Here is a 914,461-nt window from a genome sequence, read left to right on the forward strand (position 1 = left end):
ATAGATGTCGATCGACATCAAAAGCCTTGACTTTTTAGATGACAATCGTCATCGTAATGCTCACCTCCGGTACTCACCCCCTCCAGAAAGGCTCAGGCCATGAGTGACACGCATGTGACCGCACCGACTCAGTACATCGAGGTCGACGGCGACCGATTCGCCTACCGACGCTGGGGCAAGCCCTCCGGCGTCCCGATCTTCCTGGTCCAGCACTTCCGCGGAGGGATGGACCACTGGGACCCCCTGCTCACCGACGGCCTGGCCGAAGGCCGCGAGGTCATCCTGTTCAACGGGCGCGGCATCGCCTCGTCATCCGGCAAGCCGCGTAACCGGTTCGAGGACATGGCCGACGACATCGCCGCGGTCATCCGGGCGCTGGGGCTGGAGCAGGTCGATCTGCTCGGCTTCTCGATCGGCGGTTTCCAGGTACAGGAGGTCACGCTGCGCCACCCTCAGCTGGTGCGCAAGCTCCTCCTGCTCGGCACCGGCCTCCGAGGCGGGGACCCGACGAGTGACCCCCAGGTGCCTGACCACGCGCTGAATCCGGTCCACGTCCTGGAGAACTTCCTCTTCCTGTTCTTCGGCCGCTCGGAAGCCGCGATCGAAGCCGGCCGGGCCTTCTGGGAGCGGCGTCACCAGCGGGCCGACCAGGACACGCTGAGCTCGCCCGCGGTCGCACAGGCGCAGGTCGAAGCGGTGATGGCCTATGCGGAACCGCTGCCGGGCGAGAATCCCTATGCGTTCCTGAATGCGATCACCCAGCCGACGCTGGTCCTCAACGGCGAGAACGACGTGATGATCGCCTCGATCAACTCCTGGCACCTCGCCCAGAACATCCCCAACGCTCAGCTGCTGATCTACCCCGATGCCGGGCATGGAGCGCAGTTCCAGTACCCCGAGCGGTTCCTGAAGCACGCCATTCAGTTCCTCGACGAGTAACACCTGCGGGGCTTCGGCGTAGTCGCTGACGCCTGGTCGGTGATGATCGGCCAGCTCATCGGAACCCCCCAAGGCCTCGTTGCCGGCGCGGCCCCCGGTGACTGCGGTCAGCGCAAGGTGGTGGGGGCCAGTCGAGTAATTGCATTACGATCATAATCCAATAATGGAGGAGGTCCACCATGACCACAAACCAGCCAGTAGCACTCGTGACCGGAGCATCGTCAGGCATCGGCAAGGCGGCCGCGCTCGCGCTCGTCGACGCGGGATTCGAGGTCGTCGGAACGAGCCGCCGAGCCTCCGGGGACGCCCGTCGCGACGGCGTGACGTTCCTCGACCTCGACGTGGCCAGCGACACCTCGGTCGTCGGCGCGGTCGACCGCGTGATCGAAAAGTTCGGGCGGATCGACGTTCTGGTCAACAACGCCGGCATCGGCTCCGCCGGTGCCGGCGAGGAACGCTCCCTCGCCCAGGACCAGCGGCTGTTCGACATCAACGTCTTCGGCCTGATCCGCATGACCAAGGCCGTCCTGCCGCACATGCGCGCCCAGGGCCGCGGCCGGATCATCAACATCTCGTCCGTCCTCGGGTTCGTCCCCGCGCCGTACATGGCCGCCTACGCCGCGTCCAAGCACGCGGTCGAGGGCTACTCCGAGTCCGTGGACCACGAGGTCCGCCAGCACGGCGTCCGCGTACTGCTCGTCGAGCCCGCCCAGACCAGGACCGCGTTCGAGGCCAACTCCCCGAAGCCCGCCACGCCTCTGCCGGTCTACGAGCAGCAGCGGCAGGTCTTCGAGCGCGTGATGGGCGCGGCGATGAAGGACGGCGACGATCCCGCCACCGTCGCCAGGGCGATCGTCGCCGCGGCGACCGACCCGAAGCCGAAGCTGCGCTACCCCGCCGGGCCGACCGCCGGCCGCGTCAGCACCCTGCGCCGCCTCGTCCCCTCCCGCGCCTTCGACCGGCAGATCCGCAAGCTCAACCAGCTGCCCGCCTGACCGACACCCCCATCCCCCGACGCCACAACCTGCACCAGGAGCCTTCCGTGGACCTGTCCACCAGCACTGCCCTCGTCACCGGAGCCAACCGGGGCCTCGGCCGCGCCCTCGCCACCGAACTGCTCGACCGCGGCGCCACCGTCTACGCCGCAGCCCGCAACCCCGACCAGGTCGACCTGCCCGGCGCCAAGCCGATCGCGCTCGACATCACCGACCCCGCCTCCGTCGCCGCCGCGGTCCAGGCCACCGGCGACGTCACCGTCCTGATCAACAACGCCGGCGTCTCCACCGGCGCCAACCTGCTCGCAAGCGACCAGGACGCCATCCGCCTGGAGATGGACACCCACTACTTCGGCACGCTCTCGGTGGTCCGCGGCTTCGCCCCCCAGATCGCGGCCAACGGCGGCGGCGCGATCCTGAACATCCTCTCCGTCCTGTCCTGGCTCAGCTTCCCGCAGGCCGGCGCATACAGCGCCGCCAAGGCCGCGCAGTGGTCGTTGACCAACGCCCTGCGCGTGGAACTCGCCCAGCAGGGCATCCGGGTGGCCGGACTGCATGTCGGCTTCATGGACACCGACATGACCCGGGGGATCACCGAGCCCAAGTCCGACCCGGGCGACATCGCCCGGATCGCGGTCGACGGCATCGCCGCCGACGCCCACGAGATCGTCGCGGACGACCTCAGCCGCCAGGTGCAGTCCGGGCTGGCCGGAGGCGTCGCAGCCCTCTACCCGCAGCTGGCCGGGACCGCCCACTAGGCAGCACTCAACATCGTGACCCCGTGTCAGAGGGCGGTACGCAAAGATTTGCCCGATTTCTCTCTGCCGCGGGATTGACGTGCAGGGCTGGGTAGTTAGCGGGCCAGAAGGCTGTCGCAGCCAGGGCTCTGCGGCATACTGCGGTCATGAGTGAGGAATCGGCACGGCTGGCGCGAGCCCTCGTCGAGTTCCGTGAAGCCGAAGGTATCTCGGAGCGCGAGCTCGCACGACGCACCTGGCTGAGTCACGCCACCATCAGGACCTTCGAACGCGACCGTGGGGACCTGCCCACTCCGACCGTTGCCCGCAGGTTCGAGGAAGTCCTCGGCTGGGCTCCGGGGAGCATCAGTGCCACGCCGTCCGAGGCGACGGGCCTTGAGTCATCGGCCGATTCGAGATCGGACTTCGAGTAGGCGCGCTGGTCAGGGCTGCTTGCCGGACGGCTATGGTCGCGGCAGGGCGAACAGGCCCGGTTCGGTCTCGGCCAGGATGTTGCGCCCGGTCAGGCGCTTGAGCTTCAAACGGACGTTGTTGATGTTGTTCGGAGCGGGCTCCAGGTCCATCGCCTCACACACGCCCCGTGCCCGCAGCGGACCGCCTGCCTGGGCGAACACCGCCATGATTTCCTGGTAGGCCGCCCCGTCCGGCAGCTCCGGGGCGGACGCCGACGGCGCGGGCGGGGCCGGGTCGGGCAGCTCCAGCAGCGTCTTGCGGGTGATCCGCACTTCCTCGGCGGCCCGGCCGAGCTCGTCCAGCACGGCGGTGAGCCGCGTGATCTGCTCACGGGTCTCTTCGGCCTGCGCGGCGATCTCCCGCTCGCGTTCCTCCAGACGTACCAGCACCGCCCCCAGGGTCAGCTCCCCGCTGGTCACGCGCCGCGCCATGACGTCGCGCCGCCGGTCAGCCGACGGGCCATCACGTCGCTTATCGCCCAGTAGACTCGGGACTCGGCCGAGGCGGGGCGGTGCTCGTAATCGCGTACCAGCCGCCGGTGCAGCATCAAGATCCCGTTCGTCTGCTCCACCCGCCAGCGGATCGGCTGCGGGACGAACCCAGTCTCGGCTGGGTTGCGCTCGACGACTTCGACGTCGATGCCCACCTGCTGACCGTGATCCACGACGGTCTTCTTGAACCCCTGGTCCACCAGAGCCTTCGTCACGGTGCCGCCACTGCCTGCTGCAACCTTGTCGAGCAGTGCGGTGCCGAAAGCGTTGTCGTGGACGGAGGCGGCCAGCACGACCACGGCGATCACCAGGCCAAGCACGTCCACGGCGAGTCCCCGCTTGCGGCCGGGCACCTTCTTCGCCGCATCGCGTCCCGTCGTCTCGGCCGGCACCCCGGCCGCCGCGTGCAGGCTCTGGGTGTCGAGCACCACCAGGCTGGGGTCGGCTAATCGGCCCCTCTTCTCGCGGACCTGCCAGCGCAGCAGGTCGTGAATGACCTGGTCGGTGCCGTCATTGCGCCACGTGTAGAAGTAGTACTTCACCGCGCCGGCGGGTGGCAGGTCGTGCGGGAGGTAGTCCCACTGGCAGCCGGTCCGGGACTGGTAGAGCAGGGCGTTGACGATCTCCCGCATCTCGTAGCGGCCCTCGTGGCCGCTGACCGAGGGATGCTGGACCTTCCACGAGGTGATCACCGGCTCGATCAGCGCCCAGCGTTCGTCGGATAAGTCGCTCTTGTAGGGCTTGCGGTCACTCACGCAGTCACCTCAGCACGGCGACAGCCCCGCGACCTGCCGGAGGGCGGCAAGGCCACACGTTCAGGCGACGACAGAACGGATTTAATCTCTCATTCCGCCCTCTGAAGTAATACATTTAACTGGAATATTCACTCACTCATAAGGCGGTCTCGTGTGAGTTGACCGCTTGAAGCACTCACCGGCGAGCCGCCGCATGCAAGGGCGAAGGCCGGGGCCCCCGGCCCCGGCCTTCGCTCACTACGCCCGAAGAGGATCACTCCTCGCCGAACCAGGCAGGCTCAACTGCGCGCTGCCGACTCCTGCTCTTCGGGCATCTCCTTGTACGCGAGGTGACCGACCGCGGAATGGGCCCTGCTCAAGTTGCCGTGCAGGTCGCCCGCGAGGTCCCTCGCCCTGCCGGACGCCTCGGTGAAGCGCTCGACCACCTCGTCGAACGGCTCGCCCCGGTAGTCATACATCAGGCGCCCCCTGTCGTGGAGGCCCTGGACGGAGGTTCCGACAAGGTCGAGGGCGGTCCTCATCTCCCCGGCTGTACGGGTGAGGTAGCTGTAGATGCGGTACGCCTCCCCCGGGTACTCCACCCCGCGGTCCTGAAGGGCGGCGACGAGTGTCGGCGACCAAGAATTTCCCCACGAACCGAGGTTTCGTGTCGGCGTAATTCCCCACCCCTGCGGTCACGAGTCCCCATGGGGATGGTGACCGTGGCCGGTGCGGACTCCGCTCGACATTGCATGTTTCTCGCCGTTTTGGGCGGTTTGAGAAGTAGTTAGCCATTCCTTGCGAATCGGTCTGGTTCCCCATGGGCATGCCGGTGCCCGAGTCGAGGGTCCTGACCATCTCGGATCCGCAGGCGTCCCTCGATCTGCGAGCCGAGAGGTCGACGGACGCACCGGATGGCAAGGAGAACATTCACCGTGGTCGACATCGTCGAGATCTACGTCCACTGGTACGCGGGCCGGTCAAAGAGCCAGGTGGCCACTTCGCTGGGGGTGGACCGCAAGACGATCAGGAAGTACCTGGCGCCGGCGGAGGCGGCCGGGATGGCCCCGGGCGGGCCGCCCATGAGTGAGGCGGACTGGTCCAAGCTGATCAAGAGCTGGTTCCCGGAGCTGGCCAGCCGGCGGCTGAACCAGCTGACCTGGCCGGAGATCGAGGAGCACCGTGACTACATCAAGCAGCTGCTGGAGACCACCACGGTCACCACGATCCATCAACGCCTGCGTGACGAACAGAAGCTGAAGGCGTCGCTCACGTCGTTTCGGCGGTGGGTGCACGCGAACCTGCCGGACGAGGCGGCGCGATCGAAGGTCACGGTGCTGCGGGACGACGTCGAGCCGGGCTCGGAGGCCCAGATCGACTACGGCTTCCTGGGGCAGTGGATCAACCCGAGGACCGGCAAGCGGCACCGGATCTGGGCGTTCGTGATGGTACTGCCCTGCTCGCGGCACATGTTCGTGCGTCCCGTGACGCACATGGACCAGCATGCGTGGACCCTGGCCCACGTGGACGCGTTCCGGTTCTTCGGTGGTGTCCCGCGCCGTCTGGTGCCGGACAACCTGAAGACCGGGGTGGACAAACCGGATCTCTACGACCCGCAGATCAACAGGTCGTATGCCGAACTCGCCGCCCACTACGGGACGTTGGTGGATCCTGCCAGGGCCTCGCACCCGAAGGACAAGCCCAGGGTGGAGCGGCCTATGCCCTATGTCCGGGACTCGTTCTGGAGCGGGCGCCAGTTCACCTCCCTCGACCACATGCAGGCCGAGGCCCTCATCTGGGCGAGGGAGACCGCGGGCCGCCGGCACTGTCGGCCGCTTCAGGGGGCGGCTCCGCTGGCGGTGTTCGAGGCGGTGGAGGCCGAAGCCCTCCTCCCGCTGCCGCAGACGCCGTTCGTGCTGGCGAAGTGGTCGAGCGCGACGGTCGGCCCGGACATCCACATCAAGGTCGGCCGCACCCTCTACTCGGTGCCATGGAAGCTGATCGGCCGCAAGGTCGATGTCCGCTCCACCGCCACCATGGTCCAGGTCTTCCACGAGGGCGAGCTGGTCAAGACCCACGCGGCCCTTGAGCAGGGCAAACGCACCGACAGAGGCGACTACCCGCCGGAGAAGATCGCCTTCCAGATGAAGACGCCGATCTGGTGCCGCAGCCAGGCGTCCGAGGTCGGTGACGCCTGTCGGGAGGTGATCGACCAGTTGCTGGAGGTCAACGCGCTCTACCGGCTCCGCGCCGCCCAAGGGGTGCTCGGCCTGCGGAAGAAGTACGGTGACCGGCGCCTGGAGGCCGCCTGCGCGAAGGCCGTCTCAGTCGGCGACCCGTCCTACCGCACGATCAAGGGCATCCTGGTCGCCGGCACCGAGAGCGAGGCCGAACCGGAGACCGGCGACGCCGGAGCGGCGGCTTTCCTGCACGGGCCCGAGGGCCTGTTCGCCGCCGCCATCCCCATGCAGACGCCGGGCGAGCGTCGCGATGACCAGGAGCACGGCGACGCTCTGGGGGCCGCACGATGAGCGTGATGGACACCGCCCTGCGCGAGTCACTCAAAACTCTGCGGCTGTCGGGGATGCTGGAGACTCTCGACGCCCGCCTCGCCCAGGCCCATGGCGGCGAGCTCGGCCACCTCGACTTTCTCCAGGTCCTCTGCCAGGACGAGATCGCCCGCCGTGAGGCCGTCGCCTTCGAACGCCGCCTGCGCAAAGCGAAGTTCGAGCAGCAGGCCACCTTGGAGGGCTTCGACTTCAATGCCTCTCCGAAGCTGCCTGCGGCCCAGATCCGTGACCTGGCCGCCCTGCGCTGGCTCCACGCGGGCGAGTCCGTAATTCTGTTCGGGCCGGTCGGGGTCGGAAAGACACACGTCGCCCAGGCGCTGGGGCACCTCGCCATCCGCCAGGGCGCCAACGTCCGCTTCTCCAAGACCAGCCGGATCCTGGCCGAGCTCGCCGGTGGCCACGCGGACCGCACCTGGGACCGGCGCATGCGGGAGATCGTCCGCCCCGACGTGCTCATCCTGGACGACTTCGCCATGCGCCAGCTGACCGCTCCCCAGGCCGACGACCTCTACGAACTCGTCTCCGAGCGGCAGGGCCGGTCCGTGATCATCACCAGCAACCGGGCTCCCAGTGACTGGTATCCGCTCTTCCCCAACCCCGTCGTCGCCGAGTCCCTCCTCGACCGGCTCATCAACGCCAGTCACCAGGTCATCATGAACGGCCCCAGCTACCGGCCCAACAAGCGACCCAAGAGCCCGACCGACAAGCCGCCGACCACCTAGCGTCCGGGCCGGTCCACGTTCCACTCCCGCGGCAGTTCCTCGTCGCAGAAGACGCAGACGAAGTCCTCCTCGCGCACGACGTTGAGCTGTTGGCAGGAGGGGCAGCGCCGGAACACCACCTCGTGCGTGAAGCCGGACGGACGAACGATCCCGGCCTGGTCCAGGGCCTCGGCGACGGCCGCCCACGAGCTGACGTCCGGGCAGTAGCCGGTCGACTGATTGCTGACCTCGTCGACCGCCCACCGCCCGGACTCCTCGCGGAAGCTGATCTCGCCGGCGCCCAGGACCGCTTCCCCAGCAGCACACACCACGTGCTCACTGCGACGCGGCGCGAGCCGCAGGACCCCAGCATGATCCACGACGAAGGTGAAGGGCTCGGCCAACTCCTCCACCGTCCGAGCCGAGACCCACTCGTCGAAGTCCGCTGGCGAACCCGTGCTCCGGCCCTCGCCGCCCGGTCGGACGAGACTCCTCAACTCGGCCGGTCCGACATAGCGATAGCTCCACCGCTGCATGCTCACGCTTGCCCTCAGCAGGTGAGCTGGTCGCGCCGCACCGTGAACTCGTCCCGCCCATCCCTGGCCGCGACACCATGCGGCGTGGTGGAGACCGTGACGCGCTCGCCATCCTCCTGGAGCCAGGCTGATCCGACGATCACGCAGGCGACACCGACCTCCAGTGGATAGGCCGAATCGGGACCCAGCACGCCGTCGGCGTCAAAGATCGGAGCCTTGTCGACCAGCGACCACTGATGCCCTTCCGCGTCCGTGAATCGGACCTCCACCACGCCCGGGAACGGCTCGTCGTCCACCCACCGGACCGCTTCCGCGCGCAGCTCCACCACAAGCCTCCCCCTCGATCAAGGCCACACCCAGATGCCAGTGTCGGGCTCAACCTGCCGACACCGGACAGCCTCTAACAACCTAGCCCCACACAAAGGCCAGGACCTGGGGAATTACGTGACCGTCGCCCCGGGGAATTACGCCGTCGTCCACAACGAGTTCGACGAGAGAGCGGGCCGCGCTCTCCGCGAGCTGCGCAAGGTTCTCGGTGCTCTCGCTCATGTGGTCCGGTTCTCCTTGCAGGGTCTGGTAGGTCACAGACGGGCGACGAAGTGACTGAGGGCGTGTACGGCCCGCATGCAGTGCACCGCATGGCAAACAGCACGGCGAGGGAGCGCTGCATCGGCTCGGCGACCGGCAGGGTCGCGAAATCGTACGCCCTTACCCGGCCGTGGCGGTCGGCATGCCGTACGACGAGCCCGCCCGGATCCAGGGGTTCGGGGCGGCGTTGCGGGCCCACGCTCCGACGAAGCAGATGCCGCACACGCCAGTGACTGAGCACGCCACGAATCGGCTATCGGAGCGGTCCCCTCTCGTCGACGAACACGGTGGGCGCAGACAGGAACACATCGGCGCTCACCGGGCCGTAGGCGACGTTGAACGTGTCCAGCCAGTACGACCAGCCCCGTATCCCTGCCGCGCTACTGAAACGGTAGTTGAGCTGCCAGCGGAGCCACTGTCCCGGTTCGAGGCGCACGGCCGAAGGCCGTCGTGGTCGAGGTGGTATGGCATACAGCGGCTGCACGCGGGGAAGGACACGCAACCGGCCTTCGGCTTCGCGAAGCTGCACGTCGACCTTCTGCAGGTCTTCCATGGCTTCCTGAGGATCGAAGCCGTCCCGCTCGTCCATGCGAACCACGTGCGCGACCGAGGGCAGCGCAGACGGAACAGAGAAGCCAGCCGGGGCCGCGTTCCTGCGGGCGGCGGCCTCGCCTCCCCGGGACTGCTTCGTCCAGGAGGTCCGTATCCACTGGACGGTCACTTCCACGGCTCTGCCCTCGCGTCACCTCGTCGAAGAGCTCACCCTATGTCTCCGCAGCTTCATCCCCGCAGCACCAACGATCCGGACGACACACCCGAAGGAAGATCAACTTGAACTGTCCACATAAAGAGCGTTCCCGTTTTCGCCCTGGCGCACCTTCTGAGCTTCGACCTGATGCCCAGATCAGGAACTGGAAGGGCCTGACCTTCTACCGCCCGTCCAAGCAGAGCGAGTACGTCCACATCGACTCCCTGTTCGGGGAGGCGGGCAAGAACGTCATCGACTGGGATCTGATCGAGTCCCAGTTCCGGCACATGATGCAGATCGCTGTCTCCGTGCGCGAGGGCGCCATCTCCTCCTCGACGCTGCTCAAGCGGCTGCGCTCCGGGTCGCACAAGAACTCCACCTACACCGCGTTCCGCGAGGTCGGCCGCGTGATCCGCACGGTGCAGCCTGCTGCGCTACCTCTCGGACGCGTCGCTTCGCCGACGGGTGACCGCGGCGACGAACAAGGTCGAGTCGTTCAACCGGTTCTCCCAGTGGGTCGGCTTCGGCAACCAGGGCGTCCTCGCCGACAACGACCCCATCGAGCAGGAGAAGGCGATGAAGTTCAACGCCCTGCTCACGAACGCGGTGATCTTCCACAACGCCCTGGACATCGCGGAGATCGTCCACCAGCTGCTTGAGGAGGGCTGGGAGATCGACCCGGAGGACCTGGCCCGCATCTCGTCGTACCTGATCGAGCGCATCAAACGGTTCGGCGAGTGCTCCACCCACGAACTCGGCATCCAGCCCGAGGCGTACGACCCGAAACTCGACGTCGACTTCACCCAGCTCCGCGACCAGGACCTGCGCGCCGAGGGCTTCGGGACCGCGGCCTGACCGGGCGAGGCCAGGTGGCAGTGCGGTCAGGCCGAGTCTCCGGACACGTGCCGGTCGTTGAGCAGCTCATGGGACGGGACAAGGCGAACAAGCAGCGCAGGCCGAGGATCTGGGCCCGGTGTCGGAGAACATGTCGAGGCGGTGCTTGGGGTGATGGTGGCCCTGACGGGCCCGTCCACGGTTACGGCGGCCGCGGCGCGAGCGGATGGCGAAGGGCCCCGAGGCGCTCGCCGACTACGTACGGACCGGCTCACAGTGGCAGGTCACGGTGATGGGCCGCTACGGCACGAACCGCGGTCAGCGGACCGTATTCATCGCAAGGTGAGCGGGGTCTCGGATGCGACGCGGTTCAGCTTCTCCGGGTTGCGGACGTAGTACAGGCCGGTGATGCGGGCGTCCTCGACGCGGGCCGCCATAACGCCGTCGATCTCGCCGTCCAGGCGGAAGACGAGTCCTGGGCTGCCGTTGACCACGGCCGGACCAACGGTGATCGTGGCATCGGTCTTGCCGAGGCCGCCGGCCAAGAAGCGGACCACCTTCTCGGCGCCGATGATGGGCCGCAGCGCGGCCTGCTTGATGCCGCCGCCGTCGCTGACGACGACGACCTCGGGCGCGAGCACGTTGAGCAGCCCCTGCAGGTCCCTGGTTTCCAGCGCCCGCTGGAACGACTCCAGAGCCGCCCGGGTCTCGCTCACGGAGACCACCGAGCGGGGCCGACGGGCGTCGATGTGCCGGCGTGCGCGGTGCGCGATCTGGCGGACGGCCGCGGGGCTCTTGCCGACGGCGGCCGCGATCTCGTCGTAGTCGACGTCGAAGACCTCGCGCAGCACGAAGACGGCGCGCTCGGTCGGCGACAGTGTCTCCAAGACGAGCATGAGCGCCATTGACACGCTCTCGGCGAGCTCGACGTTCTCGGCTACGTCCGGCGCGGTGAGCAGCGGCTCGGGCAGCCAGGGGCCGACGTACGCCTCCCTGCGGCGCTTCATGGTGCGTAGCCGGTTGAGCGCCTGCCGGGTCGTGATCCGCACGAGGTACGCCCGCTGGTCGCTCACCTGTCCCAGGTCGACCTTGACCCATCGCATCCAGGTCTCCTGGAGGACGTCTTCGGCGTCGGCCGCCGATCCGAGCATCTCGTAGGCGACGGTGAACAGCAGGTTGCGGTGGGCGACGAACGTCTCGGTCGCCGCGTTGGTGGCGTGGTCGCTCATATCTCGATCTCTCTCCTTCGCGGCGGTCCCTGGTTTCCGACGACGGTCGATTGTGCATCCCCGTTCATCGGTATCTCTTCGACCCGACCCACCTGTTCGGTGCGATCGGGTGCGGGGCGCCGTCCGGTGCACGGCTGCCACCTGCCGAGCCCTACCGGGCGGCACACACGTCAGCCGGTGAAAGGCTCAAGGACGAAGCGACCCCACGCGATAAAGGCTGCGAGCACGAGATAGACCGAGTTCAGCATCACGAGCTTGTACTGACCGAGGCGGCCGTGAGTGATCATCGCACCGACCCACCGTCGCCGGAGTCCTGGGTCCATCTCCCGCCCTCGTGCGCGGCGAGGTTCTCCTTGGGTATGAACGCCTTGCTGATCCCGCCGCCCAGGGCGACCGCGGCCAGCAGTCCGGTAGCTAGCAGTCCGGTAGCTATCCACAGAGCGAGGTTCACGGGGTCTTTTCCTTGCCTTGTGCCGGTGACTGCGGTGTCGACCCGGCCGATCGTCAATGATTGGCCGATGTTGGTTCAGTGGTGGACAGCTGCCTCAGCGCGCTTGGCTCGCAGCAGCTGCCGGCGCTTGTCGTCCTTGAACCCCCAGGTGAACGAGCCGGGCTTGCGTGCCTCGTCCACCAGTTCCTTGACGACGCCCGTGCAAGCGCGCTCCTTGATCCCTGCGGCAAGGCGGCCGCCGATGTAGTACCTGTTCGCGGTGTCGTCCTTGGAGGCGATCTGTACGGTGGCGGCGCGACGACCCAGGGCGATGCACTGGCCGAAGAAACCCACGTTGATGGCCTTGGGCTGCGCACCCGTGATCCGGGCCAGCACCGTGTCGGCAGCGTGCGCTCCCAGCGGACGAGCGGTCTGGCAGCTCATTCGCAGCGGCATGTCCGACGGTGCCGCCGAATCCCCGGCCGCCACGATGCGCTCGTCGTCCACGCTCGTCAACGTCTCGTCGGTGAGCAGGCGGCCCAGGGTGTCGGTGCTCAGCCCGCTGCGCGTGGCCAGGTCCGGCACGGCGAACCCGGCGGTCCAGATGGTCACCGTGCTCGGCAGCGCTCGGCCGTCACCGAGTTGCACGGTATCGCGGGTCACCGCCGTCACCTTCGCGTCGGGACCTTCGAGTACGGTCACCCCGAGCTTGGACAGGCGCTTGGCAACCGAGCGCCGAACCTGCGGATGCAGATACGGGCCGAGCACCCCGCCGCACACCAGAGTCACCCGGCGGCCCTGCTCCGCCAGCTCGGCAGCGGTCTCGATACCGGTCGAACCAGCTCCCACAACCGTCACCGAGGCCGTCGCGGGCGCGCCGTCGACCACCGTCCGCAGCCGCTGCGCCTCCTCCAGGGTGGCGATCGGGTAGGCGAACTCGGCCGCCCCGGGGACGCGCGGGTCGGCGCTGCCACTGCCCACCGCGTAGATCAGATAGTCGTAGCCGACCGTGCCGCCGCTCGCCAACGCCATGCTGCGCCCGGCCGCGTCGATCCGTGCCACGGTGTCGACCACCAGCCGGACGCGCTCGCCCAGGACCTTCCGGTAGTCGACGACCGCCGCGTGGGATCCGCCCACCACCTGGTGCAGGCGAACCCTTTCGACAAAGGTCGAACGCGGGTTGATCAGCGTCACTGTCACGTCGTTGCGCTGCGTCAGACGATTGGCCGCCAAGACGCCCGCGTATCCGCCGCCGATCACGACCACATCGGTGTTCCCAGTCACGGTGTCTCCTTCGTTTCAAGGGGTTCGGGCACCAGACACCGCACGGCCGCGCACTGTGACAGCATGTGAGGTAGATCACTCCGCGGGGGCTCGGTGCGTCGGAGTCCCTCGTTCGGAGCTGATGCTCCGGGAATGCGCGGCGCCCGGGGCGAAAAACCCCCAGGGGGCTGCACCAGCACTTCCGCGCCTCACCATCGCCGGCGTCTCCGGCGGACAGGCCGCCCTTGGATCGGGCATTGAAGATCCACCATCTTGAAGTTGCTGATCACGGGGCTGGTGTGAGTTGTGTGTCGGGTACTCGTGCTGGTCGCGCCCTGCTCGTCCTGACCAGCATCGAGATCGCGCGCTGACAGACGATCTTGACGCCGGACAACCGCCCGCGACCCCGACCACCGCATGGCGGCTACCTCATCGACCCTGGCTATCCCGCGGGCGGGACGTCGTACGTCATCACCCGCGGTACCCCGATCCGGCAACTACCCGCCTGAATCTGAGACCCGGTGTCGGCAAACGATCGAATGACGACAGGCGTGCGGGTGTCAGGGGTGTTGCAAAGTCCGGTGATCTTGTAGTTGCCCTGGTCAGGCGATGCCCAGGAGCGTGCGAGGCGCTCTCCTGCCGCGGCCCAGGGTGACCGGTCCCGGGGGCTCACCGTTACGCCGTCACGGGTCACGCGGTCAAGGCATCGGTGACCGCTGTTATCCCCTGGGGTGCCAACTGTTCCAGGAGACCGGTGATCCCGTACCAGCCGCCGAGCGCGGCGAGTCGTGCGGCGAGCCTGCGGGCGTCGGACGGCGCGGCCAGCCCGGCGACGACGAACAGCGCGCGGTCCCGTGTCTCGCGGAAGGCGATCGTGTCGGCGAGCGCCTCGGCCCGCTCCGTCTCCCCGCGCCGGGCCAACTCCTCGACCACGGGGACCAGTGCGTGCCCCCGCGCCCAGAGGTCGGGGATCGCCCGGGTGAGCGCCTGGGCTCGGTCCGTCTCCCCGCGCCGGGCCAACTCCTCGACCACGGCGATCAGTGCTCTGGCTCGTGCCCGTCGGTCAGTGATCGCGTGGGCGAGCGTCTCGGCCCGGCCCGTGTCCCCGCCGCGGGCCAGCTCCCCGACGATCTCCGCCTGCCAACCCGCACGGCGGTGGGGGGCGTTCATCGCGTCGGCGAAGGCCATGGCCCACTCGACGTGACCGTGCCGGGCCAGCATCAGCGCCGCCGCCGTCCCCAGGTCGTCGGCGTGCCAGGAGGTGGGGCTGCAGGCGTCGAGCAGTGTCTGCGTCCGCTCCGCCAGCGCGAGGACCACGTCCGCTTCGGCGGTCTCGGCAGCTGCCTCCAGTACGTCGACCATGACTGCGGGGTAGAGGGGCGATGTGCCCGGACGGCGCAGGAGGGCGTCGAGCCGGTCCAGGTCGCCGCGGCCGACCTCGGGGACCAGGATCGCCGTCAGCGGCCGCGGCTCGGCCCGGTCGTGCCCCCCACCGCCGGGTCCGTGGAACCGGGCGAGGTCCTCCAGACGGTCGACGAGGTCACCGGCCCGGACGTGGTCGCCGGCCGCGGTGGCCACGTCGAGAAGGAGGGTGAGCACCCGTGAGGACGCACTGCCCACGGCGCGGTCGGCGAAGTCGAGCGCGCCGCGGAAGTCCCCGGTGTCCGCCAGTGCTTTCGCCAGGAGGGCCCAGGTGATGCCCCAGTTGTGCGGATAGCGGACCCGCTCCGCCAGCGCGAGGGCCCGGGCGAGTCCACCGGCCCTGGCCCACGCCGGCACCAGCGCGACCAGGGCACGATCGTGGCAGTCCCTCACACGGATCGAGTCGACCAGCGCCTGGGCCCCGAGCAGGTCTCCCGCGCCGGCCGCCTCCTCCACCAGCGCCAGCAGCGCTTCGCCCTGCTTGGGCTCGTCGCTGATCGTGAACGCCAGCTCGGCCGCACGCGCGAGGTGACCGGTCCGGGCGAGTGCCCTCAGATGCCACAACGGAACGGGCTCGCGGGCACCATCCGCGTCCCGTGACGCCAGCAACCGGAACAGGGTCACCAAACACGGTGCGAATCCGCCCGGGAGGACGCCCTTTCCGGCATCACCCTCCCGAGCGAGGCCGTAGCGCCGCTCACGCCACCTCTCCATGAACAGCTCATAGCCCCACTCGGCCATGCCCTTCTGCGTACTCACGTCGCCCCCCGGTCGCGTCCTGCCGCTGTCCCGTAGCGTAGGGCCTCCTGCGCGCCCCCGGGCCGGGGAACATGGCGGTGGAGGCATCCACCTCCGCGGTGGGGCGTGCCACGTTGGTTGCGGAACCCCCACGCGTTCCCCATCGTCTTTCCAGGGAAGGGCGGGACCCGGCACGACGGGGCGGGCCGTGGAGGCGGGGAGGGGCACGTGAGCGAACACGAGGCGGCGCTGGCGGTGGGAGCCGCCGGCGGCCTGGGCCGTTACCGGAACTTCGCGGTCCCGGGGTCCACGGTCGGCGACGGGTTCCTCATGACGATGGGCCTGTTCTTCCTCGGGCTCTGCAGCTTTGAGCTGCTCCTCGGTGCCCCGCTCTGGCCCGACGGGGTACTCATCACCGGTGGGCTGTTCATGGGATTGGGCATGGCCGGCCTCGCCTTCTGGCCCCGCTTCGAGCGACGCCGAGGAGGCCGCCTGGAGCGCCTCTACTGCTTCGAAGACGGCCTCGTGATCGGCAGTGGCCACACCATGCGCCCCATCCGCTGGTCGGACGTCACCATCACCAGCGAGGGCTGGGAGTCGGGGAGCGGCGAGTACCGCTATTCGGGAACGAGGCGCACCCTCACCACATCCGACGGCACCGTGGTCGCCCGGTTCACCGGTAAGGAACCCGAGCGGGTCGGCGGCTACCAGGTGATGCTCCTCCACCAGGCCGCCACCGAACGTGAAGCCGTCCACCCCTCGCCGGGCCCGACGCCGAGTGACGCCCGACCCACCGAAGCCTGACCGAGCGGTCACGGACCGACCGCGGAGCCGATCGCTCGGATGCATCCCGGCTCTCGCCAATTGTCAACCGAGCGGCATTTCAAAGTCCGGTGATCACGTGAGTCCGTAGGTCGCGGCGGTCCAAGGGGGGCGGGCCAGGCCGTCACAAACGCAACGAAGCTCCGGTTGAACGGGGTGACCTTCCCAAGTCGCCGCGTACCGCCGGAGCTTCGATGTGTCGTCAGTCTGCCACCGTCTGTCTGGTCAAGTCGCCCACCCTGGAGGGCATGGCGGGGTTGTCGCTGGTCGAGCGGTTGCGGCTGCTGCCGGATCCGCGTCGGCGCCGAGGAGTGCGTCACCCGTTCGTGGCGGTGCTGCTGGTTGCCGCCTCGGCAGTGGTCGCCGGAGCACGCTCATATACGGCCATCGGCCAGTGGTCCGCGAACGCGCCGCAGCATGCCCTGGCCCGCCTGGGTGCCCGGGTCGCGGGGGCGTTGAGCGTACGCGTCGCGCCGAGTGCCGCCACGATTCGGCGGGTTGTCGGCCTGGTGTGCCCCGGTGGTCTGGCCGATCTGACCGGCGCTGCCCCTGCCGGCTCGGACTCGGTGGCGATCGACGGCAAGACCGCCCGCGGCTCCCGACGCGGCCAGACGCCCGCGGCCCACCTGCTGGCCGCGATGACCGGCGACGGCCGGACCGTGACCCAACTGCGGGTGCCCGACAAGACCAATGAGATCACCTGCTTCGCCGCGCTACTGGCGCCCTTCGACCTGACGGGGGTCACGGTCACGGCCGATGCCCTGCACACCCAGCGCGCCCACGCGTGCTTCCTGGTGGAGGAGCAGAAGGCGCACTACCTGCTGGTGGTCAAGGCCAACCAGCCCGAGCTGCACCGCCAGCTGCGATCGCTGCCGTGGAAGGACGTCACCGCCCGCCGCTACGACCGCGAGATCGGCCACGGCCGCCGGGAAACCCGGGCGACCAGAGCCCTCACCGTGACCGACCTCGGCCTGGACTTCCCGCACGCCGCCCAGGCCGTGCGCATCCTGCGTTACCGCACGAACCTCACGACCGGTGTCATCAGCCGCCAGACCGTCTACGCGATCACGGACCTGACCTCGCATCAGGCCTCGCCCCGGCGCCTGGGCCAACTCGCCAGGTCGCAGTGGACCATCGAGAACCGGCTGCACTTCGTCCGCGACACCACCTTCGCCGAGGACGCCTCGAAGATCCGCACCGGCCATGGACCCGAGAACATGGCGACCTTGCGCAACCTGGCGATCAACACCCTCCGCGCCGCTGGACACCGCAACATCGCCGCTGGCATCCGGCACGTCTCCTACGAGCCGTTCACCCGCCCGCTCGCCCTCCTGGGCATCGCCTGACCAGCGCAACTACAAGATCACCGGACTTTGCAACACCCCTGGTGCGGGTGTCCAATGAACCCGGATATTCCGGGGCTTCTTGACGGCGCGGATCCAATCAGATCCGTTGGTGATTGATGACAGGGTTTGACGACAGATAGGGTCCGTTCCACCGCGCGGAAGGGGTCCGATGGCGAACCTGGTCTCCAAGCGGGTGTCGACCGACCAGCAGTCGACCGACCGTCAGAATCTCGTCCTCGCCGAGGCCGGGATCGAGGACCCGGTCGTCTTCGAGGAGGACGCCGGCCCCTCCACCCGCTGGAGCGCCCGAAGTTCGGCGAGCTGCTCATCTATGCGCGGCCGGGCGACACCGTGCACATCTCCGAGATGTTCCGCCTCGTGCACGGCACCGGCCACATCCTCGACGTGCTCGACGTCCTCCACCGCGACCGCCTCGCCCTGCGCATCCACGACGGCGCGTTCTCCGCGATGGACCTCACCGCCCGCCACCCGCGCACCGGCGAACTGCTGTCCACCGTTAAGTTCATGGTCCAGACCCTCGCCGCCGCCGGCGAACTCCAGCGCGAGCTGACCTACGACGGACTGCGCGCTGCCGAAGCCAAGGGCAACAAGGGCAGACGCCGCCCGGCCGTCACGGCAGCGGAGGCCGCCGCCGTGCGCGGCGGGTACCTGGGCGGCCAGTCCATCGCCGGTCTGGCCCGCGACCACCACGTCAGTCGCGGCGCCATCCGTACAGCCGTCGCCGACCTCATGCCTGAGCACACCCACGGTCGCCAGGACACCCCAGCGCCGGAAAAAACGCGGTCACCCTCGATATGCCGGGCAAGGTCGCCGACTTCTTCCGCCCGACTGAACTGGACGACGTTGAGCGCGCCGCGCTCGACGACGGCGTGACCGTACGACGCGGTCAGGGCTACACCTTGCGCATCACCACCGTGCCTACGGTCCACCGCCAACTCCTCAACCGCTGCCAGCCCCTTGACGGCACCGCGGCGGTCCCGGCCCAGCGCAAGGCCCGCCGCGAGTACGAGAACCGCGTCAGCACCCTCACCCCGAGCGGACCATGATTACTCCAGCAGTACTTCGTGGCTTGGCCTGGGGAAACGTGAAGCGGTGGGAGTGTAGCGGGCAGAGGGCTGTCACGGGCGGTTTCTGCCCGCCCGTGACTCGAAGGAGTGTCCCCGACGGCGATAGTGGCAGTGGCGGGCAACGGCCTGGCGTCGTCGGCGCCAGCGCGACCAGTTCAACGCGTGGGTGTGGGCACGAGGGTGTCGGGGCGCGCAAGCTGCCAGGAGTCGCCGCACTTCCGCCACGGTGAGCTCGATGACCTCAGCCTCCTCACCAGCGCAGCCCCCTTTTCGCTCTCCTGCGCGGTCATCGCCGCGAGGAAGGCGTGGGCGAGCATCGCGAGGGTGATGTGGCGGTACCAGCCGACATAGCGGCGCACCTCGTACTGGTCCAGGCCGCACTCGTTCTTCGCCGCCTGGAAGCACTCCTCGATCGCCCACCGGAACCCGGCCACCCGCACGAGCACGTCCACGCCGACATCCAGCGGCGCATAGCCGAGGTAATAGGAGATCTCGTCCGACCGGTTCACGCTGCGCCGTGCCAGCGCCCACCGTCGACGGATCAGCGCGCCGTCCTGGTGGTCGTACTCGGCCACCGGCCGCAACTGGACGGCCGCCCAGTCGTACTCGCGCTGCCCCTTCGCGCCCGCGCCGCAGGAACGGCGTTCCCATGCCTGGCCCGGTGGGCCATCGAGGAGTGCTTCCAGGCAGCGAAGAACGAGTGCGGCCTGGATCAGTACGAAGTCCGTCGCTATGTCGGCTGGTACCGCCACATCACGCTGGCCATGCTCGCGCACGCCTTCCTGGCGGCGATGGCAGCCCAGGCCCTCGAAAAGGGGGCCGCAGAAACGGTTCGAGCGGACTCGTTCCCCTCACCGTGGCAGAAGTCCGACGGCTCCTGGACCTTGCCCATCCCCCCTCGGCCCGGCACCGGTCACCCGCGCAGCGGCTGTACTGGTCCCGCTGGCGCCGATGCCACCAGGCCGTCGCCCGCCGCTGCCACTACCAGCGCCGGCGCCTCGATCGAGTGAGTCACGAACCACCACCAACCTGATCCAGCGTCAGCGAACTAGCCTCGCTTTCACGAAGCAGGCTGTCCGAGGGCTGATCAGAAAACGGAAAGCGCTCTTGACCTGCAACGATGGGACTTACTGAGGGTGCTCTCGGCTGCGAGGAAAAGAGCACTTTCCAGGTGACAGAGCCTACCGGGTTGTACCCGCGCGTCCGTGTCCAGGGAGACGGCCGCCAGATGGCCTCGCAGGCCGGTTCGGTCCTGCTATGGAGTCGGCGGACCGTCGAGAAGAATCGCGGCTGGAGGCGGTGGTGCCTGCTCAGCCGTCGGTTTGTTCGCCGACGAGGAATCCTTCGGCCCAGTGGGTTTGACCCACGGTGTACTCGTGCACGTGGAAGCCGTTGGGATGGTCCCTGAATCCGGGTAGGGTGCGCGCCTGCTCGATGCGTTGTTCCGCCCGTTGCTGGCTTGAGTACAGGCCGAGGAACGTGAAGCTGTCCTCGCTGTCGTCCCAGAAGAGCGGTTCGCCGTCTTCCATGAAGTCGACGGTGGTGGGAGCACCCGGCTCGTCCGCGAAGTGATGCCTGTGCACCAGGAGGTAGAGCGTCCGGTTCATGAGTCTCGCCTAAGCCCTTCGGGGTACACCGTGACGAACCCCTCGTTCCACAAATCCTCGTCCACCGTCACGGGTGCGATCTCGAAACAATCAGGTTCGTCCCGGAACCCTGGAAGCTTCCTGGAGATCTCCCGCTGCCTCTCCGCGACTGCCTGGTCCGGGTAGATGCCGATGATCCTCCACTCCTCCTCGTCCAGGTGGATGGTGCCGTCCGCATCGAGATGGATGACCCGTTCGTCCTGCTCCACCGCGAGATGGCGCGCGTGCCACAGCACGTAGAGATCGCCGTCAGGTTCGTGTTCGTCTGTCATCGCGGGAATTCTCCCTTGCTGGTGTGACGCTCGGGGCGGCAGAGTTCGCGCCCCATATTGTGTCCGGTGGGTGATCAGAAACGCGAAGAGTGCCCCTGACCTGCAACGATGGGACTTGTCTAAGGGCTGTCCCGTAACTGCCTTGTCGTCACTGGATGGCGACGAGTAGGTCCCGGATGTACCAGTCGAACCGTGTGCCGTCCTTGCTGTACGTCTGCTTGCCGGGGGTGAACCCTGCCCGCTGCGCGACTGAGGCAGATGCAGGATTCCCCGGCTCCACCTGGATCACTGCCGCCTCCCCGCCCTCGCTCGCCGCATACTGGCACGCCAAGAGCACCGCGCGGGTAGCCAGGCCACGCCCCCTCCAGGAGGGATAGAGGCCATACGCGACATTCACCTGACCGGGAGCCAAACCCTCTCCTGCGAACCGCAAGTCGACCGTCCCTGCGAGTGCCTCGTCGGCTCCTACCCGGATGCCGAAAGCGCGGAGTGGCCCACCGGATTCCCACTGTTCCCGACAGTGCCGGATGTACGCTTCAACGCCCTCACGCGTGCCGGGACCGCCGTTGAGCCAGCGAACGAGCAACTCATCCTCCCCCCTGAGATGCGGCTCCGCATCGTCCAGGCGCAACGGGGACAGAGTGATGATCCCGTCGGACAGCCTCACTTCATTCATCCGGCGATTCTTGACGCCAGAACCGTGTCGCACCATCGGATTCCGCAGGCCCTCACGCGGAGCTACCCGCCACAAGGGATGATCTTGGTGTGGCTGGTGTGATCACGGCGTCGGAGCCGTCCTGGATAGCCCCGTTCACCGGGCTGAGCCCGCGCTGCTTCAGCAAGCCGGTGACCGCACTGCGACGGGAGGGGGCGGATCCGGTCCGCAAGGGCCGGCCATGGGGCCTTGTCCTGGAGGACCGGGTACTGCTGGTCGCCGCGTACTGGCGAACGAACCTGACACTGCGCCAGCTGGCCCCGCTCTTCGGCATCTCGAAGTCGGCTGCCGACCGCATCATCAACGACCTCGGCCCGCGCCTGGCCCTCCAGCCCCGCAAGCGGTTCCGCAAGGACACTGTCCTGATCGTGGACGGCACCCTGGTGCCCACCCGCGACCACAACGTCGCCGAACAGTCGAAGAACTACCGCTACTCCACCAACCACCAGGTCGTCATCGACGCCGACACCCGACTCGTCGTCGCGGTCGGCCGGCCTCTGCCGGGAAACCGCAACGACTGCAAGGCATGGGAACTGTCCGGAGCCAAGGCGGCCGTCGGACGGACCACGGTGATCGCCGACGGCGGCTACCGGGGCACCGGGCTGATCATCCCGCACCGCCGCCAACGCGGCCAGGCCGAGCTGCCCGCTTGGAAAGAGGAACACAACACCTCCCACCGCAAAGTCCGCGCACGCGTCGAGCACGCCTTCGCCCGCATGAAGAGCTGCAAGATCCTCCGCGACTGCCGCCTGAAAGGCGACGGCGTCCACCACGCCATGCTCGGCATCGCCCGCCTCCACAACCTCACCCTCGCCGGGTAACGGAGAGACGAGCTGGTCATCGAGCACGCCATAGATCATTTACGGGACAGCCCTTAGTAGAGGACACTAACTGACCTCTACTTCCGCCATGGTGGTGCAAGAGCCGTTCGGGAGGCATCGCTCCTGGTCACGGCGGCCGCCGCATTGTCCTGACGGCGGGCGGCGCATTCGTCACTTGAGGCAGGGAGCAGGTCATGTCCGTCACGACCGCCACGCATCTGAGTTTTCGGGGCGCCGCACGCGAGGTGCTGGACTTCTACCGGTCGGTCTTCGGCGGTCGCATGGTCGTGGTCGCTCACCAGGATGCGGGCGCGGTGCAGAACGGGAACGAGGTGGACTGGGTGATGTGGGGCGAGGGCCGGCGGCAACGGTTTCCATGTGATGGTCTACGACGTTCCCTCGCAGTTGCCCTTCGGTCAGGGCGAGGACTCGTTCTTTGTCTCGGTGCGCGGTGAGGGCGCCGAGGGGATCAGCGCCCTGTGGGGCAGGCTCGCCGACGGCTCGGCCGTCGTGTGTCCGATTGAGCCCGCGCCGTGGGCGCGCCGTTGTGCGGGATGCTCAGTGACCGCTTCGGCGTCACCTGGGTCCTGGACGTCACCGCCCCGTACAACGGCTGAGTTTGCTTCTCGCGATCCGTGAATGAGGCCTTGGCCCGAAGTCCCAGAAGGCCGGCGTCGATCGTCACCGAGAAGTGGCGTCGTCATCGGTAGTTCGTAGCCCAGTGCAGCGCTTGGGGCGGCCCTGTTCGGGGCCGAATTCACCCTTGCTCCCCGGGAAGGCAAATCCAGTGGTATTACCCCGAGCTGAATCCGACACGCGAAGCGTACGGCCTGTCATGGCCCGGACATGTATCGCGGTGGTCGTCGCAGGCCTGCTGGCCACAGGCTGCTCCGCAGGTCTCACCGGCAGCGCGTCGGACGGGGCCGCGACCTTGCCGGCCATCGCGGCCGCGTCGGCGGCGCCCGTCACTGGCTACGACGGACTGATAGGGCTGCCGTTGTCCGCCTATGGCACCTCCGAGCAGGACGACGTCCTGCTGTTCCAGACGAACGAGGCGCTGGTTGCCCACTGCATGAAGAGCCGGGGATACGCAGGCTATGCAGATAAGAAGAAGCCCCAGAGAGCCCCGAAGACGCAAGCGGAAAAAGAAGCGATCCGCCCGGCCGGCGCGTGGGGCTACATCGGCGGTGGCACCGCGAAGCGCGTCGGTTTCCACGTCGCGATTGCTCCTCCGGTCTCCAAAGGCCCGACCGGCCGGGAACTGAAGGACTACAACGTTTGCTGGGACAAGGCGGACAAGCAGGTGCCGCCTCTCGCCGGCAGCCAGGGCTGGAAGCTCACCCAGGACCTGTTCGGCCAGTCGTTCCAGCAGGCGGCTGCGGACAGCCGGGTCGGCGCCGCGCGGGAACGCTGGTCGTCCTGCATGAGCGATGCGGGGCACCCGGCCGGCGATCCCGAGAAGCTGGCCAACGGCTTCCTGAAGGCCAAGAAGGCGACTGCGAAGGAGATCGCCGCGGCCACCGCCGACGAGTCCTGCACACGGTCATCGAACCTGGCCGGCGTCTACTTCGCGGTCCTCACCGGATACCAGCGGCAGCTCATATCCGCCAACACCGAAGTCCTGACCGGCTACAAGAAACAGGTCCAGGCACAGGTCGACCGGGCAGCACACCTCCTGAACTCGTCCGACACGGCCTGAACCACACTCTCACCCCTCGACCCCGGACGGCACGTTGTCATACCGCGCTGCCATCCGGTCCTCCAGCACGACAAGAAACACGAGAAAAGGAGAACGTGCATGAATCCGCGAGCCAAAAAGGTGGTGCTGTCCGCGCTGACAGCCGTCGCGGCGGCGGCCTCACTCACCGTCGCCACCACGCCGCAGGCGTCCGCAATCAATCAAGTCCCCTGCAACCGGCCCGATTTCCTCCAGGTGCAGGGCCATTCCGACCCGGTACCCGTCAACTCTAGCTGGCTAAATTGTTACGCCAACGCCGGAGAAGCGAAGATTGACCCGAACACGGGGCTTCGTGACTGGGTTGACATAATCGCCACCGGCAACAACCTGGTCCAGTGGCACGGTGACGGAAGGTGGCAGCCCGATGCCCCGATCGCCAAGTGGGTCACCTTCACCTGGCCGAACAACCCCGGTGGGGTCCGCATAGACAAGATCAGGATCCTCTGAACAGCCGCGCCGGCGGGGGATGGCGGTCCTGCCCGATCGCCGTCCTCGATGCGCAGGGCCACTCGCCAAGGCCCCCGAGGATCTGTTGACCGCAGTGCCGCTGGCGTGTGAGCGAGCGGATTCGGAGCCTTCGGCGGTGGCCAACAGCAGCTGGCCAAATCGTCGCCCCGAGCGTGCTCCGTACTCGGCGAAGCGCTCGTCATCACTGCCGACTTGTTCGGCGACGAGCCGCACTACGACGGTCAGGGCCGCTGTGGGGTCTCGGTCAGGAATACGCCGAGCATCCGCACCATGCCCTACTGCGCTGCCCGCCCCGGCACCCCTCAACTCCGGACGGCACTGCGTCAGGCCGCACCACCGTCCGGCCCCCCAGCACGACAAGAAGAGGAGAATTCCCATGAATCAAAAAGCCAAACGAGTGGTCCTGTCCGCGCTGACAGCTGTCATGGCGGCGGGCTCACTCACCGTCGCCACCACGACGCAGGCATCCGCGATCAATCTGGTCTCCTGCAACAGCACCGATTTCCTCATAGTAGGAGGGCACGACAGCATCGGCGACAAGCAGTGGAATTGGAGGAATTGTTACGCCAACGCCGGAGAAGCGAATATCGACGGGCTGGGGAGTCACTGGGTGGATTACATCAGCACCGGCAACAACCGGGTCCAGTGGCACGGTGACGGAAAGTGGCAGCCCGATGCCCCGATCAACAAGTGGACCTACTTCGTCTGGGACAACCACCCCGGCGGGGTCCGCATCGACAAGATCAAGATTCACTGAGCGTTTTCAACCTGGCCACCGATCGGGTGACGGCTGTGTTCGCAGGAACTGGGCGCTACCGCAGGTCGGAAGACGATCAACTCTAGAGGGACGTTCGCCCTGTGGAGTGAGCGCTGAAAAGGCTCTGAACCACCGGTGATATCGAGGGACGGCGGTCCTACCCGATCGCCGTCCCCGACTCTGACTAGTCGGGCCTGGTGGCCGCCGTCGCTCGACACCGGGTGAACACACCACAGCCGGACGTGGGCGAGCCCGATGCCTACCGGCGGGCTGCCGCCCTGCTTGAGCAGCTGGTCCGCCCGGATAGGAGGGCCCGGCCTGTGCCGGCCCGCACGAGCAATGCTCAAGACTTGTGGATCAGCCTCGGGTTGGCGCGTGAAGGGCGTACCTTCCCGAATGATCCTGTGATGGTCATCGAGTAGGCCGACGTTGGCGCGTCGGTCGGGAAGGCACGCCCGTGCTCACGGTAGTCAACGAAGACGGAACGACACCACACGGCTCCCTGATCGACGAGATCGTCCGGGAGGGCGCACGGCGGATGCTGGCCGCCGCGCTGGAAGCCGAAGTCAACACCTACATAGCCGAGTTGGCTGATCAGCGGGACGCGTCCGGGCGGCGTCTGGTGGTGCGCAACGGCTTCCACCAGCCGCGGAAGGTCACGACCGCGGCCGGGGCGATCGAGGTGAAGGCCCCGCGGGTCAATGACAAGCGCGTCGACGAGGCCACCGGGGAGCGCAAGCGGTTCTCCTCGGCGATCCTGCCGCCCTGGGCCCGCAAGTCCCCGAAGATCAGCGAGGTGCTCCCTCTGCTCTATCTGCACGGCCTGTCGTCGGGTGACTTCGTGCCCGCGCTGGAGCAGTTCCTCGGCTCCTCCGCCGGCCTCTCGCCCGCCACGGTCACCCGGCTGACCGGGCAGTGGCAGGCCGATCACACGGCATTCGGCGAGCGTGACCTGTCGGCGACGGACTACGTGTACGTGTGGGCCGACGGCATCCACCTGCGGATCCGCCTGGCCGAGGCGAAGTCCTGCGTGCTGGTCGTCATGGGGGTGCGCGCGGACGGCACGAAGGAGCTGATCGCGATGGCCGACGGCTACCGCGAGTCCGCCGAGTCCTGGGCCGACCTGCTGCGTGACTGCGCACGGCGCGGGATGCGCGCTCCGGTCCTCGCGGTCGGCGACGGAGCACTGGGCTTTTGGAAGGCCCTGGCAGAGGTGTTTCCCGAGGCCCGCCATCAGCGGTGCTGGGTTCATAAAACGGCCAATGTGCTCAACGCGATCCCGACGTCGGCCCAGCCCAGCGCGCGAAAGGCGCTGCAGGACATCTACAACGCCGAGGACCGCGACCATGCGGTGAAAGCCGTCGCCGCATTCGAGAAGACCTACGGCGCGAAGTGGCCCAAGGCCGTCAAGAAGATCACCGACGACGTTGACGAGCTGCTGGCGTTCTACGACTTCCCGGCCGAGCACTGGGTTCACCTGCGCACCACGAATCCGATCGAATCGACCTTCGCGACAGTGCGGCTGAGGACCAAGGTCACCAAGGGCGCCGGCAGCGCGGCCGCCGCACTTGCCATGGTCTTCAAGCTCGTCGAATCCGCCCAGGCGCGCTGGCGAGCGGTCAACGCGCCCCACCTCGTGGCACTCGTCCGTGCCGGAGCCCGCTTCGAACGCGGCCTCCTGGCCGAGCGGCCGAAGGCGGCGGCGTGATGAACCAAAGACGCCGACCGGGGCGATCTTGGCCGCGAAGCAACCGCGGCTACGCTCTACTCAAAGTGGACATCGTCGAGGACGACGCCTGGTCGTCCCAGCCAGAAGCCGCCCGCAGCCTGGGCATCACGCTCATCCGCGTCGGGATGCTCATCGCCAACCGCCGTCTGATACCGGCAGAGAACCCGGCTGGTCAGGCTGGAGTCACAACTGCCAGCGTCCAAGCCGAGGAAATCTGGCGAGCGAACGCGACAAAGCGAGCGAAGCTCGCCCGTCTCCTGAAGGACACGATCAACTGGTTCTGATCACTGATCCACAAGTCTTGACGATAGCTCGTGCCGCACAGGCCAGGCCCTCCTATGTCTGCGGAAGAGGGTGTGTCCAGCGCCAGTGGCCCTGTCTCGCATCCGGTGGTGACGGAGAGTTGTCAGGGTCGTTGACCTTCATGTGATAGGTGTCAACGAGCTTGTGCAGACGGTGTTTTCGGGTCTGTCCCCACTGGTCATGGAGGATGTGGCCGACGAGGGTGAGCGGATCGTGGTGCGGGCCCGGACGCCGCTGGACACCGCGGTCTGCCCGGTGTGCGGGGCCTCGTCGGGACGGGTGCACGGCTATCACTGGCGGACGGTGGCCGACGTTCCGGTCGACGGGCAACGGGTGGTGGTCCATGTGCGGGTGCGGCGTCTGGTGTGCCCCACGCGAGGCTGCCGCCACACCTTCCGCGAACAGGTGCCCGGGGTGCTGGAGCGATACCAGCGACGCACGGCCCGTCTGACCAGGCAAGTCAAGGCCGTGGTCAAAGAGTTAGCGGGCCGGGCGGGATCACGTCTGCTGGCGATACTCGCGGTGGGCCTGTCCCGTCACACAGCCCTGCGCACCCTGCTGCGCATCCCATTGCCCACCGGGCGAACGCCCCGCGTGATCGGCGTCGACGACTTTGCTCTGCGTCGGCGGCACCGCTATGCCACCGTGGTGATCGACGCCGAGACCCATGAGCGGATCGACGTGCTGCCCGACCGCACCGCCGACACGCTGGAAGCCTGGCTGCGCGATCATCCGGGCGTCGAGGTCGTGTGCCGCGACGGCTCATCGACCTACGCCGAGGCCATCCGCCGCGCCCTGCCCGACGCGGTCCAGATCACGGACAGGTGGCACCTGTGGCACAACCTGTGCGAAGCCGCCCTGAGCGAGGTGAAGGCACACAGTGCCTGCTGGGCCACCGTACTGGACGCGCCCCTGTACGACGGACCACGCGCACAGACCACCCTCGAACGTTGGCATCAGGTTCATGGCCTGCTCGAGAAGGGCGTGGGCCTGCTCGAGTGCGCCCGCCGCCTGCAACTGGCCCTGAACACCGTCAAACGCTACGCCCGAGCCGACCGGCCCGAGCGGATGCTGCGCGTCCCCAAATACCGTGCCAGCCTCGTCGATCCCTACCGCGAGCACCGCGCAAACGCCGGGTTGAGGACCCTGGCGTCCCGGTGCAGCACCTCTTCGAAGAGATCAAGGCCCTCGGCTTCACCGGCTGCCTGAACCTCCTGCACAAGTACATCAACCAGGGCCGCGCGGACGCCGACCGCAGCCACATCTCCCCACGCCGGCTCGCCCGGATGCTCCTCACCAGGCCCGACAACCTCAAGCCCGAACATCACGGCCTTCTGGCACGGCTCACCGCCGCCTGCCCCGAGATGACCCAACTCGCCGCCGGCATCAGAGGCTTCGCCGAACTCCTGACGCCTTGCGAGGGAAATGCCGACGGGCTCTCGCGCTGGATCGTCCAAGTCCGCGCAACCGATCTGCCCCATCTGCACTCTTTCACTCGGGGCCTGGAGCGGGACCGCGACGCCGTGATCGCCGCGCTCACACTTCCGTACAGCAACGGCCCTACCGAGGGCGTCAACACCAAGACCAAACGGATCGCGCGCCAGATGCACGGACGAGCAGGCTTCACCCTGCTTCGCCACCGCATCCTTCTTGGATAGCGGCACGCTCCGTCACCACCGAATGTGAGACAGGGCCGCTCGTTTGACAGACCCGGCGGGAGGCTGTCGCGTTGGAGTGGAGGCGTCGCCATTGGCGGGGCGTGACGCCGTAGCTCTGGTGGAAGCGGCGGGAGAAGTAGGCGGGGTTGGTGAATCCCCAGGACCGGGCGATGGCTTCGATGGTGCGGTGGGCGTGTTCGGGTGTGGTCAGGTCGCGGCGGGTGCCTTCCAGGCGTCGGCGAATGATCCATTTCTCCAGGCTGAGGCCCCCCTGCTCACACAGCCGGTAGAGGGTTCGTACGGAGATGTTGTGGGCGGCGGCGATGCTGCGGGGGGTGAGCCTCGGGTCGGTCAGATGGGCGCGGATGTAGGCGATGACACGGATGAGGAGGGTGTCTTCGGCGACCGACCGCCGGGTGCGTTCGTCGGCGGCCACCGAGACGATGAGGGCGCGGGTGAGTTCCAGGGTGGCCGAGCCGAGCGCCTCGGCGCCGGCATCGGCGCTGAGCTGGTCGGCGCGGCGGTGCAGGCTTCGTATGTGATGCAGCAGCAACGGCGCGATAGGGCTTTGCTCCAGGAGCGGTATCGCGGTCCGGACCAGGTGTTCGGGCAGGCCGAGACGTTCGGTGTCCACCATGAATGCCACCGACACTCCGGTCCCGGACCACCCGTACTCGTAGCCGGCGGTCTTGTGTGCCAGGGCCAGGGCGTCGGGCCCCACGTGCTGCTGATGGCCGTTCCAGGTGAAGGCGCCCATCCCCTGACTCTGGGTGATGATCGAGACGGTGTTCCTCGAGTCGAACCGGGCGTGCCGCGGGGTGCGCCAGATGCGCATGCCCGTGCCGTGCGTGGCGAACAGGGTCAGCGGGCCGAAGTTCCAGACCTCCAGTCTCTTCCGGATGCCGGCCTCGGGATGTTCCTGCTCGATCCCGCAACTGCCGCTCTCTCCGACCGCCACGGCGTGATACGTCTCGGCCCGGTCGGCGGCAGGCAGGTCCTCCGTGTCCAAAACAAGCACGTTCCCCCCAGGGCGGCAGCAGCGGGCCATCCGCTGCCGTACTGTCCTCTGAATTCTTCAACACCGGGGCCAGCTTGGGCAGTTGGGTTCACGAACTCGCCGGCAGCCTCCTGCGCATGGGCCTGCACCACGCGTCACAGCAGTCACCGGGTCGGATGGTGACTTGGCACCCAGGGAGCAGTTCTCGGCGCGCACGGTAAAGAACCTCGCCCCCGGCACTGACACGATCCGGTCACCTGAGCCGGGCTTTGAAACCGACACTGGCCCTCAATCACAGGTGCCATTGGCATATGGAGCGGGGCAGTGATCGACGTCCGCAGATCTCGCCTTCGAATACCGCAGATCCTCCTGGATCGACTCGAAGCCCCGCACGCCTCGTCCTGGCTCCACGGGCATTCCAAACCGCTGCCAAAACGCCGCTCCCCCCTGACCCGCGACGGCATCTCGCCCACGGCGACATCGAGAAAGGCTGCGCAAACGGACATGGTTCCCACGTCAGAAAGAGTCAAATCATGAGTGCACAAACGCTGTTCAAACCCCTACGCCGTTCCCTGACCATTCTGCTGGTCCTGCTGGCCGCAATAAGCGGACTCCTTCAGCCCTGCGCCAAGCCGGCCAGCGCCGACACCGGTGGTCGGCAAGTGGGCTGGACCTGGATGCAGATCGACAGCCACGGCAATGCAGATCTGGCTCGCGCCTACGAGGCCCTGATCATCAGCATCCGCAACGCCGCCGGCCATGAGCTTAATGACGGCGTCTACGTCACCCAGAACGAGCGCCAATCACTCATCTCCGTGCTCCTCTACTACGGCGACACCTGGCTGCGACTGTGGATCGAACCCCAGAACCTCTACCTCAGGGGCTTCACCAACATCCACGGCACGTTCGTTGCCAGCGACCTCCCCGAATACAATCTGAATGAGCACCTCAGGACGTATGGGACCCATCTCAGCAACGACGAGAACACCGGGTTCGAATACAACGCGAATCAGGGTTTCTCACTGCCCTTCGACAGCACCTACGGCAGTATCAATCGCGCCGCCGGTCGCGACAGGGCCAGTGTGCCCATCTCTGCCGAGTCGATGTGGAACTACTTCCACCAGCTCGCCTACGTCCAGGAACCGTGGAGGGACGGCCACCGGCAAGCGACGGCACTGTCCTACCTGTTCTTCACCCAATTCATCAGCGAGGCCGTCCGCTTCGATGACGTCTTCTGGTACATGCGCGCCGCCATGGGCACCAGCGGCTGGTGGCGACAAGGCATGAGCGCCAACCAGATCACCTTAGAGAACAACTGGGGAAGAATATCCGAATGGGCCCGGGATAGTCTCAACTCACCGACCACCCCGGTGCCGCTCATCATCACCGGCCTGGCCACCCTGTACCACTGGCGCGACGTGATACCGGTACTGAACGTTGCGAAACACCGGTAAATCCCGGACCGGGACAGCAATAGGGGCCTGGTCGGCCTCATGAGCCGCCCAGGCGCCGCCCGTCATCCCCACCGACGCGTGGCAGGTGGGCCTGCGCACTTGAAAAGGGGCGCAGGCCCCCGTTGGCTGTGACGTTGTTTTCAGCGGCCCCGGCATGTTGGCTTCGAGCGGCCCAGTTGATGGGTCACGCTGGTGCATTGAGGGGTGGTGACGGGGCGAAGTGGCCCCACCTCGGCTCTTGCGGTGAGACGGTTCCCGTGGTCTCCGGCAGGGGCGGTGCTAAGGAAGGTGGGCTTCCCATGCCCGGAGCCACTGACCGGTCCGTTGCCGCTGAGCACGAAGGTCGCCAGCGCCGAGACCGCTGTGCCAGGGGGCGGAGAGCCCACGCCCGCCGATTCTCCCCGCCAGTTCGCCGGCCTTCTGGCCGACTTCGATCTGATGTGCCGAGATGCCGACGCACTGACTGGTCCACACGTGGCGAGGCCCCAACAGAGAGGTCAATGGTCACGTTCAAACAGTGGCCACAAGCGCATCGGCGCCGGGTACTACCTCCAGCCTCAGGGCACCGTCGCGGCGAAGCCCTATCTGGTCTTGCGGCACGCCCTGGAGCGCGCCTCGCGGGTCGCGGTCGCGCGGTTCGCGTGGCACGGCCGTGAGCGGCTTGGTCTGCTACGGGTACGGGGAGATGCGATCGCTCTGCACGGTCTGCTGTAGCCGGACGAAATTCGTGACCCCGCCGCCGTGGTCCCGCCGCCGGTCCAGCTGGACGAAGACGAAATCGACGAAGCCGTGGCGCTGATCGAGGCCATGACGCGCGACGACCTCACCGGCCCGGAGTTCGCCGACCACTATACCGAGGCCCTACACACGGTGATCGAGGCCAAGCAGGAAGACCGCCAGCCGCCGGAAGTCCCGGCGCCGGCATCCCGGCCGGGGCAGCTGGTGGACCTGATGGCCGCGCTGCAGGAGTCCGTCAGCAAGGCCCGGGCGGCGCGCGGCGAGACGGAGGGGTCCGAGGCGCTGGCGAAGCCCGCGAAGAAGGCGCCCTCCCCGAGGGCTTCCTCGAGGACCGCCGGGCGCGCGGGTGGTCGGCGCGGTACGCCGACACGCTGACCTGCCGAGTAATTCTCAAAACTTGTGGGTGAGTCCTTGATCACTGGGCCATGCCGTCTGTCGGCGTTGATGTCAGCTGGTGATGTCAACCATGTCCCGGAGGCTGACCCGGCGGCATCGCGGGTCTCCGGCCGCTATCAGCCGGGACCGCCGTCGGCGGCCGCCTGCAGCGCCTCGGAGGTTGCCGAGTCCACCGGGAGGAACGCCTCCAGTTTCAGCTCAGTGAGGGTCACGTCAATCGCGGTGGCGAACGTCGTCACGGTCGTCACCAGGTGCAGCTCACCGCGCGACGTCTCCAGGTGGAGCGGGACCGCGAAGCCGAGAGCACCGGCGGACTGCTCCAACTCGGGGACATATTGTGAGAGTTCGGCACGCAGTGCTTCCTGGTGGTCCAGGCGCGCCAGGATGTGACGCGCCCATTCGGCGAGGTTACGGATGCGGGGTGCCATTCCGTCGGGATGAAGGGCGAGGCGGTACACGTTCGTCCCCGGGCCGACCAGTTCGGGGGCCGCACCCTCGGTGATCAGGTCGAGTGCCTTATTGGCGGCGATCAGATCACCGTTCCGGTCCACGACGAGCGCGGGATAAGGAAGGTGCCCATGAAGGATGTGGTCCATAGCCGCACGTACAGGGGCCAGGACTGGATCGTCGAGGGCGTTCTCCGGATAGACGGGCGCATATCCGGCGGCCAGCAGCAGCTCATTACGCTCCCGCAACGGCAGTTCCAACGACTCGGCCAGGCGTACGACCAAGTTCCGGCCGGGGGCGGACCTGCCGGACTCGATGAAACTGAGATGCCGCTGGGTGGTACCGGCCCGCAGCGCCAGGTCGAGCTGGCTGAGACGGCAGCGGGTACGGCGTTCACGGAGCGCGGTCGGGAAGTCCACAGCCCTGTTGTAACGGCTGGGGCGGAGGTCCGGCCATTCCCTGGAGGGAATTGTGGGCACCATCGCCGGCCGGGAGCCTCTGGGGCATGGACATCGGCGTACTCCTCCCGACCGGAAAAGCCCAGTGGGGCGCGGACGACGACCCCCGGGACCTGATCGCCTTCGGCATCCGGGCCGAACGGTCGGGCTTCTCTTCGCTCTTCGTCAACGACTCCCTGATCAGCCCGCGTATCGAGGCGCTCACGATGCTGGCCGCGCTCGCCCCCGCGACCGAGCGCGTGACGCTGGGGACCGGTGCGCTGCTGGCATTCCTACGCCGCCCGATCCAGGTCGCGCAGTCGCTGGCGTCGATCGACCTGCTGTCCGGCGGCCGACTCACTGTGGCGGTCGGCGCCGGTTTCCCCGGACGTTTCGGACGGCCCTTCTACACGCTGTCCGAGGTGCCGTGGGAGCGCCGCTTCGCCCGGCTTGACGAGACCGTCGCGCTCTGGCGCGGCCTGTGGACCGGCGCCACCTCCTTCCACGGCGAGATCCTCCAGTTCGACGACATCCCGCCCGCGACCCTGCCCTTCCGCACAGGCGGCCCGCCGATCTGGCTCGGCGGAGCATCCCCGGCCGCGCTGACCCGCACCGGCCGGCTGTACGACGGCTGGCTCCCCTACCCGCCCGACCCGGCCGACTACGAGTCCGGTCTGCTGGACGTACGGAAGGCGGCGGCCGAGGCTGGGCGCCCGGCCGACGACCTCACCCCTGCCCTGTTCGTGTCCGTACGGGTCGACGACGGCGTCGAGAACGGCCGCCGGGCGCTCGACGACTACGCACGGGCCGCCTACGGCATGCCGCTGGAGGAACTGGAGAAGATCCAGGCAGTCGTCACCGGCTCCGCCGAGCAGGTTCTCGACGGCCTCGGCCGGTACGTCGCCGCTGGCGCGCGCCATCTCGTCATCCGCCTCGCCGCGCTCGACCTCCGCTCACAGCACGACCAACTCGAGCGCACCGCCGCCCTGATCCCCGATCTCCAGGCATCGGCGGTTCACGCCTCGTCATCGGCACGCGCGGTCACTCCGGACGCGGGAGACTCAGGCACGGAGGGCTCTGACGCTGCAGACACGGTTCCTTCGGATCGGCCGTGAGTGGTCCCGCCGTCTGATTCCGCGGTACTCCGGTCAGCGTTTCGAAGCACAGGCGGAGCAGCCGTGTGTCCTGGCGTCTCCCAGCGCCCACAGCACGATCAGGGACGCCTGCGGCCGGAAGGTGAAGTCGAGGGCGAGCAGCGGAGTCTGCTTGCGGGCCTCGATCTCCTCGATCGGCTGCCCGAGCACAGTGGCCAGCCGTGCCGTGGCCGGGTCGGCACCGTCGTCCAGGAGGTCACGCTCGATGCGGTCGGCGTCTGGGTGCCGGAGCATCCCGAACAGCAGCTCCATCTGCCGCTCGGACACCTCCGCGCCCTCAGTCAGCCCGAGCGCAGCCAGGCCGCGCCCCAACCACCTCCCGGGCGGGAGGCCGGCCATCTCCGAGCGTCCTTCAACGACTGGCCGACCGGACGGCGGCCGTCTCCGAACGCGACTCCGCGCACGTAGTACCGCCACGCGTTACGCCTCTGAACCTTCGCGACACTGAGCATCCCCACAGAGGACACCCACTCTGACGCGTAAATACCTACCGGCGTGGGCAAAACCGCAGGTAGCTGACCAGCTGACCTCCGCCTCCTGCGCTGCCACCCCGCAACGCGGTGTTGATCAAGGGCTATGGGGCCTTCAGCGTGCCCATTTACCCCTCCCACGGCGGCCGGCGAAGCCGCCCTGGATCGCTGACCTGCGAAAAATCGTGATCCCGTGGGGCGGGACAGTCCACCGGAACTTCACTGCCGATCCCGTACGGCGGGCGCCGGCGGCGACACCGGGCCCGTCAGGCGGGCACCCTCGCCGCCCGATCGAGGCCATGTAAATGCTGCGCAACGGCCGAGCTCATTCGACGACTGGGCGTCTGTGGCGGGGGCAAACCACGGGGCGCGACGGGGCGCCGCCCCGTGGTGGAATGCGACCGCCAGGGGTCGGTCCGAGGGGTAGCGACCATGCCTTGCGGACGGTGTCGATCAGGGGTCGGGCGCTGTAGGGCGATATGCCGAGTTCCTGACGTGCGTCGGCCAGTCGTTCAGGGTCGCCGTCCGGGCCGTGCTCAGCTGCCAGTTGTGTGCGGCGCTCAAGTCCTTCGGTGCTGAAGATGTCGAGCAGGGTGAGCGAGAAGTAGGCGTACGTGGAGGCCTCGTCGATGAGCTGGCGTGCGTCACTGCTGAGGTCCGGATCGGCTGGCACATGCGGTGGGTCGCCGGCGTCCACGGGGCGTGGTCGGGGGCCTTCGGTGTAGAAAGCGAACTGATCCAGGGTTCGCAGCATGTCGGCTTCTACGCACGGGCAGGGGTCGCGCAGATAGCCGCAGAGGGTTCGGAAGGAAGCGAGGACGCTGTTGGTGTCGTGGGTCCACTGCTGTTTGCTCAGCAGGGTCCTGAAGCCAGCGAATGTTTCCGCGAGTTCTTCCAGGATGAGGTGGCGGGAGATGTAAGTGACCTCGTAAGACTGTGTCTTGTCCTGTATCTCGCGGAGCTGCAGGCCGTAGCGGAGCAGGTCGCGCAGGATGCCGCCCGACAAGGCATGGGCGAGCATGACGTGCGGGTCTTTCAGCCTCTGGGAGCGCTTGGCGAGGATGGCGCGTGATTCTTTGAGGGTGCTGGGCTGAACGTGGACGATGTCGTCCAGGGAGCTGTCGGTGACGTCCCGGTGTGGCAGGCCCCGGCGGACAAAGGCGGCCCCTACGTCTTCGGCCACCGAGATCAGGTAGTGGACCAAGGGAACACCAAGGATCGCCTTGATCTCTCGGAGGAACGCCAGGGCTTCGGTATCCGCACCAAGGCGGTCCACTTCGTCGATGGCGATCAAGACGGTCTTGCCCTCTCCGACCTTCTCAGCGGCGATGCACTTGAGCAGTTCGCGGAACTCTTCCACCAGTTCCGGGTAGTTCGGGGGGACTGTGGAGACGGACGTGGTGTGGTTGGTGCCCAGGCTCAGGATCTGGGAAGCACCGCCGGTGGTCAGGCCGTGGGTGGCCTGCTGGACCGTCTGGAGGCGGTAGAGGTGGTCGCGGCACCGGGTGACCAGTTCGGGTTCTTCCGTCTGCGGGTGCCAGTCTCCCGCCTTCGACACCAGGACTCCGGCGATGATGCCCGCGAGCCGCAGCGGGTTCTCGGGGTCCGCCAGGAGGTTGTGCGCCTGCGGGTTGTCGATGAGATACCACAGCAGGTACGTCCCTGCAGCGGCCGCCAAGGGGCGGAAGATCTTCTCCAGGGAGACGTGCCACCTCCCGAGGGGGAACTCGACACCGGAATCGCGAGCCAGGCGCAAGAGCCACCACACGACCATCAACGCCCCGGTGTAGGCAACGGTCTGGTACAGGGCCTCGGGCTGGGTGCGGTGGAGGTGTCGGACCTGCTGGCGGATCTGTTCGTCCAGGAGCACTGTGGCAGCGGATGCCCAGGCTAGGAGCAGCCCGATACGCCTGATGCCACGCATCCACAGCCGTCCCAGCATGCGCGGCAGCCAGGCAGCATGCCGCGCCTGCCACCAGGCGATCCCGCCGAAGGTGATGGTCACGCTCGCGACGACTGCGTGGCCCTGCCAGATGGCCATCACGTCGTCGCGGATCGCATCGGTGTGCGTGCGCACGAAGTCGGAGACGGACGTGGCGTACTGCTCATACAAGGAGCGGACCGAGGCAGACAGGCCCAGCACCAGCAGGACGGCGGCGGGCACCGCGAAGGAACTCCACCGTCCCAGCCGCTTGGCCTGGAACCTCACACGCCGCAACAGCCTGCGCACGGGCGACAACCGCGCGAACTCAGGCGGGTCATAACCCTGGTCGCGCATGTACTTCTCGCACAGCTGCACCGACAGCAACAGCAGGAAGTCGTGCGGGGTATAGGTGGCCGGCGCCTGGACGATCACACCGAAGCCGGCCTTCTTGACGCACTGCTCCAGCAGCGTCGTCTTGCCCGCACCCCGCGGACCGCAGACCGCGATGGTGCCGTCCTCGAGATGCGTGAGCTTGCGCTCCAGTTGCCGACGGGCCCCGTTCTCAACGACGTAGCCCGGTGCTCGCGGCGCGCGCAGGCCCCACTCGTAGTCATCCGGGATGAAGAGGGAGTCGGGGTCGTCACCCAGCATGTGGCGGACCAGATCGGCAACCACCGGGCCGGTGCCTCGTTCCTGCAGGTCTTCACCCCAGCGGGCGGCGCACACCCCTACCTCGAAGCGCTGTACCAGCCAGGCAACACCCAGCCCTGCGGTAACCAGGCACTGTCTTACGTTGAACCACGCCGTCGAGCCGCGCCAGAACAGCGTGAACATCACGGCTGCAGCTGCCAGAACCGCTATAAGCAGGGCGAGCAGTCCGCCGAAGATGAGCACCGCCAGGGCCCCGAGCGCGATCAGGGAACAGACCACCCGCCAGTTCCACTGCGTCTCGCGCGCTGCCCTCTCATGCTTGTCCCGGGCCTCGTCCAGTTTCTCGACCGCTTCGTCAAAGGGGAGAGACGGGCAGCGGATGGTGGCGTAGCGGTGGTACGTGACCGTCCTCATCCGCTCCAGAACAGCGTCCCGGGTCACGCCTTCCCGTTTGTCGAGCAGCCGCTCCGTCTCGGGATCGTCAAGCGCGGCCAGCACGCACCGAAGGTAGATGTCGTCCTTGTCACCCCCGCTCAGGAAGTCGAGCGCCCTCGCCCCCCATAACTCCACCCAGGCCTGTAACCGCAGCATCCACCCACCCTTCCCCCGAGTGCAGAACCTGCGGATGTTAACCCCCGAGGCCAGCGCGGCGGAGAGCGTTCTCCCGAAGGTGGCGCAGTTTGTGCGCACTGAGCGAAGGGGGGTGCTTACGTCGTAAGCACCCCCTTTCGGTTCTGGGTGTTGGCTTCGATCACTTCTTGCGACAGCGTTTGTTGACGAGTTCTGACGTCGTCGCCCGGCCGAGGACTCTGCGGTTCGTCACGAGTTTTGAAGGCAGCTGCCCGATGTAGCGGAGTCGTGTCGGCGGCTCGCAACAGGGCTGCCACAAGGTTTCAAGATCGCTTGACCTAGCCCCAGAGGGAAGGGCGACAGTGTCTCCGTAGATCACATGAGCGAGCGATGTGCGCTCGCCAGCCGGGCAGGACGAAGAGGGGGAGTTCGAGTGACGGCCGTCATTCTCGATATCGGTGGCGTGTTGGAGATCACGCCGGAAACGGGGTGGGTGCAGCGGTGGGAAGAGCGGCTGGAGCTGCCGCTCGGCACTGTGCATGAGCGGATGCGCGACGTGTGGCAAGCCGGGAGCGTCGGGAGTATCAGTGAACGAGAGGTCCACGAGCAGGTGGCAGCACGCTTGGGGCTCGACGCGCTCCAGGTTGAAGCCTTCATGGCTGGTCTCTGGGCGGAGTACTTGGGAACGCCTAACGAGGAGCTCATCGCTTATGTGCGTGGGCTGCGAGGAAGCTGCAGCCTGGGCATTCTGAGCAACAGCTTCGTCGGCGCCCGGGAGCGGGAGACGGCGTTGTATCACTTCGACGAACTGGTCGAGCAAATCGTGTACTCGCACGAGATCGGCGTCGAGAAGCCGGACCCGCGTGCCTTCGAGGCCGTATGCGCCAGCCTGGAGGTGCGGCCGGAGAGCTGTCTGTTCATCGACGATTTCGCAGTCAATGTTGAGGCTGCTCAGGCAGCGGGCATGCAGGCGCATCTGTTCGAGGACAACGCACGGACGATTACGCGCATCGCAGCCCATCTGGACGCTGGTCCCCGGGTTGTAGGGCCTGTCCTGCTCGGATGATGTCGGCCTGGCCGGCCTTCAGCGGTTGCCGGCCAGGCGGTGCAACGGACCCGTGGCAGTTCCAAGCCACGTGCGTTGACACGTTCGTCGCCTCTTGGCGGGCCCGCGGGTTCAGCCCGGTGACCATCGACAACGACATCGGCCTGCTGGAGCGGACCCTCGCGGCCCTGGGCCGACCTGTGTGAGAGGTGACACCGGAGGACATCGACCGTGTGGTCGGCGACCTCGCGGTGAAGGGCCGGGCGACCTCGACCCGGCGCGAGTACGTGCAGATCTTCAAGGGGTTCCACCGGTTCCTGCAGGCCCGCAAGGCGGCCGAGATCGAGGCCGCGTTCGGCGTCCGGCTGGTCTGCCCGGTCGTCGAGTTCAACGCCTCCCGGCATGTCGGCGACGACTCCCCGACCCTCGTGCCGCCGCCGACACCGGAGCGGGTGGCGGAGTTCTTCGACTTCATGAAGCAGCGGATCGCCACCGCCAGGAAGTACGGGCCCGCCGCCCGGGACTATGCGCTGTTCCGGACGCTGTATCACGCCGGGCTCCGCTCGGAGGAGGCATCACTGCTGGAAAAGCCGGACGTGCACTTCACCCGCGGGCCGTTCGGCAAGCTCCACGTCCGCTTCGGCAAAGGGGCTCACACCTCCAGGCCGCGACCGCGCTGGGTGCCCATGCTCGACGGCCTGGACCTGGTGCTGCGATGGTTCCTGGACGACGTGCGGCCCAAGTTCCCCGACTCGCCAGTGCTGTTCGCCGACGAGTCCGGCGGCAGCCTGCATCGCGGGACCATCCGCAACCGGCTCCGCTATCTCATGGAGCTCGAAGGACGCCCGACCACGGAGCGGTTGGCCCGCCCGGCCGGGCTGACCTTCCCCCAGCTCGTCCGCTCGGGCGAGCTGACGCCCAGCCAGACCCGCGCGGGACTGGCCTGCCTGCGCGACATCATCGCCGAACGGGGCTGGCCGCCCCTGATCTGGACGAAGAAGGACGGCTACCGGTTCTGCACCGACACCGCCGAACTCCAGGCATACGAACTCTCGATCGTGAGGGAGAAGCTCACCGAGATCCGCCGGTTCATCACCGCCGTCGTCGGCCCGCACGCCGCTCTCCAGCCGAAAGGACGGTGGATCAAACACCTCAACACCCAGCTCGGCTCGGTCGAGTCCACGCTCGACATCATCGCCGAGTACATCAACACCTGACCGGGTTGGGGGACGGCGCGGCCGTCCCCCAACCCCCGCCCCAGGAAGGGAGGTTGAGTTTGTCTCGGCACCGCTGCTACCCCTCCGACACCTATGACGACGAATGGGCCCTCATCGAGCCCCTCCTCCCGCCGCCGGCCTGCGAGTCCCCCAAGGGGGGACGCCCCGAGAAGCACCCGCGCCGCGAGGTCGTCGACGCGATCCGCTACGTCGTGGACACCAGATGCAAGTGGAGGGCCCTGCCCAGGGACTTCCCGCCCTGGCGGACCTGCTACAACTTCATGGCCTGCTGGGCGGCGGCCGGCGTCGTCGGACAGATCCGCGACCAGCTGCGCAAACGCATCCGCCGCGAGATGGGCCGGGCCCCCGGCGCGGTCGCCACCGTCATCGACTCCCAGTCCGTCAAGGCCGCGGAGACCGTCGGCAAGGACAGCCGGGGCTACGACGGAGCGAAGAAAATCAACGGGCGCAAGCGGCACCTGGTCGTCGACACCAAGGGCCTGCCGCTGTTCGTCATGGTCACCCCGGCCGACACGACCGACCGCGACGCGGCAAAGGAAGTCCTGTTCAGGCTGCGGCTCATGCACCCCGAGCACCATCGTCTGGGCGGACTCCGGCTATGCCGGACAGCTCGTGACCTGGGCGAAGAAGCACCTGAACCTGACGCTCAAGACCATCAGCCGTCCCAAGGACGCCACCGGATTCGTCATCCTGCCCCGCCCCTGGGTCGTCGAGAGATCGCTCGCCTGGATCATGCACGCCCGCCGTCACGCCCGGGACTACGAGCGCCTCATCCAGCACTCGGAATCTCTGATCACCTGGGCCGCGATCACACTGCATGCTCGATCCCGAATCCGCGATGGCTCTCTATCCCGCAGGGCTGGATGCCCCGACGCGATTGCGGATTCTCGCCGACGGTTACGGGCTATCCCGGCAGGACCGCGCTGAACTGCCCGACGTCATCGAACAGGCCACCGCGTCCTGCCGGGCCTTCGTCGCCGACCGCGTGGCCGGCGGGGAGCCCGTCTACACCCAAGCTCTGGCCGAGCGCGGTGGCTGGCAACGCTGGGACCGCATGCAGGAATGGCTGGCGACGCACCACCTGAGGTTCACGACAGTGCTGCTGGACTGACGGACAGAGGTTAAAAGACAAGCTAACGCTTGATCCCCACACCACGATGCGGGACACGACCCAAGGAGGTCATGGCCGGTACACGCGCTGGGATGGAAGGGTGTTAACAGCCAACGCCTGTATGCGGTGGGACAGCGGCTGTCATCATCGAACCATGGCAGACGATGAGCCGCCCTCCACCGAACAACCTCGCGCCGAGGCCGGCGAACTGGTCCTGTTCGTCACGGCCGGGGACGTCCGGCCGAATGTGTTGGGTGCCGTGGTATTCCTCGCACTCGTCGTCGGCGACGGGTGGACCAGCGCTCTGCTGCTATGCCATCACACCGGGGCGGTGCTGCACGCAGGTGTGGCCGCAGCGGTCGTGATCGGTCTGCCGGCACTGTGGCTCGGTAACCGGCACATCGCGCGGATCGGGAGCTGGTTGCGCTGGCGTAAGCGTCCGCTTCCGGCGATGCGCCTGACCGCATCCGGCCTGGACTACAGCCCCGCGTACACCGGCGACTTCCCGCTGCACGTCGATTGGTGGCCGATGTTGGAGAGCCGGTACCGGCGAGGTCCCGACAACACCGGTTTCTTCTGGTGCCTTTACTCTCCGATCATTAACGGCATCGATCCCCTTCCGCCCTTTGTCGCTCGCGAGTGGCCGCTCGAAGCGCATCGGGTCAAGGCCGAACTTCGCGACCTGATCCGTACAGCGGACATGGACAAGCACTCGCCGGAGCAGATGGCCGCCGCCCTCCATCTGATCTACTACGGCACGCCGATCGCCCTCAACCCGTACTCCGTGTCAGGGGCGCCGATCTCGGCCATTGACACGTACCTGCGCGAGCGCACCGACGGCCGGTGCACGCTCCAGCCGCCCGACAAGCGGATACCGCCGACCACACGGTTCCGCACCTTCATCTTCTGAGCGCTGACGATCGTCACCGCAAACGGCGTGGTCAACGGCGCCTGAGCCCGCAGCAGGAGGCTGAGAACAAGGTGCACCGCAAAGCCCGTGCTCGGGTTGAGCATGCTCTGTCCCGACTGAAGAACTGGAAGATCCTGCGGGACTGCAGGCTCAAGGGTGATGGCGTCCATCAGACCATGCTCGGCATCGCCCGCCTTCACAACCTCGCCCTCACTGGATAACTCACGCCGCATGGTTGGCGCTGGCCCCTCACTCGGAGAGCCACCGGAATGCCCGAGCGGTGGGCCAAGGGTGAGTCAGGGCCGGATGTGTTTCAACGTGAACTCGGGCAGGGCATACGGGCCGGCTTGCGGAGCTTCGGGATCGGCAGGGAAATCAGCGTCGGTGATGTGCGGCGCATGTGTTTCGGCGTTGTCGATGGGCGTGTAGGCCAGTTCGGATTCCGCGGGGAGTTCCCAGAAGCGGCGGGTGTTGGCAGAGACGGCGTACACGGTGGCAAAGCGCGTGGAGAGCGGGGCGGTAAGCGCGGCGCGGCAGAAGCCGACGGCATCGCGCGGGCTGAGCCAGGTCGCCAGGTGGCGCGGCTCGGTAGGCGTCTCCTCGAAGCTGCCGATACGCAGGCAGATCACGGAAACGTCGAACTTGTCCGCATACAGCTGCCCCAGGGCCTCGATAGCTGCCTTGCTCACCCCGTACAGGCCGTCGGGGCGCACCGGCTCCTGTGGGCCGGTGCGATGGGCCGTGGGATAGAAACCGGTCACGCGGTTGCTGCTGGCCAGCACGACCCGTGGAATCGCCGCGCGGCGGGCGGCTTCCAGGACATGGTGGGTACCCAGCACGTTGGTGTCGAGGAGATGCTCAAGCGGTGCCTCGTCCGGCAGGCCGCCCAGGTGGAGCACGGTGTCCGCACCCGCGAGCGCAGCCTCGACGGCGGCCGCGTCCCGAAGGTCGACGGTGTGGACCACCTCGTTCGCGGCCTCGACCTGGAGGGGAACGCGGTCGAGCAAGACCAGGCGGCTGACCTCGCTGCGCAACGCCCGGCGCACGACCGAGCCGATGTTTCCTGCTGCCCCGGTGACGACGACTGTTCCCAGCCCCACTGCACGCCTCCCCTGTTCGACCTCAACAACGCCCTGATCCGGGCAGGCGGCAATCCTCTCATCGCCGGTCATGACAACCAGCGGGTGGGGAGCCAACATGAGCAGGTCTGCATACGCGGTGAGCAGGAGGTGGGGACTTGCAACGAGCCCCCATCACCATACGGGACAGCCTTTAGCCTCGCGCTTTCGTGGAGCAGGCTGTCCGATGGGCGATCGGCCGGCGGAAGTGCCTCAGGTCGGTGAGAATGAGGAGCGCTGAGATCGCTGTTCCCGCCCCGCCAAAAGCGCGTTCCAGGTGAAGCCGTGTATCGGCCCTCTTCGCGGGGGCGCGTCGAGGGAGTCGGTCGCGGCGCGGGGTGCAGACACCGATCCGTACCGATTCCGGCGGCGGCACCCATGACTTCGTCACCTGGCTGGCTGGCTGGCTGGCTGGCTGGCTGGCTGGCTGGCTGGCTGGCTGCTGATCGTGCGCACCGGGCGAACGTCCGTACTCCGGCGGGCAGTTGCGCTTGAACCGGCGTCGACACCGGCGTCGACGCCGACGGCATGCGGCTCTCACCACGTTCGCCGCCAACACCGCCCACACCCCGATCGCGGTCATGGAACCGCGTCACCGTCAGCGGGCCCGCGCCTGCCCGAGGACCGCATCCGCGCCTCCGCCGGCACGGCGTGGACCCCCTGCGCCGCAGGCCTTCATCCCGTTTCCCTCCGTAGTGCAGAAAGAAAGAAACCCATGCCTGTCAACACTTCAGAAGTCTCGCCCGCTCCGTCACTTTTCTCGCCCGTCTCTCTCGGGAAGATCGAGCTCGCCAACCGCATCGTCATGGCACCGATGACCCGGGTCCGGTCCGGTTCCGCCGGCATCCCCGGGGACCTGATGGTCGAGTACTACCGGCAGCGGGCGAGCGTCGGGCTGATCATCGCCGAGGGCACCTACCCCGACCACGCGTCGCAGGGGTATGTCGGTGAGCCGGGCATCGCCACCGACGAGCAGGCGGCCGGCTGGCAGCGGGTGTTCGAGGCGGTGCACGCCGAGGGCGGCCGCATCGTCCTGCAGATCATGCACGCCGGCCGCCAAACCCACCCCGACGTCAACGGCGGCCGCCGCATCCTCGCCCCCAGCGCGATCGCCCGCAGCGGCGAGACGTTCACCGAGAAGGGCGAGCAGCCCTACCCCGTACCGGAAGCGATGACCACCGCAGAGATCCGTGCAGCCCTTAAGGACTTCGTCACCGCGGCCCGCCGGGCCATCGAGGCGGGAGCGGACGGCGTGGAAATCCACGGCGCCAACGGCTACCTGCTCCACCAGTTCCTCTCCCCGGCGGCCAACCAGCGCACCGATGAATACGGCGGCTCGCCGCACAACCGCGCCCGCTTCGTCGTCGAGGTCGTCACGGCCATCGCCCAGGCCGTCGGTGCCGAGCGGGTCGGGCTGCGGATCTCACCGGAGGTCGACTTCGGGGACGTCTTCGAGACCGACCGGGACGACGTCCTGGCCACCTACGGCACCCTGCTCGACCAACTGCGCCCGCTGGGCCTGGCCTACCTCTCCGTACTGCACGCCGAGCCGGGCGGCGACCTGGTACAGGAGCTGCGACGGCGCTTCGACGGCAAGCTGATCGTCAACAACGGCCCCCTCGGCGGGGGGCAGACCACCCGCGAGCAGGCGCTCCAGCAGATCGAGGCCGGCCACGCCGACGCCGTGGCCGTGGGCCGGGCCCTCATCGCCAACCCCGACCTGGTCGAGCGCTGGCAGGGCGGGCACCCGGAGAACGAGCCGCGGCCGGAACTGTTCTACGGGCCGGGCGCCGAGGGCTACACCGACTACCCGTTCCTCGAAGCGGCTTGAGGCCCCAGGGTCACGCCTGTCCATGCGGCAGCCCCACTCCCCCATGGACAGGCGCCCGGCCGGCGACACCGTGCCCGCCCCATTGAGCCCGCGGTCACACCGGCGATCACCGGCTCGAGGACCGTCGGGTCCGTCAGGGCGTTGACGGTCCGCAGGTTCCTGGTCAGCAGCCTGCGTTCGGTGACCTCGTCGAGCACATCGCTCTCGTGCGTGGCCACCGCGGCGGCCTTCGGCCACAGCTGACGCGAATGACAGTTTTCCGGCGTCGGCCGATTGCCAGGTCCGCCTTCCGTAAGGGAGTCCTTCGCCGATATCCGTCCCCGCTGTACACCGGCGCCCATATCGTCCAGCCCGAACGCTGGGAACGGGGGTGACGAAAGGGGCTGTCGGTGGGGCGGGATCTGGGTCTGGACGGGGTGGTGGACTACTTCACCCTGTCCGGCGACGAGGCGGGCTGGCTACGGAACAAAAGCAGCGCCACCAGGCTCGCCGTCCAGCTGAGATTTCGAGGCGGCGACCTCGGAGGCGGTTCACGAGTTGGATGGCACCTGATTCACCGCTCGTTAAGGGCTCCCCAACCGACGCCACCACTGGTCAAGGGCCCTTCACGCCGGAGGGCCCTGAGCCATGCCCGCAGTGGACAACGGACAGAACGAAACCCCATTCATAACTTCGGTTATGCGCTGTTGAGCTGTCCACGGGCTGTCGTCCAGCGCTGCCGATCTCGAGAGGGCGGGTGCACTTCACTCCGCGACTCGCCATGGCCGGTGACATCGGCGCCGCCGACAGGAGATCCATCCTCGTCGTGCCGCCACAGTTGTTTCAGGAGGAACGACTTGGCGTGGGCGGAGGGCACGGGACGGTGTTCGGTCTTGCAGAATCTGGACGGATGCCGGTGACACCCGGTCCCACCGGTCCGGGGCAAGTAGGGGCCGATCACTGGGTGGCGGGCCGTCATGGCGGGTCACCAACTTGGTCATCTCGGTGAGGACGTCGGCGGGGAGACCGTTGCCCTGGTGGACGTACAACGCGGCAGGTCAGGACGGCGCGCCGACCGCCGCGCTGTCGCGCAGGAAGCCCGCGAAGGCCTGGGCGGCAGGGGTGAGGACGTGGTCGCTCATGCGGACGAGGAGGATGCGGCGCACCGGGGCAGGGGGCTGCAGCGGCAGGACGCTGACGCCGCCTCGGATACCTTCCAGGGCGAGGGTGGGGGCGAGGGCGACGCCGATGCCTGCGGCGACCATGGCCTGGGCCTCCTGGTAGTCGTGGGCCTCGTAGGCGATCTGCGGCTCGAACCCGGCTGTGTGGCAGCTGCGGGCGAGAGCCTCGGCCACCGGGTGGTTGTCGGCACGGGTGATCCAGGAGTCGTTCGCGAAGTCGGCGAGGGTAGCCAAGGGCTGGCCGGCGAGCGGATGGTCGTTGCTGACGAGGAGCGCCGGGGGGTCGTCGGCGAGTGAGGTGACCACGATGTCTTCGCGATCGATTCGGTTCCAGTCGTAGTCCCACATCAAGGACATCTCGACCTCCCGGTTCTCCAGCATCGCCCACAGGCCCGCGATACGGGCACTGCGGACCGTCAGCCGTACGTCGGGGTGCGCTTCCCGGAAGGCGATCACGGCCCGCGGGAGAAGGGAGGCGCCGACAGTGGGGAAGGTGCCGACCCGGAGGTTGCCCGCACGCAGTCCCGCGAAGTCGGCGAGCTCATTCTTCGCAGCCGTCAGCTCGCGCTCGATCCGCTCCCCGCGCTCGGCCAGTGCGCGTCCCGCGTCGGTGAGCGTGACGCCCCGCGCATGCCGCTCCAGCAGGGGCTGCCCGGCCTCCGCCTCCAGGCGGCTGACCTGCTGGGACACCGCTGACGGAGTGTAGTTGAGGGCCCGTGCGGTCGCGGTGACCGAGCCCCGGCGGGCGACTTCGGTGAAGAGCAGGATGCGCCGGACGTCGAGCACCGCACCACCTCCAGCGTTAATTCCAACTTAATACCCCTGCAGATTTCCGAGATTGTACTTCACGCTCTCCGCGCCCACTGTGGATCGCATCCCCACGGAAGTGCCGCCGGGGTTTCCACGAGGAGTCTGTTGTGTTGCGTCTGCAGGGCGAGATGATCCGCGGAGGAACCAGCAAGTGCTGGATCTTCGACCACCACGACGTGGTGGCGACCGGCGTGAACGCCGACGCTCTGCTGCTCGCCGCCTACAACGCCGCCGACCCCCGCCAGATCGACGGCGTCGGCGGTGCCTCCTCCACCACTTCCAAGGCCGCGATAGTCCAGGCCTCGACGGAGCCGGACGTCGACGTCGAGTACGCCTTCGCGCAGGTCGGCATCGGTGACGAGCGCGTGGAATGGACCAGCAACTGCGGCAACTGCGCGACTGCCGTCGCCCTGTACGCCGTCCACAACGGCCTGGTGCCGATCACGTCGGACTCCACCACGGTGCGGATGCTCAATGTCAACACCCGGGCCCGCCTCACCGGCACCATCCCCACCCCCGGACGGACGGCCCCAGAGGAGGGTACGGCCGCGGTGCCCGGTACCGCCGCGCTCGGTGTGCCGGTCCTGCTCGGCTTCGAGGACCCGGCGGGTTCGACCACGGGGCGCGCCCTGCCGACCGGCCGCGCCGTGGACACCCTGACCGGGCCCGCCGGCCGGGTCGAGGCGTCCCTGGTCGACGCCGGCGCCCCGGCCGCGCTGTTCGAGGCCAAGGCCTTCAGCCTCCAGGGCACCGAGTCTCTGGCCGAGTTCGCCGCGGCGTTGCCGGCGCTCACCGTGCTGCGCCGGCAGGCCGCCCTTGCCATGGGCCTGGCCAAGGAGCACGATCCCGTCAGCCACGCCGTGCCGAAGGTCGGCGTCGTCGCCCGCCCCGCCGCCTACCACACCACCGACGGCACCCCGGTCGGAGAGGACGAGCACGACCTGGCCGTCCGCATGGTTTCCATGCACGCACCCCACCCGGCGATCGGTCTCACCTCGGCCGTCGCGCTGGCCACCGCAGCCGCTACCCCCGGCACCCTCGCTCACCGCGTCGCCCGGCAGACCGCCGACGGGACGCTGCGCCTGGGCACCCCGGCCGGTGTCATCACCGCCCAATCCGTCCCCGCGGCGCACGGCGCGTCCCCCACGGTGCTGCTGCACCGCGCCGCCCGCCGCATCGCCCGAGCCGAACTCCTCGTTCCCGTCCTGGAAGGACGCCTCGCATGAGCCGCAACGACGCCGCCCCGGGCACCGTCACCGCCCCACCCGGCCGCATTCGCCGACTGCTGTCTCTGCTGTACGTCCAGTGCCTGATCGGTGTCCTTGCCGGGGCAGCGGTCGGCTGGCTGTGGCCCTCGTTCGGAGCCGACCTGAAGCCCCTGGGCGACGGCTTCATCGCGCTCGTACGCATGATGATCGCCCCGGTCATCTTCTGTACCGTCGTCCACGGCATCGCCTCCATGGGCAACGCGCGCGCCGTCGGACGGGTCAGTCTCAAGGCGCTGATCTACTTCGAGGTACTGACCACCGTCGCCATGGTGATCGGCCTGGTCGTCGTCAACCTCGTCAAGCCCGGCAGCGGACTGCACGTCGATCCGTCCACCCTTTCCACCAAGGGCCTGCCGCCGGCGGCGACTCAGAGCCACGAGAGCGTCTCCGCGTTCGTCCTCTCCAACATTCCGGACACCCTGCCCGGCGCGCTGACCGGCCACGAGATCCTGCCGGTGCTTCTGGTCTCGGTCCTGTTCGGCTTCGGCCTGAACGCCGCCGGCGAGGCCGGGACGGGGATCACACAGGGCATTGAGAAGCTGTCCAAGGTCCTGTTCACGCTCATCCGCTGGATCATGCGGCTGGCCCCGATCGGCGCCTTCGGCTCCATGGCCTTCACCATCGGCAACTACGGTCTCGACACCCTGCGTCACCTCTTCCTGCTAGTCGGCTCCTTCTGGCTCACCGCCCTGTTCTTCGTCGTGGTCGTCCTCGGGACGGTCATGCGCATCAACGGCCTGCGTCTGCTCCCCTTCCTCCGGTACATCAAGGAGGAGCTGCTGATCGTCCTGGGCACCTCGTCCAGCGAGCCGGTGCTGCCGCGCATGATGGCCAAACTGCAGCATGCCGGCGCCTCCAAGCCGGTCGTGGGCATCACACTGCCCGCTGGATACTCCTTCAACCTCGACGGCACCGCGATCTACCTGACCATGGGCTCGGTCTTCCTCGCCCAGGCCCTCGGCATCGACCTCAGCCTCACCCAGCAGTTGTCGATGCTCGCCGTCATGCTGCTCACCTCCAAGGGCGCCGCGGGCGTCACCGGCTCCGGTTTCATCGCCCTGGCCGCCACGCTCAGCGCCGTTCCGCACGTACCCGTCGCCGCCCTGGCCCTCATCTTCGGTATCGACCGCTTCATGTCCGAGGCCCGGGCTCTGACCAGCGTCGTGGGCAACGGCGTCGCCACCCTGGCGGTGGCCAAGTGGGAGGGGCAACTCGACACGGCCCGTGCCAACGCCGTCCTGCGTGGCGAGATCCCGTACACCTCCGCTCCCGAGACCGACCGCGCCCATGAGTCGCAGGGTGGGCCAAAGCAGCAGGTCAGCCCCGTACCCGACGCGAAGCTCACCGAAGCGGCCGAGCTGAAGTCAGCGGCCGGACCGGACCGTGACCCCGTGCCCACCGCTGGCTAACGCTCACCCACACCCACACCCACACCCACACCCACAGCCGGTCCGGGGCCCGTACTCCGGACCGGCCCCTGCTTGCGATCAGGGGCCTCTCACTCGTGGCAGCACCCTGCAACGTCATCACAGCGGCCGCTCTCGCAGATTCCCGACGCAGTACCAACGGCGCCTGCCCGGCCGCGGAGTCCGCAGCCGATCCTGCTGCGGTGTCGACGCCCGCTGTGCGCCCACCGAGACTTCAGTCGACGCTGCTGGGCGCCGCTGCCAGAGCTGATGCCATCTAACTGCAACGGTGCTTGTCGTGACTGCTGGCCAGTTCGTTCGTTGGTGTGGGTATGGGTGGGGACCTTGCTGATGTCAGGCTGTGGGCCGGTGAACTTGACGCTCTGCATGAGCGGTTCTTGCACAGGTTCAACCGGGAGGTGCCGCGTCAGTCGGCGCTTGCTTACATGCGGGGTCTGATTGCGCCGCTGCAGCGTAAGAACGGATGGACGCTGGCGGAGGAAGCCGGGCATGCGGGCCCCGATCGCATCCACCGGTTGCTGAACCGGATCGAGGGGACGCCGACGAAGTTCTGAACGACGTGCGCGACTACGTCGTCGAACACCTTAGGTGGGCGAGGGAGAACGTCCGGCGCGACTCCTCCAGCGCCGCCGCCCACTCCTGCTCGAAGGCCGGCACCCAGTTGTCACCAAGATCGGTACTGGTCAGCAACTTTGAGGGAGCGAAGCACCGTAGTTGTCACCGACTCAGCAAGCTTCTTGTCACCGAGGGCCCGCGCAGCAGAGTTGGTCTCACCGGACTCTGCCGTCCTCCAAGCGGCTCACCAGCAAGGACTCCCTCTGTCCCGTCGTGGGTAGTGGCAGGTAGCGACTCGTTGACCTGCATGAATGCCAGGCGGCCGGAGACTGCCGATGGCTGACGTTCTCAAACAGCCTGGCTTTCGCCTCACTCGCGCTCACCGTGGAGACAGAGATGACCGGCGAGCGTCAGCGTCGGGACGACATTTGTACAAGACTGACAGCTGGCAGCGCAGGCATCGTCCCGTACATGGAACATGACGATGTCACGCGCTTGCACGGGATGCATGTGGTCCACTACGGCCCGTGGCAGGCACCGCCGCTGGTGCTCATCCACGGATCGGGATCCTCGGGCGGCTCCTGGAGCCCGGTGGTGCCGGCGCTCGCCGACCAGTATCACGTCATCCGGGTGGACCTCCCAGGTCACGGCCGGTCCTCGCCCGCGCCGTCGTACGACGTGCCTGAGCAGGCAGGCCGCTTGGCCGCGGTGCTCGACGCACTCGGCCTTCGTCCGGCCACCGTGGTCGGGCACTCCAGCGGTGGATACATCGCCACCGCGCTTACTGAACAGCGCCCTGACCTGGTCGGTTCGCTGGCACTGATCAGCAGCGGCCCGAGTCCCGGCGCGCTCCTTGCGCAGCCCGTCTTCCTTCGGGTGCTGATTGCCCCGCCGCTGGGCCCGCTCCTGTGGCCGATCCGTTCGGACGCGATGCTCCGCAGGGGGGTGACCGCCGTGTGCAACCGCCCGGTGGACGTCCCGGACGACCTGGTCGCCGAGGTCCGGGGCATCGGCTATCGCACGTTCAGGAGGGTGTTGCGCCGAAACGCCGCGTATATCGCCGAGCGGAGCATGCCCGAGCGCCTGACCGCCTTCGACGTCCCGGTCCTGGTCATCTTCGGCAATGCCGACCGCCGCTGGGACCCGTCTTCGGCACACCTCTACGACACGGTGCCAAATGCGCGCGTCGAGTGGCTGCCCGACGTCGGACACTTCCCCATGCTGGAAGCGCCGGAGACGACAAGCGAGTTGCTGCTGGCCTTCGCGGCGGCAGGCCGCTGACACCGATCGCTACCCTGGTGCTGTGCGGGCCACAGAGTTACCACTTGACCGGACATCGGTGCAGATCGCACTCCCGCGGCAGTCAGAGCGACTGCCCGGGATCAGCATGGCCGGGTTCAGCCATCGCGTCCCGGCGCCAGTGGACATCACCATGGTCGCGCACCCATCAGTCACCCTGTTCGTGGACCTGAGCGAAGACGGCCTCGTCTACAACGCCCACGGCCGACGCGAACACGGCAGCGTGGTCGTAGGCCTCATCCCGGGCGACTTCCGGATCAGCAGTCGGACGGCCGAGGCAGGCCAGTGCCTCCAGATTCGGCTGTCGCCGGTCGCGGCGGCCGCAGTACTCAGCGCGTCGACCGAGGTCGTCGGGACCGTGGCCTTGCTGGAAGATCTCTGGGGCCGCGACGCCAGGCAAACCGAGGACAGGCTGCGCGCCGCCACATCATGGGACGAACGGTTCACGATCGCGGCGGATGTCCTTGGCCGACGGCTGGACACCCGCCCGCCGCTCGATCGGGAGATCGCTGCCGCCTGGCGGCGGATGCTCAACAGCCGGGGACAGGTGCGGGTCGACAACCTGGCGAACGAGGTGGGCTGGAGCCGTAAGCGCCTGTGGTCCCGCTTCCGGTCCCAGATCGGCCTCACTCCCAAGCGCGCCGCCCAGCTGGTGCGCTTCGACCACGCCGCCCACCTTCTCGCAGCGGGTAACGCCACCGCTCGGGTGGCGGCCGCAAGCGGCTACGTCGACCAGTCGCACCTCCACCGCGAGGTCAAGGCGTTTACCGGGGTGACGCCCGCCGCCGTAGCCGCTGCGCCGTGGCTCGCGATGGACGACGTCGCGTGGCCGACTTCGTTCGCCGGCCTATCGCCGTCGCTGTCTGCGTTACGTCAGGTCCCGGCGAGGTGAGCACAGGCTCCACGAACGGAGCAGGCGGCGGCCCTCAGCACGTGCCCGAATGAGTCGGACAGCACGAATGAGAACAGGTGGGAAGCCGACAGATCCCATGCGACAGGGCGCTCTCATCCGCTCGGCGTGTTGTGCGAGTGCCGGTCGTGGTGACGACAAGCCTACCTTTGTGACAACTACCGTGCTTCGGCACAGTAATTGATGCTCGCCATTCTCGTTTCTGGCCTTTCAACAATCGACGTCGATGCAGTCGATATCCGTGAATTCGACTTCCAGGCAATCGGCACGATGGCCGTTGTCCTTGAGGCAGACCTCCTGGAGGCCTTCGGCGATCACCTCGTTCGGTGACTCGGTGCTACGGCCCTGCTGGGCGTCGAACAGCCGCTTGGCGTAGGAGGCCGGCAGACGGGCGGTGAGGCGGCGGAAGCGGCCGTCGTCGGTGGTGCCGCCGGGAGCGTCGTAGCCGAACCGCGCCCGGGTCTCCACGGTGATCCCGCCCGTGGCGGCGGCCCGCTTCTGCCGCTGGGTCCGCACCCGCGGCTGCCAGCGGGCGCGGACCGCGGCGTCGATCCGGCCGGCGATCGCCCTCGGGGGGTGCTTGCCCCCACCCTTGCGGTAGCGCTCCACGGACCGCTGGCTGATGCCGAGCCCCGCCGCGACGGCCTTGGTCGTCTTCAGCTGCCTGACCAGGAAGTTGACGCGCCCCTGGAGGGGCATGGGCGGCTCGCGGGTGAACATCTCCCAGCTGGCGCGCTCAACGGCCTCGCCGATCAGCGCGTCGCCGCGGTCCGCGTTCGTGGGACGGATCCGTCGCGCCATGTCAATTCCCTAGGTCAGGTCGGTCGTCACGGCCTGCTCCCCGTCGTCCAGGACGGCGTCGCCGCCCTTGATGCGGCGGGCCGGATTGAGGCCCTGCTCCATCAGGCCGGCCGCCCACAGCATCGACTGGACGCCCTCCAGCTCCGCCAGGCCCGGGGTGGCCCGAGACGGAAGGCGCCGGGGACGGGCCTGCCGGACTCCGCGTAGGGCAGGAAGTCCAGCGGGCTCGGGCTGGCAGCGGGGTAGACGACGCAGTCGGAGAGCACGGCCAGCGGGTACAGGCCCGTCATCTTGGCCACGTTGAGCACCTTGCGGTGCATGTTGACCCGGGCCTTGGAGATGACGGCGGTACGGATGTCGGGGCGCCAGGCCGGGCGCTGCATGGCCGGCCACGGGTCGCCGCCCTTGTAGCCCTTGCCCTGCGGGTTCTCGAACAACTTCCCGATGCCGCCCTTGACCGTGGCCTTGATCACGGACAGCACCGCGGCCACCGCCGGGTCGACCTCCTTGTGCCGCTCCATCGCCGCCAGGAACTCCGCATCCGTGAGGCCCTTGGTGACACCGAGGTCGGCGAGAGTGTCGACGTACGCGGACTTGAGGCGGTCGTGCCACGGAACCAGGTACGCGCCGGTCTCGCGGCACAGGTACGCCTCGATCGGCGCCGCGTTACAGCCGAGCCCCTGGGCGTAGGCGACGGTGTGCGTCTGGTACGAGGCCGGGCCCGCCGGGCACTCGCCGGCCTGCGTGAACGGCGAGGGCAGGCGCGGGTCCAGCTCCACATGGCTCAGGCCGACCAGCCAGGAGCCCGGGATCTTCGGGTTGAACTTCGGCGCGTGGAAACGGTCCGGGGCGCCGAGGCCGACGACCTCGCCACCGGCGACGTGCCCGAGAACATCACCGTCGCCCCGGACAATTCACTGACCGTCTCGATGGTGGGCACGCCCGCAGGCGAACGGCCGGCGCTGGTGCGGATCGCGCCGTCCGGGTACCGCACGGTGCTGGTCACCGGGCAGAAGGGCGACGGGATAACCGGCAACACTCGCGGCCACGACGGCACCGTCTACTACAACGTGTGATCCTCCGACGCCGTTGGCCGGCTTGATGGTGAGGTTCACGCCCAGCGCCTTGTTGACGGCCTGGTAGAACGAGTTGTTGGGATGGTCCCCCAGAGCGGGGTGACGGCGGTGTAGCTGCCGCCCTTGCCCGGGGTGCCGGACACCGTCGAGATCTGCTTGGCCGGGTAGGTGAGGAAGCCCGGGTCGGTGAACGCGCCTGCCACGCCCTGCACCGAGGGGATGTCGGGCTTGACAGCCTGTCCCTGCACGTAGTTTCGGCAGCGCGGCCCTCAGGCCGCTCTTCGAGTTGGTCCCGCCCTTGATGCGGGAGGAGCCGCCGCCGCAGGCGGACAGTAGGGGTGACAGGGCAGCACCCCCGGCGACGGCGACTGCGCCGTTCACGAAGGCTCTGCCGTTCATTGCGATGCTCATGGTGGGCGGCCCTTCGCCGGTGACGATCCGCATCGAGCGACGTGCTGGTGTGCGGCGGTGTGGAGGGGACGGTGCGAACGGCACCGTCGACATCCAGGCAACCGGCAGGTTGTCGTCGCGTCCCTGCGGAGCGTCGAAGCGCTTGAATGTTGCCGAGAGGTTAAGAGTGGCTTCACGCAAGACGCAAGAGGTGCCGCGGAAAATCCAACTCGCCACATGAACAGGATTTTCTTGGAAACTTTCTCTTGACAGTCCTTTGGGTGCATGCCAGCGTCGAAGCGCGTCAACACGCCATCCTCACCACCGCTTTCGGACCACGGAGCCGGCCATCTGGCCCTTCCGTCCTGGGCGTTCCACCCTGCCTCACACACCTGCAAGGGACTTCCACCTGTGAGCACTGATGCCGTCACGCTGCCCTTCCGCGATCCGGGGCTCCCACTCGCCGAGCGCGTCGAGGACCTGCTCTCCCGGCTGACCCTCGAGGAGCGGATCGCGATGCTGCACCAGTACTCGCCCGCGATCCCGCGTCTCGGGGTCGCCGAGTTCCGCACCGGCACCGAGACCCTGCACGGCGTGTCCTGGCTGGGCGAGGCCACCACCTTCCCGCAGGCCGTGGGCCTGGGCGCGACCTGGGACGAGAACCTGGTCCGGGAGGTGGCGGCGGCGATCTCCGTCGAGCAGCGGGCGTTCCACCACCACCGGCCGCCCGTCAGCGGCACCGGCCGCAACAGCCTGCAGGGCTGGGCGCCGGTGGTGAACCTGCTGCGCGACCCGCGCTGGGGCCGCAACGAGGAGGGCTACTCCGAGGACCCGCTGCTGTCCGCCCGGCTGGGGACGGCGTTCTGCCGGGGCATGACCGGCGACCACCCGACGTACCTGCGCACGGCCCCGGTGCTCAAGCACTTCCTCGCCTACAACAACGAGGACGACCGCTGCACCACCTCCTCGGCGATTCGGCCCCGGGTGCTGCACGAGTACGACCTGGCCGCCTTCCGCCCGGCCATCGCCACCGGCGCGGCGACCGGCGTCATGGCCGCCTACAACCTCGTCAACGGCCGCCCCTGCCACGTCAGCCCCCTGCTCGAGCAGGAGCTGCGCCGCTGGGCCGAGCCCACCGGCCACGAGCTGTTCGTCGTCAGCGACGCCGAAGCCCCTTCCAACCTGGTCGACCCGGAGCACGACTTCGACGACCATGCCGCCTCCCACGCCGCCGCACTCAAGGCCGGCATCGACTCCTTCACCGACCACGGCGAGGACAGCCCCGTCACCATCGGCCGGATCACCGCCGCCCTCGAGCGCGGCCTGGTGACCCAGGACGACATCGACCGGGCGGTGCGCCGCCAGCTGTCGATCCGCTTCCGCCTCGGCGAGTTCGACCCCGGCCTCGACCCCTACGCCGGGATCGGCTGGGACGTCGTCAACTCCCCCGCCCACCAGGCCCTGGCGCTGCGCGCCGCCACCGAACAGGTGGTACTGCTCAAGAACACCGGGCTACTGCCGCTGGCCCCGGAGCGGCGGATCGCGGTGGTCGGGCCGCTGGCCTGCACCCTGTTCGAGGACTGGTACAGCGGCACCCACCCCTACCGTGTCACCGTCTCCGACGGCCTCGGCGTCGAAGGGGTGGAGGGCGTGGACCGGATCGTGCTGCGCACCACCGACGGGCAAGCGGTCACCGCCGTGGGCGAGGACGGACTGCTGGTGCTCGGCCAGGCCCAGGACACGGACGCCGCCGCCCAGTTCGACCTGTTCGACTGGGACCTGGGCGTGCTCACCCTGCGCTCCGCCGCCACCGGCCGGTACGCCTCCCTGCGCGACGCCGACCAGCGCGTCGCCGCCAACCGCGACCAGCCCGGCGACTGGTTCGTCCACGAGACCTTCCACCTCGAACCCGCCACCGACGGCACCGAGGTGCTGCGCAACCAGTTCACCGGCCACTACGCCCAGGCCGACCCCGCCACCGGCGAGCTGACCATGACCGCCGACACCCCCGAGCAGGCCCTGCGGTTCACCCGCACCACCGTCCGCGACGGCATCATCTCAGCCGTCGCCGCGGCCCAAGCCTCGGACGTGACCATCGTCGTGCTCGGCAACGACCCTCACATCAACGGCCGCGAGACCCAGGACCGCGCCGGGCTGCGGCTTCCCCCGCAGCAGGACCGGCTGCTGCGCGAAATCGCCGCCGTCCGACCCGACACCGTTCTCGTCGTCATGTCCAGCTACCCCTACGCGGTGAACTGGGCCGACCAGCACCTGCCCGCCATCGTCTGGACCTCCCACGCCGGCCAGGAGACCGGCCGCGCCCTCGCCGCCGTCCTGCGCGGCGACACCGACGCCACCGGCCGCCTCCCCCAGACCTGGTACCGCAGCGACGACGAACTCCCCGCCCCCCTCGACTACGACATCATCAAGGCCGGCTGGACCTACCTGTACCACCAGACCGCACCCCTCTACCCCTTCGGCCACGGCCTGTCCTACACCACCTTCGACTACGGCGAACCCCAGCTCGGCCAAACCGAGTTGGCCGCGGACGGGGAGGTCACCGCCACCCTCACCGTGACCAACACCGGCACCCGCCCCGGCACCGAAACGGTCCAGCTCTACACCCGCCACCTCGACGCCCGCTACCACGCGCCCCAGCTCCGCCTGGCCGCCTACCGCAAAGTCCGCCTCGCGGCAGGCGAGACCACCGAGCTCGAGTTCACCCTGCCCGCCACCGGCGCCCTCGCCCACTGGGACGTGGCCACCAGCGCCTTCACTGTCCACCCCGGCCGCTACGAACTGATCACCGCCCGCTCGGCAAGCCAGCCGGTCCGCAGTGCCACCCTCACCGTCACCGGCCCCGCACCGGAGCCTCGCCGCGTCCTCGAAGTCCCGCTCCATGCAGCCGACTTCGACGACTACGAGAACATCACCCTCGTCGACGCCACCCCCACCCACGGCGACGCCGTCACCCCCACCGCCGAGCACGGCGAACTCCTCTTCTGCGATGTCGACCTCACCGGCGCCGGCTCCGTCGCCCTCCAGGTCTCCCGCACCGCCCCCGGCACCGCCCGGCTCCAACTCTGGACCGGCGACCGCCTGCTGACCACCGTCACGGTCCCCTCCACCGGCGACCGCCACACCTGGACCACCGTCCTCGCCGACCTCACCGGACACCAACCCACCGGTGTCCACGACCTCCGCGTCATCCTCACCGGCGAACAACGCCTCACCACCCTCACCTTCACCCCCTGAGAGCCAACGGCGGCCGTACCTCTGTGAGGGGAGGCACAGCCGTCGCCCCCAACGCTCCCCTTCCGTTTACCTGCCGAGGACCTGCCCCATGCCGACGCCCCAGCCGTCCACCGTCGCGACGAACCCGGTGATCCCGGGCTTCCATCCGGACCCGAGCATCTGCCGGGTCGGCGAGGACTACTACCTCGCCTGCTCCAGCTTCGAGTACTTCCCCGGCGTGCCGATCTTCCACAGCCGCGACCTGGTGAACTGGACGCAGATCGGTAACGTCCTCGACCGGCCGAGCCAGCTGCGGCTGCCCGTGGAGACGTCCTCGTCCGGAGGCATCTACGCACCGACCCTGCGCCATCACGACGGGCGCTTCTGGCTCATGGTCACCAACGTCTCCGGCGGCGGGAACCTGGTGGTCACCGCCACCGATCCGGCCGGCCCCTGGTCCGAGCCCGTTCACGCGCCCGGCGTGCCCGGCATCGACCCCGACCTGGCCTGGGACGAGGAGGGCAACTGCTGGTGCACCGTCGCGGGCGTCGCGCAGGTGCCGTTCAACCCCCACACCGGCGAGACCCTGGGCGAGCCGTACCGCGTGTGGTCCGGCACGCCCGGCGCCGCCGCGCCCGAGGCGCCGCACCTGTACCGGATCGGCGAGTACTGGTACCTGATGATCGCCGAGGGCGGCACAGAGCGCGGCCACGCCGTCTCCATCGCCCGTGGCCCCTCTCCCCGCGGGCCCTTCGAGCCGTGCCCCGCGAATCCGATCCTGACCCACCGCAGCACGACCAGGCCCGTGCAGAACACCGGGCACGCCGACCTGGTCCAGGCGCCGGACGGGAGTTGGTGGATGGTGCTGCTGGGCGTCAGGCCTCAGGGCGGCACCCCGGGCTGGCACGTGCTGGGACGTGAGACCTTCCTTGCGCCGGTCACCTGGGAGGACGGCTGGCCCGTGGTCGGCGAGGTCGGCCTCGAACTCGCGGAACTCCCCTGGCAGGTGTCGCCGCCTCAGCCGCTGCCCGAGCGGGACGACTTCGATGCCGCCGAGCTCCGGCCCTGCTGGATCTCGCTGCGGGACCGCCCGGCGGAACTGGTCGGCACCAAGGAGCGCGACGGCTGGCTGACCCTGCGCGCCCGCGGCAGCTCCCTCGACGAGCCGGACGTCGTCTTCGTCGGCCGCCGCCAGCAGCACCTCGCCTTCGAGGCGCGCACGCTGATCGACCCCGGTACGGGCACCGGCGGCCTGGCCGTGCGGCTGGACGAGCGCCACCACTACGCGATCGAGGCCGACGCCGACGGGTGGGTCCGGGTGATCGCCCGGATCGGCACGGTCCGGTCCGTCGTCGCCGAACGCGCGCTCCCCGCAGGCCCGTTGGTCCTGTCCGTGCGTACCGGCCCGGCCCCCGAGCCGCACGACGCGCGCAGGGGCCCGGACTCGCTCGTCTTCGCGGTCGGAACGGCGGACGGCACGACGAGGGACCTGACGGCCGTGGACGGCCGCTACCTGTCGACCGAGGTCGCCGGCGGCTTCACCGGCCGCGTGATCGGCCTGTACGCCACCGCGGGCACGGTCTGCTTCGACTGGTTCGACTACGAGCCTCTCCCGCTCCCCTGAGTACGCGTCAGGGGCCTCCTCGCCCCATCACCCATTTCATCCGAAGGGACGAACCGTGAACGACGCACAGCAGAAGGGCACACCGCGCGCCGCCAGCCCACACAACCGCCGCCTGCACCGGACGGCCGGGCTCCTGGCGGCCGTGGTCACCGCCGGCAGCCTCACCTGCGGCACCGCCGTCGCCTCACCGGCCGGCCAGACGCCGGCAGCAGCGGACCGCACCCCCCGTAGCGCGATGGCCGCCGTGGCCCAGATGCAGCCCAGCTGGAACCTCGGCAACACCTTCGACGCGTTCCCCGACGAGACCTCGTGGGGCAACCCGCTCACCACCAAGGCCACGTTCGACGGTCTCCGCGCCCAGGGCTTCCGCAGCGTCCGGATTCCCGTCACCTGGTTCCCCCACCAGTCCGACACCGCCCCGTACACCATCGACCCCGTGTGGATGAAGCGGGTCAAGCAGGTGTTCGACTGGGCGTTGGAGGACGGCCTCTACGTCGAGATCAACGTCCACCACGACTCGTGGAAGTGGATCGCCAACATGTCCACCGACCACGACAACGTGATGGCGCGGTTCAAGTCGACCTGGCAGCAGATCGCCACCGCCTTCAAGGACGAGCCGCGCAAGCTGCTCATGGAGAGCATCAACGAGCCGCAGTTCTCCAACGCGACCGACGCCCAGAAGACCCAGTACCTGCGGGAACTCAACACCTCTTTCCACGACGTCGTGCGCAACTCCGGTGGCGGGAACAAGGACCGTCTGCTCGTCCTGCCCTCGGAGGAGACCAACTCCGCCCAGCACTGGCTCGACGACCTGTCCACGACGATGAGCTCGCTGCACGACCCCAACCTGGTCGCCACCGTGCACTACTACAGCTGGTACCCGTTCAGCGTGAACATCGCCAACGGGACCACCTACGACACAACGGCCCAGAAGGACCTGACCGACGGCTTCGCCCGGGTGCACGACACCTTCGTGGCCAAGGGCATCCCCGTCTACCTCGGCGAGTACGGCCTGCTCACCTCGCCGTACTCCGGCGTGGTCGAACGCGGCGAGATGCTGAAGTACTTCGAGCACGTCAACTACGAGGCGCGCATCAACGGCATGACCTCCGCCGTCTGGGACGCCGCCAACGACTTCCTGAACCGCTCCACCATGCAGTGGCAGGTCCCCGAGATGAAGGCCCTGATCCAGCGCTCCTGGCGGACCCGCTCGGGCACCGCCTCCACCGACAACATCTTCCTGCCGAAGTCCGGTCCCATCGCGGCGCAGACCATCACGCTCAACCGCAACGGCCTCTCGTTCACCGGCCTCTGGCAGGGCGACCGCCCGCTGATCCCGTCCGTCGACTACACCCTCAACGGCGACCGGCTGACCCTGACCGCCGACGCCCTCACCCGGCTCGCCGGCGACCGTGCTGCCGGCGTCAACGCCACCCTCGAGGTCCGGTACTCCGACGGCGTCCCGTGGAAACTCTTCGTGCGCTCGTACGACAAGCCGGTGATGACCGACGCCACCGGAACCGAGGACGGACTCACCATACCCACCCGGTTCAACGGTGACCTGATGGCAAACGTCGAGTCCACCTACGCCGACGGCACCGCCGCCGGCCCGGCTTCCTGGACCACCTTCCAGTCGTTCGACAACTACCGCCCCGACTACGGCAACAACACCACCACCGTCAAGGCCGACTTCCTCAAGACGGTCAAGGAGGGCGCCCCGGTGACGCTCACCTTCCACTTCTGGAGCGGCGCCACCGTCACCTACCACGTCACCCGTTCCGGCTCGACCGTGACCGGCACCGCCTCCTGAGCCAGGACCAGCCGGCACCGCGAACCGCTGCGGTGCGGAGCCTCCTCCCCGGACCTCCGCACCGGAGCACCCATGTCAACCCCCGTGCGACCGGCCGGTGTTCGGCTGGCCGCACCGCCCCGGCCGGAGGACCGCCGTGACCACCCTTCCGCCCCGCGTGCTGTTCGGGGCCGCCTGCTACCCCGAGTACCACCGGATGGACCGCATCGAAGCCGACCTCGACCTGATGGCCGAGGCCGGCTTCACGGTGGTCCGCGTCGGCGAGTCGGTCTGGTCCACCTGGGAGCCGGAGAACGGCCGCTTCGACCTGGAGTGGCTGCAGCCGGTCCTCGACTCCGCCCACGCCCGCGGCATCGCGGTGGTGCTGGGCACCCCGACCTATGCCGTCCCCCCGTGGCTGGCCCGGCTCCACCCGGAGATCGCCGCGGAGGACGCCATCGGCCGCCGTGCCCCGTGGGGCGCCCGCCAGGAGATGGACATCACCCACCCCGCCTTCCGCTTCCACGCGGAGCGCGTGGTCCGCCGCATCCTCGCCCGCCACGCCGGCCACCCGACCGTGATCGGCTTCCAGGTCGACAACGAACCCGGCTGCCGGCTGCCGCACAACCACGGCGTGTTCCAGCGCTTCGTCGACGACCTGCGGGCCCGCTACGGGAACGTGGAGACGCTCAACCGGGAGTGGGCCTGGTCTACTGGTCGCACCGGCTGACCACCTGGGCCGACCTGTGGACCCCGGAGGGCAACGCGCAGCCGCAGTACGACGTGGCCTGGCGCGCCTTCCAGGCCCGGCAGACCACCGAGTTCATCACCTGGCAGGCCGGCCTGGTCCGGGAGTACGCCCGGTCCGACCAGTTCGTCACCACTTGTCTGCACTACCACCATCCCGCCCTGGACGACGACCGGCTGGCAGACCGTCTGGACATCGCGGCGGCCAACCCGTACTACGAGATGCAGGACGCGCTGGCACTGCCCGCCGATCCGGACCGGCCGCCGCACGCGTGGCTGGCCGGAGGCGTATGGGGGCTGTTCCAGGAGGCGGACCGGGCCTGGTCCTCACGCCAGGAGCCCTTCCTCGTCACGGAGACCAACGCGCAGGCGGTGGGCGGCACCTTCGACAACCGTCCCGCCTACGACGGACAGTGGCGGCAGGCGGCCTGGGCGCTGGTCGCCCGTGGGGCGCGCATGGTCGAGTACTGGCACTGGCACACCCTGCACTTCGGCGCCGAGACCTACTGGGGCGGGGTTGCGCACCCCGGACAGGACTTGAGCCGCTACCGTCTGGTGCTCGCCCCCGCGCTGTTCCTGCTCACCGACGCGGCCGCCGCCAATCTGCGCCGCTACGTCGAGCACGGCGGCACCCTGCTCGTCCAGTACGCGAGCGGCTGCGCCGACGAACGTCTGCACGCCCGTCTCGGCGGCTATCCCGCGCAGCCGTTCCGCGAGGCGCTGGGCGTCCGGGTCGAGGAACACCGGCCGCTGCGCCGGGGCGAGCGCATCGTGCTGTCCGACGGGACCGAGGCGGGCTCCTGGTCCGAGAGCCTGCGCACCGACGGCGCCGAGGCCCTCGCCCGCTACACCCACGTCATGCTGACGGACCGTCCGGCGCTGACCCACCACCGGTTCGGCTCCGGGCAGGGCTGGTACCTGTCCACCCGGCTCGTCGACGCGCCGTACGCCGCCAGGGTCCGGCGGCTGGCCGCGGAAGCCGCCCTGGGACCGGGGGCGCCCGGCCTGCCACAGCACGTGGAAGCGGTGACCCGCCGGGCCGGCGACGGACGCGCCCGGCAGTTCCTGCTCAACCACCGGCGCGACGCGGTGCCGCTGCCCGACCCCGGCCACGACCTGCTGACCGGCACCGGAGTCAGCGAACTGCCGCCCGGCGGCTGCGCCGTACTCCGAAGGTTCTGAACTCCCCTGCCTCCCTTGACCGTTCCTCCGGAAAGGAATCCCAGTGACCGAGGAATCCCCCACCATCCGCTGGGGCCACGACGCCCTCCACCTGGAGATCGGCACCGACCCGGACGGCCCCCCACGGCTGCGCCGGTTCGGCGTCCCCGGGCAACTGCCCGCGGAACCGCCCGCGGCGGCGCCCCTGCCTCTCGTCGAAGCCACCACCACCAACCACGGCCACCACTGGTCCGGACACCGGGTGATCGACACCGTCATCGGCGCCGACCTGCGCTACCGCGGGCACACCGCAGCCCGGGACGGCGCCTGGCACCGGCTGACCGTCCAGCTCCATGACCCGGCCGGCGGACTGGCCGCGGAGGTGGTCCTCAGCTCCCCCGACGGCGTCCCGGCGCTGCGCAGCCAGGTTGTGATCCGCAACGAGAGCACCCGGAGCCTCCGCCTGGAGTCCGTCACCTCCCTCGTGCTGGGCGGCCTCACCGCGGATGCGGACCTCGAGGCGGCCGATCTGCTGTGGGCGGAGAACGACTGGCTCGCCGAGTACCGCTGGCAGCGCCGGCCGATGCGGCTCAGCTCACCGGTCCTCAGCGGCCGCGTCCACTACCGGTACGGCAAGGGCGGCTTCGCCGTCGCCGGGCAGGGCACGTGGTCCAGCTGCGACCGGCTGCCGATGGGCGGGCTGACCGACCGCCGGACCGGCCGGACGTGGGTGTGGCAGATCGAGCACAACGGCGGGGGCTGGCACTGGGAGTGCGGCGAGCACGACGACTCCGCATACTTGGCCCTGTCCGGACCGAGTGCCGGACGGCACGGTTGGTCCCGGCTGCTGGAGCCCGGCGCCTCGTTCGAGACCGTCCCGGTCGCGATCGCCTTCGGCGTCGAAGGACCCGACGAGGCCTTCGCCGCGCTCACCCGGTACCGGCGCGCCGTCCGCCGACCGCACCCCGACCACCGGCGCCTGCCCGTCATCTTCAACGACTACATGAACTGCCTGATGGGCGACCCGACCACGGCCAAACTGCTCCCCCACATCGACGCGGCCGCCGCGGCGGGTGCCGAGTACTTCGTCATCGACGCCGGCTGGTACGACGACGACGAGGGCAACTGGTGGACCAGCGTCGGCGCCTGGGAGCCCTCGTCCTCCCGCTTCCCCGGGGAGCGCGGCATCCACGAGGTGCTGGACCGCATCCGGCAGCTCGGGATGGTCCCCGGCCTCTGGCTCGAACCCGAAGTCGTCGGCGTGACCAGCCCGTTGGCCCACTCGCTGCCGGCGGAGGCGTTCTTCCGCCGCAACGGCGTCCGGGTCGTCGAGACCGGCCGGTACCACCTGGACCTGCGCCACCCGGCCGCACGCGACCACCTCGACCGAGTGGTGGACCGCCTGGTCGGCGAACTCGGCGTCGGCTACCTCAAGTTGGACCACAACATCGACCCCGGGCCGGGCACCAGCGGGAACCCGGGCGAGGCTGCCGCCGACGGCCTGCTCGGCCACAACCGCGCCCACCTGGACTGGCTGGACGGCGTCCTGGACCGCCACCCCGACCTGGTCCTGGAGAACTGCGCCTCCGGCGGCATGCGCACCGACTACGCGCTGCTGTCCCGGCTCCAGCTCCAGTCCACCAGCGACCAGCAGAACCTCGCGCTCTACGCACCGATCGCGGCCTCCGCGCCCACCGCGGTCACCCCCGAACAGGGCGCCGTCTGGGCCTACCCGCAGCCGGAGGACACCCTCGACGAGGTCGCCTTCACCATGGCCAACGCCCTCCTCGGGCGGATCCACCTCTCCGGGCGGCTCCCGGAACTGTCGCCCGCCGCACAGGACTTGGTCGCCGAGGCGGTGGCCGCGCACAAGGCCCTGCGCGCCGACCTGGCCACCGCACTGCCCACCTGGCCGCTCGGACTCCCTGCCTGGGACGACCCCTGGATCGCCCTCGCCCTGCACACCCCGGCCACCACCTACCTCACTGTCTGGCGCCGCCCGGGCGGGAAGGACACCACCGTGCTCCCGCTGCCACAGTTCCGTGACGCCGCCGTACGCGCGGAGGTGCTGTACCCCTCCACCAGTCAGGCACGCTCCCACTGGAACCAGGAGAGCGCCGCCCTGAAGCTGACCCTCCCCGCCGCGCCGTCCGCCGTCGTGCTCCGGCTCGTCCCGGAAACCGGCGGGCAGGGGGCCGCGACCGGCGACGCCGACCGGGTGAAGCCTGAGGGGCTCCGCCCCGGGCCCGGGATGCCAGAATGACCCCAGCATGCCTGCTCGCGCGTCGCAGCCGTCCCTCCCGTACCAGGAGGCGGGCCCCGGGTGGAGCCATGGTCGAGGAAGGGGAGAACGTGACGGTCAACGGATCGGGCGAGCCGACGGCGGACGAGCAGAGCTCTCCTGACGACAAGCCGGGTTCCGTCACCATCGCCTACATCGCGGAATCCGCCGGCGTCTCGATCCCCACCGTCTCCAAGGTGCTCAACGGTCGCTCGGGAGTCTCCGACCAGACCCGGGCCCGCGTCGAAGAACTGATCAACCATTACGGCTACCGGAAGTCGGCGGCCAACCGCGCCAACGTGGTGGAGCTGGTCTTCCGGGAGCTGGAGAGCCTGTGGGCGGTGGAGATCATCCGCGGCGTGGAGCGGGTGGCGCGCAGGAACCGCGTCGGCGTCATGGTCTCCGAGCTCGCGCTCCACGACAGCCAGCCCATATCCATCGACGACACTGTCAGGCGCCGTCCCAGCTGCGTGCTGTCCGTGTCCCAGCTCTCGCAGAAGGAACGCGAGCAACTGGAGGCGAAGGGCATCCCGTTCGTCGTCATCCACCCGATCAACGACCTGCCGGACGACGTGCCCTTCGTCGGCGCCACCAACTTCCGCGGCGGCCACACCGCCGTCCGGCACCTGCTCGGCCTGGGACACCGGCGCATCGCCATGTTGAGCGGCCCGGACCACCCGTACTTCCTGGCCCGCAAGGCGGGATACCTCGCCGCACTGGCCGAGGCCGGCGTCCCCGCCGAGCCCGACCTGCTGGTGCAGACCCGGCCCACCCGCGAGGAGGGGCACGCCGCCGCCCGCGACCTGCTGTCCCGCGACGACCGGCCCACCGCCGTGTTCACCGCGAACGACTTCCAGGCCGTGGGCGTCTACCAGGCCGCCCGCGAGCTGGGCCTGTCCATCCCGGCGGACCTGAGCGTCGTCGGCTTCGACGACCTGCCCATCGCGGCCTGGGTGGAACCGCCGCTGACGACCGTGCATCAGCCGCTGACCGAAATGGCCGTGGCCGCGACCGAGTTGGCTCTCGCGCTCGGCCGCGGCGAGGAGGTGGGCCAGGTCGGCCTCGAGATCGCCACCACTCTCACGGTCCGGGCCAGCACCGCCCCGCCGAAGGCTCGCCCGGCGCGGGCAGCCCGCAAGGAGCCCACGTAGCACGGGGGAACCGCTGTTCACGGTGCGCCGCCGAGCAGTGCCGCCGACTGCGGCGGCAGTCGCTCAGGACGCCGGCGGGGCGGTGCTGTCCCGGACCACCAGTGACGTGGCGATGTCGAGCCTGGTCTGCGGCATGTCCTCGCCACTGCCGAGAGCGAGGGCGAGTTCCGCGGCCGCCCTGGCCATGGCCGTCAGCGGCTGGCGCACGGTCGTCAACGGCGGGTCCATCCACGCCGCGACGGGAAGGTCGTCGAAACTCGCCACACTCAGGTCCCGGGGGATCGACAGGCCGAGTTCCCGGGCGGCCTGATAGAGCCCGATGGCCTGCATGTCGCTGGCGGTGAACACGGCGGTGGGCCGGTCCGGACGGGACAGCAGCTCACGTGCCGCCGCGTATCCGTGCTCACGGGTCAGCTCGGTGCGAAGGAACAGATCCGGCTCCCGCCCGAGGCCCGCCTCTTGAAGCGCGGAGGTGTACCCGGCCACCCGGGCGACGCAGAACGAGTGGTCGGGCCCGCTGATCATGCCGATGCGCCGATGTCCCAGGTCTGCCAGATGCCCGACCGCGGCCCGTGCCCCCTTCCATTGCGTCGCGCTCACGAACGGCACGTCCTCGGCAAGCTCCTCGGCCGGGTCGAACACGACGAAGGGGATTCCCTGGGCCCGCAGTCGCTCCCGCTGGCCCTCCCGCAGGAACGTGATCGACAGCACATCCTGCCCGCGCTGCCCCCCGCTGCCATCGAGGTACACCGCGGTCGCCCGGTCGAAACCGAGCTCCGAGAACACCACCCCCACGCGGTTCTCCCTGGCGACGCGTTCCACACCGCGGAGGATCTCCGCCCCCCACATGTGCACCAGCTCCGGGAACAGGATCTCCACGATGTCGCCCTGGTCACCCCCAGCCGAAGGCTCGCGGTGAGCGTGCTTTGTGATCAGCTCCCCGAACCGTCTCCGGCTGCGGTCCCAGGTCCGGGGACCGTCCTCGAGCACCGAAAGCGCGAGCACCGGCACGCCGTCCATGGGCTCGGGTATGTAGGCGATGGTCGGCCACGGCGGATCCACGAGGCGCGAGCGCTCGTGACCGACCGGGGTACCTGCGGATGGAGTATCAGTCACAGCAGCAATTCCTGTTCACCGTGGCCTGGCCGCACCTGTCCAGCCAGGAAGCCTGTGCAGGAGCACTGGGACACAGGCTATTCACCAAGTCCCCCGTGCAACAGCTCCCCAGCCAAAGCGCTCCGCCCGGACACAGGGGGCGGGCTCGGCTCTGCCCCGGCGGTTCCGCGGGCGGGGGGACGAAAGTCGTCGTTCCCCCGCCGTCAGGCGCGGTCAATCCCGCTGGAGGGGCGTCAGGACGAACCTCCGAAGCGAGCGGCCCGGAGTTCCAGACAGTGGTGCGGCAGGACGCCGGAGCCGGGTCGGTCAGCGGGCCGTACCAGCTTGTGGCGTTGTGGATATGCGGGTACCGGTAGTGGTCCCCGCCCGAGGTGGGCTGGTCGCTCCAGGCGTTTGCGACGGCCCCGGTGAGTGGCTTGATGAGGTCGGTCCAGGTCTGGGCGTCCTTCGACCCCTGCACGACGCCCGATCGTTACGGCGTGGAGAACAGGCCGGGCCCCGGAGGCGTGGGGCCGTCGGCGCGGACGCCGTTGGTGACCCGTAGGAACTCCAGCTTTTCAGCGTCGGTGGAACCCGCGGCCACCGTGTAGACGACGAGTCGGATGTCGCAGCCTGGAACGGTGAGCACGTCGCAGTCGCAGATCACCTCACCCACCTGGGGGTGTACCACGGTCTTGCGGGCCGAGACGTGCGGGCCGGCTGTGCCCTCGTCCCACAGGTGGGCGAACTCCGCGCTGGTGGACCGCAGTTCCTCGACGAGGTCGGTCAGGCCGCGGTCGCGGGAGTAGTCGATGAGAGCTGTGCGCAAGTCTGCGACGAGGGCAAGTTTCAGGGCATCGTCGTCCTGGAGCACGGGCCAGGACGCGAGCCGGCTGGGCCCTGTGGCGAAGACCGCCCGTGCCAGGTTGCGCTCGTCGTGTGTCCGCGCACTGGGATCGCCCATCAGGACCGACCATGCGGGGGTCCAGGAATGCAAGGTCCAGTCGGCACTGAACACGCCCACAGGGAACTCCCCGAGGCGGGCCAGCATCCGTTGGACCCCGGCCGGAACATGCGTGGAGATCGTCCCCTCCTGGGGAGGCAGGAGGCCGGCCAGCCGGTAGGCGTGATCGCGCTCCATGGGCTGCAGTTGCAGTGCCCTGGTCAGGCTCGCGACGACCTGTGCTGAAGGGCTTTTGGCGCGGCCCTGTTCCAGGCGGACCACGTAGTCGACCGACAGCCCGGCGAGTTCTGCCAGTTCCTCGCGGCGCAACCCCACCGCACGTCGTCCGGGCCGTGAGGTCAGTCCGGCGTCGGCGGGAGAAAGGCGGTCGCGCCAGCGGTGCAGTGCCGTGCCCAGGGTCTCGTCCACTCGGCCATTGTGTCCGCCGGGCCGTCGCCGTGCCTGGTACTGGCTGTCCTACCGTCGCGGAGAGCACTGGCTGGCCTCTCGCCACGGGCCGAGAGTGGACGCATGACGACCACATTCATCACAGGAGCCAACAAGTCCCTCGGGTACGAGACCGCCCGCCGCTTGATCGAGGCCGGCCACACCGTCCTCATCGGAGCTCGTGATCCGGAGCGCGGCCAGGCGGCCGCCGACGCACTCGGGGCCCGTTTCGTCCAGATCGACGTGACCGACGACGCATCGGCGGCCGCTGCCGCCGCCGATATCGAGGCTCGCGAGGGCGGCATCGACGTCCTGATCAACAACGCAGGTATTTTCGGGACGCACAACCCCACCGACCAGATCACAGCCGCTGATGCCAGCGAGGTGTTCGAAGTCAATGTCGTGGGAATCGTCCGGGTCACGCACGCGTTCCTGCCGCTGCTGCGCAAGTCCGCGCACCCGGTCATCGTCAATGTGTCGAGCGGCATGGGGTCGTTCGCGGCCACCCACGACGCCGAGCGCGTCGAGTCGAGGAACCTCGCGCCGCTCTACACGGCGTCGAAGGCCGCGGTGACCATGCTGACCACGCAGTACGCGAAGTCCTGGCCGGATGTGAAAGTGAACGCGGCCGACCCGGGCTACACAGCGACCGACTTCAACGGGCACAGCGGCCCGCAGACCGTGACCGAGGGCACCGACGCGATCGTCGAACTCGCCACCATCGGGCCGCACGGGCCGACCGGAACCTTCCGCGACCGTCACGGTGAGATGGCCTGGTGATCCACCCTCGAATTCGGGGCGTGCCCGGCACGGACGAAGGCCCCAGAGTGGCGAACTCATGCCGAGGTCCTTCACGCGGCCGGAGTGACGGCACTCCTGCACCGTTACCCCCGGCGGCACGGTGACGGTAGCCGCCACCTTCGCAGACGCGTACGGCCCACTGACGCTGACGGAGCTGCGGGTGGCCGGCGGCGTACTCGACGTCGCTATCACGGCCCTTGGGGAGTAGCGGAACGGGAATCAGCGGTAGTCGTTGACGTGGTACGGCGTCATCGAGCTGGCTCCGTCGTCGCCGTGCGCGGGCCGGGGAGTTCACCGGCCTGGAGGGCAGCGAAGTCGGCGTGCGCGGCTTCGACGGCTTCGGGGTACGCTTCGCGCTTGGCGTGCTCGGCGAGTGCCCGGTAGATGCTGGCGACGGACGGGTTCTGTCCCTTGCGCTTGCCAGTGGGGATGATCAGGTTGGGCTGGATCTGCTCGACGGACTCCCCGTTCGCTCTCCGGCGCAGCACGGTGTGCAGCATGTCGTCGGTGATGACCGGCGGCCGGCCGCCGTGCTTGCCTTTGCGGGCGGCGGTGTCGAGGCCCTCCAGGGTGGACTCTCGGATGTTCTCGCGCTCGGTCTCCGCCATCGCGGCGAAGAACGCGAACAGCAGTTTGCCGGGCCCGGTGGGGTCGTAGATGCCGGGCAGCGGCCCGGCGAGCATCTCCAGGACCAGGCCATGTGCGGTGAGGTGGTCGGCTAGCGCGGTGAGTTCGGCGGCGTCGCGGCCGAGCCGCTTCATCTCGTACACCGTCAGGATCACGCGGCAGTGCGGGGCGTGCGCCTTGATCTCCCGCGCCGTCCGGAGCACCTGTTCGAACTGCGGGCGCACCCGCACGCGGGTGCTGATCTTCTCGCTGAAGATCTTCTCTCGGGGGATGCCGTGCGCGGTGAGCGCGTCGAACTGGGAGTCGAGTTCCTGGCTCAGGTGCGAGCAACGGGCGTAGCCGAGGCGGATATCGACGCCTGGGGCGTCTGGGACGGCCGGAGCCGGCGGCGGGGTGCCGGGTCGCCACGGTTGCCCCGGCCCGCGGTCGGCCGGGGTCTGCACCCGCAGCAGCTTCGCGAGCCGGGGCACCTTCGTGAACCGGCCGGTGTGGTACGCGCCGGCGACCGCGCCGCTACGTGAGCGGCAGGGTGAGCCGGGCTGAACATCACAGCGGGGGCAGGGGTGGCGCTCGATGTCGTCCGGGTCGCTTGGCGAGGGGCCCTGAGTGTCCGTCACAGCCTCGCATCCTCGCACAACACAAGTCTCAGAAGGGGGTCCGACCCGCTTTTGAGTGAGAACGGGTTCTGAGAACTGATCGGAGATCAACAGGGTTCCGGCGGCACGTTTTCGATCTTGCTCCGGGAAAGGGTCGTTTGCGAGAGGCCCCGCTGATCAAGGACTCGCCCGATCCTCGATCATTCTTCGGCGGTCAACCCTTGCGGCGGGCCGGAGGCCAGGACGCTGGTGACGAAGTTCGCCAACTGTGACCGCATCCTTTCCCGCGGAATGCGCTCTTCTCCGGCCAGGTGCTCAACGAGGTCGGCTCGTGTGGCGGCGAGCAGGGCGTGGGCGGTGAAGTCGCTGCCGGTCAGGCCGGGGACCTGCTCCAGTACGGCTCGGAGCAGGCTGTGCCACCGCTCGTAGTGCTCCGCCCGGTACGGGCTGCTGCTCCCGCCTTCCTCCAGGGCCAGCGCGAGGCGCCGGTTGTCGAGTTTGAAGCACAGGACGGCATCGAGCAGGGCGGGTACGCGATCCCGCGGTGGGGTCGCGGGCCCCAGGGGCGGTGGGCCGACCTCGACGGCCTGCCTGATCGGTTCCAGCCGTGCCTCGTACAGTGCGCGGAGCAGCCCGGCGCGATCGCCGAAGGCCCGGAAGAGCGTGCCCTTGCCAACGCCGGCCGCCGCAGCGATGTCGGCCATGGTGACGTCCTCGGGACTTTCGCAGCGGACGAAAAGGGCGTCAGCGGCCGCGAGCACGGCCTCCCGATTACGGGCGGCGTCCTTGCGGGGCCTGCGCTCTGGCATGCCGCACCTCCATTTGCAAAGCGGACTCGTGGTCCGTATCGTCAAATCGGACCCAGGGTCCGGATTCTATGACTTGGAGGATACCCATGTCCGCACCAACCTCCCCGGCGGATCTGTACCGCCACAGCCTGCGACTGCTGCTCGACAAGGACATTCCCGCGTGGGTCGCCCTGTGGGCCGAGGACGGCCTCATGGAGTTCCCCTTCGCCCCCGACGGCTGGCCCCAGCGCCTGGAGGGCAGGGAGGCCGTCGCCGCTTATATGCGCCACTACCCCGACCACATAGAACTGCACGACTTCCCCGACCTGCGGATCCACCAGACCACCGATCCACAGACCATCGTGGTCGAGATGCGCGGCGTCGGTCGCTTGATGGAAAGCGACGCCCCCTTCGACATGACCTACATCGCCGTCGTGACCGTACAAGAGGGGCATATCACCTCCTACCGGGACTACTGGAACCCCCTCGCCGTCCAGGAATCCGGCACCGACTTCACCGGGAGCAGCCGATGACCACCACCGGCACCACACTGGTCATCGGCGCCACCGGCACCACCGGAAGCCGCACCGCCGCACAGCTGACGGCCGCGGGTCACCGCGTCAAAGCCGCCAGCCGCCCGGCCACCCCGGTCGCCGGCGCCGAGCCGGTCCCCTTCGACTGGTACGACCCCGCCACTCACGCTGCCGCCCTCGACGGAGTCGACCGCGTCTACCTCATACCGCCCCTGGGCGACTCCGACCCCGCGGCGATCATGCTGCCGTTCCTCCATCAGGCCCGCACCGCCGGCGTGCACCGCGCGGTGCTGCTGAGCTCCTCGGCCATCCCCGAGGGCGGTCCGGCGGTGGGAACGGTGCACCAGGCCCTGCCCGATCTGTTCGAACAGTGGGCGGTACTGCGGCCCTCGTGGTTCATGCAGAACTTCACCGGCACGCACGCGCACGCTCGCAGCATCCGCGACGAGGGCATCATCTGGACCGCCACCGAAAGCGGCCGGGTCGGCTTCGTCGACGCCGAGGACATCGCGGCCGTCGCCGTCTGCGCTCTGACCGACGAGCAAGCCCCCAACACCGATCTCCTCCTCACCGGACCCGAGGCACTCTGCTACGACGACATCGCCGCGATCATCACCGAGGTCACCGGTCGGCCCGTGGTCCACCGCCGTCTGTCCTACGAGCAGATGCGCGATCGCCTCACGACGCAGGTGCCGGTGGAGTTCGCCGCACTACTGGCCGGCATGGACCGTGCCATCGCCGAAGGCACGGAGGACCGCATCACCGACACCGTCCAGCGCCTCACCGGTCGGCCCTCGCGCACCTTCCGAGCGCTCCTTGAGAGGGAGATGCGATGCAGCAGCTGATGTTCCAGGACGACCAGCAGTTGTGGGTTCGAGACCCTGCGTAATCTCGGCCTGGCCGTCTACGGAGGCTCGGACGTCGGTGAAGTCGTCGCAGCCGTCCCAGGTCACCTCCGGCGACTACGACGGCTGGCACGACGCCTGGCTGTCCACCGCCCAGCGTCTGGAGGCCGAAGCTCGCGCAAGCCACCCCGTCAGCGCGCGGGACGGGCGGGTCGTCAACGACCTCCGGCTGTACGGCGACGGACCTGACGCCGCCTCGACGCTCCAGGCCGAACAGGCCACGACCGTACGAGGAGTGGAGCGCGGCACGGCGGCCACCGGGGTTCTCGGCTCAGGCGACCGGCCGGCCTTCCGCAAGGCGAACATCCGCGGCAATCACCTCACCGCCCGCCTCGACTCCGCCTGCCCGCGGGGCACCCGGAGTTGCTCGCTCCAGCTGCGCCTGGACGCGCCGGACGGTCCGCTGGCCGCCGTGGTTCCCGTCGCGGCCGACGGTGGCTGGCAGGAGCAGTCCGTGACCCTGAAGCGCGAGATCACCGGAACGCACGACCTCTACCTCGTGGCGAAGGGCGCGGCCCGGGTCGCCGCGCTCGACTGGCTGACGATCAGGCCCTGACACGGGACGGGCCGGGCGGCGGGATTCCCCTCCCGTCGCCCGGCCCGTCGCGTCCCCGCCGCGCTGCGATGTCAGCCCGCGATGGAGTCCAGTTGTTCCGCAGCCGGACGCAGCGCCCACAGATCGCCGCCCGGTGGCTCCTGAAGCGAGGGCACCGCCCGCCGGGCCCGCCGGTCGCCCGCGTCGGCGGCCGCGTGCACCACGTCGGTGGCCGCGTACCGGTAGAACTCGAGCTCCGGATGCGGCCAGGCGGCGGCTCCGGTCGCGGCGGGTAGCAGGTAGTCCACCGCTTTGAACAGGCTCTGCCCCTCAGGGCCCTGGTACGTCCACAGGTTCACACCGACGTGCCGGCCGATGGCCGCGAGCCGGGTGTACGCGACCAGGTCGAAGGTCGAGTAGTGCCAACTGCGGGTCCGGGACAGCTCCTGGGGCTGGCTGCCGTCCGCGGCGATCTGCGGGGCGATGCGTGCACTCTGCGCGTTCAGGACGGTGCGCCGGGCCAGGTTCGTGTCGCCCGTCGCGTAGGCGAGGGCGGCGACCTGCATGTCGTAGAAGGTGCCGTGGTTGTTCTTCGCGGCCCCCTCCTGCTTGCCGAAGTTGCTGTCCTTGAGCCAGTCGAGGAAGGAGGTGTTCCACCGCGCCATGCCGGCACGGTCGGTCCTGGTCCAGCCGGCGGCGCCGGTGTCCAGGATGGCCAGCGCGTCGAGGACGCTGGTGTACGACTGTGAGAAGTCGATGATGCCGATGGCCCGGCCGTCGTATGTGCAGGGGATGAACTGCGCGTGGTTCAGGTTCGGGTTCATCTTCGTGGCCGGATCGAGGAACCAGGTGCGCAGGATCTGCCCGGCCTTGACGGCGTACCGCTTCTCGCCGGTGTAGTACCAGGCCAGGGACAGGTCGTATGCGGAGTCGAAGACCTTCTCGACGTCCTGGCGATCGGTTCCGGTGTCGACCTCGGGGTTGCGCTCCCCGTCGCGCTGCACATACGGGCAGCCCCACGGGTTGTCGGAGGTCGGTGGCGTAGAGGGCCACCAGTACGGGGCCTGACTGAGATAGTCGTGGGTGTCACCCCCGGGTGCCGGCTTGGGCTTGTCGACGACCGTCCAGGGGCCCTGGTTCAGCCACCTGTCGGCACGAGCCGTCAACGCCCGTGCGGATCGCCGCAGTTGTGGGTCGCCGTGGTCCAGACGGATCTTGGTCTGCTGCAGGCGGGTGCCGTCGAGGACGGCGGTGTGCGGGGCTTTGGGCGCCGGGTGCTCGGCCCTCGCCGTCGCCGCGGGTACGGCGCCGGCGGTGAACGCGGCCAGGGCCGCGAGGAGGACACCCAGGCGGGAGCGAGCGCTCATGGTCAACTCCGATCACGTAGGTGAGTGCAGGAATTGGCGTGGCGCGGCCTACAGCCTGCGCTGGGCCTCGTAGAGGTTCTGCGGACGCACCGCGCCGGGGCTGCCGTACAGCTCCAGTCGCGTGTGCAGGTCGCCCGTGAAGTCGGGGACGTCGATCTGGTCGAACTCCGTGACCTCGTTGACGCCGACGGTGGCGGAGTACGGTGCCAGGGCGTCGATCTTCATCAGGCCCGCCCGGCCGTTCGTGACGCGGATGTTCCAGTGCGCGAAGCGGGCGCCGAACAGGGGCCCCGCGCTCCCGTCACCACCGTGACGGCCGTTGTTGTTCACGGTGATGTCGGTGCGGACGTTGGCGAAGGGCATACCGCGGTGGCTGTCGAAGGTACCCATCCGCATGTCACCGCGCGACCACACGTTGTACGAGGACAGTCCCTCGACGTTGATGCCGTGCAGTTGGGTGTTGGACTGCGCGGGGCTGGTGCGCTCCTCGATGGTGAAGTCCTCGATGAGGTTGTCGTGCGACCCTTCGCGGCAGAAGTAGGGATGGTGGGAGCCGCGACCCGCGACCCGGGTCCGGCGCAGGGTGCAGGCGGAGGCGGCCACCAGGCCGAAGCCGTTGTCGACATGACGGACCGTCACGTCATCCACCCAGCAGTCGTAGGCGCACTGCAGGGTGACGCCGTTGTACCCCTTGTCGAGAAGGTGCTGCTGCTGGGGTGTCTCCACGGCCTCCAGGGTCAGGCCCCCGACGCCCGAGCCCGTCAGCTCCGGTACGTGGGTGGTGAGCTGAGGGTTCCATTCCGGCCGTACGTCCAGCGGGAGGGGACGTTCGAGCGTGACCCTCCTGCCGTGGACACCGGCGATGCGCACCGGCCACTCGTAGGGGACGTACGAGGTCAGCTTCGTCTTGTCGTCCCAGGAGTACGCCTCGGGGCCGGGCCCTCCGCCCGCCATGTGCTCCAGCAGGGTGTGGCCGGGGTCGTCGGCGAGCCGCAGGAGGACGAGGGCGCCGGGACGCAGCCCGGCGGGGCTCGTGACCGTCATGGTCCAGGAGCCCTGCCGGGCGGGGGCGACACCGGTGAGCGGCCGCCACTCGTCGCGCCGGTTGCCCGTCCATCCCTCGAACGGCCACGCCTTGGCTCGGATCGCCTCGGTGAGGGAGTTCCAACGGGCCTCGGGTGCGAGCCAGATGAGGCCACCCGCCCAGGACCAGGACGACTTGTCACCGCCGTAGCGGGAGCCGTAGACGCCGATCAGTTCGGTGAGGTTGCGCGTGGCGTACAGCCTGGTGCGGCCGCTTCCGGCGCCGCGCAGGACGACGTTCGAGTGGCCGACCCGTATGACATCGTCGATGCGGAAGGTGCCGGGCGGGATGGAGACCGTGCCGCCACCGGCCCGGCCGGCAGCGGCGATGGCACGGTTGATCGCAGGGGCGGAGTCGGTGGTGCCGCCGGGCTTGGCCCCGAAGGCGCGTACGTCGAACAGGCGGGGGTGGCGTGCGAAGCGCACCTGTCCGCCGCGGTAGCCGGCCCGGCCGACGTAGGGGATCTGCGGGTGGGCGTAGGGGGTGCGCGTGAACTCGCGCCATGAATGCGGGACTTGCCCGTGCGTGCCGGACGCGGCGGCAGCGGTTGTGCCACCCGTCGCGGCGTAGGCCGCAACGACCGCGGCGCTGCCCAGCAGGCCTCGTCTCGTGATGCCGGTGTATCCGTCTCGGCCCTCGCTGCCAGGTAATTCGCTCATGTCCGCTCGCTCCTCCACAGTTATTCATGTAGATGAACAACGTTCATAGCTATGTCGGTCGCGAGCATGCCATGCCTTTCCTGGGGCGGGAAAGAGACGTGCAGGGCAAAGCTCGAATCGGGGCGTCCGCCAGGGGTTTGCGCATCCGATAGCTGACGGGTCGTTAACAACCCTGGTTCAAGTCCTTGACTCCTCCGATGTATTGAGGTTGCCTGCGTTCTCGCTCGACGCGGTCGGGACTTCGACGCCGCGTGCCCCCTGACGCACCCGGCCGGACCCGGTCGGCGCTTCGACGACTCCGGGTCCGGACGACGGCCGACACGATCGGCCACCACCACCCACGCACCGGAAAGGACACCCGATGCACAGGAGATCCGTCCTACGGTCCGGGGCCGGCCTGCTGGCCGGCGGCGCCGCACTCGCCCTGCCGAAGGTCCCGCTCGCCACCGCGGCGCCGGCCGCCGACCCGACCGACGGCTGGACGAAGACCTCGTTCACGTACAGCTGGCACAAACCCTGGAACCTCGACCTCAGTGACCGGCACAGCTACAGCGACGGCGTGCACCGCATGTGGGTGTACGACACCGACGAGCCGCTCGAGGAGGACAGCTCGACCGACCCGCGTACCGAGATGCGCTGGAAGGTCGACTACAAGACGGGCAACCGCATGTGGGACGCCGACGTCTACCTCCCGTCCGGCACCGACGCCGCCTCCTTCGTCCAGATCCTGCGAGGCGTCCACCCGTCCGGCACCCCCGCCACCGACATCATGCTCAACGTCTACGACACGGGCGGCGGCACCGTGCGGCGCTACGACGGCACCGTGCTCCGGACGAACGCGTACGACAAGTGGTTCAACGTGAAGATCGCCCATCAGGCGAGCACCGGGACCGGGACCATCAAGGTCTACTTCGACGACTCCCTCGTTCTCACGGTCGACGACCGGGGCCCCGCCACCCGGTACTTCAAGAACGGCGTGTACAACCACGGTTCCGGCCGCGCCGAGGCCCGCTTCCGCAACATCCGCTACTGGACGAGGTGACCCGACGTGCGCAGACGACAGGCTCTCGCCATGCTCGGCGGCACCGTCCTGGCAGGCACGGTCGGTGCGACCGGCGCGGTCGGGCAGGCGTACGCCGCCGACGAGGTGTACTTCCAGAACCGCGGCAGCGTGGAGGGGTGGGACTACGCCTACACACAGAAGGACGGCGTGATCGCCACCGTGGACTCCCCGGTGTACAAGGGCGCCCATTGTCTGGAGGCGACCCAGACGTACATCGGCGAGATGGGCGGCTACCACTCGGAGGTCATCCAGCGCGGCGCGCAGAGCGTCGGCGAGGACAAGTACTACGGCCAGGCCATCCGCCTCGCCCCCGACTGGGAGTTCCATGACCAGAACGTCACCTTCCAGCAGTGGTCGCCGGAGGCCCCGGAGGGCCCCTGGCTCCTGATGTTCGTCATCGGCGACGAGATCCGTTTCGGCGGCTCCGGCGGCATCAAGGGCACCGTCGGCTCCATCACGGCCCTGCCCGGTACGTGGCTGCGCGTCGTCACCCGCCTGAAGCTGGCCGGAAACTCCGCGGGCGCCTTCGAGGTCTGGCTCAACGGCAGGAAGACCGTCAGCATGACCGGCATCACGGTCCTGCCGTCGACCTCGCGCACCATCCGCTGGTCGAACGGCATCTACTGCACCGCGTGGCGGGACGGCACGCCCAGCGGCCCCGACGTACTGACGATCCACCATGACAACCACCGGATCGCCTCGTCGTACTCTCTCGCCGAACCGGCCAACTGGTCCTGACGGCCGCTGCCCCCGGCAACGTGCACGTTGCCGGGGAGTTCGACGCGGGCGCCGGCTCAGTCCGGCAGGCCCCACGGCTTCGCGTCGCCGACGGCCGGCACGTCACGCGGAGCCAGGTCCGGGTGGGTGCCGCGTGGGAGAACGACGGCGGTGTCGTTCCGGCCGAGCTGGATCCGGACGCGGCCGGCCCCTGTCTCCCGGTAGCTCAGCCGCCGCCCGCGTTCGTCCCGCACGTCGATGGCGCCGTCGATGCCGTGCTGCAACTGGAGCGGGGCGCCCGCCTCGCTGTGGACGCGCACCCATCGGGTCCGGCCGCCCGACCGGTCCGCGTCGACGAGGAACGCACCCTGGGCGCGCAGACCTTGGACCGACAGGTCGGGCCAGCGCCGTGACACGGAGGGGAAGACCCGTACGACGTCGCCGTGGCTCTGCACCGCCATGTCGAGGACCGACTGGGCCGCCGTCAGCGGGCTCTCGACGGCGAGGTTCCCGCCCTCGACGTACATGGTGTTGACGGTCATCCACGCGTTCTTGATGAGGTTGCCGTCGGTGAAGAAGGTCAGGTGGTCGAGCGCGTCCTCAGGGCGCCCCATCAGGGAGGCCATCGAGGACGCGGCGGCGTAGCTGTAACCGGCCCACAGGCTGCGGTCCTTGACCCAGTGGTCGAAGGTCGTCCGTATGGTGTCCCGGTCGGCGGGCCGGTCCCAGCTCAGTTCGTGCAGCGGGAAGAGCCAGAGCATGTGCGAGAAGTGCCGGTGGGACTCGGTGAGCGGCTTGCCGGCCCCGATGTTGACGCCGGTCGCGTCACGTGGGTAGTCCACCAGGCGCTGGAGGATCTCGCGCCAGCGTCCGGCGCGTGGATGGTCCGTACGCAGCAGGCGCAGGCAGTCGAGGAGGGTCGCGCAGCCCCAGCGGATCAGGGACAGGTCGTACGTGCAGTCGGTGGCGTCCGCCCACTCGGGCGAGCGGGTGAGCGGCAGATGCAGTTTTCCGTCTCCGCCCTCGTACAGGAAGTGGTCGTAGAAGTTCACCGCCTTGACGAGGATCGGGTAGAGGACGTCACGCACGATCGACAGGTCCATGGTGTGGCGATAGCTGAGCCAGACGTTGTGCATGGCCCAGATGAGATTGCCGCTGTTGTCGGTCTTGGTGGAGGTGCCGGGGACGCCGACGGTCTTGGCGCCGGGGCGCAGCATCCAGTCCGAGGGGTGGGCCAGGGCGTAGGTGGCGCCGTCCTGGAACTCCGGCGGGACGGACAGCGGCAGGTACTTCTCGAAGTTCTTGAAGGTGGAGGTGACGGAGTCGAGTTCGGGATGATCGGACCCCTGGATCAGCCAGGTGGCGATCTGCACGTTGAGGTTCCACCACACGGCGCTCCAGCTGCCCCCGGTCTCCGGGTACCACGGCCCCCACTCGGACATCGAGGGCCCGCCGGCCCGGGTTGCGCAGGCGGCCTTGTAGAGCTGGATCCAGTAGAAGTCCTGGATGCGTTTGTCCGGTACCGACAACAGGCTGCGTCGGTAGAAGCGATGCCACCAGGCGCGGTGGTCGCGCACCAGGTCGTCCGGTTCCGTGGACAGCGTGCGGGCCACTTCGGCGACGGCCAGCCTCGTCGTGCGCGACAGGTCGTCGGGGTAGCGGTAGACGATGTGCGCGGCCAGCAACCTGCCGCTGCCGACGCGCCGTTCACGCCAGGCGGTGGTCCATCCGCCGCCCGCGATCAGCGGCTGCTCGACGTAGTGGGTGGCGCCGGCGGATCCGGTCCGGGGGTCGGGGTTGCCCGTGTAGTCGGCGGGCTTGTCCTTTTCACGTGGCGAAATGGCGGACAACCAGGTGAACGACCAGGCCGCGGCTTCCTCACCGGCACCGGTCCGGGTAGAGATCAACAGCGCGGTACGGGCGTTGTGCACCAGCATCGAGAAGCGGACGCTGCCCCGGGTGGTGGTGACGACACCGCGCAGCTCGGCGTCCCAGATGTCCAGGGTCCAGTCGATGCCGGTCACCTCGCCGGCGAGGGTGAGGTCGAAATGCCCTATGGGTAACCGGGAGAACCCGTACGGAGCCCGCCACTGAGGTCGCTGGTCCTGTACCTGGCTGTGGCTGACCATGACTTTCTCGGAGTTGGCCGTCGCGCCTCGGTACACCTGCACCCCGAGCAGACCGTTGCCGAGGAAGGGGCCGTCCTTCCAGTCGCCGGGCATCCGCCGCCACCGCAAGGCCGCAGCCCTGGCCATCCGTTCGTACAGGTCCGTCGCCCCTCCGGACGACGGGGACGCCGCCCAGGCGGTGCCGGACCCGATCGACCAACCCCCCGCGGCGACCGCGGCTGCCGTGCCGATCACACCTCTTCGAGAGATCCCGTTCCCTGACATCGCGGTCACGTAGGTGCCTCCCATTTCTGGTTGTGAACCTCCAGGGCATAGTGCAGGCCCCTTGAGGGAGAGGGGAAGACCTCCGATGTATCGGAAATCAGGAAGAGAGCGTCGATCGCGACCCTGAAGGACCTCGCATCGGCTCGATGACGTTCTTCCGTGAGTGTCCGTAGAGCACCGAGGTGAGTGCGTCCGCGAGTTCCTGTCGCTCGGTCGGCTTGTGCACTTTGGTACACCGCAGGTCACAGGGGTGCCGGGGCGTTCCAATGGATCACTTGGCCGTTGGGACAGGCATGGCGTCGACCAGCGAGCAGTCCTCGTCTCGGCCGCGGCCGGCATCGCCCCAACCGTCGGCGGCGTCATCACTGCCGTCCGCGACGCAGATGCTCTCCGTACCGACATTGCCCAGGCCGGGCGTCTGGAGTGCCAGGGCGCCGCGGGCGGGGACGTGGACGCGGTGCCGGGGCGGTGCCGTCGGCGGGAAGGGGCGGGGATGCACCGGGCCCGGATCGCGGGCAGTGAACAGGTCGAGGCCGGTCAGGTCGGGCCGCCGCAGGAGTTCAACGGCGAGTTGATCTGCTGGAAGTGCCCGGTGCCGGTCACGGCCGTGGGAAGCCACATGCGGGCCGGGGTGCTTCAGCCGGCCCTGTTCCGGCCCGCCGCCCGGCACACCCACGAGGATGACTGCCCGCCCAACCCTGTCTCGTTCACCTACCGGATTGCCCGCGGCGCGTGCGGCCTGGCCGACGTCGACGCCGAGGGCGTCCTGCGGCTGAACCTGCCCGCCGACTTCGCCCGCGTCCCGCCCGTCCCGCCCAGCGGGGGCCCGCTTTCCGGACCCAGTGGACCAGGCCCGGGTTCACATGGTCCGGCCGTTGCTGCCTGCGGATGTGAGCGACCTGTCCTTCACACAGTCTCGGACGCTGTCATGCGTGTTCCAGAGTCCGGGTGCTGGCATCGCAGCCGGTGTCCGCCGCGGCGGGCGGGACCCGGCGGCGCGCGGCCGGAAGCCGGACCGCTCGGCAGATCAGGGGCCAGGCTCCCTGCGGGGCGAAGCGCACGATCACGATGAGCAGGATGCCTTCGATGACCATGGACAGTGTCTGCTGGTCCTGAAGGGACCGGGTCAGCCCGTAGTAGACGACGCCCACGCCGACGACGGGTCCGAGCACTGTGCCCGCGCCGCCGACCACGGACATGAGGACCGCGTTCAGGCTCCAGTTGACGCTGGCCACGCCGTCCGGGGAGATGACGACGAACTGGAAGGCGATGACCGCTCCGGCCAGGCCCGTGAGCGCGCTGGTGGGCACGAGGGCGGCGAGCCGGTGCCGGTAGACGGACACGCCCAGTCCCGCTGCGGCCGGCTCGTTGTCCCTGACTGCGGCGAGCCGTAGGCCGAAGGCGCTGTGCCGGACGTAGAGGGTGAGCGCCATGGACAGGGCGGCGACGACGACCGCGATCTGGTAGAGGTTGCCGCCGCTGGGGATTCTCTCCGTGGGGAGGGTGAGGCCGCTGGCGCCGCCGGCCCAGTTCCAGTTGCTGAGCAGAGCCTGGATGGCGATGGAGATGGCCAGGGTGCCCACGGCGAAGTAGTCGCCGCGCAGGCGCAGCAGCGGTACGGCGAGCAGGAGGGCGAGCAGGGCCGCGCCGACGCCCGCGCCGAGGAAGGCCACCGGCCAGGGCAGGCCCGTGTGGACCAGGATGAGGGCGGTGGTGTAGCCGCCGGTCGCCATGAACGCGGCGGCGCCGAGGGAGATCTGGCCGCTGAAGCCGGCGAGCACGTTCCAGGCCTGGGCGATCGTCAGATACGTCAGCAGGGTGACGCTCAGGTCCAGCTGCCCGAGGTCGAGCACGGGGGCGAGCGCGAAGGCGACGACCGTGCACAGGGCGAGGGTGGCCGCGGGCCACAGGCCCGCCGGTTTCCCTCGGGGTATCGACCGGGTTGTCATCCGGTGGCCGCCTTTCGGAACAGGCCCTGGGGGCGTACGGCGAGGACGAGGAAGAAGGCGAGGTAGACGACGACGTCGCGCATGCCGCCGCCGAACAGTTGGACGCTGACCGACTGCAGGACGCCGAGGGCCACACCGGCGAGGAAGACGCCGCCGACGCTGCCGATACCGGCCAGTGCCATCACGGCCATGCCGGTCAGCAGCAACGGCATCCCGCTGGTGGGCGTGAAACTCTGGGCGACGCCGGTCAGGACTCCGCCGGCCGCGGCGAGGGCCGCGGCGCCGGCGAAGGTCATGGCGTACACCGTCGGCACGTTGATGCCGAGCACGGCGGCCGTGGCCGGGTCCGCCGAGGCGGCTCGGACCGCGCTTCCGGCGCGCGTGCGGGTCAGGACCAGGTGGGTGGCGGCGCACAGGAGGGTGGTGAGCGCGAAGGCGATCAGATAGATCGTCTGGATCCGTACGCCGAGGATCGAGATGCCTGAGTCGGCGTAGGGGGCGGACAGGCTCTTGGGGTGGGTGCCGAACACGCCCTGAAAGAGTGCCTGGGCGAGCAGGGACAGCCCGAAGGTGCCCACCAGCGGTGCGGTACTGCTCCCCTTGAGGAGCGGTGTGAGCAGGTACCGCTGGAGCGGATAGGCGATCAGGGCGACGCCCGCCATGGCGAGCGGCAGGGCCAGCAGTGGGTCCCAGCCGGCTCTCACCACCAGCAGGGAGGCCAGGTAGGCGCCGCCGATGACGAGTTCGCCGTGGGCCAGGTTCATCAGGCCGAGGACGCCGAAGACCAGGGAGATGCCCAGTCCGATCAGGGCGTACAGGCCGCCGGCGAGGATACCGGCGGCCAGGACGTCGAGGCTCACGATGTGCTCCGTTCGCTCACGCTCGCAGGGGGTCGTCTCGAGCTCATGCCGGGCCTCAGTTGAGCCCGGACAGCGGGGTGAGCGGCTTCGCGCCCTTGGCCGGCCAGACCTGCTCGATGACGCCGTTGTTCCACTGTCCGATGAAGGTCGGCGTCGCGCTCTTGTTGTCCACGAACTTCACCGGGCCCTGTGCGGAGACGGTGATGCTCTTGGCCAGCGCCTTGTTGACGGCCTCGCGGTCGGTGCTGCCGGCGGACTTGATGGCGTCGAGGAGGATGGTCGCCTCGTGCATCCCGAGGGCGACCGAGCCGAGGTCGGTGAGGTTGGTGTACTTCTTGCCGTACTTGCTGACGATGAGGTCGGTGTCCGGAAGCCCGGCAGTCTTGGACCAGTTCAGCTGGACGAGGGTGCCGTTGCCGAGAGAGCCGAGGGAGCCCCAGCCGGGCGTCTGGGCGCAGTTCAGACCGATGGCGACCTTGGGCTTGTAAGCGAGCGCCTTCATCTGCTTCCACATGGCGAAGCAGTCCTGCGGGGCCATGGAGGCGATCAGCACCTGCGAGTTGGAGGACTTTCCGGCCTTGATGACGTCGGAGAAGTCCGTGGTGCCGGTGGGCACGGCCTTGGTGGCGGAGATGGTGAAGCCGGCCTTCTCGCCGGCCGCTCCCCACATCTTGCCGGCGGAGATGCCCTGGCCGTCGTTGCTGGTGACGAGCAGCGTCTTCTTGTTGGTCTTCGCTCCGGCGGCGACGGAGTAGAAGCCCTCGGCCCCGTCGGCAAGTGACTGGAAGGAGTCCCAGGTGTAGCCCTTGCCCTTGGGCAGCAGTTCGATGGGCAGGGCGCCCATCACCAGCGGCACCTTCAGCGCGTCGGCCTGGCCCTGCATGTCGATGTTCTGCTGACAGCACGACCCCAGCAGACCCACGGCCTTGTCGCTGAGCACCAGGGAACGGACCTGCTGGACCATGGTGTTGGTGTCGCTGCGGTTGTCGAGCACCTTCAGCTCGACCTTCCGCTTCTTCCCGCCCACTTCGAGGCCGCCCTTGGCGTTCACCTGCTGCACCGCCAGGAGGTAGCCGTCGCGGATCTGCTTGTTCACGAAGGCGCCGGACAGCTGGATGCTGGTACCGATGACGATGGGGCCGTCATCGCTGGAACCACCGCTGCTCGTCGAGGCGTTGCCCGCGCAGCCCGCCGTGAGAGCGAGGACCGCGGTGGTGCTGAGTGCGAGGGTGCGCCGGGAGGCGGTTCTGATCACGAGGGGTCTCCTTCGGAGGCACTGAGCGAAGTGGGAGTGGGCGAAGAGGAGGGACGGGACGGAGAAGCGGCGCCCGTGGCGTTGTCGTCGTCGGTGCCGAAGTAGGCGGCGTCGAGGGCCTCGTCACTGAGCAGGCCGGCCGGGTCACCGCTGTAGGAGATGCGGCCGCGGGAGAGCACGACGGCGTGGTCGGTGATGCCCAGCGCCCGTTTGACGTTCTGTTCGACCAGCACGATCGCGACGCCCTGGGAGTTGATCTCGGCCAGTGCCCCGTACAGGGCGTCGATGGCCACGGGCGCGAGGCCGAGCGAGATCTCGTCGCAGATCAGCACCTTGGGGTCGGCCATCAGGGCGCGTCCCACGGCCAGCATCTGCTGCTGGCCTCCGGACATGGTCCCGGCCTGCTGTGTGGCCCGCTCGGCCAGCACCGGGAAGATCTCATGGACCCGCTCCATACGGGCCCGCACCTCGTCATTGCCCAGCGCGAGCGGAGCACCGAGCTTCAGGTTCTCGGCGACCGTGAGGGCGGTGAAGATGCGGCGGCCTTCCTGGCAGTAGGCGATCCCCAGGCGCGCCCGTTCGTGGGTGGGCATGCCGGTGATGTCCTTGCCGAAGGCGTGCACGGATCCCGACCTCGCCGCGACGGCGCCCATGACCGTGGCACACAGCGTCGACTTGCCGGCCCCGTTGGCACCCAGCACCGTCACGATCCGCCCCGCCTCGACGCGCATCGAGAAGTCCCGCAGAGCGACCATGTCGCCGTAACCCGCACTCACCGACTCCAGCGCCAGTACGGCACCGGTGTCCGAGGCTGTTGCCGGTGTGCGGGCGGGCGGCGCCTGGGATTTGTCGCCGTCGCCGAGGTAGACGGCCCGTACGTCCTGGTTGGCGGCGATCTCGGCCGGTGTTCCCTCGGCCAGGGGCCGGCCCCAGTTGAGCACCAGGACACGGTCGACGAGTTCCCGTACCACCCGCTCGATGTGCTCGACCAATAGCACGGTGATGCCCCGGTCTCGGACCTGGCGGATCAGGTCGATCGCCTCGTCCAGCTCGCGGCCGACGAGCCCGGCCGCGACCTCGTCGAACATGAGTACCCGGGGACGGGTGGCGAGGGCCCGCGCCACCTCCAGCCGCTTCAGGTCCAGGACGCGCAGGGAGTCGGCCGGGCGGGACGCCTTGGTGTCCAACCCGCACTGAGCGAGGATTTCGTCGATCTCACCCGGGTGCAGGTGGGGTCGGCCCGCCATGGCTCCGATGCGTACGTTCTCCCGGACGGTGAGGCCGTGGAAGGGCCGCGGGACCTGATGGGCCAGCGCGACACCACTGCGGGCGATGCGGTGCGCCGGCATCCGGTCCAGCCGCTGCTCCCCAAGCCAGATCTCTCCCTCGGTCGGGCGGTGCACGCCGGCAATCAGCTTGAGCAGTGTGCTCTTGCCCGCGCCGTTGGGGCCGATGACGGCGATGGCCTCCCCGGCCGCCACCGAGAGGTCGACGCCGTCGAGAGCCGTGACACCGCCGAATCGCTTGGCGAGTCCTCTTACCTGAAGAGGGGCTCCGGGCGAGGTGCCCGGCAGGGTTGCGGCCGAGGTTGCGGTACGAGGTTCGGCCCCTGGCGGGGGCGACGCACCAGCATCGCCGCCCCTCAGGTGGGGGGTCGTCTCAGCATCCAGTTTCTTCACGCCCTGACTCCTCACCGCCGCGCCGGGGATGCCCCTGATGTCACGCGGCGAGTGGCTGACCGTAACTTCCGCGAAGCGTACGGTCCCTCATGTCGAAACGCTAGTCCTAATTCATGGGACATTCAGAAAGATCTTGGATGCCGTGCACCGCCGGCCGGGCGGGTGGCCGCGCCACCGGGCGCCGGCAGTGACATCAGCGCGGCAGGGGCCGTCAACTGGCCGCCGGGGGCGGCGGGTTGCCCTCGTCGCCCCGCGATCGCGGCCGCCGCGGGTGCTCGAACTCCAGGATCGGCGAGGCGGCGGCCCGCCCGCTCCCCCTCGACATGACTACCCTGCAGGTCACACGCGCCGACCGCCTCGGGCGTCACCCCCGACGCCCTCGCCCGCAGTCCTGGGCCTCCCGCACGCACTTCGCCGTCGGCCCCATGGTCCACACGGCTACGCCTCCGCCATCACGACACAGAAGGCCGCCTCGCTGTCTTACCCGTGAGCGCGACACCGCGACCTTGGAATCACCCGATCAAAGGGGAGCTGCAGCGCGACACGCGAGCCGTTGTCCCTCCATACCGGGAAGGAGAGTCCGGGTTATCAGGAGTCTGGTCCGGGCTATCAGGATGCGATTCCCGGGGGCACCCGTCCGCAGGGGCAGGCGTGAAACGCCTTGCCAACCCAGCACACCAGGCCAGGGGGCGCGCGTCAGCCCTCCTGGTCGCGTAGGACCTTCATGCCGGTGGCCACCTGTTCGAGTTGCTGGGCTCCCAGCGGCTCGAGGACGTAACGCCGGAGGCTGTCGAGGTGCACCTGGAGCGCACGGTCGAGGACACGCGCGCCCTGCGGCGTGAGCCCGGCCAGGGTGACGCGGCGATCAGTGGGACTCGGCCGCCGCTCGATCAGGCCGCCCGCGACCAGCCGATCGGTCATCTTGGTGAACCCGCCACTGGAGAACGCGACCTCCTTGGCGAGGTAGGTGAGCGGGAGTTCGCGGCCGGGTGTCCGTGAGAGCCGCAGCAGGATTTCGAACCACGGCCCGGGCAGATCCGCGACTCCGCGCAGATCCGCGTCGATGCGGCCATGGGCGTGACTGAAGCCCTCCAGAATGAGCCCCCACCAGGTCACCAGTGTCTCGTCGTCGACGGACGCATTCCGTCCACGCCCAGCCCGGGGCCGACCTGACGTGCTCATACCGCACTCCCTCCTTCACTGCGGTGCACCTGCCATGCCGGTGGCGCCGCCCGCCGCACCTTACCTCGCCCGACAGAGTCTTGCGAGCAAGATGTTTATGCATATACCTTGCTGGCAAGATACTTTCGGGAAAGAGGAACTTGTGAGACCACTTACAAGGGCGCTGGCCGGCGCCCTCGCGCTCTCCGCCGTTCTGTTCGTCGGCGAACCGGCCGTAGCGGCATCCCGGACCGCCGTAACGGCATCCCAGGTCGACGCCTCGCATCTCGCCAGAAGCAAGGCGCTGGTCGCGGATTTCACGCAGCGGCTGTACAACCGGCATGACCTGTCGGCCATCGACACCCGCCTCAGCGCGGACTTCGTCCAGCACGATCCCCGCATCGCCGACGGGCAGGCAGGACTGCGCGACTACCTGACCGCGCAGAACGCGGCCCACCCCGACTCATATGTCTCGGTCAAGCGCGTCATCGCGGAGGGCGACCTCGTCGCCGTCCACAGCAACCTGGTCCTCGACCCGGGCACCAGGGGCTACTCCGTCCTCGACCTGTACCGCCTGTCCGGCGGCAAGATCGTCGAACACTGGGACACCACCCAGGAAGTGCCGGCGACCACGGTCAGCGGCAACGACATGTTCTCGACGCTCAGCTCCCCGCAGGTGAGCAGACCGGCCCCGTGCGCGCCCACCACGTCCAACAAGCAGCTCGTCACGGACATGTACAGGCAAGTGTTCGTGGACAAGGACGTCACCGGGTTCGACCGCTACATCGTCGACCCCTATTACCAGCACAACCCCGGCTTCGCCAACGGCATCCAGGCGGCCAAGGACGGGATCGCCGGGATGTTCGGGGCGTTCCCCGACTTCCACTCCGACATCTACCGGGTCATCGCCGAAGGCGACCTGGTCGTGATCCAGTCCCACGGCACGTTCACGCCGGACATGGCCTCCGGTGTCTTCGACATCTACCGGGTGCAGAACGGCAAGGTCGTGGAGCACTGGGACATCGTCCAGAACGTGCCCGCCACCTCCGCCAACGGCAACGGCATGTTCTGACCCGAAGCACGGGAGCTGGGGCGCTGCCGTTCGGCAGCGCCCCAGCTCTCACTCAAGTCCCCCCTCGAACAGCCCCATCCTGGCGTGATCCAGGGCCCGTGTGCCGCACGCCGGTCCGGAAAGATGAATCCCGATGAAGCTCCCCCGCGCATCGCTTGTCTCCGTCCCGCTGGCTCTCGCCCTGGCCGCGGGCACGAGCGCTTCCTTCGCCGACTCCGGCGGCACACCGAAGCCGGCTGCCTGGGCCGCTCAGGACGCTTCCGCGGGCGGCGTCGAGACCGATGCCGTGCTCCCCAGCGTCGCGGTCAGACCTGGTGAGCCGACTACGGCGACAACACCGTCTTCGGCCGGTTCGTCGTGGAGCTCACCTTCACCTCCGCGACCCGGATGACCTTCCACGTCATCGAGGGTCGATCATGGGGTCGACAGACACTGTCGACTACACCGCCACTCGGATCCGCCCCGGCTTCCACCGGTCCGCGACCCGGCGCGCAACCCTGTACGCGCGTCCCGCGGTCTCAGAGGGATGCCTTGTACATGTCGGTGAAGGTCGCGTCGAGGCCCGGGCTCGCTTCGATGAGCTCGGTCATGCCGGGAAGGACATCGCGGGTGTCGAAATAGGCGACCCGGGAGTCGGATCCGACGGACGCGCTGAACACGGTTTCATATCCCTTCCGGTGCATCGCCTCCACCGTTTCGTCGAAAGCAGTCGTGGCGTAGCCGAAGTGGTGGAAGCCGTACCCCTGCTGGGTGATCACGTCGCGATGCACCGACGGCAGTTCGTCCGCGGGCTGGATGAGTTCGTACTGCATGTGCCCGCCGAAACCGAGCGCCACGTGCGCGCGTGCCTGGGAGGGTTCGCCCCGGTAGCGGGGATTCTCGCCGGCGAAGTCACGTAGGACCGTCCACGGACCGACCCGGAAGCTCTCGCGGAATCGAGCCATCGCCCCGTCGAGATCCTCGACGACGAACGCCATCTGGATGAGGCCGTCGGTGGGCTGGCCGAAGTCGAACAACATGGCAAATCCCTCACAATCATCGAACAGTTAGGGCCGCTGCCACGGTTGGTGTGCCATCAGGTGCATACCAACCGTTCAGAGCCGCCACCGCCCGCGCGTCGCACGATTTCCCGTGCCGTTGACGATGGCGGCCGCACGTTCTCACCCAGGAGAGTGCAGTCAGAACGGGCTGCCGCCCATGATCACCCGTTCCTCCGGCGGGATCGGGTCGAGACTGACGTGGACCTCGATGCAGGACGGCCGTCCGCTCCGGAGAGCCTTGGCGAGGGCCGGCGCGAGCTCGTCGAGAGTGCGGACCTGGTAGCCGTCCGCACCGAGCGCGATCGCGGCGGCGGCGTAAGAACCGTTCTCCAGCCGGTTGTTGACCACCCGGTCCTTGCCGTGCACGATCTCCTGCGCATGCAAAGTGGCGCCCCAGGCCCGGTTGTTGAGCACGACGACGATCGCTCCGAGCCCGGCGCGCACCATCGAGTCGAACTCGCCGAGGCTGTAGCCGACGGACCCGTCACCGGTCACGAGAACGACGTTCGTGCCGGGTTCGACCGCTGCCTGCGCTCCCAGCGCGACCCCCACGCCGACTCCCATGGAGCCGAGATAGCCGTGGCAGAGGAACGCGGACACCCGCGCCTCGGAGATCGTTTCCGACAGCCAGAGGTAGGTGAGTGCGCCATCGGCGACGACCACCGACGACTCGGGCACCGCTTCCGCGATGGCGCGTACGGCGTCGTACGGGTGGACGCGCTCGTCGTGGACGACCTGAGCGGCCACGGCTTCGCGACGCCGCTGCAGGTGCGCCCGCAAGATGTTCCGCCAGCCCGCCAGATCCGGACCGGTCGCCTGCCTGGTCGCGAGCCCCCGGTTGAGGTCCTGGAACACCGGCAGCGGGTCGGCGGCGACCGACAGCTCGACGGGTTGCAGGTGGCCCAGCTCGGCGCCGGAGGGATCGATCTGCACCACACGCGCGTCACGCGGGATCAGCGCGCCCGAGCCGTGCGCGGTCGTGAGACCGAACCGGAGACCCGCCATGATCACCAAGTCGGGTTCTTCTCCGGGCGGTAGGCCGTGCAGCGATTGCAACAGACCGAAGTTCATGGGGCTGCGCGAGATCGCGCCGAGGCCCTCGTAGTCCGACATCAGGGGCACGCCGAGTCGCTCGGCCAAAGCGCGAAGCTCGCCGTCGGCGCCGGATCTCGGCACCTCGGACCCCGCGACGATCACCGGCCGCCGGGCCTGAGACAGCAGCCCGAGGATCCGGTCCGCCCCGGCCTGGGAGAGCCCCGGCCCGAAGTCGGCGCCGTGCAGGAGTTCCGTCGCCAGGTCGGGCATCTCGTCGAGCTGCTCGGTCAGCACGTCCCAGGGGATGTCCACCAGCACGGGCCCGCGCGGCGCGGACAGCGCGGTGCGGATCGCGCGGGCCAGGATGCGGGGAATCAGCGAGGCGCGCGTCACCCGATGCGCCCACTTGGTGACGGGTGTGGCGATCGCGACCTGGTCCAGCCCTGCCTGCAGGGTGTTGGTCTGGTCGTCGGCGAGCGGCCCGGACGCGGCGAGGTAGAGCACGGGAGTGCGGTCGAGGTGGGCGTTGGCCATCGATGTCACGGCGTTGGTGAACCCGCCGCCGGCGGTGAGCAACGCGACCCCGAGAGCGTTGCGCACGCGTGCGTAGCCTTCCGCCGCGTGGCCCGCGTTCATCTCGTGCCGCGTGTCCACGATGGGCAGCTGATGATCGAGTGCGGCCTGGTACACCGAGTCGATGTGCGCGCCGTTGATGCCGAACATCCGGTCGACACCGGCCTGCTGGAGGAGACGGACGACGAGGTCGCCGCCGGACACACGGGTCATGGAATGCTGCTTCCTTTCCGGACGCGGACGTCAGACGCAGGTTTCGCCGCCGTCGACGGCCAGGACATGACCGGTGACGAAACTCGCCCGTGGGGAAGCGAGCCAGTACGCGGCTTCGGCGACCTCCCGCGGCCCCGCCACGCGGCCGAGCGGGGTCCCGGCCGCCGCGGCGGCGGGGTCGAGGTTCTCGTGTTCCTCCAAGTGCCGCAGCATTCCGGTGCGGGTCAGGCCCGGGGCTATCGCGTTGATACGGATCCCGTGCCGGCCGTGCTCGGCGGCCGCGGACTTGGTCAGCCCGACGACGCCGTGCTTGAACGCGGAGTACGCGGCCCCGCCCCCGGGGTTGCCCACCAGGCCGGCGACCGATGACGTGTTCACGATCGCGCCGCGTCCCTGCGGCACCATGACGGCGAGTTCGTGTTTCATGCACAGCCACACGCCACGCAGGTTCACCGACTCCGACAGCTCCCAGCTGTCGCTGCTGAGCTGTTCGATCGGGCCCACAGGGGGCGCGATTCCCGCGTTGTTGAACGCGGCGTCCAGAGTGCCGTAGGTGTCGATCGCCGTGGCGACCATGTTCTCGACGTCCTTTTCGACCGAGACGTCCACCTGAACGAAGGTCGCCTTGCCACCCGCCGCGGTGATGGTGGAGACGGTCTCGGCGGCGGACTCGGAGCGGTCCGCCGCGACCACGGCCGCGCCGCGCTCGGCGAACAGTTCCGCCGCCGCCCGCCCGATTCCCGAACCGGCGCCGGTCACGAGCACGACCGATCCCTTCATGTCGTGTGCCGTCACCGTCGGGCCCCCTTCGCGGTCAGGATCTCGTCGTAGATCGGGTTGGCCAGGACCGTCCGCTCCACCGCGGCTCGGCGCGGGTCCCCCTGGTCGGTGGGTACCGACGCGAGGATCGCGTCGAACCGCCGGGCGAGCAGTTCCCGATGCTCGGCATGCGTCAGCACGTAGAGCCTTTCCTCTTGAATCGCTTGCAGGACCCGCTCGCCGACTTCCCGCGGCTGGATCGCCGCCTCATGCAGATCGGCCTCCGCGGTGGCGGACGGCGCGTGCGTCCGTGGCTCGCCAGGGGGCGGCGGTCCCTTGTGGATGTTGGTTCGGACGATGCCCGGCGTCAGGACTGACACGTTCACCGGGGTGCCCCTCAGTTCGGCTGCCAGCGCCTCCATCAGCCCCACCACACCGAACTTCGCGGCCACGTAGAGCGCTCCCGGTGTGCCCAGCAGACCGCCGATCGACGCGGTCGAGACGATGTGCCCCGGACGGCCGGAGGCCAGCATGCGCGGCAGGAAGGTCCGGATGCCGTTGAAGACGCCCGTGAGGTTGATGTCGAGCACCCAGTCCCACTGTTCGAAGGTCGCCTCGGCCAACGGCGCGAGGAATCCGACGCCCGCGTTGTTGACCAGCACGTCCACGCCGCCGTAGTCGGCGTCGAGACGGTCGGCGACGGCCGCGAACGCCTCCCGGTCCCGTACGTCGAGCTGAATGGACTCGGCCTCGGCCTTGCCGATGCTCGCGAGTTCGCGTTGCGCGCTCGCGAGTGTCTCTGCGACGACTCCGCAGATCACCACGTTCATTCCGGCCTGGCACAGGACCTGCGCCACGCCGAAACCGATGCCGCTGTCCCCGCCGGTGATGAAGGCGGTCTTGCCCGCCAAATCTCGCATGGTGGGTGTTTCCTTTCCCCGCGGCAGGCCGCGGGTGTCTTCGATCTCACGCTGCGACGGCCCGGGACGGTCAGTCGTTGCTGCGGTGAGCGTCGATGGCTCGGTCCAGCGTGGCGTGGTCGGCCCAGCTGCCGTGGAAGCCGAACGGCACCCGGCTGGGGAGCTTGACCCGGGCCAGCGGGGTGCGGCGCAGGTCAGCGGCGTCGTGGATGAGCAGTTCGGTGAGGTTGGTGGTGCGGTTCCACCACAGCGAGAGCAGGTAGCCGTCGTCCTCGGCGCTCGCGTTCTCGCGGGCCACAAAGACCGGTTCGCCGGGGCTGGTCAGGCCCTCCGGACCTTCGACGACGGTGGTGTGGTCGAGGAGGTAGTCGTGGCGGGCCAGTCCGTCGGACATGATGTCGTCGGCCAGGCCGCGGGTGGTGACGAAGTAGCCGTAGCGGTTCGGGCGGCCCGTGTACGCATCGTTGATCTTCGGGAACTCGCCGAAGATGCCGCTGATCATCTCCTCCGTGGCCCGGCCGGTCGCCAGGTCGACGCGCCAGCGGTAGGGCTGGGCCGGGGGGAACCACTCGTGGGAGGTCACCGGCGTGCCGATGCGGTCGATCGGGGTCCCGAGCCGGCTGATGCGGTGCCCGTCGATGACCAGTTGGCCGTCCTGCTCGTAGGCGTTGAAGAAGTGGGTGTTGGCCCAGTGGCCGCCGAGCTCGTGCCAGGTGACCTCATGGGTGTGACGGTTCATCAGGACGATCTGCACACCGTGCTCGAGGGACTTCTCGTCCCAGACCACGCCGGGCCTGCTCTGTGCCACCAGGTCCAGGCGGAACTGGGCGGGTGTGACGAAGAAGATGGCGTAGGTGTCGCTGACGGCGAAGTCGTGCATGAGGACCGGCACGCCGATGTCGAAGGAGTGCGAGTCGATGATCTCGGCCGTCTTGACGTCGGCGCGGTACCAGGTGATGGTCGATCCGACGGCGGCGAAGAACAGCATGTCGCCGCTGTCCGGGTCGGTCTTGTAGTGGCCGGTGCACAGGACGTCGATGCCGCCGTGGAAGTCGTACGTGCCCAGCGTGCGCAGCGTCTCGGGGTCCAGCGCGTGCGGCAGCCCGCCCTCGAAGTAGACGATCAGGTGGTCGTCGAAGACACCGGCGTTGATGTTGGCCACGTTCTTGGCGCGCGGGGCGCCCTCGGGCAGCCGGCCCGGGGTGCCGCCGTTGACGAAGCCACTGTAGATCGCCTCCCCCGCCTCCACCTCGACCTTCATCGAGTCGGTCTCCACCCAGCGGGTGCGGTAGGCGGCCCGGCCCTCGCGCAGGTAGATGCCGCACACCATGCCGTCGCCCTCCCACCAGTGGTAGCGGTCGGTGTTGCGCGGCTCGAAGCGGGGGTTGGAGGAGACGCGGAACAGAGCGCCCGCGAGGTCGGACGGTATCTCGCCGTCCACCTGAAGGTCGTACGCCTCGCTCTCCTCCGTCCACGGGGCGAAGGGGCCGTTGAGGAACTTGTTGTCCGTGGACCAGCCGGCTTCCGCGTGCGAGGGGGCGGCGGCCTGTCCGCTCTGGCGGGGGGCGACGGTCATGAGGGTCGGGGGAACGGGAGTCGGGGGCATGGAGATCTCCGTGTGGTTCTGTGGGGCGGGCGGTCAGAAGGGGTAGTGCGGGAGCTCGCCCCGGACGGTGACCCACTGCTGTTCGGTGAAGGCCTCGAGGTTGGCGGCCGCGCCGCCGTGCCGGGACCCGGTGCCGGAGTCGCCGACCCCGCCGAAGGGGATGAGCGCCTCGTCGTTGACGGTCTGGTCGTTGATGTGGACGAGCCCGCTGGGCACGCGCTCTGCGAGGGCGAGGCCCTTCATGACGTCGCGGGTGAGGATGCCCAGGGACAGTCCGTATTCGGTGTCGGCGGCCAGGCGGGCCGCCTCGTCGAGGTCCTGGAAGGGGACGACGGGCGCCACGGGGCCGAAGATCTCCTGGGCGTAGGCGGGCGCGGTCAGCGGTACGTCGGTCAGCACGGTCGGCCGGTAGAACAGGTCCTCGTAGGTGCCGCCCGCGGCCAGCCGGGCACCGGCCTCGACGGTCTCGGTGACGATGCGGTGGATTTTGTCGCGCTGTCCGGCGTCGATGATCGGGCCGAGAGCGACGTGTTCGGTGGTCGGGTCGCCGACCGGGAGCGCGTCGGCGTGCTGGGCGAGCAGGGCCGTGTACTCGTCGGCGACCGAGGCGTGGACGAGGTGGCGGCTGCTGGCCATGCAGATCTGGCCGGCGTGCACGAAGGAGCCCCAGGCGCCCACCGAGGCGGCCTTGTCCAGGTCGACGTCGTCCATGATGACGAGCGCCGAGTTACCGCCGAGCTCCAGGTGGGCTCGCTTGAAGTGCTGGGCGGCGGCGATGCCGATGGCACGGCCGGCCCGGGTGGAGCCGGTGAACGCGATGACGGGGATCTGCGGGTGTTCGACGACGGCGGCTCCGACGTCCGCGCCGCCGGGCAGGACGTGCAGCAGACCGGGCGGCAGGCCGGCCTCCTCGAAGACGCGGGCAAAGACGATCCCGCCGCTGACAGCGGTACGCGGATCCGGCTTGAGGACGACGGCGTTGCCAAGGGCGAGTGCCGGGGCGACCGCCCGCATGGCCAGGATGACTGGCACGTTGAACGGGGCGATCACCCCGACGACCCCCACCGGCACTCGCCGGGCGAACGACAGCCGCTGCTGCCCGGAACGCAGCAGCTCACCGTAGGGCGCCCCGGCGAGCGCGGCGGCCTCGTGGCACTCCTCCGCGCCGCCGCTGGAGACCTGCAGCGCGGCGAACGGCCGGATCGCGCCGGACTCCCGCATCAACCAGGTCTCGATCTCCTGCTGGTGCTCCTCGAAGAGTCGCGCGGCGCGGCGCAGCACGGCGGCGCGGTCGGAGTACGGCCGGGCGGCCCATTCGCGCTGGGCCCGCACCGCCTGCTCAACCGCCCTGCCCACGTCGGCCGGGGCGGCGGAGCCGACGCGGCCCAGGGGCTTGCCGGTGGCGGGCTCGACAGCGTCGTACGTCTCGCCGGAGCCGCTGATCCACTCGCCCAGGCCGGAGAAGATGCGGCCTTCCCAGGTGCTGCTGTCCAGAAATGTCATGGTGTCCCGTTCCACTTGGTGCGCGTGTCGCGAAGGTTATGTGTCGTGTCTCGAAGATGGTGAGGTGGGGCGATTTCCGACCTCGGTTCCGGTTTCATCCCGCAGGCCACCCTGCGAAGGTCCTGTCCCTGCCGTCGTCCGTGTCGCTGTCCGGCCAGGATCGCTCCAGGCCGAGCACGGCATCGGCCGCCAGCGCGCCCGGACCGGCGGCGGAGAGCAGCAGACAGATCGCGAGGAAGAGAAAGTCGACCTCGGCTCCGCCCACGCCATTCGGGCCGAGGACGCCGGTGTGCCAGACGTTCAGCTTGATCCAGAACCCGGTAATCACCATCTCTGTGCACAGCAGGACGGCGACGGCCCGGGTCAGCAGCCCGGCGATCAGGAGAGCGCCGGCGGCGATCTCGAACGCGGGGACGAGTCCGCTCAGCAGGCCGGGCACGGGCAGCCCGAGAGGCTTGAGGACGCCGTTCTCCCAACCGTTGATGGTCACACCGAACTTGTAGAGCCCGTGCAGGATGAACAGCCAGCCGGTCACGGCTCGCAGAATCAGGAGCGCGGCACTGTGCAGCCCGGCCGTCCGGGACGTCGTGCTGCGGTACAAGCGGAACACGGGGCTCTCCTTCGGGGGTGGGCATGGGAGTCGATGGACGGCCGCCGGACATGCCGCAGCCCGGGCCTTCAATGCTTGGCTTCGCAGCGCCTCGGCCTTCGAGATGGCGCAGTCCATGACCTCTTGCAGCGCGGAGGCGCGCCCTCCGCGCTGGCTGGTGCGGCTCGTCCGGCATCCGAACAGGTCATGGGGTTTGCCTCCAGCAGTGGCTTGAGCGGTCCCAGCAGGCTCCCCAAAGCGATATATGCGTCCCGCATATCCGGACTCCAATAGCGTGATACAGGACGCTGCACCGGAAGGGTGCACGACGTCAAGGGGTGGGAAGTTGCGATTCTCCTCGGTTGACGGTGCCCCACGCATCGATCTAGTGTCCCATAAAACGAAACGCGCGTCCCGCAAAAGGAGACATGTAATGGCGATCACCGGGTTGGGTCACACCGGCTTCTGGGTCGACGACCTGGAGAAGATGCGCGACTTCTACGAGCGGGTGCTGGGGCTGACCGTCACGGACGAGGACGAGGAGAAGGGCATCGTGTTCTTCTCCGCACGGCCGACGGAAGAGCACCACGAGTTCGTTCTGCAGCGGGGCCGCACCGCCCCTGCCGGCGCCAAGCTCACCCACCAGGTGTCGTGGCGCGTGGACTCGCTGGAGTCGATCATCGACTTCCATCACCGGTTCCGCGCCGAGGGCATCGAGGTCCAGCAGGAGGTGACGCACGGGAACGCGATCGGGATCTACTTCTTCGACCCCGAGGGCAACCGCAACGAGGTCTACCTGCGCATCGAGCGTGACGTGCGCCAGCCGTTCCGCAAGACCCTCAACCTCGACCTGCCTCCGCAGGAGATCTTCGCCGAGGTCGAGCGGCTGCTGGCCGAGGGCGGCCCGGCCTACCAGCCGGTGCAGTAGCCCTCACGACCGCAGAAGGAACGACCGAAGCAACGGCGGAAGGCCCCTCATGACAGAACCCTCGGTACGGCAGCCCGCCGTGCTGGTCGTCGGCGCCGGCCCGACCGGCCTGGCAGCCGCCCATCTGCTGGGCTCCCGCGGCGTACCGGTGCTGCTGGTGGAACGCAACGCCACCACGAGCAACGACGCCAAGGCGATCAGCCTCGACGACGAGTCGCTGCGCACCCTGCAATCGGCCGACGGCCTCGACGAGGCGGTCTACCCGATCCTCGTACCGGGCACCGGAACCAGGTACTTCGGCGTCGGCGGGCGGCCGCTCGTCCACGCTCGCGGCACCGGCGACCAGCGCTTCGGACATCCGTTCAAGAACCCCTTCGCCCAGCCCGACCTGGAACGCGTGCTGCGTGAGCAGTTGCGTCGCCTCCCCAGCGTGGACGTCCGCTTCGGCACCCGGCTGACAGGCCTCGTCACCCAGCACCCCGACCACGTGGGCGTGTCGCTGCGCACGGGCGGGGAGGACGGGCCGGTCGAGGAGCTGGACGTCTCCTACGTCCTCGGCTGCGACGGCGGCCGCAGCACCGTACGCGACCTGCTGTCCATCCCCATGCAGGGGCGCAGCTTCCCCGACGAGGTGTGGCTGGTGGTCGACACCCTTCACGACACGCACGACCAGCGCTTCGGCATGCACCACGGCGCCCCCGACCGGCCCGTCGTCATCGTCCCGGGCCGGGGCGGCCGTTGCCGCTACGAGTTCCGCCTGAAGCCCGGCGAGTGCGAGGCGGGGTCCCCTCCCGCGTTCACTCTGGTGCGCCAACTCCTCCAGCCCTACCGTGAGATAACGCCCGAGCAGGTGGAGCGCGCGGTCGCCTACAGCTTCCACGCGCTGCTCGCCGAGCGGCTGCGGGACGGGCGCTGCTTCCTGCTCGGCGACGCCGCGCACATGATGCCGCCGTTCGCCGGACAGGGCCTCAACTCCGGTGTCCGGGACGCGGCCAACCTCTGCTGGAAGATCGACGAGGTCCTGGCAGGCCGGGCCGGTGACGCGCTGCTCGACACGTACGACACCGAGCGGCGCCCGCACGCCCGCGCGGTGATCGACCTGTCCGTACGGCTCGGCCGGATCGTCATGACCACCAGCCGCCCGCGCGCCCTACTGCGCGATGCGCTGGTGCGCGCGGCCATGCTCACCCCGCCGGGCCGCCGCTACCTCACCGAGATGCGCTACCGCCCCGACACCCGCGTGACGTCGGGAGCCGTCGTCCGCGGGGACGGCCCAGGCCGTGAACTCGTCGGCACGATGCTGCCGCAGCCACGGGTGCTGCACGGAGCGCACCATCGCCTCACACGGCTCGACGACCTTCTCGGACCGGGCTGGAGCCTGCTCGGCATCGACGTGACCGACACCGACTGGACAGCCGTCGCGCGAACCGGCCTCCCGGACGCCACCCCTGTGGACGTCTCCCTGGACGACCGCGCACCGCGCGAGCGCGCCGGCCGGGTGGGGATCGCCGACGCCGACGGCCGGCTCGACGCCCTCTTCACCGGGCTGACCGGATCCTTCGTACTGGTACGGCCCGACCGTCTGGTCGCCGCCGTCTTCCGGCCCGCCCAAGCCGCGCACGTCGGCGCGGAGCTGCGGCGCTTCGCCGCCCGCCCCCTCACGGCCACCGTCTCGCCGCAGGCAGCCACCGCCGCCACCGATCCCCAAGTCCAGCACGACTCCCCAGGAGTACACCGATGAAGCTCAGCACCGTGCGCGTGGCCGATGACCGGACCGCCGCCGCCCGGCAGGAAGGCGACGAGCTCGTCCTGCTGCCCTTCTCCGACGTCGGCGCACTGCTCGCCGCCGGCGACGACTGGCCCGAGCGGGCGGCCGCCGCCGACGGCGAGCGCCTGCCCTTGGCCGAGGCTTCCCTCACCCCGCTCATCCCCCACCCCAACAAGATCATCTGCCTCGGCCTCAACTACGCCACCCACATCAAGGAGATGGGCCGGCCCACCCCCGCCCACCCCACCCTGTTCGCCAAGTACGACGGCTCCCTGGTCGGCGCCCACGACGACATCCACATGCCGCCGGTCAGCGACGACCTCGACTGGGAAGCCGAGCTGGCGGTCGTCATCGGACGCAGCGGCCGCCACGTACCGCGCGAGACGGCCCTGGAGCACGTTGCCGGCTACACGGTCGCCAACGACGTCACCGTCCGCGACTGGCAGCACCGCACCCGCGAGTTCCTCTCAGGCAAGACCTTCGAGGCCACCACGCCCGTCGGCCCCGCGCTCGTCACCCCCGACGAACTCCCGCCCGGCGCCTGCGGGTTGACCATCTCCTGCAGCGTCGACGGCCACACCATGCAGAAGTCCAACACCGCCGACCTGCTCTTTGACGTCGCCGACACCATCGCCTACATCAGCACCATCATCACGCTGCTGCCCGGCGACCTGATCCTCACCGGCACCCCGGGAGGCGTGGGCGCCGGCCGTGACCCCAAGGTGTTCCTGCGCCCCGGACAGGAACTCGTCACCACCGTCGAGGGCATCGGAGAACTGCGCAACACCGTCGTCAAGGACCAGCTGTAGACCGGGTAAGCGGGCAGCCGGGCGCGGCCCCCACCGGTCCGCGCCCACCCGCTAGAGTGTCTCGCATGTCAGGAAACACGTCCCCCAGCTACCGCGACCGCAATTCCACCGCTGACCGGGCGCTGGACATCCTGACCATGTTCGACGACGTCCACCTCGTCGTCTCCGGCACCGCCGTGGCGGAGCGGCTGGGCGTGGCACGCTCCACCGCCTACCGCTACCTGCAGAGCCTGGTCGCTGGACGCTTCCTCGAAGAAGCCCCCGGCGGCGGCTTCCGGCTCGGCCTGCGGGTGCTGGAGATCGCCCGGCTGGCCCGCCGCAGCTACGGCCTCTCCGAAGTCGCCTTGCCGGCGATGGAGGCGCTCGTCGAGGAGACGCACGAGACCGTCCTGCTCACCCGCCGCACCGGCGACCTGGTGGTCTGCGTGGACCGCGCGGAGAGCACCCGCGCGGTCCGTATCTCCTACGAGCGCGGCAGCGCCCTGCCCATCAACGCCGGCGCCTCCGCCCTCGTCCTGCTCGCCTGGAGCCCGGACGACGAGGTCCGCCGTCTGCTGGAGGTCGCCGAACTGCGCCGGTTCACCGCTGCCACACTGACCGACGTCGACGCCCTGATGGAACGCATCGGCCGCATCCGCCGCCTCGGCTACTCCATCACCCGCGGTGAACTCGACCCCGACGTGGTGGGCATCGCAGCGCCCATCCGGGACGAGAACAAGCAGGTGGTCGCGGCGGTGAGCGTGGCCGCCCTCGCCTCCCGGGTCTACCCGGAGGCCGAGGCGGAGATCGCCCAGAAGGTCCTCGCCACCGCGCACGAGATCAGCGACCGGATGGCCGTAGTCGCGGGCTGACCCGCCCCGGCGACCTGGGACGCCCGCTGCCGCACGGTCGCATCACCGGCGTCCTCGCATCAGCCGTACCCGGCACTGAACCGCTGCGCCGACGCCGGGCCATCGCGGCTCGGGGCCGTGTCCGGCGGATCATGCTGATCACGTGGCTCCTGGATCTTTGTTCTGCTCGTGGGGCAGGGCGATCTGACGACTGGCACCGCACCTGCCGAAGTACGGTCACCGGGGCGGGCGTTGGGGCGACCACCGCATGGTGTTCAACGGGATGCCTGGACTGCGGCCGGCTTCGCGGAGCGATCCACGGTGAGAAGCGATGTTTCGGCCCAGATGACCTTGCCCTCGCGGGTGTGCCGGGTGCCCCAATGATCCGCGATCTGGGCGACCAGGAGCAGTCCGCGACCGCCCTCGTCGAAAACACGGGCCCGGCGTAGGTGCGGAGCTGTGCTACTGGAGTCGGAGACCTCGACTATGAGAGTGGACTCGAGGATCAGTCGCAGTCGAATGGGCGACCGTCCGTACCGGATCGCGTTCGTCACCAGCTCGCTGACGATGAGCTCGGTTGCGAACGCCATCTCGACCAGACCCCAGGAGGTCAGTTGGCCGACTGCGCACGCACGGGCCTGGGCGACCATCTCCGGATCGGAGGGGAGGTCCAGCGTGAGGACATGGTCGGCGTCAAGCACCCGGGTGCGGGCGACCAGAAGTGCCACGTCGTCGGGTGACCGGACGGGCCTGAGCGCCGACAGCAGCTGGTCACAGGTGTCCTCCAGCTCCGTTGAGGCCTCTTCGAGAACGTGACGCAGCAGGTCCAAGCCGGTGTCGACGTCACGAGTGCGGCTTTCGATGAGCCCATCCGTGTACAGAGCGAGCACGCTGCCTTCTGGGAGTGGGAATTGACTCATCTCGAAGGGGAGACCGCCCAGTCCCAGTGGCGGACCGACCCGCAGCTCCGGGAAGTGCGCCCGACGGGGTACCGCGAGATCGTCGGACACCCCCGCCGGAGTGACCACCGCGGGTACAAGGTGCCCGGCACTGGCCATGGAGCACACACGGGACACGGGGTCGTACACCGCATAGAGGCATGTGGCGCTGGTCTCGTCAGCGCCCTGTTCCTCCTGTTTCTGCAGGCGGATGACGACGTCGTCGAGATGCGTGAGCAATTCGTCCGGCATCAGATCGATGTCCGCAAGCGTACGAACGGCCGTACGCAGTCGGCCCATGGTGGCTGAGGCACGCAGACCACGGCCGACCACGTCCCCGACGACCAGGGCGACCCGGCCTCCGGACAGGGGAATGACGTCGTACCAGTCGCCGCCCACCTCAGCCCGGGCCTCAGAAGGGAGGTAGCGGACCGCGGTCTCGACAGCCGGGTGCTGGGGCACATGCCGTGGCAGCAGGCTGTGCTGGAGAGTCAGTGCGGTCGAACGCTCGTGGGCGAACTGGCGTGCATTGTCGATGTAGACCGCAGCTCGGGATGTGATCTCCTGAGCGAGGAGCAGATCGTCATCATCGAAGGGCGCGTGTGTCTGATGGCGAACGAATTGTGCCAGCCCCAGCGGACTGCCATGGGCCCATAGCGGCGCCAGGAGGATCGAGCCAATGGTTGAAGTACTCGTGTCGTTGCTGTCGGCAAAGGTTCTCGCAGCCCATTCCGGCAGATCGGAGGAGGTCATGGCGTAACGCACGGGCCGGCCCTGCGCCATCGCGCGCGCCGGCTCCGATCCATCAGGCAATCGATAGGACATCCCCACGGCAGGCGGGTCCGGCTTCCCTCCGTACGCGGACTTCCGGGCAACTCGATGCAGCACAAACGCTTCGGGCTCGGGGTGGGCATGGATCTGTTCCTGCAGCGCGGAGCCGAGCAGGTCGACAGTGACCAGGTCGGCAAGCTGGTCGACGCCCACTTCTGCCAGTTCGCGAGCCGTTCGGACGGCATCGAGAGTGCCCCCTATCCGTCTGCTCGCCTCATTGATCACGAGCAGACGCCGCTGAAGTCGGCGATCGCGCGCTTCCTGGTACACCGCGACGACCTGTTCCGATGCACGGTCCACGTAGTCGAACGTCAGCTGGATCAACTCAGCGGCCGCCGCGGTTCGCAGTTCCGCGTCCCGGGTGAGACGGGCCACCTCTTCCAGGGCCGTCTGGAGAGCACCGGCATGGGCGACCCGATAGGTGCGCAGAAGCTCGCTGATCGGAATCCCGCGCTCGGCGACACGTCTGGCGAACTCGACGGCGGTCGGCGGCACGGTCGCGTCCGCGACACCGCGACCACTCTCCAGAACGTCCAACATCAGAGCGATGTGCTCGTGCACCTCCAGCGCCGCCAGTGCGGCCAAATCGTCGTGCTCCCAGACGGTCGGGGTGTGGGTGCGCTTGCTCTCGACCAGTGGGGCTGCCATCTGATCAGCCCGTTGCCGGAGTCCCCGAGCAAGACCACAAAGGAAGGCATCGACGTCCATCTCCATACCCTAAATATATGGCAGAATTTTATGTTATTTCTGATTTGCTACCATTTCAGATATTGGGAAGTGGCGGTCGCTCGTCGTACATCGATTCGTTGTGCGATGCCGGATCTCATGAGGCCGGGGCCAGGCGCGGAGGTCGGTTGTCATGGAGGTTCCCCGCCGTCGTACGGACACGGTGCCGGCCAGACTTCGGGGCTCGCCATGGGGAGTTCGTCCCGTCGGGGCGGTCAGTAGTAGATGGGACCGAGCTCACCACCGCTGGCGATGATCGGGTCGCCGTTGAGCGCGACGCTGCGCGGGCTGGCCAGAAACGCGATCACTGCGGCGACCTCGCCCGGCGCGACGATCCGGCCGATCGAGATCGCCGCGCTGAACTGGCGTTCGACCTCCTCCACAGTCAGCCCGCGGGACTCGGCGTTGGCCGCCAACGCCTTGGCCATGGTGTCGCTGCTGGTGGGGCCGGGGTGTACGACGGTGACGTTCACGCCACGTGGGCCCAGTTCGTCGGCGAGGTTCTTGGTCAGCGCGGCAACGGCGACATTGCGGATCGAGCCGGTTACCGAGCCAGTGCGCCGCGCGGCAGCGCCGCCGACGTTGATGATCCGGCCCCAGCCGCGCTCGACCATGCCGGGCGCGAACGCCCTCGCACAGCGCAGATAGCCCCGCACCTTGACGTTGATCTCCGCTTCCAACGCCGACTCCGCGATCACGCCGGGGTTGGTCATGGCCGCGTTGTTGACCAGGATGTCGACGCCGCCCAACTGCTCAATGGCGGCCGCAGCCATGGTCGCCACCGAGACGTCGTCACCGGTGTCCGCGCCGATCCCGATCACACGCGCCCCGGTGTCGGCGGCGAGCGCAGCGGCCTGCTCGGCCGCCGCCTGCGCATTGCGGCCGACAAGTGCGACATCGGCACCTTCCTGGGCGAGAGCCCGGCCCACTGCCAGGCCAATGCCCCGGCTGCCACCGGTGACCACCGCGCGTTTGTCCTTCAGCTCCAGATCCATGGCATTCTCTCCTCATTTTGATCACCTCTCATGCGAGGCGGTGGCGACAACCGGGTTCGCCGCGGGCGGCCCGGACGGTTTCCTGAGCACGCCTCAGTAGATGAGATCGGTACTGTCCTGTTGGCAGTGTGGGGAGTGGCACAGCGCCTGTAGCACCATGTCCCCATATCGGCGCCAGACCGCAGGGTCACGTTCTCCGAATCGCACCAGCTGCACTTCGGTGGCGCGACGGATCGGGGCGACTCGTGGTCGACCGCGGTGTGATCTCTTAGCGTCACGCCGGCAGGAGCACGGGCTTGACGGTGGTTCCCGCGATCGCGTCGGATTCCGCCTGATTGATGTCGTCCAGGGAGTAGGTACGGACGAGCTTCTCGAACGGGAAGAGTCCGCGCTCCCAGAAGCGGAGCAGTCTCGGCAGGAAGAGCTGGGGGACGGAGTTGCCCTCCAGGGAGAAGGTGAGGGTGCGCCCTGCCAGCATCGCGGGCGGGACGGAGACCTCCTTGCTGCCGACACCGACCAGCACGGCCTTGCCTGGCCGGGCCAGGCATGCCACGGCCGTGCGCATCACACCGGGGACGCCCGTGGTGTCGAGGGTGAAGTCGACGCCCGGACCACCGTTGACGATCCGCGCGAGTACGTCGTCGGTGTCGCCCAGGACCGTGCGTGTCGCACCGAGTTCAAGGGCGAGGTCGAGACGGCCGGGGACGAGGTCGACGACCACGATGTCGGCCGCACCGGCGATCTTGGCCGCCATGACGGCGGCGAGGCCGACCGCGCCCGCACCGAAGACGGCGATCGACTGGCCGGTGCTCGGCGCCATCTCGTTGAGTACCGCGCCCGCCCCCGTCTGGAGCCCGCAGCCCAAAGGCCCCAGCAGTTCGAGCGGGAGTTCGCGGTCCACGACGACGGCGTTGCGCTCGGTGGCCACGGCGTGCCCGGCGAACGAGGACTGGCCGAACCACCGCACCGCGAGCGGGGCACCGTCCCGGTCCGTCGCTCCGTGGGTGCCGTCGGTGCGCCGGCCCGTCATGTTGCGCTGCGAGAACTCGGTGCAGTAGGCGGGTGCCCCGCGCAGGCACGTCGCGCACCAGCCGCAGGAGTCGAAGCTGAGCAGGACATGGTCGCCGACCTGAATTCTGGTCACCGCGGATCCGACCTGCTCGACCACCCCGGACCCTTCGTGCCCGAGCACGACGGGTCCGAGCCGGGCCGCGACACCGGGGTCACGGGGCATCATGTCGGTGTGGCACAGGCCGACACCGGCGATGCGTACCAGGATCTCGTCCGGGCGCAGCGGGCCCAGCTCGACGTCCTCGACGGCGAACGCGCGGTCGTGTCCGCGCAGTACCGCCGCGCGGGTAGCCGTCATCGGGTGCTCACCGACTTGGCCCGCACCAGTTCCACGGCCTCGTACCAGCTGCCGCGGGCGGCGATCAGCCGCCGCAACTTCATGATCAGTCGGGGTTCGTCGAGGGTGGCGGCCCCGATCACTCGGTCGCCGGTGCGATAGAGCGCGGTGAACCGGTCGTCGTCCGGCAGGCTGTCGACGAACTTGACGCTCTCGGCGGTCGCGGTGCCGACGAACTGGATGCGCCGGCCGTACCAGTCACTCCAGAAGTACGGGACCGTCTCGTACCCCTGCGCCTTCTCGGGGAAGAGTGCGTTCAGGGCTGCACGCGCCCCCTGGTCGGCTGCGTTCGTCCAGTTCTCCAGGCGCATGGTGGTGTCCATGAGCGCATTCGGCCAGTGCACGAGGTCGCCGGCGGCGTACACGTGCTCGTTGGACGTGCGCAGTTTGGCATCGCACACCAGGCCGCCGTCGACGGGGTGGAGTTCCAGCCCGGAATCGCGGAGCCAGCCGGTGGCCGGTGCGGCGCCGACGCCGACGCCGAGCAGATCGGTTTCGAGGGTCTCGCCGGTACTCAGAGTGACGGCGGTGATGTGCCCGTCACCGACGATCTTCTCCAGCGCCGTGCCGCGCAGCAGTCGTACTCCGTTACGCCCATGGAGGCCGGAGACCGCGGCACCGACGGTTTCGCCGAGGGCGCGGACCAGCGGAGTGGCGGCCGCCTCCACGATCGTCACCCGGGCGCCGAGTGTGCGCGCCGAGGAGGCGACCTCCGAGCCGATGAAGCCCGCGCCGACGATGACCACGTTCTTCGCGTCCCGCAGCGCGTGGCGCAGCGCGGCCGCCTCCGAGAGCGTGCGCAGGGTGTGCACGCCGGTGAGCGGGGGTGTCTCGGCCAGGGGGCGGGCGTCCGCGCCCGTCGCGACGATCAGCTTGTCGTAGGCGAGGGGCGCGCCGCCGACGGTGACGGTCCGGGAGGCGAGGTCGACACCGGTGGCTTCCGCTCCGAGGCGCAGTTCCACGTCGAGTCCGGCGAGTTCCGCCTCGTCGATGTAGAAGGTCGGCTCGGCGTCCTGCTCGGTGAGGAACGACTTCGACAGGGGAGGGCGGTCGTAGGGCAGCTGATGTTCCCGTCCGACCAGTACGATCCGGCCGCGGAAGCCGCCTCGCCGCGCGGCCTGGACGGCTCGCAGTCCCGCGAGGCAGCCACCGATCACCACGAGACCGGCACCAGTGGTCGACGTCATGGCCATCAGTCCTCGACGATCGAGAGGGCGAGCGCGGGACAGGCGCGCACGGCGTCCTCGACTTCCGCCCGCTGTGGGTCGTCGATGTGCTCGCGCAGGAGGACGAGACCGCCGTCGTCGCCCACCTCGAAATAGTCGGGTGCGACCGACTCGCAGATGCCGATGCCGGTGCAGCGGCCACGGTCCACCTTGATCTTCATGTCATGTGTCCTTACTGAACTGAATTGCCGGTGATGAATTGCTAGTTGGGGATGACGACGGGCAGGTGGCGGATGCCGTGGATGAATTCGCTCTGGAGCATTTCCGGCTCGCCCACCCGCATGTCGGCGAGTTTGGTGAGGATGTTGGAGAAGAGGGCGCGCAACTGCGCCTTCGCGATGCCGTTGCCGAGGCAGAAGTGGACGCCTCCGCCGCCGAAGCCGTAGTGCGGGACGGGCGTCCGCCTCAGGTCGAAGCGGTGCGGCTCGTCGAACACCTCCTCGTCGCGGTTGGCCGAGGCGTAGAAGACGACGACCTTGTCGCCGGCGAGGATCTCTTGGCCGCCGAGTTCCAGGTCCTGGGTCGCGGTGCGGGCGAACTCGACGACCGGTGAGGCGTGGCGGATGAACTCCTCGATGGAGGCGGCGATACGGCCGTCGAAGTCCTCCGTCAGCCAGGCCTTCTGGTCCGGGTGCTGCCACAGCTGGACGACACTGTGCGAGGTGGTCTGCTTGGTGGTGTCGTTTCCGGCCACGCTGAGCAGCAGCATGGCCGACTGGATGTCGTCGTCCGAGAGCGGCTTGCCGTCGAACTCGGCCTGTGCGAGCGCCGTCGCGATGTCGTCCGTGGGGTGGGTACGGCGGTGCCGGACGAGGTCGACCCCGATCTCGCGCAGCACTCGTATCTGCTGCATCGCGAACTGGGTGCGGTCCGTGCCGCCGTTGATCTCCGGGTCGTCGGCCCCGACGAAGCGGTCGCCGGCCTCGGCGAACGTCTCGACCAGCTCCTCGGGGACACCGACGAGGTCGGCCACTGTCATCATCGGCAGCTTCGCCGAGACCTCGGTGACGAAGTCGATCTCGCCGGCCCCCATGACGCGGTCGACGATCCGCGCGGCGCGCTGTTCGATCAGCCCGCGCAGCCGGTTCACGGCCTTGGGGGTGAACCCTGCGCTCATGATGCGGCGGTAGCGCGTGTGCTCCGGGGGGTCCATGGTGAGGAAGGTCGGCGACGGCACGAGCGAGGGGTCCGTCGGCCGGAACAGGACCGAGCGGCCGTGCTTCTTCGAGTCGGAGCTGAACAATTCGTGGTTGCGGCTCACGAAGGCGACGTCCTCGGCACGTACCACGGCCCAGAAACCCGGCTCCCCGTGCACCTCGGGCGGAAGCTCGGGGGTCTGAAGCGGAGGATGCCAGCTCACCGGTGCGTTCTTCCGCAGCCAGCCGAACGTCTCTTCCCGCTCGACGAAGGACCGCGACCAGAATTCGACGCTCGATATGTCCTTGTCCGTAGTGAACGGGCGTGGGTGTGTGGGTACCGGCATGGTAAGTGCCTCTCGCTGTGCATTTTCCTCGATGGCAGTCACGAAGGTAACGCGCCGGGATGGATTGGTAAACCCCTGTAAACCAATAATTTCGTGCGAGGGTGTATGGAACAATGACGGCCTGGTGGAGCGGACGAAGAGGGGCCACGCGTGACGAAGAAATCGACCGGCGAGTCGGCTGAGCAGGCCGTCGGCCCACGGGGCGGTTCCCGTCGCACGCCCAATCGAAAGGGCGAAGGCGGACGCCTGCGGGGCGACCTGCTCGACGCCGCTGCTCGGGTGCTGGCCGAGAAGGGGCCCTCGGGAGTGACACTGCGGTCGGTGGCCAGAGAGGCCAATGTGACCGCACCCGCGCTCTACCTCCACTTCGAGGACAGAGGCGATCTGATGTGGCACCTCCTGCTCAGGGCGTGGGGCGAGCTCGCGAAGGTGATGGATCAGGCCGACCGAAAGGCAGCCGGCGAGGGGCCGTTCGCGCAGCTGGAGGCACAGCTCGCCGCCTATGTCGAATACGCGACCAGGAACCCGACCAACTACGAGTTGCTGTTCTCGGCCTCTCCCGACCACGCCCGTGTGGCACAGGAGGACTACGCCACACCCTGGCCGGTCTACGACACCCTGGAGCGGGCCGTCGCACGGTGCCGTGAGGCAGGCTTCGTCATGCCTCTGGGGCAAGACGACGTCGATCCGACGACCGTACTGCTGTTCGTCATCGCTCACGGCCGGGTCGCCCTGGGCCATGCGACGAAACGGCCTGCCTTCCAGGGGAAGGACGACGCTCAGGCGTTCGTCGCCGCTTCGTTGCGCGCGCTCGTCAGGCCGCCCGCGTCTTCCTGACCGGAGCGCCCCACCTGCATGCATGATCCCTTTCAGGGGGATCACCCGCGCGGTCGCTCTCGTCACCTCCGGTTCAGGCGATGCCGTAGATGCTCTTGAGCTGCTGGTAGGCGGCCAGACCCTCGGGGCCGAGTTCGCGGCCGAGGCCGCTGTCCTTGACGCCGCCGAAGGGTGCGCCGAGGTCCAGCGCGTATCCGTTGACGCCGACGCTTCCTGTATGGACCCGGCGGGCGACAGCGAGGGCGCGCTCAATGTCGGTGCCCCAGACGGTGCCGCCGAGGCCGTAATCGGAGTCGTTGGCGATACGGACGGCGTCGTCGACATCGTGGTACGGCAGCACGCACAGGACCGGTCCGAAGATCTCCTCGCGGGCCGGGGTGAAGTCGTTGTCCACGTCCGCGAAGATCGTCGGCTCCACGAACCAGCCGCGGTCGAGGCCCTGCGGCCTACCGCCGCCGGTGGTGATCCGCCCGCCTTCCGCGCGGCCCTTGGCGATGTAGCCCTCGACGCGCTCGCGCTGCCGTCGCGAGACGAGCGGGCCGACGCGCGTCCCCTCGTCGAGCGGGTCGCCGATGCTGAGGGAGCCGAAGTAGTCGGTGAGCAGGTCGACCACCTCGCCGTAGCGGCTGCGCGGGGCGAGGACGCGGGTGCCGATCAGACAGGTCTGCCCGTTGTTGTTCAAGGTCGCGCGGAAGAACGCGTCGAGGTTGGGCTCCAGATCCGCGTCGTCGAGGACGATCGCGGCGGACTTGCCCCCCAGCTCCAGCGTGACCGGACGCAGCAGCCTGCCGCACTGCTCGGCGATTGCCCGGCCGGTGGCCGTGGAACCGGTGAAGGCGACCTTGTCCACGCCGGGATGACCGACGAGGTAGCCGGAAGCCTCACGGTCGGCGGGCACGACGTTCACCACGCCGGGTGGAAGGCCGGCCTCCCTGACGGCCTCGGCCAGCAGGAAGGCGTCGAGGGCGGTCTCCGGCGCGGGCTTGAGGACGACCGTGCAGCCTGCCGCGAGGACCGGCCCCAGCTTGAACATGGTCAGGGTCTGCGGGAAGTTCCACGGCACGATCGCGGCGACCACCCCGACCGGGGCACGGCGTACGACGGTGGTGCCGTTGCCGGCCACCGCCGGGCGGGACTCCTCGACGCCGGTCTGCCGGGCAAGGGCGGCGTAGTACCGCAGTACGGCGGCGCCGATCACGGCCTCCGAGCGGCGGCTGGTCACGATGGGCATGCCGTTCTCACGGCTGACGAGCTGCGCGAACTGCTCGCCGCGCTTGCCGAGCATGTCGGCGAGCCGTTCCATCGCCTCGGCCCGGCGGTCCGGCTCCCATGTCGCCCACCCGGTCGGGTCGTCGAAGGCGCTGCGGGCAGCGGCGACGGCAGCGTCGACATCGGCCGACACCGCCTCCGGTACCCGTCCGATGGGCTCTTCGGTGGTCGCCGAGGCGACGGTGATCGTCGCGGCCGACGACGGTGCGATCCAGTCGCCGCCGATGAACAGAGAGCCGTATATGTGTTCCATTGTTTGCATGCTCCTTCGGAAGTGCAGGTCCGGTCGGCGGACGTAGAACTTGCCGTCGGCACGGACCGTGATGTCGCTGAGGCGGACTGCAGGGGTGCGGACGATGTCGATGGCGACGAGCACAGGGGCGATGTGCTACTCGCCGAGTTCGGCCAACTGGAGGGTCGCGTCGCGGAACGGGGGCTGCTGCGCCTGCTGCAGGGGCTTGAGTCCGGCCGCCGACTGGAGCGTGCAGGAGGCGGCCGCCTCATGCGTCGACCACCCTGCCCGCTCCCGCACCGCGAGATCGTTTGCACGCTCGGCGAGCCCGCTGGGGTCGGCCGACTTGTCGAAACCCGGATCAGCGATGATGGTGAGGAAGACCCCGCTGTGGGTCACGACGTCCTCAACCCGCCGGCCCGGCTTGGGACATGAGAAGCCCGGCCTTTCAAGGGAAATTAAAGGGTGCGGGTCAGGGGATACGGGCGACGGACTACGCCGCCGTCCTGTTCGGTGCGTCGGGGAGCAGCCCCGCCTTTGCCTGGCGCTGCAGTTCACGGGCCGACTCGATCAGCTTCACCGCGTCGGGGCCCCACATCAGCCGCAGCATGTGGCGTTCCGTCTGCGGCTGCTGGGCCAGCCAGATCAGCGGCAGCATGGTCTTGGTCGATGCGACGGCCATGGCGTTCTTGACCGGTCCCATGCCCATGTTGCGCCGGGTCCTGCCCGAGACGGCACCCAGGATCGCGTACCGGAACAGCTTCTGACTCAGCAGCAACTGGGCCCGGATGCGCAGCTGGGAGACGTGGAAGTTCTTCTTGATCGAGTCGTGTTGGATCTTGTGGAAGCTCTGTCCGGTCGCGGGGATGACGTCCATGGTCCGGCTGGGCTTGAACATGTCGTCGTACTTCTCGTAGAGCGCCTTCAGCTCGGCCATGGTCGTGGGGATCTCTCCCTCGGGCGAGTCGAAGAGGCGGCAGTACACGGCCACCTCGGCGATGTACTGGTCGCGCTGCTCGGGGGTGAGGCGGTGCGGGGCCTTGCCGTCGCGGAAGGCGAGGTTCTCGTAGACCCACAGCATGGTGTGCATCTCGGTGAGCGCCGCCCACATGGCCTCGCGCGGGCCGTTGGCCTGGTAGCCGCCGAGCTCGGGATGGGCGATGTCGATGAGGTCACCGGCCACCTTGGCGTGGATGTTGTGCAGGTGCTGGGCAACGCGGCGGGCGGTGGGGGTGTCACCGAGCCACATGGGGGCGTGGATCCCGGAGTTCCGCTGCTGCCGGTCGAAGCGGTCGAAGATGGTGAGTTCGCCCTTGCGGGCCTTGCGCGAGATCGGGTCCCAGTCGCGCACGCCCGCCAGGATCGGCTTGTACGTCAGCTGGAGCACGAACTGCGCGGGGCTCTGGAAGAAGACCGTGGCCGGGTGCAGCAGCACGTCCCACGCTATGCTGCCCGGCCCGAACACGCCGTAGTCCGGCGTCCCGTCCTCCTTGAGGGAGCCGCCCGCGGGGGTCGGCTCGCCGAACCGGCGCCACCGTGACTCGGTGCCGAGCATGCGCTCTTTGGTGACGACCGGGTCGACCCGGCCGGCAGTCTTCGGGCTCTTGTCTGTGGCAGCCATACCGAACTCCTTTGTTCACCGATGGGCGAGGAAGGCGCTGGACCGGGCGGCCGTCGTCTCCGGCGCAACGCTCCCGAGGGGCCCGCCGAGTCGGGCCGTATGAGACCGAGGCGACTCCCTCAAAGACGCTTGCTAAGCGTTCAGCAATGATTTGGAAGATAGTAAGCTCGGCACATGCCGTCAACCCCGCTGAACTCCGAAACCGCAGCTCCCGCCCCGCCGCGCACCAAGCAGGAGCGGCGCGACCAGGCGGAACGAGCGCTCCTGGACGCCGCGAGTCGGCTCGTCGCGCGCAGGGGTGTTGATCAGACCTCGGTGGCGGATGTCGGCGCGGAGGCCGGATACAGCCGAGGGCTGGTCAACCACCACTTCGGATCCAAGGTGGTGCTGCTGCAACGCGTGGCGCGAGAGAGTCAGCGGGGGATTGTCGAGATCATCGACGGCCTCACCGGGGATCCGCTGGAGTTGCTGGTCGGGCTGGTCCGCTCCTACCTCACCTGGGTCGCCCGGGAGCCAGAGGCCGCCCGTGCCTTCTTCGCGCTATGGGGTGCGTCCCTGCCCGAGGAATCGGTCGTGCGGGAGGTGTTCGTGGAGTTCGACCGCGGCATCCGGGCCAAGGTCGAGACGTACGTGCGCTCCGGTCAGGAGGACGGGACGGTCAGGACGGACGTCGACCCGGCCGGCGTGGCGGCCGCGATCACCGGGATGCTGCGCGGCACCGCGGCCCAACTGCTGGTGGCACCCGAGGCGTTCGCCCTGGAGGCCGCGTCCACCACATGTGAGCAGTTCGTCCGCCGCATGCTGGCCGCGCACGGCGAAGCCCGCCGCTGAACGTAAACGGGCCGTCACGCGCAGCACAGGACCGGTGAGACAGGCCGCTGCCGGTGTGGAGAACGAGACTGTCGGTCCGCAGCGCAGTCCGACTCGACATCAAGCCACACCTGATGCCCCGAGCACTCCTGTCGATCAGGACGGCCGCGAAGAACGGGCCACTCCAGCTCAACGCCCTCGAGCTGCTGATCGGGCACCTCCTGTCGGCCCCGGTCCACCGCTCACACGCGGCTGCACCGCACTCCGCACGCACCGCACTACGGGGAGCACCGCCAACGAGGGGCACCTCGCCCGCCATGTGGACCTCGTGATGTAGGCCGGGCTGGTGGAGAGGGGAGAGTCGATGACGCTGCTCACCTGGTGGCGTTGCACCCTGCCCTCCTCGAGGGCGGTTCAGGTGGCGGCGCTGGAACGGAGCCTCGGCAGCAAGGTCGTGGCGCGCAGCACCCGCGGGGTCACGCCGACCGAGGCCGGACGGATCATGGTCGAGGCCGCCGAGTCGGTCAACGCGGGGCTGGAGCACGCCAGACGGCAGGTCGAGCGGCTCGACACGGGCCGGACGAAGCTCACCGTCGCCACATTCACCAGCGGTGGCCGGCTGCTGCTGCCCGCTGCCTCCGCCCGGCCGACCGCCGCGCACCCGGACACCGAGCTCCATGTCGTGGAGGCCGAGCCGGAGGGCAGCCTGCCGCTGGTCGGCAGAATGTCGTGGACCTGGCGCTCGCCTACCACTTCCACGGCCCGCTGCCAGGTCGGACGGGCGCGAGTTCCGGCGTGAGGTGGACGGCCCCGTTGTCTGTCGTCCTGCCCGAAGGCCACCGACTGGCCGACCGCGACCGGATGGGAATCGCCGAATTACTGGCTGTCCAACCTGCCAGCCGACACCCCGATCGCTGACCTGGTCCGTCTGGCCAAGGTTCGCTGGCGCATCGAGCACAACTACCGCGAACTCAAACACGGCCTGGGGCACTTCGAGGGCCGGTCCTGGCCTGGCTGGCACCACCACGTCACCCTCGTGACCGCCGCCCACGCTTTCCTCACCGAACTACGCCTGGCCCCAAGGCGCCCGAACCGGTCTCACTCTCTACCAAGTCCTCGACGCACTACAGGACGTCCTGAGGTATTGGACCGGCACCTGCACCACCTGCCATCAGCCCCTGCCCAGCCGGACACACAGCACATCAAGATCGAGACAGACCTAACGGAGTCCTGTGAAAAGTTAGGCTGAATTCGCTGATGTCTCACATCAATGAGAGCGATGCGGGGGTCGCCGTGAAGTTGTCGAACCTGGATCTGAACCTCCTCGTGTCGCTCGACGTGTTGCTGGAGGAGCGTTCGGTGACGCGCGCCGCCGCTCGCCTCGGCTTGTCCCAGCCCGCCCTCTCGGGCGCGCTCGCCCGGTTGCGGCGGCACTTCGACGATCCGCTGCTCGTCCGGTCAGGCAATACGTCCGAGTTGAGCCCACTCGCCCAGGCCCTGCGGCTCCGCACGGCTCACGCACTGAAGGAGGTCGAGCGCGTGTTCGCCAGTGAGGCCGTGTTCGATCCGGCGACATCCACGCGGACCTTCACCCTGCACGCCTCGGACTACGCCATGGCCGTGCTCGGTCCGCGGGTCGCACAGGTGCTCGAGGACCGGGCTCCCGGTGTCATGCTGCGGTTCGAGAATCACCCGAACACCGTGACGGACAGCCCGACCGACTGGCTCCGCGGGATGGACGGCATGATCGTTCCACGCGGATACGTGTTCGACCTGCCGTCGAGCGACTTGTTCACCGACGAATGGGTGTGCGTGGTCGATCAGGACAACGACGCCGTCGGTGCTGCCCTGACCATGACGGACGTCACCGAGCTGCCCTGGGTACTCACCCACCACGGACCGACCCGCTTCCTCTCCGCCGTGCGGCAACTGGAGCAACTGGGAATCGAGCCCAGGGTCCAGGCGGTCGTCGAGAGCTTCCTCGCCCTGCCGTTCTACATCGTCGGGACCCGTCGACTCGGACTCATTCAGCGTCACCTGGCCGACATACTGGCTGCCCGTCACCGACTCCGGGTGCTCGCATGTCCCTGGGACGTGGTGCCGGTGGTGCAGGCGCTCTGGTGGCATCCGCTGCAAACTCGCGAGCCGGGGCACGCGTGGCTGCGCTCGGTCCTCACCGACACGAGCCGGCACCTCGACCGGCGGACGTGACGTTCCCGCCCGCCGCAGTGATCCCCGCGCGACATTCGTCTGCCTTATACAGGGCATCAGTCTTTTCAGCTTCCCTGATGTGGTCGGCCGGGCAGACAGTAGTGGCGTCACAGTAAACGGAAGGACCGCTCATGGTTGCTCCTCTTGCTCTCGCCACGGTCGTAGACGCTCACGTGGAACGTCCCGCGCTGGTCGTCGATCTCCACTGGGGTCCCGACCGGCGGGACCTCTCCTGTCCCGGGCCGACCGTGCACACGCCACGGCAGGACTCCCCGATCGTGGAGCAGCCGTGAACACCCCGCAGACGCCCGCCCCGGGCAGGGACCTCGCGATCGACGTGCACGCCCACTGCTTCATCGCTGAGGTTGAGGCGCTGGTCGCCGACGAGCCGGGACTCGCCGAACTCCACGCGCTCGAGGCACGGCGCCACGGCGCGGAATCGATGACAGTTTCGGGGCAGATGGTCCGGGCGGCCATGCCCGCGCTGACGACTGTGGAGCGGCGCCTGTCCGACATGGACGCGGCGGGCGTGGACGTGCAGGTCGTCTCGCCGTCCCCGTCGCACTACCACTACTGGGCGCACCCCGATCTTGCGACCGAGGTGTGCCGAGCGGCGAACCGCGGTGTGGCGGCCGTCGTCGCCCAGGCTCCCGACCGGCTGGCGGGGTTCGGACTGGTCCCACTGCAGCATCCCGATCTGTGCGTCGCCGCTCTCGACGACGCTCTCGGTCTCGGTCTCAAGGGCGTCGAGATCTCCTCGTTCGCCCCCGGCGTCGAGCTGTCGGACGCACGGCTCGACCCGTTCTGGGCGCGGGCCGCCGAGACCGCCGCTGTGGTGTTCCTGCACCCTCTCGGCTGTTCGCTCGACGAGCGACTCGACCGGTTCTACCTGGCCAACACGGTCGGACAACCGGTCGAGAACGCCGTCGCCCTCTCGCACCTGATCTTCGCGGGGGTCCTGGACCGGCACCCGAACCTGCGGGTGATCGCCGCGCACGGCGGCGGCTACCTGCCCACCTACCTCGGCCGCTCCGACCACGCCTGGCAGGTGCGCAGCGACGCCCAGCAGTGCGCCGAAGCACCCTCGGCGTACCTGCGCCGGATCTGGTTCGACTCGCTCGTCTACAGCCCGCAGGCGCTGCGCGCACTGGTCGCCGCCGTCGGCGCCGACCGGGTCGTGCTCGGCTCCGACCATCCGTTCGACATGGGCGTGCCCGATCCGCTTGCCCGCCTCGACGCCGCCGGACTGGACCCGGCCGACCGCGCCGCGATCGCCGGCGGCACCGCGCAGAAGCTGGGGCTGGTCCCCGGGTGTTCGAAGGATGAGCAGATGGGCAGGTCGGTTCCCGGCGGTTCCACCTCTGCTCTCTCCGGCAGGCGTTCATGACCAAGACCAGCCAGGCGCGCCGTACCGGATACCCCTACGCCAAGGTGCCCGCGCTCACCGCGATCTTCTGGGTCGCCAAGTTGCTCACGACCGGTCTGGGGGAGTCGGCCTCGGATTTCATGTTTCTGGGCGGACACTGGATCACGCTGATCGTCACCGCTCTCGCGGTCGTCGGGGCTTTCGTGTGGCAATTCCGGACGTCCTGGTACCAGGCGGTCCCGTATTGGACCGCGGTCCTGGGCGTCGCTGTCTTCGGCACGGCCGAAGCCGATATTGTGACCTACATCGTCGGCGTGCCCCTGCCGCTGGTGACCGCCGGCTACGCCGCTGCCACCGCTGCTGTACTCGCACTCTGGTACCGGTCAGAAGGGACGCTCTCGGTTCACAGCATCACCACGCGGCGCTGCGAGACCTTCTACTGGCTGACCGTCATGTGCAGCTTCGCCCTGGGCACCGCGGCGGGTGACCTGACAGCCAGCACCCTGGGACTCGGCTTTGTGGGCTCGATGGCGTTGTTCGGCGTCGCCATCGTGGTTCCGTGGATCCTCCACCGCCGCGGAACCCTCCATTCGGTCACGGCTTTCTGGGCGGCATACGTCCTCACCCGGCCGCTGGGCGCCTCGGTGGCCGACTGGCTCCTCAAGCCCGTCCACGCCGACGGTGAAGGGGGCGGTGGGATCGGCCTCGGGTCAGGCGCGGTCACCTTCGGAGGGCTCCTACTGTTCATGCTCCTGGTCGCCTATCTCGCGATCAAGCGCCCTGACGTGCAGGATCCGATCGAGAGTATCGACGCCCAGCGCGTGGCCTCTCCCGCCGAGACGCCGAACGCCTGACCAGGGAAAGTGCGGGACCGGCCGACGCCGCCGCTCGTGGTCATGGCACCCATTGCCGACGTGATCCGGGCGTCGCCGGCCAGGAGCCTGCGGGACGCCGACCGCGTCGCGCGCCGCGGCGGCCGCATGCGCCCTCGCCGTCTCCGAAGTGAGAGACGCTCACTGAGCGCACGGCTCGGGGTCTTTCGCGACCGCGCCCCTGCTCTCACCGACGCTCCGGGGGATCGATGGAGTCAGCGGGAGGCCGGAGCCCTGCCGACTCCGGGGACGTCTGCCTACGGTAGCCGCCAGGTGAAGTAGTCCGTCGAAGCGCAGCACGGCGTCCTCGTTGACCGCCTCGGAGCGGCTGTCGGTGCGCAGCAGGATGGCGCGGGCACCGGGCGCAGCGGGACCTGCTGACGCTTGCCCTGGCGGGCACGACGGGAGTTGGAGAACTTCTCGTACTCGCGCAGGGCATGGCGCAGAACCGCACAGTCGCTGGTCAAGCATGGTCTTGCGGAGCCGTCGGTGGACGGGAACACACCAACAAGCCCCCCTCCCAGCGTCATCAGGAGTAGGAGCAGGTCACCGGAGAGCGAGCGTCGCCGGTCCACCGCGCACAGCGGGCGAAGGCGCTCGCGAACCCGGGCACCGTGCATCGCCCCATTGGCGTTCTTCACGAAGGGCAGGAACGCAACGACAACGGCTTCGTCGTCTTCCCGTCAGGCGGAGCCGTTCGTCCCCTGGTCTACTGCGATCGCGGTAGAGACAAGTGTCTGCGAACGCCCAACGACGAGAGGCCGCAGCGATGCGAACGTGAGAGCGGGCCGGGATCGTCGGCCCGCTCACGTGGCGTATCCCTGGAAAGGCTCGTCGATGTCCCCTCTCGCCCGCTGGTGCCACCGGCACCGGCTCGCCGTCGTCCTGGTCTGGGTGGGCCTGTTGATCGGTCTGGGGGCCGGGGTCGGTGCGGTCGGCAGCGCCTTCGGCAACAGCCCGACCTCTCAGAACACCGACTCGGCGAAGGCCACGGCCCTGTTGCGGCACGCCTCGAACAGCGCGGCGGGCAAGAGCGGCCGGGTCGTCTGGCAGCTGAAGGACGGCAAGGTCACCGAGCCCGCGGCCGAGCGGGCGATGACCGGCGCGCTGGGACGCATCGCCCACGCGCCGGGTGTCGCTTCCGTGACCAGCCCCTACGCGCCGAGCGGCAAGGCGCAGGTCAGCAAGGACGGGAAGACGGCCTACGCCACGGTCGCATTCGACCTTGACGTGGCCGACGCCCAGATCGACCACGTCAAGGAACTCGCGACCGCCCCGGAGACGAAGAGCCTGCACATCGCGTTGAACGGGCAGGCGTTCACGGTCAACCCCGCCCCGAACGCGGTCGCCGACGCCATGGGCATCGTGCTCGCCTTCGTCGTGCTGCTGTTCGTCTTCCGCGCGGTGTGGGTGGCGGTGCTGCCCATCCTCACGGCGATCGTCGGCGTCGGCACCTCTGCAGTCGCTGTGATCCTGCTCAGCCACGTCATCACGCTGTCCGACACCACCCTGACCCTCGGCTCGCTGATCGGTCTCGGTGTGGGCATCGACTACGCCCTGTTCATCGTCAACCGGCACCGCGCCAACCTGAAGGCGGGCATGGATACGACCGAGTCGGTCGCCAAGGCCCTCAACACCTCAGGCCGGGCGGTGGTGTTCGCCGGGCTGACCGTCGTCGTCGCGCTGCTCGGCATGCTCACCCTGAACGTCGGCATCATCAACGGAATGGCCATCGGCGCGGCCGTCACCGTCGTCCTGACCGTGCTGGCCGCCATCACCCTGCTGCCGGCGCTGCTCGGCATGATCGGACCCCGGGTCCTCAGCCGCCGCGAGCGCAGCGCCCCCGTCGGCGGCACGAGCGGGACCGGTCTGTGGGGCCGGTGGGCCACACGGGTCCAGACCCACCCCAAGGCCCTCGGTGCCATCGTGCTCGCCGTGCTGGCGGCGCTCGCGCTCCCGACCCTGTCGCTGCGTCTGGGCGCGGCCGACGACGGCAACCTGCCCACGACGTCGACGAACCGCCAGGCGTACGACATGATCGCGGACGGTTTCGGGCCCGGCTTCAACGGCCCGCTCGTCCTCGCCGTCCAGGCCCCCACCGTCGCCGACAAGGCGGCCGAGGCGAAGCTGGTCACCGCCCTTCAGCAGGTCGACGGGATCGCCAGTGCCGGCGCCGCTCCGATGAAGGAAGGGCAGACGGTCGGCGTGATCTCCGTCGTGCCGACGACCTCCCCGCAGGCGGCGGCCACCTCCGACCTGATCGGCCACCTGCGTGACGACGTGATCCCGTCGACAGAGCGGGGCACGTCGATGAAGGTCTACGTGGGTGGTCTCACCGCGAGCAACGACGACTTCGCGTCGGTGCTGCTGGGCAAGCTGCCGGTGTTCGTGCTGGTGATCGCCGCGCTCGGGTTCCTGCTGCTGACCGTCGCCTTCCGCAGCCTGCTCATCCCTGCCGTGGGCGCCGTCCTCAACATCCTCAGCATCGGGGTGGCCTTCGGCGCGATCGTCGTCGTCTTCCAGTACGGCTACGGCGCCTCGCTCCTCGGACTCGGCGCCGCCGGACCGATCGAGTCGTTCGTACCGATCCTGGTCGTCGGCATCATGTTCGGCCTGTCCATGGACTACCAGGTCTTCCTGGTCAGCCGGATGCGCGAGGAGTGGGCCCACACCGGCGGCAACCACCGGGCCGTGCGGGTCGGACAGGCCGAGACCGGCAAGGTGATCGTCGTCGCCGCCACCATCATGTTCTGCGTCTTCGGCTCCTTCGTGTTCGGCGGCATGCGGGTGATCTCCGAGTTCGGCGTGAGCCTGGCCGTGGCCGTCGCCGTGGACGCGCTGCTGATCCGGATGATTTTCGTCCCGGCACTCATGCACCTGTGCGGACGGGCGAACTGGTGGCTGCCGCGTCGGCTGGACAAGGCACTGCCGCGGGTGTCCGTGGAGGGACCGTCGGACGAACCGGAGCGGCAGCCGCACCCGGTGCGGGAGCCGCAGCCCGTCGGACCGGCCGACTGAGACCGCCGTACTCGCGGGTCGGCGACAGGCTGGGGTGACCCGCCCGTCGTCGGCCCGCGCTTCGTACATTGAGGAAATGCAGGTGACAGTAATGAGGCGGTGGCTGGCACACCATGCCCGGATCAGGGACGCGCTGCCCTCGGTGGCGGTGGTCCTCGTCGCCGTGGCCGCCTCGGCCGCGGGAACGTCCGGCTGGCACACTCCCCGGGCAACGTGGGTGGCGTGGACGGCACTGTCCTGCGTCCCCCTGGTGTTCCGGAGCCGCTGGCCGCTGCCCGTCGTCGTACTCACCCTGGCGGTCGATCTGACCGGCATGGCCCTGGCCCCGGACCACGCCTTCACTCCGGCGGCGAGCCTCGTCGCCCTGTACACACTCGCCACCCGCAACGACCGACGCACCGCCTGGATCACCGGCGTCACCGCCTCCATCGCGATCATGGGAGCCTACGACGCCACCCATCAGGGGCCGCTCCTGGTGGGTACGAGTCTGCTGCGCTTCGACTTCGCCATCGCGGCGACCGCCCTGGGCGACGCCGTCCGCAGCCGCCGCCGGCACCTCGCACAGGTCGAAGCGCGCGCGGAAAGCGCCGAGCGCACCAGGGAGGAGGAGGCCCGGCGCCGCGTCACCGAGGAACGCGTGCGCATCGCCCGCGAACTCCACGATGTCGTCGCCCACCACATCACCCTGGTCAACGCCCAGGCAGGCGTGGCCCATCACCTCATGCGCACCGACCCGGACCGGGCTTACGAGGCGCTGGCCCACATCAAGGACAACAGTCGGGCCGCCCTCGACGAACTGCGGGCCACCGTCGGCCTGCTGCGCCAGTCCGACGACGCACCCGGCTCCCGGGCCCCCATTCCCCGCCTGGCCGACCTCGACGCCCTGGTCAGCGGTGTCCGCAGCGGGGGTCTGTGCGTGTCGCTGTCACGCACGGGTGTCCCCAGGCCGCTGGCACCCTCCACCGAACTGACGGCCTACCGCATCATCCAGGAAGCCCTCACCAACACCCACAAACACGCCCGCGCGGCACACGCCGAGGTGGCCCTGGAGTACGGTGTCACGGCCCTGCGCGTCACCATCACGGACGACGGTCCGCCGCACGCGCCCAAGAGGCTCGGCACCGGTCACGGCCTGATCGGCATGCGCGAACGCGCCGCCGCCGTCGGCGGCACCGTCACCACCGGACCACGGCCCGAGGGCGGCTTCCGGGTCGTCGCCGAACTGCCCCTCTCCCTCACCCCTGCGCCCGCGTGACCGGCCTAAAGAACTCAAGGAAACACCGCCCATGACGATTCGCGTCCTGCTCGCCGACGACCAGGCCCTCCTGCGCGGCACCTTCCGGCTGCTCATCGACGCGCAACCCGACATGGAGGTCGTCGCGGAGGCGTCCAACGGCCACGAAGCCGTACAACTGGCCCGTTCCGAGCGGGCCGACATCGTGGTGATGGACATCCGCATGCCCGAGGTCGACGGCATCGAGGCCACCCGGCTCATCGGGCAGAACGAGGACCTGGCGGGCGTGAAAGTGCTCGTCCTCACCACCTTCGAGGTCGACGAGTTCGTCGTCGAAGCACTCCGGGCAGGTGCCAGCGGCTTCCTCGGCAAAGGCATCGAACCCGCCCAACTACTCGACGCCATCCGGCTGGTCGCGGCGGACGAGGCACTGCTCTCCCCCGTCGCGACGAAGAAACTGATCGCCCGGTTCCTCACCCAGCCGTCCCCCGGCTCGCTCGCCGACCCCCACCGCCTGGCCACCCTCACACCGCGGGAGCGCGAGGTGATGACCCTCATCGCCACGGGCCTGTCCAACGGCGAGATCGCCGAACGCCTCTTCGTCACCCCCGTCACCGTCAAGACGCACGCCAACCGCGCCATGGCCAAACTCGGCGCCCGCGACCGCGCCCAACTCGTCGTCATTGCCTATGAAAGCGGCCTGGTCCGCGCCGGAGAGACCCAACCCTGAACCGGGTTCGATGCCCGGCGCCCGCTCTGCGGGGCGTCGGTGACGCCTTCGACGGCGTCCTGGACCGGGTCCTCGTTCTCGATGTCGACCGATGCCGACGTCGGCATCGGTCGACATACGGCACGATTTCTGTCAACGGACGGGGGTGGATCTGATTCCGGACGCGGGAAGGCCGCTCGCCGCATCCGGAACCGGGGATGGGGCGGTCAGCGCAACGCCGCGTGGCCGGTGAGGGCCTGACCGACGACCAGGGGTGCATCTCGCTAACTGAGCTGGAGCGCGTCCAGGACCGCCCGCCACTCAGCGAAGGCACATACCTGACAGCCATCAAGACGGCGTCCGCCAGAGGGTAGCGCCGCGTTGAACCGGTCCCCCTTGGCCGACCAGACTCCTCAACTACCTCGCATCCCCCTACAGCGGCCCCGCCCGAACCGTCCTGCCGCCGCAGATCGTGGAGAGCATTGAGACGGCATCGGCAGCCTAACGACCTCGTGCACGGTTGGCCGTGGCACGTCGAGGTGTGCGGCGTTGTCGGTGTTCACCCTTGAAGGCCGTGGTCGAGGGTGGCGGTCTGCTGGTGGGAGAGCAGTGCGGCGATGGCTTGGACGATGTCACTCATGTGCTGGCGGCGGCCAAGGTGCTGGGCGAGAGCCCGCCAGTTCTTGAGGTGTGCGATGCCGTGCTCGACCCGGATGCGTCGTGAGGAGTGTGCCTTGCGTTGCTGCTCGTGCCTTTCCTCGTACCAGGCTGGAGCGTTCTTCTTGAACTTGCGATGTGGTGGTGTCAGCACGCGTCCGCCGGTCTGCGCGCCCATGCCCTGATAGCCGGCGTCCGCGAGGATCTCGAGGAACGGGCCGTCGGCCAGGAGCTGGGCCAGTCCCAGCTGCCGGGCCTGGGTGATGTCGGCGCAACTGCCGCGCCGGACCGGGCTGCAGAACAGTACGCGCCCCTCGGCGTCCGTGAGGATCATGGACTTCACGGCGTTCTGTTTGGTCTTACCGGAGACGAATGTGTCCCGGTCCTTTCGGCCTGCGGCCGGGCGACGCACGCGGACCTCCGTGCCGTCGATGATGCCGGTCCCGCCGGCGCCCAGGTACTCGATGAGCTCGGCGAGAGTGCGCAGCCGGATGCCCCGGGCGACGGTGCAGCCCCGTTGCGCCAGCAGGGGCCGCACCTCGCCGATGGCACGGGTGATGGTGGAGCGGTCCACACCGAACCAGCAGGCCAGCACGTCGTGCGTGGTGCCGTGGCGCAGACTCACCAGCGTGGCCAACAGCCGATCGATGAAGACGAACTTGTGCTTCGCCCCGGCTCCCACCGCCCGCTGCCGTGGCCGAGCGCTAAGCCGAGCCTGATGCAGCTCGTGCCACAACGGCCCTACCTCAGCGACGAGTTCAGCGATCACCGTCGGCGACAACCCGGTGATCCGGTACTCCGCCACGATCAACTCACGCGCCCCAGCCCCCACCATGCCCCGTTCAACGAGCTACCTGAACGCTGAGCCACGGCCAACCGTGCACGAGGTCGTTAGCCGCTGAAGAAGGTGCACTCAGTGGCCAAGATCGTGAGACGAACTACCGGTGGCCATTACTGAGACACGTCTGATCAGCGGAGGTAGGCGATCGAACACTATTGGCGGCTCACCGGCGGTGAGCAGGGCGGCCAGTGGCTCGTAGAGGATGCGCCTCACGGCATGCTGGAGAGTGGTGCGTGGCGGTCATCGCGGCGGCACAGGCGACGGACGGCGGCTGGACCTGGGCCCAGACCGCCGCACTGATCGTCCCCTGCATCGCCCTCTTCGGCGCCTACCTCACGTACATCCTCAACCAGTGGGCCGTACGCAGGGAACGCCGTGCCAAGACCTTCGCCGAAGCCCTGACGGCGGTCGAGGAGTACCTGGAGATGCCGTACCGCATACGGCGACGCCCCAAAGCCTCCTCCACCGTACGCCAACAGCTCACCGCCGAAGTCAGCGAACTACTGGCCCAGATGGCCTTCCATCAGGCGTGGCTCCAGATCGAGGCTTCGGCGGTTGCGGGCCCCTATGCGACGCTCGTGGCCACGGCCCGAGCGGAGGCCGGCGCACAGATGAGCCTCGCCCGGGACCAGCCGCCGATCACCACCGACAGCGGCATGAACCTCGGGGTGCCGTATCCGCGGGACCGGTCAAACGCCGCACGAGCCATCTGCATCGAGGTGATGCGCCGTCACCTCGGAGAACGATCGTGATCTTGGTGTCAACTATCCCTCTTTTGTGCCAACTAAAAATCCTCGTCACACAGCTTGTCCAGGACCACCGCGTTCAGATGGTCGGTGTCGCGAAACAGCCACATGCAGTCCTCGAGGATTACCAGACCCTCGGTGACCAGCTCGTCGAGCTTCGGCAGGAATGCCCGCACCCGCTCCTCGGTGTCCACGATGACGATCGCCACCGGCAGGTCCTCGCTCAGCGACAACCGCCGCAAAGCGTGGATCAGCGAGGGGGCGCCGAAGCCCTCCACGCCGCGGAACACCGACGCGCCGGCCTTGGCCGGCCTTGTGCGCCCGGTGCACGATCTCGCCATACAGCGGCTTGTGATGCCAGACGTCGTTCTCACCGATGAAGATCGTTACTCGCAGGGCAGTGCCCGTCAGCCTTGCCACTGCTGCCTCCACGCCACCAGGCGGCGCGTCCCCGTCGCCGCAATCCATACCGCCGCCAACGCCGCGCACATGGTCGCGGCGAGATATGCGAGCCCGGTCCGGGGATGGCCGCCGTTCACGAGCTTCTCGATGTCGACGGCGTACGTCGAGAACGTCGTGAACCCGCCCAGCACCCCGGTCCCGAAGAACGGCCGCACCAGCCGGTGCGCCGCCCACACGTCGCTGATCAGCACCATGAACACGCCGATCACCGCACAGCCGACCAGCGACGCCCCGTAGCGGGCCGACGCCCCGACCGCACCGCCGACAACGAGCGGCGTGGCCTGCTGGAGGAACCCGACCGTAGTCCGGGTGTCACCGTCTGTACGGGGGTGAGGCGGTGACCGCGCTGCGGGTGATCAAGGCCGCCCAGCGCCTGGGCTTCACGCTGGAGGAGGTCGCCGAGTTGCCGGAAACGGGCCGCCACCGCCACGGCCGCCCGGTCGCGGGCCTTCAGCAGCGCGCGACCGCGAAGCTCGCCGAGGTCGACGCAAAGATCGCAGACCTGACCACCATCCGCACCGCCCTGGTCGCCGCCGTCGAGGCGGGCTGCGACGACCTGACCGTGTGCACGTCCAGCGCCTGCTGCCCCATCCCCTTCACCGACCTCGCCGAGGAGAACCGCCATGCCGGACCCTGCTGCTGACTCCTGCCCTGGGCGCGCCCCGAAGGCGCTCGGGAGCCTGGCTGCGCTGGCCTGCGTGGCTTTCTGCGCGCTGCCGGTCCTGATCACGCCGGGTGTCGTCGGGGACGGAGCCGGGGCGGTGGTGGGCTGGCTGCCCGCCCTCGCCGTCGTCCTGGCCGTGCTCGCCGCCGGCACCTGGTGGCTTGGCCAGCGCCGCGGCCCCTGCTCCTGCTCCTGCTCCTGCTCCTGCTCCTGCTCCTGCGCGCCGAAGGCCGCAGCTGAGGGTGGGTGCGACTGCCAGACGTCCAAGGACCCGCCGAAGATCACCGGCACGGCCGGTCGGTAGGGTCAGCCGATATGACCGTCGCTCGTTCCGTTGCCCTGTTCGTTGTCGCCGCCCTCTTCGAGATCGGCGGGGCATGGCTGGTGTGGCAGGGCATTCGCGAGCACAAAGGCTGGATCTGGATCGGTGCCGGAGTGATCGCCCTCGGGCTCTATGGTGTCGTCGCGACCTTCCAGAGCGACGACAACTTCGGGCGGATCCTCGCCGCGTACGGCGGCATCTTCGTCGCCGGGTCGATCGCCTGGGGCATGGTCGCCGACGGCTACCGGCCCGACCGCTACGACGTCATCGGCGCCCTGGTCTGCCTCGCCGGCATGGCCGTGATCATGTACGCGCCCCGCAGCCACTGAAGAAGCGCCGGGGCAGTTCAGTCCACCGACCAGTTGTGAGAGGAACACTCTCGCCGAATCGGGTTGGTTGCAGATCCAGGGGCTGCTCGGGACGGCACCGTTGGCGTGCCCTTGCCGAGGCCCGCGAGGCAGGCTTCGTCCCCTGGAAGCCGGCCACGATGCGCCAGTACCTCGTCCGTTCACAGCGTCGCGGAATCCCACTGCCCAGGAGCACCTGGGACAGACAATCGTTCGTCCGGACCGGTCCCCTGGGGTCGAGGCGGCCGATACCGTGGGAGCAGACGCCAGTTCTGCCCTCTGGAGCCCTCGATGAGCGAACAACCGGCCACCGCCGACCACACCCGGCAGCAGCTGGAGCCCGCGGCCGCCGACGCGGTACGCGCGTACGCGGCCCAGACCCGCGAGAGGGCCGACCAATTCGCCGCCGCCCTGGAGGACGTCGCGGCCAACGGGCTGCCCTCGGTGGAGGACTGCACGCCGTGGGAGGAGCTGCGCGAGGCCCACCTCGCCCGGCTCGCCGCACAGCGCCCGGCCGTCGCCTGATGGCCCCGCAGCATGGCCCTCGCCGCGCCCGGATCGCCTTCTCCGACTCCGCCGCCAAGCAGCTGGAGAACATCACCACCGAGGCGGAGATCCACGCCCTGGACCGCGCCCTGGTCGTCCTCTCCGTCGACCCTGATGTCGGCGAGCCGATCCCCGGCGACACCGCCAACCCCCAGCTGCGCCAGTACACCGACGACGTCGAGCAGGTGCGCGTCCTGTACTTCGTCACCGCGCTGCGCACCGTCGTGGTCGTCGCCTACATCGAGGTCTAGCCCGTCCAGACCGACGCGGCGCACCGGCCTTGCGCCCATCACCGCGCCGCCGTCCGGACGCGAGTCCACAGAGCCGGCTCCCCCTGCAACACCCGGGGGCAATAATGGACTGACCGGGGCATATCCGGACCTCTTTTTCCGTGCTCGTGGCGCTGCGGCAGTGGGGCGACGCCTGGGTCGCCGACGGGCAGGGGCCCCCGGTCGTCGCACGCCACAAAGGATGCGGCGCCGAGGTGCATGCCGTGCTTCGTTGCGCCGACGGGCACGACGTGCACTTCGAGGACTCATTCGTCGACGCCGGCCCGGGCCTCGTCCGCATCGACCCTGACAGTCCCGGACCCCGACGGCGGCCGACGGGGCCCGGCGGGGCTCCCTGGGAGGCGGCAGGTCAGTCAGGTCCGGGGGTGCGCCGAGGGGACCAGCAAGCCAGTTGACTCCTACCATCGGCCTACGACCACCCTGACCTGCCGTCAACCCACACCATCGCCGGATTCAACGAACTACCGGTACTTGTTTCGTGGGTCGTTCAAGGTAGAGACGGGTGCGAGTATCACGGTGGATCCGTGTCACCACGATGCGGTGACACCCGCTCAAGGGGAAGAGGCACGCTGCCCTTGCTGCCGGTATTGCGATGGCGCGCATCCAACGTGCTTACGGAACACGCGGGCGAAGTGCTCCGGGTTAGCGAAACCGCAGCGCCTACCGACTTGAGATACTGGGTCATTGTCTACTGCGAGCAGATAGCAGGCAGCTTCGATGCGCAACTCGGTGAGGTATTGCAGAGGTGTCTTTCCGGTGGCTGCGGAAAAACGACGCAGGAAGTGGTACCGACTGAGTCCTGCTTCCTTGGCAAGCTGATCAAGCGTGATGCTCGAGGAGAAATTCGCGCTCATGAATGTGGTCACCGTTTGTAGCTGTTCCGGGCTGAGACCTCCGGTGCGCGGTGAGGCGTCGCGGCGTGGATGGAGTAGATATTCAGCCAGGTAGTGGGCTGCACTCTGGGCATAGCGCTCTCCTGCACCTGTCTTTCGGGCGTGAAGTAGGGCTTGCGCCATGGATGCGACATGTGGATCGAAGGTGCGCAGTGTCTGTAATTCCGAAACATCACGGACAGGAGCGGCGGTGTGCGTTTCCAGTGCCCGCTGAAGGACCTCTACGGAAAGCTGGATATAAACGACTTCGAATGGGAGACGTCTGGGCGGTGTCCTGCTGACCCGGATCAGGTTGTTGGGTGCGACCCGGCAGACCTCTCCAGGCCCGAGCGTGGTACGTAGCCAACCGTTATTCTCTCGACCTTCAATTTGACACACACCTCGTATTGGCGTGACGATGCCGAACCACTGATCCGGCAATTGGTACGTCCAGGTGCCGCTGTCGTGTCCAGCGGCTCGCTCTTCCACAACGAGTTTCCGACTGGATTGATCTCGCAACGTAATGATCACGTAGTTTTCCCTTGCGTGGGGTCGGGGAAACGAGGAGTGACAGGAGCCAGGTCCGTCAGCCTCAGGGCTGCAAAAGAAGGGGGCCACTGACCGGACCGAATCGGACTGGCCGCTGCAAAGACGGATCGAAAATCCACCTGGCCACGGACCGGAACGGTCTACCTCTGTCGCTGGGCATCTCTGGCGCCAACTGCACGACAGCCTCGGGTTGAAGCCGCTCGTGCGCGGGATGCCACCGGTCCGCTCACGTCGCGGCCCGCGCCGATGGCTCCGCAAGCGAGGCATCCGCCACCGCACCGCCCGCAAAGGCATCGAGTCCTTGCGGCTGGACCGCCACCGTCGGGTCGTTGAGTGGACCGTGTCCTGGCTCGCCGGGCTGCCGACGGCTGCAGCGCCGCTACGAGCGCAAGGCCGAGCACTTTCTGGCCTTCGTCGGCATCGCCGCAGCCCTCATCAGCTACCGCCGTCTCACCAAATGAAACGACGTCTTACTCCCTTGATTCTTGGCTCCACAAGTCGGGCTGCCAGCCCGCGGCGATGGAATCGTGCCTTATGCACCGATGCGTCACGCGTTCAATCGCATCTCGTTTGTCCATGTTCATGGGTGTTTCCTAAGCGTTCCCTCAGGTCCGAGCTCGAGCCAGCATGCGCCGTCGAATGCCAAGGCTGCTGCGGGTAACCATGCTGGCAGGAGTGATCAACTGTTCAGGCTGTCTCGGTCGTTCAGCGGCTAAGTACAGGGAAACTGATCGCGAACCGTCGTGTCCGCTGCCCAGCTTCGTCGGACGGCTGCGGGGGTGGGCGGCCGGGTGGCTCGCGGGTCAAGGGCCTGGTTATGTCAGCGGGAGTCGAGGGTGCCCGTGAGGACGGCGGTGACGAGTTCGGTGCGGGAGCGCTTTCCGGTGCGGGCAAGCAGCCGGGACAGGCGTCCGACGACCGCGTCCTCGTTCAGTCGCAGGATGGTGGCGATCTGGCGGGTGGTGAGCTGTTCGGCGAGCAGGGTGGCGAGCAGGTGGTCGTTCTCGGCAGTGGCCTGCTTGCGGCCGGGGATGGTGAGTCCGGCCTCGCGCAGCAAGGTCCTGGTGTGGAAGCGCCACAGGGCGGCACCGGTCATGCCGAACAGTTCGTATGCCTCGTACAGGGGCTTGCCCGGGGCCGCACCCCCGTCGGCGGCTTCCAGGAGGGTGGTCGCCGTCTCGAAGGGCAGGCCGCGGGAGCGGGCCAGGTTCACCGCCTCGCGCAGGTGGTCGCCGGCGGTGTCGGGGGCCTCCTGGCGCAGGACCCGGGCCGAGGCCAGCAGGTACCTGAGCTGTGCCCGTCCGCTGCCCGTGCGGGAGGCGACCTGCCCCAGGCTTTCCAGGCAGGTCGCCGCCTCGGCGGTGCGTCCGGCCTCGACTGTCACCTCGGCCAGCAGGGCCCACAGCTCCTCTGTGCCGTAGATCTGGTCGTGCTCCCGTGCAGCGGCGAGCCCGCGGCGCAGTGTTTTCTCGGCTGCGTCCATGTCGCCGAGGGCCATGAGCACTTCTGCTTCTGATGCGTTCAGGGCGCACTGCGGCGGACTCGTGCCGGGGCCGCGCATTTCCTCGACGATCTGCAGGGCGCTGGTGACGCGGCCCCGGGCGAGGAGGATGGCCGCGGTCCGCGCGGGCATCAGAGAGTTGTCCGACACCGGGGTGGACTGGATCTCGCTGTTGGCCAGCAGTCGGCGGGCTGACTCCAATGCCTGATCCCACCGGCCCGTTAGGTGGTCGAAGAGGAACTGGCCGAGCGGGGGCAGCATTTCTACGGTCAGGCCGGCGGTCTCCAGGAGGTTGTTGGCTGCGTTGAGGTCGTAGCTGGTGAGCAGGTCGTCGAACGTGCCGCTCGCCAGCGAGTACACCTTGCCGGGGGGCAGCTCGGGGGCGCCGTGCATGGCCAGTTCGCGCCGGTAGAGTTCTGGTCGGCCCATGGCCAGGTCGGCCAGGGCCCTGGCCAGGGCGGGCGCCGCACGTGCGCGTGGGCTGGTGGTCCACACGGTTTCGGTCTGCTGGAGCAGATTGGCTGCCTCCTTCCATCGTGAGAGGTGACACAGGGCCAGGGACTGGCCGCTCACCTTGGCGAGGGCGGGCACTGGCAGTCCGTCCCACCAGTGAGCGGTGGCGAGCCTGGACATCGTGGTCCAGTCACGTTGGTTGGCCGTGACCGCCACGACCAGGTAGGCGGCCTCCTGCAGGTCGAGGTCGCTCAGCGCAGGTCCCGGGTTACGCAGCAGCGATTCCCCGGCGGCCCGTCCCGTGGCGTAGTCGCAGGCCAGGTAGGCGGTCGTCCCGTACTGCTGGAGGACGAGATCGCGAGCGTCGGCGTGCTCGGTCAGGTCACTGGCGGCCCGGAGCCACCGCAGGGCCCGCCCGTCATCGTTGCCGGGCCTCATCCGCCGTGCGGCAGCCGTCAGTTCGGCCACCGCACGCTCCCGGTCGACCAGGCTGCCCGCGTCCGCGACCCGGTCTGCCTGGTAGGCCGCCGCGTCCTTCTCGTCGAGAAGACCCGGCGCCGGGGGGATCATATGTCCGGGGTGTTCCGAGTCCGCGCCCTTCCAGAGGACTCCGACCGCCGTGGCGGACAACCGACTGCGGTCCACCGGGCTCAGCCGCTCCCGAAGGGTGTGCGCTGTCAGTGGAAGACGGAAGGTCCACCCGCGCACCGTGGTTGCGTCCGGTCCGGGCTGTTCCTCGATGATGTCCGCCTCGATCAGGTGGCGGACAACGTCGTAGGTAGCGTCGGCGGACAGGCCGGCCCATGCCGCTGTCAGCGGAAGGGCCGGCCGGCCAAGCGGCCACAGGATGCTCAGCGCCGCGGCCACTGCACGACACGGCTCGCCCAGCGCGTCCACTGCTGTGACGAACCGGTCGTCGTCGGGCAGCACCGGTACCGACGTCCTCGCGCCAAGGAAGGCGTGGCCGTCGGCGACCCGGATCCCGTCCTGGCGAGTCCAGCCTGCGAGCAGGGCGTCGACTGCTCCCGGGATGCCATGGGTCAACTCGCCTACCTGCCGGGCGAGGAAGGCGTCGGGCTTTGCCCGCAACCACCGCGCGACCAGCGCGGTGACGTCATCCGGTCCCAGGGAGGACAGCTCCACCGTGCGGGCCCCCTCGATATCGGACAGCCGCTCCAGGAGCCCGGCCGGACCGTCGCAGCCTGGTGCCCGGGCCTCCCCGGCCTTCCGTCCATGGCGTGAGGTGCCCAAGCCGACGGCATCCGGCGTGCCCTCTCTCATACGGACTGGGCCCGATGCGACGTGCCGCACTCCGGACACCACCAGCCGGACACCGGGCGCGAACCGCGAGAAGTCGATCCGGCACAGCACGGCCAGGGAGTCGGGATCGGCATGCTGAACGTCGTCGACCAGGATGGTGAGCGGCGTGGCCTGGGTGAGGGAAGCGCGAAGCAATGCGTGCATCGTTGTGGAGTCACGCTGGTCGACGGCGGCCAGCGCTCGAGCAACCAACTTTCCGGCCGGCCGCTGCCGTGGCGGGGCGGATCGGTGCTCTTCGAGTGCAATGACCAGCCGCAGCGCCAGTAGCAGAGGCCGTTCACCGTCGCCTCGGACACTGTCCACCACGTGCAGGGCAGTTCCCTGTGTGCGCAGTCGCTCGCCGACCGCGTTCAGGAACGCACTGCGGCCCACGCCGCGTTCGCCGCGCACGAGCACCAGGCGGGGGCCGTCAGGGTCGCTCAGGAGGTCGTGGACCTGTTCCAACTCGCGCTCGCGGCCAAGCAGACCGTCGTTGGTGCGGTCCAGGCGCGCGGCCGTACCCCAGCGGATCAGTTCGTCGGTGTCCGACCACGCAGCCACTGTGCCGTACATCCCTTTTTCAAAATTATGCCCCGCGGGTGGTGAACACGGCCGTCAACAGCTGTGCGCCCGCGCCCAGGCCTTCCTCTGTGCGCTGACATTATGAGCGCCCCCGCCACGCCGTGAACCGCCCGGGCCTCTGCACAGCAACTCCCGGTGCCAGCAGGAACCGTTCGTCTCCGGCCGGGTAAAGGGAACGTAAAATGGCCGTATGGCATCTCTCCTCGAGAGTGAGGAGAACGAGTGAGGTGGCACCATGCGGCAACAACGCGGAGCGGTCATCGGCAGAGACGGCGCAGTCCGCGAGATAGTGGAGGCCCTGCGCGCCACGGGTGAAGCGGCCCGTGTGCTGCTGGTCACTGCAGAGGCCGGGATGGGCAAAACCGCTGTACTGGAGCATGCGCGGCGTGTGGCAGCCCAGGACGGCGCTGCGGTGATGAGGCTCGGCTGGGAAGACGAACACGCCGAGGACACGGCCGACGCGATCGTCCTGGACGCAGGCTGCGGCCTGATCGTCGAGGACCCCGACGGCTGCCTGCCACCCCTCGCCACAGCCGGTCGCGCACAGGTGCGCGGCGCCGCGCGGCAGGGTGAGTTGAGCAGGCTGTCCGCCTTCTCCGCCGCACTGCTGGAGGCATCCCGCCAAACCCCGTTCGCGCTGGTCGCCGACGGCGTCGAGCGGATGCCACAGCGCAGTGCCAGCGCTTTGGCGCTGCTCCTGCGGATCTTCCGCCCGCGCGGCATACCCGTGGTGATGGCCGGCCGGCCGTGGCCCACGACGGACCCCGGCCGCGCCGGGCTGACGGCCGCGGCCGACCAGATGCTCGAACTGCCCACACTGCAGCCTGCCGACGTCGCCACGCTCGTCGACGTCCACGTCACCCGGCGGTTCGGTCGTCCGGCCGAACCGGCGCTGGCGGAGGCAGTGTCGCGGGCGCTGGGCGCGCTGGCGGGCAACCCCCGCGCCGTGCTCTCAGTGCTCGACGCACTGGACGAGCAGGACCTGGTGGAACTCGACGGCCTGTTGTGCCTCACGCTCCCCGAAAAGCGGCTGCGCCTGAGCGCCGGGACGGCCGAGCTGCTCCGGTCCGCCTTGCCCGATACGCCCGCGGACCACAGGGCACTCGAGGCGGCGATCGTCACCGCCCGTGTGCTGGACCACGCCGAAGTGCACATCGACGATGCGTTCAGGATGACGCCGTCGGCCGGCGACCGAGCCCTTGAACACGCACTGAACCGCCTGATCACGGACAGGATCCTGACCGCGGACCCGCAGGGCCGCCTGTCATTCGCCGTCCCGGCGCTCGCGGCGGCCTTACGGACCCTGCCCATCCAGCGCGACGTGCAGGGCAACTCTGCCCGGTACGTCGCACAGTTGACGGACAGGCTCGGTCCGGAAGCCACCGGCCGTGGCTACCCGAGGCTGGCCGATCGCGTCGCAGCCTCCGGCCCGCGCCTGGACGACACCCTCGCGGTACCGCTGCTGCTGGCCGCGGCCCGCGAGGAGACCAGGACCAACTGGCCCCGATCGGCCCGCGCCTACGCAGCCGCGCTGCACCGGCTCACGCCACAGGACCGTCACACCGCTGATGTGCTTCACGAGGCGAGCAGCCTCAGCCTGCGGCACGGCGACCACGAAGGGCTCCTGAAGCTCGGCCAGCCTCTGCTCGCCCTCCTCGACCGACCGCACACCGAACACACCGAGGGCGTCGAGAAACCGGCCGGCCTGTCGAGCATTGCCGCCGCATGGGTGTGGGCAGCCCTTCACGAACACCGAGCCGCTCGCGCCGATAGCATCCATCTTCGCTTAGGCAAGGTCGCCGGCCGGTTTCCCGCCGCGGCCGGGCTTGCGGCACTGGGCGGCCTCTACGGCATCGGCCCGCTGACGGTTCGGCCGACGGAGGACTCACGCCACATGCTGGACACCTCCGGTCCCGGACACCGGCGCATGCCGCTGCCCCAGCCCACCGAACTCCGCCTGATGACCGCCGCGGTCGGCAGCCACACCGAACTGAGCCGCGCGCGGCAGCACATGCCCCCCGACGCCGTCGACGACCACACCCTGGACCAGCTGCGCAGCGCGGCCGCATACGCAGACCTGGCCGGCGCTCTCGCGGCAGTCCTCGGCGACCGGTATGTCGCGGCACCCGAGGGCATCGCCGTCCAGTACCGGGGCATGGTGCGCGACTACCTGTCAGGGGATTGGGACGCCGCTCTGGCGGCCGCCCGCCGCATCGAGGTGCGTAGCCGCACCCACGCGGCGGCAGGCACCCCGCACCTCCCACGGGCGCTGGCCGCGGAGATCCACTGCGCGCGCGGGGACGTCGCACGCGCCACAACGTGGCTCGACCTGGTCCCCGACACCCTCACTCATCCCCTGGTCGCCCGGGCGCGGCTGGCGGTCCGGTACTGGTCGGGCCGACGAGAGGAGGCGCTGGAGGAAGCCTGGCACGACGCTCGGCAGGCACGAAAGAACGGCCAGCTCGCCGGTGTCGAGCGGCTGCTGCTGCGCATCCTGTCGCTCGCCGCCCACTCGGATCAGCCGCACACGGTCCAACAGGCCCTGGAGGAAGTGGAAACCCTGCACGAGGAGGCAGCCACCCCCATGACCCACGAGGCCCTCCTTCTCGCACGCGGCATCGCGAACCACGACGCGGACAGCGCGCTGACCGCCCACCGGTTGATCAAGCTCCGAGGCGACATACACCTGAGCGTCATCTGCTGCCTGTGCCTGACACGTGTCGCCGACGACCCCCGGCGCTGGCTGACCGAGGCCGTAGGCAACGCTCACACCCTCGGCCTGGGAGGCCGCTTCCGCACCGCAGTCACCCGTGTCGCGCGGCAGCGCAACATCCCCGTACCGAGACTCCGCCAAGGCCACCAGAAGCTGACCGAACTCGACATCAGGCTGGTGCGCATGGTCGCTGACGGCGCGAGCAACCGGCAGATCGCCGCAGAACTCGCCTGCAGTCCCAAAACGGTGGAACAGCGCCTGACACGACTGTTCCAGCGCACAGGCTCCCGCTCCCGGAGGGAACTCACCGCCGCCTGGCTCAACGGAAGCCTCACCCAGACCACCTCCGCCCCCTCCAGCCTGGACGACCACTGACCCTGTGAACACCAACCCATGTTCCCGAGCCGATCCCCACTGCCTTGTTCGGGAGCACAGCGACCCGCGCGTGCGCCGATGGCGCAGTCAGCCGACTGGTTGGTCGGCCCCCGCCGCCACGATCAGTCGGGCGGCGTTGGTGACTGAGGAGTCCATGAAGAACTCGGCAATCGGGACTTGCACCGTGAACACACTCTTGAGGCGGGAAACGAGCCGCAGCGCGGCCAGGGAGTGGAAACCCAGCGCAAAGATGTCCGTCCGAAGGTCGATCGTCGGTACTTTGAGTACCTCACAGTAGACCTCCGCGACCTTGACTTCGAGCTCGCTGCCCTGCGCTTCCTCGGGGACGACACGTTCGCGGCTCTGCAGCAGCGCGAGCAAGGCTGCTTGGTCAACCTTGCCATGCGAGGTGAGCGGGAACCGTTCAACTACTGAGATGTGAGCCGGAACCAGGTGTGGGGGAAGCTGGGTACGAACGTACGCCGCGACAGTTGCCTCGTCGGCGTACGGACCGATCAGGAACGCGATCAGCTCAAGCTCGGCCGCTGGATCAGCCTCGGTGCGCCGAGGCACGACCACGCTGCGCACCACGTCCGGATGGCCGTCGAGTACCGATTCGATCTCGGCGAGCTCGACCCGATGGCCGCGCAGTTTGAGCTGACGGTCCACGCGGCCGAGAAATTCGAGGTCACCTTCGGTAGTCCATCGGCCTTGGTCGCCGGTGCGATACATACGTGTGCCCGGCTCGGCCGCGAAGGGGTCCGCCAAGAAGCGCTCGGCGGTCTGCTCGGGCCGGTTGAGCAAGCCGTCGGAGACGCCGGGGCCGGCCAGGTAGATCTCCCCTGCCACGCCGCGTCCAACCGGTGCGAGCAAAGCGTCGAGCACGTAGACGGAGGCGTGCGGCATTGGTCGTCCGATCGGCAGCGCCTCGCGGTCGAAGTCAGCACCGGGCTGATAGGTCGTGCTGGTCACCGCCGTTTCGGTGAGCCCATAGACATTGGTGAGCGGAATCCCGAAGTCCAACCAGCGCTGGTAGACCTCGATCGGCGCGCGTTCGCCGCCGACCAGCACTCGCCGCATGGTTTGCGGAATGGGGACAACAGCCGGGTCGATCAGGCGCACTACTTCGATCCAGTAGGCGGTGGGGAGCTCACATATAGTGATCTCGCGCTCTCCGAGGAGGTGCAGCAGTTCCGCCGGGCCGGTCCGGCCGAGCACGCCATCGAAAAAGACGACGCAGCCACCGGCCAGCCAGGTGGGGAAGAACTCCTCGACATGTACGTCGAAGGTCATCGCGGCGAGCTGCAGCATCCTGTCTTCCGGGCCCAGATCGAACGTGTCCACCGCGGCACGGGTGAACGCAGTCAGGTTGACATGGGTGACGAGGGTGCCCTTGGGCACACCCGTCGAGCCGGAGGTGAACGGGACATACGCGACCTGACGGCCTGTCACAGCGATGCCCTTGAGATCTTCACCGCTCTGGGCCTCGATCGAGGAAGCAACCGCCGGATCGTCGAGGGCGAGCACATGGTGGGCCCCGGCAAAGTCCGCGGCAAAGTCCACGACCGTGAGCACCAAGCGGGGCGCAGTCTCGGCGAGGACATGGGCCTTGCGGCTGCCGGGCGCGTCCGGAGCCACAGGGACGTAGGCTCCGCCCGCCTTCAGTACGGCGAGCACGGCGGACGGCCAGGAGGAGCCATGGGGCAAGGCGAGCGCCACCGGCTCCCCCGCGCGAAGACCTAGCTGACGCAGATGCCGCGCGAGCCGGTTGGCCTGGCTGTTGAGCTGTGCGTAACTGACTGGCGTACCGTCTTCACGCTCGATCGCCGGCGCATCTGGGCTCTGTCGGACCCGTCGCTCGAACAGCGCGTGCAGGGTGGCCAGCTCGTCCCCCGGCACGGGCCGACCAGTGAGCTCCCGATCGGGCTCGGCGTCGGTCGACGTGCGAAGCGCTCCCAGCGGGAACTCGGGGTGGGACGCGGCCTCGCCGAGCAGCACCAGGTAGCTCTCGGCCATTGCCTCGATGGTGCCCGCGTCGAACAGCTCACTGTCGTATTCGAACTGAAGGCTCAGCTCCCCCAGAGCGTCCACAGCGCTGAGACTGAGACGGAACCGGGACCCGCCGTTGGACACCTCGTAGAGCTCCGTCACCGCGCAGCCCGGCAGCGTGGCCTCGAACTCCGTGGACTGCTCGAAGGAGAACACCGCCTGGAAGAGCGGGGCCTCACGCGAAGTGCGTTTGGAGTCGACCCGTTTGACAAGCTCGGTGAATGGCGCGTCTTGTGAGGAGAGCGCGTCGAAGGTACTCAGCTGGAGTTCGCGGACCAGGGAGGCGAAGGACACGTTCGCGTCCAGCCGCAGTCGCAACGGCATTGTGTTGGCGAACAGCCCGATGAGCGACTGGTACTCGAGCCGGGTCCGGCCGGCCAGAGGCGTTCCGATCAGCAGGTCGTCCTGACGGGTGTAGCGGGCCAGCAGCACGCCCCACACACCGCCGAGCATCGCGAAGGGCGTGACCCCGAGCCGCTTGGCGCAGGCGTAGGTATCGGCCCGAAGCTGCTCTGGTACCACTGTCGTGAACTCATCCCCCCGGTATTCCCGGGAGGCTCCTGAACGGTGATCGACCGGCAGTGCAAGGATCGTCGTCGCACCCGCCAATTCCCGAGCCCACGCGTCGAGCACGTCGCCGTACCCGCCGTCCTCGGTGATGCGCCGCTGTTCGGCGGCGAAGTCGCGGTACTGCATGGTGAGGTCAGGCAGATCGGGCTCACCGCCCGTGTGCCATGCGGTGTAGAGCGCGACGAACTCGGTCCAGAACAGACGCAGCGACCAACCGTCCGCAACGATGTGGTGCATGTTGAGGAAGAACGCGTAGGCGTCATCCTCAAGACGTAGCGCAGCAGCCCGCAGAAGCGGGCCGTGCACAAGGTCGAAGGGCTCGCAAGCGGCGGTCTCGACGAACCCACGCCACTCGTCGGGCCGGGAGCGAAAGTCGAACACAGGCAGCGCGAAGGGCTGCGGCGGATCTGTGATCAGGTACAGTTCACCGTTTTCCTCGCCCACCCGGGAGCGCAGCACCTCATGCCGACGCACGATCTCGGTCACGCAGCGCGCGGCGAGCTCCGTGTCCAACGTGCCACGCAGACGGATCACCATAGGTATTCCGTAAACGCTGCGGCCCGGGGCGAGTTGTTCAGCAATCCAGATCTGCTCCTGCAGGAGGGAGATCCTCTCGATCTGTCGGTTGCCCATGGGTGCTCCGGTCGGGTGCGTGGCCTTCGGAGTAGTGGTTGACTCGGTCATCATGACCCGCTCTTCCTGACAGTCGGCTAGTAACCGAGTTCCCGGTCGACCAGGCCGATCGGCTCAAGGCCGTTCGCCAGTCGACGAATGTTGCGCCGGACCAGGTCGACGAAGGGTCCGAGTGCGTGATCCAGATCGCCCGCGCAGTGCGCGGTGATCACACAGGTGGGAAGGGACCACAGCGGGTGCTCCGGAGGAAGCGGCTCGGGGTCGGTGACGTCCAGGCCGGCGCCGGCAATCCACCCGGAGGTCAGCGCACGAACGAGGTCGTCTGTGATGACAAGCCCGCCGCGCGCCACGTTCACCAGGCACGCGTCCCGACGCATGGATCTGAGTCTGGCTGCGTCGATCAGCCCGGCCGTGTCCGCGGTCAGCGGCGCCGCGAGGAAGACCACACGGGCCTCGGGCAGCCATTCGTCGAGGCGATCGGGCGTGGCGACCTCGGCGCCCGCCATCGGGGCGCCGCTGCGGCACACCACCTTGGGGCGGACCCTGAACGGGCGCAGCAGTGCGAGCAGTGCCCGGGCAACCGCGCCGCCGCCCACCACAAGGACCTCGGCGTTCGTCAGCCCGATGGCGGGGCGCGGCAGCCACGCGCCGGCCCTCACGGAGGCAGTGCCCTGTCGCAGCACGGTCAGCGCGAGCATGAGGGCGTGTTCAGCTACCAGCTCGGACTGGACGCCCACGGCCCGGCTCCAGCGGATCCGCTGATCCATGAGCGGCAGGTAGCTTTCGACGCCGGTGCTCGCCAGCTGAACCCAGCGCACCGACGGCGCGCACTCCAGTGCGGCTGCCAGCGCCGAGGGCCGCTCGCCGGTCCAGATCAAGCCCTGAGCCCGGGCCAGCGGAGCCAGTCGAACGCCTGAGTCATGCAGCGCTGTCATGAGATCGGCGGGCGCCGGCTCCGGAAGCACTGCCAGTGGTAGGTCGGGAAGCATGGTCACCAGCCACTGCCCGGCTTACCCGCCGCCGCGACGTCTGCCGTCGCGTCGGCCAGCGCTGCCACTCCGCGTACCGAATACGCGGCGAAGACCTCGCGGACACCGAGGCTTATGCCGAAGTGTTTGCGGATCCAGCTGATCAGCCGCAACATGAACAGCGAATCCCCTCCCAGGTCAAGCAGGTTGTCGAGCACACCGATCTCGTCGAGTCCCAGGAGCTCCGCCGCGGCGGCGCCGATGCGCCGCTCGATTTCACCTGCCGGCGGCACGAACTCGGTGGGCAAGTCGGGCCGACGCTTCGGTGGCTGCGGAAGCATCGCGTGGTCGATTTTCCGATGCATCGTCAGCGGAAATTCGTCCAGCCGGATCAGCGCTGAAGGGATCAGATGGGCCGGCAGTTCGTCGGCGAGGAAGGCACGCAGCTCACCGCTGCTCACCGTGTCCCGGTCAGCAGTCACGTAGCCGATCAGACACTGCTCACCCGACGCGTCTCGACCAGTGGTGACCAGGGCTTGGCGCACCGCCGGGTGCCGGTCGAGCGCAGCCTCGATCTCGCCTGGTTCGACGCGATAACCACGCACCTTGACTTGCTGGTCGCTGCGTCCAAGGAATTGCAGCCGACCGTCGGGAAGACGGCGTACCCGATCGCCGGTGCGGTACAACCTGGCCCCCGGAATCCCCGAGTAGCGGTCGGCGACGAACCTCTCCGCGGTGACGTCGGGTCTGCCCAGGTAACCGCGTGCCAGCGAGTCACCACCAATGAGCAGCTCGCCCTCGGCATCCGCGGGAACGAGTTCGAGCCGCTCGTCGACGACGAACATTCGGGTTCCGGCGATGGCATCGCCGATGGACAACACCCCGTCCTTGGGTGCTTGTCCGGGCGGCACGCTCCAGTATGCCGCGGTCGCAGTGGTCTCGGTCGGCCCGTAGACGTGCACCAGCGGAAGGCGGAAGCGGTTCCACTGCTGGACGGCTTCGGGCATGGCGCGGTCTCCTCCCATGACGATCAGCCGCAGCGACGGGGGCAGTGCCCCGCCGGTGTCCACGAGGTGGCGAACCAGCAGGTGCCAGTGCGCGGTCTGCATCTCCAGCAGCGTGACGTCGTGCGCGGTGAGGAAGTCGAGCAGGGTCTCCACCGGGGAGAGCGCAACCCGATCGGTCGGGAACACGCTTGTCCCGCCCTGCACGAGTGGGGGGAACAGCTCCTCGAGTGAGGCGGAGAATGCGGCGGCGGCCAGCATCAGGTAGCGATCACCCGGCCCCATGCCGAACTCGGCACTCGCGGCGGCTGCGAGATTCGCCAGGCCGAGATGGGTGATCATGACGCCTTTGGGCGCTCCGGTGGAACCTGAGGTGTAGATGACGCAGGCCAGATCGTCCGGCGCGGCTACGGGGGCGCCCGGACGGGGAGGCAAGCGCCCCCGGTCCGGCGCAAGCGTCGTGACGGGCAAGCTGGTTGGACTCCCCTGCGCTCCGTCTACAATGAGAATCTTGATACCGGAGTCCGCCGCGAGGAAACTCTTGCGCTGGTCGGGGTAGTCCGGGTCGATAGGCACGTAAGCCGCTCTCGCACGCAGCACGCCGAGAATCGCGACAAGCAGGTCAGCGGAGTGACGCATCATCACGCCGACGCGATCGCCCGGAAGCACTCCCGCCTCCGCCAGGCGCGCCGCCATGTGCTCGGCTTCGGCGGCGAGTTCGGCGTAGGTCAGCGCCCGCTGTGAATCCTCGGTGGCGCAAGCGTGCGGCGTCACCCTTGAGTGCTGCTCAAGCAGGTGCGGGATGAGCTTCGGCGCGTCGTTACGCGCTGATTGAACGTCGGCGTTCACGCAGCAGACTCCTCAGGGGTGGGCGACATCGACGTCAAGGGGCCTGCGGCGGCGTCAACCTGCTCTGCCATCAGCTTCACAATGGGTGTGACGCCACTGCCCGGCAGCACCGGGGCGCCGAGGGCTGCGAACCCGGTCTCAAGCGCGGCCAGCGCGGTAACCAGGTCGAGCGGGTCGGCGTGGCCGCAGTGGCCGATCCGCACCACTTGGTCGGCCAGTTCCCCGTTGCCGGTAGCCAGCTGGACGCCTGTGTGCTCGACTACCGCATCGACGAGAAGTTGCGCCCCTACTCCGGGCGGTGTGAACGCGGCCGTTACGATGCCGTTGCGCGCCACTTCTGGGGTCAGCAGCCGGAGTCCGAGGCCGCGCAGGCCCGCTCTGGCCATCCGGCCGAGCTCCGAATGCCGCCGGTGGCGCCGCTCCATGCCTTCAGCGAGTACCTGTTCGAGCGCCGCAGACAACTGGAGCAGCACGCCGACCGCCGGCGTCCAGGGGGTACGCGGGATGGAGTGGTTCAGGCTGTCACGCGTGATCGTCCAGTCGAAGTAGTACCGCAGATGCCTGGCCTTGGCGTGCCGGCGCCAGGCGCGCTCACTGACCGAGACGAAAGAGACCCCTGGCGGCGCCATCAGCGCCTTCTGACTCCCGCCGACCACGACGTCCAACCCCCACGCGTCGGCCTGCATTTCGCAGCCGCCGACCCCGGAGGCCGAGTCCACTATCGTCAGCACACTGCGGGTTGCGCGCCCGAAGGCCTCAAGGTCGGTGACGACGCCTGTGGAGGTCTCGCAGTGTACGACGATCGCCGCGACGATTTGCGAGTCGGCCGCCAGGCAGGCTTCGACAACTGCAGGGTCCGGCTCGCAACCCCACGCGACGTTGAGCACGACGGTCTCCAGGCCATAAGCGCGGCATAGCCCCACCCAGCGCCTTCCGAAGGCACCGTTGTCCACCACGAGCACCTTTTCCCCCGGGCTGAAGAGGTTCTGCACCGCGCTCTCGAACGCACCGGTGGTGCTTGACGAGAAGATCAGCACGTCCCCCGCGGTACCCAGCACATGCCTGAGCCCGTCGATGATTCGTGTGAATGTGCGCGCGAAGTCCACGGTGCGCTCGTCGACCATGGGATGCGTCGCCGCCGCGATGACCGCGGGCGGCAGCGGGGTCGGACCGGGTATAGCCAATCTGTCCTTGTAAATCATCTTCCTGATTCCTTAGTGCCGCGGTGGTCCGGCTTCGTCAAAGGCTCGTCTGCAGTCGAGTACCGCTCAGCTGACCGGCGCCCCACTGCCGCCATCTGGCACGTGCGGTTCGATGGCGCACCCGCGCAGCCCGGCATCGTCCGGCTCGTTGTGCACCTGTAGCTCTGGTTGCTCAACCCTGGTCACGGCAAGGGCGAACAGTGCCGTGCCCACCACCGCGACCACAGCACAGCCCACCAGCACCGGGCGTAGGCCGAACAGGATGCCCAGTGGGCCGGCTACGGCGAAGCCGACCGGCTGGGCGATCTCCGAGGCCACCAAATCGAAGGCGGCCACCCGGCCGAGTACCGCCCTCGGTACGGCGCGCTGCATGAGGGTCTGGAAGAACACTCCTTGCAGGCCGATCGCGCAGCCGGAGAGCAGTGCGGCACCCGCCACCACCACCGTCGGCACGCCAGAGCCGAGGGCCAACGTTTCGAAGACGATCAGCGGTGGCAGCCACGCCATGAAGACCACCGGTCGCTTCGGCTTGATCCGCCCGGCGGTGAACTGCGCGCAGACCACGCCGATGGTCATGCAGGTGCCGATGACACCCCAAGCTGCGGCACCGCCCAGATAGGTGTCGGCCACCAACGGGCCGAGGACCGCGAGGGGAGCCAGCAGGACCAGCGAGAACAACGTCCACTGCAAGGTGAGCAGCCACAGCCAGGGGCGCATTCGAAACTCCCGCCAGCCTTCCCCCAGCTGCGCGAGCGTCCCGCCTTCGCGCTCCGGCTCGGCTTCGCCCCCAGCGGGGATCTTGGCGAATATGAGACAAAGAGTGATGAACAACATCAGCACGCTCTCCACCAGGAAAGCGGCTCCCGAACCGTACGCCGCCACGACCACTCCTGCCGCCGCAGGGGCCGCCGTAAAAGCCAGCGAGGAAAAAGTGCCGATCAACGCATTGGCCTCGTCCAGGTCATCTTTCGCAACGACGTCCGGCATGATCGCCGCGCTGGCCGGACCGAATAGCGCGTCAGCGCCGCCGTATACGACTGCCAGAGCGAAGAACCAGCCGAGGGTCGCAGTATGCGTGAGCAGTCCTATCGACAAGGTCGCCGCCGCGACCAGGCGTACGATCGACGAAGCGATGAGCAACGCGGCACGCGGAAAGCGGTCCGCCGCGACGCCGGCAAACAGCGACAAGACGAGCGAAACCGCCGCCTGAACTCCGAGGACAAGGCCGAGGTCACTCGCAGAACCAGTGGTGTGGAGGACACCGAAGCTCTCCGCAACTGGCAGGAAGCCGTTGGCCATGCCGGAGCCCAGCCGGGCGGCCAATAAGCAGGCGAAGTGTCGGTCGGTCAGCAGCCTTCTGCGTTTGCCTCGGCGTCCTCGTTCGCCGGAGACCACTACATCGCTCATTGCGCCTCTTTCCGCGCGTGCTGGTTTCAGGTCCCGGCACGAGGGCTAGGTGATGGTTCCTTTGGGTCCGGTCGGCCGGCGGTGCCACACCGAGGGGCCCTCAAGAGGTTGTCGCCTCGACCAGGGACCTGGGCCGCATGTCCGTCCAGTTCCGTTTCACGTACTCCAGGCAGTCCTCTCGCCCAGCTTCGCCGTGTACTACGGTCCAGCCCTTGGGCACAGTGATGGCGGCGGGCCACAACGAGTGTTGTCCCTCAGCATTGACCAGCACCAGGTACACGCCGTCCTGGTCCTCGAATGGATTCGCCACTGCTTTCACTCCCCTAGGTAAGTTGTCATCATTCGTCAGCGGCCGCTCAACTCGATATGCGTGCCGAATTCACGGGCAATAAGAAACGTGTGTACCCCGCCATTGGTATCTTCCGGGGCGGGCTGTACGATCAGCGCCTCGCGCCGCAAACGGCTCGGGCTGGTTCGCCGCGACCACCGGAACCTGCGTGTGGTCATAGGACTCGATCGAACATCAGCGCTTGATGCACTCCCCCAGCACGTCGACTGTGCTGATCGGCGCATCCGGGTCCGCGGCAAGAGCGGCCAGCATCCGCCGGTAACCGTCCGCCACGCGCTGTGCGGACTCCCGTTCGAACAGGTCGAGCCGGTACTCCAGGAACGCATCCATCCCAGCCGGCTCCTTGTACGGGCCGAAGTTCTCCCGCAGGCTCAAGGCCAAGTCGAACATGGAGCTGCCGCCGTCGATGTCCAATGGCACGTCGGTCAATCCGTCGAACTTGAGCCCGGCGTCGGCGTTGTTCTCCAGGGTGAACATGACCTGGAAAAGCGGGTGACGGGTCCGCGAGCGGGCAGGATTGAGTGCCCTGACCAGGCGATCGAAGGGAATGTCCTGGTTGTCGTAGGCATCAAGGGCGACGGTCTGGACCCGCTTGACCAGGTCTCGCAGACTCGGGTCGCCGGACACTTCAACGCGGAATACCAGCATATTGACGAAGTACCCGACGAGTTCGGTCAGCGCATCATCCATGCGGCCAGCCACGGGCGAGCCGATCGGAATGTCGGTGCCCGCACCGAGCTTGCTCAGCAGCGCCGCAAACCCGGCCTGCAATACCATGAACATGGTCGCATTTTCGGTGCGGGCGACCTCGGCCAGTGCTGTATGGAGATCGACGTCGAGGGTGAACTCGATCGCGCCCCCGGCGAAGTCGGACATCGGTCGGCGCGGGTGATCCACCGGCAACCGCAGTTCCTCGGGCATGCCGTCGAGCACCGAACGCCAGTGCTTGAGCTGTCTCGACGCCAGGCTGTCCGGGTCCTCCTCGCGGCCCAGCAACCGCCTCTGCCAGACTGCGTAGTCGGCGTACTGGACAGGCAGCGGCGGCATATTCGGCTCGGCACCACGGCGCCGCGCCGCGTAGGCCCGGGCGAGGTCTCGGGTGAGCGGCCCCAACGACCAACCATCGCTGACGATGTGGTGCATCGATATAAGCAACACGTGCTCCTGCGGCCCCAGCGCGAACAGCCATGCCCGAAGGGGCAGGTCGCGCACAAGGTCGAACGGGCGTTCCGAGGCCTCGTGCATCGCCTGATGCAGCTCTTCCTCGGCAAGCTCCTTGTACTCCAGTCTCACTGCGCATTCTGAGATATCCAGGACAACCTGGTGCGGCACGCCTTCACCGTCCCGGATTACCGTGCGAAGCGATTCATGTCGCTGCACGACGTCTCGCAATGCCTCCTCCAGGGCTGTGCTGTCCAGCTGCCCCGTCAGCCGCGAAGCGAGCTGCATGGTGTATATCGAGCTGCCCGGATTCATCTGATGGATGAACCACAGTCCGAGCTGCCCAAACGACAGAGGGATCATGACTGGTCCCACATAATGTTGGCGGTACGGGAGGATCGGATGTGGCTGATGGCGCTTTGCCGTTGATGGCCCAGGAGGAAGGATCGCCCAGTCCTCCGAAACGCTCCGCGTTCACCCGCTGAAGAGTCGACGTGCTGCGCGCGATGCCGCCCGACAAGAGGCTGATCACCCCGGTCCGATCGGTCACACAATCGGATTGACACCATCATTAAGATCCTTACTGCTCTGTGCGGGCCCATCCGACCGCGCGGAAGTCATCCGGCGCCCGCCGTGGGTCAGCGGACCGTCGGGAGGAGTGCCGGCCGGGTGATGACGGCGATCTGACCAGAGTCGATCTGCGCCGCGAGCAACGCCGCGGTAGGCGCCTGGAACAGGGTCTTGATACCGATCTCTACACCCATGGCACTCCGGATCCGGCTCAGCAGACGCACCGCGTGCAGCGACTGGCCGCCGAGTTCGAAGAAGCTCTCGTCCACGCCGACCGCAGCGAGGTCCAGCACTTCGCCGATCAGCTGGCACAGTTGCTGCTCGCGCGCGGTGCCCGGGCTGCGATCGGTGACAGATGTACGACCATCCGGAGCAGGCAGGTTACGGCGGTCCACCTTGCCGTTCGTGGTCAACGGCAGGTTCTGCAAGCGCACCACGGCAGACGGGAGCATGTAACCGGGCAACTGTGACGCGGCGTGGGCGAGGATCTCCTCGTTGGGCGCCTGGGCCACTACGTAGGCGACGACTTGCCGCAGCCCCGGCCTGTCTTCGCGCACCACGACGGCGGTCTGTTCCACACCTGGGTGCGCTGCGATCACGTTCTCGATCTCGCCGAGCTCGATCCGGAAGCCGTTCAGCTTGACCTGGTCGTCCCGGCGCCCGACGAACTCAAGATTCCCGTCCTCACGCCAGCGGGCCCGATCTCCGGTGCGATACATCCGCCCCCCGTCCGGACCGAAGGGACAGGCAACGAAGCTGGCCGCAGTGAGGCCGGGTCGGTTGAGATATCCGCGGGCCAGCCCAGCGCCGGCAAGGTACAGCTCGCCCGCCACGCCCACCGGCAGCGGCCGCAGGGCCTCGTCCAGGACGAAGATCTGGGTGCCGGCGATCGGCAGGCCGATGGGTGGCGGTTCGTTCCCCGTCAGCGGGCCGGTCAGCGTTGCGCACACCGTGGCCTCGGTGGGCCCGTAAGCGTTGAACATACGGCAACGCCCGGACCAGCGTGCGGCGAGGTCGGCGGTCAGGCTTTCCCCGGCAACCACGATGGTCAGGTCCACGGGCAGGTCCCCGTCGGGGGAAAGCGAGGCGAGTACCGAGGGCGGCAGGGTTACGTGCGTGACAGTCTCTCGGACAAGCAGTGCTTCGAACGAACCTCCGACGAAGTCGTGAAGTTCCGGGACAAACACCGCCGTAGCGCCGCTGAGCAGGGCCATACAGAGCTCCGAGACAGAGGCGTCGAAGCTTGGACTGGCGAATTGCAGGACCCTGCTGTCGGACCGTACGCCGAATGCCTCGATCTGCGCGCCGGAGAGCCCAGCGAGGCCCTCGTGCGTGACTGTCACGCCCTTCGGTGTTCCGGTCGAACCGGAGGTGTAAATGACGTATGCCGGGTGCGCGAGGGTGAGTGGGTGCGACCGCTGTGCGTCGGAGACGTTCGATGCGTCCGCGTCCGCGTCACGCCCGGTCTGCTGTTCGTCGAGGACCAGGATCGGCATCGTCCAGGGCTGGGCCGTGGCGCCGGCGGCATCGGTCAGCAGCAGGGCGGGACGCGCGTCGCCGACGATGTACTCGATTCGCCCGGTCGGATAGGCCGGGTCGAGCGGTAGGAACGCGGCACCCGCCTTGCTGATCGCGAGGATGGCCAGGACGAGGAGCGGGCCGCTGGGCAACGCAACCCCCACCAGCTTCTCGGGTCCCAGGCCGCGGGCAATCAGAGCTCTGGCAAGCCGGTTGGCCCGCTCGTTGAGTTGTCGGTAGCTCCACCGCAATTCGCCGCAGGAGACCGCGCATGCGTCGGGGCGCCGCGCGACTTGGGCCTCGAAGAGCGAGGGGAGGACGACGGGATCGTAGGATGCGCCGTCTCCGCTCTGCTGCATTACCAGCAGAGCGTGCTCCTCCTCTGAGGCCAGTGGAATCTCCCACAGCGGTCGGTTCGGCGAGCGGACCGCGTTGTCGAGGAAAGTGGTGTAGTGCGATGCGATGCGGCGGATCGTCTCCGGCGCGAACAGGTCGGTCGCGTACTCGATTTCCGCTTCGAGTCGGCCGTCCCGCTCAGTGACCTCGATACTCAGGTCAAGTTTGGCGGCGGTGCGCGGCGGCGGTGCGGCGCCCTCGATCGTCAGTCCCGCGCCGTGTATGGACTCCTCAAGTGCCTCGTCGTAGACGAACGCCGTCTGGAACAGCTGATTGCGGCTCGGGTCGCGTGGCGGATCAAGTCGCTCGATGACCTTCTCGATCGGCGCTTCCTGATAGGCGAGACCCTCGACGGAAGCCCGGCGTGTCTGGTTGACCAGGTCGTGGAAGGTCTGATCTCGCTCTGGGCGTACCCGGAGGGCCACGACATTGACGAACATGCCGATCATTTCCTCGGTGCCCGGCTCGGTCCGACCGGCCATGGGGGTGCCCACCAGCAGGTCCTCTTGGCCTGCGTAGCGGCCGAGAACGGCAGCCCAGCCAGCGAGCATGACCACGTAGGGGGTGACGCTCCAGCGGCGGGCCGCCGCCGTGAGTTCGACGCGCAGCGAAGCCGGCAATGTGAAGAAGTGGCTGGCGCCATGGAAGCTCATGCGTGGCGGACGCTGGTAATCGGTGGGCAGTTCAAGTGCGAAGGACGCGTCCCTGAGCTGGGTGCACCAGTGCTCGACCTGGCTGTCCAACAGACCCTCGTCGAGCGAGCGACGTTGCGCGACGGCGTACTGCCCGTAGCCGAAAGGCAGCGCGGGGAGCTCGGGTGTGCGGCCCTCGGCCCCCGCGGCAAGAAGTTCGGCAAGCTCCTGGACCAACACGCCGGCCGAGACTCCGTCGAAGATCAGGTGATGTACGTCCACCAGCAGGCGGTGATCAGCGGGACCAAGGCGGTACAAGCCGAACCGCACGAGCGGCCCATGCAAGAGGTCGAACGGAGCCGCCGTCGCGGCGCTCACCCGCTCGGTCATCTCCTGCTCCGAGGCCACATCCTGTGGATCGAGTCTTATGGGGCGTGCGGGGACGACGACGACCCGGGGGGAGCCAGACGCGTTGGACACGACAGAGTGCAGCACCTCGTGTCGTTCAACGATATGGGTCAGAGCCACCTCAAGCAGCCCGAGGTCCAGCTCGCCGCGCAGGGCGAACACAACCGGGGTCCCGTAGTGCGAGCCCGCATCGGCGAGCTGCTCGGAGACCCAGATCCGCTCCTGTGCCAGGGAAAGGGGGAAACCCCTGTCAACGCGGCGGTCCTGGCTGTCTTTCGGTTGCATCGCAGAGTCTTGGGTAGTCGACACTGACGTCTCCCCGTCCTTTCCGGGTAGGGTCCGTCCGGCCGCGAGGGCCGAGGCGCTGTGGGTCGTCAATAGATCACTCGCGCGTCGTGGCTGATTCTGCGATCGCGCGACTTCCGCAAGTCGCGCACCACGTTCAGCCTCTTGAGCCAGCGGTCCGTGCCGTCGAAGCGGGCAGTGAATGGCACCCTGCCGTGCACGATCTTGTAGTTGTCCAGGAAGAGCAGTTCACCTGGTTCAAGCACGTAATCTCGTATGTTGCGATCGACCTCCGCGACGACAGCCTTCATTGCGCGGGCGCTGTCCGGGACGGCGTATGCGTCCTCCATGAAGAATGGATCGATGCGTAGATAGGGTGCTTCGCGGTCGCCGAAGAGGATGGCGACTCGGTCGGGCTCGCTGTCCTTGGCCATGATCCATTCATAGCTGCGCGAGAGCAGCTCGCGTTCGCGCGTCGACATCTCCCGGTTGTCTTCGTCGTGGTGCGGCAGATGCGAGCGGTCGGGCTTGATCGGGTACCGCTCCTGACTGAGCAGGTCCCTGATCTCATCAGTGAGCTCGAGGTCGTCGACCGAGGCGAATGTCGTTGCCACCCGGTCGTGGTTGCGCAGACAGGCCAGGCCGAGGTAGTCGGCCCGCAGCGGGTGGAAGGCCTCCTCGGTGTGCCAGGTCAGCAGTTCTTCGCTGCCCGAGCCAAGCTGCTCATTTTCGTGACCCTTGATCGGAAAGATGTCGTGCATGATCCGGCCGTCCTGCTGTGTCGCCCAGCCGATGGCGTCGCCCAGCAGGGATGCGCAGAGCATGAAGTACACCTCCGCGGGGAGCGTGGACGCCCGGCCAACGTGGGTACGCCAGTGCTCGGGAGTGGGCCCGATAGCAACGTCGTCAATCCGGAAGCCGCGGATGGACAGCGCGCCACCGGAAGCCTCCAGGCGGAACGCGCTCAACTCAGCCCGCAGCCGCTGCGGCAGCTCGTGTGCGTACACCGCGCACTGCCTGACGAACTCCGGGTCACTGATCGAGTGGAACTTCGCCGTGAGCGAAGTGAGTACTTCGTTGACTGTCTTTAACTCAATGTCCGAGAGTTCAATGCTCTGCATGTTCGTCAGGGTTCCTTTCCGCCTCACGATTTGAGACTCGCGGCGATCTCAGCGCCCAAAATGTCCAGGCCTTTGCTTAGTTGGCTGCGATCGCCGCCGAAACCGAGCCGGACGCGGCCAGGGTGGTCGAATGCCCGGCCGGGGACGAGCAGTATGTTGCTGGTCTCTCCCAGCCGACGGCAAAGCTCGGTCGTGTCCCGCCACGGGCGCAGTTGCGGGAACGCTGTCACTCCGCCGAGGGGCAGCGGGAGGTCTACATGATCCTCGTGCTGCGCGGCCCAGTCGGCCAACAGGCCTCGGTTGGCCTTGGCGTTCTTCAGCCTGGGAGCGATGAAGGCGTCTGCACGCTGTACGACGCGCAGCGCAATGAACTCGACCAGCGGAGAGAGGCTGAGGGTGATGCGGTCGCGTAGGTTGGTCATCGCCCGCAGCATCTCCGGGTCCGCCATGCACCACCCGAAACGCATGCCGGGTAGACCAAAAGCTTTTGAGAAGGTTCCGATCGACACAGTGCGCGGATAGGTCAGTCCGGGGTCCGGCAGCGGTGCATCGTCGTAGACCAGGTCCGTGAAAGCGCCGTCCCACAGGAGATAGGCGCCAACATTGTCAGCAATCTCAAGCAGGCGACGGAAACCAGCAAGGTCGAGTGTCGCGCCGGTCGGGTTGTGCGGAAAGTTGACCACAATAACCTTTGTGCGCGCAGTGACGAGCCTCGCAAGTTCCTCCACGTCAGGCCGAAATTTGTCCTCCGCGCGCAGCCGCCAGCGCAGAACTTCGCACCCCATGGACTCTGCTACGGATACGTGCGAGTGGTAGGCCGGGTGCAGAGCGACGACTTGGTCACCTGGCTCAAGGAGGGTCTGGAGCGCGACGTAAATAGCCTCGCTGCCGCCGTGCGTAAGCATCACCCTGCGCGCGTCACCGTCCCCCCAGCGCGAGGCGATGGCCTCGCGCAGGTCGTCCCGACCCAGGCACGGACTGTCCCGGAAAACGATCTCGTCCAAATCACCAGGCTCGATGCCGGTGAGTTGACGCACCTGTCCGAGCGAGTAGTCAAGAACCCCACTCGACCCTATGTCTATCGCAGCGTCATGATAGTGGTCGCGCATCCAGTCTTCGAGCAATGCCCCATCAAAATTCATCGTTCTCCAGAACCTTATCCTCGCGACCTGATAACAACCAAGGCTCGCGGGGATGTCTGACTCTCGCGTGCTCAATCAGTTCGACAGAGATGCTGAACTCGCGTTTCTGGTCCAATGACTGTCGATTCCTCAAACTCCCAGATCGAGGGTGTGAGGTCTTCTGTGGAGCAATGTATGTCCTCTCCGATATGGGTAGTTGACAGATATTGCCCGCTGTGGGATCTGCATTGCTGCCCATGCGTCGATGAGTCGGGTGCCAGGTCAGGGCGGTTCGAGTGTGAGGCATGTTCCGGCGCGGCACCCCTCGACGATGTCGGGCCAGTACTGGTTCGGTTTCGGCTTGCTCATCACCGCAGGGCTGTTGCAAAACCTGACGGTCTTGGACCGTTGCCGGCCAGGCCAGGCCGAGGAGTTCCAGCGGGCGGTGGAAGGGCTGGTAGGACATCTCGCGGAGCTCGGCAGCGATATTCGGGTGGCCTGCCGCTCGTAGCTGGTTGATCGCGAAGCTGCGGAGGGTGGCCATGTTGTCGGGGCCGTGGCCGGTGCGGATCTTGGAGGCATCCTCGGTGAGCGTGGCGTCGCGGACGGAGTGCAGCCGGTTCTCGATCACCCCCTGTGAGCGGGCCAGTTGCCCGAGCCGCTGGGAAGATGCTTGGCGGGCGGTGAGGTCGGTGAGTGAGGTCTTTCAGGGCGGCCACCGATCGAGGTGACAGACGCTGTGGCCACAACGCACAAGGCTCCCGTGCCGTTGAGGTAGATGTTCGAAGTCTCAACTCATCGGCGCAGGAGCCTCGTTGGTTCCTCATCCTGCCTCTCGACCTGCCTCATGCGCTCATCGAGTGGGGGACGATGCTCATCGTCACCCGTGAAGGTGAGCGCGGCTGCAAACTCCCGCCGCACCAACGTGCCCTGGTCGCTCTGGTGTACCTGCGCGAACACGAGCCCCTCGCGCAGATCGCCGCCGGTTTCGGCATCTCGGCCGGCACCGCGCACGCCTACACCACCGCGGTCATCAATCTCCTGGCCGACCGTGCCTGCATCGGTGCCGGCGCGTGGGTGACGACACCGGCCAGACGGCCTGCCGACGGCGAGCTGTCGCTCACCCAACGGACCGTCAACCAGGCGCTATCGAGGGCGCGGACCCCGGTTGAGGGCGGCGTTGCCTGCCTGAAGTGCTGGCGGATCTTCCGACGGGCTCGGTTCAGCCCGAATCGAATGACGTCAATCGCAGCAGCGGTACTCGCTCTGGAGCGGCAACGCTGAAAGACCTCAGTCGAGGAGAGCAGGGTGGCTCGCCACCACCGTCTCGAAGCGGTCGTCGTTCCAGTTGGAAAGCCGCTGTGTGCAGCAACGGTGCCCGGCCGAAGTCGAACGGGCGGTGCGCCAGTTGCTGCACGGCGTCCTCAAGTACGCGTCTCCGGGTATCGGCGTCCGCGATCATGCGAACGTCGACGATGCCGGGCTCGCACACCGCCTCACGGTGGAACACCTGCTTAGGGGACAGCCCGGCCGACAACTCGAACGAACTGCGCAACACCGGATGCGCGGCAAGAACGACGGGAGAGCGCGGGGAGACGATTCTCTCTTCTCAGAGGCAGCCCGCAGGTCAACCGTCCGACGGCGTTACGGGTCGGCCCGCCGTCGCCCAGCTCACAACTCCGCACCAACGCGAGCTGCTGCTCCGTCAGCGGTAATGCGCCGACATCATGCCCCAAGGAACTCCCCTTCGGCCGAGGCGAATGCCCCATTCAGGCGATTGCCTCAAAAGTGATCGGAAGGGATGCAAGGAAGCGGAAGTTGATGCTTTCGAGCCACTCAGGCTGCGCCGCCTCGCACTTCCAGTTGGTGGTCCGACGCAGCAGCGCCCGCAGTGCGACATCGATCTCGGTGAGAGCTAGTGAGGCGCCCAGGCAGTAGTGGATGCCGTGCCCGAACGACAGGTGATCAGCGGCCGCTCGGGAGACATCCAATGTGTCCGGGTCGGTGTAGCGGCGGGGGTCACGATTCCCTGAACCAAGAACCAGGGTCACCGACTCGCCAGCTCGGATCAGGTGCTCACCGAGGTCGATGTCGGCGAGCGCCTTCCGAGTGGTGAACTGGACCGAACTGTCGTATCTCATCAGTTCGTGCGTGGCGGGTGTAATCAGCTCAGGATCTCTGCGCAGCCGCTGAGTTTGCTCGTCGTTGTTCAACAGGGCGAGGACCGCGTTCCCGATCATATGTGTGGTAGTCGCCTGACCCGCGTCGATGAGCAGCAGGAAGTTGGCGAAGACTTCGTCCTCGGTGTAGTCGGCTGCCCGGAGTTGGGGACTGATCATCCGGCTGAAGAAGTCGTCGGCCGTGCTGTTTCGACGAGCGGTTGCAGTGCGGTCGAAGGACTCCCTCAGTGCCTGTATCCGTGCGTTCTGGGAGTCGGACTGGGTAAAGAACTCATGCAACAGCCCCTGCCAGCTCTCCAGGAGGTGGGCGGCATCGTCGGATACGCCTGCCAGTTTCGCGATCACGCCACGGCTGAGCGGTTCCGAGAAGTCGTGAATGATGTCCATGCGCCCGCTCGGCAAGACCTTGTCGAGTAGCTCGTCGGCCAACTCCTGGACATGAAAGCGTAGTTCCCGGACGAGGCGGGGAGAAAGGCTCGGCCTGATCAGTCGGCGTAGCCGGGTGTGATGCGGCGGATCATTGAACAGCATCATGTCTGACAGCGTGCGAGCCAGCAGTGCAACATCGCCACGGGCCTGTTCGGGCAAGCTCTCATAGAAATCCGATATTCTGGCTGCTGAAAGACTCCCGTCCTTCGAGATATCGATGATTTCCGGATGGCCGAACACCGCCCAGGTCTGCATCCATTCATCCCACTGCACCGGTGATTTTGTACGTGACTCGGCATAGAATGAGTATGGCTCCGCCGCATGTTCGGGATCGAGCAGGTGAGATAGATTCGTCGTTTCGGGAGTGCGCATGGAGGATCCTCCAGTCCACCGCATCGAAGAAGTCGAAACTCGAGGCTTCGGGGGATAGATCGACAGGAGTCGGCCTTCATTGTTGACTCCGCGTCGAATATTGCTGTAACGGAATCCCCAGTATCGGCCTGGACACCGGTTGAGCCAGGGGCCGACTGGCCACCCGCCATAGCCTGGCCCGCCCGGAAAGCGAAGGCAGCATGCTACTGGCGCCGTGGTCAATTGGTACGGTCAGCTCCGTTCCGCCCAGGGTTTCAGGATGGAAGAGTCGGATGAAGTCGCGGGCGATCGTCGTCCGTACGTCTTCACCAGCGCTGAGTCGTACTTCGACTGCACGCTCACTCGAACAAAGCCGGGTGACCAGGGATGCAAGTTCCGGGTGGGGATCGGGGTACCGCAGACACGGTTATCGTCGTCAGGTATCTACGCAAACTCAGCGGCCGCATATCCGTCCATATCTTCGCGATATGGTTGAGACAGTATTGCTTCTCCCCCGAGACCCCGATTCTGTTCCAGCCCGCCGGAACGGCTTGATCAAGCGGCCCGATATTTTTGGCCTTCTTGCTCGTGCACCGGATCCTCCCTTTACGGCCCGCCGAATCATGAATAGTCTACGGGAGTTAAGCACTGCGCCCGTGATGGAATATCGAGCAGGCTAGCGATGTCCGCGAGCTGGCGTCAAGTGTCGCCAGCAAAGCACGGTTGACAGTTATTGCGCTCTTCTGGACGCATATTGCGCGCCGCCTCGCCGGCCCTTCTTTCGGCATTGACGCTGGGGTGAACGGATGCCAGAGTGAATCCTCTCCGGTCTGAGCGGAGTTAAGTGACCGTCCGATGAGCGTGTACTGCTCATGTTCGCCCGCCACGCCTGTCCGTAGGAATGCAGTCTGATTTCGGGAGTTGATACCGGTAGTACCTGATCCGTTGGCAACGCTAGCCGGGTTGTGGGCTGAACTGCTTGGACACACCGATCTCCGTGACGACTCCGACTTCTTCTAGTTGGGGGGGAGATTCACTGCTGATCACATTCCTTACCCGCCAGCTCGACCAGCGTCTCGGCGTTCGGGTCCCCGCCTGGGCGATGTTGGCACGCCATGAAGCGAGCAGCGTCAGCCGAGAACCAGTGTGGGAATCCTGATGACCTTGCCAGAACAGAACTTTGTGAGGTGTCAAAGCAGCATGCCACGGTCACACGGAAACGAATCCGCCAGGCTGACAGGCCGCCAGACAGCCCGGCACTGCCCAACCGGTCTACCCGGTCTGATCAGGGATGTTTCAGGTCGGACCCCGAACCGCACGGCCGCTCGCTGCGGTTCGGACAGCCTCAGCTACCGGCAGTTGGAAGTGTGGTCCGACGCTGTCGCGCGCACCCTGCGCGACTGCGCACCGAAGGGCCTGCCGGTGGTGGTCGCAGTGCCCCGCAGCACTGCCCTTCTCGCCGCCCTCCTGGGTGTCCTCAAGGCAGGACTGCCGTATCTTCCGGTCGACCCCGACGACCCGCCCGCTCGGCTGGCCGGCGTCCTGGAGACCGCGGGCAGCCGCGTAGCGCTGGTCAACGCCCGGACTCTGCCGGTCCTGGCCGGGCAGGGACTGCGCCCCGTCGAGGTCGAGGCCCTGCGCGGCGCGCCGGACGCCCCCGATGTCGAGCTGGACCCGCTGCCCGACGTACCCGCCGAGCAGCCCGCGTACGTGATGTTCACCTCCGGCTCCACCGGCACGCCCAAGGGCGTCGTCCTGCCCAGCATGGCCCTGTGCAACCGACTGCTGTGGATGCGCGACGCCTACGACGTGGTGCCCGAGGACAGGATCCTGCAGAAGACCCCCGTCACCTTCGACGTCTCCGGCTGGGAGCTGTGGCTTCCTCTGATCACCGGCGCGACGTGCGTGTTCCTCCCTCCGGAGGAGCATCGGGATCCCGCCCTGGTGGCCTGTGCCATCCAGGAGCACGGGATCACGTTGTGCCACTTCATCCCGTCAATGCTCCGTGAGTTCCTGCGTCGGCCCGAGGCCGGACGCTGCGGTTCGCTGCGGCACGTCTTCTGCAGCGGCGAGGCCCTTCCCGTCGCCGTGGCGCGCGGCTTCGCCGCGCTGTTGCCGGCCCGGCTGCATAACCTCTACGGCCCCACCGAGGCCGCCATCGAGGTCACCCACTGGACCTGCCCGGAGCGGGCCGAGGACATCGACCGGATCCTGATCGGACAGCCTATCGACAACTGCGTCCTCGGCGTCTTCGACCCGGACGGCCGTCCCGTCCCCGACGGAGACGAGGGTGAGCTGTACATCGGCGGCATGCCCCTGGCGCTCGGCTACCTCAATCGCCAGGACCTGACCGACCGGGCCTTCGTCCCCGCCGACGCCGACGCGTCCGTGCGCACGTGGTACCGCACCGGCGATCGCGTGCGCCTGCTGGACGCGGGCCTGGAGTATCTGGGCCGCGTCGACGACCAGGTGAAGATCCGCGGCCAGCGCATCGAACCGCAGGAGGTCGAGCACCACCTGGCCAGCCACCCCGAGGTCGCCGCCGGGGTCGTGGTCGCGGCCCGGGTCGGCGAGGACAGGGAGTTGGTGGCCTGGATCCAGCCCGCCGAAGGGAGCGCCCAGGCCCTGACCCATGGTGGGGCGGTCCGACGACTGCGCGAGCACCTGGCGGACCTGGTCCCGCCGGGATATGTGCCGACCCACTTCCTGGCTGCGACGGAACTGCCCCTCACCAGCAGCGGCAAGCAGGACCGCAAACTGCTGCAGCAACGCGCCGAGCAGCGGTTGAACGCCCACCGGCCGGCACCGCGGGCCGGTGAGGCGGGCGAGGCACAGGCGCAGGACGTCCTGGGCGAGATCTGGTGCGAGGCACTTCCTCATGCAGAAACCTATCCGGACTCCCAGACAGAGGAGATAGCCGCCGCCCCGACGGACGACACGACTGGACGGGTGTCCGCCGCGTGGGCCGAGGTACTGAAGCGGGAAAACGTTCCGATCGAGGCGAATTTCTTCGATCTGGGCGGCCACTCGTTCAAGCTCTTTGAGCTTCAGAACGCCCTTGAGCGACATACGGGAGTTCGGCTCTCGGTTGTTGATCTGTTCTCGCACACCACGGTGGCGGCGCAGGCAACGCTGATCCGTGACGGCGTGCCCTCAGACGATGGTTCGGCTGTGGTCGGGCGAGCGGCACCGGCCAGGCGCGCTCGCGCGCTGCGAGCACGGCGCCAGCGGTCCCGGGATTGAAGCCCAGGCCGTACGCTATCCGGGACGCGCTGAGCGGATCGATGAGCCCTCACCAACCGATCTGCATCATCTTGCCTTCGAGATCGCCGACGCCTTCGATCCGTCGGATGAGCGTCCCATCGCATTATTCGGGCACAGTGTGGGCGCCTTGGTAGCCCTGGAGACTGCCCGAGTCCTCCAGGCGCGCGGCACCCGTGTGGCGCATCTATTGGCTTCGGGCACCCGCAACGCAGCCAGCTACCCACCGCCCGCCGAGGCCGAGAACGACGCCGACGACCTGTTAATGGACACCCTGGTCGGGTTGGGAGGCACAGCCCCGGAGTTGGCCGCCGACCCGACTTTCAGAGATCTGGTTCTTCCCTACGTCCGCAGCGATGCCCTGATGCTGGACACCTATGACTTCAGCATGGAGCCGCAGTTGCACTGCCCCGTTTCCACAATCGTCGGCGACGAAGACCAGCATGCGGACCGCCGACCCTGGCACGAGCTAACCGCGGGGGTGTTCTTCGAGCACCTGGTGAGGGGAGGTCATTTTCTACTTTCATTCAGAACCTCCTTACGCTCTGATCAGGAAATCCCTCAACGTCAAGATAACCAGCCGGAAGGACTCGTCTCATGCAGGCCAATAGGGATGTAACCCTGACACGGGAAAATCCGTAGTGGGGTACGTGGCGAGGGAGCCGGGGGCTGATGTGACGCAGGAAGGCGTTCGATCGGCGATTTCTGATTCCGTGCCCGCGCACTTGATACCGTCGGCAATCGTTGTCCTCGACCGCATGCCCATGACGACGAATGGGAAGGTGGACGAAACCGCGCTGCCCGATCCCCCCTCCTCGCGCCCCGAGCTGAGCCAGTCGTACACCGCCCCGGGCAGCGCGGCCGAGCGGCGCGTGGCCCGGGTGTGGCAGCAGGTGCTGACCCTGGACCAGGTCGGCGTCCACGACAACTTCTTCGACTTGGGCGGCAATTCGATACGGCTGCCGGCCGTCCTCGCGGCGCTTCAGAAACACCCGGAGTACCAGGACCTCATCACCCTGACCGACCTGTTCCGGCACCCGACGGCGGCCGCCCCGGCTGCCCATCTCGACCAGACGGCCGAGCAGGAGGCGGCCCGGCGCGGCAGCGACCGCCGGGCCGCCCTGCACAAGCTCCGTTCCAGGAAAGGCACGACGCGATGACGACCGACGAAGCCGCACAGCACGACCTTGACCAAGCGGTGGCCGTCGTGGGGATGAGCGGACGCTTCCCCGGCGCCCCCGACCTCGACGCCTACTGGGCCAACCTGCGCGACGGCGTCTGCTCGCTGTCCACGTTCACCGAGAAGGAACTGCTCGCCGACGGGGCGGACCCGGCCGAGCTGCGCAATCCCGCGTTCGTCCCGGCGCAGGGGCATCTCGCTGACGCGGACCGCTTCGAGGCCGAGATCTTCGGCTTCAACCGCACCGAGGCGGCCGCCCTGGACCCGCAGCACCGGGTGCTCCTGGAGACCGCCTGGTCGGCGCTGGAGGACGCCGGGTACGCCCCGCTGAACGCACCGTCCCGCACCGGCGTCTACATGGGCGGCAGCTCGACGGAGCACGCGCTGGCCGCCGAGACGGACCCGGCGCTCGCCGCGTCGATCGGCGCGCTCCAGGTGCGTCTCCTCACCGACCGCGAGTTCCTGGCGCCCTGGATCTCCTACCGGCTGGGCCTGGACGGGCCGAGCATGATGGTCCAGACGGCCTGCTCGTCCTCGCTGACGGCGGTCCACGTTGCCGTCCAGGCCCTGCTGCTCGGCGAGTGCGACACCGCGCTCGCGGGCGGCGTCGCCATCGGCGCCCCGCGCAAGGAGGGCTACGTCTACTACCAGGGCGGGACCTCCTCCCCCGACGGCCGCTGCCGCCCCTTCGACGAGAAGGCGGCCGGCACAGTGCCGGGCAGCGGGGTGGGCGTGCTGGTGCTGCGGCGGCTGGAGGACGCGCTCGCCGACGGCGATCCGGTGCGCGCGGTGATCCGGGGCGCGGCCGTCACCAACGACGGGGCCGGCAAGGTCGGCTTCACCGCTCCGGGCGTGGACCAGCAGACGGCCGCGATCACCGAGGCGTGGACGGCGGCGGGGCTGGAGCCGTCGGCGGCGCAGTACCTGGAGGCGCACGGGACCGGGACCGAGCTGGGTGACCGGATCGAACTGGCGGCGGCGAGCGCGGCGTTCACCGCCCGAGCCGGCCTCGACGGCGGCGTCGGCATCGCGCTCGGTTCGGTGAAGTCGAACATCGGGCACGCCGACGCGGCGGCCGGTGTGGCGGCGCTGATCAAGACGGTCCTGATGCTGGAGCACGCCACCCTGGCCCCGACGGTGAACGTCACGAGCCCGATGGCCGCCCTGCGGGACTCGCCGCTGCGGCTGGTGACCGAGACCCGTCACTGGCCGCGCAGGCCGGACCTGCCCCGGCTGGCCGGCGTGACGTCGGTCGGCATGGGCGGCACGAACGTGCACGTGGTGGTGCAGGAGGCACCGGCACGCGAGCCGCGCGCGAAGGCCGACGCCCGCCCGACGGTTTTGCCGCTGTCGGCCCGCACCGAGCATCAACTCGCTCTCGTGGCGTCGCGGTTGGCGGCACGTCTGCGCGAGGCCGACGCCCCCGCCCTCGCCGATGTCGCACACACCTTGCGCACCGGCCGGGTCGGGATGCCCGTGCGTGCCTACGTGGTCGCCGCCGGCGTGCAGGAGGCGTCGGACAAGCTCATGGCACTGGCCGAGGGCCACCCGGATCCGGGGCGGGACCCGTCGGGGGAGGCGTGGCTGCGCGGCGAGGAGGTGACCTGGCCGGCGCTCGACGGCGAGGTGCGCCGGGTACGGCTCCCGTCGTACCCGTTCGCGGGCGAGAGCTACGGGGCCCTGACACTGCGCGGCCGGGCCGCTCAGGCGCCGGCCGAGAGTGCGGCACCCGCACCGGGGAGCGAACTGGAGGCCGGGGTCGCCGAGTTGGTGATGGAGGCGCTGGATCTCGACGGGTCCGCCGGTCTGGAGAAGACGTACCTCGAGGCGGGCGGCGACTCGCTGACGTCCGTGCATCTGGCCGGACGGCTCCGCGACGAGCTGGACATCGACGTACCGATCCACCTGTTCCTGGAACCGGTCACGCTCAAAGAGATGACGATCCGCATCGTGGAGATCAAGGAAGGCGGCGAGGGCGTCGGGCGCCCTGCTCGCCGAGTTGCGGCCGTGCGGCGGCCCACCTTCGCCTCGGTGCACGGCGAGGGCGTGACCGAGGTCCACGCGAAGGACCTCACCCTCGACAAGTTCCTCGATGCACACCTCCTCGCCGACGCCCCCGCGCTGCCCCGCGCCGAGAGGGAGCCGCGCACCGTGCTGCTGACCGGCGCGAGCGGCTACCTCGGCCGCTTCCTCGCCCTGGAATGGCTGCGCACCCTGGCGCCGGCCGACGGCCGGCTGATCGCCCTGGTGCGCGGCGAGGACGCCGCCGCGGCCCGGCAGCGGCTGGACGCGGCCTTCGACAGCGGCGACCCGGAGCTGGTGCGGACGTACGAGGAACTGGCCGCGGTCCATCTCGAGGTCGTGGCGGGTGACATGGCGGAACCGCGGCTCGGCCTGGACGAGGCGGCCTGGGACCGGCTGGCCGACGAGGTCGACCTGATCGTCCACGCCGGTGCGCTGGTGAACCACATCCTGCCGTACCCGCACCTCTTCGAGGCCAACGTCGTCGGCACCGCGGAACTCGTCCGGCTGGCCCTCACCCGCCGGACGAAGCCGATCACCTACATCTCCAGCGTCGCGGTCGCCGACTCCCGCCGGCCGGCCCTCGACGAGGACACCGACGTCCGCGTCGCCATACCGGCCCTGAACGTCGACGGTGGCTACGCCGGCGGGTACGCGACCAGTAAATGGGCCGGCGAAGTGCTGCTGCGGGAGGCGCACGACCTGTGCGGACTGCCGGTCACGACCTTCCGGTCCAGCATGATCCTCGCGCACGGCCGGTACGGCGGACAGCTCAACGTCTCCGACGTGTTCAGCCGCCTCCTGTTCAGCGTGCTCGCCACCGGGGTCGCGCCGCGCAGCTTCTACCCTGCGGACGGCGAACGCGCCCACTACGACGGCCTGCCGGTCGACTTCACCGCCGCCGCCGTGGTGGCGCTGGGGGGCCGCGGCACCTCTGAAGCCCCGTCCGGATACCGGACGTTCAGCCTCGTGAACCCCCACGACGACGGCGTCTCCCTCGACGCCATCGTCGACTGGCTCGCCCAGGACGGCCACGCCATCGAGCGGGTGGACGACTACGCCGAGTGGTACCTGCGGTTCGAGGCGGCGATGCGCGCCCTGCCCGAGACACAGTGGCAGTACACGGCGCTGCCTATCCTGCACGGCTTCAAGGAGCCCGAGGACCCGGTACCCGGATCCGTCATCCCCTCCGACCGGTTCCGCGCCGCCATCCGGGGCGGCGCGATCGCCGGGCACGGGGACATCCCGAGCCTCACGCGCGACCTCGTCGCCAAGTACGCCCGGGACCTGAAGAACCTGATGACAGCGGGGCGTCTCATGGACGGCGGCCACGTCAACCACTGACGTGCCGCCCGGGACGCGGAGCCGGGATCATCCCCCGTCCCCGGCTCCGCGTCCCGCAGTACAGCCCCCGGGACGGCCGGAAGGGCTTGGTACCACACCGAAACTTCGGTGGGCCCATGGTCGACGGTTCGATGTTCAGGCAGGGCCAGAGAGACTGGGGGCAGCCGAGCGGCGCGCCAGGAGCGTGCGATCCGTACGCGTGAGGCCATCCTGGAATCCATGGCGCGCCTGTTCATCGAGGTCGGGTACGAAGCCGCCACCATCGACGCACTCGTCGAACGGACCGGGCTGACCCGAGGCGCCCTGTACTTCCGCTTCCCGACCAAGGAAGCGATGGCGCGCGGCGTGCTCGACCAGGCCCCGCGAGGGGCTCGTTCCGCAGACGCACAAGGTCCAGGAATGGGTCGATCTCGGGCTCCTGCTCCCACACCGGATGCCCCAGGAACCGATGCTGCGTGCGGCCGTCCAGCTGTCCGTCCACCCCAAGGCACGCAGACAGCAGACCCGCGCGTGAAGGATGTCGGCGAGATCCGGACAGCGCACCTCTTCGACATGGTCGTCGACTTGAACCCCCGGCTGCCCATCGGCAGCGGCCCGTTCGGTCGGCGTGTCCTCTTCGGCGCCGCAGGCGGCACGTTCCACGGCCCCAGGCTGCACGGCGACGTCCTCCTCGGCGGGGGCGACTGGGCGCTGTTCGACCCCGACGGGGCGATGACCCTACCCTCACGTGCTCCGGTATCGGCGGGCCATCGAGACATACGCCCAAGACCTCAACGACACCGTCTGAGTCAGAGGTCGTTTTATCCCAGTGTTTTGTCCCGGAATTCACTGTTTTATCTGCGGTGTCGGGTCGCGCCAGGAGATGGTGGTCTCGCCGGTGAGGCGGCGGGCCATGAGGTCGGTCATAGCGATGTTGATCACAGCTTCGGAGCGGGTAGGCAGAGCCTCGTAGTCGCGGGCCAGTCGGCGGTGCAGCATGAGCCAGCCATAGGTCCGTTCGACCGCCCACCGCTTCGGGATCGGAGCGAAACCCCTGGTGCCGGGCTTGCGGGCGGTGATTTCCATGTCGATGCCGAGGGTGGCGGCATGCTCGACGAGGTGCTGACGGTAGCCGCCGTCGACCCACACCTTGCGGATACCAGGATGGTCAGCGGCGACCTGGTCCAACAACCGGGCACCGGCGGCGGAGTCCTGCACACTTGCCGCGGTGACCAGCACGGCGATCAGGAGTCCAAGGGTGTCGGTGACGATGTTCCGCTTCCGTCCGACGATCTTCTTCCCGGCGTCGATGCCCTGGCCGGCGGCGGGGACACTGGTGGAGGTCTTGACGCTCTGGGCGTCGATCACGCAGGCCGACGGCTCGGCATCCCGTCCTTCCTTCTCTCGCAGGAGCCGGCGGAGCAAGCCGTTGAGCTGGGCGAACACGCCCTCGTCCGCCCACTTGGCGAAGTAGCCGTAGACCGTGTTCCAGTGCGGGAAGTCGTGCGGGAGGTAGCGCCACTGAACGCCGGTCCGGTCCACGTACAAGATCGCGTCCATGATGTCGCGCAGATCGTGCTCGGGCGGTCGGCCGAAGTCCAGTGCCCTGCCGCGCCGCTCGAACCGCCACGCCGCCAGCACCGGCTCGATCAACTCCCAGCGGGCATCAGACAGATCACTCGGATAAGGACGTCGCGTCGGCATGCTTCCGGCGTACCGCAGCAGACCGAGTGCGCCCAGGCGCACAGCGATGAAAACGGAGGCACGCGGTCTCGAAGGCCGGCATCCTGGGATGAGACAGGCACAAGTCACTTTCCACCCCACCTGTCACCCCACCTGACCAGCAAGAATCGACCCGCATCTCCAGCAGCACGAGCACCACAACCCGGCGGCCTCAAAATCGCAGGAAACGCGGGCAGTCCAGGTGAAAACGACCTCTCAGTGCGTGTTTCTAAGCCCCGGTTCGGGACTGCCGCGGGTGGCTGCAGGCCATCGCGAAGCGACGCTCGAAGAGCGCCCTTGACCGGCCGTGGAGCGGGTCCGGTGCCGTCAGCCCAGGCCCGGCGGTGTCCAGTCGGCATGCCGCAAGGTGGTGCGGACCATCGCGCGGGAGGGGGCCAGCCGGAGAGTGGTGTTGCGCACGGCGACGGCCAGGGGGTGCGTCAGTTGTTGGCCCATCCGGCCGGCCTGGCGGGCGGCGCGTGCGACGGACTGGCTGCGCGGGCGACGCTCGGTGTCGTAACGGGCCAGCGCCGATTCGACGGTGGGCTCGGCGACGAGTGCGGCGGCCAGCACGGCTGCGTCCTCCAGTGCCTGGCAGGCGCCCTGGCCCAGGTTCGGGGTCATGGCGTGGGCCGCGTCACCGAGCAGCACGATCCGGCCTGCGGTGAAGGCGGGCAAGGGCGTCACCAGTTCGTGGATGTCGTGGTGCAGGACGGCGTCGGACCGGGTCGCGCCCAGCAGCTCGGGGATCGGATCATGCCATTCGCTGAAGCGGCGGCGCATTGTTTCAAGGGCGTCCGCATGCCGCACCCCGGGCGGCGAGTTGAGCACCGCGTGCCACTCGGCCCGGCCGTCGGCGAACGCGATGTGGCCGAACTCGGCGCCCTTTCCCCAGGTCAGCTCGAAGTCGGTGTCCAACTCGACCGGGCGCTCGGTGATGGCGCGCAACACGGTCGACCCGCTGTAGGCCGGGCCGGGGTGCTGAGGGAACAACTGTGCCCGCAGCCGGCTGCCCACTCCGTCGGCGGCCACGACCAGATCCGCCTCCAGGACGGCGTCCCCGAGCGGTATCCGCACCCGACTCGGGTCGGAGCGGTCGACGGACGTCACCTCGGCCCCGACCAACAGGCACTCGGACGGCAGCGCCGCGCGCAGCAGGTGGTGCAGCACAGCCCGGGAGATACCGACGATCGGCGTGCCCAGCTCGCGCTCAAGAGCGGCCCCGTCCATCCGGGCCAGCCAGCCGCCGCCGGGGACACGGGTGCCTCCGGTGTACTGCGGCCGCGCAGCCGCGCGCACCGCCTCGCCGACGCCGAGGACGTCCAGGGCACGGATGCCGTTGGCGTGCAGGGAGATGCCCGCACCCACGTCAGCGAGGACGGGGGCGCGTTCGGCAACCTTCACCTCCCAGCCGATCAGGCGCAGCCCGATCGCGGCGGCCAGCCCGCCGATGCCTCCGCCCACCACCACCGCACTGCCACCCATACCGGTCCTCCCTCGTCCGCCCTGCCGCTCTCCTTCTACAGGTGTAGAAGGAGAGTACCCCGCTCCTCTACAGGTGTAGAAAAGGGGGATGCCCACAGATCGACGTACCGTCCTCGCCGATGCGGCCATCGGCGTACTCGCCGAGGCCGGAATCCGGGGCCTGACCCACCGCGCGGTGGACCGGGCAGCAAACCTGCCACCCGGCACCACCTCCGCCTACTACCGCACCCGCCAGGCACTGCTCACCGCACTGGTCCGGCGTCTAGTCGCCCTTGACCAGGCAGAACTCCAGGCGATCGGGGAACAGGCGCCGGTGCCGCGCAGTGTCGAGGATCTGGTGGCCGGAATCGCCGCCTTCATCGAGCAACGGCTCACCGGGGAGGGGCGACGACGCTCCCTCGCGCGCTACGCGTGCGCCATCGAGAGTGTGCACCACCCCGAACTGCAGGAGATCCTCATGCCGCGCCAGAACGCAGCACGACAAGCCGCACGCGACTTCCTGGCCGCGCACGGCGTCGTAGACGCCGAGGACCGCACTGTCACGCTGCTGACCTGTGTGGACGGATTGGTATTCGACCGCCTGGTGGGGGGCGGAACCGTGTCGGACCAGGAGATCCGCGGGCTGGTGGCGGCAGCGCTCCGATAGCCCGCACCTGCCGGCACCGAGCGGGCCCGAACGACCAGATGCTCCCGGGGGCCCGCTGGCGGAAAAGGAAAGCCCAGTAGGACATCCTCACCCGGGCATCACGGCGGATCGCCGCGTACAGATCGAGCAGACCGTGAACCGCTGGTTCGCCACGGAACGTGACCGTCTCAGGATGGGACTCGCCAACTAACGCTCAACAAACCCGCCAACAGGGAATCAACGAAGCGCTCCCACCTCGAGCTTCGGGAGCCCAGCCTCGCCATCTATCGATCAATGTCACAGGTTGGCGGCGAAGCTCAGCGGGTCTTGGGTGGAGAGCCACGTCCAGAGCAAGGGGGCCGGCCATGGAACTGCTCAGGTTTTCCGACCGACTGCCGCAGTGTTCACGCTGCCGGGGCGACCTCATCACACCACCGTGCGCCGCTGGCGCGACGAGCTGATATCCCTGCTCGCCGCCCGCGCGCCGCCGACCGGCCCGACGGCATGTGGGCCGTCTCGAAGCTCGTCACAGACGACACCAGCGTGCTGCCTCGCCACCTCGTCGAACAACGCGTCCTCGATGACATCGCGGTCTGCAGGCTCACAAAAGCTGGCACCGCCCACGTCAGCGGCTTCGCCGCGTTGTACGCCTCTCTCTACCCAGTACCTCGCCGACCGGTGAGGCCGACCCGCGTCACAGGACGTAAAACGCCCATCCAAGTCGGCTTCACCCTGCCCGCTCGGAGCGAGCGGCTGGTCATCCCCCAGCCGGCACTCGAAGAACTGCAACCATCATCGACGAAGCCGAACATCGTGGAACTGGGGCCCCGGCTTGTCCTCACCATCTGACAGAACTCCCTGACCGTCGGCCCGGCGTCGCCTGACACAGACGCCTTGCTGCCCAAGCAGACCAACTCCCCCGACGACCTCCTCGCTCCGCAGGACCGCCGCTAAGCGCCTGAACTACCCGGCGCGGCCACGTCGGCCGAAGATACCGCCGCCCCCCCGGTCGGCGGCTGGTCCGCCTGCTCCTGGACGGCTTCGGCGGCGCGCTGCGGTGGTTGCTGCAGAGGCGGCACTCGCCGCCGGGCGTCAGGCCGGCTTCCGGATGCCCCCTGCCGTGCGTGACGAATTCCGCTCCGGCTTCGACAAGGCGTTCACCAACCACCAGGCCAAAGCGGAGTTCGCCCACCTGATGATCCTGGGGATGATCGCCGACGATGTGCCGGCCAGCCTGCAGCAGCTCCTGGACGACGCGATCGCGTCCGCCCGCCAGACCAACGACGTGAAGTTCCGCGGCCTCTACGTCGACTGGACCGGTACCGGCGTCCTGCCAGCACCGTCGTCGGCGAGCTCTCGGCTTGCCCGCCTTCGGCCACCGACAACGAAATGGCCCGCGGACACCATCGGCGGCCCATCACGAAAGATCGAGGTTAGCGTCGGCGCTCGCCCGGTCCTCTGTTCTGGTCCCTGACGCCCTGTCGAACCCGATGGCCCCAGGCGAGTAGAGCCGAGGCGTCGTCGGTCCATTCGGGCGTGCCGGTGACCTCGCCGTGCGGCTGCAGCCGTTCGATCAGCGCGTACCAGGCCTCGACCTGCGCGGTATCCTCCGGACCCATGGGACGGAACCCCCACCATGTCGGCTGGTAGGCGGCTAGGTGGCCCTGGACGCTCGGTGACGGGGAGAGGCCCGGATCGGTGTTGATCCGGCGCTCGGACAGGGTCTTCAGCACCCCCTGCTCGATCATCTGCCGGTGGCTGATGATCTCCCTGCCCGCTGGGTAGAATCGCCAGCCCGGACCCGTGCTCTCGAAGGCCGTGAGTTCGGGCGCCAGTTCGTCCAGCCGCTGCCAGGTTGCCTCGTTCCAGGGCCCCATCCCCACCGTGGAGCCGAGCACATGGCGCATCCGCTGTGCGCAGGCCTCGTTGACCGTCTGCGCCAGTGCCACCCAGGAGGCCTTCTGCTCACCGCGTCGGATGAGCACCGGGACCCAGATGTGGTCCCGGCCGGCCGACGTCAGTCGGAAGTGGTGTGTATCTTCGCCGTCGTGGTTGTTGAAGCCTGCGGACAGTATTTCGGGTAGTGGGATGCGCACGGTGCGCCATAGCCCCGGGGGTCTGAACCGCCGGCTGATGGTGACCGTCACCCCGTCGAACACCACCCGGGCCCAGAGCGTCCCGGCCTTCAACGGTCGCGGGCCCGGCTCCTGACGAGTCACCTTCGCCGAGGTCTTCTCCTGGGCCAACGTCTCCTCCTGAGGGCGAGAGGCTCTCCTGGATCACCCGGAGCGCGTATTCATCGGGTTACCCCACAACAGCTCCGGTCATCCGGGCCAGGGCTCGGCCTGGTCTCGACCCCGCGAGCGCGGCATCCGAGCGGTGATCCCGGTCCCGGAGGACCAGCGAGGGGAGGCAGGCCGCCGGCCTTCGACCGCGAGACCTGCAAGCAGCGCAACACCGTCGAGCGATGCATCAACCGCCTCAAGCAATGGCGAGGCATCGCCACCCGCTACGAGAAGACCGCGACCATCTACCTGGCCGGACTCCACATCGCAGGCATCTTCCTCTGGTCCGCCCGCTGATCCAAACGAAACCGCCTAGTACACCGACATCGCGCACTTCATAGCGGGCCTGCCGCTACCCGCCGACCACACCGCTCCGCAATGGCTCGACGGCGAACCGGCTACCCGCGAACGCTGGCGCACCCTGGCCACCACCCGCCGCCACATCGGCATCTCGCAGTGACGATCCGGGTGCCCCTGACCAGGCTCAGAACGTATTCGGATGAACTGGCCGACCGCTGGGGCTACAGTCCCCGGCCATGACCCCGTTCACGGTGAACGATGTGACCGCGGCCCGTGCTCGCACCGTCGCAGATGATCTGATCGCGGCAGGCGACACCGTGATCGCGGACGGCCTGAGAGCCCCTGCCGACTAGGACACTGCATCTCTGCTGGTAGGCACTCAAGTGCCCCGTGGGTAAAGGGACTCTGATTCCACGAGGATCTGCGGCTTGCGGTCGGCGACGTAGCGGCGGACTAGCTGGTAGGAGACCTCGGCGCCGTGCTCTTCGACCAGGCGGTGGAAGATCCGGGTGACCGTGTGCCGCTGCTTGCGCGGCGCGTCCAGGTCCGCCCACAGGATTCCGTCGACCACTGCCTTGCATGGGCCCAGCGCAGTCGCTCGCGGCGGGAGCTTCTTCCTCGGCTCCGGCCAGACCGAGTCCACAGCTTGCTGATGGTCCGCCACGACACGTTGTGCTTGCGCGAGATCTCCCGCATCGTCATGCCGTCCCGGTGGTCGCGCCGGATCGCGGCCAGCCGCGTCCATCCGGTCGGCGCCGCTCAGCCCTGTGCCGTCCAGGGCCGAGACGGCACGCTCCAGCCAGGACAGTTCCGCGGGTCCCATGATCCGCGGCCCGACGGTGGCGTCCAACGCCCAGGGGTGCTGGCGGAAGACGTGAATCAGCTCGCGGGCTCATTCCTCCAACTGCTCACGCCAGTCACTGTGCCGTGCCCTCACCTGCGGATACGGGCCGATCGCGGTGAGGGCGGTGCCGGCCAGTGGGCCACGCCGCAACAGCGACCAGCCGCCCTCAACGGGGTATCGATCCCGACTCGATGCGCGCCGGAGGGGGATGCCGTCTCGGGTGACGGCATCAGGGCGCGCGGAAACTTGCTGAGAAGGACAGCCAGGGCAGGCATGGCCTGGACTCTGGCATCAGCGTGAGCCGCTTCGCCGCAGGACCTGGTCGACGCCGACCGCGACGACGACGAGGGTTCCGGTCGCGACATCTTGGTAGAGACTGTCGATGCCCGCCTGAGTGAGACCGGAGCGGAGCACGTTGACGATGAGGGCCCCGATGAGCGTGCCGATGATGCTGCCCCGGCCGCCGAACAAGCTGATGCCGCCGAGCACGACGGCTGTGATGCTCTCCAGGTTGGCTGTCTGGTAGGCGTTGGGGTCGGCGTTGGCGATCCGGCCGAGGGCCTGCCAGGCGGCGATGCCGTAGAGGAATCCGGCGGTGACGTAGACCGAGAGGACTGTGCTCCACACCTTGATGCCGATCAGGCGGGCGGACTCGGGTGCGTCGCCGACGGCGTAGACGTGCCGGCCCCAGGCGGTGTTGGCAAGTACGTACCAAAATAACCCGTAGAGGCCCACGAGCAGGAATGTCCCCCAGGTGAGGCGCATCGCTCCGAGCTGGATGCCGTACCCCCAGAACAGGAGCAGATCGGAGGTCACCTGATAGCTACGCGAATCGGAGTAGAGGCTGCTCACCGCGAAAATGACGGTCAGGGCACCCAGGGTCACGATGAAGGGGGGCAAGCCCAGCCGGGCGACGAGCAGGCCGTTCACCAGTCCCAGGAACGTCGCCACGGCCAAGCCGAGAAGCAGGGCCACCCCGGGGTTGCCACCTTCGAAGGCAAGTTTGGCCATGACGATCGTGCCGAGGACCGCGATGGCGCCGTTCGAGAGGTCGATGCCGGCGGTGAGGATGATCAGGGACTGGCCCAGTGCCAGAGTGCCGATCACGATGGACTGCTGGAGCACCAGCGAGAGGTTCTGCGACGTCAGGAACGTATCCGTGGTGATCCAGAAGACCACCACGGCAATGAACAGAGCAGTGAGAGGGCCGATGGCCGGCGTGCGCAGGGCGTACCGGAGTCTCTCCCGGAGCCGGGCGTGCCGTTCACTGCCGACGGCGTGGCCGGTGACAGATGTTCTCATCGGTCAGCCTGATCCCCTTCGCCCGCTCGGCGTCGGTACGTCATCCCCAGCAATGCTTCAGTCCCCAGTCCGTATCCTGAGACGCCAGTCCGTCCACCGGCTTGTCGGTGATGAGTACGGTGCCCGTGTCCGAGAGTCCGTGCGGCTTCTTCCCGTTCTTGGCGTACTCGACGACCGAGTCGACGCCTCGCGTGGCCATCCTGACCGGGAACTGCATGACCGTGGCCGCGTACTTGCCGGACCGGACGTCGCGGACGCCGTCGCACCCACCGTCGATGGAGCCGATGGTCACCTTCTGGGTGAGGCCGCGAGCCGCCATGGCCGCGGAGGCGCCGCCTGCCACCGGCTCGTTGATCGTGTAGACCGTGTTGATGTCGCTCGTGCGCTCCAGAAGGTTCTCCGTCGCAGCCTGTGCCGGATTGCGTTCTCCATTGGTGTTCGCCTGTCCGAGAATCGCCGGGGAGTCGTTCGTGATGCCGAAGCCCTGGAGGAACCCCTCGTGACGCTGCTTGCTGACGGTGGAGTCGTCCGTGCCGTCGAGCATGATCACCTTGGGTGGTCGGCCAGCGAGAGCGGCCCTGAGGTAGGCACCCTGGAGGCGTCCCGCCTTGACGTTGTCCGTCGCGTAGGTGGCGTCGGTCGCGCTCGGCGGCTCGGTGGTGGAGTCCAGCGCGATCACCGCAATGCCCTGTCGGCGGGCCTCCGCGATGGTGCTCAGGAGCCCCGTGCCGTTCGATGGGGTAATGAGGATGCCCTTCACACCACTGGACATGAGACTTTCCATCGCGGCGACCTGGCCCTCGTTGTCCCCGTCGAACCGGCCGGCCAGGGCGATGAGCCTGGCGTCGTTCTTCGTCGCCGCCGCCGCCGCGGCCTCGCGCAGAGTCACGAAGTACGGATTGGTCTCGGTCTTGGTCACGAGGCCGATCTTGACCTTCCCCGACCCCGTGCCACCGCCGTCACTATGCCCCTCGCCGCATCCGGCGGCCCCGAGCAGAAGGCCACCCGCCGTGAGGAGCGCCGCTCCCCGTCGGCAACGCCACTGACGTGCGCGCTCGCGGCTCGAAGGGTCGCGTGTCATGGTCCGCCCTCCTCTGGCCGGCCCAACGCCCCACGATCGCCACTTCTGCCTCATATGTCGAGACTATTCCGAAAGATAACGTAAGCGAGCTTTGACCTACCGTTACCACAGGGCGGATTTCCGCCGAGAGCTTGCACGCACGGAGGAGGCGAGGTGCGCGTGACCGGTTCGCCGCTGCTCGCACTGCGTGGCATCTCCAAGCGGTTCGGTGCCGTGCAGGCCCTGAAGGACGTCGAGCTGGAAGTCCACCCGGGCGAGGTCGTTGCCCTTCTGGGGGACAACGGCGCTGGCAAGTCCACCCTCGTCAGGGTCATCGCGGGCGTCGCACCGGCCGATACCGGCGTCATCGAGTGGGAGGGCCGGCCGGTGCAGATCAGGACCCCTCAGGTCGCCCAACACCTCGGTATCGCGACCGTGTATCAGAACCTGGCGCTGTGCGACGGCCTCGATGTGACCGAGAACCTTTTTCTCGGCCGGGAGCGGAGAAGCCCCGGTGCCCTGGGCCGCCTCTTCCGGCACATGGACAAGAACAGCATGCGCGTAGAGGCACGTCGGCAGCTGGACGCACTGGGCATTCGCGTCCCCGACATGCGCACCCCCGTCGCCACGCTGTCGGCAGGCCAGCGGCAGACGGTCGCGATCTCTCGGGCGCTCCTGGGCAAACCGAAGGCCGTCCTACTCGACGAGCCCACCGCGGCACTCGGCAAACAGCAGGCAGGCCATGTCCTCGACCTGGTCGACAAGCTCCGCGAACAGGGGATCGGGGTGATCCTCATCAGTCACAACTTGGGAGACGTCAAGGCCGTCGCGGACCGGGCCGCGGTACTGCGGCTCGGCTACAACAACGGTTTCTTCGATGTACCGACCACATCTCAGGACCGGATCATCTCCTCCATCACAGGGATCTCGAGCAGCCCTTGACGCACGCAGGACCCGCAACCCCACGCGGGACCGGAAAGTGCCGGCGGTGCGCGCGGTGGTTCGCCAGGCCGTCCGCGACGTCCGTACCGTCCCGTCTACGCCGCCGGCGGATCCCGCGGGCGGCGCTGCGCCGCGTCGTCGACGGTCTCGCCGCCAGCGCGCACGGGATCAACGAGTTGATGCTCGAAGTCGCGCCGGCCTACCTCTGCGATACCGAGGCCGGTTCCCTCGAGCCTGCGACCCGTGCACCCGGATGGAGGCGCACCATGTGCTCCGCATCCACGTCGGTGCCTGTCTCCGCTGCTCACGGCGGTCACACGTCTACCGGGCGTGGTGGCGATGGAGGAGGCGATCCGCTCGATGCGGGGGATGACGACCTTGATGCGGCCGATCCCCTGCTCAGCGCTTTCACGATCGAAGACGCGCCCGCACTCCAAGCCCTGACGTGAGCCACCCCGCGGACAACCAGGTGCGCGCCTTCGACGCAGCGACACCAACAGCACCAGCACGCCCCACTCGACCTCCTCCAATACAGGCAGTAACGACCCGACAGCGCTCTAGCAATATCCCAAATCAACGCCTTGGCCGAACCGGTGATCCGATCGCAAGCGTTCGCGGGCGCCGTGGCGGCGTCGGAGGCGAAGGCCTGGACCTCTTCGCCTCTCCCTACAGACGCGCCGGCCAGCTCTGCCCGGTCGCCCCCACCCGCTGCCTCGAATGCCGCAACGCGTTCGTGCTGCCCTCGAACCTCCCCCATCTGGCCAACCCGGACCTGCCGGCCCGCCTCCAGGCGAACGCCCCGCTGAACGCGGCCGACCCGGCCACCTTCTACGGCGGCGACCACACCGGATACACCGACTACCGCACCCTCGACGCGGCACAGAAGTGACATGGCACCGGCGCGCGACCCGTCGCGCGCCGGTAGAGGCGCCACCTGAGGGTGAAGGGACAGGGTAAGTCGATCAAAGTGGTTGGGGTAGGAGTGCCGGGCCGGTCTCGCAGAGGTGTGCATCTCCTGGTGAGTGGCGTGGTCTGCCGGCCCGCGACGAGTAGGCTGATCGTTCATCATCGGACGGGGGAGGCCGGCGTGGACTATGGCGACAAGCTCTTCTGGCTCTCGGTTGTGATTCAACGCAAGTACGCGCAGATCTGCGCCGAGTTCGACCTGACCCCCTCGCAGGCCACGCTGCTCTGCGCAGTCAGGAACGAGCCGCGGCAGATGGCTGACCTCGCCGCGTCGTTGGGTATGACCAAGAACGCATTGAGCCAGCTGGTCGATCGCACCGCGCGGCGCGAGTTGGTCGGCCGGGCAGGCTCGGCGCAGGATCGACGGGTCGTCATGCTCAGAGCGACGCCCACGGGGAAGGTGCTCGGCGAGGCCGTTTACGCCGCGGTCGCCAAGCGCCTGCCCGAGATCGCGAGGAACCTCGACGCCGACGACCAGCGCGACTTCGAGCGCGTGGCCACCGCCATCGTGGACACCTCGGACCTCTCTTCGCCCACCTCGAACCAACCCATCACACCGTGAGGTCCCGCTACACCCGCACCTTGACGTAGTTCATGCCATGAACTAGTTTCGTTCATGGCGTGAACTAGTGAAGGGTGGCAGCGATGAGCACACAGACGACCGGCACGATCGCAGTCTTCGGCGCGACGGGGCAACAGGGCGGGGCGGTGGTCGACGCGCTGCTGGACCACAAGGCGCGGGTGCGGGCTTTAGTCCGCAACCCGCAGTCCGACCGGGCTCAGGCGCTGGCCGCCCGCGGCGTCGAGCTGGCGGCCATCCGGACCGACGACCCGGCGTCGCCGGCCGCCGCGCTGACGGCGGTCGAGGGGTTCTACTTCATGACCCCGGAGGCGAACAGCCTCGAAGAGGTCGAGGCGGAGATCCGCATCGGTACCGCGCTCGTCGACGCGGCGGTCGAGGCGGGCGTCCCGCACGTCGTGTTCAACTCGGTCATCGGAGCGGACCGGGAGTCGGGTGTGCCGCACCACGACTCCAAGCACTGGATCGAGGAGCACCTGAGGAAGTCCGGCCTGCGGGCCTCGATGGTTCGCGCGACCGCCTTCATGGAGAACTTCGCGAGCGTGATGGCACCGAGCCTGGAGCACGGAGAGATCGTGCTGAGGCTGCCGCTGCCGGAGGACGCCGCCCTGAAGATGATCTCGGTCAGGGACATCGGCCGGGTCGCCGCCGCGCTCCTGCTCGACACCGCGAAGGCGCCCGCCGGAGCCGTCGAGCTCGTCGGCGACGAGCTGACAGGCCCCCAGATCGCCGCGGCGTTCGGCGCGCACGCCGGACTCCCGGCACGGTACGAGGCCCTGCCGTTGAGCGTGCTTCCCAACGACCTCGACAAGGCGATGTTCCGCCAGTTCGCGAAAGCGGCGGAATACCCTTCGGACCTCGCGGTGGTGCGCTCGATCGAGCCGGCCACCCTGGACCTGGTCGAGTGGATCCGATCCACCGGCTGGACCGCGCCCACAAACATGGCTGGTTCCTGAGCCTCCGGCCGCGATGAACGCCCCGCGATCGTGCCCACGGTCTCGGCGCTCTGGGCACGGCAACGCATCCACCAACAGTTGAAGTAGTCACGAAGCTCCCGGGACGTGCCCGAGGCCGACACCGGCACACTGGTTGTCGAGAGGCCGCCGGTCGACGGCGAGGTAAAGATCCACGTCCAGGAGGCCCCGGGCCGCCAACCAAAAGACCTCACCGACTAAGCCCGCGAGGCCGCCGCGCCGGCGTCTGGACCCGTATAGCGGATGGCCGGAACAGGCTTGACCGTGCCGGCCATCCGCAACGGTGCTCGGCGCGTCTCTGACCGCCGCTGAGGCCTTGTTTCCGTCTGACCAGAGGCGGATCAACTTCATTGACATATGGTCAGCTACCTCATGTCTCACCGAATCTGATCCACCGCAGTTCAGCGCCGCTCAGCATGGATCAGATTCGGTGAGAAGCTGTTGATGCCCCTATGGATGTCAACTTGCGGTTCCGTTGGGTGTCAGCGGCCAGTTCGGAATCCCCACGTACGGCCAGTTGTGATGTCACTCTTGGTTACGGCCCGGGCTCGACGTCTGACCCGACCGGTCACATGCGGATGGACGTGACCGGTTGTCGGGCCACGTCAGTGCCAGGAACGGGCGATCAACTGTCCGCGGAGTAGGCGTCGGCAAGGGCCTCGCCGAAGAGTCGTCCGGCGAGTTCCAGGCAGCGCATCCGGGCAGGAGAGAAGTCGTAGGGCATCTTGGTGATCGCTGCGGCGGCACTCATCTCTCTGCCCTCCTCCCCTTTCAGGTCGGCGTCGTAGATCTCAAAGATCTTCTCCTCGGCCGCGTCGAGACCAACTGCCTCGATGGCCTGATTCAGGGCCATTTGGTGAGCGCATCGCTGTACGGCGAGCTCTTCGACGCGCGGGTCGTCGGGTTCGACGCCCTCGTCGAGGGCGGCCTCGGCCGCCTCAAGACGGTCCTCCTCGGCCCGCAGCTCGGGGTGGGTGGCCAGCACGATGAACGTGCCGGCCTGGATGGCGGCGCCCAGCGGCCCGAAGATCCGTTCTGTGACTAGCAGGGCGTCCAGATCGGAGGGGCGCAACGCGCCCGGGGGCAGGTGGCTGAGCCGGTCCGTGACCAGTTCGGAGAGCAGCCCCAGCGGGCTGCCCACCGCCTGCAGGCGCTGGACAGCCGCGCGCCGACGTTTGATGGCGGCCTCCTGCGCCGCCAAGGTGTCCTCCAGCCTGCTCAGGACCGACTCGATATCCGAGGCTTGGTCCAGGGCTTCGTCTCCAGCTTCGTCCCGGGCTTCGCCGAAGGCGGCCCGCATGTCGTCCAGACTGATACCGGCATCAGCCATCTTGCGGATCCACAGCAGGCGGGTCATGTCGTCATAGCCGTAGCGGCGGCGGCCGTCCCCGCCGCGCTCGGGCTCCGGCAGCAGACCGATCTCGTGGTAGTGGCGGATGGCGCGTGGGGTGATCCCGGCGAACGCAGCGGCATCACCGATCTTGACCTGCCGGGGAGGCGTGAGGGAGGGGTACATCGCAGACAGAGCCTTTCGTGCTGTGGTGCCCCGACCCCACCACATGCCGCTACGGCATGTGCAACAACCCCATCCAGGTATCACCGGAGCCAGGCCCTACTAGTCGCGTACGGCGTCCGAGATCGGCTTGGCGCCGACGTGCGCGGTGAGGCCGCCGTCCACGGGGATCTCGGCTCCGGTGATGAAGGACGACTCGTCGGAGAGGAGGTAGGTGACGAGCGGGGTGATGTCGTCGACGGTTCCGGTGCGGCCCAGGGGTGTCCCGGCGAGGTTGGCCTCGCGGAAAGCGGGGGCGGCGGAGGCGGTCATGTCGGTCTCGATGAAGCCGGGGTGGATGGTGTTCACGCGGATGCCGCGCGGTCCCAGTTCCATGGCGGCGGTGGCCGACAGGCCGCGCAGTGCCCACTTGCTGGCGGTGTAGGCGACCGGGTAGTGGGCGGTCAGGGCCGCCGAGGAGCCGACGTTCACGATCGACGCTCCGGGGCGCATCAGCCGTGCAAGGTGCTGGATGCCGAGGAGCGGCCCGGTGACGTTCACAGCGTGGACCCGGGCCATGTCCTCGGGGCGTACGGCGTCGAGGCGGGCACGCCAGGTGATGCCTGCATTGTTGACCAGGCCGTGTACCTGTCCGTACGACTCCTCCAGTTCGGCGGCGAGTTCGGCCCAGTCCTTCTCGCTGGTGACGTCGAGCCGGCGACAGCCAGGTGCCTCGGTCACGTCGGTGGCGATGACCCGGGCGCCCTCACGGGTCAGTGCCTCGGCCTCGGCGGCGCCCTGGCCGCGGGCGGCGCCGGTGATCACGACGACCTTGCCGAGAAGCCGCTTGGGGTGGAGGTCGGTCACGGCCGCTCCCGGGAGCGGCGCCGGCCGGTCGGCAGCGGGATCGGGGCGGCTCCGGCGATGACCGTGTTGGACACGCTGCCGATGCCTTCGACGGTGAGGGTGACCGTGTCGCCGGGCTTCAGCGGGGGCGGGTCCTGTCTGCCGCGTACGCCCCACAGCTCCGCGAGGCAGCCGCCGTTGCCGCAGGTGCCGGAGCCGAGGACGTCGCCGGGACGGACGAGGGTCCCACGCGAGGCGTAGGCGACCATCTCCTCGAAGGTCCAGCTCATGTTGGAGAGAAGGTCCGTGCCGACGGTCTCGCCGTTGACCGAGGCGGTGAGCGCGAGGCGCAGGAAGCCGTCCTCGTCGCGGTACTTCTCCAGTTCGTCGGCGGTGACCAGGTACGGGCCCAGCGTGGTGGCGGTGTCCTTGCCCTTGCACGGGCCGAGGCCCACCTTCATCTCGGCGGACTGCAGGTCGCGTGCCGACCAGTCGTTGAAGACCGTGTAGCCGATGATGTGGTCGCGGGCCTGCTCGGGGGTGAGGTCGCGGCCCTCCTTGCCGATCACGGCGGCCACTTCGAGTTCGAAGTCGAGCACGGTCGAGCCGGGCGGCATGGGGATGTCGTCATGCGGGCCGTACACCGCGTAGGGGTTGGTGAAGTAGAAGGTCGGGGCCGCGTACCACTGCTCCGGTACGCCTGCGGTGCCGTCCACGGAGCGCCGTACGCCCTCGACATGCTCCTCGAAGGTGACGAAGTCCCGCACGGTGGGCGGCTGGAGCGGGGGCAGCAGCCGTACCTCGGAGACATGGGGGCCGGCCGGGATGTCCAGCGTGGCGGAGCCCGCCTCCAGTAGCTCCGGCAGGCCGCCGCCCTGAGCCAGCAGGCCGGTCAGGGAGCCGACACCGGGGCGAGGGTAGAGCGTGCCGTCCTCTTCGACGACGGCCACGTGGCGTCGGTCTCGGTACTCGTACGCGGCGAAGCGCATGGCGGTTTCCTGTCGGCTGTCGGCTGTCGGCGTGCGGATGGGCGCGAAGGCCGGGGGCGCGGCGTGGGAGTCAGGGCGGTGACAGGGCCACCGCGCCCCCGGGGACTGAGGGCTTCGCCGGTCAGACCGGCGGTGCGACGAACACGCCGCGGTCGACGTCGTTGAAGGACTCCTTGGTGACCAGTTCGTTCATGGGGTTGGCGGTGCCCCACTGGTCGGTGACCTCGGGCTTGGAGAAGTCGTAGACGTGCGGGTGCCAGGTGTCCTCGTCCAACAGCTCCAACTCCGTCGTGTACTCGACGGTGTTGCCGTGCGGGTCGAGGAAGTAGGTGAAGGTGTTGTCACCCGCCATGTGCCGGCCCGGCCCCCAGATCTTCTTGAAGCCGGCGCGCATCACGCGCCCGGAGCCGCGCATGTACTCGTCGATGCCTCGCATCTCGAAGGAGATGTGGTGCAGCGAGGTGTGCGGTCCCTTCGCGATGGCCATGGAGTGGTGCTGGTTGCTGATCCGCATGAAGTGCATGACGTCGCCGATGTGCGGATGGCCGAGCGTGTCGGACAGCCGGAAGCCCAGGTGCTCCTCATACCACGCCCTGGTCTTGTCCAGGTCCGGGGAGTTCAGCACGACGTGCGACAGCTTGACCGGGATCGACTCCTTCTCCTCGATCCTGCGGTGCTGCCGTACCTCGACATCGGCGGAGACCTCGATGGTGCGGCCGTCGACGTCGAAGAAGCGGAAACCGTAACCGCCGCCGGGCGTCTCCACCTTGCCCGGTTGCGAAATCAACTGCACTCCGCCCGCGAGGAGTTGCTCGGCGAGCGTGTCCACGTCGGCGGCGCTCGCCGCGCCGTAGGAGACCAGGTCCAGGCGTTTCTCCTCAGCCTTGCGCAGCCGGACGGCATACTGCTCCGGGGAACCCTCGGCGGCCAGGAAGGAGATGCCGGAATCCTCGGCAACCCGGGTCAGCCCCCACACACCGGAGTAGAAGTCGAGCTGCTTGTCGTAGTCGGGCACAGCGAGGTCGACATGCCGCAGATGAGTGAGCAGACGGTTGGACATGTGGGATGCCCTCCTCAGGAGAGGTTGAGAAGCGCGGCGGCGTTTCCGCCGCGGATGGCGTGGAAGTCGGGGTCGGGCAGCCGGGCGGCGCGCAGGGCGGTGACGGGGTCGGCGGTGCCCATGTCGAAGGCGTAGTCGGAACCGAGCAGGACGCGATCGGCACCCGCGGCCCGGACGAGTTCCCGCAGGACATGCGGGTCGTGCACGAGGGAGTCGAAGTACAGGCGCTTGAGGTAGCTGCTGGGCGGGTGGGCGCAGCCGGCGCCCGCATCCGACCGCGCGGACCAGGCGTGGTCGGAGCGGCCGATGTGGGTGGGCAGGTAGCCGCCGCCGTGGGCGGCGATCAGCTTCAGCCCCGGGTGGCGGTCCAGTACGCCGGAGAAGATCAGGTGCGACAGCGCGACCGCGTTCTCCACCGGCTGGCCGACGACGTTGGACAGGTACCAGCGATCCAGGCGCTCGTCGAGCGTGCAGCCGAAGGGGTGCAGGAAGAGGACGGCGCCCGTCTCCTCCGCGCGGGACCACAAGGGTGCGTACGCGGCGTCCGAGAGCTCGCGGCCAGGGGCGTGGCTGGAGATTTCGACGCCCAACAGGCCCTGCTCCAGGGCGTGTTCGAGGGCGCGTACGGCCTGCTCGGGGTGTTGCAGGGGGACGAGGCCGAGTCCGTGCAGCCGTCCGGGAGCCTGGGCGCAGTGGGCGGCCGTCGCCTCGTTGGCGTGCCGGAAGACCTTCTCGGCCGTCTCCTCGTCCGCCCAGTAGTGGTAGTGCGAGGGGGACGGGCTGACCAGCTGTACGTCCACACCCTGGGCGTCCATCGCGGCCAGCCGTGCGGTGACGTCGATCATCCTTGGGGCGCACTCGCGGACCATGGGGCCGCTGACGGCGAGGGCCGCGGGTCCGTTGCGGCGGGCGTCGAGGGCCCGGGCCTCGGCCAGTCCCGGCAGGTCCGCCACCAGGGCGTCGACCTCGGGCAGCAGGACGTGCGCGTGCACGTCCACGGTGGGCACTGTCACGGCAGTTCCTTGAGGAAGTTCATCGTGCGTCCGATCAGCCCGGGGATGTCGGCGTCACGCACACCGTCCAGCTGCCACCGGCCGATCTGCATGGACGCCTCGACGACGGTCCGCACCCGGGGAATGCGGCGCTCGTAGTAGCTCTGGAGCAGCTCGCTGTCCCAGGCCTGTCCGCTGGTGAGCAGTTCGGCGAGCACCAGGGCGTCCTCCAGGGACATGGCCGCGCCCTGGGCCATGGTGGGCGGGCAGCAGTGGGCGGCGTCGCCGATCAGCACGACCCGGCCGCGGTGCCAGGAGCCCTCCACCAGTAGCCGGTCGAACCAGGTGTAGTTGACCTTCGTCGGGTCGGTGATGTGCTTGGTGATCTCCGGCCAGGCTCCGCCATAGGCCTGCGCCAGTCGGCGCATCTCGTCGGCGTAGGCAGCCGGGTCGATGGAGGCACGCTCGCGGCATCCCTCGACGACGAAGGCGTAGATGGTGTGCTCGCTGGTGGGGGTGTAGCCGGCGATGTAGGCCGGACCGCCATAGGCGAGGTCGCTGCGCTCCACGCCCTCGGGGCGCGGCGCGGCGATGCGCCAGATGGCCATGCCCGTCGGCTCGGCTCGCTCGGTGATGCCGATCGCGGAGCGAGTGGCGGAGTTGAGGCCGTCGGCGCCGATCACCAGGTCGTAGCGGCTCTCCGTGCCGTCGCTGAAGCGCGCCGAGACACCGTCGGCGTCCTGCTCCAGGGACTCGGCGGTGGTACCCAGCCGGACCGTGGCGCCGGAGGCGCGGACCGCGTCGATGAGGATCCGCTGGAGTTGCGGGCGCTGCATGCCGACGGTGGCGGGCAGGTCGTCACCCCCGGTCTTGATGTCCTCGGCGATGTGCAGCACCGTGCCGTCGGGGGTGGTGATGCCCAGCGTGCCGAAGGGGAAGCCGGAGGTGCTCACCCGCTCCCAGACACCCAGTTCGCGCAGCACGCGCAGGGCGTTGCCCTGGAGGGTGATGCCGGAGCCGGTGGTCGCGTTCCAGTCGGGCTTGGCCTCGATGAGGTCGACGGTGATACCGGCGCGGCGCAGCAGAATGGTCACGGCGTTGCCGGAGGCGCCACCGCCGATGACGAGGACTCTGCGAGTGGGGCTGTCTGCCATGTCGGGATCCTCCCGAGGTTGGGCCGCGCGGCTTCGGGCGGCGGGGTGCGGCTCGCCCGCCGCGAGGGCGGGCCAGGTGCTCTGGTGAATCACCCTCGGCGGGTGGAGCGGATGGGGGCCGAATGCGCCGCTGCTGTCCGGGGAGGACGCATCCGGCCCGGTTCTGCGGGCTATTTGACGGCGACGGGGTTGACGGGAGAACCGACGGCGCCGGTGATGGGCAGGGGCGCGGCGGTGAGCCAGAACTCGTACACGCCGTCGTCCGCGCAGTCGGCGGCGAGGGCGTCGAGGTCCCACATCTCGCCGATCAGCAGGCCCATGTTCGGGATGACGACCTGGTGCAGGGGCTGGAAGGCGTGGTCGAACTCGTTGGGACGGACCTCGAAGCCCCAGGTGTCCGTGGCGATCGCGGCGATGTCGGTACCGTGCAGCCAGCCGGCCGTGGCGAACGACAGCCCCGGCGCCGGGCCGCCCGCGTAGTCGCCCCAGCCCTCGCGACGCACGCGGGCCAGCTGCCCGGTCCGTACCAGGACGATGTCCCCGCGGCCCACGCTCACGCCGTGCGCCTCGGCGGTCGCGGTCAGATGCTCCTCGGTGATCGCGAACGCGTCCGGCAGCTCGCCGTCCGCGCCGATCACTTGGCCCACGTCCAGCAGCACCCCGCGCCCGGCGACGTACGGCGCCATGTGCTCGATGCCGGTGACGAGGTCGCCGTCGGAGGTGACCACCTTCTCCGCCGGCCGCCCGTTCCACGCCTTGCCGTGATCGAAGATATGCCCGAGCCCGTCCCACTGGGTCGAGCACTGCAACGGCATCGCGATCACGTCGTCGGCACCGCCTATGCCGTGCGGGAAGCCCTGGTTGCCGAGGGCCGCGTCGGTGCCGGTGTCGAGCATCGTGTGCACGGGGTTGGTTCGCCGCCGCCAGCCCTTCTGCGGGCCGTTCATGTCGAAGGACTGTGACAGCGAGAAACTGATTCCCCGGCGCACGAGCGCAGCGCCTTCGCGCCGCTTGGCCTCGTCGAGGAAGTTGAGCGTGCCGAGCACATCGTCCTCACCCCACCGGCCCCAGTTGGAGTACTTCTTGGCGGCCTCGGCGATTGCGCCCTCGGGATCCGTACGGTCGATCATGTCGCTGCCTCCTCGGCGACACAGCGGGTGCGCTGGACGCCCAGCCCCGTGATCGAGCCCTCCATGACGTCGCCGTCGCGCAGCAGCCGCCTCCAGTGGATCCCGTTGCCGGCCGGGGAGCCCGTGAGCACCAGATCCCCCGGCAGCAGCCGGGCGGTCTGCGAGATGTACGACACCAGGCGGGCGATGCCGAAGAGCATGTCCTTGGTCGACTCGTCCTGCATGGTCTCGTCGTTGAGCTTCAGGGTGACCCGAAGATCACCCGGGTCCGCTATCGATCCGGCGGGGACGATCCAGGGGCCGAGCGGCGTGAAGCCGGGCGCGTTCTTGCTGCGCAGCCAGTCGGTGCCGATGGCCTTCATGTCCCGACGGAAGACGGTGGCCCGGTCGGTGAGATCGTTGGCGATCGTGTACCCGGCGACGTACTCCAGCGCCTCCTCGACGGAAACCCGGTAGGCGGGCTTGGCCACGACGGCTGCCAACTCCAGCTCCCAATCGGGCTGTTCGGCCCAGACGGGCAGGACGACATCGTCGTACGGGCCGGTGATCGCGCTCGGCAGGCCGATGAACACGTAGGGCAGATCCTCCGCGGCCCGCCGGTCCATGACCGCGGCGATCTCCTCTCGCGCTTCCTCGACCGTGCGCGGGTCGTCCGGGGAGCGGTGGGCGACCTCCAGGTCGATGACGTGCTGTCGGTAGTTGGCGCCGGACTGGAAGATCTGTCGGGGCTCCACCGGGGCATGCACCCTCAGGCTGTCGAGCGACTGCCACTCCAGGGCGTCTTCGCCCGCGAGGGTGTGCAGAACGGGAAGCGTCTCCTCCCACCGTTCCAGCACGGAACGCATATCGGCAGGCTCCCAGGCCAGGGCCTGGCTCAGGTCCAGCACCCGGTCCCGGACCACGAGGCTGGGAAACCGTCTTCCGTCAGACGCGGAGAGCGTGCCGAGCGCGAACAGGCCGACGGGTTGCGCGAGCGTTGCCATGAGATTTCCTCCCGCTGAGTTGCGGTCTACTCTGACCTGGATCCTCAGATCGCGGAAATGAATCCTGTGGATGATGCATATCCACGCCATGAATATCTCTCTCTTGTCCAGGTGGTGCCCGGTGAACCTGTCCCGTCTCGACCTCAACCTGGTCGTCGCCCTCCGCGCACTTCTGGAGGAGCGCAACGTCACCCGGGCCGGCGAGCGCATCGGACTCAGCCAGCCCGCGATGAGCGCGGCGCTGTCCCGGCTGCGCCGCCATTTCGACGACGAACTGCTCGCCAGGACCGGCAACTCCTATGAACTGACGCCTCTCGGCACCGCCCTGCGCGACCGCAGCGCCACCGCCTGCGACCTGCTGGAGCGGGTCTTCACCAGCCAGGCCGACTTCGACCCGACGGCCGAGACCCGCGAGTTCACCCTGCTCGCATCGGACTACGGCGCGGCCGTGTTCGGGGCCGCCCTGGCCCGCGCCCTGCACCGCGAGGCACCCGGGATCCGGCTCACCTTCCAGCACCCGGCGCCCTCCGTCGTGGAGAACACCGCGACCGTGCTGAGCACCGTCGACGGACTGCTGATGCCGCACGGCGTCATCGACGGTCTGCCCGCGGTCGACCTCTTCAGCGACCGCTGGCTGTGCCTGGTCGCCGACGACCACCCCGAGGTCCGCGGCGAGCTCACCCTCGACCATCTGGCCCGGCTTCCCTGGGCCGTATACCAACGCCCCTACGACGCCCCGGCCGCCCGCCAGCTCAGCATGATCGGCATCAGCCCCCGGGTGGAGGTGTCCGTGCAGACCTTCCAGCTGCTGCCCCACATGATCGAGGGCACCCACCGGATCGCGATGATCCAGGAACGCCTCGCCCGCACAGCAGTCCGCGCCGCCGCGGTACGCGTCCTGCCCTGCCCGTTCGAGGCCGTACCGGTGCAGGAGGCGATGTGGTGGCACCCCGTGCACACCCAAGACGCTGCCCACATCTGGCTGCGGCAGAAGGCGGCGGAGGTGGGGGCGACGTTGACGGCCAACGGCGACGTCCTCGAGGGGCGCGGGGAGGCGTCGCATGCGGCACCGCCGCGCTGACACGGCTGGCCACGGTGTGCCGCAACCTCGCTGCGGCACACCGTGGCAGTCCCGATGGAGCGTACGTCCGTCAGGCCGTCTGCTCCGGCAACGGACGGGGGTCTACGGCATCGACACGGCGGCGGCCCGCGAACAGCCCCGCCGCAAGGAGGGCGGCGGCCAGCCCCAGCACGGCCACCGCACCGGCCAGACTTCCGACCGCGGACTCCACGGCCAGCAGGATGAGCGGGCAGACGAACTCACCGCCGAAGAAGGCCGCCATGAACAGCCCCGTGCCCCGGCCGCGGTCCTCGAACGCCAGACGGGACATGGCGCTGGTAAGGAGGGCGGGCAACAGCATGCCCGTGCCCACGCAGTTGATCACGGCCCCGACAACCAGCAGCGGGGCGTTGCCCGCCAGGAACATCACCCCGAAGCCGGCCGCGCAGAGCGCCAGGACGGCGGGCAGCATCGGGTCCGGGGAGCGCTTCAGCCGGGTGAACGTGACGGCTCCGCCCACGGTGGCGGCGCTCGAGACCGCGGTGGCCAGGCCGATCACCCCGGAGTTCTTCACCCCGAGATCGTCGAGCAGGTACGACATCTCCACCGGGACGGTGTAGAACACCATCGCCCCGAAGAAGGTGAGGGCACAGATGCCCCGCAACTGCCGCCACGGGAAGGCGCGGTGGGCTTCCGCCTCGGCCGGGAGCTCGTCCACGGTCGCGCGGGCCGCCGGTGTTGGCAGAGCGGTCGCCATCAACGGGGCGAGCACCAGGCTCACGGCGTACACCCAGAAGGGCACCCGCCAGCCCGCCGACCCGGCGGCCCCACCGATCACGAAGAAGACCGTGGCCGACGCGGAAGCGCACATGGTCTGCAGGGCGAGGTACTTCACCCGCCGCGGGCCGCTGTAGTAGTCGCCGATCAGCGTGGTGCAGCACGTCATGATCGCGGCCTCGGCGACGCCGACCAGGGCACGGCTGGCGATGATGGCGCCCAGGGAGTCCAGGTAGAGCGGGGCCGTTCCGAACACGGCGTACAGGAGAGTCGCCACGATCAGCAGGCGCTTGCGCCCCAGCCGGTCGACGATCACCCCGGCGAAGGGGGCCAGCAGCGCCAGCGCCAGCGCCGGGACGGTCAGCGCGAGGGGAACCAGCGCCTTGGCCCCCGGGGTGGACTCGAAGTGGTCCTGCATCTTCGGCAGCACCGGGGCGATCAGCACCGCCCCGAGGATCGGCAGGCAACTGCCCGCCATCAGCAGGGTCACGCGCAGCAGATGGGCCGGGCCGGAGACAGCGGCGGCAGGCGACGCGACATCGTCGACCGCGGTCGCGGACGGCGGGACGGAACCAGGCATGGCGACTCCAGGGGACGGCGTACGGACGCGGACATGCCTTAGGGGCGCTGACGGCGCACGGCATGTTGGGAGTGGCCGCACGTCGGCCACTGGTCCGGACAGCGGCCTACGAGTACGTGCGGGTCGGGACGACTATGGGCCCCCTGCGGCCCCGCTGCCATCCCCCGAACGATCCGAATCTCGTATCCGGATCATCCACACCGTGGATGACCGTGGTGACAGCACTGTTCAAGGCATGTGCAGACAACCGTGTCCCGGGAAGCGTCAGGGGACAGGTCCCGCGGGGTTCTTGGCCATGCGGCGGACGACCGTCCAGCCGATGGCTCAGAGGACGACGCCGACCACGCTCAGCGGCACGTAGGCCCGTGGGGTCAGCGGGGCGAAGTCGTGCGACGCGCCAGCCGCACGGGCGAGCAGGGCGACAATCGCGTTCCCCGAACAAGCGGTGACAGCTGCGGCAAGCAGGCCTCCGACCGCGGTCAGGAAGCCGGATCGCTGGGCGGGCGGCGCGGACGAGGTGGCAGTGGAGCCGGAACCGGGCCCCCCGAGGAAATGCATGCCTGGATCAACTTCATGGACTGCTCGACCCTGCTGGGCGACCACCTCGTCCAGCAGCTGCGCCGCGACGCGGGCATGGCACACGCGGAGTACGGCCTCCTGGCCCGTCTGTCCGCGGCACCCGACCGCGCCCTGGGCATGTCCAGCCGACATCACCGCGGCGATCACCGCATCCCTCAAATGGGCCGCGGCGTTCGCGCCGGTGTCAAGACAGCGGTGGCACGACGCGTCATGCGGTTCGGCAGAGCACCGCGGTCAGTGCCTGCCGCAGCAGATCGGTCGCCTCAGTGAGGTCGGTGGCGCCGCCCGGTGTGCGCCAGGCGACGTATCCGTCCGGGCGGACCAGCAGCGCGCCCTCCTCGTCGATCTCCGCGCGGCGGCTCCACTCGCCGTACGCGTCGTGGGCGTCGCGGTCGATGACGACACCGCGCAGGTCCAGGCCGAGTTCCCGGGCCAGAATGTCGGCCGCGTCGGCCCAGGATGTTCCGGCGAGGCCAGTGACGACCGAGAAGCTGCCTCTGGCGACCAGGTCGAGCGTCGAGATGCGCCCTCCCTTGTCGTCGACGAGCCAGGCGTGCGGCAGCTTCGCGCCGGGGCGGGAGGTGGGGCGGCCGAAGAGTTCTCCGTCGCTGGAGATCGCCTCGATTGTGCCGTCAGGGATGACAGCGGCTGACGCGTAGCGCTGGTTGTGCTCGACGCCGTGGGCGTTGAACTCGTAGTGTTTCAGCTCGATCGCCTCGCGGATGGCCCGCCGCTTCTTCGCCCCCTCTGCGTCCGGCTGCCGCGCCGCGTGCAGGGCCTTGGTGATGCCCTCCTCGTCGCCGCCGACGACGCCGAGCGCATCGAACAGGGGCAGGAACTGGTCCCGGGAGAGGTTCGCGCGCTCGACGATCTGCTGCGCGACCGGGGCTCGTTCGTCGGAGTAGGTGTCCAGCAGTTCGGGCCCGGCGTGGCCCTTGAGGACGGCTGCCAGCTTCCACGCCAGGTTGTAGGAGTCCTGGACGGAGGTGTTGGAGCCGAGGCCGTTGGACGGCGGGTGCCGGTGGACGGCGTCCCCGGCGCAGAAGACGCGGTCGGCGTGCAGCCGGGTGGCGTAGGCGTGGTTGACCGTCCACAGTGAGGCGCTGTCGATCTGCACGTCGAGTTCGTCGTCGCCGACGAGGTCGCGGACGATCGCTGCCGCCGCCTCGTCGTCGACGGTGGGCGGGGGGTTGTCGATGTCGTAGCCCCAGACGATGAGCCATTCGTTCCACGGCCGGACCATGCGCAGCAGGCCCATGCCGATCCCGCCGACGTCGGCGCCCGGGCGCATGATCCAGTACAGGACGCTGGGCCGGTGTTCGACGTAGTGCGTGAGGTCGGCCCTGAAGACGATGTTCATGCTGCCGGCCTTGCCCATCTGCCCTTCCAGCGGCAGACCGAGCTTGTCAGCGACGATGCTGCGACCGCCGTCGGCGCCGATCATGTAACGGGCACGAACGGTGTGTTCGGCGCCGCTGGGCCGGTCGCGTAGGCGTGCGGTCACTCCGTCCGCGTCCTGTTCGAAGTCGATCAGTTCGGTGTTCAGCCGGACCACGGCGCCCCGCTTGGCGGCGTTGGACAGGAGGATGGGCTCCAGGTAGGTCTGCGGGAGGTCGATCATGCCGCAGGGGCTCTGGGAGGCGTACTCGGTCAGGCTCTCGTCGCCGGTGCCCCAGGTGCGGATGCGGCCGATCTCCTCGCCCAGGAGGGAGGTGGCGAAGACGGTGTCGCCCATCAGGCGGCTCGGTGTGCCCTTCTCCAGGGCCTCCTGCTCGATCCCGAGGTCGCGGAAGACCTCCATCGCACGCTGGTTGGTGATGTGGGCGCGCGGCGTGTCGGCGAGCCATCCGTATTTGGTGACCAGGTGGGTGCGCACACCGTAGGTCGCCAGCAGCAAGGCCGCGGTGCCGCCGGCGGGTCCACTGCCGATCACCAGGACGTCGGTGTCGTACTTCTCAGGCGTGCTCATGCTGTCTGTCTCCGGGAAGCTGTGTGAAACACGTCAGGGATTGCGTGCTGTGCGGCGCCCGAGGCGTGCTCAGTCGCCGAGGCGCGCGATGCGGAAGGTGAACTCGAGCAGGCGCCACTCGCCGTCGAGGAGCCGGCCGTCGGGCGTCGGACCGGTGCGCGGGAGGAAGTCAGTGATCAGGTCGTCCTTGACGCCGAAGACCGCGTCCCGCTGCCGGGGACTCCGTCGAGGTAGGCCCCGCCACGCACGAACAGCTGGGTGATCAGCGGCTGGTGGCCGGGGGCGTCGATGAGGAAGTGCACGTGCGGGGCGCGGTAGGGATGGCGGCCCACGGCGGAGAGCATCCTGCCGACCGGTCCGTCGTCCGGGATCGGGTACTCCGAGGGGAGGATCGACCAGAACGTGAACCGCCCGGCGGCATCCGTGGTGAACCGGGCGCGCAGCACCGGCCCGTCGAGGTCCGGAAGTTGGACGTCGTAGAAGCCGTCCTCGTTGGACTGCCACACGTCCACCACGGCGCCGGCGACCGGCTCCCCTTCCTGGTCGGTCACCTTGATGTCCGCCCGCATCGGCGTGCCCGTGAGCCCTTCAGCGATGTCGCTGCCGTGTTCGCCGGCGGGCGGCCCGGCCACGTAGAAGGGGCCGAGGATCGCGGAGGAAGTGGTGTCCGGGTTACGGGAGTTGGCGAGGGCGTCGACGACGCTGGACACGCCGAGGGTGTCGGAGAGCAGGATGAACTCCTGCCGGGTATCGGTGGTGATGTGGCCGGCCTCGGTGAGGAAGTCGATGGCCCGCTGCCACTCCTGCGGGGTGAGGTCGTTGCGGATCGTGTAGGCGTGCAGGGTGCGGGCGAGATCGGTGAGCAGCTGCTTCAGGCGCGGGTTCGCGCAGCCGTCGAAGCTGGCCACGACCTCGTCGGTCAGCGGGCGCAGGTCGGGAACCGTGCCATGGGGACGTCCGCCCTGCCACGCGTTCCTCAGCAGGTGCGCGATGCCGTCGCGGGTCAGCTCGCGCGGGTTCGCATACGGCTGTGCGGTGGCCAGTTCCGCCGCGCGGTCCAGGTCCGCCGCCGCCATGCCGAGACCCCGCAGCGACGTCGGGCCGCCGGCCCGGTGGATCAGGTCGAAGACGCCGGTGGGGGCGTCGGGCACGCCCAAGGCGCGCGCGATGCGGTCCATCGCCTCGGGTGCGGCGGGCGCGTTGTAAGCCATGGCGTGCGGAAGGACCACGGTGTGGGTCTCGGCGTGCGGGAGACCGAAGGTGCCGCCCAGCGTGTGGCAGAGCTTGTGGTGCAGTCCCATGCCGACGGCACCGAGGCAGGTGCCCGCCAGCCACGCCGCCTGGAGCAGTTCCGCCCGCGCCTGGAGGTCGGACGGGTCGTCGTGAAGGGCGGGGAGGGCACGGGCGATGGCGGCGACCGCCTCCAAGGCCATGGCGTCGGTGACCGGGGTGGCGTCCGGTGAGTAGAGGGCTTCCACGGCGTGGGCCAGTGCGTTGACGCCGCTGGTCACCGACATCGGGACCGGTAGCCCGAGGGTGAGCTCGACGTCGTACACGACCGTTTCCGGCAGGATCGCGGGCGAGGACCGGGTGACCTTGCGGCCGTCCGCCGTCTCGCCGAGCACGGGTGTGGCCTCGGATCCGGCGTAGGTGGTCGGCACGATGACCTGGGACAGATCCGTGCGGACCGCCAACGCCTTCGCGAGACCGGTCGTCGAACCGCCGCCGATCGCCACCAGGCAGTCCACGTCCCGGTCGCGCAGCAGGGCCAGCGCCCGCTCGGTCACCTCGACAGGCGTGTGCATGGCCGCGCCGTCGAACTCGGCCACCGCCAGGTCGCCCAGGGCTTCGCGGAGCCGTTCGGTGTCCTTGCGCAGGGCCGGTGACCCGTCGGAGAGGAGCAGTACCCGGGTCCCGCCGAGACGCTCTGCCTCATCACGGACCTGCAAAAGCGTGCCCGCGCCGAAGACCACCCGGCTCGGGCCGGTGGTGTGCACAAAACTCCTCATGAAGCTGCTCTCCGTGCTGCGGGGTCAGGGGGTCTCCCGCAGTATTCGAGCCCGTGCGCCGGCCGTTCCTGCATAATCTCCGCATCGCCTTGCACAAAAACGGCGTCGGCCGCGGCTCGGTCCGTGCTTGCCCGACTGTGCCGGAGGGCAGCAGGACTGCGCCCCGAAGGAGGGCCTCATGAGCGAGATGGGCCTCAGTGACACCCACGGCATCCTGACGCGGCCCGGGGTGCGTCCCGTCCGCACGAGCATGGGACTCGGCTGGGAGCGGTTGTATCTGTCGACGCAACGGGAACTGCCGTATCGGGACGCATTTCAGGGAGCCGAAAGCCACCTGGTGATCCTTCATCTGGACGGCCCCGTCACGGTTCGCAGGGGACGCCGGGGGCTGACGGCCACACGACAGGTGCCGCCCGGTGGTCTGTTCCTGCATCCGGCCGACACGGAGCTGGACGTGGAACTCGGCGGCCATCTGAACACGGTGCACGTCTACCTGTCGGACGCGGCTCTCCAAGCGACGGCTGAGACGGCGGGGGACGGCCGGCCGGTGCGGCTCAAGGAGGAGTTCGGCACGACGGATCCGCTGCTGGAGCAGCTCGTTCTGGCGCTCGACGGTGTCGTACGGCGCTGGGAACCCAGCGGGAGCACCTATGCGGATCAGCTCGCGCTCATGACCGCGGCCCAGTTGGCCCGCCGCCACAGCGTGCGGCACCTCGTCACCGAGCCGACGCAGAGGCGAGTGGGCCTGAGCGACCGGCAGTTCACGGCCGTTCGGGAACTCATGGACGCCCGGCTCTCCGAGCCGCTGTCGCTGGAGGACCTCGCCTCGGCCGTGGGGCTCGGTGTCAGCCAGTTCGCCCGGCGTTTCACGGCTCGCACGGGGTGCCCTCCGCACCGGTACCTCGTGCGGCTGCGCGTGGAGCGGGCCGCCCGCCTCCTGCGTGCCGGATCCATGCCCATCGCCCAGGTGGCGGCCGCCTGCGGCTTCTCCCACCAGGAACACCTGACCCGAGTGATCCGCTCCCACCTCGGCACGACGCCGGCCGCACTGCGCCGCGAGGGCTGACACCTGCCGGCGAGCCGCGGGCTATAGTTCCCCGGCACCGGCCGAAGGGAGCGACGATGGTCGCCCGCCTGGCCGGGTTTCTTCCCGGGGACATGAGCGAGGAACAAGCGGCGGTCTGCCGGTCGATCTCCGGAGGCCCACGCGCCGCGGGTCCCCAGGTCTTCGCCCTCACCGACAGCGAAGGACGGCTTCGGGGGCCGTTCAACGCGATGCTCCTCAGTCCTCCGGTCGGAGCCGCGCTGCAGGCCGTGGGTGCGGCGGTGCGCTCACCAGTCCTCGCTCAGCGACCGCGTCCGTGAAATGGCCTTGCTCCTCGTCGCCGCGCACTGGGGCAGCGCGTTCTGGATCGAACTCGGCCTGGCTGCTGAAGACCCGTTCCGCCATGTCGCAGGCCCTGGCCGAGGGCGACCGTGGCCAGCAGGTCGGTGAACCGCTGACCGGCCACACCGGCTGGGTGTGGGTGCTGGCGACGGGGGTGATGGATGGCTGTCCGGTCGCCGTCACAGGGGGCAACAATGGGACGGGGCGGGTGTAGGACCTGGCCACCTGCTGGCAGAGCGGACCGGAATTAGCGTTTTGTGAAACGGTGCACGCAGTGGCTCTCGCTTCGGATGGCCGCCTCCGGCGTGTCCACCCGTTGGAAGTCCCAGCCCACCGCTCGGCAAGCCGCCGCCGTCACGGCGAGCTTCGTCGCGCCATCCGGCTCGATCCGCTCGTCCGGACGCACGTTCACCACCAGGCCTTCTACGGTCGAAGTGGCTCGTCTTCAGTGCGGTCGCAACCTCAGCCCTCGCTGGACGATGGCGTGACGGGACAGGTGGCATTGGTGCTGGGCAGTTCGCCGTCGATCAGGTAGCCGTTGACGGTGTCGTCGATGCACTGGTTCTGCGGGGCGAAGAGTCCTGCGTACACGGTGTGGCGGAAGGCGCCGCGCAGGGCGACCAGGCGGGAGCCGGTGTGCCACCTGCTGGCCCGAATAGACGGCCGCCGGGTCGCCGGCAGCACCCACCATCAGGACCGGGACCTGGTTGTGGACCTTCGTGGCAGGTTCTGCGGGTGCGGTCGGCCAGAACGAACAGGGGGTGATGTTGCGGGTCAGCGGTCCGAACAGCGGCTCATCGGAGCGGTGGGCCTGGATGTCCCGGTAAGGCCCGAGCGCTCACCGAGCGTTACGAGGAGAAGACCGCTGTGGCGGATCTCAGTTTCACCGTCCGGCCCGGCCTCGTCACCGGATTCCTCGGGCCGAACGGCGTCGGCAAGTCCACCACGATGTGGATGATCCTGGGCCTGGACGTTCCCACTTCCGGTGCTGTGGGCCAAGGCCGCCGCGTACGCGACGGTGATCTGGGGCCTGATGACCGCCGCGTCCCTGACCGCCTGCCTGCTCAGCCAAGCGATCCTGTCCTCCAGGGGCGTGCAGAGCACCACCATGAGTGCCCCGGGGTCACCCGCGTGGTCCTGGGCACCGCCCTGTACCTGACAGTTCTCGCGGTACTGAGCGTGGGGATCGGCACGCTGCTGCGCAATACGGCGGCCAGCCTCTCCACGGTCCTCGGTCTGGTGCTGGTCCTGGCGATTCTCACGCAGACACTTCCTTCCGCAACGGCGGACAAGGTCTTCCCCCACCTGCCGAGCAACGCCGGGCGGGCGCTCACCCTCCTCCAGAAGGACTCGGCTATGTTGGCGCCCTGGACCGGGTTCACCGTCTTCTGTCTCTATGCGGTCATGGTCCTCACCGGGGCCGTGGTGGCACTGAAACGACGGGACGTGTAGTGAGAAAGGGGTGGCTTCGTGAGGTACGCCACCTTCACTATCGCGCGGTCAGCACGGCCGGTGTATGTACTGCTGCGGGGGCGGGCCCAGATACCGCCCGTCGCATTCGATGCGTTGCTGACAGCCTTGCTCTTCGTCGCGAGCGTCAGCCCCTGGCCGGAGCTTCAGCCCCCGGGGCTGCTGGTCCTTCAGGTGGCCCTGCTGTTGCCCTTGGTGTGGCGGGGCCGTGCACCTCTCGTGGTGTTCGGCGCGGTGGCCACCGCTGCCTCCGCCCAGTGGCTCATCGGCGTCCAGCCTCTGCCCGCCGACGTGGCTCTGCTGGTCGCCCTGTACACGGTGGCCAAGCGCTTCCCCTAGCCTCACACGCTCCTGGCCGGAGCCGTCCTGGAAGGCGGCATCCTGGTGGCCTCCATTCGGTGGGGACCAGAGGGCCGCTTCCTCGTCCCCGTCCGAGGATCGAGCGGTACGCCTGGAGCGTGAACGCGACCAGCAAGCCCAGCTCGCCGTGGCCGAAGAGCGGGCCCGTATCGCCCGCGAGATGCACGACATCGGGGTGGTGTGCTTGCCGTCCTCCGTGCCGTGAAGCTGACCGTACCTGCGGTGACGACCCTTATGGGCCGTCAGCGGTCGATCGGGAGAATGCCGTCCAGGCCGCTCTCGGAGAGGATCTGTTGGACCGTGTCGTCGAGGGTGCCGGCCGCGTCGATGATGGTCTCCAGGCCGTTGGGGAGCAGGTCCCTCTCTCGGTACCAGTCGCGTAGGTGGCCCTCGTTGACGTGGGCAAGGTACTCGGCATCTGGTTTCGTCGCGTGCCGCAGCACCGTCTCCTCGAAGGGCACGTGGAGGTAGTAGCACCGTGTGAGGCCCTGGTGGGCGCGTACCAGGGCCTGGAGCATCGTGCCGTAGCGGTCGGCGTAGAGGATGCCTTCGACGACAACGTGGTAGCCGTTGTCCAGGGCGTAGCGGGCGGTGAGGTCGATCAGGCCGATGTTCGCGCCGCCGGGCCGGTCGCGTTCGCGCAGCACGATCCTGCGCAGGTTGTCCTGGGCGACGATCGCGAGGTTGCGGCCGAACTTCTCGCGCAGACCGGCCGCGACGGACGACTTCCCCGAGGCGCTGTTGCCCCGGATCACGATGAGGCGCGTGTCCTCCGTTCCCACCGTGCCCGGCACGCCCTCCGTCACGCGTCGTCGCCCTTGATGCTCAGTTGCACCCGGTTCTCGTGGAAGTGGTCCCAGTTCATGACCAGGCGGAAGCGCTGGTGCACCTCCAGGCGTTCCGCGTCGGCCGGCTCCTGGCCACGCTGCACCTGGGCGTCCCCGGACTGCACGAGCTCCGCGAGGGCGATGCGGACATCATCGGCATCCTGGCTGGTGGCGGCCGCCAGTCGGTCCAGGGAAGTGAGGATCTCCTGCGGTTCGCCCAGATCGTCGACCAAGTGGTTGATGAGCCCGTCGACGAGTGGGCCGGTGCGCAATGTCCAGCGGATCCGGTCGAGCCGCTTGGCGAGGTCGGCGTCCAGGGGCAGCAGGTCACCAGGCAACGGCAGCGCTGCGGGCATCGACCACCGGGTGCCGTCCGGTGTCTCCTCGCGGCGCGCCAGGCCCCACGTCAGGTAGAGCTCGGACAGGTCCCGCACGGTCCTGGGCACCGGGTAGCCGGCGGCCGTGAGCATGGCGCCGAACGTCTCCCAGCGATGTGCCTCGTTCGCTTCATGCCCCTCCGGCGCCTCCTCGTAGTCCCCTTCCTCGTCGGGCCACGAGAACGTGAGCGCGCCGTCGAGATCGCCGCCGATCATGTCCCAGTGGCCTTCGAAGAGCTCCTGCAGGAGTTCGTCCAGGGAGCCCGTGAAGTCAGGCTGACTCGCGGTCCCGATCAGCATCGTCAGCGGGAAGCCCTGGCGGGGCAAGACGTGTTCCCAGCCCGAAGCCCACCAGTCGTTGTGCATCGCCAGGTCCCGGCGCGGTCCGGGCACCGACGGGTTCTCAGTCATCCGCAGCTCTTCCTCGAAAAACGGTCAACCGCTCGCAGCGTACCCGCGCAGGACACCAAGGCGTGCTGCCCTCCACGACCTGCAGCCCGCTGTCCGATGGATCCAGGAGGCGTCGGACGATCAGGGTCGGCGGGCGCAGCCAAGTCCCGTGCTCTTCCCGGTCCCGACCCCTTTCGGGGCGGCGAACCGCGACCCAGTGCACCGGGTTCTCGGCGTAGATCTCGATACAGCCGGCATCGGACGCTGCGGTCGGCATCCCGATGAAATCGGCGGCGGAGATCGCCTCAAGCTGCCACTTGACCTCGAGCAGGTCGATGCTGCGCCGACCCTGCACTGGCATCCCTGCGCTGAGGCCGCCGTCTTCACGGCGCGCCATCAGTGGGCTGAGGTCGCTCAACTTCATGCCGCCAGGTGTACCGCAGGTTCCCGGCAGGGTTCCCTGCTCCGGTTCAACCGGTGCTGAGAGACGTGAGGTTGAGTGGGGGTCGTCGGACGGATCGGCACTCCGGTGCGATGCCGTGGGCCCGAGCAGGGGCGTAACTCGATCGGGTGATGCCCGTTGAGCACGCTGCGGAGTATGGGGCGGCGCTGCGGGGGTTCAGGGCCCAGTGGCCCCCTCCGCCAGATCCTTGATCGCGTTGAGTCGGTGTTCCCACTGGGTGGCGAGGGTGTCCATCCACCGTGTCGTCCGCCTCAGTGGTTGCAGGTCGGCTTCGTAGCGGACCTCGCGTCCGGTCCGGTGGGCGTGTACCAGCCCGGCGCGGTCGAGGACTGCCAGGTGTTTGGCCACCGCCTGGCGGGTGATGGGGAGGCTTGCCGCCAGGGATGTCGAGGTCGCGCCGCCTTCGCGGGCAAGGACGGCCAGGACCTCTCGGCGGATCGGGTCGGCCAGGGCCACCAGGACGTCATCGGGGGTCTGTTCGCCCTCGGCGGCGCGGGTCATGGTCTGGTCTGTGCGCAGTCCGCGCGCAGTCGGTCGAGCTTGCCGGGCCAGTTCTGGCTGTTGGCGCGATGCCGGTCGGTGGCCTCGTCGGCGGGCAGTCCGAGGTGCGCGAAACCGCTCTCGACCATGGTGAGTCGGGTGCCTCCCGTGGAGTCGTCTTCGGTCAGGGTGAACTCGACCAGAGTGGCGTTCGAGTCGTCCGGTTCCTCGCCTGCGGCGCCTTGAGACCACCGCCAGGACAGGACGCGCGGCGGGTCGACTGTCTGAATACGGGCGGGAATGACGCCGTGGATGCCGTGGTCGAAGACCAGGAGGCCGCCGGGCCGCAAGTCGATCTTGGCCGGCTCTCCATTGCCGAACCAGCGGCCGAGGAAAGCGGGCTCGCTCAGTACGGACCAGACCCGTTCCCTGGAGGCATTGATCAAGATGGCACGTTCGATCGTGTTGGGGGTCACTGCAACCTCATCTCATCCGGATGCGCTACCCAAAGGTTGCACATCCGAAAGCCCATGCGCAACCGATCGGTTGCGCATGGGTGAGTGGCCGCTTGGGTCTCGCCAGGCTTCAGGCGCCCGCTGCTCATTCCGTCGGCGCTCTTGAGGCGCGTACCGCTTCTACCGCGCCCACGCGGCGGCCTTCGCACGCGGGGCTGTTGGAGCACGACTTGGGCATGTGGCCGCGCTGGTGTCGGCAGACACCGTGTCCCACGGAGGTCGCGTCGCTTCACACGCGGCCGAAGCCCTTCGCATGTCGCGTGTCTGGCAGCCGCGGAGGTTCAGTCAGAGATCGTCCGGCGGGGACAGGAGTCGGCCCTGCTGGGAGAGTCTTCGCCATTGGCTGGGGGTGGTGCCGTAGGTCTGGCGGAAGCGGCGGGAGAAGAAGGCGGGGTTGGTGAAGCCCCAACTGCGGGCGATGGTGTCGATCGTGCGGTGCGAGTATCTGGGGGCTGCGAGGTCGGCACGGGCGCCCTCGAGCCGGCGGCGGATGATCCACTTTTCGAGACTGACTCCGCCGTCGTCGCACAACCGGTACAGCGTCCGCACGGAGATGTTGTGCACCCAGGCAATCCGCTGGGGGGTGAGGTCGGGTTCCCTCAGATGGGCGCGGGTGTAGGCCAGGACCCGGGTGAGGAGGGTTTCCCTTGCGACTGCCCGGCGGGTGGGGTCGTCGCCGGCGACCGACACCACCCAGGCTCGGACGAGTTCCACGGTGGCGGAGGCGAGGGCATCGGCTTCGGGGCCCATGTTGACCTGGTCGGCGATGCGGTGCACGCCGAGAACGTGGTTGATCAGCAGCCGTCCGATGGGGCTGTGCTCGAGCGTCGGGATGGAGGTGCGGATCGTCTCTTCGGGCAGGCTGAGGCGTTCGGTGTCGAACATCAGGGCCAGCGTGCTGCCGAGGCCGGACCACCAGTACTCGTATCCGGCAGGCATGTGGTGCATGGTCGCGCTGTTCGGGCCGATGCGCTGCCGGTGGTCGGCCCAGGTGAAACCGCCGGCTCCCTGGCGGTGAATATTGATCGCGACGGTGTCCATCGCATCGCGCCGCGCCTGCCGGAGCGAGCGGGAGATGCGCATCCCTGTGCCCTGGGTGTGGAAGAGCGTCAGCGGGCCGAGGTGCCAGAGTTCGAGTCGTTTCCAGACCGCGTCCTCGGTCTCCTCCTCCTGGACAGAGGAGACGCCGCCCTCACCGGCGGCCACCGCCTCGAAGGCCGCGATCCGGTCACCGACTCGAAGATCGTTTGTGTCGAGGACGAGCACGACGCCTCCTATTCCGGGCAGCGCCAGGTCGCCGCCCAGGCGCGAGTGTCCGCCGTGTGAAGCTTTCCGGGCAAAGGCGCATGCATGCAACACGGGCATGCATACACGTCTCCTGTGGCTCGCGATGCCGCAGGTGCGTGGGGCGCCCGCAGCCGGCGGCCGTGGCACACAGGTGACAGGCTCTGGCAGGCAGGGTAAAGCCGACTGCTGGTGCCCGTGCCACGCTCCCGCACAAGTCCTTCACAACTACGGGGTGCGGCAGGCAGGACGGGTTTGTGCGGCGCCCCGGCTACCGGTTGGGAGAAGCCCATGCCCTTCGTCACCGCATCCGACGACGCCCAGATCTACTACAAGGACTGGGGAACGGGCCGCCCCGTCGTCCTCAGCCACGGCTGGCCGCTGAACTCCGACAGCTGGGAGGCCCAGCAGCTGTTCCTGGCCACCCATGGCTACCGCGTCATCGCCCACGACCGGCGCGGCCACGGGCGCTCCGCCCAGACGTGGAACGGCAACGAGATGAACACCTACGCCGACGACCTGGCCACGCTCATCGACACCCTGGACCTGCGGGACGCCACCCTGGTCGGTTTCTCCACCGGCGGCGGCGAGGTCGCCCGCTACGTCGGCCGCCACGGCACCGCCCGGCTCGCCCAGGTCGTGCTCGTCTCCGCGGTCCCGCCGTTCATGCTCAGGACCGACGACAACCCCGGCGGCGTCCCGATCGAGACCTTCGACGCGATCCGGGCCGGATCGCTCGCCGACCGATCGCAGCTCTACCACGACCTGGCCGACGGGCCGTTCTTCGGCAACAACCGGCCCGGTGCCGACGTCTCCCAGGGCATCCGAGAGGCGTTCTGGCGCCAGAGCCTGCAAGCCGGGCACCGGGGCGCCTACGAGTGCATCGCGGCCTTCTCCGCGACCGACTTCCGCACCGACCTGGACGCCATCGACGTGCCCACGCTGGTCATCCACGGCGACGACGACCAGGTCGTGCCCTTCGAGGTCGGGGGCAAGGCGTCGGCCGCCCGCGTCAAGAACGCGACGCTGAAGGTCTACCCGGGCGCCCCGCACGGCATCACCGACACCCACAAGGAGCAGCTCAGCGCCGACCTGCTGGAGTTCCTCAATTCCTGACGGAGTATCGCCCGCGTCCCCGGCCGCCCTCCGGGGATGCCCGAGCACAGGAGCCAACACATGATCTTCAGCGATCAGCGGCCTCGCCGCCGTACCGTCAGCGCGTGCCTGCTCGCCGCCGCCCTCGTGGCCGGCGTGGGCGGCGCGGTTGCCCCCGTGTCCGCCACCACGGCGCACACGAGCGGCCCCAAGCCGACCGTCGTCCTCGTCCACGGCGTATTCGCCGACGCCTCCGGCTGGTACCAGACCATCGCCGCGCTAGAGAAGGCCGGCTATCCGGTCATCGCTCCGGCCAACCCGCTGCGCGACCTGGGCGGCGACTCGGCCTACGTTTCCAGCATCCTCGACAGCATCGACGGCCCGGTCATCCTGGTCGGCCACTCCTACGGCGGCGAGGTCATCACCAACGCCGCCCGTGGCCACGCCAACGTCAAGGCCCTCGTCTACGTCGCCGCGTTCGCCCCCGACCTGGGCGAGAGCGCGCTGCAACTGGCCGGCAGGTTCCCCGGCAGCAAGCTGCGGGAAGCTCTGATCACCCGCGACTACCCGCTGCCGGACGGCAGCACCGGCAAGGACGGTTACGTCGACCCGGCGAAGTTCCGCGAGGTGTTCGCCGCCGACCTGCCGTCCTCTCAGACCCGGCTGATGGCGGCCGCGCAACGTCCCGGCAGCGTGGGCGGGTTGGCCGGCCCCAGCGGTGCACCGGCATGGAAGGACCTGCCGTCCTGGTACGTCATCCCCACCGCAGACAACGTCATCCCGGCCGCCGTGCAGCGCTTCATGGCCCAGCGCGCCCACAGCCGCACCGTCGAGGTCAAGGGCGCGTCCCACGTCGTGATGATGTCCCGCCCCGAGATCGTGGTCCGCCAGATCCAGGCTGCCCACCAGGCCACTCGCTGAGGAGCACACCGATGCAACCCGACACCATCGTTCTCGTCCACGGCTTCTGGGTGACACCACGCGCCTGGGAAGGCTGGATCGCCCACTACCAGGACAAGGGCTTCAGGGTCATCGCCCCGCCCTACCCTGGCTTCGAGGTGGAGGTCGAGGCCCTCAACGCCGACCCGACCCCGATCGAGACCGTGACCGTCCCCGCCATCATCTCCAGCCTGGAGAAGGTCATCACCGAGTTGGACCGACCGCCCGTCATCATGGGGCACTCCGCCGGCGGCGCGTTCACCCAGATCCTCCTCGACCACGGCTTCGGCGCTGCCGGAGTGGCGATCAACTCCGCGCCCACCGAAGGCGTGGCCGTCGTACCGCTGTCCCAGGTCCGCTCGACCTTCCCGGTGCTGAAGAAGCCGGCCAACCGCCACCGCGCGGTCGGCTTCGACTACGACCACTGGCACTACGCCTTCACCAACACCTTCCCCGAGGACCAGGCCCACGCCGCCTACGAGCGCTACCACATCCCTGCCCCCGGCAGCATCGTCTGGGGCAGTGCCCTGGCCAACATCCATCCCGGCCACACCGACACCTACGTCGACTACCACAACACGGGCCGGGCGCCGCTGCTGTTCTGTTCGGGTGAGAACGACCACCTCATGCCGCCCAAGGTGCAGCGGTCCAACGCCAAGCACTACACGGCCGAGGGCACCATCACCGAGGTCACGGTGTTCCCCGGCCGCTCCCATCTGATGCCCGCCCAGGACGGCTGGGAAGAGGTCGCCGACTACGCCCTGGACTGGGCCCTCGCTCACGCCTGACCGCACCCGCCGCACGCACCGCGCCCGAGAGGGCGCCCTCCGGCCGGGCCCGGGAAGGGAGCCTCCACATGAGCAACCTGCGTATCACCCACATCGGCGGTCCGACCACCCTCATCGAGACGGGCGGCTGGCGGCTGTTGACCGATCCCACCTTCGACCCGCCCGGACAGCGCTACAGCTTCGGCTGGGGCACTGCCTCCCACAAGTCCGCCGGCCCCGCCCTCGCCACCCCCGACCTGCCGCCGATCGACGCCGTCCTGCTCAGCCATGACCAGCACGGCGACAACCTCGACCGCACCGGACGCGACGTCCTGCGCACCGCCCAGACCGTCCTGACCACCCCGGCCGGCGCCCGCCGCCTCGGCCGGGGGGCTCACGGCCTCGCCCCGTGGACCGTGACCCGCCTGCACTCCCCGGGCCGCCCCACCATCACCGTCACCGCCACCCCAGCCCGCCACGGCCCACCCCTGTCCCGGCCCCTGACCGGACAGGTCACTGGCTTCGCCCTCACCTGGGAAGGCCAGCAGCACGGCGCCCTGTGGATCTCCGGGGACACCGTCCTGTACGGCGGCGTGCGGGAGGTGGCCCAGCGTCTGAACGTGGGCACCGCGCTGCTGCATGTCGGCGGTGTGCGCTTCCCGATCACCGGACCGGTCCGCTACACCATGACCGCCGCCCAGGCCGTGCACCTGTGCCGCCTGATGCGACCCCGTACCGCCATCCCCGTCCACTACGAGGGCTGGCACCACTTGCACGAAGGCCGCGACGCCATCGAGCACGAACTCGCCCGTGCGCCCGCCGACATCCGCGACCGCTTCCGCTGGCTTCCCATCGGAGCCGCCAGGGACATCAGTGCCTGATCCGTGGCGTGCCACAACTCCCGTGCCACCCTCACGCAAGGTCACGCCCACGTGGCCTTCTTCCCGGCCCTCACGAACCGGCTCCAGCAGCAGCGACCGGGGGCCACTCCCCCGGCCCAGCAACGTCGCCAGGTGCGGGGCGCCACCCCAAGGAGTACAGCCGTGACCACGACATCCTCCGACGCGTGCCTTCCACCCGCCGGCGCCGTACATGCCCCCAACCAAGTGATCGAGACCCGCGGCCGCCGCCTCGCCTACAGGTCGATCGGACACGGTCGCCCGCTGGTCCTGTGCACCCGTTTCCGTGGGAACCTCGACACCTGGGACCCGGCCTTCCTGGACACGCTGGCCGAACAGGGTTTCCGCGTCATTACCTTCGACTACAGCGGTCTGGGCCTGTCCACCGGCACTCCCTCGTACAACCCAGCCTCCCTGGCCCGGGACGCAGGTGACCTCATCGAAGCCCTCGGCCTGGACCGAATCGTCCTCGCCGGCTGGTCCATCGGCGGCATCGCCGCGCAAGTCGCCCTCACCCAGTACCCCCAGCTCATCAGTCACCTGGTCCTCATCGGCACAAGGCCGCCCGGCCCCTTGATCAAGCAGGCCGAAAAGCTCTTCTATGACATCTCCCGCAAGCCGGAGAACGACCTCGTCGACGAGGGCGTGCTGTTCTTCGAACCAGCTTCCAAGCAAAGCCTCCAGGCCGCGCGGACCTCGCACGACCGCATCGCCGCACGCACAACCGAGACCAGCGTGCCGGTGCCCTGGCGCTGGGCCAGCGAACAGATCGCCGACAGACCCCGCTCCCGGATATTCTCCGCCGACCCGGTTCTGGACCTACTCAAGACGACCTCCATACCCGTCCTGCACATCGGGGGCGATCACGACATCTGCTTCCCGGTCGAAAACTGGTACGCGCTCAGTCAGCAACTTCCCACGCTCCAGTTGCTCACCTATCCGCGTGCGGGGCACGGCCCGCAACACCAACATCCACAAGCCTCGGCCCACCACATCGCCACCTTCGTCGCTTCCACCAGCGAGTAGAGCCCAGCTGCTGGACCACGACCGTGCTTGGGCGGCCAGCCGTTGACGCCGTGCATCCTCGGTGGCTTCGGCAGAGGCACCACGCGGTCCGAACAGACACGACCGACCAGCTCGACCGGAAGGTCACGCCCCCGGCAGCCAACGGACAACGGGTGCAAGGCCGGTCATCGACGGCCTGTCTTCGCGTGCGCTGTCCGAGATCATCCGTCTCGAGCACACCCGCAACTATCTGCAACCTGAGCCCGCCCAGCAGACCGAAGCTCCCCTGCCTCCTTGCCGTCCACGCAATGGTCGAGGATGGACTCATGGCAGGGGACGAGAGCGAGATTGCTCTGAGTAAGCAAGACCTTCGTGAGATCACCGCGTTCGCTGCGGCGTGCGCCGAAGTGGTGCTCGCGGTATTCGAGGCCGATCAGCCTGACGACTCGCGGCCTCGAGACGCCATCGGTGCCGCGTGGGAGTTCGCTCGAGGTGGTGAGCGTGGGAAGTATCTGCGCGACACAGCGTGGCAGGCCCTCAAGGCAGCTAAAAGTGCGGACACTGCGGCTGCGCGTGAGGCAGCTCGGGCAGCGATGTCTGCGGCAGGCGCCGCCTACTTGCATCCGCTGGCCAAGGCCACCCAGGTTAAGCACATTCTCGGAGCCGGCGCTCACGCGGCCAGAGCAGCCGAACTAGTTGCTGGCCACAGTCCGGACGTGGGTGCCGAACACGTTGAGCGAGCGGTGCATCGTGCAACACCGGTCGTCGTGGAGGTGCTCAAACGCTTCCCAGCGGCACCAGATGGCGGTGGACGGGTTGGTGAACTGATTCGCATGCTAGACGCTGACATTCGTTCACTCACCCTCCCCAAATGACTTTCAGCGCCCAGACGCCGCGGCCCGTTGACCATGAGACTCAGCTCTCATTCAGACACCGTCCGAGGTTGATGGCGGCCCAGGTGATCAGTGAACCTCTTTCATCCTTGGGCTGTCGGGTGAACCAGGCTGGTCAGGGGTGGTGACGTCGCGAAGCCCCGCGTCGTCGGTGTGGGAGACGGTCGACGTCCTCGCCGCCTGGGCACCCAGACTGCGCGAGGCCCTGACCGGCCGCGGCGAGAACGACTTCGTGATCCTGGACGGCACCCTGATCCCCACCGACCGGGTCGCGGCGGACGAGCCGTACGACTCCCAAAAGCACAACAAGCACGGCATGAACATGCAGGCCGTCGCCGCTCCCGACGGCACACCCCTGTGGTTTCGCGGGCCCTGCCCGGACACACTGCCATACGCGGCAGATCCTCGTCCTGGCCGACCACGCCCACCAGGGCGCCGGCGCCACCGTCCGCACCCCGAATTACCACCACCATGAACTGCCGGAGCACTACCAGCAGTACAACACCGACTACGCGCTCCTGGCGAACTCCTTCACTGAGAACCACCAGTGGCAGAGCCTTTTCAACCACACCCGATACCCCTGGATGGGTGAACCATACGAAGGGCTCACCACCTCCCGCAGAACAAGGTAGGAGCCATTTCCCAACCTGGCTGCACTGCGGTCCAGTTGGTGTGGGGCGGCGTTGAGGAAGAAGTGAAGCTCCTGGTACCCGGGGCGTGAAAGTCGCGGGAACGGACAGCCTGCACTGGCCCGCCTTCGCGGTGCCATTCGCGCCCCGGTCGGTGGTAGTCGCCGATCCGCTCCTTCTTTTTCGCGTCCAGGGAGATCGTCCACTCCACCGTGCCTTCGGATATGCCCATACCACTTCAACGAGCCCAGCCTACGAAGGCCACCACTTGTTTCTCTGCGACTCCCTGCGCCGGTGGGTTGAGAATTCGAACACCTCCCCCAACGGCACGGGTGCCTTGTGTGTTGTGGCCACGGCTCCTGTCACCCGATCGGTGGCCATACTGAAACACCTCGTTGGTCCTGTCCGAGGGAGGGTCATCGACGACACCGAGGCCTTCAACGACAACCTGCAAGAATTCAAGAGCTTCTGTAACTAACATCACGTTCACGGAGTCCGTGGCGGACAGACGCTCTTTCCATGACTTCGCCGAGAACGAGGAGTCGGGGATAGGCGATCACCCACAGTTGCTCATCCAGAGTCCAGGAAGTATCCGAAAGCGGTTGCGGAAGGAGTTTCCAAGATGGCGCAAGCAGGTGCTGCCAGGTTTGCCTCGGTTTGGTTTCAGGAGGGCGGGCCGGCGGTGGAGGCGCGGCACAATCTGACCTCGGATCAGCATCAACAGACAGTCAACGATCTATTCGGCAGAGGATTCCGACCCCTCTGGGTCAGTGGCTACGGCAACGAGCCCCGCTTCGCCTCCATCTGGGTACAACAGGACGGGCCCGCAGTGGAAGCCCGCCACAACCTGACCTCGGATCAGCATCAACAGACAGTCAACGATCTATTCGGCAGAGGATTCCGACCCATCTGCGTCAGTGGCTACGGCAACGAGCCCCGCTTCGCCTCCATCTGGGTACAACAGGACGGGCCCGCAGTGGAAGCCCGCCACAACCTGACCTCGGATCAGCATCAACAGACAGTCAACGATCTATTCGGCAGAGGATTCCGACCCATCTGCGTCAGTGGCTACGGCAACGAGCCCCGCTTCGCCTCCATCTGGGTACAACAGGACGGGCCCGCAGTGGAAGCCCGCCACAACCTGACCTCGGATCAGCATCAACAGACAGTCAACGATCTATTCGGCAGAGGATTCCGACCCATCTGCGTCAGTGGCTACGGCAACGAGCCCCGCTTCGCCTCCATCTGGGTACAACAGGACGGGCCCGCAGTGGAAGCCCGCCACAACCTGACCTCGGATCAGCATCAACAGACAGTCAACGATCTATTCGGCAGAGGATTCCGACCCATCTGCGTCAGCGGCTACTGATTCCCACCGGCGGTCGGAACGCCAAACCGAACTGCATTCCTTCTCCGAGCGTGGTGTACGCATGGCTGAGGTGGACGTGGTGCTTCTACTCGCCGTTCGTCAGCCAGGTATCCGACCGTTCCCCTCGGGGAACTGCTCCATGAGGACAACTGCGGAGGCGAACGCGGCACAGGCCTGTGCGGGAGGCTGGCCGCGGCCTTCGGGGCGCCGTAGTTGGGGTCAAAGGCCGAGCCATGGGATGTGAGCTGCAGAAGGCCGAGCAGCTCATGGCTCAGTTCCCGGAGTGGTGACTACATGATGTGTCCTGTATCGGGGTCCACCTGCGAGAGGAACTCCCGAATGGCGTCCTCAAGATGTGTCCTGCTGGACTGCGCCGGTGGGTGAGTGCTGAACCCGAACCCATATTGCGGGTCGGGTCCGGTCAGCCAGGTGAGGTCGTAGGAGCCCGGCTTGCCGTCCGGCTGGCGGATCTCGAACGCCTCGCCGTCGACCGTAATCCGCCACGGCTCGTTCGCCGGCATCATGTCCTGCTTTCCTCAACCCCGGATATGCGAGCGCACATGACCTGAACTGCACAGGTGCCACGATCACATGCGCGTGGATCACACTACGGTGAAGTCGGCCGCCTTCGTGTCCAGCGTCGTGTCGCCGTCTTTGTCGGTGGCCAGGACGGCGACGTGCCACAGACCGCGCGGAGACGCCTCGGCATCGGCGGGCGTGACGCGGACGTTGTAGGTGCACCGCACGGTGTCCCCACCGGCCGGCTTACACACCGCCGCCTCCGCAGCCGCCATTTCCTTGACGGTCAGCCCCTTCTTCGCGAACGACGACTTCGCCGGCCAGGCCAGGACCTTCACGTTCTTCACACCGGCGGACGCCGTGACATCAGTGGTGAAGGCCAACGAACCACCCCGATCACCTTCGGGGGCAGCGTAACGGGCCGTGCTGTGCGCCAGCACCGGAGGCTGGCCCCCGGCGTAGGCCAGAGCGAAGGCCCCGGCACCGCCCAGGACGACAACACCGGCGGTCACGGACAGAACGATACGACGCGACATGAGAAATTCCCCCAACAGGATCAGCTGCATCAGACCGGCGCTCTTTGCTGCGCCGCTGCACCAATCCTGGCGGCGCAACAAGCACCAGGTATGAGCGCGCATACTCAACTCCGGCCTGAGTAGGGCCAGTCCGGCAGCCAAGACGAAGGCGAGAGGCTGGCAACTGCCGTCGACCGGGACTGGGCATGCAGGGCTGAGCGAGACAAACGGTCACCTGGCCAGTGAGGCCTTTCAGTGTGGTCATTGATCGGGTGACGACGTCGCGCCGCCTCGGAAAAATCACCGACCGTCCTCAGTCGTCAACACTGCGCAGCCTGCAACAAGCACCACTGGTCACCCTCGGTGGCCCGTCATCCAGGGCTGACCCGATCGGACGACGCCGCGGACACGCGTTCCCGATAGATCGACTGTTTCGATTTGGTCATACTCTGAGCCAACTGCGATCACATTCCGGACGTACCTTGAACGGCCACGACCTCGCACCATGCGACGTCTTCGGCAACCCGCCCCGGGAGCAGCCCGTTGCAGGCGCGCGGCACAGCGGCGAAGAAGAGAGCACACGTGACGCGCAGATTACGTGTCCGCACTACCCGCGGTACCCGATCCCCCGGGATACCCGGACGTCTCACGGCAGGCGCGACGGTCGCCGCCATCGCCATGTTGGCCGCGACGTTTCCGGTCGGCACTGCGAATGCCGGGAGCGGACAGGAGCAGCAGGACCAGCGGCGGACGAAGCGGATCAACGACGAGGCCCAGCCGGGTGCGGCTCCGGTCGATCTCACTCCCGCCGAGCGCCCCGCCCTGCTGAAGGCCGCCGACGGCAGGAGCTCCGCCACCGCGGGCGCCCTGAAGCTGGGGGCCAAGGAGAAGTTGGTGCCGAGGGATGTCACCAAGGATGCCGACGGCACCGTGCACACCCGTTACGAGCGCACGTTCGCCGGTCTCCCCGTCCTCGGCGGGGATCTCGTGGTCCACACGCGCGGCGAGAGCCGGACCGTGAGCAGGGCCACCGGCGCCCGGATCTCCGTACCCACCACCGAGCCCATCGTCGCCACGGCGACGGCGAAGAAGACCGCGCTGAACGCCGCGAAGGCGTCCCGAAACACGTTCTTGGCGAGCACGAAGTCGGCAAGGTCAAGGGTCGGGCCGTTCGCTTCGCCGTCCGCCACATCCGCAATCGCCTGGTCCAAGTGGTCGTACCAGTCGGCCACGCACCGACGGATGAGCACGACCCGCTCCACGACGGTCGTGCGCCTCTCGTCATCTTGGGCCGCCCGAACCGACCTTGCCAGTATGGCCGTGTGCAACGAAGTTGAACCGCGGCGAACCGAATCCGCATGACGCCCCGGCGCACTGGGCTGTCGGCTGCGGTGCACCGACTGGTAGTCGTCCGCGCTTTCCATGTCCGCACTGATGTAGATCCGCACTGTGTAGTCCCCTCGAGCTTGATCGCTTGGGCAACGCTTGCCGCACTCCCCTGGTTCATTCACCAGCTCGTGCCCCTCTGATTCCGGCCTGCACGGGGACGGCCGCTTCGGGGCCTGACCTGCACCAATGTGCAACTCAGTTGTCATGCGAGGCAGAAGGGCGGGGCCGGGCAGGTGGGTTGATCAGTCAGCGAGGTCTTGATCACTACCGAGCCTGCTGATTAGCTGGCCGGCATGTCTGATCTCGGATCCGTCGCCTGGCCACCTCCCCCGATCAGGACCGAGAGGCTCGTGCTCCGTGAGTCCGAGGCCCGGGACCGTGCGGCGTTCATCGAGCTGCTCGCCTCGCCGGAGGTGCACACCTACCTCGGCGGTCCCCGGCCGCGTGACGCGCTTGAGCGCGAGACGCCTGAGGTGCCCGAGCGGTGGCCCGGGAGTTTCGTCGTTGATCTCGACGGGTCGATGATCGGCCAGATCCTGCTCAGGAGAGCAACCGGGCACCGTCGCCCGGCTGCCGTGGGGAAGGCCGATCTCGGATACATGTTCCTGCCGCGGACATGGGGATTCGGGTACGCTGCCGAGGCGTGCGCAGTGGCACTCGGCTGGCTCGCTGACGCGCTTCCCGGCGAGCCGGTGGTGCTCACCACCCAGACCGCCAACGTCCGCTCGATGCGCCTCGCGGCGAAACTGGGGTTCACCGAAGTGGAGCGGTTCGAGGCATGGGGCGCCGAGCAGTGGCTCGGCACGTGGTCCCCGGTCACGCTGTCCGACTGAGCTCGTGCTCGGCGGTGTGCATGATGATCAAGATGTGGGGCGAGGGGATCTTTCTGATGAGCGGTGGTCGGTGCTGGAGTCGTTGCTGCCTGCGGTGGGCACAAGTCGCAGGTGGCCTAGCTGTCGGCGGCTGATAGACGGTGTGCGTTGGCGGGTTCGGACCGGAGTTCCGTGGCGGGACCTGCCGTTCGAGTACGGACCGTGGCAGACGGTGTATGGACTGTTCCGGAGATGGCAGCGTCGGGGTGTCTGGACCCGACTGCTGACGTTGTTGCAAGCGAGAGCTGATGCGGCCGGGCTGATCTTCTGGGAGGCCAATGTCGACTCCACCATCTGCCGGGCACACCAGCATGCTGCCGGTGCCCGCCGACGCAGTGCTGTGCCGGAGGAACCGCCAGGCGGAGTCAGCGCCGAACCTGAAGACCGTGGACTGGGCAGGTCGCGAGGCGGGTTCACCACGAAGATTCATCTCGCGTGTGAGCAGGGACAGAAGCCGTTGTCGCTGCTGATCATCGCCGCGCAGCGCGGCGACAGTCCGCAGTTCGAGCCGGTCCTGAACGCGATCGGGGTACCCCGGCCTGGAGCCGGTCGGCCGAGAAGCCGCCCGCTGCGGGTGCGAGGCGATAAGGCGTACTCTTCACGCGCGAATCGCGCCTACCTGCGCAGACGTGGCATCAGGTGCACGATTCCTGAGCCGGCCGATCAGGTCCGCGACCGCAGGCGCCGCGGACGTGGCGATGGCCGTCCGCCCTTCTCCGACCAGGATGACTACAAGGCCCGGCACGCGGTCGAATGCGGGATCAGCCGTCTCAAGCAGCACCGGGCCGTGGCGACCCGGTTGGACAAACTTGCCGTTCGGTTCGAGGCGACGGTTCAGGTCGCGGCGATTGGGCCTGGACCACTTCGAAGGCCGGTCCTGGCCCGGCTGGCACCACCACGTCACCCTCGTGACCGCCGCCCACGCCTTCCTCACCAACAGCGACTGGCCCCAAAAGTGCCAGGACCGGTCTCACCCTCTACCAAGTCCTCGACACCCTCCAGAACACCCTGAGGTGCTGGACCGGCGGCGGTCATCGCCGCCCCGCTCAGGCTCGGGGCCGCTTGCTGTGGATTCGCAAGATGGCCGACGCCGGGATCGAGCCGGGCAGCTACCCCGTCGACATCGCCCACCGCAAAGGATCCGGACTCACCGCCCGGCAGACGCATTCGACCATCACGGTGGCGGGGTCCGGCTCGTACCGCGCCCGGGCATCCGGATCGTCCGCGAGGAACACCACCACGGTGGCGGCGGCCGGCGCCTCCGCCGTCGTACTGGCACTCGCGGGATTCGCCGTCGCCAGGCGCCGGCGCAGCAGGACACAGCCGTAGCCCGGCCACGGCCGTGACTGTCGGACGGAAGGTCAAGGAGTTGCAGACCGTGGATCGCACAACGGGCCGGGGGTTGCGATGTCGCAAAGGTGGAGCGGGTCTTCGCGGATGTGGCGGCCAAGTGCGCGCCTGCCGACGGGCCGGGGACCGTCGGCGGTGTCCCTGTGAGAAGGAAGCGAGCACGGCCTGCCTGCGATTCCGCAAGGCTGCCGTGCTCGCTTCGTGTAGGCGCTCAGAGAGGCCGGTTGCTCGTCAGCTCCAGGGAGAGGCGGTGAGCCAGCTGGTGTCCTGGGCCCATGACGTCGTGGAGTCCCAGGTGTTGGTGCCGCCGTTGCTGGCTATGTAGGCCGTGAAGTTGTAGTGGCGGATGTACTTCGTCGGGAAGTTGAACGACTGGAACGACTTGCCGACCCCGCTGTTGCCGGTGGTGGGGCAGAAGGTGGCGTCCTGCGCGAACGAACTAGCCCCGTTGTCGATGTTCAGATAGAGCTGGTAGTTGAAGTGGCGCAGGAACTGGCCGGGCTTGTTGGCGGACTCGAAGGACAGGCAGGAGCTGTTGGCGAGGCCGTTGCGGACGATCCAGGTGGCGTCGGCCTTGTCGGTGGCCGGGCTGGCGGAGTTGATGCTGGAGATGACGACCTTGGTGTCGGCGTCGTTGTGGCGCAGGTAGTGCGAGGTGCAGCAGGGGGCGGTGGTGGCCTGCAGGGAGATCCGGGAGCCGGGGGTCAGTGAACCGGTGCTGGTCGAGCCGCTGTTGTAGCCGGCCGCGGTGATGTTGGCCTGTACGGCGTTCTCGGTGGCGTCGGAGGGATAGCCCGAGGTCATGACGCCTTCGTAGAAGGTGCCTTGGCCGGTGTTGCTGTTGTCACCGCCGATGCCGAGGATGATCGCGCCCTGCTTCTTCATCGGGTTGTAGCCGGTGTCGTTGGGGCGTACGCCGTTGTAGAAGGTGGACAGGCCGCCCGACTGGGCGTCGCCGCCGCGGATGGCCCACTGGTTGGGGCCGCCCTTGAGCATGGCGGTCAGGAACCGGTTGTTGATGCTGGGGTCGCCCGCGTTGAATCCACGGTTCACGCCGGAGAACAGGCCGTTCTCCAGGTCGGCCATGACCCAGGGGCCGTTGCCGCTGCCCCAGCCCCAGCCCTTGCTGTTGCCGAAGTAGAGGGCCTCCATGGTGCCGTTGCCGTCGTCGTTGCCGGTCGTCTCGGCGTTGCCGTAGTCGAAGCAGCAGCCGCCGTTGAAGTGCGTGCCGTCGAAGATCGCGTACATGCCCTCCGGCTGGTCGCCGGTGGCGATGCCGTTGGTGTTGTTGTTGCGGTAGCCGGTGCCGGGGGCCACGTAGACGCCGTACGCCTTGTGACCGCCGACGGTGACCGGCGCCTCGAAGGCGTTGGCCAGGTTGTCGTTCCCGCCCGCCGCCGGCCCGGGCCAGTGGCCCCTGAGCGCCTGGGTGAGGTTGTTGCCCTTGGGGGACTGGTCGTAGATGACGGTGATGACGCAGCTGGTGTTCGCGCAGAAGGAGTCCTGCGCGGCGGCGTCGGCGTATCCGCCGGCGCTCAGCAGGCCGATGTCCTTGGTCGAGTTGTCGGAGGCACGCTTGACCTGGTACAGCGGGCCGTTGTACGCCCCGTACAGGGCGCGGGTGGTGCTGTGCGCGGCGACGCAGGGGGTGTTGCCCGCGGCGTAGATGTCGCACGGCCCCTGGGTGGCGGCCTGCGAGGTGGTGGCCGTGGCGGTGAGCAGACCGGCGGCGAGCGCGGCGGTGGCACCGGCCGCGAGCAGCGCGCGTCTGACGCCGCGTATCCACGGTGGCTTGATCATGAAGAGCTCCTTCAGAGGGTGTGGTGTGATGCGTCGACGCACCCTCGGTGTCCGGTGGTGCGGACGGCGCGGGTTGCCTCGACGCTGCCGGGCCCGGTGCCGGAGTCGGCTCTCTTCGGCACCGGGCCTGGTGCTGGTTGCTCGTCGGCTCCAGGGGAGGCGGCGAGTCGGTCGGTGTCCTGGGCCCACGACGTCGGGTGGTCCCAGGCGCATGTCCGGCAGCGGATCTGCCCGTGCGCGGACATCAGCTGGGCTTCGCAGACCCGGGCGCCGCCGGTGTACTCCGGGAAGTGCTGCCGCTCGCCCCCCCCTGGCGGACCAGGGCCGGCAGCAGTCGCATCCCGGTGTCGTCAGCGCGTCCCACATCCCTGTCGACGTGGGGTCAGCTCGTCACACGGAAGGTGGCGTCGCCGCGTCCCGTCGCCGTGGTGATCGGGTCGAGGCGCAGCTCGTAGGCGTAGTGGCGGATGTAGCGGTCTGGGTAGTTGTACGACTGGAACGACGACCAGCCGGCGTCGGCGAGGCCGGCGACCTTGCGGAAGGTGGCGTCCGCGGCGAACTGGGTGGTGCCGTCGTTGTGGGCGAGCTGGAAGTCGAAGTTGAAGTGGCGCAGGAAGTAGCCGGGGTGGTTCACCGACTCGAAGGAGACGGTGCCGGTGCCCGCCAGGCCGGGGCGCAGCCGGAACTGGGCGTCCTCGGCGGGGCTCACGTTGGGATCGATGCGCACGTCGAAGTTGGTCTGGCGCACGTACCGGTCCTGGAAGTTGTACGACTGGAGCCGCTGGGCGGGGGTGTTGGGCCAGCGGGCGAGGACGCGGCTCTCCTCGGCGGCGGTCAGGTTCATGATCCAGCCGTGGCGCTTCTTCGTGCCGCCCATGTTGTAGCTTCCCGAAGCCTGCCTCTGGTAGGAGGCGGGATTGGACGGGTCGGTCGTCAGGACCGGCATGTAGCCGCCGCCGGAGGCGTACTGGTCGAGGTAGAGGGCCCACTTGTTGGTGCCGTTGAACTTCATCCACATCGGGCCCTCGACCATCGACCCGGTCAGGCCGATGCCGGAGAGGTCGCCGAGCCGGGTCCAGGTTCCGAGGATGGAGTTGCTGCCCTCGAGGGTGATCTGGCCGTCACCGGAGGCCCGCACGTAGCGGTAGTTGCCCACTCCGGCCGGCGTCTCGATGATCTGGGTGTCGATGATCTCCTGCGTGCCGGGTCGCTCGATGTAGGTCTGCGGGGTGGTGATGGTGCGGAAGTCGCTGGTGTGGGCGTAGTAGATGCGGTGCTTCGTCTTGCCGTCGAGGGGCACGTTGGTCGCCCAGTACAGGACGTAGTCGTTGGTCTCGCGGTCGAAGATCGCCTCGGGCGCCCAGGCGTTGCGTCCGTCGGGGATGGCGCCGGCGACGTTGAGCAGCCACGGCTGCGACCAGGTGACCAGGTCCGTCGACTCCCACACCACCAGGTTGCGGCTGCCGTTGTTGATGGCGGCGTTCCAGTCCTGCCCGCAACCGATGCACAGGTCGGTCGCGATGATCCAGTACTTGCTGCCGTCGAGGGATCTCACGAATGCGGGGTCGCGCACCCCCTTCGTGCCGACCGTGGAGCGCAGGACCATCCCGCTGCCGTTGAGGTCGTTCCAGTGCAGGCCGTCCGTGCTGTGCGAGAGGTACATCTGCTGGTTGGTCGCCCCCTCACCGGTGAAGTGCACCATCAGGTAACCGGGATCGGCTGCGTCGGCCCGTTGGGGTGTGGTCAGGGCCTGGCCGGCGAAGAGGAGGCATGCGGCGAGCAATATCACCGTCAGCCGGGCGCGGAGCGCGGACATGTGGATCTCCTGTCTTCGTGCAGGTGCCACCGTCGGGAGAGGGGAAGAGCGGGGTGGCGGGGGAGCTCGTCTCGGTGGGGGGTGGGACAGGACGGTTACCGCACGATCCGGAAGGGGGGCGGATCCGGGCAACGGTGTGTCTCCCGGGGTGCGGTGCGTATCGCCGTGGTGATGGCGGCCCCGGGCACGGGAGCCGGTGTGTCTGTGGTGTGACGGCGTTTTCGGCGCCCACGAAGTGCTTCATTCGTGCGCGGCTTCGGCCTCCTTTCTCAGAGGGCTCCTGTTCTCAGAGGGCTCCTGTTGTCTGTGGTCCGGCAGGGCGGTGGCGGCCTTCGGAATGCTGCGATATCAGCGGCAGTGACCGAGTTGCCGACCCAGTCAATCGAGAGCCGACCGGCCGTGTAGTGCGACATATCGAACAACGTTCGTAGAATCGGGCAGACATTAAGTGGGGGAATCGGCATGCGTCAATACATCCGACAACCCATGGACCTTTCGCGGCGGGCGTCGACCAACTCGCCGGATGCTTCTTTGACCAAAGCGTTGACGGGGGCGAGCGCAGGACTTATGTTCTGGCCGAATTCACGAACGGCGTTCGAAATACCGGAAGTTGAGTGGACGGTTTCTCTGCGCCGCCCGCACCAGAGGGAGTACTCCGTGAGGCCTGCGCTCACCCGTCGATCGGTCCTCGGCTTGATCGCCGGCTCGGCCGCCGCCACCGTCACCGGTGTCTCGGCCGGCACCGCCCACGCCGCCGTGCCCACGTCCCCCGGTGTGACGTACACGAACACCATCGCCGAGCAGCGGGCCGACCCGCACATCTACCGGCACGCCGACGGCTTCTACTACTTCACCGCCACGGTTCCGGCGTACGACCGGATCGTGCTGCGCCGTGCCACCACGATCCAGGGGCTGTCCTCGGCCGCCGAGACGACGATCTGGACCAAGCACGCCGGCGGTGCGATGGGCGCACACATCTGGGCCCCGGAGATCCACTTCATCGACGGCAAGTGGTACATCTACTTCGCCGCCGGTGATGCCAACGACATCTGGCACATCCGGCCCTACGTCCTGCAATGCACCGCCGCGAACCCGATCACGGGGAGCTGGACGGAGAAGGGGCGCATCGCGCTGCCGCTCGACACCTTCTCCCTGGATGCGACGACCTTCGCCGTGAACGGCACCCGCTACCTCGCCTGGGCCCAGAACGACCCGGCCGTCGGCCCCGGCACCAACATCTACCTGGCGCAGATGTCCAGCCCCTGGACCATCACCGGCACACCGGTCATGATCAGCAGGCCGACCGCCGCGTGGGAGACCGCCGGAGGCGAGACGGTCAACGAGGGCCCGGCCGTGATCCAGCGGGGCGGCAAGGTCTTCCTGACCTTCTCGGCCAGTGCCACCGACGCCAACTACTGCATGGGCATGCTGACCGCGTCCGCCTCGGCCGACCTGCTGAGCGCCTCGTCGTGGGCCAAGAGCGCCGGCCCGGTCTTCGCCAGCAACGCCGCCACCAGCCAGTACGGCCCCGGGCACAACCAGTTCACGGTCTCCGAGGACGGCACGTCGGACATCCTCGTCTACCACGACCGCGGCTACAAGGACATCACCGGTTCCCCGCTCAACGACCCCAACCGCCGCACCCGCGTCCAGAAGATCTACTGGAAGGCCGACGGCACGCCCGACTTCGGCATCCCGGTCGCCGACGGTCTCACCCCGATCCGGCTCTCCTCCTACAACTTCCCCGACCGGTTCGTCCGGCACTGGGACTACCGCGCCAAGATCGAGGCGAACGTCTCACCGCTGGCCGACTCGCAGTTCCGGGTCGTCACCGGTCTGGCCGGCACGGGCACCGTCTCCCTGGAGTCGGCCAACTTCCCCGGCTACTTCCTGCGCCACAAGAACTACGAGGTGTGGGTGGAGAAGAACGACGGGACGGCACAGTTCGCGTCCGACGCCTCCTTCACCGCCCGGGCCGGCCTCGCAGACTCCGCCGCCGTCTCGTACGAGGCGTACAACCTCCCGGGCCGCTACATCCGCCACTACGACTACCTGCTGTACGTCCAGACCCTCAGCACGACGACCGACCGGGCCGACGCCACCTTCTACACCCAGTGAGCCACAGCGGCGACCGTTACCTCTCGGGAAGCTCCGGCGGACCCCGTCGGCGAGTCTCCCGGGAGGACGGACGCCGCATCAACGGGGAGTGGCCTCTCGCGCGGCCAGAAGGTCCGCGAGGGTGCCCGCGCCATCAGCGTCCACGCGCCGATAGCACTGCCACACAGCCGACCGCGTTCACGTCAAACCCCACTACTCCTACGGCATCCGCCAGACCGTGGACGTCGACGCCGTCTGGATCCCCGGTCACACCTCGTTCCACGGCTACGAACGCTGCATCCAGGGCAAGGGCCACACGGCCGGATTCGCCAACGAGTTCGGCAATCACTCCGGCCGTCAGGCCCGTGATCCGCCGGTTGCTGATGATCACTGCACGCGGCGCGTTCCCCACCACCCGACCATGATCAACCATCAAGGCCTCGACGTCTCACCGCCAACCGTGCACCAGCTCGTAAGGGAGTGTCCGCGTCGTTGCGATCGACTGCTGCGCGGATCTGATTGAGCCACTCTGCGCCCAGCCGCCGCCCGTTGGGGAGTTGGTCGCCTCGCTCCCAGCGCCACGTTGTGATCATCGCCAGCACGAGGATCCGGCACTCGCGCAGCAAGTCCTGGTCGATACCTGGATAGTGCTCGCCGACTTCTTCGGGCGCATGGGCGAGGTCGAATTCGACGGGCCCACGGCAACACGTCTCAAGATCTATGAACAGCAGCCCGTTCTTCGTGGTGAGTACGTTGCCCGGGTGCGGTTCGCCGTGCAGCAGCTGCTCGGCGCCGCCCCCGCGCTCGCCGATCGCTGCTCTCAGGCTTCGTAGCGTGTCGGCGAGCAGTTCCCGGTCCGCGTCGGCGAGCGCCGGAGTGCGGTCGCGGTTCGCCACGAGTTGTTGGGCCTGCTCGACTCGATCCGTGAAGTGCGGCGTCGGGACATCGAGCTCGCGCATGCCGGCATGCAGCCGCTCGAGGGCATTGGCGTAGTCGCCTGGCGAGACCTCTCGAGGTGTCACCGGTTCGTAGTAGGTCCATAGCGTGACCACGAAGCCGTCACGCTCATAGACGCGTGGCTCCACTCGAGACTCGAGAGCGGCCACAGGACACCCGGATGCGGCGAGCTGCTGAGCAAGCTCGACTTCGAACTGTGCGACCTGATGCGCCACAGGTGCCACCCGGGCCAGGACGTCACAAGGCAGCAGACGCAGAGTGAGCTTGTTCGAGTCATGAAGAACGATCGCGTCGTCGGTTGTCAGGCCAAGGGAGGAGGCGATCCACATGACCGCGGCCACCGCACGCGAGACCTCTGACGCCTGCATCGTCGCGTGGCCCCTCTCCCCCTATGGGCGCTGCCATGACTCCAAGTGATGCAGCCTGCGCACCATACCAAGTCGTCGATGGAGCGTAGCGGTGGCCCGACGGGCAGGGCACGTGGCGTAATTGTCGACACTTGTGGATCGGGCCGTAGGAATTGAGTTGCCGTGCCCGCATGGCAGGGGCGCCCAGGCGACGCTCAGTCACCGCCTTGGTGATGTGCCACTGCGAGTCGGTCGACTCCGGCCTGCTCGACACCACGCTTGAGAGCTTCGACCGCCACTTCGCGGTCAATGCGCGTGCCACCTGGCTGCTGATCCGCGAGTACGGCCGTCGCTTCCAGGGGACTGCGGGAACCGGACGCGTCATCAGCCTCACCAGTTACCACACCGTCGGCAACCTGCCCTACGGGGCGAGCAAGGGTGCACTCGACCGCATCACCCTGGCAGCCGCCCACGAACTCTCCCACCTCGGGATCACCGCCAACGTGATCAACCCGGGACCGGTGGACACGGGTTGGATGTCCGACGACATCCGGGAGCACGTACTGCGTCAGACGCCGCTGGGGCGTCTGGGCAGCCCGCAGGACACCGCTCAACTCGTGGAGTTCCTGTGCTCACCGCAGGGCCAGTGGATCAACGGGCAGCTGCTGAAGAGCAACGGCGGTTTCGTCGGCTGATCGGCCGACTCGACTACGTTTCAAAAGGCGCCCGCGCTCGCGCAGTACGCGCAGGGCTCCCTGGCTCCGCCGCGGTTGTCGGCGTCGACGCACGTTTCCGACGCGCGGATTGTCGTCCGGCTCCTCGCTCGCAATACAGGTCCACGAAGAGCCCGTTCTGCGGCTCGGTGACCATGCCGGCGACGGCGTTGTTGCGGCGGGCGACCAGGCTTCGGGCGAATTGCTCGGGTACGTAGCCGAGTTCGGTTACCGCCTGTCGGATGCGTTCGACGACCGCGGCCCGCACTCTGGGCCCGCCATCGATCACTTCCGGCTACAGCGGTGCCGATTCAGAGCTGGGGGCTTTTCAGGCTCCGTGGGGTGAGTTCGAAAGGCCGGTCCATGGCCGGGTGCGGAGGATCTCCTCCTCAGGCCGCCGCTGCCGCCCGCGACCACGACGCCGGCCGCGTCGTCGACGACGACGTAGCCCTCCAGCCCGTCCGCCCAGGCGCCTCGGGCTGCGTCGCGCCCGTGCCGAAGTGAAGCTTCTTGACTCCGCTCGCCGGATCACCGGACCGCTCAGGAGAAGTCCGCGGCGGTGATGCCGTCGGGGTGTCCAGGCGGCCACTCCACCAACTCGATGCGGTAGCCATCCGGGTCGGTGAGCCATGACGTCTTCGGGCCGCGAGGGCCGCCGGGGTACTCGACAGGTCCCGGGGCCAGGCCGGCGTCGGTCAGCCGCTTCAGGGTGGCGGTCAAGGTGTCCACCTGGATCGCGAGGTGGTCGAAACCGGTGCCCACGTCGACGCGTCCGCCGACGGGGCGGTGGACCAGTTCGAGCGAGGCCGCCGGTTCGCCGGGGAACTTGAGGATCACGAGGTGGCCCGCGTCGCCGCCCTGGACCCTGCCCAGCTCGACGTAGCCCAGGGCGGTGTAGAAACCGAGAGAGCGGTCCAGGTCGGTGACGCGGTAGGAGACGAAGAGTGTCTTCACGCGGCCTCCCCGGGTCGACGCACCCGGTAGCGCAGGTGCGTGACGTCTCGATCGTCGAGCCGACGGACGAGGTCGAGTTCGATGTGATCAGTGCCCAGGTGGTCGAACAGTCGTCGGCCGTCCCCGAGGAGGACCTGCACCAGGTGGATCTCCATCTCGTCGATGTGCCCGGCTCGCAGGAGCGCTTGGGCCGCGCCCGCCCCATGGACCATGACCGGCCGGTCCCCGGCGGCCGCGCGGGCCTGACGGGCGCAGTCCTCGACGTCGGTGACGAATCGCGCGTGGCCGGGTGGCACGTCCCCGTCATCCACGTGGTGGGTGAGGACGAAGATCGGCACACCGTCGTGATGGTCGCCCTGCCAACGCCCGGCGAGTTCGAAGGTCCGACGGCCGGAGATTACCGCGCCGGTCGCCAGCGCCTCGCGATAGACCTGTCCGCTGGGACCGTCGGACTCCCGGTCGTCGAGCCAGTTGAAAAGACGTCCACCGGCGCGTCCGAGCTCCTGGCCCGGTCGATCGTCCGGACCGGCGACGTAGCCGTCGAGCGACATCGACATGTACAGCCGAATCGGATTGCGCATTCTGGCCTCCCTCTCTCCTCCATGGCATGGGGATGCTCTGCTTCTCGCCCCTTCGGGAGGGCGGGAGCGTCAATGCGGAAGACTCCAGGCAGCAGGCAAACTCATCGCCCTGGCGAGGCGTGGATCCAGAGCAGTCGATCAGCTGCGGTAGGAGGCCGGGCTGACTCGACGAGCTTGAAGACCACGGCAAGCGCGGCGGTCGCACTGCACGAAATCACCCGACGACGGGCCGTGCCGGGCGAGCAGCGGAAGCAGCTCGCTGATCTTCGGAGACTTGCGACACGAGGGCGGCAGTATCGCTGAGGTGCACCACTTGCGTTCCCCGGTCGCCTCGTCCACGCGCTTGGCGTTGACAGGTCACCACCGCCGCCGGGATCGTCAAGGCGAAGGCCCCGCGTGACCCGGCCGCAGCGGGTCCGCGCCGACAAGGCGTATTCCTCTCGCGCCGTCCGCGTCCACCTGCGGCGGCGCCGGGTCGCCTGCACCATTCCTGCTGACCATGCCGGTCACCGGCGCAGGCGCGGCAGTCGTGGCGGCCGGCCGGCCGCCTTCTACCCGATCGACTACCGCGACCGGCATCGCCTACTGGTCGCGTTTGGGCCAGATCAGGCCCTGGTCGGTCCAGATGACACCCCTGTTGCGGCAGAGGCAGAAGGGGTGGCCGATGGGGTCGGTGTAGACGCGGAAACCGTAGCCGTCGGGGTCGATGCAGTCCCGCTGCAGGGTCGCGCCGAGGGCCAGGACGCGGCGCTGTTCGGCCTCGATGTCGTCGACTTCGAAGTCGAGATGGAACTGCTTGGGGTGCTCGCTGTCGGGCCACTGCGGGGCGTGGTAGTCCTCCACCTGGATGAAGGCCAGTTCGATCTCGCCGAACCGGATACCGGCCCAGTTCTCGTCACTGCCCTCCTTGACCGGGAGCCCCACCACCTCGGAGTAGAAGGCTGCCAGCTTCATGGTGTCCGGGCAATCGATGATGAAGTCGGTTAGTCGTAGCATCCCGCGATCTTGCCACAAGAACAAACGAGCCGGATCAGTCCGCCGGGCCGTTCCCCGCCCCTGCGGCGGGGTGCTGATCGGGCGGCCGTGGGCGGTAGCGCGTTCGCGCAGGTGTGGCCGGTGGCCTCCCAGCCGTGCCCGGCCAGCCCACCGGGTCGTCGGGCATCTCCGAGACCCACAGGGACGCCGCCGATCCCGGTACGGCGTCCGCGCCGAAGCGCTCGATTTCACCGTGCCCTGCGGCGGCCAGCGCGCCCGGCCGGTCCTCACGCAGATCCACCGCGACGATGATCCGCTCGCAGCGTGCGACGGCCCGCTCCCGGCGCAGCACTAAAGCCTTGAAGTCCAGTGGCGCGGCGGTGTCCTCCTCGAACAGCCGGGCAATCTCCCGCCCGGTCTCCGGCGCCTGAAGGCCGACTACGCCCGCAGGTACGTCGCCCGCGCCGGGACCGTTCGCTGTCGCCCGCTGATCGTCCGTGAGATCTCCCGGCCCCATGAAATGTGATCATTTCAGTATTCCAGCCATAGATCGTTATGCGTCTTGGCCTTGGGGTTGTCTGCCACTGGCGGAAACTCAGGTGGCCTCAGCGCACGCCCTGGATAGAGTCGGGCAATGCCCGAGCTGAAGCCGCTGCATGCCGGCCACGCCCCGGCGGTCCTGGCCTTCGAGCTGGCGAACCGCGCCTACTTCACTGCCTCGATCTCCGACCGCGGCGACGGCTTCTTCGACCAGTTCACCGACCGGTACAACGCCTCGCTGGCCGAGCAGGAAGCCGGCATCTGCGCCTTCTACGTACTCGTCGCCGAGGACGGCTCGGTGCTCGGCAGGTTCAACCTGTACGACCTGGAGGACGGCACTGCCAGACTCGGCTACCGGGTCGCGGAGCGGGTCGCCGGCCGCGGTGTGGCGACCGCGGCCGTCCGGGAGCTGTGCCGGGTGGCGACAGCGACGCACGGCCTGCGCACACTGCGGGCGGCCACCTCCCACGACAACGCCGCGTCCCAGAGAGTCTTGGCCAAGACCGGCTTCGTCCCGACGGGCCCTGCCACCCCGGCCGATCTCGGCGGCAAGCCAGGCACCTGGTACCGGTGCGACCTCAAGCCATAGACCTCGACCTTGCTCGTGGGTGGGCTGCGGAAAGGCTGCGGAAAGTCTGCGGCCATCGCCGATCACCGCCGTGCGAAGACCAACGATCTTGCGCTGGCCGCGGGTCCCACCCACCGACAACCTCACCAGGCGCACAACAGGGGGCGTTGGCCGGCAGGCGCGCGGCAGCCTGGCCAACGAAGGTGTATTTCGCGTCTTTCTCGCCGGCGAAGGTAACCAGCAGTGCGGTTTCGCCCTCTTTATGGGTGACCGACCTACGGGGGAAACGATGAATTGGTCCAGAGCCGTGGCCGTCTCGGCGGCCGGTCTCATGCTGTGCGGGTGCGCCACTGCGGCGAGCACGGCCGGAGCGGCACCGAGCACGGGCGCCTCCGCGCACAAGATCGCATCCACCGCCGCCAACAGTTCCAGGGCCCCGAGCAGGAAGCCCGATCTGATCCTCAACGGCCAGACCGATGCCCGCCCCGGGCAACTGGTCCACATGATGCTCTACGGCGTCAGCCATGCGCAGGGCGGCGACGCGGTGACCGCCCAGTCGCCCGCGTTGAGCGGGCCGGTACGCCTGCGATGGGAGGGCGACCACTACTGGGCCGTGGCGACCCTCAAGATGACGGACAAGCCCGGCTGGTATCCGCTGATGGTCGCTGTCCATGGTCACACCGTGGCCCACGACAGGATCCAGGTCGTACGATCCCAGCGGCCCTCCTTCACCCTGTCGGCATCGCAGGACGTGACCCGGCCGGGGGAGCCGGTGTGGATGGGATTCGACGACCTGTACCCCGGTGAGCGGGGCACCGACTTCACCGTGCGATCCGCGGCCCTGCCCCGGCCCGTGCGTCTCGTCCACGACCCGGATATGGACTTCTACAACCCGCGGGCCTTCTCGGCGCGGCCGGAGCTCAAGCCCGTCCTGGCGGACGGCACGTACACCTTCGAGCTGTACGGCCCGCACGGCCGCCGCATCGCCGAGAAGCGCCTGAAGGTCCGCGCGTCCCGGCCCGGCGACCGCGACTACCTGGGCAAGGCGTACGGCCCTGAGTTCTACGACCCGAGCCAGGGCTATTCGGGCGACACGCACAAGTTCCGGGTCGGCGCCGGGCGTCAGGTCGCGGTCATGTGGCACGACGAGTGCCCGGACCCGGGCGAGGAGACGCGGCTGACCGCCACCTCCCCGGCGTTCACCGGGACGGTCCACCTCCGCCACGACGACAGCAAGGGCGCCGACGGCGACGACCCGCGCTTCTTCGGCACGGCGACCGTCCGCTCCGATATCAAGCCCGGCCGCTACCCCGTGACGATCGTCGCCCATCACGGCCGGGTGAAGAAGACGGAGTACGTGACGGTGGTGGCGCGGTAGGCCTCCCAGCCACAGAACACCAGGCGCTCTCCGTCCCGTCGAGGTGAGAGGAAGTCAGTAGAGGGCTGGCGCTCGTGGTGCGCGCGGCGCCACCACCAGTTACGATCCGTCCTGTGGCCGTCGGCCTCTTCCCCACGTATGCCTTTCGACGGCGGGCGGTCCAGCGGCCGGTTCTTCCAACTGAGTTGGGAAGTCCGCCACGCGCTGGTGGCCCTCGCCGAACGCCCGCCGGTGGCAAGCCTCACATGTGGGGATACTTTCCGTCGGGCCCGCTGAGGCCGGTTTGCCGCAGTGGTCACTGAGGTGGGGCGCTCTGGCGGTGGCGCCGCGCGGCAACGGAATCGATCGTCGGCTGCACCCCGCTGCAACCGCTCGCCCCCTGTGGTCGTCTTGTGCGCTGACTGTGTACGAAACGGGCATGTGGGGGACGTTGTGACGCGGAACGTGACGAAGGCCGGTCTCATCGCGGCGGCCATGGTGACGCTGCTGGGGGCCTCGGCCTGCGGCGGGGAAGCCGGCGCGGCGGCCGGGAAGAGCGGCGGAACTCTCGCCGCACAGGGGAAGGGGGAGTCCGTGGGGCCCTCCGCAGACATGGCCTCGTCCGGCTCAGCGCCGACAACTCCCGGCGCCGTGGGGAAGTTGTCCGGGATTGCCCCGGCCGCGGCGTCGCCCATCACCCGGCACGTGCCGTGGAACCTGGACATTCTGGATCAGCGGTCGCGGCCGCTGAACGGGAAGTTCACCACCACCGCCACGGGCAAGGGCGTGCACGTCTATGTGATCGACACCGGGATGGACATCTCCCACAAGGAGTTCGGCGGACGCGCCCACCTCGGCGCGGACTTCGTGGGCCCCAAGGACTCCGGTGACTGCTTCAACGAGGAGGGGACCGGCCACGGTACGTTCGTCGCGGGCATCATCGGCGGGGCGAAGTACGGGGTGGCGCCCAAGGCGGAGCTCGTACGGGTGCAGGGCATCGTGTGCGAGAGCGAGGGCGGGGGCTCCCCGGCGGCGGCCGAGGCGGCCCTGGTGAAGTCGGTCAACTGGGTCACCGCGCACGCTCAGAAGCCTGCGGTGGTGAACATGTCGCTCAACCTCGACCACCGGTCGGCGGCCCTGGAGTCCGCCGTGAAGAAGATGGTCGACGCGGGGATCCCGACGGTGGTGTCGGCCGGCAACTTCCATGACGACGCCTGCAAGCACTCCCCCGCCGGCGTCCCGGGCACGATCGTCGTGGCGGCCTCCACCGCCAACGACCGCGCGTGGAGCGACGGGGGCTCCTACGGATCGGGTTACGGACGGTGCGTGGACCTGTACGCCCCCGGCCAGAAGGTGACCGCCGCCCTCGCCGGCGGTGGCACGGTCACGCAGAACGACGGGGCCACGTCCTGGGCCGCACCGCATGCGACCGGCGTGATCGCGCTGTACCTGTCGGCACACCCCCACGCCACCGCCAACGAGGTCCACGTCTGGCTCGACCACACGGCCACCCGCGGAGTCGTACACGATGTCCGCCCCGACACCCCCAACCGGCTGCTGAACACCGGCGGCCTCTGACCTGCCCCTGTCGCCCCGGTCGCACGGTCACCCAAACGCCCCGTCCCACTGAAACCCGGTGGGGCTGCTCGTACACGTGGGCACCGAAGATCGACCGGAAGTGTCCGAGGGGCGGCCGCTGCGAGGTCAGGACCGCAGGCCAGGAACCGAATTGACCGGCTCTCAGAACTTTTTGCCAATGTCATAAAGACCTGGTGTGTGTTTTCGGCTCTCTCGCTGTGTACGTTCTGTGCCCGGGGGAGCGAACATCACCGCCGCACGTCTGCCGCCGACCGTCCTGACCGTTGTCCGGCCGCGGACTGCCGCAGGCACGGGTGGTCGCAGATCTCGTATCTGCCCTGTCCGGCGTGCGAAGGAGTTGTTCCGTGGTGACGTCATCGGCCCGCGGAGCGGCGCCGCTTCCCGTGGCACGTCTGTCGCCGACGACCCCGACCCGGCGCACGCCCGGCGCCCCAGGGGCTGCGCGCGGCCGACCCACCGAACTGATTCCGACGCCTTCTCCTGATCCTGGAGGCCGTGTGGCCCGCCGTACCCCCGCCCGTCTCGTCGTGGCCGCGCTCGCGGTCCTCGCCGTGACCTCCGGTCCCTTCCCGATCGCCGCCCCGGCGGCCGCGGACGGGAGCACCGGCGCCCCTCCCCCGGCGGAGAAGGTCTTCCAGTCGGACCGCTACGTCCCACGCCGGGACCTCATCCACTCCGCCGGCCCGAGCGGTTATCTGCATGCCCAGGAGGGCCGTTCCGGCTTGCTGTGGACGTCGTACGGCACCGGTACGACGACCGAGCTGGGTGCCCTCTCGCAGTCCGCGATCCCCGGCAACCTCGGATCGTCCTCCGACGTCGTGACCGAGGTCGTCTCGCGTACCGGGAAGGTCGTCCTCAGGGACATGGCCGCCGGCACCACCACGGACGTCGCGATCACCCATGGCACGTACTGGGCCACCTACGGCACCCATGTGCTGACCCAGGCGCGGGACGCCGACGGAAACCGTGTGCTGTGGCTGTACGGCGCCGGCGCACCGGCCGACGGCACCCTCGTCGACGGCTGGCCGACCGGCCTCACCGCCAACTTCTCCGTCCTGGGCGGCGACAGCGACACGGCCGTCCTCAGCTACATACTCGGCAGCACGCGTCACCTGGCGCTGGTCGACCTGACCGGGGCGAAGGTCACCGCCGACGTGACGGTGGCCGCCGCGCCGACCACGGTCGCCCTGAGCGCCGACCGGCTGGTCTGGTACGCGTACGGCGCCACGGCGCACGTCCTGGACCGGGCCGACCTGTCCGCCCCCGAGACCACGGTCGCGCTGCCCGGCAAAGAGGGCACTCCCCAGCTGGGCGTCGCCGGCCGCTGGCTGGTGGTGGCCCGTTCCGTGCCGTCGCAGCCCGGCAACCTCGTCGACAAGTCCGGCGAGCCGCTGAGCGCCGTCCCCCTCGCGGGCGGCGACCCGGTCACCCTCCTCCGGCACGCGGGCACCTCGCTCACGCCGACCCCGGACGGCGGCCTGCTGGCCGTGGGCGGCGCGGACTCCGGCCACTGGGCGGTGCGCAAGGTCACCGACACGGGCGTGGACACGCCGACCCTGACGGAGGTGACCGCCGTCCCGCCGGTCGCCGCGAGGATCGACCACCTCTCCCTGCAGAACGGCACCCTGGCCACCGACGAGGCCGACAGCAGCTTCCTGAACGCCTACTACACCCGCCCGGTCTCCGCCGACGGCACACCGGGCGCGCCGGTCTTTCGGACCTCGAAGCACCAGCAGGCCGGCCCCTACGCCACCGGTGACGGCCGCGCGGTGGAATTCGTCGCCGACGCCAACCCCTACGTCGGTTCGTCCGTGGCCTCCATCGACCGCTCCGACACGGCGGGCGCCTTCTACCTTCCCTCGGCCTCCGGCAGCGTCCTGGACATCACCGGTCGCTACGCGGTCGTCAACGGCTCCTCCCCCGCCCGGCAGTACGTGGGCGACCTCGGCGTCTACACCGACCTTCGGCCCATCGTCACGCGTTCCGTCACGGCCGCCTCGGTGTGGGGAACCGAGCTGTGGACACCGGGCGCCACCGCCGGCACGGTCACCGCCAAGGACCTCAAGACCGGCAAGGCGACCGCCACCGTGAGCACCGGCGCCCCCTGCGTCCCCCAGGAGCTCCAGGTCGTGGGCCGCTGGATCTACTGGTCGTGCGGCCCCGGGGCCGCGGCCGGAGTCTGGGACCGTACGGCGAAGAAGAACATCCCCATGCCGTCCGGTGAGGCGCTGCTCGGCGACGGCTACCTCGTGCGCCACGACACCTCGGCCGGGGTGCTCCTGCTCACCGCCTTCGCCGACGGCACGGCCGTCACCCGCAAGATCGGCGACCTCGCGGCGGGCGACTCCAGCCTGCGCGGGGTGGCCTGGACGGTGGACAAGTTCGGCGGGCCCGTGGCTTACGTCGACGCCTCCCGCCGCGTCCACCTGGTGCCCAGCGGGGCCGCCACCCAGCCGCTCGGCGTCATCGAGTCCGACGCGACCGACAACGCCGCCGAGAGCAGTGCGGCCACCGCCCCGTGGTGGCAGTGGCGCGGGCTGCTCTCCAAGCCCGCCGCCTCCTGGACGGCCACACTCACAAGCAAGGCCTCGGGCCAGGTGGTCCGTACGTTCACCGGCGGCGAGGTGGACGGCGCGCTCACCGCGCGATGGACCCTGCGTGACACGGCGGGCGCCCTCGTGCCCAACGGCACGTACACCTTCAAGCTCACCGCCCCGCCCGCCGACGGCTACGGTCCACCGCTGACCGTGTCCCGCACGGTGTCCGTGTCCACCGGATCCGCCGTACTCCACGATTTCACCAGCAGCGGCTCCCGGGCGCCCGACGGCATCGGCGACGCCCTGACCCTCTCCGCGTCCGGGGTGATCGGTTACCGACCCGGCAACGGGGCGGGCGCCTTCAACGCGGCGATATCCGCCTCGGGTTGGCCGTCCACGGTGACCCTCGTCCCCTTCGGAGACCTGAACGGCGACCGCCAGGGCGACATCCTCGTCCGGTTCGGCACCGGCGAGCTGCGCGTGTACCGGCCCCTGCGCGGTCAGGCCTTCACCCCCGGCGCACCGCACACCTCCCTGGGCACCGGCTGGGGCCAGTACAACGTGCTGACCTCGCCCGGCGACATCACGGGCGACGGCCTGGCGGACCTGATCACCCGCAAGTCGTCGACGGGTGAGGTATTCCTCTACAAGGGCACGAGCACGGGAAAGCTGTCGGGGCGCGTCCGCATCGCGCCGAACTGGTCGGCGTACAAGAAGATCGTGGGCGTCGGCGACTTCGACGGCGACGGTCGCGGCGACCTCCTCGTCCAGGACAGGGCCAACACCCTGTGGCGCTACCCCGGCAACGGCACCGGCGGCTTCGCCGCTGGCGTGAAGGTTGCCGTCGGCTGGGGGGTGTCGTACAACGTCGTGGCCGGCGTCGGCGACATCACCGGCGACGGCAGGGCCGACATCATCGCTCGCGACACCTCGGGCAACGTCTGGCGCTACTCCGGCAACGGGAAGGGATCGTTCGGCGCCCCCGTGAAGATCGCCACGGGGTGGGGGGCGTTCAAGGGCGTCTTCTGATGCGCCGCAGCATGACGAAGCTCCGATCGACGCTGGAGACCTGGCCGGCCACCGGCGTCGAACGGATCTTGGCTTGGGTTCGTGCGCCGAGGGTCGTACGAGGACCGGCGATCAGGCTCGGCCGGTGATCACGGCCGGCCCGGCGGTTGAGTGCGTGCCGCCCGTCGACGATCTGGCGCTGGGCCACGACCGCGCCCCTCGCGTGCGGGTCGATCTCCCGGCAGTCGGTCCACTCGGTGAGCGGCACCACGGCCTCCGCCCCGGCGGCCTCCGCATGGGCTCACCACCGTCCGGAGCGGGGGGCGCGTGTCCAAGCCACAGCATGCCTTCCCCTGAGTGGCCCGGAGCAGGCCGCCCTGGCCTGGGGTGAGCGCCGCTGCTCCGGAAGGTTCAGCGCGGAGGAGGCCTGATGACGACCTCCCCAACTCGGGAGACATCAACTCCCTGTTGCGGAGTGCTCCCGCAGAAACCCTTTCGCCCCCGAGGGGTCGCCCATGAGCGCCGGTCCGGTCGGGCCGAAGGCGACCGGATACAGTGCGCGAGATGGCAGCCTGGTCACGGAGGGAAGCATGACCAACACCAGCAACACCCGGCCCGCCGAGGGTGAAGCGCATGCTCCGCGGCAGAGCCGACTGCACCGCCTTATGCGCTACATCCCCCTGATCGCCCCCGTCCTGCTGTGGGCCGTGCCCTGCTGGGTGCTCCTGTATGGCGGCCAGCACTGGCCGCTGCCTGTCACGCTGGTCGGCACCGCCCTGTTCGCCCTCGGCCTCATCGGTATGCCGCTCGCGATGGTGCGCGGCCACGGCCGGCGCCAGCAGGACTGGGCGGCGATCATCGGCGACACCCTGCTGGGCAGCAGCTGGGTCCTGTTCACGTGGTCCGTTCTGCTCGGCGTCCTGTTGCGGCTCGCCCTGACCGTGGCCGGCGTCGAGGACGGTCAGGGCCGGGCCCGCGTCGTCACCTGGACCGTCCTCGGCGTGACCGTCGCACTACTCGCCTGGGGGTACGCCGAGGCCCGCCGCGTGCCACGTGTGCGTCGACTCGACGTGCAACTCCCGCGGCTGGGTGCCGGGTTGGACGGCACCCGCGTCGTCCTCATCACCGACACCCACTACGGCCCCCTCGATCGCGCTCGCTGGTCGGCACGGGTATGCGAGACGGTGAACACTCTGGAAGCCGATCTGGTCTGCCACACCGGCGACATCGCGGACGGCACGGCCCAACGCCGCCGCGCCCAGGCCGCCCCGCTCGGAACCGTGCGGGCCTCCCGGGCCCGGGTATACGTCACCGGCAACCACGAGTACTACACCGAGGCCCAGGGCTGGGTCGACCTGATGGACGAGCTGGGCTGGGAACCGCTGCGCAACCGCCATCTGCTGCTCGAACGCGGAGGGGACACCCTCGTGGTCGCCGGCGTGGATGACGTCACCGCCGAGTCCTCCGGCCTGGCAGGCCACCGCGCCCACCTCGCCGGAGCCTTGAACGGCGCCGACCCCGACCTACCCGTCCTGCTCTTGGCACACCAGCCCAAGTTCGTCGACCGGGCGGCATCCGCAGGCATCGACCTCCAACTGTCCGGCCACACCCACGGCGGCCAGATCTGGCCCTTCCACCACCTGGTCCGCATCGACCAGCCCGTCGTCGCCGGCCTCAGCCACCACGGCACCCGCACCTTCCTCTACACCAGCCGCGGCACCGGCTTCTGGGGCCCGCCGTTCCGCGTCTTCGCCCCCAGCGAGATCACCCTGCTCGTGCTCCGCTCCCCGCACCCGCCCACCTCGCCGTAGCCCTGGGCGGGCCGTTTCATACAGCCGCAACGCCTCGGGCGTGAGCGAGAAGAAAGGGCTCGAGTTCATTGCGCGGGACGACGGTGGCGGACACGTCACCGCAGGCGGTTACCGTGGCCGATCGCGGTCCGGCATCCACGGCCGCTCCCTCGTGCGGCGCGGTGAGCCGACCGGCCGCCCGGCCCGTGGCCGGCCACGATGGCGCGCGCAACGACGGCCCCGCCGGGCGACGGCGGCCGGCCACGTGCCGGGCGGTCCGGTCGATCCCTCCGTCGATCCGGCCGTTCAGCTCCGATCGGCGAGGGCATCCCTGAGGAAGTGGCCGCCCTGTCTGATCGCCGCCACGGCAGCGGGGCTGTCCCGCAGCGGAATCAGGGACACGAAGTCATGCACGGTCCCCAGGTAGCGGACGGCGGTCACCGGGACGCCGGCCTGTCGCAGCAGGCGGGCGTACTGTTCGCCCTCGTCCCGTACGATGTCCGCCTCCGCCGTCACGATCAGGGCGGGAGGCAGTCCCGCGAGGTCCGCCGTGGTTGCGCGCATGGGCGAGGCCGTCGGCTCGGCGAGTTCGCTCGCGTCGTCGGTGTACTGGTCCCAGTACCAGTCCAGAGCCTCACGCGTCAGGAGGTAGCCGGAATCGAACTCGTCCCGCGACGGGGTGGCGGAGTGCGGGTCGGTCATCGGGTAGTAGAGCAGCTGTGCGCGGATGCGGGCGCCGCCTCGCTGCTTGGCCATCATGGTGAGCGCCGCGGCCATGGTCGCGCCCGCGCAGTCGCCGGCCAGCGCCAGCCTGCCGCCGTCCAGATCCAGGGCGTCGGCCTGCTCCAGCACCGCGGTCAGGATCGCGTACGACTCCTCCAGGGCGACCGGGTAGCGGGCCTCCGGGGTGCGGGTGTACTCGGGCACCACGAAGGCGGCGCCGCTCGTGGCCGTCAGCTCGCCTATCAAGTGCGCGTGGGTTCGGGCGTCGCCCAGCATCCACCGTCCGCCGTGCAGGTACACGACGACGGGAAGAGGGCCGGTCGGCCGCGTCGGCCGGAACAACCAGAAGCCGACGAGCCCGCGGGGACCCACCGGCGCCACCCGGAACTCGGCGTCCAGACCGAAGCCGTCGAATGTGTGGCCCTGAATCTCCAGCAGTGCCTGCCGTCCGTCGGCCGGTCCGAGCTGGTGCAGGTAGGGCGGGGCGGCGCAGGCGTCGACGAGCCGCTGCGCCAGGGGGTCGAGGACGACAGCAGGGCGTTCTGACCCGCCTCGGCCCTCTGCGGGCTCGGAATTCAACGGCTCACCTTTCCCTTCTCTCGTCACAGCCGGACCGCTGGAGCAGCCCCGCCAGCGCGCCCCGCCAGCGCGCCCCGTCGTGGGATCACAGATCGTCGAACAGGTCGCGGAGCTGGTTGCGGCTGCTGACGCCCAGCTTCGGATAGACGTTGTAGAGGTGGGTGCTGACCGTACGCGGGGAGATCATCAGCTGCTCCGCTATCTCCCGGTTGCGCAGCCCTCGTGCCGCCAGCCTTACGATCTGGCACTGCTGGGCGGTCAGTTCCGCCAGCGGGTCGGCCTGGGCGGGGGCGGTGGTGGCCACGCCGGTCGCCCGCAACTCGGCGCGGGCCTCCTCGGCCAGGACGGACGCGCCGAGCCGGGTGAACGTCTCCAGCGCGGTGGCCAGGAGGGGGCGGGCGTCCAGGGGGCGCCGCTGTCTGCGCAGCCACTGCGCGTAGTGGAGTCTCGCCTGCGCCCGGGCCAGTGGCCACTGATCGCCTACCGGGTTCACCGTGGCGAGCCGGAAATGGTGTTCGGCGTCCTTCGGGTCGCCGGCCAGCGCGGCGGCGTGGTGCATCAGCAGCGTCATCCGGGTCGTCGGGCGCTCCCCCATCGCGGCGCGCACCACCTCCAGGACGTGTGCCGCCTCCTCCTGGCGGCCCGTCCGCTGGGCGGCCGCGGCGAGATCGGCGACCGAGCGGGGGGACAGGAAGTAGTGCAGCGCCGTGCCGTCCTCGCCGAACAGGGACCGGAAGTGCCGGAACGCGGCGTCGAAGTCGCCGGACGACATGGCGGAGGTACCGGCGGCCCGCAGGAGTCGTGCATGGGTGGCGCGGTTCTCCTCCAGTGCGACTGCCGTCCATGCCTGGTCCGCCGGCATGGACGCGGGTTCGCCGCGCAGGGCGCGCAGGATCGCCCGCAGCGCCTCGGTGTCGATCTGCAGATGCCTCCACTTGTGAACCGCCGCCAGCGCCGCGGTCTTCTCCAGGTGCTGGTCGGCCTCCGTCCACCGGCCGGTGTCGATCAACGTCGCGGCCATCGGCATGCACGTGGGCGCGGCGGAGCCCATGGCACCGTACGCGCTGAGCACGGGGTAGACCCGGCGGAAGGACTCCACGCACAGATCGGACTCGTCGGCGTAGTAGGCAACCGCGCCTACGGCCATGCCCCGGGTCATCTCGGCGATGTCGAGCGACGGCTGTGGCGAGCCCGGTCGTCGGCGGACGCCACACAACAACTGTGTGGCAGCGGTCGGGTCGGCCCCGGCCAGGGTCGCGGCCAGCACCGCATCACTGGCATCGGTCGTCTTCAGCTCGGCGTAGGCGGTGTCGCGGCCCCCGCCCCGTACTCCGCTCAGCAGCGAGGTTATCGGGTGCCTGACCTCGGGCAGGCCTGACTGGAACCCGACCGCGTTGAGCACGCTTGTCAGAGCGAGCACCGTCATGGCGTCCCCGGGCGGATTCGGCTCCAGCGCACTCATCAGCACCTGGAACCCCTGCCGCTGGTGACCGAACAGCGACAGGGCCATGCCCGCGGCGCAGGCCGCCATGCCCAGCAGGTCCCGGTCCTCGGTGAGCGCTGTGATCTTGTCGTAGAGTTCGCCGACCCACGAGGGGTCGCCGGCGTTCTGGGCGGCCCTCAGCGCCTTCGCGTAGCGGCGCGCCCGGTCGGCGGTCGCGGGGCTGCACTCGGCTGACCGTTGCAGGGCCGCGCCCGCCGCGAAGAACCCGCCGAGTCGTTCGGCCAGTTCGGCGGTGTCCTCCAAGGCCGCGGCCACGGACTCGTCCTGGCCGATGCATGCTGCGGCCAGGTGCCAGGCCCGGCGGGCCGGGTCGGCCGTGAGGGACGCGGCCAGGTCCCGGTGCACCTGCTGCCGGAGATAGGCGGGCGCCGTGTGGTAGGAACCCGCGCGGGCCAACGGGTGGCGGAAGACCACCCGCCCGTCCACGACGGTCACGAGGCCGGCTTCCTCGGCCGGGGCCCATGCCCAGAGATCCGACCCGGCGCCCGCGGCCGCCATGATCGTGTCAAGGTCTTCGTACTGCGACGCCGCCGCGTAAAGGACCAGTCGCCGGGTCATGTCCGGCAGGCCGCGCAGGCGGGCGGAGTACAACTGCTGGATGCGCTCGGTCTGCGGCAGTCCGCCGCCGCCGGGCAGTACTCCCACGCCGCCCGTTCCGGCCGCACGGCACAGTTCGATGATGGCCAGCGGATTTCCGCGGGCCTGGCGCAGCAGTTCGATCCGCGTCCGGCCGGTGGGAACGTGCGGCTGCGCGTCCACGAGTTCGGCCGCGGCCCGTTCGGTCAGCGGCCCCAACAGCATGGTGGGCAGGGCCTCCGGAACCCCCTCGGGGGGTGTCTGCCCGCGTGCCGCCAGCAGCACTGGCACGTCGGCGGCGGTGAGGCGGCGCATCACGAAGCTGAGGACCTCCAAGGAGTCCCGGTCGAAGTGCTGAACGTCGTCGATCGTCAGCACGACACGCTGCCGCCGGGAGACCTCGGTCAGCAGCGTCAGGACCGCGACACGCAGCTGCATGGGGTCGGACGGTCCCTCCACGGGCGCGATGCCGAACGCCGTCTCGAGTGCGTTGCGCAGATGCTCGGCCAGCGTGGCGGCCTCGTGCAGAACGGGCAGGAGCAACTGGTGCAGGGACGCGAAGGACTGTCGCGACTCGGCCTCCGTGCCCTGGCACGCCAGCACGAGCGCTCCGCTGTCCCGAGCGTGGTCGACGGCGACCGCCAGCAGCCTCGACTTGCCCGTGCCGGCCTCGCCGAGCAGGATCAGCGTCCGCGGTTCGCCAGGGCCCTCGACGATTCGCAGAAGGCGAGCGATCTCGTCCTGCCGGCCCAAGGGGGACATATGTGGTTCGAACGACCGCATGGTGCTGCGCCTAGCCCCCGTGCCGGGCCACGGTCGCCGCGTCGGCGCAGGGTATCCGGGGAACATCCTTGAACGGTTCGGCCACGATGTTCTCCCCTGTCCTTGTGCGCATCTCCCCTGCCAGTCACGACAGCGAGGCAGACGGCAGACATTTTGCCATCCATCTCGTGCGGGGCAGCACGGTCCCAGGACCACGGGCGCGGGCGCACCGGCTGCGGCTGCGGCTGCCCGTCACGGCCGGCGCGCTGGAGCGGGAGCACAGGCCGCTGCTCACGTGTGACGGGTGCTGGCCTGCCATTCCCGGGGTGACATGCCGTAGGCAGTGCGAAAGACCCGGGAGAAGTGGGAAGCGCTCACAAAACCCCAGCGCTGCGCAACCGCGGACACGGTCGGCGCCGTCCCCGAAGGCCGTGACAGATCACCTCGGCACCTCTCCAGGCGCTCGCGGTGGATCCAACGGCCTACCGTGATCCCTTCCGAGCGGAAGAGGTTGTGGAGGTACCGGACCGATATGTGGTGCGCGACCGCGATCCTCTCCGGTGAGAGCTCGGAGTCGGCCAGGTTCCGAAGGATGTACGCCTTGACTCGTGCCAGCATGCCCCGGGCCGTGTCCGAAGCCTGAGGGTCCAGTCGGCCCTGGCGTTCGCGCACCATCACCGTCAGCAGATCCACGGCGGTCATCGCGAGTCGCCGCCCCGTGGACGAGTCGAATGCGGCCGCGTGGTCGGCCAGGCGTGCCAGATATCCGGCGACGAGTCCGGACGTACCGGAACTGCCGCTGAACAAAGTTCCGGTGATCGTCCGCAGCTCGGTGTCCGACATGCCCAGCTCCTTCTTCGGCACACCGAACCAGGTGAAACGAAAGTCGTCGGGATGCTCTCTCGTGAAGGGCCGTCCCGTGTCAGTGCAGGTGAAGGTTCCGGGCTTGGCCACAACCTGGCGTCCGTCCTGGCTGAGCCTCGCCGTACCCCGCTGCTGCAAGGTGACGGTCAGGTACTCCTCGCCGCCCTGGGCGATCAGGCGTCTGTGGCGCGAAACCGTCTGGGGGCCGGCCCCGACCACGGAGATCCGCAAGGGGCCGAGCCGCGCGCTGCTGATCGTCCCCACCGAGCGTTCACGCTCGTGAAGCGTCACGTCCAGCGGTATGAATGTGTTGGAGACCAGGCTGTGCCAGTAATCCGCCCGTTCGGAAGGCGAGAACGGCACGGTGGGGACTACGACGGACATCATGACTCCTCGTCAGGGTCGTGCAGGCCGGGGAGCCCTGGCGGGACATCGGTGGCAGCCGGGGCGAAGACGACTGTCTCCTGCATTCACTCTCGGCTTCTCGGCCGCCGGTGCCATCCGTCATGTGACGTACGGTCCGCGCGGTTCGCCGATTCCTCTTGCGTGGTCACGGTCCGGCACTCGCACTGGACTGGCTAGGACCTGTCCGGGCGACCGTGACCGGCTCCGAGCCGGGACAGTCGTGGTGGAGAGGGCCGGGCGGTGGCCCGCCCATGCACTGCCGGGCCGCCTGCCGTGCGCTGACGGTCAATCTTTCTTCCGGGCTCCTCCTAGCCTGACCGCGGCGGCCTCATGATCCGGACCGCCGCGCGGAACCGAGTCAGGAGCAGCATGTCCAGCCAACCGAGACACCCTGGACGCCGCCGAGCCGCCGTGGCTCTGGCAGCGGTCGGCGCCCTGGCCGTCGTACTGACCGCGTGCACGAGCGACGACAAGTCAGGAGGCGCCACCGGCAGCGATCCGCTCGCCAGTACCCCGCCGGACGCGAGTACGTCGGCACCGTCAGTGGCCCCGGCCCGGCCCTCCTCGTCCCCCGCGACGACCGCACCGTCCACTCGCTGCCGTACCGCAGACCTGCGCGCCTCCATCGGCCCGAACCGTCCCGGAGCCGGTCAGGAGAACTTCGCCGTCGTCCTGACGAACAACTCGACCCGCACCTGCACGGTCTACGGCTTTCCCGGCATCGCCTTCGTCGACGGCGGCGGGGAGGCGGTCACGCCGGACCCCGGGCGGGCCGTCGGCCAGGAGGAGCCGACGGTGACGCTGAAGCCCGGTGCCAGTGCGTGGTCGGCGCTGACGTTCGCCAATCCGGCGGCCACCGGCGTGACCACCGTGACCCCTGCGGCCGTCCTCGTCACCCCTCCCGACGAGACCGCGTCGATCAAGGTGGCCTGGAGCGGCGACAAGGTCTCCAACACGGGCAAGGCGTCGGTTCCGCAGGTGAGCCCGCTCAGGCCGGGCGACGGCGGTTGACCTCGGCAGCATCCGCGTCGGCACCGGTCGACGGCGTGAGCGGGCGGGCCGCGCCCTCGACCAGCTCCAAGGCGGCATCCGGCCGGCCAGACCACCGTGCGCTCGACCAACCGACGGCCGCGCGCCTGCAGCCGGCATCACCGCTTCCGCGCTGGCTTCGACCTCTTGGGCGGACCGGCCGACAGTCACGACGACGCTCGGGTAACTGGCCTTCGTCACCCGAGGGACGGTCACCCGCCTTCCAAGGATCTGTCGCGCACCCATCCGGCCTGCCTCATTCCCAAGACCTGGGGCATCGGAGCCCACCCGCCAGTCGCCGTGGGCGGAGTTCAGCAGGGTCAGTGGCGGGCCCCCGCCGCTGCCTCAGCGGACAGGTGCAGCGGCGCACCGGTCTTCGCCCGAACCTCTTCCTCGGTAACGCCCGGAGCGAGAGCCCGCAATCGCAGGCCATCCCTGCTCACGTCGATGGTGGCGAGATCGGTGATGATGCGATCGACCACGCCGGCGGCGGTCAGCGGCAGCGTGCAGTCGTCGACGATCTTCGGACTTCCGTCCTTGGCGACGTGGTCGGTGAGCACGACGATCCGACGGGCCCCGACCACGAGGTCCATGGCGCCGCCCATGCCCTTCACGAGGGCGCCGGGGATGGTCCAGTTCGCGAGGTCGCCCCTCGCGCTCACCTGGAGGGCTCCCAGGATGGCGATGTCGATGTGACCGCCGCGGATCATGCCGAAGGACGTCGCCGAGTCGAAGTAACTCGCTCCGGGGTTGACGGTGACCGTCTGCTTGCCCGCGTTGATGACGTCGGCGTCCTCTTCGCCCTCCCAGGGGAACGGGCCGAGGCCGAGGATGCCGTTCTCGCTCTGCAAGGTCACCTGGACGCCGTCGGGAATGTGGTTGGCCACGAGGGTCGGGATCCCGATGCCGAGGTTCACGTAGTCGCCGTCGTTGAGTTCGGCGGCCGCGACCGCGGCCATCTCGTCGCGTGTCCGGGGCACGAGTTGTCTCTCCTATGCTTCGACGGTCACGCGGGAACGGACCGTGCGCTGTTCGATTTCCCTGGTCCGCTTGCGCGCGACCACCAGACGGCTGACGTAGACGCCGGGGGTGGTGACCGATTCGGGGTCGATGAACTCCTCGGTGAGGTGCTCGGCCTCGGCGACGGTCACCCGGCCGCAGGTGGCCACGAGGGGGTTGAAGTTGCGTGCGGCGGCCCGGTACGTCAGGTTGCCCGCCCGGTCGGCGGTGTGGGCGTGCACGAGTGCGAGGTCGGCGACGATCGCGCGCTCCTGGACGTGGACGTGTCCGTCGAACTCGGCGTGCGGCTTGCCCTCGGCGACGGGTGTACCCACGCCGGCCCTGGTGTAGAAGGCCGGGATGCCCGCCCCACCGGCGCACATGCGCTCGGCGAGCGTGCCCTGCGGCGCGAACTCCACATCGAGAACCTTGTCCAGGTACTGCTGGGCGAACAGCTTGTTCTCGCCGACGTAGGAGGCGATCACCTTGGTCACCTGACGGTTCTCCAGCAGCAGACCGAGGCCCTTGCCGTCGACCCCCATGTTGTTGGACACGACCGTCAGCCCCGTGACCCCGCTGTCCCGTACGACCTCGATGAGGTCGTACGGAACGCCGCAGAGACCGAACCCGCCGACGGCGATCGTCATCCCATCGGTCAGTACGTCGGCCAAGGCCTCTTCCGCGGTCGCGCGCAGCTTGATCAACTCGTCCACCTCCCATCCGATGCGTTCACTGTCCGAGCGGCAGAGTCAACTCTCGCGCGCCTCTGACATGCAAGGAATGGCGCCCCTGGCGGGGAAAACCGGTTGGCGGGCGAGCAGGGACCCCACACAGCGTCCACTGAGTGAACGTACGATGAGGGCATGGACGCGACCCCGGCGGCTCACCTCGTCGGCAGGATGGGCGCGCTGCTGCGCGCGCTGTCGACGGTCAACGAGGCCGGTGCGGGCACTGCCGAGCTGGCGAGAGCGACAAGCCTGCCGAGGCCGACCGTGCACCGGCTGCTCGTCTCGTTGGCGGAGGAGGGATTCGTCGACCGCGATCGACGCAGTGGGCGTTGGTTCCTCGGCCCCGAGCTGTATCTGCTCGGCGGGGTGGCCGGCATTCGCTACGACATCACCCGCCAGGCACGTGAGAGCGTGCACCGGCTCGCGGCGGTGACGGGAGAGAGCGCGTTCTTCTCGGCCCGGCGGGGTGACGAGACGGTGTGCCTGCTGCGTGAGGACGGGGACTTTCCGATCCGCTCCTTCGTGCTGTACGAGGGCGCGCGCTTCCCGCTCGGAGTCGTATCGGCGGGCCTGGCGGTCCTGTCGTTCCTCGACGACACCGAGATCGACGCCTATCTCGCCGACGGTTACCTGGCCGACCGGTGGGGTCCGGCACACGCGCCGGACGCGGTGCGCGAGCGGATCGCGCAGACCCGGATCGACGGCTACGCCGTGAACCCCGGACTCGTCGTGGAAGGCAGTTGGGGCATGGCGGCAGCGGTGTTCGACCGTGCCGGGCAGCCCGCGTGGGCGTTGACCGTGACGGGGGTGGAGACCAGGTTCCGCGCCGAGCGCAGACCTGAACTCGGCGCGCTCCTCCTGCGCGAGGCGCACGCGCTCGGCCGCAGGCTGAACACCGGCACCGGTGGCCGACGCTGACCGGCGCGGACGTCGGGAACTGATGTCGGCTGCGGCCCGCGGCCGCCGGTCACTTCGGCGGAGGCATCGCGGCTGCTGTCGAACGGGGGCGCGAAGGCCCGAGCCCCGTTCACTCCGGTACCTGGCACCCGACACCCGACAGCCCGAACGCACCGGCCGGAGCGCCGTGGAGGTGGAGCCGATCTAGGCTGGAAGCAGCCGCTGGAAACCAGGGCTGACGGGCACGGCTGTCCGGACGGAGGCCTGGCACGTGGAAATGGCCGACAGGCAGGATGCCCCCACTGCCGCTGTCGTGGTGGACCGAGGCGGCCTGGTGAGCGGCTGGAGCGAGGCAGGGCGGCTGCTCCTGGGCTGGACGGCGGAGGACACCGTCGGCCGCCCCGTGGCCGATCTGCTGGTCGACCCCCCGCCGCCCGGCTTCCCCGAGGGCTACGGCACGGGCCCCGACCCCACGGGGTTCATGCCCCTGCGCCACCGGGACGGTTCCACGATGGACGCCATGGTGGCGGCTCACCCGCTGTTCGGCCCCGGCGAGCGGGTAGTGGGTCACGTGCTGACCATCCAGCGCTGGGGACGCCGCCCGGTGATCGCCGACCGGGCCTTCGAGCAGTGCCCCTTCGCTCTGGGCGTCTACGACCCTGAGCTGCGGTTCCTGTGGATCAACGCCTCCTCCGGCCGGGTGATCGCGCACTCCGAGGAGCAGGTGCTCGGCAGGAAGTACCGCGAGGTGCTTCCCGAATTCGACCGCACGCTGTTTCCCGAAAGGGACGACAAGCCCTACACCGATGCGCTGGCCGAAGTGGCGAGGACGGGCGAGCCCACGCGTCTCATCACCGTCTTCCGCCCGCTCGGCAGCAACTACGCCAACGCCTGGGCCACCAGTATCTGGCCCGTCCGGGATGCCGAGGGCACGGTCCGCGCGGTCGCCAACTGGGGATTCGACATGAGCGCCGAGTACTGGGCCCGGCAGCGCCTGCTCATCCTCAACAAGGCCAGCGGCGGCATCGGCCGGACACTCGACGTGATCGGCACCGCCCAGGAACTGGCCGGGACCCCGGTGCCGGGATTCGCCGACCTCGTCAGCGTGGATCTCCTCGACGAGGTGCTGCGCGGAGAGGAACCGCCCTCCGTGTCCGCCTTCGCCCCCGGCGAGGACATCTCGCTCAGCCGTGCCGCCCAGCACAGCGCGAAGGAGGACACCGACCGGGCTCCCGGGCCCCCGACACCGGTCCGTCACACGGCTGGATCCGTCGCCGCCCGCTGCATGACCACCGGCAGGTCCACGGTGGAACTCGCCGCTGAGCCCGGCGAGGGCGGCGAATGGGCCTTCGGGCCCGGACTCGCCGCCGACCCGGCCCACTGGCCGCCGGGCAATCCGGTGATCGACGAGTCCCTCGCCGCGGACGGGCTGACCGGCCGGATCACCGTGCCGCTCCGTGCGCGTGGCGCGCTGCTCGGCGTCGTCGCCTTCTCCCGCCTCGACCGGCCAGAGGCCTTCACCGCCGACGACCTGATCCTCGCCGAAGAGCTGACCGCCAAGGCAGCCGTCGCCATCGACAACGCCCGCCGGTACTCGCGCGAGCGCACGACCGCGCTGACCCTGCAACGCACCCTGCTGCCGCAGGGACTGCCGAACCAGGAGGCGGTCGAGGTGGCAACCCGCTACCTGCCCGCCGGGACCGGCGCGGAAGTGGGCGGCGACTGGTTCGACGTCATTCCGCTGTCCGGCGCCCGGGTCGCCCTGGTCGTCGGCGATGTCGTCGGCCACGGCCTGCACGCTTCGGCCAGCATGGGCCGACTGCGTACGGCGGTCCGCACCCTCGCCGACGTCGACCTGCCACCCGACGAGCTGTTGACCCACCTCGACGACCTGGTCCTCCACCTCGCCAGCGACCTCCAGTCCACCGGACATTTCCAGCCGACCGGCGAGACCGGCGCCACCTGCCTGTACACCGTCTACGACCCGGTCGCCCGCCGCCTCACGCTGGCCAGCGCCGGCCATCCCCTGCCGCTGGTCATCTCCCCGGACGGCACCAGGACCCCGGTACCCTCCCATCCGGGACCGCCACTCGGCATCGGCGGGCTGCCCTTCGAAGCCACCGAGCTCGAGCTGCCCGAGAACAGCCTGCTCGCCCTCTACACCGACGGACTGCTGGAAAGCCGCGAGCGCGACGTCGATACGGGGATCGTCGAACTGCAGCGGGTCCTGAACCACTCGGCCACCTCGCTGGAAGCACTGTGCGACACAGTGATCAGCGCCATGCTCCCTGATCACCGCACCGACGACGCCGCCCTGCTGCTCGCTCGCACGCACGCGCTGGATCCCCACCACGTCGCCGACTGGGACGTCGAGCCCGACACCGCGCAGGTGCCGCGCGCCAGGAAGTTCGCCGTCGACCAGGTGGACGCCTGGGGCCTGGAGGAGGCGTCATTCGTCACCGAACTGGTCGTCAGCGAGCTGGTCACCAACGCCATCAGATACGGCGAGCCGCCGATCAAGCTGCGGCTGATCCGCGACACCTCCCTGATCTGCGAGGTCTCCGACGCCAGCAACACCGCCCCGCACCTGCGCCGGGCCCGCGCCTTCGACGAGGGCGGCCGGGGCCTGCTGCTCGTCGCCCAGCTCACCCAGGGGTGGGGCACCCGGCACACGACCAACGGCAAGACGATCTGGTGCGCGCAGAACCTCCCCCGGCCTGAGCCGCACTGAGCACCACACCCGGGCCGACGATGCACGGTCGCTGCGTGGGCCGGCCCCCACAGCGTTGCCCCTGGCAGCCGCTGTCGCCGTCATCCCACTCCTGGTTCACCAGCCTGTCGGCAGACCGGCGATGAAAGGGGTGAGCCGGTCGGCGATGAGACGGTCGTCGTGGGCGGAGTAGTGCCAGTCGCAGCCGAGGAAGTCCAGGCCCGTCTCGTCGAGGGACCAGTAGCGGACCCGGCTGTCGCCGGCGTCGTTGCGCCCCTTGACCACCTGCTGGACATGAGCGGCGTACTGACCGGCGCCCACCGCCACGATGGTCGTGTCGGCCCCGTAGCGCGTGCGCAGCTTCTGGATGAAGTCGCCGTAGGCGCTGCGGTAGGCGGCCGCGAGGCTGTCGGGCGTCCACGGCTCACCGGGGTTGATGGCGGTCGAGAAGTCGTTGGTGCCGAGGTTCACGACCACGACCTGGGGGCGCCACGTGCCCGGGTTCTGCCAGACGTCGCCGGGCACGTTCAGCAGGGCACGGTCGTAGAAGCTCCGGTACGTGACGTCCGTCCGGCCTCCGTTGTAGTTGCGCACCATGCCAAGGCCCGAGTAGCCGTTGATCTGGTAGTCGGCGTTCAGTCGCCGGGCGGTGAGGGCGCCGTAGCTCACATCGGAGTTGGTGCTTCGCTTGAGCTGGTCCGAGGTGCAGGTGCGGGAGTTCGACAGGTTGCCGTAGCCGACCGTGAGGGAGTCGCCGATGAACTCGATCTGACGGCTGCGGGCGGCCGGTCTGCTCAGTACGGCACCTCCGGGCGCGGCGACGAAGCCCCCGAACGTGCTGGTGTCCCCCGGAGTGTCGTTGCGCTTGACGAGCCGGACGGTGTGCGTGCTGTTGGACAGGCCGTTGATCCAGCGCGTGGTGTTGCCGGGCGTGACGAGCGTGGCCACGGTGGCGCCGTCGATCTGGACGTCGTAGTCGGCGGCCGGGTCGTTGAGCACCATGCCCACGCCGGTGCCGCTGACGCGGCCCTCGAAGTACACGCCGGGCCAGCTGTACTGCGCCGTGTTCCCGGCGTCCTTGACCCGTCCCGCGGTGTGCACCTGCGCCAGCACTCCCGTCGAGCCGACGCGGACCAGTTGCCACTGCTGGTTGACCCCGCCCCTGTCGGTGAACTGCACGACCTTGGCGCCGTCCGCGGTGGAGGCGTTCTCCACCTCGACGGCCTTGCCGCTGTTGCGGTTGATCAGCCGGACATAGCCGTCCGACGAATCGACCGGCCGGAACTGTTGGTTGGCGCTGTTGGCGTCGCGCCACTGCACGACGTCCGCGTGATCGGCCGTGGAGTGGTTGAGGACGTCCAGCACCTTGCCGGAGTGCTGCGCCCTCAGCCGGTAGTAACCGCCGCCCGAATCGACCAACTGGAACCGCTGGTTGGCGCCGTCGTGACGGGTCCACTGCGAAAGGCCCGCCCCGTCGGCCGTGCTCGCGCCTGCCACGTCGAGCGCCTTTCCGCTGCCACGGTTGACCAGTACGTACCACGCGCTCGTGTCCACGGTGGCCGCCTGTGCCGTCCCAGCAACGCCAAGTCCGGTCGACAGCGCCACCATCAGGGCGGTCACCGCGCCGAGCACCCCCGTACGCCTTCCGCGTCTCCGCCACGGAACCCTGAATGTCATGTCATATGCGTGCCCTTCATCGGTGTCTCGTCCACTGAGAGCGTCAGCCCGCTCCCCTCGGGGCGCCAGACAGAACCCGGCCGCATCGAGATCCGATCCAGTGACCGGCACCGCCGTTGCAGATCACCTGCGAGCGGCGGGCGTCGCCCGATTCAACCGCCGGTTCCCCGACACCTGGGTCCACCACCTCGACGCCGGCAACCCGGGCCGGGCGAGCCCGCGCACCCTGACCCGCGCCGGGTCAAGGGCCGGAGCGGTCCTCCACCTTCTCGAAGAAGAACTCGTGTTTGAGGAAGGAGACGTCGTACTCATGACCGGACTGAGGCGGCAGCAGTTGGGAGGCCTGGAACAGGCGCCACCCGTCGTGCAGCGCGGCAAGCCCTGTGGGATAGGGCGGTTCGTCGCTGTCGCCGGTCGTCGGACGGGTCCGGCCGGTCCCGTCGTATCGGGACCAGCCCACGACGTCGGAGTCCAGCGCCGACGTGGCGAGATAGAGGACCAGAACCTGCTGCCTCATGCGTGACTCCTCAGGGTCGGCCGGTTGCTGACACGCGTGACCCAGTACTCGACATCGAACGAGTCGTCACCGGTCAGGGCCCGCCACAACAGGACCCGGTTGTAGATCTCCAGTCGGGCCGTGGCCTGCTCGTACCAGGGGAAGTAGGCATTGAGTTCGGCTGTCACCGCAGGGTCGTCCAGGTCGGAGAGGTCCCACAGACGCACCTGCGGCACGGTCGGATTGAGGCGGAGCTTGTACATGTAGCGGCGGCCCGCGGTGTCGTTGCGGCGGCCACCGTGCCAGATGCCGTGGTGCACGAGAACGACGGTGCCTGCCGGGCAGGTCAGACGGGTCTGCCCCCTGAGGTTCTGGACGCGGCCTACGTCCGTCTCGTTGATCCTGCGCAGATGGCTTCCGGGCACGCTGAGGGTGCCGCCCATCTCGGCGGTCACCTTGTGCGGGTAGTACATGAGCTGGATGTCGAACGCATCCGGCCGTACGTCGATGATCGCGTCTGCGTGGAGCGGCTGCGCCTGTCCCTCGTGCGGCTCGCGCACATGCACCGCCTGGTGGTCGACGGTAGGCGCGCGGCCGACCAGGCTCTGGACAGCGCCTGCGACGACCGGCAGGGCGAGCAGCTCGTGGACGAAGGTATCCCGCGCGAACGCCTTCCCCAGCGGAGTGCCGTAGGCCACTTCCGGCAGGCCCTCGGTCAAGGCCGCGACGGCCCGTTCATTGATCTCCTGCGGCACCACCCCGTCCAGGCGCAGGAATCCCTGCGCGACGAAGCGCGCCACCTGAACCGATGTCAGGAGTTGCTTGCTGGTTGACATGCGACGAACGTACGTGCCCTGTCCGGATCGGTCGTGGGCTGAATTCGTCCAGTGCTGGTAATTTTCCGTCCTCGTGAAACACGCAACACTGCGGCTCGACGAGGCACCCACCGTGGTCGCCGCCGGCATCGGGGTACACGGCGTCTCCACCGCCCACGACGTCTTCCGGCTGCCCGACCTCTGGCAGCTGCACCTCTACAACTACGAGGGTGCCCTATCCCTCGGGCCGTCGGTCCACCCCATACGCCCCGGCCACGTCAGCCTGGTGCCGCCGAACACGGAGGTGCACTTTCACTACCGGGGCAGATCGGAGCACTTCTACGTCCATCTGCGGCTGCACGACCGCGGAACCGCGCGGGTGGTGCCGGTGATGCAGGACGCCGCCGCCGAGAGCACACGCCTGGCCGACCTGCTTCGACACGCCGTGACAGCCATGCCGACTTCTCCCCCGCGAGCCACGGCCGAGGTCTGGACCGCTCTGTGGCGCATCGCCGCGTTGCCGAGGGGCGAGGGAGCCGGGCGCCGCCACCCCTTCGTGGCCGCCGCACAGGCGTACGTCGAGGAACACCTGGCCGGCCCACTGTCCGTACCGGACGTCGCTCACGCCGTCGGAATCTCCCACACACACCTGACGCGCGTGTTCCGTGCCGAAACCGGTCTCACGGTCGTGTCGTACATCCGGCACCGACGCCTTCAACGCGCCCGCCATCTCCTGTTGTCCTCCACTCTGTCCATCACCGCCATCGCCGCGGCGGTGGGCATCGCGGACCTCCAGGCCTTCAACAAGGCCTGCCGCCGTGAACTCGGCGCGAGCCCACGTGACGTACGTGCGGACGCCGTCCCTGCGGGGCTGGACCGCCCAGAACCGTAAGCGGTGCCGACGGACAGCTGTCGCCGGACAACTGACACCGGTCAGGCGCTCACGTCCTCGGTGCCGTCGTGGTGGCCGGCATCGGAGGGCTTCAGGGATCAGCGAAGTAGGCTCCCGCCTATGGGTGCGTTCTTACCGTTCCTGATCTTGGTTGCGATCCTCGCAGTGGTCCTGGGCTTCTTTGCGTGGCTGGCATCTCGTATTCGTCGCCGGGGCCTCGCGGGCAGCGCCATGGGTGCAGCCTTGGCCTCGTATGAGGAGGCGTTCCGTACCACGGCTCACGAATCTCACGTTGAGATCCGAGCTCAAGCGGAGCGCAAGGCGCCGATCCCGTTGCCTGACGATCACTGGGGGCGAACCCCTGGCGAAGCCGGTCCTGCAGGAGCAGCGGATCGCCAGCCGCTTCGGCCGCGTTCTCGCCGGTCACGACGGGGCCCTGGCCGCTGGGTCGATCGGCTGAGGCGCGGTCGTTGACCAGTGGACACAGTGTGGGTGGTTGCGGAAGTAGCGGTTGCGCCAGCAAGGAACGACACATGCCATTCGTACGAATCGATCTCATCCGCGGACGCCGTCCGGACGAGCTGAGGGCGATCGCCGACGCGACGCACCGGGCGCTCGTGGACGTGCTGGACATCCCCGAGCGGGACACGTTCCAGGTCATCACCGAGCACGACGCGGACCACATCATCGCCCTCGACGCGGGCCTCGGCTTCGAGCGAACCGACCGCCTGGTGATGATCCAGATCTTCACCCAGTCGGGGCGCACCACCGAGGTCAAGCAACGCGTCTTTCAGGCCATCGCCGAGCAGTTGGACCCCCTCGGCGTCAGCGGTGAGGACGTCTTCATCGGCATTGTCGAAAACGGCCCTCAGGACTGGTCGTTCGGCTTCGGACGCGCCCAGTACACCGAGGGCGAGCTGGCCGTCCCCGGCCGCTGACACCGTCCGCCCTGCGATCGGCCGAAGGTGTGCGCCCGCCCACGGGCCCACTTGGAGGTCGACGTGGAACTGTCCGACCGGCGGAGCTTCCATGGAGACCACGGCGGGCCTGCGGCTTCCCACCGTGCTTGCGGACGCCGCCGCCGCGCCCGCGCGGTGGAAGATTCAGCGCTGGCGGACGGGACGTACGACGATCTCGTTGACGTCGACGTCGGGTGGCTGGGCGAGGGCGTAGGAGACCGCTCCGGCGATGGCGTCGGATCCGATCGCGTGGGCGCGGTATGCCCGCATGGCTTCGGCAGCGCCGGGCTCGGTGATGCTGTCGGCGAGTTCGGTCGACCACGCCGGGCGAGACGGTCGTGACCCGGATCGAGGGGTCGCACTCCTGGCGCAGGCCCTCGGTGATCGCCCAGGCCGCGTACTTCGTGCCGCAGTAGACGGCGCCGGTGGGCACGACTTGGTGGGCGCCGATGCTCGCGACCGTGACGAAGTGGCCCGAGCCCTGCGCGGTGAATACGGGCAGCGCCGCAGCGATGCCGTGCAGCAGGCCGCGGACGTTCACATCGATCATCCGGTCCCACTCCTCGACGAGCAGGCAGTCCATCCGCGACAGGGGCATGACCCCGGCGTTGCTGACAAGGACGTCGACCCGGCCATGGCGGTCGCGGGCGTCCTGGACGAAGGCTGCGACGTCCGAGCGGTCCGTCACGTCCAGCCGTACCGGCTGCAGGGCGCCGCCGGAGCGGGCGGCGACCTCGCGCCGGGAGTACTGAGCCGGGGCGAGCAGCCGCCCAGCAGGCCGCGCAGGGTCGGTTCGGCTGTATGGAGAGTGGCCTGGTGTCAGGGGGTGGCGCTCCCCCCGACCCACTCACTCCACGGCATGTTCCAATCGCTGAGACCGTTGTCGGGAGCCAACGTGGTCTTGTCCTCGGAGTTCTTGACGATCACGACGTCGCCGATCATCGAGTGGTCGAAGAACCACGCGGCGGGTTGCCTGCCGTCGCCGCCGCCCCTGACATCCTTCAGGCCTACGCAGCCGTGGCTGGTGTTGACCTTGCCGAAGACCGAGTCGGCACCCCAGTAGTTGCCATGGATGAACGTGCCCGAGTCGGTCAGGCGCATGGCGTGCGGTACGGCCTTGATGTCGTACGAGGGCTTGCCGTCCTTCTCCGTGAGGCCGACGCTCGCACCGTTCATATGGGTGTGCCTGAACTTCTCGGAGATCACCATCCGACCGTTGTACGTCGGGTGCTCGGCGCTGCCTGCCGAGATCGGGATGGTCTTGATGATCTTGCCGTCCCGGACGACGGTCATCTGCTTCGTCTTCGCGTCGACGGTGCTGATCTGGCTCCGACCGATCCTGAACGTGACCGTCTTCTGGATGCCATGTCGGTTGAGCGTGACGGTGACGATGGAGCCGGGCTTCCAGTAATGCTCAGGGCGGAAGTCCAGGCGGTGGTCGTTGAACCAGTGGCCGACGACCCACTGGCCGCTGCTGGAGCTGACCTGGATCTCCGACTGCACGGCGGCCTTGTCGCTGATCGCGTTGTTGAAGTTGACCGTCACCGGCATGGCCACGCCGACGGTCGAGCCGTCCTCGGGGGAAAGGTGCCCGATGAAGTCGTTGGCCGGGGAGACCGTGGTGATCGTGGCGTTGCCGGTCGCGGAGCGGCCCTTGGCGTCCTCGGCCTCTGCGGTGATCTGATACTTGGTGGCACGTTCCAGCCGAGTGTCGAGCTTCCAGGAGGTACCGTCCGCGGACAGAGTGCCCGGGATCTCGGCACCGGTAGCGACGGCGGTCATCGTCACCTTGGTGAGCTTGCCCTTACTGACGGTGACACTGACCGGGCCGTTGATCCCGACGTCGTAGGCGCCTTGCCCGGGCGTTATCTCTATGCGGGCGTCGGAGGCTTCCTGGGTGTCCGCCTGGCTTACTCGCGCCTGAGACTTCGGGGGGTTCCCGGCGTCGTTGCCGCCGACGGCAGCGTTGCTCGTACCGCCGAGGGCCGTGACTGCGAGTACGCCGCCGAGTACGCCGGCCGTAGCCACCAGTCCGGTGCGTCGTTTATACAGCGCGATCAAACGCTTCTCCAACCACTGGTCTTTTGCATCCCTGCGCTGATCGCCGCAGGAGTGCAACCAGCTTTCCCATCACTTATAGACATGCCTCTGTCCATAAATGGGTAAATTGTGGCGAACACCACCCATTGTCGGATGCGTCTTGTCGGATGCGTCGCCGAGATCCCCCGGCCTGCCCGCGCATGCCAGAGGTCCGGCCGCCGACGTCGGCGTAATGGCGGCCGCGCGACGTGTTCGGCCGCGAGATGGCGCCGCCGCATGTCGCCCGCAGCGATCTCCCTCGCTCCCTACCGGACCGGAACCACCGGTAGGACGATGCGGGAGGGCCGGGCGGGATCGTGGAAGAGCTGCTGGTGGGCCACTCGGCCGGTGATCGCGCTCTCCTCGGGTTCACCCGTGTTGAGGTTGCGGTCCCAGCGCGGGAAGTTGCTGGAGGTGCCCTGGACCCGGATCCGGTGCCCCGCCCGGAGACGATGCTGGTCGACCACAGGTCCATGACGTGCTCGGCCACCTCGCCCGGTGTCGCCCGGACCCGCACGAGCCGCCGACGACGTTGTGGGAGACACCGTTCTCGTCGACGTCGCACAGGCGTGCCACCCAGTCGGTCGAGGGCCCGTCGGTGGCGGCGAAGAGCACCGCCCGCACCCGGCCGGTCACTTCGACGTCCTCGGTGAGCGGTTCGGTGGTGAAGACCAGGACGTCCTCGCGCGCCTCGACGCCGCTCTGGTCGAGCGGCCCGGGACGGAAGTCGTCGCTCATGCAGAGCGCGCCTCCGGCGATGGGCGCCGGATCCATCGGGTCGTAACGGAACGCCTCGGGCTGCTCGGCGGTGGACGGCCGCTCCTGCGTCAGACGTCCGGCCGCGCGCAGGTGGAAGTCCGTGTCCACGGCCCGCGACAGGGGCCATTCCGTCTCCTCGCGCCACTGGTCGATCCCCATGACGAACAGCAGCACCTTGTCCGCGTCCGGCTCCAGAGGCGGCGACCCCGGAGGTGGATGAAGCCCTGCCGGCGTTCCGAGCGCCGTCGGCGGAGTCGGCGACGGCACCCGTGGATCACGGTCACGACGGACTCCCGACACGAAAACCGGCCGGTTTCTCGTCATCGTAAACCGATCAGTTTCCAAATTCAACGTCCGTTGCTCCGCTCAAGGCCGAGAAGGGGGCTCTCAGCCCGCTCGGCCGAGGGTCACGGTGCGGGATCCCGGAGCGAAATCATCGAAGGACTGCTCCCAGGACTCGCCGGGCCAGTAGTAGGTCACACGGCCCTCGGAGGGCCGGTAATGGGCGGTATAGACGGTCCCCAGCCCCTCCTCGTACGCGGACTGGTACAGCGGCGGTTTCAGCATCGCCGCCACGTCCGCGCCCGCTGCGCGGACGGCGCTCAGTCGCTCCTGGGTCCGGGAGGACTGCTCCTGCTCGTCGGGCACCGGCATGTGCTGGTGGTTGGCGGCGCAGGCGTCTGGTGCCTCAGTCAGTGAGATGTCCGGTCCCACGAACACCGTCACCGCCTGTTCCGGATCGACAAGGGTGACGTTCTGCGGGATTGCGATCGGTATGGACCTCAGTTTGCCGACTGCCTCGTCAACGGTGTCACAGGTCTCCAGCAGGTAGCGCAGGACGATGAGGATGGCGAAGCCCGGGCCGTGGACGAAACGGCCGCCGAAGGTGAGTGAGACGGCGAGCCCGGCATCGTTCATCCCGTCCAGCAAACCCCACGCCGCATCCTGCGTTCCGATCACCGGTCGGAGGAAGTGGGAGGAGACAATGGTGCCCTCGCAGTCATCGGGGCTGAAGTCGTAGTTGCGCAGCAGGGTGCCGCTGCCGCCGATCTGGGTGCAGCCCGAGAAGAAGGGTCGCAAGGTCGCGAGGGTGAGGAAGGTCGTCGCTTCGGGCCGGTCGAGCTGGCCCGCGAGGCGGTGCAGTACGGGGACCAGCTCCGGCATGTGTGCCTCGAACAGCTTCCAGGCACGGTCCGCGCCCTCCACGGTCCGGCTCTCCTTGGTCATCCACCCCTCCGCGAGCGGCCAGAGAGCCTGTGTATGGGCGGCCCATCGCCCGTCGCTTCCGTCGCCGAACTCGACCGCACGGAACGTCTTCTGATGTTGGCTCATGGCTGCTGCTTCCTTGCGGACGTCGGGCGAAGTGAGGGCAACCTAGCCAATTTCGCGGGCAGTTCACCACAGCGCGCACACCACAACGGGCACAGCCGGTGGAGGTTTCCGATGTACGCGCAGACCGTCTCGAGCGGCAGAGCAGGGCGTTTCGCCGCGGCGCCGTGGCAGTTCCCGCGCTGTCACCGTTGCAGGGCGTGGAGCAGCAGTGGCAAGGAGCGGTGCAGCTCGCGCTGCCAGTACGGCCAATCGTGGGTGCCGGGGCCGTAGAAGTCGGTGGTGAGGTGCCCTCCCGCGGCCTTCAGGCGGTCGGCGAGGGCGTGGTTCATCTGGTTGAGCAGCGCCTCCAGGTCGTCATGGGCGCCGGGCGGGTCGAACGGGCCGGCGGTGCCGTCGCCGCTGGAGAGGAAGACGGGCAGGGAGCGCAACTTGTTGACGAGGTAGTACGGGTCGTGAGCCTCCCAGTTGGCGCGCTGGGCCACCGGGTCGCCCCACAGGGCGAGGGGATCCTCGCCGAACTCCTTCAACCCGTCCATCAGTCCGGACGGGAAGTCGCCGTACAGGGGGTGCGCCACGCCGCTGAAGGCGGCCACCGCCCGGAACATGCCGGGGTGGTGCGCGGCGTAGAGGAGAGAGCCCAGGCCGCCCATCGACAGCCCGGCGACCACCCGCCGGGTTCCGGCGCCGTAGCCGTGCTCCAGCAGCGGGCGCAGCTCGCCGAGGTGGAAGGTCTCCCAGGCCGGCGGGCCGCCGTCGCCGTGGTTCCACCAGTCGCTGTACCAGCCGACCGGGCCGCCTTCCGGCATGACGACCAGCACGTCGCGCAGCTGCGCGAGGTTCTCGACGTCGGTTTCGCGGGTCCAGCTGTCATAGGTGTCGCAGCAGCCGTGAAGCAGGTACAGCACCGGCCACCGCCGGCTCTTACGGTGCTCGCTCCAGCCGTCCGGGGTGAGCAGCCGCACCTTGGCGGTACGGCCCAACGCCGGCGACGCGACGGTCAGGTCGATCTGACGAGGGCCGACTTTCTCCTCTGCCACGACCCGGGCACCGCCCTCCTTGCCCTTGCCGCCGGCACCGACGGTGGCGGTCGCGGTCGCGGTCGCGGTCGCGGGCAGGACTGCCATGACCAGCGCCACCAGAATCGTCCAGATCAACAGGCGAGCACGGCCAGGATGCACGGCGGGCCTCCACTTCCAGCGAAACCTGTCGGCTTCGGATCAGTGACACTGGGGAGCGTACGGACCGCCGCGGTATCGGTCACTACGTCAGACAGCCGAGGTTTGACGGAAGGCAGAATTCCGGCGGTGGTTGATTCCGCGTTCGCTACCGTGTCGGTCCATGACAGTCCTGATCATCGGGGGCAGTGGTTTCCTGGGCGCCGAGCTGATCCGGCAGGCCACCGCGGCGGGGCTCGAGACGTCCGCGACGTTCGCATCCCGGCCCGGCACGGCCGCGGGGGTGTCCTGGCATCCGCTCGACATCCGCGACCCTGCGCGTGTCGCCACGGTGCTCGCGGACGTGGCGCCGTCGGTCGTGGTCAACGCGTCGAGCGGCGGGGCCGACTGGGCGGTGACCGCCGACGGCGCCCTCCGCGTGGCGCTGGCCGCCGCCGAGCGGGGCTGCCGCCTGGTCCATGTCTCCAGCGACGCGGTGTTCTCCGGCGCGCGCGTCCGCTACGACGAGAGCTGCCTGCCCGATCCGCTCACCCCCTACGGCGCCGCGAAGGCCGCCGCCGAGACGGCGGTGCGACTGCTGATGCCGGCCGCCGCCGTCGCCCGGACTTCGCTGATCGTCGGACATGGCCGGTCCGCGCACGAGCGCACCGTGCACGCTCTGGCGGACGGCACCCGCGAGGGGGTCTTGTTCACCGACGACATCCGCTGCCCCGTCCATGTCGAGGACCTGGCCGCCGCGTTGTGGGAGATCGCGCTGTCCGACGCGGCCGGGATGTTCCATCTCGCCGGTCCGGACGCCCTGAGCCGCCACGGCCTCGGCGTGCTGATCGCCCGGCGCGACGGCCTCGACGACGCGCGGCTGCCTGCCGGGCGACGAGCCGACACCTCCCTGCCCGGGGCCCTCGACGTACGCCTCGACAGCGGCGCCACACAGCAGCGGTTGCGGACGCGGCTGCGCGGCGCCCGCGCGTTCCTGCAAGGGCCTGCCGGACCCGGCGCCCCAAGCGCCGTGCCGGTGTGACCGCTTGTACCCGACATGATCGGGCACAGACTGTCGGGTCCGGCCCGATGCCTGCCGCCTAGCGTGGTGATCACAAGCAAGGAAGGAGACCGGACGTGCTGGAGCGGCTCAACAAGGCCATGGAGCACATCGAGCGGGAGCTCGATCAGACCGTCGACGTGGCCGGGCTGGCGCGGATCGCGGCCACCTCGGAGTATCACCTGCGCCGGATGTTCTCCGCGCTCGCGGGCATACCTCTGTCGGAGTACATACGGCGTCGCCGACTCACCGTCGCGGGCGCCGAGGTGCTCGCAGGGCGTGAGTCGCTGTTGGAGATCGCGGTGCGTTACGGCTACGGCTCGGGCGAGGCGTTCGCCCGGGCGTTTCGTGCCATGCACGGTGTCGGGCCGGGCGAGGCCAGGCGCACCGGCGCCGCGCTCGTCTCCCAGCCCCGGTTGACCTTCCGCCTCACTGTGGAAGGAAGCAGCAGCATGCGCTATCGCGTAGTGGACAGGCCGGAGTTCAACGTCGTCGGCCTCAAGGCCCGGGTGCCTTTGGTGCACGCGGGGCCGAACCAGGCGATCATCGACTTCGTCCGCGGGATCGAGCGGCAGGTCCTGGATCACCTGGGGAAGCTGTCTGACCAGGAGCCGTACGGCATGGTGGCGGTCTGTGACGACCTGGACCCGAGCCGGGCCGAGGGCACCGAACTCGACTACTACCAGGGGGTGATCACGTCAGCGGCTGCCCCCGACGGCACCGTGCTTCTCCCTGTCCCGGCCGGAACCTGGGCGGTCTTCACCACCTCCGGGCCGGCGCCGCAGGCCATCCAGGAGCTGTGGCGGGACGTGTTCACGGAGTGGTTCCCGTCCAACCCGTACCGCAGCCGCCCCGGCCCGGAGATCCTGAGCACCCGCCTGTCGCCCGACAAGAGCGAGGCCGACGCCGAACTGTGGCTTCCGGTGGAGCGGGAACAGGGCTGAGCACAGCACGCCGCACGCAGAGGCAAGGTGAACCGCGCTTCCGTGAGGGATACGGAGGTCGGCGAATCCGTTTGGTCTCACCTAGCCCGCGCGGTCCAGGCGGAAGCGGGGGTGAGGTTCGGCTCGGCCGGTGGCGAGGTCGGCCGCCATCGCGCCGATCAGCGGGGCGAATTTCGCGCCGTGGCCGGAGCACGGGGAAGCGATGACGAACGGGCCGTGGCGGTCGACGACGAAGTCCTCGTCGGCGGTGGTGGTGTAGAGGCAGCTCGCTTCGGCCACCGGGTCGGGCTCGAGGCCCGGGAGGCGGTCGCGTACGAAGCCGCTCACCCGGGCCCGCGAGGACGGGTCGACGACGCCGGTGCGGGTGCGGGCGGTGGTGGGGGTGCCGCGGTCGTGCTCGGCGACCTTGACAGTGGGGAGCGGGCCACCGTCGCTGCCCGACGGGAGGCCGTACATGTGCAGGTCGCCGTCCCAGATCAGGGTCGGCCACCGCACGGAGGGCTCTCGCTGCCGGAAGTGGAAGACCTGCTGCTGGGTCACCTCCAACTGCGGTAGCAAAAGGGGAAGTTCGAGTTCGGGCAGCCAGGGGCCGGCCGCGATCACCACCGTTTCGGCGACGATCTCGCGGCCGTCCTCGGTGCGCAGGAGCACCTGCTCCGGGGTGTCCTGGACGTCGATGTCCGTGACGCGTGTACCGATGATCGCCTGTGCCCCGTGCTCGATCGCCCGTCGTACGCAGGCCGCGACGGTCCGGTCGGCGTCGACGACGCCCGCCTCCGGGTGGTACAGCACCGGGCCCGTGATACGGATGTACGGCCAGCGCTCCGAGGCCTCTTCCGGGGCGAGGAGTTCGTGGGGCACGTCAGCCGCGGCAAGGAGTTCCGCGATCGCGCCCGGGTCACGGTCCTCGCCCATGTCGAGACCACCGGTCGTGCGCAGCAAGGGAGTTGAGGCGTCGTCCTCCAGTTCCCGCCATTGCTCGTGGGCCTGCCCGGTGAGCCGTACGTAGAAGGGGTCGTCGTAGGCTCGTCGGAAGATCCGTGAGCTGCCGTGCGAACTGCCGTGTTTGTGGCCGATGTCGTACGCCTCGATCAGCGTGACCTCATGGCCTCGCCGGGCCAGTTGCCAGGCGGTGGCCGCGCCCGTCAGCCCGGCGCCCACGACGGCGATCACAGACCCTCCCCGGGGATCGAGTTCGTGCCCGCGAGGGGGACGCGGGCCATGGCAGTGAGCTCGATCGTAGGCCGAAGGGCCGGGTGCCGCCCCCGAGGAGGCGGCACCCGGCAGCGTCTGGACGGAGATCGTGCCGCCGTAGACGTTGAGGAACTGCTGCCGTGAACGTTCTCGGGTCTTTCGGCGTCACAGCGGTAACCGATCCCGAGGGAGTCACCATGACCGCCGGACGTTCCCGTGTTCGATTCGTGGCCACGGCCGCGCTGCTCGGGGCCCTGCCGCTGGCCACCACGGCCTGCGGCGCCTCGACCGCCACGACCTCCGCCGACATCAAGGAGCCGGCGAGCGGCTGGGAGGAGCCTGCCTCGTACTCCTACACGTTGACGTCGAGCACCCAGGTCCTGGCGGGGACGTTCCGGGTGACGGTGCACGACGGCGAGGTGACGGAGGTGGTCGGGCTCGACGAGGACAGCCGGCGACAGGCGCGGGATCTGCCGGGCGAAGTACCCACCCTCGGCAAGCTGTTGAAGACACTGCACCGGGCCCGCAGCGAGGACGCGGACACGGCCGAGGCGCAGTACGCCGCCGACGGGCACCCTGTGCGGATCTCCCTGGACTGGGACAAGAACTCCATCGACGACGAAGCCCTGTACACCATCAGCTCCTACGAACCGGCCTCCGGCCAGGCGGCTTCGTCCGAATCACCGAGCCGGGCGGACGACGCTGCTTTGCGGACACTACCTAGGGGCGCGGGCCACCGCTGGTGAACGGTTCGAAGGATTGGCTGAAGTGCCAGGTGTCCTGGGCGATGCCGGAGCACGAATCGGAGCCGGCGGTGCCCGGGCAGCCGCCGTTGTCGCGCTGGAGCGCCCAGAACGAGAGCGTGTTGATCTTCTTTGCCTCGGCCCATTTCTCCACCGTGACCGCGTCCTGTGGGGTGAAGGTCTCCTCGGGTCCGAAGTCGTCGATGCCGGGCATCTCGATGACGCCGATCATGTTCCACAGCCTCGCGGAACTCTTCTTCGGGTAGAGCGCCGCCAGTTGATCGTGCAGGCCGGCAGCGGCCGTCTCGGTGTCAGCTGCCATGTCGTGGGTGGCGCCGTCGTAGTAGTCGAACGTCATGAGGTTGACGACGTCCACCCGCGCGCCGTTGTCGACGGCGTTCTGCAACAGGGCCAGGCCGTTGGCTTCGAGGCCGGTCGTGGAGGTCGGCAGGGTGTAGGAGAACTGAACGCTGCGGCCGGTGCGGTCGGCCCAGCGCTGGACCTCGGCGATCGCCTTGTTGCGGCGGTCGACGCCGGCGGCGTTGTTGATGGAGTCGCCCTCGACGTCGAGGTCGATCCGGGTGATGCCGTACGTCGTGACGAGGCTCTCGTACACCTTGGCGATGGCGTCGACGCTGGTGCAACTGTCCGCCAGTTCGGTGCCGGTGGTGTCGGCGGACCAGCCGCCGAAGGACGGGATGGCGTTGCCGCCGCGTGCCTGGATCATGGCGATGTCGCGGCCGAACGTGGTGCGGGCGATCGGCTGGTCGGTCTCGCCGTTCCAGTACGCGGTGCACGAGCCCGCCGTGGCCGTCTGAAGGAAGGCCAGGGTGAGGTACTTGTTGCCCGAGGCGGCGGCGAGTCGGGCCGGGCTCTCGCCGGTCCACGCCTCGAAGTAGGGCGCCGCCACATGGGGCGGCATGGGCCTGCCGGGGGCCGGGAGGGAGTCCGGCACGGCAAGCGCGTCGCCTCCTCCCAGTGCGACAAGCCCGGCGGACACAGCGGTCACGCTCAGGCAGGACAGCAACGTACGAAGAGGACCAGGTCGTCTCACAGACGCTCCCATGGGGAAAAGGGCAGGCGGGGACAGCGGAAGGACAGAACCGCGGGGTGAACAGTGACCCATGATTGGACTAGACCAGCTAACTGTCAAGGTTCTTTACAGTTAGCTGACCAAGCCTGGAGAGCCGCTCGCCCCACTGGCCCGCGCCCCCTTGTCCCCCCGGTTCGGTTCGCCACGGACACCCTGCGGAGCCGGCGCCGCCCTCAGTGGTCCGCTCGGGCCTCCGCCGTCCCCCACACCGACACCTCGGGTGCGGGCGCATTCCGCCCTTTCGAATCTTTCCGGATATGGTTTTTCATATCCGGATATAGCCTGCCGGGGAGGTAGCACGGTGAATGCCCCTCAGAGGGCGGGACAGGCGCCCGCGCGGCCTTTGGGGGCGGTCGGATACGCGGGCGTGCTCCGCGAGCTGCTTCCGATCGCACTGTGGCGTGAGGACGCGGACGGCCGCATCGTCGAATGGTCGCTCGCCGCCCAGGATCTGCTCGGATTCCAGCCGCAGGACGTACTCGACCGGCCGGCGTCGACCCTGCTGGTCCCCGACGGCAACCGTGAGCTGGCCGACCAGCTCACGCAACGCGTCCAGGGCGGGGAGACCGTCGTCGGCACCCTGTCGGTGCGTCACCGCGACGGCCATGAGGTCACCATGGAGATGTGGATCGTGCCGGCCTCCGACGCGCGAGGACGGCCCGGAGCACTGCTGATCGCCGTGGAGACGTCCCAGGTGCTGCGCATGCGGGATTCCCTGGCGGCCCTGGAGAGCCTCTTTCGTCAGTCCCCCATCGGTCTGGCCACCCTCGGCACCGATCTGCGCTTCCTGCGGGTCAACGACGCACTCGCCCGGATGAGCGGCGTCCCGGCCGCCGAGCATGTCGGACGGCGGTTGACGGAGGTCGTGCCCGGCGTCGACGCGGTGGCTCTGGAGTCGATGATGCGGGAGGTACTGGCCCGGGGCACGGCAATCGTCGACGTCCGCCGATCCGGGCGGACTCCGGCGGACCCCCACCGTGAACGGACCTGGTCGTGTTCCTACGCGCCGCTGCTCGACGGCGCCGGCCGGACCCTGGGCCTGATCGCCTCCCTCATCGACATCACGGAGAGCCAGCAGGCCGAACGCGACGCCGAACGCGCCCGCCGCCGCTTCGCGCTGCTCGCGGAGGCCGGCACCCGGATCGGCACCACCTTGGACCTGCGGCAGACCTCCGAGGAGATCGTGCGGATGCTGGTGCCCCAGCTCGCGGACTCCGCCGACGTCCAGCTCCTCGAAGAGGTCATCGCGCCCGACGAGTCCACCGCCGCCACCCACGGCGTGGTCCGGCGGATGGCCGCTCTCTTCCCCGATCCCGGTGCTCCCACGGCGAAGCTGGTCCCGGGCATGACGTCCCGGATCGCACCCGGCTCCCTCTACGAACGCGTCATCGCCGACGGCCGTCCCACCAACCTCTACCGGTCCGACGTCCACGCACTGATCACCGATCCCCGCGCCGGCGACCTGCGCGCCTATCTCATGAGCCTGGGCTCCGCGAGACTGGTCCCGCTGGTCGCCCGGGGCAAGGTGCTCGGCGCGGTGGTGGTGACGCGGCTGCGCAGCCGTGAGCCCTTCGACGAGCAGGACTGCGTGCTCGTCGACGAGCTGGCGGCGCGCGCCGCCCTGAACATCGACAACGCGCTCATGTACACCCGGCAGCGCGCGGCGGCCCTCACCCTGCAGCGCAGTCTGACCAACAGCGCCCTGCCCGCCGTCCCCGGCCTGGAGCTCACGGGACGGTACCTGCCCGCCAGCGAACACGACGTCGGCGGCGACTGGTTCGACGTCATCGCGCTGCCCGCGGAACGGACCGCACTCGTCATCGGAGACGTCATGGGGCACGGCATCCGCGCCGCGGCCGTCATGGGCCAGCTCCGCGCGGCGGTGCGTACGCTCGCCCGGCACGGCATCGAGCCGGCCCACATGCTCCGCTCGCTGGACGCCGTCGTGGCCGACATGGGCGAGGACCAGATGGCGACCTGCGTCTACGCCGTCCACGATCCCGCCTCCGGCGGGTGCCTCGTCGCGCGGGCCGGTCACCCCCCGCCCGCGGTGGTGGCGCCGGGCGGGGCGATCACCTTCCTCGACGGCTCGCCGGGGACCCCGCTGGGAACGGGAGGGCAGCAGTTCGGGACCGAGGCCGTCCCGCTGCCGGCGGGCAGTCTGCTCGTGCTGTACACCGACGGGCTCGTCGAAGCTCGCGGCAGGGACCTCGATCAGGGACTCGACCGGCTCGCACGGGCTCTGCGGCGCCCCGGTCAGCCGCTCGCCGCGCTCTGCGACGGCGTCCTCGAGCAGATGCTGCCGCACCCCGCCCAGGACGACGTCGCAGTGCTGATGGCCCGACCGCAGTGACGTGCCGACGTGCCTGTCGAGCGGATCCGGGGTACCCGCACTTGCGGAGGTACCTCATGTTCGAGGCTGGCGATATCCGTGAATGGCGCGGTCACAACGTGGTCGACCCACAGGGGCACAGGATCGGCCTCTTGGAGTCGGTCTACGTGGACACCGGCACCGACAGGCCCTGCTTCGCAACGGTGACCGTGGGTCTTCCCACCCGTCGCCGCCTGGTGTTCGTGCCGCTCCGCGGGGCGACCGTCGGCCCCGGTTATCTGAAGGTCGCCCACAGCAAGAACGCGGTGAAGAAGGCCCCGGCGATCGGCGTCGACGGCCAGCTGCGCGCCCAGGACGAGCCGAAGGTGTTCGCACACTACGAACTGGACTATGCGCCGGGCGCCGGCGGCGAGCGACGCCTTGCCCGCCGCTGAGGCGTCGAGGCCGTCGGGAGTACCCATGAGCCTGTTTCTGTTTCTGATCCTCGTGGCCCTCGTCCTGGGCATCATCGGGTTCGCGGCCCACGGGATGTTCTACCTGCTGATCATCGGCGCCCTCGTTCTCCTCGCCGATCTCATCTACGCCGCGATGCGTTTCCGCCGAGGCGGAAGAAAGCACCGCCTGGCCCGTTGACGGGCCCTGTCCCTGCCGGGCCTTGTCCCTGCCGGGCTTTCTCCCTGCCCGGTGACCGTCGACCCCGCCGCAGCCGTCACCCATGCCGGTGATCACCGGCGAAGCAGCCCCGTGCCACCGGGCCCACCGTCACCCTGTGGGCATGCGCCGTCCCCTCGCCCTCGCCCCCGTCCTGGCCGCCGTCCTCCTCACCGGCGGCTGCGTCTCCCTCCCGTCCGGCGCACCGCCGCCCCCGCACATGGCCCCGGACGCCGCCCGCACACCCTCCCCCGTCCCGGCCCCGGGCCAGGCCTCCGCGCGCACCGCCCTCGTCACCACCACCCCCACCCGGGCACCGCAGCAGCACACCCGAGGCCGCCGCGTCGTCACGGAGCGCCGTTCTGCGGGCGCCGAGGGGCACCCGCCCCCGCACGCCCGGACTCCGGCGCGCCCGGACACGGACCCGGCGGCACGACCCGCACGTCCCGCACCGCCCGGGCCCGTCACGCCCCCGCCGGCCCGTCACCGGTCCACGGCCCCTGTCGCGCCCCGCCACCAGAGCCCTCAGCCGCGGACCATCCAGCCCCGGCCCACATACGACATGCGCACCGTGTGCGAGTGGTCGCACCAGTCACCCGTGCCTCCTGCCGTCCGCGGCCTCTGCGACGCCTACGTCCGCTGAGCGACCCGCCTCGCCGCGCGCGAAGACGGCTCCCGCAGCCGGTGCTCGGCCGGCGTGGCGGCGGATCGCGTCGAGGAACCCGTCGATGTCGTCCGGGGTGTGGGAGAACGCGGTGACGAGCCGGACGACTCCATGGCCCCAGCGGCCGTGGTAGAAGGTGTAGCCCTCGGCGAGGAGACCTTCGACGGCCTGCTGGGGCAGACGGCAGAAGACGATGTTCGCCTGCGGGGTGGCCGACAGCCCGATACCGGGGACGGCCTTGAGGCCGTCGCTCAGCCGCAGGGCCATGGCGTTGGCCTGGCGGGCGTTGCGCAGCCACAGGTCGTCGGTGAGGTAGGCGTCGAGCTGGGCGGCGTGGAAGCGCATCTTGGAGGCCAGTTGTCCGGCACGCTTGGCCCGGAAAGCGAGTTCGCCGGCGAGTGCGGGGTCGAAGGAGACGACGGCCTCGACGGTCATCGCGCCGTTCTTGGTGGCTCCGAAGGACAGCACGTCCACGCCGGCCTTCCAGGTCATCTCGGCCGGGGAGGCGCCGAGGTGGTCCAGGGCGTTGGCGAAGCGTGCGCCGTCCATGTGGACACGCAGACCGGCGTCCTTGGCGATGGCGCACAGGCGGCGGATCTCGTCCAGGGTGTGGACGCTGCCGCTTTCGGTGGCCTGGCTGATGCTCAGGACGGACGGCTGCACGGCGTGCACGTCCCCCACCCGGTCACGCACCGCCTGCTGAAGAGCGTCCGGATCGACCTTGGTGTCGTCTCCGGCCACGGTGACGATCTTGGCGCCGTCGGTGAAGAACTCGGGGGCTCCGCATTCACTGGTGTTGATGTGACTGGCGGGGTGGGCCAGCACGCTTCCCCAGGGCCGGGTCAGGGCGGCCAGGCTCAGGGCGTTGGCAGCCGAACCGGTGGAGACCAGGAGGACGGCGGTGTCCCGTTCGAAGATCGTGTCCAGCTTGCGGCGCACCTTGTCGGTGAACGGATCGCTGCCGTACGGCAGGACCTGGCCCGCGGCTGCGTCGACGACGGCCTGGACGATCTCGGGGGACGCCCCGGCCATGTTGTCGCTGATGAATGCGCGGCTGGAGGGGATGGAACCGGTGCTGGTGTCCATGGGCGGGCTTCCTTGGGTGCGGTGCGTGCGCTCATGGTCTGGTCAGAGGGTGAGCAGTTCCTCGTGGAAGCCGCCGAACTCCCGCTCCCGGTCGATGAGATGGATCTCCAGGATCCAGTGGCAGCGGCGCCCGGCCTTGTCCGTGCGCCGCAGCGGGGTGTCGTTGGCCGGGGTGATGTACGACTCCGTGTCGGCGCCGTCGATCCACTCGTGCGGGAACTCGCCGACCAGGTGCCCGGCGTGCCAGCCGCCCAGCTCCCAGCCGGCGTCGGCGGCCAGCCGCTCGACCTCGGCGTACAGCTGCTTGCCGGTGATGTCCGGGGTGCTCTCGAAGATGTGCTTGCCGGCTGCGAAGATCTTCGGCAGGTCGTCCCGCAGCCGTTTCTTGACCGGGTCGTCGCCGAGGACGAAGGTCCGGCCGAAGTCGGCCTCGTACTCCTCGAAGACGGGCCCGAAGTCGGCGAAGACGATGTCGTCCGCGCCCATCACCCGGTCCGGCGGGTTCTCGCGGTACGGCGCGAGCGTGTTCGGGCCCGACCGCACGATCCGTTTGTGCCAGTGCCGGGTCGTGCCGAACAGCTCGTTCGCCAGGTCCCGGATCCGGTCGCTGACCGCGCGCTCGCCTTCCCCCGGCGCGACGAGCCCGCGTCCCTCGATCTCCGCGAAGAGCCGTTCGGCCTTGGCCTGTGCGTCCAACAGTCGTGCCGCGCGCGTGGGTTCGTCGTCCGCCATGGGGCCGACCGTACTGATCGGGGCCGCTGCCGGCAACGGGGTTCCGCTGGCCGGCGGGCGGCTTTCCGCACCGATCGGTGTCACGCCCGTGTGGTGTGGCCGCCGTCCACGCGGATCGCCTGGATGCCACTGATGTGCCGGGCGCCGCAGCGGTCCTGGGGCAGGACGAGCTGTGGTCCGACGTGGTCGAGCGGGGAGCCGTCGATAGTGACCGCGCACAGTACGGGGGCGCCGCCGAAGTCGGGGGCGATCTCCGCCCAGGACAGCACTGCGTGGTGGCCGTCGGCGCCGGACATCGCGATCAGGAAGCGCAGGCGGTCCTTGCGGCGGGCGGGGTCCGCGCGTGCGCGTGGGCGTGTCGAAGGCGGGCTGTGCGGCCATGAGGGCGTCGTGCAGCAGTGGTCCGGTGAAGCGGTGGTGCTGGACGCCGCTGGTGGCGCACTCGAAGCTGACGTCGGTTCGGTGCTGCGACCAGGCGAGCAGGTCGGGCACCGTCAGCCGGGCCGGACGGGTCGGATCTCCGGTGAGGGCGAGTTCTGCGACCCGGCCGGCGGCCGTACCGGTGGGTGCGAGGGACTGACTCACGGGGACCGGCCTGTCGTTCTTCATGGTGACGCGCGAAAACCCCTGCGTCCGCCGTTGTCCCGCGTCATACGCTGACGCCCGCTGTCTACTGAGGGAGGACATATGGAGTTCCGGAGCCTGACCCGTACGGAAGCCGAGCGGCGGGGTGCGTTGTTGACGGTCGAGCGGTACGACGTCGACATCGACCTCACCGGTCTGACCGACGGGCCGGAGGTCCGGTGCGTCTCCACCGTGACCTTCGGCTGCCGGGAGCCGGGCGCGGAGACCTTCGTGGACTGCGCGGCGCAGGTCCTCAGCGCCACACTGAACGGCCGCCCGCTCATGCCCACCGGAGACGGCCGGATACTCCTACCCGGCCTCGCCGAGCACAACGTCCTGCGGGTGGAGAGCGTGCAAGCCGACACGGCGACGGGCGCGGGAGTGCACAAGGCGACCGACCCCGCGGACGGCGAGGTCTATGTGTGGATGAGCTTCGAACCGGACGAGGCCCGGTTCGTCTGGGCGTGCTTCGACCAGCCCGACCTGAAGGCCCCGCACGCCTTCACCGTCACCGCCCCGACCGCATGGACCGTCACCAGCAACGCGCAGGGTCCGCGCGTCGAGGAGCTGGCCGGCGCCCGCCGCTGGACGTTCCCGGACACCCCGCCCCTGTCCGTGTACAACACGGTCGTCAATGCGGGACCGTTCCACGAGGTCCGCCGCGAGGCCGACGGCCACGACCTCGGCCTCTACGCCCGCCGCTCCCTCGCCGCGGTCCTCGACCGCGACGCCGACGAGATCTTCACCCTCACCCGTCAGGGCCTCGCCTTCTTCGGCGAGGCCTTCGCCATGCCGTTCCCGCAAGCCAAGTACGACCAGGTGTTCATGCCGGAGTTCGGCGGGGCGATGGAGAACTACGGCTGTGTGACCTGGTCGGACGGCTTCCTGCGGCGGGCCACGCCGACGCCCGCCGAGAGCGAGCTGCTGGCGAAGGTGCTGCTGCACGAGATGGCCCACATGTGGTTCGGCAACATCGTCACCATGCGCTGGTGGGACGACCTGTGGCTCAACGAGGCGTTCGCCGAGTTCGCCTGCCACTGGGCCGCCGAGCGCGCCACCCGGTACACCGACGCCTGGGCGGGCCATCTGGCGGACGGCAAGCTCAGGGCGTACCTCTCCGACCAGGGGCCCGTTTCGCACCCGATCCATCAGCCCATCCACGACGTCGCCCAGGCCGCCTCGATCTTCGACAACATCACCTATCCCAAGGGCGCGTCCGTTCTCCAGCAGCTCATGACGTATGTCGGTGAGGAACGCTTCAGGGCCGGCATGACCTCCTACTTCGCCCGCCACGCGTGGGGCAGCGCCACGCTCCAGGACCTCATCGACGCACTGTCCGAGGCGAGCGGGCGCGACCTGGACACCTGGCGCACAGCGTGGCTCGGCACGGCGGGCCCGGACCGTTTCACCGTGGAACGCGACGGCGACACCGTGACGCTGGCGGCCGTGGGCGTCCCGCGCCCGCAGGTGCTGGCCGTGGGCGCGTATCGCAGGAACGGCGAAGCCCTCGAACGCCAGGCGCTGGTACGCGTCGAGGTGACACAGGCCCGCACGCCGCTCACCGGTCTACCGCCCGAGGCGGACACCGGCCTCCTGCTGATCAACGACGACGATCTGACCTTCGCCACCACCCGCCCGGATCCCGCGACGAGGGACGCCCTGTTCGGCGCCGCGGCGCAGCTGCCCACGGCCATCTCCCGGGGGGTGGCCGTGGCGACCGTGTGGGACATGCTGACCGCCGGGGAGGCCACGGCGGCGGAAGCCGGGCGGTGCATCACCGCCGTCCTCGCGGCCGAGACGTCCGACGCCGTGATCGAGCCCTATCTGACGCTCGCCGCGAACATCGCCGAACTGTGGGCGCCGCAGGACGAGCGCGCCGCACTGACGGCGGCGGTGGCGGCGGTCTGTCGGCGGCTCGCCGCGGACCCCGGCCGCCGCCGAGTCGCCCTGCGCGGCCTGGCCCGCACCGCGACGAGCCCGGAGGACCTGGCGTGGCTGCGTGAACAGGCGGGCGACGACGTGGATCTGCGCTGGCGCGCGCTGGTCCGCGAGGCGGAACTGGGCGGGGACGTCTCGGCCGAGGCCGCCGTGCTCCTGGCCGACGACCCTGATCCCGACGCCTGGGTCCGTGCCCTCACCGTGCGGGCCGCCCTGCCGGACCCCGCGGCCAAGGCGGAGGTGTGGCAGAGGGTGGCGGTGGACCGCGCGGTCCCCGTCAACGCGGTCGGCCAGGTTGCGGCGGCGTTCTGGCGCCCCGCCCAGGAGGCGTTGCTGGCGCCGTACGCCCAGAGCTATCTGGAATCCGTCCCGCAGTTGCACCGAGGCGGGATGATCCCGGCGATGGTCTTCGCAAGCCACCTCTTCCCACCGCACGCCGTCGACACCGCCTATGTCGAGAAGGCCCGGCAGGCGTCCGACGAGGCGGCCCCGGTGGTGCGCAACACGCTCCTGGAACGTTCGGACGCGGTGTGGCGGATGCTCCGTTCCCGAACCCGCACGGCCTGACCGAAGGCCGACTCGGCTTCTCGGCAGGGGGCCGGCGGCGCCGGCTGCCGCGATGCCGAGCCCCATGGCGGCCGGCCGTCGGCTCCTCCCTCACGCCGCGTGTCTCCTCGCCCCCGTCGTCCGAACCGGGGCGGCCGTGGGGCGGGAGGCTGCGGCCGGAGTGCGGGCGGGGCGGGCCCGGTAGGTGGTCTTCGTCGGATCCATGACGGGCTCGCCGAGCGTGATCCGTCCCGCCGCGTACAGCGCGTCGCACTCGGCGGTGGACAGGGCGACGTAGCAGCCTCCCCACCCGCCGTCGGCGTCCAGCGGCCGCCAGTAGCCGTACACACGGCGTCCGCCGGCGTACTCGGTCACGAACACCGGCGTACGCGGATCGGAGACGATGCGCAGCACGTCGCGGACCTGCGGCTGGGCGGCGGAGGACGGCATCATGAAGGACCTTTCCTGGGCGGGGACATGAGACCGCCTACCCCGCGGAGCGGAAGTTGATCTCACCTGGGGCATCCTTCATCACGGCACTGACAACGGGCCGCCCCCGGCCCTGTGCCACCTGCGGCGCCTACGCGCCGACCGGTGATTCCGCTGCCTCGCGGGCCCACTTCTCGACGAGGGGCACGCAGGACTCGGCGAAGTGGTCGTAGTCCTCGGGGGTGTTGTAGACGTGGGCGGACAGCCGGAGGTAGCCGAGCCCGTCGAAGCTGGTGAACGCGGCTTCCACGCCCAGCTCGGCGGGTGCACGGTCGCGCAGGGCGTCCGCCGCGACCTGGCTCGTGCCCAGTCCCTCGGGCAGCCGGACCAGGCGCATACCGGGGACGGGCATCCCGACGTCGACGGGGTCCGCCGTGGTCCCGGTCCGGGCGAAGGCGGCCGCGACGACGTGGGCGCCGTACTCCGCCAGCTCGTCCATGTACCGGCGGGCGGTGTCCCAGCCCCAGGTGTCGTCGATGAAGTCCAGCGCGGTGGGCGCGGCCAGGCAGCCCGTGGCGTCGAGCGTGCCCTGATGGTCGAAGCGGTCCGGGAAGGGTTCGGCGGCGCCCCAGGATCCGATCAGCGGGTGCAGGTCCGTGCACAGCGGGCCGCGGGCGACGAGCGCCGCCGTGCCGCGCGGGGCGCACCCCCACTTGTGGAGGTTTCCGACCCAGGCGTCGCAGAGCAGACCGTCCAGCGGCGCGGCGAGCAGTCCGGGTGCGTGGGCGCCGTCGACGAGCAGGGTGACCCCGCGCCGTGCGGCTTCCGCGCCGACGCGTTCGACCGGCATCAGCCGTGCCGTCGCGGAGGTGATGTGGTCCAGGACGAGGAGGGCGACGTCGTCGTCCACCTCCGCCATGACCGCCTGGTAGGCCTGCTCGGCGTCGGCCGCCAGAGGAACCCGGGCGGTGCGCACGCTCCTCCCCCAACGGTCTGCCAGCCGCCGGGCGCCCATGGTGACGGCACCGTAGCCGTGGTCGGTGACCACGATGTCCCCGCCGGGGCGGTCGGCCAGCGCGGCGAAGACGACGCTGGCCCCGGCACTGGCGTTGGGCACGAGAGCCAGGTCCCCGACGTCGGTCCGCAGGTGACCGGCGAGGGCCGCGCGGGCAGCGGCGATCCGGCCGGGCAGCGACGGGAACCATACGACCGGCGCGCGTTCCATCTCGGCCCGCAGCGCGCTCTGCCGCTGCTGCGCCACCCGCGGGACGGCGCCGAACGAGCCGTGGTTGAGATGCCGCAGCCGGGGGTCGAGCGTCCAGGCCGCCATCGCGGGCCGCCCGTCGGGCAGCACCAACGGCCGGGGGACGGTGTCGACTTCGACCTCGTTCATGGGCCTCCGCGTGTTCAGGAGAAGAAGGACCGCTGCGCGGGCAGGCCGGGAGTGAAGGAGGACGGGGCGCTCATGACCCGGTCCAGGTCTCTCTTGATGCGTTCGGCCTCGCCACGCACCTGGGCGGGCACATCACCGCGTTCGGTGACGAGGCGATGGTAGATCGGAGTGTCGTCGAAGACGGGGATCACCGGGGCGCTCTGCTTTCATGGACGGTCGCTTCCGAGGCGTCGCCCGACGGCCGGAACAGCGGAACCGTTGACGGCGACAACATCGTATTGTCCCCCATGAGTTCGGCGCGGGTGACCAGGGGACCCGTCGGCCGCGCGCGCAGGGGCCGTGAACTGGCGATTCCCGCCCTGGACGGCTCGGGCGCACGAACTGCCTCCCGACGCCCTGCGCCGGGAGGGCGACATCACCGAAGAGGTGGGGAGGGCCACCGTCCGGCCGGCCCCGGCTTCAACAGCGGGGCCGGCCGGGGTCGCGTCAGCGGGCGAGCAGTTCGAGGGTGTCGACCACGCGGTGGGAGAAGCCCCACTCGTTGTCGTACCAGGCGACGACCTTGATGTGGCGGCCGTCGACGCGGGTGAGTTCCGAGTCGAAGATCGAGGAGGCCGGGTTGCCGACGATGTCGGACGACACCAGCGCGTCCTCGGAGTACTCCAGGATCCCGGCCAGCGGGCCTTCGGCGGCCGTGCGGTAGGCCGCCAGGACCTCCTCGCGGGTCACGTCACGCGCGACGCTCGTGTTGAGCTCGACGATCGAGCCCACCGGGATCGGCACCCGCAGCGAGTCGCCGGACAGCTTGCCGTCGAGGTTGGGCAGCACCCGGCCGATCGCCTTGGCCGCGCCGGTCGTGGTCGGCGCGATGTTGACGGCCGCGGCACGGGCCCGGCGGGCGTCGCGGTGCGGGCCGTCCTGCAGGTTCTGCTCCTGCGTGTAGGCGTGCACCGTCGTCATGAACCCGTGCTCGATGCCGGCCAGGTCGTCCAGGACCGCGGCCAGCGGGGCCAGCGCGTTGGTCGTGCACGAGGCATTGGAGACGATCGTGTGCAGCTCGGCGTCGTATGCGTCGGTGTTGACGCCGTAGGCCAGGGTGACGTCGGCACCGTCGGAGGGCGCGCTGACCAGCACCTTGCGCGCGCCCGCGTCGAGGTGGGCGCGGGCGGCCTTGGCAGAGGTGAAGCGACCGGTGGCCTCCAGCACGAGGTCGACGCCGAGTTCGCCCCACGGCAGCCGGCCCGGCTCGCGCTCGGCGAGGACCTTGATGCGCCGTCCGTCCACGACGAGGGTGTCGCCGTCGACGGTGACCGGACGGCCCAGCCGGCCTGCCGTCGAGTCGAAGGCGAGCAGCCGCGCGAGAGCCGCGGGCTCCGTGAGGTCGTTGACGGCGACGATCTCCAGGGCGCTGTCGCGCTCCAGAAGCGCACGCAGCACATTGCGTCCGATACGACCGAAACCGTTGATGGCGATGCGAGTCATGAATGGTGTCCCTTCGGTTCAGCACCAGCCTCGCGCGCGACGCCCGCCCGTGACCGGGGCGTGAGCGCCAGGGTTCGCAAGGATCTCGCCAGGGCCGAGGAGTGGGCGGCCGGCGCTCCCCGGCTACTCGCCCCGGGTGAAGGTGCTCCGGTACTCGCTCGGTGTGGTGCCGAGGATCTGCTGGAAGTGCGCCCGCAGGTTCGCCCCCGTGCCGAGGCCTACGTCGTTCGCGATCTGCTCGATGCCGCGCTCGGAGCGTTCCAGCAGCTCGCGGGCCATGTCGATGCGCGCGCGCATCACCCACTGCATCGGTGTGTACCCGGTGTCCTCGACGAAGCGTCGCGAGAAGGTGCGCTCCGAGACCGCCGCGTGCCGGGCCAGCGTCTCCAGGGTGAGGGGTTCGCCGAGCCGGTGCAGCGCCCACTCGCGGGTGGCGGCGAACCGTTCCCCCAGCGGCTCGGGCACGCTGCGCGGCACGTACTGCGCCTGGCCGCCGCTGCGGTAGGGGGCGGCGACCAGGCGCCGGGCCGCGTGGTTGGACGCGGCCACCCCGAGGTCGCGGCGCAGGATGTGCAGGCACAGGTCGATGCCGGAGGCGGCTCCGGCCGACGTCAGCACGCTGCCCTCGTCGACGAACAGGACGTTCTCGTCGACCTTCACCTGCGGGTGCTTCGCCGCCAGCGCCCGTGTGTAGTGCCAGTGCGTCGTGGCCCGTCGGCCGTCGAGCAGGCCGGTGGCGGCGAGCGCGAAGGCCCCCGTCGAGATGGCGGCCAGCCGGGCGCCCCGGGCATGGGCGGCGAGCAGCGCGCCGACGACGGCTTGCGGCGGGTCGTCGCGGTCGGGGAGCCGATAGCCGGGGATGAAGACGACATCGGCCCAGTCGAGCGCGTCCAGGCCGTGGGCCACGTGGTACGACAGGCCGTCTCCGCCGGCCACCAGGCCGGGCGCCGCGCCGCACACCCGCACCTCGTAGGGCATGCTCGCGCGGGTCGCGAACACCTGCGCGGGGATGCCGACGTCGAGCGGCTTGGCGCCGGCCAGCACGAGGACGGCGACGCGTTGAAGGCGGGAGGACGACACCCGGGACAGGGTACGGGGGTGCGACCCGCGACCGGTGCACCGTCCCGCGTCGGCACCAGCATCGTTCGGGCCCTTGGTGCTGGTGCTGGTGCTGGTACGGGAATTCGTACGGGCATTGGACAGCCATTGGTATGGACCTGACACCCTGGTCGGGCTAGGCTCTGCCGCGCCACACCTGAGAGCGCTCTCACCCATCCGCTGTTCCACCCCCACTCACTGGAACGACGAAGGGCAACTCCCATGAGACGCACAAGGCTCAAGCACGTCTGCCTGGCCGCGTTACTGACGCTCGCCGGGCTCGGCGGCACGGGCACACTCCCCGCCGCGGCGAACGGCGGCGAGCCCACGGCCGCGCCCGCCACAACCACCCCCGGCTCCGCTGCCGCCTCCGCTTCGAGTACCGCCCCCGCCGCCGCGCTGCTCGACGCCATGCGGCAGGACTTAGGGCTGACAGAGGAACAGGCCGCCGCCCGGCTGGACGCCGAGCGGGCCGCCACCGCGCTCGAACCGAAGGCGCGCCGCACGGCGGGCGCCGCCTACGCGGGGTCCTGGTTCGACGCCGCCGACGGTCGTCTGACGGTCGCCGTCACCTCGCAGGCCACGCGGTCGACCCGTGCGACGCTGCGCGCCGAGGGGGCCGGTGTCCGTGTCGTCGAGCACAGCGCACGGGCGCTGGACACGGTGAAGTCACGCATTGACCGGCTTTCCGCCCCCTTTGGGGTGGGGAGTTGGCACGTCGACCCGGAGGCGAACGCCGTCGTGGTCTCCGTCGTCGGCGACCGGCGCTCCGACAACGATGTCCAGCGGTTCCTGGCGCAGGCCCGCACCGCCGGTCCCGTCACCGTCGAGACCGTCGCCTCGGCTCCGCGCACGTTCGCGGCGGGCACGGTGGGCGGCGACCCCTACTACACGGGCAACGTGCGCTGTTCCATCGGCTTCTCGGTGTACGGCGGGTTCGTCACCGCCGGCCACTGCGGCCGGGCCGGCGCCGGCGTCTCGGGCTGGGACGGCTCCTATGTCGGCGCCTTCCAGGGCTCCTCGTTCCCCGACAACGACTACGCCTGGGTGAGCGTGGGCAGTGGCTGGTGGACCGTTCCGGTCGTGCTCGGCTGGGGCACGGTCTCCGACCAGCTGGTGCGCGGCTCGGCCGAGGCCCCCGTGGGTGCCTCCGTCTGCCTGTCCGGCTCGACCACGCACTGGCACTGCGGGACGGTGCTGGCGAAAAACGAGACGGTCAACTACAGCGAGGGCGCGGTGCACCAGATGACGAAGACGAACGTCTGTGCCGAAGGGGGCGACTCCGGCGGCTCGTTCATCAGCGGCGACCAGGCGCAGGGCGTCACCTCCGGCGGCTGGGGCAACTGTTCTTCCGGCGGCGAGACCTGGTTCCAGCCGGTGAACGAGATCCTCAACCGCTACGGGCTCACCCTGCACACCTACTGACCGTCTCCCCGCGGTCTCCCCGCGCGTGGGGGTGGCCCTCTGTCAGGGAGGGCTACCCCCGCCTTCGTCAGCGCCGTGGGAGCACCGTGGAACGGAACCCCCAGTGGTCCGAACCGGCCGTACACACCGCCTCGGTGGCCGTGGAACGGACATACCCGCCTCGTCGTGGGACGCGTTGGCTCCCGGCTCTGGCCCCGGAGACCAACCCGGCGGTATACAAGCCCAGTTGAACGCGACGAGGACCGGACTGGACGGCGTCGTCGGTGGGCGTGGGCTTCGAGGGGGAGGAACGCGATGCAGGGCGACATACGCACGGGGAGAGTGGCGAGACTGGCCGGTCGTCGCCGAAAGGGCGTCACCTTCTTGGCGGCGCTGGCAGGTTGTGCCCTGGTCGCCGCTTCGGCCGCGCCCGCGGCGGCGCACGGCGGGGGCGGTGGTGGTGGCGGAAGCCGGTATGTGGCGCTCGGCGACTCCTACACCTCCGGCCCCTTCATCCCCCGGCAGGTCGACGCCAACTGCGCCCGCTCCGACCACAACTACCCGTCGCTCGTGGCCGGGCAGCTGCGGGCGAGCCTGTTCAAGGACGTCAGCTGCAGCGGGGCGACGACCGAGAACATGTGGAAGCCGCAGGGGACGAACGGCCCTCAGCTCGACGCGCTGAGCCGCGACAGCAGCCTCGTGACCGTCCAGATCGGCGGCAACGACATCGGCTTCGGCTCGATCATCGGCACCTGCGCCCAACTGGCCCCGCAGGATCCGACGGGCAATCCGTGCCAACGTCACTACGAGTCCTCGGGCGTCGACCAGCTCACGGTCGAGATCGCCAGGACGGCGCCCAAGGTCGCGCGGGTGCTGGCAGCCGTGCACGGCAGGGCCCCCCGCGCCCGGGTCCTCGTCGTCGGCTACCCCGACCTCCTGCCCGACGACGGCAGCAGCTGTGCGCCCGCCGTGCCGTTCGCGACGCGGGACTTCCCCTACCTCCGGGACACCGGCAAACGCCTCAACCTGATGCTGCGTCTGGTGGCCCGCTGGATCCACGCCGAGTACGTCGACACCTACGGTCCGACCATCGGCCACGACATGTGCAAGCCTCCGGCGGAACGGTGGATCGAGCCGTTGCGGCCCGCCTCGCCGGCCGCTCCGGCCCACCCCAACGCCAAGGGCGAGGAGGCGATGGCGGGTGCGGTGCTGAAGCGGCTGGCCCACGGGCGGTACGGCCGCTGACTCCGGCCGACTCGGCGGGTGGGCCTTCGGACGGACGATCGTGCACCCGGAGGTGCCCGTTCGGACCTTTCCCGGTCGGCCTGCGCCTCGGTAGAGAAGGAGGACCGAGGAAAGGTCCGCCATGCGTGCGAAGGAACAGCCCGAGAAGGACGCCGGCCCACGGCGCGTGCCGAACCCGCCGGGACAGACAGCCGCGGTGGTGCAGCCCGCCGCCGCCCCCATGTCCCCGGCGGCGGTCGCGTCCTTGCAGCGCACCGCCGGAAACGCGGTGGTGGCACGGATGGTCGAGGAGCGGCGGGGCGACGCCGGCGCGGACCCCGGGCACGAGCAGGCTGTGCAACGGTCCGCGGTGCACGACGTGCTGCGCTCGACCGGCCGGCCGCTGGACGAGCCGCTGCGCGCCGAGATGGAAGCGCGGCTGGGCAGCGACTTCTCCGACGTGCGCCTGCACACCGGCGCCGCCGCGCAGCGTTCCGCGGCCTCGGTGGGTGCCCGTGCGTTCACCTCCGGCAATCATGTGGTCATCGGCGACGGCGGGAGCGACAAGCACACCCTGGCGCATGAGCTGACCCATGTCATCCAGCAACGGCAGGGACCGGTCGCGGGGACGGACGACGGCACCGGGTTGAGCATCTCGGACCCGTCGGACCGCTTCGAGCGCGAGGCGGAGGCCCGTGCGACCGAAGTCATGCGCGGGGAAGTCGCGCACACCGCGCACACCCCTGCCGCCGCCCCTGCCTCCGCGCCGGGCGGAGCCGCGGGCGGGACGCCGGCCGCGGCGGTCCAGCGCATGAGGTCGGCCACCCAGGCGCACCTCAATCTCCCTTTCCACAACGCCGAGTTGGAGGAGACGGGGCAGCACCGGATGGGCGTGCACGGCCGTTTCCTCACGCCTACGCCCGAACTGACGGAGGAACAGGAGCAGGACGGGCGTCTGCGCCGGAAGATCACCGGAGAGCAGGCGAAGCAGTACAAGCGGATACAGCAGGACGTGATCGCGAAGGAGGAGGAGCACGGTGGCGACCACTACCCCTTCTTCCACGCCCAGGATCCCCGTATCCGGGTGGCCCAGGACGTCTACAAGCGGGTCTACTCCCGCCATCACCGCGAGGAAGTGCCGGACGACTTCCACTTCCTGAGGTACCCGGGGCCGAAGGACACCGACTATTCGCAGTACGAGAACATCTCGCAGTTCTTCGACGCGGACATGAAGCAGAACGGGTTGATCGACGACAACATCACCCCCACCAAGTCCAACATCATTTCTGCCAACCTGTCCCTGCACGGCGGCCTGAACCATCCGGGCGAGGAGACCTTCCACTACTTCCAGATCGGCAAGGGGCAGACCGAAATCCCCGTGGCAGCGTTCATCAAGGACTTCCTGACCAAGTTCGGCCTGGACACCAGCGGAGTGGAGGAACTCTACGAAGAGGCCGAAAAACTCAACGACACAAAAGAAGGCAGCCTCTTCCAGATCCTCGTCCCCAAGAACCTGGCCGACGACGTGGCCTATCTCGCCCATCCGCACGGTCTGCCGCATGACGACGAGCTCCTCGACGACCTCCACACGCTGGGTCCCATCCGCTACAACAAGTTCACGGCCGCTTCTCCGGACCAGGTCGAGAAGGAGCGGATCAAGCTCCCCGTCGACCATGAGCGCGAGAAGATGAACGACGAGATCACCAGAAACCTCGACGCCGTCCGCGCGGTGTGGAACACCGACGTCCAGGAGCCGTCGCCGATTCCGGGCAGCGACGTCCTCCCGCCCGGCCCTGGCGTCACCGCGGAACAGGTGAAAGCCGCGCGTCCGCAACTCGACGCGCATGCGCAGAATCAACAGCAGTGGCATCTCAAGCAGCAGGCCACCGCCCTCCACAACAGAACCCTTGAGCGGTTCCACCAGGGCGCATACGCGCCGACCACCCACCTCGACGACTATGTCAACGATCCGCAGAAGCTGAGCCACCCGGAACTCGCGAAGCAGCGGGAGCTCGTCAAGAAGAACCCCGAGCATTTCCAGGGGCAGGGAAAGAAGAGCCGCCACGAGATGATGCGGGTGGCGAACCGGCAGAACTTCATGCAGGCCCGCGTGCTCCTGTCGAAGAACTTCATGCTGAACCCCAAGAGCGGTATCAAGATCGTCCGGCACACCACCATGGACCCGGAGAACGCCAGGAAATACGAGACGCTGCTCGACAAGTACGTCGAGAAACTCTTCCCCGAGCAGGCCCCGAAGCAGTAGCCGAGGGTCCCGTGCAACCGCCGACACGTTCGCGTGTCTTCATCAGCAAAGGGGATGATTTCCACCATCCATTCCGACTCGTTCCAACGGGGGAACACTTCCGGCGCGAAGGCCGCGGCGCCGCAGACACGTCAGATCGCCTCGTCCGTCCTCGGCAGCGACTGCAAGGTCACCCTGACGGCTCGGTCGGCCGATGACGCCTACGCCGCCTCGGTGCGCCAGTTCTCGACCGCCGGACCGGAGCAGCCCAGGCAGGGTCTACGGCGGCTGAGCGGAGGCGGCCGAGGGAGCCCGGTTCCCCCGGGCCTGGGCGTGGTACCACTGGTACCGTGGACTGCATGTCGGAGCCCAAAGCGATGAATCTGCGTTTCCCAGACCCTGAGCAGCGGGCCGCCATCGCCGCCGCCGCGAAGCAGGAGGGGGTCAGTCTGCAGGAGTACATCCTCTCGGCCGCCTACGCCCGTGCGACCGGCGTCGAAGCGCGGTTCCTGGAGGGCTTCAAGGAGTCCATGGCCCGCAGCGGTGCGGCGTTCGCGGCCGAACCGAGCGCCGCGGACCCGCGCGCCGAGGAGCGAGCGGCCGAACGCGAAGCGCGGCGGGACCTCGAGAAGCAGGAGCGAGGGCACGCGGCGTGACCCAGCCGGACCACCCGCTGGACGTCACGTTTCTGCTGCATGCCGCCGAGCTGCTCGACGGTGATCCGCAGGTCGACGACTACGGGCCGCTGTACGCCGCGGTCGCGCGGGTCAACGCCCGGGCACTGGAGCACGACGTCTACGGCTCGCTGCACCTCAAGGCAGGCGCCCTGCTGCAGACCCTGGCGAAGCTGCCGTGCCTGGAGCACTCGAACGAGGCCTTCGCATGGCATGCCACCGAGGCCTACCTGATCCTCAACGCGCGCAGGCTCGACTACCCGCCCAAGGCGGCCGTCGCGCTCGTGCGCGACGCCGCTTGCGGAGCTCTCGGTGTCGCCCGGATCGCCCGCCAACTGCGGGACTGGTCCGTCGCCTGATCCCTCACGGGGCGACCCGCCGCGGGCACGTCGGGCCTCGCCGGGTTCGCGGGCGGGCCGTTACTGTCGCCGGCATGGACCGTGAGCGCCGAGGATGGCTGCCCTGTGTGCTCGGCGGAGCCGTGTTCGCCGTGTGCATGGCGGGCACCACGCTGCCGACCCCTCTGTACGGCCTCTATCAGGACAAGTTCGGCTTCTCCGAACTGACGGTCACCGTGGTGTACGCGGTGTACGCCTTCGCAGTGATCGGCGTACTGCTGGTGGCGGGCAACGCCTCGGACACCGTGGGCAGACGACCGGTGCTGCTGTGGGGCCTGGGATGCGCGGCGGCAAGCGCCGTCTGCTTCCTGAGCGCCACCGGGCTGGGCTGGCTGTACGCGGGACGGCTGCTTTCGGGACTGTCCGCCGGTCTGTTCACCGGAGCGGCCACGGCATACGTGATGGACCTGGCGCCGGCCGGCGGCGCCTTGCGGGCCACGTTCGTGGCGACGGCCGCCAACATGGGCGGCCTGGGCTGCGGGCCGCTGCTCGCCGGGATCCTCGCGCAGTACGCGGCCTGGCCGCTGTACCTGCCGTTCGCCGTGCACCTCGCCCTGGTCGCCTGCTCGGCCGCGGTCGTGGCGCGCCTTCCGGAGACCGTGCGGGACCGGAGGCCGCCGAGCACCGTACGGCCGCAGCGGCCCGCTCTGCCGCCACAGGTGCGGACGGTGTTCGGGCCGGCGGCGATCGCCTCGTTCGTGGGGTTCGCGCTGTTCGGGGTGTTCACCTCGGTCAGCCCCGCGTTCCTCGCGCACTCCCTCGACGTGAGCAACCACGCCTTGAGCGGTCTGATCGTCGCGTTGGCCTTCTTCGCCTCGACCGCCGGGCAGTTGGCCGTGGGCCGGGTCGGGGTCGGACGATCGCTGCCTCTGGGGTGCGGGGCGCTGCTGGCCGGGCTGGCGCTGCTCGCGGGCGCGCTGCGATGGGAGGTGCTGTCGCTGGTGGTGCTGAGCGCGCTCGTCGGCGGGGCCGGGCAGGGGCTGGCCTTCCGCGGTGCGCTGTCGGCGGTGGCCGAGGCGTCTCCCGCCAACCGGCGCGCGGCGGTGATCTCGACGCTCTTCGTGGTGGCCTACGCCGGCATCTCGGTGCCGGTGATCGGCGTGGGCGTACTGACGGGCCCGATCGGCCTGGAGGGTGCGGGGCTGGTGTTCATCGCCTGCATGGCCGTTCTCGTGTCGACCGCGGCCGCCTACCTGCTGCGGCGGCCGGTGCCGACGAGGGCCTGAGACACCTGGTGAGCCCGGCCCGCCACACGCTTGGCCGCGCCCGTACGAGTGGGGTCGATCCGGCGGCGAAGCGACACGGGGCCGACCGGCGTTGTGCAGAGCCCATCCGTCTTCACCGGAAAGGTCCTTCCATGCGACGTACCGCCCTCTTCGCCGTCTGTGCCCTGGTCAGCGCCGCGGCCATGGGATTCTTCACCACCAGCGCCATCCGCAGCCGCTGACTCACGGGGCTGGACGACGTCTGCGCTGCGCCTCACGAACAATCCCGTCCGGGGCGGCGCCGTGGCCGCCCCGGACGGGGCGAGGCGGAGCCGCCGGCTCCCCCCGCCCCGAGTCGGCTCCCCAGGGCGACGGCGCTGTCAGTGGCCCCGGCTACGGTGGCGTCGTGGACAGAGAACAGCTGGTCGAAGCGCTCACCGGTGGTGGGGAAGACCCCCGGACGGCCCGCGACGCCCTCGTGGTGCGAGGCGCCGAGGTGGTGTTCCCGGTGCTGGAGGTGCTCTGCGACGAGCAGTCGCCCGTCAACTGGGCCCATCCCGGGGAGGTGTTGAGCCGTATCGGCGAGCCCGCGCTCGTCCCGCTCGTCGACGCCGTCGTCTCGGCCGCTTCGCCCGAAGTGGAGCGCAGGGCCGGATGGGCATTGGGGGGCCTTCAGGTCGAGGACATGACGGTCTTCCTGCCGCTGCTGGAGCATCCGCACCCCCACGTCCGCGTGAGCGCGCTCTCCGCCTTTCAGGCCCGGGCGCAGGCAGCGTTGCCGTTCACCGACCGGCTGTTGCCGTCCCTGGGTGACCCTGTGGAGGAGGTCCGGCGGCGGGCCCTGGCTGCCTGCACGGCCCTGGGCAGCGGCGCGGTCGCCGCCCTGCGGCGGATCCGCCGGGCGCCCGCCCGCGGGCCCCGGCTGCGGGCGGGGGCGTTGGAAGCACTCGCCGCCATCGGCGGCCCGGCCGCGCTGGACTCCGAAGACCTGGACGCACTGCGCCGGTTGACGCGGATCAAGCAGCACACGGAGGTGCCCGAGGGAATGCACCTGTGCGGATCCTGGTACGCGGTGCCGTGCGCCGACCCGCGGGCGGTGTTGGACGCCTTCGATCTGGGCGACGGCCAGTCGGTCACCCTGCGCACCGGCGCGGCCGCCTGGAACCACGACCGCCACAACTGGCGCCGGGCCCACGGACACGAAGCCTGCGCCCGGGCGTTCGTCAGCCCGGTGCTGGACGGCTGGACCCTGGTCTTCGGCCAGCCCTCGCAGGACGCCCACCGCATGGAGGACGCCGACGACGCCTGTCGCGACGAGATCATGGCGGGTGTGGTGCGCGAGCGGTGTGCGGAGCTCAGCGACCGGTTCGGGGCGGCCCAGTGGTACGGGATGAGCTGCGGGGACAGCTGGACCGCCTGGTGCATCGCCGAGGCCGGTGAAGTGGTGCGTTTCTACGACGCGTTCAGCGCCGAAGAAGCCGGCGACGAAGAAGGCGGCCACGAACTGGGCGACCGGCAACCGGGTCACCCCGCCGAAGCCGGATACCTGCTGCCGCATCAGAGAGGCTCCTTCCCCGACGACCTCTTCGACGGGGTGGACCCTTCGGACATCGCCGCGCTCGACGCCAGATACCGCCAGGTGAAAGAGGAACTCGGCATCCCCGACACCTGTTACGCCGTCGACGTGGCCGCCCGGCTGTCGGTCGATCCCGGCTCCCTCGGCCCCGGGACGACAGTCGCCGGGCACGGCGTACTCGCTCTCACCGCATGCGGCCGGGAACACGGCCACCCGGCCGGAGCACTGCCGATCTGACGCAGCGGCCGAGGACCGCCGGCGTGAGCGAGCGGGGTGGTTCCGGCGCGACCGGGGTCTCCCGCGCTCCCGTTCGTCACTCCGGCTGAGTCACCGTCAGCGCCCATCGGACGGACTCCGACGAGGCGTCCACAGCGATGGTGAAGGAGCCCGGTCGGACGACGCCGGCGGGCATGGTCGCCGAGCCGACTCCGGTGCTCCCCGCCGGGCAGTCGACCGAGAAGTCGGCCACCTCCGCCTCCTGCGACTGCATCGTCACGCGCACGCTGCCGTCGCCCTCGCACGCCACCGTGAGGACGGTCGGCAGGCCGTCCCAGGCGCCGCCCGACGCGACGCCGCCGTCACCGGTCCGTTCCTCCACCCACACCAGGCCGTCCGGGCCGGGGTGGGGCAACAGAGGACCGTCGGCTGCGGCGGCGGGCCCCGCCCCGACGCCCGCCAACGCACAGGCGGCCAGCGCCGTCACGGTCAGCGCTCTGCTCGTTCGACTCACGTTCGCTCCTCGGTGATCCGTCATGGACCCCGGAGTCTGCCGGGTTGATCGCTTCCGTTGCTGAGTACGCGTACTCAGCAGCCATCAGGTTGGCCGAAACCGGCCCTCCGAGGCTCGAACGGCTGATGCCGGACTCCGGGGAGCCTGCCACACCCCGCTTCTGCGGCATGATCGGCCCGGGCAGGCCCCGGGGCCGCGCGGTGCAGGGACGCGGGCGCTCCAGGGGCGGGCGCCTCATGCCGACGAAAGCCGTCCGGCCCGTCGACCAATTCTTCAGGAGGAACGGATGCGACCGAGGACGCTTCGCCGAGGTCTGGCCCTCACGAGTGCCCTGATCATGCTCGGGGTCGGGTCTGCGGCGGCCGACGCGGCGGAGAGCGACGCCACGGCCGCGATCGCCGTATGCGGTCACACCGCCGAACAGCCGCTGCTGCGGCAGGGATCCACCGGGCCGGCGGCGCTCGAAGCGCAGTGCGAGCTCAACCTGGCCACCAAGCACGGCAGTTACTCGCCGACCGCGGTGGACGGGAGTTTCGGGCCCGGCACCGCGGAACGGGTCCAGACATTTCAGCGGTGTGCGGGACTGACCGCCGACGGCGAGATCGGCCCCCTCACCTGGGCCGCGCTCAACACCTGGTCCGCGCACCCGCGTTCGTGCCCGCCCGGAGGGACACCGGGCGTCGCGCAGACGTCCGTGTGCGGGCACACCGACACCCGACCCACGCTGCGCCGGGGCGCGAAAGGCGTCGAGGTCAAGGAGGTGCAGTGTCGTCTCAACCTGGCGATGGAGCCGGGCCACTACCCGCCGCTGTCCATCGACGGCGACTTCGGCGGCGGGACCGAGAACCGGGTCGTCGAGTTCCAGATGTGCGCAGGCCTGAGCGCGGACGGAGTGGTCGGGCCGAACACCTGGGCCAGACTCGCCGACTGGTCCAGCCGGAACGTGTACTGCACACCGCCCCGGCCGGCCGGCTATCCGATCGACGGTCTGGACACCGCCAAGTACCAGCATCCGAACGGCGCCCCCATCGACTGGTCCGCGGTGCGGGCCTCCGGCGTCGAGTTCGCCACCGTCAAGGCCACCCGGGGCCTCAACGTGACCGACGAATACCTCGCCACCGATCTGGAAAGCGCCAGGGCGGTGGGACTCGCCGTCGCGCCCTACCACTTCTACACCGCCTCCTCCCCCGACACCGGAACCGCCCAGGCCGACCGGTTCATCGCCGCGGTACGCGCGGTCGGCTACACCGGGCAGCGTCCCGGCGACCTGCCGCCGGTCTTCGACCTGGAGCGGATGGACGACGGCAGGGAGGGCTGTCCCACCTATGCCTCGGTCTCCGACGCCAAGGCCTGGCTCGACACGGTGGAAGCGGCGTTCGGCCGGAAGCCCGTCATCTACACCCAGAAGTCGTTCCTCGACGACTGCCTGGGCTCGACCACCGCCTTCGCCGCGTATCCCCTCCAGCTCGCCGACTACCGTCGGTCGATCACCGAGCCGCCGCTGCCGAACGGTTCCAGCACCTGGCTCATGTGGCAGTACACCGACGCCGCGCTCTTCGACGGCATCGCGGCCCCGGCCACCGCGGACGTCTTCAACGGCACCCAGGCCGACCTCGACCGTCTGGCCAACCGGTGAGCCGTTGAACCGGTGAGCCATTGACCGATGAAGCCTGTCCCCCGGCACGGCGGCGGAGCGGCCCGAGGTGCGCGCCGGTCCTGCCGGGGGGAAGCTGACGATCATGGCACGCAAGGGTGGGCGGCCCGCCGAGGGGCACGACGTGGAGAGGCTTCTCGACGAGCTCTACGCCACGCCGCCGTCCGGCTTCGTCTCCCGGCGTGAGGAGCTGGCCGCCGAGGCCAGGACGGCCGGCCGCGCAGAGGACGCCCGCCGGATCCGTGCCGCCCGCCGCCCCACGCTCGCCGCCTGGGCCGCCAACCTGCTGCTGCGCTCGCAGCCGCGGGAGAGCCGGCGGTTCCTGGAGCTGGGGCGGGCACTGCGCGAGGCGTACCGGACCCTGGACGCCGACGGGATCAGGGAGCTGTCCGAGCAGCGCCGCACGGTCGTCGCCGCGCTGTCCCGGCAGGCCGCCGAGCTGGCCCGGGACGCCGGGCACCGGCTGTCGGACACAGCCCAGCGGGACCTCGAAGCCACCCTGCGGGCCGTGCTCGCCGATCAGGCGGCCGCCGACCGGTGGGCCGGCGGCCGCCTGGAGAGCACCCTCACCCCGCCTGCGGACTTTCCCTCAGGCGACGCCGAGGCGGCCGGCCCGACGCCCGTGCCGGCCCGGACGGCGGCTACGGCGCCCTCGCCGCGGTCGCGGGCGAAGGACGAACTCACCGAGCGGCGCCGTCTGCGGCAGGAGCAGCTCGCTCAGGCCCGCCGGGCGGCCGAGGCCGCTGACCAGCGGCTCCGTGAGGTGCACGCCGAGCAGGCGGACGCCGAAGCGGCGCTGCGACAGGCCCGTGAGCGGCTCGACCAGGTCGCTCGGCAGGAGTCCGCCGCCGAGCAGCGGCTGCGCCAGGCACGCCAGGAGCTCCGGCGGGCCGACCAGGAACGCAACGAGGCCGAGAAACGGCTTCGGGCGAGCGCCGACGCCGTGTCCCGGGCCGGACAGGCGGCCCGGGACACCGCACGGGAGGTGGCACGTCTGTCCGGAGCCCACCGGCAGGCCTCCCGGTGACGTACCCCTCGGTGACCCGCGAAAATTCCGCCGGCCTGACAGGTCGTACCCCGGGGGCGTGCCACCTGGTGAGGGGCGTCCTGTGGTGCGACGCTGGAGGCAGGAGGGCGTCCGACAAGGGACGAGCCGGGAGGGCCGATGGGACGCGACGTCCCGGCGCTGGTCTTCACCCGCGAGGACCGGCGCCGGTACCGGATCAAGATGCAGGAGTGCCTCGAGGTGTTCGCGCAGATGCTGCGCGAGTCGCGGTTCGAGTCCGAGCGGCCCCAGGTCGGCCTGGAGATCGAGCTGAACCTGGTCGACGACGAGGCCGAGCCGGCGATGCGCAACAGCGACGTCCTCGACGCGATAGCAGACCCTGCCTGGTCCACTGAGCTGGGCCGCTTCAACCTCGAGATCAACGTTCCGCCCCGCCGCCTGACACAGGGCGGCCCCGACGCCTGGGAGTCCGAGATCCGCGCCGCGCTCAACCACGCCGAGCAGCGCGCCAGATCGGTCGGCGCCCATCTGATCATGGTCGGCATCCTCCCCACCCTGCGGCAGGAGGACGTCGGCGAGGGGGCGCTGTCGGAGAACGCCCGCTACCGACTGCTCAACGACCAGGTGTTCGCGGCGCGGGGTGAGGACCTTCGTATCGAGCTGGACGGTGTCGACCGGCTGCGGACCTACGCCGACACCATCACCCCGGAGGCCGCCTGCACCAGCACCCAGTTCCATCTTCAGGTCTCCCCCGAGGAGTTCGCCGCCTACTGGAACGCGGCGCAGGCGATCGCCGGTGTCCAGGTCGGACTGGCGGCCAACTCGCCTTTCCTGTTCGACAGGGAGTTGTGGCACGAGACCCGGATCCCGCTGTTCGAGCAGGCCACCGACACCCGCCCGCAGGAGATCAAGGTGCAGGGAGTACGGCCCCGGGTGTGGTTCGGAGAGCGGTGGATCACCAGCGTCTTCGACCTGTTCGAGGAGAACCTGCGGTACTTCCCCGCGCTGCTGCCGCTGTGCGACGAACAGGACCCGCGCGAGACGCTGGCGCGGGGAGACGTCCCCGAGCTCGCGGAGCTGACCCTGCACAACGGCACGATCTACCGCTGGAACCGCCCGGTCTACGCCGTCGCCCACGACCGGCCGCACGTGCGCGTGGAGAACCGCTGTCTGCCGGCCGGTCCGACGGTCGCCGACACCCTCGCCAACGGCGCGTTCTACTACGGCCTCACCCGCGCCCTGGTGGAGGAGGAGCGGCCGGTGTGGTCACGGATGTCCTTCCAGGCCGCCGAGGACAATCTGCACACCGCAGCGCGGCACGGGATCGAGGCCCGGCTGTACTGGCCCGGGATGGGCGAGGCGCCGGTGCCCGAGCTCGTCCTGCGGCGTCTGCTGCCGCTGGCGCACCGGGGACTGGAGCTCTCCGGCATGGACGCGGCCTGGCGGGAGCCGTTGCTCGGCATCATCGAGCAGCGCTGTGTGACCGGCCGCAACGGGGCCGTCTGGCAGAAGGAGACGTTCCACCGCATCACCGCCTCCGCCCACGCCGGTCGCCACGAGGCGCTGCGGCGGATGACGCAGCTCTACATCGACTACATGCACCTCAACGCCCCCGCGCACACCTGGCCGGTCGACTGACCGACCCCCGCCCGGGGGCCGACACGGGACCCGCTGTGTGGCGGCACTCCCTGGACCGTGCAGGATAGGGGTATGACGAGCAAGGTCTATTTCGACATCACCATCAACGACGAGCCCGCAGGGCGCATCAACTTCAACCTGTACGACGACGTCGTCCCCAAGACGGCGGAGAACTTCCGCGCGCTGGCCACCGGCGAGAAGGGCTTCGGCTACGCCGGCTCCTCCTTCCACCGGGTCATCCCCGCCTTCATGCTCCAGGGCGGCGACTTCACCCGCGGTAACGGCACCGGCGGCAAGAGCATCTACGGCGAGAAGTTCGCCGACGAGAACTTCTCCCTCAAGCACGACCGGCCGGGGCTGCTGTCCATGGCCAACGCCGGCCCGAACTCCAACGGCTCGCAGTTCTTCATCACCACGGTCGTGACCGACTGGCTGGACGGCAAGCACGTGGTGTTCGGCGAGGTCGCCGACGACGAGAGCATGGCCGTCGTCAAGAAGATCGAGGCGCTCGGCTCCCGCAACGGCGCGACGTCGGCGAAGATCACCATCGCGGCGTCCGGTCAGCTCTGACCTCGGATTGAACCGCCCACCTGCCGGCCGGGGTCCCGCCCCGGCCGGCTGCGCCGGTGCACGGCGGGGGCGAAATCGGTCGCCGTGGGGGCAGCGCGCTGTTAGCTTGCGGGCGTGGATCTCTTCTCGCGCTCTTGGGCGGCGTTGCGCACGGCGGTCGCCGATCTCCCGGACGAGGACTTCTCACGCCCCTCGGGTTGCGTCGGCTGGCTCGTGCGGGATTTGGTGTGCCATCTGATCGTCGACGCGCAGGACGTCCTGATCACCCTGGTCACGCCCGCCGAAGCGGAACCGACCCGGGACGCGGTGACCTATTGGAACCTCGTCGAAGCCCCCACCGGTGACGATCCGCTCGACGCGCTGACCGTCCGGCTGGCCGCCGCGTACGAAGAGCCGTGGCTGCTCAAGTTCCACCTGGACGACGTCGGTTCCGCGGCCGGTCGTGCCGCCGAACTCGCGGACCCGTCGGTCCGGGTCGGCACCCGGGACATGGTGCTGACCACAGGTGACTACCTCGCCGCGTACGTCCTGGAATGGACGCTGCACCACCTCGACCTGATCGCGCACCTCCCGGACGCGGTGGAACCGCCCCCCGAAGGGCTCGCCCGGTCCCGCGAGCTGCTGGAGAAGATCGCCGGGGCCGCGTTTCCCCCGTCGTTCTCCGACACGGACGCCTTGCTGATCGGCACCGGTCGGCGTGCCCCGTCCGAAGCGGAGCAGGCCGAGCTGGGTGAGCTGGGTCAGCCGGCCCCGAAGCTTCCCCTCGTCCTCGGTTGACCGGCGCCGACAGAGGTCACCGCTGCCGGAAAGTCGGTTGATCTGCCGTCGCGTGTCGAAGAGGGTCTGTGGACATGGAGTACTTCTGTTACCACCGCGACCGGCCCGGCTCCGGCGCGTTGCGCGACAAGCTGGTGGAAGAGCACTGGTCGTACATGGACCGGTACACGGCGGAGTTGATCGCTCGCGGCCCGACCTTCGCCGACGACGACACCTGCACGGGCAGCGTGCACATCGTCGACCTGCCGGATCCCGCCGCCGCCCGCGCGTTCGCCTTCGACGAGCCCAACTACCAGGCCGGCGCCTACCGGGACGTGCTGGTGCGCCGGTGGCGCAACCTGCTGGGACGCACCATGTGGGACTTCCCCGGCGGCCGGACCGGCGGCGACCGGTTCCTGGTGCTCGGCCTCGGCTCGGGTGCCGCCGCCGACCTCGTCCTGCCGTCCGACCAGGACGACCTGATCGCGTACGGGCCGCTGCTGTCCGACGACGGCGCCGGCTGGCTGGGGACGGCGGTGCTGCTCCGGGCCTCGGACCCGGACTCGGCACGCGCCGTCCTGACCCCGGACCGCTATGCCGACATCGAGGTCCACAGCTGGGAGTTCGGCGGACGACGGTGACGAGACAAGGCCGCACCCACCTCGGCCGGGTCAGAGGCGGCCCGCCGTCTCATCCGGCATCGAGGTAGTCGGCGACGAGCGCCGCGAACTCGTCGGGGGTGGCAAGCCGGATGCCCAGGGTCTCGGCCTTGGCCCGTTTGGAGCCGGCGCCTTCTCCGGCGACGACCAGGGTGGTCTTCTTGGAGACGCTGGAAGAGGAGCGGCCGCCGGCCCGTTCGACAAGCTCGTTCATCTGGTTGCGGCTGAGTTTCTCCAGCGCCCCGGTCATCGCCCCGGTGACCACCACCGCCATGCCGGCCAGCGGCCCGCCTGTCGCCTCCGCGACCCCCGTGACCTCCGTGATCTCCGTGGCCTCCCCACCGTCGGTGGTGTCGCCGGCTGTCCGGGCGAGCGGGGTCGCGCCTGGCTCCGTCATGTTCACACCGGCCGCGGCGAGCTTGTCGATGAGCGGGGCCAGCTCGGCGAGTTCGGCGACGATGGACGGGGCCTTCTCGGTGCCGATGCCCTCGACCTGCTGGATCGTCTCGGCGTCGGCGGCGCGGAGGTCGTCCATGGTGGCGAAGTACCGGGCGATGCGGCGGGACATGGAACGCCCGGTGCCGCGCACGCCGAGTGCGCACAGCACTCTCGACAGCGGCTGCGCCTTGGCCGCGGCGATGGCGGCGAGAAGGTTGTCGGTACTGGTCTCCCCCATCCGCTCCAGCCCCAGCAACTGGTCGCGGGTGAGGGCGAACAGGTCGGCGAGGTCCTTGACGAGGCCCGCGTCGACCAGTTGGACGACCCGGGTGTGGCCGAGGCCTTCGATGTCGAGCTGGTCGCGTCCGGCGGCGTAGGAGAGGGCGGCGACGAGATGGCAGTTACGGCCGTTGGTGCAGCGCCAGCGCTGCTCGCTGGTGTCGATGCCCGATCCGCACCGCGGGCAGGACTCGGGGAAGACGATGGGCTGTTCCTCGCCGGTGCGCAGATGGACGACGGGGGCTTCGACGCGGGGAATGACGTCCCCGGCCCGGTGGACCATGACCGGGTCGCCGAGGCGCAGGTCGCGGCGGGTGATGTCGGCCGGGTTGTGCAGGGTGGCGTAGGTGATGGTGGAGCCGTCGATCTCCACCGGCTCCAGGACGGCCCGGGGCGCGATGATGCCGGTGCGGCCCACGTTCCACTCCACCGCCAGCAGCCGGGTGATCTTCTCCACGGCCCGCAGTTTGAAGGCGATCGCCCAGCGCGGGGCCCGCGACCCCGATCCGGCTGCCCGCTGGTCCGCGGCCAGGTCGGCCTTGACGACGATCCCGTCGATCCCGAACGGCAGCGAGGGGCGCAGTGCCGCGATCTCGGCCACGCGGTCCAGGACCCCCTCCACCGTATCGGCGGTGCTGCCGGGCACCGCGGTGCTCGCGGTGGTGTTCACCCCGTACGCGACGGCACGCTTCATGAGGTCGCTGTGCGGGCACTCGCCCAGTTCCCCGGCCTGCGCCGGATCGGTGTCGGCGAGGGGCAGCAGGCCGTAGGCGAAGAACGTCATCGGCACCGTGTAGGCGCGCTCCCTGGCCCGCAGGGTGCCTGCTGCCGCGTTGCGCGGGTTCGCGAACGGCGCACCGCCGTGCGCGGTGCGGACCTCGTTGGCGTGCTCGAACTGGGCGGTCGTCATGAGGACTTCGCCGCGCACCTCCACGGTGACCGGCTCCGCCAGTTCGCCGGGCAGACCCTCGATGGTGCCGATGGCGTGCGAGACGTCCTCCCCGGCCGTCCCGTCGCCTCGCGTGATCAGCCGCGTCAGACGGCCGCGGGTGTAGCGGGCCGCTATCGCCAGACCGTCCAGCTTCGGCTCCACGCTGTACCGGGTGACGTCATGACCGAGACGCCGGGCGAGCGACGCGGTCCACGCGGTGAACTCCTCCGCCGAGAACACGTTGTCGAGGCTGAGCATCGCCACGGTGTGCGGGACATCGCCCTGCACCGCTCCGCCGGCCACCTTCCCGGTCGGGGAACCCGCCAGCACCTGTTCGGGGTGCTCCGCCTCCCACGCCGCGATGGCGCGCACCAGACGGTCGTAGGCGTCGTCGTCCAGCACCGAGGTGCCGGCCCCGTAGTAGGCGGCCGACGCCTTCACCGCATCCTCGACCGCCTGCGCGTAGGCGACGGCATCCACGATCACTGCACCGCGTGTTGTCATACGTGACATCCTGCCTGCCACCACTGACAACGCCCGGCCCTCGCCGGCGTGCACGCCGTCCGCCACCGGGTGGCGAGGGTCGCCGACAGGGTCACGGCATCCGCGTCGACGCCGCTGAAGTCAGTGGGCGGCGGGCGGCCGCCGCTTCGTCGCCCGGCGCAGCCGCAGCGCCAACAGCAGGGCCGAGCCGCCGAAGAGCACGGCGGTGATCACCAGCCAGTGGGCGAGGAATCCGTCCGGCGAGAGTCCGGTGGCCGACCGGTAGCGCTGGTCCACCCTGCCGGCGATCAGCGGGAACCACACGAGCAGCAGCAGACCGGAGAGGGCCGCGGGGACACGGACGTACATCGTCCACTCCCGGTGGCCCGCCGCCCCGAGCCCCCGCGCGAGCACCCGGTCGGCCGACGCGTACAGGGGCAGCAGGACGAGGTCGTGCAGCAGCGCGGCGCCCACGATCCACAGGGCGACGCCGAACCAGTCGTCCTCGAGGAGCCGTACGCCGACATAGGCGGCGAGCGCGAACGAACAGGCGAGCAACAGCAGTTGGAAGGGGCTGCCCCAGGGGATCGGGCGTCGCATCACAGGTCTCCGAACGTCATCCGGGCCACCCACTTGGTGTTCAGCACACCGGGCGCGGCGGGCACGATCACCCGCGCCGGGTGGCCGTGGTCGGGGGACAGCTCCTCGCCGTTGACGTACAGGGCAAGCAGGGACCGCGGGTCTTCGACCTGGTCGGCACGCAGGGCGGCGTGCCGGAAGGCGCCGTGTCGCTGGAGGGACTCCACGAACAGGTCCGGCGGGTCGTCCTCGTACCCGACGAGCGCGGCGAGGTCGCGCAGCCGTACGCCGCGCCACCACTGGTCGGACGTCGACCAGCCCTCGACGCAGGCGATGGGCAACGCCGAGCTGTGCAACGGCAGTTCCGCGAGCCGGGCCCGGCTGAGGCGGACGGTGCCCGTGCGTCCGGTGACCACCAGACGCCAGGCGTCCGCGCTCGTCTCGGCCGGGTCGATGGCGGCGTACGCGGCGGTCTTGTTGATCTGGAAGCCGTTCGGGCCGCTGCCCGGGTCGGCTCCGCCGTGCGGGGCGAGGAGGGCCGTGCGGCGCAGGCCGTCGAAGTTCTGCCCCACCGTCGTCAGGAACAGCAGCAGTGAGCCACCCCCGACGAACCGCAGGGCGCCACGCCGGGAGACGGTCGGCGGGCCGGGACGCGGCGACACCAGGTCGTCCCGCTCCGCGCGCAGGTGCCGCACGCTGCGCAGTGCCTTGGGCGTCTTCAGGACGGCATGGGCGACGAACGCGGCGAAGAACACCCACGCGCCGTAGAAGTGCAGGCGGTAGAACGAGCCGGGGAAGACGTAGTCGAGCTGGACGTTGAGGACGCCGGTCGTGAACTCGAACAGTCCACCGCCGACCAGCAACAACAGCGAGATCCGCTCCAGGGCGTGGGCGAGCGAGCGAGCCGGCGGCAGCGCGAACAGCCTCGGCACCACCGACCACAGCTTGGCCAGCAGGACGGGGACCAGGGTGATGCCGAGGGTGACGTGCACACCCTGGTTCAGCCGGTACAGCCAGTGGGGGTTCGTCGGCCAGGCGAACAGGTAGAAGCCGAGGATCCCCTTGTCCGGGGTCTGATCGTTCACCGGCGAGAGGTCCGGGTTGTAGGCGGCGTAGGAGACCAGTCCCGTCACGAACAGCATGGTGACGCCGACGAGCAGGACCAGGCCGAGCACCGAGGTGAACCAGGGGCCGCGCAGAGGGCTGCGCCAGAAACCGGGAGAGGTGGGGAGCCGTGAGTCGTCGCGCATGCCCCGACCGTAGGCCGGGACACCCCGCCCAGACGGTGCGCGACCCATGACGAAACGCTGACGTCCGGCCCGCAGAGCGCCCCACGGCCCGCCACTCGGCCTAGTTGCCCCGCGCACCGGCACCGACAAGCCACCGTCGATTCCCTGTGAGGACGTCCTGCCGGCGGTCGTGATGGTGGTTGTACGGGACCGCCTGGTCGGCTGCCCTGGCAGGGCCTGCTCGCGGCGTCGCGGCCGCGTGAGCGGTCGGGTGGGGGCTGTCGGGTGTGGATCCCGGCGGCGTCGCGGGAACCCGGTGACGGGGACCGGGACTGCGCCGGCTGCGCTCAGCTTGTTCTTTATGGTGTGAGTCGGTTTCGTTCGGTGATGCTCTCGGGTCGTTTCACGGTCTTGCCCACGTCGTAGTGGGTGGCGGGCCGCCGGTTCTTCGAGCCAAGTGGCCGTCCCGGGCCGGGTGTTGAGGGTTTTGGTGCACGGGCCGGGCAGTGCAGGTGCGGGCGGAGGTTCCGAAACCCCCGGCGGACTCGGGCCGGGGTGAGCCGGCCGGGCTCGGCGGGCCTCTCCCACGGCCGCCGCAGGTCGGCGGTTGCCCCGCGCAGGAGGCGGATCTGGGTGTGCGCGGCGATGATCAGCCAGGTCCAGCGCTCGCCGGCCTCGGGGGTTCGCAGCCTCGGACGGGTCCAGCCGAGGGTCTGTTTCATCAGCCTGAAGAGGTGCTCGATGTCGAACCTGCGCAGGAACGCCTGCCAGCGCACGTCGACGTCCTCGCTGTCCAGGCCGGTGGCGGACGACCAGAGCCAGAGCGGGAGCGGGTCGCCTCCGCCGGGCAGGCGGTCGACCTGGAGGCGGATCAGCGTGCCTTCGATGATGGGGAGTTCGCCGGTGTGATCGATCCAGGCGGAGCGGGTGGTCAGGCGGGGGTGGATGCGGTCCCAGGCCATCGCGTGGGTGGTGCCGTACCGGTCGGTGACCTGCGTCGTGGCCGCGTCCGGCTCACCCCAGGTGTCCGGCTTGGCGAAGCGGAACTCCTTGCCGTGCTTCGGCGGCCGCCCGCCCTGCGGGTAGGCCAGGGCGTACTCCTTGAGCGTGGGCGTCGGCCGTCGCATGACGCGGTCGGAGCGCATCCGTCCGAGTACTTCGACCGGGAGGCCGGTCAGGAGGTGGGCCATGCGCGGGGCGTCGTAGCCGGCGTCGAAGACGATGAGGATGTTGCGGTCGCCGACGTGCCAGCGGCCCATCTCGATCAGGTCCTCGACCACACGGCGGAGCTGGGCGGCGGTGACCTCGGCGACGTCGTCCTCGGGGCCGAGACGGACGGCGTCCAGGAGCTGGCACCAGGACGTCCGGCCCGATTCGAGGGCGGCGACGAAGGAGTACGGCCAGCCGGGGATGAACTGGTCCGAGGACCGTCCGCTGCGACCGTAGACGTGGCAGAACAGGCGGTCCGCGCTGGTCGGCGCGTCGGGGCGGAGCCAGTTGCTGACGTCGACCGCCAGGACCAGGCGGCCGTCGGCGGCCTGCGGCATCGGCAACCCGGCCAGCACCTGCCGCAGCCGGGGCACGTCCACGTTCCCGCAGTTCAGCGCCTCGTACATCGCGCCGTGCCCGCGCCGGTGCTCGGCCACCAGCGTCAGGTCCACCGGCGAGGTCACCGGCCCGTCCGCGCACAGCAACGCGTCCGTGAGGTCGAACAGTTCGTCCCCGCGCGCGGTCAGACAGTCGAATAAGTCCTCCCGGAAGCGTGACGCTTGCGCGAACGCCTCCGCCGGAACAGCATCAGGCAGCAGACTCACCTTCACGGCCTTCGTACTGGTCAAGTGCCTCTTTGGTCGGAGCACATGATCGTGCGGAGGCCGCCCGCACGTCCGCCGAACAGCGGAAGCAGAGATCAAGTTCGAGTGCCGTTCGGACGCTGGTAAGCAGGTCAGGCGGCAACCAGTGAGGCGTGGATCCGGCTGACGGCACGCAGGATCTCGTCTCGGTTCTTCGCCCTCTTGATCCATGCCGGAAGACGGGCCACCAAGGTCATCTTCTGTCCGGTGTCGTACCAGGGCGCTCGTTCCCGCAGCGACGCCTGGACGAAACGACGGATCAAGTCGAGATGTTCGAGGTTGTACGCCCACAACCACCCGTGCCGGGTCTCGACCTGGAGCCACAGCGGCATACCGAAGTACGGATCCGTCGCTGGTTGAGCTGTGCCGGCAGAGAGCGTGACAAGGCGGCCGCTCCACACCCGCGACAGTCCGCAGCCATGACAGACCAGGCGCCGCGGCGTGAACAGAATCCGCCCCCCAGGACTGGCGTCTTCGGGCGCCGGAACGACACGGGCGGCCTTCTCACAACCGGGGCACCGCACCATGATCAAGGTGATGAAGTCGTACTCGGTGCTGCGCGGGTCCCGGAACCGAGCAGAGAACGTGGCCATGCGGTGAGTATGCAACTGCCTTGCAGAACAGCGCATCCCGATTCGACCGCTCATGCTCAGGCCCGCCAGCCACCCTGCCAGGGCCAGACGGAGGTTAAAGAACAAGCTCAGCTGGACTCGCGCACCACCAGCCGGCACGGCACGGTGTGCACGCCGGGCCGTGGCTCGGTGTCGATCGCCCGGAGCAGTTCCAGGGCCGCGATCCGGCCGATCTCGGTGAGGTTGGTGTCGATGGTGGTGAGGGGCGGGCGGCTGGCCAGCGCCATGGTGTCCCAATTGTCGTAGCCGACCACGGCGATGTCGCCGGGGACCGACACTCCGCGCTCGCGCAGCGCGTCCGCCACGCCCCGGGCGATCTGGTCGTTGCCGCAGAAGAACGCGTCGGTGTCGGGGGCGGTGCGCAGTACGGCGTCGGCCGCGCGCCGGCCCCAGGCCTCGCTCCACTCACCGAAGTGGATCCGTCCGGTCGACGGTTCGAGTGAGGCGCTCGCCAGTTGCCCGACCGCGTACTGGGCGCGTTCGCGGGCGGCGGCGTGGTGTTCCGGGCCGGTGACGTGGGCGATCCGGGTGCGTCCGGTGGCCACCAGGTGCTCGATCGCCAATCGCGCGCCGCCTCGGTCATCGGTGACGACGGAGGTGTCGCGGGGGTCGGTGGACGGGGACAGCGCGTAGACGACGGGGACGGACTCGACGCCGGGCAGGGGCGGCCGGGGGTCCGTGCGGCGGCCGGTGACGATGATGCCGTCCACCCTGCGGTCCATGAGGTTGCGCAGATGGTGCTGCTCGCGGATGGCGTCACCCCGGGTGTCGCACAGCAGGACGGAGATCTTCCCGGCGCCCAGCGCGTCCTCCGCGCCGAGCAGTACGGGTGTGCTGAACCGGCCTATCCCGTCGGTCGTCATCAGGCCGACCGTCCAGCTGCGGCCACTGTGCAGGCTCTGCGCGTGCTGATTGGGCCTGAATCCCAGCTCCGCGACCGCGTCCAGCACCCGTTGACGCGTCTCGGGACGCATCCGTCCGCCGCCGTTCAACGCCTTGGAGGCCGTGCCGACGCTGACGCCGGCGAGGGCGGCGACATCGGTCAGCCGGGCCCGGCCGTCAGGGAGAGAGCCTGGAGCAGAGGTCACGGGCAAACCTTTTCCTCGATGCCTCGATGATACGGACGCCCGACATGGTGGCAGGCGGCGGAGCCTTACGCCAGCCCGCGGGAAAAACGAAAAAACTCTTGCGGCGTCTCTTGACCGGATAGGTCCACTGCCCTCTACTTTCACGACGAGAAAACGGTTGCGCAAAACAAGCCCCGACGAGCTCGTCGCTCACCCTCGGCGCCCTCACCCCCGGAGAGTCATGCCCCGCACCCGCTCCACCCCGCCCGCCCCGGGACCGGTCCGCCTCGGCCCCGAAGCCCAGGCCGCGCTGCGCCCCGCCGCCGTCGGCATCGACACGGGTTTCTGGCACCACCGCCGTACGACCAACGCGCACGTCTCCCTTCCGCAGGGACCCGGTCTGCTGGAGTCCGCGGGGAACCTGCACAACCTGCGGCTCGCGGCCGGCGCCGCCGAGGGCGAGTTCCGGGGCGCGTACCCCTTCGTGGACACGGATGTCTACAAGTGGCTGGAGGCGGCCTCCTGGCAGCTCGCCCAGGCCCCGGACGCCGAACTCGCCGCCGAACTCGCCGCCGAGGTCTCCCGGATCGTCGACCTGGTCGCCGCCGCCCAGCAGCCCGACGGCTATCTCAACACCTGGTTCCAGCTGGTCAAGGACGGGCAGCGCTACCAGGACCTGCGCTGGGGCCACGAGTTGTACTGCGCGGGCCATCTCATCCAGGCCGCGGTCGCCCACCACCGCACCACCGGACGCCGCGAACTCCTCGACGTGGCGGTCCGGTTCGCCGACCAGGTCGACTCCGTCTTCGGCCCGCCCGGCAGCGGCAAACCCATCGACGGCGTCGACGGTCACCCCGAGGTCGAGACCGCTCTGGTGGAGCTGTACCGGGAGACCGGGGAGCGCCGCTACCTGGAGCTGGCCGGCTACTTCGTCGACCGGTACGGTCACGGTCTGCTGGGCGGCGAGGCCTACTGCCAGGACCGGGTTCCGCTGCGTGAGGCGACCAACGTCGAGGGGCACGCCGTACGGCAGTTGTATCTGCTGGCGGGAGCGGCCGACCTGGCGACGGAGACCGGGGACGCCGAACTGCGGGCGGCGGGCGAGCGGTTGTGGCGGGCGATGACCGCGACCAAGACCCACCTCACCGGCGGCCTCGGCGCGCACCACGACGAGGAGGACTTCGGGGACCCGTACGAGCTGCCCAACGAGCGCGCCTACTGCGAGACCTGCGCCGCCATCGCCTCGGTCCAGTGGAGCTGGCGGATGGCCCTGCTCACGGGGGAGGCCCGCTACTCCGACCTGATCGAACGCACCCTGTACAACGGCTTCCTGGCGGGTGTCTCCCTGGACGGCGAGCGCTGGCTGTACGTCAACCCGCTCCAGGTCCGCGACGGTCACACCGACACCGGCGGCGACCAGTCGGCCCGCCGCACCCGCTGGTTCCGCTGCGCCTGCTGCCCGCCCAACGTGATGCGGCTGCTGGCGAGCCTGGAGCACTACCTGGCCAGCACCGACGACACGGGCCTGCAGATCCACCAGTACGTCGCCGGGCGCTACACCGCCGAGGGCGTCGCCGTACGCGCCGAGACCGAGTACCCCTGGCAGGGCACCGTCCGCCTCACCGTCGAGGAGACCCCCGTCGACCGTCCCTGGACGCTGTCCCTGCGCGTCCCGCAGTGGTGCCGCGACTTCCGGGTGCGCTGCGGGGAGCAGACGTACGACACGGCGGTGTCGGACGGCTGGCTGCGTCTGGAGCGCACCTGGGCGCCCGGCGACGAAGTGGTCCTGGAGCTGGGGCTGGAACCCCGGCTGACCACGGCCGACCCCCGGGTGGACGCGGTACGCGGCTGTGTCGCGATCGAGCGCGGGCCGCTCGTGTACTGCCTGGAGCAGGCCGACCACCCGGGCGGTGGCCTGGACGACCTCGTCCTCGACCCGACCCGGCCGCTCGCCGTGAAGCACCGCCCGGACCTGCTCGGTGGTGTCACCACGGTCGTGGCGGCCGGCCACCGGCGCACCGTGCCCGAGCGGGACTGGTGGCCGTACACCCCCACGGACACCGCGCGGGCCGCCGGGCCCGCCGCCGGCGATCCCGTAGAGCTGACCGCCGTCCCCTACTACGCGTGGGCCAACCGTGAGGACGGCAGCATGCGCGTCTGGCTGCCCCTCTCCTGAACTCCCCCTGCTTCTGCGCCACTTCTCTACGACAACGAGGTCACCCCGTGATACCGACCCGCCGTACCCTCCTCGCCGCGCTCGCCGCGGTCGGCACTCTCGCCTCCCTCACCGCCTGTTCAAGCGGCTCCGACGGCTCGGGATCCTCCGACGCAGCCGGCGGGACCTACACCTTCTGGGACCCGTACCCGCAGTTCGACGCGTCCTCGCCGTGGGGCAAGCGCGTCGGCGAGTGCGGGACGAAGGCGGGCGTCACCGTCAAGCGAACCGCGTACGACACCACCGACCTCGGCAACAAGGCGCTGCTCGCCGCCCAGCAGGGCAACGCGCCCGATGTGATGCTGGTGGACAACCCGGTCGTCTCCACGCTGGTCGAGGCGGGCATCCTCAACAAGACGAGCGACCTCGGCCTCGACACCAAGTCGATCCAGCAGAACATCATCGGCGCGGGCACCATCGACAACGCCTCCTACGGCATCCCGATCGGAGCCAACACCCTCGCCCTCTACTACAACAAGAAGGTGCTGACCGCGGCCGGTGTCGACCCGGCCTCCGTCAAGGACTGGGCCTCCCTCACCGCGGCCCTGAAGAAGGTCAAGGCGGCCGGGAAGAAGGGCATCACCTTCTCCGCGATCGGCACCGAGGAGGGCAGCTTCCAGTTCCTGCCGTGGTTCTGGGGCGCGGGCGGGGACCTGACCAAGCTGGACTCGGCGAAGGGCGTGGCCGCGCTGTCACTGTGGAAGGGGTGGGTGGACGACGGGCTGGCCCCCAAGGACGTCCTGCAGAACACCCAGACCACCAGCTGGCAGGAGTTCGCCACCGGCGAGTACGCGTTCGGCGAGAACGGCACCTGGCAGCTCGGCAACGCCGACAAGGCCGGCTTCGAGTACGGCATCGTCAGCGTCCCGGCTGAGAACGGCGGTTCGGCACCGGTGCCGACGGGCGGTGAGTTCGTCACCATGCCCGTCCAGAAGGACACCGCGCGCTATGACGTCACCAAGAAGATCGTCACCTGTCTGACCAGCGACGCCAACCTGCTCGCCAGCGACACGACGCTGACGTATGTCGCGCCCACCGCCGCCGTCCAGGCCGAGCAGGTGAAGCAGAACCCGAAGCTCAAGCCGTGGGTGGACGCGGTGGCCGCGGCGCGCGGGCGCACCAGCGGCGGTCTGGGCACCAAGTACCCGACCATCTCGCAGCAGATGTGGACCGCCGTGCAGGCCGCGCTGTCGGGGAGCAAGAGCCCCAAGGACGCTCTCGGCACGGCCCAGTCGAGCGCGCAGAAGGGCTAGGCGCCGGACATGACCATCGCCCGTGTCGACCGCCCGCGGCGGCCGTCGGCGGTGGTGAAGGCGAGCGGTTCCGGCTTGCTGCCGCTGCCCCGTCGGCAGCGGTGGCGAGGCCGCCTGGCCGCGTTCGCCTTCGTCGCCCCGCTGATCGTCTATCTCGCCGCCTTCTACCTCTATCCGCTGTACCGCAACCTCGACCTGAGCCTGCGCGACTACACGGTCCGCTCCTTCGTCGCCGGCGACGCCCCGTTCACCGGCTGGGACAACTTCCAGCGGGTCCTGGACGACCCCACGTTCGGCCCGGCACTGCGCCACACCATGGTCTTCACGTTCGTGTCGATCGCCTTCCAGTACGTCATCGGGCTCGCTCTCGCCGTCTTCTTCAACCGGCACTTCCGGCTGGCCCCGACCCTGCGGGCCCTGTTCCTGATCCCCTGGCTGCTGCCCCTCATCGTCTCGGCGTCCACCTGGTCGTGGATGTTCAACAGCGAGTCGGGCGTGGTGAACTACTTCCTGCATCTTTTCGGGGCGGACCCGGTCGGCTGGCTCACCTCGCCGGACTGGGCGCTGACCTCGGTGATTGTCGCCAACATCTGGATCGGCATCCCGTTCAACCTGGTGATCCTCTACAGCGGTCTGCAGAACATCCCCGTGGAGCTGTACGAGGCGGCGGCCCTGGACGGGGCGGGCGCGTGGCAGCAGTTCCGGCGCATCACCTTCCCGCTGCTGCGGCCGGTGTCGGCGATCACGCTGCTGCTGGGGCTGGTCTACACGCTGAAGGTGTTCGACCTGATCTGGATCATGACCAAGGGCGGGCCGGGGGACGCCTCCTCGACGCTGGCGACCTGGTCGTACCAGCTCGGCTTCGGCACGTTGCTGCCGAAGTTCGGTCCCGGCGCCGCGGTCGGCAACATCCTCATCCTCATCGCGCTCGTCTTCGGGCTCCTGTACATCCGTGTCCAGAGGAGGCAGGAAGCGTGAAGTCCCGTACCGGCTCCCGCCGTTACACCGTGATCGGGCTGGTCCTCACGGCGCTGATGCTGTTCCCGGTGTACTGGATGCTGAACGTGTCCCTCACCCCGCAGCAGGACATGCGCAAGTCCCCGCCCGACCTGTTCCCGCTGCATCCGACCTTCGAGGGCTATCGGGCAGTCCTGGACGACCAGTTGCCCTATCTGGGCACCAGCCTCCTCATCGGCCTCGGGACGGTCGCCCTCACCCTGCTGCTGGCTGCGCCGGCCGGCTACTCGCTGGCGAAGCTCCGCCCGCGCGGCGGCGGCGCCCTCGGGCTGTTCCTGCTGGTCGCGCAGATGATCCCGGGCATCGTCATGGCGATGGGCTTCTACGGCATCTTCCTCGACCTCGGTCTGCTGAACTCCTGGTGGGGGCTGATCGTCGCGGACTCCACCATCGCCGTGCCGTTCGGCGTCATGATCTTCACGGCGTTCATGTCGGGCATCCCCGGCGAGCTGATCGCCGCCTCCCGCATCGACGGCGCGGGCACCTTCCGCACGTTCTGGTCGGTCGTCCTGCCGGTGAGCCGCAACGCCGTCGTCACCGTCTCGCTCTTCTCCTTCCTGTGGGCCTGGTCCGACTTCGTCTTCGCCAACACCCTGGACGGCGGCGGCGATCTGAGGCCGATCACCCTCGGCATCTACAAGTACATCGGCAACAACAACCAGGAGTGGAACGCGATCATGGCCACCGCCGTGGTCGCCTCCGTCCCCGCAGCGGTCCTGCTGGTACTCGCCCAGCGTTACGTGGCCGCGGGCGTCACCGCCGGCGCGGTCAAGGACTGACACCCCTCCATTCCCTCCCTCCGTGAGGAGAACTCCCTTGATGAGCCGCACCAGACCACGCCTGTCCGGCCGCCTCACCGCAGCCGTCGGCGCCACCGCTCTCACCGCTGCCGCACTCGCCGCGGCGGTCCCCGCCGACGCCGCGCCGACGACAGCCACCACCCTGGTCGTCAACGCCAACCAGACCCTCCGGCCGGTCACGCACGTCGCGACCGGCAGTCTCTACGGCCTCGCGGACAACAGCACGCCCGCCGACAGCGTGGTCAACGCGCTCAAGCCGAACACCTTCGTCCAGATGGCCCCGGGCGGCTCCCAACTGCCCAACGGCGAGCCCAAGCCGGCCGGGGACGCCCTCGTCGTCGCGCCGAAGGCGGCCCGCGCCGGCGCCAAGGTCGTCGTACGGATGCCGGACTGGTACCCGAACTTCCCCTACAAATGGGTGAGTTGGGCCGACTGGCTGTCCGCTGTCGACAAGCAGGTCGCCTCCGTGCAGTCCTCGGGCGCGACGAACATCAGCGCGTACGAGCTGTGGAACGAACCCGACTGGACCTGGGACACCGCCAGCGCGGGAGCGTTCAACGCGGGCTGGGCGCGCACGTTCAAGGAGGTCCGCGCCAAGGACACCAGGACGCCGATCCAGGGCCCGAGCCACTCGGCGTGGAACCAGTCCTGGATGAGCTCCTTCCTCACCGACGCCAAGGCGAGCGGCACCGTCCCCGACGTCATCGCCTGGCACGAGCTGCAGGGCAGCAAGGACATCGCCGCCCATGTCGCCGCTTACCGCTCCCTGGAGTCGAGTCTCGGCATCAGTGCGCGCCCGATCGCCATCGAGGAGTACGGAACTCCCGACGAGATGGGCAACTCGGGCGCCCTCATCGGCTACGCCGCCAAGTTCGAACGGGCCGGGGTGCGTGACGCCGAGCTCGCCTTCTGGAACCACTACGGCACCCTCGGCGACACGCTCATCGACACCGGCGGCTCGCCCAACGGTTCCTACTGGACGTACAAGTGGTACGGCGACATGTCGGGGAACATGCTGGTCACCACGCCGCCCACGCAGACCGGCATCGACGGACTCGCCTCCCTGAACGGCGCGGGCAACCAGATCAGCGTCGTGACCGGGGGCTGCACCGGCTCCTGCGCCGTGACCGTGAACGGTCTCTCCTCGCTGTCGGCCTTCGGCAGCACGGTCCACGTCAAGCTGGAGTACAGCCCGCACACCGGCCGACTCGCCGCCTCCCCCGGCCCGATCACCGTCTCGGACGCGGACTACGCCGTCAGCAACGGCTCGATCACCGTGCCCGTCACGATGAACGCCTCCGACGGCTACCACCTGGTGATCACTCCGAGCGGCGCCTCCACGTCGCTCGCCGGGCGCTACCAGATCACCAACAAGAACAGCGGTCTCGCCCTGGACACCGTGAACGCGGGCACGGCCCAGGGCACTTCGGTGGTCCAGTCGACGTCCACGACGGGAACGGACCAGAATTGGACCCTGGTCGCGGCGGGCTCGGGCCTGTACAAAATCGTCAACCAGAAGAGCGGACTGCTGCTGGGCATCAACAACATGAGCACCGCCGCCGGCGGCACGGCGCTGATCTGGGGTGACAACGGCACCGCCGACCACCTCTGGCAGCTCATTCCGGCCCGCGACGGCTTCTACAAGATCGCCAACTACAACAGCGGGCTCCTGCTCGGCGTGAACGGGATGAGCACCTCGTCCGGCGCGCAGGTCCTGCAGTGGACCGACAACGGCACGGCGGACCACCTCTGGAAACTGACCGCACGCTGACCTCACACTGACCCACGAGCCCCTGTGTCCCTGGCCGATGTCGGCGGCCGGGGACACAGGCATGAGCCGCCGAAGAAGGCCCGTCGGTTTCAGGCCACGGGCCCCGCTCCGGGCCGGCTCCCTCGCGCCATACAGAGAGACGCGAAGACAGGGCAACCCATGGGGCGATCCGGTTGTCTCAGTTGATGTCCGCCACACAAATCCTTGGGGGAGATCATGGTGCGAAGCAGAACCATCTGGGCCACCGCCGCCCTCCTGACCGCCACGCTCGGTGTGGCCGCGGTCCCGGCCGAAGCGGCGCCGGCCGGCGCGGCCCGGACCGCTGCGGCCTGTCCCACCGGCTGGGGGAGCCTGGACAAGACGTTCGTCACCAGCACGGCGACCCCGGTCACGAACGTCAGGACCGGCGCCCACGACTGCTACGACCGTTTCGTCATCGACGTCCCGGGCGCGGGCAGCGACGCGCTCGGATTCTCTGTGGGCTACGTCGACGTGCTCGAACAGGACGGTTCCGGCCGCCCCATCCCCGTCCGCGGCGGCGCCATCCTGGACGTCCGGGTGAACGCGCCCGCCTACAACCCCGAGACCGGCGTCCCCACCTACCCCGGACGGGTGGCGCAACCGCTGCCGGGCGTGGACCTCACCGGCTACCGCGCCTTCCAGGACACCCGGTACGCCGGGAGCTTCGAGGGCGTGACGCAGTTCGGGCTCGGCGTGCGCGCACGTCTGCCCTTCCGTGTGCTGCGGCTGGCCGACCACCTCGTGCTGGACGTCGCACACAGCTGGTGATATCCACGGGCACTGCACCTCTGCGCGGCGCCCCGGCGCCCGGCCTCATCGGGCCGGCACCGGGCGCCGCGCGTCCGTAGGCCGGCAGCCGCCGCTCGTTCGCCTCCCACCGACACCCCCACGCGCCCCCCGGAGGACCGGATGCAGATCTTCAGACCTGCCAGACTTGTCAAGTACCTGACAGCACTTGCCACGGTCCTCGCCACCCTGACCCCGGCACCCTCCGCGGTCGCCGCCACCCGGGCCGCTGCCGCCTCCGAGGCCGCCGCCCAGGCCACTCCCCCGGCGGCCGACACCTGGCAGCCACCGCTGTCCACCCGCGGCCGCTACATCGTCGACGCCCAGGGCCGCCGCTTCCGCCTGAAGTCGGCCAACTGGGACGGCGCACAGGGCTCGTGGACGGGAAACGGCGATGCCGCCGATCCCGCCGACCACCACGCGGGCCAGGACTCCTACGGCATCCCCCTCGGCCTGGACCGAGCCCCGCTGCCCGCGTTGCTCGCCGACTTCCACGCCCTCGGCATCAACAGCGTGCGGCTGCCGTTCTCCAACGAGATGATCCACGCCACGGCCCCCGTGCCGGACGCCGCGGTCACGGCCAACCCGCAGCTGCGCGGCAGGACACCCCTGCAGATCTACGACGCCGTCGTGGCCGCCCTCACCCACGACGGGTTCGCGGTCGTCCTCAACAACCACACCAACACCTCCCGTTGGTGCTGCGGCGTCGACGGCAACGAACGCTGGAACAGCGGCCGGTCCACTCGGCAGTGGACCGACGACTGGGTCTTCATGGCCCGCCGCTATGCCGCCGATCCCCGGGTCGTGGGCGCGGACCTCTACAACGAAGTACGCCGTGACGTGCTGGACGACCCCAACTGGGGCCTGGGCGACGACCACGACTGGTACGCCGCTGCCCAGCTCGCCGCGGACCGCATCCTCACCGAGGGCAATCCGGGCCTGCTGATCGTCGTCGAGGGCATCAACTGGACCGGTCTGCCCGTCGACGGCCTGCCGCACGGCCGCCCCACCCTCACCCCCGTGCGCACGCTGTCGCACACCCTGGTGGACGCCCACAAGCTGGTCTACTCCGCCCACTTCTACGGCTACACCGGCCCCCGGCACAGCGGCGCCACCGGAATCGGCGAGACCCACGACGCCCGCTACCAGGACCTCTCCCGCGACCAGCTGTACCAAGCCCTCACCGACCAGGCCTTCTTCGTCACCACGGAAGGACAGCACTACACGGCACCCGTGTGGATCAGCGAGTTCGGCATCGGCGCCCAGGAGACGGGCAGCGCCGCCCGCACCTGGTTCGGAAACATCACCGACTACTTCGCCGACCGGGACGCCGACTTCGCCTACTGGCCCCTGGTCGGCTGGGAGGGCCACGACGACTGGGCGCTGCTGCGCTACGACAGCGCGGGGCGACGGTACGGGATCCTCGACCCGGGCGACTGGCGCGGCACGGCCTGGGAGCACCTGATGACGTCTCCGACCCGCACCGGCCCCGTCGCGCCGGAGCCTGTCTGGCGCATGCTCACCACCGACCACGGCGACGCCGTGCAGTCCCTGCGGGTGCGGGCGGGCGGCGACTGGGACACGGGAGCCGCCAAGGCCGCCTGCCCCGACGGCCTGCGGTTGACCGGCCTCAGCCACACCGGCGGGCGTGGCCTGTGCACCGACACGAGCGGCGGCGATCTGCGCGCTGCGGGCAACGCCCAGACGGTCGTCACCGACGAACGCCATGTCCCGGCGGGCGGCGACTGGGCCGGCGGGTACACCAAACTCCAGTGCCCCACCGGCCAGTTCCTCGTCGGCTTCAGCCGGCGCGGCGACCGGGTGTCGGCGGCGCTGTGCGTGCCGTCCCGCACCGCGCTGGGCCGCCCGGGACGGACCGTCTGGTTCGACCGGTCCGACAACCGGCCCTCCGGTGACCCCGGCGGCGAATTCGCCCAGGGCCGCTACAAGGGCCAGTGCGCCGCCGACGAGTACGCCGCCGGCATCGCCTTCACCACCCGCCTCGGCAGCACGCCGGGCCCCGCGGCTCTGCTGTGCGGCCCGCTGCGGACCTGAACACCGTGCCGTGCGCGTGCGTCCCGGAACCTCCGCGAAATTGTCCGTGATCCGTAACAGACGGATCCCTTCCCGCTCTTTGCCCGTCCTGACAGCTGCAGGTGGTTCCAGCGACTCGACGAGGACAGGGCAGACATGGCGCGGCATGGCGGGCGGGGATGGTACGGCCGGGTACTCGCGGCGGCGGTCGGAGTGACGGCGGTGGCAGCCGCCACCTCGGTGTGGACGGCGCAGGCCGGCCAGTCCGACGATCCGCGGGCGGCAGCAGGCGTATCGGCGCGTCCCTCCGCCTCGGGCGCCGCCGGCCGGGCGCCGGCGGCGGTGGCCGTGGAGATCGCCCACGCGTCGGACGCCGGCGCCCATGGCGTCAACATCACCATCGACGACGGGCCGGACCCGGTCTGGACCCCGCAGGTCCTCCGGGTGCTGGAGGAGAACGGGGTGAAGGCGACCTTCTGCATGGTGGGCACGCAGGCCCAGGCCCACCCGGACCTGGTCAAGGCGGTGGTGGCGGCCGGGCACCGGCTGTGCGACCACACCGTGTCGCACGACACGACCATGGACACCAAGTCCGAGGCCTACCAGTCGCAGCAGATCCTGGACGCCGAGCGCATGATCACCGAAGCCTCGGGGGGCGTGCGGCCCCTGTACTACCGCGCCCCCGGCGGCGCCTTCACCCCCTACAGCCGCACCCTCGCCGCGTCCCACGGAATGCGGCCGCTGGGCTGGAACGTCGACACCAAGGACTTCGAGCACCCCGGCGCCGCGGCGATCGTCGCCACCGTCAAGAAAGAAGTCTCCAACGGCCCGACCATCCTCTTCCACGACGCCGGCGGGGACCGCGCCCAGACCGTCGCCGCCCTGCGCGAGGTCCTGCCGTGGCTGAAGCAGCAGGGGTATTCGTTCGGCTTCCCGGTCCGTTGAGGCGAGGTAATTCGGTTGTGGGGCGGGGAGACCGTCCGTAGGGTGCGTCGGGTGACGAGCCCCGAGTCGGACAGAGCGGAGCCGCCGGTCGCCCGGCGGCGGGTCGGCTGACCGGTCGACGACCGGTCGGTGCTCGACCCTGTTTCCGGTGACCGGACGCGCGCTCCGCGTGTCTCGTCCCGTTTCTGCTCTCGCCTCGGCCGGTCGTAGGTGACGCAGGTCGTAGATGGCGCAGGTCGATGTCGACGTATGACGCGCGGATGCTTCTGACCACGCATTCCGACGCTGGAGTCGATCCCTTGCCTGTGTTCGTCCACATCCTCGGCCTTGCTGTTTTCGCCCAGGGAACCTCCGAGTTCATGCTCTCCGGTCTCGTGCCGGGAATCGCCCGGGACCTGTCCGTGTCGGTGGGTGCCGCCGCGAGTCTGACGTCCGCGTACGCCATCGGGATGGTCGTGGGCGCACCCGTGATGGCCGCGCTCGGCGCGCGTTGGCCACGCCGTCGCGCGCTCGCCGCGTTCCTGGCCGCTTTCGTCGTCGTGCATGCCGTCGGCGCCGTCACGACGGGCTTCCCCGTGCTGTTCGGTACCCGGGTCGTCGCCGCGATCGTCAACGCCGGTTTCCTGGCGGTCGCCATGTCCGTGGCGACCGCTCTGACCCACCCCGCCAAGCAGACCAGGGCCACTGCCGTCCTGTTGTCGGGCGTGACACTGTCATGCGTCGTGGGCGTGCCTGCGGGCGCGCTGCTCGGTGACTGGTCCGGCTGGCGGGCCGCGTTCTGGGCGGTCGCCGCGCTGTGCCTGCCTGCCCTGACGCTGGTCTTTCGGTCCGCGCCGGCCGACGCGGCCCGTCCGCGGGAGGTGTCGATCCGGAACGAGGCGCGGGCACTGAGGTCACGGGCGGTGCGGTCGGCGCTGGTCCTCGCGGCCCTGGTCAACGGGGCGACGTTCGCGACGTACGCCTATCTCGCCGTCCTTGCCACGGAGGTCGCCCACCTCCCCGAAGGCGCCGCTGCCGGGCTGCTCGCCGGGTTCGGGGGCGGAGCCTTCGTCGGGGTGACGGTCGCCGGGCGGACGGGCGACGGACGGATGCGGCGCGGCCTGGTACGCGCCCTGTGCGCGCTGCCGGTCGGCTGGGCGGCGCTGGCCGTCGCCGGCGCGGACGCGGTCCCGCTGTTCGTGCTGTCGGTCGTCCAGGGCGGGCTGTCCTTCGGTGTCGGATCGGCTCTCGTCGGCCGCGTGATGCGCGTCGCGTCCCACGCGCCGTCCCTGGGCGGGGCGTTCGCCACCGTCGCGTTGAACGTCGGCGCGTTCCTGGGACCGCTGCTGGCCGGCGCCGCGACCGGCGCCGCAGACGACTACCGGAGCGCCGCCTGGGTCAGCGCCGCCTTGGCCGCGGCGGCGACGGCGATCACCGTCACCGCCGCTTCACGCGCCCGCAGCCGCGCACGCGTGCGGGAGCAGACGATGTAGACGCCGGTTCAGCGCGGTGTGCCCGGGGTGCGGTCGGCGTAGTGGCGGGCCAGGGCGTGGAAGGCCTGCTTGGGTTCCCAGTGCCAGCCCGCCTCCGGATGCCCCGGGCGTTTCTGCACGGTCTTGGTGACGGCGTAGGACGCCATGTCGATGTCGAAACGAGGGTTGTCCGCGCGGTGGGGGGCGTCGGGGGTGACGAACTCGAAGGCCATCGCCGCGTACAGTCCCATCGACTCGAAGACCCGTAGGAGAGCGGTGACGTAGTCGGCCTGGGTGCGTTCGCTGCGGACCAGGTGTCCCTTGATCTCCTCGGGGTCCTTGTCGTAGTCGACCACGTCCCAGCCCATGCCGCCCGTCTGCGGCGCTCCCACATAGGCGCAGGTGCCGAACTCCGTGATGGCCAGGGGCTTGCCCCAGCGCAGAAAGCGGCGCAGTTCCTTCACGTAGTCGGCGGGTCGAGGGAAGAAGGAGTAGTAGTCGATGCCGACGATGTCGAACAGCGACCAGTCGACCTGGTCGTCCTGCGCGGCGGCATAGCTGAGCCGGCCGTCGAAGACCGCGCGGCCGGTCCTGGCCGCGCGGGCCGTGAAGGCGTCGAGCCGGCGCTGGGTCACCACGGGGTCGTAGGTGCCGTTCTGCAGGTTGCGTATGCGCTCCAGCGCGGTCGCCCCCGGCAGGATGCCGGGCACGAACAGCCAGAACTCGCAGCCCACGCTGAGGTCGACGCTCGCGCCCTGCCTGCGCAGCCGCTGCGCGATGCGGCCCGTCTCCGCGAGGTGTTCGAGGATGTCCCGCTGCGGGACGTCGCCCAGGGTGGGCTGCAGCCATACGTGCAGGCCCTGCTCGGCCGCCTCGGCCGCGGTCGCCGCGAGGCGTTCCACTCCGTCGCCGGTGACGTCCACCGTGTCGGCGTGCAAGTCCTGGCGGATGGCCCGGATGTCCGCCCGCATCCGCTTGGCGTTCCAGCCCGTGGCCGGCGTCTCACCCTCCCCCACGGTGTAGACGACGCCCCGGTGCCTGAGTCCGCGCCGCCGTCCCGTGGCCTGTGCCCGCCCCGCAGGGCCGAGCGCGCCCGCGGCGCCGATCGCCGCCATCCCGGCCAGGAACCCGGCCCGACTGATCCGATTCGTTTCCGCCATGCCCCTACCGTGCCGGAGCCGGACGCGAGGCGCAGTCGGCCGATGGTCTGCCGCACGGCGACGAAGGTGGGTGAAGGGGGCGGGCATACGGTCGTTTCGGCGGCCGGGGACGCATCCGAAAGACGGCGCCCGCCCCCCTCCCCCCTCAGCCGATCACGGCCTGACCGTTTGCTTCCGGCAGGCCGCAGCCCGAACTCGACGGCTCGCCGCCGCGTCGCCTCCGACCGGCCTTCGGCCGGCCACCAGAGCCTGGCTCCCGCCGCCACGGCCTGCGCCGCGACACGCGCTCCCATGGCTCCCGGGTGCAGAATCCCCACGTCTCGATGCCCCATGTGCGGACACTAACCGGCCGGACTGCTTCGTTACGGCCGGACCGGTCCGCGTAGTTGCTCCTCGTCCCCCGTCGCGCCTGCGGGATCAGACGCCGCCCGGGGCCGTGCCGCCCTTGAGGCGCTCCAGGTCGGAGGGGCGGACCTGGATCACCACGACCGCGATCAGCGCGGCCAGGACCGTGAAGATCGCCGCCATGACGAAGGCGGCCGAGACACCGGCGGTGAGGATCTCGTCGGACCAGGGGGCGGGAAGCCGCCCGGTGCGCCGGAAGCGCAGGCGTTCGGCCGGGGTCGCCTGGGCCAGGTAGGCGGGGATCTGCCGGTTCGCCTCGTTGCGGCTGGCCGTGCCGTACATCGTGACCAGGATGGACAGACCGAGCGAACCGCCCACCTGCTGGGTGGCGTTGAGGAGTCCGGAGGCCGCGCCGGTCTCCTGCGGGGGCACGTTGGACAGCGCCATCAGGGTCAGGGAGACGAACTCCATGCCCATGCCGAGACTGAAGACGAGGATCGGGCCGAGCACACTGCCCGCATAGGTGGAATGGATGTCGGTCAGGGTCAGCCAGGACAGGCCGGCCGCCGCGAGGATCGCACCCACCACCATGAAGGGCTTGGGGCCGAACCGGGGCAGGAACCGTGAGGCCAACCCGGCGCCGACCGCGATGACCGCGCTGACCGGCAGAAAGGCGAAGCCGGTCGCCAGCGGGCTGAAGCCGAGGACGTTCTGCACGAAGAGCGTGAGGAAGAAGAACATGCCGAAGATCGCGGCGGCGAGGCACAGCATGATCCCGTACGTGCCCGCCCGGTTGCGGTCGGCGAACATGTGCAGCGGCGTGATCGGCTGCCTGGACCGCCGTTCGACCAGGACGAACAGCGCGAGGACGACGACGGCCGCGCCGAACGAGGCCAGTGTGAACGCGTCCCGCCACCCTTCCTGCGCGGCCCTGATGAACCCGTACACCAGAAGGACCATGCCCACGGTGGAGGTCAGCGCGCCGGTGAGGTCGAAGTGCCCGGGGTGGCGTTCGGATTCCCTGATCCAGCGGGGTGTGGCGAGGGCGATGAGCAGTCCGATGGGGACGTTGACGAAGAGCACCCACCGCCAGTTCAGCCACTCGACGAGCACGCCACCGGCGAGCAGACCGATCGCGCCGCCGCCCGCCGAGACCGCGGCGAAGACCCCGAAGGCCCGGTTGCGCTCGGGACCTTCGCGGAAGGTCGTGCTGACCAGGGAGAGCGCGGTCGGGGAGGCGATGGCGCCGCCGATGCCCTGCAGGGCGCGTGCGGCGAGGAGTTGGGCCTCGTTCTGGGCAAGTCCGCCGAGCAGGGAGGCGAGCACGAACAGCAGCACTCCGAAGACGAACATGCGCCGTCTGCCGAGGATGTCGCCGGTCCGGCCGCCGAGCAGCAGCAGGCCGCCGAAGGTGAGGGTGTAGGCGTTGACCACCCACGCCAGGCTCGTGGTGGAGAAGCCCAGAGAGCGCTGGATGTCCGGCAGCGCGATGTTCACGATGGTGATGTCCAGGACCACCATGAGCTGGCACGACGCGATGACCAGCAGCGCCATCACGTTACCGCCACCGTCCTGCCGGACGGTGGCCTCGGGTGCCGAGGTCGGTTGCGGAACGCTGCTCATGACATGTCGCCCGCTCGGACGCGGGCCCTGGGGAGAGGTCAGTGAACGGGCGCGTCCACTGTCGGGTCCACCGTTCGACGGTACGCCCGGGGCCGGGTCGTCACCACTCGATCACCCATGTACGGCGTGCGTCGTCGGCCGTGTACGGCGTGCGTCGTCGGGGGCCCGTGCCGTGCCGTGCCAGGACTCCCCTGTTGTCCTGGCACGGCCTCGGCTGTCGCGGCGGTCGGCGTTCACCGCGGATCACCAGGATGCGGGAGGGACGCCCGGTGTGTCGTTGGCCGACCGTCCACGCCTGCTTGGCGGAGCGTCCACTCCGGTCTCCACTCCGGTCTCCACCCCTGTCTCCACCTCTGCATCCACCGCTGCGCCCTGCGCCGTGTCCACCGCCGATGCCGTGGGCGGCGGGGCTGAGCGCGCCGGGGGCTGCGCCTCGTTGAGCGCCTGTTCGCGCAGTTGGCTGGGCGGGAGGCCGTAGGCGGTGCGGAACGCCCGGGTGAACTCGGCGGCGCGGGGGAAGCCCCAGCGGGCGGCGACGGCGTGGATGGGCAGCGCGCGCAGCCGCGGGTCGGCGAGCTCGCGGCGGGCGTTTTCCAGTCGCTGGTCCCGGATGTACGAGGCGACGGTAAGGCCTTCGGCCTGGAACAGGCGGTAGAGGTAGCTGCGGGAGATGTGGTGTGCGCCGGCGACCATCGCGGGGGTCAGGTCCGGGTCGCCGAGGTGTCGGCGGATGAAGGTCTTGGCCTGGAGGGTGAGGGTGCGGCCGTGGATCTCCGGCGGGAGCGGGAGGTCGGCGTCCGCGGCGTGCGCGAAGAGGGCCGTGACCAGGTCCGAGACGACCGTGCCCAACCGGGGCGCGTCCGTGGGCTGGTAGGGCGAGGTGTCCGCGACGAGTTGGAGGAGGAACTGCGAGAGCAGTGCGCCGATCCCTTCCCGGCCCGACAGGAGAGTCCCCAGCATCCGGTCGGCTCGGTGCCCGGGCACGGCCACCAGGGCACGCGGGACCTCCAGGCCGACGATGGTCACGGAATTGGTGCCGGTGAGGACCTCCCACGACCGGGAGGAGGAGTTGATGTGGAAGTCGTTCATCCGGTAGGCGGCCTGTTGTCTGCCCCAGTCGGCGGCCCCCTCGCCCTTCAGCAGCAGGGAGAGGTGGTAGGTCTCGGGATCGGACTGGCGGACGAGTTTCGGCGTACGGCGGAAGACCAGGTGGTCGAAGGTGGCCGGCCACACCGTCACATCGCCCAGCCCGATCACGCGTTGGTGGCCGTGGTAGTCCGCGGTGCGCTCGCTGGTGAGGTGCATGGGCGCGTGGGTGTTGCCCATGCGCTCCGCCCACGCCTCGAACCGATCGCCCACCGGCAGGTCCGTGGTGCGGAACACCGACTCGTGCAACACGGAGCAAGTCAACCACACCGCGTGAGCGGGCCTGATCGCCGATGCGACAGCTTCGGGCTTGCTACCGGAGAGTCATATTACCGAACCGTAACCTACCGGCCGCTACCCGAGGTAACCGAACCACCGCTACGGTCCTGACAGTTCGTCTAAGAGCGGTGCGGGGCTGCGGTGGGCGACCGCGGTCGCGTGCCGCTCGGTCGTCACGGTCCGTACCCCACCGGGCCGTCCGCCACCCGAGCCGCAGACGAAGGCTCGGCCTCCCCCTTCCCGGAGGTCCGCCATGCCCACCCCCACCCGCCTGCTGGCCGCAGCCGTCACCGCGGCCGCCTGCCTCGGCGTCACCGCCGTACCCGCCGACGCCACAGCGCAGTCGGACGCCGTGGTCTCGCGCGGCGTCACCATCCCCACGTTCTACAACCCGCCCGCCACGCTCCCGGCGGCCGACGGCGCCCTGGTCCGCTCCGAACCACTGCCCCTCGCGCTGAGCCTGCCGGGCGTCGACGGACCGCTGCCCGGCACCGCGACCCGGCTGATGTACAAGTCCACGGACTCCGCCGGCCGGCCCATGGCGGTCACCGGCGCCTACATCGAGCCGTCGGCCCGCTGGAAGGGCGGTGGAGCACGGCCGCTGGTCGCCGTGGCACCCGGCACCATGGGCCAGGGCGACCAGTGCTCGGCCTCCCTCGGCCTGGAACACCCGCTCCTGGTCAACGGCCAGACGCTGTCCGTAGGTTACGAGGACCTGGCGATCTACCGTCTCCTCGCGCGGGGCATCGCCGTCGTCGTCACGGACTACACGGGGCTGGGCTCGACGGACCGGCTGCACACCTACGTCAACCGGGTCGACGAGGCGCACGCCGTACTGGACGCCGTCCGCGCGGCCCGTGCCCTCGACGGTACATCGCTCACGGCCGCCTCCCGGGTGGCGCTGTTCGGCTACAGCCAGGGCGGCGGGGCCACAGCGGCCGCCGCCGAACTGCAACCCTCCTACGCCCCCGACGTCACCCTCGCCGGAACCTACACAGGGGCCCCGCCCGCCGACCTGGTCTCCGTCACCAGGGCCATCGACGGCAGTGATCTTGCCGGAGCGCTGGGCTGGGCGGTGAACGGGTTTCTGGAGTCCGACCCCGCCCTCGAGCCAATCGCCGACGCGCACCTCAACGCGGCCGGCCGCGCCGCGCTCAAGGACCTGTCGACGATGTGCGTCGGCGACGCCCTCCTCGCCTACAACTCGGCGCGCAGCACAGCCTGGACGACGGACGGGCGGTCCATCGGCGACGTCGTCCAGTCGGAGCCGGCGCTGAAGGCGTTCCTGGCCGACCAGCGCATCGGCGCCCTCGAACCGACGTCTCCGGTGCGGCTGGCGACCGGCACCGCCGACGATCTGGTGCCGCACGCGCAGGCGCGCTCGCTCGCCGCGGCCTGGTGCGCCAAGGGCGCCGACGTCACGTACAAGCCGGTGATCCTGCCGAGCGTGGGCCGGGCCCTGATCAACCACTTCACGCCGTTGCTCGTCGACCAGGGCGACGCGATCTCCTGGCTCACCGACCGGCTCAACGGGCGCCCCGCCCACTCCAACTGCGCCGCCCTCCCCCTCCTGCCCTGACCCGCCGAGCCGGGCGGCGCCGCGCTTAGGCTGGTTCCATGACCGAGGTCGAGGTGGTGGAGCTGCTGGTGTCGGCGTCGCACCGGTTCGCGGGGCGCCCCGCGGACGGGCCGTCGGACGGCCCGGACGACGAGCTCGTGCGGGAGGTTCAGGTCCGTCGCGGTCTCGGGCTGGTCGGCGACCGCTACTTCGGCCGCCCGGCCCATCGGGACGCGTCGGTGACCCTCATGGCCGCGGAGAACCTCCCGCGGCACATCGACGCGGCCGTGGGTCTCCGGCAGACGCGCCGGAACGTCCTGCTGCGGGGCGTCGACATCGACGCCTATGTCGGCTCGACCGTCGTCCTCGACGGCGCGGCCGGTCCCGTGGCGTTCGCCGTGAACCGTCCGGCGCGCCCCTGCGCGTGGCTGGACGTCACCATCGGCCCCGGCGCCCAGCGCGCCCTGCGCGGCAAAGGCGGCGTGCGGTGTACGCCGTTGTCGGACGGTGTGCTCGTCCTGGGCCGGGCTACGTTCGAGGTCGTCGACGCGTCTGCCGTCCGGGCCTGAGGCGGGAAGCGGCGGGACGCCTCATCGTGCGTCGGTCAGGCCGAGTCGGGCGACGATCCGTTTGCCCACCGGCACCCGTACGACCTCGAATTCCTCCGCCACGGCCCGCACGATCTCCAGGCCGTGCTGGCCGACCCGCGTCGGATCCGGTGCGCAGGGTGCCGGCAGCACCGGATCGCTGTCCCAGACGGCGATCTCCACCGTGCCACCGCTGACACGCAGTTGCAGCAGGACCGGCCCGGGCGCGTATCTGAGCGCGTTGGTGACCAGCTCGCTCACCACGAGCTGGGAAAGGTCCACGGCCCCCACCGACACGGGCGGACCGCCCGGGCGCCGCACGCGGGTGAGGAAGTCGCCCGTGAGCTGCCGCGCCCGGGCGATACAACCGTCCTTGCCGTCAAGTGCCACCGTCGTCTCGGCAGGGGTCCCGTCGGATGCGGAGAAACGCTGGTCGGGCGGGACACCTGCCATCCGGACCGCCTTCACTACCCCGTTCATATCCGCGCGACTACCCGAGAACCCGCCCCCTACGCCCCAAGCGCACCACTCACCCGCCGCGCTCGGCGCGCCTACGCGAACCTGGCCGGCACGGCTGGGGTTCCACCTTCTGTCGTCGACGTCTGTAACGCTTTTCGCGCCTCATTCCAAGAACAGGTGTAGTGCGTGTGACGAACCCGGTGGAAGGAGACGCCTGTGGCCGGCGCGGAACGGTTACCGAGTGGGCCCGCCGCGGCGGTGCGCGACCCGGAGCTCTTCGAGGAGTTCTACCGGCGCCACGTGGACGCGGTGCTGCGTTTCGTGGCGCGCCGGGTCGACGACCCGCACACCGCGGCCGACCTGACGGCGGAGATCTTCCTGACCGTCCTGCACTCGGCCCACTCCTACCGGCCGCACCTCGGCAGTGAGACGGCCTGGCTGTTCGGCATCGCCCGCAATGTGGTGTCGTCGGAGCGTCGCCGGGTCGCGCGGGAGGCGGAGCGCGATCTGCGTTTCTCCGGGCGGAGGCTGCTGGAGGCCGACGACATCGTCCGTATCGAGGACAGACTCGACGCGGAGAGCCCGGGGCGGCGCGCCCTGGCCGCGCTGGCACGGCTCCCCGAGGGCGAGCGGGCCGTCATGGAGCTGATCGCGGTGGACCAGCTGACGGTCACCGAGGCGGCGGCTGCGCTGGGCATACGCCAGGTCACGGCCCGCGTACGACTGCACCGGGCGCGCAAGACGCTGCGCAAGGAGGCGGACGTCGAGGCCGCGGACGCGAACCCGACGGCCGCGGGAACGAGCTCCACGCACGCCACGACGCCGGACGCATCGACGCTGTACATCGCAAGGGGGGAAGCATGAGCACCAGGCCGACGTTCGAGGACCGGCTCCTGGACGAGCTCAAGAGGGAGATCGAGCTGCGCGAGGCCGGGGCGTGCCGGACCGAACCGACCGAGGTCGGACCGGGCCGGGGCTGGACAAGGGCTTCCGTGCGCTCTCTGCTCGCTCCTCGCCGGATCGCCTTCGTCGCGACGGCCTGCGCGATGGCCTGGCTCGGCGTGGCGGTCGTACCCGGCTCGTCGGCCGGCCCGTCGGCCGACACGGCGGCGTTCGCGGCGGAGCTACAGGGGGACGGCACAGTCGAGCTCACCGTCAAGGATCAGGCCATCGGGATCGACGCCCAGCGCGAACTGGCGAGGAAGGTGCGTCCGTGGGGCATCGAGGTGACGATTGATGTGCTGGCTCCCGGCTATGTCTGCGAGCGCAGCAGGTTCACCCCGTTCCCGGTGATCGAAAGGCGAACCGGGAACGTGGTCCCCGGCATTGCGATCAAGGCCGGCTGGGACTTCACCTTGCGCCGGGGCAATGTGCTGGCCTTCGAGAACATGAAAGGCATGTCGCGGCCGCGCGCTGTCGAGCTCTACGCGAGCAAGAGCGAGGCCAAGCCCTGCGTTCCGCTGAAGCTCACGCTGCCCGACGAGTAGGGACTGTCCCCGCTCACGGCACACCTCAGCGACCACTTCACCGCACACCTCACCTCATCTCACCTCAGCGAACACCTCGCCGCACAGAACCCGGTCTTCCCATGGAACCCCCGCCCGTCATCCGCCCATCCCTACAGCCGTCACCCTCCGCGATCGCCCGGTCACCCGCCTCCCGTCTGGGCTGGCTCGACGCGTTGCGCGGCATCGCCGCACTCGTCGTGGTGCTCGACCACTCGTCGGCGGCGTTCCTGCCGGAGTTCCGGCAGGAAGTGATGCCGCAGTTCAACCTCGGCCGGTACGGCATCATGGTGTTCTTCCTGGTGAGCGGCTATATCATCCCCGCGTCGCTGGAGCGCCGGGGCTGTGTCCGGTCCTTCTGGATCGGACGGGTCTTCCGCGTGTACCCGCTGTGGGCGGCGGCCGTCACCGGGGTCCTCGTCCTGAATCTGCTGGGCATCGCCGAGCTGCGTGACGGTCTGGGCCGACAGAGCCTCACCGCCGTGGCCGTCGCCCATGTCACCCTGCTCCAAGAGCTGCTGGGGACGCCGAGCGTCCTGCTCGTCCTGTGGACGCTCTCCTACGAGATGGCCTTCTATCTGCTGGTCGTCGCCCTCTTCACGGCCGGTCGGCACCAGCGGTCGGCGGCGGTCGCCGTCACCCTCGCCGGGTTCGCCGCCGTGAGCGCGACAGCGGGGGTCACCCTGCCGGCCTCGGCGCTCTCCGGCGCGGTCGGTACCGGCCCGCTGATCGCGCTCACCTCGGTCGCCATGGTGCTCGCCGTCTGCTGGGCGAGCGCCGGGTCACCCGCACTGCGGGTGGTCGGCGGGGTGCTGGGCGGGGTGTCGGCGCTCGTCCTGGTCGTCTTCAACGGCACGGTGCCCCTGTGGGAGGGGCTGGTGATCCTCTCCGTGATGTTCCTCGGCACCGCCGTCCACCGGGCCGAGCACGGCCGGAGCAGTTGGCGGCGCGCGGCCGTCACCGCCGCCGTGGTGCTCGGGTGCGCCGTGGGGAGCGCGTACGGCCAGGGCGACGACGCCCACTTCACCCGGCGCGGCTGGATCCTGGCGTTCCTGCTGGCCGCGCTCACCTTCGGAGTGGGACTGGCCGCGCGCCACCGGCGCGTACCACGCGAGCTGATCGGACTGGGAGCGACCAGCTACTCGGTCTATCTGCTGCATCCCGTGCTGCTGGCGGTGACCGACGGCACGATCGGCCGGTGGCGACAGGACAGTCCGACGCTCGAGCTGGCGTTCTTCGCCGTGCTGCTGCCGTTGTGCGTACTGACCCACCGTTACATCGAAGTGCCGGGCCAGGCATGGGGCCGCAGGCTGGCACGACGTCGTCGGCCGGACTCGCGCAGAGCCGCTCAGCCGATGTGATAGCTGTCGCCGTACACCTTCCAGTCCAGGGGCGGGTCGAGGTCGAGGTTGCCCTTGCGCAGGAACACGCGCTGGGCCGTGTCGACGCGACTGGTGTCGCTGTGTGCCTCCTCCTGTTTCATGGCCCAGACCCGGGCGTCGAGGAAGGCGTTCAGATACTTCGTCTCGTCGCCGCCCTGGGCCGGCGGCTTCGCCTTGGTCAGCGCGCGCCGCCGGATGTTGCGGAAACTGGTGGAGTCGGTGCCGTCACCGTGCATGACGATGGCGTCGTAGTAGGCGAACTGGCCCAGAACGCGCAGTCCGTCCGTCTTGCCCTGCTGGACGGCCGGGTTGAAGTAGACGCGGTCGCGTTCGTCGTTCTGGGCCTGCTGGAACGCCGTGTCCTGGGCGGCCTTGCGCCAGTCCTTCGGGTAGTTCGGGTCGAGGCCGGCGTGCGAGTCGGTGCCGTTGACGGCGCGCAGGGCGGGCAGGTACTTGGCGAGGACGTTGCCGGGCTTGCGGTCGGTGTAGAGCTGTACGAGGTCGAGCATGTCGCCGGTGCCGGAGCAGAAACCGATGATGCCCGCGGTGTAGCCGCGGCCGTCGCCGATGTCCTCGATGTACCGGTACTGGGCCTTCCAGTCGAGCGAGGAGTTCTCCGCGCTCGACACCAGCTTCATGGCGATCTCCTTCTTCGCCGGGTCGTCGAGGCCCTTGGCGGTGGGGGCCGCGGTCGCCGGGAGGGCGTCGAGGAGGGAGGCTGCCGCCAGGGCGCCGGTGAGGGCGAGGAAGAGGCGGCGGGAGGTGGGAGCGGGGGTGGGGGTGGGGGTGGGGGTGGGGGTGGGGGTGGGGGTAGGCATGGGGCCGTCGATCGGCCGGGACATGTGCACCACAGTGGCTCCAGGTGAGGAGTGGGGGTGGGGTGGCTCTGCGCTGCAACTGATAGGAAGGTTTCCTACCAGAGGCCGGTGACAGAAGTAACCCATCGAAGCCACGTTCGTGCGATCGAACAAACTGACCCGCCGTCACGCGGGCCGGGAGTCAGAGGAGTCGGACCATGACGGAGATCAGGAACCCGGTGAGGCCGATATGGAAGATGACCATGCAGATCCACTGCGACACCGACATGCGCCAGGACGTCGCATTGAGGATCTCCCACTCACTCACCGCGAAGGCGGCCAGCACCAGGGCGAGCACCTCCCACAGCACGTACCACCAGCCCGAGGGGGTCGCCCCCGTCGTACCGTCCAACGCGGCCGGGATGCGGGTCGCGCGACCCAGCAGGAAGAGGCCGAACAGCAGCTTGTGCCAGCCGTGACGGACCGCCGGTGCGGTGGTCGCCGCACGAGTGGCGGATGTGGATCCTGTAGACATTCGCACATTTGATCACCCTCCCGCGATGGAAGCCACCGTTCCGGTCCCCGGGAGCGCAAGGAGTGCAGCGCGGACGACGGCATGAACATCATCGACATGCGAATGCACATGAACTTCGGTGACGCACAGATCTGAAACAGCATCGAATAGGGCCGCTTATTTATCCGAGAGTGCACGGCCTTTTGACTGGCAGTGCACACCCGTTTTCACACCTTCGAAAGGCATTCTGGCGTGATCACATCGCGTGTTTCCAATCACCGTTGACGCCTCATCGGCCCGGCGGCTCTACTCGATTCCGATTCAGCGTCACTTCCCTTGCTATGGAGGTATTCCATGAAGATGTTCGGGGCACTGAAAAGGAAGATCGTCGGCGAGAAGAGCCTCAAGGCGTACGCCTGGTACCTCTGGTACTGAGCCGCCGTTGAGCAGGTGAGAAAGCGCGTGCGCCCGCCGTCGCCGGTGACGGAGACGGCGGGCGCACGCCACCTAAGGTCAAGTCGCTTCGATGTGGAGACACCATGCCGTCGTCGCCCTCTCTCACCCAGCGTCGCAGGGTCGAATTCGCCCCGCGAATCCGTTCCCTGCTGGACGATCACCTCGGGGAAAAGGTGTTCCGACTCGATCCCGGCACGGTGGGCGTCGGTTGCGCCGGACTCATCGAGCAGGTCATGGCGACCCGGCCGGCGAACGACTTCGAACGGCCCACCTTCAAGCCCCTGCTCGGCCGGGCGATCCCGCGGACCGAGGCCTCGGCCTTGATGCGGGCCGTGGGCCAGGACGTACGTGCGGCGCTCGCCGAACCCACCGATCTGTCCACCGACCTCTCCGGGACCTGGCCGCGGATGGCGCACACCTATCTGCGGGACACCGTCTTCGGGCGTGACCCGCGCCGGCTCAAGGTGCTCGTCGACCGGCGGCTGGAGTGGACGCCCAAGCTGACCTGGACAGTCATCGGCGTGGGGGCCGCATTGCCGGGGCGCGGCGGGGCGCTCGCGCGGACCTCGCGGCTCGGCGCGTGCACGGCCGAGGCTGCGACATACGCAGAACGGCGGCACGCCATGGGCATGTACCGCCGGGCCGCGGCTCCGGTGTGTTTCACGGTCGCGGCGCTGGTCGCGAACGCGCTGTGGCTCGGGGCTCCCTTCCCTCCCGGCACGCCGAACCGGCACATCATCCACGAGTCGCTGCGGCTGTTGCCGGTGTCCTGGAACGTGTTGCGGGTCGCCTCCCCCGAGTTCACCGCCCTCGACGAGCGCATCGGCGCCGACGACGACGTCCTGATGCTGCCGCTGCTGTCCCACCGGGACCCCGCGCTGTGGGACGACCCCCATGTCTTCCGCCCCGAGCGGTGGCACGACCTCGACCCGGACACCGCTCCCGGATACCTCCCCTTCGGGCATGCGAGCGAACGCTGCTGGGGGCGCCACATGGTGCTGCCGCTGGCCGAGCGGCTGCTCGACATCGCCCGGCACAACGGACTCGCACCCGACCCCCGGCAGACGGCGGCCAGGGTTCCGCTGGCCGGCCTGATGGGTGTGGTCGACGTCCGCATGCTCTCCAGGTAGCGAAAAGCAGGGGGAGTTCACGGGCCGGGTGGTTCACGGGGTGCCCGGGGCGTCGCCGCGCCAGTCGAACCGGCGGTCGGCGGTGCCTCGCCGCTCGTACAGGGCGTGGCCGCCGGGCCCGTAGCGGCCTATCTCCGTGGTCAGCGCCACTTCGCGCAGCTCGTGGTCGGAGCGGTCCGTGATGTCCAGCAGCAGCCCGTCCAGCGGGCCGCCCACCAGGTGCGCGTACCGGCGGTCCGGGCGGGGGCCGGCGTCGTCGTGGTCGGCGCCGTAGACCCGGCCCCGCAAGAACTCAACCTCGTCCATGACCAGCAGCCTGTCATCCACCACTGACAACGGCCCGGCGCCCTCGCGCTGCGGCCCCTGTCGGCGTTCTTCGGCCAAGCCGGTGGCGGAAACGTGGCGTCCAAGGGCATGCCCCGACTCAGCGGGTATCCACTCCATACACGTCGTTGTGTGAGGGGTGGGGGGCCCTGATGGCACGCAGGCGGGAGCGGGCGTCAGCCGGTGAGTCGGCGTGGGCCAGGCGTCGGCGGACCGTGCGAGAGCTGCGGGCCTCGGGCCGCGACGGGCCTCGATTACGCGAAGTGCTGCCGGCCCTCGCCGCCCTGCTCGCCGTCACGTGCGCCGCGGTCGCGGGACTCGCGCTGGTCTCCCGCGCGTTCGGCGGCCGGGCCGGCGCGCTGCTCCTCGTGCCCCTCGCGGTCGTCGCCGTCATCGTACGGCGTCGGTCCCGGCGGCCGGCCCGGCGGCGCGGTGGGTACTACACCGCCGAGGAGCTGGCCGAGTTGGACATGCCCGCGCTGGTGGTCGCGGTGGCCCGGATGCTCCGGCGGGACGGCTGGCGGGTGCTGCCGCCCCCTCGGCACGACACCCTCCATCTCGCCGCTCGTGACGGCCGGGGTCTGCTGCTCGACGTGGCGTTCCGTCCGGTGGCCGAGCCGCTGCCCGACGAGGAGTCGGCCTGCTCCTGCCGGGCCCGGATGCCGGCGCGGGGCCGGGCCGGTCCGCCGCTGCGACTCGTCGTGCACCGGGGCACGTTCACGCATCGGGACGAGGTGTGGGCCGCGCGCGAGGGCCGCACGTATCTGATCGACGGTCCCCGGCTTCGGCTGTGGGCGCGCGGCACGCCCCTGGCCCAGGTCGCGGGCGGAGTCGTCCCCACGCCCAGGCGTATGTGAGGCCCGGCGGCCTCGGCCGCCCGGCTGCACCGTCCGCGGACACGCGCCGCCGCCCGGGCCTCGTGAGACCCGGGCGGCGGTGTCAGGCGGTCTGCTGTCAGGGAGTGAGCTGCCAGCGCTGGATGTAGCCCGTGTCGATGGACGCACGGTCCTGGACGCGCAGCTTCCAGGTGCCGTTGACGGGTTGGGCGGAGGCGTCGACCGTGAAGGTCTGGTCGACGTTGTCGGCGGAGCCGCCGCTGCGGTTGAGCAGGGAGTAGACGGTGCCGTTGGGCCCGACGAGGTCGACGGTCAGGTCACCGCGGTAGGTGTGCACGATGTTGACGTAGACCGAGGTGGTGGCGGAGGCGTTGCCGTCGCGGCCCGCGATGGTGACCGGCGACTCCACGGCGGCGCCGTTGTCCGGGATGTCGACGCGGGTGGCGTTGGCGTAGATGTAGGCGATCCGCCAGGTGAAGGTGTCCGAGACGGACGCGCCGGTGCTGTCGGTGACCTTGAGGGTCACGTCGCTGCTGCCGAGGGTGGTCGGCGTGCCGGAGATCAGTCCGCTCGGGCTGATGCTCAGACCGTCGGGCAGCCCGGTCGCCTCGTAGGTGAGGCCGGCGCCGGTGTTGGTGGTGTAGGCGTCCACCTGCAGGCTGACGGCCTGGCCGACACCGCTGACCTGGTCGGCGATCGGGGCGACGTTGACACCGAGGGCTATGCGGCTGCCGACGTTGATGGCGGCCCAGGCGTCGGCGACGGCGAGGTAGGTGGGGCTGTAGGCGCCGAAGAGGTCGGCCGCGGCCGACAGGGTGGCGGTGCGGGCGCTCGCGTAGTTGGTCGACGAGGTCATGTATGTCGTCAGCGCCCGGTACCAGATGGCGGCGGCGTTCTCGATGCCGATGCCGGTGACGGCCTGGCCGTCGTAGGTCGGGCTGTCGTAGGCGACGCCGTTGACGGTCTTGGCGCCGCTGCCCTCGGAGAGCAGGTAGAAGAAGTGGTTCGCGGGACCCGAGGAGTAGTGGACGTCGAGGCCGCCCAGGCTCGAACTCCAGTTGTCGGCGGAGTCACCGTCCTTGGAGGGCTTGTCCATGTAGCGCAGCGGGGTGCCGTCGCCGTTGATGTCGATCTTCTCGCCGACGAGGTAGTCGCCGGGGTCGGCGGCGAGGTTCGAGTGGAACTCGACGGCGGCGGCGAAGATGTCCGAGGTCGCCTCGTTCAGACCGCCGGACTCGCCCGAGTAGGTCAGGTTGGCGGTGGCGGCGGTGACGCCGTGGCTCATCTCGTGGGCGGCCACGTCGAGGGCGGTCAGCGGGTGCGTGTTGCCTGAGCCGTCGCCGTAGGTCATGCAGAAGCAGCTGTCCTGCCAGAAGGCGTTGACGTAGCTGCTGCCGTAGTGGGCGCGGCTGTAGGCGGCGACGCCGTCGTTGCGGATGCCGTTGCGGCCGTACACGTCCTTGTAGTAGTCCCAGGTGGCCGCGGCGCCGAAGGCCACGTCGACACCGGCGGTCTGGCGGTTGGACGGTGTGCCGTCGCCCCAGACATCGTTGTCGTCGGTGAAGAGGGTGCCGGTGCCGGAGGTGCCCTGGTTGAGGTCGTACGTCTTGTGTCCGGCGCGGCCGCCGTCGGTGAGCTGGTACCTCGATCCCGACAGGGTCGTGCCGAGCGGGACCGTGCCGGTGTACTGGCCGGTGCCGGTGCCGGTCTCCACCTGCTCGGCGGCGAGGAGCTGCTTGCCGGTGGCCGCGTCGGTGACCACCTGGAGTTCGCTCGGTGTGCCGTCCTGCTGGACGCCCCCGACGACCGTCTCCCAGGCCAGGACGGGCTTGCCGGCGCCGGCCCAGACGACGAGGCGGGGCGCGTTCGCGGTCGCGGAGCCCTTGACCTCGGCGCTCTTGGCGGCCGCGAGGGCCTTGCCGGTGGCGTTCGCGGCGGAGAGCTTCGGGGTGAGGGAGGGCACGGTGAGGGTCGCCCCGCTCGCCTTGGAGACGGTGGTGCGGCCGCTCTTGTGGTGGACGACCAGGTCGCCGCCGAGGACGGGCAGTCCGGCGTAGGTGCGCTCGTAGCGGGTGTGGGTGGTGCCGTCGGCGTCCTGGATGACGTCCTTCACGACGAGCTTCTCTTGGGCGCCGAGGGCGAGCTGCCGGGCCGTGGTGCCGGACGTGGTCTGCGCGCTCTTGATCAGCGAGGCGCGGCGGGCCGGTGACAGGGGTGTCGCGGCGGCGCCCGCGCGGGGCGTGGCGGTGATCCTGGACGGGCCCGGGTCGGCCGGAGCCGCACCGGCGGTGCCGGTGGGGGCGCCCAGGGCCAGCAGGGTCCCGATGGTCGTCAACGCGAGGGCGGTGGCGCGTCTGCGCCGGAGGGTGGGGCGGTGTCGCCGGGGCAACGGGTTCTCCTTCTGTGCGACGGTCGGCCGGTGATGGGGCCGAGGTGGGGCGGGCCGGCGGGGTGGGGCCGGTCCGGAGCGCTGCACGACAGGCGGGTGGAAGGAGGTGGGGGGTGAATGACAGGTGCGCCGCATGATGCGGGCGTGAAGGAATGGTGAACTTCGGCAGCAGAGTGGCACTCCGTGCACAGCTTTGTCATGGGAATGCCAAAACAACGGCTTGAATTGACCATGACCTTCTGGGGATTCGGTCTGCTAGGCGCACGTTTTCAGCCGGGGTGCACACCCGGCTCCCCCGGCCCGACGAACCGTTTCCGTCGTCGCAGGGCCGGAGCGACGGCGCGTTCGAGTGGTCGCGCCGCGTTCGTCGTCGTAGCGTCGGTAGAGAACGTCACCGGGGCGCGGCACACCGGCGGGTCCCGGGCCGGGCGGGCGGGAGCGGAGATGCGACACACGACGAGAACAGCGGTCATGCTGTGTGCGGCGCTGGGCCTCACGGCGGCCGTCGGCTCGGCCTCGGCGGCACCGGCCGCGTCACCGCCCACGGTGCGCGAGGCCGCGGTGCACAAGGCAACGGATCCCGTCCTGGTCGACTGCTTCTTGCACACACAGGTACGGCCGAGGGACTTCATCCTGGCGTGCGGCGACGGCAACAGCCGTCTCGTCTCACTGCACTGGAACAGTTGGGGCTCGAACTCGGCGCGGGCCACGGGAGTCAACGTCGTCAACGACTGCGACCCGTACTGCGCGGCGGGCACCTTCCACCCGTACGCCGTCGTGGTGAAGCTCGACCGGCCGCAGTCCTGGAAGAAGAACCCGCAGGTGCGGCACTACAGCCGGATCAGCCTGACCTACCCCGGGGCCAGGCCGGCGCAGTTCGCACGTGTCGTGACGTATCCGCTGTGGAACTGAGCCCGGGCCGGCCGTCCTGCCCTACCCGCCTGCCGTGATCCACCGCGGCCGGTCAGTCCAGCAGGCCGGCCGCCACCGTCGCCCCCAGTTCCCAGGCGGCCGCCAGGTCCGACTTGCCCGGTTCCCCGGTGACCGTGACCGGCTCGGCCGCGCGACGCCAGCCCAGGCCCGTGGTGATGGCCTCGATGCCGCGTACCGCGCCGGTGACGTCGTTGCCCCCGTGCACGTAGTAGCCGAAGGGCCGGCCGCGGGTCGTGTCGAGGCACGGGTAGTACACCTGGTCGAAGAAATGCTTGAGCGCGCCCGCCATGTAGCCGAGGTTGGCCGGGGTGCCCAGCAGGTAGGCGTCGGCGGCCAGGACGTCGGAGGCGGTCGCGGCGAGGGCCGCCCGCCGTTCGACGCGGACGCCCTCGATCTCGGGAGCCTTCGCGCCCGAGACGACCGCTTCGAAGAGCGCCTGGCAGTTGGGCGAGGGGGTGTGATGGACGATCAGCAAGGTGGCCACGGCACGGAACCCTGCCCGCTCCCCGGGCCGGCCGCAAGCGGCGACGCGCGCGGCGCCGACGTTCACCCCGGACCGGCCGGCGGGGTGACGGCCTCGGTGGCGCCGTCCGGGAAGAAGCGGATCTCCAGGGCGCCGTCGGCGAAAGGGACGGCATGGGCGCCCGCCCGGTGGTCCGCCGGGAGAAGCGGGTCGGCGGAGAGGACCACCAGCGTCGCCAGGAGCAGCGTGCCGCCCGGGTGCGGTGTGGTGAGGAGCGGGACCGCCGAGTGCTCGCCGTAGGCGCTGTGGCCGCGGGCCCGCGCCACCTCGGCGGTGGCGTCGTCCCAGCCGAGCAGGCCGACGAGGGCGGAGGTCAGGCCGTCGGCACGGCGGGCCTGCGCCCAGACCTCACCGGTCTGCGCGGCGGGCGGAGCGTCGTCGCAGGCCACCGCCCAGCCGCCTTCGCGGACCGGCGTGCCGGCGGGCGCGGCGACGCGGTGCACCCGGACCTCCCACGGTCCGTGGACCACACTCACGGTGGTGAGGTGCGGGCGCTCGTCGCCGTCCGGGCCGAGCGGAGTGTGCCAGGACGCGGCGCGCCGGCCGGACGCGTACAGCGGGTGGATACGGCCGCGGCGGGAGGGGCCGCTCGGGGTCAGCAGAGCGATGCGGTTGTCGGGTCCTGGTGGTTCGCCGGGGGGTGGGGTCTGGGGCGCGGTGGCGGAGGAGTAGGCGAAGCCCGTGTAGTGCGGGCTGTCGTCGGACGCGGCGGGCGGGGGGGAAGCCGGTCGGCGCCGTAGTTGACGAGGCGGACGATTCCATCGGCGGCCGTGGAGTGCAGCAGCCATCCCGGGGCGGGCAGGGCCAGGCGCCGGTCGGCGGTGTCGACGGGCCCCGCTTCCTCGCGTGCCGTCCACACGGGGTGGTCGGCGGGCAGGAGCAGACCGAGGAAGGCCTTGCTCGCCCAGTACGGGGACGCCGGTCCCGAGTACGGCTGGGTGACGTGCGTGAAGGCCACCGCGTCCGGCGAGCGGCGCACCCCGACGTCCCGCCCCGCCTCGGCCGCCCGTGCCGGCGCCCCGCCCGTCAGCGCCGGACCTGTCACGGCGACGAACCCCCGGCGTCCGATCTTCCGCACCTCGGTCATGTCCACTCCCCTCCGACGGCCATTCGACCCTCGTCCGTCGTGTTCGGCGACAGCGACCAGTGCCGGGAAACGGGCGGCAGGTCAGTGGGCCGAGGACGTGGATCGGGGGGTGCTGAATGCACCTGCCGCGACTCGACCGTGTCGAGCGGATGGCCGTCCGGGTGGGACAGTCCTTCCTTGCAGACGGCGGAACTCACAGCATGGCACCCTGACATGACGGTTGTTCAGGTGTCGACGAGGCGAGGAGTGCGTGGTGCTCACCCGGAGTTCGGCGATGGTGTGCGCGGTCGGTGTGCTGGTCCTGGTCGGCTGCTCCTCCGAGGGCGGCGAGGGTTCGGCGGAGCCTGCGGACACCGGGCACCCCACAGTGACCGCCGCCTCCGCACCGCCGCCGTCGACCTCTCCCGGTTCCCCGCCGTCGCCCTCGCCCTCCCTCTCCCCCTCCGCTTCGGCGCCGGCGTCCACGAGGCCGTCGCCGGTGCCGGTCACCGGCCCGGATCAGAAGCTGGTGACCATGACCGTCAGCGGCGGCTTCGCCGGGGTGAACCGGGAGGTCGTGCTGCGGGGCGACGGCACCGTCCGGACCGCCGACCGGGGCGGGTCCGCGGTGCGCCGCACCACGACGGCCCAGTTCACGAGCCTGCGCACCCTGCTCGGTGATCCCGGGCTCGCCGACGTCCCAGCGGTCACCAGGAACACGGGGGCGGCCGACATGTTCCAGTACACGCTTCGGTTCGGCGGCCGTACGGTCATGACGGACCGCTCCGCCGAGGAGCCCGCGCTCGACCGTCTCATCGACGCCCTGGAGAAGTGGCTGCCGGCGAACTGACTTCCGTGTTGGTCACGGATGCGTCCCCGACTCTTGACGACCGTCGTATGACTGCGTAGACATGACAGCGCAGACATGACAGCGCAGTCATGCAGTCGGCGTCTGTCATCATCGGTATGAACATCCGGCCGTACGGGAGACACCATGACGCGAGGAACAGGGCGGGGCGGGAGTTCCGCCGCGCCGCGCAGCGTGGACGTGGCCCGCCTGGCCGGCGTCTCCCAGAAGACGGTCTCGCGGGTTTTCAACGACGAGCAGTACGTCTCCGCCGATGTGCGCCGACGCGTCCTGGAAGCCGCGGAAACACTTGGCTACCGGCGCAACAACGCCGCCCGTGCCCTGGCGTCGGGGCGCACCCGCTCCATCGGCGTGGTGACGCTGGGCACGGCCCTGTACGGCCCCGCCACCCTGCTCATGGGCGTCGAGCGGGCCGTCCGGGACACCGGATACGCACTCCGTGTGGTCAACACGGTGGAGGGCGACCCCGCGGGCATCGCGGGAGCCGTGGACTCGCTCCTCGACCAGGGCGTGGACGGCATCGTCATCTCCGAGCCGATCGACGAGCAGACGGACGACGGTCAGGTCACCCTCCGCGTCGACGTGCCCGTCCTCGTCCTCGGCGCGCCGTCCCCCGTCGAGGCACCCATGGTGCTGACCGCGGGCGACGGAGCCGACCAGATGGCCCGCGCCGCCACCGAACACCTGCTGGCCCTCGGCCATATGACGGTCCATCACCTCGCCGGACCACAGCGCTGGTATGCCGCCCGGGACCGGCTGGAAGGCTGGCGGAGGACGCTGACCGCCCATGGCAGGGACGTACCGCAGGTCGTCGAGGGCGACTGGTCGGCCGCGTCCGGTTACGCGGCGGGACGCGCACTGGCCGCGGACGGCGACGTCACCGCGGTGTTCGCCGCCAACGACGACATGGCGATCGGTCTGATCCGCGCGCTGACGGAGGCCGGGCGGCGGGTGCCGGAGGACGTCAGCGTGGTCGGATTCGACGACATTCCGGTCGCCGCCTATGTGTCTCCTCCGCTGACCACGGTGCCTCAGCCCTTCGACGCCGTGGCGCAGGAGGGACTCAAGCGTCTGCTGCACGCCATCGAGAACCCGGACGCCGAGCCCTTGCCGGCGAGCGACCCACCGGTCGACCTCGTCGTCCGCACCTCGACCGCGCCTCCCGCGCACCGGACGACCCCGGCGCGCGGACGGCGTCCCGCCTCCCGGTCGCGCAGAGGCACGTCCAGCGAGCCGCTACCGAACGGAGGATCCTCCACCGGGCACTGAAGAACACGGATCGGCCCGACCGAGGCCGGCCGAACGCACCCAGCAACCAGCACCCATGGCCGTGCGCGTGATCCGAAAGCGAGCCGCCGTACCCCTCGCGCCCGCGTCCTCCCCGAGCGCCCCGTCGCCCGCACCACATCGGGCCGCACCGAGCCGCCGCCCCTGAACGCAGCGGGCCCCGAGCAAGGTCCTTCGCACCTTCGCTCCCCCTCTCCTCGCAGCACGTCTCTCAGCACGTCTTGCCTGTCTTCCCTCCCTGCTTCACCACGCCCCCGCACGCCGTCGCCAGGCGTGCCGTGACATTCGCCTCCGGCGGGAGTTCACCATGCCCAGAATCACGTCCTCACCCCTGTCCGGCAGCTCCGCGATGAGCCGTCGGCTGTTCCTCACCACGGCCGGCGCCCTGTCGCTCGGCGCCGCCCTGACCTCCTGCGGCGGTGACGACTCGGGCGGCTCCTCCGCCGCCGGCAAGCCGGTCGGCCAGGCCGACATCGACAAGGCGATGAAGACGCCGACCGAGCTGACGTTCTGGACCTGGGTCCCGAACATCGACAAGGAGGTCGCGCTCTTCGAGGCGAAATACCCGGCCGTCAAGGTCAAGGTCGTCAACGCCGGCCAGGGCACCCCGCAGTACACCAAGCTGCGTACGGCGCTGAAGGCCGGCAGCGGGGCCCCCGACATGGTGCAGATCGAGTACCAGGCCATCCCGACCTTCACGATCACGGGCAGCCTGCTGGACCTGCGGCCCTACGGCGCCTCCGCGCTCAAGTCCACGTTCGTCGACTGGACGTGGGGTCAGGTCAGCGGAACGAACGGCGAGATCTGGGCGATCCCCCAGGACACCGGCCCGATGGGCATGCTGTACCGGCAGGACATCTTCGACGCGCACGGCATCCAGGTGCCCAAGACCTGGGACGAGTTCGCCGAGGCGGCCCGCAAGCTGCACAAGGCCGACCCGGACGTCTACCTCACCAACCTCGCGGCCAACCAAGTGGCCGCCTGGCACGGCCTGTTGTGGCAGGCGGGCGCGAAGCCCTACGTCACGTCGGGGAAGAGCGACATCACGATCAGCGTCGACGACGCCGCCTCCAAGAAGCTCGGCGCGTACTGGGGCGGGCTCGCCAAGGAAGGGGTCATCGGCGTCGAGCCGGACTTCACCGACTCCTGGTACGCGGCCCTCAACAAGGGCAAGTACGCCACCTGGATCACCGCCGCCTGGGGGCCCGTGTTCCTCTCCGGTTCCGCCAAGGCCACCGCGGGCAAGTGGCGGGCGGCCCCGCTGCCACAGTGGGACACCGCCAAGCCCAGCTCGGGCAACTGGGGCGGCTCCACCACCGCGGTCATCCGCTCGACCAAGAACCCGATCGCGGCGGCGATGTTCGCGCAGTTCCTCAACAGCGACCCGGCGAGCGCGAAGATGTTCGCCACCGAGCAGTTCTTCTTCCCGGCGACCAAGGCACTCCTCACGGACGCCCAGTTCACCGGCGACGCGCCCGCGTTCTACGGCGGCCAGAAGGTCAACCAGGTCTTCGCCGACATCAGCTCCACGGTCAACTCCTCCTTCCAGTGGCCCCCGTTCCTCGACCAGGCGGCGACCGACTGGACCGAGACCGTCGGCAAGTCCCTCGCCGACAAGTCCGACACCGTCGCCGCGCTCGGCGCCTGGCAGTCACGGCTCACCACGTACGCCAAGGGCCAGGGCTTTACGGTCAAGGGGAGTTGAGATGAGCCGTCGTCGGGCGGCAGGACCGCTGTTCGTCGCACCCTTCATGGTGCTGTTCCTCCTGCTCTTCCTCGCCCCGCTCGCCTACGCCGCCTACCTCAGCCTCTTCCAGGAGCGGCTGATCGGCGGAACCGTCTTCGTCGGCCTCGACAACTACGTCCAGGCCCTGAAGGACCCCCAACTCCTGCACGGCGTGGGCCGCGTGGCCCTGTTCTTCCTCATCCAGGTGCCGGTGATGCTGCTGCTGGCGCTGCTGTTCGCGCTCGCGCTCGACAGCGGGCTGCTGCGGCTCGCCCGGGTGATCCGGCTGGGCATCTTCGTGCCGTACGCCGTCCCGAGCGTGGTCGCCGCGCTCATGTGGGGCTACCTGTACGGGCCCGACTTCGGCCCGTTCGCCCAGCTCGGCCGGAAACTGGACCTCCCGGTCCCCGACTTCCTCGGTGACAGCTGGATGCTCGCCAGCCTGGCGAACATCGTGACCTGGGAGTTCGTCGGCTACAACATGATCATCCTGTATGCCGCGCTGCGCACCGTCCCCGGCGAGCTGTACGAGGCGGCCGCGATGGACGGCGCCGGCGCCTGGCGCATCGCCTGGTCGATCAAGCTGCCGGCGTTGCGCCCGGCGCTCCTGCTCACCCTGCTGTTCTCCGTCATCGGCAGCTTCCAGCTCTTCAACGAGCCGAACCTGCTGATGAAGATCGCGCCGGACGTCATCAGCAGTTCCTACACCGCCAACCTCTACGCCTACACGCTCGCCTTCACCGGCCAGCAGGTCAACTACGCGGCCACGGTGTCCTTCCTCCTCGGCCTCGTCATCGTGGTCGCCTCCTACGCCGTCCTGCTCACCGCGAACCGCCGGAGGACCCCGTGACGACGACAACGCCGGCGACACCGGTGGCACCGACGGCGGCCGTGCCGACGGCCGGCGTTCCCTCGAAAAGGCGCGCGGCCCGCCGCAGCACCCCCCTGACCATCGCCATGCTGGCCGCCCTGGCCTACTTCCTCCTCCCCCTGTGCTGGCTGCTGATCGCCTCCACCAAGAGCACCCAGGACCTGTTCAACAGCTTCGGTCTGTGGTTCTCGCACGCCCCGCAACTGCTGACGAACATCAGGCAGACCCTCACCCAGGACGACGGCGTCTTCGTGCACTGGCTGCTCAACACGGTGATGTACGCCGGGGTCAGCGCGCTCGGGGCCGCGCTGCTCGCGGCCGCCGGCGGGTACGGGTTCGCCAAGTTCCGCTTCCGCGGCGACCGGGCCGCCTTCAACCTGGTCCTGGGCGCGGTCATGGTGCCGACCACCGCCCTGGCCATCCCGACCTACCTGCTCTTCGCGAAGGCGGGGCTGGTCAACACCCCCTGGGCCATCATCCTGCCCTCGCTCGTCAACCCGTTCGGCCTCTACCTGATGCGTATCTACGCCCAGGACGCCGTCCCCGACAGCCTGCTGGAGGCCGCCCGCATCGACGGCGCCGGGGAGGCCCGGATCTTCTTCCGGATCGCGCTGCGGCTGCTGGGCCCCGGTCTGGTGACGGTGCTGCTGTTCACGCTGGTGGCGACCTGGAACAACTACTTCCTGCCGCTGATCATGCTGAACGACCCGGACCTGTACCCCGTCACCGTCGGCCTCTCCTCCTGGGCCGCGCAGGCACAGAACGGCGGAGCCGGCACCAGCAGCGACATGCTCGCCCTGGTCGTGACCGGCTCCATGCTGTCGATCATCCCGCTCGTCGTGGCGTTCCTGCTGCTCCAGCGGTACTGGCAGAGCGGCCTGGCCGCCGGCGGCGTCAAGCAGTAACCCCCCTCACGTCACTTCTCCTCCGGAGGTCCCCTTCATGGCGGAACTGCCCGCCCGCGTCCTGTTCGGCGCCGCTTACTACCACGAGTACCAGCCCTGTGAACGGCCGGGCGAACGCCTCAAGACCGACCTCGACCTGATGGCCGACGCGCATGTCACCGTCATCCGGGTCGGTGAGTCCGTCTGGTCGACCTGGGAGCCCGAGAACGACGTCTTCGACCTCGACTGGCTCCAGCCGGTCCTCGACGGCGCCCATGAGCGGGGCATCTCCGTCGTGCTCGGGACCCCGACGTACGCCGTCCCGCCGTGGCTGGCCCGCCAGTACCCGGAGATCACCGGTGAGCGGCGCACCGGTGAGCGGATCGGCTGGGGCGCCCGGCAGGAGGTCGACTTCACCCACCCGGCGTTCCGCTTCCACGCCGAGCGGGTCATCCGGAAGATCGTCGCCCGGTACGCCGACCACCCCGCGGTGATCGGCTTCCAGGTGGACAACGAGCCGGGCAATGAACTCCTGCACAACCACGGCGTCTTCCAGCGCTTCGTGGACCATCTGCGCGAGAGGTACGGCGACGTCGAGACCCTCAACCGCGAGTGGGGGCTCGTGTACTGGTCCCACCGCCTGTCCAGCTGGTCGGACCTGTGGACCCCGGACGGCAACGCACAGCCCCAGTACGACGTCGCCTGGCGCGCCTTCCAGGCCCGTCAGGTCACGGAGTTCATCGGCTGGCAGGCCGACATCGTCCGTGAGTACGCCCGCCCCGAGCAGTTCGTCACCACCTGCATCTCCTACACCCGCCCCGCGGTGGAGGACGACGAGCTGACCGACCCGCTCGACATCGCCTCCGGCAACCCGTACTACGGCATGCAGGACGCGCTGCAACTGCCCGACCCCACGCCCGACGGCCATGAGCAGATCTGGCAGACCACCGGCACCTGGGCGCTGTACCAGACCGCCGACTGGATGTTCTCCTCCCGCCAGGAGCCGTTCCTGGTCACCGAGACCAACGCCGGGTCCATCGGCTTCCCCTGGGACAACCGGCCGGCCTACGACGGCCAGTGGCGGCAGGCCGCCTGGGCGCTGGTCGCGCGTGGCGCACGCATGATCGAGTACTGGCACTGGCACACGCTGCACTTCGGCGCGGAGACCTACTGGGGCGGCATCCTCCCGCACACCGGCCGGCCGGGCCGGACGTACGCCGAACTCGCCCGGCTGGGCGCGGAGTTCGAGGCGGCGGGCCCGCTCGTCGCCGGGCTCGAACCGGACGCCGACATCACGATGGTCTACTCGACGCCCAGCAAGTGGCTCATGCAGAAGTACCCGCCGCTCGCCAAGCCGGACGGCTCGCCCGACCCCGCCGCCTACCACCGCATCTTCGACCCCTTCTACCGGGGCGCCTTCGACGCGGGCCGTCAGGTCCGCATCGTGCACGCCCGCCAGTTGCACGACCCGCGCGGCGAGCGCGAGGGGCTGACGCCCGAGGAGGCCGTCCGCCGTCATCCCGTGCTCGTCGTGCCGGCGCTGTACCTGGCCACCGACTCGACCCTCGACTGGCTGGCCGCCTACGCCCATGCCGGCGGCCATCTGGTCCTCGGCCCGCGCACCGGCTACGCGGACGAGGAGGCCCGGGCCCGGGCCGAGGCGGCGCCGGGACGCCTCACCGAGGCGGCGGGCGTGGCCTACGACGAGTTCAGCAACCTCGTGCGGGAGGTCCCCGTACGACCCGCGCCGGGCAGTCCGCTGCACGTCCCCGAGGGCGCGACGGCGACGCGCTGGGCCGACGGCCTCACCGTCACCGACGCCGAGGTACTCGTCGGCTACGACCACCCCCACTTCGGCCGCTGGCCCGCGGTCACCACCCGCCGCCATGGCGAGGGCCGTGTCACCTACGTGGGGACCGTGCCCGGCCGTGACCTCGCCCGCGGCCTGGCCGAGTGGCTGACCCCGTCGGCACGCCACGCCTGGGGTGCGCTCCCGGTCTCGGTCACGGCGACGACCGGCGCCGCGCCCGACGGACGCCGCGTGCACATCGTCCACAACTGGAGCTTCGAACCCGTGAGCGTCCCCGTGCCCGTGGACCTCTTCGACGCCCTGACCGGCGCCCGCGTCCCCGCGGGCGCGGCGTTGGACCTCGGCCCGTGGGACGTACGCGTCCTCCACGCCTGACCCACCCCCAAGGAGGGGCTGTGCAAAGAAGAAGACTCGCCCGAACGCTGGGCGGCCTCACCGCCGCGTCGGCACTGCTGGTGATCCCGATGGCCACGGCGCAGGCGTACAACCCGACGGGCGGAATCCTGTACCAGCTGGGCGGCGAACCGTGTCTGAAGGGGCGCGGCAACTGCGCGATCTACCCGAAGTCGGCGGAACTGCCGAACGGACGACTGATCGCGTCGTTCGAGAAGTCCACCGTCGTGCCGGCGACGGGCAGCGCGGACCAGCAGACCCTCCCGGTCTACAAGAGCGACGACCACGGAACGACGTGGCAGCCGCTGTCGGAGGTCAAAGCTCCGGCGTATCTGTCCAGCGACCCCCGGTACGCGAAGTACACGAGCAACTGGACCAACCCGTACCTCTATGTGCTGCCGCAGGACGTCGGGAACCTGAGGCAGGGCACGCTGCTGCTGGCGACCGTCGTGTCGGGCGACGACTACTACTACAAGGAGCACAAGGCGGCCGACCCGAACTGGACGCCGTCCAACGACGGGGACCGCAAGGACCTGGCGATCGCCCTGTACTCCAGCACCGACGACGGTGCGTCGTGGAAGGTCGTCAACGTCGTCGCGACGGGCGGCTGGCAGGGCGGCAGCGCGGGCGCTGTCGGGCAGAACATCGCGGGTGCGAACACGAACAAGCAGGTGGACCCCGTCTGGGAGCCGTACCTGATGGTCTACAAAGGCCGGCTCGTCTGCTACTACTCCGACGAGAACGACTACACCGGCTTCGACGCGACCACCGGCGTCGCGACCCTGGACCCCGCCAACGACACCGCCGCGGACTCGCAGGGCCAGATCCTCGCCCACCGGACCTGGGACGGCCGCAGTGCCGCGTGGAGCGCCCCCGTCGTCGACGTCGCCGGGCTGACCCAGGACCTGGGCGGCGGCAAGACGGAGATCGGCGGCGGGCGGCCCGGCATGGCGAACGTCGTCCGCACGACGGACGGCACATGGCTTCTGACCTTCGAGTACTGGGGCGGCGGGGTCAACACCAAGTACGTCCTCGCCGACGACCCGCTGAAGTTCTACACCAGCTCCGCGACGGGCACCGGCGTCACCTCCCTGCCGCTCGACACCGGTTCCCGCGCCCTCGCGACGGGCGGCAGCCCGGTCCTCATCAGGCTGCCCGGCGGGCGCCTGGTCTACAACGCGGCCGGCAGCGGCAACGTGTGGGTCAACGACAGCGGGCGCAGCAACGGCGCCTGGAAGGAGTACCAGACGACGTCGGCGGCCGGTTACAGCCGCGACCTTCAGTACGTCGAGGGCACCGGCCATATCGCGATCCTCAACAACCAGGGCACCTCCACGATCGCGTACGCCGAGGTCGACCTGGGCCACTCGGACGGTCCCTACTACCAACTGGTCAACCGCAGGACCGACCAGGTGATCGGCACCGGGAACAAGACCAACGACGCCAACATCGGCAACGCGGACGTGCCCGACGTCCGGCTGGAGGCACCGGGGTCGGCGGCGAACGCGGACACCCAGTACTGGCATGTGGTAACCGAACCGAACGGCGGGGTGAGCCTGCTGAACAAGTCGGGCGGCCGGGCCGCGGCCATCTGGACGGGCAACGCGACGGCCGGCCAGAAGATCGGACAGTGGGTCGACAACAGCGCCACCGGCAGCTGGAACCTTGTGAAAACCAGCGACGGGTTCTACAAACTCCAGTCCGTCAAGAACACGAGCCTGTATCTGACCGGTGCGTCCGCGGGCGCACAGCTCACCTTGCAGAGCGCGCTCACCGACGGTTCCCAGGACTGGGAGCTCGTGGAGTAGATCACCGCTGGGCGGCCGTACGCAGGGCGTCCAGTACGTCCGCGTCCGTGAGCTGTTGGAAGTCCTCGTACCACAGGCCCACGGCCATGAAGTGGGCCGGCTGGTGCAGGCAGATCACGTCGTCGGCCTCGGCGCGCAGCAGGAGCACCGCCTCCGGCGCGCCGACCGGCACCGCCAGCACGACGCGCCGCGGCGCGCGCCGCCATACGGACCGCAGCGCGGCGCGCGCCGTGACGCCGGTCGCCAGCCCGTCGTCGACCACGATCACGGTACGTCCCCGCAGGTCGGGGGCGGGTCGGCCCTCTCGGTACAGCCCCTCACGGCGACGCAGTTCGGTGCGTTCCCGCTCCACCACCGGGGCGAGCCGGCTCCTGCTGAGGCCCAGCCTGCCGAGGACGTCGTCGTCGAAGAGCGCCTCGTCGTCACCGGTGATCGCGCCGACGCCGAGTTCCTCCTGGAAGGGGGCGCCGATCTTCCGTACGACGAGCACGTCCAGCGGGGCGTGGAGGACCCGGGCGACCTCGGCGGCCACGGTGACGCCGCCGCGGGGCAGGGCGAGCACAATGGGGTCGGGCAGGGCGCCCTGCTCCTGCCGGGTCCGCAGCTCGTCGGCGAGTTTCCCTCCGGCCTGTCGTCGATCACGGAACTGCATGGCGACCGCCGCTCCTTCCGGTCAGTCCTCCCCCGTCTCGGGCGCTCCGCGCGTCGGCGGCGGTGCGGACTTCAGGCAGTCCTCGCACCACTGCCTCGCCACCTCGGCGACCTGCTCCAGCGCGCCGGGCTCCTCGAACAGGTGAGTGGCGCCCGGCACCACCTGGATGAAGTGCGGGACATGCAGCCGCCGGGCCGCCTCCTGGTTCAGTCGCAGCACCTCCGGGTCCCGGCCACCCACGAGGAGCAGCACCGGTGCCCGTACGTGCTCCAGGGCCGCGCCCGCGAGGTCGGGCCGTCCGCCGCGTGACACCACGGTCAGGACCCGCTCCGGCCGCTCGGCGGCGGCCACCAGCGCCGCTGCCGCGCCGGTGCTGGCGCCGAACAGCACGAAGGGCACTGCCCCGGTGTCATGCTGGGCCGTCAGCCAGTCGAGGACGGCGACGACGCGGTGGCCCAGCAGTGCGATGTCGAAGCGGTACACCCCCGTCGCCGCGTCCTCGGCGTCCTCGCGTTCGGTGAGCAGATCGACCAGCAGGGTGCCCAGCCCGGCGGTGCGCAGTTCGGCGGCGACCATGCGGTTGCGGGGGCTGTGCCGGGAGCTGCCGCTGCCGTGGGCGAACAGCACCACGGCCCGGGCCGGCGTCGGCAGGAGGAGGTCACCCGTCAGCGCGGCGGCGTCGACGGGCACCCGGACCAGTTGGGTGATCATCGCTCGTCATCTTCTTTCCCCGGCGCGCCGGGGCCTTGCGGGGCCTCGCCGGCCCGTCCGGACTCCTTCCGGGTATCCAGACTGCGGCCGGCCAACCGGGGTACTCGGGGCGTCGAAGCACTCTTGCGGGGAGATGACCAGGATGCTGTTCGTCGGGCTGCTCCTGCTCGCGGCCACCGGTGCCTTCACCTGCCTGGTGATCGCCGACAACCTGTCCGGCGGCCCCGAGTACAGCGTGTCGGTGCTCGGTCACCACATCGCCACCATGAACACGCTTGCCGTCTTCAGCTCCGGTCTGGCACTGGCGCTCCTGTTCAGCCTGGGCTTGGCGGTGGCGACGAGCGGGGCGGCCCTGCGTCGGCGCCGCCACCGCAGGCCGCGGGTGGGCGGCTCGGGCCGCGCGACGGCGTCGGGCGAGCCGGCCGATCCGGACGCCCCGGCCGACGCATCGGGTCGGGAGAGGTGACGGCGGGCATGGTCGGCGACGGGGACGACGAGATTCAGGCGCGGCGGCGGGGCGAGAGCGGGCACCGGACGGTGCCGCACACCGCCGATATCCGCGTCGACGCATGGGGCACGAGCCGCGAGCGCTGTCTGGTGGAGGCGGCGCTGGGGATGGTGGAGTGCTTCGCCGACGTCACGGCGGTGCGGCCCACGGCCGTGGAGCGGGTCCAGTTCGCCGAGGCCGCCGACGACGATCTGCTGGTGGCGCTGCTCGACGAGGTCGTCTATCGGCTGGAGGTGCACGGTCAGGTGCCCGTCGATCTGGAGGCGGTGGCCATGGACGACGGCCTTGATGTGCGGCTGGCGGTCGCGGCGCTGTCGGAGGTGGAGATCGTCGGCTCGGTGCCGAAGGCCGTCGCGTGGCACGAGCTGCACATCGGGCCGGGCCCGTACGGCTGGTCGTGCGCGGTGACGGTCGACGTGTGACGGCCCGGAGGTCCGGGCGGGGCGGGGCGTGGTGTCGGCGAGGTGCCGGCCGGTAGGCCGAGGCGGGGTGTTCAGCCCTTGACCACTCCCAGCGGCACCAGCCGGGCGACCGTGCGGCACAGTCCGGCTCTCTCGCTCGCCGCCACCACCTCGCCCACGTCCTTGTACGCCTCCGGGGTCTCCTCGGACAGCCCACGCAACGACCGGGGACGCACCGCGATGCCCTCCGCCTCCAGCCGGGCCCTCACCTGCGTCCCGGTGACCGTGCGCGCAGCCCGGTGCCGGCTCATCACCCGGCCCGCGCCATGGCAGGTGGAGAAGAACGCGCCGCCTTCGGGCACTCCGGCGAGCACGTACGAGGCCGTGCCCATGGTGCCGGGAATCAGCACCGGTTGCCCGAACTCCCGTAGATCCTGCGGAAGTTCGGGATGACCGGGCGGGAAGGCGCGGGTCGCGCCCTTGCGGTGCACGCACAGCCTGCGGCGCCTGCCGTCCACTGTGTGGCTCTCGGTCTTGGCGAGGTTGTGGGAGACGTCGTACACGAGGGAGAGACAGGCCCCTACCGCGTCACGAAAAACCCGGCGGGCCGCGTCGGACAGCAACTGGCGGTTCGCGCGGCCGTAGTTGGCGGCCGCCGCCATCGCGCCCAGATACGCCTTCCCCTCCGGCGAGTCCACCGGGGTGCAGGCGAGCTGCCGGTCGGGCACGGTGATGCCGTAGCGGGCCATGGCCCGGTCCATCGCCCGGACGTGGTCGGTGCAGATCTGGTGGCCGAGCCCGCGCGAGCCGCAGTGGATCATCACGCACACCTGGCCGGGCGCGATCCCGAACGCCGCGGCGATGCTCTCGTCGTAGACCTCGGCGACCCGCTGCACCTCCAGAAAGTGGTTGGCGGAGCCCAGGCTGCCGACCTGTCCGAGGCCGCGCTCCCTGGCCCGCGGGCCGACCTGGCGCACCTCGGCGTCGGCGACGGCCCCGCCGTCCTCGCAGCGCAGCAGGTCGCGCTGCTCGCCGTACCCCTCTTCGACGGCGTACCGGGAACCGCCCCGCAGGATCCGCTCCAGTTGCCCGGGGCCGGTGAGCCGCCACACCCCGCCGGGTCCCGCGCCGCGGGGGATGGCCCGGTCCAGGCCGTCCATGACCGCGGGCAGCGCGCGCCGGAGCGTGCCGGCGTCCGTGTCGGCGGCCAGCAGCCGCACCCCGCAGGAGATGTCGAACCCGACCCCGCCGGGCGAGACCACGCCGCCGTCGTCGACGTCGGTCGCGGCCACGCCGCCGATGGGGAAGCCGTAGCCCCAGTGGATGTCCGGCATGGCGTACGAGGCGGCGACGATCCCGGGCAGGGTGGCCACGTTGACGACCTGCTCCAGTGACTGCTGGGCGTCGGCGAGCAGGGCGCGGGAGGCGAAGACCACGCCGGGCACCCGCATCCGTCCCCGGGGTTCGATGCGGAAGCGGTAGGGACGCTCCTCGATCAGCTCCATCGCGGCCCTCCAGCGGCTCGCGTGCGCCCTTTCGGGGTACCCGGGCCCGACCGCCGCCACGCATGCGCGGGAGGGTTACCGTGGGGACATGGGCGGCGCTGTGGTGACGCTGTTCCTGTGCGGCGATGTGATGCTCGGGCGCGGTGTCGATCAGATCCTTGCGCATCCCGGCAGTCCTCGGCTGCGGGAGGGTTACGTCGGCGACGCCCGGGACTACGTCCGGCTGGCGGAGTCCGTCAACGGGCCGATACCCGCTCCCGTCGCCCCCTCCTGGCCGTGGGGCGAGGCGCTGCGGCTGCTGGCGCAGGCCGACCCGGACGTCAGGATCGTCAATCTGGAGACGGCTGTGACGCGCTGTGACGCCTTCGCGCCCGGCAAGGCGGTCCACTACCGGATGCACCCGGCGAACCTGCCCGCCCTCACGGCCGTCCGGCCGGACGTCTGCGTCCTGGCCAACAACCATGTGCTGGACTTCGGCCGGCCCGGTCTGGAGGAGACGCTCGACTCGTTGACCCGTGCGGGCCTGCGGACCGCGGGGGCCGGACGCGCCCCGGACGAGGCCTACGCGCCCGCCGTGGTGCCCCTCCCGGGTGGCGGCCGGGTGCTCGTGTTCGCACTCGCGGCGCGGTCCAGCGGCGTACCGGCCGACTGGGCGGCGAGCCCGACCGTGCCCGGCGTCTCCTATCTGCCCGAGTTGTCGGCGGACACGGCCGCGGCGGTGGTCCGGCATGTGCGTCGGACCAAGCGCTCGGGCGATCTGGCGGTCGTGTCGGTGCACTGGGGCGCCAACTGGGGGTACCGCGTCCCCCGCGACCAGATCCGCTTCGCGCGCGCCCTGGTGGACGGCGGCGTCGACCTCGTGCACGGCCATTCCTCGCACCATCCGCGCCCCGTCGAGGTGTACCGCGATCGGCTCGTCCTGTATGGCTGCGGGGACTTCGTCGACGACTACGAGGGCATCTCCGGTTACGAGGAGTACTGCGACGACCTCCGGATCGCCTACCTCGTTCAGGTGGCCGCGGCCACGGGACGGCTGGCGGGTCTGCGGATGGCGGCCCTGCGGGCCCGGCGGATGCGGCTCGAACCCGCGCCGGACGCGGACCGGGCCTGGCTGCGCGCGACGCTGGACCGGATCAGTGCCGGCGTCCGCATCACCCTGGACCCGGACGGCACACTCGCCCTGGTGCGCCCCGGGGCCCCGCGCGATCCGTGAGGTGTGCGCGGCGCCACCGCCTCCTCTGACGGGGGACAGGAGGCGTGGCGCGGCCGGATCGCGCCGGTGGCGGCAGTAGCGTCGGCGCTGTCGTGCGGGCTCACCCCGCGTCCGCGCCCGGTCACCGCCGGTCACCTGGAGGAGGACGATGACCGAACTGTCGGAACGCGCCGACGAGGACCGCGGCGGCGCCTCCTCCCCGCAGTCGCTCGGCCGGACGCTGTTGCGCTGGGCGTCCACGACCGACCACAAGGTGATCGGACGTCTGTACATGGTGACGGCGTTCGGCTTCTTCCTCTTCGCCGGTCTGCTGGCACTGGCGATGCGCGCCGAACTGGCGCGTCCGGGGCTGCAGTTCACCAGCGAGCAGGGCTACAACGAGCTCTTCACCATCCACGGCACGATCATGATGCTGCTCTTCGCGACCCCGATGTTCGCGGGGTTCGCGAACGCCGTGATGCCGCTGCAGATCGGGGCGCCGGACGTGGCCTTCCCCCGGCTGAACGCGCTGTCGTACTGGATGTACCTGTTCGGCGGTCTGATGGTGGTGTCGGGGTTCGTGGTGCCGGGCGGCGCGGCGGCGTTCGGCTGGTTCGCGTACGCGCCGCTGAACAGCGGCTACTACTCCCCCGGCGCGGGCGGTGACCTGTGGGTGATGGGGCTCGTGGTCACCGGCGTGTCGACCACCCTGGGCGCGGTCAACTTCATCACCACGATCATGTGTCTGCGCGCCCCCGGGCTGACGATGTTCCGGATGCCGATCTTCAGCTGGAACGTGCTGTTCACCTCGATCCTGGTGCTGCCCGCGTTCCCCGTGCTCACCGCGGCATTGCTGGCGCTGGAGTCGGACCGGAAGTTCGGCAGCCATGTCTTCGACGCCACGAACGGCGGGGCGATTCTCTGGCAGCACCTGTTCTGGTTCTTCGGGCATCCCGAGGTGTACATCGTGGCGCTGCCGTTCTTCGGGATCATCTCGGAGATCATTCCCGTGTTCGCGCGCAAGCCCCTGTTCGGCTACCTGCCGATGATCGGCGCGACGATCGCCATCACCATGCTGTCCGCGGTGGTCTGGGCGCACCACATGTTCGCCACCGGAGCGGTGCTGCTGCCGTTCTTCTCGCTGATGTCGTTCCTGATCGCCGTGCCCACCGGCATCAAGTTCTTCGCGTGGATCGGCACCATGATCGGGGGGTCCCTGTCGTTCGAGACGCCGATGCTGTGGTCGCTCGGGTTCCTGGTGTCCTTCCTGCTGGGCGGGTTGAGCGGGGTGCTCATCGCGTCCCCGCCGCTCGACTTCCACGTCACCGACTCGTACTTCATCGTGGCGCACCTGCACTACGTGCTGTTCGGCACCGTGGTCTTCGCGATGTTCGCCGGGTTCTACTTCTGGTGGCCGAAGTTCACCGGGCGGATGCTGGACGAACGGCTGGGCAAACTGCACTTCTGGCTGCTGTTCCCGGCATTCCAGCTGACCTTCCTGGTACAGCACTGGCTCGGCGCGGAGGGCATGCCCCGCCGGTACGCCGACTACCTCCCGTCCGACGGCTTCACGCTGCTGAACACGCTGTCGTCGGTGGGCGCGTTCCTGCTCGGGGTGTCCACGCTGCCGTTCCTGTACAACGTGTGGCACACGGCGCGTCACGGGCGGCTCGTCGCCGTGGACGATCCCTGGGGGTACGGGCGCGGGCTGGAGTGGGCGACGGCGTGTCCGCCGCCCCGGCACAACTTCACGGCGCTGCCGCGGGTGCGGTCGGAGTCCCCGGCCTTCGATCTGCACCATCCGGCCGTCGTGGAACTGGCGCGTGAGGAGGGTCTGCGATGAGGGCCGAGTCGTTCCTCTTCGGCGGTGTCGCCGCCTTCTTCGGAGGCTGCGCGGTGCTCTACGGGGTGTGGTCGCACGCCGATCCGGCCGGTACCGCGGCGCTGATCGTCGCGTGCCTCATGGCCGCGGTGATCTCGTTCTTCTGTGCGACGCACTACCGGCGCAAGGGGCTGCGCCCTCAGGACCGCGGGGACGCCGAAGTGGCCGACGGCGCCGGGCCGCTGGAGTTCTTCCCGCCCGAGAGCCCCTGGCCGGTCGTCGTCGCCGCCGGGTTCGCCGTCACCGCGACCGGGGTGGTGTTCGGACTGTGGCTGTTCCTCATCGGCGCCGGCGTACTGGGAGCCGGGGTGTCCGCGATGGTCTTCCAGTACGCAGACCGGGACTCCGGCCGGGTGGACTGACCGGTGTCCTGGGGGCGCCCGGCCGGAACCTGTCCACCGGCCGGTGGTCGCTCTCGTAGCCGCCGGACACGGACTGGCGCACCTCGCCGGTCTCCTCCCCCTCGGTGACGCGTTCCCGCTCGGCGGCCAGCAGTGCGTGGCACAGGCGCCGGGTGAGCAGGAAGGCCAGGACGGGGCCGACGACGAGGGCGACGCGCAGGATCCAGGTGAGGGCGTTGACGGAGATGCGGAACGTCTGGGCCACGATGTCGTTGCCGCCGCCCAGCAGCAGAACGCCGTAGAAGACGATCCCGGCGACGCCGAGCCCGGTGCGCACGGGGCGTTCGCGCGGCCGGTCGCACAGATGGTGCTCCTGCTGCAACTCCCCCGTGAGCCGCTGCTCCACGAACGGGTACGCGTACAGGGCGGTGAAGAGCAGCCCGGGCAGGACGACGGCCGGCAGCAGGACGTTCCACATCAGGGTGTGTCCGGCGAGGTTGGTCTCCCAGGGCGGTACCAGTCGTAGCGCGCCTTCCAGGAAGCCGACGTAGAAGTCGGGCTGGGAGCCGGTCGACACGATGTCCGGGCGGTAGGGGCCGTACACCCACACGGGGTTGATCTGCGCGAGCCCGCCCATCAGGCTCAGCACCCCGAAGACCATGAGGAACAGGCCGCCCGAGCCGGCCGTGAACTGGGGGACGAACGGTTTGCCGACGGCGTTCGCGTCCGTCCTGCCCGGGCCGCGCCAGTGCGTGTGCTTCAGGTGGAAGACGAGGATCAGATGGAGGGTGACCAGCGCGATCAGCGCGCCCGGCAGCAGCAGAATGTGCAGGCTGTACAGCCTGGGCACGATGTCGTGTCCGGGGAACTCGGCGCCGAACGCGAACATGCTCACGTAGGTGCCCACGACCGGGATGGACAGCATGATGCCCTGCGCGATGCGCAGGCCGGTGCCGGAGAGCAGGTCGTCCGGGAGGGAGTAGCCCGCGAAGCCCTCGGCCAGCGCGAGCACGAACAGCGTGACGCCGATGACCCAGTTCATCTCCCGCGGCCTGCGGAAGGCGCCCGTGAAGAAGACCCGCAGCACATGCACGCCGATCGCGGCGACGAACACCAGGGCCGCCCAGTGGTGCACCTGCCGGATGAGCAGCCCGCCGCGCACGTCGAAGCTGATCCGCAGGGTGGAGTCGAAGGCCGCGGACATCCGGACGCCGCTCAGGGGCACGTACCGGCCGCCGTAGACGACCTCGTGCATCTCGGGCTGGAAGAAGAACGTCAGCCACACCCCGGTCAGCAGCAGGACGATCAGGCTGTAGAGGGCCAGTTCGCCGAGGAAGAACGACCAGTGGTGGGGGAACGCCTTGCGCAGCAGTCCGCCGCCGTCGTACAGCGGCAGCCGCTCGTCGGTCGCGTCGGCGGCCCTGCGGACCGCGCTGCCGCGCTCACCCTCCACGGACCGCCTCCTCCACACCGGTGCTCGGGTCATGCCTAGCCGCCGGCGCGCCGGTCGAGTGCCCGTGCCGCGCCAAACACCCGCGCGACACGGCAGCGGCACCCGTTCGGCCCAACAGGAGGGAACACCGCTCAACTCTCGTATGTCCACGGTCAAAAACGTGCGGAGATCTTCCTGTTCCGACGCCTCTTGGACCAGTCCCGGAGCACGTCACCCACTCGGGGACAGGCTTCGTACGGTCGGGGCACCAGCGGGGCCGGAGAGGCCCGGGCCCGTGCAACCGGCAGGAGGAGCGCCATGGCGAACGTGGAGATCTCGATGAAGGAGACGATGACCGCGGTGGAGGGGGCGCTGGGGGTCGCCGTCGTCGACTACACCAGCGGCATGGCTCTGGGCACGCTCGGCGGGGGCAAGGATCTCGACCTGAACGTCGCGGCGGCCGGCAACACCGATGTGATCCGCGCCAAGGTCCGGACCATGGAACACCTGGGGCTGAAGGGCGAGATCGAGGACATCCTGATCACGCTCGGCGGCCAGTACCACCTGATCCGGCTACTCAAGGGGCGTGGCGGCAGCGGTCTGTTCCTCTACCTCGTCCTGGACCGCGAGCGGTCCAACCTGGCGATGGCCCGCCACCAGCTCAAGCGGATCGAGGCCGACCTCGAGGTGTAGAGGACCGGACGGACCACGGCTTCGCACGCCCTTGAATTGAAGATTTCTTCATCTCGACACATCCAGATCAACGCATCACACGGGTGTGCGGGGCCCGCAGCCACCAGGATCGTGGCGCAGCACGTCGCGCGCGGCGGCGCACGGACAGGCGCGCCGCCGCACCATCGAGGACCACGCGCCGAACGCGGCAGGGAGCGAGTGAGTGACCATGCAGGTTCCCCTCTACCAGGCCAAGGCCGAGTTCTTCCGCATGCTCGGGCACCCGGTACGCATCCGGGTCCTCGAACTGCTGCAGGGCGGCCCCGTCGCCGTGCGGGACCTGCTCACCGAGATCGAGATCGAACCGTCCAGCCTGTCCCAGCAGTTGGCGGTGTTGCGCCGGTCCGGGATCGTGGTGTCGATCCGGGAGGGTTCGACCGTCACCTACGCGCTCGCGGGCGGTGACGTGGCCGAGTTGCTGCGGGCCGCCCGCCGCATCCTGACCGAACTCCTGGCGGGGCAGAACGAGTTGCTGGCCGAGCTGCGCCAGGCCGAGCCGCCCGGCTTCAGGCTTCCTTCGGGCACACCCTGAGGCGTGGGATCCCCGCACGGACCCTCGGTGTACACCGGAGGGTGCCGAACAGTGGCGCGAAAGTCGAACGAAACAGACTGAAACGCCACGGTTCGCCACCCCTTCCGCCACGTAGAAATATCTACCAGCATGCATACGCCCGGTCGGCGTGCGGCCGGTGGCGGACGGTACACGGAGCCGACATGAGCGATGTGATGTGGATGCGCGGCGTGGAGTGGCTCGCCGCCGCCGCGACGGACCCGCGCAGGTGCAAGCGGGAGTGGGACCAGGGCGACGGGGTCGCTCTGCTGGAGGCGGGCCGTTACTGGGACGTGCTGAGCGTGCCCGACGGCCTGGGGTTGCTCACCCTGGACCTGCTCTGGCAGACCTCGCGCCCCGCGCCGGGACCCACGCTGGTGGACACCGCGGCGCACCGGGTGGGGTTCTTCCTGCCGCCCGACCCCGGCAGCCGGTGGATCGGGGCGGGGCTGCGGCGCGCGGGCCGGGGTTCCTGGGTGGCGGTGCCTCCGCCGTACCGGGCCGCCCGGTTCCTGGAGTGGCTGATTCCGCCGGACGGGACCGGTGCGCTGCACGCGCCCGTCACACTGGAGCTGGCACTGCGCCAGGCCAACGGCACACTGGCCGTACTGGCCCCGGTGTGCGGCCGGTGACGCGTCGGGACACCCCCGCACGCGGGGCGGGCGGGCCCGCTCCGGCGGCGGACGTGCCGGTGCGGCCCTCCCAACTCGCCTGCACCACAGGGACATTCAGACAGTCGACGCAGAAGTGAACAGATACCGGGCATGTTCGGAGCGGAGTCTCGCTCAACCGGACGGGATCGGTCGATGGCGGTGTGTAGTGTGCTGCACGTGCCCTGTTCAAACACATCGGGCCCAGCCCTGCCCTGAACCTCGCGACGACGTCCGACCCTCCCTGGAACCTCTTCGATGATCGAATTACCGGACCTGGTGGCCGGCGGACTGACCGCCGGCACACTGTCCGCGCTCGCCCTCGGCGGCGGACTGCTGCGGCTACGGCGGCAACAAGCCCGGCAGCGAGCGGAGATCGCCGCCCTGCGCACCCAACTCGACGGTTCCCTGCGGTCGTTCACCGCGGAGGTCGAGCATCTGGCCGTGCGGCGCGTGCCGGCCGCCGCCCGCCAGGTGGCCCATCCGCACCTGACGGTGCCGGGCCCGCTCCAGCCGCTCACCACCGGCACACCCCTGGGCATCGCCCTGGAGAACGTGGTGCTGGCGCTGCAGTCCGAGGTGGCCGCCCAGCGCACCCGGGTCGACGCCGCGGCGCAGGCCGGGATGCGGGGTGCCACCCGGGAGATCCAGGCGGCCCTCTACCGGCTGCAGGACGCCCTGCGTGGACTGCAACAGCGCTACGACGACCCGGAGTTGGCGCAGACCCTGTTCCGGCTGGACCACGAGAACGAGCAGTCGCTGCGCCGCGCGCAGGTCGCCGCCGTGGTGTGCGGGGCGTGGGTCGGGCTGGCGCGCGAGGAGTCCCACCTGGTGGACGCGGTGACCGGCGGTCAGGCGCGCCTCGCCGGCTACCACCGCGTCAAGGTCCACAACCACCTGGAGCCCGGTACCGCCCTGGTCTCGCACGCCGTCGAGCCGGTGGCCATCATCGTCGCCGAACTGCTCGACAACGCGCTGCGGCACTCCGCCCCGGACACCGACGTCGTGGTGAGCCTGGAGCACGTCCACCACGGGGCGTGCGTCACGATCGACGACGCGGGTCTCGGCATGACACAGGACGAACGCGACCGCGCCCAGCGGCTGGTGGCCGGTGACGACCCCATCCTGCTCACCGACCTCGGCGATCCGCCGCGCATGGGGCTGGCCGCGATCGGGCGGCTGACCCGGCAGTTCGACCTGGCCGTCGACGTCTCCTCGGCCTCCCCGTACGGCGGGGTGCGCGCGGTGCTGCGGGTCGACAGCCACCTCCTGAGCAGCCTCGACCCGGCCGACCGGCCGCCGGCCGCGAGCGCCCCGCGCACCACGCGTACGACACGCCCGGCTGTGCCCGACCGGCCCGCGCCCGCCCACGCGTACGACACCGAGGCCGGCGTGCCCGAGCCGCCGCCCGGGCATCACGAACCGCCGGACGCCGACGGCCTGCCACAGCGCCGTCGCCGCGGCCGGGCAGCCGTACCGCAGGAGACTCCGGTGCGGCGTCCGGCGCGCGCCCCGGAGGAGGCCGCGGCCGCGCTCGGCGCGCTGCAGTCCGGCACGGCGGCGGCCCGCGCCGCCGCCCGGAACACCGGCGAGGGCGTCCACCCGGACACCCCGGCCGACGACACCGACCAGACCGACGACGAAGGGGGAGCGGCCGGATGACCAGCCGCAACACAGGCGACACGGCATGGGTGCTGGACCCGATCCTGCAGGTGCCGCACGTGCTGGCCGCCGTCATGCTGACCCGGGACGGGCTCGTGACGGGCTACACCGATGCCCTGTCGCAGCCGTCGGCGGAACGGGTGGCCGCCATCACCAGCACGGTGCAGGGGGCCTGCCGGACCGCGGCGGCCGCGTTCGCCGACCGGGAGCGGGCCGACGTACGGCAGATCGTCATCGAGTCCGACCACGGATATGTGCTGATCGTGCCGACCGACCACGGCACCTGCGTGGCCGCCTACGGCGACGGCGAGGTACGGCTGGACCTGCTGGCGCACCGGGTCCACTCCCAGGTGGCGCGACTGGGCGAGAAGGCCATGGCGGCCCCGCCCCGAGGAGCCGACGACATCCCCTCGGCATGACCCGCCGCCCGGCCGGCCGACCCCTGGTCCCCGCGTATCTGTCGACCGGCGGAGTGACCCGGCCCAGCCGCCCCCACCTGGAGCGGCTGTCAGTGCTCGCCCGCAGCGGGGAGCCGCTGCCCACCGGGCTCCCCGCCGCCGAACTCGCCCTGCTGGACACCCTGGAGAGCGGATCGCTGGCAGTGGTGGAGGCGGCAGCGCTGCTCCGGCTGCCGGTCTCCGCGGTGCGGGTGCTGGCCGCCGACCTCGTCGACCGGGACCTGGTCCTCGCCCGCGCGCCGATCCCGCCCGCCGACCGGTTCGACCCCGACCTGTTGAAGAGAGTGGCCGATGGCCTCCGCGCCCTCAAGCACCGCACCTAGCGCCGGCGCAACCGGCGCCGTCCACCTGCCGGACACCGCCCGCGACCTGGTGAAGATCCTCGTCGCGGGGCCGTTCGGGGTGGGCAAGACGACCCTGATCGACTCGGTGTCCGAGATCCGGCCGCTGCACACCGAGGAGCACCTGTCCGAGGCCTCCGCGCTCGTGGACGACCTGGCCGGAGTGCGGGAGAAGACGACGACCACCGTCGCCATCGACTTCGGCCGGATCAGCCTGCCCGGTGACGTCGTGCTGTACCTGTTCGGCACGCCCGGGCAGGAACGCTTCCGTGAGCTGTGGGACGACATCGCCTACGGGGCGCTGGGGGCGCTCGTCCTGGTCGACAGCCGCCGGCTCGACGCGTCGTTCGACGTGCTGGGCCTGGTGGAGGAGAGCGGGCTGCCGTACGCGGTCGCCTTCAACGCCTTTCCCGACGCACCCCGCCACTACGGCGAGGAGCAGCTGCGCCGGGCGCTGGACCTGGAGCCCGGGACGCCGATGGTGACGTGTGACGCGCGGGACGCGAACTCCTCGATCGACGCGCTGCTCGCGCTGGTCGACCATCTCGTCGGCCGCGACCCCGTGGAGGCCCGGTGACTGCCTACCCCGCCGACCGGCGCGACTTCTCCCGCTCCGTGCCCGTACGCCTGTGGGAGGACGGCTTCGCGCCGGATCCGCACCGCTACTACAACGCGCTGCGCGCCCAAGGGCCCGTCGGCTGGGCCGAGTTGGCCCCCGGAGTGCCCGCGTACGTGATCACCGACCGGCGGGCCGCGCTGGACGTGCTGCACGACGAGGAGACGTTCTCGCACGACCCGCGCGCATGGGAGGCGACCGTGCCCGTCGACTCGCCAGTGCTCGGCATGATGCGCTGGCGGCCCAACGCCCTGTTCTCCGACGGCGCCGCGCACCTGCGCTATCGCACCACCCTCATCGACGTCTTCGACCTGGTGGAACCGCACGACCTGCGCGAGCGGGTGCACCGGGCGGTGCGGCTGCTGGCCGGGCGTATCGGTCCGCACGGCGCGGCGGACCTGGTCGCGGACTTCTCGCGGCCCCTGATGGCGCTGGTGTTGAACGACCTGTTCGGGCTGCCGGACGCTCAGGGCGACCGGCTCAACGAGGGCCTGGGCAAGATGATGGAGGGCGGCGCGCAGGCCGCCGAGGGCGAAGCGCAGTACGCGCAGTACGTGCTGGAGCTCATCGCGGCCAAGGCCGAGCAGCCCGGCGACGACCTGCCCAGCCGGCTGCTGGACCATCCGGCCCGGCTGACCCGCGAGGAGGTCACCTGGCAGGTGTTCCTGACCCTCGGCGCCGGGTTCGAGCCGACCGCGAACCTGCTGTCCAACACGCTGTCCAGGGTGCTGGGCAACCCGCTCTACTACTCCACCCTCACCAGCGGCGCCCGCCCGGTCATGGACGCGGTGGTCGAGGTGCTGCACCACGAGACGCCGCTGGCGAACTACGGCATCTACTTCGCCCGCGAGCCCGTGGCCTTCCACGGGGTGTGGCTGCGCGAGGCGGTGCCGGTGGTGATGTCGTACGGGGCACTCGGGCTCCCCCCTGACCCGAGGGGCGGGAGAGGTGCCCCTGTCGCGGAGCGGCAGGTCACCGGCGGCCGACATCCGAACGACGCCTCGCACCTGTCGTGGGGGGCCGGGGCGCACGCCTGTCCGGCGAAACAGCACACGCTGCTCATCGTCACCGAGGCGATCGAACAGCTCACCCAGTGGCTGCCCGACCTCGACCCCGTCGTGCCGCGCGAGCGGCTGGCATGGCGGCCCGGCCCGTTCCACCGCTCGCTGACCGCTCTGCCCGTCCGGTTCAGCGCCCGCTCCGCCAGTTCCTCTCCCGACCCCTCAGGAGTCCATTCGTGACCGTGACCGACCGCATCGTCCTCGACCCGCTCGGCGCCGATGTGCACGCCGAGAGCGCCCGGCTGCGCGCTCTGGGCCCGATCGTGCCCGTCGAACTGCCCGGCGGCATCCCGGCCTGGGCGCCCACCGAGTACGACACCCTCAAGGCGCTGATCCTGGACCCGCAGGTCAGCAAGGACCCCCGGCGGCACTGGCGGCAGTGGGCGGAGCTCGGCGAACACCCCTCCTGGGGCTGGATCCTGGGCTGGGTCGGTGTGATCAACATGCTCTCCACGTACGGCGCTGACCACACGCGGCTGCGCAGACTGGTGGCACCGAGCTTCACCCACCGCCGTACGGAGGCGCTGCGTGAGCGAGTGGAGGCGATCACGGCGGAGCTGCTGGACACGCTCGACAAGGGCGAGGGCACCGTCGATCTGAAGGCCGGCTTCGCATACCCGCTGCCGCTGCGGATCGTCTGCGAACTCTTCGGCGTGCCCGAGGAGTTGAGGGCCGCCACCGGTCGGCTCATCGCGGCCATCATGGACACGTCCGACCCGAGCCCGGAGCACGCCGCCTTCGTACAGGAGCAGATCGGCACCGTGCTGGGCTCGCTCATCGCCCACAAGAGCGAGCACCCGGGCGACGACATGACGACCGAGCTGATCCGGGTACGCGACGAGGAGGGCGACCGGCTCAGCGACGAGGAGCTGCTGTACACGCTGCTGCTGGTCATCGGCGCCGGCTTCGAGACGACCGTCAACCTGATCGGGAACGCGGTGGTGGCGCTGCTGCACCGCCCCGAGCAGCTGGCGGCGGTGCGGCGCGGCGAGATCGGCTGGGAGGCGGTCGTGGACGAGACGCTGCGGCTGTATCCGTCGATCGCCACACTGCCGCTGCGCTTCGCGGTCAGCGATCTGAAGGTCGGTGACGTGACGATTCCCGCCGGGGACGCGATCATCACGACGTACGCGGCGGCGAACGTGGATCCGGCGCACTACGGGCCGGACGCGGAGGTGTTCGACGCGGCGCGCGCGGCGGACGACCATCTGGCCTTCGGGATCGGTGTGCACCGGTGCATCGGGGCCCCACTGGCCCGGATGGAGGCACTGACGGCGCTGCCCGCCCTGTTCGACCGCTTCCCCGCCCTGCGGCTGGACACCGGTGCCGGGGAGCTGCGGCAGGTCCCCTCGTTCATCGCGAGCGGCTGGCAGGAGATCCCGGTCCGGTTGCGGGACTGAGCGGGCGCGGGGGTGCGACCAGTCCCCCGTGCCGGTCGCACCTCCGCGGTGCTCCGAACCTACGTGCCCGCTGCCCGCGTTGTGTATCGTGCCGGTGCCCGCCCACGAGGCCGGAGGACTCACCTGTGCACAGCTGAGTCCGGATGGCCCGATTCGGCCCGCCCGGCCGATCCGTGCAGGTCGGGCTGGTCGAGGTCGCCGACCACCAGATGGGCCAGGACGACTTCGTAGAGGTCGCTGCCGGCGGCGAGGAGCTGGCGTTCCAGAACGGGTTCGGCGCTGCGGACATGTTCGCGCACGGTCTGCGCGTGCACGCCCAACCGGTGGGCGGCCCGTTCGGCGTTGCCGCCGGCGGCGATCCAGGCGCGCAGGGTGCCGCGCAGGTCACGGCCGTCGGTGTCGAGACGGGCCAGCAGGTCCTGCGCCCAGCCGCTCAGCGCGGGCCCGGCGAGCAGTTCACCGAGGCGGGCGGGGGCCGGCTCACCGCCCCTGAGGTCGTCCGCGAGGGCGACCTGCGCGTTGAGCGCGAGGTGGACGGCGGCCCGCACGGTGAGGTCGGAGAAGTCGGTGCGCAGCAGGGCCTCGACGCGTTCCATGCGGGCGCGGACGGTGTTGCGGCTGACGCCGAGCACCTTCGCCGCGCTGACGGCCGTGAACTCCAGACCGAGGCGGGTGGTGGCGAGGAGTTCGGCGCGGGTGTGGTGCGCCAGGACGTCGAGGGGGCGCAGCAGACGGGTCGTCCAGGAGCGCAGGACCTCGGGGTCCATCAGGCATTCGGGGTGGGTGCGTTCGGCGTAGACGGCCGTCTTGTCGGGTCGGAAGCGGGCGACGGCGAGGGCGCTGACGGCCTGGCCGTAGGCGGTGGCGGTGCGGGCGAGGCTCTGGCGGACGCTGCCGCCGAGGAACGCGCCGGGGTGGCGGTCGCACAGGGCGCGCAGGGCGCGGCCCGCGCTGTCGTCCGGGACGACGACGATGACGTGGCCGTCCATGGCGGGGCAGCGCACGACGAGGGCCTCGTCGTGGGTCTCCGCCAGGCAGGCCTCGGCGAGCCGGTCGCGTTCCTCGGGGCTGCTCTCGACGACGTAGACGCAGGCGGTGTCGGTGTCCAGCAGGCCGGGCCACAGCCCGGCGGCGACGCGGCGGGCGGCGACGGTGTCCTCGACCATGAGCAGTTGCAGGATGGCCAGGCGCAGGTCGGCGGTGGCGCGGGCCAGGCGGTGTCCGGTCGCCGCGGTCTGCTGTGCGCGCAGCAGGAGTTCCAGGGCGCCCACGGTGTGCGTGACGATGTCGGAGGCGCGCCGGTCGAAGGGGCTCGTGCGGGTCACGGCGAGCACGCCGGCGGCGGCCGGACGCGGGAGTTCGACCCTGATCAGGCGCACGTACCTGCCCCCGCCCTCCCAGGCGGCGGAGGCGAGGCGGCCGCCGGTGATGTCGGCGACCAGGCTCTCGTCCAGCGGGGTCGGCGCTCCGGCCAGGCCGGCGCCGGTGTCGTCGCGTAGGGAGACGGTCGCGTCGGCGGTGGCCGCCAGCCACTCGACGATTCTGCCGACGTCGCGTCCCGCGGGGCGCAGGTGGTCGAGGAGTTCCTGCGCCCACGCCGCGTCGCCGCCGTCCGCCGGGTCGGGGTGGGGGCTCTCGTCGTCCGGGCCGGCCATCTCGCCGCTCTCCTCGTCCCCTCACGGCCCGCGCGGGCCGAACCAGTCATATCGGTCCGGGACGTTACCTCACCCGGTGCGAACGCTCACCCGGTGCGAACGCTCCCCCGCGGCACTGCGGCCGGTGACCACGGAGGCGGCCGGTGTGGAGGAGCGGGGCCTGGTCCGTGTACGGGCGCGGTGACGGAGCGGGCGACACGGGCGCGGGCGCTGCTCAGTGCGCGGCGGTGTGCAGGTGGCGCGTCAGTGAGGCGAGTGCGTCCAGCGCCGCGCCGAGCGTGCCCAGCTCATCCTCGGTGAGGGACAGCTGCCCCTCGGAGTGCATGGGATGCGGGACGGCGGACGGGACCCGGCGGTCCGGGGTCCGGTACAGCGCGGGAAGACACGCCGCGAGCTCGCAGACCCACGTCGCGGGCCGTCGCCGAGAGGGCCGGCGGCCGCGGCACGGCATAAGCTCAGCCAATGGCGAAGTACTACGACGTGCACCCCGACAACCCCCAGCCGCGCACCATCTCCCAGGTCGCGGCCGCCATCCGGGCGGACGCGCTGATCGCGTACCCGACGGATTCCTGCTACGCGCTGGGCTGCCGCCTGGGCAGCAAGGACGGCATCGACCGGATCCGGGCCATCCGCGACCTGGACGACCGGCACCACTTCACCCTCGTCTGCCAGGACTTCGCGCAGCTCGGCCAGTTCGTGCGGGTGGACAAGGACGTGTTCCGCGCGATCAAGGCGTCGACGCCCGGCAGCTACACCTTCATCCTCCCGGCGACGAAGGAGGTGCCGCGCATGCTCCAGCACCCGAAGAAGAAGACGGTGGGTGTGCGCATCCCGGACCATGTCGTCACCCAGGCCCTGCTCGCCGAGCTCGGCGAGCCCCTGCTGTCCAGCACCCTGCTGCTGCCGGGCGAGGACGAGCCGATGACGCAGGGCTGGGAGATCAAGGACCAGCTCGACCACGTGGTGGACGGCGTGGTGGACTCCGGAGACTGCGGCACCGAGCCGACGACGGTCATCGACTTCTCCGACGGCGAGGCGGAGATCGTGCGGCACGGGGCCGGTGACACCTCCCGGTTCGAGTAACTCCCCCGCCGCTCCCGCGGGTTAGGGCCCCTCGCGGCCGGTTCGGTGGTGCGTGCAACGATGAGCGCGGACCGGCCCACGGCCGGACCGGTCGAGTACTCGTCGTGAACAGCACAGAGAGGCGCCCCCATGACCTCCGTACAGGGCACAGCCGTGGACATCCCCACCGAGGACGGCGTCGCGGACGCCTATGTCGCGCATCCGGGCGACGGGACGCCCCGGCCGGGCGTGCTGCTGTACCAGGACGCGTTCGGTCTGCGTCCGCACCTGCGGTCTATGGCCGACCGGCTCGCCGAAGCCGGCTACACGGTGTTGGTGCCCAACTTGTTCTACCGCCACGGGCGCGCCCCCGTCATGGAGTTGCCCGAGTTCATCGACCCCGCCGCGCGCCCGGAGATCTTCGAGTCGCTGTATCCGATGGTGCTGGCGCTGACCCCCGAGCTGATCGTCCGGGACGCGGACGCGTATCTGCGGTGGATGGAGGAGAGCCCCCTGGTCGCAGTCGGTCCGGTCGCGGTGACCGGATACTGCATGGGCGCCCGGCTCACCCTCCCGACCGCCGGCGCCCATCCGGACCGGATCGCGGCGGCGGCCGGTTTCCACGGCAGCCGTCTTGTCACCGACGCGCCGGACAGCCCGCATCTGGCCGCCGAGCACATCACGGCCGAGGTGTACTTCGGCCACGCCGACAACGACCCCGGCCTGCCGCAGGAGCAGATCGAGCGCTTCGAGGAGGCCCTCACCGCCGCCGGTGTCCGGCACACCTGCGAGGTCTACACCGGCGCCGAGCACGGCTATACGCAGGCCGACACCTCCGCCTACGACGAGCAGGCCGCGGAGCGGCACTGGGCCGCGTTGCTGGATCTGCTGAAGCGGACCTTCTGACCCCGACTCCCTTGACGGGGGCGTCTGCGGCAGGCCCTGCCGCAGGCGCTCTCTTTCGTTCACCTTGTTGACATGAGCACACCCCGATGTCACGTTGAGAGCGCTCTCAACAGGTACGGACCAACCCCCACAGGCCTGCCCCACAGGCCTCCCCGCACGGAGGTGGAGAGTGCTCACCAGGATCAGCACGGCACCGCTCGCGGCGATCGCCCTGATCGGCGCGCTGCTCACCCTCGGACCGCCGGCCGCGGCCGCCGTCCCCGACACCGTCCCGCTCAAGATCACCAACAACTCCGGCCGTGGCGACGCCCTGCACGTCTACAACCTCGGCACCCTGCTGACGACGGGACAGCAGGGCTGGGCGGACGCGAACGGCGCCTTCCACGCCTGGCCCGCCGGCGGCACCCCGCCCACCCCGGCGCCCGACGCGTCGATCGCGGGACCAGCCGCCGGGCAGTCCGCCACGATCCGCATCCCGAAGTTCTCGGGCCGGATCTACTTCTCGTACGGGCGCAAGCTCGACTTCCGCCTGACCACCGGCGGGCTGGTGCAGCCGGCCGTGCAGAATCCGAGCGACCCGAACCGCGACATCCTGTTCAACTGGTCGGAGTACACGCTGAACGACTCCGGGCTGTGGCTGAACAGCACCCAGGTCGACATGTTCTCCGCGCCGTACGCGGTCGGCGTGCAGCGCGCCGACGGGAGCACGGTGAGCACCGGGCATCTCAGGACCGGCGGCTACGACGGGTTCTTCTCCGCCTTGCGCGCTCAGCCCGGCGGCTGGGCGAACCTCGTCCAGAGCCGGTCCGACGGGACCGTGCTGCGGGCGCTCTCCCCGCTGTACGGGGTGGAGACCGGGGCCCTTCCGGCGAACGTCATGGACGACTACGTCAACCGCGTCTGGCAGAAGTACACCACGACGACCCTGACCGTGACGCCGTTCGCCGACCAGCCGGGCACGAAGTACTACGGCCGGGTCTCCGGCGGGGTCATGAACTTCACCAACGCCTCCGGAACGGCCCTCACCAGCTTCCGGAAACCGGACGCAGCGAGCATCTTCGGCTGCCACAGCCTCCTCGACGCCCCGAACGACGCCGTGCGCGGGCCCATCTCCCGCACCCTGTGCGCGGGCTTCAACCGCTCCACGCTGCTCGTCGACAGCAACCAGCCGGACACCACGACGGCGAACTTCTACCAGGACGCGGTGACCAACCACTACGCCCGCAAGATCCACGCCCAGATGGCCGACGGGAAGGCGTACGCGTTCGCCTTCGACGACGTCGGACAGCAGGAGTCGCTGGTCAACGACGGCGCGCCGCGCCAGGCGTACCTGACGCTCGACCCGCTGAACTGAGCGGCCGCGACGACGTCCCGCACGCCGAGCCGCCGCCCCCGGAGGAACCGACGGTCCAGGTGGAGGAAGGGGCGCGCGGGCCGACAGTCGGGAAACGCTTGCTTTTACCACTCCCGTAGACGTAGACCTTCTGTCGTAAACAGCCATCACTCTGGGGGGAGTTGGCGATGGACGGAACGATCGACGGATTCCGGTACGGGATGGTGACCCCGATCGCGGCCTATGTGATGGCCTGCTTAGGAGGAGCTCTGGGGCTGCGCTGCATCGTGCGGACGCTGCTCAACAACGATTCGTGGAAGCCGGGTTGGCTGGCCCTGGGGGCCGCTTCGATCGGCTGTGGCATCTGGACGATGCACTTCATCGCCATGATCGGCTTCCAGGTGGAGGAGACACGGATCGGCTACCACGTCGGTCTGACGGTGCTCAGCCTCGCCGTCGCGATCGCGGTGGTCGGCATCGGCGTGTTCATCGTGGGCTACCGGGGCGCCGGCCGCGGGTCACTGTCGCTCGCGGGCGTCGTCACCGGTCTCGGGGTCGCGGCCATGCACTACCTGGGCATGGCGGCGCTGCGGCTCAACGGGGACATCGACTACGCCCCGCCCACCGTGGCCCTGTCCGTGCTGATCGCCGTGGTCGCCGCGACGGCGGCCCTGTGGGCGGCCGTCACGATCCGCGGGTTTCTGCCGAGCCTCGGCGCCAGCCTGGTCATGGGCGTCGCCGTGTCCGGGATGCACTACACGGCGATGGCCGCGGTCAGCGTCCATGTGCACGGCGCCACGTCGTCGTGGGCCGGCGACAGCCCGACCTCGCTGCTGCTGCCGATGCTGATCGGCCCGGTCATCTTCCTGTTGCTGGCCGGGGTGGTGGTGATGTTCGATCCGCTGCTCGTACTCGGCGACGGCGAGTGGAACCGGCCCGCCCGCGCGGGGCGGGCCGGTGCGGCGCAGGAGACGGTCAGCGGGCCTGCCGCCGGCCGATCGTGGAGCGATGGGTGAGGGGTTCCCGCAGGCCGAGGTGGTCCCGCAGCAAGGTGCCGAGCAGGTGGTCGGGTGAGTGGGCGGCGCGGCGCCAGGCCGCGGGACGGGCGCCATCACCGTCGATATCGACGGCGAGCCGCAGGGCGGGGCCGGACATGGTGGTGCCTCCCGAGGGCACGACGAGACGACCGGCCCGACGGGCCGGCGTGGGTCAGCGGCGTACGGAAGGACAGACGGCGGAGGCGGTGCGGCAGTAGTCGACATGCCGTCGGATGATCAGGCGCATGCCCGTGGCGACACCGTGTGGTGCCGTACGAGATACGCGCATCCGGGCCTGCCCCGTCCGGGACGGACTGCCTCAAGCTACGTGGTCGGCCCCGGAAAATGTCAAGAGCAGTAGATGCCCGCGCATGGAGTCGGTCGGGGTGCGCCGGAGGGACGCGCGGGAGTACCCGCCCGTGGCCGTGCGTTGGATCATTGCTACGGTGCAGCGGTGTCTGACTCCTCACGCGATACCGCCGAAGGCGCCGGCTGGGGCGGCGCCGAACGCGGCGCCTACCAGCAGCTCATGCCGGGCCGGGTCGAGAAGATCTCGTGGCTGAATCCCCGAACGCTGTGGGCCGCCCGCAACGGCGTGCTGGCCTCCTGGTTCGGCGACCCGACGGGCCGCACCCGCGGCCGCCTGGTGGCGCAGCGCGCGGCGGCCGGCGCCCCCGCCGACAAGGTGATCCGGCGTCAGGACCCGGACGACTTCTCCTTCATGGTCATCGGCGACACCGGCGAGGGCGACGATCCCCAGTACGCCGTCGTGCCGGGCTTTCTGAGGGTCAGTCAGGGCACGTCGTTCGCCGTCGTCGCCAGTGACGTCATCTACCCGGTCGGCAGCGCCGACGACTACGGCACCAAGTTCTTCCGCCCGTACCGCGACTACCGCGCCCCCATCTACGCGATACCGGGCAACCACGACTGGTACGAGGACCTCGGCGCGTTCATGCGGGTCTTCTGCGGCGACACCCCGCCCCTGCCCGCCGAGCCCGCGCCGCGCCTGCTCAGCCGGGCCTGGCTGCGGTCCCTGCTGTGGCACCGGCCGCGCCCGGGCGACGGTCAACGGCTTTCCGAAGCACGCGAGTTGAGGTCGACCCCGGTCCAACAGGCCGTGCAGCCGGGGCCGTACTGGGCGATCGACTCCGGGCCGGTGCGGATCATAGGGATCGACACCGGACTGCTGGGCACCCTCGACGCCGAACAGGGCGCGTGGCTGCGCGAGGTGTCCCGGGGGCCGCGGCCGAAGATCCTCATCACCGGCTCACCCCTGTACGTCGACGGCGAGCACCACCCGTGCCCCATCGAGGGCGGCGGCACCGTCGACGACATCGTCAGCGCGCCCGAGCACCGCTACGTTGCGGCGATAGGCGGCGACATCCACAACTACCAGCGCTATCCGGTGCGGCTGGCGGACGGCCGGACCCTGCAGTACGTGGTCTCGGGCGGCGGGGGCGCCTTCATGCACGCCACGCACACCATCCCCCGGGTGTCCGTCGCCGGCGTCACCGAGCAGGACTTCCGCTGCTATCCGCTGCGCGGCGACTCCCTCGCCTTCTACAGCCGGCTCTACGGGCGCCGGCTGCGGCTGCGCCGCTTCTTCGCGCTCACCGAGGCGGAGGGCCAGGCGGTCGTCGCCGAGCGGCTGGGCATCGGGCCAACCCGGACGCCGGGCCCCGAGGTGCGGCTGACGCGGCGGATCCGGCTGATCGCCGGCCTGCTGGGCACCGGGAGCCGCCCGGACCGCCGCAAACGGTTCCGGCTGCCCGTCCGCAAGATCTACACCCAGCTGTTCTCGCCGAGCTCGGCGACGTACAGCCCGCCGTTCTTCAAGTGCTTCCTGCGGCTGGACGTCACGCCGGAGTCGGTCCGGCTGCGCTGCTACGCGGCCACCGGCAATCTCGCGCAGGAACTGAACCCGCCGGTCGAGGACGAGGTCACCATCCCGCTGATCTGATCACACGCATGCAATGTTCGCCTGACAGAATCGGGGCAGAACCGACGTCCGACCGCTGGAGGAGTCCGTGTCGCCGACCTCACGCCCCTTGCGCAAGCTGGGCTTCCTTACCATCGGACTGTTCGAAGGGGACGACCCCGGCCGGGGTCACGAGACCACCCTGGAGATCATCGAGCTGGGCGAACGGCTCGGCTTCGACAGCGCCTGGGTGCGCCACCGCCACCTGCAGTACGGCATCTCCTCCCCCGTGGCCGTGCTGGCGGCGGCCTCGCAGCGCACCCGCCGGATCGAGCTCGGCACCGCGGTCATCCCGCTGGGCTGGGAGAACCCGCTGCGTCTCGCGGAGGACCTGGCGACGGTCGACGTCCTGTCCGGGGGCCGGCTCAACCCGGGGGTGAGCGTCGGCCCACCGATGCACTACGACCAGGTCAAGGAGGCCCTGTACCCGGACACGTCCGGCGCGGAGGACTTCGGCTACGAGCGGGTGCGGCGACTGCTGGACTTCGTACGCGGCAAGTCCGCCACCGACTTCAGCGGGGTCGAGGGCTTCGAGGTGTTCTCCGACCGGGTGCAGCCGCACTCCCCGGGCCTCGGCCGCCGGCTGTGGTACGGCGGGGGCAGCCTGAGCTCGGCGCGGTGGGCCGGGGAGCACGGCATGAACTTCCTCACCAGCAGCGTCGTCAAGGCCGAAGGGCCGGACGACACACGGGACTTCGCCGACATCCAGCTCTCCCACATCCGCGCCTTCCGCGCCGCCCACCCCGACGGCGCCTCGGCCCGCGTCTCCCAGGGCCTCGTGGTCATCCCCACCGACTCCGCCTCACCCGAACAGCGCGTGAAGTACGAGGAGTTCGTGGCCAAGCGGCTGCCCCGCACGACTTCCCCGCAGGGCCCGGCCCGGCTGCTGTTCGCCCCCGACCTGGTGGGCTCCTCGGACGAGATCGCCGAACGCCTGCACGCCCACGCCGCGTTCCGTGAGATCGACGAGGTCGCCTTCGCGCTGCCGTTCACCTTCGAGCACGAGGACTATGTGCAGATCCTGACCGACATGGCGACGAAGCTGGGTCCGGCGCTGGGCTGGCGGCGCTCCGGTTGATCGATGCACCCCCTGTCCCCGAGGCTGGAAGGACGACACAGTCGAGGGAAGGCCCCATCGTGATCAACATCCCGGAGCACCCGCTCAACGACGGCATGAAGCTCCCGGCCCTGGGCCTGGGTACCTGGCCGATGGACGACGCCCAGGCGGAGGAGGCGGTGGCCGGGGCGCTCGGCCTGGGCTACCGGCTGCTCGACACGGCGACGAACTACCGCAACGAGAGCGGGGTCGGCCGCGGGGTGGCCCGGAGCGGGGTGGCGCGCGAGGAGATCGTGGTGACCACGAAGCTGCCCGGCCGTCATCACGGCTACGAGGAGACCCTCGCCTCCTTCGAGGAGTCCCGGCAGCGGCTGGGTCTCGCCTACGTGGACCTGTATCTGATCCACTGGCCGCTGCCCCGGGTCGACAAGTACGTCGACTCCTGGCGGGCCATGATCAAGCTGCGCGAGGACGGCCTGGTCCGCTCGATCGGCGTCTCCAACTTCACCGCCGAGCACATCGAACGGTTGGAGAAGGAGACGGGCGTGCTGCCCTCCGTCAACCAGATCGAGCTGCACCCGCTCTTCCCGCAGGACGCGCTGCGCGCCGTCCACCAGGCCAAGGGCGTCCGCACGCAGAGCTGGAGCCCGCTGGGCCGTGGCTCGGCGCTCCTGGACGATCCGGCCGTCGTCGCCGTCGCCGAGGCGCTGGGCGTGACTCCGGCCCAGGTCGTGCTGCGCTGGCACCTCCAGCTCGGCGCGGTCCCCCTTCCGAAGTCGTCGAGCCCCGAGCGGCAGCGCGCCAACCTCGATGTCTTCGGCTTCGAACTCGGCCCGGCGCAGATGGCGGCGATCGCGGACCGGGTGCCGGAGCGCCTGGGCGGGGATCCCGAGGTGCACGAGGAGTTCTGAGCGGCGTCTTTCCGGTCAGCCGGTGAGTCCGGCGTCGCGGGCCAGCAGGGCGGCCTGGACGCGGTTGGTGACTTCCAGCGCGGCCAGGATGCGGCTGACGTGGGCCTTGACGGTGCTCTCCCGCATGGCGAGGCGGGTGGCGATGTCGGCGTTGGTGTCGCCCCGGGCGAGAAGGGCGAGCACGTCGCGTTCACGGGGGGTGAGCCGGTCGAGGCGGGCCTGGGCGGCGGTGGCCCGGGGCTGGTCGGCCGCGTGGTAGCGGTCGATGAGGCGACGGGCCGCGGTGGGGTGGAGCATCGCCGAGCCGGCGGCCACCAGATGGACGGCGCGCAGGATCTCGGCCGGGTCGGTGTCCTTGAGCAGGAACCCGTCGGCTCCGGCGGCGAGGGCGTCGTAGACGTACTCGTCGAGGTCGAAGGTGGTCAGCGTGATCACCTTCGGCGGGGGGAGCAGGGCTCGCAGCCGGGTGGTGGCGGTGATGCCGTCCATACGGGGCATGCGCACATCGACGAGGGCCACGTCGACGCGGTGCGCGGTGGCCTGGGCGACGGCCTGGAGGCCGTCGGCGGCCTGGGCGACCACCTCGATGCCCGGATCGCCGTCGAGGAGGTCGGCCAGGCCCAGGCGGACCAGGGCGTCGTCGTCGACGATCATGGTGCGGATCATGAGCGGGCGCCGTTCTCTGCGTTGCCGGTGGGATGGTGGATGCGGGCGGCCAGTCGCCAGGCGCCCGCCCCGGCAGGGCCGGCGGTCACCTCACCGCCGAGGGCGGTGACGCGTTCGCGCAGACCGATGAGCCCATAGCCGGAGCCGACGGTGTCCGCACGGTGTGTGCCGGAGGGATTGGTGACCTCGACGACGGTGTCCGGCGGCCGGTAGCCGACGCGGACGGTCACCTCGGCCCCCTCGGCGTGCTTGCGGACGTTGGTCAGCGCTCCTGGACGATGCGGTACACCGCCAGCCGGTGGGTGGTGGGAGCCTGCTCGGGTTCGCCGTCCGTGATCAGCTCGACGCGCTGCCCGGCGGAGCGCGCCACGTCGACCAGTTCCCGCACGTCCCTCACGGCGGGTGTGAGCGCGGAACCCGGCTGCGTGGCGTCGGGGTCGCGCAGGGCGCCGACCACGTCCCGCAGGTCGGCCAGGGCTTCGACGGACGCGGTGCGCAGCAGACCGAGGCGTTCGACGACCGGTGCGGGCAGGGTGGCGCTCCTGGTGGCGAGGACACCGGTGTGCAGGGCGATCAGGCTCAGCCGGTGGGCCAGCACATCGTGCATCTCGGTGGAGATACGGGACCGCTCCGCGGCCCGGGCCGCCTCTTCGCGCAGCTGCGCCTCCACGCGCAGATGTTCGACGTCCGAGGCCAGCGCCTGGATCAGGCGTCGCCTGTTGCCCAGCCAGAGGCCGACGAGCACAGCCAGCAGCGGCACCAGCAGAGCCGACGCATAGGTCTGTGCCGTCCACAGCCGGGTGTCCGGGTAGCTGAGCAGGTTGGCGCCCAGCGCGGCCAGGGCGCATCCCACGGCCAGCCGCGCCCGCAGGACCACCGCCAGGTCGAACAGGGCGATGCCCAGCAGCGGCAGCAGCGGCCATCCCCACCAGGCGGTGGCCACGGTGACCAGCAGCGGGGCGGCCGGCCACCGCCACCGGGGCACGACCAGAGCCGCTCCGCACAGCACGGCGGCGACGGTCACGGGGACTTGGTGACGGCCGTTCTCGACCGACGTCACGTTCAGCGCGGCGGCGGCCACACACACGGCCACCAGGGTCACGCGCCCGTAGGCAGCCCAGGTCCGGTGCTCTCTCCCGCTCACCCCGGCAATCCTAGGCAGGTCCTCCTGCCGCTCCCTCCGACGAACTGCTCGCCGCGCCCCCTACTTTCGTCGGGGCCGGCCGCCGCACAACGGCTGATCCGATGCCGGACGCCGTTTTCTAGCGTCGAAATCATGAACGACTGGACGACCTCTCGTGCCCGTGTCCTGGCGCAGCGCCGCGCCGAAGGCCTGATCCACCTGATCGACACGGCCCGCGAGCCGCAGCTCATGGCCGGCTGTCGCGCCCGCCGCGCCGCCGGCCGCCGCACCGCCGGGGCCGGTCATCTGCCGCGGGTGCACGGCCGGCGCCCGCGGCGCCCTGCTGTCGCCCCGCCCGGTACACAGCACGCGGCGGACGGAACGCGGCGGTGAACGCGCTGTCCGACATCCTCGGCCACCTCCCTCCGGCCGCCGCCTACGCGGTGGTGGCCCTGGCCGTGCTGGCCGAGTCGGTCCTCCTGGTCGGCGCCTTCATCCCGACGCTCACCCTGCTGCTGACCGCGGGCGCACTGGCCCGCACCGGCCACATCGGCCTTCCCCCTGTCGTCGCCGCCGCGGCCGGCGCCGTGGTGGCGGGCGACTTCCTCGCCCATCGCACGGGCGCACTCCTCGGTGATCAACTGTGAGCGGGCACCGTGGGCCGGCGCATCCCCGGCACCGCCTGGCAGCGGGCCGAGACCCTGATGACGCGCCACGGCGGCCGGGCCGTCCTCCTGGCCCGTTTCCTGCCCGTGGTCCGCACGCTCGCCCCCCATTTCGCGGGCGCCACCCGGCTGCCCTACCGCCGCATCGCCCCTTACAGCGTCGCCGCCGCCGGTCTGTGGGCGGCGGCCGAAGCCGGCGTCGGCTACGCCGCGGCGACGTCTCTTCAGCGGATCCTCACCCTGGGCGGCCCCGCCGTGGCCCTGGTCGTCCTGTCGGTGATCGGGGCGTCGCTCCTGCGGCGTCGCTCCGTCCTGCGCGCACGCCGCGCCGCGCCCGCCCGGCCCTGCGTGCCGCTCACTGCCGCTCCAGCGACTGCTCCGCCCAGATCGTCTTGCCCCGGCCCGTCTGCCGGCTGCCCCAGCGCTGGGTGAGCTGCGCGACGAGCAGCAGTCCGCGGCCGCCCTCGTCGAAGGCGTGCGCGCGGCGCAGGTGGGGCGAGGTGGAACTGCCGTCGGAGACCTCGCAGATGAGGGTGCGGTCGCGGATCAGGCGGAGCTGGATGGGGGCCGCGCCATAGCGGATGGCGTTGGTGACGAGTTCGCTGACGACGAGTTCGGTGACGAACGCGGCCTCCTGAAGGCCCCAGGCGGACAGCTGCTCGGTGGCGGCCTGCCGGGTGGCGGCCACCTGCGCGGGGTCCGGGGTGACGTCCCAGGTGGCGACGTGATCCGTGCCGAGGGCGCGGGTGCGGGCGAGCAGCAGGGCGACGTCGTCGCTCGGCTCCTCCGGCAGGACGGCCTTGAGCACCGTGTCGCAGAGGGCGTCGAGGGTGGCGGCGGGTGCGGTCAGGGCGCTGCACAGTTCGCCGGTGGCGCGGTCGACGTCACGGTCGCGGTCCTCGATCAGACCGTCCGTGTACAGGGCGACGACGCATCCCTCGGGCAGCTCCAGCTCGACGGCCTCGAAGGGCAGTCCACCGACGCCGAGCGGGGGCCCGGGGGTCATGTCGACGAGGCGTGCGGTGCCGTCGGGCAGGACGAGGGCCGGTGCGGGGTGGCCGGCTGCGGCGAGGGTGAGCCGGCGGCTGACGGGGTCGTAGACGGCGTAGAGGCAGGTGGCGCCCAGCTCGGCGACGTCGTCGCCGCCCTCGTCGTAGGCCGCCAGATGGGTGACGAGGTCGTCGAGGTGGGTGAGGAGCTCGTCGGGCGGCAGGTCCACGTCGGCGAGGGTGCGCACGGCCATGCAGAGCCGTCCCATGGTCGCCGAGGAGGGGATGCCGTGCCCGACGACGTCCCCGACGACGAGGGCGACCCGGCTGCCGGAGAGCGGGATGACGTCGAACCAGTCGCCGCCGATGCCCGCCGTGGAGCCGCTGGGCAGATAGCGGTGGGCCACCTCGACGGCGGCCTGTCCGGACAGGCCGCGGGGCAGCAGGCTGTGCTGGAGGGTGAGTGCGGTGGTGCGTTCGCGGGCGAAGCGGCGGGCGTTGTCGATACAGACGGCGGCCCGGCTGGCGAGTTCCTCGGCGAAGACGGCGTCGTCGGCCTCGTAGTCGTCGACATGGGCGATACGGACGCCGACCAGGACGCCGAGGGTGGTGCCGCGGGCTCGCAGAGGCACCGAGATCACCGAGTGAACGCCGGTCCGGTGGCGGCGTCCTTCGGGGGCGCGCGCGTTGCGTTCGGCGACCCACTGCATGAAATCGGGCTCACCCGCCTGCAGACGGATGGCGCGCCCCTCCCGCAGGGCGCGCGCGGGCGGACTGAAGGGCGGATGGACGTCGGTCTCGCCGAGACGGACCGCTGCCTCCGGGGTGCCTTCGTGGGCGGACCCGTGGGCGACCCGGCGCAGCACGACCTCGCCGTCCGGGACGGGCGGCGGTTCCTCGGCGCCGAGGACCCAGTCCAGCAGGTCGACGCTGACGAAGTCGGCGAACCGGGGAACGAGGAGATCGACCACCTCCTCGGTGGTGCGCACCATGTCGAGAGTGGTGCCGATCGAGGCCGCGGCCTCGTTCAGCAGGGCCAGCCGCTGGCGGGCGAGGTACTGTTCGGTGCTGTCGAAGGAGGCCACGGCGACACCGACGACCTCGCCCGTTGGCTCCCGCACGGGCCACATCTCGGTGGTCCACGCGTGCTCCCGGTTGAGGGAGGGGGCGCCGGTCCAGCTCTCGTAGCGGATCGGGCGGCCGGTCTCGACGACATGACGGAGGTGCCAGTTGAAGCCGCGGCTGTGCTCGGCCTCCTGGATGGTGTCCGGGAAGTAGCGGCCGAGCAGAACGTCCTCGGAGACGCCCATGACCTTGCAGGCGACCTCGTTCAGACGCAGATAGTGCTGGTGGGGGTCGAACACGGACATCGACATGGACGCCTGCTGGAAGGCCCGTCCCGCGAGGGTCGGTTCCGGGGCCGACGGCCGTTCGGTGGTGAGGGTCCAGCCGACGGGCTCCCCGTCGGGGCCCAGCACCGGGCAGGCGGTGACGGTCAGGGTGACGTGCCGGCCGTCGCGGTGGCGTACCACGACGGGCCGGGTCCACGCCGACGCCGGAACCCTCGGGAACTCCTCGGCGAGCAGATCGGTCACCGCCCGCCCCACGGCCTCTTCGGCCGTATGGCCCGTCAGCAGACGGGCACCCTCGCTCCAGCCCGTCACGATGCCGCGGGCATCGATGACCGCCGCAGCGACGACATGCTCCATGCCGTCCAGAATGGTCCCTTTGTCCCGCCGCATCAACCGCGCCGGTCCGGCCCCCGGCCCTCAGGCGCGGTGAGTGCGGAGCACGTCGAGGGCGCGGTCGGCGTGGGTGTTCATGCGCAGTTCGCTGCGTACGACCTCCAGGACGGTGCGGTCCTGCCCGATGACGAAGGTGACCCGCTTGGTGGGGGCCAGGGAGAAGCCGCGCTTCACGCCGAACCGTTCCCGCACCGCGCCGTCGGCGTCGGACAGCAGCGGCATGCCGAGCGTGTGCTTGCCGGCGAACTCCTGCTGACGGTCGACGGAGTCCCCGCTGATGCCGACGGGGCGGGCGCCGACGGCGGCGAACTCGGCGGCCAGGTCACGGAAGTGGCAGGCCTCGGCGGTGCAGCCCGGGGTCAGGGCGGCGGGATAGAAGAAGAGGACCACCGGCCCCTCGGCGAGCAGGTCCGTCAGAGTGCGCACGGTGCCGGTCTCGTCCGGCAGGGCGAAGTCCTCCACGACGTCGCCGGTCTCCAGAGCCTTGGTCATGCCCGTCCCTCCAGGGTGTTCACGATGTCGGTGCGGTCGGCGACGCTGCGGGCCCACAGCACGAGGGGCGCCTGCAGGGGCAGGCGGCCGACGGCGGCGGCCTTGAGCGGGGTGGGGCGGTGACGCCAGTCCCACGCCATCTTGACGTTGGCGGGGAAGACGCCGACGAAGAACGCCGCCGTCGCCAGCGCGGCCGTCCTGCGGGTCCGGGGCAGGGCCACCCCGGCCGCCAGCGCCAGTTCGGCGACGCCGCTGGCGTACGTCCAGGTCCTGGGCGAGCCGGGCAGCGCGCGCGGGACGATCGCGTCGAACGGGCGCGGCACGGCGAAGTGGGCTACGCCCATGCCGGCCAGCAGACCTGCCAGCAGCAGGGGTGAGCGTTCGGACCGGGGCACGGTTCCTCCTCAGATGACCTCGCGCCCGAGATTACGGGAGGGCAGAGGGGCGGCCGGAGGCGGGGTACGCGGTCGGGGTACCTGCTCGGGGACCTCAACTCGCGGGCGGCACGGTGCTGTTGCCCGCCGGGAGGGTGCGCCGGGTACTCCGCTGGTGCCGGCCCGGGGTGTAGCCGTACGCCGTGCGGAACACGTCGATGAACGCGCTGGCGGAGGACCAGCCGCAGCAGTGGGCGACCGTGGTGACGGGTGTGTCGTCGGCCAGCAGACGCAGGGCGTGGTAGAGGCGGGCTCACCCTGGCGGCGGTGGCCGTGTCCGGGATCGGCGTCGCCGCCTATCACCCGGAGGCCGCGCGGGCGGCCCGTGCCGTCTCGGGTGGCCGTCACACGGCGATGGGCTGGTTCGCGCTCGGCGGGAACGTCGGCTTCGCGCTCGCTCCGCCGCTGGTCGCGGCCGTGGTCGCGACCTGGGGGCTGCGGGCCTCGCCGCTGCTGGGCCTGCCGGCCCTGGCGTGCGTGGCGCTGTGCGCGGCGGCGGTCCGCTCGGCGGCCGACCGCACCGGGCCCGCCCCGGCGGCGGCCGAGGGGGCGGCCCGGGACGACTGACCGTCGTTCCTGCGGCTGTCGGGTGCGGTCGTGTGCCGGTCGATCGTCTTCGTCAGCCTGAGCACGTTCGTCCCGCTGTACGTCCGCGAGCGCACCGGGCGCGGGGCGGCGGTGGGAACGGCCGCGCTGTGCGTGCTGTACGCGGGCGGTGCGGTGGGGACGCTGGCCGGGAGCCGACTGGCCGAGCGCTACGGGCGACTCGGGGTCGTACGCCACTCGTACGCCCTGACGGTGGTGGCCGTGGCCGGTGTGCTGCTGGTCCCGGGCCCGCCCCTGCTCCTGTTCGTCGTGCTCGCCTCGGCCGGGCTGTACGTCCCGTTCTCGCTGCACGTGACGCTGGGCCAGGACTGTCTGCCCCGGCGCGTGGGCACCGCGAGCGGTGTCACCCTGGGGCTGACCGTGAGCGTCGGGGGCGCGGCAGCTCCGGCTCTGGGCGCGCTCGCGGACGCCACGTCCCTGCGGACGGCCCTGCTGCCGCTGGTCCTGCCGCCCGTGGCGGCCTGGCTCCTGCTGCGCGGCCTGCGCGAGCCGGTTCCGGCGACCGCTCTTCCGGCCGAAGCCGGTTCACGCGCCTGAGCGTCAGACGCGGGGCGCGGCGGCCGGCTGCTCGGGCTCCTCTTCGACGGCGTAGGCGAGGAAGTCGTCGACCATGCGGTGGAAGAGTGTGGCGAGCCGGCCCAGCTCCTCCGGGGACCAGTCGGAGAGCGCCAGTTGCATCCCTCGGACGCCCGCGTCGCGGACCCGGTCGATGGCCGCGCGGCCGGCCTCGGTGAGCTCGATCCGCTGGGCCCGGCCGTCCTGGGGGTCGGGGACCCGGGTGACGTATCCGGACTTCTGGAGCTGCTGCACCGTGCGCGTCACATGGGAGGCCTCCACGCCCAGGCGCTGGGCCAGCTCCCCCGGCCGCAGCGGCTCGGAGTCGGCCACCTGCCGCAGCAGCGCCACGGCGGCGCGGTCGAGAGGGACGCCGGCCAGCGCCATCAGCCGGTCGTGCTGGCGGGCGCGGGTGCTCAGATAGGTGATGCGAGTGAGCGCGCGCTCGATCTCGATCACTTCCGGCGAGGCGACGGAGGGCAGGGGGAGCGGTTCGGTGGACATGAGGCCCACTTTACCATCTTGTTGCGTAACTCAAGTAATTTACCCTGCGGGTCCACATTCCCGGCGAGCACACCGATCAGGTCACTTGCTTGACTCAAGTAATCCACATGTGATTGCCTAACTCAAGCAATACAGTGGACCCAACCGTCGGCCGGCCCTCCCCCAGGGGCGTGACCGCACAGACCGGAGTCGCCTTGAGCGGAGACGACTCCCAGGCGCCGAACCCGTGGGGACGGGCTCGGCGCGGTCCCGGGCCCGGCCGCCGGCTCACTCCCCCCGACCGGCGCCGGGCCCCGTGGCCTCCGAGATCGGCGAGTGTCCGGTGCCCGGGACCACGCCCAGCCGGTCGTCAGCGCCTACCGGGCCGGCCTGGCGGCGGCCCCTCCGGTGGCGCCGAACGCGTACCCAGGCGCGTCGGGCACAGCGCCGTTCAGGCGAAACCGGCGCGCGTGCGGCGTGCATCGGTCCGGCCGTGTCCACACCTCACCCGTGACACTCCCCCACATCGCCCCGATGCTCGCCACCCCGGGCCGGCTGCCGCCCGCGGCCCACGACGCGCGTTGGGCCTACGAGACCAAGCAAGACGGACAGCGGGCCGTGGTGTACCTCGCCGGAGACGGCGGTATCACGCTGCGCGCCCGCTCGGGAGAGGACATCACCGGCGCCTACCCCGAACTGCGCCCCCTGGGCGACGCGCTCGGCGCCACACCGGCCGTGCTGGACGGCGAGGTCCTCGCCCTGGACGAACGGGGCCGGGCCGACTTCCAGTTGCTGCAGGCCCGGATGGGGCTGGTCCAGGCACCGGGCAAGGCCGCCCGGCTGGCGGCGACGGCGCCCGTGCACCTCGTGCTGTTCGACGTCCTGCACCTCGGCGGCCGCTCCCTCCTGCCGCTGCCCTATCTGCGGCGCAGATCCCGGCTGGAGTCGCTGGCGCTGGAGGGGCCGTTCTGGTCGACGCCCGGGGCCCTGGTCGGGCACGGACGCGAGGCCCTGGAGGCGACCCGCGCCCACGGTCTGGAGGGGCTCGTCTGCAAGCGGCTGGACTCGGTGTACGAGCCGGGCGTGCGCTCCCGAGCCTGGATCAAGATCCGGAACATGCGCGTCGCGGACGTCCTGGTCGGCGGCTGGCTGCCCGGCAAGGGCCGGCTGTCGGGGCTGCCCGGCGCCGTCCTGGTCGGCCAGCGGTCCACGACGGGGCTGCGGTACGTCGGCGGGGTGGGCACCGGCTGGAGCGAGGCCGAGCGGGTCGAACTCGCCTCGCTGCTGCGGGCCGCCGCGACGGACGTGTGCCCCTTCGACCCCGTGCCGCAGGCGGCCGGCGCGCACTGGGTCGTGCCCCGGCTGGTCGGCGAGGTCCGCTACAGCACCCGTACCCGGGCGGGGCTGCTGCGCCAGCCGTCCTGGCTGCGGCTGCGGCCGGACCTCACGCCCGAGGAGTCCGCGGCCGACCTCCCGGACATTTCCTCCTGACCTCACCTCAGCAGCCGGCTATTGGGCTGCGCTTCACCACCGGTACGCCCGCAACCCCGAGGAGGACGCGGTGTCATCACCGAAGTTCAAGGCCCACCGCAGGAGGTGGCTCACCGGGCTCGCCGGTGCCGGCGCGCTCGTCGTCGCCGTCCCGTCGGTCGCCTTCGCCGTCCCGCCGGCGGCGCTGCCGTCCAACGCCGAGGCCGCCGAGCTCGCTACCAGCCCGCGTTCGACTACGACACCGACGGCTGCTACCCGACCCCCGTCATCGGCCTCGACGGCACGATCAACGGCGGCCTGAAGCCAACCGGTTCGCTCAGCGGCGCCATGACGCGTCCGACCTGGACAACACCAACAGCTACTCGCGCTACAAGTGCAACAACGGCTGGTGCGCGTACCTGTACGGCCTGTACTTCGAGAAGGAGCAGGCGTTGGCGGGCAGCAGCATCGGCGGGCACCGCAATGACTGAGAGCATGTCGTGATCTGGGTGCAGAACGGCCAGGTCCAGTACGTCTCGACGTCCAACCACGCTCGTTGTTCGGCAGCGCCAACTTCGGTCTGAAGGACGCGAACTTCGCCAACCACCTCGCGTCGGCCAAGCCGTCGGGTATCGCCTTCGATCCCGCCGCGTGAGTCCCGGCCGCCGTCCGCGCCATCTGTTCCTCGGCCGTGGACGGCGGCGCACGCACACCCCATGATGACCTGATGGATCTTCACGACGAACTCCCGTCGGCCGTCCGGGCCAAGGAACTGCTGGCCCTCGCCGAGGAGCACCACGCCCGCCCCGCCCGCTCGCTGGGCCTCCACGAGGTCGCCGGGCACCTGGTGAAGGCGTACGCGCTCGAGGCGCCGGGCCGCACGGTGTCCGAGCCGTTCGCCGAGGAGGCGCTGCGCATCGCCGCCGGGCAGCTGGCGCTCGGGGAGCAACGGGGCTCGCTGGGCCTCGCCGTCCTGATCGCGCACGCGGGCGGCGACGGCGACTACGTCCTGCTCCTCACCTGGATCGAGGGAGACATGTCGGATCTCGCCGTGTTCACGGGCCCGGTCGGACAGCCGCAGGAGCTGCGGCCGGGGCGGGCGGGGCTCGCGCCGTGCGTGTGGGAGGCGGCCGTGTTCGCCCATGAACGCGACGCGTTCGTCCGCCGGATCCTCGACGGCACGGGCCCGTTGGCCGAGCGGCTGACCGCGTGGGGCGCGGACACCGTCGAGGGGGGCGTCAGGTGAGCGCCGCCCGGGTTCGGTCCGCCGAGCGCTCCGACCTGCCGCGCGTCGCCGAACTCGCCGGCCTGCACGCGGAGTACGAGCGTGCCGCCCCGCCCGCACCCGACCTCGCGGAGCGTCTCGCCGTGCTCCTCTTCGACACCCCCGCGCCCCGGCTGTGCTGCCTGGTGGCGGAAGCGCCCGACGGTGCGATCGTCGGCTACGCGACCTGCGCGCCCGAGCTCTCCACCTGGGAGGGCCGCGAGTACCTCTACCTGGACTGTCTGTTCCTCGCCGACGGCCACCGCGGCCTGGGCCTGGGCGCCCTGCTGATGGACGCGGTCGCGGACCGGGCCCGCGACCTGGGCCTGTCCGAGGTGCAGTGGCAGACGCCCGCCTGGAACGAGGGCGCCATCCGCTTCTACGCCCGGCTCGGCGCTCTCGGCACGGACAAGCGGCGCTTCAGCCTGCGCCTCTCTCCCTGAAACCGGCCTGCGGCGCGGCGCACGGGTCGCGAGGGTCTATCGTGTCCCGCATGTCCGTTCCGCAGCTGATCCGTATCGTCTCCCGCGACTCGCCCATGGCTCTGGCCCAAGTGGAGCGGGTGCGCGCCGAGTTGGCCGCCCTGCAGCCCGGTGTGCGCACCGAGGTCGTCCCGGTGAAGACGACCGGCGACAAGTGGATGGGCGACCTGTCCCAGGTCGAGGGCAAAGGCGCGTTCACCAAGGAGGTCGACGCGGCGCTGCTCGCCGGCCAGGCGGATCTCGCGGTGCACTGCGTCAAGGACGTGCCGGCGGACCGGCCGCTGCCCGCGGGCACGGTGTTCGCCGCGTTCCTGAAGCGGGACGACATCCGGGATGCGCTCGTGCACCCGGGCGGCCTCACCCTGGACGAACTACCGGAGGGGACGCGCGTCGGCACCTCCTCGGTGCGCCGGATCGCCCAGCTCGCCGCCACCCATCCGCACCTGGAGTGCGTGCCGTTCCGCGGCAACGCCAACCGTCGGCTGGAGAAGCTGGCGGCGGGCGAGGCGGACGCCCTGCTGCTGGCGGTGTCCGGCCTGGAGCGCATCGACCGGCGCGACGTGATCAGCGAGATCCTCTCCGCGGAGACGATGATGCCGCCGATCGGCGCGGGCATCCTCGCCCTGCAGTGCCGCGAGGGCGACGCCGACCTCATCGACGTGGTCAGCGGGCTCGGCGATCCGGCCACCCATCGCGAGGCCACGGCGGAGCGCATGTTCCTGCATGTGCTGCAGGGGCACTGCAACAGCCCGATCGCCGGCTACGCGCAGGTGGACCGCAGCGGTGAACTGTCCCTGCGGGCCTGTGTGTTCACCCCGGACGGCAAGACCAGGCTGAACGCCCACGAGTGGGCGGGCCGCCTCGACCCGGCTACGCTCGGCACGTCGGTGGCGGTGGCGCTGCTGCGTCAGGGCGCGCGCGAGATCATCGACGGCATCCCGCACTGAGCCTGCCGGGAGCTCAGGGGCTCAGGCGGTGCCCTCTTCGGCCTGGTCCCGCAGGAAGTTGCTCACCTGGCAGGCCAGGCTGTCGCGTCCCGGCCCCGCCGGGGCGCCGCCGGGGGTCTCGTGCAGTCCGATGCCGCCCGTCCACAGCCGGCGGTCGGCCCAGTCGTCGTCGACCCGCACCTGGACCTGGACGTCCACCTGGCTCAGGGCGGCCTCGGGCCCTGCCGCGTAGAGCACGGCGGTGGCCCGGCGCAGCGGGTAGACGTCGAAGCCCTCGATGAACTGCGAGTTGCGCCAGTCGATGAACGCGCTCTCGCCGTCGGGCCCGAGCCGCACGTCGATCTGGCCGTCCTCGAGGTGGATCGTGGGCTGGAGGCTGCCCCGGTTCTCGACGGTCACCCGGAGACAGAAGTAGGTCAGCCCCTCGGCCGCGTCGTCACGTCCCCGCGGCGGCTCGCTCAGCTCCAGGCGGTGGACGCGGACCCGCAGACCGGCATGCTCGTCGTACTCCTGCCAGTCCCCGACCACGTTCGGCTCGTACACAGTCCACCTCTCGACGTCCATCGGCTGCTTCCTATCCGTGCGCCGATCGCACTGTCAAATGAGCAGAATGCGCTGTGGCCAGGGACTTCACCCCTTTTGATCGCTGATCAAGCCGTGCGCAGGCACTATCCGCCCATGGGCCGAGAAAGGGCTTGCCACGGCGTGCCGCACATCACGTCCCGGGGCAAGATCAGCGGGCCAGCCGGCCGAGGAGCGAGGAGGCCGCGGTGATGCCGAGCGCGGCGACCACGATCAGCACCCCGAAGTCGAGGGCGAGGTGTGCGGGCGTGCCGAGGAGAAGGCCGCGCAGAGCGTCCACTTCGTAGCTCAGGGGGTTGACCTTGCTGACGCCCTGGAGCCAGCCCGGCATGATGTCGACCGGGTAGAGGACGTTGGAGCCGAAGAACAGCGGCATGGTGATCGCCTGACCGATGCCCATCAGTCGGTCGCGGCTGAGCACGATGCCCGCGATGGTCATCGACAGGCAGGAGAAGAAGGCCGAGCCGAGGACGACGATCGCGGCGACGCCGAGCAGTTTGAGCGGGTTCCAGGTCAGTGCGACACCGAGCAGGGCGGCGATGACGACCACGACAACCGCCTGGATCACCGACTTCACCCCGGCCGCGAACGCCTTGCCGGTGATCAGCGCGGCGCGCGGAGTGGGCGTGACCAGCAGCTTGTTGAGGACGCCGGCGTCGCGCTCCCAGATGATCTGGATGCCGTAGAAGATGGCGATGAACATCGCGGACTGGGCGATGATGCCGGGCGCCAGGTAGTCGATGTAGGGGATGCCGCCGGTGGGGATCGCCTTGATGCGGGTGAAGGTCTGACCGAAGATCAGCAGCCAGAGGGCGGGCTGGACGGCGCGGGTGTACAGCTCGGTGCGGTCGTGGCGCAGCTTCTGCAGTTCGATGGCGCACAGGGCGGCGACCCGGGCCGGCAGCAGCAGGCGGCCGGTGCGGGGCCGTGGTGGGCTCAGCAGCAGGTCGATGCCCTGCGCGCGGGCGCGGTCAGCCGACGCGCTGAGCGGTGCGGCGGGTGCTTCGGCCATCGCGGAAATCTCCTGCCTGCTCGTCGAGGCCGCTGCCGGCGACGTCCCGGAAGACGTCCTCCAGGCTGGGCAGCGGGTCCGAGGCCGGTGCTCCTTGCGCACGCCTGCGTTCCCCGAGCCCCTGCCGGAGCTCGACGGGGGTGCCCAGGGCGCGGATCCGGCCGCGGTGCATCAGGCCGACCCGGTCGCAGTACTGGTCGGCCTCGTCCATGTAGTGGGTGGTGACCAGGACCGTCATGCCGGTGGCTTCGCGTACGGCGGTGATGTGCTCCCAGACACCCGTTCGGGCGATCGGGTCGAGGCCGATCGTCGGCTCGTCGAGGATCAGCAGCCGGGGCGCGCTGACCAGGGCCTGGGCGAGTTCGAGACGGCGGACCATGCCGCCGGAGTAGGTGCCGGCGAGCCGGTCGGCGGCGTCGTCGAGGCCGACGGCGGAAAGGGCCTGGCCGACGCGCTCGGCCCGCTCGCGCCGGGGCACGTCGAAGACGCGGGCGAACAGGGAGACGTTCTCGCGGCCGGTCAGGCCGGAGTCGGCGGACAGTTGCTGGGGCACGTAGCCGAGCAGCCTGCGTTCGGCCATCCGGTCCCCGGCGGCGTCGTGGCCGAAGACGCGCACCATGCCGGAGGGGACCGGCAGCAGGGTCGTGATGCAGCGGATGGCGGTGGTCTTGCCGGCTCCGTTGGGTCCGAGCAGGCCGAAGACCTCGCCCTCCCGGACGGTCAGATCGAGCCCGTCGACGGCTTTGGCGTCGCCGAAGGCGTAGGCGAGCCGGGTGCAGGCGACGGCGTCCGTGGCGTGTGCGGATTCGGTTGTCATGACTCCTCGGCCTCTTCATGCAGGGTGACGGCGAGCGCGCGCAGGGCCGGCAGCGCCGCGTGCAGGGCCTGGCGGTCGGCCGCGTCGAGGCGGGCGACGTGCCGGCCGACGAGCGCGGCGCGCCGCTCCTTCCACGCCCGCAGCCGGGCCTCGGCCGCGTCGGTGAGCAGGAGGCGGGCGGCGCGCCGGTCGGCGGGGTGGGTCTCACGCACCAGATAGCCGTCCCTGACCAGTTGGTTGACGAGGGTCGAGACGGAGTTGCCCGCGAGGTACAGCTTCCTGGCCGCGTCCGAGACGCCGATGCCGGGGCGGGTCTCGACGAGGCGCAGCAGCTCGACCTCGGCCCCCCGCAGCCGGGGCACGAGCGGCACAAATAGCGAAGGGCGAGACCTGACAAAAAGGGGCAAATCAGTTTCAGCGCGTCCGGCCGTGGGAATCTGCAGGGAAGTGCTTCGGACCGGAGGCACGTCCGTGGGACCCGCCGCACGGCCGGCCCCGGGTGTTCCGCGACCGTCCGAGTTAGCGCTTCCCACGGTGTCCCGTCCCTTCGCCTGCACCCTCCCGAGGGAGGTCGCGCGTGATGCGTACCACCGTCCGAACCAAGCAGCACCCCCACGACGACGCCCCGGACACCACCGAGTCCTTCGTCCGGCTCGTCGGGCTGCCCGACGGACCGGAGCGCCAGGCGCTCAAGGACGAGCTGGTCCGGCTCTGGCTGCCCATGGCCGAGCGGATCGCCGTCCGCTTCCGGGGGCGCGGCGAAGCCCTGGAGGACCTGTACCAGGTCGCGGCCCTGGGGCTCGTGAAAGCCGTGGACCACTACGATCCGCACCGCGGCCGCGCCTTCGAGGCGTACGCGGTGCCGACGATCACGGGTGAGATCAAGCGCCACTTCCGCGACCACATGTGGACGCTGCACGTGCCGCGCCGGGTCCAGGACCTGCGCAACCGGGTGCGGCACGCCGCGAAGGAGCTGTCGCAGACGACCCCGGGCCGGCCGCCGACGGTCGCCGAGATCGCCGCGTACGCGGAGCTGAGCGAGGACGAGGTACGCACGGGCACGGAGGCTCTGGAGTGCTTCTCCGCACTGTCGCTGGAGGCCGAGCTGCCCGGCACCGACGGCTACGCGCTCGAGGACGCCCTCGGCGGCCCCGATCCGGGCTACGACACGGTCGTCGACCGGGTGGCCGTAGCGCCCTGTCTGCGTGCTCTGCCGGAGCGCGAGCGGACCATCCTGTACCTGCGGTTCTTCGTGGGCATGACGCAGAGCCGGATCGCGGAGCAGTTGGGCATCTCGCAGATGCACGTCTCGCGGCTGCTCAGCGGCTGCTTCGCACGGCTGCGTGAGGAGATCACCGCCGAGTCGCGATGACGTTCACTCCAGCGACGTTCATTCCAGCGGGGGCGCGCCGGGGATATGCAGGGGGCCGTGCCGGTCCAGGAGGTACTCGAGTTCCCCACGGATCTTCTCGGGCATCTCTCCGCCGCGCCCCCAGATGAGGATCAGATCGGCCACGCTGCGCAGCTTGACGTTCGTGTGCTGGGAGAGTTCGCGCAGCACGAGCCAGCCCTCGTCGGGCGACATCCGTCCCAGCGCGACGACCACGCCGATCGCCTGGTCCACGACGGCGTGGGCGACGATCGCCTCCTTCAACTGCGCGATCTCCGCTTCGAGACTGACAATCCGATCCGTTTCGTCGTCGGGTCCGCGCGGTACTCGTGCCATCACTCCATCGTGCCACCGGGTGTCTCGGCGAGCGCCCTGGAGGGTTGCGGCCGGACACTGGTGGCAGACGCCGCCCGTCGGCCGAGAGAGCAGGAACGCGAGTGCCATGAACGACCACCCGACATCCGCCCGTGCTAGGGGCTCCGTCTCCACCCACTCCGTGTTCGGCGCGCCCTGCTGGGTGAGCCTGACCAGCCGCGATCTGGACGCCACCCAGGAGTTCTACGGGGCCGTGCTGGGCTGGGAGTGGCGCCGGGGTGCGCTGGGCGACCACTTCCGCACGGCGCTGGTCGGCAAGGTGCCGGTCGCGGGGGTGGCCGCCGTCGCCTCGATGTGGCAGATGGCGGTGGCCTGGACGCCGTATTTCGCGGTGCCCAGCGCGGACGAGGCAGCGTCCCGGGCCCGGGAGCGCGGCGGGACGGTGGCCGTGGGGCCGATCTCGCTGCCGCCGGGCCGGGCGGCGCTGCTGGCCGACCGGGAGGGCGCGACCTTCGGCATCTGGGAGGGGGAGCTGATCGGCAACTGGGAGGCGTGGCGGCAGGCGGCGCCCGCCTTCATCAGGCTGCACACGCGCGACGCCTTCGACTCCGCCATCTTCTACGGCGAGATCCTCGACTGGGCCACGGACCGCCCGGGCTGCTGCGAGGTCCACTACGAGGCCGGTGAGGTCGTGCTGCGCAGCCGGGGCGATGTGGTGGCCCGGATCGAGTCGGGGGCGCTGGAGGCGGCGCCCGACCCGACGATCCGTCCGCACTGGCAGGTGCACTTCGCCGTCGCGGACGTGGCGGCCTGCGCGCGGGCCGCGGAGAAGCACGGCGGCAGCGTGCTGGTCGAGTCCGCCGACGAGGCGGTGCTGAGAGATCCGGACGGCGCCCAGTTCACGGTGACCTCGCGCCGCGAGCGCTGAGCCGCCCTGCCCCCTCACCCCGAGCGGTGCGGGGGCCGTGACAGGACGATGAGGCTGCGCGGCTCCAGGGTCAGCCGGGCGCCCGCCTTGTACTCCGTCTCGTCGGGGCCTCCGTCGGGCTCCGCGGTGTCGACGCACACCGTCCAGCGCTCGCCGTACCCGGGTCCGGGCAGCCGGAAGGCGACGGGTTCCCAGTAGCCGTTGAACAGCAGCAGGAACGAGTCGTCCACGACGGGCCGGCCGCAGGGGTCGGGTTCGGCGATGGCGTCGCCGTTGAGGAAGACGCCGACGCTGTGGGCGTCGGAGCGGTGCCAGTCGCGGTCGCTCATCTCGCGCGCGTCCGGCAGCAGCCAGACCAGGTCGGGCAGCGGCTGCCGGGCGTGGGTGACGGTCTCGCCGCGGAAGAAGCGGCGCCGCCGCAGGACGGGGTGGCCGGCGCGCAGGGCGAGCAGACGTCGGCAGAAGTCGGTGAGGCCCCGCTGTTCGTCGGTCAACCGCCAGTCGATCCAGGAGACTTCGTTGTCCTGGCAGTAGGCGTTGTTGTTGCCGCCCTGGGTGCGGCCGAGTTCGTCGCCGTGGCAGAGCATCGGGATGCCCTGCGAGAGCAGCAGGGTGGCGAGGAGGTTGCGCTGTTGCCGGGCGCGCAGCGCGAGGACCGCGGGGCGCTCGGTGGGACCCTCGGTCCCGCAGTTCCAGGAGCGGTTGTCGCTCTCGCCGTCCCGGTTGCCTTCGCCGTTGGCCTCGTTGTGCTTGTCGTTGTACGAGACGAGGTCGCGCAGGGTGAACCCGTCGTGCGCGGTGACGAAGTTGACGCTGGCGCGCGGGCGGCGCCTGCTGTGGGCGTACAGGTCGGAGGAGCCGGTCAGCCGGGAGGCGAACTCGCCCAGCGAGCCGGGTTCCGCCCGCCAGAAGTCGCGTACGGCGTCGCGGTAGCGGCCGTTCCACTCCGACCACAGCGGCGGGAAGTTGCCCACCTGGTAGCCGCCCTCGCCGACGTCCCAGGGTTCGGCGATGAGCTTGACGCGGCTGATCACCGGGTCCTGCTGGATCAGGTCGAAGAACGCCGACAGCCGGTCCACTTCGTGGAACTGGCGGGCGAGGGTGGCCGCGAGGTCGAAGCGGAAGCCGTCGACGTGCATCTCCGTCACCCAGTACCGCAGGGAGTCCATGATCAGCTGGAGGACGTACGGGTGCCGCATCAGGAGGCTGTTGCCGGTACCGGTGGTGTCGTAGTAGTGCGACCAGTCGCCGTCCACGAGCCGGTAGTAGGAGGCGTTGTCGATGCCGCGGAAGGAGAGGGTGGGGCCCTTCTCGTTGCCCTCGGCGGTGTGGTTGTAGACGACGTCGAGGATCACTTCGAGGCCGGCCGCGTGCAGTTCCTTCACCATGGTCTTGAACTCGGTGACCTGTTCGCCGCGGGTGCCGTGGGCGGCGTAGGCGTGGTGCGGGGCGAAGAAGCCGATGGTGTTGTAGCCCCAGTAGTTGGACAGGCCGCGGTCCTTCAGCACGCCGTCCTGCACGAACTGGTGGACCGGCATCAGTTCGATCGCCGTGACGCCCAGCGAGGTGAGGTGCCCGGTCACCGCGGGGTGCGCGAGGCCGGCGTAGGTGCCGCGCAGGGCGGGCGGGACGTCGGGGTGGGTGCGTGTCAGACCGCGGACATGGGCCTCGTAGATCACCGTGTCGGCGTAGGAGCGCCGGCGTGGCTTGTCGTCGCCCCAGTCGAAGGCGGGGTCGGTGACCACGCCGAGCAGGGTGTGCCCGGCGCTGTCCGCCGGGTCCGGGCGGTCGCCCGCCCGTTCGAAGAGGGAGTGATGGTTGTCTACCTGGCCGTCGACGGCCCGTGCGTAGGGGTCGAGAAGCAGCTTCGCCGGGTTGCACCGGTGGCCGGAGGCCGGGTTCCACGGCCCGTGCACCCGGAAGCCGTACCGCTGCCCGGGGCCGACGCCGGGCAGGTAGGCGTGCCAGACGAAGCCGTCGACCTCGGTCAGCGGGACCCGGCGGGCGGTGCCGTCGTCGTCGACGAGGACGAGGTCGACGCGCTCGGCGACCTCGCTGAACAAGGCGAAGTTGGTGCCCTGCCCGTCGAAGTCGGCGCCCAACGGGTAGGGGTGCCCGCTCCACGCGGGCACCCCTGCGCTCCGGTCGGTCCGGTCGGTCCGGTGCGGCCGGGAGGTCACCGGGCAGCCTCCAGGACGCCCTGAACCTCGTCCGCCGGGGCGGCCAGGGCCGCCACCGGCAGTTCGCGGGGCACTTGGCGCACCTCGCGCAGGCTGGGCGCCGGCGCCGTCGGCACGAGGGGGACGCGTTCGCCGGCGCGGGCCCGCTGGGAGAACCAGATGACCTTGCTGCCGGTGTCGGTGGCGCAACAGCCCCAGCCGTCGCTCATGGCGGCGATGCGCTCCAGACAGGCCCGCAGGTCCTGGTCGGGGCGCAGATGACGGTCGTCGCCGCCGATGGCGGTGATCAGATGCTGGCCGTTCCACCACATCTCGATCGAGGTGTGCTTGTCCGTCGCGTGTTCGTCGATGGCCTTCAGCAGCATCTCGACGCCGCGGCAGACGGGCTCCACGAGCGTGTCGAGGTCCCAGTACTTGAGATGAGCGGCCAGGATGCGCCTGATCTGTCCGACCCGTTCCGGGCTGACGTCCATGTCGAGGTGGTAGTAGCAGGGGACTGCGGTCTTCATCGTCGTTCGCTCCTCACCCGCGAGGCTCTCGCTCCTGATTCGGCCCGACGGGCCGAGTTCCCCGACACGAAGCGTGAGCGGTAATCGCTTCTGAGTCACAACCACAGTGCGGCTGCTACGCCATTCGTGCAACACGAGCACACCACGACCAAGATCCAACAGGACGTTGTGTGATGCGCCATGCACCATAAGTGAAGGCCTCGGGAGGTTGGACGCTTTCGCGCCTCTGCGGAAAGGGCCGGCCCGCTCGCTTCGAGCGGCGTACCTCTTGGACTCCCGGAAGGTGAACCGCGCGATGCTGCAACCAGCGAAGACCGAAGTCGCCAGAGCTCTGGGCAGTTACCGGTCCTGGGAGCGGGCCATGCTCGCGCGCCCGGGCGACCATGCGGTGCGGGCCGCCTTCGAGGACTGCGGGTACACCCTGTGCGTGCTGATGGCCAAGCGCTGTGCACGGGAGGCCGCGGACGCCGCCGAACAGTATCTACGGGCCGCTACGGACGTTTATCACCGGGAGCGCAGGGGGCCGAGCCGGCGCAACGGCGTCGCGCGGCTCTCGGCCACGCGTTCCCTCCCGTGTCTTCCGGCGGAGACGTAGCGCTGCGACGCGGGTGCGGTCCGGTCGCCCAACACCGGGCGAACAGAGCCAGTTTCAGCAAGCGGAGGTGCAGAGGTGAAGTCCACCAGGGCGATCGGCCGTATCCCGGTACGGGACGTCGAACCGCGCGTGGAGTGCGGCAGGCGGCCGGCGAAAGCCGTGACCGGCGAGACGGTGCGGATCTCCGCGACGGTGTTCCGCGAGGGCCACGACGCCATCGGCGCCAACGTGGTTCTCAAAGGCCCGGACGGCGGCCGTGGACCCTGGACGCCGATGCGCGAACTCGCCCCCGGCAGCGACCGCTGGGGCGCGGATGTGACCCTGGAGGCCATGGGCCGCTGGACCTTCACCGTGGAGGCCTGGAGCGACCCCATCGCCACCTGGCGCCGCCACGCGGACATCAAGATCCCCGCGGGCATCGACACGGGTCTGGTCCTGGAGGAGGGCGGGCGGCTCCACGCGCGGGCGGCCGCCCGCGCCCCGCGCGGCCCGCAGCGCACTCTGCTGAGGGACGCGGCGAAGACGCTGCTCGACGACACCCTGCCGGTGGCCGAGCGCTACGCGGCGGCCACGGCGCCGGAGACGGCCGCCGTCCTCGCCCGTCATCCGCTGCGCGATCTGGTCACCGCCTCCGAATCGCTGCCGCTGCTGGTGGAGCGGGAGCGGGCGCTGTACGGCGCGTGGTACGAGTTCTTCCCGCGCTCCGAGGGGACCCCCGAGCGCCCGCACGGCACGTTCCGCACCGCCGCGCGCAGGCTTCCCGCCATCGCCGCGATGGGCTTCGACGTCGTCTATCTGCCGCCGATCCACCCCATCGGCACGACGTTCCGCAAGGGCCGCAACAACACGTTGAACGCCGGCCCTGACGACGTCGGCGTGCCCTGGGCGATCGGCTCCCCGGAGGGCGGCCACGACGCCGTACACCCGGACCTGGGGACCATCGAGGACTTCGCGTGGTTCGTGGAGCGGGCGGCGGAGCACGGGCTGGAGATCGCCCTCGACTTCGCCCTGCAGTGCTCGCCGGATCATCCCTGGGTGCACAAGCACTCCGAGTGGTTCCACCACCGGCCGGACGGGACGATCGCGTACGCCGAGAACCCGCCGAAGAAGTATCAGGACATCTACCCCCTGGCCTTCGACGCCGACATGAAGGGTCTGATCTCCGAGACCCAGCGCGTGTTGCGCCACTGGATGTCGTACGGAGTGCGGATCTTCCGCGTCGACAACCCGCACACCAAGCCGCTGGTGTTCTGGGAGCGGGTCATCGCGGAGATCAACCGCACCGACCCAGACGTGATCTTCCTGGCGGAGGCCTTCACCCGGCCCGCGATGATGCAGACGCTCGCCCAGATCGGCTTCCAGCAGTCGTACACCTACTTCACCTGGCGCAACACCAAGGAAGAGCTCACCGACTACCTCACCGAGCTGTCCGGCGAGTCGGCCTCCTACATGCGGCCCAACCTGTTCGCCAACACCCCCGACATCCTGCACGCCTACCTCCAGCACGGCGGCCGGCCCGCCTTCGAGGTGCGCGCCGTCCTCGCCGCCACGCTGTCCCCGACCTGGGGCATCTACAGCGGCTACGAACTCTGCGAGAACACGCCACTGAAGGAGGGCGGCGAGGAATACCTCGACTCGGAGAAGTACCAGCTCAAGCCCCGTGACTGGGCGGCGGCCGAACGCGAGGGCCGCAGTCTCGCCCCGCTGATCACAAAGCTCAACGACATCCGGCGGGCCAACCCGGCCCTGCACTGGCTGCGGAACCTTCGTTTCCACGGCACGGACAACCCGTCGGTCATCGCGTACAGCAAGCGCGCGGGGTCGAACACGGTTCTGGTGGTCGTCAACCTCGACCCCCGCCACACCCAGGAGGCCACGGTGTCGTTGGACATGCCGCAACTCGGCCTGGACCACGGCGCATCCCTGTCCGTGCACGACGAACTGACGGGTGAGACCTACGCCTGGGGCAGCACGAACTATGTGCGCCTGGAGCCCGGCCGGACGCCTGCCCACGTGTTCCACGTCCGGTGACCCGCACCGCCGATCGGAGGCTCCAGACCGCCATGACCGTCAACTCACCCGTTCCGGACACCTTCGAGGACACACCCGCCAAGGACCGCGACCCCGAGTGGTTCAAACGCGCCGTGTTCTACGAGGTCCTCGTCCGCTCCTTCCAGGACAGCAACGGCGACGGCGTCGGCGACCTCAAGGGCATCACCGCCAAACTCGACTACCTGCAATGGCTCGGAGTCGACTGCCTCTGGCTCCCGCCGTTCTTCAAATCACCGCTCCGCGACGGCGGATACGACGTGTCCGACTACACCTCCGTCCTCCCCGAATTCGGCGACCTCGCCGACTTCGTGGAATTCGTCGACGCCGCACACCAACGCGGCATGCGCGTCATCATCGACTTCGTGATGAACCACACCAGCGACCAGCACCCGTGGTTCCAGGAATCGAGGAAGGACCCCGACGGACCCTACGGCGACTACTACATGTGGGCCGACGACGACAAACAGTACGCCGACGCCCGCATCATCTTCGTCGACACCGAGGTCTCCAACTGGACCTTCGACCCCGTCCGCAAGCAGTACTTCTTCCACCGCTTCTTCTCCCACCAACCGGACCTCAACTACCAGAACCCGGCCGTGCAGGAGGAGATCCTGGCCGCCCTCCGCTTCTGGCTGGACCTCGGGATCGACGGCTTCCGGCTGGACGCGGTGCCCTATCTCTACGCGGCCGAGGGCACGAACTGCGAGAACCTTCCCGCGACGCACGAGTTCCTGAAGCGGGTGCGTCGCGACGTCGACGCGCACTACCCGGACACGGTGATCCTCGCCGAGGCCAACCAGTGGCCGGAGGACGTCGTCGACTACTTCGGCGACTACTCCTCCGGCGGCGACGAATGCCATATGGCGTTCCACTTCCCCGTCATGCCCCGCATCTTCATGGCGGTACGCCGGGAATCCCGCTACCCCGTCTCGGAAATCCTCGCCAAGACCCCGGCGATCCCGTCGAGTTGCCAGTGGGGCATCTTCCTGCGGAACCACGACGAGCTGACCCTCGAAATGGTCACCGACGAAGAACGCGACTACATGTACGCGGAATACGCGAAAGACCCCCGGATGCGCGCCAACATCGGCATCCGGCGCCGGCTCGCACCACTGCTGGACAACGACCGCAACCAGATCGAGCTGTTCACCGCGCTGCTCCTGTCCCTCCCCGGCTCGCCGATCCTCTACTACGGCGACGAGATCGGCATGGGCGACAACATCTGGCTCGGCGACCGCGACGCCGTCCGCACCCCCATGCAGTGGACACCGGACCGCAACGCAGGTTTTTCCTCCTGCGACCCCGGCAGACTGTCCCTCCCCGCGATCATGGACCCCGTCTACGGCTACCAGGTCACCAACGTCGAGGCGTCGATGTCGTCGCCGTCGTCGCTGCTGCACTGGACCCGGCGGATGATCGAGATCCGGAAGCAGAACCCCGCCTTCGGCCTCGGGACCTACACCGAACTGCAGTCCTCCAACCCCGCCGTCCTCGCCTTCCTGCGCGAGTACGAGGACGACTTGGTGCTGTGCGTGCACAACTTCTCGCGCTTCGCCCAGCCCACCGAGCTCGACCTGCGCCGGTTCGACGGCCGCCATCCCGTCGAGCTGTTCGGCGGAGTCCGTTTCCCCGCCATCGGTGAACTGCCCTACCTGCTCACCCTCGCGGGCCACGGCTTCTACTGGTTCCGGCTCACCAGAGCCGCGTCCCGGATCGGCCGCCGCCCGTGAGCGTGCGCCGAGGAAAGGATGGGTCACCGTGACGAAGACCGCACCCCTGCGCCCCGGCAGCGCGAGCGGCGTCCGCTCCGGCGGGCCGCTCGCCGCGCTGCTGTGCGAGTGGCTGCCGCGCCAGCGCTGGTTCGCCGGCAAGGACCGGCCCCTCACCGACCTGCGCATGCTGTCGATGACCGAGCTGTATCCCGGCTGTCTGCATCTGCTCGTGCACGCCGATCAGTCGGGCCTCCCGACACCCGGCGGCACTCCCCCGGCCGGTGACTGCTATCAGCTCCTCCTCGGCATCCAGGAGCATCTGTCGCCTCGGCTGGGCCGTGCCCTGATCGGCAGGGTGGAGGAAGGACCGATGGCGGGGCTGACGGTCCATGACGCGTTGCAGGACCCCCGGTCGGCGCATCTGCTCCTGGAGCGGATGCGGCATCCCGGCACGCTGGGCCCGCTGTGCTTCGAGTCGGCCCCGTGTGTGTCGCTGCCTCCGGGGCTGGCGCCGCGGCTGCTGGAGGCCGAGCAGTCCAACACCTCGTTGGTGTACGGGGACGCGTTCATCCTGAAGATCTTCCGGCGGATCCAGGCGGGGGTGAACCCCGATCTGGAGGTGCCGGTCGCGCTGGCCGGGCAGGGGTGCGGGCGGGTACCCGCGCCCGTGGCCTGGTTCCGGACGACGCATCCGCAGGAGGCGACGCTCGGCGTGCTCCAGCCCTTCCTGCCCGACGCCTCCGACGGCTGGACACTGGCGCTGCGGGCCCTCGCTCGCGGTGAGGACTTCACGGCGGAGGCCGAGGAACTGGGACGGGCCACGGCGGACGTCCACCTCGCGCTGGCCGCGGCGCTCCCGGCCGGTCCGGACGCCGAGGACGGGCGGACGGCGGCGGCGATGACCGAGCGGCTGGAGGCGGCCGCGCACCATGTGCCGGCGCTGCGCCCGTTCGTCCCGGGCCTGACCACCGCCTTCGGCGCGCTGTCCGTGTGCGATGCCGGCCCGCCCGCCCAGCGCATCCACGGCGACCTGCACCTCGGTCAGGTCCTGCGCGCCGGACGGGACTGGTTCGTCATCGACTTCGAGGGCGAGCCGTCGCGTCCGCTGGCCGAACGGCGCAGCGCCCACTCCCCGGTCCGGGACATCGCCGGGATGCTGCGCTCGTTCGACTACGCCGCCCGCCAGCGCCGCCCGTGGCGGCCGGAGTGGGCGCGCCGTTGCCGGGAGGCCTACTGCGCGGGCTATGCAGCCCGCGCGGGCTGGGACCCCCGTAAGAAACATGCCCTGTTGCGTGCCTACGAGACGGACCGAGCCGTGTACGAAGTGCTGTACGAGGCCCGTAACCGTCCCGACTGGCTGCCCGTACCCATGGCGGCGATCGAGCGACTCGCCGTCCGAGGAGGCTGACCCCTGTGGCCCTGCGTGACATCTCTCCGCCCGAGTCGGCCGGCCCCCGCCCGCGCACGGCGCCCGCGCTCGACGCCGGCGACCGTGGGCGGCTGCTCTCGGGCGCCCACCACGATCCGCACGGCTTGCTGGGCGCGCACCCGGTGCCGGGCGGGATCCTCTTCCGGGTGCTGCGGCCCTTCGCGGACGCCGTGAGCGTCGTGATCGACGGCGACCCCACCCCGCTGGTCTCCGAGGGCGACGGTCTGTTCGCCGTCGTTCTGCCGCTCGATGCGATCCCCGCGTACACGCTGCTGGTGTCGTACGAGGGCGTCGAGCAGAAGGTGGACGACCCCTACCGCTTCCTGCCGGCTCTCGGCGATCTCGATCTGCATCTCATCCGTGAGGGGCGGCACGAGGCGTTGTGGAAGGCGCTCGGCGCGGAGCCGATGGCCCACCAGGGGGTGATCGGCACCCGGTTCACGGTGTGGGCGCCGAACGCCCAGGGCGTGCGGGTCGCCGGCGACTTCTGCTGCTGGGACGGGACCGCGTTCCCGATGCGGTCCCTGGGTTCGTCCGGCGTGTGGGAGCTCTTCCTGCCCGGGATCGGCGAGGGCGCCCGGTACAAGTTCGAAATCACCTCCCGCCACGGCCACCGCTTCCTCAAGGCCGATCCGATGGCCCGGTGCGCGGAGGTGCCGCCGGACACCGCGTCGATCGTGCACGCCTCGCACTACGAGTGGGCGGACCAGGAGTGGATGGCGCACCGGGGCGACGTGCCCGTGCATGTGGCTCCGTTCTCCGTGTACGAGGTCCATCTCCCCTCCTGGCGGCCAGGGCTGACGTTTCGTCAGCTGGCCGAGGAGCTGCCGCCGTATGTCAGCGACCTCGGCTTCACCCATGTGGAGTTCATGCCGGTCGCCCAGCATCCGTTCGCGGGTTCCTGGGGATACCAGGTCACCGGTTTCTACGCGCCGGCCTCGCGGCTCGGCACGCCGGACGACTTCAAGTTCCTGGTGGACGCCCTGCACCGGGCCGGAATCGGCGTGATCGTGGACTGGGTGCCGGCGCACTTCCCCAAGGACGACTGGGCGTTGGCGCGGTTCGACGGGGACCCGCTCTACGAGCCCGGGGACTCGCGGCGGGCCGAGCATCCGGACTGGGGGACGTTCGAGTTCGACTTCGGGCGCATCGAGGTGCGCAACTTCCTGGTGGCGAACGCCACTTACTGGTGCGAGGAGTTCCATGTCGACGGGCTGCGGGTGGACGCCGTCGCCTCGATGCTCTATCTCGACTACTCACGGGACTCCGGGCAGTGGTCGCCGAACGTGTTCGGCGGCCGCGAGGACCTGGCCGCGATGGCGTTCCTGCAGGAGATGAACGCGACGGTGTACCGGCGCAATCCGGGGGTCGTGACGATCGCCGAGGAGTCCACCGCCTGGGACGGGGTGACCAGGCCGACCGACAGCGGCGGTCTGGGGTTCGGGCTGAAATGGAACATGGGCTGGATGCACGACTCGCTGCAGTACATCGCCAAGGAGCCGGTGCACCGCAAGTACCACCACAACGAGATGACCTTCTCGATGGTGTACGCCTACAGCGAGAACTACGTCCTGCCGATCTCGCACGACGAGGTCGTCCACGGCAAGCAGGCTCTGGTGTCGAAGATGCCCGGCGACTGGTGGCAGCGGCGGGCCAACCACCGCGCCTACCTGGGCTTCATGTGGGCCCATCCGGGCAAGCAACTGCTCTTCATGGGGCAGGAGTTCGCCCAGGGCGCGGAGTGGTCGCAGGAGCACGGCCCCGAGTGGTGGCTGCTGGAACCGGGGTACGCGTCCGCGGGCGACCACCGGGGGGTGCGGGACCTGGTGCGTGATCTCAACGCGGTCTACCGGGCCACGCCCGCCCTGTGGGAGCGCGACACCGACCCGGCCGGGTTCCGGTGGGTGGTCGGCGACGCCGCGGACGACAACGTGTTCGCGTTCCTGCGCCACGACGCCCAGGGCGCGCCGCTCCTCGCCGTCAGCAACTTCTCCCCCGTCGTGCGCCACGACTACCCGCTCGCCGTCCCCGGCGACGTCCCGGCCTGGCGGGAGCTGCTGAACACCGATGCCGAGCGCTACGGCGGCAGCGGTGTCGTCGGCCCCGCCCCGGTCGCACCCGAGCGGGGGGAGCTCCGGCTGACGCTGCCACCCCTGGCCACGGTGTGGCTGACCCCTTCGTCCGTGTGAACAGGACCGGACGGGGCAGTCGGGTGCGTACCACCCGCCTACGAAGGCCGCAGAGAAAGGCCGCATCCCGTGCGCACCGTCGGAGTGGAGGAGGAGCTCCTCCTGGTCGACCCGGAGACCGGGGAGCCGCAAGCCCTGTCGGCCGCCGTCCTCGCCCGCGCCTCGCGGTGCGAGGAGGCGGAGGAGCCGCCGGTCTTCCAGAAGGAACTGCACAACCAGATGCTCGAGTTCGCCACCCACCCGCAGTCGGGCATGGGCGAGCTCGGCGCGGAGATCGTGCGGATCCGCGGAGAGGCGGCACGGCACGCGCGGGAGACAGGGTGCGCGGTCGCCGCGCTCGCCACGTCGCCGCTCGCGGTGCGCCCCTCCGTCAGCAGGGGCCGGCGCTACCAGTGGATGGCGGATCAGTACGGCATCGCGACCCGTGAACAGATCGTGTGCGGGTGTCACGTCCATGTCTCCGTCGGCTCCGACGAGGAGGGTGTCGCGGTCATCGACCGGATCCGGCCCTGGCTGTCGGTGCTGGCGGCACTGAGTGCCAACTCGCCGTTCTGGCAGGGCAAGGAGACGGACTACAGCAGTTATCGCAGCCGGGTGTGGCAGCGCTGGCCGTCGGCGGGTCCGACCGAGCTGTTCGGTTCGGCGGAGCGCTACCACGGGCGGGTGGCGGACATGGTGGCCACGGGCACGATCCTCGACGAGGCCATGGTCTACTTCGACGCCCGGCTGTCGGCGCGCTATCCGACGGTGGAGGTGCGGGTCGCGGACGTCTGTCTGCACGCGGACACCGCCGTGCTGATCGCCACGCTGGTGCGGGGCCTCGTCGAGACGGCCGCCCGCGAGTGGGAGGCCCGCCTCGATCCGCTGGACCACAGTGTGAGCCTGCTGCGGCTGGCCGGCTGGCGCGCCGCCCGCTCGGGGCTGACCGCGGATCTGCTGCACCCGGCGACCATGCGGCGCACCCGCGCCGAGACGGTCGTACGGGCTCTGCTGGCGCATGTCGAGGATGCGCTGGCGGACAGCGGGGACCTGGAGCGGGCCCGGGCGTCCTGTGCCGAACTGCTGAAGAACGGCAACGGTTCACGGATCCAGCGGGAGGTGTGGGAGCGCACGGGAAGTCTGCGCGAGGTCGTCACGACGTGCGTGCGGCACACCCAGGCCTGAGGCGATCCACCCCGTCGAGATCATCAAGGCGGATTACTTATTCGTTCCAGGCCACAACCGGACCCGCCTGGGCTAGATTCGACCACCGTCGATAACGGTTCCCGTCGGCGGTGTCACAGTCCGTACACGTCACAGGAGCAGCGCATGCGCGACTTCGCCCTCGCTCCCCGCACCGTCCCGCCCCTGACCGGAGGGCTCGCCGACAGCGTTTTCGAGACAGCCGCCCGTACCCCCACCCTCCCGGTGCTCTCCCGTCGCCCGGACGCCGCCTCCGCCGGCTGGCAGGAGGTCACGGCCGTCGAACTGCGGGACGAGGTGATCGACCTCGCCAAGGGGTTCGTGGCGTCCGGCATCAAGCCCGGTCACCGCGTGGCGATCATGGCGCGCACCCGGTACGAGTGGACGGTGCTCTGCCATGCGCTGTGGGCGGTGGGAGCCGAGGTCGTCCCCGTCTATCCGACGTCCTCGCGCGAGCAGGTCGAGTGGATCCTGCGGGACGCCCGTTGTGTGGGCGTGGTCGTCGAGGACGAACAGAGCGTCATGACCGTGGGATCGGTGTGCGCGGCCCTGCCCGCGCTGCGGCACGTCTGGCAGTTGGACGCGGGTGCGCTCGAAGAACTCGGGCGGCGCGGCGAGTTGGTGCCGGGGACCACGGTGGACTCGCTGCGCCGGATCGTGCTGCCCGACTCCACCGCGGTGATCGCCTACACCTCCGGCACCTCGGGCCGGCCGCTGGGCTGCGCGCTGAGTCACCGCAGCCTGGCGAGCCCCTGCGACACGCTGCTGGCCGGCTGGGGGCACACGGCCGCGCCCGCGGGTGAGCAGCCGAGCGTCCTCGCCTTCCTGCCGTTCTCCCACGTGTACGGGCTGATGATCCAGGGCCTCTGCCTGCGCGGTGGCATCCTGATGGGTCACGAGCCCGATCTCGGCGCGGACGCGCTGTCGGAGTCGCTGCGCACCTTCCGTCCGACGTATCTGTACGCGGTCCCGTCGGTGTTCGAGAAGATCTACAAGAACTTCCTGCGGGCGGCCCAGGAATCGGGCCGCGGGGTGCTGTTCGAGCGGGCGGCGGAGACCGCCCGGGATTTCGCGGCCGCCGTGGAACGGCAGCGGCTGGGCCGCGGCTCGGGGCCCGGTTTCGACCTGCGGTTCCAGCACGCCCTCTTCGAACGGACGGTGTACCGCAGACTCCGGGCCGCGCTGGGCGGTCGCGTCCACCGCGCCACCTCGGGCGGCTCCCCGCTCCACCGCGACCTGTCCCTGTTCTACGAGGGCATCGGCATCTATGTGCACGACGGGTACGGCCTGACCGAGACCGGCGGCGGGATCACCATGCAGCCGCTGGGCCGGGAGAAGTCGGGCACCGTAGGTCAGGCCCTGCCGGGCACGGAGATCCGGGTGGCGCAGGACGGGGAGATCCTGGTGCGCGGCCCGTCGGTGTTCCAGGGCTATGTGGGCGACGACACCGCGACGCGGGCCGCGCTGTGGGGCGGCTGGCTGGCCACGGGCGACCTCGGGTTCCTGGACTCGGACGGCTATCTCACGATCACGGGGCGCAAGAAGGACGTCATCATCACCAGCAGCGGCAAGAGCGTGGCGCCGACCGCGCTGGAGCAGCGGCTGCGGATGCATCCGCTCGTGCACCAGGCGGTGGTCGTGGGCGACAACCGGCCCTGTGTGGGCGCGCTGATCACCCTGGACCCCGATTTCCTGGCGCACTGGCGCGGCCGCCTCACGCTGTACGGCGACACGCAGAGCCGGGAGGCCCGCGAGGAGAACGCCCTGCGGGAGGAGATCGGGCGGGCCGTGGCCGCGGCGAACAGCGCGGTGTCCCGTTCGGAGTCGATCCGGGCGTTCCGTATCCTGCCGCAGCCGTTCGACCAGACCAACGGTCTGCTGACGCCCTCGATGAAGCTGCGCCGTGACTCGATCGTGGCGCACTACGCGGCGGAGATCGAGGCGATGTACCAGGCGCGGGCGCGCCCGCCCCGGCAGAGCGCGCCGGAGGAGGTGCTGAGCTGGGACGACGCGGACGACGTGTTCCGTTGAGTCACAGCGCGTGGACGGCGGGCGGCCCCGGGTGGGCCGCCGCGGTCGTAGGCCGGCGGGTGGCGGACGCGTAGCCTGTGCGGGCCCGGGAACCCTGAAGGGGGCGAAGCCTGAGAGCCGTACGAGAAAGGACGACGGTCCCGGCAGCAGCGGGGCCGCACAGACGACATGGCAACCGAGCCGCGTGGTAACGACGCATTGTCCTCCTGGGCGATTCCGAGCCGTACGGCCCGTTTCGCGGGTGAACCGCAGGATGTGACGGGTGCGCGGCTGGCCGCGGAGGAGTTCCTCGATGAGCTGGCGCGGGCCTCGCCGCCCGCGGCGCCGGAGTGCTGGCACGACATCGTGCTGATCGTGGCGGAGCTGGCCGCCAATGCGGTCCAGTACGCTCCCGGCCCCTTCGAACTGCACCTTCGCCGCACGTTCGACGGTGTGCATGTCACGGTCCACGACACCAACAGCGCGCCGCCCGCGCCCCGGCCGTTCCATCCCGACAGCGGGGGCGGTGGCATCGGCTGGTATCTGGTGCAGACCCTCTGCAGCCAGGTCAGCGTGGTGCCGAACGAGGTGGGCCGAGGTGAGGGGAAGGACGTCCACGTGTTTCTGCCCTGGTGACGGCGGTGACGGGCGCCCGGTCGCTCCCGTCAGCCCGTCGGGCCCGTGGGCCGGATCGGCACGAACACGGTGATCGTCTTGCCTCCCGTCGACCGTTTCTCGATGGTGACGTCCCGGGCCAGTCGGACGACCAGGGGCCAGCCGTAGCCGCCCGTGCGGTGTCCGGCCGGTGCCACGTCCGCTCCGCATGCCGCGGCGGGCAGGTCCTCGCTGTGGTCGTGCACGGCCAGCCGGATCCCGTCGTCCACGGGCGTCATCTCGAACCCGGCGAGTCCGCCGCCGTGCCGCAGCGCGTTGGCCACCAGTTCCGAGACGACCAGCAGCAGGTCGATGACGTCCGCCTCCCGGGCCGGCCGCACCGACGGGTCCCAGCCGGCGGCCACCACCGAGCGGGCGTGGGCCCGGGCGGACGCGGCGGTCGTCACCGGCGCCGCCGGACCCGTGGCCGGCCCGGCGGACGCGAGTTCCTCCTCTCTCACGCCGGCGTCGTCCCGCGCGGGGTCAGCCGGCGGTAGTGGTCGCCGACGGCGGCGAGGTACGCCGGATCCGTCGTCTCGCTGTCGGTGCGGAAGCGCGGTGCTTCCTTGACCTCGTCCCCGGTACAGGCCAGGGAGACCTTGCGGCCCGCGTGATCGACGCGCGTCACGACGCCGACCGGGACGACGGCGCTCCTGCCGAACAGCCAGACGCCCGTGTCGACGACCAGGTGCCGCATGCCGTGCGGGCCGGCCTCACGTTCCACATGTCCGAGGGTGCCGTCGGTGGTCACGACGGCGTAGCCGGTCAGGTCCTGCCCCTCGACAGCGCCGCTGCCCGGCGCGTACGACCAGATTCCGTCGATGGTCACACTGCTCCCTTCTCGCGCCCCACAGCACCAATTACCCTGCCGCGGCAGCCGCATTCGAAATGTGTTCGGCATGAGAAGCGGATGCGGGGGCAGACGGACTGCGTCATCGACCGGCTCGACGAACGGAGTGAGCGGCATGGATGCCGTGACGGCACAGGCAACGACGGCCACGGCACAGCAGGCGGGCACCGAGGACCCGCGCGGAGGGGTTCCGCTCATCGACATACCCACCGAGGTGAGCCCGAAGGACGCGCGGGAGCTGTCGCGCCGCTTCTTCGACCGGCTGGCCGTCGTGGAGGAGGGCACACACGAGTACCAGTACGTGCGCAACACCCTGATCGAGATGAACCTGTCGCTCGTGCGGTACGCGGCCTCGCGCTTCCGCGGCCGGGGCGACTCGATGGAGGACATCGTCCAGGTCGGCACGATCGGGCTGATCAAGGCCATCGACCGGTTCGAGCTGTCCCGCGAGGTCGAGTTCACCTCGTTCGCCGTGCCGTACATCGTCGGCGAGATCAAGCGTTTCTTCCGGGACACCAGCTGGGCGGTGCACGTGCCGCGCCGACTTCAGGAGGCTCGGGTCGAACTGGCCAGGGCGACCGAGGAGTTGCAGTCGCGGCTGGGCCGGGCGCCCACGACGCGTGAGCTGTCGCAGCTGATGTCGCTGTCGGAGGAGGAGGTCATCGAGGCGCGCAAGGCGTCCAACTGCTACACCTCCGCCTCCCTCGACGCGGCGCTCACCTCCGACGGCGGCGCGGACGGCGAGTCGGTGCTGGCCGACTTCATCGGCGCGGAGGAACCGGCGCTGGAACTGGTGGAGGACTTCCACTCGTTGGCACCGCTCATCGCCGAACTCGACGAGCGGGAACGGCAGATCATCCATCTGCGGTTCGTCGAGGAGCGCACACAGGCGGAGATCGGCCAGGAGCTCGGCATCTCCCAGATGCACGTGTCGCGGCTGCTCAGCCGCATGGTGCGGCGCCTACGGGCCGGCCTGCTGGGGGCCGACCTCGTCTGAGGCCCGCATCGCCGCCGGGCTCGGACCGAGCCCGGAGCCCACGACCGTCCGCTTTCGGAGGTATCCGTGTCCATCGCCCAGAACCCCCTGTCCGTCGAGGTCACCCTGCCCCGTGAGGACGTCGCCCTGGTCACGGTCGAAGGCCATCTCGACCTCGACACCGCGACCGAGTTCCAGGCCCATCTGGCCAACCAGCTCCATCACGGCCGACGGCACTTCCTCATCGACCTCTCGGCGGTCCCGTTCATGGACTCGTCCGGCATGAACATCATTCTGCGGGTGTACCAGGAGGCCCGCGGCCTGCCGGGGAGCGTGCACGTGATCAACCCCAGGCCCGCCGTCCGCCGGGTCCTGGATCTCACCGGCGTCAGTCTCACGGTTCCGGTCTCGGCCGAGGTCGAGGAGGCCCTGGCCCTCGTCGACCGGCCGGCGCCGCCCCAAGACGGCCAGGACTGAGCAAGGCGCGCGCCGCACAGAGCGAAAAGAGGCATCCGCCAGGACGGGGCACGGGCCCGAGTCGGCCCGTGCCCCGTCCGTTCTCCGGACCGGCTCTTGCCAGGGACGTCGGCCTGCCCGAAAGGTAGGGGCGTACAGGGGCTGTTCGGCGGGTACGACGGTGGCCTCAGGAGAAACGTTCGTCTGCATGCCTCGCCCGGCTGGCGGAACCGGTCCGGTCGCGGTGGGATCGATGAGGTGCGAGGGGCCCGCGGGCGGGGCACGCGCATGAGGTCGGGGCAGACCGCCTGGAGCCGCAGAAAGGGATGGACATCGTGACACGACCCAGGATCCTGGTGGTGGGCGCGGGCTTCGCGGGAGTGGGGTGCGTTCGGCGTCTGGAACGCAAACTCGCCGCCGCGGAGGCCGACGTCACTTTGGTGACACCGTTCGCCTACCAGCTCTATCTGCCGCTGCTGCCACAGGTCGCCTCCGGGGTGCTGACGCCCCAGTCGATCGCCGTGTCGTTGCGCCGCAGCAAGAAGTACCGCACCCGGATCATTCCGGGCGGCGCGATCGGCGTGGACCTCAAGTCGAAGGTCTGCGTCATCCGGACCATCACCGACGAGATCGTCAACGAGCCGTACGACTACATAGTGCTGGCTCCCGGCAGCGTCACCCGCACCTTCGACATCCCGGGGCTGACCGACCACGCCTTCGGCATGAAGTCGCTCGCCGAGGCCGCGTACATCCGCGACCACGTCATCTCGCAGCTCGACCTCGCCGACGCCAGCCACGACCCCGCCGAACGGGCTTCCCGGCTGCAGTTCGTGGTGGTGGGCGGCGGTTACGCGGGCACCGAGACCGCCGCCTGTCTGCAGATGCTCACGCACAACGCGGTCAAGCGGTACCCCAGGCTGGACCAGAGCCTGATCAAGTGGCATCTGATCGACATCGCCCCGAAGCTGATGCCCGAGCTCGGCGACAAGCTCGGCCACAGCGCCCAGGAGGTACTGCGCAAGCGGGGCATCGACATCTCGCTGGGGGTGTCCATCGCCAAGGCGGGCCCGCAGGAGGTCACCTTCACCGACGGGCGGGTCGTCCCGACCCGGACCCTCATCTGGACGGCGGGCGTCGCGGCCAGCCCGCTGATCGCGACGCTGGGCGCGGAGACGGTCCGCGGGCGGCTCGCCGTCGAGGCGGAGATGAACCTGCCCGGGAACGACGGGGTGTTCGCCCTCGGGGACGCCGCCGCCGTGCCCGACAGGGCCAAGGAGGACGAGAGCGCGGTCTGTCCGCCGACCGCGCAGCACGCGATGCGGCAGGGCAAGGTCGTCGCCGACAACGTCATCGCGACGCTGCGCGGCCAGTCGATGCGGCCGTATGTGCACAAGGACCTCGGGCTGGTCGTGGACCTCGGCGGCACCGACGCCGTCTCCAAGCCGCTCGGCATCCCGCTGAAGGGGCTGCCTGCGCAGGCCGTGGCCCGCGGCTACCACTGGGGCGCGCTTCGCACCGGTGTGGCCAAGGCCCGGGTGCTGACGAACTGGACGCTCAACGCGGTCGCGGGCGACGATTTCGTGCGCACCGGCTTCCAGGCGCGCCGGGCGGCGAAGCTGAAGGACTTCGAGTACACGGACAGCTATCTGACGCCCGACCAGGTGCGGGCGCACCTCGAGGGCTCCGGCCCCGACGAGGAGTGAGAACCCGTGCCATGTCCCCGGGCGGATCAGCGTGCGGCGTCAGGGGGGTCCCCCCGCTCGGGCGAAGCCGAGCGTGAGGGAGTGTGCGAGCGTGCCCGCCAGGCGGCGCGCGCCCGGCCGGGGACATGACACGGGCGTTGAGGCCGGCGGCAGAGCACGGCGGCGTACGGGCGGCGGCCCGGTCGTTCGGTGCACGGTGGCGGGATCGGGTGGCGGCATCCGATCCCGGGCTGCTGCGGCTGGCGGCCGGGCTGCGGACGGTCGGCGCGATCTCCCTGATGCTGGCGGTGCTCTCGCTGCTGGGTGCGGATGTCTCGCATCTGGTGGCGGGGGCCATCGCCGCGATGGTCGCCACGTTCGCCATCCGGGAGCAGCAGCGCGGCCGGCAGGCGGTGACGCTGGCGCTGGGCCTGCCGGTGGCGCTGGCGTCGGTGTCGCTGGCGGCGCTGCTCAGCTCCCGGGTGGTGGCCGGTGACGTCTTCTTCGTCGCCCTGATCTTCTGCGCGGTCTACGCCCGCCGGTTCGGCGACCGGGGGACGGCGCTCGGCCTGATCGGGTTCCAGGTGTACTTCCTGTCGCTGTTCGTCGGCGTCGGGACGTCGGCCCTGCCGGGGTACTACGGGGTGATCGCCGTCGCTTTCGGGTGCAGCGCGGTGGTGCGCTTCGTGCTGGTGCCCCAGACCCCGACGGGGATCCTGCAGCGGCTGCGGCAGGCTTTCCGGGCGCGGCTCGCGCAGCTGCTCGACGCCCAGCTCGAACTCCTCGACGCCGGCCCCGACGATTTCGACAAGGCTCTCGCCCGGCTGCGCGAGGGCACCGCCCGGCTGCACGACACGGCCATGATGATCCAGGGCCGGCTGGAGGAGGGCACCCGGGACGAGGCGGTGGCCCGGCTGGTGCAGCGCCGGATCGCCGACGCCGAGATCGCCGCCGAACGGCTGGGCCTGCTTTTGCTGACGGCCCGCAGCGCCGAGCGGGCCGACACGCTGACCCTGCACCTGCCGGGCGCGCTGCTGTCGCACGCCGGCCCGCTGCCGGTGCGGGACGAGGCCCTGGACACCCTGCGGCGCGAGCTGCCGGCCCTGCAACTGCTCGTACGGCACCCCGTCGCGCGGAATGCGACCGCGCCGGCGCTGGTGCGCAACCGGCTGCTCGGGTACCGGGAGGAGGAGAACCTGCCGAAGGCGTCACCGCCGGTGCAGGACGTCTTCCGGGGTGTCGGCGAGGCGGCCCGCGCGGTGCTGGGGCTGCGGATCGCGCTCGACGGGCCCCAGGACGAGTCCGACGACAGTCCCGAGACGGCCCGCTCCCGTGAGGAGCTGGACGCGGAGGACGCCGCGATCGGCGGGGCCGAGGAGGCGGGTCAGGAGGCCAGGGGGCTGCGCAGGCCGACCACCCGGGCCGCCGTACAGGTCGCCGTCGGGTCGTCGCTGGCCATCGTCGGCGGCGAGCTGCTGTCCTCGCACCGCTGGTACTGGGCGGTGCTGACCTGCTGGATCGTGTTCCTGAACACCGCCTCCACGGGGGAGATCCTGGTCAAGGGCTACCGGCGGCTGCTGGGCACCGTGCTCGGCGTGGTCGCGGGCATCGTGCTGGCGGGGCTGGTCGGGCATCACACGTGGACGGCGTTCGCGGTGGTGCTGCTCTGTGTGTTCGCGATGTTCTACACCGCGCCGCTGTCGTACACGCTGATGTCGTTCTTCGTGACGGCGGCGCTGGGGGTGCTGTACACGCTGCTGCACACCTACAGCCTGTCGGTGCTGGTGCTGCGGGTGGAGGAGACGGCGCTGGGCGCGGCCTGCGGAATCGTCGCGGCGGCCCTGGTGCTGCCGGTGCACACCGACCGGCGGACGAACGAGCTGCTGACGACCGTGCTGGACCGGCTGACGGACGTCACCGAAGCGGCCGTTGAGCAACTGAGCGGCGGGCCTCCGGCCGACCTGCTGGACCGGGCCCGGGATCTGGACCAGGCGCTGGCAGACCTGCGGGCCGCCACGCAGCCCCTGACGCATCCGGTCACGCCGCTGCGGACCCGCCGGGACACCGCCCGCTATGTCGTCGCACTGCTGGAGACCTGTGCCTACCACGCCCGGTCCCTGGCGGCCACGGCCGAACTGCTGCCGACGCATCCGTCGATCGCGGCGGACCCGCGGCTGCGCCGGGCCGGGCAGCGCATCCTGCACAACATCGGGGCGATCGCCGCGCGCGTCGCGCAGGAGCGAAGCACCGCCGAGGTGCTGACCGGGCCGAGCATCGCCGCGCTGCTGAAGCCGGGGGTGCCGGGGACACCGCGCTACGGCCGGGTGACCGACCGCGTGCTGCGGCACCTTCAGCGCCTGGACGAGGCGGTGGTCGGCCTCGCGCGCCCGCTCGGGGCGCCGGTGGCGCCGCCGAAGTGAGCGTGCGGGCGGTGGCGCTGCCGCCCCCGGCGGGGAGTTCAGAACTCCGTGGACATACCGCTCGCGGCCGCGATGCCCCGCAGCTCGTCGGTGTCCTTCTGGCGTTGGCGGATGCAGCCGGCGATCTCGGCGAGGCGGGTGGGGTCGGACGCGGTGGCGGCGTCGGTGACCACCCGGACCGGACCGGTTCCGTCGACATGGATCTCCACCAGCTGGTTGTCCAGCCGGCCGGTGACCGCGGTGGCGATGACCAGTGCGGCCTCGTCGCGGACCTCCTGGGGCAGATGCCGGGTGTCGTCCGGGTCGAGAGCGAAGTCGAGACTCCCCGGTGGCTGTTGGTCGAGGGCGCGCAGCGCGGGTGCGACGACCTGCAGCAGGAGCTGGTAGTCCTCGCTGTCCATGCGGACGCGCAACAGGTCGAGGTACATGTCCACGGGCTGTCCGTCGGGCGGGAACTCTGGTTCGTTCATCTGCTCCGTGTTCCCACCCACGCGGACATCAGACGTTTCGCCAGCGGGCCATCGCGAGGGAGAACAGCCCGAAGAGCACAAGACCGGCGGCGACGCAGGCCAGCAGGCCCGGTCCGACCGGGGTGTCGGCGAACGAGCGGAGCGTGTCGTCGAGCCCCTTCGCCCTGTTCGGGCGGTAGTCGACGGCGGCCCGCACGGCGAACGCGCCCGCGGCGGCGAACACCAGACCGCGGGCCGCACCCCCGCCCACGCCGGTGACGTCCACCAGTCGGCGCACGCCCGGCGACATCTCGCCCAGCCGCAGGTCATCCCGGTAGGTCCGCAGGACGGCCCGGGCCGCGATCCACACGCCCGCGACGACGATCCCGGCGCCCGCCGCCCCCACGATCCACTGCCCGGCGGGCAGGTCGAGGGCCCGGGCGGTGACGTCCCGGGACTGTTCGTCGCTCGAACCGCCTCCGCCGCCCGAACCGGTCCCACCGCCCGAGCCGCGTCCGCCGCCCGATCCGGCGGCGAAGAGGAGGACGGAGTACGCGACGAAGGAGTAGAAGACGCACCGGACTACTGCCAGCAGCCGCTTCCTGGCCTTGCGGCCGTCGGGCCCGGCCTCGCCGAAGACGGCTTCGGACAGCCGCCACAGCGCCATCCCGACCAACCCGATGCCCAGAGCCCACAGCAGTACCGCGCCGAAGGGCTTCTCCGAGATCTCGCCGAGGGCGCCCTGGCGGTCGGCCTGCTGTGTGCCGTGGCCGAAGGCGATCTGCAGGGCCAGCGCTCCGACCAGCAGATAGATCACGCCACGGGCGGTGAGCCCGGCCTTGGCGGCGCCCTTCGTCATCGTCCCCCGCGCCGCCCGCGCCGCCCGCTCCGCCTCGGCGCGGCCGCTGTGCGCCAGAGCGCTGGTGTTCATCCGACCTCCTCCAAGCGTGCCCGAACCTCGCCGATTTCGAATGCCCCGGCCCGGACCGGACACACCCGGCCCGGCGCCCGTGGCCTTCACCGCCCCGGCCTGCGGGCGCCCCGGACCCTGCCGAGGGCGTGCAGGTACTCCAGGGCGTCCAGGAGGACAGTGCGTTCGTGCCAGGCGAGCCAGCGGCCGGCCTCGGCGCCGAGGGCGTCCAGGGTCTGAAGCTGGGAAGGGCGCAGCTCGGGCAGGGGGTGGTCGACGTGGGCCGAGACAATGCCGGCGCACAGGCCGGGCGCCGAGGTCAGGGGCACGCTGTGGCAGGCCTCGCTGCCGGCGGCGAGGATGGCCGCCCGAGCCGGCTCGGTGAACACCGGGTCGCTCGCCACGTCCCGTACGGTGACCTGCGCGAGATCGCGGGCGGCCTTGGCACAGGCTGTGCCCGCCTCTCCGACGTGCTCGAAGAAGTCGACGAAGTCCTGCGTGAGACCGGTGTGCCGTTCGATGCGCAGGCCGCCCCGGACCCGGTCGACCGTCTGCACGTTGCCCATGCCGGTGCCGACCACGGCGAGCGTGCGGTCCAGCACGGCGCCGAGCACCGCGCCGCGACTGCGGCCGCCCGCCGGGTCGTCCGGCAGCAGGCCGAGGGCGGGCTCGGGTCTGCGAACGCGGCGGGGGAACCACAGCGCGGTCCGTCCGTCCGGACGAGGGGTCGTCACCAGGATCCCGGCCAGGGTGCGCATCTTGACGTTGAACCGCTGCGAGGCCTGCCGCATGAGCGTGAACGCGCCCTCGGCGTCGGGCAGGGCGTAGCGCTCCTGGAGCATGCCCTGCGCCTGGGAGATCAGCGGGTGGGCGCGGGACCGGGCGCGCAGGTCGCGCACTTCGGCACGCAAGCGCTCCAGTTCGGCTCGCTCCAGTTCGGCTCGCTCCGGTTCGGCTTGCTCCAGTTCGGCTTGCTCCAGTTCGGCTTGCTCCAGTTCGATGCGCTCCGGGTCCTCGTCCGCTGTTCCGGATGCAGCCGCGGTCATGGGGTCTCCGTCGGGTCGCCAGGTGGGAATCGCAAGGTGGGAGGCGCGGCGCGAGGGGTCAGCGCAGAGCCTCCTGGCGCACCCGCTCGCAGCTGCGGCTGATGAGCCGGGAGACGTGCATCTGGGAGATGCCCAACCGGTCGGCGATCCTGCTCTGTGTCATGTCCTCGAAGAAGCGCATGTAGAGGATGGCGCGCTCGCGTTCCGGCAGTCGGCGCAGGCTTTCCTTCGCCGACTCGCGGTCGACCACGACGTCGAAGGAGGAGTCGGGGTCGCCGAGGGTGTCGGCGAGGCTGTAGCCGTCGTCGCCGGCCGGGAGTTCGGCGTCCAGCGACAGGGTGCTGAAGCTCTCCAGGGCCTCCAGGCCGGCGTTCACCTCGTCCTCGGTGAGCCCGGCGTGGGCGGCGATGTCGGCGACCGAGGGCTCGGCCGCGCCCGGGTTCTGGGTCAGTTCCCGGCGGGCGAGACGCACCTTGTTGCGCAGTTCCTGCACCCGGCGCGGCACCCGCAGCGCCCACATGCGGTCCCGGAAGTGCCGCTTGATCTCTCCGGTGATGGTGGGCACGGCGTAGCTCTCGAAGGCCCCGCGGTCGGGGTCGAAGCGGTCGACGGCCTTCACCAGTCCGAGGGCAGCCACCTGCCGCAGGTCCTCGATCGCCTCGCCGCGGTCGCGAAAGCGGCCGGCGATCCGGTGCGCCATGGGCAGCCAGGCGGTGACGATCTCGCCGCGCACGGCGTCCCGCTCCGGCCCCTCCTCCAGAGTGACGAGGCGCGCGAACCGGCTCGCGGTGTCGGGGGCGTCGTCGTGAGTGCGTCGTAGCTGGGTGGTGGCGGGAGCGGTCGCGGCGGCGGGCGTGGGGGTGGATGCGGCGGCGAGCGCGGACGCGGCGGGACGGTTTGTCGACATGTCGATGGGCATACGGAATCGCTCCTGAACGGTGGTGTCAGGGATTGGCGACGGGCGGGCTTCTGCCGGCCGGGGCGCGTGCAGCGCCCCGGAGCGGACATACCACTCCCGTCGGCGCGCCTCCGGTCCGAAGCACGAACCTCCGTCTGCCCGGCCCCTGGAGGACCAAACTCCACCTGCGGGAAAGGCGTTTCACGGGGTCCCGGTCACCGGCCCGGTCCGGTCACGGCGCGGCTGCGGTCAGAACACGGGGACGACGGCGGTGATGCGCTTGCCCCCGGAGGGCAGATCGGCCACCCGGACGTCGCGGGCCAGCCGGCAGACGATCGGCCAGCCGCGGCCACCGGTGCGCCATCGCCCGTCGCCGTCGAGCGGGTCGGCGCTGACCGGCAGCCGGTCGCTGCGGTCGCTGACGGAGACGCGTACGGCCCGCCCCTCCACGTCGACGTCGAAGCCGGTGACGCCGCCGCCGTGGAGGATGGCGTTGGTCGTGAGTTCCGAGGCGACGAGCAGCGCGTCCGCGAGAGCCTCCTCGTCGCACGAGCAGCCGGTGGCACCGCGCCACCCGCTCACCGCACGGCGCACGGCACTGCGGACATCTGCCGGTCGGCACTGCTCGGGTCCTTCGCACCGGAACGGGCCCTCCGCCACGTCCGTGCGGTCGGTCGAGTCGTTCGTACGCATCCCTTCGCTCCCCTGACAGTTGCCGACTGGTCATTGGTCGTCTCCTTTTCGGCTGGCCGTCTCGGCGGCGGCCAAACCTCTCGGACAGGGAGCAATCGACCCGCCGGTGCGGGGTACGCGAAGTACATGACCGATGTCGTGGACTCGGATGAACTGTTGCGGCGCATCCAGCGGGCCAGGGCCTGCGCCCGGGAGGAACAGCTGGCCTGGCGGGCCCGGGGCGCCGACCTCGCACAGGACGATGCGGAGGCGGCACGCGAGGCCCGGGTCCGGGCTCTCGCCTACGAGGCGGTGCTCAGGGTGCTGGACGAGATCGTGACGCCCGGCCGACAGTGAAACCGGTCACCCGACCGGCTTTTCTGTACGCACAATCTCCCCGAATGGTTTACGGTTCATTCATACGTGGTGGGCGGGGTCGACGGCGCTCCTCCTCCGTGCACCACACCTGTGCTGCCCTGGCTGGCTTCCCCCGTCCAGCCAGGGCTTTTCCATGCCCTCCTGCGGAAAGTGCCGTCCGCCGAGGTGCCTGGGGCGTCCGCAGCGGCTCAAATGGGAAGGGGAAAGGACCCCCATCGATCGCCGGCGAGGAGCCCCGCGCCATGACCAAAGCGACCAAACTGCTGACCGCCCTCCCCCTGCCCCAGCGTCGGCGCCTCATGGAGCTCGCTCGCGAGGTCTCCTTCCCCGAGGACGCCCGGATCTTCGAGGCGGACGGCACGGCCGACCGTTTCTGGGTCATCCGTTCCGGCGCGGTCTCGCTCGTCCAGCAGGTGACGTCGCTGCGCCGGGTCACCGTCGCGAGCCTCGGCGCCGGCGACATGCTGGGCTGGTCGTGGCTGTTCCCGCCGTACCGGTGGGACTTCGGCGCGGAGGCCTTCAGCCCCGTGCGCGCCTACGAGTTCGAGGCGCAGCCGGTGCTCAAGCTGTGCGAGGAGGATCCGGCGCTCGGGTTGTCGCTGGTGCGGATCGTGGCCGAGATCCTCGCGCACCGGCTGGAGATGACCCGCGGCAGGCTGATGGAGCAGTACGGGACGAAACGGCGCGGGGGGCTGTAGAGCCCGCCCGCGCCCGAGTGCTGTACACCGGGCCCGTGCCGGAGCGCGGTACACCGGGCCCGTGCCCGAGCGCGGTAGGCCGGCCCGTGCCGGACGCGGCGGTGGAGTCAGATGCGGTACCGACGCAGCGCGGGCACTGCGGTCGCCAGGCCCAGCATCAACGCGACCACCAGCAGGCCACCGCCCGCGACGGCGGCACGGGGCCCGAAGGCGGCGCCCGCCGTGCCGTGCAGGACGTCGGCGAGGCGCGGGCCGCCCGCCACGACCACCGTGAAGACGCCCTGCATCCGGCCGCGCATCTCGTCGGTGGCGGCGGACAGGAGGATGGCTCCCCGGAAGACCATCGACACCATGTCGGCGATGCCGGCGACGGCCAGGAACAGCACCGCGAGCCACAGACTGCCGCTCAGCCCGAACCCGGCGACGGCCGCCCCCCAGGCGACGACCGCGCCGATGACCATCCAGCCGTGCCGGCGCGCCCGCGAGAACGTCCCGGAGAACAGTCCGCCCAGCACCGCCCCGATGGGGATCGCCGCGAACAGCAGGCCGAGGGCCAGCCCTTCGCCGTAGGAGGCGTACGTCTCGGCGGCGAGCTGCGGGAACAGGGCACGGGGCATGCCGAACACCATGGCGATGACGTCGGCGAGGAAGGACAGCAGCAGGACCTTGTGCCGGGATATGTACCGGAACCCCTCCGCGATCTCGCGCACCCCGGCGCGCCGCGCGCTCGCGCCCGCCGGCGGAGGCAGCGCGGGCAGCCGGACCACGGCCCACAGCGTCACGCAGAGCGCGACGGCGTCGAGAAGGTAGAGCTCGGGCAGGCCGATGACCGGGATCAGTGCGCCGGCGAGCAGCGGGCCCGCGACCAGACCGGTCTGCATGACCGTCGAGCCGAGGGCGTTGGCGGCGGCCAGTTCGTGCGCGGGGACCAGCCGGGCGATGGAGGCGTTGCGGGCGGGCGAGTTGAGGCCGAAGAACGCCTGCTGGGCGGCGAGCAGCACCATCAGCACGGCCACCGAGTCGAGTCCCGAGACGGCCTGGAGCCAGAACAGCACCGAGGTGACGGCGATGCCGCTGTTGGTGATCAGCAGGAGCTTGCGACGGTCGACGGTGTCGGCGACCGCCCCGCCCCACAGCGCGAACAGCACCATCGGCACGAGTCCGGCGAGGCTCGCGTAGCCGACCCAGGCGGAGGAGCCGGTGATGTCGTAGATCTGCTTGGGCACGGCGACGGCTGTGAGCTGACTGCCCACGGCCGTGACGACGGTCGAGGACCACAGCCGTCGATAGGTCGGCCGGCGCAGGGGCCGGGTGTCCATCGCCCAGCGGCGCCAGCCGCTCCGGGGCCCACCTCGCGGACTCGGGCCGTCGTCGTCGGCTTCGGTCTCGGGTGCGGTGCTGCCCTCGCTGGTGTCCACACGCTTCCTGGTTGCTCGTTACATCTTTCGGGTCCGGGGGTCACTATCCCAGCAACTCCTGTGGTTTCGCCGCCCCTATGGACAGGTGATCTCACATTCCGGACCCCGATCGGCGGGCTTCCCGTCGCTCAGGCTCCCGCCAGGAGCGTCAGGCCGAGGGCGATCATCGTGGCGGCGACGACGGCGTCCAGGACGCGCCAGGCGGCGGGGCGGACCAGGAAGCGGCTGAGCAGCCGGGCGCCGAAGCCCAGCGCGGCGAACCAGCACACGCTGGCGAACGCGGCGCCGAGACCGAAGGTCCAGCGCAGCGGGCCGCGGTCGGCGGCGATGGAGCCGAGCAGGAACACGGTGTCGAGGTAGACGTGGGGGTTGAGCCAGGTCATCGCCAGACAGGTGAGCACGGCCCGGCGTCGGGAGCCGGCGGGCTCCCCCTCCGCCGTCAGGGCTCCCCCGGGTCGCAGCACCCGCCGGGCCGCCAGGGCCCCGTAGCCGAGCAGGAACAGTCCGCCGATCCAGCCGACCGCGCTCAGCGCCCCGGGCCAGGCCACCACCAGCGCTCCCACTCCGCCGACGCCGAGGGCTATGAGCAGGGCGTCGGAGAGGGCGCAGATCCCCACGACGGCGAGGACGGCGTCACGGCGGATCCCCTGACGCAGGACGAAGGCGTTCTGGGCGCCGATGGCGACGATGAGCGACAGGCCGGTGCCGAAACCGGCGGCCGCGGCGGAGAGAGCGTGGGACATGCCGTCCACGCTAGGGAAACGATCAGCGGACGTACAGCTAAAGATTCTTACGTATCATTAGCTCTCGTGATGTGCGGATGATGACGGACCTCCCCCTCGACCAGGTACGGACGCTCCTCGCCGTGGTGGACGAGGGCACCTTCGACGCGGCCGCCGCGGCCCTGCATGTGACGCCGTCGGCGGTCAGCCAGCGCGTCAAGGCACTGGAGCAGCGCACGGGCCGGGTCCTGCTGCTGCGCACCAAGCCGGTACGCGCGACCGAATCCGGTGAGATCGTCGTGCGGTTCGCCCGCCAGCTGGCCCGGCTGGAGCGCGACACGCGGTCCGAGCTGGGCATGAGCGGCGAGGGCGAGTCGACACGCGTGACGGTCGCGGTGAACGCGGACTCCCTCGCCACCTGGTTCCTGACGGCCCTGACCCGGGTGGCGCAGGAGCCGCCGCTCTGTTTCGAACTGCACCGCGAGGACGAGACGCGCACGGCTGAACTCCTGCGGGAGGGGCGGGTGATGGCCGCGGTGACCTCGTCGCCCGAGGCCGTCACGGGCTGCTCGGTGCGGGCACTGGGCACGATGCGCTACCTGGCCGCCGCGAGCCCGGACTTCGCGGACCGCCACCTCGCCGACGGCCCGTTGCACGAGACGCTGACCCGGGCGCCCGTGATGAGCTTCGACCGCAGCGACGACCTCCAGGACACGTTCGTGCGCGGCCTCGGGCGCGGCTCCGGCAGTGCGAGCCCGGTACGGCACGCCGTGCCGACCTCGGAGGGTTTCGTGAACTCCGTCGCCGCGGGCTTCGGCTGGGGCATGGTGCCCGAGGCGCAGGCCGAGCCGTTCCTGCGCTCCGGCCGCCTGGTCCTGCTCGCCCCCGATCGCCCGCTCGACGTGCCCCTGTACTGGCAGCAGTGGAAGCTCGACTCGCCCGCGCTGGCGGCGGTCGCGGACGCGGTGGCGGCGACGGCGGCCCGAGCCCTCAGGAACTGAGCCGGCCCTTCGTTCCCCGACCTGCTGACGGCGTACGGGTCTTCGTGGGGCCTGCGGTGAACGTCGTTGCGGCCCGCGCTGTTTCACATCCGTCCCTCCGGTGACCCGACCGGGAGCAACTCATCCGGAAAAGCACATACGACGTGATCGCAGGTGACTTCGATGGACGACTGGCGACAGCACGCCGCGTGCCGCCGCGAGGACCCCGACCTCTTCTTCCCGATCGGCACCTCGGGGCCGGCACTGCTGCAGACGGAACAGGCGAAGGCGGTCTGCCGGCGCTGCCCGGTGCGGGAATCATGCCTGGAGTGGGCCATGGAGACCGATCAGACCCTCGGGGTCTGGGGCGGCCTGAGCGAGACGGAACGACGCGCCCTCAAGCGCCGCATCAAGGCAGGCCGGCGCAGTTCGTGAAACGGCGCCCCGCACAGCGCCCCGCTCCCTGACTCTTCCTCAGCGGGCCAGGGAGGCCTGGTCGCCCATGACGACCACGGGGTGCAGGGCAGGGTCGAGGGCGCGCAGCAGCTCCTTCATATGCTGTTCCGCGATGCTCACGCAGCCGTGGGTGGGGCCGCCGTGGTCGACGTGCAGCCAGATGCCGCCGCCGCGCCCGGCGCCGAGGGGGCGGGTCCAGTCCAGGGGTGACGTGCCGGGCTCGCGGTTGTAGTTGATCGCGATGACGTAGTCGAAGGAGCCCTCAAGCGACTCGCCCTCGAATCCCGTGCCGGGCGAGTGGAAGCCGCTGCCGTGGTAGTAGGGCAGCTTCGTGCCGGGGTCGCCCAGCAGTCCGCCGGCGTCGGTGAGTCCGTAGACGCCGATGGGTGAGCGCAGGTCGCCGCCCATGTGGTGGTCGCTCCAGCCGCGCAGCGCGTTGTGCGCGGGCCAGCTGTCCCCGGCCCGCCAGCCGGCCGCGGTGCGCCGGTACAGGACGACCGTGGCGGCCGGGGAGTCGATGCCCCGGCCGGTCACCACGACCACCTGGTCCGCGTCGGCCGGCACGGCGGCCCATGTCCTGGTTCCGAGGCCGGGTATCCGCTGCGGCGCCGTTTTGACGGAGTTCGCGGGCGGTCCCGGCGCCGCCGTGACAGTGGCGGTGCGCCCGTGCTTGGGTGCGGTCGCCGCGCCGCCGCATCCGGTGAGCAGGAGGGACGCGGCGAGCAGTGCGGCACGGGATCGGTGCGTGAACATGGGTCGATCGTGGCCCACAGGTGTGTGGAACTTGTCAGGTTCGGGGCCCCGTTGGGGCGCTACGGCTTGCTGGGCTTGCCTCGACCGTACAGCCAGGTCTGGAACAGCGGGCCGAGGTCCTTCCCGGACTTCCGTTCCGCGAGCTGTTCGAACTGGGCGGTGGTGCCGTGGCCGTAGCGGTGTGCGGCCGCCCAGCCGCGCAGGATGCGGAAGAAGGCGCGGTCGCCGACGGCGGTGCGCAGGACGTGCAGGGTCATGGCGCCGCGGGCGTAGACGGGCGTGCCGAAGATGTTCGCGCCGCTGCCGGGGTCGCCGGGCGGGAACTCCCACAGACCGTCGGTCGCGGGGCTGGCGTACAGGGCGTCGAAGGACTTCTGTGCGCTGTCGCCGCCGTGCTGTTCGGCGTAGAGCCACTCGGCGTAGGTCGCGAAGCCCTCGTTGAGCCAGATGTCCTTCCAGGAGGTGAGGGAGACGGAGTCGCCGAACCACTGGTGGGCGCTCTCGTGGACGAGGGTGCTCAGTGAGGGCGCGCGGTCGTACACGGGCCGTGACTGGGTCTCCAGGGCGTAGCCGACGTTCGGGGCGTGGTCGACGATCGAGCCGGCGGCGCGGAACGGGTAGGGCCCGAACAGCGAGCTCTCCCACTCCAGTACGGAGGGCAGCTTGTTCAGGACGGGCGTGGCGGCCGTGGCCTCACGCGGGTCGACGGCGTCGTAGACCTTGAGGCCGGTGCGGGTCGTGTACTGCTTGACCTGGAACTTGCCTACGGTGGCGGTGGCCAGGTAGGCGGCCATGGGTTCCGTCTGGCGCCAGCGGAACGTGGTCCTGCCGTGGGTGGTGCGCTGTCCGAGAAGGACGCCGTTGGCGACGGCGGCGCGGTCCTTGGGGACGGTGATCGTGAAGTCGTAGGAGGACTTGTCGAGGGGGTGGTTGTTGGCCGGGAACCAGGTCATGGCGCCCTGTGGTTCGCCGGCGACGAAGGCCCCGTCGTCGGTGGGGATCCAGCCGTCGAGGGAGCCGTCGGGGTCGGTGACGGGGCCCGGTGTGCCGCTGTAGGCGACGGTGACGCGGAACTGCTCGCCCTTGCGCAGGGCGCGCTTGGGGGTGACGACGAGTTCCTGGCCGTCGCGCCGGTAGTCGGCCTTGACGTGGTCGACGGTCAGGGCGGTGACCTTCAGCCCCTGGAAGTCGAGGTCGAAGCGGGTCAGCCGCTGGGTGGCACGGGCGGTGAGGACCGCCTTGCCGTCTAGGTGGCGGCTGCCCGGGTCGTAACGCAGGGTCAGGTCGTAGTGGGCCACGTGGTAGCCGCCGTTGCCGGCAAGCGGGAAATAGGGGTCGCCGACTCCGGATGTGCCCGTCGGGCCGGCCGCGGTGGCGGGTCCGGCCGCGATGAGCAGCGCCGCCACGGCGACGGGCACGGTCGCGGCGACGGCTTCACGGCGCAGGAGGGGGCTCGTCGTCCGTCTGCGGGAATGTGTCACGTGCGCTCCTGGGGGGGGTGGCGTGTGATCAAGCGTTCCCAGACTAGGGCCTGTCCGGCGGTCAAGTCGCAGGAAAGCAGCGGCGCCTGATCGATCCCCGCGTCTGCGGCATGATCCGCCGGACAGGCCATAGGGATTACTGGGCACCCGGCTTTCCTCCTCATTCAGGTCAAGCCGAGCGGCGCCGGCGGCCGTCTCGAGCCTACGCTCGATATCCATCCGCCGAACCCGAGGACGGCCCGCCCATGAGTGTCCGTGTACGTCGCATCTACGATCCGCCCGAGTCCGACGACGGCGTGCGGGTCCTGGTCGACCGGCTGTGGCCGCGCGGGGTGTCCAAGGACGCGGCCCATGTCGACGAGTGGCCCAAGGGCCTCACCCCGTCCACCGAGCTGCGCCGCTGGTACCACGCGGACGAGGGGTCCTTCGAGGAGTTCGCGGAACGCTACGAGGCGGAGCTCGCCGCCCCGGAGGCGGCCGAACTCCTGGATCATGTCCGGGAGTTGGCCGCCAAGGGGCCGGTGACATTGGTGACGGCCGGGAAGGCGTCGGCGCACAGCCACACGGCGGTGCTGCTCCGTCTGCTGAAGGCGGACCCGCGCTGACGGGTCAGCCGGTCTGCCGCGCCGCGGCCCGTCCCGCCGCCCGCCCGGAGAAGAGGCAGCCGCCGAGGAAGGTGCCTTCGAGGGCGTTGTAGCCGTGGACGCCGCCGCCGCCGAAGCCGGCGACCTCGCCCGCCGCGTACAGTCCCTCGACCGGCTGCCCGTCGGCGCCCAGCGCACGCGAGTCGAGGTCGGTCTGGATGCCGCCGAGGGTCTTGCGGGTCAGGACGTGCAGCTTGACGGCGATCAGCGGGCCGGCCTCCGGGTCGAGGACGCGGTGCGGGGTCGCCACGCGGCCGAGCCGGTCGCCGATGTAGCGGCGGGCGTTGCGGATGCCCTGGACCTGGGCGTCCTTGCTGTACGGGTTGGCGATCTGGAGGTCGCGGGCCTCGATCTGGCGGCGCAGGCCGTCCGCGTCGAGCAGCGCCTTCCCGGTCAGCCCGTTCATCTTCTCGACGAGCTGGTCGAGGGTGTCGGCGATGACGAAGTCCGCGCCCTTGTCCAGGAACGCCTGCACCGGGGCGGGGGCGCCCTTGCCGAGGAGCCGGTCGCGCAGGACGGCCTTGCGGTCCTTGGCGGTGATGTCCGGGTTCTGCTCGGAGCCCGACAGCGCGAACTCCTTCTCGACGATTTTGCGCGTGAGGACGAACCAGGAGTGGTCGTGGTCGGCGATGTCCGGCGTGGTGCGCAGGTGCTTGAGCGTGTTGAGGGTGTCGTAGCCCGGCAGGCACGGGTCGGGGAGCCGGCGGCCGAGGGCGTCGAACCAGAGGGAGGACGGTCCGGGCAGGATGCGGATGCCGTGGCCGGGCCAGATGGGGTCCCAGTTCTGGATGCCCTCGGTGTAGTGCCACATGCGGTCGCGGTTGACCAACCGGACGCCGGCCTGCGCGCTGATGTCGAGCATGCGCCCGTCGACGTAGGCGGGGACGCCGGTGACCATCTCGGCGGGCGGGGTACCGAGCCGCTCGGGCCAGTACCGCCGCACGATGTCGTGGTTGGCGCCGATGCCGCCGCTGGTGACGACCACGGCCTGGGCGCTCAGTTCGAAGTCGCCGATGCGGTCGCGGTTGGAGGCGACGCCGCGTGCGCCGTCGTCGGCGGCGAGGACCGTGCCGCGCACCCCTCGGGCGGCACCGTCCTCGATGACCAGTTCGTCCACCTGGTGGCGGTGGTAGAAGGTCAGCAGCCCGTCCCTGGCGGCCTGCTTGGCGTGGCGCGCGAACGGCTCGACAACGCCGGTGCCCGTCCCCCAGGCGACGTGGAAGCGGGGTACGGAGTTGCCGTGTCCGTCGGCGCGCAGGTCACCGCGTTCGGCCCAGCCGACGGTCGGCACGAAGGAGATCCCGTGTCCGGCGAGCCAGGTGCGCTTCTCCCCCGCCGCGAACTCGACGTAGGCGCGGGCCCAGCGCACCGCCCAGGAGTCCTCGTCCTCGGTCCGGTCGAACTGCGCGCTGCCCTGCCAGTCGTTCCAGGCGAGGTCGAAGGAGTCCTTGATGCCGAGCCGGCGCTGCTCCGGGGAGTCCACGAGGAACAGTCCGCCGAAGGACCAGAACGCCTGGCCGCCGAGGTTGGCGGCGTTCTCCTGGTCGACGAGGGCGACCCGCCGGCCCCTGCTGGTGAGTTCGTGTGCCGCGACCAGGCCCGCGAGACCCGCTCCGACGACGATGACGTCCGCGTCCATGGCGACCGTTGCCTTTCTGCCTGAGGTGCTATGCGTGGTGTCCGCTGCCATCGGTCAGCAGCGCGGTGAGCAGTTGCTTGAGCCAGGCGCGGGCGCCGTCGGCGTCCTTGTCCAGCAGGAGTTGGACGGTGACCCCGTCGTAGGCGGCGATCACCGCGTGGGCGGCGGAGTCGGCGTCGCCGAGGACGGCGGGCAGGGCGGTGTGACCGCGTGCCCGCTCCAGCCGGTCGGTGATCGCGCGGCGCAGCCTGGCCCGGTGTTCGAGGAGGGACTGCGCGACGGCCGGGTCACGGGCGGCGTGCACCAGGAAGTCCGTCTTCACCAGCAGCCAGTCCCGGTCGAGGAGGAGGACCTCGGTGACGCGGTCCACGGAGGCCTGCACGTCGAGGTCGGGGCCGTCCCCGGCGAGGGCGTCGGCGACCTGCTCGGCGATCAGGTCGGCGCGCTCCCGGTAGAGCGCGAAGAACAGCTCGTCCAGGCTGTCGAAGTTGGAGTAGAAGGCGCCTCTGCTGTACCCGGCGGCCTCGCAGACCTCCTCGATGGAGACCCGTCCGAAGCCCTTGCCCGCGAACACGGCGAACGCGGCTTCGAGCAGGTTGGCCCGCGTGCGGACCCTGCGTCGGGTGACCCGCCCCGTCGACTGGTGCGTCTGCCGCACGGCCATGTTCGGACCTCCGTTCGATACGCGAATGTATCGGATACATCCATGTATCGAAAGGGGTGGCAGGCGGGGACCCCGGGCATGCCGGGCAGAGTCGCAACAGCGAACATATTTTCGATTCAGGCGTACGCTGGAGGCATGACCGCGCACCACCTTCAGGGCTCTCTCTTCGACCAGACCGACGAACTGCGCCTCGGCCCCCTCGACGGGATCCGCCGGACCGTACTCGGCGCGGGCGCCTGGATCGACGTCCTGCCGGGCTGGCTCACCGGCTCGGACGTGCTGTTCGAACACCTGGCGGCCGAGGTTCCGTGGCACGCGGAGCGCCGGAAGATGTACGACAACGACGTCGCCGTACCACGCCTGCTGGCGTTCTACGCGGCGGAGCAGACGCTGCCGCACCCGGTGCTGGAGGAGGCCCGGCGGGCGCTGTCCGCGCACTACGCCGACGAGTTGGGCGAGCCGTTCGTCACCGCCGGGCTGTGTCACTACCGCGACGGCCGGGACAGCGTCGCCTGGCACGGCGACCGCATCGGCCGGGGCGCCCGCCAAGACACGATGGTCGCGATCCTCTCCGTGGGCTCGCCGCGCGATCTGCTGCTGCGCCCGGTGCGCGGGGGCGAGACGGTACGGCGCCCGTTGGGGCACGGCGACCTGATCTTGATGGGCGGCTCCTGCCAGCGGACCTGGGAGCACTGCATCCCCAAGTCCGCCCGGGCCGCCGGACCGCGCATCAGCATCCAGTTCCGGCCGCACGGAGTGCGGTGAAACGGAGCCGACGGCACCCGTTTACATACCCTCGGGGGTATGTATCAGGAGGGCGTCGACCTGGCACCCGCGCCGGCGGCCTCCGTGCTCGTCGACTTGGGTGCTGCTCGCGCTCGCCGCCCCGCTCCTGGCCCACTCCTTGCGGCCCGGCGCGCTGAAGGCGCCCGGCGGTCTGCCTCTTGCCGTGACGGTGAACGGCTGACGGCCCGATGAGCACACCGGGGTGCGCTGGAGGCGGGTGACACGGTTCCTGTCCGGCATGCGTGGAACCCCCGCCGTCCGCATCCACCCCGTGATCTGCTTTGCTGTCCCCGTCGAGCACCCCTCTCCAGGACACGGGACGGCCATGCGGGCAGACGTACGGCAAGTGGCGAACGGCACCTACCTGGTGCACGGCAGCAACACCAACTGGGTGATCCTCACCGAAGGGGACGCCGTCACCCTGATCGACACCGGCTACCCCGGCGACCGCGAGCTGGTCCTGGACTCCCTCGCCTCGGTGGGCGCTTCGCCGGAGGCGGTCACGGCCGTGCTGATCACCCACGCCCACAACGACCACCTGGGCTCCGCCGAGCACCTGCGCGCGGCCTACGGCACCCCGGTGTATCTGCACGAGGCCGAAGTGCCGCACGCCCGCCGGGACTTCCTCCAGCAGGTGACCGTCGGCGAGGTGCTGAGGAACGCCTGGCGTCCCGGCGTCCTGCCGTGGATGGTGCACGCGCTGCGCTCCGGCGGCACCGAACAGCACCCGGTCACCGCGCCCGAGGCGTTCCCGGCCGCCGCCGGGCCGCTCGACCTGCCCGGCCGACCCGTGCCGGTGCACACCCCCGGCCACACCGACGGCCACACCGTCTTCCACCTCCCGGACGCCGGCGTCGTCGTCTCCGGCGACGCGCTGGTCAGCGCCCATCCGACGTCGCGGCTACGGGGGCCGCAGCTGCTGCCGGACATGTTCCACCACGAGCGCGCCCGAGCCGTCGCGTCGCTGGAGGTCATCGAAGGGCTGGCGGGCGATCTGCTGCTGCCCGGACACGGACCGCTGCACCAGGGGACCATGAAGGCGGCGGCGCAGCAGGCCCGCGAACGCGCCGTCTAAGGTCAGGCCATGGCTTTGCAGATCAGCGCCACCAACCCGGAGCATCCGGCACTCCTGCTGGAGCTGCCCTGGCACCTTCCCCTGGAGGAGTGGCCCGAGGAGGTCCTCGTCCCGCTGCCGCGCGGCATCTCCCGCCACGTGGTGCGCTACGCCCGGGCCGGCGACGAGGTGATCGCCGTCAAGGAACTCGCCGAGCGCCCGGCCCTGCGCGAGTACGAGCTGCTGCGGGACCTGGACCGGATCGGAATCCCCGCCGTCGACCCGCTCGCGGTGGTCACCGGCCGCACCGCGGACGACGGCGGGCCGCTGGAGTCGGTACTGGTCACCCGGCATCTGGGCGGTTCGATGCCGTACCGCTCGATGTTCGAGACGACCATGCGCCCGGCGACCATGCACCGGCTGATGGACGCCCTCGCCGTGCTCCTGGTGCGGTTGCACCTGGCCGGGTTCGCGTGGGGCGACTGCTCGCTGTCCAACACGCTGTTCCGGCGGGACGCGGGCGCCTACGCCGCCTACCTCGTGGACGCCGAGACCGGCGACCTGCACCCGCGGCTCAGCACCGGGCAGCGGGACTACGACCTCGATCTCGCGCGCGTCAACATCAGCGGCGAGCTGCTCGACCTGGAGGCGTCCGGGGCGCTGCACCCGTCGGTGGACCCGATCGACTTCGGCATGGAGATCTGCGCCCGCTACGGAGCGCTGTGGGAGGAGCTGACCCGCACCTCGGTGTACCCGGCGGGCAAGTACCACTACATCGAGCGCCGGATCCGCCGGCTCAACGAGCTCGGCTTCGACGTCGCCGAGATGCAGATCGAGCACTCCTCCAACGGCGACACGGTCACCTTCGTGCCGAAGGTCGTCGACGCCGGCCACCACCAGCGCCAGCTGCTGCGGCTGACCGGCCTGGACACCGAGGAGAACCAGGCCCGGCGGCTGCTGAGCGACCTGGAGAGCTGGATGGCCACCCAGGACGACTACGCCCCGGGCGACCCCCTCGCTGCCCGCCCCGAGGTGCTGGCCCACCGGTGGGTGCGGGACGTGTTCCGGCCCACCGTGCGCGCGGTGCCCCTCGAACTGCGCGGCTCCATGGACGCGGCGGAGATCTACCACGAGCTCCTCGAACACCGCTGGTATCTGTCGGAGCGCGCGCAGCACGACATCGGGCTCGACACCGTCGTCGAGGACTACATCAAGAACATCCTGCCCACGGCACGGGAGACCCTGGAGCCGACCCTTCCGGAGTGAGACGCGGCGGGTGGCGGTGTGCCTCAGGTATGGGGCACGACGGCCACCGGGCAGTCGGCGTGGTGCAGGACGCCGTGCGCGACGGAGCCGATCCGGGCGCCCACGGCCGTGCGGTGGGCGCGGCGGCCGACCACCATCAGCTGCGCCCGCCCCGCCACCGACAGCAGCACCTGCCCCGCGCTGCCCATCTCCACTTGCTCCACCACATGCACGTCGGGGAACCGCTCCCGCCACGGCTTCACGGCCTCGGCGAGTGCCTTCTGCTCGTACTGCTCCATGCCGCCGGCGTCGTCGAGCAGTTTGAGCGAGCCGGGGCTGTAGGCGAACACCGGCGGCAGCGTCCAGGCCCGCACGGCGCGCACGCTCGCTCCCCGCGCCGCCGCCGTCTCGAACGCGAAGCGCAGGGCGGGGGCGCTGTCCTCGGGCTCACCGTGCTGGCCGACGACGATCTCATGACCGGCCACCTCGGACGACGGCCGGTCGCCGGCCCGCACCAGCACCACCGGGCACGCGGCCTCGGCGATCACCTGCTGACCGACCGAGCCCAGCAGGAACCCGACGAGCGGTCCGTGCCCGCGCGAGCCCAGTACCAGCGACTGCGCCTGCGCCGCGGCGGCGACCAGCGTCCCGACCGGGCCGCCCTCCAGGACGTCGGTGGTGACGGTCAGTCCCGGGTGGCGCTCGAGGACGGTCGCGACCGCCTGCTCGGCCGCGTCCCGCACCCAGCGCTCCTGGGCGTCGCGGTCCGCCACCTCGGCGGCCGCGTTCGACTGGAACCGCCAGGCGTGCACCACCCGCAGCGCCAGATCGCGCCGGACGGCCTCCCTGGCCGCCCACGCGAGCGCCGCGAGGCTCTCGTCCGTCCCGTCGACCCCTGCCGTGATCGGGCCCGTCATCGCGCTGCCTCCCTGTTTGATCAGATCGTTCGCCGCCAGTCTTCACCACGTCGATCGTCATGGGCGCGGAACGGGAGACGCGTTCGTGAGCCGACCTGCCGGGAGAGCGGCAGCCGCCTTCATCGCGAGCGCCCTGCGCTGTGCCGGGAGCGCACCGGTGCAGATATCCCGGAGCGAACCGGGGCGATCGAACATACGATGGGCGGAGCCGGCTCGGGCTTCGCCGTGCCGTCGCAAGGACCGACCGCTCTCGGGGTGGGAGACGTATGGCACAGGCCGCCGATGCAGCGCGGACCGTCATCCTGACCGTGGACGACGATCCCGGGGTGTCCCGTGCCGTCGCCCGTGACCTGCGGCGCCGCTACGGCGCCTCGTACCGGATCGTGCGCGCGGAGTCCGGGGAGTCCGCGCTGGAGGCGTTGCGCGAGCTGAAGCTGCGCGGTGATCTGGTGGCCGTCATCCTGGCCGACTACCGGATGCCGCAGATGAACGGCATCGAGTTCCTCGAACAGGCCCTGGACGTGTACCCGGGCGCCCGGCGCGTGCTGCTGACCGCGTACGCGGACACGAGTGCGGCGATCGACGCGATCAACGTCGTCGACCTCGACCACTATCTGCTCAAGCCCTGGGACCCGCCGGAGGAGAAGCTCTACCCCGTCCTGGACGACCTGCTGGACGCCTGGCGGTCCAGCGACCACCGGCCCGTGCCGGCCACGAAGGTGGTCGGACACCGCTGGTCGGCGCGCTCCTCGGAGGTGCGGGAGTTCCTCGCACGCAACCAGGTGCCGTACCGCTGGTACTCCGCCGACGAGCCCGAGGGGCAGCGGCTGCTGGCCGCGGCCGGGGTCGACGGGCAGCGGCTGCCGCTGGTGGTCACCGCGCAGGGCACGCCGCTCGTCGAGCCGGACGCCCCCGAGCTGGCCGCCCAGGTGGGGCTGGCGACGACGCCGACGGCCGACTTCTACGACCTGGTGGTGATCGGCGGCGGCCCGGCCGGGCTCGGCGCGGCTGTCTACGGGGCCTCCGAGGGCCTTCGGACGGTGCTGGTGGAGCGGTCGGCGACGGGCGGCCAGGCCGGCCAGAGCTCGCGGATCGAGAACTACCTGGGCTTCCCCGACGGCGTGTCCGGAGGGCAGCTCACCGACCGGGCGCGGCGACAGGCGACGAAGTTCGGCGCCGAGATCCTCACCGCGCGTGAGGTGACGGGGCTGGAGGTCAACGGGTCCGCGCGGGTGGTCCGCTTCTCGGACGGCTCGGCGGTGGCCGCGCACAGCGTCATCCTCGCCACGGGCGTCTCCTACCGGCAGTTGGCGGCGCCGGGCTGCGACGACCTGACCGGCTGCGGGGTGTTCTACGGCTCGGCGCTCACGGAGGCGGCCTCCTGCCAGGGGCACGACGTGTACATCGTGGGCGGCGCCAACTCGGCCGGGCAGGCGGCGATGTACCTGGCGCGGGGCGCGAAGTCCGTCACGCTGCTGGTGCGCGGGGAGTCCCTCGCGGCGTCCATGTCGCACTACCTGATCCAGCAGATCGAGGAGGCGCCCAACATCGGCGTGCGCCCCCGCACGGTCGTCGAGAGCGCGCACGGGGAAGGTCACCTGGAGCAGCTGACGCTGCGGGACATGACGACCGGCCGGAGCGAACTCGTCGACGCGCAGTGGATGTTCGTGTTCATCGGCGCCGCCCCGCTGACCGACTGGCTGGACGGCACGGTGCTGCGCGACGAGCGCGGGTTCATCCTGGCCGGCCCCGACCTCACACCGGACGGGCGGCCGCCCGCCGACTGGGAGCTGGACCGGCCGCCGTACCACCTGGAGACCAACATTCCCGGCGTGTTCGTGGCGGGCGACGCACGCGCCGAGTCCGCCAAGCGCGTCGCGTCCGCCGTAGGAGAGGGAGCCATGGCCGTGATGCTCGTCCACCGGTATCTGGAGCAGTCGTGAGCGGGCAGCTGATGCCGTGCAGCCCGGCCGAGATCAGCTCGCTGTTCCTGTTCGAGAAGCTCTCCCCCGAGCAGCTCGGACGGCTGTGCAGCGAGGGCCGGGTGGAGAAGTTCGAGCCCGGGCCCGTGTACACCGAGGGCGATCCGGCGACCTGCTTCTACGTGATGATCGAGGGCACGGTCGTGCTGTACCGGCGGGTCGGCGGGGACGACATCGAGGTCAGCCGCACCTCCCAGCGCGGGGTGTACTCCGGGGCCATGCAGGCGTACCTGGGGGACCGGGTGCCGCAGGTCTACAACAACTCGATGCGGGTGACCGAGCCGACCCGGTTCTTCGTGCTGCCGGCGCAGTCGTTCTCGGACGTCATGCAGGAGTGGTTCCCGATGGCGGCCCACCTGCTGGAGGGGTTGTTCTTCGGCTCGAAGAACACGCAGCGGGCCATCGGCCAGCGGGAACGGCTGCTGGCCCTGGGCTCGTTGTCGGCGGGGCTCACGCACGAGCTCAACAACCCGGCCGCGGCGGCCGTACGGGCCACGGCGACGCTGCGGGAGCGGGTGGCGAAGATGCGCCACAAGCTCGGCCTGATCGCCGAGGGGCCCTTCTCCCGGGACGCGCTGGCAAGCCTGATCGAGGTCCAGGAGCGCACCGCCGAGCGGGTCGCCAAGGCGCCGGCGCTGACTCCGCTGGAGGCCTCGGACCGTGAGGACGCGCTCACCGAGTGGCTCGAGGACCACGGCATGGACTACGGCTGGCAGTACGCGCCGACCTTCGTGCAGGCCGGGCTCGACGTCGACTGGCTGGAGCAGGTCGCGGCGGCCGTGGACGCGGAGATCCTGCCCAACGCAGTGGGCTGGCTCAACTACACCGTCGAGACCGAGCTGTTGATGGGCGAGATCGAGGACTCCACCACCCGTATCTCGCACCTCGTCGACGCGGCCAAGCAGTACTCGCAGCTGGACCGCGCGCCCTATCGGACCGTCGACGTCCACGAACTCCTCGACAGCACCCTGCTGATGCTGTCGGGCAAGATCGGGGGCATCGAGGTCGTCAAGGAGTACGACCGGACGCTCCCGGAGATTCCCGCCTACCCGGCGGAGCTCAACCAGGTGTGGACGAACCTCGTCGACAACGCGGTGTTCGCCGTCAACAGCGTCGGCGGGGACGGCACGCTGACCGTGCGCACCGCGCGGGAGGGCGACCGGGTGCTGGTGGAGTTCCGCGACACCGGCCCCGGTGTTCCGCCGGACATCCGCAGCCGTATCTTCGACCCCTTCTTCACCACCAAGCCGGTGGGCGAGGGCACCGGTCTCGGACTGGACATCTCCTGGCGGATCGTCGTCAACAAGCATCACGGCAGCCTCCATGTCGAGTCTGCGCCGGGCGACACCCGTTTCCAGGTGCTGCTGCCGCTGACCGCCCCCGACCCCGAGAACGCCGAGGACCCCGAGACCGCGGAGGAGCCCGTATGACCGACGTAGACGCCATCGACCCGAGCGTCCCGCCCAGCGGCGCCGGGTGCGTCGACTGCGACGCGGCGGGCGGCTGGTGGTTCCATCTGCGGCGCTGCGCGACCTGCGGCCACATCGGCTGCTGCGACTCCTCGCCGGCCCAGCACGCCACCGCCCACTACAAGGCGAGCGGGCATCCGATCGTCCGCAGCTTTGAGCCGGGCGAGGAGTGGTTCTGGGACTACTCCACGGACGAGCTGTACGAGTCGGGACCCGAGCTGGCCCCGCCGGCCAGCCACCCGGCGGACCAGCCCGCGCCGGGCCCGGCGGGGCGCGTACCGGCGGACTGGGCACGGTCGCTGCACCGTTGACGCCTTCCGGGCGGGGTTCCGTTCCTGGTCGCAGACCGTGTGTCGGTGCCGCGTGCCAGGATGGAGCCGTGCAACAGACAGTGTTCGCCACTCCGTTCATCGGCCGGGAGGAAGAGCTCGCCCGGCTCTCCGGCGTGCTCGACCGCGCCCGGGGCGGTGAGGCGCGCGCGGTGCTGATCGCCGGGGACGCCGGCGTCGGCAAGACACGGGTGCTGGACGAGGTCGCCGCGCGGGCCGCGCGCACGGGGACGACGGTGCTGACGGGACACTGCGTCGACCTCGGTGACGTGGGCCTGCCCTATCTGCCGTTCACGGAGATCCTGGGCGGGCTCGCCGCCGACGAGCGGTTCGCCGACGTCCTCGCCGCGCACCCGGTCGTGGACCGGCTGCTGGGCGCGGGGCCGGACGCGGTGCGCGAGGACGCGGCCCCCGCCGCGCGGGCGGGCGGTGAGGGCGGCCGGCTGAGGCTGCTCGAAGGGATGGCGGGACTGCTCGCCGACCTGTCGGAGGTCGCGCCGCTGCTTCTCGTCCTGGAGGACCTGCACTGGGCCGACCAGTCCTCCCGGGACCTGCTGCGCTTCCTGCTCAGCCGGGGCTTTCTGCAGCGCCCGACGGGCAACGGGCCGGGTCACCGGCTGGCGGTGCTGGCCTCGTACCGCGCGGACGACCTGCACCGCAGGCATCCGTTGCGTCCGCTGCTGGCCGAGCTGGTGCGGCTGCCGGCCGTGGACCGGCTGGAGCTGCGGCCGCTGGCGGACGCCGAGGTGGCCCGCCTGGTGCGCGCCCTGGAGGACCGGCCGCTGCCGGAGGCCACGGTGCGCCGGATCGTGGCGCGCGCCGAGGGCAACGCCTTCTACGCGGAGGAGCTGCTCGCGGCCTCGGACACCGAGGCCGGCGGCATGCCCAGCGGGCTGGCGGACCTGCTGCTCATCCGGGTCGAGCAGCTCCCCGACACCGCCCAGCAGGTGCTGCGGACCGCCGCCGTCGCCGGCCGACGCGTGGAGCACGACCTGCTGCGGGACGCGGTGGGGCTGCCGGAGGACGAACTGGAGTCGGCGCTGCGCGAGGCCGTGGGCCACCAGCTCCTGGTCGCGGCCGACGACGGCACCTACGCGTTCCGGCACGCCCTCGCCCGCGAGGCGGTCTACGCCGACCTGCTCCCGGGTGAACGCTCCCGGCTCCACGGTGCGTTCGCCCGCCTGCTGGCGGGCCGGCCGCACCGTGCCGAGACGGCCGCCGAGCGGGCCCACCACCACCGCGAGAGCCACGACCTGGGCGAGGCCCTCGCCGCCTCCCTGGAGGCCGCCGACCACGCCCAGCACGTCGGGGCTCCCGCCGAGGAGCTCCACCATCTGGAAGCCGTCCTCGACCTGTGGCAGTCGGTGCCCGCCTCGGCTCTGCCGTCGGGCGAGGGCGGGGGGACCCACCGGGTCACGCTGATGCTGCGCGCCTCGGCGGCTGCCGCGCACGCCGGGGAGGCGCACCGCGCGGTCTCCCTGACCCGCGCCGCGCTCGCGGGCGTCGGCCAGGACGCCGACTCCGAACTCGCCGCCCGGGTGCGGTACACGCTCGCGGGCACCCTCATGGGCGTCGACCGTCAGTCGGCGGCGTTCGCCTACAGCAGCGAGGCCCTCGCGATGATCCCCGCCGAACCGCCGTCGCCGACGTGGGTGTGGGCCGCGGCCACCCACGTGCTGGCGGCGCGTCAGGTCGGCGACACGGAGAGCGCCCTGCGCATCGCCCGCCAGGCGCTGCCCGTCGCCGAGCAGCTGGATCTGACGGACGCGCGGGCCGACCTCCTGGTCTCCCTGGCCAACCTGGAGGGGGACGGCCGCCGCTCCCCCGAAGGCCGCGCGCGCCTGAAGGAGGCGCGTGAACTGGCCCGCCGCGGGGGCAACGCCCCGGTGGAGATGCGGGCCCTGTTCACCCTGGCGATCGGCGCCTACGAGGCCGGGGAGCCGCAGGAGTGCCTGCCCTGGCTGGCCGAGGGCCTGGACCGCGCCCGCCGGGCCGGGCTGCTGTCCTCGCCGTATCCGCTGGGGATGCGGCATCTGCACCTGCTGGTGCTCTACACGCTGGGCCGCTGGGACGAGTGTGTGCGCACGGCGGCCACCGACCTGGCGGTGCTGCCGGCCTCGGGTGGGTTCGCGGTGGGGCCGGCCCTCTATGTGGCCCTCGCCCGCGGCGAGAAGAGCGTCGTCGAGCGCGCCCGGGCCCTGCTGGAGGGGCCTTTCGACTGGATGGCCGCGCTGGTGGCGGGCAATGTGCTGACCGACGCGGCGGCGCAGAGCGGGGACGCCGAGGCTGCGGTGGCGCAGCTGCGGTCCACCGTCGACTCCCTCATGGACGAGTCGGGGACGCGCCCGGACGTCCTGGTCCGGCTCACCGCGCTCGCCCTCACGGCGGTCGCCGACGCGGCCGCGGGGGCCAGGCTCACCGGCGACGAGAGGGCGGCCCGCCGCTGGTCGGCCGTGGCCGCCGAGCTCCTGGAACCGGCGCGGGCGGTGACCCTGCGCGGCGAGACCGGTCTGCCCCAGGGCCCGGAGGGCCACGCCTGGCTGGCCCGCGCCGAGGCCGAGTGCGCGTGGGCCACGACGGGGCCGGACCCGGCGGCCTGGGAGAGGACGGTCGCGGCGTTCGACTACGGCGACGCCTATGAACTCGCCCGCTGCCGACTGCGGTACGCAGAGGCCCTGTTGGCGGCCGACCGGCGCGAGGAAGCGGGCCTCGAGGCCCGCGCCGCCCGGGACACGGCCGTACGACTGGGCGCCACGCCCCTGCTGGAGCGGGTGGACGCCCTGATCCGGCGTGGGCGGCTCGCCCACGGCCCGTCCGGCGGCCGGGACCGTTCGCTCACCCTGACGGCCCGCGAGCAGGACGTCCTGCGGCTGCTCGGGCTCGGCCGCAGCAACCGGCAGATCGGCGAGGAGCTGTTCATCAGCGGCAAAACGGCGAGCGTCCACGTCTCCAACATCCTCGCCAAGCTGGGCGCGGCGAGCCGTACGGAGGCCGTGACGATCGCCTATCGCGAGCGGCTCCTCGAACCCGAACTCGGCGCGTCCGGCTGATCCGCCCCCGGCCGGGGCGCGCGGCGGCCGGCGGGGGCCGTCACCTTGACGGCTGCCCGGGCGGTCACCGCGCCGACGTCCCCAGGACCATGGCCGAGTTGACCTGCCGGGCGATGCCCCGTCAGGGTGCGACAAGACCAGGCGCGGTACGTCCTCCTCTCCCGCGTCGGAAGGGTGATTGCCTTGATCGGTATCTCGGACATCGAAGGCGTGGTCGAGCGGATCGCCGGACATCTCGTCCGTACCCCGACCGTGCCGAGCCCGGGCCTGTCGGCGCTGCTCGGCGTTCCCGTCACGATGAAGCTGGAGCTTCTCCAGCGCACCGGCTCGTTCAAGGCGCGCGGGGCGACGGCGAAGCTGCTGTCGTTGAGCGAGGCCGAGCGGGCGGCGGGGGTCGTGGCCGTGAGCGGCGGGAACCACGGGATCGCGCTCGCGGTCATGGCGGCCGCGCTGGATGTGAAGGCCACGGTCGTGATGCCGCGTTCGGCGCCCGCCCGTTCCGTCGAGATCGTGGCGGCGACCGGCGCCTCGGTGCGGCTGACCGACACAATGGGCGGCGCGTTCACGCTGGCGGAGCGCCTGCGGGAGGAGGGCTTCACGCTGGTGCACCCGTTCGACGATCCGGTGGTCGTCGCGGGGCAGGGCACGGTGGGCCTGGAGTTCGCCGCCGATGCCGGTGAGCTGACGGACGTCCTGGTGAGCATCGGGGGTGGTGGCCTCATCTCCGGTGTCGCCGCGGCCCTGCGCGCCCGCCGCCCGGCGTTGCGGATCTGGGGTGTGGAGACCGAGGGCGCGCAAGCGATGTCGGAGGCGCTGGCGGCGGGCGGCCCGGTGCAGGTGGAGCTGTCGTCGATCGTCTCCACCCTCAGCGCGCCCAGTGTCTCGCAGCTGACGTACGACCATGTCAGCGCTCTGGTCGAGGAGGTGCTGGTGGTGCCCGACCGGGAGGCCGTGCGGGGCTGCCTGGAGCTCGCCGAGCACGCCAAGGTGTGGACCGAACCGGCGGCCGGCTGCCTCCTGCCCGCGGCCCGGCAGGTCGTGGAACGGGTAGGGGACGGCGCCCGGCTGGGGTTGGTGGTCTGCGGGGGCAATGCCGCGGCCGCGGACATGAGGGCCTGGATGGATCGGTTCGGGCTGCACTGAGACCGCTCGGCCGGGATAGGGAAAATCCGGCCGAGTGGCGGCCGGGCAGGAATGGAACCGTGGCCGAAAACCTCGTTTCCGGGATCCCCGGGGGGCCGTCGGCGGCCTGTTTACCGCTGGTTACACCGCTGGACGGTCCCCGGACTCACCCCGGCAATTCCCTTTTCTCGCACATGTCTTCGGCCCATACGGTCGACCTTTTGAATGAAAGACAGGAATCCCGTCGGAGTTGCCTTCCAATTGAACGGACCCCCTCTCGCCGGTCGTACCCATGGGCAAGGGTGAGTACCGGCGGTTCAGCGAGGGATGGCCATGGTCAAGACGCACGTCTCCACGCACGAGTTGGTCGCCGGGAGGTACCGGCTGCTCGACGTCGTCCACCAGGAGACGAACCGCGTCAGCTGGTACGGCGAGTACGTCGAGGACACCGGGGCCGCGCGGCCGTGCCTGGTCACCAGGATCGGGCTGCCCCCCGATCAGGGCGAGGAGAAAGCACGCCAGGCCGCCGACCGGGTCCTGCGGATGTCGGAGACGGTGGCGCGGCTGTGCCCCGGCCGGATTGCCACGGTCGTCGACGCCGTGCAGGAGGAGGGTTCGCTGTGGACCGTCACCGAGTGGATCGACGGCCTGCCGCTGGGGCAACTCCTCGCGCAGAAGGGGGCGTTCACTCCGGCACGGGCCGCGGCGATCGGGCTGGAGCTGCTCGACGTGCTCGAGACCGCGCACGGTGAGGGCATCACCCACGGCGAGCTGAGCCCCGGCCAGGTCTTCCTGCGGGCCCGGGGCCCGCTCGTCCTCACCGGCTTCGGACTGGCGGGCGCGACCCTCGCCCCACGGGTGGCGGCGCCGTCGTACGCCTCGCCCGAGCAGGCCCGGGACGAGCGGATCGGTCCGGCGGCCGACCTGTGGGCGCTGGGCGCGATCCTCTACACGATGGTCGAAGGGCGGCCGCCGTACCGGGACCGGGACCGGCCCGAGAGCACGCTGAAGGGCGTGGACCGGCTGCCGCTGCGCACCCCGCTGCGCGCGGGCCCGCTCACCGGAACCGTGCAGGGGCTGCTGCGCAAGGACTCCCGGGAGCGGCTGACCCGGACGGTCGTACGAGAGTCCCTCACCCGGGTGCTGGACGAGGACCCGCACGGGGTGATGCCGGCCCCCAAGCTGAAGCGGGCCTGCGCGGCGGCCCGGCACATCGGTCCGCAGTGGAGCGGCCGGGCCATGGCGGCCGGGACGGCGCTGGCCGTGGTCACCGTGGCGGTCGCCGCGCTCGCCGTGACCCACCAGTTGCCGGACAGCGACGACACGGCGTCGGGCGGCGCGCAGGCCCGGCCGTCCGCGTCCGCCGGGCCGCCGAGCGAGGACGCCGGTGACAGAGCCCCCGCGACGCCGACTCCGACCGCGCCACCGACCCCTTCGGGCCGTCCGTCCCCCAGCACGTCCCCGGACGCCTCTCCTTCGGCACCCGCCTCGGCACCGCCGTCGGCCTCCCCCGACGCCCTCCCGGACGGTTTCCGCGTCTACCGTGCGCCCGAGGGGTTCTCGGTCGCCCTGCCCGCGGGCTGGAAACGGCTGGAAACGGCGCGCGGCGCCGATCAGGCGTACCGGATCACCTTCGGGGCGGCCGGCGACCCGCGCACCCTCGCGGTGACCTACAGCGAGAGCGCCGGACCGGACCCGGTGGCCATCTGGCGCGACGAGGTCGAGCCCAACCTGAGGAAGGCCGACGGTTTCCGGCGGCTCGGCGACATCGAGGCGAGGACGTACCAGGGGTACAAGGCCGCCGACATGGAGTGGCTCCAGGACGTCGACGGCACACAGGTGCGCACGTTCGGCCGGGGCTTCCTCCTCGGCGGGCACCGCAGTTTCTCGCTGCGCTGGACGACGCCCGCCGCGGACTGGGACAAGAGCGCGAACCGGCAGGCCCTGGACACGTTCCTGCGGACCTTCCGGCCGGGTTCAGCCGCCTGAGCGTCCCGACGGCCGTGGGGCGCGCATGGAGCGCAGCGCGCCGCCGTGCAGGGGCTCCGTGTCCCAGTGGGCGGTGAAGGTCCGCTCGGCGAGGGAGCACGTCACCCGCAGGCGGTGCGGGGTCTCGAGGAACACGAGGTGCGCGGCGAGGGTGTCGCCGTCGGTCCACCCGCCGCTCACGGCGATGGGCAGCGGCTCGTCGGTCACCTGCCAGCCGCCGGAGCCCAGGGGCGCCTCCAGTCGCGTGCCGCCCGGTTCCTCGACAAGACTCAGCGACCAGCCGTCCGGGCCCCCGGTCACCGCGGCGCCGGTCAGCTTCGGCAGGGCCGCGCAGACACCGCCGTGCGGTGTGAACGCGGCGGCCGACCACTCCCCGTCCCGCTCCGGCGGTGCCGGTTTCCCGGCGGCCGGGGGGAGCGCGAGCCGGGCCAGGCGCTGTGCGAGGGCCGCGTCGGCGTCCTCGCGGCCGGTCAGCGGCTGCGGCCGGAACGCGGGCAGCAGGTGCTCCCAGACGAGGGTGAGCAGAGCCTGCATGTCGTTCGTCGCCGCGGTCGTGGCGATCACGGCGTCATGCTCGGGCAGGATGAGGCAGAACTGTCCGTAGGCGCCGTCGCCGCGGTAGCCGTGCCGGGAGCGCCAGAACTGGAAGCCGTAGCCCCGGTCCCAGTCCAGGCGGTCCGCGTCGGCGGCCGCGCCAGGCGCCGTGGCCACCTGCTCGCGCGTCGCCTCGGCGACCCACTCCAGCGACAGCAGCCGCTCGCCGTCCCACACTCCCTCGTCCAGGTACAGCTGCCCCAGCCGGGCGATCGCGTCGGTGGTGCCGTGCAGACCGCTGAAGCCGAGCTCGCGCCCGGACCGGTCGGTGAGCCAGGCGACCTCGCCGATGCCGAGCGGGTCCAGCAGGCGCGGCCGCAGATAGGCGGTGAGCGACTGGCCCGTGACGCGCTGCAGGATCGCGGCGAGCGTGAAGGTGGCGGGCTGGTTGTACGCGAACACGGTTCCCGGGTCGCGGTCGGGCGGCAGCAGCAGGAAGCCGCGGACCGGGTCGTCGTGGTCGAGAGCGCGCGCCCGGTCGTAGGTCTCCGCCTCGTGCCCGCTCGCCATCGCCGCCACGTGCCGCACCAGCATCGCGCGGCTGCGCGGGTCGGTGATGTCCGCGTCGAGCTCCGGGAAGTACGAGAGAACCGGGTCGTCGAGGTCGATGAGTCCCTCGGCGACGGCGAACCCGGCGGCCGTCGACGTGAAGCTCTTGCTCAGCGAGTACAGCAGGTGGAGCCGGTCTGGGGTGTACGGCTCCCACCAGCCGGAGGCGACGAGCCGTCCGTGGCGCAGGATCATCAGGCTGTGCGGCTCGATGATCCCGGCCGCCTCCACGGCGTCGAGGAAGGCGAGGACGCCGGAGGCGTCGACGCCCTCGGCGGACGGGGTACTCGAAGGCAGTGGGCGCTCGCTCATACCTGCATCCTGCCCGGACGGCCGACGATCATCGACGGTCTTTTCAGGTCACCGGTGGCCCGTTTCCTCCCCCGGCGGCCGGGGACTCGGGTCCTATGGTGCGAATCGGATACACGATGATGACCGAGCAGGCCGGCCCTCGTGACCTGGTCGACCACGTGGTGCGCGCCGAGGAGGTGGGTTTCGACTTCTCGGTGACGTCGGACCACTACTTCCCCTGGCTGCGCGCGCAGGGGCACTCACCGTACGCGTGGAGCGTGCTCGGAGCCGCCGCCCACGCCACGTCGCGCATTCCGCTGATGACGTATGTGACATGTCCGTCCTTCCGCTACCACCCGGCGGTGGTGGCGCAGAAGGCGGCGACGATGCAGCTGCTGTCCGAGGGGCGCTTCCGGCTGGGGCTCGGCGCCGGGGAGAACCTCAACGAGCATGTGGTGGGCGGCGGTTGGCCTCCGGTGGATGTGCGGCACGAGATGCTGGAGGAGGCGGTGGTGATCATCCGCGCGCTGTTCGGGGGCGGACACGTGACTCGGCACGGCACCCACTACGACGTGGACTCGGCCCGGCTGTGGGATCTGCCCGACGAGCCGCCGCCGATCGGCATCGCCGTCTCCGGCGAGCAGTCCTGCGAACTGGCGGGCAGGCTGGGCGATCTGGTGATCGCCACCGAGCCCGAGGCCGGTCTGCTGGAGGCGTTCGACCGGCACGGCGGCCAGGGCAAGCCGCGCGTGGGACAGCTCCCGGTCTGCCACGACCCCGACCGGGACACGGCCGTGAAGCGGGCGCACGCCCAGTTCCGCTGGTTCGGCAACGGCTGGAAGGTGAACTCCGAACTGCCGCACCCGGACTCCTTCGAGTCGGCCACCCAGTTCGTGACACCGGACGACGTCGCCTCGGCGATCCCCTGCGGTGACGATCCGGACGACTTCGTCGAGGCCGTACGCCCGTACGCCGAAGCCGGGTTCACCGAGATCGCCCTGGTACAGATCGGCGGCGACTCGCAGCCCGCCTACCTGGACTGGGCGGAGAAGACCCTGCTGCCCGCACTGCGCGACGCCCTCGGCTGACGGGCTGCCACACCCCGCACGCGGGTCTGTCAAAGCATCGCCAATGGGCCCATATAGGCTGCCGGTCTGCACTCCCGCAGTGCCGATCCTATGTTCAGCAGCCCGCAGAGGAGAGTCATCCGTGACCCTGGCGATCGACCTGCCCGAGACGCCCGCCAAAACATCCTCCGAGGCGTCCGCCGCCACGCCCGCGCCCCTGTCCGACCTCGTGGCGCGCGACGCCCGGGAGTTCGGCGTCTACGCGCGGACCGGCGGGTGGGCCTTCGGCCTGATGGTGGCGCGCAGCGTCCGACCGGGCGGGCAGAGCGTGGACGAGACGCCGAAGGTGTCGGCGAAGGAGTTCGCCGAGCTGGCCGGGTGCTCCCCCGAGCGCGTCATGCGCTACTACAAGGCCTGGGACCGGGCCGCCGACGACGGTCTCGTCCCGCACTTCGAGGAGCTGGCGCCGGGCCAGGAGGTCGAACTGCCGGACGCCGAGGTGTGGCTCACCTACTACGTCTCGCGTTCCAGTGCCGCCTCCGAGCGCGGCACCGCCATCGCGGAGGCCGCCGAGGCCGAGGGCATCCGCCCGACGAAGGCGCTGGAGGTGGCGGAGAACCCCACCGCCCTGCGGGCCGCGATCCTCGCGGATCCCTCGACCGCCCGGGCGGCCCGCGCCGCGCTCCTGGACCGCATCAAGGAAGACCCGGACCTCCAGGCCGAGCTGGCCCGTGACGTCGTGCGCACCGACGACCTCAAGAAGGCCGTGGCGACCGAGAGCCGCTCGGCCGACCGGATCGGCTACGTCCGTCAGATCGCCGAGTCCGGCCAGGTGAAGACGCCCGCCGGGCAGACCATCGACGCTCCCGTCGAGCTGCGGCAGGAGGCCGAACGGCACCTCTCGCTGCTCGACGAGCTGGACGACCACGAGGACGCCGGCGAGTGGGCCGCCGAGGCCTACGACACGATGAAGCACCTCGTCGTTGAGACCGTGGAGGCCGATCCCGAGCTGCGCGTCCAGGAACGGCGCACGAAGTTCTACAGCAGTCTGCAGCGGGCGACGAAGGTGTTCGAGGAGCTCACCTTCGACGACGTCGACGCACAGGACTTCTACGAGGACGACATGGTGCAGCAACTGGAGGAACTCCAGCAGGCGATCGGCAGCTGCATCACCGCGCTGCGCGGTGCACGCGGCGACGCGCCCGCAGGCGAGCAGCCGTAGGGCGGGCAGCCGTGGCGCCGGGCGTCCGGCGCCGGCGTGCGTCCCCGCACCCGGCGTCACTGTGTCGTATAGCGGTGCCGAGTCCACAGCGGGAGTACGAACCAGCACAGCGCGTACCACGTGACCACGCCGGAGACCAGCCAGGGCACGTAGTCGTCGTGGGTGGCCACGCGCAGGATCAGCAGCAGCGAGGCGGTCATGGTGGCGAGCAGCAGGATCAGGCCGACCAGGGTCAGCCGGGACGCCCACCGCACCGCCTGCGGCTTCACCCGTCGCCCGGCGACCAGACGGTGCAGGGAGACGGGGCCGATGAGCGCGCCGGTCGAGCAGGCGCCCAGACAGACGGTCACGATGTAGATGACCTGGTCGGTGTGGGACAGCTCGGGGTAACGCTGAGTGAACACCACGGTCAGCAGGAAACCGAAGAGGATCTGCACGCCGGTCTGGGCGACGCGGACCTCCTGGATGAGCTCGCCCCACATGCGGTCGGCGCGCTCCTCCTCGGTCTCGTCGCGTCCCCTGCGCCGTTCGGCTCCCGCCGTGTCCGTCACGTGGCCTCCTCCGCCGGTCCGAGTACCTCCTCGGTGCTCCCTCCCGGCGAGTACCCCGTGGGCGGCGATCGTCCCTCGATCACCGCCCGGGTGGCCTACCAGCGTCCCTCGACCTGCTCCTTGATACGCCGGTCGTACAGGTCGCGGACGGCGGCGAGGGTCTCGCCGGAGAGCTCCGGGAGCTTGGCGGCGGCCGCGTTGGCGCGGGCCTGCTCGGCCGAGCGGGCGCCCGGGATCACGGTGGTCACACCGGGCTGCTGGATGATCCAGCGCAGCGCCAGCTGGGCCGGGGTGTACCCCTCGGGGGCGAGGGCCGCGAACTCGACGGCGGCCCGGACGCCGGTGGCGTAGTCGACGCCGGAGAAGGTCTCGCCCTGGTCGAAGGCCTCGCCGTGCCGGTTGTAGGTGCGGTGGTCGTTCTCCGGGAAGACGGTGTCCTCGGTGTACTTGCCCGAGAGCAGTCCGGAGGCGAGCGGGACGCGGGCGATGATGCCGACGCCTGCCTCGCGGGCCGCCGGGAGCACCTCGTACAGGGGCTTCAGGCGGAACGGGTTGAGGATGATCTGCACGCTGGCCACGCCCGGCCGGGCGATCGCGGTGAGGGCCTCGGCGCAGGTCTCCACGCTGACGCCGTAGTGCGCGATGCGCTCCTCCTCGACGAGGGTGTCGAGGGCGTCGAAGACCTCGTCGCTGGAGTAGACGGGGCTGGGCGGGCAGTGCAGCTGGACCAGGTCGATGCGGTCGACGCCGAGGTTGCGGCGGGAACGGTCGTTCCAGGCACGGAAGTTGTCCAGGACGTAGTTCTCGGGGATCTGTTCGACCCGGCGGCCCATCTTGGTGGCGACCAGCACGTGCAGGTCGGGCCGGCCGCTCAGGAAGGCGGCGATGGTCTGCTCGCTGCGTCCGTCGCCGTAGACGTCGGCGGTGTCGAAGAAGGTGACGCCCGACTCGGCGGCCGCCTCCAGAACCGTCAGGGCCTCCTTGTCGTCGACGTCTCCCCAGTCGGCACCCAGTTGCCAGGTGCCGAGACCGACGACGGATGCGTGCTGACCAGACCTACCGAATTCGCGCTCGTCCATGAGGTCAGTCTGTCATCCGGGGTGACCGGGTGCGGAACGGGCCGCTCCGTGCCGCCATCTGTGAATCATTCACCCACAAGAGTGACGGTGTTCGACAGGGCGGTCGCATGGGCCGACGGGCACCTAGCGTGAGCCCGTGACTGATCGTTCAGTGAGCAACCATCAGCCGGGTAACCCCTCCTGGACCCGCCGCGGCTTTCTGCGCACCGCGGCCGCGACCCTGGCCGCCGTCCCCGTCCTGGTGCTTCTACCGCGAGCGGCTGGCCGCGTACGCCGCCCTGGGCCGTTTCCCCGTCAACGGGTCGGTGGAGATCCGGGTGACCGGTCTCGACGACCCGGCCGAAGCCGAACTCACCGGCGCCCGGACGCCGTCGCTCTCCGCGCTGCGGCCCGACCCCGACCACCCCGAGTGGGACACGGCCGTCTGGCTGGACGTTCTGACGCTGCCGGGGACGCCGTACGCGGATGCCTTCTACCGCGAGCTGGAGCGCTTCCTGCTCGCGGCCTACGACGGCACGCACGCGCTCACCCGGGTGGAGTGGTCCAAGGGCTGGGGATACACCCACGAGGCCGCGTGGAGCGACGTGGAGGTGCTGGGGACGGCAGTGCCGGAGTCCTTCGGTTCCGCATGGGACGAGGCGGCGGACACGCTCGAACGGCTGGACCCGCACCGGGTGTTCCGCGCCCCACTGCACGGTCGGCTGTTCCCCTAGGCCGCGGATTCCCGACTAGTCGCGGGAGGCCAACGCCCGGGTGTGCGCGCCGCGCGCCAGCTTCGGGCCCAGCCAGCGTTTGAAGCGGCGCAGGGCCTCCAGTCGCCCGGCGGCCCGGTCGAGCCGGTAGTACAGCTGGGGCGGCACATAGGGCAGCAGCGGCGAGTGGCGCTGCCCGAGCAGGGCGAACATCTGCTCCGGGGGCAGGTCGATGTAGCGGGTGAGGTTCTCGTACCACTGGGCGCTGTAGCGGGCGGCGCTCTGCGGGGAGAGCAGGGCGGACTTGCGTTCCTGTTCGTAGCGGGCGAGGGCCTGCCGGAGGTCGGTGCTCCCGCGCAGGGCGTCGACGAGGGCGATGGCGTCCTCCAGGGCGAGGGTGGTGCCGGCGCCGATGGAGTAGTGGGTGGTGTGCGCGGCGTCGCCGAGGAGGACGAGGTTGTCGCGGTGCCAGGTGCGGTTGGTGAGGGTGCGGAAGGTCAGCCACTGGGCGCCGCCTGCGGCGGACGCGCGGCCGATGAGGGGGTGACCGTCGAGGATGTGCGCGAAGAGCTTCTCCAGGTCGGCAAGGCCGTCGCCCTCGCTCGCCCGGTCGAGGCCGAGCCCGGCGAGGGTCTCGGGGGCGCACTCGATCACGCAGGTGCTCTGCTCGGAGCTGAAAGGGTAGCCGTAGCACCAGATCCAGCCGTGCTCGGTCTCCACGAAGGCGAAGGTGAAGGAGTCGAAGACCTTGGTGGTGCCGAGCCAGACGTAGGAGTTGCGGCCCGGTGCGAGTGCGGCGCCGAAGTCGTCCGCGTGGCGGGTGCGCAGGGCGCTGTGGACGCCGTCGCAGGCCACGACGAGGTCGGCGGCCGGCAGGTTCTCGGCGGTGATCTCGCTCTCGTACTCGATCCGTACGCCGAGTGCGCGGGCGCGGGCGGCGAGGATCTCCAGCAGCTTGTGCCGGCCGATGCCGTGCCCCTCGTCGCCGGGCTGACGGGTCGCCAGATCCCTTACGTGTGCGACCCCTTCGTTCCAGCGGACGGAGTTCTCGTCGATCGCGTCCGCCGACTCGGGGTCGCAGGCGCGGAGCCTGTCGAGGAGTCCCTGCCAGTAGGTGACGCCCCACCCGTAGGTCGAGCCCTCCGGGTCGCGCTCGTGGACGGTGATGTCGTGGGACGGGTCCTGCCGCTTGAGCAGGATCGAGAGATACAGGCCGGCGGGCCCGCCGCCGACACAGGCGACCTTCACGCGCACCCCTAGGAATTAACCGGACGTGGTGGATTGACGACGCAGGGTAGCAGGGTGCGGTATCCGCCGACGGACGCCCCGCCTGCCCGATCGCGCCAGTTTTCCCATGTGAGCCACACCACGAGCGGGATGCCGGCGCGCGAAAGTCCACCGGAAGTGGCGGCGCCACGGAAAGGAATTGCCCGTTCCGTCTCGCGCGAGCCCCGGGAACGACAAGATCATCTTTGTTGAGCCGCCGGTGTCCGGTCGGCCGCCGGATACAGGGCCGGCCTGCCGCCGGGAGCGGTCATCACCACGGCGGGACTGCTCGGTCGACCGGTCGACGCGCGCCTCGCTGTGGGCGCCGGACGCGCCGACCCCGGACGAGACGATGAAGCCGTGGAACGACACGACCCCGGCGGCCCTGCTCGACCGCACGGCCCACTACACCTTCGACGCCTGATCAGGCCTCGGCGCCGCGGCACTCCGGGTGGCCCCAGCCCTGCGGGTTCTTGGCGATCTGCTCGCCTGCCGCGTAACCCCGGCCGCAGACGCAGCGGCCGGGGAACTTGGCCTTGAGCGTGCGGGACGACGAACTCCCTCCGCGCCGGGGGGACTTGCTCCCTGCGGCGCGGGCGGACTTCGGCTTGGGGGTGTCCGGCGAGGCCGGTGGCGCCGGGGAGCCCTGGTCGCTGCCGGCCGGCTGCTGGACGCTCGCCGCCTGGCTTGCGGCACGGTCGGCGAAGTCATTGAGCGGGTCGCCGTCGACCTGGTGAGCGGGCACGTAGCGGAAGTCGACCGAGCGACCGTCGAGCAGTTCGTCGATGCGGACGACGAGCTCCTGGTTGGCGACCGGCTTCCCGGCGGACGTCTTCCAGCCGTTGCGCTTCCAGCCGGGCAGCCAGGTGGTGACGGCCTTCATCGCGTACTGCGAGTCCATCCGGATCTCGAGCGGCACGGTCGGGTCGGTCGACGCCAACAGGCGTTCCAGCGCGGTGAGTTCGGCGACGTTGTTGGTGGCCGTGCCGAGCGGGCCCGCCTCCCAGCGGGCCGGCGTCTCCGTCTCGTCCGCCACCACCCACGCCCAGCCCGCCGGTCCCGGGTTTCCCTTCGAAGCCCCGTCGCACGCGGCCACCACTCGTTCACGCATGCGCACGATCATGCCATGGCCGAACGGGGCCCCCGGCCCCCGCCCGGGACGCGCCTAGGACACGTCCTCGGTCTGCGGCATCTCGCCCGCGGTGGTGGTGACGTCGATCACCGAGAAGTTCGCGCCCTGCGGGTCGCTGATCGCGGCGAACCGTCCGAACGGGGTGTCCATCGGGCCGAAGCGCAGCACGCCGCCCAGCTTGGTGGCCCGGGCCACGGCGTCGTCGCAGTTGTCGACGGTGAAGTAGAGGTTGACGTACGAGGGCACCTCGGGCGGGAACTCCTCCGTCATCTTCATCCGGCCGAGGACCATGTCGCCGCCGATCTCGAACAGGCGGAAGTCGACCGAGTCGTCCTGGAGCTGCTTGGCCGTGTACGAGAACACCGCCGGCAGGAACGTGTCCGTCTTGTGCGGTTCACGGGTGAAGAACTCGGCCCAGCAGAACGCGCCCGGCTGCTCGGGCGGCGCCTCGAAGCCCTCGTGGACGCCCGCCTGCCACACGCCGAAGACGGCACCGCCGGGCTCGCGCCCCAGGCACATCGTGCCGAAGTCGCCGACCTTCATCGGCTCCATCAGCACCTCGCCGCCGTTGTCACGGATCTTGCGGGCGGTCGCCTCGGCGTCCGGGGAGGCGAGGTACAGGCACCACTGCGAGGGGCCCTCCTGGCCGGGCATCGGCGGGACGACGGCGGCGACCGCCTTGCCGTCGGCGTAGGCCTGGGTGTAGTTCCCGTACTCCGACGACGCCTCGCCGAAGGTCCAGCCGAGGACCTCGCCGTAGAAGCGCTTGGCGCCCTCCAGATCACTGAACATCGCGTCGGCCCAGCAAGGGGCTCCCTCTGGTCGTACCGCCATGACCGCGGCCCTCCCGATGAGATGGATTGTCCGGTTCCTCACGCTAGTCACCCGGCCGTCGGCGCGCGCGCCGAACCCGTTGCTCCGTCCCGGTGAACGGCGCCTCCCAATCCCCCTGATCACCGGCGTGCGGGGGCACTCCCCCGGACACCCGACGGCACGCGATGCGCCTTCTGCATCATCCACACGGTTTGCACCTTCTGGCGCACACATCCGCCCCTTACACGCCGTTCCCGCCCGTCACGGAGAGTGCTTGGCTGGTGCCCGCGTCACCGAACCGATCTTCCTGGAGGGAATGTGTCCACACCGGACAGTGCCACCGGTTCCACCCTCGACGAGCCCGACTCCGAGCCCTCCGCCAACGGACAGCTCACCAGTCTCAGCACCCAGGCGGCCCGCCAGCTCGCCACCACCCACAAGTCAGAGCCCCAGATGCAGGCGATCAGCTCGCGCTGGCTGCTGCGCAGGCTGCCGTGGGTGGACGTCAAGGGCGGAACGTACCGTGTCAACCGACGCCTGCAGCTCAAGGTCGGCCGGGGGCGGGTGCAGTTCGAGCAGAACGGCGGGGACGACGTCCGGGTGATTCCGGAAACCCTGACCGAGCTGCCCGTGCTGCGCGGCTACTCCGACAACGGGACGCTGAGGGAACTGTCGTCGCGCTTCCAGCCCCGGGAGGTCCGGGCCGGCCAGGTGATCTTCGAGGCCGGTCAGCCCGTGACCGAGGCGTATCTCGTCGTGCACGGCCGGTTCACCCGCTTCACCTCCGGCAAGTACGGCGAGGAGGAGATCGTCGGGGTGGTGTCCGGCGGCGACCAGCTCGGTGACGAGGCCGTCGGCCAGGACGACCCGCTGTGGCTGACCTCGGTGCGCGCGGACACCTCGGGTGTGCTCCTCGCACTGCCCTGGCACGTGCTGCGGGAGTTCGTGGACCGGGTGCCGTCGCTCGCGGCGCATCTGTCGGCGTACGCCGAGCTGCAGCGGCGGCCCATGAACCGTAAGGGCGAGGCCGAGCTGCCGATCCAGGCCGGCCATGTGGGCGAGCCGACGCTGGGGGCGGGCTTCGTCGACTACGAACTCTCGCCGCGCGAGTACGAGTTGTCGCTGACCCAGACCGTGTTGAAGGTGCACACCAGGGTCGCCGACCTCTACAACCACCCGATGGACCAGACCCAGCAGCAGCTCCGGCTCACCGTCGAGGAGATCCGGGAACGCCAGGAGTGGGAGCTGGTGAACAACCGGCAGTTCGGGCTGCTGCACAACATCGACTACGGGCAGCGGGTGAGCTCCTTCACCGGGCCGCCCACCCCGGACGACATGGACGAGCTGCTGTCGATGCGGCGCAAGACCAAGCTTTTCCTCGCCCACCCGAAGGCGATCGCGGCGTTCTTCCGGCAGTGCAACCGGCGGGGTCTGGTGCCCGGCACGGCCACCGTCGAGGGACACGAGATCCCGGCCTGGCGCGGGGTGCCCATCTTCCCCTGCAACAAGATCCCGATCTCCGAGCAGCACACCAGCAGCATCATCGCGCTGCGCACCGGCGAGGCCGACCAGGGTGTCGTGGGCCTGTACCAAACGGGCATCCCGGAGGAGTTCCAGCCCGGCCTGAACGCACGGTTCATGGGGATCGACGGCAACTCGATCATCCGCTACCTGGTCACCGCCTACTACTCGATGGCGCTGCTCGTCCCCGACGCGGCCGGGGTCCTGGAGAACGTCCAGATCGGCCGGACGGCCGAATGAGCACGGGCTACACACTGCCCGGGCCGCCGAGCCTCGCCGCAGGCATCCGGGCCCGTCGCCAGGGCACCATTCCCGGGCTGCGATACCGGGAGGTCGCCCCCGCCGACCCGGTGAAGACGGCGGAGGTCGACCGTCGGCTGGAGGAGTGGGCGCGGGGTCTCGATCTGTTCCCGCCGGCCTGGGACGGCGACTTCGCGGGGTTCCAGGTGGGGCGCGCCGTCGTGCTCCAGCACCCGGGCGCGTTCGACCTGGACCGGTTGACGGCGGCCGGGAAGCTGCTGCTGGCGGAGAACATGGTCGACAGCTGCTATTGCGAGGAGGACGAGGGTCGGGGCGCCTCCCGCAGCGGCCTCGGCGGGCGGCTGGTTCTCGCGCAGTCGGCGCTGGACCCCTTCCACGGCCCGCCCGGCTTCCAGCAGGAGTGGGAGCGGGGCATGCAGGCCGACGGTCCGCTGCGCTCCTACTACTGGGCGCTCAAGGACTACGCGGCCTTCGCCACCCCCAGCCAGACCGGCCGGTTCGTGCACGACATGGCGCGGCTGCACCTGGGCTACCTCGCCGAGGCCGCCTGGAGCGAGACCCGGTACCGGCCGCAGGTCTGGGAGTACCTGGTCATGCGACAGTTCAACAACTTCCGGCCTTGTCTGTCCCTGGTGGACGCGGTCGACGGCTACGAACTGCCCGAGCAGCTGTACGCCCGCCCGGAGATCCAGCGGGTCACGGCACTGGCCTGCAACGCCACCACCATCGTCAACGACCTGTACTCCTTCACCAAGGAACTGGCCTCCGATCCCAGCCACCTCAATCTGCCGCAGGTCGTGGCCGCCCATGGCCGCTGTGGTCTGAAGGCCGGCTATCTGCGCGCCGTCGAGATCCACAACGAGGTGATGGAGGCGTTCGAGGAGGAGTCGACCGTCCTGGCGGCCATGTCGCCGCTCGTGGGGCGCTATCTCCAGGGGCTGTCGGACTGGGTGGCCGGCAACCACGAGTGGCACGCCACCAACACCCATCGCTATCACCTGCCCGACTACTGGTGACCAGCGCTGTCTTGACAGATCGTCACATTCCGCATCCTGAGGAGCCACCGTTGACCATGACCCCCGACGCCATGACCGAGACCGTCCAGCTCCCGACCCAGTCGATCTACCAGAACCGTGTCGCGGACTACTGGAACGCCGAGGAGAACCCGGTCAATCTCGAACTCGGCAGGATCGACGACCTCTACCACCATCACTACGGCATCGGCGCGGCCGACTGGACCGTGCTCGACGAGCCCGACCCCGAACTGCGCCGCGAGCGGCTCACCGCCGAACTGCACCGGCTGGAGCACGCCCAGGCCGAACTGCTGGCCGCCCGGCTCGGCCGGCTGACCCCCGCCGACCGGGTCTTCGACGCCGGCTGCGGCCGCGGCGGCGGCAGCGTCGTGGCGAACCTGCGGCACGGCTGCTACGCGGACGGCGTCACCATCTCCGCGAAACAGGCCGAGTTCGCCAACGAGCAGGCCCGCAAGCGGGGCATCGACGACAAGGTGCGGTACCACCACCGCAACATGCTGGACACCGGCCTGGAGTCCGGCGCCTACGCGGCGTCCTGGAACAACGAGTCGACCATGTACGTAGAGCTGGACCTGCTGTTCGCCGAGCACGCCCGGCTGCTGCGCCGGGGCGGCCGCTACGTCGTCATCACCGGCTGCTACAACGACGCCTACGGGCAGGCCTCGCGCGAGGTGTCGCTCATCAACGCCCACTACATCTGCGACATCCACCCGCGCTCGGCCTACTTCCGGGCGCTGGCCCGCAACCGGCTGGTGCCGGTCCACGTGGAGGACCTCACCGAGGCGGCCATCCCCTACTGGGAGCTGCGCAGTCAGGCCGACCACCTGGTCACCGGCATCGAGGAGACGTTCCTCACCGCCTACCGCAACGGCAGCTTCCAGTATCTGATGATCGCGGCCGACCGGATCTGAATTTCGCTGGACCGCAAGGCGGTCGACGCCCTGCAATGGGGCGCATGTGTGCTGCGAAGATGCGTCCGGACGAGGTCGACCTCGACGCCCCGCTGGTGAGCCGGCTCGTCGCCGCCCAGTTCCCGCGGTGGGCCGGGCTGCCCGTGCGGCGGCTGGCCTCCTCGGGGACGGAGAACGCGATGTTCCGGCTCGGCGCCGACAAGGTGGTGCGGCTGCCCCGGCATCCCGACGCCGTCGAGAGCGTGGCGCACGAGCAGCGCTGGCTGGCCCGGCTGGGGCCGAGGCTGTCCGTCGCCACGCCCGTGCCGCTGGAGCAGGGCGGGCCGGGTGAGGGGTTCGCCTGGCCCTGGTCGGTCTATGGCTGGCTGGACGGTCGTAATCCGGTGGCCGGAGCCGTCGAGCAGCCCGAGGCCCTGGCGGCGGACCTGGCGGCGTTCGTCACCGCCCTGCGTGGGATCGAGGCGCAGGGCGGTCCGCCCAACGGCCGGGGTGTGCCGCTGGCGGAGCGGGACGCCCCGACGCGCGACGCCCTCGCTCAACTGGACGGGCGGATCGACACCGTCGCGGTCACCGCCCTGTGGGAGGAGGCACTGCGGGCGCCGGGGCGCACGGAACCGCCCGTGTGGACCCACGGGGATCTCTCGCCCGGGAACGTGCTGGTCGAGGGCGGACGGCTGTCGGCTGTGATCGACTTCGGCGGCGTCGGGGTGGGCGACCCGGCCGTCGACCTGATCGTCGCCTGGAACCTGCTGCCCGCGTCGGTGCGCGGCGTCTTCCGGGAGGCCGTGGGAGCGGACGACGCGGAATGGGCGCGCGGGCGGGGCTGGGCGCTGTCGATCTCACTGATCCAGCTGCCGTACTACTGGGAGACCAATCCGCCGCTGGCGGAGAACTCCCGGCATGTGATCAGGGAGATCCTGGCCGAGACCCGGCCCGCCGACGTGTCCGTGGCCGGCTCCTAGGCTCCGTCGTAGGCCTTCTTCAGGGCGGCGATGTCAAGCTTGCCCATGGCGTACATGGCCTTGGTGGTGCGGACGGCCTTCTCGGCGTCGGGGTCGCCGATCATCTCGATCAGCCCGTCCGGGATGACCTGCCAGGACACGCCGTACTTGTCCTTGAGCCACCCGCACGGGCCGGGCTCGCCGCCGTTCTCGGTGAGTTTGTTCCAGTAGTAGTCGACCTCCTCCTGGTCCGCGCAGAAGATCTGGAAGGAGATCGCCTCACTGAAGGTGAACTCCGGGCCGCCGTTGATTCCGACGAACTTCTGCCCGTTGGCCGTGAACTCCACGGCCACCACGGAGCCGGCCGGACCGGGGCCGGCCTCGTTGTAGCGGCCGATCTTGCCGATGCTGGAGTTCTTGAAGATCGACACGTAGTAGTGGGCGGCCTCCTCGGCCTGGCCGTCGAACCAGAGACACGTGGTGAATCCGTCGGTGGTCATGAGTACCTCCTGGGCGTGGAACGCGGTCATCAGTGTCGACCGATGTCCGCGCCGGAACTCATCGCTCGGGCCGTGCATTCATCCGGACGGCCGCGGCCGCTTCCCCCGTCGTCGTACCGTGCTGCCGCCCGGATCGTGCTCTGCCCTGGGCGAATCTGCCGCGGGCAGAGAAACCGCGTGCGGGCGTCGCCCGAGGTCAACAGTGGAGTCGACGGCAGCCACGCCACGACGAGGAGAACCGATGACTCCACTCACCACGCTCGCTCCCCGTGCCCAGGAGGGCGACACCCCGGCCACCCGCTTCGACGACCACCTGGCCGCCCAACTGCTCGCCCAGCGCATCGTGTTCCTCGGCACCCAGGTCGACGAGGTGTCCGCGAACCGCGTCTGCGCGCAGTTGCTGATCCTGTCGGCGGAGGATCCGCGCACCGACATCGCGCTGTGCATCAACAGCCCGGGCGGGTCGGTGCACGCGGGGCTCGCCATCTACGACACGATGCGGCTGATCCCCAACGACGTCTCGACGCTCGCCATGGGTTTCGCGGCCAGCATGGGCCAGTTCCTGCTCAGCGTCGGCGCGGCCGGCAAGCGGTACGCGCTGCCGAACGCGCGCGTCATGATGCACCAGCCGTCGGCCGGGATCGGCGGGACCACGGCGGACATCGAGATCCAGGCGGAGAACCTGGACTTCACCAAGCGGACCATCGAGCGCATCACCGCCGAGCACACCGGCCAGACGCCGGAGACCATCTCCCGGGACGGCGACCGCGACCGCTGGTTCACGGCCGAGGAGGCCAGGGAGTACGGCATGGTGGACCGGGTCGTGGAGTCCCTCGCGGACGTCCGCCCGGCCGCCTCCAAGCGACGGATGGGGCTGTGACATGGGGAGCTACACGATTCCGAACGTCGTCGAGCGCACCCCGCAGGGCGAGCGGTCCTACGATGTGTTCAGCCGACTGCTGTCCGAGCGCATCATCTTCCTCGGCACCGAGATCGACGACGGGGTCGCGAACGTCGTCATCGCGCAACTCCTCCATTTGGAGTCGGCGGCCCCGGAGACCGAGATCTCGATCTACCTCAACTCCCCCGGCGGATCGTTCACTTCACTGATGGCGATCTACGACACGATGACGTACGTGCAGTCGCCGATCTCGACGTTCTGCGTCGGGCAGGCGGCGTCCACGGCGGCGGTGCTGCTGGCCGGCGGCGATCCGGGGCGGCGGTTCGTGCTGGAGCACGCGCGCGTGCTGCTCGGGCAGCCCGCCAGCGGCGGCCGGCAGGGCACGGTCTCCGACCTCGCGCTGCAGGCCAAGGAGATGGTCCGCATCCGCGGCCAGGTCGAGGAGGTGCTGGCCCGCCACACCCGCCACGACCTCGCGACCCTGCGCGCGGACATGGACCGCGACAAGGTGTTCACCGCGCCGGAGGCGGTGGCGTACGGACTGGCCGATGAGGTGGTGAGCCGGCGTCTCGTGACGTTGTGAGACACCGGCCCGCGCGGCTCGTCAGGCGGCCAGGCAGAGCCCGTTGTGCGACGAACTCGTCGTCGCGCGGCTCCTGCCGGAGTGCCGGCTGCTGAGCCGCACCAGCTCTCCCTGGGCCCGGGCCAACAGGTCTCCCAGGCCCAGGCCGAGGGCGTGGGCGGCGGCCGCGAGGACCTCCGAGGAGGCCTCCTTGCGGCCGCGCTCCACCTCCGACAGGTACGGCATGGAGATCCGGGCCGAGTCGGCGACGTCCTTGAGCGTGCGCTCCTGGGCCTGGCGTTCGCGACGCAGGACGTCGCCGACCAGGTCGCGCCACAGGGGCTCGCGCGGCGCGGAGCCGGCAGTGGAGGCGGGGGCGGGGGCAATGGTGTCCGGGCGCACGGCGGGCGGGCGCAGCGGGATCACGCGGGCGTGGTTCGGCGCTTGGTTGCTCACCTCACCAGCCTAGGAGCCGCAGGGGGCCGTGGGGAGGAGTCCGGGGTTGCGCCCTCGGTGGAATCGGTGGGCGCGAGGGTGCCCGGATCCCGCACGCATGGGTCGTCACGGACCGGGTACCCGCCTCCTGAGCGGGTTTCGCATGTGCGGGTCCGCTCACGGACCGAGAACAGCAGACGCCGAACCGTGACGTTCGAGGGAGAGGCCATGCAGACCGCCGTGATCCGGTCGGAGGCCAAGGTCGTCGACGACGCCGCCGGGGCCAGCGCGGACGGCGCACCGCTGCCGGGGATCGAGGCGCCGCGCAGTGTGGCACCGCGCGACGCCCGCGAACTCTCCCGCCAGTTCTTCCAGCGGCTGGCCGTGCTCGAAGAGGGCACGCACGACTACCAGTACGCCCGCAACACGCTCATCGAGATGAACATGTCCCTGGTGCGGTTCGCCGCCGGCCGGTTCCGCGGTCGCGGGGACGACATGGAGGACATCGTCCAGACCGGGATGATCGGCCTGATCAAGGCCATCGACCGGTTCGAGGTCTCGCGCGAGGTGGAGTTCACGTCGTTCGCGCTGCCGTACATCGTCGGTGAGATCAAGCGCTTCTTCCGGGACACGACCTGGGCGGTGCATGTGCCGCGGCGGTTGCAGGAGTTGCGCGTGGAGTTGGCCAAGGCCCGCGACGAACTCGCCGGCCGACTGGACCGGGAGCCGACTGTGGCGGAGCTGGCCACGCTGATGAACCTCTCGGAGAGCCAGGTGGTCGAGGCGCAGATCGCCGCCAACGGCTACAACTCCTCCTCGCTGGACGCGGCGCTCACCGGCGACGGTCCGGAGCACGGGGAGGCGGTCCTCGCTGACTTCATCGGCGTGGAGGAGGAGGGGCTGCGGCTCGTCGAGGACTTCCACTCGCTCGCGCCGCTCATGGCCGAACTCAGCGAACGCGACCGGCAGATCATCCACCTGCGGTTCGTGGAGGAGGCCACCCAGGCGGAGATCGGCGAACGGCTCGGCTGCTCGCAGATGCATGTGTCCCGGCTGATCAAGCGGATCATCGTGCGGCTGCGCCGCGGGATGCTGGGCGAGCTGGGCTGCGCCTGAGGCCGTCCCCGAGGGCGGTCCTGGGACTCAGCCGCCGAACCTCAGCAGAGCACGGACCCGCTTGCCGACCGGCACGCGCTCCGCGGTGATCTCCGCCGCCAGCGCGTGCACGATCTCCAGACCGTGCCGGCCGATCCGCTCGGGGTCCTTGGGGAACCGCAGGGGCAGCGCGTCGCTGCTGTCGTACACGCACACCGTGACCGAGGCGTCCGTGCCTTCGAGTTCCAGGATGTAGGGCCCGTTGCTGTGCCGGTCGGCGTTGGTGACCAGTTCACTCACCACCAGCAGCACCTCGCCGCTCGCGCGGTCGCCGATCGTGGCACACCACTCCGTCCTGAGCTGGTCGACGAAATGGGCGGCGAAGGACCGGGCCTCGGCTATGCAGCCGGGTTCCCCGGTGTAGTGCGCCGCCCGCCGTAGCGGTTCCACGGGTACGTCGAAGCCAGTCGGTATCACTGCCCCGCCCAGGTGCTCGAACATGCGTTTCTCTCTCGGAAGCCGGACTGGCCGGACGCTGCTGTGCACCTGTGCTCGTACCCCGTGCCGCGCCGCACACTCCCCGTCCGTCGTCGGCCTGTGCGCGTGAGGACCGTGGGCCGCCTCACACGGCGGGTGAGGACCCGGCCGAGACGGGCGGCGGCTGGCTGGTGCCGGCCACCGACGGCGGGGACTGCGGGAGCGAGGAGAGGGAGCTCTCCGGCTCGCCCGTGAGTTCGGAGAGCGTACTCGGCGGCTCCGGGGACCCCGGCGCCGAGGACGGGGGCGCGAAGCCGGGGGGCTCGGACGAGGAGGAACCGGAGCTCGGGGGCTCCGAAGAGGGGGGCTCGGAGCTCGGGGGCTCGGAGCTCGGGGGCTCGGAGCTCGGGGGCTTGGAGGAGGACTTGGAGCTCGGGGGCTCGGAGCCCTTCGACTTCGACGACGACGGCGAGGACGGGGACTTCGAGGTCGAACCGGACGGCGGCGTACGCGAGCCGGGGACCGTCGGGGTGCTGACGCCTATGACCGGCGTCGGCCTCGCCGGCGGACGGGTGGGCCGGTCCTGGTGAACGCCGGCGCCCGGCTTGCGGGCGATCCAGTGGTGGGCGGAGTGGGGGTCGTAGAGGACGAAGACGTTGACCACCGTCACGGAGGGGTTGACCACGACCGTGGTCGAGGGGCTGTACGAGGGCCAGGTGGTGCCGGTCCGCTTGTACCCGGACTGCTGGGCGACGGGCGGGGTCAGCGGGTTGCCGCAGGCGCAGCGCACCCGGGGGACGCCGTACCTGTCGACCATGACCGCCGTGCCGGCCTGTAGGACGGCCTGGTAGCCGGTGGCTGATCCGTCACGGTATCCGTGGTTGGTGACGCGGGTGTCCAGGCGCAGTTGCACGGGGGTGAGGGAGCGCAGATAGCCGGGGACCTGGGAGGGGTCGATACCGAGGACGGAGGCGAACGCCTTGTTCTTGGCGGGAACCGACTGGAGGTACTTGATCTGCAGCTCCACATCACAGCTGGCGACGTTGAGGGTGCCGCCGTACAGCCCCGCCTGCCCGCCCCTGACACCGGGGACGGTGTTCTCGGGCGGGGAGGAGGAGGACGGGGCGACGGTCGCCGGCGGGACGGAGGCGGTACCCGGGTTGTTGGTCTGCGGCGTGAAGCTGTTCGGCCCCTCTTCGCCGGCCGGCTGCATGAAGAGTTCGCCCGCCTGGTTCGAGCCGCCGCCGTTGGGCCGGGTGAGGACCAGGGCGAGGGCCGTCGCGGCCACGACCGCTGTGGTGATCAGTGCGACCCGGGGCGCGGACCTCCACCAGGGCCGGCGCGGTTCCCACCCGCCGCCCCCCGAGTCGCCTCCGGTCGGCTCGGACGGCGGGGGCGGACCCGAGGGCGGCCGGGGGGAGCCCGACAGCGGTCCGGAGGGCGGGCCGGTCGGTCGCCCGGTGGGCTGCCCCGTGGATTCCGTGGGCGGTTCCGAGGGGCGGCCGGAAGACGGAGGTTCGACGCTCACGAGCACTCCCGACGTGGATATTCCCGCGGCGCTTCGTCCGGTGTGTCCGGTGCGATCCCTACGATCCATGCGATATGCGCCGTTTTCTTCCACAACGGACCTATTGTGTGCCCCGATCGGGCGCGGCTCGCAAGCTGGACGCGGACGGCCCTCTCGACAGGCGCGCTCTCCCGGTGCTGCTTAGCGTGGGCAGGGTGAGCTCGTACACCCCGTATGACCAGGCAGTCTCCCGCCACGGATGGGTGCAGGCGGTCGCCGCGGCGCTGGCCGGGCTGCTCGCCATGGGGGTGGTCGCCGGGCTGGGACTGTGGGTGGCCGGGGCCTCGGACCTGCCTCAGGGCGCCTTCCCCCGGGTCGTCGCGGCGACCGTCGTCACGGCGGTGGGCGGCACGGTCGAGCTCTCGGGGAACGCCGGTGGACTCGCCGGCACCGAGGCGGGTCTGACGGTGACTCCGCTGTCGGTGACGCTCGTGGGGGCGCTCGTCGTCGGCGCCGGATTCCTGCGGCCGCTGCGGCACCGGGCGGTGGCCGGCGCCGCCGAGCTGGCCGGGTGGGCGGCCCGGATCGCCGTCGTCTGGCTGCTCGGTCTGCTCGGGCTGGCCCTCGGCGCACGCCAGACCTTCAAACTCTCCCTCGGTGACGACACGCTGAGCGACCTGGGTGACCTGTTCGGCGTCAGCCCCGAGGTCGGCTTCACCACCAACGTGCCGCCGACGCTCGCCATCGGGCTGCTGTGGCTGGCCGGTGTGCTGGTGCTGGCGCTGCTGGTCGCGCGTGGGGCTCCGCTGCCGGGCCGGCTGCTGCGCTTGCAGGAGTCGGTGCGGCCCGCCGCGCACGCGATGGTCGTGCTGCTGCTCGCCTGGGTGGCCCTGGGCGTCGTCATCGCGCTGGTCGTCGCGGCAACCCGGGGGCACGCGGCCGAGACCCTCGCGGTGGTGTTGCTCGGCATGCCCAATCTGATGTGGCTGACGTTCACGATCGGGCTGGGCGCCACCTGGAACGGCCGTGTGGAGGGCCCGTTCGGGCTGCCGATGCCCCATGTGCTGGACGAGGTGCTGCGCGGCCGGGACACCGCCGCGCTGAACCTGAGCACGCTCGCCGAGTACGACGGCCGCGTGTGGTGGCTGGTCGTCGTCGACGGGCTTCTGCTGCTGGCGGCCGCGTTCGGGCTGGCCGCCCACTCACCGGCCCGGATGCGCGCCTGGCGGCACGCCGTGCACATGGCGGTCGCGCTGGTGCTCACCGTGCTGACCGTCTGTCTGGTCGGCCGGATCTCCGCGCACTACGGCCTCTCCGTCCTCGGCATCGGCGATCTCGGCGGCGATCTGGCCGGGAAGCTGTTCCTGCACGCCGAGGTGTGGTCCGCTCTCGGTCTCGCCGCGCTGTGGGGGCTGGTCACCGGGTTTCTGGGCGGGCTGCTGGCGGGACTGGTCCGCCACCGGGGCGTGCTGACACTCCGCTGACCCGGTGGTTCAGGACTGGCGGCCGGGCAGGACCGGCCGTGCCCAGCGCGGGGGTCGCCGCGTCGGCTCCGGCGTGTCGACCGACTCCGTCGGCGAGTGGACCGGCCGGCGCGCGCCGCCGCCTCGCTCCCTCAACTCGGCGACGAAGGCACCGCAGGTGGGGTGACGGGCCTCGGGATTCTTGGCGAGGGCCCGGGCGAACACCGTGTCGAGGTACGCCGGGAGCTGGGGCCGGACCTCCGTCAGCGGGGTCGGGTCGGCGTTCTGGTGGGCCCAGAGCAGGGCCATGTCGTCGTCACGGAGGAACGGCGGTCGGTCCGCGAGGCATTCGTAGACCACGCAGGCCAGGCCGTAGACGTCGCAGCGGCCGTCGACGGGGCGGCCGGAGATCTGCTCGGGGGCGACGTAGTCGAGGGTGCCGACGAACTGTCCGACCGTCGTGAACCCGGTCAGGGACAGCGACTTCTTCGTCAGGCCGAAGTCGGTGAGGTAGACGTGCTCGGGATGGTCGCTGTCGGTGCCCCGGGACACCAGGATGTTGCCGGGCTTGACGTCCCGGTGGACCAGTCCGTGGTCATGGGCGGCGTCCAGCGCGGAGGCGACCTGCGCGGCGATGCGGACCACCGTCGGCAGGGGCAGCGGGCCCTCGCGGTCCAGGAGATGGCGCAGGTCGCTCCCGTCGACGTACCGCATGGCGATGTAGAGCACCCCTTCGGTCTCGTCCGCCTCGAAGACGGGCACGATGTGCGGGTGGTCGATCGCCGCCGCGACCCGCGATTCGTGGGTGAAGCGTTTGCGGAAGGTGTCGTTGCGGGCCAGCTCGGGGGCGAGCAGTTTGAGCGCGACGGTCCGGTCCAGACGCAGGTCATGGGCCCGGTAGACGACGGCCATGCCGCCGCGTCCGATCTCGCACTCGATGCGGTAGCCGGCGAGCTGGCGGCCGACCAGTTCGGAGGGGCGGCCGGAGAAGGGGCTCATGCCGGACGCCATCAGGAGTTCCCGTCGAGGTCCACGATCCGGGTGGCGGTGTAGTCCCGGTCCTCGGCCGGCTGGGGCAGTTCGGGCGCCTCGTCCGTCGCGTAGGTGCTCAGGCGGGTGCCGTCGCCGTACACCCAGCGGCTGTGCGCGATGTCGTACAGCCACATGTTCTCGCCGTCGATGACCACACCGATCCGCAGCCCGCGGGTACGGCGGCGGAAGGACTCGCCGTCGAGGCCGCCGTCTGCCAGTTCCTCCACCGCCGCCCGGTAGCGGGCCAGGGCCTGTTCGGTGCGGCCGAGCAGGGGGCGTGGGTCGGCGGCGCTCGCGAGGGGGCCGTCGGAGCGGGGCGGGTCCTGGGGGACGGCGACCAGGTGGCGGCCGTCCACCCAGGCCGACCAGCCGTTGGAGCACACCACACGCCCCCAGTCGCCGCGCCGCTCCGTGAGCCGGACGGGCAGCAGCGGGTCGAGGGACACGGTGGGGCGGTCCGGGTCGGGGGCCTCCCAGGCGGGCATGCCGTGCTGCGGGACGACATGTGTGGGCCGGAATCCGGGAGCCGTCATCGGCCTCACCTACTTCCGCATCACGGCGGGCTCGTGCCGGCGCAGCAGCCGGGACACGGCGAACCCGCAGACCAGCGAGAGCACGACGAGCATCCCGATGTTCAGCAGCCACACCCCCGCCGAGTGCTCGAACAGCGGATCGCTCGTCTTGTCCCCGGGCACGATCCGGGACAGCCCGAGGGTGGCGGCCATCGCGCCGAACGCCCATCGCGAGGGCACGAGCCAGGACAGCTGGTCCAGAACGGCCACGTCGTTCAGTTTCAGCAGCGCGCCGCAGAACACCACTTGGACGATGGCGAGCAGCACGAGCAGCGGCATCGTCACCTCCTCCTTGGTCACCAGCGCGGAGACCAGCAGCCCGAGCATCATCGCCGTGAAGGCCAACAGGGCGACGGCGACGGTGATCTCGATCAGCGGTGGCATCAACACCCCTTTGCCGTCCGGCGCGTTGAGGTCGACGCCGAGCAGGGCGACGAGGGTCAGCACCACCGCCTGTACGACGGTGATCGCGCCGAGGACGACGACCTTGGACAGCAGGTACGCCGATCTGGACAGGCCGACGGCCCGCTCCCGCTGGTAGATCACGCGCTCCTTGACGAGTTCACGCACGGCGTTGGCCGCGCCGGTCAGGACGCCGCCCACGCACAGGATCAGCAGCGCGTCCATCACATGCTCCTGGTCGAGCCTGCCGCCGGCCAGGGCACGGGCCATCGCTCCCATCACGAACGGCAGGGCGATCATGATCACGAGGAAGGTGCGGTCGGCGGCGAGCGCGGCCGTGTAGCGGCGGACCAGGGTGCCGAGCTGGGCGCCCCTGCTGCGGGGCCGGGGCGGCGGCAGCACGATCACCGGGCCGGAGCGGGGCAGTCGGGGCTGCTCGCTGGAGTTGACGACGTACTGACGGCGGAACGGCGAGTCGTCGTACTCCCCCGCCCAGTCCCGGTCCTGATCGCGTTCGAAGGCCTCGAAGGCCTCGGGCCACTGTTCGAAGCCGAAGAAGGCGAGGGCGTCCTCGGGCGGCCCGTAATAGGCGACCTTGCCGCCCGGCGCGAGCACCAGGAGCCGGTCGCAGACGTCGAGGCTGAGGACGCTGTGGGTGACGACGATGACGGTGCGGCCGTCGTCGGCGAGTCCGCGCAGCATGTGCATCACCGAGCGGTCCATGCCGGGGTCGAGGCCGGAGGTCGGCTCGTCCAGGAAGAGCAGCGAGGGCTTGGTCAGCAGCTCCAGGGCCACGCTGACCCGTTTGCGCTGACCGCCGGAGAGGCTGTGCACGGGCTGGTCGGCGCGCTGCTCGAGGCCCAGTTCGCGGATGACCTCCTCGACCCGTTCGCGGCGCTCGGCCCTGGCGGTGTCCTGCGGGAAGCGCAGTTCGGCGGCGTAGAGGAGGGCGCTGCGCACGGTCAGCTGCGCGTGCAGGATGTCGTCCTGCGGGACCAGTCCGATGCGCTGGCGCAGCTCGGCGTAGTCGCGGTAGAGGTCGCGGCCGTCGTAGACGACCGTGCCGTGGCCCGCGGGGCGCTGGCCGGTGAGGGCGCCGAGGAGGGTGGACTTGCCGGCGCCGCTGGGTCCGACGACCGCGAGCAGGCACTTCTCCCCCACCGGGAACGAGACATGGTCGAGGAGGACCTTACGGCCGCGGTCGACGGCGACCGTCAGGTCCTGCACGTCGAGGGAGATCTCACCGGTGTCGACGTACTCCTGGAGCTCGTCGCCGACCAGGCAGAACGCCGAGTGGCCGATGCCGACGATGTCGCCCGGGCCGATCGGGGCGCTGCTGACGGGCAGGCCGTTGAGGTAGGTCCCGTTGTGGCTGCCGAGGTCGACGATCTCGTGGCCACCGTCGGGCAGCCCCCGTAGCTCGGCGTGCCGGCGCGAGACGATCAGGTCGTCGACGATCAGGTCGTTGTCGGTGGCGCGTCCGATGCGGACGGTGCGCGAGGACAGCGGCCGTATGGAGGTCGGCCGGCGGAAGGTGCCGGTCAGGGCGGGCATGGAGACGGACGAGGGGCGCTCGGCCGGGGGCGTGGGACGGCCGGACAGGACTACGTACGGCCCGTCGGCCGGGCTGCCGAAGCGGATCACGGTGCCGGGGCCGACGCCCCACTCGTGGACGCGGCGGCCGTCGGCGTAGGTGCCGTTGGTGCTGTGTTCGTCCTCGATGGTCCAGTGGCCGCCGTCGGGCCGCAGGACCGCGTGGTGCCAGGAGACGCGGGTGTCGTCGATGACGATGTCGCTGCGCGGGTCCCGGCCGACGTGGTAGTCATGGCCCGGGATCAGCACGGTGGTGCCCGTCTCGGTCTCCAGCACGAGTTCGGGCGCAGTCGAGGAGACCGGCCGCTCAACCATGACCGAATTCTATCGATTCGCACCCCTGTGCGCCCGATGGGCGGGGCGCGAGGGTGATGTGAGCGTGACGGTGCCGTGCCGGGCTGTGCGCGTCGGCCGTGTCCCGGTGCCGTCGTCCGGTGGGCGTCAGCCGACGGGGACGACGAGGGCCGGGAGGGTCCGCTGCATGCGCAGCGCGTCGACGGACTCGGCGAGCAGCTCGTACTCGGTGGTCTCGTCGCTCACCGCGATCCGCACCAGCCGGCCGCCCGCCAACTCGTCGGCCACCAGCTCCTGCCGGTCCATGTCGGCGCACCAGGCCCGCAGCAGTGCGGGCACGTCCGGCGCGTTGTCGGCGACCGGGACCAGGGCGCCCGGCGGGATGTGCTCGTCCTCGGGCCGGGGATCCAGCCGTTCGGCCATCCAGGAGGCCCGGTCCCGCAGCCACCACAGGGCCAGCGCCAGCGTCGGCGCACGGTAGGTGCCGAGCGGTACGCCGATGCGCCGGCCGGCGCAGACGCCGTACGCGGTGACATGGCACAGGAATTCGTCGTGCACGTTCCTCTCCCCCGGTGCTCGCCCTACTGGCAGTGCCTCGCTTTCCCTGCGGCTCCTGTAAGTGAACTGCCCCTGACGTTCGAGTATGTTCACTGTTGAAACACTGTCACCATGACTTTTTGGCCAGTCTCTTGGCATATTCAAGGCCGTTCATGGCCGAAATGCGGCAGGCCTCGGGCCATGTCGTCATTACCCGGCGGGTAATCGACCCGGGCGACGAGGACGGGCAAGGTGGTCACACCGGATCGGCGAAGACCTGGATCCGGGTTCTGACCAGTATCGATGACCTCATTGGGGGCTGATTTCCCATGTCCGCGAACACCGACCGTTACGAGAACGCCGTCGCCCGCTACTTCGAGGCTTGGAACGCACGGGAGCCCAAGGCCTTGGCCAAGGCTGTTGACGCAGCGTGGGCGGTGGACGGCGGGTACACCGACCCCCTCGCCGACGTCAGCGGCCACGAGCAGATCGCGGCCGTGGTCACGGCTGCACACGCGCAGTTCCCGGGCTTCTTCTTCCGGCTCACCGGGACGGTCGACGGGCACCACGACACGGCCCGCTTCTCCTGGGAGCTGGTGAGCGAGGCCGACGGTTCGGCGCCGGTGGCCGGATCCGACGTCATCACCCTGGACGCGCAGGACCGGATCACCTCCGTCCTCGGATTCCTCGACCGGGTGCCCGCCGGAGCCTGAGGACCGGGCCACGATGAATTCCTCCGCTCGCGGCGGTCCACCCGTAAAGGGATCACCGCGAGCCGAGGAACATCACGAACGGGACCGAAAACGGAATACTCAATGCCGAATTCACGGCCGTCCCGCGCAAGGGTCCGGCAATCGGCGGCTGGACCTATGTCGTCTGTCGTCCGGCCGGAGTCCGTCCCATTCTTCGGCATCCGCGAACTGGCATCGGAAAGCAGGAGGGCGACTGCGTGACCGTCCGCCTGACGAAGCGGCTCAGCCGTTGATCACCGCGTCGATCCGGGCCAGCTCCTCGGCATCGAAGTCCAGGTTGGCCAGCGCGCCGACGCTGTCCTCGATCTGCCGGGCGCTGCTCGCGCCGACCAGCGCGGAGGTCACCCGGCCGCCGCGCAGCACCCAGGCCAGGGCGAGCTGGGCCAGGGACTGGCCGCGGGACTTGGCGAGGTCGTCGAGGGCGCGCAGCTTGCCGACGAGCTCCTCGGTCAGCGCGTCGGAGTTCAGGAACGGGCTGTCGCTCGCCGCGCGCGAGTCCTCCGGGATGCCGTCCAGGTAGCGGCCGGTCAGCAGGCCCTGCTCCAGCGGCGAGAAGACGATGGACCCGACCTGGAGCTCGTCCAGGGCGTCGAGCAGGCCCTCGCTCTCGGGGCGCCGGTCGAGCATCGAGTAGCGCGGCTGGTGGATGAGCAGCGGGGTGCCCAGCTCCCCGAGGATGCGGGCGGCCTCACGGGTCTGCTCGGCGGAGTAGTTGGAGACGCCGGCGTAGAGCGCCTTGCCCTGCTGGACCGCGGCGTGCAGGGCGCCCATCGTCTCCTCCAGGGGAGTCTCCGGGTCGGGGCGGTGCGAGTAGAAGACGTCGACGTAGTCCAGGCCCATCCGGGTCAGGCTCTGGTCGAGCGAGGACAGCAGGTACTTGCGCGAGCCCCACTCGCCGTAGGGGCCCGGCCACATCAGGTAGCCGGCCTTGGTGGAGATGACCAGCTCGTCGCGGTAGGGCGCGAAGTCGGCCTTGAGGAACTGCCCCAGCGCGGACTCGGCGGCGCCGGGCGGCGGGCCGTAGTTGTTGGCCAGGTCGAAGTGGGTGATGCCGAGGTCGAAGGCGCGGCGCAGGATGGCCCGCTGGGTCTCCACCGGGCGGTCCGGGCCGAAGTTGTGCCACAGTCCGAGCGACAGCGCGGGGAGCTTCAGGCCGCTGCGTCCGGTGCGCCGGTAGGGCATGTCCGCGTAACGGTCGGGGTGTGCGGTGTACAACGCGACTCCAAGAAGATCGGTTTCGGGAACCCCTACCCACTCTGGCCCGACCTGCGGGTAGTGGTCCAACAGAAGAATCCGATGGAATTGTGCGGCTAGGCTTCTCAATCATGGAACTGCGTCACCTCCAGCACTTCGTCGCCGTCGCCGAGGACCAGCACTTCACCCGGGCCGCCGAACGCCTGATGGTCTCCCAGTCGGGTCTGTCGGCCTCGATCCGCGCCCTGGAGCGGGAGCTGCGCGCCCCGCTGTTCGTGCGGACCACGCGGCGGGTGACGCTGACGGAGGCGGGCCGGGCGCTGCTGGCCGAGGCGGAGCGGATCCTGGCGCAGGTGCGGGCGGCACACGAGGCCGTGGCCGCCGTGCAGGGCGTGGTGCGCGGCACCCTCTCCGTGGGCACCGAGCAGTGCATCGCCGGGGTGCATGTGGCGGGGCTGCTGGCGGCGTTCCGGCGGCGGCACCCGGACGTGGAGATCCGGCTGCGGCAGAGCGGCTCGGGCGCGCTGGGCGAGGAGGTGGCGGCCGGCCGGCTCGACCTGGCCTTCGCCTACCGCACCCAGACGGACACCGACCAGCTGCGCTGCGTGCCGCTGGCGACCGAGCCGATGTACGTGCTGTGCCATCCCGACCACCGGTTCGCCGGGGCGTCGGCGGCACTGCTGCCGCAGGACGTCGCCGGCGAGGTGTTCGTCGACTTCCACCCGGACTGGGGCCCGCGGCGCGCCACCGACGCCGCGTTCACCGAGGCGGGAGTGCGGCGCACGGTCGCCCTGGAGGTCAACGACGTGCACAGCCTGCTGGACCTGGTCGACGAGAACCTCGGCGTCGCCGTCGTACCGCGCCACTTCCGGCACAAGCGCGAGGCGCTCACCGCACTGCCCCTCAAGGGCACGGGCGAGGCGGTGTACGAGACGGTCGCGCTGTTGCCGCCCCGGCAGGCGACCAGTCCGGCGGCCCGGGCGCTCATGGCACTGCTGGAAACGGGCGGCGGGTGAGCGCAGGCTGCGAGATGGTGGATGCATGCATGCCAAGGACATCCTCATCGACGGGTACAACCGCGTCCAGGAAGAAGTCCATGCCGCCGTGGACGGCCTGGATCCCGACGTCCTCAACACCCGGCCCTCCCCCGACGCCAACTCGATCGCCTGGCTGGTCTGGCACCTCACCCGGGTCCAGGACGACCATCTCGCCGACGCCTTCGAGCTCGAGCAGGTGTGGCTGACCCAGGACTGGGAGAAACGATTCGGCCTCGACCTGCCGCGCCAGGACACCGGGTACGGGCACAGCGCCGCGAAGGTCGCGAAGGTACGGGTCCCCGACGGTGACCTGCTGACGGGGTACTACGACGCCGTGCACGAGCAGAGCCTGACGGCGCTGCACGCGCTGACGGCGGCGGACCTGGAGCGCGTCGTGGACGAGCGCTGGGATCCGCCGGTCACGCTGGGCGTCCGGCTGGTCAGCGTCCTGGCCGACGATCTGGAGCACGTCGGCCAGGCCGCCTATCTGCGCGGGCTGCTTCAGAGCGCGGACGCGTAACCCGGAAGGACGACGTCCTCGATGAGGGCCTTGCGCTCGTCGAACGGGATGAATGCGCTCTTGAGGGCGTTCACCGTCACCGTGCGCAGGTCCTCGACGCCCCAGCCCGCCTCCTCGACGAGCAGCGCCATCTCACGGGTCATCGTCGTCCCGGAGACCAGACGGTTGTCGGTGTTGAGGGTGACGCGGAAGCCGAGGTCCTTCAGCGCGGTGATCGGGTGCTCGGCGATGGAGGTCGCCGCCCCGGTCTGCAGGTTGGACGTCGGGCACATCTCCAGGGCGACCCGGCGGTCGCGCACCCATCCGGCGAGGCGGCCGAGCTTGCCGTCGACGATGTCGTCGGTGATGCGCACCCCGTGCCCGATGCGCTGGGCGCCGCACACCTGGAGGGCCTGGTGGATGCTGGGCAGGCCGTGGGCCTCGCCGGCGTGGATGGTGAAGGGGACGCTCTCGCGGCGCAGGTACTCGAAGGCCTCGAGGTGGTCGGCGGGCGGGAAGCCGTCCTCGGCGCCGGCGATGTCGAAGCCGACGACGCCCGCATCCCGGAAGGCGACGGCCAGGTCGGCGGCCTCGCGCACGCGGTCGAACATCCGCATGCCGCACAGCAGCGTGCCGACCCGGACCGGCGTGCCCGCGGCGGCGGCCTTCGCCATTCCGGCGGCGAGGCCCTCCTGGACGGTCTGCACGACCTCGGCGAGGCTCAGCCCGCCGTTGACGTTCAGCTCGGGCGCGTACCGCACCTCGCCGTAGACGACACCGTCGGCGGCCAGGTCGAGGACGTACTCCTCGGCGGTGCGCAGCAGGCCCTCGCGGGTCTGCATGACGGCGAGGGTGTGTTCGAAGGTGGCTATGTAGCGCACCAGGTCACCCGAGTTGGCGGCCTCGAAGTACCAGGCGGCGAGCTCGTCGGGGTCGGTGGTGGGCAGGGTGTGGCCGACCTCCTGCGCGAGTTCGACGACGGTGGCGGGGCGCAGGCCGCCGTCGAGGTGGTCGTGCAGTACGGCCTTGGGGAGCCGGCGCAGGGTGTCGGTGTCGATGTGGGGCGCGGTCATGAGCGTGTTCCTCGGCAGGTGGTTCTCAGGCGGTGGTGGTGGGCTGGAGCAGGTCCCAGCGGTTTCCGTACAGGTCCTCGAAGACGGCGACGGAGCCGTACGGCTCGTGGCGGGGTTCCTCCAGGAAGGTCACGCCGGCGGCGAGCATCCGGGCATGGTCGCCGGCGAAGTCGTCGGTGTGCAGGAAGAACCCGACGCGGCCGCCGGTCTGGTCGCCGATCCGGGCGCGCTGGGCGTCGCCCTTGGCCCGGGCGAGCAGCAGCCCGGTGCCGTCCTGGCCGACGCCCGGCCGTACGACGACCCAGCGCGAGCCGTCGGGGCGCGGCTCGTCCTCGACGAGCCGGAAGCCGAGCGCCTCGCTGTAGAAGCGGATCGCCTCGTCGTAGTCGTCGACGACGAGGGTGACCAGGGCGATACGACTCATCGGGGCCTTTCGGGGAGGTACGGGAGGCTTGCGGGAGGGGCGATTGACGGGAGAGGTTATACGTAAAACTTGCTTCGCGCCAGTCGCCTCCGGTGCTGGTGGCGGTGCAGGCCCGGCGCGAGGAGCCGGCGCTGCCCGGGCGGCATCCGATACGAGGCGGGCGCGGGTCGCGCGGCCCGCGCAGGACGGAGTAGCAGCAGGCGGCGGTGTCGATGCGGTGGACGCCGGGTTCGATCGCCGGGCGTATCGGGGCAGCAGGCGGCGCTGCCCGTCAGCCGCGTCGCTCCGAAGCCGGCGCGGTTGACGGGCAGGTGACCGGGGTGCCGGAATGCCGGCAGCCTCCGCGGGGACCGTTGCGGTGGTCGGTCGGGGAGCCCCCGCACGCACCAAGGACACGCCCCGGTGCGTGCAGCGGCCCCTCAGCAGGCCACGGTCTCCTCGCACCGGCGCAGCGCCTCCTGGACGTCACGGCTCCAGTGCCGGGACGTGCGGGGGGTGGCCGAGGACACGGTGTGCACGGCCGGCTCCCGGCGTTCGGGCAGTGCGCCCGACCTGGCGCGCCGGCGCTCCTTGGCGGGCGGCGTGCCATGGGCGACGGCCTCCTCCACGATCTCGGCCAGATCGCCGTCGGGGAGGGGGAGTTCGAGGTCGTCGTCGACGAAGCCGACCACGGCCGGCACGTACTCGACCAGGGCGCGCAGAGCCTTGGGCAGTCCGCGACGACCACGCCGCAGGCCGCTGAGCACGTGCAGCGCCGTGGCGATCTCCCGTTCGGTGGCCTCCCTGCTCAGCGTGGCAGGGGTGATCTCGGTGTGCCGCAGCCACCAGTCGGCCTCCTCGTCCTCCCCCATCGACCGGTGGTGGAGGTAGAGGCAGTACGAGGAGACGGTGTCGGAGGCGCCGGCGCCGTACTGCCACCAGAAGCGGGCGCTGTCCTCGCAGCCGGCCAGGTACAGGAGGCTGCCGAGGACGCGCGCGCCGGAGGGCTCGGGGAGGGCGCTGCCGAGGAAGTTGCCGAGGCCCTGCAGGGCGCCGGGGCGGGTCAGCAGCGCCTCGCACAGCGCTTTGAGGTCCCGGGCCGCGGGGTGGGCTCGCGGGGGACGGCGGCCCGCCACGGCGCGCTGCGGGCAGTCCCCCGCCACAGGTCCGTCGGCGCCGCCGGCCGCGACCCTGGCGGCTATGCGGGCCTCGGCGGCCTCGATGTCCGCGCGGCCGTAGGGCGCCGTGGGCACGAGGCGCGCTCTGGACAGCAGGGTGTCGATGTCGCTCGCGGTGTCGAAGGTCATGACCGCTCCGCCTCCTCCTCGGCGCACGATGTGTAGATCTCCCGGAGCCGGCGTTTGGCATACCGTTCGCTGGAGCGCACCCCGGCCTCGGTGATGCCCAGGTGGAAGGCGACGTCGGCGGTGCTGTAGCCCTCGCAGTAGCGCAGCCGGATGACGTCCCGCTGACGCTCGGGGAGGGTGGAGATCGCGTGGAACATCCGCAGGTTCTGCTCGATCACCTCGAAGGCGTCCTCGGCGCCCTGCAGGGTGACCGTCTCGAAGACGGCGGTGTCCATGAGCGTGGCGCGCCTGCCACGGGCCCGGGCGTGGTCGATGATGCGGTTCTTCATCACCCGCCAGGCGTAGGCGGCGGGGTTCTCGGCGCGCAGTATCTGCGGCCATTCCCGGGCGAGTTGGACGAATGCCTCGTCCACGGCCTCCTCGGCGTCGGCGCGGCAGCGCAGCGAGCGCTCGGCCTCGCGGACGTAGAGCGGGCGGTGCATCTGGTGGAAGGCGGTGAAGTCCAACGGCAGCTTCTCCGGCGCCCGTGGGTTTCCCGCGGGGCGCAGCTCCTCCTGGGTCACCGATCTCCCCCCGGGAGCCGGTGGTCCATCTCACGGACGCCGACCCGCACGAGAGCGGCGACGAACCGGCGCGCGAGGGTGACGACGCCGGGTCCGAAGACCCGGAGGGCGAGCAGGGACAACGCCACGTCGCGGGCGAGCTGTTCGAACTGGTCGTTCACGGACCCTTCGGTCCTTCCGCTGGCTGTACGGGACTCAGGAGCCCCGGAAGGCGACGGTTACACCTTCTGCCTCCACGGCGTCCGACGGAGGCGTTTCGTGCATGCCCGCTTCGAAAGTCCGCTGGAATTGGCCGTTTCGAACTACGGACCGTGCCGTTCCGGGCTAATTCCCGTTCCCCCGTTGCCACTTGGCGGGCTACTTCCGCCCGCTCGTGTCCGCTCCTGTCCGCTGCGGCCTGCCGCCCGCCGTTGCCGCCCGCCGTCGTCGCCCGCCGCCGCCGTGAGCCCGCTCAGCCCAGCGGCTTGTCCAGCACCGCCTTGCGGTGGCTGAACGTCTCGATGGAGTAGCGCCCGTGGTAGTTGCCCATCCCGCTCTCGCCTACGCCGCCGAACGGCAGGTCGGAGACGGTGAGATGGGCGAGGGGCAGCCCGTAGCCGAGGCCGCCGGAGGAGGTTTCGGCGGCGATGCGGCCGCGGGTGTCCTCGGAGCCGGTGAAGACGTACAGGGCGAGGGGCTTGTCGCGGTCGTTGATGAAGGCGATCGCCTCGTCCAGACCGTCGACGGTCACGATCGGCAGGATCGGGCCGAAGATCTCCTCGCGCATGACCGGCGACTTGGGGTCGACGTCGGCGAGCACGGTCGGCGCGATGTACCTGTCCGTACGGTCGTTGCCGCCGCCTACGACGATGCGGCCGGAGCCGAGCAGGCCGGCGAGCCGGTCGAAGTGGCGTTCGTTGATGATGCGACCGTACTCGGCGGAGGTCTGCGGGTCGGTCCCGTAGGCCGCCTCGACCGAGCGGGTCAGCAGGGGTTCGAGGGCGGCCGCCGTCTCCGGGTCGGTGAGGACGTAGTCGGGGGCGACGCAGGTCTGCCCCGCGTTGAGGAACTTCCCGCGGGCCAACCGGTCGGCGACGACGGTGAGATCGGCGTCCCGGTCGACGAACGCCGGGGACTTGCCGCCGAGTTCGAGGGTGACCGGGGTGAGGTGCTCGGCGGCGGCGCGCAGGACGATACGGCCCACGGCTCCGTTGCCGGTGTAGAAGATGTGGTCGAAGCGCTCGGCCAGCAGGGCGGTGGTCTCCGGGACGCCGCCCTCGACGACGGCGACGGCGTCGGTGTCGAGGTGGGCCGGCAGCAGACGGGCCAGGGCGGCGGAGGTGGCGGGCGCCAGCTCGCTGGGCTTGACGACCACCGCGTTGCCGGCCGCGAGGGCGCCGACCAGCGGCGCGAGCAGCAGCTGGGCGGGGTAGTTCCAGGGCGCGATGACGAGGACGACGCCGAGCGGGTCGTACTGCGTCCAGGCGGTGGCGTCGGCTCCGAGGTGGGCCGGGACGGGGGCGGACTCGGGGCGCAGCCACTCCTGGAGGTGATCGAGGGTGTGGTCGATCTCCCGGACCGTGAAGTCGATCTCGGTGCGGTATGCCTCGGTGGAGCTCTTGCCCAGGTCGGCGTGGAGGGCGGCGGCCAGGTCGGCGCCCTGCTCCGTGAGCAGCGCGCGCAGCCGACGCAGCTGGTCGGTGCGCCAGGCGAGGGGCTTGGTGCGGCCGGTGCGGAACGTGCGGCGCAGTCGGGCGACGACGTCGGCGGGCTGTTCGGGGGTGGCGGCGGTGGTCACGGTGCCTCGCTGGGGTGCGCGGGCCTTGCGGCCCTGGGTTCTCGGGGCGAGCGATCGGCTCGGTGTATATGCCAACCATTCATGTACCAAAATACATTCCCGAGGCGGCGACCACTCTCACTCGGCCCGTCCACCGGCCCCGAGTTCGTGTCCGCGCCGGTCGAGGAAGGCGCGTTCCGCCGGGCTCTCGCTCAGCGCGAGGGCCGCCTCGTAGGCGTGGGCGGCCTCGGTGCGGCGGCCGAGGCGGCGCAGCAGATCGGCGCGGACGGCGTGCCAGACGTGGTAGCCGTCGAGGTCCAGCGCGTCGACGAGCTCGAGGGCCCGGCACGGTCCCTCCGTCTCGGCCACGGCGACCGCCCGGTTCAGGGCCACGACCGGGCTCGGGGCGAGTTGCATGAGCTGGTCGTACAGGCGCAGGATCTGCCGCCAGTCGGTGGCGTCGGCGGTCGGCGCGTCGCTGTGGACGGCCTGGACGGCGGCCTGGATCTGATACGGCCCGGGGCGGTTGCGGCGCAGGCAGCGGCGGACGAGCGACTGCCCCTCGGCGATCAGCTCCCGATCCCACCGCCCGCGGTCCTGCTCGGGCAGCGGTACGAGCGTGCCGTCGGCGTCCACGCGTACCGTCCGGCGGGACTCGACGAGCAGCATCAGCGCCAGCAGGCCGACGGCCTCGGGCTCGTCCGGCATCAACTCGACGAGGAGCCGCCCGAGCCGTACGGCTTCCGCACACAGGCCGTCGTCACCCTCGTACCCCTGGTTGAAGATCAGGTAGACGACGGCGAGCACCCCCTTGAGACGGTCGGGCAGATCGGCGTCGCGCGGCACGCGGTACGGGATGCGGGCGTCCCGGATCTTCGCCTTGGCGCGGACCAGGCGCTGGGCCATGGTCGACTCGGGGACGAGGAAGGCGCGGGCGATCTGTGCGGTGTCGAGTCCGCCGAGGAGGCGCAGGGTGAGGGCGACCTGCGCCTGCGCGGCGAGCGCGGGGTGGCAGCAGGTGAAGATCAGGCGGAGCCGGTCGTCGCGCACGGGGCCCTCCTCCACGGGCGGATCGGCGGCGTACAGCAGGGCGGCCTCGGCGTGCCGGGCGTCCCGGGTGGACTCACGGCGCAGCCGGTCGACGGCCCGGTTGCGGGCGGTGGTGATGATCCAGCCGGCCGGGCTCGGCGGCACACCGGTCTGCGGCCAGCTCACCACAGCCGTGGTGAAGGCGTCCTGGACCGCTTCCTCGGCGAGGTCGATGTCGCCGAGGAAGCGGACGAGGACCGCGACGGCGCGGCCGTACTCCGCGCGGAAGACGGCCTCGACGTCGACGGGGTCGCTCATCACGGCGCGTCCGGCTTCAGTGCGTGTCCACGAACGGGCGGACCTCGACGGGGAGGGTGATGGCGAGGGCGGCCTTCCTGCCCCATTCCAGAGCCTCGTCCAGGTCGGCGGCCCGGATCACGGACAGGCCTCCCAGGTACTCCTTTCCCTCGGCGTACGGCCCGTCGGTGACGAGCACGTCGCCGTCCTTGGGGCGCAGCACGGTGGCCGTCTCCGGTCCGTGCAGACCACCGGCGAAGACCCACGCCCCGGCGGCCCGCAGTTCGTCGTTGTGGGCCTCCACGCGGCGCATGATCTCGGCCATCTCGTCGGGGGCGGGCGGCTGACCGCCGGTCGGCTGGACCACGCTGAGCAGGTAGTACTGCATGACGTCCTCCTTGGCTTCGTACCGTTCTCTCACCTCCTACACGAACGGCGGTCCCCCGGATCGACACCCCACACCGCGAAACGGGAAAGAATCTTCCCCATGACCACACCGCACCCCCTCGTCGCCCGCGCCCGCGGCCTCGCCGACGACCTCCTCGCGCCGCACGCGGAACAGGTCGACCAGGGGGCGGTACCGGTCGGCCATCTGACGGAGATCAGGCGCTCGGGTCTGCTCGGGCTGAACGCGCCGACGGAGTACGGCGGGGCCGCGGCACCCGGCGCTGTCGTGCGCGAGACGGCGGAGATCCTGTCCGGGGCGTGCTGTTCGACGTGGTTCGTGCAGACGCAGCACCACACTCCGGTGCTCACCCTGGCCAGGAGCGAGGGTCCGGTGCGCGAGCGCCTGCTGGGCCGACTGGCGACCGGTGAACTGCTGTCCGGGGTGGCGTACGCGCACCTGCGGGCCTACCCACGCGTCCCCGTCCGGGTCACCCGGGAGCGGGGCGGCTGGCGGTTCGACGGCACCGTCCCCTGGTACACGGGGTGGGGCCTGAACGACGTGATGCTCCTCGCCGGGGTCACCGACACCGACGACGCCCTGTTCGCCTTCACGCGGGCGCGGGAGCAGCCGGGGCTCCGGGCGTCGGCCCCGATGCGCCTGGCCGCCCTCACCGCGGCCCGCACGGTCTCCCTGGAGCTGAACGGCCTCTGGCTCCCGGAGGAGGCGGTGGCCCTACGCACCCCGCACGAGCGCTGGACGGCGACGGACCGTCTCAAAACGGTGAACGCCAACCCCGCGGTCTTCGGCATCACGGAGGCGGCCCTGACCCTCCTGGACGAGGACACAGCGCCCCCGCTGCGCGCCCGCCTCACGGACGTGCGCCGCCGCGCCTACGACCTGGCCGACGACGCGGCACCCCACGAACACCTGACGGAACGCCTGGCCCTCAGGACACAGGCCTACGAGGTGATGCAGGCGGCGACCACCGCCGCGGTGGTGACGGGCGGCGGCCGCTCCATGCTCCTGACGCACAAGGCCCAACGCCTGGCAAGGGAATCGCTGTTCCTCCTGGTCCAGGCCCAGACCCAGGAGTCACGGCGGGCACATCTGAACGCCCTGGCCGTCGGCCTCCAGGGCCCTCTAGGGCAACCCTAGGAGCGAGCGGGGTGCCGCCACAGGCCCAGTGCAGCGAGCCGCGGCAGCACTCCCTCCCCGAACCAGTAGGCCTCCTCAAGGTGCGGATACCCGGACAGCACGAACTCCGAAATCCCCAGCGCCGCATACTCCTTGATCCGCTCGGCCACCTCCTCGTGGCTCCCCACCAGCGCGGTCCCCGCCCCACCCCGCACCAGCCCGATCCCGGCCCACAGGTTGGGATGGATCTCCAGCCCGTCCCGGCCCCCGCCATGCAGCGCGAGCATCCGCTGCTGCCCCTCGGACTCACTGCGCGCCAGCCCGGCCTGGACGGACCGCACGGTCTCGGCGTCGAACCCGGCGAGCAGCCGGTCCGCCTCCGCCCAGGCCTCCTGCGAGGTGTCGCGGGTGATGACGTGCAGCCGGATCCCGAACCGCAGGGTCCGCCCCTGCTTCGCCGCGAGCCCCCGGATCCAGGCGATCTTCTCGGCGACCTGCGCAGGCGGCTCGCCCCAGGTGAGGTAGACGTCGACGTGCTGCGCGGCCACCTCACCGGCGATCGGCGAGGACCCCCCGAAGTACACCTCGGGCACCGGGTCCGGCACCCGCGCCAGCTTCGCGTCCTCCACCCGGAGGTGCTCGCCCTTCAGGTCGACGGTCTTGCCCTCCCACAACTCCCTTACGATCTCCAGGAATTCACCGGTACGGCGATAGCGGTCGTCCTTGTCCAGGAAGTCGCCGTAGGCCCGCTGCTCGTGGCTCTCGCCGCCGGTGACCACATTGAGCAGGAGCCGTCCGCCGGTCTGCCGCTGGAAGGTGGACGCCATCTGCGCGGCGAGTGTCGGTGAGACGAAGCCGGGCCGGAACGCGACCAGGAACTTCAGCCGCTCGGTGTGCTGGCTGACCATGGCGGTCGTCAGCCACGCGTCCTCGCACCAGGCTCCGGTCGGGGTGAGCGCGCCCACGAAGCCGAGGTCCTCCGCGGCGCGGGCGATCTGGCTCAGATAGGCGACCGTCGGCGGCCGGTCCCGTCCGGAGGCGGTGGCGGGGGTGCCGTGGCCGCCGCCGACCACATGGCGGCTGTCGCCGTTGGTGGGGAGGAACCAGTGGAAGACGAGGGACATGTGGGGGTCTCCGATCGGAAGGTGGAGCAGGCCGCGGCACGGCGGCGATCTCGCCGGTGACGGTGCGGAATGTTTTCGGGCACGCCGAATTCAAGGGGTGCGCGGGGCCGGGGGACGTTGCGTCGCGACGGGGCGCCGACGCGGTGAATTCAGGCGGGGAAAGCGAAGAGCGCGGCGGATCGCGGGGAGGGGATCAGGACGCGGCGCAACAGGAGGCGCTGGAGACCCGCGCGAGGTCGACATGGCGTCGCCGCGTGAGGTCCAGTCGCATCGTCATGCGATCGATCGTGGCAGCCGTCGGTGACGGCAGTCAAGCAAAACCCAACCGGTCTCGCATCGCGAACCGTTGCAACGGCATCTGAAGCGCGAGCTCGGGGCGGAGTTGCCGGCGCGCAGGCGAACTGGCGCCACGTCGAGCGCCTCGGGCCGGGACCTACTGCCGCACCTCATCGGGGTGTTGGCCACGGTGGACCTGCCGCCCACGGCGGCAGGCGAGCAGCACCGGGGCGGTCGGACGGTGCGGGTCCGGGCGGGATCCTGCCCCCGGCCAGGTCAGTCCTCGTCGGATGCCGGGACCACGACGAGGAACGCGTCCGACTTCAGGTCCATGACGACGGTCGCGGGCTCCCCCTCCGCCCTCCGACGCGCCGCATACTCCTCCGCCGGCCACGATCCGCGCGGAGCTCCCGCTGGAAACCGCTCCAACACCTTCGCGCGCATAGCGGCAGACACCTCCATCGGTCGGACACCTGTCGTCGGAAGTGCGCCTGCCCCGGATCGGCGCGATCATGTGCGAAGCCCCGGAGCCCGGAGCGGAGCGTCGGAGCCCCGCGCCCCGCGCCCCGAAGTCCCGGAAGCGCGCCCATCGCCGTCGCGCGGGTCTCGGTACATCCGGCGCGCGCCGATGAAGTGGCCCGACCCGACCCCGTGCATCGCGCGGGCTCGGGAGGGCTTAGGTTCGAAGACGCGGTACTTCGTACAACACCCGTACGCCACACCCCTCACACACCGGGAGCACCCCCATGGCCAAGATCCTCTTCGTGATGACCGGCGCCGACCACTGGACGCTCGCCGACGGCACCCAGCACCCCACCGGCTTCTGGGCCGAGGAGGCCGTCGCGCCCTACGAGGCGTTCCGCGCGGCCGGTCACGAGATCGTCGTCGCCACACCCGGCGGTGTCGTCCCCACGGTCGACAAGGGCAGCCTCGCCGCCGAGGTCAACGGCGGGCAGGAGGGCGCCGACCGGATCGCCGCCACGCTCGCCGCCATGACCGAGCTGCAGCAGCCGATCCCCCTGGAGGACGTGGATCTCGGCGACTACGCGGCCGTCTTCTACCCCGGCGGGCACGGCCCGATGGAGGACCTGGCCGTCGACGCGGTCTCCGGCCGCCTTCTGATCGACGCGCTCGCGTCGGGCAGGCCCCTGGGCGTCGTCTGCCTGCCCCGGCCGCGCTCCTGGCGGCCGTGCGGGAGGACGGCGCCAACGCCTTCGCGGGCTACCGGATCGCCGCCTTCACCAACGCCGAGGAGATCCAGGCCGGTTTCGGCGAGAAGGCCAAGTGGCTGCTCCAGGACCGGCTGACCGAGGCGGGCGTGGACGTCGAGGTCGGCGAGCCGTGGGTGCCCAAGGTGGTCCTGGACCGCAACCTGGTCACCGGCCAGAACCCGGCCTCCTCCGCCCCGCTCGCCGTCGAACTGCTCAAGAAGCTGGGCTGACGCCTCCGACCACTACACATAAGGGCTGAATAAGGGCAGAATGAACTTGCGCGGCGCTTACCGCACACCGCACCAGACGCGGTCAGGCCAGCCAAGTCAAAGGAGACGAGTCATGGCCAACGTCTCGCCCGGCAGAAGTGACATATCGACCCACCCCGACGTATCCGAGATGCAGGCACGCTACGACCGGATGCTCGGTGGCCGTGATGTGGCGCTCGTCGACGGACCGGTGTTCCTGCTCGGTCTGTACTGCGCCGTATCCCCGTGGATACTCCACTACACCGCCAGCCAGCCGGCACTCGTGACCCACAACCTGATCGTCGGCATCGCGATCGGCCTGCTGGCCCTCGGGTTCACCGCGGCTCCCGCCCGCATGTACGGCCTGAGCTGGGCCATGTGCGCGCTGGGCGTGTGGATGATCATCGCACCGTGGGTCGTGGGCTCCAGCCCGGACGCCGGTGTCGCAGTGAACAACATCATCATCGGCGCTCTGGCAGTGATCCTGGGGGCGATGTGCGCCTTCACGGCGGCGAGGAGCGCCCCGAAGCCGTAGAGCCCACCACCCTGAACCCCACGACCAGGAAGGCGGCCCGGCCGGCCCGCACCCGCAGGCCGGCCGGGCCGCCTTCGCCGTTCAGTGTCCGGGCACCGACCACGGCTCCTGGGGCAGCGTCCTGCCGGTCTCCAGGAGCGACTTGAGGTTGGACAGCACCGCCGGCCAGCCGCCCGAGACGGCGGCGAGCTCACCCTCGTCGTTGAGGTCCTCGTGGGTGACGGTGAGACGGACGATGTCCGCGTGCGGCCGGATGTCGAAGGTGACCCGCGAGTGCCGGTCCGCTCGCCCCTCCTCGTCGGGCGAGGCCCAGGTGGTGACCAGCCGCGTCGGACGCTCGCTCTCGACGACCGTGCCGACGACGTCCGCGATCCCGGTGCCGTCCGTGCGCCGGTGTTCCCAGCGGGAGCCCGGCCGCCAGTCCGAGACATTGCTGTGCCCCCAGTAGGCCGCAGTCAGGTCGGCGTCGGTGAGCGCGTCCCAGACCTTCTCCGGGGTGCTGGCGATGTAGGTGACATAGACGAAGGTGGGCTTGTCGGTCATGGCTTCCTCGGCTCGTCGTTTGACGTCGGAGAGCACGCGCAGCCGCGGGCGCTCGAACCTGTCGATCCACCGCTCCTGGATCTCGTGGAGCGGGACCGGATTGAGGTAGTGCAGCTTCTCCCGGCCCCGCCGCACCGTGGCGACCAGGTGGGCGGCCTCCAGGACGGCCAGGTGCTGCGTCACGGACTGGCGGGTCATGTCGATGTGCTCGCACAGCTCGCCGAGCGTCTGGCCGCCGTGTTCGCGCAGCCGGCCCAGAAGCCGCCTACGCGTGTCGTCGGCCAGCGCCTTGAAGACCTTGTCCATGCCCGGGTCCGTCCCCGGGTCCTCTCCTGATCGCACACTCCACGTTATGCAGGCAATTACCTGCATGTCAATCGCTCGTCCTGACCACCCCTCGGGCCACGACAAGCGGGCGCCCCGCAGGACTCCTGCGGGGCGCCCGGACCGGCGTGACGCCGGGTGACGAGATCAGGTGACGTTGAGAGCGGTGTCGTCGATGACGAAGGACGTCTGGAGCTTGGAGCCCTCCGTGCCGGTGAACCTGAGCGTGACCGTCTGCCCTGCGTAGGCGCTCAGACTGAAGCTGCGCTGGGTGTAGCCGGCGGCCGCGTTGAGGTTGGAGTACGTGGCCAGGGTGCCCAGGACCGCGCCGGAGCTGTTGAGGACCTGCACCTGCAGCGTGTCGTAGGCGGTGCTGGTGGTGGTCTCCGCGGTGTCGATGTGCAGATAGAAACCGAGAGTCGCCGAGCAGCCGGACGGGATGGCCGCCGACTGGGAGAGGGTCTCGGTCCCGGCGGTGCCGTTGCCGCCCAGCCAGGCGTAGTAGGAGCCCGTACGGGCGGACTCGCCGGTGGAGTTGGTGATGACGCCGCTGGTGGCGCTCCAGGTGGTGGCGCCGGACTCGAAGCCGGTGTTGCCGAGCAACTGGGTGTCGGCGCAGTCGGTGCCTCCGCCTCCGCCCCCGCTGCCGGTGGCGCCGGAGAGCCACTCGGTGGCGTTCAGCGCGAGGGCGGCGTTGGTGGCGCCGGTGTTGTTCCAGCCGTCGTAGAGGGTGTTGCCGGACTGACCGGTGCCGTCGTCGATGGGCGAGCTGTCGCCCCAGAAGGCGACGCGGCCGCTGCCGAAGGTGCTGGTGGCGAAGAAGGCGCCGGTGTTCCCGGAGTAACCGCTGCGGTACAGCAGGCCCTTGACCGAGGAGTTGTCGCCGGGCTTGAGGGTGGCCGTGGTGCCGGAGGCGATCAGGCTCTTGGTGACCGTGCCGAAGGAGCCGTGCAGGACGGGGTCGGTGCTGTCGCTGATCGCGGCCGGGTAGCCGGAGCTGATGGAGAGGGAGTCGATGGAGAAGCCGAACGGGTCGGTGGAGTCGACACTGTTGTTGGTCATCAGGTCGTTGAGGATCTCGACCGCGTCCTCACCGTCGTTGTTGCGGTCGGCGCCGGTGTGGTCGGAGATCATGAACAGACCTCCGCCGTTCTTCACGAAGTTCATGATCGCCGTCTTCTCGGCGGCGGTGAACAGCGTGTTGGGCTCCGGCAGGACCAGGGTGTCGAAGTTCGACAGGTCGTTGGCCGACGAGCCGCCGTAGGTGAGGGCGCTCGTGGCGGTCCTCAGGCTGTAGTCGCCGGTCTTCTGCAGGGCGACGCCCCACGACGACAGCGCGCCGGTCCAGTCGGTCTCCGAGGACGGGGAGGAGTCCTGGGAGAGCGGGTCGGGCTTGCTGGTCGAGATGATCCAGTCGGCGTTGCCCGCCTCCTCCGCGTGGCCGTCGTCGAACAGGATGCGGTGGGGGGTGGCCGCCGCGGCGGGCGTGGCGGTGGTGCCGAGCTGAAGGGCGGCTCCGGTGACGAGCAGCCCGAGGCCGGCCAGGAAGGCGGTGACGTTGCGGCGGGATCTCTGTGATCCGAGCATCCGGCGAACCTCCGTGGGGATGGGGGGACACGAGGCGGGTGCGGGCGCCAATCTGCGCGCGTAGACCCCGCATCGAATGGTTCTACACGCGTGGAACGGTTGAAAGGTACATGGCATGACCGAGCGGTGAACATCAAAGCCCGGCAATGACGCGAGCAAGAAACGTCAACACTCGAGGGCTTCACTCCGAGCGCCGCCAAGCGGAACGGACTGCCCCACCGTGCAGCGGGCACAAGCACTGCATCGGGGTCCCACTCAGAAGCGGAGGGGCGGAGATGGAGATCGACGGCATCATCAGTGCCATCTTCATCGGCATCATCATCGGCGTACTGGGACGGCTCGTCGTCCCGGGCCGCCAACGCATCGGCGTGCTGTGGACGATCGCCGTCGGCATCGTGGCCGCGCTGATCGGTTCGGCGCTCGCCACGGGGCTCGGCGTGGACGACACCAAGGGCGTCGACTGGATCGAGTGGCTCATCCAGATCGGCCTCGCCGCGTTCGGCGTGGCGGCACTGGACCGGGCGAAGGCGCGGCGCTGACGGAGGGGCGACGCCGCCGGAGGCGACGCCCGTACCGCGTCTCCAGCGGCGTCAGCCCTGCTGCTTTTCCAGTCGGCGAGCCGGCTGCGGATGCCCCGTTCCAGGGCTTGCACGGAGCGACCGCTGGGCCAGCGCCCGAGCCGTCGCGCGGCGACGCCTCGACTACTCACACCCGGCTTCCCCACCGCCCCACCGGCCTACCGCGCGTACACGTAGGGCGTCGTCGTGCTCACTGGCGCGAAGCCGAGGCGCTGGAGGATGGGGCGGCTCTGGTCGGAGGCGTCGACCTGGAGGTAGCGGTAGCCGCGGTCGGCGGCGATGCGGGCGCGGTGGGCGATCAGCGCGCGGTAGATGCCGCGGCCCCGCCAGGCCTCGACGGTGCCGCCGCCCCAGAGGCCCGCGAAGCTCGTGCCGGGGATGAGTTCCATCCGCGCCGAGCTCACCGGCACGTCCCCGGCCATGGCGAGGAGGGCGACGATCGCGTCCGGGTCGGCGGCGAGGCGGGCGCGCATGAGGTCTCGCAGCCAGGAGCCGTCGCGGCCGAAGGCCTGCTCGTTCGCCACGACCATGAGCTCGACGCCCGCCCGGCCGGTGACGGGTTCGATGCGGACGCCCTCGGGCGGTTCGACGTCGACGAGCTGGCCACTCGTCTCGCCGATCATCAGGGTCTCCGTGGGATCGGCCGAGAAACCGGCCGCCGTGAGCCGTCGCCCGAGGTCGGCCGGACGGTCGTGCTCGTACAGCTTCCACTCGAACTCGTGGCCGAGCCCGGTGAAGTGGGCGACCTGTTCCGCGATCGCCGCGTCGGCGCCGGCGGAGTCCAGATCCGACCAGAGGACCCCGCTCCAGCCGCCCTCGCCGCCGATGTGCCGGACCACGCCCCCGGCCCGTTCGACGCGGGCGTCGAAGGTCTCGGGGCGCGCGCCTTCGCGCATCTCCCGGTCGTACAGGGCGAGTACCTCGGCATGATCCATACGCCCACTCCAGCATCCCGGCGCGCCCCTGACAAAGAAATTAGACGCCGTGGTGCGAACGGGGCGGTGGGGTGCGGCCGCAGGCCCCCTGCTCGGCGGGGGCCTGCGGACCTACCGGCGCGGGAGGCGCTCAGCGTTCCCTGCGCGGGCGGAACCTCCGGTAGAGGACCGCTCCGCCGAGCACCATCGCCGTACTGCCGGCCAGGGCGGGCAGGGTGGCGTCGGCTCCGGTGCGGGCCAGCGAGGACACGGCCTCGGGCGCCGCGGCCCGGGGGGCGAGGGCGGGGGTCTGCGGGACGGGGACGTGCCTCGGGCCCGGATGCTGCGGCTCGGAGGGCGGGTTGTGCCGGATCGGCGGCTGCGGCCCGGGCCCGTCGGGCTCGTTGGGCTCATTGGGCTCGACGGGCTGCGCGGGTTCCTCGCTGGAGGCGTTGACGGACTCGTTGCCGAACGCCGGGTTCGCGATGCCGACGACGTTCACGCTGTTGCCGCTCGCGTTCACCGGCAGGTGGACCGGCAACTGGACCCCGTTGCCGGAGACGACGCCCGGGGAGTCCTTCGTGCCGCCGTTGGCGATGGCGACGCCGTCCGAGGACGCGCCGGACGCGCCGGGAGCGGCGGCCTCGCCCTTGTTGACGCAGGTGTTGCCTGCTGCGGGGTTCAGCACGCCCACCACGTTCACCGTGTTCCCGCACAGGTTCACCGGGAGGTTCACCGGCAACTGCACACCGTTGCCGGAGATCAGCCCGGGCGAGCCGGCCATGGAGCCGTTCGCCGTGGAGTCGGCGTGTGCGGGCAGTGTCACAAGCATCGCGCCGGAGACTGCGGCGACGGCCATCACACCGGTTCGGGTAACCCGTCTCATGGGGTCCCTGCCTTCCAGACATGAATCGCGGGCACTCGCCCGCACCCGGTAGAACGGCGCCGAACCATCCGGGTTATGCCGAAACACCCTTTCACCCCATCGGGTGCCACCTTTGTCGAACTGGTGACAAACCGCCGCACGGGCCCGCCGTAGGGGCGCCGACGGGGCTCCCGGGCGGTGGGCCGGCCGCCCGCAGGCGCGTCGTCCTCGGGCCGCTTATCGTGATCGAGGGCGCCGTTCCCGGACCGCTGCGGGCGTCCCTGGAGGCACTGATGCTGGCCAAGCTGCCGAGGCGGCCCGGGCTGCGACACTGCGCGCTCGCCGCGACCGCCGCACTGACCCTGCTGGGGGCGGGCCTGCCGACGGCCGCCGCGAGCCGGAGCGACGACGGCGACGACCGTCCCGACCTGGCCCGGTTCTACGGCCAGAAGGTCACCTGGTCGGCGTGCGAGGGCGACGGCATGCCGAACGACCTGCAGTGCGCCAAGCTGACCGTCCCCCTCGACTACGCCCACCCCAGGGCCGGCGCGCTCGACCTCGCGCTCGCCCGTTACCGGGCCACGGGCAAGAAGCGCGGCTCGGTGGTGCTCAACTTCGGCGGCCCCGGCGGCGCGGGAGTCCCCGAACTCGCCTACAGCGGCAAGGATTTCATGGATCTGACCGACGGCTACGACGTGGTCACCTTCGACCCCCGGGGCGTCGGCCGCTCCTCCCCCGTGAGCTGCGGGGACGGCCAGGACAGCGCGCTGAACTCCCTGGACGAGGACTCGGCGCCCGCCGACCCAAGAGCCCTCCTCGCCCGGTTGAAACAGACCGCCGCCGACTGCGCGAAGCACTCCGGTCCGGTGCTGCCGCACATCGGCACCGTCGACGCGGCGCAGGACCTGGACGTGCTGCGCCGGGCGCTCGGCGACAAGAAGCTCAACTACCTCGGCTTCTCGTACGGCACCCGGCTCGGCTCGGTCTACGCCGCCCGGTTCCCCGACCGGGTGGGCCGGTTCGTCCTCGACGGCGTCGACACGCTGACCGAACCGCTGACGGAGCAGGGGATCGCGGGCGCCCGGGGGCAGCAGGTGGCCCTGGACGACTTCGTCGGCTGGTGCGTGAAGGACATCGCCTGCCCGTTCGGGCAGGATGCGCGGCTGGCCCGCGAGGAGGTCGTCCGGCTCGTGCGCTCGCTCGACGAGGATCCGGTGCCGACGGACTTCGGCGACGACTTCTCCGGCCAGGACCTGGTCGGCGCTCTCGGGCAGGGGCTGTACAGCAAGCAGCTGTGGCCGTTGCTGGAGCGGGCGCTGGCCCAGCTCGTCGAGAGCGGGGACGCCAGCGGGGTCATGGGGTTCGTGACCGGCGGTTTCGCCTTCCCGCTGCCGCTGCCCGTCCCGCTCCGGCTGCCCGACCCGCTCCGGGCTCCGGGCAGCCGCGTCGCACCCTCGCCCGGGGCGCTCGTCGACGAGGACGACGTCCCCCTCGACAACCTGCCGGCGGCGCTGATGGCGATCAACTGCGCGGACGACCCGGACCGGGCCACCGCCGAGCAGTTCACCGAGGACCTCGCACGGCTGCGCGCCGCCTACGACGACGCGTCACCGGTGTTCGGGCAGTACCGCCTCACCGAGGTCCTGATGTGCTACGGCCGCCCCAAGGGCACCGACTTCATCCGTGAGAAGGTGAAGGACCTCAGCACCCCGAAGATGCTCCTGGTCGGGACGCGCGGCGACCCCGCGACGCCGTACCGATGGACCGTGGAGACCGCGCAGCGGCTCGGGTCCCCGGCCGTGGTGCTCGACAACAAGGGCGAGGGCCACACCGGTTACGGCTCGTCCAAGTGCGTGCACCGCAAGGTCGACGACTTCCTGCTGTACGGCTCCCTGCCGCCCGACGGCAGCTCCTGCGGGCCCGACGAGGACGACGACTGAGTGCGCCGCTTCCTGCCGCTGCTGCTCGTAGCCCTCGTCGCTGTCGGGACGACGCTCGCCGCCGCCACCCTGTCGGTCCGCTGGTGGCTCGCGGCCGGGCCTGCGCTGGCGCTGACCTGCCTGGGCGGCCGGGACCTGCTGCAACGGCGCCGCACCGTGCTGCGCAACCACCCGCTGGTGGGGCGGCTGCGCCGTCCGGGAGAGCAGGCGCCACCGGGCGGCGCCCGGCCGGACGGGCAGGAGTTCCTGGTGCCGTCGCTGTGGCCGGTCGAGGCGACCGAGGAGGCGCCGGTGGTGCGGGTGGGCGGGCCCGACTGCGCCCAGCCGTACGACATGGCGCTGCTCAACGTGTCCGCGATGAGTTTCGGGGCGCTGTCGTCGCACGCGGTCCTCGCCCTCAACCGGGGTGCGGCACTGGGCCGTTTCGCGCAGGACACCGGGGAGGGCGGGCTGTCGGAGTACCACCTGCGCGGCGGCGGCGACCTCGTCTGGGAGATCGGGACGGGGTATTTCGGCTGCCGCGGCGCCGACGGGGGTTTCGACGTACGGGAGTTCGCGGACAAGGCGGCGCTGCCCGAGGTGAAGTGCGTGTCGCTGAAGCTGTCCCAGGGGGCGGCGCCGGGCGGCGGCGGGGTGCTGCCGGGGGTGAAGGTGAGCGCCGAGATCGCTCGGGAGCGGAAGGCGCAGGTGGGCGAGCCGGTGGTGTCGCCGCCCTGCCACCGGGTGTTCTCGACGCCCCGGGAACTGGTGCTGTTCCTGGCCCGGCTGCGGGAGTCGGCGGGCGGCAAGCCGATCGGGTTCAAGCTGTGCGTGGGGGCGCGGCGGGAGTTCCTCGCGGTGTGCAGGGCGATGGTGGTGGAGGGGGTGGCCCCCGACTTCGTGGTGGTGGACGGGTCGGAAGGCGGCACGGGGGCCGCGCCGACGGGGTTCGCGGGACGCCTCGGCATGCCGCTCACCGAGGGCTTGATCACCGTGCACAACGCGCTGGTCGGCGTCGGGCTGCGGGACCGGGTCCGGATCGGGGCGAGCGGCCGGGTGGCCACCGGCTTCGACATCGTCAGGCGCCTGGTCCAGGGCGCCGACTACACCAACGCGGCCCGCGCGATGATGCTCGCCGTCGGCTGCGTCCGGGCCGGGCGTTGCCACACCGGCGCCTGTCCGAGCGGCGTCGCCACGCAGGACCCGCTACGGGCACGCGCCCTGAACGTGGCCGTGCAGGCCGAGCAAGTCAGGCGCTATCAGCGGCAGACGGTGCGCGAGGCCGTCTCGGTCATGGCTGCGATGGGGGTATGCGAACCGGGCGAGCTCACCCCCGCCCACCTGGTCCGGCGAACGGGCCCCGGCACCGCGCGCTCGTACGCGGAGTTGTACGAGTGGCTCGCGCCGGGAGAACTGCTGGCCGGGCCCCCGCAGTCGTGGGCGGCGGACTGGAAGGAGGCCGACCCGGACAGTTTCCGGTAGCGCCGACGGCCAGGGGTATGGATCACGAGCGTGGGCGACACGAGGACGACACTCGTGATCAATGCACCTGGGCGGGCTTGACGCTCACGAAGGCGTCGATCGCCGCGGTCAGTTCGGCCGGCTTCTCGACGGGGAGTTCATGACCGGCGTCGAGGATGCGGACGACGGCGTCCGGATAGGCCTTGGCCATCCGCAGCATCTGCCGCACCGGGAGCTGGATGTCGTGGTAGCCGTGGATCATCAGCGTGGGGGCCTGGATCTCCCCGACCCGGTCCAGGACGTCGAAGGCCCGCATGGCGCCGTACAGCGTCATGACGACCTCGCGCGGGGTGTCCGCGGAGGCCTTGACGTAGGCGCGGATCTCGTCGCGGGGGTAGCCGGGGGCGAAGGCGCGCTGGATGTTGGCGGCGACGAACAGTTTGAAGGGGACGAGGGTGGAGGCCCCCATCAGCAGGCCGCGGCCCCTGCTGTACGTCATGCGGCCGATGGAGTTCACCAGCACCATGCGCTCCACGCGCCGGGGGTGTGAGAGCGCGACGGTCTGCGAGATCATCCCGCCCATCGAGTGGCCGACGAGCACGAACCGCTCGATCTCCAGGTGGTCGAGGAGAGCGAGGAGGTCCTTCGCCAGTTCCGCGACGGTCTTCACGCCCGCCCCGCTGCTCTCGCCGTGGCCGCGCAGGTCGAAGCGGATCACCCGGCGCTTCTCGGCGAAGTGCGCCACCTGGTGGTCCCAGCGGTGCCGGTTCGCCGTCCAGCCGTGCACGAACACCAGGGGCACGCCGTCGCCGTCGCGCGGGCCCTCGTCGTCGTACGTCAGTGCTGCGCCGTCGACATCGAGCTGCGGCATGGGTGCCTCCTGCGGTGCGATCCCGGTTACTGACGCGTACGGTAACGGGCCGCCGGGTCCGCCGTCACGGTCGTCCGCCGTCGGCCCTGGGAGGAACCGGGAAATGCCCGACGGACGATTCGGACCTATCGTGCTGTTATGGAGAACGCACTCAGCCCCGCGACCCTCTCCGAACTGCGCCGCCCGCGGCCCTATCCCGCGGTGTCCGTGCTGACGCCGACCCACCGCCGGGAACCCGAGAACACCCAGGACCGGGTCCGGTTGCGCAATGTCGTGGCCGAGGCGAAGAAGCAGCTGGAGACCGACCCGGCGGTCACCCGGGAGCGGCGCGCCGACGTCGCCGACCAGCTCGACCGGGCCCTCGCCGAGGTCGACCTGGCGCACACCGACGACGGCCTGGTCATCTACGCCGCGCCGGGCGAGCACCAGGTGTGGTCCCTGGCCCGCGCCGTCCCCGAGCGGGTCGTGCTCTCCGACACCTTCCTGACCCGCAATCTGGTCTCCGCGCAGGCCGCCGAACGGCCGTTCTGGGTGCTGTCGGTCTCCGCCGACCGCGTGACGTTGTGGAACGGCGGCGCCGACCGGGTCACCGAGGAGCACACCGGCGGCTTCCCGCTCATCAGGAACCGGGAGAACTTCGACGCGGAGCGCCAGGAGCGGATCGGCGACCTGCCCAGCACCTTCCGCGACGAGGACACCCGTCACTTCCTGCGCGAAGCCGACACCGCCGTGGGCAGGCTGCTGCGCGAGGAGCCGCGGCCGTTGTACGTCACCGGCGAGCAGGCGGCGCTGTCCTGCATCGACGAGGTGGGCGGAGTCACCCGGGACGCGGTGCACGTCCGGCACGGCGGACTGTCCCACGGCACGCCCGACGCCGTCTGGCAGGCGGTGCGTCCGCTGCACGACGCGGAGGCGCGCCGGGACACCGCGGCGCTGGCCAGGGTGCTCGACTCCGCCCGCGGTCACCGCATGTTCGCGGCCGGCGTCGACGAGCTCTGGCAGAACGCCCGGGAGGGCCGGGTACGGCTGCTGGCGGTCGAGGAGAACTACCAGGTGACGGTGCGCGACGACGGCGCCCATCTGGTCCCGGCCGAGAGCGGCGACCTGGACGCCCGCGAGGACATCGTGGACGAGATCGTCGAACAGTGCCTGGAGACGGGCGCCGACGTGCGCTTCGTACCGGACGGCGCGCTGGGCGACGCCGCCGGGATCGCGGCCGTACTGCGCTACTGAACCGCTCCCCTCCCCCGCGTACGCTACGGCGTGATCGTCGACCGGGAGGGAGAGCGCTCGTGGGTGACCTGCTGGGCGTGGCCGTACTGGGTGCCGGCCACATGGGTGCCGACCACATACGCCGCCTCGATCGGGTGGTGAGCGGAGCAAGGGTCGCCGCCGTGGCCGATCCCGACGCCTCACGGGCGAAGGAGGCCGCGGCCGGGGTCGAGGGGGCGACGGTCCACACGGAGGCGGCAGCCGCGCTCGACGCTCCCGGAGTGGAGGCCGTGCTGATCGCCTCGCCAGGTCCCGCGCACGAGGAGGCACTGCTCGAGGCATTCGCCCGCGGGCTTCCGGTGCTGTGCGAGAAGCCGATGGTGCCGGATTCCGCCGGGGCGCTGCGGGTGCTGGAGGCGGAGGCCGGGCTGGGGCGGCGGCTGGCGCAGATCGGGTTCATGCGGCGCTACGACGCCGAGTACCGCAGGCTCAAGGCCCTGCTGGACGAGGGCCGGCTCGGGCGGCCGCTGATGCTGCACTGCGTCCACCGCAACGTCTCCTCGCCGCCCGACTTCACCAGCACGATGCTGATCGACAGCTCGGTGTCGCACGAGATCGACGCAGCCCGCTGGCTGCTCGGACAGGAGCTGACCTCGGTCACCGTGCTGCACCCGCGGCCTTCGTCCGGTGCCCCGCGGGGCCTGCTCGACCCCCAATTCGTGGTCTTCGAGACCGCGCAGGGCGCGCTGGTCGACGTGGAGGTCTTCGTCAACTGCGGCTTCGGGTACCAGGTGCGCTGCGAGGCGGTGTGCGAGGCGGGCAGCGCGCGCGTCGGCGACGACCACGGGATGCTCGTCACCACGCGGGGCGCCGCCGGTGCGGACGTGCCCCAGGACTACCTGGTGCGGTTCGCGGACGCCTACGACCGCGAGGTGCAGGCATGGGTCGACGCCACCCGGCGGGGCCGGGTCACGGGGCCGACCGCCTGGGACGGCTACGCGGCCTCCGTCGTCGCCGAGGCCGGGGTCCGGGCGCTGGAGGTCGGCGCGCGCGTCCCCGTCGAACTCGCCCCGCGCCCCGGCCTGTACGCCGGGGGCGGTCGCTGACACCGGGCGGGACTCAGACGTTGCCGAGCAGGGCCTGCAGGCCCTGGTCGACCGCGGCGTCGACGTCCTCCTGGCCTGCCGCGACCACGGCGTAGCTGCGCAACAGGAACCGGCGCAGGGCGCCGGTGTCGAACTGGAGCAGGGCCAGTCCGAGCGGGGAGTGGAACTCCATCACCGTACGGGCCCGCCCGCAGGGCCAGATGTGCACATCACCGCTGCCCGCCGGACCGCTCACGCCCTGCTCCAGCAGAGCCCGGCCGAAGGTCCAGGTGACCGCCTCGCCCGCCAGCGACACCTCCGGCGGGAAGTCGACGTGCACCGCGAACGGGTCGATGGAGTCGTAGCGGAGCGTGGCGGGCACGGGCAGCTCCTGGTCCTCCGCGGTGATCAAGCGGGCGCGGACGGGTTGTTCAAGAGTGATGTCCATGCATGTACGACCTCGCAGAGGCCCTTCGCATTACGGGAAAGCGGTCTCCAATTCTTGTGACCTGCATCACAGGTGCCGCACCCTGGAACATCAGGGCGCCGAACATGCGTCCGACGGTCATCTCGACCCCCTCACCCGTCCCTCAAGTCACGTACACCACCTACGACTTGACCCCTCCGCACGAGGCGTCAACCGCACCCCCCCACCCCACCGCAAAGACTCTGGCATATGCCAGAAGCACCACCGAATCGTGTGTTGCCAAATCCCTTACACGCCGTCGCGGGCTGTGCAACAGTCGTAACGGCCCCTGTGCCAGCTTTCGTCGTACCGTTTCCGCATCGGAGTGCTTCATGCCGTCCCATGTCTCTGCGGACCGCTCAGCCGCCCAGCCGCCAGGGCGTGGCCCGGTCGACGCGCTGATCACGCAGACAAGGCGACTCAAGGGCGACATGGACGCCGTACGGCAGGACACACAGGGCGACGCGGCGGACCCGCAGGGGCGCTGGCAGCGCGCGCTCTACGACCTGGCGCTGCACCAACTCAACGACCTCGACGCGCACTTGGCCCAGCTGCGGGACGGCCCGCCGCCGGTGCCGGCCGCCGAGCCCGGGTCCGCCGCACCGGCGCTCTCCCGGCGCGAGGCGCTGCTCAGCCGGGTCGGCAGCGCCGAGTGGAACCTGCTGACGGACGACGCCGTCTGGTCCGAGGAGCTCTACCGGATCCTCGGCCGCGACCTCACCGCTCCCCCGCTCACCCTCGACGAACTGCCCTCGCTCGTCCTCGAGGAGGACCGGCCCAAACTCACCGCGATGGTCACGGACTGTCTGGTCGACGCCAGGCCCATCGACGGGGAGTTCCGCGTCGTCCGCCCGGGCGGCGAGGTCCGGACCGTGCACATGATGGGCGAACCCGTGCTCGACGGCGAGGGCGCCACCGCCTCGATGTGGGCCGTCCTGAGGGACGTCAGCGAACTGCGCCGCAGCCAGCGGGCGGTGCGCGAGAGCCGCGTGTCGCTCCAGCAGCAGCGACACCGCGCCCAGACCGAGCATCGGCTCGCGGTCGAACTGCAGGAGGCCGTGCTGCCACCGTGGCGTGACTCCCTGCGCCTCCCGAGCCAGGGCCCCCGCTCCCTCGACATCGCCGCCCACTACGTGCCCGCCGCGACGACCTCGCTCATCGGCGGCGACTGGTACGACGCGCTCGAACTCTCCAACGGCCAGACGCTGCTCGGCGTCGGCGATCTCACCGGACACGGCCCGGCCGTCGCCTCGAACACGGCGATGCTGCTCGGCGCCCTGCGCGGCATGGCCATGGCGGGCACCGAGCCGGCCCAACTGATGTCCTGGCTCAACCAGTTACTGGACGCCACCGACCAGCCGGCCCTGGGCAGCGCCGTCTGCTGCCGCTACCAGCCGGACACCCGCACCCTGATGTGGGCCCAGGCCGGACACCCCGCCCCGCTGCTGTTCCGCGACGGGACGGGGCACCGCCTCACCTCGCCGGAGGGCGTCCTCCTCGGAGCCACCTCACGCGCCGCCTACGGGCAGGCCGAGGCGACCCTCGAAGAAGGTGACCTGCTCGTGCTGCACACCGACGGACTGGCCCCCGCCGCCCGTCTCCTCGACCTCGCCCCCCGCCTGGACGGGACGCGCACCGCACACGACTGCGTACGACTGATCGTGGAGGAGTGCGGTGGGACCGCGCGCGAGGACGACGCCTGTGTACTCGTCGCCCGCGTCACCCGGTGACAACAGGTTCGTGTTCCACGCCGACTCGCTCACGCCTGGGTGCTGTTGGCGCCCCTGCCCCCCTTCTGCTTCGGCAGCGCCAGCCTGATCTCCTCGCGCAGCTCGCTGATGCCCGGGTAGTTGGCGTACTGCGCGGTGAGCCGGTACATCTGGCTCAGCCGGTCCCAGGTGCGCCGTGAGGAGTTCGACCCCATCGACACCAGGGCCAACCGCGCGAACCGGTCCGCCTGTTCGGGGTCGTCGGCGATGAAGCAGGCGGAGGCCATGGACAGATGGTCGAAGATCTTCGACCGCTCCCGCCCGTCGACGCGCAGCGCCAGGGCCTTCTCCGCGTAGTACTGGGCGTGCACGGCCGCCTGCGGCTCGAACTCGGCCAGCGTGCGGTAGGCCAGGGCCTGCATGCCGTACAGGTCCTCGTCCTTGAAGGTCTGCATCCAGGGCGGCGGTGTGACGTCGCCCTTGTCGGCGACGAAGAGGTCCTCCGCCCGGCCGAGGGTGCGGCGCATGGCCTGGCCCTTGCCCATGGACGCCTGCGCCCAGGCCTCGATGGTGTGGAACATCGCCCGGGTACGCGGCAGGACGTTGTCACCGGCGCCGGACTGGGCGAGCTTCATCAGGTCGAGCGCCTCGTCGGGCCGGCCGAGGTGCACCATCTGACGGGCCGCCCGGGAGAGCGCCTCGCCGGCCCGTGGCCGGTCGCCGCCCTCCCGCGCGGCATGCGCGGCGATGACGAAGTACTTCTGGGCCGTGGGCTCCAGGCCGACGTCGTGCGACATCCAGCCCGCGAGGACGGCGAGGTTGGCCGCGACCCCCCACAGACGTCGCTGGAGATGGGAGGGGTGGTGGTAGGCGAGGATGCCGCCGACCTCGTTGAGCTGGCCCACGACGGCCTTGCGTTGCAGGCCGCCCCCGCGGGCCGCGTCCCAGGCCCGGAACACTTCGACCGAGCGTTCCAGTTCGTCGACCTCCTCCGTTCCGATGGGGGCGGCCTCGTAGCGGTCGAAGCCGGCGGGGTCGGCATGGTGGAGGAGGGGGTGGTCGATGACGGGAGCGTCGGCGGAGAGGGTCGGGTCGGTGTGCAGCCATTCGTACATGGCGCTGCTGAGTGCGGATCCCGTCGTGAGCGCGACACCTGCGCTCACCAAGCCGCGTCGGTTGAGCATGAGGTCCATTCCCGTGAATTCGGTGAGGACCGCAGCAGTCCGTCCGGGCGCCCACGGCACACCGTCGGGATGTTCCACACTCCCGCCGCCGGGCCGTTTCCCTGTACGCCCGTGCCGGACCAGACCGAGGTCCTCGATGGTCACGACACGGCCGAGACGCTCGGTGAACAGAGCCGCCAGCACCCGCGGCACCGGATCGCGCGGGATCTCTCCCATGTCGATCCACCGCCGCACCCGGGAGGTGTCGGTCGACAGCTGGGGGTGGCCCATGGCCGCCGCCTGCCGGTTGACCAGCCTCGCGAGTTCACCCTTGGACCAGCCGGCCAGGCCGAACAGATCCGAGAGACGGGTGTTGGGTTGTCCGCTCACGTCAAGCCCCCAGGTTCTCGGCTGAGTTGACAGTAGCCCCGGGAAAGTTGCCGGGGGACTATTCGCCAGGGTTTCGCCAGGGTTCGCCACATGGTGTGCCAGTGGGCCATGGGTGTCAGGTAGGAAAGCGCCACCCCGACCCGGTCGCCGAGGGACATTCCCCAGGGTGCACCCGAAAGGACCGGTCGGGGCAGCGCTTTGACGTCCGGCACACGAAGGGATCTGTTTCGCCCATGTACGCAGCATCGTCCTCCGTGTCCGCCCCGCCCCGGTCGCTGCACCCCCGCCCGGGCGGCGGCGGCCCCTACCTCGATCCCGCACGGTCGGCGGCGCCCGCGCTCGGCGCGGGTCTGACCCGGCGCCCCGCGGGGCTCGGCACGCAACCGCTCAGCGGGAGACTCGACTTGTCCGGTCCCCAGGGCGCGCAGCTGCGCACGGCGATCGCGTCGGTGCACCGCATCTGCCCGGAGTTCGCCCCGGTCCAGGTGCTGCGCCGCAGCGGACGCTCGGTGCTCCTGGTCGGTACGACAGGACGCAGTACGGCCGTCGCCAAGTGTTTACTGGACCACTCCCCCGTGTGGGCGGAGCGGATCCGGCACGAAATAGCCGCGTACCGCACGTTCGTCCGGCAGCGCCCCCCGGTTCGGGTGCCGAGACTGATCGCGGCGGACCCGGACAACTGCACACTGGTGATCGAGCGGATGCCGGGGCGCGTGGCGGCACTGCAGCGGCATCCCACCGAGGCCCCGCCGCGGGCGGACATCAGGGCGGCACTCGGCGCGATCTGCCGGCTGAACGCCTGGCGGCCGCCGGCGGGGACGTTCGACGCACCGCTCGACTACGCGGCCCGTATCTCCCGCTACCACGAGCTGGGTCTGCTGACCGACCGAGACCTCGGCGACCTGCAGAAGCTGCTGCACGGCATCGCGGCCACCGCGGGCCGGCAGGGCATGGGTCAGTTCTGCCACGGCGATGCCCTCCTGTCGAACATCCTTCTCTCACCGGCCGGTCCAGTGCTGGTGGACTGGGAGCACGCGGGCTGGTATCTGCCGGGCTACGACCTGGCGACGCTGTGGTCGACGCTGGGTGACGCACCGGTGGCGCGCCGCCAGATCAGCCAGATCGCCCAGTCGGCGGGCCCGGCCTCGCGGGACGCCTTCCTGGTGAACCTGATGCTGGTCCTGACCCGCGAGATCCGCACCTACGAGACGGCCGTGCAGCGTTCGATGCACGACACGGCCCCGGCCGCGGCCCACCCGGGCGCCGCGCCGTCCGGCGAGGAACAGCGCCTGCTGCTGCGGCGGCTGCACGACGACTGCCAGCTGGCCCGCCGGGCCGTCCGCGCGGCGGTCGGCACTCGCTGAGGGAACAGAGGTCCGCGGTGCGCCTGAACGGCGGCGCACCGCGGACCTCTGCGTGTCGTGGACTTCCCTGCCATCGCCAGCGGTGTCTTGACGAGGGAAATCGCCCGCTTATGAGCATGATTGACGGGTTGTCGGACAATCGATGACACAGGGCCCTCGTTCGGCCCCCGTGCCCCCGTGTGCCCCGCACACCCCGCCCGCTCGTCCCAGGAGGCCGCATTGCGAAAACCCGTCACTCCCCCCGGACCCCCCAGATGTACCCGTAGAGCCGCAGGCGCCATGGCGTCGGCGGCTCTGCTGCTCCCGCTGCTCGGTGCGGCGCCCGCCACCGCCCAGTCCTCGGCGAACAGCCTCCAGCGGGCCTTCGCCGCCGCTGCCGTCGAGTACCACGTGCCGCAGAGCGTGCTGCTGGGCGTCTCCTACCTCCAGTCCCGCTGGGACACCCACGGCGGAGCGCCGAGCGTGACCGGCGGCTACGGCCCGATGCACCTCACCGACGCCCGTACGGCGCTCGCGAGGGACCCGCACCACAGCGAAGGCACGGAGGACGCCCGCGGCGACTCCGCCCGCCCGGCCCTGCACCCGTCCGTGCGGATCCCGTCGAACGACGAGCTCCCGGCCCGGCTGCGGACCCTGCCGAAAGCGGCGAAGCTGACCGGCCTGAGCGCCGAGGACCTGCGCACGGACCCCGCGGCCAACATCGCGGGCGGCGCCGCGCTCCTGGCCGCCGCCCAGCGCGGCCTGGGCGAGCCCCTCAGCAGCGACCCGGCCGACTGGTACGGCGCGGTGGCGCGCTTCTCGGGCGCGGACGACACCGCCACGGCCGCCGCCTACGCCGACGACGTCTACGACGTGCTGCGCACCGGCGCTGAGCGCCTGACGGACGCGGGCCGGCCGGTCGCCCTGGCCGCGCAGCCGGACCTGGCCCCGCGGACGGCCCAGCTGCGGGAGACGGGCCTGCGCACGGTGTCCGCGGCGGGCACCGAGTGTCCGACGACGGTGTCCTGCGAGTGGATCCCGGCGCCCTACGAGCAGTTCGGCGACAACGACTACGGCAACCACGACGTCGGCGACCGGCCCGCCTCGCCGGGCATCAAGTACATCGTCGTCCACGACACCGAGGGCGGCTGGGAAGGGGTGCTGGATCTGGTCCAGGACCCCACCTACGTGTCCTGGAACTACTCACTGCGCTCCACCGACGGCCATGTCGCCCAGCATGTCAAGGCGAAGGACGTGGCCTGGCACGCGGGCAACTGGTACATCAACGCCAAGTCGATCGGCCTGGAGCACGAGGGTTTCCTCGCCCTCCCGGACTCCTGGTACACGGAGGCGATGTACCGGTCGTCGGCGCGGCTGGTGAAGTACCTGGCGGCGAAGTACGCCATCCCGCTGGACCGGCAGCACATCCTGGGTCACGACAATGTGCCGGGCCCGACCTCCGCGTCGGTCTCCGGGATGCACACCGACCCGGGCCCGTACTGGGACTGGCGGCACTACTTCGAGCTGCTCGGCCGGCCCTTCGCGGCGACGGCCCGCGCGGGCAGCGGCGGGCTGGTGACGATCCGGCCGGACTACACCGCCAACCAGCCGGTGTACACGGACTGCGCCGCCGAGGGTCAGACGTGCGCCGTGCACGGTTCCAGCGAGGTGCGGCTGTACTCCGACCACGACGAGAAGTCCGCCCTGATCAAGGACGTCGGCCAGGGCAGGGTCCCGACGACGGGCGTGAACGACATCTCCTCGCGGGTGTCCACCGGCCAGCAGTACGCGGTCGCCGACCAGTGGGGTGACTGGACGGCGATCTGGTACCTGGGCCAGAAGGCCTGGTTCAGGAACCCGGCGAAGCAGCCGTCGGCCGTGCCCGCGGCGGGCCTGGTGGTCACCCCTAAGGACGGCCGCGACAGCGTGCCGCTCTACGGCCGCGCCTACCCGGAGGCGTCGGCCTACCCTGCGGGTGTCCCGGCCCAGGCGGTCTCACCGCTGCCGTACACGCTGCCGAAGGGCCAGAAGTACGTGGCCGGGGACAAGGTGCCGGGTGAGTACTACTACGCGGTCAGCTTCTCCACCGGCTCGCACCGGATGGTCGTCGGTAACGATCAGTACTACGAGATCCAGTACGGCCACCGGGTGGCGTTTGTGCGGGCCGCGGACGTGAAGCTGATGTCGTCGGCGTCCTAGCCGCGCCTCAGCCCTGCTGGAACAGCTCCGCCGGGAGCGGTTTCAGCAGGGCGTACAGGTCGTCGGTGATGGGGCGGTCCCAGGCGGCGATGGTCACCAGGACGTTGTCGCTGCGGTCGAACTGCACGCAGGCGATCCGCCCCTCGGAGAGCTTCAGACGGCGCACGATGAGCAGGTTGTCGCCCTGCATCACCGGCATGTCCTCGGTGCCGACGACGGTCACCTCCTCGTCGTTCTCCAGCGCGAGCAGCAGCTGGGCGACCTCGAAGGGGACCTCACCCTCCGCGACCTCGCGGGCCGGTGAGCCCTCGGGCAGATTGCCGATGATCATCGCGGGGCCGCGGCCGCCGAAGAGGTCGTAACGCAGGAAGACGCCCTGGCAGCTGCCGTCGGGGGCGGGCAGCAGCCCGGCGCCCAGATTGCCGGGCCAGTCGCCCGGATCCATGGCCAGTACGTCGAAGTCGGGCCCGGCGGGAGTGGCACTGCGGCGGCGGAGGAACGACATGCGGCCATGGTACGTGGCCACCGCCCTTCGGTGGCGCGTGGGAGGGCCGCGGTTCGCCGTTCGGGTGCAGGTCGTCGGCGGCGGGACGCTCCACGCTCGCGGGCCGACGCCGGACGGCCCGGCCGGAGGCACGCTCACGGCCGGGCGCTCGGCGTGCGGGGGCACACCGGCTGTGGTCGCAACCCACCTGCGGCCGGCTCGGGAACGGCCGACGGTTCGGTTGCGAGGCCGCGGTGTCAGGTCAGGTCGAACTCCCCCTCCCGCGCCCCCGACACGAACGCGCCCCATTCGGCGGGCGTGAAGATCAGGGAAGGGCTCTGGGGGCGGCCACTGTTGCGCATCGCGATGAAACCCTCGACGAAGGCGATCTGGACATCCCCCCGACCCTGGCTGCTGGACTGCCACTCGGCGTTGCTGAGGTCCAGCTCCGGCTTGTCCCAGCCCGTGAGCGGCTGCTGCTGGATGGTGCTCTCGGCCACGTCCGTGCTCCTCCCGGTTTCGTCGTCCGCGGGTCAGCCTAGCGATCGGTCCCGGACGCGGACAGAGCACATGAGGGGGACTTTCAGGACTCCGGGGCCGTCGCTCCCACGAGCCACATGGAGAAGAACTGCGAGCCGCCGCCATAGGCGTGTCCGAGCACCTTGCGGGCCCGCTCCACCTGGTGTTCGCCGGCCTGTCCGCGCACCTGGAGCGCCGCCTCGGCGAAGCGGATCATGCCGGAGGCGCCGATGGGGTTGGTGGACAGGACGCCCCCCGACATGTTGACGGGCAGGTCGCCGTCGAGCTCCGTCACCCCCGCCTCGGTGAGCTTCCAGCCCTCACCCTCGTCGGCGAAGCCGAGGTTCTCCAGCCACATGGGCTCGTACCAGGAGAACGGGACATACATCTCGACGGCGTCGATGTCGCGGCGCGGGTCGCTGACGCCGGCCTGCCGGTAGACGTCGGCGGCGCAGTCCTGGCCGGCCCGCGGCGACACGGCGTCCTTGCCGGCGAAGAGGGTCGGCTCGCTGCGCATCGCGCCGCCGAGCATCCAGGCGGGCGGCCGGGGGGCGCGGGCGGCTCCGGCCCGGTCGGTGAGGATCATCGCGCAGGCGCCGTCGGAGGAGGGGCAGGTCTCCGAGTAGCGGATCGGGTCCCAGAGCATCGGCGAGGCCTGGACCTTCTCCAGCGTGATGTCGTGCTCGTGGAGGTGGGCGTAGGGGTTCTTGAGCGCGTTGCGCCGGTCCTTGTACGCCACGAGCGAGCCGACGGTGTCGGGAGCGCCGCTGCGCCGCATGTAGGCGCGCACGTGCGGCGCGAAGAAGCCGCCGGCCCCGGCGAGCAGGGGCTGCTGGAAGGGGATCGGGAGGGACAGGCCCCACATGGCGTTGGACTCGGACTGTTTCTCGAAGGCGAGGGTCAGCACGGTGCTGTGGACGCGGGCCGCCACGAGGTTCGCGGCGACGAGCGCGGTGGAGCCGCCGACGGAGCCGGCCGTGTGCACCCGCAGCATCGGCTTGCCGACCGCGCCGAGCGCGTCGGCGAGGTACAGCTCGGGCATCATGACGCCCTCGAAGAAGTCGGGGGCCTTGCCGATGACGACGGCGTCGATGTCGGCCCACGTCAACTCGGCGTCCACCAGGGCGCGCCCGGCGGCCTCGCGGACCAGTCCGGCGATCGAGACGTCCCGCCGGGCGGCGACATGCTTGGTCTGGCCGATCCCGACGACGGCCACGGGCTCCTTGCTCATCGCGGTTCCCCTTCGAGTACGGCGACCAGGTTCTGCTGGAGACACGGGCCGGAGGTGGCGTGGGCGAGGGCGCGGTCGGACTCGCCGCGGTGGATGCGGGAGGCGGCCTCGCCGATGCGGATGAGGCCGGCGGCCATCATCGGGTTGGCGGCGAGGGCTCCGCCGGACAGGTTCACCCGCACGCTGTCGTCCAGCCGCAGGGCTTTGCGCAGGACGACCTCCTGTGCGCTGAACGGGGCGTGCAACTCGGCGGTGTCGACGGGCCGTTCGAAGGCCCCGGCCTTCTCGGCCGCGAGGCGGGCCGAGGGCGAATCGGTCAGGTCGCGTACGCCGAGGGCGTGGGCCTCGATGCGGTGGTCGATGCCCCTGATCCAGGCGGGCCGGGAGCACAGCTCGCGGGCCCGTTCGCCTGCCGCGAGGATCACGGCGGCGGCCCCGTCGCCGACGGGCGGGCAGTCGCCGGTGCGCAGCGGCCGTACGAGGTAGTCCCCCTGGGGTAGCGAACCCCGTAGCTGGGCCCGCGAGTTGAGGGTCGCGACCCGTCGGCTGCGGGCCCCGATCGCGGCGAGGGCGCTCTCGTCGGTGTCGCCCGCGTCGATCAGGGCCTGGGCCTGGAGCGCGGCGAGGGCGACGGAGTCGGGCCACAGCGGGGCGACGTAGTACGGGTCCAACTGGCGGGTGAGGACGTCGCGCACGGAGCCGGGCGAGGACTTGCCGTAGGAGTAGACGAGCGCGGTGTCCGCGTCGCCGGTGAGCAGTTTCGTCCAGGCCTCGTACAGCGCCCATGCGCCGTCCATCTCGACGTGGGACTCGGAGATGGGCGGCCAGGCGCCGACGCCGTCGAGGGCGAGGGTGAAGGAGAAGGCGCGGCCGGCGAGGTAGTCGCTGGAGCCGGAGCAGGTGAAGCCGATGTCGGCGGTCTTCAGGCCGGTCCGATCGAGGACGCTGTGCAGGACCGGCATGAGCATCTCGACCTCGGAGAGCTCGTCGGTGGTGCGCAGGACGTCGGTCTGCGCGAAGGCGACGACGGCGATGTCCCTGGTCACAGCAGCTCCTTGTACTGGTCGTAGTCCGCGTCGGGTTCGCCGGTCGGCCGGTAGTGGTCCGGGTAGCGGCCGCCTTCCGTCCACACGGGTTCGACCCTGAGTCCCATCCGCACCTGGTCGTAGGGGATGCCGCCGATCCGGCCGTGCAGCGCGAGGTCGGCGCCGTCGAGGGCGATGTGGGCGTAGACGTAGGGGACTTCGATGTCGAGGTTCTTCGCTTTGATGTTGACGATGCAGAAGGTGGTGACGGTGCCGCCGGGGCCCACCTCCACCTGTTCCGCCGTGGGGACTCCGCAGGTGGGGCAGGCACCCCGGGGCGGCACGTACACCTTGCTGCAGGACGGGCAGCGTTCGCCGACGGTCCTGCGGTCGGCGAGGGCGTTGATGTAGGCGGTCTGGGCCCGGCCGGGCGAGTAGGTGTAGTCGAGCCGGGCGGGAGCGACGATGCCGCGCACCGCGTCCTCGAACGTGCCGGTCGTGCCCGTGAGTTCGGCCCGTGCGCCGTCGTACGGCTCGAAGCAGGCGATGTCGGTGATGGCTCCGGTGCGCTCCTCGGCCCAGCGGATCCGCACGCGCATCCCGGTGTGGACGGCGTCGGGGCCGGCGGCGTCGAGGGCGTGCAGGAGTGCGGTGTCGGCGCCGTCGAGGCGGACGAGCACCCAGGCGAAGGGGGTGGTGAGGGGCTGGCCGCGGCGGGGGGCGTGGTTCCAGGCCCAGGTGGTGACCGTGCCGGTGGGGGCGACCTCCACGAGGTCGTGGATCTCCTCGGCGGTGACGGGGTCGTACTCGACGGGAGGCACGAGGACGCGGCCGTCGGCGGTGCGCACGCCCAGGGTGACGCGCTCGCGCAGGCCGGTGAGAAAGGCGCTCTGGACGGGCCCGACGGACCGCGTGAACGGAAACTCGACGACGAGCGGAGCTTTGAGGACTTCGGGCATCGAGGGCTGCCTCCTTGGGAAGCCGGGGTCGGCTGGAGCGCCCAAAAGGGGCGCGGGGCGGGTGACACATGCGGTTCCGCCGCGTGGGTGCGACCAGCCACGACGGATCCGCAGCAGGGGAAGCGGCGCCACCGACCGCTCACCCGGCGGAGCGTCACGCGCGTTTGTAGACGGGTGCCCGCTTCTCCGCGAAGGCGCGTGCGCCTTCCTTCGCGTCGGCCGTGTCGAACACCGGCCAGCCCCGGGCGAGTTCGGCGGCGAGTCCGTCCGTCTCGGTGAGGTCGGCGCTCTCGTACACCGACGCCTTGACGGCTTCGACCGCCAACGGGGCGCAGGAGTTGATCCGTTCGGCGATCTCCAGGGCCGTCTCCAGGGCCCTGCCGTCGGGGACGACGTGCCCGACCAGGCCGATGTCGGCGGCCTCCCGGGCGGTGTAGGGCCGGCCGGTCAGCAGCATCTCCAGGGCGTGGGTGCGCGGGATCTGGCGTTGCAGGCGGACCGTGGAGCCGCCGATCGGGAACAGGCCGCGCCGTACCTCGAAGAGGCCGAAGGTGGCGGACTCGCCCGCGACGCGGATGTCGGTGCCCTGGAGCATCTCGGTGCCGCCCGCCACGCAGGTGCCCTCGACGGCGGCGATCACCGGTTTGCGGGGGCGGTGGTGGCGCAGCATCGCCTTCCAGTGCAGGTCGGGGTCGGCCTTGAGCCGGTCGCGGTACTGCTCCCCCTCCATGCCCTGACCGGCGAGGGCCTTGAGATCCATGCCGGAGCAGAACGCGCCGCCCGCGCCGGTGAACACGATCGAGCGGACCGAGTCGTCCTCGTCGGCCTCCAGCCAGCCGTCGTACAGGCCGACGAGCATGGCGATCGAGAGCGCGTTCCTGGCTTTGGGCCTGTTGAGCGTGAGCACGAGTGTGGCGCCTTCGCGCCGCACGGTGAGGTGTTCGGTACCGCCCATCGCAGATCTCCCCTCGGAAAGAACGAGAACAGGTTGCAGGAGGCGTGATGGCAGTTCAAGGGTTTTCTGACAGTCAGTCAGATTTCTTCGCGGGAACCCTTCCCACTTGCCGCGCCCTTTGCTCTGATGACCGGCGAACCGTCGGGAGAACCAGGCCCCGTGAGGTCAGGAGGAGCGGTGGAGTACAACCTTGCCGACCTGTTCGAGTCGGTCGTCGACGTGGCGGCCGACCGCGAGGCGCTCGTGTACGTCGACCATCCGGGCACGGGCGCGGAACGCCGGCTGACCTACGCGGAGCTGGACGCCGCCGCCAATCGCATCGGCCACCACCTCCTCGACAGCGGGCTGCGCCCCGGCGAGCATCTGGGCCTGCATCTGTACAACGGCGTCGAGTACCTGCAGACGGTGCTGGGCTGCCTGAAGGCCCGGATCGTGCCCGTCAACGTCAACTACCGATATGTGGAAGATGAGTTGGTCTACCTCTACCGGGATGCGGACCTGGTCGGACTCGTCTTCGACGCGGAGTTCACGGACCGGGTGGCGGCGGCGCTGCCGCAGGCGCCGGCGTTGCGGCACCTCGTCCGGGTGGGGCCGGCGGGCGACGGCATCACCTCCTTCGACGAGGCCGAGGCGAGCGGCCGCGCCGAGCGCGGGTTCCCGGCCCGCTCGGGCGACGACCTGTTCATCATCTACACCGGGGGCACGACCGGCCTGCCCAAGGGGGTGATGTGGCGTCAGGAGGACTTGTTCTTCTCGGGGCTGGGCGGCGGCTCGCCGACCGGGGAACCGGTGAAGAAGCCGGAGGAGATCGCCGAGCGGGTCGCGGCCGGGGGGACGGGGATCACCTTCTTCCCCACTCCTCCGCTGATGCACGGCACTTCCACGCTCACCTCCTTCATCGGCTTCAACTTCGGCCAACGCGTGGTGATCCACCGCAAGTTCGTGCCCGAGGAAGTGCTCAGGACGATCGAGAAGGAGAAGGTCACCAGCATCTCCCTGGTGGGCGACGCGATGCTGCGGCCGTTGATCGACGCGCTCGAAGGTCCGCTGCGGGGCACGGACTGCTCGTCGGTGTTCAGTGTGTCCTCGTCCGGGGCGATCATGTCGGACACGGTCCGCCGCCAGTTCCGGGCGCTGATGCCGAACGCGATGCTGCTGAACAACTTCGGCTCCTCGGAGTCCGGCTTCAACGGCACGGCGACGGAGGACTCCGGGCCGGAACGCGGCTTTCGCGTCCGGGTCAACTCCCGTACGCAGGTGGTCGATCCGGCCACGTACGAGCCGGTCGCGCCGGGTGAGGTCGGCCGGGTCGCCCAGCACGGCCATGTGCCCCTCGGCTACTACAACGACCCGGTGAAAACGGCCGAGACCTTCTTCGAGAAGGACGGCGAGCGCTGGGTGCTGCTCGGCGACATGGCGACCGTCGACGAAGACGGCGTGGTGGTCGTCCTCGGGCGGGGCTCGCAGTGCATCAACACCGGGGGCGAGAAGGTGTACCCCGAGGAGGTCGAGCAGGCGCTGAAGTCCCATCCGGACGTCTACGACGCCCTGGTGGCCGGGGTACCGAACGCGACGTGGGGCAACCATGTGGCGGCCGTGGTGCAGATGCGGGCGGGCGCCCCGCTGCCTTCTCTGGAGGACATCCAGCGTCACTGCCGTACCCGGCTCGCCGGTTACAAGATCCCGCGCCAGCTGGTGCTCGCCGAGTCCATCCGCCGCTCGCCCAGCGGCAAGGCGGACTACCGCTGGGCGCGGGAGGTGGCCACCGCCGAGAGCGGCTGACCCGCTTCGAGGAAGGCGACGGTACGGCGGACGAACCACTCCGGGTCGTCCAGCCACGGGTGGTGGGCGGCCCCGGGCTGCACGGCGAGCTCCGCGTCGGGGAAGGCGTCGGCGACGAGCCGGGCGACCTCGGGCCGGGGCCCGCCGTCCACCTCGCCGGCGAGTACCAGGACCGGGGCGGTCACGTCCGCGAGGGCGGTGCGCAGGGCCGGTGGATCGAAGGCGGCCGGGTCGAGGAAGAGTGCCTCCGCCTCGACGTTGGTCTGTTCGTCGGCGGCGGCGTCGAGGGCGCGGGCGGTGTCGTCCCACCGGCCGAAGAAGAAGGCGCCGACGAGCGCCCAGTCGGGTTCCCCCTCGCCCGCGAGCCAGGCCTCGAACGCCGGGAAGGCCGTCGCGAACCACGGTTCGTGCGCGCGCAGTCGGGCGGCCTCCAGCCGTTCCTCGGTCGTGGCCGGCCGGCCCAGGGCCCACGGGGTGGCGGTGATCAGCGCCAGCCGGGAGACGCGGTCCGGGTAGCGTGCCGCGTACAGCAGGGCCAGGCTGCCGCCCGCCGAGTGGGCGAGGACGTCGATCCGTCCCCGTCCCAGCTGGACGCGCAGGGCCTCGACATCGTCGACCTGCCGGTCGCAACGGTAGGTCGCCGGGTCCGCCGGGATCGATGAGTCGCCGGTACCGCGCAGGTCGAGGAGGATCAGCCGGCGGTGAGCGGTGAGACCGCCGAGGTCGCCGAGGTAGGCGGAGGCCCGCATGGGACCACCGGGCAGGACGACGAGCGGCTCGCCCTCGCCCCGCACGTGGTAGGCGAGTTCGGTCCCGTCGGGCGCGGTGAAGGTCGGCATGTCCTGATCCTCAGCTCGGTCCGCGCCCGTCCGCAACGGAGTTCTCCCGGGTGAGCGGGCCGAAGCGGTCTCTCAGCTCCCGCTTGAGGATCTTGCCGCTGGCGTTGCGTGGCAGTTCGTCCACGAAGAGCACGCGCTTGGGGGCCTTGAAGTGCGGGAGTTTCTCGCGGGCGTGGGCGATGAGCTGGTCCTCGGTGACCTCGCCGCGGGGGACGACCACGGCGGTGACCGCCTCGATCCACTTCTCGTCAGGCAGGCCGATCACGGCGGCCTCGGCGACGGCGTCATGGGTGTACAGCGCGTCCTCGACCTGGCGTGAGGCGATCAGTACGCCACCGGAGTTGATGACGTCCTTCACCCGGTCGACGATCGTGAAGTAGCCGTGGGCGTCGCGGACGGCGAGGTCGCCGGAGTGGAACCAGCCGTCACGGAAGGCGTCGGCGGTCTCCTCGGGCTTGTCCCAGTAGCCCTCGCACAACTGCGGGGAACGGTAGACGATTTCACCGGGTGTGCCGTCGGGGACGTCCGCGCCGTCGTCGTCGACGACCCGGGCGTCCACGAACAGGACCGTGCGCCCGCAGGAGTCCATGCGGCCCTTGTGCTCGTCGGGGGCGAGGACGGTGGCGAGCGGGCCGATCTCGCTCTGGCCGAAGCAGTTGTAGAAACCCAGTTCGGGCAGGCGCTCGCGCAGCCGCTCCAGGACGGGCACCGGCATGACCGACGCGCCGTAGTACGCCTTGCGCAGCCCGCTCAGGTCACGGTCGGCGAAGTCGGGGCGGTTCGCCAGCGCGATCCACACGGTCGGCGGGGCGAAGAGGCTGTCGACGCGGTCCGCCTCGATGAGGTCGAAGAGGCGGTCGCCGTCGGGCGCGTCCAGCACGATGTTGGTGGCGCCGACCGCGAGGTACGGCAGCAGGAAGACGTGCATCTGCGCCGAGTGGTAGAGCGGAAGGGAGTGCGCGGGGCGGTCGCCGGCGCTCAGATCGAGGGCTGCGATCGCGCTCAGGTACTCGTGCACCAGGGCGCGGTGGGTCATCATCGCGCCCTTGGGCAGGGCCGTCGTGCCCGAGGTGTAGAGCAGCTGCACCAGGTCCTCGGCGCGCGGCTCGGGGCCGTCGTACGCGGGGGTGGCGGGCAGTCGGGCGAGGAGCGAGTCGTCGGTGTCGCGCAGCGCCAACCGCCGTACTCCGTCGGGGAGTCGCCCGGCCAGGTCGGGGTCGGTGAGGACCAGTGCGCTGCCCGACTGGCCGACGATGTACGTCAGGTCGTCGCCGGTGAGGTTCTGGTTGACGGGGACGTGGACCAGGCCGGCGCGGGCGCAGGCGAGGAACGCGATGAGGTAGGCGTCGGAGTTGTGGCCGTAGGCGCCGACCCGGTCGCCGGGGGCGAGCCCTTCGCCGAGCAGGACGCTCGCCGCCCGCGAGACGACCTCGTCGAGTTCCTCGTAGGTCCAGGTGCGGTCGCGGTACTCGACCGCCACGCGTGCCGGGGTGCGGCGGGCGCTGCGCCGCAGCACCCCGTCGACCGTACTGCCATGTCCGGGCCTCATGCCTCATGATCCTCGGGGGGCGGCCGGGGCAGGTCAAGTCGCGGGCGCGCCCCGAGGGGTCACGCCACCGCGCCCGCCACTCCGGTGCGGCCGTCGGGCACCCCGACGACACTGACGATCGTCTGCTCGCGGATGTCCTCGCCGAGGACGGCTGCCACCGCGTCGGCCGTGGCGCCGATCAGACGGGCCGGGGCGTCCGGCACCTGGGGCAGGTGGTAGGCGGCCTCGCGCATGCTGAGGGTGAGCTGCGGGGCGACCTTGTCGGTGGGCCGGCCGCCGATGCCACGCCGGTGGCGCGGGATGCCGATGAGGTCGACGCCGACAAGGCCGCGCAGCCGATCCCCGTAGACGGAGCCGACGGCGTCGGCCAGGGCGCCGATCAGCTTCTCCTCGACGGTCCCGTCGAGGGCGTCCTCGCTGATGTGAACGGTGTAGTGCGGCATGCGGATCTCCGTTTCGCGCGGTGCGTACCATGACGGTCGGTTCAGCTCAGCTAGCGGAACAAAGTAGCTTTGACATCAAAGGTAATGCGAGGAGTGCCGGATGTCCATGTCCAGCGCCACGGGTGACAACGCCGCCGCCGACGACACCGACGACCGCGGCGACACCGGCGTCGAGGCGACCGTTCGCGAGCTGCTGCTGCTCATGCCGCGCCTCGTGGGCAGGGCGAAGAGGATCCCCGTGCCCGAGGCGCTGCGGGCCTTCTCGCTGGCCCCGCGCCACCTCTCCCTGTTGGCGTACCTGCTCCTCGACGGACCGATGACGGTCAACGAACTGGCCGCACGCCTGGAGGTCGCCCCGACCACGGTGAGCCTGCTGATCGGCGACCTCAACCGGAAGGGCGTCCTGGAGCGCCGCGAGGACGAGCGGGACCGCCGCCGCCGGATCGTCGCCATCGCGGACGCCCATGAACCCGCGATCTCCGCCTGGCTCGCCCCGGGCGCGGCGGCCTGGCGCCGGGCCCTGGCCCCGCTGACGCCCGGTCAGCGACGGCTGTTCGTGGACACATTGCTCGCCTACGAGGCCGAGGTCGACGCGGAAAGGGAGTGAGTCGCCGGGAATGTCCCCTCGGCGAAATGCTTCTTGTGCTTCTGCGTACTCCTGTGCGCCCCCCTGCAGAAAGGATTCACGGCTAACGGCACCCGTGCGGACTGGGCAGAACATGACTCAGGCGCCAAGTCAGTGCAACGTCCATTGATTTTCGAGTGCCGTATGAGGCAGGGGGTATTCAATGAGCAACGCTGTGCCTGAACGGGAATGCGCATGGAGGGTGGGTACTGCGCCAGGCATATTCCCATTCCTCGGCCACGGTATCGCCTTGTACCGTCGCCCGTTGGCTTTTCTGAATTCTTTGCCCGCGCATGGAGATCTGGTCGAGATACGACTGGGTCCCCAGCGCGCCTGGATGGTGTGCCATCCGGAGCTGGTCCACCGGATGCTCGGGGACTCGCGCACCTTCGACAAGGGGGGCCCGCTCTTCGACCGGCTCCGCCTGCTGATGGGCGACGGCATCGTCACGAGCCGCCACCAGGAACATCGGCGCCAGCGCAGGCTGCTGCAGCCCGCCTTCATCCCGTCCCGCCTGCCCGATCAGACGGAACTGATGGCCGAGGAGGCCGAGGCGGTGTGCCAAGACTGGCGTGCCGGGCAGGAGGTCGACGTCAGCGCGGCCATGATGGCCCTGTCGACACGGATCATCAGCCGTGTCCTGTTCTCCGACTCGCTCGACGCAACGACGGCCGCCGACGTGCGGCACTGCCTCGCGGACATCGTCCGCGGGCTGTTCGTCCGCACCGTCGTACCGGTCGACGCCCTGTTCCGCGTTCCCTCGCCCGCGAACCGTCGTTACCGGCGGGCGGTCGAGCGCGTGCACACGATCATCGACGCCGCCATCGCCGAGCGCCGACGGGGAACCCCCCGCGACGACCTGCTGGGGGCCCTGCTGGAGGCCACCCGCGCCACCGGCCCGGACACGGCGATCACCGAGCGGGAAGTCCACGACCACCTCGTCTCGCTCCTGCTCACCGGCTCCGAGAGCACCGCCCTGTGTCTGGCCTCCGCGTTCAGCCTCCTGGCACAGCATCCGCAGGCGGAGCGCCGTCTGCACGCCGACATCGACGCCGTGCTCGCCGGACGACAACGGCCGGGGCCCGACGACCTGCCGAGCCTCGTGCACGCCCGATGCGTCATCACCGAGACGCTGCGCCACTCGCCGCCCGGCTGGCTCTTCACGCGCATCACCACCAAGGAGACCGAACTCGCCGGCCTGCGCCTCCCTCAGGGAGCCACCCTCGTGTACAGCCCCTACCTGCTGCACCACGATCCCGCGTGGTTCCCCGATCCCGATCGGTTCCTCCCCGAGCGCTGGTCGCAGGGGCGGGCCGCCACCGCGGCGCACGGTGCGATGCTCCCGTTCGCCACGGGCAGCCGCAAATGCATCGCCGACGCCTTCGCCATGACGGAGACCACGGTGGCCCTCGCCACCGTCGCCGCCCGCTGGCGCCTGACCCATCTGCCCGGCCCCGTCGCACCACCGCGCCCCGGGGCGACGCTGGGGCCGAGGTCTCTGGTGATGATCTGCGAACCGCGCGCACGCGTGCCGATCGGCACCTCGCCCCACCCGGGTTCCTGCACCCGCCGGGAAACCGCTGCACACCCCGTACAGGATTCCCGAAGGGCCGGTGACAGCGGTGTCGACCACGCATGAGGAAGCCACGCTCGCCACCCAAGAGGAAATGCGGGCCGCCAGCCTGAAAGAGCTGATCGACGACCACCTCTACATGCCGTACCCGTTCCTGCGGAATCGCCATGAATCCGAGGCGGTCGCCGGCGTCGACGCATGGCTGCACAAGTGGGGGCTGACCGACGAACCGGGGGTGGCGGCGATGATCGGCTACACCCGGCCCGCCGAACTCGCGTCCTACAACAGCCCGACCGTGGACTCCGGCATCCTCCAGATCGTGGCCGACCAGATCGCCTATCAATTCGTCTTCGACGACCGGGCGGAGGAAATCGGGCGGCAGTCCCCGGCGCTGCTGCTGCCCATGCTGTGCGAGAGCATCGCAATCCTGCGGGACGGCGAACCGCCCCGCACCCCGCTGGGGGCGGCCCTGGCCGATCTCCACCGGCGGGTCCGCGAGCGGTGCACCCCCGCCCAGGCCGAGCGGTGGGCCTGGAAGAGCCGCGAATACGTGCACGGCCTGCTGTACGAGGCGGTGGCGCAGGCGCATCCGTTCCCGGTGGGCATGGGACTGTGCAACTCGATCCGTTCGCTGACCGCGGGGGTCGAGCCCTTCTATCCGCTGTGCGAGTCGGCCGGCCCGTGCGAGTTGACCCCCGAGTTTCTCGGTGACCCCGTGGTACAACGCCTGGGTCGACTGTCGGCCGACGCTGCAGTGTGGATTCCCGATCTCTTCTCCGCCGTGAAAGAACAACGGACGGGCGGAATGATCAATGTGGCCCTTGCTCACCAGCGCGCACACCAAGCTTCCCTCCCCGAGGCTGTCCTGCTGGCCATCCGGCAGATCAACGCCACGATCATCGAGTTCGAGAGTCTCCACGAGGAGATGAAAGCGGAGTTGAGCGCCGCCGGGGCCGGCTACGTGGACGGCATGGTCGGCTGGATCCGCGGATGTTACTACTGGTCCCGCACCGTGCCGCGCTACGCGGACACCGCGGTCGCGTCCGCACACCCATGCGGGCCATTCGGACTTCTGTACCCAGCAGGAAGGACGGCCTAACCGACCCGGCGAATGATTCACCCTTCTCGGCCATCCTCGCCGCCAAACGCCGTCACCGGTTGCGTATCAGGGGCGTACGCTCAGCGATGTCCTCCGAGGAACAACGACAGGAAGCGGTAGGGCACATGGCGTATGGGTCGTGGCAGCCGATCACCGAACCCCGCCCGTTGGTCGAGCGCCACCGAGAACTCCAGGCGCTCGACTCCGCGTTGTCGGGCCTCGGCCGTGCCGTCGAAGGGGTGCCGCGGGCGCAGCCCGGCGGACTGCTCGCCTTCACCGGTGCGGCCGGGCTGGGAAAGACCGCGCTCATGGCGGAGGCACGCACACGCGCCGCGGCGCACGGATTCACGGTGTTCTCCGGGCGGGGCGGCGAGACCGAACAGGAGTTGGCGTTCCGCGTGGTGCGCCAGCTCGCCCAGCCCACGTTGGCCGCGATGGACGAGACGCAACGCCGTGCCTTCCTGGGGAGCTGGTACGACATCGTCGCCGCCGCGCTCGGCCTGGAGGCCACGGACAACGCCCATGCACCGGACCCGACCGGAGTGCGTGACGGTCTCGACTGGGTCATGACCCGGCTCACGGTGTCGAAGGCTCCTGTGGTCCTGCTCCTGGACGACCTGCACTGGGCCGATATCGAGTCCCTCAACTGGCTCGCGTCGTTCGCGCCACGGGCCGCGGACCTGCCGCTGCTGATCATCGTCGCCTACCGGCCGCACGAACTGCCGCCCGAGGCGGACGCCTTCCGTGCCCTCGTCGCACACCACGGGAACCGCCCGTGCGACCTGAAACCGCTGACCGCCGCCGGCGTGGCCCGCATCGTCAGGAACGAAGTGGGGGACGGCGCCGAGGACGACTTCTGCGACGAGTGCTGGACGGTGACCGGCGGGAGCCCCTTCGAGGCCGTCGAGCTCGCCATCGGACTCGGCGAACGCAATCTGAAGGGCACCCAGGACGACCTGCCCGTGATGCGGAACGTCGCCTCGGCGGTCAAGGGCCCGGGACTGATCGCACGTCTGCAGAAGCTCGGCACGACCACCGTCCGCTTCGCGCACGCCGCTGCCGTGCTGGGTGCGCCGTTCTCACCAGAGCTCGCCGCCAGCATCGCGGTGCTCGGCAGCGAGGCCGCCACCGAAGCGATCGAGAGCCTGCGTGCCGCCCGGATCGTGGCCGAGGGCCACGGACCCGGTGGGGGCCTCGACTTCGTTCACCCACTGATCGCGACGACGATCTACCGGTCCATCCAGCCGGCCTTCCGGGTCGGCCTGCACAACGCCGCCGCGCTGGCCGTCCGTGCGGCGGGCTTCGGTCCCGCCGAGGCCGCGCGGCACCTGCTGGAGGTTCCCTGCGAGGGCAGGACGGAGGTGGTCGAATGCCTCCGCGAGGCCGCCCGTGAGTGCCTGCGGGCCGGCTCCCCGGAAGCCGCCCGGCGCGCGCTCGCCCGAGCGCTGCAGGAGCCCCCGCTCCCGGAGGACCGTGCCGCGCTCCTCCACGAGCTGGCGGGCTCGACCTTTCTGATCGAACCCACGGCCACGGTCGCCCACCTCAAGGAGGCGCGGGCGGAACGCGAGGTCGATCCCGGCCTGCGCGCCTCCATCGTCTACCGGCTGACGCAGGCGCTGGCCCACACGGACCAGTTGGCCGAGGCCGCGGCCGTCGCCGCATACGAGGCACGGCAGACCACCAATCCGCGCGTCCGACTGCGCATGCAGGCCGATCACTTCGTCTGGAGCGCGTTCCGCACGGACGAGCCCGACGCGGCCGCCCGCTCACGCCGGCTGGCGCGGCTGGCCGAGCGGCTGCCCGGACGGAACCTGGAGGAGCGGTACATCCTGGGGCTGCGGGCCTGGGACGGGATGCTGCGCGGCGAGCCCCGGCAGACTGTGCTGGCGACCGCCGAGAAAGCCCTGCGGGGCGGACTGAGCTGGACCGCCGAGAACCGGGGCTTCGAAGTACCCGTCTCGGTCGCCCTCGTGTTCATGTACTGCGACCAGCCTCGACGTGCCGAGGAGCTGTTCACCAAGGGCATCGCGGAGTGCGAAGGCAAAGGCTGGCGTGGCTCCCACCTGGCCCTGGGCCAAACCCTCTACGGCTACATCCGCTACCGTCGCGGCTGGCTGACCGACGCGGAGGAGCTGGCTCGGGAGGGGCTGCGGACCGCCGACAAGGTGGAAGGGGCGGTGCCCGCCCAGTGGTTCGCCATCGGCATCCTCATCCAGACGCTGCTGGCCCGTGGCCGCACCGCCGACGCGCGAGAGATCGCGGACAAGTACCACTACGGCGACGTGGTCCCGAACGCCGTCATCTACCCCGATCCGCGCACCGTGTACGCCGAACTGCTCATGGCGGAGGGGCGGAACACCGAGGCGGAGCAGCTGTTGTCCGCCGTCGGGGAGTGGCTGGAGGGGCGGGCCTGGCGCAATCCCGCCTGGTGTCGCTGGCAGCTGAACCTGGCGCACGCCGTCGCCTCCACCGACCCCGATCGGGCGCTCCTGCTCGCCCGGGACGCCGTCAAGCGGGCCCGGGACTTCGGTGCGGCTTCCGTGATCGGGCAGGCGCTGCACGTGGAGGCGGAGGTGACCGCCGGGCCGGCGGCGCAGGAGCTGCATGCTCGGGCCGTGGAACACCTGGAACAGTCGCCCGCCTCGTACGAGTTGGCCCGTGCGCTGGTCGGTCATGGCGCCGCCCTGTCCCGCAGCGGCCGGCTGCAGGAGGCCGCGAACCGGCTCTACCAGGGCCTGGAGGGCGCCGTCCACTGCGGTGCCGAGACCCTGGCCGCCCGTGCCAGGGAGGAGCTCTCCGCAGCCGGACTGCGACCGCTGCCCCTGCGCTACGGGCAGACGGACACGCTCACCGCCCACGAACGCCGGACCGCCGAACTGACCGTCCAGGGGCACCCGGTGGCCGTGGTCGCGAAGGAACTGCGTCTCACCGAACAGGGTGTGCGGCAGCTGCTCTCCTCCGTCTACCGGAAGATCGGCACCGACGCCACCGATCTCCCCGGAGCCCTGGACGCCTTTCCGCGGGTGCGCCCCTGACCGGCCTCACACGGGCCGCTCCCGCCCCTCCCAGTACGGCTCCCGCAGCCGCCGCTTGTACAGCTTGCCGTTGGGATCGCGGGGCATCTCGGCGATGAAGTCGACGGACTTGGGGCGCTTGTAGCCGGCGAGGCGGTCGGCACAGTGGTCGAGGAGCAGGGTGGCGAGGTCGGGGCCGGGCTCGTGCCCGGGGGCCGGTTCGACGACCGCCTTGACCTCCTCACCCCAGTCGTCGTGCGGGATGCCGAACGCGGCCGCGTCGGCGACGGCGGGGTGAGCGAGCAGCGCGGACTCGATCTCGGCAGGGTAGATGTTGACGCCGCCCGAGATGATCAGGTCGATCTTGCGGTCCCGGAGGAACAGGTAGCCGTCCTCGTCGAGGACGCCGAGGTCGCCGACGGTGAAGAAGTCGCCGATGCGGTTCTTGCGCGTCTTGTCCTCGTCCTTGTGGTAGGCGAAGCCGCCGGTCGTCATCTTCATGTACACGGTGCCTAGTTCACCGGGCGGCAGGCGGTTGCCGTCGTCGTCGAAGATCGCCAACTCGCTGATGGGCCAGGGCTTTCCGACCGTGCCGGGCTTCTTCAGCCAGTCCTCGGCCGTCGCGAAGGCGCCGCCGCCCTCGCTGGCCGCGTAGTACTCCTCCACACATGTGCCCCACCAGTCGATCATCGCCCGCTTCACATGGTCCGGGCAGGGCGCGGCGCCGTGGATCGCGTGCCGCATGGACGAGACGTCGTAGCGCGCGCGTACGTCCTGCGGGAGGGCCAGCAGGCGGTGGAACTGGGTCGGGACCATATGGGTGTGGGTGCAGCGCCGGGTGTCGATGAGGCGGAGCATCTCCTCGGGCGTCCACTTGTCCATCAGGACCAGCGGATGGCCGATGTGCAGGGACGCGCCCGCGAACTGGAGCACCGCCGTGTGGTAAAGCGGCGAGCAGACGAGATGGACGTTGTCGTCGAACGGCCGGACGCCGAAGATGCCGAGAAAGCCTCCGAGGTACGCCTCCTCGGGCAGCTTGCCGGGCAGCGGGCGCCGGATGCCGCGTGGGCGGCCCGTCGTGCCCGAGGTGTAGTTCATGACCCAGCCGAGGGTGCGGCCCGCGGGCGCCGACTCCGGTTGCCCGTCGAGGAGTTCGGCGTACGGCCGGAAGCCCTCGACCTTTCCTACGGCGTACCGGTGTGTGGCGGGCAGGCCGGCCTCTTCGGCGGCCCGGGACGACTGGTCCCCGTAGCGCTCGTGTGCGAGTAGCACCTTGGCACCGGAGTCGGAGACGATCCAGGCGATCTCGGGGCCGACGAGGTGGTGGTTGACGGGGACGAGGTAGAAGCCGGCCTGGGTGGCGGCGAGGTAGGCGGTGAAGAACTCGGCCGAGTTGGGCAGGACGACGGCGAAGGCGTCGCCGCGCTCCATCCCCGCGGCGCGCAGGCCGTGCACGAGCCTGTTGGCGGCGGAGTGCAGGCGCCCGGCGGTCCACTCCTGGCCGTCGGGCGCGATCAGGACGGTGCGGCGCGGGTCGGCGGTGGCCTGGGCCCAGAAGCCCGCGGGGGGTGTGCCGGTCACTGGCCGCTCCTTCCGGCGATGCGGTTGACGTGGTCCACGGCCTGCTCGAAGCCGCGGGTGAGGTCGTCGAAGACGGCCTGGACGCTGCGGACATCGTTCATCCGGCCGACGATCTGGCCGACGGGCGTGCCGAGCAGCGCGTCGACCTCGTACTTCTGGATGCGGGAGACCGCTTCGGCGACGAGGAGGCCCTGGAGGGGCATGGGCAGGGTGCCGGGTCCGTGCGGGTCGTCCCAGGCGTCGGTCCATTCGGTACGCAGTTGGCGTGCGGGTTTGCCGGTGAGGGCACGGGAGCGGACCGTGTCGCCGGAGCCGGCCGCGAGGAGCTTGCGGGTGAGGGCGGGCGAGTGCAGGTCGGCCTCGGCGGTCGTCAGCCACAGCGAACCGAGCCACACGCCCTGGGCGCCAAGGGCGAGGGCGGCGGCGATCTGCCGTCCGCTGCCGATGCCGCCGGCGGCGAGGACGGGCAGCGGGGCGACCGCGTCGACGGCCTCCGGGGTGAGCACCATCGAGGCGATCTCACCGGTGTGCCCGCCGGCCTCGTACCCCTGCGCCACGACGATGTCGATGCCCGCCGCCTTGTGCTTGAGCGCGTGCCGGGCGCTCCCGGCGAGCGCGGCGACGAGGACGCCCTGCTCGTGGGCGCGGGCGACGACGTCGGGGGGCGGGGAGCCGAGGGCGTTGGCCAGCAGCCGGATCGGGTAGTCGAAGGCGACGTCGAGCTGGCTGCGGGCGACCTGCTCCATCCATCCGGTGATCCGCCACCCGGACGCCTCGCCCTCGGCCAGCTCGGGCACCCCGTACTTGGCGAGGGTGTCCCGCACGAACTGGCGGTGACTGTCGGGGATCATCGCTTCGACATCGGCCTCGGTGACGCCTTCGACCTTCTTCGCGGGCATGACGACGTCGAGGCCGTACGGCCTGCCGTCGACGTGCGCCTCGATCCAGTCGAGGTCGCGTTTGAGGTCGTCGGGGGCGGTGTAGCGGACCGCGCCGAGCACGCCGAAGCCGCCCGCGCGGCTGATGGCCGCGGCGACGGCGGGGAACGGCGTGAAGCCGAAGACGGCGTGCTCGACTCCCAGTTGCTTGCTCAGCTCCGTCTGCATGGGCGCAGGATGCCGCAGTCCTCCGGACGACGGAAGGGTTTTTCTGATACACCGTCAGATTCTTGTGTCCGGGTGTCTGCCATGGCCGGTGTCTTCCACGGCCGCTGGGGCGCGGCTACCGAGGTCGCTGGATCTGTCCTAGTCCGCCGGGGCCTCCAGGACGGCCATCGCCGCGTTGTGGCCCGGCACCCCGCTCACCCCTCCCCCGCGCACCGCACCGGCCCCGCACAGCAGGATGTTCGCGTGCCGGGTCTCCACGCCCCAGCGGCCGGTGCCCTCCTGGGCGTACGGCCAGGCGAGGTCGCGGTGGAAGATGTTGCCGCCGGGCAGTCCGAGGTCGCGCTCCAGGTCCAGCGGGGTCCGCGCCTCGATGCAGGGGCGGCCGTCGGCGTCGGTGGCGAGACAGTCGGCGAGGGGTTCGGCGAGGTGGGCGTCGAGCTGGGCGAGGGTGGCCTTGAGGAGTTCCTCGCGGACGGCGTCGTTGTCGCGTTCGAAGAGCCGGGCGGGTGTGTGCAGGCCGAAGAGGGTCAGCGTCTGGTACCCCTGCTCCACGAGGTCCGGTCCGAGGATGCTCGGGTCGGTCAGTGAGTGGCAGTAGATCTCGGAGGGCGGGGCGGCGGGCAGTTCGCCGGCCGCGGCCTGGGCGTGGGCGGTGGCGAGCTGCTCGTATCCCTCGGCGATGTGGAAGGTGCCGGCGAACGCCTCACGCGGGTCGACGGCGCTGTCGCGCAGCCTGGGCAGCCGCTTGAGCAGCATGTTCACCTTGAGCTGGGCGCCCTCGGCGGGGGCGGGCGGCTCGTCTGCGGTGAGGGCCGCGAGCGCTTGCGGGGAGGCGTTGACCAGGACGTGTCGGGCGGCGGCGACGCCCTCGCCGTCGGCCGTGCGGTAGGTGACCTCCGCCGTACGACCGTCCGTGGCGATGCGGACGGCCTCGTGGCCGGTGGCGAGGACGGCGCCCTCGTCCCGGGCGGCGTCGGCGAGGGCGTCGGTCAGGGCGCCCATGCCGCCGACGGGGACGTCCCAGGCGCCCGTGCCGCCGCCGATCACGTGGTAGAGGAAGCAGCGGTTCTGCTTGAGCGAGGGGTCGTGGGCGTCGGCGAAGGTGCCGATGAGGGCGTCGGTGAGGACGACGCCCCGGACCAGGTCGTCCGCGAAGCGCTCCTCGACGGCGACGCCGAGGGGCTCCTCGAAGAGGATCCGCCAGGCCTCCTCGTCGTCGACGCGCCGGCGCAGTTCGTCCCGGGTGGGCAGCGGTTCGGTGAGCGTGGGGAACACCCCCCGGGCGACGCGCCCGGTCATGCCGTAGAAACGCTCCCAGGCCGCGTACTCGCGTTCGCCGCCCGTCAGCCGCGCGAAGGCCTCGCGGGTGCGTTCCTCTCCGCCGCCCACGAGCAGTCCGGTCGGCCGCCCGCCGCGCTCGACGGGGGTGTACGAGGAGATCGTGCGGCTCTGGACGCCAAAGCGCAGCCCCAGGTCCCGCACGATCTTCTGCGGAAGCAGGCTGACCAGGTACGAGTAGCGCGACAGGCGGGCGTCGACGCCGGTGAACGGGCGGGTGGAGACGGCGGCGCCCCCGGTGTGGTCCAGCCGTTCCAGGACCAGCACGGAACGGCCCGCCCGGGCCAGGTAGGCGGCGGCGACCAGGCCGTTGTGGCCGCCTCCGACGATGACGGCGTCGTACGCGCGGTGTCCCTCGTGTGCAGGCATGGTTCTTCGTAACACGAGCCGATCAAGGTCGGCCAGAGCTGGTCGGGCGGAGAGCTGGTCGGGCGGAGCCGGTCGGGCGGAGCCGGTCAGGGTCGACGGAGGCGGACCGCGAGGAAGGTCGGCGTCCGGTGGGTCTTGTCGTACCTGCGGGAGTGGACCGCCCGGCCCTCCTCCGTGGCCCGCGGCTCCACCAGCTCCCCCAGCACGTACCCGGCGCCGAGCAGTTCCCCGAGGAACGTCTCCAGGGTCATCCGCCGGTAGCTGAGGGCGTGCCCGGTGCCGAAGGGCAGGGTGACGCGGTCCTCGGTGAAGTAGGAGCCTCCGAAGTCAGGAAGGGCGAGCGGCTCCTCCAGGTCGTGCCGGTGCAGGGGCGCCCGGTCGCCGTCGCCGAGCCGTTCCCGCGCCGCGCGCAGCAGGCTCTCGCTGCCCTCCACGCCGACGACCGTGGACGCGCCCCGCTCCAGCAGCTCGGCGGCGTAGTGACCCGCCCCGCAGCCGAGGTCCAGCACCCGCAGCCCGCCGACGCACCGGCGAGCCGCAGCATGGCCGGACGGTCGGTGTAGCTGTTGTAGACGTTCTTCGCGACCTGGGCGGCGAACTCCTCGCCCATGGCTCCGTGGTACGCGGTCTCGGCTCCCATACGATCATGATGACCTCACATACGGTGAGCCGCGAGAAACGGCTGTGCACGGAGCTGGGCCGGGGCCGGGCCGGGGCCGGGATTCGAGCCAGGCGGAGCTACGCGCCGCCGGCTGCCCGGTGCCGGCGCAGGACCGCGACTCTTCGATAGAGCTCGACCGCCTCCTGTCCGCGGCCGAGCTGTTCCAGGCAGTGGGCCTCGTCGCTGCGGGCGGCGAGGGTGTCGGGATGGTCGGGGCCGAGGACGCGCTCGCGGGCCGCGGCCACCCGCCGGTATTCCGCCAGGGCGTCGGCCCAGCGGCCCAGCCAGCCGAGGCCGACGGCGACCTCGCGGCGGCTGACCAGGGTGTCGGGATGGTCGGCGCCCAGGACGCGCTCGCGGCTCGCGGACACGTCCCGGGACTCGGCGAGGGCCTCCTCCCAGCGGCCCAGGCGGCCGAGGTTGACGCCGAGACCGTGGCGGGCCCGCAGGGTCTCGGGGTGCGCGGGGCCGTGCACGCGGGTGCGGTCGTCGACGAGGTCGCGGTAGAGCTGGAGGGCCTCCGCGCTGCGGCCGAGTCGGCCCAGGCTGATGCCGGTCTCGTAGCGGGCGGCGAGGGTGTCGGGGTGGTCGGGGCCGAGCGCCTGCGCGCGGGCCGCGGCGACCTCGCGGTAGGTCTGCAGTGCTTCCGGCCAGCGGCCCAACTGACCCAGCGCGTAGGCCACTTCGTAGCGGGTGACGAGGGTGTCGGGGTGGTCGGGGCCCAGGACGCGGGCGCGGACGGCGGCCACCTCGCCCGCCATCCGGTACGACTCCTCCAGGCGGCCGAGCCTGCTGAGGTTAAAGGCGAGGTTGTGGCGGCAGCGCAGGGTGTCGGGATGGTCGGCGCCCGCCGTGCGCACCCGGGCGGCCAGGACGGACGTGTACACCTGGTGGGCGTCGAAGTGACGGCCCAACTGGCCGAGCACGAAGGCCATTTCCTGGCGGGTGGCGAGCGTGTCGGCGTGGTCGGCGCCCAGCACCCGGATGCGGGCGGCGGCCACGTGCTGGTACTCGCGCAGTGCGTCGTCGGCGCGGCCGGTGCGGCTGAGGGTGAAGGCGACCTCGTAGCGGCTGGCGAGGGTCTCGGGGTGATCCGGGCCGAGGAGGTGCGCGCGTTCGGCGGCGACGGCGCGGTGTGCCTCCCCCGCTTCGGCCCAGCGGCCGAGGCGGCCCAGGCTGAGGCCGGCGTTGTGCCGGCCGGCGAGCGCGGTGAGCGCCTGCGGGGACGGGGTGTCCGGCGCGGGCGGAGCGGGGACCGCGCCGAGGACCGGGCGCGGGATCCACTCGCCGGTCAGGGCCGCCCCGGCGTCCGGGGGTGTGACCCGCAGTCCGGCGCCGGTGGCCTTGTGGCCGGTGGTCATGCCCTGGGTCCAGGACGGCAGCCGGGGCTCGCGGCTCGGCGGCTCGGGCGGCCGCAGGTCGGGCTGCGGGGTGACCAGGGTCGGCACATACGCCGGTGTGGTGCGGGCCGCGGCGATGCGCCGGACGATGTCGTGGGCGTCCCGGGGGCGATGTTCGGGCCGCTTCGCCAGCAGGTCGAGGATGATCCGGTCGAGGTGGTCGGGCAGCTCGGGGCGGTGCTCGCGCGGCGGCCGGGGCGGGGTGTCCCGGTGACCGACGAGGATCGCCCAGGGGTCGTCCAGGTCGAAGGGCGGGGCTCCGGTGGCGATCTCGTACAGCACACAGCCCAGCGAGTACAGGTCGCTGCGCTGGTCTACCTCCTCGCCGCCGATCTGCTCCGGCGACATGTAGTGCGGTGTGCCCATGGCGATGCCGGTGCCGGTGAGGCGGGAGGTGAAGCCGATGTCGTGGCCGAGGCGGGCGATGCCGAAGTCGCAGATCTTCACGGTGCCGTCGGTGAGCCGCACGATGTTCGCCGGCTTCAGGTCGCGGTGCACGATGCCCTGGCGGTGCGTGTAGGCGAGGGCGGCGGCGACCTGGTCGGCGATCTCCACGACGTCGGGGACGGGCAGCGGCCGGCGCTCGTTGTCGTCCAGCAGCCGGCACAGGTCGCTGCCGTCCAGGAGCTCCATGACGAGGAAGAGGACGCCGTCGCAGTCGCCGAAGTCGTGGACGACCGTCACCCCGCGGTGCTGGAGCCCGGCGGCGACGCGGCCCTCGCGCCTGAACCGCTCGCGCAGGACGCGCCCGAAGGCCGGGTCGTGGTGCGGGCCGATCGGTTTGAGGCACTTCACGGCCACGTGCCGGCCGAGGGACTCGTCGCGGGCCCGCCACACCTCGCCCATGCCTCCGCGCCCGATCAGTTCGAGCAGCCGGTACCGGCCCTGGATCAGCCTGCTCTCCGCCATAGTGCGCCGCCGCCCCCGTTACGTTCCGGCCCTCCCCTGGCTCGTCCAGTATGGCGGCCTATGGCTGGACTTTGAACGGTGCCGGGCGGGCCTGTGGGCCGAGCCTGGCCATGGCCCGCAGGATGTGCTTGGGCGGGAGTTGCCACCGCAGACGTGCGGGGACGCAGCGCAGCAGGGTGCCCGTGGCGCGCAACTCCCGGGTGACGGTGGCTGGTTGCGGGGCCGGCCTGCCGTACAGCTCGTGGGCGTACGGTGGCAGCGAGGCGTACGCCAGGTGCGCCACGCGCCGCCACAACAGGGCGCGCGCCGGGACGAGCAGGGGGTGCGTCGGCGGTCGCAGCAGGAAGTCGTCCACCTCGCGTGCCTCCGGTCCGGCGGCGAGTTCGGGGCGCATCTTCTCGAAGTAGGCGTCCATCTCGGCCCGGTCGGCGGGTACGGCGTCGGGGTCAAGCCCCACCAGGCGGGCGCTGACGCGGTGTTCGGCGAGGTAGCGGTCGGCGGCGGCGGCGGTGAGGGGGTAGCCGGAGCGGCGCAGGACGTGCAGGTAGGAGTCGATCTCGGCGCAGTGCACCCACAGCAGAAGTCCGGGTTCGTCGACGGCGTAGCGTTCGCCGGTCTCCGGGTCGGTCGCGGACAGCATGCGGTGGATCCTGCGGACGCGGGCGCCTGCCTGCTCGGCGGCCTCGGTGGTGCCGTAGGTCGTGGTGCCGACGAAGCCGGCGGTGCGCATCAGCCGACCCCAGGCGTCGCGCCGGAAGTCGGAGTTCTGCATGACTCCGCGCACGACACGCGGGTGCAGGGCCTGGAGGTAGAACGCGCGGATCCCGGCGACCCACATCATGGGGTCGCCGTGCAGCTGCCAGGTCACCGAGCGGGGGCCGAACAGCCCCGGGTCACCTCTCTGGACGCCCGTCATACCCCCAGTGTGACCGGTCCTGCCCGCCCGGGGGCACCCCCGAGCCGGGAGACAAACCGTTTCCCGGCCCACGGGGAGGGCCGGGGCCGGGCGGGACGTCCTTGTTCCGTAAGGGGTCGGGGCGTTCCGCGCGCGGCCTTCCGCAGGTGGGATGGAGCCATGAAACAGCGCTTCCTCCCGCCGGTGTTCCGGGGCAGACTGCATGACGCCCGCACGGCGACCTCCCTCGGGCGCTGGCTGGGTCTCGCGTTCGTGGCGTGCTTCGTCACCGGCCTGGTCAGTCACGTCATGCAGCATCCGCCGGGCTGGCTGGCCGACGACCTGCCGAGCCGCCCCTCGTGGGGTTACCGGTTCACGCAGGGCCTTCATGTCGCGTCGGGCATCGCCGCCGTTCCGCTGCTGGCGGCGAAGCTGTGGGCGGTGTACCCCCTCCTGTTCGAGTGGCCGGTGCTGCGCTCGGTGCGGCACGCGCTGGAGCGTCTGTCGGTCGCGGTGCTGGTGGCCGGCGCCGTCTTCGAACTGTTCACCGGGCTGCTGAACACCGCGCAGTGGTATCCCTGGCCGTTCTCGTTCGTACCGGTGCACTACGCGGTCGGCTGGCTGGTCGTCGGCGCGCTGCTGCTGCACGTCGCGGTCAAGGCTCCTGAGATCCGCGCGCACTGGACCCGGCGGTCGCCGGGGACGCTGACGCTGCCCGCCGAGGAGGCCACCGACCGCCGGTCGCTGCTGGCCGCGGTGGGCGCGGCGGTCGGAGCGGTCACCCTGACCACGGTGGGCCAGTCCTTCACCCCGCTGAAGGGCCTCGATCTGCTCGCGCCCCGCCATCCCGACCACGGCCCGCAGGCGCTCCCGGTCAACCGCACCGCCACGGCGGCCGGGGTCACCCATCTCACCGCCGAGAACTACCGCCTGGTGGTGTCCGGGCCCCGGCCGTACACGCTCACCCTGGACGAACTGCGCGCCCTGCCCCAGCGGGAGGTCGAGCTGCCCATCGCCTGTGTGGAGGGCTGGAGCAGGTCGGCGCGCTGGACCGGTGTGCGCGTGGCGGATCTGCTGGAACGGGCCGGCGCCCCGCGGGACGCACGGGTGCGGGTGGTGTCCCTGCAACTGCGGGGCGGTTACCGGGTCTCGGAAATGGGTCACGAGCACGCCCGTGACCCGCTCACCCTGCTCGCCCTGCGCCTCAACGGCGAGGAGCTGACACCCGACCACGGCTACCCGGCACGCCTGATCGCCCCGAACCGGCCCGGCGTACTGCAGACCAAGTGGGTCGGCCGACTGGAGGTGCCGGCATGAGGGTGAAGGCGCTGCGGGCGCTGATCGGCGCGGGCGGTCTCGTACTCATGGGGGTGGGCGTGTCGCTGCTGCTGGACGTGCGGAACCTGACGGATGTGCTGATCTGGCTGGGCGGGGCCGTGGTCCTGCACGACGCGTTGATCGCCCCGCTGGTCCTGCTCGTCGGGCTGGTCGTGGTCCGCGGTGGCGTGCGGGGTCCGGTCCGTGCAGGGCTGCTGGTCGCGGGCGCTCTGACGGCGGTGGCCCTGCCGGTGCTGCTGCGGCCGGGGCCCCGGGCCAACTCCTCGGTGCTGCCGCTGGACTACCCGCGCAACTGGCTGCTGCTGCTCGCGGCCGTGGCGACGGTGACGGCGCTGGTCATCGCCGTACGGGCACTCGGCCGCGGCCGGCGCAGGCCGCCCTCCTGACCTACGGCGCCGGCCCGCTGCCCGGGGCCGCTTACGGATGTCTTACGCCCCCGCGGCGGGGGCCCGTGGGCGCCGGGGGCCTTCGTAGGGTCGCCGGATGCGAACCCTTCGTACGACGGCTCTGGTGACCGCGCCTCCGATGCTGCTCGCGGTGGCCGGTCTCGTCCACCCGATCCGGCTGACGGCCATGACGGCCGGTCACTGGGCCGGCCTGCACATCGCCCTGCTGCCGGTCTTCCCTCTCCTCGTCCTCGGTCTGCTGGTGCCGCTGTGGGGCAGACCGCGTCGCGACGCCGAAGGCGCGCTGACCGTGCTCGCCTGGGCCGGGTGCCTCTGCTACGCCGCCTACTACCTGGGACTCGACGCCGTGGCCGGGATATCCGCCGGCACGGTGGCGGCCCACGGCAGCACGCACGGAGTGGTCGGACGGCTCTTCGCGGCCGGCGACGAACTGGGCCGCGTCGGGGTGTACGGGCTCGCCGTGGCCTCGCTCGCGACGTGCGCGGTGCTCGGGCGGCGGCACGGCGTGCGGGTGCTGCCGGGGGCCGTGGTCCTCCTGGGCGCGTGTTGGTCGTTCCTGGACAGCCACATCTTCTGGCCCCGGGGGGTGTTCACCATGCTCGGCTTCGCCGTGGCCTTCGCTCTGCTCACCGTGGCCACGTCACGGCCCGGGACGGAAAGGCTTACGAACCCCTGACGTCCCGCCGTGGCGCGGCCCAGGGGCGCGTGTGCGGCCGTACGGTCGGGGCATGTTGATCCTGGTCACCGGAGGTGCGGGCTTCATCGGCTCGCACGTCGTCACCGCCCTCACCGCCGCCGGGCACGCCGTCCGCGTCCTCGACGCCCTGCTGCCCGCCGCGCACCATACGGCCCCTTCGATCCCCGAAGCCGTCGACTGGCGTCATGCGGACGTCCGCGACGGGGCGGCGGTGGCCGACGCTCTCCACGGCGTCGACGCGGTCTGCCACCAGGCCGCGATGGTCGGCCTCGGCAAGGACTTCGCCGACGCCCCCGACTACGTCGGCTGCAACGACCTCGGCACCGCCGTGCTGCTGGCCGGCATGGCGCAGGCCGGGGTGCGCCGACTCGTGCTGGCGAGTTCGATGGTCGTCTACGGCGAGGGCCGCTACGAGTGCTCGCGGCACGCGGTGGTACGACCGGGCCCGCGCGAAGTGGCCGATCTGGAGGCGGGGCGCTTCGAGCCCCCGTGCCCGACGTGCGGGGAGCCGCTCGCCGCCGGCCTGGTGGCCGAGGACGCGCCCGCCGATCCGCGCAATGTGTACGCGGCCACCAAGATCGCCCAGGAACACCTCGCCGCCGCATGGGCTCGGGCGACGGGCGGCCGGGTGGCGGCGCTGCGCTACCACAACGTGTACGGGCCCGGCATGCCGCGCGACACCCCGTACGCGGGTGTCGCCTCGCTGTTCCGCTCCGCGCTCGCCCGCGGCGAGGCGCCGCGCGTCTTCGAAGACGGCGGCCAGCAGCGGGACTTCGTCCATGTACGGGACGTCGCCATGGCCAACCGCGCCGCACTGGGCGGGGTGGACGACCTGCCGGAGGGCACCGCACGCGCGTACAACGTCGGCAGCGGCGAGCCCCACACCGTGGGCGAGATGGCCGCCGCGCTGGCCGCGGAGCACGGCGGTCCGCCGCCCGTCGTCACGGGCGAGTACCGGCTCGGCGACGTCCGGCACATCACCGCCTCCTCGCGTCGGCTGCGCGAGGAACTGGGCTGGAAGCCCGAGGTGTCTTTCGCGCAGGGAATGGCGGAGTTCGCGACCGCGGCGCTGCGCACCGTGTGACGTCCGGCAGGCCCTACGGCCTGTCCGGCGGATCATGCCGCAGACGCGGGGAATGGCACGCCCTCCTGCGACTTGACCCGCCGGACAGGCCCTAGGCGACCAGAGGCAGACGGACCTCGAAGCGGCAGCCGCCGGGCACGTTGCGTACGGCAGCGTGCCCGCGGTGGGCCTCGACGATGCCGCGCACGATGGCCAGGCCCAGACCGGCCCCGGCCGGCGGGGTACGGGCGTCGGAGCCGCGCCAGCCGGTCTCGAAGACGCGTGGCAGGTCCTCCGGGGCGATGCCGCCGCAGCCGTCGGTCACGGCCAGCACGACGCTGTCGGCCTCCCGGCGGGCGGAGACCGCGACGGTGCCGTCGGCCGGTGTCCGGCGAATGGCGTTGACGAGCAGGTTGGCCAGGACGCGGGACATCTCCCGGCCGTCGACCTCGACCGGCACGGGCTCCACACCGTGCCCGACCAGCTGTACCCCGTACTCCCTGGCCAGTGCGTCGACGCCCGCGATGGCGTCGCCGACGAGGTCGTAGACCGACATCCGGGTCGGCGTCAGCGCGAGGACACCGGCCTGGATGCGGGAGAGTTCGAACAGGTCGCCGACCATTTCGCTGAGCCGTCCCACCTCGGACCGGATGCGGGCGTGGTAGACGCCGGGGTCGTGGACCATGCCGTCCTCCAGCGCCTCGGCCATCGCCTGCAGTCCGGCCAGCGGGGTGCGCAGATCGTGGGAGATCCAGGCGACCAGTTCACGGCGGGACTCCTCAAGGGCCCTTTCCCGTTCCCGGGAGGCGGCCAACTTGGCGCTGGTGGCCGCGAGTTCACGGCTGAGCTGGGCGAGTTCGGCGGTGGGCGCGAGGACCGGCGGAGTGAAACTGCCGTCGTCCCCGAGGGCGCGGGTGGCCTCGGCGAGGGCCCGGCTGCCCCTGACGACGCCCCGCCCCAGGACGAGTGCCACCACCAGCGAGACCGCCGCCGCCATGGCGCACACCATGGTCACGACCCACAGGTCGTGATCGGAGAGGAACATCGCCCGGGCCACCAGCATGGTTCCGGCGAGCATCGCCGCGACCGTGACGGCGGCGACCACGGCCAGCGACAGCGCGACCGACCGGTTGCGCAGCAGCCGCAGGACGGCCATGCCGGCCAGTCCGGCGGCGACCGCGCCGACGGCCGCGTACAGCGCGATGAGCAGCAGGTCACCGGTCATGGCTCGGCCCTTCCGCGGCGGCGGTGTCCGGACGCAGCGGGTCGAAGCGGTAGCCGACCCCCCACACCGTGCTGATCAGGCGGGGGCGGGCCGGATCGTCCTCGACCTTCTCGCGCAGCCGCCGCACATGGACGGTCACGGTCGACAGATCGCCGAACTCCCATCCCCACACACGCCGCATCAGATCCTCCCGGCTCACCGCCCGCCCGGGGTTGCGCAGAAAGAACTCCAGGAGGTCGAACTCGCGTAGCGTCAGGGCGAGTTCGCGATCATCGCGGGTGGCGCGCCGGGCGGCGGGATCCATCGCGAGCGGTCCGGCCCGCAGCCAGGGCTCCGCGGACGAGGTCCGGGCCGCGGTCGCCGCGCCGGCGCGGCGCAGCACCGACTCGACCCGCAGCACGAGTTCGCGGGGGCTGAAGGGCTTGGTGACGTAGTCGTCCGCGCCGACCTCCAGGCCGAGGACGCGGTCCTCCTCGTCACCCCGGGCGGTGAGCATGATCACCGGCAGTGGGCCGTCCCTTCGGATGCGTCGGCAGACCTCCAGGCCGTCCATGCCGGGCAGCATCAGGTCCAGTACGACCAGGTCGGGCGGTTGGGTGCCGGCCAGCCGGACGGCGCTGGGGCCGTCGGCGGCCACGTCGACCGCGAAGCCGGCCCGGTCCAGATAGCCGGCGACGACCTCGGAGACGGTGGGGTCGTCGTCCACGACGAGTACGCGTTTCACACGACCGAGTCTCGCACCGGCTGTCAGTCGCTGACCTGCGACGCCGACCGACGTCAGCGATCCGTAAGGTCTGGAATTCCGTTATGTCCGTTTCAAGTTCGTAGGGTGAGCGGCGTGATCGAGACTTCCCCCTCCCCTCTTGTGGACGTCGTGCTGCCTTGTCTCGACGAGGCCGACGCCCTGCCCTGGGTACTGGACCGCATCCCTGCGGGCTGGCGTGCGATCGTCGTCGACAACGGCTCCACCGACGGCTCCCCGGACATCGCCCGCGCACTCGGCGCGAAAGTCGTCCACGAGCCCCGGCGCGGGTTCGGCGCCGCCTGTCACGCCGGTCTGTCCGCCGCCACCGCCGACGTCGTCTGCTTCTGCGACTGCGACGCCTCCCTCGACCCCGGGTTGCTGCCCGGGCTGGCCGGCCCCGTCCTCGACGGCGCCGCCGACCTGGTCCTGGGCCGCCGACGCGCCACGGCCTTCCGGGCCTGGCCCCCGCACGCCCGGCTCGCCAACCTGGAACTGGCCCGGCTGGTCCGCCGCCGCACCGGCCTGCGCCTGCACGACCTCGGCCCGATGCGGGCCGCCCGCCGCGAGGCCCTGCTCGCCCTCGGCCTGACCGATCGGCGCTCCGGCTATCCGCTGCAGATGGTGGTCCGCGCCGCCGACGCCGGCTGGCGCGTGACGGAGACCGACGTCCCCTACCAGCCGCGCACCGGCCGCTCGAAGGTCACCGGCACCTGGCGCGGCACCTGGCACGCCGTCCGCGACATGCGCGCCGTCCTCGCCGAACAGCCCGCCGCCCGTCCGGCCGCGGCCACGGCGGTCGAGGGGGTCGCGCGATGACGGCGACCACGGGGCCGGCCACGCTGCTGGTCATCGCCAAGGAGCCGGTGCCCGGGCGGGTCAAGACGCGGCTCACCCCGCCGTACACCCCCCACGAGGCGGCGGCGCTGGCCGAGGCGGCTCTCACCGACACCCTCCTGACCGTGTTGCGGGCTCCCGCCCGGCGCCGCGTCCTGGTCCTGGACGGATCCCCCGGCCCCTGGCTGCCGCCCGGCTTCGACATCGTCCCCCAGGCGCCGGGCGGCCTGGCGGAGCGGATCGCGGCCGCCTTCGAGGGTTGCGACGACGCTCCGGCCTTCCTGGTGGGCATGGACACTCCGCAGCTGACCGTGGACCTCCTCGCCGAGGCCGGACGCGACGGCTGCGACGCCTGGTTCGGGCCGGCCGCCGACGGCGGATTCTGGGGTCTCGGGTTCGCCGATCCGGGACGGGCGGGGACTCTGGTGCGAGGCGTGCCGATGTCCACGGACCGCACGGGCGCCGTCCAGCGCGGCCGGCTCGCCGAGGCGCGGCTCGTCATCCGTGATCTTCCGATGCTGCGGGACGTGGACACCGCCGCGGACGCCGCGGAGGTCGCCGCGTGCTGCCCGCCCGGCTCCGGTTTCCGTGCCGTCCTGAACTCGCTCGCGGAGACCGCCCGATGAGCCGCGCCGCGAGCGGTGGGCAGCCCGCCCTCGCCGAGCGGGCGGAGACGACCGCGCCCCCGCGGTCGCCGCACCCGGCGCTTCCGTCGGCCTGGCCACCGGCCGCGACGCGCCCCGCCGACGACCTGGTCGCCGTGGAGCCCGGGACACCGTGGGCGGACGACCCCTACGCCCGCGCGCTGCGCGTCGGCCACGGCCCGCTGTTCCTGCGCCGCCTGTCGGATCCTGATCGTCCCGGGCAGGGGGAGCTCCTGCCGCTGGACGTGGAGCGCTGGTGTGCCGCCGCCGATGCCGTCGACCTGGCCGTACTGCGCCGCTGCACCGGCCCGGTCATGGACGTCGGCTGCGGCCCCGGACGGCTCGTGGCCGAGCTGGCCGCCCGGGGCATGCCGGCGCTGGGCGTGGACCTCAGCCCGGCCGCCGTGTCCCGTACCCGGCGCCGAGGCGGCTCCGCTGTGCGGCGGTCCGTCTTCGCCCGCCTGCCCAGGGAGGGGCGGTGGACCACGCTGCTCCTCATGGACGGCAACATCGGCATCGGCGGTGATCCCGTCGCCCTGCTCACCCGGCTGCACCGGCTCGCCGCGCCCGGCGGACGCCTGCTCGCCGAGGCCGCCCCCGACGACGTCGACGAACGCCTCACCGTCCGCGTGGAGGACGGCCACGGCCGCCACGGCCGCCCCTTTCCCTGGGCCCGCGTCGGCGTCACCGCGCTGCTGCGCGCCTCGGACGCGGCCGGCTGGATCCTCACCGGGCGGTGGACGGCCGACAGCCGCCCCTTCGTCGAACTGCACCGCCCGAAGCCGCCGTACGACGCCCCGGATCCCACTGCACCCGGAGGGCCCGCCCCCGCATGAGCGACACCACTCTCCCCCGCGGCCGGGGCCAGGAGAAACCCCGAGCCTCCTCCGTCCCGGATCCCGGCGATCCCCTCGCGTCGAAGAGCCGGCGCGCGCCCCTCGCCGTCGCCGTCACCACCGTCCTGCTCGCCGCGCTCACCGCCGCCGTGGTCGACACCCTTCGCACCGGCGACAACGAGACCGACCCCGGCCGGGTGCTGGCCGGTTACGCCGTCGCCTGGACGCTGTTCGCCGCCGCGGCGTGGACCGTGCGCAGAGTGCCGGCACGCGCCGCGGTCGTGCTGGTGCTGGCGGGCTCGGCCGCCGTCGCCGTGGCCGCACTGGCCACCCCGCCCCGCACCAGCAACGACATGTTCCGCTACGCCTGGGACGGACGTGTGCAGGCCGCGGGCATCTCCCCGTACGCCCACCCACCGGCCGCGCCCGAGCTGAAGCATCTGCGCGACCCCTGGCTGTTCCCCACCGAACGGCCCTGCGAGGGCTGGGGCCTGACCCACACCAAGGACGACCTGTGCGTCCGTATCAACCGGCCGGGCGTTCCCACCATCTACCCGCCCGTCGCCGAGGGCTGGTACCTCGCCGTCCACGTCCTCTCCCCGGCGGACAGCCGCCACAAGCCGCTCCAGATCGGGGGCGCGGTGCTGGCGTTCGGCACCACGCTCGCCCTGCTCGCCGTACTGCGCCGGCGCGGCGACCCGCAACGGGCCCCCGCGCGGGCAGCCCTGTGGGCGTGGTGCCCCGCCGTCCCCTTCGAAGCGGTCAACGACGCGCATATCGACACCCTCGGCGTTCTGCTCACCGTCCTCGCGCTCGGCACGGCCACCGCCGGCGCCCGCCGGGGCGCGCTCCTCGGCGCCGCCGTCGCCGTGAAACTGCTGCCCGTCCTGGCGCTGCCCGGCGCCCTGGCCGGGCAGCGCGGCCCGAAGCGGATCGCGGGCGTGGTCACGGCCGTGCTCGGCGCGGTCGCGCTCGCCTACCTGCCGTATGTCGCCGCGTCAGGCGTCGGCGTACTCGGCTACCTGCCCGGCTACCTCCAGGAGGAAGGCTACGAATCCGGACACGTACGCCGCTTCGCCCTGCTGCGCCTGCTGCTGCCGGACACCGCCGCGGGCGTGGCCGTGATGATCCTGCTCGCGCTGACCGCCCTGTACGTGTGGTGGCGCGGTGATCCCGCCCGGCCCTGGTCCGGCGCCCTGCTGCTCACCGGCACGGCACTGCTCCTCGTCTCGCCCAGCTACCCCTGGTACTCCCTGCTCCTGGTCGCGCTGGTCGCCCTCGACGGCCGCTGGGAGTGGCTGACCGTCACCATGGCCGGCACCGTTCTCTACCTCGCCGCCCGCATACTGCCCGGCTTCCCTCTCCAGGCCTGGGCCTACGGCGCCGCGGCCGTGGCGGTCGCGCTCGGCGCCTGTCTGCGGAGCGCCCGGGGTGACCGGCACGAGGTCCTGAGCTGAGGCCGGTGCCCGCCTCGGCAAGCCGGCGGGTGGGTGGGCACCGCGGTCAAGCCCCGACAGGCTTCGCCGGCGCTCCGTGGGGCAGCCCCTCAAGCGCTCGAGCGGATGACCAGGCGTGTGGGCAGGATCAGCGGAGTGGGGTCCTGTCCGTCGATGAGCGACACGAGCATGCGCGCCATCTCCCGCCCGAGGGCCGCTATGGGCTGATGAACGGTGGTCAGCGGCGGATCCGCGACCTGGGCGACGGTCAGGTCGTCAAAGCCGATCACGGCGACGTCGTCGGGAACCGTCCGGCCGGCCGCACGCAGCGTGCGCAGCGCCCCCGCCCCCATGTTGTCGTTGGCGGCGAACACTCCGTCCAGGTTCGGGTGGTCGGCCAGCAGCGCGGCCATGGCGGCGGCTCCGCTGGGCTCGGTGAAGTCCCCCTCCTGCGGCGGGACCGGTTCAAGGCCGGCTGCCAACATGGCGTCCCGATAGCCGCGGTACCGGGCGCGCCCGGCCTCGGTGTCCAGGCGCCCGCAGATCGCGGCCGTGCGAGTCCTGCCGCGTGAGATCAGGTACTCGGTCGCCTCCCGCGCGCCGCCGACGTTGTCGACGTCCACGTACCACCGGGGAGCCGGGCCGACGGGGCGCCCTCCGAACACGACCGGCAACTGCGTCTCCTCGGCCATGCCGGCCAGCGGATCGTCCTCGCGCAGCGCCATCAGCATGACGCCGTCTGCGCCCCTGGACCGAAAGAGCTCCTGCACCCGCTTGCGACCCCGGTCGGAAGCGGCCAGGCACAGCATCAGATGCAGGTCGGCCTCCTCCAGGGCGGCCGACGCCCCCACGATCACCTGGGCGAAGAACGGATCCGCGAAGATCGAGGGATCCTCTCCCGAAATGACCAGGGCGGCCGCTCCCGTCTGGCGGGTGGCCAGAGCGCGGGCGGTCGGGTTGGGCACATAGCCGAGTTGTCGCACGGCCCGTTCGACCGCCTCTCGCTTGGCACGGCTGACGTGCGGGGCGTTGTTGAGGGCGCGGGAGGCCACGGAGCGGGAGACGCCGGCGAGTTCGGCCACCTCGTCCAGTGTCGAGTGCCTACGCGGCGCATCTTCTGCCATGAGCCATGGACCCTTCCGTGTCAGGCCGGACGCGAAGCGTCCCATCCCGGCCGCTGCGGACTGGAAGCGCTTCCAGATCCAGCCCGACTTTAGAACATGTGGAGTCGTTTCCCGCCGCGCGCGGCGCGATTGACGCGATCTCACGTCAACTCTTGACACCTCTCTCAGCCCGCCACACGATACCGACCACACCCCAAAGGCCTTCGGTGCCCTTGGGAGCGCTTCCAGTGGGAGCGCTCCCAAGCTTCGCTGGCCGCGCTTCCTCAGCGCGTCGCATGCTCGGGACGAGGGCATGCGACGCATCCCTGCCAGGAAAACGAGGTACCTCATGCGCCGCAGACTCCGCGCCCTCGCGACAGCGCTCTTGGCCCTGCCGCTGGCGCTCGCCGCCGCACCTTCCGCCCACGCGGCCGACCCCACCACCATGACCACCGGGTTCTATGTGGACCCCGACTCCAGCGCGAACCGGTGGGTCGCCGCCAACCCCGGCGACGGCCGGGCACCGGCGATCAACGCATCCATCGCCAAGACCCCGACGGCCCGCTGGTTCGGCTCGTGGAGCGGCACCATCGGCACCGCCACCGGCGCGTACGCGGGGGCGGCGGACCGCTCGGACAAACTGCCTCTCCTGGTCGCCTACAACATCTACAACCGCGACTACTGCGGCGGCCACTCCGCCGGCGGGGCCGCTTCGCCGTCCGCCTACGCCAACTGGATCGCACAGTTCGCCGGCGGCATCGCCAACCGCCCGGCCGTCGTGCTCCTCGAACCGGACTCCCTCGGGGATTACGGCTGCATGACGCAGGCCCAGATAACCGAACGGCAGGGCATGCTCAGCGGGGCCCTCACCCAGTTCAACCGCCAGTCCCCCAACACCTGGGTCTACCTCGACGCCGGCAACCCCGGCTGGGCCGGCGCCGCGACCATGGCCCAGCGCCTCCACAACGCCGGCCTCCGACAGGCCCACGGTTTCTCGCTCAACATCTCCAACTACTTCACCACGGCCGAGAACACCGCCTACGGCAACGCCGTCAACAGCGAACTCAGCGCCCGCTACGGCTACACCAAGCCGTTCGTCGTGGACACCAGCCGCAACGGCAACGGTTCAAACGGCCAGTGGTGCAACCCCTCCGGCCGCCGCATCGGCACCCCCAGCCGGCTGGGCGGTGGCGCCGAGATGCTCTTGTGGATCAAGGTGCCAGGTGAGTCCGACGGCAACTGCGGCGTCGGAAACGGCTCCTCGGCCGGGCAGTTCCTCCCCGAGGCCGCCTACAAGATGATCTACGGCTACTGATTCGCGACAAGGTCGCCGACGGCAACCAGTCCCTGCTGCCGCGCAGCGGGGTTCTCCAGAGTTCGATGACAAGGAGCGGCGGCGGCCAGCCGTCGCTCCTTGTCATCGAGTCCCACCCCCTGGCACCGCAGGACGCGGTTTCGACGAGCGCCACGACTTTCACCCGTTTAGGGTAAATATGACCCATATTCACCCGAATCGGAGGGTTAGTTGTGGCCACGAACAACAATCACAGCCATGTGGCAGTGGCCGACAGCCGTCGAGCCGAAGCGCTCGCCGCCACGACATCGCCGTTCAAGATCGTGGTCCGCTTCCTCGGCGGGCTGAGCAGCAGCCAGGAGAAGGCATTCACCGCAGCCGCCGACCGCTGGGTGCGCGTCATCGTGGGCGACCTGCCTTCTGTGGTGATCGACGGCGAGGTCATCGACGATCTCCTGATCCTTGCTCAGGGGCGCTCGATCGACGGCCCGGGCGGCATCCTGGGACAGGCGGGCCCCACCCACGTCCGACCTCCGTCGGCCGGCAGCGCAGCCTTTCTCCCCGCCAAGGGCATCATGTCCTTCGACACGGCCGACCTGGAGCAGATGGAGCAGGACGGCACGCTGAACGACGTCATCACCCACGAGATGGGCCATACGCTGGGCCTCGGCAGCGAATGGAACGACAAAGGCCTGCTTGCGGACGCCGGCACCTCGAATCCGACGTTCCTCGGGCGCGCCGCCATGGACGAGTACCGTGCGCTGCGCGGCGAGGGCACCCTGCAACCGGTACCGGTCCAGAACCTCGGCGGTCCCGGAACAGCGGATTCGCACTGGCGGGAGACCGTCTTCGGCAACGAGTTGATGTCCCCGTTCATTGCGGGCCCGGGCAACCCCATGAGTCGTATGACGGTGGCGAGCCTCGGCGACCTGGGCTACGAGGTGGACCTTGAGGCTGCTGAGCCGTACCAGTTGCCGGACCTGCACGCACTGGCCGCAGAGGGTGTGCTCGTGGCTCACACCGCACCGATCGACGTCGGCATGATGCTGCCGGTCATTCCGGTCGCTCTGCCGCCCGAGAGTCTGCAGGTCTCGGGCACCGAGACGTCGGTGCCATGACGGACAGGGACCATCGTCCCGGAGCCGAGCGGAACACACGGCCGGAGCCGGGAGTGGTCCTTCGTCCGGAGGTGTTCGTCCTCGGTGACGAGGCGTTGGTCCCCGAAAGCAACATGGTCCGGCCCGCCCCCACCCGCTTCACCCACGAGTTGGTGGTCGATGAGCCCTTCCACTTCGACGGTCCCGAACGTGGTCGTGTCCCCGACGGTCAACTCCCGGCGGGGACACGGGTGGTGGTGCTTGCTGCCGGTGACGACCACTGCCGTGTCGCCGACGCCGAGGGCCTGTGCGTCGACGTGCGGCGGACGAGTCTGCGCAAGCTGACCGACGCCTGACGTGGTCCCGCCGCGATGACTTGTCCGCGGGCGTGCCGGACGGGCTCCGGGGCCGGGCGGGTCGGGAACCGGTCCGGCCGCGGAGTCTCGTGCCGATCAGGTGAGGGCGCAGGCGGTGCCGTTGAGGGTGAACGAGGTGGGCGTGGCGGTGTCGCCGGTGTGGGCGGCCTGGAAGCCGATGTCGATGGAGGCGCCGGGGGCGATCGTGGCGTTGTGGGAGGCGTTCCTGGCCGTCACCCGGCCGGAGGCGGGCGAGTAGTCGGCGTTCCAGCCGGAGGTGACGGTCTGGCCGTCGGGCAGGGTGAAGGCCAGCGACCAGCCGTCGATCGCGGTGGCGCCGGTGTTGGTGATGGTGATGTTCGAGGTCAGGCCGGTGTTCCAGGCGCTGACGGTGGTGGTGACCCGGCAGGTCGACGTGCCCGGCGACGGGTTGGAGGTCGTGAACTGTGTGAAGAACTTCCAGACCTCTTGCGGCAGCCAGGTCCTGGAGCCGCTGTCACCGGGGGCTCCGTCCTGCGGAGCGGCGATGTGTCCTTCGTCGAACGCGGCCCAGGCGACCGGATGCCCGGCCGAGCAGCCCGAGTAGGTGGTGATTCGGTGCGTCAGGCTGCCCTGCGCCGGCTCCGGCGGGTTCTGGGGGGTGCAGCCGTTGTTCCTGACGAACCTGTCCCGCATCGCCCGTCCGCCGGAGATGGCGAGGACGCTGTCCCTGAGGCCGTGCACTCCGAGGTAGGCGATGGGCTGGGTGCCGCCGCTGCATCCGCTGAGCTGTCCGCCGCTCTGGACGGCGACCGCGCGGAAGACCGTGGCCCGGGAACAGGCGAGGGCGTACGACATGGCGGCGCCGTAGCTGAATCCCAGGGCGAAGCGCTGTGTGGTGTCGACGCACAGGTCCGCCTCGATCCGCCTGATCATGTCGTCGACGAGGGTGACGTCCTCCCCGCCGGAGTTGGCCCAGCCGTTGTTGAGGCCCTGGGGTGCGACGAAGATGGCGCTGTTGTTGGCCAGTCGCTGGAGGCCGTAGTAGGCCCAGGTGCCCGTTTCCACGGTGCGGCCCGTGGCGACGTCGGTGGAGGTGCCGCCCAGCCAGTGGAGCCCGAGGACCAGCCGGTAGGGGCGGCTCCGGTCGTAGCCGTCCGGGATCCGCAGGATGAAGCTCCGGTTCTTGCCGCTGCTCTGGATCGTGTGCGTACCGCTCGTGAGAGTGGGTGTCTTGCCGCATCCGGGGCTCGCGGCCGCTGGGCGGACGGATGCGGCTGCCGTGCGGGAGGCCGCGAGCTGGGTGTTCTCGCCCTGGTCGCGCCCCAGTGCCGTGCCGCCCATGCTCAGGACGACCAGCACCGCGACCATGGCGGGCCATAAGAGGGATCTTGTCCTTTTCATCATGCAACTCCCGTGTGTGGGCCGCGAGATGTGACTCGCCGCCGGGCTATCGCGGTGCCGTCACGGTGGTGCCGGGGGTGAACTGCCACCAGTTCATGTTGAGCAGGTAGCCGCTGCCGCCGGTGAACCGCAGATAGAGGTCCTGGGTTCCCGTGGCGCCGCTGACCGGGCAGGTCACCGTCCTCCAGGTCTGCCAGCCCCCGGTGTTCTGCACACCGCACCGGCCCACGACCGTCCCGCTCGGCGAGCCCAGGCGCAGTTCGACGGTGCCGCCGCCGCTGCCCGAGGCCACACGCGTGGTGAAGGAGGACGCGCCCGGCCCGAAGGCCACGCCCTTGACCTTGAGGTAGTCGCCGTTGTCGATCCAGCCGACGTCCATTCCGCCTTCGCCGGCCGGTTCGGTTTCGATCCCGGATCCCCAGGCGAGCGTCTCGGCCTCCTGGCGTACGTACGGGTCGAGCGTGCCGGCCTGGGGCGCGCCGCCGTTCGTCATGTTGATCACCGGGATCGTGCCGTCGGCGTTGTAGGAGAACCTCTCCACCGCGACCGAGCGGGTGTAGCCACCGCCGCCCGGGAGCGCGCCGTTGTGGTAGAAGAAGTACGAATTGCCTTTGAAGTCCACGATCCCGGGGTGGTTGGTGAAGCTGCTGCCCTGTGTGGGCATGACCGTCCCGCGGTAGGTCCAGGGCCCGGTCGGGCCGGGCGCCGTGGAGTAGGCGATGAACTCCGAGCAGCACTTGGCCGCGAACACCATGTAGTACAGCCCGTTCCGCTTGTAGACCCAGGGACCCTCCTCGTACAGGGTGGGCCGGTTGGGGTCACCGGTGCGGGTGCCGAACCCCGCGGTGGTGAGCGGGATCCTGGTGAGGCTGCCCGAGTAGGAGGTCATGTCGGCGTTCAGCCTGACGTACGTCAGATTCGGGTTGCCCCAGTACAGGTAGGCCTGGCCGTCGTCGTCGATGAAGACGGTCGGGTCGATCTCGCCGTTCTCCACCAGCGGGTGGCCGAGGGCGTCCCGGAACGGGCCGGTGGGGCTGTCCGACACGGCCACACCGATGGCCATGCGGCCGGTCGCCCGGTTCTTCACGGGCACGTACCAGTAGAACCGGCCGTTGCGCTGTACGGCCTGTCCCGCCCACGCGTCGGAGGACGCCCAACTGAAGGTGGCCAGGCCGAGCGGGGAACCGTGGTCGGTCCAGTTGACCATGTCGGCGGAGGACCACACCCTCCAGTCCTTCATGGTGAAGTAGGTGGAGCCGTCCTCGTCGTGCCCGGTGTAGAGGTAGACCCGTCCGTTGTAAACCAGCGGGGCGGGGTCAGCGGTGTAGATGTGCTGGATGATGGGGTTGTCGGCCCGGGCCGCGGTGGGGTGCACCGCGGCGGGAACGACGGCGAACGCCAGCAGGAGGCCCCCCACCCAGGCGACCGCCCGGGTGAGCCTCGTGCCGGTGGGAGGTACCGTCCTCATCATGGCCTCCGGTGAATGTCGGCTGGCGGCTGAGCTGTCGGCCGGTGCGCGACGCCGCTCACGCGCGGGTCCACTTCTGGCCCGCCTGGCCGGTGCAGGTCCACAGGACCAGCGGGGTGCCGTTGGCGGTGCCGGACCCGTTGACGTCGAGGCACAGCCCGGCGTTGACGTTGCGGATCGACCCGTCGGCTTGCATGGTCCACTTCTGGTTGCTCTGACCGTTGCAGGACCAGGTGATGACCCGGGTTCCGTTGGTGGTGCCGTGGTTGTAGGCGTCCAGGCACTTGTCGCCGAAGACACGGATCTCGCCACCGGCCCACGTGGTCCACAGCTGGTCGGCGGCCGTGTGGCAGTCCCAGATCAGTGCCGTGGCTCCGGCCGCCGTGGAGGCGTTGTCCACGTCCAGGCAGCGGCCGGCGGCGCTGCCTCGCAGACGGGAAGTGGTGGCGGGCACCGGGCTGCCACCGGCCACCTTGAACACGGCGGCGCCGTGCGCGGGGACGCTCGCCGAGATCTGGCCGGAGGTGCTCGACGTACCGCCGGTCCACAGGTCGGTGAGGGTGAACGAGCTTCCGCTGAGGCCGACTTGTGCGGCCGTGGCGGTGACGGTCGCGGTGCCGCTCCCCCGGTTGAACAGGCCCACGGCGACGGAGCCGTCGGACAGGGGCTTGGCGAACACCTCGGTGCTGCCGTCGTCGCGCACCCGGCGTCCGCCCGCGCCCAGCGAGTCCTGGTTGACCGCCAGCAGGCGGGGGTTGCGCAGGATGGCGCTCACGTCGGCGGACATGGTGCGGATGTCGTTGCCGGCCATGAGGGGGGCCGAGAGCAGCGACCACAGGGCGAAGTGCGAGCGGGACTCGGTCAGTGACAGTCCGGGGCGGCCGACGACCAGCATGTCGGGGTCGTTCCAGTGGCCCGGACCCGACTGAGCGGCCAGCGGCGCGGTGACGTCGAGGACGTTGCCGACTCCCATCGGGTAGCTGTTGGTGTTGCCGTTCTGCCAGATGTCGAGGAGGTCCTCGGTCGTCCGCCACAGGTCGGCGACCTGGCCCCAGTTGTAGGTGGCGCCGGTGATGGCGTGGAAGCTGTTGGGGTTGATGCTGTAGACGATCGGGCGGCCGGTGGCGCGCAGCGCGTCGCGCATGAGCGTGAACCGCGCGACCTGCTCGTCACGTGTGCCGCTGGAGGAGCACCAGTCGTACTTGAGGTAGTCCACCCCCCACGAGGCGAACGTGGCGGCGTCCTGGGTCTCGTGGCCCCGGCTGCCCGTGGACCCCGGGTAGCCGCCCGAGGTCTGCGCGCAGGTGCGCTCTCCCGGCACCTGGTAGATGCCGAACTTCAGGCCCTTGCCGTGGATGTAGTCGCCGAGCGCCTTCATCCCGCTGGGGAACTTGGCCGAATTCGCCCGCAGGTTGCCCGCCGCGTCACGCTGCGGGTCGAACCAGCAGTCGTCGACCACCACGTACCGGTAGCCCGCGTCCTTCATGCCCGAGGACACCATGGCGTCGGCGGCCTGGCGGACCTGTGCCTCGGTGATCCCGCATCCGAAGCTGTTCCAGCTGTTCCAGCCCAGCGGCGGGGTGAGTGCCGGGCTGCCGGGCGCGGCCGCGGCGGTGGAGTGGACGGAGGCCGTGAAGGACGCGGTGAGCGTCAGCGCGGCGGCCGCGAAGAGTTCGAGCAGTCGTCTGCCTGGTCGTCGGGGCACCGTGAGGTCCTTTCCAGGGGTGAGGGCGCCGTGGGGATGATCATCGACGGCGCCAGACAGCGGATGAAAGCCGCGCTGCGACGACAATGTCATGCCTATGACACCTCATCGATCATTCGAAATTTCCACTTGATTTCGGATCGTCAATCTCACGGATCCTAGAGAGAGTCCCGAGCCTGTCAACACATTCGTCGAGACCGCCGCGCCAGTGACCGGCAATCGACCACCATCAGCCACCCCAGAACTCCGAAATATTTCGCTGCTCGAAGCGAATCATGCGGGACCTATTGACGGGAGCTGTCGGCCTCCTATCATCCAGAAAGCTCGATGAGTCGATGAGTGTTCGCGATTTCGAACACGGCGAGTGCACCCCCCACCCAAGCGCTCCCTCACAGAGAGAACGACACATGGATCTGTCATGCTCTCAACAATTTCTGGGCCGTCGCCGGGCGCTGGCCGCCGCCGCCGGCCTGGTCACCGGCGCCCTCCTCCCCCAGACGCCGGCCCGCGCGGCCGGCACGGCGTACACCAACCCGGTGATCTGGCAGGACTTCGCGGACATCGACGTCATCCGTGTCGGCGGCACCTACTACGCCTCGGCCTCGACGATGCACTACTCACCGGGCGCGCCCGTCCTGCGTTCGTACGACCTGGTGAACTGGGAGATCGCCGGTCACTCGGTGCCCGTTCTCGACTTCGGCGCCAAGTACGACCTGAACGGTGCCCGTGGCTATGTCAGAGGGATCTGGGCGTCGTCGCTGGCCTACCGTCCGAGCAACAGGACGTTCTACTGGCTGGGCCAGATCGACTTCGCCCGAACGTACATCCACACCGCCACCGCCGTCGAGGGGCCGTGGAGCAGACTGACGACGATCAGCACGCCGTACTACGACGCGGGGCTCCTCGTCGACACCGACGACACCCTCTACGTGGCGTACGGGAACACCACCATCAACGTGGCCCAGCTCTCGCCCGACGGCCGCACCCAGGTCCGCACCCAGCAGGTGTTCACGACACCGTCGAGCGTCGGCACCCTCGAAGGCTCCCGCTTCTACAAGATCAACGGGCAATACTACATCTTCCTGACCCGCCCCGCCAACGGGCAGTACATCCTGAAGTCGTCGGGCGGCCCCTTCGGCCCGTACACGATGCGGCAGGTGCTCCTCGACCTGCGCGGGCCGATACCCGGCGGTGGCGTCCCGCACCAGGGCGGGCTGGTGCAGACGCAGAACGGCGCCTGGTACTACCTGGCCTTCGTCGACGCGTACCCCGGCGGCCGGATGCCTGCCCTGGCACCGGTCACCTGGACCTCGGACGGCTGGCCCGTCGTGCAACTGGTGAACGGCGCATGGGGCACCTCGTATCCCGTCCCCGCCGTGCCCGCTCCACCACGCCAGGTCACCCCCCTGATCGGCGTCGACACCTTCGACGGCACGACTCTCAAGCCGAGATGGGAGTGGAACCACAACCCGGACAACACCAAGTGGTCGGTCGACAACGGACTGACCCTGCGGACCGCGACCGTCACCGACGACCTGTACTGGGCCCGCAACACCCTCACGCACCGCATCCAGGGCCCCACCTCCACCGCCACGGTCCAGCTCGACCACTCCGCGATGCGGGACGGCGACCGGGCCGGACTGGCGCTGCTGCGTGACTCCTCCGCCTGGATCGGTGTCAAACGGGCCGGCGGCACGACGCGGGTGGTGATGGTCAACGGGCTGACCATGGACAGCAACTGGAACACCACCGGCACCGGCACGGAGGCCGCGAGCGCGACCGTCCCCGGCGGCCGCATCTGGCTGCGCGCGACCGCGGACATCCGCCCCGGCGCGGCACGCCCCGGCGCGTTCTCCTACAGCACCGACGGCACCACCTTCACCCGCCTGGGGCCCGCCTTCTCCATGGGCAACGACTGGCGGTTCTTCATGGGCTACCGATTCGCCCTCTTCAACCACGCCACCCAGGCACTCGGCGGCGCGGTCCGCGTCACTCGGTTCGAGCTGTCCGTGCCCTGAACCGCTCCATCCCTCGCACCATCCACCCGCACCCGACCGCACCTGGAGAACCATGAATCCGCTGAAACGACTCGGCCGTCGCCGAGCCTCGGTGTTATCCCTGCTGGCCGTGGCCGCACTGGTCACACCCGCGGCCGCGACCGCCGCGCCCGCCGCGCCCGCCGCGCCCGCCGCCGTCCGGGCCTCCACGCTGGGCGCGCAAGCGGCCCAGTCCGGACGGTACTTCGGAACCGCCGTGGCCGCCGGAAGGCTCGGCGACGGCGTCTACACGGGGATCCTGGACCGCGAGTTCAACTCGGTCACGCCCGAGAACGAGATGAAGTGGGACACGACCGAGCCGTCCCGCGGCTCGTTCAACTTCGGTCCCGGCGACCAGATCGTCAACCGCGCCACGGCCCACGGCCAGCGCATGCGCGGTCACACCCTGGTCTGGCACTCCCAACTGCCCGGCTGGGTCAACTCCATCAGGGACGCGAACACGCTGCGCAGCGTGATGAACAACCACATCACCACCGTGGCCAACCACTACAAGGGCCGCATCCACTCCTGGGACGTGGTCAACGAGGCCTTCGCCGACGGCGGCAGCGGCCAGCACCGCCCCTCGGTGTTCCAGAACCTCCTGGGCGACGGCTTCATCGAGCAGGCCTTCCGCACCGCCCGCTCGGCCGACCCCGCGGCCAAGCTCTGTTACAACGACTACAGCATCGAGGACTGGAACTCCGCGAAGACCCAGGGCGTCTACCGCATGGTCCGCGACTTCAAGTCGCGCGGCGTGCCCATCGACTGCGTCGGCTTCCAGTCCCACTTCGGCGCCGGCGGCCCTCCCGGCAGCTTCCAGACGACGCTGTCGAACTTCGCCGCCCTCGGCGTGGACGTGCAGATCACCGAACTGGACATCGCGCAGGCACCGGCCACCGCGTACGCCAACACGGTGCGGGCCTGCCTGAACGTGGCGCGCTGCAACGGCATCACCGTCTGGGGCATCCGCGACAGCGACTCCTGGCGCTCCGGTGAGAACCCGCTGCTGTTCGACCGCAACGGCAACAAGAAGGCCGCCTACCGTTCGGCGCTGACCGCGATGGGCGGCACGCCCGCCGCACGCACCGCGGTCGCGCCCCGGTCCGCCGCCGCGCTGCCCTCCAGTTTCTCGTGGAGCTCCAGCGGCGCCCTGATCGCGCCGAAGCCGGACTCGACCCACAACATCGCGGGCATCAAGGACCCGACGGTCGTCTACTACAACGGCAAGTACCACGTGTTCGCGAGCACCGCGAGCGCCGCCGGGTACAACCTCGTGTACCTGAGCTTCTCCGACTGGTCGCAGGCGGGTTCGGCCACGCACCACTACCTGGACCGCACGGCCGTAGGCGCCGGGTACCGGGCCGCGCCGCAGGTCTTCTACAACACGCAGCAGCGCCTGTGGTACCTCGTCTACCAGACCGGCAACGCGTCCTACTCCACCAACCCCGACATCAACAACCCGAACGGGTGGAGCGCACCGCGCAACTTCTTCGCGTCGATGCCGGACATCATCAGGCAGAACATCGGCAACGGCTTCTGGGTCGACATGTGGGTGATCTGCGACAGCGCCAACTGCTACCTGTTCTCCTCCGATGACAACGGACACCTGTACCGCTCGCAGACGACCGTCGGCCAGTTCCCGAACGGGTTCACCAACACCGTCATCGCGGCGCGGGACAGCAAGTACAACCTGTTCGAGGCGAGCAACGTCTACAAGGTGCAGGGCACCAACCAGTACCTCCTGATCGTCGAGGCGATCGGATCGGACGGCAGGCGGTACTTCCGCTCCTGGACGTCGGGCAGCCTCGCCGGCTCGTGGACGCCGCTCGCCGCGTCCGAGAACAACCCCTTCGCACGGGCCAACAAGGTGTCCTTCCCGTCCGGGGCGTGGACCCGGGACATCAGTCACGGTGAGATGATCCGCGCCGGGTACGACCAGACACTGACCATCCCCAACTGCCGTCTGCAGTACCTGTACCAGGGCCTCAACCCCAACGCGAGCGGCGACTACAACAGTCTGCCGTGGCGGCTCGGACTGCTCACCCAGACCAACTCGACCTGCTGACGACCTGGGCCCCGCCGCTCGTGCGGGGCCCAAGTCCTGCCAGTGCCCACGGTACGGGCGGCGGCGCGGTGGGCACCCCACCATTTGGCGAACTGCTTGTCGCGCGTGGACAGTTCACCGACCAGCTCGATCAGGCGCGGGTCCTCGGGGTACTTCGCCCCTCCATGCGCAGCTGCTCCACGGCGATCTGCGCCGAACCCTTCCAGTCCGCGTACAGGCCGCGCATCGCCGGATCGGTGAAGATGAGCCGCGGGTAGTTGCGGTGCTTCTCCGGGATGCTGGAGAAATCGGTGGCCAGCGCGGCCGCCAGTGCGTTCCACGCCAGAATGTCACCGCGCCGCCCCTGCACGATGGCCGGGGTCGCGGTGAGGTCGTCCAGCACGCGTTGCAGCTGCGGTTGAACCTTCTGCCTGCCTGGGCGCCGGGTGCGGACGGTGGTCTTGCCCGCGAGCTGGAAGAGGTAGCCCCGCTCGTCGTCGTCCAGGTGGAGCACCCGGGCGAGGGTGTCCAGCACCGGCGCGGACGCCTGCATACGGCCCTGCTCAAGCCGCGTGTAGTAGTCCGTGCTGATCGAGGCGAGCTGGGCGACCTCCTCACGGCGCAGCCCGGGAACCCGGCGGGGCCCGCCCGTCTCCGGCAGCCCGACCGTGCGCGGGCTCAGCTCCGAACGGCGCTTCTTGAGGAATTCTCCCAGCTCATTGAGGGGGACGTTGCTGGTCATGCTTCCCAGCATGACATCGATCGCACCTGGGGAAGGGGGGAGAATTTCCTCCCGGGATATCCCTCTCCCCGGATGGAATCCTCCGCTTTTGACGGCTGCCCTCGCATGTGAGGCTCGATCGTGAGCAGCCGTTCCCGGGCCCCCGGCGCGGTGCGCTTCGAGACCCTGGCCGACCTGTACACCGTCCACCGCGGGCGCGGTCCTACCCCGCCCGCTTCGGCACCGCCGGCCACACCGTCGCCCTCTTCTCCCGCAACGCCGAGAACCTGGACGGCCTCGCGGCCGGGCTGGCCCGCGAGGGCATCCAGGCCCGCGGTTTCACCGCCGACGTCCTCGACCTCGATTCCCTCTGCGCCGCCCCGTACGCGGCCGCAGCCCAGAAGACGAGACCACAACACTGATGTACCCCTCTGGCAGCCCGGTCACGGCGTACTCTTCCTCCGCGTTTGTCGTAGTCCGAACCAACTGCCGGCCGCGCGTGTCGATGACAGTTACTGCGGCATGGCGCACGGGTCGCTGCTGGGCGTTGCGGACTGTGCCGAAAAGCATGGGCACCGACTCGCCGAAGTGGTGATGGTGGTGGACCGGGAGCGCAGTGGGCGTGGGCGTCTCCACGGAGGAGTCCTCTACCGGTGGCTCCTCGATATTTTCCTCGGTGTTCAAGCCCTGGGTGCGACACCACTGCTGGGAACGCTGAGCACGATGAATAGGCCCATGCCCACTGCGGGGAAGAGCTGTTTGGTGAAGGGCGCAACGCCGAAGGAGAATGTGGCCACCGCTGTGGTGAGCAAGAAGGCGACCACCATGGTTGAGGGGTCGTCGGGAAGATAGCCCAGTCCCACTCCGGCCAGGAAGCCCACGGGGCTGAGGAGGGCGGAAAGGCCCATTACTGTCAGCAGTTTCCGGCGCCGGTTGAAGGTCACCGGGTGGTGCCCATCTGGTCTTTTGCCACAGTGGGTGCTACGTCCTCGACTTGCAGCTTGACGCGGTCATGTGCAGCAACTGTGCTGAAGTCCTTGATGAGAGCCTGCTCGAGTGACACTCCGCCTTGGCCACGTAGAGCACACCGTGTGTGCGCCCGGGGACGTAACCCGCCACGGCATTGCGGTCGAGTACTGCTCGGCGGGCTTCCTGGCGTCCGGCCACGGCGGTGACGTCGAACCCACCGGGATGCTGTCGCCGCAGAACTGGGCCCCTTCGCGTTGCCGTCCTCCGGGACCAGGATGGCGGGCCCGCCGTTGGCCTCGACCCATCGGACATCCCTCCGCGGCCAGAAGCGCGGGGCGAAGGCGGCCTACCGCCCCGCCCTGACGACGGGCGCGGTGTCGGAGCCGGCGCTGGCGGGGATGCCCGCCCCGGGCCCGGTGGAATCGGGTGCCCGCGACCCGGCCTGACAGATCGAGTTCGGCGCCGGGCTCGGCCACGCTCCGGGACGACCGCTCACTCGTGCCGGAGGCCCTCCGGCCGCGTCGACCGCCACAGTGTGGGAAGGGTCAGCAGGGTCACGCCGACGGCGGCGGTCGCGCCGATGCCGGCCATGGCCGGCAGGGTGCTCCAGTCGTAGACCAGGGGCTTGCCGATGAGACCGAGCAGTGCGCCGCCGAGGAGCGTCCCGACCAGCTCCGCGACGAGCAGCCCCAGCGCGACGGGCAGTGCGGTCTGCCAGAGGACGGATGCGCCGAGCGTACGCCGCCCGGTACCGAAGGCGACCAGCACGGCCATGATGCGTGCACGGTCTCGGAGTTGTTCCAGCGCGCCGAGCAGCATGCTCGCGGCGATCAGCATCAGGACGGCCGTCACCCCGGCCAGCAAGGCCCGCTTGATCCCGTCGAGGGCCGGATTGCCCTGAGGCTGTCCTGGGAAGTCGACAGTGAAGGAAGGGTCCAGCCGGGCGGCCGCGGTACGGATGCGGTCCTGCACGTCCCTGCTTGCGGCCGTGTAGGTGAGGTCGACCGTGCTGACAGCGTGTGCGATCGCGTTCGGCCCTGCCGCCCTGGGGGTGGTGAGCAGCATGCGCTCGGGGAAGTCGACTGCTGGATCGGCGCTCTTGGCGTGAGTGGTGCCGGTGATGCGCGGTACCTTCCATTCGGGGCCGTCAGCGCCGATGCGCAGCCTCATGCCCGCCTTCCACGTGGTCATGTCGTCCGCTCCGTGCGTCCCGGCCGGAGTGACGAGGAAGGCGTCCCCGTCGGAACAGGCGGGCAACACGGCCAGTCGGCGCAACCCGGCGCAGTCGGCTATGCGGACCGTCTGCGGGAACGCGCCGTCGGGCGTACTCACGGACAACTCCCCAAAACCGACGGCCTGCCGCACACCGGGAGTCGAGGCGAACACCGGGGCGTACCGCTCCTCGCCCCCCTTGCCGTCATCGAGGCGGGCGAAACCTATGTGTGTGCGGGGCGAGGAGGAACCGTGCGCCGCCTGTGGGGTGTGGTCCGCAGATTGCTGGGTGATCCCGGTGAAGAGGGTCTGCAGCGCCACGGCACCGGCCACGGCGACCGCGATCCCGTTGACCGAGCGGGTGGCAGCCTCGCCGTGCAACTGCATCCTCCGCACCGCCAGTTGCCAGGACAGCGGACCGAAGCCGCCGATCAGCCCGGTGAAGCGTTCCACGATCCAAGGCAGCACGGCGGTGACCCCGACGAGCAGCGCGAGCATGCCGGCGATCACCTGCACGACGGTGGTGACGTCCTGCAGGTCGGGTGCGTTACGCACGGACGTCCGCAGCAGGACCAGTCCCAGCAGGGGAAGCGCGATACGCCACCACAGGCGCCGGGTGGTCCCGCCGGACCTGCGGACGACTCCGAGGGGCTCCACGGCCACCTTGTTCATCGCCATCCGCGTGACGACGAGGGAGAGTGCCAGGACGGCGACGACCGTGAGGGCCGCCAGTAGAGGCTGTGGAGTGAGATCCTCGGTGAAGACGCCCAGCCCCTGAACCTCCACCAGCCCGACGAACTGACGGCCCGCCATGAACAGGATCGCGCCCAGCACGATACCGGCCAGTGTGCTGAGCAGCGTCTCGCCCGCGGCGATGCCGGCCGTCATCCGACGGTCCGCGCCGACCAGCCGCAGGGCGGCCAGCCGCCGGTCCCGGTGCTCACCGCCGAACCGGACGGCCGCGGCGATGAAGATGCCGACCGGGGCGAGCAGCACGACGATCCCCGCGATGCTGAGCAGGGCGAGTTCGGGGGAGAGGGGCTTCTTCGGGTAGGCCTTCCCGAAGTGGTCCAGTCGCCGCGTGCCCGCGACGCCGTTCACCATGTGATCTCCGCCCAGGTAGAAGACGTACTCGCCGGGGTCGAGCAGGCCCGGGTCGCCTACCTCGCCCACGACGGTGTGGGCGAGGCGCTCGCGCAGCAGCTCGCTGCCCGGTGCGGCCAGCAGCTTGCGCAGTGCTGGTGACACGACCATCTCTCCGGGGCGTGGATAGCGGAGGAGTCCGGGCGGAAGCGGTGCGCCGGACCCCTCCGGCTGCACCATGCGCCCACGGATCTTCTTGTCCCTGAACACGGTGTCGATATCACTGATCAGCACCGTGCCCGCCGAGGGTTTGATGGCGCGGTCGTCGAGGTTGACGTCGATGCGGTGGTGAATGCGCTCGTCCCGGTCGTGCCTGGCGGTGGGTACCGACGCGGCGAGCAACAGCACGGCGACTCCGAGCCCGACCCCGACGGCCGTGAGGGTGGTGCGGATCTTGCCCTCCCGGCCACCGGTCAGGGCGAGCCGGGCACCGAGGCCGAGCGCGCGAAGCGCTCCGAAACGCCGTCCACCGCCCGGCACTCTCGCGGTCACGACATGGCGCTCATCTTGCGGAGCTGGGCTCACTGTCTTCCTCTCGTACGGGCGCGGGGCGCCGTCCGTACGGCCCGGCGGCCAGGGGGGAGGGGGGAGGGGTGCCGATCACAATCGGCCGTACAGAAGGGGGCGGCATGGCGTGGAACACGCCAGCTGGCATGCCACACTATACACCGTATGTATAGTCGCGCATACTTGTACCGTAGCAACCATGGTGCACCGTGTCACAACGTCATGCGGTGGTAACCGGTCACCGGCGCGGAGCGTACGGATGGTCGCCCGCTGGATCAGGGGCGTGAGCGGAGCGGTTCCAGCCGCTGAGCCGTGGGGAGGCCGGCTCCGCTGCGGGCGTCGCCGCTGGCGGGTTCGAGCGCCGTGTGCTCCCCGGCGACGCGGGGATTCACGCGGCGCGGTACAGACCCCGGCCCGCGCGGCGGATCTGGGACGTGCCGACCAGGCGGTCGAGAGTGCTGCGCACGGCGTTGATGCTGCCGCTGTCCGTGGCACGGCCGAGCGCCTCGGCGACATCGCGTGCCCGGACGTCGGTGTCACCGGCTCCGGCGAAGTAGTCCAGGATCTGCTCGGTGAGTTTGCCGTACTTCTGCTGACCGCCCGCCTCGTCGGAGGCCGTGGCCTCGTCGACGGGAGCCGTCGTGGCCGGCTCCCGTCGCGGCTCCACGCGGGTGGCACCGCCGGTCTCGTACGTGCCCGTGGCGCCGACGGCTACGGGCGGTGCCGACCCGGCGGCGGACATGAGGGTCTGCAGCGCACCCAGGGCCCGCTGGACTGAGCCGAGGTGCGCCTTGACCGCGGCCAACTCCCGTTCAAGGGCCTGCTTCTGGACCTCCAGCCGAGCCAGGTCCTCCTGGAGGCTCTCGGCGGTGACCTCGATCTCATGCGCAGCGTGGGTTACAGACACCATGTGTTCCTCTCGCCCCTCAACCCCGTGGTCGCGCCCGTGTCCCGTGCCACGACATGTCATTCGGCTCGCTATCGGCACCACGCAACGTCATAGGCGGGAACACCGGCGCGTCGAGGAGAGACCTGGCAGCCCCCGGGTGTCGACTATTCGATGGCGCAGCCCGGGTCGGGGGCGTCCTCCGAGAAGGGGGCGCCGTGCGGCAGCACGTAAAGGACTTCGAGAACGACGTCCGTGGTTTCGCGGTTCTCACCGATGTGCACGTGATCGGTGCCCGCCGGTTCCTGGATCGTGCTTCCCACCTCGGGGCCGCCCGGGGTCGCGTGGGTCAGGCCTGCGGGGAGGGAGACAGCGGCGAGCACAGCACCGACGGCTCCCAGACGTGCCAGGATGCGCATGAACGTCCTCTGAGTAAACGGGGGTTGGCATGCCCGACGCGGTGGCGTACCGCGAGCGGGAGTCGAGGAAGGCGTAGATCTTGCGCGGGTTGAACACCCACATGACTCGGTGGATCCCCTCGCGCGAGGCCGCGATACGGATCGGAACGCCTTGCGGTGCCGGGACTTCGACCCGCCGACCCAACAGCACAGATGACCGGCCACCCCTCAGCGATCGGGCCAGTCGGGACGATCACTTCCCCTCCGGCGGGTGCTGTACTGCTCCAGCAGTGTGTCTGCCGCAACCAGCGCCTGCTCGGCGGTACGCACTCCGGTAATGACACACAGCGTGTACTTCGCGTCCTCCAGAGCCCGGCTGGTCCGGCCAGTGGGACAGACGTCGTACTCGATCCGCGCTTGCGCGAACCGGGCGAGCGCAATGCGCACTTCCTTCTCCACAGGAACGATCACTGCGGTTCCCTCTCCCTCTTGCAACACAGTCCTTCAGGCGTCCTTACTGCTCCGGCATGTTGACCAACCGCACGCCAACTCCCCCCAACAGAGGGCGCAAAAATGGAGCCTGCCTTCACACGCACTGATTCGGCGAGTCGGCGGCTCAGTTGGCCGCCCTCACACAAGGACCACCCAGAGCACCTGTTTGTGACACCACGGCGGGAGGGACGAACTTTCACGCGCTGGCCGCTCGCCAACACAGTGTCACACCTGGGACAGGCACTCGGTCTCTATGGTCGGGCTGCCCCGGTCAGAGCTCAAAGTCCCTTTCTGACTACGGATTTACTGTGGCACGACCGATACTCGACCGCAGAGACACACGGGACAACATCTCATGGTGCGTTTCATGGATAAATCAAAAGTCCAATCCAGGCGCGGGACTTTCGCGAGACGCATCTGGTTCCAGAGGCTGCCCGACCAGCCGACGATAACGACCCCCCGACTCCGGCACTCCGAGGCCTTCCTCAACGCCGAACGTGCACGCCTTGCCGCGCAGCCGGGTCTTGGATTTGCCGGGCTACTGGTAGTCGTTCCACTGGCCGCACTGCTCGCCTTCGGTCCGGACGGCGCCGAGAGTGCGGTGGTCATCCTCTCGCCACTGATGACGTTCGCACTGCCGGTTCTCTCCATGGTCGCGTTCTGGTGGGAGGACTGGCCGGGTTCGAACCTGCGCCCTGGTTGGTCGGCCCTTGTGGACACGCTTTTGATTGCAGCGGCGGGTGTTGCCCTGGCGGCCGTCGGCCAGGTGATCGTGGGCCATTTCGACGTGTCCGGCCTCTTCGACCCCACTCCGGAACTCGGCAGCGCACCCTTGTACCCCGCCGCGATACCGCTGGGACTCACGGTCTTCACCGCGATGCTGCAACTCACCCTCGTGTGCGAGGGCTGGCCGTTCAAGCGACTGCCCAGGCTGGTCGCGGGTTTCGCAGCGCTGGCACTCTCCTGGGGACTGGCTCTCCTCGTGCAGTACACGGCGTACGGATTCCGCGCGCCGGCGAGCTCCGGCCTGATCAGTCAGGATGGTCCCTTCTCGCACGAGGACCTCAGTGCCGTGTTCGCACTGTGCGGGGCGTGGCAGGTTTGGTTCTTCATCGTTTGGCGTGGCTGGCCGTTGAACAAACTCGGCCGGCGATGGCTTCGGATCACTCTGGGGAATCTGCTCGTTTTCGCCGGAACGGCGTTCAGTCTCGCTCTGCTCGACGGTTTGTTCGGCGTGGCGGCACGTACCATCCTTGCGACCGTTACCAGTTTCAGCGCAGCCGGGCTGCTGGTGGCCATGCTCTTCGAGGGAGCCTTCCGCTCCCGGATGTCCGCCGGGTGGGAGCGGGCGACGACTCTCTGCGTCTCGGTGGTTGTGGGTGCTGGGCTCTTCGGCGGGCTGATCACCTATGCGGGCACGCTCACCTGGACAACCTCGAGTGCCGAGGGATGGGTGTCCCATGTCTGCGTGAACGCCATGGGCTCGGGCGTGCTTTTGCATGTGGGTGTCAGCCGCCGTTGGCCGCTGAAGGGTACGACCGCGCCTGTGCAGCGATCGGCAGCACATCCGCCGGCCGGCGATCCGGGGTTGAGCAGTTCGGCACCCTGACAATGCCGGAACTCCCTTTGCGTCCCCGAACCGGAGCTCACCGTGACGTCATCATTTCGGCCTTGATCGACTACGGTGTTGTTATCCTCCCGTAGGGGGTCAAGGTGAGCGGACAGGGTCGTAAGCAACTGCGCGGTCGGCGCCGCGAGTGCAATGCGCTTGAGGAGCTGGCGTCGAAAGTCGAGGCCGGGCAGAGCTCAGCTCTTGTCCTACGCGGTGAAGCGGGAATAGGAAAGTCTGCTCTGCTCGATCATCTGGCTGGGTACGTCGCCGGATACCGCGTCGCTCGTAGTGCGGGTGCCGAGTCGGAGATGGAACTCCCGTTCGCAGGCCTGCACCAGTTGTGTGCACCATTCCTCGGTCACGCCGCCTCTCTTCCGCTTCCGCAGCAAGAAGCGCTGACCACTGCGTTCGGGGTCAGCACCGGCCCACCACCGGACCGGTTCCTGGTCGGTCTCGCCGTACTCGGACTGCTGACCGAGGTGGCCGCCGAGAAGCCGCTGTTCTGCTTGGTGGACGACGCGCAGTGGCTCGACCGGGTATCCGCACAGACCCTGGCCTTCGTGACACGGCGGATGCTCGCTGAATCCCTCGCACTGGTGTTCGCCACGCGTGAACTGAAGGCACGCGACGAGTTCGCCGGACTGCCTGAACTGACGATCGACGGCCTCGACAACAGCGACGCCCTCGCGCTTCTGGCTTCGGAGGCCGGCGGCCCCTTGGACGAACGAGTCCGCGACCGAATCCTCGCGGAAGCCCGCGGCAACCCCCTCGCACTTCTGGAACTTCCGCACAGCCGGGAAGAGACGGAAGCCATTGACGGATTCGGCCTGCCGGACCCCGGACCGGTGACCGGCCGCATCGAGCGGAGCTACCTCGAGCGGGTCCGCTCGCTCCCGCCCTCGACGCAGCGACTGCTGCTGGCAGCCGCCGCCGAACCGATCGGCGACGTGACACTCCTCAGACGCGCAGCGGCGCTCCTGGACATCGATCCTGAAGCGGCAGGCCCGGCAGTGGCAGCGGGGCTGTTCGACATCGGTGCTCTGGTGCGTTTCAAGCATCCGCTTCTGCGCTCGGCAATCTACCGGTCGGCCGAACTCGCGGAGCTGCGAGAGATCCACCGTGTCCTGGCAGAGGTGACCGACCCCGGCCACGATCCCGACCGGCGTGCATGGCACCTGGCACGATCAACCGTGCGGCCCGACGAGGCGATCGCCGCCGAACTGGAGTCATCCGCCGTGCGGGCGCAGGCGCGCGGCGGCACCGCCGCGGCCGCGGCGTTTCTCGCACACGCGGCTGTATTGACTCCGCAGCCCCGGCGGAAAGCGACGCGTGCCCTCGCGGCAGCTCAAGCGAAGCTTCGCGCCGGTGCACCAGCCGCGGCGCGTGATCTGCTGACCCTCGCCGAGAGCGGAGTCCTGGACGAGATCGGTCACGCTCGCGTGCACCTCACCCACGCTCAGATCGCCTTCGCCTCCAGCCGCGGCGCCGAAGCGCTCCCCCTCCTGCTGGCCGCCGCGCAGCGCTTGGTGCCGCTGGACGTCGGCCTGGCTCGCGAGACGTTTCTGGACACCGTGTCAGCGGCTATGTTCGCAGGGCGGCTCGCTGTTGGGGCTACGGTGCGAGAGGTGGCGGAAGCGGCGCACAGGACGTCACCGTCCAACACACGGCCGCCACGCAACGCCGACCTTCTCATGGATGCCTTGGCCACCCGGTTCACCAGTGGGTACCGCGACGCCGTCGTCGGCGCGCGTGACGCGGTGACCGGGCTCCGTCAGGAGACCGACCCCGAGCAGGTCCTGCGCTGGTCATGGTTGGGCGGCGCCCTCGCTGCCGATATGTGGGACGACGAAGGTTGGACTGAGCTGGCGACACGCCACGTGCAGACCACCCGCGCCGTCGGCGCGCTGACAGAGTTGCCCCTCGCGCTCCACTCACGGTCAGTCGTCCACACGTTCGCCGGTGAACTGGACGCGGCGGAACTACTCATCGCGGAGAGCCTCAGTGTCCAGGAGGCCGCCGGCAGCAACAGCTTCACGCCCTACGGAACGATTACCCTCGCCGCCTGGCAAGGAAGGGAACGCGAGGCCGTAACGCTTATCAGGGCCAGCCAGGACGAGGCCATCAATCGCGGTGAAGGCGCCGGCCTGTCCGTCGGCCATCGGGCCGCAGCAGTGCTCTACAACGGTTTGGGCCGATACGAGGAGGCATTCGACTCCGCCCGTCAGGCGAGCGCGCACCCGCAGGATGTCGCCGTATACAACTGGGGATTGACTGAACTGGTGGAGGCCGCAGTTCGCAGCGGTCACCGTGAGGCGGCCGAGGCCGCACTGGCCGAACTGACCCGGGCCACCGAAGCCGCGGGCACGGACTGGGCCTTGGGGGTTCAGGCACGCTCGCAGGCTCTGCTCGGCCAGGAGGACTCTGCCGAAGAGCTCTACCGCGAGGCTATCGAGCGACTCGGACGTACTCGGGTCAGGACGGATCTGGCACGGGCACACCTGGTGTACGGCGAATGGCTGCGCCGGCAGAACCGCCGCGTCGACGCCCGCGAGCAACTTCGCATGGCGCACACCCTCTTCAGTCAATTCGGCGCCGGCGCCTTCGCCGAGCGCTCCGTCCGCGAACTGCGGGCCGCCGGCGAGACCGTGACCCGTCGGACTGGTGCCGCCCCGGCGACGCTGACCCCCCAGGAAACGCAGATCGCGCAACTGGCCCGTGCGGGGCTCACCAACACCGAGATCGGCGCGCAGCTGTTCCTCAGCCCCCACACCGTGGAATGGCACCTGCGCAAGGTGTACGCCAAACTCAACATCACTTCTCGCCGGCTCCTGCGCACGGCGTTCTGACCGGTACGCCGCCCCGGACCCACTGATCTCGGCAGTGATGGAGCCGCTGGCCACCGACGCGAGACCAACAGTCCAGCGACTTGACGGACCAGCCCCAGGGACTCTCCACGGGGTGACCACGAAGCCACCTACGGCCTGTCAAGGGCGCGACCAGGTGCCTCTCTGCGGGAACCTGATGTCAGCCGCCCTTCAAGGGGGAAATCGCTGACTCAGTCCGGTCGACACTGCAAACGCCCCGGGTCTCTCGGAAAAGGGACGGTAATCAATCCATGGGGTAGACCAGAAACGGCGCCGATGAGTCCGAACACGTTCTTACGCGGCCTGCACCCCGGCCGGCCTCGTGGCTCGACCTGTCGGGCCGGTCTCCGTCAGGAGGGCCTGCTCCAGGCGGGCCAGGTTGCCTCCCTGTGCCGCCGCGAGGAAGGCCTGCACAAGACGGCGATGGCTGATGGAGTCCACCGGTTGCCGGTGACGCTTCGCACCCAGTCGCCGTTGTGCGCGAGTGACCTGCTGCCTGGCGTTGGCGACGCTGAGATGCAGAAGGCCGGCAATCCGCTCGTACGGATAACCGAACCCCTCCCGGAGGACGAAGGCTGTGCGCTGCGGAGGTGTCAACGTCTCCAGAAGCAGAGAGACCGCTCGCTCCACGGTGTCTTGCTGCTCGGCTCCTGATTCCGGGCTGGGGCTCGGGTCCAATGCCTCCGGAAGCCAAGGGGTGGCGCTGCGTTCCCGGCGTCTGTACGCCGATTGGACCGAGTTGATCGCCAGCCTGACGGTGATCGTCCGCAGTAGCGCCTGGGGGCGTCGCACTGACGTTCGATCGGTGCACTGCAGTCGCAGCCATACCTCCTGGACCACCTCTTCGGCCTCGCTCTCGTTGTCGAGGATGCGATGGGCGATCTTGAGGAGTGCCGGCCGATTCCGCAGGTATATGGACGCCGCATCCTCCAGATCATCAATTGTCGAGGGCGATGCGTGACCGCCGGCCATCGGCAATTGTCCGGCTTCGAGCAGGTACCTGTCCATGGTTGGATCCTCCGCTGGGTGGGTCAGCAACCCGGAAATTCGAGCTGCGACCAACCTCGCGCCGAGCACGCGTGGCCCGCGCCTTCAAGGCTCCGTGGGACCCCGTGGGGAACTGCGTGGTGATGCCGTGGTGAGTCCGTGGGCGCCCCGCTCGGCCGTGGGCTTGGACAGGACCTACGCCGAGCGCGGGCGACGTGTTGAACACGGCTAGCGTGTGGCCGTCAGGCCTTCCGGCCGCACCGAAGAGATCTCTTTGCGGGAGGAGATACCCAACTTCGCGAACACCTTGCGCAAATGCCAATCGACCGTATGGGGGCTGAGGAACAGTCGGGCGCCGATCTCCGGGTTGGTGAAACCCTCCTTGGCAAGCCGCGCGATCTCGACTTCTTTTGGCGTGAGGACCGCCGGCGCGACTGAGGCTCGTTTGCGCACCTTCGCTCCCGCAGCCTGGAGCTCACGTCGTGCGCGCTCCGCGAATGCCTCGGCGCCCGCCTCGCTGAGCATCTCGTGCGCTTCGCTCAGCCGTTCACGAGCGTCCGCTGATCGACCTTCACTTCGCAGCCACTCACCGTATCTGAGTCGGGCGCGGGCGCTGTCCATCCGGGCCTGCGTGCTGTCGAGCAGCTCGATGGCTTCTCGGTGCAGATCCTCGGCTGTCCTTCCGTCGCTCACCAGGGCACGGGTAGCCGCCGAAATACCGAGTGCCCAGGTGGTCTTGCTGGCCTGGGCCATCTCTTCGATCATCCGCGCGGCTTCGGCCGCCCTGGGTGTTCGCCCCAACCGTACGGCTGCTTCGACCAGTTCCACCCTGGACTGGAGGGACAAGCCGAGTTCCTGGGGGTTCTCGCATCCACGTTCTGCGCACGCGTAGGCCTCTTCGTATCGCCCAAGGCCGTTGTAGAGCACTGCCAAGGCCCATTGCGTGGCTGTCGTCACCTTTCCCTCGTCCTGCAGGAGACGGTCTTGCGTGAGCGCTTCGATCGCCTGATAGGTCGTGGACTCCCGCCCCTTGAAGGGTTCCAGAACCAGTGCGCCGTAGTGCGCGAAGAAACTGCTGCCCGTCGCTGTCGGCAACGGCTGAATTTGGGACCAGTTCGAACGGTTCAATCGTGAGCCACTGTGCGGCCTCGGTTGTTCGTCAGTCGTTGTCGGTGGCGGTGGGGACGCGGCCGAGTTCGCGGCCCTTCATGCGGTAGGACTCGCCTTTGAGGGAGTGGACCTCGGCGTGGTGGACGAGTCGGTCGATCATGGCGGCGGCGACGGTCTCGTCGCCGAAGGTCTCTCCCCAGCGTCCGAAGGGTTTGTTCGAGGTGACGATCACGCTGGCTCTCTCGTATCTGTTCGAGACGAGCTGGAAGAACAGGTTCGCGGCCTCGGCCTCGAACGGGATGTAGCCGACCTCGTCGATCACGATCAGCGGGTAGCGGCCGAGCTTGACCAGTTCGTCTTGGAGCCGGCCGCTCTGGTGGGCGGCGGCAAGGCGGTCGACCCACTGGGCGGCGGTGGCGAACGCGACCCGGTGGCCGGCCTGGCAGGCCCGGACGGCGAGTCCGGTCGCCAGGTGGGTCTTGCCGGTGCCCGGCGGTCCCAGGAAGACGGCGTTCTCTTTGGCCGCTATGAAGTCCAATGTTCCCAGGTGTGCGAGTTGTTGGCGCGTCAGACCACGCAGATGAGTGAGATCGAGCTCCTCGATGGTCTTGATGGCGGGGAAGCGGGCGGCGCGGATGCGGCCCTCGCCGCCGTGGGAGTCGCGGGCGGAGACCTCGCGCTGCAGGCAGGCGACCAGGTACTCGGTGTGGGTCCACGATTCGGTGCGGGCGCGTTCGGCCAGGCGCTCGGCGGCGTCCAGCAGGGCCGGGGCCTTCATGGCACGGGCGAGGAAAGCCAGGTCGGCGGCGGTCTGCCGGCCCGTGCGGGCGCTCTGGCCGTCGGGCTTGGCCGCGCCGGCCGCGTCCGCGGTGGGAGGGTGTGTTTTCGCGGGGGCGGTGGTTGGGGCCATCAGGTGTCCTCCTTCCCGCCGCCGCCCTCGATGAGGGTGAACATGCGGTCGTAGGTGCCCAGCTCGCGTTGTTCGACCTCGATGCCGAGGCTGTCGGGGGCCAGGGCCGCGGCCCTGGCGGTGGCCGCCCGGGCCGCCTGCTGGTGGATCACCTCACCGCGCAGGTTCCGGGCCGCCGCGGCGTGCTCGGGGTCGGTCAGGCTCTGATGCCTGGCCCAGCAGCGGGCATGACGGGCCACCAGGTCGTCGCCGCAGGTCACGGTGATCTCCTCGGTGTCGGCGTGCACCGTGACGATGTGGCCGATCGCGCGGGGGTGGACGGAGTAGTCGTTGGTGTCGACGCGGATGTAGTGGTCCCGGCCCAGACGGGTGCGAAGCGGCCACCAGTGGGGCGGGCCGACGGGCGGGATGGCGAGCATCGACGCCCGGTCGCGCTCCCAACGGTCGATCGGCCGGGCGTCGATGACGCGGTGATGGCGCCGGTTGGCGATCTGCAGCCAGGCGGTCAGCTGGGCATTGAAGTCGTCCGGGCCGGAGAAGAGGCGGCCGGGCAGGAAGCTGGTCTCCAGGTAGCCGTTCGCGCGCTCGACCAGGCCCTTCGCCTCCGGGTCCCGGGGCCGGCAGAGGTGCACCCGGATGGCGAGCAGGCCCGCGAACGCGGCAAACTCGCTGGTCAGGCGTCCCTTGCCGACTCCGGCTTCGTTGTCCCAGACCAGCATCTTCGGCACGGCTCCCCAAGCGGTCAGCAGCCGCCAGTGGGCGTCGATCAGATCGCCCGTCTGCCGTGAGGGCAGCATCCGAGCCGTGATCACCCGCGAATAACCGGACACCATGACCAGCACCGGCGGCCGCCCGCTCTGGCCGTAACCGAGCGGGATGTCCACGGCCGGGAACCACAGGTCGCACTGCGCGAGCTCACCCGGCTCATAGACCGTCCGCGAGACGGGGTCCACCGGCAGATAAGCCGGCCGCAGCTCACGCACCCGCTCCCGCAGAATCGTCAGCCCCCGCTCCCAGCCGATCCGCTCCGCGATCACCGTCACGGGCATCGTCGGCGTCTGTTTCAGCAGCTCCCGCACGGCAGGCTCCACCGCGTCCACCGCCGAGCCCTTCGGCGCCCGCCGATACCGCGGCGGACGGTCCGAGGCCAAAGCCCGCAGCACGGTGTTCCTGGAGATCCCCAGCTGACGGGCCACCGCACGAGCCGACAGCCCCTCCACCCGGTGCATGCGGCGGATCTCAGCCCAGTCCTCCACGTGGATCACCCTCTCTTCCTCCCGACCTCAGCACCAGTGAAGTCAGGATGATCAAGAGATCGCAGAGTGGCTCACTTTTCATCCGCCGTCCGTGGCCCTCGTTTCACCCGTTGCCGAGAGACCGGATTGCCGACATCCCCAAGTAGAAGGCGCCGAGCGAGCTTTCCCGGAGCTCACCGGCATCACAGAAGCATCGGTTTCGGCCGGAACGAGCCCCTCCAGCGTCCCGGACGGAATCAGCCCCCGTCAGGGCAGACAGAAGCACCTCCAGCGCGCCACGGGATTTACCACGCTCCCGGGGCGCACCGAAGGTGCGCTGAGTCTCTGACCTGACCTGCACCTATGTGCAGTGCCTAGTAAACGTGCAGGTCAGAGTGTTGCGATCGTCGTGCAGGCTGCTCGATTTGTGGGGACGGTGGGGTCAGGAAGGCTTGACCGCCGAAACCGGGGTGACGGTCACCTTGTTGTCGCACTCGGCCCACCACCCCTCGTTCAGGGCGACCTGGTGCTTCCCGGAGTGCGGCAGCCCGATGACCATCGTCGGAAACGCCGCCGGGGTCTTGCCCGACACGCAGTAGCCGTCGGCCTCCCCCTGGACCTGGACGAAGGTCAGCTTCACCCACGCCTTGCCGTGCGGCCGGACCGTCACGGTGGCCGCCCTGCCGGTGCGGGTGACCTTGAGCGGGGTGTTGTGGGCGGGGGAGCCGTTGCCGGCGCCCGCGACCGTCGGATGGCCCACCAGAACGCACGTCCTCCGGGAGACGTTGGTGAACTGCACGACCGCCGCCCCGGTCCCGGTCCCGACGGGCGGGTGGACGGCCTGCCGGGCGCTGACCTGGAGGGCGGAGGCCGGGCAGGCGGGCGGCGGGGTGGAGGTGGTGGTGCTCGCCGCCATGGCGGTGCCGGGCAGGATGCCGGTCACCGCCGCCGCGACGGCCGTGACCGCCGTCGTCGCCAGAGCCGCCCTGCGAACGCCGTTGCTGTGCCGCATGCTGTGGTCCCCCTGAGTCGTCTCGTCCGCGGGTTTCGGTCGTCGGTTGTTGCCCCGCGGTACGCGTGGTCGTAGTACGTGAGTGCAGACAGGGCGGGAGAGCGGCAGGGTTCCGTGCGGCGACTACTTGTGACGGAACGGTGACGACAGGCTGCACCCGTGCAGATGGCCGTCAGGGCAGACAGAAGCACCTCCAGCGCGCCACGGGCTTTACCACGCCCCCGGCGCGCACCGAAGGTGCGCTGAGTCGCTGACCTGCACCTGAACCAGGGGGCTTTGGCCCAGGCGATGTCGGGTCGCACGTCGCCGTCAATCCGGGCCGGGGGCCAACGGTTCGGTCAGTGCGGCGGCCAGGCGCAGGCGGTCGGGGGCGTGTTCGTCCGGGACGACGCGTACGGCCGCGAAGCGGTCCTGGTGGGCGACGAGGCGCGGGACCCTGCGGAGCACCAGTCGGTCTCCCGGTGCGAGCAGGTTGTCGAGGACGGCCTCAGCGAGGAGGTGGTTCAGGTGGACCAGGGCGGACGACAGGGTGCAGTCGACGGTGGCCAGGTAGAGGTCCCGGGTGGCAGGCGGGCGGCGCACCGCCGGAGCGTCGGACGACGCGGGGCGGGGTATCTCGAAGGCGGTGTCCTGCCCGGTGAGGACCTCCGCGGGAGCCTGGAGGAGCTTGAGCAGGCGACGCAGCGCGGCGGTGGCCGCGGGCGGGCCCGGTGCGGTCCACGCGGCCGACCGGTCGGGGGCGAGCCGGGCGAGGGGGAATCGGACCCCGAGCTGCTCGGGGTTGCCCGCGAGGAACACGGTCCGGGTGAAGGCCCGTCGCCAGGCGGCGGCCTCCGCGGCGCCGAGCCCCAGGGTGTACGCGCAGGTCTGGCGGGCCCAGGCGACGAGGTCCAGGTCCCGCACCACCACGGCCACGAGGGTGTCGTCGACGTCGTCGGCCGCGGTGGCCGCCGCGCCGGCCGCCTTCAGGCCCGCCGTCGTCGAGAGGTCGTGGCGGGCGGCCAGTTCGGGCCGTGCGCGGCGCAGGCGCTCCCCCACGGCGGCCCGCAAGGTCCGCTGCACCGCGTCGGTGGCGGCGGACGGGTGCTGGTCCGTGGTCACAGGTACACCCCCGTCAGGAGGTCGCCCGGGGGCCGGCGGCGTCTGCCGAGGAGGGACGAGGTCAGCCGGTAGGGGTCGATGTGAAGGTGGGACCCGCGGTGGCGGGCGACGCGTTCGGCGAGCGGCCCAGCGGCCGGCTGCGAGTCCGTGTGGGCCGCCGTCAGGAGGCGCTCGGCGCGGCCGAGACACTGGTGCAGCAGGTCGGGACGGTACCCCTCGGCCTGGCCGGGACCGAGTACGGCGATGAAGTACAGCCGCATGCCGAGGCGTACGACGGCCGGGCTGTGTCCGGACCGGGCGGCGGCGAGCAGAGCGCGGGCGTCGTGGTCGCGCCAGCCGCCCTCCCGTGCGGAGCGGATCACGCCGTCGATCGGTACCCGTCCGACGGGTACTCGGACCACACTGGGCCCGAGCGCCGTGAGGACGCGGGCGAGGCGTTGGTAGTCGGGGTCCAGCTGGCTGTCGTAGAGGAGGACGACCTCGTCGTACCTGGGTGCCAGGGGGAGGAGTTCGCTCATGGCGCAGGCGAGGTAGTTGGGCCGGCCGTCGGCGCTGACCAGGGGCCGCAGCGGTAACCCGTGGCGGGTGAGGTCGAGGAAGACCGGGCCGCCGAGAGCCCGTTGGTCCAGACACATCCCGAGGGCGTCGAGCCCGGCGATCGTCTCGTCCAGGCCGAGTCCCGGCGGCTGGTGGGCGAGCAGTCCTGGGTCGGTCAGGCCGAGTTCGGCGTACTGCCCGGCCCAGATGCCGAGGACTCTGGCGGCGGCGGGGTGCGTCCAGCCGTGCGTGACGGCGTCCGCGTAGGGGCGCAGGGCGGACGCCGGGACGTGCTCGTCGGCCGCGCGGAACGCGACGTACAGGTCCCCGATCTCGCGTTCGTCGAGGGAGGCATAGTCCCTGTCGCCGTACCGGCGGTCGAGGAACTCCCAGAAGCCGAGGGTCTGTTCGGTGGGGTGGTAGGTGGTGTGGCTGTAGCGGAGGGTGACGTCGGCGACGTGATGGGTGGCCCGGTACATCACGTCTGACCAGAGCAGTCCCTTGAGGTGGCTGGGGGTGAGCGGCTTGGAAGGGGTGACGGTGACGGGGGCCAGCAGCACGCGGTGCCGGGGGGAGCGGGGCTCGGGCAGGCGGTGCGCGGCGAGCGGGGTGGCGACGGCCGTCGCCGCGTGTGAGCTCGCCGTGCCGTTCTCGCTCACCGGGGTGTCCGCAGTGAGCCGTGGACGAAGAACACGCGGCGCACTCCCCGCACGTCCCGGGGTGGTACCGGATCGGGCCAGCGGTCGAAGTCGGCTCCCTCGTCTCCGGGTTGACGGACCGTCACCGTGTACCCGCACGCGTCGAAGAGGCGTTCGGGCTCGTCGCTGCCGGACACCCAGGGAGTCCCCCAGTCCTCGAACACGGAGAGCAGCGGCTTCATGTCGGGCAGCGTCAGGGCGGTGGTGTTCACCAGGTCGGCGGCGATCTCGCTGCCGGGTGCGCAGCAGGCGGCGATCCTGGTCAGCAACCGGTGCACCTCGTCCTGCGGAAGGTAGTACAGCAGGCCTTCCAGCACCCACACCGAGGGGCGGGTCGGATCGTACCCACTCTCCCGCAGCGTCTTCTCCCAGTCGGGGCCGGTGAGGTCGGCCGCGACGGTGTGCAGGTCCGCGCGGGGGGTGGCCTCGGCCAGCCGCTGCCGCTTGTGGCCGAGCAGGGCGGGCCTGTCGATCTCGAACCACCGGGTGCCGGCCGGCCAGCGCAGGCGGAAGACCCGGGTGTCGAGGCCCGCGGGTGCCAGCACGACCTGCCGTACGCCTCGTTCGTGGGTGAGGTGACGCAGGTGGTCGTCGAGGAAACGGGTGCGGATGGCGTTGAAGTCGGGAGTGCTGGGCACGTCCTGGTCGCCCGGGCGGCGGCCGGTCGCCGCGGCGAGCTCGGCGAGCAGCGCCCAGCCGGCGTCCCCGGCCAGACCGGCGGCGTACGGGTCCGTGTACAACCGGTCCGCGCGGCTGGTCTCGGCGGCCCGCAGCGCGGCGGTGAGCAGCGCGGTGCGCTCCAGCGCGGTCAGCTCAGGCGGATGGGTGGCGATGTGGTTCCCGTGCGCGATCATGCGGAGTCCTCCTGAGGCAACGAGCCCGGTGCCGCTGCGGCGGGGCCGACGAGCCGCTCCCACTGAGCGGGGTCCTGGCGGAAGAGCCGGTCCTTGACCTGGGTGGGCCGTACGCCGCCGGCCACGGTGTCCTGCCAGTCGCGCAGGAAGGCGTCGGCGGGCAGCCGGAGTGTGGTGGGCGCGGCGAGCCGGCCGGCGGCCCGTGCCGCGCGGTAGCCCGCCGACTCGCGGGCCAGTGCGTCGTCGAGCCGGGCGCCGAACGCGAGGGACTCGTCCTCGTGCCAGGGGGTGGTGGGCGCCACGGCGAAGACGTACCGGCCGATGCCGTCCTCGGTGTCCACCCGGGCGGCGGCGTTGCGCAGTTCGAGCCCGGTGGCGTCGAGGGCGCCGGACAGGGCCCGGATGACCTGGGCGTCGCGCAGCCGCTCCCCCGCGTGGTCGCTGCGGGTGGCGCGCCCCGCGTAGGCGAGACGGGGTACGCCGTGGACCCGGTCGACCACCCGGACGATGTCCCCTACGGCGTAGCGGTAGAGCCCGCCGACGTGGCTGAAGACGACGTGGTAGTCGCGCCCCGGTTCGAGCTCCTCGGACAGCAGGGTCGGCGCGTCGGTTGTGAGGTTCTCGTCGGCGTCGACGAACTCGTACACGGACGCGGTGACGACGAGGCTTCCAGCACTGCCGTGCCGGTCGAGGGCGACGGCCACCGGGCCCTCGGAGGCGGCGACCGGGGCGGGCAGTACCGTGACGCCGGCGCCGAACTCCTCCCGCAGCCGGGGCAGATAGAGGGTGGCGAGCCCGGTGGTCCAGCAGAACAGCACGCGCAGCCGGGGCCATACGTGGGCCGGGCGCACGGCGCCGAACCGGTCGGCGATGTGCTCCAGTTCGGCCGCGCGGGCCGGGTCGGGGCTGTCGTACGGGAAGCCGCCGAGGGTGCCGTCGCGGATCTCCTTGACGATCCGCGGCCACCACAGGCGCAGTTGGTGGGGCAGGGCCGCGACCATGGCCGGGTTGATCCCGATGACGCAGCGGACGTCGCCCGCGACCGCGAGGCGCAGCCGCAGATACGCCTTCTCCAGGTGGTCCTGGGCGGCGACCGGCACGGGCAGTTCCGCCCAGGGGGCGTCGGTGCCGGGCTCGGCGGAGAGGCGCTCGCCGAAAATCTCCCCGAAGTTCACCTGGCTGGCGCCGACATGGGGCTTGCCGGAGCGGGTGGTGGGCGGGGCGGTGAGCGGGTCGTGCTTCAGATTGAGCACCGCGTCCGGGCTGTGCAGCACCTCGGGGAAGTGGGCGAGAAGCGGTGCCCAGGCGGCGTAGTAGAAGGGGAAGAACGTGGTGCGCATGAAGCGGGGGGTGACCGGGATCTTCTTGCGGGCGCCGGTGCTTCCGCTGCTGGTGAAGAAGACGGCGGGCCGGTCGGCGGTCAGGACGTTCGCCTCACCGGCCGCGCTCCGCTCGATCCAGGGTTCGAGGTCGGCATACGTCTGGATGGGCACCGCCCTGCGGTATTCGTCGAGGGTGCGTACGCGGCCGAAGCCGTGGGCGGCGCCGTAGTCGGTGCCCGCGTTGAACTCCAGTAGGTCGGCGAGGACTTGGCGGCGCTGTCCAGCCGGATCGGCGAGGGCGGTCAGCAGCTTCGCCCGTTCCGCTTGGACCCGCGCGGTATAGCGCGCCGCGCGGTCCGGATCCGTCCGCGAGTCAGCGGAGTTCATGGGTGATCAGCTCCCGTACGGTGGCCGCGGTCCGCGCGGCGTCGGTCTGTTCCGCGAGGACGGTCACGGGCAGGTCCCGTATCTCCTCGCGCACGAGCCGGTCGAGGTCGGTCTGGTAGCGCTTGAATCCGTACGGCTCCGGCTGCGGGCCGTAGTGCTCGAGGCGGTTGACTTCGGCGCCGTCGTGCGAGCGGCGCCAGGCGCTCTCAGGGGTGACGTCGAGGTAGATGACCCGGCCCGGTCGGGGAAAGGACCGCCACCAGGTGAGGAGGGGCTCGTCGGGCACTCCGGCCAGCCGGCACTTCGCGAGGAACTTGTAGTAGTAGGAGTCGACGACGGCGGGGGTCAGCGGATCGCCGCTCATGAGCTGGTCCCGCAGATGCACGACGGCCGTGTTCACCATCGCCGCGAAAAAGTCGAGGGACCACCGGGTCTCGTGCGGTGCGACGTCCTTCACCACGTCCCGGCGCAGGCGTCCGATCAGGGCGTGCTCCGGCGCCAGAAAGGTGTCGTCGAGGGAGACGAGGCGCCAGGGCGTGGCCGTGCGCCTCAATTCGGCGAGCACCGACGACTTTCCCGCGTAGTCCGGTCCGAGAAGTACGAAGAATGGAGGGATGGCGCTGCCCTGGTGCTCGTACGCGCCCGGTGTTCCGTCCGACGAATGCGAGGCTTTTCGGTGCGACGACACCTCATGGTTACGGATGGAGGGCACAGCGCGTTTCCTCTCCTTACCGAGTCTCGTGGAATTCCTGCCCGGTGCGGACGCCGTGCGAAGGGAGCGGCGGCCCCGTCGCAGAGATCCGCTCGGTCGGGCAGCGGGTGGTCCATGGCCTTCTGCCTGGGGGACGGACTCGTCAGTCCGTCAGGGGTCGCTGTCCCCACGCGGAGATCAGCAGGGTGGTCATGTCCTGGCCCCGGGGAGTGCCGAGGGAGTCGATGAAGTCGGCGAGCTGCTCGGCCGTGACCAGGCCGCTGTCCACCAGGGTGTGCCCCTCCTGACGCAGCCGGGTGCCGATCAGCTCGTCGTCGGCCGCAGACTGGCCGGGACCGGCGGGGGTCACCTTCGAGTCGACGTCCGTGAGCCCCGCCCGGGCCAGGGCGGCGGGCAGGCCGCGGGCCCACCGCATGTCGGCGCCCTGGGCCTCCATCCGCCGCACGTAGGCGCCGACAAGGGCCCTGCCGACGGGGGTGGGGGCGTGCTCGGCGGGGAGGTAGTAGAAGTCCTCGGCCACCAGCCAGCCGCCCGGCGCCAGCCACCGGGTGATGCGGCGGAGCGCTTCCTCGGGTTCCCGTAGGTGCTCCAGGACGGCACGGGCGATGATCAGGTCGAACGTGCCGTCCGGAAACTCCGCTGCGGTCAGGTCCTCCTGACGGACACTCAGGTTGTCGGCCCGGCCGGGTTCCAGATACCCGGTGTCGGTGTCCAGCGCGAGCACCGATCCCTCGCTCACCCGCTCCGCCAGCCAGTACGACAGGGACCCGGCGCCGGCCCCGAGGTCGAGGCAGCGCCAAATCGGTGCGAGGGGCAGCCGGCCGATGATGCCGGTGCTCACCGCGTCGTACTTCTTCTCGAACAGCCGTAGCTGGTCGAGCGGCGAGAGGTGCCCCTTGGTCAGCGATCCGGTGCTTCGGGTGGACTGGGCGTCCGTTGTCATGCCTGTCTCTTCCTCCGGGCGAGTACGGATGACGCATGGCGGTGGCGAACCGGGCCGGCGGGAGACGGGCCGGCCGGTCCCCTACCCGGCTGCGGCGGTCTCGGCGACCAGGGTGCACAGGAGGAGATCGGGCGGCGCGACCTCCAGGTCGCCGATGTCCTGCTGCCCAGCCGCGTTGCGCCGATCGGCCATGTACGCCTCGAAGGCGCCGCGGTCGGCCCATTGCGGGTAGTTGATGTAGGTCCTGCCGTCGGCGCTGATGTACGGCGTCGCCGAGATGAATCCGGGGAAGTCCTGCTTCCAGTCGCCGCTGCGGCGCAGCAGGTCCGCCATGGCCTGGGCGGCCGCGTGGTCGGCGACGTACCGGACAGCGACGCAGACCAGGCCGGGTGGGCGGCCGGCCGCCGGTCCCCGCACGCCGGGCGACGGGGTACCGCCGACCAGGTCTGTGCGGAGCATGACCGTGCGGCCGAGCCGGGCCAGGAGCGTCTCTGAGAGGCCGGCCGGGTAGCCGTCCCGGGCGCTCGCCTCGTCCCGCCAGGCCACCGAGTGCACGACGACGTCCCGGTCGAGGCCGAGGTGGGTACGGGAGGAGAGGAATCCGTCCAGCCGGTGGATCCGGTCCGCGACCTCCGCCTCCACCCCCTCGACCGCCTTGTTCGACGCCTGCGGTCCGTCCGTGCGCAGGATGAGGAAGGTACGGAAGCCTTCCTGCGTCCCGTCAGCGGAAGTCATCGGCGAACTCCGCGGCCCACTCGCGGAAGGTGCGCGGCGGACGGCCGATGACCTCTTCCACCGTCGTGGTGATCAGTTCGGGCTCCTGCGTGAGCATGGCGAAGTAGTCGAGGGCGCCGCTGGCGTACGCGGGCGGCCAGCCCGCGGACACCATGGCCTTCAGGGCGGCCTCGGCCGGCACGTCCTCCCAGCTCAGCTCGCGCCCGATCAGCTCGCCGATGATCTTCACCTGCTCGATCTGGGTGAGGACCTCGGGACCGGTGACGACAAGACGCCGGCCCGCGAGTTCGCCGCCGGTCAGGGCGCGGACGGCGACGGCGGCGACGTCCTCCTCGTGGATGGAGGAGCGGGCGGCGGCGCCGTAGGGGGAACGCACCACGCCGGTCGCCTTGATCTGCTGGGCGTAGGAGAGCCGGGCGTTGGCGGTGAACCCGGTGGTCTGGAGGAACGTCCACTCCAGGCCGGTCTTCTCGATCAGCCCTTCCAGGTAGGCGTGGCAGTTGTTGTCGGCGTGCTCGTAGCCGATGTGCACCCCGATCGAGGAGACGAAGACGACGCGCCTGGCCTGTCGTTCGATGCGCTCCAGGACCGCCGGGGCCGTGTCGACGTTCAGGGTGAAGAACGGCCACATCAGCAGGACGGACTCGACGCCGTCGAGGGCGGGCAGCAGACTGTCGGGGTCGGCCAGGTCGCCGTGGAAGACCTCGACTCCCTCGTCCGGCAGGCGTCCCGCCCTGGGGTCGTCCGCCAGGAGCAGTGCGCGGGTGGGGACGCCCTCGCCGATCAGCTGACGGACGACGTTGGGGCCGACGTTTCCGGTGGCTCCGATGACCAGAGTCGTATTGGCCGCACCCATGGCCCTTTCCTTTCCTTCGACTTCGTTGGATTCTCGCGATGAGTCCCGTCAGGACACCTCGGGTTCCCGGCTGTTATCCGGATCGGATGAAATGCGGCGCTCGTCTGCACGGGATGTGCGACGTGGCGGCTGATTCTCCGCCGATGCCGTTGCCTGGGAATTCGGGCTACAGCTTCACAGTCCGGGAATCCGACGGGCAAGGAACTTTCTCTAAGTCTCCGCGAAGTTTCCGGCCGACTGCCCGGGCCCGGTCGGTCCGGCGGTCAGGACACGGTCAGTTCCGCTCGGCGACCACGTCGAGCTCGATGGTGAGATGGCGGCCCATGGAACCCCTTCCCTTGGTCACACCGAAGGCGTACCGGTCGACGGTGGTGACCGCGTGGCACTCCAGCCGTCGTTCGTCACCGGAGAGGACGTCGAGGGTCAGGGCGGCCGGTTTGCTGATTCCGCGCACCGTCAGGCGCCCGTGCAGCAGGTGGGCCTCGTCACCAGCCTCGACGCGCTCGCCGTGGAACTGCATCTCGGCGTGTGTGGCGACGTCCAGGAACGCGGGCCCGCGGACGTGCGTGTCGCGGTTGTCGTTGCCGGTGTCGATGCTGGCGGCGGAGACGTACGCCTCGACGGTCGAGGACTCCGCGGGATCCGCCACCACCACCTCGCCCCGGGAGACGCCGAGGGTGCCGCGGACGACGACCAGTCCGAAGAAGTTGCGGATGCGGAACCGGACGGCCGACTGTGCGGGGTCAATCGTGTACGTGCCCGCGTGGGGCCTGAACTGCACGGCGTTGCCGTGAACGGCCATTCTGCACTCCTCTGCGCTGTCGGAAGAGGGAACCGGAGCCTCTGGGCGGCGCCGGCTCCCGTATGTCGCCCCCGCCTCCCCGACGTACTGCCGAACCCTTGGACCAGTCCGCGGGGAGACACCGCCATGTGAGGGGCGAGAGGGAATGGGGGCCCGTCAGGCCGTGACGGGGTCCGGGTGTTCGGCGCTCTTCTCGCGGGTGCGTCCCGTCTGACGGGGCACCAGCGCGGCGGCCACGGAGGCGAGCAGGACGGCCCCGGTTCCGGTCCACAGCGCGGGCGTGAGTCCGTCGACGAACTGCCGGGTCGACGTGTAGCCGCCCTGCGCGGAGAAGACCGCCGACATGGTCGCCACGCCCAGGGCCCCGCCCACCTCGCGCAGTGCGTTGTTGGAGCCGGAGGCGATGCCCTGTTCCTCGACGCGGACGCTGCTCATGACCAGGTTGGCCGTCGGGGCGAAGAAGAAGCCCATGCCCAGGCCGCTGATCACGAGGCTCGGGATCAGCTCGGGGTACGACACGTCGGGAGAGACGACCAGGGCGAGGAGCGCGAGTCCGGTGGCCTGGAACAGCAGTCCCGTGACCACGACCGGCTGCCCGCCGAAACGGTCGGAGAGCACGCCGGCGATCGGCGCCGCGATCATCGGCATGGCGGTCCACGGCAGCATCCGCACGCCCGCCTCCATCGGCGAGTAGCCGCCGACGTCCTGGAGGAACTGGCTGAGCAGGAAGATGGACCCGAACATGCCGACGAACATGAAGAGGCTGGCGGCGTTGACGGAGCTGAAGGCGCGGCTGCGGAAGAGACGCATGGGCAGCATCGGGTTCGCCGCGCGCGTCTCGTAGCCGATGAAGGCGGCGAGCAGGACGATGCCGCCGATCAGGCCGGTCAGGACGGGCGAGCTGGACCAGCCGTCTGCGTTGCCGCGGATCAGCCCGTAGACGATGCCGAACAGGCCGGCGCTGACGAGTGCGGTGCCGGGCAGGTCGAGCCGCGGGTAGGGGCCGCGGCTCTCGTCCAGGCGCAGCAGGGCCAGCGGGACGAGTACGGCTCCCAGCGGGACATTGACCCAGAAGATCCATTGCCAGGAGAGGTGTTCGGTGAGCGTGCCGCCGATCAGCGGGCCCGCGGCCACGGCGAGGCCGTTGACCGCGCCCCAGACGCCGAAGGCGGCGCCCCGCCGCTCGGGCGCGACAGCGGCGGAAAGCAGGGTGAGGGTGAGCGGCATCATGATCGCGGCGCCGAGTCCCTGTACGGCCCGCGCCGCGATGAGGGCCTCCATGCCGGGCGCGAGGGCGGCGCCCGCGGAGGCGACGGTGAAGATGCCGAGGCCGACGGCGAAGAGCAGGCGGCGGCCGAACCGGTCGCCGAGGGCGGCGCCCAGCATCAGGAGCACGGCGAAGGTGAGGGTGTAGGCGCTCACCGTCCACTCCAGATCGCCGAGTCCGCCGCCCAGGTCCTCGCGGATCGAGGGCAGGGCGGTGGTGACGACGAGGTTGTCGAGGGCGGCCATGAAGCCGGCCGCGCTGGCGATGATCAGCGTCCATAACGCGGTGTCGCGACGGGCTGCCGGTCGCTGTTGCATGACGCTCCTGTGGAGTTCGGTGATCGGTGATCGGTGGTCACGGGGTCCCGCCGACGGTCCCCGGCAGTGCTATCCGCCGACGGCGTGCAGTCCGCCGTCGACGTGGACGACCTCGCCAGTGGTCTTCGGGAACCAGTCGGACAGCAGGGCGATCACGCCGCGTGCGGCGGGCTCGGGGTCGTTGATGTCCCACTCCATCGGGGAGCGTTCGTCCCACACCCTGACGAGGTGGGCGAAGCCGGGAATGGAGCGGGCGGCGACCGTCTTGATCGGGCCCGCGGAGACAAGGTTGACGCGTATGTTCCGGTCGGCCAGGTCGCGGGCGAGGTAGCGTGACGTCGATTCGAGGGCGGCTTTGGCCACGCCCATCCAGTCGTACATCGGCCAGGTGACCTGCGAGTCCAGGCTCATGCCGACCACGGAGCCGCCGCGCCGCTCCAGGAGCGGCAGCAGGGCCGTGGTGAGGGACTTCAGGGAGTACGCCGAGATCTCGACGGCCGTGGCCACCGAGGACCAAGGGGTGTTGAGGAAGTTGCCGCCGAGGGCGTCCTGCGGGCTGAAGCCGATGGAGTGCACGACCCCGTCGAGGCCGACGCCTTCGCCGAGGTGTTCGCCGACCCGGGCGGCGAGGTCGTCCAGGTGTTGCTGGTTCTGGACGTCGAGTTCGATGAGGGGGGCCGGCTTCGGGAGCCGACGGGCCGCCCGTTCCACGGCCGAGAGCCGGCCGAAGCCGGTCAGGACGACCTCGGCGCCTTCCTCCTGAGCGAGGTGTGCCACGTGGAAGGCGATGGAGAAGTCGGTCAGGACGCCGGTGACCAGGATGCGCTTGCCTGCGAGTATTCCACTCATGGTGCTCAGTGACCCATGCCCAATCCGCCGCCCCGGCATGGCGGGACGGCTCCAGTGGTAGTGGTGTGTGAGGCTGCTGCTCAAGAAGGCGCACGGCATGCGCCGCCCCGGCCCGCACGTAAACTATACTTTACCGACGGTCGCCGAGGCCACACAGCAACGCACTCCCGCGCCACAGAACCCAGGTATCGGCCGCACGGACCACCACGGCGGCCGAACTCGGCGGCGGGACAGGCTGCGCCTCAGGCCCGACTACGGCAGCCGTCAGCCGCGCTCCGTCGTGGAGGGGAGGGCCTGTTCGTCGAGCGCGTCGAGCATCTTGAGGAGTTGGCGGCGCATCGCGGGGGTCATCTCCCCCGCCCGCATGGCGATGGTGCGCACCTGACGGTCGGTGAGCTTGCGCTCCAGCTCTTCCAGTTCCTCGACCTCTTCGACGCCGAGCAGATAGGCGGCCGTGATGGGTGGCATGCCCGGCGCGCGGCGCTCGTCGAAGAACTTGGCGATGGCCTTGACGACGGCGATGGTCGGGTTGACGTTGCGCCCGGAACGCAGTGCCGCCAGGTAGACGCGGGAGACCGTCGTGTCGTGGGAGGGATCTTCGGTGATCTTCCGCGCTACGTACGGCGTGGAGTACGACTGCGTACGGCCGTTGCCGTCCTCGTACGTCACCGACGCGAAGAGATCGTTCAGGCACTGGGTGAAGTCACCGGCGGGCCGAGGCCAGCTCGTGGCCCCACTGTCACCACCCGCCACTGCGTGCTCCTTTCCCCACCCGGCCAAAGTAAATGCGCCCCCCGACTTTACAGGAGAAAACTCTGAGCAGACAGCGTGTCCCGCTTGACCGTCGCGCCGGTGACGCGTGCCGCGCGGGTACGGGGGACGGCGCGGGGCCGCGCCGCTGTGGCGCCGTGACACACGCGAAGGACGGGGACTCCCGGGAGAGGGCGCGGGCCGATGGAGGGACGCGGTGGGCGACACACCTGCGGAGCGGTGATGTCGGATCGCGGCGAGCCCCGGGAGGCGTCAGTCGCGTGCGGAACCCGCCGTCCGGGCGGGCGTGCCGGCCGGGCTCGCAGGGACCTTTCCCGAAGCCTGAACCTTTGTCAACGCCCTGGACAGATTCACCAGCCACCGCGCGTCCGAGTCCAGGTCGTGGCCGCCGCCGTCCGGGACGGCGCACCGCTCACCGGCGGGGACGTCACGGGCCTTGCGCTCCAGCGCCGCGGCCACCACCGCGGCACCCGCGTGGATGTCGAGCTCCCCGCCCGTGAGTCCGCGCGCCGCGCCCTCGGCCCGCGCGTCCCGCTCGACGCCGAGGGCGCAGTACGGCGTGAGACGGACCAGCCCGTCCCGTATCTCGATCACCCGCCGGTAGTAGGCGCGGGCCCGCCAGGGCCAGACGTACGAACTCCGGGTCCACCACGGCTCGGAGGCGCGGGGCAGGGCGAGTTCGGGATAGGCGTCGTGCAACGCCCGCCAGAGCGGGCCCAGTTCGTGGAAGACGGCTCGTCGTGCGACAACGGCCGAGGCGCGGCCGACCAGTTCGACGGTGACGGGGTGGGTGACTCCGCCGACCAGCATCCACACGCCGAACAGGGCGGTGATGTACCAGACGGTGTTCAGTACGCCCTGCACACCCGGGTCCACGGTGAACAGCTGCAGCGTCAGCACCGAGCAGACCTTGAAGACACAGGCGAACAGCTCCGCGACCAGCGCGACCGAGAGAATGCGCAGCGCGTTGCGCAGGTTCCTGCGGATCGTGACGACGGAGTACACCAGCGACCAGCGCATCGCCATGGCGGCGACACCGCCGATGTACCCGGAAACGATCATGACGAAGACGGCCTCGCTGCCGTGGCTGCGGTTCAGCCACTCGGCGGGAGAGGCCCGCAGCGCTTCGGGCGAGGCGCCCCACACCACGGTGGCGGCCGCGACGGCCAGCAGCAGGCAGGAGACGGCGCCCGTCTGGGACCGGTCCTCCTCCGGCCCCGCGGCCGACATGTGGAAGAACTGCAGCAGCCAGAAGGCGGCCGCCATGCACACCACGCAGGTGACCAGCACGTTGACGCCTCTGGTCGTGCTCAGCAGCCAGGAGTAGACGCTGGGGTGGAAGAGCATGAGCGCCACCGCGATACAGACGGTGCACGTGGCGATGGCCCTGAGCGGCCGGTCCTCGGGCGCCCGCCGGGCGTGGACGACCCTGCTCGCCGCGCACAGAGCGACCATGAGGTCGATGTAGGTGCAGATGAATATCTTGACGTGCACGGCTCACCCCGTACCGGGAGGGCGGACACGGCCGCTGTCCGACGCCGCGTCGGCCAGGTAGGTTCGCCCGGCGGGCGTCACGCGGGTCACAGCCAGCAGGTCCGGTTCCTGAGGGCCTCCCCCATGCGTTCGAGCACGGGGTCCTCCGGGTCGGCAGCGCTGTCGAGGCCCTGGCAGACGCCGCGCATGGCGGACCGTTCCAGAATGATCGTGGCGATCAGCTCGGCCTCCAACTCCTCTTCCGAGTCGTAGACCGTACGCATGCGCACGCGGCCGGCGTCCGAGTCGTGGCGCATGGGGTCGGCCGCGGGTACCTCGACATGGCCGACCAGGATATGGCCGACCTCGTGAAGGATGATGTGGTCCTGATGCGGGCGCGTGGTGTCCTGCTGATAGAAAATCACGTCGGCGGTCTCGGTGGCGACGCAGACCCCCAAAGGTCCGGGCGACTCGAGGGGGTAAGGGATCAACCGAATTTCCCGGCCCCGGCGATCACCCAAGCGTCTGCATAAGTCGTGCACATCGAGCGGATACCCGACTTCGAGGTCTCGTAAGAGATTGCGGCATCGACGCCGCAACCTGCGCTTCCTCATGTTCCCCCTAAGACAGGGTGCCACTGTGCTGATATCACTGACAGTCTCTGCCAACTCTAGCCCAGCGAGGCCGAGTTGCACAGAAACATTTACATGGCCGTAACAAGCGTCGACGCCGCTTCCGGTCCGACCGACTCGCGCGTCCGCCCCGCACCCGGCCTTCATCCACCACAAACGCCCTGATCAGCCACGAGCGAACACGATACGCGTGACATTCACCCTCACGACGTACGCCAAACATCCCCGATGCGATCCGATTGATAATTCCAGAAACCAACCATGTGAAATTCGGCAGGCGCGCCGACTTACTTCTGCGCCGCACGCCTTTCTCGATCACTGACACCCTCCGGCACAAGGCCCGGCAGCCCTGACCAGCGCGAGGGCGAGGGAGCGATTAGCCACAGAACCCCATATGTCACGCATTGAGTGCCAGATCGGACAAGCGGGACCGGAGCGGGAACGCAAGAACGGCTAGCGAAAACTTCATCCTGGCTTAGAGGAAGGTCCTTGACCGTCCCTCGATCGAACAACAAAGCTAAGGGTCACCGCCTGACGGACTGCCGCAGGCGGCCGGGGAAAGGCACCTGATCGTTCTATCGCGCCGGCCTGCATATCGCGGCGATCCCCGAAACGGCCCGGAATTCACAACCCTTTTCCCGACGCGTGTTCGCCCGCGGAATCGGTCCGTCCGGGCCTCTCTCCGGTTCGAAGATTGAACGATCCGGGGTTTCACGATGCCGAAGGCAACACCGAACGGTTCGGTCTAGGAGGGTTCATGGACACCGCGGTGATAGTTGTGGGAGCCGGTCCCGCAGGGCTCATGTTGGCGGGCGAGTTACGCCTGGCCGGCGTCGAGGTGACGGTACTGGAACGGCTCCCCGAGTCCACCGGGGAGTCCCGCGGACTGGGCTTCACCACCCGCACGATGGAAGTCTTCGACCAGCGGGGACTGCTGCCCCGCTTCGGCGAGTTGGAGACGAGCGCCCAAGGTCACTTCGGCGGCATCCCGCTGGACCTGTCCGTTCTCGACGGCGCCCACCTGCCCAACAAGACGATCCCCCAGTCACGCACCGAGGGCGTCCTGGAGGAGTGGGCCACCGAACTGGGCGCGGACATCCGGCGCGGACACGAGGTGGTGGCGCTGTCCGAGGGACCCGACCACGTCGAGGTGGAGGTCCGGGGCCCGGCGGGAACGCAGCGACTGCGCGGCGCCTACCTGGTCGGCTGCGACGGCGGGCGGAGCACCATCCGCAACCTGGCGGGCTTCGACTTCCCGGGCACCGCCGCCACGCTGGAGATGTACCTGGCCGACGTGCGGGGTCTCGATCTCCGTCAGCGCATGATCGGAGAGACGCTGCCCGGCGGCATGGTGATGGTCGGTCACCTGGACGGCGGCATCACCCGTCTCATCGTCTGCGAGGGCGGCACCCCGCCGAAGAAGCGCACCACGCCCGTCCCGTACGCCGATGTGGCGGCGGCCTGGCAGCGGCTGACCGGTGAGGACATCTCCCACGGGGAGCCGGTGTGGATCAGTTCCTTCGGGGACGCCACCCGGCAGGTCACCGAGTACCGCAAGGGCCGGGTGCTGCTGGCCGGCGATTCCGCCCACATCCACCTCCCCGCCGGCGGCCAGGGGATGAACACAAGCCTCCAGGACTCGGTGAACCTCGGCTGGAAGCTCGCCGCGGTGGTGCGCGGCACCGCGCCGCGGTCACTGCTCGACACCTACCACGGCGAGCGCCACCCGGTCGGGGAGCGGCTGATGATGAACACCCGGGCCCAGGGGCTGCTGTTCCTGAGCGGCTCGGAGATGCAGCCGCTGCGCGAAGTGCTGCGCGAGCTGACCGCCTACCCGGACGTCACCCTGCATCTGGCCCGCATGGTGAGCGGACTCGAGATCCGCTACGACGTCGGCGAGGGCGACCACCCGCTGCTCGGCCGCCGGCTGCCGCACGTGGAACTGGTCGGCGGCGACACCAAGACGAGCACCACCCGACTGCTGCACGCGGCCCGGGGCGTACTGCTCGACCTGGCGGACGACGCTCCGCTGCGCGAGACCGCCGAGCCCTGGGCGGACCGGGTCGACGTCGTCACCGCCACCCCGCACGAGACCGGCCCGCTGGCGGACACCACCGCCGTGCTGGTCCGCCCGGACGGCCACGTGGCCTGGACGGCCTCGCGCCCGCAGGACCTCCGCGCCGCCCTGGAGCGCTGGTTCGGTCCCGCCTGACACCCGCACGAGCCACCCGTCCGACCCCTCGGCGGAACCTGTCCGCCCGGTCGAAGCGCAGGCAAAGGAGACGCACATCATGCACAGCACCCTGATCGTCGCCCGCATGGAGCCCCACTCCGGCGGCGACGTGGCCCGGTTGTTCGGTGAGTTCGACGCCACCGAGATGCCCCACCTGATGGGCACCCGGCGGCGGCAGCTCTTCTCCTACCGCGGTCTGTACTTCCACCTCCAGGACTTCGACACCGACGACGGCGGCGCCGCCATCCAGGAGGCCAAGGACCACCCGGCCTTCGTGCGGATCAGCGATGACCTCAAGCCCTTCATCGGTGCCTACGACCCGGCCACCTGGCGGTCGCCGGCGGACGCGATGGCCACCCGGTTCTACCACTGGAACTCGGCCATATGAGCACCCGGCGGGGTGGGAAACGGAGGGCACGTCCCGTGGGACGTCGCGTGGTCATCACCGGAATCGGGGTCCTGGCACCGGGAGGGGTCGGCGTCAAGGACTTCTGGAGCCTGCTGAGCGAGGGCCGCACCGCGACCCGCGGCATCACCTTCTTCGACCCGTCGCAGTTCCGCTCCCGGGTCGCCGCCGAGATCGACTTCTCCCCCGAGGCCCACGGGCTGACTCCTCAGGAGATCAGGCGGATGGACCGGGCCGCCCAGTTCGTCACCGTCACCACGCGGGAGGCGCTGGCCGACAGCGGGCTGGAGACCGCCGACCTCGACCCGTGCCGCACCGGCGTCACCATCGGCAGCGCGGTGGGCGCCACCATGAGCCTGGACCAGGAGTACAACGTGGTCAGCGACGGCGGTCGCCTCGACCCGGTGGACCACACCTACGCCGTACCGCATCTGTACAACCACTTCGTACCCAGCTCCTTCGCCACCGAGGTGGCGTGGGCGGTGGGCGCCGAGGGGCCCACCACGGTGGTCTCCACCGGCTGCACCTCGGGTCTGGACGCGGTCGGCCACGCAGTGGACCTGATCCGGGAAGGCTCGGCCGACGTGATGATCGCGGGTGCCACGGACGCCCCGATCTCGCCCATCACCGTGGCGTGCTTCGACGCCATCAAGGCGACCACGTCGCGCAACGACGATCCCGAGCACGCGTCCCGGCCGTTCGACGGCACCCGCAACGGTTTCGTCCTGGGCGAGGGCTCCGCGGTCTTCGTCCTGGAGGAACGTCAGGCCGCCCTCCGGCGCGGTGCGCGGGTCTACGCGGAGATCGCGGGATACGCCTCACGCTGCAACGCCTTCCACATGACCGGGCTGCGTCCGGACGGCCGCGAGATGGCCGAGGCGATCCGGATGGCCCTGCACGAGTCCCGGCTCGGTCCCGAAGACATCGACTACATCAACGCACACGGTTCGGGGACCAAGCAGAACGACCGGCACGAGACCGCCGCCTTCAAGCGGAGCCTCGGCGAGCACGCCCGGAGCGTGCCCGTCAGCTCCATCAAGTCGATGGTCGGCCACTCGCTCGGCGCGATCGGTTCCATCGAGATCGCGGCGTCGGCGCTCGCCATCGAGAACAACCTGGTGCCGCCGACCGCCAACCTGCACACCCCGGACCCCGAGTGCGACCTGGACTACGTGCCGCTGACCGCCCGCGAGTGGCGCACCGACACGGTCCTGACCGTCGGCAGCGGATTCGGCGGATTCCAGAGCGCCATGGTCCTGACCACGGCCGATCGCGGCTGACAGCCCACTCGGTGGGCAGAGAGGAGCACGGCGTGACACAGTCAGCGGTGATCACCGGCGTGGGCGTCACCGCCCCCAACGGGCTCGGTGCGAACGAGTACTGGGACGCGACCCGCGCGGGCCACAGCGGCATCGGACCCATCACCCGCTTCGTCGCGGACGGCTATCCGTCCCGGATCGCGGGTGAGGTCCCGGGCTTCGTGGCGGAAGAACACCTGCCGAGCCGGCTGATCGCGCAGACCGACCGGATGACCCGGCTGGCACTGCTGGCGGCGGACTGGGCACTGGCGGACGCCGGAATCGCACCGGAGGAACTCCCGGAGTTCGACGCGGGTGTCATCACCGCGAGCTCGTCCGGCGGATTCGAGTTCGGCGAACGCGAACTGCGCAACCTGTGGAGCAAGGGCGGCGCGCACGTCAGCGCCTACCAGTCGTTCGCCTGGTTCTACGCGGTCAACACCGGCCAGATCTCCATCCGGCACGGCATGCGCGGTCCCAGCGGGGTCGTCGTCAGCGACCAGGCCGGCGGTCTGGACGCCCTCGCCCAGGCGCGGCGACAGATCCGCAAGGGCTCCAGCGTCATCGTCTCCGGCGGAGTGGACGCCTCGATCTGCTCGTGGGGCTGGGTCGCCCAGCTGGCGGGCGGGAGGCTGAGCACCTGCGACGACCCGGCCCGCGCCTATCTGCCGTTCGACGCGGCGGCCGGCGGTCATGTGCCGGGCGAGGGCGGCGCGATCCTCGTCCTGGAGGACGCCGAGGCGGCCCGCCGGCGCGGGGCCCGGGTGTACGGCGAACTCGCCGGGTACGCGGCGACGTTCGACCCCGCGCCGGACAGCGGGCGTCCGCCGGGTCTGCGCCGGGCGATCGAACTCGCCCTGGACGACGCACGGTTGGCACCGGACGAGATCGACGTGGTGTTCGCGGACGCGGCGGCCGTACCCGAGCTCGACCGGGCGGAGGCGGAGGCCCTGAACGCGGTGTTCGGACCGCGCGGGGTGCCGGTGACGGCGCCGAAGACGATGACCGGCCGGCTGCACTCGGGAGCGGCGCCCCTGGACGTCGTCGCGGCACTGCTGTCCATCCGGGACCGCACGATCCCGCCCACGGTGAACGTGTCGCCGGACCAGGCGTACGAACTCGACCTGGTGACGGACCGGCCCCGCTCCTGCGACGTGCACACCGCGCTGGTGGTGGCACGCGGGCAGGGCGGATTCAACTCGGCGGTCGTCGTCCGGCGGGCCGACCGGCCGCGGGTGCCGCGCGCTTCCGGGCGCGCCCCCCACGACCCCACACGACAGGGAGTGACCAGTCAATGAGCACCCACGCATTCACCATCGACGACCTCAAGCGGATCCTGCACACCTCCGCGGGCGTGCCCGAAGGGGTCGACTTCGACGGAGACATCCTCGACACCGCCTTCGACAGCCTCGGCTACGAGTCGCTGGCGCTGCTGGAGACCTGCGGCAGCATCGAGCGCGAGTTCGGGGTCAGCATCGACGACGACACGCTGACCATCACGGACACCCCCCGCACTCTGCTGCGGCTCGTCAACGACCAGCTCGTGACCCCAAGCGCGCGCTGAGCGCGGGCGCCACCACGGACCCGCCGGGCCCGGACCGCATCACCACCGATTCAGCACAAGGGGAGCACATGTCACAGCAAGGCGAGCGGGTCGCTCTGATCACGGGTGCCACCAGCGGCATCGGTCTGGCGGCCGCGCGGACCCTGGGCCGGGCCGGGCACCGGGTGTTCATCTGCGCACGGGACGCGCAGAAGGTCGACTCGACGGTCAAGCAGCTTCGGGAGGAGGGGCTGACCGCGGACGGCGCGGCCTGCGACGTACGGTCACGGGAGGAGATCGGCGCCCTCGTGCGCACGGTCGTCGACCGGTTCGGCCCGGTGGACGTCCTGGTCAACAACGCGGGCCGCAGCGGTGGCGGAGTGACCGCGGACATCGCGGACGACCTGTGGTTCGACGTCATCGACACCAATCTCAACAGCGTCTTCCTGGTCACCCGGGAAGTACTGACGACCGGCGGCATGCGGCAGAAGTCCCGTGGCCGGATCATCAACATCGCCTCCACCGCGGGCAAGCAGGGCGTGGTCCTGGGCGCCCCCTACTCGGCGTCCAAGCACGGCGTGGTCGGCTTCACCAAGGCGCTGGGCAACGAGTTGGCGCCGACCGGCATCACGGTCAACGCGGTCTGCCCCGGCTATGTCGAGACACCCATGGCGCAGCGGGTCCGGCAGGGATACGCGGCGGCCTACGACACCAGCGAGGAGGCCATCCTCGAGAAGTTCCAGACCAAGATCCCGCTCGGCCGCTACTCCACACCGGAGGAGGTCGCCGGGCTCGTCGGCTACCTGGCCACCGACACCGCCGCCTCCATCACCGCGCAGGCCCTGAACGTCTGCGGCGGGCTCGGCAACTTCTGATCCGCCCCGGCCGGCAGACACCCGGCATCGCACGGGACACCACCGGCATCGACCAGCAAGGAGTGAGCACATGTCGCAGAAGGGCCTGCGCGAGGTCGAGCACGACATCACCATCGACGCCCCGGCGGACGCCGTCTACCGGCTCATCGCCGAGGTGGAGAACTGGCCGCGGATCTTTCCGCCGACCATCTATGTCGAGCACGTCGAGCGAAGTGAGCGCGAGGAACGCATCGAGATCTGGGCGACGGCCAATGGCGAGGCGAAGAACTGGACGTCACGCCGCACCCTGGACCCGGACGGGTCGCGCATCACCTTCCGCCAGGAGGTCTCCACCCCGCCGGTCGCGGCGATGGGCGGGTCCTGGATCGTCGAGCCGCTGTCCGGTGCCTCCTCGCGGGTGCGGCTGCTGCACGACTACCGGGCGGTCGACGACGGCCCCGAGGGCCTGCGGTGGATCGACGAGGCGGTCGACCGCAACTCGCGCTCGGAGCTGGCGGCGCTGAAGTCGAACATCGAACTCGCCCACGCCTCCGAGGAGTCGACTTTCTCCTTCGAGGACACCGTGCTCATCGCCGGATCCGGCAAGGACGCCTACGACTTCATCAACGAGGCCGGCCTGTGGGTGGAGCGGCTGCCGCACGTGGCGTCGGTCCGCTTCACCGAGGACACGCCGGGACTTCAGGTCCTGGAGATGGACACCCGGGCCAAGGACGGTTCCACACACACCACCAAGTCGTACCGGGTGGCGTTCCCGCACCAGAAGATCGCCTACAAGCAGGTCACGCTGCCCGCGCTGATGACCCTGCACACCGGCCTGTGGACGTTCACCGAACAGGACGGGGGCATCGCCGCCACCTCGCAGCACACGGTCGTCCTCAACACGGACAACATCGCGCGGATCCTCGGGACCGAGGCGACGGTCGCGGACGCCCGGGAGTACGTGCGCTCCGCGCTGAGCACCAACAGCCGGGCGACCCTGGGCCACGCCAAGGACTACGCCGAGCAGCGGGCCTGAGCATGACCGAGGAGTACGAACGCACCCAGGTGATCGTGGTCGGCGCGGGCCCGGTCGGGCTCATGCTGGCCGCGGAACTGCGGCTGGGCGGCGCCGACGTGATCGTCCTGGAGAAGCTGCCCGCACCCACCACCGAGTCGCGCGCCTCCACCCTGCACGCCCGCACGATGGAACTGTTCGACAGCCGCGGCCTGCTCGACGAGCTGGGTCCGGTGCCGAACGACACCCGGGGTCATTTCGGCGGGGTCCCGCTGGACCTCACCGCGCCCGGCAGCCATCCGGGCCAGTGGAAGGTGCCGCAGGACCGTACGGAGGCACTGCTCGGTTCCTGGGCGCACCGGCTCGGCGCCGATGTCCGGCGGGGGCACGAGGTGACCGCGCTGACCGTGTCCGACGACTTCGTCGAGGTCGAGGCCGTGGGGCCGGCGGGCCCGGTGCGGCTGCGCGCCCTGTGCGTGGTCGGCTGCGACGGTGAGCACAGTACGGTCCGCGCTCTGGCGGGCCTGGACTTCCCCGGCAGCGACGCCACCCGCGAGCTGATCCGGGCGGACGTGGCGGGCATCGACGTACCCGACCGCCGGTTCGAGCGGCTGGAGGGCGGGCTGGCCATCGCGGCCCGGCGCGGCGACGGCGTGACACGGATCATGGTGCACGAGTTCGGCCGCGTCGCGGCGCCCCGCGCCTCGGCCCCCGGATTCACCGAGCTGGCCACCGTGTGGAAGCGGGTCACCGGCGAGGACGTCAGCGGGGGCGCACCACTGTGGATCAACGCCTTCGGCGATGTGTCCCGGCAGGCCGTGCGCTACCGCGACGGGCGGGTCCTGCTGGCCGGGGACGCCGCCCACGCCCAGATGCCGATCGGCGGCCAGGCCCTCAATCTGGGGCTCCAGGACGCCGTCAATCTGGGCTGGAAGCTGGCCGTGCAGGTGTCCCGCAAGGGGTCGCCCGGGCTGCTGGACAGCTACCACGACGAACGTCACGCGGTGGGCCGCCGGGTGTTGTCCGGGATCCGGGCCCAGGCGCTGTTGCTGCTGTCCGGCCCGCAGGTCGAGCCGCTGCGCGCGGTCGTCGGCGAACTGGTGCGCGACGAGGACGTCCGCCGGCATCTGGCGGCCACCATCAGCGGCCTGGACATCCGCTACGACGTCGGCCCGGGCACCCATCCGCTGCTGGGCGGACGGATCCCTCCCACCCTCCTGGACCGCGGTGCGGACGGGAGGGTGAGTACCACTCGACTGCTGCGCACCGGGCGCGGACTGCTGCTCGATCTCTCCGGCGACCGGGACCGGGCCGACCGGCTGGCCGCCGTGGCCGCGCCGTGGCGGGACCGGCTGCGCATCGTGGCCGCCGCCGTGCCCGGCGACGGCGACCTGTCCGACGTCGGCGCCGTGCTCGTGCGGCCGGACGGACACATCGTCTGGACCGACTCCGACGGAACGAGTCCCGAGGCCGCGCTCTGCCGCTGGCTCGGGTTGCCCGACACCGAACACCCCATCCCTGGAGGACTTTCATGAGCAGGCTTGCCGGCAAGACCGCCCTTGTCACGGGTTCGAGCCGAGGGATCGGCCGGGCGACCGCCGAGCGCCTGGCGCGCGACGGCGCATTGGTCGCCGTGCACTACAACAGCGACGACGTGGCGGCCGGGAAGGTCGTCGCCGGTATCGCCGAGGCGGGCGGCCGGGCCTTCTCCGTCCAGGCCGAACTCGGTGTGGACGGCGATGTCGACGCGCTCTTCGCGGGCCTGGAGACCGGCTTCGAGGAGCACGGCGCGAGCGGGCTCGACATCCTGGTGAACAACGCGGGCGTGATGGGCGGCGTGCCGCCCGAGGAGGTGACCCCGGAGATCTTCGACCGGCTGGTCGCGGTCAACGCCAAGGCTCCGTTCTTCATCGTGCAGCGCGCGCTGGGAGTGCTGAACGACGGCGGCCGCATCATCAACATCTCCTCGGGGCTGACCCGCTTCGCCAACCCACAGGAAGTCTCCTACGCCATGACCAAGGGCGCGATCGAGCAGCTCAGCCTGCATTTCGCCAAGCACCTGGCCGGCCGCGGCATCACCGTGAACTCGGTGGCTCCCGGCATCACGAACAACGGCACCCCGGTCTTCGACATCCCCGAGGTGGTCGAGCAGATGGCGGCGCTGTCGGCGTTCAACCGGGTCGGCGAGACCCGGGACGTCGCCGACGTGGTGGCGTTCCTGGCCTCCGACGACTCCCGCTGGATCACAGGTTCCTGCCTCGACGCCAGCGGCGGCACCCTGCTCGGCGGCTGACGGCGCTACCCGGGCACCGGGCGGTCGATCCGGCCCGGCGCGGCGACGACGAGAGGGCGAGCACGCGCATGACCACCGACAGGGCCGCCACGGCCGACTCCACCGGGACCGTCTTCGCACGGGGCCTGCTGTTCGTGCTGTCCGGCAACATGCTCCTCGACGCCCTGGAGGTGTCGGTGGCCGTGGTCGCCCTGCCGTCGATCGGCGCCGACCTCGGCCTGTCGCTCACCGCCCTGGGATGGGTGGTCAGCGGCTTCGCCCTGGGCTTCGGCGGCCTGCTGCTCCCTTCGGGGCGGCTGGTCGCCGTGCTGGGCCGGCGCAGGGTGTACCTGGCGGCCTTGGCGGTGTTCGCCGCCGCCTCCGTGCTGGGCGCTCTGGCGACGAGCGGGCCACTGCTGATCGCCGGACGGTTGGTGAAGGGCTGCTGCGCCGCGCTCACCGCGCCCACCGGGCTCACCATCATCGCGGACGCCTTTCCGGCGGGTCCGGCGCGCAACCGGGCGGTGTCCGTCTACTCGCTGTTCGGAGCGGGCGGGTTCTCGGCCGGGCTCGTTCTGTCGGGGCTGCTGACCGAGGTGAGCTGGCGCTGGACGTTCCTGTTCCCGGGGCCTGTCGCCCTGGTGCTGTTCCTGTTCGGGCTGCGGCTGATCCCGGGCCGGGCCCCCGGCGAGGAATACGCGCCGCGAGCGCACGGAGCCGTCCGTCGCCACGACGTGCCGGGTGCCGTCACCTCCATCGGCGCCCTTGTCGCGCTGGCCTGGGCGCTCACCCGGGGGCCCGGTGCCGGGTGGGCGGACCCACTGACGCTGACGGGGCTGTCGGCGGCCGTGACTCTGGGCGTGACGTTCGCGCGGATCGAGCGGACCGCACCACGGCCGCTGCTGCCCACCGCGCTTCTCGCCCATCGGCCGCTGCTGTGGTCGGCGCTCGGGGCCGCGGCGCTCAACGGTTCGTATCTGGGCTTCCTGTTCGTCGTGACCTTCGACCTCCAGTCCGGTCAGGGCTGGTCGCCGCTCGCCACCGGTCTGGGGCTGCTGCCGACGAGTCTGCCGCTGGCGGTGGCCGTGGCGACGGGGCTCTCCGGGCGGCTGGTGGGCCGGTTCGGACCGGCCCGGCTGATCGCGCTGGGCGCCTGGGCGCCGCCAGCCGGATATCTGTGGTACCTGCTGGTCGGCGACCACGCCTCCTACCCGTCCTCGACGCTCCCGGCTGTGCTGCTGGTGGGGCTGGGCTTCGTCCTGCAGTTCGCGGCGCTCAACACCCAGGCCATGTCCGGTCTGCGGCACGCCGATCGCGGCACGGCCGGCGCCGTGTACCAGACCTCGGTGCAGGTGGCGGGCGCCCTGACGACCGCGCTGGTGGCGTCGCTGCTCGCCGCGGGTGCGCACGGGGCACGGCGCACCGCGCTCATCCTCGTGACCTCGGTCGCGGTGGCCGGGTTCGCGGTCGCCGTGGCCGCGAGGGCGCCCGCCCGCCGGGCGGGACCGACGGCCGCACCTGAGCGCCCAGACAACTGACGGATCATCACCGACCTTGCTCCACAGGCTGCTTGCCACCTCGGCACCGTTCCGGCAACGCCGCCGCGCGCCATCAGCGCAACCGAGCCCGTTCCCACACCGTTCGAGAGGAAGACCGTGTCCGACATCGTTCCGCTGAATCTGGCCGTCATCGTGGGAAGCACCCGTTCGGGGCGGATCGGGCCCCGCGTGGCGGCCTGGCTGGCCGACCGGGCCGGCGACCACGACGACCTCCGCGTCGACGTGATCGACCTGGCCGAGGCCGCCCTTCCGAGCGACCTCGACGCCTCCTCCCCGCAGGTCACCGCGTTGGCGCCACGACTGGCCCGGGCGGACGCCTTCGTGGTGGTGACGCCCGAGTACAACCACAGCTTCCCCGCTCCGTTGAAGACCGCGATCGACTGCTTCCGTACCGAGTGGCAGGCCAAGCCGTTGGGCTTCGTGTCGTACGGCGGCGTATCCGGCGGCCTGCGGGCGGTGGAGCAACTGCGTCAGGTGTTCGCCGAGACGCACACCGTCGGCGTGCGCGACACCGTCAGCTTCCACAACGTCTGGGAGCAGATGGGCGAGCAGGGTGAGTTCCCGGTGGAGCCCGCGGGCTGCGACGCCGCCGCCAAGACCATGCTCGACCAGCTCGTGTGGTGGGCGCGCACCCTTCGCGCCGGCCGCCAGGCCCACCCCTACAGCGTCTGACCCCAGCCCGCTCCGACCGCCACACCAACGCCGAGGGGGGACACGTGCCGACAACCGGCCTGCTCCAGCCTTTCCCAGCCCCGTCCGAACACCGTGCCGACGCCACCGTCCGCGTCCGTGACGTCGTGGACGTCGTGGTCGTCGTGCCCGGCCTCGGAGATCCCGCCGACGCCGGCGGTAACACCGGGACGCCGTCCGGCGCCGCGACCCCTCCCCCGGCCGCGGCGCCGGACACGGCCGAGGTCGCGCCGGTCGCGGCCGGCACCGCGCCCGCCGCCCAGGGACCGCACCCCGTCACCGAACTGGTCCGCGTGCACCGGGGCCGGCCCACCGCCGAGGAACTGGCGGCCGTGATCACCGTGTTGCTCGCACGCTCGAACGCAGCCGGCCCCGTCGAGCACGCCCCACCGCGGTCCGCCCCACGCTGGCGCCGGCACGACCGCGGGCTCGGCTACCGCACCGCCCACAGCTGGCAGTCGACCCGGCGTCCTCGGCGCGCGGAACGGGGAGCGCTGTGAAGATCCTCTTCGTCGCCGGGGGAAGCGCGGCCACCGTGTTCGCGTTGGCCCCGCTCGCGACCGCGGCCCGCGGGGCCGGGCACGAGGTCGTCATGGCCGCCGTCGGCGACATCGTGCCGGTGGTCGCCGGTGTCGGACTCCCCGCCGTCTCCATGACGTCCTCACCGATCCGGGACTTCATCTACCGGGACCGGGACGGCACGCCCGTGACGCCGCCGGCCGACCCCGAGGAACAACCTGCTTTCACCGGACGCTGGTTCGGACGGATGGCGGCTGCCACCCTGGGCCCCCTGACCGATCTCACGCACGACTGGCGGCCGGACCTGGTGGTCGGCGGCACCATGATGTACGCCGCCGGCCTGCTCGCCCGGCAACTGGGCGTGCCCTATGTGCGCCATGCCTGGGACTCCGTCGAGGCGACCCGTATCGATCCCGGCGGCGAGGAGGAACTCGGGCCGGAGCTGAAGCGGCTGGGCCTGTCCGGGCTGCCCACGCCGGATCTGTTCATCGACGTCTGCCCGCCCAGCCTGCGGCCCCCGGACGCGGCGTCCGCCCATCCGATGGCATGCCGGCCCGCCAACACGCAGCGCGAGCTGGAACCGTGGATGTACACGCGGGGCGCACGGCCCAGGGTGTGCGTCACGGCCGGCAGCCGGGTCGCCAACGACGACGGCACCGCATACCTGCGCGAGGCCTACGAGTTCCTGCGCGACCTGGCGCTCGATGTGACGGCGCTGGACGCGGAGGTGGTGATCGCCGCACCGGAGAACGTGGCCGCCGACCTGCGGGCCGAGATGCCGGGCGTGCGCGCGGGCTGGGTCCCGCTGGACGTCGTGCTGCGGACCTGCGATCTGCTGGTGGGTCACGCCGGCGGGGTCACCACCCTCACCGCGATGTACGCGGGCGTCCCACAGCTGCTCCTGCCGCAGTGGGGCATCCTCGGCCCTCCGACGCGGCGGCTCGCCGCCTACGGCGCGGGCATCACCCTGCACCCCGGCGAGGCCGACCGGGCACGCATCGCGCGGTCCTGTCGCGCGCTGCTGACAGAGCCTTCCTACACCGACCGGGCCGAAACCCTGGCCCAGGAGATCTCCGCGATGCCGTCGCCGGCCGAACTGGTCGGCGTGCTCGAGAAGTTGTGACCGCGACGGACGGCCGGATTGGCGGCCGTACGAGGAGGCATTTTCCGATGAAAGCCCTGGTGCTGTCGGGCGGGGCGGGCACCCGCCTGCGGCCGTTCAGCCACTCCATGCCCAAGCAGCTCATCCCGGTCGCCAACAAACCGGTCCTCGAACACGTCCTGGACAACATCGTCGCGATCGGTGTCACCGACATCGGCATCGTCGTCGGCGACTGGGAACCCGAGATCACCGCGGTGCTCGGGGACGGCTCGCGGCTCGGCGCCCGTCTGACCTACCTGCGGCAGGACAAGCCGCGCGGGCTTGCCCACTGCGTGTCCGTCGCCCGGGACTTCCTGGGCGAGGACGACTTCGTGATGTACCTCGGCGACTGCATGCTCGTCGGGGGCGTGGCGGAGGCGGCCGAGGAGTTCGCGCGCGCACGTCCCGCCGCCCACGTGGTCGTCCACAAGGTGGCCGATCCGTCCGCCTTCGGGGTGGTCGAGATGGACCCGGAGGGCACGGTGCGCCGACTGGTGGAGAAGCCCCGGGAGGCGCGCAGCGACCTCGCGCTGACCGGGGTGTACTTCTTCACCCCGGACATCCACCGGGCGATCGCCGCGATCGAGCCCAGTGACCGTGGAGAGCTGGAGATCACCGACGCGATCCAGTGGCTGGTGACCGACGGCGCCCAGGTGCGGGCGGGCCGGTACCACGGCTACTGGAAGGACACCGGCCGCATCGATGACGTCCTGGAGTGCAACCGCAAGCTCCTCGACGGCCTGGTCCGGCGGATCGACGGCGAGGTGGACGAGGCCAGCGAGCTGAGCGGGGCGGTCGTCGTGGAACCCGGCGCCACGGTGGTGCGCTCCCGGATCGAGGGGCCCGCGGTCATCGGGGCGGGCGCGCGGGTGGAGGACTGCGTGATCGGTCCGCACACGTCGGTGGGCCGGGAGTGCGCGCTGACCGGCTCGCGCCTGGACTACTCCATCGTGCTCGACGGCGCGGAGATCCACCGGGCCGGCCGGTTGCACGGATCGGTCATCGGACGCTTCGCGGTGGTCGGTCCGGTGACGGACGACGACGATCGGCAGCGGCTGGTGATCGGTGACCACAGCCGCGTCCAGGTGGCGGGGTGAGCGTGCATCCCGTCCGCATCGGCGTGCTGGGCTGCGCGGACATCGCGCGCCGCCGGATGCTGCCCGCCATGGCCGCGGTCGAGGAGACGGAGGTCGCCGCCGTCGCCAGCCGCGACGTGGACACGGCGGCGCGGACCGCGATGCCGTACGGGTGCCGGGCCGTGGGCGACTACGCGGAGCTGGTCACCCTGCCGGACGTCGAGGCGGTGTACGTCCCGCTGCCCGTGGCGCTGCACGCCGAGTGGGTGGAGGCGGCCCTGCGCGCGGGCAAGAACGTCCTCGCGGAGAAGCCGCTGACCACCGACCCGGAGCGCAGCCGCGCCCTGTTCGCGCTGGCGCGCCGACGCGGGCTGGTGCTGCGGGAGAACGTGATGTTCGTCCACCACGCGCAGCACGCGGCCGTGCGTCGGCTGGTGGACGACGGCGTGATCGGTGAACTGCGCTCCTTCCACGCGGCGTTCGCGGTGCCCCGCCGCCCCGACGGCGACATCCGGCTGGTCCCGGAACTGGGCGGCGGCGCGCTGTGGGACGTCGGCGTGTACCCGGTACGGGCCGCCGTCCACTTCCTCGGGGCCGGACTGCGGGTAGCGGGGGCGGTGCTGACCCGGGACCGGTACGGGCGGGAGGTGGACACCGCCGGCAGCGTGCTGCTGCGCACCGCGGACGGTGTCGGCGCCCACCTGGACTTCGGTCTGGACCACGCCTACCGCTCGTCGTACGAACTCTGGGGCACCGCGGGCCGCGTCACGGTGGAGCACGCCTTCACGCCACCGGCCGACCGACGCCCGGTGCTGCGCGTCGTGGACGCGGGCGGGACCCGGGAGGTGGTGCTCGATCCGGACGACCAAGTCGCCAACACGGTAAGGGAGTTCGCCCGGGCCGTGCGCGCGGCGGACACCGGCTCGATCCCCCGGTCGGCCGACCGGGCCGAGGAAGCCGCGCTGCTCCAGGCGGACCTGCTGGCCGAGGTGCGGCGCGGCGCGGATCTCGGTCTCGCCCACCACCGTCCATCGTTTTCCGGAACGGAGTACTCATGAAGATCCTCGTCACGGGCGGGGCGGGCTTCATCGGCTCGGCCTACGTCCGCCGCCTGCTGGAGGGCGTGTACCCGCAGACCGCGGGCGTCCAGGTCACGGTGGTCGACAAACTGACGTACGCGGGCAACCGCACCAGTCTGCCCGCCGCCCATGACCGCCTCGAATTCGTCGAGGGCGACATCTGCGACATGCCGCTGCTGCTCGACGTGCTGCCCGGTCACGACGCGGTGGTGCACTTCGCCGCCGAGTCCCATGTCGACCGGTCGCTGCTGTCCGCGGCGGAGTTCGTCCGGACGAACGTGTCCGGCACCCAGAACCTGCTCGACGCGTGCCGCGCCACCGACGTGCCGCGGATGGTGCACGTGTCCACGGACGAGGTGTACGGCTCCATATCCGAGGGCTCCTGGACCGAGGACAGCCCGCTGCTGCCCAACTCGCCCTACGCCGCTTCGAAGGCGGCCTCCGACCTGATGGCCCGCGCCGCCTGGCGCACCCACGGACTCCATGTGTCCGTGACCCGCTGCTCCAACAACTACGGCCCCCGCCAGCACCCGGAGAAGCTCATCCCGCTGTTCGTCACCAACCTCATGGAGGGCCGCCCGGTCCCGCTCTACGGGGACGGCCGCAACGTGCGCGAGTGGCTGCACGTCGACGACCACTGCCGGGCGCTGCACACGGTGCTCAGGGACGGCGGCGCCGGGGAGGTCTACAACATCGGCGGCGGCACGGAGCTGACGAACCTGGCTCTCACCGAACGACTGCTCGAACTGTGCCGTGGTGACCGGTCGATGATCCAGCGGGTCGCCGACCGCAAGGGCCACGACCTGCGTTACTCCCTCGACGCCGGGAAGATCCGCGACGAACTGGGCTTCGTGCCGCGCATCGGCATCGACGTGGGCCTCGCCGCCACCGCCGCCTGGTACCGCGACAACCCCGACTGGTGGAAGGCCGTCAAGGACCGGGCGAGGTCGGCCTTATGAGCACGGGCCGCACGACGGCGGGCACCGTGGTGGGGCGGGGCTTCCTCGCCCGCCACCTGGCCCCGGTCGCCGAACGGCACCCCGGCACGGTGATCCTGGCCGCCGGGGTCTCCCTGGCCAGCACGACGGCACCGGAGGAGTTCGCCAGGGAGGCGGAGCTCCTGGACGAGACGATCGGCATGTGCCGCGCCCTCGGCCGGCGCCTGCTGTTCTTCTCCACGGCCTCCACCGGCATGTACGGCACCGCGCCGGGGCCGGGCCGCGAGGACGCGCGGGTCGTGCCGAGCACCCCGTACGCGCGGCACAAGTTCGCCCTGGAACAGCGGCTGCGCACGTCCGGGGCCGACCACCTGGTGCTGCGGCTGAGCCATGTCGTCGGGCCCGGGCAGCCGCCGCACCAACTGCTCCCAACACTGGTACGGCAGTTGCGCGAGGGCCTGGTGCAGGTCCATCTGCGCGCCACCCGGGACCTCATCGGCGTGGCCGACGCGGTGACCGTCGTCGACCGCCTGCTGGCGCTCGACGTGCGGAACACGATCGTCAACGTGGCGTCCGGCGCGGCCGTACCCGTCTCGGCCGTCGTCGACCACCTCGAACAGCGGCTCGGGCTGGTCTGCCGACGCGAGCTCCGGGACACCGGGTCGGGGTGCACGGTCGGCATCGACCGGCTGCGCTCCCTCGTCCCCGAGGTGGCCGACCTGGGGTTCGGACCGCACTACTACCGCGGAGTGCTGGACGGTTACGCGGCCTCCGTGGCCCAGGCGCCCCACCGAACGGAGAGGTAGCAACCCATGACCCGGCACGCAGCGAGCCCCGTGCTCGTCCTACCGCGCCCGAGGGACAACGCCCGGCTGCCCGGCCGGCTCGCCCGGTCCGCCGCCACCACGGAGGGCACGGACCTGCGCCTGGAGGACGTCCCCGGCTGGCTGGCCGACCGCGATCGCGCGCACCGCTTCGAGGTGGAGCGCATCCCCTTCGCCCGGCTCGACGCCTGGTCGTTCGACCCAGGCACGGGCGACCTCGGGCACCGCAGCGGACGGTTCTTCACGGTCCGGGGGCTCAGCGCGCACATCGGCGGTGACCCCGCGACCGACTGGCAGCAGCCCGTGATCGAGCAGCCCGAGGTGGGCATCCTCGGCATCCTCGCCAAGGAGTTCGACGGGGTGCTGCACTTCCTGATGCAGGCCAAGATGGAGCCGGGCAATCCCAACCTGCTCCAGCTCTCGCCCACCGTGCAGGCCACCCGCAGCAACTACACCCGGGTGCACCGGGGAGCGCCCGTGCGGTACCTGGAGCACTTCCTGCGCCCCGAGCGGGTCATCGCGGACACACTCCAGTCGGAGCACGGCTCCTGGTTCTACCGCAAGGCCAACCGCAACCTGATCGTCGAGACGGACGGCGAGGTGGAACCGCACGACGACTTCCGCTGGCTGACGCTGGGGCAGATCCACGCCCTGCTGCGCCGGGACAACCTGGTCAACATGGACTCCCGGACCGTCCTGTCGTGTCTGCCTCTGCCGGCCGCCGAGCCGGAGGCGCTGCACTCCGACACCGAGCTGCTGTCGTGGATCACCGGGGAGCGGTCGCGGCACGACCTGACGACCGAACTGATCCCGCTGGCACGGGTGGAGGGCTGGGTACGCGAGGAGGAGCGCATCCGGCACGAGCACGAGCGGTACTTCGACGTCGTGGCCGTGTCGGTGCGGGCGGGCAGCCGCGAGGTCACCTCGTGGACCCAGCCGTTGTTCGAGCCGCGCGGCACGGGAGTCACCGCATTCCTGACCCGGACCATCGGCGGCATGCCGCACTACCTGGTGCACGCCAAGGTGGAGGGCGGGTTCCTGGACACCGTGGAGCTGGGGCCGACGGTGCAGTGCGGTCCGGGCAACGTCGCCCATCTGCCGCCCGAGCGGCGACCGCGCTTCCTGGACACGGTGCTGTCCGCGGGGCCGGAGCGGATCCGCTACGCCGCCGTGCACGCCGAGGAGGGCGGGCGCTTCCTCAACGCCGAGAGCCGCTATCTGGTGGTGGAGGCGACGGACGACGAGGCCCCGCTGGTGGAGCCGGAGGGCTTCCGCTGGGTGACGGCGGGCCAGCTGACCTGGCTGGTCCGGCACGCCCACTACATCAACGTCCAGGCACGCACGCTGCTGGCCTGCCTGTACGCCATGGACACCGGAAAGGAGCCGTCATGCTGAGCGGCACACTCACTCTGGACGCCGTCGAGATCTTCCTGCCGGAACGCACGACCACCGTGGAGGAGCGGGCCGAGGCCTTCGGCCTGAGTCCGGCCCAGGTCCATCTGTTCCGCAGCATCCACGGCCTCGACCAGCTGCGCTACGACCCGGAGGCGAGCCTTTACGACCTCGTACTGCCGCCCGCGCGGAAGGTGCTCGCGGACGTCGACCCGGGCACGGTGCGGTACGTCGTGTATCCGCACGCCGTGCCGCACACGGGTCCGTCCACGGTGGACCCGGTGCAGGAGATGCTCGGGATGCTCGGCCTCGAGCACGCCACGGCGTTCGCACTGACCCAGCAGAACTGCGCCGGCACGGTCTCGGCCATCGATGTCGCCGGGCGGCTGCTGCAGGCCGACGGCGACCCGGAGGCGAAGGCGCTGGTCCTGACCGGCGAGAAGATCTTCACCCGGGACCTCCAGATCATCTTCAACTCCTGTGTCATCGGGGAGGCCGCGGGCGCGTGTCTGCTGTCGTGGAACGGACCCGGCGACCCCGTCCGCTCCTTCGCGGTGCGCACCTTCGGCGAGTACGCCGCCGGTGTCGAGATGACGGCGGAGCAGCACCGGGTCGCCGGCGCGCAGCGCCCCGGCGTCATGGCCGAACTGATCCGTGAGGCGGTCGAGTCGGCCGGGTGCACGTTCGACGACATCGACATCGTGATCCCCACCCATCCCAACCGGTCGTTCTGGGGGCAGATCGCCCAGGACCTGGGCTGGCCGCCGGACAAGCTCTACCTGGAGAACATCCCCCGCTACAGCCACTGCCTGACGGCGGACCTGATGGTCAACTACGTCACGCTGCGCGACGAGGGCCGTCTGGTGCCGGGGCGCACCTACCTGTTCCTGGCCACGGGCATCGGATCGACCTTCACCGCCATGGTCTTCACCGCCACGGCCCAGGACACGCCGGGCCCCACCCGCGCCGTCGTCGGCTCGGGCCTCACAACGGAAACGAAGGGCCGGTAACCGTGCCTCTGCGACTTCACGCCGGCGCCGTGGTCACACCCCCCGGCGCCCCCTACCAGGCGAACGAGACCGTCCTGCGCTACAACCGCGACCTCGTCGAACTCTTCGGCGGCAAGCTGGACGAGGACCTGCTGCGGGCGGGCGCCCAGGCCAGTCACACCCAGATGGCGGACCTGCTCGTCGAGCGGCTCCCGGCCGGCACCGCCACACCCGACCTGGTGGTGCTGGCCGCCGCGCTGCCCGACCTCAACCCGGTCCGCTCGGTCTCGGCGTACCTGGGGCTGCTGACCGGCGGCCGGGCGGACCAGTGCTTCTCGGTCACCGAACAGGGTCTCGGCGCGGCCTTCACCGCGCTGCGCATCGGCGCGGCGCACGAGAAGACGGGCGGTGCCGCCGTATTCCTGCTGGCGGTGCTGGAGCAGACCACACTGCCGGCCCACGACCCCGTGGTGCACGACGGAGTCCCGCTGCGCGACTCGGGCGTCCTGCTGCTGTTCGACAGCGGCCCCGGCTTCGGCGAGGTTTCCGCCGTCACCCGGCTGCCCGACGCCGCGCTCCTCGGACCGCGGCTCGCCGAACTGACGGCGCGGGCTTCCCGTCCGCTGGCGGTGGCGGGCCCCTGGACCGACCCCGGCGCCATGCCCGCGGGCGTCGCCTGCCACCGCGTGCCTCCCGGCAGCTACTGCACCAGCGTCTGGACGGCGCTGGCCGAGCACTGGACGAGCTGGCGCGAGGAGTACGACACCCTGGTGCTGTGCGACACCGACCCCCGGTCGGACACCGCCCACGTCGCCGTCCTGGAGCGGGGCCGATGAGCGCGCCGCCGACGGAGCGACAGGTCGTCACCGGGGGACCGGAGGCAGCCGCGGAGGCCGTGCCGGATCCCGCCACGATGCACAACCGGGTCGCGGAACTGGCCGCGTTGAAACAGTCGGTCCTCGACGGACCCGGGGAACGGGCGACGGCGGCCCAGCGGGCCAAGGGCAAGCTGACCGTGCGCGAGCGGATCGACCTGCTGCTCGACGAGGGCTCCTTCACCGAGGTGGAGGCCTTCCGCCGGCACCGCTCGACCGGATTCGGGCTGGAGGCCAGGAGGCCGTACACCGACGGGGTGGTGACGGGCTGGGGCACGGTGAACGGCCGGACGGTCTTCGTCTACGCCCACGACTTCCGCATCTTCGGCGGCGCGCTCGGAGAGGCACACGCCGCGAAGATCCACAAGATCATGGACATGGCCCTCGCGGCGGGCGCACCCCTGGTGTCTCTGAACGACGGCGCGGGCGCGCGGATCCAGGAGGGGGTCGGCGCACTCGCCGGCTACGGCGGGATCTTCCAGCGCAACACCCGGGCCTCCGGGGTGATTCCGCAGATCAGTGTGATGCTCGGTCCCTGCGCCGGTGGCGCGGCCTACAGTCCGGCGCTGACGGACTTCGTGTTCATGGTCCGTGAGACGTCCCAGATGTTCATCACCGGGCCCGACGTGGTGAAGGCGGTGACCGGCGAGGAGATCACGCAGAACGGGCTCGGCGGCGCCGACGTGCACAGCTCGACCTCGGGCGTGGCGCACTTCGCACACCCGGACGAGCAGTCCTGCCTGGAGGACGTGCGCTATCTGCTGTCGCTGCTGCCGCAGAACAACCGCGAGCACCCGGCGTCCGTCCCCACCGACGACCCGCCGGACCGGCGCTGCGAGACGCTGACGGACCTGGTGCCGCTCGACGGCGGCACGCCTTACGACATGCGCCGGGTCATCGAGGAGATCGTCGACGACGGCGAGTACTTCGAGGTGCACGAGCGCTGGGCCGGCAACCTCATCTGCGCGCTGACCCGGATGGGCGGCCAGGTGGTGGGGATCGTGGCCAACCAGCCCCAGTCCATGGCCGGGGTATTGGACATCGACACGTCCGAGAAGGGCGCCCGTTTCGTCCAGATGTGCGATGCGTTCAACATTCCGCTGGTCACGCTGCTGGACGTGCCGGGATTCCTGCCCGGTGTGGACCAGGAGCACAGCGGCATCATCCGGCGTGGCGCCAAGCTGCTGTACGCGTACTGCAACGCCACGGTGCCGCGCGTCTCCCTGATCCTGCGCAAGGCGTACGGCGGGGCGTACATCGTCATGGACTCCCGGTCCATCGGCGCGGACCTCACCTTCGCCTGGCCGAGCAACGAGATCGCCGTGATGGGCGCGGAGGGCGCGGCGGGTGTCATCTTCCGCCGGCAGATCGCGGAGGCGGACGATCCCGACGCCGTACGGGCCGAGATGGTCAAGGCGTACCGGTCCGAGCTGATGCACCCCTACTACGCGGCCGAACGCGGGCTGGTGGACGACGTCATCGAGCCTGCGGCCACCCGTGAGGTGCTGATCCGCGCGCTGACGATGCTGGCCGACAAGCACGCCGAACTGCCGTCCCGCAAGCACGGAAATCCGCCGCAGTGAACAGGACAGTCCACCCTGCGGATTTCGCGCAATCTTAGAAATGGGCGTCTTGCCCGCCCGCTGCCGAGCCGGAAAGCTGGTACGGCGAATTCCTTTCCATTCCTCACTGGAGGCATCGTGCCCGTCATCGACGAAGCGACCCGCAAGTACGTGAAGAACATCGTCTGCGACATCCTGGAGGTGGAACCCGAAGAGGTAACGGAGACCAGTCTGCTGGCCGAGGAGCACGACGCCGACTCGCTGCGTTCCATCGAGATCCTGGCCGCCATCGAGGTGGCCCTCCAAGTCTCCATCGAACAGGTCGAGATGAAGCGCATGGTGCACCTCGAAGGCATCTACGAGGTGCTGTCCGAGGCCAAGGCGAAAGCGAAGGAGACCACGAAGGCCAAGGCCGAATAGCGCCCGGCAGGGAATACAAAGGAACCGGAATCGACCCTTGAGGGGCACTCATGAATTCAGCTCTTTCCCGAGCTGACCGCAGGCCGGCATCCCAACGCGTCGTCATCACCGGGCTCGGCGTTTTCTCCAGCATCGGCACGGGTGTCGCTGAGTTCACGGAGGGATTGCGTGTCGGGCGCAGCCGTGTCGCACCGATCACGGCTTTCGACACCACCGGTTTCGAATACGCCAACGGTTGTGAGGTGGCCGCGTTCGAGCCGGAGAAATGGATCCACCACACTCCGGTGGAGCGGCTGGGACGGGCCACCCAGTTCTCCGTGGCGGCCGCCCGTATGGCGGTGGAGGACGCCGGCCTCACCGACGAGGACCTGCGCGGACTGCGCGGCCAGATCTCCATCGGCACCACGGACGGTGAGTCCCGGGACGCCGACACCCTGGTGGCGCAGCGGATCGCGGACGATCCGTCGGCGGTGAACCGTGAGCTGGCACGGCGGCTCGGTGTGCAGGGGCTGTCCGCCGCGGTGGCCCGGGAGTTCGCCCTGACCGACGTCGAGGCGCTCACCCTGGGCACCGCCTGCTCCGCCGGCAACTACTCGGTGGGCAACGGTTTCGACGCGATCCGGGTCGGCGACGCCGACTTCGCCCTGTGCGGCGGGGCCGACGCCATCTGCCTGAAGAACTTCGTCTCGTTCTACCGGCTGGGCACCGTCGCCCCCGATGTGTGCCGACCGTTCGACAAGGACCGGCGCGGACTCCTCAACAGCGAGGGCGCCGGCGTGGTGATGCTGGAGAGCCTGGAATCCGCCCTCGCCCGTGACGCACGCATCTACGCCGAGGTCCTCGGGTACGGACTGAGCTGCGACGCGCACCACCCGGCCGTCCCCGACCAGTCCAGCGTGGCCCGGTGCATGACCTCGGCGCTCGAGAACGCGGGGGTGGCCCCCGAGGAGGTCGACCTGATCTCCGCGCACGGCACCGGCACCAGGGCCAACGACACGACCGAGTCGCGCGCGATCCGCGAGGTCTACGACAACCTGCCGCCCCGCACCATCTCGCTGAAGTCGATGCTGGGCCACGCCATGGGCGCGGCGAGCGCGCTCGCCACCATCGCCTGCTCGCTGGCGATCACCCACGGTTTCATCCCGCCGACGATCAACCACGTCGAGACCGACCCGGAGTGCGAGATCGACTGCGTGCCCAACGAGTCGGTCCCGGCGGACCTGCGGATCGTGCAGAACAACGGGCTGGCCTTCGGCGGCAACAACTCCGTGGTCGTCCTCGGCCGTTACGACAAGGAGACGCGGTGAGCGGCATGTCCCATCCGGTGATCAGCACGTGGTCGGCGACCTCTCCGTTCGGTGTCGGGAGACCGGCGTTCGCCGCCGGGGTCGCCGAACGCCGGCCGACCAGCGGGCCGCTGGACCCCGTCGAGTGGCAGGTGCCCGAGCGGCACGGCTGTGTGGTCCCCGGCTTCGACGTCCGCGAGAGCCTGGGCCGCAAGGGCACTCGGATGATGAACCGGGTGACCGGTCTGACGATCGCCACGGTCGGCCACGTTCTCGGCGAGGTCGACCATCCGGAGGGCGGTGCCGACGACGTCGCGCTCGTGCTGGGCACCACGGCGGGCAGCATGCAGAGCTCGATGGAGATCACCCACAGCTCCCTCACCGGCGCCCGGCCGTACCACGTGGAGCCCGCGACGATCCCGTACGCGGTGATGAACGGCGCGGCCGGCCGCTGCGCCATCTGGCACGGCCTGCGCGGCCCGAACAGCACGATCGCGGCCGGCCGGCCGACGGGCCTGGTCGGACTGACCTATGCGCGGCGGCTGTTGCTGGCCGGACGGGCCAGGCAGGTGCTCTGCGGGGCCGCCGAGGAGTTCTCCGCGGCCCGGTCCTGGGTGGAGCACTACGGGCGGCCCGAGGGCGAGGGCGACACCGTGCTCGGCGAGGGCTGCGCGATATTCCTGGTGGGCATGGAGCCGGCGCCCGGCACCCGGCGGCTCGCGTCGGTGCTCTCCGTGCGGACCCGGATGGTCGTCGACGGCGACTGGGGTGCGGCCGTGGGGCACTGTCTTGACGGGGTCCTCTCCTCCGTCGAGGAGAAGCCGGACCAGGTCTGGGCGGTGTCCCCCTCCGGCGCCCCCGACGCGGCCGGCCGGGCCGAACAGGCACGGCTGACCGAGGTGTTCGGTGCCGACGCGTTGATCCCCCCGGTAGCGGACCTGATCGGCGAGACGCACTCGGCGTCCTCGGCGTTCCAGATGGCCTCGGTCCTCAGCCTGGCCGAGCACGACCCGGCGGCCGCGGGGCGGACCGCGGTGATCACCTCGGTCGATCCGAGCGGCATGGCCGCCGCCGCGCTGCTGCGCGTCGCCGGACCCTGACCCGGCGCGCGCACCGACAGGGGTGCGCCCTGCCCGCGGACGCGTGCGGAAGCCGGCCCTCGGCTTCCGCCCGGGTCCGCCCCCGGCCCGGCCCCGCCGGTGCGGCGGCGGGCCCGGGCCGGGCATCTCCCGTCGGTGCCCCGCCCGGGCGGGCGGCGACATCCCACTGCCCCGTTCCCTCGCTCCCCGGTCGCCGCCCGGCGGCCGGGGAGGGGCTCCGCCCCCTGCGGCACGATCCCAGGAGACCAGTATGCAGAGCACTGAACAAGCCCGCCCCGTCGCTCTGGTGACCGGCGGTTCTCGCGGCATCGGCCGGGCCGTCGTCCTCCGTCTGGTGCGGGACGGCTTCGACGTGGCCTTCTGCCACCGCTCGGGCGGCGACGACGCCCGGACGCTGGAGAAGGAGGCGTCGGAACTCGGCGGGCACGCCGTCGGCACCCGGGCCGACGTCGTCGAACCGGGCGCCGTCCAGGAGTGGGTGGCGCGCACCGAGCAGGAACTGGGCTCGCTGCGGGCGGTCGTGACGTCGGCGGGCATCGTCCGGGACCATCCCCTGGCCACGATGGACGACGCCGACTGGCGCGACGTCCTGGACGTCAACCTCACCGGGACCTACAACGTGTGCCGCGCGGCCGTCTTCCCCATGATCAAGCGCAGGTCGGGCTGCGTGGTCAACGTCTCCTCGGTGTCCGGGGTCCTCGGCAACGCCACGCAGACCAACTACGCGGCCACCAAGGCGGGGATCATCGGGTTCAGCCGGTCCCTGGCCAAGGAACTGGGCCGGTTCGGCATCCGGGTCAACGCGATCGCGCCCGGCTTCATCGACACCGAGATGCTCGGCGGACTGTCCGAGAAGACCCGGCGCGAACTGTTGTCCTCGATCTCGCTGGGCCGGTTCGGCACGGCGGAGGAGGTCGCCGACGGCGTCGCCTACCTGGTGAACGCGTCGTACGTGACCGGGTCCGTACTGCGGGTGGACGGCGGCGTCGTCGGCTGACCGGGGCCGGCGGCCCGCCCGGCGGCACCCTCCAGGGATGCCCGTCCGCACCCGAAACCTTGACTACGCTCGGCCCGACGGGACGTCCGGCACATGGTGCACCGAGCGGGCCCCGGCCGGCGTCACCTGCGGGAACCGTATGTGAGCCGTCAGTCCCCGCCCACCGGGTCCGTTCTCCAAAGTGATCTCACCTCCCTGGGAAGCGACCAGCATGTGGGCGATGGAGAGCCCCAGACCCCACCCCTCGCTGCCGCCGGTCCGGGAGCGGGCGACCCTATCGCCGGACCAGCCCCCGCGCACGGCCTGTTCCCGCTCCCTCGGGGTCATGCCCGGCCCCTGGTCGTGAACCCGGATGTGCACCTGATCGCCGGTCACCGTGGTGCGCACGACGACGGCACCGCCGGGCCTGGACATCCTGACAGCGTTATCGAGGAGGATGTCCATCACCCGCTCAAGGGTGCCGCTACGGGTCACGACGGTCGCCCGGCCGACCGTGGGCGGTGCGCCGAGCACCAGATGACGGTCGGCGGCGGCATGGGCCCAGGCGGCGACGCGTTCCCGGACGACGGCAGCGGCGTCGACCTCGACGGGCGGGCTGGCGGTGGCGGTCGACGCCTCGCGCAACTCCGACACGGTGGCGCGCAGCCGTTCCAGATCGACGGTGATCATCCGGTGCACGTCGACGCTGTGCGCCGGCAGATGGGCGGCCAGTCGTTCCAGGCGGATACCGAGCAGGTGGAGGGTGGTGCGCTGCTGGTGCGCGATGTCCGACATGAGCATGCGGTACAGCTCGTCCGCGGCCTGGGCGGTGGAAGCGATCCGGTTGACGGCCTCCACCAGCTCACGGGTCTGCGGTGGCCCGGTGTGCTCGGCCAGCAGCTCCACGGGCTCGCCGCCGTCCAGTTGGCGTACGGTCGTGGTGACCGCGTGCAGCGTGGCGAGTAACCGTACGCACCAGCAGCGGTAGGCGGCGCCCAGGAGCGCCAAGGCGAGACCAGCCGCAGCAGCGAGCAGGGGCAGGGGCAGGAGCATCGACGTGTGCCTCTCCATGCGGTGTGGGGCTGTGGCTGCGCAAAGGGCAGAAAGGTGACGGGCGCCACCCATCGCGGCGACAGCGGCAGCCGGCGAGCGCCGACCGGGTGGGTGCCGCCTCGGCCCACGCTCGGATAGGGCACGGGCCGACGACCAACTGAGAGCGTCGGGTGCTCAGAGAACGAACCGGAAGCCGACTCCGCGCACGGTCTGGATCAGTTCGGGTGCCGCGAGCTTGCGGCGCAGGCTGACCATGTGGACGCCCAGAGTCCGGGTGTCCCCCACACTGGGATGCCCCCAGACATGACGCATGATCGCCTCCCTGTCGAAGACCTTGCCCGGCTCTCCGGTGAGCAGCGCGAGCAGGTCGAACTCCTTTCGGGTGAAGGCGATTTCCGTGCCGTCCATGAACGCACGGCGCTGCTTGAGGTCGATGGTGAGCGGGCCGACGACACGAGATCCCCCGCCCAGCCGAGCCCAGCCGCCGACCGCACGCCGGACCACCGCCTCGATACGGGCCACGAGTTCGCGCAGGCCGCACGGCTTCACGACATAGTCGTCAGCCCCCATCCGCAGGCCGAGGACGCGGTCGAACTCGTCGTCGCGCCCGCTGACCATGATGATGGGAACACTTGAGGACGCGCGGATGGTGCGGCAGACGTCCATGCCGTTGCCGTCCGGGAGTCCGACGTCCAGCAGAATCGCGTCCGCGTCTCCGTAACGCTCCAGGGCCGTCTGACAGGTGTGCGCCATCGCTGTCTCGAACCCGTGGTCCCTGAGTCCACTCCGGAGAGCATCGGCGGTGTCAGCTTGGTCCTCGACGATCAGAACGCGCATGGAAACCCCCCGCTGGCTACGCTGTTGATCGTGGTGACGAAAGACTCCAGGGCGGCGGGCGTGGCCAACGGAGCTCACCGCTTTCGGATAACTATAGTGTACGAGAGTTGTTGGCGGAAAGGTGATCCGTCGCATGGCACCGGGCGTGTCGCCCCCCTCGCAGGGCGCAAGAACACGAAGCTGAAGCGGGCGAACGAGACCCGCAAAACGGGCCGGCACGCCTGCCGCCCGCGAAACCGACAGCCCCAGGACAAGGCCGAGTTGTGCTTCACCCCGACCTACGCCTCGTGAGCGAACCCGATCGAGGCGCACTTCGGACCGTTGCGGCAGTTCACCTGCGCCGACGCAACGCCAACGCCCGCCACCGCGACGTTCTGGCCGCCGAACACAAGGAACGCGCCCGCATACGAAGCGAGCAAGGCATCCGCGTCTACACCTCTCCGCGGAGGAACAGGCGAGGCAAGCCTTCGAGAACCTGACTCAAGCACAAGCCGAAGCGGCTTCCGAGGGCTCGCCGCCGGCAACACGTTCGACCTCCGCAACGCCGACAACCAGCGACTGCGGACACGCCGCGTCACCACCCGCCGAGGCCGCGGACCGGCGGACACCCCGGGCCTCACGCTCAGCTTCGACCTGCCGAGGAAGGGACTGGAGGTCACGGCGGGCGCCCTGCTCATCCCTCGCCCCGCGCGCTCGTACATGCCTGGCGCGCGAGGCCCGCCCACACACGGCATCCAGGTCAGGCCAGAACCAGAACGCACGATTCTGTGACATCCGTCACGACGGAACCGGGACCTAGGCGTGCCCGATAGTAGAGGCCGCTCTGGCGATATATGAGATTTATCCGACTTGGTGCGCGCATGCGTCGCGCCTGAATTCACGACCCTCCGCCCGCGAGCCGCCTTCATCCGTTCTGTTGCACATGTAGGGATTGTGACGGGGCGACAGATTTTCACAGAGGCCCCGGAAATCGGATCAGCGCGCCCCACTCCCCTCACAAGGGCCGCCCGAGCCTACGAAGCGAGCTAGTACCGAGGCCCTTTGCGCTCCATGTGAAGGCGTCCTAAGAATGACGACCCGCAGGACGCCGCCACAGCTCAGGAGCCGGTTACGCATGGGTAAACATCGTAAGAACACGCATTACCGGCGGATAGTCACGGCTGCCGTCGCCGTGGGCGCCGTGGGCATACCGTCCGCTGCCATGGCCTGTGCCAACTGGCCCGACAGCGGCGGACACCGGTCCAACAGCGCCGAGACCAGCGCAACGAAGGACTCGTGGAACGACGCGAACTGGGGCCGCCCCTGGAACGCCAACCAGGCCGGCGAGCCCTCGTGGACGGCATCGGCGGCGCAGAGCGCCACGAAGACTCCGAGCGCCTCCGCGAGCGCCACGAAGCCTCCTCACGCCCCTGCGAGCGCCGGGAAGACCACCGCGCCGAAGCCGAAGGCCACAGCGCCTGGGCACACCGCACGGACCACCGCGCCCAAGCCCAGCACCACCGCGTCGCCCAGCACCCGGAACACCACCACCACCACCGCTTCCGCGGCCCCCAAGCCGTCGAACACCCAGAAGGCCACCGCCACGGCGTCCGGAGCCGTCGCTCGCATCGTGGAACTCGTCAATGCCGAGCGCAGCAAGGTCGGCTGTTCGGCCCTCAGCCTGAACACGACCCTGTCCAAGGTCGCACAGGCACACAGTGAGGACATGGCGCTTCACCAGAACATGTCGCACTTCGGGTCCGACGGCTCCTCCCCCGGAGACCGGATCACCAGTGCCGGGTACACCTGGAGCGCCTACGGCGAGAACGTGGCCTACGGTTACGCCTCTCCCGAGCAGGTCATGGCCGGCTGGATGGCCAGCCCTGGCCACAGGGCCAACATCCTCAACTGCACGTTCAAGGAGATCGGCGTCGGTCTCGCACAGCCCAACAGCTACTGGACCCAGGACTTCGGCACCGCCCGTTGACCGGGTGCCGCCTGCCGTCGCCGTAGTTCCCCGCCGAGTCGCCTCCGGCAAACCCATGAAATGTCAGTGGCACGAGATATCGCCCTCGCACGCTGAGGTGAGGGGGACGCCCCATGGCGAGAATCGCCTGCGCGCAGGAGCTACGAGAGTACGGGCGGTCTTTGTGGAGGGGACGCGGTCGGAGCGGGAGCGGCGGTGGGCACCGCAGGTGAATGGCGTGGGCGGCGGTCCCTACTACGAGCTGATCGCCCGGCACAGCGGCCGGTGCATCGAAGTGTCCGACAACTCGGCCGCCGACAACGCCATCGCCATCCAATACACCTGCGCCGGCGGCCTCAACCAGCAGTGGCGGCTGCAGGACGCGGGAGGCGGGTACGTGCGCGTCCTCGGCCGGCACAGCGGCAAGTAACTGGACGTCGCGAACGCGTTCACCGCCAACGGCGTCCGGCTCATCCAGTGGGCTTGCGGGACCGGCACCAACCAGCAGTTCCAACGGGTGACCGCCTGACCGGGGACGTCGCTTCGAGGTCCTGGTCGTCGGCGAACTCCACGGGGCAGGGCGAGAACGGGTGGAGCGCGTCCTCGCCCACCGGCGCACCGAGATCCGCGCTCTCGTGCAACGCCTGCCCGCCGAAGCCCGCGCTGCTCTCGTTCCCGCCCTGAGGGCGCTGACCGAGGCCGCCGACGAGATGGCCGTGGACCCCTTCGACGAAGTTCGCCGCGTTCACGGCCTCATCGACGACCCGCTCGACCCGGCCCCGCCGGATTCACCCCAGGGAGGCCGCCGTCACCCGAAGGGCGGAACAGTCTGACGCCGGCGGTGGCGGTGTGTGTCCCTGCGGCGCGGCGGTCTGTCGCGAACACACACATGAGAGCCACACCCTGACTCAGGACGTCGTCGGGACCGACCGCGTCCCGCCCTGACCGCCATGCCTGCTCGACGTTCAGCCCTGCCGGCCTCGCCCGGTGAGCATGTCGCGGACGCGGTCGACCATCCCGGCTCCCGGTGCGAGGAGTTTGTTGAGCGGCGGTGTGTCCGGTGCCGCCGGGTGGGGACGGGTGGGAGCGGTCTTCTTCGCGGCCCGGACCTTGTCGCCCAGCTCATTGAGCGACTCGGCCGGGCATGCCTCGGCGAGCAGTGGAAAGAGACGGTTCTCCTCGTCCCTCACGTGTGCCGTGACCGATGACTTCAGCTGGTTGATGAGCAGGTCGAACCGTGCGTCAGCGGGCTGACAGTCCTCCAGTTCCTTCAGCATTCGCTCGACCTCGCTGTGGTCGGCGATCTCCTTGTCGGCGAGATCGTCACCATCGTCGACGTACCGGCGGACCACCGGGTACAGGTGCTGCTCCTCGGCCACCGAGTGCCGGACCAGCTCCATCGTCAACTGGTCGGCGAGGGCACGGCGCGCGTCGGCGTCCGCCGTCTGACTTCCGATCTGCTCGAAAAGCGCTTCGACCTCGCGGTGATCGGCCATGAGTTCCTGGATGACGTTTCCTTCATGTCCCATGACGGGGCACTCCTCTCGGTGCACAGCCTTCGGTGGTGTCGGTGGTCCTGGACGCCCGGCTCGGCGCAGCGCTCAGAGGCCATACGTCCCACTCGAACGCCAAGGCTTCACCGCCACGGCATGCCACCACCCGGACGGCCGAGCGAACCGGGCCCCGCCGGGTGCCGGGCCCCGGTCGGAGGGTGCTGCGCCACGCGCCCTGGGACCCTGCGCCTGCCTGTCACAGGCTCGTCAGGATCTGGGGCGAGAGGACTTTGATCACGGTGTTGGTCCAGCGCATCTGTCGCAGGGTCTGCGGGTGGCACGCGGAGGCCAGGGCGAGGAGTCCGTCGTCCTTGGTGGCCTGCGCGGCCTGGGCGAGCATCTCCCAGTGGAGCGAGTTCTCGGTGGCGTCCAGGTGCAGTTCCCGCAGGTCACGCAGGAGCAGCAGGCCCGTTTCGGGGCGGTGGCCGACGGCTTCGGCGGCTTTCTCCCGGAGCGTGGACAGGACGCCGGGGGTGGGTGCGCCGTGGAGGTCGAGGTCATGGGTGTGGGCGGTGTCGGCCAGGCGCTGGACGTGTTCGCGGGACCAGGCGGCGAGGTCGGTGGCGACGTGGTGGATCTCGTGGTCGGTGCGGTGGCGTTCGGCCACGGTCGTCAGGTGCCGGGCGAGGTGTTTCTCGCCGTGGCGCAGAGTGCGGGGCAGGGCGGCCGTCTCCGCGTTCCACGAGGTGCAGCGCGGCTGCGGCGGTCTTGAACAGCGGCTGTTTGGAGGCAGGGTCACAGTCGGTGACGGTCGTCTCGTTCACGGCACGCGCGGGCGTGTCGCCGTCGGGGCGGTGTCCGGCCTCGGTGTCCCAGTAGCCGTAGTGGAAGGAAACGAACAGCAGTCCCGGCCGGATGTCGGTCACCCGCAGCCGGCCGCGCAGGGCGCTGACCTCGACCAGCCCGTGGTCAGCTGGAACGGATACTGCTCGTCGGGCATCTCGTGCGGCGGCACATAAGCGGCCGCCTTGATCACTGCCTTGCCGTCCGGGTTGAGGGAGCGGTACTCGACCACGTCGTCCGTCGCGCCGGTCGCCAGGTCCTTGCCGTAGCTCTCGCAGACGTCGGGGTGCGCCCAGCTGATCCCGTCGGTGTAGAGGCGTTGTGTGCCTTGCGGGGCCTGTTCGTTGCACGGCCACTGGATCCCCCTTGCCCCGCGCAGCCTGTCGTAGGTGAGGCCGGTGTAGTCGCAGGGCCGGCCTGCGCTGCACGTGCACGGTGCGGTCGGCATTGGTGAACGTGCCGGTCTTCTCGCCCCAGGTCGCGGCAGGCAGGACCACGTCGGCGAGCTGTGCGGTCTCGGTCAGGAACAGGTCCTGTACGACCGTGAAGAGGCGGTCCTGTCCGAGGATCGAGCGGATCCGGGACAGTTCCGGGAGCGACACCGCGGGGTTGGTGCCGCTGATCCACAGCATGCGGATCGAGCCCTGTTCGGCGTAGCGGAACATCTGCATGGCGTGAGTGGGCGGGGCGTAGTGCGAGATCGTCTTCGGGTCTACGTTCCACACCTTCGCCAAGTCGGCGACATGGCACTGGCGGAGTGTCGGTATTCGAGAGCTGCAGTATTCGCCCGCGGTGGGCCAAGCGCACTGGATGCCGAGCAGGTCCACGATGACCATGGGCGGCAGGGCGGCCAGGGCGTCCATCATGGATGGGTGTTCCGCGCTGCGCGGGCGGGCAGACCGTGATGTCTCAGTCTGCCGGCAAGGCCGAGGGGGTTGCGCGGGTGTCCAGGACTGCGACCGGGCAAGAGGTATCTACGCCCGGCCGTGTTGCTGTGCCAGGGGCTGACAGTGTGCGGCAGACATGTGAGGCGCCCCCCACTCTCTCCGGGTTCACGTACGCGCCGTAGCTCGCGGACCTGTCGGACAGATGGCGCGGCGCATCGACCGCGACGACGACAACGGCGCGTTCCAGGACGCGACCCGCGGGCTGGGTCGACCGCGACCGGTGCGTATGGGCTCCGTCAGGGCTTGGGCAGCTGCGGGCCGGGCACCTGGGGTGCCGCAGGTACTGGCCGCCACCACACGCGCAGGGTGAAGGTCTCGGAGCCCGGGGTGCCGGCCATGTTGCAGGCGTCCATCATGTGCGCGATCCGTGCCCACAGTTTCACCGCTGATCAACCTCCGCGGCGGCCGCAGCGAGTCCCTCCCCCGGCGGTGCCGTGCTGGAGGTGTCACCTGATGACCACCAGGTGACCGCTGTTCGCACGGCACTTTGTCGGAGTCCAGGGAATGCTTGGAGAGCGTCATCGCGAGCGATCAGCCGCCGACACGCCGCGCCAACCGCACACGAAGGAATCTCACGCCATGACCGCGACCGCGCCCAAGGCTCCCACCGCACCAGGGGTGCGGTCCTGGTGGGGCATCCCGTACGCCACCGCCGAGCGGTACCGCCGCCCTGTGGTCGCGGATTTCGATCCGGAGCGCCCCTATGACCGCAAGGGTGTCGTCTCTGTCCAGCCCGATGCCGGCGACTGGCTCGAAGCGGACAGCGGGATGGGCGAGGACTGCCTGAATCTGAACGTGTGGGCTCCGGAGCAGCCGGCCGGGAAGGCGCTTCCGGTGGCCGTGTACATCCATGGTGGCGGATTCGAGTACGGCGCGAACACGCAGATCACCTCGAACGCCGCCGGTCTCGCCGCGTCGGGGCGGGTGGTGAGCATCTCGGTCAACTACAGGCTCGGCGCCCTGGGCGCGCTTTCGCTGTCGCAGTACGGCGGGCGGCTCGCCGAGGCCAGCAACCTGGGTCTGCAGGACGTCATCGCCGCGCTCACCTGGGTCGGGCAGAACATCGCCTCCTTCGGTGGCGACCCGGATGAGGTGACCGTCTTCGGCCACAGTGCCGGCGCCTACTCCACTCTCGGGCTGCTCGGGGCGTCCTCCGCGGACGGCCTGTACCGGCGGCTGGCCGGGTTCTCCGGCGCGCCCTCGCGTCTCGTCCCGGCCTGGTGGGCCGAGGAGCTCGCGGAGCGGTTTGTCACCGAACTCGGTGTCGCGGGCAACCCCGACAAGCTGATTGATCTCGACGCGGCGTCCCTGATGGCCGCCCTGCGCAAGGTCTGTCCGACGGACCTGGGAGTCCGTGGCGGGATGGACAACAAGAGTCTCGGTGTCGTCCTGGACGCCGGACAGCCCGGCGGGGTGCTGCACGAGCACCCCCTGGACGTCCTGGCCTCGGGCTCGCACCGGGACATCGACGTCCTTTTGAGCACGGCCAGCGACGAGATGGGCTGGTGGGTGGCGAACGACCTCGACCGGTTCGACCCGCACACCGTCGAGCGCGTCACCGACGAGTTCGCGGGGTGGCGCATTCCCCGCTCCCGCGCCAGGAAGATCGTCGACATCTACGACCAGGGCGGCCGCACCCCTGCCGAGGTCCGCGCCGCGTCCCTGACGGACTACATCTTCACGCTCCCCGCGGCCCGTGGCGCGCTGGCCCACGCCGCCGCCGGCGGCAACGCCCATCTCCTCGCGATCGGGCCCGCCGAGGGCGCGCCCGCCGTGCACGGCACCGAGATGTACGCCCTGGTCGGCCAGGAAAAGCCGGGACGCAGCCCCGAACAGGCCGACCGTGACACGCGTATCCGCGACATCGTCCTCGACTTCGTCACCGGTGAACGGACCCGCCTGTGGCCCGCCGTCACGGACCGGCCCACCTCGGGAAGTGTCGGCAACCTTCCCTACGAGCCCAGCGCCCACTACCAGGAGGTCCTCGACCTGTTCGAGAACATCGCCCGCCCCTGACGGTCACCAAGTGACCCGGAAACAGCGCACCAGGGGGCGAACAGAGTAAGGAGCTCGACATGAGCCAACCGTCAGCAGGCGGTGACGCCGCACGGGGGACGATGCGGGCCGTCGTCGTCGCCCGGCCCGGCGGCCTCGACGCACTTCAGATCAAGGATGTGCCGGTGCCCGTCCGCAGGCCCGGCTGGGTGCGGATCAGGGTGAAGGCGTTCGGCGTCAACGAGTCCGAGGTCACCACCCGCAAGGGAGAGTCGGACGGGGAGGTCACCTACCCGCGTGTGCCCGGCATCGAGGGCGTCGGCGTGGTCGATGAGGCCGACGAGGACAGCGGGCTGCGGCCGGGACAGCAGGTGGCCACGATGATGGGCGGCATGGGCCGCTCGTACGACGGCGCGTACGCCCAGTACGTGAGCGTCCCAGCCGGGCAGGTCATCCCGTTCGAGTCCGGTCTGCCGTTGGAGGTCGTCGGTGCGCTGCCGGAGATGTTCCAGACCGCCTACGGATCGCTGACCACCGGCCTGGACCTCAAGGCCGGGCAGACGCTGCTGATCCGCGGCGGCACCTCGACGGTCGGGCTGAGCGCGGCCACGATCGCGAAGGACCTCGGAGCCACCGTGCTGTCCACCACCCGCAGCCCGGCACGGGCCGGGGAATTGCGGGCCGCAGGCGTCGACCACCCCCTCCTCGACAGCGGCACGATCGTCGACCAGGTGCGCGAGCTGATGCCGGAGGGTGTCGACACCGTACTGGAGCTGGTGGGCTGCTCGGTCCTCGCCGACACCCTCCGCACCGTCCGCCGGCACGGCACTGTCTGCTTCACCGGAGCCCTGGCGGGCCAGTGGACGATCCCCGATTTCAGCCCGTTCATGATCCCGGGCGGGGTGCGGCTCACGTCCTACGGCGGTCAGGCAGCCGACCTCCCGGCCGATGTCTTCGCCCACCAGCTCCAGGCCATCGCCGCAGGACGCCTCAACGTCCCGGTCGCGAAGGTCTACCACGGCCTGGAACAGGTCCGTGACGCCCAGGCCGACGTCGAGTCCGGCACCACGCCGGGCAAGCACGTCGTCGTCCTGGACTACTGAGCCCGGATCCCTCGACTTCATCGGCAAGGGCGGTCGGCGCCGTTTGAGGAATGTTCGAGGAGGGTGGCCGCCGGTCCGGGGGACGTCAGTGCGCTCGGGGGAAAAGCCGTTCGACAGCAGTCACCACCGCGGCGCGGCGGGCGGCGGTGGTGGGGTCCACGGCGTGTGCGGCAGCGGCCTCGCTGAGTTCGGGTTGCGACGCCCAGGTCATGGCGATCTGGTTGACCAGGGCGAGGACATCGGGCGGATCCCAGGCGGGGTCAAGCTGTCCGGCTTGCTGCGCCTGGCGGAGCTGGTCGATTTTGCGGGCGATCACTGCCTGGTCGGGATCGTCGGCAATGGCTCTGGTGCCCGGCAGCTCGAGGCGGCCCCAGGTGATCAGGCGGTGGTGGTCTGGACGGGCGACGAAGTAGTCGAACAGGCGGCCCGCGTAGCCAGGCAGGTCGGACGCGTCCATCTGGGTGGCCTCGGCGATGACGACGTACTCCCGTGCAGCGACAGCCGAATAGAGCGCGTCTTTGCCGCGGAAGTAGGCATAGACGCGTTCTTTGCTGGTCCTGGCGAGCTTGGCGATCCGGTCCACACGGGCCCCGGCAATGCCGTGGCGGGCGAACTCCTCCATGGCAGCGGCAAGGATGCGCTCGCGCGTGGTGTCACCGCCCGCGGCGGCTCCTGCGGGCGCTGCGGTCTGGCCGGAATCGCGGGACTGGGACATAGCCCCAGGATAGAGCACCGAACCGTTTGGTTTGGCATCCGGGCGGTCGGCGCGTAGGGTCAAACGGAACAGTTCGGTTTGGCCTCCGCGGGTGAAGCCGGCGAACCACTGAGGGAGTGAACTCATGCAGCATCGCAATCTGGGCTCTCAGGGCCTGCGCGTCTCGGCGCTCGGCCTGGGGACTATGGGCATGTCCATGGCCTACGGCGCCTCGAACGACGACGAGGGCATCGCGACCATCCGCCGCGCCCACGAACTCGGGATCGACTTCTTCGACACCGCCGAGCTGTACGGCGCCGGTACCGGCAGCAACGAGATCCTCCTGGGCAAGGCAGTCAAGAACTTCCGCGACGAGGTGGTCCTCGCCACCAAGTTCGGCTTCGACATGACCGCCCCGGCGCTCAGCCCCGCCTTCAACAGCCGCCCGGAAAACATCCGCAAGGTCGCCGAGAACAGCCTGCGCTACCTGCAGAGCGACCACATCGACCTCTTCTACCAGCACATCTCCGACCCGGACGCTCCGGTCGAGGAGGTCGCCGGCGTGGTCGGCGAACTGATCGCCGAAGGCAAGGTGAAGTACTTCGGCCTGAGCAACGTCGGCCCCCAGTACATCCGCCGCGCCCACGCCGTCACCCCCGTCTCCGTGCTCCAGTACGAGTACTCGCTCTTCGAGCGGGAGGTAGAGGAGAAGATCCTTCCCGTCCTGCGGGAACTCGGCATCGGCCTGGTGCCCTACTCCCCGCTCGGCCGGGGCTTCCTCACCGGCCAGGTCAAGCCCGCCAGCGAGTACCCCGCGGACGACATGCGCAGCTGGGACGAGCGTTGGCAGGGCGAGAACTACACGTACAACCTGCACGCCACCGAACAGCTCAAGAACCTGGCCGACACCAAGGGCATCACCACCGCCCAGCTCGCGCTGGCCTGGCTGCTCGCCCAGGGCGAGGACATCGCGCCCATCCCCGGCACCCGCAGCACCAAGCGCCTCGAGGAGAACGCCGGCGCCACCGACGTCCAGCTCTCGGCCGCCGACCTGGCCCGCATCGCCGAGATCCTTCCCCACGGCTCGGCAGGCAGCCGCCTCCCGGCCGCGGTACTGTCCAGCTTCACCACAGACTGACCGCGCCGGGAGCCATCTCCTCCTGACGGGCAAGAGGCCTGCGCCGCGTTTCCGTCACGCGTCGGTCCTGGCTGCGCGGGCCGCGAAGGCGGCCGGGGTGAGGCCGGTGCGGTCGCGGAAGAAGCGGCCGAAGTTCGCGGGGTCGGTGAAGCCGAGGTGGACGGCCACGGCCCGGGCATCCCACCGGGCTGCTCCCAGCAGGCGCCGGGCTTCCAGGAGGCGCCTCTCGTCGATGAGTTCACGTACTCCCTTGCCGGCGGCATCCTGGGCGGCGCGGCTGAGGGTGCGGACCGAGCAGCCGAGCAACTCGGCGTAGTCCGCGGCCTGGTGCAGCTCGCGAAAGTGCAGCTCCAAGGCGTCCAGGAAGCGTCGGTATCTGTCGGCGCGGCCCGCGCCGGCCGTGGCCGTCCCGGTGGGGGCGATGCCCGGGGAGTTGGCCAGGCGCAGCAGCAGTGATTCGAGCAGGCTGCGCCGCAGCGCGTGGTGGATGTCGAGAGGGCGGCGCCCCAGTGCGCGGTGTTCGTCCAGGAGTTGGAGTGCCGTCTGCTGGAGCCAGGCGGTGTCGTCGGGGTGCGGGCTGAGCACGGCAGGTGCCCCGTGCGCGGTGAGCGGGGCCAGGAGACGGGTGAGGTCGGGCCGCAGTACGTCCGGTTCGAACAGGATGAACGGGCCGCGGGCCGCGCCGGGCGGATGCCAGCACTGCGCGTGCCCGGGACGCACCCAAAGCCACTGGCCTGGGGTGACGGTCCGCGTGACGTGGTCGACGTCGTGCCGCAGCTCACCCTCGGTGACCGCGATGAGGTAGTGGAAGGTGGCACGGCCCGGACGGGGCGGGTTCCACGGCCAGTCGTCGTGGTGGGCGAAGAAGTCCTCGACGGTGCTCACCTCGAGGCCGTAGGGGGTACCGACCGGGGGCTGGAAACCGAACAGCGGAACCACAGCCGGACCGGCCGCGGTTCCACTCGGGCCGGGGTGTCGCTTGTCGACCATCACGTGTCCGCAGCCTACCGCCCTTCTGGGCGGCTGCGGCGCAAGGATGGGACGAGCCACCGCGCCCGCGCGGCGCGCCCTCCGCATTCCTCGATGCCACAGTCCGTCACCACCTGAGGAAGGCAACGCCCCATGAACGGATCGGCCCTGCACAAGACCGCCGCCGAATGCGCGGAGGAACTCCCGGGATCCCAGCTGGAGCACCCCTTCGGCCCCGACTGGGAGGTCTACAAGGTGCGCGGCAAGGTGTTCATGCTGATGACGGAAGTCCCGGGGCGGCCCGTCGTGATCCTCAAGGCGGACCCCGGAGAGGCCCACGCCCTGCGGGAGCAGTACAGCCACATCACCCCCGGCTATCACATGAACAAGAAGCACTGGATCACCGTGGAGGGCGGAGAAGGCGTCGACAAGGAGCTCGTCCGGGAGCTCGTCACCGACTCCTACCTGCTCGTCGTCGCCCAGCTACCCAAGGCCGAGCGGCCCGTCGACCCGCACACCTATTGCACCGGCACGCGGGCGGCCCGGTGAGCGCGGCCGGTGACCGGCTCCAGGACATCGCCCGCCAGGCGGCCCTGTCCCTCCCCGACGTCAGCCACGGCTACCCCTTCGCTCCGGGACTCGACGTATACAAGGTCGCCGGCAAGGTGTTCCTGATCGTCACCGACGACCCGGACGACCAGATCATCACGGTCAAGTGCGAGCCCGAGCACGCGCGGGCACTGGAGCGTGGCCACGCCTCGATCACGCCGGGCCGCTACCTCGACAAGCGCCACTGGATCTCACTGGGGCCGGGACCCGGCGTCACCGAACGGCTGATCACCGACGCGGTCGAGGATTCCTACAACCTGGCCGCCGAGCAGTTGCCGAGAGGCAACCGCCCCAGAGCCCGATGAGCCCCGCGAGATTCCTGCGGGGCCGCCGGGCTCGGGAAGACACCATCGCCCGACTCCTCACCGACGACCGCGAGATGGCATTCAAGCCGGTGCCGGCCACCTTCCCCGGCTCAGCAGAACCGCCCCCGGCCTCGATGGTAAGTGGATCGACTTGCCATGAGCGAGGCGCGGGGGCTACCTTTTTGAAGGTGAGTCCATCGACTTACCTTACTTCTCGGCGAGGAACAATCACCATGAATCGTCTTGCGGGCAAGCGCGCCCTCATCACCGGCGGCACGAGCGGCATCGGTCTGGAGACCGCGCAGCGTTTTGTCGCGGAAGGGGCCGACGTGCTGGTCACGGGCGTCACCCCGGCCAGCATCGACAGGGCGCGGCAGATCCTCGGGGACAAGGTTCCGGTCGTACAGGCCGACGCACGCGATCTCAATGCGCAGCGCGGCCTGGCCAAGCAGGTGCGCGAGCACTTCGGGCAGCTGGACGTGGCGTTCCTGAACGCCGGCGTCTCGGACTGGCGGCCGTTCGAGGACCACACGGAAGACAGCTACGACCGGCTCTTCGACATCAACGTCAAGAGCGTCTTCTTCCTGACGCAGGCATTGGTGCCGGTGCTGGCCGACTCGTCCTCGGTCATCCTCAACGCGTCCAACAGCGCGCACGGCGGATACGGGAATTCGAACGCCTACGCCGCGACGAAGGCGGCTGTCTCCTCCCTGATGCGGTCGTGGAACGCGGACCTGCTCAGGTCGCACGGCATCCGGTTCAACGCGGTCAGCCCCGGCCCGGTGAACACCCCGCTGTACTCCGCCGCCAAGCTCGGGATCGAGGACCTCGCGCAGCAGACGGCGGTTCTGGAGACGATCAGCTCCGGCATCCCGCTGGAACGCATGGGCATGCCCGGGGAGATCGCGGAAGCCGTCGTGTACCTGGCCTCCGACGCCTCGGCCTTCGTTGTGGGCCAGGACCTTATCCTGGACGGCGGCCAGACCGTCCTCTGACAGCGGGGACGCGGCCGGGGACGGGCGAGAGGCGTGGGTATGTCGGTGGCGGACCGAGCACAAACCGGTGACGACACGTGCCGAACCGGGTATCACGCGCAGATCAAAGAGGAGAACCGCGCGCGCATCATCCGTGCCGCCCGCGACCTCTTCCTCGCCCGGGGATACGACAAGACCTCCCTCGCCCAGATCGCCAGGGAGGCCCGCGTCTCCACCGGCACCCTCTTCAAGCGGTACCCCTCCAAGGCCGCGTTGTTCGCGGCCGTCACCTCCGAACAGTGGCAGCTGGACATGGAGTACGCCGCACCGCCCCCGCCCGGTGACCCGCGGTACGGTCTGGACCACATCGGCCGCGACTACGCCTGCCTGGTCGCGCGGCCCGGCACAGCAGCGCTGTGCCGCCTCATCATTACCGAACTGCCCCAGATGCCCGAACTCGCCGACATCGTCGGCACCGGGTTCGCCATCGACCGCGGGCCCTTCTTCGACCGGCTCCGCGACTACCTGGACGCCGAAGCACAGGCCGGCACACTCGACTTCCGTTCGGCCGACGGACGGCCACAGTCGGCATCCGCGGTGGCAGAGCAGTTCCTCGGCATGATCTGCAGCCAGTTCCTGTGGCCTCAACTCGTACGGACCGACTTCGTCCCGCCCAACCCCACCGACGCCGCGATCGTGGACGAAGCCGTCGCCCTCATGCTCACCCGCTACAGCACCGGATCCTGATCCCCGGACCAGCCGGGTCGCTGATCGCCTATGCACAAGGGTGCTTCACTTCAGCGACGACACGTATTCGGACCAGTTTGCGCCGGCGAGGGTGGCCCAGCGTTCGGCTGTCTTGGGGTGGATGCCGAGCAGGTCAGCGATGACCATGGGCGGCAGGTCGGCCAGGGCGTCCATCATGGCTGTGTTCCGAGCTGCGCGGGCGGGCAGACCATGGTGTCTCAGGGTGTCGGCGAGGCCGAGGGGGTTACGCGAGCGTCCAGGGCTTTGGCCGGGCAAGAGGTATCTACGTCCGGCCGTGGTGCTGTGCCGGAGCTGATCGTCAATGAGACGGGCGAGTTTCGGCGGGAGCACGAAGGGGTGCTGGTTGACCGCCAGGTAGGTGTGCTCCTGGTCGCGGCTGATGTGGTCCTCGGTGAGCTCGACGATCCGGGTCAAGGGAAGGGCGTAGAGACGGACGAGAGCAGCTGCCACGCGGACGTCCAAGGGCAACGCCGAGTCGTTCAGGCAGCGCACCAGCTCGTCTCGGGCTTCGTCCTCGGCTTGGAAGTGACCGGGGAGTTGAGAGGCTGCACGCTCGATGCGCAGATCGGCCGGGCAGAGGTGTCGGGCGGTGCTCCAGCGGAGGAAGGGAATGGAACGGGTGCGCAGGGTTGGCCTCTCGGACGCCCAGGTATCCAGATGCGGTTGCTGAATTCGACGAAGGCTCAGATGCTGCGAGTCGAGCCAGTTCAGGAAGTCGATGGCTGCAGCCACGTTGCCGCAGTCCCCTTTGTACGCGGCGTAGGTGTAACGGCCGCGGGCTGACCGTCGGCGGGCGTCGCGGATGATGTGCCATTCGGCGAACGGACGGATGAGATTGGCATGCCGCGCTGGGAGTCCGGCTACGGTCCGGGCTACCCAGTTGGTGAGCAGAGCGAGGTTCTCATCGCGTGACGGCCCAGCAGTTCCCGCGAGCGGTCGACGATGCGCTCCTTCGCCGTGCCCCAGTCGCACTGCACCAGACGACCTCCCTCGCGGACCAGCGGCCTCGTCAGCCGGTCCGGTGAGGCATCGGCCTGCCAGCCGAAAAGGTCCTTCGGCCCCAGCCGGCCACGGTTGACACGGTCGTCCGCCCGCCCGCGCACCTCTGCCATGCGCCCGTCCATGACCGCGATGTCCATGGCATCACCGTCGGAATGCAGGACCGACGCGGCCTGCACCCAGCGCTGCACCTGGCCGGGTTCGACACCCGCCATGAGATACGTGTCCACGCGCTCGGGCCACGGCTCGTCTCGGCCGTACGGGGTAAGGCTGCCCCAAGGCTGCGCGATCCGGTCCACCGAAGCGTCCATGTCAGCCTCCCAGCGACCACGGCGACAACCTGGCGCGCCGCCCGTCATCGGTACCCCCTGGTGCTGCCGCTCAACACCCCTACCTGGCGATCTCCCCCTGGGTCGTCGGGTTCAACGGAAGCAGCACGCTGACCGTGAACAACCTCGTCACGGGCATCGCCCTCGCGGTACTGGCCCTCGGCTTCGGATGGGTCTACGAGCGCACCTACGGAATGGGCTGGGTCGCGGCCGCGATCGGCGTCTGGACGATCATCGCTCCATGGGCCGTCTCCGGCGCCCCTGATACGACGAAGGTCGTCGTCGGCAACGTCATCACCGGAGCGGTGGCCATTGTGCTGGGGCTGACAACGATGGTGCTGGAGCGCATGCAGCGCACCTGAGACACCGAGGCCGGCCGGGCGGTCAGCAGTCGATCGGGGGGAGAGGGGAGTCGTCGAGGCTTGTCGCCAGCCACTGCTCGACGGCGGTGATGTGGACGGTCGCGGCGGAGGCTGCCAGCAGCGCATCGCGTGCCTGGAGAGCGCGCAGGATCTCCTCGTGGTCCTGGTGGGCGCTTTCCAGGGCGTCACGCGTGCGGCTGCCTCTGACGATGCGAACCCGCTGGGTGCGGGTGGAGAGCACCTGGAGCAGCATCGAGAGGACCGGGTTGGCCACGGCTTCGACGATGCGCAGGTGGAAGGCGATGTCGTGGGCGACGAACTCGTCGACCGTGGCGGCGGAGCGGCACCGGTCGAGGATGTCGCGGAGTTCCTGGAGGTCCCGCGGCTGCAGTACGGCCGCGGCCAGCCCGGTCGCCTGGGATTCGAGGAATCTGCGCACCTGGAGCAGTTGCAGGGCGGTGCGCCCCTGGGAGACGTCGGCGGCGAAGGACAGCGTCTCGAGCAGGAGGTGGGGCTCCAGGCTGGAGACATAGGTGCCGTCGCCCTGCCGGGCGACCAGGATCCGCATCGCGGTCAGTGCCCGGACGGCTTCACGCAGCGAATTGCGGGACAGGCCGAGCTGTCCGGCGAGGAGGTCCTCCCTGGGCAGGCGGGAGCCGGGCGCGAGTTCGCCGGCGACGATCATCGCCTTGATCTTGTCCATCGCCTCGTCGGTCAGTGCCACGAGGGTGCCTCTCTGTGCGGAGTGCGTGGGGGGCCTTCGGGCTCCGCCCGGTGCACCTGAGGGCGCCGGGCGGAGCCGCCGTGAGCCGGCGTCTACTCCTGCTTCTCGCCGGAGGCGAAGCGGGAGATGATCAGCGCGACGATGATGATCGCGCCGTTGAGGAACTGGTTCCACAGCGGCGGCACCCCCGCCAGCGTCATCACGTTGACGACCAGCTGCAGGGTGAGCACACCGGTGAGGGCGCCGAACACGGAGCCCTTGCCGCCGTTGAGACTGACCCCGCCGATGACGGTCGCCGCGAAGACCTGGAAGATCCAGCCGCTGCCCTGGGTGGCGGAGATGGAACCGTAGTGACCGCTGTAGAGGATGCCCGCGAACGCGGCCAGCAGGCTGCCGATGATGAGGACGACCCAGACGATCCGGTCGACGCGGATGCCCGCGGTGCGCGCCGCCTCCGCGTTGCCGCCGATCGCGTACAGCGCCCGTCCGTGCCGCAGCCAGGCCAGCGCGCTGCCGCCGATCGCGAAGAGCAGCCCGCACACCCAGATCGCGGCGGGCATCCCCAGCCAGGACGCCTTGCCCAGGTAGGTGAAGGAAGAGGGCAGTTCGACGATGGACTGGCCCTCGGACAGGGCGACTTGGAGGCCGCGCAGCATGGTCAGGGCGCCGAGGGTGACGATGAAGCCGTTGAGCCGCAGCTTGAGGATGAGGAAGCCGTTGACGGCGCCGATCGCCGCGCCCACCAGCAGGCAGAGCGGGACCGCCATCCATTCGGGAAACAGACCGAGGCCCGTGAAGCGCCCGCCGCTGGAGGGCAGTACGAGCCACACGGCAATGACCGGAGCGACGCCGATGGTCGACTCCAGGGACAGGTCCATCCGCCCGCTGATGAGGATGAAGGTGGTGGCGAGCACGAGCAGGCTCAGCTCGGTGGACTGCTGGGCCACGCCGATGAGGTTGTCGGCGGTGAGGAAGGCCGGCGAGACGATGAACCCGATCAGCATCAGGACCAGGATCGCCGGGACGAGGGACAGCTCACGGAAGCGGCCGAGGTCGACCCGGCGGCGGGCGGTGTCCGCGGTGGCCGGCTCCGCCGCGCTCGCGGTGGACTCGGTGAGATCTGTGGTGGCGGACATGACTACCTTCCGTGCTCGTCGGTGCCGGATGCGATGGATGCGGTGGTGGTGCCGACGCCTTCCATGGCGGCGACGACGTGTTCGTCCTTCCAGCCGCCGGCGAACTCGGCGACCGCCCGGCCGTGGAACATGACGACGACCCGGTCGCAGACCCTGAGGTCGTCGAGTTCGTCGGAGACGATCAGCGCGGCCTTGCCCCCGTCGGCGATCTGCCGGATCCTGCCGAGCAGGAACTCCTTGGACTTGACGTCCACGCCGTTGGTGGGGCGGATGGCCACCAGGACGTGGGGGTCGGTGGCCAGGGCGCGGGCGACGACGACCTTCTGCTGGTTGCCGCCGGACAGGGCGGACACCGGGGTGGCGGCCCCCGGCGTCTTGATGTCGAGGTCCCGGATCATGCGCCCGGCGAAGGCCCTGGTCCGCGCCGGCAGCACGGTGCCGAACGGGCCGAGCTGGTCGGTGACGGTGAGGGTGGCGTTCTCCGCCACGCTGCGGTTGTTGACCAGCCCCTGGAGGTGGCGGTCCTCGGGGACGAACCCGACCCCGGCGGCGAGGGCGGACGGCACACTGCCGGTGCGCACGTTCCTGCCGCCTACCGAGATCCTGCCGTCCTCGGCCCGGTGGAGACCGGCGACCGCCTCGCCCACCTGCACGTTGCCGCTGGCCGTCGCTCCGGCGAGGCCGACCACCTCACCGGAGCGGACCGACAGGGACAGGTCCTGGCAGGCGCCGGACAGCGTCAGGCCGTCGATCGCCAGCAGCTCCGCGCCACCGGTCCGCGCCGTCGAGGGCCCGCTCACGACGGCGCTGCCCGAGGAGGCGGACTCCCCCGTCATCGCCTCCACCAGGTCCTGGTGGCCCAGTTCGGCCACGGGCGCGGTCAGGATGTGGGCCGCGTCGCGGTAGACCGTGACCGTGCTGCAGAGGTCGTACACCTCTTGCAGGTGGTGGGAGATGAACAGGAAGGCGACCCCCTGGTCCCGGAGGTCCCGGAGCTTGTCGAAGAGGCGGCCGATGCCGCGGGCGTCGAGCTTCGCGGTCGGCTCGTCGAGGATGATGAAGCGGGCGCCGAAGGACAGCGCGCGGGCGATCTCCACGAACTGCCGCTGCTCGACCGTCAGGTCCTTCGCCCGCGCGGCCGGGTCGACAGCCACCCCGTACTCACCGAGCAACTCCTCGGCGCGCAGGCGGAGTTGCTTCCAGCGGATGGGCTGTGCCGCTCCGACGCTCTGCCGGTTCAGGAAGAGGTTCTCGGCGACGGTCAGCTCACCGATGATCGTGGAGCGCTGGTAGACGCAGGCGACGCGGGAACGCCAGGCGTCGATGTCGCCGAAGGCGGGTGCCGCCTCGCCGGAGAAGCGCAGGGAACCGGTGTCGGGCTGCTGGAGACCGGTGAGGATGGACACGAGCGTCGACTTGCCGGCGCCGTTGCGTCCCACCAGGGCGTGCGACTCGCCCGCTGCGATGGTGATGCGTGCGTCGCGCAGAGCGACGGTCGCGCCGAACCGTTTGCTGATGCCGGTCGCCTCGGCCACCGGGGCCGGGCGCTCGGAGCCGGTCGCCGGGGCGGTCGCGGTGTCCGCCATGGGGATACCGTCCTTCGTGTGCGGAGGTGGGGCGGGGAACGCGGGTGTGACGCGCTGGGGAGAGAGGGGACAGCCCGTCTCTCCGCACCGCGGGCGTGAGCTGCCGGCCGTCAGCCGACGTTGTTGCCCCACAGGGTCTTGTCGTCCACGTTGTCCTTGGTGACCAGCGGCGCCGGCAGCTGGTCCTCCAGGCCGTTCGGGATCTTGACGATGGTGGAGCCGTGGTCGGTCGCACCCGGCTTGAAGGTCTTGCCCTCGGCGGCGGCCTTCGCGTAGTACAGCGCGTACTTGGCGTAGAGGTCGGCGGGCTGGGAGACGGTGGCGTCGATCTGGCCCTTGCGGATGGCGTCGAACTCCTGCGGGATGCCGTCGTTGGAGATGATCGAGATGTGCCCCGGCTGGCCGGCCGGCTTGAGCAGCTTCTTCTGCTCCAGCAGTGCGAGGGTGGGCTGCAGGAAGACGCCGCCGGCCTGCATGTAGATGCCGTTCAGGTCCGGGTGCTGGGCCAGCAGCGACTGCAGCTTGGCGGAGGCCACGTCGCCCTTCCAGTCGGTGGGCAGCTCGAACACCTTGATGCCGGGGAACTTCTGCTTCATGCACGCGGCGAACGCCTCGGAGCGGTCGCGCCCGTTGATGGAGTCCAGGGCGCCCTGCAGCTCGGCCACCTTGCCCTTCCCGCCCAGCTGCTTGCCGAGGAACTCGCACGCCTTCGTGCCGTACGCCCGGTTGTCGGCGCGGACCACCATGTAGACGTCGCCCTTGTCGGGACGGGTGTCGACACTGACCACCGGGATCTTCTTCGACGCCAGGGTGTCCAGCGTGGAGGCGATGGCACCGGTGTCCTGCGGCGCCATGACGACCGCCTTGGCACCCGTGTTCTCGAACACCTGCACATTGGCCACCAGCTTGGTGACGTCGTTCTGCGAGTTGCTCAGCGGCAGCGCGTTGACGCCGTCCGACTTGATGTCCTTCTTCAGGTACTGGGCGTAGGAGTTCCAGAAGTCGGAGTCGGAACGCGGCAGGTCGATCCCGATGGCCGGCTTGTCACTGCCGGAGCCGACCGCGTCGGCACTCTCACGGTTGCACGCGGTGGCGAGCGACATCGCCGCGAGGACGGCAGTGACGGCTGCGGCGGTGGAGCGGGTGCGAGCGAGCTTCATGACCGTGTTCTCTCTTCAGGCAGGGCGGGGAGCCGCCGGGCGACGGTGGAGGATGGCGTACTCGCCTGCGGGGGAAGGACGAGGCGGCCGGCCGGGCAGGCCGCGGATCCGGCACAGAGCACATGCGGACCGCGTCTGACGGGGGCGTGAGTGAGGGTCAGCCAGAGCGACGTAGGGGACCGAACGGCCGCACGGTGTGAGTCGTACACGGACACCGGATCGTGCGGCCATTCCTCCGATGTATCTCGGACGTCGAGGACGTTACGACGGCGTTGCCGAAGTTGACAAGAGTCAGCCCCCACGGATTTGCGGGACATCGGACCATGGGACACCACGGGCCCGCCCAGGCGTCCTCGGCCGCCTGCCATACCCACTTCCCACCTGGACTTATATCGATTCGCCGGGGCTCGGGCCACGAAGCGACAACGGCTCACAATTCGGCAACGGCGCCCATCCGGGACGCTCGGCGGTGGCTCTCCAGGAGGGCACGAGGGAGCGTCTCACCCCTCCGAGACCAGGAGATCCATCAGACACACCCTGCCCTCATCAGGGAAGACGACTGCGTGAGCACCCTCCGGATTCATCGGAGGAAGGAGTTGCATCCGGCCCTGCCCCACGGCCACAGCTGCACATTTCGACCACTCGGACGAGGCGGAACCACCGCGACGGTCACATACATCCGAGGTCTCCATTGTCAGTCGGCCCTTCTGCGTCTACAGTCACCGTGCCGCCATACCTCCGATGACTGCGGTGGGCGCAGATGGCGGCGCAGCCCGTACGGCCGATCACCCCCTCAACGAACCACCCATGGCAAGGGAGCTGTCCAGTGAAACTGCTACGAGTCGGCGCGCCCGGCGAGGAGCGGCCCGCCGTCCGCACCGACGACGGTCGGCTGCTGGACCTGTCCTCCGTGGCCTCCGACATCGACGGCGTCTTCCTCGCCGGCAACGGTGTCGACCGGGCCCGTGCGGCGGTCGCGGCGGGCGAGCTGCCCGAACTGGACCCGGACGGTCTGCGGATCGGCGCACCGGTCGCCCGTCCCGGAAAGATCGTCTGCGTCGGCCTGAACTACCGCGACCACGCCGCCGAGACCGGCGCGCCGATCCCGCCACGTCCGGTGGTGTTCATGAAGGACCCGGGCACGGTGGTCGGCCCGTACGACGAGGTGCTCGTCCCGCGCGGCTCGGTGAAGACCGACTGGGAGGTCGAGCTCGCGGTCGTCATCGGCCGCCGGGCCCGCTACCTCGACGGACCGCGGGCCGCGCGTGACGTGATCGCGGGGTACGCGATCAGTCATGACGTCTCGGAGCGCGAGTTCCAGCTGGAGTACTCACCTCAGTGGGACCTCGGCAAGTCCTGCGAGACCTTCAACCCGCTCGGACCGTGGCTGGTGACCGCCGACGAGGTCGGCGATCCGCAGGATCTCGGGCTGCACCTGAGCGTCAACGGCGTGCAGCGGCAGGACGGCCACACCAGCGACATGATCTTCCCCGTGGACCACATCGTGTCCTACCTGAGCCAGTACATGGTTCTCGAGCCGGGCGACGTGATCAACACCGGTACGCCCGCAGGCGTGGCCCTCGGCCTGCCCGGCACGCCCTTCCTCCGCCCCGGCGACACCGTCGAGCTGTCCGTCGACGGGCTCGGCAGCCAGCGCCAGACCTTCGGCCAAGCGTGAAAGGCATTCCCTTGACTGCAACCTCCGCCCGGATCGCCCGGATCACCGCGGTCGACACCTTCGACGTCCGCTTCCCCACCTCGCGGGAACTGGACGGCTCCGACGCGATGAACCCGGACCCCGACTACTCCGCCGCCTACGTGGTGCTGCGCACGGACGCCGGCGACGGTCTGGAAGGCCACGGCTTCACGTTCACCATCGGACGCGGCAACGACGTCCAGGTCGCCGCGATCGGGGCTCTGCGCCCCCATATCGTGGGCCGTTCCGTCCAGGAACTGTGCGCCGACCCGGGCTCGCTCAGCCGGGACCTGATCGGCGACAGCCAACTGCGCTGGCTCGGCCCCGAGAAGGGCGTGATGCACATGGCGATCGGCGCCGTCGTCAACGCCGTATGGGACCTCGCGGCCAAGCGGGAGGGCAAGCCGCTGTGGCAGCTGCTCGCCCATGCCTCGCCCGAGTGGCTGGTCTCCCAGGTCGACTTCCGCTACATCGCCGACGCCCTCACCCCCGAGGAGGCCCTCACCCTGCTGCGCGAGGGCCGGGCGGGGCTCGCGCAGCGCGAGGCGATCCTGCTGGAGCGCGGCTACCCCGGCTACACCACCTCACCCGGCTGGCTCGGGTACTCCGACGACAAGCTCACCCGGCTGGCCAAGCAGGCCGTCGCCGACGGTTTCACCCAGATCAAGCTCAAGGTCGGCGCCGACCTGGCCGACGACGTCCGACGACTGCGCACCGCCCGCAAGGCCGTCGGCGACGGCATCCGCATCGCCATCGACGCCAACCAGCGGTGGAACGTCGGCGAGGCGATCGAGTGGACCAAGGCGCTCGCCGACTTCGACCCGTACTGGATCGAGGAGCCCACCAGCCCCGACGACATCCTCGGACACGCGACCGTACGCCGGGCGGTGGCGCCGGTGAAGGTCGCCACCGGTGAGCACGTGCAGAACCGCATCGTCTTCAAGCAGCTTCTCCAGGCCGGCGCCATCGACGTCCTGCAGATCGACGCGGCCCGGGTCGGCGGGGTGAACGAGAACATCGCGATCCTGCTGCTCGCCGCCAAGTTCGGGGTGCCGGTGTGCCCGCACGCCGGCGGAGTGGGGCTGTGCGAGCTGGTGCAGCACCTGTCGATGTTCGACTACCTGGCCCTGTCCGGCACGACCGAGAACCGCGTCATCGAGTTCGTCGACCACCTCCACGAGCACTTCACCGCGCCCGTGGTGATCCGCGACGGCCACTACACCGCGCCGCTCGCCCCCGGCTTCTCCGCCACGATGCGCGAGGAGTCCATCGCCGAATACCGCTACCCGGACGGAACCTTCTGGGTAACCGACCGCGCAGGGCAGGAGGACGCGGCATGACCGACCTGTCAGGATTGAGGGCCGTCGTCACCGGAGGCGCCTCCGGCATCGGGCTCGCCACGGCCCGCGCGCTGGCCGCACAGGGCGCGGCGGTCGCCGTGCTCGACCTCGAACCCACCGGTGTGCCACGGCCGTTGCTCGGTATCAGGGCCGATGTGAGCGACGACGCCTCGGTACGCGCCGCCGTGGAGGCCGCGGCCACAGGGCTGGGCGGCATCGACATCCTCGTCAACAACGCCGGCATCGGCGCCATCGGCACCGTCGAGGACAACCCCGACGAGCAGTGGCACCGCGTCCTGGACGTCAACGTCGTCGGCATGGTCCGCACCACCCGCGCCGCCCTGCCTCATCTGCGGCGCTCGGCGCACGCGGCGGTCGTCAACACCTGCTCGATCGGCGCCACCGCGGGCCTCCCGCAGCGCGCCCTGTACTGCGCCAGCAAGGGCGCCGTCCTGTCGCTGACCCTCGCCATGGCCGCCGACCACGTCCGCGAGGGCATCCGCGTCAACTGCGTCAACCCCGGCACCGCCGACACCCCCTGGGTGACACGGCTGCTGGACGCCGCCGACGACCCGGCAGCGGAGCGAGCCGCGCTCAACGCCCGCCAGCCCATGGGCCGTCTCGTCACCGCCGACGAGGTCGCCGCCGCCATCATCTACCTCGCCAGTCCCGGCGCGGCGTCCGTCACCGGCACCGCGCTCGCGGTCGACGGCGGCATGCAGGGACTGCGGCTGCGCCCGGCGGCCCCGTCATGAGAACCACCACGCTGGGCGGCAGCACGGTCGGGGTCACACAACTCGCGCTCGGCTGCGCGGGCCTGGGCAACCTCTACCAGCCCGTCACCGACGAGGCCGCCCTCGCCACCGTGGAGGCGGCCTGGGACGCCGGAATCCGCACCTTCGACACCGCACCCCACTACGGGCTCGGCCTGTCCGAGCGACGGCTCGGCGCCGCGCTGCGCGGCCGCCCACGGGACACATACACCGTCTCCACCAAGGTCGGCCGGCTCCTCGTACCGAACCATGACGACGGCCATGGCGACGACCTCGCGAACGGCTTCGCCGTCTGCGCAACGCACCGCCGCGTCTGGGACTTCAGCGCCGACGGAGTGCTGCGCTCGCTGGAGGCGAGCCTGGACCGCCTCGGCCTCGACCGGATCGACATGGCCCTGCTGCACGACCCGGACGACCACGCCGAACAGGCCCTCACCGAGGCCTACCCGGCGTTGGAGCGGCTGCGCGCGGAGGGCGTGGTCGGGGCGATCGGCATCGGCATGAACCAGTCGGCGCTGCCCGCCCGCTTCCTGCGCGAGACCGACATCGACGTGGTGCTGCTGGCCGGCCGCTACACCCTCCTGGACCAGGACGGCCTCGGCGAAGTGCTGCCCGAGGCCACCGCCCGCGGCCGGAGCGTCGTCCTCGGCGGCGTCTTCAACTCCGGGCTGCTCACCGCCCCGCGCCCCGGCGCCACATACGACTACGCCCCGGCGCCCCGGCCGGTGCTCGACCGCGCGCTGCGGCTGCTGGAGGTGACCGAACGCCACGGAGTGCCGCTGCGCGCCGCCGCCCTGCGCTTCCCCTTCGGGCATCCCGCGGTCGCGAGCGTCCTGACCGGGGCGCGTACCCCCGAAGAGGTACGCGACACCGTGGAGCAACTCCACCGCCCGATGCCGGATGCGCTGTGGGACGAGCTGCGCGCCGAAGGGCTGCTGGCCCACGGCACCCCCGTACCCGTAGCCACGCTGTCGAAGGAGCCGTCATGAGGATCGCGGGTGGCCGGGGCACGGCTGCCGGCCTGGTCGGCCACCCTCGAATCCTGGCGCGCCACCGGGGTGGGCGTCAGTCAGCCGACCGGGCTGAACGTCCACAGCAGGTTGGTGCTCTGCACCCACGTCCACTGCTTGGTCACGGCCCCTTCGGCGACCATTCCGCCGCCGTCGAGGACCAGTCCCGTGCTGCGATTGGCGACCGAGTACTGGCCCTGTCCCCGGTGGGTGATCTGCCACTGCTGGGTGTTACTGCCGTCCCAGGCCTTCTGCCGGGCCGGGTCGCCGTTACTGGTGGAGCCCCAGCCGTCGACGACCATGCCGTTGGTGCGGTTGACGAGTCTGTAGTACCCGTTGCCGAGTTCGATCGCCTGCCACTGGAGATTGGCGTGGACTATCGCCTCCCACTGCTTCAGATTCGAGCCGCCGGCGACATTGCCTCCGCTGTCCAGCACCAAGTGGTTCGTGACGTTGGCCAGGCGGAAGTACTTGTCGGGCCTGAACGTCACCTTCAGTGAGGCGATGACGTCGTTGTTGCCGGTCACCCGAAGGTCGGCGGTGTTCGAGGTGAACGTCCAGGCGGTACCGGTGAAGTTGTCGCCGGAGTAGCCCGTCACCTGGTAGCCGTCGGGCACCAGGATGGAGGAGGCCATGGCGGGACCCAGGCCGGCGGCGGTCAGCTGGGAGGACGTGTAGCTGCCCAAGGGCAGAACGGCGCGGGCGCCTTCATGGTTGACGTTCGCGCTCACCGTCGCGGAAACGCTTACGGGCATGCCCTGGACCTCGACGCACACCACGGAGTCGTTGGCGTTGGGCGCGGTGGCCGGCACGGTGACGTTGATCTGGTCGGTGACGGTGTACGGGAGCGAGACCGAGGGGTTGTTCAGCAGATAGACGCGGCTGATCGTGTTGTCGATCGCCGGGATGCGCAGCTGGCCGTTCGTGGGCCAGGTGAAGACGTGGGCGAAGAGCTTGCCGTTCTTCTTGGTGAGCTTCCCCCAGGAGGGTTCGGTGGCGAACGGGCTGCCGCTGGTCCCGTGGATGCTGTCGCTGTGCGTGGACATCCACGAGGCCAGGCCGTTGAGGACGGTCTGGGAACCGGAGGTGACCGAGCCATCGCCCTTGGGGCCGATGTTCAACAGGAGGTTGCCGTCCCGGGAGACCACCGTGACGAGTTCTTGGACGATGTCCTTCACGGATCGGTAGGAGTTCTCACTCCCCGCGTTGTAACCCCAGGCGCCGTTCATGGTCGCGCACCGCTCCCACGGCCGGCTCATCGGCGCGGACGGTATCCCGAACTCCGCGACCGCGTAGTCGCCGAGGCCGTGGTCCCGCTTGACCCGTTCGTTGACGATGAGGCCGGGCTTGCGGGCGATCAGCCAGTTGTAGAGGTCGACGCCGTCCGATTCCAGCCACCAGTCTTCCAGGGTGGGGCTGGAAGGCTCGCCGAACCAGTCGCCGTCGAACCACAGCAGCGCCGGGTCGTAGCGGTCCAGCAGTTCCTGGAGCTGCGCCTTCAGGTCGGCTATGTAGGCGGTGCGGGCGGCCTGCGAGGACATCGTGGTGAGACCGCTTTGGTGACGGTCGGTCTGGGACGGGTGGTTCCAGTCGAGTATCGAGTAGTACAGGCAGAACTTGATCCCGCGGCTCTCGCACTCCCTCTTGAGGTCCATGAGCGGGTCGGTCTGGACGCCGCCGAAGTCGTGCAGGTTGTACTGCCTCGTGCCGGTGGTGTCGGTGAAGCCCGCGACGTTGGAGTCCCACATCGCGAAGCCCTCGTGATGCTTGGAGGTGATCACGAGGTACTTCATGCCGGCGTTCTTGGCCAGTTCGGCGATGGTGGCGGCGTTGAACTGGGTCGGGTTGAAGTTCTTGGTGACCTGGCTCTGGTAGTTCGCCTTGCTCCACTGCTGGCTGTCGAACGCCCACTCACCCTGGCCGAGCTGCGAATAGGACCCGAAGTGGATGAACATCCCGAACCTGGCCTGGTACCACCAGTCCATCTTCGAGGGGACGGTGTACGCCTCGGCGGTGGAGGGCCACAGGACCTGCGGCAGCCCGAAGGCCGCCACTGAGCCGGCAAGGGCGGCGGCCTTCATCAGAGAGCGCCTGCTGAGGGAGGCAGAGGACATGGTGCGGCTCCATGTGTCGGGGGTGGAGGCATGACAGGGCGCCAGGAAGGGAACGCAGGCATGGCAGCCGGCGCTCCGCGTCGCCCCACAGAAGACATCGGATGGATTTATAGGAGAACACCGATGCCGACGTCTATAGCTGGGACGAGATTGCCTCAAACTCAGCAATCAAGCAGGGAGTTCCTGGGGGATGCACCAAGCCTGAAAGATCACCCACTCATCGACTGAGCGCCACACATCGGATCTATACGTGGTGTACTGGCCCCAGAACCACTGCATGCCGTCGCGGCGCAGGAAGTAGCCCTCGGCGAACTGGCGGTACGAGGGAGTGTCGAAGGCCGCGTCGGTGACCGGGTAGCGGGCCTCGGGCGACAGGCCGCACTCGGGGAAGACGACGGCGGCTCGGGCGCCGACGGCCGGTTCGCTCACCAGCCGGTCGTGGGTGGGCGCGTTGCCGAAGACCCAGCGGGCGCCATGGATGTGGATGATCACCGGCAGCGGCCCCTCGGCGTCGGCCGGCCGGACGACGCGGGCCCGGACCGATCCGGTGGGGCCGCCCTCGGACATGGGTTCGTTGGGCGATGACCGGACGGATCCCGCGCTGCAGGTTGTCCCACTGGATGCCGGTGTGCAGCACGAGCAGAATCCCGCGCACGGCCTGCCGGTCAGGTATCCGCGGCCTGCCCTCGACCAGCTTCGGACCTGGCTTGGACAGCAACGGCTCGATCAGCGACCGCAGTTCGTCCGAGACGACCCACGGAAGCGACTGCCTCTTTCCCACGACAAGGCCAACGAGCAACCAGACCGACAGCCATATGGTCAACAGCTTCTGTCAGGACCGCTAGGACAGCGCGATGCCGAGTCGCTCCCCGAGGTCATGGGCGCTGACGCCGTACGTCTCGCGGATCCGAATGCCCTCGGGGCCGACGTCGAAGACGCCGTGGTCCGTGTAGACGCGGCTGACGCAGCCGACGCCGGTGAGCGGGTAGGTGCACCGCGGTACGAGCTTGGGCTCGCCGGAGCGGGTGAAGAGGGTCATCATCACGTAGACGTCCTTGGCACCGATGGCGAGGTCCATGGCGCCGCCGACGGCGGGGATGTCGTCGGGCTTGCCGGTGTGCCAGTTGGCGAGGTCACCGTCGAAGGCGACCTGGTAGGCGCCGAGGACGCAGACGTCGAGGTGCCCGCCGCGCATCATGGCGAAGGAGTCGGCGTGGTGGAAGTACGCCGCCCCGGGCAGCTCGGTCACCGGGACCTTGCCGGCGTTGGTCAGGTCGGGGTCGATCGCGTCGCCCTCGGCCTTCGGGCCCATGTTGAGCATGCCGTTCTCGGTGTGCAGCACCACCCCGGAGTCGGCCGGCAGATGGTCGGCGATCTTGGTGGGCTGCCCGATGCCGAGGTTGACGAAGGAGCCGGCCGGGATGTCGCGTGCGATCACGGCGGCCAGTTCGTCCATCGAGAGACGATGGTCGGTAGGCGTGGTGGTCATCGTGCCCCCTGCACGGTGTAGTGACGGGCCGTCACCTGGACGACCCGGTCGACGTAGATGGACGGGGTGACGACGGCCTCGGGGTCGAGCTTCCCGGGCTCGACCACCCGGTCGACCTGGACGACGGTCGTCGTCGCGGCCGTGGCCATGACCGGTCCGAAGTTGCGCGCCGTCTTGCGGTAGACGAGGTTGCCCAGCGTGTCCGCGGTATGCGCGGCGATCAGCGCGTAGTCGCCCTTGATGGGGTACTCCAGCAGGTACCTACGGCCGTCGATCACCCGCTCCTCCTTGCCCTCGGCCAGCGGTGTGCCGACCGCTGTCGGGCAGTAGAACGCGCCGATGCCGGCACCGGCCGCACGCATCCGCTCGGCGAGGTTGCCCTGCGGCACCACCTCCAGGTCGATCTTCCCCGCGCGGTAGAGGTCGTCGAAGACCCAGGAGTCGGCCTGGCGCGGGAAGGAGCACAGCACCTTGCGCACCCGGCCGGCGGCCAGCAGCGCGGCCAGTCCGACATCGCCGTTGCCGGCGTTGTTGGACACGATCGTGAGATCCTTGGCCCCCTGCCGGATGAGCGCGTCGATCAGGTCGAACGGCATCCCGGCCAGGCCGAAGCCGCCGACGAGGACGGTGGACCCGTCCTCGATCCCGGCGACCGCCGCGTCGGCGTTCTCGAGTATCTCCGCCCGGCTCATCGGGCCGCCTCCGTGCTGTCGCAGTTCTCCAGTACGACGGCCAGGCCCTGGCCGACCCCGATGCAGATCGCGGCGACACCGTAACGCTGTCTCGTCTCGCGCAGCACCTTGGCCAGCGTGGCGAGGACACGTCCGCCCGAGGCGCCCAGCGGGTGCCCGATCGCGATGGCGCCGCCCTTCCGGTTGACGATGGCGGGGTCGACCTTCCACGCGTCGAGGCAGACCAGCGACTGCACGGCGAAGGCCTCGTTGAGTTCGACCGCGCCCACCTGGTCCCAGCCGATCCCGGCCCGGGCCAGCGCACGGTTCGCGGCCTCGACCGGGGCATAGCCGAAGGCCTGCGGCTCGAGCGCCATCACGCCGCGGCCGGCGATCCGGGCGATCGGGTCGGCCCCGATCGTGGCCGCGGCCTTCTCACTGCCCAACAGCACCGCGGAGGCGCCGTCGTTGAGCGGACTGGCGTTGCCCGCGGTGATGGTGCCGCCCTGCTCCGGTGTGCGGAAGACCGGCTTGAGGCCGGCCAGCACCTCCGGTGTGGATCCGGCCCGGATGCCCTCGTCGCGAGTCAGGTCGACGCCGTCCACCGGCGCCACCAGGTCGTCGTAGAAGCCCGACTCCCAGGCGGCGTGGGCGAGTTGGTGGGAGCGGGCGGCGAACTCGTCCTGCCGCTCGCGGGAGATCCCGAAGCGCTCCCGGAGCTGCTCGTTGGCCTCGCCGAGGCTGACCGTCCACTCCTTGGGCATCCGCGGGTTGACCAGCCGCCAGCCGAGCGTGGTGGAGACCGCGGTGACATCGCCGACCGGGAACGGCTTCGCCGACTTCGGCAGCACCCACGGCGCGCGCGTCATCGACTCCACGCCACCGGTCAGCACCACCTCGGCATCACCGGACTCGATGGTCCGGCTGGCCGTCATCGCCGCGTCGAGGCTCGATCCGCACAGCCGGTTGACCGTGGTGCCGGGCACGCTCACCGGGAGGCCGGCGAGCAGCGCCGCCATACGGCCGACGTTGCGGTTCTCCTCGCCTGCGCCGTTGGCGTTACCCCACACCACGTCGCCGATCGCGGCGGGGTCCAGGCCAGACGCTTTCGCGAGCGTCGAGGTGATCGCGGCGGCGGCGAGGTCGTCCGGGCGGACGCCGGCCAGCGCACCGTTGAAGCGGCCGAACGGCGTCCGGGTCGCGGCGTAGATGAAAGCACTCATGGCACAGACGCTAATACCGGGCCGCGATATCCTGAAGTACGCATATCCGAGCTGATTGATATGGACGACGTATGGATCTGCGCCACCTGCGGTACTTCGTGGCGGTGGCCGAGGAACGCCACTTCGGCCGGGCCGCCGAGCGGCTCCACATGGCCCAGCCCCCGCTCTCCCAGCAGATCCGCCAGCTCGAGGCCGAGCTCGGCGTCGAGCTGCTCCACCGCACCACGCGCCGGGTCGACCTGACCGAGGCCGGCCGGGCCTACCTGGAGCGGGCGCGAGCGATCCTCTCCGACGTCGACGAGGCCGCCCAGCACGCACGCCTCGTCGCCGGCGGCTCGGTGGGCCACCTCGCGATCGGGTGTGTGGGCTCGGCGACGTACAGCCTCCTGCCCGCACTCTCGCGCCGGCTCACGGAGGAGCTTCCCGGCGTCGACTTCTCCTTCCGCGGCGAGATGCTCGCACCCGACCAGGTCGAGGCGCTGCGCGCCGGCGCGATCGACGTCGCGCTGCTGCGCCCGCCGGCGGCCGATCTCTCCCTGACCGTGCACACCCTGCGCCGGGACCGGCTCGTCGTCGCCGTCCCGGCCGACCACCCTCTGGCCCGCCGCAGACGGTTGCGGGTCACCGACCTCGCCGGCGCCGACCTGATCGTGCACTCCGCCGACCGCCGGTCGGTGATGTACGACGTCGTCCTGGGGCTCCTGCGCGACGCGGGCGTCGAGCCGCACATCCGCCACGAGGTCGGCGAGACCTCGACGCTGGTCACGCTCGTGGCCGGCGGCCTCGGCGTCGCGGTCGTGCCCGAACCCGTGACCGCGTTGACGCTCGACGGCGTCGCCTACCTACCGCTGATCGGCGCCCAGGCACGCGTGGAACTGGCCGTCGCCCATCGCGCCGACCGCTCCGAGCCTCACCTGGCACGCACCGTAGCGATCATCCGGGCAGCGTTCTGAGTCATCCACCGGCAGAGGGCCGACAATGATCGCCATGAGATCCGCCGGCTCATCGAGAACTGGGCGCTGTGGCGCGACGCCGGGGACTGGGACCGCTTCGCCACGGTCTGGCACCCGCGCGACGGCTGGATGAACGCCACCTGGTTCCAGGGCAGCGCCCCCGACTTCATCGAGGCCAATCGTGAGGGCTTCGAGAACGGCGTCAGCATCCTCCACTTCCTGGGCGGCCACACCGCGGACATCGTCGGGGACCGGGCCGTCGCCCAGACCAAGATGACCATCAACCAGCGTGCGAGCATCGACGACGTGGAGGTCGACGTCGTCGACCCGGCCGCCTCGCTGACGTTGGACCCCGAACTCCTGAACCGGTTCCCGGCCGGCTACCGGCACTTGGCCTACCTTCAGACCCGGGCAGGATTCACGGTGAAGGACGGACTTCCCGGCCTCATCGGCACAGCGGTCGAGCAGCTCTACTGGGAAGGCAGGCAATGGCTGACGGAAGCCTGATGAGATTCACCCACGAGACCCTTCCCCAGCGGGTGGTCTTCGCAGCCGGCGGATCGCCCGCCGCCGTGGCGGCGGAGGTCGAGGCGCTCGGCGGCACCAAGGTCATGCTGATCGCGTCGGACCGCGAGAAGGACCTGGCCGGCCCGATCGCCGACGCGATCCCGGTCGTGGTGCTTCATGAGGAGGTCGTGATGCACGTGCCGGTCGAGGTCGCGCGGCGAGCCCGTCAGGCGGCGGCCGGCGCGGGCGCGGACGTCCTGGTCAGCGTCGGCGGGGGCTCGACCACGGGTCTGGCCAAGGCGGTGGCGATGACCACCGGGCTGCCGATCGTCGCGGTACCCACCACGTACGCCGGCTCCGAGGCTACCAATGTGTGGGGCCTGACCGAGGGCGAGACCAAGACCACCGGTGTGGACAACAAGGTGCTGCCCGCCTCGGTCGTCTACGACGCCGCTCTGCTGACCACGCTGCCCGGCGAGATGACCGTGGCCAGCGGCCTGAACGCGCTGGCGCACTGCGTGGACTCGATGTGGGGGCCACGTACCGACCCGATCGACCGGGCGCTGGCGCAGGAGGGAATCCGCGCACTGGCGACCGGCCTGCCGACGGTGGCCGACGACTCGACCAGCGTCGAGGGCATCGAGCAGACGCTGTACGGCGCCTACCTCGCCGCCGTCGCGTTCGCCTCGGCCGGTTCCGGGATGCATCACAAGATCTGCCACGTCCTCGGCGGCATGTTCAACCTCCCGCACGCACAGACCCACGCGGTCGTGCTGCCCTACGTGCTGGCCTTCAACGCCCCCCACGCCCCCGAGGCGGAGGCGCGTATCGCCGACGCCTTCGGCACCCCGACGGCGAGCGCCGGCCTGGCCGCCCTGCTCCGGGCGCTGGACGCGCCGCGTGCACTGCGCGACTACGGCATGCCCGAGGACGGCATCGCCAAGGCGCTGGCGCCGATCATGAAGGCGATCCCGGCCGACAACCCCACTCCCGTCACCGACGCGAACCTGACGCTGCTGCTGGAGGCGGCGTGGGCCGGCGACCCGATCAACTGAAGGAGGCTGTCATGGCTACCTACGTCAACCCCGGCTCGGCCCAGGCGGGCGCCCACGGCACGATCCACCGCGAGGTGTCGCCGGAACAGCAGGCAGTCGAGCAGCGGCTCCTCGACAACGTCATCGCCTCCTTCCACGCCTGCGAGGACCCGCGGCTGCGGGAGCTCATGGTCTGTCTGGTCAAGCATCTGCACTCCTTCATCCGCGAGGTCCGGCTGACCGAGGAGGAGTGGGGGACGGCGATCGACTTCCTCACCAGGGCCGGCCACATCACCGACGACGTCCGGCAGGAGTTCATCCTGCTGTCCGACACCCTCGGCGCAAGCATGCAGACCATCAACGTCAACAACCAGGCCTACCAGGGCGCCACCGAGGCGACCGTCTTCGGTCCGTTCTTCGTCGAGGACGCCCCACGGATCGAACTCGGTCAGGACATGGCCTTCGGCGCCCCCGGCGAGCCCTGCTGGGTCGAGGGCACCGTCACCGACACCGAGGGCAACCCGCTCGCCGACGCGCGGATCGAGGTCTGGGAGGCCGACGAGGACGGTCTCTACGACGTGCAGTACGACGCCGGCAAGCGCGCCGCACGGGCGCACCTCTTCTCCGCGGCCGATGGCGGCTACCGCTTCTGGGGCCTCACCCCGACGCCGTACCCCATTCCCGACGACGGACCCGTCGGCAAGATGCTCGACGCGGTCGGCCGCTCACCGCTGCGCGCCGCCCACCTGCACTTCATGGTGTCCCATGAGGGGGCGCGCACGCTGGTCACTCACATCTTCCCCGAGGGCGACCCGATCGGCCGCAAGGACACCGTCTTCGGTGTGAAGGACTCACTGATCAAGCGGTTCGAGCGGCAGCCCGCCGGCACGCCGACGCCCGACGGACGCGCCATCGACGGCACGTGGAGCCGAGTGCGCTTCGACATCGTCCTCGCCCCCGCGGGCGTATGACCGTCCCTGCCACCGCGGCCGAGGAGGTAGCGGGCGTGGCCCGGGTCGCGTCGAACAGCGTGCGAGGTCCTCGCTGTGAGGGCGTCCCGGGCACTGGCGCCGGATCCCGTCGCTCCGAAGGGGGCTCGTGCAGGTCGGCCGGCGCGCCGCGGAAACCGGCCGACGGTTCTTCAGCGACAAGGTCGACATCCCGGACGAGGGCGCGATCCACGCAGCATGTACCGAGGTACGCGAGCGCGGCTGCTCCATCGACCGCGAGGAGACCGTGACCGGTATCGCCGGCTTCGCCTTCGCCTTGCGATACGACGTGCCCGCCGCCGACGCCGTCAGTTGCTCGGTCCCGGTGGCCCGGCTGACCCCGGACCACGAGGTCCGCATCGTCTCCGTGATGCGGGAGATACGAGCGAAGATCGAGACTCATGTACCGCCGGCGCTCACGCGCGGATCGCGCGCTCGCGCCGGCGGCGGTGTGGTTCAGCCCTCCGCGCGGACGGGAAGCCGCCATCCCGGGCGCGGGAAGTGGCAGGTGTAGCCCTCGGGGTAACGCTCCAGGTAGTCCTGGTGCTCGGGCTCGGCCTCCCAGAAGGGCCCCACCGGCTCTACCTCGGTGACGACCTTGCCCGGCCACAGACCGGAGGCGTCCACATCCGCGATGGTGTCCTCGGCGATCCGCTTCTGCTCGTCATCGACGTAGTAGATCGCCGAGCGGTAGCTGAGGCCGATGTCGTTGCCCTGGCGGTTCCTGGTGCTCGGGTCGTGGATCTGGAAGAAGAACTCCAAGATCGTGCGGAAGTCGGTCTTCTGGGGGTCGAAGAGGATCTCGATGGCCTCCGCGTGGGTGCCGTGGTTACGGTACGTCGCGTTCGCCACGTCACCCCCGGTGTATCCGACCCGGGTCGCCGTCACGCCCGGGAGGCGGCGGATCAAGTCCTGCATCCCCCAGAAGCATCCGCCCGCAAGCACGGCTCGCTGCGTCTGCGCTGCCATGTCGGCTCCTTCTCAGTCCGTCGCCTCGGCCCTCTGCGATGCTCGCTCGCACACCGTCGGCGTCTCTGCCTTTGTGGCTACAACAGCACATGAGAGGCCTCAACAATTCCGCGCCCCCGCCCGGGGTCCACGGTGGGGCGGTCGGCTACTGCTCGCCCAGACCGGTGGCGCGTTGATCCACCTCGACGTGGGAGCGCCCGGCGCCGGTGAAGCGTGTGGGCCGGAAGGCCCCAAGGAGGTCCTGCTCCTGACCGGTTGCGATCTCGGTCGCGACGAGGCGGCCCAGAATCGGCGCCAGGGTGACCCCGCTGTGCGAGACGAGGCAGTAGACGCGGGACTGCGCGCAGGCGTAGCCGGCGATGGTGTGGCCGTCCGCGGGCAGTGACCGCAGGCCGACCCGCAGGTCGATCCTCGGCGCCCGGCTCGGGCCGGGCAGCAGGGCGCGGAACCGTCGGGCGAGGGTGCGCGCCAGGTCGCCGTCCGCGGGCGGGGGGTCGTCGGGATCGACGTCGGCGTTCAGATCGAGAGCCTGCAGGACGGTACGCCCTCCGCCCGCGGGGCGAAGATTGAGTCCGGGGCTGTGGATCACACAACGCAGGCCGACTTCCGGCGACGTGGCGTACCCGAGCAGACCGACGGTAGGTGCCCCGCGCCCGGTGCCCGTCACCATGGGGACGTCGATCCCGGCCCGCGCGGCGAGGCGTTCTGTCCAGCGGCCTGCCGCCAGGACGACCCGGTCGGCCCTGCGCACCTCGCCTCCCGCCAGGGTGACGGACACTCCATCAAGCCTGTCGTCGATGGCCACGGCCTCGCCGATCTCGCACGTCGCTCCGTGCCGCTCGGCGTCGGCCAGTAAGTGGTCGACGAAGAGCTCCGGCAGAACGTATCCCTCGCTGGGGAAGTGCGCGATGGCCGTGATGGTCGCCGGGATCCGCAGGTCGCCCGCGATCCGCGTCGCTTCGGCGCGCGTGACCCAGTGGACGGGGTAGTCCAGCGTCCGCAGGCGTTCCACGTTGTCGGCGAGCCACCGCTCGCTTGCGGCGTCCGCCCACTGCAGCGCCCCGCTGGGGAAGTACGACCGCGCGCCGCGCAGTTGCCCGGCCAGCCTGGCGTGCTCCTCCATCCCTGCGAGGTTCAGCCGGTGGTAGTCCGGGTCGGGCTTCCGGCTGGAGTTGGTCCACGCGAAGGTGGTCGCGGTCGTACCGGTGCCGGCTCCAGACCGATCGACCAGGAGAACGTCTTCGCCGGCGAGGGCGAGTTGCCTCGCCACGCTCACGCCCAGCACGCCGGCACCGATGATGATGACCTTCATGGTGTGCACACATCCTTTCTCTCAGCGGTAGCAGCAGCAGCGGCCACGCCGTTCACATGGCCGGGACGGGTAGCTCCAGGAAGAACTCGGCGGTTCCCGGACGGACGACGGTCGTGACCACCTCGACGGTGCTTTTGTCGTCGGCCCGCAACTCCCTGCGCCTCATCAGCGCCGGTGTTCCGACCTCGCTGTGCAGCAGGGCGGCGTCGTGCTCATCGAGGCTCACCGGGTCGAGGTAGACCCGGATCGCGTCGATCGGCACTCCCCTGCGCTGGAGATACGGCAGGGTGACGACGTCTTCGAGGTTCTCGTTCAGCAGGTCGGGGGCGACCGCGAAGAGAACGACGTGCCGCTCGACGGACTGCGGCTCCTCGCGTACGTCCAGCTTGCGCCGGACCAGTTCCACCACGGCCGTGTCGGCCGGGGCGCCGGGAAGCGTCAGGACGGCGTCGGCAGCCCTGACGATCCGCGCGGAAACGACTTCGTGTCTGCCCGGTACGCCCTTCGCCGCAGTTGCGGGGGTGACGAAGTTGAGCAGATTGATCTGCCGCCGCACGTCCGCGACGAACGTTCCATGGCGCCGGCGGCGGATCGCCAGTCCCGCCTCGGCCAGGTCGTTGAGGACCCGTTGGGCAGTGGCACGGCTGACGCCGTACTGGGTGGAGAGATCCTTCTCGGTCGGCAGCCGCGCACCGGGAGGCAGACCCCCGGCCCGGATCTTCGCTTCGATCTCTCGCCTGATCTGTACGTAAAGCGGCACGGTCACGATTCGACCGTACATTCGGCCAATTGACCGGTCAATAGCCTCGACAGGCCGACCGAAAGCGGTCACAACATGCTGGAAATATCACAAAGAGGGACAATTGACCTGATCCTGGGCACGCGTGACCGGTGTCCTCCGCTGACCATGAAAAGGCAGATCGGACCATGTCGAAGAAACCACGTTCGTCCGAGCCACCGCACGGAAAGGGACCCGGTCGTCACCAGGGCGCCGGACAGCACGGCTGGTCGCCCGATGTGGACGAGACGCGCCAGCAGGACAACCCGAGCGCCGGCCGTTCCTTCCGTGCTGAGCAGGCCGGCGAAAGAGGCCGGGGGCGGACCAAGTCACCGCAGGAGACGAAGTCCGTGCCGGGGGACACGGCCAAGAGTGGCGCGGCACGCGGCGAGAGGTACGGCGACGCGGACGAGAAGGGCAGGCGGGACACCGGACGCAGAGGCCGCTCCCAGCGCCCCAGCGGCACCAAGGACGCTTCCGCCACGACCGGTGTGGACCCGCAGGACTCGTAGGGGCCGTACGGCCCGGGTCAGCAGATCCGCGGCAGTTGCTCCCCGATCGGCAGGTCGACCACCCGCGTTCCCCCCAGGCCGGTGCGAGCCACCACCATGCCGGGATGCGCCTCGACGGCCTCACCGATGATCACGGAGTCCGCGCCCAGAGGATGGGCGCGCATCGCCGCCAGGACGGCGTCGGCGTGCTCGCGCGGGACGAAGGCGACCAGTTTGCCCTCGTTGGCGATGTACATGGGGTCCAGCCCGAGAATGGCGCACGCGTTGGCCACGGCCGGCGGAACGGGGACGTCGCGTTCCCGGATGAGCACCCCTGTGCCGGAGGCCTGTGCGATCTCGTTGAGCGCGGCGGCCAGGCCGCCCCGGGTGGGATCACGCAGTACGTGCAGATCCGGGGTGACGGCGAGCATGGCGTCCACCAGGCCGCCCAGCGCCGCGCAGTCGCTCTTGATCTCCACTCCGAATTCCAGGCCCTCGCGCACGCTCATGACCGCCACACCGTGGACGCCGATGGCGCCGCTGACGATCACCACATCGCCGGGGACGACCCGCTGAGGGCGCAGATCGACGCCCGCCGGGACGAGACCGATGCCCGCCGTGTTGATGAAGATCCCGTCGCCGTGGCCGGCCTCCACCACCTTGGTGTCGCCGGTGGCCACCTCCACGCCGGCGGTGCGCGCGGCCGCGCCCAGCGCCTGGGACACTCGCGTGACCATGTCCAGCTCGACGCCCTCCTCCAGGATGAATCCGCAGGAGAGGTAGGCGGCGCGGGCGCCGCTCATGGCGAGGTCGTTGACGGTGCCGTTGACCGCCAGGTCACCGATGCTGCCGCCGGGGAAGAACAGCGGGCGGACCACATAGGAGTCGGTGGAGAACGCCAGCCGTGCGCCGGCCAGGGAGAGGACGGCGGCATCGCCGAGCTGGGCGAGCACCTCGCCGCCGAAGGCGGGCGCGAAGATCTGCTGCACCAGTTCGGCGGAGAGGACTCCCCCGCCGCCGTGGCCCATGACGACCCGGGGCCGGTCGCGCAGGGGCGCCGGGCAGGTCCACCCCTCGACGTCGAGGGCGGGGAGATCGGTGGTGTCAGACAACGGGGCTCGCCTCCCGGACCGTCGTGGTGGTGGGCATGTCCAGCCGCCGGTAGAGGTAGTACGCCGCGCAGGCGCCCTCGCTGGAGACCATCGTGGCCCCCAGGGGCGTGCGCGGGGTGCACAGGGTGCCGAAGGCCTCGCACTCGTGCGGCCTGAGCAGCCCCTGCAGGACCTCTCCGCTGCGGCACTCGGCCGGTTCGGCGGTCCGGATCCCGCCGACCGGGAAGCGGTGCTCGGCGTCGTGGTCGCGGTACTTCGGCGCCAGCCGCCAGCCGCTGTCGGGGATCACCCCGATGCCGCGCCAGGCACGGTCGGTGACCTCGAAGACGTCCTCCAGCATGGCCCGGGCGGCCGGGTTGCCCTCCGGTCGGACGGCACGGGCGTAGGCGTTGTCGACGGTGTGTTCACCACGTTCCAGCTGGCGGACGGCCCGGCGCACGCCTTCGAGGATGTCCAGCGGCTCGAAACCCGTCACGACGATCGGCACCCGGAAGCGCTCCGCCAGCTGCGGGTACTCCCCCACGCCCATCACACTGCAGACATGGCCGGCCGCGAGGAAACCCTGCACCCGGCAGCTCGGCGAGGACATGATCGCCTCGATGGCCGGCGGGACCCTGACATGGGACACCAGCATGCTGAAGTTCGGGATGCCCAGCCTGCGGGCCTGATGGACCGTCATGGCGTTGGGGGGCGCCGTCGTCTCGAAGCCGATGCCGAAGAACACCACCTCGCGGTCCGGGTTCTGCTGTGCGATCCGCAGGGCGTCGAGCGGCGAGTAGACGACGCGTACGTCGCCGCCTTCCCCGCGGACCTGGAACAGGTCGCGTCCGGTGCCCGGCACGCGCAGCATGTCGCCGAAGGAGCAGAAGATCACCTCCGGTCGGGAGGCGATCTCCAGTGCCTTGTCGATGACCTCCAGCGGGGTGACGCACACGGGGCAGCCGGGACCGTGGATCAACTCGACCTGGTCCGGCAGGAGTTGGTCGATGCCATGGCGGATGATGCTGTGCGTCTGTCCGCCGCACACCTCCATCAGGGCCCACGGCCTGGTCACCGTGGCGTGGATGTCGTCGAGGAGCCGACGGGCCAGCTCCGGGTCCTGGAACTCGTCGATGTACTTCACTACTTGCGCACCTCTTCCACCGGGTCCAATCCGGCCTCCGTCGCCGCCATCTCCCAGGCGTCGCCGAACTCCTCCTGCAACATGCCGAGTTCGGCGAAGAGTTCGAGGGTCTGCCGTGCCGACTCCTCGTCAAGCCGTTGCAGGGCGAACCCGACGTGGACGATGGCGTACTCGCCGACCTGGAGGTCGGGCAGATACTCCAGGCACACCTCCTTGACCACGCCGCCGAAGTCGACGGTGGCCATCCGGGTGCCGTCCCGCTCCTCGATGTCCAGCACTCTGCCGGGTACCGCCAGGCACATGAGCCTCTCCTCGCTGTCGGTCGCGCGTTCGCTCAGTCGGTGGGGGTGGAAGTGGTCCGGGCGGCCACCATCAGCTGGCCCAGCGCCAGGCCGCCGTCGCCCGGCGGCACCAGTCGGTGCCGCAGGACCGTGAAGCCGTCGTCGCGCAGGGTGGCCGCACAGGCCGAGGACAGCAGGGTGTTCGCGAACACGCCGCCCGTGAGGGCGACCGTGTCCAGTCCGTGCCGCTCTCGCGCCCGCACGCAGACCCGGTGCACCAGTCCGTTCACGCCCCGGTGGAAGCGGGCCGCGACGACGTCCGGCCCGGCGCCCGCGCGCAGGTCGCCGACGATCGCCGCCAGGACGGGCGCCGGATCGGCCCGTACGACACCGCCCCCGTTCTCCTGCGACGCGTGGAGGGCGAAGGCGTACGCCGTGGTGTCCTCGGCGGGCGCGTGCAGAGCCGCGCCCTCCAGCTCGACGGCGGCCTGCGCCTCGTATCCGGCGCGGTGGCACACCCCGGCGAGAGAGGACACCGCGTCGAAGAGTCGGCCCATGCTGGACGTGCCGACACAGTTCAGGCCCCGCTCCAACTGCCGTGCCAGGAAGCGGAGTTCGTCGGGCGGGCAGGCGGTCGTACAGGCGAGGTCGTCGGACCAGTCGATGCCGGCGGCCCGCAGATGCGCCAGGGCCATGCGGTACGGCCGGCGCACCGCGGCGTCGCCACCGGGCAGTGGCACGTACGCGAGGTGCCCGAAGCGGGTGAAGCGGTCGTAGTCCGCGAGCAGGAACTCCCCGCCCCACACGGCGCCGTCGTCGCCGTGGCCGGTGCCGTCGAAGGCGACGCCGATCACCGTCCGGGTGCCGTCGAGGCCGTGCTCGGCCATCGCGGCTGCGATGTGCGCGTGATGGTGCTGGACGCGCGCGACGGGACGGCCGGCCGCGTTCCGGTCGGCCCAGTGGCCGGAGCGGTAGCCGGGATGCCGGTCGCGGACCAGGGCCTCGGGCCGCACCCCCGTGATGGACTCCAGCTGCGCCGCCGCCCGTTCGAAGGCCCGCTGCGTGCCGACGTCGTCCATGTCACCGATGTGCGCCGACAGCCAGGCTCGTCGGCCCGCCCCCAGACAGAAGGCGTTCTTCAGGTCTCCGCCGACGGCGAGGGCCGGCCGCACGGGCAGCGGGAGGGAGACCGGCAACGGGGCGTAGCCACGCGAGCGACGGATCACCAGCGGCTCCCCGTCGCAGACGCGGGCCACGGAGTCGTCGCACGGCACATGGATCGGCCGGTCGTGGGTGAGCCAGGCGTCGGCCAGGTGCGCGAGCCGCTCCAGCGCCTCGGTGTCGTCGGTGACGATCGGCTCACCGGACACGTTGCCGCTGGTCATGACGAGCAGCCGGGGGCCGTCCGGGTCGCCGGGCAGGCCGAGCAGCAGCTGGTGCAGGGGCGTGTACGGCAGCATCACGCCGAGATCGGGACTGCCGGGCGCGACAGACCGGGCGGGCCGGGGGTCCCCGGAGGCGTACGACGGATGCCGCCGCCTTCTCAGGAGGACGACCGGCCTGGCCCGGTCTTCGAGCAGGCGCTGCTCCTCGGGGCTTACCCGGACGAGGTGGCGGACGTCGTCCACGGTCCCGGCCATCACGGCGAACGGCTTGTCGCCGCGCGCCTTCCGGCGGCGCAGGAGGCCGACGGCCGCCTGGTTCGTGGCGTCGCAGGCCAGGTGGTAGCCGCCCAGGCCCTTCACGGCGAGGATCGCGCCCCGCGCGAGCAGGGCGCGGGCCTCGGTGACCGGGTCCGCCCCGTCGGCACTTCTGACCCCTGTCTCCTCGGTGACGAGCAGCCGCAGGCGCGGCCCGCAGTCCGGGCAGGCGACCGGCTGCGCGTGGAAGCGGCGGTCGGCGGGATCGGCGTACTCCCGGGCGCAGTCGGGACACATCGCGAAGCCGGCCATGGTGGTGCCGGCCCGGTCGTACGGCACGCCGGTGACGATCGTGAAGCGGGGGCCGCAGTGGGTGCAGTTGACGAACGGGTGGCGGTATCGCCGGTCGGCCGGGTCGGCCAGCTCGGCGAGGCAGTCGGCGCAGGTGGCGCAGTCCGGGGAGACCAGGGTGCGGGCCGGGCCGTCGGTGCGGGAGGCGAGGATGGTGAACGCGGTGCCGCCGACGGGAGGCATCTCCTGGTGGTCGACGGAGTCGACGCGGGCCAGTGGGGGCGCCTGGGCGGCGATCCGGTCGCAGAACAGGGCGACGGCCGCGGGGGTGCCCTCGATCTCCACGACGACGCCGTCGGGCGTGTTGGTCACGTGCCCGGTCAGGGCGAGTCCGGTGGCGAGACCGTACAGGTAGGGCCTGAAGCCCACGCCCTGCACCACTCCTCGAACGGTGACCCGGCGGCGCAGCGGAGTGTTCTCGGCGACGGCCGCCGGGGCCTGCGGAGCGCTCACGAGTGCGTGTGGGCCATGGCGTCGGTGACCTCCGGGTGCGCGTGGGTGTGACCGTGGTGCTGGGGCGGCCGGGCCATGACCGGCGAGTGGACGGGGGCGCCGTCGGCGGCTGCCAGCGCCCGGTCGAGCAGCGCGCCGACTCCCTGCCCCCGGCGTGCCGAGGTCAGCACCACCTCCACTCCGGGGTTGACCTGCTCCACGTTCGCGCGGAACGCGTCCTCGTCGAACTCGACGGCTTCGGCGATGTCGGTCTTGGTGACCACGACCAGGTGGGCGAGACCGAAGGCGGTGGGGTACTTGAGCGGCTTGTCCTCGCCCTCCGTCACGGAGGCGAGGGTGACCCTCAGCGTCTCCCCCAGGTCGTAGGAGGCCGGGCAGACCAGGTTGCCGACGTTCTCCACGAACAGCAGCCGGGTGTCGTCGGGCAGCCATCCCTCCAGGTGCGCGGCGAGCATCCCTGCCTCCAGGTGGCACAGTCCGTCGGTGAGCACCTGCTTGACCGGGACACCCGAACGCGCCAGGCGTGCCGCGTCGTTCTCGGTGGCGAGATCGGCGCTCAGCGCCGCCACGGGGACGGCCCGCTCGCGTGCCCGCAGCAGCTCGCGCTCCAGCAGCGCGGTCTTGCCGCTGCCCGGACTGGACAGCAGGTTGACGACCGCGGTGCCCCGGGCAGCGAGGCGAGCGCGCAGTCCGTGGGCGCTCACGTCGTTCTTCGCGAGTACGGCCTGCCGCAGGTCGACGACACGGCACATGGTTCAGCGCTCCTCGGAGATCGGTTCGCGGGTGGGCCGGTGCGGCGGGCCGCCGTCCTCCCAGTGCACGTCGAGGATCTGCAGTTCCCGGCCCGCGAGCAGGTCGGTACGCGTCCCGCCGCACCCGGGGCAGGTCAGCCGGGGCGGCATGCCGACGACCCATTCGTGCGCACAGGGCGTGCACCGGGCCCGCCCCGGCACCGCCTCGGTGACCAGTTCGGCGCCCTCCAGCAGGGTTCCGGCGCAGGCCAGTTCGAAGCAGAAGGCGAGTGCATCGGGTACGACGCCGGCCAGTTCGCCGACCTGGAGCCGTACCGAGCGCACCGCCGTGACACCGCCGGCCCGGGTGGCGGCCTCTGCCACCTGGTCGACGACGGCCAGCGCGACGGACATCTCGTGCACGGGCTCCACCGTCCCTCCACAGGCGGCCTTCGGTCGGCCTTCGGTCGGCCTTCATTAGAGGCGTGCGGACCCGGGCCGCGGGGCCCGGCACGCCGTCACCGGCGAGCGAGGTACGCCGTTCGACGCAACCGCACGGCACACCGGGTGGCGTGCACGGTTCACATCCGTCGGATCCGCAGATAGCGCCTGAGGTCGGGGAACACCTCGGCGATGACGGCGGCCATGGCGGCCAGAGCCGCTCCGCAGATGACGATCTTCTTCATCCCGTCTCTCCTCGTGTCGAACAACCAGTGGTCAAGGCCTGCGCCGTGGCCGGCTCGCCGGTGCGCAGCAGTTCTTCGATCAGCCGGACGGCCTCCGGCACGGCGTCGGACACCTGCGCGCTGAGTCCGATGCCCTCGTCCACCGAGGCCGGTTCGCAACCGACGACCAGCACGCGGCGTGGCGGTGCGCCGCCGGTCCCGGCACACAGGGTGCCCAGCAGCGCCAGGACGGCGTCGGGCGTCATCCGGTGGCCGTCCAACGCCGGGGCGGCGGGCGACGGACTTCCGTCGCCGACGTCGTGTTCGATCACGTACAGCGTGCCGGGGGTTTCGCCGCGTGCCGTGGCGTCCACGAGGACGACGGTGTCGTAGCCGTCCAGGAGCTGGTAGGCGAGGTGCATCCCGCGCACCCCGATGTCCACGACCTCGATATGTCCGGGCAGGTCGCGCCCTGCCAGGCGGCGCGCGGTCTCCACCCCGAACGCGTCGTCCCCGAGGAAGATGTTGCCGATGCCCGCCACGAGCGTCCGTGGGGCAGTCGGCGGGGGAAGGCTCATACGTCGTCCTCCAGCGGTGTGACCTCGTCGGGCTGGAAGTACAGGAACCGTCCCTGCTCGCGGCGGATGTCGGCGCCGGGGTCGCCCTCCACGGTGACCGCCAGGTGCACCCCGCCGTCGACGTCGTGCAGCACCGCCTCGACCCTCGCGGTGCGGCCCCGCAGAAAGATGTCCTGCGCGTCGGTGTGCCGCAGGCCCGGGCACAGTTCGACGCGACTGCCCTTGCCCACCGACCGACCGTCCAGGACCACCCGGTCCCGCGCCGGGTCGAAGCCCACGTCGCTCGCGGGGTCCCACCAGGGCCTGTCCGGCCGTGGCACCCCGTACTCGTCGGGGAAGCCGACGTGCGGGGCGGTGACCGGGGCGGCGGGGTCCGGGGCGGCGATGTCCGGGGCGAGGGTGGCTGGGCCGGTCGCCTCGCGCAGGCTGCGCACCGCCCCGTGCAGACGCTCCAGGACCTCGGCCGGCATCGAGTCCGCCAGCTCGATCACGGCGGCCGCCCGCTCGTCGGTGCCCCGGGCCTCGCGTTTCTCCTCATCAGTGAGGGCCGCGGTGCGCAGCGCGAGGATCTCGTCGATCTCGGTGGCGTCGTAGAGCGCGCCGGGACTCTCCGGTGCGATGGCCGGATGGTCCTCCAGGATGATCGGCGAGGACAGCACGAGGTCGGCGCGGCCGGGTTCGCCGGCGAGCACGGGCCAGGTGTGCAGGTTGCGGCAGGCGGCGACCGCGCCCTTGGCCCACTCGGGAGGATCGGTCATCGACAGGAACGATCCGGCGCTGAGGGCCATGAGGAGGTGGGTGGCCACCAGGGAGCGCGGCAGTGCCGCGTCCCGGTCGGCGCCGCGGCCCTCGGGGGGTGTCCAGTCGCTGGTGTTCTCGACGACGGCGGTCAGCCGCACGGTCCGGTAGGGGCCGTCGAGTTCGCGGGCGGACAGCCGGACCGCCCCGCTGATCTCCTCGCAGCGCCGGATCAGTCGGCCGACGGTGCGGCCGGCTGCGTCCAGGACCGGTGCGGTGTCCTCGCGGGCGGGGCGTCGGAAGGAATACGTGACGCCGTCGCCGAGGAGCTCGGCCACCGACGCGACCACTTCGACGCGCTCCTCGTCCCCCTCGTCCCAGGGCACCAACACCCGGTCATCGAGGCGGAGTTCGGGCACCGTGTCGTAGCCGCCGTCCGGCCGGGCCCGTTGCACCGTGCGCCGTCGGGCGTGCAGGAAGCGCACCTCGACCGAGAGGGTCGCGTCGGCCTTCGGTTCCATCAGGCATTCGGTGTGCTGGAAGTCGTGCTCCTCGCACTCGGCGCCCCAGGCGGGCGGCACGAGCACCCCGAACTGCCAGCGCAGCCGGTTCTTGGCCGCCGAGGCCCGGTAGGGGTAGAGCACGTAGCCCTCGAAGAGGACGGCGTCGGCCACCTGCCGGGCGACGGCGAACCGCTCCTCCGTCTCGGGGGCGAACGCGGTCACGGTCACGGATCGGTCCTTCCGGTGGTGGTGAGGGCGCGCAGCGGATCGTGCGCGGGCCTGCCGGTTCTGTCCGTGTCCAGCAGCGCCTCGACGGTCGCTTTCCAGGAGGGCAGGGCGTGCCGGGAGCGGTAGGCGAGGAGGGCGTCCATGGCGTCGCGCGGCAGCCGGATCCAGCCGCAGCCGGGGAAGTGCTGCTCGACCATCTCCCGCCAGGCGGTGACCGGCATCCGGAAGGCCGCCTCCCGGTCCCACGGGACGGGCTCGACCTGGAAGCCGCCGGTCCCGGTGAACGCCGTGCCGGAGAAGAGCATCAGCAGGGGGACCTCGCCGTCGGTGAGGGCGGCGAGGTAGCGGGTCGCGGCGATGTCCATGTCGTAGGTGCAGGGCACGACGAGGTCGGCCTCGGTCTCCCCGGTGAAGCCGGGAACCATCAGCGGGACCTGGGCGAACTGCACCGGCTGCAGGGTGCTGCCCCAGCGTGAGCGGTCGCCGAAGAGGTCCGCGAGACCGTCGGCCTCGGCGGACGCGTAACCGCGGCGGGCGGGTTCGATGCGGATCTGGCAGCGCAGCGCGAGGGCGTGCACGGGCATGCCGCCGGAGGCGGTGACCCGCAGCCGGAAGACGAGGGTCGGTCCGGCGGCGTACCGGTCGGCGCGGACGCCGGTGCAGGTGAAGGAGAACTCCGTCATGGCCGCACCCCCGCGTCCACGGGCCGGGCGCGTCGCGCGACGTCCGTGAAGAACGCGTCCAGCGCGGCGCGGGCCTCGGCCCCGCCGTCGAAGCCCTGCCACAACAGGCGCATGCGGCCGACGAGTTCGTAGCAGACGTCGATCGGTACGAGGTGGCACTCACAGTGGCCGTCGGCGCGGCGCAGCAGCAGCGCCTCCACGTCCGGTTCGAGGAGCGCGGCGAGGCGGCTGCCGGCGAGGACCTCCGTCCAGGCGGCCGGTTCGAGTTCGCTCTCGGTGGCGCCGGCCGGGCTGGGGTAGAGGGCGACCAGCCGGTCGAGCGCCGCGTTGCGGAAGAGGAAGGCGACGCCGACCGGGATCCGCAACGTGTCCCACGCGTTCTCGTCGAGGCGGTGTCCGGGGTCGGTGAGGTAGCGGGCGGGGACCGTGCGGAAGCGGCCGGCGGCGGCGCCCGGCTGTTCCATCAACAGGGCGCAGGCGGCGCAGGCGCAGACCAGGGCGCGTTTCTCGGTGTCGACCAGGTGGCGGTGGTCGGCTTCGGTCACGACCAGTGAGCACAGCTCGCAGCGCTCGGGCCGGGGCGGACGCTCGGTGAGGAACCGGCGCAGTCCGGCGGTGGCGGCGGTCACCGGGTCCTCGTCCCGATCTGCAGCAGGGCCGGCGCCCGCTGCAGATCGACCGTCCTGACCTCCGGCGCGAAGCAGGCCAGCGCCGCCTCGGCGGCCTCCCTGGCGCCCGCGCCGGAACCGCATCCGCATCCGCCGCCCGCCGAGGCCGAGGCCGCGCGCAGGGTCAGGGCGCCGCTGTCCTCGTCGAAGCCGACGACGTCCAGATCGTGTTCCCGAACGCTGTCGAGGGCCCGGGCGATACGGGTGTCACGGTCCTCGGGGTGCAGGTCGTGCAGGACGAGGAGGCTCGCGACCAGTTCGTCGTGCAGGAGGTGTGCCGTCGGTTCGCCGGGCGCGGCGGACAGCAGGTGGAGGATACGGGCGAGGCCGGCGCCGTAGAAGTCCATGAGGGAGCGGACGAGTTCCTCCGCGGCCGCCGCGGCGGCCGGGTCGCCGCTCGTGGCCAGTCTGTCGAGGACTTCCTCGACCTGGCGTCCGGTCTGCTCAGCCGAGGGGAGCGCGCTCATCCGCCCAGTCCGCTCAGGCCGGTGGGCACGTGCATCGACTTCACCGTCTTGCCGCCCCCGACGTACATGTGGACGCCACAGGGCAGACAGGGGTCGAAGCTGCGGACGGCGCGCATGATGTCGATGCCCTTGAAGTTGTCCGGGGTGTTCTCCTCGAAGATGGGCGTGTTCTGCACGGCGTCCTCGTACGGGCCCGGCGTGCCGAAGCTGTCCCTGGTGCTGGCGTTCCAGGGTGTCGGCGGGTACGGGTGGTAGTTGGCGATCTTGCCGTCGCGGATCACCATGTGGTGCGAGAGGACTCCTCGGACGGCCTCGGTGAAGCCGACGCCGAGCCCCTCGTCCGGGACCTCGAACTTCTCCCAGGTCTGGGTGCGTCCGGCGCGGACCTCCTCCAGGCCCTTCTCCGCGAAGTGCAGCGCGACGGCGGCGGTGTAGGCCTGGAAGTAGGTGCGCGCGCGGTTGCGTTCCAGCGCGTTGGACCACTTCGGGATCTTCCACTCGAAGCTTGTCTCGGGCCTGGTCATCGTGCGGGGCAGGTTGATGACCACGCTGTGGCCGGTGGCCTTCACATACCCGGTGTCGACGAGTCCGGACAGGGCGGTCGACCACAGGCGGGCGATGGGGCCGCCGCCGGTGTCCAGAGCGAGGTGGTCCTTGCCGTCGAACCAGCGCGGGGACATGACCCAGCTGTACTTGTCGTCGAAGTTCCGCTTCTGCGGGGCGGGGATGGTGTGCTGGTTCCATGGGTGGCGCGGGTCCACCGGGTTGCCGAGCGGGTCGTGGGTGACGAACTGTTCCTGGCCCTGCCAGTCCTCGTAGTAGGAGCTGCCCAGCAGGATGCGGATGCCGAGGTTGATCTCGGTGAGGTCGTTGGTGACGAGCTTGCCGTCGACGACGATGCCGGGCGTGACGAACATGCGCCGGCCCCAGTCCGTCATGTTGGCGTAGGTGAAGTCGCAGTACTCGGGATCGTTGAGCGCGCCCCAGCAGCCGAGCAGGACACGTCGGCGGCCCACTTCCTCGTAGCCGGGCAGCGCGTCGTAGAAGAAGTCGAAGAGGTCGTCGTGCAGCGGCACGACGCGCTTCATGAACTCCACGTACTTCATCAGGCGGCTGAGGTAGTCCGTGAAGAGCTGCACGGAGGCGATGGTGCCGACGCCGCCCGGGTAGAGCGTGGAGGGGTGCACATGGCGGCCCTCCATCAGGCAGAACATCTCCCGCGTGTAACGGCTCACCTGGAGGGCCTCGCGGTAGAACTCGCCTTCCAGGGGGTTCAGCGAGCGCATGATGTCGGCGATGGTGCGGTAGCCGTGCTCCGCGGCGTGCGGGGCCTCGGTGCGCTCGGCGAGTTCGAGGACGCCGGGGTTGGTCTCCCTGACCATCTTCTCGCAGTAGTCGACCCCTACCAGGTTCTCCTGGAAGATGTTGTGGTCGAACATGTACTCCGCGGACTCGCCGAGGTTGATGATCCACTCGCCGAGGTGCGGGGGCTTCACGCCGTACGCCATGTTCTGCGCGTACACCGAGCAGGTGGCGTGGTTGTCCCCGCAGATGCCGCAGATGCGGCTGGTGATGAAGTGGGCGTCGCGGGGGTCCTTGCCGCGCATGAAGACGCTGTAGCCACGGAAGACCGACGAGGTGCTGTAGCACTCCGCGACCCGCTTCTGCTTGAAGTCGATCTTGGTGTGGATGCCCAGGCTGCCGACGATCCGGGTGATCGGGTCCCAGGCCATCTCCACCAGGCCGCTGCCGTCGCCGGCCGCCTTCGTCTTCGGTGCCATCTGTGTGCCGTGCCCTTCGTTGCGCGGGAGGTACGTGGGTGTGGGGGGAGTGCACGATGCGGGGAGCGGATCTACGTGCGGCGGACGCTCACCACGGGGGCCGGTATCCGGTGGTGATCCTGTCTCCGGAGCGGCGCCACTTGGGCTCCTTGTCCACCGTCCTGGCGGTGATCGACCGCAGCTTGCGGACCACGGCGCCGTACGCTCCGCTGGCGCTGCTGGACACCTTGGCCCCGGGCGGCTCGTCCATGAACGGCATGAACTTGTCGGGGAAGCCGGGCATGGTGCAGGCGATGCAGATGCCGCCGACGTTGGGGCAGCCGCCGATCCCGTTCATCCAGCCGCGCTTGGGCACGTTGCACTTGACGACCGGACCCCAGCAACCGAGCTTGACCAGGCACTTCGGCGAGTCGTACGACAGGGCGAACTCGCCCTGTTCGTAGTAGCCGGCGCGGTCGCAGCCCTCGTGCACGGTGGCCCCGAACAGCCAGGTCGGGCGCAGCTTGTCGTCCAGCGGGATCATCGGGGCGGCGCCGGTCGCCTGGTAGAGCAGATAGGTGAGCGTCTCGGAGAAGTTGTCGGGCTGGATCGGACAGCCGGGGACGCAGACGATGGGGATGCCCGCGTGGGACTTCCAGTCCCAGCCGAGGTAGTCCGGCACGCCCATCGCGCCGGTCGGGTTGCCCGCCATGGCGTGGATGCCGCCGTAGGTGGCGCAGGTGCCGATCGCGACGACCGCCAGCGCCTTCGGGGCGAGCCGGTCGATCCACTCGCTGGTGGTGATCGGCTGGCCGGTCTCCGGGTTGTCGCCGAAGCCGCACCAATAGCCCTCGGGCTTGATCTCCTCGTTGGGGACGGAGCCTTCGACGACCAGGACGAACGGGTCGATCTCGCCCCGCTCCCCCTTGAAGAACCACTCGATGAACGTGTCCGAGCCGCCGACCGGGCCGCACTCGAAGTCGATGAGCGGCCAGTGCACGGCGATCTTCGGAAGCCCCGGCAGCACCCCGAGCACGATCTCCTCGATGCTGGGCTGCATGGCCGCCGTCAAGGCGACCGAGTCACCGTCGCAACTCAGCCCCGCGTTGATCCAGAGAATGTGGATCGTGGGTGTCTCGTCGGCGGGCGCGCCGTCCGCGTCCGCAGCGCCGACCGTGTCCGGCGTCGCCTCAGTCATGGGACCGCCTCCTGGGGAGGTAAGGGATGAAGGCCTGCATTTCGGCCGTCGGCTTTCTTCGTATCAGCCGTTCGGCCGTGACGAGACACCAGCGGGGGCCGTTCCGGTGACGTCGGCGGCAGAGGGGGTGCGCCCGGTTTGCGCAACCGCTGACCGACCGAGGTGCGGCGGGGTGCACGTCGGCCGTTCCTTGTGGACGAAGGAGCGGCGCAGCGCGTGGTACGGGGCGTCCGGGTCCTCGAAGGTCCGGCGCATCCGGGCCAGCTCCCGCTCGCGGAAGCCGGCCAGCGGGGTCGCGCTCTCCAGCCGGTCCAGCTCCGTCTTCTTCGCGGTGATCCGTGACGCCGTCGCCGGGAGGGACGCGAGGCGTGCCGCCAGGTCGCCGACCTCCCGCGCGAACGCGTCAGGACCGCAGTCGACGACCCGGTCGACGAGCCCGAGACGCAGTGCGCTCGCCGAGCTCACCGGCAGCGCCTCGCGCATGAGTCGCCCGGCCGTCGCGGGACCCACCCTGCGCGGCAGGGTGTGCGTCCAGTACTCCGAGCCGTACAGGCCCATCAGTCGGTAGTGGGGGTTCAGCACGGCGCCCGCGCGGCACCACACTTCGTCGGCCGCCAGGGCCAGCATCACCCCGCCCGCCGCGGCGTTGCCCGCGACCGCCGAGACCACCAGCCGGTCCGTCGTCGTCAGGACGGCCTCGACCAGATCGTCCATGGCGTTGATGTTCGCCCAGGACTCGGCGGCGGGGTCGGCCGCGGCCTCGATGACGTTGAGGTGGATGCCGTTGGAGAAGAAGTCCCGTTCACCGCCGAGGACCAGCACCGACGTGGGTCGCGCGCAGGCTTCCCGGTAGGCGTCCAGCAGACGTCGGCACTGCTGCGTGCTCATGGCCCCGCCGGGGAACGAGAACGACAGGAAGCCCACCCGCCCGTCCTCCCGGTAGTGGATGTCGGACCAGGTGCGGTGCCGCGCCTCGGGCAGCGGCGGCAGGGCGTGCTCGGGCAGCGGCGGCAGGCAGTCGCCCAGGGCGAGCACGGCAGGCAGCTTGAAGGTGGGTGGCTGTCCGGGCGCGCGCCGGGGCCGCAGCTCGGGGATCCACACGGCGCCGTCCTTGGTGGCCCGGCAGAGCGCCCCGGCCCGGGTGGCCAACAGTTCGCCCGGCCGGCCCCGCAACTCGCTCTCGGGGTGGCCGCCGTGCAGGTACCACTCGCCGCCGAGCAGGGTGTCCAGCACACCGGGCTGCGAGTCCGCCGCCCGCAGCCTGCGCAGGACGTCCTGCGTGCCGTCCTCGGCCCAGTCGATCCGCCGGACGCTCTGGTCGAGGTACGGGCGCGGGCGCGGCCCGGCCTCGGACGCGCAGGCGGCGTCCTGCCCGCGCGGAACGTGGGCGCCTCCGGCGAAGCGCTCCACGGCGAGCATCACGGCCTTGAGGGCGGCGTCGGCGATCTCGCCCCGGTACAGCTCGCTCTTGGACACCGGAGGAACCCGGCACGGCACGCAGGCCCACACGTCACCGGCGTCCATCTCCCCGTCGGCCTGCAGGACGGTGACGCCCCACTGGTCGACGTCGTCGTGGATCGCCCAGTCCAGGGAGGACGGCCCTCGGTCACCGACGGGCCCCGGATGGACGACGAGGCATGTGTACGCCGACCACACCTCCTCGGGGATCGCCGTCTTCAGCATCGGCGCGACGACGAGCCGGGGTGCGTGGCGCCGCACGGCTTCCGGCAACTCGGTGCTGGGCAGGGCGAGTTCCACCGCCACGGTGTGTCCGCGGTCGCGCAGTTCGGCGTGGACGCGCTGGGTGAGGCTGTTGAACGCGCTGGCTAGGAGCAGGATGTGCACGGCTGCCTCCGGACGGACGAACGGCAGGCAGGGACGGCCGCCGATCGCGATCCTCGGCCCCGGCCGCTCGTCGCCTTCGACGACAGACGGTGAGGTCATCCGAAAGCGGGCACCGATCCGCCGTCCGGGCTCATCTGTCCGGCGCGCCGAGCCGGTCGCGGTGAAGGATCACCGTCGTCGCAGACCGCTGGTGATCCGTTCCCAGGGCGAGCGGGTGGCGCCGAAGTGGGTCTCGTGGGCCCAGATGTGGGTGCACGAATGGCACTGCAGGTGGAGCAGGCTGCCCACGTTGGAGAGCAGGTAGCGCCAGTGCTCGGAGCAGGTGCGGCCCTGCTCGCAGGTGGCGCACCCGCGATGGTCTCCGCAGTTCGGGCAGGCCACCCAGGCGCGACGCCCGACGTCGGCCTGCGGGTCAAGCGGCAGCATCGCCGCCGCCTCTCCGCGGCAGCACACCGGCCGACACCAGTTCGTCGTACATGCGCTGCTGCTCCGCGCTGAGGCCGGAGTAGAGCAGCTCGTGCGCCGCTTCCTCGCCGCGTAGCGCGGCGACGGGGTCCCAGTCGGAGCCGAGTGCGGCCAGGACATGGGCGCGCCGGAGCATTTCGTGTGAGCTCAGGTCGACGGCCAGATCGACCAGCGGGTCCGGTCGGTCGGCCGCGGGCCTGCTCGCCGCAGCGGGTTCGTCCGGTTCGTCAGGAAGGGCACGGCCGTGGGGGGACATGCGACCGAACGTAGGTAAGCGTTCCTCGGCCCGGCAAGAGCAGGTGGGGGAAGTCACAGCCCTTCCCTGCCGAGCGATCAGCCGGTGGGCGGGACGAACTCGGGCTGGTCGAGCACGCGCAGCCAGCTTCCGTCGTGCTGGCGCCGGACGACCTGCGCCCGGGCGCCGGCCCCGTCCCTGGGGGGCGTCGCGGTGAGGGCGATGTCGCCGCTGATCAGCGTCGGCAGCGGCTGTTCCGGCTCGAAGCGGGGACGGTGGGCCAGCACCTTCTCCCACAGCGCACGGATCGCCTCCCGTCCCACGGTCAGCTCGCCGGGCGGGTAGGCCATCACCGCGTCCTCTTCGTAGAGCGCGGCGACCCCGGTCGCGTCGCCGACGTTGGAGCGCTCGACGAACAAGCGGGTGATGTCCTCGGGCCGCATGGCCTTCTCGTACTCCACCTTCCCGTACTCCACCTTCCCGTACTCCGCCTTCTCGTACTCCGGCATGGTTCCTCCTGCTGTCGGGCTTCTGAGCTGCCGAGCTGCTGTGCTGCCGAGCTGCTGAGCTTCTTGGTGTTTCCTGGCTTGCCTCCCAGCCTGGCGGCCTGCCGATCAGAAGTCCAACAGATGGTTTTTCTGGTAGCTAGAATCTATGGTCATGGAACTGAGGCAGCTGGAGTACTTCGTCGCCGTCGCCGAGGAGCGGAACTTCACGCGGGCCGCCGAGCGGGTGCACATCAGCCAGTCCGGCGTCAGCGCCCAGATCCGCCAACTGGAGCGTGAGCTCGGCGCCGAGCTGTTCGACCGGTCGGCGCGCACCGCCACCCTGACCGTGGCAGGCAAGGCCGCCCTCGAACCGGCCCGCACCGCACTCGCCGCCGCCGCAGCGGTCGGCCAGGCGGTGGGTGAGGTGACCGAGCTGATCCGGGGCCGGATCACGGTGGGGATGGTCATGGGCTGCACCGTCACCCCGCTGTTCGACGCCCTCGCCGCGTTCCACCGGGCGCATCCCGGTGTGGAGATCTCGCTCCTTGAGGACAACTCCGACGTTCTCGTCGAGAAGGTTCGCACCGGCGCCGTCGACCTGGCCCTCATCGGTACCGCGACCGCCGCACCCGAGGGGCTGGAGGCGCTGACCATCGTCAGTGAGCGGCTCGTCGCAGCGGTTCCGGCCGGGCACCCCTTGGCGAAACGGCGCCGGGTCACGCTGCGTGACCTGGCGGCCCACCCCCTCGTGTGCATGCCACCCGGCACCGGCCTGCGCACGGTGTTCGACCGCGCCTGCGCCGCACAGAGCCTGCGGCCGGCGATCGCGCTGGAAGCCAGCGCCGCGGACGCCATGGCAGGTCTCGCCGTCCGCGGGCTCGGCGTCGCGGTCCTCAGTGCCTCGATGGCCGCGAACTACCGTGACCGGCTCGTCGCCCGCACCATCGACGACGTCGAAGCGCCGGCATCGCTCGCCCTGATCTGGAAGAGCACGCACAACCCGTCAGTGCGCGAACTGCTCGTGCACAGCCGACGGGCATTCACCCAGCCCGACCCGGCTCAGCATGCCGAGTGAGGTGACCTCGAAGACCGATACGTACACGATTCCCGTACGAGTTCTGCACGATTTCGCACACGAATGTCTGTTCGCATGCCATCATCGCGGGGGCAGGAAGTGATCACTCGGTGGACCCCACGAGCCGTCATGTCCCAGGTGGTGCACCGGATCCGAGGAAGGATGACGCCCCGATGGGCAGACCCGTTCCCCCGCAATCCCGTGTCCGCGCGCCGCGCCGACCCCGACTGCTGTGGCCGGTCACCGCCGCCGCCGGAGCCGCGCTCATCGCCGGTACCGTGCAGAGCCCGCCCCGCACGGCCCCGTCGGACGCGGTGCCGGTGGCGTCGGTGAACTGCTCCGACGGGGTGTGGAAGGCCGACTACTACGCCAACACCACCCTCACCGGCACGCCCCGAGCGTCACTGTGCGACGCCTCCGTCAGCGAGAACTGGGGCACGGGCCACCCCGCCCGGATATCCCTGCCCAACGACCGCTTCGGCGTCCGCTGGACGATGCGCCGCAACTTCGGCGGGGGCGGCCCTTTCCTGCTGCGGACCGCGGCCCAGGACGGTGTCCGGGTCTGGATCGACGGCACGCGCCACGTCAACCTGTGGCGCGACTACGTCTCCACCCAGCGCGCGAGCGTCAAGGTGACCGTGCCTGCCGGGACACACACCGTGCGGGTCGACTACGCGGCTTTCACGGGCTCGGCCAATGTCTCCGCCGACCTTGCCCCGACCACTGCGGACAGGGTGGCCCCGCTCGCTCCCGCCTCCGTGAGCGCGGTGCGCGGTGACGGCCGGGCCACCGTCAACTGGGCCCGCAACGCCGAGGCGGATCTGGCCGGTTACCGGGTCTACCGCTCCACCAGCACCCCCGTGGCGCTGGACACCGCACACCGGATCAGCGGCTCCGGCCTGCTGACCGCGAGGACGTTCACCTCGACCGGGCTGCGCAACGGCACCAAGTACTGGTTCGCCGTCACCGCCGTGGACCGCGCCGGCAACCAGTCCCGTTCATCGGCCGCCGTCTCGGCCGTCCCTGCCGACACCACCCCGCCCCGGGCTCCGGAGGACCTGGGGGCCGACGGCTACGGCGACATCGACCTCAACGGCAACGGCGTGCCCGACCCCGACGACGACCTCGGCGAGAACCACCTGAGCTGGGGGCCGAGTTGGGACGACGACTCCAGCACCCAGGACTCGTTCGCCGGCTACCACGTGTACCGTGCCACCGCCCCTGACGGCCCGTGGGCCAGGATCAGGAGCGCCGACGCCCGAGTGGTCCAGGACAACGCCTACGCCGACAAGGACGCCCCGATCGGCGTCACCGCGTACTACCGGGTGACGGCCGTCGACACCGCCGGCAACGAGTCGGCCGCGGCGACCACCGAGCCCGGTGAGTACGCCGGAACCGTCGCCTCGGCACTCCGCCCCGACACCGGCCTGTACCCGCCCCGGCAGCCCACCGGGCTCAAGGGCGAACTGAGCGATGTCAACGCCACGGTGGACTGGGCCGACAACCCGGTCGGCAGTCCCGTGCACGGCCTGACCGCCGGCTACCAGGTGCAGTCCGCCTCCTCGACCACCGGTCCCTGGACCGTGCGCGCCGGCGCCGGCGCACCGCTCACCCCGTCGCAGTTCACCGACACCGACCTGCCCGAGGGCGGCACCCGCTACTACCGGGTGCGCGCCGTCGGCAGGACCGTCGACGCCGGCACTGCGCCCGCGTACTCGGCCTGGACCGAGCCGGTAGCCGTCAGCCGCCCGGTGCCGCCGGACACCAACCCGCCCGCCGCGCCCGGCGCGCCCGAGGTCACCGCACCTGACGGGGGCACCACCGCCACCCTGGCCTGGACCACCGACGGCTGGCCCGGCCATGAGCAGGACTTCGTCGGCTACCAGGTCACCCGCAGCGCGACCCCCGACGGCCCGTTCACCGACGTCGCAGGCCCCCGCACGCCCCAGTGCGCCGCCGTGCCCGACACCGAGCAGCAGGTCCGCTGCATCCTCACCGACGGCCCGATCGCCGCCGACGCCACCCCCTACTACCGGGTCGTCGCGGTCGACCAGGTGGGCAACCGCTCCGCAGGCACGGTGGTGCAGTTGAAGCGGCTGCCCCCGCCGGCGCCGAAACCGTCCACGCCCACCGGGCTGACCGCGACCCGCGACGACAGCGGCGGCATCCTGCTCGACTGGGACGACTCCCCACCGTCCGAGGTCTACCTCTACTACCTGTTCCGCACGACCTACGGCAGCCGGTGCGCGAGCGTCGACACCTTCCACACGGCCGACTCCTACTACCTGGACACCGAACCGTTCCGCAAAGCCCGTTACTGCCTGACGGTGCGCAACTTCCAGGGCGGCTACAGCGACCCGATCTGGATCGACGTATCCGACGAGCCGGCCCCCGCCCCGCAGGCGCCCGACCTGCCGACCACGGCGGGCACCGCGGACGGCATCCGGGTGGCCTGGTCCGTCAACGACCCGACCGCAGCCCGCTACGAGGTCTGGCGCCGCTCCGAGACCGACGCCGTGTACATCAAGACCGCCGACCTCCCCGCGACGACGACCCCGGAGTGGACCGACACCGGCGCGCCGGCCGGAGTGCCCACCTGCTACCGGACCGTCGCCGTGAACGCGGCGGGGAGCCGCTCGGGATTCTCCGATGACGACTGCGCGGTGCGCCCGTACCCCGAAGGCACCGCGCGTCCCGACCGGCCCGCCGGGCTCGGCGCGCGGCAGGACGGCGACCACGCGGTGCTGTCCTGGCAGCCCGTCCCGGGCGCCACCGGCTACCTCGTCTACCGGTACTGGGGCAACGCCGCCAACCCCGGCACCCGGGTCCAGGACCAGCCCGTGACCGGCACCACCGTGACCGACACCGCCGCGCCCTACCCCTCCTCCAACGGCTACTACGCGGTGGTGGCCGTGGACGCCGCCGGGGTGCGTTCCGAGGCGGCGGTGCTGCCGTGGATGGGCGACGGCTACGCGGCCTCCATGAGCCTGGCCGCGAGCGGCTCCGCGGACGGTGTGCTGCTCAGCTGGACGTGGTCCTGCCAGAACGACTGGTGCCCGGCGCCGTCCTCGGTCACGATCGAGCGCTGGAACCCCGCCACCCAGGTGTGGGACGAGCTGACCTCGACCCTGCCCGGCACCGCCGTGTCCCACCTGGACACCACCGCGGCGGCCGGGGCCACCTCCTACTACCGGGTGCAGATCTACGGCCAGGACGGCGACACTCCCGAGCAGTTGGGTTACGGAGCGGTCCCCGGCACCCGCCCGGCGGCGGCGCCAGCCGCGAGCTGACGGCGCACCGACCCGCCCGCCCCGCCGCCCGCCCCGCCGCCCGTCGCTCCGACGGGCGGCGGGGCGGGCGTACGTTCAGCGGTCGTCGCCGAGCTCCTGGTGCATCTGGGGCTGGTCGTCACCCTGGTGGCTCAGCGCGTAGTCCTGGATCTTGTTGAACTGCTTCGAGGCCACCCCGATGATCTCGTCGTAGGGGTTCACCCCGACGGCCTTGTCGGCGTACGTGTCGGACAGCGCCTTGCGGACCATCGCGACGAACGGGGAGTACGAGGGCTCCGGCAGGTAGTTCTCGCGGTAGAACGTCAGGGCCTGTTCGGTCATGAACCTGCCGTCGTCGGTCTCGTCGTCAATGCCATGGCTTGGATTTCCGTTCCTCATGGGTCGGGGCGGTCCGGTTGCGAAAGTCGCGGAAACCGGACGCCTCGATGCTGACGAAGCGCGCAGCGTGTGGGAACGACCTTGGTCCAAGGGATCGTTTCGCCGTCACCCGAATGGCGGCCGAATAATATTGGCGATACGATTTTTCCTGATGTCTATTCTGGGAGATCACATGCCTTCCGTCACCATACTCAGGCCCGGGAAGAAGGGAATAGACGAAGCATCGGGACAGTTCCGGTGGACCTTCAACGCCGAAGTCGACGGACGGGTCGGAGTCATTTCTGTTTTCTCTCCAGCTCCGATACCCGAGAGCTCGGCGGCTGAGAATGCAAAGCTGTTTCTCGAAGTCGATCCCAGCAATCTCGGCGGTGTGGTGTCCACGGAAATTCCGTAGCGCAGCGACCGAGCGCGAGCCGGCAGGGGCAGGGGACGCGGTGGTCTGCCCCGCGTCACCCCGCCGCCTGTCGGAGACCCTCTCCGCCCGCACCCCCGGCGGCGGCCGGACGGATCCTTCACTGGCTCGAACTGTCAGAGCGCCGTGAAGGTCCACAGCAGGTTGGTGCTGCTGCCGTAGGTCCACTGCTTGGTGACGGAACCCGAGGCGACGTTGCCGCCGCCGTCGAGGACCAGGCCGGTGGTGCGGTTGGCGATCGAGTAGCTGTTGCCGCCCCGGGGGGTGATCTTCCACTGCTGGTTGGGGCCGCCGTTCCACGCCGCCTGCCGGGCGGCGGAGCCGTCGGCGGTGGCGCCCCAGCCGTCGGCGACCATGCCGTTGGTGCGGTTGACCAGCTTGTAGTAGCCGCCGCCCACATCGACCGCCTGCCACTGGAGGTTGGGGCTGCCGTCCCAGGACCACTGCTTGAGGTTCGATCCGGAGGCGACGTTGCCGCCGCTGTCCAGAGCGAGACCGTCGGTGACGTTGGTGAGCCGGAAGTACGTCGACGGGTTGAACTGGACCCTCAGCGAGGTGATCTGGTCGTTGTTGCCGGTGACCCTGAGGTCGGGGTTGTCGGCGGTGAACGTCCAGGCGGTGCCGGTGAAGTTGTCTGCTGAGTAGCCGATCACCTGGTAGCCGGGGGCCGGACGGAGGGAGGAGATGTTGCGTGTGCCCACTCCCGCCGCGGTCAGGTCGGCCGCGGTGTAGTCGCCGAGGGCGAACGTGGCGGAGCTGCCGGTGTAGTTGACGTCCGCGAAGGCGGCGGCTCCGGCGAGCGGCACGATGGCCGGGATGGCGCCGGAGAAAGAGAGCTTCAGGACGTAGGCGCCCGCACTGTACGGCGCGGAGGAGGGCAGGGTGACCGTGAGGCCGGAGGAGTTCTGGGCCGGCGTGGGCAGGTCGATGTAGGTGCCGGCGGTGGAGCCGAGGAGCTTCACCGAGGTCAGCGACGACAGGTTGATGCGGCCCGAGCTGAGCGTCTTGATCGTCAGCGAGCTGCCCGGCCAGCCCAGGACGGTGGCGTACAGGACGTTGTTGTCCTTGTTGCGGGTGAAGCGGATGTCCTGCGCCGTGCCGGCCGTCGGATTGGTGAAGGCGCCGCCGCCCATCTTCGTCGGGCCCTCTCCGTACACGCTCCAGGCGCGGGTCGAGTAGATCGACTCGCCGAAGCGCTTCAGATGGTCGCCGATACCGAGCAGGACGTCCTTCTGAGCCTGGGGGATGGTGCCGTCGGCCATCGGCGCGATGTTCAGCAGCATGTTGCCGTTCTTGCTGACCCGGTCGATGAACGAGTGCAGCATCTGCTGGATGCTGTAGTAGCCGATGCCCTGGGTGTAGCACCAGCTGGAGCTGGAGATGCTGTCGTCGGTCAGCCAGTACGGCGTGGTGATGTCGGCCGGGCCGCCGCGCTCGTAGTCGAAGACCTCGCCCTTGTTGTCGAAGCCGTCCTTGTAGGTGGCGACGACCTCACGGCCCCAGCTGTTGGCCTGGTTGTAGTAGTACGACAGGAAGTTCAGGCGCTGGGTCTCGTCGATGGCGTCCAGCTTGAAGTCCTGCCACAGGATGTCGGGCTGGGCGCGGTCGATGACCTCCTTGAGTTTGTCGTACCAGAGCTGGTTCTCCGTGGCCGAGTCCAGCTGCCCGTACAGCTTCTTCAGGCTCGGGTCCGTCTGGGCGGGGGCGTACTCGTAGAAGCCGTTGAAGTTGAACGCGTGGTGCATGGCCACCAGCAGCTTGAGGCCCTTGGCACGGATGGCCGTGGAGAACAGCTGCAGCAGGTTGAGCTGCGGGCCCTTGGCGACCGAGTTCCACTCGTTGACCCGGCTGTCCCACATCGAGAAGCCGTCGTGGTGCTCGGCGACCGGGCCGGCGAACCTCGCGCCGGCGTCGACGAACAGCTGGGCCCACTCGTCGGGGTCGAAGTTCCCGCCGGCCGACTTCAGCTTCGGCGCGAACTTTACGAAGTTGCCCGTCAGGTCCTGCGCTCCATTGATGAAGTTGTGGTACGGCCACGCCGACGGCTGACCGTAGGTCGCGATGTGGTGATTGTTGGCGTTGCTGCCGCTTTGGTACATGTTGCGCGGATACCACTCGCTGTCGTACGCCGGAACGCTGAAGACGCCCCAGTGGAAGTAGATGCCGAACTTGGCGTCCTGGAACCATTCCGGGGCCGGTGGGTGCTGGTCGACCGAGTTCCAGTCGGGCGTGTAGGTGGCGGGCGCCGCTTGTGCGCCGCCGGCGGCGAACACACCTCCGGAGACGGCCGCCGCGGCCACGAAGGTGGCACCGGCCAGGAACTGGCGTCTGTTGAGCGAGCTCGACATGGAGACATCCCTGATGCGGAAGGGGGAGGGGGGAGAACCGGGACGGCCGGTTGTTACGCATGAAGGTCGACCATGTGTCCCCGGGATGTCAACGGTGGTGCAGGGATGAAAAGACTTACCCGGCCAGGCGTTTTGCCCCTTTTAGTCGTTCTTCTTGTGCTTTTCCATCGCCCAGACATGGCATGTCTGCCGGATGACGCCGACGTGGATCACCCCAGGAGCCCCTCCTGATTGATGGGATGGATCTCGCCGCCGATCCACCCTCCCAGGGCCCGTCAGACCTCACACGCCCACACTGACGTGCATCTTTGTATGAAATCGCACCCAGGGCTAGACAACCCGCCGCCACGCGGCCTATAAACATCCCATCTCTTCGGGGTGATGGCACACAGTTGTCGCCCATGCGAAACATCTCCCGCTACGGGACCGGCGCGAGGAAGTACCGATGAGACTCAGAAACGCACTCTGTTCCACCGCCGCCGCCCTGTCCGCACTGGCGCTGCTCAGCGCCTGCGGCAGCGGCTCCAGCACCTCGGCGTCGTCGAGCGACGCGCCGCTGGTCGGCGTCGACTACCCGCGCTCCGACACCGACTTCTGGAACTCGTACATCAAGTACACGCCGGAGTCCGCGAAGAAGCTCGGCCTCTCGCTCAAGACCACGAACTCGCAGAACGACGTCGCCAAGCTGACCGCCAACGTGCAGACGTTCGTCAGCCAGGGCGTCAAGGGCATCGCCATGGCCCCGCAGGACACCGCCGCCATCGCGCCGACGCTGGCGCAGTTGGAGGCGAAGAAGATTCCGGTGGTCACCGTCGACACCCGCCCGGACAGCGGCAAGGTCTTCATGGTGGTGCGCGCCGACAACCGCGCGTACGGCGAGAAGGCGTGCCAGTACCTCGGCACGAAGCTCGGCGGCAAGGGCAAGGTCGTGATGCTGGAGGGCGGCCTGGACTCCATCAACGGCCGTGACCGCACAGAGGCGTTCAACGACTGCATGAAGAAGAACTACCCCGGCATCAAGGTGTTCGGCGAGGCCACCAACTGGGACGGCGCCGTCGCCGCGCAGAAGCTCCAGACGGACCTGACGGCCAACCCGGACATCAAGGGCGTCTACATGGAGTCCAGCTTCGCCCTGGCCGGCACCCTCCAAGTCCTGAAGCAGAAGGGCCTGTTGGTCGACCCGAAGGACAGCAAGCATGTGTTCGTCGTCTCCAACGACGGCATTCCGGAGGAGCTGAAGTCCATCTCCGCGGGGAAGATCGACGCCACGGTCTCCCAGCCGGCCGACCTCTACGCCCAGTACGCCCTGTACTACCTGAAGGCCGCGATCGACGGGAAGACCTTCAAGCCGGGCAAGACCGACCACGACAGCACCATCGTGCAGGTGCGTGACGGCCTGCTGGAGGACCAGCTCTCCGCACCGCTGGTCACCGCCGACGGCGGCACGTACGGCGGAGTCCCGAGCCTGAAGAGCACCGACACCTCCCTGTGGGGCAACCACCTCGGCTGACGGCTGGCCCGGAAATCCAACGGCTCACGAACGCAAGGCGGTTGAGATGAGTGACGGGGAGCGAGCAGTCACCCCCACGCCCGCCCCGGCGGACGACGGACGGGTCCCGGCGGACCCGCCCGTGGTCGAGGCGACGGGCATAGTCAAACGATTCGGTCCGACGGTGGCCCTGAACGGCGCCCGGATCACCATCAGGCCCGGCGAGACCCACGCACTCGTCGGCCGCAACGGAGCGGGCAAGTCGACCCTGGTCTCCGTCCTCACCGGTCTGCAGGCCCCGGACGAGGGCACGGTGACGTTCGGCGGCAGCGCGGCGCCACGGCTCGCCGACCGTGACGCCTGGCGGCAGCGCGTGGCCTGCGTCTACCAGAAGTCGACGATCATCCCCACCCTGACGGTGGCCGAGAACCTCTTCCTGAACCGGCACCATCACGGTCGCGGCCGGCTCATCAGCTGGCCGGGCGTGCGCCGCCGTGCGCAGGAGACGCTGTCGACGTGGTCCGTGGACGTCGACCCGCAGACCCCCGCCGGTGAACTCGACGTCGAACAGCGTCAGTTCGTCGAGATCGCCCGTGCGCTGTCGTTCGGCGCCCGGTTCATCATCCTCGACGAGCCGACCGCGCAGCTCGACGCGGCGGCGATCAGCCGGCTCTTCGACCGGATCCGCGACCTGCAACGCCAGGGCGTGACCTTCCTGTTCATCAGCCACCATCTCCAGGAGATCTACGAGATCTGCGACATGGTGACGGTGTTCCGGGACGCCCGGCACATCCTGACCGCGCCGGTCGCCGAACTCCCACGGACCGAACTCGTCGCCGCCATGACCGGTGAGGCGGCCGCCGACCGGCGTGAGGAACGGGCGAGCAGCCTGGACGCCGAGGCGACGGCCGCGCTGAGGGTGCGGGCCCTGACCGGCGAGACCTACGGCGACGTCACGTTCCGGGTGGGCGCGGGCGAGATCGTCGGACTCGCCGGAGCGGCCGGCAGCGGCCGTACGGAGATCGCCGAGACCGTGGTGGGACTGCGGGCCGCCGACAGCGGTGATGTGGAGATCGCGGGGCAGCGGCCCCGGGCGGGAAGCGTGCCCGCCGCGCTGGCCGCCGGCGCCGGGTTCGTCCCGCAGGACCGGCACCACCAGGGCTTCGTCCCCGACATGTCGATCGCGGACAACGCCACTCTCTCCGTGCCCGGCCGGCTCGGCCACAACGGGTTCATCAGCGCCCAGCGCCGGGACCGGCTCGCCGAGGCCATGATCGAGAAGCTGGCGATCAAGACCCCGGGGCCGGACCTGCCGGTCTCCGCGCTGTCCGGCGGCAACCAGCAGAAGGTCGTCATGGCGCGCGCCCTCGCCGACGACCCCCGGCTGCTGGTGCTGATCAACCCGACCGCGGGCGTCGACGTGCGCTCCAAGGAGTTCCTCCTCGGCAAGGTCGAGGAGATCGCGGAGGCCGGCACCGGGGTGCTCATCGCCTCCGACGAACTCGACGACCTGCGGATGTGCGACCGGGTCCTGGTGATGTTCCAGGGCCGAGTGACCTCGGAAATCACCCGCGGCTGGCACGACCACGACCTCGTGGCCGCGATGGAAGGAGTGGACCTCAATGCCTGAAACCGTCCTCGCGGACGCCGCCGCCAACGCCGTGGAACCGCGGCAGAAGCGGACCGCGCTGCTCGGTGGCCGGATCCCCCTGGCCCGGCTGCGCGACCTGGCGCTCGTCCCCGCGATCGTCGTCATCGCGATCGTCGGCCAGATCGTCAACCCGGTCTTCCTACAGGCCGACAACCTCATCAACGTCCTGCAGACCATGTCAGAGATGGCCCTGCTGGTCCTCGCCCAGACGATGATCCTGATCGTCAAGAAGATGGACCTCTCCCTGGAGTCCACCATGGGACTCGCACCCGGCATCGCGGCCTGGCTGGTGGTCCCGGTCGGTGCGGGTCACGGGCTCGGGCTCCTTCCGGGCGCCTGGTCGATCCCCGTCACCCTCGCCGTGGGCGCGCTCGTCGGCGTCGTCAACTCCCTGCTGATCATCCGCTTCGGCCTCAACGGCTTCATCGTCACCCTCGGCATGCTGATCGTCCTGCGCGGCATCCTCACCGGCGTCTCCGGCGGCCAGACCTTCTTCCAGCTCCCGGAGTCCATGCTGTACCTGGGCACCGCCCAATGGTTCGGGATGCCCGCCTCCATCTGGATCTGCCTGGCGCTGTTCGCCGTCGCCATCGTGGTCCTGGGCTGGACCAGCTTCGGCCGTTCGCTGTACGCCATCGGCGGCAACGTCGACGCGGCGAAGGCGGCCGGTATTCGTACCGACCGAGTGCTGTGGATCGTCATCGTCACCGGCAGCGTGCTCGCCGCCCTCGCCGGGCTGATGCTCTCCGGACGCCTGGCCTCGGTGGCCTCCGCTCAGGGCAACGGCTACATCTTCACCGTCTTCGCCGCCGCCGTCATCGGAGGCATCAGCCTCAACGGCGGCAAGGGCACCATGTTCGGCGCGTTCTGCGGCGTCCTGCTGCTCTTCATGATCCAGAACGTGCTCACGCTGGCAGGCGTCCCCGCCCAGTGGATCGGCGCCCTCAACGGCCTGATCATCCTGGTCGCCCTCGCCATCTCCCGTATCACCGGCGGCAAGGTCCAGGACTGACCCGGGCGGCCCCACCGGCCGCCCACCTCCGCCGTGTTCACCTCTCGTCGCAAGGGGACCGGGTTCCCCTTGCCCTCACAGGAGTTGCCGCCATGTCCTCCACCGCGCCCTCATCCGCCCGAATCACCGCCCTGGACGTCCTGGACGTGCGGTTCCCCACCTCCGAACATCTCGACGGCTCGGACGCCATGAACCCCGAGCCCGACTACTCGGCCGCCTATGTCGTCCTGCGCACCGACGCCGGCGACGGGCTGGAGGGCCACGCCCTGGCCTTCACCACCGGGCGGGGCAACGACGCGCAGGCCGCCGCCATCGCGACCCTGGCCCCGCATGTGGTGGGCCTGTCGGTCGAGGAGGTCTGCTCCGACCTCGGAGCGTTCTCCCGCACCCTGGTCCACGATCCCCAACTGCGCTGGCTCGGGCCGGAGAAGGGCGCCATCCACATGGCGACCGGCGCCGTCGTCAACGCCGCCTGGGACCTCGCCGCCAAGCGGGCGGGCAAGCCCGTCTGGCGCTTCCTCGCCGACATGTCACCCGAGGAACTGGTCGCCCAGGTCGACTTCCGCTGGCTGAGCGACGCCCTCACCCCCGAAGAGGCCCTGGAGATCCTCAGGCGCGCCGAACCGGGCCGCGAGGAGCGCACCGCCCGCCTCCTGGAGCGCGGTTACCCCGCCTACACCACCACCCCCGGCTGGCTCGGCTACTCCGACGAGAAGCTGGCCCGCCTGGCCCGCGAGGCCGTCGCGGACGGCTTCACCCAGATCAAGCTGAAGGTCGGCGCGGACCTGGAGGACGACGTACGGCGCATGCGCACCGCCCGCGAGACCGTCGGCCCCGACATCCGCATCGCCGTCGACGCCAACCAGAGATGGGACGTCCAGCCCGCCATCGACTGGATGCGAGCCCTGGCTCCCTACGACCCGTACTGGATCGAGGAGCCCACCTCCCCCGACGACATCCTCGGCCACGCCGCCGTCCGCAAGGCCGTGGCCCCCATCAAGGTCGCCACCGGCGAGCACGTGGCCAACCGCGTCGTCTTCAAGCAGCTGTTGCAGGCCGGCGCGGTGGACATCGTGCAGATCGACGCGGCTCGCGTCGGCGGCGTCAACGAGAACCTCGCCATCCTGCTGCTCGCCGCGAAGTTCGGCGTCCCGGTCTGCCCGCACGCCGGCGGCGTCGGCCTGTGCGAGATGGTGCAGCACCTGTCGATGCTCGACTACGTCGCCGTCTCCGGCACCACCGAGGACCGGGTCATCGAATACGTCGACCACCTGCACGAGCACTTCGTCGACCCGGTGCACATCACCGACGGCCACTACCTCGCGCCCACCCTCCCCGGACTGAGCGCGCAGATGCACCCCGAATCCCTGAAGGAGTACACCTACCCCGACGGCCCTGTCTGGGCGGCCCGTGTCTGAGCCGCTGCCGCTGATCGACGCCCACCACCATGTGTGGGACCTGGACCGGCGCCCCCAGCCATGGCTCGACGAACCCGGCCACGAACCGATCCGTCGCAGCTACGGCGTCGAGGAGCTGCGACGGGCCGCGACCCGGCCCGTCGCCGGACGGCGGCTGACGCGTACGGTGCTCGTCCAGTGCGTGGCGTCCGTCCCCGAGACGGAGGAGTTGCTGGACCTCGCCGACCAGGACCCGATGGTCGGCGCGGTCGTCGGCTGGGTGGAGCTGGCCGCGCCCGATGTCGGGGACGTACTCGACGAACTGCGCGCCCGGCCTTCGGGCGGGTATCTGCGGGCCCTGCGCCACGTCGTGCAGGGCGAGTCCGATGCGGAGTGGCTGCAGCAGCCGGCCGTCGAGCGGGGCCTACGCGCCGTACAGGACAGAGATCTCGGCTACGACCTGCTCATCCGCAGCCACCAGTTCCCCCAGGCGATCCGTCTCGCCCAGCGCTTCCCGGACCTTCCGCTGGTCCTGGACCACGCGGGAAAGCCTCCCATCGGCCACCACACGATCTCCGACTGGGCACGGAAGGTGCGTGTCCTGGCCGGCTGTCCCCAGGTCCGGTGCAAGGTCTCGGGACTGATCACCGAGGCCGACCACCACGAGTGGACCCTCGACGACATCCGCCCGGTCTGGAACACCCTGCTGACCGCCTTCGGCCCCGACCGGCTGATGTTCGGCTCCGACTGGCCCGTCTGTGTCCTCGCCGGCGGCTGGAACCGCTGGGCCGCCACCGTCGAGGAACTGCTGGACGCCTGCTCCCCGCACGAGAAGCAGGCGGTGCTCTGCGACACGGCGACCGCCTTCTACCGGCTGTCCGAGAAGTAAGGAGAGAACGCAGTGCTGCTGACCGAGCTGCTCCACCCCGGCATCCTCGAAGCGCTCGCCGGAGCCGGGCACGGCGCCCGCGTCCTGCTCGCCGACGGCCACTACCCCGCCGGCACCGCCACTGGCGAACGAGCCAGAACCGTCCACCTCAACCTGGCGCCGGGCACCTTGGACGTGACCACCGTCCTCGACGTGCTGCTGCGCGCCCTGCCCGTCGAGTCGGCGCAGGTGATGGTGCCGCCCGAGGGCGAACCGGAGCCGCCGGCCATCGCCGAGTACCGCTCCCTGCTGGCGCCCATCCCCGTCGAGACGCTCGGCCGCTTCGAGTTCTACGACGCCGCCCGCTCCCCCGACCTGGCGCTGGCCGTCGTCACCGCCGACATCCGTACCTACGCCAACCTGCTGCTGACCATCGGCGTTCGCGCTGAAGGGACCCTGAGAACACGATGACACTCGCCGTCCGATACACGTCCGCCCGCACCTTGGACACCGCGCCCGCAGACAGCTTGGAGCCAGGCCCCGGCGAGGTGGAACTCGCCCCCGCCTACGTCGGCATCTGCGGCACCGACCTGCACATCTTCCACGGCGACATGGACGCCCGGGTCAGCACGCCCGCAGTCCTGGGACACGAGATGTCCGGCCGTGTCGTCCGCGTCGGAGTCGGCGTGGAGGGCTGGCAGCCCGGCGACGCGGTCACCGTGATGCCCCTGCGGTGGGACGACACCTGCCCCGCCTGCCGGGCCGGTCACCAGCACATCTGCCAGCACCTCGACTTCATCGGCATCGACTCCCCCGGCGCGATGCAGCAGCGCTGGACCGTCCCGGCCTCCGCCCTCATCCGCCTGCCCGGCAGCCTCCCGCTGGACCAGGCCGCCCTCGTCGAACCCACCGCGGTCGCGGTGCACGACGTCCGCCGCGCCGCCGTCGCAGAGGGCGAGAAGGTCGTCGTGGTCGGCGGCGGACCCGTCGGCGTCCTCATCGCTCTGGTCGCCCGGGCCGCCGGTGCCGAGGTGCGCGTGGTGGAACTCAACGCCCACCGGCGGCTGCTCGCCGAGGAGCAGGGCCTGACCACCTGGGACCCGGCCGCCACCGACGTGACCGCCCTGGTGGGAGAGTGGACCGCCGACGCGGGTGCCGACGTCGCCTTCGAGGTCTCCGGCGCCGCCGGCGGCGTGAACACCGCCGTCGACGTACTCGGCGTTCGCGGCCGGCTCTGCCTGGTCGCCATCCACCCCAAGCCCCGCGAGATCAACCTGCACCGCTTCTTCTGGCGCGAGTTGACGCTCGTGGGAGCCCGGCTGTACGACCGCTCCGACTTCGAGCGGGCCGTCGCTCTGGTGGCGGACGGCACGATCCCCGCCGAACGGCTGATCAGCAAGGTGGTGCCGCTCACCGAGGCGCCCGCGGCGTTCGAGGCGCTGGAGGCGGGCGGCGACGTGATGAAGATCCTGGTGGACTGCACGGACGAGGCCGAAGGAGCCGCCGTATGAACATCTTCGATCTGACGGGCAGGCTGGCCGTCGTCACCGGCGCGCGGCGCGGCATCGGCCGGGCCGTCGCCCGCGCCCTCGCCGAGGCCGGCGCGGACGTCATCGGCGTCAGTGCCGCTCTCGAGGCGTCGGGCAGCGACGTCGAGAAGGACGTCGTCGCCGCGGGCCGTACCTTCGAGGCGATCCGCACCGACTTCGCCGACCCCGAGGCCGTGCGGGCCCTGGGTGCGGACCTTGCCGGACGCGAGCGGCCGGTGGACATCCTGGTCAACAACGCGGGCACCATCCGCCGCGCTCCGGCCGCCGAACACCCCGATGCGGACTGGGAGTTGGTACTCCAGGTCAACCTCAACGCGCAGTTCGCGCTGACCCGGGCCGTCGGCGCGGCGATGGTGGCCCGCGGCCAAGGGAAGATCATCTTCACGGCGTCGCTGCTCAGCTTCCAGGGCGGCATCAACGTCCCCGGCTACACCGCCGCCAAGCACGGCGTCACCGGACTGACCAAGGCTCTGGCCAACGAATGGGCGGCGCGCGGCGTCAACGTCAACGCCATCGCCCCCGGCTATATCGCCACCGACAACACCCAGGCCCTGCAAGACGATCCGGTGCGCAGTAAGGCCATCCTGGAGCGCATTCCGGCCGGACGCTGGGGCGGCGCCGACGACCTCGCGGGGGCCGCCGTGTTCCTGGCCTCGGACGCGGCCGCCTACGTCCACGGCACCGTCCTGCCCGTCGACGGCGGCTGGCTCGGCAGATGACCGCCGACCTCGCCTCGGTGCTGTCCGGCGCCCGTGTCATGCCGGTGCTCACCGTCCCGTCCGCCGCGACCGCCGGCCCGCTCGCCGAGGCGCTCGCGGCGGGCGGCGCCCGGTGCGCCGAGGTCACCTTCCGCACCTCGGCCGCCGAGCAGGCGGTGCGGGCGATGGCGGCGCACGGCGGGCTGGTCGTCGGCGCCGGCACCGTGCTCACCGCCGAGCAGGCGGAGCGCGCGGTGGCGGCCGGCGCCCGCTTCGTGGTCTCCCCCGGCTTCGACGAGCAAGTCGTCAGCGCCTGCCGGGAGTTGGGCGTTCCCGTGGTGCCGGGCATCGCCACCGCCACGGAGCTGATGCGGTGCCTGCGGGCCGGTGTCGACACCGTGAAGCTGTTTCCCGCCGAGCCCCTGGGCGGCCTGCGGACCCTCCAGGCGCTCGCCGCGCCGTTCCCCGGGGTGCGGTTCGTGCCGACCGGCGGCATCGGCACCGACCGCCTGGGCGACTACCTCGGTCACCCCGCGGTCCTCGCCGTGGGAGGCAGCTGGATGGCCACCCCCGCCCATCTGGACCGTGCGGCGTACCCGGAGATCCGGCGGCTGACCGCGGAGGCCGTGCAGAGGAGTACGACGTGGGAGAGGAGTTCGACGTGACGGACGTGACCGACGTGGTCGCCCTCGGTGAGGTGATGCTTCGCTTCGACCCGGGCGAGGGGCGGATCCGCACGGCGCGCTCGTTCCAGGTCTGGGAGGGCGGCGGCGAGTACAACGTCGTACGCGGCCTGCGCCGCTGTTTCGGACTGCGCACGGCCGTCGTCACGGCGCTGGCCGACAACGCGGTCGGGCGGCTCGTCGAGGACCTCATTCTGCAGGGCGGCGTCGACACGTCCCTCGTCCGCTGGGTGTCCGCGGACGGCGCGGGCCGCACCGCGCGCAACGGCCTGAACTTCGTCGAGCGCGGCTTCGGCATCCGGGGCGCGCTGGGCGTCAGCGACCGTGCGAACACGGCGGTGTCCCAGCTGCGCGCGGGGGACATCGACTGGGACGCGCTGTTCGTGTCGGGGCCGCGCTGGTTCCACACCGGCGGCATCTTCGCCGGCCTGTCGGAGACCACCGCGGACGTCGCGGAGGAGGCCATGGCGGCCGGCCGCCGCCACGGCGTGACGGTCTCCTACGACCCCAACTTCCGCCCCAGTCTCTGGGCCGGCCGGGGCGGCGCCGACCGGGCGCGCGAGACCGATCTGCGGCTCGCCCGCCACGCCGACGTCGTGGTGGGCGCGCTGGGCCTGGCCGGGAAGCGTCCGGGCGGCTCGCCCGTCCCGGCCGCCGAGGTGCCGGACGCGCTCGCCGAAGTGGCCGCCCTGGTGCCCGAGGCCAAGGTCCTGGCGACCCCGCTGCGCAATGTCCCCTCGGCCGGAGTGAACGACTGGTCGTCCGCCGCGTGGTCGGCGGCGAGCGGCTTCGTCGGCGGCCCCGAGATGCCCGGCCTGCACGTTCTGGACCGGGTCGGCTCCGGCGACGGTTTCGCGGCCGGACTGATCTACGGGCTGCTGACCGGCGACGGGCGGGGCGGCGCCTGCGCCGACGTCGGGGCAGCGGATCTGCGCCGCGCGCTCGCCTACGGCACCGCCCACGGGGCGCTCACCATGACCACGCCCGGAGACGTCTCCATGGCCTCGCTCGCCGAGGTCGAGGCCCTCATGGCGGGCGGCTCCGCCGCCGTCAGACGTTGATCCCGCCGGCGGCCGGCCCGACGACCCGCACCTTCGAGGAGCTCCCCTTGCACCACCGGAAGATCGCCCACACCTCGGTCGCACTCACCGAGCTCGGCTTCGGCGCCTCGGTGATCGGCAACCTGTACCGGATCACCCCGCCCCAGGAGGCGGCGGCCACGGTGGAAGCCGCCTGGGAGTCCGGCATCCGGTACTTCGACACGGCGCCGCACTACGGTCTCGGCCTGTCCGAGCGCCGCCTGGGAGCGGCACTGCGGGACCGCCCTCGGGACACGTACGTCGTCTCCTCCAAGGTGGGCCGTCTGCTCGTCCCCAACGAACGGCCGAGTGGGGTCGACAGCGAGGGCTTCGTCGTGCGGGACGATCTGCGCAGGGAGTGGGACTTCAGCCGGGACGGCGTACTGCGCTCCATCGAGGCGACGCTGGAGCGCACGGGCCTGGACCGCCTGGACGTGGTCTATCTGCACGACCCCGACGAGCACTGGAGGCAGGCAGCCGAGGAGGCCATGCCGGCGCTGGCGGAACTGCGCGACCAGAAGGTGATCGGGGCGATCGGCGCCGGCATGAACCAGTCGGCCATGCTCGCCCGTTTCCTCCGCGAGACCGCCGCCGACGTGGTGATGCTGGCCGGGCGCTATACGCTGCTCGACCAGTCGGCTCTGGACGACGTCCTGCCGGCCGCGCAGGAGCAGGGAAAGAGCGTGGTGGCGGTCGGTGTGTTCAATTCGGGACTGCTCTCCCGCGAGCGGCCCGCCGAGGGCATGAAGTACGACTACCAGGACGCCCCGAAGGATTTGGTCGAGCGTGCCCGGGCGATCGCCGAGGTCTGCGAGGCGCACGGCACGACGCTTCCCGCCGCGGCGATCGCCTTCCCGCTCGCCCACCCCACTATCATCAACGTCACCCTGGGTATGCGGCATCCGGAACAGGTCACACGCAACGTGGAACTCCACCGTCGGCACATCCCCGAAGGACTCTGGGACGACCTTCGTGCCCGGAGGCTGATCAGGTCGGACGTGTCCGTCTAGGACACTGACGGAAGGAGTTCGCGGTGTCTCTGACCGACAAGGCCATAGAGCAGATCCGTGAGTTGATCCGGACCGGTGCTCTCCCACCGGGCTCGAAGCTGCCACCGGAACAGGAGCTGGCGGGCCAGCTGGGGCTGTCCCGCAACCTCGCCCGGGAAGCGGTCAAGGCGCTGTCCGTCGCCCGGGTCCTGGAGGTCCGCCGGGGCGACGGCACCTATGTGACCAGCCTGCAGCCGAGCCTGCTCCTGGAGGGTCTCGGCGGTGCCGTGGAGCTGCTCCAGAGCGACTCGGCGGCGCTGCTGGACCTGATGGAGGTACGACGGCTCCTCGAACCGGTGGCCACCGCACTCGCGGCCACGCGGATCACCGACGCCCAGCTGGCCGAGGTGAAGCAGCATCTGGACGCCATGCGCGAGGCCCGCGACGACGTCGAGCGGCTCAACGCCCACGACGCGGCCTTCCACCGCGCCGTCGTCTCCGCCACCGGCAACGAGAGCCTGCTCACCCTCCTGGAAGGCGTCTCCGGCCGCACCCTGCGCGCCCGCATCTGGCGCGGCCTGGTCGACACCCACGCGGCGGGCCGGACCCTCGCCGAGCACGAGGCGATCTTCCGGGCCCTGTCCCGCCGCGACACCGCCCTCAGCCAGGCCGCCGCCCTGCTGCACGTGAGCAGCACCGAACAGTGGCTGAGAGAACACCTCGACTCCACCGACACCGGGACCTGAGGCGCGCGGCGCGGCGGTTCACTCCTCGATGCGGTCCACCAGCCCCCAGACCAGGGCGCGTTCGACGGCGACGGTCCGGCCGTCGAGGACCAGGAACGGCCTGGGCATCCGGCCGTCGTGAACGCGCGCTCATCTCGACGGCCCCCGGCCCGCGGCCCGCGGTCAGTGCGACTCGCGGCTCACCTCGGACCCGCTCGAGCCGACGAGGAAGTCGAGGTCGGCGCCGGTGTCGGCCTGCAGGACGTGGTCCACGTAGAGCCGCTCCCAGCCACGCCGGGGGTGCGCGAAGCCGGTGCGGGTGGCCTCGTCGGGGGTCCTGCGGGCGAGTTCGCCGGCGGGTACGTCGACGTCGATGCGGCGGGCTTCCACGTCGAGGGTGATGAAGTCGCCGGTCCGCACCAGCGCGAGGGGTCCGCCGGCCGCGGCTTCCGGGGCCACGTGCAGGACCACGGTCCCGTAGGCGGTGCCGCTCATCCGGCCGTCGCAGACCCGGACCATGTCGCGGACGCCCTGTTCCAGCAGCTTCTTCGGCAGTGGCATGTTCGCGACCTCGGGCATGCCCGGGTAGCCCTTGGGGCCGCAGCCGCGCAGGACCAGCACCGAGTCGGCGTCCACGTCGAGTTCGGGGTCGTCGACGCGGGCATGGAAGTCCTCGATGGAGTCGAAGACGACGGCCCGGCCGCGGTGGCGCAGCAGGTGTGCGGAGGCCGCCGCCGGTTTGATGAGAGCGCCGTTCGGGGCGAGGTTGCCGCGCAGGACGGCGATGCCGCCCTCGGCGACCAGCGGCTCGGCGCGGGTGCGGATGACGTCGGTGTCCCAGATGGGGGCGTCGTCGAGAGAGTCGACGAGTGGCGCGCCGGTCACGGTCAGCGCGTCGGGGTCGAGCAGGTCGCGTACCTCGCGCAGGACGGCGAGCAGGCCGCCGGCGCGGTGGAAGTCCTCCATGAGGAAGCGGCCGGCCGGCTGGAGGTCCACGAGGACGGGCACGCGGGAGCCGATGCGGTCGAAGTCGTCCAGCGTGAGAGCGATGCCCGACCGGCCGGCGATCGCCAGGAGATGGACGACCGCGTTGGTGGAGCCGCCGATGGCTGCCAGCGCGACGATCGCGTTGTGAAAGGACGCCTTGGTCAGGAAGGTTCCCGGCCGCCGGTCGGCGCCCACCATGTCCACGGCCAGCCGGCCGGTGCGGTGCGCGGCCTCCAGCAGCCGGCTGTCGGGCGCGGGGGTCCCGGCCACTCCGGGGAGTACGGTGCCCAGCGCCTCCGCCACCAGCGCCATCGTCGAAGCCGTGCCCATCGTGTTGCAGTGCCCGCGGCTGCGGATCATCGCCGACTCGGAGCGGGCGAACTGCTCCTGGGAAAGCGTGCCGGCCCGGACCTCCTCCGACAGCCGCCACACGTCGGTGCCGCAGCCCAGCGGGGCGCCGCGGAAGGTACCGGTGAGCATCGGGCCGCCGGGCACCACGACGGCGGGCAGGTCCACCGAGGCGGCCGCCATCAGCAGCGACGGGATGGTCTTGTCGCAGCCGCCCAGCAGGACCACTCCGTCGACGGGGTTGGCCCGCAGCATCTCCTCCGTGGCCATCGCCGCCATGTTGCGCCAGAGCATCGCGGTGGGCCGCACCTGTGTCTCGCCGAGCGACACCACGGGCAGGTCCAGCGGGATCCCGCCCGCCTCGTACACGCCGTTGCGCACGGAGGCCGCGACCTCGTTGAGATGCGCGTTGCAAGGTGTCAGGTCGGACGCGGTGTTGGCGATGGCGATCTGCGGGCGGCCGGTGAAGGCGTCGCCCGGCACACCCCGTCGCATCCACGCCCGATGGATGTAGGCGTTGCGGTCCTGACCCGCGTACCACTGTGCGCTGCGGAGCTTCACAATGCCCCTTCCAATAGTCGGTACGTCGGTCTACTGTTCGGAACGCGATGAAGCCTACGCAGACGTCCGACGGATCGACAGACCCCGGCGAGCACGGCGCACCGGGGGCCGAGGGCGGCCGCCTGGTGGGCTCGGACCGGGTGCTCGCGGTCCTCAAGGAGCTCGCACGGCATTCCGAAGGGGTGGGGCTTGAGGAGCTGACCCGGGTGATGGGCAGTCCGAAGCCGACCGTGCACCGGGCGCTGGGCGCGCTGCGCCGGGCCGGACTGGCCGAGCAGGACGCCCGCGGGCGTTATGTCCTCGGGGACGAGTTCCTGCGCATGGCCTTCGCTCATCACGAGGCCCGTCCCGAGCATGTCCGGGTCCGCCCCGTGCTGGTCGCACTGGCCCACCGGTTCGGCGAGACCGCGCACTACGCGGTGCTCGACGGCCATGAGGTCGTCTACCGCGCCAAGGTCGACCCGCCCAGCGGCGCCGTCCGGCTGACGTCGACGATCGGCGGCCGCAACCCGGCCCACGCCACCGCCGTCGGCAAACTCCTCCTCAGCCGGCGGTTGAGCTCGCCTGCTGACGTCGAGGCATGGATCGGCGGCTCGCCTCCGGAGCGCCGGACGCCACGGACGCTCTGCGCGGCCGCCGACCTCCACCACGAGCTGGCAGTCACGCTCGAACGGGGCTACGGCGTCGACGACCAGGAGAACGAGACGGGGGTCAACTGCCTTGCCCTGCCGGTATACCTGACCTCCCCGACGACGCCGTCCGGCGCCCTCAGCATCAGCGCGCTGGCCTACCGGACGCCGCTGGCCACCCTGGTCGACGCGCTCGACGAGATCCGCGACCTGCTCGGCCCCCTGGGCCGACCCCACGCCTGAACCCCCAGCCCGCAGACGACCGCACCCTGGAGAAAGCCCCCGTGTACCTCATGCGCATCGGCGCCCCCGGCGCCGAGAAGCCCGTTGCCCGCATCGACGACGAGACGTACGTCGACCTCTCCGACGTCGTCACGGACTTCGACGAGGCGTTCTTCGGCTCGGAGGGCGTCGACCGGGTCCGCCCCGTCGTGGCCGAGCGCACGGCGGCGGGCCGCGTGTCCCGCTTCGCCGGAGAGCGCGTCGGCGCACCCGTCGCGCGCCCGCACCAGATCCTCTGCATCGGGCTCAACTACCGTGACCACGCGGCCGAGAGCGGCATGCCCGTCCCCGACGAGCCGATCCTGTTCACCAAGTCGCCCAACACCCTGATCGGCCCGCACGACGACGTGCGCATCCCGCGCGGCTCCGCCAGGACCGACTGGGAGGTCGAGCTCGGCATCGTCATCGGCCGTCGCACCAGCTACCTCGACTCGGTGGACGAGGCCCGCGACGCCATCGCCGGGTACGTCGTCGTCAACGACGTCAGCGAGCGCGCCTTCCAGTTGGAGCGCGGCGGACAGTGGGCCAAGGGCAAGTCCGCCGAGACCTTCAACCCCGCCGGCCCGTGGCTGGCCACCGCCGACGAGATCGACGACGTCCTCGCGCTGGACATGTGGCTGGACGTCAACGGCGTCCGCCGCCAGACCGGCAACACCAAAACGATGATCTTCGACCCGTACTTCATCGTTCACTACCTGAGCCAGTTCCTGGTCCTGGAGCCCGGCGACCTGATCAACACCGGCACCCCGCCCGGCGTCGGCATGGGCCTCACCCCGCCCGTGTATCTCCGGCCGGGCGACATCACGGAGCTGGGCATCGAGGGCCTCGGCGCCCAGCGCCAGCGCGTGGTCGCGCCGAGGTGAGCAGCCGTTCCCTGCGCGCCTTCGTGCTGACCCGTCCCGGTGAGTACGAGGTCCAGGAGCTCCCGGCGCCGACGGCCGGGCCCGGCGAGGTCGTCATCGACGTCGAGCGGGTCGGTGTCTGCGGCACCGACGTGGAGTTCTTCACCGGCGCGATGGCCTATCTCCACCAGGGCCACTCCTCCTACCCGATGCGGCCGGGCCACGAGTGGGCCGGCCGGGTGGCGGCGGTCGGTGACGGGGTCGACCCCGGCTGGCTCGGCCGGCGCGTCATGGGCGACACCATGCTCGGCTGCGGCGGCTGCCGCCGCTGTCTGCGGGGTCACCAGCACGTCTGCGAGGAGCGGAAGGAGGTCGGCATCCGGGGCGGCCAGGCCGGTGCGCTGGCGGAGCAACTGGCGGTGCCTGCTTCCTCGTTGCACGCCCTGCCCGACTCCGTGGACGCGGTGCTCGGCGCACTCGTCGAGCCGGGCGGCAACGCCCTGCGCGCCGCCCGGGCCGCCGCGCCGCAGCCGGGGGACCGCGCGCTGGTCCTGGGCCCCGGGACGATCGGGCTGCTGGTCGCGATGTTCCTCCGAGCCGCCGGCGCGGAGGTCCACCTGATGGGCGCCACCGCCGGCTCCCTCGCCTTCGCCCGTGGCCTGGGCTTCGAGCAGGTGTGGACGGAGGATTCCCTCCCCGACCTGCCGTTCGACGCCGTCGTCGACGCCTCGAACGCCGCCCATCTGCCGGACGTCGCCCTGCAGTTGGTGGAGCCGGGCGGCCGTGTGGTGTACATCGGGCTGGCCGGCGAGCCCAGCAGGATCGACACCCGCACGCTGGCCCTGAAGGACGTGCGGGCCGTGGGCGTGCTGTCCGCCTCCCCCGGCCTCGACGCGACCATCCGGGCCTACGCCGACGGGACGGTCGATCCCAGGCCGCTCGTCGCCGCCACCGTGAGCCTCGACGAGGCCGGCCCCGTGCTCGCCGGCCACCGCCCGCCCGGCGCCGGCCCCGGCCCCAAGATCCACGTCGACCCGCGACTGCAGCCAGGGCTCCACAGCGACCGTTGACCTGGTGTTCCCCGGCGTGCCGGGGCGGGCGCTTCGGGCACGCGGGCAGGGCTCGCCCCGACGCGGATGGTGGACGAGCCCTGTCCACCTACGATTCTGGGGTCCCGGCCCCCCTCGAGCCCATGAGTGCGGGGGCGCTTGCCGTGGTGAACGGCGCACACCCCGTACGAGCGACCCACACCCCGCACCCCTCCGCACGCGTGAGCGGTGTCCCGGTGGGGAAGGCGCGCCCCGACGGGGTGCCTCCGGGCACCCGCGTCACCGACCCGCTTGATCGCCTACGCCCCGCGGCGCGCGATACTGGCCTGCGTACGCCTTCGTCTCGTCGCCCGCCCTCACGAATGGACTCATGCACATCTCCGCGACCGCTGCGCCCACGACTCCCTCCACGGTGTGGCAGACCCGTGGCCGTCACACCGGCCCCGCCGCGCCGAACGTCCTGCGCGACCACCTCCAGGCACTCAAGGACGCCGGGACCGTCCAGGACTTCATGGAGCTGCCCGACGCCGACACCCCCGAGGGGGAGACGGCCTTCGAAGCCCGGTGGCCGGTGGCGGAGGAGATCACCGTCCGTGCCCGGCTCACCCTCGGCGAGTGGTCGGGCCGCGGCCAGGAGTGGACACTGACGGCGGAGGCGGAGCGGCCGTGGGACTTGCGGTGGCCCTCGCCCGCCGGCCTGTTCTGGCCCTGGGAGGCGGACACCGCGTGGGGGCACGAGACCGTGGCGGGCGAGCGCTTCCTCGACACCAACCCGCTGCCGGCCGACGAGAAGGAACTGCGGCGGACGCTCCGCAACGCCGTGCGCGACACCTGGGCCGTCCACGTCGTCGTCCACGAGGCGATGACGCCCACCGAGCAGGGCCGCCGGTCACTGGTTCCGCTGCTGCCGCCCGGCCTGCACCACCGGGTGATCGAGCACCGGGCGGCCCCGCACCAGCTGCGCACCGTGAACTGGGCGCTCAAGGAGTCCGGGGTGGAGGTGCCGCGCGGCGGTGCGCTGGTACTGCCCGGCGCTCCCGCTCCGGCCGACTACGACGCCGCCGGCTTCTCGGTGCGCAGCGTGTTCCTCGACGGCACGCATCCCACCGAACTCCTGGACGCGGTACGGCGCTTCGCCGCCCTGCCCAAACCGCTGCCGGAGGGCGGCGACGCCGCGCTCACCGTACTGCGGGAGCAGTGGCAGCTGCTGACCCTGGAGGAGGAGCTCGCGCGCGAACGCCGGCTCGTGGCGATGTACAAGGAGGCGCTGGAGGCGATGACGGAGTCCCGGGACCTGTACCGGGAGGCCGCCGAACACGCCCACGAGGCGCTGGCCGCGTACCGCGAGGCCGCCACCGAGGCCGGCGAACCGCGTCCGGCGCCGGCCAGGAAGAGCGGCTCCCCCTTCCAGCAACTGGGCCGGACCCTGGAGCGCCTCAAGGAGTCGACCAAGAGCCTGCGCCCGCTGTCGACGACGCCCGCCTCCCCCGCACCGGACGGCTCCCCCGCACCGGACGGCTCTCCCGAGCGGCACGAGAGCGACACCCCCGACGGCGACGAACCCGGGCCGGCCGACCGCTGAGGCGGGCTCCGGCCCACTCCCCCAGAGGGGCACCCCACTCCCGGTGGCGTGACAGGGAGTAGTGGTGCGGTGGCGCTCGTGTGAGCTACGTCCCATGCCGTAATCCCGCCGGAAACGGGAATTCGGAAACCGAAAGCGGGGAAATCGACAGACAGGACCCCAGGACAGGGTCCGGAGAGAGAACGACAAAGAGAGCAGACGCCGCGCGACGGACCACTGGGAGGGCCCGTGGATGCGCCAACCACGCTCGTCGTCGTCGCGGTTGTCTCGGCCGCGGCTCTGCTCGCCGTGGCGGCCGCGGTGCTGGTGCGGCTGGTCCGCACCCGCAGGAACCTGAGGCGGGCGGGGCTTCCCACCGGCCCGCGCTGGGTGTTCTGGGGTGCGGTCCTGTATTTCGTGCTCCCGACCGACCTCCTGCCGGACCCCGTGTATCTCGACGACATCGGCGTCCTCCTGCTGGCGCTGCGTTCCCTGCGCCACGCCCCCGATCGAGCCCCCGACCACGCCCCCGAGCACGTCCCCGACTGACCGCTCCGGAAGACGTTTTCACGCCCGCTCGACCCGATCTCCCCTGCTCCGCGCCCTGTTCGGTCCCCCACTCCCCGATGATCACGGAGAGTAGGGAAACCAACCACCCGTTCGATTCGTATAAGTGACTGAAGGTCGCACCAATCCAGCACCACGCAGCGGGCCCGAGTGACGTCGCACAGCGGCACCGCTTGATCGAGGCAGTACCGACGAGGGAGAGACGATGCAACCGTTCACGCTCAACTACGCACGCCCTGCGGCCGAGTTGGAGTTCAGCACTCCGTACGCCTATGACCCCGGAATGCAGTTGAACGTAACTCTCGACGGCCGGATCGCCGCTCGTGACCACGCGCTTTTGAGAGAACTCGGGACCACGACCTCGACGGCGGGCTCCAAGACCCACTTCGACGACTGAACACGGGCCGACGAACATGACCGTGCTCATTCTGACCTGTGAAGAGGACGTCACGGCGGACATGGTGGTCGTGCACCTGAACGCCGCGGGCGTCCCGGTCGTCCGGCTCGATCCCGCCGACCTCACCCATACCGTCGCGCTGTCCGGCGAGTACGTGCACGGCGCGTTTCGGGGTCATCTGTCGTCCGCCGGACGGCTGGTGAGCCTCGACGGGCTGCGGTCGGTGTGGATCCGCAGGCCCGGCGCCGCGGCGGCCCGGGCGCCGCAGCCGTCCGCGTGGCTCACGGAGGAGGCCTCGCAGGCGCTGTACGGCATGCTCCGCGGTACCGGGGCGCGCTGGATGAACCACCCGGACGCGTCTTCGCGCGCCCGGCACAAGCCCTGGCAACTGCGGCTCGCCCAGCGCAGCGGCCTGCCGGTGCCGGCCACGATCGTCACGACGTTCCCGCAGGCGGCGCGCGAGTTCGCGGACCGCTACCCGGATCTGGTGGTCAAGCCGGTGTCCGGGGCGCATCCGCAGGATCCGCCCCGTGCGGTGCCCACCACCCGGGTCCCGCCGGGCGCCGACTTCGCCGCCGTCGCCTACGGTCCGACGCTGCTGCAACGCCGGGTGGCCAAGCGGGCCGACATACGGCTGACCGCGGTCGGCGACCGCCTGCTGGCCGCCCGCAAGGAGACGGTCCCCGGCGGCGACCCCGACGTGGTGGACGTGCGTTTCGCGCCCTCCACCACGCCCTGGCGTCCCGTCGACGTCCCGCCGCGCCTCGGCGAGGCCGTACGGGTGTATCTGCGGGAGGCGGAACTGGCGTACGGGGCCTTCGACTTCGCGGAGGACGCCGACGGGACCTGGTGGTTTCTGGAGTGCAACCAGTCGGGTCAGTTCGGTTTCGTGGAGGTGGACACCGGCCAGCCGATCGCCCGCACCATCGCGGAGTGGCTCGCCGGGTCGCCCCCTGAGCACGGTGCCCGGCCCGCCGACCGGTGCGGCTCCGCAGCCTCCTGACGCACGGACGCGGCGGAGCTCCAGGGAGCCACCGCCGCGCCGGGTCCGGCCGCGGACCGTCCTCAGACGCCAGGGACAGTCCGCTCTCCCCGTCCTTCGCGGGAAGTTCCTCGGCGGGCGGCGCCGCCGCCGCGGACGCGAGCAGGGTGTCCGCCGCGGCCACCGCCTCACGGACGTCGGCCGTGCCCATCAGCACGCACAAGGTGTACGTCACGTCCTGCAGTTCACGAGCCGTCTGCGGTCTCTCCCTCTCCGCCTGAGCGATCTTCAGCGTCGCGTACCGGGTCAGCAACGTCCTGGCGACCTTCGGGTCCGGAACGATCACGAGCGCCCCTCTCTCTGTTTTGCGCTGCGTGTGCCCGGACCTGGGCGATTCATGCCTGTCGGCCCGTCATGTCACCCTCCGGGGTCATGATCCGGCCATCCCGCCCGTACCAGGCGGTCCTCCCGGTGCCCGGGTCAGACGACGGCGTCCAGTTCCGCGAGTTCGTCGGCCGTGAGCCGGAGGTCCGGCGCGGCGAGCGAGTCCAGGATCGTCTCGGGGCGGCTCGCGCCCGGGATCGGCACCACGACCGGCGACTTGGCGAGCATCCAGGCCAGGCACACGCGCTGCGGGCTGACGCCGTGGGCCTCGGCTACATGGGCGAACGGGGCGTAGGAGGAGCCCAGTTCACGGGCGCGGGAGATGCCGCCGAGCGGGCTCCATGGCAGGAAGGCGATGCCGAGCTCGTCGCACAGGCGCAGTTCGTGCTCGCTGGAGCGGAAGGCCGGGGAGAACTGGTTCTGCACGGAGACCAGCCGCCCGCCGAGGATGTCGTTCGCCTGCCGGATCTGCTCGGGGTTCGCATTGGAGATGCCGGCCGCGCGGATCTTGCCCTCGTCCAGCAGTTCCCGCACCGCGCCGACGGAGTCCGCGTAGGGGATCCGCGGATCGGGGCGGTGGAACTGGTACAGGCCGATGGCCTCCACGCCGAGCCGGCGCAGCGACGCCTCGCAGGCGGCCTTGAGGTGCGCGGGGCTGCCGTCCAGGGTCCAACTGCCGTCGCCGGGGCGCAGATGGCCGCCCTTGGTGGCGACCAGGACGTCGCCGCCCCGGTCGTGGCCGGCGAGAGCCTTGGCGATCAGGGTCTCGTTGTGGCCGACCTCGTCGGCGTGGAGGTGGTAGGCGTCCGCGGTGTCGATCAGCGTCACGCCGGCGTCCAGCGCGGCGTGCACGGTGGCGAGGGAACGTGCCTCGTCGGGCCGTCCCTCGATCGACATGGGCATCGCGCCCAGGCCTATCGCGCTGACGTCCACGTCCCCGATGCGGCGGGTCTCCATGTACGCGTGACCTCTCTCGAAGGTGGTGCGGAAGCGGGAAGTCCGGTGTCCCGGAAGGTGATCGCGGCACACCGGACGCATCCAGCCTGGCCCCGGCGTCGGCCGTGGGTCCAATGGAAGAAACCGAACGCATTCAGCAGTACGGGAGGTTAATCGTGGTGCGGGCGGGTGCGCGTGCGGCGAACTATCCTCGGGCCGGTGAGCCTGGAGACGCCGACCCTGCGGTCCCTGCTGGCCTTCGAGGACGGCGACGCGGTGCGGTTGGTGTGCGCCCCCGCCACGCACGACACCGTCGTCACGCGGATCGCCGTCGGTCTGGACGATCTGGGTCCGCGTCCGCAGCGCCGGGGGGCCGCGGAGGGCGAGGGCGTCCTGCTGCTGGCCGTGGGCGCCGCCCCGGACGCCGGGACCGTGCGGGAGGCCGCCCGGCGGGGCGCCTGCGCCGTCGTTCTGGGCGAGGTGCGCGACGCGGGCGAGGGAGCCGCTGGCGAAGGGGCCGCGGGCGAAGTCGGCGACGTGGGCGAGCCGCTCGCCGGGCCGGTGGCGGCGGCCCGGGAGTCCGGCATCGCGCTGCTCGCCCGCGCCGAGGGCGCCGACTGGGCCGAGGCCGCCGCGCTGCTGCGGTCGGCGCTGTCCTACGCCCGGGCCGGCGACGGCGAGGACACCGACGCGCTCCGGGGCCCGGCGGCGCCCTCCCTCGCCGTCCTGGCGGCGCGGGTCGCGGCGCAGGTGAAGGGGTCGATCACCATCGAGGACACCCGGTTGCGCGTCCTGGCCCACTCCGCCACCGGCCCCGGCGCCGACGCGCTGCGCCGGACCGTGATCCTCGGCGGCCGGGTTCCCGACTGGCGGGTCGCCGAACTGCGGCGCAGCGGGCTGCTGCGCGCGCTGTGGACCTCCGAGGACGTCATCCACCGGCCCGCCGACGGCGACAACCCGGAGCGCCTGGTCGTCGCCGTGCGCAGCGGGCGCGAGGTCCTCGGCTCGATCTGGGCGGCCGCGGACGACGCCGCCCTCGCCCCGGACGCCGCCCGGTACCTGCGGACGGCCGCCGGGCTCGCCGCCCCGCTGCTGGTGCGCGAGCGGCTGCGCGAGAGCGGCACGGCGCACCGTCGGGAGGCCGCGCTGCGCGGCCTGCTGCGGGGCCTCGGGGACCGGCGCACCCACGCCTGGTCGCTCGGTCTGTCCCCGGACGCGCCGTGCGCGGTGGTGGTGGCCGAGCGGCAGCCCGGCGCACCGGCCGACGACCGGGCCCTGGACGTCCTCGTCCTGGAGGTCTCGGCGCACCGTCCGGGGACCGGGATCATGCGCGACGGCGACCGGCTCGCGCTGCTGCTCACCGGGGCCGCCTCGGCGGCGGAGCACGAGGCCGCCGTACGGGGCGTCGTACGCGATCTCGACGCGGTCGTGTCCTCGCTGCCGGGGTCGCCGGCGGTGTGGCTGGGCGTCGGACCGGTCGGCACTCCGGAGCGGGCCCGTCTGTCCTACGAGCGGGCCGTGCTCGTCGTGCGGGCGCTGCGCGAGCGGGAGGCGCGGGCGTCGGCCGCCGGACGGCCCCGGCCCCCGCGGCACGCCGACGCGGCCGGGGCGGGCGCGGCGCTGGAGGTGCTGCGGATCCTGGACGCGGCGCACCCGGTGTGGAAGTCCGGCGGCGGGCCGGTCCACGACCTGATCCGCACCGACCTGGCGGCGGGCGGCGAGCTCGTGCGGACCCTGGCGGCGTACCTCGACGCCGGGGGCGATGTCGCGGAGGCGGCCCGTCGGCTGGTCGTGCATCCCAACACGCTGCGTTACCGGCTGGGCCGGGTCCGGGAGCGGTACGGCGTGGATCTGGACGATGCCGACGCCCGGCTGCTGCTGACCCTCGCGGTGCGGCTGACAGCGAGGCCGCCGGACCATTGACCTTGTGCGTGGACACGAAGGTTCCGGTTGTCTTTGTACGGTCCCCCAAAGACGTAGGGGCGGCGCGGGGGCGAGTCTGGACGTGTCACCACCACTGGGCGACGCCCCTTCCTCGTCCGAAGGAGACCAGAACGTGCTGCTCCCCACCGAGAACCATCACACCGGTGCCTCACCCGACTCGCGGGTCGCGCTCGCCGTCCGGCAGGCCGTCACGGACGGGCTGCTCGGGGAGGACCGGCCGGTGGCCGGCTTCGTCGACGTCCGGGGGGTGCGCGAGAGCGTCGCCGCCCTGCACGAGGCGTTCGCGCACGTGCCGGACGTCCTGCACACCTTCGCCGCCAAGGCCTGTTCGCTGGTGCCCGTGCTGCGGCTGCTCGCCGACGCCGGCATGGGCTGCGAGGTGGCGAGCCCCGGGGAACTACGGCTGGCGCTGGACGCGGGATTCGAGCCGGCGCGGATCGTGCTGGACTCGCCGGCCAAGGCCCGGCAGGAGATCCGGGAGGCCCTCGCCCTGGGGGTCGCGCTCAACGCGGACAACCTCGACGAGCTCGACCGGATCGACGCGCTGCGCCCCGCTGACTGCGCCTCCGTGCTCGGACTGCGGGTCAACCCCCAGGTCGGCGCCGGGTCCATCGGCGCGATGAGCACGGCGACCGCACAGTCCAAGTTCGGGGTGGCACTGCGCGATCCCGGGGCCCGGGCCCGGGTGATCGAGGCGTTCGCGCGGCGGCCGTGGCTGACCCGGCTGCACGCGCACGTGGGCTCCCAGGGCTGCCCGCTGTCCCTGATCGCGGAGGGTCTCGCGGCGACGCACCGGCTCGCCGAGGAGATCAACGACCACGTCGGCCGTCGCCAGGTGACCAGCCTCGACCTGGGCGGCGGACTGCCGGTGAACTTCGCCGACGACACGGTCACGCCCACGTACGCCGAGTACGTCGCCGCGCTGACCACCGCGGAGCCGGCCCTGCTGGACGGCCGCTACCAGGTGGTCACCGAGTTCGGCCGCTCCCTGATCGCCAAGAACGGCTTCACGGCGGCGCTCGTCGAGTACGTCAAGGACGCCGGCGGCCGGCGGGTCGCCCTCACGCACGCCGGCGGGCAGGTCGCCACCCGTACCGTCCTCATGCCGCAGGCCTGGCCGCTGCGGGTGTCCGCGTACGGCCCGGACGGCACGCCCAAGCGGACGCCCCTCGTGCGGCAGGACGTCGCCGGGCCGCTCTGCTTCGCCGGGGACGTCGTGGCGCACGACCGGCCGCTGCCGGCGCTCGCCGAGGGGGACGTGGTGGTCCTGCACGACACGGGCGGCTACTACTTCTCGGCGCACTGGTCGTACAACAGCCTGCCGAGGCCCGCCGTGTACGGGTATCTGGCCGACGCCGGTCGGCTCACGTTCGCCACGGTCCGGGCCGCGCAGACGCTCCGGGAGATCTCCGCGGAGAGCGGCCTGGCCCAGGCGGACGCCCTGCTGACGGGTTTCGCGGCCCCGGCGCACCCCTGACGGCGTCCGGCACGCATCAACGGCCCGATCCGGAGCACCCGGCATCCCATCGCCTGAGGAGGAGAGAACCGTGCTCTGGGTCGCCGTACTGCTGTTGCCGCTGCTGTCCGTCCTGCTGGCGCTCCTGGACCGGGTCGAGGACCGCCTGTTCGCCCCGGCCGGGCACAGGCGGCGCCATGCCGCCCAGCGGCGGCATCTCCGGCTGGTGCGGGGCACTTCCCCGGGCGCGGGGACGGACGACGCTCGGGCGGCCTGAGCGGCTCGGACGGGGGTGTCCTGGACCCCGCCGGTGTGCGAGGCTCGCCCACGGCCGGCTTCGGCCACTCGGCATCGGCAGGAAGAGTCAGCGGTATGCGCATCGGTCTGCTCGGCACCGGCCCCTGGGCCCGGATGGTGCACGCGCCCGTCCTCCAGGCACACGACCAGCTGGACTTCGTCGGGGTGTGGGGACGGCGCCCGGAGGCCGCGAAGGAACTGGCCGACCGGCACGGGACCCGGCCCTACGACGATGTCGACGCCCTGCTCGCGGACGTGGACGCGGTGGCCGTCGCGCTGCCGCCGGACGTCCAGGCGCAGCTCGCGGTGCGGGCCGCCGGGGCAGGCTGTCATCTGCTGCTCGACAAGCCCGTCGCCACCACGGCGGCGGGAGCGCGGGCCGTGGTGCGGGCCGTGCGGGAGGCGGGGGTCGCGTCGGTGGTCTTCTTCACCACCCGGTTCATGCCCGAGGCCGGCGACTGGATCGCCGAACAGGCGGACACGGCGGGGTGGTTCACGGGACACGCCCAGTGGCTGGGGGACGTCTTCCACGGTGAGAGCGGCCATCCGTTCGCCACGCCCTGGCGCGGGGAGAAGGGCGCCCTGTGGGACGTGGGTCCGCACGCGCTGTCCGTGCTGCTGCCGGTCCTCGGCGAGGTCCGGCGGGTGACGGCGGCGGCCCACGGCCCCGGTGACACGGTCCATGTGGTCCTGGACCATGTCACCGGCGCCTCCAGCACCCTGACGCTGAGCCTGACGGCCCCGCCCGCGGCGACGGACGCGAGCGTCGAGCTCCGCGGCACGTCCGGAGTCACCCGGCTCCCCCGCTCCAGCACGGAAGCCGCCGCCGCTCTCACCCGGGCCGCCGACGCCCTCCTCGCCGCGGCCCGCGACGGCCGCCCCCACCCCTGCGACGCCGCCTTCGGTCTGCGCGTCACCGAGATACTGGCCGACGCACAGGCCCTGTTGACGGCCGCGGCGCGCTGACTCAGTCGTCCCTACCTTGTTGATCGGGATGAGCGAGCCATTCGTAGGGTTGGCTCGCCCGGGGGCGCTGGGTGTGGCTTTCAGTCGTCTGCCGTGGTCGCGGCTTCAGAGGATCGGCCGCCCGGCCGAGCCGAGTTCGAAGTTCACCCGCTCCCGGACCACGGGGTAGCCGGCCTTCGTGAAGTGGGCCGCCATGGGGAAGTTGCCCTGGTCGGTCGCGCCGGCGATGAACTCGGCGCCCCGGTCGACGAGATAGTGGGTGCACTCGGCGAGCAGGTCGTAGGCGTAGCCGTGGCCCCGGTGTTCCGGCAGGACGCCGATGAAGCCGACGCACGGGCCGGAGGGGTTGTGGGCCGGGATGTGCAGGCCGGCCAGGTCTCCGTCGGGGGTGCGGGCGATCTGCCACCACTCGCGTGGGGACGGGCACCAGCGGAAGAAGTCCAGCTCCTCCTGGGCGGCCAGGTCGAGGCCGCCCTTCGCCACGGCCTTGCGGGCATGGGCGTCGAGGGTGTCGGAGTGGATGCGGCGCAGGGCGTCGAAGAAGACGGCGTCGTCGGGTTCGGGGGCGAAGCGCAGGCGTCCGGGGCGTTCGGGAAGCCCGCACTGCGGGGTCCATCGGTACACGAAGCGTTCCACGAGGGGGGTGTGGCCGGCCGCGCGGGCCGCTGTGTGCCGGGCCTCGGCGGCGGCCCGCATGACGGGGTCGGCCCGCCAGCCGCCGGGCATCACCAGTTCCAGGCCGACCTGCCAGGGCGCGGTGCGCAGGAGTTCGGCGGCGGCCTCCTCCTCGCCTTCGGCGAAGTCGAACCACTCGACGGCGAGGGGTTCGGTGTCCTCGGGCCCGCCCCACCAGGCGGCGCGGGCGACGACCCGGCCGTCGCGCAGGGCGACGCGCTTCCACTCCGGGCGGTACCGCACATGGCCGAACGCCTCGGCGGCGCGCAGCGGGTCGGGCAGGGTGTCGAACAGATGGACGTCGCTCTCGTCGAGAGCGCGGATGACCAGATCGGTCACGGATTCCTCCGGGTCGCGTACGGCGTGGTGCGCTCCCGGGCGTCGGACGAACGTCAGACGGGGCACGCCGGGGTCACGGGGTGGGAGCGCGGGACGGGTGTGGACTTCATGGCGCTCGCCTCCTTCCGTGGGTTTCCGGGCGTGCGGTAACACGCTAGGGGTGGTTCGCGGTCGCGTCCATCGGTTTTTCGGCGTGCGGCGGCCGGTGCCGGGGTGGAGCGTGGGGGTGTGGGACGAGGCGACGGGGACCGGCGGGGCTGGCTGCGGGGCGCGCCGCCGCCCGGCTGGGTGCGGGCGTTGCCGCTGCTCCTGGTCGCGGGCGTGTGCGTGGCCACGCTGATCAGCCCCGACCCGCTGGACCTCGGCTTCCTGCTGGGCGCGATCCCGCCGCTGGCCGTGCTGTCCTACGGTCCGGTGGCGACCGGGGTGCTCGGCGCGGCCGTGGTGGTGATGCTGAACGTGCCCGCGTTCCAGCTCGACCAGCCGGGTCAGACCGATGTGCTGACGGTGTGTTTCGTCGCCGTGCTGAGCGTGTTCGTGGCGTTCGTGCGCCGGCGCCGGGACCTTCAGCTGGACACCGAGCGCACGATCGCCGAGGCCGCCCAGAACGCGCTGGTGCCGCCGGTGCCCGAGCGGGTCGGTCCGGTGCGCTGCGCGGGTCTGTACCGGGCGGCGCAGCGCGGGACGCTGGTCGGCGGCGACTTCTTCGACGTGCGCGTGAGCGCCCACGGGGTGCGGGCGGTGCTGGGCGATGTGCAGGGGCACGGGCTGGCGGCGGTGGCCACGGTGGCCTCGCTTCTCGGCGCGTTCCGGGAGGCGGTGCTCGACCAGCCGGCCCTGGAGGCGGTGGCCGCCCGCCTGGACCGGCGGCTGGTGGTGGACTCGGCGCGGGTCACGCACGCGGAGCTGTTCGCGACGGCCGTCCTGCTGGAGTTCACCCCGGGCGCGGACGCCGTGCGCATCGTCGTCTGTGGGCATCCGGCGCCGGTGCTGCTGCGCGACGGCACGGCCACGGAGGTGGACGCCGTCCCGTGGACGCCGCTGGGGCTCGGTCTCATGGAGGACGCCCCGCTGACCGCTCTCGTCCTGCCGTTGCGCCCCGGCGACCGCCTCTTTCTGGCCTCGGACGGCGTCTCGGAGGCCAGGGACGCCGACGGCGTCTTCTATCCGCTCCTCGACCGGCTGCCCTCCCTCGCCGCCGACGCCGACCCGGCGACGACGGCGGACCGTGTGTGGAACGACGTCCGGCGCCACTGCCCCGCCGTCCGCGACGACGTCACGATGCTCGTTCTCGCCCCGGTGCGGCCGCAGGGGCGCTGAGCCGCTCCGCGTCCCCCTCCGCGTCAATGTGCGGCAGCATCCGGTCCAGCCATCGCGGCGTCCACCAGGCGTGTCTGCCCAGCAGCGTCATCACGGCGGGGCTGGACGTCGAAGCGGACGGTGATGTACCCGGTCCTTCCGTCGCCGGAGACGGGGCCGACCTTGGTCGGGGTCGGGGAGAGCGGGTTCTGGGCCGACAGCACATGAGGCAGTTTCTGCAGGTCGCCCACCGTGCCGGAGATCTGGGAGCTCAGTGCGCTCAGGGCCTGCTTGTCGTCGTGCAGGACGATCTGGCTGCTGTAGCCGCCGGCCTGCGGGTCGTGCTCCTCCAGTACCTCCAGGCCCTTGTGGGACTGCACGTCCGACAGCTGGAAGTTGTCCTCGTAGGTCCCGCGCCGACGGAGCGGTCGATCGCCTGGAGGGCGACCAGCGCCACGAGCCAGGCCACGATGACAATCGCGCAGTGGCGGGCGCACCAGGCGCCGAGCCTCCGCAGTCCCCCGGGTCGCGGTTCCCCCGCGGCGGCAGCTTCCATGACCTGCGCCTTCCCTGCCGCGCGTGTGCCGCGTGAACGGTTCGGACGCCCCGATACGGCCCATTAGACGCCAGCCCGATCACCCGGGCATCTCGGACGACGACCGGCGCTGCGCCCCTTCCGGATGCAGGGTGCGCGCCCAGGATGAATGGTGTTAGTGGACCCGATGTGCGCACCGGGCCGTCGCAGCCACCGGACCCGAGGAGCCAAGACCATGTCGACGTCACAGCCCGGCGCGTCCCGGCCGTCCCCGGACCGCGCCACCCCGGACAAACTGCTCCACACCCGCACCGGCACCGAGGTGTCGCCGGAGGACATGGTCCTCGCCACCGGCCGGGACCTCACTCCGCGCAACCTCGAGTGGGCCCGGCGCAAGCTGGACGAGGAGGGCCCGAGCGCGATCGAGAAGCTGCTGCCGTAGGCCGGGCCCCGGCGACACTCTTTCGCGGCGGGCCCTCGCACTGCCAGACTGCGGAGGGTGCCCGACTTCGACATGCTCGTCCTCGGATCAGGTCCCGGCGGTCAGAAGGCCGCCATCGCCGCGGCCAAACTGGGTCGCCGGGTCGCCGTCGTCGACCGCCCCGACATGGTCGGCGGGGTCTCCCTCCACACCGGCACCATTCCCTCCAAGACGCTGCGCGAGGCGGTGCTCTATCTCACCGGCCTCACCCAGCGCGACCTGTACGGACAGAGCTACCGGCTCAAGGAGGACATCACCGTCGGCGACCTGACGGCCCGCACCCAGCACGTGATCGGGCGGGAGACCGACGTCATCCGCAGCCAGTTGTCCCGCAACCATGTCGCCCTGTTCGCCGGCACCGGCCGGTTCGTCGACGCCCACACGATCGCCCTGCGGGAGACCACCGGGCAGGAGCGGCTGATCAGTGCCGAGCACATCGTGATCGCCACCGGGACGCGGCCGGCGCGGCCGGACAGCGTGCAGTTCGACGGGCGGACCATCCTCGACTCCGACAATGTCCTGACCATCGAGCGGGTTCCGCGGTCGATGGTGATCGTGGGCGCCGGTGTGATCGGCATGGAGTACGCCAGCATGTTCGCCGCGCTGGGCAGCAGGGTGACGGTCGTGGAGAAGCGCGCCGGGATGCTCGACATGTGCGACGTCGAGGTCGTCGAGTCGCTCAGGTACCACCTGCGGGACCTGGCGGTGGCGTTCCGGTTCGGGGAGACCGTCGCCGCCGTGGAGCGGCATCCGCGGGGTGCGCTGACCGTGCTGGAGAGCGGCAAGAAGATCCCGGCGGACGCGGTGATGTACTCGGCGGGCCGGCAGGGCCTGACCGATGAACTCGACCTGGACAAGGCCGGGTTGGCGGCGGACCGGCGCGGCCGGATCGAGGTCGACGAGCACTACCGCACACCGGTCCCGCACATCTACGCCGTCGGTGACGTCATCGGTTTCCCGGCACTCGCGGCGACCGCGATGGAGCAGGGCCGGGCAGCCGCGTACCACGCCTGCGGCGAGCCCGTCGGGCAGATGCACCACCTGCAGCCGATCGGCATCTACACCATCCCGGAGATCAGTTTCGTGGGGCGCACGGAGGACCAGCTCACCGAGGACCGGGTGCCGTTCGAGGTGGGCGTCGCCCGCTACCGGGAACTGGCCCGCGGGCAGATCATCGGAGACGCGCACGGCATGCTCAAGCTGCTGGTCTCGCCCGAGGACCGGACGCTGCTCGGCGTGCACTGCTTCGGCAGCGGGGCGACCGAGCTGATCCACATCGGCCAGTCGGTGATGGGCTGCGGCGGAACCGTCGACTACCTGGTCAACGCGGTGTTCAACTACCCGACGCTGGCGGAGTCGTACAAGGTCGCAGCCCTGGACGCCACCAATCGGCTACAGCAGTTGGACCGGATCGGCGACTGATCCGCGAGGCGCCGCCCGCGGTCCTCCCGCCGTCATGAACATTACCCATCCGTCAATCTTGAAAGCTCAAGCGTTAGGGCTATAGTCACTCGCACACTCGGAGTGACCGTCCGCCGACGCAGTGCTGGCACGGTACTCTCCGCGCGCTCTTCCCTGCCGACGTTTCCCGAGGTCACCCCTCTCGACGTGCGGCGGCGCTCCACTGCTCCACTCCTCACCCCCCATACGCCGCCGGGCGGCGTGCACGAAGGAAAGCAGCACAACCATGAGCAACAGCACCGGAAGAGGGCTCCAGGCGAATGTGCTGGGCACCTTCGACACGGTGGTGATGGCGGTCGCGGGCAGCGCCCCGGCGTACTCCATCGCCGCCACCACGGCGGTCCTGGCCGGCGCCGTGGGACTGGCCGGTCCGGCGGCGCTGCTGTACTGCGCGATACCCATGCTGGGCATCGCGCTGGCGTTCAGCCGGCTCAGCCGCATCGACGTCAACGCGGGGGCCAGTTACTCCTGGGTGGGGCGCACGCTCCATCCCTTCCTGGGCTTCATCAGCGGCTGGGCGCTGGTGATCTCGGCGACCATCTTCATGGTGGCGGGGTCGCTGCCGGCCGGGTCGATGACGCTCGCCCTGTTCGACGAGGGCCTCAGCGACAACACCGCGCTCGCGACCGTCGTCGGCGCCGCCTGGTTCCTGGTGATGCTGGCGGTGGTGCTGGGCGGGGCCCGGCTCACCGTGCGCGCGCAACTCATCATGTCCGGCGTGGAGCTGGCGATTCTGGCGCTGTTCGCGGTGCTCGCCGTCTTCCACACGGACAACGCGCTGCCGTTCGACTGGTCCTGGCTCGGGTTCAGCCACTTCCACGGGGTGTCCGGGTTCGCGTCGGGCGCGCTGGTCGCCGCGTTCTACTACTGGGGCTGGGACGTCACCAGCAACCTCAGCGAGGAGACCCGCAACAGCCGCCGCACGACCGGTCTCGCGGGACTGATCGGCGTCGGCATCGTCTTTCTGCTCTTCGAGGTCTTCACCATCGCGGTGAACGTCGTCCTCAGCTCGCAGCGGATCGAGGACAACGGCGCGAACGTGCTGGCGGCGCTGGGCGAGGAGGTGTGGCCGGGCTGGGGCGGCAAGCTGCTGATCGTGGCGGTGATGCTGTCGACCGTCGCCACCCTGGAGACCACCCTGATCCAGGTCACGCGCTCGCTGTTCGCGATGGGCCGCGACCGTACGATGCCGTCCGCGCTGGGCCGGGTGCACCGCACATGGAACACGCCCTGGGTGGCGATCGCCGTGGTGGGCGGCGTGGCGCTGGTGCTGTTCGTCGCCTCCAACGCGCTGGGCTCGGTGGGCGACATCCTGGCCGACGCGATCTCGGCGATCGGCCTGCAGATCGCCGTCTACTACGGGCTGGCGGGCCTGGCCGCGGTCGTCGCGTACCGCAGGACCCTGCTGAAATCGGTGTCCGACTTTCTCCTCGGCGGGCTGTGGCCCCTGTTGGGTGCCCTGTTCATGTTCTGGATCTTCGCGGAGTCGCTCGGTGAGCTGGACCCGGCGGCGGTCGCCATCGGCATCGGCGGGCTCGCCGTGGGACTGGTGCCGATGCTCTGGTACTGGCGGCAGGGCAGCGACTACTACCGGCCCGCCCGGCTGGACGCCTCACGGACCGTGGAGGCCGGCTATGTGCCCGACGGGCATCAGGCCGGGCGCTCCACCGCCCATGAGGGTCTGTCCACCGACTTCTGAGAAGGAATCCGATGGCGCGGGACCGTTTCGCTCCCGATTTCGACCCCGACTGCGGGGACGCCCCTCTCTCCTCCACCCGGCACGACATCGTCATCGGCCGCTGGCAGGGACTGCGGGACCTGCTGCGCGCGACCGGACCCGACTGGCTCGCCCGCGGGCATCGGGTCCGGCTCCTCGCCCAGGCCTGTGCGGGCAGTTCGACGGTGGAGACCTGGCTGGCCGCCGAGCCGCACAGCGCCGACGCGCTGGTGCTGCGGGCGGCCACCGAGACGGCCCGGGCGTTCAACCTGGCGATCAACGCGGGCCGGGGCATGCCGATCGACCAGACGCGGATCGACGCCGCGGTCCTGGCGTGTCTGGCGGCGGCCGAGGCGTACCTGGGCGATCCGACGCCGTGGACCTCGCTGATCTCGGTCGCCCGCCTCTACCCGGCCGGGGTGCGCCGACAGGAACTGGCCCGCTGGTGGGACGAGTTGTACCAGCGGGACCCCTACAGCATGGAGGGCCACCTCCAGGTCCTGCACTACTACTCCGCCCGCTGGCACGGCTCGCACGGTCTGATGTACGACTTCGCCCGGGACGCGGCCGGCGTGGCCCCGCCGGGCTGCCCGCTGCCGGTACTGGTGCAGTACGCGCGCGTGGAGGAGTTCCGTCACTCCCTCGACACCACGCAGGGCCGCTCCGCGTCGGTGGGTCTCGGCCAGCACTGGAACAACGACGGCGCCGTCAGCGACGTCCGCCGCACCTGGGACCGCTGGATCATGGGCCGCAAGGAGGACACCATCGCGCCGGGCGAGCTGCGTGACGTCAACTACCTGGCCCACGCGGCGTGTTCGGCGGGGGTGGCGGAGGTGGCCATGCCGCTGCTGGGACTCCTCGGCCGGCGGGCGACACGCACTCCCTGGTCGTACACGGGAGACCCGGCCCAGCAGATCGCGCGGTGGCGCAAGGAGTGGAGGGTACGCGACTGAGCGCAGGCACCCGTGTCGCGTCGGCTGCCGGGCCGAGCGTCCGTGACGGCGGCGGCGGTCCGTCAGGCGCGGTTCGGCGCCGGCTGCGGCTCGGCGAGCGGCGCTGCCGCGCGGCGGGGGAGCAGCAGCGGGGTCGCCAGCAGGAGCACGCCGGCCAGGCCGATGGCCGTGCGCAGCCCGAGCAGACCGCCCAGGACGCCCCAGAGGGCCGTCAGGAACGCGGTCGAAGCCTTGGTCGTCACCGCCCAGGCGGACAGGGTGCGGGCGACCCGGTCGGGAGCGGTGCGCTCCAGGCGACAGGTGGCGGAGACCGGGTTGAAGACTCCACAGCAGAAGATGAGCCCGAGCTCGACGCCGATCACCAGCAGCAGACCGCCGGCGCCCGGCCCGAGGAAGGCCAGGCCGACGGGCCAGATCGCGCGCAGCGCCCCGACCACGACCAGCACCCGGTGCTGCCCGAACCGGGTGACGAGCGGCCGCGCCAGCCGCGAACCCAGCAGCCCGGCGATGGAGGGCGCGGCGAAGGCGAGGCCGTACTGCCACGGTGAGAACCCGAGCCGGCCGAGCATCAGGACGGCGAGCAGCGGCTGGGCGGCCATCACCAGGGCGTTGAACAACGCGGTGTTGAAGAACAGCGGGCGCAGCGTCGCGTCGGCGAGGATGTACCGCCACCCGTCGAGCAGGTCGCGGGCCCGCATGCGTTCGGTCTCCCGGGGCTCGGGCCGCGGCTCGTGCCCGCCCATCGCGCGGATGCCCAGGGCCGAGAGCAGGTAGCTGACCGCGTCGGCCACCACCGTCGCCACCGGGCCGAGAAGCCCGATCGCGGCGCCGCCCAGCGGCGGTCCGATGATCGTGGTCGTCCAGGCCGTGGACTCGAACCGGGCGTTGGCGACGAGCAGGTCCTCGGCCGGCAGCAGCGTCTTCAGGTACGCCCCGGAGGCGGCGCGGAAGGTGATGTCGGCCGCCGCGACGACGACCGAGACCAGCAGGAGCTGAAGGAAGGTGAGCACGCCGAGCGCGAACGCGGCGGGGACCGTCAGCAGCGCCGCGAACCGCACCAGGTCCATCGCGATCAGCACCGGCCGCTTACGGCGGAACTCCACCCACGGGCCCAGTGGCATCGCCACGGCCGCGCCCACCGCGGCCCCGACGGAGGACAGCGCGGCGACCTCGGCCGGTCCGGCGTGCAACACCTGGATGGCGATCAGCGGGAACGCTCCGAAGGCGAGCCAGGTGCCGAGCGCACTGGTCCCGTACGCTCCCCAGAGCCATCCGAACCGCCGCCCCAGCCGGTGCCCGCTTCTCATGCCCGCCGCCCCCGCCACTCGCCCGCACAACCGATCCGCGATCGAAGACATCAAAGCGAGCAGCGTACGCAGGGATCAAACAACCGCAGGACCTCCTGACCACAACCAGCGGTTGTACCCCTAGGGTGGCGACATGGACCTCGACACCGTCCGGACGTTCGTCGCCGCCGCCGACGCGGGGCAGTTCCAGGAGGCCGCCGCCGAGCTGGCGGTCACTCAGCAGGCCGTCTCCAAGCGCATCGCCGCGCTGGAACGCACCCTCGGCGTGCGGCTGTTCACCCGCAGCGCGCGCGGCGCCCAGCTCACCATCGACGGGCAGGCGTTCCTGCCCCACGCGCGCGAGCTGCTGCGCGTCGCCGAGCGCGCGGTCGCCTCCGTGCGCCCCGACCGCCGTCCGCTGCGCGTCGACGTGATCGCCTCTCGCGTCGCGCCGTCGGGTCTGATGCGCGGCTTCCACCGCGCGCACCCCGAGATCGAGCTCGACGTGGTGTGGCTGTTCGACGTCGAGACGGCCGTCGCCGCCATCCGGTCCGGTGAGATCGACGCGTCCTTCCGTGCCGTCGCCATGCCGGGCCGTCCCCTCCCCGAGGACATCGAGTCAGTCCGTGTGCTCGACGAGCCGCTCCAGCTCCTCACCGGCCCCGCCCACACGTTGGCGGGCGCCCGGTCGGTGACGCTCCCCCAGCTCGTCGGGCACCGGATCTGGATGCCCGGCATCGTTCCGGGCACCGAGTGGGCCGCCTACTACGACGACCTCGTCGCCGAGTTCGGCCTGACCATCGAGGCGACCGGCCCCAACTTCGGCTCCGACGCGCTCCTCGACACCGTCGCCGACACCCCTGCCCTGGCCACCTTCATCAGCGAGCAGACCCGCCTCGTCTGGCCCGCCGGCCACGGCCTGCGCCGCATCCCGGTGACCGCCCCCACCCCTGTCTACCCGCACTCGCTCCTCTGGCACCGCGACAACCCCCACCCGGCGCTGACCGCTCTCCGCGCCCATCTCGCCGCGACGGCGGCCGACCACGACGCCGCCGGCATCTGGACGCCGGACTGGGTGATTCCCCACTGAAACGCCGGAGCACCGAGAGCGACGACGTGCCTGCCGTCATCGCTCATCCGGAGGACGCCATGGGGCGACCCTCCGCCCGGCAGGAGACGGCGTGAGGCCCGGCGGATCGCCCCGGGGTGTCACGCGGTGGCGTTCGGGCCGTCCGGGCTGCTTCGGCGCCGGTCGACTACCTCGCGGCTGAGCTGCTCCGTCTCCGGCTCGGGCAGCCGCTCGAAGCCCTCCTCGGTGATGACCGAGACGATCGGGAAGATACGGCGGTTGAGGTCGGGGCCGCCGGTGGCGGAGTCGTCGTCGGCCGCGTCGTACAGCGCCTGGAGCGCGGCCAGCGCCGCCTCGCGCCGGGACATACCGGCGCGGTACAGCTTCTTCAGCGACCCGCGGGCGTACGGGGAGCCGGAGCCCTCGGCGTGGAAGGGCGACTTCTCGTACAGGCCGCCGGCCACGTCGAAGCTGAAGATGCGGCCCCGGGCGCCCGGGGCGGCGGCGGTGTCGTAGCCGGCGAGGAGCGGGACGACGGCGAGGCCCTGCATGGCCTGGTCGAGGTTCTGCCGGATCATCGTGGCCAGCCGACGCGCCTTCGCGCCGAGGGTCATGGGGACGCCCTCGACCTTCTCGAAGTGCGTGAGCTCGACCTGGTACAGCTTCACCATGTCCAGGGCGAGTCCGACGCTGCCGGCGAAGGCGACGGCGGTGAGGTCGTCCGCCGGGTGCACCTTCTCCAGGTCGCGCTGCGCGATGAGGTTGCCCATGGTGGCCCGGCGGTCACCGGCGATCAGCACACCGTCGCGGTAGGCGAGGGCGAGCACGGTCGTGCCGTGCGGGAAGCTGTCCGGGGCGGCCCGGACGCCGTCGGGGAACGGTCGGCGGGTGGGGAGCAGTTCGGGTCGGTGCGCCGCCAGGAAGTCACGGAAGGACGAACCGCCCACCGTGAAGAACTCGTCCGCCGGCCGTCCCTCGGTTCCGCTCCGCGCCATGCCACTCCCCCTCGCCGCCGCCTCCGACACCCCACTACCTACCTGCGCCGGACGGCCGGGAAACACACGTACGACACACGGAGGCCGATGGCCGGAAGACGACGTCAAGCGGCCCGGTGCTCGCGCGCGGTGAGCACGGCGGTGGGCATCCGGCGGACGGTGCGCAGGATCGCCGCCTCGGTGGTGTCGGCGTCGTGGCCGCTCGTGCCGGCCGAGGTGCAGCCGGTGCAGAAGGCGACGGGGACGGCCTCGTGCCCGGTGAGCAGGCAGGGCGGACGGACGCCGAGCCGGTGCAGTCGCGCGGCGGCGCGGGTCCAGTCGCGGTGGCTCTTGGTGGTGCGGTCCACGGTGTGGTCCAGGACGGCGTACTGCACGGCCAGATGCCCGGCGAGCGCGAGCGCGGCCAGGGCCGCGACGAGGTCGGCCAGGGTGAAGGCGCCGGCCACCGCCGCGAGCAGCCGGTGGCCGCGTGGTCGCCACGACCTGCCGGGCCCGCTCGCCGGTACGCGCCGCCGCCTGCCCACGAGCAGGGCGTTCGCGCCGTTGGCCACCGGCGAAACACAGGTAACCGGATGACCGAATTACCGAAGAACCGAAAAACAGGGACAAACCAACCCGCATCAGTCGGGCGCGCAGGGTGGCGTACGCCGTCGCCGTCGCCCTCGCCGTCGCCCTCGCCCTCGCCTCGCCGTCGCCTCGCCCTCGCCTCGCCCTCGGCTTCAGTCGTGCGGGAAGGAGTGGTGCTCGTGCGCGATCAGCCAGCGGCCGCGCTCCTTGCGCAGACCGAAGGTGAGCCGCAGCCGCAGCGAGGGGCACGCGGCGAGCTCTTCGGGCGTGCCGCAGCGCAGCAGGGCATAGGCGTAGGCGACGTCGTGGCCGGCGGTGACGTCGAGGGTGTCGATGTCGAAGCGGGCTCCCTGGGCCTGCCAGACGAAGAACGGCGGCCAGGTCGCCCGGTAGGCGGCCAGACCCCGGATGCCCTCGTGGGGCGCCGGCACGTCGTACATCACGAGGTCGTCCGCGTGATGGTCGAGGACGGTGTCGAGGTCGCCCCGGTGGACGGCGTCGGCCCAGCGGGTGATCAGCGCGCGGATCTGCGTCTCGTCGTCGGACACGGTCGTCCTCCTCTCGTTGCGGGTCTCCTTCCAGGAGACTGCGACACTCTGCTGTGTGCTCACTTTCGACGACCTGCTCATACGCGCCCGCGCCCTCGCCGGGGACGGCCGCCGGCGCGCGCTCCTCGGTATCACCGGCAGCCCCGGCGCGGGCAAGACGACCCTCGCCGAGCGCCTGGTGCGGGAGCTGAACGGCGCGGGTGAGCCGTGGGTCGCTCATGTCCCGATGGACGGTTTCCACCTCGCCGACGTCGAACTGGACCGCCTCGGCCGCCGGGACCGCAAGGGCGCGCCCGACACCTTCGACGCGGCCGGGTACGCGGCTCTGCTGCGGCGGCTGCGGGAGGAGAGCGACGGCGACGAGGTCGTGTACGCGCCGGGCTTCGAACGGGTCCTGGAGCAGCCGGTCGCCGGAGCGGTGCCGGTGCCGCCGACGGCCCGGCTGATCGTGACGGAGGGCAACTACCTGCTGTTGGCCACGGGCGCGTGGCAGCGGGTGCGGGCCGCGCTGGACGAGGTGTGGTTCTGCGCGGTCGCGGAGGACGAGCGCGTCCGGCGGTTGGTCGCCCGCCACGAGGAGTTCGGCAAGGGGCACGAGGAGGCGGTGGCCTGGGTCCTGGGCACCGACCAGCGCAACGCCGACCTGGTGGCGGCGACGCGGGACCGGGCGGATCTGGTGGTCACCCCGGCTGTCACCGGCGCACGGTAGCGGAGGTTCGGGCTCTCCCTCTCCCCCGCCGCCGTCAGCGGCTGACCGCGCGGAGCGTCAGCTGTGGCTCGGCGTGCGCGTCGTCCGGTCCGAGGACGGCGGTGAAGGCGTCCGTGCGCAGGGTCAGCCCCTGCTCGCCCCGCTCGACGGCCACCGTGAACGGTTCCTCGGTGCCGTACCGCAGGGCGAACACATGCAGGTCGTCCGGCGCGTCGGCGACCGGCCCCGCCTCCAGGGCCGTCGAGCTGACCAGGTGGCGCCACCCCTCGTCCGGGTTGCCGTAGCCGCGCGGGTCGGCGGCGAGGGCGAAGGCGGCCTGTTCCTGGGTGAGTTCGGCGCGGGCGTCGAAGTGCTCCGGCCCCGGTGCCTCCGGGTGCGTGAGCCGCAGGGCGCCCGCCGAGGAGACGGCCGCGTGCGCCGTACGCCGGACCCGGTCGCCGTCGTCCTCGGCGTACGGCAGGCCGGCCAGCAGGTACGGCGTGCCGTCGAGGCGTTCCACGGCGACGGCCGTCCACAGGGTGGCGCCGTCGGTGACGTACAGGGAGCGCACGTGGCGCAGGACCTGGTCGCGGCCCACGACCGGCTTGGTGACGAGCTTGGCGGTCAGGCCGTCGGCGCGGACGTCACGCACACGGACCTCGCCCATGGGGCGGCACAGCAGGAAGCCGTCGGTGACGGGTCCGAAGCCGTGCTGACGGCCCACGGCGGCGGGCAGGCAATACGTCCCGGCCGCCTCGATCACCGCCGGGGTCATCCGGTCGTCGAAGGCCACCGAGACCGTCCCGGCCCGCAGTTGGTGGCGTGCGGTCCGGGAGGAGGGCTCGCGGTGCCAGGGCGTGGTGTCCTGGATCTGCCAGACCAGCATCCAAGCGAAGTGACCGTCGACCCCGCCGTCGTCCTTCGCCGCGTGCCGGGCCCAGCGGCTGTCGCCCCGGTAACGGCCCAGGTCGGCGCCGATCCGGGCGCCGAAGTAGCGCAGGCCGAGGACGGACTCGAAGGCGGAGTGCTGCTCGCTGTAGCGGGGGCCGCCGTTGTCGAAGCCGCCGCCGGTGAGGCGGGCGTCGATGTAGCGGGCGAGCGCGTCGCCGTCCTCGGCGAAGATCTCCTCGCCGCTGATCCGGTGGGCCTGGGCGAGGAAGGAGAGGGAGATCGGGCCGTAGTTGTTGTCGTAGGCGCCGCCGTGCTCGGGGGGCAGCAGGGCGCCCCGGTCGCGGACCCGGTGGGCGCGGATCTCGTCGGTGTACAGCCCGAGGGCGCGGGAGCGGACCTGTGCGCCCTCGGCGTCGGGCAGACGGCGGGCCAGCATCAGGCCGCCGACCACGCACCCGATCGCCTGGTTGCCGGCCTCCTGCGGGTTGAAGAAGGTCGCCTCGGTCAGCCAGCGCCAGTAGCCCCGAGCCACGTCGAGCAGTTGGGCGCGCTGGTCGGCGTCCACCAGGCCGTCCGGTGCGTCGAGGATGTTCACCGCCTGGAGCAACGCCCACACCGTGCTCGGCCAGTCGCCGATGGGGTGGGCGCCCGGCTGCAGGACGTAACGGGCGTACGGGAGGCGGGAGTTGCGGATCCGCAGGTTCGGGTAGCCGGGGTTGTCCTCGGTGTAGACGCGCTCGTTCAGGTGGAAGGCGAGGCTGCGGCGCACCGCCTCCGGCAGTCGCGGGTCCTTGGTGCGCCGCAGGGCGAGCACCAGCAGGGAGGTGATGCCGAGCGAGGTGTCGCCGATGTCGTCGGTGCAGTCGGGGTGTTCGAGGTTGCCCTCGGGGGTGAGCCGGGCCAGGGCCTGCTCGGCGACGTCGGCGAGGACGGCGTCGTAGGCCTCGGGGGTGTCGGGCAGGTTGTGCAGGGGGCCGCGCTGGCGGGGGAGGTGCACGGGGATCAGCCCTTCATGCCTGAGGTGGCCACGGGACGGCGGGCGCGCAGTGCGACGGTCAGCGTGTGCGGGCCGTGTCCACCGATGTAGACGCGGTTCCCGGTCGTCGCGTCGGTGCCGCCGACCACGGTGTAGTCCTGTCCCGGGTCGTAGCGCAGTACGTCGCTCCGGTCCGGTCCGGCGAGCGGTTCGCCCGTCTCGACGGCGGCCTCGACCCGGATCTCGTCGTCGCCGACGCGGTAGGTCATCGGCTCGGTCGTCAGGCACCAGCGTCCGTCGCCGAGCGGTACGGCGCCCTGCGGCTCGCCGCCCGGCCGGAAGGTCAGTTCGAGGGCCCAGGGCACCGATGGGCCGCTGATGTCGATCCGCAGGTCGGCCCCGTCCTCCCGCAGGTCGACCTCGACTCGGGTCGTGTGGGAGACCTCGTCCTGAGGGCGGTCGGGGAAGGCCATCGCCGCGGAGAAACGGCCCTCGTCCACCAGACGGTAGGCGCCGTCGTCGCGCCTCCGGTCCTTCGGGAGCGGCTGGTAGTAGGCGGTGGTGAGGGTTTGGGTGAGCCGGTACCGGTTGTCGGCGAGCTGTTCCATGTCGGCCGCGCGGAACGGGCCCAGGTCGAAGAACACCCGCGAGAGGCGGACCGCGTCGAGGACGGCGGCACCGGCGAACAGGCGCAGGAAGGTGGGATTGCAGGCGAGGCCCGAGCGGATGCGCCGGTGCTCGGGCACGTCGGAGCCGCCGTACACCACGGTGTGCGCGGTGGCCGAGACGTGTGCGGCGAGGCCTGCGGTGGGGAGGTACCGGCCGCGCGGGAGCTTCTCCGCGTCCGGGGCCGGCAGGGCGCGGCACAGATCCGGGGTGAGGAGGGTCTGGGCGAGCAGGTCGGGGTCGTTGATGCCGTCGGCGGCCGCCAGGCGGGCCGCGCGGGCGAAGTCGCCCCGGCCGGTGCGGATCGCGAGCAGCCGGTAGTGCGGCAGGTAGGGCCACAGCGCGAACGAGAGCCTCTGGTCCTGGCGGCGCGAATGGACGGTCTCCACCGTGCCGTCCGGCCTGATCAGGTCCAGGGTCGCGACGAGGTTGCGTTCGACGGCGTCCAGCAGGTCGGTACGCCCGAGCACCTCGGCCAGCAACAGCAGCGACGGGTTGGTGACGATGGACGCGTAGACGGCGCTGCGTTCCGAGTACAGGCCCTCCGCGTCGATGTCGACGCCCTCGGCGAGCCACTCCTCGACGCGGTGGAGCAGCCGGTCGTCGGGGAACGACCGGTGCAGCCGGGCCAGCGCCGCGCACAGCTCCCAGCGGTGGTTCGGGGTGTGCACCCCACCGGTCAGGAGGCCACCGGTGGCGGCGCCGGCGATCTCGGCGAGCGCCGCTGTGACGTCGTCCAGTTCCGGCCCCGCACCCGCGGCGAGGACGTACGCGTCGCAGACGTCGTTGACGGTGAACGCGGAGTCCGGCGGCGACTGCACGTTGTCGCCGCCCGCGAAGAGACCGGAGGCCGTCTGCACGGACCGCAGCGCACGGAGGTGGGTCAGCGCGGCGGCGACGGCCCGCTCGCTGCCGTGCTGGGCCGACTCCGGCGAGCGGTACGCCGCGACCAGGGTCTTCACCCGCCGGGCCAGGGCGCGGTGCGGCCCAATGAATTCCGCCGACGGGTCGGCCGACCCGTCGGCGGCGAGCGCCGCTGCGCGGACGAACTCGCGGTCGAACGAAGTGGGCAAGGTCAGTCCTTCAGTCCGGCATTGATGTCGGCGCCCATGACATAGCGCTGGAAGACCAGGAAGACGGCGATCAGCGGGATCATGGAGATGACCGAGGCGCCGAGCAGTACCGACCAGTTGATGTTCTGCGCGCCGACGATGGACTGGATGCCGATCTGCACGGTGAACTTGTTGGGGTCGTTGAGCATCAGCAGCGGCCAGATGTAGTCGTTCCACCGCCACTGGAAGGACAGGATGGCGAGGGTCAGCATGATGGGCCGGGAGAGCGGCACCATGATCCGCAGGAAGATCGACAGTTCGCGGGCGCCGTCGATGCGTGCGGCTTCCACGAGTTCGTCGGGAACCGTCAGGAAGAACTGGCGGAACATGAAGCATCCGGTGGCGGTGAGCACCGCCGGGAGGATGATGCCGGCGAACGAGTTGTAGAGGCCGAGGTTGCGGACCACCAGGAACTCCGGGGCGAGCATGACCTCGCCGGGCAGCATCGTGGTGGCCAGGATGCAGAGGAAGAACGCCTTGAGCCAGCGGTTGTCGTACTTGGCCAGCGCGTACCCGGTGCAGCAGCTGACGCCCACCGTGAGGATCGTCGTGATCACGCACACGAGGGCCGTGTTGATGAAGTACTGGGAGAAGTTGGCGCTGTCCCAGGCCGCCTTGAAGCCCGACAGAGTGGGGTTGTGCGGAACCAGTGTCAGCGGATAGGAGAACAGCTCGCTGGCCGGCTTGAAGGAGCTGAGGATGAACCACAGCACCGGCAGCCCGTACAGGCACGCCATGATCCACAGCAGTGTCGTCGCGGACACCGCCTGCCGCAGTCCGCCGCTGCCCGTGCCGCGGGTGCGCTTCTTGGAAACGGCCCGTCCGGAACCGGCGTCGACCGGGCGGGGCATGTCTGTGGTTGTCATCGGTTCTCCACCCGCCGGTTGACGAAGAGCTGGACGAGCGCGACGGCCATCAGGATGAGCATGAGCACGAACGACGCGGCGCTCGCGTAGCCGATCTGGCCCCGTTTGAAGCCGGTCTCGTAGATGTACTGGACGAGCAGGTTGTTCGAGGTGCCGGGTCCGCCGTTGTTGAGGGCGACGAACACCGGGTACTCCTTCATCGCGTTGATCGTGTTGAGCAGGATGACGATGAACGAGGTGGGCGCGATGCTCGGCAGCGTGATGCTGAAGAACTGGCGCCACGGACCGGCGCCGTCGAGCGAGGCCGCCTCGTAGTACGACACCGGTACGTTCTTGATCGCCGCGATGAACAGCAGCATCGAGAAGCCCGTCCAGGTCCAGGACGCCGCCATCACCACCACGAGCAGCGAGAGGTCCGCGTTCGACTGCCACGGGACGGCGCTTCCGCCGAGCTGCTCGATGAGGTAGTTGACCAGTCCGAAGTTCTCGCCGAACAGCCAGCGCCACAGGACGCCGACGACGATGGGCGACAGCAGCCACGGGATGAAGAAGATGATGCGGGCCACGGACGTGCCCTTGGCGTTCTTGCTGACCAGCAGGTTGGCGATGAGCAGCGAGGCCCCGAAGTTGAGCGGGACGAAGAGCACGGCGTACAGGAGCGTGCGGGTCAGCGCGCCGTAGAAGGCGGAGTCCCCGATCAGCTGGTGGTAGTTGTCCAGTCCGACGAAGCTGAACGCCCCCACGCCCGTGTAGTTCGTGAAGGAGTAGACGAGCCCGATCACCGCCGGCCAGACGAAGAACAGCGAGAAGAGCACGACATTGGCCGCGATGAGGACGAGCGGCGCGAGGACGTAGCGGCTGCGGCGTCTCCTGGGCGGGCTCACGGACACGTCCGGGGCGTGTTTGGTCATCTTCCTGACTCCGTGCTGGTGGAAGGGATCTTCGTGGGCTCACGCCATGAGCCCGGCATCACGTGGGCGTCCAGGGCCGGGCGGCGGGGGTTCAGGTCCCGCCGCCCGGCCCTGTGGCCTACGATCCGGTGCCGACCTGCTGGTTGTAGCCGGCCACGATGTTCTCCAGGGCCTTGTCGGCCGACTGCTGGCCGTTGATCGCCTTGCCGAGCTCCGTCTTGGTCGGGTCCTCGGTGATGCTCTTGCCCTTCAGCACCCATTCCGTCTGGGCGCCGTTGAAGTAGCCGGAGATCGGGGCGTAGAGCGGGATCTCCTCGTTGTACAGCTTGAACGCCGCCTGCGCCGCCTCCGAGGTGAAGGGGTACTTCGGGTTCAGCCCGCTCTCGACCGGCAGGAAGCCGGACGTCTCGCACAGCACGCGGTAGTGGTCCGGCTCGTACAGCCAGGACATGAACTTGGTCGTGGCGGTGGCCGCGTCGCCGTTGTTGTTGAAGCCGACCATCATGCCGCCGGCGTTGACGTCGGAGGCCTGCACCGGCTGGGCGGGGGTCGGGACGCTCGCCCACTCGAACTTCTTGACGCTCTCGGCGAAGGAGGCGACCTGCCACACGCCGGACCAGTAGGCGACCACGTCACCGCTCTGGAACATGGCCGACGGGTCGGCGCCGCTGGTCCACACCGACTTCGGCATGGTCTTGTCGTCGTTCCATCCGACGAAGGTGTTCACGGCCTTCTTGGTCGCGTCGTCCACCGAGAACTTGCCGGAGTCGTCCGCGTGGACGTACTTGCCGCCCATCTCGTACACCATGGCGCGGAGCCGGGACGGCGACTGGTCGAAGGTCAGGGAGTACTTGACACCGGTCTTCTCGCGGACCGTGTTCGCCGCCTTGATGAAGTCGGTCCAGGTCCAGGTCTTGTCGGGGGAGGTCGGGAACGCGACGCCGGCCTTCTCGAACAGCGACTTGTTGATGAACATGCCGGACGCGGTGACGTCCGAGGGGATGGCAAGCACCTTCCCGGAGGAGTCCTTGGCGATGAAGTTCGTGTTGATCTTGTTGGTCTTGTTCTCGGCGATGGACTTGAGGTCGATCAGCTTGTTCGACCAGATCGGGTCCAGCGACGGCACGGCCGCCACGTCGGGCAGGGAGTTCGCCTGCGCGGCGTTCTTCAGCTTCGTCGTGTAGCCGTCGTAAGGGATGTTGACGAGCTTGACGTCGACGCCCTGTTCCTTCTTGTACTGCGCCACCAGCTTCTTCCAGCCGGCGTCCTGCCCCGGAACCGTGGAAATCCAGAACGTCAGCGACTTGGAGGTACCGCCCGAACCGGATCCCGACCCGCAGGCCGAGAGCAGAAGGACACCTGCCGTGGCCACGGCAGCGAGGGGAACCACCCGGCGTATGCCGCCGCGGCCGAGTCGGCGGGAGCGCCGCACACCCACACTGGTCATTTTCGATCCCTTTTCGTCGTACTGGACGGAGCACGGCGCCAGCCGAGGCGGCACGGGTGCATTTTGCAGGAGATTTCGCTTTCCGGGGGGCGCGGCCTCGCCCGGCCGCGTCGCCTTCACGGGTGGGATCCCCGGCCATGAGGGCCGTCGTCGCACGAGCACGCCCTCGTGCGGCTGCCGTACTTCGAGTACGGGCGGGAAGCTACCCCGAGTCGGCGTCCCGGCCGACTTAGAAAGCGCTTGTCCGGACATTGGCAGACCGAGTCGGAGGCCGTCAATCCTTAGCCCGCGCGGTCTCGGTCACGGTTTGGACTCCCCGGGCGACCGCGAGCCGCGCGGCGCCCACGACGGTGCCGGAATCCCCGACCGTGCTGCTGACCACCTCGGTGGGCCAGCTGAGCCGTGCGAGCTCGGCCCGCACGCCGGGCAGGAGCTGCGGATCCGCGCCGGTGCTGCCCCCGAGCACGATGAGCCCCGGGTCCAGGACCGCCGTCACGGCGGCGGCGAGCCGGCCCACGTCCACGGCATGGCGGCCGACGACGGCGCCGGCCGTGGCTCTGCCCTCCCCCGCGAGGGCGAAGAGCCGCTCGGTGGTGCGCGGGCACGGCCCGTCCGCGGCCTCCCAGGCATCCCTGGCCCGACGGAGCAGGGAGCGGGCGCCGAGGTACTCCTCCAGGGCCTCCTGGCGCGGCTCACGGCCGTCGTCCCAGGGGTAGGGCAGCCGGGCCAGCTCTCCGGCGGCCCCGTTCGATCCGCGCAGCACCTGGCCGCCGACGACGATGCCGAGACCGATGCCCACGCCGATCCGCAGATAGCCGAAGGTGTGGCGACCCCGGGCGGCTCCCTCGTGCAGTTCGGCCAGGGCCGCGCAGTTGACGTTGTTCTCCAGGTGGACGGGCACGCCCGGCGGCAGCGCGACGGCCATGGCGTCGAAGACCGGGCCCGCCTTGGCGGTCGCGGGACGCATCCCGCTGCCCTGCCGGTCCCGCGCGGCGACATCGCCGACGGCTACGACGATGGAGCGCAGCGGAACGCCGTAGGGCAGCGCGTCGAGCGCCTCGCGCACCGCGTCGGCTGCGTCCTCGCGGGAGGCGGTCGCCTCGGCGAGCAGCGCGCCGTCCAGGGCGCAGCCCCGGACCCGGGTGAGGGCCGGGCCGAGGTCCACGGCCAGCACGGCCCCGGCGGCCGGCCCGAGGCAGTAGACGGCGGCGGAGCGGCCGGTGCCGCTGGAGGCGGTCCCGGAGTGCGCGGCGAGCCGGGCGGCCTCCAGTTCCGCCACGGCGGAGGACACCGTCGGCTTGGACAGTCCTGCGAGGCTCGCGAGCTGCGGCCGGGTCGCGCTGCCCGCCTGGGCCAGCACGGCGAATACGGCGCTCGCGCTCTCGGTCAGGCCGGGGGCCTCCACCACGTCGAGTTCCACAGTTTCCCCCACACGGGTACAGGGCCGCGCGGCCCGCTGATCGGCTCGGCGGGCTGCGGCGATGGGATGCTCCGACGTCGCGCGTTCCCGCCCCGCGGCGGCCCGGACGGGCCTCCCGGTGGTCGAGTGCGCGATTCCTCTTGACGCACTGTACTTCGTTAGTTAACTTCCTAACGAACTTCACGGTATACGCCTGCCGTGTTCGTCAGAAGCCCGTCCCGGGGCTTCCCTAGTTCGCTCAAGCATGCATCCAGGCTCGACCTTCCTTCGGTCACGGTTCGCCCGCCGTCGCAGCTCAACGCATCGACGAAAGAGGATCCGTGCAGGACTATCCCCCTTCGCGCCCCCTTGTGGTCGGCATCGACGTGGGCGGCACCAAGACGCACCTGCGCGCCACCGCGGGCGACGACGTCGTGTCCGACCACGTCCGTGCCAGCAGCGGCTGGCGACCGCACGACCCGGCCGCCGCCGCACACTGGCTGGCCGCCCTCGTCCGTGAGGCGCTGCCGGAGGCCGCGCACCCCGCGGCGCTCGCGGTGGGGGCGCACGCCTGCGAGACCCCCCTTCAATGCGCACGGATCCGGGTCGCACTTCAGCAACTGCTCGGCGTTCCCACCTACCTCGTGGGCGACGCCGAGTTGCTCGTTCCCGCCGCCGGGCTGGACAAGGGCGTCGGCCTCGTCGCCGGGACCGGCTCGGTGGCCGTGGGCCGGCTGCCCGACGGGGCGCCCGTCCAGGTGGGCGGCTGGGGCGCGGTCCTCGGCGACGAGGGCGGCGCCGCCGGCCTGGTCCGCGAGGCGGCCCGGGCGGTGTGGGCCGCGCACGACCGGGGCGAGCAACCCGACGCCCTCGCGCGCGGCCTGGTCGCCTCCTTCGGCGTGCCCGAGGTCCCGGCGCTCGGCGCGGCCCTGGAGAGCGCCACGGACGTCTCCGCCGAGTGGGGACGGCACGCCCCCGTCGTCTTCGCGGCCGCCGCCGAGGGCTCCGCGCTCGCCCGGACCGTGATCGCCGAGGCAGGCGCCGCGCTCGCCGCGCTCGTCGGCCGGCTCGCCGCGCGCGGGGTCCCGGTCGACGACGTGGTCGTGGCGGGCGGCACGGTACTCGGCCAGCCGGTGCTGTACGAGGCGTTCACCGCGGCCCTCGCCGACGCCGTACCGGGGGCCCGGCCGCGGCCGCTCACCGCGGCGCCGGTCGAGGGCGCGGTGGCGCTGGCGCGTTCGCTTCTGTGAGCCGCCGATCTCACGTTCACCTGCACGCCATGTACCGGTCGCCGGGCCATCGCAGAAGAGACACAGCCCGACCGTAGATCTTCGCTCGTACGCGTCATCCGGCTCACAGATCAACAGAAGGCGTACGAGCCGCACGTGATCGCACCTCCCCTCTGGCCCACGGCCGCAGAACTCAAGAGAGGCACACCCATGCCGTCATCCGCCGGGCTCAGCTCCCCCTCGGCAGTGAACAGAAGGCGCTTCCTGAAGGTCTCCTTCGGTGGCTCCGCTGCCCTGGTCGCCGCCCCGACGCTGGTCTCCTGGCTGGCCGCCGCCGACGCCAAGGCCGCCACCGCGCCGCTGCCGTTCGTCGACGACTACAAGACGAACCTGGTCGCCAACTCCACGCCCGAGACCAACGCGGCGGTGCGCATCCTCAGCGGCTTCGCGCAGGTGTGGAAGACCGGCTCGGCCTGGAACACCGGCACTCCGCTGCGGCCCGACATCCTGCGCGCCAACGTGCGCTACTGCATAGCCGTCACCCGCGCCCGCACGGAGGCGCAGGGCAAGAAGGCGTTCGTCTACGACCGCCAGCACCAGAGCTACGCGATGATCGCCGGCCTGGGCCCCCTGGCGGACCTGTACAAGGCCGGCGCCAAGGCGGTCACCTCGATCACCAGCGCGCCGGACACCACTCCCGCCACCAAGATCGACGACGCCGTGCCCGCCGGCGCGCCCGCCGGCTCCACGCTCGGCGCCGGCTCGTACACCTCCGACCTGGGCCTGGTCGCCAAACTGGTGGACACCGTCCGCGGCCCGTTCGCCTCCGGTAACCCGAGCAAGTACGCCTTCCAGTACCCGCGGCCCTGGCGCATGAACGAGAACAGTCAGGTCGTCGACACCGGGAAGACCGACACGCTCGGCTTCCCGGTGTACGACTCGAAGGTGGTCGTGGTGCCGCAGCTGCTGCGCCAGCGCAGCACCTCCCCCACGGACGACGGCGGTTTCCCGAGCGGCCACACCAACGCGTTCCACCTGGCGTCGCTGGCATACGCGTACGCCGTCCCGGAGCGGTTCCAGGAGCTGGTGACGCGCGCCCTCGAGCTCAGCCACACCCGGATCGTCTCCGGCATGCACTCCCCTGTCGACGTGATCGGCGGCCGCGTCCTCGCCACCGCGCTCGCCGCCGCCACGCTCGCCGACCCGGCCAACGCCGACCTCAAGGCGGCCGCCCGTGCCCAGGCCCTGGCCTATTTCACCGAGAAGACCGGCACCACGCCCGACACGCTGTACTCCTACGCGCACTCCGACGCCTCCGACGAGTACGCCGACCGCGAGGCCAACGAGCGCGCGGCGCTGCCCCGGCTGACCTACGTCCTCCACCGGGAGGGCCGCCGGCAGCCCCTCACCGTGCCCAAGGGCGCCGAGGTGCTGCTGGAGACCCGGCAGCCGTACCTCACCGCGGCCCAGCGCCGTGAGGTCCTGCGCACGACCGCGCTGCCCTCCGGGTACGTCCTGCTGGACGGCTTCGAGCAGTGGGGCCGGCTCAACCTGTTCGCGGCGGCGGACGGGTACGGCGCCTTCGACTCCGACGTCACGGTCACCCTGGACGCGTCCAAGGGCGGCTTCCAGGCGGCCGACGCCTGGCGCAACGACATCGAGGGCGAGGGCTCTCTGACCAAGCGCGGCTCCGGCACGCTGACCCTGACCGGGCACAACCGCTACCACGGCGGCACCGTGCTGGAGGAGGGCGTACTCGTCGCCGGGCACGCCAATGCCCTCGGTCAGGGCGATGTGCGGCTGGCCGGCGGCACGCTGCGCGCGGGCGCGCCGGTGCGGGTGCGCGGCGCCTGGGTCCAGGAGTCCGGCGCGGTGCTGGATCTGACGCTGCGTGGACACCACGGGCCCGTCCTCACCGTGTCCGGTCGGGTCCGGCTCGACCGGGGGTCGGTGCTGACGCTGCGCCTCGACGCCGAAAAGCCGCCGGCGGCGGGGACGACCGTCCCAGTGATCGACGCCTGCGCGCTGCGCGGTCAGTTCGACCGCGTCGAGCTGAACTCCGACCGCCTGCGGGCCGTACCCGTGTACACGGCAGACGGTCTGTCGGTACGACTCCTGAAGCGGTAACGCCCCGAGTGGCGGGAGCTGATGCAGAGTGGGCCCATGAGGCTGCTCCGGCTCTCTCCCGCCACCGCCCGGCCGGTGTCACCGCAGGGCGGATGATGGCGCGCGAACTGCACACGGTCCTGGAACCCTCCTCCGACGCGGGGCCGCGAGAGCCCTCGCGGCCGGCCCGCCGACGCCGGCTCGTCCCGCTCCTGGTGGCCGTGCTGCTCGCCCAGATGGCCGTCGCGATGGTCACCGCCGCGGTGCGGCAGTCGCCGACGATCGACGAGCCGGTCTACGTCGCCACGGCCGCCGACTACCTGCACGAGCACCGCGTGCACTACAACCCGGAGCATCCGCCCCTCGGCAAGCTCGTCGTGGCCGTCGGCGTTGCCTTGGCCGACCCGCACGTCGATCCCTCGTTCACCGGCACCCAGGAGGCGGCGGGCCGACATCTGCTGTACGAGTCGGGCAACGATCCCTGGCGGGTGATGCTGTGGGCGAGGCTGCCGGTGATCGTGCTGACGCTGCTGTTCGGCCTGGTGGTGTTCGCCTTCGCGCGCGATCTCGCCGGCCGCGCCCCCGCGCTGACAGCGCTCGCCCTGTACGCGTTCTCCCCCGACGTCGTCGCGCACGGCTCGCTGGCGACGCTGGACGTCCCGGCGGCGGGCTTCCTGCTGACGTCGGCGTGGCTGCTGTGGCGGGCCCGGCAGGGCAGGCCGCGCCTGTACCTGCCGCTCGCCGGGGTCGCGCTCGGCGCGGGCCTCGCCACGAAGATGAGCACGCTGCCCGCGATCCCGGTCCTGATGGCCCTGGCGGCGCTGTCGATGTGGGCCCGGCGACCCCGTGACCTGCGCAGGACTCTGGGGGCGGCGGGTGTGGTGGCGGTGACCGCCGTGGCCGTCGTCTGGGCCGCGTATCTCGTCGTCGATCCGCTGCTGCGCTGGGATCCGCGGTCGGTCCAGGTGCCCGTGGTGCATGGTCTGCGCGGGCTCCTCGTGCGGCTGCTGCCCTTCCCGGAGGCGTACCGGGACGGCATGCGGATGCAGTTCGGGCTGGAGAACCAGTCGTGGCAGGGCTTCCTCTTCGGCCATGTGTACTCCGGCTCGCGGTGGTACTACCTGCCGGTCGCGCTGGTCGTGAAGACCCCGCTCGGCATGCTCGCCCTGTGGGCGGCCGGGGCGGTCACGATGGTCGCGGTGCGCCGGCTGCGGCCCGCGGCGCCGTATGTGCTGCTCCCGGCGGCCGTGCTGCTGGCCTCGGCCATGACCGGGTCACGGGACCTGGGCACCCGGTACGCCGTGTTCCTGCCGATGTTCCTGGCCGTGGCCGCGGGATGCGCCCTGGCGGTGCGCCGGCGGTGGGCGCCGGTGGGGGTGGCGGCGCTGGTGGCGTTCGTCGCCGTCAGCTCGCTGCGGACGTATCCCTACTACCTGCCGTACTCCAACGAGGCGTTCGGCGGGCCGGCGAAGACCCACCTGCGGCTGCACGACTCCAACGTGGACTGGGGCCAGGACCTGGGACGGCTCGCGGACCGGCTGCGCAGCCGGTACCGGGGCGAGCGGGTGTGGCTGGTGTACAAGGGCAGCGGGGTGCCCGCCGCCTACGGCATCGAGGCCTCCGATCCACGCCGGGCGCCCGCGAGCCGGGTGCACGGACTGCTCGTCGTGTCGGACTCCGCCGCCGCCAAGGCGAAGGGCCCGCTGGCGGAGCTGCTGCGCTCCAGCCGGCCGGTCGACGAGGTCGGGCACTCGATCACCCTGTACCGCCGGTGAACCGCGGTCGCGGGGGACGGGAAAGGGCGTCTTCGCCCTCCCTGACCGGCAGGGTCCCTGAAGTATGTTGAGTTGCGTGGAAGACAAAGGAGGCGCACCGGTGCCATCGCCGCAACAGGCACGCGCACAGGCATCCGCGATCACCTCGGGCAGAACCGGTCCGGAGACGGAGGTGTCCCCGACCTCCCGGCTCCGGGCGCTCTTCGACGGGCCCCATCTGTCCCCGGGCCAACGGCGCATCGCCCAGTATCTGATCGAGCACATCACCGAGGCGGCGTTCCTGTCGATCACCGACCTCGCGGAACGTGTCGGGGTCAGCCAGCCCTCGGTGACCCGGTTCGCCGCGGCCGTCGGCTTCAGCGGGTATCCGGCGCTGCGGGAGAGGCTCCAGTCAATCGCGCTGGGCACTCTGGCGGTCGGGCCGACGGCGGAGGTGAACCGGAGCAACGAGCTGCAGGCGGCGGTCGACGCGGAGATCGAGAACCTGGAGAACCTGCGGCGCGACTTCGCCGACCCGGACCAGGTCATCGACGTCGGCCGCAAGCTGTCGCAGTCGACGCCGCTGACCATCGTGGGACTGCGGATCTCCGCCTCGCTCGCCGAGTACTTCGCCTACGCCGCCCGCCGGGTCCACCCGGACGTACGGTTGGTGACCCGGGGCGGCAGCGTCGCCTACGACGCGCTGCTGCAGTCCCGGGAGGCGGGCGGGACCTGGGTGCTGGCGTTCTCGATGCCCCGGCACGCGCAGGAGACCCTGACCGCCGTACGGGTCGCGCGCAGCGCCGGTCTCAAGGTCGCGCTGATCACCGACCTGGCGCTCGGGCCGGTGGCCGACGAGGCCGACGCGACCTTCGCCACCGGCACCGGCTCCCGCCTGGTCTTCGACTCCTACGCGGCCCCCGGGGTGATGGCGGCGGCGCTGCTCCAGGCCATGAGCGACGCCGGTCCCGAACGCACCCAGGCCCGGCTCGAGGAGTACGAGCAGATCGCCGAAGAGCACCGGTTCTTCCTGCGTGAGTGACCGGCTCCTTCGAAAGACACCCCCTCCCCCAGAAGTACACAGAGGGATCATTGCACCCATTTCGCGCATGAATGTTTTCATACTCCTTGCAAAGCCGACGGCATATATAAATACTGCTCAGGGCCGCACCCGCCCGCGAAGGGCTCCCGTACGAGCACCCCGAGCCGCCGTCTCCTACCCGCGTCGGCGCGCGGGGTGTTCGGGGCATCGCTTGCGCGAGCGCCCGTGGCGGTCCCGGTCTTCCCCTGGGCCGGGGCCGCCCCAACAGTCGGACCACCGTCACGACGCCACACACCGGAAGCGATGATCATGACCCTGACGACGACGCGCATCAGCTCGGACTGGCCGTGCCAGGTCAAGACGCCCGGCAGCTACGACTGGGAGCGCTCGGCGGCCAAGTGGCTGCGCGAGCTGGTGCCCGCGCGCTACGCGAGCTACCCCGCGCTGCTGCGCCACCCGGTGCTGCTCGCCCGCCATGCGCAGATCCAGGTCCAGAACGAGGTCCGGGTGGCCCGCACCGCCCTGCAGACCGCCCGCGCCGATCTGCCCCGGCTCGGACTGCCGGAGTCGGTCATCGAGCACACGATCAAGATGTACGCGGCCGAGGTCATGCAGTTGCAGCACATCGCCCGCAGCGTCCGCGCGGTCACCCAGGCCCTCGTGGAGCAGAGCGGCGGGCGCTGAACGGGACGATCCGTTCCGGTGCGCCGAAGGGCATCACGCCTGGCGGGGGCGTTGCCGTAACACCCCGATCGAATCCCCGCCCGTGTGCCATGCTCAAGACGTGACGAGCGAACCCGCCCTGCCCGCGGAATCCGGCGGCGTGCCCGACTTGGCCGCACTGACCCGGGTCGTGGCCCGCCAACGCGCCGAGATGGACCGGCTGCAGGACCTGGCGGCCACCTCGGCCGTGCTGGAGCGTGCCAAGGGCGCGGTGATGGCACAACTGGGCTGCTCGCCGGACATCGCGCAGGAGGAGCTCGAGCTGCGGGCGAAGAACGCGCGGCGCACGCTGCTGGAGGAGTGCTGGATCACCCTCGGCGCGCTCACCCCGCCGCCTCGCGCCGACCCGGAGCAGGCACCGGCCGCCGCCGCTTCCGCGCGGGCGGCCGCGCCCGCGCCGGACCCCGAGAAGATCGACGCCGCCGCCGCCCTCGGCCGGCTGGGCCGGGCCCTCGTCCGCGTCGGCACCCCGCACGATCTCGCCCGGTGCCTGCTGGAACAGCTCGGACCGGACGTGGCGGCCGACGCCGTGATGCTCTACGCGCGGCTGCCGGCCGGCGGACTGACGCTCGTCGGGCACGCCGGCCTCGACGACACGCTGGCCGCGCAGTGGAGCCAGGTGCCGCCGCTCGCCGGGATCGCCGCACTGGACGCCCTCGAAACCGGCCGGCCGTGCTGGCTGGAGGACCTCCGCGAGGAGGGGAAGCGGTATCTGCTGATCGGGGACCCGCCCGAGCAGTGGGGGTCGCGGGCCTGGCTGCCGGTGGTCACCGGGGACACGGCCGACGTCGCGCTCGGGATCCTGCGTCGCCGCGAGGGCGCCTTCTCGCCCCGGGTCCGCGAACTCCTGCGGGCCGTCGCCCGGTTGTGCGCGGGCCCGCTGCGCACGTTCGGCACCCGGCAGGGTCCTTCCTCGGACGCCGCCGCGGACGCGGTGCAGACGGTCTTCGACCGGCTGCCGGTCGCCGCCGTGCTGCTCGCCCCCTTGCGTACCCCGTCGGGGCGCGTCGAGGACTTCCGCGTCGACGCCGCGACCGGCATCACCTCCGACGCCGTGGGCCGCAGCGGCCGCGAGCTGGTCGGTCTGCGCTTCCTGGAGTGCTGGCCGGAGATCGCCGACGAGCCGCTCTGGCAGGGCTGTCTGGACACCCTGGCCGGCGAAGAGCCGTACGAGGGCGAGCCGTTCGCCCGGCAGCAGACGGTCGACGGGGTCAGCGAGCTCGCCACGTACTGCGCGCGGGCGGCACGGCTGGGCGACGGACTGGTCGTCAGCTGGAGCCGCCACGACCCTTCCGACCGGCAGGAACAGCGGCTGGCGGACGTGCAGCGGCTCGGCAACCTCGGCTGGGCGACCTGGAACCTGGTCACGGGCGAGACGAGCTGGTCCGCCCAGGTCTTCGCCATCTTCGAGCGTGATCCCGCCCAGGGCGTCGTCCCGCTCGCCCGGCTGCCCCGCCTCGCGCTGCCCGAGGACGTGCCCGTGCTGGCCCGCGCCATCGGGGAGCTGGTGCGGCACGGGCGGCCGTGCGACGTGCCGTTCCGGATCGTCAACGAGGACGGCATACGGCATCTGCGGGTGGTCGCCGAAGCGGTGCCGGACATGGACGGCACGCCCGTCGAGGTGCACGGCTTCGTGCAGGACCTCACCGCGCAGCGCAGCGCCGAACTCGCGCTCGTCGCCAGCGAGCGGGCCATCCTCACCCAGCACGGCGTGCTCCAGGCCGAGCGCACCGTGGCGGCCCGGCTGCAGGACGCGCTGCTGCCCCTGCCGAAGCAGCCCGTCCGGCTGGCCGGGCTGCGCATAGACATCGCCTACCTGCCCGCGCAGTCGGGCCTCAGCGTCGGCGGCGACTGGTTCAGCGCCATCGAGCTGCCCGACGGCGACGCCCTGTTCGTGGTCGGCGACGTCGCCGGCCACGGCATAGGCGCCGTCGCCGCGATGGCCCTGCTGCGGTTCACCGCCAAGGGCATGGTCATCACCGGCTCGTCGCTGACCGGCGCGCTCGCCCGGCTCAACGCGCTGCTGCTGCACTCCCGCGACCCGCACGGCTCGGCGACCATGGTCCTGGCCCGCTACAGCCCGCGGCAACGGCGGCTGAAGTGGGCGCAGGCCGGCCATCCGCCGCCGTTGCTGGTACGGGCCGGTGCGGCGCGCTACCTGGAGCGACCCTTCGGGATGCTGCTCGGCGCGGCCGACACCCCTCACTACGAGGAGGCGGAGGTCCGCCTCGAGCCCGGCGACCGGCTCCTGTTCTACACCGACGGTCTGGTCGAAAGACCTGCGGAGAGCATCGACCGGGGCCTGGAGCGGCTCGCCGGCGCCGTCGCCCCCCGCGCCGCGACCGGTCCGGCCCCGCTGGACCGGCTGCTCGCCACGATGCTGGACCCCGAGGGCCGCGACGACGTGTGCGTGCTCGACATCCAGGTGCCGCGCCCCCGGGATGCCGAGCGGTAGGACTTCGGGTCGGCGTCGTGGCGTCGGATCATCCGCCGCCCGTGCGGGACTCCAGGTCGCGACGGGTGTCGTCGCCGTAGACGCCGCTCTCGTCGCCGCGGATGCCGTACCAGAGCTGGAAACGGGCCACGGCCTCGGTGAGGACGGTGTCGTAACGGCCGTCGGTGGGGCCCTTGTCGTACACGTTCGGGATGCGCAGCAGGCGCTTCTGGAGGTCGCTCACCTCGGGGCCGCTGTCTCCCTCGCGCAGGGTGCCGGCGCCGTCGGGGTCGGCGGAGCCGGCCGCCGTGGCGGCCGGGGTCGGGGCGGAGCTCGCGGGGGGCATCTCACTCACGGGGGGCGTCTCAGCGGCGGCTTCGCCTCCCCGGCCCGGCAGCAGCAGCGCGCCGGCGAACCCGACGAGTGCCGCCGCGCACACCGCGATCGTGATGGCGGCCCGGCGCCGGCCCGCACCGGAGTCGGTGCGGGCGCGCGCCCGTGCGCCGTCCTGGACCGGGGCGGCCCGGGATCCGCTCCGCTTGCGCGCCGCGCTTGTGCCGCTGCCGGGCACGGGCCCGGGCCGGGGGCTGCCACGCTCGCTCGTCCAGTCCCGGCCGCCACGGGGCGGCGGGGTGAGGGCCGGGCGTGGGCCCAGGGGCGGGAGCTCCTCCGTCCTCGCCTCGTCTACGGCCTGCCGCGACGGCAGGGCGATCGCCTCGTAGGCGTCGGTGTCCTGGGTCAGTTCGGTCATCTCGCGGAACAGCTCCGCGAGGGCGTCGGTGTTGCGCGGTCGCAGGACCCGGATGGGTTCCAGGACCGGGCGTTCGTGCGGCTGTCCGGGTTCCTCCGGTGTCGGCACGCTCGTCTCCCTCCCGTGAGTCCCCCGGGAGAGATACGGACGCGCGGGCCGCCCGGTTCAGCCGCGCGGATCAACGGCGGGGAATCAGCCGCGGGGTTCAGCCGGCGAGGAAGCGGTGCAGGGAGCGCGTCGTCGCGGCGACGAAGGCATCCCGGCCCGCCTCGTCGAGGGCGTCCAGGGAGAGGTACGGATTGAGGTCCTCCAGCTCCATCAGCAGCAGCTCGCCGTCGGGGGCGCGGCATGCGTCGACGCGCTGGATGCCGTACGCGAGAGCGTTCCAGTCGACGAAGCGACGGGCGAACTCCAGGTCCCGGACGGCGGGGGCGTACGGCTGGAGCTCCCAGCGGCGGTCGGGGTCCGGGGCGTGGAGGGCGTACTGGAAGTCGTGGTCGACGTAGACGAACGAGACCTCGTACGCGAAGTCGACGCGAGGCTGGACCAGGACCGAGCCGTCCGCCAGCGCGGGCAGGGCGTCGGAGGTGACGATCCGCAGGCCCATGGAGTCGGCGCCGGCCCTGGGCTTGACGACGTACCGGTCGGCCGCGGGCAGGAGGTGCAGGTCCGCGGGGCGGTCGATGGTGGGGATGACGGGGAATCCCTCGGCGGTCAGGTCGAGGAGGTACTGCTTGCCCGCCATGTCGGCGCGGCCCGTGAGCGGGTTGTAGACGCGTACCCCGTCGTGGAGTGCGCGCTCCCGGAAGGCCGCGTACTCCTCCTGGTAGCCGAGGACCGGGCCGCTGTTGCGGACGACGACGCCGTCGAAGGCGTGCATCAGGGCCGCCGCGTCCTTCGGATGGCACAGGGCCAGATCGAAGTCCGCGCGCAGCCGCGAGGTGAGGTAGACGTCCTCGTCGCAGTAGCGGCGCCCGCGGGCCGGGTAGGCCAGGTCGGTGACATAGAGGAGACGGGGGCGGGCGGCGGGCATACGGGTCTCCTGGTGGCCGTCGAGCGGTGCGGAAAGGTTACGTCAGCGGGCTCGAGGGGAGTGCCGCGAGCGGGGCCGGGACGACGGCGACGGGCGGGACTCCTGGTCGGCGGCGGACGGGCGAGTCGTACGATGACAGGACCGTCGTCTTCTCCTGAAGGGCTCGTCGACTCCCGTGACCACCGCAACACTTCTCGACGGCAAGGCCGCAGCGGCCGACATCAAGAGCGAACTCGCCCTCCGCGTCCAGGCGTTGAAGGAGCGCGGCGTCACCCCGGGGCTGGGCACGATCCTCGTCGGCGACGACGCCGGCAGCCGTTCCTACGTGGGCGGCAAGCACCGCGACTGCGCGCAGGTCGGCATCGCCTCGATCCGGGTGGAGCTGCCCGCCGACGCCTCCCAGGCCGATGTCGAGGCCGCCGTGCTGCGGCTCAACGCCGATCCGGCGTGCACCGGCTTCATCGTGCAGCTCCCGCTGCCCGCGCATATCGACACCCATGCCGTGCTGGAGCTGATCGACCCCGTCAAGGACGCCGACGGGCTCCACCCGACGAACCTGGGCCGGCTGGTGCTGGGCATCCCCGGACCGCTGCCGTGCACCCCGCGCGGCATCATCGACCTGCTGCGCCGCAACCGCGTGGAGATCACCGGCCAGCAGTTCTGCGTCATCGGCTGCGGTGTCACGGTGGGCCGGCCGCTGGGTCTGATGCTGACCCGCAGCACCGAGCACGCCACGGTGACCCTGTGCCACGAGGCGACGCAGGACACCGCCGCGCACGCCCGGGAGGCGGACGTGGTGGTGGCCGCGGCGGGCGTGGCGCACCTGGTCCGGCCGGACTGGATCAAGCCGGGGGCGACCGTGCTGTCCGTGGGCCTGACCCGCACGGTCGAGGGCATCCTCGGCGATGTCCACCCCGACGTGAGCGACGTCGCCGGTTCCTTCGCGCCGCCCATCGGCGGGGTGGGCCCGATGACCCGGGCGATGCTGCTGACCAACGTGGTGGAGGCGGCGGAGCGGATCTGACCCCCGGCTCCGGCCGGCTCCGGCTCCGGCTCCGGCTCCGGCTCCCTGGCACTCGATTCCCTGGCACTCAGTTCCCCACGGGCAGGGAACTGAGTGCCATCGACGGCGTTCAGATGTTACGTTCCCGTCCATGAGCGCCACTGACAAGGCGGAGGCCAAGCCGCCCATGCGGGACGCCCTGGTCGCGGCGGCCTTCCGGCTGTTCCTGGAGCGGGGCTACGAGCAGACCACCGTCGACGACATCGTGGCGCTCGCGGAAGTCGGCCGACGGTCGTTCTTCCGTTACTTCCCCTCCAAGGAGGACGTGGTCTTCCCGGACCACGAGCGGTGCCTGGCCGACATGACCGCGTTCCTCGCCGCGAGCGAGAGGGAGCACGAGCCGGTGCGCCGCGTCTGCGACGCGGCCCGGCTGGTGCTGCTGATGTACGCGGAGAACCCCTCCTTCTCGGTGCAGCGCTACCGGCTCACCAAGCGGGTGCCGGGGCTGCGCGCATACGAGCTGTCGGTGGTGTGGCGCTATGAGCGCGCCCTCGCCGAGTATCTGCGGGGCCGCTTCACCGGCCGGCCCGACGGCAATCTCCGCGCCGACGTGATCGCGGCCGCGGTGGTCGCCGCCCACAACAACGCCCTGCGTTCCTGGCTGCGTTCGGACGGCCGGGGCGATGCGAGCGCGACCGTGGACCACGCACTGGGATATGTACAGGCGGCGTTCGGCACGCCCCGGGAAGCCCCGGCCGCCCCCACCCCTGCGGCCGCTTCGGCCGCTGCGACTGCTCCGACTGCTCCGGCGCCTGCCGCCGACGAACGGCCGACGGACGAGGACGTCGTCGTGGTGGTCGCGCGGCGCGGGGCACCTCTGTGGCGGGTGGTGAAGGAGATCGAGACCACGCTCGGCCGGGACCGAATCCCGCCAGAATAAGGGTACGCAGTGCCTTTACGCTTGGCACTGAGTGCCATACGCTGTGGGCGTGCACGGTGGCACGGTGAACCGGGCACGTGCGTGCACGGGTGAGCCGCGCACGTGGATTCCGGCCGAGTGCAGGGAGTTGACCCGCGTGTACCACTACCACTCAGGAAACGCCGTTCAGCAGGCCGCCGGCTCCTCGGCGGGCGTCCTCGACCGCGCGAACGCCGACGGCGACACCATCCTCTTCCAGCGCTGCACCTGGTGCGGCACCGCCATGTACCACCGGCTGCTCTGCCCGTCGTGCCAGGGCAGCGACCTGCGCACCGAGCGCAGCGAGGGCACCGGCACGGTCCGCCACGCCACCGTGGTGCACCGCAACACCCCCGCCGCACGCAATGTGTCCCTGGTCGAGATGGCCGAGGGGTTCGTCGTCCGCGGCCGGGTCATGGGCCCGCTCATCGGCATCCACAGCGGCGACCGCGTCCGCCTGTCCACGGTCAAGGACCCGGTACGGGGCGAACCGGTCTTCCAACTCCTCGACGAGCCGTACCGGGCCTGGCACTAGGACGCCCCGTCCACCGGGCCGAGGGCCGGCAGCAGGTCGCCGACGCGTACCGGCCGTCCTGTGTCGAAGCACTGGTTCGCGGCGAGCCCCACGGCGAGGGCGAGCGCGCCGTCGCGTTCGGTGGCGGTGCTCCCGGCCCCGGCCGTGCTGCCGGTGTTCGGGGACGCCGCGGGTCCGAACAGCGCGTCCAGCATCCGGGTGTCTCCACCGCCGTGCGCCTCGTGCCGGGCCGTGACCGGGATGTCGACCGGCGGCCGCCACAGCGGGCGCAGCGTCAGCCGGACTGCGCCCGCGTGCTCGGCCGCCGTGTCTCCGTGCAGCGCGCCGCTGCCGGAGGTGATACGAGTGCGGGGCGGCTGCCAGCGGCTCTCCTCGACCTCCAGCTCCAGGCGTCCGGCGCTGCCGTTGACCATCACCCGGTAGCCCTCCCACGGGGAGTAGGCGGTGAGGTGGTACGTCATCGTCGCGCCCCGCGTGTAGCGCACCAGGACCGCCATGTCGTCCTCGATGGTTACGGGCCCGCCGAAGACGTTGCGGTCGCGGTGGTAGCCGTCGTCCCGCTCCGCGTCGAGGTACAGCGCCCGTAGGGTGTCGTCGGCCGCGAGGTCCAGCGCGAACGGGTCGTCGGCGGCCTCCTCGGCGCCGTGGGCACGGTCGTACGCGCGGCGCAGACCGTGCCGGGCGCCGGCCTCGGGGCCGTAGAAGGCGAGCCGGCCATAGCCGAAGACCTCGTCCGGTTCGTCGGCGAGCCACCAGTTGACCAGGTCGAAGTGGTGGCCGGCCTTGTGCACCATCAGTCCGCCGCTGTGCCGCTTCTCGCGGTGCCAGCGGCGGAAGTAGTCCGCGCCGTGCCGGGTGTCGAGCAGCCACTCGAAGTGGACGGAGAGGATCTCCCCGACCGCGCCCTCGGCGAGCAGCTCGCGCACCCGCTCGTGCACCGGGTTGAAGCGGTAGTTGAAGGCGACGGTGAGGGAGTTGCCGGTCTCGCGGACGGTGTCGAGGATGCGGGCGCAGCGGACCGCGTCGACGGTCATCGGCTTCTCGGTGACCACACGGCAGCCCGCCTTCAGCGCGGGCACGATGTAGCGGTCGTGCGCGGCGTCCACGGTGGTGACGACGACCTGGTCGACGTCCTCCTCGGCGAGCAGCTCGGCGAAGCGGTCCGGGTCCCACTCCGCGGCGGGCGGGGCGCCCGCCCGGGCCAGCAGCCGGTTGTGGAAGGCCATGCGGGTGGGGCTGGGATCGCAGAGGGCGACGACGCGGTGGCCGGGCCGGGCGGCGAGATCCCGGGTGAAGGTCTGGGCGCGGTGTCCGGTGCCGACGACTGCCGTGCGGCGGTGGGGAGTTCGGCTCATGCAGGGGGCCTTTCCCCGGGGTCGTGCGCGCAGTCGTCCTGCTGGCCGGTTTTCTCTGCCCCTGAGGGCAGAGTCCGTCGGCACAGGCAACCCACAGGGATCGTACCGCTTCCTTCGGGACGTGAGGGGCTCCCGGTCCGGACGGGGCCCCCGCGCTCCGAGTGTTGAGGAGTGGACCCTTGATCCGTGCCCGGCGCATAGGTGTCACCGCCGTGGCCGCAATCGCGGCCCTGGCGGGAACACCGGGACTGGCACAAGCCCAACAACCATCCGAGACAAGACCGTTGACCTCGTCCACCGACAGCGGGCTGCCGGAGGGGTGGCGGATCGGCGGGCAGGGCGCCGCACGCGAGCTGATATGGCGCTCGCCCACGCCCGTGCCCTTCGGTGACGCCCGCGTGGAGTTCCACGCGGGCGACCGACTGCTCGGCGTACCGAAGGCGGCGAAGGACGGCCGCACGTTCCGGCTCTCCCTCGACGAGGCCGGCGACACCCCCCTGAAGGACCTTCAGGTCCTCGCGAGCGGACGCCGGCTGGACGCACCCGCCGACAACTCCGCTGCGGCCGAACGGCGTTCACTCGCCGCCGGACAGCCCCCGGCCCGGACTCCCGCTCCGGCTCCGGCTCCGGCTCCGGCCAACTCCGTCGACCCGGGCAAGCCGGGCTCGTACCGCACGGTCAGCGGCGAGTACAACCTCGCCCCGTTGAAGCTGCCCGGCTACGCCCAGCCGATCGAGATGCAGGCGGTCGTCGTCGCGCCGAGGGGCGCCACCGGCAAGCGGCCGCTCGCGCTCTTCCTGCACGGCCGGCACACCACCTGCTACACGCCCGGCAGCGACGACCTCGACATCTCCTGGCCCTGCCCGGCGGGCATGAAGTCGGTTCCCAGCTACAAGGGTTACCTGCAGGACCAGCAGCTGCTGGCCTCGCAGGGCTATGTGACGGTGTCGATCTCGGCGAACGGCATCAACGGCCAGGACGCACAGGCCGAGGACGCCGGCGCGCAGGCCCGTTCCTCGCTGGTGCGGCAGCACCTGGCCAAGTGGGCCGACTGGGCCGCGCACCCGGCCACCGCCCCGGCGGCGGTGCCCGACGCGACGAAGGCCGATCTCTCCCGCGTCCTGCTGGTCGGCCACTCGCGCGGCGGCGAGGGCGTCAACCGGGCCGCCATGGACAGCCTCTACCCGGCGCCCGCCGCCGAGGACGGCTATCACGGTCCGGTCCGCTGGAAGATCCGCGGCACCGTCCTCATCGGACCGACGATCTTCGGCCAGAATCCGGTCGCCGACGTCCCGTCCGCGACGATCCTGCCCGGCTGCGACGGCGACGTCGCCGACCTCGAGGGCGAGACGTACCTCGACGGCACGCGCGGCGTCAGCAACGGCACCGCCCTGCACAGCGCCGTGTACGTGGTCGGCGCCAACCACAACTTCTTCAACACGGAGTGGACGCCCGGCAAGGCCGTGGCGCCCTCCTTCGACGACTTCTCCGAGGACCCCGAGCAGACCGACCCGGTGTGCTCCAACGGCGCCCCGACCCGGCTGACCGCCGACCAGCAGCACCAGGCCGGCGCCACCTACATAGCCGCCGCGGCCCGGCTGTTCGTGGGCGGTGACGACCGGGTGCGCCCGCTGCTCGACGGCACGGGGGTGCGCGCCCCCTCCGCCGACCCGGCCCGCGTCCTGACGCACGCGGTCGGCGCCCGTCGCACGGGTGGTTTCATGCCCGACGGCTCGGTCAAGGTGACCGGCGGCCGGGTGTGCTGGGCGGACCCCGACCCGGCCAAGGCGTGTCTGGGCGAGGACGCCACGGGGATGTCCCCGCACTTCGGTTGGTGGGATCTGGAGAAGGACTCCGGCAAGAGCGCGATCGCGCTGAACTGGTCGGCGCCGGGCACCCCGGCGAAGATCACGTCCACCGCTCCCGTCTCGCTCGCCGGCGCCAAGAGCCTGGCGCTGCGCGTGTTCGTACCGCCGAACACCACCGGCACCGCACTGGATGTGGCCGTCACCGACTCCGCCGGCAAGCGCGCCGCCCTCGGCCGCATCACGGCCGACGGGCTGCCGGGCTCCGGCCGCACCGCTTCCTACTGGGCTCGCGAACTGCGCGTCCCGCTGACGGCCGCCACCCGCGCCGGGCTCGACCTCAGGCACATCAGGTCCCTTGAGCTGACTCCGCGTTCGGGTTCCGGGCAGGCGTGGTTCATGGACGCCTGGGGCTGGGCGCCCGGCACTCCTGCGGTGAAGGCCGCCGCGCTGCCGCGCGTCGACATCGGCCGGATCACGGTCAAGGAGGGCGACTCCGGCACCCGCACCTACCACATCCCGGTCCAGGTGTCCGGACACGGCAGCGGCACCGCCCGCTTCTACGTCGTCGACCCGGCGACCGGCGAACCCACGGAGAAGCTGGTCACCGTCCGGCCCGGCAGCTCCCCGATCGACCTGCCGGTCGAGGTGAAGGGCGACACGCGCTTCGGCTACGACCAGCAGACCGACCTTCTCGTGAAGGCCGTGCGCGGTGCGGTCGTCGGCTCCTACCGGGGCGGCGTCACGGCGCTGAACGACGACCCCGCGCCCGAGGTCACCCTGACCCCGGTCGTGGACAAGGTGACCGAGGGCGAGACGCTGAGCTGGCGGATCTCGCTGTCGGAGCCCGTCGACGTGTACTTCTTGCAGCCGATCCGGGTGCTCCCGGTCACCGAGGGCGCCGAGCTGTCCACCAAGGACGTGGACGCGCAGTGGCTGATGGACTACTCCGGTGACCTGCCCGACCCGGAGCGCCCGCTGTCCCAGGCGAACCTGTGGGTGTGGATGGGGCTCCCGGCAGGAACCACCACCACCGAATTCACCGTGCCGACGGTGCGGGACCAGCTGGCCGAGCCGGTCGAGTCGCTGCGGCTGGCGCTGACGGGCGACAACGCCCAGCCGCTGCCCCCGATCCTGACGGGGACGGTGACCGACGCGTCGTAAGCCGCGCTGATCAGTCAGGGGGCGTGGACCGAGCGGTCCACGCCCCCTGACCTGTTCCCGGCGTCCGATCGCTCACAGGGTCACGCGGATCCCGACCGTGCCGTCGAGCCCTCGCCGCAGCCGGCTGCCCAGGAGCGTCAGGCGCCCCAGGATCCCGTACTTGCGCGCGAGCAGCGTGCGGTAGCGGGCGGTGGTCTGTGCGTCGCAGATCTCGGCGGTGGCCGGGACCTGCTCGCCCGTCGGCCTGCCGCGTACGTCGCAGGGGCCGACGAGGACGTCGCCGCGGGCCCGGATGCGCTTGACCTTCCAGGCGTCGGCGGCCGACCAGGCCCCGAGGGCGTCCCCGTCGCGCACCACCCAGACGGGGGTCGCGACCCCCGTCCCGTTCTTCCGATAGCTGGTGATCAGCAGGTACTTGCCCGCCCCGAGCCGATCGAGCGCCGTGTCATCCATTCCCGCAGTCTAGGCACCCGGCGCTCTGGGCGTGCGTGTCCATGACCACCGCGGCGGTCGCAGCTCGTGGTCGGGCCGGAACCGCCGCAGCTGACGTGCTCCTCGGGCTGAAGCCCGAGGGTCCTGGCCCGCTCGCGACTCAGCGCACGGCCCGCGCCATCCGTCGTACGCCCTCGGTGAGGATCTCCGGCGAGGTGGCCAGATTCAGGCGTACGTGCCCGGCTCCGCCCGTGCCGAAGTCCGGCCCGGAACTGAGCGCCACCCGGCCTCGCTCCAGGAACACCGAGGCCGGATCGTCCCCCAGGCCCAGCGCCCGGCAGTCGAGCCAGGCGAGGTAGGTGCCCTCGCCGGGCCGGTGCACGACACCGGGGAGATGCTCGGCCAGGAGGGCCGCGAGCAGGCGTCGGTTCTCGTCCAGGCCGGCCAGCAGGGCGTCCAGCCAGTCCGTTCCCTCGCGCAGCGCGGCGGTGTGGGCGAGCACGCCGACATGGCTCGGCCCGTGACCGACCTCCTCGGGCAGCAGGGCCAGGTCGGCCGCCGCCTCGGGGCCCGCGACGGCCAGGGCCGCCTTGAGCCCGGCCAGGTTCCACCCCTTGGACGCCGACATCAGCGACAGTCCGCTCTCCGCGCCGGGGACGGCGAGGTAGGGCACGAAGTCGACGCCGGGGGCGGTGAGCGGGGCGTGGATCTCGTCGGCGACGACCCGGACGCCGTACCGCCCGGCGAGCTCGGCGACGGCGGACAGCTCGCGGGCCGTGTGCACGGTGCCGGTGGGGTTGTGCGGGCTGCACAGCAGATGCGCCGCGCGTCCGCCTCCCGCGACCGCCCGCCGGTACGCCTCTTCCAGCACGTCGAGGTCGAGCCGCCCGTCATCGTCGAGGGGCGCCTCGGCGATCCGCCGGTCCATGTGCTCGACGAACTGGAAGAACGGCGGATACACCGGCGGGTTGACGACCACCGGATCACCGGGCCCGGTCACCAGCTTCAGCATCTCGACGACGCCCAGCATCACATCGGGCACGATCGCCGTCCGCTCGACGGCGAGCCCGTCCCAGCCCCATCGCTTCGCGGCGAACCCGGCCAGCGCCTCGGCGTAGGCCGTGCCCGCCGGATAACCGGTGTCGCCGTGCGCGAGGGCCTCCGTCACCGCGCGGACGACCGGCTCGGCGAGGGGTACGTCCATCTCCGCGACCCACAACGGCAGGACGTCGGCCGGATGGGTACGCCACTTCATGCTCGTACGACATCGCAGCCGGTCGAGGGTGAGGGCGTGCAAAGGGTTCGGCGCACGGGGCGTCTCGTGCGGGATGCTGGTCATGGGGCACAAGATAGGGGGCAGTGGTATGACCTGGGATCAGGTGAACGGGACAATCGTGGCCGACGCCGCCGGACTCCTGGAGATCGCCTGCGACGAGTCGGGTTCGGACGGCGAGAATCTCACCGGCGGAAACACGGACGTGTTCGCCCATGCCAGTGTGCGGCTGTCGGTCGATTCCGCCGCCGGGCATGTGCGGGAGATCCGCGACCGGATCCGCTCGCCCGCCGAGGAGTACAAGGCGAACCATCTGCTCCGGGAGAAACACCGGGCCGTCCTGGAATGGCTGCTCTCCACGTCCGGCCCGCTGTACGGGCACGCCCATGTGCACCTCGTCGAGAAGGCCTTCTTCGTCGTGGACCGGGCCGTCGACCTGCTGCTGGGCGCCCCGGACGCGGCCGCTTCCCTCTTCCGGGAGGGGCGGCGGACCTTCACGGACGCGGAGTGGCGGCAATTCCTGGAGGCCGCCAACCAATTGCTGCGCGTGCGCCACGAAGGCGAACCGGACGCACCCGTCGAGGAGTTCTTCCGCACGGTCGAGGAACTGCGGCAGCGATATGCGGGGACACCGGCGGCGGACACGCTCTCCCGGCTCTCGCAGGAACGCTCCCGCGCCTTTTCCTACCGTGCCCGAATTCGGGACGGGCCGTTCGTCCTCACCCCGGTCCTCAATCCCCTTCTCCCCTCCATCCTGCACACGGCCGCGCACTGGAGCGACGCAGGACGTCCGGTCCGGCTCGCGCACGACCGGCAGAACATGCTCACCCCGGAGCGCATCGCCTGGATCGAGGACGCGGCCCGGAAGCGGGGCATCCGGCTCGCCGGGCTGCGGCTGGTCGTCTCGCGGCTCGACGCCCGGGTGCAGCTCGCCGACTTCCTCGCCGGCATCGCCCGCAGGATCGCCTCGGACGAACTCAATGGCCACGGCGACCCTGTGCTCACCGCGCTGCTGCGTCCCTACACCGGCACGGCGGCCGTGTGGGGCGACGAAAGGAGCTGGGCGCGGCTCGGCCCCACCCGGGAATCGGGGGGACGGTCGGCGCCGGTCGACTCGGCTGTCTAGATTGCTTGTCGACCGAGCACGTCGCCCTTCCTCCGCCTCCCTTCCTCCGCCTCCCTTCAGGAGCCCCTGCCATGCCCGAGAACGCGCCGGCCGTCGACGTGGCGGCACCGTCGCCGTACACGCGCATCAGCACCCAGCAGCCGCACACCGCCCGTATCTGGAACTACTGGCTGGGCGGCAGGGACAACTACGAGGTGGACCGGGCGGCCGGTGACCGGATCCGGGAGTTACATCCGGGCATCAGCGAGTACGCCCGCGCCGACCGGCTCTTCCTGGGCCGCGCGGTGGAGCACCTGGTGACCGAGGCGGGGATCCGCCAGTTCCTCGACATCGGCACCGGTCTGCCCACCGCCGACAACACGCACGAGGTCGCTCAGCGCCTCGCCCCGGAGTCCCGGGTCGTCTACGTCGACAACGACCCGCTGGTCCTGGCGCACGCCCGCGCCCTGCTCACCAGCACGCCCGAGGGCCGCACCGACTATCTCGACGAGGATCTGCGCAACGTGGACGCGATCCTCGAACACGCCGCCAGGACACTGGACTTCAGCGAGCCCGTCGCCCTGATCCTGCTCAGCGTGGTCATCTTCATCGGCGACGAGGAGGACCCGTACGCTCTGGTGCGGCGGCTGGTCGACCGTCTGCCGTCGGGCAGCCTGCTGGCGCTGTCGCACACCGTGACCATCCCGGCGATGCCCGAGGTGGACGAGGCGGTGCGGTTCTGGAACGAGCACGGCACGCCCAGGCTGACCCAGCGCACGCCCGCGGACGTGGCCCGCTTCTTCGAGGGCCTGGATCTGCTGGAACCGGGCGTGGTGTCGTGCTCGCGCTGGCGTCCGGAGGGCACCGGGGACGGGGGCGAGCCGGAGGAGGTCGCGATGTTCGGCGGGGTGGCACGTAAACACTGAGGCCCGGCACGCAAGTGATCACTTTCGGGCTGAACGCTGCCGGGTCCCGACGCGTATGGACAGTGAGGGCGCTCAACGACCGGAGGGCCCCCGCGGTGTTGAGGCCGCGTGTTCGGGTTTCGGGAGCCATGCATGAGGCACGTACGACGACGGACCGTCCGGCGAGTGACGCGGCTGGCGGCAGTCGGCGGACTCCTCCTGGGAGGGGCCATGGTCACGCAGGCGGCCATGGCGAGTGAGCCACCCGCCACGTCGGCGGTGCCGCGTAGTGCACCGGAGACCGTCGTCACCAATCCGGGGGCGGCTCTCGTCACGAAGCTCGGCACCGCTCGTACGGCGGGCACCTGGATCGGTTCCGACGGGCAGCCGGTCGTGGCGGTCACCGACCAGCAGACCGCCGACGCCGTCCGGGCGGCGGGCGCCGAGGCGAAGGTCGTCTCCCACAGCATGAACGAGCTCAAGTCGGCCACGGCCACGCTGCGTTCGGCGCCCAGGGTGGCCGGCACGGCGTGGGTGATGGACTACCGGTCGAACCAGATCGTGGTGCAGGCGGACAGCACCGTGTCGGCCGCCGACTGGTCGCAGCTGACGCGGACCGCCACCGGCATCGGCAGCTTCGTGCGCATGGAGCGCACCACCGGCAAGTTCACCACCCGGATCAACGGCGCGCTGCCGATCCTGTCGACCGGCGGACGCTGTTCGGCCGGCTTCAACGTCACCAACGGATCGAACGACTTCATCCTCACCGCCGGACACTGCGGGCCCACCGGGTCGACCTGGTTCGCGGACAACCAGGCCACCCAGCAGGTGGGCCAGACGGTCAACTCCAACTTCCCCGGCAGCGACTTCTCGCTGGTGCAGTACGCGAGCGGCAAGGCGGGCGACGGCGCCGACGTGGTGGCGATCGGCAACGGCAACGGGGTGAAGATCACGGGCACGGGCGACGCGGCCGTCGGCCAGCGGGTGTTCCGCAGCGGCAGCACCAGCGGGCTGCGCGACGGCGAGGTCACCGGCCTGGACGCGACGGTGAACTATCCGGAGGGCACGGTCGGCGGGCTCATCGAGACGAACGTGTGCGCCGAGCCCGGCGACAGCGGCGGCCCGATGTTCTCCGAGGGCGTCGCCCTGGGCATCACCTCGGGCGGCAGCGGCGACTGCAAGACGGGGGGTACGACGTTCTTCCAGCCCGTGACGAGGGCGCTGGCCCAGCTCGGGGTGCAGCTGATCGTGGCCGCGCCGTCCGCCGCAAACAACCAGGGCGGCGCTCCCGCGGCGTCCGGCGCCCCTCAGCCGACCGCTTCGAACACCCAGGCGGCGATCGCTCCGGGCGGGACCTCGCCGGGCTCGACCACTCCCGTGACGGGCATCGGCGGCGGCACGACCCTCGCCTCCCGGCTCACCGACCCCAGGAACATCGGCCCCGGGCTGCTGGTGATCGCGGGCAGCATGGTCGCCCTCGTCGCGACCCGCTACATCCGCGCCGAGCAGGACCGCAAGGCCTACCAGCGGCACTACTCGGCGACCTGGGGCTGAGCGGGGCCTGGTCGGGGGGCCGGGAGGGTCGGCAGGACAGCGAAAAGGGCACCCGGTCAGGGTGCCCGCTTCGGAAAGGGAGCCTCGGGGTCCTCGGGGAGCGTCAGGCCGCCTCGACGGGCTGGGGCGCGGCGGCCCACTCCAGGACGAGCCGCCGATATTCCTCGCGCTGCTCGCCGCTCAGTGTCCCGCCCGACCGGAGCCACAGGGCCCGGATCTCCTCGTTGACCTCCGCGGCCGATCGCTCGGAGAGGGATTCAACAGTGGTGGACATGGTGTGAATCTTACGGCGTCCGAGGTGAAGGCAGCGTGAGTCATCGCGCGCGAATCAGACATACCGGACGTGTTACTGATCACGTCCATCTGTCAACACCCACACCCGATTTCACCCCTCCGCAGCGCCCAGCACCAGCACCTGGATCGCCAGTACGGCCGCCCCCTGTGCCCAGTCGTGGAAGTCGGACACCTTGGTCTCCAGCGCCACCGGGGCGGCCAGCGGATGCCGGTGGGCGCGGATGGTGGCCTCCACCGTCGCCCCGCCCACGTCCATCAGACCGACGCCCTCACCGGCGAGCAGGATCTTCTGCGGCATGACGAAGTTGGCGATCTGCGCGACCAGGGTGCCCAGGGCGCGGGCCGCCTCGTCGACGACCCGGGCGGGCATGGACTCCCCCGCGGCGGCCAGGGCGAGGATCTCCTCGTAGGTCCGCTCCCGGCCGGTGGCGGCCTGCACCTGGTAGCGGATGTTGGGGATGGTCAGCAGCGAGACGGCGCTGCCGCGCTCGCCGTCGGGGGTGAGCGGGCCGTGGGGGTTCACGATCCAGTGCCGACCGAAGTCACGGTCCTCCTCCGCGCAGGAGACCCGCTTGCCGCCCAGGACCAGGCCGTAGCCGATGCCCGCGCCGATGGTGAGGACCACGAAGCGGTCGAGGCCACGGCCCGCGCCGAACCAGGTCTCCGCCTCCACGAGCGCGGCGACGTCGTTCTCGACGACCACCGGCAGCCCCGTGCGTTCCTCGACCAGCGCGGCCAGCGGCACGCCCCGCCATCCCAGGAAGCGTGACTCCCCGACCACCGTACGGTCCTGGACGAGCCCGCCCACCCCGATGCCGATCCCGGCGAGGCGCGGGTGCGCGCCGGCCAGCTCGTCGGCCATCTCGCCCAGCAGGCCGACGACGACGTCGGGGTCGTGCGAGGTGAGTGGGCGGTCGTAGCGGGCGACGATGTCGCTGCGCAGGGTGGTGACGACGCCGTACACCATGTCCTCGGTGATCTTGAAGCCGATGAAGGAGCCGGACTCCGCGACCACGTCGAGCGGTTGGGAGGGGCGGCCCTGCCGCGACTCCGCCGGGGCGCCCGTCTCGGGTCTCTCGACCAGCAGGCCCGACTCGATCAGCGGTTTGGTCAGCCGGGTGAGGCTGCCCGCGGAGAGGTTCAGCCGCCGCGCGAGGTCGGTGCGCGACAACGGGCCGTGGACGAGCACCTCGATCGCGACCGAGCGCTCCCCCGAACTCAGCGACAGCCAGCCGGCCGCGGTACCTGTGGTCATGAGGGTCAGACTCCCACACGATTTCTTTTGTCTTGGAAGTATCCAGGTCACTATAGGTGCAGACCTGGCCACCGGAAAAGATTTTGAAGCACCTCTTGACGCATGGATTCTTCCGGCTCAAAAGTAAGTGACGCCGAGCACGAGCCGCCGCAGACGAGGGAGTCTCCCGATGGCCATCGCCTCCAGCAGTCCGCCGTCGCACCGTGAGGGGCGGGGTGACGGCCGGCTCGCCGCGCTGTTCCTCGCCCCGGCCCTGCTGGGGTTCGCGGTCTTCCTGCTCTGGCCGACGCTGCGGGGCGTCTACCTGAGCTTCACCCGCTTCAACCTGCTGACGCCGGCGGAGTGGGTGGGCCTGGACAACTACGTACGGATGGTCCACGACCCCATCTTCTGGGACTCGCTGAAGGTCACCGTCGAGTACGTGCTCCTCAACATCGGCGTGCAGACGGTCGCGGCCCTCGCCATCGCCGTGCTGTTGCAACGGTTGACGCAGTCGGCGGTGCTGCGGGGCATCGTGCTCACCCCGTATCTGATGTCCAACGTCGTCGCGGGCCTCGTCTGGCTGTGGATCCTCGACACCCAGCTCGGCATCGGCAACGAGATCGTCACGGCCCTCGGCTTCGACCGGATCCCGTTCCTGGCCGACGAGACCTGGGCCATCCCGACGATCGCCATGATCAACGTCTGGCGGCACGTCGGCTACACCGCGCTGCTGCTCTTCGCCGGGCTCCAGGCGATCCCGAACGACGTGTACGAGGCGGCCAGGGTCGACGGCGCGGGCGAGTGGCGGATGTTCTGGAGGATCACGATGCCGCTGCTGCGTCCGGTGCTGGCGGTGGTGCTGATCATGACCGTGATCGGGTCGTTCCAGGTGTTCGACACCGTGGCGGTGACCACGGCGGGCGGCCCCGCGAACGCCACCAACGTCCTCCAGTACTACATCTACGGCTCCGCCTTCGGCCGCTTCCAGTTCGGCTACGCCTCGGCGATGTCCGTCGCCCTGCTGGTCGTCCTGAGCGCGATCACCGTCCTGCAGTACCGGCTCACCCGGGCCGGCCGGACCGACCTCGGCTGACAGGAGACGCGGACCATGGCTGTCGCGACGACAACGGCACCACCACCGGCCACCACGACGACGACCGGCGCCCGGCAGGTCCGGCGCAGGATCTCCCTGGGGCGGGCCGCCGCCTGGGCCGTGATGGGCCTGATCGTGCTCATCACCCTGCTGCCGTTCTACTGGATCCTGCGCACCGCGCTCTCCTCCAACGCGGGCCTCAGCGCCGACCCGGCCGATCCGCTGCCGGTCGACCTCGGCACCGGCGGCTTCGAGCGGGCCCTCGGACTGCAGTCCACGAAGGAGGCGATCGCGCAGGGTGGCGCCGGCGGTGGGCTCGACTTCTGGCGCTATCTGCTCAACTCGGTGTTCGTCTCGACCCTGATCACCGGCTGCCAGATCTTCTTCTCGGCGATGGCCGCCTACGCCTTCGCCCGACTGCGCTGGCGGGGCCGGGACAAGGTGTTCGGCCTGTTCCTGGCGGGGCTGATGGTGCCGACCATCTTCACGCTGCTACCGAACTTCGTCCTCATCAAGCAGCTTCACCTGGTGGACACGCTGTGGGGCATCGCACTGCCCAGCCTCTTCATGACGCCGTTCGCGGTGTTCTTCCTGAGGCAGTTCTTCATGAACATCCCCGGGGAGATCGAGGAGGCGGCCCTGCTCGACGGCGCCGGAAAGGTGAAGATCTTCTTCCGGGTGATCCTGCCCATGGCGTCGACACCGGTCATCACGCTGTCCGTGCTGACGTACATCACCTCCTGGAACGACTACTTCTGGCCACTGATGGTCTCCTACAGCGACAGCTCGCGCGTGCTGACGGTGGCACTGGCGGTCTTCCGCGCGCAGACACCGGCGACCGGCGTCGACTGGTCAGGACTCTCCGCGGCGACGCTGATCGCCGCGCTGCCGATGCTGGTGCTCTTCGCCTGCTTCGCCCGCCGCATCGTCAGCTCCATCGGCTTCACCGGGATCAAGTGAGGGAACAGTGAACCGACTTCGTACGCTCACCGCGCTGGCCGGGGCGCTCGCGCTGTCGCTGGCGACGGGCTGCGCGCAGGGCGGCTCCACCGGCGGGTCCGCGCACACGGTGACCTACTGGCTGTGGGACGCCAACCAACTGCCCGCCTACCAGGCCTGCGCCAAGGGTTTCGAGCGGGAGAACCCCGGACTGGACGTCAGGATCACCCAGTTGGGGTGGAGCGACTACTGGACCAAGCTCACCGCCGGGTTCATCGCGGGCACCCAGCCGGACGTGTTCACCGACCACATCCAGAAGTTCGGCCAGTTCGCCGATCTGAAGGTGCTGGAGCCGCTGGACGACCTCGGCATCGAGAACTCCGCCTACCAGCCGGGCCTGGCCGCCAACTGGATCGGCCAGGACGGCCACCGCTACGGCGCCCCGAAGGACTGGGACACCGTCGCCCTCTTCTACGACGCGAAGTCGGCGAAGGCCGCCGGGTTCACCGCCGGGCAGCTCGACGATCTGTCCTGGAACCCGAAGGACGGCGGCACCTTCGAGAAGGCCATCGCCCGCCTCACCGTCGACCGCAACGGACGGCGCGGGGACGAGCCGGGCTTCGACAAGAACCATGTGAAGGTCTACGGACTGGCCAGCCAGGGCGGCGGCTACGGCGACGGCCAGACCCAGTGGAGCATGTTCACCGCCTCCGCCAGCTGGAGTTACACGGAGAAGGCGCGCTGGGGCACCCACTACCAGTACGACAGCAGGACCTTCCAGTCCGTCGTCAAGTGGTACTTCGGGCTGGCGAAGAAGGGGTACATGGCCCCGTTCTCCGACTACAACGTGCAGTCCAACCAGGGCAACACCCAGGTCGCCGCGGGCAAGGCGGCCGCCACCTTCGACGGCGCCTGGATGATCTCCACCTACCACGGCTTCAAGGGCAAGGACATCAAGGCCGCCCTGACTCCTGTCGGCCCGACCGGCAAGCGGGCCACGATGATGAACGGCCTCGCCGACTCCATCACGAAGGGCGCCCACAACAAGGCGGGCGCCCGGAAGTGGGTGGCCTACCTGGCCTCCGACGCATGCCAGACCGTCGTCGGAAAATACGGCGTCGTCCTCCCCGCCACTCCGGCCGGTACGCAGGCCGCCATCGCCGCCTACAAGAAGCAGGGCATCGACGTCTCGGCGTTCACGGAGCCGGTCGCCGACAAGAAGGACTTCCGCACCTTCTCCTACCCGATCACCAACTACGCGGCGGACGTCACGGCGCTCATGCAGCCTGCCATGGAGGACATCTACGGCAACGGCAAGCCGGTGAGCAGCCTCGACGAGACCAACAGCCAGATCAACCTGATCCTCGACCAGTGAATCGACTTCGGAAGGGCACGCCACCCATGACGTTCTCCCTCGGCATCGTCGGCGCCGGGCAGTTCTCGGGCCAGTTCGCCAAGCTGTTCCTGGCCCATCCCGGCGTCAGCGACGTCCATGTCACCGATCTGCTGCCCGAGAGGGCCGAGCGGCTCGCCGCGGACGTGGGCCTGACGGGCACGTTCCCCTCGTACGAGGCGATGCTCGAGTCGCCGGCGGTCGACGCGGTCGCCGTCTTCACCCAGCGTTGGACGCACGGCCCGCTGGTCCTTCAGGGCCTGAACGCGGGCAAGCACGTCTACTCCGCCGTCCCCATGGCGATCACCACGGCGGAGATCGCGGCGATCATCGACGCCGTCAAGGCGACCGGACTGACGTACATGATGGGCGAGACGAGCCAGTACAACCCGGCGACCGTGCACGCCCGCAACCAGATCGCCGAGGGCGCCTTCGGACAGCTCTTCTACGCCGAGGGCGACTACGTCCACGACATGGACCTGGGGTTCTACGAGGCCTATCAGTACAGCGGCGGGGCGGACTGGAAGGCGACCGCCAGCTATCCCCCGCTGCTGTATCCGACACACTCGGTGGGCGGGGTGCTGGGCGCCTGGCAGACGCACGCGGTGAGCGTGTCCGCGATCGGGGTGGTCGACGAGCGGGGCGACGGCGTCTTCGACAAGGAGGTGAGCCGGTTCGGCAACGACTTCTCCAACGCCACCGCGCTGTTCGAGGTGGCCGGCGGCGGCTCGTTCCGTACGAACGAGTTCCGGCGGGTCGGCTATCCCTCACACATCCGAGAGTCCCGATTCCGCTTCTTCGGTACGGAGGCGAGCATGGAGCAGCTCGCGACGGTGGCGCTGTGGCAGGACAAGAAGGGCGTGAAGGACATCAGTGAGCTGCTGGAGCCCAAGCCCACGCTGTCCCCGGACGACCCGTCGCTCCAGCACATCGCGCCCGATCTGCGGGCCGCGTTCACCTCGGGTTCGGCGCCAGTGCACGACCGCGCGCGCCTGCCGCGGGAGTTCGACGAGCTGCACAACGGGCACGAGGGCAGCCACCACTTCCTGGTGGACGACTTCGTGACGGCGGTCAACTCGCGCACGCTGCCGTCCGTGAACGCCTGGGTCGCCGCCCGCTACACCCTGCCGGGCATCGTCGCGCACGAGTCCGCACGGCAGGGCGGGGCGAGGCTGGAGATCCCGGACTTCGGGGACGCGCCAGAGGCGTGACGCCCGGCAACGCCGGGCGCCCGCACCGCTTCGGTGGCCTCAGGTGCCCGGCTTGCGGCCGTAGACGAAGACGTCGTCGCCGTTCTTCAGCAGGGACCAGTACTTCTTGGCGGTCGTACTGGTCATGTTGACGCAGCCGTGCGAACCCGGCGGGTTCCACATGCTGAGACCGACGGAGTGGAAGGCCTGGCCGCCGTCGAAGAACTGGCTGTAGGGCATGGGCACGTTGTAGATCGTCGAGACGTGGTCGATGTCACGCCAGTAGATCTTCTTCAGACCGGTGCGGGTCTCGTACCCGTTCCGGCCGGTGCGCACCGGGACGGGGCCGTAGACGAGCCTGCTGCCGTCCTGGATCCAGCTGAGCTGGAGCGTGAGGTTGACGCAGGCGATGCGTCCCTTGTTGGTGGGGCACGCGCCGGACTTGTTGGGGTTGTTTCCCACCGCCTTCTGCTTGTTCATGAGGTCCATCACACCCCAGGTGACAGACCCGGCGTAGCCGATGTTCGGGGTGATGCCGTGCTTGTTCTGGAAGGCCTGGATGGCCTTGCAGTCGGCGGTCGACTGCCTGCCGTCGACGGGCCGGCCGAGGAACTTCTCGACCTGCTTCTGGTACGGCCCGGCCTGCGTCGAACAACTCGCGGCCTGCGCCGGCGCGGCGCCCAACGCGAGTGTCAGCGGTGCGACAAGGCCGGTGACCCCGAGCACGACGGCCCCTCGTCTGCGTATGTCCCCCATGGTTGCCCTCTCCCTGGCGCGAATGCGGCGATCTCGTCAACGTAGACCGGTGTCCAGGGGTATCGGTTGTAGTCCCGCACAGCCTGTGACGAAACAGTGAACTTCCTGTCCGCCCAGCCGCCCGACGGGCGGCTGGGAAGACGACGCTCAGCGGTAGCCCGACGTGTCCGCCGGCTTCCCCGCGTCCTGTACCTCGACGAGGTAGCGCCAGGCGTCCGGCCTGCTGCCGTCGAGGTCGGTGAAGCCGTACTCCTGGGCGAGACCGCCGCTGGAGAGGGACCCTCCGTTGTGGCGGGCGACGTCGGGGTCGGCGGCGAGGGCGGCGACGGCGCGGCCGACGTAGCGGGGTGTCTCCGAGATGGCGAAGTGGGGGACGCGCTCCAGGGCGTCGCGCCAGTTGTCCTCACGGACGCCGAAGTGGTCGAGCATCAGCTCCGAGCGCAGCCAGCCTGGGGTGAGCGCGACAGCGGTGGCGCCGCGCGGGCCGAGTTCATGGCCGAGGGCGAAGGCCATGCGCAGCACGGACGCCTTGGCGAGGTCGTAGAAGAAGTTCACGCGGTAGGTGTCGCGGTTGTACTCGGCGGTGCCGTCGGTCATCTCGACGACCAGGCCGCCCGGGCGGCGCAGCAGCAGCGGCAGGGCGTGGTGACTGGTGATCGCGTGGGTCTCGACGGCGAGCCGGAGCAGCCGCAGCCCCTTGTCGAGGTCGTGCTCCCAGAGGGGGGTGTCCCACTCGAAGAGGTTCTCGCCGCCCCAGATGTCGTTGACCAGGACGTCGAGGCGGCCCTGTTCGTCCGCGACGCGGTCGACGAGGGCGCGCACCTGTGCGGGGTCGAGGTGGTCGGTGGGGACGGCGATGCCGTGCCCGCCCGCCTCGGTGACCAGGTCGGCGGTGTCCTCGATGGTCTCGGGGCGGTCGTACTCGGAGCGCCGGTCACGGGTGGTGCGTCCCGTCACATAGACGGTGGCGCCGGCCGCCCCCAGCTCCACGGCGGTCCCGCGCCCCGCGCCCCGGGTCGCCCCCGCGACCAGTGCGACCTTGCCTTCCAGCGGCCCAGACATGTCCGGCCTCCCTGCCTCGAACGAATGGTGTCGCTACGAGGGTCCCGGGAAAGCCGGACATCTTCTGTCGTCTTATCGGCGGTGCTCACCCGGCCGGGCGCAGCCGGTCCTCCAACGCGCCGTCGTCCGCGACGAACCACAGCTGGCCGCCCTGGTTCGCCTCGTACACGAAGTCCCGCAGCGCCGAACTCTCGGCGAGGTGCGGGGAGATGTCCCCGACGACGGCCAGCCTCAGCCGGTAGTTCGCGAACTTCTGCACGACAGCGCCCGCGACCCCCGACCGCAGTTGGAAGAACGCGTCCCCGACCCGTTCGGCCGGCACGGCGACGAGTGTGGCGTCCTGGCCGAACGCGTCGCCGATCAGGTCGAGGGCGGCGCTCTCCCCGTCGAGCGGTGGGCCGTCGGGGGCGCACCGCAGGACACGGGTGTCATGGAGGGTCACGAGTGCAGTGGTCATGCCCGTGATCGTAGGGCGGGCCGGCGCTCCGGCGCCGCTGTGTTTCCCGTCGGGCATCGGGGCCGGGTCAGTGGCCGCGGGCGATCCACTCCTGAAGGTGGGGCGCCTCCGCGCCGATGGTCGTCGCGTCGCCGTGGCCGGTCAGCACCTTCGTCTCCGGTGGGAGGGCGAGCAGCCGGTCCTTGATGGACGTGATGATCGTCGGGAAGTGGGAGTAGGAGCGGCCGGTGGCGCCGGGGCCGCCCTGGAAGAGGGTGTCGCCGGTGAACAGCACGCCGAGCCCGGGCTCGTACAGGCAGACCGCGCCGGGCGCGTGCCCGGGGGTGTGCAGGACGGTCAGGTCGGCGCCGGCGGCCTCGATGACCTGACCGTCGGCCAGGTGGGCGTCGGGCTCGCGGTGCGGATGGGTGAGCTTCCACAGCGGCAGGTCGTCGGGGTGCAGCCAGATCGTGGCGCCGGTCGCGTCGGCGAGGGCGGGCGCGGCGGAGACATGGTCGTTGTGGGCGTGGGTGCAGACGATGGCCGTCAGCCTGCGGTCGCCCACGGCGGCCAGGATCGCGTCGGCGTCGTGGGCGGCGTCGATGACGACGACCTCGTGGTCGTCGCCGACGAGCCACACGTTGTTCTCGACGTCCCAGGTACCGCCGTCGAGGGTGAACCGGCCTGAGGTGACGAGGTGTTCGATGCGCGCGGTCATCACAGCACCACCACCGAACGCAGGACGTCTCCGTGGTGCATCCGCTCGAACGCCTTCTCCACCTCGTCGAGCTGAATCGTCTCGGTCACGAACGCCCCCAGGTCCAGGCGGCCCTGCAGGTGCAGGTCGATCAGCATCGGGAAGTCACGGGAGGGCAGGCAGTCGCCGTACCAGGACGACTTCAGCGCGCCGCCCCGCCCGAACACGTCCAGGAGCGGCAGTTCCAGCTTCATCTCGGGGGTGGGCACGCCGACCAGGACGACCGTGCCGGCGAGGTCGCGGGCGTAGAAGGCCTGCTTGTAGGTCTCCGGGCGGCCGACCGCCTCGATGACGACGTCGGCGCCGAAACCACCGGTCAGCCCGCGGATCGCCTCGACCGCGTCGGACTCCTTGGAGTTGACCGTGTGGGTGGCGCCCATCTTCCGCGCCGTCTCCAGCTTCCGGTCGTCGATGTCCACCGCGATGATCTTCGCCGCGCCGGCCAGGTTCGCCCCGGCGATCGCCGCGTCACCCACGCCACCGCAGCCGATGACCGCGACGGTGTCGCCCCGGCCGACGTTGCCGGTGTTGATCGCCGCGCCGATGCCCGCCATCACGCCACAGCCCAGCAGTCCGGCCACCGCCGCCGACACCGACGCGTCGACCTTTGTGCACTGCCCGGCCGCCACCAGCGTCTTCTCCGCGAACGCCCCGATACCCAGCGCCGGAGACAGCTCCTGACCGGTCGACGCCAGCGTCATCCTCTGCTTGGCGTTGTGAGTGTCGAAGCAGTACCAGGGCCGGCCCCGCAGACACGCCCGGCACTGTCCGCACACCGCACGCCAGTTCAGGATCACGAAGTCGCCGGGCGCGACGTCGGTGACGCCGTCACCGACCGACTCCACGACACCGGCCGCCTCGTGGCCGAGCAGGAAGGGGAACTCGTCGTTGATGCCGCCCTGCTTGTAGTGCAGGTCGGTGTGGCAGACCCCGCAGGCCTGGATCTTCACCACGGCCTCACCGGGGCCGGGGTCGGGGATCACGATCGTCTCCACCCGCACCGGCTCGTTCTTGCCCGGCGCGATCACTCCGCGTACTTCCTGCGGCATGCTGCTGCCCCTTTCTTCGGCGGTCATCCGTCCCGGTGCCGACCCTACGTGTGACTGATCGGTAAGCGCACGGGCGGCAGGGCCGACGCGTGCCCTGAACATGTGCCCGCGGCCACACCTCGCTTGCGCCGACGTAGCCTGAGGGCTTCGACCCGACCTCCGAGGAGCCTTGTGACCATCGCGGAGACCGCCGGCGGCCGGCCGCCGTGGCGGCTGTTGCTCGACTATGTGCGGCCACACCGCCGGGCCCTGCTGGCGGGTGCGGCGCTCTCGCTCGTCACCGGCGCCACCGGGCTGCTACTGCCGCTGGTGGCACGGGGGTTGATCGACGACCTGGGTCATGACCGTTCGATATCCGGGGCGTTGCTGGCACTGACGGCGCTGGTGGTCGCCAACTCGGCGCTGGGCGCGCTGGGTTCGTATGTTCTGCGGCGCACGGCGGAGTCGGTGGTGCTCGGTGCCCGGCGGGCGCTGTCCTCGTATCTGCTGCGACTGCGGATCCCGGCCGTGGACCGCAGCGAGCCCGGCGATCTGATGGCCCGCATCACCTCCGACACGACGCTGCTGCGCGAGGTCACCACCGACTCGCTGGTGGGCCTCGGCACCGGCGGTCTGACCCTGGTCGCCACGGTGGTCATGATGGGCCTGGTGGATCCGGTGCTGCTGGGGGTCACGCTGGCCGTGATCCTGGGCGCGGGGACCGTCCTCGGGGTGATCGTGCCGCGCATCAACCGGGCGAGCCGGCGCGCGCAGGACGCGGTCGGGGTGATGGGGGCCTCGCTGGAGCGGGTGCTGGGCGCGCTGCGCACGGTGAAGGCGTCGGGCGCCGAGCTGCGCGAGGAGGCGACGCTGCACTCGGCGGCCGAGGAGTCCTGGCGGCAGAGCGTGCGCGCCGCCAAGTGGTCGGCGGCGGCGGGCAACACGGCCGGCCTGGCGATGCAGACCGCCTTCATCACCGTCCTCGCGGTGGGCGGGGCCCGGGTCGCGACGGGCACGATCGAGGTCGGCACGCTGGTGGCGTTCCTGCTGTACGTCTTCTATCTGATGTCGCCGATCCAGCAGGTCGTCGGCGCGATCACCCAGTACCAGACGGGTTCGGCCGCCCTGAGCCGCATCCAGGAGGCCCTGCATCTGCCCGCCGAACCGGCGTCCCGCCCCGCACCGCTCCCCTCCCCCACCGCCGAACCGGCCTCCCTCGCCTTCGCCGACGTCCGCTTCCGGTACGCCGACCACCTGCCGTACATCCACCACGGGGTGACGTTCGCCGTGCCGGCCCGGGGCATGACCGCGTTCGTCGGACCCTCGGGCGCCGGCAAGACCACAGTGTTCTCGCTGATCGAGCGGTTCTACGACCCCGAGTCCGGCACGATCACCCTCGACGGCCGCGACCTCGGCGACTGGGAGCTGTCTCAGCTGCGCTCCTCCATCGGCTACGTGGAGCAGGACGCCCCCGTGCTGTCGGGCTCGCTGCGCGACAACCTGCTGCTGGGGAACGCGGAGGCCGACGACGACACGGTGCGCCGTGTGCTGAAGACGACCCGCCTCGACGCTCTGGTCGCACGGCTGCCGCAGGGGCTGGACACGCTGGTCGGGCATCGTGGGACGAAGCTGTCCGGCGGCGAGCGGCAGCGCGTGGCCATCGCCCGTGCGCTGCTGCGCCGTCCGCGGCTGCTCCTGCTCGACGAGGCGACGTCCCAGCTGGACGCGGTGAACGAGGCGGCGCTGCGGGACACCGTCGCGGACGTCGCCCGGACGACCACGGTCCTCGTCGTCGCGCACCGGTTGTCGACGGTCACGATGGCCGACCGGATCGTCGTCATGGACGCGGGCCGGGTGCGGGCGGTGGGTACGCACCGTGAGCTGGTGGCGGGCGACCCGCTCTACGCGGAGCTGGCGGCGACCCAGTTCCTCGCGACGGTCGAGTGACCCGGAGGCCGAAACGCGGGTGGGGGCCGTCCGGACGTCCGGACGGCCCCCAGCGGGGGAAGAGGTACGACGCTCAGCCCTGGATCCCGGGCAGCAGCCCGGTGACGGGGGCGACGAGATCGGTGACCTGGTGCAGCTCGTACAGCTGCTCGAGCCCGCTCACCTTGTTGAGCTCGCGCAACTGGCGGGAGACCGGCGGGAGGTCGGCGCGGTGCTCCACCGGAATCTGGTTCGCGGCCAGCGAGTCCAGCGTGGTCATCGGGTTGAGCCGGCCGGTGTTCGGGGCGTCGGCCGCGTTCGCCAGGGGTGCCGCGAGGCCCGTGACCCCGGCGGCGAGAGCGGCGATTGCGGCGATGCGTCGAGTGGAGATCATGCCCTCAGCAACGCCGTGGGCTGGCCGGCGGACACGGGTGGGCGGCCGCGCTCACCCGACAGGTGGAGCGGACCGGCTGCGCTTGCCGAGGCCGCCGTGCCGGAGGAGCCTCGAAGTGAGGGCCCGGCGTTCCGTCCTCCCTTCGGCCGCGGCCCTTCGAGGAGGTCACCATGGGCACCACGGCAGGCTCCACATTCGACACCGAGACCCTGCGCAGGGGCGTGGAAGGACAGTCGGCGGCGGCGCTGCTGTCGCTCTACGCCGACGACGCGGAACTGCGCGTCGTCGACCACAACACCCAGCCCAGCAGGCCGAAGGTTCTGCACGGCCGGGACGAGATCGCCCTGATGCTCGAGGACGTCTACGGCAGGGACATGACCCACAAGCTGGAGGAGTGCATCGTCCAGGGCGATCGCGCCGCCTACAGCGAGTCCTGCCAGTACGCGGACGGCGTGCGTGTGCTCGCCGAGTCGATGATCACCCTGCGGGACGGCAAGATCGTCGAGCAGACGCTGATCCAGGCATGGGACGAGTAGGAACCAGGACCACCGGGGTCCGGGTCACCTCCCGGATGACCTGGACCTTCTCGATCCGGGCAGGGTCGGGCCGGTCGCGGCCGGCCCGCTCTGCGCTGTGGGCGCCGGCGCTCACAGCAGGGGGACGGGCGTCCGTCGCCCTGCTGCGGACCGCGCTGAGAGCAGCGCGGTCCCGCCCGCGTCCGCCGACGCCGCGTGCCGTGCGCACGCGGCGCGGTCGACACCGGTGAGCCGCAGGGTCATCTGCCCTGCGGCTCACAGCGTCAGGTCAGGGTCCACTTCTGGTTGTCGGCGGTGCCGCAGGTCCACAGGACGATCGGGGTGCGGTTGGCCGTGCCCGCCCCGTTGGCGTCGAGGCACAGGCCTGCGTTGACGTTGGTGATCGTGCCGTCGCTGTTGACGTTCCACTTCTGGTTGTTCTGGCCGTTGCAGTCCCAGATCACGACCTTGGTGCCGTTGGTGGTGCCCTGGTTGTAGGCGTCCAGGCACTTGTTGCCGTACATCACGAGTTCCTTGCGGGAGGTGTACGTCCAGGCCTGGTTGGAGCCGCCGTTGCAGTCCCAGATCTCGGCCTGGGTGCCGTTGGTGATGGTGGTGTTGTACATGTCCAGGCAGCGTCCGGACTGTTTGCCGACGACCAGGGTGCCGTTCATGCCGGGCAGCGGCTTGACGGTGATGTCGGCGAGGGTCGGCGCGTTGGTGAACGTGAGGGTGTTGGCCGACCCCTTCGACAGGGAGACCTGGAGGCTGATCGTGCCCTGTGCGGAGCCCGTGGGCGGGAAGGAGACGGTCGTCGCCGTCTGACCGTTGACCTTGAGGGTCGCGCTGCGGGCGGTGGCGGCGGTGTTGGTGTAGGCGACGTCGACGACCTTCAGGCCGGTGTTCCCGGCGACCACGCCGGAGAAGCTCGACGTGCCGGTGTACGTGCTGCCCGACGCCTCGGTGCCGCCGGTGACGGTGAGCATGACGGAGCCGCCGGCGGGGACGTTCGCGGTGTAGCTCGTGCCGGACGAGCCGAGGTCGGCGCGCGCCCACAGGTCACGGACGGTCGCGGAGGCGTTGGTCAGCCCCAGGTCGGACCAGCGGACGGTGATGTCGGCGGCGGCTGAGGTGCGGTTGAGCAGAACCACGGCCCGCTTGCCGGTGCCGGCGAGGACCTTGCCGTACACCTGGAGGCCGCTGCTGTCCTCGGCGACCTTGACGCCCTGGAGGCCGCGCGGGTCCTGGTCGACGGCGACGACCTCGGGGTTCTTCAGGATGTTCGCCGTCTCGCTCGTCATCGTGCTCAGGTCGTTGCCGGCGAGGAGCGGGGCGCCGGAGATGGCCCACAGGTTCATGTGGGTGCGGTTCTGGGCGGCGGTGAAGCCGTCCATGCCGACCATCAGCATGTCCGGGTCGTTGTAGTAGCCGGTGTGCTGGGCGGTGGGGTGCACGTTGCGGTCGAAGTTGGTCAGCAGGTTGGTCATGGACGGCTTGTTGCCGAACAGGATGATGTCGTCGTTGGTCCGCCACATCGCGCCCTGCCCGGGCGCCCAGTTCCAGGGGTTCTGCCGGCCCCAGTTGCACAGCGACAGGGTCATCGGGCGGCCGGTGGCGGCCGTGGCCTTGGCGATCGCGTCGCTGATCGACTGGTACGTCGTCGCCGCGTCGAGGCCCTCGGCGTCACCGCCGCACCAGTCGACCTTCACGAAGTCGAAGCCCCAGGTGGAGAACTGGGTCATGTCCTGCTCGTAGTGGCCCTCGCTGCCGCTGCCCGGAGCGGCGGGGCGGCCGGTCGGGAAGTAGTAGCCGCAGCCGTCCTTGCCGGCGTCGGTGTAGATGCCGGCCTTCAGACCCTTGCTGTGGATGTAGTCGGCGATGGCGCTCATGCCGCCGGGCCACTCGGACTGGTCGACGGTGATGTTGCCCGCGCTGTCACGGGTGCCCTGCCACCAGCCCTCGTCGATGTTGATGTACTTGTACCCGGCCGCGGGCAGGCCCGCGGCGACGAACGCGTCGACCTGCTGCTTGATGACGTTGTAGTCGATCTTCGCGGCGAAGCTGTTCCAGGAGGCCCAGCCCATCGGGGCGGCGGGCACGGCGATCTGCCGCGAGGTCGCGGCCTCGGCGGGGCCGGGCTGGGCGAACAGCAGGGCCGCGGTCGCGGTCAGCAGCAGGGCGAGCACGCGTGCGGCGGCGGATCTGCAGCGCCGGACGAGGCTGGAGCGGGGTGGGGGAAGCATGCGGCGGCTCCGGAATTCGAACTTCGAAATATCGAACAAGGGTCGGCTATCCGAACGTGTTGCGCGCCGAAAGTAGAGCCGCCCGAGAGGGAAGTCAACGGCTGCGACAGAAGTGATGTGACCGGTCACGAAAGTTGGCCGCCACAGACGAAGTGGCCGCTTTCGTGGGGTCGTTCACCCACGACCGGGCTCAGCGCCGTCATACTGTCCGTCGTGCGAGTGGCGATCATGACGGCGGGATCCCGGGGCGACGTGGCCCCCTTCACCGGGTTGGGGCACGCTCTCGTGCGGGCGGGACACGAGGTCACCCTGGTCACCCACGCCCGGTTCGCGCCGCTGGTGGCGGGCTCGGGCGTGGGTTTCCACGCGCTGCCCGTCGATCCGCGGGCCGAGTTGGAGTCCCAGCGGGGCCGGGGTCTGCACCGCAGCACCACCGGGCCGGGCAAGTTACTGCGCGTGGCCCGGATGGCGCGGGCCCTGGTCGGGCAGATGACCGACGACATTCTGACCGCCGCCCGCGCCAGCGACGTGCTGCTGCTGTCCGCCTCGGTGGCGCCCCTGGGGCACACCATCGCCGAGGGCCTGTCCCTGCCGAGCCTCGGCCTCTACCTCCAACCCGTCGCCCCCACAGGGGAGTTCGCGCCGCCGATGCTGGGCGGCGGCTCATGGGGAGCGGTCGGCAACCGGCTCGCCGGGCACGGTGTCGGGCTGGCCGTCGAGCAGATCTTCGCGCCCGTCCTGCCGACGGTACGGGCCCGACTGGGACTGCCCGCCGCACCCCGCCCCGGCGCCGCCCTGCGGGCGCGGCGGCGGCGCGGCTGGCCGGTCCTGCACGGTTTCAGCCCGCTGGTGGTGCCCCGGCCCCGGGACTGGCGGACCGAACTGGACGTCACCGGGTACTGGTGGCCGTACGACCGGGAGAGCCGACTCCCGCCTGCGCTGCGGACGTTCCTCGACGCCGGGGCGCCGCCGGTCTTCGTCGGCCTGGGCAGTGCGACCGTGCCCGACCCGCGACGGCTGAGCGGCGAGATCGTCCGGGCGCTGCGGCGGGCGGGGCTGCGCGGGGTGATCCAGCGCGGCTGGGCGGGCCTTGCGGCCGACGGCGACGACATGCTGACGGTCGACGAGGTGCCGCACGCGCTGCTCTTCCCTGAGACGGCCGCGGTGGTCCACCACTGCGGCGCGGGCACCACGGCGGCCGGCGTACGGGCCGGCGTGCCCGCGGTACCGGTGCCGATCCAGTTCGACGAGACCTTCTGGGCCGACCGTCTGGTCGCCCTAGGGGTGGCCCCGGCGTCGCTGCCGCTGCGCCGACTGACCGCCGACGCCCTCACCGCAGCGCTCGTGCGGGCCACCCGCGAGCCCGAGTACCGGGAGCGGGCACGGACGTTGGGGGCCCGGGTGCGCGGGGAGGACGGAGTGGGGCGGGTGGTGGAGGCGGTGGCCCGCCTGTCACCCGACCGTCCCCGAGCCACCGGCCAGGACGGGTCCTGAGGCTTCCCCGGGTCGCGCCCGCAAAGTAGCGCCGACTGCCCGGAAGCCAGGCGGGACTTCGCGGACACGACCTAGAAGGCTCATGAAGATCTTGGTGAGGGGCTGTCCGGCCGGAGGCCGGGCAGCCCCTGTTCGCTATGTGGTGGCCGGGGTGAGTCGCCAGCGGCCGCCAGTGTGGGTGAGTCCGAGGTTGATCAGTCGGCGGAGGTTGAGGGCGGCGGCTCGGGTGTGAAGCCAGGTGTTGTTGTTGATGGTTCCGCGGTAGCGGAGTCTGCGGTTGCCGTGCTGGACGAGCCAGGCGACGGCGCGTTCGACTGGTGGTCGCCAGCGGCGGTAGTCGGCTTGCCAGTCCGGGTCGGTGGCGGCCTGGCGGCGGGCGGCCGCTTGCAGGTCGTGGTGGGGGCGGATGGTCAGGATGCGGCCGGCCTTGGCCTTGGTGCACCGCTCGCGGAGGGGGCATCCGGTGCACAGGTTCCCGAAGGCCGCCTTGCGCTGGTTGTGCTGTCCGCCGGGGCCCGACAGGGCAACCGTATGCCCGGCGGGGCAGGTGACCGCGGAGGCGGCGGTGTCGATGGCGAAGTCGTCCAGGGTGAAGCCGCCGGGGACGGCGGGCCGCAGTGGGGCGGGCTTGAAGAACAGCCGGTGCCCCGCCTGGTGCAGGGCTTGGCGCATGTCGCCGGCGGAGTAGGCGGTGTCGCCGAAGGCGTCCACCGGACTCTCCTCGTCGGCCAGCAGATCCAGGCCGACGGTGGCCTCGTGGTGCTCGGCTCCGGCGCCGGGCCGCAGAGCCACGGCCGTGTATAAGCCGGTCTCGGGCTCGATGGCCAGGTGGGCTTTGTATCCGTCCTGCTGGTGGGTGCGGGTCTTGTGGATGTGGCGGGCTTCAGGGTCGACGGTGGACACGACGCGGCCCGGAGCGGTCCCCTTGCTGATGCGCCAGCGTCCGTCGCGGCCGTCGGAGTCCTCGGCCGGCTCCACGTCTTGTCCTGCGACCAGCGCCAGGATGCCGAGGGCGTTCGCGGCCTTCTCGTCCAGCTGCTGGTCGGGCAGGTGGCCCAGCAGCCGCAGCACATCGGTGACCAGGGCGTCGACGAGTTCCGCGCGGGCCTGCTCGTCGTTCCAGGCGATGCGGGGTTTGCCGGGATCGGTGTAGTCGTGCGCGGTGCACTGCACGGCCGCGACCTCGGCGGCGCCGGGGACTTCGCGGATCACCGCACGGACGGCGGCGATCAGCTGGGTGACGGTGTCCTGGGTGGCCACCGCGTCGTCCAACACCGTCGAGTCCAAGGCCCGCCGGTGCTTGCCGCCCAGGACACCGGTGGCCTTCACCACCTCGCGCACGGCCTCGAAGACGCGGTTGGGCCGGGCCGAGCAGGCCAGACGGCGGCGGAAGTAGGCCAGCAGAGACGGGTCAAACGCCAGGTCGTTCAGGCCCAGCCCGCACGCGGCCTTCCACCGCAGGTCACACCGCAGCTCCTGCACCGTCTCGAAGTCCGACAGCCCGTGCAGGGCCTGCAGCGTGATCGCCGCAGCCAGGATCTGCGGCGGCATGCTCGGCCGTCCATTCGCCGACGGGTACATGTCCGCGAACATATGAGCCGGGAACAGAGCACCACGGTGCTCGGCCAGAAACGCGAACACACTCCCCGCCGGAATCAACTCCCGGCACGTCTCCCACACATCCGGCCCGACCGTGTCCCCGGCCCATTCCCCCATCACCACGAAACGAGTCTGGCCCCACCGCTCACGCGGCGGGGCCAGAACCCCAAGATCTTCATGAGCCTTCTAGGGCTCCTCGGGCGTCCACCCCGGCGGGCGGAGTATCCCCAGCAGTTGGCGGACCAGTTCGTCGACGACCTCGTCCAGGGTCGCGTCCACCCACCCCGCGCTCCAGTCGTGGAGGAGGCCGTTGACGCTGCCGATGAAGCCCGTCGCCGCGAGCCGGTAGTCGCGCGGGGCCGCCTCGCCGCGGGCGACGGCCGCCGTCGCCTCGGCGCAGATGAGGTCGACCCAGCCGGCGCGGCGGGCCAGGCGCTGTTCCTCCAGACGGGGACTGACGCCGACGATCTCGACGAAGGTGATCCGGATGCGGCACGGGTCCGCCGTGACGTTGCCCGCGTAGGCGCGGAAGATCGCCGTGACGCGGTCGACGAGCGGCAGGTCCTGCGCGACGGTGAAGGCGGCCATGACCGCCTCCTCGGCCCAGGCGTTGACCTGGAGGTGCAGCGCCACCAGGACGTCCTCGAGGGTGCGGAACTCCTCGTAGAACTGTCGGGTCGACAGGCCGGCCGCTTCGCTGAGCGAGGCGACCGTGGTGCCGCGGTAGCCGGGTGTGCCCCCGAACAACTGCAGTGCCGCGTCCAGAAACCTCCCGCGCCGCTCGACCTGCCGCTGCTCGGCGGTCTTGCCGCCGTATCTGCCGGTCGGCGCCCTGAGCCTGCCCGTCACTGACCCTCCCTCGTCGCTGTGTGCTCCCCCGCCGCCAATTTTGTCGTGCACGGCCTCTTGTGGCGAAGGGCACCCCTTCCTTACTTTCCAGTAAGTCAACTCTGAACGCGCCCGTGTTCAGATTCGGGCCGGGTGCTTCGCCCTGCCCCGTACCTTCCGCCACCCCCAGAGGAGAGAGCAGCCATGCCTGCCTTCAGAACCAGGCACCTTTGCTCCGTAGCCGCCGCCCTCGTCCTGACCGTCACCGCTCCCGCGACCGCCGCCACCGCCACGGCTGCCTCCGACGCCTCGACCGCCGCCGCGCTGCGCGAGGTGCTCTTCGTCGGCAACAACTGGGAAGGCACCGCGGACGTCATCAAGTCCAGCGGCGACTTCGCCAAGGTCGGCCGGATCAACGTGATCCCGGACAAGGACGCCCGGATGGCGGAGATCAACCGCGATCCGATCAAGTGGATCTACTTCACGGCCATCCGCAACGGCGTCGGCGAAGGCCATGACCAGTTCGTCGACGACATGTACACCACGCCGGACGGCTCCTCGGTGGTCGTCTCGCGACCGAGTTTCGCCGACGTCGTCTCCATCGACCTGGCCACCGGGAACATCAACTGGCGTTTCCCCGTGTCCGGTTACCGCTCGGACCACATGGCCGTCTCACCGGACGGCAAGCGGGTCGCGGTCTCCGCGTCGATCTCGAACACCGTGCACGTCCTGGACATCGTCACCGGCAAGCAGGTCGGCTCGTTCAAGACCGGCGACAAGCCGCACGAGAACATCTTCACCAAGGACGGCAAGTACATCTACAACATGTCGATCGGCGACGTGAACACCTCGATGGACGCGCCGTGGCAGGACTTCACGAAGGGCGACCGGCGCATCACCGTCGTCGACGCGAACACCTACCAGCAGGTCAAGATCATCGACATGCGGCAGCGGCTGGACGCGATCGGCCTCAAGGACTACTCGGACGCGGTGCGCCCGGCGGTCTTCTCACCGGACGAGTCCAAGCTGTACTTCCAGGTCTCGTTCTTCAACGGCTTCTTCGAGTACGACCTCGCCACGGACAAGATCACCCGGACGAAGACCCTGCCGAAGAACCCGGCGACCAGCGACGACCGCACCACGTTCGTCAACGACTCGCGCCACCACGGCCTGTCGATGAGCCCCGACGGCAGCAAGCTGTGCGTCGCCGGCACGATGGACGACTACGCGACGATCGTCAACCGCAGCACCCTCCAGGAGGGCCCGCTGGTCACCGCCTCCAAGCCCTACTGGGCCACGGTCAGCGGCGACGGCAAGGACTGCGTGATCTCCGAGAGCGGCGCCGACCAGGTCACCGCGATCGACTTCGCCACCGGGCAGAAGGTCGTGTCGGTGCCGGTGGGCGACCACCCGCAGCGGGTCCGGCTGGGCCATGTCGCCGCCGGCTGGACGGGGACGGGTAGCTGACGCCTGGTCAACCAGCGTACTGATCAACCGCCTTGAGCACCGCGCCCGCCCCGTCCTCCGTCGCCAGACGCTTCGCGGCGGCCTGGGCGGAGCGGGTGTGTGCGAGGTCGCGGACGGCTCGGTCGAGGGCGTCGGTGAGCAGTTCGGCGGTGAGGGACCGGAACGGCAGGGGTGCGGTGGCGGCGCCGAGCGCCGCCGGCCGCCGCGCCCAGAACGGCTGGTCCGCCGTCACCGGCACCGGTACCGCGGGCACCCCGGCGCGCAGTCCTGCCGCCGCGGTGCCCGCTCCGGCGTGGTGGACCATCGCGGCCGTCCGGGAGAACAGCAGCGCGTGGGGCACGTCCCCGACGGCCAGGACGTCGTCGTCGCCTTCGGCGGCGAGCCCGGCGCTGCCGCTCCGCAGGATGCCGCGCAGCCCGGCGGCGCGCAGGGCCCCTACGGCGATCCCGCTCAGCCGCTCCCCGTGGCCGGCGGCCATGCTGCCGAAGCCGTGCCGCACCGGCCGGCCCACTCCTGACGGCGGCGGGTCGCGGTGGGTGTCAGCGCGGGCAGCTGCAGGCGGTGGCGCAGGGCGGTGACGGCCTGCGTGTAGAGGTGGACGCCCAGGCCGGGAACGCCGGTGGCCTCGGTGAGAAGTCCTCGAACCTCTCCTCAGAGGTGAGGCGTACCCCGGTCTGTCTCCTCCCCTGTCTCCTCCCCCAGCCTGCGCTGCCGGGCCCGCAGGTGCTCCAGCGCGTTCGCCTGCGGGTCGGTGAGGATGGCGGCGATCTCGTCGAGGTCAAGCCTCAACCCTGACGCAAGGGGAGGGTCAAGCGGCGGGCGGCTACCCCACCTTCTGCGCCGCCCACGCCGACAGTTCCGTGCGGGCGGCGGCCAGCAGGGTCGCGGAGGGGGCGGTGGCGCCGTTGGTGACCAGGGCGTAGTGCACGGTGCCCGAGTCGGAGGCGCTGAGCAGCAGGCGTCGGCTGCCGGTGCCGCCCGGCTCCGGGGCCGCCGCGATCTTTGTGCCGGTTGTGTAGGCCGACGGCCCGTACACCGTGCCGAGGTCGGAGACGACCGTGGTGGTGGCGGTCGGGAAGGAGGCGGGCAGGTGCAATTCGGTGGGGGCCGTGCCGCCGTTCGAGCGCCACACCAGCAGCCCGTACTGGCCGGAGCCGACCAGCTGTGCCGTGTTGGGCAGGGTGCTGGGGACCGGGTTCCAGGTGAGGGTGGTGGAGCCGTCGCGGGAGCGGTCCTCGTAGGTGAAGGCGACGGTGGTGCCGGAGGTGGCGCTCGGGTAGATCCGGTCGAGGAGACGGGCGTCCTGACGGAGGGTCGCCGTGCCGCTGTCGTCGAGGCGTACGGCGGAGAGGTCCTCGTCGTTCCAGGCGTCGCCGGAGGTCTGCACCTTGGCGGCGTTGCCGTTCATCAGCTCGTGGTGACGCCCGTTGTAGATGTCCCACTGCCACTGCGAACCGGACAGGACCGGGCCGGAGGTGGCCGGCGTGCTCCACCAACTGGCGCCCTTCACACGGGAGTCGAGGGCCTGGTACATCGCCTTCAGGACGGTCGGCGCCTTTCCGGCAGTCGAGCCGTTCAACGGGTGCCCGAACTCGCTGACGATCGCCGTCGTGCCGAGCGCCGAGGCGCGGTCACGGACGTTGCCGAAGTCGGTCACGTACTGGCCGTTCTCCGCGTTGCCCCACATCAGGATTCCGGAGATGGCCTTCTGGTCGTAGAAGTGGGTGTTGAAGACATAGCGGGAGCCGAGCGTGCCCGCGTCGAGGAGGCCGCCCTCCTCCTTGCTGACGTTGCCGTTCCAGAAGAGGTTCGGCTCGACGAAGGCGGGCTTGTCGCTCCAGCCGGCCGCGTCCATCCGGGCCCGGAACTTCACGTAGAACGGCCACAGCACGTCGCGTTCCCAGGTGCGGCTGTTCTGGCCGGAGTCGTAGGTGCCGGCGTAGGGCTCGTTGTAGGGGTCGAAGCCCAGGACGCCGGTGAACTCCTCGGTGGTGAGGTTCGCCTTGAGGTAGGCCATGGTCTTCTGGGCGGTGGCCAGGAAGTAGTCCTGGAGGCCGTAGTTGTTGTGCCAGAAGTCGTACTGGGCGGCCTTCACCGCGCTGTTCTGGGTGATGTTCTGGCCCCACATGAAGCAGATCCCGCAGGATTCGGCGGGGTAGCCGCCGAGTGTCACCGCCCATGCGGGGGCGCCGTCGCCGGTGTACCAGCTGCCCGAGTTGAACAGATGGCGGGAGTACAGGTCCTGGTGGAAGTCGGGGTAGACCCGGATGCCGGCGTCCAGGAATGCCCGCATCTGCTGGGTGGCGGCGGCGAGGTAGGCGGTGTCGACCTGGCCCTTCACCGGTTCGGCGTAGGCCCAGGAGAGTAGGAAGCGGACGGAGTTGCCGCCGCCGAGGGCGCGCAGGGCCGTCGCCGACTTCTTGGCGTCGGCGACCGAGGCGAAGGGCAGGCCCTTGTTCTCCGCGAGTTTGGTCTCGCCGGAGACGTTGTAGCCGCGCAGTACGACCTCGCGGCCGTTGCCGTCGACGAAGCGGCCGCCCGACACGGTGAGCGCCGTGCCGTCGAAGGAGAGGGAGTCGGGGAGCGTGGCGGCGGCGGTGGCGGTCGGAGAGCCCGCCACCGTCAGGAAGCCACAGAGTCCGCAGAGGACCACCAGAACAGCGAGCAGACGAGCCCGTGCATTTGGCATGTCTACTACAGTCCGGTGATTTCCGGACACCGTCAATACTTCTGACCCTCCAGTAAGTTCATTCCCCGTCTGCCCAGTTGGACACCCGACCTGTCACGTTCAACAGATACTCCTTGCGGTTCAGCGGGTTGTGGTCCGTGCGCGGCCGCTGGGGCGGGGTGCCGTGGGTGACGGGCGCGTAGTGGTCGAAGCCGCTCTCCCACTCGCCCTCACCCCGCGTCAGCCCCGGAATCCTCTGTTCGAGGCCGTGCACCCGCGCGGCCGGCACCACCCCTTCCAGCACGCATCGCGCGCCCCTGGTGTCCGTCGTGCGCGGTACGGCACGCAGCGCGGCGAGCACGGGCAGCAGCGCGCCCAGGGTGTCCGCCGGGGCCTCGACGCGGAAGCGGTGCATCGGCTCGTACACCTGCGTCCCGGCCCGGCGCAGCGCCTCGGTCAGGACCAACGGGGTCAGGCCGCGGAAGTCGTGACCGGTGCTGGACATGCTCTTGTCGAAGCCCTGGTGGGCATGGCTCTGGCGGGGCCAGTACCCGGAGTGGGTCATGGTGACGGCACAGTCGGTGACCTGCCAGCCGTGCAGCCCCTGGCCGAGCGTCTCGCGGACGGTGTCCTCGACCGCCTTGAAGAACGCGTACGGCATCGCGCCCAGCTCCACCTCCAGGCCGAAGGTCACGCCGCTGCCGGGCGGGGCCGGCTCGACGCGCAGACCGACGGTGGCGAGGAAGGGGTTCGCGTCCTTCTTGATGAACTCGGCCGCCGCCCCGGCGCCGGCCGGGCGCTCGACGCACAGCGGTGTCGTCTCGCGGAAGGTGACGTGCAGGCCGTACTCGTCGGCAAGAGTCGCCTGCACAACCTCCTTCTGCACCTCCCCGTACAGCGACACCGACGTCTCCTGGCGGACCTCGTCGTGACGCAGGCCGATCAGCGGGTCCTGTTCGGCCAGCCGGGTGAGGGCGACGTGCAGGGAACGCCGGTCGGTGTCCGGAGCGGGCACCACGACCGTCTCCAGGGTCGGCGGCGCGAAGAAGTGGCCGTGTTCCTTGCGGGGTGCGCCGAGGCTGTCGCCGACGCGGACGTCGGGGAGTCCCCACAGCCGGGCGATCCGGCCCGCGGACACCTCCTCCCGCCGTACGTCCGTGCCCTGGTCGAAGACGCTGATCGCGGTGACCTTACCGGCGCCGGCTCCGTACCGGACCTCGTCGCGGGTGCGCAGGGTGCCGGAGAACAGACGGGCGTAGGCGATCTTCTCGCCCGCCGGACCCCGCTCCACCTTGAACACCGTGCCGGAGAGCGGGCCTTCGGGGTCTCCCTCGGCGACGGGCAGCAACTCCCGGATTGCGGCGATCAGTTCGGGCACCCCGGCACCGGTCGTCGCGGAGCCGAAGTGGACCGGGTGGACGAGGACGTCGCGGGTCTGGGCGAGCAGCGCGGCGCGCACGCGCTCCGGTGTGACGGCGCCGTCGACGTACGCCGACAGAAGGTCGTCGTCGTGCTCGGTGAGGACGTCGAGCCCGGTGAGAACGCCGAGCTCGGGCACCCGGCCGAGGCGGAAGGCGGCCTCGGGCGTGCCCAGTCCCGTGACGGTGCCCATCGGGACGACCGGCGCGGACAGCCGCTCGGTCAGTTCCCGCAGGACGCCCTCGTCGCGGGCGCCGGGCCGGTCGATCTTGTTGACGAAGACAAGGGTGGGGATGCGCAGCCGGCGCAGCGTCCGCATCAGGATCCTGGTCTGTGCCTGGACGCCCTCCACGGCCGAGACGACGAGCACGGCCCCGTCGAGCACACCGAGGACCCGCTCCACCTCGGCGATGAAGTCCGGGTGGCCCGGGGTGTCGATCAGGTTGACGGTGACGTCGTCGACCCGGAACGAGACGACGGCCGACTTGATGGTGATCCCGCGTCGGCGCTCCAGCGCGAGGGTGTCGGTCCGGGTGCTGCCCGCGTCGACGCTGCCGAGCTCGTCGATGACGCCGACCGAGTGCAGCAGCCGCTCGGTGAGGCTGGTCTTACCGGCGTCGACATGGGCGAGGATTCCGAGGTTGAGCAAGTGCACGACGTGTCATGTCCTTTGAAATGGGGGTCATTCCTTCCTGGGGGGACATGAACGAAGTTCGCATCTCTGCTCCTGTTTCCTGCGGTGGATCTTCCGGGGCGGTACCCGCGCAGTGCAGCAGAGCGGCGGGCGGAGCGGCAACGGATTAACGTTCAAACATGCGCGAGATTCTCCCGGTGCTGAGCGGGTGGTACGCCTGCGGTGTGCCGTTCGGGCTCGCCACCGTGGTCGCCGTCAGCCGCAGCGCGCCGCGTGATCCGGGCGCGGCGATGGCGGTGGGGCCGGGCGACGAGGTCGTGGGCAGTGTGTCCGGGGGCTGTGTGGAGGGCGCGGTGTTCGAGCTGGCCCAGCAGGTCGTGGCCGACGGGAGCGCCCGGCTGGAGACCTTCGGGTACAGCGCCGAGGACGCGTTCGCCGTCGGGCTGACCTGCGGCGGCGAGATCACCGTGCTGGTGCGTCCCGTGACGCCCGGCCTCGACGCGTCGTTCGGGGCGGTCGCGGCCTCGGTCGCCGCGGGCGAGCCGGTGACGGTGGCCACGGTCACCGACGGCCCGGCGCCGCGCGGGGCCGCCCTCGCGGTCTGGCCGGAGCGGACCTGCGGCACGCTGGGCTCGGCCGGTCTGGACGTGGCGGTCACGGCCGACGCGCGCGGTGAGCTCGCCCTCGGCGTCACCGGAGTCCGGCACTACGGGCCGCGCGGCCAGCGACGGGAGGACGCCGTCTCGGTGTTTCTGCACTCCTTCGCGCCGCCGCCGCGCATGCTGGTGTTCGGTGCGATCGACTACGCGGCCGCCGTCGCCCGGATCGGCGACTTCCTCGGCTACCGGGTCACGGTGTGCGACGCCCGCCCGGTCTTCGCCACCCCGAAGCGGTTCCCGCCGGGCGTGGAGGTGGTGGTGGACTGGCCGCACCGGTATCTGCGCGGCACGGACACCGACGGACGCACGGTGATCTGCGTGCTGACCCACGACCCGAAGTTCGACGTGCCGCTGCTGGAGGTGGCGCTGCGCCGGCCGGCCGCCTACATCGGGGCGATGGGCAGCCGCCGCACCCACGACCAGCGCCGTGCGCGACTCGTCGAGGCCGGACTCACCGACCGCGAGCTGTCCCGGCTGCGCTCGCCGGTCGGGCTGGACCTGGGGGCCCGTACGCCCGAGGAGGTCGCCGTGTCGGTGGCCGCCGAGATCGTCGCGCTGCGCTGGGGCGGCAGCGGCGCTCCGCTGACGGCGACGGCCGGGGCGATCCACCGTGCGCGGGGAGATCAGGCGCCGTCCGTCCGGTAGTCCGCGATGATCTGCTCCAGGTGGTGCAGGGCCGCGGTGACGCGGGCCGGGTGGTCGCGGAAGAACGGGTCGTCGGGGACCGGCAGCGACCCGGCGAGGGCCCAGCCGCGGGCGCGTGCCCAGGTGGCGTCGTCGGCGCCGACCGCCTCGCGGAACACCGGGCGGGCCTCGGCGGGCAGGAACTTCCACGCGGGCTGCAGGTCCACCGCCGGGTCGGCCACCGCGAGCGTGCCGAAGTCGATGACCGCGCCGAGCCGCCCGTCGCGCAGCAGCAGATTGCCCGCGTCGAGGTCGCCGTGGACCCACACCGGCGGTTTGTGCCAGGCCGGGGCGGCGAGCGCCGTCTCCCACACCTGCGTGAGCGCGCCGGCGTCGATCAGACGGGCCGTCCCGAGCGCCTCGATCTTCGGTCGCACCCGTGCCTCGTGGGCGATCGAGTCGCGGTCGTCGCCCAGGGGCACGCCCCGGAAGGCGTTGCTCTGCTCCGGGCCGGGTCCGCCGGTGGGGTCGGCGCCCTGCAGCGCGGTGAGGAAGCCGGCGAGGTCGAGGGCGGTGCGCACCGGGTCGGCCAGCGCCTCGGGGGTGGCCGTCTCCCCGTCCAGCCAGCGGTACACCGACCACGGGTAGGGGTAGCCCTCGCCCGGGGTGCCCTGGGCGACGGGCTCCGGCACGGGCAGCGGCAGGAGCGGCGCGAGGCGGGGCAGCCAGCGCTGCTCCCGGGTGACCTGTCCGGTCCAGTGCGCGTAGCGCGGGAGCCGTACGGACAGCTCGTCGCCGAGCCGGAAGGTGGCGTTGTCCATGCCGGACTTCGGGACGGGGGTGACGGGGAGGCGGGCCCAGTGCGGGAACTGCGCGGTGAGCAGACGGCGCACAAGCGTGGTGTCGATCAGCACGCCGTCAATGACAGCGGGAGGCGACGTACGGAGTCCAGCGAATTCGGAGTCCGCCGGATGGGCGCGAGAGGGAGGTGTGAGACGCGCACAAAGGGGTAGGCGCCCACAACGGACAGGCATGCATGTCCTCTGTCCTTCGTCTCACGAAGGAAGGAGGTCCGTTGAAGCAACGCACACTCGCAAGTCCCGGGCCGCCTCCGGCCGCATCTGCCGGGGCGGCCCGGCTCTGCGCGTCCGTCGCCCAGCGGCGTCGCGTTCAGCGCGGCGGCAGCCGGTGCAGGACGACGTCCGTGAGCCGGCCGTCGGCCGCGACGGCCGTCAGGTAGGTGCAGTGCGGCTGACGACGGCGGTCGGTCGGGGAGCCCGGGTTGAGCAGGCGCGGTCCGCCGGGGGCGGTGGTGTCCCAGGGGATATGGCTGTGGCCGAAGACCAGGACGTCCAGGCCGGGGAAGCGGGCGGCGCAGCGGGCCTCACGGCCCTGGGCGGGGCCCGTCTCGTGGACGACGCCGAACCGGAGTCCGCCCAGTTCGGCGTAGGCCACCTCGGGCAGCCGGGCGCGCAGGTCGGGCCCATCGTTGTTGCCGTACACGCCGACGAGTCGCCGGCTGCGGCTCTCCAGCAGGTCCAGGGTGGCCGTGTCGACCCAGTCCCCGGCGTGGATCACCACGTCCGCGTGCGGGAGTTCGTCGAGCAGCGTGGCGGGGAGCGCCTTGGCGCGCTTGGGGAGGTGGGTGTCGGACATCAGGAGGAGTCGCACGCCGTCAGCCTACAAAGGCGATCAGAGGCAGGACACAAAGGCGACCGGAGTGGCAAAATCGACAACTCGGGTGAAGTCGGATGAGTGGGGCGTCGGCGACGGAGTTAGCATCGGGCCACACGCACCCGCCGTCCCGCGCACGGCAAGCGATCCAGCAAGGGGGCCAGGAGCCCGATGCCGGTCAAGGTCAGCGTCATCGTCCCCGTCCACAACCCCGGTCCCGCCATCGAGACATGCATCGCCTCGCTGCTGCGACAGTCGCTCCCGCCGGACGCCTACGAGGTGATCTTCGTCGACGACGGCTCCACCGACGCCACCCCGGCCCGCCTCGACGCACTGGCCGCCGAGGACGCCCGCGTCCGGGTCATCCACCAGGAGAACTCCGGTTGGGCGGGCAAGCCGCGCAACGTCGGCATCGACGCCTCCCGGGGCGAGTACGTCATGTTCGTCGACGACGACGACCACCTCGGCGACGAGGCCCTGGAGCGGATGTACGCCTACGGCGTCGCCCACGACGCGGACATCGTCGTGGGCAAGATGGCCGGCCAGGGGCGCGCGGTGCCGGTGGAGCTGTTCCGCACGAACCGTCCGCACGCCTGTGTCGAGGACACGCCGCTCATCGACAGCCTCACCCCGCACAAGATGATCCGTCGGGCGTTCCTGGACCGTACCGGCCTGCGCTTCCCCGAGGGCCGGCGGCGGCTGGAGGACCATGTCTTCGTCACCGAGGCCTATCTGCGCGCCGGCAACGTCTCGGTGCTGAGCGACTACGTCTGCTACTACCACGTGCGGCGGGACGACGCCTCGAACCTGAGCCTGCGGCGGTTCGACCCGCAGGGGTACTTCAAGAACCTGCGGGAGGCCCTCGACGTCGTCGAGCGCTACACCGAACCGGGTGCGCTGCGCGACGGACTGTTCCGGCGCTGGCTGCGGGTGGAGATGGTCGAGCGGCTGCGCGGACGACGCTTCCTGGACCTGCCCGAGGGCTACCGCAAGGAACTGTTCGAGGAGATCCACGGGGTCGTCGTCGAGCGGTTCGGACCCGGGGTGGCGGCGCCGCTGCAGCCCACCCAGCGGGTCGTCGCCGCCCTGGCCGCCGAAGGCCGCTACGACGACGTCGTCGCGTTCGCCGAGTGGGAGGCGGGCGTCGGGCTCGCCGTCGACCCGGAGAGCGTCGCCTGGCACGACGGCGTGCTGCGGATCGACTTCGCCGCCGAACTCACGCACGACGGCGGACCGATGACGTTCCCGTCCGCCGGTGGTTCTCCGCGGTGGCCGCCGCGGGACGTCGCCGAGGCGGTGTGGTGGTTGGGCACGGACACCCTGGGCCGCTTCGACCGGGCCGTGCCCGACCTGCTGCTGCGGGAGCGGACCAGTTCCGCGCAGTACTTCCAGCCGGTGGAGGTGGTCCGGGAGACGGTCCCGGCCGCCGGGGACGGCAGTCTGGTGCGGCTCGTGCTGCGGGCGACGGCCACCGTGGATCCCGCGACCGCGGTGAGCGGCGGTCCGCCCGGCGAGGGCCTGTGGGACGCCTGGGTGCGGGTGGGCCTGGGCGGCTGGACCAAGGAGCTGCGGCTGGGCCCGGCGCCCCGCCACGGCCGTCCCACGCCGCCCGCCGGGGTCGTCGCCGGCCGGGTGGTGCTGCCGTACTGGACCGACCGGCACGCGAGCCTCGCGCTGGACGTCGGCCACGCGAGCGCGCGGCTGGGCCTCGGCCGGGTCGCCGCCGAGGACGTCAGCCTCGCCGGGGACCGCCTGCGCGTGGTGCTGCCGCTCCACGTGCCCGAGGCCGTCGATGTGCTGCTGCGGCTGACGGGGGTGAAGCGCGGCGGCTCCCGGGAGGTCTTCGGGACGCTCTCGCCGGGCGGGCGGCTGGAGGTCGCCCTGCCGGGCGGCGACCCGGTGGGCCGGACCTGGCTGACGACGGTGTGCCTCACCCCGCAGCAGGAGGGGGCGCGCTTCCATCCCCTGCCCTTCGCCCTGCACGTCGCCTCGGACGGTCTCCTCGTGGTGCCGTCGCCCCAGCCCGGCGGAGCGAGGCGCCTGGCCCGCAGAGTGCGACGCGCGCTGTACCGGGCGCTCGGAAGGATCACGACGCGCGGGAGATGACGGCAGGCGGCCGGGTCAGTGCTCCAGCAGCAGTTCGCTCCACACCTGCTTGCCGCCGCTGACCGGCACCGTCCCCCAGGCCTCGGACACGGCTTCCACGAGGAGGATGCCGCGCCCGCCGGTGGCCTCCCAGCCGAGGTCGGTCGGCTTGACGGGGGTGCGGGGCGAGGCGTCGGTCACGGCGACCCGCAGCCGCTGGTTGATCAGGGTGATGTCGAGGCGGACCTGGCCGGCGGTGTGCACCAGGGCGTTGGTGACGAGCTCGGAGACGACGAGCAGGGCGGTGTCCATCAGGTCGTCGGTGACGCCCCAGGCGCGCAGTGTGCGCCGGGTGAAGCGGCGGGCGTGCCGGGACGCCTCCGGCACGCGCCACACCGTCCAGCCGTCGCGCAGTGGTTTGACGGCCATGCCGTCGTAGCGGACGAGGAGCAGGGCGATGTCGTCGCCGCGGTGGGCGTTGCCGAGCAGGGCGTCGGCGACGAGGCCGAGGTGGGTGGGGTCGGCGAGGGACAGTTCGTGGGCGAGCCGGTCGAGGCCGGTGTCGATGTCCAGGTCGGCGGACTCCACGAGCCCGTCCGTGGTCAGCGCGAGCACGGTGCCGGGCAGCAGCCGCAGCGGCGTCATCGGGAACTCGGCCTGCGCCACGACGCCGAGCGGCGGGCCGCCGTCCGTCTCGACGATGTCGGTGGAGCCGTCCGGGTGACGCAGGACGGGCGGCGGGTGCCCGGCACGTACGCACCAGGCGGTGCCCTCCTCCATGCCGACGTCGACATAGCAGCAGGTCACGAAGAGGTCGGTCTCCAGTTCCATCAGGAGCCGGTTGGCGTGGGCGACGACCACGTCCGGCGGGTGCCCCTCGGCCGCGTAGGCGCGCAGGGCCGTGCGCATCTGGCCCATGAGGGTGGCGGCGCCCGCGCTGTGGCCCTGGACGTCGCCGATGACGAGGGCCACATGGTGGTCGGGCAGCGGGATCACGTCGTACCAGTCGCCGCCGAGCTCCAGCCCCGCGGTGGCGGGAAGGTAGCGGGCGACGGCGGTCGCGCCCGGGAGCAGGGGCAGGCGGCGCGGGAGCAGTTGGCGCTGGAGCATGCCGACGAGTTCGTGTTCGGCGTCGAAGGCGCGGGCCCGCGTCAGGGCTTCGCCGGCGAGGCCGGCGGAGGCGGTGAGCAGGGCCCGCTCGTCGGGGCCGAAGTCGTGCGGTTCGTCCCAGCCGATCAGACAGACGCCGGCCGTGCGGCCCCCGGCGGCCAGTGGCAGCACGGCGAGGCCGCCGGGGCCCACCTCGGCGAGGGCCGGTTCCAGGGGGGTGCCTGCGGGCCAGATCCGGGCGCGGCCCTCGCGCAGGGCGGCGGCGAGGGTGGGCATGGTCCGTACCGGCGCGTCGGGCCACTCCGAGCGCCACTCCAGCTGCCACAGCTCGGGCCAGTACTCCGGTTCGGGCGGGTCGAGGACGGTGACCACGAGCCGCTCGTTCTCCAGTTCGGCGAGCGCGATCCGGTCGGCCCGCAGCGGCCCCCGCAGGGCGGCGACGACGGCCTGGCCGACGTCGCGGACGGTGCCGGCGGTGGCGAGCGCCGCGGCCAGCCGCTGGACGCGGGCGACCTCGGTGACCTCGTCGCGCAGGGTGGAGACGTCGGCGACGGTGCCGAGGAGCCGCGCCGGGCGACCGTCGCCGCCGGGCAGCAGACGGCCGCGCAGTCTGAGCCAGCGCGGCGGCCCGGCGGGCTGGAGCACCCGGAACTCCAGCTCGCGGTCGCCGACCGACAGGTGGTCGGCCTCGACGACGGACATCAGCGAGGGCAGGTCCTCGGGGACGGTGAGCCCGAGGAGGGTCTCCACCCGGCCGTCGAACTCCTCCCTGGGCAGGCCGAACAGCTCCAGGATGCCGTCACCGACGTCGACGCGGCCGGTGTCCATGGCCAGGCTGAAGGCGCCCGCAGGCGACGCCTCCCCCTCGGCGGGGGCGGCCGGAGCGGGAAGGGCCGCAGCGGGAAGGGCCGCAGCGGGAAGGGCGACGGCCTCGGCGACCAGCTCCAGACAGCTGCGGTCGTCGGCGTCGAAGCCGCCAGGGCGCTCGCTGACGGCGAGCAGACAGCCGGCCCCGGCCGGGCTCCCGGGCCCCTCGCCCACGGGCAGCGCGGCCAGATGGACATCCCGGGCCGGCGTCCGTGGTGACTCCGCGCGGTCGGTCTGCTCTCCGGGGCCCCGCCACACCGGCCGCCCGGTGCGGTGGGCGTCGGCGACCGGCGAGCGCCCGGCGAGAGGATAGCTCTCGCGCAGCCCGTACAGCGTCCGCGGGACTCCGGCGGACTCGGCCAGACACAGCAGCTCGCCGTCCTCGCCGGGCGTGTAGACGGCGGCCAGGGCCGCACCCGCGAAGACGAGCGCCTGTTCGAGCGTGCGCCTCACCCGGTCGGGTGAGGCGGGATCGGCCGTGATCGTTTTCAGGGCTATTTCGGCACGCACGGGTCCTGTCCTGCGCTCTGCGGACCCCTCTCTGACCACGTCCGCAATTACAGCGCCTACGAGCCCCTGGCGCAGCCCCTGGGTCCGATCCGTGAAGGTGACAGGGGGCGGACGGGGCGTTCCGGGGCCGTGGAGGCCGAGGCCCGAAAGGGGTCGAACATGTCCGGCTGAGGTCGCGCACTGCCGGCGATCGACTGTGCACGGGAATTCAGCTCGCCGTGCGCGGCGCGCCGCCAGGGGGGAGATTTGGAGCCTGGGACCCGTGCGGCGCCGGGCCAAGGGCGCGTCCTGCGGATCGGCTCCGGCCTGAGCCGCGGCGTCCGATGCCGGGTCGCCCCGCGGCCCCCGGGCGACCCGGGAGACACGCCTTGGGAGGTGGTCGCCGTGCCCGAGCAGACGTCCGGTCAGGCTCCGGCGGCCGCGGCGGCGCCGGTCGGCCGGCCGCTGCTCTCCCTGGCGCTGACGTCGATGATGGACGCCGTCGGGGCGCACTCCGGCGCCGTGTACCTGCGCCCGGGGGACGAACCGATGCTGGAGATGGCGGTGATGGCCGGGCTGCCCCGGGCGTTCGCGGCGCCCTGGGAGCGGGTGGGGCTGAACGCGCCGATCCCGGTCGCCGAGGCGGTGCGCGAGCGGCGACTGGTGTGGGTGGGCGGGGAGGAGGACATGGCCCGCAACTACCCGCGGATCGCCGTCGTCCTGCCGTATCCCTTCGCGCTGGCCGCGCTGCCGGTGGCAACGGCGTCCCGGGTGTACGGCGCGGTCTTCGTCACCTGGCCCGGCTCGCACCCGCCGGAGCTGTCCGGCCGGGAGCGCCAGGAGCTGACGACGGCCTGCGAGCGGCTCGCGCTGCGGCTGGAGCGCGCCGCGGCGCAGCACCGCTCGGTGCGCGCCGAGTCGGATCTGCTGGACTCGGGCCCGCTGGGCGGCGTCTCCGACACGCTCGGCTCGCTGGAGGCGGCCCGGATGGTGGCCCGGCTGCCGTACGGGATGTGCTCGCTGGACCTGAGCGGGCGGGTGGGCTTCGCCAACGCCGCCGCGTCCGAGATGCTCGGCGTCCCGGTCAGCGGGCTGCTGGGCACGCAACTGTGGGCGGCCGTGCCGTGGCTGAACGATCCCGTGTACGAGGAGCGCTACCGGGCCGCGCTGATCAGCCAGGACGCCACCTCGTTCGTGGCGCTGCGCCCGCCGTCCGAGTGGCTGTCGTTCCGGCTGTACCCGAGCACCACCGGACTCAGCGTGCGGATCAGCCGGGCCCGGTCGGTGAGGGAGACGCGCTCGTCCGAACCCCGGTCCGAGGACGCGCCGACCCGGCTCGTGTCGATGTCGCAGGCGCTGAGTCTGGCCGGGGCGCTCACCGAGACGGTGAGCGTGCAGGACGTGGTGCAGCTGGTCGCGGACGAGATCGCGCCGGCGGTGGGCAGCCAGGCGCTGGCGCTGCTCGGCGCGCGGGCGGGCCGGCTGCACGTGCTCGGGCACCACGGGTATCCCGACCCGCACGCCGTGGAGCAGTTCGACGGGATGCCGCTGACCGACCCGACCCCGGGCGCGCGCGCCGTCGCGCACGGCGTGCCGGCGTTCTTCGACTCCCGGCAGCAGCTGGAGCAGCTCTACCCGGCTCGGCAGCGCACTCCGGACGGCTTCGCCGCCTGGGCCTTTCTGCCGCTGATCGCCTCCGGCCGCCCGGTGGGCGCCTGTGTGCTGGCCTACGCGGAGCCCCATCCGTTCTCCACGCACGAGCGCGCGGTGCTGACCAGCCTCGCCGGGCTGATCGCGCAGGCCCTGGACCGGGCGCTGCTGTACGACGTGAAACACCGGTTGGCGCACGGGCTGCAGGCGGCGCTGCTGCCGCCGTCGCTGCCGTCGCTGCCCGGTATCGAGGCGACCGCCCGCTATCTGCCCGCGACGCGGGGCATGGAGATCGGCGGCGACTTCTACGACCTGGTGCCCTCGCAGCCGCTGCCGGCGGCCGTGATCGGGGATGTGCAGGGGCACAACGTGACCGCGGCCGGGCTGATGGGGCAGATCCGTACCGCCGTGCGCGCGTACACGACGGTCGGGCAGGAGCCCGCTGAGGTCATGCGCAGCACCAACCGGCTGCTGATCGACCTCGGTTCCGAGCTGTTCGCCAGCTGCCTGTACCTGCGGCTGGACCCGGCCCGTGGGCGGGCGGTGATGGCCCGGGCCGGGCATCCCCCGCCGCTGCTGCGCCGGGCGGACGGCCGGGTGCGCGTCCTGGATCTCGCGGGCGGTCCGCTGCTGGGGATCGACGCCTCGGCGACGTATCCGACGACCGAGGTCGAGCTCGCCCCCGGCTGTGTCCTCGCCCTCTACACCGACGGGCTCGTCGAGACGCCGGGGGTGGACATCGAGGAAGCGGTGATTGACCTGGGGCGGCGGCTCGGCGGGGCCGGGGACCGTCCGCTGGAGGAGCTGGCCGACGAGCTGGTGGGGCACTACGCGAGGGCGGAGGAGCGGATCGACGACGTGGCGCTGCTGTTGCTGCGGGCGCGGGGGGACGACGGCTGACGGGGCGCCGCCGAGCTCGCGGGCCTCGCGGGAGCGAGCGGGAGCGGGAGCGGGAGCGAGCGGGAGCGGGAGCGGTCCGACCCCCGCCGGAGGGTCGGACCGTTTCATGGGGTGATGCGGTGTCAGTGCGACTAGTTCAGCCCCGAGCCGTTCTGCAGGCTCCCGTTGCCGGTCTGGTCCTGCCCACCGTTGGCGTTCTGGTGCTGACCGTTGCCGGTCGCGTCCTGACCGCCGTTGGCCGCCTGGCCTCCGTCAGCGGCCTGACCGCCGTCGGCCGCCTGCCCGCCGTTGGCGTTCTGGTCCTGGCCGTTGGCGTTCTGGTCCTGGCCGCCGTTGGCGTTCTGGTCCTGGCCGCCGTTGGCCGCCGCGCCGCCGCCCTGAATGGCTTCGCCCGTGTTGTCGTCGATGCCGTCACCGTTCTCGTCCACAGCACCGGCACCGGCACCGGCACCCGCGTTGCCGCCACCGGCCCCGGCGCCCGCACCGGCGCCGTCGCCGAGGGTCGCGCCGACCGCCGTCAGGGCGGTGGTCACCGGCTGGAAGAAGGTCTCGCCGCCGACGGTGCAGTCGCCGCTGCCGCCCGAGGTCAGGCCGATCGCCTGGCCGTCCTGGGTGAAGAGCGAGCCGCCGCTGTCGCCGGGCTCGGCGCAGACGTCCGTCTGGATGAGGCCGGTGACTGTGCCCTCGGGGTAGTTCACCGTGGCGTCGAGGCCGAGGACCTGACCGTCCTTGAGTCCGGTGGTGCTGCCCATCCGGAAGACCTGCGTGCCCACCGTCGCGTCGGCGGCCTGGCTGATCGCGACGGTCTGCTGGCCGGTGTTGACCTCGCTGGGCGCCTGCGTGTTCGGGTCGTCGTACTTCACAAGCGCGAAGTCGCCGTCGCCGGGGAAGGTGGCCTGGTCGACGGTGGCGATCGGCTGGCCGTTCTCGGAGTCGGACCACTGCTTCTCCGCGACCCCGCAGTGACCGGCCGTCAGGAAGGCCGGGGAGCCGTCGCCCGCGGTCACGTTGAAGCCGAGGGAGCAGCGAGCTCCGCCGCCGAATATCGCGTCGCCGCCGGAGACCAGGGGCTTGAGGGTGCCGGCCGACTTCTTGATGGTGGCCATGCTCGAGCCGAGGGTCTTCACGGTCGACTCGATCTTGTCCCACTTGTTGCCGGTGACCGTGGAGTCGGCGGTGACGAGGATCTTGTTCGTCTTGGGGTCGACGGCCCAGGAGGTGCCCGGGATGGTCGCCTTGGTCTTCAACGTCTGTGCGGCCGCCTTGAGTTCGGCCGTGCTGTTCTCCACCTCGCGGACCTTGGCGCCCGCATTCTTCGCCTGCACGATGACGTTGTTCTTGTCGCCGGAGACGTTCGTGACGTTGACGACCAGCTGCTTGCCGTCGGAGTCGTAGTAGGAACCGGCGAAGGCGTCACCGAGCAGCTTCTCGAGCTGGGAGGCGAGGTCCGAGGCGTCGCCCGCCCTCAGGGTCTTCACCGAGGCGGCGTTGTTCGAGCCGCCGTCCTGGGAGGCGTTGGCCTGGGGAAGGAGGATGGCCGCCGCTCCGAGCGCCGCCACACCGCCAGCCGCGACGATGGCCTTGCGCTTCGTAACTCGCTTGTGACTCAAAAAACTCGACCTCCTGGGGGGCGGGGTCTGGCTGCCGGGTTCGGCAGCTCCGTACATCCGTACAGCGGCGCCTGGTTGGCCATCAGTACGCAGGGGTCGCGTGGTGCGTTCAATCGCGATTGCCAACTTTCTTTGCTGAACCCTGAATCGGCCATGACCCGCGTCCGACGCCGTGGCCCGGGGAACAATCGCCCATATGACGATGACGACCGCCGAAGCCGACAAGATCCTTTCCGACAACTTCGCGCCCTGGGTGCTGGCTCTGGGGCTGTCCGTGGAGGCCCTGGGCGAGGACCGGGCGATTCTGCGTCTTCCCTGGTCACAGAAGCTGGCACGGGAGGGCGGGGCGCTCTCGGGACAGGCGTTGATGGCGGCCGCGGACACCGCCACCGTGATCGCCGTGTCGGCCGCCCGCGGGGCCTACGGACCGATGACGACGGTTCAGCAGTCGACGTCGTTCCAGCGGGCGGTGGCCGATTCGGATGTCCTGATCCAAGCGGTGCTGACGAAGCTCGGCCGCCGGACGGCGTTCGCCGACATCACCATGACGGCCGAGCGGACGGGCGAACTGGCCGCCCGGGCCGGCACGGTCTACGCCCTGCTGGGCTGACTCACTCGGAACACTTCCGGAGCACACCGTTCGTAGCCGGTCGGCGACGATCCGTTCCGATCGGAGAGCGGAATCCCTGCTTCAGAGAATCTGCACATCGACTGCCCAAGCGGGTCACCGGGAGCAGGGGTTCTGCACAACTCGCCGACCCCGGCCACGCCATTGAGGCGGGAGTGTCGGATTCGCCGCGAGGGGGCGCGGCGCTCATCCGAGCGAAACCCGCCTGTCGTGTGAAGAAGTCGCCGACAAGCCGTGGGCGCACCTGCACGCTTTAACGTTCCTGTGACGCAAGTTCCCAGGTGGGACGGGGGATTGATTGGCTGCGCCGGCCGTAAACCTGCTTTGATCCATCGCACCGCAGGGGCCGCACGGCTTCCAGAAACGGGTGCCCGGCGCCGGCGGTCGCGGCCGTCATCTGTCCCCAGAGGGGGCCGCTCCCCCTTATGAGATATCCATGTGAAGGGAAGTTCCACCATGAACTCCACCCCCCAGGTTGAGACCGTCGAGATCTCCGACGCCGAGCTGGACAACGTCTCCGGCGGTCTGTCCCTGAACGCCCTCGGCACCGTCACGGGCCTGGTGGACGGCGTCGCCCCGGTCTCCGGCCTGGTCGACACGGTCGTCGGCACCGTCGAGGGTGTCACCGGCCTGAACACGGCCCCGGTCACCAACCTGGTCGCCGGTCTCTGATCGCGTCCTTGTGACCCCCTGTGAGTCCCGGAGCCGTCACCCGGCTCCGGGACTCATCGGTGCCCTGAAACTCCCGAGGTAAGCCCCGTGCAGTTCCGCCAACAGGCCCTCGCCAAGCTCCAGTCGCCGGAGGAGCTCGACCTGCCGGTGCGTTTCGCGCGCCCCCAGGGCTGGCTGGTGCTGTCCGTGACCGTGGTCGTCATGGCGGCCGCGTCCGTGTGGGCGGTGACCGGCTCGGTCGCCTCCACGGTGAGCGCACCCGCCGTCCTCACCCACGGCGAGGGCAGCTACATCCTGCAGAGCCCCGCCGCGGGCCAGGTCACCGCCGTCCTCGTGAAGGAGGGCCAGCGGCTGCCCGCGAACTCCCCCGTGCTGAAGGTGCGCACGGCCCAGGGCGACGCCGTGGTGCGCACGGTCGCCGCGGGCCGGATCACCGCGCTCGCCGCCACCATCGGGCAGATCATCTCCACCGGCGCGAACGTCGCCGCGGTGGAGAAGGTCGCGGGCGCCGACGACCCGCTGTACGCCACGGTGTACGTCCCGGCAGAGAACGCGGCCTCCATACCGCAGGACGCGGCCGTCGACCTGACCGTGCAGACCGTGCCCTCTCAGCAGTACGGCGTGCTGCGCGGCCATGTGAAGTCGGTGGACCGCGCGGCCCAGTCGGCCCAGCAGATCGCCGCGTTCCTCGGCGACAGCCAACTGGGCGGGCAGTTCACCAAGGAGGGCCGCCCGGTGGCGGTGCTGGTGAAGCTGGACAGGGCGGCGGGCACGAAGAGCGGCTACAGGTGGTCGTCCGCGGACGGACCGCCGTACGCGCTCACCTCCATGACCATGGCCACCGGTTCGATCCGGCTGGCCGACCAGCGTCCCGTCGATTGGCTGCTCCCGTGACCGCCACCGAGCAGACCCGCGGCCGGCGGCGGGCCGCGCCGCCCCGGCGCACGGTCCCCAAGAGCAGCATGAAGACCGTCCGCACGCCCACCGTGCTCCAGATGGAGGCCGTGGAGTGCGGGGCCGCCTCGCTCGCCATGGTCCTCGGCCACTACGGCCGGCACATCCCGCTGGAGGAGCTGCGCATCGCGTGCGGCGTCTCCCGCGACGGCTCGCGCGCCAGCAACCTGCTGAAAGCGGCCCGCAGTTACGGCCTGACGGCCAAGGGCATGCAGATGGACCTCGCGGCCCTCGCCGGGGTGCGCACGCCCGCCATCCTCTTCTGGGAGTTCAACCACTACGTCGTCTACGAGGGGCTCGGCCGGCGCTTCGGCCGCCGGGGCGTGTTCATCAACGACCCCGGCAAGGGGCGGCGGTTCGTGCCGATGGAGGACTTCGACGGCAGCTTCACCGGTGTCGTGCTGGTGCTGGAGCCGGGCGAGGACTTCGAGCGGGGCGGCCGCAAGCCTGGTGTGCTGGGCGCGATGCCGGCCCGGCTGCGCGGCACCGCGGGCACCCTGCCGGCGGCCATGCTGGCGAGCCTGCTGCTGGTTGTGGTGGGCGCGGCGGTACCCGCCCTCAGCCGGACCTACATCGACATGTTCCTGATCGGCCGGCAGACCTCCCTGCTGACCGTGCTGTTCGCCTCGATGGGCACCTGCGTGGCCCTCACGGTCGCCCTCACCTGGCTCCAGCAGGCCAACCTCCACCACGGCCGGATCATCTCGTCCACGCTCTCCAGCGCCCGCTTCCTGCGCCATCTGCTGCGGCTGCCGGTGACCTTCTTCTCGCAGCGCAGCCCCGCCGACCTGGTCCAGCGCCTGCAGTCGAACGACGCGGTCGCCGAGACCCTGGCCCGCGACCTCGCGTCGGCGGGCGTGGACGCGGTCGTCGTCGTCCTCTACGCGATCCTCCTCTACACCTACGATCCGCAGCTGACATACGTCGGCATCGGGGTGGCCCTGCTCAACATCGTCGCCATGCGGATCGTCATCCAGATGCGCGCGACCCGGACGGCGAAGCTGCGCGCGGACAACGCGCGGCTGACCAACACGGCGTACACCGGGCTGCAGTTGATCGAGACGATGAAGGCGACCGGCGGTGAGGACGGCTACTTCCGCAAGTGGGCGGGGCAGCACGCCACGACATTGGAGGAGCAGCAGCGGCTGGGCGTGCCGAGCGCCTGGCTGGGCGTGGTCGCGCCGACGCTCGCCTCGCTCAACAGCGCGCTGATCCTGTGGATCGGCGGCATGCGGGCCATCGAGGGCCATATCTCCGTGGGCCTGCTGGTCGCGTTCCAGGCACTGGTCACCCGCTTCACCGCACCCCTGAGCCGTCTCAACGGCGTCGCGGGCCGGATCCAGGACTTCGCGGCGGACGTGGCCCGGCTCAAGGACGTGGAAAACTTCCGCGCCGACCCGCTCTACGACCGCCGTTCCGGCGCCGACTCCACGCGCCGGCTGCACGGTCATGTCGAGCTGGAGAACATCACCTTCGGCTACAGCCCGCTGGACAAGCCGCTGCTGACCGGTTTCGACCTGACCGTCGGCCCCGGGCAGCAGGTGGCGCTGGTCGGCGGCTCCGGCAGCGGCAAGTCCACGGTGTCCAGGCTGATCTCCGGCCTGTACGCGCCCTGGGAGGGAGTGATCCGCATCGACGGGCAGCGGCTGGAGGACATCGCGCGCGGGGCGCTCGCGTCCTCCGTCTCCTTCGTCGACCAGGAGGTGTTCCTGTTCGAGGGCTCGGTCCGCGACAACGTGGCCCTTTGGGACCCGTCGATCCCGGACGAGGCCGTCGTCGACGCCCTGCGCGACGCGGCGCTCTACGACGTCGTCATGCGGCGACCCGGCGGCATCCACAGCAGGGTCGAGCAGGACGGCCGCAACTTCTCCGGCGGGCAGCGCCAACGCCTGGAGATCGCGAGGGCGTTGGTGCGCCGGCCCAGCATCCTCGTGCTGGACGAGGTGACCAGCGCGCTGGACGCGGAGACCGAGCAGGTGGTGATGGACAACCTGCGCAAGCGCGGCTGCGCGTGCGTGGTGATCGCCCACCGGCTCAGCACGGTGCGCGACAGCGACGAGATCGTCGTGCTCCAGCACGGCACGGTCGTGGAGCGTGGGCGGCACGAGGAACTGGTGGCGCGCGGCGGTTCGTACGCGGCCCTGGTCAGGGAGCGTTGAGATGAGGGCCGTACCCGAGGGCGACGTCGTTCTCGCCGCGCTGGGGCAGCTGGGCTCGCGGATCGACTGCGCGGGCTTCAGCCGCCTCGACCTGGAAGGCCCGCAGGTGCTGTGGCTGGTCGCGTCGGGCGCCCTGGACCTGTTCGCGGTGGACGCCGAACAGCAGGGCCACTGGCACCACCTGGGCCGCCTGGAGGCGGGGTCCCTGCTGCTGGGCCCGGTCGCCGGACCCCAGCACACCCTCGTCGCCCGTCCGTTGCGCGACTGCGTGGTGCACCGCATCGGCCTGCACGAGCTGTACCAGCCCGCGAGCACCCAGACCTGGTCCTACGACGAGTACGGCAACCCTCAGTACGTGCCGCCGACTTCGAGCCCCCTGGAGTACGCGCTCGCCCTCGGCGTCGGCCGCGGGCTGTCGATCCTCTTCCAGGCGCCGATGGCCGGCGAGCGGGCGGCGGAGCTCACCGACGAGGACGTGTTCTGGATGCAGGTGCCGCCGGGCAGCGTCCAGTACGGCCGGTTGTACGGCGCGGAGGCGGCCGCCGACCTGCTGATGGACCCGGCGGTGTGGCAGTCCATGGTCGACCAGCAGTACCGGCTGCTGACCACCCTGGACCGCTGGATCGAGCAGCTGGAACACACCCACGAGACCCGTACGGCCGCCGGGATCAAGGCGGGTGAGGCGGTCCGCGCACAGGCCGACCGGACGCTGCTGGCGTCGATCGGCAAGAAGTCGGGGCGGCGCACGACGTCCGCCGACGCCGACGCGACGTTCGCCGCCTGCAGGCTGGTCGCCCGGGCCGCCGGGATCACCCTCGCCGAGCCCGCCGAGATGGGCGCCGACAGCGACCGCCTGGACCCGGTCGAGCGGATTGCGCTCGCCTCCCGGGTGCGCGCCCGGGCCGTCCGCCTCGACGGCCGCTGGTGGCGGGACGACGTGGGCCCGCTGGTCGGCCACCGGGCCCTGTCCGGCGCGCCGGTCGCCCTGCTGTGGCGGCGCGGCGGCTATGTCGCCGTGCATCCCGCGACCGGGCGGGAGACCCCGGTCGAGAAGGCCAACGCGGAGGAGTTCGAGCCGCGGGCGGTGATGTTCTACCGCCCGCTGCCCGACCGCACGTCGGGCCCGTTCGGCCTGCTGCGGTTCAGCATGCGGGGCACCGCAGGGGACCTGAGGAACCTGCTGCTCAGCGGGCTGGTGACGGTGGCGATCGGGGCGCTGGTGCCGATCGCCACCGGCAAGGTGCTCGGCGAGTTCGTGCCGAGGGCCCAGCAGGGGCTGATCGTGCAGGTGTGTCTGGCCGTGATGGTCAGCAGTGTGGTCGCGGCGGCGTTCATGCTGCTGCAGAACCTGACCATCCTGCGTCTGGAGGGCCGGATCGAGGCGACGCTCCAGCCGGCCGTGTGGGACCGGCTGCTCAGGCTGCCGACGAAGTTCTTCGCGGAGCGCTCCACGGGCGAGCTGGCCAGCGCCGCCATGGGCATCAGCGCGATCCGCCGGCTGCTGGCGGGCCTCGGGCCGTCGGTCGCGCAGTCCGTCACCATCGGCGCGATGAACCTGGGGCTGCTGCTCTGGTACAGCGTGCCGATGGCGTTGGCCGCGATCGGCATGCTCGTCGTCATCGCGTCCGTGTTCCTGGCGCTGGGCCTGTGGCAGGTGCGCTGGCAGCGGCGGCTCGTGGTGCTCTCCAACAAGCTCAACAACCAGGCGTTCCAGACCCTGCGCGGGCTGCCGAAGCTGCGGGTGGCGGCCGCCGAGAACTACGCGTACGCGGCCTGGGCGGCGCAGTTCGCGCGCAGCAGGGAGCTCCAGCAGCGCCTCGGCCGGATCAAGAACCTCAACACGGTGCTGGGCTCGGTGTACCTGCCGCTGTGCTCGCTGCTGATGTTCATGCTGCTGGCCGGTCCGGCCCGCGGTGCGCTGTCGGCGGCGGACTTCCTCACCTTCAACACGTCGATGACGATGCTGCTCACCTCGGTCACCTCGCTGACCGGCGCGTTCGTGTCGGCGGTGGCCGCGCTGCCGCTGTTCGAGGAGATCCGGCCGGTACTGGAGGCCACGCCCGAGGTCCGCACGGGGAACACCCGCCCGGGCCCTCTGACAGGCGCCCTCGAGGCCCGGCGCCTCTCCTTCCGCTACTCCGACGACGGTCCCCTCGTCCTCGACGACGTCTCCTTCGAGGTGCGGCCGGGCGAGTTCGTGGCGATCGTCGGCCCGAGCGGCTGCGGCAAGTCGACGCTGCTGCGGCTCCTCATCGGCTTCGACAAGCCGGTCTCGGGCAGTGTGCTGTACGACGGCCAGGACCTGGCCGCGCTCGACCAGTCGGCCGTGCGCCGGCAGTGCGGGGTGGTGCTCCAGCACGCCCAGCCGTTCACCGGCTCCCTGCTGGACGTCATCTGCGGCACCGAGGCCTACACGCCGGAGGAGGCGATGGCGGCCGCCGAGCTGGCGGGGCTCGCGGAGGACATCAAGCGCATGCCGATGGGGCTGCACACGATCGTCTCGGGCAGCGGGTCGGTCTCGGGCGGCCAGCGCCAACGCCTGATGATCGCCCAGGCGTTGATCCGCCGGCCGCGCATCCTGTTCTTCGACGAGGCGACCAGCGCCCTCGACAACGAGACGCAGCGCACGGTCATCGAGAGCACCCGCAAGCTGAACGCCACCCGGGTCGTCATCGCGCACCGTCTGTCGACGGTGATGGACGCCGACCGGGTCGTCGTCATGGAGAACGGCAAGGTGGCCCAGCAGGGCCCGCCCGCCCAACTCCTCGCGGACACGGGCGGACGCCTCCACGAGCTGGTACGACGGCAGTTGGCCTGAGGCCTCGGTCGGGGGCGTCGTCGGAGTGGGGGTCGGCGTCGGTGGCGGCGTCGGCCCTGGCGTCCAGGTCGAAGCGGAGTCCCGCTAGCGAAACTTTGCCGTTTCGCTGAAACTCGTCTAGCCTCTAGGTGTACGAAACCGTTTCGTTTACGTGTTCTTTGCCCTCACGTCCCTGGAGTGGTTCCCCATGTCCTCGAAGACCTTGACGGACGGCACCCGCACGGGCGCCGAACAGTCGCCGGCCGCACCATCCGCCAAGAAGTGGTGGATCCTCGCGGTCGTCGCACTGGCGCAGCTGATGGTGGTGCTGGACGCCACCATCGTGAACATCGCCCTGCCCTCCGCGCAGGCGGACCTCGGCTTCTCCGACGGCAACCGGCAGTGGATCGTCACCGCGTACGCGCTGACGTTCGCCTCACTGCTGCTGCTCGGCGGCCGGATAGCCGACCTCTTCGGCCGTAAGACGGCCTTCCTGGTCGGCGTCGTCGGATTCGCCGCCGTCTCCGCACTCGGCGGCGCCGCGACCAACTTCGAGATGCTCGTCACGGCCCGCGCGCTGCAGGGCGCGTTCGGAGCGCTCCTCGCACCGGCCGCGCTCTCCCTGCTGAACACCACGTTCACCGACGCCAAGGAGCGCGCCAGGGCGTTCAGCGTCTACGGCGCCATCGCCGGCGCCGGCGGTGCGGTGGGCCTGCTGCTCGGCGGCCTCCTGACCGACGCACTCGACTGGCGCTGGACGCTGTACGTCAACGTGGCCATCGCCGTCGTCGCCTTCGCCGGCGGCTGGATGCTGCTGTCCAACCACCGCGACGCCGAGAACTCCAAGCTGGACGTGCCCGGCACCGTCCTTGTCGCCGCCGGCCTGTTCTCCCTGGTGTACGGCTTCTCCAACGCCGAGACGCACGACTGGGGCTCGGCGCAGACCTGGGGCTTCCTGATCGCGGGCGGCGTGCTGCTGGCGGCCTTCACCTGGTGGCAGACGCGTGCCGCGCACCCGCTGCTGCCGCTGCGCATCCTGCTCGACCGCAACCGCGCGGCCTCCTTCTTCGCCGTGCTGATCTCCGGCGCGGGCATGTTCGGCGTCTTCCTCTTCCTCACCTACTACCTGCAGCTCAACCTCGGCTTCAGCCCGACGAAGACGGGTGTGGCGTTCCTGCCGATGGTCGGGGCGCTCATGGTCGCGGCACAGGTCGGCACGACGGCCCTGGTCCCGCGGCTCGGCCCGAAGGCGGTCATCCCGCTGGGCTTCGCGATCGCCGCGGGCGGCATGGCCTGGCTGACCGGGATCGACGTCGACTCCCACTACCTGAGCGCGGTGCTGCCGCAACTGGTGATCACCGGTATCGGCCTCGGCCTGGTCATGCCGCCCGCCATGCAGCTGGCCACCGGCGGGGTCGCCGCCGAGGACGCGGGTGTGGCCTCCGCCACCGTCAACGCCATGCAGCAGGTGGGCGGTTCGATCGGCACGGCCCTGCTGAACACCCTCGCCGCGAGCGCCGCGACCGACTACCTCGCCGGAAAGGACCCGACGAACAAGCTGGTCCAGGCACACGCGACCATCGAGAGCTACACCACCGCCTTCTGGTGGTCGGCCGGCTTCTTCGCGGCGGGCGCAGTCATCGCGTTCCTGCTCTTCCGCCGCGGGGTGCCGGAGCAGGACGCGGACGCGGCGCCGGTGATCCACATGTGACGGGCCCTCGGTTCAGAGCCGCACCGGGGAGAGGGGCCGCCGTCCACGAGGGACGGCGGCCCCTCTGTGCCGCGCGGGGAAGTTGAGACCGGCGACCGAAACAGGGTGCGCCGCCGGAGGTTTACGCCTGGGTACTCGACGGTCCATGAGAATAAGCGTGCTGGATGTGGGGTCGAACGCCGTGCGACTGGTGGTGGCGGACGCGGCGGGCGGGGTGCCGCTGCCGGTGCACACGGCGAAGTGGCGGCTGAGACTGTCCGAGCAGGTCAGGCCCGGTGACCCTATCCCCGACGAGGCCGTGGAACGGCTCGTCAGAGCCGTCGCCGCGGCGGCCAGGACCGCGGACCGGTGGGGCGCAGCGGGCCCGCTGGCCTTCGCGACCGCCGTGGTACGCGCCGCCCCCAACCGCAGCGAGGTGCTGCGCGTGGTACGGGCCCGGACCGGCGTCGCGCTGAGCACTTTGCCGGGCGAGGTGGAGGCCGAGCTGACGTTCCTCGGCGCCCGCCGCTGGATGGGCTGGCGGTCGGGACCGCTCGCCCTGCTGGACATCGGGGGCGGTTCCTTCGAAGTGGCCTTCGGCCGGGGCCGGCTGCCGGACTTCGTCGCCTCGCTGCCGCTCGGCGCGGGCCGCCTCACCCACGACTTCTTCGCGGACCACGACCCGCCGCCCCCGGAGCTCGTCCGCGCGGTCCGGCGCAGGGTCCGCCACCAGCTCAGGGACGTGGCCGTCCGGATCCGCTGGGAGGGTCCGCGCACGGCGGTGGCCACCTCCCGCACGTTCCAGCAGCTGGGCCGGCTGTGCGGGGCGCCGCCCGGACGGCACGGCCCCTTCATGGACCGCACCCTGCGCCGCCGCGACCTGGCCGAGGCCGTCGACACGCTGGCTGCGCTCTCCACCGCCGAACGCGCCCGGTTGCCCGGCATCTCCGCGCCGCGCGCCGCACAGAGTCTGGCCGGTGCCGTGGTCGGGCACACGGCGATGAAGCTCACCGGGCTGACCGCGGTCACCGTCTGCCCGTGGGCGATCCGGGAGGGCGTCATGCTGCGCCACCTGGAGGACGGCCCGTCCTGGTGGGCGGACCTCACCCGGCTCCCCGACGAGGACGCGCCCCCGGATCCGCTCCCCCTGCGCCTGGCAAAACACTGAGCACCTGACTCGTTGAGCCGACATGACCGATGGTGCGACGGCTATGGATGACCGGCCGGCCGCGCGGGAACCGGGCCAACTCAGCGGCCCCCGAGGAATCGGTCATCTAGGCTGGCGCGGTGACTGGTGAGCAGGAGCGGGTGCAGCCGTCGGGAGTGTGGGCCACGGCGGTGGGAGTGGCCAGGGTGCGGGCGCTGGAGACCGAGCGGGAGAACGCGTTGTTCCGCGACCCACTGGCACAGGCCTTCGCCGCCGCCGGCGGCCTGTGGCCCTCCTCGCCGCCGCCGGGAGACGAGGCCGCGCGACGTCGCCGGCTGGGCGTGGCGTTCTCCATCGTCATCAGGACGAAGTTCCTCGACGACCTGTTGCAGCAGGCCTCCGCGTCCGGGGTCCGGCAGGTCGTGCTGCTCGGCGCCGGCATGGACAGCCGGGCCTTCCGGATGGACTGGCCCGAGGGCACCCGGCTGTTCGAGGTCGACACCGCCGCGCCACTGGACTTCAAGGCTGCGGTGCTGCGCCGGGAGCGGGCCGTCGCACGCTGCGAGCGGATCACCGTCGCGGTGGATCTGCGTGAGGACTGGCCGGGCGCGCTGGCCGCCGCAGGGCACGACCCGGCGATGCCGACCGTGTGGATCGCCGAGGGACTGCTGATCTATCTGCCCGAGGACGCGGTGGAGTTGCTGCTGGCCCGGATCAGCGCGCAGTCGGCGGCAGGCAGTCGGATGGGGCTGACGTTGGGCTCGCGCGGGGTGATCGAGCGCTTCGGCGCGGACGCCGTGCCGGGATCGGCGGCGTCCCTGTGGGTCTCGGAGATGCCCGACGACCCGGTGGGCTGGCTGGCCGGGCACGGCTGGGAGGCCGCCGGCCACACCCTGCGCGAACGCGCTGCCGCCTACGGCCGCCCGATCAACACCCCGCCGCAGGGCGAGGAACGGCCCGGCGGACTGATCTCGGCGGTCCGCCACTAGGGCGTGTACACCTTGTTTTCGGGCTCGACCTGGGCGGCCGCGGCCGGGCGCCGCAGCAGGTCGCCTGTCAGGCGTGTCGACCTGACGGCCCGTGCGTCGCCACATGAGCCCGGAGGCCGGCGGGCAGCCCCACTCCGCCCATCCGGCCTCCGGGTGCGGGATCGCGTGGTCCCGTGTCAGGGGCTCGCACTCCCCACGTCACGAGCCTCTCGGCGTCCACGGGAGGCCACCCGATCCCGGTCTCAGAAGGTGAAGAGGCTGCTCCCGGCAGCGTTCTTCACGCAGGCGTTGGCGAAGGTGCGCTCGTAGGAGACGCGCTTGCCCTGCCAGACGCCGTCGACGGTGACGACCACCGGGTCGTACTGCTTGGTGCACCTGGCGTCACCCGGGGCGGCCAGGGCGTCGAAGTCGCCGTCGGCGGCGCGCAGTTCGGCGCAGGCGAGGGCGGCGGCGGGGTGGGTGCCGGAGGGGGTCGGTGCGCAGCTCAGGGTCACGGCCCTGGCCGCGTCGACGGTGGCGGCGCTGTCTCCGTGACCCAGGGTCAGCACGAGGGCCGACGGGGCGTAGAGGGAGGTCGGCGCTGCGGCCGGGGCGGCGAGCGCGGATCCGGTGAGGGATCCGCAGACGGTGGCGGCCGTGAGGCCGAGGGTCGCTGCCCAGCGCGCGGTGTTCCGCATTGTGTGCATCCTTCCGCTCGATTCGGGGGTGTGCCGGTCCGACTCGGTCGGTGCCGAACGCGGCGAGCGCGAGTCTGCCGAGTCCGCCGCCGAATATCACCTCGACCCCATCGGTTTCAGTAACCTTGCGTATTGAATCAGTGGCGTGAAGTCACGGAATTCGAACGCTCCAACGCCGAAAGCAAGCGCTTCGTGATCCCTTCGGTCCGCTCGATGACCGGTTTTCATAGCTTCGTTAATCGGCCTGAAACATTCCGCTCCGGCCCCCGGGCCGCCCCGCCCCTTCCCCCGTTGCGCTCTCGGCGGACTCCTGGGCGATCCCTTGTGTTCACCTGCCTGCGGAGTAATGGTGATTACATGATTACGACAGAGCAGAGAGAGAAGCTGAGGGGCTGGTTCGCGGGCCGGCTGCCCGACGACCTCTTCGAGGAACTCACCGAGGTGACGGTCGACCGCGAGGAGATCACCGTGATCGGCCGCGTCCCCGCACCCCGGCTGAGCGAGGACGCCCCGGCCGCCGAGCGGGAGGCTGCCGTCACCGCCCGGATCCAGGAGTTCCGGGAGCGCACCCGCGAGACCCGGATGGCCGTGGCCCGCGACGCCGAGCACCGCTTCCGGCGGAAGGTGTCCTGGGGTGTGGTGTGCGACGGGGAGCGCGCCCTGTTCACCCATGTGGCCGCGCCGGTCATGACCCGGCTGCGGCAGCCCGAGCGCCAGGTCCTCGACACACTGATCGCCGCGGGCGTGGCCCGCAGCCGCAGCGACGCCCTCGCCTGGTGCGTCCGGCTGGTCCAGCGGCACACCGACGACTGGCTCACCGAACTGCGGGACTCCCTCGAACACGTCCAACGGGTGCGCGCCCAGGGGCCTGACGCGGGGCAGGACGTGGAGCAGGACACCGCCCAGGAGGACACGGGGGGTGGCGGATCCGCCCACTCATGACGCCGAATAAGGACGAGTCGGAGGTCCCAGGACAGACCCTCACCGCCCCGAACCTACCCACCGGTATCGTCGCCCTGCTACGCACGCTCGACACGGGACGACGAGAGGCGGCATGGACGGATGGCCAAGCACTGGGCGGACTTCCAGTACGAGATCTACCTCAACGGGATGACGGGCGCGGTCCCCCGGCTGCCCACCGATCTGACCCGGCTGGAGGAGCTCACCGAGCAGCGGCTCGGGCCGGGTCCGGTCGGCTACGTTGCGGGCAGCGCGGGGAACGGCAGCACGGCACGGGCGAACCGCGCTGCTCTGGAGCGCCGCCGGATCGTGCCACGCATGCTGCGGGACGTGCACGAACGCGATCTGTCGGTCGAGGTGCTGGGCCGCTCACTGCCCGCCCCGCTGGCCCTGGCCCCGGTCGGCGTGCTGTCGATCATGCACCCGGAGGCGGAGTCGGCTGCGGCCCGGGCCGCGGGCGCGCAGGGGGTGCCGTACATCCTGTCGTCGGCGTCCAGCACGCCGATCGAGCAGGTGGCCGAGACGATGGGCGACGCCGAACGCTGGTTCCAGCTGTACTGGTCCAAGGACCGGGAGGTGACGCGGAGTCTCCTCGGCCGGGCGAGGGCAAGCGGATACACGGTGCTCGTCGTCACCCTGGACACCCCGCTGCTGGCATGGCGGCCGCGCGACCTCGACCAGGCCTACCTGCCGTTCCTGCACGGCGTCGGCACCGCGAACTACTTCACCGACCCGGCCTTCCGCGCGGGCCTGGCCAAGCCGGTGCACGAGGACCCGAACGCGGCCGTCCTGCACTTCGTCAGCCTGTTCGCGGACCCCGGAAAGACCTGGCCGGACCTGTCGTTCCTGCGGGAGAACTGGGACGGACCGATCGTCCTCAAGGGAGTCCTGCACCCGGGCGACGCCCGGCTCGCCGCCGACGCCGGGATGGACGGGGTGGTGGTCTCCAACCACGGGGGCCGGCAGGTGGCCGGTTCGGTCGCCGCCGCCGACGCGCTGCCCGGGGTGGCGCGGGCGGTCGGCGACCGGCTGACCGTGCTGTTCGACAGCGGGGTGCGCACCGGCGACGACGTCTTCAAGGCGCTCGCCCTCGGCGCGCGGGCGGTCCTGCTGGGCCGGCCCTACGTCTACGGGCTGGGCCTGGACGGACAGCCGGGCGTCGAGCACGTGATCCGCTGCCTGCTCGCCGAGTTCGACCTCACCCTGGCCCTGTCCGGCCACGCCACCCCGGCGACGGTCGGCCAGGCGGACCTCGTCGAGGACGCCGGATAACCCTGGCGGGGTCTGTCGGCCGGGCGCAGGCCGGCCGGGCACCCCGCGCGTGGCAGGTCGTCGCGCCCTGCGCGGCCATGGCTCACCGCGACACCGCCGCGCCGACCGGCCGCCGCCCGAGGACCGCCGCCCGAGGACCGCCGCCTGCCGCGCGGATCGGCCGGGCTCGCGGGCCGGGCCCCTGCGGCACTCCCCCAGGGCCTTCGACCGCGGTGCCGTTGGGCGACCGGCTCGCCGGCGGCCCGTGGGCAGCGCGCCCCGCCTACCGGGGGGCGGCCCTCAGGCCGTTCCGTCCGAGAGGTCTACCGGCTGGGCCGACGGAGGTGCGTCCGTGCCGGTGACCGCGAGGGAACCGGGGGTGGCGGTGGCGACGTCGGTCAGCCAGCGCTGGCCGGTGGAGTGGTCGCGGACCTTCACGACGACGTCGGCGCCCGGCTCCGCACCGGCCGTCGCGAGGGCGAGCGCGTCGTCCCAGCGGGGCAGCAACTCGCCCTGCACGGTGAGGTCGTAGCGGACGTCGTCGCGCCGGGAGTTCTCGGCGTCCGCGCACGCGCCGAGGATGACCACGCCGGCGTCCGCGTGGGAGTCCACACACAGCTCCGGGTGGGCCACGCTGCGCAGCTGCCCGTCGTCGCTGTAGGACCACTGCTGTGTGCCGTCGGACGAGCAGTCCGCGAGCTCGACGGCGGCGCCCGCCACGGCCTCGCCCCGGACGTCCAGGCACAGGTCGGACGCGGCGTTGCGCAGCCTCGTCTGCCGTGGTGCGCTGGGCAGTTGAGCGGTGCCCGGGGCCGTGGGCGAGGTGGTGGCCTGCGAGTCGGTGCCGGGGGCGCTGCCGCTGGTGGAGGCGGCCGGGTCGGCGCCGCCGCTGTCCGACCACATGCCGGCCGCGAGCAGGGTGGTCAGCAGGCCGGCCGAGGCCAGTCCGACGCCGGTGAACAGCGCGCGCGGCGACCGCGCCGCCCCGGACTCCCGGCGGCGGGGCGAGGGGATGCGCGAGAGCAGGTTGCCGCGTCGGCCGCGGGTGCCGCCGCCGCGGTGCCGGGCGGAGCCCTTGAGGCGCACGGTCTGCTGCTTGCTGCGGCCGGGCCGGGTGTCGTGGTAGCGGCGGGCGCCCCAGCCGAGCACCGCCTCGGCGAGCAGCACCCCGAGGCCGTTCTCGAAGTGGCCGAGCTGTTCGGCGGCGGAACGGCAGTACCGGCAGGCGTCGAGGTGCTGGCGCACATCGGGCAGCAGGTCGCCGCCGCGGCGGATGGGGCCGTCGAGGAGCCGGTTGTAGAACCGGCAGTCCTTGTTCGGCGCGAGTTCCCGGTGGGCGCGGACGACGCCCTCGCGAAGCTTGTCCCGGGCCTGTTCCAGGGCGGCGGACACGGTGTCGGTGTCCATGCCGAGCAACCCGGCGGCGACGGTGATCTGCTCGGCCTCGACCTCCACGTGCCACAGGACGCAGCGGGCGACCGCGGGCAGGCCCTGGAACGAGCGTTCCGCCAGCACCCGGTTCTCCGGCGTCATGGACTTCGCGCTCCGCATGCCCCGGGCCCCGGCCGGCTTGCGCAGCACCGGCAGGACGCCGGACAGCCCCTCGTCGGCGGACCACAGCCGGGCCATGTCCCGCACGGTCACCAGCAGTCGGGGACGCAGCGCGGTGCCCGGCTCGCCCAGTTTGAGCCGGTCGAAGACCTGATGGAAGGCGGCCGCGGTGATCATGGACGCGACGCTCCCGGAGGAGGCGAGGCAGATGACCGCGTACTCGTGCACCGGTCGCCAGTGCCGGGCGATCAGCAGAGCGGTGGACTGGGCGACCTCGCTGTCCGCGCCGCCGCGTATCCCGGCGGCGAGGGACTCGTCGGATTCTCCTGGGCCCCCACCCGGCGGAGGGTAGGGCGGAAGAGGAGGCTGAGCGGTGGGCACTGAGCGAATTCCTTTGGTACGTACCTGTTCGGTGCGGCAGGAGGCGCGAATTCGCCTCCGCCGACGAACGCAGGGGACCCGGCCATGACCCCCCGCACGGGTAGTTCACCTTTGCACAACTAAGTCGCGCACAACAAGGCGGTAGCTGAAGCTGCCCTTTGTTGAAAGGATGTCGATAAGCAATGCCATGCGCCCCGTGTGAAACACGCACACGCAGCAGAGCGACGCGCACGCTCCCGGCCCATCGGGACGCGTAGTTGGCTGAAACCCGGCCACTCCTCGGAAGGCCCCGCGCAGGACGGCGGCACTCCTGCGCGAAACGGCCGCCGGCCCTGCTCCTCCCGCCCTCGGCCGGCGGCCCACCGCTCCGTGAGCGGCTATATCTGCCAGGAGCGCAGCCGGTCCGCCGCGCCGTAGACGTCGGTCTTGCCGTCGATCAGATCCCGGGCGAGGTCGACGAGAGCGCCGTAGGGCGGATCGATGCCGACCCCGCTGGTGAACATGTACGCCACCGCCGTCGCGCAGGCGAAACGGGCGTTGGCCGAGGGCAGGGGCTTGAGCAGGGCGAGCGTGTGCAGCAGCGCGGCGGCCCGCCAGGCGGGGTCGGAGTCCACGCCGAGCTTGGGCGGATCGACCCGGTGCCGGGCGACGGCGGCGACGAGCGCCGAGAAGTCGTTGATGGTGGGCTGCTCGGGCAGGACCTCTTCGTGGCGCTGAAGCAGCCAGGGCACGTCGATGTGGATGACGGCTGTCATCGGTCAGGCGACCCGCCCCTCGCCCCTGGCGGAGCGTTCGTCATCGGGGAAGGCGGCCGCGAACTCGTCGGCATGGGACGCGAAGAACGTACGGAACGCCTCCGCGCCCTCCTGGAGCGCCCGGTGCCGGGCGATGTCGGCCGCGGCGGCCTCCCGTACGAGTGCCTTCATCGACGTGCCGCGTTCCTTGGCGATCTGTCGCAGGTCCTCCAGCTCGCGATCGCTGAATTCCACATTGAGGGCTGGCATGCCCTTCACGGTACCGCGCGGGTACTTACTCGTAAATATCCCCAGGTCAAACTAATGACCACGCGGTACCGGAGGGTGTCCGACCCTGCACGATCCTGACCGGATTCGCGCCTATCCCTGATCCGCCACGAAGGACGCCATACGGGCCAGCGCCGCGTTCCAGTTGATCGCGGTCTCGTTCGTCGACCAGGACTGGATGTCGTCGATGTAGCAGAACTGGCCCACGCACCCCTGGAGCTTGCTCTGCGCGTAGGGGTCCTGAATGCTCGAGTTCGGGCCGCCCGCGAGGGTCCCCGCCGGGGGTTGCGGAAGGCTCGGGTCGAGCTGGTGGGCGTACCAACGGCTGTGCTGGTGATGGGAGTTGACCTCCCCGTAGCCGGTCACGTACGACAGGTTCAGCGCGTTGCGGCCGAGGATGTAGTCCATGCTCTGGACCGCCGCGTCACGGTACTTCGAGGCGCCTGTGATGTCGTAGGCGGTGGCGATGACCACGGCGTTGTTGAGGACCTGATGGCTGGAGCCCCAGTCGTAGCGGTTGCCGTCGGGCGCGTAGGGCATACCGTACGGCTGTGACGCGAGCGTGGCGAGGTAGGTGTCGGCGCCCCGCACCACCGAGCGGCGCACCTTGTCGCGGCCGGGGAGCTTGTTCGGGACGGTCGCCAGGTCGAGGCGCCCGGCGGCGGCGGTGCGGGACCAGTCGAAGCCATAGGGGACGAAGAGGTCGGCGGTGTGCACCGGGGAGGTGAGCACTTGGTCGGCGAACCGCTTCTCCCCCGTGGTGAGATACAGCTCGGCGGCCGCCCAGTAGAACTCGTCGGTCGCGTTGTCGTCGTTGTAGGCGCCGCCGCCGGTGCCGTCATTGGGGTCGGCGTAGACATTCGGATGGGCGAGGGCCGCCGCGAAGGCCTTGCGCGCGGCCGTCAGCGCCTTCGCCGCGAATGCCTTGTCGTAGGGCCGGTACAGACGGGCCGCCTGGGCGGCCGTCGCGGCCAGGTTGAGGGTCGCCGTGGTGGTCGGCGGGTGCAGTTCGCGCTGCTGCGGGTCGTCGCTCGGCAGCAGCGGCAGGCCCGTCCACTGCGCATCGTGCACCTTGTGGTGGGCCATGCCCGCGAGGGGCTGCCCGTCCGGCACCTGCATCCTCAGCAGGAAGTCGAGCTCCCAGCGGGCCTCGTCGAGGATGTCGGGCACCTTGTTGCCGCTCTCGGGGAGGGCGAGGGTGCCGTCCCCGAGCCGGGCCGGGTGTCCGGTCCGGGCGAGGAGGGAGCGTTCATAGGTGCTCAGCACCTCCCAGGTCGCGATGCCTCCGTTGACGACGTACTTGCCGTGGTCGCCGGCGTCGTACCAGCCGCCGGTGACGTCGAGGCTGTAGTCGCACACACCCGGCTGGCAGGGGACGGCAAGGTCGCCCTTGTTGGGGGCCACGCCGACATGGCCGGCCGGCCTGCCGTAGCCGGGGCGGAGGTCGTCGCGGATCGCGATGCCGCTGCGCTGCGTGTAGTAGTACTTCACCGCGTCCAGGCCAAGCCGCTGGTAGGCGGCGCCGCCGATGTCGAAGGGGTGACTGGTCTCGCCGTCGGCGACCAGGGTGAAGCCGGCGCCGCGCTTGCGGTAGGCCCCGAAGTCGATGGAGTGGACGTGCTGCCCGGAGGACACGTCGAGGCCGCGCGGCACGCTCCAGCCGTGCGCGACCGTCGCCCCGGCGCTGTTCTTCAGCTGCCAGGGCAGCTTCGCGGTGGCGTCGGTGACCAGGGTGGCGGTCTTCGGCCCGGCGGGCAGATAGGCGACCTGGTTGACGCGCACGCGCGGCCCGGTGTCGGGCTCGTACACCTCCGGCGGCACCCCGCCCAGCAGCGACACGTCGTCCAGACAGAACCGCCAGGGCTCGGCGCTCCCGCCGACCTGGAAGGCGACCTGCCCCTGGGCGCTGTCGACCGGCGAGGTGAACGTGTAGGAGTACGAGTCCCCCGACGCGCTCAGCACCGGGGTCGCCTCGTACCAGGTGTCGTACGGGGACACGCCGAGGCCCACGATCGCCCGCACCACATGCCCCTCGGGCACCCCGGAGGCGCTGAAGGAGAACCGGTACGACGACCCCTTCACCAGGGTGATCGCGTTCTGGCCGACGGCGGAGTCCCAGCGGTTGACGGTGCCGCCCGGCACGTCCGCGCACAGCTTGCCGTCGGTGAGGCCGGCGGTGACGTTGCTGGTCCACCATGGGTCGGCGCTCGTGTCGAAGCCGCCGTTCCTGACCTGCTCGACCTCGTCGGCGCCGGCCTGCTGCACGGGCAGCGCGGTGAGCGCCGCGCCCAGCAGGGCCGCGAGGGACAGCAGGGCGGTTCTGCGTCGTTTCACGTCCAGGCTCCTCGGGGAGGTGCGGGACGCTTCCCACGAGATGCTTATGGGAGCGCTCCCAGGGAGGGGTCGGAAGACATGCTTGTTGGATTCATGACACCCCGTCAACGGTCCGGACGAGATGAGCGCGAGAAGTCCTCGGGGCCGTTGTCAGTGGTGGGTTCTAGTGTGGGTCGTCCGTGGACCGACAGGTCCACTCACAGGAGGCATCCATGACGACCCTGGCCGACCGGCCCCACACCGCCCTGCTCGTCATCGACGTCCAGAAGGGCTTGGTGGCGGGCGCGCCCCGGCGCGAGGAGGTGATCGCGAACATCGACACGCTGGTCGACGCGGCGCGCGCGCAGGATGTGCCGGTGATCTGGGTACAGCACTCCGACGACGACCTCGTGCGCGGAAGCGAGGACTGGGAGTACGTCGAGGAGTTGGTCCGCGTCGACTCCGAGCCCCTCGTCCACAAGAACTACCAGGACTCCTTCGAGGAGACCGAGCTGGAGGCCGTGCTGGCCGCGCGCGGGGTGGGCCGGGTCGTCGTCACGGGGGCGCAGACCGACGCGTGCATCCGCTCGACGCTGCACGGCGCCCTCGTGCGCGGGTACGACGTGACGCTGGTCGCCGACGCGCACACCACGGAGGACCTCACCCCGTACGGCGCCCCCGCTCCGGAGCAGGTCATAGCCCACACCAACCTGTACTGGGCCTGGCAGAGCGCACCCGGCCGCAGCGCGGGCACGGTGGACGCGGCGAAGGTGACGTTCGAGGCGGCGGACGCGGGCTGAGCAGGGCCGCCGGGAAGCGGCGCCCGGGCGCGGTGGCGCCCGGGCGCCGAAGGATCCGAGGCGGCCCTCCGGTCAGCCGCTCATGCCTCCAACCTGCTGATGCGAACCGCCCCCTGGACCGTGCCGGGTGCGCCGCTGGTCAGCTTCAGCCGCAGCCTGGAGCCGCGGACCGGGTCGAAGGTGAGCGCCGTCGGCGCGTCCGAGGCGGTGGCCCAGTCCACGGCCGCGCCGGTGACGGGCACGTACCGCTCGCCGTCCCAGACCTCGGCCTCGATCGACGCGGGCAGGCTGTGCGTGGCGTCCACGGTGAAGGACACCTCCGCCCGGTCGAAGTCCCTGGTGCGCCCGTAGTCGACCGACACCCAGTCCTTCGGCCGGGCCCCGCTGAAGGCGGGCAGCAGGGCGGTGGCGGCCTTGGCGAAGGCGTTGGACCAGCCGGTGGCCGGGTCGCCGTCCAGCAGCGCGGCGGGCAGGGTGTCCGGTCGGCCGGAGTAACTGGCGTCCGCGTACGGGTAGGTCACGGGCTCCGGGTACTCGGGGGCGATGGCCGCGGCCGGGGTGGTCGCCGCCGAGCGGGCGTGTGTGGTGCGCACGGTGGCCGTGCCCCTGCGCAGGCCGTCCACGCGGGCGGTCACCTTCAGGGCGCCCGCCTCGTTGCCGGAGCGCACGATGGCGAGGGCCTTGCCTTGGAAGGCGGTGCGGGTGCTGGCCTGATAGCGCTCGGCGCTCTCCTGCCGCCCGTTGTCGAGTCCGGCGAGGGAACCGCCGGTCACCTGGAAGGAGATGAGATGCTCGGCGTCGGGTACGACGGTCCCCCGCGCGTCGACCACGTCGGCGGTGACGAAGACCAGGGAACGGCCGTCCGCCGGAAGGGATGTACGGTCCGCGGTGAGCCGTACGGCGTGCGGGGCGCCGGCCGTGCGCAGCACATCGGTGGCGACCGTCCTGCCGCCCCGGCGGGCCACGGCCTTCAACTCGCCCGGCGCGTAGGGCACCTTCCACGTCAGGTGCAGCTTGCCCGCGCTGTCGTTCGGGCTGGTGTAACTGCCAGGGTAGGGGCCGGTGGTGAAGGTCTTGTCGTCGCCGGGGGCCTCGGTGGTCTCCAGGTAGGTGCGGCCGTCGAGGGTCTTCTTCGTGTCGAACTTCCGTACGCCCAGGGACGTTCCGTTGAGGTACAGCTCCACCGTGTCGACGTTGGAGTACGCCCACACCTCGACCGTGTCGCCGGCCTCGTGGTTCCAGGTCATCGGCACCAGATGGACCATGGGCTCCTCGACCCACTGGCTGCGGAAGAGGTGGTACATGTCCTTCGGGAAGCCGGCCGTGTCGACCGCACCGAAGAAGGATGCCTTCACCGGGAAGACGTTGTACGGCGTGGGCTCGCCGATGTAGTCGATGCCGGACCACAGGAACTGACCCATGAACCACTTCCGGTCGCGGTCCTTCTTGTGCCCGTACTCGCCGCTCATGGTCCAGGAGGCGAGGTTGTTGTCGTAGGAGGAGGTGGCCCGCTTGCCGGGGGTGTGGTTCTCGCCGGTGTTGAGGTGCTCGGGCTCCTGGTAGGCGCCGCGGGTCGAGGTCTCCGAGGACGACTCGGACTCGAAGAGGAACAGGTGCGGGTAGGTGGCGTGCAGGGCGTCCACGGACTTGGCGGTGTTGTAGTTCAGGCCCAGGCCGTCCAGCTTGGCGAGCATCAGGTCGGCGGCGGAGCCCTTGGCGGGCGGGTTGCGGTACTTGTCCGAGCCGATGATGAGCGGCCGGGTGTCGTCCACCGCGCGGATCGCGGCGATGATCCGGTCCGCCATGGCGAGACCGGCGGTGGAGGTGGAGTCGGTGATCTCGTTGCCTATGGACCACAGCAGGACGGCGGGCGAGTTGCGGGCCGCGAGCACCATCTCGGTGGCGTCCCGCTCGCACCACTCGTCGAAGAACCGCCCGTAGTCGTACCGGGTCTTGCCCGTCTTCCAGCAGTCGAAGGCCTCCACCAGCATCACGATGCCCAGTTCCTCGCAGACCCGGATCATCTCCGGGGAGGGCGGGTTGTGGGAGGTGCGGAAGGCGTTGACGCCCATCGACTTCATGATCGTCATCTGGCGGCGGATGGCGTCGACGCTGACCGCGGCCCCGAGGGCGCCCAGGTCGTGGTGGAGGTCCACGCCCTTGATCTTGCTGTACGTGCCGTTGAGGTGGAATCCCTCGTCGGGGTCGAAGCGGAAGGTGCGGATGCCGAACGGCGTGCGGTAGGTATCGGTGCGCTCCCCGGCGACGCGCAGTTCGGTCTCCAGGGTGTAGCGGTGCGGGGTCTTGAAGTCCCACCGCTGTGGATCGGCCACCGTGAGTTCGTGGATCCCGGTGGCCCGGTCGGCGACGGCGACCGTGGAGGACGTACGGGCGACGGTGCGGCCGTTCGGGGCGAGGATGCGTGAGACGACCTCGACGTCGGCGCCCGTACCGGACGCGTTCACCACCGAGGTCTCGACCCGGACGACGGCCCGCTCGCCGGTGACCTCGGGGGTGGTGACGTATGTGCCCCAGCGGGCGACGTGCACCGGCTCGGTGACGACCAGGCGGGCCTCGCGGTAGATGCCGCTGCCGGAGTACCAGCGGCTGCTCGGCAGCCGGTTCTGCACCTTCACCGCGAGCACGTTCTCGGTGACGCCGTCGGTGTGCAGCAGGCCGGTCAGGTCGAAGGCGAAGCCGGTGTAGCCGTAGGGGTGGTGGCCGACCTCGGCGCCGTTGCAGTAGACGGAGGAGTCCATGTAGACGCCGTCGAACTCGACCGAGATCCGCTTGCCGGCCTGGGCGGCCGGCAGGGTGAAGGCGAGGCGGTACCAGCCCAGGCCGCCGGGGAAGAAGCCGGTGCCGCTGGTCGTGCCGTTCTGCGTGGTCGGGGTCTGCTCGATGCTCCAGTCGTGCGGCACCGCGACCTCGCGCCAGGCCGAGTCGTCGTAGCCGGGGGCGGCGGCGTCCGCGTACTGTCCGGTGGGGTCGGTGATACCGCCCGGGTTGACCAGCGCGAAGCGCCAGCCGTCGCGCAGCGCGACCGCGCGGCGGCCGGAGGCGCGCGCGGCGGCCTCGGCGGCCTGCGCCGGTGGGCCGAGGAGCGCTCCGGCGGCCGGTGCGGCCGTGGAGGCGAGAAGGACCGATCTGCGAGTGACCGTCATGGCCGGCTCTCCCTCATCAGGAACCAGAAGTACTCACAACTGATCGTTAGCAAACAGAATCTGACGACGGGCCACTCATGCCCGTCAAGGGGTCCGGAGGTGTCCTCCCGCCCCCATGCGTCCCCGGGCTCCCAGCCATGACATAGGCCGGTTTTACCCCTTGACCTCGGCGGGACAACGCTGTCTCTTCGGGCCGTGGGGGTTCCCGTCCGTGCGCGCGGCGGACGCACTAGGCTGGACGGAAGTGTCCTGTCCGTTCACTGTGAGTGTCCGCGATGGAGTGGCGAGATGAGCCCGGAGTATCCGTTCGACGAGGCCGCGACGGCCCGGGCTGTGGTCGACGACGCCGGCACGCTCATCGGATGGAACGAGGGCGCGCGGACCTTGTTGGGCTGGTCCCCGGCCGATGTCGTGGGCCGACCCGCCGCGGAACTGCTCGCCGGCGACGCGGTCGTCCCCACCGGCCCCCGCTGGCACGGAACGGTGACTTTGCGCCACCGTGACGGCCGTCCGGTGCGGGTGTGGCTGCTCGCCCACCACACCGAGGCCCGGGACGACGACCCGGGGCAGTGGCTCGTCGTCACCCCGCTGGTCGGCGGCGGCCCCGAGTCCCCCGACGGCCCCCTCGCCACCGCGGCGCTGGTCCAGTCGCCCTGTGCCGTGGCGGTCTACGACGAACGCCTGCGGCTCAGCCACATCAACGAGGCGATGGGCGAGGTGATCGGACTGCCCGAGGAGCGGATCCGGGGCCTGCGGCTCTCCGAGATCGGCGGCCGGCCGCAGAGCGCGGAGCTGGAACAGCACATGCTGCGCGTGCTCGCCAGCGGCCGGGCGCAGGACGTGCAGACGTACACGAAGACCGGCGGCGAGACCCGGGCGCACGCCTGGCTGGCCCGGATGGCGCCGGTCACCGACGCCGCCGGGCAGGTGCGGGGCGTGTGTCTGGCCGCCCATGACTTCACCGACAACTACCTCGCCCGCGAGCGGCTCCAGCTGGTCAACGAGGCGAGCGTACGCATCGGCAGCACCCTCGACGTCACCCGGACGGCCCAGGAGCTGGCGGAGGTCTGTGTGCCCGCGCTCGCCGACTTCGTGAGCGTCGACCTGCTCGACCCGCGGGACGGCGGCGACCCTCCGAGCCTTTTCGACCCGCCGTTGAGCCTGCGACGCGCCGCGCACCACTCGGTGAACCCCGGCAGCCCGGAGGCGGTGGCCAAGCCCGGAGAGGCGCAGGACTATCCGACCGGGTCGCCGCAGGCCGACTCGCTGGTCGCGGGGCGCACCATCGTCGGCTCCGTGGCGGGCGGCGGTCTGGCCGCGTGGCTCGCCTGGGACCCGAGACGCGCCGCCCGGGTGCGGGAGGTCGGCATCCACTCCACGATGTCCGTGCCGATCCGGGCACGGGGCGTGACGCTCGGCGTCGCCGTCCTCACCCGGTTCCGCCGGCCGGACCCATTCACCGCCGACGACATGCTGCTGGCCGAGGAGGTCACCGCCCGGGCCGCCGTCTGCATCGACAACGCCCGCCGGTACTCCCGGGAGCGTGAGACGGCCCTCGCACTGCAGCGCAGCCTGCTCCCGCGCACCCTGCCGCGCACCGCCGCCGTCGACGCCGCCTCCCGCTATCTGCCGGCCGCCCGCGCCGGGGTGGGCGGCGACTGGTTCGACGTGATCCCGCTGTCCGGGATGCGGGTCGCCATGGTCGTGGGGGACGTCGTCGGGCACGGCGTCCAGGCCTCGGCCACCATGGGCCGGCTGCGCACCGCCGTGCGCACCCTCGCCGACATCGACCTCGCCCCCGACGAACTGCTCACCCACCTCGACGACCTGGTCGTCCGGCTGTCGGAGGAGGCCGGGGTCGAGGGCAACCCCGGCGAGGTCGGGGCGACCTGCCTGTACGCGGTGTACGACCCGGTGTCGCGACGCTGCACCCTGGCGCGGGCCGGGCACCCCCCGCCCGTGCTGCTGCGGCCGGGTGCGGCGCCCCGCCGGGTCGAACTGCCCGCCGGTCCCCCGCTGGGCCTGGGCGGGCTGCCGTTCGAGTCGGCCGAGCTGGAACTGTCCGAGGGCAGTGTGCTCGCCTTCTACACCGACGGCCTGATCGAGTCCCGTGAGCGGGACGTGGACGCCGGTCACCGGCTGCTGAGCCAGGCCCTGGCGGCGTACTCGGACTCCCTGGACGAGACCTGCGACCGGATCCTGCACTCCCTGCTCCCGCCCGGCGGCGCCACCGCCGACGACGTGGCACTGCTCCTCGCGCGCACCCGGGGCCTGCCCGCCTCCCAGGTCGCGACCTGGGACATCCCGGCCGACCCGTCGCTGGTCGCGCCGATCCGCAAACAGGTCGTCCGCCAGCTCGGCGACTGGGGGCTGAGCGACGCGTCGTTCACGACCGAGCTGGTGGTGAGCGAGCTGGTCACCAACGCCATCCGGTACGGCTCCCACCCCATCCGGCTGCGGCTGATCCATGACGCGACGACGCTGATCTGCGAGGTCTCCGACAACAGCCACACCGCCCCGCACCTGCGCCGGGCGAAGACCTGGGACGAGGGCGGCCGGGGCCTGCTCCTGGTCGCCCAGCTCACCCAGCGCTGGGGCAGTCGGCACAACCCCGAGGGCAAGACGATCTGGGCGGAGCTGAGCCTGTTCGACGAGGAGTGAACGGGCCCGCACACCACTTGGCGGGTGTTTTACCCGCCCATGTTTTCATGGACGGACACCCGGACCAGTTCGATGGGCGGGCGCCGCCCGACCGCCTGCCCCGGAGAACTCCCCTGAACGCCCCGCTCGCCGAAACGCTGTCCGTCGTCCTGCTCGCCGCCGCTCTGGGGTGGGCCGTACTGCGTCCCGCCGGACGGTCGGAGGCCGTCGTCGCCGTTCCGGCCGCGGCCGTGGCGGTCGCCCTCGGGACGGTCTCGCCGGAGCACGCGCTGGCGGAGGCCGAGCGGCTCGGGCCGGTGATCGGCTTCCTCGCGGCGGTGCTGGTGCTGGCCCACCTGTGCGACGTCGAGGGACTGTTCACGGCATGCGGGGCGTGGATGGCCCGCCGTGCCGCGGGGCGGCCGCGGCGCCTGCTGGTCGCCGTGTTCGTGCTGGCCTCGGTGGTCACGGCCGTGCTCAGTCTGGACGCGACCGTGGTGCTGCTGACGCCGGTGGTGTTCGCCACCGCCGCCCGCATGGGGGTCCGCGCCAGACCGCACGTCTACGCGACCGCGCACCTGTCGAACACGGCCTCGCTGCTGCTGCCGGTCTCCAACCTCACCAACCTGCTGGCGTTCGAGGCGAGCGGGCTGAGCTTCAGCCGGTTCGCCGCGCTGATGGCGCTGCCCTGGGTGGTCGCGGTCGGTGCCGAATATCTGGTCTTCCGGCGCTTCTTCGCCGACGACCTGCCCGCCGCCGAACCCGCCCCCGACGACGGCCCGGCGCCCGCTCTGCCGCTGTTCGCGCTGGTTACCGTCGCCTGCACGCTCGCCGGGTTCGTCGTGGCCTCCGCGGTCGGGATCGAACCGGCGTGGGCCGCGTGCGCGGGAGCCCTGGTGATGGCGGGGCGGGCGCTGGTGCGGCGGCGGGTGACGCCGGTCGCCGTGGTGCGGGCCGCCGCGCCCGGGTTCCTGGCGTTCGTGCTGGCGCTCGGGATCATCGTGCGCGCGGTGGTCGACAACGGGCTCGCCGGCGCGCTGCGGCATGTCCTGCCCGACGGCTCGGGCCTCTTGGCCCTGCTCGCCGTGGCCGCGCTGGCCGCCGTCCTGGCGAACCTGATCAACAACCTGCCCGCGGTGCTGGTCCTGGTGCCGCTCGCCGCCCCGGCCGGGACCGGGGCGGTGCTCGCGGTGCTGCTCGGGGTGAACATCGGCCCGAACCTGACGTACGCGGGATCGCTGGCGACGCTGCTGTGGCGGCGCGTGGTCCAGGCACGTGAGCAGCGGGTCGCGGTCGGCGAGTTCACCCGCCTCGGCCTGCTCACGGTGCCGACCGCGCTGGCCGCGGCCGTCGTCGCGCTGTGGGCGTCGCTGCAGCTGGTCGGCGTCTGAGCGCTCGGTCGTCAGGGGCGCCCGCCGCCGAAGCCGGAGCCGTAGCCGTAGCCGTAGCCGCCGTAGCCTCCGCCGTAGCCGTATCCCCCACCGTAGCCGCCGCCGTAGCCCGAGCCGCCGTAGCCGTATCCGGAGCCGCCGGAGCCCGGCCCGCCGCCCCACGAGCAGGAGGACCAGTTGGAGGGCGAGCAGGACGTGTTGTTCGAGCCCGCGGAGGGGCTCGTCGACGGCGGGGCCGTCGGGGTGGCGGACGGCGTCGGCGCGGGCGTGGGCGTCGGGGGCTTTGCGGCCTTGGGCGTGGAAGCCGGTTCCGGGGTGTCGGAGGGGGTGCTGTCGGCGCCCCAGTTGACGAACTGCATCTGCGCGTCGGGCTGCGAGGTGTCGATCACCCAGCGCTGTGCCGCGCTGTCCACCCGGTTCTTCAGGACGAGGGCGCCCGACCCGTCGGTGGCGGCGGGCGCCAGCGCCAGGTTCTGGCCCGAGCGCGGAACGAGCGTGCCCTGGAGGGTGAAGTCGTACCGGACGTTCTTGGGGTCGGGCTGGGAGGCTCCCGCGCAGGGGGCCAGCCGGACCGAGTAGCCGAGGCGGGAGTCCAGGCACAGGTCGGCGTTGGCGGCGCTGCGCAGCAGCCCGTCCGGTGCGTACGACCACTGCTGGCCGGCCGCGGAGGAGCAGGCGGCGAGTTCGGTCTCGGCGCCGCTGACGGCCTTGGTGCCGACGATGCCGATGCACAGCCCGGAGGCGACGTTGTGCAGCCGGCCGCGCAGGGTGCCCTGGGCGTCCTCGCCGCTGTCGATCCAGGACGGGTCGGAGGCGGCCGCGTCCGTCCCGGGCGCCGGGGTCTTGGCAGGCCCGCTGTTCGCGGCCGGGGAGGTTGCGTCCCCGGAGCCGGTGGCGGCCCACACCACGAGCGGCAGGACGACCAGCCCGCTCACCGTCAGGACGGCGGCGGTGAGGTTGCGGCGGCGGGCGGCACGACGGGCCGCCTTGTGGGCCGAACGGCGCGATCCGGCACGGGAGTCGGCGCCGGGCACGGCCCGGGTGCGGGACGGGCCGCCGGTCCGCGCTCCGAGCCGGGAGAACGCGCCCGCTCGCACTCCGGCGCGGGAGTCCGCGCCGGCGTCGACCGGGCCGCCGGGCAGCGCGGGGGCGGGGTTCCCGTCGGTGAAGGCCTCGCCCGCGTAACTGGGCAGCTGCTCCGCGACCGGGTCGGCGCTCTCGCCGTCGCCGGCCACTCGGACCTGCACATAGGCCGCGGCGGCCCAGCCGAGGACCCCCTCGGCCAGCGCGGCCCCGAGCAGGCCCTCGAACTGCCGCAACTGGTCGGCGGTGTGGGCGCAGTGCCGGCACTGTTCCAGGTGCGCGCGCAGGTCGGGGTCGAGGTCGACGCCGCCGCGGCGGCAGGTGACGTCCAACAGCCGGTGGTAGCGGTGGCACTCGTCGTCGGTGGCGAGTTCGCGGTGCACCTGGAGGCACTCCTCGCGCAGCCGCTCCCGGGCCCGGGCCAGCTCGGCGCGGGCGCCGTCGTCCTCCAGGCCCAGCAGACCGGCCGGGACGGCCAGCGGCTCGGCCTCCACCTCGGTGTGCCAGAGCAGGCAGCGGGCGGACTGCGGCAGCCGCTGGAACGCCCGGGACAGCATGCGCCGGTGCACGGGCGGCAGCAGCCGGGCGGCCGCGCGGTCGCCGTTCTCGCCCTCGGAGCGCAGTGCGGGATGCAGCAGGTCGCGGCGGCCGTCGGCGTCCCACTCGGCGGCGATGCGGCGCACGGTGACCAGCAGATGGGGGCGCCAGGCGGCCGTCGGCCCGTTCTGCCGCAGGGTCTCGCCGAAGAGCCGGGTGAAGGCGGCCGTGGTGAGCATGCCGGCCGCGCGCTCATCGTCGGTGCACAGCCGTGCGTAGGCGAAGGCGGCCTCCCAGTGCCGGTCCAGCAGCTCGCCGACGGGATGCGGCGCGGGCGTCGCCCCCGTCCACTTCTTCAGCTCCGCGCTCAGCTGTTCGTCCGTCGCCTCGTAGCGGCGCGCCGAAGGGGAATTCGACAGGCCTGCGTCATTCACGGTCTGCATTCCTTCCGGGGACATGCGGCATAAAGTCCATACCATCCGGTATGCGACCCCGCCCACGAGGCGAGGTCGACCAGCACAGGATTCGGCACCCTTGATGTCCGTGGGGGGACAGCTCTTTTGAAGCGTGGGGGAAAGAGAACGGGAGGCGCCTCACGCGCAGTGGAGAACGTTGTCCGTGCGCCGACAAGGCACACCTTCGCACAGCCGGACCAGGAGGAACAAGGGATCTCGCGGTTTCGTGCATGCGTACGACATGAATAATTTTGACGAAACGTCAATCCTGGATGGGAGATGTCTTCGAGGTGCCTTTCGGGACGGTAATTAGGTGCGCATTCCGTCCCGGTACGCGCCCGGCGGTGTCCCGTAGCGCGCGCGGAAGACACGGCTGAAGTGGCACGCGCTCGCAAAGCCGGAGGCCGCGGCGACGCGTTCCACGGGCAGGTCGGTGCTCTCCAACAGCCGTGCGGCATGGCGCAGTCGGGCCTCGCGCAGGGCCCGCATCGGGGACTGGCCCACGTGCTCGGCGAAGAGGTGGGCGAAGCGCGAGGGCGAGAGCGCGACCTCCTCGGCGAGCGAGCGGACGGTGTGCGGGGCGCCGGGGTCGCCCGCCATCCGCGCCTGCACCCGGTGGACACGGTCGTCGACGCCGGTCGGGGACGCGGGAGTGCGCGCCGAGGCGGTGGCCAGCAGGACGACCTCCTCCAGCGCGCACAGGGCGAGTTCGCGGGCGGCTGCGCCCTCGGCCACCATGATCCCGGTGTCCCCGGCCTCCGCCGCGGCGCCTGGCCGGCGGGCGTCGGCGGACATGCGCCGCCAGGCCGCCCCGACCCGGTCGTGCGGTGCGGCCGGGACAGGCCGGGCGAGGTACAGGCCGTCGCCGGCGTCGTACGGGCGGAGCCAGGGGGTCCAGGACGGGCGGGCCTGACAGTGGGCCCACCAGAACTGCCAGCGGCGGGCGCCGGGTTCGACGGTGTAGGCGTGCGGGACACGCGGCGCGAGCACCACCAGGTCCCCGGCGCCCGCCCGTACCTCGCTGCCGCCCTGCCGCACCCGGCCGCGCCCGTCCGTCGTCCAGATGAACAGCCAACTGTCAGAACCCCGCGGCCGGTCGACGCCGTACCCCACGCCCTCGTCGAAGTGACCGACCACCACCCACCCGGGCGGCGGCGAGGGATCCCCGGGCACGGCAGTCCTGGGCAGGTCGTCAGCACGCATGGGCATCCTCCGTACGCCGGGTCCGGCACAACATGAGCGGGTCGACCAAGGAGGCACATATGACCGTCCCGGACCTCGGCCTGACCCCGGCCGCGCTGCGACAGTACGAGGAGGACGGCTTCACCGTCGTCCGGGGGCTGTTCGCGGTCGACGAAGTCGACCGTCTGCGCGCCGAGTTCGCCGCGCTGCAGGCCACCGGCGAGGCGGTGCCGGGGCACTTCGAGCCGCGGGCCGGCGACGACCCGCTCGACCGGTACCCGAGGGTGATGCACCCGCACGAGATCTCTCCCGTCGCCCGGCGGGTGCTGCTGGACGCGCGTCTGCGGGGCGTGCTGGAGCAACTGCTCGGCGAGGAGGTGCTGGCCGCGCAGAGCATGTTCTACTTCAAGCCGCCGGGTGCCCGGGGGCAGGCGCTGCACCAGGACAACTTCTATCTGCGGGTGGAGCCCGGCACCTGCGTGGCGGCCTGGCTGGCCTGTGACGTGATCGACCGGGACAACGGCGGCCTGGAGGTCGTGCCGGGTACGCACCGGATGGATCTGTTCTGCCCGGAGGAGGCGGACGCGGAGATGTCGTTCGCCCGGGAGTACGTACCGCCGCCGCCCGGGGTCTCGGCGGTGCCGGTCGACATGGCGCAGGGGGACGTCCTGTTCTTCAACGGCAGTCTGGTGCACGGGTCGCAGCCCAATCGGACCGTCGACCGGTTCCGGCGGTCGTTCATCGGGCACTATGTCGGGCTCTCGGCTCGGCGGATCGGGCGGTACTACCGGACGGTGTCCATGAGCGGGGAACGGGTGGCTCTGGCGGTCAGCGAGGGGGCCGGGCCGTGCGGTACGGAGTTTGCGCCGCAAGGCCCGCATTAGGCGGCGGTTCAGCCGAGCAGGTCCAGCGCCCGCTCCCAGCCGAACCCCTCCTGCTCCACTCCGTCGTACGGATGTCCGAACCGGACGCCCATCCCGCGGAGCCGTATCAGGCTGTCCTGGTAGGCGGGGTGCCCGGCGAGGGTCTCGTTCACGCAGGGCAGGACGCCGATGGGTATCCCGAGGCCGGAGACCTCGCACAGGGTGCCCAGGGCGAGGGTGTCGGCGATCCCGGCCGCCCACTTGTTGATCGTGTTGAAGGTGGCCGGGGCGACGACGACCGCGTCGGGCTCGGGGAAGGGCCGCGGATCGCCGGGACGCCGCCAGGCGGAGCGGATCGGGCGCCCGGTCTGCGCCTCGACCGCCGCGGCGTCGAAGAAGCCGTTCATGGCGAGGGGGGTCGCAATGACGCCGACGTGCCACTCCCGCTCCTGCGCGGCGGTGATCAGCTTGCCGACGTCCGCGGCGATGCCGGCGGCGCAGACGACGACGTAGAGAAAGGGCGACTGCTCGTCCTGTTCGGTCACCCGGGAACCCTACTCAAGAGGGAAGGTCAGCCCTCGTTCGGCGTCGGGGCGCGGTCCGTGGATGCGGCGGTCGGCCTCCTCGATCGGCACGTCGTTGATACTCGCCTCACGGCGCGTCATCAGCCCGCGCTCGTCGAACTCCCACAGTTCGTTGCCGTAGCTGCGCCACCACTGCCCGTCGGCGGCACGCGACTCGTACTGGAAGCGGACGGCGATGCGGTGGCCGTCGTGGGCCCACAGGTCCTTGCGGAGCGCGTACTCGTGCTCGCGCGCCCACTTGGCGGTGAGGAACTCGACGATCGCGGCGCGGCCGGTGAGGAAGGTGTCTCGGTTGCGCCAGACGGAGTCCTCGGAGTAGGCGAGCGCGACCTTGTGCGGGTCGCGGGTGTTCCAGGCGTCCTCGGCGGCTTGGACCTTCCGGGCCGCGGTCTCCCGGGTGAAGGGCGGCAGGGGCGGGCGGCTTTCGGACATCGAGGTCTCCTCGGTCAGGGGCGTCGGGTCTGCACTGCGGTCGAGCGGAGAACGTGCGTTCTCCTCGCGGCTGCTAACGTAGAGAACGCCCGTTCTCCCGTCAAGGAACCTCAGAGGAGCGTGATTCGTCCATGGACAGCGCGACAGCCCGTGAGCAGGCGCTCGACGCCGCGGAGAAGCTGTTCTACGGGCGGGGCGTGCAGTCCGTCGGCATGGACGACGTCCGGGGCGCCTCGGGAGTCTCACTGAAGCGCCTCTACCAGCTCTTCCCGGCCAAGGAGCAGTTGGTGGAGGCCTACCTGGAGCGGCGGGACGTGCGCTGGCGCGGGCGGCTCGCTCGGTCCGTGGCCCGGCAGGAGGACCCCCGGGAGCGGATCCTGGCCGTGTTCGACTGGCTGGAGGAGTGGTTCGCCGAGCCGGACTTCCGGGGCTGCGCCTGGATCAACGCCTACGGCGAGCTGGGCGCCACCTCGGAGCGGGTGGCCCGCCAGGTACGGGCGCACAAGGAGGCGTTCCGGGACTACCTCGGCGGCCTGGTCGCCGACGCCGCCCTGCCGCCCGCGCTGACCGGCCCGCTGTTCCTGCTGGCCGAGGGCGCGATGGTGACGGCCGGGATCGGCGGCGGCGCCGCCCCGGCGGTGCAGGCGCGCGAGGCGGCGCGGCTGCTGTTGGGCTGAGAAGCACCCGTGGCGGGGGTCAGACCGCCGTCTCGGACACCTTGATCGCGCCGACGGGACAGGCCCGCGCGGCCTCCTTCACCATCGGGTCGCCGCCGCCGTCCTCGCGGCCTGGCACGAGGGCGCTGAAGCCGTCGTCGTCCTGGGTGAAGACGCCTGGGGCGGCCAGGGCGCACTGACCGGCGCCGATGCAGACGTCCGTGTCGATGTGGATCGGCGTGTCGCTGGGCATGGATGCAGCCTCTTACCAGGTCACGGGGAGGTGCAGCATCCCCTGGATCGTGTCGCCGGGCTTGAAGCGGACCTCGTCGGCCGGGATGGCGAGCTTCAGGCCGGGGAGCCGTTCGAGGAGGGCGCCCAGGGCGATCTCCAACTCGGCGCGGGCCAGGTTCTGGCCGAGGCACTGGTGGATGCCGAAGCCGAAGGCCACGTGGTGGCGGGCGGAGCGGTGCCAGTCGAGGGTGTCCGGGGCGGGATAGGCGCGCTCGTCGCGGTTGATGACGGAGGTCGCGAAGACCAGGCCCTCCCCGGCGCGGATCGTCGTCCCGGCCACCTCGATGTCCTCGGTAGCCTGGCGCAGCAGCCCGTCCGCGATGGACAGCATCCGCATCAGCTCCTCGACGGCCGCCGGCAGCAGCGACGGGTCGGCGCGCAGTTCGGCCAGCCGCTCGGGGTGCCGCAGCAGGGTGTAGGTGCCGAGGGAGATCATGTTGGCGGTCGTCTCATGGCCCGCGACCAGCAGGATCGTGGCCAGGGCGATCGCCTCATCCCGGTCCACGGTGCCCTCGCGCAGCTGCTCGTGGACCAGGGCGTCGAGGACACCGTCGCCGGACGGCGCCTGCAGTTTGCGGTCGATCAGCGCGCCGAGGTAGCCGTCGAGCCGGTCGCGCGCGTCACGCACCTCCTGCGGCACCCTGCTGCGCAGCAGCCGTCGCGACTGTTCCTCGAAGAACTCGTGGTCGGCGTAGGGGACGCCGAGCAGTTCGCAGATCACCGTGGACGGCACGGGCAGCGCGAAGGCGTTCACGAGCTCCGCGGGCGGGCCCTGGGCGAGCATCGCGTCGATCCGCTCGTCGACGATCCGCTGGATGGCCGGGCGCAGGGCGGTGGCTCGTTTGAGGGTGAAGTTCGCGACCAGCAGCCGGCGTTGGGTGTGGTGTTCGGGGTCGTCGACGTTGAGCAGGGCGGTCCGGCGGTCCCCCAGCGCCTTGATGCGGGGCGTGGTCGCCGGGTAGCCGGGGCGGGTCCGGTCGGTCGACAGACGGGGGTCGCAGAGCAGGGCGCGGGCCTCGGCATGACCGGTGACCAGCCAGGCGGTCCGGCCGTCGTACAGGGTGACGCGGGCCAGCGGACGGGAGGCGCGCAGAGGGTCGTAGGCGGTGGGCGGGTGGTAGGGGCAGGTGCGGTCCTGCGGGAAGGCGACGGAGGCCGTGGCATAGGCCGGGGCCGGACTGCGCACGGGATCCGTACCGCCCGTCCGCCCTTCCGCGGCCCCCGCGCCGACGGCGTTCATCGTGTTCGCCGCGTTCGGCGCGTTCGCCGCGTTCGGCGCGTTCGCCGTGTTCGGCGCGTTCGGCGTGTTCATCGTTTCCGTCAGGTCTGTTTTTTCCGTCATGTCTGTCATGGGTGACCTCGCAGACGATGGATGCGTCATACCGATCTTCATTAGATGCCCTGTGCACCTATAGGGCGACGTGCAGTTCGGCCAGATCGACGAATGGGGCGATCCGGCCGGTATCATTCGCTCCGGCGGGTCGTTCCGGGCCGTGGCGGCGCGCTGGGGTCGGCGGCGGAAAACCGGTTGCCGCCGGCCGGTCGCGGGCCGCAGGATCCGTCCATGTCCACGTGCGATGCCCGCCTGCCGCTGCCGCTGATGTCCGCCGCCGCTCTTCCGGCGCCGGTCCAGCAGCAGTCCGGCCGTCACCGAAGGCGCGACGCCGTCCGACCGTGACGGCCGCGCTCGTCGCGGGCCTGGTCGCGGGATACGGCATCGCCGTGCCCGTCGGCGCGGTCGCGACCTACCTCGTCTCCCTCACCGCCCGCACCTCCCTGCGCACCGGCGTGTGCGCCGCGCTCGGCGTCGCCACGGCGGACGGGCTCTACGCCCTGGTCGCCACGGTCGGGGGCACCGCCGTCACCGCCGCGCTGCGACCGGTGCTGACGCCGATGCGCTGGGCATCCGCCCTGGTCCTGCTGGCGCTGGCGGCCCGAGGCGCGGTGACGGCCGTGCGCCGGCACCGGGCCCACCGGCTCAGCACCCGTACCGCACCGCCCCCGCCGAGCCCGGCCCGGGCCTACGCGAGCCTGCTCGGCATCACCCTCCTCAACCCGGCCACCGTGGTCTACTTCGCCGCGCTGGTCCTCGGCGCCGGTGCCGGCGACTCCGTACGTCCCCTGGACCGGGGCGTTTTCGTGACGGCGGCCTTCGTCGCCTCGGCGAGCTGGCAGTTGCTGCTCGCCGGGGGCGGCGCGCTGCTGGGCCGGGCGCTCACCGGGCGTCCGGGGCGCCTGGTGACGGCATTTGTGTCGAGCGGCGTAATGACGGTGCTGGCCGTGCGCATGACGGGGTAGGCGTGCACTGTGCACCGCCGGAGGAATGGATCACACGGGTACCTGTGTTGAAGCAGGTGCGCGTCGGACGGGCTGACACGGATGGCCGGCCACACATCGATACGGCGATGCGACGACATGTCGACAGGACGAAGGGGACGAATGCCATGCCTCTCGAAGGCGAGTACGAGCCCAGCCCGACGCAGTGGGTGCGCGAGCAGGTGGAGCGGTACGAGAGCTCAGGCGGCACCGAGGGGACGACGCTGCAGGACACGGGACTGCCGGTCATCCTGCTGACGACCCGGGGCGCGAAGAGCGGGAAGATCCGCAAGACGCCACTGATGCGGGTCGAGCACGACGGCCGGTACGCCCTGGTCGCCTCCCTGGGCGGAGCGCCGAAGCACCCCGTCTGGTACCACAACATCAAGGCCGATCCCCAGGTGGAACTCCAGGACGGGCCCCTCAAGCAGGACATGACGGCCCGTGAGATCACCGGCGCGGAGAAGGCCGAGTGGTGGGAGCGTGCCGTCGCCGCATATCCGCCGTACGCCGACTACCAGAAGAAGACGGATCGGGAGATCCCGGTGTTCGTCGTGGAACCGGGCGCCGGCCGCTGAGCGGAGGAACACCCTCCAGGAATTTCGTAGAAAAATCTGCCGTGGGTGCGCATGAACGGGCGCGCACCGGGCAGCCGAAGGTCAGGCCCCGCCGCGTTCCCCCGTCGCGGCGGGGCTTTCGCGTCCCTCGCGCGCCGGGCGGTCGGTCACGTCCAGGAAGATCGGGGCCGCCTCCGGGGTCGTGCGGGCGATCGAGCGCTTGATGCGGACGGCGACCTCTTCGACCCGCTCGCTGTCCAGCCCCGGCATGAGGTCGACGCGGGCCGCCACCAGCGTCGAGTCCAGTCCCGTCTTCATCGTGAACAGCGCCTCCACGCTGTCGATCTCGGGCTGGGCGTCGAGGAGCGCCCGGATCCGGGCGCCGGTCTCGGGGTCCGCCGCCTCGCCGATGAGCTGGTCGCGGGCCGCGCGACCGAGTCCGTAGGCGACGTAGACGAGCAGCACACCGATCGCCACCGAGGCGCCGGCCTCCCAGACGACCTGCCCGGTGACCATGTGCAGGACCATGCCGATCGCGGCCAGGGTGACGCCGAGCACCGCCGTGCCGTCCTCGGCGACGACCGTGCGCAGGGCCGGGTCGCGCAGGCCCGCGAGGCCGCCGCCCTGCCGGTGCACCTGGTGCAGGGCCCGCAGCAGTGAGACGCCCTCGGCGAGGAAGGCCACGCCGAGCACGATCAGGCCGACCACATAGCCGCTGAATGTCTCGTCGGCGCCGGTCCGCAGGGCCTCGACGCCCTGGAAGACGGAGAAGCAACCGCCCATCACGAAGATCCCGACGGCGGCGAGGAGCGACCAGAAGAAGCGTTCCTTGCCGTAGCCGAAGGGGTGCCGTTCGTCGGCCGGGCGTCGGCTGCGGCGCAGCGCGGCGAGGAGGAAGACCTCGTTCAGGCTGTCGGCCACGGAGTGCGCCGCCTCCGACAGCAGCGCGGGCGAGCCCGCGATCACGCCGCCCACCGCCTTGGCGACGGCGATGACCAGGTTGGCGGCGAGCGCCAGCAGGACGGTGAGACGTGTCCTGCGATCCGCTGCGCGGCCGGTCGTGCGGTCGGACGTGTGCTGGGAGGAGGGGCCAGTGGTGTGCTCGGACGTGTGGCCGGTCGTGTGCTCGCTCGTGCGGTCGGCTGTACTCACCTTCGCCGACTGCCCCTGCGGGTCGGGATCACACCGTGCCGTCGGCGGAAATCGGGGAACGCGGTCAGCAGGACACACACGCACCGCGGCGAGCAGCGGGAGGAACCATGAGCGGCGGGGGCGACGGCAACAGCGCGTACGGGCGCACGCCCTTCACGAGGTCCAGGAGTCACTTCACGGACCGGATCACCGCGGACGGCAGGGACGGCTGGCCCGTGACGGCCGGCCGCTACCGGCTGGTGGTGAGCCGGGCCTGTCCCTGGGCGAGCCGGGCGGTGATCTCCCGGCGGCTCCTGGGGCTGGAGGACGCGCTGTCGATGGCGATCGCCGACCCGATCCAGGACGACCGCAGCTGGCGCTTCACGCTCGACCCGGACGGCCGCGACCCGGTGCTCGGCATCCGGTATCTCAGCGAGGCGTACGACAAACGGGAGACCGACTACCCCGGCGGGGTCAGCGTGCCGGCGGTCGTGGACGTGCCCAGCGGCGAGCTGGTCACCAACGACTACCAGCAACTCACCCTCGACCTCGCCACCGAGTGGACGGCCCTGCACCGCCCCGGCGCCCCCGACCTCTACCCGGACCGGCTGCGCGACGAGATCGACGCGGTCATGGCCGACGTGTACAAGGACGTCAACAACGGGGTGTACCGGGCGGGTTTCGCGCGCGAGCAGGGCGAGTACGAGGAGGCGTGTGCGGGGGTCTTCCGGCGGCTGGAGCTGCTGACGGACCGGCTGGCCCGGCAGCGGTATCTGGTCGGCAGCTCGATCACCGAGGCCGACATCCGACTGTTCACCACGCTGGTGCGTTTCGACGCCGTCTATCACGGACACTTCAAGTGCAACCGCTGGAAGGTGACGGAGAATCAGGTCCTGTGGGGGTACGTCCGGGACCTCTTCCAGACGCCCGGCTTCGGTGACACCGTCGACTTCGACCACATCAAGCGGCACTACTACCGGGTGCACACCGGCATCAACCCGACCCGGATCGTCCCCCTCGGCCCCGACCTGGCCGACTGGCTCGCCCCGCACCACCGCGAGGAGCTCGGCGGCCGCCCCTTCGGCGACGGCGCCCCGCCCGGCCCGGTGCCCGCCGACGAGGAGGTTCCGGCGGGCGGACGACCCTGACAGAGCCTGACAGAGCGTCTGCGAGAGAAGGAGTGAGGCAACCGTGGCCAAAAAGAGGAAACTCCCCCTTGTCTACCAGCCCGTCGGCTTCGTGCTGGGCTGGGCGAGCGGTGGCCTCGCCGGGCTCGCGTTCCGCAAGGTGTGGATGGCGATACGCAACGAGGACGATGCCCCCGACGCCCTGGACCGGGACCGTGGCTGGGGCGAGATCCTGCTGGCCGCGGCAGTCCAGGGCGCGATCTTCGCGGTGGCCCGCAGCGCCGCCGACCGCACCGGCGCCAAGGCGATCGAACGGTCCACGGGAGTCTGGCCGGCCAAGGAAAAGGGCGGCCGGGACTGAACCCGCCCGGGACGCCCGAGACGAGGACCTCCGGGACGGCCCTCCAGGAGGGGGATGCTCTGCGGCAGGGCAGCCAGGCGGCCGGCCGGGCGCGGGCCGCCCGTGTTCGGGGCGGCCCGGGTGTCTCGGGGTCAGCCCTGTTTCGGGGCTGTGGAAGGTTCGAGGCGGAGGGTGAAGGAGTGGCCCGCCGGGTCGGCGTAGCCGCGTTCCTCGTGAGGGCCGGAGGCACCCTTGGTCTCCAGGGGGCGGCCGCCCAGGCCCACGATCCTGCGTTCCACCTCGTCGAGGTCGTCGACGAGGAAGTCCAGGTGGGCCTGGAGGGCGTTCTCGGGGCGCGGCCAGCTCGGCGGGGTCGCGTTCACGTCGCGCCGGAAGGCCAGGCGGGTGCCGTCGGCGCCCCTGATCTCCACACGGTTGGCGGTCGAGTCGGTCGCCTCGGCGTCCAGTAGTCCCACATAGAACTCGGCGAGCTTCTCGGGCTCGGCACAGTCGAGCACCACGACGCCCGCTTTCACCAATGCCATGTCGTCTTCTCCTCCGCGAGGTCCGGGCGGGGGCGAGCGCGTCCCGTCCCCGAACCTTGCGGATACCCCGGTTTCAGTCGGCCACCAGCCACTCCCCGTCCCGCATCAGCTCGCGCCCCTGGAGCTCGTCGGCCTCACGCCAGGCCTGGATCCGGTCCGGGAGGACCCGGAAGTACAGGTACCGCGCGGACAGTTCACGCGGATCGAAGCCGGTCTTGCCGGCGAAGATCTCGGCGTCCTCCTCCGGCAGCTCGGCAGGCGGCACGGCCACGGCCGTCCCCTCGATCATGACGACGTCCCGGGTCGGGCCGACGCCGACCCGGGCGATACCGGTGGCCAGCAGGTTGCGGCCGGTGGGGCTGGTGGCGGGGGTGGCGAAGAGGAGTGTCGCGCCGTCCCAGACGTAGGAGAGCGGGACCAGGTACGGGGCCGCGCCGTCCTCGGCGGCCGTGGCGACCCATGCGTCCACGTCGTGTTCCAGCCGGTGGAGCGTGTCGAGCTTGCGCTGCTTCGCGGGGCGTGCGATTGCTGACGTCATGTCTCCAGTGTGACCTTCACCTGCCCGGCTGTCAGAAGGATCGGCGGAGGGTGACGAGGCGGGGCGAAGCCGTGGCGTGCGTAGAAACGCGGGGCGTCAGTGTTGTCCGGGTAGGCGGTCACCTCGGTCTGGCCGGCGCCCTGTTCGGCGGGGCGGACGTACCGGCTCATGACGCCTCGATGACGGTCTCGAAGGACCCGGCCGCGTGTTCGTGCGGCCAGTCGGCGTCGACGGCCGGGTCGCGGGTGCCGGCGTCCTCGGCGAAGAGCCCCGCGCTGGAGGCGACGAGGCCCCGCTGACAGCCCATCTCCCTCCGCAGCGGGCTGGACTTCCTGGACAGGTGTCCCGCTATAGTGGACACCTGTCCAAGAAGTTGAGGGAGACCATGGAAATCCTGGCGAACGTGCTGGTCGTTCTGGTGGCGGCGCTGCATCTCTACATCCTGGTGATGGAGATGTTCCTGTGGCAGAAGAAGCCGGGGATGTCGTTCCACGGCTTCGACGCGGAAATGGCACGGCGGACCGCCCCAATGGCCGCCAACCAGGGGCTCTACAACGGTTTCCTCGCGGCGGGCCTGGTGTGGGGGCTGATCGCGGCCGACCCGACCGGGTTCCGGGCGCAGGTGTTCTTCCTGTCGTGTGTGATCGTCGCGGGTGTGTACGGCGCGGTCACGGCGAACCGCCGGATCCTTGTCGCGCAGGCCCTGCCCGGCGCGCTCGCCCTGGCCGCCGTCCTGATCGCGCAGTGACCCGCGGCGAGCCCGAGGACCCGCGGGCGGCCCGCACCCGGGCGCGGCTGCGGGCCGCACTGCTCCAGGAGTGCGCGCAGCGGCCGTTGGAGGAGGTCGGCGTCGCCGCGCTGGTGCGGCGGGCCGGTGTCGGGCGGGCCACGTTCTATGTGCACTATCCCGACCTGGAAGCCCTCGCGGTCGACGCCTGCGCGGACGTCGTACGGGAGGCGGTGGAGGCGCTGCACGCCTGGCAGGGGCGGCCGGACCCGGTACGGGCGCCGGCCGCGCTGGCGGAGTTCTTCGGCTCGCTGACCCCGCACGCCCCGCTGTACCGCACCCTGCTGGCGCCGGGCGGCGGGGGCCCGCTCGGCCGGGTGCTGCACCGGGACCTGCGGGCCTACAGCCTGCGCGAGCGCCAGCGGGCCGGCGCGGCGGACGCGCCGCTGGTCGCCTCCGCCGTCGCCGCGACCTTCGCCGGGGTGCTGGCGGACTGGCTGCACGGCGATCTCGACGGCACACCCGGTGAGATCGCCGACCAGGTGTGGCAGTTGCTGGTCGCGCTGCACGCGAGCCGCTGAGCGACGGTCACGCGCAGGCCACCACGTCCTTCGCCAGCGGCCAGGCCTCGACGCCGTCGGGCGTGCGGACGTAGGCCGTCGTGCGGTCGTCCGTGAGCCACAACTGCCGGTCCCCGTAGCGGTATCCGGTGTCGTGCGCGTCGGGGGGCATCGGGACGTCGCCGTCGTACGGGGAGGTGAGGAGGTCGCCTTCGAGCACACCGTCGGGGTCGCGGACGTACTGGCGGCGGTCCTTGTCCGGGCCCATCCCGAGGAAGTGCGCCTTCTGCCAGCCGCAGTGCTCCGCGCCGGCGTAGCTGCTCAGTGTCGTGGTCGCGACCCGCTTCCCGTTGCGGTCGGTCCAGATCTCCTGGTCGCCGGAGTCGGTGACGCTCACGGGGAGTTCGGCCGGATCGCAGGAGGCCTGGGTCTCCGGGCCCCAACCCGGCCTGTTCTTCTGGTCCTTGGCGACGACGACCGCCACCTTCGTCCGGCCGCCGACGTCGTAGGAGTACAGGACGCGGTCGCTCTCCTTACGCTCCGCACGGAATCCGGAGCGCGGACCTGACGGCTCGAACACGTGGAAATAGAGCTTGAGCCCCTCCGCCGGGGTGTCTCCGCCGTCGCGCTCGCTCCACCCGTCGGGCCCGCTGCCCCAGGCGATCTCACCGTCGCACTCCAGCGCCCGGCCCGCGGCGCCCGAGGCGAGGAGCATGGCCGCCGGGGTGTCCTCCTCCACCTGCTTCGTGGCGATGTGGAGCGGGCCGCTGTAAGGGCTCGCCACGGGACTGGCCTCGATGATCATGCCCTCGTCCCCGTCGCCCCCGGCGCCGCATCCCACGGCAGCCACCAGTGCCGCCGTCACCACGACGAGCCCTCTGCGCACGTCCGCCCCCTCATTCACCGACCGTTTCCCACACCCCTTCGACGCCGCTGCGGACCGCGACGTTCAGCGGGCCGTCCGGAACGTCCCGCGGTACGCCGGCGGGGTGACGCCGATGGCCACGTGCAGGTGCCGGCGCGGGAAGGCGGGCACCGGCCGGACCATCGGGAGCTGGTCCTGAGGGTCGCCCGACCGTAGGTCAGAAGGTCAGGACCGGCTTGATGGTCTTGCCCGAGGTCATGTCCTGGACCGCCTGCCCGATGTCGGCGAAGGCGTAGGTGCCGATCAGGCGGTCCAGCGGGAGTCGGCCTTCCTTGACCAGCTCGACCAGGGCCGGGATGAAGGTCTGCGTCTCGGCGTCGCCGAGGGTGAGGCCGACGACCCGCTTGCCGCCCAGCAGCCCGTTGACATCGAGGGCGACCTCGGTGCCGAAGGGCGGTGCGCCCACGACGACGAGGGTGCCGCGGGCGGCGAGCGCGTCGACGCCCTGCCGCAGGACGGCCGTGCTGCCCGTGGTCTCCACGATGCCGTCGGCGCCCTGCCCGCCGGTGATCTCCGCGATGGCGTCACCGAGGGCGGCCTGGCCGGCGTCGACGGTGTGGGTGGCGCCCAACTCCTTGGCCAGGGTGAGGCGTTCGGCGACCTTGTCGACGGCGATGATCGTGGTGGCCGGGGTGAGCGCGGCCGCCATCACTGCCGAGAGGCCGACGGCTCCGGCGCCCAGCACGACGATCGTGCTGCCGGTCGTCGGCGTCAGCACGTTCCAGACGGCGCCCACGCCGGTCTGGACTCCGCAGCCCAGCGGGGCGATCGACGCCAGCGGTACGTCCGGGTCGACCTTGACAAGGCTGCGCTCGTCGACCAACGCCCGCTCCGCGAAGGACGACTGGCCGAAGAAGTGGCCGCCGAGGGCCTCGCCGTCCCGGCTGATGGTGCCGGTGCCGTCGGCACGGCGCCCGCCGATGAGGTTCAGCGGCAGCCAGGTCGCGCAGTAGGCGGGGTGGCCGCCGTGGCAGTTGCGGCAGTCGCCGCAGGAGGTGAAGGACAGCACGACGTGATCGCCGGGGGCGACGCCGGTGACGGCGGAGCCGACCGCCTCCACGACGCCCGCGCCCTCGTGACCGAGGACTCCGGGCAGCGGGAAGGGCAGTCCGCCGCTCGCGACGCCGAGGTCGGTGTGACACACCCCGGCCGCCACCAGGCGGACCAGCGCCTCGTGCGGCGCGGGGTCGTCGAGGACGACGTCGGAGAGGGTGAAGGGGGCTCCGCCGGACTCGACGACGGCGGCGCGTGTGATGGTGGACATCGGTTGAACTCCCTTTGTTCCTACCGGTGTTCCGGTAGGCGCGTTCAGTCGAGCGAGACGACGACGGACTTGACCTGGGTGTACGAGTGGAGCGCCTCGGGGCCGTACTCGCGGCCGAAGCCGGAGTCCTTGACACCGCCGAAGGGCACGGCGGGGTCGAGCATCGCCCAGTCGTTGACCCAGACGATGCCGGCCTGGAGGCGGTCGGCGACGCGGTGGGCGCGGGCCAGGTTGCCCGTCTGGACGCCCGCGGCCAGGCCGTACGGCGTGGAGTTGGCGAGGGCCACGGCCTCGTCCTCGGTGTCGAAGGGCTGGACGGTGAGGACCGGGCCGAAGACCTCCTCCTGGACGACCCGGGAGTCGTTCGCGAGGTCGGCGATGACCGTGGGCTTGTAGTAGTAGCCGCCGTCGAGGTCGAGTCGCTCGCCGCCGCAGACGATGCGGGCGCCCTCCTTGCGCGCGATGTCGACGTACTCCTCGACCTTGCGCAGGTGCTTCTCCCCCGCCATCGGGCCGACGACGGTCTCCACCTGCCGGGGGTCGCCGACGGGCACGCCGGGCACGGCCTCGGCGAGGATGTTCAGCAGGGTGCTGTAGACCGGGCGGGCCACCAGCAGGCGCGGGCCGCCCATGCAGAACTGGCCGGTGTTGAAGACGAATCCCTTGATGATCGCGCCGACGGCCTTCTCCAGGTCGGCGTCCTCGAAGACGAGGTGCGCCGCGTTGCCGCCGAGTTCCATGGTCACCGGCTTGAGGTTCTCGCCCGCGACGCTCGCCGCGTGCCGGCCGATCGCGGTGGAACCGGTGAAGGCGATCTTGTCGACGCCCGGGTGTCGCAGCAGCGCCTCGCCGGCGACCGGACCGCTGCCGGTGACGACGTTGACGACGCCGTCGGGGACGCCGGCCCGCTGGAGCAGTCCCGCCATGTACAGGGCGCTGAGCGGGGTCTCGTCGGCGGGCTTGTGCACGACCGTGTTGCCGGCGGCGAGGGCCGGGGCGAGCTTCGAACCGGCCAGGATCAGCGGGAAGTTGAAGGGGGTGATCGCGGCGACCACGCCGATCGGGCCCCGCTTGGTGTAGGCGTGGGCGTTCATCGGGGTGTCGCGGTGCGCGCCGTCCAGCGAGAAGGCGAGGGACGCGAAGTACTCGTAGTCGTTGGCCGCGTTGGTGACGTCGACCGCGTGGGCCAGGGTGATCGGCTTGCCGACGTCGAGGCTCTCCAGCCGGGCGATCTCGTCGGCCTCCGCGCGGATCAGCTCCGCGGCCCGGAGCAGGATCCGGCCGCGCTCCCGGCCGCTGAGGCCGGACCACGGTCCGGCGTCGAAGGCCTCCCGCGCGGCCCGTACCGCCGCGTCCACGTCGGCGGCGCCCGCCTCCGCGACGGTGGTGACGACCACGCCCCGGGACGGGTCGACCACCTCGGTCCGCGCTCCGTCCACGGCCTCGCGCCACTGTCCCCCGATGAACAGTCGACCGGGGTCGATCTCGAAGGTGGTCATCACCACTCCTCAGCATCGTCGCCAAGATTTCAACAAACAGGATTCCTGTTGGTCCGCAGTCTCGTTACGGACAGGTTTCCTGTCAATGGTCTACGCTCGGACTCATGGCCGGCACCCAGACAACCAAGGCAGCAGCGTCCGCACCTCAGCCCCATCGGGCGCCCCCGTCCCTGCTTTACATGGTGAAGCAGGTGGAGCTGGTCGCGCGATCCCACCTGGACGAGCTGGTCAAGCCGTCCGGGATCACGGCACTGCAGTACACGGCGCTCACCGTGCTGGAGCGGCACGACGGCCTGTCGGCCGCCCAGCTGGCCCGGGACTCCTTCGTCACCGCCCAGTCCATCGCCGACCTGGTGCGCTCCCTGGAGGGGCGCGGGCTGATCCGCCGCGAGCGCAATCCGCGCAACCGGCGCGAGCTGCTGATCCTGCTCACCGAGGAGGGGCGCGGGCTGCTCGAGCGGCACGCCGGGCCGGTGCGGGAACTGGAGGAACGCATGGTGCGGGAGCTGACGGCCCACCAGGAGGAGCAGTTCCGCGCCGCCCTGTCCAAGGCGTGGCACGCGCTGTCCTAGGACGCCGGGAGCCTCGGCCCGCCCCCTCGCCCGCCCCCTCGCCCGCCCCCTCGCCCGGCACTTCGTTCACAAGGCGAAAAAACTCGGACACGGTCGGTTGCATTTCGAAGACATATGTCAATCGAACATGCTGGAATTCACTCCAACGGGGGTAACTTGCTGGGGCGGGGAACTGCTGCGTGTGCCCCGGCCGTTGGAAGCTCCCGACCGGTGGAGCGGGTTGGAGGCGATGTCGTCGTGCAGCAGGAACCCACGGCGGACACCCCGCACCTGCGCATCCGCCAGGACCGGGGGTACACGGTGCTGGAGTTCCGCGGTGAGATCGACATCGTCGCGGCCACGGAGATCGGCCCGCGCCTCGACGACGCGACAGCCGGTCCCGACTCCCGGATCGTGATCGACCTGACCCGGATCGAGTTCTTCGACTGCTCCGGGCTGCGACTGCTGTACCGGGCGCGCGCCCGGGTCCTGGGCCAGGGCGGGCAGCTGCACCTCGTCTGCGCCCATCCGCTCACCCTGCGGATCCTGCGGGCCACCGGACTGTCCCGGCTGCTGCCGCCCGCCACGACGCTGGACGCGGCCCTGGAACGGCCCGAGGCCACGTCCGGCACGTTATGACGGCGCCGCGAAGCGCTACCGCCTACTCACTGCGCACCGCGTCGAACAGGGCGCTGACGGACTCGCCGTTGTGAATGCGGCGCACGGCCTCCGCGAGGGCGGGAGCGATGGACAGGATCCGCAGCTTGTCCGTGTGCTCCTCCTCGGGCACCGGCACGGTGTTGGTGCACACGATCTCCAGCACGTCGGGCTGCTCGCTGAGCCGTTTGAGGGCGCCGGCCGCGAACAGGCCGTGCGTGCACGCCACCCGTATCGAGCGCGGTTCCAGCTCCCTGAGCCGGTCGAGCAGTTCCAGGACCGTGCTGCCCTTGGCGATCTCGTCGTCCAGGACGATGACGTCCCGCCCGGCGACCTCGCCGATGACGGCGCTGATGCTGACCCGGTCGTCGGCGTAGCGCTGCTTGGCGCCCGCCGCCACCTGGGCGCCGATCATCCGGGCGAAGGCGGCGGCCTCCTTGGCGTTGCCGAGGTCCGGTGAGACGACGGTGGTGCGGGTGAGGTCGTAGCGGCGGAAGTGGGCGGCCAGTTCCCGGTGGGCGTGCAGGTGGTCGACGGGCATCGAGAAGAAGCCGTGCACCTGGGGCGAGTGGAGCGTCATGGCGAGCACCCGGTGCACACCGGCCGCCGCCATCAGGTCGGCGACCAGACGGCCCCCCAGCGAGATCCGGGGCGCGTCCTTCTTGTCGGAGCGGGCGTAGGAGTAGTGCGGCATGACGACGGTGATCCGGCCCGCCGACGCCCCGCGAGCGGCGTCGCACATCAGCAGCAGCTCGACGAGATGCTCCTGCACGGGCCGAATCAAGGGCTGGACCAAGAAGACGTCCCGTTCCCGGCAGTTGGCCTGGAGCTGGACCTCCAGACAGTCGTTGGCGAACCTGCTGAGGCGGGTGGGGCTCAGAGGCACGCCGAGGTGGGCACAGACCTCGGCGGCCAGCTCGGGGTGGGCACTGCCGCTGAACACGGAGATGTCTCGCACGATCGGCTCCTCGCTGATCATGTCCGGCTGGGGCGGGGGCTCTCATGCTACGGACCACGTCCGTTATGCCCACCCTCAGGAGTGCCCCGGAGTCCCGGAAGCCCTCTGGAGCACCCAGAATCCACTGAGCTCCCTGAGCGCCCCTGAGCTCCCCGGCACGGTCAGCAGGGTGCCGTCCGGCAGGTGAGCTGGTTGGCGTAGAAGCCGGGCAGCGAGGCGCGCAGGCCGGTCAGGGGACGGTCGGGGTGGCAGGTGGCCGCAGGGGCGGCGATGTCGAGCAGCCGGGCGAAGACGGGGGGCGATCTCGTCGTCGGGGGCGAGGGCGTGCACGGCGCGCGGGTTCGCCGCCACACGGTCGCGGTGCGCGGCGAGGTACTCGGCGGCCGGTGTGGCGCCCCAGGAGGCGCCGAGCAGGACCGCCTTCTCGGCGCCGATCCGCTCCCGCACGGTCTCCAGGTCGGCGACCTGGCCGGCCGCTCCGACCACCGGGGAGCCGGTCGGATCGGCCGGCCGGGTGAAGCGGCCGGAGCCGAGCCGGTCGTGACGGCATCCGCACGCTCGCGGCGGGCGACGCGCTCCTCGGGCCGGCCGTCACCCGCCGGGTGATCGCCGAGTTCGCCCGCGCCATCCCCGTCGAACCGCCGCCGGACACGGCCCGCCGGCCCGCGCGGCTGACCGAGCGGGAGCACGCGGTGCTGCTTCTGCCCGGCCGGGGCCCGGCCAACGCGGAGTTCGCCGGACGGCTACACATCGGCGAGGCGACCGTGAAAGACGCACGTGGGCCGGGTCCTGGACAAGCCGGGCCCGCTCGACCGGGTGGGCGCGGTCGTCTTCGCCTTCGACCACGGGCTGGTGCGGCCGGGCGGGTGAGCGTCCACGGCGTCTGCACTTTCCTGTCACAGCTCGTCAACAACGCGGTCTGACAAGGGAATTGGCGGGCATCCGGTCAGTAGGAAGGAGGACCGTCCGCATGACGACTTCCATCAAGCCCGACAAGCCCGTCAAGCGTCTCCCCCAGCGGATGCCCGGCTGGGCGAAGGCGCTCACCGCCGTCGTGGTCGTGCTCGTGGTGATGTTCGCCGGGATCCGGCTGAGCCTGCTGCCGGGACTGCGCGACTTCTTCGGCACCGAGACCCACGACCGCTCCGGTCCCGCCCTGCTCCAGTCCATCCAGGACATGAGCCGTTACGACGCCGCCACCGGAAACTTCCAGGTCGTCGTGGACCTGGAGAAGGACGCGAAGTTCCTCCCCGACGCGATCCGCGGCACCCGCACCCTGTACGTCGGGGCGGGCACCGTGGACGCCTTCGTCGACCTCGGCAAGATCGGCGACAAGGATGTGACGGTCAACGACGACCGCACCTCGGCCACGCTCCGGCTGCCGCACGCCCAGCTCGGCAAGCCGGCGCTCGACCCCGACCGCTCCTACGCGGTCTCCAAGCAGCGCGGTCTCCTCGACCGCCTCGGCGATCTCTTCTCCGACAACCCGGGCAGTGAGCAGGCCGTGCAGAAGCTGGCGGTGAAGCACATCGGCGAGGCGGCGAAAGCGAGCGAGCTGACCACGCGCGCCGAGACCAACACCACCGGCATGCTCCAGGGGCTGCTGCACTCCCTCGGCTTCAAGGAGGTGCGGGTCTCCTACGGCACATGACCCACGACCCCCGGCAGCGCCAGTGCGCCCAGGAGCGTCGTGCCGACCAGCAGCCAGGCCACGTAGTCCCCGACGTGGCCGGACTGCAGACGGCGCAGCGCAAGCGCCCGGCCGGGGGCGTCGAGCAGACGCGGACGGGTGACGGCGACGGCCGCCAGGCCCACGGCCAGCACGGTCGAGGCCAGTCCCAGCAGGGCCCCGGCCCAGGTCCAGTGGACGGAGGCGAGCGCGCCTCCCGAGCCGGTCTCGTTCACGGCGTGCGCGACGACGTGAGCGAGGCCGGGGGCCACACCGACGGCGACGGCGGCCGTGAGCAGCAGCGCGGAGACCACGGTCATGGTGTCGGGGATCCGGGTCAGCCGTTCCCGGGTCTCGGGCCGCTCGCCGGAGCCGGTCGTCTCGTACCCCTCGCTCTCGCGCGGTTCCTCGGGGCGGGGGCCGAGGCCGAGGAAGACGCGGGCGGCGACCCGCAGCACGGCCCCGGCGGTCACCGCGGAGACGGCGACATAGAGCACGGTCAGCGGGTGGCCGACGGCCTCCTCCGTGACGGACTTGCCCAGTGCCGTGCCGAACGGCGGCAGCCCCGCAAGGCCCAGCGCCCCGGCGGCGAACATCACGGCCACGCCTTTCAGTTTGCGGGCGCGGCCGTACAGGGCGTGCTCGTCGACGCTGCCGTAGCGGTCGAGGAGGATGCCGGTGCAGGCGAACAGGGCGGCCTTCACCCCGGCGTGCCCGAGGACGTACAGGGCGACGCCGTCGTCGGCCTCGGGCTTCAGGACGCCGATGCCGATGAGGAACAGCCCGGTGTGGGCGATCGTGGAGCAGGCCAGCAGGCGTTTGATGTGCCGCTGGTACCAGCACATGACCGCGCCGACGGCCGCCGTCAGCGCGCCCAGCACGACCAGTGCGCGTTCGAGATCGGGGGCCGGGATCCCGCCGGGTCCGGAGAAGACGGTCGTGTACACCCGCCACACGCCGTACACGCCGAGCTCCACCATCACGCCGGACAGCAGCATGCACACGGGGGTGGGTGCGACGGCGTGCGCGTCCGGCAGCCAGAAATGGAAGGGCGCCACGGCGGCCTTGACCAGCAGACCGGTCAGCACGAGGACGAAGGCGGCGAGGACCAGCGTGTCCGGCCCGCCGTGCCCGCCGTGCCCGGCCGCGCTGTCCAGGCCCCGCCCGATCTGCGTCATGCCCAACTCGCCGGTACGCCCGTACAGCAGCCCGATGCCCATCAGCATCGCGTACGCGCCGAGCGAGTTGATCACCCCGAAGGTCAGCGCTCCCTGCACCGCCCTGGGGTCGTCGATGCGGTAGCCGGTGAGCGCGTACGCGACGACGCTCATCAGCTCGAAGAACACGAACGCGTTGAACAGGTCGCCGGCGATCGCGAAGCCGCACATGCCCGCCTGGAACACCAGCAGCAGCGCCGGGAAGGAGCCCGCGTGGCCTCGGGGCGGCTCGTCGAAGTAGTGCCAGGAGTACGCCAGCGCGGCCGAGGTGAGCAGCGAGGCGAGGGTGGCCATGCCGAGGCCCGGGCCGTCGCCGATCACGACGATGCCGACGCTGTGACCGTTCACCGGGGTCCGGGCGCCGACCCACTCGGTCATCGGGGGCGAGGAGTTCAGCAGCAGGACGATGGCGAGCGCGGCGGTTCCCGCGGAGACCGCGCAGCCGACGGACTCGGCGGCGACCCGGGGCAGACGCCGTCCACCGGCCACCAGCAGCGCGGCTCCGAGCAGCGGGACGGCGACGAGCAGCGGCAGGAGGTGGTTCATCAGCCGCGCAGCTCGGAGAGTTCGTCGGGGTCGACCGTGCCGTGTCGTTTGGAGACCTGCACGACCAGGGCGAGCAGGAGCGCGGTGACGGTGGCGCCGACGACGACGTCGGTGAGGGCGAGGGCCTGGACGACGGGGTCGACGACCGGTCGCGAGCCCGGCCGGAGGTCGGAGAAGACGGGTGCGGTGGCCTCGTCGCGGTAGCCGACGGCCAGCAGCAGGACGTAGGTGGCGCACTGGCAGACGGCGAGGCAGCCGACGGCGTGGATCAGGTTGCGGCTGGTGGCCAGGCCGTAGCAGCCGGCCAGGAAGATCCAGACGGCGACCAGGTAGGGCAGGACATGCATCACGGCGACCTCAACTCCCGCTCTCTTCCTCGATCTCCACGGCCTGGTCCAGGAATCCGGCCAGCAGGACGACGACCGCGCAGGCGACCTCCATGCCGATCGCCGCGTTCAGCAGGGGGACGGTGCCCCCGGAGGACAGGGTGTTGAACGTGCCGTACGGCAGCAGGGTGTTGGCGAGGAACGCGGTGCCGGCGAGGACCGCGGCCAGTCCGGTCACGACGTAGGCGGAGGCGGCGAGGGCGTCGCCGACCTCGTAGCGGCCGAGGGGCCGTACGCGTTCCAGGGCCCGGTAGTCGGCGCCGAGGTAGAGCAGGTGCAGGGAGGTCGCGGCGACGACGCCGCCCTGGAAGCCGCCGCCGGGGCTAAGTTGCCCGTGCGCCACGATGTAGAGGCCGGTGAGCAGGGCGAGGGGCAGGACGAGGAGGGCGTAGCGGCGGACTGGCGGGGCGACGTCGGCGGGTTCGGGGCGGGCGCGGTGTTCGTCGCGGGTCTGCCGCAGCAGGACCACGCAGCCGAGCACCGCCGCGAACAGGATGGTCATCTCGCCGAGCGTGTCGAAGGCGCGCTGGTCGAAGTTGACGGAGGCGATGGTGTTGGCGGTGCGCCGGGCCAGCGAGGCGCGGACGGCGCGGTCGCCGTAGGGGTGCCGGTCGCCCCCGAAGCCGGGCAGGTCCAGGCAGGCGGCGGCGAGCAGCACGGCCAGGCCCCCGCCGCCGACGCAGACCAGCCAGAGCCGGTGGCGGGGGTTCACGGCTCGTCTTCCTTCCGCCGGGCCCGCCGCCGCACCTTGCGGACCGTCAGCAGCAGCAACAGCGGGGTCAGCGCGGAACCCACCGCCAGCTGTGACAGACCGACGTCGGGGGCCTGTAGGACGGTGAAGAGCACGGCGAGGGCGACACCGAGGACGGCCAGGACCAAGGCCTGCCGAACGGGATCGCGGGTGACGACGGCCACGGTGGCGGCGCCGGCGACCAGCAGCAGGGCGACGACGATCAGTGCGTCAGTCATGGCGCACCCCGTCCAGCCCGCCGGACAGGGCCCGCGAGGCGATGAGGTTGCCGCCGATCAGCAGCGCGCCCACGACGAGCAGCTTGCCCATCGCCCGGCCCGGCCCCGTCGCCACGCACACGGCGAGGACCACCGCCGCCCCGAGCCCCGCGACCGCCCAGGTGAGGGCCCGGGCGCGCGGCGGGTCCCCGGCGAGGTCGTCGGCGAGCAGGCGGGCGAAGACGAGGGTGCCGACCGGGCCGAGGAGCGCGAGGACGAGGGCGAGGTCGACGTAGGAGGGGCGGTCGTAGCCCTGGGCCAGGAGAAGCAGGCCGGGACAGGCCAGGGCGGTGGAGAGGTTCTGGGCGACGACGCGGCGGCGCAGCGGCCCGGTGGCCACACCCCACAGGGTGGCCCCCACTCCCCCGGCCAGGACGACGGTCGCCGCGAGCAGCCAGCCGTTCACCGGTCGCTCGCCGCCCGCCGCCCCGCCCGGGCGGCGAGCGCCGCGAGGGCGGCGGAGCCGGCGCCCACCGCGAGTTCCAGCGCGTCGACGGTACTGACGAGGACCAGCCAGAGCGCGGTCAGCGCGACCCACCAGGCCAGGAGCTCGCCCAGGGTCAGCAGCGCGGTACGCCGGTGCATGCGCCTCCTCCCCAGGCCGTCGTTTTATGCCGCTTTCGGCATCCAAGCACCGCCCGCGCCGGGCAGGGCGACGGCACGCGCGGGCCACAGCCCGGAGTGCCCCGGCAGCACGAACGGAAACGCGGACCGAGGGCCGGTCGGCCGCATCCCCGGCTGGTTTGCGGGTAATCGCCTTACTACGCAGGGAAGTTGAAGACTGGAGGACCGCATGGCCCGTGCAGCCTTACGTCCGCGTACCCTGTTCCGCCCACGCGCCGCCAAGAGCAGCGAGGAGCCCGCCACCCCGACCAAGCCGACAAACCCGAAGAACCTGAAGAACCCGAGGAAGGGGCCCGCCAAACCCGCCGCACCGGAGAACCCGACCGAGAAGACCGGAAAAGCCGGGAAGGCCGGGAATGCCGGGAAAGATGGGAAGGCCCGGAAGGAAGACGGGAAGGTCGCGAAGGCCGGGAAGGATGCGAAGGCCGGGAAAGGCGGCGCGGCGAAGGGGGCGAAGAAGGCGGCGCGCGCCGAGCAGCGGCCGTTGCCGTTTCCGCTGCGGCTGCTGGCGATGCTGTTCGCCTTCGCGTTCATGGTGGCGTTCGCCGTCGTGCTCGCCCGGCTCACCCTCGAGCCGTCGCCCGCCTCCGAGTCGCTGGTGCACTCCAACCTGCGCCCCGGCGACTCCCTGCGGGCCTACCTCGACCAGCCCGCGCTGCGCGACGCCGTGAAGCAGATCGGCGGGAACCTGCTGCTCGGGGTGCCCTTCGGGATCCTGGTGCCGGTCGTGGCCCCCCGGGCACGCGGGTTGCTGCGGGTGCTGCTGCTGACGGCGACCGTCATGCTGCTGGTGGAGTTCGCCCAGGGAGCGCTGGTGGCCGGGCGAGCCTTCGACGTCGACGACGTCATCCTCAACACCACGGGCGCGCTGATCGGCTACCTGCTCCTGGGGCGCAGGGTGAGCCGTGCGGTGCATGCGCGGGAGCGACGCCTGTGACGGGCGCGGGGCAGGAGACCGGGCCGCGACCGTCAGTGCGGGGCCCAGGTGTATCTGTCCCCGCCCACCCAGCGCACCATGTCCGGGTCGTCGAGGTCATGGACCGTGACGCCGAACGCGGCGGCGATCTCGAGGACGTCGGTGATGGCCCTCGCCTCACCGACCACTTGACCGTCGACTTCCACGATACGGAATGGTGTGGGGCCCGGCTGCACCCCGAGCACCATGATCCGCGGGCGGAAGACACGGAGGCCAGCGATTTCGGTCATGACATAGAGGGTAGAACGCAACCCGCCGGTATGAATCATCAGATCACCACCGAAAGGGGACGTCTTCCGCGAAGGCGACCTCCGCCATGCGGTCCGCGCGCGGGTGGGGAACTCTGGATCCAGGAGGTGGCGATGGATCCCGTCGAGGCTCTGGACCGGATCGCCTTCCTGCTGGAGCGGTCCCTGGCGCCGACGTACCGCGTGCGCGCCTTCCGTACGGCGTCCAGGGTGCTGACGCGGCTGCCCGCGGCGGAGGTGGAGCAGCGGGCGGCGGCCGGGACGCTGGAGTCGCTGAAGGGCGTGGGCCCGAAGACCGCGCAGGTGGTGCGCGAGGCGCTCGGCGGGCAGGTGCCGTCCTATCTGGAGAAACTGGAGGGCGAGGCCGGCCGGCCGCTCACGGACGGCGCGGGGTCCCGGCTGCGGAAGCTGCTGCGCGGGGACTGCCATGTCCACTCCGACTGGTCGGACGGCGGCAGCCCCATCGACGAGATGGGCCGGGCGGCGGCCGCGCTCGGCCACGAGTGGGCCGCGCTCACCGACCACTCGCCGCGTCTGACGGTCGCCCGTGGGCTGTCCCCCGAGCGGTTGCGCCGGCAGTTGGAGGTGGTCGAGGAGCTCAACGCGACCTGGGCGCCGTTCCGGCTGCTGACCGGGATCGAGTGCGACATCCTCGACGACGGTTCGCTGGACCAGGAGCCGGAGTTGCTGGAGAAACTCGATGTGGTGGTCGTATCCGTGCACTCCAAGCTGCGCATGGAGTCCCGTGCGATGACGCGCCGCATGGTGAACGCCGTGCGCGATCCGCACGCCGACATCCTCGGCCACTGCACGGGGCGGCTGGTGAGCGGTCGGGGGCGGCCGGAGTCGGAGTTCGACGCGGACGAGGTGTTCGCGGCGTGCGCGGAGTCCGGCACGGCCGTGGAGATCAACAGCCGGCCCGAGCGGCTCGACCCGCCGCGCCGGCTGGTGAGCCGGGCCGTGGCGGCGGGCGTGCTGTTCTCGGTCGACACCGACGCGCACGCTCCAGGCCAGCTGGACTGGCAGATCCTGGGCTGCGCGCGGGCCGAGGAGTGCGCGGTGCCCGCGGAACGGATCGTGACCACCTGGCCGCTGGCCGAGCTGCTGGCCTGGACGCGGGAGGGGCGGGTACCGGCAGGTACACCAGATACCGCAGGCCTCTGAGCGGTCCTTGGCGGTCCTGGACGGTCCTGGTCCTCAGGGACTCGAGAGAAAGGAACCCCGATGACCCGTGCCGCCGTGTTCGACGTCGACGGCACCCTCGTCGACACCAACCACCTGCATGTCACCACCTGGTGGGAAGCCTTCCGGCAGGCGGGCCACCGGGTGCCCATGCACGCCGTGCACCGGGCGGTCGGACTCGGTTCCGACGACCTGATCGCCCACCTGCTCGGCGACGAGCGCGACCAGGACGAGGACTCCGAGCTCAGCGCCGCCCACAAGGCCCTCTACGGACAGTACTTCGACCGGCTGCCGCCCCTGCCGGACGTCGGCCCCCTGCTGCGGCGGCTGCGCGACGACGGATGGACGGTCGTCCTCGCCACCTCGGCGAGCGGAGGCGAACTGTCGGCGCTGCGGCGCGCCATCGACGCCGACGACGCCATCGCCGCGACGGCGAGCGCGGACGACGTGACCGAGGGCAAGCCCGCGCCGGAACCCGTGCGGCACGCCCTGGAACTGGCCGGGGCGCCCGCCGAAAGCGCCGTGTTCGTCGGCGACACCGTGTGGGACATGCGCGCGGGCCGTCGAGCCGGGGTGCGCTGTGTGGGCGTCCTGTCCGGCGGCATCCCCCGCGCCGACCTGCTCGACGCGGGCGCGGAAGCCGTCTACGACGACCCCGCCGACCTGTTGGCGTCCCTGTCGGCGAGCCCGTTGGCCTGAGCCGCGGGCGACGGAACCCCGGGGTGACGGACGTCACGGCGCGCTGCCGCCGAGCGGGGAACACCCATAGGTGGTTGCGAGTTGAACCAACCGTGGGTGCGGATGGGACAGTGTCCCCGGGCCTCACCTTTTGCCCACAGGGACGATCGTTCGGCTGAAGCCCTGTGGAGCGTTCGCCGAGAGGCGACAGCCATCCGCGCCCACCGCTTGGCCGCCCCGACCGTGATTCCCCCGTCCGGTCGGGGCCTTCTTCTGTCCGGGCCCTCGGCGTGCGGTGCGCGCTTGACTTGGAGCGCACTCCAATTCGTAACGTCTGGGACATGAGCACTGCACAGCACAAGATCGGTTCGGGGTTCGACGCCCACAGCACCGCCGACGACGTTCTCGCCGGCATCGACCTCAGCGGCCGGCTCGCGGTCGTCACCGGCGGCTACTCCGGGCTGGGCCTGGAGACCACCCGCGCCCTCGCCAAGGCGGGCGCCCACGTCGTCGTCCCCGCCCGGCGCCCGGACGCGGCTCGTGAGAACCTCGCCGGCCTCGACGGCGTCGAGACGGACGAGCTCGACCTCGGCGACCTGGACAGCGTGCACGCCTTCACCGAGCGGTTCCTCGCCTCCGGCCGGAGCATCGACCTCCTCATCAACAGCGCCGGGATCATGGCCTGCCCTGAGACCCGGGTCGGCCCTGGCTGGGAGGCGCAGTTCGCGACGAACCACCTCGGCCACTTCGCCCTCGTCAACCGCCTGTGGCCGGCGATCGAGCCGGGCGGCGCCCGCGTCGTGTCCGTCTCCTCGCGGGCCCACCACTTCTCGGGGATGCGCTGGGACGACGTCCAGTGGCGGCAGGGCTACGACAAGTGGGAGGCCTACGGGCAGGCCAAGACCGCCAACGTGCTGTTCGCCGTCCACCTCGACCGGCTGGCCGGGGAACGGGGCGTGCGCGCCTTCGCCCTGCACCCCGGCGGCATCATCACGCCCCTCCAGCGGCACATCCCCAAGGAGGAGATGGTGGAACGCGGCTGGATCGACGAGGACGGCAAGGTGCTCAACCCGTCGGGCTTCAAGACCCCCGAGCAGGGCGCGGCCACCCAGGTGTGGGCGGCGACCTCGCCGCAGCTGGCCGGGATGGGCGGCGTCTACCTGGAGGACTGCGACATCGCCGAGACCGCTGTCGGCGGCGACCAGAGCTCCGGCGTCAAGACCTGGGCCACGGACCCGGAGCAGGCGGCGCGGCTGTGGGAGCTGTCCGCCGAGCTGACCGGCGTGAACGCGTTCGGCTCATAGGGCGCGGGCGCTGCCGGGGGCGTTCCGCGTGCGCGGGGCCCCGGCCGGGTACTCGGTCGGTTCCCCGCAGGAAACGCCGAGAGGAGCCGAAGGTGAGCAGCGCAACAGGCAGCAACGTCGTCGTCACGGGCGCCACCGGCAACGTCGGCACGAGCGTGGTGCGTCTTCTGTCGCAGGATCCTGGCGTCGCCTCGGTGCGTGGCCTGGCCCGGCGGGTCCCGGACTGGTCGCCGCCGAAGACCGACTGGGCGGCCGTCGACCTGGCCGACGAGCAGGCCGACCTCGCCGGGATCTTCGAGGGCGCGGCCGCTGTCGTGCATCTGGCCTGGGCGTTCCAGCCCACGCACGATCCGGCGGTGACCTGGCGTACGAACGTCCTGGGCAGCATCCGGGTCTTCGAGGCCGTGGCCGCCGCGCATGTGCCCGTCCTCGTGCACGCGTCGTCGGTGGGTGCGTACTCGCCGGGACCGAAGGACCGGGCGGTGGACGAGTCATGGCCGACGCACGGCTGGCCGGACGCCGCGTACTGTCGGGAGAAGGCCTATCTGGAGCGGGCTCTGGACACCTTCGAGCGGGACCACCCGCAGACCAGGGTGGTGCGGATGCGGCCGGCGTTCCTGTTCAAGCGGGAGTCGGCGAGCGAGCAACGGCGCATCTTCGGCGGGAGGTTCCTGCCCGGGCCGCTCGTCCACCCCGAGCGGCTGCCCCTCCTGCCTGACGTGCCGGGACTGCGTGTGCAGGCGCTGCACACCGACGACGCGGCGGAGGCGTACCGGCTCGCCCTGCGCACCGAGGTGGGGGGCGCCTTCAACCTGGCCGCCGAGCCCGCCGTGGACGCGAAGCTGCTCGGCAAGATGTTCGACGCCCATCCCGTCCGCCTGCCCCGGACAGCGGCCCGCTCGGCGATCGCCACGGCCTGGGGCCTACGCCTCCTGCCGGCTTCGCCGCACCTCTTCGACGCGGTCCTCAGGCTTCCCCTGATGGACTGCACCCGAGCCCGTGTCGAACTGGGCTGGCGCCCCGAGCATTCGGCGCCGGAGGTGCTGGAGGAGTTCCTCGAGGGCCTGCGCGGTGGGGAGGGCGAGGCCACGGAGCCGATGCGCGGCCGCAAGGCGGCCTGAGAACCGGCCGTCCGGTCCTGCGGACACCCAGGTCCGGACACCCAGGTCCGGGCACTCAGGTCCAGGTCGAGGCCGCCAAGGCTCTTCAGGCGGACGGTTCGTCGGGGACGGGATGGTCGGACTGTCCGTTTTCCGCGCGCGAGGCGCCCTGCCGGCCGCCGCGCGAGGCGCCCTGCCGGCCGGTGCCCGCCTCGTCGGTGTCCGGGACCTCCTGCGCGGCCTCGTCCGGCGACTCGGGCGCGGCTGCGTCCCAGGGGTCCTCGCCCCCGTCGGCCTGCTGGTCCGGCAGGTCACGCGGGACCGGCGCGCCGTCCTCGCCGGGGCCTTCGCGGCGCTGTGCGGCCACGACGTCCTCCCTCCGCACTCCCCCGGACGACGATCGTCCGGGCCTCACGCGAGTACCTCCCCGACTGCCGGACGAAACGTGGCGGCGGCCCGGTGGGAGGGACGCGTGTGCCGGGAGGGGCGTGCGCCCGCACCGGCGGTCGTCACCCGCCCCGTCACGCCGTCACGCCGCCCCGTCGCCCCGTCACGCCGCCGCGGACTCGATCTCGTCCAGCGCCGCGACGAGCTCCGGGGCTACCCTCTGCTGCACCCACCGCTCCTGATCGGCGCCGACCGCCCGCGGGACCGTCTCGATGAGCATGATCAGGTAGAGGTAGGCGCGGTAGAGGGCGAGACGCAGCCGTGCGGGCCGGTCGAACACGGCGCGGCCTCCGGCGGCCCGGTAGCCCTCCAGGAACGCCTCGTCCTTCCCGATGTCCCCGAGCAGCGCGAGGGAGACGAAGTCGGCGAGAGGGTCGCCCCAGAACATGCGCTCGCCGTCGATGAGGCCCCCGATCCGGGCCCGGCCGTCGGGACGGTCGACCAGGATGTTGCCCGGCCACAGGTCGTAGTGGACCAGCCGCGGGACGGTGACCTCGTCTAGGGCGTCGTACGCGGACCGGGCGACGGCGGCGACCTCCTCGACGGGACGGGGCAGCCGGGCGCCGTGCTCGCGGGCGTCGGCGAGGAGGCCGTCGAACATCGCCGTGAACGCGGTGCGCCAGTCGGGTGTGAGCGGGCCGAAGGCGCCGGTGGGATAGCCGAAGCCGGGCCCGGTCACCTCGTGCAGCCGGGCGACCTGACGGCCCAACTCCCCACGCAGCTGCGCCTGTTCGGCGACGGTGAGCGAATCGTCCCAGGGCGCGCCCGGGGACAGCGTCATCAGCAGCCACGCCTCGTCGACGGCCACGACGCGTGGCGACGGCACGCCGGCCTCGGCCGCACCGCGGCAGAACTCCGCCTCGCCGAGCAGCAGCCGGCTCTCTTGACTTGCTCCTCGGGCTGAAGCCCGAGGATTCTGGCCTTCCGTGACTGGTTTGCTGTGCCGCTACGCGGCACGCGGTTCGGTCGGGAATCCGTGGCTTCCTGTTTCTTCGCGCTGTGCCAGAACGGATTCTGGTCTTACCGGCGCTCCGCAGGCCGACACCGCCAGTCCGGCGGCCGTCTTCACGTTGATCGCGGCGTTGTGGTCCCGGTCGTGGACGGCGCCGCAGGCGGTACAGGTCCATTCCCGGACGTTCAGGGGTTTGGGCCCGTCCACGGCGCCGCAGGCAGAGCAGGTCTGGGAGGTCGGCTCAAACCGGCCGATCTTCACCAGCGTCCGGCCGTACCGCTGCGCCTTGTACTCCAGCATGTGCACGAATGACGACCAGCCCGCGTCGTGAACGGACTTGGCCAGCCGGGTACGTGCCAGCGCTTTCACTGCCAGGTCCTCCACGGCGATCCCTTGGTTCTCGCAGATCAGCTGTGTGGAGAGCTGGTGGTGGAACTCGCGGCGTGCGTCAGCGACCTTGGCGTGGGCGCGGGCGACCTTCAGGCGGGCCTTGGCCCGGTTCTTGGATCCCTTCTGTTTGCGGGACAGCTCCCGCTGGGCCTTCTTCAGTTTCTTCTCCGCGCGCCGCAGAAAGCGCGGGGAGTCGATCTTCGTGCCGTCGGACAGGACGGCGAAGTGGGTGAGGCCGAGGTCGATGCCGATGGTGCGGTCGGTGTCGGGCATCCGGTCCGCGTCGGCAGCGGGTTCGGTGTCGATGACGAAGGAGGCGAAGAACCGGCCTGCGGCGTCCTTGACGACGGTGACGGAGGAAGGGGCGGTAGGCAGAGGGCGGGACCACTTCACCTTCACCGCGCCGATCTTCGGCAGGCTCAGACGGCCGCCGGCGGTGATGCTCCAGCGGGCGTTGGCGGTGAACCGGATCGACTGCCGGGCGTCCCTGCGGGACTTGAACCGCGGCGCACCCAGTTGCGGGCCCTTGCGGACGCCCTTGAGGGAGGCGAAGAAGTTGCGGTAGGCGGTCTCGGCGTCCCGCAGGGACTGCTGGAGCACCACCGCGGACACCTCACCCAGCCAGGACCGCCCGGCCGTCCGCTTCGCCTCGGTGACCAGCTTCCGGGACAGGTCACCGGCCGTCGGAAACGGCTGCCCGGCCCGACGGGCGTCCTCACGGGCCCGCACGGCGTCGTTGAACACGACACGGGCGCACCCGAACGCCCTGACCAGCGCACCCTGTTGAGTGGCGTCGGGGTACACGCGGAAGCTGTACCGGAGCTGCATGACGATCACACTAAGCACGTCGAACCCGCGTCGTCATCGGGAACGTGTGAACGATCCGTCACCGTCACGAGCCGGTTCCGGCTCCGCCGGACCTGAGTCTGCGACGCTCCGCGTCGCCACTGTCAGATTCGCTTCACCACCGGCCTGAAGGCCGATGCACTGCGAATGAAATCCGGTAGCGGCTGCCGTCGGTGAGGCGGAGCTCCTCGACGGTGTTGTACGTGCCGCCGCCGAGCGGTCCGAGACGGGCCAGGCGGTCGGGCGGTATTCCCGCCGCCTCCAGCGCGTTCCGGGCCCGTGCCCAGGAGTCCGTCAACTTGTACCCACCCCTTCCTCCGGCCGGCCGTGCGGTCCCGGTACAGGGTATGGAAGGCCCGCCGGACGCCCGACACCGTCGCGCAACGGGAGCGGCGGAGGCGGTGGCGGTGGCGGTGGCGGTGGCGCAGAGCGTGCCGAGCAGCAGCGGACCGCGTCACCCGGTGCGGACAACCGGAACCCGACCACGGGGGCTGACCCCGTGGCCCACCTGCTCTTCCCCGGCCGCACGGGACGATCTAGGCTCGCTCGCGGCTGAAAACGTTCGAGGCAGGTGGGAAAGGGGAACGGGTCTGGGGATGCAAGATGTACGTGAGCGCGTGGGGCCGCTCGTACGGTTGGTGCAGCGCCACCGGGAACCCGTGGTCGTCCAGGCGCTGCGGGCCGCCGCCGCGGCCACGATCGCGTATGTCATCGCCCTGCGCCTGAGCCCCGAGGCACTGCCGCTGACGGCGCCGCTGACCGCTTTGCTGGTCGTGCAGGTCACCCTGTACGCGACGCTGACCAACGGCATCCGCCGGGTGAACGCGGTGGTGGCCGGTGTGCTCGTCGCCATCGCCTTCAGCCTCCTGGTGGGTCTGACCTGGTGGAGCCTCGCGCTGCTGATCGTGGCCTCGCTGGGTGTGGGGCACCTGGTGCGGGTCGACGAGTACGTCCCCGAGGTGGCGATCAGCGCCATGCTGGTGCTCGGGGTGACCACCGTCGGGGACACGGCGTGGGCACGGGTGGTGGAGACGCTGATCGGCGCGGTCGTCGGGCTCGGCTGCAATGTGCTGCTGCCGCCTCCGGTGTGGGTGGAGGAGGCGGGCGAGTCGATCGAGGGGCTGGCCCGCCGGCTGCGGCAGCTGATGCTGCGCATCGGCGAGGAGGCGGCCGGCCGCACCCCCGTCGAGCAGGCGACGGCCCGGCTGCACGAGGCGCGTCGGCTGGATCACGACATCGTCGAGGTGGACGCGGCGCTGCGGCAGGCCGAGGACAGCCTGCGGCTCAATCCGCGCGTGCGTGAGGGGCTGCTGCACCGGGTGGTGCTGCGCACCGGTCTGGACACGCTGGAGATCTGCACGGTCGTGCTGCGGGTGCTCGCCCGCACGCTCACCGACCTCGCCAAGGAGCGCGAACCGCAGCCGTTGTTCCCGCCGGAGACCGGGGCGACCGTGGAGCGGCTGCTGTCGGAGATCGCCGACGCGGTGGTCAGCTTCGCGGTGCTGGTCACGACGAGTGTCAGCGTCAACGCGGACGCCGCCGAGGCCCGGCTCACCGCCGAGCTGCGGCAGGCCGTGGCCACCCGCGACAAGCTCGCCCAGCTGCTGCTGGAGCAGCTCCAGCACGACGCCCGCCAGTGGCAGCTGCACGGCGCCGTGCTCACCGAGGTCAACCGCATCCTGGACGAGCTCGACACCGAGCACCGCTCTCGCCGGCTCCTGGAGGACCTGGACCGCGTGTCACGGGAACAGCGCGAGCGCATGCCTCGTCTGACCCGCCTGCGTGAGCGGCTCGGCGTTCAGGAGGAGCTGTGGAACCGTACGGGGATCACCCGGCGTTCTCCTTGACAGGCTCCGCGGCGGAGCCGGCGCGGGACACGAGGGGAGCATGCGGATGGCCGACACCACCGTACGGATCGACGGGGACTCGCTGAGGCTGCCGGGCGGGGTGGCGGTGCGCTTCATGCGGACGCTGCGGCTGCCGGAGAAGGGCACGCACGACCTGCCGCCCGGCCTCGGCGCGTTCCCGGTCCGCCGGGTCTCCGACCATGCCGGCACCGTGCCCGCCGAGTGGCTGGCTCGGGGCGGCGTGCTGCTGCCGATGTATCTGCGTGAGGCGATGTGGCTGAGCTTCGCGGGCTCGACGGAGCCGGCCGCGCTGCAGGTCGGGGCGGGCAAGGTGTGCGCGGTCTCCGGGAAGCCCTGGAGCAGCCGGCTCTCCCGCGACCCGCAGAACTACCTCACGCTGCCTCGTCAGCCCTGGCTGGACGGCATCAACTCGGGCAGGGGTACGGTGCGCCAGTTCGTGGCGGTGCCACTGGGCCTCGGGGCGACCGTGGAGGGCCAGGTCACCGGCGAGGAGGTCTGGGGCGGGGTCCAGCTTCAGTCGTTCCCGCTGAACGAGGTCGAGCGGGCCGAGTGGCGGGAGGCGGAGCGCCGCCGGTCCCTGGAGACGAGGAGCGTGAAGTCGGTGCGCGCGTACGGCGCCCCGCCCCCGCCCGGTGCGGCCCCGATGATGCCCGCCGCGACACCCGCTCCCGGCGGCGCGCCCCGGGTCCGCGCGGCCGCCGCGATGGGCCTGGGTGTGGGCGGTTCGATGCGCCAGGAGGTGTACCAGGACGTCCGTCCGGTCGAGGACTACACGGAGCGGCCGGCCGCCCGGGTCTTCGTGCATCTGGTGACGCCCCCGGAGTGGCGGCGCATCACCGGCGAGGAGCCCCCGCCGTCCCCCGTGGACCGCGCCGCGTACACCCAGGCCGGGCTGCCCTGGTTCGACTACTACGACGACGACGCGCACGACGTCGCGCCCAGCGACACCCTGGCCGGCGTGCAGCCGGTGGGCGAGTGGCTCGGCGCCGACCTGGACCCGTGGCAGCAGCCCGCCCCCGGCCAGGTGCACCACCTCAAGGACACACCGGGCAAGCCGGTGGAGGACGGCGACTGGTAGCCCGCCGCGTTTTCCGCTTTTGCGTTCGACGGCCGGTCCGCGTCAAGGTGGCTGTCACGGAGGATGCGGACGACGACCTGAGGTGCGGGCATGAGCAGTGGGACGGACGCGGCCGACGGTCGCTGGAGCAGGCGCCGCTTCGTCGGGGTGCTCGGCGGCGCGGCGGCGGCGTCGGCCCTGGCCGGGTGCGGCAGCGGCAGTGCCGGCGGCTCACCGGACGCCGAGCAAGCCCCGCAGGCCGCGCCGCCCCAGCAGCCGTCAGCGTCCGCCTCGACGGTGTCCACGCCGCAGGCCTCGCCGAGCCCCTCCGGTCCCCGGCCGCTCTACGTGGGCACCTACACCTCCGCCGAGGGCGGCGGGAAGGGCATCGGCGTCGCCTCGTACGACCCCGGCTCGGGGCGGATCACCGGCCGGGGCGCGATCACCGGCGTCCCGGACCCGTCGTACCTCGCGGTGCACCCGAACGGCCGAACGCTCTACGCGGCGGACGAACGCGAGGCGGGCGCCGTGACGGCCGTACGGCTGTCCGACGAGAAGGTGCTGGGCAGCTGGGCCACGGGCGGGGCGCACACCTGCCATGTGTCGGTGCATCCGAGCGGGCGGTGGCTGCTGAGCGCCGACTTCGGCTCGGGCAGTGTGGCCGTGCACCCGATCGACGCCTCGGGGGCGCTCGGCGACCGCACCGCCATGGAAACGCACACCCGTCCGGCGCCCCGGCAGGGCCAACAGGGGCCGCACGCCCACCAGTTCATCACGGCTCCGGACGGCGGCCATGTCCTCGCCGTCGACTTCGGCACCGACACGGTGTACAGCTACCGCCTGAACGAGAAGGCGGGCACGCTCACGGAGGTCGCGCAGGCGCACACCCGTGCGGGCGCCGGTCCGCGCCATCTCACGTTCCATCCCGGCGGCCGGTACGCCTACCTCGCGAACGAGGCCGACGACACGGTCACGGTCTGCATGTACGAAGCGTCCAGTGGCCGGTTGACGATCGGGAAGCCGCAGTCCACGGGCTCGAAGGCGGGCACCAACTACCCGGCGCAGCTGGCGGTCACGCGGGACGGCGCGTACGCCTTCCTCGCCAACCGCGGCGACAACAGCCTCGCCCGCTACGCCGTGGAGGCGGACGGGGCCCGGCTGCGGCTGCTCGGCACGGTGCCGGTGGACGGGGACTTCCCTCGGCAGATCGCCCTCTCGCCGGACGGCGGCCTGCTCTTCGCCGCCAACCAGCGCTCCGGCACGGTCAGCGTGTTCCGGGTGGACGGCGCGAGCGGTGGGCTGCGGCTCGCGGGTGAGCCGTTCGCGTCACCCGTCGCCGTCTGTGCGCTGCCGCTGTAGGGCGCGCGGGCAGGCGGCCGCGGCCTGGGTGAGCAGGACGTGCATGCGCTCGGTGAGCTGTGCGACGTCGTCGGCGGGCGCGTGGAAGGGCAGGCGGACGTCGCCATGGGCACGGGCGCGCTCGATGCGCAGCGTCAGTCCGTGCCGGTCGACGGCGAGCGGCTGAACGCGGACAGCGCCGTGCAGGCTGTCGCGCCGGACGAGCCGGGTGAGCCGCTCGACGGCGTCGGGGTGGGCGTCGGCGAGATGCGTGAGCAGCTGGGCCTCGGCGGTGGCGAGCGGGTCGGGGCGGGCCCGCGTGAACTCCTCGAGGGCGACGACGACCGCGCCGGTGGGCGGTTTCAGCACGACGCGGGTGGCATGGAAGGCGAGCTGGTCGCTCTCCGGGGTGAACCAGCCCGCCAGCCAGAGCCGGGCGCGGACACGGCTGCGTACGGGAACGGGCGCCGGGTCGGCGAACTCCAGCACGGCGGACGGCTCGCCGCGGGGTGCGCAGATCGCCGCGGTGCGCAGGGCGCTGTCCTCGGGCGCCCGCAGGATCACCCGGCCGTTCTCGTCGACGGTGTGCGCGCCGACGAACTCCTCGCGTCCGCCGTCCGCGGTCACGGCGCACGACCACGAGGCCGCGAGCACCGATCGGGCCTGCGCGGCGGCGGACGGCAGGGCCGCCCAGCTTTGGCTGTCACCCATCCCAAAACCTCCTTAGGTAAGCCTTGCCTAACCTATCGGAGTTCCATGGTCGCGCCAACCACTGCCCCAAGGCTCCCTGTCCGAAATCACCCCGGAGCCGACATGACCCCCAGCAGCGCCCGCGTACACAGCTCCCGCACCTGATCCCGTGACAGGTCCGGCCCGCGCAGCCACTCCAGACAGACCGCCGTGGTGAAGGCCAGCCAGCCGCGCACCGCCAGCCGTACGTCGGGCCGCTCCTCGAAGACCGGGCCGAACTCGGGGTCGGCGCCGAGGGCCGCCAGGATCTGGCGCTCCTGTGCCACCAGGGCCCGCTGATAGACCTTGCGCACCGCCTGGTCGCCGGCCGCGTCCGCGCGATGGAAGGCGCGATAGCCGTGGGCGTGGGTCTCCACATACTCCAGGAAGGCATCCAGGCCCGACGCCAGCTGTTCACGGACCGGGACGCCGGGGACCGCCGCCGTCATACGCAGCATCCGCTCGCTCTCGCGCTCGACGACCGCCGCGAAGAAGTCCCGTTTGGTGGGGAAGTAGTGGTACAGCAGCCCGCGCGAGACGCCGGCGATCTCGGCGACCTGCTCGATCCACACCTCGTCGTAGGGGCTTTCCGAGAACAGCCGCGCGCCGACCGACAGGAGTTGCTCCCTGCGTTCCCCGGTACTCAGTCGACGCCGGGTGCGCTCCCCCTGGTTCGCGGCCATGCCCGCACCTTACTTGACGCCGGTTCAACAGCGGGACCAGACTGAGCCGCGTTATTGAACCCACGTACAACATGCTCAACGTGCCGCTGCATCAAGGGAGATCGCGTCATGGCGGAGACGACGGGGACGACGGGGACGACGGGGTCGGCCACCGAGGGCACGACCGAGGTACTGCCGAAAGGATTCCGCGGCGCGGAGCTCGGCTGGCCCGAGCTGGAGCGCATTCCGCATCCACCGCGCCGGCTCCCGCTGCTCGGCGACGTCCTCGGCGCGAGCCGACGCACCCCCCTGCAGGACTCCATGCGCTACGCCGAGCAGCTCGGGCCGATCTACCGGCGCAAGGCGTTCGGCCGGGAGTTCGTGTTCGTGTGGGGCGCGAAGCTCGCCGCCGACATGGCGGACGAGACGCGGTTCGCCAAGCACGTGGGGCTGGGCATAGCCAACCTGCGGCCCGTCGTCGGGGACGCCCTGTTCACGGCGTACAACCACGAGCCGAACTGGCAGCTCGCACACGACGTCCTGGCCCCGGGGTTCAGCCGCGAGGCAATGGCGGCCTATCACCCGATGATGCTGGACGTGGCGGAGCGGCTCACCGGCCACTGGGACCGGGAACTGGCCGCGGGCCGGGCGGTGGACGTGCCCGGCGACATGACCAAGCTGACCCTGGAGACGATCTCGCGCACCGGCTTCGGGCACGATTTCGGGTCCTTCGAGCGCAACCGGCCGCACCCCTTCGTGACGGCGATGGTGGGCACCCTCAGCTATGCGCAGCGCCTCAACACCGTGCCCTCCCCCGCGCTGCTGCGACGGGCCACGCGCCGCAACGAGGCCGACATCGCCTACCTCGACCGCACCGTCGACGACCTGGTGCGGGCGCGCCGCGAGCAGGGCGGCGGGGACGGCGACCTGCTCGACCGGATGCTGGAGACCGCCCACCCCGAGACGGGCGAACGGCTGTCGGCGCAGAACGTGCGGCGGCAGGTCATCACCTTCCTGGTCGCCGGCCACGAGACCACCTCGGGCGCGCTCTCCTTCGCCCTGCACTACCTCTCGCTCCACCCGGAGATCGCGGCCCGCGCCCGCGCCGAGGTGGACCAGGTGTGGGGGGACGCGGCGGTGCCTCGGTACGACCAGGTGGCCAGGCTGCGGTACGTCCGCCGGGTCCTCGACGAGGCGCTGCGGCTGTGGCCGACGGCGCCCGCCTTCGCCCGGGAGGCCCGCGCCGACACCGTCCTGGGCGGGGAGCATCCGATGCGGCGGGGCGGCTGGGCGCTGGTGCTCACGGCGATGCTGCACCGCGACCCCCAGGTGTGGGGGCCGGACGCGGAGCGCTTCGACCCGGACCGCTTCGACGCCCAGGCCGTACGCGCCCGCGCCCCGCACACCTTCAAGCCGTTCGGCACCGGGGCACGGGCCTGCATCGGACGGCAGTTCGCGCTGCACGAGGCGACGCTGGTACTCGGACTGCTGCTGCGCCGCTATGAGCTGCGGCCCGACCCGGCGTACCGGCTGCGCGTCACGGAACGGCTGACACTGATGCCGGACGGGCTGCGTCTGCACCTGGAGCGGCGCACTCCGCCGCCGGGCGGCCCGGCGGCGGGTGAGGAGAGCGGCGCCGCCGGTGAGGAGAGCGGGGCAGCGGCGCCCTCAGAGGCCCGCTGTCCAGTGCGCGGGGCGGGCGACTGACTCCGGCAGCTTCGTGCCCGCGCTCCCCCGGGCCGCGTTCAGCTGCGGCTGGGTCAGGAAGAACGCGCCGGTCAGATCGGCGTCCGTCAGGTCGGTGTCACGCAGGTCGGCGCCGATCAGGTCCGCTCGACGCAGGTCCGCGCCGGTGAGGTCGGCGGCGATCAGACAGGCGCCGCGCAGGTTCGCGCCGCGCAGGTCGGCGCCCTTGAGCCGGGCGCCCATCAGATCGGCGCCCCGGCGCTCCTTCTTACGGCCGCCGGTCCCGGCCCTGACCAGCTCGCTGGTCTTCAGGAGCAGCACATTGACGTCCTGGCGGTGCGCCGGCACGTCGAGCACGGTCAGCTCGTCCGGGGTCAGAGCGGTGAGTTCCTCGGTCTTCGCCAGGGCCCGGCGCAGTTCGGCGTGGATCGGGCGGGCGGCGGGAAGGGCGAGCGCCTCGGTGACGTACCACAGGAGTTCGTGGAGCTGCCGGACGACCGGGAACACCTCGGACATGCGGCGGGCCTCCTCGCGCGGGGCCGTACGCGGGTCCCGGCCGCCGAAGGTGACCTGGGAGACCTTCTGCCCGGCGCCGAAGCAGTCGTAGACCGTGCAGCCGGTGAAGCCCTTCTGGCGCAGCCGGGCGTGGATGCCGCAGCGGTGGTCCTCGCCCAGGTTGGGGCACGCCTTGCCGGCGGGCTTGTCGATCGCGAAGTCCGCGGAGCGGGCGAAGGGCAGGGCCACACAGCACAGGCCGAAGCAGTTCCCGCAGTCGCCGCGCAGGGTGTTCCGGTCCACCGTCGTCTCTTGCATGCCCTCCACCCTACTGACCTGCGGCACCGCCCTATCGGCTGAACAGTTCGAACGCCACGGCCGGCCGCCCGCCGAACCGCTCGCCCACGGACTGAGCCACCCCGGTCAGGAACCGCCGTGCGTACGCTTCCGGCTCCTCGTCGGTCAACGCCTGGATGTACGTGCGGTGTTCGAGGAGCGAGCCGACCGCCCGCTCCAGTCCCGCCGACGCGTCCACGGCGTGAGTGGGCGTCACAGAGCCGGCCACGGCGACCCAGCGCACACCGTCGAACGGCTCCAGGCCCTGCTCGGTGAGTTCCGGGAAGATCCAGCGGTTGCCTGCGTCCCCGGCCGCGTCCAGGGTGGCGCGGCCGACGGCGACATGGTCGGGGGTGTTCCAGGCGACCCCGCCCCAGGTGTCGCGGTGGTTGAGGGTGATGACCAGTTCGGGACGGTGTCTGCGGATCGCGGCGGCGATGTCCCGGCGCAGGGCGAGCCCGTACTCGATGACGCCGTCCCGGTGGTCGAGGAACTCGACCGTCGACACGCCCACCACGGCCGCGCTCGCCCGCTGCTCCCGCTCGCGCAGCGGGGCGCACTCGGCGGGCGCGAGGGTGTCGATGCCCGCCTCACCGCGGGTGGCCAGGACGTAGGCGACCTCGCGGCCGGCGTCGGTCCAGGCCGCGACCGCCGCGGAGCACCCGTACTCCAGGTCATCCGGGTGTGCCACCACGGCCAGGGCACGCCGCCAGTCCTCGGGCATGGGTTCGAGCTGGGCGGTCGTCGGCTCCGTCATGTCGGCAGACTAGCCGGTGCCGGTGGCAGTGCCCGGGACGGTGGCAGTGGCGGTGACGCCGGCGTCAGGCCTCGTCGCGGGTGAGGGCGAGCAGGCGGTCCAGGACACGGGGGCCGCCGGCCCGGACGCCGTCGTGTTCGAACTCGTCGGTGACCCAGGTGCGCAGGCCGCGGACGGCGCGGGCGGTGCTCAGCGAGTGGGCGGTGTCGACGTACAGGTCGTCGTGGTAGATCGCGGCCGCGACCGGGACCTCGTTGGCGGCGAGGCGGGCCGGGTCGTACAGCGGCGGCCAGTCGGTGCGGGCGGCGAGGAGTTCGGCGGTCTCGCGCAGCGGGCGCAGCGCCGGGTCGGCGTCGAACATCCAGGGGTGGACGGTCTCGCCGGTGAGCAGCAGCGGTCCGTCGCCGGCGAGGGTCTTCGCCGCGTCGAACTGCGGGAACTCGGCGCGCACCCGGTCTGCGGCCCAGGCGGTGGGGCGGGCGTCCTGGCCGTAGACGGCCTCGTGGACGAGGGCGTAGAGGGGGTGTCCGGCATAGGACAGGAGGCTCTGGATCTCCTCCTGGAAGGCGTCGGACAGCTCCGGGCCCTGCGGGGTGGGGACGAAGGCGTCCTCGAGGAGGTGGTGCAGGCGGTGGCTGCCCTCGCTGCCGCCGAGAAGGATGCCGACCGTCTGGAAGGCCTCGACGGTGAGCCGGTAGCCGGCCGGGAGCGTCACCTCGTGGTGCAGGAGGTGGTCGGCGATGCGGCGGACGCGTTCGACGTCCTGCGGGTAGCGCGTGTAGTGCGCGGCGACCTTGCGCTCCATGCGCGGGTAGGCGGCGCGGTAGACGTCGTCGGCGTGGGCGTCGAGGGAGGGCAGGCCGCCGGTGATGACGGCGGCGGCGAGGCCCTCGGGGGCGAAGGAGAGGTAGGTGACCGTGCAGAAGCCGCCGAAGCTCTGGCCGAGGACGGTCCAGGGGGCGCCGCCGGTGACCTCACGGCGGATCAGCTCGCAGTCGCGGACGATGGAGTCGGCGCGGAAGTGCGTGAGGTAGTCGGCCTGGTCGGCCGGTCCGCCGCGCAGCGGGAGCGTCTGGCGGTTGGCGGGGGTGGAGTGGCCGGTGCCGCGCTGGTCGAGGAGGAGGACCCGGTACTCCTCCAGCGCGCGGCCGAGCCAGGCCGGTTTGCCGACGAACCGGTTGGCGCCGAAGCCGGGGCCGCCCTGAAGGTAGACCAGCCAGGGCAGGTCCTGGTCCGCCTTGTCGCTCGCGACGACCTCACGGGCGTAGAGCCCGATCGTCTCCCCGGCCGGGTCGACGTGGTCGAGGGGCACGGTGAAGCGGCGGTCGGTGAGGACGACGCCTGGCTGGCGGTAGCTGACGGACAACAGGGGGCTCCCGGGGCGATCGGTGAAGCGGACCGCGTCCCAGTCCAGCACATGTCCGGGCGGCTCCGGAGTCCGGGGGATCATGACTCCTGCCGATCGGCCGCACAGCACGGTTACTGAACCGCAGCTCAGCGCGCCGAGAGGCTGGACCGGCGCACCACCAGCTCCGGCTGGAGCACGACCCGCCGGTGTTCGTGCCGTCCGGCGTGCGCTCCCCTCTCCTCGCTCTCCTCGGTCTCCTCCAGCAGCATCTCCGCGGCGAGGGCACCCATGGTGACGGCGGGCTGGCGCACGGAGGTGAGGGGGACGGCGGCCGCGGCGGCGAACTCGATGTCGTCGTAGCCGACGATGGCGAGGTCGTCGGGGACCCCGACGCCGGCCGCGTACATGGCCTGCAGGACGCCGAGGGCGAGCAGGTCGTTGGCGCAGAACACGGCCGTCGGCCGGTCGGCGAGGCCGAGCAGCCGGGCGCCCGCGTCCCGGCCGGCGGCGACGTCGAGGCGTTCGGTGGGCAGCTCGCGCAGGTGCTCGGGGCCGAGGCCCGCCTCGGCGAGCGCGTTCAGCGCGCCGGTGCGGCGGTCGCGGACCTGGGTGAAGCCGGGCGGGCCGCTGACGTAGGCGATGGAGCGGTGTCCGGCGTCGATGAGATGCCGTACGGCGAGCGCGCCGCCCGCCACGTCGTCCACCGACACCGAGCACTCGGTGGTGCCCTCGGAGACCCGGTCGACGAGCACGAAGGGGATGCCGTGCCGGCGGAAGGAGTCGATGTTGCGGCCGGTGGCGTCGGCCGGGGTGAGCAGCACGCCCCGCACCCGCTGCTCGGCGAAGAGCGACAGGTACTCGGCCTCCTCGCCGGCGCTCTCGGCGCTGTTGCAGACCATCACGCCGAGCCCGGCGTCCCGCGCGGCCCGCTCGGCGCCACGGGCGACGTCCACGAAGAAGGGGTTGCCCATGTCGAGGACGAGCAGCCCCATGATCCTGCTGCGGCCCGCGCGCAGTTGGCGGGCCGACTCGCTGCGGACGTAGCCGAGCCGGTCTATCGCCGAGAGCACCCGGGCGCGGGTCTCGGTGGCGACGGTGTCCGGGCGGTTGATGACGTTGGACACCGTGCCGACGGAGACTCCGGCGGCACGGGCGACGTCCTTGATTCCCACCGAATGGGCCATCAGGCGGGGACCTCCAGGTGAACGGGGCAAGGCGGGACGGCCTTCACATTACCGTCAGGCCGCCGCGCCCCTGTCCGTGTCTGTGTGCGGGTCATGCGGGCAGGGCGAAGTCGATGACGTGGAGCGCCGAGGGGGTCGTCCCGCTCGACTTCTCCTGGTACATGAACGACAGCGTGTTGTCGGCCTTGACCCGCAGTTCGTCGATCACGACCTCGCCGAAGGCGTTGAGGCCGCTGCCGTCGAACAGCACCGTCCAGTCCGTGTAGCCGGAGGACTTCGAGGCGCCGGCGATCCGCCCGAAGGGGAAGATCGCGTACGCGTTGTCGTACTTGTCCAGGATCAGCTTGGTGCGCTGGCTGGAGCCGAGGACGACGGGGATCTCCGTCTTCTGCCAGCTGCCGGAGGAGTTCTTGCGCAGATGGAAGGCGCGGCCGTTGGCGGTGCGGTCGCTGACGTAGTTCGTGGTGCACTGGCCGAAGCGGCCGGGCACGTAGCTGATGACGGCGTGCGGGAGGCCGGTGGAGTCGGTGGCCTGGCTCTCCTGGTTCATCAGGGAGTGGTCGGGGTTGAGGGGGTCGACGACCAGACCGGAGTCGGTGACGGCGACCGTGTCGGAGGTGCCGGTGGTGCCGACGAGCGTGCCCGCGTTGTTGCGCCAGGTGCGGCCGCGATCGGTGGAGTAGACGTAGCCGGTGTCGTGGTTGGTGATGCCGCCGCTGGAGCACATCACGGCGCCGTTCTGCTCACGCCAGGTGAAGAAGGAGTGCAGCCGGCCGTTGACGTCGTAGTCGATGCCGTGCAGGTACATGTTGCGGGCCGTGCTGGAGCCGTGCTCGCTGGTGTAGGTGCCGGTGGAGCTCGACCATTCGCCGAGGTTCGTCCACGTCGACCCGTCGTACTCGGCGAGGGCGTTGCGGCCGTTGCCGGAGATGCCGACCCGGTAGCTGAGCTGGAGCTTGCCCTCGGGCGTGGAGACGAACTGCGGGTAGGTGAACTGCGAGGTGAGGGCGAGGCCGTCGAGGGTGGTCTGCACGGCGCCGAAGACGGAGGACGTCCAGGAGGTGGTCGCCGGGTTGTCGAGGAGTCCGGCTGCCGACTTCACGTAGAAGAAGCCGTCGCTGTGGGAGTCCATGTTGAGGTGGAGCCGGCCGTCGATCTTGGAGACGCCCATGGAGATGACGTTGTGGGAGTCGCTGGCCTTGAGGACGTGGGAGAGGGTCACGGTCGACCAGGTGCTGCCGCCGAGGACGCGGCGGGCGACGACCGCGTTGCCGGTGGAGGTGTACCAGGTGGCGTACTGGTAGCCCTTGTAGGTCAGCAGGCCGTTCTTCTGGAACGAGTTGTTGTTGACCAGGCCGTCGTAGGAGACGAAGAAGATGGCCGTCGCGTCGAGTCGGGTGGTGGTCTTCCTGGTGACCGAGGGGCCTGGGTCGGCGGCGCGTGCGGTGCCGGCGGCGAGGACGGGGGAAGCCGCGGCGCTGAGGAGGGCGCCGGCCAGCAGGGTGCGTCGTCTCATCTCGGGGGACTCCGTTGTCGTGCGAGAGCAGAAGGGCGAGGGGGCGGGGGAAGGGCGGCGGGGAGGGGACGGCAGGGGGTGTCAGGCGAGGTGGAAGACTTCGGTGAGCGGTTTCATGGCCTCGTCGGGGCGGGCGCCGTCCAGCGACTCGAAGAAGGGCGCCATCTCCGCCTGCCAGCGGGCGTTGACCTCGGCCGCCTCCATACCGGCCTGGGCGGCCGCGAAGTCCTCGGTCTCCAGGTAACCGACGAGCAGGCCGTCGTCTCTCAGGAAGAGTGAGTAGTTGTGCCAGCCGGTGGCCGAGAGAGCGTCCAGCATCTCCGGCCACACGGCGGCATGGCGTTCGCGGTACTCGGCGAGCCGGTCCTGACGGACCTTGAGCAGGAAACAGACGCGCTGCATGAAGTACCGCTCCCGACTTAGAAGTTGAACTGGTCGATGTTCTTGGCGTCGAACACGGTCGGCTTGCCGAGGCTGATCACGCCGTCCTTGCCGATGGTGTACGTGGTGCCGCCGGCCTTGAAGGTCTCGCCCTCCTTGCCGGTGATCTGGCCGGAGACCAGCGCCACCGCGGTCTGCGCGGCCAGCGCGCCGAGCTTCGAGGGGTCCCACAGCTCGAAGGCGTCGACGGTGCCGTTCTTGACGTAGGTGCGCATGTCGTTCGGGGTGCCCAGGCCGGTCAGCTTGACCTTGCCCTTGTACTTGGAGCCCGACAGGTACTGCGCGGCCGCCTTGATGCCCACGGTGGTCGGGGAGATGATCCCCTTCAGGTTCGGGTACTGCTGGAGCAGGCCCTGGGTCTGCTGGAAGGACTGCTGGGCGTCGTCGTTGCCGTACGCGACCTTGACGAGCTTGATGTCCTTGTACTTCGGGTCCGCCAGCTCCTTCTTCATGAAGTCGATCCAGACGTTCTGGTTCGTCGCGGTCTGCGCGGCCGACAGGATCGCGATCTCGCCCTTGTAGCCGATCTGCTGGGCGAGCAGCTGCACCTCGGTGCGGCCCAGGTCCTCGGCGGATGCCTGCGAGACGAAGGCGTTACGGCACTCGGGGTTGGTGTCCGAGTCGTAGGTGACGACCTTGATCTTGTTGCTCATGGCCTGCTTCAGCGCGGTGCACAGGGCGCCCGGGTCCTGCGCGGACACGGCGATCCCGTCGACCTGCTGCTGGGTGAGGGTGTTGACGTACGACACCTGCCCCGAGGTGTCGGTCGCGCTGGACGGACCGACCTCCTTGTAGCTGGAGCCGAGCTCCTTCAGGGCGGCCTCGCCGCCCTTGTCGGCGGAGGTGAAGTACGGGTTGTTGACCTGCTTCGGCAGGAAGCCGACGGTCAGGCCCTTCTTGGTGGCCGCGTTCGGGTCGGCCTTGCCGGCGGAGGCGGCGCCGCCGGTGCTCTCGTTCTTCACGTCCTCCTTGGTGGTGCCGCCGCAGGCGGTCACGGCGAGGGCGAGGGAGGAGACGGCGGCGACGGCCGCGCAGGCACGACGGAGGGATGACTTGCGCATGGTGGTGTGGGTCCTTTACGAGGAGGGCTGTTTCTCAAGCCGTCGAGGTCGAGGCGGCGGCTCTACGGCCTGCCCTCGCGACGGAGATCTGCCGTGCGACCCGGGGGCCGAGCACGGAGACGACGAGCAGGACGCCGGTGACGACGATCTGCGACTGTGCGGATACGTCCTTCAGGCTCATCACGTTCTGCGCCGCGCCGAGCAGGAAGACTCCCGCGATCGCGCCGCCGAGCGTGCCCTTGCCGCCGTCGAAGTCGATGCCGCCGAGGAGGACGGCCGCGATGACGGAGAGTTCGAGGCCGGTGGCGTTGTCGTAGCGGGCGCTTGCGTAGTGCAGGGCCCAGAAGATGCCGGTGAGGGAGGCCATCAGGCCGGTCACCGTGAACAGGATCAGCTTCTGTCGCTTGACCCGGATGCCGGCGAACCGGGCTGCCTCCTCGCTGGCGCCGATCGCGAAGAGCGAGCGGCCGAACGGGGTGGCGTGCAGGACGACCACCGCGATCGCGAGCAGGACGACGAAGGGCAGGAAGGCCTGCGGGAGGAAGCTGTCCCCGACGCGTCCGGCCGCGAAGTCGAGGTACTGGGTGGGGAAGTCGGTGACCGCGTCGGAGCCGAGCACGATCTGCGCGATGCCCCGGTAGGCGGCCAGCGTGCCGATGGTGACGGCCAGGGACGGCAGCCCGAGCCGGGTGACGAGCAGGCCGTTGACGAGCCCGCAGACCACGCCCAGCAGCAGGCAGATGGGGATGATCGCCTCGATGGTGAGGCCCTGGTTCCACAGGGCGCCCATCACCGCGCCGGACAGGCCGGCCGTGGAGGCGACCGACAGGTCGATCTCCCCGGACACCACCAGCAGCGTCATCGGCAGGGCGATCAGCGCGATCGGGAGGGTGTTGCCGATCAGGAACGACAGGTTCAGCGCGTTGCCGAATCCGTCCACGGTGGTGAAGGAGAACAGCAGCAGGACGATCAGGAGGGCGCCGACGACGGTGTCCCAGCGGATCGCTCGGTTGAGGGACTCAGGCACGAGCCTCCCCCTTCTCTACGGCCGGCTTGACGGACGCCGACTTCTTCTTCAGCGCGGACGCCACCCGCAGGGCGACGACCCGGTCGACCGCGATGGCCAGCAGGAGCAGGACGCCGTTGATGGCCAGCACCCAGACCGAGCTGACGCCCAGGGCGGGCAGCACGCTGTTGATGGACGTCAGCAGCAGCGCGCCGAGTGCGGCGCCGTAGACGCTGCCGGAGCCGCCGGTGAAGACGACGCCGCCGACCACGACCGCGCTGACGACGGTGAGTTCGTAGCCGCTGCCCGTGCTGGAGTCGACGTTGCCGAACCGGGCCAGGTACATGGCGCCCGCAAGGCCGGCGAGGCCGCCGCAGAAGGTGTACGCGGCGAGGATGCGCTTGCGGACCGGGATGCCGGCGAGCCGGGCGGCCTCGGGGTTGGAGCCGAGGGCGTACAGCTCGCGCCCGCTGCCGAAGTGCTTGAGGTAGTAGGCGGTGGCGATCAGGACGGCCAGCGCGATGAGCGCGAGATACGGGACGGCGGACAGGCCGCCGGAGCCGAAGTCCACGAAGCCGCCGGGGAGGTCGGCCGCGGTGATCTGACGGGAGCCGACCCAGATGGAGTCGATGCCCCGGATGATGTACAGCGTGCCGAGGGTGACGACGAGCGCGGGCACCTGACCGAGGCTGACGAGCAGGCCGTTCAGCAGGCCGAAGCCGATGCCGAGCAGTACGGCCAGCACGATCGCGATCACCGGGTTGCCGCCGCCGTGCAGATAGGTGCCGGCGGCGAAGGCGCTGATGCCGAGGGTGGAGCCGACCGACAGGTCGACGTTGCGGGTGATGACGACCAGGGACTGGCCGGTGGCGACCAGGACCAGGATCGTCGCGTTGAGCAACAGGTCCTTGATGCCCTGCTCGGACAGGAACTCGCTGTTGCCCGCCTGGGTGACGGCGATCATCACCAGAAAGACGACCAGGATGGCCAGTTCGCGCATCTTGAAGACGCGGTCGACGAGCCGGGTGCCGCCGGACTTGGGCGCCTCGGCGACGGGGGCCTCGTGGGAGGTGGTCACCGTCATGCGGCGGCCCTCCCGGTGGCTGCGGCCATCACGGTTTCCTCGGTGGCGTCGGAACGGGGGATCTCGGCGGTCAGGCGCCCCTCGTGCATCACCAGCACGCGGTCGGCCATGCCGAGGATCTCGGGCAGGTCGGAGGAGATCATCAGGACGGCGACGCCGTCGGCGGCGAGCTCGCTGAGCAGCCGGTGCACCTCGGCCTTGGTGCCGACGTCGATGCCGCGGGTCGGCTCGTCGACGATGAGCACCTTGGGGCTGGTGGCCAGCCACTTCGCGAGGACGACCTTCTGCTGGTTGCCGCCGGAGAGCGTATTGACGGTGTCGGCGATCCGGGCGTACTTCACCTGGAGCTTGACCGCCCAGTCGAGGGAGCGGCTGCGCTCGGCGCCGCGGTCCATCAGGCCGGCCCTGACGGTCGTCCGCAGGCCGGTGAGGCCGATGTTGCGCTCGATGGACATGTCCATCACCAGGCCCTGGGCGCGCCGGTCCTCCGGGACCAGGGCGAGGCCCGCGGACATCGCGGTGGAGGGGGCTCCGTTGGTGAGCGGACGGCCGTCCACGGAGACCTCGCCGCCGTCCCAGCGGTCGATGCCGAACACCGCCCGGGCCACCTCCGTGCGCCCGGCGCCGACGAGTCCGGCCAGGCCGACGATCTCGCCGCGCCGGACCTCGAAGGAGACGTCGGTGAAGACGCCCTCACGGGTGAGGCGGCGGACGCTGAGGGCGACCTCGCCCGGCGTGACGTCCTGCTTCGGGTAGAGCTCGTCGAGGTCGCGGCCGACCATGCGGCGGACCAGGTCGTCCTCGGCCATGCCCTCGATCGGCTCGCTCGCGATCCAGGCGCCGTCGCGCAGGGTGGTGACCCGCTGGCAGATCTCGAAGATCTCCTCGAGGCGGTGGGAGATGAAGAGGACGGCCGCGCCCTGTTCGCGCAGGGTGCGCACGACTCCGAAGAGGCGGGCGACCTCGCTGCCGGTGAGGGCGGCGGTCGGCTCGTCCATGATCAGGACGCGGGCGTCGAACGAGAGCGCCTTGGCGATCTCGACGATCTGCTGGTCGGCGATGGACAGGCCGCGCGCGGGGCGGTCCGGGTCGAGGTCGACGCCGAGGCGCTGCATCAGCGCGGCGGTGGCCGCGTGGGTCGCCTTGTGGTCGATCCGGCCCAGGGCCCGCCGGGGCTGGCGGCCCATGAAGATGTTCTCGGCGATCGAGAGGTCGGGGAAGAGCGTGGGCTCCTGGTAGATCACGGCGATGCCGGCGTCGCGGGCGTCGCCGGGACCGTGGAAGACGACGGGCTCACCGTCGAGCAGCACCCGACCCGCGTCGGGCCGGTACACCCCCGCGAGGGTCTTGATGAGGGTCGACTTGCCCGCGCCGTTCTCGCCGGCGAGTGCGTGCACCTCGCCGGGGAACAGCTCCAGGGAGACGCCCCGCAGGGCGCGTACGGCGCCGAAGGACTTGGCTACGTCCCTCAGCGCGAGCACCGGGGCCGGTCCCGTGTCGGACGGGTGGGTCATGGGTGGCTCCTCGACGACGTCCGCGAACCGTTCCCACCGAGAGCCGGGGGGCCGTCACGACGTCGTGAAAGGTTTCAACTGGATTGCCGGGACGTTAGGCATGGGGGGCATGTCACGTCAATGGGTTCGTCTCGAAAAGTTTTCGATAGATGAAGGTCACGCGGCGGTCACGGACAACGGGCCTGGACGGAGGGGTTGACACTCCACCCACGGGCTCATAGCTTCCCGTTCTGAATCGTTTCATCCGGGAGCCGTTCCGGACCGATGTCACAGGAGCCCGAAGTGACCGACCTCGCCGCGGTGAAGGCCGCGTTGAAGACCCAGGCCGTCGAGACGCCGTCGTGGGCGTACGGGAACTCGGGGACCCGCTTCAAGGTGTTCGCCCAGCAGGGCGTTCCGCGCACCCCGCAGGAGAAGCTGGACGACGCGGCGCAGGTGCACGCGTTCACCGGCGTCGCCCCGACCGTCGCGCTGCACATTCCGTGGGACAAGGTGGAGGACTACTCCGCACTTGCGAAACATGCCGAGAACCGGGGCGTGAAGCTCGGGGCGATCAACTCCAACACCTTCCAGGACGACGCCTACAAGCTGGGCAGCATCTGCCACCCGGACGCGGCCGTGCGGCGCAAGGCGCTCGATCATCTGCTGGAGTGCGTCGACATCATGGACGCGACGGGCTCGGCCGATCTGAAGCTGTGGTTCGCCGACGGGACCAACTATCCCGGGCAGGACGACCTCCGCGGCCGGCAGGACCGGCTGGCCGAGGGCCTGGCCGAGGTCTACGCCCGGCTGGGCGACGGGCAGCGGATGCTGCTCGAGTACAAGTTCTTCGAGCCCGCGTTCTACTCGACGGATGTGCCGGACTGGGGGACGGCGTACGCGCACTGTCTGAAGCTCGGACCGAAGGCCCAGGTCGTCGTCGACACCGGGCACCACGCGCCCGGCACCAACATCGAGTTCATCGTCGCCACGCTGCTACGGGAGGGGAAGCTCGGCGGGTTCGACTTCAACTCGCGGTTCTACGCCGACGACGACCTGATGGTCGGCGCCGCCGACCCGTTCCAGCTGTTCCGGATCATGTACGAGGTGGTGCGCGGGGGCGGGTTCACGTCCGACGTGGCGTTCATGCTCGACCAGTGCCACAACATCGAGGCGAAGATCCCGGCGATCATCCGTTCCGTGATGAACGTGCAGGAGGCCACGGCGAAGGCGCTGCTGGTCGACCGGTCGGCGCTTTCCGCTGCGCAGGCTTCGGGGGATGTCCTGGAGGCCAACGCCGTGCTGATGGACGCGTACAACACAGACGTGCGGCCGCTTCTTCGCGAGGTACGGGAGGAGATGGGGCTGGACCCCGAGCCGATGGCGGCCTACCGGAGGTCCGGGTGGGCCGAGAAGATCGTTGTCGAGCGGGTTGGTGGGGAGCAGGCCGGTTGGGGGGCGTGAGCGTCTGCCTGGATCTGTTCGTCGCGGACTGCGGGCCCGTTGTGGCCGGCCGCGCAGTTCCCCGCGCCCCTCTGGGGCGCTCCCCTCACCCGTGTTCAAGTAGTTAGGAAAAGACAGTCATGGCACCGCATCCCGAAGCCGCTGCGCTCATCGCCCGTTCTCATCGGCTCGGCGCTGATCCGCGTAACACCAACTACGCCGGCGGGAACGCGTCCGCCAAGGGCACCGAGACCGATCCTGTGACCGGTGGGGATGTCGAGCTGATGTGGGTGAAGGGGTCCGGCGGGGACCTCGGGACGCTCACCGAGGCCGGGCTGGCCGTGCTGCGGCTGGACCGGCTGCGCGGCCTCGTCGACGTCTACCCCGGTGTCGAGCGCGAGGACGAGATGGTCGCCGCGTTCGACTACTGCCTGCACGGCAAGGGCGGTGCGGCGCCGTCGATCGACACCGCCATGCACGGCCTCGTCGACGCCGCCCACGTGGACCATCTGCACCCCGACTCCGGGATCGCGCTCGCCTGCGCGGCCGACGGGGAGAAGCTCACCGCCGAGTGCTTCGGCGACACGGTGGCCTGGGTGCCTTGGCGGCGGCCCGGGTTCCAGCTGGGGCTGGACATCGCCGCGATCAAGGAAGCCAACCCGCAGGCGATCGGTGTGGTCCTCGGCGGACACGGCATCACCGCCTGGGGGGCCACCGCCGAGGAGTGCGAGCGCAACTCGCTGCACATCATCCGCACCGCCGAGGCCTTCCTCGCGGAGAAGGGGAGGGCCGAGCCCTTCGGTCCCCTCATCGACGGCTACGAGGCACTGCCCGAGGACGAGCGGCGGGAGCGGGCCGCCGCGCTCGCGCCGTACGTGCGGGCCCTCGCCTCGCAGGACAAGCCGCAGGTCGGGCACTTCACCGACTCCGACGCCGTGCTGGACTTCATGGCACGGGCCGAGCACCCGCGGCTCGCCGCGCTCGGCACCTCCTGCCCGGACCACTTCCTGCGCACCAAGGTGCGGCCGCTGGTCCTCGACCTGCCGCCGGGCGCTCCGCTGGAGGAGGCGATCGCGCGGCTGAAGGAGCTGCACGCCGGCTACCGCGAGGAGTACGCCGCCTACTACCAGCGGCACGCCGAGCCCGACTCCCCCGCCATGCGCGGCGCCGACCCGGCGATCGTGCTGGTGCCCGGGGTGGGCATGTTCTCCTTCGGCAAGGACAAGCAGACGGCCCGGGTGGCCGGCGAGTTCTACGTCAACGCGATCAACGTGATGCGCGGGGCCGAGGCGGTGTCCTCCTACGCGCCGATCGAGGAGTCGGAGAAGTTCCGCATCGAGTACTGGGCGCTGGAGGAGGCCAAGCTCCAGCGGATGCCGAAGCCGAAGCCGCTCGCCACCCGGGTGGCGCTGGTGACGGGCGCCGGGAGCGGGATCGGGAAGGCGATCGCGCATCGGCTGGTCGCCGAGGGCGCGTGTGTCGTCGTCGCCGATCTCAACGCCGAGAACGCCGTCGCCGTCGCTCAGGAGCTGGGCGGGCCGGACAAGGCCGTCGCCGTCACCGTCGACGTGACGTCCGAGGAGCAGATCGCCGGCGCCTTCAAGGCCGCCGCGCTCGCCTTCGGCGGGGTCGACCTCGTCGTCAACAACGCCGGGATCTCCATCTCCAAGCCGCTGCTGGAGACCTCCGCGAAGGACTGGGACCTCCAGCACGACATCATGGCCCGCGGTTCGTTCCTCGTCTCGCGTGAGGCGGCTCGGGTGATGATCGCTCAGGGACTGGGCGGCGACATCGTCTACATCGCGTCGAAGAACGCCGTGTTCGCCGGGCCCAACAACATCGCCTACTCCGCCACCAAGGCCGACCAGGCCCACCAGGTGCGGCTGCTGGCCGCCGAGCTGGGCGAGCACGGCATCCGCGTCAACGGGGTCAACCCGGACGGCGTGGTGCGCGGCTCCGGCATCTTCGCCGGCGGCTGGGGTGCCCAGCGGGCGGCCGTGTACGGGGTCCAGGAGGAGAAGCTGGGCGAGTTCTACGCGCAGCGGACCATCCTCAAGCGTGAGGTGCTGCCGGAGCATGTCGCGAACGCCGTGCTCGCGCTGACGGGCGGGGAGCTCACCCACACCACCGGACTGCACGTCCCCGTCGACGCGGGTGTGGCGGCCGCGTTCCTCCGGTGACGGCCGTGAAGTCGTACGCCGCCGTCGACCTCGGCGCGTCCAGTGGGCGGGTCATGGTCGGCCGGGTGAGCCCGGACTCGCTGGAGCTGGCGGAGGCGCACCGCTTCCCCAACCGGCCGGTCCGGGTTCCGGAGGGGCTGCGCTGGGATGTGCTGTCCCTGTACGCGGGAGTGCTGGACGGGCTGCGGGCGGCCGGCCCGGTGGACTCGGTCGGCATCGACAGCTGGGCCGTGGACTACGGCCTGCTCGACGCCGACGGGGCGCTGCTCGGCAACCCCGTGCACTATCGCGACGCCCGGACCGAGGGCGTCGCGGAGAAGGTGTGGGCAGCCGTCCCGGCGGCCGAGCTGTATGCGGCGACCGGCCTGCAGTACGCGCCGTTCAACACCCTGTACCAGCTGACGGCCGCGGCCTCATCGGCCCAACTGGCGCAGGCGCGGCGGCTGTTGCTCATTCCCGATCTGCTGACGTACTGGCTGACCGGCGAGCAGGGCACCGAGCTCACCAACGCCTCCACCACCCAGCTCATCGATCCCCGCACGGGCGACTGGTCCTACGACGTCGCCGCCCGGCTGGGCATCGACCTGGAGCTGTTCGCTCCGCTGCGCCGGCCCGGCGATCCCGCCGGGCTGCTGCGGGCGGAGGTGCTGGAGGAGACGGGGCTGACCGGGCCCGTGCCAGTGACGGCCGTCGGCTCGCACGACACGGCGTCGGCCGTGGCAGCCGTCCCCGCGGTCGGCGAACGGTTCGCCTACATCTGCACCGGCACCTGGTCCCTGGTCGGACTGGAGCTGGACGCGCCCGTGCTCACCGAGGCGAGCCGCGCCGCCAACTTCACCAACGAGCTGGGCCTCGACGGCACGGTCCGCTACCTGCGCAACATCATGGGACTGTGGCTGCTCCAGGAGTGCGTACGGGCCTGGGGCGACCCGGAGTTGGGCGCCCTGCTGCGGGAGGCGGCGGCCGTGCCGGCGCTGCGGTCGGTCGTGGACGCCGGGGACGCGGCCTTCCTGGCGCCCGGGCGGATGCCGGAGCGGATCGCCGAGGCGTGCCGTGCCTCCGGGCAGCCGGTGCCCGTCTCTCCCGCCGAGATCACGCGCTGCATCCTCGACTCCCTCGCCCTCGCCCACCGGCGGGCCGTCGCCGAGGCGCAGCGGCTCGCCGACCACCCGGTCGACGTCGTCCACATCGTCGGCGGCGGCACCCGCAACGCGCTGCTGTGCCAGCTCACCGCCGACGCCTGCGGGCTGCCGGTGGTGGCCGGTCCGACGGAGGCGGCCGCACTCGGCAACGTGCTCGTCCAGGCCCGGGCGCACGGGCTGGTCGGCGATCGCGCCGAGATGCGCCGGCTGCTGGCCCGTACGCAGCCCCTGACCCGCTACGAGCCACAGGGCGGCGCCGAGCGGTGGCGCGCGGCGGAGGCCCGGCTCGCCACACGGTGAGACGGGGTCTCCCCCACGCCTCTGTGTCGGGTTACCCTGCACTCATCCGATGATCAACCCCTTGGAGCCGCGATGCGTGTCGCACTGTTCCTGACCTGTGTCAACGACACGCTCTATCCGGACACCGGCCGCGCCGTGGTGAAACTCCTGACCAGGCTGGGTGTCGAGGTCGACTTCCCAATGGCTCAGACCTGCTGCGGCCAGGCTCACTACAACACCGGCTACCGCCATGAGGCCGAGCCGCTCGCCCGACATTACTCCGATGTATTCAGGGAGTATGAGGCGATCGTCACACCGTCGGGGTCCTGCGGGGCGATGGTGCGGGAGCTGTATCCGCGGATGGGCGAGCGGGCCCGGGCCGAGGGACGCGGGGACACCCTCGCCGCCACGCTGGCGCCGGTGGTCCCGAAGACGTACGAGCTCACCGAGTTCCTGGTCGATGTGCTGGGGGTGACGGACGTCGGCGCGTACTACCCGCACACGGTGACCTACCACCCGACGTGTCACGGACTGCGCAGTCTCGGACTCGGGGAGCGGCCCCGACGGCTGCTCCAGGCGGTGAAGGGGCTGGAGCTGGTCGAGCTGCCCGGCGCCGACGAGTGCTGCGGCTTCGGCGGGACCTTCGCGCTGAAGAACGCGGACGTCTCGGCGGCGATGGGCGCCGACAAGGTGCGCAACGCCGAGTCGACGGGCGCCGAGGTGCTGTGCGCGGCCGACAACTCCTGCCTCATGCACATCGGCGGGACCATGACCCGGCTGAAGACGGGCATGCGCCCGGTGCACATCGCGGAGATCCTGGCGAGCACGGAAGGGGAGCCTGCGCTGTGAGCGGGACGTTCGTCGGGATGCCGGCGTTTCCGAAGGCCGCGCGCGAGGCGGTCGGCAACCCGACCCTGCGCGGCAATCTGCGGCATGCCACGCACACCATCCGCGCCAAGCGCGCGAAGGCGGTCGCCGAGGTGTCCGACTGGGCGGAGCTGCGGGAGGCGGGCAAGCGGATCAAGGACCACACCCTGCGTCATCTCGACCGGTATCTGGTCCAGTTGGAGGAGTCGGTCACGGCGGCCGGCGGCACGGTCCACTGGGCCGCCGACGCGGACGAGGCGAACCGGATCGTGGCCCGGCTGGTCAGGGAGACCGGCGAGCGGGAGGTCGTCAAGGTCAAGTCCATGGCCACCCAGGAGATCGGGCTCAACGAGGCGCTTGAGGCCGAGGGCATCCGCGCCTACGAGACCGATCTCGCCGAGCTGATCGTGCAGCTGGGCAAGGACCGTCCCTCGCACATCCTCGTCCCCGCGATCCACCGCAACCGGGGTGAGATCCGGGACATCTTCCGCGCGGAGATGAGCGAGTGGGGGCGCCCGGCTCCCGAGGGCCTCACCGACACGCCCGCCGAACTCGCCGAGGCCGCCCGCCTCCACCTCCGTGAGAAGTTCCTGCGGGCCAAGGTCGGGATCTCCGGAGCGAACTTCATGGTCGCGGAGACCGGCACCCTGGTCGTCGTCGAGTCGGAGGGCAACGGGCGGATGTGCCTGACGCTCCCCGAGACGCTGATCTCCGTCGTCGGCATCGAGAAGATCGTGCCGGCCTGGCGGGACCTGGAGGTGTTCCTGCAGACCCTGCCCCGCTCGTCGACGGCCGAGCGCATGAACCCGTACACGACCACCTGGACCGGCACGACCGACGGCGACGGGCCGCAGACCTTCCACCTCGTGCTGCTGGACAACGGCCGCACCGACACCCTCGCCGACGAGGTCGGCCGCCAGGCCCTGCGCTGCATCCGCTGCTCGGCCTGTCTGAACGTCTGCCCGGTGTACGAGCGGGCCGGCGGCCACGCCTACGGCTCCGTCTACCCGGGCCCGATCGGCGCGATCCTCAGCCCGCAACTGCGGGGCACGCAGAGCGAGATCGACGCCTCGCTGCCGTACGCGTCGTCGTTGTGCGGCGCGTGCTACGAGGTGTGCCCGGTCGCCATCGACATCCCGGAGGTGCTGGTGCACCTGCGGGAGCGGGTCGTCGAGGGCGGGCCGGTGGTCCGCGAGGGCAACAAGGTGGTCCTGAAGCCGGCCAAGGGCCATGCCGCCGAACGCGCCGCGATGCGGGCGGCCCGCTGGGCGTTCAGCAGCCCCGGCGCCCTGCGTACCGGCCAGCGGCTCGCCTCCCGCACGCGCCGCCTGCACCCGCGTGTCCTGCCCGGTCCGGGCAAGGCGTGGAGCGGCACACGGGATCTGCCGGCCGTACCGGCGGAGCCGTTCCGTGACTGGTGGCAGCGTACGAACGGTGGCACCACCGGCAAGGGAGCGACGAAGTGAACAGCGTGAGCAGCAGGGAGCGGATCCTGGGCCGGGTGCGGCGCGCGCTCGCCGACGTACCGGAGGACGACACTCCCCCAGTGCCTAAAGGGCCTGGGAGGGACCCCCAGTACGAGCAGGCCGTCGCGCGCGACTATCTGCGGGAGCACGGCGGCCTGGGCGTCGAGGAGACGCTGGAGCTGCTGGCGGAGAACCTGGCGGACTACCGGGCGCTCGTGCACCGGTGTCCGGAGGCTGAACTGGCTTCCGTGATCGGGCGGTTGCTCGGTGAGCGCGGAGCGAAGTCGGTGGTCGTGCCGCCGGGTCTGGACCCTCGGTGGCTCGCCGAGACCGATGCCGAGCGGGTCGAGGACCTTGCCGAGAGCACCGCGCGGGAGCTCGACCGGGTCGGCAGCGTGGTCACGGCGTGCGCGGTCGCGATCGCCGAGACGGGGACGATCGTGCTGGACGGCAGCCCCGACCAGGGCCGTCGCCGCATCACCCTCGTCCCCGACCACCACATCTGTGTCGTACGGGTCCCGGACCAGGTCGTGGCGTCCGTCCCCCAGGCGCTCGAACGGCTCGATCCCGGTCGCCCGTTGACCTGGATCTCGGGCCCCTCCGCCACCAGCGACATCGAGCTGGACCGGGTGGAGGGGGTGCACGGCCCACGCACGCTCGAGGTGATCCTGGTGCGCTGACGGCGACTGCTCAGGAGTACGTCAGCGCGCAGCCGTGACGCAGGGAGTACTGGGCGGCCCGCAGGTACACGGCCGTGTAGAACGCGGCGGCCAGGTCCTCGGCCCAAGGGCCCGGCCGGTGCGCCGCGGCCTGCTCCGCCTCGCCCTCCAGGAACCACAGGGTCAGTTCGAGGTTGCCGAAGGTCGCCGGTATCAGGTCCAGCGGCAGGCCAAGGGCGGCGGCGAGCCGCTCGGCGAGGGCGAGGACATACGGCGCTCCGACGGCCAGGGTCTCGTCGGCGTACGCGGAGCCGACGGGCAGCTCGATGGCCTCCTCCAGCGCGAACGGGACCATGAGCGACCAGTCGAGGAGGGTGTGCCCCTCCTGGGGGGACAGCCGCGCCCGGCACAGCTCGACGAAGCCGTCCATCGACGGGCTCATCTTCTCCTCGAACCAGCCCTGGGCCGCGGGGGCCTTCGGTGCGTACGGCGGCAGTCCGCGCCGCGCCAGCTCCGTGTCGAGGGCCAAGGCGACGTCTCCATAGCCGTCCTCGCCCGGAACCGACCAGTCGTGTGGACTCACACTCACGAGATAGACACCCATGCGTGCACCGTACGTGCCGCCACTGACAACGCCCTCCATCGACCGCATCGGCAAACATCGACAAGGGAGGTGAACAAGCGCTTAGATATGTGATCGGACCTGTCCAGCCGTGTTCGACTCCCGGAGGCCCCGTTGTTCACGTCCGTCGACGATGTCTCGGCCCGGCTCGCCGAGACCGGCTATCTCGCCTCGCCCGCCGTCGCCACGACCGTCTTCCTCGCCGACCGGCTCGGCAAGCCGCTGCTCGTGGAGGGCCCGGCCGGGGTCGGCAAGACGGAGCTCGCCAAGGCGGTGGCCCAGGCCGCGGGGGCCCGGCTGGTGCGGCTGCAGTGCTACGAGGGCGTGGACGAGTCCCGGGCGCTGTACGAGTGGAACCACGCCAAGCAGTTGCTGCGCATCAGCGCGGGCCGCGACGAGAGCTGGGACGAGACCCGCACCGACGTCTTCAGCGAGGAGTTCCTCCTCCCGCGCCCGCTGCTGACCGCCATCCGGGGCGAGGAACCCACGGTCCTGCTGATCGACGAGACCGACAAGGCCGACGTCGAGATGGAGGGGCTGCTCCTCGAAGTGCTCAGCGACTTCCAGGTCACCGTCCCGGAGCTGGGCACGATCACCGCGACCCGGCGCCCCTTCGTCGTCCTCACCTCGAACGCCGGCCGTGAGCTGTCGGAGGCGTTGCGCCGCCGCTGTCTCTTTCTCCACATCGGCTTCCCCGAGGAGGAGTTGGAGCGGCGGATCGTCCGGCTGAAGGTCCCCGGCATCGACGCGGCGCTCACCGAGTCGGTGGTCCGGGTGGTCGGTGCGCTGCGCGCGATGGATCTGCGCAAGGCGCCCTCCGTCGCCGAGACCGTCGACTGGGCGCGCACGCTGCTCGCGCTCGGCGCCACCACCCTCGACGAGAGCGTCGTACGCGACAGTCTGGGCGTGATCCTCAAGCACCAGGACGACGTCCTCAAGGCCGGTGCGAAGCTCGACCTGGACGCCGTGTGAGCGCCGATGTCGCCGACCGTCTGGTCGGCTTCGTCGCCGCGCTGCGCGCACACGGCGTCCGCGTCGGCACCGGCGAGACGGTGGACGCCGCCGAGGCGACGGCGGCACTGGGCTTCGCCGACCGCGTGCTGCTGCGCGAGGGACTGGCCGCGACGCTGCTGCACTCGCCGGACCAACGGCGGTTGTTCGACACCGTCTTCGACCTGTACTTCCCGCGCGGCGTCGGCGCTCCCCAGGACGAGCCCGGCGACCGGGACGACCTGCGCGACCGGCTCGCCGCCGCGCTCGCCGCGAACGACGAGGCGATGCTGGGCCGGTTGGCGATCGAGGCGGTCGACGGGCTGGGCGGGTACGGGAGTTCACCGGGCGCGGACGGCTGGTCCTCGCATCAGACCCTGGAACGGCTGCGCCCGCAGACGCTGTTGGCGCGGGTGCGGGACGACATCCGGGCCCGGGGCAGCGGCTCCGGCTTCACCGACCGGCTGTTGGAGGACGAGATCCGGCGGCGCATCCAGGCCTTCCGTGCCCTGGTGGCCGGGGAGGCGCGGCGGCGGGTGGCGGAGCGGCGCGGGCGCGACGAGATCGCCCGGCGGGCGGTGGCGCCGACCGCCGACCGGGTCGACTTCCTGTACGCGGGAAGGGACCGGCTGGCCGAACTGCGGCGGACGGTACAGCCGTTGGCCCGCAGACTGGCCACGCGTATGGCGGCGCGCCGCCGCCGGGCGTCCCGGGGCACGATCGATCTGCGGCGCACCCTGCGTGGCTCCCTGTCGACGGGCGGGGTGCCGATGCGGCCCGTGCTGCGCCGTCGGCGTCCGGCTCGCCCCGAACTGGTGCTGCTGTGCGATGTGTCGGGCTCGGTGTCCGGGTTCTCCGACTTCACGATGCTGCTGGTGCAGGCGCTGCACGACCAGTTCAGCAAGGTGCGCGTGTTCGCCTTCGTCAACAGGATCGACGAAGTGACGGGGCTGCTCCAGCACGGCGCCGCCGACCCCGAGGGCCTCGGCGCCCGGATCCAGGGCGAAGCGCGGATCATGGGCTACCACGGCAGCAGCGACTACGGGGCCGCCCTGGGCGAGTTCGCGCAGCGCTACGGCTCCGCGGTCGGCCCGCGCACCACGGTCTTCGTGCTCGGCGACGCCCGCACCAACATGAGCGACCCCAACCTGGCCGCGCTCCGTCAGATCGCCGAACAGGCCCGGCATGTGCACTGGTTGAACCCCGAGCCCCGGACCCAGTGGGGCACGGGCGATTCGGCCGCACCCGAGTACGCCGAGCTGGTCGCGATGCACGAGTGCCGCAACGCCCACCAACTCGGCGTCCTGGTGGGCCGGTTGCTCCCGGTCTAGAAGGCTCATGAAGATCTTGGTGAGGGGCTGTCCGGCCGGAGGCCGGGCAGCCCCTGTTCGCTATGTGGTGGCCGGGGTGAGTCGCCAGCGGCCGCCAGTGTGGGTGAGTCCGAGGTTGATCAGTCGGCGGAGGTTGAGGGCGGCGGCTCGGGTGTGAAGCCAGGTGTTGTTGTTGATGGTTCCGCGGTAGCGGAGTCTGCGGTTGCCGTGCTGGACGAGCCAGGCGACGGCGCGTTCGACTGGTGGTCGCCAGCGGCGGTAGTCGGCTTGCCAGTCCGGGTCGGTGGCGGCCTGGCGGCGGGCGGCCGCTTGCAGGTCGTGGTGGGGGCGGATGGTCAGGATGCGGCCGGCCTTGGCCTTGGTGCACCGCTCGCGGAGGGGGCATCCGGTGCACAGGTTCCCGAAGGCCGCCTTGCGCTGGTTGTGCTGTCCGCCGGGGCCCGACAGGGCAACCGTATGCCCGGCGGGGCAGGTGACCGCGGAGGCGGCGGTGTCGATGGCGAAGTCGTCCAGGGTGAAGCCGCCGGGGACGGCGGGCCGCAGCGGGGCGGGCTTGAAGAACAGCCGGTGCCCCGCCTGGTGCAGGGCTTGGCGCATGTCGCCGGCGGAGTAGGCGGTGTCGCCGAAGGCGTCCACCGGACTCTCCTCGTCGGCCAGCAGATCCAGGCCGACGGTGGCCTCGTGGTGCTCGGCTCCGGCGCCGGGCCGCAGAGCCACGGCCGTGTATAAGCCGGTCTCGGGCTCGATGGCCAGGTGGGCTTTGTATCCGTCCTGCTGGTGGGTGCGGGTCTTGTGGATGTGGCGGGCTTCAGGGTCGACGGTGGACACGACGCGGCCCGGAGCGGTCCCCTTGCTGATGCGCCAGCGTCCGTCGCGGCCGTCGGAGTCCTCGGCCGGCTCCACGTCTTGTCCTGCGACCAGCGCCAGGATGCCGAGGGCGTTCGCGGCCTTCTCGTCCAGCTGCTGGTCGGGCAGGTGGCCCAGCAGCCGCAGCACATCGGTGACCAGGGCGTCGACGAGTTCCGCGCGGGCCTGCTCGTCGTTCCAGGCGATGCGGGGTTTGCCGGGATCGGTGTAGTCGTGCGCGGTGCACTGCACGGCCGCGACCTCGGCGGCGCCGGGGACTTCGCGGATCACCGCACGGACGGCGGCGATCAGCTGGGTGACGGTGTCCTGGGTGGCCACCGCGTCGTCCAACACCGTCGAGTCCAAGGCCCGCCGGTGCTTGCCGCCCAGGACACCGGTGGCCTTCACCACCTCGCGCACGGCCTCGAAGACGCGGTTGGGCCGGGCCGAGCAGGCCAGACGGCGGCGGAAGTAGGCCAGCAGAGACGGGTCAAACGCCAGGTCGTTCAGGCCCAGCCCGCACGCGGCCTTCCACCGCAGGTCACACCGCAGCTCCTGCACCGTCTCGAAGTCCGACAGCCCGTGCAGGGCCTGCAGCGTGATCGCCGCAGCCAGGATCTGCGGCGGCATGCTCGGCCGTCCATTCGCCGACGGGTACATGTCCGCGAACATATGAGCCGGGAACAGAGCACCACGGTGCTCGGCCAGAAACGCGAACACACTCCCCGCCGGAATCAACTCCCGGCACGTCTCCCACACATCCGGCCCGACCGTGTCCCCGGCCCATTCCCCCATCACCACGAAACGAGTCTGGCCCCACCGCTCACGCGGCGGGGCCAGAACCCCAAGATCTTCATGAGCCTTCTAGGGCCTGTCCGGTCAGCTCTACTTCGCCTTCGCGTAGTCCTTGGCCATTCCTCCGGCGAAGTCGTACACCACGCACTGTTCGTCGCCCACGACCCATGCGTCATGGCCCGGCGGGATCACGAAGACGTCACCGGGGCCGACTTCGCCCTCGCCGCCGTCGTCCATCGTGATGCGCATGCGACCCTGGACCACATAGCCGTTGTGGTGCACCTGGCAGCTCTTGGTTCCGGCGATCGGCGCCACGGACTCCGACCAGCGCCATCCCGGCTCGAAGGTCCCGACGGCGAAGTCGAGACCTGTCATGTGGACGGCCTCCAGGTGGCCGCGGGGGAAATCGCGGCGCTCGTCCGGTTTGTCGAGCGTCTTCACTTCCAGCATGACGCTCCCTCCTTCCGGCCGTACCTCACCACGGCCGGGGCCGGTCTCCCCGGCGGCTCTGGGCGTCGTCGGTCGAGGGCCGAGCCCCACTCCCTCCATGGTCCGCCCGTCCCCCGGGCACCGCCAATCGAAGGAACCGCCTTGGTCAGGCGGCGCCGCCGCACAGCTCGGCGAAGCGACCGGCGTCGATGTTGCCGCCGGAAACGATCACTCCGACGCGCCGGGGCAGGCCGTCGACCCGCCCGGCGAGGAGAGCGGCGAGCGGGGTGGCGCCGCTGGGCTCCACGACGATCTTCAGGCGTTCGAAGGCGAACCGCATGGCCGCGCGGATCTCGTCGTCGGAGACCAGGACGATCCCGTCCACGAGCCGCCGGTTCACCGAGAACGTGAGCTCCCCGGGCGTGTGCAGGGCCTGGCCGTCGGCGATGGTGCGCGGCACCGGGATCTCGACCCGCCGGCCCGCCTCCAGCGACCGCTTGGTGTCGTCGCCGGCCTCCGGTTCGACGCCGACGACGCGGATGCCGGACCGCAGTGCCTTGAGCGCGGTCGCGCTGCCGGCGATCAGTCCGCCGCCCCCGACCGGCGCCAGTAGGGCGTCCAACTCCCCTGCGTCCTCCAGGAGTTCGAGGGCCGCGGTGCCCTGGCCCGCCATGACGTGCGGATGCTCATAGGGCGGGATCAGCGCCAGGCCCCGTTCGGCGGCCAGCGCCTCGCCGATGGCCACCCGGTCACCGGCGTAGCGGTCGTACGTCATGATCTCCGCGCCGTAGCCTGCCGTCGCCGCCCGCTTGGAGCGGGGCGCGTCCTCGGGCATGACGATCAAGGCGGTGGTCCCGAGTTCGCGTGCGGCCAGGGCGACGGCCTGGGCGTGGTTGCCGGAGGAGTACGCGGCGATGCCCCTCGCGAGCTGCTCGGGGGCCAGCCGGGAGGCCGCGTTGTAGGCGCCGCGGAACTTGAAGGCGCCGACGCGCTGGAAGTTCTCGCACTTCAGAAGGACCTCGGCGCCGACGATCCGGTCGAGGGTGCGCGAGCGCAGCACGGGGGTGCGGTGCGCGACACCCTTGAGGCGGGCGGCCGCGTCGCGGACGTCGTCGAGGGTGATCGGCAGGGGTGCGGTCGTCACGGGTGGGCTCCATCGGGGGTGTCGTCGGCGCCGTTCGCCGCGGTCGGGCGGGGGACTCTGGCCTGGGAGAGGTAGCTGTAGGCGGAGGCCCGGGAGATGCCGAGGCGGGCGGCCACCTGCTCGATCGCGCGGCGCACGGCGAACACCCCGCGTTCGTCCAGACCGCGGAAGAGGGCCAGGCGACGCGGCCGGTCGAGGCCGGCCCAGGTCTGGTCCTGGCGCGTCAGCTGGGCGTCGAGAAGGGCGTCGACGACGGAGTCGATGTCGTCGCCGAAGGTGGTCACGGGCGCGTCGGCCGGCCCTCCGGGCGTCCCGGCGAGCGCGGCCAGCAGTCCCTGCACCCGGTCCACCTCGGTGACGTCCACGTTGACGCAGAGCGCGCCGAACACCGCGCCCGTGGAGTCGCGCAGCACCATCGTGGACGACTTCACCAGCCTTCCGGCGTCGGTGCGGGTGACGTAGTTCAGCTCGTCGAGGGCGTCGTCGCCGCGGGCGAGGACCCGCATGCCGATCTCGCTCATCGCCCCGCCGACCGTCCGCCCGGTCACCGACCCCGCGACGGCGACGACGGACTTCTCCGGCCGCCGGTAGTCGTGCAGCACCACCTCGCACACCGGCCCGAAGGTGGCCGCGATCCCGTCGACGACGGGGGTGAGCGCACGCAGCGTCGCGTCCCGCTCGGCTTCCCGGTAATCCATGACCGTCATTAGACCACGAGTCCAGGAATTGGACCAGCAGTCCAATGCCGCTCTCGGTCGGACACCTTCAGGGGAACTGTCGATCAAGGGGTGGTGCCGTCAATTGCCGTTTCCCTAGGATGTGTTGTCGGCCGCGCCAGTCCGGGGCACGGCGGGGATCTGGGGGAAGAGATGCAGCCTGGCAAACAGCTGTCCACGTCGATCGATGCCACTGTTCCGACGGCCGCGCGCATGTACGACCACTACCTGGGCGGCAAGGACAACTACGCGGCCGACCGCGCCGCCTGCGAGGAACTCGACAAGGTCGTCCCCAGCACCCGCGTCCTCGCACTGAACAACCGGCGCTTCCTGCAGCGGGTCGTGAAGACCCTGAGCCAGGAGTACGGGATCCGGCAGTTCCTCGACCACGGCTCAGGCCTGCCCACCCAGGACAACGTCCACCAGGTCGCCCAGCGCATCGACCCGACCTCGCACGTCGTCTACGTCGACAACGACCCCATGGTGCTCGTGCACGGCCGGGCCCTTCTGGAGCAGGACGAACGGACCACCGTGATCCACGCCGACATGCGGGAGACGGAGGCCATCTTCGGCCACGAGGACACCGAGCGCCTGATCGACTTCTCGCAGCCGGTGGCGGTGCTGTTCAACTCGGTCTTCCACTGCATCCCAGACAGCGACACCGACGGACCCCAGGCGGTCGTCCGCCGGGTGACCGAACGCCTCGCCCCCGGCAGCTATCTGGTGATGTGTCAGCTGGTCAGCGAGGACCCGGCGGTCAGGGAGTTCGTCACCGACTTCATGGACAAGGCCACCCAGGGCCACTGGGGCCGGGTCCGCCAGGAGAAGGACGTCGCCGCACTGTTCGAGGGCCTGGACATCCTCGACCCGGGACTGGTGGAGGTCTCCACCTGGCGCCCCGACACCGAGGTCGCCCCTCGCCAACTCACCAAGGAGTGGATCGAGTTCGGCGGGGTGGGCCGCCTCGGTCAGCACTGCGGCTGAGGCCAGGACCGGGGCTGGGACTGCGGTCAGGACTGCGGCTGGGGCTGTAGCTGGGGTCGGGTCCGGCGGTCAGTTGTAGCGCTGCTTCGCGATGGCAGCCAACAGGGCCTGCGACTCACGGGGGTTGAGCGCCTCGTCGGCCAGCCGGTCCAGCGCGACGCGGTACTCCTCCGTCTCGTCCTGATCCTCCAGGAAGGTGGCGCTCCTGATCTGCTCGAGGTAGACGACATCGGGCAGATCGGCGCCGCCGAAGCGCAGATAGGTGACCGGTATGGCCGGCGCGGAGGCATGGGTGACGTCCAACGGCACGACCTGGACGGTGACATGGGGCAGCCGGGCCAGTTCCACGAGATGGGCGAGCTGCTCGCGCATGACCTCGCGGCTGCCCAGCACCCGCAGCAGCACCGACTCGTCGAGGATCGCCCACACCCGCGGGGCGTCCGGTCTCCGCAGCAGTTCGGTGCGCCGCGTCCGCAGCTCCACCCTGCGCTCGACCTCCCGAGACGTCGCCGACGGCAGCCCGCGCTCCACGACGGCCCGCGCGTACGCGGGAGTCTGCAACAGGCCCGGCACGTACTGGATCTCGAAGGTACGGATCGCGGTGGCCGCCTCCTGCAACCCGACCAGGCGGTCGAACCACTCGGGCATCAGCCGCTTGTCGTAGCGCTGCCACCAGCCCGGCTCGCCCGCCTGCCGCAGCAACCGGAGCAGCACCGAAGCCTCATGGTCGTCGGCCTTGTACAGTGACAGGAGCGCGCGGACGTCCGCCTCGACGGGCGGTCTGCGTCCCTTGCCCGCCTCGATGCGCGACAGCTTCGCCGGGCTGAAACCGATGGCGCGCGCGGCCTGGTCCTGGGACAGACCGGTATCCTCCCGGATGCCCGCCAACTGCACACCGACCAGCATTTTCAGCAAGGTCGGGGCGGGCTCGGCACGGTTCAGATACGGTTCGAGGCGGGAGACGCGAGACGACTCGGCAGACATCCTGACTCCCCGTGGACCGGCAGACGACAGACCGAAGTATCGCATCCGAAGCCCTCCGGCCGCACGCGGCAAGGCAATCGGCTCCATCGGGAGACCACGAGCCGCCCCCTGGAGCCCGCCCGCCGAGTCCGCCCCGGACCCTCACATGGTCCTTACGCGACCCCCACGCGGCGTTCACACCAGATGGTCGAACTCCCCGTCCTTCGCCCCGGCCACGAACGCGGCCAGCTCGGCCGGCGTGTACACCAGGGCCGGCCCCTCGGGATCACGGGAGTTGCGCATCGCGACGCCTCCCCCGTCCAGGGCCGCGACCTCCACACAGTTGCCCTCGGCGTTGCTGTGGCTGCTCTTGATCCAGCGGACGCCCAACGAGCTCGCCCGTACTCCGTTCGGCACTGACGGCACTGCACTCTCCTCGCTCGTACGCGCAATTTCCCGTGAAATTGCACGAGGACATCGTCAGCGTGGATAATAACCATGCCGTCAACCACACTTCTGGCGCCCCGTCCTGACGTCGCTTCAGGGAGATGCACCGTGTCATCACCTGCGCAGATCCGGAGCCATGAGTCCGTCTCCGTGCGTGACTCGCCCAGAACCGCCGCCCTGCACCTCACGGGCAGCCGGGAAGGATTCGCCCAGGCACGGGACTTCACCCACCACACCCTCGACTGCTGGTCCCTGGGCCACTGCAGTGACGACGCGGTGATGGTCGTCACGGAACTGGCCGCCAACGCGGTCCTGCACGGCCTCCCCCGCCCCTCGGCCGACGAGTTCGACGTACGGCTCAGACTCACCCTGCGCCGCTCCCACCTCGTGTGCGCCGTCACCGACCCGAGCGACGGCCTGCCCGTCTACCCGCACGCCGACGACACCCTCCTGGAACACGGCCGCGGACTGCACATCGTCGAGGCCCTCTCGCAGCACTGGGGCTGGACGCGTCGCTCCCCCGTGGGCAAGACCGTCTGGGCCATGCTGCCGACCCGCTTACAGCCCTGATCCCCGACCGACGGCTGACACCTGACATGACTGCCACGAAGAGAACCGCACCGCTGAAGGACCTGGGACATGTGCCGTGGCCCGAGATCAAGGACTCCACCGGGTCCGCCGCGGACATCCCGATCCTGCTGACCGCCGTCGCCCGGGGCGACGCCGACAGCGCCGAGTCCGCCCTCGGCCAACTGCGCCGAAGAATCTGCCAGTTCGGCTTCGTCGTCGACGAGGCGACGGCGGCGACGGTGCCGTTCCTGTGGGAACTCGTCCGGCTCCCCCAGGTCACCTGCCGTGCGGAGATCCTGCGCCTGCTGAAGAGCATCGCCGACACCCGTCAGTGGGAGACCACGGCCGCCGCCTACCCCAAGCTGCTCCACCACCCCGACGACTACGTGGGCTGGGAACGCGCGGCCCGCGACGCCGTGCACGCCCAGCGAGACGTCCTTCGCCAGCTGCTCGCCGAGCCGGACACCGAGATCGTGCGCGCCACCACGGAACTCGCCGAGACCCTGACCGGCTGAGGCACCGGCGGACGGCGAATCCAGGGCCTGCCCGGGTCCTTCTGCGGAACTCCACATCCGACCGCTAAGTTGTGCCGCATGAGCAACCTTGACCGTGCGCCCGTACCGAGTGTGTGCGGCGGCCGCGGATTCGTCGTCGCCGAACCAGTCCGCGAGCTGCTGAGCCCCCGGCAGGTGAAGCTCGGCGAGTCGACCGAGGTGCGCCGACTGCTGCCGAACCTCGGACGGCGCATGATCGGCGCCTGGGCCTTCGTCGACCACTACGGCCCCGACGACATCGCCGACGAGCCGGGCATGCAGGTCCCGCCGCATCCGCACATGGGACTGCAGACCGTCAGCTGGCTGCACGAGGGCGAGGTGCTGCACCGCGACTCGACCGGCAGCCTGCAGACCATCCGGCCCAGGGAACTGGGCCTGATGACCTCGGGCCGGGCGATCAGCCACTCCGAGGAGAGCCCCCGGCCGCACGCCCGCTACCTGCACGGCGCCCAGCTCTGGGTCGCGCTGCCGAACGCCCACCGGCACACCGACCCCCACTTCGAGCACCACGCCGACCTGCCCACCGTCACCGCCCCCGGCCTCACGGCCACCGTGCTCCTCGGCGACCTCGACGGCTCCACCTCACCCGGCACGGCGTACACCCCCATCGTGGGCGCCGATCTCGCGCTCGCCCGCGGCGCCGACGTACGCCTGCCGCTCCTGCCCGACTTCGAGTACGGCGTGCTGTCGATGTCGGGCGAGGTACATGTGGACGGGGTGCCCGTCCTGCCGGGCTCGATGCTCTACCTCGGCTGCGGACGCACCGAACTTCCCCTGCGGGCCGAGTCCGACGCAGGCCTGATGCTGCTCGGCGGCGAGCCCTTCGAGGAGGAGCTCGTCATGTGGTGGAACTTCGTCGGCCGGTCCCAGGAAGAGATCGTGCAGGCTCGCGACGACTGGGCGAGAGGAACCCGCTTCGGCGAGGTGAAGGGCTACGACGGAGCTCCGCTGCGCGCCCCCACCCTGCCCGACACCCCCCTCAAACCCCGCGGGAGGGTGCGCTGACCTGGGGTCGGAGCCGATCGGCCGACGAGGCACGTCGTCGCGGGCCGAGCGCTCGGCTAACGGTTTGTGGAGACCCAACAGATTCAGTAGGCGTGATGGAACATCCAGAACCCCTTGCGCTTGCCGGTAGGGACGATCAGATCGGACTGGATCTGCTCGGCGGACTCCCTGCTCCCCCGGCGCCGGGGGGGACGGTGTCGAGCATGTCGTCGGTCATGACCGACGACCGGCCTCCGTTCCCGCATTTACATAAGCTATGAATATAAAAATGCTATGCTTCGAGCATGAGTCGTCATGACACCGATCCTGGCGCGTCCGCCGCCATCGGGGCAGCCCTCTACGGCCTGGCCACCAGGGCCACGAGACGCCTGCCCCGGGACATGAGCCTGACGTCCGCCGCCACCCTGGCCACCCTGGACCGGACCGGCCCGCGGCGCATCACCGATCTGGCCACGGTCGAGGGCGTCACCCAGCCCGCGATGACCGCCCTGGTCCGGGTGATGGAGGAGTCCGGCCTGGTCGAGCGGCGGGGCGACGCGTCCGACAAGCGGGTCACGCTGGTGTGCCTGACCGAGGCGGGCGCCTCCTATGTCCGGACGCGGCGCCAGGCGGGCGTCCACGCCTTCGAGCGGTTGATCGGCGAGCTCACCGGCGACGAGGTCGAGGCGCTGGTGGCGGCCCTTCCGGCGCTGAGGCATCTGGCAGAGCTCGAAAGCCAGGACCGCGAAGGGCCGAAGCAGTGACGGGGCAGCCGGTCGGCAGGGTCGCGGCGAAGGCGTTCCCGGTGGCGTGTTCCGAGGCGCTGCTGGTCCCCGCCCTGATGTTCATCGCTCTGGTCGTGGCGGCGGTCGCCAGCCTCGGGACGCCGCTCATCACCAGCGTGGCGACCTCGTTCCACGTCTCGCTCGGCAGCGCGCAGTGGACGCTGACCGTCGCGCTGCTCAGCGGCGCCGTCGCCACACCGGTCCTGGGCCGGCTCGGAGCCGGCCCGCACCGGCGGGCCACGATCCTCGCCACGCTGGCGGTCGTCGTCGCCGGCAGCGCGCTCACCGTGCTGCCGCTGCCGTTCGCGTGGCTGCTGGCCGGCAGGGCGGCCCAGGGCGTCGGGCTCGGGCTGACGGCGCTGATGATGGGCGTGGCCCGGGACCACCTCCCCGAGGAGCGCAGCGCGGCCGTGATCGCCCTGATCTCGGTGGTCTCGATCATCGGGGCCGGCGTCGGCTACCCGCTGGCCGCACTGCTCGCCGAGCTCGGCGGGGTACGGGCCGCCTACGGCCTCGGCCTGGTCGTCACCGCCGCCGCCCTCCTGACCGCGTGGCGCTCCATGCCCGAAGCCCCCGAAGGCCGCTCCGCCCATGTGGACGTGGCAGGCGCGGTCGTCCTGGCCGCCGCGCTGCTCCTGGTGCTGTTCCTCGCCGGCGAACGGAATCTGTGGAGCCGGCACCTCGCCATGGCGGCGGGCCTCGCCTTCGTCGCGGTGGTGCTGCTCTGCGTCTGGGCCGTCATCGAGCTGCGCAGCACGACGCCCCTGGTCGATGTGCGGGCGGTGCGGCACCCGGCGGTCGCCGGAGCGAACCTCGCCATGTTCGTCGGCGGGATCGGCATGTACCTCCTGCTCACGCTCATCACCCGGTACGCGCAGACGCCGCACGGCGCCGGCTACGGCTTCGGGCTGACGACCTTCGTCGCCGGGCTGGTCCTCATCCCGTTCTCGGTGCTGGGGTTCGTCGCCGGCAAGCTCACGCCGCGGGTCCGAACGCGGATCGCCGACCCCCTGCTCCTGGCCGGCAGCGCCGTCGTGGTCGGCGGCGGGTTCGCCCTGTTCGCGACGGCCCGGTCGGACCTGGCCGAACTGTTCGCGGCGATGGGCGTGCTCGGCATCGGCGTCGGCGGCTTCTCGGCCGCGATGCCCGGCGTCATCCTGGCCGTCACCCCCAAGAGCGAGACGTCGAGCGCCATGAGCTTCAACTACGTCGTCCGCAGCGTCGGGTACTCCCTGGGCAGCGCCATCGGCGGCCTGATCCTCACCGCGGGCACCGCCCCCGGCCACCTCTTCCCCCACGACGGCGCCTACACCACCGCGGCGCTGGTCGGCATCGGCGCCATGGCGATCACGACGCTGACAAGCCTCGCTCTCGCCCGCCGACCCTCGTCCGTGCGGTGACGTGCGTCAGCTCGGGCCTAAGCGACACGTCAGGTGATGTCTCCGAGGCGGGCCGCACGGGCCCGGAGGTAGCGCTGTTCGGGGAGGCTCAGGGTCTTCGCGGCGGCCGACTCGTAGGCGGCTCGGGCGGCCTCGGGGTCGCTGGCGCGTTCCAGGAGGTGGGCGCGGACCGAGTCCAGGCGGTGGCCCGTGGTCAACTCCGGTGCGAGCGCGTCCAGTTCGGCCAGACCAGCCTTCGGTCCGTGGACCATGGCGATGGCCACGGCACGGTTGAGGCGTTCGACAGGGCTGGGGACTAGATGGACGAGGACGTCGTAGAGTCCGAGGATCTCGGGCCAGTCGGTGCTGTCGGGCGAGTCCGCCTCGTCGTGGACGGCGGCGATCGCGGCCCTACCGCCTGGCCTTCCTGGACCGGCCCACCGGCCAGGTCATCCGCCGCTACGAACGCGACCGCCCCGGCGAGATGGTCCACGTGGACGTCAAGAAACTCGGCCGGATCCCCGACGGCGGCGGCCACAAGGTGCTCGGCCGCCAAGCCGGCCGCGCCACCCGCAGCTCCATGGGCTTCGACTACGTCCACTCCGCCGTCGACGACCACAGCCGCCTGGCCTACAGCGAGATCCACGGCGACGAGAAGGCCGACACCTGCGCGGGCTTCCTGCGCCGGGCCGCAGCATTCTTCGCCGCATCGGGCATCGACCGCATCGAGCGGGTCCTGACCGACAACGCCTGGCCCCATCGCAAGAGCTTCGCCTGGCAGCAGGCCCTGGCCGACCTCGGCGCGACCGGCAAGCTCACCCGCGCCTACCGGCCGCAGACCAACGGCAAAGTCGAACGCTTCAACCGCACCCTGCTCGAGGAATGGGCCTACCTGCGGTCCTACACCTCAAACACCGAGCGAACGACGGCCCTGGCAGACTTCCTGCACACCTACAACCACCACCGCTGCCACACCGCACTCCGCGGCCAGCCACCCATCAGCCGTGGGGCGTCGGGCAGCAGCTGCGGCGCCGGCCTCGGCCTCCATGAGTGTTCCCGCCGTGGTGCAGAACGCCCGTCTCGATCTCCTCGCGGCCAACGACCTGGGCCGCGCTCTGTACGCCGGCCTGTTCACCATGGGCAAGCAGCCACCGAACTACTCCGCGCGACCGCCGGGCGGGACCCGCTGGACCGGCAGGTGACCGAACTCATCGGCGAACTCTCCACCCGCAGCGCGGATTTCAGCACCCGTTGGGCCAAGCATGACGTGGACGTCTCCATCACCACCTACACCGCGCATCCCGGTACGCCCAGCGCTGACGGCCTCACCCTGCTGGCGACCTGGGCCGCAACCCAGAAGCAGCCACAGACCGTCAACGACGAAGCACACCGTCCGCGGCCCCGTCACCCTTAGGCGTCCCAACTGCACGGTCGGTCACCGGCGCCTGTGTGGGGGCAGGTCGGCCGGTCGTGCGCTCGTGCACAGGCCGGCCACCATCGCGGCCGAGATGGCACTGAGCTGCGCCGTCGCCGACGACAGCTCGGGGGGCGCGCGCGATCCTGTGTTGGGCACCCGCCTCCACAGCCCTGCCCGGGCGCGGGGACCGGCGGTCGAGTGACCGCCGCACGACCGGGCAGGACCACCCTCATGACCAAGGGCCGCCGCTGGGCGGGCGGATCAGCGCAGTCCGGCGAAGAGGTCGTTCTCGGGCACCGCCGCGCCGGTGGTGTCCTGGACGCGTACGAAGGTCTCGACGCCCATCAACTCGGTGAACTTCGCCTGTCCCATCCTGAGGAAGAAGATGTTCTCGCCCTGGCTGGCATGCGCGGCCAGCGCATCGAACTTCTGGGCGCCGAACGCGGTGGTGTCCACCCAGGTGGTGATCTCCTCGTCGGGGAGCCCGATCTCGGCCAGCGCGGCGGCCTCGGCGGGATCCGGCTCCTGTGCTTCGCCGCCGAACTCGCGCATGACCTCCCCGAACCGCTGCATCATCGAGCGGGGCGCTGTCGTCCAGTACACCTTCGGTGTCGGCTCGGTCATCGCCAGCGCAGCCATTGTGATGCGGTTGGCCTGGATGTGATCGGGGTGGCCGTAGAAGCCGTTCTCGTCGTAGGTGACCACCACGTCGGGCCGGTAGCGCCGAAAGAGTTCCGCGAGTCGGGCAGCGCCCTCCTCCACGGGTGTCTGCCAGAAGGATCCGGGCGCGTCATTGGCCGGCCAGCCCATCATCCCGGAGTCGCCGTAGTCCAGCATCTCCAGATGACTGACCTTCAGGACGTCGCAGCTTGCCGCCAGTTCTTGACGCCGCATCCGGGCGACAGCCGCCGGATCGTGCCCGGGGTCACCCGGTTTGACACCCCCCGGTCCATCGCCGCAACCGCCGTCGGTACATGTCACGAGGACCGTGCGGATGCCCTCCGCCGCGTACCGGGCGAGGACGCCTCCCGTTCCGGTGGCCTCGTCGTCGGGGTGGGCGTGTACCGCCATGAGCGTCAAGGGCCGGTCGTTCATGAAAACAGTCCTCCTGTAGGAAAGGCCTCGGTCCGAGTCCGCGGCGGGCGTATGCCCGGTCGCCCCTCAGTATCAGATGCCGGACGACCGGGCATACCGCGGCCGCCGGTCTCTCGGCCGGTGCAACAGCGCCGGCCGGACCCGCTGTTCCCGCCGCCCACCGGAACGCCCCCGGCCCTTGTGGGTCGAGGGCGGCATCGGGCAGCATCCGACGACCGGCTTGGCCTTCCTCCTACTCGTTGCGTGCCGCTTCGGGGCCCGTGATCCGTCTGAGCAGCGGCATCGTGGATGCGATGACCCCCAGCGAGGCGACCAGCCCGGTGAGCACGATCGCGTAGTACTGGATCCCCGGTGCCCGGATCGAGTAGTCGAACTGTGCCTGGACGAACAGCTGGGCGGCCAGGAAGCCCATCCCGATCGCCACCACCGCGACCACCAGGAGCGGGACCGCGCTTTCCAGCAGTACGACCCTTCGCAGCACTCCGAGCTGTGTGCCGGTCAGCCGCAGCAGGCTGAAGGGGCGCTTGCGGTCGCGCAGACCCCCGGCCACGCTCACGGCCAGGCTGCAGCCGGCGATGGGGAAACTGACCAGGATGACCACGTTGGCCAGTTGCTGGTATCCGGCGAGTTGTGCGCCGCTTTGGGCATGGTCCTCGCGGACGGTCAACGGCATGTCGCGGTCGGGATACGTGTTCGCGAGGATGGTGCGCGCACGTTCGATCGCCGACGTCGACCCGTCGGTGGCCACGACGATCTCCTGGACCGGGAGCCGGGCGAGGCGCTGGGCGGAGATGTCGGCGGCGGGCCATGCCGAAGGCCAGTGCATCCAGTGGTACGTGCCGAAGCTGCCGTAGTTCTGGGCGACCGACGCCGCCTGGGCTCCGGGGGTGCATGCGCTGTTGGCCGGCATCCTCGCAAGCTCCGTGCACGAGGCCAGGCCGGCGACCGGCGGAGTCCCGACGCCGGGTCGACCGTGAATGGTGGGGTCGGTGGTGCCGAGCGGGTTCGTGTGGATCATCAGCACGCCTTTGACGCCCGGTACGGAGTTCAGGTCGCCGACCGCGGCCTTCGGGAGCGGGGGCACGTTGCCGATCTGACGTCCGGTAGCGGGGTCGAAGTCCCGGGCGTAGTTGGCGTCCAGGGCGCCGGCGACCGCTCGGCCGGTCTGCGGGATGCTGCGCTCGGCGTTGAGCGCGCCGATGATCCCGACGGCCGCGCTGGTGACGCACAGGGCGAGGACCAGCCCGCTGACCGCGCGGAAGCCGGCCTTCGGGTCGTCCGCGAGCCGCCGGCCGGCGACGAGCAGCGCGGGCCGGCTGGTGAGCCGGGCCAGGACGCGGGCTCCGGCCATGGTCAGCCAGGGCCCGGCGATGACGAGGCCGGTCAGAACCAGCAGGATGCCCGGGACGAAGACCCAGATCTGGCCGTTGGTGCTCCTGGGAACCCGGCCGATGGTGTAGGAGAGTTCGGCGATACCGGCGGCCAGCGGGATCACCCGGTAGACGCGCGGCGGGCGCGGGGTGACGCGCCGGGTGACCCCGAGCGGGGAGACCTGCACGCGGCGCAGAGCGATCCGGGCCGCGATCGCGGCCCCCACGGGGACGGCGACGGCGACGTGAAGGATGTCGCTGGTCCGGAGCGTGAGGTCGCTGGTGAAGTAGGGCGTCTGCGTGAGGTCGACCGCCGCCAGTCGCGTACGGAACAGGAAGAAGAGGCCGAAGCCGACAGCTGTGCCGATGACCGCGGCGACCGTCGATTCGACGGCCGAGAGCATCGAGATCTGCCGCGGTGTGGCGCCCACCAGGCGCATCGCGGCGAAGCGCTGCTCGCGGCGGGCGGCGGCCAGCCGGCTGGCCGTGCCGATGAGGATGAGCACCGGGAAGATCAGGGCGGTGCCCGCGACGGAGAGGATGAGCTTGATGCCGCGGCTGTCGATGCCCGCCCTGACCGTGCAGTTCGTGCCATTGCAGCTGCTGGGGGTCGCGGTGGTGATCGAGGTGACCCGGGTGGCGTCGTGCCGCTTCCCGAGCTGGTCGGGGCTGTGGCCGATGACGATGACCAGGGAGTCGGGGCCCGGGAGTGCCGCCTTGCCGACCGTGCCGATCTCGTGGCCGGGATAGCGGTCGGCGAGTTCGGCGGCGGGCGTGGAGTGGAGGAGCTTGCCGAGGGCTGGTGAGGCGTAGAACTCGCCCGGTCCGGGAAGGCGCGAAAGGCCCGGCGGGACCGGGGAGTTGGGTCCGGTCGCGGCGACGTCGACGCGGCCGATGGTCTTGCCGTCGAAGTGGTCCGCCCTGAGCAGCCACCACAGCGGGTCCGTGTCCGCGTTCCCCGCCGACCGGCTGGACGCGCTCTGGCCGGTGCCGGTGTTGAGCCAGGCGTTGCGGCTGTTCTGGGTGGCGGTGGCGTTGATGGCCGCCAGGATGCTCAGCAGCAGGCCGACGCCGAGTGCGACGGCGGCCGTGATGACGGCGAGGCGGGCGGCAGCCTCTCTGCCGCCGCTCAGGGTGAGGCGCAGGCCGAGGCGGATCACGAGGCGAGCCGTCCGACGGACAGCGGTGTCACCTTGCCGTCGCGGACGATGACTTCCCGGTTCGCGAAGGCGGCCACCCGCGGCTCGTGGGTGACGAGGACGACGGTGGTGCCCTCCTCGCGCACGGAGGCGACCAGCAGGTCCATCACATGTTCGCCGGTGAGCGAGTCGAGCGACCCGGTCGGCTCGTCGGCGAACAGCACCTTGGGCCGGGAGACCAGGGCCCGGGCCAGGGCGACCCGCTGTGCCTGCCCGCCGGAGAGTTCACCGGACCGGCGTCTCTCGAGACCGTCCAGGCCGAGTCGCCCGAACCACGGCCTGGCCTCGGCCAGCGCGCTCGCCCTGCGGGACTTGGCGAGGAGCAGGGGCAGGGCGACGTTCTCCTCGGCGGTCAGCTCGGGGACGAGCTGACCGAACTGGAAGACGAAGCCGAAGCGGTCCCGGCGCAGCGCGCTGCGCTCGGGCTCGCGCCGGGTGTCGATACGGCGGCCGTCGAACCAGATCTCGCCGGAGTCGGGTACGAGGATCCCGGCCAGGCAGTGCAGCAGCGTGGACTTGCCGGAGCCGCTCGGCCCGGTGACGGCGAGGATCTCGCCGGCGCGGGCGGAGAGATTCGCACCCCGCAGCGCGGGCGTCTGCCCGAACGACAGGACGGCGTCCCGCGCTTCCACGAGGAAGTCTTCGTCCGCGCTCATGAGCGCACCTCCGCCGTCAGGGCGGCGAGCCGCGCCACGGTCTGGTCGATCCACCGCAGATCGGCTTCCAGGTGGTACACGCCGTGGTCGGCGAGCAGCGAGTCGATCGTGCTGCCGGTCCGGCGCAGTTCGGTCAGCTCCCGCATCCGCTCCATGTGGGAGGCACGCTGGACATCGAGGTACGCGCGCGGATCGCGCTCCAGCAGCAGCGCGATCACGACCTTGGTGAACAGCACCGTCTGCAGATGCGGTTCGCTCGCCACCGGCTCGGTCAGCCAGGTCTCCACCTCCGTGACCCCCAACTCGGTGATCACATAGCGCTTGCGGTCCGGCCCCGACCCGGGCTCGGTCTCACCGACCTCGACCTTCCCGTCGCGGGCGAGGCGGCTCAGGGTCGAGTAGACCTGCCCGGCGGGCAGCGGCTTCCCGCGGCCGAAGTACATGTCGTAGTCGCGCTTGAGGTCGTAGCCGTGGCTCGACTCGCGTTCGAGGAGTCCGAGGAGCGCCAGAGGGACAGTCATACCTCAGTATCTACACTCGGTATCTAGTCGACGTCAACAGGCGAACGGGCCGTACGTCCACCGCATTGGTACCGCGGTACCGGGCCCCGCACGGATTCGGTCCTGTGGTGCCGGGCCGGGACCGGGAAGCGCTCATAGCTTGGGCGCAGGGCCGGGCCGAGAGCTGGGCCCGATGTCCTTGGCGAGCTTCTTTCTCCTGGTGGGAGTACTTCCGTGGCCACCTTCCTGTACCGCCTGGGCCGGCTGGCCTTCCGGCGACGACGACTCTTCCTGATGGCGTGGATCGTGGTGCCGGCCGCCGTCGGCATCGGCGCCGGCAGTGTCTCCGGGACCACGACCGACGACTTCACCCTGCCCGGCACCCAGTCCCAGAAGGCCATCGACCTGCTGGGGAAGGAGTTCCCGCAGGCATCCGCCGGCGGAGCGACCGCACGGTTCGTCTTCGAGGCGCCCAAGGGGCAGAAACTGACCGACGCGGCCAACAAGAGCGAGATCGACGCCCTCGTCGGTGAGCTGAAGGCCGCTCCGCAGGTGGCGAAGGTGTCCGAGCCGTTCGCCGGCGGCCTGGTCAGCAAGGACGGCACGATCGCCTACGCCCAGGTCACGCGGAAATGGTCGGGCTCGTCGTCGCCGCATTCGTCCTCGTGATCACCTTCGGGTCGCTGCTCGCGGCCGGGCTGCCGCTGCTCACCGCGATCGCCAGGGTCGTGGCGGCGGTCTGCGGCATCACCATCGCGACCGAGTTCGTCCCCATGTCCTCCGCCTCCACGACGCAGCCGCCGCCTAGTCGTGCAGGCTGGGGCCTCCTCCCCAGTTGGAGCGCAGGCCGTCGGCGCCGGCCCGCTCCAGACGGCTGATGAACCAGCCGCCGCCACCGGGGTTCTGCTGCTGGCGCGCGGCGTACTCGTTGATCTGGTACGGGCGGGTGTTGGTCAGGCCCGCGGTGGCGAGGGTCGAGTTGGCGTTGCTGACGGCCGTGACGGGGTCGTGCGGGATGGCATGCGGCCAGGTTCTTGGACGGGGAACCAGTCGGGCGGAAATCCGTTTGCCCGACCCCTGTGGCGCCCGGCACATCACGCCCGCGAGTCCGGCAACGCGCCGGACGGGACGCGACCGCGTGGCCGAGTGATGCTCCGCGCGAAGCTCCTCCGCCCGCACCCGGGCAGCCGCCTCCCGCTCCTCCAGCAATCCCATCACTGATGGCATCGGTCATCTCCGCATCACCGAGAACGAACTGATCGCCCGAACTCTCCCGCGGCAACGCCGAAACCATGCCTGAACAGCGGAAACTCAATGCTCACACCCGGAAGGACAACAGCTTCTTACCGTTCCTGATCAGTGAGCGGGAGTGAGTGCTGTACCCATACCTGGTCACTGCGGACATCCCGAACGGTTTTGGGTGTCCTGGTCGCCCGCGTACTCTCCACGTCCGGCGGCACGGATCGTGTCCGTGGTCCGGGAACGCGGGGGCGGAGTCCCTCACGCCCCAGGGTTCCCGGTCCGGCCTGGACGGTCCGATGCCCGTGCACATCGCTCTGGTGTGCACGGGGCGGTGCCGTCCGTCGCCGGATCGGGCGCCCTTGGGCGCGTCGCCCGATCGCGATGCTCGCGGCATCGTGACGGGTGGTCTTGCCAGTCTTCGAGGCCATGGGGCGCTGCCAGTGCTGGGCGCCCCAGCGGGAGGTGTAGGCCGGGTCCACGGCGATGACGGCGATTCCGGCGGCGTCGGCCATGGAGGTGAGCCGGGCGCGGAGCCTGCCGGTGGGCAGGCCGGAGATGAGCTGCCTAAAGCGCTTCTTGCGCCCATGCTTCTCTCTCGTCTTCTCGCCCTGGAAGTCGAGGTCTTCGACGGCGATTGCATTGACGCCGCAGGTCTTGGCCCAGTTCAGCAGCCGGGACAGGGCGTGGCGGACCTGGGCGTCGCGGTGATCCCGGGTGCCGGACAGGTCGTAGAAGAAGCGGCGCGGACGGCCGACCGGGTTGCCGTGCTCGTCGAGGCGCCAGGCGGCCAGGTGATCGGCGTTCGTGTCGACGCCGATGACGCCATGCGCGAGTGCGGTGCGCAGCGCGATGGTCCGGGAGACGGGGATGGTCCAGGAGGCGTCCACGTACCAGCGCCCGCGCTGTACGTCGTAGTGGATGCGGCAGGCCACCGCGCGGTTCGCTTCCACGCGGTCGGCCCACTCGGCGCCTCGGTGCGGGAAACGCACCGTGCAGGCGAGGACGTACCGGCCGTGCTTGGCGTTGGCCAGACCGGAAAGCGGCGCGGGCAGTTTGACGCTGATCCCGCCGTCCGGGGTGACGCGGATCGTCTCGTTGCCGTACCGCTTGCCCGATTCCCCGTCGGCGGACAGGAACCAGCGCGCCGTCTGCCATCGCTGACGCCACTGCGCCTCGCTGAGCTGGGCGGCGTCGAGGTGTTGGCGGGCGCCCAGCAGGCGTTTGCCGCCGCGTGCCACGCGGACGCGTCCGGCCTCGCGGTCTGCCCGAACCTGTTCGAGCCGGTCTTCGAGGACGTGCAGGCGGCGTGTCTTGCCAAACCATTCGTGCGCCGACCGGTAGCCGCCCGGAGCCCGCTTGGTTCCCCTGTGGCCGACCGGCAGGGAAAGACGGTGCGAAGCGTCCTGATGCCGGCTTCGAGGGACTGGATGTGAGCCGACTGCCCGCGCCGGGCGAGCGCCCACTGATCGTGCGTGGCCTTGGTGATGCTGCCCGCCCACCTGGACGACGCCTCGCCCGTCAGCTCCCGCTTCCGGGCCGCCCACGTCTCGCTCGAGTGCTCCAGGCCGTCCACGCAACGCGCTTTGAGATCCCTCGAGGCCAGCGAGCCCAGGTGCGCCCCCACCAGCGTCAGGACCCTCTCATCCTCAGGCGTGAGGTCCCCCAGCCGGGTCCGGATCGCCACACCAGAAGGGCCCAGAGCGACAAACGGCGCCGCCACCTCGCCCAGCCCGCCCATGCCCTCACCCCCGCCCGATGCCGCAGATCCCTCACCGCACCCAACGAGCCTCTCCCGCAAAGGTCACGCATTCGACGCCGGAACTCCCGTTCCATCGAATCCGCGCCCCGCAGCCGCAGCGCTCACTCATGCACGCTCAAGCGTGCCCAAGCACCGTCAACCGGCAGCAGTTCCCAACCCCTGGGGAATATCCCGAACGTCCACAACGTGGTCTGACCGGCGCCGTCCACGAGGCGGATCTCGCCGCGTGGAACGCGGCCATCGCCGTGCAGGGCCTCGATCGAGCATCAGGTCTCATACCGCTCTCTCGCAGCGGGTGGTTCGGCGGTGCTGACGTCCAGAACCGTCACGCCCAGCACGAGCATCGGCTCGACGCTGACCTCCAGCAGCACCCGCGTCATGATGAACGAGGAGCCGGAACACGTGTGTTCCTCCCCGTGGGCCCTCCAGCGGATTCGGATGGGCACCCACAGCCTGTCGTCGACCTGATAGGCCCGAGGTCTGTCGAGCCGGCCGTCAAAGGCCAGGAGTCCCGTGCCGGGCACCGGGAAGTCCGGGGCGAAAGGCCGCACAGGCCCCGTGATCACGGCCCGCACCTGCTGCACAACCGACTCCGACCGCACCAGAAGGTCCAAGTTCTGGTCACCTAGCGTCACTCTGGTACCCCATCGCTTCAACAGCGCGGGAATGCCGTCCTTGAACAGACCCAGTAGAAGTGATCTGTCCGTGCCCAGACGCTGTTCTGCTTCTGCACGCAGATCGGGGTGAAACAGGGAGCGCGCGGCGAAGTCCTGGTTACCAGAGAGAAACCAGAGCATCTGGTTCCGGTCTTCGAAAGCGGCGAGCAGGGTCAGCCAGACCACGGTGTCCCGGATGCCCTGGGCTTCGGCCTTGCCGACGTCTCCGTCGACCGATGCGGCTCGGGCGGGGAGACGGCGTTCGGCCACTCGGTCCGAGGCCTCCTCCGCGGCGCCTTCGGGCGTCGGCAGGATCGTGAAGAACGCGTGGAGTGCCTCACGTCGGCGGCGGACAGCGTCTTCCGATGAACGCCCTGTCAGCTGCTGGGCCTCGAAGTGGTGGTGCGCGAGGTGCTCGATCGCCACCGTCTGGGGCACCGCGAGGGTGTGCCCGTGCAGGTTGGCCGTCGTGTGCAGCATCCTGAACACGCGCCCGTCAGGGAAGCCGGCCAGTTCAAGCTGGTCGGTGTCGAGGACGATCAGTGCTCCTCGGTCCGTGTCGGGCAGATATGGGTTGGTCATGCGTCCCATCGATCAGATCTCCTTCCCTGCCGCAGTCGCGGCCCGTTCTCCACCCAGCCCTGCCATGCGAGGACGAAGCCGGTGTCCTCCGCAGCGTCGAACGCCTGGGCAAGGTCGCCGCCGACGGCGGTCAGGAGCGCGACCTGCACGTTCCGCTTGCTTGATCGGCTAACACCATCTGGCGGCGGGACACCATCGCGGCACATATCGCGCGACGAGGTCAGTAGCGATGGGTCAAGACCGCTATGTCCGCGCCGAAGCAGACCACCAGCCGCCCGTCGGGCGCGACCGTCAGTCCCCTGATCCGTGAGGGAAAGGCGTACGCACCGATCTGCTGCCCTGTGCTCGCGTCCCACATCCACACGGTTCGGTCGCCGCCGGCGACGACGGCAGGGCGACCGTCCAGCGTGCCGGTCGCCCCCGCGGACACCCCACTGGTGTGTCCCGTCAGCGGCGGTGCCAGCAGTTCCCCCGTGGCCAGGTCCCACAGATGGACTCCTTCCGTCCTGTGGCTGGTGAGAATGACGCTGCGGCCTTCCAGCGTCTCCAGGGCCAGAGCGCCTCGTTGCCGCGGCTGCACTCCCATCCATTGACTCGCGGTCAGGTCCCAGACGCGGCCTTCCCCGGTCACACCGACGAAGCGGCCATCGACTGCCGCGAAGAACTTGATGGACGGGCTGGTGTACTCGCTGGTCGACCGTCCGTGCAGCTCTTCCCGGGTGGTCAGGTCCCAGACCCGCACCGTCTTGCGCTTGTCGCGCGTGAGGAGGGTAGGCCGTCCGTCCACCGTCCCGACCGTCAGCAGGTCCACGGCGGTGGTGTGGGGGGCAGGGGCTCACTGAGCTGTCCCTTGCCGTCGAGGTCCCAGAACCGGACCTCCGTGTCCGAGCCGCCGGTGACGACGACGTGACTGCCGTCCACGACGGCCGTCGCGACCCCTCTTACGGGGCCGGCGTTACCGGTCAGCCGGTTACCCGTCTCCGCTTCACCGTCGAGGTCCCAGATCCGAACCGATCCGTCGTCGCTGCCGGTGACGGCGAGGTGACGCCTGTTCAGCACCGCCGTCACCGCTCCCCGCACGGCCGCCTCGTGCCCCGTCAGCGGCGGGCGCAGATGCCGGAGGGTGGACAGATCCCACACCTCGACCGGCCCATGGGCGTATGCGACGAGGGCGGCGGGGCGGTCGTGGAGCACCAGCACGGCCGCAGTTTCCACGGGCATGGCCGCGACGGGCTCACCGGCCTGCTCGCGCGTGGCCAGGTTCCAGACGTGCACCTCGTAGGCGTTGGCACTGACGGCCATCGGGCACTCGGACGCCGGATCGGTCACCAGAAAGTGCGCCTTGGCGTTGATGTCCAGACTGGCGCAGCGCCCTATCTCCCCATCGCCGTCACCGCCGTCTTCCATCGTCCGGTCGTATGCCTGGTCCGCGAGCACGGGAGGCCCCTCGGGAGGGTTGCCGAGGGCGGCGAACTCCCTTCCCGTGACCAGGTCCCACACCCGGACGGTTTCCTCCCCCGTGATCAGGTCCGTCGCCCCAAGTTCCTTGGAGTGGCTGGTGACAGCGACGGGATGGCCGTACAGCACCGCCGTCGCCAGAGCGGACACAAAGCCGGTGTGCATGGTCAACGGCTCACTGTGCTGGGAGAGGGTGGCCAGATCCCACACTCTCACCACGTCGTCGACGCAGGCGCCGACCACGACCGGCCGGCCCCCGACCAGTCCCGTGGCAAGCGATTTCACCCAGGAATCATCGTCGACGTGGCACGCACCGAGCAGTCCTCCCCCCGCCAGGTCCCACACCCGAACGGTTTTGTCGTAGCCGCTGGTGACGGCGACGGGACGACCGTCCAGCACCGCTGTTGCCAGAGCCCCTACGGCGCTGGTGTGAGCGGACACGGCCCTGCCGAGTCGGCTGCCCGTCGCCAGATCCCACCTGTGCAGCGTGCCGTCCTCGCAACCGGCGACAGCGAGACCACGGCCCTCCACGACCACGGTCGCCAACACACCCACCTTGGCCGGTACAGGCAACGCGTACCGCAGCCGGGAGTCCAGGTCGCCGCCGGTCGCCCACTGTACGACCCAGGGGTCATCCATTTCCTGGCGGACTGCGACCTTGGCGATGTTTCCCGCCAGCTCCCGGTTCCCAAACCGGGCGGCGTCCAGCGCCAGTACCTGCCGCCGCACCCCCGCATGGGCATCACGGTGCACATGCCCCGACGCCCGGTACACCGCGGCCGCCAGCAGCTCCTCCTCCTGCGAGGCAGCGCCGTCCAGGCCCGCGAGGATCACCTCCGGGTCGCCGTGCACCAGCCATCCAGGATCGGTCAACCACCCACTCGCCGCAGCGACTTCACGGGCCGACCCACTTCTATGGAGTTCACCAGACACAACCGGCATGGTAGCCACGCCACCCTCGTCGACCGTCCGGGCGCTTACGCCGAAGAAATTTCCCGTAGCGAAATACGCACGTCTACGCACACCCCCGCCGACGTGGCCCGATGCGACCAGAATGCCAGGTACGCCGTCTCCTCGGGGCCCGGATCCCGGGGCCGACGACACGTGCACGAGGAGCTTCGAAGATCGTTGCCCGGGGCTGGCGGCGGAATGTGTGCCGCGACCGTCCCCGACGGCCGCACCCTGCTCGTCACCGCCACCCCCCGAGGCGCGGTCCGCCTGTGGGATCCGGATACCGGTGAGTGCGTCGGCCGCCTCAACCCCTATGGCAGTCCGATCCAGTCGATCGCCGCCGTCCCGATCTCCGCCGGCCACACGCTGATCGCGGCCTCGGACACCGCCGGCCGCCTTCACGTGTGGGATCCAGCCGTCGACGACCCCTGGGAAAAAGGCGCGGCCGTGCAACTGAGCGCAGGTGCCCTCGCCGATGCCGACCACCGTGTGGCGGCTGTGGCGGTGGTGCCCACACCCGACCGAACGGTGCTGGCCACGGGAGACGACCGCGGCGTGGTCATGCTGTGGGACCCGGCCACTGGTGCCCCGATCGGCGACGGTCTGCCCGTCTCCACTGGCACCGCCGGCCTGCCGGTCATCACCGCCACCACCCTGCACGGCGGCCGCACGGTCCTGGTCGCCGGCACCCGGCACGGTCACCGGCTGCGGATGTGGGAACCAGAGACCGGCGCGGTGGGGCATATCGCCCTGGACGTGGCGCTCACCTGTCTGGCCACAGCGGGCCCGGACCTGATCGTCGGACACGACTGCGGAGTCCTCAGCCTCCCGCTCACATGACAGTGAGCGCGTTCGGCCACAACCCGTCCCCCATCGCGCGGAGCAACGGGACGGATGCCGGGAACCCGCGCGACGTGCGTGCCAGACCGACCTGTGGCCCGAACCTCGCGGACGGCGCGCCCGCGCGGTTCGTCCGGCGGTGGGTGGGCAAGCCGCGCCGGCTGAGGACGCCGTCCCACAACGCCGGGTCAGGAGTTCACCGCCCGCGTCGGCTATGCCGCTGCCGGGACCCGAGCTGCGAGGCCGGGCGCGGCCAACGGGCTCTGGGATTACGTGGATTCACGGTTGCGCTCGCTCAAACGCGACATGTCAGGGTTCGGTACGTTGCTGGCTTCCGCGGTGTGGTCGCCCGCAGAGCGTCAGGCGAACACCCAAGGGCGGACGGTGCTGTCGGAAGGGGTAAACGATGGCTGGTGTCGAGGTGGGTGACAGAACGCTGTGGAGGGTGCCCGGCGGGGGCATGCTCTACCGGACGCCGGCGATGGCCGACGGCACCGTCTATGTCGGCCGTGACCATGGCCTGATCGCACTGGACGCCGCCAGCGGTGAACAGCGGCGGGAGCGCCCCTTCGGCGATCCAACGTGGTCCACGCCCGCGGCCGTCGACGGGACGGTGTACATGGGCAGCAACGGCTGGTACCTGTGGGCCGTGGACGCGGCCACCGGGGAGGAACGCTGGAAGCAGGAGACCGGAGCCGCTCGCCAGTCGTCGCCGGCGGTGGCGGACGGGACCGTGTACATCGGCAGCCGGGACGATTTCCTGTACGCGGTTCACACCTGACGCCCTGTTTCGCCTTCTCTCACGGGAAACGATCACTCGCCGGACGGGGAAAGATCTTCAGCCCTCCGCGAGACTGCTGGTCACACGTACTCGTGAACACCCCCGTCCGTGCGGCCTGGCAGGCCCGCTTCCCCGAACTCGCACCTGCGGCGGCCGCGGCGTAGTGGACGAGTTGCACTGCCGACTGATCCGCGTCGGGCTCGACGCGCTCGCCGACGACTTGGGCTACGCCCTTGCAGGCGGCTATGCCGTCCAGGCCCACCAGATCGTCAACCGGGCGGAGAGTGTCCCAGCTTGCGATCCTGCTGCGGGCGCCAGCCCAATGGTCTTGGACCGATCACGCGCTGCCGTTCGGGGCTTCGATATCCGCCCAGTGCGCCACGCGTCGCGGGGTGATGGTCGGTTCAGCGCTGGAGAAGGCGCAGTTGGAGCCACACCGCGAGTCGGTCGTCGGGCTGTTCCAGGGGCAGGCCGAAGAGTTCGCCGGTGCGCCGCAGGCGGTAGCGGAGGGTGTTCGTGTGCACGCCCAGGCGTGCCGCGGCTTCGGCGACGTTGCCCACCGCTTCCAGCCAGGCGAGGATCGAGGCGACGAAGTCCGTTCCGTTCTCGGTGTCATGAGCGGCCATCAGGGCGACACCGGGGTGTTTCAGGCGTGGTTCGTGGCTGAGTTCGTCGCCGACGCGGGCCAGCAGGAGCCGTGCGCGCACGTCGTCGAGGGTGGCGACGGGCGGTGCGTCCGGGTGGGCGATGGTCACGCGGAGAATGTCGTCTGTCTCGCGGCGCATCGCGGGCAGACTTGCCGGATCCGGGTCAGCAGGGGCGATTGCCGCGCGTACGACGTCGCCGCACGAGCCGCGGATCGAGGTGAGCGCGCCTTTGGCGAGGCGGGTCGCGGCCACGGAGCCGCCGCCGGGCAGCAGGACGTAGATGGCGCGGGATGTCGTGGCGATGCTCGCGTCGGGGCGAACGGGCACGACGTAGCGGGTCAGGGCGTGCCCGAGGTGGGCTGTCAGGGCGAGGAGACCCCTGGCGTCGGCGGAGGCCGCGAATCCGACAAGGCCGAGTTCGGCTCCTGGCGGGATGGACAGACGGAAGCTGGTCTCGTTGGTGGGCCACAGGCCCTCCAACGCGCCCAGGAGCGCGCTCTCGCGTTTTTGGAGTTCGAGTTCGCTCGCGTTGCGGTTGCGGAGAATGTGCAGTGCGGCCAGTCGTGCGCAGTCGATCAGAGCTCGTTCTCCGTCGGCGCCGATGCCGCCGGGGCTTTCGATCGCCCAGATGGTGCCGAGAGGCTGGGCGCCGGCCCTGATGGTGATGGCTGCTCGTGGCAGGGCGCCGAGGGCCTCGGGGAAGCGGACCACGCCTTCGGAGCCGAGCAGGACGCGATAACGCTCCAAATTGTGGTCGATCTCCGGGACCCGGCGGCTGAGAATTCCTTCGCGGCGCAGGGAGTCGATGCGCTGATCGGGAGATGACGAGTAGGCCATTACCCGTCGGTCCAGGTCCTCGATCGCCACGGACCCGCCGACGACGGCGCTGACTGCGTTCGCCAGAGCGAAAAGGCCGTCTCCGCTGTCCGCCGCCGATCCGCCGCCGACGCCTTGCGACCCCAGGACGGAGAGCAGCAACGCGTCGAGGTGGCGCCAGGAGACCTCGTCTGCCGCCGCCAGCAGGGTGAGGCCGCTGCTCTCGGCCTCGGTGACCAGCCCGGTGCCCTTCGCCCCCCTCAGCTTGACGACCATGGCGCTGTACCCGAGGCGGGCCGCTTCCCGTACGAGTTCGGCTGCCGCGGGCTGATCGGCCAGCAGCCCCGGCATCAGCAGTACCTGGTCACGCCCGGGGGGCAGCGGGTCGGCGGGGTCGTGGAGAACGGTGCCCCGCACCGCCTGTGCCAGCGCGCCCGGCGCGGTCAGCGCGGTCAGCGCATTGAGGATCGGCGCTCCGATGCTGTCGACGAGGTGACGGACGGTAAAGATCCTGCTGTTTGGCCGATCGGACAGCGACATGGCCAGATCCTAGACCATTCGGACTAGGACCCCCGGTACGGGCGGAATGCAGAATCGCCGCAACACCCCGCCCCGGACCACACGTCCGACTGACCGAATGGAGACGCGCATGGCCAGAACTCATCTCGTCACCGCCGTTGCCGCGACGACCATGGCAATGCTCCTCACCGCCTGTAGCGGCGGGGGCGCGACCGACGGCTCCGCGACGGACGGGGGCAAGGCGGCTGCCGCACCGGTCGCCGCCGATGCGGCGGTCGCAAAGCTGCTGCCCGCACGCTTCAAGAACGGGATCAACGTGGCCAGCGGCGTCTACGCGCCGATGGAAATGCTCGACTCCCAGCAGAAGTTCACCGGATTCGACTACGACCTGGGGCAGGCGCTCGGAGCCAAGCTCGACGTCCCCTTCACCTTCACCAATCAGGCGTTCGACAGCATCATCCCGTCGCTCCAGTCCGGCAAGCACGAGATCATCATGTACGGGATGAACGACACCCCGGCACGGCAGAAGAGCCTGTACTTCGTCGACTACTTCCACGCCGGCATGGACATCATCGTGAAGAAGGGCAACCCCGAGAAGATCCGCAGCGTGCTGGACCTGTGCGGCAAGTCCGTCACGGTCGCCAAGGCCACCACACAGGCCGACCTCATGAGGGCGCAGGCCCCGAGCTGCAAGGCCGCCGGCAAGAAGCCGATCACCGTGGTCGAGCTGCCCACCGAGGGCGACTCCCTGGTCGCCGTCCGCGCGGGCAAGGGCACCGCCGACGTCCTCGACGCGGCGGTCGCCGAGTACACCGCCCGGACGGCCGGCAACGGCAAGCAGTTCGAGGTCGTCCACGACGCCGCGCACCCCACCGGCTACGCACCGGTCTTCACCGGCATCGGAGTTCTCCGCAAGGACCACGACCTCGTCCTGGCCCTCCAGGCGGCGCTGACCGCGGTTATCGAGGACGGCACGTACGGCAAGATCCTGACGAAGTACGGTCTGTCGTCGTACGGCGTCACCACTGCGAAGATCAACGCCGGATGAGCGCCACGGACATGACTGTGAAGTCCCCCGCCGGGACACACGACGTGGCCGCCGCGCCCAGGAGCCACCCGGGGCGCTGGATCGCCGCAGCCGCACTGGTCGTCCTGTGCGTGGGGTGGGTGGTCTCCCTCTGGAGCAACCAGAACATCGACCACGCCACCATCGCCGACTTCCTCTTCGACGGGCGGATCCTCCAAGGCGTCCTGCTCACGGTGGGCCTCACCGCCTGCTCGATGCTGCTGGCGACAGCCCTCGCCGTCGCGCTCGCCGTGATGCGACTCTCCGCGAACCCAGTGCTGCGCGTGGTCTCCTGGGGCTACACGTGGTTCTTCAGGGGCACCCCGCTGCTCGTCCAGATCGTCTTCTGGGGCTATCTCGGCCTGCTGTACGAGAAGATCAGCCTTGGTGTTCCGTTCACCTCGGTCCACTTCTTCTCCGCGAACACCAACACGATCGTGACCCCGTTCGTTGCCGGCCTGCTGGCGCTCGGGATGAACGAAGCCGCCTACGCCTCCGAGATCGTCCGCGCGGGTCTGCTCTCCGTCGACCACGGCCAGGTCGAAGCGGCTCACTCGCTGGGCATGTCACCCGCGTACACCTTGCGGCGCATCATCGTGCCCCAGGCGATGCGGGTGATCATCCCGCCGATGGGCAACGAGACGATCTCGATGCTCAAGAACACCGCCCTGCTCCAGCTGATCGCGGTGCCGGAGCTCTACACGCGAGCGAGCTGGATCTCCGCGCAGAACCTCAGCCAGGTCGAGCTGCTGATCGTCGCGAGCGCCTGGTACCTGGTCCTCACCTCGGTGCTGTCCGTACCTCAGTACTACCTCGAACGCCGTTACGGCCGCGGTGCGGGCCGCAGCCTGCCCACCACGCCTTGGCAGCAGGCCCGGCGCACGGCCACGCGGATCCGGACCCGCGTTGCACAGGTCGCTCACACCAATCCCCGGAACGCCAGGACGGAGGCGGACTCATGACCCCGAGCCCGTTGGTCGAGGCCAGAAACGTACGCAAACACTTCGGCGCCCACCACGTGCTCAAGGGCATCGACCTCGAAGTCCGGCGCGGGGAGGTGATGTGTCTGCTCGGGCCGTCGGGCTCGGGCAAGTCGACCTTCCTGCGCTGCATCAACCACCTGGAGAAGGTCGACGGCGGCCGTATCTATGTCGACGGCGAGTTGATGGGCTACGAGGAGTACCCCTCTCGTAAGGGGCGTGCCCGGGAGATGAAGCCGAAGCAGATCGCGGTTCAGCGCCGCAGCATCGGCATGGTCTTCCAGCGGTTCAACCTGTTCCCCCACCTCACGGCCCTGGAGAACATCACCGAGGCCCCGATCGGAGTGGCCCGCCACAGCCGCGCGGACGCCCGGTCGCGCGGCATGGAACTGCTGCGGCGGGTCGGCCTCACCGACCACGCCGGCGCCTATCCGGCCCATCTGTCAGGAGGCCAGCAGCAAAGGGTCGCCATCGCACGCGCGCTTGCCATGGAACCGAAGCTGATGCTCTTCGACGAGCCGACCTCCGCGCTGGACCCCGAACTCGTCGGTGACGTGCTGAGCGTGATGCGCGACCTCGCGAAGAGCGGAATGACGATGATCGTCGTCACCCATGAGATCGGCTTCGCCCGCGAGGTGGCGGACCAGGTGGTCTTCATGGACGACGGCATCGTCGTCGAGTCCGGCGCGCCGTCCCGTGTCATCGACGATCCGCGGCACGAGCGCACGAGGGCATTCCTCGACAGCGTCCTTTAGATCGATCACGTGTGCCACCCCGACGCCCCGACGCCCCGACGCCCCGACGCCCCGACGCCCCGACGCCCCGACGCCCCGACGCCCCGACGAGAGGCAACAACTCCGTGTCTGACAATGCCCATCGGCCCCTGATCGCGGTGACGGTCGGCCGGGACCTGCCCGACCGTCCATCCGTCCTGAGACTGACGGAGAACTCAGTACGGGTGCTGACCAATGCGGGCGCCATACCCATCGTCATCGTGCCCGGAATCGACATCGCCGCCGTCCAGTACGTGATGGAACGCGTCGACGGCCTGCTGCTGCCCGGCGGAATCGGTGCGCCCGACCCTCACCCCCGCCAATTCGGGGAGGACCCGCGGCCCGAGACAGTCATCGACGCGGACCTCGACGCACTGGAGATCGCCGCCATTCACCGTGCAGTCCGCCTGGGAATGCCCGTACTCGGCATCTGCCGCGGTTGCCAGATCCTCAACGTCGCCCTGGGCGGCAGCCTGATCCAGCACCTGGAGCCGGGCGACGTCTCCCACCTACCGGATCTTCCTCTGGACGCGGAAGCGCATGAACTTCGGCTCGAAGACGGCTCCCGCCTCGCCGGACTGTCCGGAGCACGACTCCTCCGGGTCAACAGCCTGCACCATCAAGCCATCGCCAGGCCCGCACCGGCCCTACGAGTGGTCGGCAGGGCCGAGGACGGCATCGTGGAAGCCGTCGAGTCGGCCGACCCCGACCGGTGGATCACCGGCGTCCAGTACCACCCGGAGGAGCTGACCGGTCAACCTGCCCACCGCAGGCTCTTCGAGGATTTCATCTCGTGGTCTGCCCGGTACGCGGCTGATCGCGACCAGGAAAGGACCGTTTCCGCATGACGAACTCCCCAGCAGGCGAGCGGCGCGAACGCATCCTGCGTGCGGCCGTGCGGGATCGTCTCGTCGAACCCAACAGCGCCACCCTGGCCGCCTTCGTCGACCTCGACGGCGTGGCGGCGAGTGTCGCGGCACTGCACAAGGCGTTTCCGGACTCGGTGAACGCCCTGCACACCTTCGCGGCGAAGGCGAACTGTCTGGTGCCGGTACTGGCGGAGTTGCGCAACCTCGGCATGGGCTGCGAGGTGGCCAGTCCGGGAGAGCTCGCGCAGGCGCTGGCCGCCGGCTTCGCGCCGGAACAGATCGTCTACGACTCGCCCGCGAAGACCCGCTCCGACCTTCGCCAGGCCCTTGAACTGGGCGTCGCGGTCAACGCGGACAATTTCCAGGAACTCGCCCGCATCGACGAGATCCTCGCGGAGGCCCCCGGCGCCACCTCCGAGTCCGCCCCCGCCTCCCGGCTCGGCGTCCGCCTCAATCCCCAGGTCGGTGGCGGTGGAATCGCAGAGATGAGCACGGCCACCGCGACCTCGAAATTCGGCATCGCGCTGGAAGACGACGGAAATCGGCAGCGGCTCCTTGCCGCCTACCGTGAACGGCCATGGCTGACATGGGTCCACGCGCACGTCGGATCGCAGGGCTGCCCGCTCGAACTGATCGCCCAGGGCATCGCGAAGGCCGTGGCCTTCGCCGACGAGGTCAACTCAACCTGTGGCCGACGCCAAGTGATCGGCATCGACATCGGCGGCGGACTCCCCGTCAACTTCGCCGACGACGAGACGACCCCCGGCTTCGACGACTACGTCGCCACTCTCCAGACTCATGCCCCGGCCCTGTTCACCGGCGAATACCAGATCGTCACCGAGTTCGGACGATCCCTGCTGGCCAAGAACGGCTTCACCGCCGCCTGCGTGGAATACACCAAGGTCTCCGGCGGACGCCCGATCGCAATCACCCACGCCGGTGCCCAGATCGCCACCCGGACCGTGTTCATGCCGACCGCCTGGCCCCTGCGCCTCACCGCCCACGGCCCCGACGGGACCCTGAAGCAAGGCGAACCCGTGCCCCAGGACATCGCGGGCCCCTGCTGCTTCGCCGGCGACCTGCTCGCCGAGGCCCGCCCGCTGCCCCTGCTCGCCGAGGGCGACATCGTCGCCCTCCTGGACACCGGCGCGTACTACTCCTCCACCCCGTTCCACTACAACAGCCTGCCCGACCCCGCCGTCCACGGAGTGCGCGTCGATCCCGACGGCCACGTCCACTTCAGGCCCCTCCGACAGGCTGAGACCCTCGACGATGTCCTCGCACGAACCGGCCACTGACACCGCCCGGAACGACAAGAAGGGCCGACACCACGGACGTGCTCTCATGAGCCCGGCGATCACGGCACTGGGCTCGGCATTGCGGCCCGTGCGCTCCCTCGCCGTCCGGCGCAGGCGCTCGTAGAGTTCCCGTACATAGTCGTAGGTCCGCCAGCGGCGGAAGAAGTCATAGACCGCCCGCCAGTACGGGAAATCGACCGGGACGGCCATCCACTTCACACCGTTGTCGACCAGATAACGCACAGCGTCGAGCATCTCTCGGTGGCAATACGCCTCCGGACGCCCACCTCGTTTGAGCAGCCAGGCCGGATAGCAGCCTGCCCGCCTCCCCGGAGCGATCGAACCGAACCGGTGCACACAGCAGTCACACTCCGGAGTGGCCGTGATGGACGCGGGCGCAGCGGAAATGGTCAACTGTCCGGACAACGGGTCTCCTTGACCGTGACGGGCTTCAACAACCACGTCACTACCGGGAGGCCCGTTTCCTCATGCCGCGACCCCACCGGCACCTCTGTCCGAATGATCACCCACGCCGCACACCTCGAACAAGATCCGGTTTGCCACAACGCACTGAGCCGCCGGGGGCCTCGCCGCCTTCGGGGCCTTCGGGGCCTTCGGGATCACTCGTCGTTCACCCAGCGCATGAGCCGTTGCAGGGGGTAGAAGCCGTCGTGGGAGAGGCCCGGCGGCATGCCGCCGGCTCTGCCGAGGGAGACCACACGTTGTACGCCGGCGCAGGCGAGGGCGTCGCGCAGTTCCGCCTTGCGGGCGTCGGGGTACACGCCGACCGTCTGGGTGGCCACCCCGGCGTGCGTGACGGCTTCGGAGAGTGCGGCCACCGGGACGACGTTGACGATCTTCCCGTCGGGGTGGAAGTCCACCGGCTCCGGGGAGCGGATGACCAGGCCTCGCCCCTCGTAGCCGCCCCACACCCGGTAGTCGGGCATCAACGACCGCAGGACGTCGATCTCCTCACGGAGCTCCCCGGGGACCTTCGGGCCGTCGGCCGAGCTGAACTCCCGTGCTGTTCCCAGGCGTTCGCACAGCAGCGCGGCGTAGCGGTCGGCGTCCTCCTCGGTGCCTTCGACGAACTGGAAGCGGCTGGCCACGCACGCCTGCTGGTTGAAGAACGTGGCGTCCACGGCGCCCGCGTCGGCTGCCAGTGCCAGCGACTGCGGCGAGCCGAAGGCCTCGCGGCCGATCAGCGAGATGGAGGTCTTGGGGTCGAAGGAGACGAGCTCCAACCCCGGACCGACGTATTTCAGCGCCCCGCGGATGGTGGCCTCGCCGCCCCAGGCGACCAGCTTGTCGAAGAACTGCGGGCGGAACAGGACGCTCTCGACCGTCTCGTCGCCGCCGCGCCAGTACACCGCCGAGAAGGAGCGGACCACCGGGTGGCCGGGGGCCACGCCGGCCATCGTGCGCAGGATCGCGGTCGCCGTGAACAGGTCGTTGGAGGGCAGCTTCAGCAGGTTGACGCCCTTGGTGAGGGCTCCGCGCACGACGGACATCGCGGCGACGCCGGGGGCGTTGCCGGCGATGATGTGCACGAGACGGGGCGGGAACGCACGGGTCGCCGCGGTACGGCCCTCGGGCAGCCGCACCTCGCGCCAGCCGTCGAGCACGTCCGCGCCACCGAGTTCGTGGTCGATCTGCGCGTACAGGCCGGGGCGCTGGAAGGTGCGCCACAGCACGGCGTAGGCGCGCTCCAGCACCTCCGCGGGGAGCGGGCTGACCCGGACCATGCGGTCCAGGGCTTCGGCGAGCAGGCCCTCGCGGTCCGCTCTGAGGGCCTCGCCGGTCTCCACCAGCAGGTCGACGATCTCCGCGACGGGCACATGGAAGGCGGGGCCGGGTTCGGTGCGGGGCCACACGAGGCGGTCCAGGTCGAGCGCGGGTGCGGTGAAGGCGGTGTCCGCGCGGCCGTGGGTGGTGTGCGGACCGGCGTCGACCTCGCCGCGGATCACATGGGCGACCGCCACTGGGTCCGCTGCCGTTGTCGTGGGCCTCATCCGTGGATCATCCCCCGCACATAGGAGTCGAGTGTCGCGGCGCAGGTGATCTTGTCGTCGCCGCCGAGGTCGCCGTAGCGCCGGATGTCGGGCAGGACCGTCGGTCCCGCTCTGCCGCAGTCGCACGGGGAGAAGTCCACGAAGACCCGGTCGCCGCTGATCAGCCCGCCCCAGCGGCCGGAGAGGGAGACGTCCAGGAAGGCGAACCGGCCCTCCACGACGCCGTGTTCCGTGTTCAGGAGTGTCTCGCCCGGCGCGTCGAGGACGAGGGGGATCACCCATGGCGGTAGGTGGTAGTTGCCCTTCTCGCAGGCGAGACAGGACCCCTGGAGCTCCGTCATGCCGTAGCTGCGGACTCGCCGTACGCCGTCGTAGAAGGCGGCGAACTGCGTCTGGTAGTCGTCGGGCAGCGCGCGGCCCTTGTTGCCGCCGCCGCTGAGCACGAGGGTGTCGGGGTGCAGGCTTCCGTCGGGTACGCCGCGGGCTCGCAGGGCCTGGATCAGCGTGAACTGCTGGTTGTTCATCCCGGCGATCAGCAGCGGCTCGTCGCGGTGCGCGGCGATGTCGTCGACGATCTGGGCCATGGCCGCGCCCAACTCCTCCTCACAGGCCTCCGACGCGGTTTCGAAGGAGCTGATCTCCTGCGGGGTCGCGCTGCCTTCGGCCATCCGGCGGCGCAGCAGCGCGCTGCTCATCAGCTCGGCGACCCGCATCGGGTCCTCGGTGAGCAGCCGGGTCCGGCCCGGCTGGGCGAAGACGTCCGCGTGCCACCGGAATCCGTCGATGGAGCGCATCGGGCCGCTGGCCGGCGCGAGCAGGTAGCCGCGGCGGGCGGGCTTCGGCGGGAGCGGATCGGGCCAGCAGGTGAGGTGCTCCAGGATGTCGCGGAGAAATCTCAGGTCGCTCGCGTCGCAGTTGAGAAAGGACACCTTCCCGGAGGTGCCGCTGGTGATGTAGGGCCGGTGTCCGGCGGCCGTGATGCGCTCGGTCCACTCGTCGATGTCGCGGACGCCGTCCAGGTCGACGTCGTCCGCCTCGACCGAGGACACGGTCGTGTACCAGCGCAGCAGCCGGTCCCACCGGCCGGCGGTGATGAGGGAGAGGGGGTACGACTTGTAGCTGGTGTGGGAGAACAGCAGCGGTACGAGGTCGTCGAGTCCTGTGATCTCGTGTAGGCCGCTCTCCTGCGCCCGGGTGCGCAGCAGCGGGATGCGCTCGCGGTGGACGGCGAAGGCCTCCCGGGCGGCTTCGAGTTGCAGCTCCTTCAGGTCGTCGGCGGGTTGGTCGAAGGGGTCGGCGGACCGGACCAGGGAGCGGATCTGTTCGCGTGTGCCGAGCACAGCACCCACCTCAATCAGTCGTGGCAGTCGTCTTTTCGGCGAGGTAGGACGATTCGATCGCGTCCAGATCGCCGCGCAGTTCCTGCGGGGTGCCGGTCATGGTGATGCGGCCGCGGTGCAGGACGTACACGCGGTCCGCGATGTCCAGCACCTTGCGGACGTGTTGTTCGACCAGCAGCGCGCCGAGGCCGCGGTCGGCCGCCTCGCGCACCGCGCGCAGGAGACGGTCGACCACGATCGGGGCGAGACCGAGGGACAGTTCGTCCGCGAGGAGCAGCTTCGGGGCGCGGCACAGCGCGCGGGCCAGCGACAGCATCTGCTGCTCGCCGCCGGACAGCATGCCCGCGCCGGTCTTCAGTCGTTTCTCGAGCTCGGGGAAGAGCTCCAGGGCCTGCTGGGTCGCGACTCGTCCGACGCGGAGGTTGTCCGCGGTGTCGAGCCGGGTGAAGACGGCCCGCTCGCCGACGTACGCGAGGCCCTGGCGGGCGCGGCGGTGCAGCGGTGCGCGGCCGTTGTCGCCGAGCCAGCGCACCTCGCCGGTCATCGGGGCCAGGTCGCCCGAGAGCACCCGCAGTGTCGTGGTCTTGCCCGCGCCGTTGGGGCCGAGCAGGGCGACGATCTCGCCGGGGCGGACCTCCAGGGCGAGGTCGCGTACGACGGGTTGGGTGCCGTATCCGGCGGACAGGGCGCGGGCTTCGATCAGGGGTGGCCCGGGGTCGTGCACGGACGTTCTCCTTTGCTCGGGCTCCGGTGCGTCGGACGGTCAGCCTGCCGACATGGCCGTCAGTACCTTGCGGACGTCGACGAAGGTCGAGCCCTGCTTCGCCCACTCGATCTTGCCGTCGCGGATGGTCAGTTCGGTGGCGGTGGTGTTGTGGATGCGGTCGAGTCCCTTGATCGGCAGGGCGGTCGACGCCTTCCAGGTCAGGGGCGGGGTGAGACCGCCGGTGTCGATGCCGGAGGTGCTGTTCAGTTCCTGCACCAGGGCCTTGGAGGAGATCGTCGTCAGCTTCCCGGCCGCCTGGGTGAGGACCTTGAAGGCCACCCAGGTCGTCTCGTTCGCGCCGTTGCTCGTGTCGATGTCGGTGCCCTTGGCGGCAGCTACGAAGTCCTTCCAGACGGCGTCGGAGGTCGGCGGGTAGTAGCCGGTGATCGCCGCGCCCTCCAGCGGGCTGCCGCTGCCCCCGGTGGTCTCGGCCAGTTCGGGGGTGAGGTTGCCGACGACGCTGCCGAGCCTGGTCTTCGCGCCGGACTGTACGTACGCCTTCACGAACAGGTCCGAGTGCGTGCCCAGGATGACGCTCACGCAGTCGCTGCCCTTGGTGGCGGCGGCGACCTGCGGGGCGAGGTCGGTGGCGGTGACCGGCACCTTGAGGTCCTTGGGCGCCGTGCCTCCGGCGGAGGTGGCGCCGAGGGTGAGGAACTGCGAGACGATGGCGGCGGCCGCGAGGTCGTAGCGTACGCCGGAGATCTTCTTGCAGCCGTCCTCCACCAGCTGCCGCCCGTGGGCCGCGAACACCGCGGGAGTTCCGCCGTTGACGGGGAACGACAGGGGGTTGGAGAACTCCGCCGCCGAGACGCCGGTGCCGCCGATGTAGGGGATGCCGGCCTTCTGCAGGATGGGCATGTAGCGGTCGCCGGCGAGGCTGTACGAGCCCACCACCGCGACGACCTTCTCGGCGACCGCCTGCTGGGCGCACTTCTCGGCCTCGTCGGGGTCGTTCTTCTCGTTGCAGGTGAGCACCTTCAGCGGGCCGCCCTTGATGCCTCCGTTGGCGTTGATCCACTTCTCGTAGGCCTGGGCGGTGAGCCGGACGCCGGGCTGGGCGCTGCCCTGGGTGTCCTCCGGGTTCCAGACCATCACCTTGACCGGCGTGCCCTTCAGGGCGGAGGTCTCCGCGGAGCTGCCGGACGCCTCTCCCCCGCAGCCGGCGGCGAGCAGGGCTCCGGTCACCGCGAGACAGCTCGCTGCGGTGGTTCTGCGTCGGCGTGAGTCGTTCATGGTTCCTCCGCGGGGGCTCTCGCCCGATGGGCGACGTCGAGATGCCGAACAGCATGGAGGCGAGACATTCGTTAGTGAAGTACTCTGGACACAATTATTTAAATAATTAGTCTGTCTGTCTGGAGGTGCCACAGATGGACGACGTTCTGCGTTTCGCACTGCTCGGCCTGGGACTCGGAGCCCTTTACGCACTCACCGCGCACGGCATCGTGCTGGTCTACCGGGGCTCCGGGGTCCTGAACCTCGCGCACGGCGCGATCGGGATGGCGGGCGCCTACGTGCAGTGGGAGCTGGCCGCCCACCACGATGTCCCCTACTGGCCCGCCACCGCGTGCGGGGTCCTCGCCTCCGCGGTGCTGGGCGTCCTCACGCACCTGCTGGTGCTGCGCCCGCTGCGCCGCGCGTCCACCCTCGCCCGGCTGGTCGGCACTCTGGCGGTGTTCATCGTGCTCACCGCGATCGCCCTCAAACGCTACGGTGACGACCTGCAGCTGGTGCCGGGCAAACTGCCCACCCGGCTGCTGACGATCGCCGGGGCGACCGTCTCCGAGGACCGTGTGTGGCTGCTCGGCATCGCGGTCGCCGTGACCGCGGTCCTCCATCTCCTCTACAAACGCACCCTGTTCGGTCTGGGCACCACCGCGGTCGCGGAGAACGAGGGCGTCGCCGCCTCGCTCGGCTGGTCCCCCGACCTGGTCGCCACCGGCAACTGGGCGCTCGGCTCGGCGCTCGCGGGACTGACGGGCATCCTGATCGTGCCGGTCATCGGTCTGTCGGTGAGCGGACTGACCACCCTCCTGCTGAGCGCGCTGGCCGCCGCCCTGGTCGGCAGGTTCTCCTCGTTCCCCGTCACGCTGGCGGGCGGTCTGGTCATCGGGATCGTGCAGTCCGAGCTGACCCGCTTCGGCTCCGACGTCACCGGCCTCGCCTCGTCGGTGCCCTTCCTCTTCATCGCCCTGGCGCTGGTCGCCCGGGGCCGGGCGCTGCCGCTGCGCGGCACGTTCCTGGACCGGCTGCCGGCCCTGGGCACCGGCAGGGTGCGCCCCGTGCCTCTGACTGCGGCCGTCGTGGTCGGGCTGGGGCTGGTGAGCGTGTCGACGCCGCTGTGGGCCGACGCCATCACCAACACGCTGGTGCTGTCGCTGATCACCCTGTCGCTCGTCGTGGTCACCGGGTACGCCGGGCAGGTCTCCCTGGCGGCCTACGCCCTCGCCGGGACGGGCGCCTTCATCGCGGGGCACGCATCGGCCGACTGGGGCTGGCCGTTCGAACTGGCCCTGCTGGCCGGTGTGTTGGGCACGGTGCCGATCGGCATGCTGTTCGCGCTCCCGGCGGTCCGCACCCGCGGCGTCAACCTCGCGATCATCACCCTCGGGCTCGGCACCACCCTGGAGGCGATGATCTTCCAGAACACCGGCCTGTCGACGACACCGGGCAGCGACGGCATCGCGGTGGGCCACCAGACACTCTTCGGGATCAGCATCTCCGGCGTCGACCATCCCCAGCGGTACGCCGCCCTGGTGCTCGCGCTGTTCGTGGCCGCCGCCCTCGTCGTCGCCAACGTACGGCGCAGCCGCACCGGCCGCCGGCTCGTCGCCGTACGGGCGAACGAACGGGCCGCCGCCGCCCTCGGCATCGACGTCCGCGCGGCCAAGCTCTACGCCTTCGGCCTCTCCGCCGCCATCGCCGCGCTCGCCGGAGTGCTCACCGGCTTCCGGTCCACCTCGGTGGTCTTCTCCGACTTCGCCTCCTTCGACTCCATCACCGCGCTCGGGCTCGCGGTCATCGGCGGTGTCGGCTTCCTCGTCGGCCCGCTGTTCGGCGCGACCTTCGCCGCGGGCACGGTGGGCGCCCGGTTCGGGGACCTGGTGCTGCCCGGGCTGAGCGAGTGGATGCCGCTGATCGGCGGGATCGTCCTGGTGCTGACGCTGGTGGGCAACCAGGACGGCATCGGCAAGGAGGTCGGCCGGCAGGCGGAGACCGTCCGGCACCGGCTGTTCCGGCAGCACGACACGGTCACGGCTGCGGCGCCTACGGCAGAAGAGGCGGTCGTGCCGCGCGCCGCGCCGCTCCCTCTCCAGGTGCGGGACCTGACCGTCCGCTACGGCGGTGTCGTCGCCGTCGACGGACTCTCGCTGGACGTCGAGCCGGGCCGGGTCGTGGGTCTCATCGGACCCAACGGCGCCGGCAAGACCTCCGCCATCGACGCCGTCACCGGTTTCACCCGGGCCGCGTCCGGGGGTGTGCGCCTCGGCGACCGGGAGGTGACCCGCATGCCGGTGCACCGGCGGGCCGCGGCCGGCCTCAGCCGGTCCTTCCAGTCACTGGAGCTGTTCGAGGACATGACCGTGCGGGACAACCTGTACGCGGCCTGCGACCGGCCCGGCCGGTGGGCATGGCTCACGGATCTGGTCCGTCCCGGCAGCCGCCCGCTGCCCTCCCATGTGCTCGTAGCCGTGCGGGATTTCGGTCTCCAGGACGGTCTGGATCGGCCGGTGGGCGATCTGTCCTACGGGGAGCGACGGCTGCTGGCCATCGCCCGTGCGGTGGCGGCCTCCCCGTCCGTGCTGCTCCTCGACGAACCGGCCGCGGGCCTGTCGGACGACGAGACGCGGGAACTGGCCCATCTGGTACGGCGTTTGGCCGACGGCTGGGGCATGGGGGTGCTTCTCGTCGAGCACGACGTCGACATGGTCATGAGCGTCTGCGACCAGGTCGTGGTGCTGGACTTCGGGCGCCGGATCTGCGCCGGCACGCCCGTGGAGGTACGCCGTGATCCTGCCGTCAGGGCGGCGTACCTGGGCGACCTGGAGCCGGAGACACTGTCCTGAAACGGCTCGGACGGCTCGCAGGGCGCCTCCCTGACCGGAAGCGCCTGCGAGCCGTCCTGTTGTTCAGGCGTCCCGCAGCTCCGCGACATAGGGGGCGTGGGAGAGCAGCCCGCCGTCCACGCGCAGGGTGTGCCCGGTGATGAAGGCCGACTCGTCGGAGGCGAGGAAGACGACGGCCGCGGCGACGTCCTCCGGGCGTCCCAGGCGTGGCGTGAGGTGATGGCGCAGCATCGCCTCCCGGATCGCCCCGTGCGCCGAGCCGGAGCTCGCCGGCGTGACGATGAACCCGGGCGCGACGGCGTTGCAGCGCACGCCCTGTTTGCCGTACTGGGTGGCGACGTACTGCGTGAGGTTGATGAGGGCCGCCTTGGAGGCGCCGTACGCGGGATTGCGCAGGTCGCCCGCAAGCCCGGAACCGGACGAGGTGTTGATGATCGAGCCGCCGCCGCGGGCGATCAGGTGCGGGACGGCGGCCTGGATGGCGACCATGGTCCCGCGCAGGTTGATCCGCATCGTGTCGTCCCACACCGCCGGGTCGGCGTCGACCACGGCGCGGTCCTGCCGGGCGGCCAGGTGGGTGGCCGCCGCGTTGTTGTGCAGCACGTCGAGGCCGCCGTAGGACTCGACCGCGGCGGCCACCATGGCGCGTACGCTGTCGACGTCACCCAGGTCGACGGTGAGCGCCGTGGCGGAGCCTCCGGCGGCGCGGATCTCCTCCGTGACCGCGTCGGCGCCGTCGGCGTTCAGGTCGGCGACGACCGTGTGCGCTCCCTCCGCCGCCACGCGGCGTGCGGTCGCCGCGCCGATGCCGGAGGCGGCCCCGGTGACGATCGCGATCTTGTCCTGGAGGCGTCCCATTGGCCGAACCGCCTTTCTCAGGACGACAGTTGACTGCCGACAACGGACACGAACGACACGCATTCGCCGGGGCCGCCGCCGAGGTTGTGGGTCAGGGCGAGCGACCGCCCCTCGGCCAGGGAGGACACCGTCCGCTCGGGCGGCGCCTCGCCCCGCAGCTGCAGCCACGCCTCGAACATCATGCGCAGGCCCGAGGCGCCGATGGGGTGGCCGAAGGCCTTCAGTCCGCCGTCCGGGTTGACCGGCAGCGAGCCGTCCAGGTCGAACCTCCCACTGGTGACGTCCTTCCAGGCCTGGCCGCGCTCGGAGAAGCCGAGGTCCTCCATCAGCACCAGCTCCGTGGGCGTGAAGCAGTCGTGGACCTCGGCGAGCGCGAGCTCGGCGCGCGGGTCGGTGACGCCCGCCTGCCGGTAGGCCTCCTCGGCGGAGGCCACGACCTCGGGAAAGGTGGTGAAGTCGTACTCGGGGTCGAGGAGCCCGTCCGCCGGGCCGGCGACGAAGGACAGCGCCTTCACGAAGATCGGCTTGTCGGTGTACCGGTAGGCGTCCTCGGCGCGTACGACGATCGCGGCGGCCGAGCCGTCGGAGACCCCCGAGCAGTCGAACACGCCGAGCATGCCGGCGATGATCGGGGCCGACCGGATGCGCTCCGACGGCACCTCCTTGCGGAACTGCGCACGCGGGTTGCGGGCCCCGTTGACGTGGTTCTTCCAGGCGATGCGGGTGATGACGTCCTTCATCTCCTCGCCGGAGAGCCCGTACTTGGCCGCGTAGGCCGGGGCGAGGAGAGAGAAGTTGGCCGGGGCGGTGATCTCGCCGCGGCTGTCGTCGCCCGCGCCGGGGATGGCCGTGCCCGACAGCCCGGACATCCCGGAGTCCTTGAGCTTCTCCACGCCGACGGCCATGGCCACGTCGTACGCCCCGGACGCGACGGCGTAACAGGCGTTGCGCAGGGCCTCGGAGCCGGTCGCGCACATGTTCTCCACGCGGGTGACCGGCTTGTGGGGCAGGCGCAGCGCCCGGCTCAGGGTCAGGCCGGACACGCCGGACGCCTGCGTGCCGAACCAGAACGCGTCGATGTCGTCGAGGGTGACGCCGGCCGAGGTCACCGCCTCGCCCACGGCGTCCACCAGCAGATCGTCGGCCGACCGGGTCCAGTGCTCGCCGAAGGGCGTGCAGCCCATGCCGACGATCGCGACCCGGTCCCGGATTCCGTGCGAGCTCATCCGTGTGTCTCCTCGGTCTCGCCGCCGGTGCGCACCGGCCGGGCTTTCCAGAAGTAGTTGTGGATCCCGGCGGCGGTCACCGTGCGCCGGAACGTCATCTCGACCCGGGCGCCGATGACCGCGTCGGCCTCGGTCGCGTCGGTGAGCTGGCAGCGGAACCGGCCGCCGCCGTCGTAGTCGACCACCACGACGAGCATCGGGGGACTCGGAGTGTGGGCCAGCCGGTCGACGGTGAACGTGGCGACCGTGCCGCGCACCCGCTCCATCGGCTCGTCGGTCATGGCATCCACGCTGCGGCAGGAGACACACACCCGGTCCGGCGGTAGCTGCCGGGTGCCGCACTTCTCGCAGCGGGAGGCGACGAAGCCGTACTTCCAGGCGGTGCGGCGGTGGGCGGGTGGGGCATAGGGCGGCTCGGGGTCCGGCCGGCGGGGCGGTTCGCGGTCGAGGAGGCCGCGCCAGGACAGGTACGTGGCATACGCCATCGGGGCGCTGCCCGCGGCGATCTGCGCGGCGACCGGGCGGACACTGCGGCGCGCGGGCAGCGCGTCGGTGGTGCGCAGCAGGAGGACTCCAGCGCCGTCGCCGAGCACGACGAGCGCGATGATCTCGCCGGGTGCGGCGCGGTCGAGGACCTCGGCGAGGAGCAGCCCTGGCTGGGCGGTGCCGGCGTTGCCGATCGCCGTGGCGAGGTCCGGGGTCACCGCCTCGGGACGCGTGCCCGCCGCCCGCCGTACCCTCGCGCACGCGCGTGCGTGCAGGCCGGAGACGACGAGGTGGTCGATCGCCCCGCGGTCCAGCCCCGCCTGCTCGAGGGCGGCGGTGAGCGCCTTGTCCGCGAGGGAGACATAGATCTCCTCGGCGAAGCGTTCCTCCCAGACCCGGGAGGCGGGGGCGCCGGGCAGCCGCCAGCGTTCGAGGATCTCGTCGCTGACCGTGTCGTGGGCGAGGAGTTCGGCGATGACGGGGGCTCCGTTGCGGTGCCCGCCGAAGACGAAGGCCGCCGCGCCGTCACCGCCCGCGATCTCGTCGCTGCCGCCGGGCAGACCGGTGCGCAGGTCGGACAGGACGGTCAGGGTGGGTATCGGCGAGCGGGCGGCGGTAACCAGCGCGCCGAGACCGGAGCGTACGGAGCCGGCCATGTCGGCGGCGAGCACATGCTCGTCGAGGCGGAGCGCGGCGTGGACCGCGGTCGCGTTCGTCTTGTCCAGGTAGGCGGGCGCCGCGGTCGCCAGGAAGAGCTGGCCGATGCGGGCACGCAGGCCGTCGCGGGCCAGGGCGGTGCGGGCCGCCTCGACGGCCATGGACGTGGTGTCCTCGTCGTAGCCGGCGACCGCGCGGGTGCCGCGGCCCGCCGGTGTCCCGAGCGTCGCCGCGACATCGGCGCGGGCAAGGCGGTGGTACGGCACATGGGCGCCGTATGCGATCAGTCCGGCCATATCAGCGTCCTCCAGTGGCGTGGGTTGCGTGCGTGGGCCGTTCGAAGACCGCGGCCAGGCCCTGTCCGCCGCCGAGGCACATGGTCTCCAGGCCGTAGCGGGCCTGGCGGCGGTCGAGTTCGCGCAGCAGGGTGGCGAGGATGCGGCCGCCGGTGGCGCCGACGGGGTGGCCCAGCGAGATGCCGGAGCCGTTGACGTTGAACCGCTCGAAGTCGGTCTCGGTCAGGGCCCATTCGCGGGTGCAGGCCAGCACCTGGGCGGCGAAGGCCTCGTTGAGTTCGATCAGGTCGATGTCGGCGAGCTTCAGCCCGGCCCGCTCCAGGGCCCTGGCCGTGGCGGGCACCGGCCCGATGCCCATCGTCTCCGGCGGCACGCCGACGACGGCCCAGGAGAGCAGGCGGCCCAGCGGGCGCAGACCGAGCTCGGCGGCACGTTCGGGGTGGGTGACGACGCAGATCGCCGCGCCGTCGTTCTGGCCGCTGGCGTTCCCGGCGGTCACCGTGGCCTCGGGGTCCTGGCGGCCGAGTACGGGCCGGAGCCCCGCGAGCCTCTCCAACGACGAGTCGGGGCGCGGGTGTTCGTCGGCGTCGACGACCGTCTCGCCTCTCCGGACGCGTACGGCGACGGGGACGATCTCGTCGGCGAAGCGGCCCTCCCGCTGCGCCGCGACGGCCTTCTCGTGGGAGCGCAGGGCGAGTCGGTCCTGCTCCTCGCGCGGGATGCCGTACGCGCGCCGCAGGTTCTCGGCGGTCTCCAGCATCCCTCCCGGCACCGGGTGGTTGACGCCGCCCGACGTGACCCGCCCGCGGGCCAGCCGGTCGTGCAGCGTGGTGCTCGCACCGCGTACGCCGAAGCGGACGTCGGTGGTGTAGAACTCGGCCTGGCTCATGGACTCGACGCCGCCGGCCAGGACGAGGTCGCTCGCGCCGGTCTGCACCTGCATCGCGGCGGTGATGATCGCCTGGAGTCCGGAGCCGCAGCGGCGGTCCACCTGGAGTCCCGGCACCTCGACGGGCAGACCGGCGTCCAGGGCGGCGACGCGGCCGATGGCGGGCGCTTCGCCGTTGGGATAGCACTGGCCGAGCAGGACGTCGTCCACGGCGGCGGGCGGTATGCCGGTGCGTTCCAGCACGGCGCGCACGACCGTGGCGGCGAGTTCGGCCGCCGTCACGTCGCGCAGGGCGCCGCCGTAGCCGCCGACGGGAGTACGCAGGGGTTCGCAGATCACGGCGTCACGGAGGGGGGCGGGCATCGGGCAGGCCTTTCGTCTCGGCGCGGAAGCGGAGGTCACATGTACCGGCCGCCGGTCACCTCGACCACGGCTCCGGTGATGTAGCTCGCCATGTCGGAGGCGAGGAAGAGGACGGCCTGGGCGACCTCGGCGGGTTCGCCGGCGCGGCCCAGCGGGATCTCGGCGAGCTTGGCGTCCCAGGCCGCCCGGGGCATCGCCTCGGTCATGGCGGTACGGATGAGGCCGGGCTGTACGGCGTTGACGCGGACGCCCGCCTTCGCGAGTTCCTTGGCGGCGGCCTTGGTGAGGCCGACGAGTCCTGCCTTGGCGGCGCTGTAGTTCGTCTGGCCGAAGTTGCCGACCTTGCCGGCGATGGAGGAGATGTTGACGATGCTGCCGCCCTGTCCGTGCGCGCGCATCGCCTCGGCGGCGTACCGGGTGCCGTTCCAGGCGCCGGTGAGGTGGACGTCGATCACGGCGCGGAAGTCGGCGAGGGGCATCTTGCGCAGGGTCGCGTCCCGGGTGATCCCGGCGTTGTTGACCATGACGCCGACCGGTCCGAGGGTGTCGGTGCAGTGGGCCACGAGGGCGGCCACCTCGTTCTCGTCGGTGACGTCGCAGCGCAGCGAGGTGGCGGGCACGCCGTGCTGGGCCAGGCGTTCGGCGGCCGCGGCCGCGGCGTGCTCGTCGATGTCGCCGAGGACGATGTGCGCGCCCGCGGCGCCGAGGACGGCGGCGATCTCGAAGCCGATGCCCTGTGCGCCGCCGGTGATCACCGCGTTGCGGCCGTCCAGCAGTCCCATGTCAGCCCGCCTACCTGCCTCTGACTCGACGCTATTCCCGTTAAATAGATAACCTATTATGCTGAAACAATCAATACAGCGATGAGCTGTGCGGGCAGGGCCGAGGAGGAGAGATCCCAGGTGGACATCAGCTATCCCCCGGAGACCGAGATGTTCCGTGCCGAGGTCGGGGAGTTCCTCGCCGAGACGCTGCCGCCGGACTGGAAGGGCATCGGCGCGCTGGACGAGGACGCGGCCTGGGCCTTCGCCCGGGACTGGCGCCGCCGGCTCGTCGAGCGCGGCTACCTCTCCCTCACCTGGCCCGAGCGGTACGGCGGGCGCGGCCTGTCCAAGCTGCATCAGGTCGTCCTGATGGAGGAGCTCGCGCTGGCCGGGGTGCCGTTCGGGCTGCCGCAGGACACCTTCGGGGTGAAGATGCTGGCGAACACGCTGCTGCGCTGGGGCACGGAGGAGCAGAAGAGCCGTTTCCTCCCGCGGATCCTCAGCGGCGAGGACACCTGGTGCCAGGGGTACTCGGAGCCGGACGCGGGCTCGGACCTGGCCTCCCTGAAGACGCGCGCCGTACTGGACGGTGCGCAATGGGTGCTCGACGGACAGAAGGTGTGGACATCCGGCGCCCATCACAGTGACTGGATCTTCGTCCTGGCCCGTACGAACCGGGACGCGTCCAAGCACCGCGGGATCTCGTTCCTTCTTGTGCCGTTGGACCAACCCGGTGTCGAGGTACGGCCGTTCCGCATGATGAGCGGGCAGCTGCACTTCAATGAGGTCTTCTTCGACGGCGCCCGCACCCGCGCGGATCTCGTCGTCGGAGGCGTCGACAACGGCTGGACGGTCGCGCAGAGCCTGCTGGGCGTCGAGCGCGGGGAGGAGGCGGCGACCAACCCCATCCTGTTCCGGGCGGAGGTGGAACGCCTCGTGGAACTGGCCCGCCAGTACGGCAAGGACCAGGATCCCGTCATCCGGCAGCGGATCGCCTGGTGCTGGTCCAAGGTCGAGATCATGCGCTGCCTCGGGTACCGGATCCTCACCGGCTGGCTCAAGGGCGCCGAGCCGGGGCCCGAGTCGTCGATCGCCAAGCTGTACTGGAGCGAGTACCACACCGAGGTCACCGATCTGGCGATGGACATCATGGGCCTGCACGGCCAGGTGCCGGTCGGCCGACCGCCCCTGCGCACCTACCGCGCCGACGACCCCGGCGCCGCGAACTCCTCGGCGTCCTGGTCGACGACGTACCTGATCGCCCGCTCGGGCACGATCTACGCGGGCACGTCCCAGGTCCAGCGAAACATCCTCGCGGAAAAGGTCCTGGGCCTCCCCCGCGAGCCGCGCGCGAGCGCCGGCTAGGAGCCGGCGAGGCCGGAGCCCCGACCACCCTGGGCCGCCGGGGCGGTCAGGGGCCGCCGGGGGGCTCGAAAGTGCCGATCTCCGGGACTGGGCGGGGGCCTGTGCCCGGGTGCCAGCCTGCGTCGAGTTTTCGGAGGCCCACGCCGTTCGGTGCCCAGATGTGGCAGCTGTTCAGAATGCCCGCCGTAGCGCGCGGGTTGTGGACCGGTGCGCCGTCGGCGGCGCGGCGCAGCGCGCCCGCCGAGATCGCCGCCTGCACGACCGCGGGGCCGAGGGCACGGGTCAGCTCGTACAGGTGCGTGCAGCCGGAGACACCACGGAAGCGCTCCTGGATCGCCCGGTTGTATCCGGCGGCGACACCGAGCCCGACCAGGCCGTCGAAGACCGGCGCGATCAGCGGGCACTCCGCGTGCGGGAAGGCCCGCATGTCCGCGCCGGCCGCCGTGATCACCATGTCGTCGAGGCGGACCCGCACGGTCAGCGTCATCCGGTGGAGGACCCCGCCCGGCGGCGCCTCCCAGGGGCGCTCGTCGCGCAGTTCCGCCTCGACGGAGATCTCGCCCCCGCCCTCCTCCTCGTGGGCCGTGACGGTGATCGTGCGGCGGTGCAGCGGCAGCTCGGCGCGGCTCATGACGCGGTCTGCGCCGACTCCGGCGCCGTCTCCCCGAGTCCCGCGAACTCCGGCCGTCGGCGCTCGATGAAGCTGAGCACGCCCTCCCTGTAGTCCGGGGCGCGCTTGGCCACGGCCAGGAGCGCGGCCGCGCTGTCGCTGCTCTCGGTGAAGGTCCTCGCCTGGTCGTCGGCGAGCTGCCGCTTGATCAGCGACATCGCGTACGGGCTGGCCGTGCGCGCCAGTTCGGTCGCGTACGCCAGCGCCGCCGGGAGCAGTTCCTCCGGTTCGGCCAGGCGGTTGATGAGACCCATCGACAGGGCCTCCGTCCCGGTGACGCGGCGCGAGGACAGCAGCAGGTCGGCGGCGTTGCCGTGGCCGACCAGCCGGGGCAGGATCCACGACACGCCGTCCTCGGCCACCAGCCCGCGTGCGCTGAAGGCGGCCGCGAACTTGGCGTGGGGCACCGCGAACCGGACGTCGCACATCAGCGCCTGATTGAACCCGATGCCCGCACAGGCACCGTTGACGGCCGCCACCACGGGCTTCGGGAAGGTCATGGGACGGGTGCGCGGCGGCAGCTGCCCGGTGGGCCAAGGGCGGGCGCCCGACGACGCCCCGTCCAGCACGCTCATGTCCATCCCCGGGCAGAAGCTGCGCCCGGCGCCGGTGAGCACCACGGCCCGTACCCGCGGATCCGCCTCCGCCCGGTCGAACAGCTCGTTGTAGAGCAGCTCCATCTCCAGCGTCCAGGCGTTGTGCCGCTCGGGACGGTTGAGGGTGAGGAGCATGACCCCGTCGGGGTTGAGTTCGGTGAGGATCACCGGGGTCGGATTCTCGGTCATCGAGGTCACTCCCACGGGCCCGTTGGCCCCAAAGCCAGATTTATAGCTAGATGAATCATCTATATACCCAACAACGGCCGGGACACCAGACCAAGTCCGCGGAAGACAAGATCATCTATCCCTTGACCTGGTACCCTCGATGCACTAAGACGATTCATTTTGCTATATGAGGAGCCCACCGTGGCCGAGGCAGCCCGCGCAAGCGAAACGGCGACCGTGCCCGCCCCCGCCCGCAACCGCGTCGGACGCCAGGTGCGAGTGCCGAAGACCGCCGAACTGGTCGCGGCCCACCTGCGCCGCCAGATCGTACGGGGCGAACTGAAGCCGGGCGACGCACTGCCGCCGGAGTCGGGACTGATGGAGCAGTTCGGCATCTCGCGGCCGACCCTGCGCGAGGCGTTCCGCGTGCTGGAGTCGGAGTCCCTGATCACGGTGCGCCGTGGCGCCCACGGCGGCGCCCGGGTGAGCGCGCCCGACGCGGACGTCGCCGCCCGCTTCGCCGGCCTGATCCTCGAGTACCGCGGCGCCACCCTGGGCGACATCTACCGCGCCGCAGCCCTCATCGAGCCGCCCTGCGCCCGCCAGCTCGCCGCCAAGCACACCGCGGACGACATCAAGCGGCTGCGCGACGCGGTGGCCGCCGAGAAGGCCGCCCTGGACGACCCGCTCACCCTGGTCGACGCCCAGGACGCCTTCCACGCCCTCCTGGTCGAGCTCACCGGCAACCAGACCCTGATCCTGCTGTGCAGCATGCTGCGCAACATCATCGACCGGGCCAACGCCTCGTACACCGCGGCCGCGACCGACGCCGAGGCCCAGAAGGCGCAGGCCCTCAAGGGGCACCGGGCGCATGTACGGCTGGTCGGCCTGATCGAGTCCGGCAAGGCGGACGAGGCCGAGAAGCTGTGGCAGCGACACATCTCCAGCGCCGACGACGTCGTGAACGCCGCCGGCCCCAAGACGGTGCTGGAGCTCCTCGACTGACCCGCGGAGCACCCGCGAGCGAGCCTCTCCTCCCGAACCCCTTGCCTCCGAGAAACAGTTAGATAATTATAGAAGGCGTACTGAATAGCTCCTGGGGTCCGGAGGCGACGGCCATGGCCGAACAGCGCAAGCGCATCTTCGACTGCGACCAGCACATGTACGAGGAGCGGGACTCCTTCACCCGCTACCTACCGAAGGAGTTCCTCGGTGCGGCGGTCGCACCGGTGACGCTCCCGGACGGGCGGGAGGTGATCCTCGCCGGGGACCGGATCGTCGTATGCCTGGAACCGGAGTTCGGGCAGGTGTACCGGCCCGGTTCGCTGAAGGAGATGCTCAAGGCGATGGCCTCGGGCAATCCCGAGGAGACGTACCAGTTCGAGCCGATGCACGAGTCGTACCAGAACCGCGAGTCACGGCTGCGGGTCATGGACGAGCAGGGGCTCGACCAGACGATCATGTACCCGGGCGGCTGGGCACTGGTCGCCGAGGAGTACGTGAAGGGCGTCGAACCGCTCTACGCCAACTACCACTCGTTCAACCGCTATATGAACGAGGTGTGGGGCTTCGACCATCAGGGCCGCATCTACTCCCCCGCGCTGCTGTCGCTGCGCGACCTGCCGAGCGCGGTCAGGGAACTGGAGCACGTCCTGAACCAGGGCGCCCGCTTCATCCTGCTGCCCACCGGACCGGTGTACGGCCGCTCGCCGGGCGACCCGTACTTCGACCCGTTCTGGAAGCTGGTCGACGAGGCCAAGGCGAGCGTCTGCTACCACATCAGCGAGTTCTACTACAACTCGCAGGTGGCGCCCTCCTGGGGCTTCGACCCGCACCCGATCCACTTCCGGATGTCGGCCTGGCAGTGGCAGAACACCTACGGCCAGCGTCCCGTCGAGGAGACGCTGTCCGCGCTGATCTTCGACAACCTCTTCGGGCGTTTCCCGAACATCAACGTCCTGGTGTCCGAGTTCGGCTCCGAGTGGGTGCCGCACTTCGTACGCCATATGGACAAGAGCCGGGGCATGGGCCGCAACGGCCCCTGGATCGGCGGGCAGTTGGACGAGCGGCCGAGCCAGATCTTCCGCAAGCACATCCGTGTGGTGCCCTACCCCGAGGACGACATCGTGGGCGTCGTCAGGCGGCTCGGCCACCAAGAGTCCATCGTCATGGGCTCCGACTTCCCGCACGCGGAGGGCCTGGCCGCTCCCGGCGACTTCCGCAAGCTCATCGCGGAGCTCGACGAGTCCGCCCAGGACGACATCATGTACAACAACGCCCAGCAGCTGATCAGCCGCTGAGCGTCGCAGCACCCCCGCCTGGCGGCGGGCCCGGTCTAACCGACCAGGCCCGCCGCCAGGTTCGCGATGTCGGTGAGGAACGCGGTGCCGCGCGGCGAGTGGTCGTAGCCGGCGAGCGGGTAGCCGTTGCTCAGACAGGCGAAGGACAGGCCGGACTCCGGGTCCATGAAGCCCAGTTGGTAGGCCGCGCCGGCGCTGCCGAAGAGCGCGGGCGAGCCGGTCGACGGCAGGTTGCTCCCCGCGTCGGGTCCGGCCACGGTCACGAACAGCCCCATGCTGGTCCGGCGACCGCCGCCGCCCCCGTAGATCTGCTCGCCGTACGGATGGCCGGTCAGCCGGATCCGTGTCCCCTCCGCCACCGCCCCGGGTTTCCACATGCCGGAGTGGACCAGCGCCTGGAAGTAGAGCGCGACGTCGGCGGCGGTCGCGACCAGGGCGTGGCTGGGTTCCCCGGCCGCGAGGACCTTCGGGTCGGACAGGTACCACGGACCCCAGGGGTCGGGTTCCTGGCCGTCGTCGGTGCGGTCGGTGGCGAGCATCGGGGCGACACTGCCCGGCTGCCGGTCCACCGGCACGCCCAGCTCGATCGACGTCAGGCCCAGCGGCACTGCGATCCGCTCGTGCAGGTAGTCGGCGAAGGCGAGGCCCGTGCGCCGCTCGACGATCTCGGCGATCAGCCAGGCCGCCGAGGTGAGGTGGAACTGGAACCGGCTGCCGGGCGGGTGGTCCAGCCGCCAGCGGCCGAACGCGGCGAGCCGCTGCTCGCGGTCGAGCATCTTGGGGTATCCGAGGGGCGCGAAGGGGAATCCGGCGGTGTGCGTGAGCACCTGCTCGACCGTCACCGTCTCCTTCCCGTTCGGCGCGAACTCCGGGATGATCGCGGCGACCCGCTCGCCCACGTCCAGGAGCCCCTCGCCGATCAGCTTCCACACCACGCCCGCGACGATCGACCGTCCGACGGACTGGAGGACGTACCGGGTGCCGGGGTGAGCGTCGCCGTAGGTCTGGAAGGCCACCAGCCGGCTGTCGCGGGCGACGGCGACCTGGGCCGACGGCAGGGGGCCGTGCTCCACCTCCAGGCGGATACGGCTCAGCAGGGCGTCGAGTCGCTGTGGGTCGACGGGGTCAGGCACGCGTTCCTCCTTGGTACGGCTCCCGCAGACGACGGCGTACGACCTTGCCGTTGGCGTTGCGGGGCAGGTCGTCCACGAACCACCAGCGGACGGGGACCTTGAACCCGGACAGCCGGGCACGGGTATGACTCCTGAGCGCCGCCGGCTGCGGCGGGGCGGCGGGATCGGCCGGGACGACGAAGGCGACGACGGTCTGCCCCAGCCGCTCGTCGGGTACGCCCGTCACCGCCGCGTCCGCGACGCCGGGATGAGCGGTCAGGACCGTCTCGACCTCCAGCGGATGGACGTTCTCGCCGCCCCGGATGATCATGTCGGTGCGGCGGCCGACGAGGTAGAGATAGCCGTCCCGTGCCACTCGGCCCAGGTCGCCGCTGTGCAGCCAGCCCTCGGCGTCGATCCGGAAGAAATGGTCGGCGCGGGCGTGGATCTCGCCGATGCCGTCCGGTCCCGCGTCGTCGACCCTGAGCTCGACCCCCGGGGCGGGCCGCCCCACGGAGCGCAGCAGTTCGGTGCGTCCGGCGACCGCCTCCCGGTGGTCCTCGGGGGTGAGCACGCTGATCGGCGAGCCCTCGGTCTGGCCGAACATGTTGAGCATGCGGACGCCGGGCATCGCCTCGTACGTGCGCCGCAGGGTGCCGGGGCGGATGGGCGCGCCGCCGTACTGGAGGGTCCGCAGGGTCTCGTGCCGTGCCTCCCCGGCCGCCAGCAGGGTCTCCAGCATCGCCGGGACCATGCTCGTGTGCGTGGTGCCGAGGTGCCTCAGCAGGCCCCAGCCCGCGACGGTGAAGCGAGGCAGTCCGGTGATCAGCGCGCCGGCGGCGAGGGCGACGGCGAGGTTGCCGAGGCCCGCGATGTGGTGGAAGGGCGCGCTGCCGCCGTAGAAGCTGTCGGGGTCGAGCCCGCACAGCCGGCCGTTCACACGGGCCCGGGCGGCCAGGCGCCGCTGGGTCATGGGGACGGGTTTGGGCAGTCCCGTCGTCCCGGAGGTGTGCAGTACGGCCGCGAGTTCGTCGGGTCGAGCCGTCAAGTCCCGTACGCATGTGTGCAGTTCGGGTACTAGGGCCACCCGTCGGCCGGAGAGTTCGGCGACCTGGTGGCCGAGCTCCGTGAACTCGGGCTGGGCCAGCAGGACTTGAGCCCGTAGCTCCTTGACCACACGGGCGATCTCGTATGCTGTCATCCGGACGCCGAGCGGTGCGAGCGGATGGCCGGATCCGGCGCCGCCGATCACCAGCGCGAGTGCGTCGGCAGAGGTGGCGACGAGGGCGGCCACCGGGGCGCCGGGCTCCAGGCCGAGGGTGTCCAGCCAGTCGGCCGCTCCCGCCGCCCGGTCGAGGAGTTCGCGTCCGGTCCAGGTCAGATCGCCGAACCGGACGGCGGGGCGGGCATGGTCGTAGGCGCGGTTCACCATCGCGGTCCAGGTGGCCGGCTGCCCCGGCTCCTGCGCGGCGGCCACCGGCTCAGGGCTCCAGGCGGGCCGCCGCGGTGCCGGTGACCACCTCGACGCCGTCCTGGTTCACGGTGCGCAGCAAGAAGTGGGCGACCGGGCCGGACGGCGTGTCCTCGATCGAGTCGACGGTGGCGGTGGCCGTCAGGGTGTCGCCGGGCCAGACCTGGGCCTTGAAGCGCACGCCGTAGCGCAGCAGCGCCTTCGGGCCGACCCAGTCGGTGAGGACCCGGCCGGTCATGCCCATCGTCAGCATGCCGTGGGCGAACACGCCCGGGTATCCCGCGGCCTCGACGGCGAACCGTTCGTCGGTGTGCAGCGGGTTGAAGTCGCCGGAGGCGCCGGCGTACTGCACGATCCGGGTGCGCTTCAGGTCGCCGACGACGACGCGCTCGCGGCTCTCGCCGACCTTGATGTCGGCCACACTCACGCTCATCGGGCGTCCTTCGGGGTCGCGGGGCCCTCGGGGACGACGGCCACGGTCACTGCGCTGACGACCGGCTCGCCGTCGGCGTCCCGGTACTCGGTGATGCGCTCACTGAAGAGGAGACGGCCGCTGCGGCCCTGCTTCTCCCAGTCGCGTCCGGGGACGGTGTGCGCGTAGAGGGTCTCGCCGGCGCGCACCGGGCGGTGGTACTCGAAGTGCTGCTCGGCGTGCAGCCCGCCGCCGCCCTCGGTCATCACCCCGGGGCCGCCGCCGGAGCCGAACCACTCCTCGTCCGGCTTGGGCCGCAGGTGGTAGCCGGGGTCGTGGTGGGCGCTCGCCATGGTGAAGGTGGGCGGGGCGAGCGCGGTGTCGCCCCGGTACGCGGGGTTCTCGTCGCCGATGGCGCGGGCGAACATCATGATGTGCCCGGCCTCGACGGGGAACGGTTGCCCTGTCATCGTCGTGTGCTCCTCGAATCAGTACGGCAGGAACGCGTCGCGGACGGCGTCGTCCGGATCGAAGTCCGGGGGCAGTCCCTCGAACCTCGGCTCCCGTTTCTCCATGAAGCTCGCCACGCCCTCGCGGAAGTCCGGCGAGCCCGCGAAGAACTCCATGGCGGAGTAGGAGCGGGCGAGGGCGTCGGTGAAGGGGCGGTCCAGGTCTCCGTACACCTGGTGACGTACGACGGCCATGGCGCGCGGGGAGCAGTTGCGGGCGATGTCCCGGGCGTAGGCGCGGGCGGCGTCCAGCAGGTCCTCGGGTTCGACGACGCGGCTGACGAGGCCGAGGGCCTTCGCCTCGTCGGCGTCGAAGACCCGGCCGGACAGCAGCAGGTCGAGCGCGTTCTCCAGCCCGATGACGCGCGGCAGCACATACGGCAGGTTGTACTCGCCGGCCAGGCCGCGCCGGGTGAAGGCGGTGGTGAAGCGGGCTCCGCGGGCGGCGAAGCGGATGTCGCAGATGAGCGCCTGGACGAGGCCGATGCCGGCGCAGGCGCCGTTGACGGCGGCGATCACCGGCTTGGGCAGGTTCCGCCTGCTGTACATGGGGACGCGCGCGTGGAGCCCCAGCGACTGGCCCGGTCGGGAGTTCTGCTCCAGACGCTGCATGTCCATCCCGGGACAGAACGCACGGCCGGCGCCGGTGACGATCACGACGCGGACGGCGGGGTCCTGCGCGGCCTGGTCCACAAGCGCGAAGAAGCGGTTCTCCATGGGGATGCTCCAGGCGTTCTTCCGCTCGGGGCGGTTGAGGGTGAGCGTGGCCACGCCGTCCTCGTCGACCTCGTACAGGACCAGGTCGTCAGCGTCTTCGGACATCACGTCACTCCTCGGTCAGCGGTTCGATGGGATCGCCGACGCCCGGCCGCTCCCCGGAGATGGTGACCACCACCTGTCCCCGGGCGCAGAGGCGTCCGTCGGTCATCACGTCGACGTCGGCGAAGTGCACTCGGTGGCCGCGACGCACACAGCGGGCGTAGGCGACGGCCTCCCGGCCGCGGGCGGGCGCCAGGTACTGCACCGACATCGACACGGTGCTCAGTCGGCTCCCCTTGGCGAAGTCGTGCCCGGCGATCACGGCGCCGGCGCCCGCGGTGTCGATGAGCGCCGAGATCACCCCGCCGTGGAAGACGTCCTCATGGGCGGAGAGGGACTCGGCGTAGGGCAGCACGATCTCGACCGCTTCCGGGTCCCAGCGCGTCACCCGGATGCGGCAGCGGCGGTTGAAGGCGACGCCTCGTTCCCAGCGGGCCCGGAACCAGGCCCGGCGTTCGCGCTGTTCCTGTTCGGTGAGGGTCCTCGCCGCGACGGTCATCAGCACGCCCTCCGGTCTCGGCCTGCCGGCCGATCTATATAGTTACATGAATTGGATAGTTGAAGCAATCAAGCGGGCTTGACCCTGGCGTCAGATGTATTATTTATATAACTCATTGGCCGTCCGTGAACAGAGGGAGACCTCGATGCCGTCGACCGCCCTGGCCGGGATCCGCATCCTCGATCTGTCCCGCGTCCTCGCGGCGCCGCTGGCCACCCAGATGCTGGCCGACCTTGGCGCCGAGGTCGTCAAGGTGGAGCGGCCGGGAGTGGGTGACGACTCACGGACGTACGGGCCGCCCTTCGCCCCGGGGACGGACACCGCCGCGTTCTACCTCTCCTGCAACCGCAACAAGCGGTCCGTCACCGTCAACCACGCCACCGCCGAGGGGCAGGAGCTGATCCGTGCGCTCGCCGTCCGGTCGGACGTGCTGGTCGAGAACTTCCGGACGGGGACGCTCGCGAAGTACGGCCTCGACCACGAGAGCCTGCTGGAGCTCAACCCACGGTTGGTCTATCTCTCGGTGACGGGCTTCGGGCAGACCGGCCCGTACGCCGAGCGCCCCGGCTACGACGGCGTCTTCCAGGCCATGTCCGGGATGATGAGCGTCTCCGGGCACCCCGAGGAGCCGATGAAGGTCGGGGTCAGCATGGTCGACGTCCTCACCGGCCTGTACGCCGCCACGGCCGTGCTCGCGGCGCTGCGACACCGGGACGTCACCGGCGAGGGCCAGTTCGTCGACCTGTCCCTGCTGGACTGCGGGCTGGCCTCGCTGTCGCACTTCGCCATGAACTACCTGGTCTCCGGTGAGGTGCCCACCCGGCGCGGCAACGGCGGGTACGGCGGCATCCCGTCCCAGGCGTTCCTGTGCAAGGACAAGCCGCTCTTCCTGGTCGCGGGCAACGACAAGCAGTTCACCGCGTTCTGCGCGGCAGCCGACCGCACCGATCTCCTCCAGGACCCCCGGTTCGCCACCACCTCCGCCCGGATCGCCCACCGCGAGGAGATCCTGCCGGTCCTGGAGGCGATCCTGCGTACCCGGACCCGGGACGAATGGCTGGCCGTACTCGACGAACACGACGTCCCCGCGGGCCCGTTCAACGAGATGCCAGAGGTCTTCGCCGACCCGCAGATCCAGCACCGGGGGATGCTGGTCGAGGTCGACGACCCGGTGTCGGGACGACTGCCGCTGCTGGCCAATCCCATCCGCTTCACGGCGACCCCGGTCGGGGGGTACTCCGCGCCGCCTGCGCTGGGTGAGCACACGGCCGAAGTCCTGCACAGCCTGCTCGGGGTGACGCAGGATCAGCTTTCGGAACTGCGGGGGCGGGGGGTTGTGTGAGGGGGGTGGGGGGCGGGCCTGAACGGCCTTGTCCTCGGACGCCGGACGGGCCGGGTTTCTCAGCTCGGCGTCCGGCCGCCCTCCAGCATCAGGGTCGCGCCGGTCAGGTAGGCCATGTCGTCGCTGACGAGTGCGGCCACCGCGCGGCCGATGTCCGCCTCCGGGTCGCCCATCCTGCCCAGGGGGATGCCGGCGAGCACGCTCTCGGCCTTGTCCGGGTGGGCCGCGAAGAACGCCTCCGCCGCCGGGCTCAGCGCGGCCGGGCAGACCACGTTGACCCGGATCCCGTACGCGCCCCACTCCCGCGCGGCGACCCTCGTCAGGCCCCGGACGGCCTCCTTGGCCATCGCGTACGCCCCGAAGCCCGCCTCGCCCTGCACCGCGGCCGACGAACCGAGACTGACCACGCTGCCGCGACTCGCCTTCAGATGGGGCAGGGCCGACCGCATCGCGTGGAAGGCCGCCAACGGGCCGCTGCGGTAGGCGAGTTCGACATCGTCGTACGACGTCTGCTCCAGCGGGCGCTGCACCGAGCTCTGGGCGTTGTTGACCAGCACGTCCAGCCGGCCGAACTCCCGTACCGTCTCGGCCACCATGCGGTCCACGTCGTCCCGTTCGCCGACGTCGCCGACCACGGTGTACGCCCGTCCGCCGCGCGCGGCGATCTCCGCGGCCGTTTCCCTGAGCTTTCCCTCGGTACGGCCCGTGATCACCACCGCCGCCCCCTCCGCCGCCAGCGCGAGCGCGATTCCGCGGCCGACGCCCTGCCCGCCGCCGGTGACCAGGGCCACCTTCCCCGACAACCGTTGCATCACGTCTCCTTCCAGAAAGGTCCCCACGACGGGAAGGCTTCGGGCAGCGCGGGTTCTCCGGCTCCCTCCCAGGAGCCGAATCCCACGGCCTGGGGGCGCTCGGTCACGTCGGCGGCGTACCAGTGCTGCTCTCGGCGCCGAGAGAAGTACCATTCGCCGTCCACGCGCGCGTACTCGTCGAGGTAGCGGATGGCCATGACGATCCACCGCTCCCCCACCTCGTGCTCGGCACGGCAGTAGACGGATCCGGTGGCCGTGTCGCGGCCGGTGAACTCGACGCGGTGGCCGCAGATCTGGTGGACCGATCGGTGAAAGCCCCTGACGAGCGGGTCGATGTGCGCCCGCAGCGCCTCCCGGCCGCGACCGTGGCGGCCCATGTCGACGTCCGGCCGGAAGCAGGCGGTCCAGGCGTCGAGGTCGCGGCTGTCCACGGCGAGCGCGTAGCGGACCGGCAGTTGCTGGATGGCCAGGTGCGACTCGACGCGGTCGAGGCGTTCCTCCGGCGACGTCACGGCCGGGGCTCCTTCGGCAGACCGAGGACCTGCTCCCCGATGATGTTGCGCTGGATTTCGCTGGATCCGCCGTAGATCGTCTCCGCCAGGGAGAGCAGGAACGAGCGCTGCCGGGTGTCCAGGCCGTAGTCCTCACCGACGATCTGACCGGCGGGACCCGCCAACTCCTGGGCCAGGTGGCCAAGTTGCTGGTGGCGTGTCGAGGCGTACAGCTTGGCCGTGGTGGCCTGGGCGCCCGGGGTGCGGCCCGCGGTCAGTTCGGCGATCGTGCGGAGGTTGGTGGTGCGCATGATGCGTACGGAGATCCAGGCGTCGACGATGCGACGGCGCAGCATCGGATCGTCGAGCGCGCCTCGTTCCCGGGCCAGGTCGATCAGCGCCTCGGCCTCCCGCTCGAAGGTGAGCTGCTGCGGCAGGAGCGTCGTGCCGCGTTCGATGCCGAGGGTGGTCATCGCGGTGCGCCAGCCCTGTCCGACCTCGCCCACGACCATGTCCGCGCCGGTGCGCGCGTCGGAGAGGAACACCTCGGCGAACTCGTCCTGGCCGGCGAGGTTGCGGATGGGGCGGATCTCCACTCCCGGCTGGTCCGTGGGCAGGAGCAGCATGGTCAGGCCCTTGTGCCGGACGGAGTCCGGATCGGTGCGGGTGAGGAGGTAGAGCCAGTCGGCGTGGACGCCGAAGGACGTCCACACCTTCTGGCCGTTGACCACCCACTCTCCCCCACTCTCGGCTCCGCTCGAGCGGGAGGTGCCGCCACCCGTCCGCTCGGCCCGGGTGCGCACCGACGCCAGGTCGGAGCCCGCGCCGGGCTCGCTGAAGCCCTGGCCCCACAATTCCTCGACGGCGAGGATCGGCGGCAGGAAGCGCTTCTTCTGCTCCTCGCTGCCCGTCTTGAGCAGCATGGGGCCGAGCAGGTCGAGGGCGTTGCCGGTAGCCCGGTAGGGGGCGTTCACGCGGGCGTATTCGTACTCGAAGACGATCTCCTCGAGGAGTCCGAGCCCGCGTCCGCCGTACTCCTCGGGCCAGGCGATGCCCAACCAGTGGCCCGCGGACAGTTCGCGGTCCCAGGCAAGGCGGACGTCCCAGGCCGCGCCGTCGGTGGGGCCGCCCACACCCCTGTGTTCGGCGAACTCCCCCACCAGGTGGTCCGTCAGCCAGTCCCGCAGTTCGTCGCGGAAGTCGCGTACGGCGGGCCCGAATTCCAGCTCCATGTCTGCCTCTCCCTGGGGTCTCAGATGCCGAGCCGGGCGGCGAGCAGCTCCCGGTGGTACGACGGTGTGCCCAGCAGCACCTCGGAGCTCTTGGCCCGCTTGAAGTACAGGTGCGCGGGGTGCTCCCAGGTGAAGCCGATCCCGCCGTGGACCTGGATGCTGTCGCCGGTGACCTTGGTGAAGGCCTCCGAGCAGAAGGCCTGGGCCAGCGCCGCCGCGACGGCGATCTCCGTCTCGTCGCCGGCGGCCAGCGCCCACAGTCCCGCGTACGCGGCGGAGCGGGCGGACTCGATCTCCACCAGCATGTCGGCGCACTTGTGCTTGACGCCCTGGAAGGAGCCGATGGGCCGCCCGTACTGCATCCGGATCCTGGCGTAGTCCACGGCGGCCTCCAGTGCGGCGGACGCTCCGCCGACCTGTTCGGCGGCGAGCAGGACGGAGGCGGCGGCGAGGGCGCGTCGCAGAGCGGGCCATGCCGTGCCCTCGGTGCCGAGCAGGCGGGCGGGGGTGTCCGTGAACTCCAGCCGGGCCTGTTTGCGGGTCTCGTCGAGGGTGGGCAGGGGGGTGCGGGTGAGGCCCGGTGCGCCCGCGGCGTCGACCGCGAAGAGGCTGATGCCGGCGGGGGCGCGGGCGGCGACCAGGAGCAGGTCGGCCAGGTGTCCGTCGGGGACGTAGGTCTTCGTGCCGGTCAGGCGCCAGCCGGCGGTGGGGTCGTCGCTCGCGGTGAGCCGGACGCCGGGCTCGTCCCAGCGGCCGTCGTCCTCGGTCAGCGCAAGGGTGGCCACCGTCTCGCCGGACGCGATGCCCGGCAGGAGGTCGCGTCGGGCCTGCTCGTCGTCGCAGCGCAGCAGGGCCTCGGCGGCCAGGGCGACGGTGGCGAAGTACGGCCCGCACAGCAGTGCGCGGCCCGCTTCCTCGAAGACGATGCCGAGATCGACGTAGCCGAAACCGGAGCCGCCGTACTCCTCGGGCACGGCCAGCCCCTGCAGGCCGAGCTCACCGGCCATCCGCCGCCAGATGAAGGCGTCATGGCCCTGCCGGTCGGCGGCCAGACGGCGCACGGCCGCCTCGTCGGAGTACTTGGCCAGGAAGGACCGTACGACCTTGCGCAGCTCGTCCTGTTCCTGGCTGAAGGTGAGATCCATGCCGAGCTTCCCGTCCTCGGTGCGGCACCTGTGCCGGTCGCTTGCCGCTCGCCTCTCGATACAGTTAGATAATTATAGTATCCGCACTGATTACGCCAGGAGCGCGACGTGACCGATCTCTACGCCCCGTTCACGAGCCTGACCTTCGAGCGGCCCGCGCCCGGCGTGCTGCGCGTCGTGCTCGACGCCCCGAACCTCAACGCGGTCGATCCACGGATGCACGGTGAACTGGCCGACATCTGGCCGGTGATCGACCGGGACGAACAGACCCGGGCGGTGCTGGTCCAGGGGGCGGGCCGGGCGTTCTCGGCGGGCGGGACCTTCGACTCCATCGAGGCCATGACCGGGGACTACGCGGTGCGCGCCCGGGTGATGCGCGAGGCACGGGACATGGTCCACGGCGTGATCAACTGCTCGAAGCCGGTGGTCTCCGCGATCCACGGTCCGGCGGTCGGCGCCGGGCTGGTGATCGGCATGCTCGCGGACATCTCCGTGGCCGCCCGCACGGCGAAGATCGTCGACGGGCACACCCGTCTCGGGGTCGCGGCCGGCGATCACGCGGCCATCTGCTGGCCGCTGCTGTGCGGCATGGCCAAGGCCAAGTACTACCTGCTGACCTGTGAGGCGCTCACCGGCGAGGAGGCCGAGCGGATCGGGCTGGTGTCGAAGTGCGTGGCCGACGAGGAGGTGCACGCCGAGGCGCTGCGCGTGGCGACGGTCCTGGCCGCGGGGCCCGCCAGCGCCCTCAGCTGGACCAAGCGGTCCCTCAACCACTGGTACCGCACCGCGCAGCCGATCTTCGAGGCCTCGCTCGGCCTGGAGTTCTTCGGGTTCGGCGGGCACGAGGTCACGGAAGGTCTCGCCGCCCACCGGGACAAGCGCGCCCCCGACTTCGAGGGCGTGGCCGCCAAGCACCCCCTCGACCTGTGAACGCCGTGCACCCCACGGCCCCCGCATCAGAGAGGAACGCACGATGACCGCGCAGCACACGACGACCGAAGTACCCCCGCTGGTCAGGGGGTTGACGTACGAGGAGATGCCGGTCGGGCAGGTCTTCCGGACCGCCCGCCGGACCGTCACCGAGACCGACCTGGTCAACTTCGTCACCTGGGGCGGCTTCACCGAGCCGCTCTTCTGGGACGCCACGCACGCCGCGGAGGGCGGGTACACCGGCCGGCTGGTCCCAGGTGGCCTGACGTACTGCCTCGCCGAAGGACTCGTCCTCCAGACGAACGTGCTGCACGGCACGGGCCTCGCCTTCCTGCACATGGAGCTGACCGTGCGGGGGCCGGTGTACGTCGGCGACACGCTGTACGCCATCGTGGAGACGACCGGGTGCCGCCCCTCCAGCAAGCCCGGCCGGGGCGTGGTGACCAGCAGGATCACCGTGAGAAACCAGCGGGACGAGGACGTCCTGGTCTACTGTCCGGTGCGGCTGATCCGCGGCCTGGACTACGAGGCGCCGACGCCCTGACCCCGGGGCACGAGGGTCAGTCCGGCCCCCGGAGCGGCGGCGGGTGCGGCGGCGAGCGCTCCCGCGTGCAGCCAGTCGGACGGCATCGTGGGGCGCGGCGCGAGCTCGTGGTCCGGGACCGCCATCGCGTACAGACGGGTGTAGCGGAACTTGGCCTCCAGGTTGTCGAGGACCGACCAGTACTCGTAGCCGCACACGTCCACTCCGGCGGCGACGAGCCTCGCCAGCCAGGACAGCCGGGCCCGCAGCAGGGCCCGGCGCCGGGCGTCGTCGCTGTGTCCCGTGTCGTCGACCAGGTCCAGGTCGCCCATGCCGTTGTCGACGACGGACAGCGGTGGCAGCAGATCCCCGTACAGGTCGCACAGGCCGGCCACGGCGTCGGCGAGCCCTTCGGGGATGAGGGGCCAGCCGTACGCGGTCGTCTCCACGTCGTCGAAGGGGACGATCGCGAAGCCGAGGCCCATGAGCAGGCGGTTGACCTCGTTGAGGGCGCTGCGGCACTTCGTGGTCGACAGCACGCGCGGCAGGTTCTCCGGTGCGGTGACGCGGAACGGGGTGTGCCAGGACAGGCCCAGCAGGTCCTGGGCGGTGGCGATGACGTCCAGGTCGCCCGGGCGTACACAGCCGGTGGTCGCGACCGGGGCGACGTCCTCCTCGGTCACCATGTGCTCGCCGAGCAGCAGGGGGTCGAGGAAGATGCGGTTGGTCCAGCTCTCCAGGCGTTCCAGGGCGAGGCGGTCGTAGGGGTCGTCGGTGGCCGTGTAGCCGCCGACGAGGGTCACCGTCGTGCCGATGCGGCCCCTGATGCCGGCGGCCCCGAGGGCCTGGGTGGCGAGCCCGTTGGCGAGCAGGATGTGGTGGACCGCCGGCAGCCCGGCCCGGCCGGCGCCCCGGCCCGGTGAGTACATTCCGGCCACATGGTCGGCGAGCGTGGGGCCGGCCAGGTCGGTGGAGGTGATCCAGCGTTCCACCCGGTCGCCGAAACGGCGGCCCAGCTCGGCGGCGTACGCGGCGAAGTGCTCGGCGGTGTCGCGGGCGAGCCAGCCGCGACCGGCGTCCAGCCACGGCGGCAGGGTGCGGTCGAACAGGGTGAGAGCGGGCCGTGTCCCCTGTGCGAGCAGGGCGTCGAGCGTGCGCTCGCAGCGGTCCAGTGCCTCCCGGTCCCAGCTGCCGGGGCCGTCGGGCTGGAGCTGCGGCCAGCCGGCGACCATGCGGTGCATGTCGGCCGTGACGCCGAGCAGCTGCCGGATGTCGTCGGTCCACTGCCGGAAGTGTCCGCCGCGCTCGGGCGGGGGCGGCGGCGGGGCCGCGATGGTGTCCGCGGTGGCGACCCCCCAGTCGACACCGCGCAGGGATTCGTGCAGGAAACCATCGCTCATGGTTACCGTCCAGGCGGCTAATGGTTCAGCGCATTCAACTGAATGCCCGCCGACCGGACGCTAACACTTCAGGCAAACGACGACAATGTTTCGGCCGGATGTCCCCGACCTGTCCCCCGAAGGGGCCCTACTCGCCGAAGGGGCGGAACTCCTCCTCGTGCCACCAGGGGTAGACGGGCGGCATGTCCTTGCTGACCCGGCCCGGGAAGACGGGTGGCCGCTTGCCGAGGAACGACTCGACGCCCTCCACCGGATCCGGGCCGCCGCCGATCTGGCTCATGATCCGCGAGTCGAGCCGGTGGGCGGTCATCGGGTGGGGCTCTCCGAGCATCCGCCACATCATCTGGCGGGCGAGGGCGACCGATATCGCCGAGGTGTGCCCGGCGATCTCCCGGGCGAGTTCGTACGCCGTCGGCAGCAGCTCCTGCGGCGGGTGGACGGAGCGGACCAGACCGGCCTCCAGCGCCTCGCCCGGACCGAAGACACGGCCCGTGGCCACCCACTCCATGGCCCGCTGCATGCCGACCGCCCGCGGCAGGAACCAGCTCGCCGCCGACTCCGGGACGATGCCCCGGCGGGCGAAGACGAAGCCGAACTTCGCCGAGGTCGACGCCAGCCGAATGTCCATCGGCAGGGTCATGCTGGCCCCGACGCCCGCAGCCGGGCCGTTGATCGCCGCGATGACCGGCTTGGTGCTGGAGAAGATCCGCAGCGCCACCCGGCCGCCGGTGTCCCGGTGCCGGGCGCCCGCCCCGCGGTGATCGAAGGACGAGCCTCCGGAGCTGACGTCGGCGCCCGCACAGAAGCCGCGTCCGGCGCCGGTCACCACGATCACCCGTACCTCGTCGTCCGCGTCGGCGGCGCCCAGGACGTCGAGCAGGTCCTGCATCATCTGCGGGTTGAAGGCGTTGAGTTTCTCGGGCCGGTTGAGGGTGACGGTGAGGATCCGCTCCGCCACCTCGGCCCGCACGGTCTCGTACTCCTGCTCCGGCATGCGCGTCCTCCGTCATTCGCTGGCGTCACTCATGGGCGTCACTCATGGGCGTCACTCATGCAACCCGGTTTCCAGAAAGCTTAATTAGTTATAGCATTCAACTCTAATGACGCGCCCCTGAACGATGGTGGTGGAGATGGCGGATCTGGTGGTGACGGCTCTCGGGCCGGTCCGGCTGGTCGAGCTGAACCGGCCGGAGCAGCTGAACGCGATGAGCGAGGAGCTGCACACCGGTCTCATGTCGGTGTGGGACGAGGCCGTCGCCGACCCGGAGGCGCGGGTGATCGTGCTCACCGGGCGCGGCCGCGCGTTCAGCGCCGGCGGCAACCTCGGCACCATGACCCGGGTCCAGCGCGACAGGGCCTTCCGGGAACGGCAGGTCGACGAGGCCCGCGGCATCATCACGGGCCTGCTCCGCTGCCCGCTCCCGGTGATCGCGGCCGTCAACGGCCCCGCCGTCGGCCTCGGTTGCAGCCTGGCCCTGCTCAGCGACCTCGTACTGATCGCCGACGACGCCTACATCGCCGACCCGCACGTCCAGGTCGGACTCGTCGCCGGTGACGGCGGCGCGTTCGTCCTGCCGCTGCTCGTGGGGCTGACCCGGGCGAAGGAGCTGCTGTTCCTGGGCGACCGGGTGAGCGCCGAGGACGCGGTCCGGCTGGGCATCGCCAACCGCGCCGTGCCCGGGGACAAGCTCATGGACG

General features: G+C 70.7%; 822 protein-coding genes and 49 pseudogenes (1 of these 871 cut by a window edge). 438 read left to right on the forward strand and 433 right to left on the reverse strand.

What is annotated here, in order from left to right; translation table 11 throughout:
- Window positions 1-99 precede the first annotated feature (99 nt).
- The 4 genes from B5557_RS01130 to B5557_RS01145 all read left to right on the forward strand — a co-directional run bounded on the left by B5557_RS01130 (window position 100) and on the right by B5557_RS01145 (window position 3,105).
- A complete protein-coding gene (locus B5557_RS01130; RefSeq protein ID WP_079657350.1) occupies window positions 100-939 on the forward strand; it encodes an alpha/beta fold hydrolase in 840 nt (279 codons plus the stop codon).
- A 179-nt stretch (window positions 940-1,118) separates the two neighbouring features.
- The gene (locus B5557_RS01135) at window positions 1,119-1,934 is read left to right on the forward strand and encodes an oxidoreductase (RefSeq protein ID WP_079657351.1); all 816 of its coding nucleotides are present in this window, start codon (window positions 1,119-1,121) and stop codon (window positions 1,932-1,934) included.
- Window positions 1,935-1,981: 47 nt separating this feature from the next.
- Window positions 1,982-2,692 carry an SDR family oxidoreductase gene (locus B5557_RS01140; protein ID WP_079657352.1) on the forward strand — a complete coding sequence of 237 codons (711 nt, stop codon included), beginning with the start codon at window positions 1,982-1,984 and terminating at the stop codon, window positions 2,690-2,692.
- Between the two features lie 146 nt (window positions 2,693-2,838).
- Window positions 2,839-3,105, forward strand: coding sequence for a helix-turn-helix domain-containing protein (locus B5557_RS01145; RefSeq protein WP_079657353.1), 267 nt, complete (start codon window positions 2,839-2,841; stop codon window positions 3,103-3,105).
- A gap of 30 nt (window positions 3,106-3,135) precedes the next feature.
- Here B5557_RS01145 and B5557_RS01150 read toward each other — a convergent pair whose 3' ends face one another.
- From B5557_RS01150 to B5557_RS01160, 3 genes are all read right to left on the reverse strand, one after another.
- The gene (locus B5557_RS01150; RefSeq protein ID WP_079664513.1) at window positions 3,136-3,564 is read right to left on the reverse strand and encodes a hypothetical protein; all 429 of its coding nucleotides are present in this window, start codon (window positions 3,562-3,564) and stop codon (window positions 3,136-3,138) included.
- Window positions 3,561-4,391 carry an IS5 family transposase gene (locus B5557_RS01155; RefSeq protein WP_079657354.1) on the reverse strand — a complete coding sequence of 277 codons (831 nt, stop codon included), beginning with the start codon at window positions 4,389-4,391 and terminating at the stop codon, window positions 3,561-3,563. Before B5557_RS01155 ends, B5557_RS01150 begins: the two co-directional genes overlap by 4 nt.
- A gap of 278 nt (window positions 4,392-4,669) precedes the next feature.
- Window positions 4,670-4,972, reverse strand: coding sequence for a hypothetical protein (locus B5557_RS01160; protein ID WP_079657355.1), 303 nt, complete (start codon window positions 4,970-4,972; stop codon window positions 4,670-4,672).
- A 333-nt stretch (window positions 4,973-5,305) separates the two neighbouring features.
- Here B5557_RS01160 and istA (B5557_RS01165) point away from each other — a divergent pair, with 333 nt between their 5' ends.
- Together istA (B5557_RS01165) and istB (B5557_RS01170) are read left to right on the forward strand one after the other, a co-directional pair.
- Window positions 5,306-6,901 (forward strand): IS21 family transposase, encoded by a 1,596-nt coding sequence (istA, locus tag B5557_RS01165; RefSeq protein WP_079657356.1) that lies wholly within the window; start codon window positions 5,306-5,308, stop codon window positions 6,899-6,901.
- On the forward strand, window positions 6,898-7,662 hold the full coding sequence (gene istB / locus B5557_RS01170) for an IS21-like element helper ATPase IstB (protein WP_079657357.1): 765 nt from the start codon (window positions 6,898-6,900) through the stop codon (window positions 7,660-7,662). The genes istA (B5557_RS01165) and istB (B5557_RS01170) overlap by 4 nt, the downstream gene beginning before the upstream one ends.
- Here the strand turns inward: istB (B5557_RS01170) and B5557_RS01175 are convergent.
- The 4 genes from B5557_RS01175 to B5557_RS01185 form a co-directional block, all read right to left on the reverse strand.
- A complete protein-coding gene (locus B5557_RS01175; RefSeq protein ID WP_079664514.1) occupies window positions 7,659-8,177 on the reverse strand; it encodes a hypothetical protein in 519 nt (172 codons plus the stop codon). The two genes, istB (B5557_RS01170) and B5557_RS01175, sit on opposite strands and share 4 nt — an antisense overlap.
- Before the next feature lie 14 nt (window positions 8,178-8,191).
- Entirely contained in the window at window positions 8,192-8,503 is a 312-nt protein-coding gene (locus B5557_RS01180) for a hypothetical protein (protein WP_079657358.1), read from the reverse strand.
- An 82-nt stretch (window positions 8,504-8,585) separates the two neighbouring features.
- On the reverse strand, window positions 8,586-8,726 hold the full coding sequence (locus tag B5557_RS43445; RefSeq protein ID WP_159424299.1) for a hypothetical protein: 141 nt from the start codon (window positions 8,724-8,726) through the stop codon (window positions 8,586-8,588).
- Between the two features lie 292 nt (window positions 8,727-9,018).
- Window positions 9,019-9,492, reverse strand: a complete 474-nt coding sequence (locus tag B5557_RS01185) for a hypothetical protein (RefSeq protein ID WP_079657359.1) — start codon at window positions 9,490-9,492, stop codon at window positions 9,019-9,021.
- Between the two features lie 104 nt (window positions 9,493-9,596).
- Between B5557_RS01185 and B5557_RS46045 the strand changes: the two are divergent.
- A pseudogene (locus B5557_RS46045) lies at window positions 9,597-9,923 on the forward strand (Tn3 family transposase); the annotation flags it as partial.
- 19 nt (window positions 9,924-9,942) lie between these two features.
- Window positions 9,943-10,368 carry a Tn3 family transposase gene (locus B5557_RS45605; RefSeq protein WP_079657360.1) on the forward strand — a complete coding sequence of 142 codons (426 nt, stop codon included), beginning with the start codon at window positions 9,943-9,945 and terminating at the stop codon, window positions 10,366-10,368.
- Window positions 10,369-10,679: 311 nt separating this feature from the next.
- Here B5557_RS45605 and B5557_RS01200 read toward each other — a convergent pair whose 3' ends face one another.
- From B5557_RS01200 to B5557_RS01215, 4 genes are all read right to left on the reverse strand, one after another.
- The gene (locus tag B5557_RS01200) at window positions 10,680-11,576 is read right to left on the reverse strand and encodes an RNA polymerase sigma-70 factor (RefSeq protein ID WP_079657361.1); all 897 of its coding nucleotides are present in this window, start codon (window positions 11,574-11,576) and stop codon (window positions 10,680-10,682) included.
- Window positions 11,577-11,859: 283 nt separating this feature from the next.
- On the reverse strand, window positions 11,860-12,027 hold the full coding sequence (locus B5557_RS44645) for a hypothetical protein (protein ID WP_231976198.1): 168 nt from the start codon (window positions 12,025-12,027) through the stop codon (window positions 11,860-11,862).
- Window positions 12,028-12,102: 75 nt separating this feature from the next.
- On the reverse strand, window positions 12,103-13,290 hold the full coding sequence (locus B5557_RS01210) for an NAD(P)/FAD-dependent oxidoreductase (protein WP_079657362.1): 1,188 nt from the start codon (window positions 13,288-13,290) through the stop codon (window positions 12,103-12,105).
- Window positions 13,291-13,959: 669 nt separating this feature from the next.
- Window positions 13,960-15,450: a hypothetical protein gene (locus tag B5557_RS01215; protein WP_159424301.1), complete on the reverse strand. Its 1,491-nt coding sequence runs from the start codon at window positions 15,448-15,450 to the stop codon at window positions 13,960-13,962.
- 207 nt (window positions 15,451-15,657) lie between these two features.
- Here B5557_RS01215 and B5557_RS01220 point away from each other — a divergent pair, with 207 nt between their 5' ends.
- From B5557_RS01220 to B5557_RS44650, 4 genes are all read left to right on the forward strand, one after another.
- A complete protein-coding gene (locus B5557_RS01220; protein ID WP_079657364.1) occupies window positions 15,658-16,233 on the forward strand; it encodes a hypothetical protein in 576 nt (191 codons plus the stop codon).
- A gap of 212 nt (window positions 16,234-16,445) precedes the next feature.
- A complete protein-coding gene (locus B5557_RS01225; protein ID WP_231976199.1) occupies window positions 16,446-17,597 on the forward strand; it encodes an ISAs1 family transposase in 1,152 nt (383 codons plus the stop codon).
- 351 nt (window positions 17,598-17,948) lie between these two features.
- Window positions 17,949-18,491 carry a hypothetical protein gene (locus B5557_RS01230; RefSeq protein WP_231976200.1) on the forward strand — a complete coding sequence of 181 codons (543 nt, stop codon included), beginning with the start codon at window positions 17,949-17,951 and terminating at the stop codon, window positions 18,489-18,491.
- Window positions 18,488-18,664, forward strand: a complete 177-nt coding sequence (locus tag B5557_RS44650) for a hypothetical protein (protein ID WP_231976201.1) — start codon at window positions 18,488-18,490, stop codon at window positions 18,662-18,664. Before B5557_RS01230 ends, B5557_RS44650 begins: the two co-directional genes overlap by 4 nt.
- A 176-nt stretch (window positions 18,665-18,840) precedes the next feature.
- Here the strand turns inward: B5557_RS44650 and B5557_RS46050 are convergent.
- Window positions 18,841-19,128, reverse strand: a pseudogene (locus B5557_RS46050) (IS701 family transposase); the annotation flags it as partial.
- A 213-nt stretch (window positions 19,129-19,341) separates the two neighbouring features.
- Between B5557_RS46050 and B5557_RS44655 the strand changes: the two are divergent.
- Window positions 19,342-19,695, forward strand: a pseudogene (locus tag B5557_RS44655) (hypothetical protein); the annotation flags it as partial.
- Window positions 19,696-19,995: 300 nt separating this feature from the next.
- On the opposite strand, the gene B5557_RS01245 reads toward B5557_RS44655, so the two are convergent.
- From B5557_RS01245 to B5557_RS01255, 3 genes are all read right to left on the reverse strand, one after another.
- Window positions 19,996-20,292 carry a DUF7336 domain-containing protein gene (locus B5557_RS01245; protein WP_079657366.1) on the reverse strand — a complete coding sequence of 99 codons (297 nt, stop codon included), beginning with the start codon at window positions 20,290-20,292 and terminating at the stop codon, window positions 19,996-19,998.
- The gene (locus tag B5557_RS01250; RefSeq protein WP_079657367.1) at window positions 20,289-20,603 is read right to left on the reverse strand and encodes a hypothetical protein; all 315 of its coding nucleotides are present in this window, start codon (window positions 20,601-20,603) and stop codon (window positions 20,289-20,291) included. Before B5557_RS01250 ends, B5557_RS01245 begins: the two co-directional genes overlap by 4 nt.
- A 148-nt stretch (window positions 20,604-20,751) precedes the next feature.
- On the reverse strand, window positions 20,752-21,279 hold the full coding sequence (locus tag B5557_RS01255; protein ID WP_099938347.1) for a GNAT family N-acetyltransferase: 528 nt from the start codon (window positions 21,277-21,279) through the stop codon (window positions 20,752-20,754).
- Between the two features lie 89 nt (window positions 21,280-21,368).
- Here B5557_RS01255 and B5557_RS01260 point away from each other — a divergent pair, with 89 nt between their 5' ends.
- The 8 genes and pseudogenes from B5557_RS01260 to B5557_RS01295 all read left to right on the forward strand — a co-directional run bounded on the left by B5557_RS01260 (window position 21,369) and on the right by B5557_RS01295 (window position 28,792).
- A complete protein-coding gene (locus B5557_RS01260; RefSeq protein ID WP_079657369.1) occupies window positions 21,369-22,139 on the forward strand; it encodes a transposase in 771 nt (256 codons plus the stop codon).
- A 194-nt stretch (window positions 22,140-22,333) separates the two neighbouring features.
- A pseudogene (locus tag B5557_RS44660) lies at window positions 22,334-22,756 on the forward strand (VOC family protein).
- A gap of 239 nt (window positions 22,757-22,995) precedes the next feature.
- Window positions 22,996-23,838 (forward strand): hypothetical protein, encoded by an 843-nt coding sequence (locus tag B5557_RS01270; protein WP_231976202.1) that lies wholly within the window; start codon window positions 22,996-22,998, stop codon window positions 23,836-23,838.
- A 99-nt stretch (window positions 23,839-23,937) separates the two neighbouring features.
- Complete coding sequence (locus B5557_RS01275) at window positions 23,938-24,324, forward strand: beta/gamma crystallin domain-containing protein (protein WP_079657371.1); 387 nt, start codon at window positions 23,938-23,940, stop codon at window positions 24,322-24,324.
- A gap of 397 nt (window positions 24,325-24,721) precedes the next feature.
- Window positions 24,722-25,102, forward strand: coding sequence for a beta/gamma crystallin domain-containing protein (locus B5557_RS01280; RefSeq protein WP_079657372.1), 381 nt, complete (start codon window positions 24,722-24,724; stop codon window positions 25,100-25,102).
- 457 nt (window positions 25,103-25,559) lie between these two features.
- Window positions 25,560-26,810 carry an IS256 family transposase gene (locus tag B5557_RS01285; RefSeq protein WP_079657373.1) on the forward strand — a complete coding sequence of 417 codons (1,251 nt, stop codon included), beginning with the start codon at window positions 25,560-25,562 and terminating at the stop codon, window positions 26,808-26,810.
- Between the two features lie 65 nt (window positions 26,811-26,875).
- Window positions 26,876-27,115 (forward strand): DNA-binding protein, encoded by a 240-nt coding sequence (locus tag B5557_RS01290; protein WP_231976169.1) that lies wholly within the window; start codon window positions 26,876-26,878, stop codon window positions 27,113-27,115.
- 199 nt (window positions 27,116-27,314) lie between these two features.
- Window positions 27,315-28,792: pseudogene (locus B5557_RS01295) on the forward strand (ISL3 family transposase).
- On the opposite strand, the gene B5557_RS01300 reads toward B5557_RS01295, so the two are convergent.
- On the reverse strand, window positions 28,758-29,810 hold the full coding sequence (locus tag B5557_RS01300; protein WP_079657374.1) for a helix-turn-helix domain-containing protein: 1,053 nt from the start codon (window positions 29,808-29,810) through the stop codon (window positions 28,758-28,760). The pseudogene B5557_RS01295 and the gene B5557_RS01300 overlap by 35 nt on opposite strands.
- Window positions 29,811-30,322: 512 nt before the next feature.
- On the opposite strand from B5557_RS01300, the gene B5557_RS01305 reads away from it, so the two are divergent.
- The 3 genes from B5557_RS01305 (at window position 30,323) to B5557_RS01310 (ending at window position 32,356) form a co-directional block, all read left to right on the forward strand.
- Window positions 30,323-31,243 carry a ribosome-inactivating family protein gene (locus B5557_RS01305; RefSeq protein ID WP_159424302.1) on the forward strand — a complete coding sequence of 307 codons (921 nt, stop codon included), beginning with the start codon at window positions 30,323-30,325 and terminating at the stop codon, window positions 31,241-31,243.
- A gap of 438 nt (window positions 31,244-31,681) precedes the next feature.
- The gene (locus B5557_RS45830; RefSeq protein ID WP_331716852.1) at window positions 31,682-31,957 is read left to right on the forward strand and encodes a Ku protein; all 276 of its coding nucleotides are present in this window, start codon (window positions 31,682-31,684) and stop codon (window positions 31,955-31,957) included.
- A gap of 27 nt (window positions 31,958-31,984) precedes the next feature.
- Window positions 31,985-32,356, forward strand: coding sequence for a hypothetical protein (locus B5557_RS01310; RefSeq protein WP_079657376.1), 372 nt, complete (start codon window positions 31,985-31,987; stop codon window positions 32,354-32,356).
- Window positions 32,357-32,493: 137 nt separating this feature from the next.
- Here the strand turns inward: B5557_RS01310 and B5557_RS01315 are convergent, their stop codons facing one another.
- Window positions 32,494-33,243 (reverse strand): helix-turn-helix transcriptional regulator, encoded by a 750-nt coding sequence (locus B5557_RS01315; protein WP_079657377.1) that lies wholly within the window; start codon window positions 33,241-33,243, stop codon window positions 32,494-32,496.
- A gap of 86 nt (window positions 33,244-33,329) precedes the next feature.
- On the opposite strand from B5557_RS01315, the gene B5557_RS01320 reads away from it, so the two are divergent.
- A complete protein-coding gene (locus B5557_RS01320; RefSeq protein ID WP_079657378.1) occupies window positions 33,330-34,376 on the forward strand; it encodes an LLM class flavin-dependent oxidoreductase in 1,047 nt (348 codons plus the stop codon).
- 33 nt (window positions 34,377-34,409) lie between these two features.
- Here the strand turns inward: B5557_RS01320 and B5557_RS01325 are convergent, their stop codons facing one another.
- Together B5557_RS01325 and B5557_RS01330 are read right to left on the reverse strand one after the other, a co-directional pair.
- Window positions 34,410-34,754, reverse strand: a complete 345-nt coding sequence (locus B5557_RS01325) for a relaxase domain-containing protein (protein WP_231976203.1) — start codon at window positions 34,752-34,754, stop codon at window positions 34,410-34,412.
- 456 nt (window positions 34,755-35,210) lie between these two features.
- Window positions 35,211-38,051 carry a hypothetical protein gene (locus B5557_RS01330; RefSeq protein WP_079657379.1) on the reverse strand — a complete coding sequence of 947 codons (2,841 nt, stop codon included), beginning with the start codon at window positions 38,049-38,051 and terminating at the stop codon, window positions 35,211-35,213.
- A 412-nt stretch (window positions 38,052-38,463) separates the two neighbouring features.
- Here B5557_RS01330 and B5557_RS01335 point away from each other — a divergent pair, with 412 nt between their 5' ends.
- The 5 genes and pseudogenes from B5557_RS01335 to B5557_RS01365 form a co-directional block, all read left to right on the forward strand.
- Entirely contained in the window at window positions 38,464-39,096 is a 633-nt protein-coding gene (locus B5557_RS01335) for an HAD family hydrolase (protein WP_443031327.1), read from the forward strand.
- Window positions 39,097-39,284: 188 nt separating this feature from the next.
- Window positions 39,285-40,292 (forward strand): tyrosine-type recombinase/integrase, encoded by a 1,008-nt coding sequence (locus tag B5557_RS44670; protein ID WP_231976204.1) that lies wholly within the window; start codon window positions 39,285-39,287, stop codon window positions 40,290-40,292.
- Window positions 40,293-40,351: 59 nt separating this feature from the next.
- Window positions 40,352-41,281: pseudogene (locus B5557_RS42445) on the forward strand (IS5 family transposase); the annotation flags it as partial.
- 297 nt (window positions 41,282-41,578) lie between these two features.
- Window positions 41,579-42,334 carry a hypothetical protein gene (locus B5557_RS01360; protein WP_079657381.1) on the forward strand — a complete coding sequence of 252 codons (756 nt, stop codon included), beginning with the start codon at window positions 41,579-41,581 and terminating at the stop codon, window positions 42,332-42,334.
- A gap of 14 nt (window positions 42,335-42,348) precedes the next feature.
- Window positions 42,349-42,555, forward strand: a pseudogene (locus tag B5557_RS01365) (transposase family protein); the annotation flags it as partial.
- A 75-nt stretch (window positions 42,556-42,630) separates the two neighbouring features.
- On the opposite strand, the gene B5557_RS01370 reads toward B5557_RS01365, so the two are convergent.
- Window positions 42,631-43,506 carry an NAD-dependent epimerase/dehydratase family protein gene (locus tag B5557_RS01370; RefSeq protein ID WP_079657382.1) on the reverse strand — a complete coding sequence of 292 codons (876 nt, stop codon included), beginning with the start codon at window positions 43,504-43,506 and terminating at the stop codon, window positions 42,631-42,633.
- 661 nt (window positions 43,507-44,167) lie between these two features.
- Here B5557_RS01370 and B5557_RS01375 point away from each other — a divergent pair.
- Complete coding sequence (locus B5557_RS01375; protein WP_079657383.1) at window positions 44,168-45,283, forward strand: alkene reductase; 1,116 nt, start codon at window positions 44,168-44,170, stop codon at window positions 45,281-45,283.
- A 1,037-nt stretch (window positions 45,284-46,320) separates the two neighbouring features.
- On the opposite strand, the gene B5557_RS01380 is transcribed toward B5557_RS01375, so the two are convergent.
- The gene (locus B5557_RS01380; protein ID WP_079657384.1) at window positions 46,321-47,229 is read right to left on the reverse strand and encodes a LysR family transcriptional regulator; all 909 of its coding nucleotides are present in this window, start codon (window positions 47,227-47,229) and stop codon (window positions 46,321-46,323) included.
- 131 nt (window positions 47,230-47,360) lie between these two features.
- Between B5557_RS01380 and B5557_RS01385 the strand changes: the two genes are divergently transcribed.
- From B5557_RS01385 to B5557_RS01395, 3 genes and pseudogenes are all read left to right on the forward strand, one after another.
- The gene (locus tag B5557_RS01385; protein ID WP_079657385.1) at window positions 47,361-48,479 is read left to right on the forward strand and encodes a PrpF domain-containing protein; all 1,119 of its coding nucleotides are present in this window, start codon (window positions 47,361-47,363) and stop codon (window positions 48,477-48,479) included.
- Complete coding sequence (dctA, locus tag B5557_RS01390) at window positions 48,476-49,930, forward strand: C4-dicarboxylate transporter DctA (RefSeq protein WP_079657386.1); 1,455 nt, start codon at window positions 48,476-48,478, stop codon at window positions 49,928-49,930. Before B5557_RS01385 ends, dctA begins: the two co-directional genes overlap by 4 nt.
- A 329-nt stretch (window positions 49,931-50,259) precedes the next feature.
- Window positions 50,260-50,534 (forward strand): annotated as a pseudogene (locus tag B5557_RS01395) (IS701 family transposase); the annotation flags it as partial.
- Here the strand turns inward: B5557_RS01395 and B5557_RS45610 are convergent.
- Window positions 50,516-50,638: a hypothetical protein gene (locus B5557_RS45610; protein WP_269460236.1), complete on the reverse strand. Its 123-nt coding sequence runs from the start codon at window positions 50,636-50,638 to the stop codon at window positions 50,516-50,518. The pseudogene B5557_RS01395 and the gene B5557_RS45610 overlap by 19 nt on opposite strands.
- A gap of 369 nt (window positions 50,639-51,007) precedes the next feature.
- Between B5557_RS45610 and B5557_RS01400 the strand changes: the two genes are divergently transcribed.
- A complete protein-coding gene (locus B5557_RS01400) occupies window positions 51,008-51,784 on the forward strand; it encodes an alpha/beta fold hydrolase (protein WP_443031379.1) in 777 nt (258 codons plus the stop codon).
- 106 nt (window positions 51,785-51,890) lie between these two features.
- Window positions 51,891-52,694, forward strand: a complete 804-nt coding sequence (locus B5557_RS01405) for a helix-turn-helix domain-containing protein (protein ID WP_079664517.1) — start codon at window positions 51,891-51,893, stop codon at window positions 52,692-52,694.
- Between the two features lie 228 nt (window positions 52,695-52,922).
- Here the strand turns inward: B5557_RS01405 and tpg are convergent, their stop codons facing one another.
- Both tpg and B5557_RS01415 read right to left on the reverse strand, forming a co-directional pair.
- On the reverse strand, window positions 52,923-53,513 hold the full coding sequence (tpg, locus tag B5557_RS01410; protein WP_079657387.1) for a telomere-protecting terminal protein Tpg: 591 nt from the start codon (window positions 53,511-53,513) through the stop codon (window positions 52,923-52,925).
- Between the two features lie 9 nt (window positions 53,514-53,522).
- A pseudogene (locus B5557_RS01415) lies at window positions 53,523-54,379 on the reverse strand (telomere-associated protein Tap); the annotation flags it as partial.
- Here B5557_RS01415 and B5557_RS01420 point away from each other — a divergent pair.
- Window positions 54,347-54,589: a hypothetical protein gene (locus tag B5557_RS01420; protein ID WP_231976205.1), complete on the forward strand. Its 243-nt coding sequence runs from the start codon at window positions 54,347-54,349 to the stop codon at window positions 54,587-54,589. The pseudogene B5557_RS01415 and the gene B5557_RS01420 sit on opposite strands and share 33 nt — an antisense overlap.
- A gap of 35 nt (window positions 54,590-54,624) precedes the next feature.
- Here B5557_RS01420 and B5557_RS43455 read toward each other — a convergent pair whose 3' ends face one another.
- Window positions 54,625-54,837, reverse strand: coding sequence for a hypothetical protein (locus tag B5557_RS43455; RefSeq protein ID WP_143688291.1), 213 nt, complete (start codon window positions 54,835-54,837; stop codon window positions 54,625-54,627).
- Between the two features lie 553 nt (window positions 54,838-55,390).
- Here B5557_RS43455 and B5557_RS01425 point away from each other — a divergent pair.
- The 6 genes and pseudogenes from B5557_RS01425 to B5557_RS01450 all read left to right on the forward strand — a co-directional run bounded on the left by B5557_RS01425 (window position 55,391) and on the right by B5557_RS01450 (window position 66,966).
- Window positions 55,391-58,234, forward strand: a complete 2,844-nt coding sequence (locus B5557_RS01425) for a glycoside hydrolase family 3 protein (RefSeq protein ID WP_231976206.1) — start codon at window positions 55,391-55,393, stop codon at window positions 58,232-58,234.
- A gap of 88 nt (window positions 58,235-58,322) precedes the next feature.
- Complete coding sequence (locus B5557_RS01430; protein WP_079657389.1) at window positions 58,323-59,837, forward strand: glycoside hydrolase family 43 protein; 1,515 nt, start codon at window positions 58,323-58,325, stop codon at window positions 59,835-59,837.
- 55 nt (window positions 59,838-59,892) lie between these two features.
- Entirely contained in the window at window positions 59,893-61,647 is a 1,755-nt protein-coding gene (locus tag B5557_RS01435) for a cellulase family glycosylhydrolase (RefSeq protein WP_079657390.1), read from the forward strand.
- Window positions 61,648-61,843: 196 nt separating this feature from the next.
- A pseudogene (locus B5557_RS46055) lies at window positions 61,844-63,555 on the forward strand (beta-galactosidase).
- 43 nt (window positions 63,556-63,598) lie between these two features.
- The gene (locus B5557_RS01445; RefSeq protein WP_079657391.1) at window positions 63,599-65,797 is read left to right on the forward strand and encodes an alpha-galactosidase; all 2,199 of its coding nucleotides are present in this window, start codon (window positions 63,599-63,601) and stop codon (window positions 65,795-65,797) included.
- A 68-nt stretch (window positions 65,798-65,865) separates the two neighbouring features.
- A complete protein-coding gene (locus B5557_RS01450) occupies window positions 65,866-66,966 on the forward strand; it encodes a LacI family DNA-binding transcriptional regulator (protein ID WP_079657392.1) in 1,101 nt (366 codons plus the stop codon).
- A gap of 63 nt (window positions 66,967-67,029) precedes the next feature.
- Here the strand turns inward: B5557_RS01450 and B5557_RS01455 are convergent, their stop codons facing one another.
- Window positions 67,030-68,082, reverse strand: a complete 1,053-nt coding sequence (locus B5557_RS01455; protein WP_079657393.1) for a substrate-binding domain-containing protein — start codon at window positions 68,080-68,082, stop codon at window positions 67,030-67,032.
- A gap of 472 nt (window positions 68,083-68,554) precedes the next feature.
- Window positions 68,555-69,433 carry a helix-turn-helix transcriptional regulator gene (locus B5557_RS01460; RefSeq protein WP_079657394.1) on the reverse strand — a complete coding sequence of 293 codons (879 nt, stop codon included), beginning with the start codon at window positions 69,431-69,433 and terminating at the stop codon, window positions 68,555-68,557.
- A gap of 102 nt (window positions 69,434-69,535) precedes the next feature.
- Here B5557_RS01460 and B5557_RS01465 point away from each other — a divergent pair, with 102 nt between their 5' ends.
- Entirely contained in the window at window positions 69,536-70,231 is a 696-nt protein-coding gene (locus B5557_RS01465; RefSeq protein WP_079657395.1) for an SDR family NAD(P)-dependent oxidoreductase, read from the forward strand.
- Between the two features lie 269 nt (window positions 70,232-70,500).
- On the opposite strand, the gene B5557_RS01470 is transcribed toward B5557_RS01465, so the two are convergent.
- The gene (locus B5557_RS01470; RefSeq protein ID WP_079657396.1) at window positions 70,501-71,496 is read right to left on the reverse strand and encodes a recombinase family protein; all 996 of its coding nucleotides are present in this window, start codon (window positions 71,494-71,496) and stop codon (window positions 70,501-70,503) included.
- Between the two features lie 179 nt (window positions 71,497-71,675).
- Entirely contained in the window at window positions 71,676-72,284 is a 609-nt protein-coding gene (locus B5557_RS01475) for a TetR/AcrR family transcriptional regulator (protein ID WP_079657397.1), read from the reverse strand.
- Between the two features lie 86 nt (window positions 72,285-72,370).
- On the opposite strand from B5557_RS01475, the gene B5557_RS01480 reads away from it, so the two are divergent.
- The 3 genes from B5557_RS01480 to B5557_RS01490 all read left to right on the forward strand — a co-directional run bounded on the left by B5557_RS01480 (window position 72,371) and on the right by B5557_RS01490 (window position 74,257).
- A complete protein-coding gene (locus tag B5557_RS01480; RefSeq protein ID WP_079657398.1) occupies window positions 72,371-72,796 on the forward strand; it encodes a nuclear transport factor 2 family protein in 426 nt (141 codons plus the stop codon).
- Window positions 72,793-73,641 (forward strand): NmrA family NAD(P)-binding protein, encoded by an 849-nt coding sequence (locus B5557_RS01485; protein ID WP_079657399.1) that lies wholly within the window; start codon window positions 72,793-72,795, stop codon window positions 73,639-73,641. Before B5557_RS01480 ends, B5557_RS01485 begins: the two co-directional genes overlap by 4 nt.
- A gap of 79 nt (window positions 73,642-73,720) precedes the next feature.
- Entirely contained in the window at window positions 73,721-74,257 is a 537-nt protein-coding gene (locus B5557_RS01490) for a carbohydrate-binding protein (RefSeq protein ID WP_231976207.1), read from the forward strand.
- 71 nt (window positions 74,258-74,328) lie between these two features.
- On the opposite strand, the gene B5557_RS01495 is transcribed toward B5557_RS01490, so the two are convergent.
- Both B5557_RS01495 and B5557_RS01500 read right to left on the reverse strand, forming a co-directional pair.
- The gene (locus B5557_RS01495; protein ID WP_079657401.1) at window positions 74,329-75,603 is read right to left on the reverse strand and encodes an alginate lyase family protein; all 1,275 of its coding nucleotides are present in this window, start codon (window positions 75,601-75,603) and stop codon (window positions 74,329-74,331) included.
- Between the two features lie 48 nt (window positions 75,604-75,651).
- Complete coding sequence (locus B5557_RS01500; protein WP_079657402.1) at window positions 75,652-77,346, reverse strand: glycosyl hydrolase family 28-related protein; 1,695 nt, start codon at window positions 77,344-77,346, stop codon at window positions 75,652-75,654.
- Window positions 77,347-77,707: 361 nt separating this feature from the next.
- Here B5557_RS01500 and B5557_RS01505 point away from each other — a divergent pair, with 361 nt between their 5' ends.
- A complete protein-coding gene (locus B5557_RS01505; protein ID WP_079657403.1) occupies window positions 77,708-78,388 on the forward strand; it encodes a polysaccharide lyase family 7 protein in 681 nt (226 codons plus the stop codon).
- Window positions 78,389-78,394: 6 nt separating this feature from the next.
- Complete coding sequence (locus B5557_RS01510; RefSeq protein ID WP_231976208.1) at window positions 78,395-79,147, forward strand: polysaccharide lyase; 753 nt, start codon at window positions 78,395-78,397, stop codon at window positions 79,145-79,147.
- 56 nt (window positions 79,148-79,203) lie between these two features.
- Here the strand turns inward: B5557_RS01510 and B5557_RS01515 are convergent, their stop codons facing one another.
- The 7 genes from B5557_RS01515 to B5557_RS01545 all read right to left on the reverse strand — a co-directional run bounded on the left by B5557_RS01515 (window position 79,204) and on the right by B5557_RS01545 (window position 88,444).
- On the reverse strand, window positions 79,204-81,489 hold the full coding sequence (locus tag B5557_RS01515) for a glycosyl hydrolase family 95 catalytic domain-containing protein (RefSeq protein WP_443031328.1): 2,286 nt from the start codon (window positions 81,487-81,489) through the stop codon (window positions 79,204-79,206).
- 301 nt (window positions 81,490-81,790) lie between these two features.
- Window positions 81,791-82,195: a hypothetical protein gene (locus tag B5557_RS01520; protein ID WP_079657405.1), complete on the reverse strand. Its 405-nt coding sequence runs from the start codon at window positions 82,193-82,195 to the stop codon at window positions 81,791-81,793.
- A 250-nt stretch (window positions 82,196-82,445) separates the two neighbouring features.
- Window positions 82,446-83,468: a branched-chain amino acid ABC transporter permease gene (locus B5557_RS01525; RefSeq protein ID WP_079657406.1), complete on the reverse strand. Its 1,023-nt coding sequence runs from the start codon at window positions 83,466-83,468 to the stop codon at window positions 82,446-82,448.
- Window positions 83,465-84,328, reverse strand: a complete 864-nt coding sequence (locus B5557_RS01530; RefSeq protein ID WP_159424303.1) for a branched-chain amino acid ABC transporter permease — start codon at window positions 84,326-84,328, stop codon at window positions 83,465-83,467. The genes B5557_RS01525 and B5557_RS01530 overlap by 4 nt, the downstream gene beginning before the upstream one ends.
- Window positions 84,329-84,383: 55 nt before the next feature.
- Window positions 84,384-85,583: an ABC transporter substrate-binding protein gene (locus B5557_RS01535; protein ID WP_079657408.1), complete on the reverse strand. Its 1,200-nt coding sequence runs from the start codon at window positions 85,581-85,583 to the stop codon at window positions 84,384-84,386.
- The gene (locus B5557_RS01540; protein WP_159424304.1) at window positions 85,580-87,262 is read right to left on the reverse strand and encodes an ATP-binding cassette domain-containing protein; all 1,683 of its coding nucleotides are present in this window, start codon (window positions 87,260-87,262) and stop codon (window positions 85,580-85,582) included. Before B5557_RS01540 ends, B5557_RS01535 begins: the two co-directional genes overlap by 4 nt.
- A gap of 696 nt (window positions 87,263-87,958) precedes the next feature.
- On the reverse strand, window positions 87,959-88,444 hold the full coding sequence (locus B5557_RS01545) for a MarR family winged helix-turn-helix transcriptional regulator (RefSeq protein ID WP_079664519.1): 486 nt from the start codon (window positions 88,442-88,444) through the stop codon (window positions 87,959-87,961).
- A gap of 142 nt (window positions 88,445-88,586) precedes the next feature.
- Between B5557_RS01545 and B5557_RS01550 the strand changes: the two genes are divergently transcribed.
- Window positions 88,587-89,495 carry a nuclear transport factor 2 family protein gene (locus tag B5557_RS01550; RefSeq protein WP_159424305.1) on the forward strand — a complete coding sequence of 303 codons (909 nt, stop codon included), beginning with the start codon at window positions 88,587-88,589 and terminating at the stop codon, window positions 89,493-89,495.
- A 518-nt stretch (window positions 89,496-90,013) separates the two neighbouring features.
- On the opposite strand, the gene B5557_RS01555 is transcribed toward B5557_RS01550, so the two are convergent.
- The 7 genes from B5557_RS01555 to B5557_RS43460 all read right to left on the reverse strand — a co-directional run bounded on the left by B5557_RS01555 (window position 90,014) and on the right by B5557_RS43460 (window position 97,754).
- Entirely contained in the window at window positions 90,014-90,514 is a 501-nt protein-coding gene (locus B5557_RS01555) for a VOC family protein (RefSeq protein ID WP_079657411.1), read from the reverse strand.
- Window positions 90,515-90,673: 159 nt separating this feature from the next.
- Window positions 90,674-92,356, reverse strand: coding sequence for a thiamine pyrophosphate-binding protein (locus tag B5557_RS01560; RefSeq protein ID WP_079657412.1), 1,683 nt, complete (start codon window positions 92,354-92,356; stop codon window positions 90,674-90,676).
- A 30-nt stretch (window positions 92,357-92,386) separates the two neighbouring features.
- The gene (locus tag B5557_RS01565) at window positions 92,387-93,151 is read right to left on the reverse strand and encodes an SDR family NAD(P)-dependent oxidoreductase (RefSeq protein ID WP_231976209.1); all 765 of its coding nucleotides are present in this window, start codon (window positions 93,149-93,151) and stop codon (window positions 92,387-92,389) included.
- Window positions 93,148-94,035: an SDR family oxidoreductase gene (locus tag B5557_RS01570; RefSeq protein WP_079657413.1), complete on the reverse strand. Its 888-nt coding sequence runs from the start codon at window positions 94,033-94,035 to the stop codon at window positions 93,148-93,150. Before B5557_RS01570 ends, B5557_RS01565 begins: the two co-directional genes overlap by 4 nt.
- Before the next feature lie 70 nt (window positions 94,036-94,105).
- Window positions 94,106-95,641, reverse strand: coding sequence for a carotenoid oxygenase family protein (locus B5557_RS01575; RefSeq protein ID WP_231976210.1), 1,536 nt, complete (start codon window positions 95,639-95,641; stop codon window positions 94,106-94,108).
- A gap of 33 nt (window positions 95,642-95,674) precedes the next feature.
- A complete protein-coding gene (locus B5557_RS01580; protein ID WP_079657414.1) occupies window positions 95,675-97,144 on the reverse strand; it encodes an aldehyde dehydrogenase family protein in 1,470 nt (489 codons plus the stop codon).
- 94 nt (window positions 97,145-97,238) lie between these two features.
- A complete protein-coding gene (locus tag B5557_RS43460; RefSeq protein ID WP_159424306.1) occupies window positions 97,239-97,754 on the reverse strand; it encodes a DoxX family protein in 516 nt (171 codons plus the stop codon).
- A gap of 412 nt (window positions 97,755-98,166) precedes the next feature.
- On the opposite strand from B5557_RS43460, the gene B5557_RS01590 reads away from it, so the two are divergent.
- The 4 genes from B5557_RS01590 (at window position 98,167) to B5557_RS01605 (ending at window position 102,089) form a co-directional block, all read left to right on the forward strand.
- On the forward strand, window positions 98,167-98,661 hold the full coding sequence (locus tag B5557_RS01590; protein ID WP_079657416.1) for a VOC family protein: 495 nt from the start codon (window positions 98,167-98,169) through the stop codon (window positions 98,659-98,661).
- A gap of 49 nt (window positions 98,662-98,710) precedes the next feature.
- Entirely contained in the window at window positions 98,711-100,402 is a 1,692-nt protein-coding gene (locus tag B5557_RS01595) for a bifunctional 3-(3-hydroxy-phenyl)propionate/3-hydroxycinnamic acid hydroxylase (RefSeq protein ID WP_079657417.1), read from the forward strand.
- Entirely contained in the window at window positions 100,399-101,238 is an 840-nt protein-coding gene (locus B5557_RS01600; RefSeq protein ID WP_079657418.1) for a fumarylacetoacetate hydrolase family protein, read from the forward strand. Before B5557_RS01595 ends, B5557_RS01600 begins: the two co-directional genes overlap by 4 nt.
- 65 nt (window positions 101,239-101,303) lie before the next feature.
- Entirely contained in the window at window positions 101,304-102,089 is a 786-nt protein-coding gene (locus B5557_RS01605; protein WP_079657419.1) for an IclR family transcriptional regulator, read from the forward strand.
- Between the two features lie 254 nt (window positions 102,090-102,343).
- Here the strand turns inward: B5557_RS01605 and B5557_RS01610 are convergent, their stop codons facing one another.
- From B5557_RS01610 to B5557_RS01635, 6 genes are all read right to left on the reverse strand, one after another.
- Entirely contained in the window at window positions 102,344-104,551 is a 2,208-nt protein-coding gene (locus B5557_RS01610) for an ATP-binding SpoIIE family protein phosphatase (RefSeq protein WP_079657420.1), read from the reverse strand.
- Window positions 104,552-104,778: 227 nt separating this feature from the next.
- A complete protein-coding gene (locus B5557_RS01615; RefSeq protein ID WP_079657421.1) occupies window positions 104,779-105,558 on the reverse strand; it encodes an SDR family NAD(P)-dependent oxidoreductase in 780 nt (259 codons plus the stop codon).
- Between the two features lie 274 nt (window positions 105,559-105,832).
- Window positions 105,833-106,927, reverse strand: a complete 1,095-nt coding sequence (locus B5557_RS01620) for an NAD(P)-dependent alcohol dehydrogenase (RefSeq protein WP_079657422.1) — start codon at window positions 106,925-106,927, stop codon at window positions 105,833-105,835.
- On the reverse strand, window positions 106,924-108,153 hold the full coding sequence (locus tag B5557_RS01625; RefSeq protein ID WP_079664522.1) for an NAD(P)/FAD-dependent oxidoreductase: 1,230 nt from the start codon (window positions 108,151-108,153) through the stop codon (window positions 106,924-106,926). The genes B5557_RS01620 and B5557_RS01625 overlap by 4 nt, the downstream gene beginning before the upstream one ends.
- 5 nt (window positions 108,154-108,158) lie before the next feature.
- Window positions 108,159-108,353, reverse strand: a complete 195-nt coding sequence (locus B5557_RS01630) for a ferredoxin (RefSeq protein WP_079657423.1) — start codon at window positions 108,351-108,353, stop codon at window positions 108,159-108,161.
- Window positions 108,354-108,394: 41 nt separating this feature from the next.
- Window positions 108,395-109,675: a cytochrome P450 gene (locus B5557_RS01635; RefSeq protein WP_079657424.1), complete on the reverse strand. Its 1,281-nt coding sequence runs from the start codon at window positions 109,673-109,675 to the stop codon at window positions 108,395-108,397.
- Window positions 109,676-109,825: 150 nt separating this feature from the next.
- Here B5557_RS01635 and B5557_RS01640 point away from each other — a divergent pair, with 150 nt between their 5' ends.
- Entirely contained in the window at window positions 109,826-110,512 is a 687-nt protein-coding gene (locus tag B5557_RS01640) for a TetR/AcrR family transcriptional regulator (protein WP_079657425.1), read from the forward strand.
- A gap of 73 nt (window positions 110,513-110,585) precedes the next feature.
- Here B5557_RS01640 and B5557_RS01645 read toward each other — a convergent pair whose 3' ends face one another.
- From B5557_RS01645 to B5557_RS01655, 3 genes are all read right to left on the reverse strand, one after another.
- On the reverse strand, window positions 110,586-112,034 hold the full coding sequence (locus tag B5557_RS01645) for an aldehyde dehydrogenase (protein WP_099938437.1): 1,449 nt from the start codon (window positions 112,032-112,034) through the stop codon (window positions 110,586-110,588).
- Between the two features lie 135 nt (window positions 112,035-112,169).
- Window positions 112,170-112,412, reverse strand: a complete 243-nt coding sequence (locus tag B5557_RS01650) for a hypothetical protein (protein WP_079657426.1) — start codon at window positions 112,410-112,412, stop codon at window positions 112,170-112,172.
- A 94-nt stretch (window positions 112,413-112,506) separates the two neighbouring features.
- The gene (locus B5557_RS01655) at window positions 112,507-113,634 is read right to left on the reverse strand and encodes an oxygenase MpaB family protein (protein WP_197697280.1); all 1,128 of its coding nucleotides are present in this window, start codon (window positions 113,632-113,634) and stop codon (window positions 112,507-112,509) included.
- 174 nt (window positions 113,635-113,808) lie between these two features.
- On the opposite strand from B5557_RS01655, the gene B5557_RS01660 reads away from it, so the two are divergent.
- From B5557_RS01660 to B5557_RS01695, 10 genes and pseudogenes are all read left to right on the forward strand, one after another.
- Complete coding sequence (locus B5557_RS01660) at window positions 113,809-114,465, forward strand: TetR/AcrR family transcriptional regulator (RefSeq protein ID WP_079657427.1); 657 nt, start codon at window positions 113,809-113,811, stop codon at window positions 114,463-114,465.
- 343 nt (window positions 114,466-114,808) lie between these two features.
- Complete coding sequence (locus B5557_RS01665; protein ID WP_331716814.1) at window positions 114,809-115,243, forward strand: LysR family transcriptional regulator; 435 nt, start codon at window positions 114,809-114,811, stop codon at window positions 115,241-115,243.
- A gap of 42 nt (window positions 115,244-115,285) precedes the next feature.
- Window positions 115,286-115,558: pseudogene (locus B5557_RS44675) on the forward strand (IS701 family transposase); the annotation flags it as partial.
- Window positions 115,559-115,737: 179 nt separating this feature from the next.
- Window positions 115,738-116,655, forward strand: a complete 918-nt coding sequence (locus B5557_RS01670) for a LysR family transcriptional regulator (protein ID WP_173877627.1) — start codon at window positions 115,738-115,740, stop codon at window positions 116,653-116,655.
- A 131-nt stretch (window positions 116,656-116,786) separates the two neighbouring features.
- Window positions 116,787-116,948 (forward strand): hypothetical protein, encoded by a 162-nt coding sequence (locus tag B5557_RS43465; protein ID WP_159424307.1) that lies wholly within the window; start codon window positions 116,787-116,789, stop codon window positions 116,946-116,948.
- Window positions 116,945-118,042 (forward strand): amidohydrolase family protein, encoded by a 1,098-nt coding sequence (locus B5557_RS01675; protein WP_197697281.1) that lies wholly within the window; start codon window positions 116,945-116,947, stop codon window positions 118,040-118,042. Before B5557_RS43465 ends, B5557_RS01675 begins: the two co-directional genes overlap by 4 nt.
- Window positions 118,039-118,875 carry a COG4705 family protein gene (locus tag B5557_RS01680; protein ID WP_079657429.1) on the forward strand — a complete coding sequence of 279 codons (837 nt, stop codon included), beginning with the start codon at window positions 118,039-118,041 and terminating at the stop codon, window positions 118,873-118,875. Before B5557_RS01675 ends, B5557_RS01680 begins: the two co-directional genes overlap by 4 nt.
- An 855-nt stretch (window positions 118,876-119,730) precedes the next feature.
- Window positions 119,731-121,911, forward strand: coding sequence for an MMPL family transporter (locus tag B5557_RS01685; RefSeq protein ID WP_079657430.1), 2,181 nt, complete (start codon window positions 119,731-119,733; stop codon window positions 121,909-121,911).
- A 76-nt stretch (window positions 121,912-121,987) separates the two neighbouring features.
- The gene (locus B5557_RS01690) at window positions 121,988-123,166 is read left to right on the forward strand and encodes a sensor histidine kinase (protein ID WP_079657431.1); all 1,179 of its coding nucleotides are present in this window, start codon (window positions 121,988-121,990) and stop codon (window positions 123,164-123,166) included.
- 31 nt (window positions 123,167-123,197) lie between these two features.
- Window positions 123,198-123,875 (forward strand): response regulator, encoded by a 678-nt coding sequence (locus tag B5557_RS01695; RefSeq protein ID WP_079657432.1) that lies wholly within the window; start codon window positions 123,198-123,200, stop codon window positions 123,873-123,875.
- Between the two features lie 538 nt (window positions 123,876-124,413).
- Here B5557_RS01695 and B5557_RS01700 read toward each other — a convergent pair.
- On the reverse strand, window positions 124,414-125,193 hold the full coding sequence (locus tag B5557_RS01700) for a transposase family protein (RefSeq protein WP_079657433.1): 780 nt from the start codon (window positions 125,191-125,193) through the stop codon (window positions 124,414-124,416).
- Window positions 125,194-125,585: 392 nt separating this feature from the next.
- On the opposite strand from B5557_RS01700, the gene B5557_RS01705 reads away from it, so the two are divergent.
- A complete protein-coding gene (locus tag B5557_RS01705) occupies window positions 125,586-126,104 on the forward strand; it encodes a hypothetical protein (protein ID WP_231976211.1) in 519 nt (172 codons plus the stop codon).
- A 32-nt stretch (window positions 126,105-126,136) separates the two neighbouring features.
- On the opposite strand, the pseudogene B5557_RS01710 reads toward B5557_RS01705, so the two are convergent.
- Together B5557_RS01710 and B5557_RS01715 are read right to left on the reverse strand one after the other, a co-directional pair.
- Window positions 126,137-126,518, reverse strand: a pseudogene (locus tag B5557_RS01710) (DUF190 domain-containing protein).
- Entirely contained in the window at window positions 126,506-126,784 is a 279-nt protein-coding gene (locus tag B5557_RS01715) for a FluC/FEX family fluoride channel (protein ID WP_079664526.1), read from the reverse strand. The pseudogene B5557_RS01710 and the gene B5557_RS01715 overlap by 13 nt, the downstream one beginning before the upstream one ends.
- A 113-nt stretch (window positions 126,785-126,897) precedes the next feature.
- On the opposite strand from B5557_RS01715, the gene B5557_RS44680 reads away from it, so the two are divergent.
- The 5 genes from B5557_RS44680 (at window position 126,898) to B5557_RS01735 (ending at window position 128,690) form a co-directional block, all read left to right on the forward strand.
- Entirely contained in the window at window positions 126,898-127,203 is a 306-nt protein-coding gene (locus tag B5557_RS44680; protein WP_231976212.1) for a MerR family DNA-binding protein, read from the forward strand.
- Window positions 127,184-127,528, forward strand: coding sequence for a hypothetical protein (locus tag B5557_RS43470; protein ID WP_159424308.1), 345 nt, complete (start codon window positions 127,184-127,186; stop codon window positions 127,526-127,528). Before B5557_RS44680 ends, B5557_RS43470 begins: the two co-directional genes overlap by 20 nt.
- 11 nt (window positions 127,529-127,539) lie before the next feature.
- Window positions 127,540-127,875, forward strand: coding sequence for a YnfA family protein (locus B5557_RS01725; RefSeq protein WP_055616634.1), 336 nt, complete (start codon window positions 127,540-127,542; stop codon window positions 127,873-127,875).
- A gap of 309 nt (window positions 127,876-128,184) precedes the next feature.
- Window positions 128,185-128,418, forward strand: a complete 234-nt coding sequence (locus tag B5557_RS01730; protein ID WP_079657435.1) for a hypothetical protein — start codon at window positions 128,185-128,187, stop codon at window positions 128,416-128,418.
- On the forward strand, window positions 128,418-128,690 hold the full coding sequence (locus B5557_RS01735; protein ID WP_079664527.1) for a hypothetical protein: 273 nt from the start codon (window positions 128,418-128,420) through the stop codon (window positions 128,688-128,690). The genes B5557_RS01730 and B5557_RS01735 overlap by 1 nt, the downstream gene beginning before the upstream one ends.
- 590 nt (window positions 128,691-129,280) lie before the next feature.
- On the opposite strand, the gene B5557_RS43475 is transcribed toward B5557_RS01735, so the two are convergent.
- Window positions 129,281-130,132, reverse strand: coding sequence for a helix-turn-helix domain-containing protein (locus tag B5557_RS43475; protein WP_159424309.1), 852 nt, complete (start codon window positions 130,130-130,132; stop codon window positions 129,281-129,283).
- Between the two features lie 77 nt (window positions 130,133-130,209).
- Between B5557_RS43475 and B5557_RS42460 the strand changes: the two are divergent.
- Window positions 130,210-130,611 (forward strand): annotated as a pseudogene (locus B5557_RS42460) (IS5/IS1182 family transposase); the annotation flags it as partial.
- A 359-nt stretch (window positions 130,612-130,970) separates the two neighbouring features.
- Here B5557_RS42460 and B5557_RS01745 read toward each other — a convergent pair.
- Window positions 130,971-133,964 carry an AAA family ATPase gene (locus B5557_RS01745; RefSeq protein WP_079664528.1) on the reverse strand — a complete coding sequence of 998 codons (2,994 nt, stop codon included), beginning with the start codon at window positions 133,962-133,964 and terminating at the stop codon, window positions 130,971-130,973.
- A 256-nt stretch (window positions 133,965-134,220) separates the two neighbouring features.
- Between B5557_RS01745 and B5557_RS01750 the strand changes: the two genes are divergently transcribed.
- Complete coding sequence (locus tag B5557_RS01750) at window positions 134,221-137,073, forward strand: helix-turn-helix transcriptional regulator (RefSeq protein ID WP_079657437.1); 2,853 nt, start codon at window positions 134,221-134,223, stop codon at window positions 137,071-137,073.
- A gap of 87 nt (window positions 137,074-137,160) precedes the next feature.
- Here the strand turns inward: B5557_RS01750 and B5557_RS01755 are convergent, their stop codons facing one another.
- The 11 genes from B5557_RS01755 to B5557_RS44685 form a co-directional block, all read right to left on the reverse strand.
- Window positions 137,161-140,325 (reverse strand): non-ribosomal peptide synthetase, encoded by a 3,165-nt coding sequence (locus B5557_RS01755; protein WP_159424310.1) that lies wholly within the window; start codon window positions 140,323-140,325, stop codon window positions 137,161-137,163.
- 77 nt (window positions 140,326-140,402) lie between these two features.
- Window positions 140,403-141,314, reverse strand: coding sequence for an NAD(P)-dependent oxidoreductase (locus B5557_RS01760; RefSeq protein WP_079657439.1), 912 nt, complete (start codon window positions 141,312-141,314; stop codon window positions 140,403-140,405).
- Window positions 141,315-141,316: 2 nt separating this feature from the next.
- Window positions 141,317-143,146: a non-ribosomal peptide synthetase gene (locus tag B5557_RS01765; RefSeq protein WP_079657440.1), complete on the reverse strand. Its 1,830-nt coding sequence runs from the start codon at window positions 143,144-143,146 to the stop codon at window positions 141,317-141,319.
- The gene (locus B5557_RS01770; protein ID WP_079657441.1) at window positions 143,143-144,348 is read right to left on the reverse strand and encodes a pyridoxal-phosphate-dependent aminotransferase family protein; all 1,206 of its coding nucleotides are present in this window, start codon (window positions 144,346-144,348) and stop codon (window positions 143,143-143,145) included. The genes B5557_RS01765 and B5557_RS01770 overlap by 4 nt, the downstream gene beginning before the upstream one ends.
- Window positions 144,349-144,414: 66 nt before the next feature.
- The gene (locus B5557_RS01775) at window positions 144,415-145,755 is read right to left on the reverse strand and encodes an MFS transporter (protein ID WP_079657442.1); all 1,341 of its coding nucleotides are present in this window, start codon (window positions 145,753-145,755) and stop codon (window positions 144,415-144,417) included.
- Window positions 145,756-145,855: 100 nt separating this feature from the next.
- Window positions 145,856-146,065 carry an MbtH family protein gene (locus B5557_RS01780; RefSeq protein WP_079657443.1) on the reverse strand — a complete coding sequence of 70 codons (210 nt, stop codon included), beginning with the start codon at window positions 146,063-146,065 and terminating at the stop codon, window positions 145,856-145,858.
- Between the two features lie 213 nt (window positions 146,066-146,278).
- A complete protein-coding gene (locus B5557_RS01785; RefSeq protein WP_079657444.1) occupies window positions 146,279-147,628 on the reverse strand; it encodes a condensation domain-containing protein in 1,350 nt (449 codons plus the stop codon).
- A gap of 275 nt (window positions 147,629-147,903) precedes the next feature.
- The gene (locus B5557_RS01790; RefSeq protein ID WP_159424312.1) at window positions 147,904-151,074 is read right to left on the reverse strand and encodes a non-ribosomal peptide synthetase; all 3,171 of its coding nucleotides are present in this window, start codon (window positions 151,072-151,074) and stop codon (window positions 147,904-147,906) included.
- An 89-nt stretch (window positions 151,075-151,163) separates the two neighbouring features.
- Window positions 151,164-152,195 carry a guanitoxin biosynthesis L-enduracididine beta-hydroxylase GntD gene (gene gntD / locus B5557_RS01795; protein WP_079657446.1) on the reverse strand — a complete coding sequence of 344 codons (1,032 nt, stop codon included), beginning with the start codon at window positions 152,193-152,195 and terminating at the stop codon, window positions 151,164-151,166.
- A 23-nt stretch (window positions 152,196-152,218) separates the two neighbouring features.
- Complete coding sequence (vioD, locus tag B5557_RS01800; protein ID WP_079657447.1) at window positions 152,219-153,337, reverse strand: capreomycidine synthase; 1,119 nt, start codon at window positions 153,335-153,337, stop codon at window positions 152,219-152,221.
- Entirely contained in the window at window positions 153,327-153,947 is a 621-nt protein-coding gene (locus tag B5557_RS44685) for a hypothetical protein (protein ID WP_231976213.1), read from the reverse strand. Before B5557_RS44685 ends, vioD begins: the two co-directional genes overlap by 11 nt.
- A 184-nt stretch (window positions 153,948-154,131) precedes the next feature.
- On the opposite strand from B5557_RS44685, the pseudogene B5557_RS01810 reads away from it, so the two are divergent.
- Window positions 154,132-154,600: pseudogene (locus B5557_RS01810) on the forward strand (transposase family protein).
- Window positions 154,601-155,085: 485 nt separating this feature from the next.
- Here the strand turns inward: B5557_RS01810 and B5557_RS01815 are convergent.
- Complete coding sequence (locus B5557_RS01815) at window positions 155,086-156,297, reverse strand: cytochrome P450 (RefSeq protein WP_159424313.1); 1,212 nt, start codon at window positions 156,295-156,297, stop codon at window positions 155,086-155,088.
- A 976-nt stretch (window positions 156,298-157,273) separates the two neighbouring features.
- On the opposite strand from B5557_RS01815, the gene B5557_RS46060 reads away from it, so the two are divergent.
- The 7 genes and pseudogenes from B5557_RS46060 to B5557_RS46065 all read left to right on the forward strand — a co-directional run.
- Window positions 157,274-157,435 (forward strand): hypothetical protein, encoded by a 162-nt coding sequence (locus tag B5557_RS46060; protein ID WP_443031329.1) that lies wholly within the window; start codon window positions 157,274-157,276, stop codon window positions 157,433-157,435.
- Between the two features lie 41 nt (window positions 157,436-157,476).
- On the forward strand, window positions 157,477-159,519 hold the full coding sequence (locus tag B5557_RS01825) for a non-ribosomal peptide synthetase (RefSeq protein WP_231976214.1): 2,043 nt from the start codon (window positions 157,477-157,479) through the stop codon (window positions 159,517-159,519).
- On the forward strand, window positions 159,437-160,156 hold the full coding sequence (locus tag B5557_RS01830; protein WP_079657451.1) for a thioesterase II family protein: 720 nt from the start codon (window positions 159,437-159,439) through the stop codon (window positions 160,154-160,156). Before B5557_RS01825 ends, B5557_RS01830 begins: the two co-directional genes overlap by 83 nt.
- Window positions 160,157-160,169: 13 nt before the next feature.
- Window positions 160,170-160,307, forward strand: a pseudogene (locus B5557_RS45620) (hypothetical protein); the annotation flags it as partial.
- Window positions 160,302-160,697, forward strand: coding sequence for a phosphopantetheine-binding protein (locus tag B5557_RS01835; protein ID WP_231976215.1), 396 nt, complete (start codon window positions 160,302-160,304; stop codon window positions 160,695-160,697). The pseudogene B5557_RS45620 and the gene B5557_RS01835, both read left to right, overlap by 6 nt.
- Complete coding sequence (locus B5557_RS01840; RefSeq protein ID WP_079657453.1) at window positions 160,694-164,083, forward strand: thioester reductase domain-containing protein; 3,390 nt, start codon at window positions 160,694-160,696, stop codon at window positions 164,081-164,083. Before B5557_RS01835 ends, B5557_RS01840 begins: the two co-directional genes overlap by 4 nt.
- A 219-nt stretch (window positions 164,084-164,302) precedes the next feature.
- A pseudogene (locus tag B5557_RS46065) lies at window positions 164,303-164,794 on the forward strand (DUF3237 family protein); the annotation flags it as partial.
- Between the two features lie 114 nt (window positions 164,795-164,908).
- On the opposite strand, the gene B5557_RS01855 reads toward B5557_RS46065, so the two are convergent.
- Together B5557_RS01855 and B5557_RS01860 are read right to left on the reverse strand one after the other, a co-directional pair.
- Window positions 164,909-165,766 carry an IS5 family transposase gene (locus tag B5557_RS01855; protein ID WP_079664529.1) on the reverse strand — a complete coding sequence of 286 codons (858 nt, stop codon included), beginning with the start codon at window positions 165,764-165,766 and terminating at the stop codon, window positions 164,909-164,911.
- A gap of 345 nt (window positions 165,767-166,111) precedes the next feature.
- Window positions 166,112-167,269 (reverse strand): FAD-dependent monooxygenase, encoded by a 1,158-nt coding sequence (locus B5557_RS01860; RefSeq protein WP_079657454.1) that lies wholly within the window; start codon window positions 167,267-167,269, stop codon window positions 166,112-166,114.
- An 88-nt stretch (window positions 167,270-167,357) separates the two neighbouring features.
- Here B5557_RS01860 and B5557_RS01865 point away from each other — a divergent pair, with 88 nt between their 5' ends.
- On the forward strand, window positions 167,358-167,915 hold the full coding sequence (locus tag B5557_RS01865) for a TetR/AcrR family transcriptional regulator (protein WP_079657455.1): 558 nt from the start codon (window positions 167,358-167,360) through the stop codon (window positions 167,913-167,915).
- Between the two features lie 1,036 nt (window positions 167,916-168,951).
- Window positions 168,952-169,368, forward strand: coding sequence for an AbiV family abortive infection protein (locus B5557_RS01875; RefSeq protein ID WP_107472546.1), 417 nt, complete (start codon window positions 168,952-168,954; stop codon window positions 169,366-169,368).
- On the opposite strand, the gene B5557_RS01880 is transcribed toward B5557_RS01875, so the two are convergent.
- Window positions 169,328-170,140, reverse strand: a complete 813-nt coding sequence (locus B5557_RS01880; RefSeq protein WP_079657458.1) for a hypothetical protein — start codon at window positions 170,138-170,140, stop codon at window positions 169,328-169,330. The two genes, B5557_RS01875 and B5557_RS01880, sit on opposite strands and share 41 nt — an antisense overlap.
- A 112-nt stretch (window positions 170,141-170,252) precedes the next feature.
- On the opposite strand from B5557_RS01880, the pseudogene B5557_RS44695 reads away from it, so the two are divergent.
- A pseudogene (locus B5557_RS44695) lies at window positions 170,253-170,476 on the forward strand (IS5/IS1182 family transposase); the annotation flags it as partial.
- Window positions 170,477-170,858: 382 nt separating this feature from the next.
- On the opposite strand, the gene B5557_RS44700 reads toward B5557_RS44695, so the two are convergent.
- The 3 genes from B5557_RS44700 to B5557_RS01900 all read right to left on the reverse strand — a co-directional run bounded on the left by B5557_RS44700 (window position 170,859) and on the right by B5557_RS01900 (window position 173,706).
- On the reverse strand, window positions 170,859-171,302 hold the full coding sequence (locus tag B5557_RS44700) for a hypothetical protein (protein ID WP_231976216.1): 444 nt from the start codon (window positions 171,300-171,302) through the stop codon (window positions 170,859-170,861).
- A gap of 312 nt (window positions 171,303-171,614) precedes the next feature.
- Window positions 171,615-172,625 (reverse strand): ABC transporter permease, encoded by a 1,011-nt coding sequence (locus B5557_RS01895; protein ID WP_079657459.1) that lies wholly within the window; start codon window positions 172,623-172,625, stop codon window positions 171,615-171,617.
- Between the two features lie 40 nt (window positions 172,626-172,665).
- On the reverse strand, window positions 172,666-173,706 hold the full coding sequence (locus B5557_RS01900; RefSeq protein ID WP_079657460.1) for a substrate-binding domain-containing protein: 1,041 nt from the start codon (window positions 173,704-173,706) through the stop codon (window positions 172,666-172,668).
- 159 nt (window positions 173,707-173,865) lie between these two features.
- On the opposite strand from B5557_RS01900, the gene B5557_RS01905 reads away from it, so the two are divergent.
- The 4 genes and pseudogenes from B5557_RS01905 (at window position 173,866) to B5557_RS01915 (ending at window position 177,129) form a co-directional block, all read left to right on the forward strand.
- The gene (locus B5557_RS01905) at window positions 173,866-174,627 is read left to right on the forward strand and encodes an ATP-binding cassette domain-containing protein (protein WP_079664531.1); all 762 of its coding nucleotides are present in this window, start codon (window positions 173,866-173,868) and stop codon (window positions 174,625-174,627) included.
- A 757-nt stretch (window positions 174,628-175,384) separates the two neighbouring features.
- Window positions 175,385-175,516, forward strand: a pseudogene (locus tag B5557_RS42470) (alkene reductase); the annotation flags it as partial.
- A gap of 198 nt (window positions 175,517-175,714) precedes the next feature.
- On the forward strand, window positions 175,715-176,155 hold the full coding sequence (locus B5557_RS01910) for a MarR family winged helix-turn-helix transcriptional regulator (RefSeq protein ID WP_079664532.1): 441 nt from the start codon (window positions 175,715-175,717) through the stop codon (window positions 176,153-176,155).
- Between the two features lie 83 nt (window positions 176,156-176,238).
- Window positions 176,239-177,129, forward strand: coding sequence for an NmrA/HSCARG family protein (locus B5557_RS01915; RefSeq protein ID WP_079657461.1), 891 nt, complete (start codon window positions 176,239-176,241; stop codon window positions 177,127-177,129).
- 643 nt (window positions 177,130-177,772) lie between these two features.
- Here the strand turns inward: B5557_RS01915 and B5557_RS01920 are convergent.
- The 8 genes from B5557_RS01920 to B5557_RS01955 form a co-directional block, all read right to left on the reverse strand.
- Window positions 177,773-178,663, reverse strand: a complete 891-nt coding sequence (locus tag B5557_RS01920) for a MerR family DNA-binding transcriptional regulator (protein WP_079657462.1) — start codon at window positions 178,661-178,663, stop codon at window positions 177,773-177,775.
- A gap of 99 nt (window positions 178,664-178,762) precedes the next feature.
- A complete protein-coding gene (locus B5557_RS01925; RefSeq protein ID WP_079657463.1) occupies window positions 178,763-179,506 on the reverse strand; it encodes an SDR family NAD(P)-dependent oxidoreductase in 744 nt (247 codons plus the stop codon).
- Entirely contained in the window at window positions 179,503-180,474 is a 972-nt protein-coding gene (locus B5557_RS01930) for a fumarylacetoacetate hydrolase family protein (protein ID WP_079657464.1), read from the reverse strand. Before B5557_RS01930 ends, B5557_RS01925 begins: the two co-directional genes overlap by 4 nt.
- A gap of 121 nt (window positions 180,475-180,595) precedes the next feature.
- Window positions 180,596-181,534 carry a VOC family protein gene (locus B5557_RS01935; protein WP_079657465.1) on the reverse strand — a complete coding sequence of 313 codons (939 nt, stop codon included), beginning with the start codon at window positions 181,532-181,534 and terminating at the stop codon, window positions 180,596-180,598.
- Between the two features lie 14 nt (window positions 181,535-181,548).
- Window positions 181,549-182,547: an amidohydrolase family protein gene (locus B5557_RS01940; RefSeq protein WP_079657466.1), complete on the reverse strand. Its 999-nt coding sequence runs from the start codon at window positions 182,545-182,547 to the stop codon at window positions 181,549-181,551.
- Window positions 182,544-183,680, reverse strand: a complete 1,137-nt coding sequence (locus tag B5557_RS01945) for an FAD-dependent oxidoreductase (protein WP_079657467.1) — start codon at window positions 183,678-183,680, stop codon at window positions 182,544-182,546. The genes B5557_RS01940 and B5557_RS01945 overlap by 4 nt, the downstream gene beginning before the upstream one ends.
- Window positions 183,681-183,850: 170 nt before the next feature.
- Window positions 183,851-184,810 (reverse strand): cyclase family protein, encoded by a 960-nt coding sequence (locus tag B5557_RS01950; RefSeq protein WP_079657468.1) that lies wholly within the window; start codon window positions 184,808-184,810, stop codon window positions 183,851-183,853.
- Window positions 184,807-185,793, reverse strand: coding sequence for a fumarylacetoacetate hydrolase family protein (locus B5557_RS01955; protein ID WP_079657469.1), 987 nt, complete (start codon window positions 185,791-185,793; stop codon window positions 184,807-184,809). Before B5557_RS01955 ends, B5557_RS01950 begins: the two co-directional genes overlap by 4 nt.
- A gap of 121 nt (window positions 185,794-185,914) precedes the next feature.
- Between B5557_RS01955 and B5557_RS01960 the strand changes: the two genes are divergently transcribed.
- On the forward strand, window positions 185,915-186,874 hold the full coding sequence (locus B5557_RS01960; protein WP_079657470.1) for a LysR family transcriptional regulator: 960 nt from the start codon (window positions 185,915-185,917) through the stop codon (window positions 186,872-186,874).
- Between the two features lie 70 nt (window positions 186,875-186,944).
- Here the strand turns inward: B5557_RS01960 and B5557_RS01965 are convergent, their stop codons facing one another.
- From B5557_RS01965 to B5557_RS01980, 4 genes are all read right to left on the reverse strand, one after another.
- Entirely contained in the window at window positions 186,945-188,210 is a 1,266-nt protein-coding gene (locus tag B5557_RS01965; RefSeq protein WP_079657471.1) for an MFS transporter, read from the reverse strand.
- Between the two features lie 324 nt (window positions 188,211-188,534).
- Entirely contained in the window at window positions 188,535-188,936 is a 402-nt protein-coding gene (locus B5557_RS44405; RefSeq protein ID WP_197697282.1) for a hypothetical protein, read from the reverse strand.
- Window positions 188,937-188,997: 61 nt separating this feature from the next.
- Window positions 188,998-190,758, reverse strand: coding sequence for an FAD-dependent oxidoreductase (locus B5557_RS01975; RefSeq protein WP_079657472.1), 1,761 nt, complete (start codon window positions 190,756-190,758; stop codon window positions 188,998-189,000).
- Window positions 190,759-190,934: 176 nt separating this feature from the next.
- The gene (locus B5557_RS01980) at window positions 190,935-192,767 is read right to left on the reverse strand and encodes a maleylacetate reductase and hydroxyquinol 1,2-dioxygenase domain-containing protein (protein ID WP_231976218.1); all 1,833 of its coding nucleotides are present in this window, start codon (window positions 192,765-192,767) and stop codon (window positions 190,935-190,937) included.
- 178 nt (window positions 192,768-192,945) lie between these two features.
- On the opposite strand from B5557_RS01980, the gene B5557_RS01985 reads away from it, so the two are divergent.
- Entirely contained in the window at window positions 192,946-193,833 is an 888-nt protein-coding gene (locus B5557_RS01985) for an AraC family transcriptional regulator (protein ID WP_079657473.1), read from the forward strand.
- Between the two features lie 382 nt (window positions 193,834-194,215).
- Window positions 194,216-194,368, forward strand: coding sequence for a hypothetical protein (locus B5557_RS43480; protein WP_159424316.1), 153 nt, complete (start codon window positions 194,216-194,218; stop codon window positions 194,366-194,368).
- Between the two features lie 248 nt (window positions 194,369-194,616).
- On the opposite strand, the pseudogene B5557_RS44410 reads toward B5557_RS43480, so the two are convergent.
- Window positions 194,617-194,971, reverse strand: a pseudogene (locus B5557_RS44410) (alpha/beta hydrolase).
- A 50-nt stretch (window positions 194,972-195,021) separates the two neighbouring features.
- Here B5557_RS44410 and B5557_RS46070 point away from each other — a divergent pair.
- Window positions 195,022-195,606 carry an ATP-binding cassette domain-containing protein gene (locus tag B5557_RS46070; protein WP_079657474.1) on the forward strand — a complete coding sequence of 195 codons (585 nt, stop codon included), beginning with the start codon at window positions 195,022-195,024 and terminating at the stop codon, window positions 195,604-195,606.
- A 114-nt stretch (window positions 195,607-195,720) separates the two neighbouring features.
- Window positions 195,721-195,963: a DUF7134 domain-containing protein gene (locus B5557_RS43485; RefSeq protein ID WP_159424317.1), complete on the forward strand. Its 243-nt coding sequence runs from the start codon at window positions 195,721-195,723 to the stop codon at window positions 195,961-195,963.
- Window positions 195,964-196,226: 263 nt separating this feature from the next.
- On the opposite strand, the gene B5557_RS02010 is transcribed toward B5557_RS43485, so the two are convergent.
- The 6 genes from B5557_RS02010 to B5557_RS02035 all read right to left on the reverse strand — a co-directional run bounded on the left by B5557_RS02010 (window position 196,227) and on the right by B5557_RS02035 (window position 200,302).
- The gene (locus B5557_RS02010) at window positions 196,227-196,790 is read right to left on the reverse strand and encodes an AAA family ATPase (RefSeq protein WP_079657476.1); all 564 of its coding nucleotides are present in this window, start codon (window positions 196,788-196,790) and stop codon (window positions 196,227-196,229) included.
- The gene (locus B5557_RS02015) at window positions 196,787-197,599 is read right to left on the reverse strand and encodes a DUF6042 family protein (RefSeq protein ID WP_079657477.1); all 813 of its coding nucleotides are present in this window, start codon (window positions 197,597-197,599) and stop codon (window positions 196,787-196,789) included. Before B5557_RS02015 ends, B5557_RS02010 begins: the two co-directional genes overlap by 4 nt.
- Entirely contained in the window at window positions 197,592-198,002 is a 411-nt protein-coding gene (locus B5557_RS02020; RefSeq protein ID WP_180291718.1) for a hypothetical protein, read from the reverse strand. The genes B5557_RS02015 and B5557_RS02020 overlap by 8 nt, the downstream gene beginning before the upstream one ends.
- Before the next feature lie 195 nt (window positions 198,003-198,197).
- The gene (locus B5557_RS02025; RefSeq protein WP_079657478.1) at window positions 198,198-198,542 is read right to left on the reverse strand and encodes an ArsR/SmtB family transcription factor; all 345 of its coding nucleotides are present in this window, start codon (window positions 198,540-198,542) and stop codon (window positions 198,198-198,200) included.
- The gene (locus B5557_RS02030; protein WP_079657479.1) at window positions 198,539-198,997 is read right to left on the reverse strand and encodes an SRPBCC domain-containing protein; all 459 of its coding nucleotides are present in this window, start codon (window positions 198,995-198,997) and stop codon (window positions 198,539-198,541) included. Before B5557_RS02030 ends, B5557_RS02025 begins: the two co-directional genes overlap by 4 nt.
- 324 nt (window positions 198,998-199,321) lie before the next feature.
- The gene (locus B5557_RS02035) at window positions 199,322-200,302 is read right to left on the reverse strand and encodes a helix-turn-helix domain-containing protein (RefSeq protein ID WP_079657480.1); all 981 of its coding nucleotides are present in this window, start codon (window positions 200,300-200,302) and stop codon (window positions 199,322-199,324) included.
- 309 nt (window positions 200,303-200,611) lie between these two features.
- On the opposite strand from B5557_RS02035, the gene B5557_RS02040 reads away from it, so the two are divergent.
- From B5557_RS02040 to B5557_RS02075, 7 genes and pseudogenes are all read left to right on the forward strand, one after another.
- Complete coding sequence (locus B5557_RS02040; protein ID WP_079657481.1) at window positions 200,612-201,436, forward strand: alpha/beta fold hydrolase; 825 nt, start codon at window positions 200,612-200,614, stop codon at window positions 201,434-201,436.
- Between the two features lie 60 nt (window positions 201,437-201,496).
- The gene (locus B5557_RS02045; protein WP_079657482.1) at window positions 201,497-202,336 is read left to right on the forward strand and encodes an alpha/beta fold hydrolase; all 840 of its coding nucleotides are present in this window, start codon (window positions 201,497-201,499) and stop codon (window positions 202,334-202,336) included.
- 11 nt (window positions 202,337-202,347) lie between these two features.
- Window positions 202,348-203,142 carry an alpha/beta hydrolase gene (locus tag B5557_RS02050; protein ID WP_079657483.1) on the forward strand — a complete coding sequence of 265 codons (795 nt, stop codon included), beginning with the start codon at window positions 202,348-202,350 and terminating at the stop codon, window positions 203,140-203,142.
- A 68-nt stretch (window positions 203,143-203,210) separates the two neighbouring features.
- Window positions 203,211-204,002 (forward strand): MBL fold metallo-hydrolase, encoded by a 792-nt coding sequence (locus B5557_RS02055; protein ID WP_079657484.1) that lies wholly within the window; start codon window positions 203,211-203,213, stop codon window positions 204,000-204,002.
- Between the two features lie 162 nt (window positions 204,003-204,164).
- Window positions 204,165-205,046, forward strand: a complete 882-nt coding sequence (locus B5557_RS02060) for an alpha/beta fold hydrolase (protein ID WP_079657485.1) — start codon at window positions 204,165-204,167, stop codon at window positions 205,044-205,046.
- Window positions 205,047-205,351: 305 nt separating this feature from the next.
- Window positions 205,352-205,900: a putative immunity protein gene (locus tag B5557_RS02070; RefSeq protein ID WP_079664533.1), complete on the forward strand. Its 549-nt coding sequence runs from the start codon at window positions 205,352-205,354 to the stop codon at window positions 205,898-205,900.
- 175 nt (window positions 205,901-206,075) lie between these two features.
- Window positions 206,076-206,478, forward strand: a pseudogene (locus B5557_RS02075) (transposase); the annotation flags it as partial.
- Between the two features lie 46 nt (window positions 206,479-206,524).
- On the opposite strand, the gene B5557_RS46075 reads toward B5557_RS02075, so the two are convergent.
- A complete protein-coding gene (locus B5557_RS46075; RefSeq protein ID WP_107472547.1) occupies window positions 206,525-206,779 on the reverse strand; it encodes an ISAzo13-like element transposase-related protein in 255 nt (84 codons plus the stop codon).
- A 390-nt stretch (window positions 206,780-207,169) separates the two neighbouring features.
- Here B5557_RS46075 and B5557_RS43490 point away from each other — a divergent pair, with 390 nt between their 5' ends.
- The gene (locus tag B5557_RS43490) at window positions 207,170-207,916 is read left to right on the forward strand and encodes a hypothetical protein (protein WP_143688287.1); all 747 of its coding nucleotides are present in this window, start codon (window positions 207,170-207,172) and stop codon (window positions 207,914-207,916) included.
- Between the two features lie 290 nt (window positions 207,917-208,206).
- On the opposite strand, the gene B5557_RS02080 is transcribed toward B5557_RS43490, so the two are convergent.
- Window positions 208,207-208,440 carry a hypothetical protein gene (locus tag B5557_RS02080; RefSeq protein ID WP_079657487.1) on the reverse strand — a complete coding sequence of 78 codons (234 nt, stop codon included), beginning with the start codon at window positions 208,438-208,440 and terminating at the stop codon, window positions 208,207-208,209.
- A 78-nt stretch (window positions 208,441-208,518) separates the two neighbouring features.
- Window positions 208,519-208,971 (reverse strand): DUF5707 domain-containing protein, encoded by a 453-nt coding sequence (locus tag B5557_RS02085; protein ID WP_079664534.1) that lies wholly within the window; start codon window positions 208,969-208,971, stop codon window positions 208,519-208,521.
- A 657-nt stretch (window positions 208,972-209,628) separates the two neighbouring features.
- Between B5557_RS02085 and B5557_RS02090 the strand changes: the two genes are divergently transcribed.
- The 5 genes and pseudogenes from B5557_RS02090 (at window position 209,629) to B5557_RS44075 (ending at window position 212,540) form a co-directional block, all read left to right on the forward strand.
- Complete coding sequence (locus tag B5557_RS02090) at window positions 209,629-210,312, forward strand: hypothetical protein (RefSeq protein ID WP_079657488.1); 684 nt, start codon at window positions 209,629-209,631, stop codon at window positions 210,310-210,312.
- 320 nt (window positions 210,313-210,632) lie between these two features.
- Window positions 210,633-211,172 carry a GNAT family N-acetyltransferase gene (locus tag B5557_RS02095; RefSeq protein WP_079657489.1) on the forward strand — a complete coding sequence of 180 codons (540 nt, stop codon included), beginning with the start codon at window positions 210,633-210,635 and terminating at the stop codon, window positions 211,170-211,172.
- Window positions 211,173-211,206: 34 nt separating this feature from the next.
- Window positions 211,207-212,061, forward strand: a pseudogene (locus B5557_RS02100) (IS5 family transposase); the annotation flags it as partial.
- Window positions 212,060-212,223 (forward strand): annotated as a pseudogene (locus B5557_RS42485) (IS701 family transposase); the annotation flags it as partial. The pseudogenes B5557_RS02100 and B5557_RS42485, both read left to right, overlap by 2 nt.
- A 68-nt stretch (window positions 212,224-212,291) precedes the next feature.
- On the forward strand, window positions 212,292-212,540 hold the full coding sequence (locus B5557_RS44075; RefSeq protein ID WP_162499660.1) for a hypothetical protein: 249 nt from the start codon (window positions 212,292-212,294) through the stop codon (window positions 212,538-212,540).
- A gap of 252 nt (window positions 212,541-212,792) precedes the next feature.
- Here B5557_RS44075 and B5557_RS02110 read toward each other — a convergent pair whose 3' ends face one another.
- Both B5557_RS02110 and B5557_RS02115 read right to left on the reverse strand, forming a co-directional pair.
- A complete protein-coding gene (locus tag B5557_RS02110) occupies window positions 212,793-214,361 on the reverse strand; it encodes an alpha-L-arabinofuranosidase B (protein WP_079657491.1) in 1,569 nt (522 codons plus the stop codon).
- A 382-nt stretch (window positions 214,362-214,743) separates the two neighbouring features.
- Entirely contained in the window at window positions 214,744-216,177 is a 1,434-nt protein-coding gene (locus tag B5557_RS02115) for a glycoside hydrolase family 43 protein (RefSeq protein WP_079657492.1), read from the reverse strand.
- Window positions 216,178-216,870: 693 nt separating this feature from the next.
- Here B5557_RS02115 and B5557_RS02120 point away from each other — a divergent pair.
- Window positions 216,871-218,295, forward strand: coding sequence for a family 43 glycosylhydrolase (locus B5557_RS02120; protein ID WP_079657493.1), 1,425 nt, complete (start codon window positions 216,871-216,873; stop codon window positions 218,293-218,295).
- Between the two features lie 404 nt (window positions 218,296-218,699).
- Here the strand turns inward: B5557_RS02120 and B5557_RS02125 are convergent, their stop codons facing one another.
- Window positions 218,700-219,599 (reverse strand): phosphotransferase enzyme family protein, encoded by a 900-nt coding sequence (locus tag B5557_RS02125; RefSeq protein WP_079657494.1) that lies wholly within the window; start codon window positions 219,597-219,599, stop codon window positions 218,700-218,702.
- Window positions 219,600-219,790: 191 nt separating this feature from the next.
- Between B5557_RS02125 and B5557_RS02130 the strand changes: the two are divergent.
- Window positions 219,791-220,273: pseudogene (locus tag B5557_RS02130) on the forward strand (SDR family oxidoreductase); the annotation flags it as partial.
- A gap of 558 nt (window positions 220,274-220,831) precedes the next feature.
- On the opposite strand, the gene B5557_RS02140 reads toward B5557_RS02130, so the two are convergent.
- The 5 genes and pseudogenes from B5557_RS02140 to B5557_RS02155 form a co-directional block, all read right to left on the reverse strand.
- The gene (locus tag B5557_RS02140; protein WP_079657495.1) at window positions 220,832-221,245 is read right to left on the reverse strand and encodes a VOC family protein; all 414 of its coding nucleotides are present in this window, start codon (window positions 221,243-221,245) and stop codon (window positions 220,832-220,834) included.
- Entirely contained in the window at window positions 221,242-221,826 is a 585-nt protein-coding gene (locus tag B5557_RS02145; RefSeq protein ID WP_079657496.1) for a dihydrofolate reductase family protein, read from the reverse strand. Before B5557_RS02145 ends, B5557_RS02140 begins: the two co-directional genes overlap by 4 nt.
- A gap of 207 nt (window positions 221,827-222,033) precedes the next feature.
- A pseudogene (locus B5557_RS44715) lies at window positions 222,034-222,180 on the reverse strand (IS256 family transposase); the annotation flags it as partial.
- Between the two features lie 228 nt (window positions 222,181-222,408).
- Window positions 222,409-222,822 (reverse strand): VOC family protein, encoded by a 414-nt coding sequence (locus B5557_RS02150; RefSeq protein ID WP_079657497.1) that lies wholly within the window; start codon window positions 222,820-222,822, stop codon window positions 222,409-222,411.
- Window positions 222,810-223,210 (reverse strand): annotated as a pseudogene (locus tag B5557_RS02155) (class I SAM-dependent methyltransferase); the annotation flags it as partial. The pseudogene B5557_RS02155 and the gene B5557_RS02150, both read right to left, overlap by 13 nt.
- 225 nt (window positions 223,211-223,435) lie before the next feature.
- Here B5557_RS02155 and B5557_RS02160 point away from each other — a divergent pair.
- The 4 genes from B5557_RS02160 (at window position 223,436) to B5557_RS02175 (ending at window position 230,431) form a co-directional block, all read left to right on the forward strand.
- Window positions 223,436-223,930 (forward strand): GNAT family N-acetyltransferase, encoded by a 495-nt coding sequence (locus B5557_RS02160; RefSeq protein ID WP_079657498.1) that lies wholly within the window; start codon window positions 223,436-223,438, stop codon window positions 223,928-223,930.
- 268 nt (window positions 223,931-224,198) lie between these two features.
- Complete coding sequence (locus tag B5557_RS02165; protein WP_079657499.1) at window positions 224,199-225,287, forward strand: hypothetical protein; 1,089 nt, start codon at window positions 224,199-224,201, stop codon at window positions 225,285-225,287.
- 432 nt (window positions 225,288-225,719) lie between these two features.
- Entirely contained in the window at window positions 225,720-226,844 is a 1,125-nt protein-coding gene (locus B5557_RS02170) for a S8 family peptidase (RefSeq protein WP_231976219.1), read from the forward strand.
- Between the two features lie 518 nt (window positions 226,845-227,362).
- Window positions 227,363-230,431, forward strand: a complete 3,069-nt coding sequence (locus B5557_RS02175; RefSeq protein WP_079657501.1) for an FG-GAP-like repeat-containing protein — start codon at window positions 227,363-227,365, stop codon at window positions 230,429-230,431.
- Here the strand turns inward: B5557_RS02175 and B5557_RS44725 are convergent.
- Window positions 230,415-230,678, reverse strand: a complete 264-nt coding sequence (locus tag B5557_RS44725) for a hypothetical protein (RefSeq protein WP_231976220.1) — start codon at window positions 230,676-230,678, stop codon at window positions 230,415-230,417. The genes B5557_RS02175 and B5557_RS44725 overlap by 17 nt on opposite strands.
- A gap of 322 nt (window positions 230,679-231,000) precedes the next feature.
- Here B5557_RS44725 and B5557_RS02185 point away from each other — a divergent pair, with 322 nt between their 5' ends.
- Window positions 231,001-232,221 (forward strand): metallophosphoesterase, encoded by a 1,221-nt coding sequence (locus B5557_RS02185; RefSeq protein ID WP_079657503.1) that lies wholly within the window; start codon window positions 231,001-231,003, stop codon window positions 232,219-232,221.
- Between the two features lie 285 nt (window positions 232,222-232,506).
- On the opposite strand, the gene B5557_RS02190 is transcribed toward B5557_RS02185, so the two are convergent.
- The 3 genes from B5557_RS02190 to B5557_RS02200 all read right to left on the reverse strand — a co-directional run bounded on the left by B5557_RS02190 (window position 232,507) and on the right by B5557_RS02200 (window position 237,595).
- Entirely contained in the window at window positions 232,507-233,502 is a 996-nt protein-coding gene (locus tag B5557_RS02190) for an alpha/beta hydrolase (RefSeq protein WP_079657504.1), read from the reverse strand.
- Between the two features lie 85 nt (window positions 233,503-233,587).
- Window positions 233,588-236,344, reverse strand: coding sequence for a helix-turn-helix transcriptional regulator (locus tag B5557_RS02195; RefSeq protein WP_231976221.1), 2,757 nt, complete (start codon window positions 236,342-236,344; stop codon window positions 233,588-233,590).
- 291 nt (window positions 236,345-236,635) lie between these two features.
- Window positions 236,636-237,595, reverse strand: coding sequence for a helix-turn-helix domain-containing protein (locus B5557_RS02200; protein ID WP_173877629.1), 960 nt, complete (start codon window positions 237,593-237,595; stop codon window positions 236,636-236,638).
- Between the two features lie 387 nt (window positions 237,596-237,982).
- On the opposite strand from B5557_RS02200, the gene B5557_RS02205 reads away from it, so the two are divergent.
- Complete coding sequence (locus B5557_RS02205) at window positions 237,983-238,624, forward strand: DUF4232 domain-containing protein (RefSeq protein ID WP_079657505.1); 642 nt, start codon at window positions 237,983-237,985, stop codon at window positions 238,622-238,624.
- Between the two features lie 338 nt (window positions 238,625-238,962).
- On the opposite strand, the gene B5557_RS02210 is transcribed toward B5557_RS02205, so the two are convergent.
- Both B5557_RS02210 and B5557_RS02215 read right to left on the reverse strand, forming a co-directional pair.
- Entirely contained in the window at window positions 238,963-239,601 is a 639-nt protein-coding gene (locus B5557_RS02210; protein ID WP_079664538.1) for a 3-oxoacid CoA-transferase subunit B, read from the reverse strand.
- A 33-nt stretch (window positions 239,602-239,634) separates the two neighbouring features.
- Entirely contained in the window at window positions 239,635-240,345 is a 711-nt protein-coding gene (locus B5557_RS02215; RefSeq protein ID WP_079664537.1) for a CoA transferase subunit A, read from the reverse strand.
- Between the two features lie 159 nt (window positions 240,346-240,504).
- On the opposite strand from B5557_RS02215, the gene B5557_RS02220 reads away from it, so the two are divergent.
- Complete coding sequence (locus B5557_RS02220) at window positions 240,505-241,287, forward strand: IclR family transcriptional regulator (protein ID WP_079657506.1); 783 nt, start codon at window positions 240,505-240,507, stop codon at window positions 241,285-241,287.
- A gap of 256 nt (window positions 241,288-241,543) precedes the next feature.
- Window positions 241,544-243,997: an ATP-binding SpoIIE family protein phosphatase gene (locus B5557_RS02225; protein WP_231976222.1), complete on the forward strand. Its 2,454-nt coding sequence runs from the start codon at window positions 241,544-241,546 to the stop codon at window positions 243,995-243,997.
- Between the two features lie 96 nt (window positions 243,998-244,093).
- On the opposite strand, the gene B5557_RS02230 is transcribed toward B5557_RS02225, so the two are convergent.
- From B5557_RS02230 to B5557_RS02240, 3 genes are all read right to left on the reverse strand, one after another.
- Entirely contained in the window at window positions 244,094-245,653 is a 1,560-nt protein-coding gene (locus B5557_RS02230) for an RICIN domain-containing protein (protein ID WP_443031330.1), read from the reverse strand.
- Between the two features lie 241 nt (window positions 245,654-245,894).
- A complete protein-coding gene (locus B5557_RS02235) occupies window positions 245,895-246,170 on the reverse strand; it encodes a hypothetical protein (protein ID WP_079657508.1) in 276 nt (91 codons plus the stop codon).
- Complete coding sequence (locus B5557_RS02240; RefSeq protein WP_173877630.1) at window positions 246,167-246,985, reverse strand: phytanoyl-CoA dioxygenase family protein; 819 nt, start codon at window positions 246,983-246,985, stop codon at window positions 246,167-246,169. The genes B5557_RS02235 and B5557_RS02240 overlap by 4 nt, the downstream gene beginning before the upstream one ends.
- 73 nt (window positions 246,986-247,058) lie before the next feature.
- On the opposite strand from B5557_RS02240, the gene B5557_RS02245 reads away from it, so the two are divergent.
- Window positions 247,059-247,856, forward strand: coding sequence for an AraC family transcriptional regulator (locus B5557_RS02245; RefSeq protein ID WP_079657510.1), 798 nt, complete (start codon window positions 247,059-247,061; stop codon window positions 247,854-247,856).
- Window positions 247,857-248,389: 533 nt separating this feature from the next.
- On the forward strand, window positions 248,390-248,794 hold the full coding sequence (locus tag B5557_RS02255; protein ID WP_079657512.1) for a tautomerase family protein: 405 nt from the start codon (window positions 248,390-248,392) through the stop codon (window positions 248,792-248,794).
- A gap of 165 nt (window positions 248,795-248,959) precedes the next feature.
- On the opposite strand, the pseudogene B5557_RS02260 reads toward B5557_RS02255, so the two are convergent.
- The 5 genes and pseudogenes from B5557_RS02260 to B5557_RS02280 all read right to left on the reverse strand — a co-directional run bounded on the left by B5557_RS02260 (window position 248,960) and on the right by B5557_RS02280 (window position 254,109).
- Window positions 248,960-249,638: pseudogene (locus B5557_RS02260) on the reverse strand (SDR family oxidoreductase).
- A complete protein-coding gene (locus B5557_RS02265; protein ID WP_079657513.1) occupies window positions 249,635-250,876 on the reverse strand; it encodes a L,D-transpeptidase in 1,242 nt (413 codons plus the stop codon). The pseudogene B5557_RS02260 and the gene B5557_RS02265 overlap by 4 nt, the downstream one beginning before the upstream one ends.
- A gap of 387 nt (window positions 250,877-251,263) precedes the next feature.
- Window positions 251,264-251,812: a CocE/NonD family hydrolase gene (locus B5557_RS02270; protein WP_231976223.1), complete on the reverse strand. Its 549-nt coding sequence runs from the start codon at window positions 251,810-251,812 to the stop codon at window positions 251,264-251,266.
- Window positions 251,813-252,040: 228 nt separating this feature from the next.
- The gene (locus B5557_RS02275) at window positions 252,041-252,985 is read right to left on the reverse strand and encodes a C45 family autoproteolytic acyltransferase/hydolase (protein ID WP_079657514.1); all 945 of its coding nucleotides are present in this window, start codon (window positions 252,983-252,985) and stop codon (window positions 252,041-252,043) included.
- Between the two features lie 182 nt (window positions 252,986-253,167).
- Complete coding sequence (locus B5557_RS02280) at window positions 253,168-254,109, reverse strand: alpha/beta hydrolase (protein ID WP_079664540.1); 942 nt, start codon at window positions 254,107-254,109, stop codon at window positions 253,168-253,170.
- 214 nt (window positions 254,110-254,323) lie between these two features.
- Between B5557_RS02280 and B5557_RS02285 the strand changes: the two genes are divergently transcribed.
- Together B5557_RS02285 and B5557_RS02290 are read left to right on the forward strand one after the other, a co-directional pair.
- Complete coding sequence (locus B5557_RS02285; RefSeq protein WP_079657515.1) at window positions 254,324-255,181, forward strand: SDR family oxidoreductase; 858 nt, start codon at window positions 254,324-254,326, stop codon at window positions 255,179-255,181.
- 95 nt (window positions 255,182-255,276) lie between these two features.
- Window positions 255,277-256,143, forward strand: a complete 867-nt coding sequence (locus B5557_RS02290) for an AraC family transcriptional regulator (RefSeq protein ID WP_079657516.1) — start codon at window positions 255,277-255,279, stop codon at window positions 256,141-256,143.
- 81 nt (window positions 256,144-256,224) lie between these two features.
- Here B5557_RS02290 and B5557_RS02295 read toward each other — a convergent pair whose 3' ends face one another.
- Window positions 256,225-257,316: an FAD-dependent oxidoreductase gene (locus B5557_RS02295; protein ID WP_079657517.1), complete on the reverse strand. Its 1,092-nt coding sequence runs from the start codon at window positions 257,314-257,316 to the stop codon at window positions 256,225-256,227.
- A 218-nt stretch (window positions 257,317-257,534) separates the two neighbouring features.
- Here B5557_RS02295 and B5557_RS02300 point away from each other — a divergent pair, with 218 nt between their 5' ends.
- Entirely contained in the window at window positions 257,535-258,083 is a 549-nt protein-coding gene (locus B5557_RS02300) for a DUF6174 domain-containing protein (RefSeq protein ID WP_231976224.1), read from the forward strand.
- On the opposite strand, the gene B5557_RS02305 is transcribed toward B5557_RS02300, so the two are convergent.
- Entirely contained in the window at window positions 258,058-259,089 is a 1,032-nt protein-coding gene (locus B5557_RS02305; RefSeq protein ID WP_331716815.1) for a chitinase, read from the reverse strand. The two genes, B5557_RS02300 and B5557_RS02305, sit on opposite strands and share 26 nt — an antisense overlap.
- 451 nt (window positions 259,090-259,540) lie before the next feature.
- Between B5557_RS02305 and B5557_RS02310 the strand changes: the two genes are divergently transcribed.
- The 4 genes from B5557_RS02310 to B5557_RS45630 all read left to right on the forward strand — a co-directional run bounded on the left by B5557_RS02310 (window position 259,541) and on the right by B5557_RS45630 (window position 262,799).
- Window positions 259,541-261,526, forward strand: coding sequence for a SpoIIE family protein phosphatase (locus B5557_RS02310; RefSeq protein ID WP_079657519.1), 1,986 nt, complete (start codon window positions 259,541-259,543; stop codon window positions 261,524-261,526).
- 56 nt (window positions 261,527-261,582) lie between these two features.
- Complete coding sequence (locus tag B5557_RS02315) at window positions 261,583-261,939, forward strand: PRC-barrel domain-containing protein (RefSeq protein WP_079657520.1); 357 nt, start codon at window positions 261,583-261,585, stop codon at window positions 261,937-261,939.
- A 25-nt stretch (window positions 261,940-261,964) separates the two neighbouring features.
- Window positions 261,965-262,138, forward strand: coding sequence for a hypothetical protein (locus B5557_RS44140; RefSeq protein WP_173877632.1), 174 nt, complete (start codon window positions 261,965-261,967; stop codon window positions 262,136-262,138).
- Window positions 262,139-262,280: 142 nt separating this feature from the next.
- Entirely contained in the window at window positions 262,281-262,799 is a 519-nt protein-coding gene (locus B5557_RS45630) for a hypothetical protein (RefSeq protein ID WP_143688285.1), read from the forward strand.
- Here B5557_RS45630 and B5557_RS02325 read toward each other — a convergent pair.
- From B5557_RS02325 to B5557_RS02335, 3 genes and pseudogenes are all read right to left on the reverse strand, one after another.
- Window positions 262,749-263,906 carry a threonine aldolase family protein gene (locus B5557_RS02325; protein WP_079657522.1) on the reverse strand — a complete coding sequence of 386 codons (1,158 nt, stop codon included), beginning with the start codon at window positions 263,904-263,906 and terminating at the stop codon, window positions 262,749-262,751. The genes B5557_RS45630 and B5557_RS02325 overlap by 51 nt on opposite strands.
- A gap of 42 nt (window positions 263,907-263,948) precedes the next feature.
- Window positions 263,949-264,638, reverse strand: a complete 690-nt coding sequence (locus B5557_RS02330; RefSeq protein ID WP_079657523.1) for a M24 family metallopeptidase — start codon at window positions 264,636-264,638, stop codon at window positions 263,949-263,951.
- Window positions 264,639-264,718: 80 nt separating this feature from the next.
- Window positions 264,719-265,223, reverse strand: a pseudogene (locus B5557_RS02335) (hypothetical protein).
- 102 nt (window positions 265,224-265,325) lie between these two features.
- On the opposite strand from B5557_RS02335, the gene pepN reads away from it, so the two are divergent.
- Window positions 265,326-267,767, forward strand: coding sequence for an aminopeptidase N (gene pepN / locus B5557_RS02340; RefSeq protein ID WP_079657524.1), 2,442 nt, complete (start codon window positions 265,326-265,328; stop codon window positions 267,765-267,767).
- Window positions 267,768-267,857: 90 nt separating this feature from the next.
- Here the strand turns inward: pepN and B5557_RS02345 are convergent, their stop codons facing one another.
- The 5 genes from B5557_RS02345 to B5557_RS02360 form a co-directional block, all read right to left on the reverse strand.
- Window positions 267,858-268,199, reverse strand: coding sequence for a hypothetical protein (locus B5557_RS02345; protein ID WP_231976225.1), 342 nt, complete (start codon window positions 268,197-268,199; stop codon window positions 267,858-267,860).
- Window positions 268,200-268,326: 127 nt separating this feature from the next.
- Window positions 268,327-269,568 (reverse strand): aminotransferase class V-fold PLP-dependent enzyme, encoded by a 1,242-nt coding sequence (locus B5557_RS02350; protein WP_079657526.1) that lies wholly within the window; start codon window positions 269,566-269,568, stop codon window positions 268,327-268,329.
- Between the two features lie 14 nt (window positions 269,569-269,582).
- Complete coding sequence (locus tag B5557_RS44145; protein WP_173877633.1) at window positions 269,583-269,759, reverse strand: hypothetical protein; 177 nt, start codon at window positions 269,757-269,759, stop codon at window positions 269,583-269,585.
- A gap of 295 nt (window positions 269,760-270,054) precedes the next feature.
- Window positions 270,055-271,050 (reverse strand): type I glyceraldehyde-3-phosphate dehydrogenase, encoded by a 996-nt coding sequence (gap, locus tag B5557_RS02355; RefSeq protein WP_079657527.1) that lies wholly within the window; start codon window positions 271,048-271,050, stop codon window positions 270,055-270,057.
- Window positions 271,051-271,173: 123 nt separating this feature from the next.
- Window positions 271,174-272,130 (reverse strand): GlxA family transcriptional regulator, encoded by a 957-nt coding sequence (locus tag B5557_RS02360; RefSeq protein WP_079657528.1) that lies wholly within the window; start codon window positions 272,128-272,130, stop codon window positions 271,174-271,176.
- A 240-nt stretch (window positions 272,131-272,370) separates the two neighbouring features.
- Here B5557_RS02360 and B5557_RS02365 point away from each other — a divergent pair, with 240 nt between their 5' ends.
- From B5557_RS02365 to B5557_RS02400, 7 genes are all read left to right on the forward strand, one after another.
- Window positions 272,371-273,573 (forward strand): alpha-lytic protease prodomain-containing protein, encoded by a 1,203-nt coding sequence (locus B5557_RS02365; protein WP_079657529.1) that lies wholly within the window; start codon window positions 272,371-272,373, stop codon window positions 273,571-273,573.
- A 294-nt stretch (window positions 273,574-273,867) separates the two neighbouring features.
- Entirely contained in the window at window positions 273,868-274,797 is a 930-nt protein-coding gene (locus tag B5557_RS02370) for an SGNH/GDSL hydrolase family protein (protein ID WP_079657530.1), read from the forward strand.
- Between the two features lie 121 nt (window positions 274,798-274,918).
- Window positions 274,919-277,039, forward strand: coding sequence for an eCIS core domain-containing protein (locus B5557_RS02375; RefSeq protein WP_079657531.1), 2,121 nt, complete (start codon window positions 274,919-274,921; stop codon window positions 277,037-277,039).
- 338 nt (window positions 277,040-277,377) lie between these two features.
- The gene (locus B5557_RS02385; protein ID WP_173877634.1) at window positions 277,378-277,674 is read left to right on the forward strand and encodes a type II toxin -antitoxin system TacA 1-like antitoxin; all 297 of its coding nucleotides are present in this window, start codon (window positions 277,378-277,380) and stop codon (window positions 277,672-277,674) included.
- A complete protein-coding gene (locus B5557_RS02390) occupies window positions 277,671-278,051 on the forward strand; it encodes a fic family toxin-antitoxin system, toxin component (RefSeq protein ID WP_079657534.1) in 381 nt (126 codons plus the stop codon). The genes B5557_RS02385 and B5557_RS02390 overlap by 4 nt, the downstream gene beginning before the upstream one ends.
- A 74-nt stretch (window positions 278,052-278,125) precedes the next feature.
- Window positions 278,126-279,316, forward strand: coding sequence for an MFS transporter (locus B5557_RS02395; protein ID WP_079657535.1), 1,191 nt, complete (start codon window positions 278,126-278,128; stop codon window positions 279,314-279,316).
- 385 nt (window positions 279,317-279,701) lie between these two features.
- Entirely contained in the window at window positions 279,702-281,108 is a 1,407-nt protein-coding gene (locus tag B5557_RS02400; protein WP_079657536.1) for a HEAT repeat domain-containing protein, read from the forward strand.
- A 76-nt stretch (window positions 281,109-281,184) separates the two neighbouring features.
- Here B5557_RS02400 and B5557_RS02405 read toward each other — a convergent pair whose 3' ends face one another.
- Window positions 281,185-281,601, reverse strand: a complete 417-nt coding sequence (locus B5557_RS02405; protein WP_231976226.1) for a hypothetical protein — start codon at window positions 281,599-281,601, stop codon at window positions 281,185-281,187.
- A gap of 286 nt (window positions 281,602-281,887) precedes the next feature.
- On the opposite strand from B5557_RS02405, the gene B5557_RS02410 reads away from it, so the two are divergent.
- The 6 genes from B5557_RS02410 to B5557_RS02435 all read left to right on the forward strand — a co-directional run bounded on the left by B5557_RS02410 (window position 281,888) and on the right by B5557_RS02435 (window position 287,866).
- Entirely contained in the window at window positions 281,888-283,237 is a 1,350-nt protein-coding gene (locus B5557_RS02410; RefSeq protein ID WP_107472548.1) for a GH25 family lysozyme, read from the forward strand.
- A gap of 103 nt (window positions 283,238-283,340) precedes the next feature.
- Window positions 283,341-284,282, forward strand: a complete 942-nt coding sequence (locus tag B5557_RS02415) for a hypothetical protein (protein WP_079664543.1) — start codon at window positions 283,341-283,343, stop codon at window positions 284,280-284,282.
- A gap of 138 nt (window positions 284,283-284,420) precedes the next feature.
- Window positions 284,421-285,899, forward strand: a complete 1,479-nt coding sequence (locus B5557_RS02420; RefSeq protein WP_079657537.1) for a glutamate--cysteine ligase — start codon at window positions 284,421-284,423, stop codon at window positions 285,897-285,899.
- A gap of 72 nt (window positions 285,900-285,971) precedes the next feature.
- Window positions 285,972-286,469 (forward strand): peptidylprolyl isomerase, encoded by a 498-nt coding sequence (locus tag B5557_RS02425; protein ID WP_079657538.1) that lies wholly within the window; start codon window positions 285,972-285,974, stop codon window positions 286,467-286,469.
- A 114-nt stretch (window positions 286,470-286,583) separates the two neighbouring features.
- Complete coding sequence (locus B5557_RS02430; protein WP_079657539.1) at window positions 286,584-287,246, forward strand: maleylpyruvate isomerase N-terminal domain-containing protein; 663 nt, start codon at window positions 286,584-286,586, stop codon at window positions 287,244-287,246.
- Between the two features lie 74 nt (window positions 287,247-287,320).
- Window positions 287,321-287,866 (forward strand): YciI family protein, encoded by a 546-nt coding sequence (locus B5557_RS02435; RefSeq protein ID WP_079657540.1) that lies wholly within the window; start codon window positions 287,321-287,323, stop codon window positions 287,864-287,866.
- A gap of 49 nt (window positions 287,867-287,915) precedes the next feature.
- Here the strand turns inward: B5557_RS02435 and ligA are convergent, their stop codons facing one another.
- From ligA to B5557_RS02470, 6 genes are all read right to left on the reverse strand, one after another.
- Window positions 287,916-290,036: an NAD-dependent DNA ligase LigA gene (ligA, locus tag B5557_RS02440; RefSeq protein WP_231976227.1), complete on the reverse strand. Its 2,121-nt coding sequence runs from the start codon at window positions 290,034-290,036 to the stop codon at window positions 287,916-287,918.
- A gap of 120 nt (window positions 290,037-290,156) precedes the next feature.
- Window positions 290,157-290,615: a hypothetical protein gene (locus B5557_RS42505; protein WP_099938157.1), complete on the reverse strand. Its 459-nt coding sequence runs from the start codon at window positions 290,613-290,615 to the stop codon at window positions 290,157-290,159.
- Complete coding sequence (locus B5557_RS02455) at window positions 290,615-291,844, reverse strand: molybdopterin-dependent oxidoreductase (protein WP_079657542.1); 1,230 nt, start codon at window positions 291,842-291,844, stop codon at window positions 290,615-290,617. The genes B5557_RS42505 and B5557_RS02455 overlap by 1 nt, the downstream gene beginning before the upstream one ends.
- Window positions 291,845-292,182: 338 nt before the next feature.
- Window positions 292,183-293,637: an NF041680 family putative transposase gene (locus B5557_RS02460; RefSeq protein ID WP_079664545.1), complete on the reverse strand. Its 1,455-nt coding sequence runs from the start codon at window positions 293,635-293,637 to the stop codon at window positions 292,183-292,185.
- 131 nt (window positions 293,638-293,768) lie between these two features.
- The gene (locus tag B5557_RS02465; RefSeq protein ID WP_079664546.1) at window positions 293,769-294,269 is read right to left on the reverse strand and encodes a hypothetical protein; all 501 of its coding nucleotides are present in this window, start codon (window positions 294,267-294,269) and stop codon (window positions 293,769-293,771) included.
- A 107-nt stretch (window positions 294,270-294,376) separates the two neighbouring features.
- Window positions 294,377-295,396 carry a LacI family DNA-binding transcriptional regulator gene (locus B5557_RS02470; RefSeq protein WP_079657543.1) on the reverse strand — a complete coding sequence of 340 codons (1,020 nt, stop codon included), beginning with the start codon at window positions 295,394-295,396 and terminating at the stop codon, window positions 294,377-294,379.
- Between the two features lie 220 nt (window positions 295,397-295,616).
- Between B5557_RS02470 and B5557_RS02475 the strand changes: the two genes are divergently transcribed.
- From B5557_RS02475 to B5557_RS02515, 9 genes are all read left to right on the forward strand, one after another.
- A complete protein-coding gene (locus tag B5557_RS02475) occupies window positions 295,617-297,551 on the forward strand; it encodes a glycoside hydrolase family 127 protein (protein WP_079657544.1) in 1,935 nt (644 codons plus the stop codon).
- Window positions 297,552-297,598: 47 nt separating this feature from the next.
- On the forward strand, window positions 297,599-298,843 hold the full coding sequence (locus B5557_RS02480) for a sugar ABC transporter substrate-binding protein (protein WP_079657545.1): 1,245 nt from the start codon (window positions 297,599-297,601) through the stop codon (window positions 298,841-298,843).
- A gap of 9 nt (window positions 298,844-298,852) precedes the next feature.
- The gene (locus tag B5557_RS02485; RefSeq protein ID WP_079657546.1) at window positions 298,853-299,821 is read left to right on the forward strand and encodes a carbohydrate ABC transporter permease; all 969 of its coding nucleotides are present in this window, start codon (window positions 298,853-298,855) and stop codon (window positions 299,819-299,821) included.
- Complete coding sequence (locus tag B5557_RS02490; RefSeq protein WP_079657547.1) at window positions 299,818-300,639, forward strand: carbohydrate ABC transporter permease; 822 nt, start codon at window positions 299,818-299,820, stop codon at window positions 300,637-300,639. The genes B5557_RS02485 and B5557_RS02490 overlap by 4 nt, the downstream gene beginning before the upstream one ends.
- 40 nt (window positions 300,640-300,679) lie before the next feature.
- A complete protein-coding gene (locus B5557_RS02495; protein ID WP_079657548.1) occupies window positions 300,680-302,431 on the forward strand; it encodes an RICIN domain-containing protein in 1,752 nt (583 codons plus the stop codon).
- A 216-nt stretch (window positions 302,432-302,647) separates the two neighbouring features.
- Entirely contained in the window at window positions 302,648-303,220 is a 573-nt protein-coding gene (locus B5557_RS02500; RefSeq protein WP_079657549.1) for an AMIN-like domain-containing (lipo)protein, read from the forward strand.
- 141 nt (window positions 303,221-303,361) lie between these two features.
- Window positions 303,362-305,293, forward strand: coding sequence for a glycoside hydrolase family 5 protein (locus tag B5557_RS02505; protein WP_079657550.1), 1,932 nt, complete (start codon window positions 303,362-303,364; stop codon window positions 305,291-305,293).
- Window positions 305,294-305,428: 135 nt separating this feature from the next.
- Entirely contained in the window at window positions 305,429-306,217 is a 789-nt protein-coding gene (locus tag B5557_RS02510; RefSeq protein WP_079657551.1) for a polysaccharide deacetylase family protein, read from the forward strand.
- A gap of 299 nt (window positions 306,218-306,516) precedes the next feature.
- Window positions 306,517-307,689, forward strand: coding sequence for a Cmx/CmrA family chloramphenicol efflux MFS transporter (locus B5557_RS02515; protein WP_079657552.1), 1,173 nt, complete (start codon window positions 306,517-306,519; stop codon window positions 307,687-307,689).
- Between the two features lie 8 nt (window positions 307,690-307,697).
- Here the strand turns inward: B5557_RS02515 and B5557_RS02520 are convergent, their stop codons facing one another.
- The 3 genes and pseudogenes from B5557_RS02520 to B5557_RS02530 form a co-directional block, all read right to left on the reverse strand.
- Window positions 307,698-308,828: an abortive phage infection protein gene (locus tag B5557_RS02520; RefSeq protein ID WP_079657553.1), complete on the reverse strand. Its 1,131-nt coding sequence runs from the start codon at window positions 308,826-308,828 to the stop codon at window positions 307,698-307,700.
- Between the two features lie 417 nt (window positions 308,829-309,245).
- Window positions 309,246-310,727: an MFS transporter gene (locus tag B5557_RS02525; protein ID WP_079657554.1), complete on the reverse strand. Its 1,482-nt coding sequence runs from the start codon at window positions 310,725-310,727 to the stop codon at window positions 309,246-309,248.
- Window positions 310,728-311,225: 498 nt separating this feature from the next.
- Window positions 311,226-312,194, reverse strand: a pseudogene (locus B5557_RS02530) (helix-turn-helix domain-containing protein); the annotation flags it as partial.
- Window positions 312,195-312,474: 280 nt separating this feature from the next.
- On the opposite strand from B5557_RS02530, the gene B5557_RS02535 reads away from it, so the two are divergent.
- Entirely contained in the window at window positions 312,475-313,800 is a 1,326-nt protein-coding gene (locus tag B5557_RS02535; protein WP_079657555.1) for an alpha/beta fold hydrolase, read from the forward strand.
- Window positions 313,801-313,838: 38 nt separating this feature from the next.
- Window positions 313,839-314,348, forward strand: a complete 510-nt coding sequence (locus B5557_RS02540) for a molybdenum cofactor biosysynthesis protein (RefSeq protein ID WP_079657556.1) — start codon at window positions 313,839-313,841, stop codon at window positions 314,346-314,348.
- 21 nt (window positions 314,349-314,369) lie between these two features.
- Here the strand turns inward: B5557_RS02540 and B5557_RS02545 are convergent, their stop codons facing one another.
- Window positions 314,370-314,819, reverse strand: a complete 450-nt coding sequence (locus tag B5557_RS02545; protein ID WP_079664547.1) for an ATP-binding protein — start codon at window positions 314,817-314,819, stop codon at window positions 314,370-314,372.
- A gap of 222 nt (window positions 314,820-315,041) precedes the next feature.
- On the opposite strand from B5557_RS02545, the gene B5557_RS02550 reads away from it, so the two are divergent.
- The 3 genes from B5557_RS02550 (at window position 315,042) to B5557_RS02560 (ending at window position 317,691) form a co-directional block, all read left to right on the forward strand.
- Window positions 315,042-315,689: an RNA polymerase sigma factor gene (locus B5557_RS02550; protein ID WP_079657557.1), complete on the forward strand. Its 648-nt coding sequence runs from the start codon at window positions 315,042-315,044 to the stop codon at window positions 315,687-315,689.
- Window positions 315,686-316,312: a hypothetical protein gene (locus B5557_RS02555; RefSeq protein WP_079657558.1), complete on the forward strand. Its 627-nt coding sequence runs from the start codon at window positions 315,686-315,688 to the stop codon at window positions 316,310-316,312. The genes B5557_RS02550 and B5557_RS02555 overlap by 4 nt, the downstream gene beginning before the upstream one ends.
- A gap of 101 nt (window positions 316,313-316,413) precedes the next feature.
- Window positions 316,414-317,691, forward strand: coding sequence for an acyltransferase family protein (locus B5557_RS02560; RefSeq protein WP_079657559.1), 1,278 nt, complete (start codon window positions 316,414-316,416; stop codon window positions 317,689-317,691).
- Here the strand turns inward: B5557_RS02560 and B5557_RS02565 are convergent.
- The gene (locus tag B5557_RS02565) at window positions 317,679-318,530 is read right to left on the reverse strand and encodes a chitosanase (RefSeq protein WP_079664548.1); all 852 of its coding nucleotides are present in this window, start codon (window positions 318,528-318,530) and stop codon (window positions 317,679-317,681) included. The genes B5557_RS02560 and B5557_RS02565 overlap by 13 nt on opposite strands.
- Window positions 318,531-318,711: 181 nt before the next feature.
- On the reverse strand, window positions 318,712-319,044 hold the full coding sequence (locus tag B5557_RS02570) for a hypothetical protein (RefSeq protein ID WP_079657560.1): 333 nt from the start codon (window positions 319,042-319,044) through the stop codon (window positions 318,712-318,714).
- Between the two features lie 339 nt (window positions 319,045-319,383).
- Between B5557_RS02570 and B5557_RS46080 the strand changes: the two genes are divergently transcribed.
- Together B5557_RS46080 and B5557_RS02575 are read left to right on the forward strand one after the other, a co-directional pair.
- Window positions 319,384-319,458: a tryptorubin family RiPP precursor gene (locus B5557_RS46080; protein WP_443031380.1), complete on the forward strand. Its 75-nt coding sequence runs from the start codon at window positions 319,384-319,386 to the stop codon at window positions 319,456-319,458.
- Between the two features lie 104 nt (window positions 319,459-319,562).
- Window positions 319,563-320,609, forward strand: coding sequence for a cytochrome P450 (locus tag B5557_RS02575; RefSeq protein WP_079657561.1), 1,047 nt, complete (start codon window positions 319,563-319,565; stop codon window positions 320,607-320,609).
- A gap of 33 nt (window positions 320,610-320,642) precedes the next feature.
- Here the strand turns inward: B5557_RS02575 and B5557_RS02580 are convergent, their stop codons facing one another.
- Window positions 320,643-320,915: a hypothetical protein gene (locus B5557_RS02580; RefSeq protein ID WP_079664549.1), complete on the reverse strand. Its 273-nt coding sequence runs from the start codon at window positions 320,913-320,915 to the stop codon at window positions 320,643-320,645.
- Between the two features lie 170 nt (window positions 320,916-321,085).
- On the opposite strand from B5557_RS02580, the gene B5557_RS02585 reads away from it, so the two are divergent.
- On the forward strand, window positions 321,086-321,790 hold the full coding sequence (locus B5557_RS02585; protein WP_231976229.1) for a hypothetical protein: 705 nt from the start codon (window positions 321,086-321,088) through the stop codon (window positions 321,788-321,790).
- Between the two features lie 97 nt (window positions 321,791-321,887).
- Here the strand turns inward: B5557_RS02585 and B5557_RS02590 are convergent, their stop codons facing one another.
- The gene (locus B5557_RS02590; protein WP_079657563.1) at window positions 321,888-324,158 is read right to left on the reverse strand and encodes a M4 family metallopeptidase; all 2,271 of its coding nucleotides are present in this window, start codon (window positions 324,156-324,158) and stop codon (window positions 321,888-321,890) included.
- Window positions 324,159-324,602: 444 nt separating this feature from the next.
- Between B5557_RS02590 and B5557_RS02595 the strand changes: the two genes are divergently transcribed.
- Window positions 324,603-325,070: a hypothetical protein gene (locus B5557_RS02595; protein ID WP_079657564.1), complete on the forward strand. Its 468-nt coding sequence runs from the start codon at window positions 324,603-324,605 to the stop codon at window positions 325,068-325,070.
- A 52-nt stretch (window positions 325,071-325,122) separates the two neighbouring features.
- On the opposite strand, the gene B5557_RS02600 is transcribed toward B5557_RS02595, so the two are convergent.
- The 3 genes from B5557_RS02600 to B5557_RS45850 form a co-directional block, all read right to left on the reverse strand.
- Window positions 325,123-325,575 (reverse strand): flavodoxin family protein, encoded by a 453-nt coding sequence (locus B5557_RS02600; RefSeq protein WP_079657565.1) that lies wholly within the window; start codon window positions 325,573-325,575, stop codon window positions 325,123-325,125.
- A 62-nt stretch (window positions 325,576-325,637) separates the two neighbouring features.
- Window positions 325,638-326,090 (reverse strand): hypothetical protein, encoded by a 453-nt coding sequence (locus B5557_RS45845; protein WP_331716816.1) that lies wholly within the window; start codon window positions 326,088-326,090, stop codon window positions 325,638-325,640.
- Between the two features lie 119 nt (window positions 326,091-326,209).
- A complete protein-coding gene (locus tag B5557_RS45850) occupies window positions 326,210-326,701 on the reverse strand; it encodes a DUF2264 domain-containing protein (RefSeq protein ID WP_331716817.1) in 492 nt (163 codons plus the stop codon).
- 253 nt (window positions 326,702-326,954) lie between these two features.
- Between B5557_RS45850 and B5557_RS02610 the strand changes: the two genes are divergently transcribed.
- From B5557_RS02610 to B5557_RS02640, 7 genes are all read left to right on the forward strand, one after another.
- A complete protein-coding gene (locus tag B5557_RS02610; RefSeq protein ID WP_231976230.1) occupies window positions 326,955-327,530 on the forward strand; it encodes a hypothetical protein in 576 nt (191 codons plus the stop codon).
- A gap of 144 nt (window positions 327,531-327,674) precedes the next feature.
- The gene (locus B5557_RS02615; protein ID WP_079657566.1) at window positions 327,675-328,817 is read left to right on the forward strand and encodes a LacI family DNA-binding transcriptional regulator; all 1,143 of its coding nucleotides are present in this window, start codon (window positions 327,675-327,677) and stop codon (window positions 328,815-328,817) included.
- Window positions 328,818-329,142: 325 nt separating this feature from the next.
- Complete coding sequence (locus B5557_RS02620) at window positions 329,143-330,540, forward strand: ABC transporter substrate-binding protein (protein ID WP_079657567.1); 1,398 nt, start codon at window positions 329,143-329,145, stop codon at window positions 330,538-330,540.
- Window position 330,541: 1 nt separating this feature from the next.
- Complete coding sequence (locus B5557_RS02625) at window positions 330,542-331,411, forward strand: carbohydrate ABC transporter permease (RefSeq protein WP_079657568.1); 870 nt, start codon at window positions 330,542-330,544, stop codon at window positions 331,409-331,411.
- Window positions 331,408-332,337 (forward strand): carbohydrate ABC transporter permease, encoded by a 930-nt coding sequence (locus B5557_RS02630; protein WP_079657569.1) that lies wholly within the window; start codon window positions 331,408-331,410, stop codon window positions 332,335-332,337. The genes B5557_RS02625 and B5557_RS02630 overlap by 4 nt, the downstream gene beginning before the upstream one ends.
- Window positions 332,338-332,374: 37 nt before the next feature.
- Window positions 332,375-334,501, forward strand: coding sequence for a beta-galactosidase (locus B5557_RS02635; protein ID WP_079657570.1), 2,127 nt, complete (start codon window positions 332,375-332,377; stop codon window positions 334,499-334,501).
- 89 nt (window positions 334,502-334,590) lie between these two features.
- Window positions 334,591-336,327, forward strand: coding sequence for an RICIN domain-containing protein (locus B5557_RS02640; RefSeq protein ID WP_079664551.1), 1,737 nt, complete (start codon window positions 334,591-334,593; stop codon window positions 336,325-336,327).
- A 1-nt stretch (window position 336,328) separates the two neighbouring features.
- Here B5557_RS02640 and B5557_RS02645 read toward each other — a convergent pair whose 3' ends face one another.
- Together B5557_RS02645 and B5557_RS02650 are read right to left on the reverse strand one after the other, a co-directional pair.
- Window positions 336,329-336,979 (reverse strand): phosphoribosyltransferase, encoded by a 651-nt coding sequence (locus B5557_RS02645; RefSeq protein WP_079657571.1) that lies wholly within the window; start codon window positions 336,977-336,979, stop codon window positions 336,329-336,331.
- A 21-nt stretch (window positions 336,980-337,000) separates the two neighbouring features.
- Complete coding sequence (locus B5557_RS02650) at window positions 337,001-337,690, reverse strand: dienelactone hydrolase family protein (RefSeq protein WP_079657572.1); 690 nt, start codon at window positions 337,688-337,690, stop codon at window positions 337,001-337,003.
- A 133-nt stretch (window positions 337,691-337,823) separates the two neighbouring features.
- Here B5557_RS02650 and B5557_RS44735 point away from each other — a divergent pair, with 133 nt between their 5' ends.
- Both B5557_RS44735 and B5557_RS02660 read left to right on the forward strand, forming a co-directional pair.
- Window positions 337,824-338,156, forward strand: a complete 333-nt coding sequence (locus B5557_RS44735; RefSeq protein WP_443031331.1) for a hypothetical protein — start codon at window positions 337,824-337,826, stop codon at window positions 338,154-338,156.
- An 8-nt stretch (window positions 338,157-338,164) separates the two neighbouring features.
- Window positions 338,165-338,620 carry an archease gene (locus tag B5557_RS02660; RefSeq protein WP_079664552.1) on the forward strand — a complete coding sequence of 152 codons (456 nt, stop codon included), beginning with the start codon at window positions 338,165-338,167 and terminating at the stop codon, window positions 338,618-338,620.
- Window positions 338,621-338,691: 71 nt separating this feature from the next.
- On the opposite strand, the gene B5557_RS02665 is transcribed toward B5557_RS02660, so the two are convergent.
- Window positions 338,692-340,104 (reverse strand): RtcB family protein, encoded by a 1,413-nt coding sequence (locus B5557_RS02665; RefSeq protein WP_079657574.1) that lies wholly within the window; start codon window positions 340,102-340,104, stop codon window positions 338,692-338,694.
- A gap of 88 nt (window positions 340,105-340,192) precedes the next feature.
- Between B5557_RS02665 and B5557_RS02670 the strand changes: the two genes are divergently transcribed.
- The 3 genes from B5557_RS02670 (at window position 340,193) to ctaF (ending at window position 343,540) form a co-directional block, all read left to right on the forward strand.
- Window positions 340,193-341,317 carry a CapA family protein gene (locus tag B5557_RS02670; RefSeq protein ID WP_079657575.1) on the forward strand — a complete coding sequence of 375 codons (1,125 nt, stop codon included), beginning with the start codon at window positions 340,193-340,195 and terminating at the stop codon, window positions 341,315-341,317.
- A gap of 148 nt (window positions 341,318-341,465) precedes the next feature.
- Entirely contained in the window at window positions 341,466-343,139 is a 1,674-nt protein-coding gene (ctaD, locus tag B5557_RS02675; RefSeq protein ID WP_079657576.1) for an aa3-type cytochrome oxidase subunit I, read from the forward strand.
- A complete protein-coding gene (gene ctaF / locus B5557_RS02680) occupies window positions 343,136-343,540 on the forward strand; it encodes an aa3-type cytochrome oxidase subunit IV (protein ID WP_079657577.1) in 405 nt (134 codons plus the stop codon). The genes ctaD and ctaF overlap by 4 nt, the downstream gene beginning before the upstream one ends.
- On the opposite strand, the gene qcrB is transcribed toward ctaF, so the two are convergent.
- The gene (gene qcrB, locus B5557_RS02685) at window positions 343,458-345,005 is read right to left on the reverse strand and encodes a cytochrome bc1 complex cytochrome b subunit (protein ID WP_079657578.1); all 1,548 of its coding nucleotides are present in this window, start codon (window positions 345,003-345,005) and stop codon (window positions 343,458-343,460) included. The two genes, ctaF and qcrB, sit on opposite strands and share 83 nt — an antisense overlap.
- 264 nt (window positions 345,006-345,269) lie before the next feature.
- On the opposite strand from qcrB, the gene B5557_RS02690 reads away from it, so the two are divergent.
- The 9 genes from B5557_RS02690 (at window position 345,270) to B5557_RS02730 (ending at window position 352,421) form a co-directional block, all read left to right on the forward strand.
- Window positions 345,270-345,644: a hypothetical protein gene (locus B5557_RS02690; RefSeq protein ID WP_079657579.1), complete on the forward strand. Its 375-nt coding sequence runs from the start codon at window positions 345,270-345,272 to the stop codon at window positions 345,642-345,644.
- Between the two features lie 208 nt (window positions 345,645-345,852).
- Window positions 345,853-346,215: an ArsR/SmtB family transcription factor gene (locus tag B5557_RS02695; RefSeq protein WP_079664553.1), complete on the forward strand. Its 363-nt coding sequence runs from the start codon at window positions 345,853-345,855 to the stop codon at window positions 346,213-346,215.
- Between the two features lie 182 nt (window positions 346,216-346,397).
- Complete coding sequence (locus B5557_RS02700; RefSeq protein WP_079657580.1) at window positions 346,398-346,865, forward strand: hypothetical protein; 468 nt, start codon at window positions 346,398-346,400, stop codon at window positions 346,863-346,865.
- Window positions 346,866-347,141: 276 nt separating this feature from the next.
- A complete protein-coding gene (locus B5557_RS02705) occupies window positions 347,142-348,545 on the forward strand; it encodes an ATP-binding protein (protein WP_079657581.1) in 1,404 nt (467 codons plus the stop codon).
- On the forward strand, window positions 348,542-348,964 hold the full coding sequence (locus B5557_RS02710) for a roadblock/LC7 domain-containing protein (protein WP_079657582.1): 423 nt from the start codon (window positions 348,542-348,544) through the stop codon (window positions 348,962-348,964). The genes B5557_RS02705 and B5557_RS02710 overlap by 4 nt, the downstream gene beginning before the upstream one ends.
- Window positions 348,961-349,326: a DUF742 domain-containing protein gene (locus B5557_RS02715; RefSeq protein ID WP_079657583.1), complete on the forward strand. Its 366-nt coding sequence runs from the start codon at window positions 348,961-348,963 to the stop codon at window positions 349,324-349,326. Before B5557_RS02710 ends, B5557_RS02715 begins: the two co-directional genes overlap by 4 nt.
- Complete coding sequence (locus B5557_RS02720) at window positions 349,295-349,921, forward strand: GTP-binding protein (protein WP_079657584.1); 627 nt, start codon at window positions 349,295-349,297, stop codon at window positions 349,919-349,921. Before B5557_RS02715 ends, B5557_RS02720 begins: the two co-directional genes overlap by 32 nt.
- The gene (locus B5557_RS02725; RefSeq protein ID WP_079664554.1) at window positions 349,918-351,201 is read left to right on the forward strand and encodes a cytochrome P450; all 1,284 of its coding nucleotides are present in this window, start codon (window positions 349,918-349,920) and stop codon (window positions 351,199-351,201) included. The genes B5557_RS02720 and B5557_RS02725 overlap by 4 nt, the downstream gene beginning before the upstream one ends.
- Window positions 351,198-352,421, forward strand: a complete 1,224-nt coding sequence (locus B5557_RS02730) for a cytochrome P450 family protein (protein ID WP_173877635.1) — start codon at window positions 351,198-351,200, stop codon at window positions 352,419-352,421. The genes B5557_RS02725 and B5557_RS02730 overlap by 4 nt, the downstream gene beginning before the upstream one ends.
- Before the next feature lie 119 nt (window positions 352,422-352,540).
- Here the strand turns inward: B5557_RS02730 and B5557_RS02735 are convergent, their stop codons facing one another.
- Window positions 352,541-354,076, reverse strand: a complete 1,536-nt coding sequence (locus B5557_RS02735) for a helix-turn-helix domain-containing protein (RefSeq protein WP_079657586.1) — start codon at window positions 354,074-354,076, stop codon at window positions 352,541-352,543.
- Between the two features lie 462 nt (window positions 354,077-354,538).
- On the opposite strand from B5557_RS02735, the gene B5557_RS02740 reads away from it, so the two are divergent.
- From B5557_RS02740 to B5557_RS02755, 4 genes are all read left to right on the forward strand, one after another.
- A complete protein-coding gene (locus B5557_RS02740; RefSeq protein WP_079657587.1) occupies window positions 354,539-355,159 on the forward strand; it encodes an L-threonylcarbamoyladenylate synthase in 621 nt (206 codons plus the stop codon).
- A 129-nt stretch (window positions 355,160-355,288) separates the two neighbouring features.
- Window positions 355,289-356,044 carry a dienelactone hydrolase family protein gene (locus B5557_RS02745; RefSeq protein WP_079657588.1) on the forward strand — a complete coding sequence of 252 codons (756 nt, stop codon included), beginning with the start codon at window positions 355,289-355,291 and terminating at the stop codon, window positions 356,042-356,044.
- A gap of 169 nt (window positions 356,045-356,213) precedes the next feature.
- Window positions 356,214-357,398, forward strand: coding sequence for a glycoside hydrolase family 64 protein (locus B5557_RS02750; protein WP_079657589.1), 1,185 nt, complete (start codon window positions 356,214-356,216; stop codon window positions 357,396-357,398).
- A 167-nt stretch (window positions 357,399-357,565) separates the two neighbouring features.
- Entirely contained in the window at window positions 357,566-358,393 is an 828-nt protein-coding gene (locus B5557_RS02755; RefSeq protein WP_079657590.1) for an MHYT domain-containing protein, read from the forward strand.
- Here B5557_RS02755 and B5557_RS02760 read toward each other — a convergent pair.
- The gene (locus tag B5557_RS02760; RefSeq protein ID WP_079657591.1) at window positions 358,353-358,532 is read right to left on the reverse strand and encodes a hypothetical protein; all 180 of its coding nucleotides are present in this window, start codon (window positions 358,530-358,532) and stop codon (window positions 358,353-358,355) included. The genes B5557_RS02755 and B5557_RS02760 overlap by 41 nt on opposite strands.
- A gap of 336 nt (window positions 358,533-358,868) precedes the next feature.
- On the opposite strand from B5557_RS02760, the gene B5557_RS02765 reads away from it, so the two are divergent.
- From B5557_RS02765 to B5557_RS02775, 3 genes are all read left to right on the forward strand, one after another.
- Window positions 358,869-360,374 carry a metallophosphoesterase family protein gene (locus B5557_RS02765; protein WP_079657592.1) on the forward strand — a complete coding sequence of 502 codons (1,506 nt, stop codon included), beginning with the start codon at window positions 358,869-358,871 and terminating at the stop codon, window positions 360,372-360,374.
- A gap of 67 nt (window positions 360,375-360,441) precedes the next feature.
- Complete coding sequence (locus B5557_RS02770; protein ID WP_079657593.1) at window positions 360,442-361,470, forward strand: LLM class flavin-dependent oxidoreductase; 1,029 nt, start codon at window positions 360,442-360,444, stop codon at window positions 361,468-361,470.
- A 59-nt stretch (window positions 361,471-361,529) separates the two neighbouring features.
- Window positions 361,530-362,360, forward strand: a complete 831-nt coding sequence (locus tag B5557_RS02775; RefSeq protein ID WP_079657594.1) for an aldo/keto reductase — start codon at window positions 361,530-361,532, stop codon at window positions 362,358-362,360.
- A 15-nt stretch (window positions 362,361-362,375) separates the two neighbouring features.
- On the opposite strand, the gene B5557_RS02780 is transcribed toward B5557_RS02775, so the two are convergent.
- Genes B5557_RS02780 through B5557_RS02785 form a run of 3 tightly spaced genes read right to left on the reverse strand, consistent with a single transcriptional unit; the run spans window position 362,376 to window position 364,170 of the window.
- Window positions 362,376-363,026 carry a response regulator transcription factor gene (locus B5557_RS02780; protein WP_079657595.1) on the reverse strand — a complete coding sequence of 217 codons (651 nt, stop codon included), beginning with the start codon at window positions 363,024-363,026 and terminating at the stop codon, window positions 362,376-362,378.
- The gene (locus B5557_RS45855; protein ID WP_331716818.1) at window positions 363,023-363,256 is read right to left on the reverse strand and encodes a hypothetical protein; all 234 of its coding nucleotides are present in this window, start codon (window positions 363,254-363,256) and stop codon (window positions 363,023-363,025) included. The genes B5557_RS02780 and B5557_RS45855 overlap by 4 nt, the downstream gene beginning before the upstream one ends.
- 32 nt (window positions 363,257-363,288) lie before the next feature.
- Complete coding sequence (locus B5557_RS02785) at window positions 363,289-364,170, reverse strand: sensor histidine kinase (protein ID WP_331716819.1); 882 nt, start codon at window positions 364,168-364,170, stop codon at window positions 363,289-363,291.
- A gap of 132 nt (window positions 364,171-364,302) precedes the next feature.
- Here B5557_RS02785 and B5557_RS02790 point away from each other — a divergent pair, with 132 nt between their 5' ends.
- The 3 genes from B5557_RS02790 to B5557_RS44745 are packed head-to-tail and all read left to right on the forward strand — an operon-like array spanning window position 364,303 to window position 365,246.
- The gene (locus tag B5557_RS02790; RefSeq protein ID WP_079657596.1) at window positions 364,303-364,542 is read left to right on the forward strand and encodes a hypothetical protein; all 240 of its coding nucleotides are present in this window, start codon (window positions 364,303-364,305) and stop codon (window positions 364,540-364,542) included.
- Window positions 364,539-364,796, forward strand: coding sequence for a hypothetical protein (locus tag B5557_RS44740; protein WP_231976232.1), 258 nt, complete (start codon window positions 364,539-364,541; stop codon window positions 364,794-364,796). Before B5557_RS02790 ends, B5557_RS44740 begins: the two co-directional genes overlap by 4 nt.
- 9 nt (window positions 364,797-364,805) lie before the next feature.
- Window positions 364,806-365,246: a DedA family protein gene (locus B5557_RS44745; protein WP_231976233.1), complete on the forward strand. Its 441-nt coding sequence runs from the start codon at window positions 364,806-364,808 to the stop codon at window positions 365,244-365,246.
- Here B5557_RS44745 and B5557_RS02800 read toward each other — a convergent pair.
- From B5557_RS02800 to B5557_RS02815, 4 genes and pseudogenes are all read right to left on the reverse strand, one after another.
- Window positions 365,170-367,512, reverse strand: coding sequence for a SpoIIE family protein phosphatase (locus B5557_RS02800; protein ID WP_079664555.1), 2,343 nt, complete (start codon window positions 367,510-367,512; stop codon window positions 365,170-365,172). The two genes, B5557_RS44745 and B5557_RS02800, sit on opposite strands and share 77 nt — an antisense overlap.
- A gap of 60 nt (window positions 367,513-367,572) precedes the next feature.
- Window positions 367,573-368,040 carry a peroxiredoxin gene (locus B5557_RS02805; RefSeq protein WP_079657597.1) on the reverse strand — a complete coding sequence of 156 codons (468 nt, stop codon included), beginning with the start codon at window positions 368,038-368,040 and terminating at the stop codon, window positions 367,573-367,575.
- Complete coding sequence (locus B5557_RS02810) at window positions 368,037-368,435, reverse strand: DoxX family protein (protein WP_079657598.1); 399 nt, start codon at window positions 368,433-368,435, stop codon at window positions 368,037-368,039. Before B5557_RS02810 ends, B5557_RS02805 begins: the two co-directional genes overlap by 4 nt.
- A 94-nt stretch (window positions 368,436-368,529) precedes the next feature.
- A pseudogene (locus B5557_RS02815) lies at window positions 368,530-368,727 on the reverse strand (helix-turn-helix domain-containing protein); the annotation flags it as partial.
- On the opposite strand from B5557_RS02815, the pseudogene B5557_RS02820 reads away from it, so the two are divergent.
- A pseudogene (locus B5557_RS02820) lies at window positions 368,715-369,617 on the forward strand (MFS transporter); the annotation flags it as partial. The pseudogenes B5557_RS02815 and B5557_RS02820 sit on opposite strands and share 13 nt — an antisense overlap.
- 3 nt (window positions 369,618-369,620) lie before the next feature.
- On the opposite strand, the gene B5557_RS02825 reads toward B5557_RS02820, so the two are convergent.
- A complete protein-coding gene (locus B5557_RS02825) occupies window positions 369,621-370,139 on the reverse strand; it encodes a MarR family winged helix-turn-helix transcriptional regulator (protein WP_079664556.1) in 519 nt (172 codons plus the stop codon).
- 489 nt (window positions 370,140-370,628) lie between these two features.
- Here B5557_RS02825 and B5557_RS02830 point away from each other — a divergent pair, with 489 nt between their 5' ends.
- The 5 genes and pseudogenes from B5557_RS02830 to hemC all read left to right on the forward strand — a co-directional run bounded on the left by B5557_RS02830 (window position 370,629) and on the right by hemC (window position 374,281).
- The gene (locus tag B5557_RS02830) at window positions 370,629-371,609 is read left to right on the forward strand and encodes an ATP-dependent DNA ligase (protein WP_079664557.1); all 981 of its coding nucleotides are present in this window, start codon (window positions 370,629-370,631) and stop codon (window positions 371,607-371,609) included.
- Between the two features lie 70 nt (window positions 371,610-371,679).
- Window positions 371,680-372,243 (forward strand): annotated as a pseudogene (locus tag B5557_RS02835) (NPP1 family protein).
- 72 nt (window positions 372,244-372,315) lie between these two features.
- A complete protein-coding gene (locus tag B5557_RS02840; protein ID WP_079657599.1) occupies window positions 372,316-372,834 on the forward strand; it encodes a hypothetical protein in 519 nt (172 codons plus the stop codon).
- Window positions 372,831-373,295 (forward strand): GNAT family N-acetyltransferase, encoded by a 465-nt coding sequence (locus tag B5557_RS02845; RefSeq protein WP_079657600.1) that lies wholly within the window; start codon window positions 372,831-372,833, stop codon window positions 373,293-373,295. Before B5557_RS02840 ends, B5557_RS02845 begins: the two co-directional genes overlap by 4 nt.
- A gap of 50 nt (window positions 373,296-373,345) precedes the next feature.
- Window positions 373,346-374,281 (forward strand): hydroxymethylbilane synthase, encoded by a 936-nt coding sequence (hemC, locus tag B5557_RS02850; RefSeq protein ID WP_079657601.1) that lies wholly within the window; start codon window positions 373,346-373,348, stop codon window positions 374,279-374,281.
- Between the two features lie 21 nt (window positions 374,282-374,302).
- Here the strand turns inward: hemC and B5557_RS02855 are convergent, their stop codons facing one another.
- The 4 genes from B5557_RS02855 to B5557_RS02870 form a co-directional block, all read right to left on the reverse strand.
- Window positions 374,303-374,824, reverse strand: coding sequence for a hypothetical protein (locus B5557_RS02855; protein WP_079664558.1), 522 nt, complete (start codon window positions 374,822-374,824; stop codon window positions 374,303-374,305).
- A gap of 190 nt (window positions 374,825-375,014) precedes the next feature.
- Window positions 375,015-375,875 carry an ABC transporter permease gene (locus B5557_RS02860; protein ID WP_079657602.1) on the reverse strand — a complete coding sequence of 287 codons (861 nt, stop codon included), beginning with the start codon at window positions 375,873-375,875 and terminating at the stop codon, window positions 375,015-375,017.
- Window positions 375,835-376,692: an ABC transporter ATP-binding protein gene (locus B5557_RS02865; RefSeq protein WP_079657603.1), complete on the reverse strand. Its 858-nt coding sequence runs from the start codon at window positions 376,690-376,692 to the stop codon at window positions 375,835-375,837. Before B5557_RS02865 ends, B5557_RS02860 begins: the two co-directional genes overlap by 41 nt.
- Window positions 376,689-377,063 (reverse strand): MarR family winged helix-turn-helix transcriptional regulator, encoded by a 375-nt coding sequence (locus B5557_RS02870; protein ID WP_231976234.1) that lies wholly within the window; start codon window positions 377,061-377,063, stop codon window positions 376,689-376,691. The genes B5557_RS02865 and B5557_RS02870 overlap by 4 nt, the downstream gene beginning before the upstream one ends.
- 209 nt (window positions 377,064-377,272) lie before the next feature.
- Between B5557_RS02870 and B5557_RS02875 the strand changes: the two genes are divergently transcribed.
- On the forward strand, window positions 377,273-378,064 hold the full coding sequence (locus B5557_RS02875; RefSeq protein ID WP_079657605.1) for a SigB/SigF/SigG family RNA polymerase sigma factor: 792 nt from the start codon (window positions 377,273-377,275) through the stop codon (window positions 378,062-378,064).
- An 18-nt stretch (window positions 378,065-378,082) separates the two neighbouring features.
- On the opposite strand, the gene B5557_RS02880 is transcribed toward B5557_RS02875, so the two are convergent.
- A complete protein-coding gene (locus tag B5557_RS02880) occupies window positions 378,083-378,418 on the reverse strand; it encodes an ANTAR domain-containing protein (RefSeq protein ID WP_079657606.1) in 336 nt (111 codons plus the stop codon).
- Window positions 378,419-378,524: 106 nt separating this feature from the next.
- On the opposite strand from B5557_RS02880, the gene B5557_RS02885 reads away from it, so the two are divergent.
- Window positions 378,525-379,325, forward strand: coding sequence for a VOC family protein (locus B5557_RS02885; protein ID WP_079657607.1), 801 nt, complete (start codon window positions 378,525-378,527; stop codon window positions 379,323-379,325).
- Between the two features lie 14 nt (window positions 379,326-379,339).
- Here B5557_RS02885 and glgX read toward each other — a convergent pair whose 3' ends face one another.
- Both glgX and B5557_RS02895 read right to left on the reverse strand, forming a co-directional pair.
- Window positions 379,340-381,457, reverse strand: coding sequence for a glycogen debranching protein GlgX (glgX, locus tag B5557_RS02890; RefSeq protein WP_079664559.1), 2,118 nt, complete (start codon window positions 381,455-381,457; stop codon window positions 379,340-379,342).
- A gap of 44 nt (window positions 381,458-381,501) precedes the next feature.
- Entirely contained in the window at window positions 381,502-382,014 is a 513-nt protein-coding gene (locus B5557_RS02895; protein WP_079657608.1) for a pep a2, read from the reverse strand.
- A gap of 295 nt (window positions 382,015-382,309) precedes the next feature.
- Between B5557_RS02895 and B5557_RS02900 the strand changes: the two genes are divergently transcribed.
- The 8 genes from B5557_RS02900 to B5557_RS02940 all read left to right on the forward strand — a co-directional run bounded on the left by B5557_RS02900 (window position 382,310) and on the right by B5557_RS02940 (window position 393,819).
- A complete protein-coding gene (locus tag B5557_RS02900) occupies window positions 382,310-382,609 on the forward strand; it encodes a DUF5133 domain-containing protein (RefSeq protein WP_079657609.1) in 300 nt (99 codons plus the stop codon).
- Window positions 382,610-382,684: 75 nt separating this feature from the next.
- Window positions 382,685-384,640, forward strand: a complete 1,956-nt coding sequence (locus tag B5557_RS02905; protein WP_079657610.1) for an alpha-1,4-glucan--maltose-1-phosphate maltosyltransferase — start codon at window positions 382,685-382,687, stop codon at window positions 384,638-384,640.
- A 32-nt stretch (window positions 384,641-384,672) separates the two neighbouring features.
- On the forward strand, window positions 384,673-386,391 hold the full coding sequence (treS, locus tag B5557_RS02910; RefSeq protein WP_079664560.1) for a maltose alpha-D-glucosyltransferase: 1,719 nt from the start codon (window positions 384,673-384,675) through the stop codon (window positions 386,389-386,391).
- A 28-nt stretch (window positions 386,392-386,419) separates the two neighbouring features.
- Window positions 386,420-387,781 (forward strand): maltokinase N-terminal cap-like domain-containing protein, encoded by a 1,362-nt coding sequence (locus B5557_RS42525; protein WP_099938139.1) that lies wholly within the window; start codon window positions 386,420-386,422, stop codon window positions 387,779-387,781.
- Between the two features lie 5 nt (window positions 387,782-387,786).
- Window positions 387,787-389,991: a 1,4-alpha-glucan branching enzyme gene (gene glgB, locus B5557_RS02925; RefSeq protein WP_079657612.1), complete on the forward strand. Its 2,205-nt coding sequence runs from the start codon at window positions 387,787-387,789 to the stop codon at window positions 389,989-389,991.
- A 69-nt stretch (window positions 389,992-390,060) separates the two neighbouring features.
- Complete coding sequence (locus B5557_RS02930) at window positions 390,061-391,155, forward strand: glutamate--cysteine ligase 2 (protein WP_079657613.1); 1,095 nt, start codon at window positions 390,061-390,063, stop codon at window positions 391,153-391,155.
- Between the two features lie 144 nt (window positions 391,156-391,299).
- On the forward strand, window positions 391,300-393,204 hold the full coding sequence (locus B5557_RS02935; RefSeq protein WP_079657614.1) for an AMP-dependent synthetase/ligase: 1,905 nt from the start codon (window positions 391,300-391,302) through the stop codon (window positions 393,202-393,204).
- A 168-nt stretch (window positions 393,205-393,372) separates the two neighbouring features.
- On the forward strand, window positions 393,373-393,819 hold the full coding sequence (locus B5557_RS02940) for an ATP-binding protein (RefSeq protein ID WP_079657615.1): 447 nt from the start codon (window positions 393,373-393,375) through the stop codon (window positions 393,817-393,819).
- 29 nt (window positions 393,820-393,848) lie between these two features.
- Here B5557_RS02940 and B5557_RS02945 read toward each other — a convergent pair whose 3' ends face one another.
- Together B5557_RS02945 and B5557_RS02950 are read right to left on the reverse strand one after the other, a co-directional pair.
- A complete protein-coding gene (locus B5557_RS02945; protein WP_079657616.1) occupies window positions 393,849-394,298 on the reverse strand; it encodes an ATP-binding protein in 450 nt (149 codons plus the stop codon).
- Window positions 394,295-394,666, reverse strand: coding sequence for a hypothetical protein (locus tag B5557_RS02950; RefSeq protein WP_079657617.1), 372 nt, complete (start codon window positions 394,664-394,666; stop codon window positions 394,295-394,297). The genes B5557_RS02945 and B5557_RS02950 overlap by 4 nt, the downstream gene beginning before the upstream one ends.
- A gap of 136 nt (window positions 394,667-394,802) precedes the next feature.
- Between B5557_RS02950 and B5557_RS02955 the strand changes: the two genes are divergently transcribed.
- The 4 genes from B5557_RS02955 (at window position 394,803) to B5557_RS02970 (ending at window position 400,221) form a co-directional block, all read left to right on the forward strand.
- Window positions 394,803-395,684 carry an RNA polymerase sigma factor SigF gene (locus tag B5557_RS02955; RefSeq protein ID WP_231976235.1) on the forward strand — a complete coding sequence of 294 codons (882 nt, stop codon included), beginning with the start codon at window positions 394,803-394,805 and terminating at the stop codon, window positions 395,682-395,684.
- A gap of 66 nt (window positions 395,685-395,750) precedes the next feature.
- Window positions 395,751-396,140 carry an STAS domain-containing protein gene (locus tag B5557_RS02960; RefSeq protein WP_079657618.1) on the forward strand — a complete coding sequence of 130 codons (390 nt, stop codon included), beginning with the start codon at window positions 395,751-395,753 and terminating at the stop codon, window positions 396,138-396,140.
- A 305-nt stretch (window positions 396,141-396,445) separates the two neighbouring features.
- Window positions 396,446-397,822 (forward strand): NAD(P)/FAD-dependent oxidoreductase, encoded by a 1,377-nt coding sequence (locus B5557_RS02965; RefSeq protein ID WP_079657619.1) that lies wholly within the window; start codon window positions 396,446-396,448, stop codon window positions 397,820-397,822.
- A 125-nt stretch (window positions 397,823-397,947) separates the two neighbouring features.
- Complete coding sequence (locus B5557_RS02970) at window positions 397,948-400,221, forward strand: FUSC family protein (protein WP_079657620.1); 2,274 nt, start codon at window positions 397,948-397,950, stop codon at window positions 400,219-400,221.
- A 38-nt stretch (window positions 400,222-400,259) separates the two neighbouring features.
- On the opposite strand, the gene B5557_RS02975 is transcribed toward B5557_RS02970, so the two are convergent.
- From B5557_RS02975 to B5557_RS02995, 5 genes are all read right to left on the reverse strand, one after another.
- Window positions 400,260-400,691, reverse strand: a complete 432-nt coding sequence (locus tag B5557_RS02975) for a hypothetical protein (protein ID WP_079657621.1) — start codon at window positions 400,689-400,691, stop codon at window positions 400,260-400,262.
- Window positions 400,692-400,719: 28 nt separating this feature from the next.
- Entirely contained in the window at window positions 400,720-401,601 is an 882-nt protein-coding gene (locus B5557_RS02980; protein ID WP_079657622.1) for a DUF1206 domain-containing protein, read from the reverse strand.
- A gap of 86 nt (window positions 401,602-401,687) precedes the next feature.
- On the reverse strand, window positions 401,688-402,626 hold the full coding sequence (locus B5557_RS02985; protein WP_079657623.1) for an ANTAR domain-containing protein: 939 nt from the start codon (window positions 402,624-402,626) through the stop codon (window positions 401,688-401,690).
- Between the two features lie 58 nt (window positions 402,627-402,684).
- Window positions 402,685-403,545 (reverse strand): SigB/SigF/SigG family RNA polymerase sigma factor, encoded by an 861-nt coding sequence (locus tag B5557_RS02990; RefSeq protein ID WP_079657624.1) that lies wholly within the window; start codon window positions 403,543-403,545, stop codon window positions 402,685-402,687.
- A 228-nt stretch (window positions 403,546-403,773) separates the two neighbouring features.
- Window positions 403,774-404,217, reverse strand: a complete 444-nt coding sequence (locus B5557_RS02995; protein WP_079657625.1) for an ATP-binding protein — start codon at window positions 404,215-404,217, stop codon at window positions 403,774-403,776.
- 126 nt (window positions 404,218-404,343) lie between these two features.
- Here B5557_RS02995 and B5557_RS03000 point away from each other — a divergent pair, with 126 nt between their 5' ends.
- Entirely contained in the window at window positions 404,344-404,553 is a 210-nt protein-coding gene (locus B5557_RS03000; RefSeq protein WP_079657626.1) for a hypothetical protein, read from the forward strand.
- 263 nt (window positions 404,554-404,816) lie between these two features.
- Window positions 404,817-405,272, forward strand: coding sequence for a cyclic nucleotide-binding domain-containing protein (locus tag B5557_RS03005; protein WP_079657627.1), 456 nt, complete (start codon window positions 404,817-404,819; stop codon window positions 405,270-405,272).
- Window positions 405,273-405,379: 107 nt separating this feature from the next.
- Here the strand turns inward: B5557_RS03005 and B5557_RS03010 are convergent, their stop codons facing one another.
- Together B5557_RS03010 and B5557_RS03015 are read right to left on the reverse strand one after the other, a co-directional pair.
- Entirely contained in the window at window positions 405,380-406,690 is a 1,311-nt protein-coding gene (locus B5557_RS03010) for an MFS transporter (RefSeq protein ID WP_079657628.1), read from the reverse strand.
- A gap of 128 nt (window positions 406,691-406,818) precedes the next feature.
- Window positions 406,819-407,433, reverse strand: coding sequence for a LysE/ArgO family amino acid transporter (locus B5557_RS03015; RefSeq protein WP_079657629.1), 615 nt, complete (start codon window positions 407,431-407,433; stop codon window positions 406,819-406,821).
- Between the two features lie 77 nt (window positions 407,434-407,510).
- Here B5557_RS03015 and B5557_RS03020 point away from each other — a divergent pair, with 77 nt between their 5' ends.
- On the forward strand, window positions 407,511-408,413 hold the full coding sequence (locus B5557_RS03020; RefSeq protein ID WP_079657630.1) for a LysR family transcriptional regulator ArgP: 903 nt from the start codon (window positions 407,511-407,513) through the stop codon (window positions 408,411-408,413).
- Window positions 408,414-408,575: 162 nt separating this feature from the next.
- Window positions 408,576-408,827: a WhiB family transcriptional regulator gene (locus B5557_RS03025; RefSeq protein ID WP_079657631.1), complete on the forward strand. Its 252-nt coding sequence runs from the start codon at window positions 408,576-408,578 to the stop codon at window positions 408,825-408,827.
- A 39-nt stretch (window positions 408,828-408,866) separates the two neighbouring features.
- Here the strand turns inward: B5557_RS03025 and B5557_RS03030 are convergent, their stop codons facing one another.
- On the reverse strand, window positions 408,867-409,601 hold the full coding sequence (locus B5557_RS03030; RefSeq protein WP_079657632.1) for a L,D-transpeptidase family protein: 735 nt from the start codon (window positions 409,599-409,601) through the stop codon (window positions 408,867-408,869).
- A gap of 59 nt (window positions 409,602-409,660) precedes the next feature.
- Window positions 409,661-411,082 carry a M1 family metallopeptidase gene (locus B5557_RS03035; protein ID WP_079657633.1) on the reverse strand — a complete coding sequence of 474 codons (1,422 nt, stop codon included), beginning with the start codon at window positions 411,080-411,082 and terminating at the stop codon, window positions 409,661-409,663.
- Between the two features lie 245 nt (window positions 411,083-411,327).
- Between B5557_RS03035 and B5557_RS03040 the strand changes: the two genes are divergently transcribed.
- Window positions 411,328-411,687 (forward strand): DUF488 domain-containing protein, encoded by a 360-nt coding sequence (locus B5557_RS03040; protein WP_079657634.1) that lies wholly within the window; start codon window positions 411,328-411,330, stop codon window positions 411,685-411,687.
- A gap of 4 nt (window positions 411,688-411,691) precedes the next feature.
- On the opposite strand, the gene B5557_RS03045 is transcribed toward B5557_RS03040, so the two are convergent.
- Together B5557_RS03045 and B5557_RS03050 are read right to left on the reverse strand one after the other, a co-directional pair.
- Window positions 411,692-413,365 (reverse strand): FAD-binding dehydrogenase, encoded by a 1,674-nt coding sequence (locus tag B5557_RS03045; RefSeq protein WP_079657635.1) that lies wholly within the window; start codon window positions 413,363-413,365, stop codon window positions 411,692-411,694.
- A 28-nt stretch (window positions 413,366-413,393) separates the two neighbouring features.
- Entirely contained in the window at window positions 413,394-414,029 is a 636-nt protein-coding gene (locus B5557_RS03050) for a TetR/AcrR family transcriptional regulator (protein WP_079657636.1), read from the reverse strand.
- Window positions 414,030-414,164: 135 nt separating this feature from the next.
- On the opposite strand from B5557_RS03050, the gene B5557_RS03055 reads away from it, so the two are divergent.
- From B5557_RS03055 to B5557_RS03065, 3 genes are all read left to right on the forward strand, one after another.
- Window positions 414,165-414,794 (forward strand): alpha-ketoglutarate-dependent dioxygenase AlkB, encoded by a 630-nt coding sequence (locus B5557_RS03055; protein WP_079657637.1) that lies wholly within the window; start codon window positions 414,165-414,167, stop codon window positions 414,792-414,794.
- 346 nt (window positions 414,795-415,140) lie between these two features.
- Window positions 415,141-415,890 carry an MBL fold metallo-hydrolase gene (locus B5557_RS03060; protein WP_079657638.1) on the forward strand — a complete coding sequence of 250 codons (750 nt, stop codon included), beginning with the start codon at window positions 415,141-415,143 and terminating at the stop codon, window positions 415,888-415,890.
- A gap of 9 nt (window positions 415,891-415,899) precedes the next feature.
- A complete protein-coding gene (locus tag B5557_RS03065) occupies window positions 415,900-417,135 on the forward strand; it encodes a DUF4032 domain-containing protein (protein WP_079657639.1) in 1,236 nt (411 codons plus the stop codon).
- A gap of 23 nt (window positions 417,136-417,158) precedes the next feature.
- Here B5557_RS03065 and B5557_RS03070 read toward each other — a convergent pair whose 3' ends face one another.
- Window positions 417,159-418,031, reverse strand: a complete 873-nt coding sequence (locus B5557_RS03070; RefSeq protein ID WP_079657640.1) for a universal stress protein — start codon at window positions 418,029-418,031, stop codon at window positions 417,159-417,161.
- A 266-nt stretch (window positions 418,032-418,297) separates the two neighbouring features.
- On the opposite strand from B5557_RS03070, the gene B5557_RS03075 reads away from it, so the two are divergent.
- The 6 genes from B5557_RS03075 to B5557_RS03100 all read left to right on the forward strand — a co-directional run bounded on the left by B5557_RS03075 (window position 418,298) and on the right by B5557_RS03100 (window position 427,972).
- Entirely contained in the window at window positions 418,298-419,974 is a 1,677-nt protein-coding gene (locus B5557_RS03075; protein WP_079657641.1) for an FAD-dependent oxidoreductase, read from the forward strand.
- Window positions 419,971-421,443: an ATP-binding protein gene (locus tag B5557_RS03080; protein WP_079657642.1), complete on the forward strand. Its 1,473-nt coding sequence runs from the start codon at window positions 419,971-419,973 to the stop codon at window positions 421,441-421,443. Before B5557_RS03075 ends, B5557_RS03080 begins: the two co-directional genes overlap by 4 nt.
- A complete protein-coding gene (locus B5557_RS03085) occupies window positions 421,440-421,793 on the forward strand; it encodes a UBP-type zinc finger domain-containing protein (RefSeq protein ID WP_079657643.1) in 354 nt (117 codons plus the stop codon). The genes B5557_RS03080 and B5557_RS03085 overlap by 4 nt, the downstream gene beginning before the upstream one ends.
- Before the next feature lie 68 nt (window positions 421,794-421,861).
- On the forward strand, window positions 421,862-424,861 hold the full coding sequence (locus tag B5557_RS03090) for a helix-turn-helix transcriptional regulator (protein ID WP_079657644.1): 3,000 nt from the start codon (window positions 421,862-421,864) through the stop codon (window positions 424,859-424,861).
- Between the two features lie 183 nt (window positions 424,862-425,044).
- Window positions 425,045-426,004: a pyridoxal-phosphate dependent enzyme gene (locus B5557_RS03095; protein ID WP_079657645.1), complete on the forward strand. Its 960-nt coding sequence runs from the start codon at window positions 425,045-425,047 to the stop codon at window positions 426,002-426,004.
- Window positions 426,005-426,310: 306 nt separating this feature from the next.
- Window positions 426,311-427,972, forward strand: a complete 1,662-nt coding sequence (locus B5557_RS03100) for a serine/threonine protein kinase (protein ID WP_079657646.1) — start codon at window positions 426,311-426,313, stop codon at window positions 427,970-427,972.
- Here B5557_RS03100 and B5557_RS03105 read toward each other — a convergent pair.
- On the reverse strand, window positions 427,961-429,427 hold the full coding sequence (locus B5557_RS03105; RefSeq protein WP_079657647.1) for a serine hydrolase domain-containing protein: 1,467 nt from the start codon (window positions 429,425-429,427) through the stop codon (window positions 427,961-427,963). The two genes, B5557_RS03100 and B5557_RS03105, sit on opposite strands and share 12 nt — an antisense overlap.
- A 95-nt stretch (window positions 429,428-429,522) precedes the next feature.
- On the opposite strand from B5557_RS03105, the gene B5557_RS03110 reads away from it, so the two are divergent.
- Together B5557_RS03110 and B5557_RS03115 are read left to right on the forward strand one after the other, a co-directional pair.
- Window positions 429,523-430,494, forward strand: coding sequence for an LLM class F420-dependent oxidoreductase (locus B5557_RS03110; protein WP_079657648.1), 972 nt, complete (start codon window positions 429,523-429,525; stop codon window positions 430,492-430,494).
- A gap of 121 nt (window positions 430,495-430,615) precedes the next feature.
- The gene (locus B5557_RS03115) at window positions 430,616-431,695 is read left to right on the forward strand and encodes a hypothetical protein (protein WP_079657649.1); all 1,080 of its coding nucleotides are present in this window, start codon (window positions 430,616-430,618) and stop codon (window positions 431,693-431,695) included.
- Between the two features lie 56 nt (window positions 431,696-431,751).
- Here B5557_RS03115 and B5557_RS03120 read toward each other — a convergent pair whose 3' ends face one another.
- Together B5557_RS03120 and B5557_RS03125 are read right to left on the reverse strand one after the other, a co-directional pair.
- Window positions 431,752-432,177, reverse strand: a complete 426-nt coding sequence (locus B5557_RS03120; RefSeq protein WP_231976526.1) for a DUF6328 family protein — start codon at window positions 432,175-432,177, stop codon at window positions 431,752-431,754.
- A 164-nt stretch (window positions 432,178-432,341) separates the two neighbouring features.
- Window positions 432,342-433,325 (reverse strand): aldo/keto reductase, encoded by a 984-nt coding sequence (locus tag B5557_RS03125; RefSeq protein WP_079657651.1) that lies wholly within the window; start codon window positions 433,323-433,325, stop codon window positions 432,342-432,344.
- A gap of 245 nt (window positions 433,326-433,570) precedes the next feature.
- Between B5557_RS03125 and B5557_RS03130 the strand changes: the two are divergent.
- Window positions 433,571-434,038, forward strand: a pseudogene (locus B5557_RS03130) (cholesterol oxidase substrate-binding domain-containing protein); the annotation flags it as partial.
- 15 nt (window positions 434,039-434,053) lie between these two features.
- Here B5557_RS03130 and B5557_RS03135 read toward each other — a convergent pair.
- Complete coding sequence (locus B5557_RS03135) at window positions 434,054-435,271, reverse strand: FAD-dependent monooxygenase (protein ID WP_079657653.1); 1,218 nt, start codon at window positions 435,269-435,271, stop codon at window positions 434,054-434,056.
- A gap of 172 nt (window positions 435,272-435,443) precedes the next feature.
- On the opposite strand from B5557_RS03135, the gene B5557_RS03140 reads away from it, so the two are divergent.
- Window positions 435,444-435,707, forward strand: a complete 264-nt coding sequence (locus tag B5557_RS03140; protein ID WP_143688284.1) for a hypothetical protein — start codon at window positions 435,444-435,446, stop codon at window positions 435,705-435,707.
- Here the strand turns inward: B5557_RS03140 and B5557_RS03145 are convergent, their stop codons facing one another.
- Both B5557_RS03145 and B5557_RS03150 read right to left on the reverse strand, forming a co-directional pair.
- The gene (locus B5557_RS03145; protein ID WP_079657655.1) at window positions 435,708-436,406 is read right to left on the reverse strand and encodes a ribonuclease H family protein; all 699 of its coding nucleotides are present in this window, start codon (window positions 436,404-436,406) and stop codon (window positions 435,708-435,710) included.
- A gap of 42 nt (window positions 436,407-436,448) precedes the next feature.
- Window positions 436,449-437,249 (reverse strand): VOC family protein, encoded by an 801-nt coding sequence (locus tag B5557_RS03150; RefSeq protein ID WP_079657656.1) that lies wholly within the window; start codon window positions 437,247-437,249, stop codon window positions 436,449-436,451.
- A gap of 297 nt (window positions 437,250-437,546) precedes the next feature.
- Between B5557_RS03150 and B5557_RS03155 the strand changes: the two genes are divergently transcribed.
- Genes B5557_RS03155 through B5557_RS03170 form a run of 4 tightly spaced genes read left to right on the forward strand, consistent with a single transcriptional unit; the run spans window position 437,547 to window position 441,917 of the window.
- Window positions 437,547-438,989 carry a family 2B encapsulin nanocompartment shell protein gene (locus tag B5557_RS03155; protein ID WP_079657657.1) on the forward strand — a complete coding sequence of 481 codons (1,443 nt, stop codon included), beginning with the start codon at window positions 437,547-437,549 and terminating at the stop codon, window positions 438,987-438,989.
- Window positions 438,986-440,026, forward strand: a complete 1,041-nt coding sequence (locus B5557_RS03160; protein WP_079657658.1) for a family 2 encapsulin nanocompartment cargo protein terpene cyclase — start codon at window positions 438,986-438,988, stop codon at window positions 440,024-440,026. The genes B5557_RS03155 and B5557_RS03160 overlap by 4 nt, the downstream gene beginning before the upstream one ends.
- A 56-nt stretch (window positions 440,027-440,082) precedes the next feature.
- A complete protein-coding gene (locus B5557_RS03165; protein ID WP_173877801.1) occupies window positions 440,083-440,955 on the forward strand; it encodes a geranyl diphosphate 2-C-methyltransferase in 873 nt (290 codons plus the stop codon).
- A gap of 44 nt (window positions 440,956-440,999) precedes the next feature.
- A complete protein-coding gene (locus B5557_RS03170) occupies window positions 441,000-441,917 on the forward strand; it encodes an aminoglycoside phosphotransferase family protein (RefSeq protein ID WP_079657660.1) in 918 nt (305 codons plus the stop codon).
- Here the strand turns inward: B5557_RS03170 and B5557_RS03175 are convergent.
- Window positions 441,914-442,396: a VOC family protein gene (locus B5557_RS03175; protein ID WP_079664562.1), complete on the reverse strand. Its 483-nt coding sequence runs from the start codon at window positions 442,394-442,396 to the stop codon at window positions 441,914-441,916. The genes B5557_RS03170 and B5557_RS03175 overlap by 4 nt on opposite strands.
- Window positions 442,397-442,637: 241 nt before the next feature.
- Between B5557_RS03175 and B5557_RS03180 the strand changes: the two genes are divergently transcribed.
- Together B5557_RS03180 and B5557_RS03185 are read left to right on the forward strand one after the other, a co-directional pair.
- The gene (locus B5557_RS03180) at window positions 442,638-443,276 is read left to right on the forward strand and encodes an ATP-dependent Clp protease proteolytic subunit (RefSeq protein ID WP_079657661.1); all 639 of its coding nucleotides are present in this window, start codon (window positions 442,638-442,640) and stop codon (window positions 443,274-443,276) included.
- A 1-nt stretch (window position 443,277) separates the two neighbouring features.
- Window positions 443,278-443,880 (forward strand): ClpP family protease, encoded by a 603-nt coding sequence (locus B5557_RS03185; protein WP_079657662.1) that lies wholly within the window; start codon window positions 443,278-443,280, stop codon window positions 443,878-443,880.
- Window positions 443,881-443,901: 21 nt separating this feature from the next.
- On the opposite strand, the gene B5557_RS03190 is transcribed toward B5557_RS03185, so the two are convergent.
- Window positions 443,902-444,315, reverse strand: a complete 414-nt coding sequence (locus B5557_RS03190; protein ID WP_079657663.1) for a helix-turn-helix domain-containing protein — start codon at window positions 444,313-444,315, stop codon at window positions 443,902-443,904.
- Window positions 444,316-444,522: 207 nt separating this feature from the next.
- Here B5557_RS03190 and B5557_RS03195 point away from each other — a divergent pair, with 207 nt between their 5' ends.
- The gene (locus tag B5557_RS03195; protein ID WP_079657664.1) at window positions 444,523-445,410 is read left to right on the forward strand and encodes an RNA polymerase sigma factor SigF; all 888 of its coding nucleotides are present in this window, start codon (window positions 444,523-444,525) and stop codon (window positions 445,408-445,410) included.
- Window positions 445,411-445,437: 27 nt separating this feature from the next.
- Here B5557_RS03195 and B5557_RS03200 read toward each other — a convergent pair whose 3' ends face one another.
- Both B5557_RS03200 and B5557_RS03205 read right to left on the reverse strand, forming a co-directional pair.
- Window positions 445,438-445,890, reverse strand: coding sequence for an ATP-binding protein (locus B5557_RS03200; protein WP_079657665.1), 453 nt, complete (start codon window positions 445,888-445,890; stop codon window positions 445,438-445,440).
- A gap of 121 nt (window positions 445,891-446,011) precedes the next feature.
- Window positions 446,012-447,394, reverse strand: coding sequence for a DUF6777 domain-containing protein (locus B5557_RS03205; RefSeq protein ID WP_331716820.1), 1,383 nt, complete (start codon window positions 447,392-447,394; stop codon window positions 446,012-446,014).
- A 194-nt stretch (window positions 447,395-447,588) separates the two neighbouring features.
- Between B5557_RS03205 and B5557_RS03210 the strand changes: the two genes are divergently transcribed.
- On the forward strand, window positions 447,589-448,857 hold the full coding sequence (locus B5557_RS03210; protein WP_079664564.1) for a streptophobe family protein: 1,269 nt from the start codon (window positions 447,589-447,591) through the stop codon (window positions 448,855-448,857).
- Between the two features lie 9 nt (window positions 448,858-448,866).
- On the opposite strand, the gene B5557_RS03215 is transcribed toward B5557_RS03210, so the two are convergent.
- The 4 genes from B5557_RS03215 to B5557_RS03230 all read right to left on the reverse strand — a co-directional run bounded on the left by B5557_RS03215 (window position 448,867) and on the right by B5557_RS03230 (window position 453,287).
- Window positions 448,867-449,847 carry a serine/threonine-protein kinase gene (locus B5557_RS03215; protein ID WP_079657666.1) on the reverse strand — a complete coding sequence of 327 codons (981 nt, stop codon included), beginning with the start codon at window positions 449,845-449,847 and terminating at the stop codon, window positions 448,867-448,869.
- Window positions 449,847-450,401: a hypothetical protein gene (locus tag B5557_RS03220; protein ID WP_079657667.1), complete on the reverse strand. Its 555-nt coding sequence runs from the start codon at window positions 450,399-450,401 to the stop codon at window positions 449,847-449,849. The genes B5557_RS03215 and B5557_RS03220 overlap by 1 nt, the downstream gene beginning before the upstream one ends.
- A gap of 9 nt (window positions 450,402-450,410) precedes the next feature.
- Entirely contained in the window at window positions 450,411-452,750 is a 2,340-nt protein-coding gene (locus B5557_RS03225; protein ID WP_079657668.1) for an FHA domain-containing protein, read from the reverse strand.
- Between the two features lie 126 nt (window positions 452,751-452,876).
- Complete coding sequence (locus B5557_RS03230; protein WP_079657669.1) at window positions 452,877-453,287, reverse strand: hypothetical protein; 411 nt, start codon at window positions 453,285-453,287, stop codon at window positions 452,877-452,879.
- 308 nt (window positions 453,288-453,595) lie between these two features.
- Between B5557_RS03230 and B5557_RS03235 the strand changes: the two genes are divergently transcribed.
- Window positions 453,596-453,979 (forward strand): nuclear transport factor 2 family protein, encoded by a 384-nt coding sequence (locus B5557_RS03235; RefSeq protein WP_079657670.1) that lies wholly within the window; start codon window positions 453,596-453,598, stop codon window positions 453,977-453,979.
- Window positions 453,980-454,240: 261 nt separating this feature from the next.
- Here the strand turns inward: B5557_RS03235 and mgrA are convergent, their stop codons facing one another.
- Window positions 454,241-455,233: an L-glyceraldehyde 3-phosphate reductase gene (gene mgrA / locus B5557_RS03240; protein ID WP_079657671.1), complete on the reverse strand. Its 993-nt coding sequence runs from the start codon at window positions 455,231-455,233 to the stop codon at window positions 454,241-454,243.
- A 110-nt stretch (window positions 455,234-455,343) separates the two neighbouring features.
- On the opposite strand from mgrA, the gene B5557_RS03245 reads away from it, so the two are divergent.
- Together B5557_RS03245 and B5557_RS03250 are read left to right on the forward strand one after the other, a co-directional pair.
- Entirely contained in the window at window positions 455,344-456,228 is an 885-nt protein-coding gene (locus B5557_RS03245; protein ID WP_079657672.1) for a LysR family transcriptional regulator, read from the forward strand.
- 25 nt (window positions 456,229-456,253) lie between these two features.
- On the forward strand, window positions 456,254-456,769 hold the full coding sequence (locus B5557_RS03250; protein ID WP_079657673.1) for a mycothiol transferase: 516 nt from the start codon (window positions 456,254-456,256) through the stop codon (window positions 456,767-456,769).
- Here the strand turns inward: B5557_RS03250 and B5557_RS03255 are convergent.
- The 8 genes from B5557_RS03255 to B5557_RS03285 all read right to left on the reverse strand — a co-directional run bounded on the left by B5557_RS03255 (window position 456,751) and on the right by B5557_RS03285 (window position 463,564).
- Window positions 456,751-457,821, reverse strand: coding sequence for an adenosine deaminase (locus tag B5557_RS03255; RefSeq protein ID WP_079657674.1), 1,071 nt, complete (start codon window positions 457,819-457,821; stop codon window positions 456,751-456,753). The two genes, B5557_RS03250 and B5557_RS03255, sit on opposite strands and share 19 nt — an antisense overlap.
- A 25-nt stretch (window positions 457,822-457,846) precedes the next feature.
- The gene (locus B5557_RS03260) at window positions 457,847-458,245 is read right to left on the reverse strand and encodes a VOC family protein (RefSeq protein WP_079657675.1); all 399 of its coding nucleotides are present in this window, start codon (window positions 458,243-458,245) and stop codon (window positions 457,847-457,849) included.
- 419 nt (window positions 458,246-458,664) lie between these two features.
- Window positions 458,665-459,531: a hypothetical protein gene (locus tag B5557_RS03265; RefSeq protein ID WP_079657676.1), complete on the reverse strand. Its 867-nt coding sequence runs from the start codon at window positions 459,529-459,531 to the stop codon at window positions 458,665-458,667.
- Window positions 459,528-460,094: a sigma-70 family RNA polymerase sigma factor gene (locus tag B5557_RS03270; protein ID WP_231976238.1), complete on the reverse strand. Its 567-nt coding sequence runs from the start codon at window positions 460,092-460,094 to the stop codon at window positions 459,528-459,530. Before B5557_RS03270 ends, B5557_RS03265 begins: the two co-directional genes overlap by 4 nt.
- Complete coding sequence (locus B5557_RS43500; protein WP_159424318.1) at window positions 460,091-460,255, reverse strand: hypothetical protein; 165 nt, start codon at window positions 460,253-460,255, stop codon at window positions 460,091-460,093. The genes B5557_RS03270 and B5557_RS43500 overlap by 4 nt, the downstream gene beginning before the upstream one ends.
- 290 nt (window positions 460,256-460,545) lie before the next feature.
- A complete protein-coding gene (locus tag B5557_RS03275) occupies window positions 460,546-461,871 on the reverse strand; it encodes an aldehyde dehydrogenase family protein (RefSeq protein WP_079657677.1) in 1,326 nt (441 codons plus the stop codon).
- 117 nt (window positions 461,872-461,988) lie between these two features.
- The gene (locus B5557_RS03280) at window positions 461,989-463,197 is read right to left on the reverse strand and encodes an RNA polymerase sigma factor (protein WP_079657678.1); all 1,209 of its coding nucleotides are present in this window, start codon (window positions 463,195-463,197) and stop codon (window positions 461,989-461,991) included.
- Window positions 463,198-463,213: 16 nt separating this feature from the next.
- On the reverse strand, window positions 463,214-463,564 hold the full coding sequence (locus tag B5557_RS03285) for a YciI family protein (RefSeq protein ID WP_079657679.1): 351 nt from the start codon (window positions 463,562-463,564) through the stop codon (window positions 463,214-463,216).
- Window positions 463,565-463,663: 99 nt separating this feature from the next.
- On the opposite strand from B5557_RS03285, the gene B5557_RS03290 reads away from it, so the two are divergent.
- Entirely contained in the window at window positions 463,664-464,719 is a 1,056-nt protein-coding gene (locus B5557_RS03290) for an acyl-CoA dehydrogenase family protein (RefSeq protein ID WP_079657680.1), read from the forward strand.
- Here B5557_RS03290 and B5557_RS03295 read toward each other — a convergent pair.
- From B5557_RS03295 to B5557_RS03300, 3 genes are all read right to left on the reverse strand, one after another.
- On the reverse strand, window positions 464,716-465,822 hold the full coding sequence (locus B5557_RS03295) for an LLM class flavin-dependent oxidoreductase (protein WP_079657681.1): 1,107 nt from the start codon (window positions 465,820-465,822) through the stop codon (window positions 464,716-464,718). The two genes, B5557_RS03290 and B5557_RS03295, sit on opposite strands and share 4 nt — an antisense overlap.
- Before the next feature lie 193 nt (window positions 465,823-466,015).
- Window positions 466,016-466,099, reverse strand: coding sequence for a putative leader peptide (locus B5557_RS46085; RefSeq protein ID WP_361707062.1), 84 nt, complete (start codon window positions 466,097-466,099; stop codon window positions 466,016-466,018).
- 275 nt (window positions 466,100-466,374) lie between these two features.
- Complete coding sequence (locus B5557_RS03300) at window positions 466,375-466,542, reverse strand: hypothetical protein (RefSeq protein ID WP_231976239.1); 168 nt, start codon at window positions 466,540-466,542, stop codon at window positions 466,375-466,377.
- Between the two features lie 302 nt (window positions 466,543-466,844).
- Here B5557_RS03300 and B5557_RS03305 point away from each other — a divergent pair.
- Window positions 466,845-467,539: pseudogene (locus tag B5557_RS03305) on the forward strand (type 1 glutamine amidotransferase domain-containing protein).
- A 112-nt stretch (window positions 467,540-467,651) separates the two neighbouring features.
- Window positions 467,652-468,092: an SPW repeat protein gene (locus B5557_RS03310; RefSeq protein WP_079657683.1), complete on the forward strand. Its 441-nt coding sequence runs from the start codon at window positions 467,652-467,654 to the stop codon at window positions 468,090-468,092.
- Between the two features lie 81 nt (window positions 468,093-468,173).
- Here B5557_RS03310 and B5557_RS03315 read toward each other — a convergent pair whose 3' ends face one another.
- Together B5557_RS03315 and B5557_RS03320 are read right to left on the reverse strand one after the other, a co-directional pair.
- A complete protein-coding gene (locus tag B5557_RS03315; RefSeq protein ID WP_079657684.1) occupies window positions 468,174-468,941 on the reverse strand; it encodes an ArsR/SmtB family transcription factor in 768 nt (255 codons plus the stop codon).
- A 165-nt stretch (window positions 468,942-469,106) separates the two neighbouring features.
- Entirely contained in the window at window positions 469,107-470,546 is a 1,440-nt protein-coding gene (locus B5557_RS03320; protein ID WP_079657685.1) for a hydrolase, read from the reverse strand.
- A gap of 275 nt (window positions 470,547-470,821) precedes the next feature.
- Between B5557_RS03320 and B5557_RS03325 the strand changes: the two genes are divergently transcribed.
- A complete protein-coding gene (locus tag B5557_RS03325) occupies window positions 470,822-471,085 on the forward strand; it encodes a GlsB/YeaQ/YmgE family stress response membrane protein (RefSeq protein WP_079657686.1) in 264 nt (87 codons plus the stop codon).
- Window positions 471,086-471,282: 197 nt separating this feature from the next.
- Here B5557_RS03325 and B5557_RS03330 read toward each other — a convergent pair whose 3' ends face one another.
- Both B5557_RS03330 and B5557_RS03335 read right to left on the reverse strand, forming a co-directional pair.
- Window positions 471,283-472,059 (reverse strand): GNAT family N-acetyltransferase, encoded by a 777-nt coding sequence (locus B5557_RS03330; RefSeq protein WP_079657687.1) that lies wholly within the window; start codon window positions 472,057-472,059, stop codon window positions 471,283-471,285.
- 130 nt (window positions 472,060-472,189) lie between these two features.
- Complete coding sequence (locus B5557_RS03335; protein ID WP_107472550.1) at window positions 472,190-472,897, reverse strand: chaplin; 708 nt, start codon at window positions 472,895-472,897, stop codon at window positions 472,190-472,192.
- Window positions 472,898-473,196: 299 nt separating this feature from the next.
- Between B5557_RS03335 and B5557_RS03340 the strand changes: the two genes are divergently transcribed.
- Entirely contained in the window at window positions 473,197-474,843 is a 1,647-nt protein-coding gene (locus tag B5557_RS03340; RefSeq protein WP_079657689.1) for an alpha/beta hydrolase, read from the forward strand.
- Window positions 474,844-476,304 carry an FMN-binding glutamate synthase family protein gene (locus B5557_RS03345; RefSeq protein ID WP_079657690.1) on the forward strand — a complete coding sequence of 487 codons (1,461 nt, stop codon included), beginning with the start codon at window positions 474,844-474,846 and terminating at the stop codon, window positions 476,302-476,304.
- Window positions 476,305-476,362: 58 nt separating this feature from the next.
- Here the strand turns inward: B5557_RS03345 and B5557_RS03350 are convergent, their stop codons facing one another.
- Window positions 476,363-477,154, reverse strand: coding sequence for an alpha/beta fold hydrolase (locus tag B5557_RS03350; protein WP_079657691.1), 792 nt, complete (start codon window positions 477,152-477,154; stop codon window positions 476,363-476,365).
- A gap of 138 nt (window positions 477,155-477,292) precedes the next feature.
- Here B5557_RS03350 and B5557_RS03355 point away from each other — a divergent pair, with 138 nt between their 5' ends.
- Both B5557_RS03355 and B5557_RS03360 read left to right on the forward strand, forming a co-directional pair.
- Window positions 477,293-478,387 (forward strand): baeRF3 domain-containing protein, encoded by a 1,095-nt coding sequence (locus B5557_RS03355; protein ID WP_079657692.1) that lies wholly within the window; start codon window positions 477,293-477,295, stop codon window positions 478,385-478,387.
- A 59-nt stretch (window positions 478,388-478,446) separates the two neighbouring features.
- On the forward strand, window positions 478,447-479,472 hold the full coding sequence (locus B5557_RS03360; protein ID WP_079657693.1) for a Gfo/Idh/MocA family protein: 1,026 nt from the start codon (window positions 478,447-478,449) through the stop codon (window positions 479,470-479,472).
- 13 nt (window positions 479,473-479,485) lie between these two features.
- Here the strand turns inward: B5557_RS03360 and B5557_RS03365 are convergent, their stop codons facing one another.
- Window positions 479,486-479,899, reverse strand: coding sequence for an SsgA family sporulation/cell division regulator (locus B5557_RS03365; protein ID WP_079657694.1), 414 nt, complete (start codon window positions 479,897-479,899; stop codon window positions 479,486-479,488).
- 350 nt (window positions 479,900-480,249) lie between these two features.
- On the opposite strand from B5557_RS03365, the gene B5557_RS03370 reads away from it, so the two are divergent.
- Window positions 480,250-481,647: a PP2C family protein-serine/threonine phosphatase gene (locus tag B5557_RS03370; RefSeq protein WP_079657695.1), complete on the forward strand. Its 1,398-nt coding sequence runs from the start codon at window positions 480,250-480,252 to the stop codon at window positions 481,645-481,647.
- A gap of 29 nt (window positions 481,648-481,676) precedes the next feature.
- On the opposite strand, the gene B5557_RS03375 is transcribed toward B5557_RS03370, so the two are convergent.
- Entirely contained in the window at window positions 481,677-483,179 is a 1,503-nt protein-coding gene (locus B5557_RS03375; RefSeq protein WP_079657696.1) for a DNA-binding protein NsdB, read from the reverse strand.
- A gap of 233 nt (window positions 483,180-483,412) precedes the next feature.
- Here B5557_RS03375 and B5557_RS03380 point away from each other — a divergent pair, with 233 nt between their 5' ends.
- Complete coding sequence (locus B5557_RS03380; protein WP_079657697.1) at window positions 483,413-484,543, forward strand: aminoglycoside phosphotransferase family protein; 1,131 nt, start codon at window positions 483,413-483,415, stop codon at window positions 484,541-484,543.
- A 279-nt stretch (window positions 484,544-484,822) separates the two neighbouring features.
- Window positions 484,823-486,721, forward strand: a complete 1,899-nt coding sequence (locus B5557_RS03385; protein ID WP_079657698.1) for an N-acetylmuramoyl-L-alanine amidase — start codon at window positions 484,823-484,825, stop codon at window positions 486,719-486,721.
- A gap of 7 nt (window positions 486,722-486,728) precedes the next feature.
- Here the strand turns inward: B5557_RS03385 and B5557_RS03390 are convergent, their stop codons facing one another.
- The 6 genes from B5557_RS03390 to B5557_RS03415 all read right to left on the reverse strand — a co-directional run bounded on the left by B5557_RS03390 (window position 486,729) and on the right by B5557_RS03415 (window position 491,894).
- Window positions 486,729-487,226, reverse strand: a complete 498-nt coding sequence (locus tag B5557_RS03390; RefSeq protein WP_079664566.1) for a hypothetical protein — start codon at window positions 487,224-487,226, stop codon at window positions 486,729-486,731.
- Between the two features lie 236 nt (window positions 487,227-487,462).
- A complete protein-coding gene (locus B5557_RS03395; protein ID WP_079657699.1) occupies window positions 487,463-487,705 on the reverse strand; it encodes a DUF397 domain-containing protein in 243 nt (80 codons plus the stop codon).
- Window positions 487,706-487,788: 83 nt separating this feature from the next.
- Window positions 487,789-488,955, reverse strand: a complete 1,167-nt coding sequence (locus B5557_RS03400) for a thiolase domain-containing protein (protein ID WP_079657700.1) — start codon at window positions 488,953-488,955, stop codon at window positions 487,789-487,791.
- On the reverse strand, window positions 488,952-490,001 hold the full coding sequence (locus B5557_RS03405) for a thiolase domain-containing protein (RefSeq protein WP_079657701.1): 1,050 nt from the start codon (window positions 489,999-490,001) through the stop codon (window positions 488,952-488,954). The genes B5557_RS03400 and B5557_RS03405 overlap by 4 nt, the downstream gene beginning before the upstream one ends.
- Entirely contained in the window at window positions 489,998-490,939 is a 942-nt protein-coding gene (locus B5557_RS03410; protein WP_079657702.1) for a Zn-ribbon domain-containing OB-fold protein, read from the reverse strand. The genes B5557_RS03405 and B5557_RS03410 overlap by 4 nt, the downstream gene beginning before the upstream one ends.
- 154 nt (window positions 490,940-491,093) lie before the next feature.
- Window positions 491,094-491,894, reverse strand: coding sequence for a crotonase/enoyl-CoA hydratase family protein (locus B5557_RS03415; RefSeq protein ID WP_079657703.1), 801 nt, complete (start codon window positions 491,892-491,894; stop codon window positions 491,094-491,096).
- A gap of 177 nt (window positions 491,895-492,071) precedes the next feature.
- Here B5557_RS03415 and B5557_RS03420 point away from each other — a divergent pair, with 177 nt between their 5' ends.
- Window positions 492,072-493,676, forward strand: coding sequence for an acyl-CoA synthetase (locus tag B5557_RS03420; protein ID WP_079657704.1), 1,605 nt, complete (start codon window positions 492,072-492,074; stop codon window positions 493,674-493,676).
- Here B5557_RS03420 and B5557_RS03425 read toward each other — a convergent pair.
- The 3 genes from B5557_RS03425 to B5557_RS03435 are packed head-to-tail and all read right to left on the reverse strand — an operon-like array spanning window position 493,634 to window position 496,507.
- Window positions 493,634-494,515 carry an alpha/beta fold hydrolase gene (locus tag B5557_RS03425; RefSeq protein ID WP_079657705.1) on the reverse strand — a complete coding sequence of 294 codons (882 nt, stop codon included), beginning with the start codon at window positions 494,513-494,515 and terminating at the stop codon, window positions 493,634-493,636. The two genes, B5557_RS03420 and B5557_RS03425, sit on opposite strands and share 43 nt — an antisense overlap.
- A 10-nt stretch (window positions 494,516-494,525) precedes the next feature.
- Window positions 494,526-496,064, reverse strand: a complete 1,539-nt coding sequence (locus B5557_RS03430) for an acyl-CoA synthetase (RefSeq protein ID WP_079657706.1) — start codon at window positions 496,062-496,064, stop codon at window positions 494,526-494,528.
- Between the two features lie 59 nt (window positions 496,065-496,123).
- Window positions 496,124-496,507, reverse strand: a complete 384-nt coding sequence (locus B5557_RS03435) for a hypothetical protein (RefSeq protein WP_079657707.1) — start codon at window positions 496,505-496,507, stop codon at window positions 496,124-496,126.
- 106 nt (window positions 496,508-496,613) lie between these two features.
- On the opposite strand from B5557_RS03435, the gene B5557_RS03440 reads away from it, so the two are divergent.
- The 4 genes from B5557_RS03440 (at window position 496,614) to B5557_RS03455 (ending at window position 502,839) form a co-directional block, all read left to right on the forward strand.
- Window positions 496,614-497,114 (forward strand): MarR family transcriptional regulator, encoded by a 501-nt coding sequence (locus B5557_RS03440; protein ID WP_079664567.1) that lies wholly within the window; start codon window positions 496,614-496,616, stop codon window positions 497,112-497,114.
- A 181-nt stretch (window positions 497,115-497,295) separates the two neighbouring features.
- On the forward strand, window positions 497,296-498,771 hold the full coding sequence (locus tag B5557_RS03445; protein ID WP_079657708.1) for a cytochrome P450: 1,476 nt from the start codon (window positions 497,296-497,298) through the stop codon (window positions 498,769-498,771).
- Window positions 498,755-499,804, forward strand: coding sequence for a (-)-alpha-amorphene synthase (locus B5557_RS03450; protein WP_231976240.1), 1,050 nt, complete (start codon window positions 498,755-498,757; stop codon window positions 499,802-499,804). The genes B5557_RS03445 and B5557_RS03450 overlap by 17 nt, the downstream gene beginning before the upstream one ends.
- 125 nt (window positions 499,805-499,929) lie before the next feature.
- On the forward strand, window positions 499,930-502,839 hold the full coding sequence (locus B5557_RS03455; RefSeq protein ID WP_079657709.1) for an ATP-binding protein: 2,910 nt from the start codon (window positions 499,930-499,932) through the stop codon (window positions 502,837-502,839).
- 6 nt (window positions 502,840-502,845) lie between these two features.
- Here B5557_RS03455 and B5557_RS03460 read toward each other — a convergent pair whose 3' ends face one another.
- The 6 genes from B5557_RS03460 to B5557_RS03485 form a co-directional block, all read right to left on the reverse strand.
- Window positions 502,846-504,399, reverse strand: a complete 1,554-nt coding sequence (locus B5557_RS03460) for an acyl-CoA synthetase (protein ID WP_079657710.1) — start codon at window positions 504,397-504,399, stop codon at window positions 502,846-502,848.
- Window positions 504,396-505,505 (reverse strand): NAD(P)H-dependent flavin oxidoreductase, encoded by a 1,110-nt coding sequence (locus B5557_RS03465; protein WP_079657711.1) that lies wholly within the window; start codon window positions 505,503-505,505, stop codon window positions 504,396-504,398. Before B5557_RS03465 ends, B5557_RS03460 begins: the two co-directional genes overlap by 4 nt.
- Window positions 505,506-505,643: 138 nt before the next feature.
- Window positions 505,644-507,212 carry a phytoene desaturase family protein gene (locus B5557_RS03470; RefSeq protein WP_099938103.1) on the reverse strand — a complete coding sequence of 523 codons (1,569 nt, stop codon included), beginning with the start codon at window positions 507,210-507,212 and terminating at the stop codon, window positions 505,644-505,646.
- 86 nt (window positions 507,213-507,298) lie between these two features.
- Window positions 507,299-507,721 (reverse strand): class I SAM-dependent methyltransferase, encoded by a 423-nt coding sequence (locus B5557_RS03475; RefSeq protein ID WP_231976241.1) that lies wholly within the window; start codon window positions 507,719-507,721, stop codon window positions 507,299-507,301.
- 229 nt (window positions 507,722-507,950) lie between these two features.
- A complete protein-coding gene (locus B5557_RS03480) occupies window positions 507,951-510,182 on the reverse strand; it encodes a serine/threonine-protein kinase (RefSeq protein ID WP_079657714.1) in 2,232 nt (743 codons plus the stop codon).
- Window positions 510,183-510,240: 58 nt separating this feature from the next.
- The gene (locus B5557_RS03485; protein WP_079657715.1) at window positions 510,241-511,098 is read right to left on the reverse strand and encodes an oxygenase MpaB family protein; all 858 of its coding nucleotides are present in this window, start codon (window positions 511,096-511,098) and stop codon (window positions 510,241-510,243) included.
- A 159-nt stretch (window positions 511,099-511,257) separates the two neighbouring features.
- Here B5557_RS03485 and B5557_RS03490 point away from each other — a divergent pair, with 159 nt between their 5' ends.
- The 4 genes from B5557_RS03490 to B5557_RS03505 all read left to right on the forward strand — a co-directional run bounded on the left by B5557_RS03490 (window position 511,258) and on the right by B5557_RS03505 (window position 514,603).
- Complete coding sequence (locus B5557_RS03490) at window positions 511,258-512,394, forward strand: molybdopterin-dependent oxidoreductase (protein ID WP_079657716.1); 1,137 nt, start codon at window positions 511,258-511,260, stop codon at window positions 512,392-512,394.
- A complete protein-coding gene (locus tag B5557_RS03495; protein ID WP_079657717.1) occupies window positions 512,391-512,801 on the forward strand; it encodes a hypothetical protein in 411 nt (136 codons plus the stop codon). The genes B5557_RS03490 and B5557_RS03495 overlap by 4 nt, the downstream gene beginning before the upstream one ends.
- A gap of 97 nt (window positions 512,802-512,898) precedes the next feature.
- A complete protein-coding gene (locus tag B5557_RS03500; RefSeq protein WP_079657718.1) occupies window positions 512,899-513,498 on the forward strand; it encodes a hypothetical protein in 600 nt (199 codons plus the stop codon).
- A gap of 52 nt (window positions 513,499-513,550) precedes the next feature.
- A complete protein-coding gene (locus B5557_RS03505; protein WP_079657719.1) occupies window positions 513,551-514,603 on the forward strand; it encodes an NAD-dependent epimerase/dehydratase family protein in 1,053 nt (350 codons plus the stop codon).
- Window positions 514,604-514,694: 91 nt separating this feature from the next.
- Here B5557_RS03505 and B5557_RS03510 read toward each other — a convergent pair whose 3' ends face one another.
- Both B5557_RS03510 and B5557_RS03515 read right to left on the reverse strand, forming a co-directional pair.
- On the reverse strand, window positions 514,695-515,807 hold the full coding sequence (locus B5557_RS03510) for a sensor histidine kinase (RefSeq protein ID WP_079657720.1): 1,113 nt from the start codon (window positions 515,805-515,807) through the stop codon (window positions 514,695-514,697).
- A complete protein-coding gene (locus B5557_RS03515) occupies window positions 515,797-516,531 on the reverse strand; it encodes a response regulator transcription factor (protein ID WP_079657721.1) in 735 nt (244 codons plus the stop codon). The genes B5557_RS03510 and B5557_RS03515 overlap by 11 nt, the downstream gene beginning before the upstream one ends.
- A gap of 117 nt (window positions 516,532-516,648) precedes the next feature.
- Here B5557_RS03515 and B5557_RS03520 point away from each other — a divergent pair, with 117 nt between their 5' ends.
- From B5557_RS03520 to B5557_RS03535, 4 genes are read left to right on the forward strand one after another with little or no spacing between them, the layout of a single operon-like run.
- Window positions 516,649-517,368 carry a glycosyltransferase family 2 protein gene (locus B5557_RS03520; protein WP_231976530.1) on the forward strand — a complete coding sequence of 240 codons (720 nt, stop codon included), beginning with the start codon at window positions 516,649-516,651 and terminating at the stop codon, window positions 517,366-517,368.
- Window positions 517,365-518,012, forward strand: a complete 648-nt coding sequence (locus B5557_RS03525; protein ID WP_079657722.1) for a TIGR04282 family arsenosugar biosynthesis glycosyltransferase — start codon at window positions 517,365-517,367, stop codon at window positions 518,010-518,012. The genes B5557_RS03520 and B5557_RS03525 overlap by 4 nt, the downstream gene beginning before the upstream one ends.
- Entirely contained in the window at window positions 518,009-518,866 is an 858-nt protein-coding gene (locus tag B5557_RS03530; protein ID WP_079657723.1) for a class I SAM-dependent methyltransferase, read from the forward strand. The genes B5557_RS03525 and B5557_RS03530 overlap by 4 nt, the downstream gene beginning before the upstream one ends.
- The gene (locus tag B5557_RS03535; RefSeq protein WP_079657724.1) at window positions 518,863-520,323 is read left to right on the forward strand and encodes a glycosyltransferase family 87 protein; all 1,461 of its coding nucleotides are present in this window, start codon (window positions 518,863-518,865) and stop codon (window positions 520,321-520,323) included. Before B5557_RS03530 ends, B5557_RS03535 begins: the two co-directional genes overlap by 4 nt.
- Before the next feature lie 89 nt (window positions 520,324-520,412).
- Here the strand turns inward: B5557_RS03535 and B5557_RS03540 are convergent, their stop codons facing one another.
- A complete protein-coding gene (locus tag B5557_RS03540) occupies window positions 520,413-521,426 on the reverse strand; it encodes a LacI family DNA-binding transcriptional regulator (protein WP_107472699.1) in 1,014 nt (337 codons plus the stop codon).
- Window positions 521,427-521,754: 328 nt separating this feature from the next.
- Here B5557_RS03540 and B5557_RS03545 point away from each other — a divergent pair, with 328 nt between their 5' ends.
- The 3 genes from B5557_RS03545 to B5557_RS03555 all read left to right on the forward strand — a co-directional run bounded on the left by B5557_RS03545 (window position 521,755) and on the right by B5557_RS03555 (window position 524,152).
- Complete coding sequence (locus B5557_RS03545) at window positions 521,755-522,720, forward strand: glycoside hydrolase family 6 protein (protein WP_079657726.1); 966 nt, start codon at window positions 521,755-521,757, stop codon at window positions 522,718-522,720.
- A 212-nt stretch (window positions 522,721-522,932) separates the two neighbouring features.
- On the forward strand, window positions 522,933-523,817 hold the full coding sequence (locus tag B5557_RS03550) for a leishmanolysin-related zinc metalloendopeptidase (protein ID WP_079657727.1): 885 nt from the start codon (window positions 522,933-522,935) through the stop codon (window positions 523,815-523,817).
- A 53-nt stretch (window positions 523,818-523,870) separates the two neighbouring features.
- Entirely contained in the window at window positions 523,871-524,152 is a 282-nt protein-coding gene (locus B5557_RS03555; protein ID WP_079657728.1) for a hypothetical protein, read from the forward strand.
- Between the two features lie 96 nt (window positions 524,153-524,248).
- Here B5557_RS03555 and B5557_RS03560 read toward each other — a convergent pair whose 3' ends face one another.
- The 3 genes from B5557_RS03560 to B5557_RS03570 all read right to left on the reverse strand — a co-directional run bounded on the left by B5557_RS03560 (window position 524,249) and on the right by B5557_RS03570 (window position 528,708).
- A complete protein-coding gene (locus B5557_RS03560; protein ID WP_107472551.1) occupies window positions 524,249-525,502 on the reverse strand; it encodes a cellulose binding domain-containing protein in 1,254 nt (417 codons plus the stop codon).
- A 79-nt stretch (window positions 525,503-525,581) separates the two neighbouring features.
- Window positions 525,582-527,006 carry a glycoside hydrolase family 43 protein gene (locus tag B5557_RS03565; RefSeq protein ID WP_079657729.1) on the reverse strand — a complete coding sequence of 475 codons (1,425 nt, stop codon included), beginning with the start codon at window positions 527,004-527,006 and terminating at the stop codon, window positions 525,582-525,584.
- Between the two features lie 55 nt (window positions 527,007-527,061).
- Window positions 527,062-528,708, reverse strand: a complete 1,647-nt coding sequence (locus B5557_RS03570; protein ID WP_079657730.1) for a glycoside hydrolase family 27 protein — start codon at window positions 528,706-528,708, stop codon at window positions 527,062-527,064.
- 407 nt (window positions 528,709-529,115) lie between these two features.
- On the opposite strand from B5557_RS03570, the gene B5557_RS03575 reads away from it, so the two are divergent.
- Window positions 529,116-530,726, forward strand: coding sequence for a glycoside hydrolase family 43 protein (locus tag B5557_RS03575; protein ID WP_079657731.1), 1,611 nt, complete (start codon window positions 529,116-529,118; stop codon window positions 530,724-530,726).
- A 52-nt stretch (window positions 530,727-530,778) separates the two neighbouring features.
- On the forward strand, window positions 530,779-532,809 hold the full coding sequence (locus B5557_RS03580; protein ID WP_079657732.1) for a non-reducing end alpha-L-arabinofuranosidase family hydrolase: 2,031 nt from the start codon (window positions 530,779-530,781) through the stop codon (window positions 532,807-532,809).
- On the opposite strand, the pseudogene B5557_RS03585 reads toward B5557_RS03580, so the two are convergent.
- A pseudogene (locus B5557_RS03585) lies at window positions 532,752-533,542 on the reverse strand (helix-turn-helix domain-containing protein). The gene B5557_RS03580 and the pseudogene B5557_RS03585 overlap by 58 nt on opposite strands.
- A 95-nt stretch (window positions 533,543-533,637) precedes the next feature.
- On the opposite strand from B5557_RS03585, the gene B5557_RS44420 reads away from it, so the two are divergent.
- Window positions 533,638-533,931: a hypothetical protein gene (locus B5557_RS44420; RefSeq protein WP_197697336.1), complete on the forward strand. Its 294-nt coding sequence runs from the start codon at window positions 533,638-533,640 to the stop codon at window positions 533,929-533,931.
- Here the strand turns inward: B5557_RS44420 and B5557_RS46090 are convergent.
- From B5557_RS46090 to B5557_RS03620, 6 genes and pseudogenes are all read right to left on the reverse strand, one after another.
- Window positions 533,849-534,079, reverse strand: coding sequence for a carboxypeptidase-like regulatory domain-containing protein (locus tag B5557_RS46090; RefSeq protein ID WP_443031381.1), 231 nt, complete (start codon window positions 534,077-534,079; stop codon window positions 533,849-533,851). The genes B5557_RS44420 and B5557_RS46090 overlap by 83 nt on opposite strands.
- Window positions 534,080-534,189: 110 nt before the next feature.
- Window positions 534,190-534,453: a hypothetical protein gene (locus tag B5557_RS03600; RefSeq protein ID WP_143688282.1), complete on the reverse strand. Its 264-nt coding sequence runs from the start codon at window positions 534,451-534,453 to the stop codon at window positions 534,190-534,192.
- A gap of 517 nt (window positions 534,454-534,970) precedes the next feature.
- Window positions 534,971-537,325, reverse strand: a complete 2,355-nt coding sequence (locus tag B5557_RS03605) for an FtsX-like permease family protein (RefSeq protein ID WP_159424320.1) — start codon at window positions 537,323-537,325, stop codon at window positions 534,971-534,973.
- A 403-nt stretch (window positions 537,326-537,728) separates the two neighbouring features.
- Window positions 537,729-538,250, reverse strand: coding sequence for a hypothetical protein (locus B5557_RS03610; protein WP_079657736.1), 522 nt, complete (start codon window positions 538,248-538,250; stop codon window positions 537,729-537,731).
- A 143-nt stretch (window positions 538,251-538,393) separates the two neighbouring features.
- A pseudogene (locus B5557_RS46095) lies at window positions 538,394-538,546 on the reverse strand (cupin domain-containing protein); the annotation flags it as partial.
- Window positions 538,547-538,852: 306 nt separating this feature from the next.
- The gene (locus B5557_RS03620; protein ID WP_079657738.1) at window positions 538,853-539,095 is read right to left on the reverse strand and encodes a DUF5133 domain-containing protein; all 243 of its coding nucleotides are present in this window, start codon (window positions 539,093-539,095) and stop codon (window positions 538,853-538,855) included.
- Between the two features lie 376 nt (window positions 539,096-539,471).
- On the opposite strand from B5557_RS03620, the gene B5557_RS03625 reads away from it, so the two are divergent.
- Both B5557_RS03625 and B5557_RS03630 read left to right on the forward strand, forming a co-directional pair.
- The gene (locus B5557_RS03625; RefSeq protein ID WP_079657739.1) at window positions 539,472-540,725 is read left to right on the forward strand and encodes a hypothetical protein; all 1,254 of its coding nucleotides are present in this window, start codon (window positions 539,472-539,474) and stop codon (window positions 540,723-540,725) included.
- Window positions 540,726-540,829: 104 nt separating this feature from the next.
- Window positions 540,830-543,574, forward strand: coding sequence for an AAA family ATPase (locus tag B5557_RS03630; RefSeq protein ID WP_079657740.1), 2,745 nt, complete (start codon window positions 540,830-540,832; stop codon window positions 543,572-543,574).
- Between the two features lie 312 nt (window positions 543,575-543,886).
- Here the strand turns inward: B5557_RS03630 and B5557_RS03635 are convergent, their stop codons facing one another.
- The 19 genes from B5557_RS03635 to B5557_RS44755 form a co-directional block, all read right to left on the reverse strand.
- Window positions 543,887-544,600: a sigma-70 family RNA polymerase sigma factor gene (locus B5557_RS03635; RefSeq protein WP_079657741.1), complete on the reverse strand. Its 714-nt coding sequence runs from the start codon at window positions 544,598-544,600 to the stop codon at window positions 543,887-543,889.
- Between the two features lie 207 nt (window positions 544,601-544,807).
- Window positions 544,808-545,674: a helix-turn-helix domain-containing protein gene (locus tag B5557_RS03640; protein WP_079657742.1), complete on the reverse strand. Its 867-nt coding sequence runs from the start codon at window positions 545,672-545,674 to the stop codon at window positions 544,808-544,810.
- Between the two features lie 64 nt (window positions 545,675-545,738).
- Complete coding sequence (istB, locus tag B5557_RS03645; RefSeq protein WP_079657743.1) at window positions 545,739-546,599, reverse strand: IS21-like element helper ATPase IstB; 861 nt, start codon at window positions 546,597-546,599, stop codon at window positions 545,739-545,741.
- Window positions 546,599-547,864 carry an IS21 family transposase gene (gene istA, locus B5557_RS03650; RefSeq protein ID WP_079657744.1) on the reverse strand — a complete coding sequence of 422 codons (1,266 nt, stop codon included), beginning with the start codon at window positions 547,862-547,864 and terminating at the stop codon, window positions 546,599-546,601. Before istA (B5557_RS03650) ends, istB (B5557_RS03645) begins: the two co-directional genes overlap by 1 nt.
- Window positions 547,865-548,276: 412 nt before the next feature.
- Complete coding sequence (locus B5557_RS03655) at window positions 548,277-548,846, reverse strand: DUF4232 domain-containing protein (protein ID WP_079657745.1); 570 nt, start codon at window positions 548,844-548,846, stop codon at window positions 548,277-548,279.
- A 309-nt stretch (window positions 548,847-549,155) separates the two neighbouring features.
- Window positions 549,156-549,947, reverse strand: a complete 792-nt coding sequence (locus tag B5557_RS03660) for a DUF6182 family protein (RefSeq protein WP_079657746.1) — start codon at window positions 549,945-549,947, stop codon at window positions 549,156-549,158.
- A complete protein-coding gene (locus B5557_RS03665) occupies window positions 549,944-551,143 on the reverse strand; it encodes a hypothetical protein (RefSeq protein WP_331716822.1) in 1,200 nt (399 codons plus the stop codon). Before B5557_RS03665 ends, B5557_RS03660 begins: the two co-directional genes overlap by 4 nt.
- The gene (locus tag B5557_RS03670; protein WP_079657747.1) at window positions 551,140-552,036 is read right to left on the reverse strand and encodes a class I SAM-dependent methyltransferase; all 897 of its coding nucleotides are present in this window, start codon (window positions 552,034-552,036) and stop codon (window positions 551,140-551,142) included. Before B5557_RS03670 ends, B5557_RS03665 begins: the two co-directional genes overlap by 4 nt.
- A complete protein-coding gene (locus B5557_RS03675) occupies window positions 552,033-553,745 on the reverse strand; it encodes a GH3 family domain-containing protein (protein WP_079657748.1) in 1,713 nt (570 codons plus the stop codon). The genes B5557_RS03670 and B5557_RS03675 overlap by 4 nt, the downstream gene beginning before the upstream one ends.
- Entirely contained in the window at window positions 553,732-554,457 is a 726-nt protein-coding gene (locus B5557_RS03680; RefSeq protein ID WP_231976242.1) for a hypothetical protein, read from the reverse strand. The genes B5557_RS03675 and B5557_RS03680 overlap by 14 nt, the downstream gene beginning before the upstream one ends.
- Before the next feature lie 142 nt (window positions 554,458-554,599).
- Window positions 554,600-555,400, reverse strand: a complete 801-nt coding sequence (locus B5557_RS03685; protein WP_079657749.1) for a class I SAM-dependent methyltransferase — start codon at window positions 555,398-555,400, stop codon at window positions 554,600-554,602.
- Window positions 555,401-555,481: 81 nt separating this feature from the next.
- Window positions 555,482-556,135, reverse strand: coding sequence for an antibiotic biosynthesis monooxygenase (locus B5557_RS03690; protein WP_079657750.1), 654 nt, complete (start codon window positions 556,133-556,135; stop codon window positions 555,482-555,484).
- Complete coding sequence (locus tag B5557_RS03695; RefSeq protein WP_079657751.1) at window positions 556,122-556,991, reverse strand: NmrA family NAD(P)-binding protein; 870 nt, start codon at window positions 556,989-556,991, stop codon at window positions 556,122-556,124. The genes B5557_RS03690 and B5557_RS03695 overlap by 14 nt, the downstream gene beginning before the upstream one ends.
- Window positions 556,992-557,265: 274 nt before the next feature.
- Entirely contained in the window at window positions 557,266-557,793 is a 528-nt protein-coding gene (locus tag B5557_RS03700) for a YceI family protein (protein WP_079657752.1), read from the reverse strand.
- Window positions 557,794-557,949: 156 nt separating this feature from the next.
- Window positions 557,950-559,377: a DHA2 family efflux MFS transporter permease subunit gene (locus tag B5557_RS03705; RefSeq protein ID WP_079657753.1), complete on the reverse strand. Its 1,428-nt coding sequence runs from the start codon at window positions 559,375-559,377 to the stop codon at window positions 557,950-557,952.
- A 69-nt stretch (window positions 559,378-559,446) separates the two neighbouring features.
- Window positions 559,447-560,226, reverse strand: coding sequence for an enoyl-ACP reductase FabI (gene fabI, locus B5557_RS03710; protein WP_079657754.1), 780 nt, complete (start codon window positions 560,224-560,226; stop codon window positions 559,447-559,449).
- Between the two features lie 264 nt (window positions 560,227-560,490).
- Window positions 560,491-560,979, reverse strand: a complete 489-nt coding sequence (locus tag B5557_RS03715) for a hypothetical protein (RefSeq protein ID WP_231976243.1) — start codon at window positions 560,977-560,979, stop codon at window positions 560,491-560,493.
- A gap of 270 nt (window positions 560,980-561,249) precedes the next feature.
- Window positions 561,250-562,491, reverse strand: coding sequence for an MAB_1171c family putative transporter (locus B5557_RS03720; RefSeq protein ID WP_079657755.1), 1,242 nt, complete (start codon window positions 562,489-562,491; stop codon window positions 561,250-561,252).
- A gap of 86 nt (window positions 562,492-562,577) precedes the next feature.
- Entirely contained in the window at window positions 562,578-562,895 is a 318-nt protein-coding gene (locus B5557_RS44755; RefSeq protein ID WP_143688135.1) for a hypothetical protein, read from the reverse strand.
- A 964-nt stretch (window positions 562,896-563,859) separates the two neighbouring features.
- Here B5557_RS44755 and B5557_RS03730 point away from each other — a divergent pair.
- The 25 genes from B5557_RS03730 to fabG (B5557_RS03845) all read left to right on the forward strand — a co-directional run bounded on the left by B5557_RS03730 (window position 563,860) and on the right by fabG (B5557_RS03845) (window position 589,170).
- Window positions 563,860-565,314: an FAD-dependent monooxygenase gene (locus B5557_RS03730; protein WP_079657757.1), complete on the forward strand. Its 1,455-nt coding sequence runs from the start codon at window positions 563,860-563,862 to the stop codon at window positions 565,312-565,314.
- 79 nt (window positions 565,315-565,393) lie between these two features.
- A complete protein-coding gene (locus tag B5557_RS03735) occupies window positions 565,394-565,723 on the forward strand; it encodes a TcmI family type II polyketide cyclase (protein WP_079657758.1) in 330 nt (109 codons plus the stop codon).
- Window positions 565,720-567,021, forward strand: coding sequence for a beta-ketoacyl-[acyl-carrier-protein] synthase family protein (locus tag B5557_RS03740; RefSeq protein WP_079657759.1), 1,302 nt, complete (start codon window positions 565,720-565,722; stop codon window positions 567,019-567,021). The genes B5557_RS03735 and B5557_RS03740 overlap by 4 nt, the downstream gene beginning before the upstream one ends.
- A 32-nt stretch (window positions 567,022-567,053) precedes the next feature.
- Entirely contained in the window at window positions 567,054-568,337 is a 1,284-nt protein-coding gene (locus B5557_RS03745; protein WP_079657760.1) for a ketosynthase chain-length factor, read from the forward strand.
- The gene (locus B5557_RS03750; protein ID WP_079657761.1) at window positions 568,334-568,603 is read left to right on the forward strand and encodes a phosphopantetheine-binding protein; all 270 of its coding nucleotides are present in this window, start codon (window positions 568,334-568,336) and stop codon (window positions 568,601-568,603) included. Before B5557_RS03745 ends, B5557_RS03750 begins: the two co-directional genes overlap by 4 nt.
- 68 nt (window positions 568,604-568,671) lie before the next feature.
- Window positions 568,672-569,457: a 3-oxoacyl-ACP reductase FabG gene (gene fabG / locus B5557_RS03755; protein ID WP_079657762.1), complete on the forward strand. Its 786-nt coding sequence runs from the start codon at window positions 568,672-568,674 to the stop codon at window positions 569,455-569,457.
- Between the two features lie 70 nt (window positions 569,458-569,527).
- Window positions 569,528-570,472 (forward strand): aromatase/cyclase, encoded by a 945-nt coding sequence (locus tag B5557_RS03760; protein ID WP_079657763.1) that lies wholly within the window; start codon window positions 569,528-569,530, stop codon window positions 570,470-570,472.
- 2 nt (window positions 570,473-570,474) lie between these two features.
- Window positions 570,475-571,986 carry an FAD-dependent monooxygenase gene (locus tag B5557_RS03765; protein ID WP_159424321.1) on the forward strand — a complete coding sequence of 504 codons (1,512 nt, stop codon included), beginning with the start codon at window positions 570,475-570,477 and terminating at the stop codon, window positions 571,984-571,986.
- Window positions 571,983-572,744: an SDR family oxidoreductase gene (locus B5557_RS46100; RefSeq protein WP_143688137.1), complete on the forward strand. Its 762-nt coding sequence runs from the start codon at window positions 571,983-571,985 to the stop codon at window positions 572,742-572,744. Before B5557_RS03765 ends, B5557_RS46100 begins: the two co-directional genes overlap by 4 nt.
- A gap of 68 nt (window positions 572,745-572,812) precedes the next feature.
- A complete protein-coding gene (locus B5557_RS03770; protein WP_079657764.1) occupies window positions 572,813-574,261 on the forward strand; it encodes an MFS transporter in 1,449 nt (482 codons plus the stop codon).
- Between the two features lie 117 nt (window positions 574,262-574,378).
- The gene (locus tag B5557_RS03775; protein WP_079657765.1) at window positions 574,379-574,954 is read left to right on the forward strand and encodes an NADPH-dependent FMN reductase; all 576 of its coding nucleotides are present in this window, start codon (window positions 574,379-574,381) and stop codon (window positions 574,952-574,954) included.
- Between the two features lie 44 nt (window positions 574,955-574,998).
- Entirely contained in the window at window positions 574,999-575,472 is a 474-nt protein-coding gene (locus B5557_RS45860) for an acyl-CoA carboxylase subunit epsilon (RefSeq protein WP_331716823.1), read from the forward strand.
- Window positions 575,469-576,614, forward strand: a complete 1,146-nt coding sequence (locus B5557_RS03785) for a glycosyltransferase (protein ID WP_079657766.1) — start codon at window positions 575,469-575,471, stop codon at window positions 576,612-576,614. Before B5557_RS45860 ends, B5557_RS03785 begins: the two co-directional genes overlap by 4 nt.
- 47 nt (window positions 576,615-576,661) lie before the next feature.
- Entirely contained in the window at window positions 576,662-577,729 is a 1,068-nt protein-coding gene (locus B5557_RS03790) for a glucose-1-phosphate thymidylyltransferase (protein ID WP_079657767.1), read from the forward strand.
- Window positions 577,726-578,766 carry a Gfo/Idh/MocA family protein gene (locus B5557_RS03795; protein ID WP_231976245.1) on the forward strand — a complete coding sequence of 347 codons (1,041 nt, stop codon included), beginning with the start codon at window positions 577,726-577,728 and terminating at the stop codon, window positions 578,764-578,766. The genes B5557_RS03790 and B5557_RS03795 overlap by 4 nt, the downstream gene beginning before the upstream one ends.
- Window positions 578,763-579,746, forward strand: coding sequence for a dTDP-glucose 4,6-dehydratase (rfbB, locus tag B5557_RS03800; RefSeq protein ID WP_079657768.1), 984 nt, complete (start codon window positions 578,763-578,765; stop codon window positions 579,744-579,746). Before B5557_RS03795 ends, rfbB begins: the two co-directional genes overlap by 4 nt.
- The gene (locus B5557_RS03805) at window positions 579,743-580,531 is read left to right on the forward strand and encodes an NAD-dependent epimerase/dehydratase family protein (RefSeq protein WP_079657769.1); all 789 of its coding nucleotides are present in this window, start codon (window positions 579,743-579,745) and stop codon (window positions 580,529-580,531) included. The genes rfbB and B5557_RS03805 overlap by 4 nt, the downstream gene beginning before the upstream one ends.
- A 6-nt stretch (window positions 580,532-580,537) precedes the next feature.
- On the forward strand, window positions 580,538-581,944 hold the full coding sequence (locus B5557_RS03810; protein WP_079657770.1) for an NDP-hexose 2,3-dehydratase family protein: 1,407 nt from the start codon (window positions 580,538-580,540) through the stop codon (window positions 581,942-581,944).
- On the forward strand, window positions 581,938-582,951 hold the full coding sequence (locus tag B5557_RS03815; protein WP_079657771.1) for a 3-oxoacyl-[acyl-carrier-protein] synthase III C-terminal domain-containing protein: 1,014 nt from the start codon (window positions 581,938-581,940) through the stop codon (window positions 582,949-582,951). Before B5557_RS03810 ends, B5557_RS03815 begins: the two co-directional genes overlap by 7 nt.
- A gap of 2 nt (window positions 582,952-582,953) precedes the next feature.
- Window positions 582,954-583,766, forward strand: coding sequence for a hypothetical protein (locus B5557_RS03820; protein ID WP_079657772.1), 813 nt, complete (start codon window positions 582,954-582,956; stop codon window positions 583,764-583,766).
- 77 nt (window positions 583,767-583,843) lie between these two features.
- On the forward strand, window positions 583,844-585,388 hold the full coding sequence (locus B5557_RS03825) for an acyl-CoA carboxylase subunit beta (protein ID WP_099937037.1): 1,545 nt from the start codon (window positions 583,844-583,846) through the stop codon (window positions 585,386-585,388).
- Between the two features lie 117 nt (window positions 585,389-585,505).
- Window positions 585,506-585,787: a phosphopantetheine-binding protein gene (locus tag B5557_RS03830; RefSeq protein WP_079657774.1), complete on the forward strand. Its 282-nt coding sequence runs from the start codon at window positions 585,506-585,508 to the stop codon at window positions 585,785-585,787.
- 50 nt (window positions 585,788-585,837) lie between these two features.
- Window positions 585,838-587,094: a beta-ketoacyl-[acyl-carrier-protein] synthase family protein gene (locus B5557_RS03835; protein ID WP_079657775.1), complete on the forward strand. Its 1,257-nt coding sequence runs from the start codon at window positions 585,838-585,840 to the stop codon at window positions 587,092-587,094.
- Between the two features lie 5 nt (window positions 587,095-587,099).
- Entirely contained in the window at window positions 587,100-588,173 is a 1,074-nt protein-coding gene (locus B5557_RS03840) for a beta-ketoacyl synthase N-terminal-like domain-containing protein (protein WP_079664576.1), read from the forward strand.
- 250 nt (window positions 588,174-588,423) lie between these two features.
- Window positions 588,424-589,170: a 3-oxoacyl-ACP reductase FabG gene (gene fabG, locus B5557_RS03845; RefSeq protein ID WP_079657776.1), complete on the forward strand. Its 747-nt coding sequence runs from the start codon at window positions 588,424-588,426 to the stop codon at window positions 589,168-589,170.
- Window positions 589,171-589,233: 63 nt separating this feature from the next.
- Here the strand turns inward: fabG (B5557_RS03845) and B5557_RS03850 are convergent, their stop codons facing one another.
- Both B5557_RS03850 and B5557_RS03855 read right to left on the reverse strand, forming a co-directional pair.
- Window positions 589,234-590,220, reverse strand: a complete 987-nt coding sequence (locus B5557_RS03850; protein WP_159424322.1) for a sensor histidine kinase — start codon at window positions 590,218-590,220, stop codon at window positions 589,234-589,236.
- Between the two features lie 156 nt (window positions 590,221-590,376).
- Window positions 590,377-591,039, reverse strand: a complete 663-nt coding sequence (locus tag B5557_RS03855; RefSeq protein WP_079657778.1) for a response regulator transcription factor — start codon at window positions 591,037-591,039, stop codon at window positions 590,377-590,379.
- Between the two features lie 1,114 nt (window positions 591,040-592,153).
- Here B5557_RS03855 and B5557_RS03865 point away from each other — a divergent pair.
- The 3 genes from B5557_RS03865 to B5557_RS03875 all read left to right on the forward strand — a co-directional run bounded on the left by B5557_RS03865 (window position 592,154) and on the right by B5557_RS03875 (window position 593,817).
- Complete coding sequence (locus B5557_RS03865; RefSeq protein ID WP_079657779.1) at window positions 592,154-593,005, forward strand: CAP domain-containing protein; 852 nt, start codon at window positions 592,154-592,156, stop codon at window positions 593,003-593,005.
- 217 nt (window positions 593,006-593,222) lie between these two features.
- Entirely contained in the window at window positions 593,223-593,414 is a 192-nt protein-coding gene (locus tag B5557_RS44765) for an RICIN domain-containing protein (RefSeq protein WP_231976246.1), read from the forward strand.
- A 160-nt stretch (window positions 593,415-593,574) separates the two neighbouring features.
- Entirely contained in the window at window positions 593,575-593,817 is a 243-nt protein-coding gene (locus B5557_RS03875) for a hypothetical protein (RefSeq protein ID WP_180291467.1), read from the forward strand.
- A gap of 132 nt (window positions 593,818-593,949) precedes the next feature.
- Here the strand turns inward: B5557_RS03875 and B5557_RS03880 are convergent, their stop codons facing one another.
- From B5557_RS03880 to B5557_RS43510, 4 genes and pseudogenes are all read right to left on the reverse strand, one after another.
- Entirely contained in the window at window positions 593,950-594,513 is a 564-nt protein-coding gene (locus B5557_RS03880; RefSeq protein WP_079657780.1) for a hemerythrin domain-containing protein, read from the reverse strand.
- Between the two features lie 220 nt (window positions 594,514-594,733).
- Window positions 594,734-595,198 (reverse strand): hypothetical protein, encoded by a 465-nt coding sequence (locus tag B5557_RS03885; protein WP_443031382.1) that lies wholly within the window; start codon window positions 595,196-595,198, stop codon window positions 594,734-594,736.
- Window positions 595,128-596,066 (reverse strand): annotated as a pseudogene (locus B5557_RS03890) (molybdopterin oxidoreductase family protein); the annotation flags it as partial. The pseudogene B5557_RS03890 and the gene B5557_RS03885, both read right to left, overlap by 71 nt.
- A 437-nt stretch (window positions 596,067-596,503) precedes the next feature.
- A complete protein-coding gene (locus B5557_RS43510) occupies window positions 596,504-596,650 on the reverse strand; it encodes a hypothetical protein (RefSeq protein WP_159424323.1) in 147 nt (48 codons plus the stop codon).
- A gap of 196 nt (window positions 596,651-596,846) precedes the next feature.
- Between B5557_RS43510 and B5557_RS03895 the strand changes: the two genes are divergently transcribed.
- Together B5557_RS03895 and B5557_RS03900 are read left to right on the forward strand one after the other, a co-directional pair.
- Window positions 596,847-598,283 carry a carboxylesterase family protein gene (locus tag B5557_RS03895; protein ID WP_079657782.1) on the forward strand — a complete coding sequence of 479 codons (1,437 nt, stop codon included), beginning with the start codon at window positions 596,847-596,849 and terminating at the stop codon, window positions 598,281-598,283.
- Between the two features lie 59 nt (window positions 598,284-598,342).
- Window positions 598,343-599,365, forward strand: coding sequence for an alcohol dehydrogenase catalytic domain-containing protein (locus B5557_RS03900; protein WP_079657783.1), 1,023 nt, complete (start codon window positions 598,343-598,345; stop codon window positions 599,363-599,365).
- An 85-nt stretch (window positions 599,366-599,450) separates the two neighbouring features.
- On the opposite strand, the gene B5557_RS03905 is transcribed toward B5557_RS03900, so the two are convergent.
- On the reverse strand, window positions 599,451-600,080 hold the full coding sequence (locus tag B5557_RS03905) for a TetR family transcriptional regulator (protein WP_079657784.1): 630 nt from the start codon (window positions 600,078-600,080) through the stop codon (window positions 599,451-599,453).
- A 124-nt stretch (window positions 600,081-600,204) separates the two neighbouring features.
- Here B5557_RS03905 and B5557_RS03910 point away from each other — a divergent pair, with 124 nt between their 5' ends.
- On the forward strand, window positions 600,205-601,197 hold the full coding sequence (locus B5557_RS03910) for an aldo/keto reductase (protein WP_079657785.1): 993 nt from the start codon (window positions 600,205-600,207) through the stop codon (window positions 601,195-601,197).
- A 54-nt stretch (window positions 601,198-601,251) separates the two neighbouring features.
- Here the strand turns inward: B5557_RS03910 and B5557_RS03915 are convergent, their stop codons facing one another.
- Window positions 601,252-602,082 carry a helix-turn-helix domain-containing protein gene (locus tag B5557_RS03915; RefSeq protein ID WP_231976247.1) on the reverse strand — a complete coding sequence of 277 codons (831 nt, stop codon included), beginning with the start codon at window positions 602,080-602,082 and terminating at the stop codon, window positions 601,252-601,254.
- A gap of 237 nt (window positions 602,083-602,319) precedes the next feature.
- Between B5557_RS03915 and B5557_RS03920 the strand changes: the two genes are divergently transcribed.
- The 4 genes from B5557_RS03920 (at window position 602,320) to B5557_RS03935 (ending at window position 604,801) form a co-directional block, all read left to right on the forward strand.
- Window positions 602,320-602,715 carry an MmcQ/YjbR family DNA-binding protein gene (locus B5557_RS03920; protein WP_079657787.1) on the forward strand — a complete coding sequence of 132 codons (396 nt, stop codon included), beginning with the start codon at window positions 602,320-602,322 and terminating at the stop codon, window positions 602,713-602,715.
- Complete coding sequence (locus tag B5557_RS03925; RefSeq protein ID WP_079664577.1) at window positions 602,712-603,080, forward strand: MmcQ/YjbR family DNA-binding protein; 369 nt, start codon at window positions 602,712-602,714, stop codon at window positions 603,078-603,080. The genes B5557_RS03920 and B5557_RS03925 overlap by 4 nt, the downstream gene beginning before the upstream one ends.
- Window positions 603,081-603,313: 233 nt before the next feature.
- Window positions 603,314-604,075 (forward strand): SDR family oxidoreductase, encoded by a 762-nt coding sequence (locus B5557_RS03930; protein ID WP_079657788.1) that lies wholly within the window; start codon window positions 603,314-603,316, stop codon window positions 604,073-604,075.
- 39 nt (window positions 604,076-604,114) lie between these two features.
- Window positions 604,115-604,801, forward strand: coding sequence for a TetR/AcrR family transcriptional regulator (locus tag B5557_RS03935; RefSeq protein WP_079657789.1), 687 nt, complete (start codon window positions 604,115-604,117; stop codon window positions 604,799-604,801).
- 45 nt (window positions 604,802-604,846) lie between these two features.
- On the opposite strand, the gene B5557_RS03940 is transcribed toward B5557_RS03935, so the two are convergent.
- Both B5557_RS03940 and B5557_RS03945 read right to left on the reverse strand, forming a co-directional pair.
- Window positions 604,847-605,554: a hypothetical protein gene (locus tag B5557_RS03940; protein ID WP_079657790.1), complete on the reverse strand. Its 708-nt coding sequence runs from the start codon at window positions 605,552-605,554 to the stop codon at window positions 604,847-604,849.
- Between the two features lie 185 nt (window positions 605,555-605,739).
- Window positions 605,740-606,132: pseudogene (locus B5557_RS03945) on the reverse strand (nitrate reductase); the annotation flags it as partial.
- A gap of 89 nt (window positions 606,133-606,221) precedes the next feature.
- Here B5557_RS03945 and B5557_RS03950 point away from each other — a divergent pair.
- The gene (locus tag B5557_RS03950; protein WP_331716854.1) at window positions 606,222-606,512 is read left to right on the forward strand and encodes an SPW repeat protein; all 291 of its coding nucleotides are present in this window, start codon (window positions 606,222-606,224) and stop codon (window positions 606,510-606,512) included.
- A gap of 22 nt (window positions 606,513-606,534) precedes the next feature.
- Here the strand turns inward: B5557_RS03950 and B5557_RS03955 are convergent, their stop codons facing one another.
- The 4 genes from B5557_RS03955 to B5557_RS03970 form a co-directional block, all read right to left on the reverse strand.
- On the reverse strand, window positions 606,535-607,236 hold the full coding sequence (locus B5557_RS03955; RefSeq protein WP_079657793.1) for a FadR/GntR family transcriptional regulator: 702 nt from the start codon (window positions 607,234-607,236) through the stop codon (window positions 606,535-606,537).
- Window positions 607,237-607,328: 92 nt separating this feature from the next.
- A complete protein-coding gene (locus tag B5557_RS03960) occupies window positions 607,329-608,372 on the reverse strand; it encodes an ABC transporter permease (RefSeq protein ID WP_079657794.1) in 1,044 nt (347 codons plus the stop codon).
- 2 nt (window positions 608,373-608,374) lie between these two features.
- The gene (locus B5557_RS03965) at window positions 608,375-609,958 is read right to left on the reverse strand and encodes a sugar ABC transporter ATP-binding protein (protein WP_079657795.1); all 1,584 of its coding nucleotides are present in this window, start codon (window positions 609,956-609,958) and stop codon (window positions 608,375-608,377) included.
- Window positions 609,959-610,068: 110 nt separating this feature from the next.
- Window positions 610,069-611,118, reverse strand: a complete 1,050-nt coding sequence (locus tag B5557_RS03970) for a sugar ABC transporter substrate-binding protein (protein WP_079657796.1) — start codon at window positions 611,116-611,118, stop codon at window positions 610,069-610,071.
- Between the two features lie 826 nt (window positions 611,119-611,944).
- Here B5557_RS03970 and B5557_RS03975 point away from each other — a divergent pair.
- Genes B5557_RS03975 through B5557_RS03990 form a run of 4 tightly spaced genes read left to right on the forward strand, consistent with a single transcriptional unit; the run spans window position 611,945 to window position 615,916 of the window.
- Entirely contained in the window at window positions 611,945-612,796 is an 852-nt protein-coding gene (locus B5557_RS03975) for a fumarylacetoacetate hydrolase family protein (RefSeq protein WP_079657797.1), read from the forward strand.
- Window positions 612,797-612,807: 11 nt separating this feature from the next.
- Window positions 612,808-614,154 (forward strand): L-fuconate dehydratase, encoded by a 1,347-nt coding sequence (locus B5557_RS03980; RefSeq protein WP_079657798.1) that lies wholly within the window; start codon window positions 612,808-612,810, stop codon window positions 614,152-614,154.
- Window positions 614,151-614,909, forward strand: coding sequence for an SDR family NAD(P)-dependent oxidoreductase (locus tag B5557_RS03985; RefSeq protein ID WP_079657799.1), 759 nt, complete (start codon window positions 614,151-614,153; stop codon window positions 614,907-614,909). Before B5557_RS03980 ends, B5557_RS03985 begins: the two co-directional genes overlap by 4 nt.
- The gene (locus B5557_RS03990; RefSeq protein ID WP_079657800.1) at window positions 614,906-615,916 is read left to right on the forward strand and encodes an aldo/keto reductase; all 1,011 of its coding nucleotides are present in this window, start codon (window positions 614,906-614,908) and stop codon (window positions 615,914-615,916) included. Before B5557_RS03985 ends, B5557_RS03990 begins: the two co-directional genes overlap by 4 nt.
- A gap of 80 nt (window positions 615,917-615,996) precedes the next feature.
- Here B5557_RS03990 and B5557_RS03995 read toward each other — a convergent pair whose 3' ends face one another.
- The 6 genes and pseudogenes from B5557_RS03995 to B5557_RS04020 all read right to left on the reverse strand — a co-directional run bounded on the left by B5557_RS03995 (window position 615,997) and on the right by B5557_RS04020 (window position 621,434).
- Window positions 615,997-618,051 (reverse strand): alpha-L-fucosidase, encoded by a 2,055-nt coding sequence (locus B5557_RS03995; protein ID WP_079657801.1) that lies wholly within the window; start codon window positions 618,049-618,051, stop codon window positions 615,997-615,999.
- Between the two features lie 249 nt (window positions 618,052-618,300).
- Window positions 618,301-618,612 (reverse strand): annotated as a pseudogene (locus tag B5557_RS04000) (alpha/beta hydrolase); the annotation flags it as partial.
- Between the two features lie 91 nt (window positions 618,613-618,703).
- Window positions 618,704-618,832 (reverse strand): annotated as a pseudogene (locus tag B5557_RS46105) (hypothetical protein); the annotation flags it as partial.
- Between the two features lie 60 nt (window positions 618,833-618,892).
- Entirely contained in the window at window positions 618,893-619,540 is a 648-nt protein-coding gene (locus B5557_RS04010) for a 3-oxoacid CoA-transferase subunit B (protein ID WP_079657802.1), read from the reverse strand.
- Window positions 619,537-620,232, reverse strand: a complete 696-nt coding sequence (locus B5557_RS04015) for a 3-oxoacid CoA-transferase subunit A (RefSeq protein ID WP_079657803.1) — start codon at window positions 620,230-620,232, stop codon at window positions 619,537-619,539. The genes B5557_RS04010 and B5557_RS04015 overlap by 4 nt, the downstream gene beginning before the upstream one ends.
- Window positions 620,229-621,434 carry a thiolase family protein gene (locus B5557_RS04020; protein WP_079657804.1) on the reverse strand — a complete coding sequence of 402 codons (1,206 nt, stop codon included), beginning with the start codon at window positions 621,432-621,434 and terminating at the stop codon, window positions 620,229-620,231. The genes B5557_RS04015 and B5557_RS04020 overlap by 4 nt, the downstream gene beginning before the upstream one ends.
- A 71-nt stretch (window positions 621,435-621,505) precedes the next feature.
- Here B5557_RS04020 and B5557_RS04025 point away from each other — a divergent pair, with 71 nt between their 5' ends.
- The 5 genes and pseudogenes from B5557_RS04025 to B5557_RS44770 all read left to right on the forward strand — a co-directional run.
- Window positions 621,506-622,387: a LysR substrate-binding domain-containing protein gene (locus B5557_RS04025; RefSeq protein WP_079657805.1), complete on the forward strand. Its 882-nt coding sequence runs from the start codon at window positions 621,506-621,508 to the stop codon at window positions 622,385-622,387.
- 3 nt (window positions 622,388-622,390) lie between these two features.
- Window positions 622,391-622,894, forward strand: a complete 504-nt coding sequence (locus tag B5557_RS04030; protein ID WP_079657806.1) for a nuclear transport factor 2 family protein — start codon at window positions 622,391-622,393, stop codon at window positions 622,892-622,894.
- A complete protein-coding gene (locus B5557_RS04035; protein ID WP_079657807.1) occupies window positions 622,894-623,949 on the forward strand; it encodes a maleylacetate reductase in 1,056 nt (351 codons plus the stop codon). The genes B5557_RS04030 and B5557_RS04035 overlap by 1 nt, the downstream gene beginning before the upstream one ends.
- Before the next feature lie 11 nt (window positions 623,950-623,960).
- Window positions 623,961-624,899, forward strand: coding sequence for a dioxygenase family protein (locus B5557_RS04040; protein ID WP_173877637.1), 939 nt, complete (start codon window positions 623,961-623,963; stop codon window positions 624,897-624,899).
- A 202-nt stretch (window positions 624,900-625,101) separates the two neighbouring features.
- Window positions 625,102-625,431 (forward strand): annotated as a pseudogene (locus B5557_RS44770) (IclR family transcriptional regulator domain-containing protein); the annotation flags it as partial.
- Here the strand turns inward: B5557_RS44770 and msrA are convergent.
- The 3 genes from msrA to B5557_RS04060 all read right to left on the reverse strand — a co-directional run bounded on the left by msrA (window position 625,374) and on the right by B5557_RS04060 (window position 627,964).
- On the reverse strand, window positions 625,374-625,886 hold the full coding sequence (msrA, locus tag B5557_RS04050) for a peptide-methionine (S)-S-oxide reductase MsrA (RefSeq protein ID WP_079657809.1): 513 nt from the start codon (window positions 625,884-625,886) through the stop codon (window positions 625,374-625,376). The pseudogene B5557_RS44770 and the gene msrA overlap by 58 nt on opposite strands.
- Window positions 625,887-626,031: 145 nt before the next feature.
- Complete coding sequence (locus B5557_RS04055; RefSeq protein WP_079657810.1) at window positions 626,032-627,198, reverse strand: NAD(P)/FAD-dependent oxidoreductase; 1,167 nt, start codon at window positions 627,196-627,198, stop codon at window positions 626,032-626,034.
- 52 nt (window positions 627,199-627,250) lie between these two features.
- Window positions 627,251-627,964 carry a GntR family transcriptional regulator gene (locus B5557_RS04060; RefSeq protein WP_231976248.1) on the reverse strand — a complete coding sequence of 238 codons (714 nt, stop codon included), beginning with the start codon at window positions 627,962-627,964 and terminating at the stop codon, window positions 627,251-627,253.
- Window positions 627,965-628,125: 161 nt separating this feature from the next.
- On the opposite strand from B5557_RS04060, the gene B5557_RS04065 reads away from it, so the two are divergent.
- Window positions 628,126-628,488 carry a hypothetical protein gene (locus tag B5557_RS04065; protein ID WP_079657811.1) on the forward strand — a complete coding sequence of 121 codons (363 nt, stop codon included), beginning with the start codon at window positions 628,126-628,128 and terminating at the stop codon, window positions 628,486-628,488.
- A 17-nt stretch (window positions 628,489-628,505) separates the two neighbouring features.
- On the opposite strand, the gene hypE is transcribed toward B5557_RS04065, so the two are convergent.
- From hypE to B5557_RS04150, 18 genes are all read right to left on the reverse strand, one after another.
- A complete protein-coding gene (gene hypE, locus B5557_RS04070; protein ID WP_079657812.1) occupies window positions 628,506-629,579 on the reverse strand; it encodes a hydrogenase expression/formation protein HypE in 1,074 nt (357 codons plus the stop codon).
- Window positions 629,572-630,702, reverse strand: a complete 1,131-nt coding sequence (gene hypD, locus B5557_RS04075; protein WP_079657813.1) for a hydrogenase formation protein HypD — start codon at window positions 630,700-630,702, stop codon at window positions 629,572-629,574. Before hypD ends, hypE begins: the two co-directional genes overlap by 8 nt.
- Complete coding sequence (locus tag B5557_RS04080) at window positions 630,702-631,004, reverse strand: HypC/HybG/HupF family hydrogenase formation chaperone (protein WP_079657814.1); 303 nt, start codon at window positions 631,002-631,004, stop codon at window positions 630,702-630,704. The genes hypD and B5557_RS04080 overlap by 1 nt, the downstream gene beginning before the upstream one ends.
- Before the next feature lie 32 nt (window positions 631,005-631,036).
- The gene (hypF, locus tag B5557_RS04085; protein WP_079657815.1) at window positions 631,037-633,427 is read right to left on the reverse strand and encodes a carbamoyltransferase HypF; all 2,391 of its coding nucleotides are present in this window, start codon (window positions 633,425-633,427) and stop codon (window positions 631,037-631,039) included.
- Window positions 633,424-634,179, reverse strand: a complete 756-nt coding sequence (gene hypB / locus B5557_RS04090; protein WP_079657816.1) for a hydrogenase nickel incorporation protein HypB — start codon at window positions 634,177-634,179, stop codon at window positions 633,424-633,426. Before hypB ends, hypF begins: the two co-directional genes overlap by 4 nt.
- Window positions 634,180-634,182: 3 nt before the next feature.
- Window positions 634,183-634,581, reverse strand: a complete 399-nt coding sequence (locus tag B5557_RS04095) for a hydrogenase maturation nickel metallochaperone HypA/HybF (RefSeq protein ID WP_079664579.1) — start codon at window positions 634,579-634,581, stop codon at window positions 634,183-634,185.
- A 158-nt stretch (window positions 634,582-634,739) separates the two neighbouring features.
- Window positions 634,740-634,844, reverse strand: coding sequence for a DUF6893 family small protein (locus tag B5557_RS46110; RefSeq protein WP_443031332.1), 105 nt, complete (start codon window positions 634,842-634,844; stop codon window positions 634,740-634,742).
- Entirely contained in the window at window positions 634,841-635,401 is a 561-nt protein-coding gene (locus tag B5557_RS04100; protein ID WP_079657817.1) for a hydrogenase maturation protease, read from the reverse strand. The genes B5557_RS46110 and B5557_RS04100 overlap by 4 nt, the downstream gene beginning before the upstream one ends.
- Window positions 635,398-636,870 (reverse strand): hypothetical protein, encoded by a 1,473-nt coding sequence (locus B5557_RS04105; protein WP_079657818.1) that lies wholly within the window; start codon window positions 636,868-636,870, stop codon window positions 635,398-635,400. Before B5557_RS04105 ends, B5557_RS04100 begins: the two co-directional genes overlap by 4 nt.
- On the reverse strand, window positions 636,867-637,553 hold the full coding sequence (locus tag B5557_RS04110) for a DUF6084 family protein (protein ID WP_079657819.1): 687 nt from the start codon (window positions 637,551-637,553) through the stop codon (window positions 636,867-636,869). Before B5557_RS04110 ends, B5557_RS04105 begins: the two co-directional genes overlap by 4 nt.
- Entirely contained in the window at window positions 637,550-638,182 is a 633-nt protein-coding gene (locus B5557_RS04115; RefSeq protein WP_079657820.1) for a DUF5947 family protein, read from the reverse strand. Before B5557_RS04115 ends, B5557_RS04110 begins: the two co-directional genes overlap by 4 nt.
- Window positions 638,179-638,688, reverse strand: coding sequence for a hypothetical protein (locus B5557_RS04120; protein ID WP_079657821.1), 510 nt, complete (start codon window positions 638,686-638,688; stop codon window positions 638,179-638,181). Before B5557_RS04120 ends, B5557_RS04115 begins: the two co-directional genes overlap by 4 nt.
- Window positions 638,685-640,469, reverse strand: a complete 1,785-nt coding sequence (locus B5557_RS04125) for a nickel-dependent hydrogenase large subunit (RefSeq protein WP_079657822.1) — start codon at window positions 640,467-640,469, stop codon at window positions 638,685-638,687. Before B5557_RS04125 ends, B5557_RS04120 begins: the two co-directional genes overlap by 4 nt.
- An 88-nt stretch (window positions 640,470-640,557) precedes the next feature.
- Window positions 640,558-641,646, reverse strand: a complete 1,089-nt coding sequence (locus tag B5557_RS04130) for a hydrogenase expression protein HypE (RefSeq protein ID WP_079657823.1) — start codon at window positions 641,644-641,646, stop codon at window positions 640,558-640,560.
- Between the two features lie 63 nt (window positions 641,647-641,709).
- Entirely contained in the window at window positions 641,710-643,491 is a 1,782-nt protein-coding gene (locus B5557_RS04135) for an enoyl-CoA hydratase-related protein (RefSeq protein WP_079664580.1), read from the reverse strand.
- A gap of 168 nt (window positions 643,492-643,659) precedes the next feature.
- A complete protein-coding gene (locus B5557_RS04140; protein WP_079657824.1) occupies window positions 643,660-643,917 on the reverse strand; it encodes a hypothetical protein in 258 nt (85 codons plus the stop codon).
- Window positions 643,904-644,212, reverse strand: a complete 309-nt coding sequence (locus tag B5557_RS04145; protein WP_079657825.1) for a DUF6400 family protein — start codon at window positions 644,210-644,212, stop codon at window positions 643,904-643,906. Before B5557_RS04145 ends, B5557_RS04140 begins: the two co-directional genes overlap by 14 nt.
- A gap of 77 nt (window positions 644,213-644,289) precedes the next feature.
- Entirely contained in the window at window positions 644,290-644,700 is a 411-nt protein-coding gene (locus tag B5557_RS04150; RefSeq protein WP_079657826.1) for a YybH family protein, read from the reverse strand.
- Window positions 644,701-644,851: 151 nt separating this feature from the next.
- On the opposite strand from B5557_RS04150, the gene B5557_RS04155 reads away from it, so the two are divergent.
- Both B5557_RS04155 and B5557_RS45635 read left to right on the forward strand, forming a co-directional pair.
- Window positions 644,852-645,754: a LysR family transcriptional regulator gene (locus tag B5557_RS04155; protein WP_079664581.1), complete on the forward strand. Its 903-nt coding sequence runs from the start codon at window positions 644,852-644,854 to the stop codon at window positions 645,752-645,754.
- A 173-nt stretch (window positions 645,755-645,927) separates the two neighbouring features.
- Window positions 645,928-649,044 carry a fibronectin type III domain-containing protein gene (locus B5557_RS45635; RefSeq protein WP_079657827.1) on the forward strand — a complete coding sequence of 1,039 codons (3,117 nt, stop codon included), beginning with the start codon at window positions 645,928-645,930 and terminating at the stop codon, window positions 649,042-649,044.
- Between the two features lie 75 nt (window positions 649,045-649,119).
- On the opposite strand, the gene B5557_RS04165 is transcribed toward B5557_RS45635, so the two are convergent.
- The gene (locus B5557_RS04165; protein WP_079657828.1) at window positions 649,120-649,365 is read right to left on the reverse strand and encodes a hypothetical protein; all 246 of its coding nucleotides are present in this window, start codon (window positions 649,363-649,365) and stop codon (window positions 649,120-649,122) included.
- Here B5557_RS04165 and B5557_RS43515 point away from each other — a divergent pair.
- A complete protein-coding gene (locus tag B5557_RS43515; protein ID WP_159424324.1) occupies window positions 649,364-649,816 on the forward strand; it encodes a hypothetical protein in 453 nt (150 codons plus the stop codon). The genes B5557_RS04165 and B5557_RS43515 overlap by 2 nt on opposite strands.
- A gap of 134 nt (window positions 649,817-649,950) precedes the next feature.
- On the opposite strand, the gene B5557_RS04170 is transcribed toward B5557_RS43515, so the two are convergent.
- Window positions 649,951-652,182 (reverse strand): alpha-L-fucosidase, encoded by a 2,232-nt coding sequence (locus tag B5557_RS04170; protein ID WP_079657829.1) that lies wholly within the window; start codon window positions 652,180-652,182, stop codon window positions 649,951-649,953.
- A gap of 445 nt (window positions 652,183-652,627) precedes the next feature.
- On the opposite strand from B5557_RS04170, the gene B5557_RS04175 reads away from it, so the two are divergent.
- The 12 genes from B5557_RS04175 (at window position 652,628) to B5557_RS04230 (ending at window position 664,344) form a co-directional block, all read left to right on the forward strand.
- The gene (locus B5557_RS04175) at window positions 652,628-653,692 is read left to right on the forward strand and encodes a sugar ABC transporter substrate-binding protein (protein WP_079657830.1); all 1,065 of its coding nucleotides are present in this window, start codon (window positions 652,628-652,630) and stop codon (window positions 653,690-653,692) included.
- Window positions 653,693-653,738: 46 nt separating this feature from the next.
- On the forward strand, window positions 653,739-655,301 hold the full coding sequence (locus B5557_RS04180) for a sugar ABC transporter ATP-binding protein (RefSeq protein WP_079657831.1): 1,563 nt from the start codon (window positions 653,739-653,741) through the stop codon (window positions 655,299-655,301).
- A complete protein-coding gene (locus tag B5557_RS04185; RefSeq protein ID WP_079657832.1) occupies window positions 655,294-656,334 on the forward strand; it encodes an ABC transporter permease in 1,041 nt (346 codons plus the stop codon). Before B5557_RS04180 ends, B5557_RS04185 begins: the two co-directional genes overlap by 8 nt.
- Before the next feature lie 92 nt (window positions 656,335-656,426).
- The gene (locus B5557_RS04190) at window positions 656,427-657,752 is read left to right on the forward strand and encodes an L-fuconate dehydratase (protein ID WP_079657833.1); all 1,326 of its coding nucleotides are present in this window, start codon (window positions 656,427-656,429) and stop codon (window positions 657,750-657,752) included.
- Complete coding sequence (locus tag B5557_RS04195; RefSeq protein ID WP_079657834.1) at window positions 657,745-658,620, forward strand: amidohydrolase family protein; 876 nt, start codon at window positions 657,745-657,747, stop codon at window positions 658,618-658,620. Before B5557_RS04190 ends, B5557_RS04195 begins: the two co-directional genes overlap by 8 nt.
- Before the next feature lie 12 nt (window positions 658,621-658,632).
- Complete coding sequence (locus tag B5557_RS04200; protein WP_079657835.1) at window positions 658,633-659,070, forward strand: RbsD/FucU domain-containing protein; 438 nt, start codon at window positions 658,633-658,635, stop codon at window positions 659,068-659,070.
- Complete coding sequence (locus B5557_RS04205) at window positions 659,067-660,110, forward strand: zinc-dependent alcohol dehydrogenase (protein ID WP_079657836.1); 1,044 nt, start codon at window positions 659,067-659,069, stop codon at window positions 660,108-660,110. The genes B5557_RS04200 and B5557_RS04205 overlap by 4 nt, the downstream gene beginning before the upstream one ends.
- The gene (locus B5557_RS04210; RefSeq protein WP_079657837.1) at window positions 660,107-660,868 is read left to right on the forward strand and encodes an SDR family oxidoreductase; all 762 of its coding nucleotides are present in this window, start codon (window positions 660,107-660,109) and stop codon (window positions 660,866-660,868) included. The genes B5557_RS04205 and B5557_RS04210 overlap by 4 nt, the downstream gene beginning before the upstream one ends.
- Window positions 660,865-661,512 carry a bifunctional 4-hydroxy-2-oxoglutarate aldolase/2-dehydro-3-deoxy-phosphogluconate aldolase gene (locus B5557_RS04215; protein WP_079657838.1) on the forward strand — a complete coding sequence of 216 codons (648 nt, stop codon included), beginning with the start codon at window positions 660,865-660,867 and terminating at the stop codon, window positions 661,510-661,512. Before B5557_RS04210 ends, B5557_RS04215 begins: the two co-directional genes overlap by 4 nt.
- Before the next feature lie 5 nt (window positions 661,513-661,517).
- A complete protein-coding gene (locus B5557_RS04220; protein ID WP_079664582.1) occupies window positions 661,518-662,591 on the forward strand; it encodes a sugar kinase in 1,074 nt (357 codons plus the stop codon).
- A 47-nt stretch (window positions 662,592-662,638) separates the two neighbouring features.
- Complete coding sequence (locus tag B5557_RS04225) at window positions 662,639-663,619, forward strand: aldo/keto reductase (protein WP_079657839.1); 981 nt, start codon at window positions 662,639-662,641, stop codon at window positions 663,617-663,619.
- 23 nt (window positions 663,620-663,642) lie between these two features.
- A complete protein-coding gene (locus B5557_RS04230) occupies window positions 663,643-664,344 on the forward strand; it encodes a FadR/GntR family transcriptional regulator (protein WP_079657840.1) in 702 nt (233 codons plus the stop codon).
- 162 nt (window positions 664,345-664,506) lie between these two features.
- On the opposite strand, the gene B5557_RS04235 is transcribed toward B5557_RS04230, so the two are convergent.
- Complete coding sequence (locus tag B5557_RS04235) at window positions 664,507-666,219, reverse strand: IlvD/Edd family dehydratase (RefSeq protein ID WP_079657841.1); 1,713 nt, start codon at window positions 666,217-666,219, stop codon at window positions 664,507-664,509.
- 47 nt (window positions 666,220-666,266) lie between these two features.
- Here B5557_RS04235 and B5557_RS04240 point away from each other — a divergent pair, with 47 nt between their 5' ends.
- From B5557_RS04240 to tgmB, 7 genes are all read left to right on the forward strand, one after another.
- A complete protein-coding gene (locus B5557_RS04240) occupies window positions 666,267-667,091 on the forward strand; it encodes an IclR family transcriptional regulator (RefSeq protein ID WP_079657842.1) in 825 nt (274 codons plus the stop codon).
- 41 nt (window positions 667,092-667,132) lie between these two features.
- Window positions 667,133-667,993 (forward strand): fumarylacetoacetate hydrolase family protein, encoded by an 861-nt coding sequence (locus B5557_RS04245; RefSeq protein WP_079657843.1) that lies wholly within the window; start codon window positions 667,133-667,135, stop codon window positions 667,991-667,993.
- A complete protein-coding gene (locus tag B5557_RS04250; protein ID WP_231976249.1) occupies window positions 667,990-669,042 on the forward strand; it encodes a zinc-dependent alcohol dehydrogenase in 1,053 nt (350 codons plus the stop codon). Before B5557_RS04245 ends, B5557_RS04250 begins: the two co-directional genes overlap by 4 nt.
- Window positions 669,043-669,391: 349 nt before the next feature.
- Window positions 669,392-670,603, forward strand: coding sequence for a hypothetical protein (locus B5557_RS04255; protein WP_079657844.1), 1,212 nt, complete (start codon window positions 669,392-669,394; stop codon window positions 670,601-670,603).
- A gap of 228 nt (window positions 670,604-670,831) precedes the next feature.
- Window positions 670,832-671,131 carry a YkvA family protein gene (locus B5557_RS04260; RefSeq protein WP_079657845.1) on the forward strand — a complete coding sequence of 100 codons (300 nt, stop codon included), beginning with the start codon at window positions 670,832-670,834 and terminating at the stop codon, window positions 671,129-671,131.
- Window positions 671,132-671,354: 223 nt separating this feature from the next.
- Window positions 671,355-671,546: a putative ATP-grasp-modified RiPP gene (tgmA, locus tag B5557_RS04265; RefSeq protein ID WP_020129087.1), complete on the forward strand. Its 192-nt coding sequence runs from the start codon at window positions 671,355-671,357 to the stop codon at window positions 671,544-671,546.
- 16 nt (window positions 671,547-671,562) lie between these two features.
- Complete coding sequence (tgmB, locus tag B5557_RS04270; RefSeq protein ID WP_079657846.1) at window positions 671,563-672,549, forward strand: ATP-grasp ribosomal peptide maturase; 987 nt, start codon at window positions 671,563-671,565, stop codon at window positions 672,547-672,549.
- Between the two features lie 145 nt (window positions 672,550-672,694).
- On the opposite strand, the pseudogene B5557_RS04275 reads toward tgmB, so the two are convergent.
- Both B5557_RS04275 and B5557_RS04280 read right to left on the reverse strand, forming a co-directional pair.
- Window positions 672,695-672,874, reverse strand: a pseudogene (locus B5557_RS04275) (DUF5133 domain-containing protein); the annotation flags it as partial.
- A 134-nt stretch (window positions 672,875-673,008) separates the two neighbouring features.
- A complete protein-coding gene (locus tag B5557_RS04280; RefSeq protein WP_079657847.1) occupies window positions 673,009-673,869 on the reverse strand; it encodes an aldo/keto reductase in 861 nt (286 codons plus the stop codon).
- A gap of 198 nt (window positions 673,870-674,067) precedes the next feature.
- On the opposite strand from B5557_RS04280, the gene B5557_RS04285 reads away from it, so the two are divergent.
- The 4 genes from B5557_RS04285 to B5557_RS04300 all read left to right on the forward strand — a co-directional run bounded on the left by B5557_RS04285 (window position 674,068) and on the right by B5557_RS04300 (window position 678,511).
- Entirely contained in the window at window positions 674,068-675,771 is a 1,704-nt protein-coding gene (locus B5557_RS04285) for a PucR family transcriptional regulator (protein WP_231976250.1), read from the forward strand.
- 133 nt (window positions 675,772-675,904) lie between these two features.
- Complete coding sequence (locus B5557_RS04290; RefSeq protein ID WP_099935335.1) at window positions 675,905-677,269, forward strand: diaminopimelate decarboxylase; 1,365 nt, start codon at window positions 675,905-675,907, stop codon at window positions 677,267-677,269.
- Window positions 677,270-677,339: 70 nt separating this feature from the next.
- A complete protein-coding gene (locus B5557_RS04295) occupies window positions 677,340-677,525 on the forward strand; it encodes a hypothetical protein (protein WP_079657848.1) in 186 nt (61 codons plus the stop codon).
- A 95-nt stretch (window positions 677,526-677,620) separates the two neighbouring features.
- Complete coding sequence (locus B5557_RS04300) at window positions 677,621-678,511, forward strand: Gfo/Idh/MocA family protein (RefSeq protein WP_079657849.1); 891 nt, start codon at window positions 677,621-677,623, stop codon at window positions 678,509-678,511.
- A 105-nt stretch (window positions 678,512-678,616) separates the two neighbouring features.
- Here B5557_RS04300 and B5557_RS04305 read toward each other — a convergent pair whose 3' ends face one another.
- A complete protein-coding gene (locus B5557_RS04305; RefSeq protein WP_079657850.1) occupies window positions 678,617-679,525 on the reverse strand; it encodes a GNAT family N-acetyltransferase in 909 nt (302 codons plus the stop codon).
- 228 nt (window positions 679,526-679,753) lie between these two features.
- Between B5557_RS04305 and B5557_RS04315 the strand changes: the two genes are divergently transcribed.
- Entirely contained in the window at window positions 679,754-680,845 is a 1,092-nt protein-coding gene (locus tag B5557_RS04315) for a PP2C family protein-serine/threonine phosphatase (protein WP_079657852.1), read from the forward strand.
- 98 nt (window positions 680,846-680,943) lie between these two features.
- Here B5557_RS04315 and B5557_RS04320 read toward each other — a convergent pair.
- Window positions 680,944-681,380, reverse strand: a pseudogene (locus B5557_RS04320) (MMPL family transporter); the annotation flags it as partial.
- A gap of 214 nt (window positions 681,381-681,594) precedes the next feature.
- Between B5557_RS04320 and B5557_RS04325 the strand changes: the two are divergent.
- The 4 genes from B5557_RS04325 to B5557_RS04340 all read left to right on the forward strand — a co-directional run bounded on the left by B5557_RS04325 (window position 681,595) and on the right by B5557_RS04340 (window position 685,971).
- Window positions 681,595-681,801 carry a hypothetical protein gene (locus B5557_RS04325; RefSeq protein WP_079657853.1) on the forward strand — a complete coding sequence of 69 codons (207 nt, stop codon included), beginning with the start codon at window positions 681,595-681,597 and terminating at the stop codon, window positions 681,799-681,801.
- A 57-nt stretch (window positions 681,802-681,858) separates the two neighbouring features.
- Entirely contained in the window at window positions 681,859-683,262 is a 1,404-nt protein-coding gene (sthA, locus tag B5557_RS04330; RefSeq protein ID WP_079657854.1) for a Si-specific NAD(P)(+) transhydrogenase, read from the forward strand.
- Between the two features lie 265 nt (window positions 683,263-683,527).
- A complete protein-coding gene (locus tag B5557_RS04335; protein WP_079657855.1) occupies window positions 683,528-685,000 on the forward strand; it encodes an APC family permease in 1,473 nt (490 codons plus the stop codon).
- Between the two features lie 11 nt (window positions 685,001-685,011).
- Entirely contained in the window at window positions 685,012-685,971 is a 960-nt protein-coding gene (locus B5557_RS04340; RefSeq protein ID WP_079657856.1) for a hypothetical protein, read from the forward strand.
- Between the two features lie 62 nt (window positions 685,972-686,033).
- Here B5557_RS04340 and B5557_RS04345 read toward each other — a convergent pair whose 3' ends face one another.
- A complete protein-coding gene (locus B5557_RS04345; RefSeq protein WP_079657857.1) occupies window positions 686,034-687,278 on the reverse strand; it encodes an MFS transporter in 1,245 nt (414 codons plus the stop codon).
- Between the two features lie 133 nt (window positions 687,279-687,411).
- Between B5557_RS04345 and B5557_RS04350 the strand changes: the two genes are divergently transcribed.
- Window positions 687,412-688,347 (forward strand): LysR family transcriptional regulator, encoded by a 936-nt coding sequence (locus tag B5557_RS04350; RefSeq protein ID WP_079657858.1) that lies wholly within the window; start codon window positions 687,412-687,414, stop codon window positions 688,345-688,347.
- A gap of 119 nt (window positions 688,348-688,466) precedes the next feature.
- Here B5557_RS04350 and prcB read toward each other — a convergent pair whose 3' ends face one another.
- From prcB to B5557_RS04365, 3 genes are all read right to left on the reverse strand, one after another.
- A complete protein-coding gene (gene prcB, locus B5557_RS04355; protein WP_079657859.1) occupies window positions 688,467-689,321 on the reverse strand; it encodes a proteasome subunit beta in 855 nt (284 codons plus the stop codon).
- A 104-nt stretch (window positions 689,322-689,425) separates the two neighbouring features.
- Window positions 689,426-689,872 (reverse strand): hypothetical protein, encoded by a 447-nt coding sequence (locus B5557_RS46115; protein WP_079657860.1) that lies wholly within the window; start codon window positions 689,870-689,872, stop codon window positions 689,426-689,428.
- A gap of 168 nt (window positions 689,873-690,040) precedes the next feature.
- Entirely contained in the window at window positions 690,041-690,436 is a 396-nt protein-coding gene (locus B5557_RS04365) for a nuclear transport factor 2 family protein (RefSeq protein ID WP_079657861.1), read from the reverse strand.
- 55 nt (window positions 690,437-690,491) lie between these two features.
- On the opposite strand from B5557_RS04365, the gene B5557_RS04370 reads away from it, so the two are divergent.
- Window positions 690,492-691,145: a nucleoside/nucleotide kinase family protein gene (locus tag B5557_RS04370; protein ID WP_079657862.1), complete on the forward strand. Its 654-nt coding sequence runs from the start codon at window positions 690,492-690,494 to the stop codon at window positions 691,143-691,145.
- 34 nt (window positions 691,146-691,179) lie between these two features.
- On the opposite strand, the gene B5557_RS04375 is transcribed toward B5557_RS04370, so the two are convergent.
- The 6 genes from B5557_RS04375 to B5557_RS04400 form a co-directional block, all read right to left on the reverse strand.
- Window positions 691,180-693,012, reverse strand: a complete 1,833-nt coding sequence (locus B5557_RS04375; RefSeq protein WP_079657863.1) for a hypothetical protein — start codon at window positions 693,010-693,012, stop codon at window positions 691,180-691,182.
- A 5-nt stretch (window positions 693,013-693,017) separates the two neighbouring features.
- A complete protein-coding gene (locus B5557_RS04380) occupies window positions 693,018-694,730 on the reverse strand; it encodes a hypothetical protein (RefSeq protein WP_079657864.1) in 1,713 nt (570 codons plus the stop codon).
- Window positions 694,731-694,732: 2 nt separating this feature from the next.
- On the reverse strand, window positions 694,733-695,635 hold the full coding sequence (locus B5557_RS04385; RefSeq protein ID WP_079657865.1) for a carbohydrate ABC transporter permease: 903 nt from the start codon (window positions 695,633-695,635) through the stop codon (window positions 694,733-694,735).
- The gene (locus B5557_RS04390) at window positions 695,632-696,546 is read right to left on the reverse strand and encodes a carbohydrate ABC transporter permease (RefSeq protein WP_079657866.1); all 915 of its coding nucleotides are present in this window, start codon (window positions 696,544-696,546) and stop codon (window positions 695,632-695,634) included. Before B5557_RS04390 ends, B5557_RS04385 begins: the two co-directional genes overlap by 4 nt.
- Window positions 696,547-696,664: 118 nt before the next feature.
- Window positions 696,665-697,993: an extracellular solute-binding protein gene (locus tag B5557_RS04395; protein WP_079657867.1), complete on the reverse strand. Its 1,329-nt coding sequence runs from the start codon at window positions 697,991-697,993 to the stop codon at window positions 696,665-696,667.
- Window positions 697,994-698,267: 274 nt separating this feature from the next.
- A complete protein-coding gene (locus B5557_RS04400; RefSeq protein ID WP_079657868.1) occupies window positions 698,268-699,413 on the reverse strand; it encodes an ROK family protein in 1,146 nt (381 codons plus the stop codon).
- Window positions 699,414-699,733: 320 nt separating this feature from the next.
- On the opposite strand from B5557_RS04400, the gene B5557_RS04405 reads away from it, so the two are divergent.
- From B5557_RS04405 to B5557_RS04430, 6 genes are all read left to right on the forward strand, one after another.
- A complete protein-coding gene (locus tag B5557_RS04405) occupies window positions 699,734-700,642 on the forward strand; it encodes an N-acetylglucosamine kinase (protein WP_079657869.1) in 909 nt (302 codons plus the stop codon).
- Window positions 700,643-700,831: 189 nt separating this feature from the next.
- A complete protein-coding gene (locus B5557_RS04410; RefSeq protein ID WP_079657870.1) occupies window positions 700,832-702,748 on the forward strand; it encodes a phosphatase PAP2 family protein in 1,917 nt (638 codons plus the stop codon).
- Between the two features lie 92 nt (window positions 702,749-702,840).
- Window positions 702,841-704,502, forward strand: a complete 1,662-nt coding sequence (locus B5557_RS04415; protein WP_079657871.1) for a phospholipid carrier-dependent glycosyltransferase — start codon at window positions 702,841-702,843, stop codon at window positions 704,500-704,502.
- Between the two features lie 100 nt (window positions 704,503-704,602).
- Window positions 704,603-705,523 (forward strand): MurR/RpiR family transcriptional regulator, encoded by a 921-nt coding sequence (locus tag B5557_RS04420; RefSeq protein ID WP_079657872.1) that lies wholly within the window; start codon window positions 704,603-704,605, stop codon window positions 705,521-705,523.
- 303 nt (window positions 705,524-705,826) lie between these two features.
- Entirely contained in the window at window positions 705,827-706,207 is a 381-nt protein-coding gene (locus B5557_RS04425) for a hypothetical protein (RefSeq protein WP_173877638.1), read from the forward strand.
- A gap of 100 nt (window positions 706,208-706,307) precedes the next feature.
- A complete protein-coding gene (locus B5557_RS04430; RefSeq protein WP_443031333.1) occupies window positions 706,308-708,701 on the forward strand; it encodes a SpoIIE family protein phosphatase in 2,394 nt (797 codons plus the stop codon).
- Window positions 708,702-708,729: 28 nt separating this feature from the next.
- On the opposite strand, the gene B5557_RS04435 is transcribed toward B5557_RS04430, so the two are convergent.
- Window positions 708,730-709,539 carry a peptidoglycan-binding domain-containing protein gene (locus B5557_RS04435; protein ID WP_173877639.1) on the reverse strand — a complete coding sequence of 270 codons (810 nt, stop codon included), beginning with the start codon at window positions 709,537-709,539 and terminating at the stop codon, window positions 708,730-708,732.
- Between the two features lie 97 nt (window positions 709,540-709,636).
- Window positions 709,637-710,464 (reverse strand): hypothetical protein, encoded by an 828-nt coding sequence (locus B5557_RS04440; protein ID WP_079657873.1) that lies wholly within the window; start codon window positions 710,462-710,464, stop codon window positions 709,637-709,639.
- Between the two features lie 175 nt (window positions 710,465-710,639).
- Between B5557_RS04440 and B5557_RS04445 the strand changes: the two genes are divergently transcribed.
- From B5557_RS04445 to B5557_RS04455, 3 genes are all read left to right on the forward strand, one after another.
- Window positions 710,640-711,488: a bifunctional methylenetetrahydrofolate dehydrogenase/methenyltetrahydrofolate cyclohydrolase gene (locus B5557_RS04445; protein ID WP_079657874.1), complete on the forward strand. Its 849-nt coding sequence runs from the start codon at window positions 710,640-710,642 to the stop codon at window positions 711,486-711,488.
- A 166-nt stretch (window positions 711,489-711,654) separates the two neighbouring features.
- On the forward strand, window positions 711,655-712,407 hold the full coding sequence (locus tag B5557_RS04450) for a TetR family transcriptional regulator (RefSeq protein ID WP_173877806.1): 753 nt from the start codon (window positions 711,655-711,657) through the stop codon (window positions 712,405-712,407).
- 136 nt (window positions 712,408-712,543) lie between these two features.
- The gene (locus B5557_RS04455) at window positions 712,544-712,960 is read left to right on the forward strand and encodes a Zn-ribbon domain-containing OB-fold protein (RefSeq protein WP_079657876.1); all 417 of its coding nucleotides are present in this window, start codon (window positions 712,544-712,546) and stop codon (window positions 712,958-712,960) included.
- Here B5557_RS04455 and B5557_RS04460 read toward each other — a convergent pair.
- A complete protein-coding gene (locus B5557_RS04460; protein ID WP_079657877.1) occupies window positions 712,957-714,315 on the reverse strand; it encodes a Gfo/Idh/MocA family protein in 1,359 nt (452 codons plus the stop codon). The genes B5557_RS04455 and B5557_RS04460 overlap by 4 nt on opposite strands.
- A gap of 179 nt (window positions 714,316-714,494) precedes the next feature.
- Here B5557_RS04460 and B5557_RS04465 point away from each other — a divergent pair, with 179 nt between their 5' ends.
- Entirely contained in the window at window positions 714,495-717,284 is a 2,790-nt protein-coding gene (locus B5557_RS04465) for a hypothetical protein (RefSeq protein WP_079657878.1), read from the forward strand.
- 72 nt (window positions 717,285-717,356) lie between these two features.
- Here B5557_RS04465 and B5557_RS04470 read toward each other — a convergent pair whose 3' ends face one another.
- Together B5557_RS04470 and B5557_RS04475 are read right to left on the reverse strand one after the other, a co-directional pair.
- Window positions 717,357-717,737, reverse strand: coding sequence for a PPOX class F420-dependent oxidoreductase (locus B5557_RS04470; protein WP_079657879.1), 381 nt, complete (start codon window positions 717,735-717,737; stop codon window positions 717,357-717,359).
- 139 nt (window positions 717,738-717,876) lie between these two features.
- Entirely contained in the window at window positions 717,877-719,055 is a 1,179-nt protein-coding gene (locus B5557_RS04475; RefSeq protein WP_079657880.1) for a MalY/PatB family protein, read from the reverse strand.
- A gap of 25 nt (window positions 719,056-719,080) precedes the next feature.
- Between B5557_RS04475 and B5557_RS04480 the strand changes: the two genes are divergently transcribed.
- From B5557_RS04480 to B5557_RS04490, 3 genes are all read left to right on the forward strand, one after another.
- On the forward strand, window positions 719,081-720,115 hold the full coding sequence (locus tag B5557_RS04480; protein ID WP_079657881.1) for a hypothetical protein: 1,035 nt from the start codon (window positions 719,081-719,083) through the stop codon (window positions 720,113-720,115).
- Between the two features lie 71 nt (window positions 720,116-720,186).
- A complete protein-coding gene (locus tag B5557_RS04485; protein WP_079657882.1) occupies window positions 720,187-721,020 on the forward strand; it encodes an SAM-dependent methyltransferase in 834 nt (277 codons plus the stop codon).
- A 132-nt stretch (window positions 721,021-721,152) separates the two neighbouring features.
- A complete protein-coding gene (locus tag B5557_RS04490; protein ID WP_079657883.1) occupies window positions 721,153-722,553 on the forward strand; it encodes a S1 family peptidase in 1,401 nt (466 codons plus the stop codon).
- 103 nt (window positions 722,554-722,656) lie between these two features.
- Here B5557_RS04490 and B5557_RS44150 read toward each other — a convergent pair whose 3' ends face one another.
- Together B5557_RS44150 and B5557_RS04495 are read right to left on the reverse strand one after the other, a co-directional pair.
- Complete coding sequence (locus B5557_RS44150; protein ID WP_099935348.1) at window positions 722,657-722,827, reverse strand: hypothetical protein; 171 nt, start codon at window positions 722,825-722,827, stop codon at window positions 722,657-722,659.
- A gap of 111 nt (window positions 722,828-722,938) precedes the next feature.
- The gene (locus tag B5557_RS04495; protein WP_079657884.1) at window positions 722,939-724,102 is read right to left on the reverse strand and encodes an ROK family transcriptional regulator; all 1,164 of its coding nucleotides are present in this window, start codon (window positions 724,100-724,102) and stop codon (window positions 722,939-722,941) included.
- Between the two features lie 169 nt (window positions 724,103-724,271).
- On the opposite strand from B5557_RS04495, the gene B5557_RS04500 reads away from it, so the two are divergent.
- From B5557_RS04500 to B5557_RS04515, 4 genes are read left to right on the forward strand one after another with little or no spacing between them, the layout of a single operon-like run.
- Entirely contained in the window at window positions 724,272-725,177 is a 906-nt protein-coding gene (locus B5557_RS04500; protein WP_079657885.1) for a carbohydrate ABC transporter permease, read from the forward strand.
- 15 nt (window positions 725,178-725,192) lie between these two features.
- Window positions 725,193-726,137 carry a carbohydrate ABC transporter permease gene (locus B5557_RS04505; RefSeq protein ID WP_079657886.1) on the forward strand — a complete coding sequence of 315 codons (945 nt, stop codon included), beginning with the start codon at window positions 725,193-725,195 and terminating at the stop codon, window positions 726,135-726,137.
- A 7-nt stretch (window positions 726,138-726,144) separates the two neighbouring features.
- Complete coding sequence (locus B5557_RS04510) at window positions 726,145-727,491, forward strand: ABC transporter substrate-binding protein (RefSeq protein ID WP_079657887.1); 1,347 nt, start codon at window positions 726,145-726,147, stop codon at window positions 727,489-727,491.
- Between the two features lie 26 nt (window positions 727,492-727,517).
- Window positions 727,518-728,720, forward strand: coding sequence for a Gfo/Idh/MocA family protein (locus B5557_RS04515; protein WP_079657888.1), 1,203 nt, complete (start codon window positions 727,518-727,520; stop codon window positions 728,718-728,720).
- 39 nt (window positions 728,721-728,759) lie between these two features.
- On the opposite strand, the gene B5557_RS04520 is transcribed toward B5557_RS04515, so the two are convergent.
- The 5 genes from B5557_RS04520 to B5557_RS04540 form a co-directional block, all read right to left on the reverse strand.
- Window positions 728,760-729,455, reverse strand: a complete 696-nt coding sequence (locus B5557_RS04520) for a L,D-transpeptidase family protein (protein WP_079657889.1) — start codon at window positions 729,453-729,455, stop codon at window positions 728,760-728,762.
- Between the two features lie 147 nt (window positions 729,456-729,602).
- A complete protein-coding gene (locus B5557_RS04525; RefSeq protein ID WP_079657890.1) occupies window positions 729,603-730,517 on the reverse strand; it encodes an SDR family oxidoreductase in 915 nt (304 codons plus the stop codon).
- Between the two features lie 85 nt (window positions 730,518-730,602).
- Window positions 730,603-730,974: a DUF4180 domain-containing protein gene (locus B5557_RS04530; protein WP_079664588.1), complete on the reverse strand. Its 372-nt coding sequence runs from the start codon at window positions 730,972-730,974 to the stop codon at window positions 730,603-730,605.
- A gap of 67 nt (window positions 730,975-731,041) precedes the next feature.
- Window positions 731,042-731,671 (reverse strand): MBL fold metallo-hydrolase, encoded by a 630-nt coding sequence (locus B5557_RS04535; protein WP_079657891.1) that lies wholly within the window; start codon window positions 731,669-731,671, stop codon window positions 731,042-731,044.
- Window positions 731,671-732,759, reverse strand: coding sequence for an S-(hydroxymethyl)mycothiol dehydrogenase (locus B5557_RS04540; RefSeq protein WP_079657892.1), 1,089 nt, complete (start codon window positions 732,757-732,759; stop codon window positions 731,671-731,673). Before B5557_RS04540 ends, B5557_RS04535 begins: the two co-directional genes overlap by 1 nt.
- 171 nt (window positions 732,760-732,930) lie before the next feature.
- Between B5557_RS04540 and B5557_RS04545 the strand changes: the two genes are divergently transcribed.
- Window positions 732,931-734,685, forward strand: a complete 1,755-nt coding sequence (locus B5557_RS04545) for an ABC transporter ATP-binding protein (RefSeq protein WP_079657893.1) — start codon at window positions 732,931-732,933, stop codon at window positions 734,683-734,685.
- Window positions 734,686-734,758: 73 nt separating this feature from the next.
- Here the strand turns inward: B5557_RS04545 and B5557_RS04550 are convergent, their stop codons facing one another.
- The gene (locus B5557_RS04550; RefSeq protein ID WP_079657894.1) at window positions 734,759-735,058 is read right to left on the reverse strand and encodes a hypothetical protein; all 300 of its coding nucleotides are present in this window, start codon (window positions 735,056-735,058) and stop codon (window positions 734,759-734,761) included.
- A gap of 170 nt (window positions 735,059-735,228) precedes the next feature.
- Here B5557_RS04550 and B5557_RS04555 point away from each other — a divergent pair, with 170 nt between their 5' ends.
- Window positions 735,229-735,594, forward strand: coding sequence for a nuclear transport factor 2 family protein (locus B5557_RS04555; RefSeq protein WP_079657895.1), 366 nt, complete (start codon window positions 735,229-735,231; stop codon window positions 735,592-735,594).
- 263 nt (window positions 735,595-735,857) lie between these two features.
- Here the strand turns inward: B5557_RS04555 and B5557_RS04560 are convergent, their stop codons facing one another.
- A complete protein-coding gene (locus B5557_RS04560) occupies window positions 735,858-737,816 on the reverse strand; it encodes a ricin-type beta-trefoil lectin domain protein (protein ID WP_079657896.1) in 1,959 nt (652 codons plus the stop codon).
- 228 nt (window positions 737,817-738,044) lie between these two features.
- Between B5557_RS04560 and B5557_RS04565 the strand changes: the two genes are divergently transcribed.
- On the forward strand, window positions 738,045-739,310 hold the full coding sequence (locus B5557_RS04565; RefSeq protein WP_079664589.1) for a glycosyltransferase: 1,266 nt from the start codon (window positions 738,045-738,047) through the stop codon (window positions 739,308-739,310).
- A gap of 135 nt (window positions 739,311-739,445) precedes the next feature.
- Here B5557_RS04565 and B5557_RS04570 read toward each other — a convergent pair whose 3' ends face one another.
- Both B5557_RS04570 and B5557_RS04575 read right to left on the reverse strand, forming a co-directional pair.
- Window positions 739,446-741,026, reverse strand: a complete 1,581-nt coding sequence (locus B5557_RS04570; protein WP_079657897.1) for an IS1182 family transposase — start codon at window positions 741,024-741,026, stop codon at window positions 739,446-739,448.
- Between the two features lie 69 nt (window positions 741,027-741,095).
- Window positions 741,096-741,758, reverse strand: a complete 663-nt coding sequence (locus B5557_RS04575) for a TetR/AcrR family transcriptional regulator (protein WP_079657898.1) — start codon at window positions 741,756-741,758, stop codon at window positions 741,096-741,098.
- 183 nt (window positions 741,759-741,941) lie between these two features.
- On the opposite strand from B5557_RS04575, the gene B5557_RS04580 reads away from it, so the two are divergent.
- Window positions 741,942-743,204 (forward strand): YncE family protein, encoded by a 1,263-nt coding sequence (locus B5557_RS04580; RefSeq protein WP_079657899.1) that lies wholly within the window; start codon window positions 741,942-741,944, stop codon window positions 743,202-743,204.
- Between the two features lie 7 nt (window positions 743,205-743,211).
- Here the strand turns inward: B5557_RS04580 and B5557_RS04585 are convergent.
- The 4 genes and pseudogenes from B5557_RS04585 to B5557_RS04595 all read right to left on the reverse strand — a co-directional run.
- A pseudogene (locus tag B5557_RS04585) lies at window positions 743,212-743,709 on the reverse strand (glycosyltransferase); the annotation flags it as partial.
- A gap of 146 nt (window positions 743,710-743,855) precedes the next feature.
- Entirely contained in the window at window positions 743,856-743,993 is a 138-nt protein-coding gene (locus tag B5557_RS43520) for a hypothetical protein (RefSeq protein WP_159424325.1), read from the reverse strand.
- Window positions 743,994-744,027: 34 nt separating this feature from the next.
- Entirely contained in the window at window positions 744,028-745,893 is a 1,866-nt protein-coding gene (locus B5557_RS04590) for a cellulase family glycosylhydrolase (RefSeq protein ID WP_079657900.1), read from the reverse strand.
- A gap of 58 nt (window positions 745,894-745,951) precedes the next feature.
- Window positions 745,952-747,946: an elongation factor G gene (locus tag B5557_RS04595; protein ID WP_079657901.1), complete on the reverse strand. Its 1,995-nt coding sequence runs from the start codon at window positions 747,944-747,946 to the stop codon at window positions 745,952-745,954.
- A 158-nt stretch (window positions 747,947-748,104) separates the two neighbouring features.
- Between B5557_RS04595 and B5557_RS04600 the strand changes: the two genes are divergently transcribed.
- Window positions 748,105-749,229: an XdhC family protein gene (locus B5557_RS04600; RefSeq protein WP_079657902.1), complete on the forward strand. Its 1,125-nt coding sequence runs from the start codon at window positions 748,105-748,107 to the stop codon at window positions 749,227-749,229.
- On the opposite strand, the gene B5557_RS04605 is transcribed toward B5557_RS04600, so the two are convergent.
- Window positions 749,208-750,122, reverse strand: a complete 915-nt coding sequence (locus tag B5557_RS04605) for an aminoglycoside phosphotransferase family protein (protein WP_079657903.1) — start codon at window positions 750,120-750,122, stop codon at window positions 749,208-749,210. The genes B5557_RS04600 and B5557_RS04605 overlap by 22 nt on opposite strands.
- 256 nt (window positions 750,123-750,378) lie before the next feature.
- On the reverse strand, window positions 750,379-750,879 hold the full coding sequence (locus B5557_RS04610; protein ID WP_079657904.1) for a metallophosphoesterase family protein: 501 nt from the start codon (window positions 750,877-750,879) through the stop codon (window positions 750,379-750,381).
- A 174-nt stretch (window positions 750,880-751,053) separates the two neighbouring features.
- Here B5557_RS04610 and B5557_RS04615 point away from each other — a divergent pair, with 174 nt between their 5' ends.
- Entirely contained in the window at window positions 751,054-752,988 is a 1,935-nt protein-coding gene (locus tag B5557_RS04615; protein WP_079657905.1) for a glycosyltransferase family 2 protein, read from the forward strand.
- 15 nt (window positions 752,989-753,003) lie between these two features.
- On the opposite strand, the gene B5557_RS04620 is transcribed toward B5557_RS04615, so the two are convergent.
- Window positions 753,004-755,493 (reverse strand): SpoIIE family protein phosphatase, encoded by a 2,490-nt coding sequence (locus B5557_RS04620; protein ID WP_079657906.1) that lies wholly within the window; start codon window positions 755,491-755,493, stop codon window positions 753,004-753,006.
- 345 nt (window positions 755,494-755,838) lie between these two features.
- Between B5557_RS04620 and B5557_RS04625 the strand changes: the two genes are divergently transcribed.
- Entirely contained in the window at window positions 755,839-757,983 is a 2,145-nt protein-coding gene (locus B5557_RS04625) for a SpoIIE family protein phosphatase (protein ID WP_443031334.1), read from the forward strand.
- A 131-nt stretch (window positions 757,984-758,114) separates the two neighbouring features.
- Here the strand turns inward: B5557_RS04625 and B5557_RS04630 are convergent, their stop codons facing one another.
- Window positions 758,115-759,593, reverse strand: a complete 1,479-nt coding sequence (locus tag B5557_RS04630) for a S1 family peptidase (RefSeq protein WP_231976251.1) — start codon at window positions 759,591-759,593, stop codon at window positions 758,115-758,117.
- Window positions 759,594-759,789: 196 nt separating this feature from the next.
- Between B5557_RS04630 and B5557_RS04635 the strand changes: the two genes are divergently transcribed.
- The 8 genes from B5557_RS04635 (at window position 759,790) to B5557_RS04670 (ending at window position 770,629) form a co-directional block, all read left to right on the forward strand.
- A complete protein-coding gene (locus B5557_RS04635; protein ID WP_079657909.1) occupies window positions 759,790-760,203 on the forward strand; it encodes a PaaI family thioesterase in 414 nt (137 codons plus the stop codon).
- Window positions 760,204-760,677: 474 nt separating this feature from the next.
- Window positions 760,678-760,893 (forward strand): hypothetical protein, encoded by a 216-nt coding sequence (locus tag B5557_RS04640; RefSeq protein ID WP_079657910.1) that lies wholly within the window; start codon window positions 760,678-760,680, stop codon window positions 760,891-760,893.
- An 87-nt stretch (window positions 760,894-760,980) separates the two neighbouring features.
- Window positions 760,981-761,787, forward strand: coding sequence for an HlyD family efflux transporter periplasmic adaptor subunit (locus B5557_RS04645; protein ID WP_079657911.1), 807 nt, complete (start codon window positions 760,981-760,983; stop codon window positions 761,785-761,787).
- A gap of 68 nt (window positions 761,788-761,855) precedes the next feature.
- Complete coding sequence (locus B5557_RS04650; RefSeq protein WP_443031383.1) at window positions 761,856-764,006, forward strand: NHLP family bacteriocin export ABC transporter peptidase/permease/ATPase subunit; 2,151 nt, start codon at window positions 761,856-761,858, stop codon at window positions 764,004-764,006.
- A gap of 1 nt (window position 764,007) precedes the next feature.
- On the forward strand, window positions 764,008-766,824 hold the full coding sequence (locus B5557_RS04655) for an NHLP bacteriocin export ABC transporter permease/ATPase subunit (RefSeq protein ID WP_079657913.1): 2,817 nt from the start codon (window positions 764,008-764,010) through the stop codon (window positions 766,822-766,824).
- A gap of 187 nt (window positions 766,825-767,011) precedes the next feature.
- Entirely contained in the window at window positions 767,012-768,514 is a 1,503-nt protein-coding gene (locus B5557_RS04660; protein ID WP_079657914.1) for an MFS transporter, read from the forward strand.
- Between the two features lie 145 nt (window positions 768,515-768,659).
- Complete coding sequence (locus B5557_RS04665; protein ID WP_079657915.1) at window positions 768,660-769,661, forward strand: Ppx/GppA phosphatase family protein; 1,002 nt, start codon at window positions 768,660-768,662, stop codon at window positions 769,659-769,661.
- 155 nt (window positions 769,662-769,816) lie between these two features.
- A complete protein-coding gene (locus tag B5557_RS04670) occupies window positions 769,817-770,629 on the forward strand; it encodes a class I SAM-dependent methyltransferase (protein ID WP_079657916.1) in 813 nt (270 codons plus the stop codon).
- 242 nt (window positions 770,630-770,871) lie between these two features.
- On the opposite strand, the gene B5557_RS04675 is transcribed toward B5557_RS04670, so the two are convergent.
- On the reverse strand, window positions 770,872-771,306 hold the full coding sequence (locus B5557_RS04675; protein WP_079657917.1) for a protease inhibitor: 435 nt from the start codon (window positions 771,304-771,306) through the stop codon (window positions 770,872-770,874).
- A gap of 357 nt (window positions 771,307-771,663) precedes the next feature.
- Between B5557_RS04675 and B5557_RS04680 the strand changes: the two genes are divergently transcribed.
- Window positions 771,664-772,248: a hypothetical protein gene (locus B5557_RS04680; RefSeq protein ID WP_079657918.1), complete on the forward strand. Its 585-nt coding sequence runs from the start codon at window positions 771,664-771,666 to the stop codon at window positions 772,246-772,248.
- 120 nt (window positions 772,249-772,368) lie between these two features.
- Window positions 772,369-773,538 carry a lactate 2-monooxygenase gene (locus B5557_RS04685; RefSeq protein WP_079657919.1) on the forward strand — a complete coding sequence of 390 codons (1,170 nt, stop codon included), beginning with the start codon at window positions 772,369-772,371 and terminating at the stop codon, window positions 773,536-773,538.
- Window positions 773,539-773,817: 279 nt separating this feature from the next.
- Here the strand turns inward: B5557_RS04685 and B5557_RS04690 are convergent, their stop codons facing one another.
- The 4 genes from B5557_RS04690 to B5557_RS04705 form a co-directional block, all read right to left on the reverse strand.
- Window positions 773,818-775,449, reverse strand: a complete 1,632-nt coding sequence (locus tag B5557_RS04690) for an RICIN domain-containing protein (RefSeq protein ID WP_079657920.1) — start codon at window positions 775,447-775,449, stop codon at window positions 773,818-773,820.
- Between the two features lie 377 nt (window positions 775,450-775,826).
- On the reverse strand, window positions 775,827-776,204 hold the full coding sequence (locus B5557_RS04695) for a toxin Doc (RefSeq protein ID WP_079657921.1): 378 nt from the start codon (window positions 776,202-776,204) through the stop codon (window positions 775,827-775,829).
- A 3-nt stretch (window positions 776,205-776,207) separates the two neighbouring features.
- Window positions 776,208-776,453: a hypothetical protein gene (locus B5557_RS04700; RefSeq protein ID WP_079664590.1), complete on the reverse strand. Its 246-nt coding sequence runs from the start codon at window positions 776,451-776,453 to the stop codon at window positions 776,208-776,210.
- 111 nt (window positions 776,454-776,564) lie between these two features.
- Complete coding sequence (locus tag B5557_RS04705) at window positions 776,565-778,805, reverse strand: glycoside hydrolase family 9 protein (protein WP_079657922.1); 2,241 nt, start codon at window positions 778,803-778,805, stop codon at window positions 776,565-776,567.
- A gap of 212 nt (window positions 778,806-779,017) precedes the next feature.
- Here B5557_RS04705 and B5557_RS04710 point away from each other — a divergent pair, with 212 nt between their 5' ends.
- Window positions 779,018-779,584: a cysteine hydrolase family protein gene (locus B5557_RS04710; protein ID WP_079657923.1), complete on the forward strand. Its 567-nt coding sequence runs from the start codon at window positions 779,018-779,020 to the stop codon at window positions 779,582-779,584.
- Window positions 779,585-779,664: 80 nt separating this feature from the next.
- Here the strand turns inward: B5557_RS04710 and B5557_RS04715 are convergent, their stop codons facing one another.
- Complete coding sequence (locus B5557_RS04715) at window positions 779,665-782,748, reverse strand: glycoside hydrolase family 2 TIM barrel-domain containing protein (protein ID WP_079657924.1); 3,084 nt, start codon at window positions 782,746-782,748, stop codon at window positions 779,665-779,667.
- A 288-nt stretch (window positions 782,749-783,036) separates the two neighbouring features.
- Here B5557_RS04715 and B5557_RS04720 point away from each other — a divergent pair, with 288 nt between their 5' ends.
- Together B5557_RS04720 and B5557_RS04725 are read left to right on the forward strand one after the other, a co-directional pair.
- The gene (locus B5557_RS04720; RefSeq protein WP_079657925.1) at window positions 783,037-785,409 is read left to right on the forward strand and encodes a SpoIIE family protein phosphatase; all 2,373 of its coding nucleotides are present in this window, start codon (window positions 783,037-783,039) and stop codon (window positions 785,407-785,409) included.
- A gap of 47 nt (window positions 785,410-785,456) precedes the next feature.
- On the forward strand, window positions 785,457-786,779 hold the full coding sequence (locus B5557_RS04725; protein WP_231976252.1) for an SLC13 family permease: 1,323 nt from the start codon (window positions 785,457-785,459) through the stop codon (window positions 786,777-786,779).
- 11 nt (window positions 786,780-786,790) lie between these two features.
- Here the strand turns inward: B5557_RS04725 and B5557_RS04730 are convergent, their stop codons facing one another.
- Both B5557_RS04730 and B5557_RS04735 read right to left on the reverse strand, forming a co-directional pair.
- A complete protein-coding gene (locus B5557_RS04730; RefSeq protein ID WP_079657926.1) occupies window positions 786,791-788,842 on the reverse strand; it encodes a ricin-type beta-trefoil lectin domain protein in 2,052 nt (683 codons plus the stop codon).
- Window positions 788,843-789,163: 321 nt separating this feature from the next.
- Window positions 789,164-790,057: a helix-turn-helix domain-containing protein gene (locus tag B5557_RS04735; RefSeq protein ID WP_079657927.1), complete on the reverse strand. Its 894-nt coding sequence runs from the start codon at window positions 790,055-790,057 to the stop codon at window positions 789,164-789,166.
- A 59-nt stretch (window positions 790,058-790,116) separates the two neighbouring features.
- Here B5557_RS04735 and B5557_RS04740 point away from each other — a divergent pair, with 59 nt between their 5' ends.
- Window positions 790,117-790,920: a phytanoyl-CoA dioxygenase family protein gene (locus tag B5557_RS04740; protein ID WP_079657928.1), complete on the forward strand. Its 804-nt coding sequence runs from the start codon at window positions 790,117-790,119 to the stop codon at window positions 790,918-790,920.
- 8 nt (window positions 790,921-790,928) lie between these two features.
- On the opposite strand, the gene B5557_RS04745 is transcribed toward B5557_RS04740, so the two are convergent.
- Together B5557_RS04745 and B5557_RS04750 are read right to left on the reverse strand one after the other, a co-directional pair.
- Window positions 790,929-791,444 (reverse strand): flavoprotein, encoded by a 516-nt coding sequence (locus B5557_RS04745; protein WP_079657929.1) that lies wholly within the window; start codon window positions 791,442-791,444, stop codon window positions 790,929-790,931.
- A 9-nt stretch (window positions 791,445-791,453) separates the two neighbouring features.
- Complete coding sequence (locus B5557_RS04750; RefSeq protein WP_079657930.1) at window positions 791,454-791,915, reverse strand: nuclear transport factor 2 family protein; 462 nt, start codon at window positions 791,913-791,915, stop codon at window positions 791,454-791,456.
- A 131-nt stretch (window positions 791,916-792,046) separates the two neighbouring features.
- On the opposite strand from B5557_RS04750, the gene B5557_RS04755 reads away from it, so the two are divergent.
- Window positions 792,047-792,592 (forward strand): TetR/AcrR family transcriptional regulator, encoded by a 546-nt coding sequence (locus B5557_RS04755; protein WP_079657931.1) that lies wholly within the window; start codon window positions 792,047-792,049, stop codon window positions 792,590-792,592.
- 19 nt (window positions 792,593-792,611) lie between these two features.
- Here B5557_RS04755 and B5557_RS04760 read toward each other — a convergent pair whose 3' ends face one another.
- Together B5557_RS04760 and B5557_RS04765 are read right to left on the reverse strand one after the other, a co-directional pair.
- Window positions 792,612-792,824, reverse strand: coding sequence for a ferredoxin (locus tag B5557_RS04760; protein ID WP_079657932.1), 213 nt, complete (start codon window positions 792,822-792,824; stop codon window positions 792,612-792,614).
- A gap of 12 nt (window positions 792,825-792,836) precedes the next feature.
- Window positions 792,837-794,207: a cytochrome P450 gene (locus B5557_RS04765; protein ID WP_231976253.1), complete on the reverse strand. Its 1,371-nt coding sequence runs from the start codon at window positions 794,205-794,207 to the stop codon at window positions 792,837-792,839.
- A gap of 332 nt (window positions 794,208-794,539) precedes the next feature.
- On the opposite strand from B5557_RS04765, the gene B5557_RS04770 reads away from it, so the two are divergent.
- Entirely contained in the window at window positions 794,540-795,163 is a 624-nt protein-coding gene (locus tag B5557_RS04770; RefSeq protein ID WP_079657933.1) for a LysE family transporter, read from the forward strand.
- Between the two features lie 146 nt (window positions 795,164-795,309).
- The gene (locus B5557_RS04775) at window positions 795,310-795,759 is read left to right on the forward strand and encodes a nitroreductase family deazaflavin-dependent oxidoreductase (RefSeq protein ID WP_079657934.1); all 450 of its coding nucleotides are present in this window, start codon (window positions 795,310-795,312) and stop codon (window positions 795,757-795,759) included.
- Between the two features lie 81 nt (window positions 795,760-795,840).
- Here B5557_RS04775 and B5557_RS04780 read toward each other — a convergent pair whose 3' ends face one another.
- The gene (locus B5557_RS04780) at window positions 795,841-796,758 is read right to left on the reverse strand and encodes a cation diffusion facilitator family transporter (protein WP_231976533.1); all 918 of its coding nucleotides are present in this window, start codon (window positions 796,756-796,758) and stop codon (window positions 795,841-795,843) included.
- A 239-nt stretch (window positions 796,759-796,997) separates the two neighbouring features.
- Here B5557_RS04780 and B5557_RS04785 point away from each other — a divergent pair, with 239 nt between their 5' ends.
- Both B5557_RS04785 and B5557_RS04790 read left to right on the forward strand, forming a co-directional pair.
- The gene (locus B5557_RS04785) at window positions 796,998-798,017 is read left to right on the forward strand and encodes a glutathione S-transferase family protein (protein ID WP_079657936.1); all 1,020 of its coding nucleotides are present in this window, start codon (window positions 796,998-797,000) and stop codon (window positions 798,015-798,017) included.
- Between the two features lie 43 nt (window positions 798,018-798,060).
- Window positions 798,061-798,357, forward strand: a complete 297-nt coding sequence (locus B5557_RS04790) for a DUF4235 domain-containing protein (RefSeq protein WP_079657937.1) — start codon at window positions 798,061-798,063, stop codon at window positions 798,355-798,357.
- Window positions 798,358-798,488: 131 nt separating this feature from the next.
- On the opposite strand, the gene B5557_RS04795 is transcribed toward B5557_RS04790, so the two are convergent.
- The 4 genes from B5557_RS04795 to B5557_RS43530 all read right to left on the reverse strand — a co-directional run bounded on the left by B5557_RS04795 (window position 798,489) and on the right by B5557_RS43530 (window position 799,780).
- Window positions 798,489-798,881, reverse strand: coding sequence for a VOC family protein (locus B5557_RS04795; RefSeq protein WP_079657938.1), 393 nt, complete (start codon window positions 798,879-798,881; stop codon window positions 798,489-798,491).
- A 73-nt stretch (window positions 798,882-798,954) separates the two neighbouring features.
- Window positions 798,955-799,419, reverse strand: a complete 465-nt coding sequence (locus B5557_RS04800) for a pyridoxamine 5'-phosphate oxidase family protein (RefSeq protein ID WP_079657939.1) — start codon at window positions 799,417-799,419, stop codon at window positions 798,955-798,957.
- Window positions 799,416-799,589 carry a hypothetical protein gene (locus tag B5557_RS43525; RefSeq protein ID WP_159424326.1) on the reverse strand — a complete coding sequence of 58 codons (174 nt, stop codon included), beginning with the start codon at window positions 799,587-799,589 and terminating at the stop codon, window positions 799,416-799,418. Before B5557_RS43525 ends, B5557_RS04800 begins: the two co-directional genes overlap by 4 nt.
- Window positions 799,586-799,780 (reverse strand): hypothetical protein, encoded by a 195-nt coding sequence (locus B5557_RS43530; RefSeq protein ID WP_143688140.1) that lies wholly within the window; start codon window positions 799,778-799,780, stop codon window positions 799,586-799,588. Before B5557_RS43530 ends, B5557_RS43525 begins: the two co-directional genes overlap by 4 nt.
- Window positions 799,781-799,804: 24 nt before the next feature.
- On the opposite strand from B5557_RS43530, the gene B5557_RS04805 reads away from it, so the two are divergent.
- On the forward strand, window positions 799,805-800,167 hold the full coding sequence (locus B5557_RS04805; protein WP_079657940.1) for a DUF1304 domain-containing protein: 363 nt from the start codon (window positions 799,805-799,807) through the stop codon (window positions 800,165-800,167).
- Entirely contained in the window at window positions 800,164-800,727 is a 564-nt protein-coding gene (locus tag B5557_RS04810; RefSeq protein ID WP_079657941.1) for a TetR/AcrR family transcriptional regulator, read from the forward strand. Before B5557_RS04805 ends, B5557_RS04810 begins: the two co-directional genes overlap by 4 nt.
- Window positions 800,728-800,734: 7 nt before the next feature.
- On the opposite strand, the gene B5557_RS04815 is transcribed toward B5557_RS04810, so the two are convergent.
- From B5557_RS04815 to B5557_RS04825, 3 genes are all read right to left on the reverse strand, one after another.
- Entirely contained in the window at window positions 800,735-801,592 is an 858-nt protein-coding gene (locus tag B5557_RS04815) for a hypothetical protein (RefSeq protein WP_079657942.1), read from the reverse strand.
- 196 nt (window positions 801,593-801,788) lie between these two features.
- Complete coding sequence (locus tag B5557_RS04820) at window positions 801,789-802,895, reverse strand: NAD(P)-dependent alcohol dehydrogenase (protein ID WP_079657943.1); 1,107 nt, start codon at window positions 802,893-802,895, stop codon at window positions 801,789-801,791.
- 44 nt (window positions 802,896-802,939) lie between these two features.
- Window positions 802,940-804,394, reverse strand: coding sequence for an aldehyde dehydrogenase family protein (locus tag B5557_RS04825; protein ID WP_079657944.1), 1,455 nt, complete (start codon window positions 804,392-804,394; stop codon window positions 802,940-802,942).
- A gap of 104 nt (window positions 804,395-804,498) precedes the next feature.
- On the opposite strand from B5557_RS04825, the gene B5557_RS04830 reads away from it, so the two are divergent.
- Entirely contained in the window at window positions 804,499-804,966 is a 468-nt protein-coding gene (locus B5557_RS04830; protein WP_079657945.1) for a MarR family winged helix-turn-helix transcriptional regulator, read from the forward strand.
- Between the two features lie 237 nt (window positions 804,967-805,203).
- On the forward strand, window positions 805,204-805,584 hold the full coding sequence (locus B5557_RS04835; RefSeq protein WP_231976254.1) for an anti-sigma factor antagonist: 381 nt from the start codon (window positions 805,204-805,206) through the stop codon (window positions 805,582-805,584).
- A gap of 22 nt (window positions 805,585-805,606) precedes the next feature.
- Here the strand turns inward: B5557_RS04835 and B5557_RS04840 are convergent, their stop codons facing one another.
- Together B5557_RS04840 and B5557_RS42550 are read right to left on the reverse strand one after the other, a co-directional pair.
- A complete protein-coding gene (locus B5557_RS04840; protein ID WP_079664593.1) occupies window positions 805,607-806,560 on the reverse strand; it encodes a ribose-phosphate diphosphokinase in 954 nt (317 codons plus the stop codon).
- A gap of 75 nt (window positions 806,561-806,635) precedes the next feature.
- A pseudogene (locus B5557_RS42550) lies at window positions 806,636-807,088 on the reverse strand (alpha/beta fold hydrolase); the annotation flags it as partial.
- Window positions 807,089-807,530: 442 nt separating this feature from the next.
- Here B5557_RS42550 and B5557_RS04855 point away from each other — a divergent pair.
- Window positions 807,531-808,211, forward strand: coding sequence for a DUF4230 domain-containing protein (locus B5557_RS04855; protein ID WP_079657948.1), 681 nt, complete (start codon window positions 807,531-807,533; stop codon window positions 808,209-808,211).
- On the opposite strand, the gene B5557_RS04860 is transcribed toward B5557_RS04855, so the two are convergent.
- From B5557_RS04860 to B5557_RS04885, 6 genes are read right to left on the reverse strand one after another with little or no spacing between them, the layout of a single operon-like run.
- Window positions 808,199-809,992: a complex I subunit 5 family protein gene (locus tag B5557_RS04860; RefSeq protein WP_079657949.1), complete on the reverse strand. Its 1,794-nt coding sequence runs from the start codon at window positions 809,990-809,992 to the stop codon at window positions 808,199-808,201. The genes B5557_RS04855 and B5557_RS04860 overlap by 13 nt on opposite strands.
- Window positions 809,992-810,339, reverse strand: a complete 348-nt coding sequence (locus B5557_RS04865) for a sodium:proton antiporter (RefSeq protein ID WP_079657950.1) — start codon at window positions 810,337-810,339, stop codon at window positions 809,992-809,994. Before B5557_RS04865 ends, B5557_RS04860 begins: the two co-directional genes overlap by 1 nt.
- A gap of 10 nt (window positions 810,340-810,349) precedes the next feature.
- Window positions 810,350-811,090: an MnhB domain-containing protein gene (locus B5557_RS04870; protein ID WP_079657951.1), complete on the reverse strand. Its 741-nt coding sequence runs from the start codon at window positions 811,088-811,090 to the stop codon at window positions 810,350-810,352.
- Complete coding sequence (locus tag B5557_RS04875) at window positions 811,087-811,347, reverse strand: hydrogenase subunit MbhD domain-containing protein (protein ID WP_079657952.1); 261 nt, start codon at window positions 811,345-811,347, stop codon at window positions 811,087-811,089. The genes B5557_RS04870 and B5557_RS04875 overlap by 4 nt, the downstream gene beginning before the upstream one ends.
- Window positions 811,340-811,792 carry a monovalent cation/H+ antiporter complex subunit F gene (locus tag B5557_RS04880; RefSeq protein ID WP_079657953.1) on the reverse strand — a complete coding sequence of 151 codons (453 nt, stop codon included), beginning with the start codon at window positions 811,790-811,792 and terminating at the stop codon, window positions 811,340-811,342. Before B5557_RS04880 ends, B5557_RS04875 begins: the two co-directional genes overlap by 8 nt.
- Window positions 811,789-811,971: a hypothetical protein gene (locus tag B5557_RS04885; RefSeq protein ID WP_079657954.1), complete on the reverse strand. Its 183-nt coding sequence runs from the start codon at window positions 811,969-811,971 to the stop codon at window positions 811,789-811,791. The genes B5557_RS04880 and B5557_RS04885 overlap by 4 nt, the downstream gene beginning before the upstream one ends.
- Before the next feature lie 523 nt (window positions 811,972-812,494).
- On the opposite strand from B5557_RS04885, the gene B5557_RS04890 reads away from it, so the two are divergent.
- Window positions 812,495-812,947 (forward strand): VanZ family protein, encoded by a 453-nt coding sequence (locus B5557_RS04890; protein ID WP_079664594.1) that lies wholly within the window; start codon window positions 812,495-812,497, stop codon window positions 812,945-812,947.
- A gap of 32 nt (window positions 812,948-812,979) precedes the next feature.
- Here the strand turns inward: B5557_RS04890 and B5557_RS04895 are convergent, their stop codons facing one another.
- Window positions 812,980-813,216 carry a hypothetical protein gene (locus B5557_RS04895; RefSeq protein WP_079664595.1) on the reverse strand — a complete coding sequence of 79 codons (237 nt, stop codon included), beginning with the start codon at window positions 813,214-813,216 and terminating at the stop codon, window positions 812,980-812,982.
- A gap of 132 nt (window positions 813,217-813,348) precedes the next feature.
- Here B5557_RS04895 and B5557_RS04900 point away from each other — a divergent pair, with 132 nt between their 5' ends.
- The 4 genes from B5557_RS04900 (at window position 813,349) to B5557_RS04915 (ending at window position 817,519) form a co-directional block, all read left to right on the forward strand.
- A complete protein-coding gene (locus B5557_RS04900) occupies window positions 813,349-814,398 on the forward strand; it encodes a PHP domain-containing protein (protein WP_079657955.1) in 1,050 nt (349 codons plus the stop codon).
- Between the two features lie 60 nt (window positions 814,399-814,458).
- A complete protein-coding gene (locus B5557_RS04905; protein WP_079657956.1) occupies window positions 814,459-815,115 on the forward strand; it encodes an HAD family hydrolase in 657 nt (218 codons plus the stop codon).
- A gap of 320 nt (window positions 815,116-815,435) precedes the next feature.
- Complete coding sequence (locus B5557_RS04910; RefSeq protein ID WP_079657957.1) at window positions 815,436-816,398, forward strand: SDR family NAD(P)-dependent oxidoreductase; 963 nt, start codon at window positions 815,436-815,438, stop codon at window positions 816,396-816,398.
- Between the two features lie 92 nt (window positions 816,399-816,490).
- Window positions 816,491-817,519: an SDR family oxidoreductase gene (locus tag B5557_RS04915; protein WP_079657958.1), complete on the forward strand. Its 1,029-nt coding sequence runs from the start codon at window positions 816,491-816,493 to the stop codon at window positions 817,517-817,519.
- A gap of 85 nt (window positions 817,520-817,604) precedes the next feature.
- Here the strand turns inward: B5557_RS04915 and B5557_RS04920 are convergent, their stop codons facing one another.
- From B5557_RS04920 to B5557_RS04930, 3 genes are all read right to left on the reverse strand, one after another.
- Window positions 817,605-817,865 (reverse strand): hypothetical protein, encoded by a 261-nt coding sequence (locus tag B5557_RS04920; protein WP_079657959.1) that lies wholly within the window; start codon window positions 817,863-817,865, stop codon window positions 817,605-817,607.
- Window positions 817,866-818,048: 183 nt separating this feature from the next.
- Window positions 818,049-818,819 carry a phosphotransferase family protein gene (locus tag B5557_RS04925; protein WP_079657960.1) on the reverse strand — a complete coding sequence of 257 codons (771 nt, stop codon included), beginning with the start codon at window positions 818,817-818,819 and terminating at the stop codon, window positions 818,049-818,051.
- 72 nt (window positions 818,820-818,891) lie between these two features.
- Window positions 818,892-820,115, reverse strand: coding sequence for an RNA-guided endonuclease InsQ/TnpB family protein (locus B5557_RS04930; RefSeq protein ID WP_079664596.1), 1,224 nt, complete (start codon window positions 820,113-820,115; stop codon window positions 818,892-818,894).
- A gap of 614 nt (window positions 820,116-820,729) precedes the next feature.
- Here B5557_RS04930 and B5557_RS04940 point away from each other — a divergent pair.
- The 3 genes from B5557_RS04940 to B5557_RS04950 all read left to right on the forward strand — a co-directional run bounded on the left by B5557_RS04940 (window position 820,730) and on the right by B5557_RS04950 (window position 824,417).
- Window positions 820,730-821,980: an FUSC family protein gene (locus tag B5557_RS04940; RefSeq protein ID WP_079657962.1), complete on the forward strand. Its 1,251-nt coding sequence runs from the start codon at window positions 820,730-820,732 to the stop codon at window positions 821,978-821,980.
- Between the two features lie 46 nt (window positions 821,981-822,026).
- Window positions 822,027-823,079: a hypothetical protein gene (locus B5557_RS04945; protein ID WP_079657963.1), complete on the forward strand. Its 1,053-nt coding sequence runs from the start codon at window positions 822,027-822,029 to the stop codon at window positions 823,077-823,079.
- A 90-nt stretch (window positions 823,080-823,169) separates the two neighbouring features.
- Window positions 823,170-824,417, forward strand: a complete 1,248-nt coding sequence (locus B5557_RS04950) for a lactonase family protein (protein ID WP_173877640.1) — start codon at window positions 823,170-823,172, stop codon at window positions 824,415-824,417.
- On the opposite strand, the gene B5557_RS04955 is transcribed toward B5557_RS04950, so the two are convergent.
- A complete protein-coding gene (locus tag B5557_RS04955) occupies window positions 824,385-825,107 on the reverse strand; it encodes a DUF2470 domain-containing protein (RefSeq protein WP_079657964.1) in 723 nt (240 codons plus the stop codon). The two genes, B5557_RS04950 and B5557_RS04955, sit on opposite strands and share 33 nt — an antisense overlap.
- 86 nt (window positions 825,108-825,193) lie before the next feature.
- Window positions 825,194-825,808, reverse strand: coding sequence for a TetR/AcrR family transcriptional regulator (locus B5557_RS04960; protein WP_079657965.1), 615 nt, complete (start codon window positions 825,806-825,808; stop codon window positions 825,194-825,196).
- Between the two features lie 108 nt (window positions 825,809-825,916).
- On the opposite strand from B5557_RS04960, the gene B5557_RS04965 reads away from it, so the two are divergent.
- Window positions 825,917-827,494 (forward strand): cytochrome P450, encoded by a 1,578-nt coding sequence (locus B5557_RS04965; RefSeq protein ID WP_079657966.1) that lies wholly within the window; start codon window positions 825,917-825,919, stop codon window positions 827,492-827,494.
- On the opposite strand, the gene B5557_RS04970 is transcribed toward B5557_RS04965, so the two are convergent.
- From B5557_RS04970 to B5557_RS05015, 10 genes are all read right to left on the reverse strand, one after another.
- A complete protein-coding gene (locus B5557_RS04970; RefSeq protein ID WP_079657967.1) occupies window positions 827,456-828,286 on the reverse strand; it encodes a pentapeptide repeat-containing protein in 831 nt (276 codons plus the stop codon). The two genes, B5557_RS04965 and B5557_RS04970, sit on opposite strands and share 39 nt — an antisense overlap.
- Before the next feature lie 31 nt (window positions 828,287-828,317).
- The gene (locus B5557_RS04975; RefSeq protein WP_079657968.1) at window positions 828,318-829,061 is read right to left on the reverse strand and encodes a PIG-L deacetylase family protein; all 744 of its coding nucleotides are present in this window, start codon (window positions 829,059-829,061) and stop codon (window positions 828,318-828,320) included.
- Between the two features lie 64 nt (window positions 829,062-829,125).
- A complete protein-coding gene (locus B5557_RS04980) occupies window positions 829,126-830,427 on the reverse strand; it encodes an alpha/beta fold hydrolase (protein ID WP_079664598.1) in 1,302 nt (433 codons plus the stop codon).
- A gap of 128 nt (window positions 830,428-830,555) precedes the next feature.
- Complete coding sequence (locus tag B5557_RS04985; protein ID WP_079657969.1) at window positions 830,556-831,593, reverse strand: LacI family DNA-binding transcriptional regulator; 1,038 nt, start codon at window positions 831,591-831,593, stop codon at window positions 830,556-830,558.
- Window positions 831,594-831,684: 91 nt separating this feature from the next.
- Window positions 831,685-833,109 (reverse strand): BNR repeat-containing protein, encoded by a 1,425-nt coding sequence (locus tag B5557_RS04990; protein WP_079657970.1) that lies wholly within the window; start codon window positions 833,107-833,109, stop codon window positions 831,685-831,687.
- A gap of 81 nt (window positions 833,110-833,190) precedes the next feature.
- Window positions 833,191-833,511 carry an L-rhamnose mutarotase gene (locus tag B5557_RS04995; protein ID WP_079657971.1) on the reverse strand — a complete coding sequence of 107 codons (321 nt, stop codon included), beginning with the start codon at window positions 833,509-833,511 and terminating at the stop codon, window positions 833,191-833,193.
- A gap of 17 nt (window positions 833,512-833,528) precedes the next feature.
- Entirely contained in the window at window positions 833,529-834,611 is a 1,083-nt protein-coding gene (gene rhaS / locus B5557_RS05000) for a rhamnose ABC transporter substrate-binding protein (RefSeq protein WP_079657972.1), read from the reverse strand.
- Window positions 834,612-834,645: 34 nt separating this feature from the next.
- Window positions 834,646-835,638 (reverse strand): ABC transporter permease, encoded by a 993-nt coding sequence (locus tag B5557_RS05005; RefSeq protein WP_079657973.1) that lies wholly within the window; start codon window positions 835,636-835,638, stop codon window positions 834,646-834,648.
- Window positions 835,631-836,701 carry an ABC transporter permease gene (locus tag B5557_RS05010; RefSeq protein WP_079657974.1) on the reverse strand — a complete coding sequence of 357 codons (1,071 nt, stop codon included), beginning with the start codon at window positions 836,699-836,701 and terminating at the stop codon, window positions 835,631-835,633. Before B5557_RS05010 ends, B5557_RS05005 begins: the two co-directional genes overlap by 8 nt.
- Window positions 836,698-838,215 (reverse strand): sugar ABC transporter ATP-binding protein, encoded by a 1,518-nt coding sequence (locus tag B5557_RS05015; protein ID WP_079657975.1) that lies wholly within the window; start codon window positions 838,213-838,215, stop codon window positions 836,698-836,700. The genes B5557_RS05010 and B5557_RS05015 overlap by 4 nt, the downstream gene beginning before the upstream one ends.
- A 282-nt stretch (window positions 838,216-838,497) precedes the next feature.
- Between B5557_RS05015 and rhaI the strand changes: the two genes are divergently transcribed.
- The 6 genes from rhaI to B5557_RS05045 all read left to right on the forward strand — a co-directional run bounded on the left by rhaI (window position 838,498) and on the right by B5557_RS05045 (window position 846,251).
- Window positions 838,498-839,658, forward strand: coding sequence for an L-rhamnose isomerase (rhaI, locus tag B5557_RS05020; protein ID WP_079657976.1), 1,161 nt, complete (start codon window positions 838,498-838,500; stop codon window positions 839,656-839,658).
- 119 nt (window positions 839,659-839,777) lie between these two features.
- Window positions 839,778-841,817 (forward strand): bifunctional rhamnulose-1-phosphate aldolase/short-chain dehydrogenase, encoded by a 2,040-nt coding sequence (locus tag B5557_RS05025; protein ID WP_079657977.1) that lies wholly within the window; start codon window positions 839,778-839,780, stop codon window positions 841,815-841,817.
- Between the two features lie 5 nt (window positions 841,818-841,822).
- Window positions 841,823-843,259 (forward strand): rhamnulokinase, encoded by a 1,437-nt coding sequence (locus B5557_RS05030; protein WP_079664599.1) that lies wholly within the window; start codon window positions 841,823-841,825, stop codon window positions 843,257-843,259.
- Between the two features lie 72 nt (window positions 843,260-843,331).
- On the forward strand, window positions 843,332-844,087 hold the full coding sequence (locus B5557_RS05035; RefSeq protein ID WP_079657978.1) for a (Fe-S)-binding protein: 756 nt from the start codon (window positions 843,332-843,334) through the stop codon (window positions 844,085-844,087).
- Entirely contained in the window at window positions 844,084-845,571 is a 1,488-nt protein-coding gene (locus B5557_RS05040) for a LutB/LldF family L-lactate oxidation iron-sulfur protein (RefSeq protein ID WP_079657979.1), read from the forward strand. The genes B5557_RS05035 and B5557_RS05040 overlap by 4 nt, the downstream gene beginning before the upstream one ends.
- A gap of 5 nt (window positions 845,572-845,576) precedes the next feature.
- On the forward strand, window positions 845,577-846,251 hold the full coding sequence (locus B5557_RS05045; protein ID WP_079664600.1) for a LutC/YkgG family protein: 675 nt from the start codon (window positions 845,577-845,579) through the stop codon (window positions 846,249-846,251).
- Between the two features lie 10 nt (window positions 846,252-846,261).
- On the opposite strand, the gene B5557_RS05050 is transcribed toward B5557_RS05045, so the two are convergent.
- A complete protein-coding gene (locus tag B5557_RS05050) occupies window positions 846,262-846,834 on the reverse strand; it encodes a hypothetical protein (RefSeq protein WP_079657980.1) in 573 nt (190 codons plus the stop codon).
- Between the two features lie 132 nt (window positions 846,835-846,966).
- Between B5557_RS05050 and B5557_RS05055 the strand changes: the two genes are divergently transcribed.
- On the forward strand, window positions 846,967-847,824 hold the full coding sequence (locus B5557_RS05055; protein WP_079657981.1) for an AAA family ATPase: 858 nt from the start codon (window positions 846,967-846,969) through the stop codon (window positions 847,822-847,824).
- Window positions 847,821-849,173, forward strand: coding sequence for a vWA domain-containing protein (locus B5557_RS05060; protein WP_079657982.1), 1,353 nt, complete (start codon window positions 847,821-847,823; stop codon window positions 849,171-849,173). Before B5557_RS05055 ends, B5557_RS05060 begins: the two co-directional genes overlap by 4 nt.
- Before the next feature lie 60 nt (window positions 849,174-849,233).
- Here the strand turns inward: B5557_RS05060 and B5557_RS05065 are convergent, their stop codons facing one another.
- The 4 genes from B5557_RS05065 to B5557_RS05080 form a co-directional block, all read right to left on the reverse strand.
- The gene (locus B5557_RS05065; RefSeq protein ID WP_079657897.1) at window positions 849,234-850,814 is read right to left on the reverse strand and encodes an IS1182 family transposase; all 1,581 of its coding nucleotides are present in this window, start codon (window positions 850,812-850,814) and stop codon (window positions 849,234-849,236) included.
- A 90-nt stretch (window positions 850,815-850,904) separates the two neighbouring features.
- A complete protein-coding gene (locus B5557_RS05070; protein WP_079657983.1) occupies window positions 850,905-851,264 on the reverse strand; it encodes a cupin domain-containing protein in 360 nt (119 codons plus the stop codon).
- 145 nt (window positions 851,265-851,409) lie between these two features.
- Window positions 851,410-852,387, reverse strand: coding sequence for a pyridoxal-phosphate dependent enzyme (locus B5557_RS05075; protein ID WP_079657984.1), 978 nt, complete (start codon window positions 852,385-852,387; stop codon window positions 851,410-851,412).
- Window positions 852,384-853,094 (reverse strand): helix-turn-helix transcriptional regulator, encoded by a 711-nt coding sequence (locus B5557_RS05080; RefSeq protein ID WP_443031335.1) that lies wholly within the window; start codon window positions 853,092-853,094, stop codon window positions 852,384-852,386. Before B5557_RS05080 ends, B5557_RS05075 begins: the two co-directional genes overlap by 4 nt.
- 162 nt (window positions 853,095-853,256) lie before the next feature.
- On the opposite strand from B5557_RS05080, the gene B5557_RS05085 reads away from it, so the two are divergent.
- Entirely contained in the window at window positions 853,257-854,087 is an 831-nt protein-coding gene (locus B5557_RS05085; protein ID WP_079657985.1) for an SAM-dependent methyltransferase, read from the forward strand.
- Between the two features lie 69 nt (window positions 854,088-854,156).
- Here the strand turns inward: B5557_RS05085 and B5557_RS05090 are convergent, their stop codons facing one another.
- Window positions 854,157-855,071, reverse strand: coding sequence for a helix-turn-helix domain-containing protein (locus tag B5557_RS05090; protein WP_079657986.1), 915 nt, complete (start codon window positions 855,069-855,071; stop codon window positions 854,157-854,159).
- Window positions 855,072-855,245: 174 nt separating this feature from the next.
- Window positions 855,246-855,476, reverse strand: a complete 231-nt coding sequence (locus tag B5557_RS05095; protein ID WP_079657987.1) for a DUF397 domain-containing protein — start codon at window positions 855,474-855,476, stop codon at window positions 855,246-855,248.
- 171 nt (window positions 855,477-855,647) lie between these two features.
- Between B5557_RS05095 and B5557_RS05100 the strand changes: the two genes are divergently transcribed.
- From B5557_RS05100 to B5557_RS05120, 5 genes are all read left to right on the forward strand, one after another.
- Window positions 855,648-856,067 carry an ATP-binding protein gene (locus B5557_RS05100; protein WP_231976255.1) on the forward strand — a complete coding sequence of 140 codons (420 nt, stop codon included), beginning with the start codon at window positions 855,648-855,650 and terminating at the stop codon, window positions 856,065-856,067.
- Between the two features lie 26 nt (window positions 856,068-856,093).
- Window positions 856,094-856,582: a hypothetical protein gene (locus tag B5557_RS05105; protein WP_231976256.1), complete on the forward strand. Its 489-nt coding sequence runs from the start codon at window positions 856,094-856,096 to the stop codon at window positions 856,580-856,582.
- 78 nt (window positions 856,583-856,660) lie between these two features.
- On the forward strand, window positions 856,661-857,626 hold the full coding sequence (locus B5557_RS05110; RefSeq protein WP_079657990.1) for a pirin family protein: 966 nt from the start codon (window positions 856,661-856,663) through the stop codon (window positions 857,624-857,626).
- Between the two features lie 380 nt (window positions 857,627-858,006).
- Window positions 858,007-858,369 (forward strand): MarR family winged helix-turn-helix transcriptional regulator, encoded by a 363-nt coding sequence (locus B5557_RS05115; RefSeq protein ID WP_079657991.1) that lies wholly within the window; start codon window positions 858,007-858,009, stop codon window positions 858,367-858,369.
- Window positions 858,366-859,790: an MFS transporter gene (locus tag B5557_RS05120; RefSeq protein ID WP_079657992.1), complete on the forward strand. Its 1,425-nt coding sequence runs from the start codon at window positions 858,366-858,368 to the stop codon at window positions 859,788-859,790. The genes B5557_RS05115 and B5557_RS05120 overlap by 4 nt, the downstream gene beginning before the upstream one ends.
- Before the next feature lie 29 nt (window positions 859,791-859,819).
- Here B5557_RS05120 and B5557_RS05125 read toward each other — a convergent pair.
- Window positions 859,820-860,185, reverse strand: a pseudogene (locus tag B5557_RS05125) (RNA polymerase sigma factor); the annotation flags it as partial.
- Between B5557_RS05125 and B5557_RS05130 the strand changes: the two are divergent.
- Window positions 860,185-860,775: pseudogene (locus tag B5557_RS05130) on the forward strand (integrase core domain-containing protein); the annotation flags it as partial. The pseudogenes B5557_RS05125 and B5557_RS05130 sit on opposite strands and share 1 nt — an antisense overlap.
- Before the next feature lie 40 nt (window positions 860,776-860,815).
- Window positions 860,816-861,183, forward strand: a pseudogene (locus B5557_RS46120) (MmyB family transcriptional regulator).
- Between the two features lie 264 nt (window positions 861,184-861,447).
- Here B5557_RS46120 and B5557_RS05140 read toward each other — a convergent pair.
- The 4 genes from B5557_RS05140 to B5557_RS05155 all read right to left on the reverse strand — a co-directional run bounded on the left by B5557_RS05140 (window position 861,448) and on the right by B5557_RS05155 (window position 866,027).
- Entirely contained in the window at window positions 861,448-862,281 is an 834-nt protein-coding gene (locus tag B5557_RS05140) for a PIG-L family deacetylase (protein WP_079657993.1), read from the reverse strand.
- Window positions 862,282-862,513: 232 nt separating this feature from the next.
- Complete coding sequence (locus B5557_RS05145) at window positions 862,514-864,811, reverse strand: FtsX-like permease family protein (RefSeq protein ID WP_079657994.1); 2,298 nt, start codon at window positions 864,809-864,811, stop codon at window positions 862,514-862,516.
- Window positions 864,808-865,506, reverse strand: coding sequence for an ABC transporter ATP-binding protein (locus B5557_RS05150; RefSeq protein WP_079657995.1), 699 nt, complete (start codon window positions 865,504-865,506; stop codon window positions 864,808-864,810). Before B5557_RS05150 ends, B5557_RS05145 begins: the two co-directional genes overlap by 4 nt.
- Complete coding sequence (locus tag B5557_RS05155; RefSeq protein WP_079657996.1) at window positions 865,503-866,027, reverse strand: PadR family transcriptional regulator; 525 nt, start codon at window positions 866,025-866,027, stop codon at window positions 865,503-865,505. Before B5557_RS05155 ends, B5557_RS05150 begins: the two co-directional genes overlap by 4 nt.
- A gap of 213 nt (window positions 866,028-866,240) precedes the next feature.
- On the opposite strand from B5557_RS05155, the gene B5557_RS05160 reads away from it, so the two are divergent.
- Together B5557_RS05160 and B5557_RS44790 are read left to right on the forward strand one after the other, a co-directional pair.
- On the forward strand, window positions 866,241-866,675 hold the full coding sequence (locus tag B5557_RS05160) for an MMPL family transporter (RefSeq protein WP_231976258.1): 435 nt from the start codon (window positions 866,241-866,243) through the stop codon (window positions 866,673-866,675).
- On the forward strand, window positions 866,639-866,884 hold the full coding sequence (locus B5557_RS44790) for an MMPL family transporter (RefSeq protein WP_231976259.1): 246 nt from the start codon (window positions 866,639-866,641) through the stop codon (window positions 866,882-866,884). The genes B5557_RS05160 and B5557_RS44790 overlap by 37 nt, the downstream gene beginning before the upstream one ends.
- On the opposite strand, the gene B5557_RS44435 is transcribed toward B5557_RS44790, so the two are convergent.
- From B5557_RS44435 to B5557_RS05185, 6 genes and pseudogenes are all read right to left on the reverse strand, one after another.
- Window positions 866,811-867,233 carry a hypothetical protein gene (locus B5557_RS44435; RefSeq protein WP_197697284.1) on the reverse strand — a complete coding sequence of 141 codons (423 nt, stop codon included), beginning with the start codon at window positions 867,231-867,233 and terminating at the stop codon, window positions 866,811-866,813. The genes B5557_RS44790 and B5557_RS44435 overlap by 74 nt on opposite strands.
- 116 nt (window positions 867,234-867,349) lie before the next feature.
- Window positions 867,350-868,986: pseudogene (locus tag B5557_RS05170) on the reverse strand (IS200/IS605 family accessory protein TnpB-related protein).
- 287 nt (window positions 868,987-869,273) lie between these two features.
- Window positions 869,274-870,254, reverse strand: a complete 981-nt coding sequence (locus B5557_RS05175) for a hypothetical protein (RefSeq protein WP_079657997.1) — start codon at window positions 870,252-870,254, stop codon at window positions 869,274-869,276.
- The gene (locus B5557_RS43535) at window positions 870,242-870,394 is read right to left on the reverse strand and encodes a hypothetical protein (protein WP_159424327.1); all 153 of its coding nucleotides are present in this window, start codon (window positions 870,392-870,394) and stop codon (window positions 870,242-870,244) included. The genes B5557_RS05175 and B5557_RS43535 overlap by 13 nt, the downstream gene beginning before the upstream one ends.
- A gap of 71 nt (window positions 870,395-870,465) precedes the next feature.
- Window positions 870,466-871,056, reverse strand: coding sequence for a WD40 repeat domain-containing protein (locus B5557_RS05180; protein WP_079657998.1), 591 nt, complete (start codon window positions 871,054-871,056; stop codon window positions 870,466-870,468).
- Complete coding sequence (locus B5557_RS05185; protein ID WP_159424328.1) at window positions 871,044-872,576, reverse strand: WD40 repeat domain-containing protein; 1,533 nt, start codon at window positions 872,574-872,576, stop codon at window positions 871,044-871,046. The genes B5557_RS05180 and B5557_RS05185 overlap by 13 nt, the downstream gene beginning before the upstream one ends.
- A 276-nt stretch (window positions 872,577-872,852) precedes the next feature.
- Here B5557_RS05185 and B5557_RS05190 point away from each other — a divergent pair, with 276 nt between their 5' ends.
- Window positions 872,853-873,494, forward strand: a complete 642-nt coding sequence (locus B5557_RS05190) for a WD40 repeat domain-containing protein (RefSeq protein WP_231976260.1) — start codon at window positions 872,853-872,855, stop codon at window positions 873,492-873,494.
- A 406-nt stretch (window positions 873,495-873,900) separates the two neighbouring features.
- Window positions 873,901-874,275 (forward strand): outer membrane protein assembly factor BamB family protein, encoded by a 375-nt coding sequence (locus B5557_RS05195; RefSeq protein WP_079658000.1) that lies wholly within the window; start codon window positions 873,901-873,903, stop codon window positions 874,273-874,275.
- Between the two features lie 404 nt (window positions 874,276-874,679).
- On the opposite strand, the gene B5557_RS05200 is transcribed toward B5557_RS05195, so the two are convergent.
- Window positions 874,680-876,278 (reverse strand): PucR family transcriptional regulator, encoded by a 1,599-nt coding sequence (locus B5557_RS05200; protein ID WP_079658001.1) that lies wholly within the window; start codon window positions 876,276-876,278, stop codon window positions 874,680-874,682.
- Between the two features lie 109 nt (window positions 876,279-876,387).
- On the opposite strand from B5557_RS05200, the gene B5557_RS05205 reads away from it, so the two are divergent.
- From B5557_RS05205 to B5557_RS05225, 5 genes are all read left to right on the forward strand, one after another.
- Window positions 876,388-877,305 (forward strand): ABC transporter substrate-binding protein, encoded by a 918-nt coding sequence (locus B5557_RS05205; RefSeq protein ID WP_159424329.1) that lies wholly within the window; start codon window positions 876,388-876,390, stop codon window positions 877,303-877,305.
- An 11-nt stretch (window positions 877,306-877,316) separates the two neighbouring features.
- A complete protein-coding gene (locus B5557_RS05210; protein WP_231976261.1) occupies window positions 877,317-878,285 on the forward strand; it encodes an amino acid ABC transporter permease in 969 nt (322 codons plus the stop codon).
- Window positions 878,282-879,058, forward strand: a complete 777-nt coding sequence (locus B5557_RS05215) for an amino acid ABC transporter ATP-binding protein (RefSeq protein WP_079658004.1) — start codon at window positions 878,282-878,284, stop codon at window positions 879,056-879,058. Before B5557_RS05210 ends, B5557_RS05215 begins: the two co-directional genes overlap by 4 nt.
- A 104-nt stretch (window positions 879,059-879,162) precedes the next feature.
- The gene (locus B5557_RS05220) at window positions 879,163-879,924 is read left to right on the forward strand and encodes a gamma-glutamyl-gamma-aminobutyrate hydrolase family protein (protein WP_159424330.1); all 762 of its coding nucleotides are present in this window, start codon (window positions 879,163-879,165) and stop codon (window positions 879,922-879,924) included.
- Window positions 879,921-881,243, forward strand: coding sequence for a diaminopimelate decarboxylase (locus tag B5557_RS05225; RefSeq protein WP_079658006.1), 1,323 nt, complete (start codon window positions 879,921-879,923; stop codon window positions 881,241-881,243). The genes B5557_RS05220 and B5557_RS05225 overlap by 4 nt, the downstream gene beginning before the upstream one ends.
- 138 nt (window positions 881,244-881,381) lie before the next feature.
- On the opposite strand, the pseudogene B5557_RS45640 reads toward B5557_RS05225, so the two are convergent.
- The 5 genes and pseudogenes from B5557_RS45640 to B5557_RS05250 all read right to left on the reverse strand — a co-directional run.
- Window positions 881,382-881,705, reverse strand: a pseudogene (locus B5557_RS45640) (transposase); the annotation flags it as partial.
- A gap of 158 nt (window positions 881,706-881,863) precedes the next feature.
- Complete coding sequence (locus B5557_RS05235; RefSeq protein WP_079658007.1) at window positions 881,864-883,255, reverse strand: acyl-CoA reductase; 1,392 nt, start codon at window positions 883,253-883,255, stop codon at window positions 881,864-881,866.
- Complete coding sequence (locus B5557_RS05240) at window positions 883,252-884,595, reverse strand: hypothetical protein (RefSeq protein ID WP_107472555.1); 1,344 nt, start codon at window positions 884,593-884,595, stop codon at window positions 883,252-883,254. The genes B5557_RS05235 and B5557_RS05240 overlap by 4 nt, the downstream gene beginning before the upstream one ends.
- A gap of 10 nt (window positions 884,596-884,605) precedes the next feature.
- The gene (locus tag B5557_RS05245) at window positions 884,606-885,319 is read right to left on the reverse strand and encodes an ABC transporter ATP-binding protein (protein WP_079658009.1); all 714 of its coding nucleotides are present in this window, start codon (window positions 885,317-885,319) and stop codon (window positions 884,606-884,608) included.
- A gap of 39 nt (window positions 885,320-885,358) precedes the next feature.
- Entirely contained in the window at window positions 885,359-886,597 is a 1,239-nt protein-coding gene (locus B5557_RS05250) for an ABC transporter substrate-binding protein (protein ID WP_079658010.1), read from the reverse strand.
- 134 nt (window positions 886,598-886,731) lie between these two features.
- Between B5557_RS05250 and B5557_RS05255 the strand changes: the two genes are divergently transcribed.
- Window positions 886,732-889,428 carry an ABC transporter permease subunit gene (locus tag B5557_RS05255; protein ID WP_079658011.1) on the forward strand — a complete coding sequence of 899 codons (2,697 nt, stop codon included), beginning with the start codon at window positions 886,732-886,734 and terminating at the stop codon, window positions 889,426-889,428.
- 63 nt (window positions 889,429-889,491) lie between these two features.
- Here B5557_RS05255 and B5557_RS05260 read toward each other — a convergent pair whose 3' ends face one another.
- Genes B5557_RS05260 through fabG (B5557_RS05280) form a run of 5 tightly spaced genes read right to left on the reverse strand, consistent with a single transcriptional unit; the run spans window position 889,492 to window position 894,985 of the window.
- Complete coding sequence (locus tag B5557_RS05260; RefSeq protein WP_079658012.1) at window positions 889,492-890,286, reverse strand: SDR family NAD(P)-dependent oxidoreductase; 795 nt, start codon at window positions 890,284-890,286, stop codon at window positions 889,492-889,494.
- A 17-nt stretch (window positions 890,287-890,303) separates the two neighbouring features.
- A complete protein-coding gene (locus tag B5557_RS05265; protein WP_079658013.1) occupies window positions 890,304-891,512 on the reverse strand; it encodes an acetyl-CoA acetyltransferase in 1,209 nt (402 codons plus the stop codon).
- Complete coding sequence (locus B5557_RS05270) at window positions 891,509-892,951, reverse strand: OB-fold domain-containing protein (RefSeq protein WP_079658014.1); 1,443 nt, start codon at window positions 892,949-892,951, stop codon at window positions 891,509-891,511. The genes B5557_RS05265 and B5557_RS05270 overlap by 4 nt, the downstream gene beginning before the upstream one ends.
- A 1-nt stretch (window position 892,952) precedes the next feature.
- A complete protein-coding gene (locus tag B5557_RS05275) occupies window positions 892,953-894,203 on the reverse strand; it encodes an acetyl-CoA C-acetyltransferase (RefSeq protein ID WP_079658015.1) in 1,251 nt (416 codons plus the stop codon).
- Between the two features lie 35 nt (window positions 894,204-894,238).
- Window positions 894,239-894,985, reverse strand: coding sequence for a 3-oxoacyl-ACP reductase FabG (fabG, locus tag B5557_RS05280; protein WP_079658016.1), 747 nt, complete (start codon window positions 894,983-894,985; stop codon window positions 894,239-894,241).
- 120 nt (window positions 894,986-895,105) lie between these two features.
- On the opposite strand from fabG (B5557_RS05280), the gene B5557_RS05285 reads away from it, so the two are divergent.
- On the forward strand, window positions 895,106-896,332 hold the full coding sequence (locus B5557_RS05285; protein WP_079658017.1) for an acyl-CoA dehydrogenase family protein: 1,227 nt from the start codon (window positions 895,106-895,108) through the stop codon (window positions 896,330-896,332).
- A gap of 46 nt (window positions 896,333-896,378) precedes the next feature.
- On the opposite strand, the gene B5557_RS05290 is transcribed toward B5557_RS05285, so the two are convergent.
- Both B5557_RS05290 and B5557_RS05295 read right to left on the reverse strand, forming a co-directional pair.
- On the reverse strand, window positions 896,379-896,963 hold the full coding sequence (locus B5557_RS05290) for a DUF2889 domain-containing protein (protein WP_079658018.1): 585 nt from the start codon (window positions 896,961-896,963) through the stop codon (window positions 896,379-896,381).
- Window positions 896,960-897,787, reverse strand: a complete 828-nt coding sequence (locus tag B5557_RS05295) for an enoyl-CoA hydratase-related protein (protein ID WP_079658019.1) — start codon at window positions 897,785-897,787, stop codon at window positions 896,960-896,962. The genes B5557_RS05290 and B5557_RS05295 overlap by 4 nt, the downstream gene beginning before the upstream one ends.
- Before the next feature lie 180 nt (window positions 897,788-897,967).
- On the opposite strand from B5557_RS05295, the gene B5557_RS05300 reads away from it, so the two are divergent.
- Window positions 897,968-898,771, forward strand: coding sequence for a FadR/GntR family transcriptional regulator (locus B5557_RS05300; RefSeq protein ID WP_079658020.1), 804 nt, complete (start codon window positions 897,968-897,970; stop codon window positions 898,769-898,771).
- Between the two features lie 113 nt (window positions 898,772-898,884).
- Window positions 898,885-900,066 carry an amidohydrolase family protein gene (locus B5557_RS05305; protein WP_079658021.1) on the forward strand — a complete coding sequence of 394 codons (1,182 nt, stop codon included), beginning with the start codon at window positions 898,885-898,887 and terminating at the stop codon, window positions 900,064-900,066.
- A 35-nt stretch (window positions 900,067-900,101) separates the two neighbouring features.
- Here B5557_RS05305 and B5557_RS05310 read toward each other — a convergent pair whose 3' ends face one another.
- From B5557_RS05310 to B5557_RS05335, 6 genes are read right to left on the reverse strand one after another with little or no spacing between them, the layout of a single operon-like run.
- On the reverse strand, window positions 900,102-901,199 hold the full coding sequence (locus B5557_RS05310) for a serine hydrolase domain-containing protein (RefSeq protein WP_079658022.1): 1,098 nt from the start codon (window positions 901,197-901,199) through the stop codon (window positions 900,102-900,104).
- Window positions 901,192-902,655, reverse strand: coding sequence for a class I adenylate-forming enzyme family protein (locus tag B5557_RS05315; protein ID WP_079658023.1), 1,464 nt, complete (start codon window positions 902,653-902,655; stop codon window positions 901,192-901,194). The genes B5557_RS05310 and B5557_RS05315 overlap by 8 nt, the downstream gene beginning before the upstream one ends.
- Window positions 902,656-902,659: 4 nt before the next feature.
- The gene (locus tag B5557_RS05320; RefSeq protein ID WP_079658024.1) at window positions 902,660-903,082 is read right to left on the reverse strand and encodes a MaoC family dehydratase; all 423 of its coding nucleotides are present in this window, start codon (window positions 903,080-903,082) and stop codon (window positions 902,660-902,662) included.
- A complete protein-coding gene (locus B5557_RS05325; RefSeq protein WP_079658025.1) occupies window positions 903,079-903,531 on the reverse strand; it encodes an FAS1-like dehydratase domain-containing protein in 453 nt (150 codons plus the stop codon). The genes B5557_RS05320 and B5557_RS05325 overlap by 4 nt, the downstream gene beginning before the upstream one ends.
- An 18-nt stretch (window positions 903,532-903,549) precedes the next feature.
- On the reverse strand, window positions 903,550-904,392 hold the full coding sequence (locus B5557_RS05330; RefSeq protein ID WP_079664602.1) for an enoyl-CoA hydratase-related protein: 843 nt from the start codon (window positions 904,390-904,392) through the stop codon (window positions 903,550-903,552).
- Between the two features lie 4 nt (window positions 904,393-904,396).
- Entirely contained in the window at window positions 904,397-904,888 is a 492-nt protein-coding gene (locus B5557_RS05335) for a PaaI family thioesterase (protein ID WP_079664603.1), read from the reverse strand.
- Window positions 904,889-905,033: 145 nt separating this feature from the next.
- On the opposite strand from B5557_RS05335, the gene B5557_RS05340 reads away from it, so the two are divergent.
- Window positions 905,034-906,230 carry a CaiB/BaiF CoA transferase family protein gene (locus B5557_RS05340; protein WP_079658026.1) on the forward strand — a complete coding sequence of 399 codons (1,197 nt, stop codon included), beginning with the start codon at window positions 905,034-905,036 and terminating at the stop codon, window positions 906,228-906,230.
- A 59-nt stretch (window positions 906,231-906,289) separates the two neighbouring features.
- Here the strand turns inward: B5557_RS05340 and B5557_RS05345 are convergent, their stop codons facing one another.
- From B5557_RS05345 to B5557_RS05360, 4 genes are read right to left on the reverse strand one after another with little or no spacing between them, the layout of a single operon-like run.
- Entirely contained in the window at window positions 906,290-907,042 is a 753-nt protein-coding gene (locus B5557_RS05345; RefSeq protein WP_079658027.1) for an SDR family NAD(P)-dependent oxidoreductase, read from the reverse strand.
- Window positions 907,042-907,554, reverse strand: coding sequence for a nuclear transport factor 2 family protein (locus tag B5557_RS05350; protein WP_079658028.1), 513 nt, complete (start codon window positions 907,552-907,554; stop codon window positions 907,042-907,044). Before B5557_RS05350 ends, B5557_RS05345 begins: the two co-directional genes overlap by 1 nt.
- A complete protein-coding gene (locus B5557_RS05355; RefSeq protein WP_079658029.1) occupies window positions 907,551-908,765 on the reverse strand; it encodes an acyl-CoA dehydrogenase family protein in 1,215 nt (404 codons plus the stop codon). Before B5557_RS05355 ends, B5557_RS05350 begins: the two co-directional genes overlap by 4 nt.
- A 20-nt stretch (window positions 908,766-908,785) precedes the next feature.
- Window positions 908,786-909,910, reverse strand: coding sequence for an acyl-CoA dehydrogenase family protein (locus B5557_RS05360; RefSeq protein WP_079658030.1), 1,125 nt, complete (start codon window positions 909,908-909,910; stop codon window positions 908,786-908,788).
- A 108-nt stretch (window positions 909,911-910,018) separates the two neighbouring features.
- On the opposite strand from B5557_RS05360, the gene B5557_RS05365 reads away from it, so the two are divergent.
- Entirely contained in the window at window positions 910,019-910,840 is an 822-nt protein-coding gene (locus B5557_RS05365; RefSeq protein ID WP_079658031.1) for an enoyl-CoA hydratase/isomerase family protein, read from the forward strand.
- A gap of 43 nt (window positions 910,841-910,883) precedes the next feature.
- Window positions 910,884-911,384 (forward strand): MaoC family dehydratase, encoded by a 501-nt coding sequence (locus B5557_RS05370; RefSeq protein WP_079658032.1) that lies wholly within the window; start codon window positions 910,884-910,886, stop codon window positions 911,382-911,384.
- Here B5557_RS05370 and B5557_RS05375 read toward each other — a convergent pair.
- On the reverse strand, window positions 911,363-912,763 hold the full coding sequence (locus B5557_RS05375; RefSeq protein ID WP_079658033.1) for a family 1 glycosylhydrolase: 1,401 nt from the start codon (window positions 912,761-912,763) through the stop codon (window positions 911,363-911,365). The genes B5557_RS05370 and B5557_RS05375 overlap by 22 nt on opposite strands.
- Before the next feature lie 127 nt (window positions 912,764-912,890).
- Window positions 912,891-913,757, reverse strand: coding sequence for a crotonase/enoyl-CoA hydratase family protein (locus B5557_RS05380; protein ID WP_079658034.1), 867 nt, complete (start codon window positions 913,755-913,757; stop codon window positions 912,891-912,893).
- 136 nt (window positions 913,758-913,893) lie between these two features.
- On the opposite strand from B5557_RS05380, the gene B5557_RS05385 reads away from it, so the two are divergent.
- Window positions 913,894-914,461, forward strand: the 5' portion of a protein-coding gene (locus B5557_RS05385; RefSeq protein WP_231976262.1) for an enoyl-CoA hydratase/isomerase family protein. 200 nt of this gene lie beyond the right edge of the window; only the first 568 of its 768 coding nucleotides appear in the window; its start codon is at window positions 913,894-913,896; its stop codon lies off the right edge, out of view.

The organism is Streptomyces sp. 3214.6 (assembly GCF_900129855.1).
Taxonomy (GTDB): Bacteria; Actinomycetota; Actinomycetes; order Streptomycetales; family Streptomycetaceae; genus Streptomyces; species Streptomyces soliscabiei.

Excerpts from the sequence above, each read along its gene's own strand:
- B5557_RS01130 (WP_079657350.1), top strand. The coding sequence starts at position 100 with ATGAGTGACACGCATGTGACCGCACCGACTCAGTACATCGAGGTCGAC.
- B5557_RS01135 (WP_079657351.1), top strand. The coding sequence starts at position 1,119 with ATGACCACAAACCAGCCAGTAGCACTCGTGACCGGAGCATCGTCAGGC.
- B5557_RS01145 (WP_079657353.1), top strand. The coding sequence starts at position 2,839 with ATGAGTGAGGAATCGGCACGGCTGGCGCGAGCCCTCGTCGAGTTCCGT.
- istB (WP_079657357.1), top strand. The coding sequence starts at position 6,898 with ATGAGCGTGATGGACACCGCCCTGCGCGAGTCACTCAAAACTCTGCGG.
- B5557_RS01175 (WP_079664514.1), bottom strand. The coding sequence starts at position 8,177 with ATGCAGCGGTGGAGCTATCGCTATGTCGGACCGGCCGAGTTGAGGAGT.
- B5557_RS43445 (WP_159424299.1), bottom strand. The coding sequence starts at position 8,726 with ATGAGCGAGAGCACCGAGAACCTTGCGCAGCTCGCGGAGAGCGCGGCC.
- B5557_RS01200 (WP_079657361.1), bottom strand. The coding sequence starts at position 11,576 with ATGAGCGACCACGCCACCAACGCGGCGACCGAGACGTTCGTCGCCCAC.
- B5557_RS01225 (WP_231976199.1), top strand. The coding sequence starts at position 16,446 with ATGTGTCGTCAGTCTGCCACCGTCTGTCTGGTCAAGTCGCCCACCCTG.
- B5557_RS01245 (WP_079657366.1), bottom strand. The coding sequence starts at position 20,292 with ATGAACCGGACGCTCTACCTCCTGGTGCACAGGCATCACTTCGCGGAC.
- B5557_RS01250 (WP_079657367.1), bottom strand. The coding sequence starts at position 20,603 with ATGACAGACGAACACGAACCTGACGGCGATCTCTACGTGCTGTGGCAC.
- B5557_RS01255 (WP_099938347.1), bottom strand. The coding sequence starts at position 21,279 with ATGAATGAAGTGAGGCTGTCCGACGGGATCATCACTCTGTCCCCGTTG.
- B5557_RS01275 (WP_079657371.1), top strand. The coding sequence starts at position 23,938 with ATGAATCCGCGAGCCAAAAAGGTGGTGCTGTCCGCGCTGACAGCCGTC.
- B5557_RS01280 (WP_079657372.1), top strand. The coding sequence starts at position 24,722 with ATGAATCAAAAAGCCAAACGAGTGGTCCTGTCCGCGCTGACAGCTGTC.
- B5557_RS01305 (WP_159424302.1), top strand. The coding sequence starts at position 30,323 with ATGAGTGCACAAACGCTGTTCAAACCCCTACGCCGTTCCCTGACCATT.
- B5557_RS45830 (WP_331716852.1), top strand. The coding sequence starts at position 31,682 with ATGTGCCGAGATGCCGACGCACTGACTGGTCCACACGTGGCGAGGCCC.
- B5557_RS01320 (WP_079657378.1), top strand. The coding sequence starts at position 33,330 with ATGGACATCGGCGTACTCCTCCCGACCGGAAAAGCCCAGTGGGGCGCG.
- B5557_RS01325 (WP_231976203.1), bottom strand. The coding sequence starts at position 34,754 with ATGGCCGGCCTCCCGCCCGGGAGGTGGTTGGGGCGCGGCCTGGCTGCG.
- B5557_RS01330 (WP_079657379.1), bottom strand. The coding sequence starts at position 38,051 with ATGCTGCGGTTACAGGCCTGGGTGGAGTTATGGGGGGCGAGGGCGCTC.
- B5557_RS01360 (WP_079657381.1), top strand. The coding sequence starts at position 41,579 with ATGGCAGACGATGAGCCGCCCTCCACCGAACAACCTCGCGCCGAGGCC.
- B5557_RS01370 (WP_079657382.1), bottom strand. The coding sequence starts at position 43,506 with ATGACCGGCGATGAGAGGATTGCCGCCTGCCCGGATCAGGGCGTTGTT.
- B5557_RS01375 (WP_079657383.1), top strand. The coding sequence starts at position 44,168 with ATGCCTGTCAACACTTCAGAAGTCTCGCCCGCTCCGTCACTTTTCTCG.
- dctA (WP_079657386.1), top strand. The coding sequence starts at position 48,476 with ATGAGCCGCAACGACGCCGCCCCGGGCACCGTCACCGCCCCACCCGGC.
- B5557_RS01400 (WP_443031379.1), top strand. The coding sequence starts at position 51,008 with ATGCATGTGGTCCACTACGGCCCGTGGCAGGCACCGCCGCTGGTGCTC.
- B5557_RS01405 (WP_079664517.1), top strand. The coding sequence starts at position 51,891 with ATGGCCGGGTTCAGCCATCGCGTCCCGGCGCCAGTGGACATCACCATG.
- tpg (WP_079657387.1), bottom strand. The coding sequence starts at position 53,513 with ATGGCGCGACGGATCCGTCCCACGAACGCGGACCGCGGCGACGCGCTG.
- B5557_RS01430 (WP_079657389.1), top strand. The coding sequence starts at position 58,323 with ATGCCGACGCCCCAGCCGTCCACCGTCGCGACGAACCCGGTGATCCCG.
- B5557_RS01450 (WP_079657392.1), top strand. The coding sequence starts at position 65,866 with ATGGTCGAGGAAGGGGAGAACGTGACGGTCAACGGATCGGGCGAGCCG.
- B5557_RS01465 (WP_079657395.1), top strand. The coding sequence starts at position 69,536 with ATGACGACCACATTCATCACAGGAGCCAACAAGTCCCTCGGGTACGAG.
- B5557_RS01475 (WP_079657397.1), bottom strand. The coding sequence starts at position 72,284 with ATGCCAGAGCGCAGGCCCCGCAAGGACGCCGCCCGTAATCGGGAGGCC.
- B5557_RS01480 (WP_079657398.1), top strand. The coding sequence starts at position 72,371 with ATGTCCGCACCAACCTCCCCGGCGGATCTGTACCGCCACAGCCTGCGA.
- B5557_RS01485 (WP_079657399.1), top strand. The coding sequence starts at position 72,793 with ATGACCACCACCGGCACCACACTGGTCATCGGCGCCACCGGCACCACC.
- B5557_RS01495 (WP_079657401.1), bottom strand. The coding sequence starts at position 75,603 with ATGAGCGCTCGCTCCCGCCTGGGTGTCCTCCTCGCGGCCCTGGCCGCG.
- B5557_RS01500 (WP_079657402.1), bottom strand. The coding sequence starts at position 77,346 with ATGAGCGAATTACCTGGCAGCGAGGGCCGAGACGGATACACCGGCATC.
- B5557_RS01505 (WP_079657403.1), top strand. The coding sequence starts at position 77,708 with ATGCACAGGAGATCCGTCCTACGGTCCGGGGCCGGCCTGCTGGCCGGC.
- B5557_RS01525 (WP_079657406.1), bottom strand. The coding sequence starts at position 83,468 with ATGACAACCCGGTCGATACCCCGAGGGAAACCGGCGGGCCTGTGGCCC.
- B5557_RS01545 (WP_079664519.1), bottom strand. The coding sequence starts at position 88,444 with ATGAGCACGTCAGGTCGGCCCCGGGCTGGGCGTGGACGGAATGCGTCC.
- B5557_RS01555 (WP_079657411.1), bottom strand. The coding sequence starts at position 90,514 with ATGTTGTTCGACTTCGGCCAGCCCACCGACGGCCTCATCCAGATGGCG.
- B5557_RS01560 (WP_079657412.1), bottom strand. The coding sequence starts at position 92,356 with ATGACCCGTGTGTCCGGCGGCGACCTCGTCGTCCGTCTCCTCCAGCAG.
- B5557_RS01570 (WP_079657413.1), bottom strand. The coding sequence starts at position 94,035 with ATGCGAGATTTGGCGGGCAAGACCGCCTTCATCACCGGCGGGGACAGC.
- B5557_RS01575 (WP_231976210.1), bottom strand. The coding sequence starts at position 95,641 with ATGCCCCCGACTCCCGTTCCCCCGACCCTCATGACCGTCGCCCCCCGC.
- B5557_RS01580 (WP_079657414.1), bottom strand. The coding sequence starts at position 97,144 with ATGACATTTCTGGACAGCAGCACCTGGGAAGGCCGCATCTTCTCCGGC.
- B5557_RS01590 (WP_079657416.1), top strand. The coding sequence starts at position 98,167 with ATGGCGATCACCGGGTTGGGTCACACCGGCTTCTGGGTCGACGACCTG.
- B5557_RS01595 (WP_079657417.1), top strand. The coding sequence starts at position 98,711 with ATGACAGAACCCTCGGTACGGCAGCCCGCCGTGCTGGTCGTCGGCGCC.
- B5557_RS01600 (WP_079657418.1), top strand. The coding sequence starts at position 100,399 with ATGAAGCTCAGCACCGTGCGCGTGGCCGATGACCGGACCGCCGCCGCC.
- B5557_RS01605 (WP_079657419.1), top strand. The coding sequence starts at position 101,304 with ATGTCAGGAAACACGTCCCCCAGCTACCGCGACCGCAATTCCACCGCT.
- B5557_RS01610 (WP_079657420.1), bottom strand. The coding sequence starts at position 104,551 with ATGGAGATGGACGTCGATGCCTTCCTTTGTGGTCTTGCTCGGGGACTC.
- B5557_RS01615 (WP_079657421.1), bottom strand. The coding sequence starts at position 105,558 with ATGGATCTGGAGCTGAAGGACAAACGCGCGGTGGTCACCGGTGGCAGC.
- B5557_RS01620 (WP_079657422.1), bottom strand. The coding sequence starts at position 106,927 with ATGACGGCTACCCGCGCGGCGGTACTGCGCGGACACGACCGCGCGTTC.
- B5557_RS01625 (WP_079664522.1), bottom strand. The coding sequence starts at position 108,153 with ATGACGTCGACCACTGGTGCCGGTCTCGTGGTGATCGGTGGCTGCCTC.
- B5557_RS01630 (WP_079657423.1), bottom strand. The coding sequence starts at position 108,353 with ATGAAGATCAAGGTGGACCGTGGCCGCTGCACCGGCATCGGCATCTGC.
- B5557_RS01635 (WP_079657424.1), bottom strand. The coding sequence starts at position 109,675 with ATGCCGGTACCCACACACCCACGCCCGTTCACTACGGACAAGGACATA.
- B5557_RS01645 (WP_099938437.1), bottom strand. The coding sequence starts at position 112,034 with ATGGAACACATATACGGCTCTCTGTTCATCGGCGGCGACTGGATCGCA.
- B5557_RS01655 (WP_197697280.1), bottom strand. The coding sequence starts at position 113,634 with ATGGCTGCCACAGACAAGAGCCCGAAGACTGCCGGCCGGGTCGACCCG.
- B5557_RS01660 (WP_079657427.1), top strand. The coding sequence starts at position 113,809 with ATGCCGTCAACCCCGCTGAACTCCGAAACCGCAGCTCCCGCCCCGCCG.
- B5557_RS01665 (WP_331716814.1), top strand. The coding sequence starts at position 114,809 with ATGACGCTGCTCACCTGGTGGCGTTGCACCCTGCCCTCCTCGAGGGCG.
- B5557_RS43465 (WP_159424307.1), top strand. The coding sequence starts at position 116,787 with ATGGTTGCTCCTCTTGCTCTCGCCACGGTCGTAGACGCTCACGTGGAA.
- B5557_RS01680 (WP_079657429.1), top strand. The coding sequence starts at position 118,039 with ATGACCAAGACCAGCCAGGCGCGCCGTACCGGATACCCCTACGCCAAG.
- B5557_RS01685 (WP_079657430.1), top strand. The coding sequence starts at position 119,731 with ATGTCCCCTCTCGCCCGCTGGTGCCACCGGCACCGGCTCGCCGTCGTC.
- B5557_RS01690 (WP_079657431.1), top strand. The coding sequence starts at position 121,988 with ATGCAGGTGACAGTAATGAGGCGGTGGCTGGCACACCATGCCCGGATC.
- B5557_RS01695 (WP_079657432.1), top strand. The coding sequence starts at position 123,198 with ATGACGATTCGCGTCCTGCTCGCCGACGACCAGGCCCTCCTGCGCGGC.
- B5557_RS43470 (WP_159424308.1), top strand. The coding sequence starts at position 127,184 with ATGCCGGACCCTGCTGCTGACTCCTGCCCTGGGCGCGCCCCGAAGGCG.
- B5557_RS01725 (WP_055616634.1), top strand. The coding sequence starts at position 127,540 with ATGACCGTCGCTCGTTCCGTTGCCCTGTTCGTTGTCGCCGCCCTCTTC.
- B5557_RS01730 (WP_079657435.1), top strand. The coding sequence starts at position 128,185 with ATGAGCGAACAACCGGCCACCGCCGACCACACCCGGCAGCAGCTGGAG.
- B5557_RS01735 (WP_079664527.1), top strand. The coding sequence starts at position 128,418 with ATGGCCCCGCAGCATGGCCCTCGCCGCGCCCGGATCGCCTTCTCCGAC.
- B5557_RS01750 (WP_079657437.1), top strand. The coding sequence starts at position 134,221 with ATGCGGCAACAACGCGGAGCGGTCATCGGCAGAGACGGCGCAGTCCGC.
- B5557_RS01755 (WP_159424310.1), bottom strand. The coding sequence starts at position 140,325 with ATGGGCAACCGACAGATCGAGAGGATCTCCCTCCTGCAGGAGCAGATC.
- B5557_RS01760 (WP_079657439.1), bottom strand. The coding sequence starts at position 141,314 with ATGCTTCCCGACCTACCACTGGCAGTGCTTCCGGAGCCGGCGCCCGCC.
- B5557_RS01770 (WP_079657441.1), bottom strand. The coding sequence starts at position 144,348 with ATGATTTACAAGGACAGATTGGCTATACCCGGTCCGACCCCGCTGCCG.
- B5557_RS01775 (WP_079657442.1), bottom strand. The coding sequence starts at position 145,755 with ATGAGCGATGTAGTGGTCTCCGGCGAACGAGGACGCCGAGGCAAACGC.
- B5557_RS01785 (WP_079657444.1), bottom strand. The coding sequence starts at position 147,628 with ATGATCCCTCTGTCGTTTGGGCAGCTCGGACTGTGGTTCATCCATCAG.
- B5557_RS01790 (WP_159424312.1), bottom strand. The coding sequence starts at position 151,074 with ATGCAACCGAAAGACAGCCAGGACCGCCGCGTTGACAGGGGTTTCCCC.
- gntD (WP_079657446.1), bottom strand. The coding sequence starts at position 152,195 with ATGCAGAGCATTGAACTCTCGGACATTGAGTTAAAGACAGTCAACGAA.
- vioD (WP_079657447.1), bottom strand. The coding sequence starts at position 153,337 with ATGAATTTTGATGGGGCATTGCTCGAAGACTGGATGCGCGACCACTAT.
- B5557_RS01815 (WP_159424313.1), bottom strand. The coding sequence starts at position 156,297 with ATGCGCACTCCCGAAACGACGAATCTATCTCACCTGCTCGATCCCGAA.
- B5557_RS01825 (WP_231976214.1), top strand. The coding sequence starts at position 157,477 with ATGCCACGGTCACACGGAAACGAATCCGCCAGGCTGACAGGCCGCCAG.
- B5557_RS01830 (WP_079657451.1), top strand. The coding sequence starts at position 159,437 with ATGGTTCGGCTGTGGTCGGGCGAGCGGCACCGGCCAGGCGCGCTCGCG.
- B5557_RS01835 (WP_231976215.1), top strand. The coding sequence starts at position 160,302 with ATGACGACGAATGGGAAGGTGGACGAAACCGCGCTGCCCGATCCCCCC.
- B5557_RS01840 (WP_079657453.1), top strand. The coding sequence starts at position 160,694 with ATGACGACCGACGAAGCCGCACAGCACGACCTTGACCAAGCGGTGGCC.
- B5557_RS01855 (WP_079664529.1), bottom strand. The coding sequence starts at position 165,766 with ATGCCGACGCGACGTCCTTATCCGAGTGATCTGTCTGATGCCCGCTGG.
- B5557_RS01860 (WP_079657454.1), bottom strand. The coding sequence starts at position 167,269 with ATGGGTGGCAGTGCGGTGGTGGTGGGCGGAGGCATCGGCGGGCTGGCC.
- B5557_RS01865 (WP_079657455.1), top strand. The coding sequence starts at position 167,358 with ATGCCCACAGATCGACGTACCGTCCTCGCCGATGCGGCCATCGGCGTA.
- B5557_RS44700 (WP_231976216.1), bottom strand. The coding sequence starts at position 171,302 with ATGGGACCCGCGGAACTGTCCTGGCTGGAGCGTGCCGTCTCGGCCCTG.
- B5557_RS01895 (WP_079657459.1), bottom strand. The coding sequence starts at position 172,625 with ATGAGAACATCTGTCACCGGCCACGCCGTCGGCAGTGAACGGCACGCC.
- B5557_RS01900 (WP_079657460.1), bottom strand. The coding sequence starts at position 173,706 with ATGACACGCGACCCTTCGAGCCGCGAGCGCGCACGTCAGTGGCGTTGC.
- B5557_RS01915 (WP_079657461.1), top strand. The coding sequence starts at position 176,239 with ATGAGCACACAGACGACCGGCACGATCGCAGTCTTCGGCGCGACGGGG.
- B5557_RS01920 (WP_079657462.1), bottom strand. The coding sequence starts at position 178,663 with ATGTACCCCTCCCTCACGCCTCCCCGGCAGGTCAAGATCGGTGATGCC.
- B5557_RS01930 (WP_079657464.1), bottom strand. The coding sequence starts at position 180,474 with ATGCGCTTCGCCGCGTACGAGTACCGAGACCGACGCCACGTGGCCGTC.
- B5557_RS01935 (WP_079657465.1), bottom strand. The coding sequence starts at position 181,534 with ATGTCCAACCGTCTGCTCACTCATCTGCGGCATGTCGACCTCGCTGTG.
- B5557_RS01945 (WP_079657467.1), bottom strand. The coding sequence starts at position 183,680 with ATGGCAGACAGCCCCACTCGCAGAGTCCTCGTCATCGGCGGTGGCGCC.
- B5557_RS01950 (WP_079657468.1), bottom strand. The coding sequence starts at position 184,810 with ATGATCGACCGTACGGATCCCGAGGGCGCAATCGCCGAGGCCGCCAAG.
- B5557_RS01955 (WP_079657469.1), bottom strand. The coding sequence starts at position 185,793 with ATGGCAACGCTCGCGCAACCCGTCGGCCTGTTCGCGCTCGGCACGCTC.
- B5557_RS01965 (WP_079657471.1), bottom strand. The coding sequence starts at position 188,210 with ATGCCTGGTTCCGTCCCGCCGTCCGCGACCGCGGTCGACGATGTCGCG.
- B5557_RS01975 (WP_079657472.1), bottom strand. The coding sequence starts at position 190,758 with ATGAGCACGCCTGAGAAGTACGACACCGACGTCCTGGTGATCGGCAGT.
- B5557_RS01980 (WP_231976218.1), bottom strand. The coding sequence starts at position 192,767 with ATGAGGAGTTTTGTGCACACCACCGGCCCGAGCCGGGTGGTCTTCGGC.
- B5557_RS01985 (WP_079657473.1), top strand. The coding sequence starts at position 192,946 with ATGAGCGAGATGGGCCTCAGTGACACCCACGGCATCCTGACGCGGCCC.
- B5557_RS43480 (WP_159424316.1), top strand. The coding sequence starts at position 194,216 with ATGTCGCAGGCCCTGGCCGAGGGCGACCGTGGCCAGCAGGTCGGTGAA.
- B5557_RS02015 (WP_079657477.1), bottom strand. The coding sequence starts at position 197,599 with ATGACTGAGAACCCGTCGGTGCCCGGACCGCGCCGGGACCTGGCGATG.
- B5557_RS02020 (WP_180291718.1), bottom strand. The coding sequence starts at position 198,002 with ATGAAGTTGAGCGACCTCAGCCCACTGATGGCGCGCCGTGAAGACGGC.
- B5557_RS02025 (WP_079657478.1), bottom strand. The coding sequence starts at position 198,542 with ATGACCCGCGCCGCCGAGGGCGAACAGACCCCCGATGACGTCCTGGTG.
- B5557_RS02040 (WP_079657481.1), top strand. The coding sequence starts at position 200,612 with ATGCCCTTCGTCACCGCATCCGACGACGCCCAGATCTACTACAAGGAC.
- B5557_RS02045 (WP_079657482.1), top strand. The coding sequence starts at position 201,497 with ATGATCTTCAGCGATCAGCGGCCTCGCCGCCGTACCGTCAGCGCGTGC.
- B5557_RS02050 (WP_079657483.1), top strand. The coding sequence starts at position 202,348 with ATGCAACCCGACACCATCGTTCTCGTCCACGGCTTCTGGGTGACACCA.
- B5557_RS02055 (WP_079657484.1), top strand. The coding sequence starts at position 203,211 with ATGAGCAACCTGCGTATCACCCACATCGGCGGTCCGACCACCCTCATC.
- B5557_RS02070 (WP_079664533.1), top strand. The coding sequence starts at position 205,352 with ATGGCAGGGGACGAGAGCGAGATTGCTCTGAGTAAGCAAGACCTTCGT.
- B5557_RS46075 (WP_107472547.1), bottom strand. The coding sequence starts at position 206,779 with ATGGGCATATCCGAAGGCACGGTGGAGTGGACGATCTCCCTGGACGCG.
- B5557_RS43490 (WP_143688287.1), top strand. The coding sequence starts at position 207,170 with ATGGCGCAAGCAGGTGCTGCCAGGTTTGCCTCGGTTTGGTTTCAGGAG.
- B5557_RS02080 (WP_079657487.1), bottom strand. The coding sequence starts at position 208,440 with ATGATGCCGGCGAACGAGCCGTGGCGGATTACGGTCGACGGCGAGGCG.
- B5557_RS02085 (WP_079664534.1), bottom strand. The coding sequence starts at position 208,971 with ATGTCGCGTCGTATCGTTCTGTCCGTGACCGCCGGTGTTGTCGTCCTG.
- B5557_RS02090 (WP_079657488.1), top strand. The coding sequence starts at position 209,629 with ATGTTGGCCGCGACGTTTCCGGTCGGCACTGCGAATGCCGGGAGCGGA.
- B5557_RS02095 (WP_079657489.1), top strand. The coding sequence starts at position 210,633 with ATGTCTGATCTCGGATCCGTCGCCTGGCCACCTCCCCCGATCAGGACC.
- B5557_RS44075 (WP_162499660.1), top strand. The coding sequence starts at position 212,292 with ATGGCCGACGCCGGGATCGAGCCGGGCAGCTACCCCGTCGACATCGCC.
- B5557_RS02110 (WP_079657491.1), bottom strand. The coding sequence starts at position 214,361 with ATGATCAAGCCACCGTGGATACGCGGCGTCAGACGCGCGCTGCTCGCG.
- B5557_RS02115 (WP_079657492.1), bottom strand. The coding sequence starts at position 216,177 with ATGTCCGCGCTCCGCGCCCGGCTGACGGTGATATTGCTCGCCGCATGC.
- B5557_RS02125 (WP_079657494.1), bottom strand. The coding sequence starts at position 219,599 with ATGCAGGCGTCAGAGGTCTCGCGTGCGGTGGCCGCGGTCATGTGGATC.
- B5557_RS02145 (WP_079657496.1), bottom strand. The coding sequence starts at position 221,826 with ATGCGCAATCCGATTCGGCTGTACATGTCGATGTCGCTCGACGGCTAC.
- B5557_RS02150 (WP_079657497.1), bottom strand. The coding sequence starts at position 222,822 with ATGCTACGACTAACCGACTTCATCATCGATTGCCCGGACACCATGAAG.
- B5557_RS02160 (WP_079657498.1), top strand. The coding sequence starts at position 223,436 with ATGCCCGAGCTGAAGCCGCTGCATGCCGGCCACGCCCCGGCGGTCCTG.
- B5557_RS02165 (WP_079657499.1), top strand. The coding sequence starts at position 224,199 with ATGAATTGGTCCAGAGCCGTGGCCGTCTCGGCGGCCGGTCTCATGCTG.
- B5557_RS02185 (WP_079657503.1), top strand. The coding sequence starts at position 231,001 with ATGACCAACACCAGCAACACCCGGCCCGCCGAGGGTGAAGCGCATGCT.
- B5557_RS02195 (WP_231976221.1), bottom strand. The coding sequence starts at position 236,344 with ATGTCCCCCTTGGGCCGGCAGGACGAGATCGCTCGCCTTCTGCGAATC.
- B5557_RS02200 (WP_173877629.1), bottom strand. The coding sequence starts at position 237,595 with ATGATGTCCGTCGTAGTCCCCACCGTGCCGTTCTCGCCTTCCGAACGG.
- B5557_RS02205 (WP_079657505.1), top strand. The coding sequence starts at position 237,983 with ATGTCCAGCCAACCGAGACACCCTGGACGCCGCCGAGCCGCCGTGGCT.
- B5557_RS02210 (WP_079664538.1), bottom strand. The coding sequence starts at position 239,601 with ATGGCCGCGGTCGCGGCCGCCGAACTCAACGACGGCGACTACGTGAAC.
- B5557_RS02220 (WP_079657506.1), top strand. The coding sequence starts at position 240,505 with ATGGACGCGACCCCGGCGGCTCACCTCGTCGGCAGGATGGGCGCGCTG.
- B5557_RS02225 (WP_231976222.1), top strand. The coding sequence starts at position 241,544 with ATGGCCGACAGGCAGGATGCCCCCACTGCCGCTGTCGTGGTGGACCGA.
- B5557_RS02230 (WP_443031330.1), bottom strand. The coding sequence starts at position 245,653 with ATGACATTCAGGGTTCCGTGGCGGAGACGCGGAAGGCGTACGGGGGTG.
- B5557_RS02235 (WP_079657508.1), bottom strand. The coding sequence starts at position 246,170 with ATGAGGCAGCAGGTTCTGGTCCTCTATCTCGCCACGTCGGCGCTGGAC.
- B5557_RS02240 (WP_173877630.1), bottom strand. The coding sequence starts at position 246,985 with ATGTCAACCAGCAAGCAACTCCTGACATCGGTTCAGGTGGCGCGCTTC.
- B5557_RS02255 (WP_079657512.1), top strand. The coding sequence starts at position 248,390 with ATGCCATTCGTACGAATCGATCTCATCCGCGGACGCCGTCCGGACGAG.
- B5557_RS02270 (WP_231976223.1), bottom strand. The coding sequence starts at position 251,812 with ATGGGGATCGACCAGTGGCGCGAGGAGACGGAATGGCCCCTGTCGCGG.
- B5557_RS02275 (WP_079657514.1), bottom strand. The coding sequence starts at position 252,985 with ATGAGCCAACATCAGAAGACGTTCCGTGCGGTCGAGTTCGGCGACGGA.
- B5557_RS02280 (WP_079664540.1), bottom strand. The coding sequence starts at position 254,109 with ATGGCAGTCCTGCCCGCGACCGCGACCGCGACCGCGACCGCCACCGTC.
- B5557_RS02285 (WP_079657515.1), top strand. The coding sequence starts at position 254,324 with ATGACAGTCCTGATCATCGGGGGCAGTGGTTTCCTGGGCGCCGAGCTG.
- B5557_RS02300 (WP_231976224.1), top strand. The coding sequence starts at position 257,535 with ATGACCGCCGGACGTTCCCGTGTTCGATTCGTGGCCACGGCCGCGCTG.
- B5557_RS02315 (WP_079657520.1), top strand. The coding sequence starts at position 261,583 with ATGTTCGAGGCTGGCGATATCCGTGAATGGCGCGGTCACAACGTGGTC.
- B5557_RS44140 (WP_173877632.1), top strand. The coding sequence starts at position 261,965 with ATGAGCCTGTTTCTGTTTCTGATCCTCGTGGCCCTCGTCCTGGGCATC.
- B5557_RS45630 (WP_143688285.1), top strand. The coding sequence starts at position 262,281 with ATGCGCCGTCCCCTCGCCCTCGCCCCCGTCCTGGCCGCCGTCCTCCTC.
- B5557_RS02325 (WP_079657522.1), bottom strand. The coding sequence starts at position 263,906 with ATGGACACCAGCACCGGTTCCATCCCCTCCAGCCGCGCATTCATCAGC.
- B5557_RS02330 (WP_079657523.1), bottom strand. The coding sequence starts at position 264,638 with ATGGCGGACGACGAACCCACGCGCGCGGCACGACTGTTGGACGCACAG.
- pepN (WP_079657524.1), top strand. The coding sequence starts at position 265,326 with ATGGAGTTCCGGAGCCTGACCCGTACGGAAGCCGAGCGGCGGGGTGCG.
- B5557_RS02345 (WP_231976225.1), bottom strand. The coding sequence starts at position 268,199 with ATGATGCCGTCCTCCGCCGCCCAGCCGCAGGTCCGCGACGTGCTGCGC.
- B5557_RS02350 (WP_079657526.1), bottom strand. The coding sequence starts at position 269,568 with ATGAACGAGGTCGAAGTCGACACCGTCCCCCGGCCGTTGGTGCTGCCC.
- gap (WP_079657527.1), bottom strand. The coding sequence starts at position 271,050 with ATGACTCGCATCGCCATCAACGGTTTCGGTCGTATCGGACGCAATGTG.
- B5557_RS02365 (WP_079657529.1), top strand. The coding sequence starts at position 272,371 with ATGAGACGCACAAGGCTCAAGCACGTCTGCCTGGCCGCGTTACTGACG.
- B5557_RS02370 (WP_079657530.1), top strand. The coding sequence starts at position 273,868 with ATGCAGGGCGACATACGCACGGGGAGAGTGGCGAGACTGGCCGGTCGT.
- B5557_RS02375 (WP_079657531.1), top strand. The coding sequence starts at position 274,919 with ATGCGTGCGAAGGAACAGCCCGAGAAGGACGCCGGCCCACGGCGCGTG.
- B5557_RS02385 (WP_173877634.1), top strand. The coding sequence starts at position 277,378 with ATGTCGGAGCCCAAAGCGATGAATCTGCGTTTCCCAGACCCTGAGCAG.
- B5557_RS02395 (WP_079657535.1), top strand. The coding sequence starts at position 278,126 with ATGGACCGTGAGCGCCGAGGATGGCTGCCCTGTGTGCTCGGCGGAGCC.
- B5557_RS02410 (WP_107472548.1), top strand. The coding sequence starts at position 281,888 with ATGCGACCGAGGACGCTTCGCCGAGGTCTGGCCCTCACGAGTGCCCTG.
- B5557_RS02415 (WP_079664543.1), top strand. The coding sequence starts at position 283,341 with ATGGCACGCAAGGGTGGGCGGCCCGCCGAGGGGCACGACGTGGAGAGG.
- B5557_RS02420 (WP_079657537.1), top strand. The coding sequence starts at position 284,421 with ATGGGACGCGACGTCCCGGCGCTGGTCTTCACCCGCGAGGACCGGCGC.
- B5557_RS02425 (WP_079657538.1), top strand. The coding sequence starts at position 285,972 with ATGACGAGCAAGGTCTATTTCGACATCACCATCAACGACGAGCCCGCA.
- B5557_RS02435 (WP_079657540.1), top strand. The coding sequence starts at position 287,321 with ATGGAGTACTTCTGTTACCACCGCGACCGGCCCGGCTCCGGCGCGTTG.
- ligA (WP_231976227.1), bottom strand. The coding sequence starts at position 290,036 with ATGACAACACGCGGTGCAGTGATCGTGGATGCCGTCGCCTACGCGCAG.
- B5557_RS42505 (WP_099938157.1), bottom strand. The coding sequence starts at position 290,615 with ATGCGACGCCCGATCCCCTGGGGCAGCCCCTTCCAACTGCTGTTGCTC.
- B5557_RS02455 (WP_079657542.1), bottom strand. The coding sequence starts at position 291,844 with ATGCGCGACGACTCACGGCTCCCCACCTCTCCCGGTTTCTGGCGCAGC.
- B5557_RS02465 (WP_079664546.1), bottom strand. The coding sequence starts at position 294,269 with ATGGCCACGTTCTCTGCTCGGTTCCGGGACCCGCGCAGCACCGAGTAC.
- B5557_RS02475 (WP_079657544.1), top strand. The coding sequence starts at position 295,617 with ATGCCCCGCACCCGCTCCACCCCGCCCGCCCCGGGACCGGTCCGCCTC.
- B5557_RS02485 (WP_079657546.1), top strand. The coding sequence starts at position 298,853 with ATGACCATCGCCCGTGTCGACCGCCCGCGGCGGCCGTCGGCGGTGGTG.
- B5557_RS02495 (WP_079657548.1), top strand. The coding sequence starts at position 300,680 with ATGAGCCGCACCAGACCACGCCTGTCCGGCCGCCTCACCGCAGCCGTC.
- B5557_RS02500 (WP_079657549.1), top strand. The coding sequence starts at position 302,648 with ATGGTGCGAAGCAGAACCATCTGGGCCACCGCCGCCCTCCTGACCGCC.
- B5557_RS02505 (WP_079657550.1), top strand. The coding sequence starts at position 303,362 with ATGCAGATCTTCAGACCTGCCAGACTTGTCAAGTACCTGACAGCACTT.
- B5557_RS02510 (WP_079657551.1), top strand. The coding sequence starts at position 305,429 with ATGGCGCGGCATGGCGGGCGGGGATGGTACGGCCGGGTACTCGCGGCG.
- B5557_RS02520 (WP_079657553.1), bottom strand. The coding sequence starts at position 308,828 with ATGGCGGAAACGAATCGGATCAGTCGGGCCGGGTTCCTGGCCGGGATG.
- B5557_RS02525 (WP_079657554.1), bottom strand. The coding sequence starts at position 310,727 with ATGGCGCTGCTGGTCATCGCGTCGTGCCAGCTCATGGTGGTCCTGGAC.
- B5557_RS02535 (WP_079657555.1), top strand. The coding sequence starts at position 312,475 with ATGCCCACCCCCACCCGCCTGCTGGCCGCAGCCGTCACCGCGGCCGCC.
- B5557_RS02540 (WP_079657556.1), top strand. The coding sequence starts at position 313,839 with ATGACCGAGGTCGAGGTGGTGGAGCTGCTGGTGTCGGCGTCGCACCGG.
- B5557_RS02545 (WP_079664547.1), bottom strand. The coding sequence starts at position 314,819 with ATGGCAGGTGTCCCGCCCGACCAGCGTTTCTCCGCATCCGACGGGACC.
- B5557_RS02555 (WP_079657558.1), top strand. The coding sequence starts at position 315,686 with ATGAGCACCAGGCCGACGTTCGAGGACCGGCTCCTGGACGAGCTCAAG.
- B5557_RS02560 (WP_079657559.1), top strand. The coding sequence starts at position 316,414 with ATGGAACCCCCGCCCGTCATCCGCCCATCCCTACAGCCGTCACCCTCC.
- B5557_RS02565 (WP_079664548.1), bottom strand. The coding sequence starts at position 318,530 with ATGCCTACCCCCACCCCCACCCCCACCCCCACCCCCACCCCCACCCCC.
- B5557_RS02570 (WP_079657560.1), bottom strand. The coding sequence starts at position 319,044 with ATGTCTACAGGATCCACATCCGCCACTCGTGCGGCGACCACCGCACCG.
- B5557_RS02575 (WP_079657561.1), top strand. The coding sequence starts at position 319,563 with ATGCCGTCGTCGCCCTCTCTCACCCAGCGTCGCAGGGTCGAATTCGCC.
- B5557_RS02580 (WP_079664549.1), bottom strand. The coding sequence starts at position 320,915 with ATGGACGAGGTTGAGTTCTTGCGGGGCCGGGTCTACGGCGCCGACCAC.
- B5557_RS02585 (WP_231976229.1), top strand. The coding sequence starts at position 321,086 with ATGGCACGCAGGCGGGAGCGGGCGTCAGCCGGTGAGTCGGCGTGGGCC.
- B5557_RS02595 (WP_079657564.1), top strand. The coding sequence starts at position 324,603 with ATGCGACACACGACGAGAACAGCGGTCATGCTGTGTGCGGCGCTGGGC.
- B5557_RS45850 (WP_331716817.1), bottom strand. The coding sequence starts at position 326,701 with ATGACCGAGGTGCGGAAGATCGGACGCCGGGGGTTCGTCGCCGTGACA.
- B5557_RS02615 (WP_079657566.1), top strand. The coding sequence starts at position 327,675 with ATGACGCGAGGAACAGGGCGGGGCGGGAGTTCCGCCGCGCCGCGCAGC.
- B5557_RS02620 (WP_079657567.1), top strand. The coding sequence starts at position 329,143 with ATGCCCAGAATCACGTCCTCACCCCTGTCCGGCAGCTCCGCGATGAGC.
- B5557_RS02625 (WP_079657568.1), top strand. The coding sequence starts at position 330,542 with ATGAGCCGTCGTCGGGCGGCAGGACCGCTGTTCGTCGCACCCTTCATG.
- B5557_RS02635 (WP_079657570.1), top strand. The coding sequence starts at position 332,375 with ATGGCGGAACTGCCCGCCCGCGTCCTGTTCGGCGCCGCTTACTACCAC.
- B5557_RS02640 (WP_079664551.1), top strand. The coding sequence starts at position 334,591 with ATGGCCACGGCGCAGGCGTACAACCCGACGGGCGGAATCCTGTACCAG.
- B5557_RS02645 (WP_079657571.1), bottom strand. The coding sequence starts at position 336,979 with ATGCAGTTCCGTGATCGACGACAGGCCGGAGGGAAACTCGCCGACGAG.
- B5557_RS02650 (WP_079657572.1), bottom strand. The coding sequence starts at position 337,690 with ATGATCACCCAACTGGTCCGGGTGCCCGTCGACGCCGCCGCGCTGACG.
- B5557_RS44735 (WP_443031331.1), top strand. The coding sequence starts at position 337,824 with ATGACCAGGATGCTGTTCGTCGGGCTGCTCCTGCTCGCGGCCACCGGT.
- B5557_RS02660 (WP_079664552.1), top strand. The coding sequence starts at position 338,165 with ATGGTCGGCGACGGGGACGACGAGATTCAGGCGCGGCGGCGGGGCGAG.
- B5557_RS02665 (WP_079657574.1), bottom strand. The coding sequence starts at position 340,104 with ATGGAGCTGATCGAGGAGCGTCCCTACCGCTTCCGCATCGAACCCCGG.
- B5557_RS02670 (WP_079657575.1), top strand. The coding sequence starts at position 340,193 with ATGGGCGGCGCTGTGGTGACGCTGTTCCTGTGCGGCGATGTGATGCTC.
- ctaD (WP_079657576.1), top strand. The coding sequence starts at position 341,466 with ATGACCGAACTGTCGGAACGCGCCGACGAGGACCGCGGCGGCGCCTCC.
- ctaF (WP_079657577.1), top strand. The coding sequence starts at position 343,136 with ATGAGGGCCGAGTCGTTCCTCTTCGGCGGTGTCGCCGCCTTCTTCGGA.
- qcrB (WP_079657578.1), bottom strand. The coding sequence starts at position 345,005 with ATGACCCGAGCACCGGTGTGGAGGAGGCGGTCCGTGGAGGGTGAGCGC.
- B5557_RS02690 (WP_079657579.1), top strand. The coding sequence starts at position 345,270 with ATGGCGAACGTGGAGATCTCGATGAAGGAGACGATGACCGCGGTGGAG.
- B5557_RS02695 (WP_079664553.1), top strand. The coding sequence starts at position 345,853 with ATGCAGGTTCCCCTCTACCAGGCCAAGGCCGAGTTCTTCCGCATGCTC.
- B5557_RS02700 (WP_079657580.1), top strand. The coding sequence starts at position 346,398 with ATGAGCGATGTGATGTGGATGCGCGGCGTGGAGTGGCTCGCCGCCGCC.
- B5557_RS02705 (WP_079657581.1), top strand. The coding sequence starts at position 347,142 with ATGATCGAATTACCGGACCTGGTGGCCGGCGGACTGACCGCCGGCACA.
- B5557_RS02710 (WP_079657582.1), top strand. The coding sequence starts at position 348,542 with ATGACCAGCCGCAACACAGGCGACACGGCATGGGTGCTGGACCCGATC.
- B5557_RS02715 (WP_079657583.1), top strand. The coding sequence starts at position 348,961 with ATGACCCGCCGCCCGGCCGGCCGACCCCTGGTCCCCGCGTATCTGTCG.
- B5557_RS02720 (WP_079657584.1), top strand. The coding sequence starts at position 349,295 with ATGGCCTCCGCGCCCTCAAGCACCGCACCTAGCGCCGGCGCAACCGGC.
- B5557_RS02735 (WP_079657586.1), bottom strand. The coding sequence starts at position 354,076 with ATGGCCGGCCCGGACGACGAGAGCCCCCACCCCGACCCGGCGGACGGC.
- B5557_RS02740 (WP_079657587.1), top strand. The coding sequence starts at position 354,539 with ATGGCGAAGTACTACGACGTGCACCCCGACAACCCCCAGCCGCGCACC.
- B5557_RS02745 (WP_079657588.1), top strand. The coding sequence starts at position 355,289 with ATGACCTCCGTACAGGGCACAGCCGTGGACATCCCCACCGAGGACGGC.
- B5557_RS02755 (WP_079657590.1), top strand. The coding sequence starts at position 357,566 with ATGGACGGAACGATCGACGGATTCCGGTACGGGATGGTGACCCCGATC.
- B5557_RS02760 (WP_079657591.1), bottom strand. The coding sequence starts at position 358,532 with ATGTCCGGCCCCGCCCTGCGGCTCGCCGTCGATATCGACGGTGATGGC.
- B5557_RS02780 (WP_079657595.1), bottom strand. The coding sequence starts at position 363,026 with ATGATCCGCACCATGATCGTCGACGACGACGCCCTGGTCCGCCTGGGC.
- B5557_RS02790 (WP_079657596.1), top strand. The coding sequence starts at position 364,303 with ATGAACGACTGGACGACCTCTCGTGCCCGTGTCCTGGCGCAGCGCCGC.
- B5557_RS02800 (WP_079664555.1), bottom strand. The coding sequence starts at position 367,512 with ATGGAGCATGTCGTCGCTGCGGCGGTCATCGATGCCCGCGGCATCGTG.
- B5557_RS02805 (WP_079657597.1), bottom strand. The coding sequence starts at position 368,040 with ATGACCAAGGCTCTGGAGACCGGCGACGTCGTGGAGGACTTCGCCCTG.
- B5557_RS02825 (WP_079664556.1), bottom strand. The coding sequence starts at position 370,139 with ATGTCCACCGAACCGCTCCCCCTGCCCTCCGTCGCCTCGCCGGAAGTG.
- B5557_RS02840 (WP_079657599.1), top strand. The coding sequence starts at position 372,316 with ATGGATCTTCACGACGAACTCCCGTCGGCCGTCCGGGCCAAGGAACTG.
- hemC (WP_079657601.1), top strand. The coding sequence starts at position 373,346 with ATGTCCGTTCCGCAGCTGATCCGTATCGTCTCCCGCGACTCGCCCATG.
- B5557_RS02860 (WP_079657602.1), bottom strand. The coding sequence starts at position 375,875 with ATGGCCGAAGCACCCGCCGCACCGCTCAGCGCGTCGGCTGACCGCGCC.
- B5557_RS02865 (WP_079657603.1), bottom strand. The coding sequence starts at position 376,692 with ATGACAACCGAATCCGCACACGCCACGGACGCCGTCGCCTGCACCCGG.
- B5557_RS02875 (WP_079657605.1), top strand. The coding sequence starts at position 377,273 with ATGCGTACCACCGTCCGAACCAAGCAGCACCCCCACGACGACGCCCCG.
- B5557_RS02880 (WP_079657606.1), bottom strand. The coding sequence starts at position 378,418 with ATGGCACGAGTACCGCGCGGACCCGACGACGAAACGGATCGGATTGTC.
- B5557_RS02885 (WP_079657607.1), top strand. The coding sequence starts at position 378,525 with ATGAACGACCACCCGACATCCGCCCGTGCTAGGGGCTCCGTCTCCACC.
- B5557_RS02895 (WP_079657608.1), bottom strand. The coding sequence starts at position 382,014 with ATGAAGACCGCAGTCCCCTGCTACTACCACCTCGACATGGACGTCAGC.
- B5557_RS02900 (WP_079657609.1), top strand. The coding sequence starts at position 382,310 with ATGCTGCAACCAGCGAAGACCGAAGTCGCCAGAGCTCTGGGCAGTTAC.
- treS (WP_079664560.1), top strand. The coding sequence starts at position 384,673 with ATGACCGTCAACTCACCCGTTCCGGACACCTTCGAGGACACACCCGCC.
- B5557_RS02935 (WP_079657614.1), top strand. The coding sequence starts at position 391,300 with ATGCGCGACTTCGCCCTCGCTCCCCGCACCGTCCCGCCCCTGACCGGA.
- B5557_RS02940 (WP_079657615.1), top strand. The coding sequence starts at position 393,373 with ATGGCAACCGAGCCGCGTGGTAACGACGCATTGTCCTCCTGGGCGATT.
- B5557_RS02955 (WP_231976235.1), top strand. The coding sequence starts at position 394,803 with ATGGATGCCGTGACGGCACAGGCAACGACGGCCACGGCACAGCAGGCG.
- B5557_RS02965 (WP_079657619.1), top strand. The coding sequence starts at position 396,446 with ATGGACATCGTGACACGACCCAGGATCCTGGTGGTGGGCGCGGGCTTC.
- B5557_RS02970 (WP_079657620.1), top strand. The coding sequence starts at position 397,948 with ATGACACGGGCGTTGAGGCCGGCGGCAGAGCACGGCGGCGTACGGGCG.
- B5557_RS02975 (WP_079657621.1), bottom strand. The coding sequence starts at position 400,691 with ATGAACGAACCAGAGTTCCCGCCCGACGGACAGCCCGTGGACATGTAC.
- B5557_RS02980 (WP_079657622.1), bottom strand. The coding sequence starts at position 401,601 with ATGAACACCAGCGCTCTGGCGCACAGCGGCCGCGCCGAGGCGGAGCGG.
- B5557_RS02985 (WP_079657623.1), bottom strand. The coding sequence starts at position 402,626 with ATGACCGCGGCTGCATCCGGAACAGCGGACGAGGACCCGGAGCGCATC.
- B5557_RS02990 (WP_079657624.1), bottom strand. The coding sequence starts at position 403,545 with ATGCCCATCGACATGTCGACAAACCGTCCCGCCGCGTCCGCGCTCGCC.
- B5557_RS02995 (WP_079657625.1), bottom strand. The coding sequence starts at position 404,217 with ATGCGTACGAACGACTCGACCGACCGCACGGACGTGGCGGAGGGCCCG.
- B5557_RS03000 (WP_079657626.1), top strand. The coding sequence starts at position 404,344 with ATGACCGATGTCGTGGACTCGGATGAACTGTTGCGGCGCATCCAGCGG.
- B5557_RS03005 (WP_079657627.1), top strand. The coding sequence starts at position 404,817 with ATGACCAAAGCGACCAAACTGCTGACCGCCCTCCCCCTGCCCCAGCGT.
- B5557_RS03015 (WP_079657629.1), bottom strand. The coding sequence starts at position 407,433 with ATGTCCCACGCTCTCTCCGCCGCGGCCGCCGGTTTCGGCACCGGCCTG.
- B5557_RS03020 (WP_079657630.1), top strand. The coding sequence starts at position 407,511 with ATGATGACGGACCTCCCCCTCGACCAGGTACGGACGCTCCTCGCCGTG.
- B5557_RS03025 (WP_079657631.1), top strand. The coding sequence starts at position 408,576 with ATGGACGACTGGCGACAGCACGCCGCGTGCCGCCGCGAGGACCCCGAC.
- B5557_RS03030 (WP_079657632.1), bottom strand. The coding sequence starts at position 409,601 with ATGTTCACGCACCGATCCCGTGCCGCACTGCTCGCCGCGTCCCTCCTG.
- B5557_RS03040 (WP_079657634.1), top strand. The coding sequence starts at position 411,328 with ATGAGTGTCCGTGTACGTCGCATCTACGATCCGCCCGAGTCCGACGAC.
- B5557_RS03045 (WP_079657635.1), bottom strand. The coding sequence starts at position 413,365 with ATGGACGCGGACGTCATCGTCGTCGGAGCGGGTCTCGCGGGCCTGGTC.
- B5557_RS03050 (WP_079657636.1), bottom strand. The coding sequence starts at position 414,029 with ATGGCCGTGCGGCAGACGCACCAGTCGACGGGGCGGGTCACCCGACGC.
- B5557_RS03055 (WP_079657637.1), top strand. The coding sequence starts at position 414,165 with ATGACCGCGCACCACCTTCAGGGCTCTCTCTTCGACCAGACCGACGAA.
- B5557_RS03060 (WP_079657638.1), top strand. The coding sequence starts at position 415,141 with ATGCGGGCAGACGTACGGCAAGTGGCGAACGGCACCTACCTGGTGCAC.
- B5557_RS03065 (WP_079657639.1), top strand. The coding sequence starts at position 415,900 with ATGGCTTTGCAGATCAGCGCCACCAACCCGGAGCATCCGGCACTCCTG.
- B5557_RS03070 (WP_079657640.1), bottom strand. The coding sequence starts at position 418,031 with ATGACGGGCCCGATCACGGCAGGGGTCGACGGGACGGACGAGAGCCTC.
- B5557_RS03075 (WP_079657641.1), top strand. The coding sequence starts at position 418,298 with ATGGCACAGGCCGCCGATGCAGCGCGGACCGTCATCCTGACCGTGGAC.
- B5557_RS03085 (WP_079657643.1), top strand. The coding sequence starts at position 421,440 with ATGACCGACGTAGACGCCATCGACCCGAGCGTCCCGCCCAGCGGCGCC.
- B5557_RS03100 (WP_079657646.1), top strand. The coding sequence starts at position 426,311 with ATGGCCATGGTCAAGACGCACGTCTCCACGCACGAGTTGGTCGCCGGG.
- B5557_RS03105 (WP_079657647.1), bottom strand. The coding sequence starts at position 429,427 with ATGAGCGAGCGCCCACTGCCTTCGAGTACCCCGTCCGCCGAGGGCGTC.
- B5557_RS03110 (WP_079657648.1), top strand. The coding sequence starts at position 429,523 with ATGGTGCGAATCGGATACACGATGATGACCGAGCAGGCCGGCCCTCGT.
- B5557_RS03120 (WP_231976526.1), bottom strand. The coding sequence starts at position 432,177 with ATGTGGGGCGAGCTCATCCAGGAGGTCCGCGTCGCCCAGACCGGCGTG.
- B5557_RS03125 (WP_079657651.1), bottom strand. The coding sequence starts at position 433,325 with ATGGACGAGCGCGAATTCGGTAGGTCTGGTCAGCACGCATCCGTCGTC.
- B5557_RS03145 (WP_079657655.1), bottom strand. The coding sequence starts at position 436,406 with ATGATCGTGCGCATGCGTGAACGAGTGGTGGCCGCGTGCGACGGGGCT.
- B5557_RS03150 (WP_079657656.1), bottom strand. The coding sequence starts at position 437,249 with ATGGCGGTACGACCAGAGGGAGCCCCTTGCTGGGCCGACGCGATGTTC.
- B5557_RS03160 (WP_079657658.1), top strand. The coding sequence starts at position 438,986 with ATGAGCACGGGCTACACACTGCCCGGGCCGCCGAGCCTCGCCGCAGGC.
- B5557_RS03165 (WP_173877801.1), top strand. The coding sequence starts at position 440,083 with ATGACCCCCGACGCCATGACCGAGACCGTCCAGCTCCCGACCCAGTCG.
- B5557_RS03170 (WP_079657660.1), top strand. The coding sequence starts at position 441,000 with ATGTGTGCTGCGAAGATGCGTCCGGACGAGGTCGACCTCGACGCCCCG.
- B5557_RS03175 (WP_079664562.1), bottom strand. The coding sequence starts at position 442,396 with ATGACCACCGACGGATTCACCACGTGTCTCTGGTTCGACGGCCAGGCC.
- B5557_RS03180 (WP_079657661.1), top strand. The coding sequence starts at position 442,638 with ATGACTCCACTCACCACGCTCGCTCCCCGTGCCCAGGAGGGCGACACC.
- B5557_RS03185 (WP_079657662.1), top strand. The coding sequence starts at position 443,278 with ATGGGGAGCTACACGATTCCGAACGTCGTCGAGCGCACCCCGCAGGGC.
- B5557_RS03195 (WP_079657664.1), top strand. The coding sequence starts at position 444,523 with ATGCAGACCGCCGTGATCCGGTCGGAGGCCAAGGTCGTCGACGACGCC.
- B5557_RS03200 (WP_079657665.1), bottom strand. The coding sequence starts at position 445,890 with ATGTTCGAGCACCTGGGCGGGGCAGTGATACCGACTGGCTTCGACGTA.
- B5557_RS03215 (WP_079657666.1), bottom strand. The coding sequence starts at position 449,847 with ATGGCGTCCGGCATGAGCCCCTTCTCCGGCCGCCCCTCCGAACTGGTC.
- B5557_RS03220 (WP_079657667.1), bottom strand. The coding sequence starts at position 450,401 with ATGACGGCTCCCGGATTCCGGCCCACACATGTCGTCCCGCAGCACGGC.
- B5557_RS03225 (WP_079657668.1), bottom strand. The coding sequence starts at position 452,750 with ATGGTTGAGCGGCCGGTCTCCTCGACTGCGCCCGAACTCGTGCTGGAG.
- B5557_RS03235 (WP_079657670.1), top strand. The coding sequence starts at position 453,596 with ATGTCCGCGAACACCGACCGTTACGAGAACGCCGTCGCCCGCTACTTC.
- B5557_RS03245 (WP_079657672.1), top strand. The coding sequence starts at position 455,344 with ATGGAACTGCGTCACCTCCAGCACTTCGTCGCCGTCGCCGAGGACCAG.
- B5557_RS03250 (WP_079657673.1), top strand. The coding sequence starts at position 456,254 with ATGCATGCCAAGGACATCCTCATCGACGGGTACAACCGCGTCCAGGAA.
- B5557_RS03255 (WP_079657674.1), bottom strand. The coding sequence starts at position 457,821 with ATGACCGCGCCCCACATCGACACCGACACCCTGCGCCGGCTCCCCAAG.
- B5557_RS03260 (WP_079657675.1), bottom strand. The coding sequence starts at position 458,245 with ATGAGTCGTATCGCCCTGGTCACCCTCGTCGTCGACGACTACGACGAG.
- B5557_RS03265 (WP_079657676.1), bottom strand. The coding sequence starts at position 459,531 with ATGACCTTCGACACCGCGAGCGACATCGACACCCTGCTGTCCAGAGCG.
- B5557_RS03280 (WP_079657678.1), bottom strand. The coding sequence starts at position 463,197 with ATGAGCGACCCCGTCGACGTCGAGGCCGTCTTCCGCGCGGAGTACGGC.
- B5557_RS03285 (WP_079657679.1), bottom strand. The coding sequence starts at position 463,564 with ATGCAGTACTACCTGCTCAGCGTGGTCCAGCCGACCGGCGGTCAGCCG.
- B5557_RS03290 (WP_079657680.1), top strand. The coding sequence starts at position 463,664 with ATGACCACACCGCACCCCCTCGTCGCCCGCGCCCGCGGCCTCGCCGAC.
- B5557_RS03295 (WP_079657681.1), bottom strand. The coding sequence starts at position 465,822 with ATGTCCCTCGTCTTCCACTGGTTCCTCCCCACCAACGGCGACAGCCGC.
- B5557_RS46085 (WP_361707062.1), bottom strand. The coding sequence starts at position 466,099 with ATGACGATGCGACTGGACCTCACGCGGCGACGCCATGTCGACCTCGCG.
- B5557_RS03300 (WP_231976239.1), bottom strand. The coding sequence starts at position 466,542 with ATGCGCGCGAAGGTGTTGGAGCGGTTTCCAGCGGGAGCTCCGCGCGGA.
- B5557_RS03310 (WP_079657683.1), top strand. The coding sequence starts at position 467,652 with ATGGCCAACGTCTCGCCCGGCAGAAGTGACATATCGACCCACCCCGAC.
- B5557_RS03315 (WP_079657684.1), bottom strand. The coding sequence starts at position 468,941 with ATGGACAAGGTCTTCAAGGCGCTGGCCGACGACACGCGTAGGCGGCTT.
- B5557_RS03320 (WP_079657685.1), bottom strand. The coding sequence starts at position 470,546 with ATGCTCGGATCACAGAGATCCCGCCGCAACGTCACCGCCTTCCTGGCC.
- B5557_RS03325 (WP_079657686.1), top strand. The coding sequence starts at position 470,822 with ATGGAGATCGACGGCATCATCAGTGCCATCTTCATCGGCATCATCATC.
- B5557_RS03330 (WP_079657687.1), bottom strand. The coding sequence starts at position 472,059 with ATGGATCATGCCGAGGTACTCGCCCTGTACGACCGGGAGATGCGCGAA.
- B5557_RS03335 (WP_107472550.1), bottom strand. The coding sequence starts at position 472,897 with ATGGCCGTCGCCGCAGTCTCCGGCGCGATGCTTGTGACACTGCCCGCA.
- B5557_RS03340 (WP_079657689.1), top strand. The coding sequence starts at position 473,197 with ATGCTGGCCAAGCTGCCGAGGCGGCCCGGGCTGCGACACTGCGCGCTC.
- B5557_RS03350 (WP_079657691.1), bottom strand. The coding sequence starts at position 477,154 with ATGCCGCAGCTCGATGTCGACGGCGCAGCACTGACGTACGACGACGAG.
- B5557_RS03355 (WP_079657692.1), top strand. The coding sequence starts at position 477,293 with ATGGAGAACGCACTCAGCCCCGCGACCCTCTCCGAACTGCGCCGCCCG.
- B5557_RS03365 (WP_079657694.1), bottom strand. The coding sequence starts at position 479,899 with ATGGACATCACTCTTGAACAACCCGTCCGCGCCCGCTTGATCACCGCG.
- B5557_RS03370 (WP_079657695.1), top strand. The coding sequence starts at position 480,250 with ATGCCGTCCCATGTCTCTGCGGACCGCTCAGCCGCCCAGCCGCCAGGG.
- B5557_RS03380 (WP_079657697.1), top strand. The coding sequence starts at position 483,413 with ATGTACGCAGCATCGTCCTCCGTGTCCGCCCCGCCCCGGTCGCTGCAC.
- B5557_RS03385 (WP_079657698.1), top strand. The coding sequence starts at position 484,823 with ATGGCGTCGGCGGCTCTGCTGCTCCCGCTGCTCGGTGCGGCGCCCGCC.
- B5557_RS03390 (WP_079664566.1), bottom strand. The coding sequence starts at position 487,226 with ATGTCGTTCCTCCGCCGCCGCAGTGCCACTCCCGCCGGGCCCGACTTC.
- B5557_RS03400 (WP_079657700.1), bottom strand. The coding sequence starts at position 488,955 with ATGAGCAAGGAGCCCGTGGCCGTCGTCGGGATCGGCCAGACCAAGCAT.
- B5557_RS03410 (WP_079657702.1), bottom strand. The coding sequence starts at position 490,939 with ATGCCCGAAGTCCTCAAAGCTCCGCTCGTCGTCGAGTTTCCGTTCACG.
- B5557_RS03415 (WP_079657703.1), bottom strand. The coding sequence starts at position 491,894 with ATGGGCGGTACCGAACACCTCACCGTGCGGCGCGAAGGCGCCACACTC.
- B5557_RS03425 (WP_079657705.1), bottom strand. The coding sequence starts at position 494,515 with ATGCCGACCTTCACCGCGCCCGACGGGACCGAACTCGCCTACCACGTG.
- B5557_RS03430 (WP_079657706.1), bottom strand. The coding sequence starts at position 496,064 with ATGAGGCCCGGACATGGCAGTACGGTCGACGGGGTGCTGCGGCGCAGC.
- B5557_RS03435 (WP_079657707.1), bottom strand. The coding sequence starts at position 496,507 with ATGCCGCACTACACCGTTCACATCAGCGAGGACGCCCTCGACGGGACC.
- B5557_RS03440 (WP_079664567.1), top strand. The coding sequence starts at position 496,614 with ATGTCCAGCGCCACGGGTGACAACGCCGCCGCCGACGACACCGACGAC.
- B5557_RS03445 (WP_079657708.1), top strand. The coding sequence starts at position 497,296 with ATGAGCAACGCTGTGCCTGAACGGGAATGCGCATGGAGGGTGGGTACT.
- B5557_RS03455 (WP_079657709.1), top strand. The coding sequence starts at position 499,930 with ATGGCGTATGGGTCGTGGCAGCCGATCACCGAACCCCGCCCGTTGGTC.
- B5557_RS03465 (WP_079657711.1), bottom strand. The coding sequence starts at position 505,505 with ATGCAGACGGAGCTGAGCAAGCAACTGGGAGTCGAGCACGCCGTCTTC.
- B5557_RS03470 (WP_099938103.1), bottom strand. The coding sequence starts at position 507,212 with ATGCCTGCACACGAGGGACACCGCGCGTACGACGCCGTCATCGTCGGA.
- B5557_RS03480 (WP_079657714.1), bottom strand. The coding sequence starts at position 510,182 with ATGGCGGAGAGCAGGCTGATCCAGGGCCGGTACCGGCTGCTCGAACTG.
- B5557_RS03485 (WP_079657715.1), bottom strand. The coding sequence starts at position 511,098 with ATGACGGGCGTCCAGAGAGGTGACCCGGGGCTGTTCGGCCCCCGCTCG.
- B5557_RS03490 (WP_079657716.1), top strand. The coding sequence starts at position 511,258 with ATGAAACAGCGCTTCCTCCCGCCGGTGTTCCGGGGCAGACTGCATGAC.
- B5557_RS03495 (WP_079657717.1), top strand. The coding sequence starts at position 512,391 with ATGAGGGTGAAGGCGCTGCGGGCGCTGATCGGCGCGGGCGGTCTCGTA.
- B5557_RS03500 (WP_079657718.1), top strand. The coding sequence starts at position 512,899 with ATGCGAACCCTTCGTACGACGGCTCTGGTGACCGCGCCTCCGATGCTG.
- B5557_RS03505 (WP_079657719.1), top strand. The coding sequence starts at position 513,551 with ATGTTGATCCTGGTCACCGGAGGTGCGGGCTTCATCGGCTCGCACGTC.
- B5557_RS03510 (WP_079657720.1), bottom strand. The coding sequence starts at position 515,807 with ATGACCGGTGACCTGCTGCTCATCGCGCTGTACGCGGCCGTCGGCGCG.
- B5557_RS03525 (WP_079657722.1), top strand. The coding sequence starts at position 517,365 with ATGACGGCGACCACGGGGCCGGCCACGCTGCTGGTCATCGCCAAGGAG.
- B5557_RS03530 (WP_079657723.1), top strand. The coding sequence starts at position 518,009 with ATGAGCCGCGCCGCGAGCGGTGGGCAGCCCGCCCTCGCCGAGCGGGCG.
- B5557_RS03535 (WP_079657724.1), top strand. The coding sequence starts at position 518,863 with ATGAGCGACACCACTCTCCCCCGCGGCCGGGGCCAGGAGAAACCCCGA.
- B5557_RS03540 (WP_107472699.1), bottom strand. The coding sequence starts at position 521,426 with ATGGCAGAAGATGCGCCGCGTAGGCACTCGACACTGGACGAGGTGGCC.
- B5557_RS03545 (WP_079657726.1), top strand. The coding sequence starts at position 521,755 with ATGCGCCGCAGACTCCGCGCCCTCGCGACAGCGCTCTTGGCCCTGCCG.
- B5557_RS03560 (WP_107472551.1), bottom strand. The coding sequence starts at position 525,502 with ATGGTCGCGGTGCTGGTCGTCCTGAGCATGGGCGGCACGGCACTGGGG.
- B5557_RS03565 (WP_079657729.1), bottom strand. The coding sequence starts at position 527,006 with ATGATGAGGACGGTACCTCCCACCGGCACGAGGCTCACCCGGGCGGTC.
- B5557_RS03575 (WP_079657731.1), top strand. The coding sequence starts at position 529,116 with ATGGATCTGTCATGCTCTCAACAATTTCTGGGCCGTCGCCGGGCGCTG.
- B5557_RS03580 (WP_079657732.1), top strand. The coding sequence starts at position 530,779 with ATGAATCCGCTGAAACGACTCGGCCGTCGCCGAGCCTCGGTGTTATCC.
- B5557_RS46090 (WP_443031381.1), bottom strand. The coding sequence starts at position 534,079 with ATGCTTTTCGGCACAGTCCGCAACGCCCAGCAGCGACCCGTGCGCCAT.
- B5557_RS03610 (WP_079657736.1), bottom strand. The coding sequence starts at position 538,250 with ATGGTGTCTGTAACCCACGCTGCGCATGAGATCGAGGTCACCGCCGAG.
- B5557_RS03625 (WP_079657739.1), top strand. The coding sequence starts at position 539,472 with ATGGTGCGTTTCATGGATAAATCAAAAGTCCAATCCAGGCGCGGGACT.
- B5557_RS03635 (WP_079657741.1), bottom strand. The coding sequence starts at position 544,600 with ATGGACAGGTACCTGCTCGAAGCCGGACAATTGCCGATGGCCGGCGGT.
- istB (WP_079657743.1), bottom strand. The coding sequence starts at position 546,599 with ATGGCCCCAACCACCGCCCCCGCGAAAACACACCCTCCCACCGCGGAC.
- B5557_RS03655 (WP_079657745.1), bottom strand. The coding sequence starts at position 548,846 with ATGCGGCACAGCAACGGCGTTCGCAGGGCGGCTCTGGCGACGACGGCG.
- B5557_RS03670 (WP_079657747.1), bottom strand. The coding sequence starts at position 552,036 with ATGATCGCGCACGGGAACCACATCGCCACCCATCCGCCTGAGCTGACC.
- B5557_RS03675 (WP_079657748.1), bottom strand. The coding sequence starts at position 553,745 with ATGAACTCCGCTGACTCGCGGACGGATCCGGACCGCGCGGCGCGCTAT.
- B5557_RS03685 (WP_079657749.1), bottom strand. The coding sequence starts at position 555,400 with ATGACAACGGACGCCCAGTCCACCCGAAGCACCGGATCGCTGACCAAG.
- B5557_RS03690 (WP_079657750.1), bottom strand. The coding sequence starts at position 556,135 with ATGACTTCCGCTGACGGGACGCAGGAAGGCTTCCGTACCTTCCTCATC.
- B5557_RS03695 (WP_079657751.1), bottom strand. The coding sequence starts at position 556,991 with ATGGGTGCGGCCAATACGACTCTGGTCATCGGAGCCACCGGAAACGTC.
- B5557_RS03700 (WP_079657752.1), bottom strand. The coding sequence starts at position 557,793 with ATGGCCGTTCACGGCAACGCCGTGCAGTTCAGGCCCCACGCGGGCACG.
- B5557_RS03705 (WP_079657753.1), bottom strand. The coding sequence starts at position 559,377 with ATGCAACAGCGACCGGCAGCCCGTCGCGACACCGCGTTATGGACGCTG.
- fabI (WP_079657754.1), bottom strand. The coding sequence starts at position 560,226 with ATGAGTGGAATACTCGCAGGCAAGCGCATCCTGGTCACCGGCGTCCTG.
- B5557_RS03730 (WP_079657757.1), top strand. The coding sequence starts at position 563,860 with ATGGACACCGCGGTGATAGTTGTGGGAGCCGGTCCCGCAGGGCTCATG.
- B5557_RS03735 (WP_079657758.1), top strand. The coding sequence starts at position 565,394 with ATGCACAGCACCCTGATCGTCGCCCGCATGGAGCCCCACTCCGGCGGC.
- B5557_RS03740 (WP_079657759.1), top strand. The coding sequence starts at position 565,720 with ATGAGCACCCGGCGGGGTGGGAAACGGAGGGCACGTCCCGTGGGACGT.
- B5557_RS03750 (WP_079657761.1), top strand. The coding sequence starts at position 568,334 with ATGAGCACCCACGCATTCACCATCGACGACCTCAAGCGGATCCTGCAC.
- fabG (WP_079657762.1), top strand. The coding sequence starts at position 568,672 with ATGTCACAGCAAGGCGAGCGGGTCGCTCTGATCACGGGTGCCACCAGC.
- B5557_RS03760 (WP_079657763.1), top strand. The coding sequence starts at position 569,528 with ATGTCGCAGAAGGGCCTGCGCGAGGTCGAGCACGACATCACCATCGAC.
- B5557_RS03765 (WP_159424321.1), top strand. The coding sequence starts at position 570,475 with ATGACCGAGGAGTACGAACGCACCCAGGTGATCGTGGTCGGCGCGGGC.
- B5557_RS46100 (WP_143688137.1), top strand. The coding sequence starts at position 571,983 with ATGAGCAGGCTTGCCGGCAAGACCGCCCTTGTCACGGGTTCGAGCCGA.
- B5557_RS03770 (WP_079657764.1), top strand. The coding sequence starts at position 572,813 with ATGACCACCGACAGGGCCGCCACGGCCGACTCCACCGGGACCGTCTTC.
- B5557_RS03790 (WP_079657767.1), top strand. The coding sequence starts at position 576,662 with ATGAAAGCCCTGGTGCTGTCGGGCGGGGCGGGCACCCGCCTGCGGCCG.
- rfbB (WP_079657768.1), top strand. The coding sequence starts at position 578,763 with ATGAAGATCCTCGTCACGGGCGGGGCGGGCTTCATCGGCTCGGCCTAC.
- B5557_RS03805 (WP_079657769.1), top strand. The coding sequence starts at position 579,743 with ATGAGCACGGGCCGCACGACGGCGGGCACCGTGGTGGGGCGGGGCTTC.
- B5557_RS03810 (WP_079657770.1), top strand. The coding sequence starts at position 580,538 with ATGACCCGGCACGCAGCGAGCCCCGTGCTCGTCCTACCGCGCCCGAGG.
- B5557_RS03815 (WP_079657771.1), top strand. The coding sequence starts at position 581,938 with ATGCTGAGCGGCACACTCACTCTGGACGCCGTCGAGATCTTCCTGCCG.
- B5557_RS03825 (WP_099937037.1), top strand. The coding sequence starts at position 583,844 with ATGCACAACCGGGTCGCGGAACTGGCCGCGTTGAAACAGTCGGTCCTC.
- B5557_RS03835 (WP_079657775.1), top strand. The coding sequence starts at position 585,838 with ATGAATTCAGCTCTTTCCCGAGCTGACCGCAGGCCGGCATCCCAACGC.
- B5557_RS03840 (WP_079664576.1), top strand. The coding sequence starts at position 587,100 with ATGTCCCATCCGGTGATCAGCACGTGGTCGGCGACCTCTCCGTTCGGT.
- fabG (WP_079657776.1), top strand. The coding sequence starts at position 588,424 with ATGCAGAGCACTGAACAAGCCCGCCCCGTCGCTCTGGTGACCGGCGGT.
- B5557_RS03850 (WP_159424322.1), bottom strand. The coding sequence starts at position 590,220 with ATGGAGAGGCACACGTCGATGCTCCTGCCCCTGCCCCTGCTCGCTGCT.
- B5557_RS03855 (WP_079657778.1), bottom strand. The coding sequence starts at position 591,039 with ATGCGCGTTCTGATCGTCGAGGACCAAGCTGACACCGCCGATGCTCTC.
- B5557_RS03865 (WP_079657779.1), top strand. The coding sequence starts at position 592,154 with ATGGGTAAACATCGTAAGAACACGCATTACCGGCGGATAGTCACGGCT.
- B5557_RS03880 (WP_079657780.1), bottom strand. The coding sequence starts at position 594,513 with ATGGGACATGAAGGAAACGTCATCCAGGAACTCATGGCCGATCACCGC.
- B5557_RS03895 (WP_079657782.1), top strand. The coding sequence starts at position 596,847 with ATGACCGCGACCGCGCCCAAGGCTCCCACCGCACCAGGGGTGCGGTCC.
- B5557_RS03900 (WP_079657783.1), top strand. The coding sequence starts at position 598,343 with ATGAGCCAACCGTCAGCAGGCGGTGACGCCGCACGGGGGACGATGCGG.
- B5557_RS03905 (WP_079657784.1), bottom strand. The coding sequence starts at position 600,080 with ATGTCCCAGTCCCGCGATTCCGGCCAGACCGCAGCGCCCGCAGGAGCC.
- B5557_RS03910 (WP_079657785.1), top strand. The coding sequence starts at position 600,205 with ATGCAGCATCGCAATCTGGGCTCTCAGGGCCTGCGCGTCTCGGCGCTC.
- B5557_RS03920 (WP_079657787.1), top strand. The coding sequence starts at position 602,320 with ATGAACGGATCGGCCCTGCACAAGACCGCCGCCGAATGCGCGGAGGAA.
- B5557_RS03930 (WP_079657788.1), top strand. The coding sequence starts at position 603,314 with ATGAATCGTCTTGCGGGCAAGCGCGCCCTCATCACCGGCGGCACGAGC.
- B5557_RS03935 (WP_079657789.1), top strand. The coding sequence starts at position 604,115 with ATGTCGGTGGCGGACCGAGCACAAACCGGTGACGACACGTGCCGAACC.
- B5557_RS03960 (WP_079657794.1), bottom strand. The coding sequence starts at position 608,372 with ATGTCCGCCACCACAGATCTCACCGAGTCCACCGCGAGCGCGGCGGAG.
- B5557_RS03965 (WP_079657795.1), bottom strand. The coding sequence starts at position 609,958 with ATGGCGGACACCGCGACCGCCCCGGCGACCGGCTCCGAGCGCCCGGCC.
- B5557_RS03970 (WP_079657796.1), bottom strand. The coding sequence starts at position 611,118 with ATGAAGCTCGCTCGCACCCGCTCCACCGCCGCAGCCGTCACTGCCGTC.
- B5557_RS03985 (WP_079657799.1), top strand. The coding sequence starts at position 614,151 with ATGACCGACCTGTCAGGATTGAGGGCCGTCGTCACCGGAGGCGCCTCC.
- B5557_RS03990 (WP_079657800.1), top strand. The coding sequence starts at position 614,906 with ATGAGAACCACCACGCTGGGCGGCAGCACGGTCGGGGTCACACAACTC.
- B5557_RS03995 (WP_079657801.1), bottom strand. The coding sequence starts at position 618,051 with ATGTCCTCTGCCTCCCTCAGCAGGCGCTCTCTGATGAAGGCCGCCGCC.
- B5557_RS04010 (WP_079657802.1), bottom strand. The coding sequence starts at position 619,540 with ATGACCACCACGCCTACCGACCATCGTCTCTCGATGGACGAACTGGCC.
- B5557_RS04015 (WP_079657803.1), bottom strand. The coding sequence starts at position 620,232 with ATGAGCCGGGCGGAGATACTCGAGAACGCCGACGCGGCGGTCGCCGGG.
- B5557_RS04020 (WP_079657804.1), bottom strand. The coding sequence starts at position 621,434 with ATGAGTGCTTTCATCTACGCCGCGACCCGGACGCCGTTCGGCCGCTTC.
- B5557_RS04025 (WP_079657805.1), top strand. The coding sequence starts at position 621,506 with ATGGATCTGCGCCACCTGCGGTACTTCGTGGCGGTGGCCGAGGAACGC.
- B5557_RS04035 (WP_079657807.1), top strand. The coding sequence starts at position 622,894 with ATGAGATTCACCCACGAGACCCTTCCCCAGCGGGTGGTCTTCGCAGCC.
- B5557_RS04040 (WP_173877637.1), top strand. The coding sequence starts at position 623,961 with ATGGCTACCTACGTCAACCCCGGCTCGGCCCAGGCGGGCGCCCACGGC.
- msrA (WP_079657809.1), bottom strand. The coding sequence starts at position 625,886 with ATGGCAGCGCAGACGCAGCGAGCCGTGCTTGCGGGCGGATGCTTCTGG.
- B5557_RS04055 (WP_079657810.1), bottom strand. The coding sequence starts at position 627,198 with ATGAAGGTCATCATCATCGGTGCCGGCGTGCTGGGCGTGAGCGTGGCG.
- B5557_RS04065 (WP_079657811.1), top strand. The coding sequence starts at position 628,126 with ATGTCGAAGAAACCACGTTCGTCCGAGCCACCGCACGGAAAGGGACCC.
- B5557_RS04080 (WP_079657814.1), bottom strand. The coding sequence starts at position 631,004 with ATGTGCCTGGCGGTACCCGGCAGAGTGCTGGACATCGAGGAGCGGGAC.
- hypB (WP_079657816.1), bottom strand. The coding sequence starts at position 634,179 with ATGTGCCGTGTCGTCGACCTGCGGCAGGCCGTACTCGCGAAGAACGAC.
- B5557_RS46110 (WP_443031332.1), bottom strand. The coding sequence starts at position 634,844 with ATGAAGAAGATCGTCATCTGCGGAGCGGCTCTGGCCGCCATGGCCGCC.
- B5557_RS04100 (WP_079657817.1), bottom strand. The coding sequence starts at position 635,401 with ATGAGCCTTCCCCCGCCGACTGCCCCACGGACGCTCGTGGCGGGCATC.
- B5557_RS04110 (WP_079657819.1), bottom strand. The coding sequence starts at position 637,553 with ATGACGGAGTTCTCCTTCACCTGCACCGGCGTCCGCGCCGACCGGTAC.
- B5557_RS04120 (WP_079657821.1), bottom strand. The coding sequence starts at position 638,688 with ATGAGCGCGCTCCCCTCGGCTGAGCAGACCGGACGCCAGGTCGAGGAA.
- B5557_RS04125 (WP_079657822.1), bottom strand. The coding sequence starts at position 640,469 with ATGGCACCGAAGACGAAGGCGGCCGGCGACGGCAGCGGCCTGGTGGAG.
- B5557_RS04130 (WP_079657823.1), bottom strand. The coding sequence starts at position 641,646 with ATGACTGAGGCGACGCCGGACACGGTCGGCGCTGCGGACGCGGACGGC.
- B5557_RS04140 (WP_079657824.1), bottom strand. The coding sequence starts at position 643,917 with ATGCTGCCGCTTGACCCGCAGGCCGACGTCGGGCGTCGCGCCTGGGTG.
- B5557_RS04145 (WP_079657825.1), bottom strand. The coding sequence starts at position 644,212 with ATGTCCCCCCACGGCCGTGCCCTTCCTGACGAACCGGACGAACCCGCT.
- B5557_RS04150 (WP_079657826.1), bottom strand. The coding sequence starts at position 644,700 with ATGCCGGAGTACGAGAAGGCGGAGTACGGGAAGGTGGAGTACGGGAAG.
- B5557_RS04155 (WP_079664581.1), top strand. The coding sequence starts at position 644,852 with ATGGAACTGAGGCAGCTGGAGTACTTCGTCGCCGTCGCCGAGGAGCGG.
- B5557_RS45635 (WP_079657827.1), top strand. The coding sequence starts at position 645,928 with ATGGGCAGACCCGTTCCCCCGCAATCCCGTGTCCGCGCGCCGCGCCGA.
- B5557_RS43515 (WP_159424324.1), top strand. The coding sequence starts at position 649,364 with ATGAACCTGCCGTCGTCGGTCTCGTCGTCAATGCCATGGCTTGGATTT.
- B5557_RS04165 (WP_079657828.1), bottom strand. The coding sequence starts at position 649,365 with ATGACCGAACAGGCCCTGACGTTCTACCGCGAGAACTACCTGCCGGAG.
- B5557_RS04170 (WP_079657829.1), bottom strand. The coding sequence starts at position 652,182 with ATGTCGAGCTCGCTCAACAGACGCCAGTTCCTGGCCGGTGCCACCTTC.
- B5557_RS04175 (WP_079657830.1), top strand. The coding sequence starts at position 652,628 with ATGAGACTCAGAAACGCACTCTGTTCCACCGCCGCCGCCCTGTCCGCA.
- B5557_RS04180 (WP_079657831.1), top strand. The coding sequence starts at position 653,739 with ATGAGTGACGGGGAGCGAGCAGTCACCCCCACGCCCGCCCCGGCGGAC.
- B5557_RS04185 (WP_079657832.1), top strand. The coding sequence starts at position 655,294 with ATGCCTGAAACCGTCCTCGCGGACGCCGCCGCCAACGCCGTGGAACCG.
- B5557_RS04190 (WP_079657833.1), top strand. The coding sequence starts at position 656,427 with ATGTCCTCCACCGCGCCCTCATCCGCCCGAATCACCGCCCTGGACGTC.
- B5557_RS04205 (WP_079657836.1), top strand. The coding sequence starts at position 659,067 with ATGACACTCGCCGTCCGATACACGTCCGCCCGCACCTTGGACACCGCG.
- B5557_RS04210 (WP_079657837.1), top strand. The coding sequence starts at position 660,107 with ATGAACATCTTCGATCTGACGGGCAGGCTGGCCGTCGTCACCGGCGCG.
- B5557_RS04215 (WP_079657838.1), top strand. The coding sequence starts at position 660,865 with ATGACCGCCGACCTCGCCTCGGTGCTGTCCGGCGCCCGTGTCATGCCG.
- B5557_RS04240 (WP_079657842.1), top strand. The coding sequence starts at position 666,267 with ATGAAGCCTACGCAGACGTCCGACGGATCGACAGACCCCGGCGAGCAC.
- B5557_RS04255 (WP_079657844.1), top strand. The coding sequence starts at position 669,392 with ATGCACATCTCCGCGACCGCTGCGCCCACGACTCCCTCCACGGTGTGG.
- tgmA (WP_020129087.1), top strand. The coding sequence starts at position 671,355 with ATGCAACCGTTCACGCTCAACTACGCACGCCCTGCGGCCGAGTTGGAG.
- tgmB (WP_079657846.1), top strand. The coding sequence starts at position 671,563 with ATGACCGTGCTCATTCTGACCTGTGAAGAGGACGTCACGGCGGACATG.
- B5557_RS04280 (WP_079657847.1), bottom strand. The coding sequence starts at position 673,869 with ATGGAGACCCGCCGCATCGGGGACGTGGACGTCAGCGCGATAGGCCTG.
- B5557_RS04300 (WP_079657849.1), top strand. The coding sequence starts at position 677,621 with ATGCGCATCGGTCTGCTCGGCACCGGCCCCTGGGCCCGGATGGTGCAC.
- B5557_RS04325 (WP_079657853.1), top strand. The coding sequence starts at position 681,595 with ATGTCGACGTCACAGCCCGGCGCGTCCCGGCCGTCCCCGGACCGCGCC.
- B5557_RS04335 (WP_079657855.1), top strand. The coding sequence starts at position 683,528 with ATGAGCAACAGCACCGGAAGAGGGCTCCAGGCGAATGTGCTGGGCACC.
- B5557_RS04340 (WP_079657856.1), top strand. The coding sequence starts at position 685,012 with ATGGCGCGGGACCGTTTCGCTCCCGATTTCGACCCCGACTGCGGGGAC.
- B5557_RS04345 (WP_079657857.1), bottom strand. The coding sequence starts at position 687,278 with ATGAGAAGCGGGCACCGGCTGGGGCGGCGGTTCGGATGGCTCTGGGGA.
- B5557_RS04350 (WP_079657858.1), top strand. The coding sequence starts at position 687,412 with ATGGACCTCGACACCGTCCGGACGTTCGTCGCCGCCGCCGACGCGGGG.
- prcB (WP_079657859.1), bottom strand. The coding sequence starts at position 689,321 with ATGGCGCGGAGCGGAACCGAGGGACGGCCGGCGGACGAGTTCTTCACG.
- B5557_RS04385 (WP_079657865.1), bottom strand. The coding sequence starts at position 695,635 with ATGACAACCACAGACATGCCCCGCCCGGTCGACGCCGGTTCCGGACGG.
- B5557_RS04390 (WP_079657866.1), bottom strand. The coding sequence starts at position 696,546 with ATGACCAAACACGCCCCGGACGTGTCCGTGAGCCCGCCCAGGAGACGC.
- B5557_RS04395 (WP_079657867.1), bottom strand. The coding sequence starts at position 697,993 with ATGACCAGTGTGGGTGTGCGGCGCTCCCGCCGACTCGGCCGCGGCGGC.
- B5557_RS04410 (WP_079657870.1), top strand. The coding sequence starts at position 700,832 with ATGCCGTCATCCGCCGGGCTCAGCTCCCCCTCGGCAGTGAACAGAAGG.
- B5557_RS04415 (WP_079657871.1), top strand. The coding sequence starts at position 702,841 with ATGATGGCGCGCGAACTGCACACGGTCCTGGAACCCTCCTCCGACGCG.
- B5557_RS04425 (WP_173877638.1), top strand. The coding sequence starts at position 705,827 with ATGATCATGACCCTGACGACGACGCGCATCAGCTCGGACTGGCCGTGC.
- B5557_RS04440 (WP_079657873.1), bottom strand. The coding sequence starts at position 710,464 with ATGCCCGCCGCCCGCCCCCGTCTCCTCTATGTCACCGACCTGGCCTAC.
- B5557_RS04450 (WP_173877806.1), top strand. The coding sequence starts at position 711,655 with ATGCGGGACGCCCTGGTCGCGGCGGCCTTCCGGCTGTTCCTGGAGCGG.
- B5557_RS04460 (WP_079657877.1), bottom strand. The coding sequence starts at position 714,315 with ATGAGCCGAACTCCCCACCGCCGCACGGCAGTCGTCGGCACCGGACAC.
- B5557_RS04470 (WP_079657879.1), bottom strand. The coding sequence starts at position 717,737 with ATGGATGACACGGCGCTCGATCGGCTCGGGGCGGGCAAGTACCTGCTG.
- B5557_RS04475 (WP_079657880.1), bottom strand. The coding sequence starts at position 719,055 with ATGACCAGCATCCCGCACGAGACGCCCCGTGCGCCGAACCCTTTGCAC.
- B5557_RS04480 (WP_079657881.1), top strand. The coding sequence starts at position 719,081 with ATGACCTGGGATCAGGTGAACGGGACAATCGTGGCCGACGCCGCCGGA.
- B5557_RS04485 (WP_079657882.1), top strand. The coding sequence starts at position 720,187 with ATGCCCGAGAACGCGCCGGCCGTCGACGTGGCGGCACCGTCGCCGTAC.
- B5557_RS04490 (WP_079657883.1), top strand. The coding sequence starts at position 721,153 with ATGAGGCACGTACGACGACGGACCGTCCGGCGAGTGACGCGGCTGGCG.
- B5557_RS44150 (WP_099935348.1), bottom strand. The coding sequence starts at position 722,827 with ATGTCCACCACTGTTGAATCCCTCTCCGAGCGATCGGCCGCGGAGGTC.
- B5557_RS04495 (WP_079657884.1), bottom strand. The coding sequence starts at position 724,102 with ATGACCACAGGTACCGCGGCCGGCTGGCTGTCGCTGAGTTCGGGGGAG.
- B5557_RS04500 (WP_079657885.1), top strand. The coding sequence starts at position 724,272 with ATGGCCATCGCCTCCAGCAGTCCGCCGTCGCACCGTGAGGGGCGGGGT.
- B5557_RS04505 (WP_079657886.1), top strand. The coding sequence starts at position 725,193 with ATGGCTGTCGCGACGACAACGGCACCACCACCGGCCACCACGACGACG.
- B5557_RS04515 (WP_079657888.1), top strand. The coding sequence starts at position 727,518 with ATGACGTTCTCCCTCGGCATCGTCGGCGCCGGGCAGTTCTCGGGCCAG.
- B5557_RS04520 (WP_079657889.1), bottom strand. The coding sequence starts at position 729,455 with ATGGGGGACATACGCAGACGAGGGGCCGTCGTGCTCGGGGTCACCGGC.
- B5557_RS04525 (WP_079657890.1), bottom strand. The coding sequence starts at position 730,517 with ATGTCTGGGCCGCTGGAAGGCAAGGTCGCACTGGTCGCGGGGGCGACC.
- B5557_RS04530 (WP_079664588.1), bottom strand. The coding sequence starts at position 730,974 with ATGACCACTGCACTCGTGACCCTCCATGACACCCGTGTCCTGCGGTGC.
- B5557_RS04535 (WP_079657891.1), bottom strand. The coding sequence starts at position 731,671 with ATGACCGCGCGCATCGAACACCTCGTCACCTCAGGCCGGTTCACCCTC.
- B5557_RS04540 (WP_079657892.1), bottom strand. The coding sequence starts at position 732,759 with ATGCCGCAGGAAGTACGCGGAGTGATCGCGCCGGGCAAGAACGAGCCG.
- B5557_RS04550 (WP_079657894.1), bottom strand. The coding sequence starts at position 735,058 with ATGATCTCCACTCGACGCATCGCCGCAATCGCCGCTCTCGCCGCCGGG.
- B5557_RS04555 (WP_079657895.1), top strand. The coding sequence starts at position 735,229 with ATGGGCACCACGGCAGGCTCCACATTCGACACCGAGACCCTGCGCAGG.
- B5557_RS04560 (WP_079657896.1), bottom strand. The coding sequence starts at position 737,816 with ATGCTTCCCCCACCCCGCTCCAGCCTCGTCCGGCGCTGCAGATCCGCC.
- B5557_RS04565 (WP_079664589.1), top strand. The coding sequence starts at position 738,045 with ATGACGGCGGGATCCCGGGGCGACGTGGCCCCCTTCACCGGGTTGGGG.
- B5557_RS04570 (WP_079657897.1), bottom strand. The coding sequence starts at position 741,026 with ATGGGGGAATGGGCCGGGGACACGGTCGGGCCGGATGTGTGGGAGACG.
- B5557_RS04580 (WP_079657899.1), top strand. The coding sequence starts at position 741,942 with ATGCCTGCCTTCAGAACCAGGCACCTTTGCTCCGTAGCCGCCGCCCTC.
- B5557_RS04590 (WP_079657900.1), bottom strand. The coding sequence starts at position 745,893 with ATGCCAAATGCACGGGCTCGTCTGCTCGCTGTTCTGGTGGTCCTCTGC.
- B5557_RS04600 (WP_079657902.1), top strand. The coding sequence starts at position 748,105 with ATGCGCGAGATTCTCCCGGTGCTGAGCGGGTGGTACGCCTGCGGTGTG.
- B5557_RS04615 (WP_079657905.1), top strand. The coding sequence starts at position 751,054 with ATGCCGGTCAAGGTCAGCGTCATCGTCCCCGTCCACAACCCCGGTCCC.
- B5557_RS04635 (WP_079657909.1), top strand. The coding sequence starts at position 759,790 with ATGACGATGACGACCGCCGAAGCCGACAAGATCCTTTCCGACAACTTC.
- B5557_RS04640 (WP_079657910.1), top strand. The coding sequence starts at position 760,678 with ATGAACTCCACCCCCCAGGTTGAGACCGTCGAGATCTCCGACGCCGAG.
- B5557_RS04650 (WP_443031383.1), top strand. The coding sequence starts at position 761,856 with ATGAAGACCGTCCGCACGCCCACCGTGCTCCAGATGGAGGCCGTGGAG.
- B5557_RS04655 (WP_079657913.1), top strand. The coding sequence starts at position 764,008 with ATGAGGGCCGTACCCGAGGGCGACGTCGTTCTCGCCGCGCTGGGGCAG.
- B5557_RS04660 (WP_079657914.1), top strand. The coding sequence starts at position 767,012 with ATGTCCTCGAAGACCTTGACGGACGGCACCCGCACGGGCGCCGAACAG.
- B5557_RS04665 (WP_079657915.1), top strand. The coding sequence starts at position 768,660 with ATGAGAATAAGCGTGCTGGATGTGGGGTCGAACGCCGTGCGACTGGTG.
- B5557_RS04675 (WP_079657917.1), bottom strand. The coding sequence starts at position 771,306 with ATGCGGAACACCGCGCGCTGGGCAGCGACCCTCGGCCTCACGGCCGCC.
- B5557_RS04680 (WP_079657918.1), top strand. The coding sequence starts at position 771,664 with ATGATTACGACAGAGCAGAGAGAGAAGCTGAGGGGCTGGTTCGCGGGC.
- B5557_RS04685 (WP_079657919.1), top strand. The coding sequence starts at position 772,369 with ATGGCCAAGCACTGGGCGGACTTCCAGTACGAGATCTACCTCAACGGG.
- B5557_RS04695 (WP_079657921.1), bottom strand. The coding sequence starts at position 776,204 with ATGACAGCCGTCATCCACATCGACGTGCCCTGGCTGCTTCAGCGCCAC.
- B5557_RS04700 (WP_079664590.1), bottom strand. The coding sequence starts at position 776,453 with ATGCCAGCCCTCAATGTGGAATTCAGCGATCGCGAGCTGGAGGACCTG.
- B5557_RS04710 (WP_079657923.1), top strand. The coding sequence starts at position 779,018 with ATGACGACCCTGGCCGACCGGCCCCACACCGCCCTGCTCGTCATCGAC.
- B5557_RS04715 (WP_079657924.1), bottom strand. The coding sequence starts at position 782,748 with ATGACGGTCACTCGCAGATCGGTCCTTCTCGCCTCCACGGCCGCACCG.
- B5557_RS04720 (WP_079657925.1), top strand. The coding sequence starts at position 783,037 with ATGAGCCCGGAGTATCCGTTCGACGAGGCCGCGACGGCCCGGGCTGTG.
- B5557_RS04725 (WP_231976252.1), top strand. The coding sequence starts at position 785,457 with ATGGACGGACACCCGGACCAGTTCGATGGGCGGGCGCCGCCCGACCGC.
- B5557_RS04730 (WP_079657926.1), bottom strand. The coding sequence starts at position 788,842 with ATGCAGACCGTGAATGACGCAGGCCTGTCGAATTCCCCTTCGGCGCGC.
- B5557_RS04735 (WP_079657927.1), bottom strand. The coding sequence starts at position 790,057 with ATGCGTGCTGACGACCTGCCCAGGACTGCCGTGCCCGGGGATCCCTCG.
- B5557_RS04740 (WP_079657928.1), top strand. The coding sequence starts at position 790,117 with ATGACCGTCCCGGACCTCGGCCTGACCCCGGCCGCGCTGCGACAGTAC.
- B5557_RS04750 (WP_079657930.1), bottom strand. The coding sequence starts at position 791,915 with ATGTCCGAAAGCCGCCCGCCCCTGCCGCCCTTCACCCGGGAGACCGCG.
- B5557_RS04755 (WP_079657931.1), top strand. The coding sequence starts at position 792,047 with ATGGACAGCGCGACAGCCCGTGAGCAGGCGCTCGACGCCGCGGAGAAG.
- B5557_RS04760 (WP_079657932.1), bottom strand. The coding sequence starts at position 792,824 with ATGCCCAGCGACACGCCGATCCACATCGACACGGACGTCTGCATCGGC.
- B5557_RS04765 (WP_231976253.1), bottom strand. The coding sequence starts at position 794,207 with ATGACGGAAAAAACAGACCTGACGGAAACGATGAACACGCCGAACGCG.
- B5557_RS04775 (WP_079657934.1), top strand. The coding sequence starts at position 795,310 with ATGCCTCTCGAAGGCGAGTACGAGCCCAGCCCGACGCAGTGGGTGCGC.
- B5557_RS04785 (WP_079657936.1), top strand. The coding sequence starts at position 796,998 with ATGAGCGGCGGGGGCGACGGCAACAGCGCGTACGGGCGCACGCCCTTC.
- B5557_RS04795 (WP_079657938.1), bottom strand. The coding sequence starts at position 798,881 with ATGGCATTGGTGAAAGCGGGCGTCGTGGTGCTCGACTGTGCCGAGCCC.
- B5557_RS04800 (WP_079657939.1), bottom strand. The coding sequence starts at position 799,419 with ATGACGTCAGCAATCGCACGCCCCGCGAAGCAGCGCAAGCTCGACACG.
- B5557_RS43525 (WP_159424326.1), bottom strand. The coding sequence starts at position 799,589 with ATGAGCCGGTACGTCCGCCCCGCCGAACAGGGCGCCGGCCAGACCGAG.
- B5557_RS04805 (WP_079657940.1), top strand. The coding sequence starts at position 799,805 with ATGGAAATCCTGGCGAACGTGCTGGTCGTTCTGGTGGCGGCGCTGCAT.
- B5557_RS04820 (WP_079657943.1), bottom strand. The coding sequence starts at position 802,895 with ATGTCCACCATCACACGCGCCGCCGTCGTCGAGTCCGGCGGAGCCCCC.
- B5557_RS04825 (WP_079657944.1), bottom strand. The coding sequence starts at position 804,394 with ATGACCACCTTCGAGATCGACCCCGGTCGACTGTTCATCGGGGGACAG.
- B5557_RS04830 (WP_079657945.1), top strand. The coding sequence starts at position 804,499 with ATGGCCGGCACCCAGACAACCAAGGCAGCAGCGTCCGCACCTCAGCCC.
- B5557_RS04855 (WP_079657948.1), top strand. The coding sequence starts at position 807,531 with ATGACGACTTCCATCAAGCCCGACAAGCCCGTCAAGCGTCTCCCCCAG.
- B5557_RS04860 (WP_079657949.1), bottom strand. The coding sequence starts at position 809,992 with ATGAACCACCTCCTGCCGCTGCTCGTCGCCGTCCCGCTGCTCGGAGCC.
- B5557_RS04865 (WP_079657950.1), bottom strand. The coding sequence starts at position 810,339 with ATGCATGTCCTGCCCTACCTGGTCGCCGTCTGGATCTTCCTGGCCGGC.
- B5557_RS04875 (WP_079657952.1), bottom strand. The coding sequence starts at position 811,347 with ATGACTGACGCACTGATCGTCGTCGCCCTGCTGCTGGTCGCCGGCGCC.
- B5557_RS04885 (WP_079657954.1), bottom strand. The coding sequence starts at position 811,971 with ATGCACCGGCGTACCGCGCTGCTGACCCTGGGCGAGCTCCTGGCCTGG.
- B5557_RS04895 (WP_079664595.1), bottom strand. The coding sequence starts at position 813,216 with ATGACCGAAATCGCTGGCCTCCGTGTCTTCCGCCCGCGGATCATGGTG.
- B5557_RS04900 (WP_079657955.1), top strand. The coding sequence starts at position 813,349 with ATGGATCCCGTCGAGGCTCTGGACCGGATCGCCTTCCTGCTGGAGCGG.
- B5557_RS04905 (WP_079657956.1), top strand. The coding sequence starts at position 814,459 with ATGACCCGTGCCGCCGTGTTCGACGTCGACGGCACCCTCGTCGACACC.
- B5557_RS04910 (WP_079657957.1), top strand. The coding sequence starts at position 815,436 with ATGAGCACTGCACAGCACAAGATCGGTTCGGGGTTCGACGCCCACAGC.
- B5557_RS04930 (WP_079664596.1), bottom strand. The coding sequence starts at position 820,115 with ATGCAGCTCCGGTACAGCTTCCGCGTGTACCCCGACGCCACTCAACAG.
- B5557_RS04940 (WP_079657962.1), top strand. The coding sequence starts at position 820,730 with ATGCAAGATGTACGTGAGCGCGTGGGGCCGCTCGTACGGTTGGTGCAG.
- B5557_RS04945 (WP_079657963.1), top strand. The coding sequence starts at position 822,027 with ATGGCCGACACCACCGTACGGATCGACGGGGACTCGCTGAGGCTGCCG.
- B5557_RS04950 (WP_173877640.1), top strand. The coding sequence starts at position 823,170 with ATGAGCAGTGGGACGGACGCGGCCGACGGTCGCTGGAGCAGGCGCCGC.
- B5557_RS04955 (WP_079657964.1), bottom strand. The coding sequence starts at position 825,107 with ATGGGTGACAGCCAAAGCTGGGCGGCCCTGCCGTCCGCCGCCGCGCAG.
- B5557_RS04960 (WP_079657965.1), bottom strand. The coding sequence starts at position 825,808 with ATGGCCGCGAACCAGGGGGAGCGCACCCGGCGTCGACTGAGTACCGGG.
- B5557_RS04965 (WP_079657966.1), top strand. The coding sequence starts at position 825,917 with ATGGCGGAGACGACGGGGACGACGGGGACGACGGGGTCGGCCACCGAG.
- B5557_RS04970 (WP_079657967.1), bottom strand. The coding sequence starts at position 828,286 with ATGCAAGAGACGACGGTGGACCGGAACACCCTGCGCGGCGACTGCGGG.
- B5557_RS04975 (WP_079657968.1), bottom strand. The coding sequence starts at position 829,061 with ATGACGGAGCCGACGACCGCCCAGCTCGAACCCATGCCCGAGGACTGG.
- B5557_RS04985 (WP_079657969.1), bottom strand. The coding sequence starts at position 831,593 with ATGGCCCATTCGGTGGGAATCAAGGACGTCGCCCGTGCCGCCGGAGTC.
- B5557_RS04990 (WP_079657970.1), bottom strand. The coding sequence starts at position 833,109 with ATGAGACGACGCACCCTGCTGGCCGGCGCCCTCCTCAGCGCCGCGGCT.
- B5557_RS04995 (WP_079657971.1), bottom strand. The coding sequence starts at position 833,511 with ATGCAGCGCGTCTGTTTCCTGCTCAAGGTCCGTCAGGACCGGCTCGCC.
- rhaS (WP_079657972.1), bottom strand. The coding sequence starts at position 834,611 with ATGCGCAAGTCATCCCTCCGTCGTGCCTGCGCGGCCGTCGCCGCCGTC.
- B5557_RS05010 (WP_079657974.1), bottom strand. The coding sequence starts at position 836,701 with ATGACGGTGACCACCTCCCACGAGGCCCCCGTCGCCGAGGCGCCCAAG.
- B5557_RS05015 (WP_079657975.1), bottom strand. The coding sequence starts at position 838,215 with ATGACCCACCCGTCCGACACGGGACCGGCCCCGGTGCTCGCGCTGAGG.
- B5557_RS05025 (WP_079657977.1), top strand. The coding sequence starts at position 839,778 with ATGGCACCGCATCCCGAAGCCGCTGCGCTCATCGCCCGTTCTCATCGG.
- B5557_RS05035 (WP_079657978.1), top strand. The coding sequence starts at position 843,332 with ATGCGTGTCGCACTGTTCCTGACCTGTGTCAACGACACGCTCTATCCG.
- B5557_RS05050 (WP_079657980.1), bottom strand. The coding sequence starts at position 846,834 with ATGGGTGTCTATCTCGTGAGTGTGAGTCCACACGACTGGTCGGTTCCG.
- B5557_RS05065 (WP_079657897.1), bottom strand. The coding sequence starts at position 850,814 with ATGGGGGAATGGGCCGGGGACACGGTCGGGCCGGATGTGTGGGAGACG.
- B5557_RS05070 (WP_079657983.1), bottom strand. The coding sequence starts at position 851,264 with ATGCTGGAAGTGAAGACGCTCGACAAACCGGACGAGCGCCGCGATTTC.
- B5557_RS05080 (WP_443031335.1), bottom strand. The coding sequence starts at position 853,094 with ATGACGGTCATGGATTACCGGGAAGCCGAGCGGGACGCGACGCTGCGT.
- B5557_RS05085 (WP_079657985.1), top strand. The coding sequence starts at position 853,257 with ATGCAGCCTGGCAAACAGCTGTCCACGTCGATCGATGCCACTGTTCCG.
- B5557_RS05090 (WP_079657986.1), bottom strand. The coding sequence starts at position 855,071 with ATGTCTGCCGAGTCGTCTCGCGTCTCCCGCCTCGAACCGTATCTGAAC.
- B5557_RS05105 (WP_231976256.1), top strand. The coding sequence starts at position 856,094 with ATGACTGCCACGAAGAGAACCGCACCGCTGAAGGACCTGGGACATGTG.
- B5557_RS05110 (WP_079657990.1), top strand. The coding sequence starts at position 856,661 with ATGAGCAACCTTGACCGTGCGCCCGTACCGAGTGTGTGCGGCGGCCGC.
- B5557_RS05115 (WP_079657991.1), top strand. The coding sequence starts at position 858,007 with ATGAGCCTGACGTCCGCCGCCACCCTGGCCACCCTGGACCGGACCGGC.
- B5557_RS05140 (WP_079657993.1), bottom strand. The coding sequence starts at position 862,281 with ATGAACGACCGGCCCTTGACGCTCATGGCGGTACACGCCCACCCCGAC.
- B5557_RS05150 (WP_079657995.1), bottom strand. The coding sequence starts at position 865,506 with ATGAGCGCGGACGAAGACTTCCTCGTGGAAGCGCGGGACGCCGTCCTG.
- B5557_RS05155 (WP_079657996.1), bottom strand. The coding sequence starts at position 866,027 with ATGACTGTCCCTCTGGCGCTCCTCGGACTCCTCGAACGCGAGTCGAGC.
- B5557_RS44790 (WP_231976259.1), top strand. The coding sequence starts at position 866,639 with ATGGTCGGGCTCGTCGTCGCCGCATTCGTCCTCGTGATCACCTTCGGG.
- B5557_RS44435 (WP_197697284.1), bottom strand. The coding sequence starts at position 867,233 with ATGCCATCAGTGATGGGATTGCTGGAGGAGCGGGAGGCGGCTGCCCGG.
- B5557_RS05175 (WP_079657997.1), bottom strand. The coding sequence starts at position 870,254 with ATGGGACGCATGACCAACCCATATCTGCCCGACACGGACCGAGGAGCA.
- B5557_RS05190 (WP_231976260.1), top strand. The coding sequence starts at position 872,853 with ATGTGTGCCGCGACCGTCCCCGACGGCCGCACCCTGCTCGTCACCGCC.
- B5557_RS05195 (WP_079658000.1), top strand. The coding sequence starts at position 873,901 with ATGGCTGGTGTCGAGGTGGGTGACAGAACGCTGTGGAGGGTGCCCGGC.
- B5557_RS05200 (WP_079658001.1), bottom strand. The coding sequence starts at position 876,278 with ATGTCGCTGTCCGATCGGCCAAACAGCAGGATCTTTACCGTCCGTCAC.
- B5557_RS05205 (WP_159424329.1), top strand. The coding sequence starts at position 876,388 with ATGGCCAGAACTCATCTCGTCACCGCCGTTGCCGCGACGACCATGGCA.
- B5557_RS05210 (WP_231976261.1), top strand. The coding sequence starts at position 877,317 with ATGACTGTGAAGTCCCCCGCCGGGACACACGACGTGGCCGCCGCGCCC.
- B5557_RS05215 (WP_079658004.1), top strand. The coding sequence starts at position 878,282 with ATGACCCCGAGCCCGTTGGTCGAGGCCAGAAACGTACGCAAACACTTC.
- B5557_RS05225 (WP_079658006.1), top strand. The coding sequence starts at position 879,921 with ATGACGAACTCCCCAGCAGGCGAGCGGCGCGAACGCATCCTGCGTGCG.
- B5557_RS05235 (WP_079658007.1), bottom strand. The coding sequence starts at position 883,255 with ATGAGGCCCACGACAACGGCAGCGGACCCAGTGGCGGTCGCCCATGTG.
- B5557_RS05250 (WP_079658010.1), bottom strand. The coding sequence starts at position 886,597 with ATGAACGACTCACGCCGACGCAGAACCACCGCAGCGAGCTGTCTCGCG.
- B5557_RS05255 (WP_079658011.1), top strand. The coding sequence starts at position 886,732 with ATGGACGACGTTCTGCGTTTCGCACTGCTCGGCCTGGGACTCGGAGCC.
- B5557_RS05260 (WP_079658012.1), bottom strand. The coding sequence starts at position 890,286 with ATGGGACGCCTCCAGGACAAGATCGCGATCGTCACCGGGGCCGCCTCC.
- B5557_RS05265 (WP_079658013.1), bottom strand. The coding sequence starts at position 891,512 with ATGAGCTCGCACGGAATCCGGGACCGGGTCGCGATCGTCGGCATGGGC.
- B5557_RS05270 (WP_079658014.1), bottom strand. The coding sequence starts at position 892,951 with ATGGCCGGACTGATCGCATACGGCGCCCATGTGCCGTACCACCGCCTT.
- B5557_RS05275 (WP_079658015.1), bottom strand. The coding sequence starts at position 894,203 with ATGCCCGCCCCCCTCCGTGACGCCGTGATCTGCGAACCCCTGCGTACT.
- fabG (WP_079658016.1), bottom strand. The coding sequence starts at position 894,985 with ATGGGACTGCTGGACGGCCGCAACGCGGTGATCACCGGCGGCGCACAG.
- B5557_RS05290 (WP_079658018.1), bottom strand. The coding sequence starts at position 896,963 with ATGAGCCGCGCCGAGCTGCCGCTGCACCGCCGCACGATCACCGTCACG.
- B5557_RS05295 (WP_079658019.1), bottom strand. The coding sequence starts at position 897,787 with ATGACCGAGAATCCGACCCCGGTGATCCTCACCGAACTCAACCCCGAC.
- B5557_RS05305 (WP_079658021.1), top strand. The coding sequence starts at position 898,885 with ATGGCCGAACAGCGCAAGCGCATCTTCGACTGCGACCAGCACATGTAC.
- B5557_RS05320 (WP_079658024.1), bottom strand. The coding sequence starts at position 903,082 with ATGAGCGTGAGTGTGGCCGACATCAAGGTCGGCGAGAGCCGCGAGCGC.
- B5557_RS05325 (WP_079658025.1), bottom strand. The coding sequence starts at position 903,531 with ATGACAGGGCAACCGTTCCCCGTCGAGGCCGGGCACATCATGATGTTC.
- B5557_RS05330 (WP_079664602.1), bottom strand. The coding sequence starts at position 904,392 with ATGTCCGAAGACGCTGACGACCTGGTCCTGTACGAGGTCGACGAGGAC.
- B5557_RS05335 (WP_079664603.1), bottom strand. The coding sequence starts at position 904,888 with ATGACCGTCGCGGCGAGGACCCTCACCGAACAGGAACAGCGCGAACGC.
- B5557_RS05340 (WP_079658026.1), top strand. The coding sequence starts at position 905,034 with ATGCCGTCGACCGCCCTGGCCGGGATCCGCATCCTCGATCTGTCCCGC.
- B5557_RS05345 (WP_079658027.1), bottom strand. The coding sequence starts at position 907,042 with ATGCAACGGTTGTCGGGGAAGGTGGCCCTGGTCACCGGCGGCGGGCAG.
- B5557_RS05355 (WP_079658029.1), bottom strand. The coding sequence starts at position 908,765 with ATGGAGCTGGAATTCGGGCCCGCCGTACGCGACTTCCGCGACGAACTG.
- B5557_RS05360 (WP_079658030.1), bottom strand. The coding sequence starts at position 909,910 with ATGGATCTCACCTTCAGCCAGGAACAGGACGAGCTGCGCAAGGTCGTA.
- B5557_RS05370 (WP_079658032.1), top strand. The coding sequence starts at position 910,884 with ATGACCGCGCAGCACACGACGACCGAAGTACCCCCGCTGGTCAGGGGG.
- B5557_RS05375 (WP_079658033.1), bottom strand. The coding sequence starts at position 912,763 with ATGAGCGATGGTTTCCTGCACGAATCCCTGCGCGGTGTCGACTGGGGG.
- B5557_RS05380 (WP_079658034.1), bottom strand. The coding sequence starts at position 913,757 with ATGCCGGAGCAGGAGTACGAGACCGTGCGGGCCGAGGTGGCGGAGCGG.